The sequence below is a fragment of the Gordonia sp. YC-XJ4 genome (assembly GCF_059511865.1).
Map to the genome: position 1 here is coordinate 1 of NZ_CM183447.1, position 922746 is coordinate 922746.

The following is a 922746-nucleotide window of genomic DNA, read 5'->3' on the forward strand; positions in this document are numbered from 1 at the left end:
TTCGTCGGAGGCGGAAGCCGGTAGGGCACGCCGCCGGCCTTCGCAGCAGTGATGAAGAGCAGGCGTCGGTGGTGAGCAGGCGTCGAGCAGGAGGGTCAGTGTGACATCGGATCGCGACTCCTTCGGCGAGGTCTGGAAGCAGGTTGTCGCCGAACTCAACGATGACGCCGCCCATCATGAGCCTCTCAGCCGTCAGCAGAAGGCCTGGCTGTCCCTCGTTCAGCCACTGACGCTGGCCGAGGGATTCGCCCTGCTGGCCGTGCCGACACCACTGGTTCAGGAACAGATCGAACGCAATCTGCGCGACACGATCCGCACCACATTGAGTCGTCATCTCGGCCAGCCCGTGGACCTCGGGGTGCGGACCGCCACGCCCGCGCCACTCGAGGAGACACCCGATCCGGCAACCACCGATTCGGTCGGCTCCGGTGCCTCCACCAATCCGATTCCCTTGTCTCACACGGCATTCGACGAATCCGGGCCCGGCCGCCCGATCGATCCGTCGGCGCCCGGTCGCCCGTCCCCCGACGGATCGGGACCGTTGGCGGGACAGGGTTTCGCGGGCCGCGAGCACCGAGCACCGTCCGATTCGTTCCCGCACCCGACTCCGACCGGCGCCGGCTACTCCGGCGCAACCGATTCCTCCGGTCCGGGCGCGCCGAACGCGACCCCCGGCGCCGAGTGGTCCTCATATTTCGCCGAGCGACCCACCACCTCCACCGCCTCCGCATCGGGAACGCCGGTCAGTCTGAACCCGAAGTACACCTTCGACACCTTCGTGATCGGCGCGTCGAATCGATTCGCGCACGCCTCGGCCGTCGCCGTCGCCGAGGCGCCCGCACGCGCCTACAACCCGTTGTTCATCTGGGGCGAGTCGGGGCTGGGCAAGACCCACCTGCTCCATGCCGCGGGCCACTACGCCCAGCGTCTGTTCCCGGGCATGCGGGTCAAGTACGTCTCCACCGAAGAATTCACCAACGACTTCATCAACTCCCTGCGCGACGATCGGCGGGTCGCGTTCAAACGCCGCTACCGCGATGTCGACGTCCTCCTCGTCGACGACATCCAGTTCCTGATCGGCAAGGAAGGTATCCAGGAGGAGTTCTTCCACACCTTCAACACGCTGCACAACACCAGCAAGCAGATCGTCATCTCCTCCGATCGCCCGCCGAAACAGCTTGCGACACTCGAGGATCGGCTCCGCACTCGATTCGAGTGGGGCCTGATCACCGATGTGCAGCCGCCGGATCTGGAGACCCGGATCGCGATCCTTCGCAAGAAGGCCCAGATGGACAACATCGCGGTCCCCGACGATGTGCTCGAGCTCATCGCGTCGAAGATCGAACGCAACATCCGCGAGCTCGAGGGTGCTCTCATCCGGGTCACCGCATTCGCGTCGCTGAACAACACCGAGCTCGACAAATCCCTGGCCGACGTCGTGCTGCAGGCGTTGCTGCCCAACTCCGGCACCATCGAGATCAGCGCCGCCGGCATCCTCGCCATCACCGCCGAGTACTTCGACATCTCCGTCGACGAACTCCGCGGCCCCGGCAAGACCCGAGCGATCGCCCAGGCCCGGCAGATCTCGATGTACCTGTGCCGTGAGCTCACCGACCTCTCCCTGCCCAAGATCGGTGAGACCTTCGACCGCGACCACACCACGGTCATGTACGCCGAACGCAAGATCCGCAAGGAGATGGCCGAGCGGCGCAAGGTCTACGACCACGTGCAGGAACTCACCGCCCGCATCAAGCAGCGCGCCGACCGCTGACCCGGTTGGGCACGGGTCACCGACCCCGCTGGCATCAACTCTCAACTCACACGCGAGCCTTCTGTGGTTCCGACGCGCCGTCCTCACCCACGGATCTCCGAGCTCTCGACGCCGGAAATCCGTGCCCGCCGCCCTGTGGATGGACCTTGGGATCGAGCCCGCAGATATGTGCATCGAAGGTGGACAGGAATCGAACAACACTCGTCATCCACATCAACCGCGCCGCACCTCCACGGCTCATCCCACGACTGTGCACACCCCGATCAGGCACATGGCCTGCTAAAACACCACGATCTCCACAGGATCCACAGCTCCTATGACTATTGTTGATCTCTCTTTCAAGAAATCTCTTTTGAAGAAGGATGTGTGTACACACCCACTCCGGGGTCGGCGTGGAGATCGCCGATTCGCGGCGTGGCGACTTGACCCCAACCGCCCACCCGCACGCGTCGGCGTTCTAGAGTGGGAATTCCCGATTCGCACCGAGCGCGTGCCCACACGCCGCTTGAGCGCATCCATGCCGGCCCGCACACCGACCCCGCACAGCAACCAAGGCAGACGAGAGAAGGGCGCATCCCCAGTTATGAAGTTTCGTGTCGCGCGCGACGAGTTCTCCGATTCGGTTGCCTGGGTCGCCCGAAGCCTGCCGTCCCGTCCGCCGGTGCCGGTGCTCGGCTGCGTCGTTCTCGAGGCTCCTGACGAGACCGGATCCGACGCCAACGCCGGTCTGACGATTTCTGGTTTCGACTACGAGGTCTCCGCGCAGGAATCGATCGCCGCCGAGATCGCCGAACCGGGCAAGGTCCTCGTATCGGGACGCCTGCTCGCCGACATCACGCGGGCGCTGCCCAACAAGCCGGTCGATGTCACGCTCGACGGATCCCGGGTGGCCATCGCCTGTGGCAGCGCGAAGTTCTCGCTGCCGACGATGCCGGTCGAGGATTACCCGCAGCTGCCCGACGTGCCCGCGATCACCGGCTCCATCCCGGCCGACCGGTTCGCCGAGGCCGTGTCGCAGGTGGCGATCGCCGCCGGCCGTGACGACACGCTGCCGATGCTGACCGGTGTGCGCGTCGAGATCGAGGGCAACACCGTCGTCCTCGCCGCCACGGACCGCTTCCGGTTGGCCGTGCGTGAACTCGAGTGGGATCCGGCCCAGCCCGACGTCAGTGGAGCGGTCCTCGTGCCCGCCAAGACTTTGTCGGAGAGCGCGAAGACGGCAGGCGCCGAGGGCACCGGGGCAGTCCGACTCGCGTTCGGATCCGGCGATGCCATCGGGTCGGAAGGCATCCTGGGCATTCTCGGCGAGTCGAAGCAGACCACGACGCGCCTGCTCGACGCCGAGTTCCCCAAGTTCCGTCAGCTGCTGCCGGCCGCTCACACCGCCGTCGCGACCGTCGAGAGCGCTCCCCTGATCGAGGCGATCAAGCGTGTGGCGCTGGTGGCCGAGCGCGGAGCTCAGGTGCGGATGGAATTCACCGAGGGATCGGTGCTACTCACCGCCGGCGGCGACGAGGCGGGCAAGGCCGAGGAAGAGCTTCCCGTCGAGTTCCGTGGTGAGCCGCTGACGATCGCGTTCAACCCCGGCTATCTGCAGGACGGGTTGTCGGCGATCAACGCCAAGTCCGTCGATTTCGGGTTCACCACACCCAGTCGCCCGGCGGTGCTGCGGGTGTCGACCGGAGATGAGCCGGTCGCCGACGAGTCCGGTGCCTTCGTCGCTCCCGACAGCGCCTTCAGCTATCTGCTCATGCCGGTCCGCCTGCCGGGCTGAGCCGGTTCGCCTCTCCGGCGAAGATGTTCCACCCCGAAGACGTTCCTACACAACTGTTTCCACATCAGAAGCGGATCGCCACCACCACCTTCGAGAGGATCGCGATGCAGCTGGGACTTGTCGGTCTGGGGAAGATGGGTGCCAACATGCGCACCCGTATCGTCGGCGCCGGGCATGAGGTGATCGGCTACGACCCGCGTCCCGAGGTCTCCGACGTCAAGACCCTCGCCGATCTGGTCGGCGCACTCGATGCGCCCCGCGTGATCTGGGTGATGGTGCCCTCCGGCGATCCGACGCGCACCACCGTGGCCTCACTGGCCGAGGAGTTGTCGGCCGGTGACATCGTCATCGACGGTGGCAACTCGCGCTACACCGACGACTTCGAGCACGCAAAACTGTTGCAAGCCAAGGGAATCGGATATATCGACTGCGGTGTGTCCGGCGGCGTGTGGGGCTTGGAGAACGGCTACGGTCTGATGGCCGGCGGTGCCGACGCCGATGTCGCACGCGTCATGCCGATCTTCGACGCGCTGCGTCCCGAGGGCGAACGCGCCGACGGCTTCGTGCACGCCGGGCCGGTGGGTGCCGGTCATTACGCGAAGATGGTGCACAACGGTATCGAGTACGGCCTGATGCACGCCTACGGCGAGGGTTACGAGCTGCTCTCGGCCGAACCCCTGATCACCGACGTCGAAGGCACCCTGCGGGCCTGGACCCATGGCACGGTGATCCGCTCGTGGTTGCTCGACCTGCTGGTGCGCGCGCTGCAGGAGGATCCGGGGCTGGCGGAGATCTCGGATTACACCACCGATTCGGGCGAGGGTCGCTGGACCGTCGAGGAGGCCATCCGGCACTCGGTTCCGGCCAACGTCATCTCGGCCGCGCTGTTCGCCCGGTTCGCCTCCCGCCAGGACGGGTCGCCGGCCCTCAAGGCTGTCTCGGCACTGCGAAATCAGTTCGGCGGGCACGCTGTTCGCGACACCACGGGCCGCTCGGTGGGGGAGACCGGCTCGCCGCCGGACACCTCGGCGGGCTAGCCGTGTTCGTCCGTGAACTGCATCTGCGTGACTTTCGCTCGTGGCCGCGGGTGGACGTGGAGTTGGCGTCCGGACCGGTGATCATCACCGGCCGCAACGGTTTCGGCAAGACCAACCTGGTCGAGGCGCTGTTCTATCTGGCCACCTTGCGATCCCACCGGGTCAGCACCGACGCGCCGCTGGTGCGTTCGTCGGCGACGTCGGCGCTGGTGACCGCCACCGTCGAGAACGCCGGCCGGGAATTGACCGCGTCCCTGCAGATCAACGCCGAAGGTTCCAACAAGGCGTGGCTCAACACCGCACCCCAGCGCAGGCCGCGCGATCTTCTGGGCGTTCTGCGCGCGGTGTTGTTCGCCCCCGAGGATCTCCTCCTCGTACGAGGCGATCCGGGTGACCGTCGACGCTTCGTCGATGAGCTTGTCGCACAACGTGGTCCACGATTCGCCGCGGCACGCTCAGACTATGACAAGGTGTTGCGACAACGTTCGGCGCTGTTGAAGACGGCCGGTGCGGCCATGCGGCGCGGTGGATCCGACGCCGACTCGGTGATCTCGACACTCGATGTCTGGGACGCCCAACTCGCCGCTCTCGGTGGGCAGGTGACCGCCGCACGGATCGACGTTCTGGGTGACCTCGAACCGCATTTCGCCGGATCGTATGCGGCGATCGCGCCGCACTCGCGACCGGCGACGCTGCGGTATCGGCCCAGTGTCGGCGACGAGATCGTGCCTGCCGCAGGAGAATCCGCCGACCCGGAGGCCATCGAGGCGGCGCTGTTGACCCGGCTCGGCGAGATCCGCGGCAAGGAGATCGAGCGCGGGTTGTCGTTGGTGGGGCCGCACCGCGACGACGTCGATCTCGTTCTCGGTACCGACGTGGCGAAAGGCTTTGCCAGCCACGGGGAATCGTGGTCGCTCGCGCTCGCGCTGCGACTGGGATCGGTGGAACTCGCCAGAGCCGAGGGCGTCGAACCGGTGATCATGCTCGACGACGTGTTCGCCGAACTCGACGCCACGCGACGTCGCAAACTCGCCGAATTCACCGCGGGTGCCGAGCAGCTGATCATCACCGCTGCCGTCGCCGAGGACGTCCCCGAGGGAGTCGGGGGTCGGCGGATCGCGGTGAACATGATCGAAGAGGACGGGGTCCGGCACTCGGTGGTCGCGCCGGCAGCCGAGACGCCAGACCCCGACGGCCCAGACCCCGACGGCCCAGACCCCGACGGCCCAGAACGCGATGTCGCAGAACCTGAGGTGTCGGAGACGGCCGTGTCAGACCCGCCGGGGAGACTGACGTCATGACCGATCAGCCCGACACGGGGGCGCCTGACACGGGATCACCGGGGACTGGCTCCGCGGCGCCCGCCGATGGACTCACCGGCTACGAGCGTGCGCGTCGCGCGTTGGAAGAGGCGAGGGCCTCGGCGCGTGCCGCCGGCAAGTCGGTCGGTCAGGGTCGCGCGTCGCCACCGCGGCGGCGGTCCGGCGTGCGCCAGGGTGGTCGTCGGCGGTGGTCGGGATCCGGTCCGGACGCACGGGATCCGCAGCCCTTCGGGCGCCTCGTCGGTGGACTGGCCCGCGAACGGGGATGGCAGCCGCGCATCGCCGAGGGCACCTTGTTCGGCATGTGGGAGCAGATCGTCGGCTCCGACATCTCCGCGCATGCCACACCGACATCGTTGCGCGACAACGTCTTATACGTCCAGGCCGAATCCACGGCCTGGGCGACGCAGCTGCGGTACGTGCAGGCGCAGATCCTTGCCAAGATCGCGGCCGCGATCGGCGACGGAATGGTCACGTCACTGAAGATCACCGGACCCAAGGGCCCGTCGTGGCGCAAGGGGGAGCGGCACGTGCGTGGACGCGGACCCCGCGACACGTACGGATGACCCGGTGGAGCCGGTGACTCGGACAAGCCGGCGGAGTGCAGCGTGACGTGCTACTCCACCCCACCGACAGTTTTCCGCGTCACGTCGACTCTGAGCCATATTTCATCCTCAGACCACGACCGGACCGGCAGATGCCGGAAAAAATCGGTCTGTGTGCAAATCAGCGGCACCAGATGTGGGTTTCTGACTGACTGAGGCAGTACAATGAATTGAGAGTTGTCCCGACAGGGGGATCAGCCGCCCGCGATGGCAGCGGTGACAGCGGACGATTTCGTCCGACCACAGCATGTCGTGCGGGCGCTTTTGTGCTGATCATCTCATGACCGTCGGGTCGAAATCGATCAGAACAGGAGCGGACGCACCTCGTGGCCGACAGCAGTGACAAGACCGGTGGTTCGGGATCGAAGAAGCCCCGGAAGAAGCCGTCCGAGTACGGTGCCGAATCGATCAGCATCCTCGAGGGTCTCGAGGCCGTGCGCAAACGACCCGGTATGTACATCGGGTCCACCGGCGAACGTGGCCTTCATCACCTCATCTGGGAGGTGGTCGACAACTCCGTCGACGAGGCGATGGCCGGATTCGCCAGCAAGGTCGACGTCACCCTGCTCGAGGACGGTGGCGTCGAGGTGGTCGACGACGGTCGAGGCATCCCGGTCGGCATGCACGCGACCGGTGTACCCACCGTCGAGGTCGTCCTGACCCAGCTGCACGCCGGCGGCAAGTTCGACTCCGACTCCTATGCGGTCTCCGGTGGTTTGCACGGCGTCGGTATCTCCGTGGTGAACGCGCTGTCGACCAAGGTCGAGGTCGAGATCGACGTCGACGGTTTCCACTGGTCGGAGACCTTCACCGATTCCAAGCCGGACGGCCTGGTCAAGGGGGAGCCCACCCGGAAGACGGGCACCACGGTGCGGTTCTGGCCGGACGCGTCGATTTTCACCGAGACGACCTCGTTCAACGCCGAGACGGTCGCGCGCCGACTGCAGGAGATGGCCTTCCTCAACAAGGGCCTCACCATCACCCTCACCGACCGGCGACCCAAGGCCGTCGAGGCGCCCGGCGACCCGAACGGCGAGGGCGAGGAGGGCACCACCGAGACCGCCGAAGAGATCAAGTCCGACGAGGAAAAAGCCGCTGCCGCAACGAAACCCAAGACGCGGACCTATCACTATCCGGACGGTTTGATCGACTACATCAAGCACCTCAACCGCACCAAGAACCCGATCCACAAGTCGGTCATCGGATTCACCGGCAAGGGCACCGGCCACGAGGTCGAGATCGCGATGCAGTGGAACGCCGGTTACTCCGAATCGGTGCACACCTTCGCCAACACCATCAACACCCATGAGGGTGGTACGCATGAGGAGGGCTTCCGTGCGGCACTGACGCGCGTGGTGAATTCCTATGCGCGCGAGAAGAAGTTGCTCAAGGAGAAGGACGACAACCTCACCGGCGATGACATCCGTGAGGGTCTGGCCGCGGTGATCTCGGTCAAGGTGTCCGATCCACAGTTCGAGGGTCAGACCAAGACCAAGCTCGGCAACACCGAGGTGAAGAGTTTCGTGCTGAAGGCCTCCGGCGAGCACATCGAGCACTGGTTCGAGGCCAATCCGGCCGAGGCCAAGATCATCATCAACAAGGCCGTCGAGTCCGCCCATGCGCGTCAGGCCGCGCGCAAGGCTCGAGAGCTGGTGCGGCGCAAGAGCGCCACCGACATCGGCGGTCTGCCCGGCAAGCTCGCCGACTGCCGCAGCAACGACCCGTCCAAGTGTGAGATCTACCTCGTGGAGGGTGACTCGGCCGGCGGCTCGGCCAAAACCGGGCGGGACTCGATGTACCAGGCGATCCTGCCGTTGCGCGGCAAGATCATCAACGTCGAGAAGGCCCGTATCGACCGCGTCCTCAAGAACGCCGAGGTCCAGTCGATCATCACCGCTTTCGGCACCGGCATCCACGACGAGTTCGACCTGTCCAAGCTGCGCTATCACAAGATCGTGCTGATGGCCGACGCCGACGTCGACGGACAGCACATCTCCACGCTGCTCTTGACCCTGCTGTTCCGGTTCATGCGCCCGCTGATCGAACACGGGCACGTCTATCTCGCCCAGCCGCCGCTCTACAAACTCAAGTGGCAGAAGGGCGCCGAGGCCGAGTACGCCTACACCGACCGTGAGCGTGATGCCATGATCCAGGTCGGCCTCGAGGCCGGCAAGAAGATCAACACCGACGACGGCATCCAGCGCTACAAGGGCCTCGGTGAGATGAACCCCAGCGAGTTGTGGGAGACCACCATGGATCCGGCCACCCGCACACTGCGCCAGGTCACCCTCGACGACGCCGCCGCAGCCGACGAGCTGTTCTCGGTGCTGATGGGTGAAGACGTCGTCGCGCGCCGCAGCTTCATCGCCCGCAACGCGAAAGATGTTCGCTTCCTTGATGTCTGATGTCGCGCACCACGCCTGACCGGACACCACATCTGTGAGGACTTTTCATGACTGACACCACGCTCCCGCCCGCCGGCGGGGAAGGCGATCGCGTCGAACCGGTCGATCTCGGCCAGGAGATGCAGAACAGCTACATCGATTACGCGATGAGCGTGATCGTCGGCCGCGCACTACCCGAGGTCCGCGACGGCCTCAAACCCGTGCACCGGCGACTGCTCTACGCCTCCTTCGACGCCGGCTTCCGCCCCGATCGCAGCTATGTGAAATCGGCGAAACCCGTTGCCGAGACCATGGGTAACTACCATCCGCACGGCGACTCGGCGATTTACGACGCGCTGGTACGCCTGGCCCAGCCGTGGTCGATGCGCTACCCGCTGATCGACGGCCAGGGCAACTTCGGGTCCCGCGGCAACGACGGTCCGGCCGCCATGCGCTACACCGAGGCCCGGCTCACCCCGCTGGCCATGGAGATGTTGCGCGACATCGACAAGGACACCGTCGATTTCACGCCCAACTACGACGGCAAGACCAACGAACCGACGGTCTTGCCCGCGCGGATCCCGAACCTACTGATCAACGGTTCCGGCGGTATCGCCGTCGGTATGGCCACCAACATCCCGCCGCACAACCTCACCGAGGTGGCCGAGGCGATCTTCTGGGCGCTGGAGAACCACGAGGCCGACGACGAGACCACCCTCGACGCCTGCATGGAGCGGATCAAGGGCCCGGATTTCCCGACCGCCGGCCTCATCGTCGGTGGTCAGGGCATCAAGGACGCCTACACCACCGGTCGCGGGTCGATCCGCATGCGCGGCGTGACCGCGATCGAGGAGGCCAAGGGCGGCGCCACGCAGATCGTGATCACCGAGCTGCCCTACCAGGTCAACCCGGACAACATGATCCAATCGATCGCCGAGCAGGTCAACGAGGGAAAACTCAAGGGCATCAGCAAGATCGAGGATCACTCCTCCGATCGTGTCGGCCTGCGGATCGTGGTCACCCTGCGTCGTGACGCGGTGGCCAAGGTCGTCCTGAACAACCTGTACAAGCACAGCCAGCTGCAGACCAGCTTCGGTGCCAACATGCTCTCGATCGTGGACGGCGTGCCGCGCACCCTGCGCCTCGATCAGATGATCCGCTACTACGTCGCCCACCAGATCGACGTCATCGTGCGGCGCACCCGCTACCTGTTGCGCAAGGCCGAGGAGCGCGCCCACATCCTGCGCGGTCTGGTGAAAGCCCTTGACGCCCTTGATGAAGTGATCGCGCTGATCCGTGCGTCGGCCAACACCGACGAAGCCCGCACCGGCTTGATGGACCTACTCGAGATCGACGAGATCCAGGCCGATGCCATCCTCGCCATGCAGCTGCGTCGACTGTCGGCGTTGGAGCGGCAGAAGATCATCGACGAGTTGGACGAGATCGAACGCGAGATCGCCGACTACAAGGACATTCTCGACAAGCCCGATCGTCAGCGTTCGATCGTGCGGGACGAGCTTCGAGAGGTCGTCGAGAAGTTCGGCGACGAGCGACGGACCCAGATCATCGCCGCCGATGGTGACGTCGCCGACGAGGATCTGATCGCCCGCGAGGACGTCGTCGTCACCATCACCGAAACCGGCTACGCCAAGCGCACCAAGACCGACCTGTATCGCAGTCAGCGACGCGGCGGCAAGGGTGTGCAGGGGGCAGGGCTCAAGCAGGACGACATCGTCGCGCACTTCTTCGTCTGCTCGACGCATGACTGGATCCTGTTCTTCACCACCAAGGGTCGCGTCTACCGCGCCAAGGCCTACGAGCTCCCCGAGGCCAACCGCACCGCACGCGGGCAGCACGTCGCGAATCTCCTTGCGTTCCAACCGGAGGAGCGCATCGCCCAGGTCATCCAGATCAAGACCTACACCGACGCACCGTATCTCGTGCTCGCCACCCGCAACGGCCTGGTGAAGAAGTCCAAGCTCGAGGACTTCGACTCCAACCGGTCCGGTGGTATCGCCGCGATCAACCTGCGCGGCGAGGACGAGCTCGTCGGCGCCCAATTGTGCAGTGCCGACGACGATCTGTTGCTCGTCAGCCGCAAGGGACAGTCGATCCGCTTCCACGCCGACGACGAGGCGCTGCGCCCGATGGGCCGGCAGACCTCCGGTGTGCAGGGCATGCGGTTCAACGCCGACGACGAGTTGCTGTCGCTGAATGTCGTGCGCGAGGGTACCTACCTGCTGGTGGCGACCTCCGGCGGTTACGCCAAGCGCACCGGCATGGAGGACTACCCGGTGCAGGGGCGGGGCGGCAAGGGCGTGCTGACCATTCAGCACGACAAGCGCCGTGGCACGTTGATCGGCGCGCTCATCGTCGACGACGACTCCGAGCTCTACGCGATCACCTCCGGGGGCGGTGTCATCCGCACCGCCGCCCGTCAGGTCCGCAAGGCCGGACGCCAGACCAAGGGTGTGCGCCTGATGAACCTCGACGAGGGCACGACGCTGCTGGCCATCGCCCGCAACGCCGACGAGCCGGAACCGGAACCAACCGCCTGATCCGACCGGCATTCCGGACACACGCACGAGCCACGACGCTGTTGCAGCGTCGTGGCTCGTCTTGTGTGACGGCCACAACCGTTAGGGTGGACCCAACGTGCGCAACCGGAGGAAATGACACCAGTGAGCCAACCGAACGACCCGGACAACAAGACCCCGTCCACGCCGTCGACCGCGTCCGGTGGCCCGGCAGCCCAGTCGGGTCCGCCTCGGGGCGGCGGACTGGTTCCTCCGTGGCAGCGCGGCCCGGGCGGAGTGGCCGGACCCGAGGCCACCGGAAGTGCGCAGGCTCCCGTGCCCGACGCGGGGACCACCGAGCAGATCCCCGCCGGGGGTCGTGCCGGCGGGCCTCCTCCGCGCGGTGTGGTGACCGGTAGCGGCACCGCCGCAGCCAGCATGAGTGGTCAGCAGGCGCCGGTGAAGAAGCTCGATTCGCCGGCGGGTGCGTCCACCGCGACCGCCGAGGTACCGCGTGGTCGCTTCACCGAGACCCCCACCCGCAACATCGCGCGGGATCCCTCCCTGGAGTCCGAGTTGCCAGATCTCGACGAGATCCACCACACCAACACCGAGACCGCCCGGGCCGCGGCGGTCGACCCCGCGAAGGCCACCGGCTCCGCCGCCCGCTCGGCGCCGGCTCAGGTCGGCTCTTCGGGCCGCGGGCTGCGCGCAGCGGTGCAGATCCGTCGACTCGACCCGTGGGCGACCTTCAAGGTGGCCGGCGTGCTCTCGATCGTCGGCTTCGTCATCTGGATGATCGCCGTCGCCGTGCTGTATCTGGTGCTCGACGGCATGGGTGTCTGGGAGCAGGTCAACAGCTCCTTCGGCACGCTGGTCACCACCGACGGCTCGACGTCGGAAAGCGACATCATCGGTGCCGGCAGCGTGTTCTTCTACGCGGCCGTACTCGGTGTGGTCAATGCCGTGCTGATCACCGCGCTGGGCACCATCGGCTCCTACATCTACAACCTCGTCGCCGACCTCGTCGGCGGACTCGAGATCACCCTGGCCGACCTCGACTAGTTCGGGCGCCGAGGCTCATCTGCGCAGCTCACGGGCGCCGGTGGGAACCGTTTTGGTTTCTCACCACCCCGTCGGGTAATCTCAGTCCTCGGTTCAGGGGCCTATAGCTCAGGCGGTTAGAGCGCTTCGCTGATAACGAAGAGGTCGGAGGTTCAAGTCCTCCTAGGCCCACCACCCGAACCCGGGGCCTTAGCTCAGTTGGTAGAGCGCTGCCTTTGCAAGGCAGATGTCAGGAGTTCGAATCTCCTAGGCTCCACTCTTTTTCGCCGACACGAGCGCTGAGAACCGCGCGTCGATGTCGTCGAGTTTCCTCGGTCCCTCGAGCAGACGCACGCTCAGGGCAGGATCACCTCTCGAGCATTGGGGAACTCGAATGGCGGCCGTCCGCCGCGTTCCTCACACAAGGGGCCCATCGCTGTCCACACCGCGCTCACCTCAGGGTGAGTGTGGGCTCGGGCCGACGCGTCGTCGTCGATCCATTCGAAGACCTCGATGACGAGTGGACCGTCGATCTGCTTCTCCGCGCCGACATACACACGGGTGGGCGTCTCTGTCGCCAGCCCGAGCCGGCGCAGGATCGGCCCGTGCCGGGCAACCAGCTCGAGGAACTCGGGGACCCGACCCTCTCGCACCCGATAGTGCGCGAACGCCGTCACCGGATCAGCCATGGGTCCATTCAGCGACGATGCCAACCATCTGTCAACCCCGATCCGGCGTCGGCTCATGCGTCGGCCACCGACCGCGCCGCACGCTCGGCATCGTCGCCGTATCCGATGTACAGGCGTGTCAGACCGTCGCACAGAACGTGGCGGGCGGCCGCAGCGGGCACCGTGCCGGTGAGCACCAGACTCGTGACCCCGTGCGTGATCGCCCAGAGCTGGGCGGCCCAGATCGTGGGAGGGTCCGCGGCGTCGGAGTCGGCATGCTCGGGGTGCGGGCGGAATCGGCCGGCTGCAAGGCACTTCTCGATCGATGATCGCAGCGCCGCGAATGCCGTGCGTCCCGGCTCGTCGCCCGGAGCCGGTTCGACGAACATGAAACGGTACCGATGCGGTTGTGCCACACCGAAATCGAGATATGCCAACGATGCGGCCGCCAGCGCGGTCACGGGATCGTCCACCTCGGTGGTCGCCGCATCGGTGAGGGAGGCGAGATGGGCGAATCCGTTGGCTCGCAGCGCCGCGTGCAGGGCCCCGGTGCCCCCGAATCGGCTGTAGATCGCCATTGTCGATGTACCCGCGGCGTCGGCGATGCGTCGAGCGGTCAACGCCGCCGGTCCGTGTTCGGCCAGCAAGTCGGCGGCGACGGCCACCAGGTGTGCCGCGTCGACGCGGACCGGTTCGTCGGCGGACGACCCTCGTGTGGGCACGTGTAGACCCCCTGACTTGGAGACGAGGCATTCTCAATGCTGGACCCGACTATAACTTAGTTATAGGGTGCTTTCATGGGTACCCCGGAATCCCGTTCGACCGGACACCGACGACCCTCGCAGGTATGGACCGAGGTCGGGTTCTCGGCGGTACCGTCGACGGTCTTCGCGGTGACCGCGTCGTCGGCGGGCCTCGGGGCGGCCATCGCCGCGGCAGCGGCCACCACCGTCGCGATCGGGGCGTTCACCGTGTGGCGGTGGCGGACGGTGCGGCCGGTCATCGGTGCCTGCATCGGCGTCAGTATCTCTGTGGGATTCGCACTCCACAGCGGTCAAGCGCGCGACTACTTTCTGCCCGATCTCTGGTATCCGCCGATAGTGGCTGCGGCGCTGGCGGTTTCGTGTGTCGTCGGCTACCCGGTGATCGGCCTCGTATTCGGTGCGGTCACCGGGCGAGGCACCGGTTGGCGGCGCGACCCGTCGGCGCGACGACTGTTCGGCGCGGTCACCCTTGCCGCCGCGTCGGCGTTCCTGACCCGCTTCGTGGTCCAGTACGCGATCTATCAGCACGGCAGCGTCGGGTTGCTGGCCGTCGGACGGATTGCCACCGGCCTCCCGTTGACGGTGACGATCCTCATGCTGATCGGCTGGTCGTTTCGCCATGTCGAACGAAAGAACCGGCCGGACGTCCCGTCACAGGACGTCCGGCCGGTTGAGGCGAGTGCTGATGAGGTGAGTGCTACAGACGAGCTTTCACATACTGGGCGGCATCGACAGTCATGCCATTGACGGCATAGAGCACATGTAGACCGTTGGGCTGCCCGACCGGGGCACCGTCACAGACGACGTCGCCGGCGATGCAGTAGCGCTTGGTCTTGCCCTCGTAGAGCGGCCCGACGTTCATCGGGGGCGCACCGACCTGCTTGATCCAGTTCGACGACGGCGGCGCGAACAGGATCGCGGCGGTCACGTGCGAGGCGGCGTTGTCGGCCAGCGGCTGCGGCACCCGGTCCTGGTACTGCCGGTACTGCGGGTCGATCTGGATCTTGTTGCTCAACGCGTAGGACGCGACGACTGCACCCTGCGAGTACCCACCGACCACGATGTGCGAGCCGGGGCACTGCGCAGCCAGGTACTTGATGCGGCGCTGGGTGTCGTTGACGCCCTTGACCACGCCCTCGACGAAGGCCATCCGGTTGTCGAAGTTGCTACCGGCCGGATAGTTCACGCCGTAGACGTTGACCGACTTACCGGGCAGCTGATTACGCAGGGCCTGCTCGAAGGACAGGCCGGTGACGCCGACGGGTGGAGCCGTCTCCACGGTTCCGCGCGCAAACACGACCTCGACGTCGGCGCACGGGGGAGCGGCGGCGGCGCGGGGTGCCGGAGAGGCAAGCAACCCGGCCGCGAGCACGGTGAATCCGAACAGGATCAGAAGTGGACGCTTCATTCGTCGAATGGTACGCGAACAAGGTTCACTTTAGGTGGCGCCCGGCCCGACTAGCGTCATCGCGGACACCTTCACCGCAGGACGAGCACGATGATGTACGCCACGATCGCCACGATCAGCGCAAGAATGTAGGCCCAGCCCACGATGATCGCGACGGTGGCGAACGGTTCACCGTATTCACGCGTGCGCCGGATCTGATTGCGCGCTCGATACCCCAGGTACAGCCCGATCGGCGAGGTGCAGCCGATGACCGACAGCACCATCGCCCAGATGGCGAGGGTGCTCGTCTTGGCGGTCGACCGCGACGACGACCGGGCTGCGGTGGCGGCACTCTGCCCGCCCACGGGCGCCTCCTTGGACTCCGATGATGCCTCCGTCGCCGGTGCGGCGGTGGTCGGTGGGGAACTCTTGTCGCCGGACCTGGGTGGGGCCCCAACGGGTGGGGCTCCGGCGGATGTGGCTCTGGTCGGTCCGGCGTCGACGGCCGAATAGGCACGGGGTGGAGCCGAGGACTGTTCGTCGGACCGGACCGTCGCGTCGGCGTTCACACCGGCAGCGCCGGCCGGAACACCACCGCGGGGCGGAGCTCCCTGTGGTCCGTTGGCCTGTGGACCGCCGGTTTGTGGTCCGCCGCCGCGCGGTGCCGAGCCCGGCACCGGTGGCGGACCGTCGGGCCCGGATGGGGGGCCCGGCGGCCGGGTACCCGGGGGTATCGGTGCACCGGGGCGACGGCGGCCCGGGGGCGGTGGCATCCGGGTGCCCGGGCCCGAGCGCGCGCCGGGAGGTGGTCCGCCGCGCCAGCCGGGACGCGGTCCCGGACCGGTGGTTCCGGGTGCGCCGGCAGGGGGAGCACCGCCCGGAGCGCCCGGAGCGCCCGGGCCGCCGGGGGCCGGCGGGGCCGGTCGGGGACCCTGACCCGTCGAGGACATACCGGGAGGTCGCGCTGCCGGACCCGGTTGTGGGGGTCGGGGACCGGAGCCGGTGCTCGACCCGCCACGAGACGCGGGTGCACCGGGTGCGACCGGGCCGATGGGCGGGCCCGAGGGTGGTCGTGGCCCGGGACCGGTGCCGGAAATCGGTACGCGCGGGTTCGATGGTGTGCCCGGTGGTCGGGGTCCGACGCCGGAGTCCGAGCGCACGTCGCCGGGTGTCAGGTCGGGGTTGCGCCCGCTGACCGGTGCGGTCGGCGGGCGCTCCCAGGGCGCCGACGCCGTGCCGGTGCCCGCCTCGGGAGCGTCGTCACGGGGGACGGGCGGCACTCCGTCGGGCGCGTCGCCGCGACGGAGGTCCCCGCCCGGCCTGTTCTCGTCGGAGGTCACCGGTCCAAATTACCTTCCGGACCCGGTGGATGATGCATGGTGCGTCCCGCGACGACCACGCTTGTCCGACTTATGGGGATACCAGCGGCCGGGATCAGAGAGCCACATCACCCTCGGCGGTGCCCTGGTTGTCGATGCCCTCGGCGGAGCCGAGATTCTCGATGCCTTCCGCGGAGCGGAGATTCTCGATACGGGGCACCGTCGGCGAGACCGGCGGGAGTTCGGTACGGGAGCGTCGCACGACGAACACCGCCGCGACGGCCGACAATGCTGCCGCCGAGGCAGCGGCGATCAGCAGGAGATACTTCTTCGGCATGACCCACAGCGTGCCAGGTCCGCTTTGCCGGTGCTACTCGCGTGGTCGGAGGCCGAACATGCGCCGTTGCCGACGAGGTCGTGGAATGTTGCCGACGGAGTCGTGGGGTTGTTGCCGCCGATTTGGTTGGATGGAGTGGTGAGCACATCAACGCAGACCGTGACCATCCACACCAACCGCGGCGACATCAAGGTCGATCTCTTCGGCAACCATGCGCCCGAGACCGTCGCCAACTTCGTCGGCCTGGCCGCCGGCAGCAAGGACTACAGCGAGCCGAACGCCTCCGGGGGCGACTCCGGTCCGTTCTACGACGGCTCGGTGTTCCACCGCGTCATCGAGGGCTTCATGATCCAGGGCGGCGATCCGACCGGCACCGGCCGCGGCGGCCCCGGCTACAAGTTCAAGGACGAGTTCCACCCGGAGCTGCAGTTCGACCGCCCCTACCTGCTCGCCATGGCCAACGCCGGACCGGGCACCAACGGGTCGCAGTTCTTCATCACCGTCGGCCCCACCCCGCACCTGAACCGTCGCCACACCATCTTCGGTGAGGTGACCGATCCGGCCTCGCAGCAGGTCGTCGACGCGATCGCGACCACCTCCACCGATCGCAGCGACCGTCCGCTGGACGAGGTCCGCATCGAGAAGATCGAGGTCAACTGACCATCGGCCCCGCCGGTCCGCCGGCGGTGTGTTACCGACATCCCGACCGCCCCACCGCGCTGTCCTGCACGCGGTGCGGGCGGCCGGCTTGTCCGGGATGTCTGCACCCGGCCGCGGTCGGGCAGCACTGCGACGAGTGCGTGCGCGGCGACGGCGCGCGGGGCTCCGGCCGCCAGGACATCCGCCGACCCGACTTCGGCGACCGGGGCATCCGGTCGGTGGTCACGCGGCCCGTACGCGCCCGGCGCCCGCTGGCCACCTACACGCTGATCGCGATCAACGTCGTCGTCTTCGCCTACACGATCTACGCCGCACATTCCTTCAACGTCGAGGTCTCCGGGCCACTCCTGCATGGAGAGTTGGTGCGCGGCAATGTCTTTCTCGGCCAGTACTGGCGCTTGCTCACCGCGGGATTCTTGCACTACAGCCTGATACACCTTGCGGTGAACATGATCTCGCTCTACATCCTCGGCCGAGATCTCGAAATCGCCCTGGGCATCGGACGATTCGTGATGGTCTACATGACCGCGCTGCTCGGTGGCAGCGCCGCGGTGATGATCGCGCAATCCAACGAGGCCCGCTCCGCCGGCGCGTCGGGAGCGATCTACGGGCTGATGGGCGCCATGCTCATCGTCGTTCTGCGCCTGCGTGTCTCACCCGCACCGGTGCTGACGATCATCGCCATCAACCTCGTGATGTCGTTCTCGATCCCCGGCATCTCCCTCGCCGCACACGTCGGCGGCCTGGTGTTCGGCGCGGCAGCCACCGCCGCACTCATCTGGTCGCCCCGACTCCTGCCGCAGTCCCTGCGCACCGACCGCAACGCCACCCTCATCGGCTGGGTGGCCGTCAGTACCCTGCTGGTCGTGGCGGTGGCCATCAGCGTCATCGTCGCGGTGACCTACACCGGGCCGGTACTCGTCTACGTTCACTGAGTCGCGCTCTCCGACAACCGGAGCACAGGTGCTCAGCGACAACCGGAGCACAGGCGCTCAGCGACGCGAGTCCTCCACCGCGAACCCGGCGCGGTCGAGTGCGTCGACGACGTCGAGTAGATCGGCGCCGAGATCCCAGCGGCTGAACACCACCAGCATCGATTCCTCGCGTTCGGTGCCCTCGCGTTCGGTGCCCTCGCGTTCGGTGTCATGGTCGGCAGCCGCCGGAAAGTAGTCGATCTCGAGTTGACCGGATCGGCGTCCGATGCGGCGCATCGTGAGAAGTCGGACGCGCTCGACGTCGGCGGGCGTCAGTGTCACGGCGCCGCCGATACGCCGGATGGTCAGTTGCGGGCCGGCCGACAGTTCGAGTCGCGGCCGGATCAGCGACGCGTACGCCCCGAACCCGAGCAGCATCAACCCGGCGATACCGATGATCACCGATCCGACGGCGTCGGATGCGACGAACACCGCGCACAGCAGGAGCACGACGCCTGCGGCCAGGAGCGCGCCGGCCGCGAGTCGGGGCGTCGCCCACTGCTGTGTGGACAGCTCGGCAGAGTTATCCACAGGACTTACTCACAGTGGGGATGACTTACACACATGTAATTTCCACATGTGGATAACCGCGCGCAGGTCTTTGACCAGCATCAACGGCCGACCTCAGCGCCACTTCATGGTCATCAGCAGGCCCACGACCATCATCGAGAAGCCGATGAGGAAGTTCCACGCGCCCAGGTTGTTCATCCAGTGCAGCGCCTGACCGGGGCCACCGTAGGTGGTCTCGCCGGCAGCGAGGTAGTAGACGATCAGCCAGGCCAGACCCAGCAGCATGAGGCCGAGCATCACGCCGACGTAGATCGAGCTGGAGGGACCGGCCTTCACCTTGACCGGCGTGCGACTCGCCGGGTTGATGGTGTAGTCGGTCTTCTTCCGGACTTTTGACTTCGGCATGACTTCCTCTGTTGTGCAGCGAGCGGGTCATCGGCGGGCGATGACCCCTTGCATCTTCTCGTTTCGCGTTCGGCGGCGGTGTCGTGGCGCGGTGTGTTGTCCGCGACACGCCCGGCGCATCACCTCTACGGTATCGCACCAGGTCGCCGCCACGAGCGCCCCGCGAGTCCCCGGGTAACCTGACACGATGACCAGCGCAGCACCGGAGGCGACCGGCTCCGCGAACCACGCGGCCCGCATCCTCGTCATCGACAACTACGACAGCTTCGTCTACAACCTGGTCCAGTACCTGGGCCAGCTCGGTGTCGAGGCAACGGTGTGGCGCAACGATGATCCCCGGCTGACGACTACCGACGGCGAGTTCACCGACGAGTCGCTGCGTGCTGCGCTGCGCGGTCCCGATGGGTCCGGTTTCGCCGGCGTGCTGCTGTCGCCCGGGCCGGGTACGCCGCAGCGCGCCGGAGCGACGTTGCCGCTCGTCGGGGTCGCCGCCGCCGACGGTGTACCTCTGCTCGGAGTGTGTCTCGGTCATCAGGCCATCGGTGCGGCGTTCGGCGGCACCGTCGATCGCGCGCCGGAGCTGCTGCACGGCAAGACCTCGCTCGTCCATCACGATCAGGTCGGGGTGCTGCGTGGTCTGCCGGATCCGTTCACCGCGACCCGCTATCACTCACTGACGGTGCTGCCCGAGACCATTCCGGACGAGCTCGTGGTCACCGGCCGCACCGAGTCGGGCATCGTGATGGGAATGCAGCATCGGGAGCTGCCGATCCACGGCGTTCAGTTCCATCCCGAAAGCGTGCTCACCCAGGGTGGCCACCGGATGCTGGCCAACTGGTTGGGCGTCTGCGGCATCGACATCGACGAGTCAACCGTCGCCGTCCTCGAACAGGAGATGGCCGAGGCGATCGGTCCGGCGCTGGCCGCCCAGTCCTGAGCCGCCCAGTCCTGAGCCGCCGGTCCCGATGAGCCGGCTGTGCTCAGCCCGGCAGCAGGCTCGCGCGCCCGACGACGACGTTGATCGCCCCGTTCTTGGCCAGCTTCGATCCGTCCCCGGGACTCTGCGACAGGATCTTCCCGTCGTCGGGGCTGCCGAGCGGCACATTGCGCGGTGTCTGGTTCAGTGCGCCGTTCCACCCCGACCGCTGTAGCGTCGCGAACGCCTGGTCAGCGGTCTGACCGGTCAGATCGGGCACGACGATCATGTTGCCGCGGGAGATCGTCAGCTGCACCGTGGCGCCCTGCTTCACCGAGTCACCGGCCGACGGGCTGGAGCTGACGACCTGGCCCTGCGGCAGGTCCGAGTCGCCCTCGACGACGGTCACCTTCAGGCCGAGCTGGGCGAGCTGGGCGCGTGCGGCCGACTCGAACTGACCCACCAGATTGGGTACCGTGACGTCCTTGGGGCCGGTGCTGATCCGAATGATCAACGGGTCCCGAACGGGTGTGTCGGTGCCGACGGCCGGGTTGGTGTCCACCACGTCACCGACCTCGACCGACACCGAGTCCACCTGCTGCACCTTGATGTTGGTGAAACCCGCGTTCTGCAGCTCGGACGTCGCGTCGGCCTGGGTCTTGTTGCGTACGTCGGGGATGCGTTGGCGCTCACGTCCACTGGAGATGAACAGCGTGACCGTCGACCCCTCGGGTGTCGGGACGTTCTCGCCCGGCGCCGAGCGGGTGGCCTTACCGGCGTCGACGGTCTCGCTCGACTCGTCGAGTTGTTTGACCTCGAAACCCGCCTTCTCCAGGGTGCTACGCGCGTCGGCCGCCGACAGTCCGGCCACCGCGGGTACGGCCACCTTGCGCGCCGACCCGGACGACCACGGCGACCACCACACCAGCAACCCGACGAACAGCAGCACCACGGCCGCCACCGCGCCGGCGATCAGCCATGGGGGACGGCGTCGGGTCGGGGTGTCGTCGTCCTTGCCCGCAGCCGGCTGGCCACCGGTGTCGGCACGCAATGCGCGACGCGGACCCGAGCCGGTGTCGAGCCAGGCGGTCCGGTCCTCCTCGCTCATCAGCAGCGGCGCCGACGGTTTTCCGCCGGCAAGAACCTTGATCAGATCCGACCGCAGTTCGGCCGCCGACTGGTAGCGGTTCTCCTTGTTCTTGCTCATCGCCTTCATGACGATGGAGTCGAGCTCCGGCGGGATGTCCGGGCGCACCGCCGACGGCCAGCGCGGATCCTCGTGCACATGCTGATGGGCGACGGCGACCGGCGAATCACCGGTGAACGGCGGCTCGCCGGTGAGCAGTTCGAACAGCACGCAGCCCATCGAGTAGATGTCACTGCGCGGATCGACCTTGATCCCGCGCGCCTGCTCGGGCGAGAGGTACTGCGCGGTGCCCATCACCGCACTGGTCTGGGTCATCGTTGACGTCGAGTCGTTCATCGCGCGCGCGATGCCGAAATCCATCACCTTGACCGCGCCCGACGAGTCGATCATCACGTTCGCCGGCTTCATGTCACGGTGCACGATGCCGTTGCGGTGCGAGAAATCCATCGCCGCGGCCACGTCGGCCATCCACGTCATGGCTTGCCGTGGCGCGACAGGGCCGTTGCGCCGCAACACATCTCGCAGCGTCTCACCGTCCACGTACTCCATCACGATGAAGGGCAGCGGCCCCTCGTCGGTCTCGGCCTCGCCGGTGTCGAAGACCTGCACGATCGTCGGGTGATTGAGCTTGGCGGCGTTCTGGGCCTCCCGGCGGAAGCGCAGATAGAACGACGGATCCCGGGCCAGGTCGGCGCGCAGCACCTTCACCGCGACGTCCCGGTTCAGCAGGAGATCACGTGCGTAGTGAACCTCGGACATGCCGCCGAAGCCGAGCGTCTCGCCCAGCTCGTAGCGGTCGGAGAGGTGGTGCGGGGTCGACATCATGGCATCAGCACGGCACCTGGATCGGCCCGATGTTGCACGACCGCGTGGTCGCGCCCGGGTCGGTGGTCTGCGGCGTCGTCTCCTCGGGGGTCGTGGTCTCCGGCGTGGTGGTGTCCTCGGTGGTGGTCGTCGTGGTCGGCGGCCGCGAGCGGGTGGTCGTGGTCTCCTGGGTGGTCGTCTGGTCGTCGGTGGTGGTGACCGTCTCGGTCTGGGTGGTCGTCGTCGACGCCGGCGCCGGCGCGGGCGTGTTGTCGTCCGCGCTGGCCAGGTAGTACCCGATCAGCGCGATCGCCCCGACCAGTAGTGCCGTCGCGACACCGGCGAGGACCTTCTGCCCGGTCGTCCAGCCGCCCCCGCCCTGACCCGCGGTAGCCGGGGCCGAGGTGGTGGGCGGGCGCGCCGACGTCGGCGGCGGGGTCGAGTCGGTCATCGCGCGGGTCGCGTTGGCCCGTGCGGCCGCCGCTCCGGCTCCGGCGCCGACAACAGCACCCGCCGCTGCAGCCCCGGCGACACCGGGCCGCGGTGGGCGGCGCCCGGCGCGTACAGACGCGACGGCGTCGGCGAACGCCCCACCGTTGGGGTAGCGCTGCTTGGGGTCCTTCGACATGGTGATGTCGATCAGTTCACGCACGTTCGGCGGGATGGTGTCCGGCAGGGGCGGCGGGGTCTCACGAATGTGCTTCATCGCGACGGTGATCGCGCCGTCACCCAGGAACGGCCGTCGCCCGACGAGCGCCTCGTAGCCGACGACCCCGAGCGAATACACGTCCGACGCCGCGGTCGCGTCGTCGCCTGTGGCCTGCTCGGGCGAGATGTACTGGGCTGTGCCCATCACCATGCCGGTCTGCGTGACCGGTGCGGCGTCGACGGCCTTGGCGATCCCGAAGTCGGTGATCTTGACCTGACCGGTCGGCGTGATGAGGATGTTGCCGGGTTTGACGTCGCGGTGCACCAGCCCCTGGCTGTGCGCGGCCTGCAACGCGCGGCCGGTCTGCTCGAGCATGTCGAGGGTGTTGGCCACCGACAACCGACCCATCCGCGAGATCACCGAGTTCAGCGGCTCGCCGTCGACGAGCTCCATCACCAGGTACGCCAGCGTGCCGCCGCCACGGTCACCGGTCTCGCCGTAGTCGAAGACGTTCGCGATGCCCGGGTTGTTGAGCTTCGCGGTGGTCTGCGCCTCGGTGCGGAACCGTGCCGCGAACTCGGGATCGTCGGAGTACTCCGCCTTGAGCACCTTGACCGCAACCCGGCGATTGAGCCGGGTGTCAAGCGCTTCCCAGACCTGTCCCATACCGCCGGTGGCGATGAGACGCATCAGCCGATAGCGGTCGGCGATGATGGTGCCGTTCTGCAACGTCATCGTCCACCTCCTACATAAGCATTGATCACTGCCCGGCCGATGGGTCCGGCCACGGTGTTACCGACCGATTGCACACCGAACTTCCCATTCTCCACCACCACCGCGACGGCGATCTTCGCGTCCGTCGACGGCCCGAACGCGATGTACCAGGAATACGGGGTGGCGGAGTTCTCGTCGCCGTGCTCGGCGGTACCGGTCTTCGACGCGATCTGCACCGGCCCGCCGGACGGGTTCGATGCATTCTCCACCCCGACCATCATCGATGTCAGGCTAGCCGCCTGCTCCGAGGTGATCGGCGAGTTGATGGTGGTCGGTGGCGTCGTGTACAGGGTGCGCAGGTCCGCCGACTGCAACTTGTCGACCAGGTACGGCTGCATCCGCACACCGGCGTTGGCGACGGTCGCGGCGACCATCGCGTTCTGCAGGGTCGACATCGCAACATCCTTCTGTCCGATCGCACTGAGCGCGAGAGATGCGCGGTCGGGGATCGTGCCGACCGTCGACCGCGCCACCGGCATCGGGATGTTCGGCGCCGGCGAGTCGAGGCCGTAGAGCCGAGCGGTTTCCTTGAGTGTGTCGGTGGCGTTGGGCATCTTGTTGAGCACGAGGTCGGCGAAGGCGGTGTTGCACGAGTACTTCACCGCATCGGCGAGGCTGACGGTGCCGCTGCCGCCCGGGCAGGTCTCGTCGCCGTAGTTCGGCAGTGTCGCGGTGCTGTCGGGCAGCTGGAAGGTCGACGCCGCGGTCAGCTGCGTCGACGCGTTGAGTCCGTCACGCAATGCCGCCGACGACGTGATGATCTTGAACGTCGATCCGGGCGGATAGATCTCGTCGGTCGCACGGTTCTGCAGGCGCTTGTCCGCGCCGGTGTCGGCGCCCCACGCCGCCTCCCGCACGTTCTGGTCGTGGCTGCTCAGCAGATTCGGGTCGTAGCTGGGCGTCGAGGCCATCGCGAGGATCTTGCCGGTACTCGGGTCCATCGCGACGACCGCACCGACGCACGGCCCGTCGCACGTGGCCCCGGAGTTCAGCTGGTCGTAGGCGATCTGCTGCAACCGCGGGTCGATGGTCGTGACGACGTTGCCGCCGCGTGGATCCCGACCGGAGAACATGTCGGTGAACCGCTGACCGAACAGGCGGTCGTCGTTGCCGGAGAGGATCGAGTTCTCGTACTGCTCGAGGCCCGCCGACCCGTACTGGATCGAGTAGTAGCCGGTGATCGGAGCGAAGGCACGCGGGTTCACCGGATAGCGGCGCAGGTACTTGTAGCGGCTGTCGGTGGCCTGCGACATCGCAATGACCTCGCCGCCGGCGATGATCGAGCCGCGCTGCCGGGAGTACTCGTCGAGCAGCACCCGGTCGTTGCGCGGGTCGGAGCGCAGCTTGTCGGCCTTGATCACCTGCACGTAGGTGGCGTTGGCGAGCAGGACGACGATCAACGCGATCACCGCGACCGACACCCGACGGATCGGAGTGTTCACGTGCGCTTCACCGCCTGCGTGGGCAGTGACTCGACGGGCTTGGGGGTCGGCCGGCGCTTCGTCGGATCCGGCTCGCGGGCAGCGTTGGACACGCGGATCAGCAACGCCACCAACACATAGTTGGCGAGCAGCGACGAGCCGCCGTAGGAGATGAACGGGGTGGTCAGACCGGTCAGCGGGATCAGCTTGGTGACGCCGCCGACGACGACGAAGACCTGCACCGCCATGGTCACCGACAGTCCGGTGGCCAGCAGCTTGCCGAAGCTGTCGCGGACGGTCACCGCGGTCCGCAGGCCGCGCACGACGAAGATCATGTACATCATCAGCACCGCGGCCAGGCCGACGAGCCCGAGCTCCTCACCGATCGTCGCGATGATGAAGTCGGTGTTGGCGAACGGCACCGCGTTGGGTCGCCCCGAGCCCAGTCCGGTGCCGAACAGACCACCGGTGGCCAGGCCGAACAGACTCTGGCCGATCTGGTAGCCGGTGTTGTAGAAGTCGCCGAACGGATCGAGCCACACCGATACGCGGACCTGCAGATGCGGGAACAACTGGTAGGCGAGGATCGCGCCGACGGCGAACATGGTCAGACCGATGACCACCCAGCCCACCCGCTCGGTGGCCACGTAGAGCATCGCCAAGATCGTGGTGAAGATCAGCAGCGGGCCACCGAGATCGTTCTCGAGGGCGAAGATGCCGATCGCGACGACCCATGCGATGAGCAGCGGGCCGAGGTCGCGGGCGCGTGGCAGGTCCATGCCCAGGAAGTGTTTGCCCGCGGTGGTGAACAGGTCGCGTTTGGAGACCAGCAGGGCCGCGGTGAAGATGATCAGCAGGATCTTCGAGAACTCACCGGGCTGGATGTTGAACAGCGGCGTGCGAATCCAGTTCTTGGAGCCGTTGATCTCCGACAACGACGCCGGCAGGATCGCCGGGATCGCCAAGAAGATCAGACCGCCCAGACCCAGCGTGTACGCGTAGCGCGACAGGGTGCGGTGATCGCGGATGAAGATGAGGATCGCGGCGAAGACGGCCATCCCGAGGAACGCCCACAGCAACTGCTGGTCGGCGTTGTCGGTCTTGGTCGTCGGATTGATCGACTCCCCGGTGTTGCCCGACCCGAGGTCGAGCCGGTGGATGAGGACCAGACCGAGGCCGTTGAGCATCGCCACCACCGGCAAGAAGACGGGGTCGGCGTGCGGGGCGAAGCGCCGGACCACCAGATGCCCGATCGCGAACAGCACGATGTAGGCGGCGACGTACTTCGCGATGTCCCACGTCAGCGACTGATCCTGGGCGCTCTGCACGATGAGCAGCGCGACGGTGACCACCCCGATGGCGCACACCAGCAGCGCCAATTCGGCGTTGCGTCCGGTGTGTTCGGGCTGGGTGGGCCGTGCGTGGGTCGGGGCGGCGGCTTGCGTCATCTACGGTTCCCGGCAGTTCGTTCCGGGCTGGTCAGCCGAGGGCGACGTCGATGATCCCGCCGAGCCGGAGGGTGCCGAACTGGAGGGTGCGGAGCTGCCGGGCGCCGAGCTGTTCGGGGCACCCGACGTAGGGGGCGCGGGCGCCTCGGTCGCCGGGGCGATGTGGGCACCGCCGGGCCCGAAGGTCGCGGGCACCGGCGTGGCCGGCCCGGGAGCGGGCGCCGGGGTGGATGACGGCGGGGCGGGCGCGGGCGATTCCGACGGCATCGACTGGTCGTTGACGCCGGGCATCGTTGCCTTGCACAGCGGCAGCAATTCGAGCTCGCTGGTGGTGCCGAGGATGTCGTTGAGCGGTTTGCCGGAGATCCGGTGTTCGCGGACCGCCGACTGCGAGAACGGCTGGAGGTCGGCGACGTTGAGCGCGGTGCAGTCGGCGGCGTCCGCGGGCACGAAGGTGATGCGCGCGGAGTCCTTGTCGGCGTCGACGATGCAGCCCTTCTGCACCAGGTTGCTCACCGAGTAGAACAGCACCGCGTCGGGAGAGCCTTGGTAGACAACGACTTTCGAGTCTTGCTCGCCGATGTAGTAGGTGCGGTGCAGGTAGTAGCGCAACCCGAAGAAGCCCGCGAGGATGGCCACGATCACCAGGATGATGAACCCGATGGTGAACCATCGGCCCTTGTGTCCGGTCCGTACCGGCTCGTCGTCGTCGGGCAGGATCGTCGGCTGCTGCGGCGCCTCGAGCGGTGGGCGCAGCGCCGCCGCGCGGCCGGCCGCGGTCTTCGGGTCCGGGGTGTAGGCGTCCTCACCGGTACCCGCGGCGCCGCCGACGATGGGCCGTGATTCGCCGTAGTCGGTGTCGACGACGTCGGCGAGCACGACGGTCACGTTGTCCGGTCCGCCGCCGCGCAAGGCGAGTTCGATGAGCCGGTCTGCGCATTCCTTGTAGTCGCTGATCGAACCGAGTGTCTCGGCGAGGGTTTCCTCGCTGACCACATCGGAGAGCCCGTCGCTGCACAGCAGATACCGGTCGCCGGCACGCGCCTCGCGCACGGTCAGGGTCGGCTCGACCTCGGTACCGGTCAGCGCCCGCATGATCAGTGATCGCTGCGGATGGGTGTGGGCCTGTTCGGGGGTGATGCGGCCCTCGTCGACGAGCGTCTGAACGAAGGTGTCGTCGCGGGTGATCTGGGTGAGCTCACCGTCGCGGTAGAGGTATCCGCGGGAATCGCCGATGTGGCACAAGCCGATTCGGGAGCCGGCGAACAGGATCGCGGTGAGGGTGGTGCCCATCCCGTCGAGTTCGGGTTTCGCCTCGACCTGGGCGGCGATCGCGTGGTTGCCGGCCTGGGTGGCGTGATTGAGGGCGTCGAGCAGATCTCCGGTCGCGTCGTCCTCGTCGAGGGTGCGCATGGATTCGATGACCAGTCGGCTGGCGACCTCACCCGCCGCGTGACCGCCCATGCCGTCGGCGAGCGCGAGCAACCGCGGACCGGCGTACGCCGAATCCTCGTTGTTCGATCGGACCAGACCCTGGTCACTACGCGCGATGTAGCGCAGTACGAGTGTCACGGGCGCAGCTCGATCACGGTCTTGCCGATGCGGATCGGCGTGGACAGCGGGACCTTCACCGCCGTGGTCACCTTGGATCGGTCGAGGTAGGTGCCGTTGGTGGACCCGAGATCCTCGACGTACCAGTCATCCCCGCGGCGGGACAGTCGTGCGTGCCGCTCGGAGGCGTAGTCATCGGTGAGCACCAGCGTCGAATCGTCGGCGCGTCCGAGGAGCACCGGCTGCGTTCCCAGCGTGATGCGGGTGTTCGCGAGCGCACCCGCGGTCACCACCAGGTACCGCGCGGACCCCTTCGTGCTCGGCTTCGCCCGTCCCTTCTCGGCCGTGCCTCGAAAGCGCGGCAGCCGGGATCCCGAGGCGGTGACGATGTCGGCGCGCACGGTGCGGATCACGGCATAGACGAACAGCCAGAGCAGCAGCAAGAAACCCAACCGGGTCAGCTGCAGCACCAACCCCTGCATGTCGTCATCCACCTCCAGCGCATCTCAACGGTCGTCGATCGAACGAGTCGGTCTCCGACGATACGGAGGATCCCCACCCGGGCGGGTCCGGGACGTACAAGACCCGAGGTGCATCTTATGGGCTCAACCCGGTGCGCCCGTCATTCAGATGTGTCAGTTCTGCATCAACGGGCGTCGTGCCTGCGTACGCCCGGCCGTCGTCGGCACCGACCGCCGCCACGGCGGAGGCGCGTCGTACCGCCGAACTCGACGCCTACTGGAAGCGGACGGTGATGTCGGAGTGACCGACGCGAATGCGGTCGCCGTCGGCGAGTTCCCAGCTGTTGACCTGCACGTCGTTGACGGTGGTGCCGTTGGTGGAGTTCAGGTCGGTGAGCATCGCGGTGCTGCCGTCCCAGCGGATCTCCAGATGACGACGCGAGACGCCGGTGTCGGGGAGGCGGAACTGTGCATCCTGGCCGCGGCCGATGACGTTGGAGCCCTCTCGCAACTGGAAGGTGCGGTTGCTGCCGTCCTCGAGGATCAGCGTGATCGCGGTCGGCGCGTAACCGGCTGCCGGACGGCCGTAGCCCTGCTGGTAGTCGTAACCACCCTGCTGGCCGTAACCGCCCTGCTCGTACCCCTGTTGGCCGTAGCCCTGCTGGTAGTCGTAGCCGCCCTGCTGGCCGTAGCCCTGGTCATAACCCTGCTGGCCGTAACCCTGCTCGTAGCCTTGCTGGCCGTAGCCGCCCTGCTCGTAACCCTGGCCGGGCTGCGCATAGCCCTGGTCGTAGCCCTGTTGGCCGTAGCCGCCTTGTTCGTAGCCCTGCTGGGCATAACCCTGCTGCTGGCCGTAGCCCTGGTCGTAGCCGGGCTGTCCGTAGCCGTTTTGCTCATGGGCGGGCTGCCCGTAGCCGGCCTGCTCGTGGCCCGGCTGGCCGTAGCCCTGCTGGTAGTCGTACCCGCCTTGCTGGCCGTAGCCCTGGTCGTACGCAGGTTCCGGTGCCCTGCGCTGGTCGTATCCGGGGTTCTGCGTCATCTCTGGGGCTCCTACTTGTTTGGCCGCATCGTGTGGATGCGGCTGTGACTGTGGTCGGGGTACGCCTCCGTCACGCACCGGTCGCGGCTGGGCGTCCGGGTTGACCGCGCCGCGCGCACGGAACATACCCGTGTGCAGGGACGGAGACTGGTCGAATTCGACGACGACCTGACCGTATGTCTGCCACCCGTTGTCCTTGATGAAGTTCTCCAGGTGTTTGGAGAACCTCTTGCGGTTCAGCTCGTACTCGGCCGCGATCTGATCGTGGTCGGTCGGACTGAAGAGCAACGTGTAGCTGTTCGCGGCCAGGATTGTACCGTCACCGAGATTCTCCAACGATTCCTCGGCTTCTCGCTGCAGGCCGTTCTCGATCTCCTGCGGGGCGACCTCGCCGCCGAAAACGCGCGCGAAGCCGTCATCGACAGCACCCTCGAGCTTGCGCTCGATGCGTTGCAAAATCCCCACCGTCGACCTCCCTTCGCGGCTTGTGTGGCGTGTCGCCGTGCGTGTGGCCTTTACAGATGATACCGATACTGACGGCCCAGGCTGCCATGAAGCAACTGCTGTACCGTCTGCAACATACGCATCACCACCGTCATGTGGTGTGCGCCTACCCCTGAAATCATCCCTGACCAGCGCTTTGGCGTCCACCCCCTGGGTTGCGCGTAGCTGAATGACGCGGGTTGTACGACGGGTCAAATTCATCGTTTTTCACTTGCGGTGAGGTGCGTGCTATCGTCGTCCAGGCCGTTGATCGAACCCATCGATTCACGGTCATGCCCGCCGAGAACTCGGCGGCCACGGGCGAGTGGCGGAATGGCAGACGCGCTGGCTTCAGGTGCCAGTGTCCTTCGGGACGTGGGGGTTCAAGTCCCCCTTCGCCCACCACGAGCAGTTCTATGAACTGCTGGACCCGAGGTCGCGAACTCAAATGAGTCCGTGACCTCGGGTTTTTTGGTCACCAGAGCCGTTCGATTGGCGAATGCCGATGACGGCGGCCGTGCTCCCCCGGATCTCGTTGAGGCGATAGAAGCACGGGTGTCGCGCGCGCCTGGCGCCGCGACGTAGTCCGGTTTCGGCGGCATAGCTGAGGTGCGTAGTTGGTGGCGCATCACACGTCGCTGCTGGTATAGGTGAAGTCGATCGACGAGGTTGATCCCGTACATCCCGAGGCGAGACGGCCAAGTCAACGATCTGGGGGTCACCGTGGGGATCGCGCAAGCACTCGAGTTCGACGATTGTGCCGAACTTCCGGAGTTCGGACCACCGTTCATGGCACACATCTCCGCCGGCGCCCTTGACGTCGTTGCACCTTTGACGGCGACGGACAACGTTGGTGCCGTGGTCGCCAGCCGAAGTGCGGCCACTGCTCGCCGCGCGCTGAAGCGCCTTCGCAAGGAGAATCAACGCGCTGCAATCCTCCTCGATGCAGCCCAATACACCGGGAACTCACGGCGAGTCGGCGCGACCGGGATGTCCGAGCAGTGGGTGAACGATCAATTCGCAGCAGGCCTGACGTGGGCGATGACGGACTCCGGCTACATTCCGAAGGGCGACGGCGAGTCGCTCAAGTCCGTCCTCGGATGGGGGACGCACTCCGATCGACTGTTGGTGTGTCTGCCGTTGGCCACGGACTGGCTTACTGCCAACCTCGACACGCTGATCGAGGTGATCACCGCCACTGGACGCCCAGTTGCCCTCGTTCTCGAATCCGAATCGGACCCACTGCGTCACAAGGAGACCGTCGCCGGACTTATCGAAGTACTCAGGTGCGACGTTCCGACCTTGCTGCTGCGCTCGGACACATCCGTACTGGGAGCGCTCGCGCATGGTGCGGCAGCGGTTTCGGTTGGTGTTCGATCAGGATTGAGGCATCTGTATCCGGCGACCGATGGTGACGACGAAGTTTTCACACCTCCGCCGTCGGTGTACGTACCCAGGCTGCAGTCGTACTACATGCTCGACAAGGTCGAAGGTGGCATCACCACCAATCCGCAATCGCCTGTCTGGAGGTGCTCATGCAGCGTGTGCCATGGGCGCTCTCTGGCGTGGCTCTTCGACCAGAGCGACGTCGCCAGCGCGGCCATGGAACACTCGCTGGCAGCACAAGCACAGATCGCCAGGCAGCTGCTTGAGCACCCCGCGCCGGCCAGGCCAGGAGAATGGCGAGACCGATGCGAGCAGGCCATCAAGAACCACTCACAATTGCTGACTGCTCGGTCGCAGCCATGGAAGCCCCACAAGGCCGTCAAGGCCTGGCTCGCCGCAACGCCACGCGTCAGCGTCTAGATGCCCACACCAACGTCGAGTGCCCACGCAAAGAGCTGTTCCTCCTTGTGCCTAGTCGACGTCATCCGGCACGCAGTCGCCGCCGGACCCGGACGGCCTTCTACGAGCACCGCCGAGTCCCGCTCGCGAACGACCCACGTATCAGCGACATCGAACTCAGCCAGGGTGATCGACCGTGGTGACTCAGCTTGAGTAACCCACATTCCGGCACCGAACCCAGACACCCTGCCTAACGCCTCGAGGGCGTACTGAGGCTGGGCCGCCGTTGAGACGAAACCAACGATTGTCAGCGGACTGCGAGGCGGGCAATCACCCAACTCGTGGATCCAGGATTCCCAGACCGCCAACGTCGACCGATCATGCTCGGGCGGTTGATTGTTCGATATCCGCTCCGCCCACACAGCCTGATCTATCGCGACAACCGGAAAGAGAGACACGCCCAGCACGCTCGTGCGTGGAAGCACAACTCCTGACCAGCCGGAAGCTTCGACCGCTCGGGTCACCGATCCCATCGTGTCCGCCGACGCTACCCGGCCGCGCACGCCACCCCCTCAGAAGAGAACGACACACCAGCATCCAGGTCAGGTGAGCCTTCGGCAGCCCCGCGGCCGAGATCCTGCAATTTGAGGGTTGCCAAGGCATCGACCCCGGGAATGGACCAGTCCCCAGGATCGACGGCGACGTACATCGCCTCGACCCACGTTGCGCCGAGTGCTCGGGCGATCGAGGCCTGCGCCGCGATACCCATCGGACCAGCACAGTGTCCGGCAACGAGCAGGACACGCTGACCGTCCAATCGCTCCGACTCGTCTACGACAAGCACGTTCCCGTCGGCGATGGACGCGGCTGCAACTAGGCGTTCAGATGTGCGGTCAACTGCTGACACCGCGAGCCCGGCCTTGACGGCGTGAGCTGCGATGAACTCACCAGCGCGGCGAAGATCCTCGCCGCGCAAACGCGCGTTCTGTGTTTGCGCTTCGAGAACATCCGAAAGCAAGGAGACCGTCATATAAGCAAGTTTACTCTCCTAATCCCATGAATGTAACTCAGATCGGGGCCTTGATAAGCAAAATTGCGTAACGCATGCTTGCTTGATGGAGGAGGAGGCCGTCTCGCTTGCGCTCGCCGCCGAGAGGCTCGGCGTGACGCGGCAGCGGGCGCAACAACTGCTCCGTGATGGCGTATTGACCGGCCCGGCGCAACCACAGGGGCAGCGAGCTGTACGCAACGCTCCGCGGGTGTTCGTTCACTCACTGGAGGCCGAGGTCGAACGCCGAGCACAGCGACCACGAAAGCGGCAGTCCAGGTCCTCGACGCGCCCTCCTGTCGATGCGCATCTGATTGACGACATCAACCGACTCGCACTTGCCTACGCGAGCGCCCGCGACGACCACACTGCGATGCGTGAGATCGTCAAGCGACTGACGAGCCAACTCGCCGACGCGTACGCGGCCCTGGCTGCTCAGCAAGAGCTGCTAGATCACTCCGCGTATCGGGAAGAGCAAATCGCCAGCATCATCACCAACCACTTCGGGCCGGAGCCCGGGATCTAGTCGTCGGACTAGGTGTACTGGCCAGGGAGGTTGTGAACGGCGTGGCGTTCGGTAGGTAGGTGAGGACCTCGGGTATCGGTGTGGCTACCACACACACGCCGATCACCACGAGGTCCTCATGTCTCACGGTAATGCTTTCCTGACCGATCGGGGCCGGCTGGCCCTGGCCCGCTGTGTCGTCGACGACGGGTGGCCGCTGCACCGGGCCGCCGAACGGTTCAACTGTTCGCCGGTGACCGCGAAGCGGTGGGCCGATCGCTACCGCGTGCAGGGCGCGGCGGGGATGGCCGACAGGTCCAGTCGTCCGCACCGTTGTCCGGGGCAGACGAGCCGGCGGCGTGAACGCCGGATCATCGCCCTGCGATTTCAGCGGCGGTGGGGCCCGGCGCGGATCGCTTACCACCTGCGTCTGCCGCGTTCGACCGTCGCGGCGGTGCTGCGCCGCTACCGGATGCCGCTGCTTCGGCACCTCGATCAAGCCACCGGACTACTCGTTCGGGCGCCCCGGCCGATTCGCTACGAGCACAGCGCCCCAGGTGATCTCGTTCACCTTGATATCAAGAAGCTCGGGAGGATCCCGGACGGCGGAGGGCACCGTAAGCTCGGTCGGATCGTCGGCAATCGACACAACAAGAAGCAGGGCCGCGGCTACAGTTACCTGCACCACGCGGTCGACGATCACACCCGACTGGCCTACTCAGAAATCCTCACCGACGAACGGCAGGAGACTGCGACCGCGTTCTGGCGGCGCGCGGAGCTGTTCTTCGCCGAGCACGGCATCATCGTCCGCAGGGTGCTCACCGACAACGGATCCTGCTACCGCTCGAAGGCCTTCAACACCGCCCTCGGCACTGCGACGCATAAGTGGACCCGACCATATCGACCGCAGACCAACGGGAAGGTCGAGCGGTTCAATCGCACTCTCGCCGCCGAGTGGGCATACGCCCAGCTCTACCGAAGCGACGAAGCCCGCGCCGACACCTACCCGGCCTGGCTGCATCACTACAATCACCACCGACCACATTCCGGCATCGGCGGCCAGACCCCGATCGAACGGCTACGCGTTCACAACGTCCCCGGCCTCAACAACTAGGCGCCCGCGACCAATCCGCAGAGTGCAGCCGCTGTAGCCTCGGAATACTTGCCTCCATGGACCTGTGAGGCGTCGGCGTCGATCTGCGCCTTCGACGCGCCGTAGTCCGTGCCGCATTCCTTCCCTGTGCGAATCCTCGTCGCCTGCACTACTTCGTGAGCAGCCCCTGTGATCGCCCCCTCCGCTAGCAGGCGCAAGCGAGGTCCACGCTGGCCTCCGGTGTTGCGGTTCCAATCCGCGCGGCGAACGACCACAACGTCCGGGTCGATCGACCGGATGCGGCCACTGACCTTCTTGGCTAGCGTGCCCAGCAGTGAAGCCAAATCCTCACCGAAATCCTCTTTGAACTCGAACGAGCTGCTGACGACGACACTCGGGACTGCTGCACGATCGGGTGACAGTGTCGGTGTCATGCCGCTGAGGCGGCTGTGTTGATGATCGTCTCGTATTCGACGGGCGTCAACCGGCCGAGGCGGACCTGACGGCGTCGGCGGTGGTAGGTCCGTTCGATCCAGGTGACGATCGCGATCCGCAGCTGCTCGCGGGTGGCCCACCGCTGCCGGTCGAGGACGTTGCGTTGCAGCAGCGCGAAGAACGATTCCATCGCTGCATTGTCGCCGGCGGCGCCGACGCGGCCCATCGATCCGACCAGGCCGTGCCGATTGAGTGCGGACACGAACTTCCGCGACCGGAACTGAGAACCCCTGTCCGAGTGGACAATACAACCAGCAACATCGCCGTCTCGGCGGGCGACCGCATGGTTGAGCGCAGCAACGGCGAGACGGGATTGCATGCGGTCATCGATGCTGTAGCCGACGATCCGCCCCGAGCAGGCATCCTTGATCGCGCAGAGGTAGAGCTTGCCTTCGTCGGTCCAGTGCTCGGTGATATCGGTCAACCACAATTGGTTCGGGGAGTCGGCGGTGAAGTCGCGTTCAACCAGGTCATCGTGCACCGGCGGCCCCGGCTTCTTACCGTTCTTCCCACGTTTCTTACCGAAGCTCGACCACCAGCCGTTGGCGCAGCAGATCCGCCACGCCGTCCTCGCGCTCATCGCCTGACCAGCGTGTTCGGCTTCGTCGGCGAGGAACCGGTACCCGAACTCCGGGTCCTCGCAGTGCGCATCGAACAGGGCGTTCGCCCGCGCGGCCGCGACCCGATCGGCGGTGGTGACCGCCTCCTTGAGCCACCGGTAGTAGGGCTGTCTGGCGAGCTTGAGTACCCGGCACGTCACCGCGACGGGGATTCCGTCGGCGGCGAGCTCCTTCACGAGCGGGTAGAACCTTTTCCCGGCAGGTTCGCCTGCGACAGATACGCCGCGGCCCGGCGCAGGACCTCATTCTCCTGCTCCAACAACCGGATTCGCTTGTTGACCTCCCGCAACTCCGCCGACTGCCCCGACGTCATCCCAGGCTTGTTGCCGTCATCGATGTCGGCGCGTCGCATCCACTTCTGCAACGTCATCTCATGGATCCCGAAGTCCTTCGCGATCTGCGCGAGCGTCACACCGCTCTCACGATCCCGGGCAACCCGGACCACATCATCACGGAACTCTTTCGGATAAGGCTTAGGCACAGTAGTCATCCTTCCAGGCCGCCCTCCCGGGGCAAGCCAGATCAGATGTCACCTAACCGTGCACCAGTCCCCTCGTCAGGTCCAACGGTCCGCCGCTGATAACGCCCTCGAGCACTACAGCCGAAACCGTGATCGCAGTTCCGCTGACCTTCGTGGCAAGACCCAACACTCGCATGCCATCGATACTGCCTACGATTAAGCAATGAGCGCCACCCCTGCCGCTCGAATCATCGCCGGCAGATACCAGGTAATCCGCAGACTCGGCGCGGGCGCATTCGGTGAGGTCTTCGAAGTCAACGACCTGTTCATGAGCCAGGTCTGCGCGCTGAAGTTCTTGAGGCCCGGTTCCGTCAGTTCCGTCTGGACCGAAGCACAAGTGCTGAGGCAACTAGAAGGCGAATACATCCTGCCGGTGAGAAATGCTGACTGGGCATCTGGGGTTCCGTACATCGTTACCGATGTAGCCAACAACGGCACTCTCACCGCACGCATACCGGCCGAGATCGGCGTCGAGATCAGCACCGCGGTTGGATGGACGCGGCAAGCCTGTCAAGGGGTCTCTCGGCTCCACGACCACAACCTCGTTCACCGAGACATCAAGCCCGACAACTTGTTTCTCGACGAGCGAGGTGACATCCTCGTCGGCGACCTGGGCCTAGCACAGTTCATGGACTCCCACGGTTTCGCAGATGCGGCCGGCACCCCCACAACCATGGCGCCTGAGGTGGTGTACGCATTCATGACTGGCGACCCACGCTACGAACGGTGCTACAGCGAACAGAGCGACGTCTACAGCCTCGGCGCGACCCTCTTCTGGCTGATCGCGGGGCACGAGCCTCACCGGCATATCTCCACATTTGCGGACCTGTGGAATCGCGCCACCCCAGACCTCTGGGACCACGCTCCGCACGTGCCGCAAGGCCTGCGTGATGTCGTCAACACCTCAATCGCACGCGATCCCGGCCAGCGATACGACAGCCCTGCCCAGCTTGATGCTGCGCTCGGAGGGCGCGTTCGCCCTTCGCGCAGTTGGCGGCGCATTCGCCCCCACAGCGGCCACACACAGTGCTTTGAAGGGACCAAGGGGACCTCGGTGGTGGAGGTCTGTGCCGAACCCGATCATGGCAGCACGGGGCGTCTTCGCATCGCCGCGCGACACCAACGAAGCGGGCGAGCCATTGCGCGGGTCACCCGCGTAGTCAGAAGCGGAGCGCTCTCGGCCGCGCTGCGAAGTGCTTTCCGCGCAATCAACTGAACAGGAACGCACCCAACGACATCTCAGACCCCGGTATCCATCCTGGGGGTCGATGCAGTGTGCGCCATCACTTGCTGGAGCAGACTACGGCTGCTGCCGTGACTGCTGACGTCGCGGACGCCTACCCACCGGCGTCAACCCCCGCCGTCTCTTCAGCAGATTCTCGTCTTTCGTGTTTTCGCTGACAGTCAGGCGGCTCAGTATCCTCTGCTGAGTCTCTGGCGTCCAGAACACGCGAAGCTGCCGGCGGGCCCGTGTGATTGCCGTGTAGAAGATACTGTGCGAGATACGCTCCTCATTTGCATCCGTGATAACAACCTTGACCGAGTCGTACTCAAGCCCCTGAGCCTTGTGGATAGACACCGCATACGCAACCTGGAAAGGGACGAGGGTTTCAACTACGTCGTCGTCCTCGTCACTGTTGCCTCGCTCGAACACATCGAACTGAACGATCGTGTCATCGACCTTCCGAAGATCTATCCCGTATACTTCAGCCTCGCTGACGTCACGTTTGAGGTCTACGTCGAAGGTAATTCGTCCCGGCACGCGTTCTATGGACGCTATCGTGCCTTTCGTGGTGTTCGAGATGACTCTCTTGAAACGGTTCGTTTCGTTGAACAATACGGGATCGCCGACCTTGTACGTGGACTCACCCCACGTGACCGCCTTCTCGGGATTGCTGGCCTGAAGGAAGCGGTTGACATTGTTAATGCCATACAGGCCGTCATAATTCAAGCACAGCACGATCTCATCATCGCTATGACGAGTGAACAAATCCTCGCCGAGAGCCATCGAGTAGCCATTCTTAGACAGAGACTCCTCAATGCGGTCGTCGAGGCCACGGACTCGGCTCCACAACGTAAGAAGTGCGTCGTCGTCAGTCCGATATGGTTTGGTGAGCTCGAAAGTGGAATTCTTCGGAATATACGGCCGTGCGAGACTGAACCAATTTCCAAACTGGATTGCCTCAATCTGGTAGACGTCGCCAACGAGGACAAGCAGATCGAAAGATGTCTGCTGAAGGACCTTGAGAATGCTCTCGTTGTCGATAGCACTGCATTCGTCGATCACCAACACATCAACCGAGGACTCCTGTACACCACTATTATAGATGTGGCTCGCAATCGTGCTGAACTGGGTGTTCGGAGCGTCGACCCGACGCTTGAGGTTTTCGACAGCGGTGTTGGTATGCGCTAGAAATAGCTTGCTCTCGGCGGAGAAGTAGTTGGCTATGTGATTGACCATCGTTGATTTGCCTGTACCGGCAGCACCCGTGATTATGGCCACGTTAGACTCGTCGAATAGGGCGGTGAGAGCCTCTGCTTTCGCAGGGTCATTGATAATTTCTGGATTGGTATGGAGCCATTTGTTCACATCATCGGAGTGTCTCTCGACGCCTTCACCGGTTGCCTCTTGAAGCTTTTCGATAATTGCCACTGCGGCGTCTTCGTATCCAACGATGAACACGTGGCCGTTCTCGTGCTTGAGCTTTCGTGGTGCGTGCCTTGGAATGGAGGGGAGGCGGCCGTTGTGCGCTGCGATCAACTCATCGACGTCCCCGAGATCTTCGAACTCTGCTGCTGGCGTGTAAATTGTGCCGTGCTGCTCGACCAGGTTCTTAACACGCCGTGCGAGAAGCTCATGCTTTCGACCTGTTGGATCGATGCTCGCGGCGAGGTCTGCGAACCCAGGGACGTGACCGGCGGGAGATGTACAGAACGGCATCCTGTCGAACGGCGCAGATCGGGAGGTGAGGCGAAGCCCCGACAGCCATGGGTTGGGCTCCGAGTCAAGCTGCCCCTTGATAATCTGATTGCGCATGCGAAGCATCAGGTACCGCAGCACTCGGGACCCGGCACGGCCTGCCCGGACGTGCTGTCGGGCCTCGTCGAGAATTGGAAAGAGCACAGGTTTCCGACCAGAGTCGCCAGTCATGTCGGCGCGGAGACGTGCGTAGTCCGCATCACCCATGTCCATTAGGTCAAGGAGGCTCAAGCGGGTTCGAGTCAGGTATCCCATCAAATTGCGGTACTCGAGGTTCCTCGACTCGATTCGTGGTGCAGCACCGAAAATTCTGGCGAAATTTTCGAATTCGCAGGGCCGGATCGAGACTTCCCAATCGCGAATGATCAGGATCGGCATGTTTCGACCAAGGACCTCAATCGAATCGGTCGCGAGATCGAGATACGCAGCGTACCGATCGGTGATATCGACGTCGGTGAAGGCAATCGTGCGGTCGAACTTGCTCGAAGTATTGTGCGCCACGGAGAAGGTTACTTCGTAATAGATGTTTCCCTTGGCGAAGAAGGGACGCGAGCTGTGAATGTAGTAGCGATCCCGACGAGGTTCGGACGGTGTAGCGCGCGCGACTGCGATCCGCTCCGCAATCTTTTCATGATACTCCCGAAGTGACGGATCAAGATCGATGGGAAACTGTTCTAGATTGTTCAGGATCGCGATGCCAAGTTCATCGTGTACGAGTTTCCTTGTGCGGATGAGGTACTCGTAGTACTTGAGCATCAGGCGTTCGGAGGAATCTTTGTCGAGTGTGTAGTGCGATGCACTCGACTGAAGAAGATCATGAAACCTCGCCAATAGGCGGAACCTGGCTTTTGCTTTAGCATCGAGGACCGCCGCTGAGAGCTTGTTGTAATTGAATTCTGTGCTGGCGTCGCCGGCGTGCGCCCAGAGGATCAGACCTTCGACCAGGTTCCTCAACTGGGAGAGTAGGTTTTGGGCGAGTAGACCGCGGTCCCCGTTAGCATGCTGAATATTCTCGCATATGACGCTGTCGCAGTTCTTGACCTGCTCTTCGATTGACGCCATCGATCCAGATACCTCACTGCCTGCAAGGGACTGGTGCACGGTTAGGTGACATCTGATCTGGCTTGCCCCGGGAGGGCGGCCTGGAAGGATGACTACTGTGCCTAAGCCTTATCCGAAAGAGTTCCGTGATGATGTGGTCCGGGTTGCCCGGGATCGTGAGAGCGGTGTGACGCTCGCGCAGATCGCGAAGGACTTCGGGATCCATGAGATGACGTTGCAGAAGTGGATGCGACGCGCCGACATCGATGACGGCAACAAGCCTGGGATGACGTCGGGGCAGTCGGCGGAGTTGCGGGAGGCCAACAAGCGAATCCGGTTGTTGGAGCAGGAGAATGAGGTCCTGCGCCGGGCCGCGGCGTATCTGTCGCAGGCGAACCTGCCGGGAAAAGGTTCTACCCGCTCGTGAAGGAGCTCGCCGCCGACGGAATCCCCGTCGCGGTGACGTGCCGGGTACTCAAGCTCGCCAGACAGCCCTACTACCGGTGGCTCAAGGAGGCGGTCACCACCGCCGATCGGGTCGCGGCCGCGCGGGCGAACGCCCTGTTCGATGCGCACTGCGAGGACCCGGAGTTCGGGTACCGGTTCCTCGCCGACGAAGCCGAACACGCTGGTCAGGCGATGAGCGCGAGGACGGCGTGGCGGATCTGCTGCGCCAACGGCTGGTGGTCGAGCTTCGGTAAGAAACGTGGGAAGAACGGTAAGAAGCCGGGGCCGCCGGTGCACGATGACCTGGTTGAACGCGACTTCACCGCCGACTCCCCGAACCAATTGTGGTTGACCGATATCACCGAGCACTGGACCGACGAAGGCAAGCTCTACCTCTGCGCGATCAAGGATGCCTGCTCGGGGCGGATCGTCGGCTACAGCATCGATGACCGCATGCAATCCCGTCTCGCCGTTGCTGCGCTCAACCATGCGGTCGCCCGCCGAGACGGCGATGTTGCTGGTTGTATTGTCCACTCGGACAGGGGTTCTCAGTTCCGGTCGCGGAAGTTCGTGTCCGCACTCAATCGGCACGGCCTGGTCGGATCGATGGGCCGCGTCGGCGCCGCCGGCGACAATGCAGCGATGGAATCGTTCTTCGCGCTGCTGCAACGCAACGTCCTCGACCGGCAGCGGTGGGCCACCCGCGAGCAGCTGCGGATCGCGATCGTCACCTGGATCGAACGGACCTACCACCGCCGACGCCGTCAGGTCCGCCTCGGCCGGTTGACGCCCGTCGAATACGAGACGATCATCAACACAGCCGCCTCAGCGGCATGACACCGACACTGTCACCCGATCGTGCAGCAGTCCCGCGGCCTTCAATCTGAACCGTATAGTCAGGCGCGAATGCAAACCAACCAACGATCGCATCAGCGACCTCATCACCGACTTATCTAGTCCCCACTGGCGGGGACTCCAAGACACCGTCAGCATGGTCGATGCGCATCGCCGCAGCCACATCCTGGCGACTCTTCGCTGCCGCCAACGCCTCGACCACAGCGACAGCGTCAACCTCAGTCAACACCTCCACGATCACTACCCCTATCGAAACCGATCTGTCTCGATGGAGTAGCCGATCGACCATCAACCCGTATACGGCATCAACACTCGACAGCGGAGCCAAGTCCCACCCACACACAACTACTTGGGGCTAGCCGATCGGGCCTCCCGCAGCGTGGGCGAGACTAGTGACGTCCACATTCGCAAACACCGTGTCTGTTCGGTTCCACGGTGAAAGTCAAACTCGTGAACATTTGACACTCGGGATTGCGAAGATGACCACTGGACCAAGGCTCGGATCAGGCCGTCCAGCCGTTGAGGTCGTCGAGCAGCGCCATCTTTTCGGCGTCATAGCCCGTCTCCCCCACCTCGATGCCGACGTTCCACCGCATTGTCGACGGGGTGCGCCGATCGAATGTCGGCCACGCCGGAACGCCGTCGCCATTGGGGTCACCCGTAGCGACGAAGTTGACCAGAGACGACATCATCGCCGCCGACAGATCCCGATCAGCGTCTTCCCAGGCCCATGAAGGGCGAGCCCGCTCGAGAGCGCCGAACGCGTACAGGACGTCGGAACCATGGAATGCGCCCGCGTAGCTGGCCTCGATCACGTCGTCGGCCGGAGCGATCGGCGGCCGACGCAAGAAGCGGAAGTGCCAGAGCGGCGACACACAACCAGCCTCGTGGCTGCGCGCGGCTGCCCAAGTTGACCAGTTGAAGATGCGGTCGGCTTCGAGGTCCCAACTGGCGCTCCGCGCTCCCCCATTGTCGGACGCCGGGTAGAGCTCCCATGCGCGATCAGCGGCGTCACCGAAGGTCGCACGCAGATGCTCCCGATAGGCGCTGAGCGTGGGGAGATACGGCAGTCCCGAAGCCTCGTTTCCCACATCCCCCAGCAGGAAGGGTACGTCGTGGATCCGGCCGCTCTGGTACGCACGCATCGGAGATTCGAGCAGAACATGCCCATCGATCAGGGGGTACGCTCCGTCGAACAGGTGCAGACTGACCTCTGCACCGGGCGCCAGGTCGAAGTTCCACGATCCGTGCGCCCGGGGAAGTAGTACTGCGTCGATCTGGTGGGGTGACAGCGCCCGCATTGCCGCCGGATCTCGAGCTCCCAGCGTCTCCATGATCTCGGTGCCAGCGGCCTCCCCTGCCGCCAGGGTTTGCACTCCCGCAGGATGGCCAGGCCCCTCCAGGTCCCGCGCGAGACCGGGACCGCTGTGCGCGATCGCCTTATGGAACAGGCCGACCGCTAGGGGCGACGCGCGGAGCACGTGCACTGAGTTGGCGCCGGCGGAAACGCCACCGATCGTGACGTCACCCGGGTCTCCGTCGAACGCCGCGATGTTGCGCTGCACCCACTGCAAGGCGGCGATCTGATCCAACAGTCCGTAGTTGCCGGAAGCCCCGTACTCGGACTCGGCCGAGAGTGCCGGGTGCGCAAGGAATCCCAGACGACCTAGCCGATGATTGACCGTGACCACAACGCAACCTGATCGAGCCAACCGCTCTCCGTCGTACATGGGATTGGCTGCGGATCCGAACTGGTAGGCGCCGAAGTGAAACCACACCAGGACGGGGCGCGGACCGGTCCCCGCTCTCGGCGTCCAGACGTTCAGCGTTAGGCAGTCCTCGCTGAACTCGGCCTCGCCCCCGAAATAGAGGGAGTTCGACGGGGGCGCCGCCTGTGGGGCTGCGGGACCGAACCGGAGCGCATCTCTCACGCCGGACCACGAGTGCGCAGGACGCGGTGCCCGCCAGCGAAGTTCGCCCACCGGCGGCGCTGCGTAAGGCACGCCCAAGAAGGATCGCACGCCGTCGGCGCGGATGTGCCCACGGAGTGCGCCGGTCTCGACCGTGACAGTGGTATGAGTCATTTGCGTGGCCCGCCCGTCAGGATACCCGTGACAGACAACGGAACTCACGACGGTGATACACCGTCGGGTCCGCATCCTCGAGATCCACACCATCGACCCGGCCGATCAAAATCGTATGGTCGCCTCCAGGTAGTTTGTCGAATGCCGAACACTGAAGCGTGACACTCGATCCCGCGAGAAGGGGCTGACCCGCCTCGTCAAGCGTCACACCCCCTATGAACTTGTCCGCTCCTCGCGTCGCGAACAGCATCGCCAATTCGGCCTGGCCGTGCGCAGCGACGTGAATGTTCCAGCGGTCGGCCTCCAGAAAGGCCTCATGACACTCGGCCTTCTTCGCAATGCATACGAGAACCAACGCCGGGTCCGCGGACAGCGAGCAGAAGGAGGTCGCCGTGAAGCCACGAGGGGCACCGCTGGCGTCCGTCGTCGTCACGATCGTGACGCCACTCGGAAAGCGCGTCATCGCATCACGGAAGCGGTCAATGTCGATCTCGACATGGGGCTGGGTTTCGTTGGAAGTCATGAATCTCTCCAGAACTCGAATGGTGAGGGCTGACGGCCGGACGGACAGAGCCCCGTCGGGTCACTCGGACCGCCACTGGTGATCGCCGTCACATCACGCTACAATCCGTCGTAAGGAATGTCCATACCGTAATGCGGGATGACGTCCGACCATCCTGGAACGCATTGAATCGAGGAACCGACCGTGCACCAACCTCCCTGGCTCAGCGAGAACGACGTCGACCGCGCCGTCGACGTCCGAGACGCGATCCCCGCCGTCGCCGCGGCCATCGAACACGAAGCTCGAGGACTAGCCGGGAACATCGCGAAGACGATGACCACGTGGGATCCCGCCAGCGCCGCTCACGCCCTGGGCGGCTTCGACCATGCGACCGCCAGGGTCGCATTCAAGACCTGGGTCAACACCCCCGTCGGCGCCGAGTCGCTGCTCAGCCTGTTCGACGCCACCAACGGCCGCATTCTCGCTCTCATGCAGTCCGTCACGCTCGGTGTCATCCGGACTGCCGCGGTGTCTGGCGTGGCCACGGACCTCCTCGCCGACCCCGGCGCCGACGAGCTCGCGATCATCGGCAGCGGCCGTCAGGCGCTCCGCCAGGTCGCCGCCGTCGCGGCCGTCCGTCCGCTCCGCCGTGTCCGGGTGTGGAGCCCTACCCCGGCAAGCCGCGCCGGCTTCGCGGAGCAGATCTCCGCCGAGCTCGGCATCGTCGCCGAAGCCCTGCCCAGCCTCGAGGCGGCGGTCGCCGACGCGCCCATCGTCACGGTGGTCACTCGGGCTCGAGAGCCGTTCTTCCCGCGCGGAATCCTTGCGCCTGGCGCGCACCTGAACGCGATCGGCGCCATCCTTCCGCACGCGGCGGAATTCGACAGTGCGCTACTTGCAGATTCCTCGATCACGGTGGTGGACAACCTCGAGAACGCGCGTCGCGCGTCGCGAGAGCTCATCGAGTTCTACGGCGACGACTTCTCGCCGGTGCAGACCCTCGGCGATCTCATGACCGGTGCCGCTGCTCGGCCGTTGTCGCCCGCATTGACCGTCTTTAAAGGCATGGGTATGGGCCTTGCCGATCTCGCCGTCGCGAACGTCGCTGCGGCCAACCACGAAGGAGTACCGACCGCATGAGGTTTCGCAGCACACCCGAGTCGATCACCGGATCGATCTCGCCGTTGATCACCCCGTTCGCCGACGACCTCGGGCTGGATCTCGGGAGCCTCGCCACGCTGACGCGGTGGCACCTCGACAGCGGGACGCACGGCGTGTCCATCGGCGGGTCGACAGGCGAGCCCAGCTCTCAGACGGTCGCCGAGCGGATTGCCGCCATCCGCGCCGTCGCCGATGTCGTTGACGACGCCGTTCCCTTCCTTGCCGGCACCGGCTCCGCCAAGCTCGACGAGACGCTCGAGCTAACGGCGGCAGCAGTCGACGCGGGTGCTGACGCAGCCCTCGTCATCACCCCGTACTACGCGCGGCCCACCCAGGAGGCGTTGTTCCAGTGGTACTCAACGGTCGCCGCCGAGTTCCCCGACATGCCGATCGTGATCTACAACGTCCCGTCACGCACAGCGGTCGACCTCGCACCCGAGACCGTGGCGCGACTAAACCGCGCGCACGAGAATATCGTCGGCATCAAGGAGACCACGCGCGACTTTGAGCACTTCTCCCGTGTCCTACACGCCACGGGCCGCGACTTCCTCGTATGGTCCGGCATCGAGCTGCTCTGCCTTCCGCTCATGGCACTGGGCGGACGTGGCTTCATCAGCGCAACCGCAAATCTCGCACCGCGCGCTGTCGCAACGATGTACGAGCGATGGGAAGCAGGCGATTTCGACGGTGCACGCGACATCCACTACGCGTTGCATCCACTCACAGACCTACTGTTCGTCGAGACGAATCCTGCGCCGGCCAAGTGGGTCCTTGAGCGCAAGGGCCTCCTGGCCTCGGGGGCGGTTCGCCCGCCGTTGATCACACCGACACCCAAGGGTCTCGACAAGATCGAAACGCTGCTCGAGCAGGCACAGCCCGCACTGGCGCTTGAGCGGTTTCCCGTTCCATCGGCCTAACTCACCGGCTCCCACACCGGACAGGCCCGCACCGGATTCCGCCGAAGCCGGTGCGGGTCTCCGCCTACTGCGCGCCGAGAGCAACCGAGATCTCGCGCGCGCAAGTGCGCAGCGCCTCAGCATCGGCGGACATCGCCTCGGCAGTGAGGCGGCCGACCGGGCCCGCGACGACCAGTGCGGCCACGATCGCGCCACGCCCGTCGAGAATCGGCGCAGCCATTGTCGAGACGTCGGGGTGCACGCGATTCGCCCCCTCCTCGGGGAGCATCGAGAGCCCGGTGTCGCGCGTTCGCTCGACATCGGCGAGGAACTCTTCCAACTCCGCGTGCTCAATGTCGGGATACCAAGCCTCGACCATGGCTGTCACCGAGTCCGGTTCATCATCCGCGAGCAGCACCCGCGTACCCGCCGTGAGGTCGGCCATCACGACCCGGGTGCCGATCTGCAGGTACTGCCGGATCGTGTACGTCCCGTCGGAGCAGGCGACACACACCTTGGAGTCGCCGGTACGCGTCCACAGGGACGTCGTTTCCATCACTCGCTCACGTAGATCATCCATGTAGGGCTGGGCAATGGAGGCGATGTCCACTTGCTCCGCTCGGCGCTGTGCCAGCTTCGTCACCCCGACTCCCAGGCTGTACCGCTTGGTCAGCGGATTGAACTCGAGAAGGTCACCGTGCGCGAGCGTCACCGCGATCCGGTGCGCCGTGCTGGCGCTGCAGCCGAGTTCGTGAGCGAGCGACTGCATCGTCTGAGGACCCCGTGCCGCAGCGAGCACCTCCAATAGCCTGACCGCACGCTGCACCGACTGGACCCCGGACTTCCCGACGGAATCCTGACCGTCCATCGACGTATCCCTGCCCGTTTCCAACGACATCGTGCCCGCACCGCCTCCCGTGGTTCTTCATGGAGGTTAGCCGCCCCCAGAATTGGCTTCATCATATCCCGCCCAGCGGGTTGCGCTTCCCGCCACACGGATCGTAGAGTGTGACGTGTCACATATTCGTGGGCAATTGTGGCTCGCTTCATTCCTACTTAGCCGATCGAGGTCCTCACTCATGCGCTTAGCAACCCTGCGTGTCGCCGGCCGCACCCGCGCCGCACGCGTCGAATCGGATGGTGGTGCGATCCTCCTGGACGCGCCTGACGTCGGAACCCTGTTGCAGCACCCCAATTGGGAAGATCTCGCCCGTGCGGACGGACCCCGGGCGGACTTCGCTCCAGAGGACCTCGCTCCGCCGATCACGCTCCGCTCGGCGAAGGTCTTCCTCGTTGGATTCAACTTCGGCTCGCACGCAACTGAGCTCGGCCGCGAGCAACCAGCGTATCCGTCAATCTTCGCGAAATACCCCGAGAGTCTCGTTGGCGCACACGACCCCATCGCCCTGCCGCACCACAGCCTCAGCGTCCAAAATGACTGGGAGGTGGAACTGGTCACGGTGATCGGCACTGCAGGTCGGCACATCCCCATCGCGGACGCCCCGCGGCATATCGCCGGATACTGCGTAGGCAACGACACGGGGGTTCGCGACTGGCAGTTCCGCAACCGGCCGCCCCTAATGGGGAAGGCGTGGGAGGCGATGACGCCGATCGGGCCCTGGCTGACCACGGATTCAGGCCCGGTGGACGCCATGCGGCTGACCACCGACGTCGACGGCGAGCGGGTGCAGGACGGCCTCGGCGCCGACATGATCTTCGACCCCGCGACCGTCATCTCATATCTCAGCACCGTCATCACCCTGCAGCCAGGGGACATGATCTTCCTCGGAACCCCGCCCGGCATCGCGCTGGGACAGGAACCCGCGCCGTGGCTGCACCCCGGCCAGACTCTCACCACCGCAATCTCCGGCCTCGGCGAACTCCGCAATCTCTGCGTCGAGTCCCCGGCCCCCGCCACCTCAGATTGGACGATCCATGGGTGACCCCACCACCGCGAAGCCGATCTCACCTCTGGCCTTCGAGGACTTGAGCCTCGCATCGCAGGATCTGCTCCGCCCCCGCTACGAACGGTTGGGCTACCTGGGCGAGATCTTCGGCGTACTCGGCAATGATGACGCCGTCCTGCGCGCATTTGTCGGATTCGCTGACGCCTCGGCTTCCCCAGTTGACCAGGACGTCCGCGAAGTGGTCGCACTGGCCATCGCCGCCGCAACCGACGCAGAACCCGAACTGTTCCAGCATGAACGACGCGCCCTACGGTTGGGGTTCACCTCCGACGAGATCGCCGCGATCGAGACTCTTGACCCGGATCACTCGGACCTGCGCGCCGGAACGAGGGACGTCCTCGCCGCATCCGCAGCGGCTGCGCGCGGGGACTGGGCCGGCGCGCGGGCGGCACTCGCCAAACTGAGTACCGCTGCCGGTCCGAGCGTCGCAGCCGGCGTCCTCCTGCAGATCGGCTACTACCTCATGGCGACGTCGATGGGACACATCCTCGCTCTCACACCGCCGGTCACATCGATCTTCGGGGGACAGTCCGGTGACTAGCGTCATCGACATCGGAATCGGAGCACTCGTCGACGAGCTGCCGTCCGACCTCGTCATCACCGACCCCGATATCACCGCCAGCTACGCGCGCGACCAGTCAAGATTCACGTCTTGGAGTGTTCCCGCGGTAGTCCTCGCACCGCGCAGTACCGCGGAGGCATCCCTCTGTCTCACCGCGGCGCATCGACACTCTGTGCCGGTCGTGATCCGCGGCGCTGGATCCGGCCTAAGCGGGGGCGCAAACGGCGCGTCGGGGGCGGTAATGGTGAGCACTCATCGCCTAAAGACGATCGTCGACATCGACGCCGAAGCGCGGCTCGCCACCGTGCAGGCTGGCGTGGTGACCGCCGACCTCCGGGCCGCGGCGGGAGCCGTCGGGCTCCACTACCCGCCGGATCCGGGCAGCGTTGAGATGTGCACCATTGGCGGCAACATTGCGACGAATGCCGGCGGAATGTGCTGCGTGAAGTATGGCGTCACGCGCGACTACGTTGCCGCACTCACCGTGGTACTCGCCGACGGCACGATCATGCGAACCGGTCACACGACGCGAAAGGGTGTGGTCGGCTACGACACGACCGGACTCATCGTCGGATCGGAGGGGTCACTCTGCATGGTCGCCGAGGCTACGGTCCGATTGGTGCCGGCGCCGGCACCACCGACGACCGTCCTCGCGACCTTCGATGCTCTCGTCGCCGCGGGACGCGCCATCGTCGGAGTCCACCGCTCGGGTACGCCCTTCTCCATGGTGGAGATCCTCGACGGGACCACGGTACGCGCGGTCGAGCACCACACTGGCATGGATCTCGCGGGCGTGAATGCACTGCTGCTCATCCAGTACGAAGGCAACATGCCTCAATCGGCGCAGGACGAGTTGGCCGCGATTCTCTCGGCCAGTGGAGCCACCGATGTCGTGACCAGCTCGGACCCCCAAGAATCAGACATGCTCCTACAGACCCGCCGGATGGCACTCCCCGCACTCGAGGGGCTCGGCGACTGGCTGCTCGACGACGTCTGCGTGCCCGTACCGCGGATCGTCGAACTGATCGCAGCGATCGAACATATCGCGGACCGACGAGGCCTGACCATCGGTGTGTTCGGGCACGCGGGGGACGGAAACCTGCACCCAACGATCATTTTCGACGCCAGCGACGCGGAGGCCGCCGGCGCCGCTCACGCGGCGTTCGTCGACATCACCGACGCGGCTCTCGCCCTCGGTGGTACCGCATCAGGCGAACACGGCGTGGGGCGACTCAAACGCCCCTGGCTGATTCGCGAACTCGATCCGGCGGACCTCGCGCTCCAGCGCCGCCTCCGCGCCGCCTTCGACCCCGAAGGCATGCTCAGCCCCGCGGGTTGAGTCCGGCCAGCCCAACGAAGGAATCCCCATGAAGCACCGCCCCACCAATGCTGACGAGCTCCACCTCGGCTACTTCTTCCCTTCAGGAAAGACCAACTTCCTGTACTCGGACGAAGCGGCCCGCCGCACCCCGGAAATGACAAAGGCCAACCTGATCGCGCTCGCACAGGCGGCCGAGCACACCGGCTTCGACTCGCTGTTCATCGCTGACAACTGGTCAGGACACCAGCGAGCGGCGGAGCTAGCCGGGCATCAGTCACCCGCGTACCATGCACCGTTGCTCGCGATGGCCTTGCTCACCGCTACTGAGCACATTGGCGTGATCTCTACGTTCCACACGACTCACCACAAGCCCGCCCACGTCGCCCGCATGGGGGCGACACTGGACGCGTTCAGCGAGGGTCGTTGGGGCTGGAACGTCGTCACCGGTTTCAGCGCCGACGAGGCAGCGCTCTTCGGCGAGGAATTCGTCGAGCACGACAAACGCTACGACATGGCCAGCGAGTTCACCGACATCGTGATCCGCCTCTGGAACGAGATCGAGCCGATCGACGTCAACGGGGACTACTACCAGGTGCGCGGCCGGATCAAGAAGCCGCGCACAATGCAGGCGCCGACGCCCCTCCTCGTGAGTGCGGGCGCGTCTCCGGCTGGGACGGCGTTCGCCGCCAGGTTCTGTGACCAGCTCGTGACGCTCGCGTCCGACGAGGAGGCGCTGCGCGCCGTCGACGCCCGGCTTTCGGAGGCGACCGCCGCGACGGGCCGGACCGTCGCCACCTGTCCGTTCGCGATCGCACTGGTTCGCGACGAGGAGGGGCGAGCAGAGGAAGAGTGGGAACGGCTGCGTGCGTCGATTAATCCGGAGGCCACGAGGGAGATCGCCGCCGATGTGCTCGGTTCCATCGAGTCCTCTCGCGCTCAGTATGCGAAGATGGGCGACGAGCAGGCCACAATGGCCTTCGGTGGTGCTGGCTCCATGCTCAAGCTGATCGGCACCCCCGATCAGGTGGCCGAGAAACTCGTCTCCATCAAGAAGAACACAGCGGCGTCGAACATCCTGATCAACTTCCCACTGTGGAGCGCGCAGGAGATCGAGGGCTTCGCCCCGGTCGTCGACCGCCTCCGCGACGCCGGAATCTGGACACCTCCCGCGGCCCGCGACTACTCGTGGTGATGACATCGGAACGGTGAGCGGTCACCAGGATTGCGGACATAGTCAGACAGCCCGCGACCTGGTGACGCACGCCGCGCGAGTCGTCCAGGTGGTCCGCATCATCAACCGGTGGCGACTGATTCCGCGTGACCCGGATCGTCTTGAAGCCCACGTCGTCGTCCATGTCCAGGACGTTCGTGTACTTGTGGTGCACGTAGTTGTGGGTGTGCTTCCACAGGCGCGACGTGCCCGCGTGGTCCCACTCCCACGTCGTCGAATGCACCTCGGGATCGTTCATCCAATCCCACTGCCCGTGCATGACGTTGTGCCCGAGCTCCATGTTCTCGATGATCTTCGCAACGCCGAGGGTGGCCGCGGAACCCCACCAGAAGCCCCGCTTGTGCGCCCCCAGCAGCATCAGCCGGCCCGCTACCTCGAGCCCGCGCTGAGCGGCGATGGTGCGCTGCAGGTACTGCACGTCGGTCTCGCCGCGCACGGCCTCGATGTCGCGCCGGATCGCATCCAACTCCGCGCCGAGCGTTTCGACGTCGGCCTCCGTGAGGTGCGCGTACTCGGGGACCACCTCGCTACAAGACACGGTGACCCTCGCGGTCGACGAATTCATCGCACGCATGCACGAGGTCGAGGGATACAGCTCGGCGCTCCAAGCAGCGGAGACCAATCAACAGCGCCGAGCAGGCATCCCTGCGGTCGTGCCGGTATCCCCGGCATCTCCCGACGAGCGCGAACCTCCCCCCGAATGACCCTCTCAGGGCAGCTCAGTGCGACGCTCGACGGATCGGGACTGGGGCGCGAGGCCGGCAGACGTGGGGGATAGACCCATTCGGCGGCCAGTGAGCGAGGCCCATGCCCTGGTGCGCACAGTGATCGGCGGCCCCTGGACGCGGGCGGTCCGGACCAGGTGCGTCACAGTGGCCCGGCTGGATGTCGCCCGCAGCGGCCGCCGGGGGTCGGTGTGGGGCCGCCGCAGAACGTGCACCTGTTCTCGGATTCCTCTTCCGCCCAGTCGATACGCGCGTATGCCGCGTCGGCGACCGAGTCGGGCGTGTGGTCTGGCAGGTTGATGTAGAGGCGGAGCCCGTGGTGCTTCTCCTTGATCGCGGTCACTGTGTACTGCGGTTCGAGTTCGACAAGGTCCTGGTGGAGTTGCATGACGAGCGCGCACCAACCGGAGGGAATTCGAACTCGCGGGCGCCCCGGGAGGGTGTCGGCGAGTTCATCGGCGGCGGGTTGAGCCGCTGAGATCTGCGTGATGGGTGCTGACCGCACCACGTGACGGCGCTGCCAAGGGTCTGAACGTAAAGAGCACTGGAGTACGAACTGATCACCTACGCGGGGCCACTCAATAACCTCGCTGATCAGATAGTGGGTCGGGTGGTCGTCGAAACCGCGTTGAGTGTCCGGCCACGGTAGTGGCCGCCGTTCGTGTGTTCCCGCGTCCAGATCGAGGATGTGGATTGCGTCCTCGGTGTGGATCTTCCAGCGGCCTGTGCCTGAAGGGACGAGTTCGTTCATGTGCTTAGCCCCTCTCGTTGGAGACAAACGTGCGATCGGCGAGAATCCTCGGATCCTCATGGGGTCGCCTGAGCGTGGCAGACCGGGCGGGATTGGTCGACTTGCGGGGATCGAGTCGGGCTACGCGTCCGGATCGGTTCGGCGCCCTATTGCGTCGGAGAGAAGTTCGAGCTCGTTCATCACGTCCACTGCCGCCCAAACGCGGTCGCGTTTGGATTCGGAGATGACCTCGAGGATCCCGGCGTTGGTGAGCTTGTTCAGGGCTCGGTAGGTGGCTGTATCTGATGAGCCGGTGATCTCTTGCGCCGTGTCGGCGGCGAGTACGGGGCGTGCGAGTAGTGCGTCGATGAGCGACTCCTCCGACGAGCCGGATCGCGGGTTCGCGAGGGTGCGCCAGTATGCGGGCATCTGCTCGAGTTGGTCGGCGGCTTTGTCGGCTGTAGCGCAGGCCAGCATCGCAGCGTCTGCTACGTAGGTGACGAACGCTGCAGCATCGCCTCGGCGATACGCGCCGAGTGTGGCGAAGTAGGTGTCGGTGTCGGCGAGCATCACGGAGGCGAGGGGGACGGTGATCTTCCGGGTGAGGCCGCGCCGCCGGAGGATTGCGCTGATCAGTGCGCGGCCGATGCGGCCGTTGCCGTCGGTGTGGGGGTGGATGCTCTCGAACTGTGCGTGAGCGATCGCCGCCTGCGCGACGACGGGTACGTCGGTTCGCGCGACGAAGGCGATCAGGTCATCGATGAGGCCGAGCACCAGCTCCGGAGGTGGTGGCACGAACAGTGCGCCGCGCGGTGTGTAGTCGGACCCGCCGATCCAGTTCTGGACCGTGCGGAAGGTTCCGGCCGTGCGTGCCTCGGCGACGTTGCCTTCCATCAGCTGGCGGTGAGCGCTGAGCAGGTCGGCGGCGGTGATCGTTCCGGTGTCCGCTGCAGCGATCATCGTCGCGAGTGCCTGCACGGCCGCGAGCTGTGACTTCGCCTCGCTACCTGCTTTGACGCCGGCGATGGCGAGCCCGAGCTGTCGCCAGCCGGCGTTGACGTGCTCGATCTTGGATGAGGCCACGGATTCGCTTCGCTTCGCAGGAGGAAGTCACCGAGCGGAGCGAGCGCCTCTCCTCGGCCGACATCGAGCCGCGTAATCGCGATGGTCGCGTTTTCGCAGGCCAGCAGTACGGCGGAGTCTGCCGCGAAAGTCTCAGCGGCGATGAGCGGAGGTATCGCGGTGGTGACCTGCGTGAACAGGCGATCCTCACGATTGCCTGCGCGGTTCGCTGAGACCCATGGTCGAACCTCGAAGCTGTGCGCCGGCCACATGGGTAGCCCCTCCCGTGGTGTCTTCAGTTGGGCAAAGTTGACTACGGCCAGCTGTGTCGAATGTTAGTACAGTGAAGCTGGATTAATGCAGGTCAGAGGTCACGAACTGCGTTGCGTGCGGCGGTCCGCTGGACCGTGAGGGCGGTTCTAAGGTTGACGCGACCGAGTCGTGGCGAACTTTGAGGAGGTCAAGTGGGGCTACGGGGCTTCTTGCTCCCAGATGTCGTCGCCTCGATGGTTTGCGTCGAGTTTGACGACACGCCCTAGGCTCGCACGGGACTTATGTGATGCCTGTCACAAGATCTTTTGTGGGGCCAATTGCGAATCATCCCATCGGCACTCATGCCGCCTGGCCTGCCGACATGAAACTTGTGTGACTGCAGTTGTTACCACCCATGACAAGGATTTCTGAAAAGTCGATCTTCGCGGTCAGAAGTGCTGTGATTGGCAGGTCAGTTTAGGCGCGGAGCTCGAAGTACTGTTTGTTCCGCGCGCCCGGGGAGATCCGGGAGCACCCGGGAGAAGGTTTGTATGGCTATCCAGCGCGAGAAGGCCAAGCGTGTCCGGGTGGAACTGCAGCTGGACCCCGATGTCGCTGAGCGGCTTCGGTCGATTGCTGCAGATGAGCAACGGAATGTCTCGGTCGTGGCGCAGCGGCTACTAGTGGCGGCCATCGATGCCGATGAGCGGGAGAAGGAGTGATCAGCAGGAAGAGATAGTGCGGTAGCGACATGCGCCACAGGCGCTGACATACCGGAAGCCCCGGGCTGGTACCCCAGGGCCTCCGGAGCGGACTGGATCCGCAGATGATCACATTTTCGATCCTCATAAGGAGGACCATGTTTATTTCAACGTACCCAGGTACGACTGTCAAGCGCTGCGCGCGGTGTGTCGGGTGGGTGATGCCCTGATGGTTCGCTACAAGGCGCACCGCGCGCAGCTGGCGCTGCCCGGTATTGCACCAGAGCCGGACGACCTGCCCGATTCGGTAGTCGGACCGCGCACCATCGGTCGATTCACCGGAGACCCGCGGGGATGGGTGCCCGCCGGACAGGAGGAGAGGTTCGAGCGGCTGTCGAAGGCGACGAGCACGGTGGGGAACCCGGATCTCCGGGAGTCGGCAGCGAGGATTGGCGCTGCCCTGGTGTGTCGGCTCAAGGAGGGTACTGAGGCGAACGATATGTCGCATGTCCAGCACGTCATCAGGTTCATCGCTGGGTATGTCGAGCCGCCTCTGCCGATCGACGTCCAGTCAGTGTTCCGTCGGTCAGTGGTGGACGGATATATCAATCACCTGATCGCAACGGGACGCGAGCGGGGCGCCCGGCAGAACCAGTATCTCTACTACGCAGTCGGCCGGCTGGTCCATCCCCGTGAGTACCCGTTGTCAAGGGCGGCGAGCAAGAAGCCGAAACGCCGTACTGCGGCACCGGCGAGCGACACGTTGATCGCGGACTGGTATCGCACCGCCGCATCCCTGTCGGGCGAACAACAGCGGCGCGCGTACGTGAGCCTGGATCTGGCCCTTGGTGCGGGGGTTCGTCAGGGTGAGCTGTCGCGAGTTCGGGGCACGTCGATTTCGTCGACGACCTACTTCGGCCGTGAGCATGCTGTGGTGACCCTTCCCAACCGTGCGGGCGGAGTGCGCCATGTACCTGTGGTTGACGTCGCGCGTTCGGAACGAATCTTGCAGCGTGCCAAAGAGGTGGGTGACGCGAGCATGATGACTCCCGGCATCGGTCCCACGGACCGCAACTTCGGCAATCGTCTCAACGAGTACCTTCGCAGGCACGGGCACACGTCGATCGACTTGCTCGCTGCACGGGAGCGATGGATACACGACCTCGCGAAGACGGTCCCAGCGTGCCTCATGGTCCAACTCGCCGACGTGAGCACGTTCGCATCGATCAAGGACCACCGGCCGTCGTTTCCGATCTACGGTATCCGCGCCACGTTGGTCGCTCTCGATGGACGGGGGGTGCCAGCGTGATCAGCACCTTCCGTCCTACGCTCACGGTGTCGGAGTCGCTGTTCGCCGAGGCGGTCGGAGTGATCGATCGATCCGGCGCTGACCGTCTGATCGATGAGATCCATCAGCAGTCGGTTGGGCCCGGAGGTCGACGAGCTGCCGGAGTCCGGTACACGATTCGAGCAGTGCTGGTATCGGCACTGCTATGCGTGATGCTCAAACGTCCTCCCACGGTTGCTGGCATTCTCCAATTGATCAGTGACTTCACCCCGAAGCAGCTGGCTGAAGTCGGCATGGACGGGCAGGATCTCGATCCTGTTCGGACCAGTTCGCGTACCGAGTACGCCCGGCTCCATGCATTCCTCGCCAGGAGGCTGGCGCCGATCGACCCCGACCCGGACTTGCCAGCACGGCGCATCACCAACGAAGAGCATCAGCAGATCGTCCGCAGGCGGAGTCGCGAACAGAAACAGGCATCGCATCACGCAGCCGAGCTGCTCTCGAAGGTGGCCAACAGCCTGGTGGCTGGCTCAGTCCTGGACCGCGCACCCGAGGGATGCGCAGGCGATCTCGTCGTGGACGAGTCGATCTTCGACCTCGCCACGAACATGACCGGCCTGGGCGTCGCGAGCGATAAGCGGCGTGGTGCCACTCCTTTCGCCAAGCCGTATGGGCGTGACCGCAGTAACAAGGTCCGCACCGACGGTCAGAAGGCTGCTCTCACGAAGAGCGGAGTAGGTATTGGCCTCACAGCGCTCACGCGGATCGGTGAACCCAACCGTATGCACGGCGTAGCTCCCGTCATCATCGGCATCGACGTACACCCCCCGACATCCGGGGACGCTGGCGCGGTCCTCCGGGCGCTGGCACATGCGAAGGAGAACGGACTGACTGCGCGCAAGGACGGCACCCGAACGCGCTGGCCCTATCTCACCGTCGACATGGGATACAACTCCAAGCGAGGCTTCGCCGACTCGATGGTGCGCGAACAGTACGCATACGTGGGGCGGTACCCAAAGCACTGGATCATGATTCATGACAGCCTGCCCGCCACTGAAGGCGGCCGGAAACCCGGGCCAATCATGGTCGCAGGGGACTTTTACTGCCCTGCGATAACCGACATTGCAGAGAAGGTCACGGTGCCGCCAGGGCGAGAGATGTTGGCGTCGAAGCCGCCCGGATTCGCAGACCACGACCGCCGCCTGCAACGGACTCTCCCGCTTCTCATGGGAAGGAACTCGCGGCCAGTTCACGGTGTGATGCAGCGGGGCCAGCCGTCCGACATTCGCCCGAAAGCGCCCGAGCTCGTCAAGACGCAGCTCGTTTGCCCGGCGGCGTTCGGCCGCGTTCGTTGTCCGCTCCGACCGGAGTCGATGGATATCCACGGAGATGTCCCCACGCTCGAACCAACGTGGACAGCGGACCAGTACTCGTGCTGCGACAGCCCAGCAATAACCGTCGGGCTGTCTCCGGATCAGCTCAGGATGGCCCAGTTCGGGCTAACACCAGGTTCGTGGGAGCACATGGTCTACTTCGAAGCCGCTCGAGCGCTCACCGAGCAAAGGTTCAGCATCCTCAAGTCGAGATCGGTAACCGGACTCTCAGACCTGACGTCGGGGCCGCGACGACAACCGATGATCGCGATCACACTCGCACTCGCAGTCGTAGTGGCCAACCTCTCGGCGCAGCGAAGCCACGCTGAGAGACGACCGCGCGGCGAGTCCATCAACCGCCGGATGCGACAACTCCAGGCAGACCTCGGATACCCACCGACCAGAACACCACCGCGCACGTAGATAGTTACCTGAGTGGCCGGCCCAACCAAGTTGGGCCGGCCACTCGTCGTATGACCGTAGACAAAGTAATCGTGGGAAATCTGACCCCCACCAGAAGGCAAGGAGCCAGCTCGCCCGCTCCCGCGCGAAGGGCCAACCGCACCACCGCGACCGCGGGTCGAACTCGCGGCCCCCAAGATGCCCCACAGCTCCCGCTACAGGTACTCCAGGTCGGAGTCCGGCCGCGAAGTAATCGTTGGAATTTCGGCACTTAATCGTTGGAAATCCATCCCGGAATGTGCGATTCACGTGCATTCGAGAACCGCTCACCACGGATCGACACATAACGGTGAGTATGACGTTTCACCCGGATTCCGGGTGCTTCGTCATACTGATCGATTTTTTTTCACCCGTGGTGCACGCCGAGGTCCACATCCGGCTGCCCACATACGGCCGAAACGAGTCCGCATCCGCGCGCTCCCAGTCCGCCCGCCACGACGCCGGCGGATCGGCCAGCAACACCCCCTCGTCGAGCCATTCGAAGATCTCGGCGTAGGAGCGCTGATCGGTCGCCGACAACCGCTTTCGCAGCATGTGCGGGCTCAGTTGCGCCGGGTCGTCGACGCCCATCGATGCCATGATCCGCATGGCCTGGGCGACGGTGGCCTCCTGATAGTTGAAGACGCGTTCGCTCTTGTCGGCGACGTCGAGGGCGCGGGCACGCCGCGGGTCCTGGGTGGCGACGCCGACGGGGCAGTGATTGGTGTGGCAGCGCTGCGACTGGATGCATCCGACCGCCATCATCATCGCGCGGGCGGCATTCGTGTAGTCCGCACCCTGGATCAGTCGTTTGACGATGTCGTTGCCGGAGGCCACCTTTCCGCTCGCACCGATCCGGATGCGGTCGCGCAGCCCCACGCCGACCAGCGCGTTGTGCACCGTCATCAACCCATCGGTCAGGGGCAGGCCGACGTGATCCTCGTATTCCAAAGGCGCAGCGGCGGTTCCGCCTTCGGCACCGTCGACGACGATGAAGTCCGGGGTGGCGCCCTCGGCGAGCATCGCCTTGCACATGGCGAGTACGTCGATCCGCGAGCCCACGCAGAGTTTGAAACCCACGGGTTTGCCGCCCGACAACTCTCGCAGCCTCGCGACGAAGCGGATCAACTCGCGCGGCGTCGAGAACGCCGAGTGAGCGGCCGGACTCACGCACTTCTGTCCTTGCGGCACACCGCGATAGCGGGCGATCTCAGCGGTCACCTTCGCCGCCGGGAGGACGCCGCCGATACCTGGCTTGGCACCTTGGCTCAGTTTGATGTTGATGGCCTTGACGCGCTCGTCGGCGGCTTTCTCCGCGAACGTGTCGGGATCGAAATGCCCGTCGGCGGTGCGGGTTCCGAAGTAGCCGGAGCCGATCTCCCAGAAGACGTCGGCGCCCTGGAGGTGAAACGGTGTCAGCCCGCCTTCGCCGGTCTCGTGGACGAACCCGCCCTTCATCGCGCCTTTGTTCAAGGCGCGCAGCGCATTCGCCGAGAGCGCACCGAAGCTCATCGACGACACGTTCAGCAGCGCCATGTCGTACGGGCGGGTGCAGTCGGGCCCGCCGATGCGGATGCGAAACGGCTCGGGCGGATTCTCGATCGGGGCGGTCGAGTGGACGAGGTACTCGTAGCCGGGCCGGTCGATGTCACGCTCGGTGCCGAAGGCGAGTTCGGCGGCCGTGCCTTTGGCGCGTTCGTAGATCAGCGAGCGGGTGTCGCGGTCATAGGGCCGGCCGTCGAAGTTCCGCTCGACGAAGTACTGCTGCATCTCCGGGCGCAACGCCTCGAGCAGGAACCGCATGTGGCCGAGCACCGGATAGTTCCGCAAGATCGAATGCCGGCGCTGCGTGATGTCGTAGACGGCCACCACGGCGACGGGCACCAGGATCACCGCGGCGACGATCCACGCCCACGACCATTCGACGGCCGCGATCACCGCGGCCACCGCCGCGACAACGAGGACGGCTACTGCGACAAACCGGACCATACGGTGCTCTCTTCTCCGGGCACACCATTTGCAGCCCAACCGGTTTCGGGCTGACGGCGGCCTGGCACGAGTCTAGCCGTCGCAGCGGCCCCCGCCCGCAGACGATCAGTCGTAGATCACCGCCGCGCCGCGTCGGCGCAGATCGGCCAGGCCGGCGCGCCTGGCGTCGATCAGCTCCGGAGAGTGCCCCACCCAGTCGGTCAGTTCGCCGACCACCCGCACCGGTTCTCGCGAGCGGAACGAGCGGGTCGGGTTGCCGGGGAACTTCTTGTCGGTCACGTTCGGGTCGTCCTCGACGGGTCCGGTCGGCTCGACGAGGTAGATGCGGCCCGGTCCGTCGCCGAGAGCCAGCTCGGCACCCCACGCCGCGGCGTCGAGAGTCCGCGTGAAGTAGATGTGGTTGGCGATGCGGCCCTCCTCGTAGTTCGAGCCGTATCCCGGTACCAGGAGGTCGCCGACGTTCAGCGCGGCCTTGGTGCCGTGCAGGTAGGCGCCGGAGTCGTGCACTTCGAAGGGCGTCGGAGCATCGGTCATCAATGGCCTTCCTCAGGTGTGTGGGCGGTGGGCGTATTCGCAGCGCACCGAGTGTGCACCCGCCACCGGCCCTTGCCGCAAGCCCCACCTGCAGTCGTATGGTGAAAGGGGAAGCACACCGAGCCGCCGGCACGGCACGAGTAGTGCACCACCTGCGTTTCGCGCTCGCCGGCACCCGTAGTCCCTCGAGATGACCGAGTGGTGCAAATCGGACGGGGGTGTCCGAAGGTTGAGGGGACCGCCCCCGACCCGAGAGAGCACCCATGTCCTACCCCGATCCTCGCGCGCAGCGCTCCGCTTTCACCGCCCATCCACCCCATCCCGCGCATGCCCATGGGCCGCAATCATTCTCGTACGGTCCCGACGCCCCGACGGTGATCACCCCGGCCGCGCCACCCGTACCCGGCGGGTACGGTCAGCGTTCCGCGATGCCGATGCCGATGCCGATGCCGATGCCGATGGCGCAGGCGGCCGGCGCCATAGGGGTCTCACCGGCGGTCCGCATCATCGCCGCGCTGATCGCAACCACCGGGGCACTCACCGTGCTCGCCGCGTTCCTTCCGTGGGTCAGCGGATTCGTGACGGTCACCGGCGTCGGCAACTCCGAGGTCGGGGACACCGACGGCGTCATCACCGTCGTGCTCGGCGGAATCGCGCTCGCCGCCGGCACGGTCAGCGCACTTCTCGGCAGGAGGTCGGCCCTGCACCTGATCGCCGGCATCGGCGCGCTGCTTCTCGGCGCCGTCACGGTGCTGATCGCCGCCGCCGACATCTCAAGCGTCGGGGACCTCTCCGCACTCGGCATCACCGTCGGCATCGGTTTGTGGCTGACCCTTCTCGCCGGGATCGTGATGTCGCTCGCGGGAGTTGCTGCAATCGTCAAGCGAACCTGAACGACCGACCCAGAACCCTGTGCACCCCACTCCTCGTTTGTTAGCGTTGCCTAAGCTGCGCGGCATTTCGGACACTCGCCCGATACGCGCCGGTCGCGAAGAAGACGCAACGACGATGGGGGTGGGCAGATGTCCCGTGGATTCGGGGGAGCGGTCATGCGCGCGTTCGGCGCTCGTGACCACCTGGCGACGGTCACGAGCGTCGAGCAACGCGCCCCACACCTCGTTCGTGTGCGGTTCCACTCCGACACCCTGTTCTCCGAGGCGTTGACCGGACCCACGTCGTGGATTCGGGGTTGGTTCCCCGACGACGACGGTCGTGAACACCAGCGCGGCTACACCTTTGCCGAGGCCGACGCCGATGCCGGAACCTTCGCCCTCGACTTCGTGCTCCACGAGCCGTCGGGCCCGGCATCGCAATGGGCACGACAGGCACAACCGGGACAGTCCATCTCGGCGATGTACATGAGTTCGGTGCCGTTCGAGGTGCCCGACGAGAACCCGCCCGCCGGCTACCTGGTCATCGGCGACTCGGCATCCATCCCGGCGATCAACTCGATCATCGACGCCGTGCCGCACGACATCCCGATCGAGGCCTACCTCGAGCAGCACGAGCCCGCCGACCGCGAGATCCCGCTCAACAATCACCCGCGGATGCGGCTGCACTGGGTCCCACGCACCGACGCCACCGCACTCGCGTCCGCCCTGGAGTCCCGCGACTGGTCGGACTGGTACGCCTGGGCCGGCCCGGAATCGAACTCGCTCAAAGAGATCCGCAAACGACTCAAGGAGTTCGGATTCCCCAAATCCGAAACCCACGTCCAGGCCTACTGGGCGCAGGGCAAGGCGATGGGTAAAGAGCGCGACCCCGACGCGGAGTCCCCCGACGGACCCGCCGGCGAGCAGACCCCGGTGGTCGAGACGATCGAGCCGCTGGCCGTCACCGCTGCCACAGGTGCGGCCGCTCCCGCAGCCGCCCCACAGGGCCAGTGGCGGGCCAACGCGGCGGGCAAGCTGCTCGCCCCGCTGAAGCCGATCCTCACCACCGCCGGTGTCCTGCAGGCGATCGTCACCCTGCTCCAGCTCGCTCCGTACGTGCTTCTCGTCGAACTGTCCCGCCGCCTGCTGGCCGGCGCCGACTCCGGACAGCTGTGGTTCGTGGGCACACTCGCGGTCACCCTGATCGGGCTGGGCATCCTGCTGGAGTCGGCATTGCTGTTCTGGCTGCACACCGTCGACGCCCGCTTCTCCCGCCATCTGCGCAGCCGGCTGCTGCGCAAGCTCGCACGACTTCCCTTGGGCTGGTTCGACTCCCGCAGCTCCGGTGGCATCAAATCACTCGTCCAGGACAACACCCTCTCGCTGCACTATCTGGTCACACACGCGGTACTCGACGCGGTGTCGGCCGTCGTCGCGCCGATCGCGGTGCTGATCTACCTGTTCATCGTCGACTGGGGGGTGGCACTGTTCCTACTGCTACCCGTCCTCGGTTACGTGTTCACCATGTACCGCATGATCATCGCGTCCGGCTCCAAGATCCCGGTCGCGCACGCGTGGGAAGAACGGATGAACGGTGAGGCCGCATCGTATCTCGATGCGCAACCGGTGATCCGGGTGTTCGGCGGCGCGATGGATTCGCGATTCCGGGCCCGACTCGAGGAGTACATCGATTTCCTCGAAAAGTGGCAACGGCCCTTCGTCCGAACCAAGACCGTCATGGACCTCGTCACCCGGCCCACCACCTTCTTGTGGCTGATCGCGCTGGTGGGCACGGGATTCGTCATCTGGGGCTGGATCGAGCCGATCGACCTCATCCCGTTCCTGTTGTTGGGCACCACCTTCGGCGCCCGACTCCTCGGCATCGGCTACGGTCTGAGCGGGCTCAAGGCAGGTATGCTCGCCGCCCGCGACATCCAGATCACCCTCGACGAGCCCGAACTCGTCACTCGCGACGCGACCACGCCGCGAACAGCGGACGCCGGCGTCGTCTTCGATCGCGTCACCTTCGGTTACCGCCCCGCAGTGCCTGTCCTGCACGACATCTCACTGCACCTGGCGCCGGGAACCGTCACCGCACTGGTCGGCCCGTCCGGCTCGGGCAAGTCCACTCTCGCGGCGTTGTTGGCCCGCTTCCACGACCCCGACGCCGGAACCATCCGAATCAACGGTCGCGACATCGCCACCATGGACGCCGACGAGCTCTACCGCCAACTCGGATTCGTGTTGCAGGACACCCAACTCGTCACCGGGACCGTCGCGGAGAACATCGCTCTGGCGGTCCCCGACGCGAGTCGCGCGCACATCGAGCAGGCCGCTCGTGACGCCAACATCCACGAGCGGATTCTCGCGATGCCCGACGGCTATGACACCCCACTCGGACCCGACGCCGCACTGTCGGGTGGTGAACGTCAGAGGTTGACGATCGCCCGCGCCATCCTCGCCGACGCCCCGGTGCTGATCCTCGACGAGGCCACCGCCTTCGCCGACCCGGAGTCGGAGTTCCTCGTCCAGCAATCGCTGAGCCGCCTGGCCGCCGGTCGTACCGTGCTGGTCATCGCGCACCGGCTGCACACCATTGCCGACGCCGATGCCATCGTCGTCCTCGACGGCGGCCGGATCGTCGAAACGGGAACGCACCGTGAGCTTCTCGCCGCGCGTGGGACCTACGCGACACTGTGGGCCGCGACCGAACCCGTCCAGCAGGACGCACTGACCGAGGGAGCCCGTCGATGATCACCACCTTGATCTCGTTGCTGCCGGATCGGTCTCGCCCGGAGCTGCGGAAGTTCGTCGCGCTGAGTGTGCTCTCGGTGCTGGTGCGCGCGGTCGGCGTCCTGCTGCTCGTACCGCTGGTGTCGGCGCTGCTCGATGGCCGCAACGGCGACGCACTGGCCTGGCTCGCCGCACTGACGGCGGCCACCGTGGCCGGCTGGCTCACCGACTGGGTCGGCTCGCGGGTGGCCTACGACCTGGGATTCACCTTGCTGGGCAGCGGCCAACATGTGCTTGCCGAGCGACTTTCGCGCATCCGGCCGACCTGGTTCGGCGCGGAGAACACCGCCACCGCCCGGCAGGCCATCGCCGCGACCGGCCCGGATCTGGTCGGCGTCGTCGTCTATCTGGTGGTGCCGCTCCTCGGTGCGATCCTGCTGCCGGTGGTCATCGGCGTTGCGCTGCTGGCGATCTCGTGGCAACTCGCACTGGTGGCATTGGCCGGTGTCCCGCTGCTCCTCGGCGCACTATGGGGCAGTGGGGCCATCAGTCGGCGCGCCGACCACGCGGCCGACGCCGCGAACGCCGCCCTGACCGAGCGCGTCGTCGAGTTCGCCCGCACACAACCGGCGCTGCGCGTCGCGCGTCGCGCCGATCCGGAGCGCAGCCTCGCCGGCGACGCACTCGCCCGCCAGCACGGCGCAACGCTGCGGCTGCTGTTGCTGCAGGTCCCCGGTCAACTGCTGTTCGGTCTCGCAGCGCAGATCGCACTGTTCGCGCTCGCCGGCACCGCCGCATGGCTCACCGTGCGCGGTGATCTGTCAACAGCGCAGGCCGTCGCGCTGATCGTGGTGGCCGTCCGCTACCTCGAACCGTTCACCGCGCTCGGCGAACTCGCCGGCGGACTGGAGAGTGTGCGTCTGACCCTGCGGCGCATCCGCACCGTCCTCGACGCCCCGACGCTCATCGACGGACCGACGTCGTGGCCGGCTCCGACGACGGCACCGCGAATCACGTTCGAGGGCATCCGATTCGACTACGACGACCCGGAACACCCCGTCCTCGACGGCCTCGACCTCATCATCGAACCCGGCTCTACCACCGCCATCGTCGGCCCGTCCGGATCGGGGAAGTCGACGATCCTCGGACTCATCGCCGGCCTGCATCAGCCGACGGCGGGGCGCATCCTGTTCGACGGCGTCGATGCCGCCGACCTCGATCACGAGTCCCGTCGCGCGCTGACCAGCGTGGTGTTCCAGCAGCCTTATCTCATCGAGGGCAGCATCGCCGACAACGTCGCCGCCGGCGATCCATCGGCGACACCCGAGCGCCTGCGCAGCGCCACCGCGCTCGCACGGGTCGACGAGATCACCGATCGTCTGGCCGATGGCGTCGATTCGGCGGTGGGAGAGGGAGGTTCGGTTCTCTCCGGCGGTGAGCGCCAACGCGTCAGCATCGCCCGCGCCCTGGTCAAACCCGCGCCCGTGCTGCTCATCGACGAAGCAACGAGTGCCCTCGACAACAGCAACGAGCGCGCCATCGTCGATGCCCTGTCGGCGCAGGACCGCCCACGCACCCGCGTCATCGTCGCCCACCGACAGGCCGGCATCCGCCGCGCCGACCGGGTCATCGTGCTCGACCGGGGCCGCATCGTCGAGGACGGCACGCCCGACGAATTGCTCGCCGCGGGTGGACGTTTCACCCGATTCTGGGAGCATCAGAGCGCAGCGGGACGGTGGAGGCTGACCGACCCGGGAACGAGCGGTCAGGGTTAGCCCCGGCGCGCCACCCAGATCCGCTCCGCCTCCCGCTTGCCGACGACACCGACCAGCGGGATGCGATCGATCTGATCGACGGTCAGCATCGCCTCCGGCCGAGCGATCCGCGTCAACTCGTCGGCCGTCGGGAGGCCCACCTCGACGGCCGCCTCGCAGAAGTCCCATCCGGTGATGCTGTCGTGGATCCACCGGCGCTGCGCCTCGGGGCGCTGATGATCCTCCGCAGCGAACCAATTGGCCACCAGCACCGCCTTGTCGGCGAGCAGGGTCCACATCTTGGTCCGGTCGATCCGCGCATGCGCCTTGGGCCGGGTGATCGCGAGCCAACACAGACTCTCGTCCGCCGGATCGAGCAACTGCCAGTACTGCCACCTCAGGTCGACCACCCCCTCAGGGTAAGGACCGCGATATCCGGGGTCGCCGAACCCGACCGCCGAGGTGGCTGACGGCGAGAAATCTGGCACAGTAACGCTGTGCAGCCCCACCCGGTCATCTACGAGATCAACACCTGGCCGTGGTTGGAGCGGATCGGTCGGCGTCTTGGCCACCCGGTCACCCTCGCCACGGTGCCCGAGGACGTATGGGACAGCATCGCCGTCGGACCCGTCGACGCCGTCTGGCTCATGGGCGTGTGGCAGCGCAGTCCGGCAGGAGTGCAGATCGCGTTGGCCGACGGTCCCCTCGTCGACACCTTCCGCGCCGCCTTGCCCGACTACACCTCCGACGACGTCGTCGGCTCGCCCTACTGCATCCGCGACTATGTCGTCGACGAGCACCTGGGCGGGTGCGACGGGCTGGCCACCGCCCGCGCCGCCCTCGCCGCCCGCGGGATCGGACTGATCCTCGACTACGTCCCCAACCATCTCGCGACGGACCACCCGTGGGTCACCACGCACCCCGAACGCTTCGTCGCCGGAACCACCGAGGACCTCGACGCACGCCCGGCCGAGTTCGTCGGGGTCGGCGGGCGGGTTCTGGCCAACGGCCGCGACCCCCACTTCCCGCCGTGGCGAGACGTTCTGCAGCTCAACGCCTTCCACCCGGAGACCGTGGACGCCGCGATCGACGAACTGCGCGGGATCGCCGAGCGCTGCGACGGGGTGCGCTGCGACATGGCGATGCTCATGACGACCGACATCTTCACCCGGACCTGGGGCGACCGGGTCGGTCCGGCACCGGCGCAGGACTACTGGACGCGGGTCATCCCCGCTGTCCGCGAGCAGCACCCCGGCTTCCTGTTCGTCGCCGAGTCCTATTGGGGCACAGAACAGTTGCTACGATCCCAGGGCTTCGACCACTGCTACGACAAGGCATTCACCGATGCCCTCGAGCACCATCCGCACGAGGTCGCCCGCCTCATCCACCACGACCCGGACCCCGCCGGCAAGGTGCGCTTCCTCGAGAATCACGACGAGCCGCGCGCGCAATCGGTATTCGGCCACCGCCATCGGACGGCGGCGCTGACGGCACTCACCCAGCCGGGCGCCCGCCTCGTTCACGACGGCCAGGCCGACGGCCGGACCACCCGGCTGCCGGTGCAGTTGCGGCGCGAGCCCGTTGAACCGGTGGACCCCGACCTCCGCGACTTCTACCGCACCCTTCTGCGCGCCCTCAATGAAAGCCCGATGCGCACAGGGGATTTCGATCCGCTGCACATTCACGGCTGGCCGGATCGGCCCACCGGGGGATTGGTTGCCTGGGCGTGGACCGATGCGTGTGACGCATCGGACGGCGGGGGCCGCCACCTGATCGTGGTCAACCTCGACGACGCCGCGGCCGCCGGTCGTGTACAGACTCCATGGCCTGCGCTGACCGGGTCCACCGCCACCCTCACCGACCTGCTCACCGGCATCGACCATCACCGGCCTGCCGACCCCGACGAGTACGTCTTCGTCATGCTGCCCGGCTGGGGTGCACATCTGCTGGACGTCCACATCCATCCGTGATGCGGACCGCACGGAGTCTGTGATGCGCACCACCAATTGGGTGTACAGTCGTGCACACACATTGCCGGAGGGAGGCCGATGAATCTTCTTCGCTGGAGCAAACGCCCAGCCGCGGGGGTCAACGCAAAGAACCCGCAGGCCAACGTCGTGCGCGGACTCGTCGCACGGGCCACCACACCGCTACTGCCCGACGACTACCTGCACCTGATCAATCCGCTGTGGTCGGCGCGCGAGTTGCGCGGACGCATCGTCGAGGTCCGTAAGGAGACCGACGTCTCGGCGACGGTCGTCATCAAGACGGGCTGGGGATTCCCCTCGGACTACAAAGCCGGCCAGTACGTCGGCATCGGTCTGCAGGTCGACGGACGCTGGCACTGGCGCTCGTACTCGCTGACGTCGTTCGGGGAGAACACCGGCGACACCATCTCCATCACCGTCAAGGCCAATCCCGACGGCTTCCTGTCGACGCACCTCGTCGACGGTGTCGCCCCGGGCACGGTGATCCGCCTTGCCGCGCCCAAGGGCGACTTCCATCTACCCGAGCCGCTGCCCGAGTCGATCCTGTTCCTCACCGCGGGCAGCGGGATCACCCCGGTCATGGGCATGTTGCGCTCGATGAGTGCACGCGGCGAGATCCCCGACACCGTCCACGTGCACTCCGCGCCCACCCGCGACGAGGTGATCTTCCTCGACGAACTCGAGTCCCTCGACGAGCAGGTACCGACGTATTCGCTTGCGCTGCAACTGACTCGGTCGGACGGCAAGTTCTCCATCAACGATATCGACGCACAGGTCCCCGATTGGCGGGAACGGTCCTGCTGGGCATGCGGGCCGGTCGCCTTCCTCGACGACATCGAGTCGGCGTACTCGGCGGCGGACCTCCGCGATCAACTGCACATCGAACGTTTCGCCATCGCGCGGACCGATTTCGGTGGCGAGGGCGGCACCGTCACCTTCGCCAGATCCCAGAAGACCGCCGAACTCGACGGTGCCACCACACTTCTCGAGGCCGGTGAGAACCTGGGAATCCAGATGCCGTTCGGCTGCCGGATGGGCATCTGCCAGACCTGTGTGGTCCCACTGGCCCAGGGATATGCACGTGACCTGCGCACCGGAGAGGAACGTCGCGAGGGCGAACGTATCCAGACGTGTATCAGCGCCGTATCCGGGGAATGCACGCTCGACCTGTAGAAAAACCGGGATCGCGGTCCAGCCCGCGGCCGCATCCCGCCACGCGGCACATCGCCGCACACCAGTCCGATCATCGGGAGGACGATGCTCATGGCGATCACCGACATCGACACCTATGCCCATCTGACCGAGGCCGACGTCGAGGCGCTCGGCGCCGAACTCGACGCCATCCGGCGCGACATCGAAGAATCGCGCGGAGCGGCCGACGCACGATACATCAAGCGCACCATCACCTTTCAGCGCGCACTGGCCGCCGGCGGGCGGGTGGTGTTGCTGTTCAGCAACCGCAAACCCGCATGGCTACTCGGCGCCGGACTGCTCGGCGTGGCCAAGATCATCGAGAACATGGAGCTCGGCCACAACGTGATGCACGGCCAATGGGATTGGATGAACGATCCCGAGGTCCATTCGTCGTCATGGGAGTGGGACACCACGTGCCCGAGCGTGCAGTGGAAACACTCACACAACTTCGTGCACCACAAATACACCAACATCGTCGGTATGGACGACGACGTGGGCTACGGAATCCTGCGCGTCACCCGTGACCAGCCGTGGGAGTGGTGGAACTTCGGTAACCCGATCTACAACCTGACACTCGGCACGTTCTTCGAATACGGTGTGGCGCTGCACCATCTCGAGACCGAGAAGCTCCGCAAGAAGGAGAAGACCTACCGGCAGGCAGCCAAGGATCTGCAGATCATCGGCCGCAAGGTCGGCAAGCAGGCCGCCAAGGACTACCTGATCTTCCCGGCGCTCTCTGGTCCCAACTGGCGCACCACGATCACCGCGAACCTGACCGCCAACTTCATCCGGAACTACTGGTCGTACATGGTGATCTTCTGCGGTCACTTCCCCGACGGCGCGGAGAAGTTCACCGTCGCCGAGTACGAGGAAGAAGATCAGCCGCGCTGGTATCTGCGACAGATGCTGGGATCGGCCAACTTCCGGGCCGGACCGATCATGCGTTTCATGAGCGGCAATCTCAGTCACCAGATCGAGCACCACCTGTTCCCGGACCTGCCCAGCAACAGGTACGAGGAGATCGGCGTCCGCGTCCGCGAACTCTGCGACAAGTACGACCTGCCCTACACCACCGGCAGCCTCCTGAATCAGTACGCGCAGTCGTTCCGCACGATCCTCAAGCTGGCCCTGCCGAACGCGCTCTTGAAGGCGACCTCCGACGATGCGCCGGAGACCGCGTCGGAACTGCGGTTCGCCATTCGTGGCGGTATGTCGAACCACTTCGGCGTCGATCCCGACACCGGCAAACGCCGAGGTCTGCGCACGGCATTACGCGAACTGAAGAAGGCGCCCGTCCAGCCCGCGTAGCCGTCACTTCCGCGGAATACGAATACAGCTTCCACGTGAGCGGGCCGGCACCCGTGATTTCACGGCGTGTCGCCCCGGATCGGTGGAAGTTGTATTCGTATCTCCCGCTGTTCCGGATCCGCACCGATCGGTGGTCGGGTTCGCTCCCGCTGAGTGCCTTCTTCAACCGTTGGTCGGTTCCGCCCCCGCTGGCTGAGATCTTTGATCGTCGATCGGTCCGCCCGCCGGCTAGCTTGCCGACCGGTGGTCGGGTCCGTCCTCGCTGGGTTCTTCTTCAACCGTTGGTCGCGCCCGCCCCCGCGGGTGTACTTTGATCGTTGGTCGGGTTTGCCCCGCTGGGTCTTCTTCGACCGATGGTCGAGGTGCGACGAGCCCTCTGGGGCGAGGAGCCTCGAGACCCCCTGAGCCACAAACGATCCCAACCCCATCACCGCTCAGAGCATATGCACCTTGCGGTACACGCGGGCGGCGGCGGGGGTGAGCAGCCCCACGTCGTCGAGGAACTCCATGAGGTGCGCGCACCCGGTGCGCACCATCGACTGGAAGTGATGGTTGCGCCGCATCTCGCCGATGGCGCGGTGGTGATCGAGCCCGGCGTCGATGTAGGCCTGCGGGCGCACGAGGCTGGTGAAGATGTACGAGGCGGCGGTGGCGAGGTAGAAGGCGCTCCACTGTCGTTTGATGAAGCCGATGTCGCGCACCGACTTCCGCACTTCCTCGCGGGCGAACTTCATATGCCGCGATTCCTCGAGGACGTGGATCTCGTTGACCGTCCGGATGAACGGCAGCACCCGCTCGTCACGCATGCACCCGCGCTGGAACACGTCGAGGATCTCCTCGGCGACGAGGATGCCCGCGTACGCCACCTCGTCCTTGACCGTGGCCATGAAGAATTTGCCGAAGCGTCCGAGCCGCGGATGCGGTTTATAAGACGTGCCGACCATCTTCTCGCTGGCCTTGGCGAACATTATCGAGTGGCGGCACTCGTCGGCGATCTCGGTGAGCGCGAACTGGAATTCTGGTCGGTGATAGTCGGCGAGGTACTGATCACGGATGACCACGCCCTGCAGCATCATCTCGAACCAGATCCCGATGCACATGATCGACGCGAACTCGTGCCGAGTGAGCTTGATCCGCTGCTCCTCGGTCATCTCCTCCCAGTACGGAGTTCCGTAGAGCGTTGACCATTCGGGACTGCAACCGTACTTCGTCGGATCCATCGGGGCGTCCCAATCGATCTCGGTCATGGCGTTGCGGGACAGGCGCGCCGCGGATTCGAGGAGACGGGCCGAGACCTCGTCGGGACCCGAATCGACGGTGGATGTGAGGGGAGCCACGGTCATGAGTCCATGACAGCATCAACCGTGACATTAGTCAATGGCATCTTCACGGTGAGGCGTCTGCCCAGACCGAGACAATCGAGCCGCGGTCAGCCCAGCCGCGAGCGATACGCGCACGGGCGATATCCACCCAGCGCGATACCCATGACCGTCGCGATACCGACCGCCGTCGCGATCTGTCGCGGGTCGCCGTAAGACGTGCCGACGATCAGCGGTGTGGCGATGACGGTGATGAGAAATGCCAGGCTGCGCATCAAGAACGAACCCCGGGGGGTCGGTGAGTCCGCCCACGGATCGGGCAGCAGCGCGCCGAGACCGATGACGATGAGCACAGAGATCACCACATCGCTGGGCCGATGCCAGCCGTCGGCGACCAGACCGAACTCGATGACCGACGCCCACGTCGCACCGACGGCGACGACGAACGGCCGCAGCCACTTCGGTGACGCCGCGATCAACACCACCACGCACGAGGTGACCGCGGCGGCATGACCCGACGGCGCCGAGTTGGAGGTCTCGGCGATCCAGGAATGCAACCGCGGCCGGACCAGCACACCATCGCGCAGGTAACGGGTGAGCACCACGATGATCACCGGAAAAACCAGCAGCGCGGCGGTTTTGACGAGCGCGATGCCCACTGGTGTACGTCCGGTCACCGCTGGGATCACCGACCCGCCGACGGCAAGCATCGCCGCGATCACCCAGATTCGCGGATCGGTGACCGCCTGCACGGTGAGGATGTGCGGCACATGGGCGACAGCGGAAGCGCGCCGCGCCGCATCGAGGACGTACTGGTCGACGAGCTGGCCCCATGATGTGCGGACCGCAATGCCGTAGACCGCCGCCGCAAGCAGCAGCGCGAGGATCGTGGTGACCACCGCCGCGCCGAGGCCCGTCGGCCGACGAACCTCGCGGCGCGGCGTCACGTCGCCGGGCGGCGTCGTTGCCAGGACACTCATGTGCCCGAGGCTAGGCGACAAATCTGGGAAAAGGCTGGGTCGGGGAATCGGGCGAGTCGCGACACCCCGAGTGTTCTCCGACGCCGGCGCAGCGCCTCAAGACGCCACGAATTTCCCACCGCTGGACATGTTGCCTGTCATTCAACACAGTCGTCACACTCTCGAAACAGTCCGAGAGTCTAATCACAGGCAACAAGTTTCCTACGGTGATCCAGGTCCCTGGAGAACCGACCGACCAGAAGGAGTAGATATGACCGTCGAAACCAAGGGCGCACTCGAGTTCCGGGTCACCAGCGGAGCGTGGGAGAACCTGCCGAAGATGCCCGAGTCCGAGTATCCCGGAACCGAGGGCTTCATCGGTGACGTCTATGAGAACCCTGACGGCAGCGAGATGTGCTCGGGCTACTTCGAGCTCCGTCACACCGACGCGCCGCTGTACTACGAATACGCCTATGACGAGATGAAGGTCGTCCTCGAGGGCGAGTTCCTGCTGGAGAACAAGGAGACCGGACAGAAGACGGTGGCCAAGGCCAAGGACGCGATCTTCTTCCCGAAGGGCTCCAAGATCTACTTCAGCACCCCGAGCTACGCGCTCGCGTTCTACGCCGGGCATCGCGACTCCACCCTGCTCTGAACCGCCCGACCCTCCGGAACGGACCAGTTCTGCCATGACCACCTCTGAGATCTCGGCGGAGACCGCCGCCCAGATCCCGTTCAGCAGCATCCCGGCGTGGGCACGCCCCGCCGGGCTCGGCGAGGTCACCCCGCCGAGCGCCGACCGCACGCCCGACGGCGCGTCGTACCTCGTCATCGGAATCGGTGAGGCCGCGCACGCGTGGGCCACCGAGCGGGTCGCCACCCTGCCGTCGGGCAGGCCGAGCACACTCATCTGCGTCGAGACGCCCGCCGAGGCCACCGACGCGCTGCGGGATGCGCTGGCCTCGGCGACGGTCGGCGTGCGCGTGTACGTGGCCGGACCGGTCGGTGCCTGTCTGACGGTGCGAGCGGCGGCGGTCACCGCCGGGCTCGAGGACGACGAACTCGTGGTCGAACCCGTCGGTGCCGGCCCGATCGACGTGTTCTGTTCGCATTGTCGGACGGTCACCTCGGCGCTTGCCGATATCGACGACATCGTCGACTGCACCGGTTGCGGCCGTGGACTTCTCGTGTACTACCACGTCTCCCGCAGGCGCGGCGCGTTCCTCGGGTTCATGGCCGACGCCGAGACCCCGAATCGAGAGGACACCGCATGACCCTCACGACCAGTCGGCCCGCCCGTTCTGTCCCCGAGGACGGCACGATGACGTTGCGCGTCACCTCGATCGTGAAGAGCGGCCGCGACATCCGCACCTTCACCTTCGCCGACGGTGCACGAGGATCCGGCTGCGCCGACGGCGTGCCGCTACCCGGCTTCGTCCCGGGCAGCCACCTGGTGGTGCAGGCCGGCCCGTACACCAACGCCTACAGTCTTGTGTCCGACGGCACCGCGCCCACCGAGTATTCGATCTCGGTTCTGCGCGTCGCCGACGGCGCGGGCGGCTCACGCTGGATGCACAGCCGACTACAGGTGGGCGATGAGATCCGGGTGTGGTTGCCGCGCAGCGCCTTTCCGCCGATCGCTCGCGCCACCAAACACCTGCTGATCGCCGGTGGAATCGGTGTCACGCCGATCCTCTCGCACCTGCGGGCGGCCCGCCGCTGGCACCGTGACACCCAGGTGCTCTACACCTTCCGGCCGGAGAACGCCGCGCACGTCGACGAGGTCACCACCCTCACCGACGGCCGGGCCGAGCTCTACACCGTGCGTGGCGATTTCGTGACCAGGCTGGCCGAGGTCCTGCCCACGCAACCGCTGGGAACCCACCTGTACGTCTGCGGACCCGGCGGGCTCATCGACCACGTCGTCGACTCCGCGAAGGCCGCAGGCTGGCCGGAGTCACGAATCCACTTCGAGCGCTTCGGGATCGATGCCCTCGATGCCGGCGATCCCTTCCAGGTGCACCTGACCGGTAGTGAGATCACACTCGACGTCCCGTCGGGCACCAGCATGCTCGAGGCCATCGAAGCGGCCGGCGTGGCCGTACCCAACCGGTGCCGTCAGGGTGTGTGCGGTGAATGCCGCATCCCCGTCACCGCAGGCACCCCGATCCACCGAGACCTCTACCTCAGTGCCGAGGAGAAGAACGCGGGAGACGCAGTGATGCCCTGCGTTTCCCGCGCCGCCGACGGATGCACCCTGGAGATACCACTGTGACCATCGATCTGCCACCTGCCCCGGCCCCCGACGCCGCCGGTGACCTCGTCACCGGCTTCCCGTTCCCCTTCCCCGAGGATCGCTACCGCTACAGCACCAACGTCGAGCCTGCGGGCACACCCAGCGTGACGGCGGCCGGCCAGTGGGGTGCCGCCGTGGTCGACATCGACGCCGAGTACCATCACGAACTCGACGCTCGCGCAGCGGTTCTCGCGTCCGATCCAACCCGCCACGCCGTCCTGCCGCACATGGTGCCCGCCGCTTGGGACGCGATGCTCACACTGATGCGCGAGCTCGCCCTCGCCTACCCCGACCACATGCACCTGACCGCCACCGGCCCCGACACCTGGCAGTGGCGTAACGACCTGCTCGGTGTCGAGGCCGACTTCCGCTACGGCGACCAGGCCACGCTGGGTGAGGAACCGTTGCGCTACATCACCTCTCAGGTCCAGGAGGATGTGGCCCTGCTTGATCAGCGTGACGAGCAACTCTTCGTCGACGCCGGAGTCATCACCTTCGCCGCCGACTGGAGCTTCGGATTCGACGTCGGCATGAGCTTCCTGGAGATCCACGGGCCGGTCCCGCGCGTGAAGAAGATGGGCGTCATCACCCGCGCCCACGAATTCCTCAAACGCCTTCAGCCACATCAGCCCTACCGCCGCACCAACTGGACGCTGACCATCGGCCGCCGACTCGACGTCTCCACCGAGATCTACCCCGAATGGGGTCCCGACCGCGAGACGATCGCGCATGTCGACGACACTGAATTCGGCGCCCTGGTGCATCTTCGCGTCGAGGTCCAGCACCTGATCCGGCTGCCCGACTCGGGTGCGCTGATGTTCCTCATCCGCACATACATGCTTCCGTTGGAACAACTCGCCGGCGTCGAGCCCTGGCGTCGGCGCGCCGCCGACGTGCTCGCCGAACTGCCCGCGGACATGGCCGACTACAAGGGCATCATCAAGTACAAAGACCTTGCCGCCCAATGGTTGCGGGATGCCGCGCCGACGCCACCGAGTCCCGAGCCGCACCCCGGGCTGCCGCGGTGGCCGGCCACGCCACCCGAGGTGAACGTCGAGGCCGCCGCCTTCCTCATCGTATCGATCGGCGGTGATCCTTCGGCTGCACAGACCGCGCGCACCTGGGTCGCCAAGGCCAGCGAATCCGGGGCCACCCGACTGGTGGTCCTCGATACACTCACCGACGCGGACGATGTCGCGACGCTGCGGCGCGCACTCGACGAGTCCGTCACCGGAACCAGGGTGATGATCACCGGTGGTCAGTTCGATGTGATGACCGCACTCGCCGTCGCACGAGCGGCCGGGGCAATCGCCGACGAACTGTCCGCCCATGTCACCTCTACCGACGATCTGCCGGTCTACTGCGCCCACTGCCACACCACCAGCCGCATTCTCGCCCGCCCAGGCGAGACCGTGGACTGCCCGGGATGCTCGATGAGAATCGAGATCCACGAGCATCATTCGGCCACGCGTGGAAGTTTCCTCGCCTCCGCCGCCGACGCCGGGGAGCTGTCATGACCGGAGCTGTGGAGACCCGAGCTGCTTCGAGCGGGGTCGACGACGCCGACGTATCCGCGGCGGGCACACATCTGCACCCGGGTTATCACACCGGACCCCGATTGATGCGCGTCGTCGAGAAACGCGCACTCACCGAGTCGGTCACCCACTTCCGATTCGTGCCGGCCGACGATGACGGTCCGTCGCTGGTGCCGTATCAGCCGGGCAGCCACCTCATCGTCACGATCGGTGCGCCCGGAAGCACTGTGCGCAACGCCTATTCCCTCGTCGACGACGGGCTGTGGCCGACCAGTTACGGTATCTCGGTCCTGCGACGCGGTGAAGGCGGCGGATCGGATTGGTTGCACGACACCGTCACCGAGGGGTCGACGGTCGAGATCGAGGGACCCCGTTCGATGTTCGCGCCCGTCCTCGACCAGCGGCACGCGCTGTTGATCGCCGGCGGCATCGGGATCACCCCCATCCTCTCCCACGTCCGGGCGCTGGCGCGCGATTCTCGGGTGACCGCCGAGGTCATCTACTCCTATCGGCCCGGGCATGGCGCGCACCTCGATGACCTGCGTGCGATGGCGTCCCACGACGGCATCACCGTCCTGGAGGCCTGCGGGGTGGAGGAAACCATTTCCGCCATCCGATCGCGAATGGCGTTGCAACCGTTCGGTACCCATGCGTATGCGTGCGGGCCTGCTGCGCTCCTCGACACCTACACCCAATTGGCCGCCGACGCCGGGTGGCCGGCGGCGCGCGTCCATCTCGAGCGCTTCGCCGCACCCGAACAAGACCCGGGGGACCCGTTCTCGGTTCGGCTCGCCTCCACCGGCGAGCGCCTCGACGTCCCCTCCGGGGTCTCACTGCTCGAGCGCCTTCTCGATCACGGCGTCGCGGTGCCCAACCTGTGCCGGCAAGGAGTGTGCGGCGAATGCCGCATCCCGGTGCGGGCAGGTGCCGTGCTGCACCGTGATTTCGTCCTCGACGACGAGGACAAGACCGCGAACACCGCGATGATGTGCTGCGTATCGCGTGCCCTGCCCGACAGCCCTGAGATCGAGGTGGACCTGTGACCCTCACCCCGCCCCTGACCGCATCGACATCCACTCCGCCGAGCCCTGATTCGCCGACCCCTGATCTGTCGAGTCTCGACTCATTGACTCCCGCTGCCCGCGAGTATCTTTCGCAGCCCGTTGACCATTGTGCCAACATCCCGTGGCCGTTTCCCGACGACGCTTCCGAGTTCTCCTACACCGTCAACGTCGAGCCCGCCCGCGTGCCGCGGCGTACGCGCGGTGGGGAATGGGGATGCCACCTCGTCGACCTCGGTGGTGCCGAGTATCTCGACTACATGCGCGAGCGGCGGCGCATCCTCGACGAGGATCCGTCGCGTGTGCGGATCATGCCCGGAATGGACGTCGCCTGCTGGGATCTGTTGCTGTACTACCTCCGCGATCTGGCACTGGCCTACCCCACCGTGATGCATCTCACCGAAGGCGCCGACCGGCGGTTCCACTGGCGCAACGAGTTACTCGGCACCGACGCCGAATTCGTTCTCGGTGACCTCGAGAGCCTCCCGTGCCATCCGCTGGAGTTCCTCGCGCGCGAGGTCCCCGACGACCTGCTCCTCGTCGTCGAACGCGACGGCCGGCTCTACTTCGACGCCGGGATCGTCACCTTCGCAGCCGCCTGGTCGGTGGCGTTCGACGTCGGCATGGACATGTATGAAATCCACGCTCCGGTACCGGGTTTGATCCGCGACGGGATCGTCGCGCGCGCCGAACAGTTCCTCCGTCGGCTACCCGCCGACGCGGTCTATCGGCGGGTCAACTGGACGCTGTCCGCATCGGATTCGCACAAGCTCGACGTCAGCCTCGAACAACTGCCCGAGTGGGGTCGCGACATACCCACGATGATCGCCGACGGCGACTACGGTCGCGCGCGGCTTCGGATCGAACTCGAGCACTTCGTCCGGTTGCCGACCTCCGGTGCGGTGACGTTCAATATCCGCACGTTCATGGCCTCGCTCGACGAGGTCCGTCGCATCCCGGCGTGGGCCGAGCAGTTGGCCACCGTTATCGAAACCCTCGACGAGCGCATCGCCGCGTACAAGGGCTTCCTCGACTACCGCGACAACGTCGTCGCCTACCTCCGCGGGCACTGACCGCCCCATCACCCTCCATATCCCTCTCTACCAAGGACTGTCATGGAAGTAGTTGCCGCACACGCGGATCTGTCATGGATGCTGGCCGCATTCGCCTTTCTGGTACTCATGATCCCCGGCCTGGGTCTCTACTACGGGGGCATGCTCGGCGGACGCAACGTCCTGAACATGATGTCAATGGTGCTCGCCACCCTCGGAATCACCTGTGTCATCTATGTTCTCTACGGTTATGGCCTGGTGTCCGGGCCGTCGATCCACGGTTGGGGGATCATCGGCAATCCCGTGCACTACCTCGGGCTCGGTGAGCACCTCACCGACGATCAGTCCGGCGGTATCCAGGTGCTCTACATCGCGGCGTGGTTCATTCTGTTCGCCGCCATCACCGTGGCGATCGTGGCCAGTGGTGCGGCGGGTCGGATGAAGTTCAGCGCGTGGCTGGTGTTCGTTCCGATCTGGCTGACCCTGGTGTACTTCCCGGTCGCGCACTGGGTGTTCGCCGCCGACTCCGACGAGGGCGCAGGAGGCTTCCTGCTCAACAAGATCCACATCCACGACTTCGCCGGTGGTACGGCGGTGCACATGAACTCCGGTGTGGCCGCGCTCGCCCTGGCATTGGTCCTCGGCGCCCGGCGTCGCCGTGCCGAGCGGCCGCACAACGTGCCCATCGTGCTCCTCGGTGGCGGCATCCTCTGGTTCGGCTGGTTCGGATTCAACGGAAGTTGCGCCGGCGGAGCCAATTTCGTCACCCAGTTCGTCGTCCTCAACACCCTGCTCGCCGGCGGTGCCGGCATGCTCGGCTTCTGGGCGATCGAGAAGTGGCGGGAAGGTCATGTCACCGCTCTGGGTTCGATCACCGGCGCGATCGCCGGGCTCGTCGGCATCACCCCGTCGGCCAACACCGTGACGCCGATCGGCGCACTGATGGTCGGCATCCTCGCCGCGGGTGTCGTCGCGTTCTTCCTGAGCTTCAAGCCCAAGTTCAAGGTCGATGACAGTCTCGACGCGTTCATCGTCCACGGTATCGGCGGCATCGTCGGCACCCTGTGCATCGTGCTGTTCGCCGCGGGCAGTGCCCCGGCCGGTGTCACCGGTCTCCTGTTCGGTGGACCGATCGACATCCTGTGGCGCGAACTCGCCGGCATCGTCATCACCTGCACCTTCTCCTTCGTGATGACCTGGCTGATCGCCAAGGCCCTCGACAAGACGATCGGCCTGCGCGTCGACGCCGAGACCGAGACCCAGGGACTCGACTCCTCGATCCACGCCGAGACCGCCTACGAGATCCCCGCGGCCGGCGTCGGGCACGGTGGCCTCTCGGGTATGTCGCCGGCACTGGCCACCCAGAGCGTGGAGAACGGGCTCTCCGAGACCGCTCAGCCCGTCGGCACCTGATCGCTGCGCACGACACCGGGGGCGCATCACACCGTGGTGCGCCCCCGGTGCCATTTTGATCGATGGTCGGCACTTCCCTCGATGGCCGGCCCCATTTTGATCGATGAGTGAGTGCTTCTCCTGATTGTCGGTCGCCATTGTTGATCGATGGTCGAGGTGCTCGGCGCCCCAGGCGCCGAGCCTCGAGACCCCTTGCACCGGTGCTGGTTTCGGGTTCCAGCGTCATCTGCGGGGGTCTCGAGGCTCCTCGCCCCAGGGGGCTCGTCACACCTCGACCACCGGGTGGGGGTGGCGGAGGAGTAGGTGGTGCGGCCACCGGTGGTCACACCTCGACCACCGGGTGGGAGTGGCGGAGGAGTAGGTGGTGCGGGCATCGGTGGTCACACCTCGACCACCGACGACCACCCCACCCAACCCGATACCTGCACCTCACAGCCCCGAAACGCAATCGCAACACAACGGGGGTCTACTACAGGTAGACAAAAGTTCATCGGAGTGGACATACTAGAGCCAACACAACCACCGGAGCCCTGCCATGACTGACACCACCAACGATCTCGCCGAACTCTGCGCGAAGTCGGGGACCAAGTTCATCCTCGCCATGTTCGTCGACTTGCGCGGCAAGCCCTGCGCCAAGCTCGTTCCCGTCGAGGCCGTCGACGAACTCGCCACCGACGGTGTGGGTTTCGCCGGCTACGCGGTCGGTGCGATCGGGCAGGAGCCGCGCGACCCCGACCTCATGGCCATCCCCGACACCTCGTCGTTCCTGCCGATCCCCTTCATCAAGGAAGGGCTGGCGATCGTGCACTGCGACCCGCACGTCGAGGGCAAGCCGTGGCCGTTCGCCCCACGCAACATCCTGCGGGCTCTCATCGCCCAGGCCGAGGACGCGGGCTTCGAGCCGTGGGTGGGCGCAGAGGTCGAGTACTTCCTGCTCAAGCGCGCCGCCGACGGTTCGCTCGTGACCGCCGACGACGCCGACGACTCCGATCAGCCCTGATACGACGTCCGCGGTCTGACCCGGATGTACGAGCACCTCACCGCAGTGTCCACCGCGATGAATCAACTGGGCTGGAGCAACTACGCCAACGACCACGAGGACGGCAACGGCCAGTTCGAGCAGAACTTCGCCTACTCCGACGCGCTCACCACCGCCGACCGCGTCATCACCCTGCGCTATCTGCTCTCCACGATCGCCGCCGAACGCGGCATGGTGGCCACGTTCATGCCCAAGCCGTTCGCCGAGCGCACCGGAAGTGGCCTGCACCTGCACCTTTCGTTGACTTCCAACGGTCAGCCGGTCTTCCCCGCAGAGTTCGGCGACGACCGCGGGCTCGGCATCTCGCCCACCGCCTACGGATTCGTCGCAGGCGTCCTCGAGCACGCCTGCGCGCTGCAGTCGGTGATGGCTCCGACGGTCAACTCCTACAAGCGGACCGGCGCCACCGCCACCCGCTCGGGTGCCTCCTGGGCGCCTCGGGTGCCCACCTACGGCGGCAACGACCGCACCCACTACATCCGCATCCCCGACGACCAGCGCGTCGAGCTGCGCGGCGGCGACGGATCGGCCAACCCGTACCTCGCGATCGCCGCCGCGCTGGGCGCCGGCCTCGACGGCATCAAGCGCAGCCTCGATCCGGGCGCCCTGGGCACCTGCCCCGAGCACGTCGGCACCCTGCCGCTGACACTGCTGCACGCGGTCGACGCGCTCGAGGCAGACCCGGTCGTGGCCGGCACCCTCGACGCCGCGATGACCGAGGAGTGGCCCGCCGACAAGCAATCGGTCTCGGACTACTTCAGCAAGCTCAAGCGCGAAGAATTCTTCGCCTGGCACTCGGCCGTCTCCCCGTGGGAGGTCGATCAGTATCTCACCGCTTTCTGACCACACACCCGGTTCACATCCCTGATCCGTCCACCCCAGAACCACGAAAGGCCCACACCATGTGCGGAATCGTCGGGTTGCATCTACGCAACCCCGATCTGTATCCCCGCCTCGGGGAACTGCTCACCGGCATGCTCGGTGAAATGCAGGACCGCGGCGCCGATTCGGCGGGCATCGCCGTCTACGGCAACCCCAGCTGGGTGCCCGCCGGCCACGCCTGCGTCTCCCTTCTCGAGATCGACGTCGCCGCCGACGACGCCCAGGCTGCCGTCACCGAGGCGCTCGGCAGTCCGGTCGTCGCCCAGTATGTCGACACCACCCTCGTGCTGTCGGCGCCCGTACCCGCCGAGGAGCTGCTCGGCGCCGCCCGCACCACCTACCCCGGCGCCCTCGTCGCCGGTTTCGGTAGCGACCTGACCGTCCTCAAAGGTGTTGGCGCACCCCGTGATCTGACCGACCAGTGGGGCCTGGCCGCCGCACAGGGCTGGCAGGGCGTCGGGCACACCCGCATGGCGACCGAGTCCGCGGTGACCCCGGCCGGAGCACACCCGTACGCCGTCGGACCCGAACAGTGCCTGGTGCACAACGGATCGTTCTCCAACCACGCCACCATCCGCCGCGAATTGCGCGCGGAGGGAGTTGAATTCGACTCCGAGAACGACACCGAGGTCGGCGCACGCTTCGTCGCCCACCAGCTCGCGCAGGGCAAGGACATCGAGACCGCACTCAAAGAGGTCTGTGCCACCTTCGACGGCTTCTACACCCTCGTCGTGTCCAACCGCGACTCGTTCGCGGTGGTCCGCGACGCCATCGCCTGCAAACCCGCCGTGATCGCCGAGACCGACGACTGGGTGGCGATGGCCAGTGAATACCGAGCCCTGGCGCACCTGCCGGGCGTGGAGAACGCACGAATCTGGGAACCAGAACCGGAGGTGGTCTACGCATGGACCCGCTGAACACCGATCGCACCGTCTTCGATCTGTCCGAAACCTCGCTGCGCGAAGTCAATTCGGCGCTGCACGGGGAGATCACCGGAGAGATCGAGATCAACTCACCGGCCGGTGCGCACAGCGTCGCCGCCGGGGTCAACGCCCCGGTGAAGATCACCGTCAACGGTCACGTCGGCTATTACGCCGCCGGCATGAACCAGCAGGCCGAGATCACCATCAACGGCAACGCCGGCACCGGTGTCGCCGAGAACATGATGAGCGGCACCGTTGTCATCAAGGGCAACGCCTCCCAGTCGGCCGGTGCCACCGCACACGGCGGCCTGCTCGTCATCGAGGGCGACGCCGCCGCGCGCTGCGGGATCTCGATGAAGGGCATCGACATCGTCGTCGGCGGAAACGTCGGTCACAACAGCGCTTTCATGGCCCAGGCGGGCCGCATGGTGATCCGCGGCAACGCCGGTGCAGGCCTGGGTGACTCGATCTACGAGACCCGTCTCTACGTTCGCGGTGAGGTCGCCTCCCTCGGCGCCGACTGCATCGCGAAACCCATGCGCGCCGAGCACCTCGACGAGCTCGCCGGCCTGCTCAAGGCCGCGGGCTTCAAGGACGACGACCCGACCGAGTACTCGCGATACGGATCGGCCCGCGAGCTCTACCACTTCCACGTCGACAACACGTCGGCGTACTGACCCCCGGCGAACCCACCGCTCGGCCCCTCGTCCGACGACCCAGCGCCGCACCCGGAGACATCATGAACCTCAGCAACGAACAGCGCGGTCTACGCGAATCCGCGACCTTCGACCGCACCACCATCGCCGCCATCCAGCGTGCCGCCGACACCGGCGTCTACGACATCCGTGGGTGGGGCGCCAAGCGCAAGCTGCCGCACTTCGACGACTTGCTCTTCCTGGGCGCGTCGATGTCGCGGTACCCCCTGGAGGGCTATCGCGAGCGCTGCGACACCGACGTCGTGCTCGGCAGCCGAAATGCCAAGTACCCCTTGCACCTCGACACCCCGGTCACGATCGCGGGCATGAGCTTCGGTGCGCTGTCGGCCGGCGCCAAGGAGGCACTCGGGCGTGGTGCGTCGGAGGTCGGCACGTCCACCACCACCGGCGACGGCGGAATGACACCGGAGGAGCGGGGGCAGTCGAAGAACCTGGTCTACCAGTACCTGCCGTCGCGTTACGGCATGAACCCCGACGACCTGCGCAAGGCCGACGCCATCGAGATCGTCCTCGGCCAGGGCGCCAAGCCCGGCGGCGGAGGAATGCTGCTGGGGCAGAAGATCTCCGAGCGGGTCGCTCACATGCGCACCCTGCCGGAGGGTATCGATCAGCGCAGCGCCTGTCGCCACCCCGACTGGACCGGCCCCGACGATCTCGCCATCAAGATCAACGAGCTGCGTGAGATCACCGACTGGGAGAAGCCGATCTACGTCAAGGTCGGTGCGACCCGCACCTACTACGACGTCAAGCTCGCCGTGCACTCCGGTGCCGACGTGGTGGTCGTCGACGGCATGCAGGGCGGTACCGCAGCCACGCAGGAAGTGTTCATCGAGCACGTCGGCATCCCGACACTCGCCGCGATTCCGCAAGCCGTGCAGGCACTTCAGGAGCTCGGTGTGCATCGCGAGGTCCAACTCATCGTCTCCGGTGGGATTCGTAACGGTGCCGACGTGGCCAAGGCCATGGCGCTCGGTGCCGACGCCGTCGCCATCGGCACCGCCGCGCTGATCGCCCTGGGCGACAACGATCCGCGGTATGCCGACGAGTACGAGAAGATCGGCTCGGCGGCCGGCTTCTACGACGACTTCCAGGACGGCCGCGACCCGGCCGGCATCAGCACCCAGGATCCCGAACTGTCCGCTCGGTTCGATCCGATCGTCGGCGGAAAGCGCCTGGCCAACTTCCTGCGGGTGACGACGATGGAAGCCCAGACCATCGCCCGCGCCTGCGGCAAGGCACACCTGCAGCACCTCGAACCCGAAGACCTGGTGGCGATCTCGATCGAGGCCGCAGCGATGGCGCGCGTCCCGCTGGCGGGCACCAGCTGGATTCCCGGAGCAGGGGCGGTGTTGTGAGTACCGAGACCGCATCCATCGTCATCATCGGTGGCGGCCTGGAGGGCGCGGCCACCGCCTGGGCGCTCGCGCAACGTGGCGTCACCGATGTGGTTGTCTGCGAACGCGATACCGTGGGCGCGGGTATGACGGGCAAGTCATCGGGCATCGTCCGCTGCCACTACGGCGTCAGTTCGCTGGCGGCGATGGCAGCCGTCGGGCTCGAGGTGTTCGAGAAGGCCGAGGAGATCTTCGGCACCGACATCGGGTTCCGGCAGACCGGCTACGTCGTCGGAGTCGGTGAGGCCAATGTGGGCAATCTCCGCAAAAGCCTTGCCGCGCAACGCGAGGTCGGTGTGCAGACCGAGGAGATCGGGGTCGACGAGGTCGCCGCGATGTGGCCGGCCGCCGATCTCGAGCCGTTCGCGGCGTTCGGCTGGGAGGAACGCGGCGGGTACGGCGATGCGTATCAGACCGCGCAGGCCTTCGCCGCATCGGCGCGCGCCGGTGGAATCCGCATCCGCCAGAGCACGCCGGTTGCCGGTCTCATCGTCGACGGCGACGCCGTCACCGGCGTGAGACTGGTTGACGGATCGACGATCTCGGCCGAGACCGTCGTCGTCGCGACCGGCGCCTGGACGCGCCCGTTCCTCGCCGCCCACGGCATCGATGTCCCCATCGAGGTCCACCGCGAGCAGATCGTGATGATCCACCCCGGAATGGAACTCGGCAAGGTGCCGGTGTTCTCCGACCTCGTCTCACTGCAATACGTGCGGCCCGATGTCCGCGGTGAGATCCTGTTCGGCAACAGCGATCTCGCCGAGCTGGAGATCGCCGACCCCGACAACTACCTCAATCGTGCCGACGAGGCGTTCCTGGATCTGACCGTCGACAAGGTCGGTACCCGCTTCCCGCAGTTCACCGACGCGGCCATCACCAGTAGTTACGCCGGGTGTTACGACGTGACCCCGGACTGGAATCCGATCATCTCCACCGGTCCGCTCGAGGGACTGGTGATCGCCGCGGGCTTCAGCGGGCACGGTTTCAAGATCTCGCCGGCCGTCGGGCGGCTCGTCGCCGACCTCGTCGTCGATGGTCACAGCAACGACCCGCGTATCCCGGAGTCGGACTTCCGGTTGTCCCGGTTCGCCGAGGGCGACCTGCTCAAGACCCGCTTCCCCTACGTGGGCGCGGGGGAGATGCGGTGAGACCTGTCGTGCGGGGTACACCATGTGCGCCCTGAACGGCGGGGTCCGCGTCGCCGAGCTGCCCGAGGACCGGCGGTCGGGACTCATCGCCGAGCTGCCACGGTTCCCCACAGTGGACGACGTCTCCCGATATGCTGGCCCGGTGGCGGAGTCCGACGAATCGACGGGGATCGATCAGGCAGTGGCGGTGCAACCGGCAGGAGTCGGTGACGATCCGCTGATCCGTAACCAGTCCGGCATCGCCCGTGACCGGCCCACCGATCAGTCCGTCGAGGAACTCGAGCTCGAGACCGCGATTGCCGCCAACGTCCGGCGCCTGCGTCAGCAGCAGGGTCTCACCGTCGGCGACATGGCGTTACGCGTCGGCATCTCCAAGGCGATGCTCTCGAAGATCGAGAACGCCCAGACCTCGTGCAGTCTCAGCACTCTCGCGCGGCTGGCGACAGCCTTCGACGTCGCCGTGACCTCGCTGTTCCGGGGCGCCGACGTCGAGCGATCGGCGGTGTACGTCAAGGCGGGGGAGGGTTCGCGGATCGTGCGATCGGGGTCCAAGGAGGGCCACGAGTACGAACTACTCGGGTCGTTGCGCGGTGAGCACAAACGTCTCGAATGCCTACTCGTGACGCTCAACGAGGACTCGATCACCCAGCCGCTGTTCCAGCACCCCGGCACCGAGTTCCTCTACATGCTCGACGGCGTCATGGACTACGCGCACGGCCGCAGCGTCTACCGCCTCGCGCCCGGCGATTCCATGCAGCTCGACGGTGAGGCCCCGCACGGGCCGGTCGCCCTCATCGAACTGCCGATCCGCTTTCTGTCGGTCATCGCCTTCCCGGATTCGGCGGTCTGAGGGCGGTCCCCGTCGGACGGCGACCGGCTATCGGCTATCGGGCGACGACGGTGGCCCGGTCGGCGACCGGACGCAATGCGATCACCAGTGTCCCGGTGGCGATGACGCCGGCCGGCAGCTCGGCATGCACCGTCCGTCGATGTCCGGCGGTATCGATGACGGTGATGTCGGCCAGGGTGGCTCCGGCCAGGCCGACGCCGACGAACGCCACATCGGAGATCGCGGTGGTCAACGGCAACGCCGCATCGACTCGCACCACCGCGCGGCCACCTGTGACGTGCGCCGCGATGATCCTGGTGACCAGAACCGGGTGTGCCGCATCGCATTCATCGGTCGACGGGCAGCGCGGCTCGCCTGCGGCGTCGACGAAGAATCCCGTTGTGTGACGCAGTGATTCGGCACGCAGGTCGGTCTCACCGATGAAGAGGTCGGTCCCCGACGAGTGAATCGGGACCGGCCAGAGCGTGGGATCGAAAGATCGGGACACCAGAACGCCTTTCAGAGAGGGCAGCAGCTCGAACAAACTCACCTCTTCGGTCTACCCGGGTCTGCGGCGTAGCAACAGGGATTCCGGCGCCAAGATGTCGTCAAGATCCGCCTGCCGGCTCGCCGACACCCCGATCACGGTGACTCACGCCACATTTCACGAGAAACAGCAACCCCCAAGGCGACGGGCATCGTGCGTCAAGCCTGGCCGTGCATCGTGGAACACGTCAGAGAGAAACGCACACAGCGGATCTCGGAAGCACCAACGAAGAGGAGCCGATCATGGCCGCACCCCGTCGCAACAACAACCCCGCCCCCGTCCAGCGCCGCCGCCGCGTCCGCCGCTACGACCCGCGTTCGCGTCAGTGGCTCTGGGTGTGGCAGTGAGCGAGCGCTCTGCGCGCTGACCCGTGCGCGACACGAACAACCCCGCCCACCGACGCCGGGCGGGGTTGTTCGCGTGTGCGGGCGCGATCAACTCGTGGCGATCGCCACGTTCAGGATGACGATGAGCACGATCAGTACGATCGGGATGACCGAGATCGCGATCGCCAGACCGACGCCGTTGTACTGCTGCGGCGCAGGGCCGAGCGAACCGCGGGAGTACGCCCACACCGGCGCGCGATACTCCAGCTCGACGCCCTGTCCGGGCTGCACGAGCACCGGGAAATCGGCGGGCCCGATCCGCGGGGGCAGGAAGTACGGAACGTGGACGTGCACGTGATGCTGTCCCGGCGGCAGCGGGATCTCGTTGCGGCCCCACGTGCCGGGAAGCTCGTGGCCGTCGACGACGATCTTCGGCTTGATGAAGAACAGCAACCACATCAGGGGGAAGAACTTCGCGTCGATGGCGACACCCTGCTGCTGACCAGCCTGCACCGGCGGCGCGCCCTGCCCACCGCCCGGATGATAGGCGCCCGGAGCGGGATTCTTCTGCAGTGGAGCAGGATTCGGGGGTTGCGGCGCCGGCGGCCGGCCGTACTGGGATGGAGCAGACGGGGGCGGAGCAGATGGGGGCGGAGCAGATGGGGGAGCACCGTACTGGGGCGGGCCCGCCGGGGGCGCGCCGTACCCCGGGCCGGGCGGCTGTCGATACTGGGGCTGCTGGCCGTACGACGGTTGACCCGGGCCAGGCGGCTGCCCGTAGTGGGGTTGCCCGTACCGGGGTTGGCCCGGCTGCTGTTGCCCGTACGGGCCGGGTTGCCCGTAGGGCGGGTTCGGAGTGTTCACCATTTCCCCCTCGATCGTGCGAGCCGCGCGGCGTCGGGCCATCGTGGCTGGCAGTCAATCTACGCGATGACGGTTGCGCAGCAACGGTTTGCGACCACTTCGGGTGCAGAAGCGGACGTGATCCGTTGCGAATCTAGTCGCGGGTGCGGCGCGCGGCGATCAATCGAACCGCTTTGCGGCAAATGTCCGACCGAGATTCATTCGATCGACGTCGACGCGCTCACGTCCCCACCACTGAGCTGCGTCGGCGAACTCCTTCCCGCCCGGTCGAGATCCCATTCGGCCAGACAGGCACCGAACCACCGGTACAACCACTCCTGTGCGAGTGCACGCGTTTCGCAGAACACGATCGGCACCGTCGGGAACCGGGCCTGCGCCTCGGCGACGGCATCGGCCACCGAGGAGGCCGGGGCATGGTCGAGTTTGAAGATCTTCGAGTACCCGGAGTCGACGATCACCGCGCCGCGCGGCTGTGCGGCGAGATCGGCCAGCAGGTAGGTCATCTTGCCCGACAACAGGCTCGACGCGAGGTCCTCGATGCTCTTGCGTTCGGCGGTGGCCACCAGGTCGTCGCCGTCGAAGACCGCGTAGTCGCCGACCGGCAGGCCCCGCTTGCTGGTCTGCGCCTGCTGCGCAGAGAACTTGTAGCCGTAGCGTTCTCGGGTGTCGACGACGATGTCGACCACGCGACCGTGCGCCCGCGCCTTGGGGACCGTCACGTTCGGTCGAGCCTGTTTGGCGGTGCGTCGCGACTGCCAGAACACCATCTCGCGCCCGCGGGCGCGGGTGAGCACGAACTGCGAGCGGTTCTCCCGTCCGCGTTCGAGCACCAGGTCGATGGCCGCGCCGCGCCGGCTGATCGAACGCACCGCCAGGCATTCGACGAGCTCGGGGTCGTCCGGCCACTCGGCGACGCGCTGGCAATACACCTTGGTGGTGCGCGGCCACGTCTCCCGGGTCTTCAACACGATCCCGTCCGCGCCCAAGGGCAAACGCACGAGGTAGGGCAGCGACGTGCCCTCCTCGGGATTGCGCGCGATCAGCAGGTCGTCCGGCACACGACCAGGGTGCCGGATCGAGGGGGCGCAGTCACCCCGACCGGCCGAGGAGACGCTCTCATCTGCAACAACCTGCTCTGGTCCATCCCGCCCGACCGGACCCGCGGCCGCTTAGGTTAACCTAACCGACATTGGGGAAGTCCGGTGTGCTGCGGGCCGCGGCCCGCGAGCGAAGAGGAAGAGGGGACTGCTGCAGTGCGTCGACGAGGACTGGTGCTGGGTGCACTACTGATCGGAGTGGTCGCCCTGTTGTGGTCGCCCCTGCCCGGGTCACCAACTGCACAGGCGGCGCCGAGTGTCACGTCCAAGGCCGGCGCGGGCACGGTGCTCGGTTCCACCGACATCACCGACGAGAAGGACGCCCGCATGACCGGCGCCCGCCAGGTGATCGCGATGACCTATCTGTCGGAAAACGCGCAGGGCACGCTGATCCCGGTCCGCGCCACCGTCTCGATCCCCGAGAAGAACCCGCACGGCGGTGACTACCGCATCTTCGCGTGGGCGCACGGCACCGCCGGACTCGGCGACGGCTGCACGGTCACCGACCGGATGGGCGTCCGCGTCGACGGCAAGGAACGCTGGCACGACTGGATGGGCCCCTGGCTCGACGACGGCTACGTCATCACCGCCACCGAGTACGCGGGTGTCGGCGGACCGGGCGTGCATCCCTACGCCGACGGAGAGATGCAGGGCAAGAACGTGATCGACTCGGTACGTGCCGCGCGGACCGTCGTCGCGCAGTACACCGCAGCCCGAGCCGGCACCGACTATCTCACCTCCGGTGGTTCCCAGGGCGGCCAGAGCGCCGTCTGGGCCGGACATCTCGCACCCACCTACGCACCCGAACTCCACAACGTGGGGGTTGCCGCCAGCTCGGTGCCCGTTGACACCTCACAGCTCCTCAAGGTCGTCGCTCCCGGCGTCCCGCCCGTCGCGATTCCCGACTACGTCACCTATGTCTCCTACGTCCTCGCCGGTGTGAAGGCCGCGCGACCCGACGTCGACGTCGACTCCTACCTCACGCCGCTGGGCAAGAAACTCGTCGAAGATGCTGCGACACAGTGCTATCCGGAGTTCAGTCCGTCGACGCGGCAGTACAACGTCGGCCAGATGGTGACCAAACCACTGGCCGAGGGGCCGCTGATTGGCGTGGTGCACGAGCTCTCCGCCGTCCCCGACACCGGCTACCGCGCTCCGATGCTCATCCAGCAGGGCACGCTCGACGTGGTCGCGCCGGCTCCGCTGACCTCGGCATGGGTCGACCGTGCCCGCGCCGACGGCGCCCGCATCGATTACCAGACCTACAACGACCAGCACGGCCTCGGTGCGTACTCCGAGACCGCGGCACTCAAGTGGGCCGACACCCTGCAGTGGGCGCGGTAGGTCGGGACGGCCTCAGAGATCCGGCCCGCAGGCGTCGTGGGTGAGCGCCGCGACGATCTCCGGGCGCACCTCCTCGACGAACTGCAACCACTGGCCGATGCCGGCCGCGACGTTGTGCCGGGAGAACGCCGTGGCCTCCACCGTCAGCACGGCGACGATGCAGGTGTCGTGCACGACGAGTTTGATCCCGGTGTAGGGCAGCGTCTCGGTCGCCACGAAGCGGTAGGCCGCAGGCAGATCCGTGACGTGCTCGACGACGGTGCCGAAGAACTCCAAGGTCGGGCGCGCGGGCAGGATTCGCAGCCACGACTTGACCTCACCGGTCGGCAACGGAATGTCACCGTCGTCGTCGACCAGCACCGGATGCCCCGACATCGTTTCGAGCGCCTCGAGCACCATCGCCCGCAGGTCACTGTGCCGTGCGGGTAGGGCGATCACCTCGAGCGCCGGCTCGTGCCGGGCCGGCACATCCCCGGTGAGGAAGGCCGGATGCCCGACTCCCCAGATCTCGATCAGTGTAGTGGTGGCCAGCGCGGCGAGAGCATCGACCTGCGCGCGGTCGGCCTCGGAGGTGAACGATCCGTCACCATCGTCGCGATCCCAGCCGAGCAGTTCGAGATCGGCGATGTTCTCTCGCAGCACGTCGGGATGCGGATGCAGATCACCCTCGACGATCGTGCACACGATGCGGTCCTCGCAGGCAGAGAAGCTCAGCACCCCGTGGGAACCCTCGGGGATCTCCAGGTTCTGTTCGACGATGAGTTCCTGCCCGTCGTCGAGGTCGGACAGAAGAGCGGCGAGCAGGTGCCGGTACCGGGCCCAGGCCTCGTTGACGGCCGTGTCGAAGTCGACGTCCCCACGCATGTCGTCTGCACGCATGTCGTCTGCGCCCATGGCACACCTCTCATCCGGGTGAAACCCTCTGCTGGCCCACGTTCGGCGATCCGGCTCCTCTACGGCCCGACCAATTCTGACCGGCTGCATCATGACCGGGCTTGCATCATGATCTGCTTGCGAGGTTACGGATCCCCACCACCGAGTGCCGCATCGCGCACAAGGATCCCCCCATTCGTAGGACCCGGGCGCACACCGTCGCTGTACCGCGATGTCGACGACTCGTCGCCACCGCGACACCCACTGTTTCAGCACGGCCCGACACAGTCCGGTGCCGGTGTGATCGGCGCGACACCGCCCCGCGTTACAGGACCCCACAGGGGACTCAGACGGGAGTCAGCCCGATCAGCCGACACAGACGGTCCTCGTCGATCACGTGCAGTGCCTGGCCGCGCCGTTTGCGTTCCCGCGCGGCAAACAGCTTGCGGCCCTCGTGCGCCCCGAGGCCGCCGTCGATCTGATGGGCGCGCACGAGGACGGTGGTGTCGTCGCCGACCATCGACTGCACCGCCGCCCCGGATTCCTCGATGAGCGTGGTCAGTTCCTGTTGGGTGCCGGTGCTGAACCGGCCGGTGATCACCACGCGGTGTCCGGCCAGTCGTGCCGGCCCGCGTGCCGGACTCATGTCGACCTTGTGGAGATCGGTCAGTGCGCGCAGAGCCTGTGTGCCGTCGACGTAGCGGGTGCCCTTGGCCGCGGTCGCGTGCCAGATCCAGCACTTGAGATCCTCGGGCGCGTCGAGGTCGCGGATGCGGGAGATGTCGTCGTTGGTCCAGTCCGCCCCGGTCAACAGGGTGCAGGTGAGCAGGCCGAGCTGGTAGATGTCGAACCACGTCGCCCAGTGGCGGTAATCGTCGACGTCGGCGGGCATGTACGCCGGCGTGTAGGCGTCCAGCGGTGAATGCCGGGGTGTCAGAGCGTGTTTGGCGATCCCGAAATCGCCGAGAGCCAGCCGGCCGTCGCGCAGGAAGACGTTGTCGGGTTTGATGTCGCGGTGGGTGACACCGGCCGCGTGCATCACGGCGAGCAGACCGAGCAGGCCGCGGATCTCACGGCGGACCCGTGCCGGACGCCATCCCGCCCACGCACCATCGGCCACGAGATCGCCGACCGTGCCCTCACGCATCCACTCGGTGACGATGACGTAGCGGGTCGTGCGTCCGGGCCCGGAACCGAAGGCGAAGGCATCGAGGAGCGCGACCACCTCCCGGCGCCCGGCGAGCAGGTGCCCCATGTGCGCCTCGCCGTGCCAGTCCGCAGCGTTCGCACACACCTTGACGCAGACCTTGCGGGTCACCCGATCGCTCGATGACGCCAGCCGTGAGGCGCGATAGACATGGCCGAAGCCGCCGCCGTCGAGGAGCCCGTCGATCCGGTAGCGCAGTCCGGTGTCGCCGACGATGATCTGACCCGCACGGAGCGGCTGACGTGCCCCAGTCACGCCACCACGGTAGGGCATGGGTCCGACGGGCTCTCGCCGTACCGGCAGCACGACACACGCGTCGCCGAGGGTGGCTCGCGCATTCTGTCGGTTTCGTACTGTTTTCCCAAATGCAATCATTCCCACGGCAGGAATGCCAAATAATCATCAGGTATGAAGCGAGGAATCAGGAACGGGCCGGTGCGAAAAGCGGTGTGCGTTGTTGTCTGCAGCATTCTCGGCATTGCCGGAATGGTGCTGGCCAACGGACCGGCATCGGCCGCCGATTCGACATTCATGGTCAAATCCGTCCTCAACGGCCAATGCCTCGACAACTCCGACGCCGCGGCCCGCTCCGGCAACCGGGTACTGCTGTACGAATGCCACGACGGGATCAATCAGCAGTGGACGGTCGGTGCCGACGGCCGGGCCCGCGTGCAGGGCTTGTGCTTGCAGCCGGTCGGGGCGGTCATCGCCAACGGCCGCAACCTCGAGATCGCGACCTGCTCGACCTCGCCGGCCCAGGTCTGGGGTCAAGGCGCCAACGACTCGCTGCGCCCCAACTACGGCAACTACTGCCTGACCGCCGCAAACGGCGCCGTCTCGCTGCGGACCTGTGCAGGGACGACGGCACAACGATGGACACTGACCTCGGCCGCGGCAACACCCACCACAACCACAACCACGACACCCACGACCACGACACCCACGACCACGACACCCACGACCACGACGAGCACTCCCGCCGCGGTGACCAGCCCGTCCGGCCAGACGGCACCCACCGCGGACCTCGCCGGCTGGCGCCACATCTTCGCCGACGAATTCACCAAGAACGCGGCACTCGGCTCGTGGGCCAATTCGTGCGAGCCCGACAAGATCGTCTACACCGGCGCGCAGGGCCAGAAATGGCGCACCTATCCCCAGTGCTATCTCGACACGTATCAGAAACGCCCCTATCGCCCCGACGCGGTGCTCTCGGTCGACGGTGGCATGCTCGATTTCTTTCTCCGCCAGGTCGACGGAAAACCCGCAGGCGCGAATCCGTCACCGCTGATCACCGGATCGAGCCAATACCAGACCTACGGGCGCTATTCGGTACGAATGCGCGTCGACCGTCCGGGACTGTCCGAATACTATGTGGCCTTCCTGCTCTGGCCGCAGTCCGAACAATGGCCCGCCGGCGGTGAATTCGACTTCCCCGAGGGATCCCTCGCGGGCACCGCCAAGGGCTATCACCACTACTCCGGTCTCGGTTCGTGCGTCAGCTGTCAGGCCGTCGCCACCGACATCGGGGCCACGTTCACCAGCTGGCACACCTACACGATGGAATGGAGTCCCGGCCGCATCCGCTACCTGCTCGACAACACCGTCGTCCTCGACACCACCGCCTGGGTGCCCTCGGGTCCGATGCGGTGGCAACTGCAGGCCGAGACCAACGGCAACGGCACCAGCTCCGGGCACCTGCAGGTCGACTGGGTCTCGGTCTGGGCCTACAACGGCTGACGCCGACTACTCGATCTCGATCTCCACCTCGGCCGAGCGAGGCGTCGCCTGACACGCCAGGAGGTAGCCGTCGTCGATGTCCTCGGGTTCGAGCGCGATGCCGTTCCCGTGATCCACGGTGCCCGAGACCAGCCGGGCGACGCAGGACCCGCAATCACCCTCCCGGCACGAGTACGGTGCGTCGATTCCCTCCGACAGCATCGCGTCGAGCAGGGGAGTCGTCGTGGCGCAACCGATTTCGGCGACGCTACCGTCGATGTGGACGGTCAGCGCGCACGGTGCGGAGCCCTCGTCGGCCACCGACAGGGTGAAGGGGTCGCCGGTCAACGACACGTATCGCTCGATGTGCAGATCGGTGTGCGGCACCCCCGCCGCGAGCGCTTCGCGCTCCACCAGATCCATGAACGGCGCCGGTCCGCACACGAAGACCTCACCGCCGGCGACCTCACCGCGGGCCGCGGCGCAGAGCGGGGCGACGGCCTCGGCGGTCGGCAGGCCGTCGGAATCCTCCCGCCAATGGTGCACGTGGAGCCGTTCCGGATGGCGTGCGACCAGCCGGTCGAGCTCGTCGGCGAAGATGGTCGACGGCCGGTCGCGGTTGGCGTAGAAGAGGGTGACCGGGCAGGTGTGCAATTCCAGCGCCGACCGCAGGATCGACATGACCGGTGTGATGCCACTGCCCGCGGCGAACAACGTCAGCCGGTGGTCCCACGAGTGCGGGGTGAACACCCCCGACGGTGCGATGATGTGCAGGACATCGCCCGCGGAGATGTTGTCACACAACCAGTTCGAACCGTAACCGTCGGTGACGCGTTTGATGGTCACGGCCGGGATGTCGTCGACCCCGGGTGCGGTGCTCAACGAGTAGCTGCGCGCCACCGAACCGGTCCGGCCGCTGGGGATGCGGATGGTGACGAACTGTCCCGGGCGTTGCTCGATCCCGTCGGGCAGCCGAAAGCGAATGGTGCGGGCATCGGCGGTCTCGTCGACGACCCCGACCACCTCCACATCGATACCCAGAGTGCGCGAACGCGATTCGACCGGCGCTCCGCCGGTCCCCGTGGTCGCCGCCGTCACCGGTGCACCTCGCTGCCGGACTCCACGAGTGGCAATGCGCGGTACCACAATTCGCCCAGCGCGCGACCGAGATCCTCGATCCGTTCGCGTCGCGGAGCGGTCACCGGCAGGCCGACGTGCACGTAGGCCATCTGCTCGGTGGCGCAACCGAGGGTCTCGGCCAGCAGGTTCTTGTCGCAGTGCGCGATGACGCCCTGATCCTCGAGTCGCGTCAGCCACCGCTCGGTGCGCCGGACGAAGTCGGCGCGCAGGTTCAGCCACAACTGCTGGAATCCCTTGTTCTCGCTCGCGGCGGCCGCCTCACGGAGCAGGCGCAGCATGTGCCGGTTGCGTGAATAGGACTGCAGGTAGGTCGTATTCACCTCGATGAGTGATTCGAGTTCGCCGTGCGCGTGATCCGGTCGTAGTCGCGCGGCGGCGAGCTCGGTCAGTGACGGGCGCAGAGCTGCGAGGAAGATGTCGTCGAGGCTGGTGAAGTGTCGGTAGAAGTTTCCCTGCGCGGTGTCGGCGTGGTGGGTGATGTCGGAGATCCTGGTGCGGGTGTACCCGTACTCGGTGAAGCACTCGACCGCGGCCTTGACCAGCTTGTCCCGGGTCTGTTCGCCACGTCGGTTGGGGCGCTTGGCAATCGACGGCGACTCGTCCATCAGTCCGGCGGCGGTGTAGACCGCATCGATTCCGTCGGTGCCGGGGTTGCCTGACTCGGATGTCATCGGGCTGAGTCCTCCAGGGCGGGTTGCGCGAGCAGCGCGAGCGGATGGTCGGCGGGCAGCGGATCGGGCAGGAACCCGGCCAACGCGGTCAGGTACTCGTCCTGTCCGTCGCCGGCCGCGAGGGTGTCGCCGTCGTAGATCGTTCCGGTGGTGCCGTCCACGGTGACGGTGCGACCGTCGAGTTCCGCGCTGAGCCCGGTGCCGCAGCCGACCACGCAGGGCACTCCGATCTCGCGGCAGACGAGGGCGGCGTGCGAGGTGGTGCCCCCGACCTCGGTGACCACCGCCACGGACTCGAACATCGCCGGAACGTCCACCGGTGAGGTCGACGGACGTACCAGCACCACCGACTCGCCCTCGGCGGCGGCCGCGCACGCGGCATCGGTGTCGGTGTAGACGGTGCCCGTTGCGGCTCCGGGTCCCGCACCGACCCCCCGCGCGATCGGTTTGGCCGCCCCGCTGACGGTGGAGTCCTCGAGAAGGGTGCGCACCTGCTCGGCGCTGACCCGTTCGAGTGCCTCGGACTCGGAGATCACGCCCTCGCGCACCAGTTCCACCGCGATCCGCACCGCCGCACGTGCCGACCGTTTGCCCGAACGGCATTGCAGCATGTAGAGACGTCCGGATTCGACGGTGAACTCGATGTCGACGAGGTCGCGATGTTCCTGCTCGAGGATCTCGGCGATCTCGGCCAGCTGCCGATACAACTCGGGGTCGTGCGCGGCGAACTGCGTGATCGTCTCGGGTGTGCGCTCACCGGACACCACGTCCTCGCCCTGTGCGCGAGACAGCCACTCGCCGAACAACTTACGTTCACCGGTGGCCGGGTCGCGGCTGAACACCACGCCGGTTCCCGAGTGCTCGTCGCGATTGCCGAAGACCATCGCCTGGACGGTCACCGCGGTGCCTCCGCCCGCTCCGAGGCCATGGCGCCGTCGGTAGGCGGCCACGCGGTCGTTGGTCCACGACCCGAAGACCGCGCCGATCGCCTCCCGCAGCTGGTCGTAGGGATCCGCCGGTGGCTGTGCTGCCTTGTCGCCGAGCACGATCTCGCCGTAACCGGTGCAGAAACGCTGCCAGGTGTCGTGGGCCCACGCCGGGTCCCCGGTCGCCGCCCCGAGGTCGGTCACCAGCGCTTCGGTCAGGCCGAGATTGAGCACGGTGTCCATCATGCCCGGCATGCTCTGGGCGGCTCCGGACCGCACCGACACCAACAGCGGGAAGGGGCCCTGCCCGAAGCGCTTTCCGGTCTCCCGTTCGAGTTGTTCGAGCGCGGCCAGGGTGTCGCGCCAGACGTCGTCGGGTAGGTGACCGCCGGCGTCGTGATACGTGCCGCACAGCGGGGTCGCCAGCGCGAAGGCCGGTGGGACCGGGAGGCCGAGCGCCTGCATCCGGTTGACGCTGAAGGCCTTGCCGCCCAGCAGTTCACGGTCGGCGGGAGCCGAACCATCGAGTGCGAGTACGTGTCCGGTGTGTGTGGTGGTCATCGGGGGGATCCTTTGGTCCGGTGCGTTCAGACGGGCGAGGAGGAGCGGGAGTCGGTGGCGACGGGGCGCAGTGGGTTCTCGACGGAGGCGGCACGGATGGCGCTGAGCCCACCGTCGACCGGGATGTCGATGCCGTTGACCCATGAGGCGTCCGGGGAGATCAGGAAGTCGATGGCGGCGGCGGTTTCCGCGGCGGTGCCGTGTCGTCCCACCGCGCCCGCCGATCGGCTGATGGCCTCGACCCCCATGGACTGCTCGAAGTCGCCGAGGATGGGTGTCTCGGTGGGGCCGGGGCTCACCGAGGCGGCGCGGATTCCGCGGGGCTGCAACGCCGCGGAGAGCGCGACGGTCCAGTCCACCAGTGCGCGTTTGGAACTGTCGTAGGCCGCCGAGCCGTCGACTCCGGTCTCCGCGACCCAGCGGTCGATGTCCGCGCGGCTCTCGGCTGCGAGGAGTTCGGTGATGCGTTCGGGCGGTTGGGTGTTGCGATGTGCGGCGAGTGAGGCGACGTTGACCACTGCCGCACCGGTGGTCATCCGCTCCAGGACGCGCAATGTCAGTGCCCGGACGCCGAGCGTGTTGACCGCCAAGACGACCGACGCCGGCGCGGTTCCGGGGACCCCGGCGACGTTGGCCAGCGCGTCGATGTGGTCGGGAAGTGCGACAGCGTCGATCGAGGCTGGGTCCGAGAGGTCGCAGTGGACGAATCGTGTTCGCGGGTCCGTGCTCTCGTTCAGATCGAGTGCGATCACCGTGGTCTGTGGATCGGCGTCGAGCAGGCGACGCACCAGGGCGGCACCGATACCCGACGCCGCGCCGGTCACCACGATCGTGCGTCCCCCGGGACCGTCCGGGGTGCCCTCGACGTGGTCGTTGGAGACATCGAGATGGTCGTTCATGACATCACCGCCTTGATCTCGGTGAACTCGGCCATACCGACGGCGCCGAGTTCGCGGCCGTAGCCGGAGTTCTTGGTGCCGCCGAAGGGCACCGCCGGGCGTTCGCGGGTGCGCACGCCGTTGATCTTGACCTGGCCGACGTCGAGATGGTCGGCGACCTCGACGGCGGATTCGGTTCGGGCCGACCAGACCTCGGCCGACAGGCCGTAGTCGGAATCGTTGGCGATGGCGATCGCGTCGGCGAGGTCGTCGTAGTACTGCGTGACGAGCACCGGGCCGAAGATCTCCTCGCGGACGGCCCTGGCGTCGGCGGTGAGGTCGGCGAACACCACCGGCGTGACGAAGCACCGTGACCGACCGAGGGTGGGGTTATCGCCGGAGCCGGCGACGATGCGCCCGCCGTCGGCACGGGCCGCCTCGATGTGCGCGAGCACCTTCGCGGTGTGCGTGCGGGACGCGAGTGGTCCGTGAGTGGTCGACGGATCGGCCGGATCGCCCAGCCGGAACGCCGAGATCGCCTCGGCCATGATGGATTCGGCCTCGGTGGCGCGACTCGCCGGCAGCACCAGACGCGTGGTCGCATTGCAGGCCTGCCCGGAATTGACCAGCCCGGAGGCCAGCACCCGGGGAAGCACCGCGTCGAGATCGGCGTCGGGAAGGACCACGGCCGGCGATTTGCCGCCGAGTTCGAGTGTCGCCCGGCGCAGCGAGGCCGCGGCATTGGCGGCCACCGACCGCCCAGCCCGGACACTGCCGGTGAACGACACGTGCGCCACCCCCGGGTTGCTCGCGAGCGCGGCCCCGGTGCTCTCACCGGTGCCGTTGACGACGGCCAGCGCGCCGGCCGGAAGCCCGGCGGCGAGCAGGCATTCGCGCACCAACAGCGCGTCGAACGGTGTGGCCTCCGACGGTTTGAGGACCACGGTGCAGCCGGCCGCGAGTGCCGCCCCGACCTTGGCGATGATCTGGTGAACGGGCATGTTCCACGGGGTGATCGCACCGACCACCCCGGCCGGTACGCGGTGCAGCCGCGCGCCGTCGATGTCCTCGGTGAAGGCGAATGTCTCGAGCGAGCAGGCGAACTCGCGGAGTACCGATGCCGGCATCGATTGCTGCGTGACGCCCGCGAGGCTAATCGGCATGCCCATCTCGCCGGACACGGTGGCGGCCAGCGAGGCATGGTTCTCGATCAGGTCGGCGGCGCGGCGCAGCACCGCGGCCCGGTCGGCGGCCGGGGTCGCCGACCACCCGGGAAAGGCGTCTGCCGCCGCGTCCACGGCCTGCGCCACGATTCCCGGCTCGGCGATCCCGGTGGTCCCGATCACGCTGTCGGAGAACGGGTCCACCACATCGACCGTGGCCGAGCCCGCCACCTCGTCGTGTCCGATGACGGCGGCGGGCGCGTGCCGGGTGCGCACGGTGGCGGTCATCGGTGCGCCCGTACCGTCACCGGCAACGACTTGATGCCGCGGAAGAAGTTGCTCTGCAATCGGTCCGGGCCGTCGAGGACGTCGATCGCCAGGCCGCGCTCGATGACCCGGGTGAAGAACAACTTCGCTTCCAGTTTGGCCAGATTGGAGCCGAGGCACGCGTGGGCACCCCAACCGAAACCGAGGTGCTCGTTGGGGAATCGGGTGCCGATGAAGGTGTCCGGGTCGTCGAAGACCCGCTCGTCGCGATTGGCCGAGCAGAACCACATCACCACCTTGTCCCCGGCGGCGATGGTTTTGCCGTGCATCTCGACGTCGCGGGTTGCGGTGCGGCGCATCGAGATCACCGGCGTCACCCAGCGGACCATCTCTTCCACCACGACCCGGATCTTGTTCGGGTTCTCCCGCATGTGATCCCACCATTGCGGATTCTCGGCGAGCACGTTGACACCACCCGACAACAGATTCCGGGTGGTCTCGTTCCCGGCAACCATCAGGATCAGGTAGTAGGCGTCGAGGTATCCGCGGCTCAGCGGCACCCCGTCGAGTTCGGCGGCGGTCAGGACGCTGATCAGGTCGTCGGCCGGGCACTCGCGCCGCAGCCGCTCGAGACCACGGAAGTAGTCGAACACTTCGTCTCGGGCGCGGACGGCGGTTTGCGGCCCCTCGGAGTAGGTGGGGTCCTCACTGGCCATCTGATTGGTCCAGCGCAGCAGGTTCGGGCAATCCTCGAGGGGTGCGCCGAGCAGGCGCCCGATCATCACCAGTGGCAGTTGCGCGGCCACCGCGGAGACGAAGTCGATGCCGTCGTGGCCCGCGGCGTCGTCGAGGAGTTGATCGATGACGGCGGTGATGTCGCCCTCGAGGGCCTTGAGCTTGACCGGCCGGATCTGCGGTGTGACGATTCCGCGGAGTTTCGTGTGCTCCGGCGGGTCGACGTGATGGATGCTGCGCGCGCCCTCACCCTCGGCGCGCCGGCTCTGAATCTGGGTTCCGTCGGTCACCGAGAACGTCTCGGCGTCGGCGGCGACGGTCTTGATGTCGTCATAGCGGGTCACCGACCAGAAGCCCGGACCGTCCGGCTCCTCGTTCCAGTGCAGTGGGTCGTCGTTGCGCAGGCACGCGAAGAGTGCGCCGTCGGTTCCCGCGGCAAACGGGGTCAGATCCATCAGGTCGATGTGGTCGGCGATGGTCATCTCATCTCCAGAAGGCTGTGGTTTGCGACTGTGGTTTCACTAAATCATAGACTAAGGTGTGGTGTGAACCACAAGCAAGAACTTATTATGACCCGAAGCCGCCATGGTGAAGTCGCGGGAGACATGCTCCAATGCGACTGACAGTTCGCAAACGAGTCGGCCTCGGCCGCCCTTGTACGCAGCCTCAGGAGGAACGTGTACCCACCCACCACCGCGCGTGAGCGCCCCGACGCCATGGCTTACGTGATGGCCGGTTCGGGGGAGCGGCTCACCTACGCCGACCTCGACCGTCGCTCGAACCGAGTGGCCCACTACCTACGCCGGCACGAGGTGACACCGGGGTCGACCATGGTCATCGTCATGGAGAACAACGTGGCCTGGCCGGTGGTGGTCGCCGCCGGCATGCGCACCGGACTCTTCGTGACCCCGGTCAACTGGCATCTCACCGGCACCGAGCTCGCCGTCCTGCTCGACGAGGCGGCGCCCGACGTGATCGTCACGAGTGTGGCGCTCGCCGAGACCGTCGTCGCGGCCGTGGCCGCGCTGCCGGTGACCCCGCTGGTGTTGTGCGCCGACGGCGCTCCCGACGGATGCGCCGACCTCGACGCCGCGACCGCGGGATTGCCGGAGACCCCCGTCGCCGACGAACTGCTCGGTGCCCGCGTCCTCTACAGCGGCGGCACGACCGGCCGGCCGAAGCGGTTCGCGCAACAGTTGCTCGGTGTCCACCCGGCCGATGCGCCGCAACGTCACTCGGGTCTGGTCACCAAGCTCGGGGTCGACGGGCACACCGTGCTGTTGTCGCCGGCGCCGAACTACCACGCCGCGCCCTTCACCTTCCAACTCATCACACTCGCCGCCGGCGGCACCGTGGTGTGCATGGAGCGCTTCGATGCCGCAGGCGCGATGGCCGCGATCACCACCTACGGCGTGACCCATTCGCAGTGGGTACCCACCATGCTGATCCGATTGTTGCGCCTACCCGATCGGGAGCAGCTGCCGCTGTCCCCGACGCACCGGGTGGCGTTCACCTCGGGAGCGCCCTGCCCGGTGCACGTCAAGGAGCAGATCCTCGAGTGGTGGGGCGACATCCTGCACGAGTACTACGGTGCCTCCGAGGGATACGGCCACACCTACATCGATCCGAAAGAGGCACGCACACACCCGGGTTCGGTCGGGCGCCCGCTGGGGGCGACGCGCGTCCACATCGTCGACGAGTCCGGGGCCGACGTGCCGGCAGGCGTCGACGGCCGGGTGTGTTTCGAGGCGCTGGGGCAGCAGGCCTACCGCAGTCCGGGCGCTGCCGGCGGCGAACTCAAGCAGATGGGCGACATCGGGCACCTCGACGACGACGGATTCCTCTATCTCGTCGGACGCGCCGGATTCATGATCATCTCCGGTGGCGTGAACATCTACCCGGACGAGGTGGAGGCGGCGCTGCTGACCCATCCGGCGATCGCCGACGTCGGGGTCATCGGCGTACCGGACGCCGAGTTCGGCGAGTCGGTCAAGGCGGTCGTCGAGCTGCGGCCGGGCCGGACCGCCGACCCGGCCGACATCATCGCCTACGCGCGTGACCGTCTCGCCCATTTCAAGGCTCCGCGGATCGTCGAGGTGACCTCCGATCTGCCGCGGCTGGCCACCGGAAAACTCGACAAGCGTGCCCTGGTTGCGCGCTTCGCCACCCCGCCCGCACAGCAGTCGGAATCGACTGCGCATCAAGGAGAGAGAGTATGAGCGCCATCAACGCCACCGACCCCGCCGTCTTCGAGATCCTGCACGCCCTGAAGGTCAAGGGCCTTGCCTCGGACACCTTCCTGGGTGATATGACCGGACTCGACGACGCCTCGCTCGCCACGGCGGTCGCCGGCGTCGTGGAGAACGGGTGGGCGATCCGCCGGGATACCCCGCGGATGAGCGGCACCATGATCACCCCGGCCGGACGTGCCGAGTACGACCGGCGCTCGGCGGAGGCCGCCCTCGACGATGCCGTCCTGGCCCAGGTCCTCGACATCTACGAGACGTTCCTACCGATCAACTCCGACTTCAAGAAGGTCTGTGCCGCTTGGCAGATGACCGCCGACGGGTCGCCGAACGATCACTCCGATGCCACCTATGACGCCGGGGTCATCGGCGACCTGGGCGGGATTCACGAGCGCGTCGCCGTCGCCCTCGCCCCCGCCGACACGGCCCTGCCCCGCCTGTATCGCTACGCCGGGCGACTCGAGGCAGCCCTGGAGAAGGTCCGTGGGGGTGATTCCGCGGCCTTCGCCCGGCCGATGTACGACAGCTACCACGACATCTGGATGGAACTGCATCAGGATCTGCTGCTGACGACGGGCCGCGAACGCGAGGCCGCCGACGAGGAGTGACCCAACCAGGGCTGGCGTCCTCGAAAGGCGTTGACTCACAACCTTTCGAGGGCGCCCAGGATCTCGCCGTGTCGGGAGTCGAGTTCGAGGATCTCGTTCTCGTCGCCGACACCGCTCAGCGCGGTCACCGACACATATCCCGCCGCGACGGCGGCGCTGTCGGTGCCCTCGGTGAAGCCCCGTGAGCGTTCCTCGCGATGCAGGATCAGTCCACCCTCGGCCGGGGACATCCGGATGCTGAACATGCTGCGGGCGGCCAGACCGGTGATCCGGATACCACCCAGCTCGGCGTAATCGACGTCGGGCACGTTGACATTCAACGACATTCGCTGAGAGTCCGATGCCGTCATCCACTCGACGAGGCGGGTGATCACCGCCGCAGCGGTGTCGAAGCGATGTGCCGGCGGGAATCCGCAACTGACCGCGAGGCCGCTGATGCCCGCCACACGAGCCGCCAGGACGGCACCGACCGTCGAGGAGAACAGGATCGACCGGCCGGTGTTGTGGCCTGGATTGATCCCACTGACCACGAGATCGGGTGCCCGACCGTAGCTTCCGGCACAGCAGGCGACCACGGCCAGCGCAGGCGGGCAGTCGAAGGCATAGACCGGCGTCGTACCCAGCCCAGGCAATGACGTGGACAGCACCGGGATGTGGGTGCCGTCCTCGATGCTGCCGAGCGAACTACCACTTCCACTGCGTTCGGTGAGCGGCGCAGCGACGATCACGTCGTGACCTGCCTCGATGAGGGCCGACGCGGCGGCACTGAGCCCGGGCGCGTCGTAGCCGTCGTCGTTGGTCACCAGAATCCGCATCGCGATCTCCGTTCGTCCGTCGCGTCTCGACCTCCGAAGTGTGACTGACAAATCACATATGTGTCCAGTGCGCTTGGCGGGAGATCGACATCCGCCGCGCTCACAGACCAGAACTCAAGCAAGAACGTCATTGACAACGTGAGGGCCATCACACAATAATGTGACGAAGAATTCGCTAACCGATTTCGGATCGATTCCTCGACTCCCCGATGCCATGACGACAACACGACAGGGAAGGACGCCACGAATGAACAGCTGGCCCCTGATGGACGAGACCTCGAAGCTCTACCCGCTGTATTCGCGGGCCAATGTCGGAGAGATCTTTCCCGACCCGATCACGCCGCTGAATGCGTCGCTCGGGTTCCAGCACACACTCGAGCCGGGGTGGCGCGACGCCTTCGTCGCGTGCGGCGTCTGGGATCACGATCTCTACGACACCCAGGTCGATTTCAACATCCTGCCGGCGTTCGGCAGCTACCTCTACATCAACATGTCGCTGATGCGCCTGTTCGGGGTCCGTGTCCCGGGTATGAGCGCCGAGGCCGTCGACCTGCAGTACTTCGGCGACATGCCCGGCATCCCCTCGTACGAGAGCGAGCGGCGTGACTTCGACGAGAACCCGGAGTTCGAGGCCAAGGCGGGCGCCTGGCTGGCCGAACAGGTATTGGGTGCAACAGATCTCGCCGCCTATGACGCCGATCGGGTGGAGGTGGAGGAGATCCGGCGCACGCGACCGGACCTGAGCGCCATGACCGATGCGGAGCTCGTCGAGCGGATGAACTCCTTCGAGACTCTGCTGCGCCGACTGTTCAAGCACCACATCGAGGCCAGCCTGAAGAGTGGTGTCGGTCTCGGCGCCATCGCCCAACTCGCCGAGGCGGTGGGCAAACCCGAGCAGGCCCTGACCCTGGTGGCCGGGCTCGGCAACGTCGACTCCGCCGGGCCGTCGCTGCGCATGTGGGAATTGAGTCGCGCCGCAGGCGATCCCGAGATCGCCGCACTCTTCGATGCCGGGACGCGGGGGCTCTACGCCAAGCTCAAGGAATCGCAGTCGCCGGCTGTCGTCGCCTTCACCGAACAACTCGACCGCTTCCTGGCCGACTGGGATTTCCGCGGACCCGCGGAGTGGGAGATCCGGGCCATCACCTGGGGAGTCGATCCGGACCTGGCATTGGCCACCATCGACCGCATGCGCGGGGTCGACGCATCGGAGGCCCCGGAAGCCAAGTCGGCCGATCGTGCCGCGCAGCGCGACGCGTCAGCGGCCGCGATCCGTGAGATGGTCGCCGCCGACCCCGAGGCTTCCGCACAGTTCGAGGCCGTGCTCAACGCGTCGGCACTGTGGATGCGCGGGCGTGAACGCGGCCGGACCACAGCAGCGATGCTGATCCACGAATTACGCTTGCCGGCACTCGAATTGGGGCGGCGGGCCGCGGCGAAGAACGCCATCGACGACGCACGCCAGGTCTTCATGGTCTTCGCCGACGAGCTCGACGGCTTCATCGCCGACCCGGCGTCCTACCGCGACACACTCATCGAGCGCGAACGTATCTACCTCGACCTCTTCGACCGCACGCCACCGTTCGTCGTCGACGGCACCCCGCCGCCGGTCACCGAATGGCCGTTGCGCTCGGAGCGCACCGCGACCGTCGCCTCGGCGGGCGAGAGCATCGCCGGGGTCCCGGCGTGCGGGGGCACCGCACGCGGTCGGGCGCGCGTCATCACCAGCCCCGACGACCCCTCGGCACTCGAACCCGGTGACATCCTCGTCGCTCCCATCACCGACCCGTCGTGGACGCCGCTGTTCGTCGCGGCTGCGGCCGTTGTGGTCGACGTGGGTGCACCGTTCTCCCACGCCGCGATCGTCAGCCGCGAGCTCGGAATCCCGTGCGTGGTCTCGGCGACCGAAGCCACCAAACGCATCACCGACGGCGCGATGGTCGAGGTCGACGGTACCGCGGGCACCGTCACCCTGCTCTGAGGAACGTCCGCCCCCGACTCGTCCGGTCCCGTCAGTCGCCTCGGCGGGACCGGACGATTCCACCTGCCCATGATCCCCTTCGCAGCCCGCTGACCCACCCCCGGCCGATCCCTCCGCCGACCGATCCTTAGGACTCGAGTAACCATGCATGCCTCCGACATCTGCCCCGACTGGATCGACCGCATCCTGCACGACCACGGCGTACTCAGCTCCGATGTGACGGTCAGCGGGCTCGAGACCTCGGCCATCGGGACCGGACAAGTGGCCGACAGCGTTCAGGCCCGCCTGACCTACTCCGCCGAGACCCCCGCACCGGCGTCGTTCGTCGCCAAGATCAGCTCCGAGAACGAGCAGAGCCGGGCAGCCGGGCGCACCGAGATGAACTATCTGCGCGAGGTGCGGTTCTATGAGCAGATCGCGCCACGCCTGGCGGTGCGCGTCCCGGAATGCCACCACGCCGAGATCGATTCCAACAACACCGAATTCGTACTGCTGCTGGAAGACCTCAGCCCGGCCCGGGCCGGTGATCAGCTCACTGGGTGCACCGTGGACGAGGTACGTCTGGCGATGCGTGAGGCGGCCCGCATCCATGCGCCGTATTGGGGCTCCGACGAGCTCGCCGGACTGCCGTGGCTCGACATCTCGGACACCTACTGGTCACGTTTCACCGAGATGATGCCGATCTGGTGGGCCGGCTTCGTCGAACGCTACCGAGACCGGCTGAGCGAGGCCGACATCGAGCTGGGCGGCGCCTTCACCGACCACATCGACGCCTACTACGCCGCGCTGCGTACGGTCCCGTTCACCGTGCAGCACGGCGACTTCCGGCCCGACAACGTCCTCTTCGACGCCGCCGGCGGAGACGTCCCGCTCGCCGTATTGGACTGGCAGACCGTCATCTACGGACCGGGCATCGTCGATGTCGCCTACTTCATCGGCGGCGCACTCGACACCGCGACACGGCGTGCCAACGAACTCGACCTACTCGACGTCTATCACAAAGAACTGCTCGCGCAGGGTGTTGCCGACTACCCCTTCGACAGGCTGCTCGCCGACTATCGGATCGCCACGTTCCAAAACCTCGTCATCGGGGTGGCCGCGGCGATGCTCGTCACGCGCAGCGACCGCGGAGATGAGCTGTTCGTCTCGATGACCCGCAACGCCCTCACCCACGCCCGTGATCACCATGCCCTCGACCGCATACTGTCGGCCGCAACGAGTTCCGGAGCCGTACATGTCTGAGACCACCGGAGTCGCGGTCCTCGAGGAGGCATCGATCGGCACCGACCAACTCGGCTTCTACACACTCGGCGGACACGTCACCAGCCCACGAGACATGCTCGACGAGTTGCGGCAGGCCGAGCAGCTCGGGCTCGGGCAGGCCTTCATCTCCGAGCGACTCAACGTCAAGGAGGCATGCGCCCTCTCGGGTGCCGCGGGTGCGGCGACCGACAGCATCGGGATCACCACCGCGGCAACGAACATCAGCACCCGGCATCCGGCCGTCACCGCGGCGTTCGCCACCACCATGCACCGGCTCACCGGCGGACGGTTCACGCTGGGTGTGGGCCGCGGACTGCGCCCGCAGATCGCCGGGATGGGTCTCGAGCAGACCACCACCGTGCAGCTCGAGGAGTTCGCGCACCTCATGCGGCGACTGTGGCGCGGTGAGGTCGTCCGCGACTACGATGGCCCTCTCGGCCGATTCCCGGTGTTGCGCCTCGACCCCACCTTCGACGAGGACATCCCTCTGGGCACCACGGCATTCGGTGAGAAGACCCTCGCGATGGCCGGGCGCGCCTACGACGTGGTGGTCCTGCACACGTTCTTCTCCGACGAGACCACCGCCCGCGTCGTGCGCGAGGTCCGCAGATCGGCCGAACGGGCGGGCCGCGATCCGTCCGCGGTGAAGGTGTGGTCGTGCTTCGCGACGGTTTCCGACGAACTCGACGAACAGACGTTCCGGAAGAAGACCGTCGGCCGCTTGGCCACCTACCTGCAGGTCTACGGGGATCTGCTCGTTCGTACCAATCGGTGGGATCCGGCATTGCTCCGGAGATTCCGGGAATCCGAAGTCGTCCAGCAACTTCCGGGATGGGCCGACGCCGTCGGCGACGCCGCGACCTTCGAGGCGCTCGAGGCGGTGATCCCCGCCGAGTGGCTGGCGTGCGCGGCAACCGGCTCACCGCACGCCTGTGCCGTCGCCACGCGGGCGCAGTTCGACCTCGGCGTCGACGGGGTGATCATGCACGGCGCCACCCCGAGCGAGCTCGCGAGCACGGTCGCCGCCTTCACCGACCTGACCGCGGGCCACCGCGACCGACCGTCATCGACATAGGAGACCCCGGTGCATCCCACACCCGTCGAGGTGGTCGAACGGTATCTGTTCGACCTCTACAACAATCAGGACCTCGCCGTCGTCGACGAGATCTGCGCAGACCCGATGGCCCGCCACGCGGCCGGCACCGTCGTGACGCTCACCCGCGCCCAGCAGACCGAACGAATCCGCGCCGACCTCGCCGCCCATCAACCGAAGTTCTCCGTCGTCACCCTCATCGGCGACGACACCTTCGCCTCGCTCACCTGGAACGCCCACCGGATCACCACCGGCGAACGGCTGTGCGGCATCGAGATCTTCAAGACAGAAGCCGGAATCATCACCGACGTCTGGAATTCCGGCTACTTCGAAGGAGAATGGTCATGATCGAGACCGAGCCCCACAACCCCGGTGCACCCGCACTCATCGACACCGTCGCCGAGATCGACGCCGCGTGGATACAGAGCGTCCTGCGAGCATCCGGAATCCCCGGCGCGACCGTACGGTCGGTGACGAGCACGCCCATCGGGGCGGGCAACGTCAGCGACACCGTGCGAGTGACGATCGACTACGTCGGTGAGCGCGGTGACGCGCCGGAATCGGTGGTGGTCAAACTCAAGCCGAGCGATCCGGCCGTGCACGAACACGGGCTCAACAGCGGGGCCTATCACCGCGAGATCGGCGGATATCGCGACATCAGTGACCGACTTGCCTGCCGAATTCCGTTGAAGTACTGGGTGAACGGTGACGAGACCACCATCAATCTGGTGATGGAGGATCTCACCGGCACGACGACTCCCGGCAACCAGATCACCGGGTGCGGGCCCGCCGAGGCGGAGGCCGTCGTCGTCGAACTGGCGCGGCTGCATTCGGAGTTCTTCCCCCTCACCGACGCCACCGCGCCGGCCTGGATGATCCGCCTCCCCGAGGTGTGCGAATACTGGTCGTCCAAGGCAACGCGCGGGGCAACAGCAGCACTGGAACGGTTCTCGCGGGATCTGTCGGAGGAGTCCCTCGACGTGATCGGCGAAGCCGGCGACCTGGTGCGCGACTGGCACCTCCTCCCGCACCGGCGGCTCACGTTCACCCACGGCGATCCCCGGGTCGACAACATCCTGTTCGAGCCCCTCGCCGAGGGTGTCGGCGCGGTGATCATCGACTGGCAGGTCACCGGCCTCCGCAATCCGATGTATGACGTCGGCTACTTCCTCTCCGGCAGTGTGGAACCCGAGGTCCGGCGAACACACGAGGTGCGGTTGATCCGTCGGTACGTCGAGGAGTTCGCGCGCAAGTCCGACGGATACGACGAGACCACCGCGGTGGCCGACTACCAGATCCAGTTGCTCAGCGGGCTCTACATCACGTTGGCGGCCATCGACGTGCTCCCCGACAACGAGGTCGTCAACACCCTGATCCTGGCGTTGCTGCGTCGTAACTGCGCGGCGGCGATCGACTGGCATTCGGTTGCGGCGCTGCGCAACGTGACCTCCGTGCTGAGCGTGAGCTGACCTGGCGTGGAGCTGTTGCTGATTCGCCATGCGAGACCGTTTCATCTGGTCGACGAGTCCGGTGCCGACCCGGACCTCACCGATGAGGGGTGGGTGCAGGCCAAACGTCTGGCTCAGTCCGTCGGTGGTGGACGCTACGGCCCGGTCCACTCGATCGTCAGCAGCCCGATGCGGCGCGCCTGGCAAACCGCCGAACCCCTGCGCGAGGTGCTCGGACATGACGTCGTCATCGACGACCGACTCGCCGAACTCGATCGCGGGTGGAAGGAGTACGGCATCACCCTCGACGCCTATCCGCGTCGGCGTGATCTCGTTCTCGACCTGAACGCCGGACGTATGGGCGCCAACACCTTCGATCCGGCGGAGTTTCGTGCACGAGTGGTCGGCGGTATCGAGGGCGTGATCGCGGGGTCGGCAATCGCTGGGTCGGCAGAGGAATCCCGGGTGGCCATCGTGTGCCACGGCGGGGTCATCAACGCCTACCTCACCCATGTGCTCGGACTGGCGCGACTGGTGTTCGTCCAACCGCACTACACCTCGGTCACCCGGGTGCTTGCCGAGCCCGACGGATATCGGGAGATCCTGTCGGTCAACGAGTTCGATCACCTGCACGCGTCGACGGGCACGGCTTAGTCCCAATACCGTTCAGTTAAGGTTACATGGGTGTAGTTTGTAGGGTATGCTTCGTGCTGGGTGGGTGAAGCCTGAGTCGGATCGTCGGTTGTCGGATGTGGTGTCGGTGGGCGTGTTGACGCGGACGTTTCCGCCGGATGTGGTGGACGAGGTGATCGCAGCGGCGGGCCGGACCGAGGTGCGTCATCGGGCGTTGCCGGCGCGGGTGATGGCGTATTTCTCGATCGGGATGGCGTTGTATGCCGAGGGCTCGTATGAGGATGTGTTATCCCAGCTCACGGATGGTTTGTCGTGGGCGTCGGGGTGGGAGGAGTCCTATCGCGTTCCGGGGAAGTCGGCGATCTTTCAGGCGCGGTCTCGTCTGGGGTCGGCGCCGATGAAGGCGTTGTTTGAGCGGGTCGCAGTGCCGTTGGGGCGGGAATCGACGCCTGGGGTGTGGTTGGCGGGGCGGCGGCTGGTTGCTGTGGATGGGACGTGTCTTGATGTCGCCGACACGCCGGTCAACGATGAGTATTTCGGGCGGCCCGGGGTGAACAAGGGTGAGCGGGCGGCGTTCCCGATGGCGCGGGTGGTGGCGCTCGCCGAGTGCGGCACGCACGCCATTTTCGCCGCCGCGGTGGGCACCTACGCCCAGTCCGAGGCGGTGCTGATCGAGTCGTTGCTACCGCATCTGACACCGGGGATGCTGGTCACGGCTGATCGTGGAGTGTTCTCGTATGCGTTGTGGCGCAAAGCTATAGCGACCAACGCGGATCTGTTGTGGCGGGTGAAGACCTCAGGTACAGGGCCGTTACCACGACATGTGAAGGACTTTCCGGATGGCTCGTGGCTGGCCGAATTGCACCAGACACATTCGGCCGCGGCGCGGCGCGCTGAGCCGATGCTGGTGCGGGTGATCGACTACACCATCGATGACGGCCGGGAGAACGCCGACCACTATCGGTTGCTGACCACGATCCTGGACCCTGACGAAGTCGGTGCGGTCGAGTTGGCTGCGGCCTATACCGAGCGGTGGGAGATCGAGATTGCCTTCGATGAGCTGAAAACCCACCAGCGCGGGCCCCGTACCGTGCTGCGTTCGAAGTCTCCTGATCTTGTGCTGCAGGAGATTTGGGGGCATCTGTGTTGTCACTATGCGATCCGGTCGTTGATGGTCGAGGCCGCCGGTCACGCCGGCCACGACCCCGACAGGGTCAGTTTCGTTGCCGCACTGAGGATTACCCGCCAATCGGTCGCCCACCAGGGCGACTTTCCCCCCTCACGACCCTGACACCACCAGCCGCAGCTGGCTCACCTTCCTCACTCGCCTCACACGCAGACTCAACCCCGCACGTCGACGACGAGCCAACCCACGCGTCGTCAAACGCAAATACGTGAAATGGCACGTCAAACGCGCTCACCACGCCTCCTGGCCGCAACCGACACAGTCACCGATCTACACAACCGACCCGCTTAACTGAACGGTATTGGGCTTAGTCCGGGGCTTGGCCCCACGGTAGCCCCGTCAACGCCTCCACCGGATCCAGGCTCCCGGCCGGAAGGCGTTCACGAGCCAGGCGCGTCGTGGCCGCCTGTACGAGTTCGTTGACCGGGGTTGCCACACCGTGCAGACGTCCCAATAGGACGATTTCTCCTGCCAGGTAATCGATTTCGACGTTGCCGGCACCACGCGCGATGCTCTGCCAGGTCGAGCTTCCGTAGCTGTCCTCCCCGGTGTCGCGGCGCACGATGTGGTCGGCGCGGCGCTCGCGATCGGTCTCGACGCTTACCGTTTCGATCCCGGCCGCAGTGAGTGCCGCCTCGCCCTCGGCGCGTGCGCGTGTCACCAGTTCCCGATGTGCTGCACCGTCATTGCGGTAGCAGGCGTCGATCCCGTTCACGAGGTTCATGATCAGCTTGCGGTATTTCCACGCCATGATCTGCGCGCGGGGTTCGGAGGGGAATCCGGCCGCACGAAAACGCTCCGTCATCTGCTCGGTCACCTCATCGGTGCCGGCCGGAAAGCGGCCCACATCGAGGATGCCGGGACGCGCCGCAGACCCCTGCACCACCACGCCCGGTTCGAGGTGCAACGCCGGCAGCATCACGCACACCGAGTACGTCCGGGCGAACCGACGCAGAATCGCCGGCTCGTTGGCGACCCCGTTCTGCGCCGACGCGATCGGTGTGTCCGCAGGCGCATGCGCCCGAAGGTCGTCGAGGGCGTCGGCGGTCTGCTGGCTCTTGACACACAGCAACACCACCGTGTCGTCGGTCCATTCGATCTCACTGGCGTTGGCGGCCACCGGAATCCGATGTACCTGACGTCCGTCGGCGGTGTCGAGGACGAGTCCGTGCTCGCGCATCGCCGCCAGATGCGCACCCCGTGCGACCAACGTCGTCGGGGTTCGGCTCGCATGCAGGTGGGCGCCGATGACCCCACCGATCGCGCCCGCGCCATAGATCACCACATGCATGATCTCCAGGGTAGGACGCGTCAGGCCGGCGGGTTTGCCAGCTCCTCCGACCAGCGATTCCGGTCCTCCTCGCTGATGAACGAGGCGGCAAAAGAGTTGCGAGCCAGGGTGATCAGATCGGCGTCCGAGAGATCCAATGCATCGGCGATTGCGATGAACGCATCTCCGGCATACCCGCCGAAATACGCCGGATCGTCGGAATTGATCGTGACGGTGAGACCTTCGGCCAGCATTCGCGGCAGCGGATGCTCGGCAAGTGTCGGCACGCACCGCAAGCGCACGTTCGACAGCGGACAGGCGGTCAACGGCATGCGATCGGCGCACAGGCGCCGAACGAGTTCGGGACTCTCCAGGGCGCGGATGCCGTGATCGACCCGTTCGATGCCGAGCGTGTCCAGAGCCTCCCAGATGTAGTCCGGAGGTCCTTCCTCCCCGGCGTGCGCGACCACATGCAGTCCAGCCTCACGGGCGCGGTCGAAGACCGGAGCGAACTGGCCGGGCGGGAACCCCACTTCGGCCGAGTCGAGGCCCACCCCGATGATCGAGCCGAGATGAGGGGTGAGCGCGTCGAGCGTCTCGTGCGCCTCCCGGACCGGGCGGTCACGCAGGAAGCATGCGATGAGGTCCGCGTGCAGGCCGGTCTCGGCCTCCCCGGCGTCCAGGCCGCGTCGCAACCCGGTGACCACGACGTCCACCGGCACCCCGCGCACGATGTGCGCCTGCGGATCGAAGAAGACCTCGGCGTGGCGCACACCCTGCGACGCCGCTGTGCGTATGTAGGCCTGAGCGAGGTCGGCGAAGTCCTGCTCGGTCCGCAACACGGCCATGCACGCGTAGTACAGATCGAGAAAATGCGGCAGATCGGTGAACGCGTGTGCCGCCCGCAGTGCGGCGACGTCGGCGTACGGCAGCGACACCGAGTTACGTTGGGCGAGCACGAACACCATCTCGGGTTCGAGCGTGCCCTCGATGTGCACGTGCAACTCGGCCTTCGGCAAGGCCGTCAACGCCCGGTGGTCCATGACCGACCATTTTGTCACGAGGCCCGGGGCATGGGTGGGGCCGACGCGACCCGATCGGAGTGCGGGGTCGAGCACGCCGCGAGTGCCTCTGCCAACGCGGGTGCCTCGTCTCGCAGGAATACCGCCCAATTGCCCAGCGCAGACTCGAAGTTCTCGATGTGGAATACCGTGGACTCCAGCGACAATCGCGCCCGGACGGTCTGTTCGTGCAGCGTCAGGCTCACGAACGGATTCGACAGCGGGCGGCAGATCAGTTCGGCTACGGCGCTCGAGAGGCGGATACCGTCGGCGAGCGTCGTTGACAGTTCGATCACCGGCACGGACGGATTGACCACGAGTCGGAGGGACAAGGGTTCGGTGGGGATGGTCAGCACGCCCTCGGGATCGAATTCGAATGTCGGGCCGGTCTCCTCGTCGAGCGACCCGAGGACCTCGAGCGACCCGATCACCAGCGCCCGTAGGTGCGCTGCGCTCCTTGTTCGCTCCGCCCCGTCGATGACCGCCTCGGGTGGCGGCGGTGAAGGGATGTCGACGTGGCCCTGCCGGTCGAACTCTCCGAAGATGCTGTCGTACATGCGGTTTCCCTTCATCGGTGGCGGCGCCGACTCCGGCCGGCTCGCTTCGCACGGTAGGCAAAGCGCCGACCGCTACGCGCCCCGGCAGCCGATGAGACACCCGACCTGTGGACACGGAGAAATCTGTGCATCGTCGACGTGCGCCCCGTCCGTCTCTGCGGGCCACGGCAACCACAAAGCGGACATATCGCCCACAGGGTCGCGGTCGGCGCGCGTAGCGTCGGGTCATGAGTGCATATGTGACGACCAACCCGACCACGGGAATCACCGAACGCGAGTTCGCCATGCTCTCCGATGATCAGATCGACGAACTCGCCCGACGCAGCCTCGGCGGATACGAACGCTGGCGCGACGTGCCCGTCACCGAACGCGCAGAAGCGTTGGCCCGCACCGCGGATCTGTACGAGAAGCGGTCCGACGAGCTCGCCGCTGCCATCACGACCGAGATGGGCAAGGTCACCAAGGAAGCCGCCGGGGAGGTGCAGCTCGCCGCCGACATCTACCGCTGGTACGCCGAGCACGGCCCCGACTTGCTCGTCGACGAACCACTGGATCCGCAGGGTGCCGCCGAATCCCTGGTGCAGCACAAGCCGATCGGCCCGCTCGTGGGTGTGATGCCCTGGAACTATCCCTACTACCAGGTGGCGCGTTTCGTCGCGCCGAACCTGATGCTGGGCAACAGCATCATCCTCAAGCACGCCTCGATCTGCGCGGCCTCCTCGGCACTCATGGCCGAGATCCTGCATGAGGCGGGGGTTCTTGAGGATTCCTACATCAACGCCTACGCCAACAGCGAGCAGGTGGCAAAGCTCTTGGAGCACGACGCGGTTCGCGGCGTGTCGCTGACCGGGAGCGAGAAGGCGGGCGCAGCCGTGGCCGAGGTCGCTGCGAAGAACCTGAAGAAGTCGGTACTCGAACTCGGCGGATCAGACCCGTTCATCCTCCTCGACACCACTGATCTGGATCGCACCATCAAGGTCGCCTCCCGCGCGCGCCTGTCGAATACCGGGCAGGCCTGCAACTCGCCCAAGCGATTCATCGTGCCCGAGGCCCTCTACGACGACTTCGTCGCCGGGCTGGTCACGGCGTTCGACGACGCGGTGGTCGGTGATCCGACCGAAACCGACACCCGCGTCGGGCCGCTGTCGTCGGTCGAGGCTCGCGACACCGTCGCCGAACAAGTACAGACCGCGGTCAGCCAGGGCGCGACGCTTCGCACCGGCGGCACTCCGCTCGATCGGGACGGTGCATTCCTGCAGCCCGCCGTGCTCACCGACATCACCCCGGAGATGGACGCCTACTCCGAGGAGATCTTCGGCCCGGTGGCGATGGTTTATCGCTACCGGTCGGTGGACGAGGCGGTGACATTGGCCAACGACGTGCAGTTCGGGCTCAGCGGTTCGGTCTGGGGCACCGACCTCGAGAAGGCCGCGCAGGTCGCCGACCGGCTCGACGTCGGCATGGCCTATGTCAACGAGCACGGCACCACGCTGCCGGGCCTGCCCTTCGGTGGGGTCAAGCGCTCCGGCTTCGGTCGTGAACTCGGCCGGTGGGGGATGGGCGAATTCGTCAACACCCGTTTGCGCCGCACCTCCTCGAAGTGAGCCACGCGCACAGTTGAGGGAGTAGCGAGGGACTCACCGCCGCGCCGGGCCCGCCACCGACATCCCGGCGGCCCGGGCGCGGCGGATCATGGTCAGCGCGTTGTCGACGGCCGCGCCGCCGGTGTCGTTGTTGAAGTACACGTACACGTCGTGTGAGTCGTCGAAGTGCTCCGCGATTCGCCGCAGCCAGGAGTCGATGGCACCCTGCCCGTAGGCGACGGACCGCGACGACCGACCTTCGTGCAGGCGTAGATACCCGAAATCGGTTGTCGCCCAGAGCGGTGTGAGAGTGCGACTGCGCCGATCCGCCCAGCACAGCGCGGCGTCGTGTTTGCCCAGCACGTCACGAACCTCGTCGCACCACCATGAGTTGTGGCGAGGTTCGACAACGACGCGCGCTCTGTTCCCGATCAGGCCCAGGACCTCGTCGAGTTGCGTCGGCTCGGCGTGCAGGTTCGGCGGCAGCTGCAACAGCACCGGTCCGAGCCGAGAGCCCAGACCCGCTGCGCGATCGAGAAAACGCTCGACCGGTTCATTGGGCTCCTTGAGTCGCTTGACATGGGTCAGATAGCGACTCATCTTGACCGCCATGCGGAAGTCTGTCGGTAGCTGGCCGCGCCACGACTCGAAAGTCGCCCTGTCGGGCAGTCGATAGAAGGTGTTGTTGACCTCGACGGTGCAGAACTGGGAAGCGAAGTATGCCAACCACTCTCGCTGCGGGATTCGACGCGGATAGAAATGTCCGCGCCAATCCCGGTATTGCCAGCCGGAGGTACCGATGTACAGCATCACCGTCGATGCTACGCACGCAGGTGAGAATTCATTTCGAGTCGGCCTCCCGGGGAGGCTCACGCGCGTAACGTGACCCACGGCCGTGAAGAAATCCGACATCAACCAATGGAGGCTCCCGATGTCCGATGCACGTGACACCGTTCTCGCTTACGCACCCGACGCCGACACCGCGGTGATCGACAAGATGGCGTCGACCTACGCCCTCGCGCTGCGCAATCGCGACGCCGCGCTGGTTTCGGCCAGTGACCCTGCGGAACTCAAGACGGTCCGCGAGAACTTCCTGAAGAAGAAGCTCGGACTCACCCAGAGTGACGCCGAGTTGGACAAGGCCATCGCCGACGTCCTGGCCGGCATGAAGGACGGCAAAGCTAATCCGCGCCTGGCGGTGTACTACCTGCTCGCCGACAAGTTCGGCAAGCTCGACGTCTTCAAATAGCAGTTCTGCGACACCAAGCCCGTGACGGACAGATGACCGCGTCGGCCTCTTCGGCCGGACGCGGTCATCTGCGTTGTCGGACGTCCAGCGCTGTGGACGCCTACTGATGTGTGGGAGCTACTGCCGCACGGCACGTCCGCGGATCGCCAGATAGCCGGCGATCAACACGATCGCCACGACGATGCCGACGATGAATGGGATGACCTCCCAGCCCCCGTTGCTGTTGTTGTAGCCAAGCTGGTAGGTCAGCCACGATCCGACCAGTGACCCGACGATGCCGAGCACGATGGTCATGATCACGCCGATGTCCTGCTTGCCCGGCATCAGCAGTCGCGCGAGTGCGCCGACGATCAGACCGACGACGATTGCGCTGATGATTGTCCAGAGCATGGTGTCCACCTCTCTGTGGATGTCCGGTCGCGCGTACGCACGACCGGGATGACGACCAAGAGCGGCCCGCGGTCTCGAGGCGACTGTGCTCCCGGTTGACCAGTGCATCCGGGCGAACCGGACGCTGGTCCTTCATACGCTATCGCGTGGGACGCCGGCCGAGCTCCACTGCGACCCAATCGCAACGGGATTCCTTGTCCGCTCTGCGTGTCGTCCGCTCGGAGGGACATCGAGCGAATTCCTCCGACGGCTACCGGCAACCGCTCTCACGTACTCAGCGAGGTGTTCGGACCTCGCTCCGTACGCGGACAGCGGGACACGGAGGACATCGGGTCATGCAGAGCAACAACGGGCGATTCACATTCGACGGCGGTGCCGCCACGTACGTCGGTACCGGAGTCCTGGCGTTTCTGATCACGGTCTGCACGCTCGGCTTCGGCTACCCGTTTGCGCTGGTACTCCGAGAACGCTGGCGCGCCAAGCACTCGTACATCGACGGCCGCCGACTCGTCTTCACCGGATCGGCATGGGGTCTGTTCGGTAACTGGGTCAAGTGGCTCCTTCTGTGCATGGTCACCCTGGGCATCTACTCGTTCTGGGTGGGACCCCGCATCGCTCGATGGAAGTGGGAACACACCGACTTCGAGAACGTGCCGATGCCGGCCACCGGCCCTGCTACCGGATATCCCGACGCCATCGGCTTGGGAGGACCGCAATCGCCGCCGACGCCCGGGTATCCAAGTGGCAGTGCGACCACACCGCCGCCGGTCGGGCACACGCCGCCCGCTCCGGCCGGTTCGGACTGAACTGTTCCGTGCGGATGTACTCGTCGCTCGACGACGGGTACGTCCGTACCGAATCGCTCCGCGCCCGAACCGCCCGTGATCAACAACCAATCCGACCGCAGCAGAGTCGTGAACACCGAGCCGCCAGGCCGTTGACCAGCCGATTTGGAACTTCGCAGCGTGATGCGTAACTTATTCGAAGTCAGCGCGCCGCGGCGCCGCCCCGGAGGGCTCCGAGAGGAGTTCGGTAGGGGAGAGGAAACCGGGTAGACGTTGACCGCCCCTGAGAAATCGTTCCGGGCACAGTCATGTGCCAGGACGAGGACCCCGGGGTCGCCAGAACCGAACGGCCGCGACCAGCGAGTTGCGAACACCGCGAGGATCTGGCACACTGGACGAGTTGCCCGCGATTGGGTGGCGAATCCTGAACGACAGCTCATTGATGTTCGCCCTGTGGGGTGGTGTTGGTGGGTGTGTGTTCTTTGAGAACTCGATAGTGTATTGGTGGATTGTTTGATGCCATTTGTTTTGTGGCATTAGAGTTTTGTGCATCGCGCCCTTGTTGTGGGGTGTGGTGTGGATTTTTTTGCCAGTTTTTTGGATTGTTTTTGTCAGGTTTTGCTTTCCTGGTTTGTGTTGAAACTGTTTGGTTTCGATGTTTTTTCATGGAGAGTTTGATCCTGGCTCAGGACGAACGCTGGCGGCGTGCTTAACACATGCAAGTCGAACGGAAAGGCCCTGCTTGCAGGGTGCTCGAGTGGCGAACGGGTGAGTAACACGTGGGTGATCTGCCCCTGACTTTGGGATAAGCCTGGGAAACTGGGTCTAATACCGGATATGACCAAGGATTGCATGGTTCTTGGTGGAAAGCTTTTGCGGTTGGGGATGGGCCCGCGGCCTATCAGCTTGTTGGTGGGGTAATGGCCTACCAAGGCGACGACGGGTAGCCGACCTGAGAGGGTGATCGGCCACACTGGGACTGAGACACGGCCCAGACTCCTACGGGAGGCAGCAGTGGGGAATATTGCACAATGGGCGCAAGCCTGATGCAGCGACGCCGCGTGAGGGATGACGGCCTTCGGGTTGTAAACCTCTTTCAGCAGGGACGAAGCGCGAGTGACGGTACCTGCAGAAGAAGCACCGGCCAACTACGTGCCAGCAGCCGCGGTAATACGTAGGGTGCGAGCGTTGTCCGGAATTACTGGGCGTAAAGAGCTCGTAGGCGGTTTGTCGCGTCGTCTGTGAAATTCTGCAGCTTAACTGCAGGCGTGCAGGCGATACGGGCAGACTTGAGTACTACAGGGGAGACTGGAATTCCTGGTGTAGCGGTGAAATGCGCAGATATCAGGAGGAACACCGGTGGCGAAGGCGGGTCTCTGGGTAGTAACTGACGCTGAGGAGCGAAAGCGTGGGTAGCGAACAGGATTAGATACCCTGGTAGTCCACGCCGTAAACGGTGGGTACTAGGTGTGGGTTCCATTTCACGGGATCCGTGCCGTAGCTAACGCATTAAGTACCCCGCCTGGGGAGTACGGCCGCAAGGCTAAAACTCAAAGGAATTGACGGGGGCCCGCACAAGCGGCGGAGCATGTGGATTAATTCGATGCAACGCGAAGAACCTTACCTGGGTTTGACATACACCAGACGCCAGCAGAGATGTTGGTTCCCTTGTGGTTGGTGTACAGGTGGTGCATGGCTGTCGTCAGCTCGTGTCGTGAGATGTTGGGTTAAGTCCCGCAACGAGCGCAACCCTTGTCCTGTATTGCCAGCGGGTTATGCCGGGGACTTGCAGGAGACTGCCGGGGTCAACTCGGAGGAAGGTGGGGATGACGTCAAGTCATCATGCCCCTTATGTCCAGGGCTTCACACATGCTACAATGGCCGGTACAGAGGGCTGCGATACCGTGAGGTGGAGCGAATCCCTTAAAGCCGGTCTCAGTTCGGATCGGGGTCTGCAACTCGACCCCGTGAAGTCGGAGTCGCTAGTAATCGCAGATCAGCAACGCTGCGGTGAATACGTTCCCGGGCCTTGTACACACCGCCCGTCACGTCATGAAAGTCGGTAACACCCGAAGCCGGTGGCCTAACCCCTTGTGGGAGGGAGCTGTCGAAGGTGGGATCGGCGATTGGGACGAAGTCGTAACAAGGTAGCCGTACCGGAAGGTGCGGCTGGATCACCTCCTTTCTAAGGAGAACGCAAAACGATCGTGTTCGTGTCATCCGAGTGTGGTGACCGCATGTTGTGTTTTCGAGGGTGAAACATCAAACACGCCGTTGTGCTGTCGCTGGCCTGATGCTGGTGGTGGCTGGGTGATTCTTCCGGGTGACTGGTTGGATGCTGCTAATACACTGTCGGGGTTCTGAGGGAACACACTCGTGTGTGTTGTCTTGGTGCTTGCAATGGTTGTCGTGTTGGTGAGGTGTCCTGTGGTGGGGCGCGGAGATGCGGTGATGTTGTGGGTGTGTGTTGTTTGAGAAGTGCATAGTGGATGCGAGCATCTTTATTTTTGCAATGCATATCGAATCAATGTTTTTGGTTTGTGTGTTTTGTTCGAGTTGAATAAATGTTGTAGGCGAATGGCTAATGTCGCGGGTGACTGTTTCTGGTGTGCTTCCTTTGTGGGGGTGCGCGGGGGCGGAGCCCCCGTGGTGTTAGGTGTTGTTGTAAGTGTTTGAGGGCGTTCGGTGGATGCCTTGGCACCAGGGGCCGATGAAGGACGTGGTAGGCCGCGATAGTCCTCGGGGAGTTGTCAAACGAGCTGTGATCCGAGGGTGTCCGAATGGGGAAACCCAGCACGAGTGATGTCGTGTTACCACCAGCTGAATGTATAGGCTGTGTGGGGGGAACGTGGGGAAGTGAAACATCTCAGTACCCATAGGAAGAGAAAACAATTGTGATTCCGTGAGTAGTGGCGAGCGAAAGCGGAGGATGGCTAAACCATGCGCATGTGATACCGGGTAGGGGTTGTGTGTGTGGTGTTGTGGGGTCTGTCTTCCTCGATCTACCTGTCGGGGCGTGAGTGAGAAAGCTGCATGCTAGGTGAAGTGGCCTGGAATGGTCTGCCGTAGGCGGTGAGAGTCCGGTAGCTGAAAGCGTGTGGTCTTGCGTGATGGTGTCCCCAAGTAGCAGCGGGCTCGTGGAATCTGCTGTGAATCTGCCGGGACCACCCGGTAAGCCTGAATACTTCCTGGTGACCGATAGCGGACTAGTACCGTGAGGGAAAGGTGAAAAGTACCCCGGGAGGGGAGTGAAAGAGTACCTGAAACCGGACGCTTACAATCCGTCAAAGCCTTTGAGTCGTTTGGTCGGCTGGGGGTGATGGCGTGCCTTTTGAAGAATGAGCCTGCGAGTTAGTGCTCGGTGGCGAGGTTAACCCGTGTGGGGTAGCCGTAGCGAAAGCGAGTCTGAATAGGGCGTTGATAGTCGCCGGGTCTAGACCCGAAGCGGAGTGATCTACCCATGGCCAGGGTGAAGCGCGGGTAAGACCGCGTGGAGGCCCGAACCCACTTCAGTTGAAAATGGAGGGGATGAGTTGTGGGTAGGGGTGAAAGGCCAATCAAACTCCGTGATAGCTGGTTCTCCCCGAAATGCATTTAGGTGCAGCGTGGTGTGTTTCTTGCCGGAGGTAGAGCTACTGGATGGCCGATGGGCCCTACTAGGTTACTGACGTCAGCCAAACTCCGAATGCCGGTAAGTGAGAGCACTGCAGTGAGACTGCGGGCGATAAGGTTCGTAGTCGAGAGGGAAACAGCCCAGATCGCCGGCTAAGGCCCCTAAGCGTGTACTAAGTGGAAAAGGATGTGGGGTCGCGAAGACAACCAGGAGGTTGGCTTAGAAGCAGCCACCCTTGAAAGAGTGCGTAATAGCTCACTGGTCAAGTGATCCTGCGCCGACAATGTAGCGGGGCTCAAGTACACCGCCGAAGCCGCGGCACTCACACAATGATCTGGCTTCCTTCTGCGGAGGGTGGTCTAGGTGTGTGGGTGGGTAGGGGAGCGTCCTGCATCCGTGGAAGCGCCGGAGTGATCTAGGTGTGGAGGGTGTGGGAGTGAGAATGCAGGCATGAGTAGCGAAAGCAGAGTGAGAAACTCTGCCGCCGGATGACCAAGGGTTCCTGGGCCAGGCTAATCCGCCCAGGGTGAGTCGGGACCTAAGGCGAGGCCGACAGGCGTAGTCGATGGACAACGGGTTGATATTCCCGTACCCGTGTATCCGCGCCCATGCTGAATCATCTGTACTAACCATCCAAATCCCAATGGACTGCCTTCGGGTAGCCGGCGGGGGCTGCATGGGACCTCGGGTGGTAGTAGGCAAGCGATGGGGTGACGCAGGAAGGTAGTGGGGCCAGGCGATGGTTGTCCTGGTGTAAGCCTGTAGGACGAGGCATTGGTAAATCCGTGCTTCAGGTGTCTGAGAGGTGATGCGTAACCGTTGTGGTGAATTCCATGATCCTATGCTGCCGAGAAAAGCCTCTAGTGAGTTGGTACACGGCCCGTACCCCAAACCAACACAGGTGGTCAGGTAGAGAATACTAAGGCGATCGAGAGAACTGTGGTTAAGGAACTCGGCAAAATGCCCCCGTAACTTCGGGAGAAGGGGGACCCATTCTGGTGACGACATTGACTGTTTGAGCTGGTGTGGGTCGCAGAGACCAGAGAGAAGCGACTGTTTACTAAAAACACAGGTCCGTGCGAAGTCGTAAGACGATGTATACGGACTGACGCCTGCCCGGTGCTGGAAGGTTAAGAGGACCGGTTAATGCCCTTCGGGGTGTGAAGCTGAGAATTTAAGCCCCAGTAAACGGCGGTGGTAACTATAACCATCCTAAGGTAGCGAAATTCCTTGTCGGGTAAGTTCCGACCTGCACGAATGGCGTAACGACTTCTCTGCTGTCTCAACCACAGACTCGGCGAAATTGCAGTACGAGTAAAGATGCTCGTTACGCGCGGCAGGACGAAAAGACCCCGGGACCTTCACTATAGCTTGGTATTGGTGTTCGGTTCGGTTTGTGTAGGATAGGTGGGAGACTGTGAAGTGGCCACGCCAGTGGTTGTGGAGTCGTTGTTGAAATACCACTCTGATCGTATTGGACTTCTAACCTCGGACCCTGATCGGGTTCAGGGACAGTGCCTGGTGGGTAGTTTAACTGGGGCGGTTGCCTCCTAAAAGGTAACGGAGGCGCCCAAAGGTTCCCTCAGCCTGGTTGGCAATCAGGTGGTGAGTGTAAGTGCACAAGGGAGCTTGACTGTGAGACGTACATGTCGAGCAGGGACGAAAGTCGGGACTAGTGATCCGGCACCAACGTGTGGAAGTGGTGTCGCTCAACGGATAAAAGGTACCCCGGGGATAACAGGCTGATCTTCCCCAAGAGTCCATATCGACGGGATGGTTTGGCACCTCGATGTCGGCTCGTCGCATCCTGGGGCTGGAGTAGGTCCCAAGGGTTGGGCTGTTCGCCCATTAAAGCGGCACGCGAGCTGGGTTTAGAACGTCGTGAGACAGTTCGGTCTCTATCCGCCGCGCGCGTTAGAAACTTGAGGAAACCTGTCCCTAGTACGAGAGGACCGGGACGGACGAACCTCTGGTGTGCCAGTTGTTCCGCCAGGAGCATTGCTGGTTGGCTACGTTCGGAAGGGATAACCGCTGAAAGCATCTAAGCGGGAAGCCTGTTCCAAGATGAGGTTTCTCACCACCATTGAGTGGTTAAGGCCCCCCACAGACCATGGGGTTGATAGGCCAGAACTGGAAGCCCAGTAATGGGTGTAGGTGACTGGTACTAATCGGCCGAGGACTTACAACAACATCCTTATATTCTTTCGTACTCTCAAAGAGTTGAAGATGTGTCGCATCCACTATGTACTTCTGAAACAACACGGTAGACAAATAAACCGTCACCATCCACAGTTTTTTGTGGGGGTGCACGGGGGCGGAGCCCCCGTGGGAGGTTTCACAGAGTTTCGGCGGCTATAGCGGTGGGGAAACGCCCGGTCCCATTCCGAACCCGGAAGCTAAGCCCACCAGCGCCAATGGTACTGCACCCTAATCAGTGTGGGAGAGTAGGACACCGCCGAACACAATTTTCAGGGATGCCCCGCAACACACCGTGTTGCGGGGCATCCCGCATTCAACCCCCACATCACGCTCGGCTCGACACCGTTCTAAGCCACTCGATCCATGCATCCATACCCTCGCCGGTTTTCGCGCTCACCGGTATCACTCGTGCAGCCGGATTGACCTGACGTAACGCATCACGGTAGGCATCGAGCGAGACGTCGAGGTGCGGGAGCAGATCGATCTTATTGAGCAGTACGACGTCGACCGAACGGAACATGACCGGGTACTTGAATGGTTTGTCCTCTCCCTCGGTGACGGCGTACACCATGGCCTTTGCATGCTCACCCACGTCGAATTCCGCCGGGCACACCAGGTTTCCGACATTCTCGATGACCACCAGGTCCACCTCGGTGAGGTCGAGGCCTTGTAGCGCCCGGTTCACCATCGGTGCGTCGAGATGGCACTCCCCGCCGAAACCGTTGTTGGTGTTGAGTAACGACACCTGTGCTCCGCGGCCGGCGAGCTGGGCCGCGTCGAGATCGGTGGCGATGTCGCCCTCGATGATCCCGACCGGTACCTCGCCGTTGAGTGCGTCGAGTGTCGCCTTGAGGATCGAGGTCTTGCCCGAACCTGGTGAGCTCATCAAGTTCACCGCCACCACACCGTTCTCGGTGAACAAGCGGCGATTGATGTCGGCCCGACGGTCGTTCTCGGTGAAAATTGCCTCGAGGACGTCGATCCGTTCCGATCCGGTGTCGTAGGCGCTCATGTCCCCGAATTCACTGCCGACCACCTCGTCGGACGGGCGCTGCGTCGCGTCGATTGCGGCGAGGTCATAGCTGTGCTCGTGTGAATGCACCGTGCCGTCCCCGTGCGAGTGCACGGTTCCGTCCTCGTGCGTGTGCAAGCTTCTGTCATCGTGCTTGTGCTCGGTGTCATGTCGGTGAAAACGACCCATGGTCAACCTCTTTCGTGAGTACTGGCAGGCATGTCGTCGATTGCGGTGACGTCGATGGATGTCACGAGAAACTCTTCGCCGGTGAGGACATCGACGCGCGCGCTGCCGCATTCCAAGCAGCTGATCGAGAATCGCGACGTGATCGGCGACGTCGTCGTGCAGTCGGCACACGCCACGGTGGCCTCGACCCAGTCGATGTCGAGGGCTGCTCCGTCGAGATCCTCTTGTGCGGCGACGATGTCCCAGCAGAAGGTCAGTGTCTCCGGGACGACTTGTCGGAGTGCACCGACACGCAGGTGCACCGTGTCGATGCGACGGACGCCGGCGTGTGGGCGCACCACCTCCACAATGGCGTGGCACAGCGACAACTCATGCACGGTTCACCTCCGCAGGGTTTCCGACGGGGCCTCGCCGAAACGAGCGCGATAGGCGGCGGCGAAGTTCCCCAGGTGCGAGAACCCCCAGCTCACCGCGACGTTCGACACGGTGACCCGGTCGGTGGGCAGCGAGTCGGCCAGAACGTCGTGGATGCGGTCGAGCCGTCGATTGCGGATGTAGGCCGACGGCGTGGTGTGCAACTCGTCGCGAAACCCCTGCTGCAGGGTGCGCTCACTGACACCGGCCGCCTCGACGACATCGGGAAGACTGATCCGCTCGGCGAGATGGGCCTCGATGTACTCCAGTGCCGCCCGTACCGTGCGTCGAGAGATCGCCTGCGGTCGTGCCACGAGATCGTCGTGATAGGTCGAATCCTGCACGTAGAGCAACGTCGACATCAGGAGGTCCTCGACGGCGCCGATCCCGATGCCCTGATGGAGCAGGGACTCGGCGTAGAACAGCTCGGTCGTGAGCAACTGCACCGCACTGTGCCACCGCGAGGCGACCTCCGCGGTCAGGTCGAAGTCGGGAACGAATCGCACGTTCTCGTGGATCTCGCGGCCACGCAACCGCGACAAGTAGGAGTTGAACCGGAACGCCCCGAACGAGAGCACCAGCATCGTCGAGTCGACGCCCGGGACGGCGAGCAGATGATCACCGGGGTTGGCCACCACGGCATGCGTTGCCGACCCCAACAGCGACTCCTGATTCACCGACCAGTCGGTCGAGCCACTCATCTGCATGTAGACGCCGTAGTGATCCCCATGCCGCGGGATCTCGAGATGGGCGGCAGCGATGTCGAGATACAGCAGCGACAACCCGCGGCTACGCACCCCGTGGACGACCGCGTGAAAGGCCCGATCCCCGGTCGGCGTCAGGATCAACTGGTCGACGTCGAGCGCGCGGGGAAGCATCAACTGGGCCTGCCCGAGCTCGTCGGTGTCGAAGATGGGCCGGCTCTCCAGCGCCGGTGGCACACCGCGCGGCCGTACCCGACGTCGCACCGGGGCGTTGGTGCGCGCCGCATTCACCTGCCGCGGATTGTGCAGAACCGACATCACACCTCCTCCGGTGAGCGTCCGACTCGGTGAATCTCTGACGATGACCACCATTGTCCGGCGCTTCGGCCCGAGGACAAGAAGGTTGCGGAAATCGGATGAATGTTGCGGCTACGCGGTTGTGACGACCGTTACCGCGGCTTACCGTCGAGGGTGGTTTGGGAATCACGCCGCACAGCCCGCGGCCGTGAGCCGACCTTCCTTGGAGGATCCATGAGCACTGTGGTTTCCATGGTGGCCCCGAACGGACCCGACGACGGTGAGCAGCGCCGCAAGCTGCTCGCGGATCGTCTCGCCGATCCCGAGGTCGCAGACTCTCTGATGTCGCTGCTCGACCACGCCGACCTGGTGGCGATCCTGGTCGAGGGTGTCGACGGCATCCTGCGCCGCGGCGACGATTTGTCCAACACCCTGATCGACGCCATGAGCGAGGCCCGCGCCACCCTCACCGCCGACGACAGTCCGTTCGCCGGGATCAACGCCGACGAGGTCAAGGACGCCGCCCGTTCGGCGGTGGCATTGGCCAAACAAGCCGGACCGCTGCTCGCCGTACTCGCCGACTCCGGGGCCGTCAATGCGGGCACCGTCGGAGCGGCCGGACGGCTCGCCGGCGCGCTCGGCGACGCCGACGCCACCTACAGCGCAGGCATGTCGGTCCCCTCGGCCTGGGGGATCGCCCGCGCACTGCGCGACCGCAACGTCCGCTCGGGCCTGGCCTACCTGCTCGAGGTCGCCCGGTCGCTGGGCGCCAGCAACGGTCAGGCACCTCCGAATCACGCTGTATCCCAGACCGATTCGTCCACCACAACACAACGAGGAGTGCGCTGATGGCTTCGGTGCTCTGGTTTCAAGGTGGTGCCTGTTCGGGCAACACCATGTCGTTCCTCAATGCCGAGGAACCCAGCGTCGTCGACCTGATCGTCGACTTCGGGCTGGAAGTCCTCTGGCATCCCTCACTGGGTCTCGAACTCGGTGATCAGGCCCAGAAGATCTTCCGCGACTGCGCAAGCGGTGAACGGCAACTCGACATCTTCGTCTACGAGGGCACCGTCATCGAGGGCCCCGACGGCAGCGGCCGCTACGACATGTTCGCCGAGCGCCCGATGAAGGACTGGGTGGTCGAGTTGGCCAACGCGGCGTCGGTGGTCGTGGCCATCGGTGACTGCGCCGCCTGGGGCGGCATCCCCGCGACCGAACCCAATCCCAGTGACTCCACCGGACTGCAGTTCCACAAGCGCAATCGGGGCGGATTCCTCGGCGCCGACTGGAAATCCAAGTCGGGGCTGCCGATCATCAACATCCCCGGCTGCCCGGCTCACCCGGACTGGATCACCCAGATCCTCGTCGCGCTGGCGACCGGCCGGGCCGGCGACATCGAACTCGACGAACTGCATCGCCCGCAGACATTCTTCAAGTCGTTCACCCAGACCGGCTGCACCCGCGTCCAGTTCTTCGACTACAAGCAGTCGACGATGACGTTCGGAGAGGGCACCCGGACAGGGTGCCTGTTCTACGAATTCGGTTGCCGCGGACCGATGACGCACTCGCCGTGCAACCGCATCCTGTGGAATCGGCAGTCCTCCAAGACCCGAGCCGGCATGCCGTGCACCGGCTGCACCGAGCCGGAGTTCCCATTCTTCGATCTCGCCCCCGGCACGGTGTTCAAGACGCAGAAGGTCTCCGGCACCATCCCCAAAGAGGTGCCCGAGGGCACCGACCATCTCACGTACATGGCGCAGGCCGCGGCCGCGCGTGTGGCCGCCCCGCGATGGAGCAAGGAGGACATGTTCGTCGTGTGACCGGCCGGTCGCATCGGTGCGCGTACTCGCCACCGATGCCGCGCCGTCGCAACCCGTCCACCCCCGGCGAACCAACCAATCATGGCGAAAAGAGCATCATGACAACGACTTCCGAACAAAAGACATCCATCGACCTGTTCGTCAGCCCGCTCGGCCGCGTCGAGGGAGACCTCGACGTTCGGGTCCACATCGACGACGGCATCGTCACCTCGGCGTGGACCCAGGCGGCGATGTTCCGCGGCTTCGAGATGATCCTGCGCGGCAAGGACCCCCAGGCCGGCCTCATCGTCACCCCGCGCATCTGCGGGATCTGCGGCGGCTCGCACCTCTACAAGGCGTCCTACGCACTCGACACCGCATGGCAGACCACCATGCCGCGCAATGCGACGCTGATCCGCAACATCGCGCAGGCCTGCGAGACGCTGCAGAGCATCCCCCGCTACTTCTACGCGCTGTTCGCGATCGACCTCACCCACCCGAAGTACTCGTCGTCGCCGATGTACGAGGAGGCGTGTCGCCGGTTCAGCATCTACACGGGCACGAGCTACCAGCCGGGTGTGGTGCTGTCCGGCAAACCCGTCGAGGTGTACGCCATCTTCGGCGGGCAGTGGCCGCACTCGTCGTTCATGGTGCCCGGCGGCGTGATGTGCGCCCCGACGCTGGCCGACGTCACCCGCTCCATCGCCATCCTCGAGCACTGGAAGGACAACTGGCTCGAGAAGTATTGGCTCGGTTGCAGTGTGGACCGCTGGTTGGAGAACCGTACCTGGGCCGATGTGCTGGCCTGGGTCGACGAGAACGAATCCCAGCACGACTCCGACTGCGGATTCTTCATCCGCTACTGCCTCGACATCGGATTGCATTCCTACGGAGCCGGTGTCGGCAACTACATCGCCACCGGCACGTACTTCGAACCGTCCCTGTATGACCATCCGACGGTCGAGGGCCGCAACGACGCGTTGATCAACCGGTCCGGGATCTACGCCGACGGCCACTACTACGACTTCGACCACCTCAAGGTCGCCGAAGACGTCACCCACTCGTTCTACAACGGCGACCGGGCGCTGCATCCGTGGGAGGGTGAAACCGACCCGATCGACCCCGAACGCGGAAAGGCCAAGGGCAAGTACTCGTTTGCGAAATCGCCCCGATACGACCTCAACGGCAGCGGCACCGGTATCCCGCTGGAGGCGGGGCCACTGGCGAGGCGCATCGCGGCGTCGGCACCCGGCGGTGGGCCCCATCAGGACTTCGACCCGCTGTTCAAGGACATGATCGACAAGATCGGGCCGAGCGTGTTCGTCCGGCAGCTCGCGCGAATGCACGAGGCGCCCAAATACTTCCGGTGGGCCAGGCAGTGGCTCGACGATCTCGACCTGCAGGAGAGCTTCTACCAGAAGCCTGTGGAACCGGAGTCCGGCAAGGGATTCGGCTCCACCGAGGCCGCTCGGGGCTCGTTGTCGGACTGGATCGTCCTCGACAAGGGCAAGATCGCCAATTATCAGGTGGTCACGCCGACGGCGTGGAACATCGGACCCCGCGACAAGGATGGCGTCCTCGGACCGATCGAGCAGGCGCTCATCGGCACGCCGATCCACGACATCAACGATCCCGTCGAACTCGGTCACGTCGCCCGATCCTTCGACTCCTGTCTGGTGTGCACCGTCCACGCCTACGATGCCAAGTCCGGCAAGGAGATGTCGAAGTTCGTCGTGAACTCGATGCTCTGATGGCCTCGACTCCCGCCTCGTCCACCCAGCCCGGGTCGGTGCCGCCCGCCCCGAGCGATTTGCTCGCCGACGACCCGCATCCACCCGAGCCGGCCGACCTCGTCGTCGTCGGATGCGGAAACCTGATTCGCGGCGACGACGCGGTGGGGCCGTTGGTGATCCGGCGATTGTGGGATCGCCACGGTGTGGTTGACGGGGTGCGGCTGGTCGACGGCGGCACGGCCGGGATGGATGTGGCGTTCGCGCTGCGCGGGGCCCGGCGGGTGATCATCGTCGATGCCGCCCGCACCGGACAGCCGCCGGGGACCGTGTTCCGGCTTCCGGCAGCCGAACTCGACGACATCGGGCCGGACCCCGGGGTCCACACGCACTCGTTCCGGTGGGATCACGCCCTCGGATTCGCGCGCTGGATGCTCGGCGAGACGTGCCCCGACGACATCACGGTGCTGCTCGTCGAGGCGCAGAGCCTCGAGCCGGTGGCCCTCGACGCCGAGGAGCCCCTGCGCCCACCGGTTGCCGCGGCCGCCGAGCAGATCATCGAGTTGATCACCGCCGAGTACCCCTCACCCCCTCAGCCGGCTGAGCCCGAGGTCGAATTCACCGATGCCGGAAGCCTTCTCGTCGACGCCGACGTCGCCGCCCGGTTCTTTCCAACCGACTCGATCGCCGCACGCTGCGACGGCGACGACCTGCTGATCTACCCGCTACGGTCCACCTCCGCCGGCGGATTGTTACTGAAGCAGCGATCCGCCGGCGGGGACCGTGCCACAGTGGTGCGACAGGTGTTCGACGACGCGGGTCGGACGGCGCCGGTGGGCCGGTTCGTCCTGCGATGGGACGCCGACCATCACGTCGCACGTGTGCGGATAGGAGAGCGCTGAATGGTTCGTGTGCAGGTCCTCACCGGCGATGCGGCCCGGGCGCCTCATCTTCCGGGCGGGGCGCAGTTCGCCCCGGCGGCACCGTCGGCGACCGTCGATGTGCAGCCGCTCGGGGTGTTCGCCTACCCGGCCGGGCTGATGGTGATCACCGGCGACGAATTCGCTTCCCTACGTGCCACTCTCGCCGCCGGGCGTCGGCCGGCGAGCTGGCCGCCCGAACTCGCGGGCATCGGCGCCGCTTACGACGGCCGCCTCGACGAGGCCACCGAACTGCTCACCGCCCGCGCCCGGATGACCGACCACCCACTCGACTGGTGCAATCTGGCGACCATCGCACCCGAACGGGTGAACCTCGACGCACTACTCGCGCGCATCGACCCACGGTGGCACAGTCACGCGCAACTGGTGCTGGCCCATCTCGGCCGCGGCGAGGTCCCCGACCCGGATCCCGCAGCGCCGCCGGAGGTCCGGGCCCTGATCCTCGCCGCGCAGGCCGGGTACGCCGAGGCGCCCGAACGCCGTCGAGAACTACTCGATGCCGCGATCATCGAGGCCTTCGACGCTCCGGCGCTGCGGGCATTGTGCCTGGCCGCGCGCGCCGAGGCGCTACGCGAACTCGGCCGTGCCCCCGAGGCGATCACCGACCTCCGGGAGGCGCTGCGGCTCCTCGCCGACGCCGACCTGCCCACCGCGCGCGCCGAACTCCACCTGGCCTTCGGGCAGGTGCTGCACGAGCACGCCGTCGACACCGGAACCGCGATGAACGATGCGGCCGCGGAGTTCCAGAGTTGTCTGCAGATCGTCGACCCCGACGACGCACCTCTGGTCTGGGCCGCGGCCCACCGCGATCTCGCTGCGGTGTACCTGACGATGCCGCTGACCTCGGCGTCGGATCAACTGCGGGTGGCGGTGGCCACCCAGTCGCTGCGCAAGGCGCTGGCGGTGTACACCCGCGACGAGCACCCCGAGCAATGGGCGGCCACCAGCGTGAACCTCGCCAACGCTTTGGTGTACGCGCCCAGCGCCCATCAGGAGCAGAACCTGATGGAGGCCGTGCAACTGTATGCCGACGTCCTCGCCGAGCGGGATCCGGCACGCGACCCCGCCGGCTATGCGCGGGTGCTCGCGAATCAGGGAAATGCGCTGGCCCACCTCGGGATGTTCCCCGAGGCCACCGCCGCCCTGCACGAGGCGCGGTTTCTGTTCGAGGACCTCGGCGCCGACGAGATGGTGCGGTCGGTGCGCGGGGTGCTCGACGAGATCGCCCGCGCCCGAACCCGCAATGCCCCAGATCCCGGTGACCCAGATACCGGTGACCTTGATGTCGGTGACCTTGACCCCGGGGAGGCCGACGATGGACAACCATGAGCGCCTGCAGTTCGACCTGTTGACGGCCACCGCGGCCGAGGCCTTCGTCGAGCGGATCGTGCAGCGCTGCGGCGGCACCGACAACGCCCTGCAGCGACTGGCCACCGATCCGGACGGGGAGGGAATCTGGTTGTCGCAGTTCGTCGATGCGGTGTTCGCCGACCACTGCCTCGACACCCCGGCGGGCCACTGCTTCGTCCTGGAGGCCACCTCGCGGCGACCGATCTCGATCGCCGTCGACGGTACTGTCGCCGAGGTTCTCGCCGTCGCCGCCCGCATGGCCTTCGCGGATCTGTTGCGCACCAAGGTGACCGAGGTTGTCCATCGAGCACAGGGGTATGGCGTATGACCACACAGCAGGAGAGACCGACGCAGGCGCCCGCCGCGTCGCCCACCATGGAGGAGCTGGCCAAGGCCGTCGACGACGCCGCCACGGCGGTCGCGGCGCTACCCGCCGAATCCCGTACCGTCGCCGAGGGATTGCGCGAAGCGCTCGACGCGCTGAACAAGGCCGCGCTGACGGCCATCGTCCGGCGCCTGCGCGACGACGACACCACCCGGGAGGCACTGTTCGAGCTCGTCGACGACCCGGTGGTGCACCTGGCGATGATGGTGCACGGACTGCTGCGGCCCGACCCGCTGACCGCGGCCCGTCAGGCGCTCACCGCTGTCGAGCCGATGATCGCCGCACACGGCGGCTCGGCCGAGGTGGTCCGCGTCGACGACCGCATCGCCTACATCCGGCTCGGCGGTTCCTGCAACGGTTGCTCGATGACCGATCAGACGCTGCGCACCACGGTCAGCGAGGCGATCGTGTCGGCGGTCCCGGCGATCGACGCCGTCGAACTCGACACCGCACCGGCGACCACATCGTCGGCGGCATTCATCCCCCTGGGGGAGATCTCGGTCCGCACCGCCGAATCCGGCTGGGTCGACGCGGGTGCGGTGGCGGAGATACCGCGGGGTGAACTCGTCGTCCGTTCGCTCACCGACGAGCACGGCGAGTCCGCGGAGGTGATCATCGTCAACATCGGTGGCACCTTACACAGCTACCTCAATGTGTGCGCACACCAGGGCCTTCCGCTCGACGAAGCACTGATCGACGAGACCGAGGGCACCTTGACCTGCCCGTGGCACGCCCTGTGTTACGACGCCACCGACGGCGAGTGCATGAGCGTGCCGGGTGCGGCACTCGAGCAGCGGCCGTTGCGGCAGGACGGAAACCGGGTATGGGTACGACCACGCGGGTGACCCGTACGGTGTCGATGCGCACCACCCGCCCGGGTGGTGCGCCTCCCGCTGCCGACATCGCCGACGCGCACGGCTGGCGCGCGGCGCGATGGCTCGGCGCACCCGCCCCGGGCGGCCTGGCGCTGCCGTCGGCGACCCCGGCCGCCGACACCCTCTACGCACCGCGTGGGGTGTGGCTCGACGAGCACCACCTCATCGCCGCCGACACCGGAAACCATCGACTGCTCCTCTGGCACGGCATTCCCGACACCGATCACCAGCCCGCCGATGTGCTGCTGGGACAAAGTGAATGGACCTCCGACGGCGCCAACGACGACGGCCGCGGCAGCGAGCGCGGCCTGCATCTGCCGACCGGGGTGCTCGTGCATGACGGCGCCCTGATCGTCTGCGACGCGTGGAACCATCGCGTGCTGGTGTACTCGGAGGTCCCCACGGCGACGCGTCCCGCGGATCTCGTTCTCGGACAACGCGATCTCTCGGCTGTCGAACCGAACCGTGGGGGCGCACCGAACGGCGCGAGCTTCTACTGGCCGTTCGGTGCGGGGATCGTCGACGGCGGATTCTGGGTCGCCGACACCGGGAACCGACGGGTACTCGGCTGGCTCGACGGTGTACCCACCTCGCCGGACCGGCCCGCCGACGTCGTCCTCGGGCAGTCCGATCCGCAGGGGCGTGAGGAGAATCGTGGTGGTCCGGCCGACGCCTGCTCGTTCCGGTGGCCCCACGCCATCACCGGCGTCGACGGGTATCTGCTCGTCGCCGACGCCGGCAACCACCGCGTCCTCGGCTGGCGGACGCCGGTCGTCGCCGACCGGTCCGCCGACCTGGTACTCGGGCAATCCGACTTCACCGGTACCGGCGAATTCCCCTACGCCCCGCAAACCGCTGCGGGACTGCGGTTCCCCTACGGTGTGACCGCGTCCGACGGGCAACTCGCCGTCGCTGACACCGCCAACAATCGCCTCCTGCTCTGGGAGCGTCCCGACTGGCTCGCCGGCGCCCTGGACGGGGTGATCGGCGGCGCCGACGGGGTCCTGGCCCAACCGACCATGGCCGCCAACGGTGAGAACCGTTGGGACGCGGTGGCTCCCGATACCCTGTGCTGGCCATACGGACTGCACCGGCACGGCGACACCATTGCCGTCGCCGACTCCGGGAACAACCGGATCATTCTGTGGGACAGGGCATCACCGGAGATGACGTCATGACGGTGCGGCTCGAGGTGGAGGTGCGTGGCGTCGTGCAGGGCGTCGGCTTTCGGCCGGCTGTTGCCCGGATCGCGCTGAGACGCGGGCTGTCCGGCACGGTCAGCAACGAATCCGGTTTGGTGCGCTGCGAATTCGAGGGCAGTGCCGACGCGGTGTCGGGCGCCGTCGACGAGGTCAGTGCCGGTCCCACACCGCTGTCCCGTATCGACTCCGTCCGCACACGGACGTTGCCGTGTCGCCACGACCACGGCTTCCGCATCGCCACCAGCCGCACCGGCGGGACCGGCCGCACACTGATACCCGCCGATGTCGCCTGCTGCGCAGCCTGTCTGGCCGAGATGCGCGACCCGGGCAACCGCCGCCATCGGCACCCCTTCATCACCTGCACCGACTGCGGGCCGCGCTACACGGTGATCACCGACCTGCCCTACGATCGCGCGGCGACGAGGATGGCGCACTTCGCGATGTGCAAGGCCTGTCGGGCTGAATACGAGAATCCGCTCGACCGCCGATTCCACGCCGAGACCATCGCGTGCCCGGACTGCGGTCCGCACCTCGAGTTCCGTCGTGCCGACGGCGCACGGTTCGTCGGCGCCGCCGTAGCCGACCCGATCGACGCGGCCGCGCAGGCGCTGCACGACGGGCAGATCGTGGCGATCAAGGGGATCGGCGGATTCCACCTGGCTTGTCGCGCCGATCGGCACGAGCCCGTCGCCACGCTGCGCGACCGCAAACACCGTCCCGACAAGCCGCTCGCGGTGATGGCCGCCGACCTCGACCACGCGGCAACACTGATCGAGCTGACCGATGCGACACGTTCTGCGCTCGCGTCACCGCAGGCACCGATCGTCGTGGCACCGCGGGTGGGTGCGGTGGCACCGGGCGTTGCGCCCCGACTCGCCGAACTCGGTGTGCTGCTGGCCTATACCCCGGTGCATCACCTGCTGTTCGACGCGATGGGCGCGATCCCGCTGGTGATGACCTCCGCCAACACCAGCGGCTCACCCATCCTGTACCGCGACGACGACATCGACGACCGGCTGGCCGGGATCGCCGCCGCCGTTCTCACCCATGACCGCCCGATCCACGTGCCGTGCGAGGACTCGGTCATCCGGATCGCCTGCGACGGGCCGGTGCCGGTACGTCGGTCCCGCGGGTACGCGCCGATGCCGGTGCCCGCCGCCGACGCCCCGATGCCGATCGTCGCCACCGGCGGCGACCTCAAGACCACCTTCTGTCTGCTCGCCACGCACGACGGTGGCCACATGTCGTCGCATCTCGGGGACTTCGCCGACCCGCGCACCCAGCGTTCGTTCACCGACGCACTCGACCACCTCCAGACCATGACCGGTATCAGTGCGGGCGCGATCGCCTGCGACATGCATCCGGGATACGCCACCACCTCCTGGGCGAGCCGCCACGCCGCCGGCCGCCCGGTCGTCGAGGTGCAGCACCATCACGCGCATGCGGTGTCGCTGCTGGCCGAGCACGAGCTGCTCGGCACCCCGGCGCTCGTCTGGTGTTGTGACGGAACCGGATACGGGACCGATGGCGTCATCTGGGGTGGCGAACTCCTTGCGCTCGGACATGACGTCAGCACCTTCACCCGGGTGGCGCACCTGGCCGAGTTCGCCCTCCCCGGCGGCGACAACGCGGTCCGCGACCCCTCACGCACCGCCCTGGACCTGCTGTGGCGCAGCGGAATCACCGACATCGACGATCTCGCACCGGCCCGCGCGCTCGGTGATGCGGCCTGTCGCATCCTCGCGCAGCAACGACGTTCGGGCATCGGCTGCCCGGTCACGACCAGTCTGGGCCGGCTGTTCGATGCGGTGGCCGCACTCTTGGGGATCTGTATCCATCCCACCTATGAGGGTCAGGCGGCCGTCGAGCTCGAAACCTGCGCGCGTACAGGAACTCCCGACTCGTTCGCCCCCGCCTCGTTCGCCCCCGCCAGGTCGGAGGCGGATGACGCGATCATCGACTACCGGCACCTGATCGCCGGGCTGGTCGACGGCCTGCGCACCGGGCGCCCGACCGCCGATCTCGCGGCGTCGTTCCAGCACTGGGTGATCGACGCGCTCGTCACGCGATGCGTACGGTCGGCGCGCGCACTCGACATCAGGATCGTCGGCCTCAGCGGCGGGGTGTTCGTCAACAACGCTCTACGCCAAGGGGTGTCCGACGGAGTCGAGCAGGCCGGCCTGCGTGCGCTCGCCCATCGCGTGGTCCCCGCGGGCGACGGGGGCCTGGCACTGGGGCAGGCGTGTATCGCGGCGGCGACGCTGCGTTCCGGGCCGGCGAACGAACGGCCCGTACAGACCGACATCCCGGGCGTCGTCGGCGCATCCGGAACAGCGACGAAAAGAGCGGAGTAGCCATGTGTTTGGGAATTCCCGGCCGGGTGACCCACATCTGGGAGGAGGCGGGCACCCGCATGTCGACCGTCGACTTCTCCGGGACGAGCAAAACCGTCTGCCTGGCGTATCTGCCCGACATGCAGATCGGCGAATACACGATCGTCCACGCCGGTTTCGCCATCACCCGGCTCGATGAGGAGTCCGCCAACGAGACACTGCGGATGTTCGACGAACTCGGCATCCTCGACGAAGAACTCGGGTCCGAGCCCGTCGACGAAGGGACGAGCGCATGAAGTATCTCGACGAGTTCCGTGATCCGACGGCCGCCCGCGCCCTGGTCCGCCAGATCCGTGACCGCGCCACCACCCGCTGGACGCTCATGGAAGTGTGTGGCGGACAAACCCATTCCATCATCCGCAACGGCATCGACCAACTACTCGACGACGTCGTCGAATTCATCCACGGTCCCGGCTGCCCGGTATGTGTCACCCCCTTGGAGATGATCGACCGCGCCCTGCAGATCGCCGGCCGCGAGGAGGTCATCTTCTGTTCGTTCGGCGACATGCTGCGCGTCCCCGGCAGCCACGAGGACCTGTTCTCGGTGCGGGCACGCGGAGGCGATGTGCGCGTGGTGTATTCACCGCTCGACGCCGTCCGCATCGCCGCCGACAACCCCGACAAGGAGGTGGTGTTCTTCGGCGTCGGCTTCGAGACGACCGCCCCAGCCAACGCGATGTCGGTGCTGCACGCCCAGCGACTCGGGCTGGTGAACTTCTCGATGCTGGTCTCGCACGTGCTGGTGCCCCCGGCGATGACCGCGATCCTGTCGTCGCCGACCAATCGCGTGCAGGCCTTCCTCGCCGCCGGACACGTCTGCACCGTGATGGGCATGAGCGAGTACGGCCCGCTCGTGGAGCGCTACCAGGTGCCGATCGTCGTCACCGGCTTCGAACCCCTTGATCTCCTCGAAGGGGTGCGGCAAGCCGTCGACCTCCTCGAATCGGGAACCCCCGCGCTGCGCAACGCCTACCAGCGCGCGGTCAGTCCGGCCGGTAACGGTGTGGCCCAAGAGATCCTGGCCGACGTGTTCGAGGTGACCGACCGGCAATGGCGTGGCATCGGGATGATCCCGCAGTCCGGCTGGAAGCTGTCGCGCCGATACGCACAGTTTGACGCCGAGGTGCGCTTCGGCGTCGGCGAGGTGACGGTCGAGGAGTCGGCCGACTGCCACGCCGGAGAAGTGTTGCAGGGGTTGCTCAAACCGAACGAGTGCCCGGCGTTCGGCACCCTGTGCACACCGCGCACACCGCTGGGGGCGACGATGGTGTCCAGCGAGGGAGCGTGCGCCGCCTACTACCATTTCCGGCGGCTGTCCCTCGACACGACGGGTGCGGCGCATGTCTGAGTCGCCGGCGACCATCGATCCCGAATCCTGGTCGTGCCCACTGCCGTTGCGCGACACCGAGCGGATCGTACTCGGCCACGGTGGCGGCGGCATCCTCTCCGAAGAACTCATCGAGAACCTCTTCGTGCCCGCCTTCGGCGGACGTCACGGTCCCGCCCGCGACTCGGCGGTGCTGCCCGTCGACGGCGGCCGCATCGCCTTCACGACGGATTCCTATGTGGTGCAACCACTGTTCTTTCCCGGCGGCTGCATCGGCGACCTCGCGGTCAACGGCACCGTCAACGACCTCGCCTGTAGCGGAGCCATGCCGCTGGCGCTCAGCGCCGGGTTCATCCTCGAGGAAGGACTCGAACTCTCGGTACTCGGGCCGGTGGTGGAGGCGATGGGCGCCGCCGCACGTCTCGCGGGCGTACGCGTCGAGACCGGCGACACCAAGGTCGTCGGCCGCGGATCGGCCGATCAGTTGTTCGTGAACACCGCGGGTGTCGGGGTCGTCCCCGCCGGCGTCGACGTGTCGCCGGAACGCATCCGGCCCGACGATGTGGTCATCGTGTCGGGGCCGATCGGTGAGCACGGTGTCGCGATCCTCAGCGTTCGGGAGGGTATCGACTTCGGGTCTCCCGTTGTATCCGACAGTGCCGCCCTGTGTTATCTCGTCCGTGACGCGCTGGCCGCCGGTGACGTGCACGCGCTGCGTGATCCGACACGCGGCGGGGTGGTCGCCGCGACCACCGAACTCGCCGCAGCCGCCGGCGTCGGAATCGAACTCGACGAATCCCGGATCCCGGTCCCCGAAGCGGTCGCATCGGCGTGCGGTTTCCTCGGACTCGATCCGCTGCAGATCGCCAACGAGGGCAAGATGATCGCCGTGGTCGCCGCAGACGACGCCGACGCGGTGGTGGCTGCCATGCATGCCCGCCCGGAGGGGCAGGGCGCGACCGTGATCGGCCGGGTGGTCGCCGCGCACCCTGGAATGGTCGTGGGCCGCACCGCCTTCGGTACGACGCGGGTCATCGAACGTGACCTCGGCGAACAACTGCCGCGCATCTGCTGATCGGCGGCTGTGTCCCGTCCCGCGGTGCCCCGTCCACACCCTGGCGCCGGACACGGGGAAGATGGGGTGGTGGACACCTCACGGATCACGCTGAACTGTTCGATCCTGCTCACCGACCTGCCGCTGCTGTACCGGCCGCAGGCCGCGCGCGACGCCGGATTCGACGCCGTCGAGTTCTGGTGGCCGTTCGCCGCCGCCGTCCCCGCCGACCGTGACGTCGACGCCTTCGTCAGCGCGGTCGAGGACGCCGGGGTGCGCCTCACACATCTGAACTTCGCCGCCGGGGATCTGTCGGCAGGTGACCGTGGACTGCTGTCGCACCCGGCCACCGGCGCCGAGTTCCGTGACAGCGTCGACGTCGCGATCGGCATCGGAGCTCGACTCGGTGTCGTCGGCTTCAATGCGCTGTACGGCAACCGCATCGACGATCTGGCCGTCGAGGTCCAGGACGATCTTGCCGTCGAGAACCTCGCGTTTGCCGCCCACGCGGCCGCGATCATCGGTGCCGGCATCCTCCTCGAACCCCTCAGTGCCATACCCACCTATCCGCTGACCCAGGCCGCGCACGCGATCGACGTCTGCGACAGACTCGCCAGCGACCGCGGCGTCGACAACGCGGCACTGCTGGCAGACCTCTACCATCTTGCGGTCAACGGCGAGAACCTCGACGTGGTGATCGACACCGTCGCCGACCGGATCGGCCATGTTCAGATCGCCGACGTCCCGGGCCGCGGTGAACCCGGCACCGGCAGCCTGGACCTGTCCCGACCACTGGCCGCGCTCGCCGCCCGCGGCTATCCGGGATGGATCAGCCTGGAGTACACACACACCCGTTCCGATACCTTCGACTGGGTGCCGGACTTTCCCGCATTTCGGTAACGCAGAGACGGTGAGGTGACGGAGGAAGCGATGGAGGAAACCGTATGGCGACCATAGGATTCATCGGACTCGGCGTGATGGGCAGCCCGATGGCCATCAACCTGGTCCGTGCCGGTCACACCGTCGTCGGCTACAACCGGACCCCGGCCAAGGCCGCCGACCTCATCGCAGCCGGCGGTGACGCCGCCGAGTCGATCGCCGCGGCCGTCACCGGCGCCGAGTTCGTCGCACTCAACGTCCCGGCGTCTGCCGACGTCGAGGAGGTCCTCACCGGCCCCGACGGGGTCTTCGCCCACGCCGCGCCGGGCGCCGTGATCGTCGACTTCTCCACCATCGATCCCGCGACCGCGATCCGCATGGCCGAAACAGCGGCAGCACAAGGCTGTTCGTTCCTCGACGCCCCGGTGTCGGGCGGGCAGGAGGGCGCGGTCGCCGGTAGCCTGTCGATCATGGTCGGCGGCAACGACGACGCCTACGAGCGCGCACTGCCGGTCCTCGACGCGGTCGGTGACACCATCGCCCACGTCGGGCCGAGTGGCAGAGGCCAGATCGTGAAGGCGGCCAACCAGCTCATCGTCGCCGCGAACATCCAGGCACTCGCCGAGGCGGTGGTCTTCCTCGAAGCCCACCAAGTCGACACCTCCGCCGCCGTCGGCGTTCTCGCCGGCGGCCTTGCCGGCTCCACCGTCCTCAACCACAAGGCGCACCGCATGATCGAGCGCGACTTCGCGCCGGGCGGTCGGATCGAACTGCACCACAAGGACCTCGGGATCGTCACGGCCGCAGCCCGCGATGCCGGTGTGGTCACCCCGGTCGGGTCACTCGTGGCGACGCTGATGGCCTCGGCTCGCGCCAACGGCGACGGAGGCCTGGACCACAGTGCGCTGTTGCGAGGGGTCCTGCGTCTGTCCGGGAAGTTGGACGAGGACGCCGAGTAAGGCGAGGAGCCTCAGGGCCGACGGCCTCAGGCCCGCAACACATCCCGCGTGACCTGCATCTGACCGAGATGCTGGGCGAGTTCGTGCACCACGTGCATGATCACCCACTGCGGTGAGACGGTCGCGAGGTCGACGTCGGCTGTCGTGCCTGTCGCATCCCGAGCGGCGATGCCGTCGCGAAGGATCTGTTCGGTCCACGTGATCATGTCGGTGCGGGTACTTCGGATACGTGCGAGAAGATCGGGGAGCGAGCCGGTCGCCTCGAACTCCGCGGCCCGATCCCGCGGCAGAGCGAGACCGCACCCGAAGGTTCCGAGCCACCATCGCGTCATCTCCACGCAGTGGTGGGCCACCGCATACGGCGAGTTCGACCCGTCGACGGGGAGCCGTCGGTGAACCCCGGAGTCGGTGAGTTCCTCGAGCACACCGACCATGCCGGTCCAGCACGTGTCGGCGGTGTTCAGGGCGGCAGCGGTCCACGAATCCATATCGAGGACTGTCGCACATGGCGTCACTTCGGCTGCAACGGATGCCGCCGCACCCCACTGTCGGTCGTTCTCGCCTGTTTTCAGTCATTTCGAAAGTAGAGATTTGGCAAAACCCCAGGTCGCGGTCGCTCGCTACCCACGGCAATGACTGAAAACAGGCGAGCAGAGGAGTCGGCCGTGTCACGATCCCTCTCGTGCGCATCGGAATGACGCTGCCCGTGATGGAGCCCGACTTAGACGCCGACGTCTTGCGGTCCTGGGCCACGGCCATCGACGACGGACCGTTCTCGTCACTGTGCTGGGGTGAGCGAATCGCCTTCGACAACCCCGACACCCTGACGCTGCTCGGCGCACTCGCCGCCTGGACGAGCCGCGTACGGCTGGTGACCACGGTCGTCGTCCCGCAACTGCACGACCCGGTCATGCTGGCCAAGGCACTGGCCACCGGCGACATGCTCAGCGGCGGCCGGCTCACCGTGGGCCTGGGTATCGGCGGCCGCCACGAGGACTATCGCGCCGTCGGCGCCGACCTCGCCAATCAACGTATGCGCGTCCTCGGTGAACGTGCCCAGATCATGCGCCGGGTGTGGGCGGGGGAGAACCTCACCGGCGCCACCCGACCGGTCGGGCCGTCGCCCGTCCAGGCCGGCGGTCCCGAATTGCACGTCGGGACAACGGGTCCGGCCACCATCCGCAGCGCCGCCGCCTGGGCGTCCGGTGTCGCCGGGGTGACCCTCGACCTCGATCTTACGCAGCAACGCGAACTCTTCGACATCGCACGTACCGCGTGGGCCGACGCGGGGCGGCCGCCTCCGCACCTGGCCACCTCGTTCTGGTTCGCCTTCGGCGACGGTGACGCGTCGCGCGCGCAGATCCACCGGCACCTGCGTCGCTACATGAACTGGATACCGTCGGAGTTCGTCGACGCGATGGCCCCGACCACCGGCTGGACTGGGACCGAGGACGAGTTGCGGACAGTGCTGTCGGCGTTCGCCGACATCGGAACCGACGAGGTCCAGCTGATTCCCACCAGCGCCGACCCCGAGCAACTGCACCGAGCCGCCGAGGTGGCCGCGGACTTCCGCCTGACGTGACCGGCGCGTGACCACGTGCTCGCCGGGGTGTCGTCTGCGCATCAACCTCAGCCTCTCCGGTGACGGCGCCCGATGAGCGGACCATCCTCGGCTCATGTCCATCACCACCAACGACACCGTCGAATGGAACACCTCGCAGGGCACCACCCATGGCGCGGCTCGCGAGAAACGCACCTCCCCGTTCACGTTCGAGGGCCAGAAGTTCAACGCGTCCGATGTCGAGCCCTACTGGATCGTCGAATCCGACAAGACCGGAGCGAAAGCCGCACACAAGGAGTCGTCGCTGACGAAGAAGAAGTAGTGGTCGCCGCAAGGTACTCGCAGCATTACGGCAGGCGGCGGCGCATCGCCCGCGCCGCGAAGTCATCGAGTGCTGCTGTCACCTCGACGGCTTGCCACATCCGGTTACGCCGGAAGCCGGTGAATTCCACCAGGACACCGGCCTCCACGAGCGGGGCGATGGCCCGGCCGGCATTTGCCGGCAAGATGCCGAGCTCGCCGGCCACCGTCTTGGTGTCCACGACCGGTTGGCGCAGAACAACATCGAGAAGCCGTTGAGCCGATGACCCACCACGAACCCGGACGATATCGCTCCAGTGACTGCGGATTCGCCGAAGCTCCGACACCAGGTCGGTTGCTTGCGCGATCGCAGACATCGCTGCGTTGGCCATCGTCTCGATGATGGGGACGACATCGCCTTCGCGATACGCATCGAGGGTGGCGAAATAGTGTCCGGTGTCGGCGAGTAGTCCTGCCGAGACCGGAATCGTGACGGTGTGGGTCATTCCGTGGTGGCGAAACATGGACTGCACCAGCGCCCGACCGGTGCGTCCGTTCCCGTCCGGAAAGGGGTGGATCGTCTCGAACTGGGCATGTGCGATTGCGGTGGCGAGCAGTGGCGGCAGATCTGTGCGGCGCGCGAAAATCAGCAGATCATCGATGAGTTGGGGCACGTATCGCGCGGCGGGTGCTACGAAGTCGGCGCCGTGTGGACCCACTCCCGAGCCACCGATCCATACCTGACCGGTGCGCCAGGCGCCGGCGATCGCCGGATCGTGGTTCTCGAGCAATGCGCGATGCATGGCAAGAATGGTGTCGGCGTCCAATCGGTCGGCCAGCGCAATCGCCGCGCTCATCGCAGCGACGTTGCCGACGATGGCGGTCGCGTTGCGCTTCTCGGTGCTCCCGAGCTGTGCGAGGGCTATCTGTTTTGCGCCGGACGAGAGGTTTTCGATCTGGGATGACGAGGCAGACTCGGAGCGGAGCAGGATGGTGGCGAACGACGCTATCTCGCTGCCGAACTCGGCGTCGAAACGGGCGATCATCGCACTTGCCTCGGATACCAGTGTCGCCAGCGGCGCCGGGACAGCCGGAGTCTTGTCGGCGATGAGCGGCACGACGGCGGCGCGGTAGGGTCCGCGATGACGGTCCCGCTGCGCACGCGTGAGCAACTCGGCCGGAATTGTCGGTGTCCAGTCAAGGTACTCGTAGTCGATGGCCGGCCACATTCGCGACGTTCACCTATCTGAACGAAATAACTGAGAGCATGCCCCACCATACCCTCACTTATCCGCTAAGTGAGAATAAGGAGAGGCCTGCCCTCACCCAGCCGGACGCATCCGCGGCCGCGGCTCGTCGTCGGGCAGGACCACCACCCGCAGGGCGGCACGGAACTTGTCGGTGGTCACCCGCCAGCCCTGCTCCTCGTGGCGGCACGCCTGCGCCTCCTCCGGATCATCGGCCTCCTCGGCGGACTGCGCCCACGACAGATACTGCTCCTCACACGTGCGGATCAACTGCAGCATCTCCGAACGGTCGTACCCGCAGATCTGGGCGATCTCGCGGGGACTGAGCACTGCGTTGTCGGTGTCGAGTTGCAGCACCGCCAGCAGGGTGTCCGGCAGCGGATCCGAATCCTCGGCTTCCGCCGGCGAATTCGCTTCCACACCAACGGTATCGGCGCCTGCACGCACACGCGCGACGATGCGCGGCACGTCGTCGTCGATGAAGCCGAACCAGTCGGCCAGGCCGGCCAGGTTGTCGCCGGAGAACACGGTGACGTCGATGACGCGGTGCGCGAACACCTGCCGTTGACGCAGCATCACCCGGATACCGTCGCGCGAGGTCGGTTGCGCCGCGATGTAGGGCGCCGCGACGAGGGGATCGGAGACGGAATCGGTGAGCATCGCGAACGCCACCAGCCGCGGGAGATCCTCGTGCACCCGCAACCACGACGGTGGCTCGGTCGGCAACACCACGTCTCCGTCGTCGTCGACCTCGATGCGCTGGCCGGTGACCTCCTCGAGCATCGAGACGACAAGGGCGCGCAGATGCTCCGGACCGTGTGGGACGACCCCGGCGCGCAGCGTGGGCTCGACGCGGGGCGGCTCGTCGGCGAGAAACGGTGCGCGCAGGAAAGTCGGATGCACCGTCTCCCACACCTGTCGGAAGGTGTTGACGATGGCAGCGGCCATCTCGTCGGCGCGGGCATGTCCGCCCTCGAGGATGTAGGTACCGCCGGCCAGCCGGCGCCAGCCGAGTGCGCGCAGCTGCCCGATCTGGATTCGGTAGCAGTCGACGGAGGTGTGCAGGGTGAGCGGGTCCAGCGTCAACCGCACCCGATGTGCCCGCGTGTACCGGATGTCGATCCGGCCGTGCGGGCCCTCCGGGATGCTGGGGTCCTGTTCGATCCAGGTGAGATCGGCGGCGGTCAGCTCACGGAGGAATGCGGCGAGTTCGGTGCGGAACTCCTGCCAGGCGTCGTCGATGGATGCATCGAAATCGTTGGTGCGCATCGTTTCTCCCTCCGGTCGCGAAGGGGACGTTCCCTTCACCGATGACGATAGGGCAGGGGTACGACACTTTCGGAACGGCCGGCGTCAGCTCACCTCGGACGACACGCCCCACCTGCTCGCGAGCTCGGCGACGGGCGCCGACCACTCGCGCTCGCCGTCGCCCCAGGCCACCTGGGTGACACCGGTCGCGAGATCGATGTCGGCGCGCGCCCATGCCCCCGCCACCGCACGTCCGCGCCGCAGCAACCGCAGATGCCCGTCGGCGAGTGTGGTCTCACACGGCCCGTCGAACGCCGGATGGGTGTTGCGGAACCGGCACAACGCCAGCAGCGCCCCGACCACCGGGCGGCGGAGGTCCTCGGCGATCTCGGCATGCGTGTAGTGGTGACGATTGATGTCGCGGCCGACGCCGGTCCGATCGAGCAACTCCATGTCGTTGCCGCCGGCCAGCAGCCCGACGTAGTAGACCTGCGGGATGCCCGGCACGAACAACTGCAGCGCGCGGGCGCTCAGATAGCGCTCGTCGTCACGGCCGAGAGCATCGTAGAACGTCGAATTCACCTGATAGATATCGACATTCGCAGCCGATGTGCCCGTCGCAAGGCGGCTGGTCCCGCCGGTGCGACGGTGGATCTCCTCGACGAGCTCGTGAACCTGCACGGGGGTGAGTAGCCCAGGCCCCTCGACCGGGTCGGGCCCGACGTCGACGACCCCGATGCCGTCATGGGTGTCGAGCACGGTGACGGCGTTGTCGGGACGGATCTGCAGCCAACGCACCAGCGCCTGCGCATCGGCGGTGTAGAGGGTATGCAACACCAATGCGGGCAGAGCGAAGTCGTAGACGCGGTCGACCGAGCGCGCGATGGCGATCTGCCGCGCGAAATGCGAGTGCACCTCGACGAGGACCTCGACGCCGCGCGTGTGCGCCTTCGCCGCGAACTCGTCGATGAAGGCGATGGTCTCGGGTGTCATGAAACACGAGGTTCCCGGTGTCTTGATCGCATACCCGACGGCGTCGAGACGTAGCGCGCTCACCCCGGCATCGGTGGCCGCGTCGAGGATCGAGTCGAGGTAAGCCCGGCCGGGCGCCGACCGCACGTCGATGTCGATCTGGGCGGCGGTGAAGGTGGTCCACACGTACCGCACACGCCCGCCGAGCGCGATGGCCGTGAACGGCAACCCGGGCCGCGGCCGGTAGATGGCCGTCAGTTGGTCCTCGGTGGCGCCGTTCGGGAACACCGACGACAGGGTGAGAAACATTGGCGCATAGTCCGACTCGTCGCCGTGGGCGACGACGTCACGAAACTGTGCCGAGTCCGCCGACACGTGGTTGATGATCTGATCGGCCATCACCTCGTGCGTGGTCGCGAGGTCGGTGATGTCGGCCCAGCTCCCCAGGCGGGGATCGACGCGGGTGTGGTCGACGGGATCGAATCCGGCGTCGGCACCGTCGAACGGGGTGAAGAACGGCAACACATGGACGCCGCCGAACACACCGTCGAAGGGGCCTCGCAAGAGTGCGGTGAGTCCGGCGAGGCTGCCACCGAACCGATCCGCGTACGCAATCAGATGCACCGTGTTCTGCACGACGCCAACGCTACTGGGTGACGTGCATTTGCGGCGGGAACCGGGCTCAGGCGAGGGTGGTACTCCTCACGCCTGCGTCATCGGGGTCACCACCGTCGAGGTGGCGGCAAGCAGCGCTGCGCCTCGCGCACAGACGAACTCGGCGTCGGCGGGGATGACGACGGGACAGTCGAACCGGGCGGCCACGCTGTCGGCGAGCAGCGGGAACGTCGGGGCGGTGCCGATGAGCACGACGTGGTCGGGGCCGGGATCGGTGTCGCCGCAGCGCTGCAGGGCGCGCACGATCTCCGCCGCCTGCGGGCCGGCGAGGCCGTAGAGGTCGTCGAGGGTGAGCGTCACACCGTGCTGCTCGAGTCCGCGGACACCTGGTGTGACGACCTCCATGCGGGTCGACATGGTGCGCAACGTGGTTCGGACTTCCGCGCAGTGCGCTCGCACCTGGGCGAGTAGCGTCGGATGCGGCGGCACCGGGTGCCCGGCCAGCGCCGCCTTCGCCAGGACCCGATGCTCGAGACGGTCGTCGAGGTGGCACACCCCCAACCCGGGAAAGCGGTGCGCGGTGATGGTCGTCAGATGTCCCGAGCGTGGCCGACGCGCATGGGCGACCACGGCGCTGTCGTCGCGCACATCGCAGACGGTCACGCCATGCGCCCGGTCGAGACCGTCGCAGTGGTCCACCCATTCGAGCGCGGCGTCGGTGTCGGGAACGAGCAGCAGCGCCCGATGGTCGGCGAGTCCGGCATCAACGAGACTGCGGTGGAACAGCGATACCTGCGGGACGGTCCAATAGGTCGGGTGCGCGATGAGCAGCCGTGCGACATGTTCGCCGACGGTGGCCTCGAGGTGCGCGACCAGGACGACGAGCAGCCGGGCGGCGAGGTCGTCGGCGAGACGGTCCGGACCGCCGGGTGCGCTCAGCGGACGTGGATCACCGAGATGGTCGACGAAGTGGCGGTAGGTGGCATCGGCGTGACGCCGATCGGGCAGGGCTGCGGCGGTGTGCGCGGGCCAGCGCAGAGCGGCCGGGAAGGCGTACTGCGAGTCGATCCGGACGGAACCGACAGATCGGTCGGCGGTGGCCGTTCGGCCGCCGGAAGACGCGTCGCGAATGACCGCAACGCGCACGTGGTCGGATTGGAGATGAAGCCCGACAACCACACTCATGATCAACCTCCGCAGACGCCGGTGGAACGTCGGTGGGCACGGAAGTGGCTCACCAGAATCCACGATGCGCTTGCGGCCTGGTGAGCCGCTGACGACATCGTGAGGATTGCCTGGCAGACAGGTTGCGGATTGGGCACGAGCGCGCCCCCAACCATCGGCCGGGGGCGCGCTCGTCGATCGGTCGGTGTGCTCAGCCGAGCTGGGCGGCCACGATCTGGCTCTCGAATTGCGGATGCGTGGACAACCATTCGGTCACCGCGCCGTCGGGATTGTTGCCGCCGTACTTCTGGGTCATCAGATTTTCCAGCTCCGACAGGTCGGCGTCGGGGACGACGAGATTCTTGAACAGCTGCGCGGCCTTGGGTGCCTTCTCACCGAAGCCCTTGGTGGCGAAGTTCCACAGGCCTTCCTTGCCGCCGAGCGCGCCCTTCGGGTCCTGCAGGTCACGGATCTTGAACGCGGAGTACGCCCAATGGGGCTTCCACAGGGTGACCGCGACGTTGGTGTTGTCGGCTTCGGCCTTGCGGATCGAGGCGAGCATCGCCGCGGTGGACGAGGTGGTGAAGGTGAGATCCTGCAGACCGTACGCCGGGATCACCTTGTCCTTGACGATCGCGGTCTCACCGGCGCCGGGCTCGATGCCGACGAGGGTGTTGTTGTACTGCGACGCCATCGATTTCAGGTCGCCGATCGACTGCGCGGGCGACGAATCGTTGACGGCGATGGTCAGTTTCGCGTTGTCGTACCAGCAGCCGAGCGGTTCGAGCTGGTCGCCGTAGCGGTCGATGTAGGTTTTGTGCGTGCTCGGCAACCACACATCGGTGAGCACGTCGACGTCACCCTTGGACGCCGCGGTGAAAGCGGCTGCCGCGTCGAGGGTTTTGACGTCGGCGGTGTAGCCGTTGCGTTGCAGGATGTTCTTCATCAGGTAGGCGGTGGCCGTCGACTCGTCCCATCCGCTGAACGCACCGATGGTGACGTTGGTGTCGTTGCCGGCGCCGAGGCTGCCCGCGGGTGCCTTGCCCTGCGTCAGCGAGCAATTCGCGTACTTCGACGCGAGATCGTTGGTGGCGCTGGTGGTGCCGCCGGAGCCGCTGTCGGAGTTCGAGTTCGACGCACCACAGCCACTCAGCGCCAGCGCGCCGACTGTCACCGCGGCGGCGAGCACCCCGAGCTTTCTCGTCATCTTTCTCATCTCTACCTACCCTCTTTCCCTACTTCACTTCACTACTTCACGGTCTCGGGTGTTCAGAGTTGTGCGACGCGGCCGCGGTTACCGATCGCCGAACTCAGCCGGTCGAGGTAGACGGCGATGATCACCACGGCCAGACCGGCTTCGGAACCGAGTGAGAGGTTGAGCGTCTGCAACGCCTCGTTGACCTGGCCGCCGAGCCCGCCGGCACCGGCGAACCCGGCGATGACGACCATCGACAGTGCCAGCATGATGACCTGATTGATACCTGCCATGATCGTGGGCATGGCCAACGGGATCTGGATCTGGCCGAGGATGCGGGCCGGGCTGGAGCCGAAAGCCTGTCCGGCCTCGACCACTTCGGGATCGACCTGACGGATCGCCAACTCGGTCAACCGGATACCCGGGGGCATGGCGAAGATCAGCGTCGACACCACACCCGGAGTGGGGCCGATGCCGAACACGATGATCACCGGGACCAGATAGACCAGCCCGGGCAGCGTCTGCATCAGGTCGAGAACGGGGCGCACGATCGACGAGACCACCCGGCTGCGGGCGGCGAGGATACCGATGGGCAACGCGATGATCAGCGCGATGATCACCGAGACCAGCACCAGTGCAATGGTGTTCATCGCGTTGACCCACTGGTCGAAGGCGCGGATGAAGTAGAAGCCGATCACCGCGAAGATCGCGAGCTTCCACCCCTGCCGCCACCCGGCGGCCAGCAACGCGAGCGCCGCGAAGATCACGATCATCACGTAGTACGGTGGACTCGACAACACCGTGTTGAACGCATTGTAGAGACCGGTGATCACCGTCTTGATGGCGTCGAACAGCCAACCGGCATGGTCGGTCAGCCAATTGAAGGCGGACTCGATGGCGTCGCCGACGTGGATGCGCGGGTTGACGAAGCTCATGCGTTGTCCTCCTCACGCGGGGCGAGCGCAGCCAGCAGGCTGGTCCGCGGGATCACCCCGCGCAACCGGCCGTCGTCGTCGGTCACCACCAGCGGGACCACGGATTGTGCTGACGGAGCGAACAATTCCGCGATCGGGGTCGAAGCGTTGACCCGGACCAGCGAGTCGGTGCGCACGAGTGGCCGCAGATCCGGCGGGTCGTCGGGCATGGTGGCGATGTCGTCGTCGGTGAGATAGCCCAACAGTCGGCCGTCGTCGGTGACCAGGGCGCGATCGGTCTGGTGGTGACGCATCGCGATGATCGCCTCCTGCGGTTCGGCGGTGACGGGCAGTGTCACCTGCGCGGGTTGCAGCACCGACGCGGCGGTGAGCACGCGGGTGCGGTCGACCTCGGCGGTGAACTTGGCGACGTAGTCGTTGGCGGGCTCGGTGAGAATCTGTTCGGCCGAACCGATCTGGACGATCCGACCGGACCGCATGACGGCGATCCGGTCGCCGACGTACATCGCCTCGTTGAGATCATGGGTGATGAACACGATCGTCTTGCCCAGGGACGCCTGCAATTCGACGAGTTGATCCTGCATCTCCCGGCGGATCAGCGGGTCGAGTGCTGAAAAGGCCTCGTCCATCAACAGGATCGGGGTCTCGGCGGCCAGCGCACGCGCCAATCCGACGCGCTGTTGCATACCGCCGGACAACTGGCGGGGATAACGGTCGCCCCACCCGTGCAGACCGACCGTCTCGAGCCAGTGGTCGGCGCGCTCGAGCCGCTCGGCCTTGGCAATTCCCTTTTCCCGCAATGCATAGGCGGCGTTATCGCGGACGCTGCGGTGCGGCAGGAGCGCAAAGTGCTGGAACACCATGGAAATCGAGTCGCGGCGGATCTGCCGCAGGTGCTTGTCGTTCACCGCGGCGAGATCGATATCGCCGACGAACACCGAACCGGCCGACGGCTTCCACAGTCCGTTGAGGGTGCGGATCAACGTCGACTTGCCCGATCCGGACAACCCCATCACGACGAAGATCTCGCCGGGTGCGACATCGAAGGTGGCGTCGATGACCGCGGCGGTACCGAGGTCCTTCACGTCGTCGGCGTCGGCGCCCTCACGTAGACGCTTGACGGCCTCGTCGGGTCGGCGTCCGAACACCTTGTAGACATGTTCGGCGCGTAGCGCGGGCCCGGCTGCGGACGCGGTGGTCGCGCTGTCGGTCTCGGGCGAGATGGTCACCTCTCCTCCTTCCAGCAGGCACCCAGGCGTTGCGCATCACGCAACAAACTGTGCTAGCGGCAATCGCGGCACCTTTTAGTCACCCTAAACAGAAGCTGTGTGATGCATGGGCACTACAACGAAATGAGCGGCCTGTTGCTGCCGTGTCGGGTTTGTCGGATATCAGGGGGAGTGCTGGTGGGTCCAATCGTCCGAACATACGAACTCGCGCTTGTGCCCGGGTAGATCAGCCGTCTACAGGGGCGCCGCGCTGTTACGCTCCGAGCCTGCGCCGCAGGATCTTTCAAGGAGACACGATGCGACTTGCCCGGGTGATGCTCACTCTTGGTTGTGCGGCACTGCTCACCGCGACGGCGGCGTGCTCGTCGGTGAATGGTTCGGCCTCCGGGGAGCATGGTTCTGGCGCTGACTCGACTGCGTCGTCGAGTGCGGCGCCACTGGTGGTCAACGCGACGCTCGGCAAGGTGTGGAGCCCCTATCAAAAGGGATACGGCGAGGTCCGACCGTCGGAGATCTTCAACGGCGGCGATCCCACGGGCCTGGTGAGCAACGTGGTGTGGTCGTCGTGGGGCGGCCCGCAGGCCACCGGAACCGGCTCGGCCCTGTACGGAGGCTCCGGTGAGATCGTTGCCGAACAACATGCCGAACAAGCCACCGTCGTCGCTTTCAATCTCGGTACCTGCGACGGAGCACAGCGGTATCAGGCCATCGAATGGTTCTTCCCACAGCACGGCGAACACTTCGACCCGAGCCGCTACATCAACATCTGCTCAGGCGACTACGTCGACCCGGGTTCGCCCGACACCGGCTCATCGACAGCCGCCACCAGCACTGCCGCATCGGGTTCCGGTGCCTGGTCCGGGGATCAGCTGACGATCACGCCCACGTCACTGGGGGTGGTCAAGATTGGCATGTCGGTGCAAGCAGCCGCTGCAGCAACGGGATTGACGTTCCAGGTCAAGGGCGACGGAGCCCGCGGTCCCGCCATGAACAGGCAGAACGAACTCTACGTCGACGGCGATCCCGTACGGTGCGTGGTGGCCTCCGGTACCAGCGCCACCGGTCCTGCGGTCACCACCGAGAAGGGTGTCGGACTCGGCGACCCGCAAAGCGCCGTGACCGCCGCATACCCTGACGCCCAACCGATTCCGCAGAACGGTCCCTTCGCCCGGCCCGGATACTTCGCCACAGTCCCCGGCGGACAACTCTCGTTCACCATCAGCAACGGCGTCGTCAGCCGGATCGCCGGCGGAGCGGACGTCACCTCGCCGAACTGCTCGGTCTGAGAGCAGCGCCCGGATCAAGCGCTCAGCGCCGCCGCAGATTCGCGGGCCACGGCATAGGTGCGCTCGGCCTCGGCCGGTGTATCCACCTGTGGTGGTGAGCCGTTCAGCGGCTGCCGGGCTGATTCGCGGAGGAACAGGACGGCAACCAGGCCGACGATCCCGCTGCCGATCAGATAGAAGCCGGGCATCAGGTGATTGCCGGTGGCGCTCACCAGCGCCGAGGTGACCAGAGGGGTGGTGCCGCCGAACGCCGAGACCGCGATGTTGAAACCGATCGACAGCGCTCCGTAGCGTACCGAGGTCGGGAACAGGGCGGGCAGCGTCGAGGCCGTCGGTGCGGCGAAGCATGCCAGGATGACGCCGAATACCACGCACGCGACGATCGGCGCCCAGATCGTGTCCATCCCGAACAGGATGAAACACGGTACGGCGACCACGATTTGCAAGACTGCGCCGATCGCGAAGATGGGTCGGCGGCCGATGTGGTCGCTGAGCCGACCGAGGAAGACGATCAGGGCGACCACCACCAGCATCGACAGCAACACCAGGAGGTCGGAGCTGAGCTGGCCGCGACCGATGACGTCGGTGAAATAGGTTGGTAGATAAGCGGTGATCATGTAGTTGGTGACGTTGTAGAGAATGACCAGGCCGATACACACCAGCAGCGGTCGCCAGAAGCGAACGAAGATGGTGCCGATCTCGCGGCCGGCGCTCTCGGTCTGTTTGACCTTGGCGTCGTGTTCGTCGAGCTGCTTCTGGAATGCCGGCGTATCTTCCAACCGCATCCGCAGGTAGAGGCCGATCAGTCCCATCGGACCCGCGATGAAGAACGGAATGCGCCACCCCCACGACGTCATCGTGTCGTCGCCGAGCGCGGCATTGAGTACGGTCACCATCAGGGAGCCGAGCGAGTAGCCGATGAATGTGCCGAAATCGAGCCAGCTGCCCAGGAATCCGCGTCGGCGATCGGGGGAGTACTCCGCGATGAAGGTGGTGGCCCCACCGTATTCACCGCCGGTGGAGAACCCTTGGATCATGCGCGCCACAAGCAAAAGGATCGGCGCCCAGATCCCGATGACGCCGTAGGACGGGATGCAGCCGACCGCGAAGGTGCCGGCGGCCATCATGATCATCGTGACGGCGAGCACCTTCTGCCTGCCGATCCGATCACCGAGCGGGCCGAAGAAGAACCCGCCGAGCGGACGCACGAGGAACGCGGCGGCGAAGGTCGCAAAGGTGGCCAACAGCTGCGCGCTCGACGACGCATCCGGATAGAAGACCTTGCCCAGCGTGGCGGCGAGGTAGCCGTACACACCGAAGTCGAACCACTCCATCATGTTTCCCAGCGCCGCCGCCCCGATCGCTCGCTTGAGCATCGGCTGGTCGACAACGGTGATCGACTCTTGTGTCAGCGGAGGCTTGCGGCGGATGAGCGCGGCCAACGAATGCAGGTGACGCTCGACGACGTGGGCGTGCGCCCAGTGCAGAGGCGACGGCCTGTGGCCGGCAGGTGCAGGATCAGGCATTTTCTTAGCCTAGGTAATCGCTCCCGCTTTCCGCGAATCCGCAAGCGTTATGGGCGAATTGATCGATATGTCCGGCTGCGCTCCGCCGCTGTGGGGATCGATGGCTACAACCCACTCGCCGTCCTCACCGCCGGTGGTCCCGAGTCGCCTGCTCGTTCTTATGATGGTCCCGACTCGCCTGCTGTCTCCTCATGATGGTCGAGGTGCCGAGGAGCGCAAGCGACGAGCCTCGAGACCCCTTGTGCCGAAGCTGGTTTCGTACCTCGTCCATCCCGGCGGCGAGCCTGATTCGGCCAGCCTGTCGTCAAGCGGTGACTTCCTCGTCGGGAGGGTGTTGCTCGATTGTCGTTGTCCACGCAGCACTGTCGGTGCGTGCTGGTGGATCGTCGGCGGGAACCCCGCCGTAGGTGTAGCCCAGTACGGCACTGTTGTAACCCCCGAGGGTGCGCTGCCGTTGTCGGCGCCGAAGATGGCTGGCAAACAGCGCGAGCAGGGCGGCGGGTAGCACGAGCGAGCCGGCCCCGACGAGCATCCCCAGCCACATCGATTCAGCATAGAGAATCTCTGGTGCGTTATCGATACTTCATGGCCAGTCCAGAGGCGCAGCCAGGACCACTCGCCTGTTTTCAGTCATTCGCAAAGTAGCCCAGACCTCGCGACCTGGGCTTTTGCCGCGAAGCTGCTCGCAGAATGACTGAGAACAGGCGAGCACGGGCTCGGCTGCGGCCGAATCCTCGCTAACCCACGTCCGCAGGCTCCGGATCGTCGACCAGCCGGCGCAACCCCATCGACTGGAATGCGACGACGTAGATCAGTGTCCACAGCACCAGCCAATCGACGAATCCCAATGCGTTACCGGCCAACCCGGAGGCGACGGCGGGTTCGTGGAGAACGTTGCCGGCGGCAAACCGGTAGTAGAGCAGGAAGGTTCCGACGGCCAGGACAAAGGTCAGCACCGCGCGGACCGCAGGCGCGAATCGGTTGCCGAAGCCGTTCGCCCAGAAGATCATCCAGAACGCCCAGCACACACCGATCTGTGCAGGGAACTGATGAATGGCGTTGCCCAATTCGGCCGAGGCCTGGGAACCGACGAGCAGTTTGGCCAACGGGACCATCACGAAGTAGATCGTCGTCCCCAGCAGGGCGTTGCCGATCGTCGCGGCAAGTGCCGTCTTTCCGCCTCCGCCGAACAGCTTCCACGGCCAGTTGTCGAGTGTCTGACCGGTCAGGATCACCGACACCACAATCGAATAGAACCATCCGAGCACGGTGTCGAGCGACATCATCGGATTGGTCACCGACGACGACACCGCGGGCAGTCCGATGACGATGTAGAGCGCCAGCGTGGGGATGGCCACGAATGCGATCTCGCACAGTCCGATCAACGGTTGCTTCATCCCCAGCGCGGTCCATGGCCAATGCTGCCAGTTGAGCACCACCATCACCCACGTCCCGAACCCGAACAATACGAAGAGGGCGCCCGAGAAGTAGCCCATGCCGCCGGCGCGGGAACCGGCGAAGTCGGGGAACAGCGCACCCAGTCCGCTACCGAGCAGCCAGGTCACGGCGACGGCGAACACCGCCGTCGAGACCAGGACGGCGATGCCGCGCAGGGGCTGGCCGAGCCGGTCGAATCCCACGAACTCGGAGTTGAAGCCGATGAACACGATGAACAGAATCGCCCAGAACAGTGCGGCGTTGAACGGCAATGGATAGAAATGCCACGGGCTCGACGTCGGATCGGCCAGCAGATACCAGCTGAGCACCGAGACCACGACGACGACAACGAGGTTCGACACCCCGAACAGCAGCCATCGTCGGGAGCCGGGCGGTGGCGCCGGATTCTGCTGGTCGGCGGGCGGTTCGACACCGGTGGTCATCGTCATGGCACTGCGCTCCTCGAGGTCTGCGTTGGGCAGTCCGCAACACTATGAGCTGCATCACAGGGCGGTGACAGGGTTGCGGAGCGTTGCACGACCTCCAGGTGCGGGCAACCCCCTGCAACGCTTGCCTCGACGCGTAAGCCGACGACAGCGCCACGACAGCCACCTGCGCCACCCTGTCGGTATGACAATGCTGACCGCGATCGCCGACGACGGACACATCCTGTCCGCGCACGTCCACGGAGCCGGTCCCACGATCCTCGTTGTACCGCCCGGCGGTGGCGACGCGACCTCGTGGAGCGCCGTTGCCGAGCACCTCGCCGACGCGCATCGGGTGGTGATCATGAACCGGCGGATCTACGAGCCAGACGCAGTGATCACGCTGCCACACACCATGAGCCGAGAGGTGAGCGACATCGCGGCGGTCACGCGGGCCAGTGGTGCACCGGTCGTCGGGGTGGGGCACTCGTCAGGAGCGACGGCACTGCTGTGTGCAGCCGCCGAGCATCCGAACCTGTTCTCCGAGTTGGTGCTCTACGAGCCGCCGGTCCCCACCACGAGTCTGATCGGTGGCGTCGCGGAAAGTGCTGCGCGGGCAGCCTTCGAAAACGGTGACGCCGCACAGGCCATGCGGATCCATCTGCGCGACATCGTCGGCATGCCCGACCACCTGGTGATGCATCTGTTGGACAACCCCCACCACGGCCGAGTACATGACCCGCCACGCAGCCGGGCAACTCGCCGACACCGAGGCCATCGACGGCCTCGGCGTCGGCGTCGACCGCTATCGCACGGTCACGCTGCCGGTGACCTTCATCGAGGGCGAGGACAGCCCACCACACCTGCGCCGACGTCTGGCAGAACTCGACGGCGTGCTACCCGATGTCGTTGCACACCAGACACTCTCGGGACAGGGGCATGCTGCGAATGTGACGGGACCGGCGTACCTGGCCGAGGTCGTCACGGCGAGTCTGCACTGAGCCGGCCGCCGCGCAGCAGGGGGAGCAGAGCCGCCGACGCCACGAGGGCCGACGCGCCGCAGATCACCAGGAACCGCCAGTCGCCCAGCCATGCGCCCATCAGTGGTGACGCCGCGCGGGCCAACGCCATCGGCACGGTGATGGCGGCCAGCACACTGGCGAAGTGGGCGACACCGAAGTTGTCGGCGATGATCGACGGCCGCGCGATCACCCCGACGCCCTGCCCGATGCCGACGGCGGAGACACACAGCAGGGTCACCGGAACCGAGAGACCGGCCAGCGGCAGCAGCATCAAACCCAGGCCCTGGATCGCGAACGCCCCACACGCCACCGGTGTCAGCGCGACGCCGCGCAGCACGGTGACCAACGCCAGTCGCGACAGGATCTGCATCGCACCGATGGACACCGGTATCGAGGTGGCGATCCACATCGAGTGCCCCACCGACAGCAGATAGGAGATCACCAGCAACAGGAACGCAGCCACCGATCCGGCCTGCCCGACGAAGGCGATCAACAACAACCAGAACCGGCGCTGCCGAAACGCCGCACCGACGGGCACCCCCGTTCGGCGCTGTACCCGACTCCGGTGCCGTTCCCGCGACGGGATCACCATCAGATGACCCGGGACCGCGGTCACCAACAAGAGCACACTGAGCACGAGAAGTGTGGTCCGCCAGCCCCATTCGGCATTCATCCACCCGAGCGCCGGATATACGAGGTAGGTCGACAGTCCGGCGATCATCGTCACCGCCAGGATCGTCCGGTCCCGGTGAGGTGCGTCGGTGGCCACCACGATCACCGCGAACGCCGCCTCGTACGTCGACATCGCGATCGCCAGCCCGACGAAGACGAACGCCGCATACAGCACAGCCAACGACGTTGCCTGCGACCACATCACCGCGGCACCCACACCGATCAGCGAGCCCGCGGTCATCATCATCCGACCGCCGTGACGATCCATGAGGCGACCGATCGGAAACGCCGCCAACGCACCCATCAACGTGGAGATCGTCGACGCCCCGGCCACCGCGGTGCGGGACACGCCGAGATCGTCGGCCATGTTGTCGATGATGACCGGCAGGATCTGGATCAGCACCACATAGGCCACCGTGTTCGACACGGCGAACACGGCGATCAGCAGGCGGCGATCGAGGGTGGTGGCGGGTGATTCGGCGCTGGGGCAGACGGCCTCCGCCGTCATCCTCGCAGCAGCGGCAGGAGTTGGCTGCCCTGTCGTTCGATCTCGCGCAGATACGGGGTGTCCGACAGCACGAAGTGGGTGATGCCGAGATCCTGGTACTTGCGCAGCGATTTGGCCACGTCCTCGGCCGAGCCCACCAGCCACGTGGTGGCCGCACCGCCGCCGCCGAACTTGCCCGGCGTCGTATAGAGATTGTCGTCGAGAACCTCACCGCGTGAGGCGAGTTCGAACAGTCGCTGTTGACCGACGGCGACCTTGCGGTGCGGGTTCTGGCCGTAGGCGCCGCGGTCGGCGAAACTCCGGACCTTCTCCTGTGCCTCGTCCCACGCCTGCTCGGTGGTGTCACGCACGAAGGTGGTGATCCGCAGACCGAACTCCAACGGCGGATGCTGACGCCCGACCTCCTCGCTCAGGCGCTTGAGGCGGGCGATCCGCTCGGCGACGCCGTCGAGAGGTTCACCCCAGAACAGTTGGACGTCCGCCTGTTCGGCCGCCACACGTTCGGCTGCCGCCGACGCCCCACCGAAGTAGATGCGAGGATGGGGACGGCCGGGCCGCGGTGCGATTCGCGGTACCACCGTGGAGTTCTCCACGCCGAAGTACTCGCCCCGATAGGTCACGTTCTCCTGCGTCCACAATGTACGGACGAGCTCGATGAACTCGCGCGTGCGGGCATACCGGGCGGCTTGATCGCCGTCGGAATCCCCGTACGCGGCCAGATCGTCCTTGCCCGAGACGATGTTGATGCGCACGCGCCCGCCGCTGAGATGGTCGAGAGTGGCTGCGGCCGTGGCGAAGTTCGCCGGACGCCAGTAGCCCGGCCGGACCGCGACGAGCGGCTCGAAGGTCGTGGTGCGTGCCGCCAGCGCGGTGGCGACGGTGAAGGTGTCCGGGCGGCCCCATCCGGTCCCGATGAGCGCACCCTGCCATCCGCTGCGCTCGAGTGCGGTGGCGTGCCGGGTCAGCGTGTTGAGGGTGTTGTGATCGGCGACGGTGTCGTCACCCCGGTGGCCGGGATCGATCTGATTCGGTATGTACCAAAGGAATTCGCTCATGAGTCTTTCGGATCTGTGGGTGTGTCCGGATCGTGGGGTGTGTCGAGAAAGTGCGTCAGCTGCGCCCGGCGGACGTCGGCGTTCTGGCCCTGTACGAGAACGAACAATGCCGAGCGGGCATGTAGTTGCGCGGTGTCGTCGAACCCGATGCCGTGCCCGGATCGGGCGATGAGCAGAGCGCGGGTCAACGTCGAGAGTGCTTCGCCGCTCGCGGCTTTCACCGCGAGCCGCTCCTGCGTGCGATGGGGCCCGGCGCCGGCCGCGATCGCCTCGTCCGACAGCCCGTAGGCGTCGGCACGGATCTGCGCGATCCGCGGCGCCCATCTCTCGGCGATCTCGCGGGCGATCGGCTCGCGTTCGGCACGGAGCTCATCGATGACCCGTGCGGCGAGCCCGAAATGCTGGGGCCGTGCGTCGCTGACGGTGTCGACGTCCTCACGACGCCACTCGTCGAGCGGCTGTACCGAGATGACGTCGGCGTCGGCGACCGGCGCGTCACTCAGGTGAATCCGCTGCGTGCGGCTACCGCCGAGCGCGCTCAGTCCGAGAACTCCTGCGGTGATGTGCTGATCGATCGGGATCAGCGACGTGATGACGGTGCGGCTCGAGGGTTCGACCGCCGCGACGAACACCGCGGAGTTCAGACCCCAACCGCTGAACCAGGAGACCATTCCGTTCAGACGCCAGCCGCGCTCGACGCGGGTGGCCTCGACGAAGTGGTCGGGAAAGCGGCGGACATCGCTGATGGCGGCTCCCACCAGCAGGCGACCCGACAACGCATCGTGGGCGCGCTGCGAAAGATCGCCCCCGCGTGCGTACTCCTTGGCCAGCCGACCGACGATCGGGGCATGCTGCGCCCAGACCAGCCAGGTGTTGAGGCAGGCGCCGGAGAGGATCTCGTGTACCCGACGGTCGGCGGCGCGTGACAGCGCCGCCCCACCGAACTCCTTGGGCGCAAGATGATTCAAGAGCTTGACGTCGGCAAACTCGGCGACCCGTTGTGGTGGCACGCCGTCGCGATCGGCCCGCAGGCCGTACGGGCGCAGCACAGTGCCGGCATAGTCGGCAACCCTTGCGACGAACGGGATCTGATCGGCATCGTCGACCTCGTCGGCCGCCACCCGATCCGGCCGGCGGATTGTCGATTGCGCGGCGGTGATTGCAGGCATCGAAGTCCTTTCACGGAGTCATCCCGAAAACTACTGCGCCGCAGCGTCGATGAGTCCCTTGCATTCAGCCTGACCCGAACGGATGACGGTCCCCGGCTCGGGTGGTTGGCTTCTGCACAACCACTTCCCCATCCCTGCATGTCTTCAGGCATGTCTCGAGAGGACAGATCTCCTTGACCACCAAACGTTTTCGGCACCTGCTCGCGGCGTCGGCACTGAGCGTCGCGGCCATGACCGTGCTGGCCGCCTGCGGCAGCGGGGCGTCGACGTCCTCGGATGCCGCCGGCCCACCGGTGTTCGGTGGCACACTCACCTTCTACGACCCGGTCCAGTACACCGCGTGGACGTCGACCAACTCGATCTGGTCGAACAGCCAGGTCACCGACAACCTCACCGAACGCCTCGTCTGGCAGGACCCCAAAACCGGCGACTTCGCGCCGTGGCTGGCCAAGTCCTGGGAGATCAGCGACGACCACCTGACCTACACCTTCCACCTCCGTGACGGTGTGACATTCAGCGACGGAACACCGTTCGACGCGGCGATCGTCAAGGCCAACTTCGATCAGCACGGCAACGGTGACGAGCGCCTCGGCATCACCAAGGACCCGTTCTGGTCGGACTACGCCGGTACCGATGTGGTCGACCCGCACACCGTCGTGGTCAAGCTGTCCAAACCCAATGCCGGCTTCCTGCAGATCTTGTCGAACTATCGGGCCAGCTCGATCCTCGGAAAGTCCTATCTCGACCGAGACCTCAACGGACAGAGCGAAGCTCGCAACATCGTCGGCACCGGACCGTTCGTCGTCGACTCGGTGAACGGAACCACCGGGATCACCCTCAAGCGTCGCGACGACTACAACTGGGCGCCACAGGGATCGGGCCACTCCGGTAAGGCCTACCTGGAACGGATCGTGTTCAAGACCGTTCCCGAAGCCGGTACCCGGGTGGGCGCCCTGCAGTCCGGCGAGGCACAGATCGCCCGCAACATCGCACCGTACGACGAGCAGACCGTCAGCGCCGGTGGTGGCCAACTCCTTGCGGTGCCGGTGCAGGGCGAGACCAATGACCTGACCGTCTATCTGGCCGATCCGGCCGCACCGACCCAGGACAAGAACGTGCGCCTGGCCCTGCAGGCGGCCACCGACCGCAACGAGATCAAGAAGACAGCACTCTCGCCGAGCTACCCGATCCCCACCAGTGCACTGGTCAAGGGCACCCCGTTGCGCGGCGACGCGTCGAAGTACCTCACCTACGATCTCGCGAAGGCCAAATCGCTGCTCGACGCCGCCGGCTGGAAGCCGGGTGCCGACGGCATTCGCGTCAAGGACGGAAAACGGCTGAGCTTCCCGATCCGGATCGCGCCCTACTACCAGGTGTCCCAGTCGGTGCTGGAAATCGTTCAGGCACAGTGGAAGAAGGCCGGCGTCGAGATCACTCTCACCAGTCCCTCGGTGACCGACTACGAGGCGCAGCTGGCGTCGGGGAAGGACTGGTACTTCAGCCAGGGCCAGACCTCGACCGCCGACCCGGGCGTGCTGCGCACCGCCTACGAGACGGATCGGCAGAACGTGACCGGCAACTACCGGCCCGACACGACGCTGAACCAGCTGCTCGACGCGCAGTCCGCCGATTTCGATCCGGCCAAACGCAAGGCCGCGATCCAGGCGATCGAGGATCGCATCTTCAGCGAGGGCTACTCGATACCGCTCTATGACGAGACCCAGGTCTTCGGCCTGGCGTCCAACGTCCACGGATTCGGTACCGAATCCACCGGACGGTCCTGGCTCTACGACACCTGGCTGCGCCAGTAACCGATGAGGTCATCATGCGTCACTACATCCTGAGGCGAGTGGGTCAAGCCGCTCTGGTTCTCCTCGCCGCCTACACGCTCGCCTTCCTCCTGCTCAGCGCGTTGCCCGGCGATGCCGTGCACAACAAGATCGCCGACCCGGAGGCCCAGTTGACCCCGGAGGCCGCCAAGACACTCCTGGAGTACTACGGGATCGACCGGCCGTTGTGGCAGCAGTACCTGAGCGGACTCGGTGGGGTCCTGCACGGAGACCTCGGTTTCTCGCTGACCACCGGGACGCCGGTCAGCCAGATGCTGGCCGCAGCTCTGCCCGCGACACTTCAATTGACGGCGCTGGCACTGGTTTTCGGCCTGTTGATCGCCGCGGTGGTTGCCGTCGCGATCAACTACGCGCCCTGGCCGTGGTTGCGGGGAGCGCTGCAGGGACTGCCGCCGTTCTTCGCCTCGGTGCCGACGTTTGTCATCGGCATCGTTGTCCTGCAGGTGTTCTCGTTCCGCTGGCACCTGATCCCGGCCTCCGACGACGGCAGCCTGACGGCGCTGATCGCCCCCGCCTTCACCCTGGGCATCCTGGTCGCCGCACCCCTGTCCCAGGTCTTCGCCTCGTCCATCGCGGCGACGCGCGGCCAACCGTTCGTGCACGTGCTGGCCGCGCGCGGCGCGGGGGAGCGCTACATCTTCGGGCGTGGTGTCCTGCGCAATTCGTCGCTGCCGGTCCTCACCCTGTTGGGCCTGGCGTGCGGTGAACTGATCGCAGGATCGGTGGTCACCGAGGCCGTCTACGCCCGTGCCGGTCTCGGGCAGCTCGTCATGGTCGCGGTCAACACCCAGGATCTGCCGGTGGTTTCCGGCGTGGTCATCATCGCCGCCGCCATCTACGTCGTGGCCAACCTCCTGGTCGACCTCGCCTACCCCTTCCTCGATCCGCGCATCCTCGTCACGGCCAACGCACCGCGCACACGGCGCACCCGGCCCGCATCGGCGCCGACCCCGCGGACCTCCGCCACGGCCGACGTGCCGTCGGCCCGGCGCCACGTCCTGCCCGCCGAGGTGGCAATGCCATGACGCTCCTCGAACCGAACGTACCCGTGACGACGCCGTCGGAGACGGGCGCGGCATCAGCCGACGCGGCACCGAAAAGTTCTGCTGGACAAACAGAGTCACGGACGGGTCGCGCAGTGCGGTGGATACGCGGCCACTGGGGACTCGTCCTGGCGGTCACCGTGTTCACCCTCGCGATCGCCTGGGCGATCGTGCCCGGGATCTTCACCGGCTACGACCCGATCGCGATCGACAACACCGCCCGGCTGCAGCCCCCGTCCGCCGACCACTGGTTCGGCACCGATCTACTGGGCCGAGACCTGTACGCGCGCACCGTGTACGGGTCGCGGGCCTCGCTGCTCGGTGCCAGTCTCGCGGTGGCCGTCGCGGTGCTCGTGGGGTCGGTCCTCGGCGCGGTGGCCGGCTGGTTCGGTGGGATCGCCGACTCCGCCGCGATGCGCCTGATCGACGTGGTCCTGTCCATCCCCGGCTTCCTGCTCGCCATCACCATCGTTGTGGTGTACAGCGCGCAGACCGGCCGCACCGGACTCGTACCCGCAGCTCTCGCAGTGGGTCTGACCTCGGCGGCGACCTTCGCCCGGCTCATCCGCGCCGAGGTACTCAAGGTTCGCACCAGCAACTACGTGGAGGCCGCGGTCACCAGCGGCGCCCGCTCGTCGACGATCCTGATCCGCCACGTCCTCCCGAACTCGCTGACGCCCACCATCTCGCTGATCACCGTGCAGCTGGGTATCGCGATCATCTGGATCGCCTCCCTGAGCTTCCTCGGACTCGGCCAGCAACCACCGGCACCCGAGTGGGGTCTGCTGGTCGCCGACGGCCGCAAGTACATCGCCACCCGCGGCTGGCTCACCCTCTACCCGGCACTGACCATCGTGGCGGTCGTGTTGTCCACCAACCACATCTCCCGTCACCTCTCGAAACGGAGCAGCTCATGACGACCACACCGGTGCTGTCGGTGCGGGGCCTCTCGGTCGGCTACCGGAGCTCGCGTGAACTGCGAGAGGTGCTGCACGACATCAGCTTCGACGTCGCGCCCGGCCAGGTCCTCGCCCTCGTCGGCGAGTCGGGCTCGGGCAAGACCACGACCGGCCACGCCATTCTCGGTCTGCTCCCCGGCAACGGTGAGCTCACCGCGGGCTCGATCACCTTTCGCGGGGAGGAACTCACCACCTTCACCGGCAAACAGTGGCGCGATCTGCGTGGGCGTACCGTCTCCCTGATCCCCCAGGACCCGACCGTCTCGCTGGATCCGGTTCGGCGCGTGGGGCATCAGGTCGAGGATGTGCTGCGCCTGCACACCGACCTCGACGCAGCCGCACGGCGTGAGCGGGTACACGAACTGTTCGAGCTCGTCGGTTTCACCGAGGTGGCACGCCGCTATGAGCAGTACCCGCACGAACTGTCCGGCGGCATGCGCCAACGGGTGCTCATCGCGGCCGCGGTGGCCGGTGATCCCGACCTGATCATCGCCGACGAGCCGACCTCGGGACTCGACGTCACGGTCCAGAAGCAGGTGCTCGATCTTATCGATACGCTGCGGGAGCGATCCTCGACGAGCATCGTGCTCATCACCCACGACCTCGGGGTGGCCGCCGACCGATCGGATGTCATCGGGGTGATGCAGCAGGGCCGCCTCGTCGAGTCCGGGCCCACCGCCGAGGTGATCGCCCACCCGCGCCACGACTACACGCGCCGGCTGCTCGCCAGCGTGCCGTCACGGTTGTCGCTGCGCGCGGATCGTCGGCCCGTGCCGCCCGACGCCGACACCCTCATCGACGTCCGTGACCTGCGCAAGGAGTTCGGCGACTTCCCGGCGGTCAACGGCATCTCGTTCTCGGTCCGGGCCGGTGAAACGGTATCGATCGTGGGCGAATCCGGAAGCGGAAAGACCACCACGGCACGGATTCTGACCGGTCTCACCGCCGCGTCCGACGGCAGTGTCTCGGTATTGGGTACCGAGATCACCGGGCTACGGCGCAGCGGATTCCGTCCGCTACGCCGTGACATTCAGATCGTCTATCAGAACCCGTATTCCTCTTTCGATCCGCGATTCGACGTCTTCGATGTGGTGGCCGAGCCGCTGCTGTCCTTCGCCGACGACAGCGTGCGCTGGGCGCGCCACAGCAGACGCGGCCGACGCCGGGTATTCGGTGACCGTGTCGCCGCCGCCCTCGAGTCCGCGGCGCTCCCCGCCGATTTCATCGACCGGCATCCGCGTGAACTCTCCGGCGGACAACGCCAACGCGTTGCGATCGCGCGAGCACTCGTACTCGAGCCGAAGATTCTTGTTCTCGACGAGCCGATCTCGGCTCTCGACGTGTCTGTCGCCGCGCAGATCCTCGCCCTGCTCGAGCGTCTGCAGCGCGAACGTGGGCTGACCTACGTGTTCATCTCGCACGACCTCGCGGCGGTCGCCGCACTGTCCGACCGGGTGGTGGTGATGCGCCACGGCGAGATCGTCGAGCAGGGGCCTGTCGAGCAGGTGTTCGGCAACCCCACCGACGAGTACACCGTGCGACTGCTGAGTGCCATCGCCGGCGGCGACCTCCCCGGCGACGAGTTCTTCGACGGTGAAATACCCAGCTCAGCAGCGCAATTGACCGCCACGTCGAGAAGGGTCCACTCATGACTCGCACCACCGCAGACAACGAATCCGCCACCGCGCCGGGCTCGTTGGCCGAGGCGTTGGCCCGAATCCGTTCGGTCCTCGCCGAACTCGCCGTCGGCGCCGGCGACCGTGACCTACACCATGAGCATCCGTACACCCTGATCCGCCAGCTCGCCGACGCCGGATTCGGTCGTTTGCGGGTGCCTCGGGAATTCGGCGGATTCGACGTGGACCTGCCTACGCTGTTCTCGATTCTCGCCGAGGCGGGTGCAGCCGACTCCAACGTGCCGCAGATCTGGCGCGGGCACTTCACCACCACCGAGATCCTGCGCTCAGAGGCAGATCCCGATGTCCGGCGATATTGGCTGACCAAGGTCGCGCGGGGCGCGGTCTTCGGCAACGCACAATCCGAGCCGTCTGCGCAGGTCGCCGGTCTCGGTGACGGCGAGGGCTGGGGCGTGATCACCACCCGGGTGCATCGCACCGGCTCCGGCGAGCGGGTGGTCTCGGGTACCAAGTTCTATTCCACCGGTGCGCGTTTCGCCGACTACATCCGCACCGCTGTCCTCGCCGACGACGGCAGCCGCAGCTTCGTGGTGATCGACGCCCGGCATACCGGTGTCGAACACGTCGACGACTGGGATGGCATCGGCCAGCGGCAAACCGGTAGTGGCACCACCATTCTCACCGACGTGCCGGTCGAGCCGTACGGCGACATCGGCCGCTACCGGGACTCATTGCGCGGGCTGGACTCCTTCGTGCAGATCGTCCACCTGGCCAACCTCACCGGTATCGCCCGCAGTCTCGTCGCCGATACCGTCGAGATCGTGCGCGCCCGAACACGCACCAGCCGTCATGCCCTGACGCAGGACGCGACGGCCGATCCCGACGTCCTGGCCGTCGTCGGCCGGCTCGAGGTCGCAGCGTTGACGGCGTCATCGTTGCTGCACACCGCGGCACACGCCCTCTCCTCAGCGCACACCGTGGGCACCGAGGAGGCATTTGCGGCGGCCTACCTCACCACCTCCACCGCGCAGATCGGCGTGATCGACGCCGTCCTGGACGCCGCCGGCCACGCCTTCGACGCCGGCGGATCGTCGACCGTGCGCAATGTCGTTCACCTCGACCGGCATTGGCGCAACGCCCGCACCCTCGCCTCCCACAACCCGGTCATCTACAAGCCACGCGTGGTCGGCGACTTCCGGGTCAACGGCACCGCCCCGGTATCGGGCTACTACCTCCACCACCTCAAGGACAACTCATGACCCGGCAACTGCATCTCAATGTCAACATCCTCAATGCCGGTGTCTTCGGCGGTTCCTGGCGGTTTCCGAACACCGACGGCCTCTCGGCCTATCGCATCGAGCACTACACCTCGATCGCCCACAAGGCCGAACAGGCACGCCTGGACGCCGTCTTCCTGGCCGACGGGCCCCTCCTCGATCCGAGTATCCGGCACCGCACCGGCAACAACTTCGAGCCGACGTCGGTGCTGGCGCGCATCGCCGCGCAGACGGAGAACATCGGACTGATCGGCACCCTGTCGTCGTCGTACAACGATCCCGACGAATTGGCCAGGCGTCTCGGCGATCTCGACTATCTCAGCGGCGGCCGATTCGGGTGGAACGTGGTCACCACGGCCGGGCCGGTCGCGGCCCGCAACTTCGGTCGCGACGCCGAGCCCGACCACGCCTTGCGCTATCAGCGGGCGGCGGACTTCGTCGACCGGGTGGTGGCCGCGTGGTCGGAACGTACCCGTCTGGTGTCGCCGCAAGGACGGCCGGTGGTGGTGCAGGCCGGCGGGTCCAGCGACGGCAAACGTCTGGCCGCCCGTGTCGGCGAAGTGATCTTCTCCGCCGATCAGGACATCGACTCGGCGCGGGCCTTCCGTACCGAATTACGCGACGGCGCAGCCTCGTTCGGTCGCAATCCGGAGGAGATCGTCATCCTGCCCGGACTGTCGACCGTGCTCGGCAGCACCGAGGCCGAGGCACTCGAGCGCCGCGAGACCCTCGACAACCTGCTTCCCGATGCCTATGCCCGCCAACGACTCTCCGGCCAGTTGGGTTTCTCCGTGGAGGGCCTCGACGACGCCGAGCCGATTCCGCGCGAACTCCTGGTCGATCCGGACGAGGCGGGCGGCTCACAGACCTTCTATCGGGTGGTCCGCGAGATCATCGACCGCGAGAACCCCACCCTGGGTCAGCTTCTCAAGAAGCTCTCCGGTGGCGGCGGGCATCGGATCGTGGTCGGCACACCCGAGCAGATCGCCGACGACATCGAACGCTGGTTCCGGGCAGGTGCCGCCGACGGCTTCAACGTCATGCCCGACGTCCTGCCCTCCGGATTCGACGACTTCGCCGATCACCTCGTTCCGGAGTTGCAGCGGCGGGGACTGTTCCGCATGGACTACGAGTCGGACACCTTGCGAGGGCACCTGGGTCTGCCGGTGCCACCGATCCGGCGTGAGGCACCGAAAACCCTTGTCAGCGCGCGATGAGCTCCGGTGAGGAGAAGAACGTGAGTACCATTCTCGAACTCGCAGTGGGCGAGGGGCCGGGCCAGGTCTCGCTGCCCGACACCGAACGGTTGGTGGCGGCGGCGCAGTCGTCCGGTATCGACGCGATCCGGCTGGTCGATCGCACCGCCGGTACACCGACGCTGGACCCGTCGGTCGTCGGCGCCTACCTGGCGGGTGAGTACCGGCAGATCAGTTATCTGATCGACGTCGCGACCACCCACAATGCGCCCTACAACCTGGCTCGGCGGGTGCTGTCCATCGATCGCGCCACCGGCGGACGGCTGGGCCTGACGCTGCGGACGGGTGTCGGCGACGAGGTCAGCAACCCGGCCGCACCTGATCCGGATGGCGCCGAGGCCGACTCGGCGTCCCGCTGGGCGGAGTACGCGCAGATCCTCGTCGCCCTGTGGAATTCGTTTCCCGCCGAAGCGCTCCGGGGCGATCAGGCGGCGGGCATCGTCGCCGACGACACGCTCATCCGACCCATCGGCCACGACGGAACCTACTATCGTGTCGCCGGACCGCTGGACGGCCCATCGTCGCCGCAGGGCCGTCCGGTACTACTCGCCGACGATTCCGACGCGGAGGCGTGGGACCGCATCGCGGGCGTTGCCGACGCGGTGATCGTCGACCATGCCGCGCGAGTCGGACGCCCACCTCGCGAAGTTGCCGTGCTGAGCCGTATCGGCATCGACGATCCCGACACCGTGCGGCGCGCGCTGGTGTCGAGCACGATCAGCGGCGTCGTACTCGTTCCGCACGGCAGCGTCGACGACACGATCACCGCCGTCGGAAACCTGGTCCGGCGACCCGACAGCACTGCACCGCAGCATCTTCGGGATACCCTCGGTCTCCCCGCCTTCGAGGAGTCCGTCCGATGACCGCACTCGACCTCGGGGCGCGCAACGTCGCGCCGCCATCGGGGATCCTGACACCGCAGGGGATTCGCACCGCCATCACACCGGTCCTGGCTCGGATCGCCGAGTCGGCCCGCGCTCGCGAAGAAACCCGCGACTTCGCGTTCGACGATGTCCGCGCCCTTGCCGGCCACGGGGTGGCGCTGACCGGAATCTCACGAGACGAGGGAGGTGCCGGCGGATCGGTCCGCGATGTCGTGGAGGTGATCATCGACATCGCACGCGCCGACTCCAATGTGGCCCAGGCACTTCGCGCTACCTTCTTGCTCGCGAATCAGGTCGCCGGACGCCACGATCTCCCGTTCCGCGAGGTCAGCTTGGCCAGGTTGCGCAGTGGTGCGCTGTTCGCCGGAACGGCCAACGAACGCAACGGGGGAGCCGGCGGCAGCGTCGCGACCACCGCGACCCGCACCGACGACGGCTATGTGATCAACGGCCGCAAGTACTACTCCACCGGCGGTCTGTACGCGTCGTACTTCTCCGCGCAGGCCCGCACCGACGACGGCGCCGTGCTGCGCTTCACGGTGCCCACCGACCGACCCGGTGTCGAGCGTCTCGATGACTTCGACGCCATCGGCCAACGCCTCACCCAGAGTGGCACCACGATCCTCGATGGCGTGCACGTGTCCGATGACGAGGTGGTACTCGCCGGAGAGCCCGGCGCCAACAACCCGGGCCCCGACAACCCATGGCAAGGCGCTTTCGCCCAGCTGTATCTCGCTGCGGTACAGGCCGGAATCGCCGCCCGCGTCCTCGAGGACGCCACCTGGTTCGTCCGGGAGAAGGCACGGCCGATCAAACACAGCACAGCCGAGAAGAGCGTCGACGATCCGTATGTGCGTGTGACTGTCGGCGAGATCGCCTCCCGTGCCCAGGCTGCGCGCGCCGTCGTGCTGCTCGGAGCCGACGCCGTCGCCGACGTGCGGGGCCGAACGGGCGACGACGCACGCCGAGCCGGCGCCGCAGCCGCGGTGGCGGTCGCGCAGGCCGGCGTGGTGGCCATCGAATCGTCCTTGCGCGCAGCAGAACTGCTCTTCGACGTCGGAGGCGCCTCCATCACCGACCGAGACCTCGGCTTCGACCGGCACTGGCGCAACGCGCGCACCGCCGCCAATCACAATCCGCGGCAGTGGAAAGCGGCCGTCGCCGGTGCCTGGCACCTGACCGGCGAGGAGCCGCCGACCACCGGACTGTTCTGACCACCACCACATCCACAACGCACGCAGTGAAAGGCACCCCATGACCATCGAGGTCACCCGCACCCTGGGCCGCACCGGCGTCCCCATCACCCCGTTCACCCTCGGCACCATGAACTTCGGACGATGGCAGGAGGAAGACGAGAGCATCCGGATCATCCACTCCGCCCTCGACGCCGGGATCACCTCGGTCGACACCGCCGACGTGTACGCGCAGGGCGTGACCGAGGAGGTCGTCGGCAAGGCGATCGCCGGACGCCGCGACGACCTGTTCCTGGCCACCAAGTTCCACGGCACAATCGGAAACAATCCGTTGCAGGCGGGCAACTCCCGACGCTGGATCACCCGCGCCGTCGAGGACAGTCTGCGCCGCCTCGGGACCGACCGGATCGATCTGTACCAGGCCCACCGGCCCGACCCCTCTACGTCACTGTTGGAGACGCTCCAGACACTCAACGACCTCATCCGCCAGGGCAAGATCCTGTACTACGGGACCTCGGTGTTTCCGGCGCATCTGCAGGTGGAGGCGCACTGGCTGGCCGAGCGGTACGGGCTGATTGCGCCCCACACCGAGCAACTTCCGTACTCGCTACTGGTGCGCGGGGTCGAGCGGGAGGTGTTCCCGACCGTCCAGAAGTACGGGGTGGGCGTGCTGTCGTACGGGCCGCTCGCGGCCGGCTGGCTGTCCGGGAAGTACCGGGTAGGTGCCGGGCAACCGGAATCGGCTCGCGCCGACCTCATCCCGGGACGCTTCGACATCGCGGCGTCGGCCAATCAGCGTAAGCTCCACGCCGCCGATGCGCTGGCGAACCTCGCCGAGGAGAACGGTCTGTCGCTGGTGGAACTCGCGATCGCGTTCGCGCTCAACCATCCTGCGGTGAGCAGTGTGATCATCGGCCCACGCACTCAGGAACACCTCGAGGCCTACCTGAAGGCCGTCGACATCCGACTCACCGACGACGTCCTGGACCGCATCGACGAGATCGTCGAGCCCGGAACCCAATTCCACGATCGCGACACCGGTCGCGACACACCGTCCCTGCAACCCGCCGCTCTGCGTCGCTGACACACCGACCCGCGCAACCACGAAAGGCATTGACCGATGGCTACCTTCGGACCCACCGAGCTGACCTACACAGCCGAACCCACCCGGTACGACAACATTCCGTATCGCCGGACCGGCCGGTCCGGTCTCGATCTCCCGTCGTTCTCGTTCGGGCTGTGGCAGAAGTTCGGCACCGACTACCCGTACGAGACCCAACGCGAGATCATCCTGCACGCCTTCGATCTGGGCGTGACCCACTTCGACAACGCCGACCGCTACGGCCCTCCGCACCGTGCGGCGCAGAAGAACTTCGGTCGCGTCCTCGCCAAGGATCTCGCGCCGTACCGCGACGAGATCATACTGTCGACCAAGGCGGGCAACGCGATCGGGCCGAGTCCGTATCAGCGGGGCGGCTCGCGCAAGTCACTGCTGTCCTCCCTCGAACACAGTCTGCGTGATCTCGGCACGGACTACGTCGACATCTTCTACCACCACAGCCCCGACGAGTCGACGCCCCTCGAGGAGACCGTCGGCGCCCTGGCATCGGCCGTGACGCAGGGTAAGGCGCTCTACGTCGGGATCTCCAACTACCAGCCCGACCGCGCTCACCAGATCGCGGAGTTGTTGCGGGAGGCCGGTGTTCCCCTGCTGATCCACCAGCCGCGGTATTCGATCTTCGATCGTCGCGTCGAACAGAACGGGCTCCTCGATCTCGCCGAGCAGGACGGGTTCGGACTCATTGTGTACTCGCCGCTGGCCCAGGGGTTGCTGACCAACAAGTACCTGGAATCGATCCCCGACGACGCCCGCGCGGTCAACAGCACCTTCCTGAGCCCGGACGTCATCGACGACACCTACCGGCAGCGCGCCAATGAACTCAACAAGCTGGCCGAGGCGCGCGGACAGTCGTTGGCGCAGTTGGCGTTGCAATGGGTGCTGCGGCAGCCGGCGGTCACCTCGGCGCTGGTGGGCGCGAGCTCCACCTGGCAGCTCGATCACAACCTCAAGGCCCTCGACTTCCCGGAGTTCACCGCCGACGAGCTGGCCCTCATCGACGAACACGGTGTGCACGGCACCGGACTGAACCTGTGACATGAGCGAGCGAAAGCGGCCGCTGCGGCTCAACTTCCTCCTGCACCTCGACAACGATCTACCGGTGGCCCAGGCCTACCGCGAGGCCATCGACATCTTCGTTGCCGCAGAGGAATTGGGCTTCGACTCGGGCTGGGTGATCCAGCGGCACTTCCGGCAGGGCAAGGAACAGATCTCCGCACCGCTGGTGGCACTCGGAGCAATCGCGCAGCACACCAAGCGAATCGGGCTCGGAACCGGTGTGCTCGTCCTGCCGCTCGAGGACCCGCTGCGGGTCGCCGAGGACGCCGCCACCGTCGATGCCCTCTCAGGTGGGCGGCTGCAACTCGGTGTCGGGTCGGGGCCCTTCCCGGGCGCGTGGGAGGCGTTCGGGAAGGACCTGGCCGATCGTCAACGGATCTTCGGGGAGTCGGTGTCGCGCCTGCACGAGGTGTTGGAGGGTGCACCGGTCAATGCGGCGGGCGAATCCCTGTACCCGCCGGGCGACGGTGTGCGCCGCCGACTATGGCAGGCCACCACCAGCAACCCGGACTATGCGCACGCCTCCGCCGCTGCCGCCGCACTCGCCGGTGACGGTCTGCAACTCTCGCGTGCCAACGCGTGGAGCGGCGGGACGGTCGAGGACGCGCAAGCCGCGCAGGCATCGTGGATCTCGTCGTACCGAGCCGCGTGGACCGATACCCGGCACCCGCCGCGAATCCAGGTGTCGCGGGCCGTCTATCCACATCCCGACCGCGCCGAAGCGGTCCGGCTCGTGACGCCGGGCGTCCATCGGTGGCGGAGCTGGAGTACCTCGGGTGCCCCCAAGCATGCGCAGAGTGTGGAGGAGTACCTGGCCGCCGACCGCGCGCTGCTGGGCCCGGCCGACTCCATCGCCGAGGCGCTGGCCGCCGACCCCGCGGTCGGTGAGGCCACCGATCTGCTCATCAGCTTCGTCCCCGGGGTGCCCGACCTCGACGAACATCTCCGACTGGTGGAGTCCACCGCCCGAGACCTGGCGCCGCTGCTGGGGTGGACACCGTCCGAAAGAAGCCAGGTATGACCGGATTTCACCTCACCATCTCGTTGATGACGCCGGGTCACTTCCGGCAGGCGTGGCGGCTGCCGCACGTCGACCCGCTCGCCTACCTCGACATCGACCACTTCCAGCGGCTCTCGCGGATCGCCGAGGCCGCCACCATCGACGCGGTGTTCCTCGGGGACGGCCCCGCGCTGCGCGGTGAGATCGCCGAAGCCGCCGGTACCGGCCTGGATCCGGCTGTGCTGCTCGGCGCTCTGGCCGCGGTCACCGAGAACCTGGGCATCGTGGCTACCGCGTCGACCACCTACAACTCGCCCTACAACCTGGCCCGCCGCTTCCAGGCACTCGATCATGTGACCAAGGGCCGCGCGGCCGTCAACATCGTCACCACCGGAACACCGGCGGCCGCAGCCAACTTCGGCCTGCCCGCCCACCCCGACAAGGAATCCCGGTATCGGCGGGCATCGGAGCTCCTCGAGGTCGCCACACGACTCTGGGACAGCTGGCAACCCGACTGGCTCATCGCCGACAAACAGTCCGGTCGCTACGCCGACACGACGAAGATCGAGTCGATCGACCATGTGGGGGAGTTCTTCTCCGTGGCCGGTCCGCTGCCCGTCGCGCCCGGCCCGCAGGGGCGCCCGGTGATCGTGCAGGCCGGTGGCTCCGAGGGCGGACTCCGACTTGCCGGTCAGTACGCCGACGTCGTGTTCACCGTCGCCCAAACACAAGACAAGGCAACAGCATTCCGTGACGAGATCCGACGCCGCGCCACCGCGGGCGGACGTCATCCCGACGACGTCAAGGTGTCGCTCGGTGTCGTCGTGCTGGTCGGTGCGACGGCCGACGAGGCGGCGCGACGCGCGGACGAACTCTACGCGACCCTGCCGATCGACCGGCTCACCAACGAACTGATCGCGAACCTCGGTCTGCCACCGGGATCGTTCGGCCCCGATGACCCGATCTCGATCCATGATCTGCCCGATGCCATCCCGGGTACCGCGTTCTCGACCGGCTTCAGTGTCTCGACCCGCGCTCTCATCGCGCAGTCACCGCGCACGCCACGGCAATTGGTGCAGTCCGGCGCCGGGGGTTCCGGCCACCGGCTGGTGGTCGGTTCACCCGAGCAGATCGCCGACGACCTGCAGTCCTGGTTCGAGGCCGGCACCGCCGACGGATTCACGATCATGCCCGCCGACACCTCGGTCGACTTCGAGAACTTCGCGACGCTCGTCGTCCCGATCCTGCAGGAACGCGGTCTGTTTCACCGTACGTATCCCGCACGCACACTCCGCGAGCGCTTCGGGCTGCCGTTCCCTCAGTCCCCGGCCACCCACGCCCCATGCAGCCCCGCCGGCACGCGGATCGGCAGGTCGACCGTTGCGATCGGTCCGTCGGCCGGCCGGTCGGCGTCGAGGAGATAGAACCTCGAGCGCATCGACTCGGTATCGGTGCCGATCGCACCCCAGTAGTCGTGGCCCTCGCCCGGGATGAAGATCGGCTCACCGATGGCAACACCAGGAGTCCAACAGGTTTCGGTGTCGGCGGCCAGATCGTGGAACCAGAGGCTGTCGCGGACGCCGCTGTCGTGGGGTCCGTGCCCGACGGTGGCGATCCGGCGATGGTTCTCGGTGAGCAGCCTGTCGTCGACGCGCGGGAACTCCATGTCGTGTGCGTGGTCGCTCAGGACGGCCCGGACGATCCCGCGGTTCGGGTCGATCACCGCGCGGGTCAGGGTCGACGACGCCGGGCGCTTAACGTCGGCGAAGCCGCCGGGGTAGGTCCACTCGACGTAGTCGACGGTGACGGTGCCGTCGGCATCGTCGAAGGCATTCGCGAAGTGCCACACCCAGAACGGATCGGTCTGCACCCACCGGATCGGGCTGCCGTCGCGGGGGATCAGCGCGATCCGGGTGCCGTCGTCGGGACGCCACGACAGCAGCGACCCACCGGTGAGCATCGCCTCGATGTCGAAGACGAGTGGGCACACGAACAGCACCACATAGCGTTCGGTGAGCGCCATATCGTGAATCATCACCGGCTCGGTCAGTCCGTCGACGGGAGTGGGTGTGCGGGTGACGGTTCCGTCGGCGGCGATCACCGACCACGTGAGGTACGGCGCGTCGAGGGCATAGTTGAACAGGACCAGCTCACCAGTCGTCGGATCGAGCTTCGGGTGGGCGGTACTGCCCACGGTCATCGCGCCCGCGCAGTCGGTCGGGCCGAGCGTCGAGAGATCTGCCGGATCGAGCAGGAAGGGGCGGTCGGATTCGGCCATCGCCATCAGGCGTCCCGAGTGCGAGACGATGTTGATGTCGGGCAATTGGCGGAAGGTGCCCGCCAGCTCCGGTCCGACTTCGTCGGCGCCCGGCGCGTAGCCATCGGTGATTCCCGACCAGAGTGCTTGTCCGGCAGCCTCTTCGGCGACCATCATCGGCGTGCGGACGAATCTATTGGTGTAACGCACCGCGCCGTCGCCGATGCTGATCCGATGCACCATCGCGTCGCCGTCAAGCGGGTAGACGTAGGAGCCGATCGGGTCGAAGCGCGGGTTGGGGCCGTTGCGAAGATAGCTGCCGCGCAGGTCGTTGGGCAGGTCACCGTGGACGGTGAGATCGGCGACGTCGACCTCCTCGCGTTGCGGGGCGAACACCCCGGTGAGGTGGCTGTGGTGAGCGAGGTCGACCGGGGCCGGTCGGGTGGAGGGCGAGGTGAGACTCATGGCGGGCGCCTTTCAGGCCTGATGCGAGGTGGTGGTGGCCGTGGCGGGGACCTGGGCTCCGGCGATGCGCTGGGTCTGCTTGACGGCCAGGACGATCAGCACGATCGGGATCACCCAGTTGAGGATGACGTTGCCCGGAGCGGTGCCGGGTGCGGCGTTGTCGGCGAGAACTCCGGCGACGACGTGGGAGCAGCCCATGAGGAACACCGCGCCGGCCCACACCAGGCTGATCCGACGGTTCTTCTCACGGAAGATCGGTGAATGCCACAGTGCCGGGTCGACGCTCTCGCGGGCGTACTGCTCGGTGAATGGAATGGTGAATGCCGAGATCAGCATGATCGCGGCCAGCACGAACGTCAGTCCGCCGCGCGCGAAGTTGGTGAGTGTGTCGTTGAGTTGATCGCCGGCGAAGAGCCCGACCACGGCGAGGATGCCGAAGACGGCGATGGCGGTGACGTCGAGGATTTTCCAGCTGCGGCCGCGGAAGGCGCCCCAGGCGGCCATCGCGAAGGCAATCGCGCACGCGACCCCTGCCGCGAGGGCGACGTTGTCGCCGGTGTTCTGGGCGACGAGCGAGAAGACGAACCAGGGGGCGAGTCCCAGGATCATGAGGAGCGCGTTCATGGCGTGTGTCCTTGTCGGAGTGGTCGGCCGGTGGTGTGCCGTTCTGTTGTCCACTCTCGTCCGTGCCGATGACGCAGACATCTGTGTCATCACGGAGATTTCTCTGCCAACCACGGAGATTTCTCTGCCAACGGGACCTGGGTCGGGTCAGTCCCGATGCCGACCGGCGACGTAAGCGGCCAGCTCGACGCGGGTTTTCAGCCCCAGTTTCGCCAGTGCGTGCGACACATGGGTCTGGACGGTGCGCGGCGAGATGAACAGTTGGTCGGCGACGTCGGCGCCGGAGGCTCCCGTCGCCACCAGGTCGGCGACGGTGCGTTCGGTGGGCGTCAGACTGTCCCAGCCGTGGGTGGGTCGGTCGCGGACCGTGTTGGGGTCCATGCGCACACCCATCGGCCGCAGGCGGGAGACGATCCGGGATGACGAGGTGACCGCTCCCATGCCCTGGGTGAGCATCAGCGCGGTTCGCGCGTACTCCCGAGCTGCTTCGGTGTCACCCCGAGCTGCTGCGGCACAGGCAGTTTCTTCCCAGGCGGAGGCCTCGACCAACTGATCACCCGCGGTGTGCAGGACCTCCGCCGATTCTTGGCCCACCTCGACCACCACGCGCAGGTCACGGCGCCCGAGCGACGCATCGCAGCGGGCGCCGGCCAACGCCGCGACGGCCCCGAGGTAGGGCAGCTCGGTGGCTCCGGATGCGGCGAGGCCGTCGGCCACCGCCTCGACAAGGTTCAGGTCCTGGGCTCGGGTGCCGATCCGGGCGAAGTCGAGGGAGAACGTCGTGGCGTGGGTGAACAGCCGTCGCTGCATCAGTGAGGCCCAGTTGGCGCTGGCCGCCGCGGCGGCGGGGCGCAGTTTGCGTCGGGATTCCAGCAGCAGGGTCTGCACGCGCTCGTGCACCTTGATGCCGAACTGGTCGGGCGCGTCGCCGGATGTCCAGGCGTCGAGTCGTGTGGCTGCTGCGGCGAGGTCACCGCGCAGGACGTCGATCATCGTGCGCCCGCCGTCGGCCAGCGACGTCCACCCCATGTCGGCGCCGGCGGCCAGCTCCAGCCCGGCATCCCAGGTGGCGGCCGCGTCGTCGAGGTGGCCGAAGCCGAGTTCAATTCCAGCCCTGGTGAATTCGTGATACGCGGTCATCCAGTCGGTGCCACGGCTGGTCCGTAGTCGGGTCATGCCGGTGAGGAGGTCGGCGGCCGCGGCCGGTCCGCGTGCGTAGAGCTCGATCAGCGGCGGCCAGATGTCGGCCGAGGTGGGGTGCGGTCCACGGCCGGCCGGGTCGGTGGTCTCGCGGGCCGAGGCCTGCAAGGTCAGCTGCAGCCCGGCGTCGAGATGTCCCAGTAGGAACAGACGCAGCCCCTCGGTGGTCAGTCCGGGTGCCGAGCGTCGGCTCAGGTCGGTGGAGACGTCGATGAACGGGGTCGTCGGGACCGGCGAGAGCCCCTCGAGGAGCCCGACGTGTCGTCGGAGATCGCCGAGGCGTTCGGCGACGGCGTCGTCGATGGGCAACGCGAGGGTCTCGTCGACGAGCGCCCGGGCTTGGTGGGTCTCGCCGCGCGCGACGAGCGCGAACAGCTGGACGCCGCGCAGGCCGGCGAATTCCTCGGGGTCGGTGCTGTGCGCGAGCCCCTCGGTGGCGGTGGTGGCCGCGCGAGTGAGCTGTCCGGTGCGCGCGAGGGCGACCGAGAGCGGCAGGTGCACGCCCGTTGCGGTGTCACCCTGCCGGGCGAGGGGATCGAGGAGGTCGACGACCACTGCGGGTGAGTGGGTGAGGTCGTCTCGGGCCCGGCGGACCGCGTCGGTGATGGCGTTCGGGTCGGTCCCGGAGGCGAGTCGGTGATGGGTTTCGCGCTGGTGATCGCCGCGGGTCTGCGGCAGGTCGGCGATGGCGTCGTGCAGGATCGTGCGGAATGCCGGGGCGAGCTGCTGGTAGGTGACGTCGGCGTACAGGTCGTGGGTGAACGACAGCGTTCCGTCCTCGTCGGCGGTGATGATGCCGGCATCGGTGGCCGACTGGGCGGCACCGATCAGAGAGGCCGGCGCCGCGTTGTCGATGGCGGCGAGGTCGACGAGGGGCGCCGGTCCGCCCCACACCGCGAGCTTCTGCGTCAGATCGCGAGCCCGCGAATCCAGCAGGGCCAGATGCTCGGCGACGGCATCGCGGTCGCCCGTCGACACGCGGGCACTGGCCCCGGCGCCCAGGGTGGCGCGGCCGTCGGTGATGATCAGATCGCCCGACTGTGGCGCTTCTCATGTTGAAGTGGGTTATGCACAGCGCGCCTAACGGGCGCAACGCCTTCTCTCACATAGGTTTTGAGTTGCGAAGATCAATACCTAGAGGAGTCGGCGTTGCGCACTGTGAGTGTACTGCAGAAGGTCCTGGGATTGCAGAAATCCCGTGTGGTCGGTGTTCGGTTCGACACCGATGACGGTGGCGAACTTATTGTCTTCACGGTGCAGTTGCATCAACGGTCCGCTGGGCGGTGTCCGCACTGCCAGAAGCGTTGTGGTCGTTACGACCAGCGTGGTGCGAATCGGCGGTGGCGGCATCTGGACCTGGGAGGATGGCGGTGCTTCGTCGAGATGGTGTGTGTTCGGGTGTCGTGTCCGTCACATGGTGTGGTGACCGAATCTGTGCCGTGGGCGCGGGCTGGGGCGCGGATGACCAGGGCATTTGACGATCAGGTGGCATGGCTGGTGGCGCACTCTCCGATGTCGTCGGTGCAGGAGATGATGCGCGTGTCATGGGCGACGGTGTCGCGGATCGTAGATCGCGTCGTCGCTGATCACCTTGGTCGGACTGACCGGTTGAATGGTTTGCGGCGCATCGGTATCGATGAGATCTCCTATCGCAAGGGTCGGCGTTATCTGCTTGTCGTTGTTGATCACGACACCGGCCGTATGGTCTGGGCCGGCGAAGGAGCGACCAAGGAGACCTTGAACCGATTCTTTGATGAACTCGGGCCGCAGCGGACCCGGGAGCTTACCCATGTCAGTGCCGATGGAGCCGATTTCATCGCTACCGTGTTGGCGCAACGAGCACCTGAGGTCTACGTGTGCATGGATCCGTTTCACGTGTTGCAGTGGGTTTCTCAAGCCATGGATCGGTGTCGGTCGCGGGTGTTGAGCCGGATTGACGGACTCTCGCAGGCCGATCGCAAACGTCTGCGCTGGGCATTATTGAAGAATCCGGAAGATCTGACCGCTGAGCAGGAACATGCCCGCCAGATTGTCATCACTGCCGCAAACGATGTGTTGGCGCGGGCTTATCAGCTCAAAGAGCTTCTCCGTCAGATACTTACGAGGAAGTTCGGCCGTACCTGGCAACGGTTGCGGCGCTGGCTCGCCGAGGCTGACAATAGCGGCATCAGTGAGATGCAGACGGTCGCTCGGTCGGTCCGGGCCCGCGAAATACAGATCTACAACGCTGTCACCTGTGAGATGTCTAACGGTCGTGTGGAAGCCAACAACACTCACCTACGCGCATTGACAAAGCGGTCGTACGGATTTCACAGTCCCGAGGCGCTCATCGCGATGGCAACACTGACCCGAGGCGGTGCGTGTCCGGCCCTGCCACAACAAAACTGACCCACTTTTGGGTGAGGAGAGCCCCGACTGTTCGAGGGTGCGCAGCAGTGAGATCGCGTGCATCGGATTGCCGTGAGCCGCGGCGAGCGCGCCGAGCAGGGCGCGGTCCGGCTCGGCGCCGACGACCTCGCGGCACACTGCGGCGATCTCGTTGCCCGACATCGCCGGTAGCGACCATTCGCGCGCCGTCGGGCGAGCGGCCAAGCGGGTCAACAGTTCTCGCTCGGGCAGCGGTCGGCGTCCGACGACCATCACCAGCGGTAGATCACGCGCCGCCGCCGACAACCGCGTGAGCAGGGTGAGGGACTCCGCATCGGCATGATGCGCGTCGTCGAGGAACAGCGCCAGTGGCCCGTCGGCACACATCGCGTCGACCCGGTCGTACAGGGTGTCGCCGTAACCGTCGGGAATGACCGCCGGCAGCTCGGTGCCGACGAGTGCGGCGGCGACGGTGAACGGTTGCCGCCACGACAACTCGTGGGCCGAGGTCCACGACGTCCGCACATCGACCTCGGACCGCAACTGCGCCAGCGTGTGCGACTTACCGGCACCCGGGCCGGCGGTGAGGATCAGCGTCGTCGGAGCCGGGGCCTTCGCGGCGCTCCGAGAGGTGCCGGTCGGCGCGAGTGCCGTGGACAGGGCTGCGCGAAGATCGTCGATCAGCTCGCGACGGCCCTGCTTGTGCACTCGCGCCATGGGGTTCAGGGTAGCCGGACCCCCACCCTCAGAGCTGTGTCACCGACAGCCCGCCGTCGTGGTACTGCGAGCGCAGGCGCTTCTTGTCGAACTTGCCGACACTGGTCTTCGGGACCTCGTTGATGACCGTCCAGTTCTCCGGCAGCTGCCACTTGGCGACCTTGTCGGACAAGAACTCTCGTAGCGAGTCCGGCGTCGCGTCCGAGCCCTCGCGCAGCACCACGGCCACCAGCGGCCGCTCGTCCCACTTGGGGTCGGGGACGCCGATGACGGCGGCTTCGATGACGTCGGGATGCCCCATGACGGCGTTCTCCAGATCCACCGACGAGATCCACTCGCCGCCGGACTTGATGATGTCCTTGGTGCGGTCGGTCAGCGTGAGGTAGCCGTCGGGGGTGATGGTGCCGACGTCGCCGGTACGCAGCCAGCCGTCGTCGAACTTCTCCGGGGCGTCGACGCCGTAGTAGGCGCCGGTGATCCACGGTCCGCGGACCTCGAGTTCACCAACGCTCTCACCATCATTCGGCAACACCTTGCCGTCGTCGACGATGCGCGCCTGCACCGACGCCGGGAATCGGCCCTGCGTGTAGCGGTAGCGCCAGCGCTCCTCACCCTCGGTGCCTGCCGGCGGACGCGCGACCGACCCCAACGGGGAGGTCTCGGTCATGCCCCAGGCGTGCAACACCTGGATGTCGTGTTGCTCGGCGAAGATGTGCATCAGCGACGGCGGCACCGCTGACCCGCCGATGAGGACGTCGTGCATCGAGGAGATGTCCTGCGGATGCTGCTCGAGATACTGGTGCAGCCCTTGCCAGATGGTGGGGACGGCGGCGGCGAACGTCGGCTGCTCGGCGGCGATCAGGGCGGCCAGCGGCTCGGGCTGCAAGAAGCGGTCGGGCATGATCAGCGACGCGCCGATCATGAACGCCGCGTAGGGAAGTCCCCACGACATGGCGTGGAACTGCGGGACCACGGCCAGCGCACGATCGCCCTGCTTGAGCGCCGGGCCCTCGGTCATGCACACCTGCATCGAATGCAGATAGATCGAACGATGGGAGTAGGCAACACCTTTCGGGTCGCCGGTGGTGCCGGAGGTGTAACACATCGCGGCGGCGTCACGCTCGTCGACCTCGGGCCAGTCGAAGGTGCCCGGCTGATCGGCGATCAACGCCTCGTACGAGTGGACCGTCATGCCCTCGGGCGCCTCGACGCCGGAGGTGTCCTCGCCGGTGACGATGATGTGCTTGACGGTGCTCAGCTCGGGCAGCTGCGGGTTGAGCAGTGGCAGCAGCGTCGGGTCGACGATGATGACGTGATCCTCGCCGTGGTTGGCGACGAACACCAGCTGTTCGGGGAACAGCCGGATGTTGAGGGTGTGCAGCACCGCGCCCATCGCCGGCACCGCCAGGTAGGCCTCGAGGTGCTCGGCGTTGTTCCACATGAAGGTGCCCACCCGCTGATCGCCGGTGACACCGAGTCCGCGCAGCGCGTTGGCGAGTGCGGCGCTACGGCGCCCCACCTCGGCGTAGCTGCGGCGGCGCGATTCGGTTCCCATCCACGTGATGACCTCGGCGGTGCCGTGGACGGTGCTGCCGTGGCGCAGGATCTGCGCGATCGACAACGGGACGTCTTGCATGGTGCTGCGCATCAGTTCTCCTGATCGGTGGTGCCTGATTTACGAGGATGACATTGCACCCTGCGACCATGGGCGAGATTACGCCGATCACATCCGTGACCAGCATGCACACCAGCCACAGCCCCCCGCGTCGTGCCCCGAGAATGTCGGAGCCCCTCGATACTCTCGGGCGCATGGCACCACTGCAGCCACTGGATATGGACGAGAGCTACCTCCGCGCGGAGTTCGACGGACCGACCGTTTCCCGCGGGGTGGCCTATGCCAATGAGGGGCGGATCTCCGGTCTCACCTGGACGGCGGACGGTCGACATCTGGTGGGGCAGTGTGATGGCTCCCGCGGCATGGTCTATCGCGTCGAGGCCAGCTTCTCGAGAGTCGGCGGCGAGTACGACCTCACCGACGCGTGGTGCACGTGCCCTGTAGGTGTCGACTGCAAGCACCTCGTCGCGCTGCTGCTGACCGCGAGTGCGGCCGCACAGCCGCGGCGCGCCACCACCTCGATCGCCCCCTGGCGATTGCTCCTCGACGGACTCGTCCGCGACGAGGCGACAACCACTGTCGGGACCGCACCCCTGGGCATTCTGATCGAGATGCCCGGCGGCGGACCGAAGAAGATGACCGGACCCACCCTGCGCCTGGTGACGCCGGGAAAGACCGGCTCGTGGGTTCGTACCGGGGTGTCGTGGAATTCGATCGAGCCGGAGGTTCGGTCGGTGTGGGGTTCGTCCGGACAGGACCGCGCGGTCGAGGATTTCGTGCCCGAGCACCTCCGCCGGGTGCGGGCCATCGGCCGTGCGATGCGGATCGGTGACCGATACGGCCGTGACCAGGTCTTTCGGCTCGAGGACGCACCTGCCGACATCTGGGACCTGCTCGCAGCTGCGGTCGACGCCGGGGTGGTCCTGGTGCCGCACGCCAAGACCACCCGCACCTCCGAGGTCCAGCTGGTCAAGGAGTCGTCGGCGCAGCTGGTGGTGACGCGCGATGACGACGGACTAGTCGTCTCGCCGAACCTCGTGATCGACGGCCACATCTGGGACGGATCCCCCGCCGGGCTCCTCGGCGACCCCGAGCCACACGGGATCTTCGCGCGATCCGACAAGACGTTGCTCATGGGTCCGTTCACCCCGCCGGCGTCGATCGAGGCGCTCAAGAACTTGTTCGCGAACCGTTCGGCACGCATCCCTGCAGCCGACATCGACGAGTTCGCCACCGAGATGCTTCCGCGTCTGGCCGAGTCGATGGCGGTCGAGGTGGTCGAGGATGCGCTGGTCGACGCCGAGGTCAGCGGCCCACAACTGCAGCTCACCGTCCGCTCCGACGACGAGGGCGCCGAGGTGACCTGGGAGGTCGCCTACGACGTCAACGGACGCCAACGGGTCTTTCCCGTCGACCACCCGTCGCGGCTTCGTGATCTCGACGCGGAGCAGCAGGCGTGGGCGAGCATCAGGCCGCTCCTGATGCACGCGGCGACGCTGTGCGGCGACTGGCGGAGGCAGGCCGTCCGCCACCGCATCGCGTCGTCGAATCACGCGACGGACCTGAACCGCGCGACGGACCTGAACCGCGCGACGGACCTGAACCGCGCGACGGACCTGAACCGCGCGACGGACCTGAACCGTCTGCTCGTCACGCCGACCAAGTCGCTGATCGAGGCCGCCGACATCCCGGCGCTCACCCGGCCGTTGCGATTCGCGCCGCTGGAGGCGGCGATGCTGCACGTCGAGGTGCTGCCGCAACTCCGGGAGCTCGGGGTGGAGGTGATCTTCGAGGGTGAGGTGCTCGATTACCGTGAGGCGGACTCACCACCGCAGATCTCGTTCGGCGGGAAGGACTTCGGCAATTCCGACTGGTTCGGGCTGACCATCACCATCGACATCGGTGGCAACAAGGTCGCCCTTGCCGACGTCGTACGGGAACTGTCCGGCAAGGCCACCCACATGCTGCTACCCAACGGCATCTACTTCGCGTTGGACAATCCGGAACTGAAGCGGCTGGCCGAACTCATCGACGAGGCCCGTGCGCTCGGCGAACTCGAGAACGGCAAGGTACGCCAACGCTCCCACAACGCCACCCTGTGGGACGAGCTGATGGCACTCGGCGTCGTCGACAAGGAGCTCGCCGTGTGGGAGAGGCGGATGAAACGCCTCGCCGCAGCGCAACCGCCCGCACAGTGTGCGCTTCCCGAGGGCTTCACCGCCGAACTGCGCGACTATCAGGCCGAAGGGCTGAATTGGCTGAATTTCCTGTGGGAGAACCGGATTGGCGGCATCCTCGCCGACGACATGGGGTTGGGCAAGACCGTGCAGACGTTGGCGATGATCGCGACGGCACTACAGGAAGAACCCGACGGCCGATTCCTGGTGGTCGCACCCACCAGCGTCATCTCCAATTGGGCCGCCGAGGCGGCACGCTTCACGCCCGACCTCGAGGTCCTCACCGTCACCGCCACCAGCGCCCGCGTCGGGGTCCCGCTCGCCGAGCGGATCGCCGGCCGACAGATCGTCATCACCTCGTATGCGTTGATGCGCATCGGGTTCGAGGAGTTCGACGAGGCCGACTGGACCGGCGTCATCTTCGACGAAGCCCAGTTCGTCAAGAACCACAACTCCAAGGGCCACCAGTGCGCTCGACGCTTGCGGGCCGAGTTCAAACTCGCCATCACCGGCACCCCGATGGAGAACAACCTGATGGAGTTGTGGTCGTTGCTGTCGCTGACCGCGCCCGGGTTGTTCTCGTCACCGAAGACGTTCACCGAGTACTTCCGCAAGCCCATCGAATCCGGGGTGGAGCCCGAGCGGCTGGCGTTGCTGCGCCGCCGGATTTGGCCCGTGATGCTGCGCCGCACCAAGGAGCAGGTCGCCGCGGATCTGCCCGCCAAGCAGGAGCAGGTTCTCTCGATCGATCTGAACACCAAGCACGACAAGATCTATCAGACCCGCCTGACCCGGGAACGGCAGAAGGTGCTCGGGTTGCTCGGCGACTTCGACGAGAACCGCTTCGCGATCTTCCGGTCGCTGACCATGCTGCGGCAGCTGAGTTTGCACGCCGGACTCGTCGAGGATCAGCATGCCGGGATCGCGTCGGCGAAGATCGACTACCTGGCCGAACAACTCCCGGACCTCATCGCAGAAGGCCACTCCGCGTTGGTGTTCAGCCAGTTCACCGGATTCCTGCGGCTCATCGAGGAGCGGCTGGTCGATATGGGTCTCGACGTCAGCTACCTCGACGGGTCGATGTCGGCGACCCAGCGCGCCAAGGAGATCAAGCGCTTCACCAGCGGTAAGACGCAGGTGTTCCTGATCAGTCTCAAGGCCGGTGGCTTCGGGCTGAACCTCACCGAGGCCGACTACTGCTTCGTCTGCGACCCGTGGTGGAACCCGGCAACCGAAGCCCAAGCAGTCGACCGCGCCCACCGCATCGGACAGACCCGCCCGCTCAACGTCTACCGCCTGGTGTCGGCGGGCACGATCGAGGAGAAAGTCGTTGCGCTACAAGAACGCAAGCGCGAACTGTTCACCGCAGTGGTCGACGACGGCGACCTGTTCGGGTCGGCGATCGGCGCCGACGACATCCGGGAGTTGATCGGGGGGAAGTAGGTGGCGGTGCATCATCCCCGGAGGTTCGGAGTTTCTGGCTCGGCCTGTACCAGTGAGCTGATGATGAGTGAGGTCGAGTCCGCGGTGACCAAGCGGACCGAGTTGCTGTTGCGCTCTGTCGACGTCACGTGGGCCGGCCGCGTGGGGCACACGCCGACTGCGTACGGGTCCGTGTCGTCGTACGTGACCGCCTCGCCGGAGATGCTGGTCGAGGTCGACGTGATCGAAGACGCCGGATATGCATGCGCGACCTTCGAGGTGCCCGACAGTGTTCTTGCTCAACGTATCTCGAAGGTACTGCTCGATCTCGAATTCGACGACGATCCGACGATCTGCATTCGCACCGGTACGTAGCACCCGATCTCGGGGCACATGGCAGACACCCTTCTAGTCCTCCTCGATGAACTCGACCGCCGTCGGGTGCTGGTCGAGTACGACGGACCGATCACCGACGATGAGGGGCGGCCGCTGGAGTGAGACGAGCGGTGGCTGGCGGATGTCGGCCGGTATCCGAATGCCAACCAGCCGCCGCGGTCAGTGTGGGGAGCCGAAGGTCGCGGGCGTCCACCGCGCAGCTCTGTCCAGCGCGCTGTCGGCGAGAAGAACGTTGTGGGCGTCGCGGTATCGCCCCGCGACCCGCCCTTTGCGCATCCGGTCGAGCGCGAACCGCGCCACTGCCTGACGTACCTCGGGCGAGGTGGTCATCACTTCGATGAAGCTCTCGACCGACGTGAACTCGAGCCCTTCCTCATTCGGAGCTCCGATGGCATGCACGAGCCCGCGACGTTTCATGCCCGATCTCCAGTTGCGCAACCAGGTGCGGGCCGGCGGTAGAGACGGTGAGTCCGCACCCACGTAGATCGAGGTGCGTTTCTTACGGGGATCGTGATGTGCGTAGAACATCTCCAGGTACCCCATGTTGAGGGTCACGATCCTTTTGTCTGACCATTGTGGAAGGCATGTGAGACTCCAGTATTCGTTCTCCGTCTCCTCCGGGAACGGTGTGCACGCCCGGAGGTAGAGCGACAGGGCGTCGAGTACGTCGTCGGCGAACGGCAACTTGACGAACTTCTCGAAGCGCTTCCGCGCGCGTGCCTCGTCGGACGCGGTGCGGGAGAGCGCGTGAGAAATGCTGCTGTTCTGGCCGACAGGATCGTGGAACCACGCTTGTTGACGTTCGACGGAGATCTTGTCGTCGAAGACCGATGCCCCATGGATGACGGCGCTGTGCTCACGGTTGAATACGGTGAACCCCTGCGCGAGAGCATCGTGAATGAGGTCGCGTTCGATGTCGCGTAGCGCGCTCCGGTTGCCTGCGTTGGCGCGATAACGAAAGCGTTGGATGTTTGCCTCAGGGTAGTTGGCGACGTGCTGACGAAGCCGTGTACACACTGAGGCGTTCGAGATGCCGATGTAGATCTCGTGCTTCTCGGACTCCCACATGTAGAGGCCCACCGGCGGTTTGGAACTTCGCTTGCGCAGCGCCCTCAGGGACGCCTCTGACATCTCTGTGGCGGACCCGAACTTGTTTCGGTCGGCCCACTTCGCAATCGCTGGGTCGGGCTGCCAATCCGGAATCAGGTGGTTTGCGAACTTCGGCACGGAAAAATGGTAGACAGCCTTGCGGCGATGTGTGCGGCTGTCTTGTCGTCTGACCGAGGGAATTCGGCCCGATTGCCGACCCACACCCTCAATCATGTTGACGCGTCGTCACATACGCCGCGAGCTCGACGCGGGTCCGCAGGCCCAACTTGGTCAGCGCGTGCGAGACGTGGGTTTGCACGGTGCGGGTGGAGATCACCAGCTGACCGGCGATGTCGGGTCCCGAGGCGCCGGTGGCCACCAACTCGGCGACCGTCCGCTCCGTTGGGGTCAAGGACTTCCACCCGTGGGTGGGCCGTTCTCGAATCTTGCTCGGATCCAACCGCAGGCCCATGGGCCGCAGGCGGGAGGCGATGCGCGTCGACACCGTTACCGCACCCATCCCCTGAGTCAGGGCCAGCGCCGACCTCCCGTACTCCCGGGCCTTGTCGCGGTCACCGAGAGAGGCTGCTGCGCAGGCGATCTCCTCGAGAGCCCAGGCTCGTAGCAACTGGTCGCCTGCGGTATGAAACGCCTCCGCCGACTCCACGCCGACCCCGATCAGCGCGTGCAGGTCGACACGCCCGAGCGATGCAGCGCATCGGTTGAGCGCCAGCGAGATCTGTGCACTCGCATAGGGTGTGGCGGGCTCACCGAGATCCTCGAGGGTGTCGGCCACCATCTCCAGAAGCGTCAGGTCCTGTGCTCGGGTTCCCACTCGTGCGCAATCCATCGCCACGGCAGGCACATACGCGTACAGCCGCCGCGACACCGCATGCGTGAAGACCGCTCCCATGCCCGCGGCGGCTGGTCGTGGTTTGCGGCGCGCCTCGAGCAGGAGGTTCGCCACGCGCGCGTGGATGTCGATCCCGAACTGGTCGGGCAGACCATTGCCCGCCCACGCCTCCAGGCGGCTCGACGCCGCGGCGAGGTCACCACGCAGCACGTCGACCAGGGCACGCCCACCGTCGGCGATGGAGGTCCAGCCCATGTCGGCCGACGCCGCGAGATCCAGTCCGGCGTCCCACGTTGCTGCTGCGTCGTCGAGACGGCCGAGGCCGAGTTCGATTCCGGCGTTGGTGAATTCGTGATAGGCGGCCATCCAGTCGGTGCCCCGCGCGGTACGCAGGTGTGTCATGCCGGTCAACAGGTCGGCCGCTGCCGCCGGGCCACGAGCGTAGAGCTCGATCAGCGGCGGCCAGATGTCGGCCGACGAGGTGGTCAGCGTCCGGTTGGTCTGGTCGGGCGTCTGCTGTGCCGATGCCCGCAAGGTCAGCTCGAGGCCTTCGTCGAGATGACCGGTGAGGAACAATCGCAGTCCCTCCGAGGTCAGCGCCGGCGCGGACAGCGTACCGAGATCGGTGGCGGCGTCGAAGAACGGCTGGTCGGGTACCGGGGTGGAACCCTCCAACAGATCGACGTGTCGGCGCAGGGCCTGCAGGCGTTGGGCCACATCGTCATCGACGGGCAACGTGAGGGTGTCGTCGATGAGATCGCGCGCGCTGCGGGTGTCGCCGCGGGCGATGTGTGAGAACAACTGCACGGCGCGCAGTGAGGCGAATTCGTCGAGGTCGGTGGTGTGTATCAGGCCTTCGGCTGCGGCGTCGGCGGCGCGGTTGAACTGGCCCGTGCGTGCTAGCGCCACCGCCAGGGGCAGATGCACTCCGGCCGACCCGGTGGTGGTGGCAGCGGGACGGCCGGCGAGGGTGTCGAGGAGGTCGACGGTCACCGCGGGGGTGTTCTCCAACTCGGACCGCGCGCGCTGCACCGCGGTGCGCGTCGCCTGCTCGTCGGTTCCCGACGCCAGCCGGTGATGGGCCTCGCGGTGCGGATTGGCTGTAGTTTGCGGGAGATCGGCAATCGCGTCGTGCAGGACCGACCGGAAGGGCGGGGCGAGATGCTCGTAGGTGACCTCGGCGTAGAGGTCGTGCGTGAAGGCCAGGGTGCCGTCGTCGGCGGCGACGAGGATGCCGGCATCGACGGCCGACTGGGCGGCGGCCACCAACGATGCGGGGCGGCTGTCGTCGATCGCGGCGAGGTCGGCGAGAGTGGCCGGGGTACCCCAGACCGCGAGTCGTTGGGTGAGGTCGCGAGCCTGCGGGTCGAGTAGGGCGAGATGCTCGGCGACGGCGTCGCGGTCATCACCGGGATGCGTGACCGTCGCATCGTGGGACACGCCGACCCGGCCGCCGGATACGCGTAGGCCGCCGGAGTGTACAAGGGTGCGGAGCAAGGAGATTGCGTGCAGCGGATTACCGCCCGCGGGCGCGAGAACGGCGACCAGGGAGTCGTCGGGTTCGGCGCCGAGAATGTCACGACACAGATGGGCGATCTCCTTGTCGCGCATCGGCGGCAACGACCACTGCGCCACCTGCGGTCGGGCGATCAGCCGGGTCAGCAACTCACGCTCGGGCAATGGGCGGCGCCCCACCACCAGGACGAGTGGCAAATCCCTTGCCGCCCTGGACAACTGTGACAACAGCTCCAGCGACGAGGCGTCGGCATGCTGCGCGTCGTCGAGAAACAGGACGAGCGGACCGTCGGCGCATAGCTCGTCGACCTTGGCATACAGCACGTCGGCGAAGCCGTCGGGGATCGTCGCAGGCAGGTCCACTCCCACCAGGACGGCGGCCACCATGAACGGTTGCCGCCACGACAGGTCGTCGGCGCAGGCGTATCGGCTGCGCACGGTGAGTTCCGACCGCAGCAGGGCGAGGGTGTGCGACTTCCCGGTGCCCGGACCGGCGGTGAGGACCAAGGTGGTGGGCGCCGAAGATGACGTCCCGGCGACGGCCGTGGCGAGCGCGGCGCGCATCGCATCGATCGTCGCCCGACGATCCGGCCTGTGCGTTCGCACCATGAACTCAGGTTAGTGCGCAGCAGTCGTGGCGGGCGGTGGCACGAAAATCTCGGTCATTGCGCAGATGCCTGGCACCGGCGCCGTGACGGACAGTGAGAGCACCGATCAACTGCCCTCCCGAACAGGAAGAACCACCGTCATGACGAAGACCATCATCCGCGCCCTCGCCGCCACCGCACTGACAGGCGCGGCCTTTCTGGGTACCGCGGGCGTGGCGTCGGCCAACCCGGTCAACGTGTCCAAGCCCCCGACGCCGCCGTGGTCGCGCACCGCCGACGGCCTGACCTACTGCTTCGAGGGGCACTGCCTCAACTGGGACAAGACCGGTCATTACGTGTGCCAGACGGGCGTCCCGAGTGGAGGAGTTTGCGACGCCATCATGGTCGTCGTCCGCGCGCTGCCGCCGACCAACATCGGTGACCTCGTTCCGCACAACATCATCAGCTGATCGTCGGCGGTCGCCGGACACCAGCTTTGCCCCCCCACCGGGGGTACCCACGAGAGAGAAAGTGCTCACCCGCCATGCACACTCCGCATGCCATCCACACCGCCTACGGCAACGGCTTCTACAACGACGCCGGCCGCGACTTCGACGTTCGCTGTCTGCTCGGCTACTGCACGTCGGGCGCCGCCGATGCGGGCGAGATCTTTGCCACGATCAACGGCATCGGCGACGGTCACGAACGCGACTGGTTCACCGCCTGGCACAACCTCGGCCGCCGACTCCGCAGCGAGGCCGACACCTCCGCGGCATCCGGATACCACTACAGCGCGGCGTTCGCCTACCTGCGGGCCGCCACCTATTTGGCGCAGGCCTTCGCCGCGCTCGAAGGCATCGCCGACGACGACGAGCGGATGTCCATCTTCGCTGAACACCGGGCCGCGTGGGAGAAGTTCATCGACCACGGACCGTTTGACGCGCAACGACTTTCGATCCCGTACGAGAACACCCGGCTACCCGGCTGGTATCTCTCGCCGGTCGGTGCGGGCGACTCGCCGCGACCGACACTGGTGATGGTCAATGGCAGCGACGGCGCCGTCACCGGCCAGTGGTCGGCGGCCGCGCACGGCGCGCTCGCCCGCGGCTATCGGGTGGTGATGTTCGACGGGCCCGGCCAGCAGTCGATGCTCTTCGAGCAGGGCCTGCTGTTCCGCCCGGACTGGGAGGCCGTGCTGACGCCGGTCACCGACGTCGTCGTCGGACTCCCCGGAGTCGATCCCCGCCGACTCGCCGTGTACGGCATCAGCCAGGCCGGCTACTGGGTACCTCGCGCATTGGCCTACGAACATCGGTATGCCGCGGCCATCGCCGACCCGGGTGTGGTGCGGGTCGAGACGTCGTGGCTGGAGAACGTCGGGCACTCGCTGGCCAAGAAGATCGCCGAGGGCAAGGACCACGACTTCGACCAGATGATGGCCATCGGTATGAAGATGAGCAAGTCCACCAAGAAGATGTGGGACTGGCGTGCACGACCCTACGGCCAAGCGGGCTACGCGGCCACGATGAAAGCCGTTGCGCGATACACACTCACGCCCGAGGTCGCCGGTTTGATCCGGACACCGATGTTCATCACCGCACCCGAGGACGAACAGTTCTGGCCCGGACAATCCCAGCAGCTGGCCGACATGTCCGGCGGTGCCACCACCCTCGTCGAGTTCACCGCGGCCGAAGGTGCCAGTTGGCACTGCCAGCCCATGGCGCGTGCGCTCACCGGCCAGCGGATGTTCGACTGGCTCGACGAGCAGATCGGTCACTGAGGGCGGGTGACACCTGTGGGGATGAGCGCGAGAACGTCTGCTGTGGAACCGGTCTCGGCGATCTGCGGGAAGATCGACTCGACGCTGTGCGCGTGACGCTCAGCGCTCGAGTCGGTCATCGCATCCGTCGGCAGTGACACATGGAAGCCCGCTTCGTGGGCGTCGCGGGCGGTCGACTCCACCCCCGCGCCGCTGGCGATGCCGACCACGACGACCTGCGTGACGCCGCGCGCCCGCAGTGTCTCGACGAGCCCGGTACCGACGAAGGCGCTCCGCGAGTGTTTGGTGACGACTATGTCGCCGGGCTCGGGAGCGAGTTGATCGATGAACTCGGTGGCCTCCGGTGCGATGGTGCGCGCCGGCTGCCCGGCGTTGCGGTCGGTCCGGCCGGGCGGAATGCCCGCGACGTTGACCATCACCACTGGCAGATCGTGCGCGCGGAAGGCGGTGACCAGCTCGCCGATTCGCTCGATGACCTGCGCCGTCGGATGCGGCGCCAGATCGTCACGGAATGCGATCCCGCGCTGCATGTCGATGACGATCAGCGCGGTCATCGGGTCGAGAGTGGTCATGGTCACGATGGTTCTCCTTGCGTGCGCGTCGACTCGTCGAACCTGAAAGTACGCCCTGAACCTGGCAATGCTGGAATGGCTGTGCGGCCCCCGACCGTTGAAGAACGTAGAGGGCACCTGCACCCGTCTGACCTGGCGTGCGGGTGCCGCGACACGGAAAAGAGGTGTGTGATGGTTGCCGACCTGAGCACGGCGAATGCAGCGGCACGCGGCGCGGACGTCGTGGACGAGGCTCCTGCGCCGATCCTGCCCACCGAGGACGATTTCTACGACGCTCCGGAGGGCTTGGAGAGCCTGACACCGGGCGAGATCATTCGGACGCGGCAGGTGGAGCTCAAGGACTTCTGGACCTCGCATCACCGCAACATGGGCTGGCAGGTGCTGTACCGCTCCACCGACCTCAACGGTGTGGCGTGCGTGGCCGCGACCACCATCGTCCTGCCGCGACGTCGAGCGACCGGGGCCAAGTTCCAGTTGCTGTCGTTCCAGTGCGCGATCGACGCCGTCACCTCGAGCTGCTTCCCGTCATACGCGTTGCGCAAGGGGACAGGCGCGCGGCGCGCGGTGGCGCCGTTCGAGTTCCTGGTGGTGCGGCGCGCACTCGCCAAGGGCTGGGCGGTGTCGATCCCCGACCACGAGGGCATGCTCGGTGCGTGGGGTGCGCCCCGCGAACCCGGGTATCGCACGCTCGACGGCATCCGCGCGGCGCTCGCGCTCCCCGAACTCGACCTGACCCCCGACGTGCCGGTCGGCATGTGGGGTTACTCCGGCGGCGGCCTGGCCACCGCGTGGGCTGCCGAAATGGCACCGACGTACGCGCCGGAACTGAACCTGATCGGCGCGGTCCTCGGCTCGCCGGTCGGTAACATGGCCTCCGCGCTACTGCGCCTCAACGGGGGATTCCACGCCGCGCTGCCGATCATGGTGATCGCCGGGCTGCGGCGCGTCTACCCCGCGCTCGACGCCGCCATCAACGAGCACGCCACCGAGGCGGGTCGGCGCAACCTCGACGCGATCGCGCGCACCGGAACACCGGAAGCATTGCGCGAATTCAAGAATCACGACATCGACGACTATCTCGACATCCCGGTGGCCGACATGCTCGCGCAACCCGAGATCGCCGAGATGATGACCGACATCCAACTCGGCAGTCACACACCGACCATCCCGCTGCTGGTGGTGCAGGCGGTGCGCGACGAGGTGATCGACGTCGACGACATCGACAGCCTGGTCGAGCGCTACCGCGAGAACGGGGCGTCGGTGACGTATGTGCGTGATCAACTCAGTGAGCATTTCTCGCTGCTGCCGCTCTCGGGGCCGCTGGCGGTCTCGTGGCTCTCGCACCGGCTCGCCGGCCGGCCTGCCCGCGACCGCACAGTGACGTCTGTTGCCGGACAACCGGAACCGCGGTTCTCGCGGCAGTGGGTGACCGGACCGTTCCGTAAGGCCGAGACGGTGCCGACGCCGAAGGCGTGAGATCACTCGATTCCGAAGCGGCGCTGGAGAAGTCGTTCGCGGCTGCGCCGGTCTGCGAGTGCCAGCATCCCGATTCTCCGGTGTGGGTGGGCTAGATGCGGTCGAATGGGCGACCACACGGAGGACCAGATTGGATTTCCCCCGGCCGCAGTAAATGATTGCGAGCGTGTACGTACGCCCTGACAAGCGCCGCGTGCTGACCGACGCCCACGGTCAGCACGCGGCGCTGCTGTGTCAGTCCATTTAGCACGCGCGGATTCGCGTGTTACCGAACGCAGGCGCCGAGGCCGGGCGCTGGGTCGTCGTCGGGGGCGAGTTGTTCGAGGTTGCAGTAGCCGTCCTGCAGGGCGCGGATGAGTAGTGCGGTTTTGCTTGGCGCGGGGCGCCCGATGATGCGGTACTTGGTGCGGATGCGTGCGATGTGGGTGTTGACGGTGGACGAGCTGAGGAACAGTTGTTGGGCGGCTTGTTCTTTCGAGTCGTGGGTGAGCCACACGACGAGGACTTCGACTTCGCGCTTGCTGAGCTGGGGGCGTGGTCGCGGGGCCGGTGTGTTCGCGGGGACCATGGTTGTCGCGCGCAGGTGGGGTGCGTGCGGCGCAACGGTGTGCTGGAGGGTTACGCGGTGGGTGTTTGTGCGGTGGTGGGTCGTGCGCAGAGTTGTCGCATGCAGAGGGGTCACTGTCATCGCCGTTGTGCTCCTGCCGGGATCTTGTTGCGGGGGTGCAGATCACGTTAGGAGAGGCTGACAACTCGGACCAGACAGATCTTGGGGTGGCACCCGTGCGGGGGGCACGGTTAGTTCGGCGAAATGGGCGGGGGCGTGTGCTCGCGGCTGTCGGCGGTGTCGGTGGGGATTTCGACGCGGTGTGTGCCGATGTCATCGATGGTCAGGACCGAGGCGATGGTTGCGCGTCCGGTTGGCCACATACGGATACAGACGCGGCCGTTGGTGGCGTGTTGGAGTGCTTGTTCTGCTGCGTTGTGGACCGCGGTGATCACGGCGGGGTCGTGGTCGGGGGTGCCGGAGTCGTCGAGGATGACGACTTCAACGCCGCGGGCGCGGGCCTTGTAGGCGGCGTCGTCGAGTTCGAGTGTCGAAAGGATCGGTGCGCGGAGCCGGTCTCGGAGATGAGCTTCGAGTAGCGCGCATTGTTCGCGTTCCTCTGTGGTGAGTGGTTCGCCGCTGGCGATGCGTTCGAGCATGGGGCGGGCGAGGGCGTCGAGGTGGCGTACTTGGCGGCTGCGTTCGTCGGAGGCGGCGTTCTGTGCTGCGACCTCGGCGATGCGGGCGGTGGTGTGCGCGCGGAGCGTGAATACCGACTTTGCGGTGGGCCGCAGGGTGAAGGACAGTAGTGCGGCCATGGTCAGTGGTGCAGCGTCGATGGCGACGAGATTGATGCCGTAGGCGGCGCCGTGGCCGGTGCTGCCGGCCCAGTACGCGAAGGTGCCCGCCATCCCTGCCAACCCTATCCACGGGGTGATCCGGCGGCCTCGGACGTTCATGAAGCAGTAGATGGTGGTGCCGCCGCCGTGAATCCAGGTCTGCAGAGTTGATCCCAGCACTCCGGGGGTGACTGAGAGCAGCAGTGCGCAGGCGATGGGCCCGGACACGGTCAGCGCCAGAGTGGGCCACAGCGGTAGTGGGTCGCCGGGGACAAAGACCAGGGTGAGGGTCGCCGCGATCAGGACCAGTGTCCCCGCCGCTGCGGGCCAGGCGGTGGTGAAGGTGTGCATCGTGGCGATGGTGACCACGATGATGGCCGCGATGTAGCTGGCCAGAATGAGTTGCGCTCCACGGGTGCGCATGCCGAGGAGGTCGCGGATGTCCTGTGGGCCATCGGTGATTGCGGTCATGGGTGGTGTGACCAATCGAGGGCGACTTGGGTGCCGTGGGCGGGTGCGGAGTCAATGACGGCTGTGCCGCCTATTTGTGCCATGCGCTGGCGGATGCTGACCGCGATGCCGAACCGGTCGGCAGGGACTGCATCTGGGTCGAAACCCGGCCCGTCATCGGCGACCGTCACGCGGAGTCGCCCGGGGGAAGGCGTGACCGTCACGCGGACGACGTGTGCGGTCGGGGCATGGCGGCTGCTGTTGCGGACGGCTTCGGCGGCAGCGGCGGCCATGGCACGCACGACGTGACCGGGCAACGGTGTGTCGTCGCCGGTGCCGGTGGTGGCGTCGACGAACTGGAGTCGGGGTGTGGCGGTTCGGGTGAGAAGCCGGATGTGGTCGACGGCGTCGGTCGCGGACATCGGCGCATCGGTGTCGTCGTCGACGCCGGTGCGCATCACGGCGAGGTCGGTCAGGGTCGCTTGGGCCTGGCGGGCGAGTTGGGGGGAGGCGCCCTGACGGGCGGCGGAGAGGAGGTTTGTCATGACACCGTCGTGGGTGAGTTGGTCGAACCGCACGCGTTCATCGGTGCGGGCTTGTGACGCGGCCGCCGCGGCGGTAGCGGCATAAGCCTGGGCTCGGGTGGCGTCGAGTACCGCAGCGGTGCGTAAGCCCATGACGGCGGCGGCGAAGTAGACCAGCGAGAACGCGAACGCCCACGCCATGTCAGGGATCAGGGGACCGTTGGCGGCAGGATTGCGAGCGGCGTGATTGATCGCAACTGTGGAGGTGACCACGATGACCAGGACGATGAACGCATACGAGGGTCGCAGGGCCAACGCTGCTGCGATCGCCGCCAAACCACAGAACAGGGAGAACCAGATACTGGTGGTTCCGGTCAGGTGGGTGCCGTTCCAGCCGAACCACCAGGTGGCGACGGCTGCAAGGTAACCGATCGTGGCCAGCAGAGCACCCAGGCGTAGCTGTTGTGCTGTCGCACGCCACGCCAACGGCCCCAGCGCGATTCCGGGTCCGAACACCACACACACCGCGGGGATCGTCCACCACAGGTGCATTACCGATAAGGAGGCGGCAATCGCCGGCAAAGTGAGCAGCAGATACGCCAGGTAGCCGCAGGCGACGAACTCCGCGAACTGTCGGATGAGTCGTTGCCCGGCTGTCTCGTCCAGGTCGGCAGGGGCGGAAGAGGCTATTTCTTGCGGCGGCGCAGGCGGCGTGGAAGAGGGAGCCATCCATCCTCTATCGCTCGAAGGGTCAAATGCTGCAGCGTTGGAGCCGGGCGGCCCACCGCGGCATACTTCAGGCGAATCCGGCCGACGTAGTCCTTGACCGTCTGCGTCGAAAGCTTCATCTCCTTCGCCACTCCTGCAGTCGATTCCCCGGATGCGTAGAGTTCCAGAACCCGACGAAGCTGCGGAGGAAGGTCGACGAAGTCCTCGTCGGCGTCGATCGCGGCCGCCCAGTCCACGGTGGGGGTCTCCTCACCAGCGAGGACCGATCGCAACGCTGACAGCAGGGTGGTGTCGTCGACGTTCTTACGTAGGACAGCCTTGACTCCAGCGCTGGCCGCCTGACGAACCAGATACGGTTCGTCACCCGAGGTGTAGGCCACCGCAGGGATACCCGCCTCGGTGAGGGTGGCGAGGTTATTCTGCGGCACCGAACCATCCTCCAATCGCAGATCGAGAATCACGAGATCGAGATCGCGGGTCTTGTCCAGTAAGTCCGGCACCGTTGCTGCCCCCGCCACGAACTGCAGGTCCGGCTGCTCACCGAGGATCGCTTTCACCCCGGTCACGATCGACGGATGGTCATCAACGACTCCTATTCGCGCACACCGACTCTGCCCCTCACCCACATCCATGCCCACATCATGGACCACGCCGCGCGGGCCGTCTTCGGATAGACCCGCAAAACCTCCACGCCGGGCCGCCAGGTCGTGGTGTTACGCATCAGGGGTGGAGCGTGGAACGATCTGGATGTAGTCGATGTAGCGGACGGTTTGACCGGTGCTCGCTGGTGTGTAGAGCATGTCGAACGGATAGATCCCGGGCGCGGCTGTGGGGGTTCCGGTCACGTCGATCTTGATCCCGGTGGCCGCCGAGGCGTTCTCTGTACGGGTGAGACGTAATCCGAGAGCGGCGACTGCAGTGTAGGCGTCGGGTGGGAGGTCCACCGTGCCATCGGGAACAGGGAATCCTTTACTCAGCGCAGCGGCATTGGAGTAGTCGGCTGCGACTGGAACGTTTTGGCGGACGATCAAGCAGACGGTGGGGGTCGGTGAGGCCTGCACGCGGCCGCCGCAGTCTCCGGCCGGATGGCCGTTCGGCTCGGACGGGGTGCTGGGCGGCGGAGTGGTGGTGGAAGGTGTTGTGGTGGTCGGCGATCCGGCCTTGACGATGTTGGCGACCTGGGTGGCGAGAGGTGTGACGGCGCCGTAATCGGTGTTCCGATAGAGGTACGAGTGGACGGCCACACCGCTTGCGACTGCGGTGGCCCACAAGAACTGGTTGCGGAAGGCGAATGCGGCGACGCCGGAGTCGCAGACGATGTCGCCGGTGAAGCACACGTCATACACCTTCGGTTGGACCGCGGCGGGCAGGGTTCTTCCGCTGGCGCCGGACAGTCCCCGGAACACAGGGTTCTGGGCGATGCCCTGGGACAGGAAGGTGGCCGCAGGGAACGTGTGGAACAGATTGACGTCGGCAGGCATCTTGTCGCCGTCACCGATGAGTAGCGCTCCGGCGATCCGGTCCAACAGGGCGGGATTGGCGGATTTTCCGCCTGGCGCGAGAGCTTCGAGGGCTCGGTGCATCACCATCGCGCCCTGGGAGAGGCCCATGAGGACGATCCGTGCGCCGGAGCACGCGGCGCCGGAGGCGTCGAACCCGCTCTTGATCTGCCTGAGCTGGTCGAGAGTGTTTGTCAGGCCCTTGTCGAGGCCCGCGAAGTACTGGGAGGGCCCGTTCGGGAGTTGTGCCAGCACGGACACGGCGGCGGCAGGATAGTCGACGGTCTGAGAGCGGACCTTGGTGATACCGCGGCTGCGGATCTGGGTGACGAAGTCGGAGTAGGCGTGGGCTACCTCGGTGCCGAGCCCGTTGAGGCCTTGCCCGCGTTGACCGGAGCCAGGGGCGCCTAGGACCACGACCTGGTCACCGCACGTCGCCGCGGCGGCAGGTGGCGGGTTACCGGCCAGCGCGGCGATCGTGGCCAGACACGTCAGGATCGCGATGAGCACGGCCGACTTGGTGCGCGAGATCCGTGGCGAAAGTAGCTGCATGCGGTGATGTAATCACGCGCATCTGGTCGCCGGTATCGCTTGAGCAGTCTCTTTTGGAATCGGTTGGACCTGTGTGGACGTGTGCTGGGACGATGAACGACAGGCGTGGCGCCGCACTGCAGCCGTCGGTTGGGTAGCGCAGCGACAGAGGGTGATACCGCCTACTGACCTGATGCGGATCGGCCTGCGCTAATGGCACGTCCATCTGGTGCGGTGGTGAGTGGAGTCCTGTTGAGTGGTGTATGACAACCGAAGCGTGATTGTTCCTGCGCGCCAGACTGTTACCTCTCCTGTGTGGAAGAGCTCAAGTGGGGGCAGGGCTTCCCCGCCGATGTGCCGGCAGGCTCCCATGTTGGTTTCGGGGGTTGCAGCGCTGAAGGAGCATTCAATGCTTTCGACATCAGCGGCGGTGGTTCGACCAACCCGGGCATCCCGGACCCGGGTGGCACCGCGTGGGGCCGCAGTGTCACGCGGTCAGTCCTCGAGGTCGGGTACCGCCCACAGATGGCGCTTGCCGGCGGCCGAGTACAGCGGCGCGTGGTCTGCGAACGGTGTTGAAGTCCTGCAGGCGTCGCGTAGCAACAGGAACGTGGGAAACGGGATCTCCCAGGTCTCGCGCAGGAGCCGGATGCAGTGGACGGCGGTCACTCCGTGCTGGCGTCGGGTGATGTCGAGGACGTGTTCACGACGGCTGGGTAGGTGCCGGAAACCGGCGCTGGTCAACGCCGCATCGTTCCGTCTGTCGTCGCCCAGCGCGTCGTCGGCAATGGTGCAGCGAATGCGTCCGGGTTTGGTGGCGCGGAAGGTGATGAGCTGCAGATGATCTGAGGCGCGGAAGGCTTCGAGGAAGTCGAATCGTCCGGGGGCGAGGTCGCCGAGTCGGCCGGCGAGATCCTCGGTGAACTCTCGCCAGGTGTCGGTGATGATCTGTTCGGGAGAGGTGGTCATGCGGCTCCATCGTCAGCGGTGAGTGTTCCCCCGCAGGTGGCGGGGCGACTTGCACAGTAGACGTGGGTACCGACAGGGTCGGGTCAGAACCGTGCGTCCGTCCACCGGAAGTCGCCGCGCTGCAGGGGTTCGATGCGTTTGGGGGCGTACCACGTCGGCGTGGTGGCGGGTTGCGTCGAGTACAGGCCGTGGGATGCGGAGACGACGCGATCGAATTGGCTTGGCCAGTGGATGGTTTCGGCGAGGGAGTCGAGGACGGCGCGACCGCGGTCGAGTGCGCGGGTGACGTGTGGCGGCGCTGGGAGGAGATCGGATTTGCTGGTGTTGCAGGATTGGCAGGCCAGCACGAGGTTGGTCAGTCCGTCGATCCCGACGCGCGACCACGGCAGTACGTGATCGACGTGGCGCCCCGCGCCCAGCCGCGTGCTGCAGTAGAAGCAGTCGTTGCCGAACTGTTCGGCGAGCACTTCGGCCGGTCGGGCGAGGGAGACGCGTTCGGTGCCGAAGAGGTGTGCGGCGATGTCGGGCTCGTCGCCGAGGACCTCACGGTTCATGCGCCGGACGTCGTCGACCCAGGCGAGTTGGAACGCAGGCTTGACCAGCGGGGCGAGGCGGGCGAGGGTGTGGCAGACACCGGGGAACAGTTCGATCTGATTGCCGTGGGCGTCGATGACGCGCGTCGAGTCGGTGCCCAACCACGAGTCGTCGTAGAGGAAGCACTCATAGGTTCCGGTGCCGACGCGCTGCAGGAGCTTCAGCGGATAGCGCACCAGGTTTTTCTTGATCGCCGACTGCGCTGCCTGGTACTCCTGTGGCACAGCCATTTTGGCGCTCTCGATCGGAATCTGACGCAGCCGCGCCGTGGCACACGCAGCACGCAGTGCAGTGAGCTGACTGAACACGACCCCACGCCCGTCGTTGGACTGGCGGAGGATCACGTGTGACTTCTCGTCCAGCGGCCGCAGTTGCGTCCAGTAGAGCGCCATCACCCGCTCGGTGAGTTCGTCGAGATCGATTGACACCGCGGCACCCGGATCGTCGGGTACCGACTCGACCGCGAGATCCAACAACGCGACCATCACCGCGAGCTTGTAGGTCGCCGTGCGATGCCCGCCCTCCAGGACCGCGACCAACTGCTGGCCGAGGGTGAGCGGATCGGTGGGCATGGGTGGAGTGTAGTGCGGATGTGGCGCTGCAGGCCGATCTCCGGGGCGAGACGAAGCTGGGCAGCTCGGTGCTCAGCAGGGATTCGGCTCGCCGATCTTGACCGCCGACAGCACGGCCTGGCCCTCGGTCACTGGGCTTCCGGCGGGAGGAGTCTGCGACACGACGATCCAGTTGCTGTCGACGAGTTGGCTTCGGCCTTCGCCGGTTGCATCCTCGCTGCGGGAGAAGAAGACTCCGGCACGCTGGATGGCGTTTTGCGCGGCCTGCAGGTTCATACAGACGACGTTCGGCATGGTTGCCGGTTCGGTCGCTGCGGTCGTGGTTGCCGCCGGCGGAACCGCGTTCTGCGTCGTGGCGACCGTGGTCGAAGGCAGGACCTCGGTGGTCGTGGTGACCGTATTCGGCGCGACAGCGGGTGTGGTCGTCGAGGTGGCGTCCGAGGTCGACGAGGTGCTGCTACACGCGGACGCGGTCAGTACGACGACTAGTACCGCCGATAGAGCTGCCACACAACGAGATACCGTCTTCATCGTCACCGATCGTCCTGAAGTCTTCACGCCCACGATGGGGTGCATCGCCAGAACGGTACGCACTCATTGCGTCCGAAGAGTCCGATTTCGCGGGAGGTTCCTCCGGGTGGTGGACAGCAGCTGGTCCGTAGTCACCGAAGCCGCTCGGCCACATCACCAATCCGGGCACCGTCCGCACCATCTATGACCCCGCGGCCGGTACCGAAGGAGTGCTCTCCATCGCATGTGACCACGTCTTGGCGATGAAACAAGGCTCGGCCCTTGCTCAACGGGCATGAGATCAACGTCTGCTTCTACGCCGTAGGCAAGTCCGACATAATCATCAGAAGGTCAGAAGGTAGGTAACATCTACTTCAACTGACACCCTCACCGACGACAACTTCCGGGGCCGCCACTTCGACTACCTACTGCCCAACCCACCCTTCGGCGTCGACCGGTCAAGAGTCAACTCGCCACCACCGACCCGCTCTCAAACACGTCCACCGGCATCGACCGACGCAGCCTCCACGTGATCGCGATCGGCCGTTCGCCTTGGTGGCTCACGTAGTCGACCGGACCGAGGAAGATGAATGGCGCTGCTCCAAAGTCTCCGTTGGGTCGGTCGCGGACGAACAACAGAACGACGCAACCATTGGTGCGCTGCTGCACGAACCGTCGACCCATATCGGAGTCGATTGCGGTGTTGTTGGGTGATTCCCAGTGGAATTCGGTGCGTGAGATTGGATAGTCGCGGTACATCGTGCTGGGGCTGAACTCGCGCTCGTCTTTGTGGAGGTTGACGAACAGCGCACAGGTCTTCCCGCTCCAGGTCACACCGCCCGCCTGTCCGCGCGCCTTTCGGTGAAGGTTGGCGAAGCCGATGGCGGCCAGCACTTCCTCGCGGCGGTACTGGGCGTGTGTGAGCAACGGAAGTTCCGGGTCGATGTCGTCGGCTGCGCGCGGGACGTGGCGGATGCTGTGGGTGGACACCTCGAGCACCTGCTGAATCTCTGTGCAGATCGCCGGATGGGTACGCAGATACTCAAACCCTTGCTCGTAGCCTGCGAATCCACCGAGATCAGACCACAGCGTGAAGAAGAGCATGCGAGCCAGCGTCTGTTCGCGGTGGTTCAGGTCGTCGTAGCTCGGTCCGTCGACAGCTGCGAGTCGACGGTAAACCGTCGCGCGTTCAAGGTCGTCGACGTGGGCGAGCGCTCGCACACGCTTGAGCAGCGCGTCCTCTCCCGGTCCTGGGGCCGGTGTATCCAAGTGGGCGTCGCGAAGAAGAGGCGTCCATGCACGGGTGCCACTACCGGAATAGATGTCGGCGAGGTCGCTACCTGTGGCGTGCAGGTAGTCACCGAGGATGGCAGCGTTGACTTCGCGCACCGACGCAACGAGAGCAGACCGCCTGTTCTTTGGTAGCGCGTGTTTTACCGAGTCGAGCACGATGTCTTGAGACTGACGATCCAACACGAGTCTGCTTGCGCCGGGTAGGAATGGGAAGCCGTCACCGATCTCATCGACGAGGTGTTGGCCGCGGACGCCGGTGAGAGCGGTGAAGCGTGGAGCGAAGTTGAACTCCGCGCGTTGATGGCCGATGAAGTCGAGCACCGTCAAGACGGCTTTGCCTGCGCTGCGTCGCAATCCTCGGCCGAGCTGTTGAAGGAACACTGTCGCACTCTGCGTCGGGCGCAGCATAAGGAGCGTGTCGACGTCGGGAATGTCGATGCCCTCGTTGAAGATGTCGACTGCGAACAGGCAATGGATCGATCCATGCCGAAGGTCGGCAAAAGCTTGCGCGCGTTCGGCACTCGGTGTGTTGGCCGAGATGGCGGCTGACGGGATGCCCTGCCATGAGAACTCGCGGGCCATATAGACGGCGTGCGTGATGGATACGCAGAATCCGAGGGCGCGCATGGTGAGCGGGTCGGTGACGTAGTCACGAACCGCGTGCAAGATGAGGCGGGTGCGAGCGTCGTTGCCGGTGTAGACGTTCTCGAGGTCGTTCTGGTTGTAGTCGCCACGTGACCAGGTCACATTTCGTAGGTCGGTGTTGTCGGCGACGCCGAAGTAGTGGAACGGGCACAGGAGGTCCTGCTCGAGGGCGTCCCATAGTCGCAACTCGTAGGTGGGCCGTCCGCCGAACCAGCGCAGAATATCGAGCATGTCTGTGCGTTCTGGAGTAGCAGTGAGACCCAGTAGCTCTCGGGGTTGGATGCGATCCAAGAGCCGTGTGTACGTCGCCGCTGCGGCGTGATGGAACTCGTCGACGACAACCACGTTGAAAGCGGTTGGATCGATGTCGGCGGCACCGCGCCCACTCAAGGACTGGATACTGGCGAACACGTGCCGCCACTCGGTAGGACGGTGACCGTCAACAAAGAGCTCACCGAAACTACCGTCGCCCAGGACTTCCCGGTACTTGCGCATGGACTGTTCGAGGATCTCCTTGCGATGCGCGACAAAGAGCAGACTCGGTGACGATTTAGACTCTTGGCAGAGACGTCGGTAGTCCAATGCCGCGACAACGGTCTTGCCGGTTCCAGTCGCCGCGACGACAAGATTGCGGTGCTGGCCGTGCACCTCTCGCGCTACCGAGAGTGCTTCGAGGATTCGCTCCTGATGGGGATAGGGCGCGACGTCCAACCCGGACACGGTAATGGTCTCGCGTCCCGAGCCAGATCCGCCGGCCTCGGCCAAGGCTGTATCCAGTTGGTGCGCATCGGTTGCCGGGTCATAGGGTTTGAATGCCGGGTCATTCCAGTACGTGTCGAATGTCGCTTCGAACTTACGTACCAGCGTTGGCGTGCTCACACCGGAGATGCGGACGTTCCATTCGAGGCCGTCGACCAACGCTGAGCGCGACAGGTTGGAACTGCCCACATACCCGGTGTCGAAACCTGAGTTTCGTCGGAACAACCAGGCTTTCGCATGCAGCCGGGTGGACGCGGTCTCGTAGCGGATGCGTACATCGGCCTCGTACTTTGTCACCAGATCGTCGATGGCGCGCCGTTCGGTGGCGCCCCGGTAGGTCGTCGTGATCACACGCAGAGGGACGCCACGTTCTCTCAGCGCCCGAAGCTCACGGCCGATGACCGCGATGCCGGCGAAACGGATGAACGCACAGAGGAGGTCGACCCGATCAGCGCTCGCGAGCTCGAGAGCGATCTCGCTGGCCATGTTGGGCTCATCGCGAGTGTTCGTCAAAAGTGTGACTTCGGAGATCGGTGTTGCCGGGCGACGCGGAGCTGGACGAGTCGACTCATGAAGCGAGGTGAGAAGGTCGCGGCGCGACACCGTGTCCACGCCACCATCGATCAACTGCGTGATGATCGCGTTGGCGGCGTCGCGCCGATCGTTCTTGTCGGCGAGACGAAGGTGTCGCTCGACGACGGCAGCGATGTGCCGTGCGTAGACGTGCGGTTCGTCGTCCGGTGTGATGCGGGAGAACTCTGCGGCCAGAGCGGACTCGGCAAGCCTGTGGTCCAGGGTCTCCGTCACGACAGACTCGTAAATGCCAGGAACGAGCGGATCGGTCACGATTGGGAGTAGATCACGAGTGGCCGACACCTATAGGCACAACTCGCCCTTGCTGCGTTTGTCGACTGCAGCCGTACAACCAGGCCACGGTCTAGGGTTGACACGCATGCGCCGTCCACCTCGCACCACCCACCTGCTGCGGGCCGCTGCTCTCGTCGTCGCCCCCGCACTCATCTTCGCTGCCTGTTCGACCGACAACTCGGACTCGGCCGCGACGCCCGTCACCTGCGGCGAGATCGCCACCGGCACACAACTCGATGCCAGCGGTTCTCCGCAGCCGTCGGCTGACATCTCCACCCGCCCCGAGACCGCCACCGGCTACCGCATCGGCATGCAGCCCGTGGAGACCGACTCCTACGCTGCTGCGACCGCCAATCCGCTCGCCACCCAGGCGGCCTGTGATGTGCTGCGTGATGGCGGTACCGCCGCCGATGCGCTGGTTGCCGCGCAGACGGTCCTTGGACTGGTCGAGCCACAGTCGTCGGGCGTTGGTGGGGGAGCGTTCGCGCTCTACTACGACGCGGCCAGTCATTCCGTCAGTGCCTTCGACGGCCGTGAGACCGCGCCTGCCGCGGCCACCGAGGATTACCTGCGCTACATCAGTCCCACCGATCAGCGGGCGCCGCAGCCGAACGCGCGGGCATCGGGTCGCTCCATCGGAGTGCCCGGCGCCGTCCGAATGCTTGAGCTGATGCACAACCAGTACGGTCGGACCTCGTGGAAGTCGCTGTTCGATCCGGCGATACAGCTGTCGGACAACGGCTTCGACATCTCACCCCGCCTGGCCGCGGCGATCGCCGACTCGGCGAAGCAACTCTCCGTCGACGACGAGGCACGCAGCTACTTCCTCAACCCCGACGGCACACCCAAGACGACCGGGACCCGTCTGACCAATCCGGCCTACGCCAAGACCCTCGGTGCGCTCGCCACCGACGGCGCGCAAGCGCTCTACACCGGACCGATCGCGCAGGCCATCGTCGAGAAGGCCGGATCGGCGGCCGCCGGCATGACGCTCAGCCTGATGACCACCGCCGACCTCGCCAATTACCAAGCCAAGCGCCGCGACCCGGTCTCCACCAACTACCGCGGCTACCGCATCGTCGCAATGCCCGGCCCCTCGTCGGGCGGCATCACCGTCGCCTCCACCATGGGCATCCTGTCGAACTTCGACCTGCCGGCCATGGGACCCACCGACGTAAACCGCGACGGTGGGCGACCAAACCCGGTAGCCGTGCACCTGGTGAACGAGGCCGAACGCCTCGCCTACGCCGACCGTGACAAGTACGTCGCCGACCCCGACTTCATCCCGCTGCCCGGCCGCGGCGTGGCCACCATGCTCGACCCGGCCTATCTCAAACAGCGTGCCGCACTGATCCGCCCGACCACCTCGCTGGGCGAGGCCCAGCCCGGAAACCTGGGCGACGTCCCGCTCGGTTCCTATCCTGGCACCGAGCACGGCACCAGCCACATCACCGTCGCCGACCGCTACGGCAACGCCGCCACGATGACCACCACCGTCGAGTCGGCGTTCGGCAGCTTCCACATGGTCGACGGGTTCATCCTCAACAACCAGCTCACGGACTTCTCCGCCGAACCCCGCGACGCCTCCGGTGCGCTGCTGGCCAACCGGGTGTCGCCGGGCAAGCGCCCGCGCTCGTCGATGGCGCCGACGATCGTGATGAGACCCGGCACCAATGGCGCCCCGGACACTCTCGTCGGTGCACTCGGTTCGCCCGGCGGATCGGTGATCATCCAGTTCGTCGTGAAAACGCTTGTCGGCATGCTCGATTGGAACCTCAACCCGCAGCAGGCGGTGTCGATGATCGACTTCGGCTCGGCCAACACGCCGGTGTCGAACGTCGGTGGTGAGCATCCGTTGGTCAACACCGCCGACGACGGCGCAAACGATCCACTCGTCGCGGGGTTGCGGCAACGCGGTGAGCAGGTGTCGGTGGCCGATCAGTCCAGCGGACTAAGCGCCCTGTGGCGATCGGGAGGCGGATGGATCGGCGGAGCCGACCCTCGACGTGAGGGAGCGGTGATGGGGGATGGGGCGCAGGTGAAGTAGCACCGACGAAAATCGATGGCCCGCAACATCGGGCCGCCGATACGATCGCTCCTCACCGACAGGAAGGGGTGATCACGATGACCGAACGCCCACACGAGGGACACGACGACGAGTCGCGGGACCCCGCGATCGCTGGCATGACCGAGGAACAACGCCGTGCACGCATCCTCGAGCTGTCCCGTGAAATCGCCGACTGGTCGGCCGAACTCAACCGGCGGCTGGCATGAGTGTCGTCTATCTGCGCGGCGAGGAGATCCTCGTCGCCGGCGCCATCGCGTGCGGCTTCACCACGCACGCTCGTGAGCGCGACCAATTCGAGGCGAATGTCGCGCGTCCACAGACCTCGGCATTCGGAGCGGACGCCTACGTGGGTGTGTGGTCCAAGGCGGCCGCGCTGCTGCACTCGTTTGCCACCACTCAGTGCCTCGTCGACGGCAACAAGCGAACCGCGTGGGCTTCGGCTTGGCTTATGCTGCGTGCCAACGAGATTGTCGGCCCGCTGAATACACCCTTGTACGACGACGGTGCGGAGCGGTTCATCGAGGATGTGTCTGCCGGTGGGGTGGGACTCGACGAGGTGGTTACGCGGTTACGGGACTTCGCCGCGTGAGCGATCGTATGAGCGCCTCGGTCTCAGTCGCGTGGCCTGACACGTGTCGCGACCGTTGACGCAGCGACGATCTCGGCGCGACCTGTCCGAAGGGCGGCACGTGTCCTCTGTTTCCGGCTTTCGTTGTCCTTCGCTCAGATTCACGAAGCGTGCTGTGCCCATGGGTGTCTGTTCGATCTGACAGAGTGCAGGGTGAGCCCGAACGGAGGTCGCTGTGCCCCAGATGTTCCCCGAGTCCCCTCGGTTCGCCACGCCCACCGAGCGATCGGTGTGGTTCGCGCTGCGTGACCAGCTGGCCGACGACGATCTGGTGATCCACGGTCAGCGGGTGACCGATCACGAGAAGGACCACGAGGCCGACTTCGTGGTCGCGATCGCCGGCGCGGGCATCGTGTGCGTCGAGGTCAAGGGTGGTGAGGTCTGGCATGACGGTGACGGCTGGCTGCAGTCGCGGCCGGGGAACCGGCCGAAGCGGATCGACCCCGTTGCCCAAGCACGTGGCGCCTGTTACGCGTTGCGGTCCTACGTCGAGACTCACCCGGCGTGGACGCGCGGGCGCCTGCGGTGGGATCACGTCGTGGTGCTACCGCAGTCGCTGATCGACGTCGACTTCGCGTTGCCGGACTGCCCGCGATGGAAGGTCGTCGATCGTAACCAGCTCGATCACCTCGTCCCACTCATCCGTCGGGTCCTCCTCGACAAGGAGCAGGACCTGCCAGCTCTCGATGCCTCCGCGATCGAGCAACTCGTCACCACACTGAGGGGGCGCGGACTGCCTCAACGCGATGTCGTTGCCCGATCACTCGAGAACGAGGAAGCCGCCGACGCGCTGACCGAGCAACAGTCGGTGCTACTGAACGCCATCGCACTGCTGCACCGTGTGGAGGTGCGCGGCGGGGCCGGCAGTGGCAAGACCTTCCTCGCCGTCGAGCAGGCCCGGCGACTGACCAAGGCCGGCCAACGGGTGGCGCTGCTCTGCTATTCGCACGGTCTCGCCTCGTATCTGACCCGTCTGGTGGCCGGCTGGAAGTACACCGAACGACCCGCATACGTGGGCGAATTCCATCAGCTGGGCATCGAGTGGGGAGCGGCAACGGGACCTGACGAGTCGGTCGTCAGCGATGCCGCACAGCACTTCTGGGAGCACGAGCTGCCGAATGAGATGACTGATCTTGCCGAGGCGCTGGAACCCGGACATCGCTTCGACGCCATCGTCATCGACGAGGCGCAAGACTTCGCCGACGAATGGTGGCGGCCGATCCTGGCGTGTCTGCGAGACCCCGACGACAGTGGCATTTATGTGTTCAGCGATGAGGCGCAGCGCGTGTTCGATCGGCACGGGGCGCCGCCGGTGTCCCTGGTTCCGCTCCTCCTGGATCAGAACCTGCGGAACACCCGCCAGATCGCGTCGGCCTTCAGCCCGCTTGTCGGACAACGCATGCAGCTGCGGGGAGGAGAAGGGCCCGATGTGCGCTTCGTGGCGTGCACACCGGACGAGGCGCTCGGCTGTGCCGACGATCAAGTCGACCTGCTACTCGACGACGGCTGGCGTTTCCAGGACATCGCTCTGCTCACAACCGGTAGCCGACACAATGAGCAGATCGCGCGGCAACAGCAAGGGCCACAGGCCTATTGGGACACGTTTTGGGACGACGACCAAGTCTTCTACGGCCACGTCCTCGGGTTCAAAGGCTTGGAGCGGCGCGTCGTCGTTCTCGCACTGAACGAGTCCGCGCCTCGGGACCGATCCAAAGAACGTCTATACGTGGGACTTTCGCGGGCTCGTGATCAGCTGGTGGTGTGCGGCGATCCGGATTTCGTGTGCAGCGTCGGTGGAGCTGATGTGGCGCGCCGGTTGGGTATCTGAAGGATGTCGCCGATGGTGTCGTGTGATCAGATGTGGACGTAGAGCTTTCGAGGTCGACCGCCCAGGCGTGAGAGGATCTCGCGTTCAACCTCGTCAATCATTGGGAAGGCGTTGATGAACGACACCGATCCGTAGTTTCCATATCCGGCGAATACATGTGGCCAGTTGCCCAATAGGTCGGCATGTGCGCAGTTCGCGCACGTTACTCGGGGTTCCGTCTGGGATTCGAGCCATTCGACCATGAGATCGCCGATCTCCGAATCGGGTAGTTGCGTGCCGCACCTCGGACACGGCGGGTCCTCAAACCCGTCCATATTGCACGAGATCTGCCAGCCCTTGTCGACCCGAACCCCGAACAACCACCCCGCGCCTCCGGCAACGACTTCCGGTGGGATCCATGCCGGGTGAAAGGCGTGGGCGAAGCGACGGCCCTCGCGATACTGCCCCAGGAAGCTATCTGGTTTTTCGGCCGGTGCGATGATCTCGATGTCGAGGAGCCAGTCGATGATCGTATCGACCCGACGCGCGGCTTCGGCCTCGTCGGCGTCCAAGCTCGTGTACACCACCATGTTGTCCGACATAGCTGTCAGACGGTACGCGGTGGGAGGTCGCCCTCGGTCATCTCGCTTCGTACGGCCATCGTTGCGCGCAGCCACCGTCCGACGTAGTTGTGCGTGGCGACCTTGAGGTGGCTCGCAGCATGTTCGACGAACCAGCCACTTAATCCGTCCCAGCGTCGATGGTCGCCGGGCGCGACGATGCTCCAGCCGAGCTCGTCGAGGGTCCAGTGCGCCTTGGCGGAGTTGCGGAGCATTGAGGTGCTCACCCAGTTCGTCTCGTCGTCAGTACCGCCGCGGGTCACTGGCACAACATGGTCGATGGATGGAAACAACTCCCAAAACGCGAAGTGGGTACCGGCCATCTGCCAGTTCGGGTGGGCCGGGAAGTCATCGGGAAAGATCAGCGAAAGTGCCCTCAGAACAACGGGATTGACCAGACGAGTGCCCGAGTATCGATCGATGAATCCGTCGCGGTAGAACACGCGCAGGCACTGACGTTCGGTGTATCGGCGGGCGACCTTGGCTTGAGGTGCAAACGGGTACCCCGAGCGAAGCGTCTCGCGGGCATTAGTGGTGTCGCCCGCAGCCAACCGGGCGCAGACGTGTGCGAGGACCTCCGCCTTGTCGTTCCGCGCTACCAAGGAGTCCGGGTCATCCACCGACACATGTTCGAGTCTATGACCAGGCGACTCGATCAGGGATGTGTTCGGGCTCCAAGAGGCCGGAGGGGGATGAGCTGACTCAACCCAACACGCCGAACTCTGCAAAGAGCGCCTTTGCCAATCCCCGCTGCCCGCCCGTCTTACTCGTCGCATTCAGCGCCGATCCCAGAGGGATCCCGCCGATCCTCGATGCTGACGGCGATCACTGCAACGACGATCACTGCGAGCAGGCAGAGCGTGGCAACCATGGGTGTAGTAGATCACGAGGATCGGACAATTCGGACTCGGTTCTTCCGGTACCGCACCGAGCCGCGCGTCGGCGATTAACCGGACGGGCAGGGTGTCGGACCTGCCCGATGCTCATGCGCTGGCGCTGGCGCGGTTCAGCTTCCGAATCGAGCGATTAGCGCCGGCCGCGACCTGAATCTAACTGCTACCAAACAGCGCGCCGAGGCTGCCGTTTCCTTCTCCAGTGTTCGCGGGCCCGGCGATGCCCCCGTGCCGAGAGCACGCTCCCTGCCGATGCTGCGCGTGGCTGTAGGTGCCGTCCTTGCATCGGAAGGTCGCACCACCGGAGTTGCCGTCCGGAACGTGCACACATCGGCCATTGGAGTTGCGGTAGTAGCCAGATTTGCAGCTCGTGGCCTTGGCCTGGCTGGCGCCAGGAAGCGTCTGGGCATGGGCTGCGCCGAGATCACTGACCAGTGCGGGGCCGGCCAAGACGCCAAGGGTGAGGGCGATGGCTGCTGTCGCGCCCGCGAGAGCACGTCGAATGCTGTTCCTGTTCTGCACCGATCAGGTGTATCAGTCTTCACGCCCAAGGCTGGTATTTCTGAACCAGATTCCACTGCTCGAGGGACACTCGACGACGAGCTTGGATAGCTGGCATCGGCAAGATTTCGGGAAGTGAGGATGGGTTATCAAAGAGCCGCTGCATTGTGCATACTCCGGTATGCAGACGGTTGGCGGGAACGCGGAACTGCCGCCGCATCGTTCAGCGAGAAGTTCTGTGTGCCTGACGATTCAAAGATCGACGATCATGTGCCGAAATTCGCAAAGCGCCTGTTGAGCCGAAATGAGTGCGTGCCCGCGACCTCGAAGACCACTTGGCTGGACGCAAGAAAATGACCGGCTATTGGCACGAAACGGAGATAACCGGCGTCGCGTGCGCCCGGACCTGCGTTTGGCGTCGATCGGCGCAAGCACCTGCACCTCCGACCCGACGGCCCGCTGGTTTAGTCTTTCTACAGAAATGCCGAGCCCGCGCGGTCCAGGTGGTGAACTCGGTGTGGCGACGACGTCTCGATCGGCGGCGTCGCTGCTCATCGAAGGCGAAGGGAACGTCATGACCGGCCCGCAGAATCCGTGGAACGACCCGAATCAGGGCCCGTCACAGTTCGACCAGCCGACGCAGCTGGGTCAGCCGGTGCAGCAACCCGGGTACTCCCAGCAGCCTGGATATTCGCAGCCGCCGGGCTATCAGCAACCCGGATACCCCGAGCAGGGATATGCGCAGCAGGGTTATCCGCAACAGGGATATCCCGGATACGCGCAACCCGGTTACCAGCAGCCCGGGTATCCGCAACCCGGCCAGGGCGGTCCGGGCTTTCCGCCGCCGAAGAAGCGGCCGGTGTGGCCGTGGATTCTCGGTGGCGGAGTCATCCTCCTCATCATCGTTGTGGTGGTGGCGGTCGTCGCGCTGGTCGGCTTCGGCAAGAGTGTCGAGAACAAGGTCAATGGGCCGGTGACGGTGACCTACCAGGTCACCGGCGACGGGTCGAGCGCCTTCATCGCGTACATGACATCGGGTGGCACGGTTTCCGAGGCGCAGAGTGAGTCGGTGCCGTGGACGATGGACGTCTCGTTCGCCGGCTCGCTCAAACCCGTGAGCCTCGCCGCCAGCAACGGCGTCGACGACTCGGGAAGCATCACCTGCACCATCAAAGAAGGCAGCAAAGTGATTGCCACCGACACGAAGTCGGGCGAGGGCGCCGTCGCCGCATGTGGCGGCACCACCTAAACCGCATCAGGGTGACGTTGTGCCCGCAATCCGGGCACAACATCACCCGGAACGCCCGCCTTCGGCCCGCGCCCGCAGATACACCGACGCCCACGTCCGAAAAGGCTTCCACGCGTTCGCAATTTCGGCGAGCACGGCGTCGGCCCCGTACAACTGCGCCACCTCGGCGGTGAGGCGGCGTTCGTTGGCGGGCGCGCAGTCGGGGGCATTGGCGCCGCGCAGCACGATCAGTTCGGCGGCGAACGGCCCGATGCCCTTGATGTGTTGCACCTCGGTGATCGCGTCCTGCGGGTCCATCGCCCGCAGCGCGGCGGTGTCGAGTGCACCCTGCTCGGCGGCGTCGGCGGCAGCATGGAGGTATTCGAGTTTGCGGCCGGGGAGGTCGATGTCGAGGTCGGCGAGTCGAGCCGGCGCAGGAAAGGCTCCGTCGTCACCGAAGCGGTCGGTGATGGCGGCACGGGTCGCCGCGGCTTGGGCGATGCGCACCCGTTGCGAGAGCACCGCCCATGTGGCGGCCTCGTAGGCGGAGTGAAAACCGCAGGGCCGCAACCCCGGAAGTGCTTGCTGTGCGCGTCCGATCACCGGGTCGCGCTCGCCGACGGCGGGCCACGCGCGGGCGTCGACGTCGAGGGCGAGGAAGCGTGCGGTCTGCTCGGCGGCCGCGTCGAGATCGCCGTCGCCGCTCACCTCGAATTCCGCGTTCTGCCCACGCTGGGTCACGGTGACCCGTGCGGCCGACCAGTCGGCGTCGACCCGGAACACCGTCGACAACCGTCCCGGCTCCTGCGTGCCGCGCAACGCGGAGGGGGTGAATCCTTCCCAGAACTCACGGCTGGTGTCCAGCGACCATGGCCCGAGCACTTCGCGGGTGATCGTCAGCGTGCTCATGGCACCTCCGTCGTCGGCGAATTGTTCAGTGCGACTCCACTGTTCGCGCGAGAATCCCCAACGTGGCGCGCAGACCGGCCTCGGGGATGATCGGGAACCGGCCCTTGATGTCCTCGTTGGTCACGCGACTCCAGTCGTAGTACGTGGTCACCCGCGTGCCGTCGTCGGTGGCCTCCAGGCGATAGCCGTAACGGTGATCCAGCGGCGGGCGGACGGTGCCGGCGATCGTCCACTCGATCCACCGGTCCTGCTCGAAGCCGGTGATGATCACCCGCACGTCGTACTTGCCCATCGGTAGATCGTTGAGCGACTCCCGATCCATGTGCACGACGAACTCGTCGCCCACCGCCGACACCGGCGAGCCCTCGGCGCTCTGCAGCATCCCCGAACTGTCGATGGTGACGTGTCCGTCGGGCGAGGTGAGGATGGAAAAGATGGCTGCCGGATCGGCCTGGATCACGCGGCGATCTCGAACTGCTCGGACATGTGGTGCGCTCCCTGCGATCGACGACGTGGTAGGCCCAGGCTATGCCCACGCGCCGGACGCCGGTCGACATCTCTGTCATCATGGGTCCGGCGCCGAGGAACTCGGTATCGACGTCCGGTAACCCACCGGCGATCGAGGAGGATCGATCATGGCACAAACGCTCACGCTTACAACGGTATTGGAGCCGCGAGGCCCGGCTGCTGCGGTGATCCTCACCGACGAGCAGGTCGCCGAACTCGGGGCGGGTAAGAAGGCCTTCCCGGTGACTGTGCGGATCGGCGACGCGACGCTCGGCGCACGCCTGGCACGCATGGGCGGGGAGAACCTCATCGGATTCAGCAAGGCCGCCCGCACCACTCTCGGGGTGGCCATCGGCGACACCGTCGACATCACGATCGCCGTCGATGACGCGCCGCGCGAGGTGGAGATCCCGCCGGCGCTCGCCGAGGCGCTCGACGCCGATCCCGTCGCGAAAACCGCATTCGACGCGCTGGCCTACAGCCTCCGCAAGGAGCACGCACGCTCGGTCGCCGACGCGAAGAAGGACGAGACCCGTGCGCGTCGGGTGGCCGCAGTGCTCTCGGCGTTGGCCGAGAAGTGACGACGGTCGCCCACCCGGATGACACTGACCACCACCGATGGTGCACGTCAGTGCACTGTGGTTGATTGACTGCCATGGGTGGGCGATGGTCGGCGGATCAGGTGTTGGCGCTCGCACCCGACGCGTCGTCGGTCAAGGCCGGCCAGAAACTCGCCACCCCCACCCCGTGGACGGGCACCGGCGCCACCGACACCCTGGTCTGGGGCCTGTGCAAGGGCAGCGGAAAGACGCCATACCAAACGATCGTCGACATCGGCGCGCCCGCCTACAAATGCTCCTGTCCGTCACGCAAATTCCCGTGCAAACACGCACTCGGACTGCTGTTGCTGTGGTCGCAGAACGAGGTCCCCGACGCCGCCGAACCCGCCGACTACGCCGCGGCATGGCAGGCCGGACGCGCCGATCGCGCGACCAAGAAATCCGCCGAACCGTCCGCGCCGAAAGATCCCGACCGCGCCGCCAAGACCGCCGCACAGCGCGTCGAACGGGTCCGCTCCGGCATCGACGAATTACAGCTGTGGCTGACCGATCAAGTCGGCAACGGCCTCGCCGGCGCAGAGGTCGACGCCTACCGACGATTCGACGCCGTCGCCGCACGGCTCGTCGACGCCCAGGCACCCGGACTGGCCACCCGCGTCCGACGCCTGCCCGCGCTGTTCTCCGGCGTCGATTCCGCCGCGGTCGACTGGCCCGCCCGCCTCCTCGAAGAGCTGGGCCGCCTGTGGTCGTTGAGCGTCGCCCACCAACGCCTCGACGAACTCCCCGCCGATCTCGCGGCCACCGTCCGCCGACACGTCGGCTACCCGACAGCCAAAGCCGACGTACTCGCCTCCGACGGGATCGCCGACACCTGGCTGTGCGTCGGCCGCCGCGACACCGACGAAGATGGCCTGCTGAGCCGACGCACCTGGCTGTGGGGCGCCACCGCGCGCCGCTACGGCATGGTGCTCGACTACGCGCCCACCGGCGCGACCCTGCCACTGCGACCGGTCACCGGCGAGGCGATCGCCACCACCATGCACTTCTATCCGGGCACACCACGCCTGCGGTGCGTCTACGACGACACCACACCACCTTCGGATGCACCCGCCGCCGACCCCGTCGGCACACTGGAGCCGATGACCCTCACCGCCGCCCGACACGTCCGCGCCCGCGCGATCGCCGACGACCCGTGGGCACAGACCTGGCCGGTCCTTGTCTCCGGCCGGCTCGGCCGCACCGACGACGCGACACCCGCGCTCATCGACGTCGACGCCACCGCGGCCCCGCTCACCGGCCTCGCCGATCGGTGGCCGCTGCTGCTCGCGCTCACCGGCGGCGTACACGTCGCGGTGTTCGGTGACCTCGGCCCGCACGGACTCGACGCGGCGTCGGTGCTGGTGGACGGCACGGTGATCGGACTGTGAGCACCTGGGACGAGGTGGTGTCGGCGGCGCTGGTGGGCGTACGCACCCGACCGATCGGCGTCGACGGCGCCGACCCGCTCATCGGCGCGCACCTCACCGCCGAGATCGCCGACCCGGCGGTGCTCAGTCTGCAGGTGGCCGCACTGACCGCCGCAGCGCGTAACGCCAGCGGATGCGAGACCACCAGCGCCACAGCCATTCCCAAGGAACCCGACGATCCGCGCCCTCCGATGTCGGCACTGGCCGCCGCGTACGCCGAACGTGCACTCACGCTGTCACCGGGGATGGCGCAGTGGTGCCTGCACCGGCTCGCGGCATCGGGCCTGCGCCCACCGCCGTCGATGCTGCCCGACCTGCTGCGACGCACCGCACGATCCGCTGACGTCCGCCCGGCGATCACCGTGATCGTCGGCCCCCGCGGCCGGTGGCTCGCCCGTCACGCGCCCGAGCTGAAAGCGGTTCTCGACGACACCGCAACCCTCACCGTCGCAGACGATCTCGACGATTCAGACTGGACTCACGGCGAGCTCGCCGACCGTGCGGCTCACCTCACCGCACTGCGCGAGCGTGACCCCGACGCAGCCCGAGAACTCCTCGCGTCCGGCTGGGCGACGGAGAGCGGACCGGACCGGGAACTGTTGCTGCCCATCCTCTCTCGTCGGTTGTCGGCCACCGACGAGGACTTCCTCGAACGCGCTCTTGACGACCGTCGTGCCAAGGTGCGTGCCAGTGCCGCGGAGATCCTCGACCACCTCGACGGGTCGGCGCATCGGCAACGCCTGATCGCCGCGGCGAGTGCCCTCCTCGAACTCGGCAGCCAACGACGAGGGCTCGTTCGCCGCCACATCGTGCGCGTCACCCTGCCCACCGCACCCGATCCCGCGCTGGCCCGCGACGGGATCTCCCTGACCGCGCCCCGCGGTATCGGAGTCGGCAGACATGTCCTGACGCAACTCGTCTCGAGAATCCCGCCGCGATCGTGGGAGGAGTACTTCGAGCTGTCACCCGACGAGATCGTCGCCGCGATCGACGCCGACGAGATCGGGCTGATTCACGGGCTGTGCACGGCAGCCATCGCATTCTCCGATTCCCGCTGGGCCACCGCGCTTCTCGCGCAACGCGAAGCGCTGCCGATGGTGGTGTCGATTGCCGAACGGCAGGTCGTCGTCGACACATTCGCGGCGCTGACGATGGAGCGGCAGCTCGTCGCCCTCGGTTCTCTGCCCTTGCCGTGGCCGGAAGCGCTGGCGCGCAGCGCATTCACCGCTGTCCTGAAGATGGTGGTGAGCCAGAAGTTCATTCCGCGCGGCACCGCCACCTGGTTCGACATGATGGCAACCGGACTCCCCGCCACCGATACCTGGCGGGCGACGGTCGACACCGCGCGGGAGACGTATCCGGTCGTCACCACCCAACTTGCCACGCTCGCCGAGGCGTTACGCATCCGATCCGTCCTAGACAGGGAGCTTGAGTGACCACCGACAACGAACTCCTCCGCCCACATGCCGAGCAGATCTACGCCGCGGAGCTGGAAGCGTTGGCCCGCACCGATACCGCCGCCCGCCCGGCCAGCTGGCTGCTGTCGCCGTCGGCGGTCGTCACCTACCTGCTCGGCGGCGCCCTCGACGACGGCACCGTCATCACCCCGAAGTACATCGGGCCCCGTCGCATCATGGAAGTGGCGGTGGCGACCCTGGCCACCGACCGCGCCCTGCTGCTCCTCGGCGTGCCCGGCACCGCCAAAACCTGGGTGTCCGAACATCTCTCCGCGGCCATCAGCGGAACCTCGACACTGCTCGTGCAAGGCACCGCAGGCACACCGGAGGAAGCGATCCGCTACGGCTGGAACTACGCCCGGCTCATCGCCGAAGGACCGTCGACCGAGGCGCTGGTGCCCTCACCGATCATGATCGCCATGCAGCAGGGCAAGATCGCGCGCCTCGAAGAACTCACCCGCATCCCCTCCGACGTGCAGGACGCACTCATCACCATCCTGTCGGAGAAGACGCTCCCGATTCCCGAACTCGGCATGGAAGTGCAGGCCACCAAGGGATTCAGCGTCATCGCCACCGCCAACGACCGCGACCGCGGCGTCAACGACCTCTCCTCGGCGCTCCGCCGACGCTTCAACACCGTAGTCCTGCCGCTGCCCGCCAGCGCCGACGAAGAAGTCTCGATCGTCACTCAACGCGTTGCCGCACTGGGTAAAACACTGGAACTACCCGACCTGCCCACCGCCGCCGACGAGATCCGCCGCGTGGTGACCGTCTTCCGTGAACTGCGGTCCGGGGTCACCGAGGACGGCCGCGCCAAGGTCAAAACACCCAGCGGTACCCTCTCGACCGCGGAGGCCATCTCGGTGATCACCCACGGCATCGCCATGTCGGCGCATTTCGGCGACGGTGTGCTGCGCCCCGCCGACGTCGCTGCCGGAATCCAGGGCGCGGTCATCAAGGACCCGTCCGCCGACGCCGTCGTCTGGACCGAATACCTGGAAAGCGTTGTGCGCGAACGCGACGATTGGGCCGACTTCTACCGTGCCGCCCGATCGGCACTGAGCTGAGCACATGCCACCCACCACCGTCGAGGTCCCCAGCGCGCCCGTCGTGGCTCCGGGCACCTACGTGCTCGGCGTCCGCCATCACGGACCCGGCTCGGCGCGAGCGGTTCTCGGTGAACTCGACCGCATCCGGCCCGACGCCGTGCTGATCGAGGGCCCGGCCGACGCGTCGGATCTGATCGCCGCCATCGTCGATCCCGGAATGGCGCCGCCGGTCGCGTTACTCGGCTACGCCGCCGACGATCCGTCCCGCGCCGCGTTCTGGCCGTTCGCCGAGTTCTCCCCGGAATGGCAGGCGATGCGGTGGGCCACCCGGGCAGGCGTGCCCGTCGAATTCTGCGACCTGCCGACTTCCCTCGTCTTGGACCATCACGCCGGACCCGTCGAGCGGGACCAGGAGTTCGACCCCACTCGCGCCGACCCGATCGGACGGCTCGCCGCTGATCCGATTGGGCGGCTCGCCGCCGTGGCCGGCTACAGCGATCCCGAACGCTGGTGGGACGACGTCGTCGAAACCCGTGGCGAAACCGGCGGATTCGAGGCGATCGCCGACGCCATGACCGCACTTCGCGACGACGAGACACCCGTCGAGGCCGACGAGCCGAATCCCGAACGCCTGCACGAGGCACGTCGCGAGGCCCACATGCGGCAGGTGCTCCGGAAGACACTCAAGGCGCCCGGCGCGGAGCGCGTGGTGATCGTCTGTGGGGCATGGCATGTCCCGGCGGTGTCCGGGAAACTGCCACCCGCCGTCGCCGACACCCGACTGCTCAAGGGCATGCCCAAGGTCCGCAGCCGGGTGGCGTGGGTACCGTGGACCCACTCCCGCCTAGCCAGCGCATCCGGCTACGCCGCCGGCGTCATCTCACCGGGCTGGTACCACCATCTGTTCGCCACCACCGACGACGTCGTGGTGCGCTGGCTCATCCATCAAGCCAACCTGCTGCGGGACAAGGACATCGACGTGTCGTCGGCGCACATCATCGAGACCGCACGCCTCGCCGACGCACTCGCACTGATGCGCCACCGCCCGCTACCCGGACTCGCCGAGATCAACGAGGCCACGCTATCGGTGATGTGCCAGGGTGATTCGGGTCTCGCCGACCTCATGTACCGCGAAGCGGTGATCGGGGAGCGACTCGGCGGCGTCCCCGACGACGCGCCCGTCGTCCCCCTGCAGGCCGACGTGACCGCCGCCGCGAAATCGGCTCGGCTGAAAATGGATCCGGTCGCCCGGGAACTCGTCGTCGATCTTCGCAAACCCGCCGACAAGGCGAAATCGCTGCTGCTGCATCGCCTCGCGATCCTCGGCGTCGCGTGGGGAACACCCGCCGAGGTGCGCGGGACCGGCACGTTCAAAGAGGGATGGACCCTGGCGTGGCGGCCCGAGTTCGTCGTCGACGTGGTGATGGCATCGGTCTGGGGAACCACGGTGCGCGCCGCGGCCACCGCAAAGATCGTCGACCGCGCCACCCGCGGCGAGTCCCTGGGTGACGTCACCGCCGCCCTCGAGGCGGCGTTACCCGCCGAGCTCGTCGACGCAGTGCCCGCGGTACTCTCCGCACTGGCCGACCGGGTCGCCGTCGACCACAATGTGGCACAACTGATGTCGGCATTGCCGGCGCTGGGACGGGCCCGGCGCTACGGCGACGTCCGTGGCACCGACACCGGTGCACTCGGCGACGTCGCGTCGTCGTTGCTGCTGCGTATCTGCATCGGCATCCCCGGTGCCGTCTCCACCCTCAACGACGACGCCGCCCGCTCCTTCAAGGAGCACGTCGACGCCGTCCACGAGACGGTCGCGTTGCTCTCCGACGAGGATCGCACCCGGTGGACCGCCGCGGTGCGGATCATCGCCGACCGCACCGATGTCAACGGACTCCTCGTGGGCCGGGCGACTCGTCTACTGCTCGACGGCGACCACATCGACACCGCCGACGCCGCGACACGGGTACGATTCGCCCTCTCGAGCGGCGCCACCCCGACCGCGAAAGCCCAATGGATCGAGGGCTTCCTGGGTGACGGCGGACTGTTGCTGGTGCACGATCGGGAATTGCTCGCCGTCCTCGACGGCTGGCTCACCGGGCTGACCGAACAAGACTTCACCGACGTGCTCCCGTTGCTGCGCAGAACCTTCGGCCTGTTCGACCGATCGGTGCGGCGCAACATCGGCAACCGTGTCGCCTCCCTTGATCAGAGTCGAGGCGGCCAGGATGCCGACGCCGCCACCACCTTCGACGCCGAGCTCGCCGCGCCCGCGGTGGCCACGATCGCCGCACTCCTGGGGTTGCCATGACCGACCTGCCCACAGTCCCTGCGGAAGACGGCGCGCATCAGCGTGACCGGAGATGGCGACTCGTCCTCGGTGAACCCGCCGCCGAACAGTTCGCCGGACTCGGCGGCGCCGACCTCGAGATGGACGGCGCACTCGCCGCGCTCTACGACGCGGACACCACCAACAGACGCGGCGGACTCGGTGCATCAGCGCCGTCGGTCGCGCGGTGGCTCGGTGACATCCGAAAGTACTTTCCGTCCACCGTCGTTCAGGTGATGCAACACGATGCCGTGACCCGGCTGAACCTGCATGCGTTGCTCACCGAACCGGAACTGATCGACAGCGTCGAGCCCGACATCGACATGGTCACCACCCTGATCGGTCTCGGCCGCGCGATCCCCGAAAGCTCCAAGGCCTCCGCGCGGGCGTTGGTACGCAAGGTTGTCGACGAGGTCGAGAAGCGGATCGCCGAACGCACACGCAGCGCCGTCGGTGCCGCGGTGGACCGTGCCAGCCGCGTGCACCGCCCGAAACTGCGTGACATCGACTGGAACGCCACGATCGCGCGTAACCTGCACAACTATCTGCCCGAGCAGAAGACCATCGTTCCCGAACGCCTCGTCGGGCACGGGCGACGCGCCCAGGTGGTGAGCAAGGACATCATCCTCGCGATCGACCAGTCCGGGTCGATGGCGAGATCCATTGTGTACGCGTCGATCTTCGGTGCGGTGATCGCGACCATGCGGTCGGTGCGGACCTCGCTGGTGGTCTTCGACACCGAGGTCGTCGACCTGACCGACCACCTCGACGACCCGGTGGACGTGCTGTTCGGAACCGCACTCGGCGGTGGCACCGACATCAACCGCGCCATCGCCTACTGCCAGGACCTGATCACCCGGCCCAACGACAGCATCTTCGTGCTCATCTCCGACCTCTACGAGGGAGGCGTGCGCGACGAGATGCTCAAGCGGGTCGCCCACATGCAGGCCGCGGGCGTGCAGGTGGTGGTGCTGCTCGCATTGTCCGACGAGGGCGCACCGGCTTTCGACCGCGAGATCGCCGGAGCGCTCGCGGCCATGGGCATCCCGGCCTTTGCCTGCACCCCCGATGCCTTCCCCGACCTGCTCGCCGTCGCCATCAATCGCGGCGACATCGTCGGATGGGCCGACGCCAACGAACTGTCACGTCGGGGAATGAGTGACGAGGAGTAGCGTGGCCGGGAGGCTCAATCGAGTTGTCGGCGAATGATTTCCGCCAACTGGTCCGGCGCGTCGCTCTGCACCGAGTGGCCCGCATCGGCGACGGTGATCACCTGGGCGGACGGCCGGACCCGACGGAGGCGGGCGATGTCGTCGTCGGTGGTGAACGGTGAGCGACCGCCCTCGACGAGGGTCAGTGGCGCCTGCACCGCAGCGAGGTCGTCCCACATCGGTGCCGGATCGGGTGCCTCGCGAATCCGGTCGTAACGCCACACCCACGCACCGTCGTCGCGTTGGCGTGTGTTGTGGATGACGCCCCGACGGACCGATGCGCGGGAGCGATTCGGGGATGCGGCGGCGGTGAGGTCGACGATCTCCTCGAGTGTCGAAAACTCCTGCGGCCCTTCGATCAACGCGACCGTGCCGCGCGCCGCGGCAGTGAGATCGGCAGCGCGACGTGGTGATTCGGGTGTGACGTCGACCAGGGTGGCGCGCGGCACCGAGTCGGGAGCGATCGCGGCGATCCGCAGCGTCGTCAAACCGCCGAGCGACATCCCGACGACGAGGTCGGCATCGGGGGCGAGTTCACGCAGGACCGGGAGGAGGGTGTCGGCACTGACGTGCGGGCGGTAGTCGTGGTCGTCGCGCCACGACGAATGCCCGTGTCCGGGCAGGTCGACGGCGAGCGCGGGCACGTCGAGATGCAGCATCATCGTGTCCCAGGTGTGGGCGTTCTGCCCGCCGCCGTGCAGCAACACCACCCGTGGTGACGCGGGCGTCCACGCGAGCGCGCTGATCCGCTGCCCGGCGACGTCGGCGTCGACGCGGGTGACCTGCGGCAGCGGTTCGGTGCGGCCGATCTCGTCGGCGATCTCGGCAAGCAGGGCGAACTCGGAGGTCATCGCCCGAGGTTACGACGGTGACGGCCTGGTGCCGAGCTTTGGGCCCACGGCGATCGGCCACGACGACGCCCCGTGTGGACTACCGTCGCCCTCAGAGGCAACGGAGCCAACCAGAGGAGTTCACGATGACCACACTCGCGGCAACCGAGATTCTCGCCCGATCGTCGACCACCACAAGCGTCGGCTGGATCGGCTACATCATCATCGGCGCCCTCGCCGGCTGGATCGCCGGGAAGATCATGAAGGGCGGCGGCTCGGGCCTGCTGCTCAACATCGTGATCGGCATCGTCGGCGCGCTGATCGGCGGCTTCCTGTTGAGCTTCTTCGTCGACACCGCGTCGGGTGGCTGGTGGTTCACGCTGTTCACCGCGATCCTCGGATCAGTGATCCTGCTGTGGATCCTCGGGCTGGTGCAGCGCTCCCGAACCTGAGTGTGGGTGCGGGTCAGGCGGTTGCGAGATACTGCCCGGCCCGCGCCAGGATCTGCTGAGCGCGACGGGCATCCAGCGAATGGATGCGACCGTCGGTGATCTCGGTCTGACCGGCCAGACGCAGGAGCAGCGCGGCCAGCGCCGACCCGGTGCGCGACGGGATCACCAGTAGCGACGCCGTCGTCGTGGGTGTCGTCAGCGTCATCAGCGGCGGGACCGCAGGCGCATCCGCGGAATCGAGGCCGGGATACCGGCGGAAGCTCTGCCAGTTGACCTCGATTGCCGTGATCTCACCGAGGACCGGCGCCACCGCCGTCGACAACCGGCTCAACTCGTCGGCGATCTGAACGGTGTAGGGATACCAGGCCCCGGCCACCGAGGCTTTCGGGTCGCTGCACAAGCGGACTCGCGTCGGTCCGAGGGTCACCGAGGGACGGCCGGGGGTTGCATTCACTGCGCACATTCCTGACTTGCGGTCTTCCCGCATCGTATGACCAACACACGACCACGCGTCCACGTTGGGTATGAGTGCGAATCAGTTACCTGGGACTATACGCCACCGGGTGTGGGGTGCCGGGGACCGTAGCGGTGTGGGTGAGGTCCCACGGCCAGAATGTTCGCAGTGGTAACGATCCGGGTGGCTGAAACGACATTCCCGTCACAGTCACGAGTCGGGGAGAAGGAGAGCTCCATGCCATCGACTCCATCACCGACTTCGCGGGGCACGGTCGCGCGCTGGGCAGCGATCGCCGCGACCGCGGCCGTTGCCACGGCTCTCGGAACCGGCGTTGCCGCTGCCGACGACGGCAACACCAGCACCACCCTGTACACACTGGCGAGCACCGGAACGTGCGCGGGAACCCTCACCGCAGGTGTCAGCCACTACCCCAACGAAGCCGACCTCGTCGCCAGCGGCACCCTCTACGGCGTCGGGTCCTGTTCTCTCGACATCGATTTCGTCTTCACCAGCCGCGCCGACGGGCACACCGCGACCTTCACCCGTCACTTCTCGGGACCGGGATTCATCGGCCTGCCCGGCGCCGACATCGTCTCACCGGGTGCACCAGGCGTGTACGACGTGACCGTCAGCCCGCGTGCCCCTCACCTCGGCGGGCAGCGGCTGACGATCGACACCGTGTATCGGGGATGAGCGCGTCGTCGGTCATCCGCAGGTCGAGAGGTCCTCACCCTTGCGGCAGAACACGACGGAGTCCGCTTGTGGATAGACCGCGAGCAGCAGTGCGTTGTGTTCGCCGCGCTGCCCGATGATCGCCTGATACTGCTTGCCTGCGGCGAGCACGCCCTTGCTGCCTGCGCCGGTCTTGCTGATCGGGCGGTCGATCGTGGTCAGGATTCCGCACTTCTGGAAGATCTCGGCGCGCTGGGGATTCCAGGTCAGCGTCCACGTCTCGGTGTTGGCGGTGTTGTCGCCGAACGTGATCTTGCCGCTGCCGCTGTTGTCGAGGACGATCTCCTTGGCCCCGTAGCCGACCCAGTCGCCCACGAACGGCGCGCGATCCGAGCAACCGGTGCTCGGTGCCGACGTGGCAGGCGGATGGCTGTACTGCGGATCCTTGGTGCCGCCGGCATGTGCCGTGGCGGGCAGGGTCACCGCGAGTGCGGCAGCGCAGAGTGCCGCGGCGCCAAGGGTTCTCAATCGATTCACGAAGACTCCCGAAGTGGTGGAAGGGACAGCGGGTCGTTCCCGGACATTACGCAGGGATCGGGGCGACCGTTGTCGGCCATTCGGGTGAAAGCGGGTGTAACCGTCCGAACGGACTACGGGCTGAACGGATCACGGGCTGAACGGATCACGGGCTGAACGGATTATGTGCTGGTGGCCCGCCAGGTCGTGGTGACCGGCACGTCGTCGTCCCAGGGTTGGCGGGTGACGAGGTCGGCGACGTTGACGAAGCCACGTTCGAACTCGCCGGTGGCGGCGTCGACGAGGCGGTACTGCTGGGTCTGATGCTGGATGGGTTGGGCGTCGAGCAGGACGATGCGGACCTCGCCCGGCTCGAAATGGCAACGGCGTTGCAGGGATTCGATGAGCTGCTCGTTGGACAGGTGACCGTCGCCGAAGTTCCAGCCCATCGCAGTGCTGCAGATGCGTTCACCATCGGTGAGAACGTAACCGGTCTCGTCGTGCGGTGCCATGGCGCGATGGGCGAGAGTGAACAGCGCCCTGCCGTGACTGTTGAACGCGCGGAACGCATATCCCATGTACAGCGGGATCTGGGCGGCCTCCGGGCTGCCGTAGAACCGTTCGAGTTGCGCGGCGGGCATGGATGCGATGGCGACGATGCCGCTCTCGATCTTCGCCGACGCCGACGGCTTGATGCACCACAGCGAGGTGTCCCAGTTACCTGCGTAGTAACGCATCCCGGGTAGGAACGACACCTTGCGCGGGAACAGGTTTCCCAGGATGACCGTGCCCGCCGACACGCAGAACAGCACGATCGGCCAGGGGGAGTGAAGGTCGGCGAGACCGATGCCGGGATGGCCGACGAAGATGGCGACGATTCCGAACATCATGAAGACGTTCCACTCCAGTGGCACGCCCATCGGGATCGACGAGAGGATGCCGAAGTGGAAGATGAGCATGACGGCCGCGGCCACCGCGGTGAGCCATCCGCCGCCGGAGAAGAACAGCACCAGCGGCACCAAGCCCTCCACGGCGGTGGAGACGTGTGCGATCCACCGGGAGCGTCGTCCGGGACGCAGGTCGTCCGGAAAGTGTTCGAAGAACGTACGTTTGATGGTCGGTGACCGCCAGATCGGGTTGTTCGACATCATCGTGGCGATCACGAACGGGAAGTGCTTGTTGAGTTTGCTCGTCGCCGCGCCGACCCAGATGACGAGGAAGACGAGCTTGGCGCCGAGGATCATGTCGGTGCCGACGAACAGGAACGTCACGCAGAACGCGCCGTATACCTCGCCGCGGGCGGCGAGGAAGACCGTCTTGTCGCGCAGGCCCAGGACTGCGAGGAGTGCGATGATCGTCGCGATCTGCCAGATCGGCAGGACCCCGACGTCGGAGTGCAGGTTGCCGGTCGAGCGTGACCCCGAGCTCGCGAGTGCCACCACGATCATCACCAGGAGTGCCGCATAGAGGGTGATGTCGAAGGGGCCGCGGGTGTCTCCGGCGGAGAGTGGGACCTGGGGCCAGGGTGGTTGGCGAATGGTCTTGAGGCGCAACCAGTAGAGGATCGATCCCATCGGCGGGAAGAATCGGTTGTTGAGAGGGCCGAAGCCGCAACCCAATCCGACGACCTCGAACAACATCGTGTAGAGCACGACCTTCTGGAAGACGATCGGCTCGTTGTACCAGGAGGCGACATCGAGGATGCCGTGGATACCGGGGGTGGCCACCACAATCGCCCAGCCGATGACGATGTAGGCGAGGATCTTGCCCACATAGAACAGGTGCAACGCCACCGGCGTACCGAAACCGACCTCGGCCCAGTGCCGCGCCATCGGCCTGATCTTCTCGGCGCGGCTGCCCTGGCTCCAGGTGGGAAAGTCGATGTCAGGGGTGTTCTGCTGGAGAAATCCCATACGTGTTCGCGCTCCTCGATCACTGTGCCGTGACCGAACCTAACAAACCAAGCGAGCGCTTGGTGGGTGAACGGGGTGTCCGGGAGCTGGGGGCCGGGCACGCGGGTGTACGAATATAACTTCCACCGAATCGCGCGAAAACGGTCGAAAATCGGGGTCGGTGGTCCGCTCAGGTGGAATCTGTATTCACACCCGGGCTGTCGGGAGCCGCAGTTGTCCACAGATCCGCCGCCGAGCGCGATCGAGGCCCGAAATTGGGGCACTCGCACGGCACACTCTCGGGTCATGACTCCCGCCGATCTCACCTCAGCCGCCGATGACCGCTGGTTCGGTGTCTTCTCGTTCGCTGAACTCACCCGACGTGGAATGGGCCAATCGCAGGTGACCCGAATGGCCAAGAGCGGAGATCTGCGCCCTCTTCGCCGCGGGTGGTACGCGACCCCGTACGCCGATAGCCGCGTGGTGGAGGCTGTTGCCGCCAACGGGGTGTGCAGTTGTGTGACGGCGCTCGACCTGCACGACGTGTGGGTGCCGCCGCACGGGAAACGGGTTCACGTGCGGTCGCGGGAGTCCGGGCATCGCAGTGGTCGGGCGGCACGCTTCTGTCGCCGGTATGGCCGTCCGCTCCCGGAGATCTACCCTGTCGACGACGTCCTCACCGCTCTCGCCCATGCCATCAAGTGTCTGGACGCCGAAGGGATCATCGCGGTGTGCGACTCGATCCTTCACCGAGGTCTCGCAGAGATGTGCGATCTGCGGGAGGTGTTCGCCGCCGCTCCCGAACGAGTGCGGAAACTGCTGGAGCGCTGCGACGATCGAGCCGAGTCGGGGACCGAATCCATCATGCGACTGAGGCTCCTGGCGATGGGGTTGTCGGTAGCGGTGCAGGTGACCATTCAGGGAATCGGACGGGTCGATCTCGTCGTCGGCAGGCGACTGATCATCGAACTCGACAGCATCGAATTCCACGACCTCTCACCGGAACAGCGCGAAGCCGACCGCATCCGCGACGAAATGGCGCACCGGCTGGGTTACCTGCCGCTGCGGTTCTCCTACAAGCGCGTGATGTTCGCGTGGGACGAAGTCGCCGAAACCCTCGCGGCGATCCTCAGACGCGGTGACCATCTGCGCGCGCCCGCGGCGGCCGCCGACTACGACCGATCGTTTGTCGAGGACTGGTCGGCCTGACACGTGCCGCGATACGAATACAGATTCCACGTGAGCGGCTCACCGACCCCGAAAATCGGGTGTTTCGGGCCAAATCCGTGGAAGTTGTATTTGTAGTTGTGCCTCCCCCGATCGGGGGAGGCACGAATCCACCGGTGGATCCGCCGGTTGGCGGGGTTCGGAACGGGTGCTCGGCGGGCAAAGTCAGTGATGTCAGAACGAACGACCTCGCCAGCCCCGACCACTCCCGGCCAGGACCCGCGGAACAGGAGGAACATCATGAACATCTCGAAGAGCATGAAGAACCGCGCACTCGCCGGAATCGCCGGCATCGGCATCGCCGCCGGTCTCGCACTGGGCGGTGCCGGACTGGCCGGCGCGGGCACCGTCCCGGTCACCCATCCCGGTCAGCCCACGATCGCGATGACGATCACCAACCACACCGACAAGACCGAATGGTTGGACGGCGCCACGGCCGGCACCGGCCAGTGGGTGCAGGCCCCGCGGCAGACACTGGCTCCCGGAGCCTCGGAGATCGTGGTCTCCAACGCCCCGAACAGCCCGGAGGAGACGAACTTCGTCAACTACCGGATCGGTGCCTTCGGGCCCCGCGCCACCTACGAGATCGAGAACATGGCCGGCAACGTGAACACCGCGATGACCGGAACCTCCGGCGGCGGCCACTACTTCATCAACGCCCCGCACATCGACACCGGATACCCGAACGTGAACGTCTCCTACGACCTCTGGTGAGGCAAGTCGGCCCTTCTCGCCTCGTCCCAGTCCGGGCCCAACCCGACCTGGGCGAGGTGAGCAACGGGATGGCCGCTGTGCAGTGCGACGGTGGCGACGAGGTCGTCGTAGGTCCGGCACACGTGGGTGGCTCCCGTTGCGGTGCCGACCGTCCACCCCTGAGTGATCACCCTGATGGACAGCCGGGGAGCCAGTGGCGCGAGCCGACGGGCAACCGCCGCCCGCCGACGCGGCCCGCTCACCCAGCGAGCGGCCCAGTCCACCGGCGCCCCGGCACATCCACCGCACATCAGGGCATCACGTCTCCGGAGTTGGGACCCAGGACCTGCCCGACGTAGAGATTCCCGCCGGGATTCGACGCGAGCAGAACCGCGGTGGGTGCCACCTCCTCGGGTGTGCCGAAGCGGCCCAACGGCAATTCGGCACGCTTGGCTCGCTTCCAGTCGTCGTCGATACCGTCGACCAGGGGTGTCTCGATGGGTCCGGGCGCGATCGCATTGACCAACACGCCGTCGCCGGCGACCTCCTGCGCGATGGACTTGGTCATCGCGATGACGCCCGCTTTGGCGGCGGCGTAGTGCGCCAGTGACACTCCTCCTTTGATCGCCAATTGCGACGCGACATTGATGATGCGACCGTCCTTTTGCGACACCATCGTTGGCAACACCGCCCGGTTGAGCATGAACACACTGGTCAGATCGATGTCGATCGTCTCGCGCCACTGGGCGCTCGTCATCTCGGATGCCGGCGCCTGGGTGAGAATCCCATGGGAGCACACCAGGATGTCGATCCCACCGAGTTGGGCCACCATGTCGGACACGACGCCAACGATCGCCGACTCCGACGTCGCATCGAGAACGACTCCCTCGGAACCGATTTCGGATGCAACGGTTGCGACCACCGGGTTGCGGTCGGCCAGCACGACGGTGGCGCCGGCGTCGACGAATGCCGATCCGATCGCCAGGCCGATACCCGACGCGCCGCCGGTCACCAAGGCGCGCTTGCCTTTCAGAAGTTCAGACATCTGCGTGCTCCTCTCAGTCGCGCATCGCGGTGGTCAGCGCGCCGTCGACGACGATCGCCTGACCGCTCACGTACGACGCCGCCGGACTCGACAGGAAGCCGATGACCTCGGCGACCTCACGCGGATCCCCGACTCGGCCCCAGGGGATGTAATCGCCCGCTCGATCCAGTCCTTCCGGACCGAGCGAATTGACCGCGTCGGAGGACTGTGGCGTGCGGATCAGACCCGGGATGACGGCGTTGGCCCGAATCTGTCGGGGTCCGAATTCGACGGCGATACTGCGGATCAACCCGAGGACACCGGCCTTGGCGGTGGCGTAGTGGGCGTGATCCTGCCACCCGTATACACCGCCGGCGATCGACGACACCGCGGTCACCGAACCGCCGGCACCCATGTGACGCAAACCTGCTCGTGCCGTGCGCATCACACCGTGCAGGTCGACGTCGAGGAGGTCGTGCCACTGCTCGTCGCGCAGGTTCGTGAACGAGGCCTGCCGCAGGATCCCGGCGTTGGCCACCACGATGTCGAGCCGACCCCAGGCGGCGACGAGGCTGTCGGCGAACGCATTCACCGAGTCCGTCGATCGGACGTCGACCTCGACGATCTGTCCCTCACCGCCGGCGTCGTGTACTGCACGCAGAGTGTGCTCGGGGTCGTGCGGATCGCCGCTGAAGGTGCCGATACCCACGCGCACCCCCCGTTCGGCGAGGCAGACCGATGTCGCTGCCCCGATGCCGGACGCCGCGCCGGTGATCATCGCGACGGGATTCTCACTCATGACGTGACCTCGGCGTTCTCGACCGCCGGAGTCGGCGACGACACCTTGCGTGCACCGAGAACGACCACCCCGGAGGTCACCGCGCCGAGCGCGCCCACCCAGAGCGCCGCGGTCGAGTAGCCGATGGATGCCGCGGTCAGGGCGGTGAGGATGAAGCCCGAGATGATCGCCCCGGGCTGGGACATCGCACCGATGAACGCCGAACCTGTTGCCCGGCAATCGGTGTCGAAGCACTCGGCCTGGAAGAACATGATGGCCGCGTACGGTCCCAGGAGGAAGAACAGGCCCATCATGTAGGTCACCATGACGTAGAGCTGGCCGGACGGACCGAGCAGCATGGCCGCGAAGAACACTCCGGCGAGCAGCCAGCCGACCGCGATGGTGTTGCGGCGCCCGAATCGGTCACCCGCCCACCCGTGGGCCAGATATCCGGCAACGGCAACGAGATTGGAGACAACGACGAGGAGCAGGGTGCTCGAGGCATCGATGTCCTTGCCCTTCTCCAGCACGGTGGTGCCGAGGACCGAGAACGTCTGGATGCCAAACCAATTGAGCAACCACGCCGCCGAGAGTACGAGGGTGTTGCGCAGGTGCTTACCCTGGAAGATCCGTTTGAACGGCGCGGCGGTCTGCTCGACGGTGGCGGTGGCCGTGGCCAGCGCTGCGGCTTCCTCGTCGCGGCCGTCCGCCCGCAGCTTCTTGATGGCCTGATGAGCCTCGAACTGCGGACTTTCCTTGAGCGAGCGACAGATCAGGGCAACGATCACCGCGGGAACGGTGGCCAGGAGGAACGCGATGCGCCACGAGTCGGCACCGAAGATCGACGTCACGATGGCGACGAAGCCGGCTGCGATGAGCGCACCCGCGGGCCATCCGGTCTGCACCATCGAGTAGACGAAGCCCTTGCGGCGCTTGATCTTCTCGTCCTCGGTCAGCTCATAGAGTTCGTTGAGGTAGGTGGCGTTGACCGACTGCTCCGCCAGACCGAGGCCGCTGATCGAGCGCACACCGATCAACGATCCGGCGCCGAAGGTGGCAGCGGTGGCGGCCGACGACGCGGCGGTCCCGGCGACGGAGATGATCATGCCCTTGCGTCGTCCCAGCTTGTCGACCATCGGCCCGACGAGCAGCACGACGATCGCGGTCCCGACGCTGACGAGGGTGGAGACGAGCAGGGCGTGGCTGGTGGTCCAGCCGAACGACTCCTCGATTCGCGGGAGCAATGTCCCGAACAGGATGAAGTCGTAGACGGCGATTGTCCAGGCGAAGAAGGCGATTCCGGAGGCGCGGCGGGTTTCTCGGCCGGTCACCCGGCGCAGTCCGAGCTGCGTGGAGGATTGGGTGGGCATGTGAGGGTCTTTCTCGTCAAAGGGTGTGAGAGCGGAGGGGAGGGGGTGACACGTCGTCGGGTCTTTTGCCGGTCAGCTCTGGCGCGGCCGGCGGGACTTGAAGTCGGAGGCGATGGCGTCGAAGGTCGTCCAGGTGACCCCGTCGTGGCCATTGATGTGCTCGATCAGTCGCTCGAGCATCAACAGCACCTGCGGTCGGCCGGACACATCGGGATGAATGGTGAAAGTGAAGACCGCATAATCCATCTCGCGATACACCCAGTCGAACTGATCGCGCCACATCTCCTCGATGTGCCGTGGATTGACGAATCCGTGGCTGTTGGGGCTGCCCTTGATGAACATCATCGGAGGCAGGTCGTCGAGGTACCAGCTGGCCGGGATCTCGACGAGGTCGGTCTCCCGGCCGCGCTGCAGGGGTTTCATCCAGGTGGCGGCGGGCTGGTCGTAGTCGATGGGTGTCCACGAGTCCCCGACGCGCACGTAGTACGGCTCGAAATCGCGGTGCATGAGGGAGTGGTCGTAGGCGATGCCACGCTCGATCAGCAGTTCGTTGGTCACCTTGCTGAACTCCCACCACGGTGCGACATATCCGGTGGGGCGCTTGCCGGTACGGGTGTCTATGAGGTCGATGCAGTGGTCGAGGATCTCCGATTCCTGCTCGCGTGACATCGCGATCGGATTCTCGTGGCTGTAACCGTGGAGTCCGATCTCGTGTCCGGCGGCGACCACGGCGTCGAACTGTTCGGGGAACGTCTCGATGGAGTGGCCGGGCCAGAACCAGGTCGCCGGAAGCTGATGGCGTTCGAGCAGCTGGTTGAGTCGCGGGACCCCGACCTCGCCGGCGAAGATTCCGCGGGAGATGTCACCCGGGGAGTTCTCACCACCGTACGAGCCGAGCCAGCCGCCGACGGCGTCGACGTCGATCCCGAATGCGACAAAGATGTCCTTGGCCATGTCAATCCTCCAGAGTGGGTGTGTAGGTGTCGATGATGTGGGTGAGAGTGGTTGTGATGTCCGATGATTGGGACAGCAGCAGCGAGAGCAGGATGCGTGCCTGGGTGGCCGGCAGTGAACCGGACAGGATCGCGCCGGCAGCCACCATGTCGGTGCCGCCGCCGTGCCCGTAGACCGCGGCGACCTCGCCGAACGGCACCCGGCTGGCCAGAATCGTCGGGATGCCGTCACCGGCGAGTTGGCGGCAGGTGTCGACGATCGTCGGGTTGGCGTTGCCGATTCCGGTGCCGGCCAGCACGATTCCGCGTGCACCGGCGGCCACCGCCGCGTTGATCAGGGTTGCATCGGCGCCCGGGTACACCTCGATGATGTCGACGCGGGTGGAGTCGAAGGCGTCGGTGGGACGGGGGAGCGCAGCGGGTCGCGTGGGCGTTTCACGGATGGCGACCTTGCCGTCGGCGACCTCGCCCAGCGGCTCACGCGTGGTGGAGCCGAAGGCGTCGAGGGCGCGGGTGCGGAGCTTGCGGGTCCCGGCGGCGGGAAGGATCTGTCCGGCGAAGACGACCAATGTGCCGAGCGTGCGGGCATGCGGGTCGGCCGCCACCGCGACCGCATCGGCCAGATTCCGGGGACCGTCGCCGTGCGGCGCATCGCTGGCGCGTTGTGCGCCGGTGAGGACGACCGGTCGCGCGTCGGCGTGGACCAGGTCGAGGAGGAAGGCTGTCTCCTCCATGGTGTCGGTGCCGTGGGTGATGACGATGCCGTCGACGGGATTCTCGGTGCGCTCGAAGAGCTGGGCAACGGTGTCGCTGATCCGGCGTAGGTGCGTAGGCGTCATTCGGTAGGAGCCCACCGTCATGAGATCGATCGACTCGACCTCCACGTCGGCGAGTCCGGTGGTCCCGAGAAGTTCGGTGACGGTTCGGGTGGCGACGACTCCGGTCGCGGTCGAAGTGGAGGCGATCGTCCCACCGGTTCCGATGAGGGCGATCCGTGGCATCAGGGCCACCTCTTCGCCGTATCGGCGCACGTCGGAGACGGTGGCGCGCTGGGTGTGAACTGGGTCATGTCGATCAGCAAACCACAACACAAACGTTTGTGGCAATCGTTTGTGTAAATTGCGCCAAACGTTTGTGTAACGGCTCTTGTAACGTGGGGCACCGACGTCGAGGGAGGAGGCACCATGGGGCGGGTGCGTGGACCCCTGACTTTGCGGATGATCGCCACTGAACTCGGCGTCAGCCCATCGACGGTTTCGCGAGTGCTGAACACCCCGGGTGACGATGCGTTGCGCTGGGCCTCGGCGGACACGGTAGGACGGATTCGCACCTTCGCCACGGAGAACGGTTACTCACCCAATCCGCAGGCGTCGAGCCTGCGTACGCGGCGCTCGGGGCTCATCGGGGTGTTGGTGCCGCGTCTGCAGGACTACGTCCTGGCAACCATCTATGAGGGGATCGAGGAGGCCGCAGGCGAAGCGGGTCTGTCGACGTTCGTGACCAACTCGCTGGACCGACTCGAGGCTCAGCGCGCACGTACCAAGGCGATGATCGACCGTCGGGTCGACGGACTGATCTACGGTGATGCCCACCTCGATCACGAGTTCCTCGATGAGGTTGACGCACAAGGCATCAAGTTCACTCTCGTATCGAGGAGCGCGGGCTCCTATCCGTCGGCGACGGTCGACGACGTACTCGGCGGCCGGCTGGTGGGACAACACCTCGCCGACACCGGCCGCAAGAAGGTCTGCGTCGTGGCGGGCCTGGAGTTCACCTCGACGGCCAGAGACCGCACGCGTGGTGTGGTGGAAGCGCTGTCCGACAACGGCATCGAGGTTCCCGAGTCGGCCGTCATCTTCTCGGGATTCGACCCCGCCGGTGGCCGGCGAGCGGTCGAACAGATCCTCGAGCGAGGTGAGGTGCCGGATGCGCTGTTCGCCACCAACGACTTTGCCGCACTGGGTGCGCTCGGCGCGCTGCGTGACGCGGGGTTACGCGTCCCCGACGACGTCGCGCTCGTGGGCTACAACGACACCCCACTGGCTGCGGCCGGGGCACTGCCGCTGACGACGATCCGCTCCCCGATGCACGAGATGGGCAGGCGTGCCGTGGGTTTGCTGATGCAGGTGCTTGCCGGCGAGGAGCCGGAGTCGGTGCTGCTGGAACCGGAGCTGATCGTGCGGAGCAGTACGTGAGCCATGGATCGGTTCGATCGTCGTGAGGTCGTCATGGCGGCGTGCCTACTCGTCAACGCTGACACCATAGGTACGAACCAGCGCGGCAAGCCCTTCGCGCCACCCCTGGCCGAGCGCTCGCAGCTTCCACTCGGTTCCGGCGGGCCGGCCGCGTAAGTAGATCTCGCCCACGACAAGTGCACGGATACCGGGTTCCGGCCGGGGCGTGAATACCCAGCGGTTCTCGTTCGCGGCAACGGACAGAGTTGTGGGGGCGATGCTGTCGAAGGTCTGATCGGTGTCGACGTCCGCGGTGGCGCAGATCAGAACCTTGACGATCCGGGGATCCAGGGCACCCGGGTACACCACAGCGCCTTCCCGAGAACCGGAACCGTTGTGGCTCTTGCCCGTCAGCCGTACGCTGCCGTCAGCGCTGCAGGGCTGGTTGTAGAAGATGAACGCGCCGTCATCGACCACGCGCTCGTGGGCGTCGAGCAACAACAATCCGAGGTCGGCCGCGCCACCCGCGGTGGTGAACTCCACCCGGACCTCCGCGTGCGCGGCATCGGGCAGGACGATGGACTCGCCGGCACTCATGGTGTACGCGTGGGGTTCTGGTCGGCCACCGGCCGGCGAGGGCCCTGTCGGCGGCAGGGGATCGGCGGCCGGCGAGGCGTTGGTGCGACCCGGTTGCGGGCGGGCGAGTTGCTCCTGCAACCATTCTCCGAAAGGCGCGAGGGTGTACGGGGCGGAGTCGGCCGGGCCGGCCGGCGATTGCCCACCCTGGAGATCGGCATCCAGGTCGCCGAGGATCGAGTCGTCGTCGTCAACCTCGCAGTTGTCGAGAAGCGTTGCGACACCGGGAAGTCCGTCCAGCGGCAACGAAGTGACCGAGGAGGAGATGTTGCCGGACGCGGTCGCCTTGATGCCACAGCGCACATCGGTGCCGATGTCGAGAAGCCGCCAGGCGTCGTCGGCGGTCCGCCACGACACCCGCTCGACCTCGTCCCGCGTCCACGACCCGTAGGCGATCAGACCGAGACGCGCGGTGTCGGGCATCCGGGTGATCACCGCGGCGTTGACCGTGGTGATCGACGGGGCCGTGGCCAATGCCTCGGACACCGTCGCCGCCAGGTTGGACACGAGAATGTGCATCCACCAACGCATCCGGTCGCGCTTGGCCATGGTCTTGAGAGTGGGACGTCCGGCCGGCGTGAGGGCCGGCATCTGCGTCGGCAGTGTGTCGAGATCCTGCAGACGCATGATGACCGACAGCGCAGACCCATCGACGCCGACCGCACATCCCGCCGCAGGATTGTCCGCGAAGGCCGCGTTGACCGCCTCGCACACGGTGGTTTCCTCGTTGGCGCACAACGCTTGCCACCACCGGTCGGCCTCGGCGGACAGTTGTGCGTGAAGCTGATTGAGGCGTTGTGATTCACTGTCGCAGTACATGCGTGCGGCGAGCTCGGCGTCGGCGCGTGCCCGTTCCCGGGCACTGCGCGCGAATCGTCCGATCCCGTTGAGGTAGAGCGTCATTGCCTGTGCGCGCACCACATCGGTGGAGATCGCCGGCGGCGGTGGCAACATCGGACGAGACGCTGTCGGAAACTGCTGAAGGTGCGCGGTGGTCGTGTCGTGGTGCAGTTGGCGGAGACGCTCGATCGCCGCATCGCGCTCGGCCTGCTGCTGGGCCCGTTCGGCGGCCCGCTGTGCACGGGCGAGTTGTGCCGGCGAGGGGCCGGTGTAACGAGTGCCGCCGCGCCGAGTCGTGGTGGTGCGACGGCGCGATCCGCTGCGCCCGGACGACAACGCCGTCGAGGCGAAGAACGGTCCCATCCCCGTCGACACCCGAGTACGCCCGCTGCCCACATGAACTCGTGCGATGCGGGGACCCACCGACGCACGGACGCCCCGGGTCGACACCCGCACGCGCATCCCCGGCACACCAACCCGAAAGCCCAGACTCATCGCGATCGATCGTAGTTCCCTCATCCGTGCGGGGCTGTCCTCCCACCGGGTGACGCGCTAGGTTCGGATCAGACAAACCGCCCACCCGCGAAGGACCACAGCATGCCCGCCGACAGACTTCTCCGGATGCCGTTCGCCAGCATCTATCCGCTGTACGTGCAGAAGGTCGAGCGGAGAGGCCACACGCAGGCCGAGGTCGATCAGGTCATCTGCTGGCTCACGGGTTACGACGCCGACGGGCTGCAGAAAGCCGTTGACGCCGAGGTGGATCTGGAGGCCTTCTTCGCCGAGGCGCCGCAGATGAATCCGAATACGTCGTTGATCACCGGCAAGATCTGCGGGTACCGGGTCGAGGAGATCGAGGACCCGCTGATGCAGAAGATCCGGTACATGGACAAGCTCGTCGACGAGGTGGCGCGCGGGAAGAAGATGACGTCGATCCTGCGGGAGTGAAGTGCGTTGTCGTCGTGCGGGGTCTCGAGGCTCGGCGCCTGGGGCGCCTCGCACCTCGACCATCGGGGGGAGGGGAGGGGGGTGGGGTGCCGGAGGCCGTCGGGAGGAGAACCTCGGCCGCCCAAGGGCATCACGGCCGGACGGTGACGAACCCGCCGTCGAGGAAGCCCAGGCAGTCGCCGGTGCGGTAGCCGAAGTCCTCGACGCGGCCGACGAACAGGGTGTGGTCGCCGCCGTCGTATTCGGCCCACGGGGTGCAGGTGAACCAGGAGGCGGTGTCGGCCAGGCGGGGCGCGTGACTGCCCTCGATCCAGCGGGGTTCCTGGTTGGGCCGGCCGGCGAAGTGCATGGCGAGGTCGCGTTGTTCGGCGCCGAGGACGTTGACAGTGAACGGGTTTCCGGTCAACAGGGCGTGTGCGCGGACGTTGCGCTGGATGGAGATCAACACCAACGGCGGGTCCATGGACACCGAGGTGAACGAATTGACGGTCAGCCCATGGCGTTTGGTGGTTCCGTCGGCGTCGGTGCCGTCAAAGGTCACCACGGCGACGCCGGTGGCGAAGCGGCCGAATCCGCCGCGCAGATGAGGGGTGGGCGGTGCGTCGGTGAGGGTCATCGCGAGTCTCCTACAAGGTCCGGTGGGCGATGACCGCAGACGTTAGGGCCGCCTCGGACACCGCGGCAATGGGCAAACGTGCTGTTGAGCGCGTCGCGCGCGGAATGCACAGTCTCGTGCACCCCGGGTCCAGAGCGCTGAGGACATCGCCGAAGCCGACTTGACGATGCGCGCGGGAGTTGTGTGTCACAGAGCGAGACGCCCTGAGGTGGGTGTCACAGCGCCCGCCGGCGGCGCACCATGGCTCCACCGACATCGTCGTCGAGCGCCCCACGGCGCACGCGTCACCAAGGAGAGTCACATGCCAGACACGCCCGACATCGGAATCATCGGCGCAGGTACCGCCGGATTACACCTCGCCCTGCTCCTACAACAGGCCGGGGTGACCACGCGTATCTACACCAACCAGACCGCCGAGCAGGTGGCCGCGGGCCGACCGCAGAACAGCGTTTCGCACCACGCGCCGACCATCGCCCGCGAGGCGGCGATGGGCGTCAACTTCTGGCCCGCCGAGGAGTACGGCTACCAGGTCCACTACCACCACCTCAACGTGCCCGACGGCCCGCCGGTCTTCCGCGGCGACTTCCTGCGACCCTCCCGAGTCCTCGACTACCGCATCTATCTGCCCAGGTTGATGGCCGAATACGAGAATCGCGGCGGCACCATCGAGATCCGCAACATCGAGCCGTCGGACTTCGCGGCGCTGGGCCGGGAGCATGATCTGGTCGTGGTGGCCGCCGGCAAGCGGTCGTTCGGCGAGTACTTCGGCGAACGACCCGACGTCTCGCCGTACGCGAAGCCGCAGCGTCACCTCGCGGTCGGATTCTGGGACGGCGTCGAGCAGACCGACCCGCGCGCGGTGACCATGAGCATCTCGCCCGGCCACGGCGAACTCCTCGACCTGCCGATCACCACCTTCGACGGCTGGGCCAGCGCGCTGCTCTGCGAGAACGTGCCCGGCGGAGACCTCGAGATCCTGATGACGCACAAGGAATCCGACGACCCCGATGCCTACCGGCAACTGCTGCTCGACAAACTCAAGGTGCATCACCCGACGGTCTACGAGCGCATCGATCAGTCCCGCTTCAGGCTCATGCGGCCCGGCGACATCCTGCAGGGCGCGGTGCGGCCGGTGATCCGCGACGACTACCGGCTCCTCGACGACGGCACCGTCGTCCTCGCGCTCGGCGACGCGCACTCGACCGTCGACCCGGTCACCGGCCAGGGCGCGAACTCGGCATCCTTCGAAGCGCAGGTCGTCGCCGACGCGATCATCGAGGACGAGATCGTCGACGAACGGTTCGCCAAGAAGGTTGCCCTGCGCCGACGCGAACGCGTCGACGGCCTCAGCGCCTGGGTCAACACCATGATCGCCACCCCGACGCCACCGCATCTGCAGAAGCTATTGGGTGCGATGTCCCAGATGCGCACGCTCTGTGACGAATTCACCGAGAACTTCAGCCACCCCCACCGCAACGGCGACATGGTGGCGACCCCCGAGCGCGTCGACGCTGCGATCGCCCGGCACGCCTCACTGGGGGCGGCAACGGCGAGCGGGAAGGTCGCCTGATGCACAAACTCGTTGTGCTGTACCCGACTCCGGACGATCCCGACCACTTCCGCGAGTACTACGAGAACACCCATCTCCCGCTCGCCGCAACGCTGCCGGGGCTGCTCGACTGGCGGCACAGCCTCTCGATCAACGCCGATCCGCAAAGCCCGTACTTCGCGGTGTTCGAAGGCGACTTCGCCGATGCCGCGGCGCTCGGAGCGGCGATGTCGTCACCGGAAGGTCAAGCGGTACAAGCCGATGTGCCGAACTACGCCAGTGGCGGTGCGGTGGTGATCGACTACCCGATCGCGCCGCACTGATCGCGCCGCACGGACCGATCGCCACGCCTGTCGCCGGGTCGCGCTCACTGCGCGGCCCGGCGAAATGCGCTGGGCGACATGCCGACCTGCTTGCGGAACGTCCGCGAGAAATGAGAGGCGTCGGGGTAGCCCCACGACGCGGCGACGTCGGCAATCGCGCGATGGGCATGCATCGGATCGGCCAGGTCGCGGCGAATGGCCTCGATACGCTGCTCACGAATCCACGCCGAGACCGTCGTGCCCTGCTCGTGGAACACCTCGTGCAGATGACGGGTCGAGATGTACACCGCCCGCGCGATCGCGTCCGGATTGAGGTCACTGTTGCGCAGGTTCTCGCCGATGTACTCGCGAATCCGCAGCATCAGGGGCAGGTGCCCGGGCGAGCCGCTCTCGACGGCCCGTGCGAGTGCCGCGGTGCTCAGCAACGCCGAGATCAGGTCGATCGTCGTGCGCACCACCCGCGCCGCGGCCGGACCCTCGACCGAGGCGAAATCCGTCGAGATCTCGGTCAGCAGCGGCGCCACCAGTCGCGTCAGTGACTCCTCCCGGCCCAACGAGATCGCGGTGATCGCGCGGACGTGAGCGGGGCTCGGGTCGATCAGATCCCGCGGGAACATGATGACCACGGCGTCGATGTCACCGGCAAACCGCAGGTCATAGGGGCGCGCGGTGTCGTAGACGCTGATGCTGCCCGGCGACATCAACGCCCTGCGCCCGTCCTGCACCAGCTCGCCGGCACCGTCGATCATCAGCGTGATCTTGTAGAACAACCGTTCCGACGCCTCGATGAGGGCCGGCGTGCGATGGACCTCGTGCGGGGTGACGGCGAGCCGCGAGAAGAAGACGTCGTCGATGACGCGGCCCCGAATGGTGCCCGCGAAATGACCGTCGGAGAGGTCGTCGACCATCAACGGCACGAACGACCGCGACACCACCCGCTGCCACGCCAGCGCCGACTCGGTGGCGAATGCAACCGGCGGCTGGGCGGCGCCTGCGGTGCGGCCGGCGGGTGGTGCGCTCGTCACTGAGACTCCTTCGATCAACTCCTCCAGCGTAGTCGGCGAAGTGCTTTCCCAACAGCGTTATCGGACAACTCGTTGGGTGTGAGTGGTGCGGAGAACTGTTCTGTCACAACGTAACCAATGACTCCGATACGTCGAGCTGAGCGCGCACGGCCTTGGCGTGAGCCTTGAGGGAGAAGCCTGGTTCGCGGGCCCGCTCCGGTGTGAGCGGGGCCGGTCGGTGGGCGAGTAGCGTGCGGGCGGCGAGGTGATCGGCCGGTGCGCCGACGCTCTCGACCCACGCCAGGGAGTTGTCGACGAAGCCGAGCAGGCTGCCCTTGCCCGCGATCGGGTCGCCGAGTCGCACCATCTCCTCGGCAGCACCGGGCAGGCCGGCGATCTGCAACTTGCGCCCGCATTGCACCGTCCAGAACCACGGCACCGCGGAATAGGGCAGTGGTGCACCGCAGATCGACGCGGCGGCGCAGCGTGCCTGATCGGTGGCGTTCTGGACGGCTTCGAGTCGCACCCGTCCGGCGGTGTGGTGACCGGGGAACGACGCCGCATCGCCGACGGCGAAGATGTGCGGGTCAACGGTGCGCAGGTACTCGTCGACGACGATACCGTTGTCGACGATGAGCCCGGCATCGTGGGCGAGTCGGGTGTCGGGGACGGCGCCGATGCCGACGACCACGAGGTCGGCGGGATGGCGGGTGCCCGAGTCGTCCACCACCGCCGTCACTCGGCCGTCGGAACCATCAATGCGCTGCACGGCGGTGCCGAGACACAATTGCACACCGCGGCTTTCGTGGAGGTCGGCGAACAGCTGTGAGCTCGAGGCGCTGAGTACCCGGGCCATCGGACGGTCGGCGACGTCGAGGACGGTCACCGGAACTTCGCGATCGGCGGCCGCCGAGGCGAATTCGAGGCCGATGAAGCCGGCGCCGACGACGACCACCCTGCTCGCCTCGGTGAGGGCGGCGTGGAGGCGGGCGGCGTCGTCGACGGTGTGTAGATGGTGAACGCCGTCGAGATCGGCTCCGAGGCAGCTCAATCGGCGTGGTTGGGCACCGGTGGCGAGGATGAGATGGTCGAAGGGGACTACGGCGTTGTCGGCGAGCCTCACCGCGCGCCGACCACGATCGATCCCGTCGACGTCGACACCAAGCCGCAGGTTGATGCCGTTGTGGTCGTAGAACGTCGAGGGCCGCAACGGCAGTGGTGACGGGCTTGCGGCCGAGGTGACGAAATCCTTGGACAGTGGTGGACGCTGATAGGGGAGATGGCCGGAACGGTCCACCAGCGTCACCTCGCCGTCGTAACCATTGCGGCGCAACGCGTCCGCGGCCTCGACGCCGGCATGCCCGGCGCCGACGATCACCACCGAATCCATCGTCACACCTGCGCTTCGGGGACGCGGACGGCCAGAGCGGAAAAGTGCTCACCGCTGCGGAGTTGGCAGCCGAGCCGCGAGGCGTCGGTGCGGTCGGTGGCGGTGCAGTCGAGCATCTCCTCCTCGTCGTCGCCGATCGGCGGCAACGCTGCGGCGTCGTCGACGTAGACGTGGCAGGTCGCACACATCGCCTGGCCGCCGCATTCGCCGACGATGCCGGCGACACCGTTCTCCAGGGCCGCGCGCATCACGGAGATGCCGGTGTCGACCTCCACGTGGTCGACGGTGCCGTCGGGATGGCGATACGTGATCTGTGGCATCGTGATCTTTCTTTCTTGTGCGGGAGTGGTTTTCGGTTACCAGCGCACCGGTAGGGCGGTCATGCCGCGGAACACCCACCCCTCGATGCGGGCGGGTTGCTCGGGGTCGAGTCGCAGCCCGGGCAGGCGATCGAAGAGGGCGGGGAGGGCGATGTCGGCGACCTGGGAACGGGCCACCCATGCGCCCGCACAGAAGTGCGCACCGCCACCGAAGCCGAGGTGTGGGACCTTGGGGCGGAACGCGTCGTAGTCCTCGGCGCGCTCGAAGACCTCCTCGTCACGGTTGGCGCTCAGCGCGACAACACCGAGCTTCGCGCCGGCCGGCAACAGCGTGCCGCCGAGTTCGACGGCACGCGTGGTCTGCCGGGGATACATCCCGATCGGCGCCACCCACCGGACACTTTCTTCGAAAGCATCTTTCCAGTAGCCCTTTTCGCGGACCGCGGTGAGCTGATCCGGACGTTCGAGAAGTGCCCACACTGTGGTGGCCAACGCATCGCGGGGTTCGTTGATGCCGCCGCCGATCGACATCTTGAGATTGGCACGGGTATCGGCGATGGTGACCTCGTCATCTCCGAAGGCCGCGATGTGGGAGATCAGCGAGTCGTCGGGGGTGGTGCGCACCCGGGTGAGCATCTCGTCGAGCGCCTGATCGACCTCGTCGTAGGAGCGGCGCGCGGCCTCCCACACCTGCGGGTCGTCGGCGTAGTTGCCGGTGCCGTTGATCATGGTCTGACTCCACCGCAGCATGTCCGCGTGGGTGGCGTTCTCGAAACCCAGGACGGCGCGCAGATTTTCGGCGGCATAGGGGGCGGCGAAGTCGGCGACGAGGTCGGCGCCCGGGCCCTTGGCGGTGAACTCGGCGAAGAAGTGCTCGAAGTTCTCGGCGAAGCGAGCACTCCAGACCTGTGTGATCGCACGGGGTTTGAGTACTCCGCCGTAGGAGGCGCGCTGGACGGCATGCGCGGGATCGTCCTTGCGCAGCATCGAATGCCCCATCGCCCGCTTCATCAATGAGTTCGTCTCGTCGGCGGTGAAGGTGTCGGGATCGTGGTCGACGGTGTGCACGTCGTGGTAGCGGGTCACGAAGAACCGGCCGGCCGCGGGCACGTAGGCAACCGGGGTCTCGCGGCGCAGTCGTGCATAGATCGGGAAAGGGTCGCGGTGCAGATCGTCGAGGGTGACCCAGTCGGCGGTGACCGCCGGGTGTGCGGGTGAGGTGGTGGTCATCGAGGACTCCTCGGTGAGATGGGGAGGGGGTGACTTGGGCTGGATGCGGTCGGAGCTGTGTTCGCGGTCACCTCTGAGTGCACCAGGCAATCAAACACGCGTAAAGCGGTGAATTTCGTGCTGAAAACACGAGAGGATCGATGAATGCCGGACTTCACCCTGCGTCAACTGGAGTGTTTCGTCGCTGTCGCCGACCACGCCACCATCGCGCACGCCGCGGGTGCGTTGCATTCGTCGCCGTCGGCAGTGAATACCGCGGTCACCGAGTTGGAGAAACACCTCGGTGAGGCGTTGCTGATTCGTCGGCGTGCACATGGGGTCACCTTGACCACCGCGGGCCGGGCACTCCTGCCGCAGGCCCGGGCGCTGCTGGCGGCCGCTCGTGATCTGGCGCCGGTCTCCGACGGTCAGGTCCGCGGGCACTTCATGCTGGGCATCTACTCGACGTTGTCGGCGTCGTTGCTGCCGGCGATCCTCGACGGCTTCGGGCGGGCGCACCCGCGAGTCGAGGTGGACTTCACCGAGGGGTCGGGCGATGAGTTGCTCACCGCGCTCGACGACGGACGCGTCGACGCGGCGATTCTCTACGACAGGGACATCACCGGGCTACCGCACACCCGTGCGCTCTATCAGGTTCGCGCCCACGTCCTGCTGCCGGCGGATCATCGCCTCGCCGGTGCCGAGCGGGTGTCGTTGCGCGAGTTGGCCGACGACCCGTTCATCCAGTTCGACGTGGCGCCCGCCTGGCAGAACACGTCGGCGTTGATGGCCGCCGCCGGGGTGAGCCCGCGCGTCGAATACGTCACCGGCAACTACGAACTCGCCCGATCCCTCGTCGGCCGTGGGCTCGGCTACAGCGTGCTGGTGAACCGGCCCGCCTCCGACACCAGCCACGAAGGACGGAAACTGGTGGTCCGAGAACTGGATCCCGCACCCGAGCCGGTCGCCGTGGTGATCGCCTGGCCCCGTGGTCGCGCGGTCTCACGACCCCTGCAGGCTTTTCTGGACTGGGCACCTGGACGGGTGGAGGGTCCGGGATAGGCTGTGCGGCTGAGGTTTACCTCGTGACGGTTTCGGTCGACAGACGCAAGAGATCGTCGGCGTCGGTGGGGCGGGAGTCGACGAACGGCCATCCGTGCACGGCACGTCGGTAGTGCTCGGGAATGGCGCTCGCACCCCACCGGGCGCCGAGGAGTCCGCCGGCGATGGCGGCGACGGTATCGGTGTCGTCGCCGATCCGGATTGCCGCGTACAACGCTTCGGTGAGGTGTGTCGTCGGATCGTCGGCGGTGGTCTGCATGATGGCGGCGCTGGCGGCTTGAAGTGCGGACACGGTGAAACCGTTGGGCGAGAACCGGTCCGGGGACGCGGTGGTGGTCTCGTCGATCCACGACGACCACTGGTCACGACGTGTCGCGGGGACCAGGTCGATGCCGGCGCCGACGTCGATGCGCTCCTCGGTGATGGCGACGCGGATCGCCTCGCACCACAGGACGCACGAGTCCCCGGCGAGGGCGTCGGAGTGGGTGAGACCGGCGACCGCGCGAGCAGCCCGGGCGAGGGTGTCGCGGTCGTCGGGGTGCGCGAGAACCACCGGCGCCGTGCGCATCAGCGCGCCGTTGCCCGCCGAGCGGGGGTGATCGGCGGCGAAGACCAGAGACTCCTCTCGCATGATCGCGCCGACGTTCGCGTCGGGGTCGGCGCGGAGTCGGCGGTCGGTGGCGGCGAGTACCGCTCGGGTCTGATTGCCGATATCCGGCGGGCTGCCGTTGAAATCCCGGTACCAGCGCAGGAATTCGCGTGCGACGGCGTCGAGCCCGGTCTCGGAGGTGAGGTCGTGGCCATCGGCGACGGCCAGCGCGATCGCGACGGCCATGGTGGTGTCGTCGCTCCACTCGCCGGGTTCGTATCCGCCCAGACCGCCGCCGGTCATCTCCGGTGTCTCGTCGGGGGAGAGGCGTCGGGAGAACTCGTAGGGGACGCCGAGGGCATCGCCGACGGCGGTCCCGAGCAGGGCGCCGTAAGTGCGGTCGGGGTGGGGCATGGGTGGCTCCTCCGGTTCGGGGTGAGTGGGGTGGTAGGGGGTGGTTGGGGAGGGAAACAGCTGCGGTGCAAGGGATCTCGAGGCTCAGGCGCTAGCGCGCCTTCGCACCTCGACCACCGGAAAGAAGGTTCCGGCGCTAGCGCGACTTCGCACCTCGACCACCGGAAAGAAGGTTCCGGCGCTAGCGCGACTTCGCGCCTCGACCATCGGAAAGAAGGCTCCGGCGCTAGCGTGCCTTCGCACCTCGACCACCGGGTTGGTAGATCGGGTGAGCGAAGGCCTCGACCATCGGAGGGGAGGAAGGTGTCGCGGCTATCGGGAGGAGGGTGACGTCGGCGGTTTACCGACCGCGCTTGCGGTTGCCCTCGTGGAAGGAGTCGCGGGAGCGTTTGGAGGCGTAGCCGGCACCGAGAACCGTTGCGTCGTTTTCCAACTGATCGACGAAGTCGATCTCGGCGGCCATGGCGGCGACCGCGGCCGGTGGGGCGGCCATCATCGCGCTCTCGTAACTCGAGCGGGAGCGCGCGAGGTGGGCCGAGCCGGCGGCGAGATCGCCCGCCTCGTAGGCGCGAGAGGCCTCGAGCTTGGCCTGCTGGCCCTCCTGGTACAGCTTCTCCGACTGGACGACCGGATCGGGAACGCGGTCACCGAGTTCGTCGCCGGGCACCACGTTCACCGAGATCGGTAGTGCCACCGTGTGTTCGGTCAGGGTGGCGGTATCCACATAGCGCAGCTCCAAGGTCGCGAGCTGGGTGAGGCCAAGCGCGGCGAGACCGTCGACCTTCATGCGTAGCAACAGCTTCCGCTGTTCGTCGGCGTAGAGGTCGCCGAGTTCGATCATCACCTCGCCGTTGCCGATCTGATGGGCCGGAAGATCGTTGTACAGCGCGAGCTCGCCGACCTGCTCGACGTAGCGCACCGTCAGCGTGACCGCCTGCGCGGACTTCGCGAGCAGTCCCTCGACTTCGGCGCTGATTACCGCGCCGGCAGCATCCGGGTTGTCGGCGAAACCGTGGTTGCCGTTGCCTGCTCGGGTGATCACCTCCAGCAGTGACTCGTCGTAGCCGCGGCCGTAACCGAGGGTGGAGGTGGTGATGTCGTCGGCCGCGGCCTTGGCGGCGATGCCGGTGAATTCGTCGTGGTCGCGGATGCCGGTGTTGATGTGGCCGTCACTGATCACCAGCACCGTGCCGCCGCGGACGCCTGCACTCGCGGTGGCGCGGCGCAACTCCTGCAGACCCCGCAGATACCCCGACGACAGGTCGGTGCATCCGCCCGGGGTCACCGCACCGATGGCATCGATCGCGCGCTGCTTGTCGGTCAGCGGTGCTGCCGGGACCACCACCATCGCGGCGTCGTCGAACGCGACGACGCCGAAGACATCCTTCGGATCGAGTTGGGCGACAACGCCGGCCAGCGCCTGCTGGGTGCCGGCCAGCGGCGGGCCGCTCATCGAGCCGCTGCGATCGAGGACGATCTGCAACGCGGTCGGTGGCCGCGCGGAGTCTGCCGGAGCAGCGGCGGGGGCCTGAAGATCGAGCATGACGGTCACCTCGTCGGCGGCCTCGAGGGCCACGACGTCGATGTCGAGGGCGGCGGAGAACTGCATGGTGTCTTCCTCTCTCCGCCCCGGCATCGGACCGAGGCGACTTTGCGCGATTATGAGATTACTACTTTGCGCAGACATTCGCATAGTCTGTCGTTCGTGGCCGCCGGGAAAAGCAGTCGTCTGACCGACTATCCGCGACCCAGCGTCGCCGTCGACATCGCCGTACTCAGCGTCGTCGACGCGCATCTGTGCGTGGTGATCCAGCGCGATGACGCCGGTACCGCGATGCTGCCCGGGCGATTCATCCGCGAGCGGCGCAGCGTCGCCGACACCGTGCGGGAGGTGCTCGAACTCAAGTTGGGGCTCTCGCCCGACCGCGTCCACCCGCATCTGCTGCGGGTGTTCGACGATCCTGATCGCGATCCCCGCGGGTGGACGATCTCGATGGCACATGTCGTCGCGCTGCCTGCCGCGCAGCTGACGAGCGTGGTCGGTGAGCTGGTCCCGGTCACTCCCACCGGTGCGTTGGAGTCAGCCGAGCCACTGCTCTACGACCATGACCAGATCATTGCAGCCGCCACTGACAGTCTTCGCGAACGCTATGAGGACCGTCCGGATCCCGACAACCTGCTGCCCACGCCCTACACCCTCACCGAACTGCGGGAACTGCACGAGGCGATCCTCGGCCGACGGCTGATGCGGGACTCGTTCAACCGGCGGGTGCAGCCGCTACTCGCGCCGCAGGTCGACGGTGCGGGCGAGCCGGTGACGAGGGTGGCCGGGGGTCGGCCGGCCCGCCTGTACGCGCGAAACGCCCCGCCGACGGCGACATTCGGATGGAAGCTCCCGAGCAAGGACGCGGACTCGTGAGTCCGTCACCGCGCCGTCAGGGCGTCACCACATAGGTGGTGTGGCCGACGACGGCGCGGGTCATGTTGGCGGGATCGGTGACGGACTGTTGGGTGTAGTTGGAGTGGACGATCCACCGGCCGATGGTGTTCAGGTAATTCGAGGCGCTGAAGCTGGCGCCGTCGGGCCAGTTGTCGGTGTTGGCCCAGCCGTCCCAGCGGCGGCTGAGGTCGGTGACGGAGTACTGGGTGGTGTCCGGTGTGGGCAGCAACTGCACGCCGTCGAGCGTTTTCCCGGGCGCCCCACCGAGACGTCGTTGCGGATTCCCGATCAGCACGAAGGAAAGCTCATCGGCGGCGGGGGCGCCCGGTTTGTTCGCGTAGTACCGGAGCCATTCCGAGGCGATCTGCGCGCCGCGCGAGTAGCCGAAAACGATCTTCTTGCCGGGAGTATTCATGATTGCGGTGTTCAATGCGTCGCGCCCGGCATTCAATCCGGCCATCGTCAAATCGGCATTCGAGGGCACGGTCACCGGCGTGCCGTGCGACGGCGCGAACCCGCTCAACGTGGTGTTCATCAGGTCGAACAGGTTGCCGAGATTGAGATCCAATGGCTGACAGGTCAATACGGTCGTGGCCTGGGCGTCGGCCGGGGACTTGGCAGGGGCCGCATGAGCGGGAGCCGTGGTGATCAGTCCGGCGAGGGCGGCGACGGTGGAGGCGAACAGGACAATTCGGGCACGCAGATGTTGCACTGAAGATCCATTCGTAACCCCCGTGTAATTGTGGACCCACAGGACACTACGCGGTGAAAGGCATTCCTGTCACCGCAGGAAATGTCGCGATCTGGTGTCAAGAAATGCGCAAAAGATTACATCGTCCCGACATTGTTGACGACGAGCGGTGAATGTCACCCGGCTGACGACAAATGACTCTTCTTGATGTCGGCTTTCTTGATCTTGCCCGACGGCGTGAGCGGCAGGGAATCGACGACGACGATCTCCCCGGGCTGCTTGTAGCGCGCGAGTTGCTCGGCGCACAGCGCCCGCAGTTCGGTCACGTCGACGGCGTCGTCGAGCACCACGAAGGCCACGCCCACCTCGCCGTAGGTCTCGTCGGGCACCCCGATGACCGCGGCCAGCACCACATGCGGATGCGACGTCAGCACGTTCTCGACCTCCGCGGGATACACGTTGTAGCCGCCGCGCACATACATCTCCTTGCGGCGCCCCCGCAGCACGATGTGCCCGTCGGGGCGCGCGGTCGCCATGTCGCCGGTGCGCAGCCAGCCGTCGGTGCCGAAGGCGTCGGTCGTGGCATCCGGACGCTGCCAGTACCCTGCCGCCACACAATCACCGGCGATCTGGAGTTCCCCGTCGACCCCGGCGTCGACCTCGTTGTCGTCGGCGTCGACGACACGCGCCCGGAAGTCGCCGATGGGAACGCCGAGGGTCTCGACGAGTGTGTCGAGATCGTCGCCCTCGGCGGAGATGATGCAGCCACCCGAGGTTTCCGACAGACCGTACAGATTGGCCAGGCGCGCGCCGGGAAAGGCGTCGATGACGCGTCGCCCCAAGGCGGGATCGACATTCGACCCGCCGATCACACAGGTCCGGACCCGCGAGAGGTCGGCGTCGGCGAACGTCGGCTCGGCCATCATCAACGCGAACATCGTCGGCACACCCACGCACATGGTGGCGCCGTGCGCGACGATCGCGGCCAGCGACTGCTGCGGATGGAAGCCGGGCACCAGGATGAGTCGTGCGCCGACCGTCATTGCCGCGAGGACGGTGCACGTCAGCCCGCCGACGTGATTGAACGGCATGTGCGCGATCACCGCGTCGTCGGGACGTTGTCCGAGGTGAGCGGCCTGCGCACGCGCCGATGCGAGCAGGCTCGCGTGGGTGAGCATGGCGCCCTTGGGTGCTCCGGTGGTACCCGAGGTGTAGAGCAGCACCGCGGGCGTGAGGATTCCGACCGGCTCCCATTCGGTGTCGACGTCGGGTGCGGAATCGATGAGGTGCTGCCAGGTGCGGCTGGTCGAGAACCCGGCACCGTGCAGGAAGACGTAGTGATTCACCCCGGGCAGGCGTTTGCGGAAATCGTCGAGAAAGGAGACGAAATCGAAGCCGTGGTGTTCGGCCGCGCAGATGAGCACCGTCGCCCCGGACTCGTTGAGCATGTAGTCGAGTTCGGCCTCGCGGTAGAGGACGTTGAGCGCCACCACGGTCGCGCCGACCCGGGTGGCGCCGATCAGCGTGATGATCCACTCCGCGCAATTCGGTGCCGCGAGCGCCACCTGATCGCCCGGGCCGACGCCGATGGTGTGCAGTGCGCGGGCCAACTGGTCGGCGGTGTCGCGGACCTGCGCGTATGACCACGTGCCCTCGGGCGTGACGAGGAACGGGGCGTCGGGCGTGCGGGCGACGGCGTCGTCCATGAGCGTCGGGATCGTCGGTGCGGTACTGATCGGGTCGGTCATGGAGACTCCGTGGTCGGCGACGGCGCGTCGGTGAACGCGCCTACGCCGATGATGCCGGACGTCGGGGCGGAGTCGCCGGGTTCGGTTATCGCCGTGGTCTCGACACCCTGTCGTGCCGGTGGCCGATCGGTGCGTTCTGGTCTGAAACCAGCACCGTGGCAGGCGGTCTCGAGGCTCGCCGCACGCGGCTCGCACCTCGACCAGCGGGGGGCGGCGTGCGGCTCGCGGTGGGAACGGCACGCGGCTCGCACCTCGACCAGCGGGGGCGGCGCGCGGCTCGCGGTGGGAACGGCACGCGGCTCGCACCTCGACCAGCGGGGGGCGGCGCGCGGCTCGCGGTGGGAACGGCACGCGGCTCGCACCTCGACCAGCGGTGGGATCGGGTCGAGGTGCGGATCGGCGCGCGCCGGGGCTACCGCCTGCGGATGTCGATGGGCAGGCCGTCGGCGGGGGTGGGGCCGGTGCCGTATTCGAGATCGAGGCGGTAGTCGGCGGGAACGGTCCACTCGAAGCGCAGCAGCATCTGGTGCAGGATCGACTTCACTTCCATCCCACCGAAATACAGGCCGATGCACTTGTGTGCGCCGCCGCCGAAGGGGGCCCAGGCGAAGCGGTGCACCTTGTCCTCGCGGCGCTCCAGGGAGAAGCGCCCGGGGTCCCACTTGGTCGGCTCGGGCCACCATTCCTCGCGCAGCATCGTCGCCCACGGGTGGATCGCGATGATGGTGCCCTCCGGCACGTAGTGGCCGAGGATGTCGGTGTCGGCGATGGCTTTTCGGAACAACATGCCGACCGGGGCGTTGATGCGCAGGGTCTCCTTGAACGCGAGGTCCATGCTGGGCAGGGCGTCCTGGTCGTCGTAGTCGAGGGTGTCCTTGCCCAGAGCCAGCGATTCGTCCCGAAGGCGTTGCTGCCATTCCGGATTGCGGCCCAGGTAGTGCGTCATCATCGACAGGGCGATGGTCGAGGTGTCGTGGGCGGCCATCATCACGAAGATCATGTGGTTCACGACGTCCTCGTCGGAGAACGTGTTGCCCTCGTCGTCCTCGCTGTGGCACAGCACCGAGAACAGGTCGTCGCCGTTTCCTGCGCGGCGGGCCGGGATCTCGGAGCGGAAATACTCCTGCAGCAACTCGCGCCCGCGCAGACCGCGCGCCCAGGTGAAGTTACCGACGTCGGCCCGGATGATCGCCTGGCCGCCGCGGACCGCGGCCTCGAAGGCCTGCTCGAGGCGGTGATTCTCCTCGGCGGCCAGTGTTGAGCCGACGAACACCTCCGACGCCAGCGACAGCAACAGTTCCTTGGTCTGGGTGTACATCGGGAACCCGCGTCCCACATCCCAATTCGCGAGGGTCTTCTCGATGTGGGGGGTCATGAGATCGAGGTAGCGGGTCAGTCGTGGTTTGGCGAACGCCTGCTGCATGATCCGGCGGTGGTGCATGTGCTCGCCGAAGTCCAGCAGCATGACCCCGCGCCGGAAGAACGGCCCGATGAGCGGCTCCCAGCCCTGCTCGCTGGAGAACGCCTTCTCGCGGTTCATCCACGCACACTCGATCGCCTCGGGGCCGACGAGGGTGACCATGTCCATGTTGAGCGACCCCGACCACGACACCGGCCCGTACTTCTCGAACCGCTCCATCGCGCTGCCGAGGGGATCGGCGAGTGCCTCGAAGGTGTTGCCGAAGAACGGCAGACCCGCGTCGCCCAACACCGGCTTCAGGCCGGAGCCGGCCGGCGGCTCGGCCAGCACCTTGGTGGGTCGTGGGTACACGGACGTGGCCGTTGCCAGCGCCTTCTGGAATCGCTTCGCCACCGTTGGCATCGTCTGACCTCCCACGTCGTCGGCGCGAGTACGCCGGGTCTACTAGACACAAATCGTAGCCTTTGTGTCAATGAGGTTCAGTGTACAAGTCGGATGTGGCCCTCGTCACCCCCATCGGGAATGGGTGCCGTGGCGTCACCCGTGGTCGGCGGCCACCGGCGCGCGACCGAACACCAGCCCGTCGTCGACCTTGTCGAGCCGGTGATCGAGCAGGTCACGGTAATAGTTGTGTCGAACCTCCCACGCTCCACGCGTCCCCGACTTGGGGTAGGCCTCCGGCGAGCGCAGCACGTAACCCGCCTGTAGATCCCAGATCGACTTCGACGGCATCGACCGCTCGCCCAGATGCGGATAGGCGTGGGTGTAGCCGTGCTCGCGCATGTAGGCGACGAGCTCGGCGATCGACTGGGCGGTCATGTCGGCGCGCAGCGTCCACGACGCATTCGTATAACCCAGCGACCACGCGAGATTCGGCACGTCCTCGAGGAAGCGACTCTTGAACAGGAACCGGTCGTGCGGCTTCACCTCGGCGCCGTCGATGCGCAGGGTGATCCCGCCGAAGGCCTGTAATTGCAGGCCGGTGGCGGTGACGACGATGTCGGCGTCGAGATGACGCCCGGAGGTCAGGGTGACGCCGGTGGCGTCGAGGCGCTCGATGTGGTCGGTGACCATCTCCACCGACCCCGACGCGATCGCCTGGAACAGGTCGGCGTCGGGAACCATGCACATCCGCTGATCCCACGGATCGTAGGTGGGGTTGAAGTGGACGTCGACGGGATAGTCCGCGGGCAGGTTCTTGACGACGCCGGAGCGGATGAGTTTGCGCCCCAGCGTGGGAAAGCGATGGGTGGCGTGCACCAGCGCGGCGGTCTGCAGCGCGTATCGGGACCGGATGACACGATGGGCCGCGTTGCGCGGCAATACTTTCCGCACCAGCGGCGCGAAGATCTGCTTCTGCGGCGAGGAGTAGATGTAGGACGGCGAGCGTTGCAGCATCGTCACGTGTGCGGCGGTACGGGCCAGCGCCGGGATGAGGCTGACCGCGGTCGCCCCGCTGCCGATGACGACGATGCGCTTGCCGGCGTAGTCGAGATCCTCCGGCCAGAGCTGCGGGTGGACGACCGGTCCGGTGAAGTCGTCGAGGCCGGGAAACGGCGGTGTGTAGGGGTGGTCGTAGTCGTAGTACCCGGTGGCCAGCGTGACGAAGCGACAGCGGTAGCGCTCGGCCGGGTGGGACTCGCCCTGCTCGACGGAGACCGTCCAGGTGTCGGTGCTCGAATCCCAGTCGGCGCCCTCGACCCGGCGATCGAACCGCATGTGGGTATCGATGCCGTGAGCGTGCGCGGTGTGGACCAGGTACTCGCGGATGTGCTCGCCGTCGGCGAGTGCTTCCGGTCGCCGCCACGGCTCGAACGGATAGCTCAGCGAGAAGATGTCGCTGTCGGAGCGCACACCCGGATACCGGAACAGATCCCAGGTGCCGCCGATCCGTGGGCGGCGCTCCAGGATGACGTAGCGCACGTCGGGATTGCGTTCGCGTAGGCGATAGGCGATGTCGATCCCCGACAATCCCGCTCCGATGATGACGACGTCGGTGTCGACGGTGATCGGCTCGTCGCCGCTGGTGGTGGGCTCGTCGGTAGTTGTCACCGGTGACCTCCTCGTGATGCTCGTGCTCCCATCGTGTGACGAGCACGGGCGCGAGCGCAGCGAATCGGCCGAAGTCGACGAGAAGTCGGGCCCGCGGGTTCAGCCGCGTGAGAGGTGGAAGGTCAGCAGGGTGGTGCGGCCGTTGATCGAGCGGCCCCAGTATCCGCCGCGGCCGTCGGGGGTCAGCTCGTCGCGGACGAATCCGACCGGCGTGCCGCTGTAGTCGATGACGACGACCTCGGCGTTGTCGAGCACCGAGCGTCCCGGATACACCCGGCCGGGGAACGCCCAGCCGATCGCGGTGTTGTTGATGACCGACGATCCGGTGAAGGACTTGCCGTACCAGACGGTGTTGCCCGGTGGGAAGCTGGTCACCGTCCCCGCATAGTAGCCGCCGGGCATGGCGGGTGCGGCGTGCGCGGCGCCCGCTCCGATCAGGCCGGTCACAGCTGCGGCGGTGACTGCGGCGATGGTGGCCGCGGTGCGAATTCGTGTGCGGGACATGAGAACTCCTCACCCGGGGGTGGGGCCGGGTCGTGGATTGCCCGACCTGTCTCCATGATCCCACGTCGGTGTCGGCGCGAAACCGATCGTGTCGGGGTCGAGGCCTATTCGTTGCCGACGGTGCTCGCGCGGGTGACGAGTTCCGGCTGGAACACGGTGTGTGTGGCCCGGTGATCCCGCGAGGTCTCGGCGGCTCTCACCAACAGTTCGATGGCGGTCGCACCGATCCGTGCGGTCGGCTGCCGTACCGAGGACAACGGAACCACCGCCGACGCCGCGAAGTCGATGTCGTCGTAACCGATCAGGGCGATGTCGTCGGGGATGCGAACGTCGGCCAGCATGGTCAGCGCCTGTAGCACACCGATCGCGAGGAGGTCGTTGGCGCAGAAGATGGCGTCGGGCCTTTCGTGACGAGGCCTGCGGTGCAGCGCTTCTCCCGCGGCACGACCGGCCAGGACGCTGAGCGTCGGCGTGTCGATCACTTCCAGCTCTGCCGAATCGATCTGGGCCACCGCCATTTCCGCACCGCGGCGGCGGTCGGCGACCTGACGCAGGCCGGCCGGTCCGCCGACGAACGCGATCCGACGGCGCCCGAGCGCGAGAAGGTGTTCCACCGCGAGGCGGCCACCGGCGACGTCATCGACGGCGACCGAATCGAACGGGGTGCCGGTGCCGTCCCGGTCGACGAGCACCACCGGTACGCCGCGCCGGTGCAGCGCGGTCAGTCGCGCGAGGTCGTCGCCGATCGGCGAGACGAGTACCCCGAACACGCGCTGCTCATCGAAGGCATCGATGTAGGCGCGTTCGCGGGCGGGGTCGTCGTCGGAGGTGCCCAACAAGACGGTGAGTCCGTGCTCGCCCGCCGCTCGTTCGGCCGAGCGGGCGACGTCGGTGAAGAACGGGTTGCCGACGTCGAGGACGACCAGACCGACGCTGCGCGAGCGGCCGGCACGAAGCTGGCGGGCGGCGTCGTTACGGACGAATCCGAGGTCGTCGATGGCTCGGCGGACCCGCTCCACCGTCGCGGGAGCCACCTTTTCCGGTGCGTTGAGCACGTTCGACACGGTGCCGACCGACACGCCCGCCGACGCCGCCACCTCCCGCATGCTCACGCTCACCCATCCATCTCACCAGATCACGCCCCGGCCAGATCGAAGGACGGTGCTGTGCCCACCCGCGGCAGGAACCGTTGGACGGAGACGTTGCGGGCGACGAACTCGCGCAGGGCGTGTAGCTCGCCGTCGAGGAGACCATGGGCGCGTGCGGTCAGCAGCACGTTGCCGAGTGCGGTGGCCTCCACCGGACCGGCGAGGACGGGCAGACCACTGCGGTCGGCGGTCAGCTGGCACAACAACCGGTTCTGGGCACCACCGCCGACGAGGTGGATGCGGTCCACACCGGTGCCCGACAACTCGGCGGCCACCCGGACGGTCTCGGCGAATGCGGCGGCGAGACTGTCGACGATGGCGCGCACCAGCTCCGCCGGTCCGCGCGGCGCACGCAGTCCGCGGTCGCGGTACCACCGGCCGATGCGTTCGGGCATGTTCCCGGGCGCGAGGAACATCGGGTCGTCGGTGTCGAAGACCTCGACCGGCTCCGACACCGACGCCGCCCCGGCGAGCAACTCGTCGAGATCGGCGCGCATGCCGTCGCGTCGAAACCGGCGCACCGTCTCGCTGAGCAGCCACAGACCCATCACATTGCGCAGGAACCGCGTGGTGTTCTCGACGCCGACCTCGTTGGTGAAGTTGGCCTCGCGCGCCGCCTCGGAGAGCACCGGCGCGGTGGTCTCCACACCCACCAAACCCCAGGTGCCACAAGAGATGTATGCCGAGGAATCTGGGTCCATCGGGATGGCTGCGATCGCCGAGGCGGTGTCGTGGGAGGCAACGGTGGTCACCGACACCGATGACGGGAGGCCCAACCGTGTGGCGATCTCCGGCAGCACCCCGCCCAGAGGTCTTCCGGGCTCGGCCAGATCGGGAAAGAGGTTGTCCGGCAGCGAGAGTTGCCGGGTCAACGAGCGATCCCAGGAGCCGTCGACACCGAGTAGTCCGGTGGTCGAGGCGTTGGTGCGTTCGGTGGCCCGCTCGCCGGTGAGCCAGTATCCGATGAGGTCGGGGATCAGCAACGCCGAATCGGCGATGTCGAGCAGTCCGGCCGCGTGATCGGCGGCGAGCTGATAAACGGTGGTGAACGGCAGGAACTGTAAGCCGTTACGCCGGTACAGATCTGCGGGCTCGATGATCTCGTGGACCGCCTCGACACCGCTCGCGCTGCGTGGGTCGCGATAGTGGTGGGGCACACCGAGCAGACGACCGTTGCGCATGAGGCCGTAGTCGACGGCCCAGGAGTCGACACCGATCCCGACGAGCCGGTCGCTGTGCCTGCCCGCCTCTGCCAGTCCGGCGCAGGCGGCGCCGAACAGTCCGGGAAGATCCCAGTGCAGTGCCGTGCGGGAGCCGTCGAACAGGTGGACCGGGGTGTTGGCGAACCGTGCCGCCTGCTCGAGTTCGATTCGGCCGGGTGCGATGTCGGCGACCATGACGCGACCACTGGTGGCGCCGAGGTCGATGGCCGCGACCTGGCCGGAGGCGGCTCTCATCGCAGGAATGCCGCGGCCACACCGGCATCGACGGGGACGTGCAGGCCGGTGGTGTGACTGAAATCGGAGGTGCACAGCGCGAATGCGGCGTTGGCGATGTTCTCCGGCAACACCTCTCGCTTGAGCAGGGTGCGCTGGGCGTAGAACGCGCCGAGATCCTTCTCCTCGACACCGTAGACCGCAGCACGTTGCGCACCCCAGCCACCGGCGAAGATCCCCGATCCGCGGACCACACCGTCGGGGTTGATGCCGTTGACCTTGACGCCGTGCTCACCGAGCTCGGCGGCCAGCAACCGCACCTGGTGCGCCTGATCGGCTTTCGTCGCCGAGTAGGCGATGTTGTTGGGTCCGGCGAACACCGAGTTCTTCGACGAGATGTAGAGGATGTCGCCGCCGAGTTTCTGCTCGATCAGCGCCCGCGCCGCTGCCTTGGACACCAGGAACGATCCGCGTGCCATCACGTTGTGCTGCAGATCCCAGTCGGCGGCGGTGGTCTCGAGCAACGATTTCGACAGCGACAGCCCGGCATTGTTGACGACGAGGTCGATGCCCCCGAACGCCAGGACGGTGGCATCGACGGCCGCCTGCACGGCGGCCTCGTCGGTGACGTCGGCGGCGATGCCGATGGCGACATCGGAGGTGCCGATCTCCGCGGCCGCGGCCTGGGCCTTGTCGGCGTCGAGGTCGGCGATCACCACGCACGCGCCCTCGGCGGCGAGCCGGGTGGCGATGGCCTTGCCGATTCCCGAGGCCGCCCCGGTGACCAGTGCGATCCGGGTGGCCAACGGTTTGGGTGCGGGCATGCGGGCCAGCTTGGCCTCTTCCAGAGCCCAGTATTCGATCCGGAATTTCTCGGCCTCGTTGATCGGGGAGTAGCTCGAGACGGCCTCGGCGCCGCGCATGACGTTGATGGCGTTGAGGTAGAACTCGCCGGCGACGCGTGCGGTCTGTTTGTCCTTGCCGTAGCTGAACATTCCGACGCCGGGTACGAGAACGATGGCCGGGTCGGCGCCGCGCATCGCCGGGGACTCGGCGGTCGCGTGCCGCTCGTAGTAGGCGGCGTAGTCGGAGCGGTAGGCGTGGTGCAGTTCGGCGAGACGCTCCTTGCAGTCCTCGATCGAGGCGTCGGCCGGCAGGTCGAGCACCATCGGCTTGACCTTGGTGCGCAGGAAGTGGTCCGGGCAGCTGGTACCCAGGCCGGCGAGGCGGGAAAGTTCACTGCCGGTGAGGAATTCGAGGACCGGTGCGGTGTCGGTGAAGTGGCCGACCTGCGAGCGATCGGTGGAGGCCAGGCCCCGGATGAACGGTGCCAGTGCGGCCGCTTTCGCGCGACGCTGCTCCTCGGGCAGTGCGCCGAAGCCGTCCACCGGCGCGCCGAACGGTTGATCCTTGCCGTTGCTGTCGATGAATTCCTCGGCGGCCGCGATGATCTCGAGGGAGCGCGCTTGGGCTTCCTCGGAGGTGTCACCCCAGGCGGTGATGCCGTGACCGCCGAGGATGCAGCCGATGGCCTGGGGATTGGCGGCCTTGATGGCCGCGATGTCGAGTCCGAGCTGGAACCCCGGACGCCGCCACGGCACCCACACTACCCGGTCACCGAAGATCTTCTGGGTCAACGCCTCCCCGTCGGCGGCGGTGGCGATCGCGATCCCGGAATCGGGGTGCAGGTGATCGACGTGGGCGGCGTCGACGAGTCCGTGCATCGCGGTGTCGATGGACGGCGCGGCCCCACCCTTGCCGTGCAGGCAGTAGTCGAACGCGGCGACCATCTCGTCCTCGCGCTCGACGCCCGGATAGACATCGACCAGTGCCCGCATGCGATCGAGCCGCAACACGGCCAGCCCGCTTTCGGTCAGGGTGCCGAGATCGCCGCCGGAACCCTTGACCCACAACAGATCGACGTCCTCCCCGGTGACGGGGTCGACGTCGGTGCCCTTGGCCGAGGTGTTGCCGCCGGCGTAGTTGGTGTTCTTCGGGTCGGCGCCGAGGCGATGGGAACGAGCGATCAGCGCGGCGACGGTCGGGTTGGTGGTCACGAAAAGACTCCTTGGCGAGATGTTTTGGGAGAAAGGGGTTCAGGGGCGACGGCGCTGGGGCGATCCGTGCTCACGCGCCCCACGACGACGGGGTGCCGCCGACGCGATCGGCCGCGATCTGCTCGGCGTATCCGGACTGCGCGAATGCGCGCATCGGGTCGGCCGGCAGGCCCCTTTCCGTGCGGCGTTGCGCGAGCATCGGGCGTACGTCGGTGTAGAACGCATCCATGAAGACGGCGTTGGCGCCCAACACATCACCCGCGTCCTGTGCAGCCGTCAACGCCTCGGTGTCGATGGACAGGGCACGCGCGGTCATCTCCTCGACGTTGAGGACCGAGCGGATCTGGCCGGGGATCTTCTCCTCGACGTTGTGGCACTGATCGAGCATGAGCGCGACGGTGGAGTCGGCGTCGAGGCCGCCGCCCCGGATCACCTCGACCATGATGCGGAACAACTGGAAGGGGTCGGCGGCGCCGACGATGAGGTCGTCGTCGGCGTAAAAGCGTGAGTTGAAGTCGAACGAACCGAGACGTCCGAGTCGCAGCAGTTGCGCGACGATGAACTCGATGTTGGTGCCGGGGGCGTGATGTCCGGTGTCGAGGCAGACGGCGGCACGCTCGCCGAGCGCGGTCACCTGCGCATACGAGGTACCCCAGTCGGGGACGTCGGTCATGTACATCGCGGGCTCGAAGAACTTGTACTCCAACACAAGTCGCTGACCCTCACCGATGTGTTGATAGATCGCGGCCAGGGACTCGGCGAGCCGGTCCTGGCGTCCGCGGATGTCACCCTGGCCCGGGTAGTTGGTGCCGTCGGCGAGCCAGATCTTGAGATCGGACGAGCCGGTCTCACCCATGATCTCGATGCAGGCCAGGTGGTGGTCGATCGCCTTCTGGCGCACCGTCTTGTCGACGTGGGTCAGCGAACCGAACTTGTAGTCGTCGTCCTGGAAGGTGTTGGAGTTGACGGTGCCCAGGGTGACGCCGAGATCGGTGGCGTAGCTGCGCAGGGCGGCATAGTCGTCGACGGTGTCCCACGGGATGTGCAGGGCCACAGAGGGAGCCAGGCCGGTCAGCCGATGGACGGTGGCGGCGTCGGCGATCTTCTCCTCGATGGTGCGAGGGGTGCCCGGCGTGCTGAACACCTTGAAGCGGGTGCCGGAGTTGCCGAACGCCCACGAGGGCAATTCGATGGCGAGATTGTCGAGGAGGGTCAGGTCGGGGGAGGTCATCACGGGGTCCTTCGAGAGCTCAGGCGACGGTGCGCGACTCGGCGGCCGCCGGCAGCCCGGTGGCGGTGGCGGCGGCGGCGGAATCGGTGGTGGTCAGGGGAGCGGCGTCGGCGCGCTCGACCGGTGCGCCGTAACGTTCGACCTCGATCTGCTGCAACGTCTTACCCCGTGTGTGCGGCGCGAACACCGCGCCGATGATCAGAGCGACGGTCAGCAGACCCACCAGCAGGCTGCCGACGACGGGGAGTCCGGTGGCGGCGAGCAGGGTCGGGAAGAAGTAGCTCAGCAAGCCGGTGAAGGTGCGGACGACGAAGAACATGATGCCCTGCGCGCTGGCGCGATACGGGGTGGCGAACAGTTCGCTGGCCCAGAGGCTGTAGAACGCCTGGGCACCGATGCCGCTGGAGATTCCCCACAGGATCGCGAACGTCAGCATGGTGGGGATGCCGCTGGAGGTGAAGGCCACCAGCACGATCCAGGCGATGATGCCCAGGACGGCACCGATGACGTACAGCAACCGTTGCGACATCTTGTCGGCGAAGCGCATGAACCCGAAGTACGTCGCCGCGACGGTGCAGCCCCACACGAGGACCTGCAGCAGATTCTGTTGGACGGCGCTGTGCAGTCCGGCGGTGTCGTACACCCGCGGCATGAAGATGCCCGCCTGGCCTGCGACGGTGTTCCAGAACAGATAGATGCCGCCGAGGAACAGCAGGGCGGTGATGTTGACCTTGCGGGAGAACAGGCCGCGTAGTCCGCGCGCGCCGACGCTCGAGGCGAGTTGCCGGGTTTCGCCCCGGCCCTCTTCCTTCCAGATGGTCGACTCGTGCAGGCCCTGCCGGATCCACCAGACCACGGCGGCGACGACGAACAGATGCAGGAAGATCAGCCGGGACCCGAGCAGACCCAATGGTGCGAGGGCGGCGGCCAGTGCGAAGCCGATCAGCGGGCCGATCGACCAGGCCAACTGCGCGGTTCCCACGTGCTTGGCGCGTTCGGTCGTCGGCGCCTGCTCGGCGATGTAGGTCCAGGAGGCGGGGACGCCTGCGCCGACGGCGATGCCGGTGATGATGAATGCGGCCAAGAGCATCCCGAAGTTCACCGCGCATGCAGCGATCAGCACGCCGACCATGTAGACCAGCAGATCGTAGGTGTAGATGGCCTTGCGGCCGAAGCGATCACACAGCGGACCACCCAGAGCGGCGCCGATCGCCGCGCCGAAGGCGTTGGCGCTCAACGCGGCCAGCAGACCGACGGCGAAGTTGCTGATGCCGAAGGCGTCCTGCCAGAAGGTGAGGCTGGTTGCGATCGCGATGATCGATCCGGCCTCGATGTAGTTGGACATGGCCACCGAGATGGTGGCACGCCAGCCGGTCGTGGAGCGGGCTCCTACTTTCATGATGATCCTCGGGGTGTCGGTGTTCAGTAGAGAACGGCGGGTGAGTGGGGGTCAAGGGGTGATCAGTCGAGGTGGAAGTACTCGTCGAGCCGGAGCGCGGTGGTCGGTGCGGCGTCGGGAGTCGGGGTATCGGTGTCGGGCGGCAGGAAGAACTCCGACATGTGGGCCTGCCAGCGGGTGTTGACGTCGGTGGCGGCGAGATCGGTCACGGCGCGGGCGTAGTCGTCGGTCTCCAGGTATCCGACGACGACGTGCTCGGCGGGGTGCAGGAACAGCGAGTAGTTGCGCCATCCGGTGCGCTCGAGCGCGTCGAGCATCTCCGGCCAGACGTGCTCGTGGGCGGCGAGGTAATCATCAATGCGGTCGGGCCGCAGGCGCATGACCAGGCACACTCGTTCGGTCGTGGGCATCGGACCTCCGTTTCCGACGAATGAAACGTTTCAATTCGTGATGGGAGGCACAATAGCGCGTGTTTTGTGATCCGGTCAAGAGCCCGGGTGCGCCTCACTGGGTGAGACGGACCCGGGCTCTCACGGCCGCGGCCGGCCGTTCTCCAACCGGACGCCACCCCAGACGCCGCTCATCCGGTTGCGTCGGCCCCACTGTTCGCAGCCGGCCCGGATCGGGCAGGCCGCGCACACCGACGCGGCATGGGAGTAGTCGTCGGTGGGAAAGGGGAACCAGTCCTCGGGATTCTCGTCGACGGCCGCACAGGCGGCTGCCGCCCAGTCGACGTCGAGGGTGGGCCGTAACAGCATCGACAGTGGCAGGGAGAGGGGACGCAACTCCGGGGCGGTCATCGGCGGTCTCCTCTCCCCGCCTACCGGCGGTTACTCGAGTTGTCTTCCGAGAGTGAACAACTCCCAGACTTCCTTCTGGTCCTGCGCCCACGGGTCATAGACGAACGGTGCATGGCGCAGGGCGATTCCGGCTTCTCGCGGTGTGCGATCGGCCTTGAAGCCGTTGCACGACTTGCATGCCGCGACCTGATTCCCGAACGTCGATGCGCCACCGCGTGATTGGGGCATGATGTGGTCGACGGTGTCGGCCGGGCCCTCGCAGTACGCGCAGATCCACTGATCGCGACGCAGGATCGAGGCGCCAGAGGCGTAGGAGTCCATCGTCTTTCCGGCGTACGGACGGTAGGCATCACGCTTGATCGCGACCACCTGATGAATGGGCAGGCTGATGCTCGGCGAATGCACGGTGCGCACCAGGGGGGTGCCCTCGACGTTGCGCGCGACGCCGGTGGTCAACAGAACCGCGGCCCGGCGCCAGGTGACGCGCGCGAGTATCTGCAAACCGGCGTTGGTGACGAAAATGGTCATGGCTACTCCTGAAAGACGATGACGAACTCTGCTGGGAGCGTCACCGTTTCCGGATCAGCCGCAGAGGTTTCCGGGGCCGGTGGCGCAGGGATGGAATCGATACATCGGGGCCGTCGTGCGACCGTCGTCCGACAGTCCACGCCGACAACCGAATTCGTTGTCGTCTCGCCATGCGATCTGCGAGATCATCTGCGCCACCTCCCTTCGTCGTCTCGTGTGTGACAGCGCGCCCAGGGTACCGCCGCTTCGCGGAGGCGTCCAGGATTTAACGGGGGTTGCGAGATGAACATCTGATTGCCTCGGGTGTCCGTCACGCGGCCGAATTGTCCGGAGTCTGCTGGAATGGGCCGGGTGTGGTTGTCATGGTGAACGGGCACCCAGCAATGAGGAGATGGTCGTGGACGATGCCGGCGCGCCACTGCGTGAGAACGATGTGGTCGGCGGGTACACGATCATCGGCCACCTGGGCTCCGGCGGGATGGGCACCGTCTATCTCGTCGCGCATCCGCGACTGCCCCGCCGGCAAGCCCTCAAGGTGTTGTCGTCGAGCCTGGGAGCCAATCCGGAATTCCGCGAACGCTTTCGCCGTGAGGTCGATCTTGCGGCCCGCCTCGATCACCCGAACATCGTTGCCGTGCAGGACGCCGGTATCGACGGCGACACCATGTGGATGGCGATGCAGTACGTCGAGGGCACCGATGCGGCAGCGATCCTGCGCGAGGCGACCGAACCGCTGCCCGCCGCCCCGATCGTCGACCTCATCACCCAGGTGGCCGCAGGTCTCGACCACGCCCACGCGCAGGGCACGCTGCATCGCGACGTCAAACCGGCCAACATCCTCGTCACCCCGGCCTGGGGCCGTCCCGTCGCGGCGCGGCGAGCACTGATCGCCGACTTCGGGATCGCCCGGTTGATGTCGGAATCCACCGGGCTCACCGCAACCGGCAATGTGATCGCCACGCTCGCCTATGCCGCTCCGGAGATGTTCACCGACACCGCGCTCACCCCCGCCGTAGACGAGTACGCCCTGGGCTGCACACTCTACGAACTACTCACCGGCCGGGCGGTGTTCGACCGGACCGACGCGGCCGGACTGATCAGCGCACACACCCACGCGCCCGTGCCGCGATGCACGGCGCTGCGCCCCGACCTTCCCGAGGCGATCGACGACGTCATCGCGCAAGCGCTGGCCAAGCGCCCTGACGAGCGTCACGGCTCCGCAGGCGCCTTCGCGGCGGCAGCGGCACGCGCGGTGGCCACCAACCCGCGCCCGACGACGATCGTCGGTGTTCAGCAGCCGGCCCCGGCCACGATCCTCGGTCCGCACCAGACACCCGGACGCGGTGACGGTCTGCGTCCACCACCGCCGCCGCGCGGACCGCGACCGATGGGCGTGCCGACTGCGCCGCCACCGATGGGTGTGCCGTCTGCGGCGATGCCGATCCAGCCTGTTCCGGCACCGCCCGCGCGCAAACGTCATGGCGTGCTGCCGTGGCTCCTCGCCGGACTCGCACTGATGCTCGTGGGCGCCATCGTCGCGGTCGTGCTGGTCGCGACGCGGGGCACCGATACCTCGACAGGGTCGTCACCGGCCGCGGCGTCGGCGCCCACCGTTGCACCGACCACCGGACAAACGACCCTGCCCGTGGCAGCCTCGCTCGCCGGGAACTGGCGTGGCAGTGTGACCGGGGATCAGACCGGATTCGACGTCGTCGCGCAGATATCCGATACCGCACCGCTCACCGCGATCGTCCACTACCCGCAACTCGGGTGCGCGGGTACGTGGGCGGAGAACTCGCGGCGGGGATCGACGGTCACCCTGACCGAGCAGATCACCCAAGGCACCTGCGTCACCTCGCAGATCGAGGTGACGCCGTCCGCCGATGGCACGGTGGCCTACCGGTCGAGCTACTACTCCCAATCCCAGGGGCGGACCCTGGTCATCACCTCGGTGTTGCGCCGGAGCTGAATGGTGTTCTGGGCCGGAGCCTCACGTCACCGGGACGTCGATGATCGGCCGCGCGACGTCGGCACCGGCACCGTCGAAGTGCCACCACTCACCGGAGTAGACCGACAGCCCGCCCGCCGACATGGCCGCGCGCAGACGCGCGCGGTTGCGTTGCGCGGCAACCGGAACCCCTTCCGTCGCGAAGGCCGTGGCCTGCGGGGTGAACGAGTCGAAGTCGGTACCCATGTCGACCAGACACTGGTCGGCGATACGTCGATCGACCGGACACCCGGGTTGGGGCGTCGCCAGTGTGACATCCACCGACCGCCCCGACTCGTGGCTGCGTGAGTACGGCCCGGGTGCGGCGACCCACGCCGGGTCGGGCACCTTCTCGAACATGGTCTGCTGCACCGAGTGCGGCCGGTAGCAGTCCCAGAACACCAGGGTGTCACCGGATGTGCGCAGCGCCGCCGCCGCGGTGCGCAGTCCGTCGGCCAGGGACTCGTGGACGAGACACCGTGCGCCCGTCGGGTAGAGCTGTATTCCGACGAAGTTGTGCACCGTCGCGTAACGCAGATCGACGATCGCCGACGGCACCACCGATCGCACATCGACGAGTCCCACCTGTCGAGCAGCTGCCGACACCGGCGGAATCGGCGCTGACGAGGACACCGGGCGGATTGCCGTTGATGATGTGGCGGAGGTCGACGACGGTGAAGTCGGCTGCGGGGTGGAGGGTCCGGTGCATGCGGTGAGCAGGGTGACGCTCACCGCGAGCGCGGCGGTGGACGCCCACCGGAGACGGGTCATGGGTCTGTTTGTAGCACGGGTCCGGTTCGGGCTGGGTGGTTGTGGTGATCGGTGGGACGGGAGTGGCTGTGGGGCAGGGGGTCTCGAGACCGCCGCACGCCGACGCCGAAACGCATCCGACGCCTTCACTCCCGCCAGCGCAGGACCTCGAGGGCCGCGGCCACGTCGACGACGGTGTCGGCGAGCGGTCGGGGGAGCAGGGCGTCGGCGCGGTCGAGACGGCGAATCACGGTGTTGCGGTGGGTATAAAGCACTTCGGCGGTGCGAGAGGTGTTGCACTGCAGCCTGATCCAGGTGCGCAGCGTCTCGATGAGATCGGGGTCGGCATCGGCGAGATCGCCGAGGGTGTCGGTGACGAAGTCGTCGCCCGCCGCGGTGTCGGAGGTCAACAGCGACACCAAACGGATGTCGTCATAGTGAACGATCTGGCGCGTCGCACCCAGCCGGGCATGACGCCGTTGGGTGGTCATCGCCTGGAAGTGGCTCGATCGGAATCCGTCGACGTCGGTGCCGGGTCGGCCGGCGGAGACGCGGACGTCGGGCAGGGACGACAGGTCGGGTGCGCCGAGCCCGTCGACCGGGAGCCACAGCCACCAGGAGGTGGCGCTGGCGGTGACCGTCAGTCGCGTGGTCGCCTCCGCGGAGCGGGCGAGGATGTCGGCTGCAGCCTCGAGATCCGGTGCGGCGTCGGGCGTCGCGCTCCACAGCACGACCGAGATGTGCGGGCCGGCGAGGCGATAGCCGAGTTGCGCCTCGGCGCGCGCCGACGGGATCGGTGCGCCCTCGAGAACGAGGGTGACGGCCTCGCGCCGACGGGCATGTGTGCCGCGCGCGAGTTCTTCGCGTTCGGCGCGCATCTGCTCGCTCATAGCGGTGACCGTGTCGTCGATGAACGTCGAGATCGACAGCGAGGTCACGTCGAGGAGTTCACGGAGTTCGGCGGGGTCGGTGGTGAGACCGAAGCAGATGTCCATCCATAGGCGCCACGCGACGCTCTGTGCGGTGCGGAACGCGTCGAGCGAGGCTTCGTCGAGCCCGCGTCGCACCAGGTCGTGGGTGGCGAGCATGATCTCGGGAGTCAGTTGCGCGGGTACCCGCTCGCCGGGCGATTCGATGTTGTGTAGTGCCCAGCGTGAGGTGTTGGCCCAGTTCGTGCGGCGCGTGCCCGCCGCCAGCACCGGGTCCTCGGCGACCGCACGCATCCGGGCCCCGGACAGCGACGCCTCGTGGAGTTGTTCGACCCACGGCTCCGGCGGATCGAGGATGAGTTGCGCGCCGGCGCGGATCAGCTCCTTCGTACGTGCCGACACCTGCGGCCACTCAACGTCCATGTGCACATTGTGCACCGTGGCTTGAGCTCATCATGGGCATAATGTCACTGGCGTGATCGGCCGGACGAAGGCATCCTGGATCGTGACAATGCTGAGTGTCATATTGGAGTGAGCGTCACAGCCACGCCCCGACACCGGCGAGGCCCAGCCCCGAGGAGAGATCGTGCCCCAGACCACCACCCCCGTCGAGACCGTCGACGTGCTCATCGTCGGTGCCGGGATCTCCGGCATCGGTGCCGCCCACTATCTGACGACGATGGTGCCGCAGAAGTCCTTCGTGATCCTCGAGGGCCGCGACGTGGCAGGCGGCACGTGGAATCTGTTCAAGTACCCGGGCATTCGCTCGGACTCGGATCTGCACACCTTCGGATTCGAGTTCAAGCCGTGGACCGACAAGCAGTCCATCGCCGACGCCCCGCGCATCCTCGACTACCTCTACGAGGCGATCGACGAGGACAACATCGGCGACAAGATCCGCTACCAGCACAAGGTGCACGCGGCGCAGTGGTCGTCGCAGGAATGCCTGTGGACGGTCGACATCGAGCGCACCGACACCGGCGAGCGGTTCCAGATGAAGGCCAACTGGCTGTTCTCCGGCGCCGGCTACTACAACTACGACGAGGGCTTCACCCCGCAGTTCGAGGGGCGCGAGCGCTTCCGCGGGCAGATCATCCATCCGCAGCACTGGCCTGCCGACCTCGACTACTCGGGCAAGAAGGTGGTGGTGATCGGCTCCGGCGCCACGGCGGTGACACTGCTGCCCGCGATGGCCAAGACCGCAGGCCACATCACCATGCTGCAGCGCACCCCGACCTACATCGTCCCGCTGCCCAAGCACGATCCGGTCGCCAACATCGGCCGCGCCATCCTCGGAGACAAGCGCGGCTACGCGCTCGCACGCGCGAAGAACATTGCGCAGCAACGTGTTCTCTACGAAGCCTGCCAGCGTTTCCCCAAGGCGTCGCGCAAGGTGATCCGTGCGATCAACAAGAAGCTGCTGCCCGAGGGCTTTGACGTCGACAAGCACTTCAACCCGCCCTACAACCCGTGGGATCAGCGGTTGTGCGCGGTGCCCGACGGCGACCTGTTCCGCACCATTCGGCAGGGCAAGGCATCGGTGGTCACCGACCGCATCGCAACCTTCACAGAGAACGGGATCCTGCTCGAAAGCGGTGAGGAACTCGAGGCCGACGTCATCGTCACCGCCACCGGATTGAATCTGCAGCTGTTCGGCGGCGTCGCGCTGAGCATCGACGGTGAGCCCGTCTCGATGCCCGACACCGTCGCCTACCGCGGCTTCATGCTCAGTGGCGTACCGAATTTCGCGCTCGCCATCGGCTACACCAACTCGTCGTGGACCCTCAAGGTGGGCCTGCTGTGCGAGCACTTCTGCCGACTGCTCGCCTACATGGATGCCCGCGGGTATCCGGCGGTGCGCCCGATCGCCGACCCCGGCATGCAGACCCGCCCGTTGCTCGATTTCGGGGCCGGCTACGTGCAGCGGTCGCTCGAGAATCTGCCGAAACAGGGTGTGGCAGAACCGTGGACGATGTCGATGAGCTACTACCGGGACCGTAAGTCCTTCGACTCCGATGTCGCCGACCCGAACCTGGAATTCACGCGGACACTGCCGGCGCAGTCCGGCGCCGATGCGCAATTGGAGTCGGCGAGCGCCTGATCGGCGTTCATCACCCCCCATCACCCTCCGAGGCGACCGCGTGCGACGAACCGCACGCGGTCGCCTCGGTAGTAGGAGCGGGTCCACTCGACGCAGGTCCCGTCCGCGTCGCGTGAAGTGCGCTCGATCTGGAGCAGCGGGGTCCCGGTGGCGACCCGCAGGTACGCCGCCTGATCGGGGACGGCGAGTGCGGTCTGCACGCTGTCCTCGACGTCGCAGATGACGATCCCGCGGGCCCGTAGCGTCGCATACAGCGAGCCGCTCGCGGCGACGGCGTCCGCGAAATCGTCGAATTCGCCTGGGATGTGCGCGGTTTCGAGCGCCAGTGGCTCGTCGTTGACGATGCGCAGACGGGTGAGCCGATGGACGGGGGTGCCCGTCGGGACCTCCAGACGCACGGCGAGGTCGGTGTCGGCCGGCGCGTGGCCGGCGTCGAGGATCTCCGAATCCACGGTGCGACCCTGCGCGCCGAGGTCGTCGCTGAATGACGTCAGCTGCCGCACGTGCACCAACTTCGGTGGCGTGACGAAGTTTCCGCTGCCCTGAGTACTGCTGAGCACGCCCTCGGCGGTGAGTTCGGCCAACGCCCGGCGCAGGGTTGTACGCGAGGTACCGAGTTCGGTGGCGAGCTTGCGCTCGGGAGGTAACGACATTCCCGGTTCCAGGTCGCCGATGCGCTGTTGGAGCGCAACCTTGACCTGGAAGTACCGCGGTCCGCGGTTGCGTGTTGTCGCAGGAGGCGTCGGCATGAATGCGAGCGTACCCATTGACGAACCAGATTGGTATATGCCAATCTGAGACCGCCAACACATTGGTATACACCAATCCAGACCTCGCGGAGGTACCCTGATGACGACCTACCCGGCAACCCGACCACCGGTCGGGACAAGACGCACGTCCGGACTGATGGTGGGTATCGCCGCCGCCAGCATCGGCGTGATCTACGGCTACGACAGCAGCAACATCGGCGCGGCCCTGAAGTTCATCGGCGCCGACTTCGGCCTCGGCGATGCCGGCAAACAGGCACTCGCGACAGCGGTCGTGATCGGCGAGATCGTGGGCGCCATCGGGGCCGGCTGGCTGGCCAACCGCCTCGGCCGTAAGCGTTCGATGCTCCTCGTCGCGGCCACCTACTGCCTGTTCGCGCTGTTCAGCGCGCTGTCGCCGACCCACGACGTCCTTCTCGTGGCGCGGCTGCTCCTCGGCGTGACCGTCGGTGTGTCGATCGTGGTGGTACCGGTCTTCGTCGCCGAATCCGCCCCACCACGCTCGCGCGGAGCGATGCTGGTGGCCTATCAGGTCGCGACCATCGTCGGCATCATCGGCGGCTACGTGGTCGGGTACTTCCTCGCCGGCCACGGCGCCTGGCGCTGGATGCTCGGCATCGCCGCGATCCCGGCGCTCGCGGTGACCGCCCTGGTCGCCGTCATGCCCGACACGCCGCGCTGGTACGTCTCCAAGGGACGGTTCGACGAGGCCCGGGCGACGTTGCGCAACATCGAACCCGACGCCGACATCGACGCCGAGATCGACGAGATGCGGCAGGCACTCACCGAGGAATCCGGCGGTTCGCTCGGCGAGATGTTCCGCCGACCCTGGATTCGCGCGACCGTCTTCGTCGTCGGACTGGGCTTCCTCATCCAGATCACCGGCATCAACGCCATCGTCTACTACAGCCCGAAGCTGTTCGAGGACATGGGTTTCACCGGTGACTTCGGCACCTTGATGCTGCCGGCCTTCGTGCAGATCACCGGTCTGGCCGCCGTGCTGATCTCGCTGTTCACCGTCGACCGGTTGGGCCGACGCCCTATCCTGCTGGGCGGGATCGGCGCCATGGTGATCGCGACGGTCGTGCTGATCGTCACCTACGGCCCATTGCACGGCGCCGGTACCACCGCGCATGTGCTGGGATTCGCGGGCCTGGTCCTGTTCACCATGGGATTCTCCTTCGGCTTCGGCGCGCTGGTCTGGGTGTACGCCGGCGAGGCGTTCCCGGCGCGGCTGCGCGCCAACGGATCGTCGCTCATGCTGACCTCGGATCTGGTGGCCAATGCCATCGTCGCCGCGTTCACGCTCTCGCTCATCAACGTCATCGGCGGCGCGGGCACCTTCGCGGTCTTCGGCGGATTCGCGCTGGTCGGTCTGGTGTTCGTCTTCTTCCTGGCGCCCGAGACCAAGGGCCGTAAGCTCGAAGACATCCAACACTATTGGCGCAGCGGTGGCCGGTGGCCCGAAGCGATCGCCGACGCGTCGCCCCGACAGACCAAGGTTGTCCGATGAGTATCGTCACCGACCCATCAGACGCGAACCCCAGCGTCACCCTCGCCTTCGACATCGGCGGATCGAAGACCCACGCGGTGCGCGCCGAGAACGGCACCGTCGTCGCCGAGACCATCGTCGGCAGCGCCAATGTCTCCTCCATGGGGGTGGAGGAGGCCGGACGTCAACTCGACGCCGCGATCGAGACGCTCGGTGGTCCCGGCGGTGTGCACACGGTGCTGGCCGGATCGGCCGGTGTCGACACCCCGGCGAGTGTCGAACGTCTGGAACAGCTGCTGGCCCAGCGTGTTCCGGGAGCACGGGTCGGGGTCGTCCATGACACCCACCTGATCCTCGCCGCCGCGGGCCTCGATGAGGGCATCGCGGTGATCTCCGGCACCGGTGCGGTCGCCTGGGGTCGCCGTGACGGGTGTTCGCGTCGGGCCGGCGGGTGGGGGCATCTCCTCGGCGACGAGGGCAGCGGCTATTGGGTTGCGCGCGAGGTGGTTCGGCGCGCCTTGCTCGACAACGATCAGGGGCTGGCCCCGGCACCGCTGTCGCTGCGACTGGCCGAGGAGTGCGGGGTCGGCGAGGTACTCGACCTGCATGACCTGTTCTACACACGTGCCGACCGCCAATATTGGGCGCGCCGTTCCCATGTCGTGTTCGAGCGCGCCGCGGTCGCCGACGAGCGTGCCCTGGAGATCGTGGAGGCCGCGGCCCTCGCGCTGGCCGAACTCGTCGGTACCGTCGCCCGGATGCTCGGATCGACCGGACCGGTGGTCCTCGCCGGCGGCCAGGTGGTCCATCAGCCCTTGTTACAGAACCGGATTCGCGAACTCGTCGCACCGATGGGCATCACCGACATCCGCGTCCTCGAGGTCGATCCGGTCCACGGTGCGGTGCGCCTGGCCGCATCCCTCGTCGACGCCCACTGACCCACTGACCGGCCCACCGGCCGAGACTTCTCGAAGGAGACCCATGAACACCGTCCTCACCGACCGACCCGGACACCTGATGGCCGCCGAGATCGCCGAACAACCCGACGTCTGGCGAAATCTGTTGCGCGACGGGCATGCCGAGATTCGAGATGTTGCTGCTCGGATCGCCGCGCGTCGACCACGATTCGTGCAGTTCGTTGCACGCGGCACCAGCGACCATGCCGCGCTCTACGGCAAGTATCTGATCGAGATCCGCCACGGACTGCCCGCCGGACTGGTCTCACCGTCGACGATGACGGTGTACGGCGCCCGCCCGGACCTGCGCGACGTGCTCTACATCGCGGTCAGCCAGTCCGGCGGGTCGCCCGATCTGGTGCAGTCGGTGCAGGTGGCCCGGGAGCAGGGAGCGCTCACGGTGGCGATCACCAACGCCGCGGCGTCACCGCTGGCCGACGCCGCGGAGTTCGACCTGCAGGTCCATGCCGGAGCCGAACGGTCGGTGGCCGCCACCAAGTCCTACACCGCGGAACTGCTTGCGCTGTATCTGCTCTCGGAGTCGATCCTCGGCCGTGACGGTGCTGCTGCTGCGTCGGCGCTACCCGATCTGGGGGACCGGGTCCTCGACGGGGAGGATCGGGTGCGGGCGGTGGCGCAGCGGTATCGGTTTGCGCAGCGGCTCGTCACGACCGGCCGCGGCTATTCGTATCCGACGGCTCGCGAAGCGGCGCTGAAGCTGATGGAGACTTCTTACTTGTCAGCGCAGGCGTTCTCCGGCGCCGACCTGTTGCACGGACCGTTGGCCACCGTCGACCCGCAGGTGCCGGTGCTCGCGGTGGTTCCCGAGGGTGTCGGTGGCGCTGCGATGCAGCCGGTGCTGGAGCGGCTCGCCGAACGCGACGCCGACGTGTTCGGGGTCGGGGCCGCCGAGTATGTGTCCGGGCTGACCGGTGGCTTCGTGTTGCCGACGGGAGCGCCGGATGCGTTGTCGCCGTTGCTCGAGATCATCCCCTTCCAGCAGCTCGCCCTGCACCTCGCGGTCGCCCGCGGCGGCGATCCGGACACCCCTCGCGGTCTGCGCAAGGTCACTGAGACGCTGTAGGGAGACCGCCGATGACTGTCATCACTGTCGCCGCCGGTCGCATCATCAGCGGCGGGCGCGCGCTGGAGCCCGGCTGGTTCACCATGTATGACGGCCGGATCGTCGCCGTCGGGGAGGGGGCGCCGCCGACCCTGCCCGACCGCGAATTCCCGGACGCCACCATCGTTCCCGGCTTCATCGACATGCACGTGCACGGCGGTGGTGGCACCGGCTACACCGACGGTGTCGCCGAGGAGATCGTTGCGGCGGCGGCTTTTCACCGAACACACGGCACCACAACCACTCTCGCCAGTCTGGTGAGCGCTTCGCCGTCGGCGCTGCTCGATCAGGTCGCCGCGCTGCGCGAGCAGGTCGAGGCCGGAGTGATCGCCGGCATCCACCTGGAAGGGCCGTGGCTCTCGCACGCACGGTGCGGTGCGCACGATCCCACCACGCTGCGCGATCCGGACCCGGAGGAGATCTCCGCGCTGTTACGCGCCGGGGGCGGCGCCGTCCGCATGGTCACCATCGCCCCCGAACTCGACGGCGGTCTCGATGCCATTCGCCGTATTGCCGACGCGGGAGTCGTTGCCGCGGTGGGACATACCGAGGCGACCTACGAGCAGACCCGCGCCGCAGTCGGCGCCGGCGCACGGGTGGGCACCCACCTGTTCAATGCCATGCGGCCGCTGCGCCACCGCGAACCCGGCCCGGTACTCGCGCTCCTGGGCGACGACCGCGTCACCGTCGAGCTCGTCGGTGACGGAGTGCATGTGCACCGCGACCTCGCGTCCTACGTCGAACGGGTCGCCGGTCCGCGGCGGATCGCGCTGGTCACCGACGCCATGTCGGCGGCGGGAATGTCGGACGGCTCGTATCGTCTCGGGGTGCTCGACGTCGACGTCACCGGCGGTGTGGCCCGCGTCCGGGAGACCGGGGCGATCGCCGGCAGCACTGCCACCATGGACCTGCTGTTCCGCCGCGCCGCGCAAGGGCTGTCCGACGGTGGCCCCATCACCCGCGAGGCATTGATCGCCGCCGTCGAGATGTGCTCGCGCACACCAGCTCGCGCGATCGGCCTCGACGACGTCGGGGATTTACTCCCCGGATACGTCGCCGATCACCTGGTGCTCGACGCCGATGCTCGGCTGGTGGAGGTCGTCGTCGGAGGGTTGCCCGGGTCGATGGTTCAGACCGGTGATGGAGCCCCCGGTTCGGCGGTCGAGTGCCGCTGAGCGGTAGGGTTCCCAGATCGGTGGTCGCGTGCCGCTGAGCGGTAGGGTTCCCCAGATCGGTGGTCGAGGTGTGAGGAGCGTCAGCGACGAGCCTCGAGACCGGCTGCGGCGGTGCTGGTTTCGGTCCCCGGTGGCTCGGGGATGATGGTTGGTGCGAGTGGTCTCGAGGCCCGGCGCCTTGGGCGCCGTGCACCTCGACCATCGGGGGATGGTCGCCGTCGGTCGGAGGGTTTCCCAGATCGGTGGTCGAGGTGTGAGGAGCGTTAGCGACGAGCCTCGAGACCGGCTGCGGTGGTGCTGGTTTCGGTGCGAGTGGTCTCGAGGCCCGGCGCACGGGGGTCAGCCCGCCGGGATTGTCGTCGGCGTCTCGGTGGTTTCTTCCGTTGTCTCGGTGGTGGTTTCCTCGGTCGTCGTCGGAACCTCCGTGGTCTCCGTCGCCGTCGGGGTTTCCGCCGTCGTGGTTTCGGTGGTGGTCGCGATCAGGGTCTGCCACGTGGCCGAGGTGATCGGCACCGAAGTACTACCCAAGGACAATCGCCAGATTCCGGTCGAGTCGGTGGCCGAGGTGACCGACGACTGCGACAGCGAACTCTGATAGATCGACCGCGACAGCCCGTCGCTACAGGTGAGCGAGACCGAGCCGGTGGTCTCCTGCGACGGTGCCTGACACGTCACCGACTGATTGTTCTCGGTGAAGCTGAAGCTGCCGATGGAATCACCGCTACCGCTGAAGACGGTGGGCGAGGGTGCCGCCGACGACGAGCTGCTCGCGCTCGAACTGGTGTCGGATGAGGTCGTGGTGCTGCTCGCCGCCGAGGTCTCCTCGCTCGAGGTCGGGCCCGCGGCCGAGGTGTCGGTTCCCGATTCGGTGCCCGACGCGGCTTCGGTGGTCTGGCCCTCGGTCGGCGGGGTGTTGCCGTTGGATTCGGCCATCTGCGTGACCTCCGGCGCGGCGGCCGTCTCGCCTGCCCGGGCGAGCCCGTTCTGTGCCGCGGCCTCGTCGCTGCGCGCTGCCAACGGCACGTTGAGTGATGCCGGCGTCGGCAGCGCCTCGGTCAGCGGCGGCTGACCCGACAGATCCAGCAAGCCGCCGACCGTGCGATCGAAGAGCTGACGGGTATCGGGATTGAGTAGCGTCAGCAGCGCGGCAGCACCGGCGGCCGGCGTATTCGCCTGGGCCGGAGCCTGATTGATCACGGTCGTGGTGTTGTTGACGACGGTGACGTTCTGGGTGTTGTAGGCGACGCGGGTGATGTAGTTGACCTGATAACCCTGCCAATGGGTTCCGCGGATTCGGTATCCGCCGATGGGGGCCGAGGCGGCCGGCCCGAGCGGATTACCGCACTGGCAGCGGACCCGGGGAACGCCGGCGCTGTCGACGAGAACCGAGGTGCCGGCCTGCAGCACATCCTGGAACGGCACCGCCGAACCGCCGGTGTAGCTGTAGTTGGTCACCCAGGTGTCGGCCGAGAGGATCACCGGCGTCAGGGTGTCGAGGTAGTAGGGGATGGCCTGCGTGCTGATCCCGTAGACACTCGCCCACGCCGCCGCCTGGGAGGGGTGTTGCGCGAGGAAATTACCCAGACCGGCCGGGTCGCAGGTGGTAGACCCACCGACGTACAGGCCCGGCGTGGTGCCGCTGACCAGTCGCGTGCCCTGATCCGGCGCGCCGGTCTGCGCGCTCAGGCGCAGACCGTTGTCGAGTGGCTTGTTGGTCAGATTCGGCTGCGCCATGAACGGCGCATCACCCGGTGCGTCCGCGGACGTCAGCGACAGGAAGGGGATGTGGAACTCGCCCTTCTTGTTCTTGAGCACGATCACCACGACAGAGGCGAACACGAGCGCGAGCACCGCAACGATCGCTGCGAGGATCAAGGTGAGATTGCGGCGATTACGCGGTTGCGGTTCGGGCGGCACGGCGCCGAACGGCATCGACGGATACGTGGGTGGCCCCGGTGGGTAGTACGACATCTGCTCGGTCTCCTACGAACGCCCGTGCCCGGCGCGATCGCCGCACGGATCGGTGGTGGTGTGTTCCCCGAGCCACAAGTATTGTGAGCGGCTCTGAGCAGGGGCAACCGCGTTCGGGCGGATTCGGTCGGCTGATCGGGAAATCCACCCGAACGGACTACACCGACGTAACAGGCGTCCGATTCGTCGCGATGAACACCGACCGATGCCGCGCCGACCTCAGGCCGGATCGCCGAAATCGAAGAGCGCGGCCATCGTCGTCCGGCCGTCGAGCGCCTCGCGGATGATGTCGGCGTGGCCACTGTGATGGGCGGTCTCGCGCAACATGTGCAGGGCCATCTTGCGTACCGTCCACCACTCTCGCTCGGGCTGCCATGGTGCGGTCGCCTGCGGGATCAGTTCGTCGAGTGAACCGACTTCGGCGATCACCGCGTCGTAGGCGAGCGCGGCATCCCGGTAGGCGGCGAGCCACTCCTCGAACGTCTCGCCGTCGGTGAGCTCGTATCCGTGCTCGAGGTTCTCCATGTGGATCTCGGCGTTCGGGTCGCGGTCGAGGATGGTCTGCGTGTGCTCGCGCTGCACCATCGTCAGGTGCTTGAGGAGACCGCCGAGGGTCAGTTCGCTCACGGTGCTGCGGCGGCGGGCCTGCTCGTCGTCGAGATCGCGCAAGGTCACCAGGAACATCGCGCGCTGATCCTCCAACAGGGTCAAGACGTCGGCCTTCTCGCCGGTGACATCGACGGAGAGGGTGACGGAGGTGTAGGTGCCGGCCATGATGGTGCCTTTCGGAGTGGTTCGCGGTCACCACCGAAGCTACGAACCAATGCGGACAGATCCGGTCCGCATTTTCTCGGGAAGGGAAATCTGTTGCCGGGAGGCCGCGCGACGCGCACCATGCCCTCATGCCCGAGTCCTCCTCGTACTCCGATGAACCCGCCGAACTGTCTGCTCTGCGCCGCAAGCCGACTCGCGGTGGCGACCGCGCGTTGCTCGACGACGTCCTCGATTCGGTCCTCGTCGGAACCCTCTCGACCGTCGTCGACGGGTGGCCGTGGTCGGTGCCGTTGCTCTTCGCCCGCGACGGTGACGACATCCTCATGCACGGATCGATCGCGGCAGGCGCACTGCGTCATGTGGCCGACGGGGCGCCGTCGACGTTCACCGTGTTCGTCCTCGACGCAATCGTGGTGGCCGACAGTCTCTTCGACCATTCCGCGAATTATCGGTCTGCGGTGGTGCGAGGTATCCCCGAACGCGCCGACGACGACCTGGCCGCACTGGAAGCCTTGTCGGACAAGCTGATCCCGGGCCGCGTCGCCGAGACGCCGTCGATCACCGGCAAGGAGCGTGCTGCGACGGTCGCCCTGCGGATGCCGATCGTCGACGGTCAGTGGATCGCCAAGGCCCGCAGTGGAGGTCCCGGTGTCGACACCGACAACTGGACCGGCGTCGTGCCCGTACGCACCGCTACGACGACCCGATTCCCGCAACGGGCACCGAGACCCCGAGTCGGTGCGGCGCCTGGCGAGCGGAGGCCGACGACGACGGTGACCTGTGATGGCGGGGCCGGTACTACCTCTGCCGCAGGACGAACCGCTGGATCTTGCCGCTCGGTGTCTTGGGCAGCGCGTCGACGAAATGCACGCTGCGCGGATAGGCATGCGCGGCGAAACCCGTCTTGACCAGCTGCTGCAGTTCGGCCTCCAGGGCGTCGTCGCCGACCACACCGTCGGCGAGCACGACGAAGGCCTCGAGGACCTCACCACGCAGCTCGTCCGGCCGGCCGACGACGGCGACGTCGATCACCGACGGATGGGTGATCAGCACGCTCTCGACGTCGAATGGTCCGATCCGGTAGCCGGCCATGATGATCACGTCGTCGTCCCGAGCACTGAAGTAGTAATTGCCGTTTTCGTCTACCCGGCCCGTATCGCCGGTCAGATACCAGCGCCCGTCCTCGGTGAACCGGGCCGCGGTCTTCTCCGGGTCGTCGAGGTAGCCGGTGAACCACAGTGCCGGACTGGCCGATACGTCGATCGCGATCTGTCCGTCGACGATGTCGGTGGCGAAACCGGGCATCGGTTGGCCCATCGATCCGGGGATCAGCGGTCTCCGCACTTCCGGGGCCCAGTGGTTGTTGATGAACATGCCGTGTTCGGTCTGGCCGTAGTGGTCGCGCACCTCGGTTCCCAATGCGCCTGTCGCCCAATCGATCACATCCGGCGTCAGCGGCTCGCCCGCCGACGACGCATGCCGTAGCGAAAAGCCCTCGATCGCACCGCTTTTGCTCAGCGCGCGATATACCGTCGGGGCGGCGGCGAAGTTGGTGACGCCAAGCTCGCCGAGAATGCGAGCGGTCAGCTCCGGCGTGAAACCGGCCTGCAGCAAGATGTTCGGGCGTCTGGTGGCCAGCGGACCGAGGATGCCGTAATACAGGCCGTAGGCCCAGCCCGGGTCGGCGGCATTCCAGAACACGTCGTCGTCGGTCACGTCGAGACCGAAACGCATGTACGTGACGAACGCCGCCAGTGCGCGCACCGGCACCGGAACCCCCTTGGGCGCGCCCGTGGTTCCGCTGGTGAACAGCAGGATCAGGTGCCCGTCGCCGCCGACGGCCACCGAATCCTCCCAGGGCTCACTCGCGGCGAGCAGGGTGTCGAAATCGTGGGTGCCCGACCCGCTCTCGGCCGGACTCCCGGCACCGGCGACCACCGTGGTCAGGCCCTCGATTCCGTCGAGTTTGTCGACCTGACTCGCCTCGGTCACCACGATGTCGGCGTCGCCTCCACGTAGCCGCATCTCGATCGCCGGTGTCGCGAACGCCGTGAACAGCGGGATGTAGACGGCGCCGAGGCGGGCGAGTGCCAGCAACGTGACCACCAGCTCGACGCGCTTGCCCATCAACACGCCGATTCGCGAACCGCGCTCGACGCCGAGCCCGGCCAGGGCGGTCGCGAACTTCCGTGACTGAGCGGCCAGGTCGCCGTAGTTGATGCGGGTCGTGACGAGGTCGTCGCCGCTGGTGCCGACCGTCATGAAGGCGACGGCATCCGGGTCGTGCCGGTCGACGAGCAGGGTCGCGGCATTCGCGTCGTTCGCGCCGAACTCGGCCAGCAACGCGGCCACCTCGGCCTCGGCGGAGGGATGCGCGGGAGCGGTCTGGGTCATGGTCTCACCTGGGCCTCATGAGTAAGCTGAATCACAGTCGCACGCATTGTCTGCCGCGACCAACGATGTGTGCCACCCCCCGAAGAGGGGGCGCACACGACCGGAGGAGGTGACCGAGATGCCCGAATCTCTCGCGGCGCCGGTGACCGACGCGCTGCGCCGATTGCGCCGGGCCAGCGGCGTCTCCCTCGCCTTCGGTGGTGTCGTGCAGAGCGGGCACGGACTGCGTCTGAGCCACTTCGTCGGCCACACGGTCGGTGCGCTCAACGGCGTTGCCGTCGACATCGGGCACGGACTCGGCGGCAAGGTGGTGGCCACCAACCGGCCGATGGTCGTCGACGACTACCTGAAGACGCCGCGGATCACTCACCGCTACAACGCGGTCATCGCGACGGAGGGTCTGCGGGCGATGGCCGCGGCGCCGGTGATCGTCGACCGGACACCGGTGGCGGTGATCTACGGCGCGTTGCGCACCGACGATCCGCTCGGCGACCGGGCACTCGACGCCCTCGCCGTGGAGGCTCGCACGCTCGAACAGCAGATCGTCGCCGCCCGGACGTCGGTGGAAACCGTGACCGGGCAGCCCGAGGCCGACGCGCTGCGCGTTCGGCTGACCGAGGCGTATGCACAACTGCGTGACCTCGCACGCTCGGTCGACGACGCCGAGGTCGCCGCCGCGATCGGTCGCATCACCGACGGGCTCCTCGACGCCGCGCCCGATCACGAGTCGGTGGCGTTGACCCGCCGCGAGCAGGACGTACTGGCGCTGGCCGCGCTCGGCTATCCCAACGCACGAATCGCCGACTCACTGGGCATCGGAGTCCAGACCGCCAAGGGCTATGTGAAGGACGCGATGCGAAAGCTCGGTGCCACAAGCCGATTGGAGGCAGTGGTGATCGCGCGGCGCTCCGGTCTGCTGCCGTGAGTGTCATGACCGTCCCGGGCCGCCTCGTCCGCCTGGCCGGCCCGGCCGATGCGGCGGTCGTCGGTCGGCTGCTGTTCGACTTCAACACCGAGTTCGAGAGTCCGACCCCGAGTGCCGACGAGTTCGCCGGCCGCTTCACCCGTCTGCTCGCCCGTGACGACGTGCTCGTCGTGCTGGCCGAGTCCGACGGGGAGCCCACCGGATTCGCCTACCTGACGCTCCGCCCGACCCCGTACGGCGACGGGCCGCTCGCGCAGTTGGAGGAGTTGTACGTCGTGCCCGCGCTCCGGGACGGGGGCATCGGCACCGCCCTGCTCATCCGGGCCGTCGACGAGGTGCTGGACCGCGACGCGATCGAGATGCTCATCAACGTCGACGAGATCGACACCGACACCCGACGCTTCTACGAGCGGCACGGGTTCACCAACATCGAGCCCGGTGAGAACTACCGGATGCTCTGTTACCTGCGGGAGCTCTGATGGTCTGGCTGCGGCCGGCGGTCACCGGCGAAACGGCGGTGTTCCGGTCTGCTGTCGTGAGTGTCGATGGCCGGTAACACCTCGACGCCGGGCGCGTCGGTGGCGGCGCGCACGCTCGCGTTGCTCGGCACGTTCGATTCCACTCATCGGGTGCTCTCGTTGTCCGAAATGGCCGCTCGTGCAAGCCTTCCGTTGCCGACGGCGCATCGTCTCGCCGGTGAGCTCGAACGGTGGGGTGCGCTGGTGCGCCGGCCCGACGGCCGGTACGTGATCGGCAGACGCCTGTGGGATCTCGGGCTTCTCGCGCCGATCCAGTCGGGGATTCGGGAGGTCGCCGAGCCATTTCTCCACGACCTCTACGCCGCGACCACGGCAACGGTCCACCTGGCGATTCGGGAGGGCACCGCGGCCCTGTATCTCGACCGCATCTCCGGAAAGGAATCGGTGCCGGTCGTCAGCCGGGTCGGCGGGCGGCTCCCGTTGGCCGCCACCGGCGTCGGGAAGGTGTTACTCGCACACGCCCCCAACGACATTCGCGAGGAGGTGATGGCCTCGCTCACGCGGATCACCCCGCACACCATCGTGAACCCGAAGCTCCTCGACGACCAGCTGCGCCGCGTCCACGACGAGGGCTACGCGACAACCGTCGAGGAGATGACGCTCGGCGCCTGCTCGGTGGCCGTCCCCGTGCGCGGTCCCGACGGCGTGGTCGCCGCCCTCGGCATGGTGGTGCCGTCGATCAGCGGCCGACTACCGCGGATCGTCGCCGCGTTGCAGGTTGCCGCACAAGGGATCGGGCGCTCGCTCGGGGCGCCCACCCTCATTGGCGGTCCTTCACACGGTGGTGACTGATCGGTGGGTCATCTCCTGTGAACGGCGGTGCCCCATCACGCCTGGGTGAACCATCGGTGAGGCATCTCCCGTATGCGGCGGTGCCGCATCACACGGTGGTCGAGGTGTGGAGGAGCGCTAGCGACGGAGCCTCGAGACCTGTTGTGTTGCTGCTGGTTCCGGAGTTGCGGAGTTCCAGCGTCGGCTTGCGGTGGTCTCGAGACGCTCCGGCTCGCTGCGCTCGCGCAGGGCTCCTCGACCATCGGAAAGGGGGCCCGGGCGTCTCGACCATCGGGAAGGGGCCCATCGGGGGCCGCCCGGATCAGACCGAGGGCCAGCCGGTGTAACCCTCGGCGAGATAGGCCGATCCGGCCTCGGAGGCGGTCAGGGTTTCGAGTTCACCGAGCTGGCGGCGCTCGTCGAAGTCCGATGCGTCGGAAGCCTTGTGCAGCATCGTCGTCATCCAGTACGAGAAGTGCTGAGCCTTCCAGACTCGGGCGAGTGCGCGGTCGGTGTAGGACTCCAGCGCCGTCTCGTCGTGGGCAAGCAGCGTTCGTTCGATGGTCTCGGCCAATACTCGGACGTCGGCGAGGGCGAGGTTGAGACCCTTGGCGCCCGTCGGCGGAACCGTATGTGCCGCATCGCCGGCGAGGAGTAGCTTTCCGTCGCGCATCGGGGTCTGCACGAAGCTGCGGAACGGCAGCACGCTCTTGTCGATGATCGGGCCTTCCTGCAACGAGAAACCGTCCGGTCCGGCCAGTCGGCGCTGCAGTTCGGCCCAGATCCGGTCGTCGGACCAGTCGTCGGGATTCTCGGCCGGGTCGCACTGGAAGTACATGCGCTGCACCGACTCCGTGCGCTGACTGATCAGTGCGAAGCCGAACGGGGAACGGGTGTAGATCAATTCGGGTGCGCTACGTGGAGCCTCGGTGAGGATGCCGAACCAGGCGAACGGGTACTCGCGGAACAATCGCTGTGGGTCGGCAACGAGGTCGCGACAGATGCTGCGCGAGCCATCGGCGCCGACGACGAGGTCGGCCCGGATCTCGTGACGCCCATCGGCATCGGAGTAGGCCACACGAGGCGTATCGCGGTGGTCGGTGACCGCGGTGTCGGCGATGCCGTAGCGGAGGTCGCCGCCGTCACGAACCCGTGCGGCGTGTAGATCGATGAACACGTCGGTCTGCGGGTAGAGCCAGCATGAGGCGCCGACGAGTTTTTGGAAGTCGATGCGATGGCTGATGCCGTCGAAGCGCAGGTCGATGCCCTGGTGCTCGTGGCCGTCGGTGAGGACGCGATCGCTGACCCCGGATTCGACGAGCAACCGGACGCTGTCTCGCTCCAGGATTCCGGCGCGGTGGGTGGTCTCGATCTGCTCGTAGGTGCGGGTGTCGAGGACGATGCTCGCGATCCCGGCTCGATGCAGCAGGTGCGAGAGCATCAGGCCGGCCGGACCGCCGCCGACGATCGCGACCTGCGTGCGGGTGGTGCTGGTGAAGGTGGACATGTGACTCCTCTGGTTGAGCACACGGTAGGGAGAGCGCTGTCACAACCGCCGAACCGCACTTCCACTCAGTGAAAGCACATGCCGATGTGCTGCAGAAGCGGGTGTCACGACTGGGCAGCTGCGGCACACTGGATTGTGACCCGGTATTTGAACGCCGCGAGTGGTCCGGCGCTGGCCGCCGGCTGTGCGATCGTGCTCAAACCGTCGCCGGAAACGGTGCTCGACGCCTTCTTGTTCGCCGAGGCGGTCGCCGAGAGCGACATCCCTGACGGAGTCGTCAACGTGGTGCCCGGTGGCCGGGAGACCGGCGCCTACCTGGTCTCGCACCGCGACGTCGACAAGGTGGCGTTCACCGGGTCGACGGCGGCAGGCCGGCAAATCGCGGCCACCTGTGGGCAGTTGCTGCGACCGGTGACCCTGGAACTCGGCGGCAAGTCGGCCGCGATCGTCCTCGACGACGCCAATCTCGACCTGTCGGTGATGGGCGAGCGACTCTTCGAGAGCCTGCTGGTCAACAACGGCCAGACCTGCTACCTCGGAACCCGAATCCTGGCTCCCGACAACCGATATGACGAGGTCGTCGACACTTTGGCGGCGTTCATGAGCAGCTTGCCGGTCGGCGATGCGCTCGACGAGTCGACGATGATCGGCCCGATGGCCAGTCGCACTCATCGCGATCGGGTGGAGGGCTACATCGAGAAGGGCAAGGGTGACGGAGCGCGCGTCGTGGTCGGCGGTGGTCGCAGCGAACGTGACCGAGGCTGGTTCGTGCAACCGACCCTGTTCGCCGACGTCGACAACCACTCGACCATCGCGCAGGAGGAGATCTTCGGTCCGGTCCTCTCGGTGATCCGCTACTCCGACACCGACGACGCGATCCGGCTGGCCAACGACTCCGACTACGGCCTCGGTGGTTCGGTGTGGACCTCCGATCCCGACCGCGGCAAGGATGTGGCGCGGCGGGTGCGGACTGGAACCATCGGCATCAACCGGTACATGCCCGATCCGGGCGCGACGTTCGGTGGCGTGTCAAGGACAGCGGTATCGGACGAGAACTCGGGCCGCAGTCGATAGAGGCCTACCTAGTGTACAAGTCCATCTACGCCTGAGACCGGCACGTCCGGCCGAGTACGAATACAGATTCCACAAAGTTGGCCCGAAAACCCCGGTTTTCGGGGTCCGATGCCCGCTCACGTGGAATCTGTATTCGTATGTCGCGGGCCCGAGTCGCCTCGATGGCTGCCTCAGTGGTCGCGGAGCGTCTCGATCAGTTCGTCTTTCTTCATCGACGAGTATCCGGAGATGTCGAGTTCCTTGGCGCGCGATCGGAGTTCATCGACGGTCCAGTCCTCGTACGAGCCGGAGCGACCGCCCTTGGAGCCCACCGATGAGCGGCCCTCGTTGGCGGCGGCATTGGCGATCCGCGCGGACTTCTCCTTGGAGTTGCCCTCATCGCGGAGCTTTTCGTAGAGCTCGTCGTCCTTCACCGAGGGGCCGGGGTCCTCTTGCTGCGGCATGGTTTTCTCCTTTCGTGCAATCCACGGTACTGACGGGAGTGGGTCGCAATGCCCGAAAAGTTCGGGTTCGGGCGTGTTGAGTCCACTCCCTGACGGTGTTTCCCACCTACCCTGGTCCCCAAACAGCGGGTTGGCGAGGGAGGGCAGCGGGCGTGGGCAAGAAAGACGGGGCAGGCAAGAAGGATCGGGCGATCAAGCGACTCGAGGCAGAGATCGGCCGCCTCACCAAGGAGCTCGCCAAGGTCGAGAAGGCCGCGCGCAAGCGCATCAGTCGCGCCGAAGGTGATGTCGCGGCGTTGCGCGCCGAGGTGTTGAAGGTCGTCGGCCTGGGTGGCGACAAGGAGGAACCGACGGCGCCCGCCAAGTCCGCGACGGCGCCCGTCAAGTCCGCGACGGCGCCCGTCAAGTCCCCGACGGCGCCCGCCAAACCGCCGACAGCGCCCGCCAAGAAGTCTGCACCAGTCAAGAAGCCGGCAGCGCCGACCAAGGCGCCCTCACCCAAGTCGTCCGGTCGCGGCCCGACGGTCGCCGAGCTGCGGGCACAGGCAAAGACCAAGGGCATCAAGGGCTATTCGTCGATGACGAAGGCCCAACTCCTCGAAGCCTTGAAGTAGCACCGGGCACTGTGTCGTTCAGGGCGCTGGAGCAGTGCCCGGCCTTACACCCCGGAGATGCCGTACGCGTGGATCTTTCGGTACAGCGAGCTGCGCGAGAGTCCCAATGACGCGGCTGCGCGGACCCGGTTGCCGTCGCATTCGGTGAGTGCGGCGATGATCGCGTCGCGTTCGGTGGCCTCGAGCGTCGTCAGCGCGCGAGTGGTGTTCGCCCGGCAGTACCCGGGCAGGTCGTCGGGCTGGATCTCGCCGATGGGCCGCCTGCGCAGCGCCTCGGCGAGGGCCTCGCGGAGTTGCGGGATGTTGCCGGGCCACGAATAGGCGGCGAGGATGCGCATGGCCTTCGGGCTGATCCGGCTGTTACGTTGGGGCGCCAGGGCTTTGACGACGCGCACCACGATCGTGTGGAGGTCGATACCCCGCAGCCGCAGCGGCGGGATGGTGACGGACTGACCGATGCCTGGAAGTGACACCGCCGACGGATGGTCGTCGGTGGGTGGTTCGATGGTGACCGCGAGAAGGTACCCCGCATCGGTCGCGGCAGCCACCACGTCGGTCAACGTGGCCACGGTGGGGGCCGAGACCTTGTCGAGATGCCGGATCACCAGCAGTGCGCAGTCGTCGACGGCGTTCTCGGGCCCGGCGACCTGTTCGCCGCGTTCGACGCGCTGCGCGTCGATGACGACCACCGGGGCGTCGCCGTAGACCTCGTGAAAGGTCTCGGCGATCAGGCTCAGTCGTCCCGAGCCCGGCTCGCCGATGACCAGCACGCCGGTTCCCGACTCGAGAGCGGCGAGTGCCTCGGCGCGGGCGGCCTGCCACGCGGGACTACTCGCCGGCTCACTCCGCGCGATCGGCGTCGACAGTGACCGAAGTGATTGCAGCCGAGCCGAACCCGACGGAACGTCATGGTCTTCGTCGAGTAGTAACACCATGCCCACGGTGTCGCCGTTGTAGGTGATGGCGGTCGATCGCAACCGAATGCTTCGTCCGTCATCGAGGGTGACCCGACGCGCGCCGGGATCGTGTCGGGACATCAGGAAACGCGTGAACTCCACTACGCGTTCCTGATCGGCCGGCGAAAGCATCTCTCGTGCACGCTCGTTGGCCATCACGGTGTCGGTGCCGGTGAGCTGGGACGTCGCGCTGCCGACGGCCATCACCGCTTGGCGCGGACGGGAGTCGGCGCGCAAATAGGTCTCGAAGAGTGCGCGCTTGGCCTGGCTGCGGTCGAGCAGCAGATTGCGACCGATGTCGGCGGCGGCCGAGCGAATCAGGGCGTCCACCAAGGGATTCCAGGTATCGGCGAGCATGCTGGCGTCGAGGACTCCGGCGACGCGGCCGGTCAGTGGGTCGAAGACCGGGGCGCCGGCACAGGCGAACTGCACCAGAGACTGGTTGAAATGCTCGTTGCCCACCACGGTGACGGGTGCTCCGACCTCGAAAACCGTTCCCACGCCGTTTGTTCCGACGCCGCTCTCGTCGAAGCAGAACCCGCGCTGGAAGTCGACGCGATCGAGGACACGCCCGACGGCCGTGGAACAGTCGCGGCGGTCGACGATGCGGGCTTTGGCGTCGGTCAGGGCGATCGTGACCGGCACGTCGGACATGTCCCGGGCGAGGCGCTCGATCACCGGCTGCGCGCAGCGAGCCAACCGGGAGTCAAAGTCGATGTCGTCGAAGTAGGCCACTGTGTAGTGATCGGCATCGACGCCGGCACCGTGGCTGCGCTCCCAGGACGCCGCGACCACGTCGTCGACGCCCGCGGCACCCGCCGGCCCGTACTCGAGAAAATCGGCCCGGGCGGCGGCGATGCGGAGCTGCCGCTCACGGATATCGGTCATCGTCGCGCGTTCTCCTCTCGTCGGCCCCACTCCATTGTGACCTGACGCACAAAGCCGATTATGCAATGCCCTCAACTGCGACGACACCGTCCGACGGGTCAGGAATGCTGTCCCAATTTGGGACACCCGGGACTGCCCGGACACTCACAACACTGGCTGGCGAGCGTGAGGACCATCACAACCAGGAGGAACAATGGCAACAACCACACTCGACGCGGCCGTGATCGGCACGGGAGTCGCCGGTCTGTACGAGCTGCACATGCTGCGCGAGCAGGGACTCGAGGTACGGGCCTACGACAAGGCGTCCGGCGTCGGGGGTACGTGGTACTGGAACCGCTATCCGGGCGCGCGCTTCGATTCGGAGGCCTACATCTACCAGTATCTGTTCGACGAGGACCTCTATAAGGGGTGGAGCTGGAGCCAGCGCTTCCCCGGGCAGGAGGAGATCGAACGGTGGCTCAACTACGTCGCCGACTCGCTCGACCTGCGCCGTGACATCTCGCTGGAAACCGAGATCACCAGTGCGGTCTTCGACGAGGACCGCAACAGGTGGACACTGACCACCGCCGACGGCGACACCATCGACACGCAGTTCCTCGTCACCTGCTGCGGGATGCTCTCGGCGCCGATGAAGGATCTGTTCCCCGGACAGTCCGACTTCGGTGGTCGGCTCGTGCACACCGCGCGTTGGCCCAAGGAGGGCATCGACTTCGCGGGCAAGCGCGTCGGTGTGATCGGCAACGGCGCGACCGGAATCCAGGTCATCCAGTCGATTGCCGCCGATGTCGACGAGCTGAAGGTGTTCATCCGCACCCCGCAGTACGCATTGCCGATGAAGAATCCGTCCTACGGTCCCGACGAGGTTGCTTGGTACAAGTCGCGATTCGGTGAACTGAAGGACACCCTGCCGCACACGTTCACCGGATTCGAGTACGACTTCACCGACGCCTGGGAGGATCTCACCCCCGAGCAGCGTCGGGCGCGGCTCGAGGACGACTACGAGAACGGTTCACTGAAGCTCTGGCTCGCCTCGTTCGCCGAGATCTTCTCCGACGAACAGGTCAGCGAGGAGGTCTCGGAGTTCGTCCGGGAGAAGATGCGCGCCCGCCTCGTCGACCCGGAACTGTGCGACCTGCTGATCCCGACTGACTACGGCTTCGGCACGCACCGGGTGCCGCTGGAGACCAACTATCTCGAGGTCTATCACCGCGACAACGTGACCGCGGTTCCGGTGCGCGACAACCCCATCACCCGCATCCGGGAGAACGGCATCGAGCTCGCCGACGGCACCGTGCACGAGCTCGACGTCATCATCATGGCGACCGGATTCGACGCCGGCACCGGTGCGCTCACCCGCATCGACATCCGTGGTCGCGATGGCCGCAGCCTCGCCGACGACTGGAGTCGTGACATCCGCACGACGATGGGCCTGATGGTGCACGGCTACCCCAACATGCTGACCACCGCGGTCCCGTTGGCGCCGTCGGCGGCGCTGTGCAACATGACGACCTGCCTGCAGCAGCAGACCGAGTGGATCAGCGAGGCCATCCGGCACATGCGCGCCACCGGCAAAACGGTCATCGAACCGACTGCCGAGGGTGAGGAAGCCTGGGTCGCCCACCACGACGAACTCGCCGAGGCGAACCTCATCTCCAAGACCAACTCCTGGTACGTCGGGTCGAACGTGCCCGGCAAGCCGCGTCGGGTCCTTTCCTACGTCGGCGGCGTCGGTGCCTACCGGGATGCCACCCTCGAGGCCGCCGCGGCCGGCTACAAGGGCTTCGCACTGTCCTGACGGACAGTGTGATCCAGATCATATCCGTGGAAGGATAAAGCCATGACCAGCACATTCTCTTCACTCGATGTCTCCGCGTTCACCAGTGCCGCCGATCGGATTCTGGCCGAGGCCGTCACCGGGGACGCCCGCGTGCCCGGCGTGGTGGCGATGGTGACCGATCGTGACCGCACCGTGTATTCCGGAGCTGCGGGCCAACGCGGCCTGGGCGGGTCGGCCCCGATGACCACCGACGACGTGTTCGCGATCTTCTCCACCACCAAGGCGATCACCGCGACCGCGGCGCTGCAGCTGGTGGAGGAAGGCCTGCTCGACCTCGACGCGCCGGCGAGCACCTATGCGCCCGCCATCGGCACCCTGCAGGTGATCGAGGGCTTCGACGACGCCGGCGAACCGATGCTGCGGGCACCGAAGTCGGTGCCGACCACCCGCCAATTGCTCACGCACACCGGCGGATTCGGCTACGACTTCTTCGACGAGATCTACAACCGGCTCGCCGAGGAGAAGGGGCAGCCCAGCGTCACCACGGCCAGCCGGGCGGCGCTGATGACTCCACTGCTCTTCGATCCGGGCGAACGGTGGCAGTACGGAACCAACATCGACTGGGTCGGTCAGGTGGTCGAGGGGTTGCGCGGGAAGCGACTCGGTGAGGTGTTCGACGAACGCATCTTCGCCCCGCTCGGGATCGAGAACATGAGTTTCATTCTGCGCGAGGACTTCCGGTCGCATCTGACCGAGATCCACGCGCGCAACGCCGACGGCTCGCTGACCCCGATGGGTCTCGAACTACCGTCGCCGCCGGAGGTGGACTTCGGTGGACACGGCCTGTACGGGACCGTCGGTGACTACATGAAGTTCATCCGGATGTGGCTCAACGACGGTGTGGGCGAGGGTGGTCGGGTCCTCAAGGCCGAGACCGTGGAGATGGCGCTGCGCAATCATCTCGGTGATCTGCCGGTCACCATGCTGCCGGGCGTCATCCCGTCGCTGTCCAACGACGCGGAATTCTTCCCGGGACAGTCGAAGTCGTGGTCGTTGCCGTTCATGATCAACAACGAGACGGCGCCGACGGGCCGCCCGGCAGGCGCCCAGGGATGGGCGGGGCTGGCCAATCTCTTCTACTGGATCGACCGGCAGAACGGATACGGCGGATACTGGGCCACCCAGATCCTGCCGTTCGGCGACCCGACCTCGTTCACCAAGTACATGGAGTTCGAGACGGCCTTCTACGACGCCCTGAAGAGCTAACCCCTGCACGGGCCGGCCCCGGGGACGTATCGCTCTGGCACAGCGTTTCGGCGCCGACGACATCGTCGACTTCACCGACGGTGATCCCGTCGCGCAGATCATGGACCTCACCGGTGGCGTCGGCGTGGACGCCTCGATCGAGGCGCTTGGCTTCCCGCAGACCTTCGAGGCCGCGTTGGCCTGCCTCAAGGCCGGTGGCACGTTGTCGAACATCGGCTATCACGGCGAGAACCCGGCGCCGCTGCCACTGGATCTGACGGCGTGGGGACTGGGCATGGGAGACAAGACCATTCGGACCGGATTGTGTACCGGTGGTAGTGACCGGATGTCGCGGCTGTTCACCCTGATGACGACCGGCAAGGTCGACCCGACGGTGATGACGACCCATCGATTCGGCTTCGACGACGTCGAGGAGGCATTCGTCATGATGGCCGAGAAGCGCGACAACATCGTCAAACCGCTGATCACCTTCTGACGGGGCATCCGGGTACGGGAGAAGCCGGGGCGCGGTCGTTGTCACCCCACCGCGGTCAGCCAGAATGGGAACGTGACGAGCGACCCCGACGGCTGGCAACGACTGCGCACCGTCATCGACGGACCGCTGCCGGAGATCGCGATCCGGTTCTCTCGGTTCCTGACGTCGCAGTGTCCGCACGATGCTCTGGTCATCTTCACCCGCGAGTGCACCGGACGGCCCCGCAAGGTCGCCGGCGACCCGGCGATCGTCGACCGGGTCACCATCGCCGAACTCGATGCGATCAAGGACGAGACGGTCGTCGGTGAGGTGATCGAGCGTGACGCGGTGGTCGGGGGCGCGTCACGTCGGGTGCGGGTGGTGCGCGACGAGACCGACACGCTGCTCGTCCTGGTGCCCAAGCGGGCGTTGTCGGGGTCGCCGAAGTTGTTGCGCGCCTGGTTTGCGATCGTCGCGGTCTCGATCCGCCAGCAGGTCGCCCAGGCCAGCCCGGATTATCTCGCCGAGTCGCGGGCGGCGTCGAGTGAGCGGGCGCGCACCATCACCCAGCTGACCGAGACCCACGAGGACACCCTCGCGGCGATCCTGACGACGCTGCGTGCCCGCGACCTCGACGATCGGACAGCCCGCACCCGGGCCGCCGACGCCGCGTCGTCGGCGCTGATCGCATTGCGCACGGTCGGCGACGCCGACCACAAGCTGGCGACCGAGGCGCTGGGCACCGCATTCTCCCGGTTGCGGGCCGAACTCGAACCGGTGCTGAGGCACGTCGACGCCGAGGTGGACTTCGGTGGACCGACCGCCGACGGCCGGTCGCTGCCCGGGGAGATCGCGCATGCCGCGCGGGCGATCGTTCGCGCCGTTGCGGTGGCGGTCGTCGCCCAGGCGCACCTCGTGCGGGTGCGGATCTCCTGGGATGCGCAGGGCGACGATCTCGTCGTCGACGTCCGTGACCAGGGCAGCGGCGAGCTCGACGGCGACGCGTTGCGGCGCCAGCTGGCCGGCCGGCTGCAGGCGCTCGACGGGCGCCTCGAGGTCGAGACGATCCCCGGGTGGGGCAGTCGGGTGTCGGCGCACATCCCGCTGCAGACTCCCGACGCGCGACCCGGGGAGGATTTGCTGTCGTCGCTCAATCCGCGGGAGGTCGAGGTGCTGGGTCACCTGGCCCTCGGCCGGCGCAACAAGTCGATCGCCACCGATCTCGGTGTCAGCGAGTCCACGATCAAATTCCACGTCACCTCGATCCTGCAGAAACTGCAGGTCTCCAACCGCGGAGAAGCCGGTCTGCTCGCGGCTCGGGCGGGTATCACGGCGCAGTGATCTCTCTCGACGGGTCGAGTGTGGCTGTACTTTCGTCTAGGTAGAACCATCCATTCGGGCGGATGCATGTGTTCGTCGACGCCACAAGACTGGGACGCGACTACTACGACTGCATGGCGCAGTCCAGCGTTGTCCCCAGCCAGAGTCGTATCGAGAGGATCGAGAAGCGGATATGTCGGAGCAGACGGTCAAGGGAGTCATCTCGCGGAGCAAGGGTGCTCCGACGGAGCTCGTCGATGTGGTGGTCCCCGACCCCGGGCCCCGCGATGTGATCGTGAAGATCCAGGCATGCGGTGTCTGCCACACCGACCTCGCCTACAAGCAGGGCGGGATCAACGACGAGTACCCATTCCTGCTCGGGCACGAGGCGGCGGGCATCGTCGAGACCGTCGGGTCCGACGTCAGTCACGTCGAGGTCGGCGACTTCGTCGTCCTCAACTGGCGTGCGGTGTGCGGTGAGTGCCGCGCCTGCAAGCGGGGCCGTCCGTGGTATTGCTTCAACACCTTCAACGCGTCGAAGTCGATGACGCTGACCGACGGCACCGAGCTCACCCCTGCCCTGGGCATCGGCGCGTTCATCGAGAAGACCCTCATCCACGAATTGCAGTGCACCAAGGTCAATCCCGAGACCGACCCGGCAGTGGCCGGACTACTCGGCTGCGGTGTGATGGCCGGTCTGGGTGCGGCCATGAACACCGGCAACGTGGGTCGCGGGGATTCGGTGGCCGTCATCGGCTGCGGTGGTGTCGGTGACGCCGCCATCGCCGGCGCGCGGCTGGCCGGTGCCACGACCATCATCGCGATCGACCGCGACCCGACAAAGCTGGAGTGGGCCACCGATCTCGGTGCCACCCACACCATCAACGGTGCCGAGGTCGACGACGTGATTACCGCCGTGCAGGATCTCACCGATGGCAACGGGGTGGACGTCATCGTCGACGCCGTCGGCCGACCCGAAACCTACAAGCAGGCCTTCTACGCCCGTGACCTCGCCGGCACCGTGGTGCTCGTCGGCGTGCCGACCCCGGAGATGACCCTCGAGCTCCCGCTGGTCGACTTCTTCTCTCGCGGTGGCGCATTGAAGTCCTCCTGGTACGGCGATTGCCTACCCGAGCGGGACTTCCCGATGCTCATCGACCTCTACGAACAGGGGCGTCTCCCGCTGGAGAAGTTCGTCACCGAACGTGTCGGCCTCGGCGACGTCGAGGACGCGTTCTCGGCGATGGAGGCCGGCAAGGTGCTGCGTTCGGTGGTGGAACTCTGATGCCCCTGCAGATCGAGAACGTGGTCACCTCAGGCACTTTCAGCCTCGACGGCGGCACCTGGGACGTCGACAACAACATCTGGATCGTCGGTGACGACAGTGAGGTCGTCATCATCGACGCGGCGCACAAGGCTGCGCCGATCCTCGACGCGGTCGGCGGACGCACCGTCAAGGCGATCCTGTTGACCCACGGGCACAACGACCACATCACCGTCGCACCGGAGTTGTCGAAGGAGACGGGTGCACCGATCCTGCTGCATCCCGGCGACGACATGCTGTGGAACGACACCCATCCCGACGTAGGCCACGGCGATCTCGCCGACGGGCAGGAGATCGAGGTCGCGGGCACCGCGCTGACGATCATCAACACCCCGGGGCATTCGCCGGGCTCATCGGTGATCTACGCGCCGGAGGCCGGCGTGCTGTTCAGCGGTGACACCCTGTTCCAGGGCGGGCCCGGCGCGACCGGGCGCTCGTTCTCGAGCTTCCCGACGATCATCGAGTCCATCAGGACCAAGATCTTCACCCTCGACCCGGAGACCAAGGTCTACACAGGTCACGGCGACGGCACCACCGTTGCCGCCGAGGCGCCCCATCTGGAGGAATGGATCAAGCGCGGCAGCTGAGGTCGGGGCCCTGCGGGCCGGATGATCACGATCTATGGAGTGGCTCACAGTTGCTTGCCAGACTATTGGTTGCATGCGCAAACACTGTCACTATTAGGCAATGCTAACCTCACTTGAGAAACTCTCCCCGTGGGCGATCGGGGTCTTCCGAATCGTCGTCGGCTTCCTGTTCTTCTGCCACGGCACGTCCACGCTGTTCGCGTGGCCGGTGGCGCCGTACAGCGGTCAGACCGCGGACTTCGGTGCCTGGCCCTCGTGGTGGGCTGCGGCCATCCAGTTCGTCGGCGGGCTGCTGATCATGCTCGGCGTGGGTACCCGCGTCGCGGCGCTCATCGGATCAGGATCGATGGCCGTCGCCTACTTCTGGAAGCATCAGGGCGACGGTCTGCTGCCCATCCAGAACGAGGGCGACTCGGCAGCGCTGTTCTGCTGGGCATTGCTGCTGCTCGTCTTCGTGGGCGCCGGCCAGCTCGCACTGGGATCGGTGTTGTCGCGCAAGGGTTCTGCGTCGGGCGAGGCAGGGGTGGCCGAGCCCGCCTGAGGCAGTTGCCCGGCGACCGGAATCAGCTGCGGCGCAGGGGGTCTCGAGGATCGCCGCACGCGGCTCGCACCTCGACCAGCGATCAAAGTCGCAGTCGGTAGGTCGGTTGCGTTCGGGGAAGTCGCCGTAGATCGGTTGCGATTGGCGAACCCGGTTTTCCCCCGATGGTCGAGGTGCTCGGCGCCCCAGGCGCCGAGCCTCGAGACCCGCCGCACCGATGGGAATCCGGGCCCACCGACGACCGGCGTCAGCCGCGGAAACCGAAGCGTGAGTTGAGTTCTGCGGCGGCACGCTGCACAGTGGCAGCGAGGGCGGGGGCGTCGTCGGGATCGAGGCGGTATCTCGGTCCCGACACGCTCAACGCGCCGATCACGGCGCCGCTGTGATCCCGGATGGGTGCCGCGACCGCCACGAGTCCGAGTTCCAGTTCTTCCTCGGCGATCGCCCACCCGCGGTCGCGGATACGGGCGAGATCGGCGAGCAGGGCGTCGATCTCGGTGATGGTGTGTTCGGTGTAGCCGGGCAGTCCGGCGATGAAGGTGGCGCGCACCTCGTCGTCGGATAGCGCGGCGAGCAGGGTCTTGCCCGACGACGTGGCATGCGCCGGGGAGGTCTGACCGATCCAGGTGTGCAGAGCGACGCTCGAGGTGCCCTGTGCCTCAACGATGTTGACCGCCTGCGTGCCGCCGAGTACGGCGATGTTGGCGGTCTCGCCGAGTTCCGCGGCGAGCATCTCGCAGATCTCCTGCCCCTGTTTGGACAGGTCGAGGGTGGCGCTGGTCGAACTGGCCAGACGCACCACGGTGAAACCGATGCGATACTTGCGGCCGCCGGGCTCCTGCTCGACGAAGCCGCGTGCCTCCAGCGAGCCGATGACACGGGAGACCGTCGACTTGTGCACGCCGAGTTCGGCGGCGAGTTCGGTGACGCCGGCCGCCCCGTGTTGCCCGATGAGCTCGAGGATCTGCAGGGCCCGGTCGACCGACTGGACGGCGCCGGAGCCGGAGTTCTCGGACGGGTTGCTCTCCTTGGTGGGCATGACCCGACCAACTCTAGCCGACCACCCCAGCGGGGGATCGAACACCGAGGTCACAGGGTCTACTTCCGGATGCGCGACATCGCGGGATCCACGGAGACGTCGGGGCCGAGTACCGCCCGATAGGTGGTGCGCTGGTAGGCGACGGACACCTCGACGCCATCCTCGAGATCGGCGGGCAGCCACGCGTAGGCCAGGCAGGCCCGCTGGGTCGGTGACCAGCCCGCGCTGGTGATGTAGCCGACGACCGCACCGCCCACCGATACCGGTTCCTTGCCGAGGACGACGGCCGCGGGATCGGTGAATCGGAGGGTACGCAGGCGAGTCGTCGAGACACGTTCGGACAGTGCACTCTTGCCCACGAAGTCGTCCTTGCTCATGCGCACCGCGAAGCCCAGGCCGGCGGCATCGGGGGTGTGCTCGGTGGTCATGTCGGTGCCGGCCGACCGGTAGCCCTTCTCGATCCGCAACGCGTTGAACGCTATTCGGCCCGCGGGGATGATCCGGTGCTCGTGCCCGGCGGTCATCAACAGATCCCACAGGCCACGCCCGTACTCGGCGCCGGTGTAGATCTCCCAACCGAGTTCGCCGACGTAGGACACCCGCATAAGCGTGACCGGAATCGGGCCGATCGTCGTCTGTACGCACCGGAAGTACCTGAGCCCCTCGTTGGTGAGGTCGGTGGGTGTCAGTGGCGCCAGCACCTCCCGCGCCGATGGCCCCCAGAGGCCGAGGCAGCAGGTGGCGCCGGTGATGTCGCGCAGCGTCACGCCGTCGGTGGGCAGGTGCCGGGCGATCCAGTCGAAGTCGACGGGACCGTTGGCGCCGACCTGGAAGACGTCGTCGGCGAGCCGGGCGACCGTCAGATCCGAACGCACACCACCCTTCTCGTCGAGCATGAGGGTGTAGGTCACCGATCCCACCGACTTGTCGAGATTGTTCGTGGTCAGCTGTTGCAACAGATCGAGAGCCCCTGGCCCGGACAGCTCGTAGCGGGTGAGCGGGGTCATGTCGTACAGGGCGACGTGGCTGCGGGTGTGGGCGGCTTCGGCGACCGAGATCGGCGACCAGTGCCGCGCCGACCACGAATCCCGTTCCGGTATCCCGAATCCGCCGGCGACGAGGTCGTCGAGCAGACCCTGGTTGGCCTCGAACCATGCGGGCCGCTCCCAGAAACCGGCTTCCCAGAACTGCGCGCCGAGTGCGACCTGACGGTCGTAGAACGGGCTGGTCCGCACCTGCCGCGGCGCCGTGCGCTGATCGTGCGGGTGGATGACGTCGTAGACCTCGACGAAAGACTGTGAGCTCGTGGCGAGGATCGCGTCGTCGGTCAGCCCGGCCTCCTCGAACCGGTACAGATCGAACTCATGGGTGTCGACGGAGGCGGCACCGTCGATCATCGACTCGGCGACGGTGCGTGCGATGCCCGCGGAGTGGGTCACCCACACGGCCTCGGCGACCCAGAAGCCGTGCAGTTCACGGTGTTCGCCGACCACCGAATGGCCGTCGGGCGTGAACGAGAAGATCCCGTTGAAGCCCTCCTCCACCTTGCCGGTGGCCAGCTCGGGGAGCAATCGGGTGCTCTGCTCCCACGCCTGCGCGAAATCGTCGGGGGTGAACATCACCTTCGACGGCATCTCCTCGAGGGAGATCGTGGACTCGTGGTCGAGGGCGGAGACATCGGTCGGCATCGGGCGGTGACCGTAGTAGCCGATACCCAGCCGGTCGCCGTGCTCGCGGTAGTAGAGATCCTGATCCTGGTGACGCAGGATCGGCAGCGATGCCTCGGCGACAGCCGAATTGACGCCCTTCCGCGAGGCCAGCGGAGTGGTGTAGGCGTACTGGTGGGCCATCGGCACCAACGGGATCGTCAGGCCCACCCGGCGGCCGAACTCCCGGCCCCAGAACCCGGTGCAGCACACGACGATGTCGGCGTCGAAGGTCCCGGTGGTGGTGCGCACACCCCGGACCGAACCGTTGGACTCGATGACGTCGACGACCTCCTGATGGCCCACGAACCGTGCGCCCCGTTCGGTGGCGCGAGTGGCCTGCGCCTCCACCGCGCGCAACGCCTTGGCGAGTCCGTCGCGCGGCGTGTACAGCCCACCGAGGATCAGGTCGGGGTCGAGTAGCGGATACTTCGCGACACATTCTGCGGGGGTGAGCAACTCGTGGTCGACACCACGGGATGCGGCCCACCCGGCCTTGCGGTGCAGATCACCCCACCGGACGTCGGTGGTCGCCACCTCGAGTCCGCCGACGTGGTTGAAACACCATCCGTCGGGATGGGTCAACGCAGAGAACTTCTCGCACGTGTAGGACGCCAACTCCGTCATCGTCTTCGACGGGTTGGTCGCGAAGACCAGTCCCGGTGCGTGCGAAGTCGATCCGCCGGTGGCGAACAACGGTCCGCGGTCGACGACGGTGACGTCGGTCCAGCCGCGCCCGGTCAATTCGTCGGCCAGCGAGGTGCCGACGATCCCGGCGCCGACGATCACGACTTTCGGTGTGCTCATGGGAGGGTTCTTTCGGGTCGGGGTCAGCTGAAGACGACGGTGCTGGTGCCGTTCATCAGAACGCGATTCTCGCTGTGCCAGCGCACCGCTCGCGAGAGGGCGAGTGCCTCGGCATCGCTGCCGACGGTCGCCAGACGGCGCGGGTCGTGGGTGTGGTCGATGCGGATCACCTCCTGCTCGATGATCGGTCCCTCGTCGAGGTCGGGGGTCACGTAGTGCGCGGTGGCGCCGACGTACTTGACGCCCCGCTGGTGGGCTTGGTGATAGGGCTTGGCGCCCTTGAAGCCGGGCAAGAACGAGTGGTGGATGTTGATCGCCTTGCCACGCAACGCAGTACACGTCTCGTCGGAGAGGATCTGCATGTACCGGGCCAGTACGACGAGATCGGCGTCGTACTCGTCGACGAGTCCGAGCAGTCGGGATTCAGCCTGCGCCTTGGTATCCGGGGTGACCGGCACGTGATGGAACGGCAAGCCGGCCGAGACCGCCATCGGCTCGAGAGCCGTATGGTTGGACACCACCGCGACCAGGTCGCCGCCGAGAGTGCCCGAGCGCCAACGGAACACGAGATCGTTGAGACAATGACCGAGCGTCGAGACCATCACCAGAATGCGTTGCGGCGCGTGATCGGTGATCGTGAACTCGGCGTCGATACCGGCCGCGAGATACTCGAAGGCGCGTGTCATCTCCTCGGCGCCGGCCTCGCGCGCGCACACGAACTCCGTGCGCACGAACAACGTGTGGGTGAGCGGGTCGTCGAACTGCCGGTGATCGGCCACCTCGCATCCGTGGCTGTAGAGAAATGACGAGACGGCATGCATGATGCCGCTGCGCGACGGACAACGCAGGGTGAGGATGAACGTGTCAGACATGGCCGGGTCCTTCTGTGCTGGTGCAGTACTCCGCTGCCGCGTCGGTGTGGCAATACTCCGCTGCCGCGTCGGTGTGGCAATACTCCGCTGCCGCGTCGAGCAGCCAGTGGGCGAGGTAGTCGGCGAAGGAGGAACGCACGAGCAGAGCGAATCCCGACGCCGGGTCGTCGCCGGAGCGATGCAGGATGACCCCGGTCTGCGCGAGCAGGGTTTGCGCGGCTTCGTCCGGGCCGAACGATTCCGGTGCGAGGTCGATCGCGCAGCCGTGTGCGAGGACGGTGCGCGCGTGCTCACCCGCCAGGAGCAGGCGGGTGCGCTGCCCGCTGGCATCCATCAGATAGGTGCCGGGTCGGGCGTCGCCGAGTCGCCCGGTGACCTCGGCGAGGTACTCGTGGCCGGGGATCCCGGGCCGGTACAGCAGCCATTCGTCGGGGCCCAGCCAGATCGCCACCTCGCCCCGGTCACCGTCATCACCGTCGCCATCCGCACCGCCGCGACGGACGTGGCAGGCCGCCGGCAGATCCAGACGCGCGATCGCGTTCGCGTCGGTGGTCCGGACCACCACCTGCGCGACAGGTGACTCGCACACCTGCACCGCAGGGGCCAGGGCGGCGAAGGCGCTCGCCCAGCCGTGCAGGGGCGAGCGAGAGGTACAGGTGTGCTCAACCATCACGACGAGCTCCTTCCGGATCGACGAAAACCGTTGTGGTGACCTCGACTTCGACCAGTCGATCACCGACTGGCACATCGAGGAGGGCGCCGATCCGCTCGCGTCCACCCTTGACCAGGGCGAGGGCGAACGGCCGACCGAGTTCGGCACTGCGGTAACTCGAGGTGACATGCCCGAGCATCGCGACCGGCGGTGCCGGCAGCGTGCGGTCGGCGCGGTGGGCGATGATCTGCGAACCCTCCGGGAGCTTCGTGGCGCTGTCGGTGGGCAGCAATCCCACCAGGTGCTTGCGGTTCGGGTCCTGATTCGACGGCCGGTCGAAGGAGCGTTTGCCGAGGAAGTCGACCTTCTTCTTCGACACCACCCAGCTCATCCCGAGATCATGCGGGGTGACGGTGCCGTCGGTGTCCTGCCCGATGATCGGGTATCCCTTCTCGGCGCGCAGCACGTGCATCGTCTCGGTACCGTACGGGGTGATGCCGTACGCTGAGCCCGCGTCGATCAGTGCACGCCACAGGGTTTCGGCGTACTCGGCGGCCACGTTGACCTCGTAGGCGAGCTCACCGGAGAAACTCACCCGGCCCAGTCGCACGGGGACCCCGTCGAAGGCGGTGTCGCGCCAGTCCATGAAGGCGAACGCCTCATTGGTGACGTCGAGGTCGGGGAATACCGCGCCGACGACCTCACGCGAGTGCGGCCCGACCACCGGGAACGTGGCGACATGGTCGGTCAGCGATGTCGTGAACACCTGCAGATGCGGCCACTCGGTCTGATGCCACTCCTCCATCCAGTCCAGGATCTTCGCGGCGTTGCCGGTGGTGGTGTAGACGGTGTAGCGGTCCTCGGCGATCCGCATCACCGTGCCGTCGTCGAGGACCATCCCGTCGGGCCCGCACATGACGCCATAGCGCACCTTGCCGACCTTCAGGGTGCTCATCAGGTTGGTGTAGAGCAGATCGAGAAAGACCGGTGCGTCCGGGCCGGCCACGTCGATGACCCCGAGCGTGGATCCGTCGAGGATGCCGACTCCCGAACGGACGGCACCACATTCGCGCAGCACCGCCGATTCCATGTCCTCGCCGCCGCGCGGGTAGAACCGCGGACGCTTCCACTGCCCGACGTCCTCGAAGATCGCACCGCGCTCGATGTGCCACTCGTGCAACGGGGTCCGGCGGATCGGATCGTAGAGGTCGCCGCGGTTGCGTCCGGCCAGCGCGGCGAACGAGACCGGCGTGTAGGGCGGACGGAAGGTGGTGGTGCCGGCGTCGGAGACGTCGATCCCGAGGAGTTCGGCGACGATGCCGGAGGCGACGATCCCCGATGTCTTGCCCTGATCGTGGCCGGTGCCGATGGTGGTGTAGCGCTTGACATGCTCCACCGACCGCATACCCGCGCCGACCGCTCGCTCGACGTCGGCGACGGTCGCGTCGCGCTGCAGGTCCACGAAGGACGACTCCGGCTCCGACTGCGGCACATGCCAGTACACGGCCGTCGCGGCCGGGGTGCGGTCGGCGGTGCGCGGTACACCGCGGTACTCGGGCAGCACCGCACCGAGGGCACGCAGCGCGGTGAGACCGGCCCGCCTGCCGTCGGTCAAACAGGAGCCGGTGGTCAACAGTCCGGCTGCGGCACCGGCAATATCGGTATTCGGGAGGGTGCCGGTGGGCAGGAAGGCGGCGGCGTCGGCGTCGAAGGCGATGGCGCCCCGCAGCTGACTCCACAGGTGCGCCGCCGGGTTCCAACCACCCGACACCAGTACGGTGTCGCAGCCAATGATGGTGCCGTCGAGCAACTCCACGGCCTCGACGGACTCGTCGCCGATGGCGCGCACCACCGCATCGGAGGTGCGGACGTCGATACCGAGATGTGTGGCGCGCTCGAGCAGATCCGACGAGACGTGCGGCCGCACGTCGACGACGGCCGCGATGTGCACACCCGACTCGGCGAGGTCGAAGGCGTCGGCGTACGCGGAGTCGCAGGCGGTGAACACCACGGCTTCTCGGCCGACGAGTACCCCGTACCGGTGCAGGTAGTCGGCGGCGGCTCCGGCGAGCATCACGCCGGGAAGGTCGTTGGTGCCGAACACGATCGGACGCTCATGCGCACCGGCCGCGATGACGATCCGTTTCGCTCGGATGCGGTGCACGCGTTGCCTCGAGATCCGGGTCGCTGCCCCGAGAAGAGAGGACTCGCCGAGATGATCCGTGCGGCGTTCCACCGCCAGCACGAAGCCATCGTCGTAGCCACCGAATGCGGTGGTGCGGACGAGTCGGGTGGTGTGCGGGTGTGCGTCGAATTCGGCGACCGCGTCGGCGACCCACGGGGCGTCGGGGGTGGCGCCCCCGGGTTCGGGGCGTTCGTCGACGAGCATGACCCGCGCGCCGGCGCGTGCGGCCATCACCGCCGCCATCAGACCGGCGGCACCGGCGCCGACGACGAGCACCTCGGGATGGTGATGCAGCGAATCGTAACGGGCGGTGTCGATGTCGGCGGACAGCTTGCCCCATCCGGGGACGCCGTGCGCGACGAGCCCGGGACAGAGTTCGATCATGGTGGCCGGCACCATCGGTTCGCTGTAGGGGGCGTCGATCCCGACCTGGGCGGTGGCATCCACCGACCACGAGCCGGTGATCCCGCGGACGCGACCGAGATTGACGCTGCTGGTGATGGTGCGGACGCCGTTGGCCAGCAGTGCCGAGGCGAGCGTATCGCCGACGTAGCCGGTGTAGGTGACGCCGTCGAAGACGAAGTCGATGGGTCGGGTGCGGTCGAGGCGGCCGCCGGTGGGGGTGCGGAGATCGGTGAGTGAGTGGGTCATCGTCGTGGCCCGGGAGCTGAGGTCGACACCGGGGCGGCGACCGGCGTTCCGGTGAACCGGTAGGTCACGGTGTCTCGGGTGATGGTGAACCACCGTCGGCAACCGGCGCTGTGGCACCAGCGTTCGGCGAGAACACCTTTCGGGTTCGGACGGAAGAACAGATAGTCGGCCCACTCGTCGTTGTCGAGGGTCTGCGGCTGCGCGGGATACTCGACGCCCGCGGCGGCGCCGTAGTGGAACTCGGTCTCCTCGCGCGGCCCGCAGTGCGGGCAGGGAATCAGTTGCATGGGCTTCTCCGGGTTTGTGTGGAGTCGATGGTCTGCGCTGGTGCGCCGGCGGACTAGTGCGCCACGGCGGCCGCGCCGTGCTCGTCGATGAGTCGACCGGTGGTGAACCGGTCGATGGTGAACGGGGCGTTGATCGGGTGGGGTGCGCCGGTCGCGATGGTGTGGGCCAGGCACCAGCCGACAGCGGGGGTGGCCTTGAATCCTCCGGTGCCCCAACCACAATTGACGAAGAGGTTGTCGTAAGGGGTGGCGCCGAGGATCGGGGAGGCGTCGGGGGTGACGTCGACGATGCCGCCCCAGGTCCGGAGCAGCCGGGCGCGGGCGAAGATCGGGAACAGCTCGACGGCGGCGGCCATCTGTTGTTCGATGATGTGGAACGCGCCGCGTTGGCCGTAGCCGTTGTAGGAGTCGACGCCCGCACCCATCACGAGTTCTCCCTTGTGGGCCTGGGAGACGTAGACGTGCACCGCATTCGACATGACGACGGTCGGATGGACGGGTTCGAGGAGCTCGGAGACGAGGGCCTGCAGCGGATGGGATTGCAGCGGCAAGCCGAAGCCCAGTTGATCGGTGAGAGTGGAGGTGTGCCCGGCGGCGCACAGGGCGACGGTGCCCGCCCCGATGCGCCCGCGTGAGGTGTTGACCGCGGTCACCTTGCCGTCGGTGGTCTCGAACCCGGTGACCTCGCAGTTCTGGATGATGTCGATGCCTGCGGTGCTGGCGCTGCGTGCGAATCCCCAAGCGACCCAGTCATGTTTGGCGATCCCACCGCGCGGCTGGAAGGTCGCCCCCATGACCGGATAACGAATGTCGGCGGAGGTGTTGACGATCGGGCAGATTTCGGCGACCTGCTTGGGGTCGAGCCAATCGGCGTCGATTCCGTTGAGCCGGTTGGCCTCGACTCGGCGAACGGAGTCGCGGACGTCCTGCTCGGTGTGTGCGAGGTTGAGAACGCCCCGCTGACTGAACAGGATCGGATATCCGAGCTCCTCTTCGAGACCCTCCCACAGTTTCAGTGCGTGTTCGTAGATGCCTGCGCTCTCGTCCCACAGGTAGTTGGAACGGATGAGGGTGGTGTTGCGGGCCATGTTGCCACCGGCAAGCCAACCACGTTCGAGGACCGCGACATTGGTGATGCCGTGATTGTGGGCGAGGTAGTGGGCGGTGGCGAGCCCGTGACCGCCGCCGCCGACGATGACGACGTCGTAGGTGGGTTGGGGCTCGGGGTTGTGCCAGAGGAAGTCGGGGTGCTCGGGTAATCCGGCGCCGGGAGCGGAGCGAGCGGGCCGAGTGGAGCCGGCGCCGGGAGCGGAGCGAGCGGGCAGAGTGGAGCCGGCGCCGGGAGCGGAGCGAGCGGGCCGTGTCGGTTGGGCGCCGGGAGCGGAGCGAGCGGGGTCGGGGGTCATGGTGTCCTCAGAAATCGATGACGACGGGGGAGATGGGTTCGGAGCAGCAGAGCAGGATCTTGCCCTGCTCGATCTCGCGGTTGCGGATGCCGCCCTGATGGTTCATGACGACGTCGCCGGAGACCTTGGTGACCTTGCAGGAGCCGCACAGGCCGACGCCGCAGGTCGAGGGGAGGGTGACGCCGGCGGCCGCGGCGGCGGCGAGGATGCTGCTGCCCGCGGTGACGTTGACGCGGCGGGCGCGGCGGGTGAAGTCGACGGTGATGCCGGGGCCGTCGTCGTCGGTGGGCGTGGGCAGGACGAAACCGAAGCTCTCCTCGTGGATGTGGGCGAGACTGGCGCCGGATGCGATCAGCGCGGACCGGACGCCGCTGCGGAATTGTCCGGGGCCGCAGAGGAAGACCTCGCGGTCGGCGAGGTCGGGGCACATGCGTAGGAGGGTGGCGGCGTCGAGGCGCCGGGGAGCGGTTGCCGACGGGTCGTCGAGGTGTGCACGGGTGAGGGCGAAGGCCACGTCGAGTCCGGGGTGGGCGACGGAGAGTTGTTCGAGTTCGGTCCGGAATGGGATGTCCTCGAGGGTGCGGGCGCTGTGGATGAACACGATGTCGGTGTGCTCGCCGGAGCGGTACGGCCCGGAGGTGGTGCCGTCGGTGGCGGCGCGGATCATCGACATGATGGGGGTGATCCCGCTACCCGCGGAGATGAACAGGTAGCGTTCGGCGCCTTTGCCCATGTAGCTGAATCGGCCGAGGGGACCGCTGGCGGTCATCGTCATGCCTGGTGTCATGTTGTCGTGCAACCAGTTCGACACGTGGCCGCCGGTCTTGCGTTTGACCGAGATGGACAGGGTGTCGGGGCGGGTCGGCGGTGAGGAGATGCTGTAGCAGCGTTGCACGGTGCGGCCGTCGATGGTGACCCCGATGGTGAGGAACTGTCCGGGGTTGAACACGAAGGTGTGGGGTTCGACGGCGCGAAAGGTGAACGTCGTCATGTCGTGGGTCGCCGGGGTGCGTTCGACGCAGACCAGAAGGTGTTCGTCGCTCATCAGGCGCTCTCCGGAATCTGTGACACCGGTTGCGCCACTTGATGTGTGACGCCCAGTGTGGTGCGCAACGCGGTGATGTACCAGTTGATGAAGGCCTCGACCTGGACCTCGGACGGGCCGTACGGGCCGGGAAGGTAGGCGGGGTCGGCGATGCCCTGGTGGGCGAGGGCGACGAGGTCGGCGTCCTGCTGGTTGGTGATCTCCCAGACGCCGGTCAGCCGGTCGAGGTCGTAGTCGACGCCTTCGACGGCGTCGGCGTGGACCAGCCAGGTGGTGCGGACCAGGGTTTGGTCGGGGGCGAGCGGGATGGCCGAGAAGAGCACGGCGTGGTCGCCGGTGATGTGCAGCCACATGTTGGGTTGCAGGTGCATCGAGAGGCGACCGAGTCGGCGATCGGGAAGGGCGTCGGCGAGCGGGCGGGTGCAGGCGACGGTGCCGTCGAGGGTGAACGATTCGCCGGCAAGATCCATCGGCTCACGCTCGATGTGGAAACCGGTTGTGCGCGTGTCGAGTTGAACGATCCGATCATAGGGTAGTCCGCGTCGTCGCCACAGGTCGGTCATCTCGTCGGTGGCCTGACGATATCGGGCGGTGGCGGGACGGAGCCGTTCGGGGATGGCGTCGGAGTCGGCGAAGCCCCAGATCGGGAAGAACACGTTGAGCAGTTCCGGATGCCCACCGCAGTGATAGCACTCGCGGTTGTTCTCCATCGTGAGTTTCCAGTTGCCGTTCTCGATGAGATCGGTCTGTTTGGCGACCTTGGCGTTCCCGAGGCCGTGGGGTTCGAGGTAGGGCGTGACGATCGCGGCGACCTCGTCGATGTCGGCGGGCGGCTCGTCGGCGAGGCAGATGAAGATCAGCCCGGCGATCGTGCGGAGCGCGACCGGCCGGAGTGAGAAGCACTTCTTGTCGAAGCCGGGCGCCTGCGCGTCGGCGAACATCAGCCGGCCGTCCATACCGTAGGTCCAGGAATGGTAGGCGCAGACGATGGTGCCGGTGCTGCCGTGGTCGTCGGTGAGCAGCCGGGCGCCGCGGTGCCGACAGACGTTGTGGTGGGCACGGACGACCTGCTCGTCATCGCGGGCGATGATGACCGAACTGCGGCCGAGATTCACTGTGAGGTAGTCGCCGGGCTCGGCGATTTCGGCTTCGGTGGCGACGAAGATCCACCGCTTGGCGAAGATCTCGTCGAGGTCGCGGTTGAACCACTCCCGGTCGACGTAGAACGGGGCGGGCAGGCTCTCGCCGACGACGCGCTCGTCGAGGAGCGCTCTGGCGGCCGGGTCGAGTCGGTCGGATTCGGCTCCCGCCTCGGCGGCGCCCGCGACCATGTTTGCGGTCATGGGAGATGAATGCCTCTCTTGGCCAGTGATTTTCACGTGGGAATCGATATGTGGATATGCGCGCCGGGTGGGCGGGCTCCGCGAACCACCCCAGCTACCGCATCAACGTCTGTAGTTGCACTATGCGCAACACCGCGCACGTGATGCAACAAGTGTGCGGTCTATGGCAGACGATGTCAACCGCATCGGAGGCGGCCTTTTCCGAGGCCGTCCGACTTGTCGGATCGAGCAATGTTGTGCCGGGCGCCTGCCACCGATTTCGGTCCGCAAACCACTAGCCTGACGGGATGAAGCGGGGAGCGCTGACGCGGCTGGTTCCGCCGGCATTGGCCGGCTATCAGCGCTCGTGGCTGCGGGCCGACCTGGTCGCGGGATGCACCCTCGCGGCCGTGGCGATCCCCGAATCGATGGGCTACAGCGCCATCGCGCATGTGCCGGTGGTTGCCGGTCTGTACACGATCATCCTGCCGACGATCGTGTTCGCGCTGATCGGCTCGTCCCGGCTGATGGTCGTCGGCGCGGACTCGGCGACCGCGGCGCTGCTGGCATCGGGTATCGCCGGGCTCGGTGTGGCAGGGCTGGTGCCGGACTCGCAGGCGTGGCTGCAGTGGGCGTGCCTGATCGCGATCGTCACCGGTGGACTGCTCGCGGTGGCCCGGTTGCTGCGCCTGGGATTCCTCGGCGACTTCTTGTCCACCTCGGTGCTCATCGGATTCCTCGCGGGCACGGGTGTCACCGTCATGACCGGCCAGGTCCCCGCAATGCTGGGACTGTCGAGCACTGACGGCTCGATCTGGTCGCGGTGGTGGGCGATCCTCACCCATCTTGGCGACATCAATTGGGGAGCGGTCGGATTTGCCGCGGTCACCTTGGTCGCGCTGCTGGCGGGCGGGCGCCTGATGCCCCGTTTCCCGGCCGCCGTCGTGGTGGTCATCGGGTCGATCGTCGCCGTCGCGGCCTTCGGATGGTCCGAGCGCGTTCCGGTGGTCGGCTCGGTCCACGGTGGCCTCCCGTCCTTCGGATGGCCGGGCGGAATGGGCTCGGGAGGAATGGGATTGGGGGAGATCGCGAAGGCCACCACTGTCGCATTCGGCTGTGCGCTGGTTATTCTCGCCCAGAGCGCTGCGACCGCACGCAGCTTCGCGCAGCGGCACGGGCAGAACGCCGACATCAACCGTGACGTCCTCGGGCTGTCGGGGGCCAATCTGTTGGCGGGCTTCTCCGGCACCTTCGTCGTCAACGGCAGTCCCACCAAGACGCAACTCCTCGACGACCAACGCGGCCGCACCCAGGTCGCGAATCTGACGATGGCGGTGATCGCGTTGCTGGTGGTGGTATTCGCCACCGGTGTGCTGGCCCGTCTGCCGCATGCGGTGCTGGCGGCGATCGTGTTCCTGATCGCGCTGCGTCTCATCGACGTCCACGGGTTCGTGCGGATCTGGCGGGTTCGGCGGGTCGAGTTCGGTATCGCGGTACTCACCGCGGTCATCGTCGTCGTGTTCGGTGTGCAGGTCGGTATCGTCGCGTCCATGGTGGTCTCGCTGCTCGAACTGGTTCGACGCCAATACCGGCCCGAACGTTTCGTGCTGGGCGTCAGCGGTGGCGGCCGGCCGCGGTACGAGTCGGCGACGCCGGGCAGTCAGTCGCTGCCGGGCCTGATCGTGTTCCGGTACGACGCGGAGCTGTTCTACGCCAACGCCGGTCGTTTCTCCGACGACGTCATGCATCTGGTCAAGCAGGCGCCGGACCCGGTGCGGTGGCTGGTGCTCGACGCGTCGGCGATGACCGACGTCGACTATTCGGCGTCAACGGTACTCACCGACCTGATCGGCTATATCCATTCCCGCGGTGCGCATTTCGCGCTCGCCGGTGTCGATCCCGAGTTGCAGCAGACACTGCGCACCGATGGGATACTCGCCGAGTTGAATCCCGACCACATCTTCGCCTCACTCGAGGATGCGCTGCGCGCCTACCTGCAGGCGCATCCGGAGTCCGCGCCGCCTGGTTACGATCCGTCCGCGCTCGACCTCCCACCGGAAACCCGGGGACAATGATGCGTTTGTCGTCGGTGGTGCAGGCGTCGGCCGCGGTTGCGGCGACCCGCTCACGCACCGCGAAAACCGCTGTGCTCCGCGAACTCCTCGCCACCGCCGCCGACGAGGTGGGTCTTGTGGTGGCGTGGTTGTCGGGTGAGATCCCGCAGGGCCGCCTCGGAATCGGCTGGCGCACCGTGCGAGGAATCGATGTGGCGCCCATCCCCGACGAGGAGTCGCTGCTGACGGTGTCAGAGGTCGACGACACCTTCACCCGGTTGGCAACGACGTCGGGAGCCGGGTCGGTGGCTGCCCGAGCGGAGTTGCTGGGCAACCTCTTCGGCCGCGCCACCGCCGACGAACAGGACTTCTTGCTCCGGTTGCTCACCGGCGAACTGCGGCAGGGCGCGCTCGCCGGTGTGATGGTGGAGGCGATCATCGCCGTGTCCGAGCAACCTGCGCCCCTGGTCCGTCGAGCGCACATGCTCACCGGATCACTGTCGGAGACCGCGACATCGGCGATCGACGGTGGCCGTGCCGTCTTGGAGGGCATCGGTCTGCAGGTGGGGCGGGCGGTGTCGCCGATGCTGGCGACACCCGCGGAGGATCTCGACTCGGCGTTGGCCAGCCTCGGACCGGATCTCGTCGTCGACCACAAACTCGACGGAGCCCGCATCCAGGTGCATCGCGACGGTGATGAGGTGGCCGTGTTCACCCGCACCCTCAACGACGTGACGGCACGGGTACCGGATCTCGTTGCCGCAGTGCGGGAGCTGCCGCTACGATCGGTGATCCTCGATGGCGAGACCCTGACCCTGTTCGACGACGGCCGGCCTCGCCCGTTCCAGGAGACGATGAGTCGGTTCGGGTCGATGGTGGAGGAGGACGCCGGGGTCGACAGTGGTCCGCGGTTGTTGCGACCGTTCTTCTTCGATTGTCTCCACCTCGACGGCGAGGATCTGATCGACCGGCCCCTCGTCGAGCGGCTCGACGCGCTGGATTCGTTTGCGCCGCATCTGCGGATCACATCGGTACGCAATCCGACGCCCGAGCAGGCCCGGCAAACCCTCGAGGCCGCATTGGCCGCCGGTCACGAGGGAGTCATGGTGAAGTCGTTGTCGGGACCGTACGCGGCCGGTCGACGGGGCAAGGCCTGGCAAAAAGTGAAGCCGGTGCACACCCTCGACCTCGTCGTCCTCGGCGCCGAATGGGGGTCGGGGCGCAGGACCGGATACCTCTCGAACATCCATCTGGGAGCGCGTGATCCCGATGGGGGTCCGCCGGTGATGGTCGGCAAGACCTTCAAGGGACTCACCGACAAACTGCTCCAGTGGCAGACCGAGGAGTTCCCGAAACACGAAGACCACCGCGATTCGTGGACGGTCTACCTGCGCCCCGAGATCGTCGTCGAGATCGAACTCGATGGTGTACAACGCAGTTCGCGGTATCCGGGCGGGGTGGCCCTCCGATTCGCCCGCGTCCTGCGGTACCGCCCCGACAAGACCGCCGATCTCGCCGACACCATCGATGCGGTGCGCGGGCTCCTGCGATGAGCGTGTGCGCCGATTCCAGCTCCCGCACAGGCGGTCTCGAGGCTCGCCGCACGCGGCTCGCACCTCGACCAGCGGAGGGAAGGCGACTCGTCGTCGACGGATGCTCGCGCCCTTCCCGCCTGACGATCGGATGCTGACGCCCTCCCCGCCTGATGGCCTTCCCTCCCGCTGGTCGAGGTGAACGGCGCCCCGGGCGCCGGGCCTCGAGACCTGTTGCACCGATCAGTATCCGGGCCACGGTGGTTCGTTTCAAGCTCTGCCGCAGGTGGTCTCGAGGCTCGCCGCACGCGGCTCGCACCTCGACCATCGGGGAAAGACGACTTGCCATCGAAGGATGCTGACGCCCTTCCCATCCGATGGTCGAGGTGCCGAGGAGCGCCAGCGACGAGCCTCGAGACCCCGTGTGCCGAAGGGATTCCGGGCCACGGGCACGACACCTCGACCATCGGGGGTGGGGAATTCTCTATGGAGTTCTCAAACAACAGATGCGGTCCCGGCCGGGCCGGGTGCGGGGAATCAGGTTGTGGGGCAGCGTAGGTCAGGCCGCGGTATCGTCGAGTCGCATGGTGCGTCGGTGATACGACGGTATCGGTCGTCGTTTCGGGTCGATGCTGGCGGGTGGGATCAACCAGGGGTGCCGGTCGAATCCCATGATGATGTCCCACCCGTGGTGGTGCACATCGTCGTGGCAGCTGCTGCAGAGGAGGCAGCCGTTGTCGAGGTCGGTGGGCCCACCATCGGCCCAATGCTCGAGGTGGTGTCCTTGGCAGCGTCCGGCGTGCGCACCGCATTTGATGCATCCGCGATCACGCACCAACAACGCTTTGCGCTGGCCGGGGGTGAAGAAGCGTTTCGCCTCCCCAACACTGAGCGGTACCCCGTTGGGATCGAGCATGATCGTGGTGTCACACGACAACAGTTTCGCGGTGGCTTCGGTGATCGCACCCATGTTCTGCAAATCCCCGCCGAGTGCCGGGTTGTCCGCCGACCAGGTCCACAACAGGCCGTTGGTCGGTTTCGCCGAGAAGGTGGTGTCCGCCAGGCCTTGTGCCGCCAACTCCACGATCGTTTCGAACGCGGCCGCGCAGATCTGTTCGGGTGTCCGCGGATCCGGCGACCCGTCGGGCTGGGGCTTGGGCGCCGACAAGGTTTCCATCAACGTTCGGGTTTTCTCGCCGGCGACGATGTCGAGGTTCGCCGAGATTTCCAGTCGTCCGTCGTCGGTGATGCGGTCGGTGTAGGAGTTGATCGTCTTGTCCTCCGCGGCCGGTAACCCGCCCGGTGTTTCGGCCGCCAACTCGTTACCCAACTGCCGCGCGTAGGTGGTGATCTCGGCGGGGGTGAAACCGGCAAAGTAGTGCGACAGCAGCTTCCGCAGGTATTCACACCGTTGCACGGTGTCCATAGGTTCGGGGCATCGGGTGTCGATGTGCGCCAACCCGCGGACGATGGCATCGGCGTGTTCGGAGGAGATGGACCCGTCCGCGGCATGTGCCAACAACAGATCCACATCGGTGGTGGCGGCGACCCGCACATACCGACCTGCGACGGCGGGTGCGTAACCCATGCTGATCAACAACTCCCGCAGTCGGGTGGTCTTGTGATCGGCCACGCCCAGACGATCCAGTTCGCCGGTGAGGGTGGTGGCGTGGTGATCAACCAGGTTCCGCAACAACAGGACTTGTTTCATCGCGCCGAAAGCCTGTGGCCCGGTCATCTCCGGATTCCATTGCAGGTCGCTGAGTTGGCTGACGATGTCGGCGAAGATCGCCTCGGCGTCAAGAGCTTCGGCGGATTCGATCATGGGCCCCTCCCCAGTGGCTGATCGGTGTGATGGCTCCATCGTACTCGAACGTTTGAATTAAGGCAAGGGTGTTCGATGGTTGTAGGGAGGCAAAGGTGTTTGTGGACAACGGGTTTCGGGGGTGGGCTGGCGGAAGTTTTCTGTCGGTGGGGTGTGGTAGGCGGTGCGGTTTTTCGTTTGTCTTGCTCTCGATGTGGTTGGGACGCTTGTTGTCTCACCGGGTCTCGAGGCCCGGCGCCGGGGGCGCCGTGCACCTCGACCATCGGGGGGAAAGACTATCGAGCACAGGGGTCTCGACCATCGGGGGAAAGACTATCGAGCACAGGGGTCTCGACCATCGGGGGGAAAGGCTATCGAGCGGGGGGAAAGGCTACCGAGCATCGGGAGAGGGGTTGTCGAGCATCGGGGAACGGCTCTCGCGGATCGGGGGGAGAGTGCTCGACAGTTGGAGCGGGAGTAGCAAGTCAGTTGAGGGGCACCGTGATCCGGGTGCGGACCCGGCGCTGGATGTCGCTGATCTCGCGAACGCCTTCGCTGAGCATGCTGCGTTCCAAGGGGCTGAGATCGCTGAGGACGATGACGTCGCCGGGAGTGTGGCCGGCGCGGAGCTGGGTGATCTGGTGACGAAGCCGCAGGCGTTGGGTCATGGCGAAAACCTCATGCAGCAGTGAGGCTTCGGCGGAGGTGAGTGCGCCGACGTCGACGGCGCTGTGCAGGCGCGCAGGGGTGGGAGCCGAGGTGATCCCCGCAGTCAGGCCGGCCCAGCGTGCGAGGTTCACGATGGGTGCGATGACGTGCGCCTTCAGGTCAACGGTCCCGCCGCGACGGGACAGGACGTCACGCAGGCTCCGTACGCGCGGCCGCAGCGACAGCGCGTTGAGCAGTTGCAGGCGTAGGGCTTCGGGATGGTCGGCCGGCATCGACGAGAACGCCGAGGGTGCGGTGTGCAGGCTCTCGGGGCCGAGGATGACGCGGCCGTCGATGAGCAGCGACGACATGATGAGCCCGTGATCGGCGAGTGGTGCTGACAACCATCGTCGTGCTGCGAGCAACCAATCGTCGCAGGAGCGGGAGAAACTCGGCGAGAAGGCCACGGCACCATTGGTGTCGGCGGGCAGACCGCAGTCGTCGAGGATCGTGTGTGTGCGGCGGGCCAGCGCACGGAACTCGTCCGCCGAACGGTCGCCGTCGTCGATCCAGCTGAGAGCCGAGTCGACGTCGGAGGACGGCATCGCCTCCCGCCGCGCCACGCTACCCAGGGTGATCCAGGCGAAGCCCGACAAGTCGGGGTGATCCTCTAGCGCGAGTTCGACGGCACGGCGGGCAGTGGTGTCGATGATCAACGACAGCACACCGCACGTGGATTCCGCATCGAGGCCCGCGCTCACGAGGTCATCGGCCAAACGTGGCATGGCCTGGGTTGCCGATGCGAGTGCGGCGGCGTCGGTGGCATGAGCGATCCGTCGCTGCAGTGAGCCGCCACGGCTCGCGGCGACCAGCAGATCGGTCTCCTCCAATACCCCGATGGCGCGGCCACGGGGAGAACACACCGGCATGTGACGAACGCCGGCCTCCAACATCTCCAGCCAGGTGGTGATCGCGTAGCGTCCGGCGTCGACGGAGCGCGCCGGTGCGGTCATCACCTCGGCGACCGGCACATCCGGTGACCGTCCGGCACCGACGACGCGGTGGGTGACGTCGCTCTCGGTGACGATTCCCAGTGTGCCGTCGGGCAACTCGATGAGCGCACACGATTGGCCGGCTGCACCCATCGCACGCACCGCCTCGACGACGGGGGTGTGGGGAGTGACGAACACCGGAGCGTCACGGATCAACGACGACACCCGCGTCGTCGACGACCAGCCCGCGGTGGGTGCGGGTCGGGCGGAGATGGACTGCCAGGCCGACTCGGCGAGGAAGGTCAGTCCCGACCTTCTGCCGAGCACGGCCCGCACCTCGTCGGCAGGCAATGCGATCGCCGACGCCGGCTCGGCAGCACGCGCGACGAACCGTGCCTCACTGCCGATGATGAGTGGTATGTAGCCGAACAATGCTCCAGGGCCCAGGGTTTCGAACACCTCCGGGCGATCGAGTTCTGCCCCAGGAGCCGTCAGCTCTACCCGTCCGGCGCGCACCATGAACACCGCATCCGCGGAGCCGTGACCGTATTCGGCGATGACCTCCCCGGCGCGAAATCGACGGACGCTCGCGCCCGCGGCGATCCGGGCCAGCTCATCGTCGGCCAGTTCCTGGAAAGGTGAATGGGCTCCCAGGAATTCGACGGTGTCGGAGTCCTCGGCCCCGGCCATCACTCAGGTACCGGACCGGATCAGGTCGGCGCACTTCTCGGCCATCGTCATCACCGTGATGTTGGGGTTGACGATCGGCAGGTTGGGCATCGCCGAGGCGTCCACGACCCGTAAACCGGTGACACCCTTGACCTTCAGGGTCGGATCGAGCACCGCCATCGGGTCGTCGGCGGCACCCATTCGCGCAGTGGCGGCCGGGTGGTAGACGGTGTTGTGGGTCTTGTGGAAGTAATCGATGATCTCGTCGTCGGAGGTGACGTCGGGGCCCGGGGCGAGTTCGCGGGCCACCCATTCCCGCAGCGGTGACTGCTCGGCGATGCGGCGGGCGAGCTTGACGCCGGCGAGCATGACGCGCTCGTCGTGGCCGTCGGGATCGGTGAAGTAACGCGGGTCGACCTTGGGCCGGTCCCGGAAATCCCGTGACCGCAGACGAACGGTCCCGCGTGATCGGCCCTGGGTGACGTTGGGGGTCAAGCAGAATCCGTTCTCGGTGGTCGGATAGCCCCAGCGCAGGGTGTTCATGTCGAAGGGCACACTGCCGTAGTGCATCATCAGATCCGAATGGTCCAATCCCTCCTGGGTGGTGGTGAACAATCCGATCTCCCACCACTGGGTGGAGTCGGTGACCATCGGGCGAGAGGCCTCCCAGAACACCAGTCCCTCGACGTGGTCGTCGAGGTTCTCGCCGACCCCGGGGGAGTCGACGCGAACGGTCACGCCCATCTCGCGCAGATGCTCGGCCGGGCCGATCCCGCTGAGCATCAACAGTTTCGGAGTGTCAATGGCACCGGCGGTGACGATCACCTCGCGGTCGGCCGTCACTTCGTCGTATCCGGTGAGGTCGGGTCGTTGGAATCGCACACCGGTGGCGCGCAGCGAGTCGTCGATCAGGATCTCGCTGATCCAGCTGTCGGTGAGCACGGTGAGGTTGGGGCGGGTGCCGAGAATGGGATGCAGGTAGGCGTGTGAGGTCGACATGCGCTCGCCGGCTTCGTTCGCGTTGATCTGAAACCATCCGGCGCCGTTGAGATGCCACTGGTCGCGATTGAACTGCACGGTGGGTAGACCGACCTTCGCGGCGGCGTCGAGGACAGCCTGGCCGCACGGATCGACCGGCGGGACATCGCGCAATCGGACCGGTCCGTCGTGACCGTGCGGATAGCCCTGGTAGTCGCCGTCGGCGACGTTGTTCTCGACGCGGGAGACGTAGGGCAGCACGTCGTCCGGTCCCCAGCCGGTCGCGCCGGCCGCCTCCCAGTCACGCAACCCCTGGGCCAACGGCCAGAACGCGATACACGAGTTGTGCGAGGAACACCCGCCGAGCACCTTGGCGCGGGCGTGCCGCATGAAGCTGTTCCCGCGTTCCTGTGGTTCGACCGGATAATCCCAGTCGTACCCGGAGTCGAGCAGGTGCATCCACTCCTTGAGTACCAGGATGTTGGGATCGTCGACGTCGCTGGGCCCGGCCTCGATCAGGCAGACCGTGACGGCCGGATCCTCGGAAAGGCGTGCGGCGAGCACACATCCGGCGGTCCCGCCACCGGCGATGACGTAGTCATAAGAGGTCATGAGCGTGCTCAGATCCTTTCGGGGGTGATATGACGAGGCGGGATACGACCGGCAGAACAGTCGCTCACAGTCCGCCGCCGATCTCGTCGGCGGTGGGCAGCCTTGTTGCGGTGGAATGGGATTCGAGTACACCGATGTGGCGACGGCCGACGGTGAGGTACCAGACGAAACCGACGCCGAAGATGATGCCGATGTAGACGAAGGCGCCCCAGGTGTTGTACCAGGGTTCGCCATAGATCTCCGAGCGTGGCCACGCCAGGTTGAGTGCCATGCCCACACCCCAGACCACGGCGACGATGTTCACCAGCAGGCCCCACCGGCCCATGGTGAAGTATCCGCCCTCGGCGAGGTCCTTCGGCGGCCACTCCCCGCGAAACCGCTTGGCCAGCAACGGCCCGGTGACGAGGAGATAGGCCAGGTAGATCATGATGATCGCGATGGAGGTCAGCACGGTGAAGATCTTGGGCTGACCGACGTTGATGACGAGAATGAGGACGGCGACGATCCCGATGACCAGCGACGGGATCACCGGAGTTTGCCGGACGGGATCCACCTTGGCGAGTTTCTCGCCGAAGGGCAGGGCATTGTCGCGGGCCATCGCGAACATCAGCCGAATGGCCGCGGTGTGCACCGCCAATGAGCAGACGAAGACCGCGACGACGATCGCGACGAGGAAGACCTTGCTCGCTGGCCCCCACATCACCTGCTCGACGATGTACTGCAGGCCGCCGGACGCGTCACCGAGTTTCGGATCGGACAGGTTCGGCGCGGCCATGATCGCGAATACCAGGATGGCACCACCGATGACGAACGAGGCGAGAATGGCGCGCAGGATCGCCTTGGGTGCGGTTCGGCGGGGTTCGACGGTCTCCTCACCGAGCGAACTCGCGGTGTCGAATCCGTACATCACGTACCCGGAGGCCAGCGACGCGACCAGGAACGCACCGAGATAGCCGCTGCTCTCGCCTGCGCCGTAGCCGTTGGTGGAGAAGAAGATCTGCGGACCACGAGTGATGTTGCAGGCCAGAATGATCGCGATCAACACCGCGGCGATCAGCTCGACGAATACACCGACGGAGTTGATCAATGACATCAGTCGTACGCTCCAGGCGTTGATGGCCGTGGTCAGTGCGATGAGGATCGCGCCGAGAATGACCGCATTGACCGCGTAGTCCGTGGCATCGTCACCGCTGCCGTAGATCTGGAAGCCGCTCCACAGTCGAGGCAGATTGAGTTGCATCGCAAGGGCGACCGCCGCGAGGGTGACCACCGATGCGGTGAACATCAACCAGCCCGCCGACCATCCGACGCGTTGGCTGCCGAGTCGCTTGGCCCAGTTGTAGACCGATCCGGCCACCGGATACTTCGCGGCGAGCTCCATGAAACACAGTGCGACGCAGAGCTGTCCGACGAAAACCATCGGCCACGACCACAGATAGGCCGGTCCGGCGTTGCCGAAACCGACGTAGAACAGCTGGAAGGGCCGGTGAGGATCGAGATGTAACTGACGCCCGCGGCGAAGCTGGCGAACTTGCCGATGGAGCGGTCGAGGGACTCCTTGTAGCCGAAGTCGGACAGGCCGTACGATTCGTCCGCCGAATCCTTCGGCGCACCAGTGGGAGCTGTACTCATTGATCGTCCTTCTGTTGATCATCCTCGTGCGGAGTGAACCACTGCGACGCCGACGGCGCGGTGTTGTGCCAGATATGTTTGGTCTCTTGGTATTCCGCGAGACCGGTGGGGCCGAGTTCACGTCCGTTGCCGGACTTCCCGAATCCGCCCCATTCGGCTGCCGGGGTGTAGTAGCCGAAGTCGTTGAGCCACACCGTCCCATGGCGCAGCGCGCGCACCATGCGTTCGCCCAGCGCGGCGTCGGAGGTGCGCACCCCGGCCGCCAGCCCGTAATCGGTGTCGTTGCCGAGGGTGAGTGCCTGCTCCTCGGTGGTGAATCGCTCGACGGTCAGGATCGGCCCGAAGGTCTCGTCGCGGACCACCGACATCGTGCGATCGCAGTGGTCGAAGATGGTGGGCGCGAACCAGTATCCGCCGGGTGCGAGTCCCTCACGCTCGGGATGTCCACCGCCGCAGCGCAACTGTGCGCCCTCGGCGATGGCCGACGCGACGTGGGCGTTCATCTTGTCCAGCTGGGTCTGTGACACCAGGGGACCGGTCTTGGCGGCCGGGTCGAGCCCGTTGCCCATGACGATCTGGTCGGCCCGGGCGACGAGGGCGTCGACGAAGTCGTCGGCGATCGATTCGTGGACGATGAGGCGCGTTCCTGACGAACAGACCTGGCCCGAGTGCAGGAACACCCCGGCGAGTACCTGTTCGACCGACGAGTCCCAGTCGGCGTCGGCGAAGACGATGTGCGGGTTCTTTCCGCCGAGTTCGACGGCGACCTTGGTGACGTGACGCGCGGCGGTCTCGGAGATGATCCGCCCGGTGGCGAGCCCGCCGGTGAACGAGATGAAATCGACCTCGTCGGTGTCGGTGAGTGCGGCACCCAGCGACGAACCGGCTCCCTGAACGAGATTCAGCACACCTGCAGGCACACCGGCCTCCTCGCACAACCGGACGAACGCGATGGTGCTCAGCGGGGTGACCTCGCTGGGCTTGGCGACCATTGTGCAACCGGCGGCCAACGCAGGGGCGATCTTCCACGAGATCTGCAGAAGTGGATAGTTCCACGGTGCGATCAGCACACAGACCCCGATCGGTTCGCGCACCACCCGACTGATCACCCCGGGCACCCCGGTGTCGACGGCCCGATCGGCCTCGGTCTCCACCAGACTTGCGTAATAGCGGAAAACCGACTCGACGTCGTCGATGTCGATCTCGCTCTCGGCCAGTGTTTTTCCGGTGTCGAGGGTCTCGATGCGGGCGAGTTCGGCCTTGTCCCGGACGAGGAGATCGGCGATGCGGCGTAGCAGTGCGGCGCGTTCGGCGACCGGGGTGGCCGGCCACCGGCCGTCGTCGAAGGTGGTGCGGGCGGCCGCGATCGCCGCGGTCACGTCCTCGGGGGTGGCCTCGTCGACCCGGATGAAGCTCTCACCGAGCGCGGGGTCGATGATCTCGCGGGTACCGCCGTCGGCGGCGTGATGCCACCGCCCGGCGGTGAACAGTTGGGCCTCGCCCAGAAGCGGTGATGAAAAGGTGTCCGACGAGACGGATTGATCGGTGGTGCTCACGTGAAGTGGCCTCTCCGCGTTGGTGGATGGTGTTCTCACGACTGATGACGAAGACGGGGGTGACGAAAGACGGGATGAACATGACGAGACTGCGAACACGAACGAGTGCGTGGGACGCGCCCACGGTGGCGGTCAGGGCTCGCACGGGCGCGTGGACGTGCGCGAGCCCCTACGGACGGCGGGTCACAGTGTTGCTCTGTGCGCAACTCTGCGCACCTGTTGCAACAAGTGTTGTGCCAGCCCGGTGTTCTGTCAATAGGTGAGGAACCCATGGCTGCGCCGGCTCCCGTCACCGAGAGGACGTGAGCCGGTCTGGGCGCCATGATCAGCGCAGCGGGAGCTCGGCGACGATCGAACCGGGAGACGTTGCGCCGGCGGCGGGTTCGACACTGAAGCCCAGCGCCGTCGCGTCGCCGATATGGGGGATGACCGCAGTCGTCGAGGGTGCGACGTCCTTGTCGGTCATCGTGCCGGCCAGGGTGGCGCCCTGCGGGCCGAGTAGCCACATTTGATAGACGGTGCCGGGCTGAGGTGGTGGCACGTCGTTCATCACGAGGACCGCCGCGTCGGCGCGCTCGGAGTAGGTCACCGACGCCCGACCGGTGGCCACCGACCCGGAGCTCGTCCGAACGTCCTTGGCGCTGAACACCTTGGCGGCGGTGGGCTGTTCGGTGGTGGTCTTGCTCGACAGTCCACTGCCGATCGCCCACCCGATGGCCCCGACCGCGACGGCGACCACCGCGGCAGCGGCGAGATAGGCAATCCGACGTCCGGTCCGGGTGACGTCGGGAGCGGCCGCGGCACCGCCCGACGCGACGGACTCCGGGGCATCCGAGCGTGCGGGGTCGTCGGTCGATCGCGGGCGGATCTCGCGGACACCGGCGGTGGTCGGGTGGGCGGCCTCGCGGGCCTCGGCCGTGGCCGCAGCCAACAGTCGGTCACGCAGCTCGGCGGGCGGGGTCATGGCGGTCGACGCGCTGACCGCGGCCATCGTCTCCCGGGTCGCGGCCACGAGCGCGTCGAACTCCGCGCGCACCGCGTCGTCGGCCTGCGCACGCCGGCGTCGGACCGAGTCCAGTTCTGCCGGCGACAGGGCATCGAGTCCCATCAGCGGCGCCATCGCGAGCAACTCGTCGTCAGACATCCCGATCCCCCAGGCATTCCCGCAGACGCGCCAAACCGTCCCGGATGCGCGACTTGATCGTCGGCAGTGCGACCGAGAGCTGCTCGGCGACCTCCCGGTACGTCAGCCCGCGGTAATAGGCCAGCGACACCGACTCGCGTTGGATGTCGGTGAGACTGCCCAGGCAGTTGATGACGCGTTCACGTGCCTCGCGGACCTCGACGGCGTCGGCGACCTGATCGAAGCTGATCGTCGCCGTGGCCTGGCTGTAGGTGGTCTCCCGCCGATCGCCGGCGACCTCGGAGCGCACCCGGTCGACCGCGCGTCGGTGCGCCAGGGTGATCAACCAGCTCAGCGCCGACCCGGCCGCCGGATCGAACTTGTCGGCCGACCGCCACACCTGCAGGAACACCTCCTGCGTGGTCTCCTCGCTGTATCCCGGATCGCGCAGAACGCGAAGGACCATGCCGTACACGCGATCCCCGGTCCGGTCATAGAACTCGGCGAAGGCCGCCGAGTCGCCGTCGGCGATCCGCGCCAGCAGATCCGGCAGTGCCGCGTCCTCGCGGCCGTCGGTTGCCGTCACCTCGACGCCTCTGATCTCATCGCCGATCACCCTAACCCGCGGCAGGGGGCCACTCAACGATTCGGGTGTCCGGCTCGCCCGGAGATCTCCCGGTGCGGTCGCCGACGGGCCGAGCAACGGTGACACCGGGCGGCCGTCCGGCTGTGTCATCGGGCGGCCTGCCGGCCGGGTCATCGGGAGGCCTGCCGGCCGGGTCATCGGGAGGCCTGCCGGCTGTGTCATCGTGCGGCCTGACGGCCGGGCCACCGCCAACCCGGCGGTCATGGCGTGGCGCGGGAGTCGGCCGTTGGCGTCGACGAGGGCGGCAGCGGGAAGAAGTACGAGGTGCGTTGCTGGTACTCGGGATAGCCGGGTCGCGTGCTCATCGACTTCTCCAGCAACCGGGCGCCGGTGGCGAATACGAGGAAGTAGGTCATCACCACCGGTGACAGGACGGTGAGCACGCCGGGACACGGGACGAGCGTGGGACCGGTGGTCATCGCCCCCGATGTCGCCGCCAGCAGCCAGATGCCCCACCACACCGACGCGTCGCCGAAGTAGTTGGGGTGACGCGTCCACGCCCAGAGTCCGCGATCCATGATCGCGCCCTTGTTGGCGGGGTCGGCCTTGAAGGCGCGCAGTTGCGCATCGCCGATCGCCTCGAAGCACAGCCCGAGCGTGAACAGCGCGATGCCGAGGCCGCCGACGATCCATGCGAGTGCGGGGGTGGGGCCGGCGACCGCCGACACCTGGATCGGCAGCGACACGAACCACTGCGCGGCCCCCTGCGTCGCGAAGATCTTGCGCGCGACGACCGCGAAACCGTTGCCACCCGAGCGTTCCAGCATCTCGGTGTAGCGCGGGTCCTCGCCCTTGCCCTTCGATTTGCCGACCATGTGCCAGGCCAGTCTCAGCCCCCACACGCTCACGCCGAGCGCCAGCAGCCAGCGGCGCGTGGGGTCACCGCCGCCGAGGATCAGCGACAACCAGGCGACGGCGACGAATCCGAGGCCCCACGTGACGTCGACGACGTTGAAACGCCCGATCCGATAGCCGATCGCGAAGGTGACCGCCTGCATCACCGCGAGCAGGACCAGCGACGACAGCGTCAGGACGAGAAATCCCGACCAACCGGTCATGGCCGCTCCCGGGGAGCCGTGCCGGCCGAGCTGCGGGTGAACAACAACTGGTGGACGTCGAGGTACCCCGCCCGGAATCCGGCCTCGGAGTAGGCGAGATAGAACTGCCACATCCGCATGAAGGTGGCGTCGAAGCCGAGGTCGGCGATCCGGCGCCGACGGGAATCGAAGCGTTCGCGCCAGAGCCGCAGCGTTTCGGCGTAGTGCGCGCCCATCGACAGCGAGTCGGTCAGCCGCAGCGTCGTGTGCTTGTCGGTGACGGCGCGCAGCGCGGGCAGCGAGGTGAGCTGACCGCCGGGGAAGATGTACTTGTGCACCCAGGTGTAGGTGTGGCGGGAGGCGCGCATGCGATCGTGCGGCATGGTGATGGCCTGGATCGCGACCTTCCCGCCGGGCGCGAGGACGCGGTCGATGGTGGAGAAGTATGTCGGCCAATACTTTTCACCGACGGCCTCGATCATCTCGACCGACACGACGGCGTCGTAGGTGCCGTCGACCTCGCGGTAGTCGAGGAGATCGATCTGCACCTTGTCGGCGAAGCCGGCGTCGGCGACGCGACGCAACGCCAGCTCGCGCTGCTCGGAGGACAGGGTGACCGAACGGACCGTGGCCCCCCGGGCCGCGGCGCGCAGGCACAGTTCGCCCCAGCCCGTTCCGATCTCGAGTAGGCGCGTGCCCTCCCCGACACCGGCGAGATCGAGCAGCCGGTCCACCTTGCGGCGCTGGGCATCGGCGAGATCATCCCAAAGTGGATGCAGCACGGCATGTTCGGCCGAGACCCCGGGGTCGGCGAACAGTGCGCTCGAATACGTCATCGTCTCGTCGAGGAAGGTGGCGAACAACTCGTTGGACAGGTCGTAGTGGCGCGAGATGTTGGAGCGGGTGTTGGCCGTCGTGTTCTCTTCGTCCTCGGGATGTTTCGGCAGCACCACCCGGCGCAGCGCCTGTAGGGGTCGGGGGACCAGCCGCGCGACCCGAGAGGCGAACGGGGTGAGGACGCCGACGAGGTCATCGGTGCTCCAGTCGCCGGCCATGAAGGACTCGCCGAATCCGATCAACCCGTGAGACCCGACCCGGCGCGCGAAGTCGGTGGGGCGCCGAATGATCATGCGCGGCTGCACATCGTCGGTGCGACGGCCGCCGCGGGTGCCGTCCGGATACTCGATGCGCACGTCGAGCCCGGCGGTGGCGTGCCGGAACAGCCAGGACGCCGCGGCGCCGCGGACCCGCGCGGATCGGCCGGTGGGGATCGCGGCGGCGTCGGGCCAGCGTCCGGCGTCGGGTGGGGTGACCTCGGAGTCGTCGGGCCGATGGATGTGGGTGCTCATCGGTGTCCTTTCGTCGCGGTGGAGGCGAGAGTGGAATGAACGGGATGATCGGGGCGCGGTTGGACGGGAAGTCGGCGAGCCCATAATCCGATGCCCTGCAGCCGGATTCGGGCGGAGACGACGAGCGGGGCGAGCGGCGTGTGCAGTTGGGCTCCGACGATCGCGCGGGTGGTCGCCGGGCGGGCATGTCCGGTCAGGGCGGCGACGAAGGGTTCGGCTCCCGGACGGTCGAGGATGATCGAGACCGCTACGCGGCCTTGGCCATCCGGCTCGGGGACGCGTAGCCGATAGCGACCGGAGACGTCGTGGAACGGTGAGACGTAGAACTCCTTGTCCACCTCCGCACGGCCGTCGGCGTCGGGCGTCACGATGTAGCAGTGGCGCTCGCCATAGGTGTTGTGCACCTCGGCCACCACATGCGCGAGGGTGCCGTCGGCGTGGTGGCACCAGAAAACACTGAGCGGATTGAACGTGTATCCGGCGACGCGAGGTGAGAGCAGGGCGCACACCGGGCCGTCGGCGGGTGTGACGCCCGCGCCGCGCAGATGGTTGTCGAGTCGCTGCCGCAGCGACTGCCCGGGCCGCATCGGCTCCGGGAAATGGTCGGCGGAACGGACGTCGGCGGCCAGGCGCAGCAGACCACGGAACCGGGGTGGTTCGTCGACGTCGATGAGCCACGAACTGCTGCGGTAGGTGAACGTATGGCGCAGCGGTGAGCGCCGGGTGTGGGTGATGCGCGTGGCGACGACGGCCGGCAACGGGGTCGCGGTGGATGCCGGGCGGGTCATGTCGGATCATCCTGGAGAGCAACGGATTGCGCGGCCATTCGGTGTAGGGAGCCGGCCGTCCGGCGGGCGGCGCGCTCGCCGGACGCCGCGCCGTCCTCGTGGAATCCCCACCCGTGGTAGGCGCCGGCGAACACGATGCGGTCGCTCTCGATGTCCGGGAGGAGTGCTTGTGCAGCAACCGATTCGGTGGTGTAGATCGGGTGCTCGTAGGTCATCTCGGCGAGAATCGTCGAGTCGTCGACGAGGTCGGTGCGGCCGAGGGTGACGAGCATGCGGGGGTCGGCGGTGGGTAGCCGCATCAGACGGGTCATGTCATAGGTGACGGCGACGCCGGAACCATCGAGCGCGTCGGTCGGTGCGTGGTCGGCGCGGATCTGGTAATTCCACGACGCCCAGGCCCGGCGGGCGCGCGGCAGCAACGAGATATCGGTGTGTAGGACAGCGGGTTTCGCGCAGTAGGAGATGGCGCCGAGGACCCGTCGCTGTGCGGCGGTCGGGTGGTCGAGAGCGGTGAGGGCCTGGTGCGGATGGGTCGCGAGGACGACGGCGTCGAACCGCTCGGTGGGATGACCGTCGGCGGTGACCGCGACCGCGGTACCGAGATCCTCGACCGAGCGCACCGGCGCGCCGAGGTGGATGCGACCGCGATGGGCACGCAGGTGGTCGGCGACGGCGTCGACGTAGGTGATCGAACCGCCGACGACGGTCCGCCACGTGGGTGACCCGAACACCGACAGCATTCCGTGGTGGGACAGGAAGGTGAACAAGTAGCGCGCCGGATAAGCCTGCGCGGTGCGCGCATCACACGACCACACCGCGGCGATCAGCGGGAGCAGGAAGTTGTCGACGAAGTAGTCCGACAGCTTCTCGCGGGCGACGAACTCGGTGATCGGCTCGTCGGAGTCAGGGGTGTCGAGGACCTTGCGCGCCGCGCGATGGAAACGCACGACCTCGCCGAGCATCCACAGATAGCGGCCCCGGGTGAGGGTGCGCGCGGTCGGGATGAGCCCCGAGAGACCCAGGGCTCCCGCGTATTCCAGACCGGTGCGTTCGGAGTGCACCGACATCGACATGTCGGTCTCCTGGGTCGGCACCGCGAGCTCGTCGAAGAGCCGCAGCAGAGTGGGATAGGTGCGGTCGTTGTGGACGATGAACCCGGAGTCGACGGCCATGGTGCCGCCGACCCCGGGCGGCGTGATCGAGTGCGTGTGGGCGTGACCACCCAGACGGTGATCGGCCTCGTACAGGGTGACGTCGGCGTCGGCGGAGAGTCGGTAGGCGGCAACCAGACCCGCGACGCCACTGCCCACCACCGCGACTCGGTGGCGACGGCCGGTGTGGGGTACCGGTGGACCCGAGGTTGTCATGCCCGAAGTTCGGACTCGACGGCCGTTCGGATGGGTCAGTACCGCTGCGGTGGGGGCGGGGCGGCGATGTAGCCGGCCTGCCGTTGGTCGGCGTCGACGATCTCGGCGCCGAGTGGCAACAGTGACAGCGGCACCATCTTGAAACTGGCGATGCCCAGCGGGATGCCGATGATGGTCAGGCACATCGCGATGCCGGAGGTGATGTGCCCGATGGCCAGCCAGATCCCGGCGAAGATCAGCCAGATGATGTTGCCGATGGTCGACGCCGCACCGGCCTGTGGTTTGCGCACGACGGTCCTCCCGAACGGCCACAGGGCGTAGTTGGCGATGCGGAAGGATGCGATGCCGAACGGGATCGTGATGATCAGGATGCAGCAGATGATTCCGGCGACGACGTATCCGATCGCCATCCAGAACCCGCAGAGCACCAACCAGATGATGTTGAGGAGTGTGCGCATACGCCCATTGTCCGCTGTCGTGGATGATCGTGGTGCAACGTCGGGCAACCGTCGGCCGCCATCTCGACGAACAGGTCCGAGCCTGCGGGGTCTGCCCGATGTCATGCGTGGTGTCGTCGGCCCTGGCTAACCTGTGCCCATGGCCCCCGACGCCGAGCGTGCACGTGTCACCGTGTGGTGGGTCATCACCACCGTCGTCCTGGTGATCCGTCTGCTCGCGACGATCGCGGTGATCCTGCTCGCCATCGGCTGGGCGGTCGCGGCGATCCGGGATTCGATGAACAACATTTTCTTGTGGCCGGCCGTCGGGAGTGCGGTCGCGCTGCTGATCAGCACATATCTCTACAGTTACCTGCGGGCGAGGTACCCGCGCCGCAACGCCTGGCTTCCGTGACCCCCAGGTCGCGGTGACCCCCATCGCGGGTGCCTTCGATGTTGTTCGGGCTGATGACAAGGCCGCCTGTAGCCCGCGTCACACCAGAGTTGGCATAATCGACAGCACAGAGGCAATCGAGAGAAGACCTATGACCGAACTCGGCTCGTCGCGCATCCGGCGTGCCTATGAGGATTTCCTCTCCGGCATCACACCGCCCTCCGACGCGGTGCGTTCCGTGGTGCGTGATTCGTGGTCGAGGTCGTTGTCGCGCGGGGTCGATCCGATCGAGGCGCTCCCCGAGGACGACACCAGCGCGAGCATGACGATGGCCGAGTTCACGCGATACCGCGAGGCCCATCCGATCACGTCGGTGCGCCCGCTCGTGCAGTCGTTGATGCTCGACGACATCGCCGACTCCGGCGTCGTTGTCGCACTCACCGATCAGGTCGGACGACTGCTGTGGGTCGAGGGCAGCACCGACGCCGTCGACCGTGCGAGCCGCATCAACTTCGTCGAGGGCTCGGTGTGGAGCGAGGACGTCGTCGGCACCAACGCACCGGGCCTGGCACTCGCGGTCGGCAAGGGTGTGCAGGTGATCGGACCGGAACACTTCGCGGGCTCGGTGCAGGACTTCAGCTGTGCCGCCGCGCCCGTCCACGACCCGGTGACCGGACATGTCATCGGCGTCATCGATGTGACCGGTGGCCGCGAGGTGGCCGCACCGTTCGCCCTGGCCGCCGTCCGTTCGGTGGTGGCCGCAGTCGAACGCGAACTGCAGTCCCAGGCGGTCAACCTGGCCGACCCGGCGACCTTCGCGTCGTCGCAGGACAAGGGTGATGCGCGGCTGACGGTATTGGGCGACAACAATTATCGATGGCATCGGGAGGGTGATCCGGCCGGAGAGCGGACGCTGTCGCGCCGGCACGCCGAGATCCTGTTGCTGCTGCAGGAGTATCCCGAGGGCCTCAACACCGAACAACTCGCCATGCACCTGGCCGGCGACGGCATCGACCCGGTCACCGTGCGCGCCGAGATCTCGAGGCTGCGCCGTGATCTCGGCAACGACGTGGTCACGTCGCGGCCCTACCGCCTGACCGTCGACATGACCTCCGACGTCGCCGACCTGCGCCGGCGTATCGCCGAGCGCGGCGAACTGTCGTCGGTGATCGACGAATTCGGCCGCGGTGGACTGCTGGTGGAGTCGACGGCGCCGGGCATCACCGAGATCTTCGAAGTGGTCCGTGAGGATGTGCGGTCGCGGGTGATCGCCGAGGGAGATGTCGGGGCCCTGCGGACCTGGACGTCATCGATCCACGGTCGCGATGATCTCGTCGCGTGGCGTCGACTTGAGCACCGTCTCCCCGTGGGACATCCCGACCGCGCCGTGGTCGGCGGGCGAATCAGGTTGCTGGACAAGCGGTACGGGGTCTGACCCGGCCTGTGGCGCGAGGCGTCCGAGGATGTGGCCACTCCGCGTCATGGAGCCTGGTACGAATACAGATTCCACATGAGCGGACCGCCGACCCGAAAATCACGGCGTGTCGCGCCGGATCCGTGGAAGTTATATTCCGCATCGGCGTGCCCGCGGCCCTCAGGGCTGCGCGTCGGGCATCGAACCGATGAGCAGCAGCGCCGCCGCGATCGTGGTCACGATGCACAGCACCACGAGTAGCAGCCCGACGCCCAATGTGACGAGCGGGCGCGGTTCGGACTCGTCGCGAGTACCGGCCGTGCCGCGTTGTGCGGGATCGTTCTGAGCGAGAACCATCGTGGCACCACCCTCCTGGCAGCTCGATCTGACATATTGCAGATACTGAATCAGATTACGAAAACTGGATCTTAGTGGTTGTGGGCACCTTCCACGACTTGAGTACCGCGAATCGCCCCTTGCACACCAGACAATCGGTGCGAATTCCTCTTTTCGGCGGACCCAACGTCGGGCCAACGGTGAGTGGATCAGGCTTGCCACTCACGGCACCTGACCTGCCGTTTCGTGGCGATGCAACGTTGCGAACGCGTCTGCAACGTGGCTGCAACCACAGCCCTCCTACTCTGTGGAACAGATCACACCGGCTGCCGTCGCGGCTCGGTGTGACATCCCGCAACTGGCCGACGCCTGTTACTGCACTGAGGAGCTGGACACACATGACTGTTTACGCGAAGCCGGGTACCGAGGGTTCGGTGATGAGCTTTGAGTCGCGTTACGACAACTGGATCGGTGGTCAGTGGACCCCGCCGGTGAAGGGTCAGTACTTCGAGAATCCGTCGCCGGTCGACGGCAAGACCTTCTGTGAGGTCGCCCGGTCGACCGCCGAGGACATTGATCTCGCACTCGATGCCGCGCACAAGGCCGCACCGCAGTGGGGCAAGACCTCGGTCGCCGAACGTTCGCTGGTGCTGCTGCGCATCGCCGATCGTCTCGAGGAAAACCTCGAGAAGATCGCCGTTGCCGAGACCTGGGACAACGGCAAGGCGGTCCGCGAGACCCTCGCCGCCGACATCCCGCTCGCCGTCGATCACTTCCGCTACTTCGCCGGCGCCCTGCGCGCCCAGGAGGGATCGATCTCGGAGGTCGACGAGGACACCGTCGCCTACCACTTCCACGAGCCGCTCGGTGTGGTCGGCCAGATCATCCCGTGGAACTTCCCGATCCTCATGGCCGTGTGGAAGCTCGCGCCCGCGCTCGCCGCAGGCAACGCCGTCGTCCTCAAGCCGGCCGAGCAGACCCCCGCGTCGATCCTCTACGTCATGAGCCTGATCGCCGACCTGCTGCCCGCGGGCGTGATCAACATCGTCAACGGCTTCGGTGTGGAGGCGGGCAAGCCGCTCGCATCGAGCAACCGCATCCGCAAGATCGCCTTCACCGGTGAGACCACCACCGGCCGGCTGATCATGCAGTATGCGTCGGAGAACCTGATCCCGGTCACCCTCGAGCTCGGCGGCAAGAGCCCCAACATCTTCTTCAACGATGTGATGAGCGCCGACGACGGCTTCCTCGATCGTGCGCTCGAGGGCTTCTCGATGTTCGCGCTCAACCAGGGTGAGGTCTGCACCTGCCCGAGCCGCGCGCTCATCCAGGAGGACATCTACGACGACTTCATCGGCAAGGCCGTCGATCGTGTCTCGAAGATCAAGCAGGGCAACCCGCTCGACACCGACACCATGATGGGCGCCCAGGCCTCCAACGATCAGTTCGAGAAGATCAGCTCATACCTGGCCATCGGCAAGGAAGAGGGCGCGAAGGTCCTCATCGGTGGCGAGCCGGCCGACCTCGGCGGCGACCTCTCGGGCGGCTACTACATCAAGCCGACGGTGTTCGACGGCCACAACAAGATGCGCATCTTCCAGGAGGAGATCTTCGGCCCGGTGCTGGCCGTGACCACCTTCAAGGACTACGCCGACGCCATCCACATCGCCAACGACACCCTCTACGGACTCGGTGCCGGTGTGTGGAGCCGTGACGGTGCCACCGCCTACCGTGCGGGCCGCGAGATCCAGGCCGGCCGTGTGTGGACCAACACCTACCACGACTACCCGGCCCACGCCGCGTTCGGTGGCTACAAGCAGTCCGGCATCGGACGCGAGACCCACCTGATGATGCTCGAGCACTACCAGCAGACCAAGAACCTCCTGGTCGGATACGCTCAGAGTGCGAAGGGATTCTTCTAAACCGAAGAGGTGCAACGATGACCACCGAACAGAACGTTCCTGATCGGGTGGTCGCCACAGACGCCGCCGTGCAGCTCCTGACCAAGTTGTCGGAGCTGCACGGCGGACTCATGATCCACCAGTCCGGTGGATGCTGTGACGGTTCCGCCCCCATGTGCTACCCCGTCGGGGAGTACCGAGTGGGCCAGCGCGACGTGCTGGTCGGCGAGATCGATCTGCCCGAACCCATTCCGGCAGTACGGGTCTGGATCAACGGCGATCAGTTCGAACTGTGGAAACACACGCAGTTGATCCTCGACGTGGTGCCCGGACGGGGCGCCGGATTCAGCCTGGAATCCCCCGAAGGAGTGCGATTCCTCTCGCGGGCAAGGGCTTTCAGTGAGGACGAGAATGCCGTGCTGTCGGCGAACCCGCCGTTGACCGGTGCGGCGGTCGGCGTCTGATCGTTTCCGCGACGTACCAATCGGCATGTGCCCGTTGGCTCGCTCGGCGAGCCGGCGGGCATTCGTCGTGTCGAGAGGATGTCTGTCGTCTCATCGGGGGAAATGTCCGAAACCGGCAATGGTCGATATTTGCCGCTGTTACCGTCGAGGCTGTTGCGTAGTGCAACCAAGTCCACCAATGGCGATGTGACGGAGGCGAATTACCCGATGAAACGTGTGATGACCAGTGCCCTTGCGGTCGGAGCGGTCGTGGGTGCCGCATCCCTGATGGTCCCGGCAACGGCGTCGGCGGCGCCGGTGTCGTCGGCGAACTGCGCGAGGATCGCGACACCGACGGCGCCGAACGGATGGGGGAACAGCTTCGGTGACGAACAGGGTCAGGCAGGCAAGATCACGGCAACCAACGTGAGCGACGACGACGGATCACTGGAGTTCGCGACGAGTCCGCAGGTACCGCGTCAGGCGTCGTACCACTCGGCGGGGAAGCTGCCGTTGACCCAGCTGGCCGGAAAGCCGTTGACCTTCCAGAAGTCCACGGGCAATGCGAACTGGCAGATCCGGGTGACCGGCGCGAACACCGGTGAAGGGAATGGCTTCGCGACGCTGGTCTGGTCGGCTTCCGACGCAGCGGGTGCGCCTGACGCCGCATCGTCCGATCAATGGTGGGCAACCCGCTCCCTGGGCACGATCCCGCGGGGCCAGACCGGCACTCTTGCCGAGCTGACCACCGCCGCCAACTCCGGCGGAAAGGCCACGGTCGTCGAGGATTACGGCATCTCCAGCCAGCCCAACGGCGGCACCGGCACCGTGCACGTCGACAACGTGACCTTCAACGGCTGCACGACCAACTTCGCGGTCCGGAGCAGCAACGGCTCGCTGGGCGGCATTCAACTCCCGAGCTTCGGATCGTCGTAACCCGGATCGTCGTAATCCGGATCGTCGTAACCCGGAGTCGTAATCCGTTGTGACGCTGGGGTGTCAGTCAGCATCGAGCCACCAGCCCCGCACCATGCCGGGTGGCCGGCCGGGTTCGATGTAGTGCTCGGTGCCGAAGGCGAACGGGAACGCCTCGACCGGGAGTGCCAGTAGCTGACGGACGTCGCTCTGGCTGGCGTGGCAGGCCAACGCTTCGCGTTTGGCCGTTACGTCGTCGCCGAGGTCGACGGCCCAATGCAATTCGGCTTCCGGTGTGCCGATCGGATTGCCGTCGTCGCCCGGGGCATCCGGGTCGAATCCGTCGGTGTTGTTCTCGCCGGTGAGGCCCATCTCGGCGGCCAGGACGAACAGCTGGCGCATGAGGTCACGATTCATCGTGACCTCCAGGTAGCGCGGTCGCTTGACGGCGAGTTCTGCTGCGGCGCGGGTGGTGTGGTGCAGCATCACGTGATCGGGATGACCGTAGCCGCCGTGCCAGTCGTAGCCGACGACGACGTCGGCGCCCTCCTCGTCGAGGATGCCGGCAAGTCGGCGAGCCGCTTGCTCGACGGGCGCGCGGGAGAAGACGCCCTCGGTGCCGTTCTGGGTCCACCCGGTCATCCCCGAATCGGCGTATCCGAGCCACGCCACGCGCGCGGTGCCGGTGATCGCCGCCGACGCCTCGGCTTCACCGCGACGTCTCATGGCCACCGTTTCTCCGGGAGCGAGATCATCGGGCACGTCGCCGTCGCCGTGCTCTCCCGGGTCGCCGTCGGTGCAGTAGACGACGACCACCCGGTGCCCCTCACGTGCGGCGCGGATCATGCTGCCCGCGGTGGCCGTGGCCTCGTCGTCGGGATGGGCGTGGACGAAGACGATGGTGCTCATGCGCTACAGCATCTCAGGTCGGGGCCCGCGGGGTGCTCGTCGCAGTACGCTGCTTGCAGCACTGCCATGAACTCACACCCGAAGCGCGTGCTGGTATGCGCAGAAGATTCGGAAAGTTGTCACCATGCCCAACTCCCAGCCGCCTGCAACGGTGGATGCCATCGACGGGAGCATCCTGGCCGCGCTCGCCGATGATCCACGAGCCACCGTCCTGGCGATTGCGGATCGGACACAACTCTCGCGGAACACCGTGCAGGCCCGGCTGTCGAAGCTCGAGCAACGGGGAGTGCTGCGCTCCTTCGAGCGCAGTATCGATCCGGCGGCGCTCGGTTACCCGCTCACCGCATTCATCCTGACGAATGTCACCCAGAGCCAATTGACGCCGATCGCGTCGGCACTCGGTGACGTTCCCGAGGTGGTCGAGGTCCACGGGCTCAGCGGGATCAGCGACCTGCTCGTGCATGTCGTCGCTCGCGATGCGGACGATCTGTATCGAATCGCCGGCCAGATTCTCGACATCCCCGGGGTCACGCGGACGACCACCGCGCTCGTGATGCGAAAACTGGTCGACTATCGGTTATCCGGGCTCTTGGAGCGGTTGACCGCGGACTGACCCCAACCGGCAAGCAAGCAACCGGTTTCGAGGCTGTTGCACATACTGCTCACCGACGATCCGGCCTTCCGAGGGATGGTGTGCACAATGCTGAGATCACACGGCGCCGCTTGATTGATGTGCGCGCCGGTGGTCGACTGGGGGACGAGTTCTGCACCCAGAGCCGGGTAAGGATGCCACCCCATGAAGTCAGCTCAGATCGTCGATCCGACCGAGCCCTCCGCCGACACCGTCACGCCGGACGCCCTCCGCAGCATCGAGGAGCGCGTGCTGTGGTTGTCCACGGCCATCATTCATCACGCGAATCGTGTACGCCCCAACCCGTCCGGGCTGAAGGTCGGAGGTCACCAGGCCTCGTGTGCATCGATCACGTCGATCATGACCGCGCTGTGGTTCGAGCAACTCACCGACGCCGACCGCGTGTCGGTGAAACCGCACGCATCGCCTGTGCTGCACGCGATCAACTACCTCTTGGGCGACCTCGACGAGCGCTACCTGACGACATTGCGTGAATTCGGTGGGCTCCAATCGTATCCGAGCCGCACCAAGGATCCCGATCCCGCCGACTACTCCACGGGATCCGTCGGCATCGGCGCCACGGCACCGATCTGGGGTGCCATCGCCCGTCGCTACGTCGACGCCAAGATCGGCCCGGCGGGCAAGGGACGCCAGTACTCCTTGGTCGGCGACGCCGAACTCGACGAGGGCGCGGTGTGGGAAGCCATTCTCGACCCGTCGGTCCGTGACCTCGGTGAGATCGTGTGGATCGTCGACCTCAATCGGCAGTCGCTGGACCGGGTGGTTCCCAACATCGCGGCCGGGCGGCTGGCGAGCATGTTCGAGGCCGCCGGCTGGCAGGTGATCACCGTCAAATTCGGCCACCTCCTCGAGACTTTGTTCACCCGTCCGGGTGGCGACGCGTTGCGCGAGCGCATCCTGAGCATGCCCAACGCGGAGTACCAGAGGCTGTTGCGTTGTACCGCGCAAGAATTGCGGGCGCGGATGCCCGGTGACGACGAGCGGGCGCCGGAGATCGCCACTCTCGTCGCGGAACTCGATGATGCGACCCTGACGGCTGCGATCCGCAACCTGGGCGGCCACGACCTCGACGCGTTGCGTCAGGCGTTCGCCGACATCGACGACACCAGGCCGACGGTCATCATCGCGTACACGATCAAGGGTCATGCGCTGCCCACCGAAGGACACCCGCAGAATCACTCGTCGCTGTTGACGGTGGAGCAATTCGACGAGTTGGCAACGACGATGGGGATGGATCCCGGACATCCGTGGGCTCGATTCGACCCCGAGACCGAGGCGGGACGGATGTGTGTGGAGACCGCACGTCGACTGACTCGCGCGCCGATTCAGACTCATACTCCGCCAACGGTTCCCGACGACCTCGGACGGACACCGGGCGGAACGTCGACCACGCAGGCGGCCCTGGGTAGGGCCCTGCTCGCCCTGACCCGCGACGCACCGGAGGCGGCCCAACGCATCGTCACCGTGAGCCCGGACGTCAGCTCGACGACGAACCTCGCCGGATGGCTGAACAAGGTGGAGATCTGGTCACCGGCCGAACGACGAAACTGGTTCGACGACGACGCCGAGACGATCATGCACTGGCGGGAGAAGCCGACCGGTCAGCACATGGAACTGGGGATCGCGGAAACGAACCTCGTCGGGCTGATGGGTGAGCTGGGGGCCACCTGGAGCCGGTGGGGCCAGCCGCTGTTTCCCATCGGGGTGATGTATGACCCGTTTGTGGAGCGGGCTCTGGAACCGTGGTCCTACGGTATCTACGCCGGCGGCCAATCGATCCTGGTCGGTACCCCGTCGGGTGTCACACTCGCCGCGGAAGGCGGTGCCCACCAGTCGATCACGACTCCCTCGATCGGCATGGAACAACCCGGCTGCGTCAGCTGGGAACCCGCATTCGTGATCGACACCGAATGGACGCTGCTCGCGGCGATGCGTCTGCTGGGGCGCCCCGATGGGAGTTCGGCGTACCTGCGCCTGTCGACCCGACCGGTCGATCAGACACTGGCGGCGGTGCCCACCGATCCCGCGGCCCGGGAGCGTCGGCGCCGTCAGGTCATCGCCGGTGCCTATCCGCTGCGCCGGGTCGCCGATCCGGTGGTCACCCTGGTCGGCATGGGCGCGTTGATGACCGAAACCCTGGCAGCTGCAGAACGTTTGGCTGCTCAGGACATCGCGGCCGACGTCGTGTGTGTCACCAGCCCGGGCCTTCTCTTCGAGGCACTTCAGGCACGGCGTGGCCTCGCCGAGGCACCCACCTGGATTCTCGACCAGGCGTTCCCGGCCGATCGGGCCACCCCGATGGTCACCGTCCTCGACGGTCATCCGCACACCCTGGCATTCCTCGCCGGTATCCGCGGAGTCACCGGTGCCGCGCTCGGCGTCAGCCGCTTCGGCCAGGTCGGTTCTCTCGATGACGTCTACCGCCACCACGGCATCGACACCGACAGCATCGTGCGGGCCGCACTCGACCTCCTCGGCTGAACCGAGATCAGATCGTCTCGGACCGCACCATCGCCAGTCCCAGGCCGACGGCGCCCAGCACACCGACGAAGACGGCGACACCGCTCCAGCCGAAAGACGAGAACACCAGGCCGCCAACGGCTCCCACCACTGAGCTGCCGAGGTAGTAGTGGAACAGGTACAGCGACGACGCCTCGGCGCGATGTTCGGTGGCCCGCGCCGACACCCATCCGCTCGCCACCGAGTGCGCTCCGAAGAAGCCCGCGGTGAACAGGAACATGCCCACCAGCACCGACCAGAGATGGTCGGGGACAGTGGCTCCCAGGCCGGCGAGCATCACCATGATCGATGAGGCGAGCACCGGACGGCGGCCGATGCGGTCGGCGAGCCGGCCGGCCAGGGCGGAGGAGGCGGTGCCGGCGAGGTACATGAAGAAGATCGACGCGATCACCGCCTCGCCGAGGTCGAATGGGCTCTGCAGCAACCGATAGGTGAGGTAGTTGTAGACCGTCACGAAGCCACCCATCAACACGAAACCGATGACGAACAGCGGTAGCAGTCGGCGATCGGCGAGATGCGACAAGAGGTTTCGCATGGTGATCGACGGGGACACCCGACGCGGGGTGAAGAACCGGGAGGCCGGGATCGTCCGCCAGAAGAGCAGCGCGAAACCGAGTGAGGCCAGACACGCGATCTCCAGTGCCCACTGCCACGACATCACATCGACGGCGAACCCGGGGATGAGCCGGCCGACGAGACCGCCGATGGTGGTGCCCGCCACGTAGCGACCCATCGCGGTGCCCAACGAGCGACCCTCCACCTCCTCGGCGAGGTAGGCCATCGCCACCGCAGGCACCCCCGCGCACAGAACGCCCTGGAGGGCGCGCCCGGCGAGCAGGACCTCGATCGACGGCGACCACGGCAACACGACGCCGATCGCCGACGCGGCGACCGCGGAGATCACCATGACCCGTACGCGCCCGAAACGCTCCGACGCGACACTCGCCGGAATGATCGCGATCGCGAGGAAACCGGTGGTCAGAGAGATCGCGAGCGCCGACGTCGTCGGCGATGTCCCGAAGTGTTCCGACAGATGCGGTAGCAGGGCCTGCACGTAATACAGGGCCATGAACGTCGTCATACCGGCCGCGAACAGGGCGACGGTGGCGCGCCGATAGCCCGGTGAGCCCAGGACGTGACGGGTCTGGGGAAGCGCGGGTGCGGCGATGCCGTCTGTTGTGGTGCTCACTGTTCCAGCGTGAGCCCGACTCTCCACATGCTCAAAATGAATCTTTGTAGACTTGTTTATTCACTAATAAATAAGTGCAGCTAGCATGGCATGGTGCATGACGAGATCGAGTGGTTCATCACCATTGCCGAGGCCGAGAACCTGACGGCGGCCGGTGAGCGGCTCGCCGTTTCGCAGCCGACCCTGTCGCGATTCGTGGGGAGGCTCGAGCGAGAGGTCGGCGTTGCGCTGTTCGACCGGCATGGCCGACGTCTGGCGCTGAACGCCTACGGCCGTGTCTACCTCGAACGGGCGCGTCGCGCGCACGCACAACTCGACGCCGCGCGCCGGGAGATCGACGACATGCGTCGACCGACGCGAGGTGTGGTCCGGCTGGCTTTCCTGCATTCGTTCGGCATCAGCCTGGTGCCGCAACTCATCCGGGCATTCCGCGAGCGCAATCCGGGTGCGGGATTCACCCTCGCGCAGGACTCCGTGGCCACCGTCGTCGAGCACATCGAGACCGGCGACGCCGATCTGGCCATCGTCGCGCCGCGGCCGATGCGGACCGACATGGCGTGGCAGCCGATCGCGCAACAGAATCTGGCGCTCGTCGTGCCGCGTGGTCACCGCTTTGCCGGCCGGACGAGTATCGGTCTGGCAGAGGCCGCCGACGAGGAGTTCATCGTCATGCAACACGGATTCGGCATGCGCCGGATCTTCGACGAGCTGTGTGCGTCCGCCGACATCACCCCGACCATCACGTTCGAGTCGGCCGAGCTCGCGACGATCGCCGGGCTGGTCGGGGCGGGCCTGGGAGTGGGTGTGGTCCCCGTCGACGATGCGAACCGGGTCGCCGACGTCGTGTTCGTCCCGCTGGCTGGTGAGACACGTGAGATCGGGTTGACGTGGTTTCGACCGCGACCACTTCCGGTGGCGGCTGAGCGGTTTCGGGTGTTTGTCGGAGAGTTTGCCGCCGGTGGTGCGGAATCGGCAGCGGGGCAGTAGGTCTCGAGGACGGTGCATTCGGGCGGTTTGTCCGATAGTTCGGATTGACTGGTGGGCAAGGTAATTCGGTCAACCGAGGTCCATCGGCCGAGCGGCGCAATGGTGTCATACTCGCGTGGTGGGGTGAGTTCCCCGCGAGGTGATCAGGGAGGTAAGGCCAGTGAACGCTCCGTTGGACCCCGTTGCGAGTGCGCGGCTCGCCGAGAGTGGTCGGCTCTTCACCTCGGATTTGTCGATCGACGAATTCGTCCTGCTCGAGTCGGCGGGATTCGAGCCGCTGGGTCTGGTGATGGGGACGTCGGTGTATCACGTCGGCATCCAGACCGCGTCGATCCGGCAGAGCACGGAGATGCAGGTGCTCACCTCTGCGATGTACAACGTCCGCGAGAACGCCATGGCGCGGATGCAGGCCGAGGCCGACGCGCTGCACGCCGATGGGATCGTCGGTGTGCGACTGGAATGGCGGCCGCACGGCGCCTCGCCGGAGCACATCGAATACCTGGCGATCGGCACCGCGGTGCGGTTCACCGCGAAACCCGGCGCCTATCGTCGTCCCGACGGGCGGGCGTTCAGCTCGCATCTGTCGGGTCAGGACCTGTTCAAACTCTCGCAGGCCGGGTACGCGCCGGTCGCGTTCACCTTGGGCAACTGCGTGTATCACGTTGCAGTGCAGGGATTCATGCAGACGCTCAAGCAGATGGGCCGCAACGTGGAGATGCCGCAGTGGACGCAGGCCTACTACGAGGCGCGAGAACTCGCGATGACGCGCATGCAGTCCGAGGCCGAGCGTGACGGGGGTACGGGCATCGTCGGGGTGCAATTCTCGGTGTCCGAATGGGTGTGGGGACCAGACACATTGGAGTTCTTCGTGATCGGCACCGCGGTACGGCGGACCGGAGAGCCCACCCCGGTGCGTCCCTCGCCGGTCCTGTCCTTCTGATCATGACCATCCCAGAGTCCGGGAAGTTCGACATCGATTCCGCGACGAGGGTTCTCGCCGCGGTACTGACATCGCCGGCGGGCGCGCGTACGGCTATCGGCGCGTTCGCCGATGTACCCGGACTCGTCTATCAGGCCGAGCAACCCGCCAGGCTGCTCCGTGCCGCCAAGCCGCCGGTGCTACGTGCGGGGGAGTGGGAGTTCGTGGCGACGGGGCCGGGCGCGGCACTGATGGAACTGCGCCACACCGTACGCGGCATCACATTGCAGACCGAGCGACCCGCGCCGTCGGACGTGGCACGTCGACTTGCCGTCGAAGTGCTCTCCGCCGCACAGCAACTCGGCTCGGAGACCGACATCGCCGTGCACTCGGCGCTCTACGGTCTCGCCGCGATCGTCTGAACGCTCCGGCGGGCGGCGAGGACCTTGTCGGCCAGGTCGTCGGGATGGATGTTGCGTCGTGGGCGTACGGCGTCCATCGTCCGCAGGCGTCCGGCGAAGCGAGACAGTGCCCGGCGGTCGGCCGCCGAGACCGTGATCCCCAACATCTGCGCGGCCACCGGATGCTGGATCGCGCGCACCGCCCGGGTCGGAAGCTGCTGGAACAGCCAATAATCCGGGCGCAGCAACTGATCCCGATACCAGTCGAGGCCCGGTACCGGATCGAGTTCGGTGGCCAGCGCATGCGTGAAGTAGTCGCCGAAGTCGTCGAGCGAGGCGGGCATCTCCCGCGCCGAGATCCCGTACCGCCGATACCACTCGCAGGTCTCGTCGTAGAGCCGACGCTTGTCGTCGGCGTCGAGACCACCGAAGAACACCTCGACACAGGTGAACAGGGCATCCACGTAGGTGGCGTGCTCGAAGAAGAACACCGACGGATTCAGTGCGTGATACGCACGTCCGTCCGGTCGGCGTCCGCGAAACGAGTCGTGGCTGTAGCGGATGAGGCGCACCTCGTCGAAGCCGGCGTCGTATCCCGACCGGATGATGCACGGCACGGTGCGCTGTTTGTGCACGAACACCCGTCGCGGAACGATGGAGAACTCGTGTGTCGCCGCGGCGATCGACGGGTGCAACATCTGCAACGACACCGCTCGGCAGATCGACATCACGAACCGTCGATCGGCGAGAAAACGCCACAGCAGCGATGTCTCGTCGAGTCGAATGCGTGCGGCACCGGAACGTGCTGACGTCATCGTGGCCCCCCGACCTCGTGTGAGTGTGTCCACGATAGCGCGAGACCGGGCCGAGATGGCGCGAGCCGGGGTCGCGATCGACGATGTGCGGCAATCGGGACACCGCGCGGCGGTAAGCTCACCGGCATCGACCCGGGTGCACCCGAGACCGACACGGCAACCGAGACAGGGCACGACGATGACCCACTGGTTCGACCACGCCATCGTGGCCACCGGTCGTCTGCCGCTGTTCCTGTTCCTCCTCGCGTTCATCGCGACATTCCTGTTCATCCGGATCAGCGTGCGGCTCATCCGCGCGCAGGTGCGCTGGTGGCCGGGCAACGTCACGCCCGGCGGGATGCACCTGCACCACGAGTTCTTCGGAGTCATCGCGATGCTGTTGTCGGGGTTCGGTCTCGTGGCGCTCTCGCGCTTCGACACCCCGATCGCCGACTGCGTGCTCGCGGCGATCTTCGGAATCGGTTGCGCGTTGGTGCTCGACGAGTTCGCACTGATCCTGCATCTGCGAGATGTGTACTGGGAGAAAGAAGGCCGTTCGTCGGTCGATGCGGTCTTCGTCGCGATCGCGATCGGGGTGCTGTTTCTCCTCGGTTTACGGCCATTGGGCTTCTCCGACGCGGCCACCGAGATCGCCGCAGGCCCCGACCCGGGTACCCGGATCGCCGCCGCGGTGATCGTCACCGCCAATGTGGTGCTGGCGGTGATCACCCTGATGAAGGGCAAGCTGTGGACCGGGCTGATCGGGATGTTCATCCCGTTCCTGTTGTTGTTCGGGACCTTTCGCGTGGCCCGTCCCCGATCGCCGTGGGCGCGCTGGTTCTACGCAGGCAAGGAGGGCAAGCTCGACAAGGCGATCCGCCGTGAGATCCGCTACCGGGAGCCGCTGATCCGCTGGAAGATCGTGGTCCAGGAGGCGCTCGCCGGTCGCTTCGGCGTCCCCGACCTCCCGCCCGTGCTCCCGGTGACCCCGGCTCCCGTCCCGCCGAGGGTCGCCGCTCCCAACGCGGTGGCGACGGCCATCCGATGGCGACGGACCCGTCGCGAACTGCGTGTGGTGCCGACCTGGCGTCTGCCGGTGATCCTGGTGGTGCTCGCGGTGATTGCCGCGATCCTGTGCATCACCCTCGACGAATCGCTGGGGCTGCAGGTGGATTCGGGGACCTTGGCCACGGTGTTGGGGGTCATCGCGGGAGCAATGGCCACGTTGACCGGTCTGGTGTTCACCGCGGTCACCCTGGCGATGCAGTTCGGGGCGTCGCAGATCTCGGTGCGTGTCATCCCACGGCTGCAACGCGAGCCGGTGATGCGCTGGTCCATCGGGTTCTTCCTGGCCACATTCGTGTTCAGTGTGATGGTGGCGATGGACCTGGCGCTGGCCGAACCCGACGACACCACGCCCGGGGTGTCGACGGCGATCGCGGCGTTGCTGACCGTCGTCTCGGCCTTCCTGTTCATCGCGCTGGTGGCCAAGGTCGGCACCGTGCTCAACTCTGCTCAACTCATGCGCTGGATCGCCGCCGACGGCCGCTCGGCGATCCGCCGCCAGTTTCCCGACGAGGTTGCCCCAGAGGAGGTTGCCGCAGAGGAGGTTGCCGCAGAGGAGGTTGCCGCAGAGGAGGTTGCCCCGGAGCAGGTTCCGGAAGACGGTACGCACGACGCTGTGGTGCCCGTCGGCCCGCCCGCGGTGGACTCCGGGCATCCCGACGATGCGCGCCGGATCATTCACCTCAAGGAAACGGCGACCCGCGGCCGCGTGCTGTTGGCGGTGAACGTCGCGAAACTACAGCGATATGCCGTCGCCGGGCACGTGCGTTTCGATCTGCTGGTCGCCGTGGGCGATCACGTCCCGCACGACGTCGGGGTGATCGCCGTCAGCGGTGACCGCCGCAACTCGATCGCCGCCCACAAGGTGTTGCGCTGCTTGCTCTTCGGGGACACCCACCAGCCGTCGGTGAGCCCTGCGGCCGCGCTGCAATCGATCTCCGACATCGCCCTCAAGGCGATCTCGAGTGCGGGCAACGACCCGAGCACCGTCGTCCTCGCGCTCGACCACACCGAGGACCTACTGCTGATGCTGGCGCCCCGCGTGCGTGCGGACCTGCTCTCCACACGAGCCACCCTGGTCGGTGGGTACCGACGGAGCTGGGCCGACTACGTCGCCATCGGCACCGACGAGATCCGTCGGCACAGTCACGGGCAGGCGCAGGTCCACCGCCGTCTGCGCGCGCTGTACGAGACACTCGCGCGCCGCTGCCCGGACGATCAACAGCCACCGATCACCGAACGTCTTGCGGCGCTGGACGAACAGATCGACCGCGAGTGGCAGGTCCCGCTCGACCGCAGGCTCGCGCTTGCCCCCGATCGCCAGGGCTACGGGTCGGAGCGGGGATCGGTGGGCTGAGTGGCCGCGCTCTCCGACATCGACGGCTGCGGCGGGGAGCTCGTGCATTCACGGCCGACGCGACGTTCTCGGTGTCCGCGGTAGCTCGAATGCAGCGCCGCCTCAAGCGGTCTCGAGGCTCGCCGCACGCGGCTCGCACCTCGACCATCGATGCACGAAACCGGGCGCGGGTCACATCCACGCAAGGCGATCGGCCGCTTCAAGGGGTCTCCAGGGAGGTGAAATTCAGTGCGCGGTCACCGATTCGGTCAGGAATGCGGTGGCGCGCCGGACGGCCGGGCGGGCGTCGGGCGTGAGTCGGCCGAACATCTGGAAGACGTGGCCCTGACCACGCCAGGCCTCGATCTGCGCGTCTCCGCCGGCGCGCACCAGTGCCTGGTGGTAGTCGCGCGCGTCCTGGCCCATCACCTCGAGGCCGCCGTATTGGATCAGCGTGCGCGGCAACGTGATCCCGTCGTCGAGTGGGATGCGCATCCGCGGGTGGTCGGGATCGGCGTCACCGGTGTAGAGACGCAGGATCTTCTGCGCCGCAACGGCATCGATGATCGGATCGCGCGCCCCTGCGCGTTCGTGAGCGACGGCGGTGGCGAAGCTGGGGTCGTAGAGCGGGGAGAACAACACCATGGCGCTGGGTTGTGGGGTGCCGGTTCGGTGATTGTCGGCGAGCAGATCCAGCGCGAGATGACCGCCCGCCGAATCCCCTGCCACGACGATGCGGTCGGCGTCGATGCCCTGGTCGAGCAGCCAGTGATAGCCGCGGATGGTGTCGTCTCCGCCGGTCGGCCACCGGTATTCGGGACCGAGGCGATAGTCGAGACTGAACGCGAGGAAACCGGTCTGCCTGCTCAACCGCGCGACCAGACCGCGATGCGTGCGCGGCGAACAGACCACGTACCCCGACCCGTGCAGGTAGTAGATGATCGGCCGATCACGCCCGCGGGTCAGGCCGGGACCGTGGGTGTCGACCATGCCCACCCACTCGCCGCGCACCTGGCCGTCACCGTGACGGGTGGCGATCGGGAGCACCGCGGTGCCCGCGGGGACCGGGCACATCGCGGCCAGCGAGCGGTTCACGCCCGGCCGCGTGGCCCGCAGCATCCGGACGGCCACCGGAGACGGGCCGTAGCGGGTGGCCGCCATCAGCGGTCGGCTGACCCGGCTCAGATAGCTGTTGAGGGCGTGCGACCGGCGCGAACCCGGACCGACGTGGGTGTCGGGGTGCGGTGGTGCCGCAGGATCGGACAGGTCAGGGGCGACGGGGTTCACGAAATCGACAGTAGGACGACGGACGGCCCGGCATGAGCGGATTGGGCGCTGTCGGCGGCTGGGAGGGCGCTGTCGGCGAGGAGAAGGGCGCTGTCGGGGACGGCGTACGGCAACACTCGTTGTGCGCCATAAGCTGCGACGTCGGCGTCGATGTGGTAGCCGGATTTCGATACTGGGCACCGCGCGTGAGAAAATACCTGACAATGCTTAGCGAGCAGGGTGGTTCCTGCCTGGCAACGACTGCCGGGTCCAGGTGTCAGCAACGGCGCTGACCTCAGGGGACGCCACCGTCCGATCGTCGGAAGAGCCAGGTCAGCCCATGGTTTCGGCACTTCCGGGGGCACAGTCGACGGTGCCGCGTCCGCACAGACGTATACGGGTCAATCGGTGCGCAACGTCGCGCGCGAAGTGAGGCAGATTATGAAGCATGCTCCTGGTCCCACAGGGCTGTACGACCCCATCCACGAGCACGACGCCTGCGGTGTCGCCTTCGTCGTCGACATGCACGGCCGACGCAGCCGGGACATCGTGGACAAGGCCATCACCGCGCTGATCAACCTCGAGCACCGCGGAGCCGCGGGTGCCGAACCGAACACCGGTGACGGCGCCGGCATCATGATCCAGGTACCCGACCGCTTCCTGCGCGAGGTCGTCGACTTCGAGCTGCCCGCCGAGGGCGGCTACGCCACCGGTATCGCCTTCTTGCCGCAGGGCTCCAAGGACGCCGCCGAGGCGTGCGAATCGGTCGAGAAGATCGTCGAGGCCGAGGGGCTACGGATGCTCGGCTGGCGCGAGGTGCCGGTCAACGAGAACGGTCTCGGCGCACTCGCCCGCGACGCGATGCCGACCTTCCGTCAGGTGTTCATCGCGCTGCCCGAGGGCACGCCCGATCCCGACGGCATGGTGATCGAACGCCGGGCCTTTGTGGTGCGCAAGCGCGTCCAGAACGAGCTCGGCACCAAGGGGGCAGGCGCCGACGGCCCGGGCCGCGAGACCGTGTACTTCCCGAGCCTGTCCGGCAAGACCTTCGTCTACAAGGGCATGCTGACCACCCCGCAGCTGCGCGAGTTCTATCTGGACCTGCAGGACTCGCGGGTCGAGAGCGCGCTGGGCCTGGTGCACTCGCGCTTCTCCACCAACACCTTCCCGTCGTGGCCGCTGGCGCATCCGTTCCGGCGCGTCGCCCACAACGGCGAGATCAACACCGTCACCGGTAACGAGAACTGGATGCGGGCGCGCGAGGCGCTCATCGACACCGAGTTGTTCGGTGACGACGTCTCGCAGAAGATCTTCCCGGTGTGCACGCCCGGTGCCTCCGACACCGCGCGCTTCGACGAGGTCCTCGAGATGCTGCACCTCGGTGGTCGCAGCCTGCCGCACGCGGTGCTGATGATGATCCCGGAGGCCTGGGAGCGTCACGAGTCGATGAAGCCCGAGCACAAGGCGTTCTACGAGTACCACGCCACGTTGATGGAGCCATGGGACGGACCGGCCTCGGTCTGCTTCACCGACGGTACCGTCGTCGGCGCCGTCCTCGACCGGAATGGCTTGCGCCCCAGCCGGATCTGGGTCACCAAGGATGGACTGGTCGTGATGGCCTCGGAGGTCGGCGTCCTCGACATCGACCACGCCGACGTCGTGCAGAAGATGCGGCTGCAGCCCGGCCGGATGTTCCTGGTGGACACCGCCGCCGGCCGCATCGTCGACGACGAGGAGATCAAGGATCAGCTCGCCGCCGAGCACCCGTACCAGGAGTGGCTCGATAACGGCCTGGTGCACATCGACAACGTCAAGGCGTTGCCGCACCAGCACATGTCGCATCACCGGGTCACCCTGCGGCAGTTGACCTTCGGCTACACCACCGAGGAGCTCGACCTGCTGGTGGCGCCGATGGCGCGCACCGGTGCCGAGGCGATCGGCTCGATGGGCACCGACACCCCGATCGCGGTGCTCTCGGCCCGGCCGCGGATGCTGTTCGACTACTTCCAGCAGATGTTCGCCCAGGTCACCAACCCGCCGCTGGACGCGATCCGCGAGGAGATCGTCACCGCGATCGGCGGGACCATCGGCTCCGAGGCCGATCTGCTGCACCCGAGCCCGCAGTCGTGTCGGCAGATCGTGCTGCCGACCCCGGTTCTCGACAACGACCACCTCGCCAAGCTCGTCCGGATCAACGACGACCCGAACCTCCCGGACTTCCGCAGCGCCCACATCCACGGCCTGTACCCGGTCGCCGAGGGCGGCGCCGGTCTGCGTGCGGCCCTCGACGAGGTCCGCACCAAGGTCAGCGCGGCGATCGCCGACGGGGTGAACCTGATCATCCTGAGCGACCGCGAATCCGACGAGACGCTGGCCCCGATCCCGTCGCTGTTGCTGACCGCGGCCGTGCACCACCACCTGGTGCGCGAGCGCAAGCGCACCCGCGTCGGACTGATCATCGAGTCCGGTGACTGCCGTGAGGTCCACCACGTCGCCACCCTCGTGGGATTCGGTGCGGCGGCGGTCAATCCGTACATGGCCTTCGAATCGATCGAGGACATGGTGGAGCGGGGCGCGTTGGGCGACATCGACTTCGAGACCGCCCGCGCCAACTACATCAAGGCCGCGAGCAAGGGCGTGCTCAAGGTGATGAGCAAGATGGGCATCTCCACCCTCGCCTCCTACACCGGCGCGCAGCTGTTCCAGGTCATCGGCATCAACCAGGACACCGTCGACGAGTTCTTCACCGGGCTGCGCAGCCAGCTCGGCGGAATCGGTCTCGACGAGATCGCCGCCGACGTCGCCGCCCGACATGCGTTGGCGTTCAACGACCGTCCCAGCGAGCGGGCCCACCGCGAACTGCCGGTCGGCGGCGAATACCAGTGGCGCCGTGAGGGCGAGTACCACCTGTTCAACCCCGACACGGTGTTCAAGCTCCAGCATTCGACGCGCACCGGTCAGTACAAGGTGTTCAAGGAATACACCAAGCTCGTCGACGACCAGTCGCGCAAGCTCGCGACGCTGCGCGGTCTGTTCGACTTCAACTTCGGTGACCGCGACCCGATCCCGATCGACAAGGTCGAATCGGCGCGCGAGATCGTCAAACGCTTCTCCACGGGTGCGATGAGCTTCGGCTCGATCTCGGCCGAGGCGCACGAGACCCTCGCGATCGCGATGAACCGGCTCGGTGGACGCTCGAATTCCGGTGAGGGCGGCGAGGATCCGCGTCGCTTCCACCATGACGAGAACGGTGACTGGCGCCGCAGCGCGATCAAGCAGGTCGCGTCGGGCCGTTTCGGTGTGCACTCGCACTACCTGAGCAACTGCACCGACATCCAGATCAAGATGGCACAGGGCGCCAAACCCGGCGAGGGCGGCCAGCTGCCGCCGCACAAGGTGTACCCGTGGGTCGCCGAGGTGCGAGGCTCCACCCCCGGTGTCGGGCTGATCTCGCCGCCGCCGCACCACGACATCTACTCGATCGAGGATCTCGCCCAGCTGATCCACGACCTGAAGAATGCGAACCCGCAGGCGCGCATCCACGTCAAGCTCGTCAGCGAGATCGGCGTGGGCACCGTCGCCGCGGGTGTGTCCAAGGCACACGCCGACGTCGTGCTCATCTCCGGGCACGACGGTGGCACCGGCGCCTCGCCGCTCACCTCGCTCAAGCACGCGGGTGCGCCGTGGGAGATCGGTCTGGCCGAGACCCAGCAGACGTTGCTGCTCAACGGTCTTCGCGATCGCATCTCGGTACAGGTCGACGGTCAGCTCAAGACCGGACGCGACGTGGTGGTCGCCGCGCTGCTCGGCGCCGAGGAATTCGGGTTCGCCACCGCCCCACTGGTGGTGTCGGGTTGCATCATGATGCGCGTGTGCCACCTCGACACCTGCCCGGTGGGTGTGGCCACCCAGAATCCGTTGCTGCGTGAGCGTTTCACCGGCAAGCCGGAGTTCGTGGAGAACTTCTTCCTCTTCATCGCCGAGGAGGTCCGCGAGTTGCTGGCCCGTCTGGGCTTCCGCACCCTGCAGGAGGCGGTCGGCCACGTCGAGGCCCTCGACACCGGAAAGGCGCTGTCGCACTGGGGTTCGGCGAAGGCCGGCAAGCTCGACCTGTCCTCGGTGCTCGCCGAGACGGAATCGCCGTTCATGAACCAGGACCTGTACTGCTCCGGCGTGCAGGATCACGGTCTCGACAAGGCTCTCGATCAGCAGCTCATCGCGCAGAGCCGGGAGGCGATCGACCACGGTACCCGGGTGAGCTTCTCGTCGAAGATCACCAACGTGAACCGCACCGTCGGCACGATGCTCGGCCACGAGGTCACCAAGGCCTATGGCGCGCAGGGTCTCCCGGACGGGACGATCATGATCGACTTCACCGGCTCGGCGGGCAACAGCTTCGGTGCGTTCGTGCCCAAGGGCATCACGCTGCGCCTCGAGGGCGATGCCAACGACTTCGTCGGCAAGGGACTCTCGGGCGGCCGCATCGTGGTGCGTCCGGCGCGCAACGCCCCGGACGGGTTCGTCGCCGAGGAGAACATCATCGCCGGCAATGTCATCGGGTTCGGTGCGACGGCGGGCAAGATCTTCTTGCGCGGTGTGGTCGGCGAGCGGTTCTGTGTGCGCAACTCGGGTGTCACCGCGGTCGTCGAAGGCGTCGGCGACCACGGCTGCGAGTACATGACGGGCGGTCGTGTGGTGGTCCTCGGCGGCACGGGGCGCAACTTCGCCGCGGGCATGTCCGGCGGCATCGCCTACGTGTACGACCCGCAGCAGAACTTCGCCGACAACCTCAATCCCGAACTCGTCGAACTCGAACCGCTCGACGACGACGATCTCGAGTTCCTCGCGGGCATCATCACCGAGCACCGCGACGAAACCGAATCACCGGTCGCCGCAGCACTGCTCGAGCAGTGGGAGACCACGCAGACGCAGTTCGCCAAGGTGATGCCGCGCGACTTCAAGCGTGTGCTGGCAGCCGCCGCGGACGCCGAGCGAGATGGACGAGACGTGAACGAAGCGATCATGGAGGCCGCACGTGGCTGACCCCAGAGGATTCCTCAAGCACACCGAGCGGGAGTTGCCCGACCGTCGTCCGGTCGACCTGCGCCTGCTCGACTGGAAAGAGGTCTACACCGACTTCGACAAGGACCACCTGCAGACACAGGCCAGCCGGTGCATGGACTGCGGTATCCCCTTCTGCCACAACGGCTGTCCGCTGGGCAACCTCATTCCCGAGTGGAATGACCTGGTGTACAAGGATCGGTGGGACGACGGGATCGAACGTCTGCACGCCACCAACAACTTCCCGGAGTTCACCGGGCGGTTGTGCCCGGCGCCGTGCGAGGCGTCGTGCGTGCTCGGCATCAATCAGCCGCCGGTCACCATCAAGCAGGTGGAGGTCGAGCTGATCGACAACGCCTGGGACAGTGGACTGGTCACCCCGGTGCTGCCGACCGAGCACACCGGCAAGAACATCGCCGTCGTCGGGTCCGGGCCCGCGGGACTGGCCGCCGCACAGCAGCTCACCCGCGCCGGTCACACCGTCTACGTCTACGAGCGGGCCGACCGCATCGGCGGCCTGCTGCGCTACGGCATCCCCGAGTTCAAGATGGAGAAGCGCCACATCGACCGTCGTCTCGAGCAGATGAAGGCCGAGGGAACGGTGTTCCGCACCGGTGTCAACGTCGGGGTCGACATCACCGTCGCGCAGCTGCGGGAGGACTTCGACGCCGTCATCCTGGCGATGGGCTCGACCATCGGTCGCGATCTGCCGATCGAGGGCCGCGAACTCGACGGCATCCACCAGGCGATGGAGTTCCTGCCGCAGGCCAACCGCGTACAGCTCGGCGACACCGTCGACGGCCAGATCACCGCGAAGGGCAAGAAGGTCGTCATCATCGGCGGCGGCGACACCGGCGCCGACTGCCTCGGTACCTCGCTGCGTCAAGGCGCCGAGATCGTGCACCAGTTCGAGATCATGCCGCGTCCGCCGCAGGAGCGCGCCGAGTCCACCCCGTGGCCGACCTACCCGTTGATGTACCGCGTCTCCTCGGCCCACGAAGAGGGCGGCGAGCGGGTGTTCTCGGTCAACACCGAGATGTTCGTCGGCGAGAACGGCAAGGTCACCGGCCTCAAGGCACACGAGGTGGTCATGCGTGACGGCCGCTTCGAGAAGGTCGAGGGCAGCGACTTCGAGCTCGAGTGCGACCTGGTGCTGCTCGCGATGGGCTTCGTCGGACCCGAACGCACCGACCTGCTCGACAAGCTCGGCGTCGAATACGACCAGCGCGGAAACATCAAGCGGGATGACGAGTTCCGGGCGGTCGGCCAGGAGAACGTCTTCGTCGCCGGCGACGCCGGCCGCGGTCAGTCACTGATCGTGTGGGCCATCGCCGAGGGGCGTTCGGCCGCGGCGGCCGCCGATCAGTACCTGGCCGGTCGCACCGACCTGCCCGCTCCGATCTACCCCACGCAGGTCGCCCAGCGCTGAGGCACACGATCACGACGACCGGTGGTCGGCGGTCCCGCACGGGGCGCCGGTCACCGGTCGAGTCGTCTGCGGAGGCAGGCTCACCAGGCGGAGATCAGTTCGACCGGCCTTCGAGGGCCTTGGTCATCTCCTTGGGCACCGAGTCGGCGAGGCGGTTGAAGATGACCGCGAAGATCGGTTCGGCGATGGCGCCGAATCGCTGGAAATCGACGGTGGCCGCATAGGTGATCGAGGTACGGCCGTTGCCGGCGTCGGTGAACGAGAGGTCGTCGGTCGTCGTGGCGGTCTTGTTGGAACCGGTGAACACGACGTGGTCGGGGTCGTCGCGGGTGAGTTCGTAGGTGAGCTCGGTGGAGATGCCGTACAGCGTGGTCTTGTTGCGCCAGGTGGTGCCGAGACCGATTGGGCCCCGGGTGTTTTGCGTGCATTCGACGGTTCCCGGATCCCATTCCGCGGCATTGGCGAAGTCGCGGAGATAGGTGACGACCTGGTCGCGGGGACGGTCGACGGTGAAGGTGCGCGAGACGTTGACCACAGCATGGCTCCTTTGTCCGATAAGCGGTGTCGTTCACCGGTATTTCGTCGCCGAAGGGTTTGCGGACCGTCTCCCCGGTCCTAAACTCGTTCGGGTATTGGTCGGTGGTCGCGGGTCTGCGGGGACCCGGCCGATGGCCACGATTGAAGGGGAGGCGCTCGTGCGCAAGCTGTTTGTGATGGTCCTGACCCTGCTCATCGCGGCGATCGGCGCGGTCGCGGCGGGTGGCACGGCGCACGCCGCCGACTGTCCGCGGCTCTATGTCATCGCGGTACCGGGCACATGGGCCGACGGACCCGGACTGCTCGGCGACGTGACCTCCGGCCTCGGCGCCGACACCCAGGTCGCCTACGTCCGCTACGACGCGACCGCATTCCCCTGGGAGAAGGCGATCTACGGCAAGTCCAAGGCGCAGGCGGTCTCGAACGTGACCGGCCTCGCGGTCACCATGTTGCGACGCTGCCCGGCCACCAAGATCGCGCTGACCGGCTACAGCCAGGGTGCCGACGCCGCCGGCGACTTCGCCTCCGAGGTCGGCGCGGGCACCGAGCGGGTGCGTCCACAGCAGGTCGCCGGGGTGGTGCTCCTCGCCGATCCGCGTCGTTCGTCGAAGGATCCGCTGGTGGGACCCCCGCTCACCGGCCAGGGCAGTGGCGGACCCCGCATCGGCGGCATGGGATGGCTGACGCCGGTCACCCGGCAGATCTGCGTGCCGAGCGACCTCTACTGCAACACCCCGCGCGACTACTACGTCACGCGCGTCGTCGGCTACCTCGCCGAGACGAGTGATCCGACGCCCAGCCAGTACGGCCAGTACCAGCTCGAGGCGGCGGCGATCGTCAACGAGATGCTCACCCAGGGTGGCCCCGGGCGGATCGTGCAGGAGTTGAGCAACGCGCGGGCGCGTGAGCAGATCATCGAGTTCAATAAGTTCATCCAGTCGGGATCGCACGGTGACTACGCGACGTTCCAGGTCAAGCCGGGAGTGACGGCGGTGCAGTGGGCGCACGACTACCTCGCCGGACTGGCGTGATCTTCGCCACGTCGTGATCTTCCGCAGGTCACTGGGTCGCGCGTCGCTACCAGGACGGTAACGATTTCCGTGTCATCATCGACGTACACGGGTGTGGTTGCGAGTTGGAAAACCGCCGCTACAGTAAGACGAAGTCAGTATCCGTTGTATTGATTCAGGGAAGCGTTGAGTCATGAAGTTGGCTGAGACACTCCACGGACCCCGTCGACCCGCCCGGCTCGGGGCGCTGTCCATCCGACGCACCCGCCGTCAGGCACGAATGTTCCCGGCCGAAGCCGAACGACTGATCACCGCTGCTGAACTCCGTCGGCTCCACGGCTGAATCGACTCCACGGCTGAGCCGGGGCCGACCGCCGTTGCGCCCGGCCGGTGGGACTCACCCCGCCGAGACACGCGCGGACTGCCCGCCCAATTCGACGACGTCGCCGACGACGAGCTGACGACCGCGTCGGGTCTCCACGTCACCGTTGACACAGACCAATCCGTCGGCGATGACCTCCTTGGCCTCCGCACCGGAGTCGATGAGGTTGGCCAGCTTCAGGAACTGGCCGAGCCGGATGACCTGATCACTGATCGCGACGTCGAACACACCGCCATCCTGGCAGACGGCAAGCGTTCCCGGCGAGCCGAACCGCGCACTAAGGTTGTCTGTCATGGCGGTCGAGACCGGAGTGCAGCAGGCCCCCGACGACGAGAAGCAGCACGGATCGGTGCCGCCGGATCGGACAGCGGCCGAACGCCGTTCGGCTGATCTGCTCGACCAGATCCGGCATCCACGGGGTTTCGGGCACAACGCGCCGCGGATCGCCGGCACCGTGGTGGGCGTCATGGCGGCAATTGCGTTGGCGTCGAGCATTTTTCCGTTCTTCCGGCATTGGATTCACGTTCCTCGTGACTACGTCGACAACTACATCGTCGCGATGCCGGAGACGAGCTTCGCATGGGCCTATGTGCTGGCATTGGTGGCGATCGCACTCGCCGCCCGCAAACGCATCGCCTGGTGGATCTGCGTCATCCTGCTGGTGCTGTTCATGCTCACCAACGCACTGCTGCTGATCCCGGCGATCGGCTCCGATCTGGACATGACCCGCACCGAGCGGATCAACACCGGGATCGGGTTGGCGATACAGGTGGCCATCCTCTTCTTCCTGGTTCTCACGTTCCGGCAGTTCTACACCCGGGTCCGCCGCGCCGCGTTGCTGCGTGCGCTCGGTGTGCTGATCACCGGGCTGGTTGTTGCCACCATGCTGGGCTGGGGTCTGGTGGTGCTGGTACCCGGCAGCCTGGAGTCGGGGGAGCGTCTGCCGTATGCGTTCAACCGCGTCGTCGCCTTCGCGACCATCGATCAGCGCACCTTCGACGGCCACCACACCCATCCGTGGATCAACGGGCTGCTGGGACTGTTCGGGGCTCTGGCCCTGATCGCCGCCGCGATCGTGCTGTTCCGGTCTCAGCGGCTCAAGTCGCTGATCACCGCGGAGGACGAACGACTGATCCGCGCGCTCATCGACCGGTTCGGCGACGACGACTCGCTGGCCTACTTCTCCACCCGCCGCGACAAGGCCGTGGTGTTCTCGCTCGACGGTCGGGCGGCGATCACCTATCGCGTCGAACTCGGCGTCGGACTGGCCGGCGGTGATCCGATCGGCGACCCGGACTCGTGGTCGGGGGCGATCGCGGAGTTCCTGACGCTGTGCGAGCGGTACGGCTGGCATCCGGCGGCGATGGGCGCCAGCGAGCGCGGCGCCGAGGCATACGACGCGGCGGGTTTCGGCACGCTCAACATCGGTGACGAGGCGATCATCCACACCCGCGACTTCACGCTGTCGGGACCGGCGATGAAGAGTGTGCGCCAAGCGGTCACCCGTAACCGGCGGGCCGGGGTCACCGTACGAATCCGACGGCACAGCGAATTGTCGGACGCACAGATGGCCGAGGCGATCGCCCGCGCCGACGCGTGGCGCGACACCGACGAGGAACGCGGCTTCGCGATGGCACTCTCGCGACTCGGCGACCCCGCCGATGGCAACTGCCTGCTTGTCGAGGCGATCCAGAACGAGGGCACCGACGACGAGAAGGTCATCGGCTTGCTGTCCTTCGTCCCGTGGGGTCGGCGTGGGGTCTCGCTCGACCTCATGCGCCGCGACCGCAACGGTGTCAACGGTGTGGTGGAGACGATGGTCGTCGAGCTGTGTCAGCGTGCCGAACAGGTCGGCGTCACCGACATCTCCCTGAATTTCGCGACGTTTCGCGCCTTCTTCGAGCATGGCGGGCAGATCGGTGCCGGACCGGTGATGCGGGCGAGTTACTCGGCGTTGATGTTCGGCTCCCGGTTCTTCCAGATGGAGTCGCTCTATCGCTCCAACGCGAAGTACCTGCCGGATTGGCAGCCGCGGTACCTGTGCTTCGAGGACGCCCGGATGCTCCCGCGTGCCGGGCTGGCGAGCATCGTCACCGAGGGTTTCGTGCGGCTGCCGCGCTTCGGCCGCAAGGAACAGTACGAAGCCGGCGAGCCGTCGGTGCCGCAGGGAGTCGACGTCGACGCGCTCGTCGCGCAGTTCGCCGAGGAGGCCGATCAGCAGGCGGTCTCCGTGCATCGGCCCGAGCAGGTCCGGGTTCGGATGGCCAAGCTCGATCGGCTCATCGCCGAGGGCTTCGACCCGTACCCGCCGGCCGACGCGCCCACCCACACCATCGCCGCGGCCCGGGAACTACCGCAGGGCACCCAGGTCACCATCGCCGGCCGCATCACCCGGTTGCGCGACTTCGGCAAAGTGATCTTCGCCGACCTCCACGACTGGTCGGGGCAGGTGCAGTTGCTCATCGAGGATTCCCGGATCATTCCGGGCACACCGGATTTCGGCTCCGATGTGGACCTCGGCGATCTCGTCGAGGTGCGTGGCATGCTCGGCGAGAGCCGCAAGGGCGAGTTGTCGGTGCTGATCGACGCGTGGCGGATCAACGGCAAATGCCTGCGTCCGCTGCCCGACAAGTGGGCCGGTCTGACTGACCCGGAAGCCCGTGTGCGCCAACGCTATCTGGACCTGGCGACCAACGCCCGCAGCCGGGACCTGCTCAAGACCCGCAGCGTCGTCGTCAAAGCGCTGCGCGACTTCCTCGCCACCCGGGATTTCCTGGAGGTGGAGACGCCGATCCTGCAGCGAATCCACGGCGGCGCCAACGCCACCCCGTTCCAGACGCACATCAACGCCTACAACCTCGACCTCTATCTGCGTATCGCACCCGAGCTGTACCTCAAGCGGCTCTGCGTCGGCGGGGTGGAGAAGGTCTACGAGATCGGGCGGAACTTCCGCAACGAGGGCGTCGACTTCAGCCACAACCCCGAGTTCACCAGCCTCGAAGCCTATGAGGCGCACAGTGATTACCTGAAGATGCTGGATCTGACCCGCGAGATGATCCAGTTCGCCGCGACCGCGGCGCACGGTGAGCCGGTGATCTACCGGACCGGTGACGACGGCACCGTCGAGCGCATCGACATCTCCGGTGACTGGCCGGTCAAGACCGTGCACGAGGTGGTCTCCGAGGGTGCCGGTGAGGAGGTCACGCCGGAGACGAGCGCCGAGGACCTGCGTCGGATCTGTGATCGGCTGGAGATCGCACACCGCCCCGACTGGGACGCGGGGGCGCTGGTGCTCGAACTGTATGAGCACCTCGGTGAGGACCGCACGACGTTCCCGACGTTCTACATCGACTTCCCCACGTCGACCTCGCCGCTCACCCGTGCCCACCGCAGCCGCGCGGGTGTCGCCGAACGGTGGGATCTCGTCGCCTGGGGCGTCGAGCTCGGCACCGCCTACACCGAGCTCACCGATCCGGTCGAACAACGCAAACGGCTGACGGCGCAATCGATCCTGGCCGCCGACGGTGATCCGGAGGCGATGGAACTCGACGAGGACTTCCTCGAGGCACTCGAATACGCGATGCCGCCCACCGGCGGACTCGGCGTCGGCGTCGACCGCGTCGTCATGCTGATCACCGGTCAGTCGATCCGCGAATCGCTGCCGTTCCCGTTGGTCAAGCCCGACGAGGGATAACCGTCGTCGACGGCGCCCGGTTTCACGCCGACGGCGCTTGTCTCAACGCCGAGAGCGCTCGAGGACGCGTCGCGAAGGCGCTGTCGGCGAGGTGAAGGGCGCTGTCGGCGGGTTGGAGGGCGCTGTCGGCGGAGTAGGGGTCATTACCTGTTGGTTGCGGTTACACCTATGCTGGTCGGCATGAGTGAGCTCACCTTCACCCCGACCGCCGACCTGGTCGACGAGATCGGTGCCGATGTCCGTAGCTGCGACGTCCAGTTCACCCAGTACGGCGGCGTGCGCGAGTTCGTCGGCCGCGTGAGCACCGTGCGCTGCTTCCAGGACAACGCCCTTCTCAAGTCGGTGCTCGGCGAATCCAACCCCGGTGGTGTCCTCGTCGTCGACGGCGACGCGTCGGTGCACACCGCACTGGTCGGCGATCTGATCGCCGAACTCGGCCGGTCCAACGGCTGGGCCGGCATCATCGTCAACGGCGCGATCCGCGACGCTAAGACGATCGGCGGGATGGGGATCGGTGTGAAGGCACTGGGCACCAACCCGCGCAAGTCCACCAAGACCGGTGCAGGTGAGCGTGACGTGCCCATCGAACTCGGCGGCATCACCTTCGTCCCCGGCGACACCCTCTACTCCGACGACGACGGCATCGTGCTCGTCGCCGCCGTCTGACCGTCACACCCATCTCCCGATCGCTGACGAGGAGCGCACAGATCATGGCCCGACCCACTCCCGAATACTTCGCCCGTCTCGGTGCGCTCGTCGCCATCGACAACGCCGCCGACCGGCCCACCCGCCCGGTCCTCGAGGCGTTCAGTGGTGTCGAGATGGCCACCATCCCGGTCGGGACCGCCGCCGACCTCGAGACCGCCGTGGCCCGCGCCCGCGTCGCCCAGGAGGGCTGGGCCGCGCGCAGCCCGCAGGACCGCGCCAAGGTCCTCGACAAGTTCTCCGAGCTGGTGCACCGCAACGCGGCGTCGCTGATGGACATCGCGCAGGCCGAGACCGGCAAGGCGCGCGTCTACGCCCAGGAAGAGGTCATCGACGTCGCGCTGACCGCGCGGCACTACGCCACCGCGGGCCCCAAGATGCTCGCCGACCGCAAGGTCAAGGGCATCATCCCGGGCGCGACGAGTGTGCGGGTGCGATATCAGCCCAAGGGTGTCGTCGGCGTGATCAGCCCGTGGAACTATCCGCTGACCCTCGCGGTCTCCGACGCGGTGGCCGCGCTGCTCGCCGGCAACGGTGTGGTCATCAAACCCGACAGCCAGACCCCGTACTGTGCGCTGGCGCTGGCCGAACTGCTCTACGAGGCGGGCCTGCCGGCCGAGTTGTTCGCTGTTGTACCGGGACCGGGAAGTGTTGTCGGACAAGCGATCGTCGCCACCACCGACTACGTCATGTTCACCGGCTCGTCGGCCACCGGCGCCACGCTCGCCGAGCAGGCCGGCCGACGTCTGATCGGCTTCTCCGCCGAACTGGGCGGCAAGAACCCGATGATCGTCACCGCGGGCACCGACATCGACCGCGCCGTCGAGGGCGCCGCCCGCGCCTGCTACTCGAACTCCGGGCAGTTGTGCATCTCCATCGAGCGCCTCTACGTCGACGCGATCATCGCCGACGAGTTCATCGAGAAGTTCGGTGCATTCGTCCGCGGCATGCGCCTGGGCGCCACCTACGATTTCAGTGCCGACATGGGCTCGCTCGCCTCAGCCGCCCAGGTCGACACCGCCCAGGCACACGTCGACGACGCAGTGGCCAAGGGCGCCACGGTGATCGCGGGCGGCAAGCGCCGCGCCGACCTGGGACCGTTCTTCTTCGAGCCGACCGTGCTCACCGGCGTCACCGATGCGATGGAGTGCTTCGCCAACGAGACCTTCGGTCCGGTGGTGTCGGTGTACCCGGTCGACTCGATCGACGAGGCCATCAAACTCGCCAACGACACCGACTACGGACTCAACGCCAGCGTGTGGGCGGGCAGCAGTGACGAGGCCCAGCGGATCGCCGAGAAGCTGCGGGCCGGCACGGTCAACATCAACGAGGGCTATGCCGCGGCGTGGGCGTCGACGGCAGCCCCGATGGGCGGCATGGGCATCTCCGGCGTCGGGCGCCGGCACGGCGAGGAGGGCCTGCTCAAATACACCGAGCCGCAGACGATCGCCGAGCAGCGGTTCATCGGCATCGATCGCGCACCCGGCATCCCGCAGGGCCTCTACCGCGCGGCGACGCCGTTCGCGATGCGCGCCCTGAAGTATCTGCCCGGTCGCTGATCGGATTCTCAAGCACTCGAACACCCGGGGTTCCGGCCCCTCCCGGGCCTGAAATCCCCTGATCAGCCGACACGCACACGGCGTGCCAATCCGGTTGGATGCAAGAGTGTTCGCGAGTGTGCGCCGACGTTCCGGCGTCTGGCTGGTCGTGGTGATCGGGGTCGTCGTCGGAGTGGTGGCGGCGTCGTCGGCATCGTCGACGACGGCTGCGCCGGTCGCACGGGTGGTGCCCGGGCCGGTTGCCGCGCCGCCGATGCGTGCCCAGCAGCTCGTCCTGAGTTTCACCGGTGACAACATCCTGGGCACCGACGACAAGTTCTCCACGGCGACGTCGTTGCCGACGGTGTGGGCGGACAACGGGCGGCGACCGGACTACTTCTTCCAGAACGTCAAGGCGCTGTTCGATGCGGACGATCTGACCGTCGCCAACTTCGAGGTGGCGCTCACGCGCCGCGGCACGCAGCGCTACAAGGGGGAGGGCGAGGTCTATCACTTCCACGGTGATCCGGCGCTCGCGGCGACGTTGCCCGCGGGCGGGATCGACGTGGTGACCGTCGCCAACAATCACACCTTCGATTACGGCCAGGTCGGTTTCGATGACACACTCGCCGCGCTCCGGGGTGTCGGCGTGGAGTACTTCGGCACCGGTGACGAGAGCGAGGGGTCGGGGTACGACCTGGACAACCTGACCACGATCAAGGGCGTGAGGTTCGGCTTCGTCGGATACCAGGCGTGGACCGACAGCGCACAGATGCGTCGAAAACTGGTGTCGGACATCAAATCCCTGCGAGCCCGCGGCGCCGACGTGGTGATCCCGTTCATGCACTGGGGCATCGAGAGCGAACACGAACCGTACGGTGTGCAGACCGAGCTCGCCCATCTCGCGATCGACGCGGGCGCCGACCTCGTCGTCGGAACCCATCCCCATGTCATCCAGTCCATGGAGATCTATCGGGGCAAGCTGATTGCATACTCGTTCGGCAACTTCGCCTTCGGTGGCAACAGCAACCCCACCGACAAACGCACCTTCATCCTGCAAACCCGCTTCGACATGGCCGGTACCGCGGTGCGCGGTGTCGATTTCCGGGTGATCCCGACGCGGGTGTCACGTACGGAGTCCTACAACGACTACGTCCCGACGCCGTATCCGCAGGCGCAGGCGGCGCAGGTCCTGACGTTCATCAACGGGCTCTCCCCGACGCTGAACGGCCGCGCCGCCAATGCGTTCGTGCCGGTGAACCCGAACAATGTCCCGACGACCCCGACACGGCCGGGTGGGGTGGGCGGACCGGGCTGAGGGTCAGCGAGACGCCCAGCCGTTGGCGTTGCCCGCCTGCGACCACTCACGGTCCCACAAAACGTCGTGGATGCGCGCGACCCGGCGTCGAACCAGGGTGACCCCACTCATCACCAGCGCGAACATCGCACACCAGGCCAGTACACCCACCCAGACCGCACCCAGAACGCGTTCGGTGGGGCCGGGGTGATCCTGGAGCCGGGTGCCGTCCGCGGTGGTCCATGCGGGGGTGGTGGAGCCGTCCTTGGTGCCGCGGGGCACCGACGTCGAATCGGTGTGCACGCCCGAGGAATTGCGCCACGAGACGGTGGCGGTGGTCTCGACGGCGGTCGGATCCGAATCGGAGACGCTGACGACCGTGGCGGAGATGGGGATCGCGGCGTCGGCGCGGTCGGTGACCGAGCGATAGGTGGCATCGGCCGCCCACACGCTCAGTGGGATCGCCAGGAGAAGGATGACGACGGATGCGACGACCGCGGCGGCGATCATCCGATCGCCGCGTCGCATCAACGGATTGTGGGACCACGGTAGATACGCGGCCCTCCGCCGATACGACATCCGGTTGTCCATCATTACCTCGCGATCGCGAACACATTCACCTTCCACAATTCGCTTCGGTAACGGTTTTGACAAACGCGAAAGCCCAGGTAACGACGAAGTGTGAGCAACCCAACACCGCTCGCATGCTCACAGGCTTCTCCCAGTCGTCGTCCAGTCGGGGTGGAGAACCGGACATCATTCTTGAACCCGATGCAGTGCGCTGCCATGAACGAGGCCAGTGCACTGGCGGGGCGGATCGCCCGGCGTACGTCCACCCGGCAACACACGCAGTGAGCAACGGCGAGACGTGAAGGTCTCGCGACAGGAGGAATGATGACCGCAATTCTGGATCGGCCGAGTTCGTCGCCGCCATCCGACGACGCCGCCCCACCGAGCCATCGGCGCACCGGGCGACCGATGCCGTGGAGCAAGCTGAGCCTGACCGGCTTGCTGACCATCACCGGAGTTCTCTATCTGTGGAACCTCTCGGCCAGCGGCTACGCCAACACCTTCTACGCCGCGGCCGCCTGGGCCGGGTCGCAGAGCTGGCGTGCCTGGTTCTTCGGCGCGCTGGATCCGTCGAGCTTCATCACCGTCGACAAGCCGCCGGCCTCGCTATGGGTCACCGGGTTGTCGGTGCGGATCTTCGGGATGAACTCCTGGGCGGTGCTCGCGCCGCAGGCGATCATGGGCGTCGCGTCGGTCGCGTTGATGTACGCGACGATGCGCCGTGTCATCGCCGATCCCCGCCAGGGCACCGCGGCCGGCCTCATCGCCGGCGCCGTGCTGGCGTTCACCCCGGCGGCCGCCCTGATGTTCCGCTTCAACAACCCCGACGCGCTGCTGGTGCTGTTGATGGTGGCCGCGGCCTACTGCACGGCGCGGGCGATCGCGACCAACTCTGGCCGCTGGCTGGCCCTGGTGGGTGTCGCGCTGGGCTTCGCGTTCCTCACCAAGATGATGCAGGGCCTGCTGGTGCTGCCGGCATTCGCGCTGGCCTACCTGCTGTTCGCGAACAACGGCTGGCTCAAGCGGATCGGGCAGTTGCTGCTCGCAGCGGTGGCGCTGGTGGTGTCGGCGGGCTGGTTCGTGCTGGTCACGATCCTCGTCCCGGCGAGCTCGCGGCCCTACATCGGGGGCTCCACCGACAACTCGTTCATGAATCTGGTGCTCGGCTACAACGGGCTGGGTCGCATCAGTGGCGGTAACGGCCCGGGCGGTGGCGGTGGTCCCGGTGGCGGGCAGGCCGGCGGCTCCTTCGGCGGTTCGACGGGTCTGAATCGACTGTTCGGCTCGGAGATGGGCAACGAGATCTCCTGGCTGTTGCCGGTGGCGCTGTTCGTGGTGGCCTTCGGGGTGTACCTGATGATCCGCAGCTTCCCGATCTTCAACTACCGCAACGGTGTTGACCGCGTCGAGTCCGGCGCCATCGTCACCTGGGGTGGCTGGCTGCTGGTGACCGGGATGATCTTCAGCTACATGAGCGGCACCATCCACCCGTACTACACGGTGGCGCTGGCCCCGGCGATCGGCGCGCTCGTCGGTCTGGGATCGGTGTTCGCGTGGCGTCGGCGGGCGCACTGGGACGGACGAATCGCGATGGCCGCCATGATCGGGCTGGCCGCATGGTGGGCCATCGTGCTGCTCAATCGCAACGACTGGGGTCCGGTGTGGTGCCGATGGCTGATCGGTGTGGTGGCCGTCGTCGCCGTGATCGGTGTGATAGCCGGAAGCGTGCTGGGCCTGAAGAAGGTCGTGGCCGCCTCGGTGCTGGCGGGTTCACTCGCCGGATTCGGTGGTACCGCAGCCTTTTCGATCGCGACCGCGACCACCGCACACAGCGGGTCGATCCCGACCGCGGTGCAGACCTCCTCGGCCGGTGGCGGCATGGGCGGACCCGGTGGCATGGGCGGCTTCGGTGGCTTCGGCGGACGAGGTGGGCAGCACGGGTCGACGCAGGGTACCCAGGGAACCCCGCCGTCGGGGACCACGTCCCACAACGGTTCGACCCAGAACGGTTCGGCCCAAACCGGTTCGGCCCAGAACGGTTCGGCCCAGAACGGTTCGGATCAGCAGGGACGACGTGGCGGTGGCATGGGCGGTTTCGGTGGCGACGTGTCGTCGAACAGCGATCTGGTCAAGCTACTGCAGTCCACCAGCACCACCTGGGCGGCGGCGACCAACGGATCGCAGTCGGCGTCGGGGATCGAGATCGCGACCGGCAAATCGGTGATGGCCATCGGCGGCTGGAGCAACGACCCCGCGCCCACGCTCGACGAATTCAAGAAGATGGTGTCGGAGGGCAAGATCGCCTACTACATCGGCGGATCGGGCGGCGGTCCCGGCGGCAATTCGGAGATCTCGACCTGGGTGTCGCAGAACTTCACCGCGATGACCGTCGGCGGGCAGACGGTGTACAAGCTGATCTGATCCCCTCGGTCTGATCACGCCCGCCAGACCACGCCCGCCAGACCACGGCAGCCGCGACCGAATCGGTCGCGGCTGCCGTGCTGGTGGGCCCGGGTGGATTGCTCATTCCATCGTGTAGTGAAAGGTGATCGGGTAGCCGTCGTCGCTGTGGCCGGCCAGGTCGATCTCGGCGTGTCCGCGCATGGCTGCCAGACCGCCGGTGCCGAGGCCCTCGACGATCTCGACGGTCTCGTGCACGCCGGTGGCGTTGTGGAAACCGTTGTGCCGCAGCACGAGACTGCCCTCGTGGCCATCGATCGATCCCTCGAACGCCTCGAAGCCCGCAGTCGGGGCGTCGGCGCCCTCGATGTAGGTGAGCAGGTAGGCGAGGGTGCCCGTGCCGGTGACGTCACCCTGGTAGGAGTAGGCGACGTCGGCGCGGCTGAACCCCCGCGCCGGGTAGGTGACGCCGCTGATCTCGACGGTGCGGTCGTCGGTGGTGTAGATCTTCTCCTCGTTCCACGAGATGACCTGGAATGTGGCTGTGACGGAGTGTGTCCGGGAAGTCGATGAGGTGCTCATGGCTCCAGGGTGCGGTTGGGGTGCGGGTGTGGTCTTGTACAAACGCGACATCGGTTCGACACTGGTTGTGATGAGCGAGGACGGAAACGAGGGCTTCACCACGCAGCCCGTGCTGGGCCGCGGGCCACGGGCGATCATCGGGCCTGCCGCCGCGATGCCGTTCCGGGTGTCGCGTCTGCGTGCGCCTGCCGATCTCGCTCGCTGGGTCGACTACTTCTGGATCGTGCGCTGGTCCACCGTCGAAATTCATGAGCAGCAGGTCATTCCGCAACCCGTGGTGCACGTGGCGGCCGAGGACGGCAGGCTCTGGGTGCATGGCGTGGGGGAGAGCAGGTTTTCGCGGACGCTCACCGACGACGGCCAGGTGTTCGGCATCGCCTTCCGTGCCGGTGGATTTCGGGGATTTCTCGACGGTCCGGTGAGTGCGTGGACCCGATCGGTGCGCACGGTGGCCGACGTGCTCGGCGTCGATGACCGTGAGGTTGCGCGGCAACTCCTCGACCCCGACGTGGGCGACGACGAGTTGGTGACGATCGCCGTCCGGTGGCTCGCCGAGCGTGATCCCGTCGACGACCCGGTGATCGACGAGGTTGCCGCGCTCGCCGAGGCGGCCGAACACGACCCGTCCATCACTCGTGCCGAGCAACTCGCCGCACAGGCGGGCGTGAGTTTGCGGACGCTGCAGCGGCAGTTCGGTGAGTACGTGGGCATCGGACCGAAGTGGGTCATCCAGCGGTTCCGGATACTCGATGTCGCTGCGATCGCCAATGCGGGTGGAGACGTCGACTGGGCCGACACGGCGGTGCGTCTGGGATTCAGCGACCAATCGCATCTCACGCGCGCGTTCAGTCGCATCGTCGGGAAACCCCCGGCCACCTACGTCCGGACCGAACGGACCGGGGGCAGCGAACGGTGAGCGGGTTCGATGAGCGCCGGACGCGCTACTGTCGAGCAGTGCGCTGCCGCCGGAACGGCTTCGGCGGTCCTGGACGGGAGGCATGATGACGGACGACAGCAATACCGGCGAGACCGGAAGAATCAGTGAATTCGGCAGGGACGGATATGTTTTCGATGTGATCGACTCCGGTCGTGTGGGGTCGGGGGAGGTGCCGGGAGCCGACATCCCGATCGTGCTGCTGCACGGATTTCCCGAACGCGCCGCGTGCTGGAACCTGGTCACCCCGATCCTGAATGAGCGCGGCTACCGCACTGTCGCCCCTGATCAGCGCGGATACTCCCCGCGGGCGCGTCCGGCCGCCGTCCGTGATTACCGGATCTCCGAGCTCGCCCGCGACGTCATTGCCTTGGCCGACACGCTGGACGCACCGAAAATTCATCTGGTGGGCCATGATTGGGGATCGGGAGTGGCGTGGGCCGTCGCCGCCGACTATCCCGATCGTGTCGCCACGCTGACCGCACTCGCGGTTCCGCATCCGGGGGCCTATCTGCGCGCGATGCCGCGTGGTCAGCTGTTGCGGTCGTGGTACATGGGAGTGTTCCAGATCCCGGGATTCGCGGAATGGGCGCTGAGCAAAGGCATGTCCAACCCGAGGGCGGCACGATTCGGTCCGCCCGGCTTCGCCGAGCAGCTGCAGACCGACATCATCGACTACGGTGCACTGACCGGCGGACTCAACTGGTATCGCGCACTGAAGTACGGCGATCGCGGACTGATGAACCGCAAGGTCACGGTGCCGACCACCCACATCTGGAGCGACGGAGACGTCTACCTGTCCCGGGCCGGCGCCCGCGGTTGCGCCCAGATGGTGGACGCCCCTTACGACTTCATCGTCCTCGAAGGAGTCGACCACTGGATTCCGCAACGCCGCCCGGAACAGGTGGCCGAGGCGATCCTCGCTCGCATCGCCTGAGTCGCCGGCGCCGCGCTGGTGGAACTTGCCTTCAGTGGATGGTCGCGGTTGATATGAATACAACTTCCACCGGAGCGGGTATCCGACCCCGATTTTCGGGGTTTTCGGCCCAATTCGGTGGAAACTGTATTCGCGGTCGCGGCTTGCACCCGCCCGTCGGTTCATGACGTTCGGCCCTTCCGTCCCGATGGCCGTCCCGCCCCGAGAACCGTTGCACCGATGGGTGCCCGGTCCACCGTGACCCGAATCCAGCATCGGCGCGGGTGGTCTCGAGGCTCGCCGCACGCGGCTCGCACCTCGACCAGCGGGGGACGACGATCCCCTCGAATGATGCTGATGCTCTCCCCATCCGACGATCGGACACTCCCCACCCGATGGTCGAGGTGCACGGCGCCGCAGACGCCGGGCCCCGGGACCCGTTGCACCGGATTGTGTGGAAGGAAAGGTGCTTGTGGACAACAGGTTTGGCTGGTGGGCTGGCGGCAGTTGTCTGTCGGTGGGGTGTGGTAGTGGGTATGGCTTTCGCTGTGATCGGGGGGATGATGAGCCGCCAGGCGGAGAGCCGCGAGATCGCTTGTACCGATGCTGGTTTCGGCTCCGCGCTGCTAGCTCCCCTCCGCGACTACGCTCGCCGCAGGATCTCTCCAAGCGACCCCGTGCTGTCGGCGCGTGTGCGTTCCGAGTCCTGTAGCGCTTTCACGCCGAGATGTGCACCGGCGATGATGAGCGACAGGACGGCCATCGGCACCCCGGCGAGGGTGAGCAACCCCCAGAAGAAGGCCCAATTAGCAAGGCCGACAAAGGCTACGACGAGAATCACCGGGACCACCAGCCACGAGACCCAACACCGCATGACGATCGCCGCCACGATCGGGGGCAGGGCGAGCGCCAGACCCAATTGGATCAACGGCCACGGTCCGAGCGCGGAGAAGGTCGTATCCGCGCACGTGGCACCGGGTCGGGTGCCCGTCTCCTCCAGTACGCCGCCCTTGCCGCATCCCAGGGACACGAAACCGACCGGCTGATACGCCGCCCAGATCACGAATGCCAGAGCGCCCACGGCGATTACGCACCACAGGCACCGAACCGCGGCCATGGTCGGTCAGCTCCGCCGATGCCGAAGTACCTCGATGAGGAGCAGTAGGACGGCGAGTAGGCCGCCGCCGACGACGACCGGCACACGAACGGGATAGGGGAGCTCCGTGGGGGCGCCGGCGCGCAGCTGCGCGAAAGTGGCTCGCTGAGCATCGGATTCGGCGACGACGTCGACGATCGCCGTGCTGTGGGATTCCGCGGCGCTGTCGGATTCTGCGGATGCAGGCTGCTCGGAAGCCGAGGGGGTGGACGCCACGGCTTCGGTGGTGGGTTCGGCGGCGGCCGGCTCGTCGAAGGGAAGCTCGGGTTCGACAGCGGCACGGGCCGGTGTCGGCTCGGGTGCCGGTTCAGGTGACGGGGGAGCCGACTTGGGTGGCGCCTTCTTGGCCGGCGCGGTGCCCGCGCTCGGTGACGGCCGCTTGGTGGGCGGCGCCTTCTTCGCCGGCGCCTTCTTCGCCGGCGCCTTCTTCACTGGGGCTTTCTCGGCGGTGGCCTTCTTCGGGGCGGACTTCTTCGCCGCGGCTTTCTTTGCCGGCGCCTTTTTCGTGGGCGCTTTCTTCGCGGGGGTCTTCGTGGCCGCCGGGTTGTCGGTTGCGGCCTTGTCGGCGGCGGTTTCCTCGGCGTCAGCGGCCTTCGGCGGAGCCTTCTTGGCGGGTGCCTTCTTCGCGGGGCTCTTCTTCGCGACCTTCTTGGCCGGTGTGCTGTGACCGGCCGCGCCGGAACCCGTTTCCGGCTCGCCACTCCCGGCCGTCCGGCCGTCGGACGATGGGCGCGCCTTGTTCGGGTCCGGGTCGGTCATGGTGCGGTCGCTCCCTCGCATGTCGCTGACGTGGCGAAACCAATCCTAGACATGACACACACCGGACACGGACACCCCGGACACAGCACCACGCCGTCTCACGACGCCGTCACCGGCGCCCGACATTGCTCAGGACCGGACGCCGAGCCTCGCGAGGATGTCGGCGTCGATCGCCCCGAGTTCGTCCTCGATCGCGCGGTGCGCGGTGCGACGCTGTCCCGACGCCATCGCCTCGGCGGCGTCCACCGCGATGGCGAGGTTGTCCAGACGCTTGCCGATCGCGTCAACGAAGGCCTTGGCATCGGCGGTGGTGTCCTGGGCGGCCACCTTGTCCAGGGAGGTGCGGGCGGTGGCAATCCGCGCGGCGAGGCTCGCACCGTGTCCGGAGAACTGACGCAGCACGTCCGGCGCGACGCCGACCCGTTCGGCCTGCATCGACGAGAACCGACCCCGTGCGGCCACCGCGGCGCGATACACAACCGGCGCGACGATCGGTGCGACGAGCCGGCCGACCGTCAGATAGCGGCGCACGCTCGCCGGGCTGTAAGGCTTGGCGTCGGCGGCAGCCTTCGCCTTCGCGGCCACCGTCTTGGCTTCGGCCTGCGCGACCTTCACCTGCGCCTTGCTCGCCTTGCGGTCGGCCTTGGCGGCTTTCTTCGCAGTCTTCTGCTCGACCTTGAGCTCTTTGCCCCGCAGCTTGTGCTCGGCCTTGCGGCGTTCCTTGGCGGCCTTGCGGCGATCCTTGGATTCGAACTTGGCCTCGAGCTTCGCCTTGGCCTTGAGTGCTTTGGCCTCGGCCCGCCGTTCGGCACGGCTTCTACCGTCGGACGAGAACACACCCATCGGGGCACCTTTCGCTGGGACTGCCGAGTCTTTGTCCACCTGTACGAGTCCACCTACACGATCGCGACATGACGCGCGCGACCGCGATGGTGAACCCACCGACACAAGCATTACATAGGCTCGGAAACAGACTGTGACGGGCGATACCGCACAACCGGGGACTGCAGGAGGTGACGACGACGGTGGTGAGCCTGCTGCACGCCCGGGACCTCGCCGGGTGCGAGCATCGCCTCGCCCTGGATTCCGCGCACCCCGAGATGACCCGAGACCGTCCGCAGACACCCGAGGCCGCGCGTCGCACCGAGGCTGCGGCGTTGCATCGGGATCGTGTCCGTGACCTGCTGCGGGCCATCCACAGCGACCAGGAACCGAACACGTTCGTCACCGTCGGCCCGGGCTCCTCGGCACAGCGGGCGGCGCGGACGTTGCAGGCATGCGACGAGGGTGCGCACTGGATCTGGAATGCGACGCTGCCGATCGACCCCGACCATGGTCGCCGGGGACATTCGGAACTTCTCGTCCGCGTCGACGACGGCTATCTCCCGATCATCGTGGTGAATCATCGGGCGTCCTATCCGGCCAAGCCGCGACGCGGTGCGCCCGCCGAGGGCACGGTGGCGCTGTTGACCAGCCCGCTGTGGGGATGGCTGCCGACCCCCGACCCGCACCGCACCATCCGCAACCACCGTCGTGACCAGCTGCGGCTGGCCCATCTGACCCAGATGCTGCTCGACGAAGGGCTGGCCCCGACGCATGACGAGCCGGACCTGTGCGCCGGGGTGATCGGCCTGGACATCGATTGCATCGTCGTGCACCGCATCGGAACGACGCTGCCCGACTACCGGTCGGTGTTCGAGCGGCGACAGGCCATCGCCGCGGGGTCGGTGCTGACCGCACCGCGCCGGGTCTCCGAGTGCCGCAGCTGCCCGTGGTGGGAGAAATGTGGTCCCGAACTCGAGGCGCGCCGCGACATCAGCCTCGTGGTCTCCTCGGGGCAGGCCGACACCCTGACCGAGGCGGGAATCCGGACCGTCGACCAGCTCGCCCGGTACGAGGGGCCGGCGCCGCAGTCGTGGCCGTCGAACGTGGCCTTCGACGACGCCGTGGTCAACGCGATCGCCTGGCTCACCGATGTGCCCCTGGTGCGCCGGGTCGAGCGACCCCTGGTGCAGCGGGCCGACGTGGAGGTCGACGTCGACATGGAGAGCTACGGCGAGGACGGCGCCTACCTATGGGGCACGCTGCTCACCGACAACGTCGACCGCGACCGGCCGGTGCGCTATCGGCCCTTCGTCACCTGGCACCCACTCCCGACCGCCGACGAGGCCCGCTCATTCGCCGAGTTCTGGGCGTGGCTGAAAGCCGAACGGCAGGCCGCGCACGACAGCGGGAAAACCTTTGCCGCCTACTGTTATTCGCAGCAGGCCGAGAACCGGTGGTTGCTCTCCTCGGCCAATCGGTTCGCCGGCGCACCAGGTGTCCCCACGCGCGCCGAGGTCCAGGCGTTCATCGATTCGTCGGAGTGGGTCGACATCTATGAGGCGGTGAGCGCGAATTTCGTGTGCCCGCAGGGCAAAGGCTTGAAGAAGGTCGCTCCCGTCGCCGGTTTCACCTGGCGCGACGACGAGGCCGGCGGCGCCGCGTCGATGGATTGGTACAAGGCGGCTGTCGCGCTCGGCACCACCGAACTCGATCTCTCCCAACGTGATCGGCTCTTGGCCTACAACGAGGACGACGTGCTCGCCACCAAGGTCTTGCGGGAATGGATGGACGGTGACTGGACCGATCCCGACCTCGCCCGGCGCGTCCCCTATCAAGAAGAGCTGTTGACGCTGCGTCGACGGTCAGAGGCGCGTCGAACGCAGGGCGTCGAGGAACGGCCCGGTGCCGACGAGCGCGACGGCACCGAGCAGTAGCAACAGGCCGGGCGAGATGTCGCGGAAGAAGCCGCCGACGCCGGCGAGGGTGACCTTCGGTTCCGCGGCGGGAGCCGCCTGCGGAGCCGTCGAGACCGGCCGTGGTGTGGTGGCGCGCGGTGCGGGTGCGCCCGGCGCGGGAGACGCCGCCGGGATGGAATTCGGTGTCGATCGGCCGGTGTGCGGAGCGGATGTCCCGGGAACCGCGCCCGCACCACCCGCACCTGCGGCAGGTGGTGCGACGGGCACGACCGGCGGCACCGGCGCGGCGGGTGCCGCGGGTGCGGGTGCAGTGGCCGTCGGCCGGGGACGCTCACGTTGCGGGTTCACCACGTTGCCCGACGACGAGGTGGATGTCGACACGGTCGGTGGCGTGTAGGTCGGTGCGGGGTGAGGAGGGACCACAGCGCTGCTGCCGGGAGACGTAGTGGAGGACGGCGGGTCGTCTGACGTCGTAGGTGGGGTCGTCGGCTGGCTTCCGGTCGGCTGCGTATGTGAGCAGCACGTGAACCAGATCCCGCCGCCGGTGGGGCCGGTCCCGCTTGGCGGCGTGGCAACGGCCACCCCGACCCCGGTGCCGACCATCAGCATCAGCGTGGCGAGCAGCGTGAGTAACGGCACACGTCGATGCCGACGCGGCGTCGGTGTGCGGTGCCGTCCCATCGCTGGTCTCTCCTGCTGTCGTCGGGTGGATCTCCCGATTTCTGAGTGATCCATCAATTCCCGCGCGGCCGTGTTTGCCTCGTATTCACCGATCTGTGTCTGTAGGATCACAGACTGATCACGGCCAATGGACCCCTGTCACATTGACTGTGATCAACACCACAAAAGCTTCAGGAGTGCTGGCTGTGCGGCTGAAGTAGTTCCCGAGGACGCGGCCGTGCAAAATTTGATGATAGCTGCCGTTGCGGAATCTCGGGTTTACGGTCTTTAATGTTTGCAAATGCAAGTTTCAGGTTTCGGAGAAGGTATGACGTCACGAGGCGATGAACGGCCCGCGGGTTCGACGACGGGGGCGCTCGACAAAGACAAGCCGGTCGACACCGACCCCGGCCTGTTCGCGCGCAGATTGGAAGAGCTGTTCCGCACGGTACCGGGGCCCAACGGCCGCGCGTACAGCGCAAAGGCGATCGCGGCGCGATCGACCGAGCGCGGATTCCGACTCGGCGAGTCCTACCTGAGCCAGTTGCGCTCGGGTAAGGCCAAGTCGCCGTCGTTCCGTACCGTCGAGGGGATCGCGGCCGCGTTCGGCGTGGACGTGCACTACTTCCTCGAGGATCGGGCGGCCCAACGCACCCGCGACGAGATCGACCTGATGCGCCTGCAAGCCGACACGAACGTGCAGCTCGCGGCGTTTCGTCTGGCCGGTCTGTCCAGCGATTCGGTGACCGTGGTCAACGAGCTCATCAAGGTTCTGCGCGAGCAGCAGGGGCTGCCGAAGGATCCGCCGGATATCGTGGCAGCGGGGTTGACCGAAGAGCAGGCCGATGCGCGGCTGCGCGTCGTCGGCGGCAAGGAGATCGAGGACTGATCTCCGTCGTCGCCGCGGCCCGCTCCGCCACGACGAGGAGGGGTGTCCGATGCGCAGTTCCCGCGAGATGTGGTCGCTGTGCCGTTCGGTTCTCGCCCCGCTCGAACTCGATCTGCCGCTCGACGTCGACCAGCTCTGCGACCGCTTCGGCGAACGCAGGGGACGGCCGATCCGCCTCATCGCACACCCGCTTCCGGCGGGGGTGCCCAATGGGGTGTGGCTGGCCGCCGAAGACGCCGACTACTTCTTCCACCAGGTCAACACCACGCGCTGGCATCGCGATCAGATCGTCATCCACGAGTTCGCGCATCTCGTCGCCGGTCATCAGATGCTCGCGAGCATGCCGGAGGTGCTCGCCGGGCTCAGCGCCGCCGACGCCGACTCGTCACTGCGCGGTACCTGCTACGACGACGACCGCGAACGTGAGGCCGAGACCCTGGCGTCGATGATCCTCACGTGGGCGGCCAAGGCCAGCGACGGCGTCGGGCACAGTTCCGCCGACCCGGAGATCCGCGGGCTGCAGCGCCTTCTCGGAGGCCACAAGGGGTGGCTGTGATGTCGGTGCATCCGTTGGCCGCCGAGGTCCTCGCCACGCGATGGCTGACGGCGCCGGCGGTGATCAACGTGCTCGCGCTGGTCATCTTCGCCGCGGCGTTGTGCTGGCGGATCGACCAACTCCGTCGGCACGGCGGTGGCTTGCAGGCCTTCGCCATGACGGTGGCGGTCACGGCGCTGACCCTGGCCTTCGTCGTCGACAACGACTCGGTCGCGCACACCCTCGACGACTGGTTGTTCGCCGGGGCCTCGCGGGTTGTCCTGTACGGCCTGCTGGCGCTGGGCGTGGCCGCCCTGATCGTCGTGTTCTTCTATCCCGGCCGCTCGGTGACCCGGGAACGGCGTGCCGGCGTCGAGGCCATCCCACTCGTCGCCGCGCTGATCGGGCTGCAGGTGAGCCTGTCGTTCGTGCCCGAGGAGATGCGCGATGCGTCACTGAGTCATTGGACGCTGACCAACTGGGGTTACGCGCTGTTCTATCTGATCGCCTGCGGCTATCTGGCGTATGGGTTCTTCGCCTGCGTGCGCAGCGTCGCCAAGTATCTGACGCACGCCGACGGGTACATGCGCACCGCGCTGATCCTGCTGATCGCCGGGCTGGGACTGCTGGCGATCGGCTCGGTCGTGCAGATCGTCTACGTGCTCGGCAACGCGACCGGCGTGATCGATGCGTCGTGGCTGTTGACCACCAGCCGATGGCTCGAGGTGCTCGGTGTCGTCGGGTTCCTGTTCGGGATCAGTTTCCCGATGCTGCGTTCGAAGTGGCAGGGACTCACCGCGAATCGTCGGCGCCGTCGGGCCGCGCAGGACCTGTTGCCGTTGTGGGATCTGGTGACCGACGCGGTGCCCGAAGTGGTTCTGCCCGATCCCGGACGCATGTCGCCGACGGCGCTGCTGCATCGCCGGGTGGTCGAGATCCGCGACGCGCTTGCGCAACTGAGCCCGTTCCTCTCCGACGCCTTCGACTATGCGGGTGTCGATGTTCGTGCCGGGATGGTGCGGATGGCAGTCGAGCGCCGCAAGACCGAGGGGGTTCGATCGGGGGCGGTGCGTGCCCTGCTGCCCGCGCTCGACGACGGTCTCGAGGGCGATGCGGCCCCGCTGCTGGAGCTGTCCGCGGCGGTCGCGGCCCTGCCCGACGTCGAGGACTACGACACCGACGCGCCCAATCGCCCGGAACACTTTGTCACGGAAGAAGATTCACAGGAAAGCCCTCAGGGCCGGCACGCTGCGCGTTGACCGGCCCCGAGGGTCGAACAGTGCTCAGCGCGGAGCCATGCGCAGTGCGCCGTCCATCCGGATCGTCTCGCCGTTGAGGTAGTCGTGGGCGACGATGAACTCGGCGAGTTGGGCGTACTCGTCGGGTTCGCCGAGACGCTGCGGGAACGGGATGCCCTCGGCGAGGGTCTTCTGGAACTCCGGGGTGATCCCGGCGAGCATCGGGGTCTTGATGGTGCCCGGCGCGATCGTGCACACGCGCACGCCGACCTGGGCGAGATCACGGGCCGCCGAGATCGTCATCGCATGGACGCCGCCCTTGGACGCGGCATAGGCGATCTGACCGATCTGCCCCTCGAACGCGGCCACCGACGCGGTGTTGACGATGACGCCACGCGCGCCGTCGTCGCCGACCGCCGGTTCCTGCTGCATGCGGTTGGCGGCCAACCGCATCACGTTGAACGTGCCGACCAGGTTGATGTCGATGATCTTGCGGAACAGATCGAGATCGTGCGGGCCCTTCTTGCTCAGGATGCGCGACGCCCAGCCGACACCGGCACAGTTGACCGCGACGCGCAGCGGGGCGCCCGATTCGGCGATGGTGTCGATGGCCGCCGACACCTCGTCCTCGCTGGTGACATCGGTGGCGATGAAGTTCACGCCGCCCGGCGCGCCGTCTTCGGTGGCTTTGTCGATACCCGCCTGCAGGTCGAGGCCGAAGACCTCGGCGCCGGCGGCGGCGAAGCGGGCCGCGGTGGCCGCACCGAGGCCGGAGGCGGCGCCGGTGACGATGACGGAGGAGCCGGAGACGTCCATCTTTCATGTCCTTTCGGGTCCGGCCAGAGGTCGAACATCCCTGGCCGATCGTTCGTTCGGTGTTTTCCCGAACACCCTAGGACATTTTTCCCGAACACCCTAGGACATGTCGTGGCCGACTGGCTATCGGGACCCGTCGGTGCTACTCGGCTGATCGGGTGTGTGATCGACCATGTGCTGATCGGGCCCCTGCTGATCCGCCACCTGGTGTTCGGGCGCCTGGGCCGCCTCGTTCGCCCGGCGCCGCCGATGGACGTGGCGGATGTAGACCGAGCCGACGCCGATGAGCACGACCACCGCGGTCACGGTCCCGATGACGACCGGGGTGCTCGCCGCCGTGAGGCCCTCGAACAGCAGCCAGCCGGCGAAGACGAAGAACAGCACCGCGGCACCGAGGGAGATGACGCGCTCGGGCAGATGCTTACCGAGCAGCATGCCCACCACGATGGCCAGGGCGTCGGCGGCGACCATGCCGATCGTCGAACCGATCCACACGCCGACCCAGTCGTTGTCGGTGGCCAGGGTGATGGTCGCGAGCATCGTCTTGTCGCCGAGTTCGGCGAGGAAGAACGACGACATCACCGCCAGGAAGATCGAGGCGCCGACGCGGTCGGCCTTGGTCTTCTCGTCGTCGTCGAGGTCGTCACCGCGCAGCGTCCACAGGCCGAAGATCAGCATCGCCAGGCCGCCGCAGATCGACAGCATGTCCGACGGGATCGACAGACCCAGGAAATGGCCGAAGAACACCGACACCGCGTGGACGGCGGTGGTCGCCACGGTGATGGCACCGAGAACGATCCACCACTTGTAGCGCAGGGCGTAGGTCATGGCCATCAGCTGCGACTTGTCACCGAGTTCGGCGACGAAGATCACGCCGAAGCTCACCAGGAGGGCAGCAATCATGAGGGGCACGTTAGCCAGACCTCAGTGCCGCCCGCAACGTCTCGCGCGGCCGTATTTCCGCAGGTAGGGGGCACAAAACCGAAAGTTTGGGTACCCTCAAAAACCGATCCGGACGGCAGCGCGGGAAGCTTGGGCGGCTTACGCTGCGAGAAGCATCGCCAGCACCGCGGTGTCCGGGTCGGCGCCGGGGTCGATTCCGACCTGATTGCGCAGGTTCACCACGGTCCCGTCGGCCTCGGCCTCGGCCCATCCGGCGCGGTGCTCGAGACCGAGTTCGGGCAGTCCGGGCAGCAGCACGCACCCCGAGGCCACCTGCGAACACTCCGGCAACGACGGACGGGTCCGTGATGGCGGGTGCAGCATCAGCAGGGCAGGCGGATTGGTGAGGAAGCGCCCGGCCTCCAGGAAGCTGTCGTCGACCACGTTGCCGACGGCGACCATCATTCCGACGGCGTCGTCGGCGGCCTCCTCGGGTCGTTCCTCGACGACGCCGAAGATCGTGGTGGTGGGCAGGAATCCGGGCCGGCAGGCGATGCGGACCGAGGCCACCAGGGTCTGGGTCCATTCGAGGGTCGATTCCGGCCAGCGGCCGGAGATGAGGATGCCGTTGAGTTCGCCTTCCTGGTGAACCGGCGTGAGTCCGATCGCGGTGGACTGCATGGTGACTCCCTCCTGACGAGGTACTACTGAACCGGCTGGCGAACAACCGGTGAAGAAAATATCCACCCTTCCCAGCGCCGCGACAACTCGAATCACCGGGATGTGACGGTACTTTTACACTTCGCGTTCACAGCCTGTTGCGGACCGTGTGCGCCGACGCCGCGGCGGGCTGCCCAGCACGTCCAGGCACACTGGTGGGGTGCGAAGAAAGACCGAGACACCTTCGGCGGGGAAGCCGAGTGCACCCCGCGGACCGCTGCGCCCGGTCGAAATAGCCTCGATCGCGATCTTCGGCGGGCTGGCCGTGGCCGCCGTCGTCATCGCCGCGGTCATCCCACTCGCCAGTGCGGTGCGCGTACTCGCCCCGGTGCCGCTGGCCCTGATCGCCGCCCGGACGCGTCCGCGCGCCACCGTCGCGGCGGCGGTCGCGACCACCGGGGTGGCCTTCGCGATGGCCGGCAGCGGTGCCGCGCTGTCGGTGTTCGGCTCGGCGGTCCTCGGTGGCATCATCGGCGAACTCAAACGACGCGGCCGTGGCGTGCCGGCGATGCTGGCCGCGGCCACCATCGTGGCGCCCGTCGTGGCCGCGGTGACCGTGCTGATCCTGCTGATCCTCAAGCCCCTGCGCGAGCTGGTGCTGGCCGCGTTGTCCAACTCCCTCGAGGGCGCGGCCCGGTGGATCGGGAAGATCCCGTCGATCGGGGACGGAATCGCCCACGGACTCACCAGCTTCCGCACCAGCATCGTCGACTGGTGGTGGTTGTGGATTCTGGTGTCGGGGGCGGTCGGCACCTTCCTGACCATCGTGGTGGCCTGGTGGATTCTGGGCGCGGTGATCGAGCGGCTCTCCGACGTGCCCAGCGAGGACACCCTCGACGCCGGTGACGCGGAGGTCACCATCGGTGACGACACCGTCATCGCTCCCTTGCCGATGACCCTGCGCGACGTCGAGTTCTCCTACGAACCCGTCGGTCGGCGCATCCTGCGCGGCATCGACATGACCATCGAGCCGGGCGAGTTCATCGCCGTCGTCGGCGCCAACGGCTCGGGCAAGTCGACGCTGGCCAAGATCCTGGCCGGACGACATCCTTCGGCGGGCACCCTGACCCGTCCGGGTGCTGCGGGCCTCGGTCGCCTCGGCGGTACCGCCATGGTGTTGCAGCGCCCGGAGACGCAGATGCTGGGCTCCCGGGTCGCCGACGACGTCGTCTGGGGTCTGCCCGCGGGCGCCGACGTCGACGTCGAGGCGCTGCTCGCCGAGGTGGGACTGGCCGGCCTCGGTGAACGCGAGACCTCGGATCTGTCCGGCGGTCAGCAGCAGCGCCTGGCCATCGCCGGGGCGTTGGCCCGCAATCCCGCGTTGCTCATCGCCGACGAGGTGACCTCGATGGTCGACCCGCAGGGCCGCGAGGAGATCATGGCGCTGCTCACCGCGTTGCCGCGCACCCGCGGCGTCGCCGTCGTGTTGATCACCCACCGTGCCTCGGAAGCCTCGGCCGCCGACCGCGTCGTGCACATCGTCGACGGTCGGGCGGTCCCCGAATCGCCGACGTGGTTCCCCGCCGCCGGACCGGGCGGCGAGGCGCGGCCGGAGACCGTCGGTGAGACCCACGCGATCGGCCATCGCGCGCCGCTGTTGCGGCTGACCGACGTCGGGCACACCTATCTCGCGGGTTCGCCGTGGGAGGTACGGGCCCTGAGTGCAGTGTCGTTGACGGTCGATCGTGGTGACGGCCTGCTGATCGTCGGTGGAAACGGTTCGGGGAAAACAACTCTCGCGTGGATCATGGCCGGACTCATCGCGCCGTCGGAGGGCACGTGCGAACTCTCCGACGACGGTGACTGGGCCAAGGTCACCGGCAAGGTCGGTGAGGTGGGGCTGGCCTTCCAGCACGCGCGCCTGCAGATCCAGAAGCAGAACGTCGGCGAGGAGATCATGGCCGCCGGCGGTGAGAAGGTCGGTACCACCGAGGTGGCGCGGGCCCTGGAGTCGGTGGGACTGCCGCGTTCGATCGCCGCCGCCCGCACCGACTCACTCTCGGGCGGTCAGATGCGCCGGGTGGTGCTGGCTGGTCTGCTGGCCCGCCGGCCGGAGGTGCTCGTCCTCGACGAGCCGCTGGCCGGTCTCGACCCCGGCGCTCGCACCGAGGTCATCGGCGTGCTCGCCGGATTGCGGCGGGCGGGTATGACGATCGTGATCATCTCCCACGACTTCGCCTCCCTCGGTGACGTGTGCGATCGCCGCGTCCACCTGGTGCGCGGTGTCCTCACCGAAGGCGGCACCGACCACGTCGACGATGGTCCCGCGCTCGACATCAACCCGCACGAGCCCGAGGTGACCGACGCCGCCCGGCCGACGCTGTTCCGCGGAAAGAGGTCTCACGAATGACGATGCGTACGGTGCCCTTACGTCAGGTGCCCGGCGACTCGGTGATCCACCGGCTGTGGGCGGGCACGAAGCTCCTCGTGGTTCTCGTGCTCAGCGTGATGACCTGGGTGCTGCCGTCGTGGCCGGCACTCGGCATGGTCGCCGCGGTGCTGGTGATCACCGCGCTGATCGCCGGCATCCCCTTGGGCGCGATTCCCCGACCGCCGTGGTGGTTCTGGGGGTTGTTGCTCCTCGGAGCGGCCGTCAATGCCGCGGTCAGTGTTGCCGCTGTGGTCGTGTTCGCGCGGGCCACCGCGTTGGGCCTGGTGCTGGTCGCCACCTCCATCCTGGTCATCTGGACGACGCCGCTGGCCGACGTCGCCCCCGCGATCGCGACGTTGATGCGCCCGCTGCGATGGCTGCGGCTGCCCGTCGACGAGTGGGCCGTCTCGATCGCGCTGTGCCTACGTGGCCTGCCGATGCTCATCGAGGAGCTACGTCTGCTGCGCGCGGCACACCGGCTGCGACCGACCGCGCCGGCCGACTCCGGACACCCGGCCGCCGAGATGGGCATCATCGACATGGTGGTCGCGGCGATGAGTTCGGCACTGCGTCGTGCCGAGGAGATGGCCGAGGCGATCACCGCGCGCGGCGGCACCGGCCGCCTCACCGCCTACCCATCCCGACCGCATCGGCGGGACTGGTTCGTGCTCGGCATCGTTGCTGTCGCCTGCGCCGGGGCGATCACGGCGACGGTGCTGCTCTGAGCGTCGGGAGTGCCACGGCGAGCCGGAACCCGTCGTCGACGTTCTCGGCGCTGACCTCGCCGCCATGGGCACGGACGATCTCGTGCACGATCGCCAGTCCGAGCCCGGCTCCTGCCGATGCCCCGGCGCCGCTGTCGTGGGGTGTGCGGGCGCGCTCGGACCGCCACCCGACCTCGAAGATCCGGCCGAGGTCCTCGGTGGCGACGCCGTCGCCGTGGTCGAGGACGTAGAGGATGAGGTGACCGTCCTCGACGCAGTCCGCGGAGACGAGGATCTCCGAGTCCGCCGGGGCGTGTTTGACGCTGTTGGTGAGGAGATTGACCACCACCCGGGTGAGTTCGTGCGCATCCGCCCAGACCATGTGCCCGGCGATGTCGGCTTGGATGATGGTGATGCCGCGAGCGCGGGACAGGTGTGCCACGTCCGCCACTGCGTCGGAGACGATGTCGAGCAACTCGACCGACTCGCACCGGAGCACCAGCGCGCCGCTGCGTAGCCGAGACAGCTCGAACAGATCATCCACCAGCCGGTTCATGGTGTCGGTTTGGGTGCGGATCGCCCGGAGGTACTCCACGGGCTTGTCGGCGACGCCCTCCTCCAGCCCCTCGGCGAGAGCCCGGATCCCGGTCAGCGGGGTCCGCAGATCGTGCGAGATCCACGCGAAGAACTGGCGGCGCGAGGCGTCGAGTCGCTCGATTTCGGCGCGTGCCTCGGCAAGCCGCGCCGAGGTGTCGGCCAGCTGCGCCGAGACCTCGGAGATCTCGCGTGACGCTCCTGCCTCGATGGACACGATCTCGCCGTCGCCGACACGGCGTGCCGTGTCGCGAAGAGTGCTCATCGACGTGCGGGCGATCCGTCCGACGGCCACCGCCGCGAGCACACTCATGGCGCTGGAGATGGCGACGACCCAGATCAATACCTGTAGATCGTGATGTGACACATACATTTCCGCGGCGATGACGATCACCGACCCGGCAATCGCGACGGGGGCGGTCAACACGACGACGGCGAACTGCGCGGTGATGGAGGCACGCCGGCCGAGTCGGATCGCAGCCAGTGCCAGCACGGACACGGCGATCGTCCACACTGCGGCGATCGCAATCACCGTCAGCACGTCGCGGTAGGTCAACCCCATCATCGGTCGCCGGCCACGGTGAATCGGTACCCTGCGCCCCACTCGGTGAGCAGGTGACGCGGGTAGCGTGGCTCCGGTTCGATCTTCTCTCGAAGCCGTCGCACATGAACGGTCACCGTGGAGGCGTCGCCGAACGCCCAGCCCCAGACCTCACGCAGGATGTCGCCGCGTGAGAACACGGTGTCGAGGTGCTGAAGGAAGAACAGTAGGAGCTCGTATTCCCTTGTGGTGAGCGCTATTTCGCGGCCATCGCGGAAGACCCGACGCCGCGCGGGATCGACCCCGAAAGGCCCGCTCGAGAACGCCGAGATCGGTTGGCGGCCATGACTACGGCGCAGCAGGGCGTCGATCCGCAACTGCAACTCGCGCAACGCGAAAGGTTTGGCGAGGTAGTCGTCGGCGCCGGATTCGAGTCCGGCGATACGGTCATCCACCGAATCGAGTGCTGTCAGCATGATGACCGGCGTCAGTGGGATGTCCGCGCGGATCTGGCGACAGAGCTGATCGCCGTCCACTCCGGGCACCATGCGATCGAGAACCACGAGATCCGGTGCTGCCGAACGTAACACGTCGCTGGCTCGCGATCCGTCGGCGATCTGGTGGACGGTGAACCCGGCGGCACGCAGGAAGTCACCCACCGCGACGAGTACCGCGGGGTCGTCCTCGACGACCATGATCTCGGCTCCTGCATTCACCGCACCGAGCGTAGTGCGTTCGCCGACCACGGTGGTCCGGACAACTCTTACGGTGCTGAAATCTTCTCCCGCAAGGCCGGTGTCGCTCACTACGTTCGGCTCAGTCGTCATCCATAGACGACGACATCGGCACACGCAAGACGCCGACCGAATGACTCCGCGAAGTACACGAAAGGGATCCCCATGAAGAAAACCCAGTTCGCCGGGCTCTGTGCCGCAACACTGGCCGCCGGCACGCTCGTGCTCTCCGCGTGTGACAGTTCGGGCTCATCGACGACGGCTGCACCCGCCGGCAGTTCGTCGATGTCGATGAGCTCGACGATGTCGATGTCGCAGCCGATGGGGGCTTCCCGCGGTGGCACCTTCGCCGGCATGAACGGCAAGAACGTCTCCGGCAAGGTGACTGTCAACGGAGACAGCGTTGTGCTGACGGGATTCTCCTCCGACGAAGGCCCGGACCTCCACCTCTATCTGACGAACGGCACCGATGAGGCAGCCGTCGGCGCGGGTAAGCAGATCGGTCCGGTCCGTTACGACGCTGCCTCCCAGACCTTCATGGTCACCGGGGTCGACACCGCGATGTATCGCGACGTGGTCATCCACTGCGACAAGGCCAAAGCGGTCTTCGGTGCCGCCTCGCTGTCATGAGCGCCACCCGCCAGGTGCTGGGCTGGTTGCCGGCAACCGTGGTCCGGGTGGCGCTCGGTGTGCTGTGGCTCCATGAGGGCTTGCTGAAATACCAAGCGGGATTCGGCTCCGCCGACATCGGACTCGTCGTCGAAAGCGCGGCGTCGAATCCGCGTGTTCCGTCGTACTTCACCGCGTTCTCCGACCACGTGTTGAGCCACACCACCACCCTGTTCGGGTTCGTGATGCCCGCACTCGAGACGGCGCTCGGAGTCGTTCTCGTCCTCGGTGTGCTCACCCTTCCGGCAGCGCTTGGCTCGGTGTTCACATTGATGACGTACTGGTCCGCGGATCAACTCATCGGCGAGTACCCGATCATGGTGCTGCTGTCGGTCGTGGTCGTCGCCTTCCCGGTCGCGGCCTCGCAGTTGTCGCTGACCGCAGTTCTCGACCGGATCACTGCCACGCACACGTCGCGAATATGGCGATCACTGGCACCGGCGCGACGGTGGTTGTGAACTCACCGGTTGCGGGGGCGTCAGCTGGGGCACGACACCGAGAATTCCCATGCCGTTCCGGTGTCGTCGGTGTTGACCCGCACCTCGATCGTGCTGGATCGGCCGGCGGGCAGCGTGACCCGCACGCTGTCGTCTCCATCGCCGGCGAGCTGGTGCCGGTTGTTGTTCTGGCTTTCCGAGCCTTGCCAGCCGGTGGTGTAGATCTGCTTGCCCTCATAGAGGATGTCGAACTTGTCGGGGATCGAGTAGGCGTCGAAGGAGAAGGTGAAGGTCGTGGGACCGCTGTGGCCCAGTCCGATGGGGAAGTACGAGGGCTTTGCGCTGTAGGTGCCGTCCGCCGCACCTCCCGGGCACTGCTGAAGCGGGGCACGCTGCTCGTTGAGCGGTGCCGCGCCACGGTCGTCGTTCGGCGTCGAGGTCGGCGGGTGGCTATAGGCCGGGTCCTGGGTTCCGTCGGCCTGGGCCAGACCGGGAGCGGCGACGGCCAAAGCGGCTGCGGACAGGGCGGTGGCGCAGAGGGCGCGCACGGTGCGAGAGGGCACGAGTTCTCCTTCGAGGGAACGTCACGGTGAACAGAGCAGTGCGACGCTAACCGCCTCGGGCATATCGCCGATATCGGTCGTTCGGTCCATTCATCTCTGTTCGGTGTCGTCCGTTCGGCCGAAAACTGCTCTACGGCACCAGAATTGGGGGCACGACGATTTGCCGACGTCGCAACTCGGATCACTCCGAAGACGCCTGACAGCCTGTGTGTGATCCCGGATCGTTGATGCGTCATCATGAACTCATGCGGAGTTATTTGGTGTTGTTCGCTGGCTATTGCGCCCTGATGTCAGTGGTGATGGGCGCTGTCGTGATGGCAGTGGCCGCAGTATTCGGCGGCGCTGCGACCTGGGGTGTGACGTTGCTGGCGCCGATGTTCGCGGCGAGTGCCGCGGGCAGTCGGTTCATCGCGGACCACGACCGGCCGCCGAGCCGGCAAGAACGATGGTCCTTGACGAACCGGTCTTTCGTCATCTTGCTCGCCGGAGCGGTGGTGGTGGGTGGGATTGCACTTGCAGTTACGTTGTTCTGCCATCCCGCGGTCACGGCCGAGACATCTGCAAGATCGCACTGGATCGTGATGGTGGTGGGTGGGCTGGTGGTGCTGGCGGTGAGCTACGGCGCCATCTACATCGGCTACGGGTGGTACACCAGCAGGCAGTATGCGGCGGGGCGGAAGCGACGGGCGCGACAGGCCGCGCGACGTGGCGGTAAACGGTGAGAATCTTTCCGCGACAATGACGGTGGCCGAAATGCCAACGGCGGCCGACCCATGGAGGGTCGGCCGCCGTCGGCGGTGAAGACGAAGAACTCAGGCGGGGACGATGAGGCCCTTGCCCTGCGAGGTCGCCCGGCCGAAGCGCTCGGCGGCGTCGGCCCAGTTGACCACGTTCCACCAGGCCTTGACGTAGTCCGGCTTGACGTTCTGGTAGTCGAGGTAGAAGGCGTGCTCCCACATGTCGAGCATGACGACCGGGATGATCGCGGCGGGGATGTTGCCGCTCTGGTCGGTCAGCTGCAGGATCACGAGCTTGCCACCGATGGTGTCGTAACCCAGGATCGCCCAGCCCGACCCCTGCAGCGTGGTCGCCGCAGCGGTGAAGTGGGCCTGGAACTTGTCGAAGCCACCGAACTGGTCGTCGATGGCCGCGGCCAGGTCGCCCTCGGGCTTGTCGCCACCGTTCGGCGACAGGTTCTTCCAGAAGATCGAGTGGTTGGTGTGGCCACCCAGGTGGAACGACAGGGTTGCCGACAGTCCGTAGACCTTGCCGGCGATCGATCCGTCTGCACGAGCCTCGGCCAGCTTGTCGAGGGTGTCGTTGGCGCCCTTGACGTAGGTGGCGTGGTGCTTGTCGTGATGGAGCTCCATGATCCTGCCGGAGATGTGCGGCTCCAGTGCCGCGTAGTCGTACGGGAGATCCGGCAAGGTGTATTCAGCCACGGTAATCCTCTCTGCGCACATACCCCCTTGGGCACATGCCGTTCGGGTGTTGCTTTCACTATCGACGCGCGCGTGATCGCCCAGGGTGGACGCCGCCTCGCGGATACTTCCAGCCTTCCCCAGTGTTTGTGGGAATGCAACAAACACGGCCCAACAAAGTTCAAGCAGGGTTGAGGTATCGACGAGGTGCGGTCAATGAGAATCCAAGAAGCACAATGGATTTGCGGGATTCATGCCGAGTATCGCTTCGCTGTGAGCGAATCACTCCGGATGGTGCGCCCTCACCAGAGGGCGAGCGCGACGAGCAACACGACGAGCGCGAAGATGCTCAGACCGATGCCGATGCACGACGAGCGAACGTTGTAGGTGGGGCGGGGAATCGACTGGCCACGCGTGAGCGACGGACGAAAATCGTGGGTCGCATCAGTGGCCATCGTCGTCCTTACGGGTATGCGGGTCGCGTGGTGGACCAGGCGCCTCGGGGCTGTCGAGTCGGACTTCTCAGTGACGGATATCACAGCCGTCTTCGACATCATAAACACACGGGCAGTTTGGGCTCAACTTCGCCCCCGGCGACCCGCGTAGACTCGACGGCATGTCGTGGCTTGACGAGCTCCTCACCTCCCGCTCCGGAAAACAGCAGCTGATCTCGGCCGATGCGGCGTTGCCGGGTCGTGCGACGCCGGTCCCGCTCGCCGCGGAGAACATCGTGTTGCACCACCCGATGCGTGGTGAATCCGCCGACGACGGTCCCGGTATCGGCGTCTTTCCCGACGGGCTCGCGGCGGTGGTCCTGGCCGGCGGCTGCTTCTGGGGTATCGAGGAGATCTTCTGGCAGGTTCCGGGGGTGTGGACCACCGCGGTCGGCTACGCCGGCGGTTACACACCCAACCCGACCTACGAGGAGACCTGCACCGCTCGCACCGGGCACACGGAGTCGACGCTGGTCGTCTTCGATCCCACGCAGGTCAGCCTCGAGAAGATCCTGCAGATCTTCTGGGAGAACCACGACCCGACGCAGGAGATGCGGCAGGGCAATGACATCGGCACCCAGTACCGCTCGGCGATCTTCACCCTCTCCGATACCGACGCCGAGACGGCCGCGGCGAGTGCGGCCACCTTCCAGAAAGCGCTCGACGCCGCCGGTCTGGGGCCGATCACCACCGAGATCGCAGCGCTCGAGCGGGCCGGTGACGGGCATTTCTACTACGCCGAGGACTATCACCAGCAGTACCTCGCGAAGAACCCGCACGGGTATCGCTGCCACGCGGCCACCGGCATCGCCTACCCGGCCTGATCCGCGGCGGTGCCCCCATCCATCACCGCGGGGCAGTGGAATCGCACACTGCTGCGTCGTCAACACCTGCTCGCCCGCGCCGACGAGGACGCCATCGAGGTGATCGACCGGCTCGTCGGCATGCAGTCACAGGACCCGAAAGCCGCCTTCTTCGGATTGCAGTGCCGCATCGAGGGTTTCGAACCCGACGAACTCGATGAGCTGCTCACCGACCGGGAGGTCGTGCGCATGGCGTTGCTGCGCGGCACCGTCTTTCTCCTCGACGGCGCCGATGCCCGCTGGATTCGCCCACTCACGCAGCCGGTCCTCGACGGCGAACTGCGGTCGGTGCACGCCTCGAAGCTCGCGTCGACCACCCCGGCGGCAGTGATCGACGATGCCCGGGAGTTGTTGCGCGACGGCCCGATCGGGGGCGACGAGCTCGGACGCGCTCTTGCCGAACGACATCCCGGGGAGAAGCCGTCGACGCTGACCGGGATGGCGCGATGTGCGCTGCCGCTCGTGCAGGTCCCGCCACGCGGACTCTGGCAAGGCAGTGGCCGCCCGACCTATGCGCTTCTCGACGACTGGATCGGTCCCGGCGAGCCGGCGCTCGACGGCGAGGAGGCGCGCCGCGAACTGATCCGGCTCTACCTGCGCGGCTTCGGCCCGGCGTCGGTCACCGCGATCGGAAAGTGGTCGGGGCTCAAGGGGTTACGTCCGCTCATCGAGCAGATGGAACGCGAGTGGGAACTGGCCGCCTACACCGGGCCGCAGGGGCAGACCCTCTACGACCTCGAGGGTCTCGATCTCGCCGACGAGGACGAGCCCGCGCCCGTCCGGCTGATCGCGCCGTTCGATCACGTCCTCGTCGCCCAGGGAGATCGGGCCCGCGTCGCCGACGACGACCTGTTCGCACGGACCGTCACCCCCAACGGACGCTCGCCGGGCTTCGTCCTCATCGACGGCCGGCTGGCCGGTACCTGGCGGATACCGCCCGGCACCGACACCGTGGAGACCACCCTGTTCGGCACGCCGACCCGTGCCGCGCGAACCGAACTCGACGCCGAGATCACCCGATTGCGGGAGTGGGTGCGTTGTAGCAACACCGATGTCAGCAACAACGGTGTCACTGTCCCGTCCGCGGATTCCGGTCGGTGATGCAGTAGTACCTGCCGACCGGGTCGGCCATCACCGTCCACGACGGGTACCGCGCCACGACGCGGGCGCCCCAGTCCTCGTGGCGGCCCACCTCGTCGTCGACCGATGTGGTGGCCAGGTCGAGATGGGCCGACGCGTTCCCGGGGCCCTTATTGGTATCGGTGCCCTTCTCGATATCGGCACCCTGGTCGGAATCGCCAGCGGAATCCAAGCGCTGCAACAGGATTCCGAGACTCAACGCCGGATCGCGGCGAAGCGCGACGAATTCGGCACGGGCCCGCTGCTGCGTCGGCCAGCCAGTCAACTGTGACCAGAAGACGACCTCGCGATCGAACAGCGGTGCCGGTACATCGATACAGATCTGGTCGATGATCGAGATCGTGTCCTCCGGCCATCGGATCGGGCGGGCGCGACGCGGTGAACCCACCGCGGGCACCAGGCAGAAGCGCATGCCGGCGGGGGAGTCGTAGACCAGATGGGTCGGGTGATCGGCGATCATCCTCGCCCCCAGTTCGCCCGCCTCGATCGCCGCGGCCCGGGGATCGTCGACGTGGATGTCGAGGTGGACGCCACCTGCACCGTCCTGCACCCGCTGCACCCGCAGGTGGGCGTCGCCGCTGAAGGGCTCGAGCGTGGCGAACTCGCGGTGCTCACCGCGTGGGGGTGACACCGTCGACCCGGTGATCGCGCGCCAATAGGTGACCTCGGTCCCGAAGTGCGACGCTCCGAAGTCCAGGAACGCCGTGAGCCAGCGGATCTGCACGTCAGCAGTCTAGGGTGCCGACCCAACGCGACCGATGCCCTACGCTCGGTGGGATGAGCCGTGGACCGCTGGGGCGGATTGCGAAGAAGCTGGCGCACAAGCGGTCGGACAAGGTCGCCGTGGTGCGCCTGGACGGGGTGATCGGCCACGGCGGGCCGGGGCGGCCGGGTTTGTCGACGACGAGCGTCGAGCCGGTTCTCACGCGTGCTTTCGACATCGAGCATCTGCGCGCGGTCGTCATCGTCATCAATTCCCCCGGCGGGTCGCCGACGCAGTCGGAATACATCGCCGAACGCATCCGGCAGCTCGCCTCGGAGAAGGGCGTGCGCGTCCTGGCGTTCTGCGAGGATGTCGTCGCCTCCGGTGGTTACTGGATCGCGTGTGCAGCCGACGAGATCTATGCCGCCCACACCTCGCTCGTCGGCTCGATAGGTGTCGTGTCGTCCGGGTTCGGGTTCGTCGACGTCCTCGGTCGGCTCGGCGTGGAACGGCGTCTGTACTCGGCCGGTGAGAACAAGGTGCGGCTCGACTCCTTCTCGCCGGAGAAGGCCGACGACGTCGAGTGGCTGCAGGGTTTGCAGCACCAACTCCATGACACGTTCATCCGGTGGGTGCGCCAGCGCCGCGGCAAACGACTTGCCGCCGACGACGAGGTCCTTTTCACGGGGGACGTGTGGATCGGCGAGCGGGCCGCCGAACTAGGACTCGTCGACGGCGTCGGGGTCATGCGATCGGTGGTGGCCGAGCACTATCCCGACGCCGAGATCACCGTCGTCGACGCCCCCAAACCGTTGCTCGCGCGGATCGTCGGGGATCAGGTCCGGGCATCGGTGGTCGCCGAGGAGTTGATCGGCGGCGCCGTGAGTGCGCTCGAACGCGCCAGCGCGGTGCGTCTGCGCTGACCGGGCCGGACGCCCCGCTGGTGCGACATCGGGCCGTAACACGCGCTGATGTGATGCGAATCATTCGTCCGGCCGACTGTTGTCCCCACGTTATCCACAGGTGATGGGGATGAATGTGAACTCCGCATTTCGCTCATGCGCTGCACTGTCGTGAACTGTTTGACGCGCTGCTGTTGCGAACTCGTGACCGTCGTCACACTGGGTCGGTTGACCGTGTCCAATTCTCCACAGATTCCACAGTCTCATCCACACCTTGATGGTCTGCTGTGCTGCAGGTCACAGCGGGAGTGGACGCGCATGTGGATAGCGTTATGTAGACCTACATAGAGGGCCGGTCGGGTTTGGACTGATGTCAAGTCGGGGTGTAGTGCGTCGACTCGACGGCCGGACCGGTCCCTCGGAGGTGACCACCTTCGTGCGGCGGCGCGGTCGGCATCGCCGCGCCTGTGCGACGATGGATCGGTGAGCATGGGCGAGATTCCACAGGTTCCCGTGACCGAGCTGCCGGATGACTTCAGCACCGCCACCGACAAGGTACTGCTCGATGTCCGCGAGGACGACGAGTGGGCCGACGGCCACGTCCGCGGCGCCGTGCACATCCCCCTCGGAGAGGTCCCCGGCCGACTCGACGAGATCGATCCCGACACCGACCTCTACGTCATCTGTCACTCCAGTGGGCGGTCGATGCGCGTCCTGCAGTACCTGCTGCAGGTCGGCTATGACGGCAGCTGTGTGCGTGGCGGGATGCTGGCCTGGCGCGAGAACGGCAAGCCGGTGGAGTCCGGATCGGGGCCGGTCTGAGGATGCTCGACCTCTGCCCGCGTTGCCGCATCCAGGCTCCGCACCGCGACGGACGTGACCGCTGTCCCCGGTGCGGCGGTCCGCTGACCCTCGTGGCCTCCGACGTCGAGGCCGCCGCGGTCGTCGCCGCCTACCAGCAGTCGCCGAGCACGCCGCCGCTTCCCGCCGCCTACAGTCCTCCGGCCCGCCCGCCGTCCGGTGCGCGACCACCGTCCGGTCCGCCGCGGATGTACGGCGGCCGTCGAGTGCGATGGGTGGCCCGCCGCCCGGCCGACACCCTGCCGCCGCCGCGACCGCCACGGAGCACCGGCCCGCGGCTGATCCCGCGGTACGTCTACCTCCCTCGGTGGGGTCTCGTCGACACCCCGGTCACCGAGAACGAACCGCGGAACTCTCCCGCCCGCCTGGGGATGGCGCTGACCGGCGCCCTGCAGCTCGCCGGGGCCGCGTTCGTTGCGTCGATGTGCGCGCACCTGCTCCGTTATCTCCTGCTGGTGATCAACCGATCGACGACGCTGCCCGGTTGGCTGATCGGCCTCAGCACGGTGCTGGTGTTGGCCGCCGGACTGCTGGCGCTCGCCGGATTCGTCTATGCGACCGTCGTCTTCGTCCGGTGGTTGCTGGCTGTGCGAACCGAAACCTACGGCGCGCGAGGGTTTTTCGATCCGCGCCCGCGGTGGCAGAGCATCCCGCTGGCCGCGATCCCGCTCGTCAACGTCGCCGGTGCCGCGTTGCTGTTACGTGAACCCGCCGAGATGCTCGACGACGTCGCCCGCAGCGCCGCACGTACCCGGCTGCACAAGCTTTGGGTGGGTTGGACGGTGGTCAACGTGATCGCCGTGCTCACCGGGATCACTTGGTGGGTGGGCGCGGCGTCCGGCTCCATCCAGACCGGCGCCAACGCCCTGTTCATGGTCGTGCTCACCGCGGCGGTCTCGGCGGCGTTCGCCCTCTGGGCCGCACATCGGTTGCCCGCGGTGTTCTCGGGGAGCTCCGCCGACCAGAAAGTCCCCGCACACCGATGGGTGGTGGTCGCATGAACCTCGCCGAGCAGGTCTCGCGGTCGGGTAAACCGGCCGTCGTCGCGCATCGCGGTGCGTCTGCGGATGTGGCCGAACACACCTTGGCCGCTTACGAACTCGCGCTCGAACAAGGTGCCGACGGACTCGAGTGCGACGTCCGCCTGACCGCCGACCACGAGTTGGTCTGCATTCACGACCGCACGGTGGACCGCACCTCCGACGGCACCGGCATCGTCAGCGAGATGCCGCTGGCGCAACTGCGTGAACTCGACTTCGGTAGCTGGCACGCCGGGGGTGGTCCGGCCAAGGTCCTGACCCTCGCCGAATTGCTGACCCTGACCCTCGACTGGCGTCGCCCGGTCCGGTTGTTCATCGAGACCAAGCATCCGGTGCGCTTCGGCAGCCTCGTCGAACAACAACTGCTGTCGACCCTGCACGACTTCGGTGTGGCGACCCCACCGTCGGCGGATCACAGTCGGGCCGTGGTCATCTCGTTCTCTTCGGCGGGGGTGTGGCGAATCCGCCGGCACGCGCCGATCCTGCCGACCATCCTGCTCGGCGAGACCGCGCGCGTCCTCGGCGGCAGCGCCGCGACCGCCGTCGGCGCCACCGGCATCGGCCCGTCGGTGGAGACGCTGCGGATGCATCCCGAACTCGTCGACAAGGCTGCCGCCGCGGGCCGCGTCACCTACTGCTGGACCGTCGACGAGGCGGCCGACGTCCAGCTGTGTGCCGACCTCGGCGTCCGCTGGATCGCCACCAACCACCCGCAGAAGGTGCGCGACTGGCTCGTCACCGTCGACTGACGTGCAGCAGGCGCACGCGTCGGCGCCGTCGGCGTCCGTGAGAGGGTGGTCCCATGGGCAAGAAGAGCAAACGCGGTAGCGGGCCGCGTCCGGGAAGTAATCGAGCCGAGCGGGTGGCCGCACGCAAGGCGCGGGCGGCGGCAGCGCTCGCGCCGTCGCCGCGTCCGTTCGCCGGCCTCGCCGCCGAGTGCGACCTGGTGGCGTTGCGCGCCTTCGTCCCGTCGGCGACCGCGGTGCTCGACCTCATCGAGCCGGGACCACCGCAACCGGAGTTGACGTCGGTGATGCCCGACGACACCACGCCAATTCCGCCGGCACCGGACGCGACGCGCAACAACGTCGTGCTGGCCACCATCCTGCCCGGCGCGGTCGCGGCGATCACCCGTGAAGTACGCGGCGCCACAGAGGGTTTGGCGGCGCTACAGACCGATCCCGACCCCGACGACCTGAATCGGGCGCTCGCGGCCGCCATCGAATGGGCCGCACACACCGGTCCCGGCAACGAGTACCGGCACATCGGGGAGGAGGCCGACGGCCCCGAGCTCGCCGACATCCTCGACGTCGATGCGCAGTTGCCGATCATCGTGCACAACGACTTCTCGTGGTGGTTCCCGCCGGGCAACGAGGTGCCGCCGGAGATCGCGGCGATGCTCGAGCGCGCCAACGAGACCGTGCTGCCCACCGCACGCATGCACGTCGACAGCGGCAACGGGGCGCCCTGGTGGGTCGACGCCGGAGAACGAGCCCACCTGCGCTGGGTCCGACCCGAACCGGAGGACGACGTCATGACCGCCCTCGCGCGTCTGCACGCCGCGGGGCGGCTGACCCTGGGTGAGGGCTCGCGGTTCGCCGGATCGTTCCGTACCCACGGACTGCTGGTGCCGGTGTTCGACCTCGACAACGAGCGTCATCACGAGGAGTGGTACGACGCGCTGGATCAGTTCGACGGGTGGCTCACCGATGCGCTCGCCGAGACCACTGAGCTGACCATCGAGGAACGCAGTTCGCGCGACGGCATCCGCGGTCGGCAGGTCACGCTGCGCTGATCAGATCACGCTGCGCCGATGCGCAACGCGCTTCGTGTTGTCAGACGCGTGGCAAGCGCGCCCGCGCGCGGGTGCGGCGTCGACGCGAGGCGGCGGCACCGAAGGTGACCAGGACGATCGCCACGATCGCCGCGGCCAGGCTCGCCGATGGCCACCAGCGGGCGAAGCCGTCGGCGATGGCACTGCCGCTGGCCGAATGCGACCACGTACTCGCCCCCAGCAGGAACGCCACGGCCAGGAAGGTCACGGCCGTTCCGTACACCGCTGCCATGGCGGCGAACCAGCGTGGCACCGTGGTGCGTCGGTCGGCTCGGGAGCTGATGCCTCTCTGAGGGTTCATACGCGATGAAGCCATGGGCCCACCCTGCCCGACGCTGCTGAAGAATGGCTGAATATCGGCAGAGTTTCTTTCCGATCAGGGAACGAAACCGACTATTCGGACTTCGGGCAGGGTGGATGACGGCGGATCGTCAGAGGTTGCCGCCGGCCGCGGTGGGGGCCGTGGCATCGGGTGCGGCCGGGCCGTTCACCTCGCGCTCGACGAAGTTCTCCATATCGAACAGGTTGCCGTTGGCGCGCTCGGCGATGGTCTGCAGCGTCGTCATCGTGGCGACCTCCTCGACCTGCTCCTTGAGGAACCACTGCATGAACTGCTCGCCGAGGTAGTCGCCGCTGTCGCGGGCCGACTTGGCCAGGTCGACGATCTGCTGCGTCACCCGGCGTTCCTGCTCGAGAGCCAGGTCGATGGGTGACCGGTAGTCAGCGAAATCGTTTCGCGGAGCATCGATTCCGGGGATCTCCACCTCCATGTCGCGGTCGAGGAAGTACTGCACGACCATCATCGCGTGGTTGCGTTCTTCGACGGCCTGCGCATAGAAGTGCTTGGCCAGCTGCGGCATGTCGTGGTTGTCGTAGTAGACCGCGACGGCGATGTACTGCTGCGACGCGGCGAACTCATTGCCGATCTGATCGTGCAGCAACTGGTGGAACTTGGTGCGTTCGGGAGTGCTCATAGCGGACAGGGTAGAGTGCGTGAGCAGGGCATTTCATCCCAGTGAAGCCTTAGAAAGGCAAGTCTCGCCTACCTTTTGGGCTTCCCTGATCGGGTCAGCCGGCTGGTTGGTTGAGATATTCCTGGGGGATCTGCCGGCCCTGACGCAGAGCGTCGAAGAACTGTTTTGTCGTGTCGTCGACGGCCAACGAACTGCCGTCGTCGGTGTCGACGGGACCTCCGTTGGGGGTGGTGATCGTCTGCGGTGAACTGCGTAGCCACCACGCGAGCCGGGCGAGATCCCAGATGTGCGTGCCGTTGTCGACGGTCAGGGTGTCGACCGTGCCGTTGACGAACGGGAACAACCGGAACGGATTCAACAGCACCGACGGGCTGGTCGCCTTGGCCATCAACGCCGCCAAGAACTTTCGTTGGTTCTGCACGCGCATGAGGTCGGCGTCGGCGAAGGCGCGGGTGCGCACGAAGCCCAATGCCTGTGTGCCGTTCAGGGTCTGGCAGCCGGCCTTCAGGTTCAACCCGGCCTTGGGGTCTCGCAGTGGGGTGTCGATGCACATGTGTACGCCGCCGACGGCGTCGACGAGGGTGTCGAAGCCGCCGAATCCGATCTCGGCGTAGTGGTCGATGTGCACCCCGGACAGTCCTTCGACGGTCTGTATCAACAGTGTCGGGCCGCCGAAGTTGAAGGCGGCGTTGATCTTGTGGCTGCCCTGCCCGGGAACCGGGACGTAGAGATCACGCGGGATGCTGATGATCGTCGCCTTCCCCGACGGGGGCTTGTAGATCAACATCATGGTGTCGGTGCGCGCTCCCGAGTCGTCACCGGTGGACAACTGTTTGCGTTGCTCCTCGGTGAGGCCGCTGCGCGCATCGGTGCCGACGATCAGCCAGGTGGTCCCCGGGGTGCTCGCGGGCTTGCCGGCGTACGGGGCGAGTGCGTCGACCCGGTGCAGTTTGGAGTCGTAGTAGAACATCAACGCCACCGGTGTGATCACCAGGACGAGCAGCAGCACCAGCAGGATGGTTCCGACCCTGCGGCGGGTCAATCGTCGAGTGCCACGCGGACGACGCAGCGCGCGTTTGCGGCGTTCGGGTTCCTTGGGGGCGACCGGACGTGGGGCGTCGGGACGCGGCCTGCGCGGCGGCGCGTCGGAGGCCGAACGGCTCTGCGCCGGCACCGGCTTGCGGGTCGGGCGCTCGCGCCCGGGGATCGGCTCGGGCTGTTGTGGTGGCGCGTACCCGGGGACACCCGAATAGGCCTTCGGTGGTTCGTAGACATCACCGCGCGGACGGTTCGGTGGCGCGACCCGGCGCGTCGGGTCGGCGGCATCGGGTGCTGGAGGTGTGGAGCGTCCGGACGGTCGCGGGTTCTGTGGGATCGGGGGTCGGCGATCGGCGCCGCGCGGGAATTGGCCCGGCGCGTACGGACCCCGGGGGCCCTGGTGCGGTGGGGGCGGGCCCATCGGTGCCGGATTCCGCCGCGGCGGGGCGGGCGGAGGACCGCCGCGTCGTCCCGCATTCGGCGGTTCTGGCTGGTTCACCTCATTGAATGTACCGACGGCTCAGGCGTGTCCGTGTCATTCGTGCGGTTGTGTTCGGGGTCGACGACGCAGCGGGCGCAGCTCACCCCACCCACGACAGGTGGTTGTGCAGCAGCGCATATCCGACAAATGCGACGACGTCGATGACCGCGTGCGCGATGACCAGCGGCCACACCCGGTTGGTGAGCTGGTAGTACCGGCCGAAGATCACTCCCATCACGACGTTTCCGATGCCCGCGCCGACGCCCTGGTACAGGTGATATCCGCCACGCAGTATCGCGCTGGCGGCCAGCGACCCGTTCTCCGACAGTCCGAGTTGGCGCAGGCGGGTGATGAAGTACGCGACGACGACGATCTCCTCGGCGGCCGCGTTCCCGATCGCGAGCAGGATGTAGAGCGCCCAATGCCACCATGGGCCCGGCTCGCTGGGGATGAGGTGGGCGTTGATTCCCAGTGCGCGGGCGGCCGCCACCAATCCGAGGCCAGGCAGGCCGATGACCGCGGCCAGTAGCAGGCCGGGCGGGATGTCGGGGGTGCGAATGCGGCCGAGGCCCACACGGCCGAGGATGACACCGCCGCGCCACAGCAGATACGCGCCGAGAGCGGCGATCGCATACAGACGGATGGCGCTCATGAGTTGTCGGAGGAAGTCGATCGCGCCGACCGTGGACTGGCTGGGATTGAGTGCCACCGTCGCGTTGCCGACGCCGCTGGTCAACTGCAGCTCGATCAGCGACAGGATCGCCGAGATCGCCGAGAAGCCGAAGGTGAGGATGCCGACGATCACCAACTCGATGGTCAGCCCGCGGCGCTCGCGCTGGTCGGTGACCACGTCGACGACCTGCTGGGCCGCAGGACGCACGAGGGACGAGAGTCGCATGAGACGTCAGCCTACGGGGCGGGTCTGTGAGGCGCGGAGATCCGGCGGGTGGGGTGCGGATAGGGCGTTGTGTGCGGTCGGTCGCCTGTTTTCAGTCATCGGGTGAGGTATCCGAGCGCCGCGACCTGGGGTTTTGCGCCGAGGCTACTTCGGGAATGACTGAAAACAGGCGAAGGAGTCGCGTGTCGGCCGGGCGGGCTCGCCCTTTCGGCCTCAGGTGGCCGTGGCTATCGCCCTCGAATGTTGTTCGCCCGGTACGGGTACTCGTCGACGGCACGTTCTTCGTACTCGAACTCCACCTCCTGTCCGGGTGTCAATGACCGGAATCCGTCACCGACGACCTCGCTGAAGTGCGCCCACGCACCACCCGGTGTGGCCTCGGAATCGAGCACACCCCAACCGTCCTCGCTATGCCAGACGCGAACGGTACCCACGGTGCTGGGCAGACTCGGCTTCTCTACGCGCGGAACCTGCGAGTCGTCGATAACGGCTTCGCGCATCGTCGTCAAGCCGTCGGGCCCGGCCTTGCCGACGCTGTTCCACAGCGCTCCTGAGTAGGGAGAGGGAGAACGCTTCCGCGGGGTAACGCCAACCGGCCACACGGAGTGGATCAGGAAATCGCATCCGTTCACCGGGGATTCGGCACGTGAGTATTCGAACTCGACCTCGGTTCCCGGCCGGAGACCCAACAGGGGCCCGACGCTGTGGTCGGCGACAGCTTCGCCCCTGATGCCGAAAACGTCTGCCGAGGCAGCACCCGGCAGGGAAGGGGATTCGACGATGCCCCAGCCCTCGGCCTGGTGCCAGACGGTCACGACTCCTGTTGTCGACATGCCCTCACGCTAAAGGGCGGAATGGTTCGGCGAAAGTGATTTTCGGCTGGGCGCGGATACGGAACTTCATTGCCCATACGGATTCCAGGGCAACATGATTCATGTGCCGTTGTCGGGGTTGAATGGTGGGGGCGCTGTGTCTCCGCCTCCACCTGTTGATTTGGCATCGCGCTGCTGGGCGGGGATGGCGCGGACGATGGCAGTAGTCGTCAGAGTTGGCACTATTCAGGGCTGGAAGATCCTTTCTCCTTCTGGTCGATGCCGATGAGTGCTGATCGTGTTGACACTGTGCAACAGTGGGGTGTACGAAACGCAGGGGTGTGGATTCCGTTGGCAGTGGCTGCAGTCGTCCTCGCTTTCGTCGCCGTCGCAGGGTGGCTGGCGTTTCGGTGGTTCGAGGACGGAATGTCCGGCGTGTATGTCACCGAGGACGCCGGCGAGGCCGTACGCATCGCAGGAGTGATGGGTGTGCGGCTGGATATCAGCGATGTCGAGTACGGCGAGGTGACCTCGCAGTTTCAGGGATGGCCAATGGCATTTCTCATTGTCAAAGCCGATAACGCCTCTGCGCGAGACACGATCATTCGGGACTCTCGGACTCGGTGCCATGCCGGCAGTCCTGAAGATTTTGCGAAACTGCGTGCACCTACTCGACATGGTCCATTGCCCTCAGCGAGCCTGAGGACCTGCACGCGAGCAACAGATAGTTTGAACCCGCCGCCGACTGGTGAGCGAGCAGGCAATCTCAGCATGTGGTTCGATCCGGAGTCACGTGATCGTGGTGCGTGGCTCTATATGTCCGTCGTGCCATATTGATGGTGTTGACTCGCACCGTCATTGCACGTGTGGCCGACGGACCCAGGGTGTCAGTATGACGATGCGACCGCAAACTGTTGCAGTGGAACCTGGTTGGAGAGATCGTCGGAAGCGGATCGATATGGAGCAGAACTGGCGAACTATCGCAAAACTAGTCCTGTCAGTAGTGCTCGTCGCACTGGCGACGACGGTGGCGACCGGATGCGCTCAGACATTGGTCAATGAAGGAATTCCACCCACTGAGCCGGCGACCGCAACCGTCACTGTCCATCCCGACTCGGCCATTCGCATCACCGATCTGCGCGGCCTCATGGCCAACTCGACTCACGTCTTCACCGGACGGGTGGAATCGACCGCTGGCACCATCGCACTCGACGACACCCCTCAGACCCAGTACAGCGCCATGGTTGGGATCGCGCTCAAAGGCGATGTTCCCCAGAGCGTGATCGTGAATCAACAAGGCGGTACACGAGATGGCGTCTACACGTCCGTCGGCGGAGACAAACCACTGACGATCGGTCAGTGGTATCTATTCGCCACCCGCTACCTGGGCACTCGCGCGTGGTACACCGTCATCCCGGTGCCCGGCCGTGAACCCATGACCGAACAGCAGGCCCGAGATACCCACTCCGAACCGCTGGCCGCTGCGCGTAATGCGTTGCGTGCCAGCCCACAGAGCAACGTCGCACCACCCGAGACGCCAAGCCCGACGATGACGTTTCCGATTCCATCCCCGGGCGACCAGCACCCGCCACCCCCGTCGACACCGCACCAGCGCTGACATGAGTGGTCGCTCAGCGAGCTCGACATGAAGGCCGCTGGTACAGACTCGTCCCACGCGGTGTATCCGTCGGGAGTGGCGTCGTCACCATCCGGAACGGCAGTCCGTGCAGAGGTGACCTATGCGAGCGACCGGGCGGGTGCGGTCGCGAGTCGCCACCCATACAGCCGTGTCATCGATTACTTTGGCGTGCAGCACGTCCCAGCCTGCTGAGGGCCAATCGATCCGTGCGTGTCCGGTGAGGTCTCCTTGGAGCTCATCGGCGAGAGATGCGGTCGTTCGCGTGGCCGATAGATTCGCATCGAGAGGGTACCCAGTCGAGAGGAATCCATTCCATCCCGACTGATCGCGGTGGCGAAGCAGGACATGCACGAGACCAACCTCGCCGACGATCAGCACATCCCACTCGCAGTCGGCGAAGTCAGGCAACGGTCCTCTGTCAATCCAGCAGCCCAGATCGCGCTCAATAGCTGCCACCGCGCTCGACCAGGCGGGCGAGATCTCGGATGGACCTTGCCACATCTGTGTGTGCCAACGCCGTGTCCACTTGGCCGTGACGTCGAAAGGGAACTCACTCATCGCTCGGAGCTGCCTGGTCCGAGGGCATGGTACGCCCAGTGGACACTGAGGTGATTCGACAGTTGACTAACGATAAGCCCGCCGGTTCCATTCAGCTGTCGCCATGTGGGAGTGGTTGCAGCGTTGGGTAACATGGGTCTCATTGTCACATCTCGATGCAGTTGGCAAGAACTGTTATCCGATGTCTGGCTGATACGGCACGGCATCACAAGAAGGCGACGCACATTTTTGGAGAAGTGAATTGAGCTTCCGCAATAGCTGGGCCGGTGAGTGGAACGTCAATGAGGGTGGCCGGCCAACGGAGGAGGTAATCGTGAGCGGCGTCCGCATGGCCATGCCACGGAATGGCACCGTCGGCGTCGCGCAAGGCGCTTTCGCCGTCGAGCCAGCGGACTGAACGGTTTCGGATTCATGGCTACAGCGATTCTCGGCGACGACCAGCGCCGCCCACACGCAACTCTGACCTTTGCGTCTTCGCTGACTATATGTCTGCTCGTCCGGCAGTGGGCGCTGCCGGCAGCTGATCGTCCTGGTGGCGGACATGCGGCGCCAACCACGCCGCTGGACCAGATGCGGGTTACCAATCCGTGCGAACGTCCGGCCGATCCGCTGTGGTCAGAGTTTCCGCCCTCAGTAGTAGCGGTGGCATGGCAGCATTGGTGGGACCTTATGGTCGGAATGGCTCTGCAGCGCAGTATTTTTGATCCGTCTGTTACGCCACGAATCGATACCAGGTTGACCGATCTGTCCGAACGTCCGTATGTGCAACGGTGGGTTGCGCGGGAGAAGCGGGCGTTCACCCGGACCCGTCCGCGAGTCCTTCCGCCTGGAATGACGGGGCGGCTGACCGGCCCGCTCTCGATTCATGTTGTGGCGGCATCCGGGGTGCAGTTGTTACCGCTCGCTGCCGACAACTTTTTGGCCACAGCCGATCTCGTTGCCGACCCTGACGAGTACTCTCGGCAGCTATCTGCATATATCGATAACCTGCACTGACCCAACCGAACTGACCCGGAGGACGAAGCCTCCTCACTGCTTGCCGACTCGCAGCTTGCTGATTCGCATCTGTACCCATCCGCCTGGCACGCTATACGAAACGCAGCACACCGGCGTCTGCGTCGACTGCTAGAAGTTGTCGGTGGTTGCGGGCACAATCAGACTACGACCGGTCGGCCCCGGAAGAGAAGAGCCGCGGCGGCGATAACGCTGCTTGTCAGTGACTTACGGAGGTCCGTATGGCGATAACACTCGAAGACACGTTGGTCGCGATCAGCCTGCTCCAGAACGCCGAAGTGTGTTCACGAGTATCTGGGACCGCCCAATACCGCCAGTGGGGTAAGAACGACTTGACCGGTCCGCCAAGAAATATTCAGACCGTGCACTTTTCTCTCGACAACGAATCCGGCCGTTGGACTGAAGATATCGTCAAGTATGAAGAAAGAAGTCGACACTCGACAGAATCCGGGCAAGAGGACGCCGATCAAGGGGAAGTTGTCGACCATCTTTCCGAAATCTCGGAATATCCAAGACTGATCAAGATGTTGCGGCCGAGCAAGTTCGAGATCTGGGGACGGCCTGGAGACAAATGGAAGATGGTAGGTGCCGAATCCATCGAGCACGGCTACCTTCTCCACCTAATTCGCGACACGTCGTCGGCAGAGGCTGAGTTGTTCATAGATACCACCTTTTCGTTACCGATCCGCTGGACGGAGGTTCATCCCATGGAGCCTGCTGCCGGAGCGAAGATAGAGGTGGAGATCCTTGGCCTGCACATACCTCTAGAATGGAAGCAACTAACGGGTATGGACCTGTCCGAAGTCGGCGTAGATATGGCCATGGTCGAAGGACAATAAGGCGGCGGGGCGCGGCTGATGGTTCACCCCGGGCGTCTGCGAGTCGGGTAGCGCGGTAGGCATTGGGTGACTGTAACGCTGCATTTCCTCGTTTCTCAGGTCATTGGTTAACCAGAGGATCGGATTCGTCTGTCGGTCTAGGATGTCAAGCTGCGATTTCTGTTGGGGTGGCGGCGAACTCTGCGAGCATCCGGGCACGCTCATCGTCGAGGGTGTTTCACCACGGTCAGCAACGGCGAGCGCGGCTTTGTCTTTGTCGGTCAGCCGCATTTGGGCCATGGTGTGGCCGGCGTCGACCGCGGCGATGATCCGTTCGGTCGAGCGATGAACGAGCGCATCGCGAATCTCCTGGCGGCGGGTGGTGATGTCACCCATTGTGCGTGCCTCTTCGGGTGGGTGTTCTCAGAGTTGGGGTGTGCTCAGAGCCGGGATGTCGGAGTGGCAGTTCGGGTTATGGGGGCGGTAGTGCCTTGACGCCGTCGCGCATTGCGTCGGCGAGGAGGGCGTAGACGCGCGGGACGAGGCTTCGACCGGGGGGGCTGCCAGGCCGGGGGAGAACCGCACCGAGGTGACTGACGCTACTCGGGTTGTCCAGCGGTTCATCTTCTTCTCCTAGTGGTGGTTGGGACAAGCCTCGGAAGGTGGGCGGAGCGGGGGAGTCTCGCCGATTTATGCGGGGCGCCAGTGCAGTTGTCCGTCAGCGGTGATGCTCGAGCGCCAGCCGAGGAACGTGGTGCCGGTGGTGAGGGACTCTGTCAGGGCGGTGACCAGGTCGGCGAGGCTGGCCCATCCGGTGGTCGTGTCGTCGGCGTCGACCTTGCTGAACAGCCGTATCGCACCGCGGGCCGACCCGACGCGGGTGTCGATGACCAGGGCGGTGCCGTCACGCTCGAAGATCGGCACGTAGTCGGGGATGAACGTGTAGGTGGGGTCACCGGCGCGCAAGGGGAAGCCCTCGGGGTACATCTGGGCCGTTCACACGCCTCGATGATTATCGATCGCACAGCGCCGGCGGCGTCGGAGCGCAGCAGATCCAGCCCGGGGGGATGAGTAGGATCTCGTGCCATGGCTATCGCTTCAAGAATGTACGGATAGATGGCGCGCCTTCCGAGGTCTGTTATCCCAGCTGAAGCGGGCGTTTCGGGGATACTCAACGATTCCGAGAACTGGGCCATCGTTCTTGTGTCGACGTGGGTGTATCCGACGCTGGTGCGATTCGACTTGGAGCTCTTCAGAAGGCCGACCCCCGACACCCTTGACCTCATGATGGGTGTCAACGGGTTCGGGCGCCCGCTGCCGAGCGAACGGACTAGTGACCCATTTCAGCTTGCGTTCGAGTGGAGCGATGGAAGCGTCTCGTCAAATCTCCCTCAAATCTCCCTTCGCGGCGGCCTCAGCCAGTTGATCGCTGCCGGTGATGGAGAGCATATGAGCGTGCCTCTCGTGCTTGATCACCTACCGCCAGCTGGCGAGTTCTCGGTCTACACGGCCTGGCCGTACTTTGGGCTCGATGAGCGAAAGGTGACGTTTGACGCCGATCGGATTGCCGAATCTGCTGGTTATGCAGTCACCCTTTGGCCAGAATCGCCACCACGCACCGAGTTTCCGTCGCTCGACCAGCGAGCTCCGCGACCGGACCCGGTCCGCACGGCTGGGCCGCCGGAGAGTTGGCTCGAGCAATTGATGGCGAACGCCCCGGAACCTCTCATGCCGCCGCGAGAGTCGCGGGGGCATGAGTTCAGGCTGTCAGAGGGCCGGGACTAGCGGTGTGGGTTGGTCCAGCTGAGATCGCGGCGACTCGTTCATCACCGATGGGCGCTCGGGGCTGGGGCAATCGGGGTGTCGACATCATCAACGGTAGATGCCGTCGGTGGAAAACTCCATCATTTCATCGAACCCGAGATGCCTTGGAATAGATTGTTCCACATCACGAATGCAAGTTCAGGTAGAAGCCTGAGTGTCTGGCCTGTCCGAATATGAACAGCCACGATGTCTCGCTCAGGACTTGAGAAGGTGGTTGCATCGGCAGCGAAAACGACGGCTTGATAGACACCGTCCGGTACCGCGTGGCGCAACTCGTCGGTCGTCGCGCCGTTGTACTCGCGATCGTCGACGAAGATGAATAGCTCGGGTGGGTCGTCGTCCAGCGCTGCGAGATCGTCCTCGGCTCCCTCCGTGATGAGGTCCTTGACCTGATGCCACGTCTCGTTGGCGGTGAAGTCTGTCCGTACCACGGCCGGGATACCTTCGTTCTCGACATCGAGCTTGCGCATAGGAACCTCTCTCGAAAAAGTTGCGGGACTGCGCTGTTAGGTTGCTTGGGTCGTGACTCCACTCCGACTGTGACGGTGCAGTGTCGCCGCTGGGTCAGGCATACTCGGTTCTGGGGGTTGTTCGGTGGGTGGCGGTGAGCGTAGCGCGCGGTCATACGGGGATTTCGAATAGCTCCTCGCTGAATTCTTCATCCAGCGTCACATTGCTGAGCTCTTCTGTCCGGTCTCGGGTTTCCGCGCGCAGCGGGATGCCGGAGTAGGCGTCGAACGCAACCGCGACTGGGCTGTCGCCATAGAACACGGGAGGGAAGACGAACTCCCAGGCGCGGCGACCATTGACATCGGTGGCCGTCGCCGCACTGTTGGGGTCGATCATGAGGCGAAACGGTTTCTGCTGATCCCATCGGCGATGAATGGCGATCAAGTTATCGGGCCACGTACTGGGGGCGTACGGACCTCGGTGCCAATGATCGCCATCGGAATTGCGCACCGAGAGTAGTCCTTCGCCGTCAGCCTGGCGTGTTCCCTCCAATGGTGAGTACCAAAACTCGACCTCGTGGCGTTCCTCACCGTCGCCTTGCCCAGGGGAGAGCACCATGGTGGCATGGACGGTTGTCTCCCTGGACGAACGATAAAGCTGGTGCACCTCGCTCCATGTCGCCCGATCGTCCAGCAGCGGCACTCGTGGTGGCAGTTCATGGGCGTCACGGTCTTAGGGCTCGGTGGTGGGCACCAGGGCAACGGTGAACTCCGCGGACTGCATCATTCGCTTGGTGACTTCGATGCCCGTGAGTCGCTCGGCAAGCGCGAAACACGCCTCGATATGGAAGAAATCGGTGCGTGGTTCGTCGCTCTCCTCGAGCGGAAAACCCCCGACGTCGGCCATCAGGCCAAACAGTGTCTCGCCTCCGGTAGTCGGTGTCAATCGGATGCGGTCGAGATCCCCTATCGGCGACATCGGTTCGAATGAGATTTGTTGCTGTCCGTCGCGCCACCACACGAACTGCGAGAAGGCGTTGACGTTGCTGAAATGGCTGACGACCTCGTGGTTGTCGATGACGGGTTTGAACAGTTGCTCTGTCACGCCGAGGAACTCGCTGTTGTGCTGGATCAGCAGCACCCATCCGTCACCGATGTCGGCAACCCCCACGGTTTGAACGTCCCGCGTCATCGGCTCCACCAGGCCCAGTTCCTCGAACTCCATCGCCCGTTTGCCGAATCCCGCCAGCCCGATTCCGCGGGTTCGTCTGCTGTAGGCGCTCAGTGCATCGAGAATGCCGCCAGCGGTGGCGTGTCGAATGAGACTGACCAGATGACCTGTCGCCTGCCAACCTCTGAACTCATCGTCGTTGAACCACAAGTAATCTCGATAGTCAGTCGCCACCTTCTCACTATTTCATAGCCCGGTATTACACGAAAGCTCGAGTGCACGTTGATGTTGTGGTAGCGGGCTCCTTGCGACGTCTTCGAGTCGCATCGCCCTGAAGCCGTTCGATGCCGGTGGGCCGTGCCCGTCACCCGTACTTCGCCGCGATAGTCGCCGTCGGAGCAGTCGGCGAAATTGCAATTGCATCCAACCCGGGATCTGTCCCCTCGGCGAATCCTCTGCAACTACACGGTACTGATTCCCCCGGCTGGCGACACGCGATCGGCTCGCCCATATCCGCGGAGGAGGCGCCTGGTGTAGCAGGCGTGAAGTCCTGTCCTCCCCCGTCGTTCGACTACTAGCGGGCTACAGGCTGCCGATCGGCACGAGGGTATCGCCCTTGCACCACGTTGCGACGTGAGCGACGAGGTGTGGGGCCAGGAATCCGCCGTCGTCGCTCCACGGCCATGCCACGTGGGCGCGGGCCACCTGATCCTGGACGAGATCGGCAATCGTGGTCAGAACGGTTTCGACGTCGTCGTCGATTCTCACGCCGGAGCCGGACATCCCGAGACCTTGCCGGCCACGGCCCGCCACCGAGACATCGCTGAGAAGAAACACCCATCCGTCAATGCCGTCGTACTTCGCGACCCAGTCTATTCTCTGGATTTCTCCGTTGTACTGGCGTACGTGCAGGTCGTGTCCCAATCGATTCAGCGACTGAGTCCACACATCAGGAAGGTCCGAGTCGGTGATCTCCACACCGCGCGCAGGTGTCCATGCCGCGGTGAGTACTTGCTCGTGGGCATCGAGATAGCTCAACGCATCGCTCCTTCGGGCGTCGACGTTCGGTGCGACAGCGGCTTATGCAACGCTCCGGAACGGGTGATTAGGTCCTACTCCCTCGCATCCTGTTCTCAATCTATTCGGGCCTGTTCTAGGTGCAATCAGGGATAAATTCTTCTCCTGAGCAAATGCGGGCTTGGATAAGGGTAATTCGATCGGGATCGATAACGCCCTCATAGAGGGAGTACCCCTGTCTCGACGTAATCAGGTCCTCAGGATCGACGTCTTCTACGCGCCACACATCCACGGGTCCGCCTGTGTTATTCATGTGGACGAACAATCGGCACTCATATTCTCCGAGCGCAAGAAAGCAGCCTTCCGCCTCAGGTTCTCTACTGCCTGCGATCCCCGGCGCCGCACCCATACGGCGCCAGTCTAAGCCACGCTCCCTGATTGACTCCCGATTGAGGGACGAGCTGACGTGATAGGCACTTATAGCCATAATCTCAGTTAAACAGACGGATGGGGGCGCGATTCGCGGCACGTTCGATTCTCTATCAGCTCCTGCGGGCAGGGCTCCTTTTGATCGAGCCTTCCGGGAGCCGAGGCCGGCGCTCAGGTCCTGGGGTCGATGCCCGACGATGGCCGGTACTCTCGAACGCTATGAACAGCACCATCAATCTGGCTGACTGTGCGGATATCGTCAACTGCGAGAACAGAATGTCTGGAATCGGAACCGCGGATGTCCTGTTGGTGGTCGTTGGCATGGGGCTGATAGCTGTCTGGATGGTGATGCTGCCGATCGCTCTGTGGTCCGTAGTTGCTGAGCCAACAGGCACGGCGGTCGGAGTTGTATGGGCTCTCGTCATTGTTGGGTTGCCGTTCATTGGAGCGATAGCCTTCTGGGTCCGCAACCGCCGCAAGTTCGGCCTGCCAGCGGTGCGGTAGTCGGAGAGAAGAGCTCTGCGCTCGCGGGTCGAGTCAAGTCCTGACGCCGATATCGTCGAACGACTACCGAATTGTTGCGACTGATCCGATATGGAGTTCCCTATTGCGTCTGGCAGGACTACACCAGTCATCCTATGAACGACCACTCTGACGATGGAGGACGCTCACTACGCAATACGACCGACTATCGGTCGTATTCTGTCGCGGAGCCGCTCGTGTACTGAGCAGTGGCTGCGTGTTGACTCGGCCGGGCGTGCGAAGATGGTGATATGTCGCCTCCGAGGTGAAACCCCCGTCGACCACGACGGGATGTCTGACGGACGATCTTGGCCTGCTCGTCGGGCAGTGGTCGGCGTCTCGGTTCCCTTTCCGTTGGCGTTGTTTGTGCGCCATTGGTTGAACCTTCCGGACGTCAACTCGAGCCTGGGCGAGAAGGGCCTGGCCGTCACCTATTGGCTGCCCTGGACCTCTAGTTGGCTGGCAGTGAATCTTGTAGGTGTAGCCCTGATCCTGTGGCCGGGAACACGCCGCGCAGGCCGCTGGTTTCTTGTTGCATCCGTGGTGACCAGTACACCGATCTCATGGTTCTACTTCGGACTCGAATATCACCCTTTATGGCCCAATTGATGGTGAAGACCGCTCTTCGAGATCAGTCACCGACTCGGCATCGAGCCGCATCTCGCGGCTGAATTCTGCTCCCCAGTGCTCCATCGCGGTGACGATGTCCTCTAGACGCTCGCCAAGCGGTGTCAGAGAGTATTCAACCTTCGGCGGAACCTCCGCGTACACGGTTCGGAGTACGATGCCGTCCTCTTCGAGTTCGCGGAGCTGGCGGGTCAACGTCTTGGTGTTCGCCAACGGCACCTGGCGACCAAGCTCGTTGAAGCGATGAGGCCGATTCTGGAGGTGCTTGATGAAGGTCAGTTTCCAGGTGCCACCAAGGACCGAGACCGCTACCTCGACCGGGCAAACCCTGACTGCTCGCTGTACAGGCAACCGCATCCAAGTGTCCCTTTCACGGCAGGCGACAGAAATGTCCGTACTAGACGATACTGCCCTCGGCGCCGACGATGAAGTGATGGACGATGGCAATAGCAGACGAACGGTGCTTTGGCTCAGTGCTCACCCGAGCTCCGGCTCACTCAACGCGGCTTTGCGTAGGAGCGGGGTCGAGCGATTGCACCAATTGGGGAACCACGTCATCGAATCAGACCTTTACTCGATGGGCTGGGACCCCGTGGTGCGTGCAAGAGATGGTGGACGTGCCGAGCAGGTGCCGACTGACCAGTTTCGGGTGAGCCGCGACACGCGCCGAGCGTTTCTGTCTGATACGCAGCCCATCGAAGTGCAAGTCGAGCAGCAGAAGGTGTGCGACGCGGATGCGTTGATCATCCAGTTTCCGTTGTGGTGGTATGGCGTGCCCGCAATTCTCAAAGGCTGGTTCGATCGCGTTTTCATCAGCGGCTTTGCATTCGGTATCAACCCGGAAACAGGGCGCAAGATGCGTTTCGAACAAGGTCCCTTCGTCGGTAAGCGAGCCTTTGTCGTCACGACCCTCGGCGACCGCGAGTCCGCTATTGGGCCACGGGGAAAATCCGGCGAGCTGACTCAGATGCTCTTCGGCCTTCTCCACGGAACCCTCGCTTACACCGGCATGAGCGTCCTGACACCGTGGGCACTGGCGAGTTCTGATTTTGTGAAAGATATCGTTCCCGTCCAACAATCCCTGTGGAACAGGCTCGACAATCTCTTCACCGACGACCCCATCCAATATCGCCCACAGTTCACCGGCCAGTACACTGACCTGTGGGAGCTGAAAGAACACATACGGCCAGGCGAGAGTGGGCTCGACATCCACCGCGGGTAGTGTCGCCGAAAGAGAGTCGGCCGCCGGTTCGAACGGTCGCCACCGGCCGACCCGCGATTACAGCAGCAGTCCGATCTATCGGTACCGATCCGTGATTCGATCCCAATGACCACCTATAGCGAAGAGGGAAACAATGGTCTACAAAGTCGTCCGAGCTGCCGAGGTATCGGCAGGGCACGGGCCGCACCCGGCCGGAAGCCCCTACGACAAGCGCATCAGTGACGCGCTGGGTCTGTCCCTCTTTGAGGTATATCAGGTAGAGCTGCCTGCAGGCGTCGAAACCGTTCAACACGATCATCTTGATGACGGCAACGAGGACATGTACGCCGTTATCCGCGGTAGCGGCTGGGCGGTGGTTGACGGGAAAGAGGTCCCGGTGCAGCCGGGTCAGTATGTGTCCGTGTCAGTTGAATCGCGGCGTTTCATGCGTGCCGGCAATGAAGGGATGATCTTCATCGCGGTATGTGCCGGGGTACGGACCTGATGAGATTCGCAGAGTGTGCATGAGTGCGGCGATCTGGATCGGGATTCGAAGGGTGTGCCCGACCTAGGGTTCGTGCTAGGGGGTTCGTGCTAGCCTGCGTTCCATGTCGATTCTGCAGAAAGGCTCATGAGGCGCCACCGAACTCTCCTGGTGCACGTTGCTGAAATGTCCGTCATGGACAAGGCGATGCCCCCTCCGCGGGTCGGCGCGGTCACCGAGTTCCCGTTGTGCTTCAGCGAGATTCGATCGTCACCGTCGGATGCTCCGAAACGCGATGTCGTGACAGTGCGCGGTGTGCTCGATCTGGACGCGCGCGGGCCGTCTCACGTCGCCGACTCGACAGCATCTGAGGGCCGGTGGTGGTGGACCGGTGTGCTGCGCGGTGACGGTTGGTCGGCGACGTGGCACGGCGAGCGGCCGAGAACCGGCTACGTCGAGGTCAGCGGCCAGTTCTCCTCAGGTCTGCATCTGGACACCGGACGCGTGCGCGGACGGATCACCCGAGTTCAACTGATCACCGTGGCGTATCGGCAGACTGCTGACGGTGGCTGGGAAACGGCGACCGAGGTGCCGTGGTCCTATCGTGATGTCGATGTCATGCCACAAGGCTTCGACAACGATCCCACCCCGAATTCCGACGGGCTCTGCATTTGGGACACCGCCGGTCTGATCGAACTGGACCTCGATGACGTTCCGCCTGCGCAGCTACGGCCCCGCATCGTCCCGAGTTCGCTGTCGGCCGTCGGGGATTCGGTGTGGGTTGTCGATGCCGAGTTACCGGTCGTCGTACGCTACGAGCCGGCACGCGCACAGGCAACGGAGTATCTGTTGCCTGCACCTTCGGAAGCCTTCCACTCGGTCGCGGCGGCATCGTTCGGGTGTTGGTTCTTTGGCGAATCGGGTCTGTTCTGGATACCGATAGCCGGTGCGGGGCAGTTGATTGACAGCCGTCGTGTCGTACACATCGCCGCTCATGGTGACGTGGTGCTCATCCAGACAGACGATGACGTGTGGACGATCCATCACGTGGATTCAGCGCCGATCACGGTTGATCTAGCTGTTGCGAGCGACGCCGTCACTTCGATCGGGATCGATGATGCAGTGTCCCCGGGATGGATCGTCGCACTACATATGTGGGATAAGACATCCGCAGCAACTCAGCTCTTCCGCGTCTCGACGACGGGCATGGTGACAGAGGGGCCGAGATTACCGTCGCCAACGAGTTACGCGCCAATGTTTCTGGCGGGCAGACCGTTACGTCTCTTCCTCGGTCGACTGGTGGCCACCGTGAACAACGATCTCAGCCTCGCACCCGCCGAAGAACTCGCCGATGAACCGCTGTACGGCGGATGCGTCGGCGACGAAGCCTGGATCTCGGCGGTGGTCAGCGGATTCGATGGTGACGCCTCGCGGGACTATGTGCGCAGTCATGCGCTGTCTGGTGGTCCTCAGGAGCGACGGGTGGTGGTGACCGTCATCGATCCGCGCACCCTGGTGACTCTTCATCGTTGGTACGTCGACCGAATCCCTATACAGGTCGCCCGTAGCAATCAGGGATTCTGGCTCTGCGAGAACCGACGATTGATCCGCCTGCCCGACTCGCCCGCACAGGCGCAGCAGGTCGTCGACGTCGCTGAAATAGTCCGTGACTCAGTACTTCCCGCACGACCGGGCGCCGATGGCGACAACGGATGGCAATGATCCTGCCGGTGTACGTCGATTACCGCGCGTATCGGAAACTGGGACAGCCTCGCTTGGGCCAACGCATTCACTGGCGCCTGTTCTGGAACAGCGAATTCGCCAATTGGTGGTCGGGTCTTCGGCCGGGATGGCGGGTGGTGACGACTCTCTACCCAACGCCGGCGGCGCCGCCGATCCGGATGTTCGGACTGAAACGCGCGACGGTCAGCGGGATCGCCGTACGCGGCGGGGCGCGGATTGATTGCCGTGGGTATGACGTCTTTCCGGACCCACTGGTTCTGACCGGGGCAGTGAAAGCCCTTGGCACCTCCGCGCCGTCGGACACTGTGATGGCTGCCGTGACTTCCGGGACGGTGATTCGCATGCAGCTCGTGTCGGTCGTCATGGATTGGCGAACTTCGGAGAATCTGGCTATGGCGGGATTTCGCGGATACTGCCAAACCATCCAGCCGATAGCGGGAACAGAGACTTTCACTGAACTCGATGTCGCCCCCGAGGTTCTCGCCGCAGGAGCAGCCAGTCAGGAGGTACTCGTTGTCGATCTGGAGGTGGATGAGTGAGCACGATCGTCTCGAGTGAAGTGAGCCGACCAGGCAACGAACGGTGACACCGAGGAGGCTAATGACGACCTGGCGATACGACCGCGGCGACAAGCGTGCCGTCGCCGGCGCAGCAGAGATGATCGTCATCGGTCGCGTGCTCGCCCAGATCGATGCGGTACCACAGCAGTTGGGGCGCCGGTCGATTCCTCGGACACAGTTCAGCGTCGAGGTCATCAGATGTCTCAAAGGTGATCGGACGGGCCGAATGGTCGTGAGCCAGATGGGTGGCCGCTCACCCGACGGGAGCCTCCACGTGTTCGACAAGGACAGGCTCTTACGCGTCGGTCACGTGCATCTATTGGCCGGACGTTATTCCGAGCCAGATGGCTGGTACGCACTCATCGCCCGCGCCGGTACCCGGTACTTGGGAGGAGATCCAGACTCTGCCGCTCTCGACTCTGTTACAGCGGAGTGGCGCGAGCCCATCGCGAACCCCACGCCCCTACGTCGGCGGACGAAAGGGCCTGATGCGCCGAAAGAGTCGCCAGAATGAGCCCTGTGGATATCCTGGCCTCGCCGCGCGGCAGGCGTTTCTGTGCCAACGTCGTGTACCTCTGCAACAGCGATGGCGATGTTCTGCAGGCCGAGCGGAGGCGAGCTGATACTCCGACCGAGGCCTGTGCGGAGATCGCGGCCATGGACATCCCGCGAGTATCGGCGTTCTCCGAATTGGACCTCCTCTGGGCGTTGGGAATGGCGGTGGACTTCGCCCGCTACTGGCAGCCGCCCGATGACGAGGACGTGCTACTCGCCGATCCGGAGGTCGTTGCTGCGCTCCGACCGATTGCCGACACCGTAATGACTGCACCCCCCCGCCGCGTGGTGGGCGGAACCGATAGACCTCGACGGGCAGCGATTGGCCCACTTCAAGTCGTCCTCCGAGTCCTGGCCGCAATGGACACGCCCACAGCTCGATGCCACCGCCGAACTCGACGAGTGGCGCCGTCACGTCACGGCGACGGAAGCACGTCATCGTGCTCGGCGGCCCAGTCATGCCAGTTCCGGAACTTCTGGTCAATGGTGGTCGATCCCGGGATGGCCCAGCAAAACGGTGGAAACAACCCGGGCCCTCCCCGAGCTCGGGGCCACTCTCCTCGCCCTGGACGAGGATTCGTTGTCGAAAGACGAAGCCCGCGCGTGGAAGGTTGCTGTGACCCCATCTCCACGGGTCTGCGAAATCGCCTCACCCGGGGACTGGGCCGACCTGGTCGATGCCTATCCGCTCGAGGTGACCGCTTCGAAGCGAACGGATTGGTACCACACCACTGGACGCGATGGTCGCTGGTTCATTCCGGACTGGTCCGAGGTTGTCACCGAGTATGACGCTGTGCACTTCAGCGTTCACGGATACCTTTCGACCCCCGGGATCGCAATTCCTTTGGGCGACAACGACTGCGCCACCGTGCTCGCAGGGTGGAACCCCGATGCCACGCGGTGGCTTGATCTCGCTGCCATTGCTGTTGACGGCGATCCCGTGGAGTGGAGCTGGGACGGTGACCGTTGGCTTCCGGCACCGAGCTGAGCAATGAGTCGAAATCGCATCTCACGCAGCAAACGCGGCGCGCACCGCCGACTCGTCGCCGTCGATCTCGATCAGCGACAGCGCCAGTGCGTCGTCGAGAGTGAAGGCGCCTGCGGCCAGCCCGAGGACGTAAGCAGGCTCGGCGCGCACCGTGGCGACGAGGTCGCGACCGTCGTGCGGCAAGACCTCGAATCCGTAACGCGTCGTTCGCAATTGCAGCGGTTCGTCACCCACGTCAAGCCCGATCGTCGGGGCCGAGCGGTCGGTCACGCGCCTGTCGAGCAACGCTGGAACGGCGAGGGCCAGCCATTCGAGCCGGAACTCGTCGCCCTCCGGGCCGCGGATCATCAACGGAGTAGACCAGCGGATGAAGCCCTCGATGGGTTCGCGTAGCTGCGCGCCCCACGGCGTCAACGCGTACTCGACGGTGCTGCCCGTGCCCGTCAGACGGCGTTCGAGAACGCCGGCGGTCTCGAGATCGCGGAGTCGACCGGCGAGCAGGTTGGTCGCAATGCCGGGAAGCCGGTCGAGAAGGTCGCGATAGCGAGCCGGGGACATCAGAAGTTCGCGCACGATCAGCAGGTTCCATCGGTCGCCGACCACTTCGAGCGATCGAGCGAGCCCGCAGTACTGGCCGTAGCTACGCATGCGCTTGATATTCGCAAGTGAAGAATAGTTAGTCAAGTGATTTCGCTGGATCGAACGTCGTAGCCACCGCTCCATCCCGTCGATCGCCTGTTTTCAGTCATTTCGAAAGTAGACGCGAGATCTGACCTGGGCTTTTGTGCCGCAGCCACTTCGGGAATGACTGAAAACAGGTCAGCGGGTCGGTCACAGGGCTGGCTGCGGAGAATCCTGGTCGGATGCGGCGCTTCCGGTCGGCCCCGACCGTAGTGCCCAGCCACGGGCGAGGGCGAAGGTCGCGGCGACGACCGCGGTGGCGGCGAGAACGGTCGCGACCCAGGTCGTCATATCGGTGGTGTAGCCGAGATGGCGGGCGACAGCGACACCGGAGCCGGTGGCGGCGGCCGCACCGAGAGGCAATGCGACCGCGGTCGCCAATGCTGTTGTCTCCCTGCGGGAATCCTTCGACATTCGCAGGACCAGGTAGACGGCGGCGACGCCGAGGACGTAGGCGAGGACGGCACTGATCCCGTAGGCGGCCAGCTGCGTGGTCACGTCGTAGTCCACGCGTCCGGCGAAGGCAGTGCCAACGATGACAAGCGCCGGCGACAACCCGACGATCACGCCGAGCAGACCTGCGCACACCACGCGGCCGAGGCGATTGTCGGTCGCTCCGGAGACGCGCACGCCTGCCCACCACAGCACCGCTCCGAGGATGAAGCCGAGGAATGCGCCGACCGCTGCTGTGATGGTCAGGGACCTCCAGATGCCGGAGTCGCCGAAGCTCACGCACAACCCCGACCCCCACATCACCGAGCAGCCCATTCCGGGGAAGCCCTGTCCGCTGATCGACGCGACGAAGACCGACAACGCTCCGGCGAACACCGCAAAACCGACGAGTTGGCGCCACATGGCAGCCATCATGCAGGACGCGGGGAGGTCGGGAGCGGTGAACGGGGGTGGTGTTTCGTTGTCGGCTTACCGGGGTCTCGAGGCTCGGCGCCTGGGGCGCCTCGCACCTCGACCATCGGAGATGGGCTGGCGCCGCGGGGTTGGTTTGGCGTCGCGGAGATGGGCTGGCACCGCGGGGTTGGGTTGGCGTCGCGGCTGGTGCCCGACACCGGCACCGGGAACGGTCAGTCCGGCAGGCTGTTCATGAACGGGCAGCCGGCCAGGGAGCGCAGCGCTCGGGAGAGTTCGCCGACGTCGGTGACCGGGCGGGGGAAGGGGAGGCGGACGTCGGCGTCGCCGTCGGCGCCCTCAACGCGGAAGCGGATGCCGAAGCGGTCGAGCCCGAGCGGACGCACGCGGCCCTTGCGCAGGTCGCGGGGAAGTTTGCGGGCGAGCTGGCCGACGACGTCGGCGTGGTCGGCGTCGAGGTGGGCGATCCACTCGCCCTCGTACTCCCAGAACGGGTCGGGATCGGCGACGGCGAGTTCGCCGGCCGCGACGGCCGCGGCACCAGAACTGCTGGCGACGACGGCGCGATCGACCTGCAGTCGGATCATCGACCGGCCGTGACCGATGTCGAGCAGGCCGCCGTTGGGGTGCTCGGTCGCGATCTCGACGGCCAGGTCACGCTCGAGGTTGCGGGGCACTGCGTGGGCGGTGCCGTTCAGCCAGACCAGTGACCGGACGCGTTCGCGCAGGTCGATGGGCGCGCAGTCAGTGATCTCGACCATCGCCGGCACTCCGTCGGCGGCATCGCCGGCCATGACGATCGCCTCGCAGTCGGTGGGGACGAGGAGGAACGCCTGCGACTCGAACAGATGCACCAGATCCACCGGAGTCGGCTCGCTGCTCGATGTGTGCGTCGGATCCTCCATGGCGAGCATGGCCGCATCGGCCCGCCGGCAGGCCGTCGCGATCACCTCGGCGTCCGACGGGCGGTCGGTGATGGCACGTGTCATGGCGATCCTCACTGGTCGTGCGGTGGTACTCGCGGCTCGTCGCCGAACCGATTGAAATGAAGGGAACCCTAACCTAAATCTCGATCCGTCTGTCGTCAATGGTGAGACTCGCGCTGAGGCGATCTCGACAGCGTTCTCGATTAGGCTCTTGTCGTGACACAGTTCGCGTACTTCGGCCCGCCCGGAACCTTCACCGAGATGGCCCTCGACAAGTTCCTCGCCGACGCGTCACTTCTGTCTGCGCTGACCGGTGCCACCGCGAGCGACATAGAGAAGCTGCCTGAGAAGAGTCCGGTCGCCACCATCGAGGCGGTCCGATCCGGTCGCGCCGAGTTCGCATGCGTGCCGATCGAGAGCTCGCTGGAGGGGTCGGTGCCGGCAACGATGGACGCGCTGGTGCCCGACCCCCGCGCCGTGGTGCCGCGCGTGCAGGTCTTCGCCGAATGCGACCTCGACATCGCCTTCACCATCGCCGCCCGTCCGGGCACCGCAGCCACCGATGTGCGCACCATCGCCGCCTACCCGGTGGCCTCGGCGCAGGTGCGCGAAAGCGTCGAAAAGCTGTTCCCGGGAGCCGAATTCGTCACCGCGACGTCCAACGCGGCGGCCGCGGTCGACGCTGCCGATGGCCGCGCCGATGCGGCGGTGTCCACCCGGCTCGCCGCGGAGTCCTCGGGGCTGGGGGTGCTGGCCGATGGGGTGTGTGATGCCGCCGACGCCGTCACTCGATTCCTGCTCATCGGGCGGCCGTCCGCACCGTTGCCCCGCACCGGGGCGGACCGCTCGTCGGTGATCCTCGAACTCGCCAACGAGCCCGGCAGCCTGATGTCGGCGATGAACGAATTCGCTTCGCGAGGAATCGATCTCACCCGAATCCAGTCCCGCCCGCGGCGCGACCTCGAACGCGGGGTGACGATGCCCGGGCAGTATCGGTTCTTCCTCGATGCGGTCGGACACGTCGACGACGCCGCCATCGCCGAGGCGTTGCAGGCCCTGCACCGGCGCTCCGAGCGGATAACGTTTCTCGGTTCGTGGCCGATGGGCAGTGGTGGCGGCACCCCGCCGCCCGACCACGACGCCGACGCGCAGTGGTTGGCCCGGATACGCAGAGGAGAGGACTGATGGCCCGGTTGCACCTGGTACGGCACGGCGAGACGACGTCGAATGTGATGCGTCGCCTCGATACCGCGTTACCGGGAGCCGCGCTCACCGATTTCGGTGTCCGCCAGGGTGTTCGATACGGATTGGAGAACCGCGGCATCATCGCCGAACACCCGCAGCGCCCGGCCGTCCTGGTCAGCTCACTGGCGCGGCGCGCCCAGCAGACCGCCGAACTGATCAGCTCGGTGTGGGAGGTGGAGCCGCGCATCGTCGAGGGCATCCACGAGGTGCAGGCCGGTGAACTGGAAGACCGCAGCGACGACGAGGCGCACGGGGTGTTCCGGGATGTCCTCGACGCCTGGTACTCCGGCGCCCCCGACACCCGCATCCCGGGCGGCGAATCGCTGCAGATGGTCTACGACCGCTACCTGCCGGCCATCGATCAACTCGCCGCCACCTACCTGAGTGGTCCGGACGCCACCGACGTGGTCGTCGTCAGCCACGGTGCGGCCATCCGACTCGTCGCCGCACGGTTGGCGGGGATCGACGGGAAGTTCGCCGCCGCAACGCATCTGCCGAACACCGGCAGCGTCGAACTCGAGTATCGCGACGGTCTGTGGGTGTGCCATCGGTGGGGCGCCACCCGGGCGCCGTTCGGCGAGGCCGTCGACGAGCCGCTCGTCGTCACCGGCGACTCGGTGGGCGACAACCCGATGGGCTGAACCGCCGGCAACTTCGGGCGGCCCTCAGCCCCACCCGTTGGCGTGCAGCCACTCGTCGTCGATGCCGAAGTGGTGCCCGACCTCGTGCATCACGGTGATCGCCACCTCCCGCACCACCTGCTCGCGGGTGTGGCACATGGCGAGGATCGGCTCCCGGTAGATGTGGATCGTGTCGGGCAGGAACCCGCCGTAGTCGTGGGTCCGTTTGGTCAGTGCCACACCGGAATACAGTCCCAGGATGTTCGGGGATTCGGGGTTGCGCGGCTCGATCAGGATGACCACGTTGCTCATCGCGTCGGTGAGTTCGGATGGGATCGCGTCGAGGGCGTCGCCGACGAGTTCCTCGAATTCCTCGTCGCGCATGTGTACGGTCATGGGTCCCTACCCGGCCGGAGCCGCGGTCTCGAACGGGTTGGGGGTGACCCCCGGCGGCAGCGGGACCGGCGTCGGGGTGGCGCGCCCGGACGGGCCCGGCGCGGGCGGCTGCGGGACCTTGCCGTTGACCAGGACGGTGCCGCGCGCGTCGCCGACGAGGGTTGCGAAGCCGCCGCGGTCGGGAAGCCCCAAGAAGCACACGACCTTTCGGCTTCCCGACAGCCATCGGGGTTCGCTGATCACCGACCACTGGGTGTTGAGGGTGGTGGCATCGAGTTTCTGTTTGCCGCCGACGAATCGCTCGGCCTGACCGGGGCAGATCGTCGTCAGATATTCGTTCTGCGCCTTCTCGCCCGGCCACGGCTTGCCCGAGGTGGCGTCACCGAAACGCTGTGCGAGATCGACGATGCCGGTGGTCTGGAAGGCATGCGGCTCCGAACAATTGACGACCGTCGGCGGCGACGCCACGCGACGTGTCGCGGCATCGATGCCGATGCAGGTGCCGGCCGGCCACTGGAAGGACTGGTCCTGCTCGCCGACCTTGCCGGAGAACAATTGGGGCGTGCCGTCGGCGCCGGTGATCTGCAGACCGCAGCGCAACTCGCGAGCGCCCTTGGCCCACTGCTGATCCGACGGATACATCAGTCCCACCGAGAACCGGCCATCGGGGTCGAGTCGACCGTTGAGGTAGCGGTTGACGATCACCGGGCACTGCTCGTCGCGGATCTGACCGAATCGCTCGGGCCCGGGCCACGGCGCGGAGTCGCCGAACTCCGACCCCGGCAGCAGCGCGGTGTTCAGGGCGCCGGCCACCTCGAACCGATGCTCGGTGGCGCAGTCGACCTTCGCCGGATCGCCCGGCCGGTTCTCCGGCCAGGTCAGGCAGTCCCCGGCGACCGATTGGGTGAAGGCGTTCTCCGCGAGGCGTTCACTCTGCCCGATGTCGGTGCCACCCACGCTGCCGCGATCGTTGAACGTGCCCATCGCGAACGCCACCCCGGCGGCAACGAGGGCACCGACGACGATCGCGGCGAGCCCGACCCGCACCGCATTGCGCTGCAGCCACCCGCGGGAATCGGCGGGGGGCGGATCGGAGTCCTCATCGGCGGGCTCGACCCCGGTGGTGTCCCCGAAACCAGCGGTGTCCCCGAAATCGGTGGCGTCCGAGTCCTCGCTCGCCCCGGCCGCCGACCACGCCTGTGGTCGGGTCGCGGGGTCGTCGGCGATCGGCGCGAACTGGGTGGTCTGCTCGTTCGCCGCCCGATCGCCGGACTTGCCCAGGTCGACGGTCTCGTTCGCCTGGTCCTCGTCCGCCTCGTCGCGGTGGGCTTCGTCACTCATCGTCCTCCATGATGCCTGGTGACCCGGCGATCACCGAGGGCCCCACGCCCTACACTCGGCCGGGTGAGCCCCGAACCCGACGAGATCGATCCGGAGGTCGTCGCCTTGGCGACCCGACTGTTCGACCTGGCCCGCCGTGGTGTGACCGCCGATCTCGCGGCCTATCTGGACGCCGGAGTGCCCGTCGACCTGCGCAATCAGTCCGGTGATTCGCTGTTGATGCTCGCGGCCTACCACGGCCACGCCGACACCGTCGCCGCGATCACCGCCCACGGCGCCGACGTGAACCTCGCCAACGATCGCGGTCAGAGCCCGCTGGCCGGCGCGGTGTTCAAGGGGTACGACGACGTCGTCGCGAGTTTGCTCGAGGCGGGTGCCGACCCGCACGCCGGCACACCCACCGCCCACGACACGGCCGTCATGTTCGGGCGCGACGATTATCTCGCCCTGTGGAACCGCTGAGCCGGCGCTGAGCGCGGCACTCCTGATCCGGGCGGGCCCGGCCTGCTCAAGTAGGGTTTGACATCGTGATCGACCTCAAGATTGTGCGCGAAGATCCCGACCGTGTCCGCGCCTCGCAGCAGGCTCGTGGCGAAGACGCGGGTCTGGTGGACCAACTCCTCGACGCCGACGCCACGCGACGTGCGGCGATCGTCGAGGCCGACTCCCTGCGTTCGGAACAGAAGGCGTTGGGCAAGCAGGTCGGCAAGGCTTCGGGCGAGGAGAAGACCGCGCTGCTGGCCAAGGGCAAGGAACTCGCCGAGCAGGTCAAGGCCGCAGTCGCGCGTCAGAACGAGGCCGACGAACGGTCGCAGGCGGCACACATCGCGATCTCCAACATCGTCGAGGGCGCCCCGGCCGGCGGCGAGGACGACTACGTGGTGCTCGAGCACGTCGGTGAGCCGCCGACCATCGAGAACCCGAAGGACCACCTCGAACTCGGCGAGTCGCTCGGTCTGATCGACATGGAGCGCGGCGCGAAGGTGTCGGGGTCGCGGTTCTACTTCCTCACCGGTCAGGGCGCACTGCTGCAGCTCGGTCTGCTCACCATGGCCGCACAGAAGGCCACCGCCAACGGCTTCACGTTGATGGTCCCGCCGGTGCTGGTGCGCCCGGAGGTCATGGGTGGCACCGGATTCCTCGGCGCCCACGCCGACGAGGTCTATCACCTCGACAAGGACGACGACCTGTACCTCGTCGGCACCTCGGAGGTGCCGTTGGCCGGCTATCACATGAACGAGATCCTCGACCTGTCCGACGGGCCCAAGCGCTACGCCGGCTGGTCGACGTGCTTCCGCCGCGAAGCCGGCTCCTACGGCAAGGACACCCGGGGCATCATCCGCGTGCACCAGTTCGACAAGGTCGAGGGCTTCATCTACTGCAAACCCGAGGACGCCGAGGCCGAACACCAGAAACTGCTGGCGTGGGAGAAGGAGATGCTCGCCGCGATCGACGTGCCCTACCGCGTCATCGACGTCGCCGGTGGTGACCTGGGATCCTCGGCAGCCCGCAAGTTCGACTGTGAGGCATGGGTTCCGACACAGAACACCTACCGCGAGCTGACCTCGACGTCGAACTGCACGACGTTCCAGGCCCGTCGGCTCTCGATCCGTTACCGCGATGAATCCGGCAAACCGCAGACCGCCGCGACCCTCAACGGCACGCTGGCGACCACCCGCTGGCTCGTCGCAATCCTGGAGAACCATCAACAGCCCGACGGCTCGGTACGTCTGCCCGAGGAGTTGGCCCGGTTTGTCGGCACGGAGGTGCTGGCCCCGGCATGATGGCGGGATCGGCAGCGCACAGATGGGCATGACATGACGGTCGCGCAGAGATGACAGTCGCGTGGAAACGGCAGGGCGAGAGATGGCGGTGAGTGCGCGATGATGCCCGGTGTCATCGCCGCGGTCATCGGCTCGGTGGCGTTCGCGTTGGCCGCGGTCCTGCAGTCGATGGCCGCCGAATGGACCGCACGACGAGAGGCCGCCGAACAGCGCGCCGCCGCCCCGGCGAATGCCGGTGGCACGGCGACCGCGACGACGACCAAGGCCGCCAAGCGGGCGCACCCGAGTCTGCGATCCACGGCCCGCACCATGATCAAGTGGCCGTTTCTGCTGGGCCTTTTCTTCGACGTGATCGGTTTCGGCGCAACGATTCTCTCCGCGCGCCTCATTCCGTTGTTCCTCTCGCAGTCGATCATCGCCGCGCGGCTGGTGGTCACCGCGGTGCTCGCCATGGTGATCCTGCACGTGTCGTTGCGGACGCGCGACTGGATCGCGGGCACGGTCGTCATCGCCGCGCTCGTCCTGCTCGCCGTCGGCGCCGGACCGGAGGGAACGCGCAACGAGCAATGGATGCACTGGGCGACGCTGGTCGCGACGTTCCTGCTGTTCGGCCTCGGACTGGTACTGATGCGTGTGCTGCACAAGCACATCGCCTCGGCCACCGGGCTCGTCGCCGGTGCGATGTTCGGCGTCATGGCGGTGGCTTCGCGTGTCCTACACGGCCTCTCGCCGTTCTCTGCGTCGCATCTGCTCACCGACCCGGCGCTCTACGGACTCGCCTTCAGTGGCATCCTCGGCTTCTATCTGTTCACCGTTGCGCTGCAAACCGGATCGGTCAACGGTGCCGCCGCCGCGCTCGTCGTCGGCGAGACGGTGATCCCGGGTGCGATCGGCATCCTGCTGCTCGGCGACACCATCACCAATGGCTGGGAGATCCCCACCACCATCGCGTTCATCGCCGCGGTCATCGGCGGTGTCATCGTGTCGTCGTCGAGCGCGGTGCAGGCCGTCGAGCACGCGGAGGCGGCGGCCTACCACCACGAGCATCGCCCGCGTCCGCTCGAATCCGCGACGCCGCGTACGGCATTGGAATCGGGCTCCGACCACGGCACCGGCAAGGACTGAGGCGTGATCGTCGGGTTCGTCGCCGCCGTCCTCGCCGCCTTGGCCTACGGCACCGCGTCGGTACTACAGGCCCGTGGCGCCGCCGAGGTCGACGACGGCGCACAGCAAGACGAGGTGCCGAGCGCAGCCTCGACATTCGCGGCGATGATCACCGTCTCCTTCCTGATCGGCTTCGTTCTCGACGCTCTCGGATTCATCGGGAACATGGTTGCGGCGCGCACCATGCCATTGTTCGTCGCGCAACCGATCATCGCGGCGAACCTGGTGGTCACCGCATTGTTGGCGATGGTGGTGTTACACGCGCGGTTGTCGGTGCGTGACTGGACGGGAATCGTGCTGGTGATCGCCGCGCTCACCGTTCTCGGTATCGCAGCCGGCGAGGAGGGCCACGACGACGCCGGACGATCCCTGCACTGGGGTGTGCTGATCGCCGGTGCCGTGCTGATCGGATTCGGTCTGGTGGTGATGCGGTTCTCCGGAGCGCGTGTCGCCGTCGGGGCCGGACTGCTCGGTGGCGTGCTGTTCGGGATTCTCGCGATCGCCGTGCGCGTCGTCGACGGCGTCTCCCCGTTCGACCTCGGCCGGTTGTTGACCGATCCGGCCGCCTACGCGGTTGTGGTGTGCGGGGTGGGCGGGTTCTATTTGTTCACCGTCGCTCTGCAGACCGGGTCGGTGAGCGCCGCCGCGGCGTCGTTGGTGGTCGGGGAGACCGTGGTGCCCGGTGTGGCGGGCATCGTGTTGCTCGGCGACACCGTCCGGCACGGCTGGGCGGTGGTGGCCGGCGTCGCGTTCTTGGTGGCGATCGCCGGCGCCATCATCGTCGCCATGTCGTCGGCGGTGGCGAATGTGGAGGCGGCGGGCTGAGGCGTTCACTGCACGCAGTCGGCGCCCGCACGACACAATGACTGGCATGTTGACCCCCGGACGTGCGCGGCGCCGCGCTCTCGTAGTGATCGTGTTCCTCGCACTGTGCGCATTGGTGACGGGGGGACTGTCGGCCGGGCCGGCCCACGCTGCGCCGCCGGCCCCGCCGAGTGCCGACCCGTTCTACACACCGCCTGCCGGGCTCTCGTCGGCACGGCCGGGCGCCATCCTGCGCCAGCGTGAGGTTGCCCTCGGCTACGCCGGAACGGGCCTGCCGGCGCAGGCGACCCAGCTGTTGTATCGGACGACCGACACGTTCGGCAGACCGTCGTCGACGGTGACCACCATCATCTCCCCGCCTGGTGCTGCGCCCGGGTCGGCGCGAAAGATCGTGTCCTATCACGAGTTCTACGATGCGCTCGGCAGTCAATGCGATCCGTCGTACACGCTCCGGGGCGGATCGTCACAAGCGGCGCCCATCGATCTCGCGATGATCACCACGATGGTCGCCGCGGGATACACCGTCGTGGTGCCGGATTATGAAGGGCCGCAACTGCGGTGGACGATCGGCCGGGAATCGGCGTATGCGGCGCTCGACAGCATCCGCGCCGCCGAGCGTCATTTGGGTGTCCCGGCGTCCACGCCGGTCGGTCTGTTCGGCTATTCCGGCGGCTCCATCCCCACCGGCTTCGGCGCCGAACTCGCCCCGGCCTACGCCCCCGAGCTGAATCTGGTCGGTGCCGCCGCCGGCGGGGTGCTCGTCAACCCGGCGCACAACCTGCCCTACGTCAACGGCACGCCGCGGTGGTCGGCGGTCATCCCGGCGCTGATGGACGTCTATGACCGCACCTACGACATCGGCATCGGACAGTACCTGTCTCCCAAGGGAACACAGGTTCTCGATGAGATTCGCGGGGAGTGCATCAACGACTTCCTCGGTAAGTATCCGGGCTTGACCGATGCGTCGCTGCTCAAGCCGCAATACCCGTCCCTGCTCGACGTCCCCGGTATTCCGGCGGCCATCGCCGCCAACGTCATGGGATCGGTCGGGACTCCGCGCACGCCGATGATGCTCGGGATCGGCGACGCCGACGGCCGTGGGGACGGGGTGATGCTGGTCGGCGACGTCGTCGGACTTGCGAGAAGCTATTGCAGCCGTGGGCTTTCCACGGCGGTGCACGTCTACCGAGGTGACGATCACCTCCGTGCCTTCGGGCCGTTCACCGCCGACGCGTGGACCTTCTTGCAGGGCCGGTTCGCCGGGCGGCCGGCGGGTGGGTGCTGAGGTCACACCCCACCCAGGTCGCGCACCAGGATCGCAGCCTGCACCCGTGATTCCAGGCCGAGTTTCATCAACACGCGCGACACGTGCGTCTTCACTGTCGCCTCGGTGATGAACAGCGTCGACGCGATCTCCGTGTTGGCCAAACCATTTCCGAGGCACCGCAACACGTCTCTCTCGCGGGCGGTGAGATCGTCGAGTGTGGTGGGCGGGGGAGTGGGTGAGCCGCCGGGCGCGGCCCGAACGGCGTCGACGACGCGGCGGGTGATCTCCGGCGACAATGCCGCGTCACCACGCACCACGGCGCGGACGGCATCGATGATGGCCTCCGCCGACGCCGTCTTCAGCAGAAAGCCACTCGCCCCGGCCCGCAGCGCGCCGAAGACATACTCGTCGAGGTCGAAGGTCGTGAGGACGACGACCGGGCAGATGTTCTCGCCGACAATCACTTCGGTGGCGCGGATGCCGTCGGTCCCGGGCATCCGGACGTCCATCAGCACGACATCGGGGCGCAGGTCGCGGGCGCCCGTGATTGCCTGGTCGCCGTCGGTGGCCTCCCCGATGACGTCGATCCCCTCGGCCGGCTCGAGCATCATCCGCAGACCGGCCCTGATGGCGGCGTGGTCGTCGGCGATCAGGATCGTCGTCACGGGTGGAACCCCTCTGCCTCGAGGTGAGCTGTTGGAAGCGTTGCGGTGACCCGGAATTCGTCGGTACCGCGCTCGACGCAGAGCACCCCGCCGACCGCGTGGGCGCGAGTGCGCATGTTGACCAGGCCGCGCCCGGTGTGACGATCGCCGGTCGGATGGTGATCGTGGTGCGCAGCGAGTCTATTACAGATGTCGAGGACCAGGACATCGTCCGAATGGGTGATTCTCACCCGAATCGATTGTCCCGGTGCATGTGTGGCGGCGTTCGTCAGTGCTTCGGCGACGATACGGAACGCGGCGATGTCGACGACCGGCGGTAATGCATCGATGCCGTCGGCGGCGGTGATCGTGGCCGGTATCTCCATGGTGATGTCTGTGCCGGACTCGGCGATCGGTTCGGTCAGCCGATCGATACGTCGCAGACCGGCAGTGGTGTGTCGGCCGTCGGTGCTCTGCTCGCTGCCATCGGACAGCAGGTCGATCAGCCCGCGCATCTCGGTCAGTGCTTCCACGCTGCTCGCCCGGACCGCGGCCAGTGCCTTCCCCGCGAGAGCGGTGTTCTCCGGATATTGCAGCGCCGCAGCCGATTGCACCGCGATCGCCGACAACCTACCGGCGATCACGTCGTGCAGTTCGCGGGCCAGCCGACGACGTTCGTCGGCGACGGCCTCGATCTGCTCTCGCTCGCCGAGTTCGGCCAGCGCCCGCGAGTGTTCGCGTTCCAGTGACAACGCGCTGCGGTGTTCGCGCACGGCCTGCCCGTACGCGAGCGGCGAGCCGATCAGTGCGAGCAACCACAGCACACAGATGAAGAGCAACCGCCAGTCATCGTGGGCGACCACGGAGACCAACAAGAACGTCGCGACCGACACGACGGCGGCCAGCCCGTACAGCACACGGACGAGGCGAGCACCGCCGTAGACGCACGTTGAGTAGACGATGTCGGAGAACACCAACCACACCCCGATGGACGGGACGGTCAGTGAATCGAGTGCCAGTGCTGCACTGACCCCGGTCAGCGCGACGGCCGGATGCCGCGAACGACACAGTTGAAAGCACGCCGCGATACCCAGCGAGACCATGCAGAACCACGTCGGTAGCGGGCTTGCGTTCTCGTCGAGCACCCCGAGGCCGGTCGCGTACAGGGCGACGCCGAGGGCCAGGAACAGCAGCGTGAGGCCGGCGTCGTTGAGCATCGCGCGGGACACCGGAAGTCGCCACATGCACCCATCGTCGCACGAGCCTACATTCCGGTCATCCGACGAAAGGATGACTTCTCCCGGCCCAGGAGTGCTCGATGGGATGGCCGATGCGGTCGGGTTGGTGTGCGCGCCACCGTGGTGACATGACAGATGAAGTATTGCGGTCACCGGTCCTGTGGGTCATCGTCGGGTGCGAGATCGGGTTCTGGGTGCTGGTGTGCGCCGGGTTGTCGATTCGGTACATCCTGCGCAGGCGCCGGGCGTCGACGGTGGTGTTGGCGCTGGTGCCGTTGGTGGACCTGTTCTTGCTCGCCGCTGTGGCCGTTGACCTTTCGCATGGCACCGAGGTGACGACGGTGCACCGGCTGGCCGGGATCTACCTCGGTGTCACCGTGGCCTTCGGCCATTCGATCATCACCTGGGCGGACGCACGTTTCGCTCACTGGTTTGCCGGTGCACCGGCGCCGGCCCGACCACCTCGCGGTGGCGCTGCCGCGATGCGCCACGAACTGGTGCTGTTCGGGCTGTGGCTGATCGCGGCAGCGATCGCCGCGGGCGCGGTGCTACTCCTGTCGGTCACCGTGGCCGACGATCAGCAAGCCGCCGACCTCCGTGGGACATTCGGGATACTCGGGGTGGTCACCGTCATCTGGTTGGTGACCGGTCCGGTGTGGCAGCTGTTCTCGACTGCCGACGACCGGGATCGGGCGAAGCGGTGAGGTCGGGGGTACCTGATACTCGAACACCTCCCATCCGATGGCGGAGACCTTTCCCCCGATGGTCGAGGTGCGAGCCGCGTGCGGCGAGCCTCGAGACCTGGCGAGACAGCAAGCCTCCCAACCACATCCAAAGCAAGACAAACGAAACCCACACCCCCTACCACACCCCACCGACAGAAAAGCAGCGCCGAAACACGTTGTCCACAAGGAGAATTCATCAAAATACCCCTTGCGTCGAACACCCTGGCGAGGTACACTGGACCCATCACACCGATCAGCCACCGGGGAGGGGCCCATGATCGAATCCACTACAGTCCTCGACGCGGAAACCGTTGACGCCGAGGCAGTCTTCGCCGACATCGTCGCCCAACTCAGCGACGTGCAATGGAATCCGGAGATGACCGGGCCACAAGCCTTCGGTGCGATGAAGCAAGTCCTGTTGTTGCGGAACCTGGTTGATCATCACGCCACCACTCTCACCGGCGAGATGGATAGGCTGGGCGTCGCCGACCATAAGACCACCCGGCTCCGAGAACTGTTGATCAGCATGGGTTTCGCACCCGCCGTCGCAGGTCGGTACGTGCGCATCTCGGCCACCACCGATGTGGATCTCTTGCTCGCGCATGCCGCCGACGGGTCCATCTCGTCGGAACACACCGACGCCATCGTCCGCGGGTTGGCGCACATCGACACCCGCTCCCCCGAACCTATGGACACCGTCCAACGGTGCGAATACCTACAGAAACTGCTGTCGCACTATTTCGCGGGATTCACCCCCGCCGAGATCAACCTCTACGCGCGGCAGCTGGGAAACGAGCTCGCCGCGGAGATGCCTGGCGGGCTACCGGCCGCCGAAGACAAGAACATCAACTCCTACACCGACCGCATCACCGACGACGGCCGGTTGGAGATCTCGGCGAACCTCGACATCGTCGCCGGGGAGAAAACCCGCACCCTGATGGAAACGTTGTCGGCGCCGAAACCTCAACCCGATGGATCCCCCGACCCGCGGACACCCGAGCAGATCTGTGCTGCCGCGTTTGAGACGATCGTCGAACTCGCGGCACAAGGATTGGCCGACACCACGTTCTCAGCGAAACCGACCAACGGGTTGTTGTGGACGTGGTCGGCGGACAACCCGGCCCTCGGCGGCGAGTTGCAGAATATGGGTGCCATCACCGAAGCCACCGCCAAGTTGTTGTCGTGTGACACGACGATTACCAAGATCGTCCTCGACCCCAACGGAGTACCGCTCAGCGTCGGCGAAGAAAAACGCTTCTTCACCCCCGGACAACGCAAAGCCCTACTCGTGCGTGACCGCGGGTGCATCAAATGCGGAGCCCACGCCGGACGCTGCCAAGCACACCATGTGCACCACTGGAGCGATGGTGGGCCCACCGACCTCGACAACGGCTGCCTACTGTGCAGCAGTTGTCATGACGACGTCCACCACCACGGATGGGACATCATCATGGGATTCGACCGCCACCCCTGGTTGATTCCGCCCGCCAGCGTGGATCCGAAACGACGACCCGTGCCGTCGTATCACCGGCGGACCATGCGACTCGACGACGCTGCAGCCTGATCTGCCCTACTACTTGATTCCCCTGCACCCGGCCTGGCCGGGACCGCATCTGATCTTTGATAACTCCATAGAGACAAACCCCACCCGATGGTCGAGATGTCGTGGCCGCCCGTGGCCCGGAATCCTTTCGGCACAAGGGGTCTCGAGGCTCGTCGCTGGCGCTCCTCGGCACCTCGACCACCGGGATGGGAGCGTGCAAGGATGTCATCGTTGCCTGGAATCCTTTCGGCACAAGGGGTCTCGAGGCTCGTCGCTGGCGCTCCTCGGCACCTCGACCACCGGGATGGGATGGGCCGTCGGTTGGGAAGGGCCACCGGGTGCGGGAAGGGCGGAGCATCCTTCGAGAGCATCCTCACCCTCCGATGGTCGAGGTGCGAGCCGCGTGCGGCGAGCCTCGAGACCCCCTGTGCCGAAGGGTATCCGGATGACAGTCGTCCGGTTCCAGCTCTGCTGCAGGCGGTCCCGCGCCGTGCACCTTGACCATCGGGGATAGGGGGCGGTCGTGACCGAGTGGTGCGCTACTCCAGTCGGCTGGCCCGCAATTCGTGGCCCTTCGACGTCAGGCAGCGGCCGGTCGGCAGATCCCATTGCCAGCCATGCAGATTGCACGTCAGCTTCTCGCCCTCGATCACGCCGAACTTGCTCAGGTCGGCCTTGAGGTGTGGGCATCGACGCTGGATCTCCCAGCCGTCCTTGGTGATCGACGCCGAGTCGTCATGCGCCTCGGAGAACCAGCCGTCGGCGTAGGCGATCCGCTCGTCGGTGAGGCACTTGAAGAACGTGTAGAGAAATTCGTTGTAGCCGCCGATGCGCCACGTAGTAAACCGCGTGGAGAGGAAGATCGTGTTGACCCAGTCCGGTTCGTCGTCGCGCAGCACGGTTCGTACGATCTCCGGGGCGATCCGGAAACCATAGCGGTACTTGCCTTCTCCCTCCTTGGGTTCCCGCACGATGCGGTTGGGGAAGTCCAGGACGACGGTCTCCTCGCCCATCACCAGGCCGACCGGATAGCCGATGCCGTCGCAGATCAGATCTGAGGCGGCCATGATCGGCTCGAACAGCTCCTTGAGTTCGGGGAGCAGCGGGTCGCCTTCGGCAGGGGCCCAGGTGGCCTTCTCCGCGGCGATCACCGGGGTGAACTTCTCCTTCATCCGCTCGAGATAGGCCTGCTTGTTCTCGCCGAAAACCTCATGCGGCGCATAGGGATGGCTGATCTCGTTGAGGGTCGACCCGGTGAAATCGGCGACCGAGCCGGAGACCATCATCAGCCCGCGGTGCTTCTCGCCGTCGTCGGTGCCGTGGATGCGCATCTGTTCCAGGAACGTCTCCTGATCCGGGAAGATCGACGTCACATCGCCCGGGCGCGGGTTGTCGGCACCCTCGATCCCGGACCCGAAGTCGTTGAGCGAGAACAGGTCCTCGTCGAGAAACATCGGCGGACCGGCCGACGGCACCACCCAGGTCGCGCCGACCTGCTCGATGTAGGAGCGTGCACGATCCATGCCACGCTGGCGTTTCTGCGCGGCAAAGTTGGCCTTGGACCGGCGGGGGATGTCGTAGACCATCGGATACCAGATCGCCCCGGAATACTGCAGCAGGTGCACGTCGACATGCCCGAACTGCTCACCGATGACGTCGAGATCGATCGGCCGGGCGTCGTTCATGTTGAACACCGTCGTCTCGCCGTCGGAGACGATGAGGCCCGAGTCGCCGATCGGCCCGTCGGCCGGCGCGCGCAACGCGATGATCATCACGTCGAGTGAGCCCTTCGGGCCGTCGACGGTGACCTTCTGTGAGTCGGTGGTCTCGACGAACTTGGTGAAGCCGAGCTTCTCGAGCTCACGCTTGAGGTCGGGGACCGGGTAGTCGGGCAGGAGAACCGTCGCGTCCTTGCTGACGTTGTCGCGCAGGTTCTGCTCGTCGAAATGGTCGCGATGCAGATGCGAGACGTAGAGGTAGTCGCATTGCCCGAGACTCTTCCAATCCAGCTCCGAGTTGTCGGGGAAGGGCACCCAGGACGCGAAGTAGGCGGGATTGGTCCACGGATCGCAAAGGATCGACCCGGCGGTGGTCTGGATGTGGAATCCGGCGTGACCGATGCTGGTGATCTGCACGTTTGGCCTTTCGGAGGGGGTGCGCGGGGCTGCGCGCGGTGACGCGTTGCCCATCCAATCTATCGACCCGCTCCGACCCCGTCGTGGGCCCTCGGTACCTGGTTGGGTCTCCGGTGGCTCAGTGGCCGTCGCGTACCAGGAACTTCGGGTGATCCAACCGCCATGACACGACCGCGATGATCACCGTCACCACCGCGAGCGTGGCCAGCGAATTGTTCTCCCCGAACACCGTGAACAGCGCCCCGCCGATCGCGGCACCCGACAGGAAGCCCGCGTAGGTGGTGGCGTGGGCCACCCAGCCCCATCGTTTGACGCCCGCGAGGTGCAGGCCGGCGCCTTGGCCGATCTTCACCAGGGTCCCGGTGACGTACGACAGCGGCATGACCACCTCGCCCTTGCGGCTGATGGACGTGTTGAGAGCGCCGAGGCCGAAGGCCAGACACAGCACCGGGCCCGCTCCGTAGTCCTGGTCGGTGGTGTTGATCGCCGAATCCCACACGTAAGCAGTCGCCGTGGAGGCGGCGGTCAGCACAGTTGCTCCATGGCGTGCCTTGCGCCACAGGGCGATTCGAGCAAGGGTTGCGACCACGACGCCGCAGCAGAAGGCGACGACGGTGGCCAATGCGGTGAATCCCAGTTGGTGGGCGCCCCGATAGTGCTCGAGGACCATTCGCTCGGTGTTGCCGGTCATGAACGTCACGTACCAGCCGGCCGAATAGAGCCAGGCCGCTGCGCCGGTGGCGCCGGCGAGTGCGGCGAGCACTGCGGCCAGGATCATTTCGCGGAAGTCGTAGAAGGGGCCGAGTACCGCGCGGGTGGTCGCGACGGTCGATTGCAGTTCGGTGGTGGGCATGAACCTCTCCGGGGCAGGCTGGGCGTGCGTCGGGCGGGGTGTGGTCGAGCGGAAACATCGTCGAGCGCAGAGCAGGGACAGGGCGTGGGTGGACGTGCCCTCTCGGTTGGACTTCGGTTCGGCCGGGCTCGCGGATGAGCGGGGTGGCCATGAGTTCTGTCACCGCGACGGAGTCGCCTGGTGTGACCGCGGCGTCGGCGCGACCACTAAGCTCGACCCATGGAACCCGTGTACTCCACCGTGATCACCACGGCGCGGTTGTTGTGGCTGGCCGAAGGTCTGAAGTTCACCATCTCCGGTGTCGAGAACGTGCCCAAGTCGGGTCCGGGCGTGGTTGCGATCAATCACACCGGCTACCTGGACTTCACCTACGCCGGCATCCCCGCGTATCTCCAGGGTAAGCGGTATGTGCGGTTCATGGCCAAGAAAGAGGTCTTCGACAACCGGTACTCGGGCCCGATCATGCGGGCGCTCAAGCACATTCCCGTCGACCGGGCCAACGGGGCGCAGAGCTATCACGACGCCGTCAGCTATCTCAAGAGCGGCGAACTCGTCGGTGTGTACCCGGAGGCGACGATCAGTCGCAGCTTCGAGCTCAAGGAGTTCAAGTCCGGGGCCGCGCGCATGGCCCTCGAGGCCGACGCCCCGATCATCCCGACCGTCATCTGGGGCGCCCAGCGCGTGTGGACCAAGGGCCATCCCAAACGCCTGGGCCGGACCGGCTACAAGATCGCGATCGGCGTGGCCGAACCGATCGAGCCCGTCGGCGACGCCGAGGCCATCACCGCACAGTTGCACAAGGTGATGGACGAGAAGTTGCTCGAACTGCAGGATGCCTACGGCGAGCACCCGAAGGGTGAGTTCTGGGTGCCCGCCCGGCTCGGCGGGTCGGCTCCGACGCTCGAGGAGGCCAACCAGATGGACGCGCAGGAACAGGCGGCCAAGGCTGCGCGGCGGGCCGAGCGCGACCAGCAGGGCGGGGATCAGCGGGGCGAGTAGTGGCGAATCGGGTCCGACCGTGTCCGGCCTGCCGGATACGCTGACCGCATGACCAACGCGGATCGGGAGCCGGTGTTCCGGGCCCTGGAGATCATCGCGAACACCCTCGCCCGCGTGCAGAAGGTGGATCTGCGGTTCACCGGGCTCGACAACATCCCCACCCGGGGTGGCGCGGTGCTGGTGGTGAATCACACCGCCTACGTCGATTTCCTGCCCGCGGCGCTCGGTCTGTACCGGGTCGGGCGGCGGGCGCGGTTCATGATCAAGTCCGAGGTCATGGACGTCGCCATCATGCGATTCCTGGTGAACCACACCCGCACGATCCCTGTCGACCGTTCGCAGGGCACCGACGCCTATCGTGCGGCCGTCGAGTCGCTGCGCTCCGGTGAAATCGTCGTGGTGTACCCGGAGGCGACGATCAGTCGCAGCTTCGAGCTCAAGGACTTCAAGACCGGCGCGGTGCGCATGGCACTCGAGGCGCAGGTCCCGATGATCCCGACGATCGTGTGGGGAGCGCAGCGGCAGTGGACCAAGGGCGGCAAGCGTCGGATGGGGCGGGCGGGTATCCCGATCGCCGTCGGCTACGGGTCGCCGATCCACGTGCCCGCCGAGGCCGACGTCGAGGAGCAGACCGCGCGGTTGCGCGCCCAGATGACCGAGGTGCTGCACGAGGTGCAGGACGCCTACCCGCATCCGGCCGGTGAGTTCTGGGTGCCGACGCGACTCGGCGGCACTGCGCCCACCCCGGAGCAGGCTGCGGTCATCGAGGACGAGGAAGCACAACGCAAGGCGGCGGCACGAGCGGCGAAAGCGGCACAGCGAGAAGGGAAGTCGCGTAGGTGAAGCTCGAAGGCAAGGAGCCGGTGGCCATCTCACGACCAACGCTGATCGCCAGCGACGTCGACGGTACGCTGATCGACGACGAGAACCGGGTGTCGGAGTACACCAAGACGATCCTGGCCAACGCGTGTGCCGCCGGCGCCGAGTTCGTCCTCGCCACCGGCCGTCCGCCCCGGTGGATCGCCGAGATCACCGACCAGTTCGACCCGTCGCGCATCCGTGTACGACATGCGGTGTGCGCCAACGGTGCCATCCTCTACGACGTCGAGCACGATCGCATCATCTCCTCGGCGACACTGGCGCCTGAGATCCTCGTCGAACTCGGGGCGATCGCCCAGGCGCAGATCCCCGGGTGCGGTATCGCCGCCGAACGTGTGGGTCGATCCGCGCACGACGCCGCCACCGCGCCCTTCGTGGCCACCGCGGGCTATCAGCACGCGTGGCTCAACCCCGACCATGTCGAGGTCGGTGACGAGGAGATCTACACCGAACCCGCCGTCAAACTCCTCGTCCGTGCCCCCGGAATGCCGAGTTCGGAGATTGCGCAACGACTTTCCGGAACCATAGGCGATCTGGCGCAGATCACCTTCTCCACCGACAACGGACTCGTCGAGCTGTCGCTTCCGGACACCCACAAAGCCTCCGGGCTCCGAAAGTTGCTGGACCACAACGGAGGTGACGGGTCGACGACCGTCGCGTTCGGTGACATGCCCAACGATGTCGAGATGCTCACGTGGGCGTCGCACGGTGTCGCCATGGGCCACGCACACCCGGCCGCGCTCGCCGCGGCCGACGAGATCACCGTCGGCAACAACGAGGACGGGGTTGCCCGCGTGCTGGCTCGGTGGTTCGGTTAGGTGTGATGTCCAGCCGGGCCGCGTCATTCACTACTGCGCGGGTGCCGGTGCCGCCGCCTCGGGGGCCGGGGAGTCGGGGGCGGGGGATTCGGGTGCGGTCGGCGCCACCGCACCGGCGAGTGCCCGGATCTGATCGAGGGCCGGATATCCCTGAATACCAGGACAACTGGTGTTGTTGTAATCGCGATGACCGGCGATCACCGGAAGACGCGTCTGCGTTCCGGGCGGAAACTTGCTGTCGGAGAAGTACTCCGACGTCAGGGTGGCCGTCGCGCCGGGGTTGAGGCCGGCCCGGTTCAGACGCCACTTGAGGAATCGGCCGACCGCGGCGAGCATCTGGCCACTCGGCGCGACCTCGTCGAGGTTGCCGATCATCGAGACGCCGACGGTGTTCTTGTTGAAGCCGCCGGTGTGGGTGCCCTCGACGTTGCGGTCGAGGCCGCCGAACGCGCCCTCGAAGATCTGCCCGTATTTGTCGACGAGCACGTTGTAGCCGATGTCGCACCAGTTCAGGGTTCGTGCGTGGTAGGCGTAGATGCCGCGCACGATCTCCGCCGACTGCTGCGGGGTGTAGTCGTTGCTGCCCGCGGTGTGGTGGACGATCGCGCCGCTCAGCGTGGGGGAGACCGTCGGCTGCGAGCAACGGATGCTCTCGTCGGCACCCCACGCCGCACGCGAGATCACCTGCGGACCACCCGAGAGGGTCGTCAGCATCGACGACCCCAGTGAAAGCAGGCTGTCGGGGCTCAACAGAGTCGCCGTCAGCTCCGGCAGCACGGTGCTCGCGAGGTTCTTCAGGACCTCTCCGGCGGAGCCGACCACGAGATCGGCCAGGCCGGCACCGGTGGAATCGGCGGCCGGAATGGCGCTCTGGCCGTCGGTGAGCGCGACCTGGATCTCCTTGGCGGCCCCGACCCACACGGGTTCGGTGCCGCCGGGGTGATCGGCCGAGGGGTCGGTGGAGGTCTGGATGGGCTCGAGTTCCACCCAGTCACCCCATCCGCGGACCGGGTCCTTGGCCCGCAGCATCATCGTCGCGTCCTCGGCCTCGTCCCAAACCGGCTTGTTCCACGTGAATCCGACCATCTTGAACGGGGTGTCCCGCACGAGATGCTTCACGAGGGCGCCGACGGGTTGGCGGCCGGGCGCTGTCGGCGACGTAGAGGGCGCTGTGGGGGCAGAGGAGGGCGCTGTCGGCGAGATAGTGGGCGCTGTCGGCGACGTGGAGGGCGCTGTCGCGGTGGGCAGGGGGAGCTCGGACAGATCGATCTCGGGCAGCCGGATACCGGCACGCGCCAGGCCGGACCGCGCGAGTTCGACCACCGCATTCGGGACCTCGCGGAGGTCGACGGTGTCGATCGAGGTGGGGTCGATCGCGCCGGTGTCGCCGGGCCCGGTCGAGCGATGGGTGTCGACCGGTCGCACCGACGGTGCCGAGCGCTCGGAGCCGAGATCGATGAACAATGCCGCGCCGAGGGTCATCGCCACGGCGGCAAGGACCACCGAGGGCTTTCGTCGTGGATACCGCACTGGTCTTCTCAGCTCCCTCGGGTCGGTGGTGCGTGCCGCGCCGATCGTGTCGTGGTCGCCGCGGTGCAACCGTGCGCCCACGCCGCACCGAGTCAACTCGTGATGCGGTTGTTATCTCCTGTGGTTGGTGATATTCAAGTGACTTGTCTATCGTCACATGAGTCCCACTATTCACATACGTAACATTCGATCATGAGAAACGAGACCTCGTGGCTGTGACGTCCCTGGTCGGCCGAGTCCTGACCATCCGCACCCGACCGGGCCACGCCCGGCGTCGGCGGTTGTCGACGGTCATCGGTGCCGTGTCGGCCACTGCGCTCGTGGGCGGCGTCGGTCTCGTCGGCGTCACCGCGTCGGATCGCGTCGAGATAGGCCTGACTGCCGGCTCGGAGATCACCCTGATCGGTCATGGCTTCGGTCACGGTCGCGGGATGGGACAGTACGGCGCGTACGGCTACGCCAAGCAGGGCTGGTCGTACCGGCAGATCCTGCAACACTTCTACGGCGGGACGACGTTCGGCCGCCCGGCCAACCCGATCGTGAACGTCGCCCTGTCGAACAAGAGCGGTGGCGTGAGCGTGCGCTCGGACGCCGGCATGTCCGTCGGTGGGCAACCGGTCGCGCCGAACCAGGCCGTCAGCGTCAACGGCACCACCGCCTCGATCACCGCCGGATGCGGCGGTCCCGTCGTGCGCACGGTCAACGCCACCTTCGCTGACCCGATCAACACCGCCCCGAATCGACCGGCCAACGAATTCCTCAAGTTCTGCGGATCCAACGAACCGTTCCGCGGGTCCCTCGGCCTCGACGGCGGACGTGTCACCAACCGGCTCAACGTCGACGACTACGTCAAAGGTGTCATCGCCAAGGAGAGCGTGCCCGGGTGGGCGACCTCCGGCGGTATGGAGGCGCTGAAGGCCCAGGCCGTCGCCGCCCGCACCTACGCGCTGGCCGCGATCGCGAGTGGCAAGAAGATCGACGACACGCAGAACTCGCAGGTCTACGGCGGCGTCACCGGCGAGGACCCGGGCGGTGATCAGGCCGCCGACGCGACGGCGGGCCAGATCCTGCTGCAGAACGGCCAGCCGGCATTCACCGAATTCTCTTCGTCCACCGGTGGATACACCGCGGGCGGCCGGTTCCCGGCGGTCGTCGACGACGGAGATGCCGCGTCACCGAACCATAACTGGACCACCACGATCAGCCCCAGCGCCATCGCGAGCGCGTTCGGTCTGCCGAGTCTGGACAGCTTCGAGGTGATCCAGGCCAACGGGCTCGGCGCCGAGAACGGGCGTGCACTCAAGGTGCGCGCCACCGGTGGCGGCCGCAGCGTCGAGGCGTCCGGCGAGGACGCACGCATGAAGCTGGGCCTCAAGTCCGACTGGTTCGCCGTGCAGGGCCAGCGCACCCCGCCGCAGATCGTGAAGCCGCCGACCGGCCCGGCCGGCGGGCTCGGCTCCCTGGACCTCGGATCGCTGGACGCGGGATCGCTGGGCGGGATCGCCGATCAGGTGGTGCCCGGAGCCGGTGATCTGGTGAGCACCGCGGCTGCGGCGTTCCAGGGCCTGCTCGGCAGCCTCGGCGACGTCCCCGGAACGCTCGGGACCGCACTCGGGGTACCGACCCTGACGCCCGACGGGGCCGGCGTCACCCAACTTTTCCAGCAGGGGATGCTGTTCTTCTCCAAGCAGACCGGCGCGCATGTGCTCGCCGGAAGCGGCTACAAGAACTTCCGGGCACGCGGTGGCATCCCGTTCCTCGGATTCCCGAAGACCAACGTCCTGCGCTAGGCATTACAGCCAGGCGGGACGGCCGGGACCGGTCAGTTGCCGGGGCCGGCGACGACGACGTTGGCGGCCACGTCGACGAGCTTGGTGTTCGACTCCTGCGACAGGCGCGCGAGGAGCAGGAACGCGGCGTCGGCGTCGATCCGATAGCGCTCCATCAGCATGCCCTTGGCCTGGCCGATCAGATCGCGCGACCCGAGCGCATTGCGCAGTTGCTCCTTCTCGCGGACGGCGCCGAAGGTAGTGGCGCAATGCGCGGCGAACAACTCGGCCAGCGAGCACGTCTCGTCGTCGAAGGCGAAGGGGGTGGTGCTGTGCAGGTTGAGTGCGCCGAAGTCGTTGCCGTCGATGTAGAGGCAGAAGCACGCCATCGACGCGACGCCCAATGCGCTTGCCGCAGCGGCAAACCGAGGCCATCGCGGGTCGTTGGCCAGGTCGTCGATGCGTACGGTGATGTCGTCGACGGCAGCACGGACACACGGGCCCTCACCGAGCTCACGCTGGAGATCGTCACACTTGCCCGCGAGATCGCCGAACATCACCGGTGTCTCGATCCGACCGCGGGTGACCAGCGTGACACTCGCGTACTCTGCGTTGTCGATCGTGTCGACGGCGGCTTTCGAGATCGCGCGCAGCACGGCCTCCTGGTCGTTGCTCTCAACGCGTAGATCGTTGATCACCTCGGTGATCCGGGTGGTGATTTCCGGCGTCATCCCCTCAACTCCTTGCTGCCGACGGGTGGAACATCGTTTGACGACTGTGCGCGTCCGGGCGGCGACGTCTCCTGAGATTACAACGCGGAGCGAACGCTACGCCGCCGGTCAGCCGGGAGTGAGGCCCTCACGCTGCGCGACGCTGTCGCGTGGACCGCGATGGAACACATCAAGGCAGAGATCTCTGTCCCGATAGCCCGAATAGTGCAGCAACGGCGAGCGCAGCAGCCGGTCGTGGACCGCGTCGCCGGACTGTGGATAGTCGGCGACCGGCCACCGCCAGTGGACCGCGATCACCTCGCCGTCGTCGGTCAACGCCCCGGGTAGTCGCTCGACGACGGCGTCGAGGTCGGCGTCACCGAGGTAGTAGAGCACCTCGCTGAGCACGATGAGGTCGAAGGTGCCCGGCGGCCACGGACCGGTCAGATCCCCGGTGGATACACTGACCCGGGCGTTGGTGGTGGCCAGCCGGCGCACGGCGAGTTCCACCGCCCGCGCACTGACGTCGATACATGCGATCTCCTCGCCGCGGTCGGCGAGCGCGACGCTCAGAACGCCGATGGAACAACCGGGTTCGAAGATCCGCCGGTATCGCGGAGTGGTCAGCGACGCCAGCGTCAGCGCGTACTTGCGTTGTTCGTACCAGCGGTCGGTGAACCCCCACGGGTCGTCGGTGTCGCGGTAGACGTCGTCGAAGTAGTTCTCCGGCAACGTCTTCGGGTCGTCGCCGGGCCGTCGTCGAGTGGTCATCAGGTGAACACGTATTCGGTCGGCCGGGTGAGATGGGCCAGCACGTGCGGCGGCAGGATCGCCTTGTCGGCCGGGTCGTCGGACAGTGGCCGGACCTGCGAGGCGAAGGCATGCACGGCGGCGTGCTTGACGGCAACCTCCAACGGGGACAACGGCGCCCGGCGCAGACGATCCCACGGCACGGCATCGTCGCCGGGAGTTGCCCAGTGCCACATCCAGATCGGGTACATCCAGAGCGACACACCGCGGCGTGTGCAGACCTCGCGGGCGCAGTTTCCGAGTGCCTCGTGATCGGGGTGGCCGTCACCGGACCAGACCGCGAGCACGGCCACCGACTCGTCGCCGCAGGCGTCGAGGTAGCCGTCGACGATGCGGCACATCGCTTCGTGATGGGCGGCGAGCTCGCCGTCGGGCAGGCCGTGCCACCGTGGCCGGTCGAGTCCGAGAAGGGTTGCGGCCGTGTCGAGTTCGAGATGCCGACGCATCACCAGTCGCTCGGGTGAGACCGTCGCCGACCCGGGGTGGGATCCCGAACCGTCCGACATGCACACCACCGTGACCGCAACGCCCGCCCGGGTAGCGATCGACATGATCCCGCCGACCCCGAGGACCTCATCGTCGGGGTGGGCGCCGAGGACGATCAGCCGGTCGACCGTCACCTCCAGATTGGTCGGAGTGCGACCCGAAAGCCACTCGCGCCATCGTGATTCGGGGGTGCCGGGAATGTCGATCGGTCGCCCGGCGAAGCGCAACTGGGTGGGTGAGGGGCCGATGGTGGTCATCGCGTACCTGCTCCGGACTCGAGGGTGATGCCGTCGCGGCCGGCGAAGCGGCCGAACAGCGGGGACTCGGTGAGCCGTCCGAGGTCGATCAGATCCCGCTCGGCGTGGGATTGCCGAAGGTAGATCTCGAGGTCGGCGACGGCCTGCGCGTGCTCGGGATCGCGCACCAACGGCGTCGGACCGAGAGCCCGCGCGACCCGGTCGATGACCTCGGTGGCCACCTGCTCGACCGACCAGCGGACCGACAGCGCAAGGCGGCGCGCCCCGTCGAGATCGTCGGGGTGTGCATCGACGATGCCCGCCACCTGCTCGAGCAGGGTGAATCCGGCCAGTAGGCGGGCGTCGATCGCGCCGAGGTGCATCGCGGTCACGTCGTCAGCCGGGGGCGTGCGGTAAATCGCGTCGGCGACCTTGCGCGCCCCGCCCCACCAGCACGCGGCCACGCCGATGCCGCCGTGGAAGAACCCGGGACGGTCGAGGTAGGCAGCGGGGGGACCGATCGGGCGGGCCGGTACGTCGTCGAGATGCACGGTGCCGGTTTCGGTGGTGCTCATCCCCGTCGCGGCCCACTCGGTGGTCTCCCGACGCACGCCCGCCTGATAGAGGTCGACGGCGAACAGGGCGCGGGCGCCGTCGTCGACGTCGGCGGTCACCAGGGCGTGCGTGCACGTCTGTACACCCGAACACCACGGCTTCGCGCCGCGCAGCCGCCAGCCGCGATCGGTGCGGCTCGCCTCGATTCGAGGATGTGGCGGCTCGGCCGCCCACACGCCCCAGAAGGACCCGGGTTCGGTTGTATCGGAATCGATTTCGTGAAGGATCGTGCGCGCGTCGAGGTGCGCCTCGACAAGCCGGCCGACGGCGATGTCGTCACGGGTGAGGTCGGCGAGAAGGCGCCAGCGTGCGGCGGTGTCGCCCTCGCCCGGATGCGGCACCCGATCGGTGAGATCGTCGGCGATCCGGCGGGCCCGGGCTGCCGGGGTGGCAGGAGCGGTCATGCCGAGCGCCGTCCGGTCGTGGAGAGCGAGCGCAGATGCGCGGCGAAGCCCTCGGGAGCGCGGCCGTGCCGACGTGTCGAGGTCGCCACCGGGGCCTGCGCGCACCAGGCGATCGAGATACCCGCCGACTCCAGACGTTCGATCAGATCGACGTCCTCGTCGTGCGGCAGCTCGCCGAATCCGCCGACCGCGAGGTAGGCGTCGGCGCGCACCCCCAGGTTCGCCCCGTGGATGTGACGGTGGCCGTCGTGATCGCGATACAGACGCCGGTAGCGATCTGCCAGCGCCGCGGGCCACCGCGTCCAATCCTTGGGTGTCACCGTGCCGGCGTAGGCGAGCGCGCCCTCGGCCGCGCGCGTCAGATGGCGCTGCAGCCAGTTGCCGGGTACCTCGGAATCGGCGTCGGTGGTGGCCACCCAGGTCCGCTCGGGAGCACCACCGCGCAGCAACGCGGCGACGCCGGCGGCCCGAGCCGCCCCGACGGTCCCGAACTCGCCGACGATCGGGGTGACCTCGGCGCCGATCACCTCGGCGGACCCGTCGGTGCAGGTGTCGAGGACCACCCCGACATGCACCGGGACAGGCACCGCGTCCGCCGCGATCCGCACCGCGCGCAGACACGCCGGCAGCAGGTCGCGTTCGTTGTGGGCGGGAATCACCACGACAACACGATCGATGGCGAGACGATCGGAGTCGTGAGAGGAATGCGATGCGTTCGGCACGGGCGGCCCCTGAACTCGTTCGCGTGGTCGGGGGATGATCCCCGGACGGCGATATCGGGAGTTGCAGGCCCAATGGCTGAAGGCCGGTATGAAGCTCTCAGGTTACCGGACTCGCAGGTGAACGTCGCTCCCACGGACGGACGACTTCGGCCGCGCATCCCGACCCGCCTCATCGCCGCCCGGCTTTGGGATTCCCTTGGTCGGGTCGGTTACCCTGAACACCCGTGGCATCCAATACCAGCGCCGATTCGCCCCGCTCCGGCCCCTATGACCTGATCGTCGTCGGCTCCGGTTTCTTCGGCCTCACCATCGCCGAGCGCGCCGCCGCCGAACTGGGCAAACGCGTCCTGGTGATCGAGCGTCGAGGCCATCTCGGCGGCAACGCCTATTCCGAGGCCGAACCGACGACCGGCATCGAGATCCACAAGTACGGTGCACACCTGTTCCACACCTCCAACCAGAAGGTGTGGGACTACGTCAACCGCTTCACCGACTTCACCGGCTATCAGCACCGCGTGTTCGCGATGCACAACGGTCAGGCCTACCAGTTCCCGATGGGGTTGGGCCTGGTCAGCCAGTTCTTCGGCCGGTACTTCAGCCCTGACGAGGCACGTGCGCTCATCGCCGAACAGGCCGCCGAGATCGATACGAAGAACGCGGCGAACTTCGAGGAGAAGGCGATCAGCCTGATCGGACGTCCGCTGTACGAGGCGTTCATCAAGCACTACACCGCCAAGCAGTGGGAGACCGACCCGAAGAACCTCCCGGCCGCCAACATCACCCGGCTGCCGGTGCGCTACACCTTCGACAACCGGTACTTCAACGACACCCATGAGGGGCTCCCCGTCAACGGTTACACCGCGTGGCTGGAGAACATGGCCGCCGACGAGCGCATCGAGGTGCGGCTGGACACCGACTGGTTCGACGTGCGTGACGAGCTGCGCACGCAGAGCCCCGACGCGCCCGTCGTCTACACCGGCCCACTCGACCGTTACTTCGACTACTCCGCCGGACGCCTGGGCTGGCGCACCCTCGACTTCGAGACCGAGGTGCTACCCACCGGCGACTTCCAGGGCACCCCGGTGATGAACTACAACGACGCCGACGTGCCCTACACGCGTATCCACGAATTCCGGCACTTCCACCCCGAACGCGACACCTATCCGACCGACAAGACGGTCATCATGCGGGAGTACGGGCGTTTCGCGAAGGACGACGACGAGCCGTACTACCCGATCAACACCCCCGAGGACCGAGAGATGCTCGCGTCCTACCGAGCCCTGGCCAAGACCGAGACCACCGACTCCAAGGTGCTCTTCGGCGGACGGCTGGGCACCTACCAGTACCTGGACATGCACATGGCCATCGCCAGTGCGCTCACGATGTTCGAGAACACCCTGGCGCCACACCTGCGAGACGGTGCGGCGCTGGTGGGTCCCGACGCGTGACGCCCGAGCCCGATCACCGGCGATGACAGCAATGCAGTCGCAGATCAGAGCGGAGTAATGAGTGTGACCCCTGCCCAACAGGAGAACGTGACCGCGTCGTCGACGGTCGAACCCGACTCCACGGCGGTCGAACTGCTGCAGCGGGTCATCTTCCCCCGGCCCGGCGAACCCATCGACGTCCGTTCGCTCTACCTCGTCGAATCCGCGAGCAATGCGCGCCGTGCCCACGCCCCGAGCCGCACCTCGGTGATCCTCGGCGCGGAGTCCGAGGTCAGCTTCGAGAGCTACTTCAACGCCTTCGCCGCGGCCTACTGGCGACGCTGGTCGATCCTCACCTCGGTGGTGCTGCGGGTCGAGGTGATCGGCACCTGCCGTGTCGATCTCTACCGTTCCAAGGTCGACGGCTCGCGCATCGGCATCGGTGGTGATCTGGTCCCCATCGATGAAAACGGCCGTGGCACCATCGAGTTCGAGCTCGACCTCGGACCGTTCGAGGACGGCGGATGGATCTGGTTCGACGTCACCACCGACACCGAGACCGAAATCGTCTCTGCCGGCTGGTATTCGACGATCCCGGTGCCCAGCGGTCCGGACACCAAACGTGTCACCGTCGGCATCCCGACGTTCAACCGGCCCACCGACGCGGTGAACGCTCTCGCCGCGCTCACCTCGGATCCGTTGGTGGACGAGGTGATCGACGCGGTGCTGATGCCCGATCAGGGCACCCGCAAGGTCGTCGACGAGCCCGGTTACTCGCAAGCCGCTGCGGCACTGGGCGATCGGCTGCACATCTTCGATCAGGGCAACCTCGGTGGTTCCGGTGGCTACTCCCGCATCATGTACGAGGCGTTGCGGCTGACCGACTCCCCGTACGTCCTGTACATGGACGACGACATCGCGATCGAGCCCGACTCGATCCTGCGTGCGCTGGCGATGTCGCGGTTCGCCCGCACCCCCATGCTGGTCGGCGGGCAGATGCTGAACCTGCAGGACCGCAGTCACCTGCACTGCATGGGTGAGGTCATCAACCACCACACCTTCATGTGGACCGCGGCGCCGTTCGTGGAATACGACCACGACTTCGCCGAGTATCCGCTGCGTGACCGGGAGAACTCGAAGAACCTGCACCGCCGGATCGACGTCGAGGGCAACGGCTGGTGGATGTGCATGATCCCGCGTGTCTGCGCCGAGGAGATCGGCCTGCCGATGCCGCTGTTCATCAAGTGGGACGACTGGGAATTCGCCCTGCGCGCAGGCAAGGCCGGATACCCGACAGCGACGGTTCCCGGCATCGCGATCTGGCACATGGCGTGGAGTGACAAGGACGACGCCATCGACTGGCAGGCGTACTTCCACCTACGCAACCGGCTCGTCGTCGCCGCGATCCACCACGACGGCCCGATCAAGGGCATACTGCAGTCGATGGTCAAGGCGACCGCAAAACACCTTCTCTGCCTTGAGTATTCGACGGTGGCGATCCAGAACGAGGCGATCCGCGACTTCCTCGCCGGCCCCGACCACATCCGTTCGCTGTTGCCGACCGCGTTGCCGAAGATCGCCGCCATGCGCAAGGAATACCCGGATGCCGTGGTGTTGCCGTCGGCGACCGAGCTGCCCCGAACCAGCGGCGAGGCAACGCATCTGGGGACGACGGTGCCGAGTAACCCGGTCACCAAGCTGCGCGCCCTGGCCGGCGCGATCGTCAACAACATGCGTCCGGCCGATCCGCGGCATCACCAAGTGCCCCAGGCCAATTACCCGCCGATCGAGGCGCGGTGGTTCTCCCTCGGCCGGGTCGACGGGGTCACCGTCACCACCGCCGACGGTCGCGGCGTGGTGTACCGCCAGCGCGACCGCGACAAGATGATCGCCCTCGCACGCGAATCCGCGGCGCTGGTACGTGAACTCAACGAGCGGTTCCCCGAGTTGACGGAGCGCTACCGCGCCCAACACCGGGACCTGACCAGTAAGGAGAGCTGGGCGCGTGTCTTCGGAATCGACTGATCGGGGCCCATCGTCGGCCGCCACGGCGCAGACCGCGGAGCCGTCGGGTGAGGTCGCCGCACTGATCGGTGTCCAGGGTGTGCTGCTCGGGGCGCCCGGCGTCGTGCCCGCCGCCCGTGGACTCTCACACTTCGGTGAGCACTCGCTCGGGTGGCTGGCGATCAGCGCCGTCGGCTGGGGGCTGACCGTGCGACGCGACGACGCCACCGCGCAACGCCGCTGGCTCGAGGCCGGCGCGGGGGCCTTCGGCGCACACGCGGCGTCGGTGATCATCAAGCGCATCGTCCGGCGCAAGCGCCCACAGGATCCGCGGATCCGGGTCGGGGTGTCGACCCCGAGCCGTCTGAGTTTCCCGTCGTCGCACGCCACCTCGACGACGGCCGCGGCGATCCTCATCGGTAGGGCCGCGGGTTTACCGCCCTACCTGCTTCCGGCGGTGCTGGTGCCGCCTATGCTCACCTCGCGACTGGTTCTCGGGGTGCATTATCCGAGCGATGTCGCCGCCGGAGCCGCGATCGGCGCACTGAGCGCCGGTGCCGTCGTCGTCGGCGATCAGTTCATCGAGCGTGCCGCCGACACCGCGGCCCGCCACCCGCGATCCACCCGGCTCGCCGGTGTTGCTGCCCGCGTCGGCGCAGTGGCGCTGATGCCGGGGTCGACCGCACGCCTCCTCATGGGGCGGGTCGTCGGCGGCAAGTCCACTAAGGAGAAGGCATGAGCGAGGAGCCGATCGAGCACGGAAAGGTCAAGGGCCCGCCCAAGAACCTGGCCACCGGGCTGATCAAGGCGGTCCGGCCACGTCAGTGGGTGAAGAACGTCCTCGTCCTCGCCGCTCCGCTGGCCGCGGGTAGCGATGCCCTGACCAACGCCGGTGCGATGGGACGCGTCGGCCTGGCGTTCATCGCGTTCTGCCTCGTCGCCTCCTGCATCTACCTGGTCAACGACGCCATGGACGTCGAATCGGACCGAAACCATCCCACCAAGCGGTTCCGGCCGATCGCCGCGGGCTTGGTGCCGGTATCGCTGGCCTACGGCCTCGCGCTGGTGCTGGGTGCGGGATCGATCGGGGTGGCGCTCATCGCCAACTGGCAGACCGCCGTCGTCATCGCCATCTACCTGGTGATCCAGCTCGGTTACTGCTTCGGGCTGAAGAACCAGGCCGTCATCGACATCTGCATCGTCTCGTCGGGCTTCCTGTTGCGCGCCATCGCCGGTGGTGTGGCCGCCGAGATCCGACTCTCGCAGTGGTTCCTGCTGGTGATGGCCTTCGGGTCGCTGTTCATGGCGGCCGGCAAACGCTACGCCGAATTGCAACTCGCCGAGCGCACCGGCGCCAAGATCCGCAAGGCGCTGCAGTACTACACCACCAGCTACCTGCGCTTCGTGTGGACATTGGCGGCCACGGCCGTCGTGCTGTTCTACGGACTGTGGGCCTTCGACAAGAACTCCGGCCACGACACCAACGTTGCCTATGCCCTGTCGATGGTGCCGTTCACCATCGCGATCCTGCGCTACGCCGTCGACATCGACGGTGGTCAGGCCGGAGAACCCGAGGAGATCGCCCTCGGCGACCGTGTGCTGCAGGTCCTGGCGGTGGCCTGGATAGTATGCGTGGGTGTCGCGGTCTATGCAGTCTCCTGATCGAGGGCAGTCTCCTGATCACGGGCAGTCACCTGATCGAGGGCAATTGCCCGAGGACGACGCGCCCACTCAGTGGCTGCGTCTGAATCTCGGCGGCGACGAGCCCGACGTGGAGCGCCCGGCCGATGGGAACGAGCGCCCGGTCGGCGAGGATGAGCGCCCGATCGACGTCAAGAAGCGCCCGATCGATGAGGATGAGCGCCCGATCGGCAAGAAGAAGCGCACGGTCGACGTCGGCGCGTGGCGGCGTTGGGGTGGCCGCGAGTGGACCGCCATCATCAGTTTCCTGATCGGTGCCATCACCGTCACCACCTTCTTCGCGATCGGCGCATGGCAGCGGCGCTGGATCGCCGACGACGGACTCATCGTCCTGCGCACCCTGCGCAACCTGTTCGCGGGCAACGGGCCGGTGTTCAACGCAGGGGAACGGGTCGAGGCCAACACCTCCACGGCGTGGACCTATCTGCTGTGGTTCTGGGCGTGGGTGACCGACGGCCAACTCGAGTACGTCGCCCTGTGGGTGGCGCTGGTGTTGTCGGTGTCGGCGGTGCCCATCGCGATGTACGGGACAGCCCGCCTGTTGCGTCGGCGCCTCGGTGGGATCACCGGCGATGGCTACACCCTGCTGCTTCCGCTCGGCCCGATCATCTACATCGCGTTGCCGCCGGCACGCGACTTCGCGACCAGCGGCCTGGAGAACGGGCTCTGTATCTTCTGGGCCGCGGTGCTGTGGTGTCTGCTGATCTCGTGGTGTCGGCGATCGTCCGGGGCCGAGGCCACCCGCGCCGGTTCGGCGGCCACACTGTTCCTCGCCTTCTGGGCGGGCCTGGCGCCGTTGGTTCGGCCCGAGCTCACGGTCATCGGCGGGATCGCCCTGGTGCTGGTGTTCCTGGCGCCCCAGACATGGAAGATGCGTGTCGGCATCGTCGTCGCCGCCGCGATTCTCCCCGTGGGCTACCAGATCTTCCGGATGGGGTACTACGCCCTGTTGGTCCCCAACCCGGCCGTCGCCAAGGACGCCAGCGGCTCCAAGTGGCATCAGGGGTTCATCTATCTGGCCAACCTCTTCGGGCCCTACACGCTGCTGTTGCCGGTGGTCCTCGCGCTCGTGGCGGGCATCCTGCTCGCCGTCGGGGTGCGCGCACGCAAGCTCAGCCCCACCGAGCCGTCATCGCAGGCCCCGACGACGGTGCGTGGCCGGTTGGCGTCGTGGTCGCGGCGTCTGCAGACGCCGGGCGCGGTGGTCACCGCGATGGTGCTCGCCGGCCTCATCGTCGGTCTGTACTGGCTGCGTCAGGGTGGCGACTTCATGCACGGCCGCGTCCTGCTGACACCACTGTTCGTGATGTTGTTGCCGCTCATGGTGATTCCGGTGACCATCCCGGTGCGCGGTGTCGCCGCAGCCTTCCGCCGTCGCCGCATGCCCGCCCCCGCTGACGCTGACAGCGCCCTCGCTGACGCTGACAGCGCCCTCGCCGACGCCGACGCCGACGGCGCCCTCGCCACCGCCGACAGCGCCCCAGCCACCGCTGACAGCGCGCCCGCCGACACCGACGGCGCTCTGCGCGCCCGCCGTACACGCCTGCAGCTGGTCGGCTCGACCGTCCTCGCGGCGATGTGGATCACCACCATCGCGTGGGCGGCGATCGTCCATGAGGATGTCCTGCCCAACGCCGGCATCGACATCGGCCGCAGCGGCATCGTCGACGAGCGACGCTTCTACGTCACCAACATGGGCATCGAGAACCCAGTCACCGCCAAGGATTACCTCGACTATCCGCGCATGAAGGCGATGGTCGAGGACATCGAGCAGTATCAGAAGGAGGGCGGCGTGCTGATCGCGTCCTTCGACTACGACCAGTGGTACATCGCCCGCCTCCCCGCCAGCACCCCGCAGGACAAGCGCCAGCTGACGGTGTTCTTCCTCAATCTCGGCATGACCAGCATGAATGCTCCGCTCAACGTGCGGGTCATCGACCAGATGGGGCTGGCGTATCCGATCGCCGCGCACACCGAGCGACTCGACGACGGCCGCATCGGGCACGACAAGGTACTGCCGACCGAGTGGGTGGTCGCCGAGGCCGGAGCCGTGGCGCGAGCCCCGATCCTGCCCGGGTTCCTCGACGAGGACGTCGTACGTCAGGCGCAGGTCGCCCTGACGTGTCCGGCCACCCGGGACCGGATCGCCTCGTACGAGGCGCCGTGGACGTGGCAGCGGTTCAAGAGCAACCTGATCCAGTCGTTCACGTTCACCGACTACCGCATCGACCGCAACCCCGAGTACGAGATCCAGCACTGCGGTCTGAGGATGCCGCCGCGCATCCACCCGCGCTGACCCGGAACCGGGGACGCTGTGAGGAACCTTCGCGCAGCATCGGAGGAACTTGCGAGAAATTATCTCGAATCGGTAACGTGCCGCGGAGTGCGACCGATAGACCGACCGTGAGAATTGCGGTGGGACCGATCCGTCCGCACCAACCTGAGAGAGCTGTGAGAGACGTCACAGAGTTTGTCAGGCTTCGGTGGCTGCAATAGGCTGCCGGGGGTTCCTCGTGTGCACGATGCACGAGGGTTCGGTGTGGGGGATCGGACGTCGCAGAGGTGTAGTCCGGAGTTCGACGCAATGACTGTTTCGTGTCGGAACCGGTGACAGAGGGAGAATGCAGGTCGATGGGTGTAGGTGAACTGGAACCGAAGGCGTCCACGGGACTCAGTGCACGGCTCGTGGCGATTGTGGTCGCCGTGATGACCGTCGCGGGTCTGATCGGAGCAGTGGTCGGAACGGGCCAGGCCGACGCGCGCATCAACGGCACCGGCTTCCGCAAGACGCTGTGGATCGACGCCTGCGGCATGCCCACCAACGGCGCCTTCGGCAACAAGTCCATGGCTCCCGGCAAGGTCCAGGTTCGTACCTGGTTCAAGCCGCAGAACAAGCGCACCGTCATCCTGCTCGACGGCATGCGCGCCCAGTACGACTTCTCCGGCTGGGAGATCAACACCAACGTCCAGGAACTGGTCAATCGCGGCGTCAACGTCGTCGAGCCGATCGGCGGACCGGCCAGCTTCTACACCGACTGGAATGCGCCCAGTAACTTCAACGGCCAGCAGAGCCGTTACATGTGGGAGTGCGTGATCAACAACCGCCTCCCGCAGGCACTGCGGGCCAACGGATTCCAGGGCAAGAACGGCAAGTACGCCATCATGGGCGTGTCCATGGGTGGTAACGCCGCACTGGTCCTCGCCTCCAAGCGTCGCGACCTCTACTACGCCGCCGGCTCGCTGTCGGGCTACAACTTCCTCAGTGCCCCCGGCATGCACACGATGATCCGTCTGGCGATGCTCGACGTCGCACCGCAGCCGTGGAACGTCGACGCCATGTGGGGCCCGCCGTGGGACGGCCGCTGGTATGACAACGACCCGTCGCTGCGCATCAACCGCATGCAGGGCCTGAAACTCTTCGTCGGTTCCGGTAACGGACTCTTCGGCAAGTACAACGCGCTGCCGAACGTCTTCGACGACCTGTTCAAGGGTTCGACGCTGGAGTTCCTCGCGTTCACCCAGGCCAAGGCCTTCGAAGGACTCGCCTTCATCAACGGCCTGCCGATCATGAGTTACTACGCCAACGGCACCCACGCCTGGGGCTACTGGCAGGACATGGTCTGGAACGCCTACTCGCGAGGCTTCTTCAACTGATCGAGTAGCGCACTGCTCGACTGAGCAACGATCAACTGAGCACCGGGACAGCCCCGGCCGCCACCACACGGTGTCGGCCGGGGTTGTCTCATTGGTCCGGCATGACCGGCTATCCGCGCAACTCACATCACAGAAGTCACAAAAATCTCACCCGCCACAGCGTGGCGTCGCGCCAACCTGCGCCACGACGTGTAAGAAACACCTGAGGCGTAATGACACCAGTGAGATTTCTGTGATTTGAGGGGCCACTGAGTCGACGCGGTCGCCGACCGCGATGCGTCGACCATCAGGGGTGCGAAGGAGCGCGAGGGTATGCGAACAGTGAGTGCGGGGCGAACGAGTGGGCGTACGGCCACTCGCGGTGCGACGAGCCGGCGAACGCCACGAGTCGTCATCACGATGGTGGTGGTCGTGCTGGTGGCGCTTGGCTGGGCCCTGATCGGTCAGCAGGACGCCGTCGGTGCCCCCGCCCCGGCCCCGGCCCCGGCCCCGGCCCCGGCGAGTCCGGCCCCGGCAGCCCCGGCGAGTCCGGCAGCCCCGGCGAGCCCGGCTGCCCCGGCTCCGGCGGCCACTCCCGCGGCCTCCCCGGCGCCCACCCAGCCCGCCCGCGTCACCAAGGTGTTCTGGTACACCGACCGTCGCGTTGCGCTCTGGGTGTTCTCCCCGTCGATGAACACCGAGATCCAAGTCCAGATCCTGCTGGCCCGTGATTGGTGGGCCAATCCGACCGCGCGGTTCCCGCAGCTGACCATGCTCGACGGTCTGCGCGCACAGGACGATCAGAGCGGCTGGGTCATCAACACCGACGTCGTCGACTTCTACAAGGACAAGAACGTCAACGTCATCCTGCCCATCGGTGGCGAGTCGAGTTTCTACACCGACTGGAAGGAAACCGACAAGGGCAAGAACTACAAGTGGGAAACCTTCCTCATGCACGAGCTGCCGCCCATCATCGAAGGTGATTGGCGCTCAACGGATGTCCGTGGCATCGAGGGACTCTCGATGGGTGGTTCGGCGGCCATGATGCTCGCCGCACGAAACCCCGGCTACTACAAGTTCGCCGCGTCGTTCTCCGGCATCCTGCAGCTCACCTCCTACGGGATGCCGCAGGCCATCCAGTTCGCCCTTCGGGACGGCGGCGGCTACGACGCGATGAAGATGTTCGGCCCGCCCAGCGACCCGGAGTGGAAGGCCCACGATCCGTACCTGCTCGCCGACAAACTGCGGGGCACCAGTCTCTACATCTCGTCGGGCAACGGCATGGTCGGCCCGTACGACAAGCCGTCCGACATCCCGATGCTGGCGACCAACTACTCCGGTGTGGGACTCGAGCTGCTCTCCCGGGTCACCTCGCAGCAGTTCGCAATCAAGTTGAACCAGTTGGGAATTCCCGGACAAGCCGTCTACCGGGCGTCGGGTACCCACACCTGGCCCTACTGGGAATTCGAGATGCATCAGGCCTGGCCGCAGGCGGCGGCAGCGCTCGGCCTCAGCGGTGACAAGGTGGCCTGCGGGGTCAGCCCGGCGTTCAAGAAGGTCGCCGGTCCGGCCCGGCTGGGAGTGTGCCTGACGCCGGAGTACGGCGTACCCGGCGGACGCGCCCAGGACTTCGCCGAAGGGCGGATCATCACCGGGCCGAAGGGTCCGCAGGTGGTCGGTGGCGCGATCGGCGGCGCGTATGTCGGCGCGGGCGGACCCGGCGGCAAACTCGGTCTGCCGACCAGCGGTGAGATGCCGTGGGGTCGCGACGGCGGCAAGACGCAGACCTTCGAACACGGCCGGATCAACTGGTCACCGAAGGGCGGCGCGCAACTCGCGCGATAGATCCAGCTCACACACGCGGCGCCCCACATCGGGTGCCGCGTGTGTGCGTCCTGAGATCTGACTGTGGAATCGCGATGTTTGCGCAGGTGAGGTGGCTCCGGTGGCGAATGTTGTCCGCCTTGTTGGGTAGCCTTGCTGGCGGTTGGGACAAACCACCACGTGTGTGTACGTGGTCACCGGCGCGCCTCTCGTCGAACCAGGGGTCGGAGGGTTCGAGGCGGCATCGGTGATGCGTGACGAGGAAGTGATGATGACGAAGTACTTGAGGCTGGGTGTGCTGATGACCGGCGTGGTGTTCGCGCTGGGTTCGCTGGCGGCATGTTCGGACGACTCCACGGCGAGCGCCCCGATCACCAGCAATCCGGTCACCACGACGTCGCTGTACTCCGCGCCGTCGAGTGCCTCGGCGTCGAGCGCACCGGAGTCCGGTCAGACCTCGGCCGGTGCCACCCCGACCACCGGCGGGTCCACGCTGCCGGCGACCACCCCTGGCTCGACGGCACCGGCATCGGGACAACTCACCGCACCGGACGGGGCGCCGCTCGATGACAAGGCCAAGCGATACCTGCAGGCCCTGCGCAGCCAGAACGTCACGCTGCTCGGTGATACCGACAACGGTGTCGCGCTGTCGCTGGCCACCTACGTCTGCGACGCGCAGAAGAAGAACACCGACCCGGTGACCACCAAGGCCTACGTCACCGCACTGGTCGCTCCTGGCACCCAGAACACCGCGGAGGCCAATGCCAAGGCCGACAAGGTGATCAAGGCCGCCCAGGACAACTATTGCTAGCGGCAACCGACCTGTGAACGCCCGGAAGAAACGCTCACGGACCTCCCGTGCGCTGCGCCTGTTGATGGTTGCGGTCGCGCTGATCGCCGTCATCGCGATCGTGCTGATCGCGATCTGGATCAAGGGCATCGTCGAGGGTCCGCCTGCACCGCCGCGTGGTGGCGGCCCGTCGTCGACGACGACGACCCCGCCGAACCGGCCGGAGGCCCAGCCCGCCGACTGCGCCGACGTGTTGACGCTGGTGATCCCGGGTACCTGGGAGTCCACGCCGAACGACGACCCGCTGAACCCGACGTCCAAGCCGGCGTCGCTGCTGCTGCGCGTCTCCAAGGCGATCAAGAGTGAATTCCCCGAGTCGCGCACCGAGGTCTACACGGTGCCCTACATCGCCGAGTTCCGGAACCCCACGATCCTCAACGATCGGCAGAGCAGCTACAACGACTCGCGCACCCAGGGCTACAAGCGGGCCGCGGGCAAGATCATCTCCACCCACGAGCACTGTCCGCTGACGCGCTACGTCATCGTCGGCTTCTCGCAGGGTGCGGTCATCGGCGGGGACCTCGCCTCGGCCATCGGCAACGGCCGTGGAAACGTGTTGCCGCAGTCCGACGCCGATCTCGTCCTCGGGGTCGGACTCATCGCCGACGGCCGCCGGCAGCCCGGCGATCAGCGTGACATCGGACCCAACCCGCCCGGCGTCGGTGCCGAGATCGCACTTGCCGGGATGGGATCGCTGGTGCCGGGGACCACGATGACCGGCCCGCGTCCCGGCGGCTTCGGGGATCTGCAGAGCAAGGTCGTATCCATCTGTGCCCCAGGCGATCTCATCTGCGATGCGCCGACGGCGTCGAATCCGTTGAGTGCCGTGAGTCAGCTGGCGAGCGCCATCAACAACCCGGTGCACGCGATGTATGCGACGCCGCGGTACTGGTCTCTGGACGGTGCGACCGCGACCCAGTGGATGCGCGGCTGGGTCAACGGACTCATCGACGAGGCCCCGCGTCCGGCGCACAACTGAGCACCCACGTCGTGGCGTCGCGTGCTGCGGGGTGGCTGGGAAGGCCCTGAGCGGGGACCGATCCGTTTGGGCGGCGCCGACCTGCTGCATTAACGTTGTGGGCTGGCTCGGCGGTGTCCTGCGGAATGGGGACGCCCCCGCACGGCCACGAGAACTCATGACGACGCCGCGAACGCGACGAGGAGAACCAATGACCCAGGGCGAGACCACCGGGACCGGTGGCGGCGAGACCACGCTGCGCGCGTTCCGGTTCGGCGCCGGTGGTGAGGGCAACAAGGACGAGGGCGGCGCCCGCAAGTTCGTGAAGTTGGCCCAGACCGCCGAAGAATACGGATACGACACCTTTGCCGTCCCCGATCACCTCGGCAACCAGGTCGGCCCGCTGGCCGCACTGGGAGCGTTGAGCCAGGCCACCGACCGCATCAGGCTCGCGACGTCGGTTCTCGCGAACGGCTTCCGACATCCGGCGCTGTTGGTCAAGGAGGCCAACACCATCGACGTCCTGAGCAAGGGCCGCCTGGAACTCGGGATCGGTGCGGGCTGGCTGAAGGAGGAGTTCGACAAGGCGGGTATCGAGTTCGAATCCCCCGGTGTACGCATCCGGCGGCTCGATGAATCGCTGACGATCCTCGACAAGCTCATGCGCGGCGAGACCGTCGACTTCGACGGTGAGTTCTACCAGATCAAGGGACTCGAGGGCAGCCCGCGACCGCGTCAGGGGCCGCGCCCGCCGATCGCCGTCGGCGGTGGCGGGCCCAAGATGCTCGCCCTGGCCGCCAAACACGCCGACATCATTTCCGTGGCGCCGGGCACCACCTCCGACGGGCGGATGAAGTTGTCGGACATGACCATCGAGAAGACCGCCGAGCGGGTCGACCGCATCCGGCAGGCCGCAGGCGACCGATTCGCCGACATCGAACTCAACTGGACGATCGCGGTCATCGTCATCACCGACGACCGGCAGTCCACCGCAGAGATGGCGCTCAAGGCACTCGAGCAGGGGTATCCGCCGAACATCGAACGCGACACCGAGTTCACCGTCGACGACGTGCTGAACTCGCCGTACATCGCGATCGGATCGTTCGAGGAGATCGCCGATCAGATCCGGGCGGTGCGGCGGCGCACCTCGATGTCCTACGTCGGGGTGTTCCCGACGCAGATGGATGCCTTCGCGCCGGTCATCTCGCTCCTCAAGGGAGAGTAAAGTGTGTCCTCGGTCCGGGGGCAGGAAGCCGCACGACAACCGCCGGCGAAGGACTGCTGCAGTGGCGTGATCACACCGCGGTGGAGTCAAGGTGGACATGACGATCATGAAGTGAGCGAAAGGGTTGGGAAGTGTCGTGCGACCGCGACCAACGCGGTCCACGGACGAATGGGTACCGACACGACCACCGGTGCACGGCAAGGAACGACTCGAGGGTCACACTGAACCGAGCAGCGCGGTCGGGCGCCGCGGGGTGTGCCACGAGGTACGCACGATATGCCCATTTGGGGGCAGGAACGTGGGGGCCACAGGAGTAATGAATGCTGAAGACTGAATTTGAGCAGTTCCTCGACGAGAACGGTCAGCTGCACTTCACCGAGGACGCAACACTCGTCGACTACGTCGAGCGCAATGTCCGCGACGCGGCCGACACACTCGCCTACCGCTACATCGACTACAGCCGGGAGCGCGAGGGCGAACGTCAGGACCTCACCTGGGCGCAATTCGGCAAACGGCTCCGGGCAGTGGCGGCACGGCTGCAGCAGGTCACCAAACACGGCGACCGCGTCGCCATTCTCGCCCCGCAGTCGCTGGAGTACGTGATCGGCTTCTTCGCCGCGCTCTACGCGAGCAACGTCGCGGTTCCGCTGTTCAGCCCCGACGAGCCCGGTCACACCGACCGGCTGACCGCGGTGCTCTCCGACTGCGAGCCGACCGCGATCCTCACCTCCACCAAATCCGCCGAGGCGGTCCGCAACTTCTTCGCCGACCGCCCGGCCAAGGAGCGTCCCCGCGTCATCGCCGTCGACGCGGTGCCCGACTCCGTCGGCTCGAGCTGGGTCGCACCCATCGCCGGTAAGGACCACAACAAGGACACCGTCGCCTACCTGCAATACACGTCGGGCTCGACGCGCGTGCCCGCCGGTGTCGAGATCACCTACCAGGCAGTGGCCGCCAACGTCCTGCAGATCTACGACTGCATCGAGATCGACCGCAACGCTCGCGGCGTCACCTGGCTACCGATGTTCCACGACATGGGCCTGCTCACGGTGATCCTGCCCGCGCTCGGCGGCAAATACATCACGATCATGAGCCCGCAGGCCTTCGTGCGCAGGCCCGGCCGCTGGATCCGCGAACTCGCCGCCGACGACGACAACGCACCCACCTACGCCGCCGCGCCCAACTTCGCCTACGAGCACGCCGCCGCCCGTGGCCTGCCGAAGGAGGGCGAAAAACTCGACCTCTCCAACGTCATCGGCCTGATCAACGGCTCCGAACCGGTGACCGTCAGCTCGATGAAGAAATTCAACGAGGCATTCGGCCCGTACGGGCTGCCGAAAACCGCCATCAAGCCGTGCTACGGCATGGCCGAGGCCACCCTGTTCGTCTCGGCCACCCAGCGCGACAACGAGGCCAAGGTCATCTACGTCGACCGCGAAGAACTCAACGCCGGGCGGATGAAGGTCATCGACTCCGACGCGCCCAACGCCGTCGCCCAGGTCTCCTGCGGACAGGTCGCGCTCAGCCAGTGGGCCGCGATCGTCGACGCCGCCGAATACGACGAGAACGGCGTCGGCATCGAGAAGGCCGACGGCGAGGTCGGCGAGATCTGGCTGCACGGCCTCAACATCGGCGCCGGCTACTGGAACAAGCCGCAGGAAACCAAGGACACCTTCGAGAACACCATCACCACCCCGCTCGCGCAGAACAGCCACACCGAGGGTGCTCCGGCCGACGCGACCTGGATGCGCACCGGCGACTACGGTGTGTGGCTCGACGGTGAGCTCTACATCACCGGCCGCGTCAAGGACTTGGTGATCGTCGACGGCCGCAACCATTACCCGCAGGACCTCGAATTCAGTGCGCAAGAAGCCAGTCCGGCCCTGCGCCCCGGATTCGTCGCAGCGTTCGCCGTCCCGGCCAACGAACTGCCCAAGGTGGTCTTCGAACAATCCACCAGCGGACTGACCTTCGACCCCGACGACGCCTCCGAGCAACTGGTCATCGTCGCCGAGCGCGGACCGGGCAAACGCCACGACCCGCAAGAAGTCGCCGACACCGTCCGCGCCGCCATCGCCGGACGCCACGGCGTCATGGCCCGCGACATCCTGCTCGTCCCCGCCGGGTCCATCCCACGCACCTCCAGCGGCAAGATCGCCCGCCGCGCGACCAAGGCCGCCTACATCGACGGCAGCCTGCGAGGTGGGTATAAGCAGACGGCCTTCCCAGATGCGGGCGTGTAGCGCAGCGAAGCCTTTCGCCGCACACCCTCCGCGTCGGCCGGCCGCCGTCACGAACCCGAGCGGCCATCGAGCCGTCGCCAAGTACCCTGAGAAACGATGTCTGAACTGAATAACGACGAGCCGAACAACCAGGTCGACGCCACCAGCACCGACGGGGAGACCGCCGGTGGGCTGACCGTCTCCGAGCTACGCGACTGGTTGCGTGACTGGGTGGCGCAGGCCACCGGTGTGCCGGCCGATCAGATCTCCGATGACCGCCCGATGGAGGAGTTCGGTCTGTCCTCACGCGACGCGGTGGCGCTGGCCGCCGATGTCGAGGACAAGACCGGCGTCATCCTCACCGCGACCGTCGCCTACAACCATCCGACGATCGCGATGCTGGCGACGCGCATCATCGAGGGCGATCCCGACGAGGGCATCGACGCCGACGACGACCGTTTCTGGGAGCGCGAGCGCAGCGAGGCCGACGACATCGCCATCGTCGGACTCTCCACGCGATTCCCGAAGGCCGGTCAGTCGCCGGAGTCGACGTGGGAGGCCCTGATCGAGGGCCGTGACGGCATCTCCGACCTCCCCGACGATCGCTGGACCGAGTTCAAGGCCGACCCGCGAATGGCCGAGGTCCTCGAGAAGCGCAACCTGCGCGGCGGATACCTCGACGACGTCAAGTCCTTCGACGCCGACTTCTTCCAGATGAGCCCGCGCGAGGTCGAGATGGTCGACCCGCAGCAGCGGCTCGCGCTGGAACTGACGTGGGAGGCCCTCGAACACGCCCGCATCCCGGCCAGCGACCTCAAGGGCGGCAGCGTCGGCGTTTTCGTCGGCACCTCCACCAACGACTACCAGTTGATGGCCGCGCTCGGTCTCGGTGAGGGCGCCGACGAGACCGCGGCCTACGCCCTGACCGGCACCGCCACCTCGATCATCGCCAACCGCGTCTCCTACTTCTTCGACTTCCACGGCCCGTCGGTCGCCATCGACACCGCATGCTCGTCGTCGCTGGTGGCCGTCCACCAGGCCGTGCAGAGCCTGCGTTCGGGCGAGTCCGAGGTAGCCCTGGCCGGTGGCGTCAACATGATCCTGACCCCGGCGGCGACCGTCGGCTTCGACACGATCGGCGCGGTCGCCAAGGACGGGCACATCAAGGCCTTCTCCGCCGACGCCGACGGCATGGTGCGCTCCGAGGGCGGCGGTCTGTTCGTCCTCAAACGACTCGCCGACGCCCGCCGCGACGGCGACCAGGTGCTCGCGGTGATCTCGGGTACGGCAGTCAACTCCGACGGCCGTTCCAACGGCATCTTCGCTCCCAATCCCGAAGCGCAGGTGGAGGTTCTGCGATCGGCGTATGCTGACGCCGCACTCGATCCGCGTCAGGTCGACTACGTCGAGGCGCACGGCACCGGCACCATCCTCGGTGATCCGATCGAGGCCGACGCACTGGGCCGGGTGGTCGGTCGCGGACGCGTCGTCGGCGCCCCCGCGCTGCTCGGATCGGCCAAGACGAACTTCGGACACATGGAGTCCGCAGCCGGTGCCGGCGCACTGGCCAAGGTGGTGTTGTCCATGGGGCACAACAAGATTCCCGCTTCCCTGAACTACTCCGGACCCAACCCCTACATCCAATTCGAGGCGACCGGACTCAAGGTCACCGACGAGATCACCGAGTGGCCGCGCTACTCCGGGCACGCCATCGCCGGGGTGTCCGGATTCGGCTTCGGTGGCACCAACGCCCACGTCATCGTCCGCGAGGTACTCCCGGGCGACCTCGAAGAACCGGCCGCCGTCGCCGATCTGGCCGATGCGGCCGATGCCGAGACACCGGCCGCCGACCTCGACGACGACGAGGACTTCCTCACCGAGGCCGAGCGTGCGGTGCTCGCCGCACAGTCGGCCGCCCCCGAGGCGGATACCGTTGTCGCCGAACGTGATCCGGCCGACGATTTCGCACCCTGCGCGGTCGACGGGTCGGTGGTGCCGCTGGTGATCTCGGCGTTCCTGCCGTCACGGCGCCGCAAGGCCGCCGCCGATCTGCTCGAGTGGCTCGAATCCGATGCCGGACAAGCCACCCCGCTCGCCGACATCGGACGTGCGCTTGCCCACCGCAACCACGGACGGTCGCGCGCCGTCGTGATGGCCCGCTCCCACGAGGACGCCGTCAAGGGTGTGCGTGCCGTGGCCGAGGGCAAGGCCAATCCGCTTGTGTACTCGGCAGATTCGCCCGACGCCGCATCGGCGGTGTGGTTGTTGAGCGGCTTCGGGTCGCAGCATCGCAAGATGGCCAAGCAGCTCTACACCGAGAACCCGGTCTTCGCCAAGTACGCCGACCGCGTCGATCACCTCGTGCAGCGTGAACTCGGATACTCCATAGTCGAGATGTTTCTCGACGACGCGCAGACCTACGGCATCGAGACCAGCCAGGTCGGCATCTACACCATCCAGGTCGCCCTCGCCGACACCTTGCGCCACTTCGGCGCGCAACCCGGTGTGCTGGTACCGCATTCGATGGGCGAGGCCTCGGCTGCCTACATCAGTGGTGGTCTCTCGCTCGAGGATGCGACACGGGTGATCTGTCAGCGCTCGCGTCTCATGGGTGAGGGCGAGTCAATGCTCACCGGCGACGACATCCGGCTGATGGCCCTCGTCGAATACTCCGCCGAGGACATCAACGACGTCCTCGTCGACTACCCGGATCTCGAGATCTGTGTCTATGCGGCGCCGACCCACACCGTCATCGGTGGTCCCGAGCCGCAGGTCGACGCCATCGTCGAGCGCGCCGAGAAGGAAGGCAAACTCGGCCGCAAACTGCAGACCAAGGGTGCGAGCCACACCTCGCAAATGGACCCGCTGCTCGGCGAATTGGCCTACGAGCTCACCGGAATCGAACCGCTCCGCCCGACCGTCGGCTTCTACAGTTCGGTGGACCGCGAGACCTTCTATCGTCCCGGGCACGAGCCGGTGCACACCATCGACTACTTCCTCAAGGGACTGCGCCACAGCGTGTGGTTCTCGCAGGCCATCGCGAAGTCGGTGGAGAACGGTCACCGCACCTTCCTCGAACTCTCGCCCAACCCGGCGGTCCTGATCTCCGTTGCGGCGGTGACGTTCTCGGCCGGGCTCCAGAACGCCGAGCTGATCGAGACGCTGCGCCGCAAGGAGGACGAGAGCTTCGGTGTCATCAACGCCCTGATGAAGCTGTACGTGCACGGTCACGCCGTGGACGTCGCGTCGCTGTTCGGCACCGGCGCCGGCCGGGGGTTCGCCGACATCCCGCGCACCCGTTTCGAGCGAAAGCCGTACTGGCTCAAGGCCACCGTGAATTCCGGTGGGGGCAGCGGATCGATCCCCGGTTCACACGTGGCGCTGCCCGACGGGCGACATGCCTGGGAGGTGAACGCCGGCGCTGTCACCGACCTGCGTGAGCTGGTCCGTGCCGCGGCCGCGCAGGTCCTCACCGAGGCGACGGTCGGTGCCGCGGTGGCCCACGGCGAGATCGGTGCCGGTGTTGGCGAGGGCACGCTCACGACGACGCTGAGCCCGCACCCGGGCGGTGCGTCGGTGACCGTGCATGCCAAGCACGACAAGAACTTCCGCCTGCTGTTCGAGGCGGTCGTCACCGGCGCCACCGTCGCCGGTACCGCCGACGGCGCCCCCCAACCCGCCGACGGCGCTCGTCAGAACGCCGACGGCGCCATTGATCCGCGCAAGGTCGGCTACATCGACAACTCGGTGGTCGTCGAGGACGAGATCATCGACGACATCGGCAACAAGTGGGACCCGCAGTCCGGTGAGTCGATCGACGACCGGCTCGCGATCATCGTCGGCGAATCCATGGGCTATGACCCGGAAGATCTGCCCCGCGAGATCCCGCTCGTCGAGTTGGGCCTGGATTCGTTGATGGCCGTGCGCATCAAGAATCGCGTCGAGTTCGAGTTCGACATCCCGCAGCTGCAACTTCAGGCCATGCGGCAGGCGAATCTCTCCGATGTCTCCAAGTTCGTGAACTACGCGGTCCATCACCGTGACGAACTCGACGACCTCGCCGAGAATGCCGCCGGCGGAGGCGAACTCGACACCGCCGCGCTCAACGCCTACATCGACGAGCAGAATGCCAAACGCGCCGACAGCGCTTCGGCTCCCGCCGACAGCGTTCCGGCTCCCGCCGACAGCGCTCCCGCCACCGCCGACAGCGCTCCGGCTCCCGCCGACAGCGCTCCCGCTGCCGCCGACAGCGCTCCCGCTGCCGCCGACAGCGCTCCGGCTCCCGCCGACCTCACCTCGCAGGCCGCGGTCGCCGAGGCCGCGGGCTCCGACGTCCCGCCGCGTGACGCCGCCGAACGGCTCACCTTCGGGGTGTATGCGGTGGTCACCAAGCGCTCGGCCGGCGGCATCTTCAACAAGCTGCCGGTCCTCGAAGAGGATGTGGCACAAGCTCTCACCGACAAGCTCAACGAGCGCACCGGTGGTGACATCGACGTGGAGGACATCCTCGATTCGGAGACCATCGAGGAGATGTCGAACTATGTTCGCGAGTTCCTCGACGCGGCCGCCGACACCGACGGATTCGTGCGCTACCTGCGACTGATCGACGGGAAGAAGACCTACGACCCGCAGGCCGGTGATCCGACGCCGGTGCTGCTGTTCCATCCCGCCGGCGGTAACACCGCGGCGTACGAGGCGCTACTCAAGCGGCTGCCGGACTCGGTGCCGGTCATCGGTTTCGACAGGGTCGAGGGCAGCATCGAAGAGCGTGTGCGGCAATACATGCCACGCCTGCGCGAGCTACAGCCGCATGGCCCGTACGTTCTGGTCGGCTGGTCGCTCGGCGGCGCGCTCGCCTATGGTGCCGCGCAGGTGTTGCGCGACGAGGGCGAGGAGGTCGACTTCGTCGGTCTCATCGACGTCGTCCGTCCCCGCCACGATGTCGTGGAGACCCCCGACACCAAGCGGGCTCGACTGGAGCGCTGGAAGGACTTCGCGATCCGCAACTACGATCTCGACGCCGACATCCCGATCCCGATGGATCGGCTCGTCGAGGCCGACGACGAGGGGCAGTTCGCGATCATCATGGAGATGATGTCGATGTCGGGCACCAAGATCCCCGGCGGCATCATCGAGCACCAGCGCACCTCGTTCATCGACAACCGTGCGCTCACCAACATCGCTCCGACGCCCTACGGCGGCAAGGTCGTGTTGTACCGCGCCGACAAGATGCACGACGGCGCAATCGAACTCGAGCCGCAGTGGGCGGAGATCGACGAAGACGGTCGGTGGGGTGAGGTGGTCGACGACCTCGAGATCATCCACATCGGCGGCGATCACCTGTCGATCGTCGATGAGCCGTATATCGGCAGAATCGGAGCCGACCTGACCCGCCGACTCGGTACCGTCGGTTCCACCACCAGCAAGTGACAGACCGCGACACCGCGGACCACGCAGAGGATCACATGGACACCACCGCAGCCAAACTCGCCGACCTGAGGGCCAAGCTCGAACTCGCCAAGGAGCCGGCCGGGGAGAAGGCGGTCGCCAAGCGTGCGAAGAAGGGCATCTTCTCCCCGCGTGAGCGGCTGGCGATGCTCTTCGACCCGGGTACCTTCATCGAGATCGGTGCCCTGGCCAAGATGCCCGGCGCCGCCGAGACCGGATACGGCGACGGCGTGGTGACCGGTCACGGCCTGGTACACGGGCGTCCGGTGGCGGCGTTCTCCCACGACCAGTCGGTGCACGGCGGCACCGTCGGAGAGATGTTCGGCCGCAAGGTGTCTGCGCTGATGGAGTGGGCCGGCAAGATCGGGTGCCCGATGGTCGGCATCAACGACTCGGCCGGCGCGCGCATCCAGGACGCGGTGACCTCGCTGGCCTGGTACGCCGAGATGGGCCGGCGCAACGACCTGCTGTCCGGACTCGCGCCGCAGATCTCGATCATCCTCGGCAAGTGCGCCGGTGGCGCGGTGTACACCCCGGCCAACACCGACATCCTCGTCGCCGTCGAGGACAAGTCGTACATGTTCGTCACCGGCCCTGACATCATCAAACAGACCACGGGAGAAGAGATCTCGGCCGAGGACCTCGGCAGCGCGCACAATCAGGCGCGGTGGGGCAACATCCATCATGTCGCCGCCGACGAGAAGACCGCGTTCGAGTGGGTCCGCGAGTATCTGCAGTACATGCCGTCGAGCTGCTACGAGAAGCCGCCGGTGATCAATCCCGGGCTCGAGCCCGAGATCACCGACTCCGATCTCTCGCTGAACTCGTTCATGCCGGACTACGACAACGCCGGTTACGACATGCACGACATCATCATCAAGCTGTTCGACGACGGTGCGTTCCTTGAGGTCGGAGAGTTGTTCGCCCCCAACATCATCACCGGATATGCGCGCGTCGACGGTCATGCCGTCGGGGTGGTCGCCAACCAGCCGAGCGTGATGGCGGGCACCCTCGACACCGACTCGTCGGAGAAGGCGGCGCGATTCGTCCGCATCTGCAACGCGTTCGGCATCCCGCTGATCTTTCTCGTCGACACCCCGGGCATCCTTCCGGGCCTGGCCGAGGAGCAGAAGGCGACGATCCGACGCTCGGGCCGCTTCCTCTACGCCTACGTCGAGGCGGACGTCCCCAAGATCACCGTGGTGCTGCGCAAAGCCTACGGCGGTGCGTACGCGGTGATGGGCTCCAAGCAACTCGGCGCCGACCTCAACTTCGCGTGGCCCTCGGCCAAGATCGCGGTGATGGGTGCCGAGTCGGCGGCAGCGGTACTCACCCGTCGCCAGACCGAGGGCATGTCGGCGGCCGAGGCCGATAAGGTACGCCGCGATTTCATCGACTTCTACAACACGATGATGGCCACGCCGTACCTCGCCGCCGAGCGCGGCTACATCGATGCCGTCATCGAACCTGCCGAAACCCGCCTTCAGCTACGAAAGGCGTTGGCGCAGTTGCGGGACAAGCAGACGATCCGCACCCCGCGCAAGCACTTCCTGATGCCGATCTGACGGTTTTCGTCGCGTGCGCTCGGGGTGCGGTGGTTCGGATCCAGCACCGCTGCAGGCGGTCTCGAGGCTCGTCGCCATCGCTCCTCGCACCTCGACCATCGGTCTTGGGGGAGGTCCTTCCCCCGCTGGTCGAGGTGCCCGGCGCCCCAGGCGCCGGGCCTCGAGACCCCTTGCTCTGGTGCTGGTTCCGTCCGCCGCTCACCCCACCGCATGCCCGACGAGGCGACCGATCGCGAACGTCACGATCATCGCTATCGCGCCACCGACCACGACGCGGCACACCGGTCGCCAGGGTGACGAGCCGCCGAGCCGAGCGCCGGTGAATCCGGTGATCGCCAGCGCCGCGACGACCGCGGCGAAGGTGATCGGGATGCGCAGCGATGCCGACGGGATCAGGATCGCCAGCAGCGGCAGCAGCGCTCCGCTGAGAAACGACACTGCCGACGACGCGGCCGCCTGCCACGGGTTGGTCAGTTCGTCGGGGTCGATCCCGAGTTCGACGTCGACGTGGGCCTCGAAAGCGTCACGGGCGGTGAGCTCGGTGGCCACGCGGCATGCGGTCTCGTGCGTGAGTCCCTTTTCCTCGTACAAACCGACGAGCTCGTCAAATTCCGCCTGCGGCTGCTCCCGGAGCTCGCGGCTCTCCTTGGCCAACAACGCTTCCTCGGTGTCACGCTGGGTACTCACCGACACGTACTCACCGAGCGCCATCGACACCGCCCCGGCCGCGAGCCCGGCGATCCCCGCAGTGAAGATCGGTCCCCGGTCGGTGGTTGCGGCGGCCACGCCGATCACGATTCCCGCGGTGGAGACGATGCCGTCGTTTGCACCGAGCACGCCGGCGCGTAACCAGTTGAGGCGATTCGACAGCGATCCCCCGGCATGGGGTTCGCCCGAATGCTGATGCGGCGGCTCTGCCGGATCGTGCTCGGCAGCCGCGCCGTCGAGAGGGGTCATGGACCCACCTAAACGCCGAAAGCCGCGCTGCGCAAGCAAGGTGAGGCTGAGCATCACCGGTGGCATGCCCGCGCAGGGCGGGTGATTCAGGCGAAGCGTTGCAGGATCGAATGCACCGCCTGCGTGACGGTGAGCCGGTCGTAACTCTGGACGAAGTCGAAGGTGCGATCCAGATCGTCTGCGCCGCAGTGCTGATCGCGCGCCGAGAGCAGCGCGGCGAAGTGCGGACCGAGCACGGCGACGTTCCACTCCTCGACCAGGTCGTCGTCGGGGGCCAATGGCGCGCGATGCACGTTACCGTCGCGGACGTCGACGAGATCGACCCCGTACACGCCGGCCAGCCCGGTCCGTTCGGACATGGCACGCCAGCGTGCTGCGGTGCGCTCGGTGAAATGCCGGGCGTGCTGGAAGGTCCCGACGACGACGGCGGCACCGCCGATCGCTGCCTGCTCCTCGAGTGCCTTGCTCATCTCGATCAGCAGCCGTTTGTTGCCCAGCCGCGGCGTCAGCGACGCCGAGGCGATGGCGTAGGGCGTGGCCGCCTCGGGCGGCGGCGTCGACCACACGGGCAGCTCGGGCAGTGCGACGACGGTCGCGGTCTGCAGCGCCGCCGGTGACTCGACGGACGGATACAGCGCGCCTGTCCCGAACGATGCGCCCAGGGTCATCGCGGCGACGCGTTTGGCCTCGGTGTCGACGCCGTCGGCGATGACGACGGCGTGGGAGCGCTCGGTGTGCGCGGCAAGGGTGTGCGCCAGTCGCGCCGGATCGGGGTTGGTGCCGTCGGGTGCGATGACGGCCTCGAGCAGATCGGCGCCGGTGATCACGATGTCGGGTTCGACGAGCGACAGCAGCGTCGCCGCCTGATCGCTGCTGAACAGGCCGTCAACACAGACGATGCGCCCTTCCCGTCGCGCCCGGGCCACGCGCGCCAGAGTGCGCTGGGGGCTGCGTTCGACGGCGTCGGGGAGCACGACGAGCACTCGCTGCTCGAGCCGTTCGCGGGTGTCGTCGTCGAGGCCGTCGATGAGTTCGAGGTCCATAGGCACCAGCAACGGCAGGATCTTGGCGATCGACTGCGCCGTCGGCGTGGCCGCGTATTCGTTCCTGCGGCGGTCGAGGACCTGGTGTTGTTCCATCAGACGGGCAGCGCGACGCAGTGCTCGCGCAGTACCCAGGCGCGTCCCGGTGGGACCACGCAGGGTGAGTTCGACGGCGGCGACGGCGCCGTCGTGCAATCGACACACCGGTGCGAATTGCATGTGGAGCTCCAGATCATCGAAGAGGGTGAATCCGCTCTCCGCTGCGATCTGACCAGGCTGGGATGTCATCGATTACCACGTCCATCTGCCTCTCGTGGCCGCGATGTCCTGACTCAACTCGTAAGCGTTCGGACTCAACGGACCAGACGGGTGGGATGCGGTTGGCTTCACATCCGGAGTACCGGCAGAGGAAATCCATCGACTCCCGGTACTCCGATGTGACGCTCAGAGCCGGGACAGTGCGAACACCGTGCCTGCGGCCAGGATAACAAAGAACCCGACGAGGGCCAGGGCGAGCAGGATCGAGCCGACGAAGCCCACGGCCATCACGGTCATCCAGATGATGACCGCCACGGTCATGGCCCACCACCAGAAGCCGACGCGGGACTCCCCGGAGTCCGGTGACGCCGGGGTCGCGGAGACCTCGGCATCACCGGCGGCGGGGTGGATCATGGCCGGATGGCGGGTATCCGCGGCCGCAGGAGCGGAATCGGATGGCATGAGCAGGTTTTCAGCTGCGAGCCGCGGCTGCGGCGTCGGCCTCGGTGGTCTGGCCGGCCGTCGCGAGGTCGCCGGTGTAGCTCTCGAGGTGCGCGCGAACGAACCACTGGAACTTCTCCAGCTCGGCGGTCTGACCGATCAGGATGTCCTCGGTCACGGGATCGAGTTCGCCGGTGGTGGCGATCGCATCGCGCTGGGAGGTGATGAAACCGTCGTACACCAGGTTCAGTGCGCCGAGGTGCGCCTGCGCGGTGTCGCGACCGATCGAGTAGTCGTCCCACGAACGGTCGGCCTCGATCGCCTTGGCCGTGCCGTGCGGGGATTCGCCGAGGGTGGCGATGCGCTCGGCGATGGTGTCGGCGTAGCCACGGACCAACTCGACCTGCGGATCGATCATCTCGTGCACGCCGATGAAGTTCGCGCCGACGACGTTCCAGTGCACATGCTTGAGGGTGAGGTGCAGATCGTTGAGCGCACTGAGACGCTCCTGCAGGATCTTCGTGACGGTAGAAGCGGTTTCGCTGCTGAGTCCGGGAGCGGTGAATGTGGTCATGCCGCAACGCTATGGCCGGCGCGAGGTGTGCCCAAGCCGGCTCCGTCATGCGTCACGGAACCGAAATGGTCGGTAACGATCGGATAACGCCGCGGGTTTGGCGTCGAGCGGCGCCGGCAGTGGTCAGCCGGCGGTGGTCAATATCCGCTCGAGCGCATCGGTGCCGGGTTGTAGAGCCCCGACCTCCGGGCGGTGCCGAGGTCGAGCCGTGCCGGTGGTGCCGGATCGATTTCGGTGAATCGTTGCAGGCCACCCCAGTCGCGCGCCCAGTTGTTGCGCAGATACGTCGGCAACAGGGTGGGGGTGAGCATGGCCTCGGTGATGCCGAGTGGTCCACCTGCCGTACCGGCCATCCACGTCTGGCTGTTCTTGCGGGTTGCGTCGGCGTCGGGCATGATCCGCCACCGGGGTACCTGCAGCACACCGTTTTTCACGGCCATCGGCTGCTGGCAGGGGAACACCATGCCGGGCAGCCAGTCGATGAACACCGGATCGGTGCGTCCGACGACGTCGTCGAGGGTGGCCATGGTGGTGATCCGCGGCGGGGTGAGTGCCACCCATTCGGCGGGCGCACCGGCGGTGTCGCGGACCTCGATGCGCACGACGTCGGCTCGTGCCGGCGAATTTGCCAGGGGGAAGCGTAGATTGCGCCAGGTCGGCGCCTCGCCGATATCGAGTGGCGTCATCGTGCCCAGTGGGATCACACGTCCGTCGGCACCGAGCCGGCCGAACCGGGCGATCACCTGCTGGCCGGGATGGACGACGCCGACCCCGTCGGTGGACTGCACCGATCCGGCGACCGCGATCGTCAACAACGGTGCCGCATCCGAGGGTGCCGGCATCGAATACCAGGATGTGGTCAGGCTTGCGGTCCCCGTCGGCGATCCGTAGGTGCCCAGAACCGGGGTCTGTGACGGGCTCAATCCGAAGGGCAACTGCACCGTCGACCCGTTGATACCTCGTGCGCCCTGTCCGCCTGCGGTGCCGCCCTGTGCGGAGTCGTCCGACGACGAGGACTCGTTGGCGCCGGCCCCCGATTGCGCACTGTTGGTCGCCGACGACGCGCTGTCGTCCTCGGTGGTGTCGACACTGAGCTGGTTCGGAATACCGTTGGGGGAGAATCCATTCGGTGGCACGCCGGTCGGGGTACCGGCAAGCGCGGCGGAGGTGTCGGGCGCCGGACGGCCGTCGACGGCAACCGGGCGCAGCAGACCGGTGTTCGGGTTCGCCTCCACGAGCACGTCGTCGGCCAGACCGCACGAGTTGCCGGTGAGCGCGCGCACGTTGGAGTTCAGCCAGGAGAACGAATCGCGCTGCGCGTAGGCGCCCTTGGCGAAGGTGGCGACGGTGAACACGATGACGAAGCACGAGATGACCGGTAGCGGTGAGAATTTCAGCCGCGAGTACCAGTGGTCGGAGTGGCCCGTGCGGGTCGGCTCGTCGACGTAGTCGTCGCGGAAGTGGAACCACAGCCCGACCGCCGCGGTGATCACCGCGAGGACCAGGAACACCCAGCCGAACTGCACGCCGCCCAACGACGGCGGCCGATCCCACCACGGGACCCCGTAACTACCGACGAACCACCACCCGTTGGTGCCGGTGAAAGAAATGCCGGTCACTGCGAGAAGCGCTGCGGCGAAGAAGGTTCGGTTGCGGCGTGAGCGCAGGATGGCCGGCGCCATCATGGCCCCGGCCGCGGCGGCCAGACCACCGGCGATGCCGGCGTACACACCGAAGTGGTGGGTCCACTTGGTGGGTGTGAACGAGATGAAGAACATGGTGCCCAGGGTTACGGCGATCAGCCGCCAGATCGGTGCGCGGGCAACGCCGTTCGGATGAACACGGCGCAACAGCCGCAGTAGCACGACCACCAGGCACAGGATCATCACCAGAATTCCGAAGCGCCGGGTCAACGTACCGTCGGCGGTGGGCAGGATCAGGTAGTAGTACCGGACCGGCTCTTCCCACCACTCCAGGGTCGGGCCGACGTCGGTGGCGACCTGATTCCCGACGAGCAGCGGCATCAGCGGCTGTGCAGCAAAGATCTCGAACAGCACCGCGGTACCCGCGGCGAGGATCGGCGCCAGCATCGGCACCAGACCGTCACGGCGTCGTCGGGTCACCACGGCCTTGACCATCGGCCGGACGCCGGCGAGCAGGGCCGCCACCGCCATCAGGCCACCGGGCGCGAGTGCCAGGGTGAACGCCGCGGTGATCACCGCGACCGCGTACGGCAGCAACCGGCGCGTGGCGATCGCACGCTCGACGCAACACCACGTCAGCAGCGCGCCCACCGCCTCGCCGGGTTCGGGACGCAGACCGTTGTTGTACGGCAACCAGATCGCGAGGTAGACGAAGGCCGCCGACCACACCGCAGGGGTGCTGTGACGCACCGCGCGACCCAACCGCGGAATCACCTCACGCGAGATCAACCACCAACCGAGCAGGCCGAGAGCGAACGCGGGCAACCGCATCCACGGCGCCGCGAGACTGACATGGGTCATCGCGGCGATGACCTGGAAGTGCCAGCCGAACGGGTCCTGCGGTACCCCGAAGTAGCGGAAGTAATTGTCGGCGTACCCGGCGGCACCGGTGATCCGGCCGACCGTGAGGTTGTAGCCGTCGTCGGAGGTGTTGGCGCCGGCGATCCACCAGAACGCCAGGATCACGAACACCACGACGTCGGGCGGGCGAATCGTCCACCACCCCGACGGCAGGAAACGCTTGTGCCCCCGACCATCCCGATGGTCGAGAACGCCCAGGAACACCAACGACGCGATCGTCAGAACGATACCTGCGACGATGGCGAGGATCTTGAGTGTGGTCGGGGAGTTCACATACCGGGTGTCGATGGTGGCGTGCAGGCGTAGACCCTCGCGGGGTGCCGTCGCCGGGAGATCGGTGTAGACGCCGACGATCTGCGGGCGCATCTGCTGATCGGGTACCGAGAAGGTGTGCTGGCCGTCGCCGGGCAAGGCCGGCGCCGATGACGCCGACCCGGGACCGTCGGCGAAGCGCGCCGAGACACCGGTGCCGTCGGCATGGAAGAGGATGCGGCAGTTCGGATTCGACTGTGCAGCCGCACGCGGGGTGGTCAACAGGACCACGTCGCGGTCGGTGACCACCAGGGCATCGGGGGTCGCCCGGATGAACAGCGCTCGCGCCGACGCCTGTTGCCCGCCCTCGGGCAGCGTCGAGAGCAACACCCCGCCCGACGCCGGCAACTCGGCGGCCGGCGAGCACGGCACCGCGACGTCCATGTCGATCGGGACGAAGGCCACCAGCGGCGCGGCGACGTTGCCGACCGCCGATCCCTGCGGCCAATTCAGTTCGGCCGTGGACTGGTTCACCGGTAGCAGCGGGGTGAGGACCGCGAGCAGAAAGCCCAGAAGTCCGGTGACCGCTGCGGCGATCCGCACACCGTGACCACCGGGTATCCGAGTACCCCAGGTCCGAATACCCGGTGTCCCTTCGACGACATCGGTCTGCCGATCCTCACTGGTCATCCGACGACTCCACCCTGATCGATCCCGTTCGAGCCCAGCCCCACCGCGTGCTCGTGCCGACGGTCAGCGCGGCGGCGGGCGCTCCGGCGACCAGCGGTGTGAGTTTCTCCAGTGCTCCCCAACCCTGGTACCAGTCGCCGGACAGATATGTCGGCACCGTCTGCGCCGACGTCGTGCCCTCCGAAATCGCCAGGAGACCACCGTCATCGCCGTCTTCCCAGGTCTTCGACTGCGAGTTCGCGGTCACGAAGTCGGGTTGGATGCGCCATCGCGGCACCTGCGCGACCCCGTGGGTGACCTGCAACGGCTGCTGGCACGGGAAGTGCGCGGCCACACTGAAGTCGATCAGCGTCGGCGCATCGGAACCGACAAGCTGTTGCAGCGTCGCCAGCTTCGGCGCCCGCGGAGGGGTGATCACCAAGAACTGATCCTCGCCGAGATTGTCGTCGAGCAGTGACAGCCGCATCACCGTGGCCGCCGGCGGTGCCGCCGCCATCGGCACCCGGAGATTGCGCCACGGCCGATTCGCGATCACCGGCCCGGGATCGATCGGCAACGCGTCGGGACCGACCTGCTCGAAGGAGCCGTCCGGTCCCGGCCTGCCGAACTGCACCACCACCTGCCGGCCGAAGATGTACACCCCGAACATGTCGATGCTCGCCACCGATCCGGCGGCCGAGAACACCAGCAGCGGAGTCGAATTGCGCTCCGGCAGGTCGTACCAGTCGGTGGTCAGCCGGGCTTCGCCGTTGTAACCGTAACTGCCGAGCACCGGCGTCGTCGCGGGGTCGAGACCATACGGGAGCGCGGCGGTGGAGCCGTTGACCGTCCGCGGTCCGCGCCCGCCGGTGGTCCCCGCTCCGAGCCCGCCGGTGATGGCGAACGGCTGGGAGAAGGGTGCGGCCACATTCATCTGACCGGGACGAGCACTACCGGGCTTGGGTGAGAGATCGTCAGGAACACCGTCGGGGGAGAAGCCGACCGACGTCGCACCGGATCGCGTGCCCGACAACGCCGCCGACGCCGTCTCACCGCCCGCCGGGCGCAACATGTTCGCGTTGGGGTCCGACTCCACCAGAACCTTGTCGGCCATGCCACAACTGTCGCCGCGCACCGTGTTCAGATTCTCGCCGAACACCGTGAACGCGGGATACCGGACCGCCACCGCCTTGGCGAACACCATCACCTCGGAGATCACCATCAGCGTCGCGATGATGGCGATCGGCGACGACGCGACAACCAGGCGCCGGCGATCGGCGCGGCTGTGCCCGTCGCCGTGCGCGAGTCCGCGATTGGCGACGTAATCCAGACGCAGGTGTTGCCACACCGCAAGTGCCGCAGCGACAACCGCGAGCACCAGGAAGATCGTCGACACCCCGATACCGGCCACCACCGGCGCCCGATCGAACCACGAGATGCCGTACTCGTAGGCATACGGCCAGGCGTTCTTGCCGGCCATCGCCGCAGCGAGCGCGAAGAACAATCCGGAGACGAACACCGTCAGGTTGCGCGTGGAGCGCGCCGCCGACTGGGCGACCGCCACCGTCGCGGTGGCGGCCAGCGCCGCACCGAGACCGGCGAAGATCCCGAACTGGATGGTCCACTTGGTCGGGGTGAACGCCAGCAACAGCAAGCTCACCCCGACGGCCCCGATCAACCGCCACGCGGGACCCGGCGCCACCCCACTGATCCGGCTGCGCCGCAACATGACCGCCACCGTCACGATCAACGCCGCCAGCAACAACAGCACCGGCACCCGCCGCGTCAGGGCGCCGTCCTTGGTGTTGACCGTCAAGAAGTAGTAGCGCAGATACTCCTGATTCCAGTCGATCACCGGCCCGGTCGCATACCGGACCTTGATCGCCTCGATCACCGTCGCCACTGTCTGATCACGGAAGACGACGACGAGCACCAGCACCCCGGCCGCGACGATCGGCGCGACCAACGGCGCCAGACCCTCCTCGCGCCGCCGGACCAGCAGGATGTGCAGCAACGGCCGTGCCGCGACGATCAGGATGGCCACCCCGATGAGGCCCTGCGGGGCCAGCGCGAGGGTGAACCCGGCGGCGATGGCGGCGAGTGCGGCCGGGAGCAGAGCCCGTGTGGCGATGGCCTTCTCGGCGGCCCACCAGCTCACCAGCGATCCCAGAACGATTACCGACTCGCTGCGCAACCCACTGCAGAACGGCAGCCAGAATGCTGCGAACACCAACGCCGCCGACCACATCGCCCACCGAGAACGGCTCACGGCGCCACCGAGTCGCGGCAACAACACCCGACTCAGGACGAACCAACTCGCCAGTCCCGCAACGAGTTGCGGCACCAACATCCACAACAGTGCAGGCGAGAGCGCCGACCAATGCCCCAGGAAGGCGTAATACCAGTCGAACGGCGCCTCCGGGATCCCGTAGAAACGGTAGTAATCCGAGAGGTAACCGAACGAACCCGCGGTGCGCCCCATGTTCAGGATGTAACCGTCGTCGGGTGTCCCCGCACCCAACAACGTCCACACGCCCAACACCGCGGTCACCACGAGATCGATCGGCGATGGACGCAGCCGCCGCGCCCATCGGGTGCGGGCACCGACCCGCCTGCGATATCCGCCGAGTCGGTCCAACCAGAACAACGCCCCGAGGGACACCACGACGCAGAGCACCGCGAGGATCATCACCAACAGCTTCAGCACCGACGGCGTGCTCTCGTACCGATTGTCGATCTGCACGTGCGCCCGCACCCCCGACCCGGCGGCCAGCACCTGCGCGGTGGACAGATCGGTGAACATCCCGTCGATCTGCGGTCGAGCGTCGGCGCCGAGATCGCCGGCTGCGTTGCCGACACGTGCGCCGCCCGGCCCGACGAACTGCGCTCCCGTCGCGGTCGCCGAGGAGAACGCATGGAGCCGAGCGCACGCGGCCAGCTCGGCGCGCGGGATCGAGGCGGCCGCCACGTTGCGGAACGTCACCGACACCGCATCCCGGCTCGCCGTCACATACAGGGCCTTGGCCTTCGAATCGGGAGCGGTCGTCGGCATCGTCGCGAGCACCACGCCGCCGGCGGCAGGCAGGCCGCGCAGCACGGCGCAGTCGATCGTGACGTCGAGGGACTCGGCCGTCTGCGCGATCAGCGGCGCCGTCACCGACGGCGTCGGCGCCTCCGCGCTCACCGAATGCTGCGGCCAGTCGAAGGACGCCTGCGTCACGCTCACCGGCAACAGCGGGGTGATGACGCACAGCACCGCGCCCACGACACCCGCGATGACGGCGATCAACGTGATCGGTGCAGAACGGACCGTCGGCGACCCCGTCGGCCGGTCCGCGTCGGACAGTGAAGACGGCGCTGTCGCAGGCACGATGACTGATGCTATGTGACGGAGGCATGCCGGGCGAAGCGCTGCGGCGGGCCCGGTGAACGAGCACTACTGAGACGGCTCTCAGTAAGCGTCCACTACTGTGTCGGTCTGAGATGACTGAGCCCGCGACGCCGACGTCCACCACGCCCGATCGGCGTGGCGATCGACGCACCCTGCACATCGGGGGGATCGCGATCCCGTCGAATCCACGCACCTGGTCGATCGTGGCCGTGGTGGCCGGACTGGTCGCCGTCGTCGCCGCGGTCCTGACGCCGTTCCTGCCGGTCACCGCCCACACCGCGACCATCACGTGGCCGCAACCGCAGTCACTGTCGGTGACCGCCCCGCTGGTCGCGCAGACGCCGTCGAACCTCGATGTGACCGTCGACTGCCGCGTGCTCGCCGAGGCCGTCGGGAAGACGGCGACCGGATCGACGGTCGTCGTGTCGACGATGCCGCGCGGTGCGCAGAAGGCCACCGATTCCGGTCTGTTCATCACCGCAGGCTCCGGCGGTGTGACGGCCGCGGTGCGCAACTCCCAGCTGGCGAGCGCCACGCCCGAACAACTCGCCACCTGCCAACGCCTGCACGTGTGGGTCTCGCGGACCGACACCGGCGGGATCACCCACGCACGCTTCGTCGGGGTGCCTGGACCCGCCGCGCAGGGCACCGCCGAAGCCGCCGACCAGCCCCAGGTCGCGGGACTGTTCACCGACCTGGACTCGACATCGGGAATGGCCGCCCGCATCGCCGTCGACAACCGCTTCGACACCACCCCGTCGGCGATCAAGCTGACCGTGATGATCCTCGGTGTGCTCGCCGCACTCGTCGCGGCCGTCGCCGTCGCGGCCCTCGACATCCTCGGCGGCTATCACCGGCGCATCGGCCTACCCGACGTCCGCCGACTGCTGATGCCGCGCGCCGTCGACCTCGCGGTCACCGCAGTGCTGGTCGTGTGGCACTTCCTGGGGGCAGGCAGCCCCGACGACGGCTACATCCTGGAGATGGGCCGCAACAGCGTCGACGCCGGATACCTCGCCGACTACTACCGCTTCTACGGCATCCCCGAGGCACCGTTCGACTGGTACTACTCGTTCCTCGCGCATTGGTCGCAGATCTCGACGGCGGGCATCTGGATGCGCCTGCCCGCGCTGGTCGCCGGACTGCTCGGCTGGTTCATCCTGAGTCGGGTGCTGCTGCCACGACTCGGTGGCGCTGTGCGCCGCTCACAGTGGGCGATGTTCACCGCCGCAGCGGTGTTCGTCGCGTTCTGGATGCCGCTCGACAGCGGCCTGCGCTCCGAACCGATCATCGTGCTCGGCTCGCTGCTGACCTGGTGGGGTGTCGAGCAGGCGATCGCCACCCGACGGATGTTGCCCGCCCTCGGTGCGACGCTGGCCGCCGGGATGACCCTCGCCGCCGCGCCGCAGGGGCTTATCGCAGTCGCGATCCTGGTGGCCGGTTCGCGGCCGATGCTGCGCAACGTGCGCCGTCGCGCCGCCGAACACGGTCTGCTCGCGACGCTCGCCCCGGTCGCGGCGATGGCCGGAGTGGTCGTCATCATCGTCTTCCGCGACCAGACGCTGGCCGCCATCGCCGAGGCGATCCGGGTGCGCTACACCGTCGGTCCGGTGCTGTCGTGGTATCAGGAATTCCTGCGCTACTACTACCTGACGCTCAGCAGCCAGGACGGCACCCTCGTACGCCGCGTGCCGGTTGTGCTGCTGTTGGCCGCGGTCTTTGTCACCATCGCTGTCATGTTGCGCCGCAAGCATGTTCGTGGCGTCGACCCGGCACCGGTGTGGCGCCTGATCGGCACCTTCGGGCTGTCGATGCTGTTGCTGTCGTTCACCCCCACCAAATGGACGATGCAGTTCGGTGTGTACGCCGGCGTCGCGGCCGCATTGGCGGCCGTCGCCGCGGTGGCCGTGGCCGAATCGGCGCGCCGCTCACCCCGCAACCTCTGCGTCTACATCGCCGGCCTGCTGTTCGCCTGCGCGGTCGCCGCCGCCGGCCAGAATGCCTGGGGCTGGGCCTACGACTTCGGTATCTCGTGGTTCGACAAAGCCCCGGTGCTGGAAGGTCAACAACTCTCGAGCCTCTTCCTGGTGCTCACGGTGCTCGCGCTCGCCGCCGCGGTCTGGTTCCACCTGCGCATCGACGTCGACGCCGAACACGGCCGGATGCGGGAGAACTCGCGCACCCCGGGGTGGGTGAAAACCGCGATCGCCTCCTCGCCGATGGCGATCATCGCGACGCTGGTGGTGCTCATCGAGTTGCTGCTGTTCGCCAAGGCCGCTGTCGCCCGGTCGGATTCGTACACCACCGCCAGCGCCAACCTGCGCGCGCTGACCGGCAATCCGTGTGGGATGGCCGATCAGGTCCTCGTCGAACCCGACCCGAACACCGGCGCGTTGCGCCCGATCGGGACCGCAGACATCTCCCGGGCACTCGCCGGGAAGTCCGAGGGCTTCGACCCCAACGGGGTCGCCGGGGATCTCACGCCCGACTCGACGACGGTGAGCGCGGGCACCATCAACACCGGCGCCGATCCCTCCCGGCCGTTCGTGGTCACCGGTGCGCAACCGGGCACCACCGGCGGAGTCGGCCCCAAGGGTGTCAACGGCTCCACCGCGGCACTGCCGTTCGGGCTCGACCCGGCCCGCACCCCGGTCATGGGCAGCTACGGCCACGACAACGGCACCGCCACCCTCACCTCGATGCCGTACGCGCTGCCGGCCCGCACCTCCTCGCCGCTGATCGTCATCACCGCGGCCGGGCCGGTGTTCTCGGTCGATCAGGACGGTGTGGTCACCCCCGGCCGCTCGTTGACCGTCGAGTTCGGAACCTCCAGCGCCTCGGGTGATTTCCGGCAGATCGGGCCGTCGGTCGTGCCGCTCGATCCCGGACCGGACCGTCCCAACCGCCCGTGGCGCAACCTGCGGATCCCGATGTCGTCGGTGCCCGCGGGCGCCACCGCGATGCGGATCGTGGCCGTCGACGACAATCTCGCCAACGACCAGTGGCTGGCCTTCACGCCGCCACGCGCGCCGCGGCTGGAAACGCTGCAGAATCTCGTCGGTTCCACCGCGCCGGTGTTGCTGGATCTGTCGGTCGGTAGCCAGTTCCCGTGCCAACATCCGATCACCGTGACCAATGGGATCAGCCAGATCCCGCAGTGGCGGATCACCCCCGATCGCACCACGACGTTCTCCAAATCCAAGTCGTGGCAGTCGGCGACCTCCGGTGGCGGCATCCTCACCACCGCCGACGCGTTGACCTCGGCGAGCACGATGGCCACGTATCTGCAGGGTGACTGGTATCGGGATTGGGGTGCGCTGCAACAACTGACACCGTTGGTGCCCGATGCGCGACCGGCGACCGTGCGCACGGGCGACACGACGGAATGGGGTTGGAGCAGGAGCGGAGCTATCAGGGTGGTGAGTGAGAATGACTGAGACCTCCACGACACCCGCGCCCACCGACGCCACCGGCCGTAGCCGCCGAATCCGTATCGCGCGGATCGTCGCGGTCGTCGCCGGCCTGATCGGCATCGTGCTGGCGCTCGCGATGGCGGTGCTGCCGGTCACCTACACCAAGGTGCAGATCAAGTGGCCCCAGCCGACCTCACAGAATGCCTCCGGGGTCGAGAACATCTTGGCGCCCAACGTCTCCTACACGCCGACCAACCTCGACCTGAGCGTTCCGTGTCGGCTCGCCGCCGACCTGCCGGCCCGGGGCGGAGTGCTCGTCAGTACCGTCCCGGAGAACGGGGTCGAAGCGGGCAAGGTGGGGCTGTTCGTCCGCGCGACCACCGACCGGTTGCTGGTCGCCCAACGAAATGCCGTTCTGCTCAATGTCCCCCGGGCGCAGGCGCAGAGCACTCCGGACTGCACGATCGTCATCCACGCCGACACCTCCGGCATCCGCGGTGAGATCCAGGGCTTCTCGGCCGCCGACGGCGCATCGACCTCGTTCCGCCTCGACGATCCCAACGCGCGCCCGCAGATCATCGGTGTGTACACCGACCTGCCTTCCACCGTCGACACCACGGGATTGTCGTACTCCTCGACCGTCGACACCCGCTTCGTGTCGAGCCCCACGACACTGAAACTCGCTGCGGCGCTGGTCGGCATCGTCATGGCCATCGCCTCGATGATCGCGCTGGCGGTCCTCGACACCCAGGACGGACGCAGACGCCGCCGCCTGCTCCCAGGGCGGATGAAGCGGCCCCGGGGGGACGACGAGGACGAGGACGCACCCGCGCTGCCGCCCGGTCGTAAGCCGTGGTGGCATGTGAGCGTCCTTGATGCGCTGGTCGTCGCCGTGCTGATCATCTGGCTGTTCGTCGGCGGCAACACCGCTGACGACGGGTACCAGGTCACCGTCGGCCGGATCGCGCCCGGCGCAGGCTATCTCGACAACTACTACCGGTATTTCGGTGTGCCACAGGACCCGTTTGGCTGGCACTACCAGTATCTTGCGTTGTGGATGCAGGTCAGCACCGCCACCCCGTGGCTTCGGCTGCTGCCGTTGATCTTCGGCGTCCTGTGCTGGTTCATGCTCTCGCGCGGGGCGTTCGGCCGGATCGGCAGCGCGGTCCGCAATTCGCGTGCGGCCCGCTGGGCCGGTGCCTTCGCCTTCCTCGCGGTGTGGCTGGCCTTCAACAACGGTCTGCGAGTGGAACCGTTCCTCGCCGTCGGCATCCTCGCCACATGGTTGCTGGTGGAGCGTTCGGTGGCGACCGGCCGCCTCTTCCCGCTGACCCTGGCGATTGTCGTCGCGGCCTTCACGTTGACCGTCCACCCGGCCGGCGCCATCGCGGCGGTCGCCCTGATCGCGGCGCTGCGACCGATTTTCGTCCGCCTGCGCGTGCGGATTCGACGCGACGGTTGGTTCCCGACGCTGACCCCGATCCTCGCCTCAGGTCTGCTGGTGCTCTACGAGATCTTCGCCGACCAGCCCCTCGCCTCAATTCTCGAGGGTGTCAAGGTGCAGGGCATCGTCGGACCCACCAACAAATGGTGGACCGAGGCCATGCGGTACTACATCCTGCAGAACCCCACCACCGACGGCTCGATTGCCCGCCGGGTCGGGATCTTCATGACGCTCTTCGCGGTCATCTTGATCGTGCTGGTGCTGTTGAGCAGGCGTCGAGTGCCCGGCATCGCCACCGCGCCGCTGTGGCGAATCGTCGCGATCCTTGCCGGAGCCGTTGGGGTGCTGGCATTCTCGCCGACCAAGGCCACCCATCAGTACGGCGCGTTCGCCACCTTGACCGGTGTGCTCGTCGCCGCGGCGACCGCGTTCATCTCCCCGCAGGTGATCCGCCGACGATGCAATCGGACCTTCATCGCCGCGGCGGCCACCTACGTACTCGCCGTCGTCTTCACCGGCCGCAACCAATGGTGGTACGTCGGCAGCTACGGCATCCCGTGGGGCGACGACACCCCGAATGTGGCCGGAATCAAGCTCTATCAACCGATTCTGCTGATCGCCGTCATCATCACGCTGGTCGGTGCCTGGCAGTATTTCCGCGACGACCGCCGCGCCCAACTGGGTGAGCCGATCGTCGAGCCGACCTCCGGGGTCCGCGGATTCCTCGGCCGGATGCCCACCTACTCGCTGGCGATCGTGCTCGCGATCGTGCTCGTGTTCAACATGATCTCCTTCGCCAAAGCGATTCAGACCCAACGCGGTTCGTGGTCGTGGGCGAGTTCCAACGTCAATGCCCTGCGTGGCAATCCGTGTGCGTTGGCCGATGCGATCCTCGTCGAAGCCGACCCCAACAAGGGCCTGCTCTCCCCGGCACGAGTTGCCGGACAAGAGAACTCGTCGCCGGGTGCGGCGCTGGCAGGCAAGGGCATGGTCGGATTCACCCCCAACGGGGTGGCGACGGATCTGCAGACCACCTACGACGACGACAACGACGCCGACTCCGACCAGCAGGACCCCACCCAGACCGACCCCAGCGCGGCCACCGACACCGGCGAGAACTCCACCGGCACAGCCGATACCGCAGGTGGCACCACCTCGACGAAGGGTGTCAACGGCTCGTCGGTGAAGCTGCCCTTCGGTCTCGACCCGGGCAAGGTGCCGGTGCTCGGCAGTTACGGTGCCCCGGGCAGCCGTGCCTCGTTGACCTCCGAGTGGTATCAGCTGCCCAAGCGCAGCCCTGATGCGCCGTTGGTGACGATGTCGGTGGCGGGCACCGTCGGCTACGTCGACGACCTCGCTGTCACCCATCCGGGACCGGAGCTGCGGCTCGAGTTCGGTCGTGTCGAGCCCGACGGCTCGGTGACCACGGTTGCCTCGCAGGTGCCGCTGGGGATCGCCACCGACCCCGCATGGCGCAACATGCGGTTCCCGCTCGACAAGGCGCCGCCACGGGCGAGTGTCGTCCGCGTCGTCGCGGCCGACACGTCCTCGGATCCCTCGGGCTGGCTCGCGGTGACCCCGCCGCGGGTGACCTCGATGGTGACGCTGAACGACCTTGTCGGCAGCAAGGATCCGACGCTACTCGACTGGGAGGTCGCCCTGGCGTTCCCGTGCCAGCGGCCGGCCGAGGTGCACAACGGCATTTGGGAGATCCCGAAGTGGCGGATCACCCCCGACGCCGACGGCGAACGGGTCAACTCACGCAACTGGATGGCCGGTAACTACGGCGGTCCGCTCGGCATGGTCGACAACGATCTGTCGGCGACGGTGCTGCCGTCCTACCTGCGCAACTCGTGGGCCAAGGATTGGGGCAGCCTGCAGCGGCTCACCCCGCTGGTCGACCAGACGCCCGCCGATCTCGTCGTCACCCAGGACACCCACACCGGCCTGTGGACCCCGGGGCCGATGCGCGCGATCATGAACTGACGCCGATGGCGCCCACCAGTTCGCCGACAGCGCTCACTTAGATCGATGGTCGAGGTGCCGAGGAGCGCCAGCGACGAGCCTCGAGACCCCCTGTGCCGAACAGCTACCGGGCCACAGTGGTCCGAATCCAGCACCGGTGCAAGCGGTCTCGAGGCTCGCCGCACGCGGCTCGCACCTCGACCAGCGATTGATGAATCGGGCTGTTCCCCATCCCGGTGGTCGAGGTGCCGAGGAGCGCCAGCGACGAGCCTCGAGACCCCGTGTGCCGAAAGGATTCCGGGCCACGGTGGCACGCGCACCTCGACCATCGGGTGGGGATTATCTCTATGGAGTTGTCAAACAACAGATGCGGTCCCGGCCGGGCCGGGTGCGGGGAATCAGGCTGTAGTAGAGGCGCTTCGGGTCAGGCTGCTGCGTCGTCGAGTCTCATGGTGCGTCGGTGATAGGACGGTATCGGTCGTCGTTTCGGATCCACGCTGGCGGGTGGGATCAGCCAGGGGTGTCGGTCGAATCCCATGATGATGTCCCATCCGTGGTGGTGGACATCGTCGTGGCAGCTGCTGCAGAGGAGGCATCCGTTGTCGAGGTCGGTGGGACCACCGTCGGCCCAGTGGTGCGCGTGGTGTGCTTGGCAGCGGCCGGCGTGTGCTCCGCATTTGATGCACCCGCGATCCCGCACGAGCAGGGCTTTGCGTTGCCCGGGGGTGAACAATCGTTCCTGGCGTCCGACGTCGAGGGGTACGCCGTCGGTGTTGAGGATGATTTTGGTGATGGTGGTGTCACACGACAACAGTTTGGCGGTGGCTTCGGTGATCGGACCCATGTTCTGCAAGTCGCCGCCGATTGCCGGGTTGTCGGCTGACCAGGTCCACAACAGTCCGTTGGTGGGTTTCGCCGAGAATGTGGTGTCCGCCAAACCTTGTGCCGCCAACTCCACGATCGCCTCGAACGCGGCCGCGCAGATCTGTTCGGGTGTCCGCGGATCCGGGGACCCGTCGGGCTGGGGCTTGGGCGCCGACAAGGTTTCCATCAGGGTGCGTGTCTTTTCGCCGGCGATGATGTCGAGGTTCGCCGAGATCTCCAACCGTCCGTCGTCGGTGATGCGGTCGGTGTAGGAGTTGATCGTCTTGTCCTCCGCGGCCGGTAACCCGCCCGGTGTTTCGGCCGCCAACTCGTTCCCCAACTGTCGCGCGTAGAGGTTGATCTCGGCGGGGGTGAATCCGGCGAAGTAGTGCGACAGCAGTTTCCGCAGGTATTCACAGCGTTGGACGGTGTCGAGGGGTTCGGGGCATCGGGTGTCGATGTGCGCCAGTCCGCGGACGATGGCGTCGGTGTGTTCGGATGAGATGGACCCGTCGGCGGCGTGCGCGAGCAACAGATCCACATCGGTGGTGGCAGCCATCCGCACGTACCGACTTGCGACGGCGGGTGCGAAACCCATGCTGATCAACAACTCCCGCAGTCGGGTGGTCTTGTGGTCTGCCACCCCTAACCGGTCCAGTTCGCCGGTGAGGGTGGTGGCATGGTGATCGATCAGGTTCCGCAACAACAGGACTTGTTTCATCGCGCCAAAGGCTTGGGGCCCGGTCATGTCCGGATTCCATTGCAGGTCGCTGAGTTGGCTGACGATGTCGGCGAAGATCGCCTCGGCGTCAAGAGCTTCGGTGGTGTCGATCATGGGCCCCTCCCCAGTGGCTGATCGGTGTGATGGGTCCATCGTACTCGAACATATGAATCAAGGCAAGGGTGTTCGATGGTTCTGGGGAGGCAAAGGTGCTTGTGGACAACGGGTTTCGGTGGTGGGCTGGCGGAAGTTTTCTGTCGGTGGGGTGTGGTAGGGGGTGCGGCTTTCGCTGTGGGCCGGATCGATGTGGTTGGGAGGCTTGTTGTCTCACCGGGTCTCGAGGCCCGGCGCCTGGGGCGCCGTGCACCTCGACCATCGGAAGGGGGTCTCGAGGCCCGGCGCCTGGGGCGCCGTGCACCTCGACCATCGGAAGGGGGTCTCGAGGCCCGGCGCCTGGGGCGCCGTGCACCTCGACTATCGGGGAAAGGGGCTCGTTGCGCGGGCAGGGCGGGTTGCTCGACCATCTGGAGGGCAGGGTTTTCGATGATGGGGGGCGCCTGGACGGTCGGGATTACTGTGTACGCGGCGCCTACGAGTGGACGCGGCTGGTGCAGTGGGGGCGTCTGCGAATTCGGCTGGCGTAGAACGCTTCGGCGGTGGATCGCACACCTCGGCCATCGGGAAAGGCGCCGACGGTGACCTCAGTGCCGGATCGGCGCCGGAGCCCAGAGTCCGCTTCGGGTGGCGGTGCCGGTGGTGATCTCGGCGTGGCGGGTCACGTCGTCGTAGGGGACCAGCCGCTCCAGTGAGCCCCAGTCGCGGCCGACGTCACCCTTCAGATACGTTGCCAGAGCGGTCGGTTCGAGCAGTACCTGCTCCCAGCCGATCGGGCCACCGCCGAAGGCGTCCTGCCATGCCGAGACCGCCGCGGACAGGTCCGCGCCGGGCTCGATGCGCCACTGCGGTAGTTCGGCGACACCGTCGTGGTGGGTGAACGGCCGCTGGCACGGGAACACCAACCCTGAGGTCCAGTCGACGTGCACCGGGGCGGTGGACCCGACGACGTCCTGCAGGGTCCGCATCTGCGGCAGGCGTGGCGGCGTGACGATGATGTAGCGATCCGAGGCGAGATTGTCGTCGGTGGCGACGATGCGTACCGCGGTGATGTTGTCGGGCAGATCGGTGGTGGGCACCCGGACGTTGCGCCACGACGGCATGGGGCCGGGGTCGATCATGTTCACCGATCCGGTCGCCGACAGGTCGGCATCGCGGGTGGTCGACCCGATTTTGCCGGTGGTGTACTCCAGCACCAGATCCTGCGGGTTGTCGAACTGCCCGGCGATGGAGAAGGTCACCAGCGGCCGACCCCGATGGTCCGTCGGCAGTGCGTACCAGCCCGACGTCAGGTGCGCCGGGGTCTGATCGTCCTTCGAATAGCTGCCCAGCACGGGGGTTTTCGACGGATCGAGTTCGAAGGGCAGGGCGGCGTGGCTGCCGTTGACACCCGGTGTGCTCTCCTCGCCACCACCGGTGCCACCGGCGTTGGCGATCAACACATCTGGGTCGGCCGCGGCATCTCCTGCGAGCACTCCGAGTGCGCCCGCAGGGGTTTTGGTATCGAGTTCCTCGGGCACGGCGTCGGGACCGAAGCCACTCGTCGCAGGCTCCGTCGACGACGCCGGCTGGGTCGCGGGGCCGGCGAGCGGATCGGTGAGTGTCTTGTCGACCGGCGACAATTCGTAGTTGCTGGGGTTCTCCTCCACCCAGATCTTGTCGGCCATGCCGCACTGCTTGCCCGCCAGCGCCTCCAGGTTGGAGCGGGGTACCGAGTACGAATCACTCTGGTGGATACCGGCGAACGCGGCGGTGACGAGCTCGAAGACCACCACCAGTGCGGCCACCCAGGCCAACGGGGCCCCGGCGAGGGAGTGCCAGGTGCGCCGATACCAGGGATGCTTCTCGGCCTTCCACTGGTCGTCCGGTTCGGCGTCGGGATCGGTCCCGGTGAACGGTTCACGGAAGTGGAACCACAACGCCAGCAACAACAACAGCAGTGCGATCGCCAGGAACAACGTGCCCAGCCGCACGACGATGGTCGGCTGGTCGACGCCCCAGGGCATCCCCCACGCCGAGGAGTAGTAGTACGAGTTGGGGCCGGCGAACGCCAGTCCGACGATGAAGAACACGAGCGCCGCATACAGCGTGCGGTTGCGGCGGGAATGCATCGCGCTCTGGCTGGCGGCGATCGCGGCGATGGCGGCCAATGCCGCTGCGAGACCGGCGAACACGCCGAAGTGGTGGGTCCACTTGGTGGGCGTGAACATCAGGAACACCAACGACGCGAACGTGATTCCGACGATTCGCCGGGTCGGGCCGATCGCGGTGCCGGGGATGCGGGACTTGCGGATCAGCACCGCCGCCGAGACCACCATCCCGAGGATCATCGCCAGCACGGCGAAGCGTCGGGCGATGGAACCGTCCGCGGAGAACGCGAACAGCGAAGAGTAGCGGTCGATCTCGTTGTACCAGTGCAGCGACGGCCCGAGCGCCGACTTCATCTTCGACGAATCCAGGAAGGAACGCAGCGTCAGATTCGAGAACACCACGAAGATGACGAAGGTTCCCGCCGCGAGTATCGGGGCGAGCAACGCGAGGAATGATCGCCACCCGTTGCCGATCACGCGGGCGCGCTTGATGAGCGCAAGGATCATCGGTCTGGCGCCGGCGATCAACGCGGCGACGGCCAGCAGTCCGGTCGGTCCGGCGGCAAGGCTGAATGCGCCGAACAAACACGCCAGCGCCGCGGGTAGCAGCCGGCCCGTCGCGATCGACCGCTCGACCGAGCACCAGGTGAGCAGCGCGCCGAGACAGATGATGGGTTCGGGACGCAGACCGTTGTTGAACGGGAACCACGACGCGAGGAACACAAAGGCCGCGGTCCAGGCGACGCCAGGCCGGGTGATCGCCGCCCGGCCCAGCCGCGGCAGCACCTCGTGGCTGATGATCAACCACGACACCACGCCGCACAACAAGGCCGGCAACCGCATCCACGGACTGGCCACCGACACGTGGCTGAGCAGGCCGAAGGCCTCGTAGTACCAACCGAAGGGCGCCTCGGGAGCGCCGTACCAGCGGAAGTAGTTGGCGGTGTACTCACTGTTCTGCGCGACGCGGGCCATCGTCATCAGATAGCCGTCGTCGGAGGTGTTGGGCCCGATGAAATGCCACACCAGCAGCGCGATCAACACCACGTAGTCGCGAACATTGAGGCGCCACCAGCGCGCCGGGAAGATACGACGGTGCTTGCGCTCGTCGGTCGAATCCAGCGCGGCCAGAGCCATCAACGACAGCAGGGTGCACACGATGCCGACGATGAGGACCAGCCACTTGAGGATTGTCGGTGTGGAGGTGTAGCGGGAGTCGATGGTGACGTGGGCGTGCAGGCCGGGCAGCGACGCGGCCGGCCCGGTCAGATCGGTGAACAGGCCGGTGACCTGCGGGCGCTGATCGGAGGTGTAGAGGTCACGGTCGCTGGTCGTGCCCGACAGTGACTCGCCCTTGTCGTTGGTCATCCCGACGAATTCGGCGGTCACCTCGTCGGAGTCGGCGTGCACGACGATGTCGCGGCAGCTCTGTGTATTGATCTGCGCGACGGTCGCCGACACCAGCGGCACGTTGCGATTGACGACCTCGACGGTCTGCTTGTCGGCCGGATCGGTCGCGGCGCCGGTCTTGCGGATGAACAGGCCACGCTCGGGTGACTTCTCGGCCCCCTTGGGCGTCGTCGACAACAGCACCGACTGCCCGCCGCGCAGTTCGCCGACCGCCGAACACGGCACGCTGACGTCGAGGTCGATCGGGACGTAGCTGATCAGGGGTGCGGTAACCGAATTGATCTGACCGTCCTGCGGCCAGGTGATCTGCGCGGTGGTCTGGTTGACCGGCATGAACGGCGTCGCGAGCGCGAGAAAGAGGCCGAGCAGGCCCGTGATGATTGCTACGAGCTTCGCTCGCCCGACCGTCAACGCTGCTGGCACAAAGAGTGATGGTAGTGGGTGGCCTGTGCGCGCCGAGACCGCACTAGGCTGGCGCTCATGTCGACCGATTCCGCCTCTGACGCGCAACGACTGCCGATCCTGCTGCTCAACGGGCCCAACCTCAGCACCCTCGGTTTGCGGCAACCGGACATCTACGGCGCCGACACCCTCGCCGACGTCGTCGCCCTCGCCGAGCGCACGGCCGCCGACGTGGGATTCGGGTTACGGGCCGCGCAGACCAACCATGAGGGCGAGATGATCGACTGGATTCACGAGGCGCGCGGTCAGGTGTCGGGCATCGTGATCAATCCGGCCGGCTGGACCCACACGTCGGTGGCGCTGGCCGATGCGCTGGTGATCCCCGAGGTGCCGATCATGGAGGTGCACATCAGCAACGTGCACAAGCGGGAGGCCTTCCGACATCACTCCTACGTCTCGCCGCTCGCGGCCGGGATCATCGTCGGCTACGGCATCCGCGGCTACGAGTTCGCCATCCGACGACTCGCCGAGATCGTCGCCGCCGACCGACCCTGACTGCAACCCAGGGGTTGCGCATCGGGATCATTGGTGCAACTATCGAGTTGCACATAATCCTCCGGCGAAAGGCCTCTCATGACCACCACCGACCTCGACCGCATCGAGCACCAGGTCCTCATCGACGCACCCGTGCAACGGGTCTGGGATCTCGTCAGCGAACCCGGCTGGTACATCAACGACAAGACCCTCACCGAGCATCGGATCGAGACCCGCGACGGCATCACCACCGTCGTCGACCCGGTGCACGGCAGTTTCTCGATGCTGATCGTCGAACTCGACGAGCCCCGCTACGCTGCATTCCGCTGGCTCATCGACGCCGACGATCCGTCGAGCACCTCCACGCTCGTCGAATTCTGGCTCACTCCCACCGATTCCGGTGTCGAGGTGAAGGTCGCCGAGAGTGGGTTCGCCTCGCTCGACGAGTCCGATGTCAATCGCCGGTCGCGGTGGGAGGATCACACCGAGGGTTGGCGACTCGAACTCGAGTTGGCCAGAGCCGCTCTCACCGAGGAACATTCGCGTGCCTGACCAGAGTTCAAGCCGGGCGGCTCCGGTCGAGGTGTTCGCGGCGCTCGCCGACGACACCCGCTGGCAGGTGCTCGTCGAACTCGGCCGGCGCCCGGCGTCGGCGTCGGCGCTGGCCACCCAACTCCCGATCTCGCGGCAGGCCATCGCCAAACACCTCAAGGTGCTCACCGACGCGGGGCTCGTCGAGCCGGTCAAGGTGGGCCGCGAGGTGCGCTACGAGGCCGTCGGTGCACGGCTCTCCGAGGTGGCCCGCAGCCTCGAGGTGATCGCCCGCGGATGGGAGCGCCGCCTGACGACGATCAAGGAGCTCGCCGAAGGCGGCCCCGACAACCCCTGGCGCGACAACCTCTGGCGCGACAACCCCTAGCGCGCCAACGCCTCTCGTGCCATCTCGGCCACCGAGCCGTCAACACGCGGTCCATGGCCGGGGAACAGCACTGTCGCATCGAGAGTGGTGAACGCCTCGACGCTGCGCCGGGCGGCGGCCACGTCGTGCTGGAAGACGTCGGGGATGCACTGGCAGCCCGAGATTCCCGAGATCGGGTGATCGCTGACCAGTGCATCCCCGGACACCAGTACCGCACCGTCGGCGACGAGGTAGGCGCTGTGACCGTCGGTGTGCCCGTGTGACGCCACCGGCACCGGCGCGCCCGGCAGATCGAGCGGACGCGGCAGATCCGAGGTGTGCGCAAACGGCTGGGTCGTCCCGATGCCCTTGCGGCTCAACACCCCCAGCGGCACGACCTCGGCCAGCCAGCGCCAGACGCGCGGCCGATGGGCGACCGACGCGATGTCGATCGGCGAGGCCTGCTGCAGATAGTCGCGGCGGGCGTGGCCCACCTCGTCCGGGTCGGCGAACACCGGAAAGCCATGACGCGCGGCGAGACTCACCAGCCCGCCGATGTGATCGACGTGGGCGTGGGTGAGCAGCGCGCCCCGGATGTCGGACGGGCTCGCACCGACCTTCGTGATCGACTCCTCGACCAGAGCCGCCTGACGCGGATACCCGCCGTCGATCAGGGTCACTCCGGAATCATCCTGCAGGACAACCCAGTTGACGGCTGCCGTGCCGACGAACCAGGCGGTGGACGACGCGCCATCGACCCGGCTGATCACCATCTTCTCGGCCGGCATGATCATGGCCTCACTTCCGCACGACCAGCACGAAGGGCCCGACCTCGGTGACCTCGAACCGCGGGTCGGCGAAGGCCTTGGGGTCGAAGGTGACCGTGTAGCGCTTGACGTTCGGGTCGTTGGGGTAGACGTCCTGCGCCAGCCGCAGCGTGTATCCGCCCGCGGAATAGCGGAACAGGAAGACGTTGGGCGCCCGCCACGGCGAATGCTCGAGCTGGTGGATCATCTCGTCGGGAGTCGTTGCCTGCGTCCACTTCTCGATGGTCGTGGCGCGTTTGTCGAACTCGGCGAGCGGATTGGCGTAATGCGAGGTCAGCCCCTGGAATCCCCAGTACGGATACACCGAGAGGAAGCCGTAGTCGGCGGTGAGCACCACGTTGTCGGTGGCCGGTCGTCCGGTCTGCTCGGTGATCAGCCGATCGATCTGCGGGAAGAACGATTCGGCGCCTGACGGCCGCTGGTCGGCGCGCTGCCCGAAGCCGTCGGTGTCGGTGTAGGCGGTGTTGATCTCGTTGGAGAGATAGTCCGGAATCCCTTGCGCCATGGCCACGGCCGCGATCGCCGCCACCACACCGATGACGACGCGGATGTCGCCGAAGCGCCCGACCGCCCAGCGCGAGAGATCGACGACGCCCAGCACGCCCGCAGCGGCGAGCACCGCGATCAGGATCGGCTCGAGGCGGAAGGAGAGCAGGGTGGAGCCGGTGGCGGTGCGCAGCATCGACAACAGGCAGAACAGGTAGATGCCGACGACGGTGATCCCGAAAGTCAGTGCCACCGTGCGCTGCCGGAACCGCAGCAGAATCCACAGCAGTCCGATCATCGTGATCGCGCCGGTCAGACTCAACTCGAACATCGGCAGCGGCAGCACCGACCCGCGACCGGGAAGATAGTGCTCGGCGGTGCCCCCGCTCGACGGTTCGTTGCGCAGCCGCGCCAGCAGATACGGCGTCCACACCAGTAGCGCGATCAGGCCCGAGATCACCGCCATGACGATCAGCCGTACCGCCACCGCGATGACCAGGCTCCGCCTGGCCGCGGAAACCGCCTGTGCGGCAACGGTCTTGTTTGCCGCCCCACGCCACCCGACGACGATCACCACCAGCGCCATGAGGACCGCAACCCCAGCGAACAGTCCGGCATAGAGTGTGTACGAGGCGGCGCACAGGCCGAGGAACACCCCGCCGGCGACGACCGCCCACCAACTGGTCCCCGACCGCAACCGTCCGGATGGGCCGTCGATGAGACGTCCGTGTCCGCGCAACCCATACATCATCGGGATCAGCAGTGGGATGCCGATCAGGATCAGCACCGCCGCATACGGTTCGGGGGAGGCCTGCATCAGGGTGGTCACCGTGACCGCCAATGCGACCGCCACGCCCCGGTCGGCGCCGAGCATCCGGTTCCAGAGCACCACGCCGATCGCGGCGGCCACCGCGATCGTCAGGATGGCCCACGGTTTGTAGGCCTCCCATCCGGGCTGGCCCATCGCGTTGGCGAACCGCCCACCCCACCAGAACCAGCCGGCCGGGTAGTACGGCGGCAGATCGACGTAGGTCATGTCCGCCAGATGCGGGCTCGAGGTCATGCGGGTCAGGTACTCGGTGCGGAACTGCTGATCGACCGACAGACCGAACAGATAGAGCCGGGTCGCACCGAGCGGCATGCCGAGGGTGGCGGTGACCAGCCCGGCCACGCCGACCGTGGACACCAGCGTGGTCAGCCATCGCGAGCGGCCGTAGCGATAGAGGATCGTAGCGCCCACGAGCAGCAGTACCGCGATCACCTGACCGACGGTGGTCAACGCCCGCGTGACGTTCGACGAATTGAACGCGGGCCACTGGACGGCGTCGATCACCCTGAGTCCGACCATTGCGACGACTCCGCCGATCACGACGGCCACGACCAGCTCGATCACGGTGATGACGTGCGGATTCGCGCGGCGACGGGCCGCGGCCGCGGGCGGTCGGGGGGCGTCGGTGGCCGGGCTCTGCGTTGACGTCACGCCACCAGTTCTAGCAGTAGCGCCGGTACCCGGACGTCGACGGCGTCGGTAACTGCTCACCGTCGAGGCTTGCATCGGACGCGGCGTCAGCTTCTAGTCTTCGTATCCATGGCGACCACCCGCACGAACATCACCGGTTCGACGCCCCCCGGCGCTAGTGAGCACGGTTGGCGGGTCGGTGAACTCGCCGAGTTGACCGGCGTCACGGTGCGGACGTTGCGGCACTACGACCAGTCCGGACTGCTGCAGCCCTCCGGGCGGACCTCGGGCGGGCACCGACTCTACGACCCCGACAACGTCGCACGGTTGTACCGAATCCTGGCGCTGCGGCGGCTACGGTTCGGGCTCGCCGACATCCGGGCGCTGCTCGACGATCCCGAGTGGGACATGGCGGCGATGGTGTCCCGCCACGCTGCAGAGACCGAGCGTGCTCTTGCAGCCACCGCGCGCCTCAGCACACACCTGCGGGCGATCACGCACGTGATCGACAACTCAGGACACGCGTCGTCCGACGACCTGTTCACCATCATGGAGGAGATGACCATGCTCGATTCACCGGTTCGCGGCACCACCACGCTGCTCGTCTACGACGATCTGCCTGCTGCGCACGCCTTTCTGATCGAGACGTTCGGACTGACCGGGGGGCCGATCGAACGCTCTCCGGACGGGACGGCGGTACACGCGGAGGTCTACGCCGGAGACCAGGCGTTGGGGCTGCATCCCAGTGGTGAGGGCTATCGATCCCCGCGCGAGCTCGGTGCGGTCAGCAGCATGGTCGTCATCGCCGTCGACGACGTCGACGCGCACCACGAGCGGGCCCGCGAGCACGGCGCGACGATCGTCAAGGAGCCGACCGATCAGCGCTACGGTGTGCGCGAATACGGCGTGCGAGACCTCGAAGGGCACCTCTGGTACTTCCACACGCCGCTGGAGGGGTCGTGACCGCCGAGGACGTCGTCCGCGACCTCGCGCTCGCCCTCCCCGATGTGGTCGAGCGCGACCACCACGGCTTCCCGTCGTTCCGGTTCGGCGGCCGGATCATCGCCACCCTGCCGACGTCGAATCGTTTGCGCGTCATGCTCGACGAACACGGCATCCGCTCGGAGGCGGTGAGTCATCCCGACTCCTGTCGCGAGTTCTATTGGGGCAAGAAGCTTTCCGCTCTCGAGGTCGATCTCGACGTCGCCGACGACGCGCTCGTCGATGACCTGCTGCATCAGGCATGGGAGCGGCGCGCGCCCTGAGAGCCCACTCCGTTGGGGTTTCGCGCGGGTCGGTCAACCGGCCGACGACGGTAACCGGCGTGGCCATGACGGCGATCACATCCGTGTCCGCAACTTTGCTCGGCCAAGGAATAGGGGTTCGTCATGCGCCACCGTTGGGTGTGGGTAGGAGTCGTGGCCGCCGTGGCGGCCTTACCGCTGGTGACCGGGTGTGCCGACACCGGCACCGGGGCGTCGGCGTCGAGTGTGGTCACCGTGACCGCGACACAGACCACGCGTGCGTCGGCACCGGTGACCGGTACCGTCGCGACGAGCACCGATGTGACCGGTACCGATGTGAGCACCATCGGGGACGCGCCGGCCTCGCCCGTTGGCACCCGACCGCCGACCACCAATCCCCTTCCGCCGGGTCACGGTATCGGTGCGTCGGCCTACCTCGGAGCCTGGCAACGTCACGAGAGTTCGTTGACGTTCAACGGCGACCACACCACCGGGTCGGTGTTCTTGGGTGCCAACGCCGTCGACGGCGAGAAATGGGGATTCACCTGGACCATCGACCGGGCCGTGATCACCGCGACGCTCACCGGGTTGATCGAGAGGTCGGGCGCCGGCGTCGGCGGTATGGCCACCGGCCAGACGTTCACCGCAACGCCGACAGTCGATTCCGCGGGCACGGAGATCCTGGTCACGACGGGTCTCGGTGAAACCGGCTCGGAGTTGACGTGGTGCCGCTCAGGTCACGGATCACCCGGCTGCGGCGCCTGATCGCGCAGATGTCTGTCTGCTAGGTCTGTGTCTCACCCGGCGGCCGGGCGGCGTAGGCCGCGAGGAACGTGCGGACCCCGGCACGGATGACGGTGTCCGGGTCGTCCCGACCGCGGACTGCCGGGAGTTCCTGCACGCTCCCCGCGGTGAGCATGATCAGCTGCAGCGCGGCGATCTCGGCGTCGTCGATGGTGAACATGCCGGCATCGGCGTGACGACGGAGGTGCTCGGCGATCGCGTGTCGGACCCGCATCGGCCCGGCGTCACGCCAGGCGCGCAACGTCTCCGGCGCGATGTGCGCGGCGTCGGCGTTGATCTGGCGGACCATCGCGAAATGGGTCTCCACCGCGGGGTCCGTCGTCGACCATTGGCGACCGAAGGCGATCAGATCTGCTTCCGGCTCGACGATCCGGCCCAAGAGGCGGTCGGCGGTGGCGATCTGCAGTTCGGCAACCCGGGTGGCGCTGTCCAGGATCACCGCTTTGAACAGCGATTCCTTGTCGCCGTACTGGTTGTAGATGGTCCTCGTCGAGACCCCGGACTCGGCTGCGAGGTCGGTGATGCTCGCGCGGCTGTAACCATCACGGGCGAAGACGCGTAGCGCCCCGTCGAGAAGCGCCCGCTGCTTGTCTGCTCGCATCGGAACATGGTCCCACCGATCGAAAGTGCAATCAACATTGCACTAGGTGCAATGATCGTTGTACTTTGGGGTCATGACCCCCTCACTCTCCACACAGCAGTCGGACTCGGTACCGCTACGCCTGGCAGTTCTCGTCGGGAGCACGCGCCCGGGACGACGGTCGTATCTGGTCGCCGAATGGGCGGCGCATCTCGCCCGCGAGGCGCTGACCGGTCGTGCCGAGGTGTCGATCATCGACATCGCCGAGTTCGACCTGCCCCTCCTCGACGAGCCGCAACCCGCAGCGATCGGTGACTACCGGCACGAACACACCCGACGGTGGGCCGACGCGATCGCCGCGGCGGACGGGTTCATCATCGTCACCCCCGAGTACAACCACTCGCTGACCCCGGCGTTGAAGAATGCGATCGACTATCTGTACGCCGAATGGCACGACAAGGCCGCAGGTTTCGTGAGCTTCGGGCTCAACGGCGGGGTCCGGGCGGTCGAACATCTGCGGCTGACCCTGTCCGAGGTGAAGGTGGCGTGCGTGCGCGCCCAGGTCGCCCTCGATCTGTTCACCGACTTCGCCTTCGACGACATCTCCGAGCCCGGAACGGTGCAGCCCGGCGAGTGGCACGTCCGCCTCTTCGAGCGCATGCTCGACGAACTCCTACAGTGGTCGGCGGCCCTGCGTCCATTGCGGGTGTCGGTGCCGGCATGAGACGTGGGTCAGACCGTGCGGCAACGCTTTCCGACTCCCGGCTCGACCGACGCACGAGGCGCCTGTGCGGGGTGATCGTGCTCGGTGCGTTCGCCACCGGACTCGACGTGTCGGTGGTCAACGTCGGCCTGACCGACATCGGTGCCGATCTCGGTGCGCCGCTGTCACAGACGCAGTGGGTCGCGACCGCCTACCTTCTGGCACTGGCACTCTCGTTGCTGGTGGCCGGCTGGCTGGCCCGTCGCCACGGCACCGGCGTGATCTGGTTGAACGCGCTGGCCGCCTTCACGGTGGCATCGGCGCTGTGCGCCCTGGCGCCCGGCATCGGCCTGCTCATCGCCGCGAGAGTGCTGCAGGGGCTCGCCGGTGGGGTGTTGATTCCCGCGGGTCAGACGATCCTCGGTCAAGTGGTCGGGCCCGAGCGGCTCGGCCGCGTGATGGGTGCCCTGGGGATCGTGGTGGGTGCCGCACCGGCCCTCGGCCCGTTCGTGGGTGGGCTGATCCTGACGGGATTGTCGTGGCATTGGTTGTTCGTGATCAACCTCCCGATCGGCGTGGTCGGGGTTGTGTTGGGGCGCAGGATGATTCCCCATGGAGTGGCCACACCGGCGGTTCGCCTGCACCGGTCCGGGGTGATTCTCGCGACGGCGGGTCTGCCCTTGGTGATGTTCGGGATGACGCAGTGGGGCGACGCCGGGAAGCTGACGCCGACCGTCGGTGCCGCGCTCGCCGCCGGGGTGGTGATCCTGGTGGCCTTCGTCGTTGTCAGTCGCCGCGCCGAGAATCCGTTGATGGATCTGTCGCTCTACGGCGTGCGGGGCTTCCGGGTGGGCAGCGTCGCCGCATTGTTCTCCGGCGCCCTGGTCTTCGGCAGCGGACTGGTGTTCACTCTGTACTTCCAATTGGCCCGAGACCTCGATGCGCTGGCCACGGGACTCAACCTGCTCGGCGCCGCACTGGCGACCGCGGTGTGCGCGCCGTTCACCGGTCGCTGGATCGATCGATACGGTCCCGGGCCGGTCGCGCTGGCAGGTGGATTCCTTGCGATGGTCGGCAGTGGCGCGTTGACGGTGTTGCCGACGACCGCGCCGCTGGTCGTCGTGCAGCCCCTGCTCGTGGTGTTCGGTGCGGCCGTCTCGCTCACCGCGATGCCGGCCGGGGTCGCCGCGTACAAGGCGGTGCGCACCGATCAGCTTCCCGACGGGGTCACGCAGGTCAACGTGCTGCAACGGGTGGGTGGTTCGTTCGCCGGCGCGATCTTCGCCGTGCTCATCGCGACGCGAGTAGCCGACCCGCAGAACGCATTTCAGGTCGCCTTCGGCGCCTTGCTGGTGGTGTCGGGGTGCGCCGCGGTGGCAGGCTGGTACTTGATGCGGGCCACCGCGACCCGACGAGCCGACCCGTGAACTACACCGGCAGCTTGCGGAACACCTTCCGCGGCACGTGGCGCAGCCCCATCATGATGAACCGGAACGGCCCTGGCACCCAGATGATCTCCTTGTGGGCGTCGACGCCGGCGACGACGGCGCGTGCGACGTCCTCCTTGTTGACCGTGAGCGGAGCCTCGGCAACATTCGCCGACAGCCGCGTGCGGACCTGGCCGGGCCGAACCACCAGCACGTGGGCACCGGACGGGGCGAGCGCCTCACCGAGACCGAGGTAGAACCCGTCGAGTCCGGCCTTGGACGAGCCGTAGAGGAAGTTGGAGCGCCGAACCCGTTCGCCGGCAACCGAACTCATGGCGACGATCTGGCCGTGACCCTGCTGCTTGAACTTCTCGCCGAGCAGGACGCCGACGCTGACGGCGGCGGTGTAGTTGATCGTCACCTCGGTGACGGCCTTCTTGTGGTCCTGCCAGACGGCCTCGTCGTCGAACTGCACGCCCGCCGCCACGATCGCCAGGTCGATGTCGCCGCCGGCGAAGGCCTTGTCGATGACCTCGGGGTGGGTCTCGGGCTTCAGTGCGTCGAAGTCGATCACCTCGACCTCGGTGGCGCCGGCCGACTTCACGGTGGTGACGGCGGCATCGGCGGCCGGGTCGCCGGGCACCACGGCCAGGACGACGCGTGCCGGGCCGCGCGTGAGGAATTCACCCGCGATCGCCAGACCGATCTCGGAACTGCCACCGAGGACGAGGATGGATTGCGGGGCGCCAACGGCGTTGAACATGAACGAATCTCTCTGGTGTCGACAGCTACGGAAAGCTGTTGTGGGGGAGTGGGATCAGGCGAGTTCGAGGCGGCGCGCCATGTCGGACATGAACACGCCGTTCGGGTCGATCGCACGCCGGGTCGCGATCCACGAATCGATCTCGGGATACATCTTGTGGAAGCTCTCGGCCGAGGTCCGCGAATCCTTGGCGGTGTAGAGGCGCCCGCCCATCTCCATCACGCGGCGGTCGAGGTCGTTGAGGAACTCGGCGAGCCCCTTGCGCAGCGGGAAGTCGAGGCAGACGTTCCAGCCCCGGAACGGGAAGCTCAGCGGCGCGCGGTTGCCGTCGCCGAACAGCTTGATCACGTTGAGGAAGCTGACGTGCCCCGACGCCTGGATGTCGGTGATGATCTTCTTGAACTCGGCCTCGTTGCCCGTCGGCACGATGAACTGGTACTGGGTGAAGCCACCGCCACGCGGGTAGCCGCCGCCGCGGCCATAGGCGTTGTTCCACTCCGCGATCAGATCCAGCGGGTGATAGAACTGCGGCAGGCTCTCGATGATGTTGCGTTTGTTGGAGCCGAGCCGGTAGTAGAACTCTCCCACCAGCGAGAAGTCGAGCTTGTTGTCGAGGTACCGCGGGAAGATGTTCGGCAGGGTGATCAGCGGCTTCGGGTCGAATTTCAGCGGGTCGCGCTTGAGTTTGTCCGGAAGCTGATCGAGGGTGGCGAGGTTACCGCGGCTGAAGCTGCCGCGGCCGAGCTTCGGCGGTCCGCTGATGGTGTCGAACCAGCCCGACGCGTACTCGAAACCGTCCTCGTAGCGCTGCCCGAGATGCAGGTCGATCGTCTCGTCGAGGCTGTTGGTGGTGAAGGTGTCGGCGTAGAAGTACGCGGTCTCGGTGCGCTTGAGCGCGATCTTGGCGCGCAGCACGATGCCGGTCAGGCCGATCCCTGCAATCGTCGCCCAGAAGATGCTGCCGTCGGGATCGTCGGACGAACCGTCGGGGGTGAGCGTCAGAATCCGACCGTCGGCGACGAGCAACTGCATCTCGGTGAGGTGATCACCGAAACTGCCCATACTGTGGTGGTTCTTGCCGTGGATGTCATGCGCGATGGCCCCACCGATGGTCACCTGTCGGGTCCCCGGCATCACCGGCACCCAGAAGCCGCGTGGCACGACCACCTTCATCAGGTGATCGATCGACAATCCGGCGTCGACGTCGACGATCCCGGTCTCCTCGTCGAGGGAGTGGATGCGCGTCAGCGGCGTCATGTCGATGGTCAGGCCGCCGGAGTTCTGGCCCGACTCGTTGTAGGAGCGGCCGAGCCCGCGCGCGATCACGCCACGCTTGAGGTAGTCGGGTTTGTCGGCGTTGTCGTCGGCGACCCGGGCCACTGCCTCGGCGATGACCTCGGGATACGGCGTCGAGAGGACATGCCCTTCGATGGGGGTGGTGCGCGACCATCCGACCAGCGTGCGGGTCGTGATCGGCAGCAATTCTTCAGTAGACATCGGGGTAGAGAGTACCCGCCCGCGTCGACGTGCCGGGCGGGTCGGCGGGCTCGGAGTGCCTCACCAGCCCAGTACGGCCGCCGCCGCATTGCGTCCCGGAATACCGCTGACCCCGCCACCGCGGCGGGCTCCGGCGCCGCACAGCAGTAGCCGCGGGTGCCGCGTTTCGACGCCCCAGGTGCCGACGCCGGCGTCCTCGGGTGCCCACGGCCACTGCAGCGAGCGGTGGAAGATGTTGCCGCCGGGCAGGCCCACGGCATCCTCGAGATCGCGCGGCGTCTTGGCCTCGATGCAGGCGTTGCCGTGGACGTCGGTCGCGATCACCGACGCGATCGGCTCGGCGAGAACCGAATCCAGGGACGCCAGGGTGGCCTCGACGGCGTGGGTCGTCGCGCCGGGCGCGGCGAACACCTCGGGCGGCATGTGCAGGCCGAACAGGGTCAGGGTGTGTTTGCCGGCGAGGTCGGTGCCCAGGATCGACGTGTCCGACAGTGTGTGGCAATAGATTTCGCAGGGCGGTACGTCGGGTACCTCGTCGCGGCGGGCCTGCGCCCAGGCGGTGTGGAGTTGCCCGTAGGACTCGTTGATGTGAAAGGTGCCCGCGAACGCGGCCCGAGGGTCGACGTTCGGGTCGCGCAACTCCGGCAGCCGGTCGAGCAGCAGATTGATCTTGAGCTGGGCGCCGCGCGGCGCGTGCTCGGTGTCGACGGGGTCGTCGAGCATGGTGTTGAGCTCCACCGGTGCGCACGCCGCATGCACCATCGAGCCCCGCACCCGACCGATCCGTTGTCGATGCCCACCCGCTTCGGTGGCGTTCGCCTCGGTGCGCACGTACTCGACGGTCCCGTCGGCCGGGTCGACGCCGACCACCCGGCAGTTCGTGTGGATCGCCGCGCCGGCGGCCAGCGCCGCCTGATACAGCGCTCCCGACACCGCGCCCATCCCGCCGACCGGGACATCCCAGTCGCCGGTGCCGCCACCGATCAGGTGGTAGAGGAAACAGATGTTCTGCCGCAGGGAGGGGTCGTGCAGGTCGGCGAAGGTGCCGATCAGCCCGTCGGTCGCGACGATCCCGCGCACGACGTCGTCGTCGAAGTACCGCTCGATGAGTTCGCCGAGCGGCCGGCAGGTGAGCAGCTCCCACAGTTCGGCAAGGGAGGAGTCGCCGTCGGTCACCCGTGCGCGGATCTCGTCGGCCGAACGCAGCGGCTCGATGAGGGTGGGGAACAGGCGCCGCGCGATCTCGCCCATCCGCTCGTACACCCATTGCCACGCCCCGAATTCGGTGTCGCTGCCGGTGGCGCGCGCGAAGGCGGCGGCGGTGGCCTGCTCGTCGGCGGTGTCGACGAGCAGGCCCTTCGCGGGATTCGACGGCAGTGGCGTGTAGGACGAATACCGTCGCCGGATCAGTTCGACGTCGAGTTCGAGGTCGGCGATGATCTCGCGCGGCATCAGCGACACCAGGTAGGAGTAGCGCGAAAGCCGTGCTGCGACACCGGGAAACGCCATTGCCGAGATGGCCGCGCCGCCCACATGGTCGGCGACCTCGAGTACCAGCACGGACCGGCCCGCCCGTGCCAGGTAGGCCGCCGCGGTCAGCCCGTTGTGCCCGGCGCCGATGATGACGTCGTCATAGGTCGCCGTGGCGGTCATGGTGGGCTACTTCATGATTCGCGCGACGAATGGGGTGGAGTCGGGTATCGAGGCGAGCACGGTCCCCGAGTGGTCCTGCGTCGGGTAGACGTGGAAGTCGACGGGCTGGCCCGCCGCGACCATCTGCGCGTACAACGACAACGCCGACGGGGCCGGCACATCGGTGTCGAGGAGTCCCTGCCCGAGGAAGATCGGCCGGTCGTACCCCGAGAACGGGGTGCCCATGTATTCGGTCAGCGCCGCACGCACATTCGGGATCGACGAGACCGGCTTGGCGAGGAACTCGCCGAGCGTGACGCCCTGGACCACCGGTTGCATCTCCGCGTAGCAGAGCGTGCGGGCCTTCGCGATGATCTGCCGTCCCTGCGGGGTGAGGATGCCCGGCACGTTCAGGTCGGGGCGGGCGTCGGCGAAGCCGGCGAGGATGTAGGCGGTGTAGATGTTCAGCGAGGTCGGCAGGGCGACCGGGGCCGGCGCGCCGAGCGCCACGACCTGCTCGATGTTGGCCGGGGTGCCGGTGGCGACCACCCCGCGGTAGTCCAGTCCGCTACCCGCCGAGAGTGCCGTCGCACGGCGCGCGGCGTTGAGTGCGGCGCCGGCGCCCTGGGACTGGCCGACGATCGCCCACTTCTTGGCCAGCGGTAGATCCATCTGCTGCGCCGCGCGGACCGAGTCGACCACCGACTGGGCTTCCGCGGTCCCGCTCAGGTAGTTCATGAAGCCCGGTGTGCCGAGCCCGACGTAGTCGGTGGCGACGATCGCATACCCCTGATCGAGCCAATGGCCCAGGTAGGTGGCGTCGCGGTCACTGTGCGGCAGCACCGACGGCGCGCAATTGTCACCGAGGCCGGTGGTGCCGTGCGCCCACGCGATCACCGGATATCCACCGGCCGGTGCGGGCCGCTTGGGCAGGAGCACCTCGCCGGAGCTGACCGCCGGGCGTCCGTGGATGTCACGCGTCGAGTACAGGACGCGGTAGGCACGACCGGCTGCGGGGATGTTCACCGACGACGCCAACGGCACCTGCGTGATCAGGGTGCCGGGCGCACCGATCGGTCCGGAGTAGCCGGTGGCGTCGAGTCCGGAGGTGACCGGAGCGGGGGTGGCGTCGTCGTCGGCGTGGGCCGGAGCGATGGCCAGCGCCGGTAGTGAGATCAGGGTTGCGATGGCGACAGAGGCGAGGGTGAGACGGCGGGTGCGCCGGAGGCGGTGGAACATGGATCGAACCTATCGCCATCGGTTCCCCGCCGTGGCGGCTTGGTCTCGAAGTTGTCCGGCCATCCCGAGTTGTCGGGCCGTCTCCGGTTATCGGGCGCCGGCACCGTCTTGCCCCATATCCTGGGCAGATGGACATACCGTCGGTCACCCTCGCGTCCGGATTCGCGTTGCCGCTGGTCGGCCTCGGCACCTTCGACATGTTGGGAATGCCGTGCGCGCATGCGGTTTCCCACGCGCTCGACTCCGGGTACCGGCTGCTCGACACCGCGTCGCGTTACTCCAACGAGCTCAGCGTGGGCATGGGGATCGAGGAGTCGCAGATCGACCGCTCCGAGGTGATCGTGCAGACCAAGCTCGGAGGTGGCGACCAGGGCTTCGACGAGGCGATCACTGCGGCCAAGGAGAGTGCGCGTCGGCTCGGGGTGTCCTGGATCGACGTCTACCTGATCCACTGGCCGTGCCCGAGCCTGGGCCGGATGGTCGACTCCTGGAAAGCGCTGCTCACGCTGGCCGACGAGGGGTTCATCCGGGTGCCCGGTGTCTCCAACTTCCGTGAACACCACCTGCAGGCGCTCTACGACGAGACCGGGCGATGGCCCGAGGTGAACCAGATCCAGTGCTCACCGGCGCTGGCCCGCGGCGATCTACGACAGTTCATGCAGGACAAGGGAATCCATGCGCAGGCGTGGCATCCGACCGGGCGTAAGGAGGGCATGCTCGGCGACGCCACGATCATCCGGTTGGCCCGCAAGTACGGCAAGTCGCCCACGCAGATCGCATTGCGGTGGGCGGTACAGCAGGAGATCGGCGTGGTGCCCAAGTCCTCACACAAGGGTCGCCAGCTCGAGAACATCGATCTGTTCGACTTCGAACTCGACGCGGGCGACCTCACCGATCTCGAAGAACTCGACCGCGGGGAGGGCGCCGCCCGCAACTCCGACATCGAAGAGGAGTTCTGAACGGGCGCGGTGTCCGAGGGTCTAGGGTGGCAGCGTGCCAGACCCCATCCCCGGTGAGCCGAACGGCCCGCACGAGACGAGCCCGCACGAGATCGGGCACGACGATTTCGCGACCCGGCATGCGCCGATGGTCCCCGAGCTGCCTCTCGACGATCAGGAGGCGTCCACCAACGTCCCGCTGGCGACGCAGATCTTCCGGTTCATCGTCACCGGCGTCGGTTCGGGCATCCTCGACTTCGGTCTGACCGCGATCCTGCAGTACGGGCTCGGGGTGCCGGCCGGATTCGCCAAGGCGGTCGGCTTCGTCTGCGGAACCACCACCGCCTACATCTTCAATCGGCGCTGGACCTTCCGCGCCGAACCCAGCATGGCCCGCTTCGTTGCCGTCGCCGTGCTCTATTGCGTGACGTTCGTCGTCAACGTCGGTGTCTACACCTTCCTGTCGCACCTGTGGCCGGAGGAACTGCTCTACAGCCTGCTCGCCTACGTCATCGCGCAAGGCTTGGCGACGATCATCAACTTCATCGTCCAGCACGCGGTGATCTTCAAGATCAAATGACTCGCGCGGTCGTCGTCGGTTCCGGCCCGAACGGGCTGGCCGCCGCCGTCCGCCTGGCCCAGGCCGGGCTCGACGTCGAGGTGCTCGAGGCGGCCACGGACATCGGTGGGGGAACCCGCAGCAGCGAGCTGATGCGGCCGGGTGTCCTGCACGACCACTGCTCGGCGTTCCATCCGCTCGGGGTGGCCTCGCCGTACCTCGCATCGTTGCCGCTGGAGCGGTACGGGCTGCGGTGGCGGTGGCCGGAGATCGACTGCGCCCATCCCCTCGACGACGGCACCGCCGGACTGCTGTACCGCGATCTCGATGCCACCGCGCGGGCGCTGGGTGCCGACGGTGCGCGGTGGAACGCGCTGTTCGGCCCGCTCGCAGCGCGAATGGACGACGTCGCCTCGGAGATCCTGCGGCCCGTCGCGCACCTGCCACGGCATCCGCTGGTCCTCGCGCGCACGGCCCTGCGGGTGCTGCCGCCCGCAACGATCCTGGCGCGCTACCTGCGCACCCCGCAGGCGCGTGCGCTGCTCACCGGGATGGCCGCGCACGGCTTCACCCGGCTCGACCGGCCGGGGTCGTCGGCAGCCGGCGTGATGCTCGTCGCCGCCGGGCATCGCCACGGGTGGCCGGTCGCGCAGGGTGGCTCGTCGTCGATCACCGCGGCGCTGGCGGCGCTGCTGGGTGATCTGGGTGGCCACGTTCGCACCGGCGTGCACGTCCGTGATCGCGCCGATCTCGCCGACGCCGACGTCGTGGTGCTCGACGTGTTGCCGGAGGCCGCCGCGCAGATCGTCGGCGATGCGATGCCCGGTCGGATACGCCGCACCTTCGGGCGCCGACGACCGCGTGCGGCGGCGTTCAAGGTCGACTACGTGATCGACGGTGAGGTCGGCTGGACCGCACCGGGCTGCGAGCGTGCCGGCACGGTTCACCTCGGCGGGACCTACACCGAGATCGCCGACGCCGAACGACAGGTGCTCGCCGGGAGGATGCCGCAACGGCCGTTCACCCTGGTCGGACAGCAGTGGCTCGCCGACCCGGGTCGAGCGGCCGGCACGTTGCGTCCGTTGTGGGCATACGCCCATGTGCCCGCCGGATACGACGGTCCGGCGGCCGAGGCGATCACCGCGCAGATCGAACGATTTGCGCCGGGTTTCGCCGAACGCATCGTCGACATGCGCGTCACCTCGCCCGCCCAACTGGCACAGGACAATCCGAACTACGTAGCCGGTGACATCGGAGGCGGACCGAATGATCTGCTGCACCTCGTGGCACGGCCTCGGGTTACGGTGCGGCCGTACGGTACCGGCGTTCGCGGGGTCTATCTGTGCTCGTCGTCGACCCCGCCGGGCGGTGGTGTGCACGGCATGTGCGGGTTTCACGCTGCCGGAGCGGCGCTTGCCGATCTCGATCGGTAACGGTGGGTGGTCGGGGCCGCGATGAACAGTGTGTGGCAGCAACGGACACGTCGTGTCGGGCGCGTCGCTGATGGTTCGCTGTGAGCTAGTCTCGGTTCGGGTTGGGGTGACCGCAACTCGCCACGTCCACCGAATATCGAGGGCCGATGCAGCAGGAAAATGACCGGATGTTGGTACAGCGAACTCTGTTCGCGGGGCCGAATCCCCGTGTGGTTCCGGGGATGTACGTCGACGCCAACGCTGCGTTGGTGCGTTCGGATCGGACCGCGGTCCGGATGGAGCCCGGTGCGATCCTCAGTACCAACACGTATTTCGGCCGTTTCGCCGCAAGCTACTGGCAGCGCTACACCACGGTCTCGTCGGTCCGGCTGGAGTTCGATCACGAGTGTGCGCCCGATGCGCTGTTGCGAGTAGAGGTCAAGGCCTCCGATCCGAGCGGCCGGTGGCGTCCGATCGACGCCGTCGAGGTGACCGGTCGTGGCCGGGCGGTTCTCGATCTCGATGTCCGGCGCTTCGTCGACGGTGGCGCAATCTGGTTCGACGCCACCGCAATCGGTGGTGGTGCACGGATCCGGGAGGTGACGTGGTCGGTGCCGCGGCCGCAGCGCAACCGGCTGATGTCGGTGGTGATGTGCACGCACAACCGCCCCGCCGACGCCATCTCGACGCTACTCACCCTGGCCTCGGACCCGGTGGCGCTGGACCTGATCGACTCGGTGTACGTCGTCGACCAGGGCACCGCGCGCGTCGACGCCCACGAAGACTTTCCGAAGGTCAAAGATGTTCTGGGGCCCAGGCTTCAGTACCTGATCCAGCCGAATCTCGGTGGTGCGGGAGGATTCAACCGCGGTATCCACGAGCTGACGAAGACCGGCGAATGTGAGACCGACATCGTCGTCATGGACGACGACATCCTCTGCGAGCCGGAGTCGGTGGTGCGACTATCGGCGCTGGCCAACAATGCGTCCCGCCCGGTCATCGTCGGCGCGCAGATGCTGTTGTTGTCGGAGACCTATCGCGTGCACATGACCAGCGAGTGGGAGGCTCTCGACGAGCTGAAGGCCGGAACTCCCGGTGCTTTCGGCAAGTCGGGGCTCAACGCGCTCAAGAAGCATCAGGATGCGCGCAGCGACGCCGGATGGAACGGCTGGTGGACGTGTCTGTTGCCGGCCGAGGCAGTGGTGGCCGCGGGACTGTCGTTGCCGCTGTTCTTCCAATGGGACGACATCGAATTCGGCATCCGGGCCCGCAAGGCCGGGTTCGCGACGGTGACGCTGCCCAATGCCGGTGTGTGGCATGCCGATTTCCACCTGAAGGATTACGACGACTGGTCGCGATATTTCAGCTGGCGGAACGCGCTGATCGTCGCCTCGATCCACGGTCGGTTCGATCCGACGGAGGTCGCCACCACCGTGGCCCGCGAGATCACCGGGCACATCGTCTCGATGCAGTACGGACTGGCCGAGACATTCCTGCTTGCGGTGCGCGACTTCATGTCCGGCCCGTCGATACTCGCCGACGGTGGACGCACCAAACTCGCCGAGCTGTCGGAGCTGCGCTCGCACTATCCGGACACGGTGCGCCACGAAGCCGTCGAAGGGTTGGTCGGCGACCCGCGTATCGTCACCAAAGGCCATGAACCGCAGGACAACAAGCTCGACCAGGTGATGGTCAAGCGGGTGGTTCAGCAGGTGCTCGGTCGTGTCGGCGGTGGGCGGGTGGCCATCCCGGCACACAGCGCTCGCTGGTGGCATGTGGGTCTGTTCGCGGAGGCGATCGTCACCGACGCGTCGCAGACCGGCGTCCGAATCCGTCGGCGTGACAAGCAGATCGCAGTGCGACAGCTTCGCGAGCTCGCCACGCTGTGCCTGGACCTGCGTAAGAATGCACCGGCGTTGGCCGCGCAATGGCAGGCGGCGCTGCCGGAACTCACGAGTCATGAGAACTGGCAACGACTTTTCGACGGCGACTGAGGCGCCACGCACCGACCGGCGGCGACTACTCGTCGCCTGCTCGGTCGTCGGTGTGGTCGGTGTGCTGCTCTCGGCGCTGGGGTCGTGGCGTCCATCGTTCTGGTACGACGAAGCTGCCACCGTCTCGGCGGTCGATCGCAGCTACGCGCAACTGTTTTCGCTCGTGCACCACACCGACGGTGTGCACGCCCTGTACTATCTCCTGCTCAAGCCGTGGACGGCGCTCTTCGGGTTGTCGGAGTTCTCGGTGCGTTTCCCGTCGGCGATCGCGGTCGGTGCGGCCGCCGCGGCGTTGGTTGTGCTCGCGAATCGCTTGTGGGACCTGCCCTTCGGGGTGATGGCCGGGCTGGTGCTCCTCACCGTCCCGCGGGTGATGTGGGCGGGCAGCGAGGCCCGGTCCTATGCGGGCACGCTGTTCTTGGCGGTCGTGCTGACCTGGTTGCTCGTCGCGGCCGCCGATCGTGGCCGATGGTGGTGGTCGGGCTACGGGGTCGTTGCGATCGTCGCAGTGGTGTGGTTCTTTCTCGCGGTCACCCTGCTCGCCGCGCATGCCGCTTACCTGGTGTTGCGGCAGCGCAGCGCATTTCGTGGCTTCGGTGCCACGGTGATCGCAGTGATGATCCTCGTGTCACCGTTCGCCTGGTGGGTCCACGGACAGCGTGCGCAGATCTCGTGGATTCCGGAGATGTCGGTGCAGCGGGTGGTGACCTACGCCCTGTGGGAGTTCTTCGTCGGGTCGTGGCCGTATTTGATCGTCGCCGGTGTGGTGGTGGCCGTCGCGCTCGTGGCGGCGGTGTTGACGTGGTCGGTCGAGCGCGCCGGGCTGTTCGCGCTCGCCTGGTGTTGGCTGTTGATTCCGGCGGCGGTGGTCTTCGTCATCTCGTGGACCGGGACCCAGTTGTATGCCCCCAGGTATCTGGTGTTCACGGTGCCCGCCCTTGCCCTTCTGCTGGCGTGGTCGGCGAGGACGGTGGCCCGCGAGAACCGTTGGATCACCGTGGTCGTGCTGGTGGCGCTCGCAGCTGCCGCGACACCGGAATACCTTGCTCAGCGTGGCCCGTACGGCCGTATGGGCGGTACCGATTTCTCCGCCGTGGGTGACTACATCGGTGCTCACGCCGCTCCAGGGGATTGCGTCGCCTTCGATGGAGCGCCGTCGTGGAGTCCGGAGTCGCAGCGGGTGGTGTTGCAGACCAAGCCGGGTGATTTCGCCGTCCTTCGCGACATCGGACCGAAAATCGATGCCGCACAGTCGGGCCGACTGTGGGACGTCCCGAAGCCGGTGTCGGCGTACCGAGTGTTCGCGCAGGGCTGCGCGGTGATGTGGGTGGTCACCGACGGTGAACGTTCACGCGCATCGGTGCTCTACCCCGGCGGCATGTCGGACTGGTTCTTCCAACCGTTCCACTTCACCAATTCGGAGCTCTACCGAGAGATCTCGGCCGCCGGACTCCACATCACCGGCCGCACGCAGTTCAACCACTCGCAGGTCGTGCGCATGCAGCGCTGAGCGGGACCGAACGCCCGGGCACGCTTCTTCCCATCGCTCAGTCGGTCTTGAGGTTCGCCGCACGTGGCTCACACCTCGACCAGCGATTGAGGGAGTCGACGGCGATCGAATGATGCTGACGCCCTCCCACCCGACGGTCCTCCCACCCGACGGCCCTTCCCATCCGATGGTCGAGGTGCCGAGGAGCGCCAGCGACGAGCCTCGAGACCCTTTGTGCCGACAGGCTTCCGGTCCACAGTGGTCCGGTTCCAGCTCTGCCGCAGGTGGTCTCGAGGCTCGCCGCACGCGGCTCGCACCTCGACCAGCGATCTGTGATGCCCCACCCTACCTGCCCGACGGCCGTCCCATCCCGATGGTCGAGGTGCACGGCGCCCCTGGCGCCGGGCCTCGAGACCCCTTGTGTCGAAGGGCTTCCGGGCCACGGGCACACGAACACATCGACCATCGGGATGGGATTATCACTATGGAGTTCTCAAACAACAGATGCGGTCCCGGCCAGGCCGGGTGCAGGGAATCAGGTAGTGGGGCAGTGCAGGTCAGGCTGCCACGTCATCGAGTCGCATGGTGCGTCGGTGATAGGACGGCACTGGTCGTCGTTGCGGATCGACGCTGGCGGGCGGGATCAGCCAGGGGTGTCGGTCGAAGCCCATGATGATGTCCCATCCGTGGTGGTGCACATCATCATGACAACTGCTGCACAGTAGACAACCGTTGTCGAGGTCGGTGGGACCACCCTCACTCCAGTGCCGCACGTGGTGTCCTTGGCAGCGTCCGGCATGGGCACCGCATTTGATGCACCCACGATCCCGCACCAACAACGCTTTCCGTTGCCCGGGAGTGAACAGCCGTTCTTTGAGTCCGACGTCGAGGGGTACACCGTCGGTGTTGAGGATGATCTTGGTGATGGTGGTGTCGCACGACAGCAGTTTGGCGGTGGCTTCGGTGATGGCACCCATGTTCTGTAAATCGCCGCCGAGCGCGGGGTTGTCCGCAGACCAGGTCCACAACAGCCCGTTGGTGGGTTTGGCCGAGAAGGTGGTGTCCGCCAAGCCTTGTGCTGCCAACTCCACGATCGTTTCGAATGCGGCCGCGCAGATCTGTTCGGGTGTCCGCGGATCGGGGGAGCCGTCGGGTTGAGGTTTGGGCGCCGACAAGGTTTCCATCAGAGTTCTGGTTTTCTCCCACGCGATGATGTCGAGGTTCGCCGAGATCTCCAACCGGCCGTCGTCGGTGATGCGGTCGGTGTAGGAGTTGATCTTCTTGTCCTCGGCGGCCGGTAACCCACCGGGTGTCTCGGCCGCCAACTCGTTCCCCAGCTGTCGCGCGTAGGTGTTGATCTCGGCGGGGGTGAAACCGGCAAAGTAGTGCGACAGCAGCTTTTGGAGGTATTCACACCGTTGCACGGTGTCCAAAGGTTCGGGGCATCGGGTGTCGATGTGCGCCAACCCGCGGACGATGGCGTCGGCGTGTTCGGACGAGATGGACCCGTCCGCCGCGTGCGCCGACAACAGATCGATATCGGTGGTGGCAGCGAGCCGCACGTACCGACCCGCGACGGCGGGTGCGAAACCCATGCTGATCAACAACTCCCGGAGTCGGGTGGTTTTGTGGTCGGCGACGCCCAGTCGGTCCATCTCGCCGGTGAGGGTGGTGGCGTGGTGATCAACCAGGTTCCGCAACAACAGGACTTGCTTCATCGCGCCGAACGCCTGCGGTCCGGTCATCTCCGGATTCCATTGCAAGTCGCTGAGTCGGCTGACGATATCGGCGAAGACCGCCTCAGCGTCAATATCGTTGATGTCAAGAGTTGTGGTGGTGTCGATCATGGGCCCTCCCCAGCGGCTGATCGGTGTGATGGCTCTACTCTACTCGAACATATGAATTAGTGCAAGGGTGTTCGACAGACTTGTGGAGGGAAAGATGCTTGTGGACAACGGGATTGAGTGCCCGGCCCAACTGAAATTTTATGTCGGTGGGGTGTGATAGGGGCCTGTCGGCATTCGAGTTGCAACGGTTCGACGCTCCGCGGGTCACCCACCGGCGAACCGGGTGCACGCGGAAGTGAGCACCGTGGTGACGGCCGGCTGTGGCGACATAGGAAGTGAGTGGTGCGTGGCCCCATCGATGATGTCAATATCGCAGTGAGGCAGCGAGTTTCGGGCAGCGTCGGCGATCTTGCCGACGTCGTGGACTCTGCTGTTTGCGGCGAGGATCACCGACACCGGTACCGCCAACCCAGCCAGCGTCGCCGACTTCGGTCGACGCGGGACGCGTGGTCGAGTAGAGGGGAAGTGCGCGGCGCCGATCGCTGACAATTCGAGCCACTGATGATCCAACGCGGCACCGCCGGTTTCCCATTCGAGAAACTTCCGCTGCCGAGAGCGACTCGGCCGCAGCAGAATCGGTACTGCGTGGACGAGGTATTGCATCCGCATTGGACCAAAACATGAATTGGGATCGAGCAGCACCAGTCCGCTCAGCTGTTCCGGATGTCTGAGTGCAAAGGCCAGGGCGACCATCGCGCCATAGGAGTGGCCGACGAGGATCGGACGGGCTGCGCGCAGAGAAGCCAGCGTCGTTTGGAGCCACTCGAGAACATCGTCGACCGACCGGATGCGGTCGCGTCCGGGGACGGAGAGCCCGGGGTCTCCGATGAAGTCCACGGCGTGACATCGCCGATGCTCGCCCAGAGGTTCGGCGACGGCGAACCATTCCGTCAGTGTCGCACCGGATCCTGGCAGTAGTACAAGATCCTCGCCGTTTCCGCGGCCCCATGACGTCGTGCGAGTCGTGCCGAATCGGGACGGCAGATCGGCGTCGGTGGTATCTGTCGGCCAGCGGTCACGCAGGGCTTGGTAGTGGTCAAAGAATTCGCGACCGGCATGGGTTGAGGTGAACGCGTGTGCATCAACCATATCGATCCTCTCAAAGATCGTTTAAGTTGATGATCAAGGTAATTGATTGATGAGGTACTGTCGAGCGGTGGCCCGCGACGAGAACCTCGACGATTCGCGACCGGAGTATCGACTCATCCGTGATCTGCGAGCGTTGACGGTCGAATTGGACCTATTCGGAGCGCAGTTCGCGAAATCCGAGGGACTTCACTCCACGGATCTGCGGGCGTTGATCATTCTGCTGGAGGCCGAACGCGACGGCGGGGTGGCCACGCCGGCGGTGCTCGGCCGGACCCTTGGCGGACTCAACTCGGCGACAGTCACCGCGATTCTTGATCGGCTCGAGCGAGCCGGGATGGTCGTGCGAACACCGGATCGCGACGACCGGCGCCGGATACTCGTCGGGGTGACCGAACATGCGCGAGCGGTCGGTCGCGGCTTCTTCGGACCGCTCATCGTTCCGGCGGTGGAGATACTGAAGGACTACGATCAAGCCGAACTGCGGCTCCTCGAGCGGTTTCTCGACGATATGACCAGAATCGTCACCGGCGTGCGGAAGAGGTGATCGCTGCCCTCAGCAGTTGACCTTGGCGATCACGTTGTCGGCGTACCAGTTCAGGTGATCGAGCTTCTTCTGCAGGGGTTCGGTATCGTCGCCGACGATGTAGGGCAACCGGAAGCCGACGATGACGTCGGTGATGCCTTTGTCCTCCAGGCGTTTACAGCCATCGACGGTGTACGCGTCGAGTGAGATGACATGGATCTCGAAGGGGTCGTTGAGTTTTCCCTCGGCCTTGCGGATGTCGGTGATCTTGTCCAGCAGGGCGTCGAGTTCCTCGGGCGGCCCACCGCCGTGCATCCAGCCGTCGCCGCGGACCACCGCTCGACGCAGTGCGGCATCGGCGTGACCGCCGACGAGCAGAGGAATCGGTTCGGTTGGCGCAGGGGCCATCTTGATCTTCGGGATATCGTAGAACTCGCCGTGGAACTCGAAGTATTCCCCGGAGGTGAGCCCACGGAAGATGTCCATGCACTCGTCCATGCGCTTTCCGCGCCTGCGGAAGTCGACCCCCATGAAGTCGTAGTCCTCGGGCCAGGGGCTCGTGCCGACCCCGAGCGCGAGCCGGTTGTTGGTCAGGTACGCAACTGAACTCGCCTGCTTGGCGACGAGGGCCGGCGGGCGGACCGGTAGCTTGAGCACGAACGGTGTGAAGCGAATCGTCGAAGTGACCGCTCCCAGGGCGGCCGCCTCGATGAAGGTCTCGATGAACGCCTTGCCCTCGAGGAACTCCCGGTTGCCGTCGGGCGTGTACGGATAGGTCGCGTCGGACTCCTCGGGGTAGGCGAGTGAGTCCGGAATCGTGAACCCCGCATATCCCGCTGCCTCGGCGGCCTGCGCCAGCGGCGCGTAGTAGGCCGGATCGGTCATCGCCTCGGCGAAGGTGAAACGCATGTTCTACTCCCGAATAGCCCGTTGTGGTCCGTCTCCACAGTAGAACATGTTCTAGTTTTGTGGGGCAAGGTTCGAGGAGGGCAGCGCTAACGGCGCGAGAGAGCTTGATCGGGGTCGACAAACCGGGGTGAATCACCCCTCACTCCGGCCGGACGAACCGCTCCCGTCGGCCGAGCCGCTGCAGGCGCAGCCACTCGGAGAAGCCCTTGACGTCGTGCTGTTGCACCAGGAAGTACCAGCCGAATCGCGCATACTCCTGCGGGAGCAGCTTGCGCATCCCGGGCTGACTCATCAGGTAGCCGCGATTGCGGTAGGTGAAGAACCGTTTGGTCGGGTTGTCCGGGTACTGGGTGTGCATCCGACCGCCCATGATCGGCCGGAACTCGTCGGAGCCGTAGGGGTGCAGATACGCAGTGGTCAAACAGGTTCCGAATGGCAGACCGGACCGCTGCAGCCGGCGATGCATCTCGACCTCGTCACCGCGGAAGAACAGACGCAGGTCCGGCACGCCGACCATGTCCAGCGTGTCCGCGCGGAACAGGGCTCCGTTGAACAGCGACGCGATGCCGGGCAACAGATCGTCGCCGCTGTCCTCGCCGCCCTCGAACAGCTCGGAACGCTTACGCCGCCAGGCGATTCCGCGTCGAAGCGGAAATGCAAGGGTATCCGGATCGTCGATGTTGACGACCACCGGTGACACCTCGGCGAGGTCGTGGCGGGTTGCGCAGCCCAGTAGGATCTCGAGGACCTCGGGCCCCTCGGGTCGGCCGTCGTCGTCGGCGCACCACACCCAGTCGGCGCCGAGGGCCAGTGCGTGCAGCATGCCCAGCGCGAAACCGCCCGCCCCACCGAGATTCCGCGCGGACCCCAGATATGTTGTCGGAACAGGCTGAGCAGCAACGAGTTCGGCGACCGCTGCCTCATCGGCATTGTCGACGACGACGATGTGGTCGACGGGCCGGGTCTGCGTGGCGAGGACCGACAGTGATGCGGCCAGCAGCTCCGCGCGCCGATGGGTGACGACGACCGCAACGATCTTGTCGCGCATGCTCATTCGGCGGTGTCGGCTTCCTTCTTCAGGCCGTCGAGAACCTCACGCACATGCGATGCCGCCTCGGGACCCTCATAGGCGTTCACCACGTCCTCGATGCCGCCGTCCATGCGCACCTCGCCGTGATCGATCCACAGGGCGCGGTCGCACAGCTGGGCGAGGAATTCGTTGGAGTGGCTGGCGAAGACGAGGATGCCCGAGCGCTCCACGAGTGCCTCGAGGCGGGTCCGCGCCTTCTTCATGAACTCGGCGTCGACGGCGCCGATGCCCTCATCGAGGATGAGGATCTCTGGATCGATGCTGGTCACCACGCCGAGGGCGAGTCGCACCCGCATACCGGTGGAGTAGGTGCGCAGCGGCATGTTCAGGTAGTCGCCGAGCTCGGAGAACTCCGCGATCTCGTCGGTCTTCTTGAGCATCTCCTTGCGGGTCAGTCCCAGGAACATGCCGCGGATGATGATGTTCTCGTAGCCGGAGATCTCCGGGTCCATGCCGACCCCGAGGTCGAAGACGGGCGCGACGCGGCCGGTCACCTGGCAGTGCCCGCGCGTCGGCTCGTAGATCCCCGACAGCAGTCGCAGCAACGTCGACTTGCCCGCGCCGTTGTGCCCGACCAATCCGACGCGATCGCCGTGCTCGAGATGCAGATTGATGTTCTTGAGGGCCTCGACGACGATCACGTTCGACGCATTGGCGCCGATCACGCCGCCGGCCGCACCGATCACCGATTTCTTCAGCGAGCGCGTCTTGGCGTCGAAAATCGGGAAGTCGACACACGCATCCCAGGTGTCCACCCGGACGGTGCTCTTGCTGGTCGCCATGGTTGTCGCCTTATCTCCGCCGGTCACACCCAGTAGGCCACGCGGGCGCGGTAGTTGCGCATCACGGCCAACGCCATCAGCCAGCCGACGATCGTGCAGCCGATCACGACCGCCCAGTGATAGAAGGCCACCGACTCACCGAGCAGCGGGCCGCGCGCGATGTCGAGGTAGTGATACATCGGGTTGAGTTCGACGAGTTTGAGTCGCTCCGACTTCTCTCCGGTCTGCTTGCCGAGGTTCTCGGTGGTCCAGATGATCGGCGTCATGAAGAACACCAACTGCACCGCTGTGGTCAGCAGCTGGCCGATGTCGCGGAAGCGGGTCGAGAGGATGCCGAAGACGATCGACACCCACACGCCGTTGATGACGAACAGCGCGATCGCCGGGATCACCAGCAGGGCAGTCCAATTCAGCGGCTGCGGGAAGATGATCAGGATGGCGATGTAGATGACGATGTTGTGGGCGAAGATGATCAGCTGACGCCACACCATCCGGTAGACGTGCACGCTCACCGGCGACGGGAGCTGTTTGATCAGTCCTTCGTTCTTCGAGAACACCTCGGCGCCCTCGAGGATCGAGTTCTGGATGAAGTTCCAGAAGATGAACCCGAGCGTCACGTACGGCAGGAACGACTTGATGTCCATGTGGAACAGCTCGCCGTAGAGCAGGCCCATCGCGACCGCGGTGACACCGGTGGCGATGGTGATCCACAGGGGACCGAGCAACGAGCGGCGGTAGCGCTGCTTGATGTCCTGCCACCCGAGATGCAGCCACAGTTCGCGGGCGTTCAGACCCGCCGACAGGTCGTCGAACGCCCGGCGCATGGACCGCGACGTCGCACCTGTGGGCGGCGGTGGGACCCGCCCCTGCATCACTTCGGCTGACACGAGGCCACAGCATACAAGCGCCGGGCCCACCGCCGGCGTTCAGAGGTGCCGATCAGAGGTACTGGCCGGTGCTGCCGTGTCCGCCCGCCGACGGTGTCATCCCCGGGGGCAGCGCACCCTGACGCATCTGCTCGAGTTGAGCGCGAGCGGCCATCTGCTGGGCGAACAGGGCGGTCTGGATGCCGTGGAAGAGCCCCTCGAGCCAGCCGACGAGCTGGGCTTGGGCGATCCGCAGCTCGGCGTCGGACGGGGTGGTGTCGTCGGTGAACGGTAGGGCCAGCCGCTCGAGCTCCTCGCGCAGCTCCGGTGCCAGCCCGTCCTCGAGTTCGCGGATCGACGACTCGTGGATCTCGCGCAGCCGGTTACGGCTCGCCTCGTCGAGCGGAGCCGCACGGACCTCTTCGAGCAGTTGCTTGATCATCGTGCCGATCCGCATGACCTTCGCCGGTTGCTCGACCATGTCGGCGACGTTGGATCCGTCAGAGGACTCCGAGGAGGAGTCTTCCGACGCAGCCTGGGTACCCAGCGGCGAATCGGCACCCAGGACGACGACCGAATCGTTGTCGGTCTCGGACGCTCCGTCGCGATCGGGGGTGGCAAAGGGATTCGCATTGTTGCCGTCTATGACCATGTTCTCCATTGTGCCCAACCCGCTTGCGGCCAACGCACGGAACCGGTCATCGGATACCCGCCGATCGGCGCGCAGGCCGCGTCTATCGTGGGGCCATGCCCTTCGACGTCGCCCATGCGCGTGGACTTTTTCCCTCGCTCGGCGACGGCTGGATTCGCTTCGATCCGCAGGCCGGGATGGTGATCCCGGACTCGGTGGCCTCCGCGGTGTCCCGCGGATTCCGACAGCTCGGGGCGTCGGCGCGGGGCCGGTATCCGGCGGCGCGGGAGACCGCCGAAGCCCTCGACGGCGCCCGCCGGGCCATCGCCGATCTGGTTGCCGGGCAGGCCTCCGGCGTGGTCCTCGGACCGTCGCGTTCGGTGTTGCTGTGGACGCTCGCCGAGGCGATCAACCCCAACACATGGCTGTCGGGCAACGTCGTCGTCAGCCGCCAGGACGACGAGCCGAACATCCTGCCGTGGGTGCGCGTCGTCGACCGCGTCGGTGGCACGCTGCGGTGGGCCGAAATCGACGTCGAAACCGGAGAACTGCCGACCTGGCAGTACGACGATCTGATCGACCGGCACACCGCCGTCGTCGCGGTTCCGCTGGCCTCGTCGACGCTGGGCACCCTCACCGATGTCGGCGACATCGCCGCGCGGGCGCGGGAGGTCGGCGCGATGGTCGTCGTCGACGCGTCGAGCGCCGCGCCCTACCTTCCGCTCGACATCGACGAACTCGGCGCCGACGTCGTCGTCGTGTCCGCCGAACGGTGGGGTGGGCCGCGGATGGCGGCGATGGTCTTCGCCGAGCCGCGCGCGATCGACCGGTTGAACACGATGTCATCGGATCCGCATGCGGTGGGGCCCGAGCGGCTCGAGATAGACGAGCATCAGGGCGCTCTGCTCGCCGGTCTGGTCGCTTCCGTCGAGCATCTCGCGGGTCTCGACGAGACTGCGCTGGGTAAGCGTCGGCGACGGCTGACGACCGCTCTCGACGGCGTCAACGAGTATTTGCAGCGGCTCGGTTTCTACCTCGTCAATTCGCTTGACCAGCTCAATCATGTGTCGGTGATCGGCAAGAGCGACAACCGGGTGCCGTTGGTCAGCTTCGCCGTCGACGGCGTCGGGGCCGATACCGTGGTCCGCAGGCTTGCCGACAACGGAATCTGTGCGCTCGCCGATCTACCGAGCCGTGCGCTCGCCCGGATGGGCGCCGGCGATTTCGGAGGAGCTGTCACCGTCGGGCTCGGGCCGTATTCGACACCTTACGAAGTCGATCATCTCGTGCGGACACTCGGTTCGCTGGCGTGAAGTGGACAACTTCTGTCGGTCGCCTGACCCACTGAGTTAGTAAGTTCTGCTCTGGTGCACTATTTTGTGGAAAGTGAACACCGAGGAGTCCGCGCGGCTGTCCGACGCTGAGTTGGCCGTGTGGAGCGCTTTCGTCGACGGGGGCTGGGCCCTGATGGCCGAGGTGACCGCGGGCTTCAGCGCCGCGGGGGTCTCGGTCAATGACATGCGGGTGCTCGAGATCATCGCCGCCCGGGAGTCGATCGGGATCAGTGAGATCGCCGCGGCCATGCATGCCGGCGTGAGCACGGTGTCCCGCGTGGTCGCCCGCCTCATCGACGACGAAATCCTCGAACGCGTGCACTCCCGCTCGGATGCCCGGCACCGACTGGTCCGCCTCACCGCCCACGGACGGGCCCAACTGCGCGCACAGCTCGACATCCGCGACGCGGTGGTTCGCAAGCATGTCATCGAGGTGCTCAGCGCCGAGGAATTCGAGTCCCTCGGCCGCATCTTCGGCAAGATCCGCGACGGCTCCTCGGCCCGACCCTGTCCGGACGGGCTCGCCTGAGCCGTCAGCTCTTGGCGCCGGGGGTGACCGGCCTTGGGTGATCAGTCTGCAGTGATCAGACTGCAGTGATCAGTGATCAGACTGCGGCCACGCGCAGCAACACCTTGCCGATCGCCTCGCCGCTGTCGAGGCGATCATGCGCTGCCGCGGCGTCGTCGAGGTCGTAGACGCTGTCGATGACCGGCAGCACCTTGCCCGCCTCGATCAGCGGCCAGGTCAGCGTTCGCGTGTGCGTCACGATCTGGGCCTTGCCGCCGTCCCCATCGACCGGTCGGGATCGCAGCGTCGTCCCGATCACCGACGCGCGTTTACCCATCAGCGCGGCGATCGACAGCTCGGCCTTGGTGCCGCCCTGCATGCCGATGATGACCAGGCGGCCGCCGGTGCGCAGCGCAGAGATGTTCTGCGTCAGGTACTTTGCGCCGATGATGTCGAGAATGACGTCGGCGCCTCCGCTTTCGGTGATCACCTCAACGAAATCGTCTGTGGCGTAATTGATCAGGATGTCGGCGCCGAACCCGGCGCATCGATCGAGCTTGGCCGCGGTACGTGCGGTGACGGCGACGCGGGCGCCGAGTGCGTGGGCGAGCTGAATGGCGTGGGTGCCAATACCGCTCGATCCGCCGTGGACGAGGAGCAGTTCACCAGCTCGCAGACCCCCGGCCTCGATGACGTTGGAAACCACCGTGCACGCCACCTCCGGTAGCGCCGCGGCGTCGGCGAGAAGAACCCCGGCCGGGACCGGCAACACCTGCGCCGCGGGAACCGCCACCCTCTCGGCGTATCCGCCGCCGGCGAGCAACGCGCACACCTCGTCGCCGACCGACCAGCCCGACACCCGTGCCCCGACCTCGCTGATCCGGCCCGAGACCTCGAGCCCGAGGGTCTCCGGTGCGCCGGGAGGCGGCGGATAGTTGCCGCGGCGCTGGAGAAGGTCAGCGCGGTTCACCCCGGCCGAGACGACGTCGATGACGACCTCGCCGAGGTCGGCGACCGGATCGTCGATGGTGGAGACGGACAGATCGCCTGACGAAGAAACGGTGACGGCACGCATGTCCCGATCGTGGCACAGGGCGGCCACTGAGCGCGGTCGGTGCTGGTGGGCGCGCTGGGTGCACGGGCCGCGTCCACCAGCTGGCGACGCGTGAAGAGATCGGTGAGGACCCGTGAGCCGATTCGGCCGGGTGCTGGGCCCTCACGTACCCTTTTCGGCAGGGAAGCGTGGCAGAGCGGCCGAATGCACTCGCCTTGAAAGCGAGCGTGGGTAAAACCACCGGGGGTTCAAATCCCTCCGCTTCCGCAGAGAAGGGCCAGGTCAGAGTGGTAACGCTGACCTGGCCCTCGACGTGCGTGGGGACGGGCCAGGAAAGTTGACACACGAGTTGACACATTCGACCTGGGAATACTCGTAGAATTACTCCGTGGCCAACCTCCCCAAGGGCGTCGAGAAGATCACCTACAAGTCCGGAACGGTGCGATATGAAGCCCGCGTCGATGCTGAGGTGAACGGTGCTCGCAAGCAGCAGCGGCGTCGGTTCAAGACCGTGGCCGAGGCCAGTGAATACCTGAAGTCGGCTCGTGCCGACGCGGTGGCGGGCCGGTTGGTGCCGTCCACCGGGTTGACGGTCAAGGCGGCGGTAGACGAGTGGTTGGGAGCGCAGCAGCTCGCGCCGTCGACCAGGGCCGCGTACGCCGCGGCGCTGGCGCCGGTGGTCGAGGCATACGGACGACGCAAGGTGCAGACGATCGAAAAGTCCGACGTCGTGGCGCTGATCAAGGACCTGCGCGAGGGGAACGGCCCGGGTGGCCGGAAATGGGCGCGCACGTCGATCAACCCGATGCGCGCTCGGTGGCAGTCGGTGTGGGCGGACCTCGTCGAGCAGGGAAAGGTCAGTCGCAACCCGGTTGAACTCGTCAAACCCCTGCGCAAGCGCGACGATCCGGTGGCGGCGACGAAGGGTGCGTTAGATCTCTCGGACCGGTTGACCGACGCGGAGGTGACGCGGCTGGAAGCTGCGCACCCGGCCACGCCGCCGGCCGAGGGCCACCTGCGATCGCCCGGGTATTTAGCCGCGCTAAGAGCTCCGATGATCGCGCTGGGCCTCGTCGGCCTGCGACGCGGGGAGATGGCGGGGTTGCGGTGGTCGTCGATCGACCTGGAGCACGGGACCATGAAGGTGGCCGTGACGACGCGGATCGCGGTGCGCGGCAAAGTCATCGAGCAAGGCGTCGGTAAAACCGAGTCGGCGGGGCGCTGGCTCCCACTGCCGGAGCCGACGCTCGCGGTGCTGCGGGCGGCGAAGGCTCGCCAGGACAGCGAGAGGAAGCGGTACGGGAAACGGTGGGTGGGCGGCGACGATCCGTACGTGTTGACGCAGCAAAACGGTCGTCCGACGTCACCACGAACGCTCAACTTCTGGTGGAACGATGCGCTCGCGGCGGCGGGGGTGCCGCAACGGCGGCTGCACGCGTCGCGCCACACGGCGGCGTCGAGGTTGATCGCGATGGGCGTCACGCCGGCGGAAGTGGCCGCGTGGCTGGGGCACAGTGACGGCGGGGAACTGGTGCTGAGGACGTATGCGCACGTGCACAAGGAGGATCTGCGCGCCGTCGCGTCGGCACTGGATTACAGCCGCGAGCGAGTGCTGCCCGAGAACAGGGGGCCCGTGCACTGGATTGATCAAGAACTTCCCGCGCACGCGGTCGAAGCCCTGGGAATGGTGCGGGACCCGGAGACGGGAGAGTGGGTCGTCGACGGGTCGTGAGGTCGGTTGTCGACGGCGGTCGTCGACGGGGTCGTGACGGTGGCCGTCGTCAACGCCACCTGTCCTCTTCGTGTCCAAGGACCACTGGTTCGAAAGCTCGTCCGGCCGTTGGTCCTTAGACGCGGTGGAAGGAGCGGGGGTGAGGTCGGTTGTCGACGGCGGTCGTCGACGGGGTCGTGACGGTGGCCGTCGTCAACGCCACCTGTCCTCTTCGTGTCCAAGGACCACTGGTTCGAAAGCTCGTCCGGCCGTTGGTCCTTAGACGCGGTGGAAGGAGCGGGGGTGAGGTCGGTTGTCGACGGCGGTCGTCGACGGGGTCGTGACGGTGGCCGTCGTCAACGCCACCTGTCCTCTTCGTGTCCAAGGACCACTGGTTCGAAAGCTCGTCCGGCCGTTGGTCCTTAGACGCGGTGGAAGGAGCGGGGGTGAGGTCGGTTGTCGACGGCGGTCGTCGACGGGGTCGTGACGGTGGCCGTCGTCAACGCCACCTGTCCTCTTCGTGTCCAAGGACCACTGGTTCGAAAGCTCGTCCGGCCGTTGGTCCTTAGACGCGGTGGAAGGAGCGGGGGTGAGGTCGGTTGTCGACGGCGGTCGTCGACGGGGTCGTGACGGTGGCCGTCGTCAACGCCACCTGTCCTCTTCGTGTCCAAGGACCACTGGTTCGAAAGCTCGTCCGGCCGTTGGTCCTTAGACGCGGTGGAAGGAGCGGGGGTGAGGTCGGTTGTCGACGGCGGTCGTCGACGGGGTCGTGACGGTGGCCGTCGTCAACGCCACCTGTCCTCTTCGTGTCCAAGGACCACTGGTTCGAAAGCTCGTCCGGCCGTTGGTCCTTAGACGCGGTGGAAGGAGCGGGGGTGAGGTCGGTTGTCGACGGCGGTCGTGTAGGGATGTAGGGATTGAAATCTGTCCCTACAGGTGCCCCTACACGGTGAACATCCAGCTCAAAGCATGTTTTTAGGCCTGGATGTAGGGATGTAGGGATCTTTTCAAGAAAATAATGCAGGAGAGAACACCTCGATCTTCTGGCTGTGTGCATGTATGAACATTTTCGTTCGATCGTCCCTACATCCCTACATAGGGTGCTGAATTACCGGCGTGAGCTGCGTTTATTCTTTGTAGGGGCACCTGTAGGGATCAAGACCTGTCCCTACATCCCTACACGCGGTCGTCGAGGGATCTCTGAATCACAACCGGAGGCGTGTGGTGTTGGTTGAGCGTCACATCGCACATGTTTGCCTTTGTTCAGAAAATACTCGCCCCGCGAAGAAGGTGCTGATGGAGACCTGTAAAGGCGGCTTTGAGTGAGTGCATTTCCATTACTCGTGATCGATTGAAACGCCCTCTGAGCTGCGCTTTTCGCGCTGTAGGTAGTTGCGCTGCGTGAGCGTTTAGTGGAGTCTGTAGGCATGGATAGGCATCGAGATGAGGGACGAGAAATGGGAGCAGTGGTAACCGAATCGACACCAGTGTCAGCGACGGAATGGCTGACGGTCGAGGAGTACGCGGCGGTGAAGCGGCGAAGTAAGTGGACGGTGTACCGGTATTTGAAGGCTGGACTGATTCCGGGCGCTGAACAGCTGGTGCCCGGCGGGCGCTATCGCATTCCGGCATCTGCTGCGTAGGAAAGAAAGAGCGCCATCCCTCTGGCGAAGGAACGGCGCTCAACAACCTCATCACGACCAAATGAGAAAGGTTTGTCAATGACAGTGTATGACGAGGTGATCGATGATGTCGAGCTGCCGGTCGAGCGTGATGAAATTGGATTCGAGCCTGAGCCGGAGGTGCCGGAGTCAGTCGAGCCGTCAACATATGACGAAGCGCTCAAGCGAGGAACCGCCCGGGCGCTGGCAGAGCTGAGGAATGCCGGCGACCTGCCGTCGCCAGCCAGCGCCGCGGCGCTGGTGCTGAGCCACAGCAACGCAGAGGCGGCGGCGTGGGCCGTCGAGGTCGGCGAGAAGCTGCGGCCCCTGCGGATGATCCGTCCGCGACAGGCCGCGGACGTGGCGATGCTGTACCTCGATGTCGCGCTCATCCCGGCTACGGAGTCGCAGGATTTGCGCAGCACCGCGATGATCGGCGTGTACGACGACGTCGAGGGTCTGTACGAAGAGTGCTCGGGCGAGACGAACCTGCTGACGGTGTTCCTGCGCTCGATGGTCTACGACTCGGGGACGAAGTGGATCGCGGAATCGGTTGCCGCGATCCGGGATCTGGCTCCGGTGCGGTACCAGTGCGACGATCCTGATCTGGTTCCGTTGGACGACTGCATCTACCGGATGTCGACGGGCGAGCGGTTGCCGTACGCGCCTGAGGTCGTGTACATGGCCAAGGCGCGGACGCGCCTGCCGGAGACCGAGCCGGAGTTGCCGCGGATCCAGAATCCGGACGGCAGCTGGTGGGACCCGGACTCCTGGCTACTCGAGACGATGGGGACGCCGGAGCTGGCGCGTCAGATCCACGAGGTCAACAACTACCTGCTTCGGGTCCGGGCGTTCTCGGACGACAAGGTGGTGCTCTACGACTCGCAAAGCGGTAACAACGGAAAGGGCACGATGCTGGCGCTGCACCGTGGCGTCATCGGCGGACCGAAGGGCCTGCGGTGCGCGTCTGTGCCGTTGGACCGATTTGGCACCAAGGACGTGAACTTCGCCCTGGCATCGATGCTGCACGCGGCAGCCAATCTGTGCGATGAGTCCGAGACGGGGGCTTTTCTGTCGTCGTCGGCTGCGTTTAAGCAGACCACCTCGCATGATCCGATCGAGATCAACCGCAAGCACCGGGATGCACTCACGGTCAAGCTGTTCGTTGGGATGGTGTTCTCGATCAACAAAAAGCCGAAGTTCAAGGACAAGACCGAGGCTGTGTTGCGCCGCCTGCATATCGTCCCGTTCGGGAATCGGTTCATGTCCGACGGCAGCACCGAGATCGTCAAGAATCCGCTGATCAAGGCCGACTACGTGAAGCGGCCCGAAGTGCGCGAATGGTTTGTCTGGCAAGCGCTCAAGGTGATCGGGCCGATCACCGAGTTCAGCGTGCCCGACGAGGTTGCGCAGGGGCTGGAGGACTACCGCGAGGACAACGACCCGATCATTGACTTCTGGCGGCGAGTCGAGCCGCAGTTCACGGCGAGCTGCTTGGACTATCTTCCGCTGGAGATGCTCTACGACTTGCACCGGGCGGAGTCCCGCGCCAAACGGGGAACGTCGGCCGCCGTTGAGTCGCTCCGCAACTTCAGCGACCGCTTGGTCGAGGAGGCGCTCAAGGGCGGTGTATGGCGCGAGGAGCGTCATACCGGTGGCCGTCGGGAGCGCAAGCAGAAGTCGATGACCTCGTGGTCCGGCGTCGGCGCACCTCTGGTCGATGAGGCGTTCGGCGATCTCGGCCGATCCTGGATGGAAGAGCGTGATACCGGTGTCAGCACGTCCTACTACGAGCAGGTAGCCGGTGATGAGCGTGTTGCGCGGTGGGGTCGGCACAGCGTTGTCCCCTGCGCCGCTCGGTCGCCGAGGTCGATCCCGCTGCCACCGCGAACGTCGTGTTTGGTGCGGGATCTGCCGCCGTTGCCGACGATGTCCCCGACATTGCTGCCGCGAGTTGAGGCCCCCGAGGACGTTGCGTTCACGGCATCGCCGATCACTGCGGCCGAGATCAACTCGTTTGCGGCGTGGCTCGACCGGAGCGGTGCCATCCCGCCGGAGTTCAGTGTCGGCCAAGGAACAGGAAGGAACGAACCATGAATCGCCAACAGCGCCGAGGGCAAAGCCGAAAGGGATCGTTGGGCCCCGAGGAGTTCAGGCGCGAGCTTCGCTTGGCCGCGTCGGGTGATCCGGCAGCGGACCCATCGGTAGCGGCCTTCTGGGCGCAGCACATGGCCACCACCGGCGTCGTTGCGGCCGCGCTGAACGATCGCGGTATCGAGGTGCTGCGTCACCGGAACACCGATGAGAACCTCATCGCCGGCGTCGATCTCGACGGTGCCGGTGTCCCGCGGCAACCCGAGGGCGACGGCTGATCTGCATCCTCATGTCATCTCATCTTGTCTGAGGACCATCGGACGAACACTGCACGAAACACCCCCGCACCGGCCCGGTGCGGGGGTGTTTTCCATTGCGCTCCAGAGCCTTTCGGTAACCGAGAGCCTCCATCAGAGGCGTTGTGGCGGCGAAACGGGCCGTTACCGGAGGCGACAACGCCTCGACAACGCCGCAATATTGCGTCGGAAGGTCACCCTCAGCCTCCGATCGGAGGCGACAACGCCTCGACAACGCCTCCTGCTTGCGTCCGAAGGGTGCCCTCAGCCTCCAATCAGAGGCGATGGAGCGGCGAATTGAGCCGCTATCGGAGGCGATCATGCGGCGATCTTGCGTCGTAGGGTGCCCTAAGCCGCAACATGGCCTCCACATGGGCCGTGTTGTGACGCTGCAAGGCCGTCAATCGGAGGCCCAAGGGTTACCTCAGCCGCAAAAGTGCCACGTTAATGCCTCAAGTACGCCGTCAATCGAAGGCGATAAGGCAGCCGATCGGGGGTGATGAAGCGGCGAAGTTGCGTCCTGAGACGGTGAGTTGTCCACGGGGGTAATGGTTTTACGGGCGGTCCGATGAGCTGGCCGTCCTCGACGACACCGGCCCGCACGGGGCCGCGCACGGCACACACCGGTGCACACGCGGTCACCCGGGGCGTGCCGCGCCTTGCCCGTGGGGGCCATTTCATCCCCTCATCCGGCGTCCGCTCCGACCGTGCCGGGGTGGTCGATCACCGTCGCCGGACCGGCTCCTGGCACCAGCCATCGCCGTCCGGGTGGCGGGTGGCCGGCGCGCTGGCGCGCCTGCCCGATCCCGCCGGCGGGGTACGCCCGAGACCACACCTGTGTCGGCCCCACGAGGCCAGCCGACGCCGTAGGCGGCGGTGCAGCCGAGTGGCATACCCGGCGCCGTAGGCGTCCGGGGATGCCAGGGGTCGCGGTGATCCGCCGTCGTGATCTGGCCCCTGGATCGGGTGATCCGGGGGCTGCGGGTGGGCCGAGACATCGGATTCCGGCCTCTCGGCGAGGGGCCGTCGAGAATTGTCGCTGGTATCCCGGCGCCCCGTGTCCGACCTGGGAAAACAGGCCGAAAATCGAAAAACACGGGGTGCGTCCATTTTGGGGGTGGACACGGGCGTTTTCCCAGGTCGACTCTTCGACTTAGGGGGCCCTAAGCAATCTGACCTGGGGTTTTACGTTCGCGAGTCGAGTTGTGTTGAGGGGGTAGTGATTTTGGCCGTCACGGAGCGCTGGGTAGGCGCTCTGGGATGGCCCGTGGGGCACCGGTCCGGACGACGCGAGCGAGCGAGTGTTGGCCGGAGGGGTGTCTCTGGTCGGCGGCGAAGCCGCTGACCTGGTCTTTTTGTTTTGCCCGCTTGCCTCCGGCAGGACGACAGGGACACCCGAGCGCAGCGAGCAGGGAGGGAGGGCGAAGCCCGACCGACCGGGTGTCCAATGGCGCCTTGGACACCCGGTGCCGAGGCTTGATACCCATAGGGGGTAGGGGTATCATCGGTGGGGCCAGGGGTCCCCGCCGATGATGGCCCCCCGGGTATCGACCTCGGTGCGGGTGTCCCGTCCGTGTCACGGCGGCGTGGGCGGGCCGGCGAGCGCAGCGAGCATGGCCGGGGCCCCACGGCGACGGGGCGCGGGTCCCGCCGCAGGCGGGGATCTTCTGTTCGATCGGCCGACGAAGGAGGGCGAGTCGTGAGCGCAGCGAACGCATCCGGCGCGAAGCGCACGGGTCGCGCCTCGATGGACATCGATGGCCATCGGAGCGAATCGGGTTCCGCTGAAGGCCATTCGAAGTCGCGCCGGAACCTCACGATGGAGGCGCAGCGCAAGACCGCGGGTGATGCGGCCGTGAGGTTTTACGCAGCCCAGAATCCGGCCGTGAATATCGCGCAGACGTACTTGAACGTTGACATGGTCAACGACGGCGAGGGCGGCTTCCGGACGACGAGGTCGGTCGACGAGGTTGTCGCCTACGGCGACGCTCGCGAGGAGCGCGTGCGCAAGGGCATCAAGACCGGCGAGCGGTTCGCGGTCACGCGGATTCATCATTTGCCGTGGAGCTACGTCGAGGAGGACGGCACGCAGTATCAGCCGCGTCACCGCGACGGCACCCCCCGAGTCGACGCCGCCGGCGATCCCGTCCTCCTGCCGCGCTATCGGGTGATTCCCGGCATGGAAGAAGCGGCGATGCGGTACTTCGAGGACTGCTTGGAGTTCGATGCTTCGACTCTGCCCGACGGGCAGAAGGGCATCCATGGTTACTCGATTCAGTTTGACGAGCATCGCCCGCACATGCAGACGCTTGAGGACGCGCATTACGAGGCTCCGACGAAGAAGGATGCCGAGAAGATGGAAAGCGGCTACAGCCGGGCGTTCGGGTCGCACCGCAGCGACCGCCTGGTGCCGGCCGCGACCGACGAGGGCAAGGCGATCTTTAACGCGGACGGCACGCCGAAGATGGTCCGAGAGGGCAACAAACGGAAGTTCTCTCGCTATCACAGAGAGCTCAAAGCGTTTCTGGTCGAGCGCGGGCACCAAGTCGAGTTGGAGCGCGACGAGCTGCGCCACGACCGCAAGCTCGAACATGAGGACTTCAAGGACTGGGCAAACGAGGGCTTGATCCTTGAGGCCGAGCGGGCCGCGCTCGACGAGACGGATGTTTCCTTGACTGTCGCGGCGGCGGAGCTCGATCAACACCAGACCGTTCTCGATGGTGTCGCCGTGCGGGCTGTGGCGGTCGCGGCGCGGACCACGACAGAGGCCGAGCTCCTGGCCGACCAGATCCAGCGCGAGGCCGAGGCCGATGCCGCGAAGGTTCGCGAGCGGGCTGAGGCCGAGGAGGCCGCGCAGATGGGGCGCGGTTACCGGCGCGGAATGAGCAAGGGTCGGTCGGAGGGTCGGTCGGAGGGCCGGCGCGAGGCCGCGGAGATCGTCGACGCCGCGCAGCAGGAGGCCACCCACGCCCGTGAGACGGCCGCTGCCGACATCCAGGTGCAGCGCCAGCGGATCGAGGAGGAGCGGGCCGACCGCGAGGCCGTGCTGAGCGAGCAAGCCAACGCCCTGGCGGCCGAACGTGCCCAGATGGCGGTTGACCGAGCTGTGGTCGACACGCGGGTCACGGAAGTGGTCGTCGCGATGGAGCACGCCCGCGATGTCGTCGATGGCGGCGGGCGACCTGTCGAGGAGATCCAGGCGATGTATGCGAAACATCCCTTGGGCCAGAAGGAGGGCGTCGAGTACATCACCGACCGCGCCCGGAGTTTGGCCGACCGCGCCGACCGCGTCGTGGAAAAGGTGCGTGAGGCCGAGGAGGCTCGACAGCGGTACGACGAAGCGATCGCCGACATTGCGGCCAACAAGGATCAGTTCTCCCATCTTCGGGAGCAGGCTCTCGAAGAGACAACCCTCCCGACGAAATCCGGTAAGCGACGGTCGCTGGCCGACATCGCTGATGAGCGGGCGCGGGCGAAATTCCTCGAAAAGTACGGCGTGGTGCCGACCGACAAGGCACTGGCGACCACGCGAGGTCAGGCGCAGGCGCGCCGAGCGGAACTGGACCAGAAGTTCAAGGCTTCACTGCCCACGGCCACGCAGACGGACCGGCAGGGCCAACGACGCGGGCAGTCCCGATGAGAGTCGAGAGGAGGTGAACTATGAGTTTGATCAACGCTGGGTTGCCGGACCCGAACGCCCGGTACGAGGCCCTGTTCAACCAGATCGACGGGTTGCGTGACGACGCCCTGGATCTGGAACGGCGCGCAGTGGCCAGCCGGCAACCCGATCCGAGAACGGCCGGCACCTATCCGCAGATGCTGATCGAAGCGGAGGCCGACGAGCTGGAACGGAAAGCGTTACGGCTGCGGCGACGGGCCGCGGAGTTGGAATCTGAGATCCGATGAACAACAACACGAAGGGACAGAACGATGAGTAACGAAGAGGATGCGCAGCGGCACCTCGATCAGCGCCGTGTGCGCCGTGTCGAGGCCGCGATCGCGGCCGGTGACGAGCAGGCGATCCAGAGATCAGGCGGTGCGGGCACCGCCGAAGCGAAAGAAGCCAGGCGCCGGGTCACCGTGCGCCGGATGGCCAAGGAAGGTAGGGAGAAGCGCGCCGAGCAGATCAAGGCCGATGCCGAGCGACGCCGCCAGGAGAAGACCGGCCAGCAGGGCACCCCCGCCCAGACCGGCCACCGGCCGGCCACGGGTGCGGGCCGGCGCGAGGGGAAGACCGCGCAGGCCGACCGGGTGCGGTCGGCCACGATGGAACGTCGCGTTCAGGAAGTGAAGGACATGAACCGTCGTGCGGCACAGTCCGACCGCGAGCGCGCCGAGCGCAAGCAGAAGGCGGGGCAGGGACAGAGAATGTGAGAACCCGCGTCGTCCGGTCGAGAACAAGACACCCCCCGCAGGGCGAACCTGCGGGGGGTGTCTGTTGTTGGCCTGCCCTACTCGGTGGCCCACTTGACCACGCGGTCGCGCAGTCCCGGCCTGCCCTGCGGTTGGGCCGGCCGGGCGGCGGGGGCCGGTGCCGCGGTGGGCCGTGCGTCGAGCAGGTTCGTTTGCGCGATGTCGGGCAGGCGGACCAACTGGCCCATTTGGCCGAGGATGAGCAGCCTGCCGTATCCGGCTGGCGGCACCAGGTCGGCCTTGGTGATGGCCGCGGCTGCGCCGTGGGCGTGCGACACGTTGCCCGCGGCATCGACACTGGCGGTGAGTCTCTCGCTGCTGGGCGTCATCCAGATGGCCTGGTCGAGAATCTCGGGTTCGGGAGCGCCGGGCAGGATCAGCGTCGCGGGGAACAGATCCCGCAAGATCTGCAGCCCATCGCGGCCCCACCGGGGCGAGAACTGTGATGTCGCCTGGACGGCCACTACGATGCGCACCCCTTCTCCGCGCAGAGTGCCCACCCAGTTGGCCAGCTTGGGCAGGGGGCACGTCGAGGGCAGCTCGTCGATCACGGCGAGCAAGTGCGGCAACTTGTTTCGCCGCCAGTGCTCGACGATGGCGGTCATGGCTGCGGTGGCTGCCGGTGCGGCGTCGCCGCTGTCGGGGCTGATGATGTACAGGGTGGCCCCGGGGTCTTCGAGCATCGACGGATGGAACGGCACGGTGTCGCCGGCGGGCCGGGCCACTTCATCGCGTGACCATGTGCTCAACGCGTTGTAGATGTTCAACCGGATCGAATCTCTCTGGCCGGGGTCCATGTCCATCGCGTTCATCAGCATTTGTCCGTGCCGAGAACCGGTGACATGGCAGCGGGCCGCCGCGGTAACCCATGAGGGCGCGGAGTAGTCGACGTTCCCGTCTTCGGCGGGCTTGCCCATGACGTCGCCGGCGGTCAGCGCCCAGTTGATCCCGCCGCCGGGCACCACCTGCTCGGTCTCGGGATCTTTGTACGACGCGCTGGCCCGTAGGATCGCTGCTAATGGTCTGCGGGCCAGTGTTTTCCAGACCTTGTCGTTGCCGCCGCCGCTCGATCCGTCCCCGGTGCCGAGGTCGCCGACATCGAGCAAGAGGTTCGCGACGTCGAGCGCGGTGTCGTCGGAGATGATGCCGAGGGTCGGGTCGCTGGAGACGCGGATCGTCTTGACGCCGATGGTCGAGTCGTCGGGCACCTTGCCGGACAAGTCCATCAGGTACACCGTGCCGTGGCGGGCCCGGATCGCCGCCGTCAGTTCGGCGACGTCACTCTTGCAGGAGACGGCCACCACCGGGCGCCGGTTCCACCGCAGGATGGCGGGGCAAATTGTGGTTCTCGATTTTCCTGAGCCGGTCCTTCCGCTGATCAGAAGGTGTTTTTGGTCGTGATCGAACGGCTTTTCATTTACCAGACCGGCATACGGGGAGTCGATCACACGGCGAATGGTCTTCTGGGACATCACTTCTTCCCCCATCGGTTGGCCACGGCCTCACGGGCGCCGGCGCTGAGCCGGGCGGCCGCCTCGTCTTTCGCGGTGGCGACAGCATCGGCGATTTCCGCCGGTGTCATCGTGTTCATCGCATGGCTCAAAAGCGCTCGGGCATACAGTCCCGGCGTTATTTCTTGAGTAATGGAATCTGTTTTGAGCTGATTCAACTCCTCGCTGGTCAGGGGCACCAATTGGCGGGCATCGAGTTTGTTCATTCGGTATCGGTCCTTACATATCCGCAGGTCAGGTGTACTTTCCGTGTTGACCACAATACCCCTTGGGGGTACCGTGGTGGCAACTACGGAAGATACCCACCGGGGGTATAGAAGGGAGAAACCATGGCGCGGGAGAAGAAAGGCCGTTTGATCAGCGCCCGCACGTTCGGAATGGTGATCGTCGCGTTGATCTTCGTCGTTATCGGCGTATTCATCGGGATGGAAATCGGCGAGACGAAGGCCGGGGATCAACGACATCAGATCGAATCGTGCCTACCGATTGCCAGTGCAGCACAGCTCGATTACTGCCTCTCGGACGGCGGCAAGTAACGATGGCATCCCGATGGGAGCGCGAGCGGTCGGCGTGGGTGACGGCGCACTCGCGGCCGGGCACGAGTGCCCGTCGTCGCGCCGAGCTACTGGCCCGCGCAGATCGCCGTGGCCAGCGGGACGAACATGGCCTGACCGCCGCTGTCGCCCAAGACGAAGTCACCGCGACGTTGCTGCGTCGAGTCATGTTGGGCGAGGGGCGGTCGCCGATCAAGGCGGTGACTTACATGGGTGCCTGCATCATCGGCGGGATCGTCGGCGGCGTCGGTGCAGTCGTGGGCTACGGCGGCTACAGGGCCCTGTGGCAGGTGTCGCCGAAGATCGGCCGGCTGTGGGCCTGGCCATGGGCCGTGGCGGCAGGGACCGGCGCGGTGGCCGCCTGGACGCTGGATCTCCCGCTCGGCGTGAGCCTCCGGTTCACCCGGCACTTCCCGACCGATCTGGTCCAGATCGGTCCGTGGGGTGCTTGGGCGACATGGCAGGTGGTGATCGCGCTGGCCACGGTGGCAGTGATGATCCGGGCATGGGGTTGGGCCGGGGTGCCGCGGAACGCGGCGATCCGAGACCCGCGCCGCAAAGACGGCTCATTCAAAGCGACACCGGACTCTCGGAAGGTCGCTCTCGACCCGGAGAGCCACGTGACGATCTGGACCCGAATCAAGACCTGGATGACAGAGGAGACGAAATGAAGATCGCAGTGCCGTTCGAGGGGGTCGACGAGCAGAGGGTCCGTCAGGCCGCTGCTACCTACCGAGCACCGGCCTCAGTGATCATCCGTGCGCTGGTCAATCACGCGCTGACGAACCCAGACCCAGTCATCGATCAGGTGCTCGCCGACGCGGCCGAAGCCGAGCGCGCACGGCGCCGGGCGGCGGGCCGGCTGGGAATGCACTCCCGATGGGGTGTGCCGACAGAACAACCAGAGGACGCGAAATGACTTGTACGAGAGAGATTTACACCCGCTTGCACGGTGAGCCCGAACTACCGACGACCACGCCGGTCGAGCAGGTCGAACCGACCTCGCTCGGCGGCGCCCTGCTCGGCCTGGTGATCGCGCTGGCCGCGCTGGCCGGCATTGCCCTGATCATCCTCGGCATCCTCTGGGGCGGGGCCTGGCGAGTGGCCGGCGCGGCGGCGACGGTCGCCGGCATCGCGGCCATCGTGGTGCCGGCGGTTTCAAAGAGCAAGCGAGACAACGGAAGTGAGGAATTGAAGTGAGTGACGAACGAATCAATATCCATGTCCAGAGTGGCACGGGCGAAATCCTGCGTATCGTCGCGACGCTGCTCCTGTTCGGCGGTGCGGGTGCGATCGCGTGGTCGGTGGCCCAAGGCCCCAACGCGGAGATGGCCGCGAGCGGCTTGTCGATGATGATCGTGATGATGATCCGGTTGTCGTATGGCGGCGGTCGCATCGCGATGCCGACGCGGGCCGGTACCGGCGGCGATGACGATTTTGCCGTGACGAAGGGCGTGGTCAGCCAGATCGCGGGTGAGTATCGTTCCGCGATTGCGAAAGCGAATATGCCTGTCCTGGTTCTGGTGTCGGCCCTGTATGCCATCGCATTCTTGCTGCTCCGGGCCGCGGTCGCCGCCGCGCTGGGTATTTTCAGCAACCTGTTCATCGCCGGCGGCGCGGCCGCGATGGTCGGCGCTCTGGTGGTGTTCCCGAGCCTGCTTCCGAGCATCCTCGCAGGGCTCAAGCGCAAGGGCGTCGTGGTTGATCCGACGACGGCCCCAGCCACGCAGGTGACACCGGCACCCGCACCGGTCCCGATGCAGCCGGCACCGGCACCGCGGCCGGTGGCCGCGCCCGTGGTCGCCCCCAAGAAGGTCGTGCGTCGGGTGGTCGTGAAGAAGGAGAGCACCGATGTTTGACAACCACGATCAGATCGAGTATGTCGATGAGTTCGGCAACGTGATCGATCCGAGTGGGCTCGGAGACGACGTAGAGATCGTTGAGGAGTACGTCGACGACGAGTTCGACGATGCGGTCGAGACCGACGAGATCGGTTTCAATGCCGCGGACGAGGTGCCCGCCGCCGAGCCGATGGACGCCGAGCCGGTGCGGGAGCGGGCACCGGCACCGGCGCCGGTCGAGGACGATGTGGATCTCGACGATGTCGTGGTCGACGACGCACCGCCGACACCGACCCCGTCGATGGCCGACGCGACCGCGTTCGCCGAGCCGGTCGAGATCGGTGACGTTGCTCCGCACGCTGAGGCCGGCGCGCCGATGCTCAATCGCCGGGCCAAGATCATGCTCGCCGGCGGCGCCGTGGCCGCCGTCGCGGTCATCGTCGGTGGAGTCGCGTTTGCCCTGCACGGCGTGGGCGGTCAGAACACGATCGACGATGTGAAGGCCGCTGGTCAGAGCCAGTACGCCGCTGCGAGTTCGTCGGTCGTGGCCAAGTCATCCGAAGTCCGTGGCGAGGCTGCCGACACCGCGATCGATACCTGCGTGGGCAGTCTGGCAGCCGCGATGGCCACCGGGTCACGGGACCCGAAACTCAAGCTCGACGTGATCTCGGCGGTCCCGCTGCCGTCCGGATTCATCAGCGCGACGGCCCCCAACGCCGACGGGGCCAGCGGCAAGGTATCCCTTCTGCAACTCACCAAAACGTCGTGGGGCGTCTACGTCACGGTGCCGTTGACCCGCGCCGAGCGGAAGGCCGAGATCGAACGCCCCGGTTTCCACAAGGCCGACATCGTCGTTGACGGCGACGCGATCGCCGTGACCGGCGACAGGGTCTGGGCCGGTGGCGACACCGGCGGCGCGGGGTCGTGCGAGCCGGGAGAGCCCGGCGTGTATGCAGCGTCCGGCAAGGTGCCGGCCGATGCGATGGGCCTGGTCGATGGGCAAGCCAGCGTGACGGCGATCCAGGGCGTGGCCGGTGAACCGTCCGAAGCGGTTGCAGTCATGGGTAATTCGGCGGTGCTGGTCCATCTCGTCGAGGCAGAGCCGGAGGGAGGTGATGCGTCGGCGTCGAGTAGCGCGGTCCCGAGCAAGTAAGTAGGTCGTCGTCATCCATCCGGTCCGGACGCACACCAGATCAAACACACACGAAAGAAGGCAATCCCATGAACAAGAACGCAATTCGTACCGCCGCCGTCACCGCTCTCGCCGGGGCCGGTCTCGCCCTCGGTGCCGGTCTGGCCAGTGCCGACACCGGCGCTGCCGTCCTGCCGGTGGCCGATGGCGCGTACACGCTGAGCGTGTACAGCCCGCTGCCGGGACCGGGCTTGTTCCCCGCCGCCATCGGGTCGGTGCCGGCCACCGTGGCCGACGGTCGTCTCGTGGTGGCCGGGGTCCCGGTGCAAGGCGCTCAGCTGGAGGGTTACGACGTCGACGGCGACGGTCGGTCCGATGGCATCGCGGTGATGATCGGCGACAACAACGTGGGCTACTTGAAGTAGCCGAGAGAGAGCACAAGACCCCCGTCACCACTGGTGACGGGGGTCTTGTGCTGGGGCGCGGAGCGCGTTCGCCGAGATGGTAGAAGTGGATCGTTATGGCGAGTGAGCGGGCGAGATTCCGGGTTGGTGGCCGGGTACGCGTGATCGAGCTCGACGTGGACGGACGGGTCGTGGATGTCCTTGGGGATCAAGAACTGGTGATCGTTGACCTGCACGGCCAGCCCGATCGACTCGCGGTGGATCGTGGTGGGCTGGAGCACGTGGACCTAAAGTAGCGGTGGTGAGATCAGGTGGCCAGATCCTCGATCGACTGCTCGACCGCGGGTTTCATCAAGCTCTTGCGGACGTTCTTCTGCGCAGGGCAGCTCGTGATGTCTGGGCACACCAGAAGGTTTATGACACGCAGGGTGTCACCGATTGAAGTCGGGCCGAACGCGATCGCGGCGGCCTTGTCCGCGAGCTGGCCGGCGACTTCTCCGATGGCGGCGGCCGCGAACGACGCCATACCCGCTGCCTGCAAGCCTGCGCGCACGTCCTTACGGAGGGCGTCGGTGTAGGTACCGGGCGACAGCGCCTCGGTGGTGCTGTCAAGCATCCTGCACAGCCAGTGGCTGCCTGCCTTTCGTGACAACTTGCGGGCCAACGGGAGTCGGTTGAGGAGTTCGTCGGCGGCAAGGGAGTACGGCGTGTTCTTGTCGAACAGTGTCCCGACGATCACGGTGGACACGGTTTCGCTACCCGGCAGGGGCCATGCGTCAGGTGGATTCGCCCATACGAGCGCCCGCTCGCGAGAGGTCTGCGGTGGGCGTTGTGGTGAACGGACACTACGTGATGTCCGGGCGGGTGCATCCGGGCACTGGGACGTCTCGTGCCAGACGTGCTTTCCTGTTCGGCACGGGAATTTGCCTGCGGGTACTCGTCTGCTGGTCATACGCTATTTGTTGCCCTTGGCGCGGTTGTGCAACAGGCACAGCATCTCGCAGTTGGCCAGGTCGGAGGCTCCGCCGCGTGACCAGGCGGAAACATGGTCGGCCTCCATCTCGGCGAGCTTGTAGATGCGTTTCTGGTTCGCGTTGGCCACGCTCGCGCACACTGAGCAGTTGGATAGATCAGCGGCTTTGGCAGCGGCGGTCTGTTGGCCGTAAGCGGCTTTCTTGACACTCGGCTCGAACAGCCGGATGTCGAGAAGCTGCAGCTTCGGGTCCACGCCGGGTGCGAGCTCGGTCAGGACGTACTCGTAGATGCCGCGGTCGTTCTTCACGGCGCCATCGGCGCGCAACTCGTCGACGCGGGCATCGACGGCCGCGGTGTTGAAGTGCATGTGGTGGTAGGTCTCGTAGAGCCGGTTCCATTCCAGACCGCGCATTTCTTTGTCAGGCGGGCGGGCGAAGACGTGGTCGATCCAGGCGATGACCTCGTTGAAATAGTTCTGCAGTTGAGTGGAGTCGGAATCGTGGCGGTGTGCGGCGAGGTAGCCGTCGACGTCGATGCCCTGGTGTCCGGCGATCCACGACAGCGCGGTGGCCAGGACGTCCTGACGCTTGGGGTCGCCCTTGACGTAGCTCAGCCACTTCTGCATGTTGGCGTTGTTCGAGTTCGAGTACACGGCCTTGGCCGCGGTCACGAACGGCCCGGAGTAGATGGCGTTGAGCATCTCCTGCCTGTTCAGCGGCACACCGACGATGTTGATCGTCTCGAACCACTTCTTGATCTCGGGCTCGGTGCCCTCGCACTCGTAGATGAGCAGAGTGTGTTCAAGGATTGTGTCCTGCAGAACCTTGGGTAGCGATCCGAACGTCTGTTCGCGCCCCTGCCACTGAATTGCGAACCGCCCGGTAACGAACCGGCCGAGGCTGGTGACGCGCTGTTGTCCATCGAGCACTTCGAGCTGGCCGCCATCGGCGACGTTGAAGTAGATGAGACCGAGCGGATAACCCTGCAGCACAGAGTGGATCACCGCGACGTCCTTTTTGCCGTCGCCGTAGATGTAATTGCGCTGGTACTCGGGCTGGATGGTGAGCTTGCCGTCAAGTCCGTAGAGGCCCTTGGCTTCCAACTCGTTGTACTGGAAGCCTTCGAGAACCGTTGCTACAGAATGCTGGTGGAGAGTCGTCTTCATCAGGCGTCCGCCTTCTTGCGAACGAAGAGCCTTCGATACACACCTCTCACCGGGTAACCAACATCGAAGTGCGTGCCCGGGCCGAACGAGTCAGTTCTGATCACGCAACCGAGGGTGCCGGTATTGGACTTCTTCCGCTCACCGTCTACGACACGCTCCTTCTTGCCGTACGACTTGGTGGTCGGGTAAGTGCTCGTCCCACTGAGACCTAGCAGTTCGAACTGCTCGGGGTTGTACTTGTCGAGATAGCTGATCGGTACCCCCATAACGCCGTCGTAGTCATTGGGTATCGCGTCGGTGTAGGGCACTTCGATCGCGTCATAGTTGTCATACTTCTGATACTCGTGGCCACGAACGTCGTTGTGCCGGCTGAATTTGACGTTGTCAGCCATCGTCATGAGTTGCAGAGGCTCGTGTCGCCGCCCGTGCTCAATGTTGGTGAACCAGCAGGAATTTCCCAGTCGGGTGTAGTCGTACTTGTCGTCGGAGGGGTACCCCAGCTTCTCGGCTTTTGCTCGGTCCGATTCCTTAACCTCGACACCTTTGGGCACACCAAACACCATGTCATTGTTGTTGCCGGTGGCGCCCTTCCAGAGCAGGTTGTCTTTTATCAGTGCGAACACGTCAGGGTAGGTGACCGCATTGCCCGATCCGATCACTGAGAAGCGCACCCCTCCTCCCACCAACCAGGGGATGAACTCGCGAAACAATGAGAATGGCGGGTTGGTGATGACGATGTCAGCTTCATCGCGCAGTGCGGTGACCTCGGCCGAGCGGAAGTCGCCGTCGCCGTTTAGGTACTCCCACTGCAGGTCGTCGATGTTGACGATCCCGTCGCCGTTGACGTCGCGATCGAGCACGAACAACTTGCCGTTGGCGTGTGTCTTGACCTCATCGAACTGTGGTGCCTCGGTCTCGAAGAGTGTGGGTTGGTACGCAGGCAGGTCCGGATTGCTGTCAGGTGCGTACGACGTGGCGATGAGTTTCTTCAGGCCGTAGTCGTGGAAGTGCAGGGCGAAGAACTTGGCGAAGTTGCTCCACTCCGGGTCGTCGCACGGCAACAGGACGACCTTGTCGCGGAACACCGCCTCGTCGTAGTCGAGGTACGCGTTCATCTCGCGTTCGATGTCGGCCCACTGTGTGTAGAACTCATCGTTCTTGGTGGACCTCGCCGCACTGAGATTGCTGTTCTTAGCGGTCGCGGTTGTCATGGATTAACCGTAATCGACGGGACCGACACGACGACGCTGCACATCGGCGGTGTCGTCCGGCCGGAGGAAAGAAGATCCCCGCACCCGGTGAGGGCGCGGGGATCTCGGGGCGTGCTCACCCGGCCTCGGTCGCGGTGATGTGGTCCAGGTCGTCGAGGCGGTCGAGGACGTCGCCGGTCGAGATGGGGTCGCCGGCCGCGGTGGCGAACTCGACGGCGGCGAGGTCGGCACCGGCCAGCACAATGCGATTGCTTGGGTCCAGCGGATCGTCGAACTCGATGCCGACCAGGACAGGCATGACGTCATCGCGCAGGGCCGCGAGCGTGCGGTGGGCATCGTCCCGGTGGGAGAGATCGACCGGATTGGCCAGGCAAGCACGAGTGTCGGGGCGGGCGCCCACGAGAAGGGTCAGCTCGCCGGCGTCGATGGCGATGGGTGCGGTGGTGTCGGTCATGGTGGCCTCCGGTACGTGGGGATCAGGATTTCGTAGCTGTCTCCGGGCCCCGGTTGAGGGGCCTCTGCGTCTGGGTTTCACGGGGTGAACGTGCGTCTGCTGTTGCCGCGATTGCCACGAGGTTGTAACGAAACCTTTGGGTTCCGTTACTTGGTGAAAACGGTCGCGTTTTCCCACGTCGATATGTAACGAAACTATGTAACATTAAGGTATGTCCAAGAGCGTCGGCTACGCCCGCGTGAGCACCAAGAAGCAGACGACCGAGCAGCAGATTGCCGCGTTGGAGAAATCGGGGTGCGCGCCGATCTTCGCCGAGAAGATGTCGGGCAGGCGCAACGACCGGCCGGAGCTGACCAAGGCATTGGCCGAGCTGGAGGCAGGCGACGTGCTGACGGTGTGGAAGATCGACCGGCTGGGCCGCGACGCCTTGCAGATGCTCTCGACGATCAAGGAACTCAAGGAGCGGGGCATCGTGGTGCGCTCGCTGACCGAGGGGCTGGACTCGGGCACCGATACCGGACAGATGGTGATCGGGATCTTGAGCTTGGTCGCGGAGTACGAGGTGTCGCTCAAGGCCGAGCGCGCCGAGGCCAAGCGGGCGCTGATCCGCAAGCGGGGCGGGAATCTGGGCGGTGCGCCCAAGAAGTTCGACGCTGAGCAGACCGCGGCGATCCGGCGGGCACATGCCAATGGCGAGACGGTGGCGGGGCTGGCCAGAGTGCACGGAGTGTCGAGGCCGACCATCTATCGGATGCTGGAGGGGCAGAAGTAACGGCACTGGCGTCGCCCGTCCGCTATTGCGGTGCATCCAGGTGAGTCAGCGGAAGTCGTAGTTTTCGTCCATACCGCTGGACAGCCAGATCTCCTCTGCATCCCAGGGGCTGAGGGCCTCGCCTAGGGGGTATCCTCGCCTTCCTCGTGATCCTCACCGACCATGCAACGGCAGTCTTCTGCATAGGAGCTTCCGTTGAGCTCGAAGTGTTTTAGTGCTTGGGCCCGGTGGGCATGCGGTGATGGTAGTCAGTGATGCCCGGAGTCGGGAACACTCCAAGAATGGCGGGCACTCAGGGTAGCGCGCTCTTACGCTGATTCGATGATCGACGAGAGCTTTCCCTATTCGCTTGCGAGCATTCGCGAGTTCGCCGACATCGCAACGGGCGTAGGTCAAGAGGTTGCATACTTCGGGTTGGTCGCAGCCAACTTCAGCTCGCTCTATCGCGAGCCCGGAGTCGAGTCGATGGACGCGATCGACGCCGAGATCGGCAGCAAAGATGACGTTGAGGGTCCACTGCTCACGGCTCATCGGCTGGCGAAGTTCTACGTGATCTCCGCTGGTGACGCGTTGCTGTCTTGTTGCGACCTGGTTCGGAAGGATCATCCGATGCATATCGGATCCGCTGCGCTGGCGCGAACCGCGGCCGAGCATGCGTCAAAGGCCATGTATCTCGCCGATCCGGAAATCGGCTGGAAGGCGCGTGTTCTTCGGATGCGCAACCTGTTCGAGTCGAGTCACAGGGAGTACAAGTCATCGAATGATGCCGGAGCGACGCAGTTGATCGAAAACTGGAAGAAGTGGCATGCCAGGACGAGACCGACGTTTCGTGAAGTCCAGAAGCAGCCTTCAAGCAAGAGCAACCGAGACCTGATAGAGATGCACTTTCCGCATGCTTTGGCGTATGAGGAGCTGAGCCGGCCCACGCACGGAAATGCGACGTGGCTGACACTCGCGGTGATCCAAGAGCAGAAGGGCACGAACTACACGTGGTGCGCGACACTGCGAAACTTCTGCTTCGCGATGGATGTGTGCATCGCGGCGAGCAGTCAGCTTTGTGCGCTCTGGGGACTGAATCGCGATACGGTGCTCGACCGCCTCGGTGAGGAGCACTCCATGCCGGCGACAACGTGGGAAGGTCTCAACGAGGCGTGTGAGTGGGTGCGCTGGGGCATCGACCACTTGTCCGCCAACGTAACTGTGGATTTCTCGGAGGACCCGCAACCTCAGCGATGATCCCTGCGGTGCGGTGTCACGTTCATCGGTGCTCGGTGAGGTTTGCCATCGTACGGGTCTTATGAGACGGCGCGACCTGGGCGGCCCGCCAGCGGCCGGCGGCTCCCTGAGTGTCTCGGTGGGCGACCGGCTTGCGGACGCCGATCAGACGACAGATCCCCGGTGCCGTGGTGGCGCCGGGGATCTCTTGTGGTGGTCAGTTCAGCGGCGGGGGGTCAGCGAGGTCGTGCCAACCACCGCGCCGTCGATCGTCAGCAACAACTCTTGCCCGACATATCGATTTCCTTTGCGGGAGAAGGTGTATCGATTTCCGCCGTAATCCATCCACGCGCCGGATCGGGTCGAGTGAAGACGAGCATGTTTCGACGCACCGATGATCGTGCCGGGCAGGTCGACGGTGAGGACGTTGCCGCGGATCGTCACCGGGTAGGCGCCGCGTGCGCCGGTGAGTGTCTTGGTCGTGGTCCAGATGTACCTGCCGCTGTCGACCGCGGCGGAGGCTTCACCGGCACCGGTGGCCACGGAGATGCCCAGGGTGCCGGCCAGCGCCGAGACGGTGATCGCGGCACCGGCGACGGTGCGCTTGAGAGTGAGTCGAGTGGTCATGGAGTGATCCTTTCGGTCCAGGTCTGTTGCAAGGGTGGTCAGTTGGAGCACGCGGAGGCGTTGGGGGCGCCGTACAGCGTGGCCTTGTACACAGCGCTGCCTTCGCCCTTCATCACGACCCAGACGGTCGTGTTCTCGAAGGCGTCCGGGAGGATCTGGTCGGCGTAGGCTTGGCCGTTCTCGGTTCCGGTGGCACCGGCGGGAATGGTCACCCCGTTTGCCCCAGCCATGCGGAAGTAACCGCTGGACGTCTCCCGTGCCAGATCGAATCCGGCCGGCGGACGGTTGGTGATGGTGTAGACGTTCGTTCCGAGGATCGCGCCCTCTGGGCTGATCGTGGTCACGTGGGCCGAGGTGGTCTGCAGGTTGTCGACGTCGGGACCCTGAAAAACGGCGATCGATTTGTCCTGGTACTGGGTGAGTCCACGGAAGCCGAGCTGAAAGTCCGGTCCGAGCCGCGAGTAGCTACCGTCAGAGATGCGGTCGGTGAAGGGGTACTGCCCGGGGAGGTCGATCTTTTTTTGGAGCACGACGACGCGGGACGGCGTCGTTGATCGTGACGCCCTCCACTGGGCCAGGTGAAGCCTTGTGTTGTTGTCTGGCTGGCACTCGGAGTTTCCCGACGCGGACCCGGTGGACTGGTTGGCAGAGCCGTTCGACGCGGTGGGCGTCGAGTCGTTCCCACCGCTACATGCGACTGCGGTGATGCCGACGACCAGGATCACGGCCAGGGCCGCAGTCACCGCGCTGAGAATGCGGACTTGCCGACCGGCAAACGCGCCGGCCAGGCCGGACCGGGCTGGGGCCGGGGCCGGTCGCCCGGCGATCGCTGCAAGGGCACTTTCGTCGAGGGTCGGCGCGTTTGGATCGGCGAGCGCGGCGTCGTAGCGGGCGCGGCGGGCCGGGTCGCCCAGGATGGCCCGTGCCGTGTCGATCCGGCTGCGCGACAGCTGATCTCGCGGATCGGTGGCGTTGATCTGTGCGGTGAGTTGGGCTGCCAGAGCTTCAGGCGGCTGACGCCTGTCGAGTTGATAGATCGCGTACAGGTCGATGTGTGGCATGGTGCGTCCCCTCAGTTGGAGGAGGACATGCAGGGGCTGCTCAGTCGAGCGTCTGGGCTGCGGCGTCGTCGGCCTCGGCGGCGGCCAGCAGGGCGCTCGGGCGGGTGCCGAGTGCTCGGGCCAGATCCCACAGCCGATCGCTGGAAACGCTCGCCTCGCCCTTTTCGAGTCGGACAATCGCCGACCTGGACAGTCCGCTCGCTTGTGCCAGCTGGCTCTGGTTCAGGCCGGCCTTCTCGCGGGCGGCGATGATCGCCTTGGCCAGTGCCTCCCTACGCACGGCGCGCTCCCTCCGCTGATGCGGGGTGAGGCGATCGTCGGGCACTGGCACCCGACCATCGTCCCACGTGCCGTCCCTTGTGCTCCTGCATGTCTCCCTTGGTGCTGTCTCGTGGTGGATGATGTGTCGCTAGCGACACACTGAGTATGGAATATCCATGACGGCATGAGGCGGCTGGGGTGACAGATGTCGGTCAGCCGGACGACACGGATGCGATGAATCAATTACCTCCTGCGAGAAGTCTGAACTGTGTGTGACGTGCGCAAACGGGTCCGTTGCGTGGTTGCAGACTGTTTCTAACAGGGATATGTGACAGCGAAAAGAGCTGCGCGAGAAGCGGATTCGAGGTGCTCGGCAGATGCGGCACCTCGTGTAGTTATGATCCGCCGCATACCCTATCACATGCGACCAAGATGTGTGTCACACATCACAACTGTGATCAGTTGGTCGAATGAGATGACCCCGGCACCACGTGGATGCCGGGGTCGTGGTCGAGAGCGCGCAGGTCAGTGCGCCGGTTGTCTAGAGGGATCGAAAGACGAAGACGCCACCGTGACCGTCGGGCGCCACGCTGTGGTCCATCTCCAAGTCCCTGATCCAGCTGTCCCAGCCGAAGTACCTGACGGCGACGTGGTCCTCGTCGAGGCCGTCGAACAGGTCGATGTCGTCGGCGAGGTTGAACGCGTAGTCCCTGAATGACTCCCACTCGCCGCAGTACGCCTCTTCGAAGTCGGAGACCACGGGGTAATCGCTGTCACCCTGGGCGGTGTACGAGCCGCTGCGCACCCAGGCGGCCAGCGCGGGCCGCTGGTGCTCGTCGACCTCGTCGAGGCACTCGGCCCACTCTGTGGCCTCGTGGGGTGACATCTCGCGGTTGACTGGCCAGTCGCCGTCCAGGTCGAGAATCCACAGTTCCTCATGCGAGGTGTCGCGGCCACCGTGGATCTCGCGGGGCGTGACGTCGCGGGCCATCGTGGCGTCGTACCAGTCGCCACGCAGCGTACCGGCGTTATAGCAGGCGAGACACGCTATGTAGCAACGCAATTCGCTGGTCGTGGTAGTCATGGCAGCTCTCCGATCAGTGATTCGACACGGGCAGCAGCGTGGCCAGGGTCGGTGGTGTTGTGGTCGAGGGCGTCCTCCAGCGTCCAAATCGCCTGCACGAGAGGATGATCGCCAGTCAGGCCAGTGGCGCGGTCCCAGGCGCGGGCGATGAGGGTCTCGGCCGCAGCGGTGGTCATTCCCACGGCAAGCTCTCGATTAATGCGTCGGCGGAGATCGCCTCGCCGGTGATGAGCCTGTGCTGCTCGACGGCGGCCTCGATCTGGCCGGGGTTGAGTAGGTAATAGGTGCACCGCGAGCCGGCCACGGCGTCGGTGAGCAGGATGCGGGTGCCGTCCGGTACGTCGATGTCGATCATGGCCAACGCGTCGCGGGCAAGGGTCTGGGCCTGGCCGGGCGTGTAGGTGTAGTCGTCGTCCTCGGGCGTAAGCGCGTTGGTCTGGTTGTACTGCCGAGCAGCCTCCTCGCGGGTCATGCCGCGGGCGCCGGGGGTCAGATGGCCGGCGCGGATCTGTCGTTCGATCCACGGGTCAGTAAGCGTGCTGGTCATGTTGTCTCCCTCGAATGTGGGTGTTCAAGGGGAGAGTTGCCGGTGGCTGCGCCACCGGTGCACGTGCGCGCCTGCCATCGGCCGGCGCGCACTGGAGGGGTTGACACAGAGTTGACACATTCCGTGTCATCCCTGATCAAACCCGCAGAAACGTCACTTGACCATTACTCTTCGGAGAAACTCTGACCTGGTGAAATGCTCGATGCACTCGCCTTGAAAGCGAGCGTGGGTAAAACCACCGGGGGTTCAAATCCCTCCGCTTCCGCCAAGAGTTCGTCGTCGAATCGGCACGTTGTAGCAGAACGTTCGCCCCTGGCGTGACCTTCTGCTACATCTCGCCTCGTGGCGGGCTGCATCCCGCACGTCTGTGCCACAATCCGCGAGTGCACTCGATACGCAGGCGGGAACTGGCGCTGGCAATGGTGTTGGCGGCGATCGCCGGCTACCTCGATGCCGTCGGCTTCCTGCATCTCGGTGGCTTCTTCGTGTCCTTCATGAGCGGCAACACCACCAGGGCGGCCGCGAATGCCGCCTCCGGTGACTGGGTGCAGGCCGGGCGGGCCGCCGGGCTGATCGGGCTGTTCTTCTTCGGCGTCGTCGCCGGGTCGGTGCTGTCACGCTTCGCGCACGGCAGAGTGGTGGTGTTGTGGGCGACCACGGGGATCGTCGGTTGCTCCGCCCTCGCTCAATCGCTCGGTGTCGGAGTGCCTGCGATCCTGGTGATCTCGGTGGCGATGGGCGTGCTCAACGCCACGTTTCAGCGCGGAGGCGAGGTGTCGATCGGGTTGACCTACATGACCGGAACCCTGGTCAAGGCCGGGCAACGGCTGGTGGACGGCTTCTTCGGTGGGTCCCGCACCGCGTGGCTGCGTTACCTGGCGATGTGGATTGCGTTGTCCGCCGGAGCCATTGCCGGTGCATACGCGTACACTCGCATCCCCGACGCGGTGCTCTGGATCGCTGCGGGCGGACTCCTGCTGGCCACGTCGGTGACCACGATCGTGCGGCGACGCTCGGTACTCACCCCGACAGACGCCGAGTAGCTGACACCGACAAGTCCCGAATGCCGGCAGATCTCAGAACCCCGTCCCCGTGAGCCTTTCGGCCGCCTCCCAAAGCCGGCTGGCGAGCGTGAAATCGCAGGCCGTGGCGGAGCGGCCGAACAGCACCGGCCGGCCGCGCAGCGCGCCGATGCCGTCGACGCCGACGTAGCTTCCGGTCGCGATCGGCTGGGTGAGGCAGTAGATCGTGGTGGCGGCACCGGCGTCGAGGTCGTTGGCGAACAGTTCGGCACCGCCGCGGACGATGCGATGCGCCAGTCCGAGGTGCGGTTTGTTGGAGATGTTGGACGCCACCCAGCCGGGCGTGGTCAACATCGTCTCGATCGGCGAACCCGTTGTGCGCAAACGCCGGTCGAGCTCCAGACCCCACAACATCACCGCGAGCTTGGATCGGGCATAGGCGCGCGGTGGGCTCCACGACGCGCCGGAGTAGTTGAGATCGTCCGGGTCGATCCGCGCGGCCTTGTGCGCGTCGGACGCGACACACACGATGCGCCGACGGACCTGTGCGAGAAGGAGATTGGTGAAAGCGAACGGGCCGAGGAAATTGGTGCCGATGCCGAGTTCGAATCCGTCGACGGTCTGGGAGTGCGTGTGCGGGAACATGCCGGCGTTGTTGACGAGGAAGTCGATGGGCCCCTCGATGGATGCCGCGCAGTCGCGCACCGACGACAGATCCGCGAGGTCGAGCCGAACCACCGAACAGTCGCCGCCGAACTCGTCGGCACGGCGGCGCCCCAACTCGACGTCACGGGCGGGCAGGATCACCGAGGCACCCGCGCGGGCGAGTGCGCGCGCCGTGGCCAACCCCAATCCGTTGGTGGCGCCGGTGACCACCGCACGTGTCCCGTTCAGCGACGCGAGATCGAGGCCCGCGAACGGATCCCGCTTTCCCCGACGTCCCGCCATCACGCACTCACCTCGAGAGCGTCGTCGAGCCAGTCGAACATCCGCTCGGCGGTCACCGCCCGGCCCATCGGCTGGCAGTGCCAACTGGCGCCCTCGGCGGCGGTGAAATCGACGACGGTCGACGACGTTCCGGTCAGCATCGCAGCCAGCCGGGCCGATTGCCCGGGCCAGAACTGCTCGTGTTCGGGGGCGGTGATCAACATCGGGGTGGTGATCGCGGCGGCCGCATCGGCGTCTAGGCGGTAGCGCATGACCTCGCGCATCGTGTCGAAGTACTGCCCGTTGTGCCCATAAGGTCGTGCCCGCCATGCCCACATGCGTTGGGTTGCTTTCTGTCCGGTGAGCCCGAGGGCCATCTCCTGATTGAATCGCTTCGCCTTCGACGAATCGTCGAGCATGCCCACCAACGATTTCGGCAGGTGCGTCGTCCACGACGCCGACACATCGACCACCCCGGGATCGACCACGGCCGCCCGATAACGGTGCTCCACCGACAACGCCTGCGGCACCCAGAAACCGGCCTGCGAAATCCCGTACACCGCAAGGCGTTGCGCATCCACGCCCGGCTGCCCGATGACGGTGTCGGTGACCGGGGTCAGCACCGCCTCCCAATCGGGGCGGAACAGCACCGATTTTTCGAACAGCATCGACTGCTGCCCCGGGCCGTCGAACAGCACGACGTTGTACCCGCGGGTGAGGGCGGGCTGTCCGGCCGCGCACCACAGAGCCGAGATCGACCCGTCGCTCCCGTTCACCAGAACCAGTGTCGGGCGGGGCCGATCGTCGTCGGCGGGCCGCACCAACCAGCCGGGCATGGTGGTTTCGTCATAGGGGATGGAAAGGCGTTGTGCCGCAAAGGAGCCGGCGCCGACGAAGCCGTCCCACGCGGCGCGGTGTTCGGCGAACACCGTCATCCGTTGCGTCTCGGTACCCAGCCCGTCGAGGCCGTCGAAGGCGGTCGAGAGATAGTTCGCCGCACGCAGATACGCCGATGCGGCACTCACTCGATGCCCGTGGGCAAACGAGTCGCGCGCAGAGCCGGCCACCCGACGGCCCACCGACAGCCAGGCATCGGCCCACGCCTGCTCGTGCCCGGAGTCGAGGCCGTCGATGGTCGCGAGAACCTCCCCGGCGTCGGCGCCCCCGGATGTGCAGTAGCCGAGCAACAGTCGGACCGCGTAGTCGCGGCCTGAATCGGAATAGAAACCACGCGAGAATGCCTGATGGATCGGGTGGGTCAGCTGCATCTACCGCTCCTTCTCCGCCCCCGGATCACAGCTTACGTTCGGCGCCGGGGCGAAACGCCCTAAACTGGCGCCATGAGCACCGATGAGGTCGTCGAACAGATCCTGCGTACCTACGACACCATCACGGTGGTCGGGGCCAGTGCCAATCCGACCAAGGCCGCCAACGAGGTTCCGGAGTACATGAAGTCGAAGGGATGGCGGATCATCCCGGTCAATCCCACCGCCACCGAGATCGTCGGGGAGCAGGTGTACCCGACGCTGGCCGACGTGCCCGAACAAATCGGTCTCGTCGACGTCTTCCGCCCGTCCGCCGACACCCCGGAGATCGCCCGGCAGGCCGTGGCCGCCGGCGCCACCGCACTCTGGCTGCAGTTGGGTATCGCTTCACAGGAGGCCCGGGAGATCGCCGAGTCGGCCGGCCTGCTCTACGTCGAGGACCGTTGCCTCATCATCGAGCAGCGCCGCACCGGGATCACCGTGGGCGCCTGACGCTGCCGTGAGCGCCGTCGACACCTTCTGGCATTCGGGCCGGTTGCCGCTGTCGTTGCTGTTCCTCGCGTTCCTGCTGACCTTTGTCATCACCCGCACCATCACGCGGCTGATCCGCGCCGGCCGAGGGCCCTTCCACAACAATGTGCGCGGCGGCGTGCACATCCACCACGCCGTGCCGGGGCTGGTGTTGTTGTTGGTCGGTGCGGTGATGTCGGTGACCGTTGCCGGCCATCGTCCGGGCGCGCTGATCGCTGCGGTCCTCATCGGCGTCGGCGCGAGCCTGGTCCTCGACGAGTTCGCCTTGATCCTGCATCTCGGCGACGTCTACTGGAGCACCGAGGGCCAACTCTCGGTACAGGTGGTCTCGCTGACCACGGCCGTCCTCGGGCTGTTGGCGTTGGGCGTCAATCCCTTCGACGACACCACCGCCGCGGAGAACACACAGCTGCACGGGAATTGGGGCGTGCTGGTGGTGCTGCCGATCCACATCGCCTGTGTCCTGGTGTGCGTCGAGAAGGGCAAGTACTCGACCGCCGCGGTCGGCGCGTTCATTCCGCCGGTCGGCTGGATCGGCGCGATCCGTCTGGCCCGGCCACACTCGCGGTGGGCCGGCCGTCGCTATTCACCGGCCAAGAAGGCACGGGCCGCCACGCGCGCCGACAGTTTCGACGACCGCTTCGGCAAGTGGGGACTGACCATCGAGGACTGGGTGGCGGGCAAACCGTCGAGCGGACCGCCCCCGGCCGTCGGGCCTACCATGTGAGGCATCAGTGGAGTCATCGTGTGGAGGGACATGGCGGAAGCGACAATCGGCGAACCGGAGGTGGTCGCCGTACCGGACCTCGGCGAGAACCCGTTGCTGCTGGAGCGACAGGTGTGTTTCGCCCTGGCCGTCGCCAACCGATCGGTGCTGCGGATCTATCGCCGTCTCCTTGAGCCCCTCGGCCTGACCCACCCGCAATATCTGGTGATGCTCGCGCTGTGGGAGTCCTCGCCCCGCGCGGTCAAGGACCTCGGCGCGGTGCTGCAACTCGATTCGGCGACGCTCTCGCCGCTGCTGAAGCGACTGGAGACCAACGGGCTGATCGAACGCCGCCGTCGTGGCGACGACGAACGCAATGTCGACATCGTCCTCACCGACACCGGGTGGGCGCTGCGCGAGCAGGCGCTGTCGATCCCGCCGGCGGTCGTCGACGCCCTCGGCGTGGACCTCGCCGACCTCGAGGACCTGCACCGGGTGCTCACTCGCGTCAACGCCGCTGCGGTCCGCGCCGCGCATGCGACGGAGCCGCTCGCATGACGTGGTCCCGCCTGCCGGTGCCGCAGCCGCGCAGGGTCGCGACGGGACTGGGCTAAGGTCGCACTATGTCGGCCATCGCGATCGTTGTCATCGGCGTCATCGTCTTCGTCGCACTGTTCATCCTGATCGGCGCGATCTGGTTCGCCTGGGATTCCGACAAGCGGGTCCGGGCGTTCGCGCGGTCGACCGATCTGATCCCGGGCAGGCCGAGCCGCGCCCCCGACAACTGGACGACGGCGACCTCGCCGGAGGCGTTGCTGCATCGGCGGGTTCGGTACGCGATCGCCGACGTGCACCAGAATCCGGCGATCCCGCACGACAAGGCGACTCTGGCCGACCGCGACCGGCTCGACGACGCCGTCTTCGCCCTCGACGATCAGCTGATCGCGGCGGCCGATCTCGACGGCGACGACAAGACCGACCGCCTGCAACAGCTCGAGGGTGTGGTCGAACAACTCGAGGAGCTGCCCCGCAAACTGTGGGAAGCGCCGTTCGAGAAACAACGCGAGGACATCGAAGCCGTCACCGCGGCACTGCTGCGTGTCTGACCGGTGGCACTGCTGCGCGTCTGACCGGCGGCGCCGGGTTCAGGCCTCGGCGAGATCGACCAGTGTGCGCACTGTCCGCAGGTTGCGGCCGGTCCCCGTCACCCCGAGTCCCCGGGCGATCTTCGGCACGCTCAGCGTGGTCCCGGCGACGCCTGCCGCGTAGTGGATGTGCAGGTCGCTGCCGATGACCGCGAGTTCGTCGGCGCCGAAGTCCTTGGCCACGAAGGCTTCTGCCTTGTCGGTATCGGGTTCACCGGTCAGGAAATAGATGTGGGCGAACTTCTCTTCGCTCGCCTCGAACGGGTAGGCCTCGAGTGCGTCGCGGAGTTGCGTCGCCGACCGGGCGATCACCTCACGGGAGAAGCCGTAGCGTTCCTCGATGGCGGTCTCGAGCGCACGTGCGAAGTCGTCGGCGGAGTCGGGTGGTGTGCAGATCAGATTGCCGGACGCGATATGGGTGGTCACGTCGGTGGCGCCGAGTTCGGTTGCCATGGAGCGCAATTCCGCCATCGGGAGTTTCGCGCCACCGACATTGATTGCGCGGATGAGAAAGACCAATCGTGCCATGCGATCAGTCTGGCACGGCGGCGGGTGCGGCCGGGGGCGGACCGACATACCGTGCCGCGGGCCGGATGATCTTGCGAGAGCGGGACTGCTCGAGGATGTTCGCACACCAACCCACGACCCGACTGACCGCGAAGGTCGGCGTGAACATCGACCGCGGCACGCCGCAGCACTCCATCACCACACCGGCATAGAACTCGACGTTGGCGTACCGCGGCTGATCGGGGTGGGCCTGCGCCAGGACCTCGGTGATGGCTGCCTCGGCGGCGATGGCTTGCTCGACGAGGGGCCCGCCGAGTTCACCGGCGATGTCGCGCAACATCATTGCGCGCGGATCAGCAGTGCGATAGACGGCGTGCCCGAATCCCATGATGCGCCGATGCTCCTCGACCTGACGGCGGGCCCACTCGGTGGGGTCGCCGAACGCGGCGATCTCGTCCAGCGCGTCGAGCGCGCGGTCGGGGGCACCGCCGTGCAGCGGCCCCGAGAACGAACCGATGGCCCCGCACACCGCCGCGACGACGTCGGCGCCGGTGGAGGCGATGACCCGGGCGGTGAACGTCGATGCGTTGAAACCGTGGTCGATCGTGGCGATCAGATAGTGCTCGATGGCCCGCACGTGCTCCTGCGTCGGCTGTCGACCGGAGATCAGGTAGAGCCAGTTGGCCGCCGCGGACAGGTCGCGGCGCGGCTGCAGCGGCTCCTCACCGGCGCGGATGCGGGCGAGCGCACCGAGGATCGTCGGGGTGAGGGCGGCCACCCGGATGGCGTCGGTGCGGCGCTGTTCGTCATCGCTGTCCCAGAGCGGCCGGACCCCGGTCGCGCTGCCTGCCGCCGACAGCACGGTGCGCAGCCCCGACAACGAGTCCCGCTCACCGCCGAGCAGCGCCGCCGCGGTGAGGATGCCCCCGACCTCCGGCGGCAGCACCGACATCCGGTGCACCACCTCGACGAAGTCGTCGAGTTCGGCGGCACTCGGCAGATGGCCGTACAGGAACAGGAACCACACCTCCTCGAATGAACGGGTGCGCGCCAACTCGATCGCCGAGTACTGGCGGTAGTGATAGAAGCCCTCGGCGCCACGCACGTCGCCGATCTCGGTATCGGCGACGACGAGGTCGTGTAGTCCCGGCGGGGCGATCAGTGGTTCGGTCATCACAACTCCTGACGCTGCTGGAGGCCGCTCCGTCGACGGCTCCGTGCTCTCAGGGTGGCGAGGTTGAGCGGTGTGGTCAATGTTGATTCAATCAATGTGTGACCCGCGCGCACACCCGCCGATTCCCGACGCCCATCCGGCACGACGGGCGCGACTACCTGACCACTGAACAGGTCGCAAAGGTGTTGGGCGTCAAGCTCTCTACCGTCTACGCCTATGTCAGCCGCGGGCGCCTGCACAGTTCCCGCATCGCCGGATACGACGGCAGCATGTTCGCCGTCGACGAGGTCGACGGGCTCCTGCAGGGCTCGCGACATCGGCCGCCGGCCGGCGCCGCCGAACGCATCCGCACCCAGCTGACCTATCTGCACGACGATCGGCTGCACTATCGTGGCCACGACGTCGCCGATCTCGCCCGGACGACGAGCTATGAGAATGTGGCCCAATTACTTTGGGGCGAGCCGTGGAATGAGGCCGCGCCCGCGTGGGGGAATGAGGCCGCGCCCGGGCGGGGGATCGGTGCGGCGGTGCGACGTGTCGCCGGAACCAACTCGCGCGGGCTGGACCGGATCCGGCTCACCGTCGACCTACTCGGGGCTCGAGACCCGTTGCGCCATCACATCGAACCCGCAGCCGTCACCGAGAAGGCCACCCGCGTCCTCGTCACCGCGGTCGACGCACTGGCTCCCGGGGAATCGGAAGGTTCACTGGCGCAACGACTGTGGCCGCGCCTGACCGACGAGCCCGCGACACCGCGCGCGGTCAAGGTACTCAACGCGGCATTGGTCGCGCTCGCCGACCACGACCTGGCCGCGGGCACCGTCGCCGCGCGGGTCGCGGCCAGCGCGCGGGGCAGCGTCTACGCCGTCATCGGCGCCGGACTCGGTGCCTTCGACGGCCCGATGCACGGTGGCGCAACCACATTGGCCTACCGATTCCTCGCCGACGCCCTCGACGACCCGACCGCGGCCATCGCCGACGCCCTCTATGCCGACAGCCACATCCCTGGGACGGGCCACGTGATCTACCGGGCCAGCGATCCCCGGGCGACGGTGCTGCTGGAGATGCTGGCGCGCAGCGGTGGTGGTGATCGACGCGTGCAGCCTGCGGTCACCACGATCGTCGAGGCGCTCGGGCCGTCGACCTTCGTCAACTCCGACCTGGCGCTGGCGGCACTGGCGTTGCGGTACCGGATGCGTCCGGATGCCGCCGAGACGATCTTCGCGCTGGCACGGATCGCGGGCTGGATCGCGCATGCGCTCGAGGAATACCAGGCGCCGCGGTTACGGTTTCGGCCCGAGGGCGTCTACACCGGGGTGCGTCCGAGCGGGGCCCACGCCACCTGAGCAGTTCAGATGTGCGGTTGCGGGGAGGCGACGGCGAAGGTCCGCCGGAACGGCAGCGGCGTCCCCCAGGGCCGCGACGGGAACGCCGCACGCAGACGCGCCTTGTATTCGTCGGTGAAGCCGTCGACGAGGTTGTCGGGCAGACCTTGCAGGAACGGACGCGCACCGGTCCCGGAAATCCACTCGAACACCGGGTCCTCGCCGTCGAGGACGTGCAGGTAGGTCGTCTCCCAGGCATCGACGGAGTAGCCGCGGTCGGCGAAGAACTCCAGGTACTCCTGCGGACCGGTGGTCGGCAGCCGCCGCACATCGTGCAGGTACTCGGCGTAGGGCTCCTCGCGGGAGAGTTCGTCGAGCAAGGTGTGGGTGGCCGAACTCGCGTTGTTGGGCACCTGCACCGCGAAGGCACCGCCGGGCGTCAGATGGTCGAGGAGGTCGCCGATCACCGAGAACTGGTCCGGGACCCATTGGAACATCGCGTTGGAGACGATCAGGTCGACTGGCTCGTACGGCTTCCAGGTGGTGACGTCGTGGACGTCGTAGTTGGCGTCGGGATCGGAATTGGAGCGCAGCGCCTCGTCGATCATCTCCGCCGACGAATCGATACCGAGGATGTGCGCGTCGGGCCAGCGTGCACGCAGGTAGCGGGTGAGGTGGCCGGGCCCGCAGCCGAGGTCGATGATCGTGGCGGGCTCGATCGGGACGCGCGCGATGAGGTCGAGAAACGGTCGCGAGCGGGCGTCGGCGAACTGGAGATAGCGCGTCGGATCCCAGACAGGCATGGCTCCACCCTAGTCGTTTCGTGCAAGCGTTGCGTGTCTCGTAATCTCGGAGGAATGGCGAACGATCCTGACACGACCCCCGGTTCCGACGATGTCGTGGAGATCTCCACCGATGGCGCCTGCCTGGGCAATCCGGGCCCCGGTGGATGGGGAGCGGTGTTGCGGTACAAGGGCACCGAGAAGGAGATCTCCGGCTCGGCTCCCGACACCACCAACAACAAGATGGAGTTGCAGGCAGCGATCGAGGGTCTCGCGGCGCTCAAGCGGCCGTCGACGGTGATCCTCTACACCGACTCCAGTTACGTGCGCAACGGCATCATGAAGTGGGTCGCCGGCTGGCAGCGCAACGGCTGGAAGACCGCCGACAAGAAGCCGGTGAAGAACGCCGACCTGTGGAAGCGCCTGATCGACGAGGAGAAGCGGCACCAGGTGGAGTGGCGTTGGGTCAAGGGCCACAACGGTGATCACTACAACGAGATCGCCGACCGCCTCGCGACCTCGGCGGCCCGCGAGATCGCGCAGGTGCGCTCATGACCACCCGGATGCCGGTCGCCGTCGAACCGATCCGTGACGAGCACGTCGTCGCCGCCGTCGAGGAGGCGGGCGGAGAAATCGTCGGACTCGACGAGGCGCGGGTGCTGGTCTGGCTCGGCGGCCCCGACGGCTTCCCCGCGCTGCCCGACGCCGTCGAGTGGGTGGCGCTCAAGACGGCCGGGATCGAGGGGTTCGTCACCGCCGGGGTACTCGACGACAAGCGGACCTGGACCAACGCGTCGGGCTTCTACGCCGAAAACGTCGCCGAGCACGCGCTGGCGCTGCTGCTCACCGGACTGCGACAGATCCACACGTCGATTCGCGACCACTGGGACAAAGAACCCATCGACACCGCGGTGCGCACGTTGCGGGGTGCGACGGTGGCGATCGTGGGCGCGGGCGGAATCGGTGCGTCGCTGACGCCGCGACTCAAGGCCGGTGGTGCTCAGGTGCTCGCGGTCAACCGGTCGGGCCGACCGGTCGAGGGCGCCGACGAGACACTGCCCTCGTCGCGGATGGACGAGGTGTGGCGCTCGACCGACCACGTCGTGCTCGCGGCGCCGTCGACGCCGGAAACCCATCACCTGATCAACGCCGAGAGCTTGGCCGCGTTGCCCGCGCACTGCTGGATCGTCAACGTCGCCCGTGGGCCCCTCGTTGATCAACAAGCCCTCTACTGGGCACTGCGCGGTGGTGAGATCGCCGGTGCCGCACTCGATGTCACCGATCCGGAACCGCCGGCCGCCGACGACCCGCTGTGGTCGCTGCCCAACTGCATCATCACCCCGCACATCGCGAACCCGTCGTCGGGACTCACGCGAGAACTCGCGCCGTGGGTGGCCGAGAATCTCCGGCGGTTCGTCGCCGGGGAGGAGTTGATTTCCACGGTGTCGGCCGACCGCGACTACTGAGTCGCCGGCCGCAGAAAAGGTAGCTGCGGAAAAGCAGGGGAAGAACGCCGGGATCCCGGTCTTGCCTTCGAGCGCGCTCAAAGGCCTAGCGTTGCTGCCATGAGCACAGAACATCTGATGCGCAAGGCGCTCGACGCGCTCGGCGGCCTCGACGGACCGCTGTCGGTGGAGGTGATCCACTCCCTCGTTGGTCTCGACGAGATCGCCGAACCGATGAGCGTCGCGCAGGCCGCCGAGGCGCTCGACATCTCGCCGCACACCCTGCGCTACTACGAGCGCATCGGGCTCGTCGAAGTCCCCCGCGACGCCGTGGGCAATCGGATCTATGACGCCGACGCGATGCGCAGGCTCGTCTTCTTGACCCGGATGCGGTTGTCCGGCATGGCAATCCGAGATCTCCAGCACTACGTCGAGCTCGTCGACGCCGGAGACGACACCGTCGATGAACGCCTCGACATGCTGCTCGAGCACCGCGACACCATCCGCAGGCAGATCGCCGAACTGACGCTGTCGCTCGCGGCCACCGAATACAAGATCGCCACCTACGGAGGAAGGACCCAACCATGACCCCCCGCTCTCCCCGCCGCATCGGCTCCCTTGAGGTCTCCGGTATCGGATTGGGCTGTATGGGAATGAGTTTCGCCTACGGCCCGGCCGACCAGGACGAAGCACTCGCCACCCTGCACCACGCACTCGACACCGGGATCACCCTGCTCGACACCGCCGACATGTACGGCGGCGGCGACAACGAGAAGCTGCTGTCGACGGTGCTCGCCGACCGCCGCGACGAGATCGTCCTCGCCACCAAGTTCGGGATTCTCACCGATCCCGACACCGGATTGCCCAGCGGTGTCGACGGCTCACCCGACTACGTCCGACGCTGTGTCGACGCGTCGCTGCAACGCCTGGGTGTCGACGTCATCGACCTCTACTACCTGCACCGAGTGGACCCGACCCGGCCGATCGAGGAGACCGTCGGCGCGCTGGCCGATCTCGTGGCCGCGGGCAAGGTCCGCGAACTCGGCCTCAGTGAGGCGGGCGCCGACACCCTCCGGCGGGCGTCGGCGGTGCACCCGATCGCAGCTCTGCAATCGGAGTGGTCGTTGTTCAGCCGCGACATCGAGACCTCCGACGTGCCAGCGGCGCGCGAACTCGGTGTGACCGTGGTGCCCTATAGTCCGCTCGGTCGCGGCATGCTCACCGGCTCGGCGGCCGCCGCCGCACCCGGCGCGGGTGACTTCCGCGCGACCTTGCCGCGCTGGCAGGCAGACAATCTTGACCACAACCTCGCCCTCGTCGACGAGATCCGATCGGTCGCAGGTGAAGTCGACGCTACGGCCGGGCAGGTCGCGCTGGCCTGGCTGCTCGCCCAGGGTGACGACGTCGTCCCGATCCCGGGCACCAAGCGTCGCACCTATCTCGACGAGAACGTCGGCGCGCTGTCGGTGACGCTCACCGCCGAGCAGCTCGAGCGACTCTCGGGGTTGCGTCCGGCGGGAGAACGCTATCCCGACATGAGCTGGGTGGCCGGGGCCTCGGCCTGAACGAGCGGGCGAGAAGGTAGGGGATGAATGTTCTTCCTGAAGCAATTCGTTCGTCCCTCAGCAATTGCCGGGGGACGAACGAAACTCCCGAGGAAGAACGTCACCCTCTCCGCCAATCACTAGAACACGTTCTAGTTCTGTGGCATTGTCGAGTCGTGATACTCGACAGGTTCCGGATGACCGACACCGTTGCCATCGTCACCGGCGCGGGCCGCGGACTCGGTGCGGCGATCGCCATCGGCTTCGCCGAGGCGGGGGCCGACGTGCTGATCAGCGCACGCACCGCCGAGCAGCTCGACGCCGTCGCCGACGAGGTGGCCGCGCGGGGACGGCGGGCGCACGTCGTGGCCGCCGATCTCGCCGACCCCGACACCGTCGCCGCCCTGGCGCAGGCGGCGATCGACGAGTTCGGCCGCCTCGACACCGTGGTCAACAACGTCGGCGGGGCGCTGCCACGGCCGCTGCTCGACACCAAACCCCACCACCTCACCGACGCGTTCACGTTCAACGTGACCGGCGCGCACGCGCTGGTGCGGGCGTCGGTGCCGCATCTGCTGGCCAACGCCGACGGCGGCTCGATCATCAACATCACCTCGGCGGTGGGCCGCACACCGGGGCGCGCCTATGCCGCCTACGGCACGGCGAAGGCCGCGCTGGCCCACTACACCCGGCTCGCGGCGATGGACCTCAATCCGCGCATCCGCGTCAACGGCATCGCGCCCGGGGCGATCCTCACCTCGGCCCTCGACATCGTCGCCGCCGACGAGACCATGCGCACCACCATCGAGGGTGCGACGCCCCTCCACCGACTCGGCGACCCCGCCGACGTCGCCGCGGCCGCGGTGTATCTCGCCTCGCCCGCCGGCGCGTACCTGACCGGCAAGATCATCGAGGTCGACGGCGGCATCGTCACACCCAACCTCGACCTGCCGATTCCGGATCTGTAAGGCTTCACGGCCGTTCGTCGCGGGCGGCCTTCTCGACGATGACGGTGATCCGACGCGCCTTCGTCTCGGGTTTGCGTGCCATGGCGATCTGGGTGAGGGCGGCCTTGCGTGCCCCCGGCGGGAACGCGTCCCAGTGGGCGCGGGCCGTCGGGTTCGCATCCAGCGCGACGGTCAGGTCGGGATGCTCGACGCCGGCCTCGGCGTCGTCGAGCAGGTTCCACAGGCCGCGTGCCTTCGCGTCGTCGATGACGGCCAGGCCGGGTGGCTGCATCCGGCCGGAGTCGATGAGCTCGGCGACCCGTTGTTTGTTCGACGCCGCCCACGCGCTGCCGCGTCCGCGTCGGGTGAACCACATGCCACGCCGATGCGCGTCGATCGTGCGGGTGACCCCATCGATCCACCCCCAACACAACGCCTCCCGGACAGCGTCGTCATAGTCAAGGGGCTCGTTGCCGGATTCTTTGCGCCAGAACACAAGCCACACCCCGGACGCCGACGCGTGATGCCCGGCGAGCCACTCCCGCCACGCGTCGATGTGCTCGACGAGCAGTTCCGGGGCGTCGGGGTCGGCCATCCACTCACCCTATCCACGGTGCGATCGCCCGGTAAGGTTGTGACGTGGACCAATTCCTCCACTTCGCGGGCGACTACTGGTGGCTGATCTTCCCGGTCGGCGGCATCGTCGGCGGCTGGGCCAACCACGTTGCCCGATACAACGAGAAGCGCCGACGCGACAAGATCGAACTCGCACGCATCAAGGCGACCGCCAAGGCCGAGGAATTGCGCAGCACCCGTGCCGACAAAGCCCAGGTGACCAAGGTTCTCAAACGGCACGACGAGATCAACGAGAAATGGTTCGCCTACGAACTCGACCTCGCGACGCTCATCGAATTCCCGATGCTCATCGACATGCGTGAACCGCTCACCCTGGCCTTTCATCAGGCCAAGGTGCGCGCCGACGACATGCGACCCGCGCCCGGTGAAACCCTCGATCCGGAGACCTTCGCCGAGTACCGCGACGCCGTCGGTGTCTATGCCGCGTCATTCGACGCCGCCGAGCGTGAGGCGCGACGCCGCAAACAATCGGACTTCTCGCCCATCGAGCGCGAATCCCTGGACCGCGCACGCAAACTCATCTCCGTCGCCGCCGACGCCGCAGCCACGCCGGCCGAGCGGCAGGCCGCCTACCGCAAGGCTCGGGCCGAGCTCGACGGACTCATCGACGTGCCGACGCCCGCCGCCGAACAACTCGAACGCGGCATTGCCGGCGAATTGGAGCGCGGCCAATCCTGACCGGCCGCGGGGCCCGGATGGGCCCCGCAGCCGGTCGGTCACGAGGTCGGCTGGGTACGCCGGGTCGGTTCCAGTGACTTGCACGCGGCCAGCGCCTTGGTCCAGGTGGCCTGATCGACCCCCGGGGGCGCCGTCATGGTGTGCTGACGGGCCGGGGGAGTACCGCCCGAACCGCCCTCGGGTGCCTGGCCGGGCGCACCCGACGGCGCTCCGGCCGGTGCCCCCGACGGCGGGGTCCCGTCCTCGGATCGTCGCCGCATCCCGTTGCGCGCGGGCATGGTGACGCCGTTGTTGGCCATGCACTTGTCGAATGCCGCCATCTCGGTGGCCCGGGTCGAGCCCGCGGTGGTGGAGGTCGACGACGACGCCGACGAGGACGTGGCGGCGGCGTTGGTCGGTGTGGACGAGCTGTCGGTCGACGAACAGCCCGTCAACACCGCGGCGAGCACCGCAGCCCCACCCACGCCCATGGTCACCAGACGAATCTTCATGAAAACCCCATCTCGGTCTTTCGGATCGCCGCATCCGTTGCGGCGGTGATGATCCTGTGTACCGGGGCTTCTTGGTAGTCGGCTGTAGAGGCGCTAGCAGTCTTCTGGCCGGGGCTCGATCAGTCGGGGCTCGGTCAGTCGGTGTCCAGCGCGCCCGCGAACTGGCTGCGGTAGAGGCGACAGTAGGCGCCCTGGGCGGCCAGCAGCTCGTCGTGATTACCCTGTTCGACGATGTGCCCGTCCTCCATGACGATGATGGTGTCGGCGTCGCGGATCGTCGAAAGGCGATGGGCGATCACAAAACTCGTGCGATCGGCCCGCAGGTTGGCCATGGCCTGCTGGATCAGCAGCTCGGTGCGGGTGTCCACCGAGCTCGTCGCCTCGTCGAGGATCAGGATCGTCGGCCGGGCGAGGAAGGCACGGGCGATCGTGATGAGCTGTCGCTCACCGGCACTCACGCCACCACCCTCGTCGTCGAGGACGGTGTCGTAGCCGTCGGGCAGGATGCGGACGAAGTGGTCGACGTGGCTGGTCATCGCCGCGGCCATGACCTCCTCGCGGCTGGCGGTCGGGTCGCCGTAGGCGATGTTGTCGTAGATCGTCCCGCCGAAGAGCCACGAATCCTGTAGCACCATCCCGGTTCGCTCACGCAGGTCGTCGCGCGTCATCGCGCGGGTCTCCACACCGTCGAGCCGGATCTGCCCGGAGTCGACGTCATAGAACCGCATGATCAGATTCACCAGCGTCGTCTTGCCCGCGCCGGTGGGCCCGACGATCGCGACCATGTGCCCCGGGCTCGCCACCAGTGACAGGTCCTCGATCAGGGGCTTGTCCGGCAGATAGCGGAACGCGACGTCGTCGAACTCGATGCGGCCCTTGTCCTCCGACGGGCTCAGCGGCTGCGCCGGATCGGGGGTCTGCTCCTGCGCGTCGAGGATCTCGAAGATCCGCTCGGCCGAGGCGACGCTGCTCTGCATCAGGTTGATCATCGAGCCGATCTGGGTGAGCGGCTGGGTGAACTGTCGCGAGTACTGGATGAACGCCTGCACCTCACCGAGACTCAGTGATCCCGACGCCACCCGCAGGCCGCCGACCACGGCGACGGCCACGTAGTTGAGGTTGCCCAGGAACATGATGGTCGGCATGACCATGCCCGAGATGAACTGCGCACGCCAACTCGACTGGTAGAGCTTCTCGTTGCGCTCGTCGAAGGTCTGCTCGATCTCGCGCTGCCGACCGAACACCTTGACCAATTCGTGCCCGGTGAACGCCTCCTCGATCTGGGAGTTGAGCTTTCCCGTCGACGACCACTGGGAGATGAAGTGCGGCTTGGACCTTCGGGCGATGATCGTGGTCGCGGCCACCGCCAGCGGGACCGTCACCACCGCGATCAGCGCCAGCAGCGGCGAGATCCAGATCATCACCACCAACAGTGCGATGACCGTCAGCACCGAGTTCACGAACTGGGAAATTGTCTGCTGCAAGCCCTGTGACAGGTTGTCGAGGTCGTTGGTCACCCGGCTCAGCAGGTCACCGCGCGGGGTGGTGTCGTAATAGCGCAGCGGAAGCCGATGCACCTTCTGCTCGATCTCGGCGCGCAACTCACGCACCGTGTTGACCACGATGACGTTGAGAATCCGGAATGCCAACCACGACAACAGGGATGACGCCACGTAGCAGATCAGCACGATCAGCAGCGTCCAGGCGACGGTTGTGAAGTCGATCCCGACACCCGGGGTCAGATTCATCGCCGACACCATGTCGGCGAAGGTGCCCTGCCCGCGCGCACGCAACCCCTCGACGGCCTGCTCCTTGGTGATGCCCGACGGCAACGCCTTGCCGATCGCACCGTCGAAGATGAGATCGGTGGCGTGGCCCAGAATGCGTGGTGCCGCCGCGAGGAGGATGACCGACCCGACGATGGCGGTCAGCACCGTCGCCATGCGCCACCGATAGGCCATCAGCAGGCGCACAAGACGTTTCATCGACGGACCGAACGACTTGGGCTTCTCCAGGACGGGGCCGGCGGCCATCGGGCCGCGGCCGGGACCCGGGCCGCCTGCGGGGCGGGTCATGCGGGTTCTCCGATCGACAGCTGCGAACGCGCGATCTCGGCGTAGGTCTCGCAGGAGGTGAGCAATTCGTCGTGGGTACCGAGACCGACGACGTGGCCGCGGTCGAGGACGACGATCTGATCGGCGTCGACGATGGTCGAGATGCGTTGGGCCACGATGATCACCGCGGCATCGGCGGTGGCGGGCCGAAGGGCGGCACGCAGTTTCGCGTCGGTGGTCAGGTCGAGCGCGGAGAACGAGTCGTCGAACAGATAGACCGACGGCCGCCGGACCAATGCCCGCGCGATCGCCAGACGCTGGCGCTGTCCGCCCGAGACGGTGGTGCCGCCCTGCGCGATCGGGGTGTCGAGTTGCTGGGGCATCGCGGAGACGAAATCGGTTGCCTGCGCGATCTCCAGTGCCGCCCACACCTCCTCGTCGGTGGCGTCGGGTTTGCCGTGCCGGACATTGGTGGCCACCGTCCCGGAGAACAGGTAGGGCCGTTGCGGGACGAGTCCGATCACCGACCGCAACTCGTCGGGATCGAGTTCGCGGACGTCGGTGCCGCCGACGCGAACCGCGCCCGCGGTGACGTCGATGAGTCGTGGGACCAGGCCGAGCAGCGTGGTCTTGCCCGAGCCGGTGGACCCGACGACGGCGGTGGTGGTCCCCGGACGCACGTCGAAGGTGATGTCGGACAACACGTTCTCGTCGGCTCCCGGATACCGGAACTGCGCGGCGTCGAACTCGACGGAGGCGGGATCGCCGGTGAAACCGGCAGGGGTACTCGACGGCACGACCGACGTCTCGGTGTCGAGGACCTCGCAGATGCGCTCGGCGCACACCGCGGCGCGCGGCGCCATCATCGCCAGGAACGACGCCATCATCACCGACATCATGATCTGCATGACGTAGCTCATCATCGCCGTCAGTGCCCCGATCTGGGCGCTGCCGTCGGAGACCGCGTGACCGCCGAACCAGATGATCGCGACAATCGTCACATTGGTGATCACGGTGACCGATGGGAACATCAGGGCCATCATCCGGCCCACGCGCAGCGAGGCGTCGCTCAACTGGTCGTTGGCGACGGAGAACCGTTGCATCTCATGGCGTTCGCGCACGAACGCCCGCACCACGCGGATACCGGTGATCTGCTCACGCATGATGCGGTTGATGGCGTCGAGGCGCTCCTGCATGGCGCGGAAGCCGGGGATCATCCGGGCGATGATGAAGCCCATCGTGATGCCGAGGATCGGTACGGCGATCAGCAGCACCCACGACAATCCCGGCGCCACATGGACGCCCATGACGATGCCGCCGATACACATGATCGGTGCCATCACCAGGATGGCGGTGCTCATGACGAGCAGGAGTTGCACCTGCTGCACGTCGTTGGTGGTGCGGGTGATCAGCGACGGTGCGCCGAAGGTGCCGACCTCGCGCGCGGAGAACGAGTTGACGCGGTGCAGGAGATCGTGGCGGATGTCGCGGCCGGCACCGAGCGCGGCCCGTGCACCGAAGTACTGGGCGATCAGCGTGCACACGATCTGGACGAAGGTCACCGCCAGCATCCACGCGCCGATCCGCAGGATGTAGCCGGTGTCGCCCTTGGCGACGCCCTTGTCGATGATGTCGGCGTTGAGCGTCGGCAGATACAGCATGGCCACCGTCGCCACGAGTTGCAGCAGGATCACCGCGGTGATGTGCGCGGGGTAGCGGGACAGGTAGGTCCGGATCAGACGGGTCAGCATGGGGCGATCACCTGATTGACGGTAGCAACGGGACGTTCTCTCGGCGAACGGTTTGCCGGCGGCCGCACATCGGATCACAGGGTGACCGGATGCGCCGAGGGTGTGGATCGGCCGCTGTTCACGCCAGCAGCGGCGCCAGTCGCGTGGCGTACTCGGTCATCGCCGGCACCTGCCGCGTCATGATCTCGGCTTGGTCGGCGCGACCCGAGAGTGCCAACGCGGCGACAAGTGTTCCGCCCGGCGATCGGACGCCGACCGCGATGCACGCGCGGTCGGGATCGAGTTCGCCGACCTGCAGCGCGAAGCCGTCCCGGGCCACGGCTACCAACTGGTCGGCCAACGCGTCGCGGGTGGTCGGCGTACGGGAGGTGATCGCGGTGAGCGGGAAGGTGACCACGTCGTTCACGTCGGCCTTCTCGCCGAGCAGCAGTTTTCCGATGGCGCTGGCATGTAGATAGGTGTTGAGTGTCCGCTCGTTGGCCGCCGGCGGGAACTCGGTGTCGAGGTCGGCCGCCCGCACCGAGGTGTTGGTGAAGTAGTAGAGATGCGCGCCGAACCGGATGGACAACCGGAATTCGGCGAGCACTTCCCGCGCCGCGGTACAGACGCGCGGGATCAGGGTGGCGTCCACCAGCGCGCCGGTGCGCGGGCCGAGCGCAAATCCGGACAGATCCGGCATTCGCACCACAAACCCTTCTGCGACGAGCAGATTCAACAGCCGGTAGATCGTCGCCGACGGAATGTCCAGGCGATCGGACAGGTCCTTGGCGGTCACGCCGACGCCGGATCGCGCCACCTCCTCGAGGACGCGGAGCGCGCTCTGCACCGCTTTCGGCTGACGACCGGACAGGCTCGTCCCGCCTGGGCTCATCGCAGAACCTGCCACGGGTCGTAGTCGTTGAGGACCTGATCGGCGGTGGTCTCGTCGAATACCCCGACCTGTTCGGGCAGCCTCGGCTCGATGCGGCGTCGAATGAGAAAGACCGCCATACCGGCTGCCACCAGCACCGCGTAGGTGATCGTCGCGATCCACACCGGGGCGTCGATGGTCAGCGCCGCCCACACGATGATCCCGACAAAGGCTGCGGCAGTACCGATCCCGATGATCGTGGGCAGTCGTCCCGGCTCGCCGATGCGGCGCAGGAACACCGGCGCCCCGACGCACACGAGAAGATAGGCGCAGATGTAGCCGTGCGCCGACACCGCGAGCAATCCGATCAGCGTCGACCGCGCGGAGCCGACGACGAGCAGATACACCACCGGGACCACCGTGATCACCGGTACCGATGCCAGCAGTGCGACGGACGGGGTCCGAAAACGCTTGTGCGTCTTGCCCAATGCCGGTGGGAGCACGCCTTCACGGCCCATCGCGAACAACGTGCGCGACAGTGCCGTGCATGATCCGATCACGCAGGCGAACCAGGAAGCGGTGATACCGAGTTCCAGCACCACCGACAACACCGTCGATCCCGGGCCGTCGGATCCGGGCAGACTCAGCACGATCGGTGCGGCGTTGCCGCCGGCCACCTGATGGCCCGATTGGGTGACGGCAGCGAAGACGTAGAGCACGCCCAAGGCCAGCGGTGACCAGCGCACGGCGCGGGTGACGGTCTCGAACGGCCGCTTGGCCTCCCGTGCCACCGTCGTCGCGCTCTCGAATCCGACGAATGCCGTGGTGGCCAACAGAAGTGCGAAGCCGGGTGCGTCGTGCACATCCGACGACGCCGTCGGGGTCGATCCGCCGCGCACCGCGAGGACCGTCAGGACCACCGCGGCGGCGACGACCGCGAACATCTCGATCGCCAGGGAGATCCGTGCGGACAGCTTGATGCCGCGGATCATCAGTGCGAGTGCCACGGCGCCGACCGCCAACGTGAGGAGGGCGACGATCAGCGGACTGTCGCGCACGCCCACCCGGTTCAGGAGCGCGGCCAGGTAAGCGCCCGCCCCCAAGGTGCTGGCCATCGCGGCGCCGGCGTAACCGATCATCACCGACCAGCCGGCAAACACCCCTGCGCCGGCGCCGAGGCCCTTGACCGTGTAGCTGTAGATGCCGCTGACCGCGACCATGCGCGTGGAGAACTGGGTGATGCAGTAGCCCACCGCGAGAAACAAGAAGGTGGTCGCGACGAACACCGGCACCGTCGCGTGGCCCGCGGCGGGGAGGATGAGTACCGGGACGGTGACCATGACGGCCGACGGGGCCACCGCGGCCACCGACTGACCGAGGACCTCGACGAACGACAGTCGGCCTCGCGGTAGACCGGCGACCGGTGACCGACGCCGAATGCCCTCGTGGTTGTCCATCGCCTCACCTGCTTCCGCGCGACCCCGCACCACAACGCAACGTAGCCCATCGGGCGCGTCGGCTCATCATTTCGACGATGAATTCTCGTCGGAGTTCAAATGGGAACCATCCTGTTCGGTGATTCTCATTTGACGGGATTTCGTCTGTTCGGGCTGCGCGATCCATGTGTACTCGCCGTTGCACGACGCCGATGCCAACGCGCTCAAATGAGAATTCGGGCCCTGGAAATACCCATTCAGAATCCATGGTGACACAGGTCATATCGCGGGCGTAGGGTCAGCTCGTGAGTCACTCGATACCGACTCTGTGGTGCGAAGACCGGTGTGGACCCGCCGGATGCACAGAGCCTGTCGTCGAGCGAGATCGCCTCCCGGACATGTCGCACTGACCGATTGACGGCACTCTCGACAATCGACTCACCGGCGTGAATTTCTCGCGTGAATTCACTGTTGCGCGAAATGAGAATGGTTCACGCATGCTTTCTCATTGGTGATCGCGCAATTCTTACCGATGGGCAACACCACGGCAAGCGGATGCGACCACGATGATCTCCGGCAATAACAATCGATTCTCTTCTGTAGCGAAGGACGACGTACAGACATGACCACCAAGGCTTCCTCGGCGGCGGCGCCGCCCGCGACCGCGGCCCGCACACTCACCGGTCGACTCGGGACCACCGCGATCGTCTTCATGGTGATCGCGGCGGCCGCACCGTTGACCGTGATCGTCGGCACGGTGCCGCTCGGTATCTCGGCCGGCAACGGCGCGGCCTATCCCGCCTCGTACCTGATCTGCACCGTCGTTCTGCTGCTCTTTGCGGTCGGCTTCACCGCCATGGCCCGGCACATCCCCGGCGCCGGCGCGTTCTACACCTACGTCGCACACGGACTCGGTCGGCATGCCGGTCTCGGCGCCGCATTTCTCGCCCTGCTCTCGTACACGGCGGTGCAAGGTGCCGTCTACGGATACATCGGTGCCGCCATCAACGAACTCGTCACGTCCCACGGCGGGCCGTCGGTGCCCTGGTACGTGTACGGGCTCGCCATCCTCGTCGTCGTCGCGACTCTCGGCTACCGCCACATCGAACTGTCCGGCAAGGTTCTCGGCGTTCTGCTGGTCTGCGAGGTCGGCATCGTGATGGTCATCAACCTGTCGGTCCTCGGGCATGGTGGCGGAGCCCACGGCCTGTCGACGACAGCGCTTTCGCCGTCGGCGTTCTTCCACGGTGCCCCCGGCATCGCACTGATCTTCGCGCTCGCCGGGTACATCGGATTCGAGGCCACCGCGGTCTTCCGCGATGAAGCGCGCGACCCGGCCCGCACCATTCCGCGCGCGACGTACTGCGCGCTGCTGATCATCGGCGCCTTCTACGCGGTGAGCAGCTGGCTGATGGTCAGCGCGTGGGGTGACACCGAGGCGATCAAGATGGCCACCGACAACCCGGAGGGCATGATCACCGAGACCGCGGTCCGCTATGTCGGATCCGCCGCCGGTGATCTCGTCCAGATCCTGTTGGTGACCAGCCTGTTCGCGGCCATCCTCTCGTTCCACAACGTCCTGGCCCGCTACATCCACTCGCTCGGCAACAGCGGTGCCCTGCCGTCGGCGTGCGGTCGTTCGCACGCCCGTCACGCCTCACCGCACATCGCCTCGGTCGTGCAGACCACGACGGCGGTCGTGCTGGTCGTCGCGTCCGCGCTCGGTGGCCTCGACCCGGTCACCCAGGTGTTCGCGTGGTACGCGGGGGTGTCATCGGTGGGCATCGTCGCCCTGATGACGCTGACCTCGGCCGCGGTGATCGTCTACTTCCGACGCACCCGCAAGGACACCCGGCCGTGGCAGACCCTCATCGCGCCCGGACTCGGCCTGCTCGGTCTCGCCGCGCTGCTCGTGCTGACCGCGCTGAATCTCCCGTTGCTCGTCGGCGGTTCGGACACCCTCGCCGTCATCATCGCCGTCCTGCTCGTCGCGGCCTTCGCCGCCGGCGCGATGGTCGCGGTGACCAGGCCGCACGCCGCCCATCACCTCACCTCTGCCGACAACTGAATCCCGCCACCGCTGACCACCATCGCTGAACAACACCACTGCTGAATCCCGTTACTGCACAGATCTATTCGAAGGAGAACTGCTCATGAGTACTGCCGTCACCACCGCCCCCGAGATGATCGGCCAGGCCGGCCCCGACCATCCGTTGACCCCGCTGTCGGCTGCCGAGATCACCACGGTCCGCGGCATCGTCGACGAAGCCGGGCTGCTGAGTGAGCACACCCGCTTCGTGTTCGTGACCCTCGACGAACCGGCCAAGGATGTCGTGCTCGCCTACCGGGCCGGCGATGAGATCGTCCGGCAGGCCCGGGTACTCCTCCTTGACCGCGAGACCGGGACGGGCAGCAGCCTGCTGGTGTCGTTGACGGAGGCAAAGGTGCTCGAGCGCGCCATGATCGACGCCGCGACCGAGGGTCAGGTGCCGATTCTGGACGAGGAGTTCGAGGACATCGAGGCCTATCTCCTCGCTTCCGACGACTGGCTGGCCGCGATGAGCAAGCGCGGCCTCGAGCCGGCCAACGTGCGCGCGGTCCCGTTGTCGGCGGGTGTCTTCGGCCACGAGGACGAGGTCGGTCACCGGATCGTCCGAGTCCTCGCGTTCTACCAGTCCGACCAGGCCGACCTGCCGTGGGCGCATCCGATCGACGGCGTCGTCGCCTATGTTGACCTCACCGGCCGTCAGGTACTCAAGGTGATCGACGAGATCACCTTGCCGGTGCCGGCCGAGCGCGGCGAGTGGGATGCGGCCCCGCATGCCGTGCCGACCCGCACCGACCTCAAGCCGATCGAGATCACTCAGCCCGAGGGCCCGAGCTTCACCGTCGAGGGAAACCAGATCAGTTGGGCGGACTGGACTTTCCGCTTCGGATTCGACATCCGTGAGGGCCTGACGCTGCATCAGCTCTCGGTGCGCGACGGCGACGAGCAGCGCCCGGTCATCTATCGGGCGTCGATCGCCGAGATGGTGGTCCCCTACGCCGATCCGTCACCGGTTCGGTACTGGCAGAACTACTTCGATCAAGGCGAGTATCTGTTCGGTCGCTATACCAACGCTCTCGAACTCGGTTGTGATTGCCTCGGCGACATCACCTACTTCGACGTGACCATCGCCGACGAACAGGGCAATCCGCGGGTCATGAAGAACGCGATCTGCCTGCACGAGGAGGACTACGGCGTGTTGTGGAAGCACACCGACATGTTCAACGGGATGGCCGAGACCCGACGCTCCCGACGACTCGTCATCTCGTTCTTCCTCACCATCGGCAACTATGACTACGGCTTCTACTGGTACCTCTACCTCGACGGCACCATCGAACTCGAGGCCAAGGCCACCGGTATCGTGTTCACCTCTGCCCACCGCGGACCCGAAGGTTTCTCCACCGAGATGGCCCCCGGCCTCGGTGCGCCGTTCCACCAGCATCTGTTCTCGGCGCGACTCGACATGGCCGTCGACGGCAACCGCAACACCGTCACCGAGGTGGATGCGGTGCCCGTCCCGATGGGCCCGGACAACCCGTGGGGCAACGCATTCCGGGCCCAGAAGACCACACTGCACACCGAGTCCGAGGCCATGCGCAGCGCGGATAACCTCAAGGCCCGGGTCTGGCACATCACCAACCCCGACAAGCAGAACCGGCTCGGCCAAGACGTCGGGTATGCCCTGCATCCCGAAGGACAACCGAGCTTGCTGGCCGACCCACAGAGCTCCATCGCGAAGCGGGCCGCATTCGCCACCAAACACCTCTGGGTCACGCAATACGATGCAGCGCAGCGGTATCCGGCCGGCGACTACGTCAACCAGCATCCGGGTGACGCCGGCCTACCGGCCTACGTCGCCGCCGACCGCGACATCGAGGGTGAAGACATCGTGCTGTGGCACACCTTCGGCCTCACTCACTTCCCGCGGCCCGAGGACTGGCCGGTGATGCCGGTCGATTACGCCGGATTCAAGCTCAAGCCGGTGGGCTTCTTCGGCCGCAATCCGTCGCTCGGCGTCCCCTCCGGGCCCAAGGGGCACTGCTGCGCGGACTGACCCTGCAGACAGGGGACACTGAATAATCATTGGCGCTGTCGCATTTCGGTGCTCTACGGTTGGCGCCGAGAGCGGGCCGGAGTCGATCGGTTACCACTCATAATGGGCAGGTTGCGGGTTCGAGTCCCGCCATCACCTCCGGGTGGTGTAGCTCAACGGGTAGAGCAGTGAAAACCCGGTCGGCATAACATGCCCGCTCTCGCAGAACGTCAGAAGGTCGCGGGCCGGATTCCGGTCGGTTATCACTGCGGATGATCATCCCGGTCGGAGATGACATGTCCGCGACCTTCGTTCTGTGCCATGGTTGTTCAGGAGTCAAGGATGGATGTTCTCAACACGGTCGGCACGCGCCGCACCAGTCAACTCGACAAGAGCGATTCCCGTCAGGTGGCCAATAGCGCGGGCGGCTATACCTTCGAGGTGACACCGGTTGCGCGACTCCGTCGATTCTTGATCCTCGGTACCGAGGGCGGCGCGTACTACACGAGCGCGGCCGATCTCACCAAGGAAAATACCGCTGTTGTCATGGATTTCGCGCGCAACGACGCCGGCACCCTCGTCCGTGAGATCGTTTCGATCTCCCAGAGTGGGCGTGCGCCGAAGAACAATCAGGCGATCTTCGCGCTCGCCGCTGCGGCATCGCTTGCCGACGACTCCGGTCGCCGCACAGCGCTCGCCGCGTTGCCCGACGTCGCACGTACCGGCACCCATCTGTTTCTGTTCGCCACCTACGTCGAGCAGTTCCGCGGGTGGGGTAGGGGCCTGCGCCGCGCGGTGGGTCAGTGGTATCTGGGCAAGGCCGTCGACTCCGTGGCCTACCAGGCCGTGAAATACCGGAGCCGTGAGGGCTGGTCGCATCGTGATCTGTTGCGCCTGGCGCACCCGGTCACCGACGAGGCGCAGCGTCGCGCGTTGTTCGACTACATCACCCACGGCCGCGCCGAGGGAGTTCCGCGCATTGTCGAGGGATACGAGAAGGTGCAGTCGGAGCCGGGTCGAGCTGCGGCTCTCGTGGCGCAGTACGGCTTGTCGTGGGACATGCTGCCGGACGAGTCGCTCAATGACGCGAAGGTCTGGGAAGCTCTGCTGGACAATGGTATTCCCCCAACTGCGTTGATGCGTCAGCTTCCGCGGCTGACCCGTATGGGGTTGCTGCCGGCGACGGGTGGTCGGACGCCGGAGGTGGCGGCGCTGCTCGCCGATCCCGACCGGCTGCGCAAGGGGCGCGTGCATCCGCTCGCTGTCCTGGTGGCTCAGCGTACGTACGCGTCGGGTCACTCGGCGCGCGGCAACAGCTTGTGGGCACCGACGCGCGGAGTGGTCGACGCGCTCGATGCGGCGTTCTACGCGGCCTTCGGCGTCGTCGAGCCTTCGGGTAAGACGCACTTGCTGGGTCTCGACGTGTCGGGCTCGATGGGCGCACCGATCTCGGGAATGCCGATCACGTGCCGCGAGGTGTCGGCGGCGTTGGCGTTGGTGACTGCGGCGACCGAGCCGGAGCACATGATGATGGGATTCACCTCGGCGACAGGTCGAAGTGGGTTCGGTGGTGGCACGGAGCTCACGCCGCTGCCGATCAGTTCTCGTCAGCGACTCGACGACGTGCTGCGCACCATCTCCGGGCTGCCGTTCGGTGGCACGGACTGCGCGTTGCCGATCCGATGGGCACGGGAGACCAAGACCCACGTCGACGTCTTCTCGATCTACACCGACAACGAGACGTGGGCCGGTCCGATTCATCCGCACCAGGCGCTCGCGCAGTACCGGCGTGAGGTGAATCCGAACGCGAAGCTGGTCGTCGTCGGCATGACGTCTACGGGCTTCACGATCGCTGATCCGAGCGATGCCGGAATGCTCGACGTCGTCGGATTCGACTCGGCAACGCCGCAACTATTGTCGGGGTTCGCTCGAGGAAACGTCTGAACGGCTTCTCCGTTCGCGCGGGCGGGTGTCCGTGCCGCAGGGTACGAATCCAGCACTCTAGCAGTCGGTCTCGAGGCTCGCCGCACGCGGCTCGCACCTCGACCAGCGATTGATGAATCTCGGGCCGTTCCCCATCCCGGTGGTCGAGGTGCCGAGGAGCGCCAGCGACGAGCCTCGAGACCCCGTGTGCCGAAAGGATTCCGGGCCACAGTCGGCACAACACCTCGACCATCGGGTGGGAACAATCTCTATGGAGTTCTCAAACAACAGATGCGGTCCCGGCCGGGCCGGGTGCAGGGAATCAAGTTGTGGGGCAGCGCAGGTCAGGCTGCGGTGTCGTCGAGTCGCATGGTCCGTCGGTGATACGACGGCACTGGTCGTCGTTTCGGGTCGATGCTGGCGGGTGGGATCAGCCAGGGGTGTCGGTCGAATCCCATGATGATGTCCCATCCGTGGTGGTGGACGTCATCATGGCAGCTGCTGCAGAGGAGGCAGCCGTTGTCGAGGTCGGTGGGCCCACCATCGGCCCAATGGTGCACATGGTGTCCTTGGCAGCGTCCGGCGTGGGCTCCGCATTTGATGCATCCGCGATCCCGGACGAGTAGGGCTTTGCGTTGGCCGGGGGTGAAGAATCGTTTCGTCTCGCCAACACTGAGCGGTACACCGTTGGGGTCGAGCATGATTTTCGTGATGGTGGTGTCACACGACAACATTCGGGCGGTGGCTTCGGTGATCGCACCCATGTTCTGCAAATCCCCACCGAGTGCCGGGTTGTCCGCCGACCAGGTCCACAACAGGCCGTTGGTCGGTTTGGCCGAGAACGTAGTTTCCGCCAGGCCTTGTGCCGCCAACTCCACGATCGTTTCGAACGCGGCCGCGCAGATCTGTTCGGGTGTCCGAGGATCCGGCGAGCCGTCGGGCTGAGGCTTGGGCGCCGACAAGGTTTCCATCAGAGTTCTGGTTTTCTCCCCGGCGACGATGTCGAGGTTCGCCGAGATCTCCAACCGTCCGTCGTCGGTGATGCGGTCGCTGTAGGAGTTGATCGACTTGTCTTCGGCAGCAGGCAAGCCACCGGGTGTCTCGGCCGCCAACTCGTTACCCAACTGCCGCGCGTAGAGATTGATCTCGGCGGGGGTGAAACCGGCGAAGTAGTGCGACAGCAACTTCCGCAAGAGCTCACAGCGTTGGACGGTGTCCAAAGGTTCGGGGCATCGGGTGTCGATGTGCGCCAACCCACGCACGATGGCATCGGTGTGTTCGGACGAGATGGACCCGTCCGCTGCATGCGCCAACAACAGGTCGACATCGGTGGTGGCGGCGACCCGCACATACCGACTTGCGACGGCGGGTGCGCAACCCATGCTGATCAACAGTTCTCGTAGCCGCGTGGTCTTGTGGTCGGCCACTCCCAGCCGGTCCAGTTCGCCGGTGAGGGTGGTGGCGTGGTGATCAACCAGATTCCGCAGTAGCAGGACTTGTTTCATCGCACCGAAGGCTTGTGGCCCGGTCATTTCCGGATTCCATTGAAGGTCACTCAGTTGGGTGACGATGTCGGCAAAGAGTGCTTCGGCGTCAACATCTTTGACGTCAAGAGTTGTGGTGGTGTCGATCATGGGCCCCTCCCCAGTGGCTGATCGGTGTGATGACTCCATCGTACTCGAACATAGGGATCAAGGCAAGGGTGTTCGATGGTTCTGGGGAGGCAAAGGTGCTTGTGGACAACGGGTTTCGGTGGTGGGCTGGCGGAAGTTTTCTGTCGGTGGGGTGTGGTAGGCGGTGCGGTTTTTCGTTTGTCTTGCTCTCGATGTGGTTGGGAGGCTTGTTGTCTCACCGGGTCTCGAGGCCCGGCGCCTGGGGCGCCGTGCACCTCGACCATCGGGGGGAAGGCCCGGCGCCTGGGGCGCCGTGCACCTCGACCATCGGGGGGAAGGCCCGGCGCCTGGGGCGCCGTGCACCTCGACCATCGGGGGAAGGCGGTACGCGGTGCCAACACTCAGGCGCGGCTCGTGCAAAGGCGGAGTCTACGAGTTCGGTGCGCGTTCAGGTGTCGAGGAGGTGATGGGGTTGGGAAGCTTGCTATCTCACCGTGTCTCGAGGCTCGCCGCACGCGGCTCGCACCTCGACCATCGGGGGGAAGGTCCGGCGCCCGGGGGGTCGTGCACCTCGACCATCAGGGGGGCGGCGCTTGGGCGCCGTGCAACTCGGCCATCGGGAGGGGCCGCCAACGATCTCAGCTCTTTGTCAACGCAATCGCCGCCTCACCGGTGTAGGTGAGGTAGGTGAAGGACTCCTGGAAGTAGAGGTTCACCGTGTCGCCGTCGTGCGAGTCGTAGCCGATGGAGACGTCCTGACCGATGGTCAGCTCGAAATCACCGCCGCGGGTGGACAATACGAAGGCGCCGGATATCGCGGGCGCCCACACGATGTCGCCGTCGATCAGCCGCTGGATGTGCTGGCGGATCGGATATCCGTGGTTGGAGGTCTCGTTGATCAGGTTGTAGACGTCGGCGGAGACCGCGATCGAGTACGGGCCGTCGATGGAGGCGAGTTTGAGGGTGGAGAGCGCCTGACTGAACGCTTCCGGGTAGTCGCGGACGTCCTCCGGCAGCGCGATCGGCGTGGAGCTGGTCTCGGCGCGAATGCCGGAGATCCCAGCGGCCGCATAGCCTTCGAAGATCGCTTGATCCTCGGCGAGCGCGAGCTGGCGTGCGGCGTCGACGACCGGATCCCAGTCGGAGTCCTCGGCGCCGCGGTCGACGTCGTCGATGGCCTCGCGGGTGACGGTGAACGGGACCTTCAGTTCGACGAGCGGCTGCACATGGCGCTGAAAGGCGAGGATGCCGTCGGCGGGGGAGTCGATCTTGGATCGATGCCCGCGGGTGACCGACGACGCCTCGAGTCCGAGGGGTCCCTTGACGTCGACGATCCGACGCCCGGCGCTGTTGCGCTTGAACGAGCGGGTCGCCTCTTCTTCGATCGCCTCCCACGCCGAGGTGGAGATGGGCGCGAGTTCGCGATGCAGGTTGTTCATGAGGCGTCTCCTTGGTGGTGGTCGGATCGATCGGGGTGGCAGTGCGCGTCAGTGCAGTGAACCGATGCCCAACGACCCGTCGCTCGGACGCGACGGCGCGGTGGGTCTCGGTTCGGCGGTCGTCGGTGGGGCGTCGTCGGATTCGTCGTCTTCGGTGCCGGCAGCCGGAGCCGGGGGTAGGTCGTCGAGGAAATCGACTGTCGGGGTGAAGAACTGGGCGCCGGTGACTGCAGTGGTGAAGTCCAGGAGTCGGTCGTAGTTGCCCGGCGGGTCGCCGATGAACATCTTGCGCAGCATCTCCTCGGTGACGTCGGGACCCGAGGAGTACGCGATGTAGAAGGTGCCGGCCTCTCCGGTGCCGAGTTCGCCGGTGCCGGAGACGTTTCCGTAGGGCATGTTGTCGCGGACGACGTCGATCTCCTCGCCGTTGGCGTCCTCGACGACGTTGAGCGCGATGTGCGAGTTGGCGGGCTTCACATCGTCGGACATCTCGACATTGTCCAATTTCGTTCGGCCGATGGCGTTTTCCTGTTCGGTGACGCCGATGGCGTTCCAGGCGGCGAAGTCGGTGAGGTAGCGCTGAATGGCGACGTAACTGCCGCCGGCGAATGCCGGGTCCTCGTCGCCGACGGTGATCGCGTCGATCGCCGCCTGCCCCACCGGATTCTCGCTGCCGTCGACGAAGCCGATCAGGTCACGCAGATCGAAGTAGCGGAAGCCATGGACCTCGTCGACGACGGTGATCGCGTCGCCGAGATCGTTCATGGCCAGTCTGCCGAGCTCGTAACAGAGGTCGGCCTGGTCGGCCTTGATGTGCAGGAGTAGATCGGCCGGGGTGGCCGGTGCGGTGTGCACCGGCCCCTCATAGACGACGAACGGCCGCAGCGATCGTGGTCGCGCGCCGTCGAAGAGACGATCCCACGCAGCCGAGCCGATTGAGATGATCCCGGCGAGTGCCTGATCGGGGGCACGCGAAGACACCGAGTTGATACGGGAGCCCAGTTCGGCGAGGAAGTCACGAACACCGGACTCGCCGCCCTCGTTGATCGTCATGACCAGGAACAGGGCGTGTTTGGTCTTGCGTGTCAGGATCGTCTGCGGCACCGGCACGTCGTCTACCCTATCCGACTGACCGGATGGTCGTGGTCACTGAGGCAACCCTGCGAAAGATGAGATCAGGCAAGCCTTTTCACGGGCGTCACCGCGTTGGGAAGCTACTTCCGCGCGATCGCCCGCCCCGCGACCCGCCCGGAGAAGATGCAGCCCCCGAGGAAGGTGCCCTCGAGCGCGTTGTAACCGTGGACGCCGCCACCGCCGAAACCGGCAACCTCGCCCGCGGCGTAGAGGCCCTCGAAGACCGTCCCGTCGGGACGCATGACCGCCGAATCGAGGTTGGTCTCAAGTCCACCGAGGGTCTTGCGGGTCAAGATGTTCAGGCGGACTGCGATCAGCGGGCCGTGCTCCGGGTCGAGGATCTTGTGCGGTTTGGCCACCCGGGCCACCTTGTCGCCGAGATACTGCCGCGCATTGGTGATGGCCATCAGCTGCGCGTCCTTGGAGAACTTGTTGTCGACGTCGGCGTCACGCGCGGAGATGATGCGTTCGACCTTCTGCAGATCCAGTTGTGGGCCGCGGGTGATCTTGTTCATCCCGTGCACGAGTTCGGCGAGGTTGTCGGCGACGACGAAGTCCTCACCGTGCTCGACGAACGCGGCCACCGGTCCCGGGGCTCCCTTGGCCAAGCGGCTCTTGGCGGCAAACTTCAGATCCTTGCGCGTCAGATCCGGATTCTGCTCGGAACCCGAGAGCATGAACTCCTTCTCGATGATCGACTGCGTGAGGATGAACCACGAGTAATCGTGACCGGTCGCGAGGATCGCCTTCATCGTGGAGTTGGTGTCGAAGCCGGGGAAATTCGGCGGAGCCAGCCGGTCGCCGTTGGCGTCGAGCCAGATCGACGAGGGCCCGGGAATGATCCGGATGGCGTGATTGGGCCAGATCGGGTCCCAATTGATGATGCCCTCGGTGTAGTGCCACATCCGGTCGCGATTCACCAGACTCGCACCCGCATCCTCGGCGATGCCGAGCATCCGGCCGTCCACGTGGGCGGGCACCCCGGCGATCATCGTCTTCGGCGCCGGACCGAGGCGCTCCACCGGCCAGTTCTCGCGGATCAGATCGTGGTTGTGGCCGATCCCGCCGGTGGTGAGCACGACGGCGCCGGCGCGGATCTCGAAGTCGCCGACCACCTCGCGGCCCGACGCCTTCCCGCGCTCGAGATCGGTGGGCTCGAGCAGGGCGCCGCGCACCCCGACCGCCATGTCGTCCTCGACGACGATGTCGTCGACGCGATGGCGGAAACGGAACTCGACCAGGCCGCGCCGCTCGGCGTCGAGCACCGGCTCGGCGAAGATCCGCACCACCTCGGGGCCGGTGCCCCAGGTCAGATGGAATCGCGGCACCGAGTTGCCGTGGCCATCGGCGAATCCGCCGCCGCGCTCGGCCCAACCCACCAGCGGTGCCCGCAGGCCGAGGTCGTGCAGATACTGCCGCTTCTCGGTCGCGGCGAAGTCGACGTAGGCGCGGGCCCACTGTCGCGGCCAGTAGTCCTCGTCGTCGCGATCGAAGCCGGCCGAGCCCATCCAGTCCTGCAGTGCCAGCTCGGCGGAGTCGTGAATACCGAGACGCCGTTGCTCGGGGGTGTCGACGAGGAACAGCCCGCCCAACGACCAGAACGCCTGCCCGCCGAGATGGTTGCGGTTCTCCTGATCGACGACGATCACCTTGCGTCCGGCGCGGGTGAGTTCATAGGTGGCGACAAGTCCGGCCAAACCGGCCCCGACCACGATGGCGTCGGCCTGCTGCTGCTGAGTCACTGGACCTCCCTGAGAGTCGACACCGACACTAATGCGCCCGACACCTGATCGGCACCGGTGCGGTGCGTCACGCATTCACCGACAACTCTTTAAGGACTCTCAGGACATTTCGGACCGCATCTCAGATTTCTTTTTGCGATGTGATCAAGTCGACGTCCAACCGTGATTGGCGCAGGTGACGGCAGTCACCCGAGCCTGGCAGGATCTGTCGCAGTGGGTGGTGGCCCCTCGAGCGCCTTTGCCGCGGTGTTATGGGGCCGTTACTATCGGCCGCGACGGGGATCGTCCCGGGCGGAGAGCCGCCACCACCCCGCACCACCCATGTGAACGAGCCCGCTCGGGTCACGATCGTAAGGATTGACAACTGATGCTGACTCGCGCCCGTAAGCGCCTGGTGGCGGGAATGGTGGCCTTGGCCGCCGTTGCCGGTGTCACCACGGTTGCCGCGCCAGCCGCCCATGCTGCCAACGGCTGCGGAGTGGAGAACGTCTACTCCGCCGCCATGCACCGTTCCGTGCCCGTGTGCATCGTCGACGGAGGAGGCGGAGGCCCCAAGCCGACCCTTTATCTGCTCGATGGCCTGCGTGCGCCCAACAACAACAGTGGCTGGCTGATCAACACCGATGTGGCCCGCTGGATGGGCGGCAAGGGCACCAATGTCGTGATTCCGTTCGGCGGAGGCGGCAGCTTCTACACCGACTGGGAGCGCCCCGACCCGAAGCTGGGCATCAACAAGTGGGAAACCTTCCTGACCCGCGAGCTGCCCGCCTACATGGCGAAGCAGCACAACAGCGACAACAAGCGCAACGGCATCGCCGGCTTGTCGATGTCGGGCACCTCGGCGCTCAACCTCGCTTCTCGCCACCCCAATTTCTACAAGGCCGTCGCGTCCTACAGCGGCTACCCGACGGTGACCATGCCCGGCTTCACCCAGGGCATCCAGGCGTCGGTCTCGACCATGGGCGGCGACCCCAACAACATGTGGGGCTTCTACCCGGCCGGTGAGTGGTTCCAGAACGACCCGTTCCTCTCTGCGGGGAACCTGTCGGGCCATCGCGTCTTCATCTCGGCAGGCACCGGCATGGGCAGTCGCTACGACTCATCGATCACCCCGGGCAGCCCGAACTTCAACGCGGTGCACTTCGCGCAGATGGTTCCGCTCGAGGTCGCCGCGTCGACCAGCAGCCAGATCTACATCGCACGGCTGCGCACCCTCCCGATCCAGCTCACCACCCGGATCACCCCCGATGGCGATCACTGGTGGGACTACTGGCAGGCCGACTTCAAGCAGTCGTGGGGCAGCACCTTCGCCCCGGCGTTCTTCTGATCCGCTGATCGGGGTCAGAGCGCCTGCGAGCGCCTGAACGACCACGAACGAGGGCCGGTGATCATTGATCACCGGCCCTCGTTGTTTCGTTGCGACGGGTGTGGGGAGACCTACATGGGTCGGCGGACCGGGTCCGTGCGCGTACTCGGCTGCTCCGAAGTGGGGGCGGGGTGCGCGGCCCGTGTCGGGGAGAGCATGTGTGCCGCCTGCCGTGCGGCGACGGACGTCGAGATCAGCACGCCGGCGACCGCGCCGCCCAGGGCGCAACCCAGTGCACCGAAACGCCACATATGCTCACCCACTCACCTCGGCGGACGTTCAGTCAGCCACGGTATAAGCCGACTTACACGATTGCGAGGTGAGAGCCGCGGTCGTGGGGGACCCGACAGTCGGCCTGGGTGGTGTGCTGGGCCTCGCTCTGTCGGGTCTCGATCAACTGCCCGCGATGACCTACCGCCCGCGATGAGCTACCGCCCCGCGATGACCGACCCGCCCGCGATCGGCTACTCCGTGGGCGGCCGCCGGAAGACCGACGTCTCACCGTCGTCGGGGTCGCCTTTCTCGTGGACGCCGCCGTCGTGGGCGACGTCCTCGGAACCCGTTGGCGCCGAAGGTGAATCGTCGATCGACCGGAAGTCCCGATCACCGTCGATCTTCGGTGCCGGTCCCTCGACGCGGGGGATGCGCTGGGTGGGACGATCCCACAGATAGGCGCTGTCGTCGTCCTCGGGATTGGGGGACTGCGGGGCGCTGTGCCGAGAGCGCTGGGAGGCGATGACTGCCGTCGGTGCCGCCGCCGCGGCACCGCGCGGCTCGACGACCGTCGGCTCCTCCGAGCCGGGTTCGTCCCATCCGGGTTCGTCCCATCCGGGTTCGTCACCGTCGGGCACCTCGCCGCCGCGTTCGCCGTCCCGCAGAGCCTCGCCGTCCAGGTCGTCGTCGGGATCGGTCGGGCGGTTGCGGCGGGCGCGCAGCAGCAACAGCAGCCACGCGAGTAGCAGGAGCACACCGACGATGCCGAGGATCAGCGGCAACCAGAGATTGCCGAGCTTCAGCAATCCCATGTAGTGCTTGGCTTTCGACGCCTGCTCGGAGACGGTGCCATCGGTCCAGGCGAAAGTGCCCTTCAGTGCGTCGAGTTGATAGTTGCGCACCGCGGCCGGGGTGGAGTCGTCGTCCTTGTACGGCGACCGGAAGTACTGATGCTGGTCCTCACGGCCGTCGACGATGGTGCCGGTCTCCGGTTCGACCCACAGATCACGCGTCGCCGTCGCGTAGCGGTGCATGTTGACCTGGTCGTTGGGTCGAACACCGGCACCGGTGATGCCCCACCACTTGGCCGGCATCGTCAGCATGGTGCCGAGCGCGGCCTCGTTCTGCGGGTTGGGCAGGGTCGACAGATCGGTCTCGGGGACCTGGGTCCGGAAGTGGTAGGTCTTGACGCCGTCGATGGTCTGCTCGCCGACGAACTTGGCGTCGGTGTCCTGGCGGGTATTGAGGTCATAGACCAGGTACGAACGCTTCTTGGTGTCGAACGGGAACTTGTACTGGAAGCCCTTGCGGTTGGTGAGCTGGACCGACACGTCCTTGGCGTCGACACCCTTGGGTGCGGCCTCGACCTGCAGGGAGCTGACGGTGCCATTCGGCACCGACGTCTTGCGGCTCACCGAGACCCGATCGATGCTCGCGGTCAGCAGGCCGTCGTTGCACTGCAGGTCGCCGTTGGCGTTGGGAGCCGGTGGCTGCGCCTCGTCGCCGCCCGCGGTGCGGGTGCGGTCGACCTGCACGGTCTGTGCGGATTGGACGGTGGCCTGCCGACGATCCGATGGGTCGACGATCACCGACCGGCGTTGCTGGGTCAGGTGCGCCTGCAGGGTCTCGGCCTTGGCCTGACCGATCGAGCAGCGATCGAAGATGACCGCCGGGAAACGTTCACCGGGAGAACCGTCGGCGGGCACGGTGGTCGCATTGGATGTGATGTCGAGATCGAGTGGAACCACCCGGAGCTGCGGGACCAGGGCCAGCGGAATGGCGATCGCGGCGGTGATGCAGGCCACGCCGAAGAACGCCAGCAGCGCCGGCAACACTCGTTTCATCAATCGTCTCCCTCAGGTTGGCGACGTCGAGCCATCGTCGGGCGCTCGCGACTGCGTTCCACCCTAATGGCGGGTGCCCGCGGCACGGTCCAACGCCTCGCCCATCGGCTCAGCGGCCCGCCGATCCCGCCGATCGACGATCACGCTCGGCCTCTTTCATGATCCCGGCCATGTATCCGTAGATCTCGCGGTCGCTCATCGCCTTCCACCGCGGGGCCAGCAACTTCATGTACTTCTCGACGTAGAGGAGTTGCTTGCCCACCAGCACCAGCTCGCGTGGCAGCCGGGCATCGTGGGCGCGTGCGACGGCGGCGAGCTGACGGCCCAGATCGGTGTAGCTCATCGAGCCGAGGTCGGTGCTCGACAGTGGCTTGGCGACCTTTTCGATGTCGGCGCCGCCCGCGGCGGTCGAGCCCGGATTGCGTACCGCGCCGAGCAGGAAGATCGCGCGCCCGGCCGATTCGTAGTCGTTGCGCACGATCAGATCCACGACGAGCTGACGCAAGATGCGCCGGGTGCGCGGGGTGAACCGTCCGACGATGCCGAAGTCGAGCAGCACGAGCCGGCCCGCGTCGTCGACGAGCACATTGCCCGCGTGCAGGTCACCATGGAAAAGGCCGCCGTGGAACGCCGACTCCAGAAGGGACAGAAGGAGATTGCGGCACAGTGCGACACCGTCGTGCCCGGCGGCGCGGACCGCCGCGGCATCGTCGATGCGGGTGGCGTAGATGCGTTCCATCGTCAGCACACGGGCGGTGGTGAACTCGTCGTAGACGGCGGGCACACGCACCCGGTCGCCGAACGGGCCCGGGCGCAGGCATTCGTACCACTCGCGCATTGTCGACGCCTCATTGCGGAAATCCAGCTCGGCGTCGAGGCCGGTCGCGAAGTCCTCGACGACGTGCCGGGCGCTGAGCATGCGGCCGTACTCCGACAGTTCGGCCAGCGCGGCGAGGCGATCGAGGATGGCGACGTCGGGTGCCAGCCGTTCACCGATGCCCGGCCGCTGGATCTTGACGACCACCTCGGTGCCGTCGGCGAGTGTGGCCGTGTGGACCTGGGCGATCGACGCCGACGCGATCGGCTCGGTGTCGAAGGTCGCGAAAACCTCCTCCGGAGGCCGCCCGAACTCCTCGATGAACAACGCACGGATGTCGGCATCGTCGGCCGGGGAGACCCGGTCGAGCAGCGACTCGAACTCCGACGCCAGGGTCTCGGTGAAGACTCCCGGGCTCGATGCGATCAGCTGACCGAGCTTCACGTAGGTGGGGCCGAGATGCTCGAAGGTGGTGCGGACCTCGTGGGCTGCGCGTCGGGCCGTGCGCTGTGCGGTCGGCGGGCGCAGCCGCAGCGCGTCGGTGGCGGTCCCGAGCGCGAACCGGGCCACGCCGGCCGTGGCGTGCACGGCCGTCGAGCCGAATCGGTAGGCCTCCGACAGCGGCGACACCGGCCGCAACTGCGTGCGCACCGATCCCTGCTCATGCGGATCGAGAAGACCGGAGGATTCCGTGCGGGGGGTGTTGACTAGGGGTTTGTTCATGATCGTCACCGCCGGCCAGTGTACCGAGCGTCACCTCGTCCACCCGGCTCGTGGGCCTCCGGTTGCTACTCGTGGGCGGGTTCTCCGGTGACGCGATGATCGGCGTGATTGATTGCCTCGGCGACGAGACGGCTCACGTGACCGTCGCGGATGCGATAGATCACCCGGCGACCGTCCCGTCGGGTGTCGACGAGTCCGGTGAAACGCAGTTTGGCCAGGTGCTGACTGACCGCGGTACGTGACGCGCCGACCGCTGTCGTGAGCGCGGAAACATCGGCCTCACCCTCGGTGAGCAGCCACAACAGGTGCAGGCGCGTGGGGTCGGCGAGCATCGAGAAGGTAGACGCCGCGGTGCCGAGGAGCTCGGGGTCGGCGTGCACGCGATGGTGCAGACTCGGCGTCGGTGAGTCGTCCTCGACCTTCATCTGACCCCGTCCACGTGACCTCGCTTGCGGTGCGGCGGCTCCGGCGCGCCGTGAGGTCATCGTAGGGGAGAGATCGCGAGCCGCGCGGGCGACGACGCCGACTCGGACGACGCGGACTCGTCGGCGGTGTCGGCGCGCCCGGTCCACGTCGCGAATCCGGTGGCCACCGCGGCCACCACTGCCAATACGCCGACGGTTCCGGCCGAACCGACGAGTGCCGGACCCCAGCCGGCGATCGAGTAGGTGACCAGGAACCCGGCGTGGGACAACGAGAACTGCGCGGCGAAGACGTCGTCGCACACCGCCGTCGGGGTACGGTCACGGATCAGCCGGGGCACGGTGGTGTTGACCAGTGAGGTGGCTGCACCGAGCACCACCCAGGTCAGTAACAGGGCCGCGGCGCTGGGCTGTGCGGCCAGCCACCAGGCGGCGCCGGCCAACCCGACGGCACACGTACCCGCGCCGGCGAGCAAGACCATCGCCACCCCCACGCGTCGGGACAGCACGGGTACGAGCAGTGTCGCGACGAGCGATCCGCCGCCGAAGACCGCCAGCGCGACGGCGACGGTCGAGTCGCTGGCGTGCAGATCGGCGCGGACGTAGACCACCGTGCCGACGAATACCACCGCGGTCGCCGCCGCGACGGCGAGGTTGGCCCACAGGGTCCGACGGAACACGCGGTGGCCGAACATGATTCGCACACCCGAGCCGAGCCTGTCGACAAAGGTGGTCATCGTCGGAGAGGTGAGGTGGGTGCGGTGTAGGCCGGAGGAACGCACGAGCAGCGCCGAGCACACGAAACCGACTGCGGTGCAGGCGAAAAGCGTCGAGTAGGACCACACGGTCAACAATGCGGCCGCGAGTAGCGGGCTCAGCAGCGCCTCGAGATCGTAGGCGGCGCGCGACGCCGAGACCGCGGCGGTGTAGTCGACCTCGTCGGCAACGACGTGGGCCAGCGTCGCGGAGAACGTCGGCGTGAACGTCGCCGACGCCGTCTGCAGGGCGAAGATGAGCAGATAGATCTGCCACGTGTGTTCCACCCACGGCAGACACGCCGCCATGGCCGTGCGGGTCAGATCCGCACCGATGAGCACCCGGGCCGGGGAGAACCGTGCGAGCAGGGCGCGCATGACCGGCGCCATCACCACATACGCCACCATCTTGACCGCCAGCGCCGCGCCGAGGACCTGTGCCGCGTCATCACCGGCCAGGCGGTAGGCGAGTAGTCCCAGCGCGACCGTCATCAGTCCGGTTCCGGCCAGCGACACGATCTGCGCCAGATAGAGCCGCCCGAACGTCGCGTTGGTGAGCAGGGTCCGCACCGAATGAACTGTACCCACATGTGCGCATCTGCGCACCTAAAAGATATGTCGTCCACACGCGATGGCGTAGAGTCCGCCGGGAGAGGTTTTCGACTGGGAATCGAAAACGTGCACCGCTGGTTGTTCGACACAGATTCCCGTCGCCGCAGCCGCTGTGACGGGAGCAAGGAAAGAGGTGGACCATGGCCGTGTCGCGATCCGCCGACCTCGTCGTGGTCGGCGCGGGAGTGGCGGGTATCGCCGCGGCACTCACCGCACGGGCTGCCGGACTACGCGTCGTGTTGGTGCACAAGGGCCCGCGATGGCAGACCGACCGGACCGAACAGCCCACCGCCACCTTCTACGCGCAAGGTGGTGTCGCGGTCGTCATGCCCGACAACCCCGCCGACTCCGTCGACTCGCATCTCGCCGACACCCTGGCTGCCGGCGCAGGCCTCAGCGACCCCGCCGCGAGCCGCCCCATCCTCGACGCAGGCTGGGCGGCGGTCTCCGAATTGATCTCGTGGGGAACGCAATTCGACCGCGATCCCACCGGTGCGCTGGCCCGCACCCGAGAGGGCGGCCACCGGGTACGGCGCATCCTGCACGCCGGTGGCGACGCGACCGGCGCGGCCGTGCAACGCGCATTGTGGGCGGCGCTGGGCGAGGCGCAGGCCGCCGGCGGCATCGAATGCCTCGACGAATCGGTGGTGACGTGGGTGCTCACCGACATCGTCGGCCGTGCCGTCGGCGTCTCCTACGTCCGCGGCGGTGCCAACGGTGGGGTCGGCGAACCCCGCGTCGTGTCGGCGCCGACGGTCCTGCTGGCCACCGGCGGTGCGGGGCATCTGTATGCGGCCACGACCAATCCGTCCGGGGCCACCGCCGACGGAATCGCCCTGGCGCTTCGTGCCGGGGCCCGCGTCGCCGACCTCGAGTTCATCCAGTTCCATCCGACGATGCTGTACACCCCGGGAGAGCGCGGGCGCCGAACCCTGGTGACCGAGGCGATCCGCGGTGAGGGCGGACGGCTCGTCGACGCCGACGGAGCGTCGGTGACCGCGGGCGTGCATCCGCTCGGCGATCTCGCTCCCCGCGACGTCGTCGCCAACGCCGCGATGGCGGCCCTCGCCCGCACCGGCCATCCGTGCGTCTACCTCGACATTTCGGGTATCGATCGCTTCGCGGACCGATTCCCGACGGTCACCGCCGGCGTGCGGGTGGCCGGGCTGTCCCTCGACTCCGGCCTGATCCCGGTGGTACCCGGGGCGCACTACCAGTGCGGCGGCGTGGTCACCGACACCTTCGCCCGCACCGGTGTGCCCGGTCTGCTCGCTGCCGGCGAGGTGGCCCGCACCGGTCTGCACGGCGCGAACCGACTCGCCTCCAACAGCCTGCTCGAGGGCGTGGTCATGGGTATCCGCGCGGCCGGCGTCGCGGTGACCGACCGCGACGCGATCCGGGGCGCCGCCGTCGACGGGGTGCACGGTGACGAGGTGCGCGGTCACGAGGACCTACCCGCACTCGACCGCACGACCCTCCAGGATGCGATGAGCCGCCACGTCGCGCTGTGCCGCGACGCCTCGGGGCTCGCCGAGGTCGCAACGCTGCTGGAGTCGGCGCCGATGCGCCGGATCGCCGGGGTCGCCGACGCCGAGGACGCGTCGCTGACCCTGGCTGCCGGTGTGGTCGTGGCCGCGGCGGCCGCGCGCCGTGAATCACGGGGCTGCCACGTGCGTTCGGACTTCCCGCGGTCCGACGTCGACGCGAGGTCGAGGTATTTCGGTCTGGCACGAGGTGTGATTGCCGAGGTCGCCGACGCCGCGCCGGTGAGCGTCCCGGGGTAGCCCCGACGGGTCTTCCTTCGTACACTGACCGGCGGGGGTCGCGTTTTCTTACCGCACATGGTGACGAGCAGGCTGTCGGTGCGGCCGGTCCGCCCTCGGTGGACGACGCGTGGACCCACCGGGCACAGCGCGGTCGGACCGCGCGAATGGGAGGTTCGATGGACAGCGAGGGTTGCTGGTCGACGGTGGTCAGTACGGCTGCCGAACGCCGCGCGCTGGGACTCCCGGAGTCGGCCGGGTGGATGCTCGAATGTCGCCTGCCGATCGGTCACCGCGGCAATCACGCCACCGACGGCAGCACGTCGCCGCGCAATGATCGGCGATTCTGGCTGGAGTGGAACGACTTCGACCCGCACGCGCAGTCGCTGATCGAACGCAATCCGTGCCCGGTGCGCTCGCTGGAGAACGCCCCGTGCCTGTACTTCCACGGCCACCCCGGGCCGCACCTCTACGTCCGATCCAATGGTCACGCACCGACCGCGATGTCGGGGATGGCCGCGGGCGGTCACGGCCATGCCGGGCTGCACTCCTCGGCGCCCGGGCCCGAGTATTCGACGCAGGGCACGGCACCGGGTCCGAGCGGATCCCACGGGCCGTCCACCGGTGACCTGCCGGTTGCAGGGGCCGGTGCCCGCGGGTCGCATCGGATGCCGGAGCCGCCCCGCCCCGAACCCTCCCGCCCCGAACCCTCCCGCCCCGAACCCTTCAGGCCGGAACCTTCCAGGTCCGAGCCGCCGATGGTCGGGGAGTCGGACTATCGGGGCGGCCGTCGGTCCACCGACTCGGCGCCCCCGCACGATCAGACCCCCTACCACGGCCGACGCCACAGCTTCGACGTCCCCGCCTCGCGTCCGGAGCCCACCTTCGCGCCGGACGAGCCGTACGTGGCTACCGCTCCGACGCCTGCACCCTCGGAGTTCGCGGCGCAGGAATCTGCCCCGGCGCACGATCTGCAGCCGACGTTGGGCCTGACCGAGGTCGGCGACGCTCTTGATGACGTCGCGACAGCTCTGTCGCGACTGGCCGCCGCGCTGCGGCGCGACTGACCGCCGACAGCGCCCTTCTCTCCGCCAACGGCGCTCTCTCCACTGCGTCGACGGCGCTCATCTCTTCGTGACCCTCCTCTCCCGCATACCCTAGGGGGGTAGCGTGTGCCGCCCCGGGGGCGTATACCTGTAGGGGGTATCAGGACACGGTGCCCGAGGAGGACATCATGGATCACGCCGAACACGGCTACATCAGCAACAAGGATGACTATCTGCGTCGCCTTCGGCGGATCGAGGGACAGGCCCGCGGTCTGCAGCGGATGGTCGAAGAAGAGAAGTACTGCATCGACATCCTGACCCAGGTCTCGGCGATGACCAAGGCCTTGCAGGCGGTCAGTCTCGGCCTGCTCGAGGAGCACATGAATCACTGTGTGGTCCGGGCGGCCCAGGAAGGCGACGCCGAGGGCAAGGCCAAGGTCGACGAGGCAGTGCAGGCGATTGCCCGTCTGGTCAAGTCCTGAAAACCACTGTTCGACAAGCATTTACACCTTGAAAAGGAGCGTGCTCATGGCGAGCGAGACCTACACCGTCACCGGCATGACCTGCGGCCACTGCGCCGCGTCGGTCCGCGAGGAGATCGAGGAGATCCCCGGTGTGCAGAACGTGGACGTGACCGTCGATTCGGGACGGGTGGAGGTGACGAGCGAGACACCCCTCGACCGCGAGGCGGTCGCCCGCGCCGTCACCGAAGCCGGCTACCAATTGGTGTGACCCGCAGATGATCCCGAACACCGTCGCGTCGAACACCGTCGTGCGGGTCGCCGCCTTCCTGGTGGCGCTCGCGGCGGTGTTCGCCATCGCGTTCGCCGTCGGGCATGCGGTCGCGCCCGACGCGGGAGTACCGGTGCCCGAACATCATTCGACCACCACCGATCTCCATGGGGGTCACCGATGACCGCACCCACCACCGAACGCATCGACCTCGACATCGAGGGGATGACCTGCGCGTCGTGCGCCAACCGCATCGAGCGCAAGCTCAACAAACTCGACGGCGTGCACGCCACCGTCAACTTCGCGACCGAACGCGCCCAGATCGACCATCCCTCCGAGGTGGATACCGCCGCACTCATCGCGGCCATCCGATCCGCGGGATATGACGCCGCGCCCGTCGATGACCGCCCGTCGGGGGCCGACGACGCCGACCCCGACGCCGACCCGGACCTCGACGCACTGCGTACCCGAGTGCTGATCAGCGCCGCGTTGACGATTCCGGTCGTCGTGCTCGCGATGGTCCCGGCGTGGCAGTTCACCTACTGGCAGTGGCTGTCGTTGACGCTCGCCGCACCCGTGGTGGTGTGGGGCGCGTGGCCGTTCCACCGCGCCGCCTGGGTGAACCTGCGGCACGGCGCCACCACCATGGACACCCTGGTGTCGATGGGGACGCTGGCCGCCTTCGGGTGGTCGCTCTACGCGCTGTTCCTCGGCACCGCAGGCGAACCCGGCATGACCCATGGCTTCGACCTGATCCCACAACGCGGCGACGGCGGCGCCAACATCTACCTCGAGGCCGCCGCGGGTGTCACGACCTTCCTGCTCCTCGGCAGATATCTGGAGAAGCGCGCGACGCGCACCGCCGGTGACGCACTGCGCGCCCTGATGCGCCTGGGCGCCAAGGATGTTGCCGTCGTGCGCGACGGCGTCGAACAGCGGATTCCGATCGCAGAGCTGGCGGTCGGCGACGAATTCGTCGCGCGACCCGGCGAGAAGATCGCCACCGACGGCGTCGTCGTCGGCGGCGCCTCGGCGGTCGACGCGTCGATGGTGACCGGGGAGTCGATGCCGACCGAGGTCGGCCCCGGCGACTCGGTGGTCGGCGCGACGATCAACACCAGCGGCCGGCTGCTGGTGCGGGCGACCCACGTCGGCGCCGACACCGCCCTGGCCCAGATGGCCCGGATGGTCGCCGACGCCCAGGCCGGCAAGGCCGGGGCGCAGCGCCTCGCCGACCGGATCTCCGCCTGGTTCGTGCCCGTGGTGATCGCGATTGCCGTTGCCGCACTGGGATTCTGGCTGGGTGCAGCGGTCGCGTCGGATTCGCCGGTGGGCTTCGCGTTCACCGCGGCGGTCTCCGTGCTGATCATCGCATGCCCGTGCGCGCTGGGATTGGCGACGCCGACCGCGCTGATGGTGGGCACCGGTCGTGGTGCGCAATTGGGAATTCTGTTGACCGGCCCCGAGGTTCTCGAACAGACCCGCCGGATCGACACCGTGCTGCTCGACAAGACCGGCACCGTCACCACCGGCGTCATGCAGGTCGAGAAGATCCAGCCCGCAGACGGAGTCGATGGCGATCGCATCCTGGCGGCTGCGGCAGCCGTCGAGTCGGCATCCGCACACCCCCTCGCCAAGGCCATTGTCGCTGCCGCCCAGCATCTTCCGGTTGGCGACGTCACCGACTTCATCAGCACCGAGGGGGTCGGTGTCGGCGGGATCGTGGGCGGCGAGAAGGTCCGTGTCGGCAGCCCCCGGGAACTCGGTGAGCGGTTACCCGAGCCGCTGCGGCAGTCACTCGACGCCGCCCACGAACGGGGAGCGACCGCGGTGATCGTCGGCATCGAGGGCGACAACTCGACCGAGTACGGGGTGATCGTCGTCGCCGACACGGTGAAAGAATCATCGCGAGAAGCGATCTCGGAACTCAAACGCATGGGTCTGACGCCGGTTCTGCTGACCGGCGACAACGCGGGAGCGGCGCGTTTCGTGGCCGGCGCGGTCGGCATCGACCAGGTGATCGCCGAGGTGCGGCCCGAGGAGAAGGTGAACGCGGTCAAGGACTTCCAGCGTCAGGGTAAGACGGTGGCGATGGTCGGTGACGGCATCAACGACGCCGCCGCGCTCGCCCAGGCCGATCTCGGTGTGTCGATGGGTACCGGAACCGACGTCGCGATCGCCGCCGCCGACCTCACCATCGTCGACGGTAACCTGCGCAAGGTGGTCGACGCCATCGCGCTCTCGCGGCGCACGCTGCGCACCATCCGGGGAAACCTGTTCTGGGCCTTCGGATACAACGTCGCCGCGTTGCCGATCGCGGCGGCCGGACTGCTGAACCCGATGATCGCCGGAGCAGCGATGGCCTTCTCGTCGGTCTTCGTGGTCGCCAACAGCCTGCGACTGCGGGGTTTTCGGCCGCACACGCGCTGACTGAACGGGCCGAAATCCGGTGGATACCCGGCGAATCCGACAATCGGGAGTTCGACATCGTCAACGGAGTCGCCGGAGTAGCGTGCGGGCGTGTCCACCCCTGCCGAAACCTATTCGATCGCCGCGCGGATGGATCGGTTGCCGATCACACCGCTGCACCGTCGCGCGACCGTCGTCATCGGTTTCGGACTGTTCTTCGACATCTACGAGGTCTTCCTCGCCGGCACGCTGAGTTCGGTGCTGAAGAAGCAGTTCAGCCTCGGCGGCAACGCGCTGACGCTCCTGCTCGCGTCGGCCTTCCTCGGTATGTTCGTCGGCGCGATCACGCTGGGCCGCTTGGCCGACCGCCTCGGCCGTCGCCGCGCCTTTCTCCTCAGCATGAGTACCTACTCCGTGTTCACCCTGCTCGCGGCGTTCAGCCCGAACGCGACGATGCTGGTGATCTGTCGGTTCCTCTCGGGGATCGGCATCGGTGCCGAACCCCCGGTCAGCGACACCTATCTCGGCGACATGCTGCCACCCACCGAACGTGGCAGGTACACGGCGTGGGCATACACCTTGTCCTTCGTCGGTGTTCCGCTGGTCGGCTTCCTCGGTCATTACCTCGTACCGTTGCAGCCGCTCGGACTGGAGGGCTGGCGCTGGCTGTTCATCATCGGTGCGCTGGGGGCGGTGATCATCTTCGTTCTGCGTCGCGGGCTCCCGGAGTCGCCACGGTGGTTGTCCTCGGTCGGGCGCGACACCGAGGCCGACGAGATCGTCACGGGATTCGAGACCGAGGCGCGGGAGCGGGGACTGCCGCTGCCGGATCCGTCGCCGTCGACGCCGTCGACCCAGCACGGCGGTGCACTGCGGGAATTGTTCGACGGTGCGGTCCGGCCCCGCACCCTGATGATGGCGGTGTTCCAGTTCTTCCAGACCTGGGGCTACTACGGATTCGGCACCCTGGCCCCGATCGTGTTGGCCGCCAAGGGGTACGACATCGTCGACAGTCTGGGATTCCTGGCGGTGACCTACATTGGATACCCGATCGGCTCGTTGGTGTCATTGCCGCTCATCGAGCGCTTCGAACGCAAGTACCTCATCGTGGGCTCGGCCATCACGATGGCGGTTTTCGGCGTCCTGTTCGGCATTTCGGGGACGACGGCGATGATCATCGTGTTCGGCTTCCTCTACACCGCCGCGAGCAACGTCTTCTCGAACTCGTATCACGTCTACCAGGCCGAGATCTTCCCCACACGACTTCGGGGTACCGCGACGAGTTGGACGTATTCACTGTCCCGACTGTCCAGCGGGCTGATGCCGTTCATCCTGGTGCCGCTGTTCCATCACAGCGGCGCGGGGTGGTTGTTCACCGTGGTCGCCGCGGCGATGGCGATCGTCGCAGCCACCATCTATGTGTTCGGGCCGCTGACCACCGGCCGGACACTCACCGACGTCAACATCGTTGGTGGTCAAGGACACTGAAACCACTCTGAGGGTGGCAGGCGCCCGGACACGGGCTCACCGCAATCCGCTCGCCAGGACCGGCCAGGCGCGCGCCAGCGCGTCGTTCCAGTAGGCGAACGAATGTGTGCCCGTCGGCGGAAAATACGTCGTGACACCGATTCCCAGGGCGGCCAGGCGGGCGACGAACCGGTGGCTGCACTCGTCGACGGCCGCTTCGATGGGTCCACCGACGAGGATCATCTGGATGTGCTGGGCGTCGGAGACGTTGTCGTGCTGGCCGGGTACACCGGGACCCGAGGACACGAAGACGGCCTTGCCGCGCAGACGTTCTGCGTTGATCTGCGCGTCGTGCGCAACCCAGTCGGGACTGCCGGGTGGCCCCCACATATTGGTGGTGTCGGCGGCGCCGCGCCCTTCGACGGTGGCGCGCACGTACGCCGACCCGAGCAGCCCGCTGGTGTTGGGACAACCGCTCATCGACGCCACCGCCGAGTACAGGTCGCCGGCGCGTTCGGCCAGCGACAGCGCCGCGCTCCCCGACATCGACAGTCCGGCAATGCCGTTGCGGCCGGTGCTCGACAGAATCCCGTCCAGCGCAGCGGGCAGCTCGCGGGTCAGGAAGGTCTCCCAGCGATTGCGGCCGAGAGTGGGATCGTCGCGCTGCCAGTCGGTGTAGTAGCTGAACGCACCGGCCATCGGGATGATCACATCGACCGGCTTGTCGGCGAAGAACGCGGGAGCGTTGCCCTGCTCCACCCAGTTCGCAGAGTCCTCACCACCGCCTGCCCCGTTGAGGAGATACAGGCGCGGAACCGGCCGCCGGTCCGCGGCACGCAGCACCCGCACGGGGATGGATCGGCCCATCGACGGTGAGAACACGCTCAGCAGAAGCTGGTGGGAGCCGATCGCCTCCGACGACACGATCCGGCCCGGCGCGGCAGACGCGGGGCCGACCGACCATGCGGCAGTGGTGACGACGGCGATCAGCGTCACCACCAGAATCGGAACCACTCTCTTCCAACGCATGCGACAACCTCGGGTAGGCCCGCCGGGTGACCTCGGGGTGGCGAGCGGACGTGGAGAAGTCCATCACCGCGCACCGTCGAGGACATGCGTAATGCACTACTCGATTCGGCGCCCCGCGGCATGCCGGCCGGCCCGCCGGCCGAAGTAGGAGCCCTCACCCAACTGGGTGCCGCTGGCGTAACCCTTGCTGTCCTGCGCGATGTTGGCCGCGCACGCCCCGGCCGCATAGAGGCCCGCGATGGGGGAGCCGTCGGCGCCGAGGACCTCACCGTCGACCGACGTGGCCATCCCGCCCATGGTGAAGCCCGCGTACATCGCCTTGCCCAGACTCATGTCGAACACCGCCCACGGCCCGTGATCCTGTGGCGCAAGGAATTCCGCGGACTTGTGGAAATCGGGGTCCTTGCCCTCGGCCGCGTGGGTGTTGTAGCGGTCCAGGGTCTTCTGCAGGTTCCCCGACGGAATGCCCAGGGCCTGTTCCATTTCCGCGACCGTCTCGTACCCGTCGATCAGGGGCACCAACGGCATCCGCGGACGCTTCATGTGCGCTTCGTCGACGACGAGGTACGCCGTCGAATCCGGTTGTTCGAGAACGAAAGCCGACGTCCGGGAGTGATAGGAATCCTCGGCGACGAATCGGTCGCCGTTCTTGTTCACCGCGATCCCGGTCAGCAGGATCGACGGCGGATACACCGGCGCGGTGCAGAACGCCTGATCCATGTGCTTGAGCACGGCCCCCGCCGACACCCCCATCCGCAAGCCGAGCCCGTCGTCGTAGGTGTTGCCCAACACGAACGGCTTCTCGGTCAGCCACGGCACGTGCTCGGCGACCATCGCCGGGTTCATCACGAAGCCACCCGCGGCGATGATCACCCCGCGGGCGCCGATGACTCCGTGCTCGCCGGAGATCGAGCGCCACGCCACGCCGGTAACCGAACCCTCGTCGTCGACGACGAGATTGCGTGCACCGGTCTCGTACCGGACCTCGACGCCGAGTTCGGCGAGCCGCTTCACCAGTAGTTCGACGACCATCGCCGCACCGCCGGTGTCACCGGGGACGGGCACCTTGTGGCCGCGCGGTGCGGGCTTGGCCATGTCCTTGAACGGCCAGACCTTCTCGTTGCCGGTGTACATCAGCCCCTGCGTCTCGGGCTGGACCACCGCCTTCTCCGGGTAGTAGCTGCGCTCGAAGGCGAAGCCGAGATTCTCCAGCCACTCGAAGTGATCGACGCTGTCGACGCAGTAGGCGTGGATCTTCTCCGGCTCGGGATCGCGTGAGACCGCGGTGATGTAGCGCTCCATCTCCTCCGCGGAGTCCTCGAAGCCGGTCGCCTGCTGGACGGCCGTGCCGCCACCGAGGTAGAAGTGGCCGCCGGCCAGCGCCGTCGTCCCGCCGGCCTGAGCTGCGCGTTCGAGAACCAGCACGCGTGCGCCTGCGGTGGCCGCCTCCACCGCGGCGCATCCGCCCGCGATGCCGAGGCCGACGACCACCACGTCGACCTCGTCGCTGAATTCGTCGACCGATCCGAGTGCGACGGTGTCGGGGATCGCTGTGTCCGCTGCCATGGTCATCAGCCTAACCCACGAAATAGAACACGTTCTAGTATTGCCGGGTCGTTCGGCCACGGCCGGGTCCGGCATCCGACCGACCCCGCGCCGCCTTTCGACGACACATCCGCCGCTCTCGGCGTATCAATGGGTGTGGCCTCCGGACTCGACCCCGACCCCGACACCGTCCGGCACGCACCCGGACGGCGCGTGCCGGTTCCGGTGAACGCGCTCACCGGCATCATCGCCGTCGCCGCCGCGCTCGGGGTCGGCGAACTGGTGGCCGCGTTCATCTCACCGGAATCCTCGCCGTACTTCGCCGTCGGATCGAGCGTCGTCGACCACTCGCCGCTGTGGATGCGGGAGTGGGCGATCAGTACCTTCGGCACCTCCGACAAACTGGCGCTGTTCGTGGTGATGGGCGTGGTCATCGCGATCCTTGCCGGAGTGTGCGGGGTGGCCGAACGCCGCCGACCACCGATCGGATCGATCGTCATCGTGGTCTTCGCGATCGTCGGGGTCGTCGCGTCCCTCGGACGCCCCGGGGCGTCGGCGACGTACATGCTGCCGTCGTTGTTCGCGGGTGCGGCCGGGGTGATCGCCCTGCGGATACTCGTCGGCATCCTCGACGCCGACGCGGAAACGGCCCGGGCCCAGACAGCCCCGTCCGAGGACTCCGACGACAGCCCCGGAGTGCTGCACGCGCCCGCCTCACGTCGTTTCGTCCTCACCGCCGCCGGGATCGCCGCGGCCGCCGTCGCCGTCGGCGCGCTCGGACGGACGCTGCTCGCCGGTGCCGCCAAGACCATCGCCGACCGCAACGCGCTGCGGCTGCCCGCCCCGGCCTCCCCCGCACCGCCGGTGCCGGCGTCGGCCGACATCGGGGTACCGGGCGCGACCCCGTTCGTCACGGGTAACGCCGACTTCTACCGGATCGACACCGCCCTGCAGGTCCCGCAGTTGACCACCGGCGACTGGCAATTGCGGGTGCACGGCATGGTCGACAACGAGTTCACCCTCTCCTGGGACGACCTGCTGGCGATGCCCATGACCGAACGGCTGGTCACCCTGACGTGTGTGTCCAATGAGGTCGGTGGCGACCTGATCGGCAACGCGCGCTGGCTCGGGGTCCGGATGAAAGACCTCCTCGACCGCGCAGGCGTGCGCCCCGGCGCGAACATGCTGTACTCCACCAGCTCCGACGGATGGACGTGCGGCACACCGGTATCGGCGATCACCGACAACCGGGACGCATTGCTGGCGATCGGGATGAACGGACAGCCGCTGCCGGTCGAGCACGGCTATCCGGTGCGGCAGGTGATCCCGGGTCTCTACGGATACGTCTCGGCCACCAAGTGGGTCGTCGACTGGGAGCTCACCAGCTTCGACAAGGCGCAGGCGTACTGGACCTCGCGCGGGTGGTCACAGCTGGGACCGATCAAGATCTCCTCGCGCATCGACCGGCCGTCGAGCTCGGATCTGCCTGCCGGACAAGTGGTCCTGGCCGGTACCTCCTGGCATCAACACACCGGTATCGCCGGCGTCGAGGTCCGCATCGACGACGGCCCGTGGGAGCAGGCGACGCTGGCCACCGACTACAGCGACGACACCTGGCGGCCGTGGAAGTACGTGTGGCAGGCCGGCGCCGGGCAGCACACCGTCACGTGTCGGGCGATCGGCAAGGACGGACAGGTGCAGACCTCGGCGACCGCCGACCCGGTGCCCGACGGCGCGACCGGCCTGGATTCGCGGACCTACTCCATTTCCTGAGAAGGCGCACCCCCGCGTCGCGAAAGCGCACAAACGCGGCCATCGCGGCGCCCTCCCATTACACTCACCTCTCGACGCGGGCGGGGGCGCGCTCGCGAGCCGATGAGCTGTCGGTTCGCCGGTTCGACGACGGATCTCTCAGGGAGACACATGCGTATGCGGCGCTCGATGCTGACGGTCGCGGTGGCGTTCGCCACCGCGATCATGTTCGTACAACCGGGCTTTCAGCCGGGGATGGCGCACGCGCTGCAGATCGGGCCGATCGTCTTCCCCGACATCAACCCGCCGGCGACGATCGATCAGGCGAAGCCGACCATCATCGAGACACCTCCGTGGGCGCCGCACCTCGACAACGGTGACGTGGTCGTCCTGATCCCCGGTACCACCGACTACGACGGCAGCGACCAGACCGCACGGACCCTCGGTATCGGACTGTTCGGCGGCGTCACCACCGACGCCGACGGCAAGACGATCGTCGACCCGCACGCCGCGCCGTCGATCGACATCGTCTCCTATCCGGCCGCGTTCGGCATCGACCCGTTCGGCTTCCCGATCTATCTCGCCGGCTCGGACACCTTCACCCACTCGGTGGAGGTCGGGTCGATCAACGGGGTGCGTGATGCCGAAACCGCACACGCCCAGAAACCGGCGGGCACGGTCGTCATCAACGGCTACTCGCAAAGCGCGCCGATCGCGATGAACGTCGCATACCTGTTGCACCAGAAGAACCTTCAGGGCACCGGTGACATCCCCGACGACCAGCTCGCCGTCATCGTCGGCGCCGACTCACGCTTCCCGCACACCGGGGTCGAGAACGTCGTGCCGAGCGTTCTGCCCGGCATGTACACCAACGGCGACCGCAACCCCGCCGACACCGGCGACATCGCGGTCTACTCCTACTGCGTGCGCGGCGATGCCACCTGCGGCGTCGGCAACCCGCTGATCAATCCCGTCTCGACGTTCTTTTATCTGCTCCCCGGGTTCTACGTGCACGCCTTCCTGACCTACCGGATCAACGAGTACTCCATTGCCAAGGAGTGGAAGAGCGACAGCGGTAACACCACCTACATCGTCTACGACGGCGGCAATCCCTGGGGAATGATGTTGCGCGACCTCGGGATTCCGGTCCCCAAAGAAGTCGACGACGTCCTGAGCGCCCTCGTGCCGGTGCCCATGCCCGGTCACCGGTCGACCCTCGCCGACCTGCGCATCCCGATGCCCGACGCACTCCGACAACAGTTGAGCGCCTACGAGGTACCGACGCCGCGAGAACTGCAGGAACTCCTCTACGCGCGGCTCGGCCTCGACGTCCCCGTGCACGACCCCGACACCTGCGCCGCCACCCCGTCGGCGTGCCGGGCCGACTACAGCTCGGTGCTGCCCGCGCCGACGGCATCGAACAAGTCGGCATCGAGGGCGTCGGCGAGCACAAGCGCGACCACCTCGGCGGCGTCGACCCAGGCTGCGTCGCCCCAAGCTGCGACCACCTCGGCCGAAACGACTGTCGCACAACCATCCACCACCTCGGCGGCCCCGACGGCCACCACTGCGCAGTCCACCACTGCGCAGACCACCACTGCGCCGATCACCACTGCGCCGACAACGACAAGTGTCACGGCAACGACGCCCCAGACCGAGTCGCCCCAGAACGAGTCGCCGCAGAACGAGTTGCTGCAGACCGGGTCATCCCAGTCGAACTCCGACGACACGCCCACGACGACCTCGGCCCGATAGCGCCGACCCGCCGACACCGATAGGGTCGGCCGCGGGGGCCGGTTGAAAGGTGGGTCGCGTGCGTCGGGTCGTCGTGGGTGTCACCGCGGTGTGTGCCGCGGCCGTGTGTGCAGTCATGACGATGGCCGCGGGAATCGTCCCGGCGAGCGCTGCGACCGACGACGGCTTACCGACGATCCGCCGGCAGCCGAGTTGGCTGCCGCCCGATCTCGGTCGTGACTCGACGGTCGTCCTGGCGCCCGGTACCACCGATTTCGACCCGATCCGCGCCCACGACATCGTCGGAGGCTCCGCACCGGCCGGCGCCGATCAGTACGGGCGCACCGTCGGCCTCGGCTTCTTCGACCCGTATCGGCCGAACGTGGAGATCGTCGACTACCCCGAGGCATTCGGCTTCACCGTCGCCGGCCGACCGGTGGGCATCGTCGGGCATGACGCGTACAACACCTCCGTCGACGAGGGCACCGCCACCGGCCTCGCCGACGCCCAGCGGGCGTGGATTGCCCAGGGACGCAAGGGAACCATCGTCCTCAGCGGATACTCACAGGGCTCCGCGGTCGCGATGAACATCGCCTATCTGCTCCACCAGCGGTACGCCGCCGGGATTCCCGGCGCGATCCCCGACAGCAACGTCGTCGTCGTGACCGGTGCCGACACCCGATTCCCCGACACCGGGGCCGAGAACGTCTTCCCGAGCGTGCTGCCCGGCGCCTACACCAACGGCCCGCGGGACCCGGCCGCCACCGGTAGCACCCGCGTCATCTCCTACTGCATCAAGGGAGATCTGGTGTGCGACATGGCCAATCCGATCGCCGATCCACTCGGCTGGGCGTTCTACCTCGCACCCGGCGCCACCATCCACGGCAAGTTCGGCGATCAGGTCAACAAGTTCCCCGTCGAACGCACCTGGTCGTCGGGCAACACCACCTACGTCGTCCTCGACGGCGGCAACCCCTGGGGCATGTGGCTGCGCAAGGAAGGCGTGCCACTCCCGGCGAACTTCGACGAGACACTCGATCGCCTGATTCCGGTCCCCGAACCGGGACAGCCGTCCACCGACGCCGCGGGCAACCGCGTGCCGACCCCGCGCGAGGTGCAGCAATCGCTGTCCGCGCGCCTGCGCTGGGACGTCCCGGTCACCGACCCCGATGCCAGGGCAGCCCAGCGCCGCGCGCACCCGGCCCCGACCGTGCAGCCGCAGATCGGCTTGACGCGCCCGGCCGACCGCCGTCGGCAACCGCCGCGGCTGCCGACGCCCGCCGAACTCGCGGCGCTGTTCGCCTCGCTCGGTCGGCCCGCTCACTGACCGCTTCGAGAGGCAAACCCGACCGGCATGCGCCGAGTCAAGAAAAAGTGAGCAAGTCAACGCCGTTGATCAGCATCAGCTGAGGTCATGTTATGTTCGTCGCACGTTTTTCTCAGGTGGCGACGCAATCCGTTGCCCCACCCCGACCGCATCGCTGCGGCACGGCCGATCAGCGCACCGACCGGGCCGATCGTTCGTCGTCGTCGTCGATGCACACCTGACAAGTCGCAACGTGATGAGTCGCTGACAACCGACGACAACGAAAGACAACGAATAGCAATGAGTGTGGGTGTCGTGCGCGAAACGGCCTCCGGAGAGCGTCGTGTGGCGCTGGTCCCGAAGGTCGTCGCGTCGCTGGTGGGCAAGAAGGTCCCCGTGATCGTGGAAGAGGGGGCCGGTCTCGGGGCGCTGATCCCGGATTCCGAATACGTCGACGCGGGGGCGACGATCGGTGATCCGTATTCGGCCGATGTGGTGTTGCGGGTATCGCCACCCTCCGACGCCGAGATCGGCAAATTGCGCAGTGGTCAGAAACTGATCGGTTTCCTGGCTCCGCGCAACGCCGACAACAAGATCGGTGCGCTACGCGATGCGGGGGTGGAGGCCTACGCCGTCGAGGCGATCCCGCGTATCTCGCGTGCACAGGTGATGGACGCGCTGAGTTCGCAGGCCAACGTCTCTGGCTACAAGTCGGTCATCGTGGCCGCCGATCTGTCCACGCGGTTCTTCCCGATGCTGACCACCGCCGCGGGCACGGTGAAGCCGGCGACGGCGCTGATCCTCGGTGTGGGTGTGGCCGGTTTGCAGGCGTTGGCCACGGCCAAGCGTCTGGGTGCGCGGACCACCGGTTACGACGTGCGGCCGGAGGTTGCCGAGCAGGTGCGTTCGGTGGGTGCCCAGTGGCTCGATCTCGGTATCGACGCCGCCGGTGAGGGCGGGTACGCCCGAGAGCTGACCGAGGACGAACGGGCCCAGCAGCAGCAGGCGCTCGAGGACGCGATCAAGGGTTTCGACGTGGTGATCACCACCGCGTTGGTGCCGGGTCGGCCGGCTCCGCGCCTGGTCACCGCCGCTGCGGTGGAGGGCATGAAGCCGGGCAGCGTGATCGTCGACCTGGCCGGGGAGACCGGCGGCAACTGCGAGCTCACCGAGCCCGGGCAGACCGTCGTCAAACACGACGTCACCATCACCTCGCCGCTGAACCTGCCGGCCACCATGCCCGAGCACGCCAGCGAGCTCTACGCCAAGAACCTGTTCGCTCTGATCGATCTGATGCTCGACGAATCCGGGGCGCTGGCACCGGATTTCGCGGACGAGGTCATTGCCGCCGCGTGTGTGACCCGCGACAAGGAGGTGTCGGCCTGATGTACACCGAACTATTGGCCAATATCGCGATTCTCGTCCTGGCGGGATTCGTGGGTTTCGCCGTCATCTCGAAGGTCCCCAACACCCTGCACACCCCGCTGATGTCGGGGACCAACGCCATCCACGGCATCGTCGTGCTCGGTGCGCTGGTGGTGCTGGGATCGCTGCCCGCCGACGCCAACTGGGGTGTGCGCATCATCGCGTTCGTCGCGCTGGTGTTCGGAACGCTCAACGTGGTCGGCGGGTTCGCCGTCACCGACCGCATGCTGGGCATGTTCAAGGGTAAGAAGGAGACCACCAAGTGAGCGCCACCGTCGTTGCTTCTACCTACGTTCCCTACATTCCGGCGGTTGCCAACTTCAGCGGCGACTCCGGGCAGGTCTCCGAGGCCCTCGGGTACGGCGTCACCGCCCTCTACATCGTCGCGTTCTCCCTGTTCATCTACGGTCTGATGGGCTTGACCGGTCCGAAGACCGCGGTGCGTGGCAACTGGATCGCCGCGGTCGGTATGGGGATCGCCATCGTCGCGACCCTGCTCGGCGTCTACAACAACGCCGGCGATGCCGGGGTGCCGGGTATCAACTGGATTCTGATCGTCGTCGGCCTGGTGGTCGGTGTGGTGCTGGGCATTCCGCCGGCGCTCAAGACCAAGATGACCGCGATGCCGCAGCTGGTGGCGCTGTTCAACGGCGTCGGCGGTGGCACCGTCGCGTTGATCGCGTGGTCGGAGTACATCGAGTCCGATGGCTTCACCCACCTGCACGAGACACCCGACGTGCACGTCATCGTCGGGTCGCTGTTCGCGGCGATCATCGGTTCGATCTCGTTCTGGGGTTCGCTGGTGGCGTTCGCGAAGCTGCAGGAGCTGCTGAACAAGAACTTCGAGAAGAAGTTGGTCAAGGCCGCCAAGGCCTTCCAGTTCGCCAACATCGTGCTGGCCATCGCGGCCATCGCGATCGCCGTCTACATCGGTGTCTCGGCCGATTCGACGTCGGCCACGCCGTGGTATTGGATCGTGGCGTTGCTCGTCGTCGCCGGTGTGATGGGCCTGTTCGTGGTGTTCCCGATCGGCGGCGCCGACATGCCGGTGGTCATCTCGCTGCTCAACGCGATGACGGGTCTGTCGGCAGCGGCCGCGGGTCTCGCGCTCAACAATCAGGCGATGATCGTGGCCGGCATGATCGTCGGTGCCTCGGGGTCGATTCTCACCAACCTGATGGCCAAGGCGATGAACCGGTCGATCCCGGCCATCATCTTCGGCGCGTTCGGCGGCGGTGACGACGCCGGCGTCGGTGGCGGGGGAGCCGAGGGCGGCACGGTCAAGGCGACCTCGGCCGCCGACGCCGCGATCCAGATGGCCTACGCCAACCAGGTGATCGTGGTGCCGGGTTACGGTCTCGCGGTCGCGCAGGCCCAGCACACCGTCAAGGAGATGGCGACCCTGCTCGAGGCCAAGGGCGTCGAGGTCAAGTACGCCATCCACCCAGTCGCCGGCCGTATGCCCGGACACATGAATGTGCTTCTGGCAGAAGCGGATGTGCCCTACGACGCGATGAAGGAGATGGACGACATCAACGGCGAGTTCGCTCGCACCGATGTCGCGATCGTGATCGGCGCCAACGACGTCACCAACCCGGCGGCGCGCAACGATCCGGGCTCCCCGATCCACGGCATGCCGATCCTCAACGTCGACCAGGCGCGATCGGTGATCGTGCTCAAGCGCGGCATGAGTTCCGGGTACGCCGGCATCGAGAACCCGCTGTTCTATCTCGATCACACCTCCATGCTGTTCGGCGACGCCAAGAAGTCCGTCGACTCGGTCATCGAGGAGCTCAAGGCTCTGTAAGGAGCCCTGACCGCATTTTCCCGACGCCCCGCCTGCGGAGCGACCCCGCGAGTCATGACAGACGCGGTGTCACCCGGGCGGGGCGTCGTCGTGTGTCGGTGCTGTCGTGTGTCGGTGCTGTCGTGTGTCGGTGTTGTCGAACCGAGACCGACGGTTATCGAGATGAGACCGGCTCCGGCTGGCAGCAGCACCCACCTGGCCCTACTGTTACTCCAGTGACTGGTGTGACCAGAGTGAAAAGAAGGTTCCGTCGAACCACGGTCGTCGTCCTGGCGGCGTCGGCGATCACCGGTGTCGTCGTCGGTACCCTGCCGTCGTCGTCGGAGCATCACCTGACGACAGCAGCGGTCAGTGTCGACCCGGCCACCCTCTACAACGCCGCGCAGCAGAAGTTCTCCGCCGGCGACGTGCCGGCCGGTCTCACCGACCTGCAGCAGGCGCTGACACTGTCGCCGGCCGACGGGCAATCGCTGGCGCTGCAAGCCATCTGGGCCGATCAGGTGTCGGACATCGCGGTCGGGAAGGCGGCGGTGAATCGATTGTCGGTGATCAATCCGTTGCTGGCCAAGACCGCTCGTTCCATCATCGACGGGGTCACCGCGGCCGCGGCCATCGTGCCGAGCACCGAACCCACGACGGTGTCGGGAAACCCGGCCATCGTCATCCTCGGCTTCGGGCTGTCGCCACAGGGCAAGCCCGCACCGGAGCTGATCAAGCGCCTCGCTGCAGGCAAGGCCGAGGCGGCAGCGATTCCGACAGCCCCGATCGTCGTCACCGGCGGCAAGCCGCAGAACGGGGTCACCGAGGCTGCGGTGATGAAGAAGTGGCTGACCGACAACGGGATCGATGCCTCGCGCATCCTCACCGAGGACTCCTCGGTATCCACTGTCGCCAACGCGCAGAACACCGCCAAGCTCCTGGCCGCACGCGGCATCAGCGACGTGGTTCTGGCCACCTCGCCCAACCACATCCGTCGCGCGGCGGCCGATTTCGCTGCGACCGGGCTGCGTGTGGTGCAATCCATCACCACCGACACCGATCTCGCGAAGAACGCGACACCGCTACCCAAGGACAAGCAGACAGGTATCCGCGTCGAGGCCACGCGCACCGCGGGCATCCCGGCGAGCCGAACCCCGCTACTCCCCTCGGATCAGCTACCCGACGTCGGACCGGGTCTCATCGACGACATCGGCGGCAAGATCCTCAAGCAGCTACTGGAGTCGGGGTCGAGCGGCGGACAGTAGCGCGGTCGGTCGACCGATGAGTTCGGGAGTGCCGAGGTGTCTCTAGTGGTACCAACCCCCACCAGGGCGGGGTTGACCACCCAGGAGGACATCATGAACGCCATCGACTCGACCACCGCCGTCGGCACCACCGCCACCCCCGACGCCACCACCGAATCGCGACGACCCGCTCGTATCGTCGGGATCGTCATCACCGTCGTGGTGACAGCGTTCCTGGTTTTCGACGTCGCAGGCAAACTGACCCGGCCCCAGGCCGTCGTCGACTCGATGGCGTCGCTGGGCTTTCCGATCGGACAGGCGACCGTGATGGGAATCGTTCTCGCCGTGTGCCTGATCGTCTTCCTCGTCCCGCGTACCGCCGTTCTCGGGGCCCTCGGGCTGACCGCGTACCTCGGAGGAGCGGTCACGGCGAACATGCGCATCGAGTCGCCCTTGTTCAGCAGTACCTTGTTCGCGGTATATCTCGGGGTGCTGCTGTGGGTCGGCCTGGTATTGCGTCGGCCCGAATTGCTCACCGTCGTCGGACTCCGTCGACGGAATTGATACAAAGCATTCTTTTGTTTGTCGCCTTCGCGACGCCAATCTCATATCACGAGCCCGAATTACGGTGACGTCAAACACAATCGTCACCGTATTTCGGCTGTTCTCACCCTATTTCGCCCGTATCGGTCAACACGGACGTAACCCGCTATCGGTACTTTCGGATTCATGCCAAAAATCGGGGATCGATCGCACACACATTCCGGGCCGGACATACGAGAAGTGATCCGGTACGACCTACCGGCGTCGCTCGTGGTGTTCCTCGTGGCATTGCCACTGTCGATCGGAATCGCGATCGCCTCGGGTGCCCCGGTGATGGCCGGGCTCATCGCAGCAGTCGTCGGCGGTGTGGTCGCCGGCGCGATCGGCGGTAGCCCCCTTCAGGTTTCGGGTCCGGCGGCCGGGTTGACGGTGGTGGTTGCCGAGCTCGTCGCCAACTTCGGATGGAAGGTCACCTGCGCGATCACGGTCTGTGCCGGGGTGCTGCAGATCCTGTTCGGGCTCAGTCGAATAGCCGGTGCCGCGTTGGCGATCGCTCCCGTCGTGGTGCACGCAATGCTCGCCGGAATCGGAATCACCATCGCCCTGCAGCAGATCCATGTGTTGCTCGGCGGGAATTCGTCGAGTTCGGCGGTCGCCAACATCACCGGATTACCTGATCAATTGATCGACGTGAACGTCGCGGAGGCGTCGATCGGGCTTCTCGTCATCGCCGCGTTGCTGGCGTGGCCACGGCTGCCCGCGACCGTCCGCAAGATCCCCGGGCCGCTCGGCGCGATCGTCCTCGCCACCCTGGTGGCGCTGATCGCCGGCCTCGACGTCAAACGAATCACGCTGGACGGCAACTTCTTCGAGTCCATTGCGCTTCCCGAGCTCCCCACCGGGAACTGGTCGGCATTCATTCTGGGCGTGTTGACGGTGGCCCTGATCGCCAGTGTCGAGTCGCTGCTGTCGGCGGTCGCCGTGGACAAGATGCACGACGGTCCGCGCAGCAACTTCAACCGAGAACTGCTCGGGCAGGGTAGCGCGAACATGGTGTCGGGTGTGCTCGGTGGACTGCCGGTCACCGGTGTGATCGTGCGCAGCTCCACCAACGTCGCGACCGGAGCGCGGACGCGGTGGTCGGCGATCCTGCACGGGGTGTGGGTGTTCGTCTTCGCGGTCTTCCTCACCGCGCTCGTCGAGCAGATCCCGACCGCCGCGCTCGCCGGATTGCTCGTCGTCATCGGCATGCAGCTGGTCAAGCTCGCGCACATGAAAACCGCTCTGCGAACCGGGGATCTGTGGGTCTACGGCGTCACGGTGACGGCCGTGGTGTTCCTCAATCTGCTCGAGGGCGTCGCCATCGGTCTGGCGCTGGCCGTCATCCTGGTGCTGTGGCGCGTCATCCGCCCCGACACCCACACCGAGGAGCAGCCCGACGGCCGCCACATCGTCCGAGTGCGAGGCTCGCTGAGCTTCCTGTCGCTGCCCCGGATGAACAGCCTGCTGCGCCGCATTCCGGAGGGTGCACCCGTCACGATCGAACTCGATACCGACTTCCTCGACCACGCCGCATCGGAAATGCTCGAGGACTGGATTCGGGCCCGCCGCGCGGCCGGTGGTGAGGTGATCATCCTCGAACGTGGCCGTGCCCGAATCGAACACGCTTGGCAGGCTCCGCCGCGACGCCACACCGGCGGCATCGTCGGCCTGACCCCGTGGCGTAGTCGATCCTCCGTCGCCGACGACGAGCAGGTCGCCGAGGTTCCGGCGCCGTTGCGCTCGATCATGGCCGGTGTCACCGAGTACCACCGCGATCACGCCGAGGTCCTGCGCGGCCACCTGTCCGACGTCGTGGACTATCAGGAGCCGGACGCGTTCTTCCTGACCTGTGCCGATTCTCGGATCATGCCCAACATCATCACCTCGAGCGGCCCAGGTGACCTGTTCACCCTGCGCAACGTCGGCAACCTGGTGCCGACCGGTGATCACGCGGACTGCTCGATCGAGGCCGCCCTGGACTTCGCGATCACCGAGGTCGGCGTCAGTTCGGTGGTGGTGTGCGGACATTCGTCCTGCGGCGCGATGCGGGCGTTGCATCAGCAGGCCGATTCCGCTCCCGCCGATACGTCGATCGCCCGGTGGTTGCGCCACGGGGTGCCCAGTGTGAGCGCGATGCGTCTGGGGCATCCGGCCGGACGGGCCGCTGCCGCCATGGGTTTCACCGAGATCGACCAGCTCGCCGTTGTCAACGTCGCCAAACAGGTCGAGACCCTGAGCCGGCACCACCTCGCCGGCCGCGCCGCCGCCGAATCCTCCCTGCGGATCATCGGTCTGTACTTCGACATCCGGTCCGGCCGCGTCTACGAGGTGTCGCAGACCGGGCTGCACGCCGCCGGCGTGGGACACCACGTCAGCCGTATGCTGGAGCGTGAGCCGGTCGTCGACCACTAGTGATCCGAAACCAGCACCGTGGCAAGCGGTCTCGAGGCTCGCCGCACGCGGCTCGCACCTCGACCATCGGGGGCTTCTCCCGGTGGTCGAGGTGTGGAGGAGCGTTAGCGACGGAGCCTCGAGACCTCTTGTGCTGAAGGGTATTCGGTGTGCGTGATGTCGGAACCGGCACCGTGGCAGGCGGTCTCGAGGCTCGCCGCATGCGGCTCGCACCTCGACCATCGGGGGCTTCTCCCGGTGGTCGAGGTGTGGAGGAGCGTTAGCGACGGAGCCTCGAGACCTCTTGTGCTGAAGAGTATTCGGCGTGCCTGGTGTCGGAACCGGCTCTGTGGCAAGTGGTCTCGAGGCTCGCCGCACGCGGCTCGCACCTCGACCATCGGGGGATACGCATCGACCATCGGGGGACGTCACGCCTCACCCATCGATGGCAGGCTCAGAACATCACCGAGCGGAAATGGGTGATGAGGCGGTCGCCGTCGATCAGGTGGAATGCGATGCCCGGTGGCTGGCCTCGGTTGATGATCTCGGTGCCTTCGAACGGGAGGTTCAGCGTGGAGGCGACGCCCGGGGCGATGGCCAGGGGCCGGTCGGCGAAGCGGGTGACGCACGCCGAATGTGCATGACCGCAAACGAAGCCGACGATGTTCGGGTGGGTCGCGACAAGCTCGGCCAGACGTTCCTCACCGGTTTGGCGGATCGTGTCCATGAAGGTCATGCCGATGGTGACGGGGGGATGGTGAAAGGCCACCAGGACGCGGGTGTCGGCGCCGGCGGCGTCGATCTGCGCCGACATCCACGTGAGGGTCTCGTCGTCGAGGTAGCCATCGTTGCGACCGGGGATGGAACTGTCCACCGACAGCAGCAGCACGTCGTCGACCAGCAACGAGGAGTTGACCGGTGCCGTGCTGCGCTCGTTGCCGAGTACCTCGCTGTAGTTCTCGCGCAGGTCGTGGTTGCCGACGGTGACCAGCGTCGGCAGCGGTGAGTCCAGGACGCGGTAGGCCTCGACGTACTCGCGTGGCGTGCCCTCATCGGCGATGTCACCGGTGACCAGTAACGCGTCGATGCCGTCGGCACGCGCGTTGAGGTAGCTCAGGGTCGACTCGATCCGGGCACGGTTGAACCGTGTTCCGTTGAAATGGAGGTCGCTGATATGGGCAACGACGAACACTCACACTCCCTTGTCGACTGACCCTGAGGCTAGCCGCATCAGATCACGCGAGCGCGCCGAGGGGCGAACGCGCAGCGCCGGGTGTGTCGGAGAGCACCCACGTCATTGACACTGGATGCGCCCACTGTCAAGGTTGGCCGATGAGGCGACGTCGGCAGGCAGATCGAGACGATCACGCGTTCGCGGGCCGAACAGCCGTCGTCACCGGCGGCGGGTCGGGGATCGGCGCGGCCTTCACCCGGGCTCTCGCGAGTGCCGGCGCCCACGTGTGGTGCGCCGACATCGACGAGCAGGCAGCGACGAGAACAGCGCAATCGACCGGATCGGAACACGCCCGCGCCGTCGGTCTCGACGTCACCGACGCCGACGCCGTACGGTCCGTCGTGAACTCGGTGGTCGCCGACCACGGACGCATCGATCTGATGTTCAACAATGCCGGGATCGCACTGGGCGGCAACACCGAGGAACTCACCGCCGAGCAGTGGGATGCGGTCATTGACGTCAACATCCGCGGCGTCGTACACGGTGTCACCGCGGCATATCCGCACATGATCCGGCAGGGATCGGGCCACATCGTCAACACCGCGTCGATGGCCGGGCTCACCGCGGCCGGCTTGCTCACGAGCTACGTGATGAGTAAGCACGCGATCGTCGGATTGTCGCTGGCGTTGCGGACCGAGGCCGCCGCGCACGGGGTGGGTGTGCTCGTGGTCTGCCCGGCCGCGGTGGAAACGCCGATGCTCGACGCCGACGGCGTCGGTGGCTTCACCGGGCGGACGTATTACCTGTCGGGTCAAGGGATTCGGACGCCGTATCCGGCGGATCGCCTGGCGTCGGACACCCTTCGGGCGATCGGGCGCAATCAACCGCTGCTCGTGGTGCCCGCGCAGGCCCGGATGGCCTGGCGGTTCTCGCGGATCTCACCGGGGCTCATGCAGACGATGGCCACGCGTTTCGTCGCAGGCCAGCGGGAACGTCAGGGGTTGTGACGTTCGGCGCGGGCTCAGTGCAGCGTACGGTCGAACAGCTTCTGTAGCTCGGCGTAGTGGTACTCGGCGGCGTCGTGGTTGTACGGTGCGGTGTCGGCCATCGTGTAGCCGTGCGCCGCACCGGGATACACGCTCGCATGATGGATCACGCCGCTCGAGGTCAGCGCGTGCTCGAACTGGGCGATGGCCTCCGGGGGCATCGACTGATCATGATCGGCGTGGACCGCGAGGACCTCGGCGCGCACGTCGGGCAGTGACAGATGCGGGCTGTCTGCAGCGTCGGTCACCACACCGCCGGTGTGGAACATGCCCACGGCGGCAACATCATCGGGACGTGTGGCCGCGGCCAACAACGCCAGCCGTCCGCCCATGCAGTACCCGGTCGTACCGACGGACCCCGGGCGCACCCCGGGTAGCGCGTGCAGCGCATCGAGGTACGCGGCGAGATCACGCCGGGCGAGGTCGGTGGTGAGTGCCTGCATCCGGGGTCGCACTCCGGCGAAGAAGGCGGCGCGGCTGTCATCGTCGAGGAGCGGCCCATCCGGAGAGGTTTCGGCGGCACTTCCGCTGCGATAGAACAGGTTGGGCGCCAACACCACATAGCCCCACGAGGCGATCCGATCGACCATCGTCTCGATCTGCGGACGCAGACCGATCGCGTCGATGAGAAACAGCACTCCGGGCCAGGTGGCGTCGGCGTCGGCCGACACCGGCCGCGCCATGTACGCCTCGGCGGGCCCGTCGGCCGCAGTGATGGTGATCATCTCTCCGGTGGTCTCGGTCATCGTTGTCCTTTCGATCAGAGTGGATTGAGGGGTGTGTCAGAGGTCGCCGGGGAGTTTGTCGCGCCGGATTCCCCGCCAGCTCGGATGTCGTAGATGGCCGGTGCTCGTCCAGTCCATGAAGCGCACCTCGCCCACGATCTTCGGCAGCACCCACACCGCATTCGCCGCGACCGGCCGGTCCAGTTTGTCCAGAAACGGCGACCGCCGGATGGTCAGCGGCTCGAGTTCTTCTGCGAGAGCACTCAGCTGGGATTCGGTGAAGCCGGTGCCGACCCGCCCCACGTAGCGCAATCCGGTCTCCTCGGGCAGGCCGAGCAGCAGCGAGCCGATGGTGTGCGCACGGTTCCCACGGCCCGGCCGCCATCCGCCGATCACGACTTCGATGTCGCTCCAGTTCTTGTGCTTGAGCCACGAATTCGATCGCCGGCCCTGCTGATAGGTCGACGAACGACGTTTTGCGACAACGCCTTCCATCCCATGTTCACGGCTGTACTCGGCGGCCGCGGCGCCCGGCCCGGGTAGCAGTGGCGGTACCTCGACGTAACGGGATCGCCGGAAGGCCGGGGCGAGCTCCTCGAGTAGCTCGCGCCGCTGCGACCACGGTTTGCGCAGCAGCGACGTCCCGTTGAGGTAGAGCAGGTCGAACAGGTACAGCTTGAGGGTGACCTCGTCGTCGGCCGATCGGCGTCCGGCGAGCAGCGTGAAATTGGTGCGGCCGGTGGCGTCGAGGGCGACGACCTCCCCGTCCAGTACGACGTCGATGAGCCCGAGTTCGTCGGTGATGCAAGCGAGTTCGGGAAAGTCGGCGGTCATGTCCAGGCCGGAGCGCGAGGTGAGCCGGAATTCGCCGCCGATATAACGAACCAGGAGGCGATAACCGTCCCACTTGCCCTCGAAGGCCCAGTCCTTCGAGTCGAGCTTCTCGATGGATTCATCGGTTGCCAGCATCGGGCGCGGATCACGCAAACTCTCCGGCAGGATCGGTCGTGGTTCGTCGCTCATCAGGTGGGCGAGCCAATTCTTGTCGCCGGTCTTGATCAACGCGTACCGGCCCTGGACGCGTTCACCGTGCAGCCGGACGATGATCTCGTCGTCACGCCATTTCTCGGTCTCGTAGGTACCGCGATCCCAGATCTCGACGTGCCCGCCGCCGTACTCACCGGCCGGGATGTCGCCGGCGAAGTCGGCGTAATCCATCGGATGGTCCTCGGTCTGCACGGCGAGGCGGTTCTGGTCGGGATCGTCGGGCAGGTTCTTCGGTACTGCCCAACTCACCAGCACGCCATCGTGTTCGAGCCGGAAGTCGTAATGCAGGCGCCGGGCGTGATGTTCTTGGATCACGAAGATCGGCCCACCCGGCTCGTTCTCTCCCGACACCCGGGCCCCGTCCACCCCGGATCGTGACTTCGTGAATTCGTTGTCCCTGAACTTCGTGTCACCGAAGGGCTCCGGGGTGACCGCGGCGTTGCGCTTGCGCCGGTACTCGCGCAGGTTGATCACCTGGCCGCCCTCGGCGGAGACCGACTCCGGTTGTGCCGCATCGGCAGCCGAATCACCCGACTCCTCCGGGTCGGCTGGGACCCCGTCGTCGTCGAGTCCGTCGAGGAGATCGCCCCACTCTTCGATCCGCTCGAGGACCTCGGTGTAGAGCAGCTGCGTCAGATCGGGATCGGCCATCTCGTCCCACGTCCGCGGTGCGGCCACCCAGGGCTGTTCGCGGCCCCGCAGCGAATACGGAGCGAGGGTGGTCTTGGACGCGCTGTTCTGGCTCCAGTCGATGAACACCTTGTGGGGCCGTTCGGATTTCGCCATGATCGCGGTGACCCGATCGGGCTGTTGCTGGGCCAACGAGGTCGCGATCTGCTTGGCGACCGTTCGCGCCGAATCCGCCGACACCGGCGTCGGGAACCTCGCATACACGTGAATTCCCTTGCCGCCACTGGTGACCGGATACGAGTCCAGTCCGGCGGCGTCGAGCATGTCGTGGATGTCGCGGGCGACCTCACCGCACTCGGCGAGGGTGACCCCGGGCCCCGGATCGAGGTCGAGGACGAGTCGGTTGGCCTTGGGGCCCTCGGCGGCGAAGTCGGCGAGCGCGTCGTCTCGCGGCAGTCGCCATTGTGGCGTATGCAACTCGAGTGCTGCCATCTGTGCGAGCCACACCAGTGTTGCGGGTGAATCGGCCACGACGTATTCGATGATCCGACTGCTGTGTTCGACTCCGCGCCGGGTCACCCAGTCGGGGATGCCCTCGGGAACCGACTTCTCGAAGAACGGGGTGGACTCGACGCCATTGGGCCAGCGTTTGCGGGTGACGAGACGATCGGCCAGATGCGGGAGCATCACCTCGGCGATCCGCGCGTAATAGTCGATGACGTCGAACTTGCGGGTGCCGGTCGACGGGTAGAGCACCTTGGCCAGGTTGGTCACCGAGATGGTGTGCCCATCCACCTCGAGTGTCTGCCCGGACGCCATGGTTCAAGCCTGCCACGTCCTCGAGATGGGCGTGGGACCCGCAGAGACCGGGTGAGGATGGCACAATGGCGACCATGCGCTCGATCTGGAAGGGCGATCTGAGCTTTGGTCTGGTCAACGTGCCGGTCAAGGTCTATTCGGCCACGGAAAGCCACGACCGGAAGTCGTATCAGGTCGACTCGTCTGACGGCACCCGCATCCGTTATCGACGGGTCCGGGAGGGCACCGACACCGAGGTCGAGTTCTCCGACATCGCCAATGCCTACGAATCCTCCGCGGGCGACACGGTGATCCTCACCAAGGACGATCTCGCGTCCCTGCCCGTGCAGAAGAGCCCGGAGATCTCGATCCTGGAATTCGTGCCGGTCGAGCAGGTCGATCCGATCTACTTCGACAAGCCCTACTATCTCGAACCGTCGTCGAAGTCACCGAAGGCCTACGTCTTGCTCGCCCGCGCCCTGCAGGAGACCGACCGGCTCGCCATCGCATCGTTCACGCTGCGCAACCGGACGCGGATGGCGGCGCTGCGGGTCATCGAGCCCGGTGTGATGACGCTGCAGACGCTGTTGTGGCCCGATGAGGTCCGCAAGCCCGATTTCGGGTTCCTCGACGACGACGTCGAGATCCGGGACCAGGAACTGAAGATGGCGTCCTCGTTGATCGATTCGATGGCGCAGGACTACGACCCGAGCGAGTTCTCCGACACCTACCAGGAAGAGCTGGCGAAGCTGATCGACGCGAAATCCGATGGCTCCGAGGCATTCCCGGAAGCCGAGGAGGACTCCACCGAGGACGAGGACTCCGAGGTCGCCGACCTGCTCGCCGCGCTGCGGGCATCGGTCAAGGACCGCGGTACGGCCGAGGAGTCCGACGACTCCGGGGTATCGAAGGCGCCCGCGAAGAAGGCCGCCAAGAAGGCTCCGGCGAAGAAGGCGGCCGCAAAGAAGGCGCCGGCCAAGAAGGCCGCAGCGAAGAAGGCGCCGGCCAAGAAGGCGGCGTCGTCAGGGTCCGACGACGAGTCGAAGACCGCGGCGAAGAAGACCTCACGCCGCGCGAGCTGAGCCGCGCGCCACGAAAAATCGGTGGCCGCCGATGCCCGGCGTCGGGCAAGCTCGTGAGGTGAGTTCGTCGACGTCCGCCCTGCCGCGCGCGCTGCGCCCCTTCGGCGGTGGGCAGTATCGGTTGCTGGCGGCGGGCCTGATGTTTGCTTTGTTCTCCGATGGCGTGTGGACGATCACGCTGGTCTGGCAGGTCATCGGTCTCGGCGGGGGACCGGGCCAGGTGTCGCTGGCGACCGGCTTGGCCGCGGTCGGCATGGTGATCTCGACGCTGGCCGGCGGCGTGCTCGCAGACCGGGTGTCGCAGCGTTCCATCATCATCGGGCTCGAGATCGTCAAGATGGCGGTCTTCGCGATCGTGGCGTTCTGCGCGATCGGCGGCGTCCTGACGATGCCCATCGTGGCCGCGGCTGCCGTCTTCGGCGGCATCACCACCGGCATGTACTACCCGGCATATTCGGCGTTGTTGCCGGGCATCGTCGCCGCCGATGAGCTGCAGGCCGCCAACGGCATCGAGGGCATCGTCCGGCCGGTGCTGTTCCAGGCGGCCGGCCCGATGATCGCCGGAGCGGTGATCGCCGCGGCCGCCCCCGCCCAGGCGGCGCTGGTTGCTGCGGTGGCCAGCGTGGGTTCGGCCCTGTGTTATCTGCGGATGCGGCCGGTGCCGTTGCGTCGTGACCCGAACACCTTGCGCGGTCCCGCGATTGCCTCGATCGTCACCGATCTGGCCGAGGGATTCGCCTACATGTGGCGCACCCCGTGGTTGTGGTCGACGCTGTTCTTCGCGACCATTCTCGTGCTGGCGACGATGGGGCCGATCGAGGTACTCATCCCATTCGCCCTGCGGGAGCGGGTGCACGGCGGTGCCGGTGACCATTCGCTGGTGCTCGCGGCCTTCGGCGCCGGAGCCGCGATCAGCTCGCTGGTGTTCGCCTCGATCCCGATGCCGCGGCGATACCTCACGTTGATGTTCGGGTTGTGGGGTTGGTCGTCGATTCCGTTGGTGCTCATGGGCGTTGCCGGACACACCTGGGTGTTCATCATCGCCGGATTCATCATGGGGGTGTTGTTCGACGGGCCGATGGTGTTGTGGGGCACGCTGTTACAGCGTCGCGTCCCGCCTGGGCTGTTGGGCCGGGTGGCCAGTCTGGACTTCTTCGTCTCGGTGGTGCTGATGCCGGTGTCGATGGCGTTGGCGGCCCCGGTCAGTCACGCGATCGGACTCACCGCGACGTTCGTGGTGTGTGGGCTGGCGCCGGTACCGTTCGCTGCGGTCTTCTACGTCGCGGCCAAGCTGTGGCGTGACGAGATCGATCACCCGCTCGATCTCTCCACTCCCGGGCCGGCCGTCGCGGTGATGCACGACGAGATGTCGGCGTCGGCGTATGTCGATGCCGAGCACGCAAGGGTGTCCGATCAGGACTGATCCGCCGCGCCGAGGAACTCCGCGGCGGCCTCCACGATCGACTCCGTCAGGGCCGAGAGCAGGGGCGAGGCGAGCTTCCAGTACTGCCAGTAGAGCGGGACGTCGACGCGCCGTTCGGTGAAGGTGACCAGGCGTCCTGCGTCGAGAGCGTCGGCGATCTGCACCCGCGGGACCGCGCCCCAGCCCATCCCGTACTCGACCGCTCGGTGGTACTCGGTGGAGGCCGGGATGTAGACCGCCGGTGGATCGGCCGGTGCTGGACTGAGCATGCGCAGTACCTCGCGCTGCAGATTGTCGCTGCGGTCGTATTGCACCATCGGCGCCCGGGCCAGCGCGGCCTCGGTCGGGCCGTCCGGCATCCATCGGGCCAGGTAGTCCGGGGTGGCGACGGGGATGTAGCGCATGACGCCGAGCATCTGCATCCGGCAGCCGCGGATGCGGTCCGGGACCGAGCTGATCGCCCCCAGCACCTCACCGGTCCGCAAATGGTCGGCGTTGCGGCTCTCGTCGTCGCGGATCACCTCGACGGCGGCCGGATGGCCGTGATGAAACCGAGCCAATGCGGGCAGCAGCCATGTGGCCAGCGAGTCGGCGTTGGCCGCGATCGGTAGGTGCACGAGGGGCTGGTCGTCGTGCGCGCCGTCGGAGGTGACGCCGGTCAGCTCCAGCCGCGCCTCGGTGGCCAGCAGTTCCCACTGTTCGGCCAGCCGGAGCAGCACCTCCCCGTCGCGCGTCGCCCGCACCGGTTTGGTGCGCTGGACCAGCACGCGACCGATGGAGTGCTCCATCGCCTTGATGCGTTGGCTGATCGCCGACGGTGTGACGTGCAATTCCGCCGCCGCGGCCTCGAAAGTGCCCGCCCGCAACACGGTCGCCAGCGTTTGCAGGCCGTCCTGACTGACATCCATATGAAGTCACTCTAATGATTCATGAGAAACATTCGCTGGCCTTCGGATTGTCGCGCTCCTAGCGTTGTCGACATGAACGCATTCCTGCTGCCGGCACTGGCCGGCCTGCTGACCGGTGCCGGGCTGATCATCGCGATCGGACCGCAGAACATCTTCGTTCTGCAGCAGGGTGTGCGACGCGTCCATGTGGCCCCGGTGGTGGCGGTCTGCGCGATCTCCGACGTCGTGCTCATCACCGCGGGGGTGGCCGGTCTCGGTGCGCTCGTAAGCGCCCACCCGAGCGTGGTGACCGCGGCCAAGTACCTCGGCGGGGCGTATGTGATCGTGCTCGGGCTGATGGCCGCCCGACGCTGCCTGCGCAGTCGGGAGGCGATCGTCGACAATGCCGGCGAGGTCACCACGGCGAGTCGCTGGGTGGCGATCGGCACGGCGCTGGCCCTCACCTGGCTCAATCCGCACGTCTACCTCGACACCGTGCTCACCATGGGCGCCATCGCCAATAGTCATGGAAATGGCAAGTGGGCCTTCGCAATCGGAGCCTGCTGTGCGAGCCTGATCTGGTTCTCACTCCTGGGCGGCGGCGGTCGCCGCATGGCGCCGATCTTCGCCAAGCCTGTCGCATGGCGCATCCTCGACGCCGTCGTCGCCGTGGTCATGATCGGGATGGGCGCTGTGTTGGTGGGGTCGGCGTAGGGCGTCGACACCGGTTCGTCGTGCGTGTGCGCAGGAGTGCGGCGGATGTGTGCCGGCCTTGCTAGCATTGACTGCATTGCAGTCAAACCGATGTGGGGGATGGCAATGGGGACGGTGACGATCCGAGACCTCGACGACGACCTGAAAGCGCTGCTGCGGGTGCGTGCCGCCGAGCATGGGCGATCGATGGAAGCCGAGGTCAGGGCGATCCTTCGGGATGTACTGACGAGACCGGACGACGGGATCGGCATGGGCACGCGGATTCGGCGCCGTTTCTCCGGGGCCGACATCGACCGCGTCGAAATGCCGCCGCGCAACGAGTCGCCGCGTGCTCCCGATCTCACATGATCATCCTCGATACGAACGTCATCTCCGAACTGATGCGTTCGAATCCGAACGAGCTCGTACTGGACTGGGTGGATGCCGCACCATCGGCCGACGTCATGACCACCGCGGTGACGGCCGCCGAACTGTTGTACGGGATCGAGCGTCTCGCGCAAGGGGGGAAGCAGCAAGACCTCCGTGTCCGCGTCGAGGAACTCCTGATCGACGACTTTCGCGGACGGGTCCTGCCGTTCGATCTCTCCGCGGCGACGCACTACGCGACGCTCGTCGCAGAGCGTGAGCGGATCGGGCGGCCGATCAGCATGGCGGACGCGCAGATCGCGGCGATCTGCGCGACCCACGACGCGCAATTGGCCACACGCAACGTGGGCGACTTCGTTGACCTCGGCATCGTGGTGATCAACCCGTGGGACCCCCTCGGCGAGAGGTGATCTGGTGTGTTTGTGTGTCGACGTCGACGACATGTGTCATGCAGGACACACAAACCCGAAGTCGGCACGGATTCGCAGCGCCTCGCGGGCTCAGACGAGCCCGTGCCGATACGCGTAGGCAACCAGCGCCGCACGGTCGCGGCACGCGGTCTTGGCGAGCAGGTGATTGACGTGGGTTTTGACGGTGCTCACGCCGACGACGAGGTGGGCGGCGATCTGTTGATTCGACATCGCCTGCGCGATCAGGCCGAGCACCTCCACCTCACGCTCGGTGAGACCGTCGGGCGCCTCGGCCGGTGCCGCCTGCGCAGCCGACCGCTCGTGGGACAAGACCGCGCGCAACGCCTTCTCGTCGAGCATCGACCGACCGCCGGCCGCGGCGAGCACCGCCGCCTCGATGGCCTCGGGATCGGCGTCCTTGTTGAGGAATCCGACGGCCCCGGCGTCGAGGGCCTCGACGATCGTGGTGTCGTCGTCGTAGGTCGTCAACGCCACTGCGGCAGTGCGTGATCCGTCGGCGCGCAGCCGTCGTATTCCCTCGATGCCACCGACACCGGGCATGCGGAGGTCGGTGAGCAATACGTCGGGGTCGGTCCCGGCGACGAGGTCGAGGGCGGATTCGGCCGAGGCCGCCACCCCGAGGACCTCGATGGTGTCGAACAGCGAGAGCATCGACCGCAGGCCCTCGCGCACCACGGTCTGATCGTCGGCGATCACCACCGTCACCGTCACGTCATCACCCTCACGTCGTCACCGTCACGTCGTCACCGTCATGATGAGCTCGAATCCTTCCTCGCACGGGCCGTGGGTCAGCCTACCGCCGGCCGCCGCGACCCGTTCGGCGAGACCGGCCAAACCGTATCTGCCGCTGTCGTGTTCGCGATCGGTGAACCCGTCGGGATCGCCGACGGAGAGCATCCGGAGGCCCTCCGCCCCGAACTCGATGCGCACCGGTGCGCCCGCGGCGTGGCGTAACGAGTTGGTCAGCCCCTCCATCACCACCGATCGGGCGATCGCGGTCCATCCGGCGTCGAGATCGTCGGGCGAACCCGCGACCGTCACCTGCAATTCGGTTGCGGTACCGAGGCGTTTCAGGGTCGGCTCCAGCCAGGCGCTCAACGGTGCGGCGCTCGCCGCGGGTCCGTCGCGCAACGATCGGACCGCTTCTCGTGCCTCACCCAGGCCGTCCTTCGCCAAGGTCGTTGCGGTGTCCAGCTTTTCGGCGAGGTCGGCCGAAACATCCTCGCGTCGGGCGACGAGCGCGGCACCCTGCAGGGTGATGATCAACCCGGACAAGGTGTGGGCGAGCACGTCGTGGAGTTGGGCGGCGAGTATCCGACGGTTCTCCGCATCGACGGCACGCGCGCGCTCGGAATCGATGATCTCCTGTTGTGCTGCAGCGACTTCGGCGACCTCACGCCGGTAGCGCCGAAGATGCACCCATCCGAACACCACCACGGCGACCATCAGATTGATCACCAGCGTCCACCCGGATTGATGTAGTTGTGACCAGTGGACCGTCAGCGCGAGCATCGGGACGGCGGCCAGGGCGGCGGTGACGGGGAGGGCAACGGGTGCAAGCGCGGACGCGGCCACGCCGAGTTGGGGAATCCACACGGTCGCGCCGCCGGCGAAGGCGACGCCGACGACGACGGCGGCACCGATGACGATCGCCGAGTCGCCGAGTGAGGTGGAGGAGAGAAAGCGCGGCGCGGTCGTGGGTTGCATGCCCCCACGCACCAGGCAGACCACGAGAACCGCGGTGGCGATCCATCCAGGCGCCACGCGCCACGGTGGCACCGACGTCGTGTCGAGTACCGCCGAGGCGATCACCAGCGCGCAGACCGCGTACCGCACCGCGAGGATGTCGGGGCTCGCCCGCCCGGGGTTGAGAACACGCGCAATGCTGGGCACGACTCACCGTATCGAGGGTGTGCCGGCTCGCGGAGTCGCACGCGCAAGGATCAACCCGGCATCCACCCCGGGGTGGACGACCTCGTCGCGAGAGTTGGCGAGAGTGAAGGCATGTCCACAAACACAGCTCTGCCCATCGTTGTCGGCGTCATCGTCCTCGGCTACATCTTCTACCGCCAACTCACCGAACGGCCGATCAAGGACAACCCGCTCAAACTCCCGGTGATCCTGCTGGTGATCGGCGTCATCAGCTCCGTGAACTACCTCCAACACGCACCGCGGTTGACGGTCGGTGAGGTCGTCTCGACGCTGCTCGGGTTCGTGGTGGCCGCGCTCATCGCCGTTCCGCGCGGGCACACGATGCACATCTACCGCAACGCCGCGGGGGTGATGGTGCGACGGGGCAATGCGGTGACCATCGCGCTGTGGTTCGTCGCCATCGGCGCGCACCTGGCCATCGCGGTGTTCGGCCCGACGGTCTTCGGTGAGCCACGGGGCAGCCTCGGTGGGCTCGAGAGCGCGACGATCCTGGTGTTCCTCGGCATCAGCCTCGGGGTGCAGGGGCTCGTGGCGCGCAAGCGCGTGCTCGCCCACGGCCGGACCGCACACAGCCTCGCCGGGTGAGCGGTGCGTATCTTCGACTGCGATGCCCGACGATGGATGTCGCACGGGCTGCCGACACGAGGAGGTCGCGATGACCACGCCGGGGTGGGGACGCATCCGCCAGAACGACATCTACACCGCAGGCATTCACGATCGGCGCCCCACGGTGCCCACCGACTTCGCCGAACTCGAGCGTCGTGCCCGCAAGGCAATGTCGGAGCGGGCGTGGGCCTACATCGCCGGCGGTGCGGGGGAGGGGCGGACGATGGCGGCCAACCGGGCGGCCCTGGATCGGTGGGCGATCGTGCCGCGTGTGCTGCGCGATGTGTCGCAGCGCAGCCTCGAGACGGAATTGTTCGGTGCCCGGTTGCCCGCGCCGATCCTGTTCGCGCCGGTGGGAGCGGGTGGGCTGGCCATGCGTGACGCCGACGTCCACATCGGGCACGCGGCCGCCGAACTCGGTGTGCCCTACATCTTCTCCAATCAGGGCAGTGCGCCGATGGAACGGGTGGCCGCCGAGATGGATCGTGTGAAATCCGGTGCGCCACGCTGGTTTCAGCTGTATTGGTCCACCGACGACGATCTCGTCGACTCGCTGCTGCGCCGCGCCGAGAACGCCGGCGCCCAGGCCGTCGCCGTCACCCTCGACACCACGATGCTCGGATGGCGGCCCCAGGACCTGAACCTCGGTTCGCTGCCCTTCGCCAAGGGTGAGGGCATCGCCCAGTACACCTCCGACCCACGGTTCACCGAGATCGTCGCCGGCCGCGCCGCGGGTGCGTCCGGCGAGAGACCCGAGATCTCCCTCGGTGCCCTCAAGACCCTGTTCTCGATAGCCCGCAACACGCCGGGAACGTTGCTGCGCAACCTGATCCGGCCCGAACCGCGCGTGGGCGTGCAGACCTTCCTCGACATCTACTCGCGTCCGTCGCTGAGCTGGACCGAGATCGCCTCCCTGCGTGAGCGGACGTCGCTGCCGGTCGTCCTCAAGGGAGTGCTGCATCCCGACGACGCCCGCGCTGCCGTCGACGCGGGGGTGGACGGCATCATCGTGTCCAATCACGGCGGCCGCCAGATCGACGGTGAGATCAGCTCACTGGACGCGCTCACCGATATCGCACCGGTCGTCGACGGGCGGTGCAAGGTCCTCGTCGACTCCGGGATCTACACCGGCGCAGACGTGTTCAAGGCGCTGGCACTCGGCGCCGACGCAGTATGCATCGGTCGCCCGCACATGTACGGGCTGGCGATCGACGGCGCCGACGGTGCCCGGGACGTGGTGGCCAACATCATCGCCGAGCTGGATCTCACGCTCGGACTGGCCGGCGTCACCTCGGTCGACGAAGTGGACGCCGACGCGTTGCGGCGGATCTGACGCCCGCCCGCGACCTCAGACCAGCGGGCGCTTGGTCCGCATCCGCCACTTCACGTCGGCGAGCAGCAGGTTGAACGGAAAGGCGCGCAACGGCTTCGGCAGGCGCTGGATGATCGCGCGGGCAATCGCGTTGTGCACGTCGAAGAATCGCTGCTGCCACGGCTTCATCTCGATGCCCATGGCGGCGCGGAAGCCCTCGGGCAAGAAGCCGAGGGTGAAGATCTCCGAATGCCACCCGAACAGCCGCGAGACGATCGGGTGGGCGAACTCCATGCGAGCGATCGACATGAGGTGATCGCGGATGACCGGGTCGATCTCGAGCCGATCGATCATGCCGTTCCAGTAGTCGTCGAAGTCGGCGCGGGTCGCCGGCCACATCTCTCGTGGCATCTGCAGGGTGGTGCCCATGACGGCGCCGGCCTGGTAGGCCTGTTCGGTGATCGCGTCGGGGTCACCGAAGATGCGCTGCACGTCCTCCCACCCCTTGTAGAGGCAGGCCGCCACCCATAGCTGCAGTTCGGGATCGAAGGCGTTGTACTTCACCGGACTCTCGGGTGTGGAGCGCACCTTGGCATGCGAGCGCCCGACCGCGCGGCGATAGGCCTTGCGCACCTTGGGGTCGCCGCTGGCCGCCACCGCGAGATAGGCGAGCGTGGTGCGGGTGCGCTTGACCGGGTGCTTGAACAGGTTGCCCGAATCCACCCGGCTCTCGTACACGCCGTAGCCGACGGCCGGTAGTGCCAGCTGCATGATCACGTTGGCCGGACCGGCCAGCGTGGCGATGCCCAGCATCTCCATGTTCGCCGCGGGCAGGGCGTCGAGCTCGGCCCGCGACATACGCGCCGCGCGCGGCAGGAATTCGGTGTCCGGGGCGGGTGCGGCGAGGTTGGCCTCGAGGGCACTGTCGTGCGGGAGTGGTGAATTGCCGAGTGCCGCCGACGTGCCGAGTGCCGCGGCGTCTTGTGTGGTCATGTTCCGACCTCCGATCGGACCGGATGTGCGCGAGACCCCTCGAATCGCGCCAATCTGGTAACGGATGTTTCCCGATTGATTGAACCTGTTCTCGCCGAAAGATGTCAAGGGAGGATGACAAGATGGGAGCCGTGACCGACGGCTCCCCGCGCGATGCGACACCGCAGGCCGAATCGGATGCCGTGCGCGCCGACCCGCAGGCCGCCGGTGCACCGCTGCGTTCCTACGGGGGTGTCGACGGCGACGAGCGGATCTCCCGTCGCCGCGAGGCGCTGATGGACGCGACGCTGGAACTCCTCGACGCCGAGGGGGCGGTCACGGTGCGCGGTATCTGCCGGGCGTCCGGGCTCAACCCGCGCTACTTCTACGAGAGTTTCGAATCGGCAGACGCGCTGGTCGCGGCCACGTTCGACCGGGTGATCGAGGAGATCTCGGAGGCGGCGCTGACCGCCTTCGCCGCCGGGGTCGGCGTGGCCGGAAAGGTCTCCGGTGCCGTCGGTGCGATCGTCGACATCGTCGACGCCGACCGCCGCAAGGGGCAGTTGCTGTTCTCACCGTCCCTGCTGTCGCCGGTCGTGGCCGCCAAACGCAACGAATCCACCGGGCTGTTCGCGATGTTGACCCTGCACGCCGCCTCCGATGCGCTCGCGACGGAGGTCGGTCCGGCGGCCATCGCTGCCGCCCAATTCCAGGTCGGGGGGCTCGGTCGCCTCGTCTCCACGTGGCTCGACGACGAGATCCCGCTGGGTCGCGACGAGCTCGTCGCGCTGAGCGTGCGGCTGATGATGTCGCTGGTGGGTGCGGTCACCGACGGTGGTGACGATATGTTGGAGCCATGAGCGACGGAGTGGGTGACACAGGGGTCGAGGAGGCGACAGCGGATTCCCGGTCGGATGGTCCCGAGGGAGCGCACGCGTCGGAGGCCGTGCAGACCACGTCGTCGTGGCGCGATTACGGCGAGGCCGAGCTGCCGGTGCCGCTGGCCGCCGCGCTGGCCGCATTCGCCGAGCACGGCTATCACGGCACCTCGGTCCGGGAGATCGCCGCGCGCGCGGGCCTGTCGGTACCCGGGCTGTATCACCACTACCCGTCCAAGCAGTCGTTGCTGCAGGGGTTGCTCGAGCGCACCATGACCGATCTGCTGGCCCGCTCCGAGCAGGCGATCCGCGAGGCGGGGCCGGAGCCGGTGAGACGCTTCGACGCCGTCGTCGAGTCGCTGTTGCGTTTCCACATGTATCGCCGTGAACAGGCCTTCGTCGGGTCCACCGAGATCCGCAGCCTCGACGACTCGTACAAGCCCACCTACATCGGGCATCGGGACCGACAACAGCACATGGTCGACGAGATCGTCTTCGCCGGGGTGGAGGCGGGCGACTTCGAGACCGAGTACCCCAAGGATGCCGCGCGTGCGGTGGCGACCATGTGTGTCGGGGTGTCGACCTGGTTCAAGCTCGACGGAGAACTCGGTGCCGACGAATTGATCCGCCGGAACCTGGTTCTCGCCCGCCAGATCGTCGGCTACCGTCGGGGCTGAGCCGAGCGCTTGACCCACGACCGGTGGGATGGCAAGGTGTGGTCTCGACAGAGCGAACGCTCGGTCGGCATGGGCTGATCGGGCTTCAGTTGAGGAGACCGAATGCCCATTGACCTGAGTTACGGCGCCGACGTCGAGGATCTGGTCACCAAGACCTCCCGCTTCATCAAGGAGTATGTGCTGCCGATCGAGGAGCGCTTCGGCGGCGACATCGAGGCCGCGGGCGGCGACGAGATCCGCCGGGAGATGAACGCCAAGGCCAAGGCCGAGGGCATCTTCGCGCCTCACGCGCCGGTCGAATTCGGCGGGCTGGGGCTCGACATGTCCGACCGCGCTCCGGTGTTCGAGGCGGCCGGTTATTCGACCTTCGGTCCGGTGGCGCTGCACATCGGGGCGCCCGACGAGGGCAACGTGCACATGCTCGCCCACATCGCGAGCGAGGAACAGCGCCACACCTACCTCGCACCCCTGGCTGCCGGTGATGTGCGCTCGGCGTTCGCGATGAGCGAGCCGTCGCCCGGTGCCGGCTCGGACCCCAACGCCCTCGCCACCATTGCGACCAAGGTTGACGGCGGCTGGAAGATCAACGGCGAGAAGCGATTCATCACCGGGGCCGACGGCGCCGGGTTCTTCATCATCATGGCGCGCACCGCGGGCTCGCCCGGCGACCGGGGCGGTGCGACGATGTTCCTCGCCCCCGCCGACCGCGAGGGCATCGCCGTGGGCCGTCACATCCACACCACCGACCGGTCGATGGTCGGCGGTCACTGCGAGGTCCGGTTCACCGATGTCTTCGTCCCCGATGCCGACGTACTCGGTGAGGTCGACGAGGGATACCGCTACGCCCAGGTGCGGCTCGGCCCGGCCCGCATGACCCACGTGATGCGCTGGATGGGTTCGGCGGTGCGTTGTCAGGACGTCGCGGTCGACTACGTTTCGCGCCGTGAGGGTTTCGGCGGCAAACTCGCCGATCTCGGCATGATCCAGCAGATGGTCGCCGACAACGAGATCGACCTCGCGGCCGCCCGCGCGCTCCTGGTCAAGGCGTGCGCCGAACTCGATCGCGGAGGCCACGCGTCCAACGAGACCTCGATCGCGAAAACCTTTGCCGCCGAGGCATTCACCCGGATCGCCGACCGCTCCATCCAGATGTGCGGTGGCACCGGCGTCTCCGACGACCTGCCGCTGGCCCGCCTGCAGAACGAGTTGCGGCCCTTCCGGGTCTACGACGGACCATCCGAGGTGCACCGGTGGGCGATCGCCCGTCGCACCATCGGGCGTGCCCGCAAGGCCGCAGCGGCCGCGGAGGCCGCCCAGTGAGCGCCGCATTCGATCCCCGGAGCGTCCTCGATCCCGCGGTTCTGCGAAAGTTCCTGGAGGACAACGATGTCGACGTCGCCGGTGATCTGCAGATCGATCTGGTCAGCGGCGGCAAGTCCAACCTGACCTTCTCGGTCACCGACGGGGTGAAGAAGTGGATCGCCCGCCGACCACCCACCGGAGGCCTCACGCCGTCCGCGCACGACATGGCCCGGGAGTGGACGGTGACCAGCGCGCTCGGTGCCACCGATGTGCCGGTGGCGCCGACCGTCGCCTTCGACGCCGACGGTGCGATCCTCGGTGCGCCGTGCACCGTCGTCGAATTCATCGACGGAACCGTCATCCGGACCGCCGCAGAACTCGACGCGCTCTCCGATACGGAGGTCGACCGCAATCTCGACGGGCTCGTCGCCACCCTCGCGGCGCTGCACGCCGTCGACTACGAGACGGTCGGCCTCGGCGAATTCGGCCGCCCCGCAGGCTTTGCCGGTCGCCAGGTGAAACTGTGGGCGCGTCAGTGGGGCATCGTCAAGACCCGAGAGCTGCCCGACGTGGAGCGGCTGTGTGGCATCCTCGCCGACCGCGTCCCACAGGACGCCCGCGCGACCATCGTGCACGGCGACTACCGCGTCGACAACACCATCCTCGACGCCACCGACCCCGGAAAGGTTGCCGCGGTGGTGGATTGGGAGATGTCGACGCTCGGCGACCCGATCACCGACGTCGCCCTGATGTGCATCTACCGGGAACCGGTCTTCGACACCGTTCTCGGATTCGACGCCGCCTGGACCAGTCCGCGGTACCCGTCGGCCGCCGAGATCGCCCAGCGCTATGTGACCGCGACCGGAAACGACCTGGGGGACTGGGACTTCTACCTCGCGCTGGCGAGTCTCAAACTCGGTGTGATCGCCGAGGGCATCAGCCATCGCGCCCGGGCCGGGGCCTCCCCGGAGGCCGGCGCAGAGAAGGCCTCGGAGGCGACGGCGGAGTTCATCGCGGCGGGGCTGCGATACGTCGGGTGAGCACCCGGGCGTAGGCCCTACCGGAAGGTCGCGACACCACCGTCACGGTCGTCGAGGTGGGTGTGCTCGTTGAACGAGACGACCGAGACGCCGCGGCGTCCGACGATCAGCTTGGTCACCGACGCGTTGATCATGGCGCGCGCCACCGCGGGCCACCGCTGCGAGGGCACATCCCACAGGTCGGCGATCCACTGGGCGATCACGCCCGCCGAGGACACCACCAGCACCGTCTGGCCGCTGCCCGCGTGCGCGGCGGCGTCGTGTCCGGCGGCGTCCACGCGTTCGCGGAAGGCGCGGTAGGTCTCGCCGCTACCGTCGTGCGCGGCATCCGGGGTGTCGTCGCGATCGATCCAGGCCGACAGCGAATCGTCGAGCCGTTTCTGATAGTTGCGACCGTCGGCGAACTCGGCCGCGCTCGCCTCGCCGACCAGCGCCGGCAGCGCGTATTCGTTCCAGCGCGGGTCGATCACCGCCTCGGGGGCGTCGTCGAAGCGGCTCAGCACCCCGGCGAGGGTGTCGCGCTGACGCGGCAGATCGCCGCAGATGGCCGTGGTGATCCGCGCGGTCTGCGCGGCCAGGAGATCGCCGGTGAGACCGGCCTGCACGATCCCGGTGGGGGTGAGTCCGCCGACCTCACCGGAGGCGCTCGAGTCCTGCGACCCGACGATCCCGTACGCCTGCGGGTCGGCCTGACCGTGCCGCACCAGATAGATGACACCCATGAACCGAGCCTATTGGGGGCCTCGACGTCGGTGACCTCGAGGGTGGGCATGACCTCTGCCGATGACTTCGCGGGTGCCGACGGGTCAGTCCTTGGTGACGATGCACAGCTGCGATCCCCCGACACCCTTCTCCGGACGGCGCGGACGGCGCAGCTCCGGACCGGGCGGTGGGTGGTGGCGCCGATGATGTTCGTCAATCTGCCCGTCGCCGACGTGTCGCGATCGCGCGAGTTCTTCGGCCGGCTCGGATTCGTCTTCGACGAGATGTTCTGCGATCGGTCCACCCTGTGCATGTCGGTGAACCAGCAGACGATGGTGATCATGCACCGCCGCAACCGTTTCTGCGGCTACGCGTCGTCGCCGGTGGCTGATCTGCGAGCCGGGCGGGAGGCAGTTCTGGCGTTGTCGGCGTCGTCTCGGACCGAGGTGGACCGATGCGCCGACGCGGCGTTCGACGCCGGGGCCACGCCGCTGCGTGCCGCCGACGACCTCGGCTTCATGTATGCCCGCAGTTTCTGCGACCCCGACGGGCACGCCTGGGAGTTCGTGTGGATGGACGGCGCGCAGATCGCCGGCGAGCCGGGTTGGCGAAGTGAATGACCGATAGCTGACTCGGCAGTAACGTTGCGCCTGCCGAATGCGATTATTTGTTTCAGTGAATCGCGATGGTCCGTTCCGGGCACCGGATGCGGTGGGGAGGACTGTGAGGTGGAGAAGACGCGCACAGGCAAGTCGCATACAGGCGAGTCGCACGCAGGGCAACAACCGAGTGGAGTCGGTCGCCGGCCGGTTCGTGACCTCATTCGCGAATGGTCACGCTCCGGCGACGAGGGCCGGTGGCTACGCGAGTTCTGCGCGCGGCGCGGGTGGGGACGATTCCTGGCGCACTGCTGTGCCCTCGGCGGGCTGGTGATGGCTCTGGCGGTGCTGTTCAATGCGATCGTGGGCGCGCAATTGGCCTACTCGAGCAGCCGGTTGGTCATGTGGATCTGCGTGGCGGTGGGGGTGCTGTGGGCGCTGCGCTGGCTGGGGCCATGGCCCAACCAGCGCGAGATCGTCGGGCTGGTCATCGTCGGGGACATCACCATCGGCGCCGCCTGTCTGCAACACTCCGACCGCATCACCGGTATCGCCGGCATCTCGTTCTTCGCCGTCCTCGGCATCGTGGTGGCACTGTTCTCCACCCCGAGCGTGCAGGCCGTCCACCTCACCGTCACGGGCGTGGTGCTCGTGGTCCTGCTGATCTTGCTGGGCCGGGAGCAGGGTATCGCCGTGCTCGTCGGGGTCGGGATGCCGAAGGCGTTGGGGGAGATGATGGTGTGTGCGGGCCTGCCGGTCGTGCAGTTCGCATACTGGGTGATGCGTACCAACGCCGACGACTCACTGTGCGATCCGTTGACCGGCGTCGCCAACCGGCGTGGCCTCGTCGACCATCTGGCACGTCTCGACGCCGAGTCCGTGGTGCACCCGGTCTCCGGTGAGGCGTGCGGCGTGATGTTGGTCGACGTCGACGACTTCAAACACGTCAACGACACCTTCGGGCACGGTGCCGGCGACGCCGCGCTCACCCGGGTGGCTGACGTACTCACCGAGGTCTTCGGTCCCGAGGCACTCATCGCGCGCGTCGGTGGCGACGAATTCGTGGTCATCGGCCGGGTCGGTGACCACCGGTTCCGGGCATGCGCCCGGGCCGCCGCCCGCGCGATCAGTGCGTTCCCGGACCCGTCGATCACGGTGTCGACCGGAATCGCCACCGCAGCAGAGCCGTTGTCGGCCAACCTGTTCGACGAGCTGGTCGAACAGGCCGATCAGGCCATGTACCGGGCGAAGGGTCGCGGGCGCCCGCGGCGAGATGGAGTGGCGTCGGAGAACATCGCGTGACGGGTGGGTGACTCAGTCCGGCTGGTGATACGCGCTGGGGCCGGCCGCGGCAGGAGCTTCATACGGGGTGGCCGGGAGCCCGAAGCGGGCGAAGTCCTGCTCCATGGTCTCGCTGAAGAAGGCGACCACGTGGGCGACCGCACGGGCTTCGGGGTCCAACTCGAGAACCTGCAGTTGGAACGGACGATGGACGCCGTCGGGCTCGCGCATGTACAAACCGAAGGCCGGCTGCCCGTTGGCGATGGTGGGCAGCAGGATCTGATCGCCTGCCTTCTCGGCAGGGCAATTGCCGCGGATGAGCGTGCCGATGGCTTCGCCGCCGAGATACCAACCGGTGAACGGCGGCATCTCCCAGATCGACGAATCGGTGAACATGTCGACGATGGCGTCGACGTCGTAGCGTTCGAAGGCCGACACGTACTTGGCCAGTAACTCGCGCTTCGCGTCGTCATCGAGTGTGGATACCGAATCCTCTTCGGTGCGAACATTTTTCAGCTGCTCCCGAGCGCGCTGAAGCAGACTGTTGACGGTGGCGGTGGTGACGCCGATGGTGTCGGCGACCTCGGCTGCCTTCCACTGCAACACATCCCGCAGGATCAGAACGGCGCGCTGACGCTCGGGCAAGTGCTGCAGGGCGGCGATGAACGCGAGACGAATGGATTCGCGTGCGCCGACGACATAGGCGGGGTCGGCGTCGTCGCCCGGCGTGATCTCGTCGACGGTGCCGGCGTACGGCTCGAGCCAGGGGACCTCGTGGTCCTGGGTGAGGGTGTCGGTGGGGTCGTACGCGTCGCCGCCGAGTCCGGACGGCAGCGGGCGACGCTGGCTGCTGCCCAGCGCCGTCAAGCAGGTGTTGGTGGCGATCTTGTGCAGCCAGGTGCGGACCGACGCGCGCCGGTCGAACTTCGCATACCCGCGCCACGCGCGTAGATAGGTTTCCTGGGTGAGATCCTCGGCGTCGTGATGCGACCCCATCATGCGGTAACAGTGGGCGATGATCTCGCGGCGGAAGGGCTCGGTGGCCGCCAGGAACTCGGCGTCGGAGGGGCCGGAGGACAGAGTCGTCGCCGGAGGAGTGGCGGGGGTGACGGACATGCAGACAAGGCTACGACGGCCCCCCGACAGCTTCCAGGCGATTGACAGACTCACGACCCGGTGGCGGCCCCGGCGACTTTTGTGCGGCGTGCGTCAAACCCGGGTCGACGCACCACGGTCGGCCTATCATCGCCGGTGAGCGCCCATGTGTGCAGGTCAGGGCGCGTGTTGCCAGGTGTGACGTGTGCACGTGCGCGCTTGCGGATGCGGCGCGCCGATTGCTAGCTTGAGGTCCATGACGTGCAGCGAGAACAGACGCATCCCGGAGGTGACCTACATGATCACCGCCCTGGGTTGTCGTCTGCCGTTCGCTCGTGTCCTGTGTTGTTGTCGAATGTCCTGATCGCCGAGTCTCTCAGCGTCCTTTCCCGACGCCCGCGATCTCCTTCGCCTCTTTGACAACCCTTCCCACAACAACGCCATTCGCGGTGCTGAAAGCCTCGGCGCCGCAGCCCCCGTCGAGACACTCGACCGTTGGACGCCGATGGCAGCCTGTGGCACATTCACGAGGACACATTCACTCATGACCGCAACGATCGACCACCGCACCCGCACCACCGTTCCGTCGCCCGCCTCGCCGCGCGTCGTCCGGCCCCGTCCGATCCCCGGTGGTTCCGCCCGGGTCGATACGCGGGCGCTGCGCAAGGGGGGTCGAGGCATCCACGTAGCGACCCCGCAACTCGAACTCTCCACCAAGCCCTCGGCGCTGGTGCTGCGTACCGCCCGACTCTCGGGCCCGGTGTTCCGGGACGAAGCCGCCGAACTCACCGGACTGTCCATCTCGACGGTCAACCGCCAGGTCGGCGCACTGCTCAAGGCCGGACTGCTGCGTGAACGCGCCGATCTCGCACCGGCCGGCGCCATCGGGCGGCCGCGACTGCCCTTCGAACTCAACGTCTCGACGTTCCTGACCCTGGGCATCCACATCGGTTACAAGGTCACCTCCATCACCACGCATGATCTGCTCCACCGCGTGGTCGGCGCGATCCAGATCCCCACCCCGATCGCCGACACCCCGGAACAGACCCTCGCCGCAATCGGCGAGAGCGCCCAACGCTTTCTCGGCCGCTGGACCACTCGTCGCGTCCTCTGGGCCGGCGTCGCCGTCGGCGGTCGGGTGTCGCCGGGCGGATTCGTCGACCACCCACGCCTGGGTTGGGAGAACGCTCCGGTCGGGCAGGTCATCGCCGAGTCGGTGGGGCTGCCGGTGTCGGTGGCGTCGCATGTGGAGGCCATGGCCGCCGCCGAGCTCGTCGTGAACCCCAGCGGTTCCGACGCCGATCAGCGGTCGAGCTTCCTGTACTTCTACGCCCGCGAGATGGTCGGGATCGCCTTCAGCGTCGACGGCACCGTGCACACCCCTGCCGGAGGGCCGCCGGTGATCGGGCACTTCCCTGCGTCGGGTACCACGCTGCTCGACCCGAACCGGACCGGTCGGCTCGAGCCCACCGTGTCGGATACGGGTGTCGTCGAGGCGGCGCAGTCGCTGAATCTGCCGGTCAACGACATCGAGGGGGTGCTGGCTCTGGCCCGCAGCGGTGACGCGACCGCCCGCGCCCTGCTCGAGGAGCGAGCCCAGGTGCTCGGCCGTACGGTGGCACTGATCGCCGACATCTTCAACCCCGATCACGTGATCCTCGGTGGGCAGGCCTTCACCGACTACCCGACGACCCTGCCCGTCGTCGCCGGATCGCTGCGGGAGACCTCGGTGGTGCCCAATCGCGATGTCCGCGTCTCGCATTCGGGCACGACGGTCCAGCAGCAGGCAGCCGGTGCGGTCTCCCTCGACGCCGTCTACAGCGATCCGCTCGCCGCGCTCGCGGTCACGGAGTAGGTCGGAAACAGTCTTGGCGCAGGGGGGTCTCGAGGCTTCGTCGCTATCGCTCCTACGCACCTCGACCATCGGGGCAAGCGCATCGACCATCGGGATGGGTGCACGCTTCTCGATGGTCGAGGTGTGACGACCCCCTGTGGCGAGGGGCCTCGAGGCCGCCGTCGGTTGGTGCTGGGTCGGAATCGGCATTGGCGCAGGGGGTCTCGAACCGGTGGTAAGCACGTCGACCATCGGCGGCGGGGTGCTCCCTGCCGGGTCAGTCGGCCGTGCGCTTGGCGTAGTTGCGCAATGCGAACGGGGAGAAGATCGCGGTCAGGATGATCGCCCAGATGAGCGTTGCCAGTTCGGGATGACGCAGCGGCCAGGCGGCGTCGGCCGCGGCGTCGGGGCCGTTGCCCCAGAGCACGCGCATCGCCTGAACCAGCGCCGACATCGGGTTCCATTCGGCGATCGCCCGCAGCCACGACTGCATGTTCTGCGTGGGCACGAAGGCGTTGGAGACGAAGGTGATCGGGAACAGGATCGAGAACATGAACCCGTTGACGGCCTCGACACTGCGCAGCCACGAACCGATCAGCACACCGAACCAGATCATCCCGAAACCGAAGAGCAGCACCAGCGCGAAACCCAACGCGCCCTCGGCGACCGAGGTGGTGATCCGCCAGCCGATGATCAGCCCGGTCAGGGCCATCACGACGATGCCGATCGAGGAGTGGATGAGGCTGGCGATGCTGCGTCCGACCAGCACCGAGGACCGACGGATGGGCAACGACCGGAAGCGGTCGACGATGCCCTTCTCCAGGTCGGCGGTGATCCCGGTGGCGACGATGAACGCGGTGAACACGATCGTCTGTCCCATGATGCCGGGCAACAGATATTCCTTGTAGCTCACCCCGGGTACGCCGAGGCTGATCGCCGGACCGAAGACGAAGGCGAACAGCACCACGAACATGATCGGCTGAATCGTCACATCCGACAGCATCTCGGGCATGCGTCGGGTATGGATGAGATTGCGGCGCACCATGATCCAGGACTGCTGCGCCAGGTTCGTCTGGTGTACCGCAGGCCGGTCGGTACGGGCGGTCGCGGTGGTGGAGGCACTCGTGGTGGTCATGCTGCTCCTTCGTTGGCCGACTCGTCGTCGGCAGGGGCGTCTTCGGCGCGATGGCCGGTGAGGGAGAGGAAGACGTCGTCGAGGCTCGGACGGACCAGGCCGAGGTCGTCGACGGCGATCTGTGAGTCGTCGAACCAGCCGGCGATGCGCGTCAGATCCGACAATCCCGCGGCAGCGGTGGTGACGGTCCGCGCGTTCTCGTCGACGAAGACCTCGTTGCCGCTGCGCGACAGCAGGTCCCGTGCTTGCGGGAGGTCGGCGTCGTCGGAGACGGTGATCACCACGCTGGCCGCGCCTGCCTGTTGTTTCAGCTGCAGCGGCGTGCCGTGGGCGATGATCGCGCCGCGGTCGATGACGACGATGTCGTCGGCGAGCTGATCGGCTTCCTCCAGGTACTGGGTGGTCAGCAACAAGGTGGTTCCGGACTTCACCAACTCGCGCAACACGTCCCACAGTTCGTTGCGGCTGCGCGGATCGAGGCCGGTGGTCGGTTCGTCGAGGAACAGCACCGGTGGTGCGGCCAGGAGGCTCACGGCCAGGTCGAGTCGTCGGCGCATACCACCTGAGTACGAGCGGACCTGTTTGTCGGCGGCATCGGTCAACGAGAACTGTTCGAGGAGCTCGACGCTGCGCCGGGCGAGGTCGCGACGGCCGATGCCGTAGAGCCCGCCGATCATCTTGAGATTCTCGCGACCGGTGAGGATCTCATCCACGGTGGCGGCCTGCCCGGTCAACCCCATGTTCCGGCGCACCGCGTCGGGTTCGGCGATGACGTCGTGACCGGCGATGCGCGCGGTGCCACTGGTCGGGGTGGACAGCGTCGTCATCATGCGCACGATCGTCGTCTTGCCGGCGCCGTTGGGGCCGAGCAGCCCGAGAACCGATCCCGGGGCCACGGAGAACGACACGCCGTCGACGGCGGTGAAGTCGCCGAAGGTCTTGACCAGATCGACGGCTTCGATCGCGGGATGGTCGCCGAATGCGGCTCCTGAGGAGGGTGCTGCGGTCATGGTTCTCCACGCTAGTAGACGGAACGGGTGGGTTGGCCAGCGATTTTCTCCGCGCCGGCAGTGCTCGCAGGTATGGACCGCGAGCGCATGCGCAATTCATCGGTGAACGAGCAAACACACGTCGAATACCGCGAATACGGTTGGTGAGCGACGATCTCTCCGATTCTGCGGATAAGCTACGTGCCATGCCCTCGATCCGGATCCGTGATGCGGCGCTTCTGCTGGGAGTCAGCGACGACACCGTGCGGCGATGGATTGCGGCCGGAACGTTACCCGCGAGCACCGACAACGCTGCCGGGTCGGCCGGCGGGGTCACGACGGTCGACGGTGCACGCCTGGCCGAGATCGCCGTCGAACGCGCCCACGCCGATGCCGCGACATCGCCGATGCTGACCTCGGCGCGCAACCGGTTCACCGGATTGGTCACCGATGTCGAGATGGACGGGGTGATGGCCAAGGTGGGTCTGCAATGCGGGCCGTTCGCCGTGACCTCGCTGATGAGCGCCGAGGCGGCCCGCGAACTCGAACTCGAGCCAGGTGTCGTGGCGACCGCGGTGGTCAAGGCGACCACCGTCATCGTCGAACGTGCCGCCGCGGATTTGTGACCCGTCGTTCAGTGAGCGATCCCGATATCTCCCGTAACCCCGACAAGGAGTACAGATGACCACGGTTCGACGTGTGACCCGCTTGGCGTGCCTGGCGAGCGCCGCAGCGCTCATCACCGGCCTCGCGGCGGGGTGTTCTTCCGACGACAACGACAAGACCCCGCTGACGGTCTACGCGGCGGCGTCGCTGAAGAAGACGTTCACCGAGATCGAGACCGCCTATGAGAAGCAGCATTCCGACGTCGATGTCACGCTGAACTTCGCCGGGTCGTCGGCGCTGGTGAATCAGATCAAGCAGGGTGCCTCCGCCGATGTCATCGCGACCGCCGACGAACCGACCATGGGCAAGCTCGGCGGTCTCGTGAACGCGCCGCAGGTCTTCGCCCGCAACACCCTGGTGATCGTGACCGCGAACGGAAATCCCAAGCAGGTGCGGGATTTCGCGAGCCTGTCCGATCCGTCGATCCGCACCGTGGTGTGCGCCGTCGAGGTGCCCTGTGGGGCGGCCACCGCCGAGGTCGAACGCAATACCGGCGTCGACGTCAAGCCGGTGAGCGAGGAGTCGTCGGTGACCGCGGTACTCACCAAGGTCACCTCCGGTGAGGCCGACGCCGGACTGGTCTACGTCACCGACGCGAAGACGGTGCCCGGCAAGGTGACGGTGGTCGACGACGCAGCCTTCGGCAAGGTCGTCAACAACTATCCGATCGCGACGCTCAAGGCGAGCAAACATCAGCAGCAGGCAACCGATTTCATGAGCTTCGTGCTCGGCGAGACCGGTCAGAAGATCCTCACCGACGCCGGTTTCGCCGCGCCGAACTGACCCTCGCCGATCTCCGGATGCGCCGCGTTCCCCGATGGATTCATCTGCCCGCCCTGCTGGGGGTGGCGCTGATCCTCATCGGGCCCCTGGCGATCATCGTGCGGATGCCGTGGGGGATCTTCGTCTCCTCGGTGACCTCACCGGATTCCGTTGCGGCACTGCGGTTGGGGGTGGTCACCGCGGTGGTGTCCACCGTGGTCTGCGTGGTACTCGGGGTGCCGATGGCCATCGTGTTCGCCCGCTACGACGGCGTCGTCGTCCGGGTCGTCCGCGCACTGGTTCTGCTCCCGCTGGTGTTGCCGCCGGTGGTCGGGGGAGTGGCCTTGCTCTATGCGCTCGGTCGATACGGTCTCGTCGGACAGTACCTCGACCGCGTCGGCATCACGCTGGCCTTCACCACTCCGGCGGTGGTGATCGCGCAAACCTTTGTGGCACTGCCCTTTCTGGTGCTCAGCGTGGAGGGCGCGTTGCGCAGTGGTGATCAGGGGTTCGAGCGGATCGCGGCGACTCTCGGTGCGTCACCGACGCGCACCCTGTGGCGGGTGACGCTGCCCATGGCGCGTCCGGCGCTGCTGGCCGGTGGGGTCCTGGCATTCGCCCGTGCACTCGGCGAGTTCGGTGCCACCATCACCTTCGCCGGGAACCTTCCCGGAACCACGCAGACCGCACCGCTCAAGATCTACCTCGACGCGATCAACGACCCGAGTCAGGCGTTGCCGCTCGCCCTGGTGTTGATGGTCGTGGCCCTGGTGATCGTCGTCGGTGTCCACCTGCGACGCTCGACCGTGGTGGCGGCGTGACCGGTATGGCGATGAATTCGCTGGAGCAGCAGGGTTTTCGAGCATCGGTGCGGTGCACTGTCCCCGATCTGGTCGCCGATATCGAGGTCGCGCCCGGCGACACCCTCGGCATCATCGGCCCGAACGGAGCCGGGAAGTCGACCTTGCTGTCGATCGTGGCGGGCCTGCGTCGCACCCCCGACTCCAGGGTCGCGGTCGGATCGCGAATTCTGCAGGGCGACCGGACCTTTGTCGAACCACACCGTCGATCGGTGGTGTTGCTCGAGCAGAAGGCCAGACTGTTCGGTCATCTGTCGGTGCGGCGCAACGTCGAATTCGGCCCGGCGGCGGCCGGGTTGTCGCGCAAGGACATCCGGAATCGGGCACAGCGCTGGCTCGACGCGGTCGGGGTGGCCGACCTCGCCGACCGCATGCCGTCGGGGCTGTCCGGTGGGCAGGCGCAGCGGGTTGCGATCGCGCGTGCGCTGGCCACCGAACCCGAGGTGCTGTTGCTCGACGAGCCGTTCGCCGCGCTCGATGTCGATGTGGCCCAACAGATGCGTTCGCTGATGCGTCATCTCCTCGCCGACCGTGCCGGGATGACGGTGCTGGTCACCCACGATCTGATCGACGTGGTCAGCCTCGCCGATCGGATCGCGGTGATCGACGACGCCCGCATCGTGCAGACCGGCCCCACCACCTCGGTGCTCACCCGGCCCGAATCGGCGTTCACGGCGTCGCTGGCCGGGACGAACCTGATCGTCGGGCAGTTGCGTGACGCCGGCACCGTTGTCGCCGACGACGGCATCCGGGTGGTCGGTACCGTGGTCGAATCCGCAGCCGCCGGTCGGGCGGCGGCGGCCTTCTCGCCGCGCGCGGTGGCGGTGTATCTCCGAGACCCGCAGGGCAGTCCGCGCAACAGTTGGCACGGAGTCGTGGAAGACGTGATACCGCAGGGTGATCGGGCGTTGGTCCGCACTCGATGCGGCGAGCACCGGATCGGGGCCGAGGTGACCTGGGCGTCGGTCGTCGACCTCGATCTGAGTCCGGGCACCGACGTCGTGCTGAGCGTGAAGGCCACCGAGGTCTCGGTCTACGGCGCTGCCGGATCACCCTCGTAGTACTTGTTGGCCTCGAGGACCTTGGCCCGCAGTTTGCGATACCCCCGCACCGACAGTGGTGAGATCGACCGCAGGTGAAAGGGTTCGGCGTCGGTGAGGTCGGCGGCAAGGGCCTCGTCGACCAGGACGGTACCCGGCCGGGCCGAACCACACAGGCGGGCAGCGATGTTGACCGGTTCACCGAAGAGGTCGCCGAGCCGGCTCAGGACGGCACCGCGGGCGAGCCCGACCCGTAGGGGTGGAATCGGTCCGTCGTCACTGAGTCGCTGGATCGCGAGCGCCGCGGCGGCGGCCTCGGCACTGTCGTCGAAGCTGAACATCACCGCGTCGCCGAGGGTTTTGATGACGTGACCGCCGCGGTCGGTGACGATGTCGAAGGTGCGCTCCTCGAAGTTCTCGAGTAGATCTTCGAGCTCGCCCATCCCGATGCGCCGCGACAGGCTTGTGTAGCCGACGATGTCGGCGAAACCGACCACGAGGTCGTGCTTCTCGTCGGAGTCGCGGGCGACGTCGCGTTCGAGCGCGATCTTGAGGTGACGTCGCCAGATCAACCGCTGGATGACGTCGATGGCGCCGATCATCTGCTCGCGGGTCCACGGGACGTCCGGATTGCGATCGAGATCCAGGATCTGGTCGGCCTGCCATTCGGTCAGCCGCGACATCGTTTGTCCGATCGCCCGAGCGGTGGCGATCTGGGCCTGCTCCGGCAGGGTCTCCTCGGAACTGGCGAACAGCCGCAAGGCGTCGACCTCGTCGGCGGTGAAGATCTTGTCGGTCGTGGTCCGATGCGCGAAACCGAAGGCGTTCCACAGCCTCTCGGCGTACTCCGGCGAGACTCCCAGCTCGGCGATGAGCTCGTCGCGGGAATAGCGTGGCTCACCGGGATCAGCGGCGGAACTCATCGGGGCGGCTCCCGTCGTCGTGGTCCCGGTGAGTCTAGCAACGGTGGTGGCGTACGCCGCTGACACGAGCGTCGTGTCAGACCCCCAGGACACCCTTCATCAGATATGCCATCCGGGCCGGGAAGTCGGGACGCGAGGTGCCACGTCGGACGCGGACCGCGTCGTTGACGATCGACAACGCGGCGTGTACGGCCACGCCTGCCTCCGGCCGGTCGAGGTCGGGATGGGTGCGCGTCATCAGGTCGACCCAGCGGGCGACGTAGTTTCGTTGGACGTCGAGGAGGTCGGCGGCGTCGGACTGGCCGATGAAGACCGCCGAGTTGTTGAAACCGACCGACAGGTCCGGGCTGGAGGTGAGCGTCGAGACGTACGAATCGACCAGCAGGGACAGGAGTTTCGCGCTGTCCGACGTGGTCGAGTGGGCGGCCATCGCGCCGGCCTCCAACCGGGTGGCGCTGCGCCGGCCGATGCCGACGAGGATGGCGAGCTTCGAACTGAAGTGCCGGTAGACGCTGGGACCGGTGATCCCCACCGCGGCACCGATATCGTCAACGCCCACACCGGCATAGCCGCGTCGGGCGAACAATTCGGCTGCGGCGTCGAGGATCTCGTCGCGGCGGGTACGGGATCCGCCGGTCATCACCGGCGCCGGCACCATCGGCGGGGCCGAGTCGGGTCGCAGGGTGATCAGCCGATGCACGAGGATCTTGAGCTCGGCCAATGACCGGGTGGCCGACAGGCGCGCGTTGTGCACGCCCAGACTTCCGGCGACGCTCAGCGTCGCCCAACACAATTCGACGGCCTCGCGTTCGGGCATGCCGGTGCCCGCGGCGAGGACCCCGGCCCACCGGTGCATGACGCCGCGGATGCGCAGGACGATCACCCGGTTCTCCTCCTCGCTGAGGTGCTGGCTGGCCGAGCGCCACAGTGACGTGGCCGCGGGTCTGCGCACCCCGATCGAACACACCGCGTCGACGAGTTCCTCCGGGCTCGAGTCGGTGTCGTCGAGCAACCGGTCGGTGCACGCCTCCAACTCGTCCACGCCGCCCATCACCGCGGCCAACAGCAAGGCGTGCTTGTCGGCGAAGTGCCGGTAGACCGAGGGCGCGGTGACACCGGCCGCCCGCGCGATGTCGGCGAGGGCGACCTGGGTGTAGCCGCGCTCGGCGAACAGCGTCGCCGCATGGTCGGCGAGCTGCCGCTTGCGGTCGGCCGGTCGGGCGCGGGTGGGCTTCGGGCTAGGCATGGTGAATCGACCATAGCGCAGAATTGCCGGTCAGGATCAAGTGTTGACCACCGGGTATGGCCAAATAAGTTATTCCGCGTTAGCCTGTCGTGGTAACCGTCTCCGGTTCATGTGAAAGGAACACAGCATCGTGGCCGATCAAGCATTCATCTACGAGGCGTTGCGTACGCCGCGTGGCAAGCAGCGCGGCGGAGCGCTGCACAGCATCAAGCCGGTTGATCTCGCATCGGGGATCATCAACGAGGTTCTCGCCCGGCACGGGGGACTCGACCCGGCAGAGATCAACGACGTGATCTTGGGTGTCGTGTCGCCTGTCGGTGAGCAGGGTGGCGTCATCGCCCGCACCGCGGCTCTCAACAGCGGTCTGCCCGAGACCGTCCCCGGCACCCAGATCGACCGCTTCTGCGCGTCGGGCCTGGAGGCCACCAACATGGCGGCATCGAAGGTCGCCTCCGGCTTCGACGATCTGGTCCTGGCCGGCGGCGTGGAGTCGATGAGCCGTGTCCCGATGGGCTCCGACGGTGGCGCCCTGTTCATGGACCCGGCGACCGCCTATGACCACTACATCACCCCTCAGGGCATCGGTGCCGACACCATCGCCACCATCGAGGGCTTCAGCCGCGAGGACGTCGACGCCTACGCCGTCGAGTCGCAGAATCGCGCCGAGAAGGCGTGGACGAGTGGTTACTTCGCCAAGTCGGTGGTTCCGGTTCGTGACATCAACGGTGTGATCGTGCTCGATCACGACGAGCATCGTCGTCCGGGCACCACGGTGGAGTCGCTGGGCAAGCTCAAGCCCGCCTTCGCCGCGCTCGCCGAGATGGCCGGCTTCGACGACGTGATCATGCAGAAGTACCCCTTCCTCGAGAAGATCAACCACGTCCACACCGGCGGCAACAGCTCCGGCATCGTCGACGGTGCCGCGGTCGTGCTGCTGGGCAGTGAGGCGGCCGGCAAGCGCAACGGCCTGACCCCGCGCGGTCGCGTCGTGGCCTTCGCCGAGGTCGGCTCGGAGCCCTCGATCATGCTGACGGGTCCGACCCCGGCGACCGAGCTGGCGCTGAAGAAGGCCGGTCTGACCGTCGACGACATCGACGTGTTCGAGCTGAACGAGGCGTTCGCGTCGGTCGTCATGAAGTGGATGAAGGATCTGAAGATCCCGCACGAGAAGGTCAACGTCAACGGCGGCGCGATCGCGATGGGTCACCCGCTCGGTGCGACCGGCGCGATGATCTTCGGTACCTGCCTCGACGAGCTCGAGCGCACCGGCGGTCGCTACGGCCTGGTCACCCTGTGCATCGGCGGCGGCATGGGCGTCGCGACCATCATCGAGCGTCTCTGACGGCCACCTCACCAAAGGAATCTGCGAAAAACCATGAGTGACAACATGATCAATTGGGAGAAGGATGCCGACGGCGTCGTCATCCTGACCATGGACGACAAGAGCCAGGGCGCCAACACCATGAACCAGACGTTCATGGACTCGATTGCCGCCACGGTCGATCGTCTCGAGGCGGAGAAGGACGACATCACCGGTGTCGTCATCACCTCGGCGAAGAAGACCTTCTTCGCCGGCGGCGACCTCAAGGACATGACCGCCGAGCAGACCCAGACCAAAGAGGAGATCGCCACCGCGATCACCGAGCGCACCAACGGCATGAAGAAGGTGCTGCGTCGGCTCGAGACCCTCGGCAAGCCGGTCGTCGCCGCCATCAACGGTGCCGCACTCGGTGGCGGCCTCGAGCTCGCGCTGCACACCCACCACCGCATTGCCGCGGACATCAAGGGTGTCCAGATCGGTCTGCCCGAGGTCACCCTCGGTCTGCTGCCCGGTGGCGGTGGCGTCGTGCGTACCGTGCGTCTGCTCGGCTTCCAGGCCGCGCTGATGAACGTGCTCCTGCAGGGCCCGCGGTTCAACGCCGCCAAGGCCAAGGAGACCGGTCTCGTCGATGAGCTCGTCGGCTCGGTCGAAGAACTCGTGCCGGCCGCCAAGGAATGGATCAAGGCCAACCCCGAAGCGGTCCAGCCGTGGGATGTCAAGGGCTACAAGATGCCCGGTGGTGCGGTCACCAATCCGTCGGTCGCGGCCAACCTGCCCGCCTTCCCGGCGATCCTGCGCAAGCAGATCAAGGGCGCCAACATGCCGGCTCCGCGCGCCATCCTGGCCGCGGCCATCGAGGGCGCCTACGTCGACGTCGACACCGCCGACATCATCGAGACCCGCTACTTCGTGTCGCTGGTGACCGGTCAGGTCGCGCAGAACATGATCAAGGCGTTCTTCTTCGACCTGCAGCACATCAACAACGGTGGCTCGCGGCCGGAAGGCTATGACAAGTACACCGCCAAGAAGGTCGGCGTCATCGGCGCGGGCATGATGGGTGCGGCGATCGCCTACGTCTCGGCCAAGGCCGGCATCGAGGTGGTCCTCAAGGACATCGACATCGAGGCCGCCAAGCGGGGCAAGGGCTACTCGGAGAAGCTCGAGGAGAAGGCGCTCTCGCGGGGCAAGACCACCCAGGAGAAGAGTGACGCGCTGCTCGCGCGGATCACGCCGACCGTCGACGCCGCCGATTTCAAGGGTGTCGACCTCGTCATCGAGGCCGCCTTCGAGTCGGTCGAGGTGAAGAACAAGGTGTTCCAGGAGATCGAGGACATCGTCGAGCCCGACGCCGTGCTCGGCTCGAACACCTCGACGCTGCCGATCACGATCCTCGCCCAGGGCGTCAAGCGCCAGGAGGACTTCATCGGCATCCACTTCTTCTCGCCGGTCGACAAGATGCCGCTGGTGGAGATCATCCGTGGTGAGAAGACCTCGGATGCGGTGCTGGCCAAGGTGATCGACTACACCCTGCAGATCCGCAAGACCCCGATCGTGGTCAACGACAGCCGCGGGTTCTTCACCAGCCGGGTCATCGGCACCTTCATCAACGAGGCCATCGCGGCCGTCGGCGAAGGTGTGGAACCGGCACTGGTCGAGCACGCCGGCACCCAGGCCGGATACCCGGCCGCACCGCTGCAGCTGTCCGATGAGCTGAATCTCATCCTGATGCAGAAGATCCGTAAGGAATCCCAGGCTGCCGCCGAGGCGGAGGGCAAGGAATTCCCGCAGCACGGATCGTTCGCCGTCATCGATTACCTCGTCGAGCAGGGCCGTCCCGGCAAGAAGGAAGGCGCCGGCTTCTACGAGTACGACGAGAACGGCAAGCGCGTGCGGCTGTGGCCGGGTCTGCGGGAGAAGTTCAACTCCGGAAGCAGCCAGCAGTCGCTCGAGGACCTCAAGGAGCGCATGCTCTTCGCCGAGGCCGTCGAGACCGCGCGCTGCATCGAGGAAGGTGTCATCACCTCGGTGCCCGACGCCAACATCGGCTCGATCTTCGGCATCGGCTTCCCCGCGTGGACCGGCGGTGTGGTGCAGTACATGAACCAGTACGAAGGCGGCCTGGCCGGCTTCGTCGAACGCTCCCGCGAACTGGCCAAGAAGTACGGCGCACAGTTCGAGCCGCCGGCCTCGCTGGTGGAGAAGGCGAACAAGGGCGAGAAGTACTGAGCCGCTTGATGAGCTGAGCGATACGCGAAAGTGGGGGAAGAATCTTCTTCCCCCACTTTCGCTTTCGTCCGCAGGAAATCTCTGGGGGACGAGTGGGACACCCGGGGAAGAATCTTTCCTCCCCGGGTGTCGTCGTCGGTGGCGACGGTTGCGTCAGTCGTCGTCGGCCACCTGCGCGGCAGCCGAATCGTCCACTTGCGCAGCATCACCCACCGACAACACCAGCCTGGTGCCATGCGGCGCTTCCTGGACCAGGCGCAACTGTGCCAGTGCCGGGTGTGCGTCGAGCACACGGCCGGCGTTGGCGAGTGAGCGCAATGCAGCCGTCTCCGCCCGTGCGGTCTCCAGCTTGGCCAGGCCGCGCGCCTTGGCGGAGATCAGCTCGGTTGCCGCCGAACGGATCTCACTCGGCACGATGACGTCCTTGAGCAGCGCCTCGGCGACGGTCACACCCACGGTCGCACCGACCGTTCGCGCAGCGGCGAGCACGAGGCCCATGTCGACTGCATCACCACGTGCCATCAGATCCTCGAGCGACACCGACGCACAGGAGTCGCGCAGCGCAACCTGAGCCGAGAGGTAGATGGCCGACCAGGGGTCGTTGGACTGTTCGACGAAGGCGACGGGGTCGGTGATCGTCGCGCGCAGGGCCACCGTCACGCGAACCGACACTCCCTCGGCCGTGAGGATCTCCTGCGGTGCAACCGAGATGACGCGTGCACGCATGTCGAGCCAGGTGTGGGTTGCCGTCCGACGCCGACGGTACTGGCCGGGTGTCAGCGTCCGGGACAGTCGTCCACGGCGGTATTCGAGAACGCAATGGCCGGCCGGGACGGAGACCGTGGCGAATGCGGATGTGATGATGGACAAGGCGAACCTCCCTTCGGCGGCGGTGTATGGCGGCGGACACCGCCCGCGGGCGGGTGCGTCGGTGGGGACACGCGCGAGACCTCCACGCGTGGCCGCAGGACCGAGGCCCACCGGGGTTCCCGGGGGCGGTGCCGAGTGGGGAGTCGAACCCCGGTGCCGTAGCACGGACCGTAGCCATACCTTAAATGGATGCGCGAGAGTACAACGCGCAGAACATGATCGACGGTACCCCGCGATCGGCTGCTCTCTCGTGCGGGAGTGAACTCTGCCAGGGCGGGTGGCGAGGGCGCAAGCGAATAAACGCTCAGCGGATCAAGCCGCGCTCGAAGGCCACCCGCACCGCTGCGGCGCGGTCCTTCACGCCGAGCTTGGGGTAGAGCCGCAGCAGGTGCGTCTTCACCGTGGCCTCACTGATCATCAGCTCGGCGGCCACCTGACGATTGGTGCCGCCACCGGCCACCGCCCGCAGCACCTCGCATTCGCGTTCGGTCAGCGCCTCGAACCGGTTGCGGCTCATCAGACTTGCCGCAGCACTCGGGTCGAGGACGCTCTGACCGGCTGCGGCGCGGCGTACCGCGGCGATGAGATCGGCACGCGGCGTCGCCTTGAGAAGGTATCCGTCGGCGCCTGCGTCGACCGCGGCCCGGATGTCGGTGTCGGTGTCGTAGGTGGTGAGCACGAGTATCCGTGGCGCGTCCGGGTTCTCGGCTCGCAGCACTCGGATCGCGCCCACCCCGTCGAGTTCGGGCATCCGTAGATCCATCAGCACGACGTCGGGGTGCAGTCGCGCGATCGTGGTGAGTGCCTCGGCTCCATCGGCGGCCTCGCCGATCACCGACATCCCCGGCTCCCGCTCGAGCATGCCGCGAATACCGTCGCGTACCACCGGATGATCGTCGACCACGACGATGCTGATCGTCGCATCCGTGGCGTCGCGCATCATCGCCTCGTCTCCGCTCGATCCGCCGACCGCGGCGTGCCCACGCAATCGGTCGACGCCGGGAACGGTAGCGCCACCGAGATGACACAGCCGGCTCCCGGTTCGGCTTCGATCTCGAGTGTCCCGTTGATCAGCGCGGCGCGTTCGGCCATGGCGGTCAACCCGAAACCGCCGTCCGGACAACGCCGCGTCTCGTCGGGGGTGAAACCGCGCCCGTTGTCCCGGATGTCGAGCAGCAGGGTGTCGTCGAGGTAGGTCAGGGTCGTCACCACCTGGGTGGCTCCGGAATGACGGGCCACGTTGGCCAGTGATTCCTGGGTGATCCGCAGCAGCGCATCGTCGCCCACCAGCGGGCGTGGGGAGCCGTCGACCCGTAGCGTCGCCGCGATGTCGTGACGTCGGGAGAACAGTGCGAGTTGCTCCTGCAGGGCGGTGGCCAGGGACCGGGCGGCCAGCGGTAGCGGCTGCAGGGCGTTGACCGCTCGACGTGCCTCGCCGAGCCCTTCGCGCGCAAGGGCTTTCGCGTTCTCGACGCGATCGCGCACCGAGGAGGCGAGATCGTCCTCATCGATCGATTCGAGCTGGGTGACGACGGCGACGAAGCCCTGGGCGACGGTGTCGTGCAGCTCGCGCGCCAACCGGGCCCGCTCGTCGTGGACACCACTGCGGCGGGCCTGCTCGAGGAGCTCCTGCTGGAGTTCGGCGTTGCGAGAGCGTTCGGCGATCAGCTCCTCGGTGAGTTCGCGGCGCCGCAGCAGGGTGGACTCACGGGCATCGATGACGGCCACCACCGCCAGACCGATCACCACGTTGAGCGCCCAGCACAGGATCGAGGCCCACCACGGGTCGAGGAGATTGTGCCAGCCGTTGCGCTGGGTGGCGGTCATCAGCACACACGAGCCGGCGACGCACAGCAGCATGGGCGGCCCGGTGAACAGGGACGCGTAAAGCATGTAGCCGGCCCACGACGCGATCCCGGCCATCGGTGTCACGGCGATCGCGGCGGCCAGCAGTGCGGTGGTGATCCCGAACACCGTGAACCGCCGCCACATCGGCGTGATGTCGATCCGGATCCAGAATTCGGTGAACGCCATCAACGTCAGCATCAGGACGGCGCCGATCACATGGTGCAGATGGGTGGCCGGCACGAGCTGGGCGACCACCAGGCCCGCGAGAGTGAGCACGCGCAGCCCCCACACCTCCGATTGCGGCGGCAGCAACGTATCCGGCCAGGTCAGCGTCGTCCGGCAGTCGATCCACCGGCCGTGGGGCTCGCGTTCTCGAATGCGATGCAGGAGGATGCTGCGAGGCCGGGTGCTCGTTGGCCGCGGGTTGCGGCGTCGGGTGATGCCACGCGGGCGAGGGTGCAGCGCCGCGTGGCTCTCCGACGCGGCTATTCCCACTGGAAGGTCCGCATCGCGATGATCGTGGCGAGAGCTCCCCACACGACCAGTGTGCCGAAGAAGCCGATCGGGGGCCAGCCCGTGGTCGCCGTGTCCACCAATGCCTGGGTGCCCGCGCCCGACGGCGTCAGATTCGAGATCGTGTGCATCCATCCGGGCATCGTCGACCGCGGTATCCACAGGCCCGCGAAGAACTGCAACACGAAGAACGCGAGGGTACCGAATCCCGCTGCCACCTTGGCATTACGGAACAACGACGCGATCACCATGCCCAGGCCGAGAAATGCCCAGCACGACAGCAGATAGCTGACGACGAAGCCGAACAGATGGTGCGGCCACTGGCCGGAGATGATGCCGGGGATCACCACGATCAGCGCGAGGCACACCAGCGACACTCCCATGATGAGCACGAACTGGGCGGTCAACAGCAGGAAAGGGGAGACCGGCGTGGTGCGTAATCGCTTGAGCACACCCATTTCCCGGTACCGGGTGAGGACGTCGGGCAGCGCCTGGACGGCGAGCATCGACAGCACGAACAACACCAGGATGGGCTGGTACACCTGAAAGGTGCTCAGGCCTCCGAAGGAGCCGACGGGCTTGCGGGCGGCCGGGATGGAGGCGATCACGATCGCCGCGGCGACCGGCAGGATCACCGTCCAGAGGACGACACCCGGGTTGCGTACGAGAAGCCGGGCTTCCGAGGCGATCATGGCAGTGGCGGCGCTCATCGTCGGGCTCCTTGCGTCGTGTCGGTATCGGCGTCGGTTGGGGGGTCGGGCTCGGTTGCGGTGGTGAGCGCCAGGAAGGCGTCGTCGAGGCTCGGCTGGTCGACGCGCAGCTTGCGGCAGGCGATCCCGCGCTCGTGCAGCGCGATGATGACCGCCGACGCCACGTTGTCGGTTCCGGTGACGATCACCCTCTCGCCGCTGTGGTCGATGCGGTGGACGTCGGGTAACGCGCTCAGTGCGTCGACGTCGACAATGGCGTTGGGTACGAACGACATTCGTTGGTCGGCGTGGACCGACGCGGCCAACTCCGCCGGGGTGTCGAGCGCGACGACCCGTCCGTCGTCGATCACCGCGACGCGGTCGCACAGGCGCTCGGCCTCCTCCATGAAGTGGCTGACGAGCAGCAGGGTGACGCCGGTGTCCTTGAGGTCCTCGAGCAGGCCCCATACCTCGCGGCGGGCGCTGGGGTCGAGGCCGGTGGTGAGCTCGTCGAGGATCGCGACCTTCGGATTGCCGATGAGCGCCAGTGCCACCGACAGCCGCTGTTTCTGCCCGCCCGAGAGCTTGGCGAAATAGGTGCGCTCGTATGCGCGCATGTCGAGCCGCTCGAGCAGTTCCCGCCAGTCGCGCGGCGCTTCGTAGAAACTCGAATACAGGCGCATCACCTCACCGACGGTCTGCTTGTCGGGAAGTCGGCTCTCCTGCAACTGGATTCCGAGTGCCTCCCGCAGGCCGCGGTCCTCGTCGGCCGGGTCGAATCCGGCGACGCGGACGTGCCCGCCGTCGCGTTTGCGAAGACCGCCGATGCACTCGACGGTCGTGGTCTTGCCCGCGCCGTTGGGGCCGAGGATGCCGAAGATCTCGCCCTGCGCCACCTCGAAATCGACACCACGAACGACCTGCTTGTCGCCGTAGCGTTTCGTCAGTCCTGCGACCTCGATCATTGCCATGACATCCAGCATGGCCGGATCGAGCGGGCAGCGGATCCACCGGATGACCACACCTCGGTCAACCGATCGGTGGACGCGGGGTGGGCTCGCGGCCTGAGGTGGTTCGGACGTTCCTCCCCAAGGTTCTCGTTCTTCCCCTGGCAATTTCTGAGGGAAGAACGAGAGTCTTGGGGAAGAATCGGGAAAGGGGCCGGTCAGCTCGCCAGGAACGCCGCCACCGTCGCCTCGAAGGCCTCCTTGGCCTCGATCATCACCCAGTGGCCACAACGGGGAAAGACGTGCAGTTGTGCGTCGGGGATCAGCCGCATCGGGGCCAGCGCCATGTCGGGCGGACTGACCCGGTCGTCGCGGCCCCAGGTGAGCAGCGTCGGGCAGGAGATCTTGTGCATCATCGCCCAGTACGGCGGGATGTCGGCGGTCGCCATGAACTGCTGTTGCATCTCGAAAGATGCTGAGCCGTACATCGTTCTGGCCGTGGCCAAGGCGTCGGGATTCATCGCCACCTCCCAGCGCTCACTGATGAGTTCCTCGGTGACCAGGGTGCGGTCGTAGACCATCGCGGTCAGCCAACGGACGAGCTTGTCGCGATCGGGGTCGTCGGCGAACTCCTGCAGGAGACGGAGGCCTTCGCTCGGGCTGGGGCTGAACAGGTTGGGGCCGACGCCGCCGATGGTCACCAGCTTCTCGACGCGATCGGGTTTGCGGATGGCCAGGTTCACCCCGACGACGCCGCCCATCGAGTTGCCGATCATCGGCGCCGAGGCGATCCCGAGTGCGTCCATGAAGGTGATCACCGATTTACCTGCGGTCAGCACCGGCATGCCCTCCCACGCATCGCTGACCCCGAAGCCGGGGAACTCGATGACGTAGCAGTGATGGGTCTGGGCGAAAAAGCCGAGGTTACCGCGGTAATTGCGCCATCCGGTCACGCCCGGGCCGGAGCCGTGGAGCAGGATCAGCGGCGGTGCATCGGCAGCGCCGGCCTCGTGGTAGCGCAGCACGCCCTTGTCGGTGGTCAGCTCGCGTCGGGTCGCGTCAAAGGAGACATCCACCCCCACAGACTAGAACGTGTTCTAGTTGTTTGTCATCGGGGTCGGCGGTCAGGTGCCGAGCGCTTCGGCTTCCTCCTCGCCGAACCGCTCCTCGAGTTCGGCAGGGGAGTAGTCGAGGTCGATCTCGGCGACGTCTCGACCGCGGGCCGACTCGATCGCATGCAGCCGTCGCTGCGCGCGATCGGCGGCGTAGGCGAGGAACTCGTTGTTGTCCAGGCCGAACGGTTGCTCGTCGAACTGCTCGTTGACCCACGTGATCATGCCCAGCGCCAACGGCATCAGCTCGCCCATCCGGGTGTTGATCGCCTCCCACAGCGAGTCGTCGGCGGCCACGTGACGACGGCAGGTGAACGTCCCCCACGCCATGTGGCGCCGCTCGTCGTCGCCGATGAACCGGATCAACCGCTGCATGCCGGGGAAGATGCCGTGCCGGGTGCACACGGTCTGCCACGCGTGATAACCCGTCAACGCCAGCGACCCCTCGATGACGTGGTTGTAGGTGACGCTGGCGCGGATCTGATTGAGCGGGGACGGATCGTGGTCGAGGACGTGCAGGCTCTGCGGCAACTCCTCGTAGAACAGCTGGCGGTAGTACGGGTTGTCGGCGACAAAGGACTGCAGATCGTCGTCGAGCCCCACCGCATCCATCCAGCGACGGAACACCTGCGTGTGCTTGGCCTCCTCGAAGCAGAACTGCGACAGATACATCTCGTCGCCGAAGCGCCCCTCGGCGGCCATCGCCTTCATGAACGGCTGGATGTCCTGGGTGACGGCTTCTTCACCAGCGATGAACTGACTGACCAGAAACGTCGTGCTGCGTCGTTGCTCGTCGGTGATCTCGTGCCAATCCTCGGCGTCGCGGCTGAAGTCGATCGCGGCCGGATCCCAGAACCGCCCATTGCCTTTCACGAACAGCCGCAAGGGAAACGAGTCCCAGTTCAGTCCACCGCGACGCAGCGAGGCGAAGTCCGATCGCGTCGGGGTGGAGTGTTCGGCGAGAGGCTTCTGGGCGATGGTCATCGGGGGTCACCTGCTTTCCCTGTGCGGTGAGTCCGACGCTATCGGGTTACCCGCCGGTTGGGGTTCGGAATCGCTCAACCCTCAGGAAACATTGCCCTCCGACGCCCGAGTACCTGTGGTGACCGGATCGCCGGAGTCCTCGTCGGGCTCGGATCTCTTGTGGGACAGGCTGCTTGGCCACCAGATACGGCTCCCGATGTCCAGTGACAGGGCGGGTACGAGCAGGGTCCGCACGATCAGTGTGTCGACGAGGACGCCGAAGGCCACGAGGAACGCGACCTGCGCGAGGAACAGCAGCGGGATCACCGCCAGGGCCGCGAAGGTGGCGGCGAGAACCACACCGGCAGAAGTGATGACGCCACCGGTCGAGGTCAACCCACGGATGATGCCCGCGCGGGTGCCGTGCCGGATCGATTCCTCACGCACCCGGGTCATCAGGAAGATGTTGTAGTCGATGCCCAGGGCGACGAGGAACACGAACGCGAACAACGGGACCACCGGGTCGGCGCCGGGGAAACCGAAGGGGCCGTTGAAGAGCAGGGCCGAGACACCGAGCGTGGTCGCGAACGACAACACCGTGGTCGCCAGCAACAACACCGGCGCGAGGATGCTGCGCAGCAACAGGATCAGCACCGCGAGGACCACGATGAGCACGATCGGGATGATCAGATTGCGATCGTGGATCGCGGTGGTGCGCGTATCGAGGTCGACCGCCGTCGTACCACCGACCTTCGCGTCGGCCCCCTCGATCGCGTGCACCGTGGTGCGGATGCGTTCGACGGTGTCCTGCGCGGCGAGGGACTCGGCGTTGTCCGACAGGGTGGCCTGCACCGCGACCTCGCCGTCGCGGACTACGGGAGCGCCGTTGCTGCTGAGCACACTGACCTGCGCGACGCCGTCGACACCGCGGGTCGCGGCGACGACCTCGTCGGCGCGATCGGCACGGGTGAGAATCCACGTCGGGGTGCCGGCACCGGCGTCGAAATGCTGTGCCTGCAGTTGCGCGCCGGCGACCGAGTCGACGTCACCGAGGAAGAAGTCGGTCTGGGCGATGCCGTCGGCCTTGAACATCGGGGCGAACGACGCGCCGATGACCAGCAGGATCAACGTTGCGATCCACACGGTGCGGGGCCGCGCCGCGACCCACTGGGCGATCGCGTACCAGAAGCGATGGGTGTTCGAGGTGGCGTCGTCGAAGTCGGCGCTGGTGGCGCCGTTGCTCTTGGCGTCGGTCTTCGTTTCGGGGTCGGGCGTCTCGACCAGGTGCGGGCGCAACGGCCAGAACGCGGCTCGGCCGAGCAGGGCCAGTGCGGCCGGCAAGAAGGTCATCGACGCCAGGAACGAGGCGACGATCCCGAGCGCGGCGACCGGTCCGAGGCTGCGGTTGGAGTTGAGGTCGGAGAACAGCAGACACAGCACGCCGAGGATGACCGTGCCCGCCGACGCCGACACCGGCTCGATGGTGGCCCGCCACGCCCGGCGCAGCGCCGTGTACTTGTCGGCGGTGTGCATCAGTTCCTCCCGGAACCGCGACACCAGCAGCAGCGCGTAGTCGGTGGCGGCGCCGAAGACCAGGATGAACAGGATGCCCTGGCTCTGTCCGTTGAGTTCGAGCCAGCCCTGATGGGCGGCGAAGTACACCGCCCCGGAGGCCAGACCGAGCGCGAAGACCGCTGAGATGAGTACGACGAAAGGCAGGATCGGGCTGCGGTAGACGACGACGAGGATGAGCACGACGACGGCACCGGCCACCAGCAGCAACAGACCGTCGATGCCGGCGAACGCCTCGCCGAGGTCGGCGACCTGCCCGGCCGGGCCGGTGACCTTGACCTCGAGGCCGTTGGGTGGATTGGCCAGCGAGTCCCGCAACGTCTTGACGGTGTCGGCGGGCTCGCCCTTGGTGGAGATCGGGATGAAGACCTCGGCGGCCTTGCCGTCCTTGGAGCCGATGACCGGCGAGAACGCCGATGCGAAGCCCTCTTTGCCCTGCAGGCGCTGGGTCTGCTCGGTGAGGTAGGCGCGGTCGGCGGCGGTGATCCCCGAGTCGCGGACCGCGATCACGATGGCCGGGATCTCGGTGGTGTCCTGGAACCGGGACAGTTGATCGTTGACCTGGGTCGACTCGGCCGAGGCCGGCAGGAACGCGGTGTTGTCGTTGGTCGAGACCGAGGCGAGCTTCCCGGCGAACGGCCCGAGCCCCCCGCCGATGATCAGCCACACCAGGATCAGCAGGGCCGGGATCAGCCAGCGCAGAAACGAGCGCCGGGGAGGTCGAGAGTCGGGCATTTCCGAACTGGCCATGCGGTCATCCTTTCACGAGTCCGGAAGCCATTCGGTGCCGCGGCGGGATCGGAGGGGTCCTGGTGCCCCGCGAACCGTCCGCGTCGGTACTTGCGTACCGATCGCGGTGACGACGACGCCGGTTGCTGTGTAGATGTTTTGCGGCGGAACCTATCTCACGAAATCCATGCCGAGGCGTGCATGGATGGACGACGATGGCGACCGGGGCATTTGACTGTGCCGAGAAAGGGGCAGAACCATGAAGACCAAGGGCGCGATCCTGCGCGAACCCGGACAACCGTGGCAGATCGAGGAGATCGAGGTCGGCGACCCGGTCGCCGGCGAGGTCCAGGTGCGCTTGGCCGCGTCCGGGCTGTGCCATTCCGACCACCACCTGCGCACCGGCGACAGCCCGGCACCGATGCCGGTGCTCGGCGGACACGAGGGCGCCGGGGTGGTCACCAAGGTCGGTCCGGGTGTGACGCGGCTGGCCGAAGGTGATCACGTCGTCACCGCATTCATTCCGGCCTGCGGCACCTGCGAACCGTGTTCGCGCGGGTTGCAGAACATCTGCGACGAGGGCGCACGGCTGCTGACGGGACTGTCGATCTCCGATGACACCCACCGCCTGCACACTGCCGACGGCACGCCACTGACGCCGATGTGTCTGCTGGGCACCTTCGCGCCCTACATCACCGTCAACGAGGCCTCGCTGGTCAAGATCGAGGACGACATCCCGCTGCGCGAGGCGGCGCTGCTCGGCTGCGGTGTGGCCACCGGATGGGGATCGGCCGTCGAGATCGGCGACACCCACACCGGCGACACGGTGGTCGTCATCGGCATCGGCGGCGTCGGGATCAACTCGATCCAGGGTGCGGCCGCGGCCGGCGCGCGCTACGTGGTCGCCATCGACCCGGTGCCGTTCAAACTGCAGATGGCCGAGAAGCTCGGAGCGACACACACCTTCGCCTCGATCGAGGAGGCCGCTCCGGTTCTGGGCGAGATCACCTGGGGCAAGATGGCCAACACCACGGTGATCACGGTCGGCGAGATCTTCGGTGACATCATCGCGCCGGCGTTGAGCCTGACCGGCAAGGGCGGCCAGGTGGTCGTCACCGGCATGGGCAACTTCGCCTCGATGGACGTCAAGCTCAACCTGTTCGAGCTGACCCTGCTGCAGAAGCGGGTCCAGGGTGCGATCTTCGGCGGGACCGGACCGCGTACCCAGATCCCGAACCTGTTGCGCGAGTACCGGGCCGGGCGGCTGAACCTCTCGGATCTGATCACCACCACCTACCGACAGGATCAGATCAACGAGGCCTACGACGACATGCTGTCGGGCAAGAACATTCGCGGCATGATCGTCTACGGCGACGACGACTACTGACCTGCACCGAAGTTCGACACCGCGCTAACCGACCGGCCCGTCGTGGCCGGTCGGTTTGCGTCGTGCACTGACCAGCAGGCTCAGGAACCGGATTCCGAGGCCGAGTAGGGCAAAGGTGCTGACCATCTGGATCGACACCGCGACACGGGTTTCCTGAGCGACGGCAGCGATGTCGCCGAATCCGGTGGTCGTGAACACCGTCAGACTGAAGTACAGCGCGTCGATCCGGGTGAGTTTCTCGGTGAAACTACCGTGATCATAGTCGGAGAAGATGAAATACATTGTCGCGAAGGCGATCACGTAGAACGTGGCCAGCGCCACCAACATCTCGAGGGCGGTGACCACCGGGTACGGTGACCGCAGGAAGTGGTGGATCTCGTAGCCGCAGAACGCAATCAGCAATGCAACACCAACCAGGAACCCCAGGGCCTTGGAGTTGCTCGCGGCGTTGATCGGCAACAGGAAATAACCGAACAGCAAGATCACACCCGCCGCGATCGGCCGTACCACGCCGGCGGCCATCTCGAGGCGGGTGACCTCGTGGCCGCCGATCAGCCGACGGCGATGCGGTTCACCAGATCCGGACACGATCGGCGTCCGGGAGGAACAGAGCATCGCCCTCGGTGACGCCGAACGCCTCGTAGAACGCGTCGATATTCCGGACGACCCCGTTGCAGCGGAACTCCGGCGGCGAGTGCGGATCGATCGACAGTCGGCGGATGGCCTCGGCCTCACGGGTTTTGGTGCGCCAGATCTGCGCCCAGCTGTAGAACACCCGCTGGGTTCCGGTGAGGCCGTCGATCTCCGGCACGTCGGTCCCCGAGGTTGCGAGATCGTAGGCGACGAGCGCGATCGACAACCCGCCGAGGTCGCCGATGTTCTCGCCGATGGTGAACTCGCCGTTCACCTTGTACTTCTCGTCGAGACCCTCGGGTGTGAACTCGTTGTACTGATCGATGAGTGTGCGGGTGCGAGTGGAGAATTCGGCGCGGTCGGCGTCGCTCCACCAGTTCACGAGGTTGCCGTCACCGTCGTACTTGGCGCCCTGATCGTCGAACCCGTGGCCGATCTCGTGGCCGATCACCGCGCCGATGCCGCCGTAGTTGGCGGCGTCGTCGGCATCGGGATCGAAGAACGGTGGCTGCAAGATGGCCGCGGGGAAGACGATCTCGTTCATCCCCGGGTTGTAGTAGGCGTTGACCGTCTGCGGCGTCATGAACCACTCGTCGCGGTCGACCGGTGCGCCGATCTTCGCGAACTCCCGATCCTGCTCGAAAGACGCGGCGCGCGCGACGTTTCCGATGAGATCGCCACGATCGACGGTCAGCGCACTGTAATCCCGCCAATGCGCCGGGTAGCCGATCTTCGGGGTGAACTTGCCGAGTTTGGTCAGCGCCTTCTCTCGGGTGGCCGGGGTCATCCACTCCAGTTCGGAAATGTTGCGACGGTAGGCCTCGACGAGATTGCCGATCAGTTCGTCCATTCGCGCCTTGGCCTCGGGCGGGAAATGCTTGGCCACATACAGTCGTCCGACGGCGAAGCCCATCGCGTTCTCGACGAAGCCCACGCCCCGCTTCCAGCGGTCCCGATTGGTCTCCGCGCCGGTCAGGGTGCGACCGTAGAAATCGAAGTTCTCGTCGACGAATGCCGAGGACAGATACGGCGCCGCTGTGCGCAGCAACCGCCACGACAACCAGGTCGTCCAGTCCGACACGGGGGCCTGGGCGACGAGCGCCGAGACGTCGGTGACGAAGGACGGCTGCCCCACGACCACCTCGGCGAAGGTGGTGTCGCCGACCGTGCCCAGACCGCCGAACCACGAGTGCAGATCGAAACCCGATGCCGCGGAACCGAACTCGTCGAGACTCATCAGGTTGTAGGTGAGCTCCGCGTCGCGACGGCGGACCACGTCCCAATGGTGGCCGGCGATCGCGGTCTCCAGACGCAGTACCGTGGCCGCCCGGTCGTCGGCGTCGTCGAAGCCGGCGAGGGTGAACATCTTCGCCACATGCGCCCGATAGGCGTCCAGCGTCGCAGCGTGCTTGTCCTCGCGGTAGTAGGACTCGTCGGGCAGGCCGAGTCCCGACTGCACGACGTGCACGAGGTAGCGGTCGGACTGGCGGGCGTCGGTGTCGACGTAGAACCCGAAGAGCCCGCCGACGCCGTGCCGCTGCAGCCGACCCATGCGTGCGGAGAGCTCACTGACGTCGGAAATCGAGGCGATGGCCTCGAGCTCGCCGGAGATCGGGCCGATGCCGAGCGCTTCGATGTGCTCGGTGTCCATGAAGGAGCCGTAGAGATCGCCGATCTTGGCGGCGTCGGTGCCGCTCTCGGGATTGGATTCGGCGGCTTCGACGATGATGTCGCGGACGTTCTCCTCGGCGCGATCGCGCAGCACGTGGAAGGCACCGTCGACCGATCGGTCCTCGGGGATGGTGTGGGACTCCAGCCACTTGCCGTTGACGTGGGTGAACAGGTCGTCCTGGACGCGCACGGCGTCGTCGACCCAGTCGAGGTCCAGTCCGGAAGCGGGGAGAGAAGTATTCGACACAGTCACGCGTTCCATCCTGTCACCGCCGTCGCGATCCGTCAGCCGGCATGGTCGGGTAGGGATCACGGGTGTTCGCGAGAAACATCGGATGAGTGCGGTCAGTCCGACGTGGCCGCCCTGCCTCTCTCCTGTTTTCAGTCATCCGGCGAGTAGCTCGACCGCAAAAGCCCAGGTCAGCAAGCGCGGCTAAAAGAGAAATGACTGAAAACCGGCGATCGGCTCAGAACTCTTCGAAAGCTGGGTTCAGAACTCCCCGAGTGCCGAGTTCATCGCCCAGTACAGGATCTCGGCGTTCTCGCCGGCCGTCAGCTCCGCGTCGTCGACGTCGGTTCCGCGTGCGGCGTCCCCGGCGCCGAGCTCGATGGGTGCCTGCCGGTCGTCGGCGTCCACCGAGACATCCACCGACCCGGTGACGACGAACAGATGGGTGAACCGTGCCCCGGGGAGCCGGATCGTCGAGCCCGCCGAGGGGCGGGCTGCATACAGTGTCGCGCCGGCGTTCGCGATCGAGATGGCCGCCTCGTGGGTGGGATCGCCGGAGGCCACCGTCACCAGGGCGCCGGTGGACAGCTCCGCGGAGATGTCGCGCTGGGCGTAGGAGGGGGACAGGCCGTGACTGTCGGGCATGACCCACATCTGCACGTAGTGCGTGGTCGAGGTACCCGACCCCGGAAGATCGGGCCAGGGGTCGTTGCGCTCGGAGTGGTCGATACCGCGTCCGGCGCTCATGCGTTGGGCCAGGCCGGGGACCACCACGCCCGCATGGCCCTCGGAGTCACGGTGAACCAGCGAGCCCGAGCTCACCCATGTGACGATCTCGGATTCTTGATGATGATGTGATCCGAAACCACAATCAGGCGGTAAAAATTCTTCATTAGATGCAATTAAGGCACCATGATGGGTGTTGGCTGGATCATAGTGATCCCCGAAGGAGAAGCAATGGTAGGAGGTGAGCCAGGCGGTCGCCGTCAGGCTCCTGTCTCCGGCCCGAATGACCGTGTAGCCCATACCCCATTATGGGCATCCGAGAACAGCACGGATTCGGGCCCGTCCCGCGCTGCCCGCACTCCGCAGCCCTCGCCACGGTCGCCGTCGGGTCGTCATCGCGCCGCGGACGACGAAGCCGAGGTGCGGCCTGTACCTCGCGGGCCCCGCGATCGCCGCGTCGACGACAGAACGCCGGTCCGCGCCCCCGGCCGCCCAACCGCCGTCAACAGGCGTGCGGTACCCGGAGCTCCGGCCGCGGAGCGGGCGGTCGGGCCATCCCGGCGGCAAGCGCCGCCGCCGACCCCGCGCCCCCGCGCGGGTGACATGCCCCCGCGATCCAGTACTCGGTCCGCTGCGGCGTCGCGCCCCGACCCCGTGCGCCCAGACCCCGTGCGCCCAGACCCCGTGCGCCCAGACCCCGTGCGCCCAGACCCCGTGCGCCCAGACCCCGTGCGCCCAGACCCCGTGCGCCCAGGCCCCGTGCGTACTGCCAAGCACTCGCGCGCCAACACCCAGCCCAGGTCGTCCACGTCGACAATCGCGGCACCCACCGCACACGACAGCGGGACGGGCGGCGCGTCCGACAAGGGCGTCGTGTCACTGACGAAGACGGTCGCCCGCGACAAAACCGCGGCACGAGACACGATCGTGACCGGTCCGAATCCCGACTGCAAGCCCACGGGATCGAAATCGCGTGTGACTAGAGTGAAAATTGTGACTATGGGTTCTCGTGTGAAGTGGGCGGTGCTGGCCGCGTGCGTCGTGCTGATCTGTGCGGCCGCATTCGGCATCAAGGAGTTGGTCGCACCGACCCCCGACACCGGTGCCAAGTCGGCGATCAATGCCTTCGCCGCCGCGTGGGGACGCCAGGACGCGGCGGCGACGGCGTCGCTGACCACCGCACCCGGCCAGGCCGGTGAGTCCTTCACCCAGACCTTCCAGGCGATGAACGCCCGTGAGGTCGACGTCGAGGTCCGCAAGCCGGTCGAATACAGCGACGGCACGGCGTCGTTCTCGCTGCAGACGACGTGGAAGTTCGACGCCGACCACAGCTTCACCTCGACCACCTCCGGCGGTGCGCGGCACCTGTCGACCGGGTGGAAGGTCACCTGGGACCCGGGCGTGATCTATCCGGGGCTGCCCGCGGGCGGCAACCTGCGGGAGATCCGCACCGATGCCACACCGGCGCCGACGGTCACCAGCCGCTCCGGCAAGACCTTCATGTATCTGCAGCCGGTCAACGAGATCGTCCTCGACCCCACCCAGACCCGCAACGTCAACGCCTCTGCGGCGGCATTGGCCAACGCGCTCGCCCCGATCGCCCCCCTGATCACCACCTCGGTGATCAATCAGAAGCTGGCCCAGACGCCCGGTCAGGCCATCACCGCGGTCACCCTGCGCAACTCCGACATGGCTGTTCTCAGTCGTGACCCGGCGTCGGTGCCCGGGGTCACGGTGCGCAAGGCCGGCATGCTCGTCATGGCCGATCGGCGCCTGTCCTCACCGTTGGAGGCGGGTCTGACCAATTACTGGCAGGCCATCCGCGACGCCACCGCCGGCTGGCAGGTGCAGATGGTCGGGCCGGGATTGGCCCCGCAGCGTCTCGACGGCGAGCAGGGCCCGCCCGGGCCTGCCGTGTCCACCTCGGTCGATCAGGGCGTCCAGCTCAGTCTCGGTGACGCCGCCGTCGAGGTCGGCCAGCCGGCGACGATCATGGCGCTCGACGCGAAGACCGGGGCGATTCTCGGTGTGGCACAGAATGATTACGCGGCCGACCGGGGTAACAACCTCGACGCCGCCTACCCCGTCGGCACCACCCTCGACCCGGTGCTCGCCGCCGTCGACAAGTCGGCCCGCGCGAACCAGGAGACCACCGATCAGGTGCTCGATCGGCTCGGCCTGGGCGTGCAGTTCACCATTCCCGGCGCCAGCGCACCGACCCAGGGGTCGGGCGTCGCGACGATCGATCTGCAGTCGGCGGCGTCGCGGATGTCGATGACCAACATGGCCGCGCTCGGGGTGGCGATGGCGCGCAGTGCGTCGGGCACGATGAGCTCGGTGGCGCCCTACGTCATCAACGGTGTGCCGACCAAGGTTGCCGGCGGGTCGCTGGGGAATCTCGATGCCGGGCTGACCACTCCGATCTGGGCCGCGATGACGAGCACCGCCAAGTCCGGCGACGCCAGTGACCTCACCAGCGCTCCCGGGTTGCGTGCGCTGGTCGGCACCAACGGGCCCGAGGGTCCCGGGTGGTTCGTCGGCGTCCAGGGCGGCAAGGTCATCGTCGTCTACACCGAGGGGCCGAAGTCCGGGACCGCAGCACTGCAGGTGGCGCAGAAGTACTTCCGGATCAACTGAGTCATCAACCGCGACCCGGTGTGGACCGAGGCCCGATCGTGGCCGGCTACTGCGCGGCGTCGGCCGGTCGGGGTGGTTCGGCAGTCGCGGTGCGTCGCAGGATGAGAGCTGCCAGCGCCCGCCAGCCCAGAAGCACCAGGCCGAGGAACAGTGTGGCGACGATGATGAAGCTCACCTCGGTGCCCTCGTGGAGCAGATACCGCAGGATCATGCCGACGGTGACGGTGCAGAACCAGATGGCCAACCCGGCCGGTGCCAGGCGCTCCGGGCGGAAGTCGCGACCGAACCAATCGCTGGAACGGACGTGGGAGTAGACGTAGACGATCGACCAGCCGACCGCTGTCCCGGCGAGGAACGGCCACAGCGTCTGAGCCACACCGAGCGGGTTGAAACCGTTGTGGTGTGAGGCCCGTCCGATCAGCACGAACACGGATACGGCGACGATGTCGACGAGTGCGGTGACCGGCAACTGCACGTGTGCAGACGCCTGTGACTGGGACCTGGCCCCCCTGGTGGCCATGTCAGGACTCGACATGGTCATCCACGGTAGCCCGAAATCCTCGTCAGGCCGAACTCGCTCCGTCATTCGGAGGATCCACCGCGGCCCTCGGCGCGCGGTGTTTGGTCGGATGTGCCGGTCTCGTCCTGCTCTTCGAGCTCGTCGATCACCATCTCGCGTTCGCGGTCGTAGGTGGCCTCGAGTTCGCCCTTGTCGCGGATACCCGTCCGGAACTTCGCCAGGATGACGACCCATCCGACGGCTGCGATCAACACGTAGCTGACGATCCGATAGACCAGCACGGCGGTCAGCGCGTCCGCGGCCGGCATGCCCGCGGTGGTCAACGCCGGCACCAGGACCGCATCGACGACACCGATCCCACCGGGCAGCAGCGGCACCGCGGTGCCCACCGCCTTGCCGGCGGCGTAGGCGACCATCACCCCCGAGATCGACGGGTGCACGCCGACCGCCCAGCACGCGAACATCAGACAGGCGATGTCGGTGACCCAGTTGAACAGGCTCCAGCCGAACGCGATGGTGGTGTCGCGGCGGGTCAACTGCACCGCGCGGAGCTGTTCGAGGACCTCGTTGAACCGCTCCAGGCCCGAGTCCTCGGGCTTGTTGCGCAGATGGTTGTACCAGCCCAGAACCCGTTCGCCGGTGGACTGCAGCGACTCGGGGTGGGTGGCCAGGTACTGCAGGACGAGCGCGACGGCGACGAAGCCGACGATGGAGAACATCAGCGAGAACGGGTTGGTCTTGGCGCCGGCGAGCACCGCGCCGCCGAACCCGAGGACGGCCAGACCCACGCCCGCCAGCAATCCCGACATCACCACCTGCCAGGACGCGACGACCGGCGTGGCACCCCACTTGCGGGTTTCGCGATAGGTGAACGCAGGCGCCAGCACCTGACCGCCGGGCATTGTCTGCGACAACGAGTTGGCCGCCAGCACGACCGCCAGCGATTGCAGCTGCCGGACCCGCACCCCGGCCGAGCTCAGCAGCGCTCGCTGGACCTGGGCGAAGCTGTCCATCGAGAGCACGGCCGCGACGATGCACGCCACCAGCCACACCCAGTCCAGATCGCCGGTTCGGTGCCAGACCTGCTCGAGTTTCGGCCAGATCAGCACCACCTCGACCGCAAGAATCGCGATCACCAACGCGAGCAATACCCATCGGAGCCACCAGAATCGGCGACGCAGTGCCGGATGCGCGCCGACCGACGAATGCTCCGATGACATAGCCATCACCCTAACGACCGCTACGCTGACAATTGTGAACGATGGTTCCCCGGCGGGCTCCGCGTCCGGCGACGGTGACGACGGGTCCCAGCCGGGTGTGTCCCAGCCAGGTGTGTCCCAGCCGGGTCGGGGTCTGGCCGACCTCGACCGGTCGTCGGTACATCCGATGGTCCGCAAGGCGGCCGAGTGGAGTTGGCGGCTTCTGCTGATCCTGGCGGCGATCTACGTCGTGGGTCGGTTGTTCAAGAAGTTCGACGAGGTCACGGTGCCACTGGCATTGGCGATCCTGCTGTCGGCGTTCTTGGTGCCCGCCGTCGATTTCCTCAATCGCCGTCGGGTTCCGCGGTCGTTGGCGGTCGTCATCGTGATGCTCACCGCGCTCGGCGTGGTCGCGGGTGTGCTGACCTTTGTCGGGCGCGCCTTCGTCAGTGGGTTCCCGCAGTTGACCAATGAGGTGGTGTCGACGGTCGACCAGACGCGAAAGTGGTTGACCGACGGTCCATTGGGTATCGATCCCTCTCAGGTCAACCATCTCGGCAACAACATCATCGACCTGATGCAGCACAATCAGGCAAAGCTTGCCAGTGGCGCACTCGCCACCGCGACCACCGCCACCGAGCTGGTCACCGGCCTGCTGTTGATGATCTTCCTGATGATCTTCTTCCTCTACGGGGGCGGTCAGATCTGGGAGTTCTGCGCGCATCTGATCCCGCGCGGCTCCCGGGAGAAGGTCGTCGCGGCGGGGGTCGCCGGTTTCGGCACGCTGGTGGCGTATGTGCGTGCGACCGTTGTGGTCGCGCTCGTCGACGCCGTCTGCATCGGGATCGGCCTGGCGATTCTCCGTGTGCCGCTGGCGCTTCCGCTGGCCACGGTGATCTTTCTGTTCTCCTTCATCCCGATCGTCGGTGCGCTGATCAGCGGAACCCTCGCGGTGATCATCGCGCTGGTCACCCAGGGCTGGTTGACCGCGGTGATCGTGCTGGCGATCCTCGTCGGCGTCATGCAACTCGAAGGGCATGTGCTGCAACCGTTCCTGATGGGCCGTTCGGTGCGACTGCATCCGGTTGCCGTGGTCCTCGGGATCGGCGCGGGTATCGTCGCCTCCGGAATCGTCGGCGGTCTGCTCGCCGTGCCCGTGATCGCCTTCGCCAACACCGCGATCCGCTATCTGCGCGGCACCCCGCTCACCGAGGTGATCAAGGGCGACAAGGGGTTCGAGGCGGCACCCGATCCGCCGATCTGGGATCGATTACATCTCGATCAGGCGATCGTCGACGCCGAACAACTCGCCGAGGAGATCGGCGACGACGATGCGGAAGCCGACCGCAACGAGCCGGAGCCGGACCGCGGGAACGCCGATCGCAAGGACGCAAGCCCCAAGGATTCCGGCGGCAAGGATTCCGATTCCGGCCGCAAGCCCTGAGGTCTCAGTCGCCCGTCTGGCCGCTGCGGCTGCGACGCAGCAGATCGTGCACGCTGATCCGATCATCGTCCTCGGTGTCGCGGGCATGACGATCCGATGCCGTCCGGTCACGGCCCGGCGAGCTGGCTCGCGGGTCGTCGGCGGACGGCGCACCCGAGCGATCGGGTCCGGCACGACCGGGTGCGGCCGGGTCGGGGACATCGGCCGTGGTGGTCGGGTCCGCGGTGGTCGGATCGCTGACGGAGCGCGGCGGCACCAATCGCGACGATCCCTGTGACAGACCACGATCCATGGGGGAGGGGCGGTCGGGACGTGCCTCGGTGGGGGCCGGGCGACTGCGTCGAGAGCGTTCCTCCGGGCTCAACGATGCGGCCAGCGGGCGCTGGCCGGTCTGGTCGAGCTCGGGCCGACGCGACAGCGGTGATCCCGGTCCCGGTTGTGGCCCACTCGCGCTGCCGGGTGGAGGTCCCGAGGGCGGTGTCGGCGGACGGCGGGTCAGGTCGGGACGTGCACGGTGACCCGGCTGCGATTGAGTGCCCGGCTGGGGCCGGCCTGTCGCCGGCGGTGCGGTTCGGGGGCGCGGCGCGCTCGGTGGTTGCGGAGTACTCGGTGGTTGCGAACGTGCTGCGCCCGACGTGCCCGGGGCGCCCGAAGTGTTTGGCGCGCTGGGCGATTCCGTTGCGCCTGCGACCGGTCCGGGTGCACTGAGGCGGATGCCGCCCTCGCCGAGGCTCCACCCACCGGTATCGGGGCGGTCCTGTGTGTTCGGCGAGTAGCGCCGCGGCGGGGCCGGCGGTGCGTCGGCGGGCGCCGAGGCCACCGGCCGAGGTGCCCCCGGACGGGGGCCGGTCGTCATGCGCGGCGCAGGCATGTCACCCGACGGAGGTGCGGATGGACCGCGTCGTGCGGTGGCCGGCGGTGTGGGAACCTTCTGCGCCGGAACCTTCTGCGCCGGAACCTTCTGGGTGGGAACCCGTTGTGCCCGTGCGCGGTTCGGCGCTGATGGGGGTGCGGCTGATGCGGGTGCGGCAGGCCTGCGGGGTCCGCCCGGTTCCACGGTTTGCGGGGTGGCCCGCCCGGCGCGGCGTCGCGTACCCGCCGCCGACGGCGCTGCGGCCATCACCGATGTCGGGACCTCCGAGACCAGGGTGCCCGCACTGATCGCGCGTGGGGCGATGGCGTCGGGACGCTTGTCGTCGGGTTCCTCGTCGAGAATGATCTCGCCCAGACCGATCTTGCGCTGCAGCGTGCGCATCCAGCGCGGTGCCCACCAGCAGTCGTCGCCGAGCAGTTTCATCACCGACGGCACCAACAGCATGCGAATGATGGTGGCGTCCAAGATGAGTGCGGCGATCATGCCGTACGCGATGTACTTCATCATCACGATCTCGGACAGGCCGAACGCGCCGGTCACCACCACGAGAATGGCGGCGGCCGCGGTGATGATGCGACCGGTCAGCGCCGTGCCGACGCGGATCGCCTCGGTGGTCGACGCGCCGCGCTGTCTCGCTTCCACCATGCGGGACAACAGGAATATCTCGTAGTCCGTGGACAGGCCGAACACGATGGCGATGATCAGTACCAGCACCGCGGCGAACAGCGGGCCGGGGGTGAAGTTGGCGATGCCGGCACCATGGCCGTCGACGAAGATCCACGTCAGGATGCCCAGCGTGGCGCCGAGACCCAGCACCGACATCAACGCCGCCTTGATCGGCAACACCACCGACCCGAACGCCAAGAACATCAGCAGCCCGGTGATCAGCACGAGCATCAGTGCCATCAACGGAAGTCGTTGCAGCAGGGCATCAATGGAGTCCTGTGTGAGCGCCGGCGTGCCGGCCACCCACATGCGCATACCGCTGGGCACATCGATCTTGCGCAGATCCTTGATCGCCTCACCCGCGGTGTCGCGATTTACCAGGCCCGCCGACATCTGCAGCACCTGTAGTCCCGACGATCCGTAGCTGCCGGTCAGGGCGCCGTCATCGGCGGAGGAGCTGAATTTCTTGGTGAAGCCGGGAACCTTGTTCGCCTCGTCGGCGATCTGCGAGATCGCATTACCCGCCGACGAGTTGTTCTCGTCGTACATGATGACGAGCTTGATGTCCTCGGTGCGTTCGGTCGGGAAGTACTTGTCGAACGCCTCCTGCGCGACCCGGCTCGGATTGTCCGGCGGCAGGTACTGCTCGCTGATACCGCCGAACTTGATGCCACCGAACGGGATCGTCAGCACCAGCAGCAACAGCACGGTGGGCACCGCGGTGGCCACCGGATGCTTCATCACCCAGCCCGAGAGCCGACCCCAGAATCCGTTCTCGATCTCCTCCCGCGACTTGGTGCGGCCGGTGAGGTCGGCGACGCGGTGGTCGAGCCGATCGGCGCCCGACGGGGAGAACTTCCGCACGATCGGGAACAGGGTGTAGGAGAGCATCCAGCGCAGCGACAACGCGTCGACGCGCGGCCCGAGGATGGCCAGGAGTGCGGGCAGCACGGTGATCGAGAGGATCGCCGCCAGCGACACCGAGGCGATCGCGCCGTAGGCCACCGACTTGAGGAAGCCCTGCGGCATGATCAGCAGACACGCGATCGCCGCGACGATGATCGTCGCCGAGAACACCACCGTCTGACCGGCGGTCATCACGGTTCTTCGTACCGCGGCTTTCGTCGAATACCCTTCGGCGAGTTCTTCTCGGAATCGGCTGACGATGAACAGCCCGTAGTCGATGGCGATGCCCAGACCGATCAGGGTGACGACCGACTGGGCGAAGATGTTCAGTTCGGTGACCTGGGCGATCGCGTTCATGATGCCCAGCGAGCCGGCGATCGTCAGACCGCCGATGAAGACCGGCAGGCAGGCGGCGATGACACCACCGAAGATGAAGAACAACATCAGCGCGACCAGTGGCAGGGCGATGATCTCGGCGCGGTGGATGTCGGCGTCCATGCCGCGGGCCATGGCTCCGGCGACCGGCTGCAGGCCGGCGAGCTGGAACGTGGTGCCCGCCGGCAGGTCGTAGCGCTGCGCGATGTTGTCGAAGAACGGTTCGATCGTCTTGAAGTTGTTGAGCACCGTGGTGTCGTCGTTGCCGGCGACACCGATACTGATGAACGCCCGCTGCTGATCAGGGGTGATCGTGCGGGATCTGACGATGTCCTGCGCGGCCTTGCCCGCGGCATCGGTCGGGGTGAAGAACGGGTCGATGACCTGCTGGTTGTTCCGCAGCGCCGACTGTTCGCCCTCCGGAGTGGAGGTGTCGCCGTTGTAGGCGCGCTGCACGACCGTCGGATATTTGGTCAGCAGGTCGTCGACGAATTTCTCGACCTTCGTGCTGATCTGCGGGTCGGTCACCTTGGTGCCGGGCGGGGCGGTGATCAGCAGGATGACGTCGGAGCGGTGATCGCGGCCGAGGGCGGTGTCGGCGACGACCGAACCCTTCGACGACTGCGACGTCGGATCGAACCACCCGCTCTGGCTGAGATGCTTGCTGAGTCCGAGGCCGTAGAGCCCCAGTCCGCCCATCAACACCACCAGGACGGCGATGACGGCGAAGCGCATCCGATAGACGAATGTGCCGATGGCTCCGAACACGCCGAGTCCTTTCTGAAAGTCCGGGGAAGAATTGTCGCAGCGCCTCCTGAGCTCTCCCTGAGGTACTGCTCGTGAGGCCCCCGACGCCTCGTTACTGCGGTTGTGCCACCCGGCTCACCGGAGAAGCGCCGACAGCGGCCGGAACGGCGCCAGCCACGCGCCCTCGTCGGGCAGCGAGTCCAGGCCGATACGCGGTAACGGTTCGCGGAACACACCGGGGATGTCTTCGAGATCGACGAACTCGAGTCCGTCGGTCGTCAACGCCCAGCTGGCGTGCTCGCGGAACCCGATCACGGTGACCGGGACACCGTCGGCAACGATCTCCAACAGTGGTTCCCGGAACGCCTGCCCGTCGGCAGACGCCACGATCAGTCCGGCTAACCCCACAGTGTGCCTGCGCAACTCGATGTGGTCGAGCATGTCGGAGTCGACGTCGCTGTCCTCGGACACCTTGGGCTTGGCGAACACGGCGTAGCCGACGTTGCGCAAGGCCTCCACCCACGGCCGCACGACATCGGCGCTACCAGGCACGATGTTGGTGAACACGGTCGCCTCGGGTTCCACGGGATGCCCGGCCGCCGAGCCGTCGGCGGCTGTGTCGAGTTCCACGTCGCCGGCCGCGCGTCGACCGGACAGATCGGCTGTGCGGGTCAGCATCCACCGCCCGAGAGCGTCGAAACGTGGGCGGTGCGCCGCGGTCGGCCGACCGCCGAGGATCGCGCCGAGACCCATGTCCATGTTCGGTGCGTCCCACACCAGGAGCATGCGCGGGGCGCCGCTCTGGCCGGCGATCGTGTCGGCGAATCGACCGCCGGGCGGGGTCGGTGCGGCGTCGTTCATCGATTCTCCTCGGCCCTGGTGGGTGGGTCCTGCGGCGGCTTGACGTAGACGAACTCGTTGACGTCGCGGCCCTCGCGTTCGGCGCGTCCCTCGAACTTCGTCGTCGGACGGCTCAGCGAGATGGGTGTCGGGCGGGTCGCCGGCACCACGTGCGGCGCGGCCGGGTCCTGGGTGGCCAGGATCTCGGCGATCCACTCGGCGTAGTCGGCGTGGTCGGTGGCGATGTGCAGGATCCCACCGTCGACCAGGCGGTCGGCCATCAACTCGACGGTGCCGCGCTGGATGAAACGGCGTTTGTGGTGGCGGGATTTGGGCCACGGGTCGGGAAAGAAAACCCGGATACCGGTGAGACTGCGCGGTGCGATCAGTTCCCGCAGCACCACCAGTGCGTCACCGCGGATCATCCGGATGTTGGTGAGACCGCCCCGATCGATCAGGCCGAGAAGCTGCGCGAGCCCCGGTTTGTAGACCTCGACGGCGACGACGTCGACGTCGGGTTCGGCCTGCGCCATCGCCGCGGTCGAGATCCCGGTGCCGCTGCCGACCTCGAGGACCCGCGGCGCGTCCCGGCCGAACGCGGCGGCCATGTCCATCGGCGGCTCCGGCGTCTGATCGGCACCGGTGGCCAGATCGCGGCCCAGCCGGGGCCACAGGGTCTCCCAATTGCGCTGCTGGTTGGGCGTCAGGGTGCCGCGCCGGAACCGGAAGCTCGTCACCCGCGGGTACAGCCGGGACCGATCGACGTACTCACCGGCGGGCTGGTCCCGAATGGATTCACCCTGCTCACGCCCGGTGGCGTCGGCGGCAGGGGGCACCGGTCGGTCAGTGTTCACCGGTCCATCGTGTCCTATCGCCGTGGAGAGGTCATCCTCGACACCCTGGGCCTGTGTATTTCTGTGCCGCACGTCGGGCTTGTCCGGGTTAGGCTGCCAGACCAGGGGAGATGTGGGGGAGAGGTGAATGACCGATCGACGTGGTGAGCTGGCGCAGGTGCTCGATGGCGCTTCGTCGGCGGTGTGTGACGCCCTGCCCGGCGCGGTGCGCGCCGAGGTGTCGGCGGCGGCGCGCGATCACCGGCGCGCCCTGACGATCGCGGTCACCGGCCGCCCGGGCACCGGTCGCGACACCATGACGCGGGCGGTGCGGGAGCGGTTGCGAGTCGGCGCGCTCGGCCCCGGCGAGGACCCCGACGCGATCGACGGCGCCGACCTCTGGGTGCACGTGATCGTGGCCGCCGTACGCCCCGCCGACCACGAGATCCTGGCGTCGTTGCCCGCCGAGCGCACGATCGTTGTCCTCGGCAAGGCCGACACCCACCCCGATCCGCGCGACGCCGCGCACGCAGCGGCCGATGCCGCCCGGATACTGGGCCGACCGGTCACTGCCGTCTCGGCGCTTCTCGCCTGCGCCGATGTCACCGAGGCGGAATGGACCTTTCTCGCCGACCTCGTCGCCCGCGACGAGCAGATGCCGTCGATGGCCGGACACTTCCTCGTCGGCGATCCCGGCGGACGCGAACGCACCCTGCGACGTGGTCTGCTGCGGCGCCTCGACCGGTTCGGTATCGAGACCGCTCTCGACCTGATGGGTGCGGGTGTGGTGGCCGACGTCGACGGTCTCAATGCGACATTGCACCGGCTCAGTGGCATCGAGGCGCTCGTCCCGACGGTCGCCGCGTGCGTCGACGAGGTCCGTGGGCGTCGGGAGGGCGTGGTTCGCGATCGTCTGGAGGGTCTGGCGGTTGCAGGCGTCGCTCGCGAGGGGATCGAGCAGCTGTTGCGCGTGCCGGAGGTGGTTCGGTGAACGCCACCGCTGCGCAGCAGATCACCCCAGACGGGATCACCCCAGACGGAATCACCCCAGACGGAATCACCCCAGACGGGATCTACCACCAGGTGTGGCAGGCGACGGGATTCGACGCGACGAGCATGCCGGAGCCCGGGGCTTCGATCGTGGTGGCCGGGGCGGTGGGTTCGGCCATCGACGATCTGCTGGCCGCCTGCGCGGCGGTCGCCCCCGACCTACCGATCTCGGCGACCGGTTCCGGCCTGGGAACCGGTGGGATCGGCTCGGGCCTGATGGTGCTGGATCCGTCGTCGGACCTCGATGCCGACGAGGTCGAGCTGTTCGTGCGGTTGCGGACCGAGGTGGGCACGGTCGCCCTGGTGTGCACCGGAATCGACGCATTCTGGGAATGGCCGCGACGGTTGCGCGCACAGCGCGCCGTTCTCGATCCCGCCGAGGAACTCCCGGTGTTCGCGGTATCGGCGGCGGCTGCGCTGGCCGGCGCGGTCGACGAGTCCGGCCTGACCGACCTGGTGGCCTGGATGCACGAGGGTCAGATGCGCCCGATCGAGCAACGCATCGAGCAGGCCCGGCTCGCGGCGTGTGTGACGGCGCTGGACCGGCGTATCCGCGACGACCATCTCTCGTCGGCCGCCACCGTGCACACCGACCCGGACGACCTGATGCGTCGCCGACGGACTCTGGTGGCCACCCGCGACCGCGGACGCACCGACCGGCTCGCGGCGGTCCGCGCGGGCGTCGCCGGGGTCCGCACGGCCACGATCGCCGACGCACAGACCGGGTTCCGGGCGCTGCTCGCCGCGGCGAACCGTCGCTGTGCGCACGCCACACCCGGCGAGCTGGCGACCCATCTGACCTGGCTCGACGCCGAGATCGCACAGGTCAATGCCCGGGTGGACGCCGTTCTCGACGACCGGCTCGAGGCCGTCGGGGCCACCGCGTTGCTCGGCGTCGACGGCGACGAGCCGGGTCGCGGAGCCGGTCCGGCGGGGCAGGCGGTGTCGGCGGTGCGTCGTGCCCCGCCGACCGGTCGTCGCGGCGCCGAGGACGCGCTGATGGTGCTCATCGGGGCGTCCACCGGCGTCGGCGTCGGCCGCCTGATCGTCTCGCCGATGGCGGCGGTGGACACGCTGCAGTGGATCTCGATGCCGTTGACCCTGGTGATCGGTGTGGCCGTGGCGTTCTGGGTGATCCGGATTCGCCGGGCGGCTGCGCGACGCACCGATCTGCGGTCCTTCTCGGCCGAGGTCCTCACGGAGGCTCGTGGTCGGCTCGAACAACGCATCGCCTCACGGAGCACCGAGGCCGAATCACGTCTGGCCGGGCAGATCACCCGGCATCATGAACGACGGGTCCGCCAAGTCGCCGCCGACGTCGCCGAGATCGACGCGTCCCTACGCCGGCTGCGCGCCGGGCAACCGTCCGGGGCCACCGCGGAGTCGGCCCGGCTGGCCGGGTTGCGGCACACCGTTGCGACACGGCTGGCCGAGGCGACGCGGACGAAGGCACGGGCCGAGACGACCACCGCACCCGCGGTCACGAGGAGTGAGCAGTGATGGAACCGTTCGTACTGGGCGAGGGTGGCGACCCGGACGACGACGCGGCGGCCGGGCTCTGGCACGGCGATGCGGAGATCGAGGACGCGGCCCATCTCGCCGGACTTCCCGACACCCCGCTGCCCGGTGAGGAACCCGACACCGGCGCCGATGACCACCTGTGGATGTACGACGACGGTCGGGTGTGGGATCTCGGTCCAGCCGACGTCGACACCGACGCCGACGGCGTCGCCGACTCGTTGACCCGGACCGGCCCCGACGGCATGACCGTCTACACCGACCGCGATCACGACGGGCGCGTCGACACCGTCACCCATATCGGGTCCGACGGCGACTACGAAGCGCACCGGCTGGCCGCCGACGGCCGCACCTGGGTACCGACCGATTCGGGCAGGCTCGACTGACTCCGGAGCCGTCCAACGGGCCCGCAGATGGGCTCCGCAAGGGCCGCCGGGGGCGTCCACGGGGGCGGTGAATCGGACTTTCGTGAGCATCTCAAGCCGCCTTTCGGGGGCGATTTCCCAGGTCACGGCGGTGTAGGGTTTGCCGGCTGTCGTAAGTGGACCTATGGAAATGTGGCATATACCGCATCTGTTAACCCCGCCACCTAGCGGACGTTCGGTGACCGTATCCTGGGGATAAGCCGCCGTACCCCGGTCACCATCGATGGTGGCCAACTCCGAGGAGGAGATATGACCTCAGCAACCATTCCCGGATTGGATCCAGACAGCGCTCCCACCACACACGCGGGTTTGCTGGCATGGGTCGCCGAAGTCGCCGAGTTGACCCAGCCCGACCGGGTGGTGTGGTCCGACGGTAGCGACGAGGAGTGGGAGCGGCTGACCGCGGATCTGGTCGAGGCCGGGACGCTGGTCAAACTCAACGAGGAGCGCAAGCCCAACTCGTATCTCGCCAAGTCGGACCCCGCCGACGTCGCGCGCGTCGAGTCCCGGACATTCATCTGCGCCAAGACCGCCGAAGATGCGGGCCCCACCAACAACTGGGTCGATCCCGACGAGATGCGCGCAACGATGACCGAGCTGTACCGGGGCAGCATGCGCGGCCGCACCATGTTCGTGATCCCCTTCTGCATGGGCCCTCTCGGCTCCGACGACCCGAAGCTCGGTGTCGAGCTGACCGACTCCGAGTACGTCGTGCTGTCGATGCGCATCATGACCCGCGTCGGCCCGAAGGTTCTCGAGGCGCTGGGCGACGACGGCTTCTTCGTCAAGGGTCTGCACTCGGTGGGTGCCCCGCTCGAGCCCGGTCAGGCCGACGTGCCCTGGCCGTGCAACCCCGAGAAGTACATCACCCACTTCCCCGAGGATCGTGAGATCTGGTCCTACGGTTCGGGATACGGCGGTAACGCGTTGCTGGGCAAGAAGTGCTACGCGCTGCGTATCGCGTCGGTCATCGCCCGCGACGAGGGCTGGATGGCCGAGCACATGCTGATCCTGAAGCTGACCAGCCCGGAGAACAAGGTGTATTTCGTCGCCGCGGCCTTCCCGAGCGCGTGCGGCAAGACCAACCTCGCGATGATCCAGCCCACCATCCGCGGATGGAAGGCCGAGACCGTCGGCGACGACATCGCATGGATGCGCTTCGGTGACGACGGCCGTCTCTACGCGATCAACCCCGAATTCGGGTTCTTCGGGGTCGCCCCCGGCACCAGCGAGGACTCCAACCCGAACGCGATGAAGACCATCGAGGCCGGTAACACGCTCTACACCAACGTCGCACTGACCGACGACGGTGACATCTGGTGGGAGGGCATCGGCGGCGAGACCCCCGCGCACCTGACCGACTGGCTCGGCAACGACTGGACGCCCGCGTCCGATCACAAGGCCGCACACCCGAATTCGCGATACTGCACCCCGATTTCACAGTGCCCGTCGTTGGCGCAGGAGTGGGACGATCCGCAGGGTGTGCCGATCTCGGCGATCCTGTTCGGTGGTCGTCGCAAGACCACGGTGCCGCTGGTGACCGAGGCCCGCGACTGGCAGAACGGCGTGTTCATGGGCGCCACCGTCGGTTCCGAGCAGACCGCCGCCGCCGAGGGTAAGGTCGGCACCGTCCGTCGCGACCCGATGGCGATGCTCCCGTTCATGGGCTACCACGTGGGCGACTACTTCGCGCACTGGATCAACCTCGGCAAGAACGCCGATGCGTCGAAGCTCCCGAAGGTCTTCTACGTCAACTGGTTCCGTCGTGGTGACGACGGTCGCTTCCTGTGGCCGGGCTTCGGCGAGAACAGCCGCGTGCTCAAGTGGATCATCGGGCGCATCGAAGGTGAGAACGAGGGCGTCAACACCCCGATCGGCATCGTCGCCAAGCCCGACGAGATCGACGTCGAGGGTCTCGATCTGCCTGCCGAAGACCTCGCTGCCGCACTCGATTTCGACCCCGAGGAATGGCGCCGCGAGTTGCCGCTGATCGAGGAGCTGTTCGACTTCGTCGGCGAGAAGCTGCCGACGAGCCTGTCCGATGAGCTCGACCAGCTCAAACAGCGCCTCGCGTGAAAGCCTCGATCATCCGTTGAGATGACACGGAACTCCTGAGGTATCGTTGCCCCCTATGAGACTTCGCTCGTGGGGGGCAGCGTTCGTTTCGGCGCTCGCCGTCACGCTGACCATCGGATCCGGCGTGGCGACGGCGGTGCCCGGTTCGCCGGTTCCCGACCAATCCATGGTCACCTCGCGATATGTCGACACCGAGATAGTGCCCGGCATACCGTCTTTCGGCGCTATTTCGGGAATCGACCAGACCGCCAACGGCGACTACGCGATGATCTCGACCGATGTCGGGCGTGCCGGTCCCGCTCGGTTCTACACCACCCACATCGACTACTACCCATCGGTCGGCCAGCTCGGCGTCCCGCGCTTCACCGGCGGCGGCACTGTGCTCAGCCCGCTCAATCTGCCGCTGCTGCCCGGTGATGCACAGTTCGAGGGCATCCGGTCGGTCGGTGGCGGCTACGTCGTCGTGAGCGGCGGGGCGCATCAGTTCGTTCGCCAGATCGGCCCGTTCGGTACGTTCGTCCGAGATCTCCCGTTGCCTGCTGCGTGGCGCCCGACCCGGACCGCAGGCGTCAACGGGCAGAACGGTCTCACCGGGGTGGCCGTCGGGCCGCGCGGACAGATCAGCGTGATCACCGCCGGCGGGCTGCGCCAGGACCCCGGTAACGCGGCCCGGCTGCTGACCTTCGGATCGGGTCGCGGGCAGAGCGAGTACGTCTACCGCACCGACCCGGGCAAGGTCGCCGCCGACGTCATCGCCGTCAACAACACCGATTTCCTGGTCCTCGAACGCGGTCGCGGACGCGTGACGAGCATCTACTGGGCCACCACCCGCGGCGCCGACGCGGTGACCGGCAAGGCCAAGCTCTCCGGCTCCGAGAAGGCGATGCCCAAAACCGAGGTCTTCTCGGCCAACCCGCTGCCGCAGCTGGTGACCGGCAACATGTCCGGAATGGCATGGGGCAATTGGCTTCCCGACGTCCGCGGACAGAACTATCGGGCGCGGATGCTCTACGTCGTCACCAACAACATGTTCGCCGGCCCGACCCGGGTGCACGCGATCGAGGTGCGCTTCCCGCGTCGCTGAGCCACTCGGGGGATGCGGGCCGCGCCCGCGACCGGGGTGAGTTCAGGGACAACCCCGATGGCCATTCGGGCGCCGACCTGGCACCGTGGTGGCCATGACATCAGCGCACGCAGAGATGACGCAGCCGAGCGGCACGGCCGCCGCGGCCGGATCCGAGGGTCTGACCAAGGTCTACGGGTCAGGTGACACCGCCGTCCACGCGCTGCGAGGCGTGACGATCGAATTCGCGGCCGGACAGTTCACCGCGATCATGGGTCCGTCGGGGTCGGGGAAGTCGACCCTGATGCACTGCCTCGCCGGCCTCGATGACGCCACCGGCGGCCGCGCCTACATCGGTGACGTCGCCCTCACCGGGCTCTCCGACAAGGAGATGACCAAGCTCCGACGCGACCGCATCGGATTCGTGTTCCAGTCGTTCAATCTGGTGCCCACCCTCACCGCGGCCGAGAACATCACCCTGCCCCTCGACATCGCCGGCCGGCCGGTGGACAAGGAATGGTTCGACACCGTCATCGGTCGCCTCGGCATCGGGGATCGGCTCGATCACCTGCCGACCGAGCTGTCCGGTGGCCAACAGCAGCGCGTTGCGTGTGCCCGCGCACTGGTGGGCAAACCCGAGATCATCTTCGGTGACGAGCCGACCGGCAACCTCGATTCCCGCTCCTCCGGAGAGGTTCTCGCGATCCTGCGCGCGGCCACCGACGAATTCGGGCAGACCGTCGTCATCGTCACCCACGATCCGCGCGCCGCGTCCTACGCCGACCGTGTGGTCTTTCTCGCCGACGGCAACATCGTGCGGGAGCTGACCCGACCGACCGCCGACGACGTCTTCGAGGTCATGCGCCACCTCGATGACAAGCCGGGGGATGACGAGCCAGGGGATGTGACACCGGTCGACGGGCTCACCGGCACTACGGATTCCGGTGCAGCTGCTGCCGGGCAGGCCACGGCCCCGGTCGACCCGACCGACGGAACGCCCCGTGGGCGCCACGAGGCACGCTGACTCATGGCCGCATCATCGGTGATGCGCAAGGTCTCGCTGCGAAACCTGCGTGCGCACAAGCTCCGATTGTTCCTGACCGTCTTCTCGATCGTCCTCGGCACCTCGTTCGTCGCCGGTTCGATCGTGTTCACCTCCACCATCTCCCACGCGTTCAACTCGATCTTCGAAGGTGCGGCGCAAGGCGTGGCCGTCGAGATCACGCCGCAACGATCGACCTCCGACGGGGTGCCCGACAGCGTTGTCGACCAACTCCGGGAGCGTAAGCAAGAGTTGGGGATCGACAAGATCGTCACCAACCAGCAGGGGCCGGTGACGATCGCCGGCGCCGACGGCAAGGCGCTGCAGACCGGTGGCGCCCCGAGTATCGCCACCGCCTACATCCCACCGGATCAGGCGATTTCCTCGGAGAGACTGCTGCCCGGTGGCCGGGCGCCCAATGGGCAGAACGAGATCGTCCTCAACTCCTCGGCCGCCGACAAGGGCGGCCTGAAGGTCGGATCGAAGACGAAACTCGTGATCGGACAAGGCAGTACGCAGCCGTTGGAGGTGACTGTCGTCGGCCTCGTCGACCTGCCCACCTCGACCGGCGGGTACGTCAACGTCCAGTTCGACCAGCAAACCGCGTCCGACATCTTCTCCGACGGTTCGCATGTCGCGGTGGTCGACATGTCTGCGGTGTCCGGGGTGTCCGCCGACGAACTCGCCAAGCGGGTGTCGGCCCTCGTCGACACCGATCAGTTCAAGGTCCGCACCGGCGACCAGGTGCGCGCGGACGAGAAGGCCCAGGTCAACCAGTTCCTGACCATCTTCACCGGAATCCTGTTGGCATTCGCGGCAATCGGGCTCATCGTCGGTACCTTCATCATCTACAACACCTTCTCGATGATCGTCGCGCAACGCAATCGTGAGCTCGCCCTGCTGCGCGCCATCGGTGCCAGCCGGCGTCAGGTGTCGCGTTCGGTGCTCTTCGAGGCGTTCGTGGTCGGCGTCATCGGCGGGCTGGTCGGGCTCGGTGTCGGTGTCGGGTTGGCCGCGGTGTTGAAGGCGGTGGTCGGCTCCGCCTCGGGTCTGCCGAGTGGCTCCCTGCAGGTCGGTGTGTGGGCGGTGCTCGCCGCGCTGTTCGTCGGCATCGTCGTCACGATGGTCAGCGCCTGGGTACCCGCGGTCCGGGCCGCACGGGTGTCCCCGGTGGAGGCGATGCGCGCCGGGGTCACCGAAGGTGCTGCGCCGCTGCGGAATCGGACGCTGGTCGGCGTCGTCTTCTTGCTGATCGCCATCGGTACGATCGCCTGGGGCGCGATGGGCGCAGGACTGTTGCGCGCGGTGGTGGTCGGTATCGGCGCGGGTGCGGCGATCGTCGCGTCGGTGTTGGCCGGACCGGCACTGTCCAAACCCATCGTCGGCGGTCTCGGCCGGGTGATCGGCGCCCCGTTCGGCACGGTCGGACGGTTGGCCCGCACCAACGCGGTGCGCAATCCGCGGCGCAGCGCGGCAACCGCTTTCGCGCTGACCCTCGGTCTGATGCTGGTCGCCGTGATCGGCACGCTCGGCGCCTCGTTCAAGGGAACGGTGGATCAGGCTGTCGATGCAGGCATCCGAGCCGATTACATCGTTGCAGGCACCAACAATTCGCCGGTGCCCGAGTCGGTGGCCGGGGCGGTCACCAAGGTGCCGGGCATCTCCGACGCCGTGTCGTTCGGCATCGTGTCGGCGCGTATCGACGGTCAGGCGCGGACCGGCTTCGCCGCTCTCGGTGGCGATCTCAACGGTGTATCGGTACTGAACATGCTCGACGGCGCATCCAGCAAGCTGCCGGCCGACGGGATGTTCATCAGTGAACGCACCGCCAACGAGCGTGGTTGGAAACGCGGCCAGACCCTGACCTTCACCTCGGCGGACGGAACGCAAGTGCCGGTCACGATCGCCGGCGTGTACCAGGACAACGAGGCGCTGCAGCCGTGGATGGTCGGGTCGCAGGTATATGAGAAGGTGATGCCGGAAACGAGCCGGATCACGTTCGGGCTGTTCGTCAAGGCCGCGCCCGGTACCAACCTCGACACCCTGCGCACCGATCTCGAGAACGCGACGTCGGGGTATCTGACGGTGCAGGTGGAGACCCGCGAGCAATACAAGAGCAGCATCTCCGAGCAGATCGATCAGATGCTCGCGACGTTGTACGCCATGCTCGGTCTCGCCCTGCTCATCGCGGTCCTCGGCATCATCAACACCCTCGCGCTGTCGGTGGTGGAGCGCAAACGCGAGATCGGCATGCTGCGCGCGATCGGAACCCTGCGCAGCCAGATCAGACGGACGATCTATCTGGAGTCGGTGCTGATCGCGATCTACGGGGCCGTCCTCGGCGTTGTCCTGGGTTCGGTGATCGGATGGGCTCTGGTGCGCACGCTCGCCCGGTGGGGGCTCGGTGATCCGGTGCTGCCGTGGAGCTTGATGGGCTGGACGCTGCTCGCCTCGGCCGTGGTCGGCGTGTTGGCCGCGTTGTGGCCCGCGGTGCGGGCTGCGCGGACGAAACCGCTCGAGGCGATCGCCGAAGGATGAGTTCTCCGGGTTGTCGGGGTCGGCGGCCCCGGTTTGGCACAATCGGCGCATGACTCAGCCACCGGAAGATCCGTGGGACCCGAATCGTCCGCCGCCGCACACGCGTGCGTTCGACCCTGATCAGAATCCGGCGGAGTACCCCGACTCGGGTTATCCCCAGACCGGGTATGGCCAGACGGGATATGACCAGTCGGGTTACCCGCAGGGGGCTTATACGCAGGGCTATGGTCAGGAGCCGGGCGGCCCGCCGCCCACCGGACCGTACGGTGAGCCGCCGTCCGGGGGTGGCGGTGGTGGGGGTCGCCGGACCCTGATTTTGGCGCTTGCGGTGATCGCGGCTCTGGTGTTGATCGTGGTCGTCGCAGTGCTCGTCGTCCGGAGCACTGGTGGTGGTGATTCGACGGCGTCGCCGACGACGACGAGTACGGTGTCGGCGACGTCCTCGACCACCACACCCACAACCACGGCCACCACCGAGACGACAACGGAGGAGACGACCACCTCGCGGGTCCCCGCGGGAGCTGTGGTCTACCAATTGACCGGCAGCGGTGACGTTGCCGGAGTGCGCTACCGCAAGGGTTCGGAGTTCGTCATCGATCCGGTCACCGCCGCGCCGTGGTCGATGACGACGACAGTGACCGGCGGTTCGGCCGAACTCACCGCAATCGTCGTTCGCGGTCCGGTGACCTGCACCATCATGCACGGTCGCGAACAGCTGACCTCGACTACGAGCAACGGTGGCCTCCTCCGCTGCGTGGCGGATCTGCCGAACTGACCATCGCTTCAACTTGTTGTACCGATAGGTATCCGGTCCGTGGTGGTGCGAATCCAGCACCGGCGCAGGTGGTGATGCCATCGATGGAGGCTTGCGCCTGCCCCATCCGATGGTCGAGGTGCCGAGGAGCGCCAGCGACGAGCCTCGAGACCCGTTGCACCGATAGGTATCCGGTCCACGGTGGCCCGGTTCCAGCGCTGGCACAGCCGGTCTCGAGGCTCGCCGCACGCGGCTCGCACCTCGACCATCGGAGGGGAGCCGTCCATCCGGTGGTCGAAGCCTCCCCGTGCGGGAATGCCCCAGCCCTACCCATCCGGTGGTCGAGGTGTGAGGAGCGCCAGCGACGAGCCTCGAGACTATGAGAATTAGGGGTGCAGCCGTATTAGGTTGTGGGTGATGGACCGGGGTGTGGCCCTCCTCGAGACTGACTTCGTGTCCTGAACGGGACTTGTCCGCTCTGGTTCATCGGTCCCGGCCCGGGTGTGCGGGTTGCTTGATAGGAGCTTGACCTGATGACGTAGCCGCGTCATCTGTGTCCCGTCAATAGTCGTGCCTGCCGCTCTCCCGGGCCGGAACCACTGTTGGTTCCCTACTGGAATGGAGAGAACACGTGACTAGTGTGACGGATTTGCGGGAGCTGGTCGAGGTGGTGATCGGCGTTGACACTCATGTGCATGAGCATGCTGCTGCGGCGGTGGATGCGCGTACGGGTGCGGTGTTGGGTCAGGTGCGGGTGAGCGCGGATGTTCATGGGTTCGCGCGGTTGGTGGTGTTTGCCGATAGGTATTCTCCGGCGCGGTTTTGGGCGGTGGAGGGGACCTCGTCGCACGGGGCGGGGTTGTGTCGGTATTTGCTGGGTGATGATTTGGTGGAGAACGTGATTGAGCTTGATCGGCCGGAGCGGATGAAGCGTCGTCATGGTGCTAAGAGTGATGAGATTGATGCGGTGCGGGCGGCGCGGGAGGCGTTGGCGCGCCCGCAGTTGGGGGTGCCGCGTAGTGGGGCGCGGCGGGATCGGCTGGCGGCGTTGTTGGCGGTGCGGGCGTCGGCGGTGCAGGGTGCTGCTGATGGGGCTCGGCAGTTGTTTGGGTTGACGGTGTCGGCGCCGCAGGTGTTGCGGGATCGGGTGCGGGTCGAGTCGTCGACGGCGGCGATGGTTGATCGGGCGGCGGTGTTGCGGATCAGTAAGTCCTGGGATGCGGATACGGCGGCGATGGCGCGGGTGTTGCGCAGGTTGGCCAAGCGGGTCCAGTCGTTGGAGGCCGAGGCTGCGGAGTTGGAGAAGCAGATCAAGGCGGTGGTGAAGTCGTGGAAGCCGGCGTTGTTGGATGTGCACGGGGTGGGTCCGATTGTGGCGGCGACGGTGTTGTGTGCGTGGTCGCATCCGGGTCGGATTCGTAGTCGTGGGGCGTTTGCGATGTTGGCTGGGGCTGCTCCGATCCCGGCCAGTAGTGGTGAGGTCACGCGGTATCGGCTCAACAGGTCGGGGGATCGTCGGTTGAATTGGGCGTTGCATCACATCGTGTTGGTGCGGATGCAGCATGATCCTCGGACGAAAAGGTATGTGCAGAAATGGCAGTCGGAGTCGAACGGGCGGAAGAAGAAGAGTAAGCGCGAGATTCGGCGTTGCTTGAAAACCTACGTCGCACGTGAGCTTTACGGTCTCCTCGAATACGGCGACAACACTCCCTCGAACGGGGGTGAAACCCCAGCTCACGCAGCATAAATACCCGCTCTTGACAAGACATAGGAGCGTCCCCTTGTGCCGAAAGGAGTCCGGGCCACAGGCGGCACCACACCTCGACCATCGGGAGGGGATTTCACTATGGAGTTCTCAAACAACAGATGCGGTCCCGGCGATGCCGGGTGCAAGGAATCAGGTAGTGGGGCAGGATAGGTCAGGCTGCGGCGTCGGCGAGTCGCATGGTTCTACGGTGATACGACGGCACGGGTCGGCGTTTCGGATCCACGCTGGCGGGTGGGATCAACCAGGGGTGCCGGTCGAAGCCCATGATGATGTCCCACCCGTGGTGATGCACATCATCGTGGCAGCTGGTGCACAGCAGGCATCCGTTGTCGAGGTCGGTGGGACCACCATCGGCCCAGTGGTGCAAATGGTGTCCTTGGCAGCGCCCGGCGTGCGCGCCGCATTTGATGCATCCGCGATCACGGACGAGTAGTGCTTTGCGTTGGCCGGGGGTGAAGAAGCGTTTCGCCTCGCCAACACTGAGCGGTACACCGTTGGGGTCGAGCATGATCTTGGTGATCGTGGTGTCACACGACAACATCCGCGCGGTGGCTTCGGTGATGGCACCCATGTTCTGCAAATCCCCACCGAGTGCCGGGTTGTCCGCCGACCAGGTCCACAACAGGCCGTTGGTCGGTTTCGCCGAGAAGGTGGTGTCCGCTAGTCCTTGTGCCGCCAACTCCACGATCGTTTCGAACGCGGCCGCACAGATCTGTTCGGGTGTCCGCGGATCCGGCGACTCGTCAGGCTGAGGCTTGGGCGCCGACAGTGTTTCCATCAACGTCCGTGTCTTTTCGCCGGCGATGATGTCGAGGTTCGCCGAGATTTCCAACCGTCCGTCGTCGGTGATGCGGTCGCTGTAGGAGTTGATCGACTTGTCCTCCGCAGCCGGTAACCCGCCAGGCGTTTCGGCCGCCAACTCGTTCCCCAACTGCCTTGCGTAGAGTTTGATCTCGGCGGGAGTGAAACCGGCGAAATAGTGCGACAAGAGTTTCCGCAGAAATTCACAGCGTTGGACAGTGTCCATAGGTTCGGGGCATCGGGTGTCGATGTGCGCCAATCCGTGGACGATGGCATCGACGTGTTCGGACGAGATAGACCCATCCGCCGCGTGCGCCAACAACAGATCGACATCGGTGGTGGCCGAGATCCGCACGTACCGACCTGCGACGGCCGGTGCGAAACCCATGCTGATCAACAACTCCCGAAGTCGGGTGGTCTTGTGGTCGGCCACTCCCAGCCGGTCCAGTTCGCCGGTGAGGGTGGTGGCGTGGTGATCAACCAGGTTCCGCAACAACAGGACTTGTTTCATCGCGCCGAAAGCCTGTGGGCCGGTCATCTCCGGATTCCATTGCAGGTCGCTGAGCTGGGTGACGATGGCGGCGAAAACTGCTTCGGCGTCGACAGTTCCAGCGTCGGGAGCTTCGGTGGTGTCGATCATGGGCCCCTCCCCGGTGGCTGATCGGTGTGATGGGTCCAGTCTACATCGCCAGGGTGTTCGACGCAAGAGTTGTTTTGATCAATTCTGCTTGTGGACAACGTGTTTCGGCGACGATTTTCTGTCGGTGGGGTGTGGTAGGTGATGCGGTTTTCGTCGGGCTTGCTTTCGATGTGGTTGCGATACTTGTTGTCTCGCCGGGTCTCGAGGCTCGCCGCACGCGGCTCGCACCTCGACCATCGGGGGAGGGGCTCGCGACGATCTGGTAGGCCGCTGCTCGACCGTTGGGGCGTCGACCAGCGGGGGAAAGCCGCCACGATCGGGGAGTCGAGTAGTGCTAGTTCTTGCGCAGTACCACAACGAGATTGGTGGCGAGGATCTCGCGGAGTACCGGTACGCGCAGCACCCACCAGGACAGTGCCGGGAGGTAGCGGGGGAAGGCGGCGATGACCGTCGTGGCGTCCGATCGGCTGCGGGCCCAACGCAGTCCGGCCGCGGCGGTGACCGCGAAAAGGGAAGTGCCGTAGAGGTTCTTGGGCGGATGTCCGTGTCGGCGGGTGTACCAGTGAGCGGCGCGGTGGCCGCCCGCGTAGTGGGTCAGGCCCATCTCGTGACCGCCGAAGGGGCCCCACCACAATGTGTAGCTGACGATGACGAGCCCGCCGGGGCGGGTCACGCGGATCATCTCGTCGCACATCTGCCACGGCCGTGAGGTGTGCTCGACGACGTTGGACGACAGTGTCACGTCCATCGAGTCGTCGGCGAAGGGGAGTGCCTGGCCGGAGGCGCGCACGGTGCCGCGATGTTCGAGTCCGCCCGCGTGCATCTCCGTCGGATCGGGTTCGACCGCCAGGTAGTGGGCGCCACACGCGCCGAACGCGTCGGCGAAGTAGCCCGGGCCGCCGCCGACGTCGAGGATGACCGAATCGTCGAGGTCCGCGAACGCACCGACCATGGCCGCGGTGTCGCGGGCAAGGGCGCCGTAGAAGCGTGCGGGATCGGTCTGTTCGTACCGAAAGTCCGACAAGAGGCCGACCGCGCGACGGAGCGTTGCGAGTCGGCGCATCTTCGCGGTCGGTGCGGGCACAGGCGGGATGCTACCGCTACGCCGACCTCGCGGTCGGTACCCTGGTGAGACGATGACACCTCCCACCCATGTGCTGCTCCTGTGCTGGCGAGATACCGGCCACCCGCAAGGCGGTGGCAGCGAGACCTATCTCGAGCGGGTGGGCGCGGAATTGGCGCGACGAGGTGTCGAGGTGACCTATCTGACCGCGGCGTACCCCGGTGCTCCCGACGACGAGCGCCGCGACGGCATCCGATTCGTACGCGCCGGTGGCCGGATCTCGGTGTATCCCCGAGCGCTCGGTCTCCTGCTGGCCGCCCGGATGGGTCGCGGGCGGCTGGCCGGCTGCGTTCCCGATGTGGTCGTCGACACCCAGAACGGCGTGCCCTTCTTCGCCGCGCTGACCCGCATCGCACCGACGGTCGTGCTGGTCCATCACTGCCACCGCGAACAGTGGCCGGTCGCCGGCCGGGCGCTCGGGCGGCTCGGTTGGTTCATCGAGTCCCGACTGTCGCCGTGGGTACACCGGCGCAGCCGCTATGTGACGGTGTCCGCGCCCTCGCGGCGTGAACTGGTCGGCCTCGGTGTGGACGAAGCCCGCATCGACGTGATCCGCAATGGCCTCGATCCCGTTCCGGCCGACGTGAAAGCGCCGGGCGCAAGCACACCGACGCCACGCCTGTGCGTGTTGTCCCGGCTGGTTCCGCACAAGCAGGTCGAGCATGCGCTGACCGTGATCGCCGATCTCCGCCGGGCCGGAGTCGACGCGGCGCTCGACGTCATCGGCGACGGCTGGTGGTCCGACGAATTACGCAGCACTGCAGAGACTCTCGGCGTGAGTGAAGCGGTCACATTCCACGGTCACGTGGGCGAGGTGCGAAAACACGAGATCCTCGCGCAGGCGCGTGTCCACCTCATGCCGTCGCGCAAGGAGGGGTGGGGGCTTGCCGTGATGGAAGCCGCACAACACGGTGTGCCCACCATCGGGTATCGGAGTTCGGCCGGGCTGGCCGAATCCATCGACGACGGGCGGACCGGTCTGTTGGTCGATGGGATCGACGAATTCCTCAGCGCCACTCGAAAACTCGTCGACAACCCGGACGAGGCGCGCCGGCTCGGCCGAGCGGCGCAGCGCAAGTCGCAACGCTACTCGTGGTCGACGACGTGCGACGAGATGCTCCGCGTCCTGCGCGATGCCTGCCGCTGAACGACTTTCGCCAACCTCTCGGTGACCGCGGCGAGCGCGCCGAAGGCCATCAGCAACGCCCAGATCACGTGGACCGCCCACGCCCAACCTCGCGATATCGACGATGCCTGCGGAGTCACCGCTCCGTCGAGATCGAACAGCATCAGATCGGGTCCCGCGACCACCGGCGTCAGATCGGCGAGCTCCGCCGGGACGGAGGTTTCGGGGCCGCGCTCGACGAGTACCCAGCCGACGCCGAGATCGGACAGCGCGCGCGGATTGCCTCCGCTACGAAGGACGCGATTCACCTGTGCCGCCGTGTGATCGGCGTGATCGACCACGACGCCGTCGACCCGCAGTTCACCCGATTCGATGACCGGCGCACGCACCATCCGGGCCGTCGGGTCCAGTGACGGTCCGTCGGCGAAGGAATACCGACGCACCGTGCCCGGCGGCCACAACGCCACCGCCCCGCGGTCGGCGGGCACCATTGCGGCCGCCTTCCTCCAGTCGTCGGGGTAGTGCACCGGCGTGATCCGGCCACCGACCCCCCACGCCAGATCCGGCAACGGGGCGATCACCAGCAGAGCAATGGCCGCGAGGGCGAAACCCACAGGGACATAACGCCTCAGCGCCACCACAGCGGCTGCCGAAGCCAGTGCCACGAACGGCATCGCGAGGGCCAAGAACTTGTGGGTGTCGCGCACCAACCCCGCACCGGGAACAGCATCGATGACCGCCCCCAGCGCGGTCTGCCCCGGACCCGCGGCGGTCACCGCAACCACCACAACGACAGCGGCGGCCACGCCTGCCAGACCGCGCAACAATCCCGGCGCCGGCGACGCGGAACGACTGCGCCACAACCACACCGACCCGATGATGATCACCACCAGCAAGCACGCGGTGGCGATCGCGGCCCACCAGATCGTGCGGCTCGTCGGCACGGCATCGGAGTTCCAGATCCCACCCAATCCCAGAGCGGTGCCGAGCGGGCCCAACAACGGCTCCGACCGCAGCGAGAAGGCGCGCACCCCGGCCGGCCCGTCGGAGGCGATCGATCCACCACCGATCGCCGCGGACATCAGCCACGGCAACGCCGAACACACCCACAGCGCACCGAGTCCGGCGAGCACGCGCCACCGTCGGATACCGGCGCAGGACACCGCAGTGACCCCGGCGCTCACCAACGCCATCACCGACCCCGTCGGCGTCAACCCGGCCACCGCGAGCAGCCCACCCACCTGCGCCCACCCGACCCACCGCCCACGTGCGCGACCCACGGCGACATCGGCAACGGCCACGACGATCCACCCGAGCGCGGCGTATCCGACGAGCAGGCTCCAGTTCCCCTGCAGGAGGCGTTCGGCGACAAAAGGATTCCACACCGTGACCACGGCCGCGGCGACCGCCCCGGAGTGTCCGGCGCCGGGGATCAGCCGAAAGGCCAAGCGCCCGAACCCTACCGCCGCGAACAGGATTGCGGCGGCCAGGGCCACCAGAACCACCACGCCGCCGCCGACGACCGAGCCGGCCACCGCCACGAACCAATCCTGGGGAACCGCACGGGGTGCGAGCGGACCGATCCCGAGCGCGGCATCGGTGACGAAGGACCGCGGCGTCGACACCGCGTCCCGGTAGAGCAGGTACCCGCCGCCGAACAGGGGCCCGACGATCACCGCCGACAGCACCGCACCGACCCCGTAGAGGATCGGTAGCAGCCGCGGGTTGGTCACGAGCGCAACGTCTTCCCTCGGTCCGCGGCTCAGTAGTGGTAGGTGTCGGAGGGAGCCGACGCGTGTCCGGGGTCGACCTCGTAGTCCGATTCGGTGACGGCGTAGGCGCGCGCGAGATCGAGGATCTTGGTGGCGCGAGCGATGCGCGGCAGATCCGAACCGTTGCGGATCTCGCCGCCGTCGCGCTCGAAATCGGCGAAGAACTCACGCGCCCAACTGATGTCGTCGGGTGACGGCGACAACCCCTCGTTGACCGGGGCGCACTGGTCGGGGGTCAGGCAGATCTTGCCGGTCATGCCGAACTCCACGCTCACCGCGGTTGCCTCCGACAACTTCAGTGCCCCGGACCCCACCGTCGGGCCGTCGATGGCGCTGGGCAGGTGGGCGGCCTTGGCGGCGATGGTGAACCGCGAACGCGCGTAGGCCAGGGTGGCCGGATTGTCGCCGAAACCGGTATCCCGCCGAAAATCGCCGATACCGAATGCCAAGCGGAAAGTGCCCTTGGCCGTGGCGATCTCGCTGATCCTCTCCAGTCCGCGGGCGGTCTCCACCAGCGCGACGATCGGCACGTCGGGCAGACGCTTCGCGGTCTCGGTGACGTGGTCGACCGACTCCACCATCGCCAGCATCACCCCGCCGACCGACGTCGTTGCCAGCGCGTCGAGGTCGTCGGCCCACCAGGGAGTGCCGAAACCGTTGACGCGCACCCAGTCTCCCGGTCCGCCCGGATGGTCGTCGGACTCGGTGGCCAGCCACCGCAGCACGTTCTCGCGGGCGGCGACCTTGTCCTTGGGCGCGACGGCGTCCTCGATGTCGAGAACGACGATGTCGGCGCGCGAACGGGCGGCCGGGGCAAACCGCTCATACTGAGCACCGTTGACGAGCAGCCAGCTGCGCGCGAGTACCGGGTCGATCCGCGAGCCGATGTCGCTCGAGTCGGGGTCGACGGTGGTGTTCTGCTGGTCGTACATCCTGGCCTTCTCGAGTGGTGATCGACGATGAATCCGTTCCATCGTTTCACACCCCGCCGCGGTGCCCGCCGGCCCCGACGTCCCCAACAGCGCGAACACTCGGCACGCCCCGGTGCGGCACACTTGGTCGCATGGCGACAGCGATCCGGATGCGCGGCATGATGGGCGCGCTGGGATCGGTGGCCGCCGGGTCGATGGCGGCGAATCTCGCGGCCTATGTCGTCTATGTCGGGGCCGGACGGTGGCTTGCGCCGGGCGATTACGGGCAGTTCGCGCGACTGCTGTCGGCGATGCTCGTCCTCGGTGTCCCGGCGTTGGCGTTGCAGTCGGTGATCGCCCGCGAGGTCGTCCGCGGACGCGGTATCGGGCTCGTCCGGGTCACCGTCACGACGGTCGCGGCCGTCGTCGTGCTCGCGCTGGTCGCCGTCCCGGTGGTCGTCGTGGTGGCCCGGACCGGGGTGGCCGCCACCGCTGCTGCCCTCGCAGCTGCGCCGCTGCTCGTGGTGATCGCCGCAGGTCAGGGTGTCCTTCAGGGGAGCGGCGAGTTTCGCGCGCTGGCGTGGGTTCTCGGGGCGGTCGGCATCGCGCGCTCGGTGCCGATGCTGGTGGCGTTCGCACTCGGCGTCGGCCCGACGTGGGGGCTCGCCGTCGGCACCCTCGGCACGGCCGTCGCCGCGGCCGTCGTGTGGTCTGCGGTCGGGGTGGTCCGCCGTGCCGATACCGGCCGGGGACGTTCTGGCCGTCGACTCCCCGGTGGCAGTGGAGCCGACCCGGACACCAGCACCGGGGTGAGTGCCGCGGGAGTGCTGCGCGCCTCGCAGGTGCAACTGGTGCTGATCGTGGCGGTTTCGATCGACCTGCTGCTGTCGGGAACCGTGCTACACCCCGACGACGCCGGGGTGTACGCCCTCGGCGCGGTCGCGACCAAGGCCGCCTTCTGGCTGCCGCAGGCCATCGGCGTCGTCTTCTATCCGCGGCTCGCCGATCCGGCGCGCTCGCGGACCGCCCTGCGTCAGGCGGTGACGGTGGTCGCGTCGATCGGGGCGATCCTCACGGTGGCAGCGGCCGCTCTCGGGCCGCTGGTGCCGCTAGTCGTCGGCGACGCCTACCGCCCGCTGGTGGGACTGCTGTGGTTGTTCGCCTACACCGGCTCGGCGATGGCCGTGCTGCAGGTCCTGCTGTTGTCGGCGATCGCGGCCGATCGCACCCGCGCCTCCGCGGTGACCTGGCTGGTCGTCGGGATCGAGGTGATCGTGATCGTCTGCGTCGTCGATTCCGTCGTTGCGCTCGCGGTCACGGCCGCCGTGGCCGTGACCGTGGCCGTCGCGGCGACCGGCATCGACTGCGTGCGAGCGATGAGCCGCACGCCCACGGAGGCGGACCAGGTGCGCCGGCCGGCGTGACGATCGTTGGGCTGCTTCGGGTTACCGGGCTACTCGCCCGCCCGACGCGACCCGATCGTCAGCACCAGCCCGCCGACCACGGCGACGACGCCGAGGACCGCGGCGACGATCGGTACGACCCGACCCCAGATCACCAGCGGCGTCGACAGACTCCCGGCCAGATCGGACAACCGGTTCCGGGTGGCGTCGTCGTAGGCGAAGGTCGCCTGCAGATTCGTCAGGCGGAAGTCGGCGAACGCCGGGTCGGGGAGACGGTAGGCCTGATCGATGGTGACCCGTTCGTCGAGGATCGTGCCGGTCGAGGTGTCGACCGACAGTTCCCACCGGGAGCTCTGATGCAGGGTCGCGGTGAGTTGCCGCGCCGGATCGCCGCCGACACCGAACCACGACGCCGGACGCGTGATCCGGGTCGGCGGCACGCCGTCGGACACCCCGGAACGGGTGGCGTCGAGGTCGGTGTCGGGGACCTCGGCGACGAAGCGTTGCGCGCTGCGGCCGTCGACCTGCGCGTCGCCCTGCGGTGTCAGCGGCACCGACCGCCGGGTCGTCGGATCGAAGAAGGTGTGCTCGGCGACGCTCACCCCGAACGGCAGGACGTAGGTGTCGCCGGTGCGGTCCGGCGCGGGAACCGGCACCGCATTGCTGTCGTACTGGATCTCCGAATTGCCCCGCGCCCCGGTGCTGTTGGCGCCCAGATCGGGTGTTGCAGAGCGGCGCGAGAGGGTCACGCGATCCTTGAACGCCGACAACGTCGGATCGGTGCACGCCGACTCACCCGACGCAGGCGGCACCTCGGATCCGGGGCGGGCGGCGTCGGCGTCGGCGATGCGGCCGTCGAGCCAGATGCGGTCGCCCTGCACCGACGTGCCCGCCTGCAGGGTGATCACCCGTTTGTCGGCCGGGCGGACCGCGACCACGCGTTGCTGCCGGACCAGCGTGGCGGGCAGCGTACGTGCGGCCGGGGTGTTCAGCGAACAGCGATCCAGGATGGTGGCAGTCGGAGCGGGCGACCCCGATTCGCCCTCGTCACCGGTCGGGACGCTGGTGGCGACGGTGGTCACGTCGGTCGAGAGCGGGATGAGCTCGAGCTGGCCCACCAGCAGTGTCGGCAGCGCCAGCGCGGCCGCCAGGAGGAATCCGCCGAGGAAGATGATGGTCGGCCCGAGCAGGTCGCGCGTCGACCAGCGGCTCGGGCGGGGGCGGTCGTCGGCGCCGGGCTCGGGCATAACGGCGAGCGTACGCGGTCACCACACCCGCCTCAGGACGGCTACGGTGTTCTCCAGAATGTCCACCCAGCCCACGCCAGATGCCACCACGGTCACCACCCGCATCCCCGAATACCGGCGATTCTTTCCGCAACTCGAGGGCATGCGTGCGGTGGCGGCGTTGGGCGTGCTGACCACCCACGTCGCCTTCCAGACCGGTGTAATGAGCACTCCGGTGATCGGCCCGATCCTGGGCCGGCTCGATCTCGCCGTTGCCCTGTTCTTCGCGTTGTCGGGGTTCCTGCTGTGGCGCAATTGGGTGGCCGCGGCGCATCGGCAGGCTCGCCCGCCGTCGGTGCGGCGATATCTGCGGCACCGTGTCGTACGCATCTGGCCGGCATACGTGGTGGTCGTCGTCGTGGTGCTGACGCTGCTACCCGAGGCGCGCGGCGCCGACCTCACCGTCTGGCTCGCCAATCTGACGCTCACCCAGGTGTTCGTGCCGCTGTCGCTGACCGCAGGACTGACCCAGATGTGGAGTCTGTCGGTCGAGGTGGCCTTCTACCTGCTGCTGCCGATCCTCGGGGTCGCCCTGATGTGGCTGAGTGGAGCGCGGGTGAGCGCCCGGGTGCCCGCGCTGCTGGGTCTCGGCGTGATCAGCCTCGGCTGGGCCTGGGTGGCCCGTGCACTGCCGGTGCCCGACGGGACCGAACCGACAAACTGGGTGTTCGGCCACCTGCCATGGTTCGTCGCGGGCCTGGTCATCGCCGAGGTGGCCGGCGCCGCCGACCTCGGTGGACAGTCGACGATCACCCGCGCGATCGAGCGAATCGGTGCCCGCCGGTGGCCGATGCTGGCGCTGTTCATCGTCTCCTACGGTCTGGCATGCACGCCGATCGCCGGACCCACCGGGCTCGGCGTCCTCGCGCCGTGGCAGTTCGCCGTGAAGATGGCACTCGGAGCGCTGTGCGCATTCGCCCTGCTCGCACCTCTGGTGTGCGAGAAGCCATTCGGGAACTCGCCGCGGGTGCGCGCGCGGTTCCGATTCCTCACCTCACCGGTCATGGCCGCGTTGGGCCGCTGGTCCTACGGCATCTTCATCTGGCACGTCGCGGTGCTCGCCGTGGTGTTCCCGCTCTTCGGGATCGTGCCGTTCTCCGGTAACACGACCCTGGTGTGGTGCCTCACCGCGGTGCTCTCGATCGGGATCTCGGCGGCGAGCTACGCCTTCGTCGAGGAACCGGCCCGGGACTGGTTGCGCCGCCGCGAAAGTGCGCGGCGTGCACGCAGTCGCGAGAACCAGCGGCGTATCGAGGCCGGCATCGCCGAGGAGATCAGCAGCGACACCGCGACGAACGCCGGCAACTGAACCCACCACGAGAAGCCGTGGTAGCCGGTCGTCGCATGCCAGGGTCCCGACGCCAATCCCACCGTGGCGAGCATCATCGCGACGAAGCAGCCGACCACGACCACCCGCGACCGAGCGAGCACGACCGTCGCCCCGGCCAGCACGCTGATCAGCACCGCCCACCATCCGGCGAGCAGCCACGACGCGGCCAGCCAACCGAGCGCGCCCGCACAGGCCACCACCGTACCGCCCACCGCCGTACCGCCCACCGGCGCAACGGGAACCGGAGCGGGGGGCAGGCCGGCCCGTCGTCGCCACGGGAGGAACGCTGCTGCGAAAAGTACTGCGAGCAACACGAATCCGACGATCAGCGACCATCGGTAGACGCTGTCCCACCGGAACCTCAACGTCACCGTGCCGGATGCGCCGGCCGGCACCTGCCACCCCTGCTGCCAGCCGTCCACGACGACGGGATCGAGTGTGCGACCGCTCAATTCGGCCACCCATCCGGGATTGGTGCTCTCCGGCACCGACAGAATCCGGGCGGTCGGCGCGGCATCGACGCGCACGCTCCGTGCGGTCGACTGCCACTGCTCGACCCTCGGACGGGTCACGGCACCGGCGGCCGGCGCACCGGGCATCGCGGTGTTGCCCAACCAGGTGGTGTCGACGGTGAACGCCTGCCCCGGGTTCACCGATAACTCCTGCTCACCCGCGGGCAGACGGATCGGGGCCGACGAGCACGGGCGGGCCACCACCGGCTCCCCGTCACGCAACGCGGCGGCGGTGGTGTGTACCGACAGGCCGATCACCTGACCCGACACCGTGATCCCGATGCCTGCATCGCAACCGATGTCGATGGGCCTGCTCAGTGGTGGGGCTGCAGGCGGGGCAGGGGAGATCGCGATGTCGGCGATGCCGACCGGTGCGCGGCTGGCGAATCCGAGACTGTTGACGTCGAGGAGGTCGGTGCGGTCGAGCATCGTGAGGGTGATGCGATCGGTGACGGCGGGCCGCAGACGGATGACGCCGTCGGCGCCGACGTGGACCCGTTGCGGGCCGGTGCCGAGATCCACCGCCACCTCGGTCGGGGCGGCCGGATAGCCGCCGGCGGGCGCGACGATCCGCAGACTCTGCACCTCCTGCGGTGCCGGCAGGGTCAGGGTCAGCGTGGGTTTGTCACCCTTCTTGGTGGGTTCGGCTGCGGTCCATACGGTTCCGGGGTCGCCATCGACGGCGGCCTGGCTCGACCCGCGCGGATCGTTGACCTCCGACGCCCCGGTCGCCCGCACCGTCGTCGGCGTGCGCAGCAACGCGTCGAGTCCGTCCCCGGGTGTGGGTCGCAGCACCACCGCGGGCGTGACGTCGACGCCGTCGGGGACCGAGAGTGCGCGCGTCATCACCCCCGGTGTTTCGGGACTCAACCCCAGACCCGACGCGCACAGCACCCGCGCCGCGGGTGAGCCGTCGTCGGCGCCACCGGGTTGGTTCACACATGTGGAGCGCCCGGAGAGTTCTTGGGTGAGAAGCCATCCCGCCACCGGCGTGCCCGGCGCGACCCGGGGTAGGACGACGCGGTGGCGGATGGTCAGCGGCAGCCCGGACGCCAGATCGATCACCCCGACCTCGCCGAGCGCGAACTGGTTTCCGGCGCTGCCGTCGTCGGTGGCCGAGGCGCGGATCTGCACCCACCGGGTCGGTCCGCTGGGTGCGGTGACCGTCACGGGCTTGCCGGGTTCGAGTCCGGAGGCCACCGTCGACCCGGCCTCGGTGGTCACCACGATCGACGAGACGTCCGGGCCGAGTGCTTTCGCTGTTGTCAGCCGCAGGGCGAGATCGCTTCGCGGACGATCGAAGTCCAGACGCATCCACTGCCCGACCGCCGAGGTGAGATCCGCCGACACCCATGCCGTGGCCGGGTCGCCGTCGAAGGCGGCGGCCGCGGAGTTCGCCGGTGAGGTCTGTCCGGGCTGGGTGGCATCGGACGCCGACCCCGATGTCGAGACACGCACCCCGTTCGGCTGGTTGTCGAGAAGCCACTGCCCTTCGGTGAGTGGTTGTCCGGCAACGGGATAATCCGGAGCCGCGTTCTGCGTCCGGCGCGGATCCCCGGGCGCACGGATGGCCGAGCTATGGTCGTCGACGCGGCCGAAATCGGTCTCGCGGTCGGCCGGGGTGTCGGTGAGGATCACCGGCGCCGACGGCAGGTCTGTGCGTTGCGCGTCGGCCTGCATCAGTGTGGGGCCGGCGGGGGGTTCTCCCAACCGTGCGCGCAGATCCGCCAGTGCGGCAATCGCTTCGGGTCCTCCGGCGACACGCGGCATCGACGCGGTATCGGTCAGTGACGGACCCGTGCCGCCCGCCGCGTCGACCCGGTAGATCTGAATCGCGCGCATCGGTGGGCGTAAACCGTTGTCGCGCACCACACCCTTGGCGCTGGGTTGGCTCACCAGCGGACCGAACGACGCGGCGCGGGTCAGGCCGGGTGACCCGTCGAGGGCCTGCTGGGCCAGCAACGGACGCGCCGACCGCGAGGTGTCGGGGTCCAGGTCGGCGCGTAACACGACGAAGCCGATCCCCTGATCGGCCAGTGTCGCAGCGAGCCCCGGTGACGCCCGCCCGTCGGCCAGATCGCGCTGGACCGAGTCGAGAGCCCGGATCGCTCCCGGCGGCGTCAGCGGGATCGCGTCACGGATGGCCCACGGGGAGTCAGCAAGTGGTTGCAGCGGCTCATCACGCGTCAGTCCCCACAACTGATCGGCCGATGGTGCGCCCGGAACGACAAGCGCCCGTTGTTCGACGCCGTTCTGGGAGACACCGCCCTGGGATACACCCTCGTGGGCGTGCGCACCGAGCCACGACGCCGTCTGTGTCCAGTAGTCCGGGATGGCGCGATACGCGCCGTCGGGGGCGAGTTGACCGGTCCACATCAGCGAGCCGGCGCCGGCCGAGGCGACGAGGACGACCAGCGCCGCGGCCACCGGCCGTGATCGTTGCGGATGCGCGAACGCCCGCAACCACTTTCGGGTCGGCGCCGACCCCGGCAGCGGCACGCGCGCCAACAGGTGCGCGACACCGAGCACCAGCGGCAGCCGGACGAACGGCTCGAACTTGTGGACGTTGCGCAGGAATGCGCCCGGGCCGTCGAGGAAGACCCGGACCGGCTCGGCGATCGGTGACCCGAGCCCGCCCGCGTAACCGGTGCACATGAGCAGCAGCCCAATCGTCAGGATCGCGATCCATCGTCGCCGATACGGCATGTGCCGCATGCACAATCCGGCCAATCCGGCGGCGGCCAGGGTGCCGGTAGCCAGAACCGCGGCGGGTTGGGTCACCAGCACGGCGCCCGCCACGCGTTCGGTGGAGACGAACGGTGTCCACGAGCTCGTGCCGCGCAGTACCTCGGTCAGCGAGGTCCACTCGGTGGTCACCCGGGAGGATTCGATGAAATCCAGGAACGGCGGCGACACCCGCGACAGGATGAGCAGTGGCACGATCCACCACGCGCACCCCAGTGCCAGCCCGGCCGCCCAGGCAACCCCGAAGCGCCACCACCGGCGCACGTCGGTGCGTGCGCACAGCAGAAACCACGCGACCGCGACGCCCAATGCCGCGAGCGTGGCGACCGCGTTGACCGCTCCCATCAGCGCGACGGCCACCGCCGAGCGCATCGCGTGCCGCCACACGGGCGTGTCGTCGCGGCGATCCAGCGCACGCACCACCGGCAGCAGCACCCAGGGGGCCAGCATCATCGGCAGTGTTTCCGACGAGATGGAGCCGATCGTCGTCAACACCCGCGGCGACAACACGAAGATCGTCCCGGCCAGCAGCCGTGAGCCCATCGATCCCACGGCCAGCGCCTCGGCAAGACGGACGAGACCGACGAAGCCCACGAACAGGAGCACCGCCCACCAGAGCCGCTGGGTCACCCACGGCGCAAGACCGATCAGCTCACCGGCCGCGTAGAACGCCCCGTGCGGGAAGAAATAGCCGTAGGCCTGGTTCTGCACCTGCCCCAGCGGTGCCTGCGGCGTCCAGAGGTGCGCGGCCCGCGCGAGGAAGCCGAGCGGGTTGGCGGTGAGGTCGAGCTTGGTGTCGGCGGCGGTCAGGCCTGGCGACTGCAGGAACGAGACGACCAGCGCGACGAGCGCGGCGACCGCCACACCGCGGCGGTCGAGCGTGCGCTGCGCGGCCGGGTCGCTCGAGCTCACTGCGGCCGGGTCGCTCGAGGTCACTGGCTGTCGCCGGAGCCACCCCGTGATCCGTAGTCCACCGAGCCCTGCACGAAGCCGCTGTTCGGATTGATGTTGTTCAGGTCCGTCGACGGGCTCGTCTGCGCCGACAGGACCCCGCCGAGGAGCACCGCGCCGAGTCCGACCAGGATGCCGGCAACTCCGGCGACGGCTCCGGCGATCAGGCGGTTGTTGCGCATGGTGGCCAAACTACCATCGGCGCCGCAGCGCTCGCGTGAGCGCGCGGGACGCCTCGCCGTGCCCGCGTTCAGTCGGCAACCAGCCGCGACCCGTCCAAGCGACTGAATCGGCCGAACCGCCAGGCCAGCCCGTAGAGCTCGTCGGCCGCCTCGCGTTGGCGGCGGATGACGTACCGGCCGGGAGCGATCCCGCTCGCGCCGTGCTCGGGATGCAGCAGATAGGCGACCGAGGACGCGTCGACGACGCCGAGGCTCAAGCCGTCGCCGTCGACGAACCATCGCCGGGTCCAGGTGCACTCCCCGTCGGCGAGCAGGGTGTGCGGGTTGCCGCCGCCGGCGCCACGGAGGATCTCGATGCCTGTCGGCGGCACCGGTGTGGGCGTCGTCGACGCCCCCGACCGCGCCTCGGCGGCGGCGACCATGCGCCACGGGACCACGAGGAGGTCGCCCTGCGCCTGCAGCCCGACAGTGACCGGGATGGTGAGTGCGGTGTCGAGGTGATCGAGGACGCCGAGACCGCTCTGCTCGGTGAGTTCGGCGAGGGTGGTGGTGGCCGATGCTGTCGAAGTCATGTGTGTGTCTCCCATGTGTTCTGGTGCGGTGGTGTGTTCCGGTGCGGTGGTATGCGGTATGCGCCTCACGTTCGTCGCACGAGTTGGGCGTAGTCGTCGGCGTCGAGGCCGTAGGTCCAGGCCGCGGCGGTCAGAGCGGTGGGCACCCAGCCGGGCACGTGTATGCCGTAGCGTCGGCGCCGGCCATCGCGTTCCCGGGAACCATTGGTCACCACCAGGATTCGTTGATTGGTCCGCCATTGGCGGGGGCTGGCGTACAGCGCGAGGGTGGCCGCCTCGTTACCGGGATCGTCGGATTCGTCGATCAGTCGCATCCCGGCATCGTCGATCCATCGATCCCAGCCGATGCGTTCGATCGCGGTGCGGCGGATCTCGATGTTGCGTTCGGCGGCGATGCGTTCGGGTGTCGGATCGTCGATCACCCAGTGCGGCACGATCGTTCCGTGAACGGCATGCACAGCACAGCCGTCGGCGTAGGCGACGGCGGGACCGTCGTCGCGATGGAGGCGCCGTGTGCCGTGCGGGCTGTGCGGGATGGGTTCGGTGTCGACGGAGATCGGCCGTTCGGCCAGGACGCAGACGTCGTCGAATGCCCACCACCATCCGGCGGAAACCGCCAGCGCCGTGGTGATCTCGAGGAGTTCGACCTCGTCCGGCGGCAGCCGCGCCAACCCCAATCGATAGGCGACGAGCCCGAACGCGCTGCGATGCGCCTCATGCTGACCGAACCACGTGCCGACGCCGGGCATCACCGGCAGCGTCGACTTGATGGGACGGCCGATGTTGTCGAAGAGGCTGGTGCGCAACGAGTCCCGGATGGCTGCCCGGACGACGTCGGGCACCTCGGCCCCGCCCTCGAGTGCCTCCGCCGGGCTCAGGGTCTGTGTGCGTCCGGCCTGTGCGCGTCCGGGGGTCACGCGCCGATTCGGAAAGACGGGTGACAGCCGGTCGAGACGCTTCTTCTCGACGGCGTCACGCGAGCGTGCCAGCATCGCGGCGATCCGATTGGGGGCGTCGTCACGTCCGGGTGCGGTCGTGGTGTCGAACTTCTCGGTCTGGATACACCGCACCGCCGCGTGTGGCGAGGCCATCCAGATGAATTGTGGGGGAGGGTGTTTGGTGATCCGATACAGTTCCGAGATCGTGGCTTCGGCAGTGGTGCGATCTGCTCGTCGGCAGTCGAGTCCGTGCTCGAGCCAGGCCTCGCGAGTATCGATCAGGTAGCCGGCGATCGCCGACGAATCCGAGCCGTCAGTTGGTGGCGGTGGAAAACGATTGCTGGACAGTATCGTTCGGTGGTCGACGCCGACGGGGTCGACCGGCACGGGGCTCACGCGAGGGAGGCGGTGGCCGCCTTTCCGGTAGTCATGACCATCAAGGATGGCACCATCGGCGCGCGAGCGCAAGGCGTACGTCGGGTCACGGCGACACCGGAGGTTGCTTGTCGCACTTGGCCGGAACGATGAACACCGGTCGGTGGCAGTGCTTCAGCACGCGGCCGGCCACGCTGGATCGCAGTAGTGCCTTGAGTCCGGAGTCGCCGCGGGTACCCGTCACCAACAGGTCGACGTCGAGGGCATCGGCGGCGGCGACCAGTGCACCCCACACCGTCGACTCCACCTCCACCAGGGTCCCGGTCGCATCGAGGCCCGCGTCCCGCGCCATCTCGACGCCCCGCGTGTTGATCTCGGCGGCTTCCGCGCGCAGGGCGTCGTCGACGTCGAGTTCGAGGGGCGAGGTGTCGACGAAGGGCTGGATGCCGGCCGAGAGACTCGACAGCCGGGCCGGATTGAGCGTGCCCGGCTGCCAGGCCGTGACCACGTGCGCGGTCGTCGCCCGCAGGAAGTGGGCGGCGTAGGTGATGGCCCGCTCGGAGTTGGCGCCGCCGTCGAACGCGATCATCACCGACTGGGGGACCGGACCAGAAGCGGACTGGGACACCGAAGAGGACGGGGACACGGGTTCAGCGGGGGCGGAGTCGATCCGCGCACCCTGCTCCCGGTGTCGAGAGTCCATTGCCCAAGAGTACATGCAACACTCGTGCCATGGGCCCAACTCGACGACGCCGTTTTCGCCAGGTTCGTGACCTGATCGCGCTGGTGGCGGTGACCAGTATCGCCGTGGTCGGCTGCGGCACCGATTCCTCCTCGTCGGCCGCGCAGACATCGTCGAGCGCGGCCTCGTCGGCGTCGACCCGCTCGTCCCCGCCGGCGTCGACGAGTGCCGCGGCGCCCATCGGCTGCGGTGCGGCGACGCTGGCGAAGATGTCGCTGCGACAGAAGTTGGGCCAGTCGATCGTCGTCGGCGTGACCGGAACCGACGACGCGCTGTCGTTGGTCAAACGGGAGCCGGTGGGCGGCATCTTCATCGGCAGTTGGACCGACAAATCGCTTCTCACCGACCAGGGCGCCCTCGAGAAGGTCACCGCAGCCTCGTCGATCCCGCTGATGGTCAGCGTCGACCAGGAAGGCGGTCGCGTCTCCCGGTTGTCCTCGCTCGGTATCGACAGCCCGTCGGCGCGTGAGCTCGCGCGCACCAAGACACCCGAGCAAGTCCGTGCCCTCGCGGCGAGTGAGGGCAAGAAGATGCGGGCGTTGGGTATCACCGTGGACTTCGCCCCCGACGCCGACGTCAGCGACGAACCCGACGACGCGGTCATCGGTGACCGCTCGTTCTCCGACGACCCGGCCACGGTGGCCCGATACGCCCAGGCGTTCGCCGAGGGACTTCAATCCGCCGGAGTCATGCCGGTGTTCAAACACTTCCCGGGGCACGGGCACGGTTCGGGTGACTCCCACCTCGGTGTCGTGCGCACGCCGCCGCTCACGCAACTCGAGCGCAGCGACCTCGTCCCGTACAAGACGCTGCTGGCGAATCCGGGGAATGCGGCGGTGATGGTCGGGCATCTGATCGTGCCCGGACTGACCGTCGGTGACACGCCGGCGAGCCTGAGCGTCAACGCCATGCGCATGCTGCGGACCGGGCAACCGTACGGCGGTCCGGCCTTCGACGGCGTGGTCTTCTCCGACGACCTGTCCGGGATGGGCGCCATCACCCAGCGCTACCCGCTGCCGCAGGCGGTGCAACGCTTCCTCGTCGCCGGCGGCGACATCGCCCTGTGGATCACCACCGACAAGGTGACCGCCGTCCTCAACAGCCTCGAGTCCGCCGTCCGGTCCGGACAACTGAGCCAGTCGCGCGTCGACGAGTCGGTCGTCCGCATCCTCAAAGCCAAGGGGCAGCTACGGTGCTGATGACCGCCGGAGGAGAGCGGGGTGAATCCGCATGACTGATCCCCACCCGCCGCATCGGCCACCGCCACCACGTCCGCGCGTTGCCGTGACCCCGTTGGCGCAGCCTCCGGTCGCACGCACGCGTCGCACGCATCTGGTCGTCGGGCTCGCCGTGCTCGAGGTGGTCTTTCTGGTCGCCGCGGCGGTGGTGGTGATGATGTCGCGTGACGCGCTGACCGCTGCCCTGCGAGCCGATCTCGCGGCCGACAATCAGGGGGCCAGTGCCGCCGACATCTCCACCACGGTGTCCGTTGCGCTGCTGGTCGCCGCGGGTGTGGCGGCGCTGGCCGTCATCGCGGCGGTCCTCGGTGTACTGCTGCTGCGCCAGGGCGGCAAAGCAGCTCGGCCCCTGCTACTCGGTTCGGCGGTCCTCGTGACGGTGCTGGCGGTCGCGTGGATCGTGACGACGAATTCGCTGCCCGCCGATACCGATACGGTTCTGCCGATGGTGTGGGTGTCGCGCTATCTGCCGTCGGCGGCGGCGCTCGCCGGGGTTCTGGCCGGTGTGCTGGCCCTCATTCCGGACGGCGGTGCGACCCTGCGTTGAGCGTCGCGCCGGTGGCACGGCTGATGGGCGGGCCGATCGACGGGTCCGGCCGTCCGAGGTCGGCCAGGATGCCCTCGGCGCTGCGCACTGCCACCGTGGCCGCGTCGACGACCTGCGGGTCGGCCAGCGGATGTGCCGCCCGTGTCCGCCACCGGGCGGCCGCGGCAATTGCCGCCTCGCGCACCTCATTCGGGGTGGCGTCGTGCGCAAGTCCCAGGCGCACAGTCGGATACACGCCGCGGTCGCCGACGAGTCGGCTCAACTCGTCGAGTGTCTCGGGGGGCAGACCGATCCGTCCGGCCCGCACGGCCCCGATCAACCGCAATTCGCGGAAGCCGTGGGTGTCGGCCAGCGCGCGGCGCACCGACGAACGCAGTTGGGCCGCTGCGGGTCCCGGGATGCCGGCGAGTATGCCGTCGAGGGTGCGCAGCGCCGAATGCGACTTGAGCTGCCAGGCCCGTTGGCCGAATTGCACGGTGATCAGGGAACTGAGCTCCGAGAGACCGCTGCGCGCGAGCAACTCCGCCGACAGCGCCGACGACGTCGTCGTCCCGAACCGGATCAACGTCACCGCCAGTCGGATACCGAAGACGCCCAGCCGGTCGGCCAGGGCTTGCCGCGCCTGCGGGTCGACGGTGGGCAGGATGTCCGGGCGGGTGAATCGGTCCATACTCAGCAGCGCTGATTCCAGATCGTCGGCAGGCACCGACGCCAGCGCGAGCAGCGCCCGGAACTCCCTCTCCCGCAACGTCTGTGCCCCCAACGCCAGCAGCCCCGACACCGGGAGGACCGAGTGGCACAGGCCGGTGCGGGTCAGTTCGCCGGTCAGTCGCGCAGCGATCTCCTGCGCCGACAGCATCGCATCCACCCGCCCGGCGCCGAGTTCGTCGGCACGGGACACCACCCCGACGACCCCGAGCGGGCCGGCCGAGGAGCCCATGGCCGCGGTGATCCGCCGCAGCATGGCGGAGTCGGCGGCGGTGAGTGTGCGCAGCAGATAGATGACCGCATCCACCCGAGGTCGCCCGTCCTCGGGCGCGAGAAGACGTTCGGTGGACGCCGACAGGTCCGACGACAACGACGCCAGCCCCGGGGTGTCGACCAGGGCGCGATGCTCCAGCGCCCGGGTCGGCCAGGTGACCTCGATGCGATCGATGCGATCGGCGGTCAACGCCCCGAGGTCGAAGCCGAGTCGGCCGTCGATTCGGGTCACCGGAACCGCAACGGCGGCACCGTCATCGACGCATGCGGTCACCGACGCCGTCCGGCCCCGGCGATACCAGGTGACCACCCGCGTGCACTCGGTGGCGTCGGTCGGTGCGATGTCCTGCCCGACCAGCGCATTGAGCAGCGTGGACTTGCCGGCCTTCAGCGATCCGGTGAGTGCGATCCGCAAGGGCGCGTGGAGTTGTCGCTCACACTCCTCGATCCGATCGAGGGCGCGTCGATCACCGGCCACGGCCGTGCGCGCTGCAGCGAGGAGGTCGGGGGCCGCCGGAGCGGGGCCGGGTGCGGGACTCATCAGGCGGCCGGCCCGGTGATCTGGGTCCCGGTGATCGCCTCGGCCGCACGACGCAGCGCCGCCACCGCCGACAACTCGCTCTCCAGCGTCGCGACCCGGGCGGCGCGCTCGGAATCCTCCAGTGCCGCCGCCGATTGCGCGGCGCTCAGCGACTCGTTGATCGAGCGGGCCGCCTGTTCGGCGATCTCGGCGAAGTGATCGCGCAGGATGCGCTGCATCGTGCGCAGCCGATCACGGGACTCCTTGCCGACCTGGAAGCTGACGTCGTCGGTGAACGAGCGCACCACCACCTTGGCCTTGTTGCGGCGATCGGCGAGTCGCGCCTGCTTGTCGTCACGATAGGCCTTGCTGCCCAACAACAGTCCCGCACCCACCGACACGGGATTGATCAGCGCCATCCCCATCATGGTGGAGATCAGTCCGAACATCAGCACACCGCCGTAGGAGCCACGCATCCCGACGATCAGCTTCTGGGTGATCGACATCGACGACGTGTTGGGTGCGCTGAGCTCGGTGACGGAATCGAGGATGCCGTCGACGCCGGCGATGTCGATGGCCGGCAGATCGGCGTACCCGGCCGCGGCGAAGTGCTCGGCGAGCCGCTCGGCCAGCCACACCGAGCGTTCGTGTGCCCACACGAAATTGTCGCCGACCGCGGTCGCGGTCTGGTCGATCAGCCACTCCGACAACCGGTCCCAGTCCTTCTCCGGATCGCCGTCGTCGATGGCGCGCTCGGCCTCCCGGGTCACCGCGCGCAGCCGGTCCCGCAGATCGTGATCGATGTCGGCGGCCAGGTCGGAGATCCCGTCGGTGAGGGTCTGCTGCCAGTGCGAGGACGACCGGCGCAGTCCCTCCGCCTTGGCCCGGGCCTCCCGCAGGCCTCGCACCGCGCGGTCAGCGGTCTCCGGATTCTTCAGTGCCGCAAGCTCACTGCCCAAGGTGAGCGCCAGGTGCTCGGAGACGGTCCGCAGGTCGGTGCCGGCGGCGGCGCGTGCAGATCGGCGCGCCGAGGGCACCACGGTTTCCCGGAGATACCGATAGAGGTCGGCGAAACCCGCCTCGGCGTTGAGTTGTTCGTCGCCGAGACGCAGGGCATGGGCGCGCATCGTCGACGAGACGGGAAGAAGTGGGATGTCGATGTCGGCGGCCCGCAGGTGGGCGCGGTCGGCGTCGGCGATCCGACGCCAATGCGGGTAGAGGTCGGTCTTGGTGAGCAGACAGGCCACGGTCGGGCACAGATCGACCACCTGACGCAGAAAGGCCATCTCGGGTGCGGTGAACTCCTGGCTGGCGTCGGTCACCATGAACACCGCGTCGCCGGCCGCGACCATGCCGAGAGTCGTTGCCGCGTACGGGTGTCCGTGACCCCCGACGCCCGGGGTGTCGATCACGACGAGTCCGTCGGCCAGCAGTGGTCCGGGCGCGGTGATCTCCAGCCGCATCACCTCGCGTCCCTGGGTGTGGGGGCTGGTGGGGGCGACGGAGGTGACCTCGTCGAAGGGAATCGGGATCGGCTGGTCGGTGCCGGCGACCACCAGGTGGGCGGCGGGCTGCTCGGCGTGGGAGATCAGCGTGGGCACGGCGGTGCTCTCGTCGTCGCCCACCGCGCAGACGCCCAGGTTCAGCAGCGCGTTGACGAACTGGCTCTTGCCTTGTTTGAGGTTGCCCACGACGACGATGCGCAATCGGGGATCGGAGAGTCGGGCGTGGGCGCCCTGGAGGCGGGCGGTCAGGTCGTCGCGCTGTGTCTGTGCCGCCAGGGTCGCGGCCCGAGCGATGAGATCGGAGATCGTCGATCCGGTGGGGCGAAGATCGGAGGAAGCGGGCGCGGCGCTTTGCGGCGTGGGTGCTTTCGGCGTGTTGTCTTGTGGCGCGGCCGGATACATGGCCTGTTGTTCGGCGGATGTGTGCGACATGGTGCTCCCACGGTAGCCCGACCGGTGCCGCTGGGTCGCGGCATCGCGGTGAGAAAGCGAAGACCCTTTCCCTGCCCGCGGCTCCGGTCACGCGGGCAGGGAAAGGGCAGGGGGGATGTGGTCGGCGATCCCCGAGGGAATCACCGACCACCATCTCCTCGGCGGCGCGAGCCGTGAGGCCACGCGCGACGGTGGACGTCGTCGTCAGCCGCCGAGAAGTCCTTCGTGGCCCCCGATGCCGTGACCGGCATCGGGATGCGGGGTCGTGGAGTCGGTGCCGGGGTCCGCGCCGGTCAGGCCACCGCCGAGGCCGCTCTCGAGGCCTCCCGTCAGGCCCGAGGTGAGATCGCCGGTGGCGTGGGTGGTGGCGTCGAGGGTGTGGCCGAGCGGGTTGCCCGCGCCTGCGGAACCCGTTGCGCCGGAATCGGTTGCACCGGTGCCCAAGCCGCCGGCCGCCAGGCCCGTCGAGCCCGGTTCGGTGGTGCCCGGATCGGCGCCCGTTCCCACGCCCAGACCGTTGGCGCCGACCTGGGCGATCGATCCGAGTGCGCCGTGGCCGCTTTCGGTGACGGTGCCCTCGGTGGTCGTCGTGTTCTGCAGGCCGGAGAGTGCGGTACCGACGAGACCGTGGCCGCCGATCGAACCGCCGGCGTCCCCGCCGGTCAGGTCGCCGAGGTGGGAGTCGATCTCGCCACCGAGCCCGCCTGCGGCCGCGCCGCCTCCGCCGAGGCCCAGTCCACCGGTCAGGTCATTGCCGACGTGGGTGAGTTCGGTTCCGAGGTGGTGACCCGCGTCGGGTGTGGTCGTCAGGCCCAGTCCGAGGTCGGGCGTGTGGGTCAGGTCGGTCGAGAGCCCCAGACCGCCGGTGAGATCCGAGCCGGCGCCGGCAAGGCCGTCGGCGATCGCCGCGGTCTGCAGGGCAGCGCTGCCGCCGGCAGTGATCGCGCCGCTGCCGACGATGCCGTTCTGGCCGAGTGTCAGGGCGGGTTGGGCGACGGCGACGAGGTCGGCGTCGACGATCCGATCGATACCGCCGCCGGCCTCGAGCGTCGAGGTGAGGCCCGCGGTGATCGACCCGGCCTGGCCGGTGTCGAGGTTCAGGGCCCCGCCGAGTGCGGAGGTCAGCGAGGTACCGAGATCGGCGCCGTCGACGAGCGAGCCGGCGACGGCGCCACCGAGGTCACCACCGAGGGCCGAACCGAGGACGGCGCCGAACGAACCGCCGAGCGCCGAGCCGATCTCGCCGCCACCGCCGAGTGCGGAGGACAGCGCGCCGGACAGCTCACCGGTCGTCGCGGTGAGCGCCGCGGAGTCGAGGCCCCCGATCAGTCCACCACCGATCGCTCCGCCCCCGGCGAGTTGCCCACCGAGTGCGGCGTCGAGGGCGCCGCCGAGTTGCCCGATCAGTGCGCCGTCGACGCCGAGGGCGGTACCCAGGTCGGCCGCGAGGACCTGCCCCAGCGTGGCTTGTGTTGCGCCGCTGAGGCTTCCGTCGATGCCGGTGGCCGCGGCGAGCATCCCGCCGAGTGACCCGCCGAGCGCGGCGGCGAGGTCGCCGCCGAGTCCGCCGACCGCGCCGAGTTCGGTCGCCAGCCCACCGGCCAGTCCACCGGCGAGCCCGCCGTCGAGCAACGCCGACAGTTGCGCGCCGCCCAGCCCGGCGGTGTCGAGCACGCCGGCCAGAGCGCCGCCGAGATCGAGAGCGGTGGACGCGCCGAGCGCCGAGCCGATCGTGGCGCCGAGAGTCGAGTTCAGGGTGGCGCCGAGAGCGGTGTCGAGGCCCGCGCCGGTGGCGAGCAGGCCGCTCAAGGTGCCGTCGGCGTCGATTCCGCCGGCGAGCGCGGCACCCAACGCGGCACCGAGGTCACCGGCGACGGCACCGCCTGCGCCCAGGGTCGAGGCCAGGCTCGCTCCGAGAGCGGCGCCCAGGTCGGTGTGAGCGTCGAGAGCTGTCGCGAGTCCACCGGAGAGGGCCGTGGACAGGCCGCCGGAAAGAGCGGAGTCGAGTGCGGCCGTCAGTCCGGCGCCGCCCGCGCCACCGATCCCGAGTGCCGCGGTCAGTGCTGCCGACATCGCGGTGCCTGCCCCGGCGCCCGCGGTCAACGCGATGCCACCGGCGGCGGCCGCACTGCCGGCCAGCGCGGCGCCCAGCGCACCGCCGAGCCCGGCGGCCACCGAGCCGCCGGCGGCCAGGCCGGTCGCGAGCGCACCCGACAGCGTGGTGGTCAGCTCGCCGGCGAGAGAGGCGACGGCGCCGGCGTCGAGAAGTCCGGTCAGTTCGGCACCGACCCCGCCCGCTGCGGCGAATGTGCCGGTCAGTGCGGTGCTCAGGGCGGCCGACGCGCCTGCACCGAGGTCCAGGACACCCGAGAGGCTGGCGCCGAGTGCGGTGGCGGCGTCCAGGCCTGCGGTCAGTCCGGCCGCGAAGTCGGCTCCGAGGGCCCCGCCCGCGCCGAGTGCGGCACCGAGGGTGGCACCCAGCGAGGCGGCGAACGCTCCGGCGACCTGGCCGCCCGCGGTGAGGCCGGCCGACAGCACGGCGCCGAGTTCGGCCCCGCCGGCGCCCGCGAGTCCGGCACCGACGGACAGTACCGCCGAGAGCGACGACGACAATTGGGCGGCGAGCTCGCCGCCGAAGCCCAGCGAACCGATCAGCGCCGCGGCCAGTTGGCCGCCGATCTCGGCTCCGCCGCCGAGTGCGCCCCCGACCAGTGCGTCACCGCCGAGCAGGAGATCGAATGCGCCGCCGAGTGCGGCACCCAGTTGCCCGGCCACCGCGCCGCCCGCGCCGACACCTGCGGCCAGGGTCGCCGCGAGTCCGACCGCGAGTTGTCCGGCGAGGTCGAGCTCGGCGAAGGCGATGCCGCCGAGATCGACTGCGGTCAAGGCGAATCCGGACAGATCGGCACCGACGACCCCGATGCCGCCGAGGACGCTGCCGAAGTCGATGGAGCCGAGCGAGAATCCGCCGATGTTCACACCGCCCAGGCCGACACCACCCAATCCGACGCCGCCCAGTGCTGCCCCGCCGAGGCCCAGACCGCCGAGCGCCCCGCCGCCGATGCCCAGTCCGCCGAGGGCCCCGCCGCCCACAGCACCGCCGGCACCGACCGCGCCGCCGGCACCGGCGATCGCGCCGAGTGCTCCACCGGCGCCCCCGCCGGCGACCAACGGTGCCGCAGCGGCGACCTCGGCCGGGGTGACCCCGCTCAATCCGGCCGCGGCGAGTACGGTCTGCGGCGATCGGCAATACCCCTCAAGGGCTTCGTCGTCGCGCAACAGCCCCAGGATGAAGTCGAGAACGGCATTGTTGCTGCTCATGGGAAGTCTCCTCAAATGACATGCGGTGGATGATGACCACGCTATGGGGGCCGCCGGGCCGGCACATCGGGGAAAAATCCCCCCTTCGCCGCCGTGCCCCGTCACGTTCCCCGAGGGGGCATTTCCCCCTGCGGGCCGTGAGCCGAGCGCGGGTTACGGGGAAATTCCCCCATCTTTGCTCCGTCGGCTAACGACACGCCCGGGAGTCGCGACATGATGAGCAGCGTGACCTGCGGGTCACCCGGCGCGTCCACGCCGGTTAGAGGAGACGAGGAGAGACGATGACCGTCGACATCCGGCATGACGCGACACCCGAGCCGGCCGGGGGTGTGGGCGACCATGAGGCGGCTCCCGCGTTGGCGATCGGCATCAAGATCGGCACCGACGTCTCCATCGCCGTCGGTGCGCACGCCGACGGCTGGGCGGGTACGGTCACCCGCCCGACGCTCGAACTCGCCGGACGCGACGACTTCCTACCTCGCATCGGCGATCCGGTCGGTCTCGCCGACGCCGCAGGTGATCCGGTGTTCGCCGAGGCGCTTTACGCGCAGGCCGTCCATCGGCTGCTCACCGAGACACTGGAGGCGACCGGCGCAGACCCTCGGGCCGTCCAGGTGACGTTCGCCGTCCCGGACGGGTGGTCGCCGGCGGTGATCGCCGACGTCGCCCGCGCGGTGCAGGCGGCCACCGGGCTCACCGCGGACCGGTGCGCCTGGACGAGCGCAGCGGTCACCGCGGTGACCGCCGTCGAACACGCCACCGGCGTCTTCGCCGACGGCGATCCGGTTGTCGTCTACGACTTCGGTGCGTCCGCCACCACGGTGACGGTGCTCGCCGCCGGCGCCGATCCGACCCCGTTGACGCGACCACTGACCTCGACGTTGGTGAGTGGACGTGACATCGACCGGCTGCTGCTCGATCACACCCTCGAGGCCACCGGGCTGGGCCAGGCGTTGGGCGCCCGGATCGACGATCCCTCGATCCTCGCCGACCTGACCGAACTACGCAGGAGTTGCCGTACCGCCAAGGAGACCCTGTCGACGGATACCGGTACCGCCGTGGATATCTCGGTCGGACCGCATTGCACCGAGGCCCGTCTCGTGCGTGAGGACGTCGATGAGCTGGTGCGTGGGCCGGTGCTGGAATCGGTGAGCCTCGTCCGCGACGCGCTCGCCGCCGCAGCCGTCGATCCGCGTCGGGTGGCGGCGATCGTCGCCGTCGGTGGCGGCTCGACGGTCCCGATCGTCTCCGAACTGCTGGAATCCGCCCTGCACATCCCAGTGATCCTCGACCCCGATCCGGCGGGCGCCGCCGCGGTCGGGGCGGCGTTGATCTCCGCCGACCGTCTTGCCGGCGCCGGTGCCGCCGACGACGCCACCGCGCTGCTCGCCGCGGCCGCGCCCCTGCCCGCACCTGCCCCGGTCCACGCCGTCGAACCGGCCCCGGTCTCCGAAAGTGCTCCCGCGCAACGCCTCTCGAATCGCAAACGCGGTGTTCTGGTCGCGCTCGGCGTGGCGGTCATCGCGGTGTTCACCGCCGCCGGATTGTCGGTGGGCACCGGGCTCGTCGGCTCGACCAAGCCGACGACACCCGCGCCGGCCGAAGGCGCGGTGCCCAGCGGATCGCACGGGGCATCCACTGCCGCGCGGTCGACGCCGGCCTCCGCGCAGGCCGGTGGTTCGGCGCCGTCGGGGTCGGGTCGCGGCGTACCGGCGGGAACGGCCGGGCGCAACGCCACCACCGGTGCGCCCTCCTCGGCGGCCGCCGGCGTACCGGCGGCCTCCACCGCTCCGCAGGCCGGGCAACCGGCCGGGTCCACCGCGGCGCCACAGCCGTCGGCCTCCAATGGCGGTGCGACCGATGGGGGTGCGACGAACGGCGGTACGACCGGCGGGGGCACCGGCAGCGGGAGTGACGGCGGCAGCGGGAACACCGACACCGGCGGCACCGACGACGGCTCGGGCGGTGGCGCGCCTTCCGGCGGCTCGGGCAACAGCGGTTCGGGTTCGGGCAGTGGAATCGGTGGCGCGGTGCGCCAGTTGCCGGGCGACGTCCTCGGCGGCGTGGGTCAGATCACCTGCGGCCTCGTCGGACTGCCGGCGTGCCCGTGAGCGAGGGCCTCGCGGCTCCCGCCGTGGCACCCTTGCCCGGCGACGAGTCCGATCCCTGGGCGATCCGCGTCGTCGACGAACTCGGCCGACACGGTTGCGGTCTCGATCTCGCCGTTCTGGTCGGCCCGCCCGGCAGCGGCCGGTCGCGGGCGTTGGCGACCCTCGCCGATCGCTTACGCGCGGGCGGTGCGCGGGTCGTCGTCGGAATCCCGCGGGACGCGGAGTGGTCCGACGCCCACGGTCGCCGACCCGTCGTGATCGCCGACGACGTCCATGCCTGGCCGGTCGCGAGCGTCGCGCGATTGCGCTCGGCACTCGACGACGGCCACGTCGCGGTGCTCGCCGCGACCGAGAACAGGGTGCGCGACACCATGATCACCGGCCTCGTCCAACGGTCCCGTCCCGGCGGCGGAGTCCGGGTGTGCGCCCCGGTGTCGACCGCGTGGGTACTCGATCGGGCCTTGCTGCGGCGCGTCGACCTCGATCCGACACAGGCCTCCCACATCCGACGCGCGTGTGCGGGTGCACCGGGCCTCATCGACGAAATCCTTGTGACGCTGACGTCTGATATGGTTGCAGCACAACATGATTCGCGACCAACGGACGTCGTCGAGCATGCTGCTCTGCTCGCGCGGACGGCGTACCGGCGTCGTGTGGAGCATCTCGACGACGCCACCCTCGCCGTTCTCGCGATCGCCGACGAGGGCAACGGGCTCGACACCTCGATGGTCGCCGAGGTCCTCGACATCGACGAGCAGAGCGCGATCACCGCGATCGACCGAGCGCGGGGCAGCGGTCTGCTCCTGAGCGCCGACACCCTGGTGTCGGCTGCGCGGGGGCCGCTGGTGGAAACGCTGGGTTCGGGTCGGGTCACGCAGGTCAGGCGTGCGAGTGTGGTGCGCCGCATGGGAACCGGCTCGATCTCGCCGCGTGATGCGATGGCCGCCGCAGAACTGGGTATTCGCGAGCCCCGGGTGAGTGCGGCGCTGCTCGAGGCGGCCGCCCAGGCGTCGGCGTCGGAGGCGGAGGTGCTCCTGACCGCAGCCGCCGGTGCCGGGGGTGATGCCTTCGAAATCGCGCTGCGCCGAGCGCATGTGGCGCTGGCCGCCGGTGACGTCCACCGCGCATCGCAAATCGTCGACGAGATCATCGGGGCCGCAACGAGTCCCGCAGCCGAGATCGTGGCCCCGACCATGCTGTCGGCGCGGATCGCGCTCGCTGCCGGCCGACCGTCCCACGCCGCCGACCTCATTCGCTGGCTGGGTCCGGAGTATGCTGCGACGCAACCGATCACGGCGGTCCGCGCGCTGCTCGACGTTGGCGATCGCGACGCCGCCGCCCGATATCTGACCGACACCGGTGCGGCGCCGACGGCCGTGCGCACAGCACAGCGTGACGTCCTGCGAGCCCTGTTCGGCGAGCCGATCGGCGGACCGACGCTCGACGGTCTGTTGCGGGCGCTGCCGATGCTGGCCGATCACGACGACATCGCCTGGCCGGCACTGATGCTTGCCGTGCAGTCCGGAGACATCCTCGCCGCCCGGATGGTGGCCGACGAGGTCTTCGACGCCGACCGCCGTGATCTCGCACTGCAGTGGATCGCGCTGCTTCTCGATCCACACCCCGCACCCGGCGTGCCGACGCCCGTGCCGGTCGCGCGTACGCCCGCCGATCGGGTGCGTGCGGAGGTCGCCGCGCTCGGGCGGGTTCCGACTCCCAACGCCGGTCGTGGACAGGCTCTGCGGGCTGCGGCCGCCATCGAGTTCGGGCTCGTCGACGCGCTCACCCTCGGCGAGCTATGGCTATCACTCGCCGCGGCCGGCGAACAGGTGCGTGTGCGCGGTCAGGTCGCCGCATTCGACGAGATCGTCGCCGGGGTCGGACTCGCAAGCGGCTGGGCGGTGACGTGGAACTGGTATGCGGTCCGCGCGTGCGCCGCCGTCGGCGACCGGACGGGTGCCGGGAACCGGCTCGCCCGCCTCGAGACGGCGCTGTCGGCACATCCCGGGGACGAGCGCACCGCAACTCTGGTGGCGGCCGCGCGTGTCGTGCACGATCTGGCCTTCGCCGCAACGCCGGTCGACGATCGGCGGGTGGTGCAGGCCCGGGCCGGACTGGTCGCCATCGGCGCACCGACAGACGCCGCCCGTCTGTGCGCCGACACCGCCGCACCCGACCTGCCGAGCCCGCGTCCGACACGCGCCGAAGTGTCATCCCCGCAGGTCAGCCCACCATCGGGACCGTTGACCGAACGTGAGGCGCAGGTGGCCCACGAGCTTCTCGCCGGCTGCACGTATGCCGAGATCGGCGCCCGGTTGTTCATCTCGGCGAAGACCGTCGAGCACCACGTCGCCCGTATTCGCCGGCGCTTCGGGGGCGGGTCACGGTCGGAGATCCTCGCCGCGTTGCGCGCAGCCGGTTACCGCTGAATCTTACTGAACGGTAAGATGATCTGATCCCTGCCGCGCGGTGGGGGTGTGGCGAGTGTGAGGAGCCATCATGGTCGGCGGGACCAAACGACTGCCCCGCGCGGTGCGCGAGCAGCAGATGCTCGACGCCGCGGTCTCGGTGTTCGCCGAGAACGGCTTCCGGGACACGTCCATGGATTCGATCGCAGCCCAGGCGAAGATTAGCAAACCGATGCTGTATCTGTACTACGGGTCCAAAGAAGAGCTGTTCAGTGCATGTATCGCCCGAGAGGGTGGCCGGTTCATCGACGCGATGGCGATCGGCTTCGACCCCAAGCTGCGCCAGAGCGAACAAGCCCGCACGGTGGTGCGGGAATTCCTCCGCTATGTCGACGAGAACCGCGAGTCCTGGCGGGTGCTCTACCGGGTTGCCGTCGGATCGGCGGCCTTCGCCGACACCGTCAGCACCAGCCGTCGCCACATCGTCGACATGGTCTCCGACCTGATCCGCCGCGGTACCACCGTCGAGGGCGCGCTCGACATCGATTTCGAGCTCACCGCTATCGCGCTCGTCGGGGCCGGTGAGGCCGTTGCCGACCGGATGAGCGAGGGCGACGTCGACCTCGAGACCGCCACCGATCTCCTGGTCGGTATCACCTGGCGCGGCCTGAAGGGCGTCGGTATCCACACGCCGTCCTGACGCGGATTCACCGGTGCAGCCCCTGGTGCCGACGCAACGTCACCGAACCCAGCCACACCAGCACCGCCGCCGCGAGTAGCCCCGGCATCATGTGGACGGCGAGCACACCGACGAGACTCGGTCCGCCCCAGTCGTTTTGGTAATCGTTGCCGACGGTGAACGACTCGCCGGTGGTGGCGACATCGGGGATGACCCCGAGATCATCCCGGACTTCGAGTGGTCTCGTGTTGCGGGCAGCAGCCAAACGCAGAACTCCCGCCCGGCATTGCCGGACGGGAGTTCGGGAACCTGGTGGTCGCCTCAGTTGGTACGAGTGGTCGCCGTCAGGTGCGGATACCCCTTGCGCCGGTTCAGAATCGAGATGTCGAAACTCCCGGCGCCGAAATTATTCGGCCCGCTCGCTGCGCTCCCGGCGCCGTCCACCCTATGGGTGTAGACGTTCACCTTGGCCGGCAACAGAATCGGCTTACCCCACCGCACCGTGTAGGTGACGGCGTCGGGCAGTTGCACCTCGACGTTGGCGACAGCGGCTGCCGCACTCCACATTCCGTGCGCGATGGCCTTCGGGAAGCCGAACACCTTGGCGGTCAGATCGCCCATGTGGATCGGGTTGCGATCCCCCGACGCCGCCGCGTACTCGCGGATCTTGGCCAAGTCGACGGTGAGTACCGCATCCGGTGGTGGTGGCGCCTGATCCCGCGGAGCCGGCCCGCGCGGTTCGTCGGAGAGGCTGGTGCGTTGTTGTTTGAGGAACGTTGCCACCTGCCGGGTCACCAGCTCGGTGCCGACGTTGATCTCCGAGACCATGTCGATGAGCATGCCCTTGCGGTGTTCACGCAGGTTCTCGGCGTGATTCACGATGGTCAGCGGCTCGTCGATCCCGATCGGTCGCAGTCGCGTGATGGTGTTCTCCAGATGCACCGAACCGACTGCGCCGAAAGGGAAGTCGCCGTCGGTCATGATCTTCATGGCCAGCGGGAACTGCAGCACGAACGGGTAGGTGATCGGCAGCGTCGGGCCGAACTGCTGACCCGTCGCCCGGGTGTAGGCCAGCAGCCGGTCCGGATCGATGCGGATGTTCTCGAGCCGGTAGCGCCGGTCCGGGATGGTCGCGTCGGCGCGGATCCGGGCGGGCTTGCCGATCACCGGAAGCATCGCGGTGACCGCCTTGGAGTAGACGTCGGCGGTGCTCGGCGGCGACGAGAGGGTGATGGTCTTGCTCATCACGCCCCCAGGAATCCCTGGCCGCAGACCCGGACCACGTTGCCGGTGATGGCGTTGGAGGCCGGATTGGCAAAGTAGGCAACGGTTTCGGCGACATCGATGGTCTGACCGCCCTGCTGCAGCGAACTCATCAGGCGGCCGGCCTCGCGGGTGGCCAGCGGGATCGCGGCGGTCATCTTGGTCTCGATGAAACCGGGGGCGACGGCGTTGATCGTGATGCCCTTCTCGGCGAGCAGCGGGGCGTAGGTGTCGACGAGACCGATCACGCCGGCCTTGGAGGCGCCGTAGTTGGTCTGGCCGCGGTTGCCCGCGATACCCGCGATCGACGACACGTCGATCACCGCGCCGCCGGGCTTCAATGCGTCCTTCTCGACGAGGGCGTTGACCAACTGCTGTGGCGCGATCAGATTGACCGAGATCACCGAATTCCAGCGCGCCGCATCCATGTTGGCGAGCAGCTTGTCGCGGGTGATGCCGGCGTTGTTGACGATGATGTCGATGCCGCCATGGCGCGCGAGCGCATGCTCGGCGAGCTTCTCGCCGGCGTCGGGTGCGCTGACGTCGAGCGGCAACGAGGTGCCGCCGACCTTGTTGGCGGTCTCGGCCAGGGCCTCGCCGGCAGCCGGGATGTCGGCGCAGATGACGTGGGCGCCATCGCGGGCCAGCACCTCGGCGATCGTCGCGCCGATACCGCGGGCGGCACCGGTCACCACTGCCACCGTGCCCTCGAGCGGCTTGTCCCAACTCGCGGGCGCGGTGGCGTCGTCGGCGCCGACGCGGATCACCTGGGCGTCGACGAAGGCCGACTTCGCCGACAGCACGAAGCGCAGCGTCGACTCCAGGCCGGTGAGCCCGGTCTTGGCGTCGGGGGAGACGTAGACGAGCTGCACGGTCGACCCCTTGAGGAGTTCCTTGCCGAGCGAGCGGGTGAATCCCTCGAGGGCGCGCTGGGCGACATGCTCATCGGGATCGGTGACGAGTTCGGGGGTGGTGCCGAGCACGACGAAGCGCGCACAGGCCGCCGTCGAGCGCATGACCGGCTGGAAGAACTCGAAGAGCTGCTCGAGCTCGGCGGGGGAGGTGATCCCGGTGGCGTCGAAGACCAGACCGCCGTACTTGTCGGCGCTGCGACCGGTGGTGGCGTTCTCGATCAGCGTGTAGTCGGGACCCGAGAGCAGCTCACGCAGCGGCTCGACGAGACGGCCGGACCCGCCGAGCAGCACCGGTCCCGGCAGCGGCGGCTCGGAGGCCTTGTAGCGCCGCAGAGGTGGCGGGACGGGCAGTCCGGCCTGCTTGGCGATGAACGCACCCGGCCCGGAGTGCACGAAACTCGAGTACAGGCCTGCGGTCGTGGAGTTGGCAGCCACGTGAATCTCCTCTGAATTGTTCTCACGCTCGGTGTGATCGAGGACGCTGCTGGGTGGAGCGCCGTTCGACATCTAACTTACTCTGGAGTAAGAATACGTTAAAGGTACCAATCGACACCTGGGAGATCTCTCGTGGCCAACACACCCAAGACCCGCACCGAGCGCCCGGTCGCGATCCTCGGCGGCAACCGCATTCCGTTCGCGCGGCAGGACAAGGCATATGCCAAGGTCAGCAACCAAGACATGTTCACCGCGGCCCTTGACGGCCTCGTCAGTCGCTACAGCCTCCAGGGTGAACGACTCGGCATGGTGGCCGGTGGCGCCGTCCTGAAACTGTCGCGTGATTTCAATCTCATCCGCGAATCCGTGCTGGGATCGGCCCTCTCGCCCTACACCCCGGCCTTCGACATCCAGCAGGCGTGCGGCACCGGCCTGCAGGCGATCACCGCCGTCGCCGACGGCATCGCGCGCGGACGCTACGACGTCGCCGTCGGCGGTGGCGTCGACACCACCTCCGACGCACCGATCGGCGTCTCCGAGGGCTTCCGTCGCGGCCTGCTCGAGGTGAACCGGGCCCGTAGCACCCAGGACCAGGTCCTCGGACTCCTCAAGGCACTACCCAAGCTCGGCATCGAGATCCCGCGCAACGGCGAGCCCCGCACCGGGATGTCGATGGGTGAGCACGCGGCGATCACCGCCAAGGAGTTCGGCATCAAGCGTGCCGACCAGGACGCGCTGGCCGCGGCCAGCCACCAGAAGATGGCCGCCGCCTACGACGCCGGCTTCTTCGACGACCTGGTCACCCCGTTCCTCGGCCTGACCCGCGATCAGAACCTGCGTGGCGACTCCAGCGTCGAGAAGCTCGCCAAGCTCAAGCCGGTCTTCGGGGTGTCGCTGGGCGACGCCACCATGACCGCGGGCAATTCGACGCCGCTGACCGACGGTGCGTCGACCGTGCTGCTCGCCAGCGACGAGTGGGCACAGGACAAGGGCATCCCGGTGCTGGCGTACTTCGTCGACTCCGAGTCCGCGGCGGTCGATTACGTCAACGGCCCCGACGGCCTGCTGATGGCCCCCACCTACGCCGTCCCGCGTCTGCTCGAGCGCAACGGCCTCACCTTGCAGGACTTCGACTTCTACGAGATCCACGAGGCGTTCGCCTCGGTGGTGCTCGCGACCCTGCAGGCATGGGAGTCCGAGGAGTACTGCAAGGAGCGGCTGGGCCTGGACAAGGCGCTCGGCGCGATCGACCGCAGCAAGCTCAACGTCAACGGCTCGTCGCTGGCCGCCGGACACCCCTTCGCCGCCACCGGCGGACGCATCGTCGCCCAGGCGGCCAAGCAGATCAAGGAGAACGGCGGCGGGCGCGCGCTGATCTCGATCTGCGCCGCGGGCGGCCAGGGTGTCACCGCGATCATCGAAGGCTGAGCGGGATTCTTCAGCGCGGGATTCCTCCGATGAATGGACACCCCGTGTTGTAACGAAGACGAAAGTCCCGTAGATATACGGGGTAGCTTCGGTTGAGCTGTCAGACCCCCGACCCGACAGCTCAACCGGAGCGCCTCTCACAGAGGGCCTGACCAGCGTGTATTCGCCGGTCAGGCCCTCGATTGCGTTGTGGGGAGAAGCCGCCCGGGTCGCATTGGCCGGATTTGTTCGGTATGAGTGACAGCGTGGGATCAGCGCGACGACGTCGATGGCGGGTGGGCGCACGAATCACCACAGGTGTGATCTCCGTCATACTCCTGACGTTGTCCATGGATCTTCTGGTCACCTCGGGGCACACGGCCCGCGGCGCGGTCACCGCCGGCCGCGACGTCGGCAACCTGTCCCCGGTGCGCCTGGACCATCGGCTCGACGAGATGATGCAGCAGGCGAGCGAACCCGTGCGACTGCGCACCGAATCCGGCTCGGCGACCGTCGACCCCGCGGCGTTGGGCGTGATGTTCGACGCCGACGCGACCGCGGCGGCCCTGCAACGTCAGCCGCGTAGTCCGCTCACCCGGTTGCTGGCGCTCTTCGGCCGCACACACGACGTCGCGCCGGTCGTCCGGGTCGACGCCGCACGCTTCGACGAGGCGATCGCCGGTCATCACCGCGATCTCGAACGGTCCGCGGTGGACGGTGGGGTGCACTACGCCGGTGCCACGCCGGTCGCCGATCTGCCCGCTGCCGGTCGCCGCGTCGACCGGGATGCGGCGCGCGCGGTACTGGCCCGCGAATGGCTCGACGGAGACGTCGTGGACCTGCCGATGGAACCGTTCGCGCCGAGCGTGAGTGCCGAGGTGGTGCGCGCGACCGTCGCGGGTCCGGCGACGCGGGCGGTGTCCGACGACGTCGAGATCTCCGGCCGAGGTGGCGTTCGGGTCAGCCTGTCTCCCAGGCAGATCGGCGCGATCCTCACTTTCGTCCCCGACGGTCGGGGAGGGCTCGTCGCACACGTCGACCGCCAACGCGGTCGTACGGCGCTGGCCGCGCTGCGCGACTCCGAGAGCCGGCCTGCCGATGCGAGATTCTCGTTGGCGACGGGACGCCCGCGGGTCGTGCCCGCCCGCGACGGCGCACACGTCGACTGGGACAAGACCTTCGCCGCAGTCGAACGCGCCGTCGTCGGCACCGGACCGCGCACCGTCGCAGCCGCCTACCGGACGGTGCCGCCCGCGTTGTCCACCGAGAAGGCCCGCTCGCTCGGGGTCACCGAGGTGATCGGCGAGTTCACCACCGGCGGTTTCTCGTCGGCGTCCGGCGAGAACATCCGGCTGGTCGCGGCCGAGGTCGACGGGGCGCTGATCCTGCCGGGCAAGAACTTCTCCCTCAACACCCACACCGGGCCGCGGGGCTCCGCGCAGGGCTACGTCAGCTCGACGATCATCGATCACGGCCGTGCGTCGAACGCGGTGGGCGGCGGCATCTCCCAATTCGCCACCACGCTCTACAACGCCGCGTACTTCGCCGGCCTCGCCGACGTCGACCACACCGAACACGCCTACTACATCTCGCGGTATCCCGAGGCGCGGGAGGCGACGGTGTTCGAGGGCGCCATCGACCTCGTCATCGGCAACACCTCGCGCCACGGCGTCCTGATCGAGACCCTGTGGAGTCCGTCGTCGGTGACGGTTCGGCTGTGGGGCACGACAAGTGTCGAGGTCCAGTCGATCACCGGGGAGCGACACGCCTACACCACGCCAGAGGTGCGCCGGGTGCCCCGCGGGCCCGACTGCATCGCGAGCCGTGGCAGCCGCGGATTCACCACCAGCGACACCCGGGTCATCACCGACGCCCGCAACGGCGCACTGATCAGCAGGCACACCCGAACCGTGCGCTACGCGCCGGAGCCGATCGTGCGGTGCATCTGACGCCGACGGCGCCCTCCCCATCGCCGACAGCGCTCTGCAGTCTGCCGACAGCGCTCTTCCCGACGCCGACGGCGCTGCGCCGGCTATTCCGTCGGCTCACCACGGCGCCTGCCCGACCGCGGTGAGTACACAGGCGCCGAGCAGAACCACCGCCGTGACCCCGTGGATTCCGAGTGCGCGGGATCGGCTGCCGTGTTGCCCGAGCACGATCAGCATGTCGCCGAGCGGGATCAGCGCCAGCACGCCGAGGAGCAGGGGCAGTCGATCGGTGCCGGCAACGAGGAATGCGAGTACCAGAACACCGGTCGTCACATCACGGATGCCCTTGACCTGCCACCATCCACGGTCGTGGGGCGACAGCGACGTCGGCAGGCCGAAACCGGCGGCGTTGGTGGCGTTGCGGGCCAGGTAGGCGGCGCCGATCACGATGATGCCCAGCGCGATCACCACACCGATCGACGCCCCGGTCCACCACAGGATGCTGGTCATGGTTGGTCCTCAGGGCGGGTGAAGCTCGTTGTCATCGTTCGCACCTTCCTGTTGTTATCGATGGAAAGAAATCTAACACCGATAACAAGATCTATCAATGGTAGGTTTCGACCATGGGCACACAGGATCGGCGCGCGCGAGAGCGCGCCGAACGTCGGGATCGGGTGGTCGAGGCGGCGCGCGATTTGGCGGAGCGTGACGGATGGTCCGCGGTGACCACCCGCCGGCTGGCCGACGAGATCGAATACACGCCGCCAGTCCTCTATCAGCATTTTCCCGGCGGGCGCGACGAGATCGTGACGGCGGTGGCGTTGCTCGGATTCGCGGAGTTCGTCGCGTCGGTGTCCGGCGACACGGAGACCGAAGGCGGGGTCGGCGGCCTCATCGATGCGTATCTTGCTTTCGCGCAACGCAATCCGGCTACGTACGAGGCGATGTTCGCCATGCCGATCGCCGCGCGGTTCGCTCACGACGAGACTCCTGAGATCATGCGTCGCGCATTCTCGATCTTCGTCGAGGCGCTCGGTGGCGGGGATGCCCTCGGTGAGGACGTCGGCGTTCAGGTGCGCGCGGAACTGTTGTGGAGCGCGCTGCACGGGGTGTGCGAGTTGCGTAGGTGCGGGCGGCTGGACCCCTCGATGGAGTCCGCGAGGCGGGCTGAGCTCGTCGCGTTGTTCGAAGGCCGGTCACTTACCGACTGATCGCTCGGCCCCGGGTTGTTAGACCAGTCACACGGCGTCGTAGTCTGTCGACGTGGATATCAACGGAGCAAGTGCAATCGTGACGGGTGGGGCGTCGGGCATCGGCGCCGCGGTGGTTCGCCAGCTGGCGGCCAAGGGGGCGAAGGTCATCATCGCCGACCTCAATGCAGAAAAGGGTGGTGAGCTCGCCAAGGAGATCGACGGCAAGTTCGTCGCCGTGGACGTGACCAAGACCGAGGATCTCGAGAACGCCGTCAACCAGGCGACCGAGCTGGGCCCGCTGCGGGTGCTGGTGAACTCGGCCGGTATCGGCTGGGCGCAGCGCACCATCGGCAAGGACGGTGACTTCGCATCCGCGCACAACCTCGACGCGTACAAGAAGGTCATCGCGATCAACCTGATCGGCACCTTCGATGCCATCCGGCTGGCCGCCACCGCGATGAGCCGCAACGAGCCGCTGGAATCGAACGAGCGGGGCGCGATCGTCAACATGGCGAGCGTCGCGGCATTCGACGGCCAGATCGGCCAGGCGTCGTACTCGTCGTCCAAGGGCGGCGTCGTCGGCATGACCCTGCCGGTCGCGCGTGACCTCGCGGCCGTGGGCGTGCGCGTCAACACCGTCGCCCCCGGCCTGATCGACACCCCGATCTACGGTGAGGGCGAGGCCGCCGAGGCATTCAAGGCCAAGCTCGGCGAGTCGGTGCTGTTCCCGCGTCGTCTCGGCGTGCCCGACGAACTTGCGTCGATGGTCGTCGAGCTCGTCACCAACTCCTACATGAACGCCGAGGTCGTCCGCGTCGACGGCGGCATCCGGATGCCACCGAAGTAGTTCTGGCACAAGTCCTCTCACGGTCACGGCCGCGTCAGACCCTCGGGTCCGACGCGGCCGTGGTGGTTCTCGGGGAATCTCAGGCGCTCATGATCACCTTGAGCGCCTTGGTTTCTGCCGCACGGGAGAACACGTCGTAGGCGTCGATGATCTCGCCGAGCCCGAATCGGTGGCTGATGAACGGCTCCGGGTCGATACGGCGCTGTGCCACCAACTTCAGAAGTGTGCCAAGGGTATTGGTGTTCACCAGGCCCATCGACATCACGATGTTGGAGATCCAGAGGTCCTGGATGGGCAACTCGACGGGTTTGCCGTGCACACCGACATTGGCGACATGGCCTGCGGGGCGGACGATGTCGAGGCACATCTGGAACGTGTCGGGAATGCCGACGGCCTCGATCGCGACATCGACGCCGAGTCCGTCGGTCATCGCCAGGATCTCTTCGCGCCAACCCGACGAGGTCGACACGACCCCGTCGGTCGCCCCGAACCGGCGGGCCTGCTCGACCCGGTTGGCGTCGATGTCGACGGCGATGACCCGGCTGGGCCCGTAGAGGCCGGCGGTGGCGATGGCGGCGAGCCCGACCGGGCCGGTCCCGATCACCGCGACCACATCACCGGGTTTCACCGCCCCGTGGCGGACGCCGATCTCGTGGCCGGTGGGCAGGATGTCGGAGAGTAACGTGCCCTGCTCGGGGCTGACCGCCGACGGCAGTTTGTGGACCGAGTTCTCGGCGTAGGGCACCCGCACGTACTCGGCCTGGGTGCCGTCGATGAGATGGCCGAAGATCCAGCCGATACCCGACGTGCCCTCGCTACCGAGGCAGTGCGAGTAGACGCCCTGTTTGCAGAACGAGCATTTCCCGCATGAGGAGATGCAGGACAGGATCACCTGGTCGCCGACGGCCAGCGTGGTCACGGCGTCGCCGACCTCGGTGATCGTACCGACGCCCTCGTGTCCGAGAATGCGGCCGGGAGTGACCGCGGGAACGTCACCCTTGAGGATGTGCAGGTCGGTGCCGCAGATCGTCGTCGTATCCATCTTGACGATGACGTCGGTGGGTTCGCTGAGCTTCGGGTCGGGGACGTCCTCCCAGGCCTTCTGGCCGGGACCGTGGAAAACGAGTGCCTTCATCTGGTGTCACCTCACGTGGTCGGGTCCCCCGTATCTCACGCCCCCGCAATTCACGCTACGTATGCGCGCCCGGCCATGGGTGCCGATCGGTGCCTGCGATGCGTGTCAATATGAGAATTCGCCCCTGATCCGCGCGCAGTTCAGATGCCGGATCAGACCGCGCCTACCCGACCACATCATGAACCGGTGGTTCGCGTGCAAGATCGGACGGCCGACGCGGATGAGGGGGAGCGGCAGCGGTGTGGTGAGGTCGACGACCTGACGGAACTCGGCCCGACAGCCGTCGGCGGGAGTACCTGGGTGAATGGTCCACCGCGTCCACCCCGTCAGGTCGCCGTCCACGCGCGCCTGCAGGACGCCGGCCGCGGGGTCGACGATGTCCTCACGCACGTGCACCCGAAGCGATATCGGCAGCAATGACCGCAGCACCGCATCGCCGGAGGTGTCGTCGACCCTTGTCGCCTCGCGGACCTGCGGCCACCAGGTGGGGTAGGAGTCGGCGTCGGCGAGCGCGGCCAGCACGATGTGGTGGTCGAAGGGCAGGTGCCAGATGGAGTGCATCCGGAAGGTCCGTGCGCTCACGTCGTCCAGTATGCGCCGGATCGCCGAGGGGCCGGGATCTCGACGGAGATCCCGGCCCCTCGGCTCGTGCGGTGTTCTGTGTGTCAGAAGGCGGCTTCGTCGAGCTCCATGATCTCGCCGTCGATGTTCTCGACGGTGGTGCGGATCGAGGTGAGCAGCGGGAGCATGTTCTTGGCGAAGAAGCTCGCGACGGCGACCTTGCCCTCGTAGAAGGACTTGTCGTCGCCGGTCACGCCCTCATCGAGCTTGGCCAGCGCGATCTCGGACTGACGCAGGAGCAACCAGCCGATGAGCAGATCGCCGACCGACATCAGGAAGCGCACCGAGCCCAGCCCCACCTTGTAGAGGTCCTTCGGGTTCTCCTGCGCGCCCATCAGATCGCCCGTCAGGGAGGCGGCCATGGCCTGGACGTCCTCGAGAGCGGTCTTGAGCAACGCGCGTTCGGCCTTGAGGCGACCGTTGCCGGCCTCGGTGTCGATGAACGACTGGATCTGTCCGGCAACATGCGCGAGGGCCTGCCCCTTGTCGCGAATGATCTTGCGGAAGAAGAAGTCCTGCGCCTGGATGGCGGTCGTGCCCTCGTAGAGCGAGTCGATCTTCGAGTCGCGGATGTACTGCTCGATCGGGTAGTCCTGCAGGAAGCCCGAGCCACCGAAGGTCTGCAGCGACTCGTGGCCGAGGTTGGCGTAGGCGCGCTCGGAGCCGACACCCTTGACGATCGGCAGCAGCAGGTCGTTGACTCGGTGCGCCATCTCGGGATCGGCGCCGGAGACGATCTGTGCGGCAACGGAATCCTGGTGCGATGCGGTGTAGAGGTAGATCGCGCGCAGACCCTCGGCATATGCCTTCTGGGTCATCAGCGAACGCCGGACGTCGGGGTGATGGGTGATGGTGACCCGCGGTGCGGCCTTGTCGGTCATCTGCACCATGTCGGCGCCCTGCACACGCTCCTTGGCGTAGTCGAGAGCGTTGAGGTAACCGGTCGACAGCGTCGAAATCGCCTTGGTGCCCACCATCATTCGCGCATGCTCGATCACCTGGAACATCTGCGCGATGCCCTTGTGAACCTCGCCGACGAGCCAGCCCTTGGCCGGGACGCCGTGCTGGCCGAAGGTGACCTCACAGGTGGCCGACGCCTTGATGCCCATCTTGTGCTCGACGTTGGTGACGAAAACGCCGTTGCGCTCGCCGAGTTCACCTGTCTCGAAGTCGAAATGGAACTTCGGTACGAAGAACAGCGACAGCCCCTTGGTGCCCGGGCCTGCGCCCTCGGGGCGGGCGAGCACCAGGTGGAAGATGTTCTCGGTCATGTCCTGGTCGGCGGAGGTGATGAAGCGCTTCACACCGTCGATGTGCCAGGAGCCGTCCTCCTGCTGAACAGCCTTGGTACGTCCGGCGCCCACATCGGAGCCGGCGTCGGGCTCGGTGAGCACCATCGTGGCGCCCCAGCCGCGCTCGGAGCAGATGGCGGCCCACTTCTTCTGCTCGTCGGTTCCGTTGTCGTAGAAGATGTTCGCGAAGCCCGAGCCTGCTGCGTACATGAACACCGGCGGGTTGGCGCCGAGGATCATCTCACCGATTGCCCAGTACAGCGATCGGGGCGCCGGCATGCCGCCGAGCTCCTCGTTGACGCCGACCTTGTCCCAGCCACCCTCGACGAGGGCGTTGTAGGACTTCTTGAAGCTTTCCGGGATGGTGACGCTGTGGGTCTCCGGGTCGAAGACCGGCGGGTTGCGGTCGGCCTCGGCGAAGGATTCCGCGATCGGGCCCTCGGCCAGAGTCCGGACCTCGCGGAGCATGTCCACGGCGGTCTCATGATCCAGATCGCCGAACTCCCCCGACTCGAGCACCTTGTCCAGTTCGAAGACCTCGAAGAGGTTGAACTGCAGGTCGCGCATGTTGCTCTTGTAGTGGCCCATTTGGATTCCTATCTGACGCGGGCTGAATCCCTCGCGGGTGGTCGCTGGATGTGTCGGCAGGTGAACTCGTGCAAACGCCCGGTGGATGCTCTGAAGGGAACACGACCGAACGACCGCTAAGTTACTCGCCGGTAACCCCAGGATACAACTCGTTCGCAGGGTCGACAAGCCGAGATTTCTGTGACCTCCGCTAACTTCTGCAAGCGCAATGTCCTGTATCGCGAATCTTCGCCTCGTTATCGCGAAACCCGGCGACTAGCCTGTCCGCATGTCCACTGATTCCCTGGTCCTCGGATGTATGTACTTCGGCACGCGCACCGACGACGCCACTTCCCGCGCGCTGGTCGAACGATTCCTGGAACGTGGCGGAACAACGCTTGACACCGCGGACTGCTACGCGTTCTGGGCGTCGGGGACGGGATCGGGCGGACAGAGCGAAGAGATGCTCGGCCGGTGGTTCGCCGACAACCCGGGTGTCCGGGAGCGAGTGACGCTGGCGACGAAGGTCGGGCCGGAGCCCGTTCCCGGACGGCCGGGTGAGGTCGTCGGTCTCGGTCACGAGGTCGTCATGCGTTCGATCGAGGCCAGCCTCGCGCGGCTCCAGGTCGATCACATCGATCTGTACTGGGCGCATCTGGAGGACCGACGGACGCCGATGGCCGAAGTGGTCTCGACGTTCGGCCGACTCGTCGACGACGGCGTGGTCGGACGGATCGGTATATCGAACCATCCGACGTGGCGCGTGGAGCAGGCGCGCGCCCTGGCGTCGGTCGCCGGCACCGAACCGTTCACCGCATTGCAACTGTCGACTTCGTACGTCCGGCCACGCCCGGACACCGTGGTGCCGGGCAAGGATCACCGCTTCGGATTCGTCACCGACGAGACCATCGACTACGTCACCACCCATCCCGAGATCGAACTGTGGGCGTACAGCCCGCTGATCCAGGGCAGCTTCGACCGCGCCGACCGAACGTTCCCCGAGGCCTACGACCACCCGGGAACAACCCGACGCCTGGCCGAATTGCGCAGCGTCGCAGTCGAGCTGGACGCCACGCCCGGGCAGGTGGTCCTTGCCTGGCTGCTCGGTGGTTCCCCGGTGATCCGGCCGATCGTCGGCGTCAGCACGTTGGCCCAACTCGACGCAGCCCTCGACGCCGCCGAGCTGACCCTCACCGCCGAGCAACGCGCGAGGCTCGACGCCGCGGTCTGATAGCCGGCCTTCGATCCGGTGGTCAGCCCTTCCCCGGTGGTCGAGGGCTTCCGCCATCCGACGCTCGCCCCTTCCCCTCGATGGTCGAGGTGCGAGCCGCGTGCGGCGAGCCTCGAGACCCGGCGAGATGACAAGTATCGCAACCACATCGACGCCCACTCGACGAGTGGAAAATAGTTGTCCACAGATTTCTCCGGTCCGGCGTTCGTCGGATCGGTTTTGTCGGTACCCCTTCGTACACTTGTTCTCATCACGTCCGATCGCGGGAGGGGAGGTACCTGGTGTCGACGACGTTGACGTTTACCGATCCGGATGCCGACGCTGCCGCGATCACGTCGATGTCGCGCGACGAGCTCACCGAGACCGGCCCTGAATTGTTGCGCCAGTCCCGCAAACATGAGGCCCGGACGGTCCTCGTAGGCGCCGCACTCGCCGATCGGGTGTACCGCGAGCATCTCGCCGGTCGGTCCGAGACCAGCGTGTGGGGCTCAGTCATCGAGCATGCCGAGAGACTCGGCCGCGCCGAGGTGTCGTTGCAGTTCAAGGTCTCCCGTAGCAAAGCCGGGAGTTGGGTGGCGTTGGCGGATCTGTTGGAGAAGTTCCCGCTGATCCGTGCCGCCTACCTGAACGGGGAGCACTCGACCAACCGGGTGTCCATCATGGCGCGGGCCGCGCAACGTGCCGGAGACATCGATCTCGACGGCATCGAGGGTGAGGACGCGGAGATGTCGTTCGAGAAGATCGTCCTGAACTATGCATCGCGCGCCACCACCGACCCGGTGCTGGCGCAGGAGCTCGAGGCAGCGCTGATCTCGATGAGTCCCGACAGTGTGATCGAGGACCGCGACACCATCACCGACCTGGTGGAAAACGTCACCATCACCGCAGAAACTGCCGGACATTCCACCTTGGATGCGGTCGTCCCCGCCCACTATGGGGTGTTCCTCACCACCCAGATCAATGCGCTGATCGAGGAACGCACCTGCCGCAAGGACCCGCGCCGCGTGGGGTCACTGCGGGTGATCGCCCTTGGGGAGATCACCGGTGTGCCGGGAGCGCACCTCAACTGCGAATGCGGCTTGGAGAGTTGCGCTAAAGGCGGTGCTGCCCGTGACGAGTCGGCGGAGACACCCGCTGACGCTGCGGATGCACAAGCGTGGGACGACCTGTTGCCCGAACCCGTCGACGCCGACGCTCCTGAACTCGAGGACGTCGAACCTTCTAGTGCGCCGGAGCCCTGCGCTGCGCAGGAGGTGGTCGATGTGGAGGAGCCGGTCGTCGAACCCGACGTCGCTGACCCCATGGATGAGCCGACCTGTGATGAGGTGCCGGTCGCGTTCGGGCGGGCCCTGGTGGTGCCCGGGGCACCGGTGTTGACGGTCCTGAAAGATCCCGACGGTGTACTGGTGCCCCGGTTGCAGGGATACGGGCCGATCGATCCCGACTACGCGGCCACCCTGTCCGAGGTGGCGAAAACCATCCATTACCCCGAATCCGCCCGGGCTGCGGGACCACTCATCCCGCAGATCGCCGACCGGCCGCAGGCGCCACCGGCGGATCCGACTGGACACGGCGGGCACACCGTGCCACCCCCTGGGGCATTGACCTATGCACCCAGCGCCACCTTGCGCGCTGAGGTGCTCGCCAATGATGTCTGGTGCCGATACCCCTACTGTGGCATGCCGTCACACCTGTGCGACCTCGACCACTGGCGGCCGTTCAACCACACCGACCCCGAAGCCGGAGGCTGGACGGTGCTCGGCGATCTGATCCCACTGTGTCGGGCTGATCATCAACGCAAACACCTCGCCGAGTGGGTGCCAACGCTCTACACCGATCGGCGGGTGGAGTGGCGAAGCCGACGGACGGGGCAGGTGATTGTCACCTACCCACGGTGACGGGGTTTCGCTGTGGGATGGAACCAGCTGTGGCTCAGCGGGTCCCGAGGGGCGCTACAACGCCGACCGCAGGTATTCGAGATCGTCGGGGATTCCTTCGGCCGGCGTCTCGAGGATGATGGGTGCGTCGGCCGCTGCCGCGACGGCGACGAGCACCTCTGGGTCGATGTGTCCCGACCCTAGATTCGCATGACGGTCGCGGCCGGAGTCGAACTCGTCGCGGGAGTTGTTGAGGTGCACCAGATCGATACGCCCGGTGATCTCCCGGACCCGCTCGACGAGTCCGACGAGGTCCTCGCCGCCGGCCCACGCGTGACAGGTGTCGAGACAGAAGCCGGCCTGCTCGAAATCGCCGACCGCCTCCCAGAGTCGATCAATGGCCTCGAGGGTTCGGGCCATCGCATGGTCGCCGCCTGCGGTGTTCTCGATGAGAATCGGGACCCCGAAGCCGCCCTTGTCGACCTGACGGTCGAACAGCTTGCGCCAGTTGGCAAACCCTTCCGCTGAATCCTCCCCGTCGCGCAGGTGGCCGCCGTGGACGACGAGACCGAATGCGCCGAGGTCGGCAGCAGCGGCAGCCTGCTCCTCGACGGCCTTGCGGGAGGGCATGCGGAGCCGGTTGTTCAGGCTGGCCACATTGATCTGGTAACTCGAGTGGACGACGACGTCGATCGGGGAGTCGCGGAAAGCCTGCGCGTCCGGGCGGGGCACCGGTTTCTTCCACTTCTGAGGGTCGGTGACGAACATCTGGAAGACGTCGACGCCGAGGTCCGTCGCGGTGGTCAGCGGGTCGTCATCCTCCCGCAAGTGAGCTCCGATGCGCATGGTGCCAGCTTAGGGCGCGCACGCGAGACCGAACCCCGCAGCCCGCACTCGCCGAACGGTGCAGATCAGTCGTTGGGCTCGGTCTCGACGGTGATCGGCACACCGGACGCGATCAACAGTCGGCACGGCGCCTCGGTGTCGGGGTACAGGTTCAACCACTGATGGCCGCCGCCGTGCGAGTACACGGACTCCAGGGCGCGGTCGAGCCGCGCTTCGGCCTCTTTGGTGATGATGTAGCGCTGATCGCCGTAGCGCAGGAACCTGTTGGGCATCTACAACCTCCTGACCGGATGCCGGCCTCGCCGATCGGACACGTGACTCACAACTGCCTGAGCGTGTGATGTGTCCCACTCGGAGTCTATGTCGCGTCGCCCATCGGCGTCGGGCCGTCGGCATCTTCGACACTCCTGACGTGCGAAGGGGCGAGGCGACCGGCCACTTTCAGGAATGTTCATTAGGCTGACTTTGGGTTACGTGTCGGTAGTGCGGTGATGAAGAGGCGGTTTCGCGTGAGTGTTGACGAGGCAATCGACGTGCCCTCGCCGGACGATCACCGCCGACGGCAGGCTCCTGAGCAGGTCGTACGCGAATCCGCCGTGGATCAGAACGGCGCGGGCACCGGCGTAGAGGAGACCGACACCGACGCCGCATTCGGCGACGACAACCCGCCGGACCTCGAACCGATCCTCGCCGACATCGCCGCGGCCGCCGAGATGGAGGCCGAACCCGAGAAGCGTCGCGACCTCACCATGGTCCGCCGGGTCGCGATCGTCGCGTGGGCGCTGTTCATGGTGTGGGAGATCGTCGAGCACGGGCTCGCCTTCGACCGCACCCGCCTGATCATCCTGCTGTGCCTCGGGCTGATCGCGGCCAGTATCGGCCGGCGCCGCGTCATCACCGTCATCATCGACTGGGCGCCGTTCGCGCTGATCCTGTTGCTCTACGACTGGACCCGCAACGTCGCCGAGTTCATCCAGGTCCCGGTGGCCTGGCATCTCGCCCCCGACGTCGACAAGGCCATCTTCGGGGTGGTCCCGACGGTGTGGCTGCAGGCGCACCTGAAGTCGCCGTCGGCGCCGTGGTGGGAGGTCATCACCAGCGTCGTCTACATGTCGTACTTCGTCGTCCCGTACGCGCTCGCGGCCATCCTGTGGCTGCGCAACCGGGCGACGTGGCGACGGTTCGCCGCATGCTTCATCGCCACCACCTTCCTCGGGCTCATCGGATACACGTTCGTGCCCGCGGCACCACCCTGGGCAGCCGCCCGGTGCACCTCCGCGGAGGTCGCCGACGGACCGCGCGAGGCGATCTGCATGACCACCCCGCAGGCCACCCAGCCCGGCGGGATACTCGGTCCCTTCGACCCGAGTCATGCCGGTGCGGCACCGTACGTCGAACGGATCTCGGCCCGCGGATGGGAATTCCTCAACATCCACGTCGCGTCCAACCTCATCGAGATCGGTCAGGGCAAGTCCAACCTGGTCGCCGCCATCCCCTCGCTGCACGCCGCGCTGACGATGCTGCTCGCCCTGTTCATGTGGCCGCGCGTCAAAGCGCTCGGCCGAACATTGTTCCTGGGGTACGCCTTTGCCATGGCGTTCACCCTTGTCTACACCGCCGAGCATTACGTGTTCGACATCTTGCTCGGCTGGGCGTTGGCGGCCTTCGTCGTCGCCGTCTACCGGCTCGTCGACCGCAAGCTCATTGCGCCACGCAACAGACGCAAGGCGCAGGCAGACGCCGAGGCGTCGCCCGTCGGCTGAGGTGGGCCCGCCGGTTAGGCTGGTCGCGATGCGCGCCCCACGAATCGGTCACCGGCAGTGGTGGCTTCGTGTGTGCGTGGTCGGGCTGCTCGCAATCGCGGTGCTGCTCATGCACTCTCTCGTCGCCGGCGCCCCGCGTGAAGCGCACCACAGCTCCGCAACGATGACCAATGCCGCGGACCCGGAAGTCTCCCACATGAGCGACGCCGGTGACTGCGTCCTGGGCCACCACTGCGTCTTCGTGCGCGCCGACGACGCGCCACTGCCGCCGGTCATCCTGCTGGTGCTCGTCTGGGGCTTCGCGGCGCTACCCGCCCTCATGGGCATCGCGCCCGCACTCCTCGGACACCTCGGGCGACCACCACCCTGGGCGCAGCCCACGCATCTGAGCCTGTCGGTGATCCGCTGCTGATGGACCGGTCCCGGACCACCATCACAGCCATATCGACCATCACACAGGAGCTTTCAGATGTCTCTTCGCACCATCCGCAGGGCCGCTTCGGCGGCAACAGCACTCGCCGCGGCCGCGTTGATCGTGGCGGGCTGTTCGTCGTCGGAGTCCTCGTCGCCCACCGGGCACTCGGGACACGGCACGACGGCAACCTCGTCGCCCCATAACGCGGCGCACAACCAGGCCGATGTCATGTTCAACCAGATGATGATCCCGCACCACGAGCAGGCGGTCGAGATGGCCGACCTGGTGCCCAGCCGTACCGACAATGCCCAATTGCGCGCGCTGGCAACGCAGATCAGGAATGCCCAGCAGCCCGAGATCGATCAGATGACCGCACGGCTGAAGTCTTGGGGCGTCGCGGTCGACGACGGCGGCGACCATGGCGGCCACTCGATGAGCGGCGACATGGGCGGGATGATGTCCGACGCGCAGATGACGTCGCTCGAGAACGCCCGTGGCGCGCAATTCGACACGCTGTGGTTGCAGGGCATGATCGCCCATCACCAAGGGGCGATCACGATGGCCGATGCGGAACTCGCCGGCGGGATCGACCCTGAATCACGGTCGCTGGCAACGCAGATCAAGAACACCCAGCAGGCCGAGATCGATCAGATGAACGTCATGCTGGGACGGTAGGCCCACCTCGACGCTGTATTTCACCTGCGCCATCAGCCGCGCCGCAGCGGCAGCCGCATCAGGTAGACCTGATAGCCGAACGACACGGAGTAGGTGAAATACAGCGTCGGGCCCGACGTCGACCATGGATGGATGAACGGTGCGTAACCCGAGTACGGGTCGTCGCGGGAGACGACGAGTTCGCCGGCCGACCACGGTCCCTCGGGCCGATCCGCGGTCCGCAGCTTGACGCCCGGCTCGGTCTGCACCAGCGAGATGTATTTGCCCAGATACGAATCCCACGCCACCGACATCTCACCGTTCTTGGGTGGCATGATCGGTGTCGCTGCTCCCGGGACGCGTGGCACCCACCGGCCGTTCGAGAAGTACTCGTAGGCGTTGATGTTCTCCATCTGCGACGCCCGGACACGAGCCAGATAGACTGCGCCCCAACGGCTGTCGGGTGTTCCGTATTGATACACGGTGTCGCCGACCTTGAGGTAGGCGGCCATCTGGAACTTGACGTTGCCGCCCGAGTTGGGGCGTTGCGGTCCCACACGCCGCCAGGTGCGTCCGTTGTCGTCGGAGCGGGCGAGGCCGGAGAAATTGGTGACCCAATGACTGTTGGCCACCCAGTGTTTGACCGACATGAAGTTCAGGTACTGCGTCTTGCCCACGGCCACACCGGCGGTCGGGATCAGGGTGATCTCCTTGCGGAGGTCGGGTTTGAGCAATCGGCTGGCATACCCGGGTGGTCCGGTGTGGCCGGTGAAGGTCATGCCGTCGGCCAGGTTGTGATCGGTGCTGCGCAACAACACATTCGAGCGCCAGTGGAACAACGACCCGTAGAGCAGGGACCGCCCGTCGAAGGACTGGGTATCGCCGAAGGCGGTCAGGATCTCGCCACGTCCGTTGTCCCACATGACGCCGAGGTCGGTGCCGAGGATGTCGTAGCGCCCGAGGGTGTCGTTGATGGCGCCGGGGCCGGTGAGTCGGGCGACGGTACCGGCCATGCCTGCGGCGTACGTCGTGGCGCCGGCCGGTCCGCCGCCCACGCCCGCCACCATCAGGCCGATCGTCGTGACCGCGATGGCCACCGCCGTTCTCGGGCCCAGGGGAACGGATCTCGGGCGCAGACGGGGCCGGGTCATGCGGTGGACCCTAGCAAAGTTCGATCACGCTTCGCGATACCGGCCGCGCAGATCAACGTTGGTGAAGTCGATTTCGGCCGCGGCGTTGTTCACCGCCGTCACCATTCCGACGCCCCACATCCCGTCGACGTCGTACAGCCCGGCCGTCGACGCCGAGATCCCGTCGTGCTCGGCGTGCGAGTCGGCTTCGACGCCGATGCGATCACCACGCGGCAACCGCGACAGGGCCACGGTCAGGTCGCAATTGATGAAACCGATCCCCGTGGTTCCCCAATTGCAGATCAGGCTGGTCGATTCGGCACTGATCGCGGCACGCACGAACGGTGTCAGTTCCGCCCCGACGACCGCCGGTGCGGCCCGTGTCCACACCCGTTTGCGCAGCCCGTTCTGGTGGTTGCCCATGTTCGAGTCCCATTCCCCGACACCAGCGGTGTCGGAGGCGAAGCGGGGTGCCCAGTCGTCGACCGCGGTCGTCGGCGGCGAGAAGGTGCGGGCCCCGACATCACGTTGCCACCGCTGCCCCGGCGGATTCTGCGACTCGCGCAGGAACACCGCGGTCGCCCGCGCCACGATCACCTCAGCCTCTGCCGCGCTGTCGTCGGGGAACTGCACGACGTCGACCTCGGCGACCCGAATCCGCCCACCCGATCGCAGCACACGGGCTCGGGTGCTGGTCGGTATCTCCCGCGCCGCCTTGAACAGGTCGATGGTGAAACGTGCCGCCCGGAAACCCGGCTCGGCGATCCGCTGCTCGGCTGCATGCGCGGCCAGCGCGCAGACCGCGGGTCCGTTGAGGGTGCCCGGCGCCCACAGGCTGCGGGCGTAGGCGAGCGGCAACACCCGCCCGTCGGTGTCGGGCCGGAAGAAGGCGATATCGCTCACGTCATCTTGTCTACCGGTTCACCCCCTGCGGGTGATGCGCGGGTCGATCGGGCGATACCGCCGAGAGTCCTTCGGCCCAACCTGCGCCGACCTCTCATCCCTCACACCGAATTCGGGATAATCTTCGGCAATGACATTCGGTGTGAACACCAGACAATTCCCGAACGAGATCATCGGCGCGGTCCGCACGGCATTGATCGTGACGTCCATCGTCGGGATCGTGCTCGGCCTCGTCGCCGTCTTCTGGCCCCGCGCGACCACTCTCGTGCTCGCCGTGCTGTTCGGCATCTCGCTGATCATCGCCGGAATCTTCCGGCTCTACCAGGCATTTGCCGCGACGTTTCTCTCCACCGGGTTACGGGCGCTGCTCGGCGTCGTCGGTGTGCTGACCCTGCTCGTCGGCATCATCGCCCTGTTCAGCCCGGGTGACGCGGTGTGGTTGCTCGCATTGTTCATCGGCATCGGCTGGATCTTCCAGGGCGTGCACGACCTGTTCAGTGCGGTGTCCGGTTCCCAGCACTCCCCGACCTGGTTCCTGATCCTCTCCGGCGTGATCTCGGTGATCGCCGGCATCGTGATGATCGTCCTCGGTCAGTACGCAGTCACCGTGGTCGTCTTCGTCGGCGGCGTCATGCTCGTCGTCATCAGCATCGTCACGCTGTGCACGCTGCCCAAGAAGATCGAGAGCGGCCCCGACACCCTCTGAGCGCGTCGCGCGCGAACAATCGAAAAGAAGGGCCGCAATCGGATTCCGGTTGCGGCCCTTCGAGTCAGCCGAACCAGGGTGCGATCGGATTGCCCTGCCACCGGGTGTGTGCAGGCACCACGTCACCACGCATCACCAGCGACGCCGGGCCCACCGTCGCCGACGTCCCGATCCCCGAGGCGGGCAGCGCGACACAGTGCGGGCCCATCGTCGCACCCGGCTCCAGGACCACCCGGTCGATGGCCATCACCCGGTCGTGGAACAGGTGGGTCTGCACCACGCAGCCGCGCTCGACGGTCGCGCCGTCACCCAACGTCACCAGGTCGGCCTCGGGAAGCCAGTAGGTCTCGCACCACACCCCGCGACCGATGGTGGCGCCGAGCATCCGCAACCACAGGTTCAGGATCGGCGTTCCCGTGGCGGCGTTGGCGAACCACGGTGCGGCAACGGTTTCGACGAACGCATCCGAGAGCTCGTTGCGCCACACGAACGAACTCCACAGCGGATGCTCGGAGACCACGATGCGTCCGACGACGAGCCACTTGGCGGCTGCGGCGATACAGCAGGCCGCCGCGCCCGCGACGAGCAGGATCAGTCCGCTCACCAACCCGGCGATCACGTAGTTCGCGTGAAAGGCAATGTACTGCAGACCGATCAGCATGAACAGCCCGAGCACGAACGACACCATCACCGGGATCAGACGCAGGGTCTCGATGACCGACCGGGCGACCTTCAGGCGCATCGGCGGATCAAAGGTGCGTGAGGTATCGGTGCGGGCGGCGGTGCGGCGCAACCGAACCGGCGGACTACCCAGCCAGCTCGACCCGGACTTGGCCCGATCGGGCGCCGCCGACAGCACGGCGACCAGGCCGTTCTTGGGCACCTTGCGACCCGGCCCGGCCATCCCGGAATTGCCCAGGAAGGAGCGTTTGCCGATCTTCGCGTCGTCGATGTGCAGCCAGCCGCCGCCGAGTTCGTAGGAGGCGACCATGGTGTCGTCGGCGAGAAAGGAACCGTCGTCGATGGTGGTGAACTTCGGCAACACCAGCGCGGTCGAGATCTCGGTGCCCTTGCCGACCTTGACGCCCAGGATGCGGAACCACCATGGCGTCAACAGGCTTGCGTACAGCGGGAACAGGTACGTCCGTGCCGAATCGAGCAGCCGTTCGGTCATCCACACCTGCCAGCCGACCCGCGACCGCACCGGGTGATACCCCTTGGTCATCCCCAGTGCGAGCAGCCGCACGAGCACCGCGGTGATCACGGCGAATACGCCCAGGCTCACCGCTGTGGCGGCCGGGGTCAGGATCAACGCGCGGACGGCGACGTCACGCAGCCGGTCGGCGTGCAGCGCCCAGGTGCCGATCACCACCAGCCCCGCACCCAGCGAGATCAGCGGGATCGCGGCCAGCAGCAACGACGACACCCCGTACACCGGGACCCAGCCCGATCGGCGCGGCGGGCGATGTGCGGGCCACGGATGGCCCGCCTTGCCCACCTTGACCGCGGGTGAACCGGCCCAGTGCTGGCCCTTCTTCACCCGGCCGAACACCGCCGAGCCCGGCCCGATCTCGGCGTCGCGGCCGATCACCGCGCCCGGAGCCAGCGTCGAGCGGGCGCCGATCGAGGCGCCGCGTTTGATGACGATCTCCCCGATGCGCACGACGTCGCCGTCGATCCACCATCCCGACAGGTCGACCTCGGGTTCGATCGACGCGCCCTCGCCGACGGTGAGCATGCCGGTCACCGGTGGGATGGTGTGCAGGTCGACGCCGCGGCCGATGCTCGAGCCCAGCGCACGGGCCAGGTAGATCATCCACGGCGCACCGGACATGTTCGCCGCGCCCGCGGCTTCCAACAGTCGCTCGGCCACCCACAGCCGGACGTGTACCGATCCGCCACGCGGGTAGTCGCCGGGGGTGACACCGGCCAGCAGTGCCCGCGCTCCGGCCGCGGCGATCAGCATCCGGCCCGGCGGGGTGATGAAGATCGCGAAGGCCACGATCACCACCCACCAGTTCACCTCGACCAGCCACGGCACCGAGACATCGAGCGCGCGGGCCGCGGCGCCCGCGACGTTGTTGGTCACGCCCAGCCACGTCGCCCACTGCAGACCGGTCAGCGTGGTCAGCGGCACCGACAGCAGGATCTGGGCGATACCGGTACGACGCGGGGTCGGGGTGACCTCGCGTTCGACGACGACCGTGGCCGGCGCGATCGCGTCGAGCATCCGCGCCAGCGATCCCAACCGCGGGTGATCGTAGAGGTCGGCGACGGTGACCTGCGGATACCGTTCCCGCAGCGCGGTCACCAGCTGCGCCGCGGACAGCGATCCGCCGCCCTCGGTGAAGAAGTCGGCGTCGAGGCTGGTGATGCGTGCGCCGAGGACGTCGGTCCAGCGGTCGGCGAGCCATTGTTCGGTGGCGGTGAAGTCGTCGGCGTCATCGTCGTCGTCGGTGCCCGCCCCGGGCAACGGCCAGGGCAGCGCATTGCGATCGACCTTGCCGGAGGTTCGGGTGGGCAGTTCGTCGACGAGTGCCAGTCGCGGCACCATCGGCGCCGGCAGTCGCTCGGAGAGCAGGGCATGTGCCGCCGAGACGTCGAAGTCGGGGTCGGTGGAGACCAGGTAGCCGACGAGCAGTGCGTTGCCGGCCGCCGATCGGCGTACCGCCGCTGCTGCACCGCTCACCCCCGGGAGGTGTTGCAGCGCATTGTCGATCTCGCCGAGCTCGATGCGCCGACCGCCGACCTTCACCTGATCGTCGGCGCGCCCCTGGAAGACCAGGCCCTGCGCGTCGAGTCGGACGAGATCGCCGCTGCGGTAGGCGCGCTCCCAGCCGAGGGTGGGCATCGGCGCGTACTTCTCGGCGTCCTTGGCCGGGTCCAGGTAGTGGGCCAGTCCGACGCCGCCGATGATGAGTTCGCCGATCTCGCCCTCGGCGACCGGCCGGCCGTCGGCATCGACCACCGCGAGATCCCAACCGGGAAGCGGTAATCCGATCCGCACCGGTCCCTCTCCACCCAGCGGTGCCGCACAGGCCACCACCGTCGCCTCGGTGGGCCCGTAGGTGTTCCACACCTCGCGGCCCGGAACAGCAAGCCGCTCACCGAGTTCCGGTGGACACGCCTCCCCGCCGAAGATCAGCAGACGCACCGCCTCGAGAGCCTCCGGAGGCCACAGCGACGCCAGTGTCGGGACGGTGGACACCACGGTGATGTCGCGCGCCACCAGCCACGGGCCCAGGTCCATTCCGCTGCGGACGAGCGATCGCGGTGCGGGTACCAGGCACGCGCCGTTGCGCCAGGCCAGCCACATCTCCTCGCACGAGGCGTCGAAGGCCACCGACAATCCGGCCAGCACCCGGTCGCCCGGGCCGATCGGCTCGTCGGTGAGGAACAGCCGCGCTTCGGCGTCGACGAAGGCCGCGGCGTTGCGATGGGTCACCGCAACACCTTTCGGGGTCCCGGTCGATCCGGAGGTGAAGATGATCCACGCGTCGTCGGCGGTGGTGGGACGAGTGGCGCCGGCATCACCGGGCGTCGCGTTGGACTCCTCGGGAGTCGACGTCGGGTGCACGCCGTCGGCGTCGATCAGCACGTCGATCCCGGCCTCGCCGAAGACGAGTTCGGCGCGCTCGTCGGGGTCGTCGGCATCGACGGGCACATACGCCGCACCGGCGTAGATCGCCGAGAGGATCGCGGTGTAGAGGTCCCGCGACCCCGACGGCATCCGGATACCGACACGCCCGCCGCGCCGCACCCCGGCCGCCGCGAGACGGTCGGCGCCGCGGCGGATCACCGCGCGCAGTTGCGCGTAGCTGTACACCCGCTCACCGTCGTCGATCGCGGGCGCATCGGGGTATCGGGCGGCGGTCTCGTCGAGGATGTCACAGAGTGTTCGCGGGTCGCTGGCCTGCGACGACAGCAAATACTGTGCTGGGATCTCCACACTCACCACCGTTGTCTAGACATGGAACGAGAAATATATCGCGACTCGTCGACGAGTTGCGCCGGACACGGGTGAACGGAAGGTGTCGATCGTCTCCGTTCGCCCGCCCGCGGTGACCCTGCACGCAAAGGCTGCCGAACAACCGGAACGAACTCTGATCTCGGTGTAGGTTCGCTTACACCAGAGGTTGGAGCTGACCCGTCCACACCGGTCATGCCCCATCGGACCCGCCCGACGCCGGCACAGGAGGTATTCGGTATGCCGATCGTCCAACACCGCAAGGCCAGCGCGCTCTCGTATCCGATCTGGGTGGGCAGCCGGCTGTTCCTGAAACCGTTGCTGTCGCTGTGGCCGCTCAACCGGGAGGGTATGGCCGGACTCTTCCTCATCGATCGCATGTTCGCCGTCGGGCCCAAACCGCACAACGTCGTCCGGGAGCAGATTCGCCTCGGTGACCGGCCGGCCGAGGTGATCCTGCCCACCGGCCCCTCACGCCGGGACTCCGACACCGCGATCCTCTACCTGCACGGCGGCGCCTTCGTCGTCGGCGGGGTGGGGACGCACCGGTCGATCGCGGCGCGACTCTCGCGCGCCTGCGAGGTGCCGGTGTTCTCCCTCGTCTACCGGCAGCTGCCCGCGGCCGGGGTCGGTACCTCGGTCAGCGACGCGATGTCGGCCTACCGGGAGTTGCTGACCGAACGCGGATACCGACGCGTCGTCGTCGCCGGCGATTCGGCGGGTGGATTCCTGGCCGCCAAGGTCGTCGAAGGGGCTGCCGCACAAGGACTCCCGGCACCTGCAGCGCTGATCGGGTTCTCGCCGCTGTTGGATCTCGATCTGGCCGACAATCCCGACCGCAGCAGCCGTTCCGATGCCTACATCCCCTTGTCTCAGCTGGTCAAGCTCGCGCCGCACTTCTTGCGCGGCCCGGTCGCCTTCACCGGGGTGCGCCGCATCGCCGACCTCGAGCTGGAGGACTTCCCCCCGACCATCATGATCACCGCGGAGAACGAACTGCTCGAACCCGATGTCATCGACCTCGTCGAGAATCTCGACGAGGCGGGGGTCCGGGCGGAGGCGCACAGCTATTCGTGGCAGATTCACGCGTTCCCGGTCTTCGGTTCGCATCATCGGGAGACACTGGAGGCCATCGAGGTGTCGGCCGAGTTCGCCGGCCGCGCGATCCGAGAGGCGAAGAGCGCTGACGACCGAGAGAACAAGTGGGCCGGATGACGAGCGGGACCAGCCCGCGCACGTTCCCGGCGCGCCAGATGCGCGGTTCACGCTGGCGGCCGAGCGGACGCTGCTCGCATGGGTTCGGACGTCGCTGGGATTTCTGGCCGGTGGCGTCGCCATCGTCTACGTCGCCCCCGACATCACCGATCGCACACTGGAGACGACGCTCGGCCTGGTGATGGTGGCGCTCGGGTGTGCGATCGCAGTCATGGGCGGTTGGCGGTGGCGCCGGACCGATCGTGCGCTGCGTGAGGGTGGCCCGATGCCGGGGTCCTCGCATCTGCTGGTGGTGGTCGCTGCCATAGTGGTGATTGCGGTGGCGATCGCGTTGACGATCGTCATCGGGCACTGAGTACTTCCCGAGCCACAGACCAGGAGGGTCGGCGTCATCATGACCGATCACCAGTTCCAGAGCGCCGCGCAGACCTTCTCGCGGGGCATGGTGACCATCGGGGCGATCATCGTGATGGTCTGCGTCGGCTTCCTCACCTACATGTGGTGGCGCGACGGCCGGTGGCTGTGGGTCACCCTCGGCATCGTCCTGATCGTGGTGAACATCGCGATGCTCGTGATGACCTACCGCAAGGCGCGGCTCACCCCGCCCGCACAGCCCGCGGACGACGAGGACTCCTAGCCTCCTCAGTCGCCCCCATTCCCCTCGATGTCGTTGTCGTCCTCGGGCGCAGCTTTCACTGCCAGCACGGGGATCGGCGATTTCAGCAGGAGGCGTTGGCTGATGCTGCCCAGCATCAGTTTTCCGACGGGTGTGCGTCGCTTGACACCGATCACCAGGCGGGTGGCGTGTCGATCGGAGATCTCGTCGAGCACCGCGTCGACGGGATCGCGGTCGTCACGCCCGACCCGATCGACGACCGTGATCTGCTGATCTGATGCGAGTGCGGTGGCGTCCAGTGGCGTGAGCCCGAGATTGACGGCGACGAGCGGGGTGTCGAGGCGCCGGGCCTCGTCGGCTGCGGCGGCCAGCGCCGCTCGGCCCTCCGCGCTGTGTGCTACGGCAACGATGATGGTCATGGGTATCTCCGAGGAAGGGGTGGGGGATGGGGAATCGATGGGGTCACGAGCGGGGGAACTCGCCGCGCGCGAAGTGTTCCTCGAGTTCTTCGAGAGATCTTCCGCTGGTGTTGGGCAACATCTTCCACAAGAAGCCGATGCAGATCAGGCCCAGGACGAAGAACACGAGGTACGAGCCCGTAAGTCCGGTGAGGTTGAGCATGATCGGGAATCCGTAGGTGAGAACGGCATTGGTCACCCAGAGCATGAGAACCGCTGCACCCATACCGAAGCCGCGCAGGCGCAGTGGGAACATCTCCGAAAGGCACACCCACACAGGTACATTGAGCATGGTCTGCATGGAGAAGACGAACAGGCCGATGAGAGCCAGGATCAGGTAGGCCTTGAGGGTGCCCTCCGGCAAGAAAGTCGCCGCGGTCACGATCAGGCCGTGGCACACGGTGGTGGCGATGAAACCGCTGATGATCAGCTTGCGTCGTGGCACCCGGTCGATGAGCACGAACAGGCAGATGACCGATCCGATGACTCCGAGCGCGCCGGGCACGGCCGCGTTGACCACCAGGGCGGTGCCTTTGTCGAAGCCCGCGGTGATCAGCAGCTGCTGGCCGTAATAGAGGACCGAGTTGATACCGGTGCATTGTTGCGCGATCGCCAGGCCGACGGCGGCGATCAGGAGGCGACGCACCCATGGAACCGCAAGATCGGCGAAACCGCCTGTCTGAGATTCCTTTTCCTCTTCGGCGAGAATTTCGACCTCGGCCATCTCGGCTCGCGCGCGGTCCTCTGTCCGCACCTGCATGAGCACGGCGAGCGCGTCGTCGTGGCGGCCTTGCGAGATGAGCCAGCGTGGGGATTCCGGCATCCGCAGCATGCCGACGAACAGGAAGACGGCCGGGATGGCACAGACAGCGAGCATGTATCGCCACACGCCGTCGTGGTCGCCCCAGATGTTGCCGATGATGGCGTTGATCACGAATGCGAGCAGCTGGCCGGTGACGATGACGAGTTCGTTGCGACCGGCGAGTCGCCCGCGTCTCTCGGTGGGAGCGAGCTCTGCGAGATAGACAGGCACGGTGACCGACGCACCGCCGACGCCCAGTCCCAGGATGAAACGCGCGGGTAGCATGACGCCGAGGTCGGGGGCGAACACGGCGCCGAAGGTGCCGACGAAGAAGACCACGGCGAGGATGGTCAAGGTCTTCTTGCGGCCGAGGGCGTCGTTCATCCGGCCGCCGACCAGGGCGCCGACGGCCGCGCCGATGAGAAGTGCGGCGCCGATCAGGCCCTCGGTGGTCGAGGTCAGACCGAGGTCGCGCGTCATCGGTTCGAGTGCGCCGTTGAGCACTCCGGTGTCATAACCGAAGAGCAATCCGCCGAACGTCGCGACGACCGCGATCAGGTCCAGCCGGCGTTGATGAGGTCCGGGCCGGAGCGGCGGGAGGGCGTGCTCTGCCTTTGCAGAGAGGTTGTGGGACATGGGTATTCCAGTTCTCGGAAGATGAGTGTGGGCTGTGCTCAGAGAGCGGGGGTGAAAGCGGCGCGAAAGGCGTCGAGCGCAGCATCAGAATCGGTGCGGGCCCATGCCTCGAGCCCGACGACGCCGTCGTATCCGATGCGGTTGAGGGCTGCGGCGACGCCGCGGTAGTTGATCTCGCCGGTGCCGGGTTCGCAGCGACCGGGAACGTCGGCGACCTGGATCTCACCGATGAACGGCAGTGCCTCGGTGACGAGTTCGATGAGATTCCCCTCGCCGATCTGCGCGTGATAGAGGTCGAGGTTCAGGCGCAGATTCGGGTGATCGACGGCCCGCACGAGGGCCAGGGTGTCGGCGGCTGCGGCGAACGGCGTGCCGGGGTGATCGACCGCGAGATTCAGATTCTCCAGGACGAACACGCGTCCCGCATTTGCGCCGAGTTCGGCGATACGCCGCAGCGTGTCGGCGGCGCGCAGCCACATTGCGGGGGTGACCACCTCCACGGGATGTACCGGCAGCCCGCGCTCGCCCAGACCGGTGCCGTGCAGGTTCAGCCGTGGGCAGTCCAACCGCTGTGCGGCGATCAACGACTCCGCGGCTGTGGCGAGGAGCTCGGCGATGCCGTCGTCGGTGGTGAGATCGCCTCGCAAATAGCCGGTCATCGAAGAGAATTCGGCCCCGGAGGCGGCTAGTGCGTCGAGATCCTTGGTCGCCCAGTCCCAGATCTCGACGAGCATGCCGTGTTCGGTGATCCGTTTGACGCGGTCACCGAAGGGCTGATCCAGATAGAGCATTTCCGCGCACGCGGCCAGACGGACGCTCATGCCGCCACCCCCGTGGAGTTCTCGATGGCGGAGACGGTGACGGTCGAACCGGTTTCGACGCTGCGGATCGCGGCGAGCGCGATCGACAGTGCGGTCCGGGCGTCGTTGCCGCCGACCAGAGACGACTCTCCGTTCCGAACCGCGTCGGTGAATGCGGTGAGCTCGGCGAGGTAGGCCGATCGGAGCAGGTCGGTGTCGCGTCGGGCGGTGTCGACGGCGATGCCGTCAGCGGAATAGCACGTCATATCGGTGCGGCGGATGTCGCCTGCGGTGACCATCCCGCCGGAACCGAAGACCTCACCGCGCACGTCGTAGCCGTACATGGCGGAGAAGCTCGCTTCGGCGGTCGCCATCGCACCGTTGTCGAAGACGATGGTGACCACGGCGGTATCGAGGTGTCCAGACGACTTCGCGTCGGGCCGGACGAGTGCGTCGGCGTGAGCGGTGACCGTCACGGGTGCGGCCCCCGGGTTGAGATAGCAGAGCGTGTCGAAGTCGTGGATCAGTGTCTCCAGGAAGATCGTCCACTGCGGGATGCGTGCCGGGTCGGCGGTGAACGGCCCGGGGTCGCGGGTCAGCGACCGGAGCAGGTGCGGGGTGCCGATGCGACCGGCGTCGATCGCTTCGCGGGCGGCGACGAAGCCGGGGGCGAAACGCCGATTGAAGCCCACCTGCAGGACGATGCGGGCGTCGGTGGCGGCTGCGATCGCGCGGTCCGCGTCGGCGAGTGTGACGGCCATCGGCTTCTCGACGAAGACGTGCTTACCCGCGGCCGCGGCCTCGACGACCAGGTCGGTGTGGGTGCGCGCCGGTGTGGTGATCAGCACCGCGTCGACGTCGGGACGAGCGAGCACCGCCTGCGCCGAATGTTCGCAGTCGACACCGAGTCGTTCGGCGAGGGCGTCGGCGGCGGGGGTGGGGTCGGCGACGGCGACGAGTTCGGCGCCCGGAACGTGCCGGGCGATCAACTCGGCGTGGCTCGATCCGATGCGGCCGGCGCCGATCAGGGCGACGCGTACCGGGGTCGGTCGCTGCGGTGATGGTTGCGATGGGGACTGCGGGGTCATGGCTCTCTCCTGTGGGCGGACCAACGTCGACTAGTACGTTCTAGTAGTACGTTCTAGGGATGTTAGCCACATCACTCCGGGAGGGTCAAGCGCCCGACGGACACATCAGGGTCGGGGTGCATCATGATGGACGGACGGTGGTGGGAACACATGCGAGCGAGGGAGCGGCCGATGGCCTCAGGGCGACCGACGATGGCCGATGTCGCCGCGGCGGCCGGGGTCTCGACGGCGCTGGTCTCGATCGTGTTCCGGGAGGTGCCCGGAGCGAGTGAGGCCACACGTGAACGGATCAAACGCGTCGCCGACGAACTCGGCTACGTCCCCGACCGGCACGCACAAAAGCTTCGGCAGATCCGATCCGGTCTGCTCGGTGTCACATTCGAGTTGCAACAGCCTTTTCACGGCGACCTCGTCGAACAGCTGTATCCGGCCATGACGGACCGCGGCTACGACCTTGTGCTCAGCGGGATCGCACCGACTCGGGATGAGAAGACGGCCATCGAGGCGCTGGTACGCGAACGATGCGAAGCGCTCATCCTTCTCGGTTCGCGGTTGGGGCCTGCTGATCTCGGGGACCTGGCCCACCGTGTTCCGGTCCAGGTGGTCGCCCGCGCGCCCGGGGTCGACACGGTGGGAGCGGTCCGCATGGACGACGACCTCGGGATCATCCTCGGGGTGGATCACCTGGCCGTCCTCGGCCATCGCCGTATCGCCTACATCGACGGCGGGGACGCGCCGGGTAGCGGCGACCGGGTGTCCGGGTTCCTCAGGCGTACAACAGAACTGGGAATCGACGGGCGAGTGGTGCACGGGGGCTCCGCCGAGACCGACGGTGTCAGCGCCATGACCGCGCTTCTCGATCAGGGCGACACGGCGACGGCGGTCATGGCTTTCAACGACCGCGTGGCGATCGGCGTCCTCGACGTGCTCGTCCGCCGAGGCAAGTCTGTGCCCGAGGACATTTCGGTCATGGGTTACGACGACTCCCGGCTGTCACGACTCGCGCATATCGACCTGTCCACGATTGCCCAGGACACCGACCGACTCGCGCATGAGGTCGTCGCGCAGGCCGTCGGTCAGCTCGGCGGTCATGCGGTGAGCGATATCGTCCTACCGCCGACACTGATCGCGCGGCGCACGACCGGCCGCGCACCCGAGAGCTGAACCCGCGGAACCGCCAAACGCCCTACGCCCCGGCCGCGCAGCACGCCTCGTCGTCGTCGGCGGCGAACTGGGTGCGATAGAGCTGTGCGTACCGACCGCCTCGTGCGAGAAGCGTGGGGTGGTCACCGCGTTCGACGATCCGGCCGTCCTCGATGACGGCGATCTGATCGGCGGCGCGGATCGTCGAGAGGCGATGCGCGATGACGATGGAGGTGCGTCCGGCCAGGGCTTCGCCGAGGGCTTCGGAGACCGCGGCCTCCGACGTCGAATCCAGATGTGCGGTGGCCTCGTCGAGGATCACCACCGACGGTTTCGCCAGGAGCAGCCGCGCGATTGTCAACCGCTGCCGCTCACCGCCGGAGAGCCGGTAGCCGCGTTCGCCGACGACGGTGTCGAGTCCCTCGGGCAGCGACGCGATCAATTCGTCGAGTCGGGCCCGGCGCAGTGCCTCCCAGATCTCGTCGTCGGATGCGTCCGGCTGTGCCAGAACCAGATTGGCGCGAACGGTGTCGTGGAACAGGTGACCGTCCTGGGTGACCAGCCCGACGGTGCGATGCACGGTGGTGGCGGTCAGGTCACGCAGGTCCACGCCGTTGAGCTCGATACCGCCGTCATCGACGTCGTAGAGGCGGGTGGCCAGCGATGCGATGGTCGACTTGCCCGCGCCGGAGCTGCCGACGAGGGCGAGCTCGCCGCCGGCGGGGACGTCGAGGTCGATGTGGTGCAGCACCGTCTGGCCGCCCCGATTATCCAGTTGCGCAACCTCTTCCAGGGAGGCCAGCGACACCTTGTCGGCCGACGGGTAGGCGAACGACACGTCACGGAAGCGCACCGACACCCCGGCGTCGGAGCGGGGGACGTCGACGGCGTCGGGCTTGTCGACGATCAGTGGTCGCAGGTCGAGCACCTCGAAGACCCGCTCGAAACTGACCAGCGCACTCATGATCTCGACGCGGGCGTTGGCCAGCGCGGTCAGCGGCGCGTACATGCGGGTGAGCAGCAGGGCCAGGGAGACGACGGCCCCGGCCGACAGGTGCTGGTGTACGGCCAGCCAGCCCCCGAGTCCGTACACCAACGCGAGCGCCAGCGCCGAGACCAACGTCAGCGCCGTCATGAACACCGTCTGCAGCATCGCGCGCCGAACCCCGATGTCGCGCACACGATCCGCGCGGTCGGCGAACTCCGCCGACTCCTGCTCGGGACGTCCGAACAATTTGACCAGTGTCGCTCCCGGAGCGGAGAACCGTTCGGTCATCTGGGTGGACATGCGGGCGTTGTGTTCGGCGGCCTCCCGCGACAACGCCGCCATCCGCTTGCCGAGGCGGCGGGCCGGAATGACGAAGACCGGCAACAGGATCAACGCCAGCACTGTGATCTGCCAGCTGATCGCGATCATCACGCCGAGCGTCAGCACCAGCGTCACCAGATTCGACACCACCCCCGAGAGCGTGTCACTGAACGCGCGTTGGGCGCCGATGACGTCGTTGTTGAGCCTGCTCACCAGGGCGCCGGTGCGGGTGCGGGTGAAGAACGCGACGGGCATGCGCTGGACGTGGTCGAAGACCGCGCGGCGCAGATCCAGGATCAGACCCTCGCCGATGTTGGCCGAGAGCCACCGCGTCACCACCGACGCGGCCGCCTCGGCCACCGCGATCACGGCGATCAGGCCGGCGAAGCCCGCGATGGCCGCGGCGGCGCCGGAATCCTGTGCGGTGATCAGGTTGACCACGTGCCCGGCCAGCAGTGGTGTCACCACCGTCAGCACGGCGGTGAAGATCGACAACACCAAGAAGGCGACGATCCGGCGGGCATGCGGGCGGGCGAAGCCGCCGATCCGGCGCAGTGTGCCGCGCCGATCGGGGCTGCGGGGCGTGCCGTCGGGGGAGGTCATCGATTTGTACATGACGTCCCACGCGACCGATTCCATGCTCATGGCAGCCAGGTTAGAACTTCAAGTGAACTTGATGTCCAGAACCGAGGCAGAACGACTGGTCCGGAGTACGAGAAGGGCCCGTACCGAGACCTCGGGGAGAGGTGACGGTACGGGCCCTCGTCGAGGGGAGGCCGTGAGCGCTAGCCGGCGGCCTGCGCCAGCGGCGTCCCGATGTTGTCGACGACGTAACCGAGGCTGAGCACGGTCTGCCAGCCGAACGCCTTCTCGAGTTCACCCTCGAGGTAGACGCTGTGGTTGTCCTTGACCGCGGGCAGGTTGGCCAGCGCACTCTGGTCCAGGACCGTCTGCTTGCCCTTGGGGGCGTAGGACAGCTGATCCCACACGATCACGTCGGTGTCGAGCTTGCGGGCTTCCTCCAGCGACAGCGTCGCATAGAACTTGTCCCCGGCGGCCTGATCGACCTGGGTGTTCGGCGCGAAGCCGAGCGAGGTGAAGAACTGCGTGCGGGGATCGGCCGCGGAGAACGCCGACAGTGCGCTGCCGTCGTAGGTGGCGACGCTGATCGTCTTGCCCTTCCAATTCGGGTGGGCGGCACCGAGGTCGGTGATCTTCTTCTTCACGCCTGCAACGAGCTCGGCAGCCTTCTTGGGTTGTCCGACAGCGGCACCGATCTCCTCGGTGGTCACGTCCCACGGCTGCTCGTAGTCGGCGTAGTCGGCCTTCTGGGCGATCACCGGGGCGATCTTGGACAACGCGTCATAGGTGTCCTTGTCGATACCGGAGTAGACGGCGACGATCAGATCCGGTTTCATCGCGGCGATGGCTTCCGGATCGATCTCCTCGGCGTTGTAGATCTCCGGCTTCTGGCCCTTGAGCAGATCGGTGGCCCACGCGCCGACCGCCGCGCCCTTGGTGGTGGTCATGCCGTCCCAGTTGCGCACCGTCACCGGCACCACGCCGAGCGCCAGCAACGCATCCTGGTCGGTGTAGCCCAGCGACACCACGCGCTTGGGTACCGCGGTGACCTCGGTGGAACCGAATTTGTGGGTGATGGTCGCCGGCAGTGCACCCTGCTCGGCCGCCGGCGCCGCGCTCGACGACGAGTCGTCGGAATCCGAGCCGCAGGCCGTGAGGAGCGCCGCCACCAGGGCGACGAGCGCCATCAGGACAGCGCCACCACGTATCTTGTTGAACGTCACCATATCTCCTGTGTTCTCTCGGCGAAGCCGATCAGATTTCGTCCACATAACCGGCACGCGTGCCGAAGTACTCGGTGGCCGGTACCTCCCGGCCGTCGTCGAGCCGCAGACGATCGAGGACGATCGCCGGGGCCGGACGATTGGGGGCGTCGGAGCCGCACACCACCGCGATGCCGCCTTCACACTCGACGGTGACGCGTCCGGGGGTGCCGCCGAAGCGGCCCCGCGACACATGCGCGCGGATCACCCGCAGCCGCTCACCGCGGAATCGGAAGTGCGCGTTCGGGTACGGGTCGGACTGGGCGCGCACCAACAGCTCGATGTCGGCGGCGCTCGCGGTGAAGTCGATCCGGGACTCGCGGTCGGAGCGCTTGTGGAAATAGGTGGCGCGAGCCGGGTCCTGGTGGTGATCGGTGAGGGTGCCGTCGGCGAGGGCCGACAGCGTCGAGAGCACCAGGGGTTCGATCAACTCGGTGGTGGCCGCCACGAGTTCGGTGGTGGTGGCCGTCGGTCCCACCGGGATCGACTGCTGCGCCACGATCGGGCCGCCGTCGAGTGTCTCGTCCATGCGGTGGACAGTCACCCCGACGCGGCTCTCCCGATTGAGCAGGGCCCAGAGGACCGGCGAGAATCCCGCGTACTCGGGCAGCAGGGAGTCGTGGACGTTGAGGGTGCCGTGGGTGGGTAGATCGAAGACGCTCTTGGGCAACCAGGTCCGCCAGTTGTTGGCCAGGATCACGTCGGGCTTGGCCCGGTGCACCGCGTCGATCAGGGCGTCGTCGGCCCGCTGGGCCACGTGGACCGGTACACCGTGAGCCTGTGCGAGATCCTCGACGGAGTCGCTGAACATCTGCTCGTAGGGGTGGGAGCTGGTGGGATGGGTGACGGCCAGGACGACGTCGTGCCCCGATTTCAGGGCCGCGGTGAGAGTCCGGTGTCCCCAGGTCTGATAACCGAAGGTCACTACGCGCACCACGGTAGGTTAGTGGAGCCTTAGCTTATGAGTCAATTCCACGAAAGGGTCAAAATGCCCGTCTCCGCTGACCTGCTCACACCGCACCCCGGGGTGGTCTTCGATCTCGTGGACGAGCGCAGATCGCCGTGCTGGCCGCGGTATCGCGTCCTGCCCGACGGAAGTGCCGAGGCCTTGCTGATCACCGACCTCGACGCGCGCGGCGGCACCGTTGTCCGCGAGGACGGCGGTCCGCCGGTCGGGTTCGTGCCGATCGCGGCCAGCGATCTCGCGGCGCTGGTGGGTGGCGCGTCGTTGCCGCTGCCCGAGGCGCCCGGCGTCGCCCGCGTCGAGATCACCTTTCCGGCAACCAGTTATCGCATCGCACTCGGTGACGATGCACCCGGCGCCGATCCGTTCAACGCCGACAGCCCGGGTGGGCTGGTGTCGCTGCTCACCCATCCGCACGCGCCGCGGTCGGGGCTCGACGGGGTGGACCTGTGGCGACCGGACTCGGCCGATTCGGTCGAGGAGGCCGCGGAAAGCTCTCGCCCGCAGCGCATTCGACTCGATCGTGGTGTCCTCGGCCGTCGCGCGACGATGCACCTGAGCGCTCCGCGACGGCCCGCCGCCGACGGCGTCGTCCCGGTGGTGCTGCTGCTCGACGGCGATGACTGGCTGCACCTGTATCCGCTGTCGTCCGCGCTGGCCGCCGCGGCGGCCGGATCGTCCGAGTGGGTGTCGGTGCTCGACTCGGTGGCACTGGCCTACCTGCCCGCACCGCTCGACCGGTCGGCGCGGGAGGACGAACTGACCTCAGCGGCAACGGCATCCGCGGTGGCGACGTCGGTGCTGGCCGCCGTGGACGCCGTTCTCGTCGGGCGGGGGTTGCGTCGCGGGTACACCGTCCTGGCCGCGCAGAGCCTCGGCGGAATCGCCGCGGTGCGTGCCGCGGTGGCCGCCGCGCGCGCGGGCTCGGCGACACAGGGCATCGATGCCGTTGTCGCACAATCACCCTCGTTCTGGTGGCCGGCGCCGGCGGCGGGCGGGCCACTCGACGGGCCGGACGGTGGTGCGGTCCTCGGAGAACTCGACGACGACACGCTCGACCTCTCGTCGCCGGCCCGCTCGTTCCGGTTCACCGTCGGCAGTGGCGAGCCCGCCATGCACCGGCACATCGACGCGGTGCGCGCCGCGCTCGCCGACCGCGGCGCCCGGGCGACCATGCGCGTCATCGACGGCGGCCACGATCATGCCGTGTGGCGGCTCGCGCTGGTCCGTGACCTCTGCGACGAGCTCACCACACGGCACTGAACGTGCTGTGACCACCTGGTCGCAGTCATTGTGTCTCAACCGAATTCGGCGGCCATCGCCGAGACGGTCCGAAGCTCGTAGACCTCCCGCACCGAGACCGGTCGCCCGAACTCGCCCCGCAGCAGCGCGGCCAGACGAACCGCCGACATCGAATGCCCGCCGACCGCGAAGAAGTCGACATCGGAGTCGACATCGTCGCAGTCGAGGGCTTCGGCCATCAGGTCGGCGACGAGTTCCTCCTGCGGCCCGGCCAGCGGGCGGCCGCCGGACTCGACGAGGTCTCCCGCGCCGAGCTTGGCATGGTCGATCTTGCCGTTGAGTGTCAACGGAATCCGTTCCTGCACCGAGAATCGGGTGGGCACCAGGTAGTCGGGCAGCGCGTCACGCAAGCCGTCGCGCACCAGGGTCGTCAGGTGAGCCGGATCGTCGGTGTCGGCCACCAGATGACAGCACAACACCCCGTCACGGGCGATGGTCACCGCATCGCGGACATGGTCGGCGAACCGCTCGAGCACCACCGCCGACACCTCGGCGGGATCGACCCGATGGCCGCGGATCTTCACCTGGTCGTCGGTGCGACCGAGATAGTCGATCAGGCCGTCGCTGTTACGCCGCACCAGGTCTCCGGTGCGATACATGCGCTCACCCGCGGCGCCGGCCGGGCACGCCACCATCGTCGCGGCGGTCCGGGCCGCGAGATGGAGGTAGCCGCGAGCCAATCCCACACCGGTGACATACAACTCGCCGGCCACCCCGTCGGGCACCGGACGCAGCCACTTGTCGAGGATCATCACCTCGGTGTTGTCCACCGGCCGTCCGATGGACGGCATGGCCGACTCGTCGGTACCCACGCCAAGGGTGTTGATCGTGTATTCGGTGGGCCCGTACAGGTTGTAGCCGCGGGTACCCGCGGTGGCCCGCAGCCGCGCCCACAGGGTGGCCGACACCGCCTCACCGCCGAGCAGGATGAGCGGCGGAATGTGTGCCTGCGCCGCGAGAAGTCCCTCGGCCACGAGTTGATCGGCCTGTCCGGGCGTGACGTTGAGGACATCGATCCGGTGCTCGGCGACGTAGGCGACGAGCCCGGTGGCGTCGCGGCGCAGTTCCTCGTCGCAGATGTGCACCTCGTGACCCTCCGCGAGCCACAGGAGTTCCTCCCACGACATGTCGAAGGCGAACGAGATGGCGTGGGCCACCCGGAATCTCCGGTTGGCGGCCCGCACCGCCGGGGTGAAGATCCGACGCCGGTGATTGGCCAGCATGTTGGCCAGGCCGGCGTGGCCGATGACGACGCCCTTGGGGGTTCCGGTGCTCCCGGAGGTATAGATCACGTACGCGTCGCCGTCCGGGCGGGCGCGCGAGGCGGCCAGCGCCGGTGCCGCGGGATCGTCGGTGACCGGCATCAGCCGGTCGGCGGGAACCACCGTCGACATGCGCTGGCTCGACTCGTCGGAGACCAGGACGATGTCGGGATCGCAGTCGTCGCAGATCGCGCGCAGCCGATCGTCGGGATGTTCGAGATCCAGTGGCGTGTATCGCGCGCCGGACCACAGCACCCCGAGGATGGCGACGACCACCTCGGCGGAGCGGGGAACGGCGATCGCGACGGTCGAGCCGGGCGCGACCGACGCCTCCGCGAGCCGGCCGGCCAGCCGCATGACCCGATCGGCAAGCTCCCCAAGGCTCCACCGCACCGCGCCGCACACCAGTGCCACCGACTCCGGTTCGCGGCGCACGGCCCCGGCGAACTCGTCCATCACGGTCGACGACCACGGCCGGTTCGCGGCCGCCACCGCAGCCGGATTCGGGCCTGACACAGCAGGATCGGATGCCTCCGGCAGGGCGGCCAACGGAGTATCCGGCGCCTGCGCGGTGCGCGAGAGTGCCCGCAGCACGGTCATGGCGTGGTCGGCCAGCCGCGTCGCCGTGGTCTCGTCGACCAGTTCGGCGCGATATTCGACCTTCAGCGTCATCTCGTCGCCGGGGGTGAACACCCACGTCAGCGCGAAGTGGGTGGAGTCCTCGGCCTCCTCGGTGAGAATCCCGTGCCGGTCCCGGGTCTCGCGGGCCGCCTCCGGGTCGAGGAAGTTCTGGATCACCACCAGCGAATCGAAGAGGGCGGTGACCCCGAGCTCTCGATGGATCTCACCGAGATCGGCCCCGTCATGCGGCATCGCCGCGGCACGAGCGTCGGAGATGCTGCGCAACATATCCCGGATCGGACGCCACGCGTCGACCTGGACACGGACCGGCACGGTGTTGAGGAGTACGCCCACGACCTCGTCGATGCCGGGCACCTCCAGCAGGTCGCGCCCCGACACCGACAGCCCGAACATCACGTCGGACTCACCGGTCGCTCGGTGCAGGGTCAACGCCATGGCGACGGTGGCCAACGCCGTCAACGTCACCCCGTGCGCGCGACCCGCCGCGAGGAGATCGGCGGTCTCGGTGGCGTCGAGGGAGCGGATGATCTTGCGCGGCAACACCTCGGCCGCTACCGGGGCCGGTGCGCCGACCTCCGCGGTCCGGCCCACCAGTGTCGGCCCGGCCATTCCGCCGAGAGCCGAACGCCAGAATGCGAGGTCCTGCCGGTCATCTCGGGCGTCCAGCAGTGTGGCCACCTCGGCGAATCCGGGCCGTGCCGGCCGCGGGGTACGCACCGCGGACTGTTCGCGATCACGCAACCGGTCGAGGAACTCGGTGAGGAAACGCGCCCTCGACCACCCGTCGAGCAGTGCGAGGTGATAGGTGAACAACACCGTGTCACCGTGGCCGGCGCGCCGGACGATGATTGCACGGGCGGCGGGCGAGCGGTCGAGCGGAATCGCCTGTGCGCGATCACGTTCCCGCAGGGCATGCTCGTCGGACGAGGTGCTGTCGGTGTGGACGACCTCGACCGGCAACAGCACGCGCTCGTCACGCCCGGGCAGGTACTGGGTGGGTGATGCCGCACTCAGATCGAATCGCGCGCCCATCGCCGGGTGCACGACGACGGCGTCGGCGAAGGCCTCGGCGAGCTGATCCGGATCGATCTCCCGGTCGAAGGTCAACGCGGTCTGCGCGTGATAGGACCCCGACGGCGCGACCTGCGACTGGAACAGCAGGCCCCGCTGCAACACCGTCGGCGGCACCGGCACCGGGCCACGATCGGCCGTCCGGTCGATCTCGGCGGCCAGCGCGCCGACGCTGCTCCGCACCGCGTCGGTGATCGTTTCGGCGGTGATCTCCTGGCCGACGATGTCCGAGATCGACTCGGCCACGGCGAATTGCACCACCAGGCGCGGTGATGACCCACTGACCCAGACGTCGGCCTCGACGGCGTACGGGGTGCGCGGCGGGGCGGACGGTGGTGGGGTGGGCAACACCTCACGGCTCTCGCCGCGACCCAGATAATTCACCAGGATCTGTGCTCCGCCCTCGGCGAGCAGTCGGGACGTCCGCGCGTGGATGTGGCGTAAGGCCATGTAGCCCAGCGGGTCCGGCTGATCGGCGAGAGCCGCGGCCAGTTCGCGGGAGGTCACCGCGGCGTCGGTACGGGCCGTCACCCGCACCGGTGCGATCTGGGTGAACCATCCGACGGTGCGACCGCAGTCCAGCGCCACGTCGCCGCCGCGCACCGGCTCACCCGGATCGGGGCGACCGTGCCCTTCGATGTCGACGAGCAGGGTGGGTTCGGTGCCGAGCAGACGTGCGACCGACGCGAGCACGAGGGCGACGATCACCTCGGTGACCGCCCCACCGAGCGCGGACGCGGCCTCGTCGATGACGACAGCCACCTCCGGACCGTCGACCTCGACGGTGTGGGTGGTGATCCGGTGTGCGTCGAATACCGTTGCCGCGACCAGTGGCTCGGTGGTGTGCAGGTCTCGCCAATGCTCGAGATCCGATGCGATGACGGGGCTGTAGGCCGCGCGCATCACCTGCTGCGCATACGTGGCATACGAACTCGGCTCCGCAGCCGGACGCCCGCCACGCAGGGCCTGCTCGAGGTCGTCGACGATGACCATCCACGACACGCTGTCGACCACCGCATGGTGGGCCAGCAGCACCACGCACTGTCCGGCGTCGAGGAGGGCAGCGGCGATCGGTCGGCCGTCGGCGAGGCTGATGTCGTCGATCAGTTCACGCACCGCATCGGCCGGGTCGGCCGACGCCGACTCCCGCACCGGCGGCGTCGCCGGACCGGAGTCCGGCATCGAGATCGACAGCGCCGCATCGGCCTCGGTGCCGGTGATCACGGCGCCGAGCATCGGGTGTGCGTCGACGGCGGCGGTGAGAGCGGTGCGGAGCTGATCGGCGGTGACGCCCTGCGGCGTCCGGACCAGCCGTGCCTGCACCAGGTCATCGGGGAATCCCCACTCGTGCTGGCGGAGCAGGATGGGCGTCGGCACGGGTGCCACGCCGGTTCCGGAATCCGCTGCCGCACTGCTCAAGACGGGCACCGCATCGGTACCGAGGCGTTCGGCGATCCGCGCCGGGGTACGGCCGAGGAACACACCGCGCGGGGTCACCTTGACGCCGCTCGCGGTGAGCCGGTTGGCCACCCTGATCGCCACGATCGAGTCGCCGCCGAGCATGAAGAAATCGTCATTGCCGCCGACCGCGTCGAGGTCGAGGGCTTCGGCGATCACCGACGCCACGGCGGTGACCCGCGTGTCCGGGACGTGGGGGTCTCCGCTGTCCGGTGCTGCCATCTCGGGGATCGCGGCGACGGGGATCGTGACGAGTAGTTCCCGCAGCCGCTCGTCATCGCGTTTGCCGTTGACGGTGCGCGGCAGGGCATCCACCACGAGCACCTCGTCGGGCACCATGTGCGCCGGAAGAGACTCCCGAGCCGCGCGCCGCGCGCGGGCCGCGTGATCCTCACCGGAGCCTTGTGCGCCGTCGGCGACGATCGCTGCACGCAGGCGCGGACCGTCGGCGGTGTCGACGGCCAGCACGGCGGCCTCGGTGGCGACCCCGGAACGGCGTAACGCGGCCTCCACCTCGCCCGTCTCGATCCGGAAGCCGCGTACCTGTACCTGCCGATCGGCCCGGCCGATGTAGTCCATCCCGCCGTCGGGCCGTACCCGCACCACATCACCGGAGCAGTACAGGCGGTCGCCACCGTCTCGCAAAGGATTGGTACGGAACGGGTTTGCGACGAATCGGGTGGCGGTCAGGTCCGGACGCCGGTGGTACCCCGCCGACACCTGCGGTCCGGAGACGTACAGGATGCCGGTGTCGCCCACCGCCACCGGACGGAGTTGCTCGTCGAGCACATGCGTCACCAGACCGTCGAGCGGACGGCCGATGGGGCTGCCCGAGTCCTCGCGAATCCCTTCGGTGATCGCCAGCGCCGTGACGTGCACCGTGGTCTCGGTGATCCCGTACATGTTGATCGCCACCGCATCGGGGTGGCGGTCCAGCCACCGGCCGGTCAGCGCCGGCTCGAGACGTTCGCCGCCGAAGATCAGGTACCGCAGATCCGGAAGCGTCACGCCGGTCGCGTCGAGGGCGGCGAAGGCCGTCGGAGTCTGATTGAGCACGGTGATCCGCGCATCGCGCAGTGCGCAGGCGAGATCGGCCGGGATGCGGGTCAGCGCGTGATCGACCACGACGGCCAGCGCGCCGGCGCGCAGTGGTGCCCACAGCTCCCAGACCGAGAAGTCGAAAGCGAAGGAGTGTGCGACGCACCAGATGTCGTCGGGGCCGGTCACCACGTGGCTCTCGGCGTTGCGTAGCAGCGACACGACGTTGCGGTGCGTCACCACGACGCCCTTGGGGACCCCGGTGGAGCCGGAGGTGTAGAGGATGTATGCGGGGTCGTCGGGGCGGACGCGATGTGGTTGCGGGAGTGCACCGCCCGGCTCGGCGGGCGAGTCGCGCCGGTCGGGATCGGGGCACAGGACCGGGATGTGGTCGTCGGCGATGCGTTTCGCGAGCCCCGCATGGTCGGGAGAGGCGACGATCAGGGCGGGCCGGCAGTCGTCGACGATGAGGTCGAGGCGCTGCTGCGGCGAGTACGGATCGAGCGGGACATAGGTGACCCCGGCCAGTACCGCGGCGATGACGGCCTCGGCGAAGCGGCTCGAGCGCTCGATCAGCAATGCGACGCGCGGTGGTGGGTCACCGGCCGTCAGGGCGGGTAGGGCGCGGCGGATCTGCTCGGCGAGTGCTGTTGCAGAGGAATCGATCTCGCCGTAGGTGCGGGTGGCCGGGGCCGACTGGGCCCGCAGGTCGCCGAGTGCTGGACGGTCATGGTGCGCGCGGACCGCCGAGTTCCACACGTGCGCGAGCGTCGCATCATCCCGGTCGTCGTGCTCGTCGTGATCAACGGGGGCATCGAGGGCTGAACTCACCTCCGCGACGGTGCAGTCGGTCAGCAGCATCGTGGTCGCGGTGACGAGGTGCGCGGCGATGCGTTCGGCGCGAGCGCGAGGGATCACCGACTCGTCGTGGATCAGTCGCAGCGGTGCAGGGGAGTCCGGGGTGATCACCAGCGTGAGCGGATAATGTGGGGCGCCGTCGTTGACGATGTCGACGATCTCCAGACCCGTTCCGCTGGTGTCGATCTGATCGGCTCCGGTGCCGATCTCCACCACCACGAGGGTGTCGAACAGCTCTCCCGCCGACCGTCCGGCAGTGCGGGCGATGTCGGTCAGGCCGATGTGCAGGCAGTCGCGAACCCGATCGTGGTGTGCGGCGAGACCATCGACGAGGTCGCGGGCGCGCCGGGTGGGCGCCGCGCCCGGCGCGCGGACGGGCACGGTGTTGATGAACATGCCGACGGCGTCGTCGATCCCGTCCACCGGTGCGTCCCGTCCGGAGACGGTCGAACCGAACACCACGTCGGTGCCATCGTCGACACCGGTCATTCGGCGCAGCGCCAATCCCCATGCGGCCTCCACGACATCGGGGAGGCGCAGCCCGGCCGCACGGGTCCGTGCCGCCAGCGTTGCGAGTTCCGGTGCGTCGAGCGCCATCTCGGCCAGGGTGGTCGACGCCGTGGCGCCCGGCGCCACCACCACCGGATGGAGCCGACCGGCGAGTTCGTCGCGCCAGCGCGCCACGTCGGTGTCGTGGGGGCGGGCGGCGATCCAGCGCAGGTAACCGGCGAAACCTCGGTCGAGGCGGTGTGCGGGCACCTCGGTGCGGTCGCGTCCGGTGGTATCCCCGTAGCCGATATCCCCGTAGCCGGTATCCCGGTACGCGGCGAACAACTCGCGCAACGCGATCGGCACCGACCACCCGTCTGCGATCAGGTGGTGCACCGTCTGCACCACGACGTGGTCGTCGCCGTCGGGGATCACCGTGTAGCGCATCAGGGGTGCCGTCTCGGGATCGAAGCCGCGGTCGCGATCGGCGCGGGCGATCTCGTCGATGCTCACCTGTTCGGCGGTCCGGTCGAGCACGGTGAACTCGAGCCGGTCGGCGCAGTCGGTGTCGAGGAGCTGATACACCCGACCCGACCGTGTCGTCCGGAACGCCGCGGCCAGGGTGGGGTGGCGCCGCAACAACATCGCGGCCGCCGTCTGCAGCCGCTCGACGTCGAGGGTTCCGCGCAGCGTCAGGATCTGTTGCTCCACATACATACTCGACTGTGCGCCGTCGAAGATGCTGTGGAAATGCATGCCCTGCTGCAGCGGGGTCGGCGGCAGCACGTCGACGAGGCCGGGTCCGTCGATGGCGTCGAGTTCGTCCTGATCGAGGATCACCTCGCCGCCCGGGGTCAGGGCGAAGTCACCGGCCGAATGCGATGCCAGCGCGGCGATCCCGGATACCGCCCGCAGAGAGCGCTCCCACAAGTCCAGGAGCCTGTCGATCCGGTCGTCACCGAACCGGCCGGCAGCCCAGGAGATCGTGGTGCGGAGCACGGCCCCGTCGGGGCCGGGTTCGGTGATGGCGTTGAACTCGAGTTCACGGGGGAGGCGTTGCCGCGGGTCGCGACGCTCACCGAGTTGGCCCGTCGGACCCAGCGGCGCGAAGTCTTTGGCCTCGGCGGCCCCGACCCGGCCCAGATAGTTGAACAGCACCTGCGGCGACCGGTCCGGCACCGCATCGGCGTGGTCGGTGTCTCCGTGGTCTGGGCCGAGATAACGGGTAATGCCGTAACCGATACCGCGGTGGGGCACCGCCGACAGCTGGTCCTTGACGGCCTTGAGTGCGCGGCTCACCTCGGCGGGGTCGTCGAGGTCGACGGCGCCGGGGTCGACGAGCACCGGATACAGCGTGGTGAACCAGCCGACGGTACGACTCAGATCGGCCTCGCCGCCGCCCGGGGTCGGGATGTGCCGGGTCTCGCGGCCGTGGCCCTCGAGTTCGACGACGCTGTGGGTGTGGGCGTGCGCCCCCTGGTGGTCCGCTCCCCGTTGTTCTGATCGGAACCGGGCCAAGGTCAGCGACAGTGCCGTCATCAACACCGCTTCGGCGCTGGTGGCGTATCCGGCGACGACCTCACCGAGCAGTGCCTCGGCCCCCGGCCCGCCGAACTCGTGCACCCGCGTCACCTCGTCTGCGACGCGGGCGGTCAGCTCCGTGGGGTCGTCGGCCAGCGGGGTGTCGGGGTGGGCGAGCACGTCGTCGAAGTAGGTACGGTCGGCCTCGATGTCGGGCGCGGCCGCAATGAGTAGTTCGCTCCATCGCCGCAGTGAGGTGCCCTCGGCCTGCACCGGAGGGTCCACATTGGTTGTCGGAGAACCGGAATCGTCGAGTAACCCCTCGCGCCACGCCGCCATTGCGCGTGTGAGGTCGTCGGTGAGGATGTCCCAGGACACACCGTCGATCACCAGGTGGTGGATGACGACGAGAAGTCCGCGGGTGCCGTCGGCCGCCACGCGCAGACCGGCGGCCAGCACCACGCCGTGCGCCGGATCGAGCTGCCCGGTCAGCAGCTCGATGCTCTCGTCCGCTGTGCCCGAAGCCAATTCGGTCACGGGTACGACGTCGATCTCCTCGGCGCGCGGTATCCGCAGGTGCAGCCGTGGTCCGGTGACCACGGTCGCTGCGAGTGCCGGGTGCGCGCGGACGGTTGCGGTCAGGATCGACTGCGCGGCAGCCTGATCGAGATCGTCCGGGGCGCGAAGCTCGACGGCCTGCACGAATCCGTCGATGTGCTCGGCGATCTCGCCCGCCCATCGGATGATCGGCATCGCATCGACGACACCGTCCGGCCGGTCGTCGGGGTCGGGCTGGTGGCCGGCGCGGGTGACACGCGCGGCCAGCGCACGTGGTGTGCGGGCGTCGAAGACATCGGACACCGTTGCGCTCCAGCCCTCTCGGCGCAGCGCGCCGAGGACCCCGATGGCGCGCAGTGAATCCCCGCCGACGTCGAAGAAGTCGGTGTCGGGACCGATCCGGTCGATACCGAGAGCTCCGGCGAGTGCCGCGGTCACCGCGGCCAGCGCCGGGGAGGCCTCCGCGCGGGGCTCGCCGACCGCGAGATCTGGCTGCGGGCCGAGCGCTTCGGAGAAGTCCGGATCGGGTAGCGCGCGCCGATCGAGCTTGCCGTTGACCGTCATCGGGAACGCGTCGAGCACCATCACCGTCGCGGGCACCATGTAGTCGGGCAGCACCGACCGCGACCATTCCCGGATGTCCGCCCCGCTCGGGTGGCGGCCTCGGTGGCAGACGACGTAGCCGATCAGCCGGCCGTCCTGCAGTGTCACACAGGGCATTCGCACATCGGGATGCTCGGCCAACCCGGCCTCGACGTCCTCGAGTTCGAGGCGCATCCCGCGGACCTTGACCTGGTTGTCGGCGCGGCCGAGAAATTCCAGTGATCCGTCGTCGAGGCGCCGCGCCAGATCGCCGGTGCGGTACATGCGCTCGCCCGGCCGTCCGAACGGGTCGGCCACGTAGCGAGCCGCGGTGAGATCGCCCTGGCCCACATACCCACGGCCGAGCAGGAACCCGGCCGCATACAGCTCGCCGGGCTCGCCGGCCACGCTGGGCCGCAGCTCGGCGTCAAGGACATACAGCGCGGTGTTGGGGTTCGCCGACCCGATCGACGGCCCCATGCGGTCGTCGTCGCCGGCATAGATCACGTGGGAGACACCGATCGTCGCCTCGGCCGGACCGTATCCGTGGTACATCGGGATCTGCAGTTGTTCCCGGAAACGCCGGAACAGAGCCTGCGTCAACAGTTCCCCGCCGCACCAGACGTGCCGCAAGGAGTCCAGCCGCGACCCGCCGTCGGCCAGCGCGAGCAGCACGTCGAGCATCGACGAGACCAGGTAGGCGAAGGTGACGTGCTCGCGGGCGATCAGATCGAGCAGATACTGTGGATCGCGTTCACCACCGGCGTGGGCGACCACCACCCGGCCACCGCTGATCAACGGCAGCAGGATCTCGTTGATGGAGATGTCGAAAGCCAACGGCGCCTTGAACAATGCGGCATCGGTCGGGCCGAACCCGAGGATCTCATCGCGTTGCCAGAGCAGTCGTTCGACGATGGCCTCACGCCGGATCATGGCGCCCTTGGGTTTTCCGGTCGATCCCGAGGTGAACACGACATAGGCGAGCCCGGCTCCGCGCATCGGTCGCGTGGCGGGATCGACCTCCTGATCGGGTAGTTCTGCGTCGCAGTCGAATTCGATGATCGCCGGGTCATCCGCGCCGTCGTGGGGCGAGTCCGCGCCGCGACGGGTGACGAGCACCCGTACCTGCGCGCGCCCGATGACGTCGCGCCGGCGGGCATCGGGCCACTCGGGGTCGACCGGCACGAACGCACCACCGGTCATCAGCGCGGCCACGATGGCCACCACCATGTCGGCCCCACGATCCATCGCGATCCCGACGAGCGCCTCGTCACCGATACCGCGGTCCTCGAGTTCATCGGCCAGAGAGGCTGCGCGGAGCCATAGTTCGCGATACGACAATCGATGCCGGTCGTCGATCACGGCAAGCGCATCCGGTGTGGCCCGCACGTGGTCGGCGATCAGTTCCACCACATCCGGTCGCCGCCGCGGGGCATCGGTGTCATTCCATCGACGCTGGCGCCGCAGACGCTGCTCGGCGGTGTCGGGCCGGACGGAGTCCAGGCGACGATCGGGGTGGGTGACGAGATCGCCGACGAGGTCGGTGAGGTCGTCGGGTGAGACCGGCGCGTCGGTGCTCACGCCGAGCCCGTCGCCGTCGAGGCGGGTGCTGACCCGCACCGACCCCACCTCGGCGACGACGGCGGTGTCCTCGGACTTCTCCGTGCGGTTTCGCAGCGCAGCAACAGTATCCAGCCCGCCGGCCACGTCGACCAGGCCGACCTCGCCGGGGGAGCTCGATCCGAATAGTGGTGTCGTGCTGATCTCGGTGGTCGTGCGGCCACCGTCGACGACGCGCAGCGATACGGCCGGGGCCGGTGAACCGTCGACGGCGCTGCTGCGCGCGGCCCACCAGGCGGTGGCCAGTGCGATGGTGGCCGCGGTGGACCCCACTCCCACGTCACCGAGGCGCGAGCGCATTTCCTGTAGAGCTGTCGGGGCGATGGTGGTGAGGACATTCGAACCGAGCGAACTCATCGTCAACCTCTCTGTGGAGCCGGCGGCATGCGAGTGACACGTTCATGCGCTGCCGGCTGATCGGCCCGTGGTGGTGACGGACACAGTGGTATCGGACCCTGTGGAATCGGACCCTGTGATGTCGGGGGTGATAGCGAGTCGGGGTGGTGGGGTGAGGTCACATGCCCGAGTGGGAGCGATGCGGCCCACTCCGTCCCGACGCCGCCAACTCCGCTTCGGCCGGTTCCGGCTGGGCCAGTTCGGAAATGATGGCCGAGCGCAGTTCGCCGGCCCGGATGGCGATGTTGGAGAGCAGGGTGGCCCCGAGGCCGTGGGTGCCCTGGGTGGCCCCCTGGACGAAGAGTCCGGCGATGCGGGTGCCGTCGACCACCGCCTGATGGTCGCGGCCGACGACGCACGTGTCACCGATGGCACTGATGCCGTCGACCCCGGGTGAGGTGAATCCGGTGGCGCAGACGACGGCGTCGACGGTGACGGTGTCGCGGGTGCGATGAATGCGGTCGAACAACTCCACCTGCACGCGTCCCTGATCGGTGAGCGCGGCCCCGGTCACCGCGGTCGATCGTCGCAGGCGCAGACGGCTCTGGCCGGTCACCGATTCGCGGTAGTGGTGATCATGCAGGGTGGTGAGCAATTGCGGCTCGACACACGAGTAATTGGTGTAGCGGTGCCGGTTGAGCAGGTCGGCGCGGACATCCTCGGACGCGGCGTAGAAATCGTCCACCGCGGAGGGATCGAACACCTGGTTGGCGAAGGGGCTGTCGTCGGCGGGGGCGAAGCCGTAACCGTGGAATGTGGAGGTGACGCCTGCGCCTCGGGTGTAGAGAAAGTCGATGGCCTCGGCGGCCGATTGCCCACCGCCGACGACCAGGAACTCCGATCCGGCGATGTCGCTCGGCAGCGCGTCGAGATGGTCGAGGAAGCGGTGGTTGTGGAACACCCGGCCGCTCTCGGTCAGCTCGGGGCGATCAGCCCACTCCGGCAACCGTTCTCGTAGACCGAGTGCGACGACGACGGTACGCGTGAAGTACGTCTCGACCGATCCGTCGTCCAGCGTCGTCACCACGCGAAAGCGTGCTCCCGCCGAGGCGTCGTCGTCATGCGGATCGATCTGCTCGATCCCGATCACGTTGCGGCCGTAGCGGACATCGGCGGCGACGTTGTCGGCGGCCCAGGACAGGTAGTCGGCGAATTCGATCCTCTCGGGGGTGAAGGTCTGCCGGTTGATGAAGCCGGTCAGCCTGTCCTTCTCCACCAGATAGTTGACGAAGGTGAATCGGCTGCGTGGATTGCGTTGGGTGACAAGGTCCTTGAGGAAGGAGATCTGCATGTTGGTCCCGGGTAGGAGCATGCCGGGGTGCCAGCCGAACGTGTGGCGACGTTCGAGGAACACCGTGTCGAGCGGTGGAGAGTTCTGGTCTGCGTCGTCGTATTCGCTCATGGCGATCGCGAGCCCGAGGTTTCCCGGGCCGAACCCCACGCCCACCACGTCGCGAGTTGTGGTCATCGGCTTCACTATCACACACCTCTGATTTGGTTAGCCTAGCCTTTGTTTGTCCCCCAAAGATACGACATTGTCGGCCAACCGGAGAAACGCGGGACTCGCGGCGAGGACGAGAGTGGTCTTTCCCCGCCGGCGTCGGCGGACCGTGTCGGCGGTGATTGCCGAGGTCACCGCGTCGACCGCGGAGGTCGGGTCCACCAGCACCAGGATGTCCGGATTCGCATGCAGCGCACGGGCCAGTGCCACCCGCTGGCGTTGTCCGCCGGAGAGGTTGCCCCCGCGGTCGGCGACCGGATGATCGAGGAGCGCGGCGGCGTCGTCGACCAACTCGTCGAGACCCAACTCGGTGAGGATGTCCGCCGGCTCCGAACCGGGCTCGTAGTGCGTCCCGTCGGGGTGGACGACCGCGCCCAGGCGCCCGCCGAAGATCGCCGGGTGCCGCGCATCGGCGAGCACCACCCGCCGGAGGCCGGCCGCGTCGAGATCACCGATCTCGGTGCCGCGCACCGAGATCGACGGTGCCTCGGGGGGCGCGTCGGGACCCGCGGCAAGAGCGGTGGCCACCCGTGCTGCTTGGTCGGTGGTGCAGTCGACCGCCACCAGGGCGCCTGCGGTCACGGCGATCTCGGTGGTGTCCACCTGCACGAGGAGGTCGGGATGCGTACTCCGGTGGACCGTGCCCGACGGCGCCGGGGTGGTCACCGGGGCACCGCCTTCGCCGGTGCGCCCGGATCCCAGCAGTACCACCCGGCGGGCCGAACCCCGTGCCAGCGCGGCGAATCGAGGCATCCGGCTGAGCTGGCCGAGGGGTTCGGCGATGAATTGGCTGAGTCCGACCACCGCGACCAGATCGCCGATGGAGATGTCACCGGAGAATGCGCGGACGCCGGCCAGCGTGCCGACCACGCCGACGAGAAGGGCTGCGGCGCCGGCGGAGATGCCCTCGTACACGCCGGAGATCCGGGCCAGGCGTTCGGCATGGCTGCGCGTGGTGGCCGACAGTGTGCGGTAGCGGTCGTATGCCGGGCCGCGTCCGGCGAAGCCGCTCAGCGGCCGCAGTCCGCGCAACAGATCGGCCACCGCGCCGGTCGCCCGGGCGATGAGCTCCTGTTGCTCCTCGGTACGGTGGGTGACCTTGCGCGACAACAGGTTCAGTGCGGCCAGCAACAACACCGTACTGACCAGGGCGACGCTGCCCAGCAGCGGATCGATCACCGTCAGCACCACGGCACCGGCCAGCACGCCGACCGCCGAGGAGATGGTCACCGGGATCACCTCGATGATGTCGGAGGCCTGCGCGGTGTCCTCGGCGATCACCGTGACGTACTCGTCTCGCGACAATGGCGAATCGTTGTCGCGCGCGGTGATCACCTTGGCGGACAACATCGCCCGCAGGTGGCGCACGTGTCCGGCATTGGCCCGCTGCAGCCCGCGATAGGCGGTGCGCCACGACACCGACACACACGTGATGACCGCGCCGAGAGCCGCGATCGAGATCACCGGTGCCCACCAGCTACCCGAGGTCATCGCTCGATCGATGATGACGCCGAGGAGCACCGGCACCGCCGCCTCGGCGGCCTGGTACACGCACAGCAGTACCGAGCCCACCGCCACCGCGCCGCGATTGCGTCGGACGGCGTCGCGCAGCAGGGCCGCCGCGGCACGGTCGGGTGTCCGGCTCATCGGGCGCCGTCCTCTCGAGTCCCGTCGTGCTCGGTGGCGCTCGACCACACGCGCCACAGCGCGGCGTACCGGCCGTCGGCGTCGAGGAGTTCTCGGTGGGTGCCGTATTCCACCACCCGGCCGCCGTCGATGACGGCGACGGCATCGGCCGCCGCCGACTGGCTGAGGCGGTGGGCGACGATCAACGCGGTACGTCCGCGGGTGACGGCCGCCGCCGCGGCCTCGAGCCGCGCCGCGCCGCGCGAACCGGCCTCTGCGGTCGACTCGTCGAGAACCACCACCGGCGTGTCCCGCAACAGCAGCCGTGCCAGCGCGATCTGCTGGGCGCGCATCGGGTCGAGCGCGAGGCCGCCGGAGCCGATACGGGTGTCGAGGGCCTCGTCGAGTTCGCGGACCCAGTGATCGGCGCCCACCTCGGCCAGCGCCGACCACAACTGCTCGTCGTCGGCGTCCGGGCGTGCCAGACGCAGATCGTCGGCGAGGGTCCCGGCGAACACATGGGTCTCCTGCGTCGCCACGCTCGTGAACGCGCGGATCCGGTCCTCGCCGAGACCGGAGATCGGTACATCGTTGTAGCGGATCGCATCCGGTGGCGCGCCGATCGGGGTGAGCACCCCGGCGGTCAGCGAGGCGATGGTCGTCTTGCCGGCACCGGAGGCGCCGACCAGCGCGAGACTCGTGCCGGCCGGGATCGTCAGATCGACGTCGTCGACCGCCGGGGCGCCGCTTGCGTGATAGTGGTGGCGCAGCCCGCGCACCACGATCTCCACCGGCCCCGGCTCGGCGGGCGGCAGATGCGGCCGGGTTCCCGGAGCGAGGGTGTCGATCACCCCGACGACCCGGGTCATCGCCGCCCCCGACCGTTGAGCCTCGTCGAAGAAGGTCAGGATGGCGCCGATCGGATTGAAGAGCCGATGAAAGAGCAGGGTGGCCGCGGCCACCTGGCCGAGGCTGACGTCACCGGCGCGCAGCAGCAGCCATCCGACGACGATGATCAGTGAGAGACCGACGAATTCGGCACGGTTCTCGCGCGAGACGAACCGTTCGAGTACCCCGAACACCGAGACGGAGATGTCGCGTACCGAGCGGGCCGAGGAGTCGATCCGGTCGCGGGTGGCGGTCTCGAGACCATAGGCACGGACCGTCGTCAGCCCGTCGATACCTCCGACGAGGCGGTCGATGTGATCGGCCTCGGCGGTGCGGAGCTGGCGATACTTCGGTGAGGACCGGGGCAGATACCAGCGCATGGCCGCGACATAGGCCGGTGCGGCGCCCAGACCGGCCAGCGCCAACCGCCAGTCGAGGGAGAACAAGCCCGCCACCGAGACGACGATGAGCACCGACGAGCTGAAGATCGCGGGGATCGCGGTGCGCGAGCCCGCGACGAGAACCGCGATGTCGGCGCCGACCCGCGACAGCGCATCCCCGTGTCCGGCCCGTTCGATCCGGGTGACCGGCAGGCACAGCACCGCGGCCACCACCCGCTCGCGCATGGTGGCCAGCAGGCGTGCGATCAGGGTGGCGAGCAACGTTTCCGACAGTGCGGTGAACACGGCGGTCACCACCGCGGCGATCACCACCGCGATCGCGACGCCGACGAGGATTCCGCGGTCGTTGCCCGCCCGGACCGCGTCGACGATCGAGCCGAGCGCGAGCACCGCGACCAGCGAGGCACCTGCTCCGATGACCGAGGTGAGCACCACCCCGATACTCAGCGGCAGATGCCGACGCAGCTCGGCGCCGAGGTAGGCGAGCACCTCACGCGGCGTCGCGATCGGCAGCAGCGTGGATGCGTCGGGCTCGTGGTGCTCCGGCGACGGCTGCGTCATACGGCGCGGCCCCGTGATTCTGTGCGGCCTCCCGGCACGACGTCGGTACACCGCTCGCCGACGGGCACCACCAGCGGCCGCGACGACACCGGATCGGCGATGACGCGGCTACGCAGACCGAACACCTCCCAGAGCATTTCTTCGGTGATCACGTCCTGCGGTGCGCCCTGGGTGATCACCGCGCCGTCGCGCATCACCACCAACTCGTCGCTGTAGCGGCAGGCCAGCGCCAGATCGTGCAGCACCATCACCACCGTCCGCCGCTGTTCGGTGTGCAGGACGTCGATGAGGTCGAGGACCTCGAGGCTGCGGGACAGATCCAGGAAGGTGGTCGGCTCGTCGAGGAGCAGTGTGTCGGTCTGTTGCGCGAGCACCATTGCGATCCACACCCGCTGCCGCTGTCCGCCGGAGAGCGAATCGACGGTGCGGTCGGCGAGATCGGCCACGCCGGTCTGGGCGAGAGCCGCATGCACCACATCGCCGTCGCCCGCCGACCACTGGCGCAGCCAACTCTGGTGGGGATGGCGGCCGAGGGCGACGAGGTCGGCCACCAGGATTCCCTCCGGCGCGATCGGACTCTGCGGCAGCACCGCCATCGCGGTGGCGAGTTCCCGCGTGGACAGATCGCCGAGCGCCCGCCCGTTGATCTCCACCCGTCCCGACGAGATGGGGATCAGCCTCGAAAGTGCTTTGAGCAGTGTCGATTTGCCGCAGCCGTTGGGGCCGATGATGCAGGTCAGCCGTCCACGGGGGATGGTCAGGTCCAGGTCGGTGATCACCGGCGTGCCGCGGTAGCCGACGCTGATGCCGCGGGCGGCCAGTGCCTCGGTGGGGGGCGCACTCATACGGTCACCTTTCGATTCACGCGGATGAGGAGGACGAGCAGGAACGGCGCACCGAGAGCGGAGGTCACGATGCCGACCGGAGCCGATCCCAGGGCGTAACGCGCGAGGAGATCGGCGTAGAGAACGAGCGCGGCCGCGACCAGTGCGCTGCCGATCACCGGCGGGGTGGGGCTGCGGTAGAGGAGCCGGGCCAGTTGCGGTGCGGCCAGCGCGACGAAGGTGATGGGGCCGGCCGCGGCGACCGTCGCCGCGGTCATCACCACAGCCGGGATCCACAGCAACAACAGGGTGGTGCGGATCGGTACACCGAGCGCGCGGGAGACGGCGTCGCCGAGATGGGTGACCCGAAAATCGAACGCCGCCAACGCGATCAACGACATCCCGACACCGATGGTGATCCACAGCGGGACGACCTGTCCCCAGGTACGGGCCTCCAGTGAGCCGGTCAGCCACGACACGACGTCGGCGGCCTGCGCCAGACGCGACTGCACCAGCATCAGCGAGATGACGGCGGTGGCCAGGGCATTGACCCCCACCCCGATGAGCACCAACCGCATCGATTCCAGGCCGCCCCGGTAGGCCAGCGCGGTGATGACGACGGACACCAGGATGCCGCCGAGGAACGCGGCCCCGAGTGTTCCGATGGTGACCCCGCCGATCACCAGGCCCGCGGGCAGTAGCACGAGCATGGTGACGGCGGCCGCCGAGGCGCCCATCGAGACGCCCAGCAAATCGGGGCTGGCCAACGGATTCCGGGCCAGTGACTGGGTGATCGCACCAGCCGCACCGAGCGCCACACCCACGCCGAGGCCGACCAGCACCCGCGGCATGCGCCAGTCGAGCACGGTCACCCGGTCGATGCGGTCGCCGCCGCCGACCACGACCTGCGCCACGTCGGCCAGCGGGATGAAATAGGGGCCCGACGCCAACTCGACGAGGGCGGCGATGACCACGATCGCCGCCAGCAGCAGCGTCAGCAGCACGCCTCGACGCTTGATACGCATGCGCGGTACCGGCCAGACGAGTTCGTCGGGGCGGGGGAGGGTGGCCGTCATGTCTGCACCATCCGGCGGCGACGCACCAGATAGATGTAGACCGGCACGCCGATGAACGCGAGGATCACCCCGACCTGGACCTCGGCGGGACGCATGACCACCCGGCCGATGACGTCGGCGACGAGCATCAACGCGGCGCCCGCGGGCATACACGCCACGAGTAGCCAGCGATGGTCGGGGCCGGTGAAATGCCGCACGATATGCGGGACCACCAGCCCGAGGAAGGCGATCGGTCCGGCTGCCGCGGTGCCCGCGGCGGCCAGCAGGGTCAGGGCGAGAAAGCATGCGCCGCGGATCATCCCGACCCGGACGCCGAGCGCGGTGGCCAGTTCCGGACCTGCGGCGAGCACGTTGAGCGACGGGCCGCATGCCAGGGCCACCACCACGCCGACGATCATCAGTGGCGCGACACCGGCGAGGATGCCGAGGTCGCGTTCCACCAGCGAGCCGGCACTCCAGAAGCGGTACTGGTTGAGGCTGGCCTGATCGTGCAGGATCACCGCTGTCGTCCCGGCGATGAAGAACGCCGAGCACGCCGCACCGGCGAGGATCAGTGACAGCGGGTTGGCGCCCCCGCCGCCGAGCGAGGCCACCCCGAAGACCAGTGCAGCGGCGATGATCGCGCCGGCGACGGCGAACCACACGTAGGCCGACACGCTCTGCAGGCCGAAGAGGAAGACCGCGAGCACGGAGAAGAATGCGGCGCCGCCGGAGATGCCGAGGACACCCGGGTCGCCGAGCGGATTGCCGGTCAGGCCCTGCACGAGCGCCCCGGACAGGGCTATCGCCGCACCGACCGCGATGGCCATCAGGGTGCGGGGAATTCGCTGATCCCACACGATGATCCCGATGTCGCCGCCATGGCCCCGACCCGCGGTCAGGGCGTCGATCACCTGGGCCGGATCGGTCCAGCGCGTGCCGATCCACAACGACAGCACCGCACCCACCAGCATCAGCACGACCGCGACCGACACGGTGAGCACGCGGCGTCGGGTTGCGGTCGTCATCGACGGGGATACTGTCGCCGTTGCCGTCATCGTCACCACCTCTCCCCGGATGCACCAGGTGCCGCGTTCGTCCGATCCGCAGCGAGTCTATATGGAGCCTTACCTAAGTCCCTGGCCGCCGGTGGCGGAGGCTGCACTGACAGACGATCGATTCCATGAGTAGGTTGGAGCCCGGAGTGATCGTTCGGTTCGGTAGCCGCCGATGTGGCCGGCAGTGAGGTGGAGGCATGGCACAGGAACTCAAGCTCGGTCTGAAGGCGTCGGCGGAGCAGTTCGATCCCCGCGAGTTGGTGGAGATCGCGGTCGCCGCCGAGGAACACGGGATGGATTCGGTCGCGGTGAGCGACCACTTCCAGCCGTGGCGCCACAACGGCGGGCACGCGCCGTTCTCGCTGGCGTGGATGGCCGCGGTCGGCGAACGCACCAAGCGGGTGCAGATCGGTACCTCGGTGATGACGCCGACGTTCCGTTACAACCCGGCGGTGATCGCCCAGGCGTTCGCGTCGATGGGGTGTATGTACCCGGGCCGCATCATGCTCGGCGTGGGCACCGGTGAGGCGCTCAACGAGTACGCGACGGGTTTCCAGGGGGAGTGGCCGGAGTTCAAGGAACGCTTCGCTCGACTGCGCGAGGCCATCGCCCTGATGCGTCAACTGTGGACCGGTGACCAGGTCGACTTCGACGGCGACTATTACCACACCCAGGGCGCGTACATGTATGACGTTCCCGAACAACCGATTCCGGTGTACGTGGCGGCCGGCGGCCCAGTCGTCGCGCGGTATGCCGGTCGGGCCGGCGACGGGTTCATCTGCACCTCCGGCAAGGGTGCCGAACTCTATACCGAGAAACTGATCCCGGCGGTCAAGGAGGGCGCGGAGAAGGCCGACCGCGACTTCACCACGATCGACCGGATGATCGAGATCAAGATCTCCTACGATCCCGATCCGCAACTGGCGCTGGAGAACTGCCGATTCTGGGCCCCGCTGTCGCTGACCGCGGAACAGAAGCACAGCGTCAACTCGTCGACGGAGATGGAGCGGTTGGCCGACGAACTGCCGATCGAGCAGGTAGCCAAGCGCTGGATCGTCGCCTCCGACCCCGACGAGGCCGTCGAGAAGGTCAAGTTCTACACCGACGCCGGCCTCAACCACCTGGTGTTCCACGCGCCCGGCCACGATCAGCGGCGGTTCCTGGCGAACTTCGAGAAGGATCTCGCGCCGCGATTGCGCAAACTGACTGTCGTGGACTAGGTTTCGTCGTCCGCGTCAGACTTCGGTGGGCGCCAATGACGACGGCTCCACCATCCCGTGCGTGCGCCGCACCTGCTCGTAGAGCAGGTTGATGACGCGCTGGGCCACCGGATTCTGCCGAGCCCGGTGATGGCGGCGCAACGCCAGTGCTCGCCGCGGGGTGGGTTCGGCGATCGCGACGGTGCGCACGCCCGCAGGAAGGTCGATCACCGCCAGTGCCGGCACCACGGTCAGCCCGACACCGGCGGCGACGAAGCGCATGGCGGTGCCGTAGTCGTGGGTCTCGACACGGAAGTTCGGGGTGAAACCTGCTGCGGTACAAGCTCTCAGCAAGCCCTCGCGACACGGTCCGCGTGCCACGTCGTTGTCGATCCAGGCGTCGTCGGCGAGTTCGCGCAGCGTCACCTGGTCGCGACCGGCGTACGCCGAGCCTTCGCCGACGACCACCAAATAGTCCTCGGTCACCAGAGGTACGGAGTCGAAGCCGGGAACCGGGGTGACGATCGGTGCTCGGCTCAGGGCGCTCTCCGGGCTCTCCACATAGATCTCGATGTCGGGTGCGCTCGCCTCGGGATCGGCCAGCTCGATCAGCCGCAGATCGAGTCGGGTGTCCGGGAACTCGCGGCCGATGGTGGCGATGATCTCCGGCATCCATGCCGCGCCCGCGGAGGCGAAGTAGGCCACGCGCAGGGTGCCGGCGTTGCCGTGTCGCAGATCGGCGACCAGGCCGTCGAGGCGCGAGAGGCCGTCGAAGACCACCGAGGACTCGGCGGCCAGCGTCGTGCCGGCATCGGTCGGGACGATTCCGCGCCCCACCCGCTCGATCAGCGCGAGTCCGGTCTCGCGCTGCAGCCCGGCGATGTGCTGACTGACCGCGGACGGGGTGTAACCGAGCGCCGCGGCGGCGCCGCCGATCGACCCCTCGGCGACCACGGCGCGGAAGATGCGGAGGCGGTGGGGATCGATCATGATCACGACCATACAGTCACACTGATGGGTCAGTGTAGAAATATGAAATTGTGCTGAAGTCTCCGATGGTCGACCATGGAGAACATGACCTTCGGATCGCGCACTCTGAATCTCCCGGCACTGGCCGCGCTGACCACGGTCACGCTGTGGGCGCTGTCGTTCATCGCGATCCGTTCGGCCGGGCACGCCTTCTCGCCCGGCGTGCTCGCGGTGGGACGCCTGGCCGTCGCGGTGGTCGCCCTCGCGGTGATCGTTGCCATCGCCGGCATGAAGGCGCGACGAGGGGTTCGCCGCTCGGCGTTCCGACCGCCGCGCGGTCGGGCGCTCGTGCTCGTGCTGGCCTACGGGGTGGCCTGGTTCGGCGTCTACAGTGTGGTGCTCAACTGGGCCGAACGCCACATCGACGCCGGAACCGCCTCGTTGCTGGTCAACTTCGCCCCGATCCTCGTCGCGGTCTTCGCGGGACTCTTTCTCGGCGAAGGGTTCTCGACCCAACTGAGCGTCGGGATCGCGATCGCCTTCGCCGGCGTCGTGCTCATCACGTTCGGCGGCGGGGGAGCGCACGCCGACTGGCTCGGCGTCGGGCTGGGTCTGCTCGCCGCGGTCCTCTACGCCACCGGCGTGCTGTTGCAGAAGGTCGCGCTGGCCACCGTCGACGCCCTGACCGCAACCTTCTGGGGCGCGGTCGCCGGCCTTGTCGTCACCCTGCCGTTCGTGCCCGCCGCGATCGGTGAGGTCGCCTCGGCCTCGGCCGCCGACCTCGCCTGGATGGTGTTCCTCGGCGTCGGGCCCACCGCGATCGCCTTCACCACCTGGGCGTACGCCCTCTCGCGCACCGACGCCGGCGCGATGGCCGCGACCACCCTCGTCGTTCCGGCCCTGGTCATCGTCCTGTCGTGGCTGCTGCTCTCGGAGATCCCGACACCACTGCGCATCGTCGGCGGGGTGCTGTGCCTGCTCGGGGTGGCGCTGACCCGCGGCCTCATCAAGATCCCCGGCGGTCGGCGATCAGTCGTCGGTGGGCGCCCGATCGTCGAGCGTGAGCTGGAGGAATGCGAGGTCAAGCCATGACCCGAACTTCGTCCCGACCTCGGTGAGCAACCCCACCCGGGAGAAACCGAGCCGCTCGTGCAGCCGGATCGATCCGGTGTTGGCGGCGTCGATACCCGCGACGATCACATGCACCCGATTCTCGCGGGCCCGGGTGATCAGTGCATCCATCAGCAGGCTGCCGATTCCGCGCCCCTGCTGTCCCTCGCGGACGTAGACCGAGTGCTCCACGGTGTGGCGGTAGCCGTCGTGCGGGCGGTACGGACCGTAGGTCGCGTAGCCCAGGACATGTGCTGCCGGATCATCGGCGGAGTCCGCGACATCATCCTCCACTGCGACCAGCACGGGGAAACCGGCGGCCTGCCGCCCGGCGAGCCACTCGCGGCGGTTGTCGGCGTCGACGAGCTGATCGTTCCAGATCGCGGTGGTGTGCTCGACGGCGTGGTTGTAGATGACGGTGATGCCGTCGACGTCGCCGGATTCGGCGTCGCGGATGTGCATGGCAGCCCCCGATGGTCGGTAGGTGTGGACGAGCCGATTCTCACCGACGCGGGCGCTCCACATCGACGCGGGGTCTTCGATAAGTTCTTCAGGTGGACCGCGATCGGATGGTGGAGGTGGGAGTCGGGCTCGTGTCGCGTTTCGGCGCGAAGACACTGAGTCTGACCTCGGTGGCCCGGCACGCCGGGGTGGCGCGGGCGACCGCCTACCGCATGTTCGGTGGCCGTGACGCGCTGGTCGCCGCGATCGTCGACCGAGAGGTCGCCCAGCTGCGCGTGCAGTTGCGCGAGTGGGCGGCGACCGAACCCGATGCCGCCGGCAAGGTGCGCGCCCAGATCCGACACGTGCTGCCCTACATCCGCGAGCACGAGGCCTTGCAGTACGTGCTGCGCCACGAACCCGAGGAGATCGTGCGGGCGTTGATCAGCACCACCGACTCCGAGGGGCCTTCCCTGGTCGCACGGATCGTCGACGAGGCCCTACCCGACATGGCGCCGGAGATCGGTCAGCACCTGGTGCCCGACGCCCGTGGGGCAGCCGAATTCCTGGTGCGCATGATCTATTCGGTGATGCTCGTGCCCGACAGTTCGTTGTCCGACGAGCAGATCGCCGACCTGGTGGTGCGCGCGATCGTCAGTGATGCGCCCGACGATGCGCGGCCCACCGATCGGCCGGCCGACTGAGGCCGAGCAGAACCATTAGGGTTACGGCCATGGGTGCAGAGACGACCACCGCCACCGACGAGGATGGATCGAACGACCGGCCGGTGGTGTCGAGCCCGGAGGTGTCCACCCCGGCGGTGTCCACCAAGGTCTACATCGCCTCGGCCGAGGGCGACACCGGGAAGTCGACCGTCGCGCTCGGTGTGCTGTCGCTGCTGAGTGCGACCGGCGGCCGGGTGGGGGTGTTTCGGCCGATCTCGCGGGCCGGCGCGGGTGAACGCGACTACCTCGTCGAGATGCTCATCGAGCACGCCTCGGCCGACATCGACTATGACGACTGCATCGGCGTCACCTACGACCAGGTACACGCCGCACCCGACGGCGCGATCGCCGAGATCGTGGCCCGGTTCCACGCGGTGGAGGCGCGCTGCGATGCGGTGGTGATCATCGGCTCGGACTACACCGACGTCGGCAACCCGTCCGAACTCGCCTACAATGCGCGCGTCGCCGCCAATCTTGCGGCGCCGATCATCTTGGCGCTCAATGCTTCCGGGCGCACCCCGGTGGAAGTGCGGGAGACCGCCGAGCACCTGCTCGCCGATATCGCCGCCATCCACGCCACCACGGCCGCCGTGATCGCGAATCGGTGTGACCCCGAACAGATGTCGGCGGTGGCGGCCGAGCTGTCGAGGATCTCGGTGCCCACGTGGTGTCTGCCGGAGGAGCCGGTGCTGTTCGCCCCGACGATGGCCGAACTCAAGGACTCGCTGCGGGCGAGTCTGTACAGCGGCGACCCGGAGCTCCTCGATCGGGAGGCGCTCAAGGTCATGGTCGGCGGGATGACCGTCGAGCACATCCTGGAACGGCTGTCCGAGGGCACCGTGGTCATTGCCCCCGCCGACCGCTCGGACGTCCTGCTCGCTCTTGTCAATGCGAATGCGGCACAAGGATTTCCGCGGCTGTCGGGCATCATCCTCAACGGCGGGATGCGACCGCACCCGATGATCGACGCGCTCGTCGACGGTCTGCAGTCGACGCTGCCGATCATCATGTGCGAGCAGGGGACCTACGAGACCGCCCGCACCGCGGCCAATACCCGCGGCCGCGTCGCGGTCGGGTCGGCGCGCAAGATCGAGGCGGCACTGGGATTGATGGAGACCCACATCGATCCCGAGGCGATGATGAAGGTACTCAAGGTGCCGACCCCGGAGATCATGACGCCGCAGATGTTCGAGTACGGGCTGATCGTGCGGGCCCGCGCCGACCGTCGGTGCATCGTGCTGCCCGAGGGTGACGACGACCGAATCCTGCGCGCGGCAGGGCGATTGCTTCGTCGTGGGGTGGTGTCGCTGATCATCCTCGGCGACGAGGCGGCCGTACCGCGCCGCGCCCACGAACTCGGGGTGGATCTCGACGGTGTGCAGGTCATCGACCCCGCGACCTCACCGCTCACCGACGAGTTCGCGCACATCTACGCCGAGCTGCGCAAGAACAAGGGTGTCGACTTCGAGCAGGCGCAGGAACGAATGCGCGACGTGTCGTACTTCGGCACGATGCTGGTCTACACCGGGCGTGCCGACGGTATGGTCTCCGGCGCCGCCCACACCACCGCGCACACCATCCGGCCTGCATTCGAGGTGATCAAGACGACGCCGGGGGTCTCGACGGTCTCGAGCGTGTTCTTCATGTGTCTGGCCGACAAGGTGCTCGCCTATGGTGACTGCGCGATCGTACCCGACCCCACCGCCGAGCAGCTCGCCGATATCGCGATCTCCTCGGCGGCAACGGCTTCCGGGTTCGGCATCGAGCCGCGGGTGGCCATGCTCTCGTATTCGACGGGTAGTTCGGGAACCGGTGCCGATGTCGACAAGGTGCGCGTGGCCACCGATCTGGTCCGCGAACGCGCCCCACAGTTGTTGGTGGAAGGCCCGATTCAGTACGACGCCGCCGTCGAGCCGTCCGTGGCGGCGACGAAGATGCCGGACTCTTCGGTGGCCGGACGCGCGACGGTGCTCATCTTCCCCGATCTGAACACCGGTAACAACACCTACAAGGCCGTTCAGCGTAGCGCCGGGGCGGTCGCCATCGGGCCCGTGCTGCAAGGTATTCGGCGGCCGATCAACGATCTGTCCCGGGGTGCGCTGGTCGACGACATCGTCAACACCGTGGCGATCACCGCGATCCAGGCGCAGAACATGGCGGCAACGAGGCGGCGCGAGGCATGAGCGACCATGTCGCCGGGGCGGTCCTGGTCCTCAATGCGGGCTCGTCATCGCTGAAATACCAACTGGTACATCCCGATACCGAGGTCGTGGTGGCCGAGGGGATCGCCGAACGGATCGGCGACCACGACGGTTCGATCACCCACGAGCAGGACGGCGAGAAGACCACCGAGACCCTCGAACTCCCGGATCACCTCACCGCCATCCGGCGGGTGCGAGAGCTGTTCGCCTCGGGCGGTATCGATCTCGCGAGTGCGGGGCTCTCGGCGGTGGGACACCGGGTGGTACACGGCGGACGAACCTTCTACCACCCGACCCTCATCGACGACCACGTCATCGGCGAGATCCGCCGCATCTCCTCGCTGGCACCCCTGCACAATCCGGCGAATCTGACCGGGATCGAGGCGGCACGCGAAATGCTGCCCGACGTGCCGTCGGTCGCGGTCTTCGACACCGCCTTCTTCCACGGACTCCCCGAGGCGGCGGCGACCTACGCCATCGACCGCGGGGTGGCCAAGCTGCATGCCATCCGCCGCTACGGATTTCACGGGACCAGCCATCAGTACGTGTCCGAGCAGGTGCCGCCGCTTCTCGGCAAGGAACCGTCCGAGGTGCATCAGATCGTGCTACATCTCGGCAACGGTGCGTCGGCGTCGGCGATACGAGGAGGTGACCCCATCGACACCAGCATGGGGATGACGCCGCTCGAAGGGCTCGTGATGGGTACCCGCAGCGGCGACATCGATCCCGGCGTGGTGCTCCATCTGCATCGGGTCGTCAAACTCGACGCCGACCAGATCGATGCCCTCCTCAACAAGAACTCCGGTCTCAAGGGGCTCTGCGGCGAGAACGACTTCCGGTCGGTCACCGAGCGCATCGAACGCGGCGACGAGGCCGCGAAACTCGCCTACGACGTCTACATCCACCGGCTCCGCCGCTACATCGGTGCGTACATGCTCGATCTGGGTCGGGTCGACGCGATCACCTTCACCGCGGGTGTCGGGGAGAACGCTGCGGGTGTCCGCGCCGATGCGCTTGCCGGATTGGAGAACTACGGCATCGTCGTCGATCCCGACCGCAATGCGGAGCGGAGCAGGACAGCGCGACGGATCTCCACCGACGACAGTGCGGTCGCGGTGCTGGTGGTACCGACGAATGAGGAACTCGCGATCGCCCGGCAGGCGGCCGAGGTGGTCGGGGAACGCGCCTGAGTAAACTTACAAGCACTCTGGACTGTTTTTGATTTTGCGGCTACGATCGCCGCTATGGCTGATACCGAAGCCGCCTTCACAGGTGTCGATGCGCCCGCAACCATGCCGCGTACGCAGGCGCAACGGTCGGCGGCGACGCGGGAGAAGGTGCTCGACGCGACCGTCGCCTCGCTGATCGAGCGGGGATACGGGGCGACGACCACCCAGGAGGTCAACCGCCGAGCCGGGGTGTCGCGTGGGGCGCTGCTGCATCAGTTCCCCACGCGGGAGGCCCTTGTGGTCGCTGCGATCGGCCATCTCGTCGATCGACGCAAGGCCGAGATCATCGAACGCGCCGGCGGGGGTGCGGCGGATCTGACGCTGCTCCTCGAGGTGTTCGACGGGCCGCTCTTCTATGCCGCATTGGAATTGTGGGTGGCCGCCCGCACCGACCCGGTCCTGCGGGAAGCGCTGATCCCGGTGGAGGAGCGGATCGCCGGCGAACTCGTCACCACCGGCGTCGCGGTATTCGGCGGCCGGTATTCGACCGAACAGATCGAGCTGGCCGCCGAACTGGCACGCGGCCTGGCGATCTCACGTCTGTTGCGCGAGCCCGACGCCGACCGCGAGTTCGCGCGTCGGATGATCACCATGCTGATGGAGGCATTGAACCGATGAGCACGAACCCTGTGACGGAACCCGATGTTCTGATCGTCGGCGTCGGATTCGGTGGACTTGCCGCGCTGCATCGTCTGCGGACCGACCATCCGGATCTGGCGGTGCTGGCGGTCGAACGCGCCGAGAGCCCCGGTGGCGTGTGGCGCGACAACAGCTATCCGGGTGCCGCCTGCGACGTGCCCACCTCGTTGTACTCGTTGTCGTTCGCCGACAACCCGGACTGGTCTCACACCTACGGACGTGGATGGGAGATCAAGAACTACGCCGAGTCCGTCGCCGCCGAGTTCGTTGATCAGATCCGGTACGGATGCGAAGTGCTCTCTGCCACATGGGACTCCGACGAGCAGCGTTGGTGCGTCGAGACCTCCGAGGGTCCGATACGTTCCCGCTTTGTCATCGCGGCACCCGGTGCGTTGTCGGCGCCGACGATACCTGCGGTCCAGGGGCTCGACGCCTACGAAGGCACCGTCTTCCACACGGCTGCATGGAATCACGCACACGACCTGACGGGTAGGCGGGTTGCGGTGATCGGTAGCGGGGCGTCGGCGATCCAGGTGGTCCCCGAGATCGTCGACAAGGTAGCCGAACTCGTGGTGTTCCAGCGCACGCCCTCGTGGGTCATCCCGCGTCTGGACCGCACCATCGGACCGATGGAACGAGCTGTCTATCAACGATTCCCGAACGCGCACCGGGCCGCCCGGAAGTTCACGTGGCTCACCCACGAGTTCCATGTGTTCGCGATGGCGCACCACCAACGAGTCCTCCGCGCGTTTCGCGCGATCTCGCTCGCGCACCTGCGTCGGCAGGTCACCGATCCGGGGTTGCGCCGGCGACTCACGCCGGACTTCAGCATCGGTTGCAAGCGAATCCTGATCAGCAACAAGTGGTATCCGGCGCTGGCACATCCGCGCACCAGGGTGACCGGTGCTCTCTCCTCGCTGACGCCGACCGGTGCGGTGAGCGCCGACGGTACCGAATTCGACGTCGACACGGTGATCTTCGCAACGGGTTTCACCCCGACGAGTCCGCCGTTGGCCAAGGTCATCGTCGGGCGCGATGGTCGACGACTCGACGAGGTGTGGCACGGTTCGCCGAGTGCCTACCGCGGCGTCGAGGTCCCCGATTTCCCGAATCTCTTTCTGCTGTACGGACCCAACACCAACCTCGGTCACTCGTCGATCATCCTGATGCTCGAGGCCCAGGCCTACTACATCGGGCAAGCCCTGGCGCACCTGAAAGCCGTCGACGCCCCGACCGTCGAGGTCACCGAATCGGCATGTGACACCTACGTCGCCGATATCGACGCCCAGCTGAGTGGCACCGTCTGGAATTCCGGTGGTTGTGGCAGCTGGTATATCGACTCGACCGGCCGCAACTCGGTGATGTGGCCGACCTATACCGGCACCTACCGCCGCATGATGTCGCACTTCGATCCGGCCGATCACATCATCGGGGTGCCTGCCCCGGTCCGCGAACCTGTGGTTCGCTCCTGACGTCCTGTGGCCCGATTCCAGCACCGTAGCAGCCGGTCTCGAGGCTCGCCGCACGCGGCTCGCACCTCGACCATCGGGGAGAACCGTTCACCCTGGTGGCCGTTCCTCCCCGCGCGGGAATGCTCCAGCCCTTCCCATCCGGTGGTCGAGGTGCCGAGGAGCGCCAGCGACGAGCCTCGAGACCCGTTGCGCCGAAGGGCATCCGGGCCGTCGTGGTCCGATTCCAGCACCGTAGCAGTCGGTCTCGAGGCTCGCCGCACGCGGCTCACACCTCGACCATCGATCTGTGATGCTCCGCCCTTCCTGCCGATGGCCGTCCTGCCCCGATGGTCGAGGTGCCGAGGAGCGCCAGCGACGAGCCTCGAGACCCCTTGTGCCGAAAGGACTCCGGGCCACAGTCGGCACAACACCTCGACCATCGGGAAGGGACTTCTCTATGGAGTTCTCAAACAACAGATGCGGTCCCGGCCGGGCCGGGTGCGGGGAATCAGGTTGTGGGGCAGCGTAGGTCAGGCTGCGGTGTCGTCGAGCCGCATGGTCCGTCGGTGATACGACGGCACGGGTCGTCGTTTCGGATCGATGCTGGCGGGTGGGATCAACCAGGGGTGTCGGTCGAATCCCATGATGATGTCCCATCCGTGGTGGTGCACATCATCATGACAACTGCTGCAGAGTAGACAACCGTTGTCGAGGTCGGTGGGCCCACCATCGGCCCAATGCTCGAGGTGGTGTCCTTGGCAGCGTCCGGCGTGTGCACCGCATTTGATGCACCCGCGATCCCGCACCAGCAACGCTTTGCGTTGGCCGGGGGTGAAGAAGCGTTTCGCCTCGCCCACACTGAGCGGTACCCCGTTGGAATCGAGCATGATTTTCGTGATGGTGGTGTCACACGACAGCAGTTTGGCGGTGGCTTCGGTGATGGCACCCATGTTCTGCAAGTCGCCGCCGAGCGCGGGGTTGTCGGCTGACCAGGTCCACAACAGGCCGTTGGTGGGTTTCGCCGAGAACGTGGTGTCGGCCAAGCCTTGTGCCGCCAACTCCACGATCGTCTCGAACGCGGCAGCACAGATCTGTTCGGGCGTCCGCGGATCCGGGGAGCCATCCGGCTGAGGCTTAGGCGCCGCCAAGGTTTCCATCAAAGTCCTGGTTTTCTCGCCCGCGATGATGTCGAGGTTCGCCGAGATCTCCAACCGGCCGTCGTCGGTGATGCGGTCGGTGTAGGAGTTGATCGACTTGTCCTCCGCGGCCGGTAACCCACCGGGTGTTTCGGCCGCCAACTCGTTCCCCAACTGTCGCGCGTAGGTGATGATCTCGGCGGGAGTGAATCCGGCGAAGTAGTGCGACAACAGTTTCCGCAGGTATTCACAGCGTTGCACGGTGTCCATAGGTTCGGGGCAACGCGTGTCGATGTGCGCCAACCCGCGCACGATCGCATCCACATGTTCGGACGAGATGGACCCGTCCGCCGCGTGCGCCAACAACAGATCCACATCGGTGGTGGCCGAGATCCGCACATACCGACCTGCGACGGCCGGTGCGAAACCCATGCTGATCAACAACTCCCGCAAACGGGTGGTCTTGTGGTCGGCGACACCCAGCCGGTCCATCTCTCCGGTGAGGGTGGTGGCGTGATGATCGACCAGATTGCGGAGCAGCAGGACTTGTTTCATCGCACCGAAAGCCTGGGGCCCGGTCATGTCCGGATTCCATTGCAGGTCGCTGAGTTGGGTGACGATGTTGGCGAAGATCGCTTCGGCGTCAACGGTTTCCGCGTCGAGGACTGTAGTGGTGTCGATCATGGGCCCCTCCCCAGTGGCTGATCGGTGTGATGGCTCCAGTGTACATCGCCAGGGTGTTCGACGCAAGGGGCGGTTTGATCAATTCTGCTTGTGGACAACGTGTTTCGCCGTCAATTTTCTGTCGGTAGGGTGTGATAAGGGTGCGGTTTTCGTTTGCCACGCTTTCGATGTGGTTGGGAGGCTGGTTGTCTCGCCGGGTCTCGAGGCTCGCCGCACGCGGCTCGCACCTCGACCATCGGGGAAGAGGGATTCGCGACGGTCGGGTGGGGCGGGTTACTCGACCATCGGGGAGGAGGGTCTCGAGGCCCGGCGCCTGGGGCGCCGTGCACCTCGACCATCGGGGATGAAGGTCTCGAGGCCCGGCGCTTGGGGGCGCCGTGCACCTTGACCATCGAGAGGGAAGGAGTCGACCTTCTCGGGCGACGAGATCAGAAAAGGCTATCGGGCCGAACGTAATTGGCGAGATCGACGAGGAGGAAACGGTTGTCGCGGTTGTTGCGCATCTGCCGGGCGAGGGTGCGCAGTGAGCGCTCGGTACCGGCACGGAGTCCGCGCTCGGTGAAGGGAACGCCGAGCAGGGTGGCGGGATCACCGGCTTCGTCCTCGTGCTCCATGATCCACCCCATCGCGGTACCGAGAACGATCAATTGCAGGCGCGATTTCCGTGGCTCGGAGTCCGGCATCGCCTCCAGTCGTCGTGCCGCCTCCACGAGTTGACGCTTCTGTACGAGTTCGGGGGCGCGTCCGTGGACGAGGGCGAGGACGGCGGTGGCGCGAGCGGTGTTGTAGTGCCGACTGGTCGGCGGGACCTCGTCGAGCGGTTCGATGGCGGCGTCGAAATCGCCTCGGGCGACAGCCAGGCGTGCGAGACCGAAAGCGGCGGTGACGATGCTGTGGTCGGTCAACCACAGGTCGTGATAGAGCCGGTCGGCCACGTCGTACATCTCGGCGATGCGCGCATCCGGGGACTCCTCGGGCTCCTCTTCGCTCGGATGCTTCTCGTCGGTCAGCCAGCGACCGATGATCTCGGCGGTTCCCGCGGCGGCGAGTTTCGGGGCCACCTCACCTGGCATCGCCTGTAGCACCTCGGTGAATCGTTCGTGGGCGAGCTCGGGTTCGTCGTTCATGAGGGCGCAGATCCCCATGTACCAGTCCACTCGCCAGGACTCACCGTGCTGCGCGGTCACGTTCTGCAGCACCGACAGTGCGGTGTCGACGTCGTCGAGTTCGAGGTGTGCGCGGGCCTCGGCCAGATCGATCTCCAGCGACGGGTGCGCGTTGTTCGATCGTCGACCCAGTAGCGACGAGAATCCCTCGGCCCGTGCCGCATTGATGGAATCAAGGGTCTGTCGGGGATCGGACAACGCTGCCGAGTTGAGAAGTCCCGCAGCCGGGTCGGTGGGATTGACCAACGGCACGGGCAGGGCATGGGCGATGTCGACGGGGTCGTAGAACGCCGCGAGATCGGGATCGAAGAAGCCGTCCACCGGCGCCAGCATGAGATCGGTGCCGAAGGTGGAGCGCTGCGGGGTGAACACAGTCGACAGTGAGGGCCGCGGCACCCCGGTGTGTACCGCGACGGTCTCGCGGAGCACGTTGAGCATCTGGGTGGTCATCTCCTCGGCCGAGGAGAATCGCTCTGCCGGATCGGTGGCCGTGGCACGTTGCAGCAGAAGATAATACGACGGATTCTCGGCGAGGACCGGGGTGGTCTCCGGGTCGGGCAGCCCGTCGAGATATCGCCCCTTCTCCATCGGCATGTCGAGGGTGAGCACCGCCAGCGTGCGGCCGATGCTGTAGATGTCGGTGACCACCTGCGGCCCGGTCTGCACGATCTCCGGAGCCTGGAAACCCGGTGTGCCGTAGAGGTGCCCGTATCCGTTGATCGCCGACACCGCACCCAGATCGATGAGCTTGACCTCGTCGCTGGAGACCATCACGTTCTCCGGTTTGACGTCGTTGTACACCAGTCCCACCGAATGCAGATACCCGATCGCCGGTAGCACCTCGAGGATGTAGGCCATCGCCTGCTCGATCGGCATCACCCCATGCGTACCGCCGGAATCGGCTCCGGCGGAAGTGATCTGCTTGAGGGTCTGGCCACCGATGTACTCCATCACGATGTAACCGAAACGCTCGTCGTCGGCGGTGACGTGCTCGACGAAGTTGTAGATCTTGACGATGCCGGGATGATTCACCGATGCCAGGAACTGCCGCTCGGCCAAGGCGACCTGTTGCGCCTCCGAATCCGAGGAATTGAGAAGACCTTTGAGGACGACGGGTCGGTCGGACACGTTGCGGTCGATTGCCAGATAGATCCATCCCAGTCCGCCGTGTGCGATGGCGCCGGCGATCTCGTACTGGCCGGCGACCACGGTCCCCGGCGCCAGTCCGGGTACGAACGAATAGCGGGCACCACAGTGGGGGCAGGTGCCGGCGAGATCTCCGGCGCCCTCGCCGTCGTTGCGACCCACCGGACGCCCACATCGCCAGCAGGTGCGCTTGCCCTCGGGGATGACCGGAAAGTCCAGAACGGCGTCGGCGGGCTCGATGTCGACGACCTTCGGCAGTTCGACCAGCCCGGTACCGAGCCGCCGATCATGGACCTGCGGACGGCGTTTGGGTACCAGGCGCCGGGTGTGGCCCACCGAGGCCAGCGCCTCGGTGGGGATGACCGGCCCCGACCGCACGACGGGATCGGTGGAGCCCGTCACCGGGGAGGTGGTGGTGCGGCCACCCGACGAGGTCATGCCCGTGTCGACGAGCGCGGCGAGATCTGCCCGCTGGGTGCCGGGATCGAGATCGGTCGGATCGGCTCGCTGCGTACCCACGTCGAGGTCACCGAGATCAGCTCGCTGCGTACCGATATCGAGGTCGGCCGGGTCCACCCGTTGCGTGCCGACCTCGGCGTCGGTGCGGTCGTCGTGTTCGGTCATCGTCGCTCAGTCCCGATAAATCGCTTGTGGTGGACCGTAACCGGGGCCGATGTTGCTCAGCCACCGGTTGTAGATGGCGTACCAGCGACCGTCGGCCACGGCCTGCGCGAGCACGCCGTTGACGAAACGCACCATGTCGTCGTGCCCCTGGGGGAGCCCGATGCCGTAGTACTCCGAACCGAACCCCGGGCCCACCATCTGCACCCATGGATCCTGTGCGGCGAGGCCGGCGAGGATCGCGTCGTCGGTGGTGACGGCGTCGACCTGACCTTGCTGCAACATCACCAGACAGTCGGCCCAGGTGACGGTCGTGATCATCTTGGCACGTGGCTGCTCGGCCTGCATCCGTCCGATCGAGGTGGCCCCGCGGGCCGAACACACCCGCTTGTCGGCCAGCCCGTCGACATCGGTGATGCCGGAGTTGCGCAGCACCAGTATGCGTTGCGAGGCAATGTAATACGGGGTCGAGAAGCTGACCGACGCCAACCGGTCACAGGTGATCGACATGGTCTTGACCACCATGTCCACCGACCCGCTGCGCAGCGCGTCGATGCGATCGTTGGAGCTGAGCACCCGGAACTCGATGCGGTTGGGGTCGCCGAAGATCGCCTGCGACACCTCGCGCGCGAGGTCGACGTCGAAACCCTGCAGGTCGCCGCTGATCGGGTCACGGAAGCTGAACGGGTTGGAGCCGATGTCGGTGCCGACGATGAGTCGCCCGCGCGCCGCGATCGCCGCCATGGTGCTGCCCGGCGGCATCTGCTTGGGCTCCGGCATCGGATCGGGCGGTCGCAGGCTGGCCGTCGCGTTGCACGCGTCGGCGTCGGGGACCGGTTCGGTGGTCGTATCGGTTTCCGCGCCCGGCGGGGTCGGGGTGATGGCCTGCGCCGCGGGCGGTGGCGAGTCGGGTGCGGTGAAGGTGACGCAAGCGGTGGTGAGCAGGCCGCACGCGAGCAGCGCGGCCGCGACGACGCCACCGCGGCCGTGGACTACCCGGCGCCTCATCGGTACTCCCGAACCCGCGGCACCAGGCCGAGAGCCAATGCCACGGCGGCGAACACGGTCAACACCAGAATCCCCGACCCGGTGTATCCGATGACCCGCTGAGCGGTGTTGATGTCGTCGCGGAACGACGTCCGGGTGGTGGTGATGGCGTCGGTGAGCGATGAATCGACCGCGGCGTAACTGCTCGCGGTGCTCTGCGGGTCCGCGCCGATGGTGAGCGTTCGGGCCTGCGCGAAGTCGCCGCGCTCGATGGCCGCGCGCGTCTGCTGATCGGACTCGCGCCACTGATCGAGGGCGGTCGTGATGGACCGAACCTGGGTGGTGGTCAACGCGCCGGCGTCAGAACTCGTCTGACCACCGAGGTCGGCGAGGATCGTGCTGATACCGGCGGTGGCGCCGGAGAAGGTCTGATCGAGATCGGACTGATCGGTGCGCTGCACCAGCGACAAGGTCTCGGCCGAACGCGCCTGCTGGGTGAGGATGCGGGCCTCGGTCAGTTGCCGCAGCGGGTCGGCGCCGTCGGTCTTCGCCGAATTGGTGGCGGCCACCGACGCCAGCCCCGACACCAACAGCCAGACCAGTCCGCCGAGAATCGCGGTCAACGCGGCGACCACCCCGATGTTGAAGCGACGGCGGGTGCGTTTGGTGAGGAACCGCGAGGTACCGATCAGCGCGAGCGCGAGGACCAGCAACCCGAAATACACCCCGTAGGGCGGGATGGTCAGGGTGCGTTGGGGATCGGCGATGGCGTCGGATCGGCGCTCGTAGAGGCGCTGCGCCGCGGGCAGGATCTGATCGTGCATCACCGCCGACGCCTGCCCGAGATAGGCGCTGCCCACCGGGTTGCCGAGCCGGTTGTTGGTGCGCGCGGTCTCGATGAGTCCGCTGTAGACGGGGATCGTCGTCGCCAGGGTCTGCAGGTCGGCGTTGACCGCGCGATCGTCGTCGTCGGTGTCCTCGCCGGGCGCCCCCGAGGTGCCTGCGGCCTTCATCAATGACGCCGACGCGGTGGCCAGCGCATTCGAATAACGGCTACGCAGATCGGGGGACTCCAGGCCACCGGAGATGAACGCCGAGTTGGCCGAGGCGTCGGCGATCGACAGCGAACTGTAGAGCACCTGTGAGGCCTCGGCGAGCGGCTCGCCCTGGTCGATCATGTTCTTCAGCGCGTTGGTGCGATCCTGCAGCACGGTCGATCCGTACCAGCCCACGCCCAGGATGGCGAGTACGAGCACCACCCCGATCATCACCAGCTTCCCGGGGGTGGTGCCCGCGTAGTGGCGCATCGTGGCCAACGGTGATTGGGTTCGGTTGCGGCCCAGCGACATCAGCTCGCGGCGGTCGGCGAGAACCTGACGGATGGGTGGCGACGACGCGTTGGGCCGGATGGTCTTGCCCGCACGGGTGAGCACCGTCCGCACGGGAGATGCCTGGCCGGTCACCACACGATCCCTTCTGGCTCGTCGGTCGTTCGTGTCGTTGTCCTCGCCCCGGCATCCCCGTCCGAAGCGACGACGTGGCCCCCTCGGGTCTATCGCCTCTTCGGTGCCGGTCTGTTTCCACCCTAACCGCGCGCACGTGACCTCGGCCTCACCACGCGGTGGTGTTTCGGCGAACCTGGCCCTGGTGGCCCCACTCACATACGGTGGAGGTCGGCGGCGAATCCCGGAGAGCCCGGATCGTCGGTCGGCGTCAGGAGTCGCGGTGCGTGGAGACGGGGACGGCTGGGTCATCGACACCGATGGGTCACGGTATTGGGGTGTCAACGGGGCGGCCGGATTACTGCTGCGCACCCTGCAACCCGACGGCCGCACACTGATATTGCTGCAACATCGCGCGGTGTGGTCGCACCAGGGCGGCACGTGGGGACTGCCCGGTGGTGCGCGCGACTCGCACGAGAGTGCCATCGACACCGCGCTGCGCGAAGCGCAGGAAGAAGCAGGTCTCGACCCCGCCGACGTCGAGGTGGTCGCCGCGCTGGTCACCCACCGCGCCAAGGGCGGCTGGACTTATACGACCGTCATCGCCGACATCGACGAACCCGTGCGGACCATCGCGAACGGCGAATCGGCGGAACTGCGCTGGGTCGACGAGGCCGACGTCGACGAGTTGCCGCTGCATCCCGCGTTCGGTGAGGCCTGGCCCGGACTGCGGGACCGGATCGCCGCGCTCGATCCGCAGAACTGAACGGCGCCCGGTCGTCTACCGGGGTAGCAGCCGGTTGGCGCCGGCGATGAGGGCGTTGACGTTGGCTTCGTCGCCGGTCGCGCCGTCGCCGTAGGCCCAGCACTGCCGGTCGTCGCGCTCGCACAACAGGAATGCCGCGAACCCGCGATCGGTCGGGCGCTGGTGCAGCGAGACGATCGACACCGGGGCGCCGAGGTCGTGCAGGATCGAGGTCATCGCGCCGACCGGTCCGGTCGCGGTGGCCGACATCGACATGATGCGGTCGGCGTAGGCCATCGTCGCGCGGCATTCGATCATGTCGGCCGGTGCGGGGGTGATCGAGAGCGAGCCGAGCCGGATCGTGCCGGTATCGGCGTACATCTCGGTGAATTCCTGCCAGGTCATGCCGTCTGCCTCCTCACGGATACCTCGGGGGAGTCGCGTCGTGAGCGGGCCGCGGGAACGCGGATTCGCGCTGCCGGGCGACTCGGTACAGGAACAGGGTGCGGGAGAAAGGTGACGGCTGTGCATCGTGGATCATCGTTTCGGTCGAAGAGAAGATGACCGACGAGAACGCGCAACGACCCCGCAGCGGGGGGTCGGTCAGATCAGACCCCGCTGCGGCGGGTTACGAGCGCGATTCGTGTGCACATGATCGGGCCACTCTAACGCCGCAGCACACCCGCGGGCAAGGGAGATCCGGGTGTCCGCGGGCCCGACGCTGTCGAAGTGATCTACGCCAGACCGGCGCGCAACTGCGCGGCCGCGGCCGCGGGGTCGTCGGCGGCGGTGATCGCGCGCACCACCACCGCGCGACGGGCACCGGCGTCGCGGACCTCGGGCAGCCGCGCGGAGTCGATGCCGCCGATGGCGAACCACGGCTTGGATACACCTGCGACCTCGCGCACCAGACCGAGCCCGGGGGCTGCGCGCCCGGGCTTGGTCGGGGTCGGCCAGCACGGACCGACGCAGAAATAGTCGACGGCGTCGTCGGCGATCGCCGCGTGGGCCTGGTCGGGATCGTGGGTGGAGACCCCGACGATCACGTCGTCGCCGACGATGCGCCGCGCCTGCTCAGGCCGCAGATCACCCTGACCGAGATGCAGGACGTCGGCGCCGGCGAGCAGCGCGATGTCGGCGCGATCGTTGACCGACAGCAACGCCCCGTGTGCGTCGACGACGCCGCGCATCTCCGCCAGGATCGCCAACTCCTCACCGGCCTCGAGAGCCCCGAACTCCCGCTCACCGGGAGATCCCTTGTCGCGCAACTGGATGAGGTCGACACCACCGGCCAGGGCGGCGTCGACGAACTCCAGTAGATCTCCGCGTTCGCGTCGGGCGTCGGTGCACAGGTAGAGCCGCGCGGCACGCAGACGTGCCCGCCGTGGATCGTCGGTGGGGTCGCCGTCGCGCGCAATCCGGTTCTCTCGGGGCATGTCTCACAGGCTAGGGCACGGGCGTACCCGCACCCATCGCCGCGCTGTTAGGGTGGAGGACACGACACGGGAGTCCGGGGTACGCCGGGCTGAGAGTGCGGGACGCCCCCGCTGACCGTCACACCTGATCCGGATCATGCCGGCGAAGGAAGGACTGCAGAGCATGAGCACCCGAGCATGACCCCCGCCGACCGCACGGACACCGCGGGCGGCGCACGCCGCACCCTCGCCGTTGTCGGCGGCGGAATCATCGGGTTGACCTGCGCACTTGCCGCCGCCGATGCGGGCTGGCAGGTCACCGTCGTCGACGCCGGCCGAAACCGGCGCGCGGCGTGGGTGGCCGGCGGGATGCTGGGCTCCCTCGGCGAGGGCCACCCCGGTGAGGATGCGTTGCTCGCGATCTCCGAGCGGTCGGTCCGCCGATGGCCGGCGTTCATCGAGCGACTCGGCGACCCGCGGATCGCCACCGCCGCCGACTCGCTGTTCGTCGCGACGACCACCGCCGACGCGGCCTACCTGACCCAACTCGCCGACTTCGTGTGGTCGACCCGCCCGCACGCCGTGGATCGGCTCAGCCGCATCGACGCCGCCGGGGTCCGGGCACGGGAACGGGCGATCGGCGCGCGGGTGCGCGGCGGCTATCTCGCGACAGGCGAAGGGGCCGTGGACAATCGGCGACTGCTCGCCGCCCTCGAGTCCGCGTTGGTCGCCGCCGGTGGCCGCATCGGCACGGGCCGGGTGACCGATCTCGCCGACCTCGACGACGCCGATCAGATCCTGCTCGCGGCGGGCGCCGGGCTGGCCGATCTGTGGCCCGCAGCGCCGATCCATCTCGCCAAGGGTGAGGTGCTGCGGCTGCGCGCCGACCGCATGACGGTGCCACCTCCACGTCATGTGATCCGGGCGCGGGTCGACGGGCGCATGGTGTATCTGGTGCCCCGTCACGACGGAATCGTGGTTGGCGCAACCCAATACGAGGGTGACATCGAGGAGTGGCGCTCGGGCGAGCCGCTGCCGCAGGCCGTCGGCGTCGCCGAGTTGCTCGCCGACGCGATCGAGGTCTTCCCCGGTGCCCGCGATTATGCGCTCGTCGAGGCGACAGCGGGATTTCGGCCGTGTTCACCCGACGGATTGCCGATCATCGAGCGGCTCGACGAGCGGACCGTCGTCGCCGGCGGCCATGGGCGCAACGGAATCGTGTTGGCGCCGTACACCTCCGAGGTGTTCCTGGAGTTACTCGCCGACGACGGGGCGCTCGTCGGCGTGCGCGAGGAGAGGAGTACGACATGACGATCACGGTCAACGGTGCCGACAGCCCGCTTCGTCCGGGTGGTTCGGTGCGCGACCTGTTGACATCGATGGGTTTGCCGGACAAGGGGATCGCGGTGGCCGTCGACGGCACGGTGGTCCCGCGCAGCCGATGGGACACGGTCCTCGATGACGGTGCCACGGTGGAGGTCGTGACGGCGGTGCAAGGTGGTTAGTACCACGAAGGTGGCGCCGACCGACGGTTCACCGGACACCGATGTCCTGCGGATCGCCGACCGCGAGTTCACGTCCCGACTGATCATGGGTACGGGCGGGGCGAGCACCCTCGACGTGTTGTCACGTGCACTGGTGGCCTCCGGTACCGAGCTGACGACCGTCGCGATGCGGCGGGTCGACGCCGGTAGCACGACCGGCGTCCTGGATGTGTTGCGGCGCCTGGGGATCGCGCCCCTGCCGAACACCGCGGGCAGCCGCACCGCGGCCGAGGCGGTCCTGACCGCGCAACTGGCCCGAGAGGCGTTGGAGACGTCATGGGTGAAGCTCGAGGTGGTCGCCGACGACCGCACGCTGCTCCCCGACCCCGTCGAACTGCTCGACGGCGCAGCGCAGTTGGTCGACGACGGCTTCACGGCGCTCGCCTACACCAACGACGATCCGGTGCTCGCGGCGCGACTCGAGGATCTCGGGGTCGCCGCGGTGATGCCGCTGGGTTCGCCCATCGGCACCGGGCTGGGAATCCGCAATCCGCACAACATCGAGATGATCGTGTCGGCCGCCGGGGTACCGGTGGTCCTCGACGCGGGCATCGGTACGGCCAGTGACGCCGCGTTGGCAATGGAACTCGGTTGCGACGCAGTTCTTCTGGCGTCCGCGGTGACGCGAGCCGACGATCCCGAGCGGATGGCGGCGGCGATGCGGCACGCGGTCACGGCCGGGCGATTGGCCGCCACCGCGGGCCGGATTCCCCGTCGGCGATGGGCGCTGGCCTCCTCACCGGAGCTCTGACTTGCGCCGTTCGTCGGACGGGCCACTCGTCCGACGGTGCGGGGTCATTCGATGGCAGGCCTGTGGTAACGCACGGTGTGTAGTGTCGTCGGCATGCTGAGTGTCGAGAACCTCACCAAGGACTTCGGCAACGTCCGTGCCGTCGACAACCTGTCGTTCGAGGTCCGCCCCGGGGTCGTCACCGGCTTCCTCGGCCCGAACGGCGCCGGGAAGTCCACCACGATGCGGATGATGCTGGGACTGGACCGGCCGACGTCGGGCCGCGCCACCATCAACGGCAAGCCCTACCGCGAGCTCGACCATCCGCTGCGTCAGGTCGGCGCGCTGTTGGACGCGAAATGGGTGCACCCCAACCGAAGTGCGCGCTCGCACCTGCGGTGGCTGGCCGCGAGCAACGGGATCCCCGCAACGCGGGCCGACGAGGTGCTCGAGACCGTCGGCCTGACACAGGTGGCCCGCAAACGCGCCGGTGGCTTCTCGTTGGGTATGTCGCAGCGGCTCGGGCTGGCCGGCGCGCTGCTCGGTGATCCGCACACCCTGCTGTTCGACGAGCCGGTCAACGGGCTCGACCCGGAGGGCATCGTCTGGATTCGCAACTTCATGAAATCCCTGGCCGCCGAGGGTCGTACGGTCCTCGTGTCGAGTCACCTGCTCACCGAGATGGCACTGACCGCCGAGCGGTTGGTGGTGATCGGTCAGGGGAGATTGATCGCCGACAGCTCGGTGTCGGATTTCACCGCGTCGGCGCGCACGGTCGTGCGCGTCCGTACCCCGCAACCCGAACAGCTTCACTCCGCATTGGTCTCGGCCGGACTGTCGCCGCGCCCCGAGCAGGACCCGCAGGGGCGGCCGGTGCTCGCCCTCGACGACATCACCACCGACCAGGTCGGCGACGTCGCCGCGGCCGCGGGCGTCACCGTGCACGAACTCGTCGCGCAGACCGCCTCGCTGGAGGAGGCGTTCATGGCGATGACCGCCCACGCCGTGGAGTACCACGGCGGTAACGAGCATCCGGGCGCCGCCGTGCCGCCGCCTGCACCTGCGCCGGGTTTCGGTCCGGGCCCCGGCCAGGCGCCGGGTCAGCCGGGCCAGTGGGGGCCACCCGCACAATTCCCGCCCGGCCAGTACCCACCCGACCAGTACCCACCCGACCAGTACCCACCCGGGCAGTACCTACCGCCTGGTGGTCACCAGCAGCACGGTCCTCAGAACGGGGGACACCGATGATCGAGTTGTTGCGCGCCGAGCAGATCAAGCTCACCTCCATCCGCTCGCCCTACTGGTGCATGGGCCTTGTGGTGATCCTCAGCCTCGGCGTCACCGGACTGTTCGCGGGTCTGGCCAGCAATGTCAACGAGACCGCCGGGCCCGGCGCCGCCACATCGACCTCGGCCGGTGTCGACGGCTCCGCGCTGACCGTCGCCCTTCTCGGGCTCAACCAGTTCGCCGTCATCGTCCTGATGATCATGGCCGTCCTCGGGATCACCAGCGAATATCGGTTCTCGACAATCCGCGCGACATTTCTCGCGGTGCCCAAGCGGACCTCGGCGTTGCTGGCGAAGGCCACGGTGTACGTGTCGTTGACCTTCGTCACGATGCTGGTCCTCACCGTCATCTGTGTGGGCATCCTGGTCGCGGGCATCGGTGGCTTCGGCTTCGGCGACGCCACCGTCGTCCGGCAGATCTGGGGCGTCCCCGTCTACGCGGCGCTGTGTGTGCTGCTGTCGATGGGGGTCGGCGCGCTGGTGCGGCAGACGGCCGGCGCGATCTCGATCGTGCTGGTGTGGATGCTCGTCGTGGAGACCATCCTCGGCGCGGTGCCCAAGGTGAAGGACTGGATCGGGCCGTTCCTGCCGTTCGCCAACGGGTCCCGCTTCCTCTCCGGGGCCACCGCAGGCGATGACTATCACTGGAATTCCGGGGTCTCGCTGGTGTACTTCGCGGTGTGGGCGGTTGTGGTCTTCGTTGCCGGGGTGTGGTTGGCGAACCAGCGCGACGCGTGAGCCGCCCCCGTCGAACAGCTGAACCAGAGCTGCGTTTTAGCTGATAAAAGGACTAAAATACCCACATGGCGAACTGGCCTCTGGTCCAACGCGAGAAAGAATACCGAGCCATCTCCGCCGCCCTGCGGGACGAGACCGCGGTCTGCGGTGTGGTGTTGACCGGTGATTCCGGCGTCGGCAAGACAACGCTCGCGCGGCACGTCACGGCCGGGATCGGTGCGGGTGTGCGATGGGTTGCCGGGACCGAATCGGCCCGCTCGATCCCGCTCGGTGTCTTCGCCCACCTCGTCGGCCCGGCGACGTCGAGCGATCCGGTCACCTATCTCGCGGCGGCCCGTGAGTCGTTGCTCGCCGGCGGTAATGCGGTCATCGGCGTCGACGACGCGCATCTGCTCGACGAGCTCTCGGCCACGCTGCTCCATCAGCTCGCCATCGACCGCGCCGTGCACATCGTGGCGACCGTTCGCAGCGGCGAGTCCGTCCCGGACGCGGTGACGTCGCTGTGGAAGGACAACCACCTCCTGCGGATCACCTTGTCGCCGTTCACCAAAGAGCAGAGCGTGGAGTTGGTGGAGTCGGTTCTCGGTGGCCAGCTCGAGGAGCACTCGGCCGATCGTATGTGGGCGGCGTCGGGAGGCAACGCGCTGTTCCTGCGGCATCTCGTCGACGGCGCGCGCCAGGCGAACACCCTGCGTCAGGTCAACGGCGTGTGGCAGTTGCGCGGGCGCGCCGCGATCACCTCCGAACTCGCCTCACTGCTCGACGGGCGCATCGAACAGCTCGACGAGGCGGTGCTGACCGCGCTGAAGTATCTCAGCCTGTGCGAACCGTTGAACCTCGACGTGCTGGCCGAGGTCGCCGGCGAGGAGGCGGTCGAGCAGGCCGAGATCGACGGGCTCGTGCGCATCGAGCGGGAGGGCCGCGAACTCAATGTCGGCTTCCACCACCCACTGTTCGGCGAGGTGATCCGGCGCAGGCTCGGTTTCGCGTCGTCGCGGCGGTTGCGCGGGAATCTGGTGCGGGCGTTGCGTGAACGTCCGCTCGCGACCCCGTTGGACCGCATCCGGCTGGCCGAACTGGCACTGGAGAGCGACACCTCGGCGGTTGATCTGGGCCTGTTGTCGGCGGCCGCCGACGACGCGCTCAACCTCGCGCAGACACCGATGGGAGAACGTTTCGCGCGCGCGGCGATCGAGGAGGGCGGCGGCCCGGCCGAGGCCGAATTGCTCTCCCGGGCACTCATGTGGCAGGGCCATCCGCACGAGGCCGAGGACATTCTCGCCCACATCGACACCACCGGACTCGACGCGCCGCTGCGACTGCGGATCGGGCTGCAGCGCGTCGGCAACATGTTCTGGGTGATGAATCAGGCCGAGCGTGCCGAGGAGATCCTCGAGAAGGTGCGTGCCGAGGTCGACGACGAGAATCTGCTGCGCATCGTCGACGGCATCGCGTCGGCGTGCGCGCTGTTCGAGAACCGGATCGCCGACGCGATCGCACTGTCCGACGTTGCGCTGGAGTCCCCGGACGCCCTGCCGTGGGCGGTCGAGTGGGGAGTCTTCGGCGGGATGTTGTCGCGGGCATTGTCCGGTCGCGGTGATGAACTCGATCCGCTGGCCCGTCGCGCACGTGAGGCCGAACGCTACACCGACGGGCTGCTCCGGTATCCCGCAGGCATCGGTGAGATCCTCGGGCTGATCCTGTCCGGGCGACTCGACGCGGCCGGCGACGCGGTGCAGCGCTACGTCGCATTCGCCAACACCGCACAGTATTTGAGCTGGGCGATGTCGGGAATCCTGGTGTCGGCGGTCGAGTTGGCGCGCGGTGACTGTGCGTCGGTGGTGCGGCGTATCGAGCAGACCCTGGCGACCCTCGACGGCGACGAGTATTCGGCGTCGTGGAACTTCCCCGCGTATGTCTTTCTCGCCCAGGCGCTCAGTGCGTTGGGCGAGGCGACCCGCGCCGAGGAGGTGCTGGGTCGGGCACGCGCTCGGGACGGGTTGCACGTCGCGGTGTTCCGGCCGATGCTGTGGATCGCCGAGGCGTGGCAGGCCGCGGCCGCCGGCACCGTGTCCATCGGCATCGAACGTGCCTGGGCGGCAGCAGAATTGGCGGCCAAGACCGGGCAGCTCGCCGTGGAGGCGGAGGCGCTGCACACCGCGGTGCGTTTCGGGGATGCCAGCGCCGGCCCCCGCCTGGCCGAACTGGCCGAGCAGATCGACGGCCCGCTCGCGGGCCTCTACGCCCGCCACGCTGCGGCGTATGCTGCCGGCGACGGCATCGAACTCGATGTCTGCGCAGCCGATCTCGAGAAACTCGGCCGTCGGCTGTCGGCGGCCGATGTGGCCGCACAGGCCAGCGCCGTCCACGATCGTTCGGGTCGACGGTCGGCGACGGTGGCATCCTCGTCCATGGCCAACCGGCTGGCCGCCGCCTGCGGCGGACTGCGCACCCCGGCGCTCGTCGAGGCCGCCCAGCCGTTGCCGCTGACCACCCGCGAACGTGAGATCGCCAACCTCGTCGCCTCCGGCCTCTCCAACAAGCAGATCGCCGCACGGCTGACCGTCTCGGTACGCACCGTCGAGGGTCACATCTACCGAGCCTGCACCAAACTCGACGTCACCGATCGCGACGGCATCGCCGATCTCATCCTGCGCGAACGCTGACCATCGGGGGTGTACCGGACGTTGCTCGGTGGTCGAGGTGCGAGGCGCGTGCGCCGAGCCTCGAGACCCGGTGAGTCACAGCTGGTTCCATCCCACAGACAAAGAAGTCGTCACCGCGGGTAGGTGACAATCACCTGCCCACTCCGTCGGCTCCGCCACTCCACCCGCCGATCCAGAAAGAGCGTCGGCACCCACTCGGCGAGATGTTTGCGCTGATGATCAGCCCGACACAACGGGATCAGATCACCGAGCACCGTCCAGCCGCCGGCCTCGGGGTCGGTGTGGTTGAACGGCCGCCAATGATCGAGGTCGCACAGGTGGGACGGCATACCGCAGTAGGGGTATCGGCACCAGGAGTCGTTGGCCAGCACCTCAGCGCGCAACTTTGCGCTGGGTGCATGGGTCAATGCCCCAGGTGGTGGCACGGTGTGACCACCGTGTCCAGTCGGATCCGCCGGCGGGGCCTGTGCGCGGTCGGAGATCTGCGGGATCAACGGCCCAGCCGTGCGCACGGATTCGGGATAATGGATGGTCTTCGCGACCTCGGACAGGGTGGCCGCGTAGTCGGGGTCGATCGGCCCGTACCCCTGCAACCGGGGCACGAGAATCCCGTCAGGGTCCTTCAACACCGTCAACACAGGTGCGCCGGGCACCACCAAAGCCCGCCCGAACGCCACCGGAACCTCATCCGGCCTCGGCTCATCCATGGGGTCGGGGATCTCGGGTTCGACGACCAGCTCCACCACATCGACAGGTTCCTGCGCCCGCGCATTGGAAGGGGCCGGCGCACTGGAAGGTTCGACATCCTCGACTTCAGGCGCATCCGCGTCAGCGGGTTCGGGCATCAGGTCGTCCCACTCTGCCGCGTCCTCGGCGTCAGAGGGTGTTTCGGCAGACCCGTTGCTGTCGGTGCCGCCACCTCGTTTCGGGCAATCATCTTGTCCGCATTCACAGTCGAGGTGCGCCCCCGGGACGCCGGTGATCTCACCAAGTGCGATCACCCGCAGCGACCCCACTCGACGCGGGTCCATGCGGCAGGTCCGTTCATCGATGAGCGCGTTGATCTGCGTTGTGAGAAACACCCCATAATGCGCGGGAACAACCGCACCCAGAGCGGAGTGCCCGGCAACGTCTGGGGTGATGGTCACGTTCCCCACCAGATCGGTGAGGGTGTCACGGTCCTCGATGACACTGTCGGGGTTCATCGAAATCAGTGCGGCGTCGAGTTGTTGCGACAGCACTGGGTCGGTGGTGGCGCGGGATCCGTAGTCCAGGACGATCTCTTCGAACGACATCTCCGATTCGTTACCGGACTCATCACCGGTGTCGGTGTCCGCGCCACGTTGGGCGGCGCGCGCCATGATCGAGGCCCGGTTGGTGGAGAGTTCCCCGTTCAGATAGGCGGCGCGGATGAGCGGGACCTTCTCCAACAGATCCGCCAGAGCAATCCAGTTGCCGGCCTTACTGCGAGAGATCTTGAACTGCAGAGACACTTCGGCGCGTGCGAGTTTGTCGGCGTGCTCGATCACCGAGCCCCACACCTCGACCTCGGACTGGCCCGCCAAACGCTCGCGATACACCCGCTCCGCCAGCGCGGCGGCAGCAAGCACCGTCCGGGCTTCGTATTTGCGGGACTCGCGTAGCAGGTCCGGGCCGGTCTCGGTGAGCTCATCGCGCGACATGGCTGTGATCGCGGCAGCGTCGGCATCCGGGTCGGTGAACGTCAACGTCGTCGACACCCGAAACCTCCCCTCCCACGATCGGACTTGATGAGAACAAGTGTGGCGCTTCTCATGTTGAAGTGGGTTATGCACAGCGCGCCTAACGGGCGCAACGCCTTCTCTCACATAGGTTTTGAGTTGCGAAGATCAATACCTAGAGGAGTCGGCGTTGCGCACTGTGAGTGTACTGCAGAAGGTCCTGGGATTGCAGAAATCCCGTGTGGTCGGTGTTCGGTTCGACACCGATGACGGTGGCGAACTTATTGTCTTCACGGTGCAGTTGCATCAACGGTCCGCTGGGCGGTGTCCGCACTGCCAGAAGCGTTGTGGTCGTTACGACCAGCGTGGTGCGAATCGGCGGTGGCGGCATCTGGACCTGGGAGGATGGCGGTGCTTCGTCGAGATGGTGTGTGTTCGGGTGTCGTGTCCGTCACATGGTGTGGTGACCGAATCTGTGCCGTGGGCGCGGGCTGGGGCGCGGATGACCAGGGCATTTGACGATCAGGTGGCATGGCTGGTGGCGCACTCTCCGATGTCGTCGGTGCAGGAGATGATGCGCGTGTCATGGGCGACGGTGTCGCGGATCGTAGATCGCGTCGTCGCTGATCACCTTGGTCGGACTGACCGGTTGAATGGTTTGCGGCGCATCGGTATCGATGAGATCTCCTATCGCAAGGGTCGGCGTTATCTGCTTGTCGTTGTTGATCACGACACCGGCCGTATGGTCTGGGCCGGCGAAGGAGCGACCAAGGAGACCTTGAACCGATTCTTTGATGAACTCGGGCCGCAGCGGACCCGGGAGCTTACCCATGTCAGTGCCGATGGAGCCGATTTCATCGCTACCGTGTTGGCGCAACGAGCACCTGAGGTCTACGTGTGCATGGATCCGTTTCACGTGTTGCAGTGGGTTTCTCAAGCCATGGATCGGTGTCGGTCGCGGGTGTTGAGCCGGATTGACGGACTCTCGCAGGCCGATCGCAAACGTCTGCGCTGGGCATTATTGAAGAATCCGGAAGATCTGACCGCTGAGCAGGAACATGCCCGCCAGATTGTCATCACTGCCGCAAACGATGTGTTGGCGCGGGCTTATCAGCTCAAAGAGCTTCTCCGTCAGATACTTACGAGGAAGTTCGGCCGTACCTGGCAACGGTTGCGGCGCTGGCTCGCCGAGGCTGACAATAGCGGCATCAGTGAGATGCAGACGGTCGCTCGGTCGGTCCGGGCCCGCGAAATACAGATCTACAACGCTGTCACCTGTGAGATGTCTAACGGTCGTGTGGAAGCCAACAACACTCACCTACGCGCATTGACAAAGCGGTCGTACGGATTTCACAGTCCCGAGGCGCTCATCGCGATGGCAACACTGACCCGAGGCGGTGCGTGTCCGGCCCTGCCACAACAAAACTGACCCACTTTTGGGTGAGGAGAGCCACAAGTGTACGAAGGGGTACCGACAAAACCGGTCCGACGATCGCCACACCGGAGAAATCTGTGGACAAGAATTTTCGCGCGCGTCGACTGGGGATCAATGTGGTTGCGATACTTGTCATCTCGCCGGGTCTCGAGGCTCGGCGCTAGCGCGCCGAGCACCTCGACCATCGGGGGAAGGGTCGACCATCGGTCAGGAAGCGGCCGTCGCCCGTTCCGATGGTCGAGGCCTCGGGACCCCTCTCGCCGGTGAGTATCCGGGCCACAGTGATCCGAAATCGGCAGCGGCAACAACGCTGCCCACTGTTACGTCGGAAAGACGCTGAGCTCACTCGCCGGTCCGGATTGCCGGCCCCACCTTCAGGGTGAAGCCGGGGATCGCGGCGAGTGGGACGTGGGCCTCATAGGTGCGGTCGTATCCGGTCGCGCAGATCCGCCAACCGTCTGCCGTGCGGCGGTAGGTGTCGTCGTAGAACGCGGCGCCGATGAGCATGAACTCGAAGTCGGGCACGATCACCCGATCCGACAGGTACCAGCGCCCATGCGCGATATCGCCGGACACCTCGATCTCCGGATGCGAGACGCGATGCTCGGTGATCACCCCGGGCCCCACCGACGTCCGCATGAAACCGACCAGTTCATCCCGAGCGGTGAAGCTCAGGGAGTCGCCGTACTCGCCGGTGACGTCGTCGGTCAGCGTGTCGGCGAAGGTGTCCCAGTCCTTGGTGTCGAGGGCACGGAGGTATCGGTACTTGAGCGCTTCGATGGCGGCGACGTCGTTCACCCTTCGAGGACTACCGCACCGTCATGGCCGACGACCCCGGAATCGCCGAGTTGATCAGCTTTTCCGGGCCGTCCCCGGCAGCACGCCGGCGTCGATGACCGCCTTGACGTACGGCCGGATCGCCTGCAGCGCGTCGTCGAGTTCGGGTCGGGCCCAGAACTGCTCACCGAGAGCATCGGTGGTGGCCTCGACGTCGTCGTAGAGCGCGGCACCTGCGGCGGTCAGTCGATGGCCGTCATCGGTGCGTTCGGCCAGACCACGTTCGACGAGCCGATCCACCGACGCCTCCCAGTCCTGCCCCGACCACCCGCGGGTGAGCAGCGTCATCTCCCGGCCCATCGACCGCCGGCGCACCGTCGGATCAGGAAGTGTGGCCTCATGGAAGACCGCGGCGTCGATGCCGTTGAGACCACTCACGACCAGTGCGGCAATGTGGTTGTCGCCGCGCCATTCTCGCAGTATCGCGACCGCGTGCCAGAGTCGGAGGTGCGCAGCGTTGGGAGCCGGCGACTCCGCCCACGCCGCGGCCAACGGACGACCTGTGTAGGGCAGCGTACGCCCGGCGTCGGCGAAGACATCGGCCAGACGAGCGATCTCCGGGTCGTCGGCGCGTTCGCCGAGGATGGTCCGCAATTGCTCGTCGAGCATCGTCCATCGCGCCTGCGACACCCGCTCGAGGCCGCACGCCACCGCCTTGGGCCAGCTCTTCGCGATCGAGGTGGGAGCAAAGTTGAAGAAGGCCGAGGTGACCACCGTAGGCGCGCACTCGCCGAGTGGTGCCCCGCGAGCACCGACATAGAACGCGTGCGGATTCAGGCCCGTGGCCTCCTGTGCGGCACCGAGACCGGGGTTGAAGTAGGCGAGGATGTGAAAGGGCTCGAGCGTCTCGTACGCGCGGCGCGCGTGCGAGATCTGGTCAGACGACATGCCTCACACGTTTGCCGCTGACCGGTCCGGGTGTCAAGACGAGGCCGCGAGTTCACTGCGCCCGATCGCGCCCGTTGCGGGTCGCCGGGCGATGTTCGTCGTCGCGCGGTATGCCGAGGTCGGCCTCGAGGTCTTCTTCGACGAGGGTGAAGTCGGCGTCGCAGAATTCGTTCTCGTTCGGGGACATCTCCAGACGCGCCTCGTCGTCGAACTCTTCTGCGCCGTAGTCCTCCTCGTCGAAATCCTCACGGCCGCGGCGCCATCCGCCCTTCATCGGTGGTGCCTCGCCGAAGTGGTCGGGATCACCGGATCCGTACCAGGCGACGAGAACGGCACCGACGACGGCGCCGATGAAGCCGACGACGGCCAGCCACCCCAGGCCGGGCTTGGCGGTGTCGCCGAGGAACAGCACTCCGACGAGACTCGGTCCCGCGGTCTCGCCGACCACGAGCACCGCGGTCACCCCGTTGACCGCCCCGAGCTGCAGGGCGACGGTTTGCACGAAGAACCCGCAGGCGCCGGCGACAGCGATGGTCCACGCGGCCGGGTCGAGCAGCAGAACCTTCAGGTCGAACGGGTGCACGCCGTCGAGGATGCGGACGGCGATCGCGATCACACCGAAGAGCAGACCGGCCATCGCGCCACCGACGATCGCGCCGTGGCGTCCGAGCCGGTACACACCGAGCAGTGCCAGAGCCGACAACAGGATCGTCGCCCCGAACAGACCCCAGTGGATGGTGTCGGCCTGGCCCTCGCCGGTGGTGTGTGAGGAGGAGAAGCCGAGCAGGCACAGCGAGAACACGACCAGCCAGATGGCGATCCAGTCGCGGGTGTGCAACGCGATGTTGAGCATGATCGTGCCGAGCAACGCCGTCACGACGAGATTCGCCGAGACGATGGTCTGCGACAGGAACAGCGGGAGGAACCGCGCGGCGACCGCACCGCCGGCGAATCCGACGATAACCATGACGGTGCCGAGGATGAAGGAGGGGTCGACGAGGGTCGACATGGTCGACTGCAGTGACGGGCCGCCCGCGGCATTGGTGCCGACGACGCCGTCCTCGCGTTCGGTCTGCGCGACCCGGCGCGCTCCGAGCGCTCGGAGCACCGTCGACATGCCGTAGGCAACGGCGGCCAGCGATGCCGAGATGACGCCGATCACGAACAGCATCGCCGCACCCCTTCCGCCCGACCGAACGTAGCCAACCTAACAATCCAGAGAATCCCAACGATGACCGCGGGTCCGCTATTCCATGTAATCCGCCTCCGCCCGCTCAATGCAATCGATTTGTACCCTTTGCCCGACTGTCGTCCCCTGGATCGGCGGCGTAGCGGTGTGAGGTGAGTATGCGGCAGGGGTCCGACAAACCACGGCGGCCCGGCAGCCGTCGCAGACGCCGGGGCGAGCACGCCTACACTCGCCCCGTGGCCTTCTCCGGTAAGCACATCCTGATGACCTTCGGCCGGTCCTTTCTCAGCCTGAACCTGGCGCGCCTGCTCGCGGCGGCCGGGCATCGGGTCACCACCGTCGACTCGATCCCGGTGGCGCTGACCCGGGTCTCGAAGGCCGTCGACTCGTTCCACCTTGTCCCGCCGCCCAAGTTCAAGCCGCAGGAATACTGCCGTGAACTGGCCAGGATCGTCGTCGACGAACACATCGACATGGTGATCCCGATCCACGAAGAGACCGACATCCTGTCGATGATGCGGGGACTGTTCCCACCTGACTGCGAGCTCTTCCTGTCCGATTTCGAACTCGAGAATCGGTTGCACAACAAGTACGACTTCCAGGAGATGCTCGTCGAGCACGGCATCGACACCCTGAAGTTCGCGCGGCTCGACGGTCCGGAGGACATCGACAAGCTCGATTTCACCGGCCCCTTCGCGGTCAAGAAGTGCTACTCGCGCGGCTCGCAGAAGGTGCACAAGGTGTATCCGGGCGATCGGATGGAGTGGCTCGATCACGATCCGAGCAATCCGTGGCTCGCGCAGGAGTGGCTGACCGGCGATCGCTACTGCACGTACTCGGTGGTGCGGGAGGGCAAGATCTTCGCGCACGCGACCTACCCCGTCGAGTACGCGATCGGTGGCAGCTCGTGCCTGTCCTTCGTCTCGGCGCAGCACCAGACGATCTTCGACTGGGTCGAGAAGTTCCTCGCCGACACCGATTTCACCGGGCAGGTCGGCTTCGACTTCATCGACCACCCGGAAAAGGGGCTGTACTGCATCGAATGCAATCCGCGTGCCACCAGCGGGATCATGATGTTCCGGCCGCACAATCGCGTCGATGAGGCGTTCTTCGGTGAGAACGACGAATTGATCGTCCCCGATGACGACGTGCACACCATGATCAAGGTCGGCATGACGATCTTCGGGTGGCGTGAGGATGCGCGGCAGGGACGAACCATGCGGCAGTACTTCCGGGACCTGCGCGGATTCGACGACGTCATCGGTGTGCGCGGAGACCGGCTGCCGGGTTACGCGCTTCCCGTCGCCTACCTCGGAATCGTGCGCAGCTGCCTGAAGTACCGGGTCGGCCTCGCGGAGGGCTTCATGCACGACCACGAGTGGGACGGGCACGTCATCTGAGGTCCGGCGGTATCCGACACCCGGCGGTGCTCGGCGCGCCGAATCGGCGGCGCTGTGTTTTTGTGTTCCGGTGACCATCCATCTCGGCCATCTGATCCACATCACCGGTGCCCCGACGCTGCAGGAGGCCCCCGCGGCGTTGGTCGACATCGCCGACGGCGCACTGGTGATCGACGACGCGACCGGCATCATCGTCTACAGCGGTCCGCGCGCCGGCCTGTCCGAGGACGCCGACGGCGTCACCGTCGACCATGGTGACGCCTACCTGATCCCGGGATTCGTCGACGCCCACATCCACTTCCCGCAGACCTATTCGCTCGACGCCTACGGGGGTGGGCAATTACTGGAGTGGTTGAGCACCTGCATCTTTCCCGCCGAGGCCCGGCTCGCCGACCCGAAGTTCGCACAGCGGATCGCCCGTGACTTCACCGCACGACGGATCGCCACCGGCACAACCGCGGCCATGGTGTTCGGGTCGGCGTTCGGCCACGCCCAGGACGCGTTGTTCACCGAGACCGCCCGGGTGGGGCTGCGACTGGTCAGTGGACGTGGAATCCAAACGGTCGGACCGGATTCCGCCGAGCCGCTGCTCACCTCCGAGGCCGACGCCATCGCCCTGACCCGCGCGGAGATCGAACGCTGGCATGGTGCCGATACCGGCGACCCGTCAACGTCGTTGTTGCACACCGCGATCGTGCCACGGTTCACGTTGTCGGTGACCACCCAGACGTTGCGGGCACTGGGCGAGTTGTATGCGGAGGTGGCCGATACCGGGGTGTATGTCCACACCCACCTCAACGAGAACAATCGGCCGGGCACCGGTGAGATCGATTCGGTGAAACAGCTTTTCGAGGTCGACACCTACCTCGACACCTACGACGGGAAGTTCCTGCCGGGCTCGGCGCACGGGGGAGAGAGTCTGCTGGGGCGTCGCACGATCCTGGCGCACGCCGTGCACTGCACCGACGCCGAACTGGATCGGATGGCGCAGACCGGGACGTCGATCGCGCACTGCCCGACCTCGCAGCTGTTCCTCGGATCGGGCACGATGCCGTGGCGCAGAACTGTCGGTTCCGGGGTGACCGTGGCGGCCGGAAGTGATTGCGGTGCAGGCGATGAGTGGCTGATCTCCCGCGTGCTCTCCGATGCGTTCAAGGTGCACATCTCCGAGCCGGGAGACGCGGGTGTGTCGATCCATCCGGCGCAGTTGTTGTTCACCGGAACGCTGGCCGGCGCGCGAGCTCTCGACGCCGAGGATCGGTTCGGCAACCTCGACGTCGGCAAGGAGGCCGACTTCCTGGTCATCGAGCCGTGGCGATGGCCGCCGCTGGAAGTGGTCCTTGCGAACGGGATTCGGGCCGACGACGCCGATCTGGCCCGCGAACAGGAGTTGTTCGCGTTGTTGATGGCGCTGCGTGAACCGGCGATCGCCGAGGTCTACGTCCGCGGCCAGCGGGTGAGCCCGGACGAGGGGTGAGCCCGGATAAGGGACCCCCGGCCGGTCGTGAATCAGCGGGCGGGAAGGGTGTCCGCGGGGACGGCGTCGTCGGAGTGCCCTGCAGATGGGGCGGTAACCCCGGACTGGGCGATGATGCCGACGAGTGCACCGATCCCCGCGGCGCAGGCCACGAGTACGAGCACTGCGGCGAGTGCGAGAAATTCCATGTTGGTCATGTGTTCCCATTGTCCGTGGCGAGGCCGTCACGTCCACTCACCAGCGCATAAGGTGTCCACACTCACCTGTCCGCCGCGGGTGTGATCTGGCGCGGATCGGCCCGTTTCGCTTCTCGGTATTCCAAGCTGAATGCGGCCGATCATGCCGAGTTCGTCGCCGCGATCGAGCGCGGGACGGTCTCGGCGATTGCCGAGTACTGAACTCGCACAGCGGCTCTCGTGAAGTATCTCCGCTGAGACACCGCACGGGCCGGACACGATTCGAGGGTCACTCGAGGTGTGTCCGGCCCGTGCGTTCACACGATGCGGCAGGGTTCACCCGCGCATCGGGCTGACTGTGATGCTCCGGCTGCAATACTCCGGCTCGGGTGTGCGCCGGTGTTACGGAGCCCAGGTCCGCGGTGCGGCGTCGGCGGTGTCGTCGGCAGGAGCGGTGACCCGATGGGCCCGGTTCACCGCGGACACCACGGCGCGCAACGAGGCGGTGGTGATGGACGAGGCGACGCCCACACCCCACACGGTCTCACCGTTGACCTGCGCCTCCACGTACGACGCGGCGTTGGCGTCGCCGCCGGCGGTCATCGCGTGCTCGCTGTAGTCGAGAACCCGGACGTCGAATCCGACCGTCGCCAGGGCGTCGACGAAGGCCGCGAGCGGACCGTTACCGGTTCCGCTGATCTCCTTCTCGACGCCGTCGACCTTCACGACTGCGGTGATGGTGTCGTCGCCGCCGTCGACCTCGGAGGCGTCCACACGCTGGCGCATCCGCTCGAGCGGACGCACCGGGTGCAGGTATTCGTCGGCGAAGACGTCCCACATCTCCTTCGGCGACACTTCTCCGCCCTCACCGTCGGTGAGTTTCTGGATCTCCCGGCTGAACTCGATCTGCAGGCGCCGCGGCAGGCTCATGCCGTGATCGGTCTTCATGATGTAGGCCACGCCGCCCTTGCCGGACTGGCTGTTCACGCGGATGACGGCCTCGTAGCTGCGTCCGACATCCTTGGGATCGATCGGCAGATACGGTACCGCCCAGGTGATGTCGTCGACGTCGGAGTCGTCGGCATCGGCGTCGACCTTCATCTGGTCGAGGCCCTTGTTGATCGCGTCCTGGTGGCTGCCGGAGAACGCGGTGTAGACCAGGTCGCCGCCGTACGGGTGACGTTCGGGGACATTGAGCTGGTTGCAGTATTCGACGGTGCGCCGGATCTCGTCGATGTCGGAGAAGCTGATCTGCGGATCGACGCCACGGCTGAACATATTCATGCCCAGCGTCACCAGGCAGACGTTGCCGGTGCGCTCACCGTTGCCGAACAAGCAGCCCTCGATACGGTCGGCGCCCGCCTGATAGCCCAATTCCGCTGCGGCGACCGCGGTTCCGCGGTCATTGTGCGGGTGCAGACTCAGGATGATCGAGTCGCGACGAGCCAGGTTGCGGCTCATCCACTCGATCGAGTCCGCATACACGTTGGGGGTGGCCATCTCCACGGTCGCCGGCAGGTTGATGATCATCGGCTTGTCCGGGGTGGGGGCGATGATCTCGGTGACCGCGTCGCACACCTCTTTGGCGTAACTCAGCTCGGTGCCGGTGTAGGACTCGGGGGAGTACTCGTAGCGCCAGTTGGTGTCGGGGTACTTCTTCTCCTCCTCGAGGACCCGGCGTGCGGCGTTGGTGGCGATCTCGGTGATCTTGCCCTTGTCGGCGCGGAACACCACGCGACGCTGCAGGACCGAGGTGGAGTTGTAGAAGTGGACGATCACGTTCGCCGCGCCGCGACACGCTTCGAAGGTCCGCTCGATCAGTTCGTCACGGCACTGGGTGAGGACCTGGATGGTGACGTCGTCGGGGATGGCGCCGTCCTCGATGATCTCGCGGACGAAGTCGAAGTCGGTCTGGCTCGCCGAGGGGAATCCGACCTCGATCTCCTTGTATCCCATCCGGACCAGCAGGTCGAACATGCGACGTTTGCGGGCGGGACTCATCGGGTCGATCAGCGCCTGGTTGCCGTCGCGCAGGTCCACCGCACACCACAGGGGTGCGCGGTCGATGACCTTGTCGGGCCAGGTGCGGTCGGGAACCGATACCGCCTCGACCTCGTCGGCGAAGGAGCGGTAACGGTGCACGGGCATCGCCGAACTGCGCTGCTTGTTCCAGACCGGCTGATCGGCGGGAATGGGTCCCGTGGGCTCGACGATACGACTCGCGCCCGAGGTGAAGGTGTCTGCTGCTGCCATCATTGGTCAATCTCCGAAAGTCAAAGAGGGAAGATGACCGGCGCATAAGAAGGCCCGCGACGGAGGGCCGGTCGATTCAGACCCCGCCGCGGCAACCGAGAAGGAGCGCGCGCTGCATGCGCTCGACAGTACTCCTGGTGGTCGCGACGGATCAACCACGGGGTGGCTCGCCCCTCGGTCGCCACCCGGCCGGGGCTTACGGTGCCGGGGGACCCAGGAGCAACCGGCGCTCGGTCAGCATCCCGACGAGCGTCGGGTCGAGCGATCGGCTCTGATCTGCACGCCAGCACCATGACAGTGTCTCGTATCCGACCTGACACACCGCCACGTGGTGGGCCCAGTGCTCGCGCGCCCATGGTGGTTCGTCGCCGGCCGCATCGGTCGCGGCCATCTCCGACTCGAGCAGGGTCCACTGCAGGTCTCGGCGGGCGATCAGCGATTCCGGTGCTCCGACGGGCACCATCGTGACCGTCTCCAACACGTGGTCGACGTCGACGAGTACGGCGTCATCGGCGCGGATGGCGCTGCGCCGATGCAGGTGGGCACCGACCAGCCACATCGAGGCGATCGCCAGAACCACGCCCACCAGGGTCTCCAGGAAACGATCGCGGACCGGGACGGTGATGTCGGCCGACGGGGTGCCCATGAGCATCGCCAGCGGCGTGATGAAGGTGACCGCCACCGCGTAGTTGCCGACGATCGTCAGCTCGATCAGCACATTGAGCACGGCGATGACGACGATGAGCGCGGGAACGCCGAGATCGAGCAGATGGAGGGCTGCGAAGACCGCAAGTCCGACGACGGTGCCGGCCAGCCGGTGAGCGCCGCGGATGACCCCGCGAATCCGATCGGGTCCCAACTGCAGGACGAGTACCGCGCCGAGGATCGCCCAGTCCGGCCGGGTGAGGCCGACGACGACCGAGATCGCGCCTGCACAGAACGCCGAGACGATCACCCGGCCGGTGGTGATCTGGGCGTGGCTGAACGGGGCCGTCGCCATGCGCAGGCGGTGAGCGACCGTCGGCCGACCCAGCGGCGGGGAGATCGCCAGCGGGTCGCGAGCGCCGTGCAGTCGATGCATCGACTGCCAGAGCTGTTGTGCCAAAGCGGTATTCGTCGCCGCTGCGTCGTGCAGCACGGTCCACGCATGCAGCGTCGACAGGGCGACGCCGTGCCGTCGGGCGCGATCGGCGCCACGATTGCCGTCCAGGTAGTCCTCCACCGCCGCCATCGCGGCAAGGGTCGCCGAGGTCTCCGGGCCGTGGGGACGCCACAGGCCGGGCGCCATCGCCACGATCAGGGAGCCGACGCCACCGGCGGTGGTGGCGACGACGAGCGGACCGAGATCGACGCCGTGGCGCGTCACCACGGACGCGACCGCCGCGGTGAGTATGAAGAAGAACGGACCGGGTGGTCCGAGGCGCAGCGCATTGACCCCGAAGGTGACCAGCGCTGCACCGCAGACCAGTAGTGCGACGATCACCAGATCCTCGGATGTTGATGCATCGGGTCCGGCCCACGCACCGAGCGCGCCGTATCCCGCGGACGCCGCCACCAGCAGGACTGCCGCGGTGAGCACCGCCCGCCACCGAACCCGGTAGGGGCGCTTTTCGCCGTACAGAGCCGCGAACCCGCCGAGGGCCGCGAGAAGTGCATCCCGCTCGAAACCCACGAGATACAGCGCCGCGGCGGGTATCGCGAATGCCAACCCGGCCCGCAGCGCCGCAGCCCATCGCCCGCGGATGTCGGGGACGGCGAAGAACGCGCGTCTGATCGACGGACGCGGGGGTGGCGCGGGGCGGGGGTCGGCGTGGGGCATCGCCGACTCACTCTAGAGCGCACGATCGCTGCGGTCACCGGCGATCAGCAGCACGAGGACAGCCGCCTCCCAACATCGGCTCATACGGTTGGCTCCAGTCGATCGCCGCTTCGAGTCGATCGCCGATGACATCAATCCCGAAGGAGTCGAGAGTCCCCATGCGTAAACACATCCGCCGCCCGGTGTTCCGTCGACTGTCCATAGGTGTGGTCGGTGTCGGCATCGTCACCGCCGCCGCATCCGGTGGCGTGGCCACGGCCGCGCCACCGGCCCCTGCTCCTGTCACCGCGCCGATCACTGCGCCTGTCGTTCAGAAGTAGAGCGCGGGTCGCGAGGCCTCTTCCGGTGGTCGAGCTACCCGCCCTACCCGATGGTCGTGACCCTTCCGATGGTCGAGGTGCACGGCGCCCCCAGGCGCCGGGCCTCGAGACCCGGTGAGACAACAAGCGTCCCAACCACATCGAGAGCACGACAGACGAAACCGCACCCCTTACCACATCCCACCGACAGAAAAGTCGAGCCGAAACACGTTGTCCACAAGCAGAATTGATCAAGAATACCCCTTGCATCGAACATGCTTTCGTGTAGACTGGAGCCATCACACCGATCAGCCACTGGGGAGGGGCTCATGATCGAATCCGCCGAAGCTCTTGACGCCGAGGCGATCTTCGCCGACATCGTCAGCCAACTCAGCGACCTGCAATGGAATCCGGACATGACCGGGCCACAGGCTTTCGGTGCGATGAAGCAAGTCCTGCTGCTCCGCAATCTGGTTGATCACCACGCCACCACCCTCACCGGTGAGATGGACCGGCTGGGCGTGGCCGATCACAAGACCACCCGACTGCGGGAGTTGTTGATCAGCATGGGTTTCGCACCGGCCGTCGCAGGTCGGTATGTGCGGATCTCGGCCACCACCGATGTGGATCTGTTGTTGGCGCACGCGGCGGATGGGTCCATCTCGTCCGAACACGTCGATGCCATCGTCCGCGGATTGGCGCACATCGACACCCGCTCCCCAGAACCCCTCGACACCGTGCAACGGTGTGAGTTCCTGCGGAAACTGCTGTCGCACTACTTCGCCGGTTTCACCCCCGCCGAGATCAATACCTACACGCGGCAGTTGGGCAACGAACTGGCGGCCGAAACGCCTGGCGGGTTGCCAGCTGCGGAGGACAAGACGATCAACTCCTACACCGACCGCATCACCGACGACGGCCGGTTGGAAATCTCGGCGAACCTCGACATCGTCGCCGGCGAGAAAACCAGAACTCTGATGGAAACCTTGTCGGCGCCCAAGCCCCAGCCCGACGGATCCCCGGATCCGCGAACACCCGAACAGATCTGTGCGGCCGCGTTCGAAACGATCGTGGAGTTGGCGGCACAAGGTTTGGCCGACACCACCTTCTCGGCGAAACCCACCAACGGACTGTTATGGACGTGGTCGGCGGACAACCCCGCGCTCGGCGGCGATTTACAGAACATGGGTGCCATCACCGAAGCCACCGCCAAGTAGTTGTCGTGTGACACCACCATCACCAAAATCATGCTCGACCCCAACGGGGTACCCCTCAGCGTCGGGGAAGCAAAACGCTTCTTCACCCCCGGACAACGGAAAGCCCTACTCGTGCGGGATCGCGGGTGCATCAAATGCGGAGCCCACGCCGGACGCTGCCAAGGACACCACCTCACCCACTGGAGCAAAGGCGGTCCCACCGACCTCGACAACGGCTGCCTACTCTGCACCAGCTGCCACGACGACGTCCACCACCACGGATGGGACATCATCATGGGATTCGACCGACACCCCTGGCTGATCCCACCCGCCAGCATCGACCCGAAACGACGACCGGTGCCGTCCTACCACCGCAGAACCATGCGACTCGACGACGCAGCAGCCTGACCCGAAGCGCCTCTACTACAGCCTGATTCCCCGCACCCGGCCCGGCCGGGACCGCATCTGTTGTTTGAGAACTCCATAGAGAATTCCCCACCCCCGATGGTCGAGGTGTCGTGCCCGTGGCCCGGAATCCCGTCGGCACAAGAGGTCTCGAGGCCCGGCGCCAGGGGCGCCGTGCACCTCGACCATCGGATGGGAACGGCCCGAGCATCATTGATCGACGGTCGAGGCGTGAGGCCCGTCGCTGGCGCTCCTCGGCACCTCGACCAACCTCGATCAGCGGGTGGGGAGGGCCATCGGGTGGGGAGGGTCTGAGTACCCGATCATCGGGCGGGAAAGCGTCAGCATCCTTCGACGGCGAGTTGTCTTCCCCCCGATGGTCGAGGTGCGAGCCGCGTGCGGCGAGCCTCGAGACCACCTGCGTTCGATCAGGGTGCGGGCAGGGCGACCGGTCGCGGCTCCCGCAGTCGGCCGTGAAGAGCGGTCAGCAGACGGGCGATGACGTCGTCGGCGACTGGGCGAGCTGGGTGGCGCACGCGCAATTCGAGACCGCTGTCGGAACGGGTGAACCAGAACTGTGCCGTGTCGGTCGACGTCACTGCCGAGATGTGTTGTGCGCCGGGAAGCGCAGGCCCGAACTTGCGATAGTCCAGGTACGACACCATGAAGATGTCCTCGGTGGGCAGATGCGGACGACACTGCGTCAGAACGTGATCGAGAGGTAGGCCGGCCAACTCCGAGGCGTGACGTAACCACGTGGTGGCACTGTTCGGGTCGCCGGCATTCACGACGACCGGGGCGTTGGACACCAGCCACCCGGCCGTGGAATGCCACCCGGATGTCCGAGGTCCCCGGGTGTGTATCGGTATCAGCGTCGCCAGGCGCTCCGGACCACCCACGTCGGCGACCGCGGCGGCCAGTGCCGACAGGATCGTCGCAAACGACGAATCCGGCAGCAAATCAGTGCATTCGGAGTCATCGAGCAACGGAACGACGACAGTTCGTTGTGGTGCGCGGCCGGCACCGAGGCACAGAGGAAACGCCGGAACGGCACCCTCGGTGAGAGCGAAGAAGTCGTGCCACACCTGCATGAGCCGCGTTGAGTCCGCGTCGTCGCAGCGGTTCGGTGACGACGCTGCGGCAGCGTCGGTCAGACAGCGATCGGCATAGCTGAGTGTCGGACGCCGCGGCGTCGTCGGGTCGATGTAGTACTCGCACAAGCGGCGGAGGACCAGGTCGATGGTGATCGCGTCGGCGTGCGCATGGTCGAACGCGCAGATCACCGTGTCGTCGAGGATTCCGAAGAAGACGCCGGGAACATCGCCGGCACGGCAACGCTGCGTGAGCAAGGACTCCACGAAACCGTGCCACACCCGCCCGACCACCCTGGGGCGGACCTGCAATTGCGTTGCGTCGAAAACGTCTTGCGTCGGGACCACCGATACGGTGAAAGACGCTCGGAGGGCATCATGTTCGCCGAGTAGGCGGGCCACCGCACCCGCGACCCTCGACGGATCGGGATGCGCGTCGGGGAGGGTGACCGTCCCGGCCAGCCATGCCCCGCGACCACTGCGCTGCGCCCGCAGATGATTGCCTTGATTGAAGCCGACGGGAAGCCCGCGGCGAGCGGGCGCGCCGACCCAGGTCACCGACAACTCGGTGAGGGTGCCGGTCAACTCGACCTGATCGATGGCGGTGACCCGCATCAGCCGACCTCCACGGTATCGGCCGCCACGGCGGCGGCGAGAATGTCTCGGAGCGTGCGAAACCAGCGGCTCACCGAGTCGGCGGCCACCGGGTTGTCGGGGCGCTGGGTGGTGATCCGGAGCCCGTCGTCATCGCGGGTGATCCACAACGACGCATTGCCGGTCCGGCCCTCGCCGGTGAAGACGAGGAGATCGGAGGTGGCCGGCGGTGCCGGAAACCACCGGAGATCCAGATAGGTCACCATCTGCGGGCTCGCCACGACGGCAGGGTCGATGGCACCTTCGGCGAGGAGAACACCCAACGCGGCATGGACCGGATCGTCGGCGGCCGTACGAGATCGGGCAAGTGCAGCGGCCGCGTCGTCGAGAACGTCCGCAAGCGTGTCGCCGGTCACCTCGAAGCCGAACGGTGTGAAATTGCAGAACCATCCCTGGGAGCCGGCGTACTCGTCGGCCCGCCTGGTGCTGACAACGGTTGCGGTTGCATACCATTCGGCGCCGGTCACTGCGCGCTGCGCGAGTCCGAGTGCCGCGTAGATCACCGCTGTCATCGAGGTGTGGTGCGCGGTCGCCAGCGCGGCGAGCCGGGCCGTCGTCTCACCGTCGGCGAGGTCATCGCCGTGGATGTACACGGGTTGCGGAATCACACCACAGGCGTCGGAGTCGAGGCCCAGAGGTAGTGGGAAGGCGGGGATCGTTCCGCCCGACCGTCCAAGAACCCGCCGCCATTCGGTCACACCCGGTGATAGCGGCGAGATCTGTGCTGCGCGAGCCGCTTCGGCGGCGACGTAGTCGAGAAAGCTGTCATGGGCATCGGTGACCAGCGGATTGTCGAGCGAACCACGGTAACGGGCGAGGATTTCGGCGATACCGAGAATCTGCGACGCACCATCACCGTAGGCGTGATCGATGCCGTAGTACAGATCGAACGATCCCGGACGCGCCACCGCACCGAACGCGCAGCCCGGCCACGAATCGAACACAGCCGCGTACGGAAGATGTTGTGCCAGAAGCTGATGCGGATCGATCTCGCCGAGTACTGACGCCGTGAACTCCACGTCCGCGACGTCGACGACGTAACGCGTGACCGCTGAGCCGTCGAGACGGAACGATGATCGCAGACCCTCGTGGGCACGGACGAACTCCGTCAGCGCCGTGGTCATTCGTTCGGTGTCGAGATCGTCGTGCACGGTGACGACGCTGCAGGTGAAACCGCGGTGCTCGCGACCGGCCTCGCGGTGCCGGAGCGTCGCGGAGATGTGGTCCTGCTGAAGGAAAGACGGACCCACCGGATGTGGCGGAGCGGCGGCCGCTGCAGCGAGCGACCTCTCCGACGGCGCCCAGCACACGACGTGACCGGCGGCGGGTGTCCACTCCCGAGCCGCGCCCAGTCTCATCGCCGCTCCGCTGAGCGCGTCGTCGACATGGTGCGCTCCGTCGGCGCGCCGGTGTCCAGCGCCAGTTCTCCGCGATCGGCGACCTCGAGCAGAACCGCCCGGAACTCGGCGAGCAAAGCGTGGATCGATGTCGTGGCGATCTCGTTGTTGGGGAAGCGAAGGGAGATGTTGATCCCTTCATGTGTGCGATTGATCCAGAGGTAGACCTCGTCGAGGTTGTGAATCCGGCTGCGTAGCGCTCGATCCCGATCACCCCAGGAGTCGGCACCGGGCACATGTCGGCCGTCGACGTAGGAGACCGCGAAGCGTGGCGCCTCGGTGATGCCGAGCAGTGACGCGATACGCGGATGCGGCGTGTGTGCGAGCGCTGCATGCCTACGCACCCCGCTGCTCACCGAAGTCAGGGCAGCACTGAAGGTTTCGGCGCCTTCGAGTGACAAATCGACCGGGACCAGACCGACGTACCAGCCGGCGGCGGCCAACGACTGCGGTTCGGTGCGCGTGTGCATCGGCATCACGAACCGGAACGACGAGTCGCCGGTGAGCCGTTGAATCGCGACCGCGAGTGCGGTGAACGCACCGCCGGACATCGACGCACCGTGATTCTTACAGGCCGCGGCGAAGCCCCTGGTCTCCTGCGCGGTCAGAAGCCACCGGGAAATGCTCGACTGCCATCCCGCGCCGTCGGCCACCGCCCCGGTGGGTTGCGTCGGCAACGGCAGGCGGGGCATCTGCAGCCGGCCATCGTCAGTGGTGAGGAAGCATCGCCACGCCTGCACGGCAGGGTGATCGGCGGTCATGGTTTCCGCGGCTTGGAATTCGCGCGCGCAGTGGTCGACGTACGAACCGCACGACGGCAGCGCCGGTGCCCGACCCTCGACGAGCGCCCGATGGATTTCACGGAACTCCGCGATGAGCAGCAGCTGGGTGTAGGCGTCCATCACCGAGTGATCGGCGGCGACGATGACGGTGACTCCTTTCGCCGCCTCGATCGGGCTGTCGGGCTCGATGGTGACAGCCACGACGTGCGGCCACCGCACGGCGCTCACCTCACGGGCGAAGAAGCGCTCGAGATGCCGGTCGACACCGACACCGGGCGGCGGGGCCTGCTGTACCCGCGCGGAGATCGTCACCGATTCGGCCACCGCAACCACCCGGGCGTGGGTGTCGCCGCGCCGGGTGACGGTGGTTCGGAACGCGTCGTGCCGAACGATCCATGCGCGCAGCACCGCGGCGAACACCGAGTGGTCGAAGTCGCCGGGTAACCGGAATGCGGTGCCGATCCACGATCCCAGACCGAGGTCGCCGGAGTCCGGCGCCGACTCCGAATTATAGAGGTGCGCAGTGTGATTGGGCGACAGCGGTCGATCGTCGGATTGCCAGCGGTCGGGTTCGACCGTCGGGATCCACTCGGTAATCCGGCCCGCAGGGACCGGATAGTCGGCGAGCTCTGTGTACTCCATGACATCCCCCGGGGTGACTAGACGGACGGACGGAAACGGCGTGCGCGCGGTCCCCGTTCCGTGCGTCAACGCCGTTGGGGAGAAAGGCTTCACATCTTCTGCAGCGGTGAACACGCGTCGACAGCACCCGTCCTCGGGCCGTCGGTGGCATGTGCCGACCGCCATCCCCAACCGCTGACGGTGACACAGGTATGACAGTAGGGCCGCCGCCGCGGGGTGACCAGTGGGGAGAGTGAGACATAGGTGACGTTTCGCCGGGCTTGCCGAATCCGTGGTTAGTGATGCAAAATAGCGGGCTTTCTCGTGATTCCTCACGGCGTACGGAATCCGGTGTGTCGTTGCTCCCCGATATCGACGCGACGGTCAACCGTGGTCGTTTCCATGCGAATTCGCTGATGTGACCCAGAACCCTCTGTACGCAACCTCCTGCGCACGACGACCGAGCGCGGCCTGCCATGACGGCGCCGGCCGCGACAACTCCCATTGCGACCGCGCCCACCATGTCGGGTCCTGCGGTGACACCGGTTCCGCGGGTGAGCGGGCCGGACGAGGCGTTCCTGCTCGCCGAGGAGAAACTCGGCTATGGCACATCCATCCAATACTGCTGGGTCCTCGACGACGACCCCGGAATCGGTGCCGTCGAACGGTTCGCCGAGCAGCTCAGTCATGGACTGCTCCATCGCAGTGTGGGGCCTCGCCGGGTGCCGGGAGCGCAACGTCGGTGGTTGCGGTCACCATCTGCGCCACAGGTGATTTCCGGCGCCCGTATCGATGATGCGGCCATCGGGGCGTGGGCCGACGAGGTCCTGCGGGCCGCCGATCTCCGGCCGTCTCGCGGACCGGCGTGGCGCCTGCACACCACCACCACGACGCGAGAGCGCCGCGTCGTGGTGCTCCTGGTCTCGCACCTCGTCGCCGACGGCGAGGCCATCATGCGCGCGATCGTGGCAGCCGCGGACGGCGAGGTCGCCGAGTTGCCGGCACCGCGCAGCGCCCGAGGGGCCCGGGCCATGCGCGCCGACCTGCGCGACAGCGCACGCCAGGTGCGGGCAGCAGGGCGGTCGGCCCGGGCGGCGGTGCGTTCGGCGCGGCAGAAACGTCGGTCGGCGGTCCCCGCGCCGACAGCGGGAAACAACTCGGCTGCACCGACCTACGATCCCTACCGCGCGAGCCTGGTCACCGTCGACATCGATCGTGACCGATGGCATAGGTGCGCGAAGGCTCACGGCGGGACCGGCAACACCTTGTACACCGCGGTCACCTGCGGCGTGGTGCACAGGTCGGGAGTCCCTGTCGGAGAACAGCTCCGCGTGAGCGTCGCGGTGAGCAAGCGTGGCGGGCCCGAGGACCAGCGCGCGAATGCCTCGGGCGGGGTGTGGCTCCGGATCGACCCTCGGCACCGTTGGCCCGGCGACCTGGGATACCTTCGGGCACTGAGTCGAGAAGCGTTCGCCGCCTATGCGACGTCGGGTACCGACGTTCCCGACGACCTGCAGGCGCTGGTCCGGGTGATGCCACGCCGTGTTCTGGGTGCCGCGCTGCGCAGTGTTCCGGCACCTGACGTCAGTGTGTCCAACCTCGGGGTGCTCGACGAGAAGGTCCGCGCGATCGGCGGTGTGCCGGCATCGTCGTTCCTGCTGCGGATGCTCGTGCGCGACCGCGCGGGCCGTGATCTGGTGGTACCGGGCCCGGGTCTGTCGACGTGGATCGTCGAGTACGGCGACCGCATCACCATGACGGTCGCCGGTTTCGTGCCCGAATACCACGGCGACAGTGCACAACTCGCGGCAGTGGTCGGTGACGAGTTGTCCGCCTGGGGTCTCCCGCACAGGTTCTGGTGACATCAGCGGTGATCCACACAACGATGCGTACCGGCGCGCCCGACGCCGCGCACCTGGTCTTCCTGCTCTACGGCAGCCGAGGCGACGTCCAACCGGGCCTGTGTCTCGCTCTGGAATCGGCACGCCGCGGACACCGTGTCACCGTGGCGGTTCCGCCCAATCTGGTGCCGTTGGCCACCGCGGCCGGGGTCGGGGAGGTGGTGCCGATCGGCGCCGACACCGATCGGCAATGGACCTCGGACGAGGCACTCGACGCCCAGCGATCGGCACATCCGTTGCGTCAGGCGAAGTTCGCGATCGACACCGCACGCGCGGGCATCGCGGCGTTCGACGACGCGATGATGACGACATTTCTGGGCGACGATCCCACGATCACCGGCGTCGACGCCCTCATCGCCGCACCGCTGTGTCAGGCCCGAGGGCTGGCCGTGGCCGAGCGACTCGGTGTGCCGCTGACGGTGCTGCGGTATGCGCCGATGTCGGAGAACGCCCTGATCGGGCCGATTCCCGGGGTCACCGACGGGTGGACTCCGCAGTGGACGCGCCGGGCGTGGCGAATTCACGATGGCGCGGTGTGGTCGGTGATGAGGCACGGCGAGAACCGCTTTCGACAACGAGCAGGACTACGCCCCGTTCGCACGTCGTGTGCGCAGCGCCTGAATCTCGCGCAGATCCCCCAGATCCAGGCCTACGATCCGGGCATCGTGCCCGGCCTCGCCGAACAATGGCGGACGGGACCGTCGATCAAACCGGTGGTCGGGTTCCTCGATCTGCCCTCCCATGCGCGTGCGACGCTCGACGAAACCTCCGGAGCCGATGCCGATCTGGTGCGGTGGCTCGACGCCGGGGAGCCGCCGTTGTTCGTGGGCTTCGGGTCGATGCCGATCGCCGATCCGGCGGCGACGCGCGCGATGATCGCCGCGGCCGCCCGGCGCCACGGCATGAGATGCGTATTCGCCGTTGGTGGTCGGTCGGGGGCGCAGGGTGTTTCCTCGGATTCCGGGGTGTCATCCGGCGCCGACGAATCGTCCGATAGCTACGACGTGGCCGCGGTGAATCATTCATGGCTGCTGCCGCGGTGTTCTGCAGTGGTGCATCACGGGGGCGCCGGAACCACCGCAGCCGGTCTGCGTGCCGGCATCCCGGCGATCGTGTACTCGTTCACCGCCGAACAGCCGTTCTGGGCCGGCCGGATCGCCGACCTCGGGCTGGGCACCGGGCGGCGCTTCACCCGGCTCACCGCCGAGACGATGTTCGACGACCTGACGGTTGCGCGCAGCGAGTCCGTCCGCACCGCCGCAGCCGCATTCGCGGCGACGATGATCATTTCGGATCGTGCGGTGCGCACCGCTGCCGACATCGTCGACGCGCGCCTGCTGCAGGGAGTTGCCGGATAACCGCGGTCTGCGGGCGGTCAGGCACCCCAGAGGGTGGCAGGCAACCGCCACCGCTCGAGTTCCTCGGCGACGAGACCGCTCAGTGTCGGCTCGTCGGGTACCCGTACGGGATCGAGAGCGGTCAGACACAGGGTGACCACACCGGCACTGCGCGACGACCAACCACTGATACCACCGTCCATGCGGCGCAACGCTTCCGTGGTGGCGCCCAGCGTCATCGATCGCATGGCGACGGGACCGGGTCGGCCGAAGCCGAGGCCGGCGAAGGCGCCGCCCAGTGTTCCGAGATTCGACGCGAGGCACAGCGGCGCCCGGGCATCGGTGGCCAGACGCCGAACTATGGTGTCGCCGAGCGGTTGCGCGATCCGCCCGAGGAGTTCGAGCGCACCCGGCGCGTCGGAGACCGCGGCGAACGCGGCCTTGCTCGCCGCACGGAGTGGGCGCAGATCGCGGCGTCGTGCGGCGCTCACCCGATAGAGTGCGGTGGCGCCGGTGGTGGCGTTCGCCCGACGATCACCGGGCGTTCGCGTCGAGACCGGTAGCCCGATCGGGATCTCGTCGCCGTCGGCAACTCGGCCGGTGGCTTCGAGGACGCCGATCACCAGCGCGGTGAACAGCGTGTTGGCGGTCCCGCCGACAGCGGTTGCAGCAGAGTCGAACTCGGACTCGTCGACGGTGACCACCACCGAAGGGCTCGGCGACGGAACACCCGGCTGTCCGATCGCGGGCACCGGCTCGACCGGCGGTGCCGGCGGACGGGTGAGGGTCGCGGGCCGCGACATCAAAAGCCTTCGGGCGGCGTCGGCGGCACACAGCAGGGTCCGGGCGCCCTCCCGAACCGTGTCACCGACGCCGGCCCGGGCGTCGGTCACGTCGAAGGTCTCACCGGCCACGGCCTCCTCGACGCCGGTGATCACCGCACCGCCGTCGGCGATGACGTGTGAATTCACCCACGACACCGCGGTTTCGCCGGTGTCGTCGACGTACACGGCGGTCAGCCGCCATGCCGGGCCCACCACGGCATCCACACCGACCTCGGCCTGCCGCCGGGCCCACGCCGGTATCTCGTGCGCCGCGATCGCCTTCTCGCAGAACCTGTGGGCACCGGCGGCTCGGGTGTGAATCCACCTGTCGCGCTGCGGAAACGGTGTCCGATCCACCAGTCGGGCCAGGCGCCCGCAGCTCAGCGTCCGGCCGAGCGCCGCGAACTCACCGGGGTCGATGCGGCCCGGCAGGCGCCAGATGGCCTGGTTGACAACGGGTACGCCGAGGGCATGTTCCATGCGGAGGAACAGGTCGTCGTCGACGGTGAGGCGTTCGGGTCGGTCCGGTGACACATCACGCCTGACGGAGATAGGCGCGCACGGTGATCGGTGCGACGACGACGATGATGGCGACCGCACCGATGAGTGTCCAGCCCACGTGCGCGGTGACCTGCCCGTCGTTGATCAGCGAGCGGAGCGAGGACACGAGATGTGAGATCGGATTGACGTCGGCGAGCGTGCGCATCCAGCTGGGCATCGTGGTCACCGGCACGAAGATGTTGGAGGTGAACGTGAGCGGCATGAGTACCAGCATCGACACCCCCTGTACTGCAGAGGCTTTCGACATGAGCACTCCCATCAGCGCGAAGATCCAGCTGATCGCGAAGGCCGCGAAGAGGGTCAGGATGATGCCGGCGATGGTGCCGAGCACACTCGACGGCCGGTACCCGAGGATCATGCCGACGCCGATCGACATGACCGCGGCGATGAGGTAGCGCACGACGTCGGCGATCAATGAGCCGGCGAGCGGGGCGATACGCGCGATGGGCAGGGAGATGAAGCGGTCGAAGACCCCGCGGTCCATGTCCTCACGCAGTTGCACGCCGGTGACCACCGACGCGGTGATCGCCACCGAGACCAGCACGCCCGGCACCAGCTGGGGCAGATAGGCATCCACGCTGCCGGCGATGGCGCCCCCGAAGATGTTGGCGAACATCACGGTGAAGACGATCGGGATGACGATCACGTCGAACAGTTGTTGCGGAGTGTGCTTGAGCCGCAACAGGCCTCGGCGCGCCATGGTGATGGTGTCCCGAATGGCCTTGCCGATACCGATGTGGTCGACGGGGGTGCCCAGGTGCAGTCCTGGGGTGGGGATTTCGGTGGCGGCGCTCAATTGGCCACCTCCGGTGGCGGCGCTCATGCGGCCACCTCCCTGGACGGTCCGGCGGTGAGGGAGAAGAACACGTCGTCGAGGCTGGGTCGTCGCACCGAGACCTCCCCGACACCGATGCCCGCGCCGTCGAGCGCAACGACCGCACGAGCCGCGGCAGACGGATCGGTGATCGCGGCGATGAGCTGTCCGTTCTCGGGGGTGGTGGTCACCGCCGTGTCGAGAGCGGTGCGCAGCACCTCGCGCGCCTCAGAGAGGTGTACCGGGTCGACGGTGATCTCCAAGGAGCGGTCGCCGACCCGATCCTTGAGGGTGTCGGCGTCTCCGGAGGCGATGACGCGGCCCTTGTCGATGACGACCAGGGAATCCGAGAGCTGGTCGGCCTCATCGAGATACTGCGTGGTGAGCAGGACGGTACTACCCTGCGCGACCAGGTCGCGGACACTGGACCAGACCTGGGTGCGGGTGGTCGGGTCGAGTCCGGTGGTCGGCTCGTCGAGGAACAGCAGTGCCGGGGTACGGATCATCGATGCCGCGAGATCGATCCGGCGCCGCATACCGCCGGAGAATCCGCTGACGGGACGCCGCGCGGCGGCACTGAGCCCGAACCGGTCGATGAGATCGGTGGCGCGCGTGCGTGCGGCCCGGCCGCTGTATCCCAGCAACCGCGCGAACAACTCGAGGTTCTCCGCGGCGGTGAGATCCTCGTCGACCGAGGCGTATTGGCCGGTGAGTGAGATGAGCGACCGCACCGCGGTGGCGTCGGCGGCCACATCCCGGCCGAAGATCGTCGCGCGTCCGGCGTCGGGGTGGATCAGGGTCGCGAGCATGCGCACGGTGGTCGTCTTGCCTGCGCCGTTGGGGCCCAGGACGCCCAGGATGGTTCCGCGGGGCACGGTGAACGACACGTCGTCGACCGCGACAACGCCACCGAAGGTCTTGCGCAGGTGGTCGGCGTGGATCGCGGTGTCGGGAAGCGTGTCGGCGTGGTGGGTGCTGTCGGCGAGCATGGTGTCGACCCTGCCCGACGCCGCTTTCATTTCGCTTTCACGCACCCCTCAGCGCAGGACGGTGAGCAGCGCGGTGCGCCGTGAGCGTGGGCCGTCGCCGAGATCGATGACGGAGAAGTCGCGCCGGTAGCGGGCGCCCCGAGCGGCAGCGGCGAGGGCATCGGAGGACACCCGGTCGGTGACGAGGGCCACCGCGGCCGCCGCGGCGCCCAAGGCCGGCAGATTGGTGGCCGGCGCTGCGGCCAAGTGCGACAACGAGACCCGCAGCGACTCGGCGGCCAGGCGTGCGGCGACGACCTCGCCGGTCCGCTGCAGGATCACCGCGCGCACACCGTGCAGATAGGCACAGTGGGCATCGGTGGGCGGCCCGACGATCTCGATGGCGCGTTCGGCGGATCGGCGGGCTCCCGACGGGTCGTCGGCGACCAGCAGATCGGCGAGCGCGGCGTGGGCGGTCGCGACGAACGCTTTCGGCGAGTCACCGGAATCGCGCAGACAGGTCTCGAGCAACTCGACCGCGACATCCGGTGCGGAGACCGACAAGGCGATCGCCTGATGAACCCGGGTGCGGGAACTCTCCTCCTGAAAGCCCAGGGCGGCATGGTCATCCGCGGCGCGAGCGAACAGCGTTGCGGCACCCGCACGGTCGCCGAGGAGCAGGTGGCCGCGGCCGAGACGGTGCCGTGCCGCGGCGGTCAACCACGGATGCCCGGCGCGTTCGGCGGCGACGACCGCCCGCAGCGCCGACCGCCGGGACATCGACGGCGCAGCAGCGAACTCGGCGACGTCGGAACGCGCGATCTCCGCGACGGCGGCCACCACCGGGTTCGGAGACCGCGATGCCCGCGCGAGGACGTGCGCGAGCCGTCGGGGCGAGCCGCTGACGGCCTCGACCAGCGGGGCGAGATGCTCGGGGGGCGCGTGCCGCCGAGCCGTCCGGCGCAATGCGGCACGGGCCCGGCCGGCTGCCCGATACCTGCCGAGGGCAATGAGATAGCCGGTGGCGCAGAGGAGTCCGGGAATCTCGGCCGAGTTGCCGCAGTCGGGGTTGCCGCAGTCGGGGTTGCCGCAGTCGGGGTTGCCGCAGCCGGGGTCGCCGCAGTCGGGGTCGCCGCAGCCCGCGACGGCTGCCTCGGCGAGGTCGCCGAGGTTCGGGTGTCCGCCGGTGCGCACCACCCGCCACAGGGTGATCGGCAGCAGCCGGGCGGGCGCCCCGGGGTCCGCCGGGTCGGGGTCGCCGACGGCGGAGTCGAGGATCGCGAGCACCGCGTCGGTGGTCTCGTCGAGCCGCGCGAAGGCCTTGATGATGTCGGTGCCCAACAGTGCTCCCGCGACGTCGGTCACGAGTCTGCTCGCCCAGTCGACCTTCTCGCGACGCAGTGCGGCCTCGCGCGCCGGATCGGCAGCGGTGCGGGCTCGCGCGAATTCCCGGACCGTCTCGGTGAGTCGATACCGGGTCGCCCCGTCGGGATGGTCGACCACGACGGCGAGCGAATGATTGCAGACCTCGGCCAGTGATCGCTCGGTCACCTCGGTGAACATCAGGGCGTCGTCGCGGCGGACATCACCGGGAAGCGAGGCGAGTACCTCCAGCGTGCGCTGTGCACTGTCGGGCAACAATTCCCAACTCGTCGAGACGATCTCGGACAAGGAGCGTCGGTGTCCGCCGCCGGTCGGGGTGAGGAGTTCGAAACGGGAATCGACACGATCGAGGAGGTCGCGCGGCGACAGGTGCCGCAACTGTGCGGCCGCGAGTTCGATGGCCAGCGGTGAACCGTCCAGGCGTGTGCACAGCTCGCCGAACACCGCGACGTCGGTCGGTATCCCCGGTCGTAGTGCGCGAATCCGCCGCTCGAACAGTGTGGCGCCACGCTCGGGTGTCAACGGCGATACCGTGAGGACCCTCTCATCGACCAGGCCGAGTCCGATGCGGCTGGTGGCCACGATGGTGAGATCGTTACGTCGGGAACGGATGTCGGTGATCAGATCGACAACGAAGTCAACCAGATGCTCGCAGCCGTCGAGCACGATCACCGCGCCGGCGGCGGCCAGGTGTGCCAGGGCGGCGCCGGCAATGCCGGCCGCGGACACCGAAGTAGCGGTTGGTGCAGCAGCGGTGGCCTGCTCGGGCAGCGCACCGCGGCCGAGCGCCGCCGCCACCGCCGCACGCACGTCATCGGGGGCACGCGCGGCGGACAGATCCACGAAGACATTCATCGGGGCATGGACGGCGATGTACTCAGTGATCAAACGCGTCTTGCCGATCCCGCCGGGACCCAGCACCGTCACCACCGACGACTCACGCAGCGCCACAGCCAACTGCGTCATCATCTCGGCATCGGCGAGGTACTCGTCGGAGGGGGGTGGGGGAGTCCGTGGCAGCGGTGCGTAGGTGAGCGCGGCGCTGTGGGCCGCCGCCAGTTCGGGTCCGGGGTCGGCGCCGAGCGATTCGGCGAGCCCGGCGACGATCCGGGCGTGGATCTGCAAGGCGGCGTTGGGGTCTCCGGCGGCAAGGAGGGCCCGCATGTGTACCGCGGCGAGATGCTCGTCGAGTGGTCGGCGCTCGCGCGCAGTCGCCAACTCGGTGGCCACGATCTGCGGTTCGGTGCGCAACCGGTGGCGCCAGTCGGCCTCCTGCAGTGCACGATATGCGCGTTCGGTGCGCGCGGCGAGCCGTTCGCGCAGTTCGCCGTCCGGGAGGTCGGTGCCCGGCTCGCCACGCCAATTCTGCAGCTCGGCAGCGTAGCCGGTGTCGGATGACTGTGTTGACCGTGAGAGAGCCTCGGCGAGGGTGAGATCGGACACCGGTCCGTCGACGACGAGGCGATATCCCGCCGCCGACCCGGCAATCGTCCCGGCGCCGAGAATCCCACGGAGACGCGAAATCTGGGTCTGGACCGCCCCGTTCGGGTTCTGGGGAGGCCGGTCCGGCCAGGCGTCGGCGACGAGCGCGTCGATGCCGACGGGTCGCGGGTGAGACAGGACGAGTGACACCAGCAGGCTGCGCGCCCGCCCCGAGGTGACCGGCGTCGGCTCGCCCGCGGTGGTGAACACGCAGACCGGCCCCAGGACACCGATCCGCGGGTGGGTCCGGGGTGCCTCGGTCACGATGTCAGGCCGGGGTCACTTGGCGGCGGTGAACGGCTCGCCCCACCTGCCGGCGAACGCGATCTCGCTCAGCGGCAACCGTTCTCGGGGTTGGCTGTCGCGGTCGGCGACGTCGGGGTCGAGTAGCGTGGGGTCGTCGGCGAGGCGGCCGAGCGCGAGTATCACCATCGGCCGCTTGTCGGCCGGGACGTCGAATGCCGCGCGTGCGGCGCTCGCGTCGAAGCCGGCCATGGGATGGGGGTTGATCCCCATCGAGACCGCCTGGATGCTCATCTGGGCCACCGCGAGACCCAGGTCGACGGCGCCGTAGTCGTGCAGCTTGGCGTCGTCGGCGGCGTCGCTGGTGCACAGCAGGATCAGGGCGCCGGCCGATGGCGCCCACCCCTTGTTGCCGCGATTGAGGGCGGCGGCCAGCTGCCCGAACGTTTCGTCGCCGCGGAGACCGACGACGAAGCGCACCGGCTGGATTCGCCCCCACGTCGGCGCCCACCGCCCGGCCTCGAGGATGTCGGTGATCTCTTCGGTGCTGATCGTGGCGTCGGGGTCGTATCCCCGCGCGCTCCAGCGTTCTTCGATGAGTTCGTGCACGCCGTCGAGACTACGTCGTCGTCTCGTGGCCGGCCGGCCGGCGAGCGCAGCGTGGCTGTCCTGCGCGGCGCACGAACTGGGCACTGTGGCCGAGGCCATCTCGGGCGAGCGCTGTGACCCGACCCGCCGGGGCTTTGCTCCGCGACACCGCTCAGCGCGGTTCGGTATCGGCGACCTGGTCCTCGCGGAGGTTCTCGCGCATGGTCGCGAGCCATGCGCGGTATTCGGCGTACACCGTGGTCAGCGCCTCGGCGGGCCAGCCTTCCGGGAGCAGCTCGTCGGGCAGCAGTGGGTCGGTCTGCAGGTGATGTACGGCGGCGACCATGATCCGGAACCGCCTCGGCTCGTCGGCCGCACCCCGGTCGGCGACATCGTCGAGAGCGTCGAGGAACGCGTGGCCCCGGCGCGACCAGGCGTCGAGATCCCACAACCGGTGGGTGAGTTCGGCGGAGCCCGACAGTGGGCGGGCCTCGAAGCAGGTCGACACCTCGAGGAGACGGGCCGAGAACGGTCGGTCCAGATTGGCGGGCCGGGTCCAGACGCCCTCGCGCAGTTGCGCAACCCGTTGGCGTGCCATTTCCGAGCGCAGGGCGACCCGGTCGGCGGCGTCGCGTCCGGTGGTGGTGACGACTGCCATCTCCCACAATCCGGTCCACGGCCGGCGTTCGGGGGGTTCGACGTCACGCTGGCGCTGTACGAGGCGCTCGGACAAGGTGTGGCCGGCATCGTCGCGGATGAGGTCACCGCCGGCCACCATGCGCGTCAGCGCCACCCGTGTCGTGGACTCCGCGATGCCGAAAAGCCGCATGGCGCCGACGATCTCGCGCACCGTCAGCGTCGGTGGGTGAGCACCGAGGAGCAGGCTCAGGATCGCCGAGCGCGCCGGAACGGGAGGCGCGAGCGGATCGGTCATCGCATCCGGACGTTACACCGCGCATCGCCTGCGCCGATGAATCGGCGCCATTACATCATTGCTTCAGTTGATCCATGTGTGTAATGCTCGGTGGATGGCCACCCACGAAGTGACGAATCAGGTTCCTCCGCTGCGCGATGCGAATCCGGCCCGGTCCCCGGTCGTCGCCGACGCCATGCGGTATCTCGGCCTGAGCGCCGACGACATCGGTGCAGTCGAAGCGCTCGGCGCACTGGCGGGCCGCGCGGAGACCCTCGCGCTCGGGGATCTGGCCGAACAGCATCCGCCCGTGTTGCAGGTGTTCGACCGCTACGGCCACCGGATCGACGAGGTCTCCTACGACCCCGCCTATCACCAACTCATGGACCACGCGATAGGTCATGGGCTGCACGCGGCGCCGTGGGCCGATCCGTCCCCGCACGCCCATCTGCGTCGAGCCGCGCAACTCAGCGCCTGGGGACAGGTCGACGCCGGGCACCTGTGTCCGGTCTCGATGACCTATGCCGTCGTCCCGGCGTTGCGGGCCGCACCCGAACTGGCCGCAACCTATGAACCACTGCTGAGTTCGCGCGTCTACGACCCAGGCCTGCGACCTCCGCGCGGCAAGCGTGGACTGATCGCGGGGATGTCGATGACCGAGAAGCAGGGCGGCTCCGACGTTCGGGCGAACACCACGACCGCGGTGCGCCACCGCGACGGTACCTATCGGATCACCGGACACAAGTGGTTCACCTCCGCGCCGATGTCGGATCTGTTCCTCGTGCTCGCGCAGGCCCCGGACGGACTGACCTGTTTTCTCGTCCCGCGGGTACTGCCCGACGGCACCCGCAATCCCTTTCTGCTGCAACGGCTCAAGGACAAGCTCGGCAATCACTCCAATGCCAGCAGCGAGGTGGAATACGACGACACCGTGGGCTGGCGGGTCGGGGATGAGGGTGCCGGGGTCAAGGTCATCGTCGAGATGGTCAACCTCACCCGCCTCGATTGTGTGCTGGGGACCGCGACGGCAATGCGCACGGGCGTCACACAGGCGGCCCACCATGCCGCACACCGCCGCGCATTCGGCACGACATTGGCCGATGCGCCCCTGATGCGCAACGTGCTGAGCGACCTCGCCGTCGAGGCCGAGGCGGCGACGACGGTGGCGTTGTGGCTGGCCGATCTGACCGATGTCGCGACCCGTGGTGATGAGCGCGCCGGCCTGCTCCGGCGAATCGCGTTGGCGGTCAGCAAGTATCACGTCTGCAAGCGCGGGCCCGTCCACGCCGCGGAGTCGTTGGAATGCCTGGGTGGCAACGGGTATGTGGAGGACTCGCGCATGCCCAGGTTGTTCCGGGAGTCGCCACTCCTGTCGATCTGGGAGGGCTCGGGCAACGTCGCCGCACTGGACGTGTTGCGGGCCATCGCCAGACAGCCGGAGACGCTCGGGGTGTTCCTCGACGAGGTGAAGCGGGCGGGTGGGGCCGACCGGCATCTGGACCGGGCCGTCGCCGATCTCGAATCGACCTTCGGCGCCCTCGATCCCGCCGACACCGATGCCCTGCAGTACCGTGCCCGTCGCATCGTCGGGGACATGGCGATGGTGCTGCAGGGTTCGCTGCTGGTGCGCTTCGGTCACCCGGCCGTTGCCGACGCCTTCACCGCGAGCCGACTCGGCGGTGAGCGGGGAGACGTCTTCGGCACACTCGCCGCAGGCGTCGACACCCGGTCGATCATCGAGCGGGCCACACCGAAGATCAGCTCCCGCTGATCGCGTCCTTCGGGTTCCGCATCACGACAGCGAGGACGACCGCGAGCACGGTGAGTGTGATCACTGCGGCAAGCGAGGCGGCGTGGACCCCGTCGACGAAGGCCGCGCGGGCGGCGTCGGCGAGGTCGGTGCCGTCGGCACCCATGCCGGTCGCCCGATGCAGGGTCTCGCCGAGGGTGTCGCCGAACCCGGCTCCCGAGCTGTGCTCGCGGAACACCAGCGTCGCCAGCGAGCCGAGCAGCGCAAGACCGAGCGCGGTGCCCAGCTCGAAGCTCGTCTCGGAGATGCCGGACGCCGCACCCGACCGTTCGGGCGGAACCGAACCGACGACGACGTCGGAGACCAGGCTGAATTGCACGCCGTAACCGATACCGGCGATCGACGTCGACACCAGATAGATCCACAGCGGGCTGTCGGTGGACAGCCACAGCAACCCGAGGTTGCCCAGCGCGGCGAGCACCACCGACCCGATGAACGCGGTGCGGGTACCCACCCACGCCGAGACCCGGCTGGCACCGATCGAGAAGACGGCGACGGCGATCGCCATCGGCAGACCGGCCAATGCCGCGGCCAGGACGTCATGACCCATCACCGATTGCAGGTACACGCCCGTCAGATACGACATGCCGCCCAACGCCATCATGCCCACGAGCGCGCAGGCGACCGCGGCACTGAAGGCGACGTTGCCGAACAGCTTGAGGTCGAGCAACGGGGCACGGGTACGACGTTGCTGCAGGAGGAACGCCGCGAACATGATCACGCCAAAGACACCGATCACCGCGACGACCGGGGTGACACCGTCGGCGGCCATGGTCTTGATCGAGTACACGATCGGCAGGATCGCCAGCAGTGACAACGCCACGCCGAGGAAGTCGAAGGGGTCGGTCGACGGCGCGCGGTACTCGGGAACCAGGCGCGGGGCGAGCACGAACAGCACGGCCAGTACCGGCACGTTGATGAGGAATACGACGCCCCACCAGAAGTGGTGCAGCAGAACGCCGCCCACCACCGGACCGATGGCCGAACCGCCCGCGAAGGCGGCCGTCCAGACGCCGATCGCGCGAGCGCGATCGCGGGCATTCGGGAACATGTTGGCGATCAACGAGAGACTCGACGGCATCAGGGTCGCACCGCCGATGCCCATCAGTGCGCGGGCGGCGATGAGGACGCCGGCGCTCGGCGCGAAGGCGGCGATGACCGAGGCGATGCCGAACATCGCGGCACCGGCGAGCAGGATCCGTCGCCGACCGAGCCGGTCGCCGACATTTCCCATCGTGATCAGCAGACCGGCGATGAGGAAGCCGTAGATGTCGAGAATCCAGAGTTGCTGGGCGGCGCTGGGGTCGAGCGCATCGGTGATCGACGGGATCGCCAGATAGAGCACCGAGAAGTCCATCGACACCAGCAGCACGGGCAGCGTCAACACGGCCAGCCCGAGCCAGGTACGGCGATCGGCGACCGAGGTGTCCCGGTGGCGCTGATCGGTCGTGCGGCATTCGGTGGTCATGAGGAGGGCTCCGTATCTGATGTCTGGGTGTTGGTGTCTGGGTATCTGGTGTCCGGATTCTGCATCCGGGGGTTCGCGTCGTCGCGGGTCGGCGCCCGCGTACGACGTACGCTCATAGACGGTACGGATATGGGTACGCTGTACGCAAGTGGAAAATTCCCGGTGCGGGGTGAGGGGAGCGTGGTGGTGGCCCAGTCGGTCCAGAAGCTGACGTCGTCGGCGATCGTCGAGGCAGCCATCGTCGTCGCCGACCGTGACGGGCTCGACGCGCTGTCGATGCGCCGGATCGCCGACGAACTCGGCGTCGGCGCGATGTCGCTGTACCGGCACATCGCCGACAAGGACGCGTTGCTCCACGCCATGGCCGAGGAGATCGGCACCCGGTTTCCCTATCCGGTGCAAGATTGCTCACCCACGTGGCGCGAGCGCATCGAGATCGCCGTCGACGTCGACTGGGCGCTCTACCAACGCCATCCATGGGTGGTGCTCGCGTATGCGACGCCGCGCTACGCCTTCGGGACCGAGTCGCTGGCCGGACTCGATTGGCTGATCGCCGGATTCGTCGACGTCGGTGTCGGGCACGTGCGGGCCGCGGAGATGGCCCTGGCGTTCTGGTCGTTCGTGAACGGCGTCGCGCTGGCCGCCGTCGGCGAACAGCTTCTCAGTGAGCAACTCCGGCGCCCGGGTGCCGAGGCGTCGCCGTCGCCGGCCGGCGGTCTGGCCGACCTGATCGCCGGGCGGCTCGCCGTCGACCCGACGACCCTGCCGCAGCTGGCCGCCCTCGCCGGCAACCCGGACGCGACCCGACTCTCGGACCCACGAGCGGTGCTCGACGCCGGGCTTCGCGTGCTGTGTGCGGGTTTCGCCGCCGAAGTGTCGGGTGGCTGAGAGTCTCGGACCTACATGGCGTGCGGGTACACCGTCAGCATGTGGGCCCCGAACCATGAACTGGCCAACACGATCGGCACCATCACGGCCACCCCGATCGCCGGGCGGGCCCGGGCGAGGACGATGGCCAGCGGCAGGAGCAGCACGAACGCGGGCAACAGCAGCCGGGGCCGACTCATCATGAGACCACTCGACGCCACGATCGACGCGGTGACCAGAACGCCGTAGGTCAGGACCGGCCACGGCAGCCGAGCCCACAGCGCCACCACCACCATCACCAGCGTCGCGACGATGATCCACGACGTCGCGACCGGTGCCACCTCGCCGGAGTTCACCAGTTGATCGTTGACGAAGGTGAATGCCGCCACGCCCCAATCGAAGCGGGTGTCCCAGCCCTGGGTCTGGATCGTGAACCACCCTGTCGGCGAGCCGGTCTGGGCCCACACCACGGCCAGGTAACCGAGGTAGCCGAGCGGGCTGAGGACCACCGCGAACCAGGCGCGGGCGGGCGCCCACCCCGACCCTGACCGCCCCGACTGGCCGAACAGGTCCATCAGCGCGGCCAGCATCACCACCCCGATGACGACCACCGCGGTCGGACGGACCGTCCCGACCAGACACGCGCAGAGCCCGGCAAGCACCCACCGCCGCTGCAACACACCCACCAGCGCCCAGATGCTCAGCGCACAGAACAGCGTCTCGGTGTAGGCCATGTTGAGGACCACCGACATCGGGGTCGCCGCGAAGATCGCGACGAGATACAGCCCGACCCGCCGGGCATACGAGTTACCCGCGTCGGTGTGGTCGAGAGCAGCGAGCATCGGTGTCCGCCCGGCCATGCGCTCCACGCACAGCACGCCCAACCGCGCCGTCCCCACCGCGGCCACACAGCCGAGCACCAGATTCAGCAGTACGGCGGCGCCGAACGGACTCAGGAACGGAAGGTGGGCCAGCGTTCCCACGGCGTACGGATAGCCGGGAAAGAAGGCGAAGGCGGTGTCGGCGGTGTGGTAGCCGCGGGCGTCGGTGAGCTCGACGGGCACACCGTCGTATCCGTGTTCGGCGATCGCGAGCATCCATTTGCCGTCCCACGCCGACAACGACTCCCGCAGCGACGAGCCGCGCAGCGCGTCGAATCGGGCCAGCACGAGAATCCCGACGGCACGAATCAGCAGGAAGATGCCGATCGGCGCGAGCCATGACCGCCACTCGGGGGTGGGCAGCGCGCTCGCCGCCGACGCGTGCGTCGGTTCGCCGGGGTCGGGTGTGCGCGCGTCGCGGCCGACGGCACTCGTGGTGGACACGCAGAGATGGTAGGTCAGCGACCTGTGGAAAGCGCGACCTGTGGAAAGTGTGATCTGGGCGGGGCGCCGAGCGGCGGCTGCGAGGTGCACGAGGGCCGCCGGTAAGGTTGTCCCGGCAAACAACGCATCGACACACCTTGCAGGAGGGCAGCCGACGTGGCACTCGTGGTGCAGAAATATGGCGGATCCTCGGTCGCCTCGGCCGAGCGGATTCGTCGTGTCGCCGAGCGCATCGTCGAAACCAAGAAGCAGGGCAACGACGTCGTCGTGGTCGTCTCGGCGATGGGTGACACGACCGATGAGCTGCTCGATCTGGCCCAGCAGGTCAATCCGGCGCCTCCGGCCCGCGAGATGGACATGTTGCTGACCTCCGGTGAGCGCATCTCCAACGCGCTGGTGGCGATGGCGATCAGTTCGCTCGGCGCGCAGGCGCAGTCGTTCACCGGCTCGCAGGCCGGGGTGATCACCACCAGCAGCCACGGATCGGCCAAGATCATCGACGTCACGCCGGGGCGCGTCCGCGCGGCGCTCGACGAGGGCAAGATCGTGCTGGTCGCCGGCTTCCAGGGCGTCTCGCAGGACACCAAGGACATCACCACGCTGGGCCGCGGCGGCTCGGACACCACCGCCGTCGCGCTCGCCGCGGCGTTGGAGGCCGACGTCTGTGAGATCTACACCGACGTCGACGGCGTCTACACCGCCGATCCGCGCATCGTGCCCGATGCCCGGCGGCTCGAGACCGTCTCCTTCGAGGAGATGCTGGAGATGGCCGCGTGCGGCGCCAAGGTCCTGATGCTGCGGTGCGTGGAATACGCCCGCCGATACAACGTTCCCGTTCACGTGCGCTCGTCGTACTCGACCAAACCCGGCACGATGGTGGCCGGATCGATGGAGGACATCCCCGTGGAAGAAGCGATTCTCACCGGCGTCGCGCACGATCGCAGCGAGGCCAAGATCACCGTCGTCGGACTCGAGGACCGGCCGGGCTACGCCGCCAAGGTGTTCCGCGCGGTCGCCGACGCCGAGATCAACATCGACATGGTGCTGCAGAACATCTCCAAGGTCGACACCGGCAAGACCGACATTACCTTCACCCTGCCGCGTGAGCTCGGGCCGCTCGGCGTGGAGAAGTTGACCAAGCTGCAGCAGGAGATCGGGTTCACCGAGGTCCTCTACGACGATCACATCGGCAAGGTGTCGCTGGTCGGCGCGGGCATGAAGAGCCATCCCGGCGTCACCGCCACCTTCTGTGAGGCGTTGAGCGAGGCCGGCATCAACATCGAACTCATCTCCACCTCCGAGATCCGGATCTCGGTGCTGTGCCGCGACACCGAACTCGACGACGCGGTGCGCGCGCTGCACGCCGCGTTCGATCTCGGTGGCGACGAGGAAGCCGTCGTCTACGCGGGAACGGGGCGGTAAGAGAATCATGGGCGAGCGAAGCGACGGGAGATTGTGATGGGGCTTTCCATCGGAGTCGTCGGGGCCACCGGTCAGGTCGGCGGCGTCATGCGAACCCTGTTGGCGGAGCGCAAGTTCCCCGCCGATTCGGTGCGGTTCTTCGCGTCGTCGCGCTCGGCGGGCAAGAAGCTGCCGTGGGGTGACGGCGCGATCGTCGTGGAGGATGCCGCGACCGCGGATCCGTCGGGGCTCGACATCGCGCTCTTCTCCGCGGGGGCGACGATGTCGCGCGAGCAGGCGCCGCGCTTTGCCGCCGCGGGGGTGACCGTCATCGACAACAGCTCCGCCTGGCGCAAGGATCCCGATGTGCCGCTGGTGGTTTCGGAGGTCAACGGCGAACTCGCCAAGAACCCGCCCAAGGGCATCATCGCCAACCCCAACTGCACCACCATGGCTGCGATGCCGGTGCTCAAACCGCTGCACGATGCTGCGGGTCTGCAACGGCTGATCGTCTCGTCGTATCAGGCGGTGTCGGGTAGCGGCCTGGCCGGCGTCGAGGAACTGGCGTCGCAGTCGCGCGCGGTGATCGACGACGTCGAAAAGCTGGTCTACGACGGATCGTCCGTCGACTTCCCGGCACCCGACAAGTACGTCGCGCCGATCGCCTTCGACGTGATTGCGTTGGCCGGGGCGTTGGTGGACGACGGGTCGGGGGAGACCGACGAGGATCAGAAGCTGCGCAACGAATCCCGCAAGATCCTCGGACTGCCCGAATTGCTGGTGAGTGGTACGTGCGTGCGAGTGCCGGTGTTCACCGGGCACTCGCTGTCGATCAATGCCGAGTTCGCCGAGCCGCTCTCGCCGCAGCGCGCGAGTGAGATCCTCGCCGGTGCAGCGGGAGTCGAGGTCGTCGACGTTCCGACGCCGCTGGCCGCCGCCGGCCGCGACAACTCGTTGGTCGGTCGCATCCGTGCGGATCCGGGTGTCCCGGACGGGCGGGGTCTGGCATTGTTCGTCTCGGGCGACAACCTCCGTAAGGGCGCGGCGCTCAACACGATCCAGATCGCCGAACTTCTCGTCCCGTAGCGGGCGCACGATCATTCCCTCACCCCTTCGACCGTAAGGCGTTGCGCCATGTCCGCACCCGACTCCCCGTCCCTCGACTCGCGGCTGGGGCATTACTACGTGATCGACGAGCCGTACCTGGTCGGTCGCGAGAAGGTGCGCGAGTACGCGCGTGCGGTGCAGGATTATCACCCCGCGCACCGTGACGAGAAAGCCGCTGCGCAACTGGGATATTCGGGTGTGGTGACGCCGCTGACCTTCACCTCGATCCCGGCGATGGCCGCCAACCGCGACCTGTTCGAGTCGGTCGTCGTCGGCTACGAGACCTATGTGCAGACCGAGCAGGTCTTCGAGCAGCACCGGCCGATCGTCGCCGGTGACGAACTGACCACCGACGTCGAGTTGTCCTCGGTCCGGCGGGTGGCCGGCCGTGACCTCATCACCGTCACCAACACCTTCACCGACGCCCACGGCGAGGTGGTGCACACCATGCACACCACCGTGGTCGGGGTGACCGCCGACGAGGTCGACCCGGGGATCTCCGACGCGGTGCGCAGCATCATGGTGCACGACGTCAACATGCTCTCCGCCGAACAGTCGGATGCGGAGTATCGCAAGACGGTGCGACCCGAAGGGGAACAACGCATTTCCACCGGCGGTGCCGATCGCGATCCGGGATCGTTACGGTTCGAGGACCTCTCCGTCGGCGACGAACTGCCGACGCGTCACGCCCGGCTGTCACGCGGCGATCTGGTGAATTACGCGGGGGTGTCCGGTGACGGCAACCCGATTCACTGGGACGAGTCGATCGCGAAGCTGGCCGGGCTGCCCGACGTCATCGCGCACGGCATGCTGACCATGGGTCTCGGCGCGGGTTTTGTCTCCGCCTGGTCGGGCGATCCCGGTGCGGTGACCCGCTATTCGGTGCGCCTGTCGCAGGTGGCGGTGGTCTCGGCCGCCGAGGGTGGCGACATCGAATTCAGTGGGCGGATCAAGTCTCTCGACGCCGAGACCCGCAGCGGCGTGGTCATCATCGTCGCGAAGTCCGGCGGCCGCAAGATCTTCGGGCTGGCGACGATGAACGTGCGCTTCGCCTGACGCCTGGAATTCCTGACGGCCGGAATTCCTGACGCCCGAAAGGGCGACGCGCCCAACATATGTGGCGGGCTGATCAGCTGCGCTCGTCGGCGACCGCTTGTGCCGCCTCGTCGATGATCGCGCGCATGGCGTTCTCGGCGGTGTCGGGTTCGCCGAGCCGGATTGCGCGGGCGACGTCGTCGTGCAGCGCGATGGCCGCGGGATTGGGCCGCGCCGGCATCATGCCGTGATGGGTACGGCCGGCGAGGACCTCGCCGACCACCCCGGTCAGTGCCCGGAACATCTCGTTGCCGCTGGCCTCGAGGAGGCCGCGGTGAAAGATCTTGTCGGCCAACAGGTAGGCGTCGAGGTCTCCGGTCCGCCCGTGCACGGCCATGTCGGAGGCCGCGGCGGCGAGTACGCGGCACTGGTGTTCGTCGGCGCGCTGGGCGGCCAGCGCGGCCGCGGCGGGCTCGATACCCCGGCGTAGTTCGGACAGCGTCAGCAGGAAGGCGGCGCGATCGGCGCCGTCGAGGCGCCACCGGATCAGTCGCGGGTCGAACACGCTCCAGCGGGTTCGGGGCTGCACGGTGATCCCCACGCGTCGCCGGGACGCGACGAGTCCCATCGACTCGAGCACGCGGATCACCTCGCGAGCCAGGGTGCGGGAGACCGCGAACTCGGTTCCGATCCCGTCGAGGGTCACCACGGCACCCTCGGACAGAACGCCGGAGGCGATGCGCACCCCGAGTTCGGTGAGCACCTGTTCGTGCCGATCGGTGGGGGCAGTGGTCTCGGTCACCCAATCATCTTCTCATTTACGTAGAGGAGCTGCGCAGCTCCGCTGTTTATCGCTCCGCGACCAGTAAAGGCCGATGATTCACGGCGTTCACTTGCAATAGTCATACCTTTGAGGCAGTCTATGTGACCAGTAGCACAGCAGCAGAGGAGCGGGCATGGGGTCACCGGTGGTGGTCATGGGAGTTTCCGGATCGGGGAAGTCGACGGTCGGCGCCGCGTTGGCGCAGCGCCTGCGGGTGCCGTTCGCGGACGCCGACGACTTTCATCCGCAGTCGAACATCGACAAGATGACGGCCGGTCACGCCCTGACCGACGTCGACCGGCAGCCGTGGCTCGACCTCATCGGGGACTGGCTCGGTGAGCACGGCGACGGCGGGGTGATGAGCTGTTCGGCGCTCAAGCGTGCCTACCGCGACCGCTTGCGCAGCCACCGCCCGGACACCGTCTTCGTCCACCTCGACGGGCCGCTCGAGGTGATCGCGCGGCGGCAGGCGTCTCGACCCGGGCACTTCATGCCGGCATCGCTGCTGCACTCCCAGTTCGACATCCTGGAGCCGCTCGGGTCCGACGAGCGTGGAGTGATCGTCGATGTCGACCAGCCCATCGACGTCATCATCGACCGCATCGTCGCCGCGCCACTGATCACCGATGCCACCGGAGGCACCCGATGAACACGCTCACCGTCCTCGCCGCCGACACAAAACTGCCCGACCCGGTCGGCTCCGGCTGGCATCTCGTCGTCGCCGCACTCGCGGGCATCGCCGTCATCGTCGCCCTCATCACGTGGGCCAAGGTTCATCCCTTCCTCGCGCTGATCGCCGGTGCTGCCACCGTGGGAATCGTTGCCGGCGAATCGGTTCCGAAGGTCATCGACTCGTTCACCTCGGGCTTCGGATCCACCGCGGCCGGGGTGGGCATCCTCATCGTGCTCGGAGCGATGTTCGCCAAACTGCTCGCCGACTCCGGTGGTGCCGACGAGATCGTCGACACCATCGTCGGCCACGCCGGGCCGCGGATGCTGCCATGGGCGATGGCCCTCGTGGGTGCGGTCATCGGTCTGCCGATGTTCTTCGAGATCGGCCTGGTGTTGTTGATGCCGGTCATCTACCTCGTCGCCCGGCGCTCGGGCCTCGGCCTGATCCCGATCGGTATCCCGGCGCTCGCCGGACTCTCGGCCATGCACGGCTTCGTCCCGCCGCATCCCGGGCCGCTCGTCGCCATCGACGCGCTGCACGCCGACCTCGGTCTGACCTTGGCTCTCGGTGTGGCCGTGGCGATCCCGACCATCATCGTCGCCGGTCCGCTGTTCGGCACGCTGGCCGGGCGGTGGGTCGTCATCGACGCACCCCGTACCTTCGATGCCGACCCGGGAACCGTCGGCGCCCACCCCGAGGGTTCTCCGGCAGTAGCTGAATCAGATTCCACCGCAACACCTTCGGTGCGGTCGCCGAAGGGCCCGGGATTCGGCATCACCCTGGCGACGGTCCTGTTGCCGGTGGTGCTGATGCTCGGCAAGGCCATCGCCGAGATCATCGTCGACGACGACGGTCAATGGCTCCGCAAGATTCTCGACGTGCTCGGTACGCCATTGGTCGCACTGCTGATCGCCGTCGTCGTCGCGATGTTCACCCTCGGGCGGCGCTCGGGCATGACCCGCGACACCCTGTCGTCCTGTGTGGGATCGTCGCTGCCGCCGATCGCGGGCATCCTGTTGATCGTCTCGGCCGGTGGCGGATTCAAACAGGTCCTTGTCGACACCGGCATCGGCACCCTGCTCGCCGACTGGGCGTCGGCCGCGAACATCTCGGTCATCCTGCTCGGCTGGGTGCTCGCCGCGCTCATCCGCGTCGCCACCGGATCGGCCACCGTCGCCACCATCACCGCGTCGTCGTTGATGCTCGGACTCGTCGACGGGCTGAGTTCGGGTCAGGTGTCGCTGGTGGTTCTGGCGATCGGCGCCGGCTCGGTCTTTCTCTCACACGTCAACGACGCGGGATTCTGGCTGGTCAAGGAGTATTTCGGGATGAGCGTCGGGCAGACCTTCAAGACCTGGTCGGCAATGGAGACGATCCTGTCGGTGACCGGACTGATCGTGGTGTCGGTGCTCGGCCTCGTGGTCTGAGGGTGACCGGGCTCTACCCCGCGAGGTTACTGTGCGGTAGCTTACCTAGCCATGAGACGAATTCGGGGATTGAACTCATCACGACGAACCTGGGGGATTCGGGGTGCGGCGGTGCTCACCGCCGGCGCGCTGGCCGCCACCGGAGCGAGCTTGGCAGCACCGTCGGCCCAGGCCGCCGACTTCTACACACCGCCCGCGCACTTCGCGAGCGCACCGGGATCGATCATCCGCAGCGAACTGTCACCGCTGCTGCTGCAGATCCCCGGCATCCCGAACCAGTGGCCGGGTACCGCCAAGCGCGTCATGTACACCTCGGAATACCAGGACGGCTCGCCGGCCGCGGTGACCGGAACCGTCGTCGAACCGACCGCACCGTGGCGCGGCAAGGGGCCACGACCGACCGTCGTGCTCGGCCCCGGCACCGTCGGGCAGGGTGATCAGTGCGCCGGGTCGAAGCTCATGTCGTTCCCGTTGGCGATCGATCCGAGCAAGCCGTCGATCGCGGTGAACTACTCGGGTCTGGAGATGAACCTCCTGCTCATCAACGGTGTGCGCGTGGCGATCACCGACTACATCGGGATGGGCACACCCGGCATCCACACCTACGTCAATCGCCTCGAATCCGGCCACGCCATGCTCGACGCCGCGCGCGCTGCGCTGAAGATCGCCGGGGCACCGGCGAATTCACCGGTCGCGTTCTCCGGCTACTCGCAGGGCGGTGGTGCGGCGGCATCGGCGGCCGAACTCGCCTCGACCTACGCACCCGACCTCAACGTCAAGGCCACCTATGCCGGCGCCCCGCCCGCAGACCTGTCGAAGGTGATCGACCGCATCGACGGCACCGCGATCTCCGGTGCCATCGGCTACGCGATCAACGGCCTCGAAGCCCGGTACCCGGCGCTCAAGACCGTCGTCGACCGGCAGACCAACGCGGCCGGACACACTGCGCTGCAACGGTTGTCGACGCAATGCATCGGTGACACGATCCTGTCCTACGGATTCCAGCGAACCAACTCCTGGACCCGCAGCGGGCAACCCTTGTCGGCGATCGTCAACGCCGATCCGCAGGTCCGCAAGATCGTCGGTGACCAGCTGATCGGCAAGCTCAAGCCCAACGCCCCGGTGTTGCTCGAGGGCGGGATCAACGACGACGTCATCCCGTACGACCAGGTCGCCCAGCTGTATCGGGACTGGAAAGCCCAGGGCGCCACCGTGTCCATGGTCACCAACACCATCCCGCCGATCTTCCCGGGACTGGTGGTGAACCACGCACTGCCGATGCTCACCACACTGTTGCCGGCGACGAATTTCCTCCTCACCGAACTCATCAGGTGACATGACGGGCCGACGGATTGCGGCGGCGGCGGTCGTTGCGCTGGTCGCCGGCATGGTGTTCGCCGGCGCGGGTCGCGCGGCGGCGGACCCGCCGCCCGATCCGGGGCTGCCGATCCTCGGTCCCGTCGGCACATCGTTGATGCACGGGGACCTCGAGTCCACCGACTCCACGCCTCACCCCGGACCCGGCCGCGACGCCCGACTGCTCGCGTCGTCGGTACCGGGTGCCGCGTGCGCGGCGACCTTCATCGGCAGCGATGGCATGCCGGTCTCGTTGTGCACCAGATACATCGGTGTGCCTGGAGACGGGTCTGCCGGCGGGTTCGCCGTTCCGTCGGTGACGTTGTTCGATCCGGCATCCGCCACACCGCTGGCGTCGGTTCAACTGGCCAAGGGCGGATTGCTCGGCGGGGTGTACGGCTACCTCGACGGCCGTGACCGGGTGGTCGTCGCCGACGGCTCGAACGCGATCCTCTTCGTCGCCCACCGGCACACCGCCCGCGGGTGGCAGGTGTACGTCGACGACCGGATCGACGTGTCCGGGCATATCCCCGCCGGTGACTCGATCACCGGCCTGGCGCCGGATGGGTTGGGCCGCATCTGGTTTGCGACCACCCACGGTGTGATCGGGACCGTCGACATCGACCGTCGGGTGCACTCGGTGCACCTGCCGTCCGGCGAGGACCTCGGCAACGGACTCAGCGTCCGCCCCGGTGGCGTCTCGGTGCTCACCACGCACGCGCTGTACGAGATGTGGGCGACCCCGGGTGCTGCGCCGCACACGATCTGGCGACAGGCCTACGACCGCGGCCCGGCACGCAAACCCGGCCAGCTCACGTGGGGATCGGGCACGACGCCAACGTATTTCGGTCCTGGCGGACACGGCTGGGTGGCCATCGTGGACAATGCCGCGCACCGCCCGTCGCTGATCGTGCGAGACAGCGACACCGGTCGGCTCGTGTGCACGATGCCGGCCTTCGGCACATCCGGTCAGGGCACCGAGAACTCGCCGATGGCCTGGGGCGACTCACTGGTCATCCCCAGCACCTACGGCTACCAGTACCCGCCGATGGCGGTGTCGGGCCCGTCGATCCCTTCGAGTGCGGGCTTCATCGGCGGGTCGACGCGCATCGACGTGACGGCGCACGGATGTCATCGGGTCTGGGAGAACAACGACCGCCTCGCGTCGTTGCCGAAGCTCTCCCGCGCCGACGGCCTCATCCACGGCCTCGGATACGGGCCGTATGTGCCGGGGGCGATCCAACAGAGCGGGCCGGTCGACTACATCGCCAGCGACTTCGCCACCGGCCGGCGGGTGGTCACCCGGCAGGTCGGCATCGCGCCGATCGACGAGCCGCTGGAACTGACGGGCACCATCGCCGCCGACGGCACGTTGTGGCAGGCGACGGTCGGTCACATGCTCAAGATCGGCCGCTGAGGTCCGGTGCTCGTCGGCCGGCCTCGCGGTACCACCCTCCCCGTGTCTCCTGACCAGGTGCGCCGTCGCGTCGACGCGACGAGTGTCACAATGCGACCATGATCGATCCCACCTCCGAGGACCCCGACCGCAGGCCGTCGCAGGCCGAGCTCGACGCGCAGGACCTCGCGGAACTGCAGCGGACCTCGGCCGACCGGGACCGGGCCAACCTATACCCGAAGCCGCCCACCGCGCCCGGACCCGCCCCCGCCGCGTTGGCACTCCACGCCCGGGTGGCCTTCTGGGGAGCGGCCGCGGCCGGGCTGGTGTGCGTCGTGTACGGGGCGATCAACCTCGGAGCGATCAGAGATCTTCTCCGTGATCGGATGCTCGCCGACGCCGTGGCCACGCCGAAGGGGCAACCCAACGCCGGTCAGATCGACACCTTCGCGTCGGTGCTGCCGGTCGCCGGGTTGATCATCACTGTGCTGTTCCTTCTCGGCGCATATCTGTTCCTCCGGGCCGCGGTCACCCATCACAGCCGCAACTGCCGCAACTTCTTCCTCACGATCGTCGTCCTGAACCTGATGTGCATCCCGGTGGGACTCGATCTGTTCTTCCGCTATCCGAGCCTGTGGTCGGGGACCGTGGTTCTCGGATGGATTCAGTTCGCGTTGCTGTTGGTGTCGGCGGTCATGACCCTGCGCCGTGTCGTCGACCGCTGGTTGCCCGAGTCGACCCGGATGCGCCCGACGCGAATGCTGCGGGCCCGGTAGGGAACTCACCGCGCCCGCAGCCACCGGTCAACCGGCGGTCGCGGCGATCAGCTCCTTGGTGAACTCGGCCTCGTCGACGCGCGTGCTGCGGCCGTCGGCGACGACGATCTCGCCGTCGACCATCACCGTGTCCACCAGACGCGGGGAGCCGGTGGTCAGAAGCGAGGCGCCCGGATCGCGGACGGGGAGTGTGGCGTAATCCCGGTCGAACCGCAGGAGCGTCAGATCGGCGGGGGCGCCGACGGCGACGCCGCCGATCGATTCGGGGAGTCCGAGCGCGACATTGGCACCGCCGCAGGCGATGTCGAGCATCGTGGCGTTGTCCATCAGATCCGCACGCCGATGCACCGCCCGCTGCACATAGGCGCCGATGCGCAGCGTCTCGAGCATGTCCTGGGTGTCGTTGCTGGCCGCGCCGTCGACACCGAGCCCCACGGCGAGGCCGCGATCGAGCATCGCAGGCACCGGCGCGACGCCACTGCCGAGCCGCATGTTGGACAACGGGTTGTGCGAGATCGCCACACCGCGGTCGGCGAGCAGCGCCTGCCCGTACTCGTCGAGTTCCACACAGTGCACCGCGAGCACCCGGTCCCAGAGGAAACCCCCGCGATCGAGGTAGTCGACGGCGCCGACACCGGCGTGCTCACGGCACATCACATCGTCGGTGGGTGTCTCCAGCAGATGGATGGAGACCGACAGGTCACGCTCCTGGGCGAACTCACGCAGCGTCGTCATGCCCGGCTCGGTGAGCGATCGCGGATTCGGGACCGCGAGGGCGATCGAGATCGACGATCCGTCGACCTGTGCCCGTAGGTGATCGATGTGGTCGAGGATCTCGTCGAGGGGTTGCATGAGCCGCGGCTCGAAGCCCCACTTGCGGGTGGCGTCAGCCCGATCGGCCACCCCACGTCCGAGCAGTGCGCGAATCCCGGTGTCGCGCAACGCCGCGATGACCGCGCCGTGGACCTCATCGGACGGATGGGGCCACATGTGCTCGACGACGGTCGTCGTGCCCGACCGGAGACTCTCCAAGCAGGCGGCCACCGCCGCGAGATACGCCCGCTGCGGTGTGATGGCCACCGACTGCTCGCCGATGGCCAGCAGCCACTCCAGAAGTGGTGTGCATTCGGCGATTCCGCGCATCAGCGACTGCTGCAGGTGGGTGTGGGTGTTGACGAAGCCGGGGATGAGTACCGCGGGCGGTCCGGTGTCGGGGGAGGCGGTGGTGTCGGTGATCGCACTGACGACCCCGGCGGCCACGTACACGTCCTGGTGGGCGACCCACGTGCCGCCCACGCGGACGGTGACGTCGGTGAACGCCCGGTCGCCGTCAGGCGATCCGTTCGGGGTGATCATCGACGACCCTTCGTGGCGTCGAAGTTGGCCGAAAGACGTTGGGCGATATAGTCGGCGGCGGTGATCGGCGGATACTTGCCCGCGGCGCTCTCGATCAAGACGTCGGTGTTGGCCTGCGCGAAGTAGGCGATGGTGTAGCGCGGGCCCTGGTACTCCCCGCGTCGCGGTGCGCGCACCCGATGGAAGTTCGACGGCAGGGCGTCGTCGGACCATCGCATCAGCATGTCACCGATGTTGCAGGTGATGGCCTCGTCCGAGGGTTCGACGGGAGTCCATGCCTGGCTGTCGGTTTCGGCTCCCGGTAGCACCTGCAGACCGCCCTGCCCCGATCGCTGGAACAGCAGGGTCAGCACGTCGAAGTCGGTGTGCGCGCCGGCCCGCCAGATATTGGGCTCGTCGAGCAGCTCGTCGGGGAAGGGGTAGTAGTGCAACAGCCGCAGGGTGCTCTGATAGGTGTCGACGGCCGGATCGTGTGCGCGGGTGAAGAACTCGCGATCGAAGCCGAGCTTGTCGGCGAAGCAGCCGAGCAGATCCATTGCGATCTGCCGGCACCGCGACTCGAAATCGTCGAGGGTACTGCGGAATCCGGCGAGCTCGTCCTCGTTGGGCCACAACCTGTCCATGCGCGGGCGGGTGAACTGATAGGACTCCTTCTGATCCGGGGTGCCGACCGACGGCCGGACCTGGGTCATGAACTCCCAGCCCGCGTTCTGCCCCTTCTTGAGCGGATAGCGCTCCTTGACCTCTCGCGGCAGTGCGAAGAACCGTTCGGACATGGCGAACGCATGATTCACCACGGACATGTCGATGCCGTGGTCGACGATCTGAAAGAAGCCGATATCGGTTGCGGCCGACCAGAGTTGCTCGGTGATCTCGGCGCGGCGGGCGGCGAAGTCGGCGAGGGAGATCTGGCGGACCTCGCGGTCGGCGGTCTCGGTGCCGGCACCACCCATCCGTGACTCCCGGGTGAGTTCGGCCATCGGGGTGGCCGGCATGTGGGTGGGATCGGTGTGGGTGGCAGTTGAGTGGATGTCGACGGTGGTCGTCGTGTCGCTCATGGTGTGACTCTCTCGGTGGTGATGAGACGGTGTGCGCTTTTCGACGCCGGCCGCGTGAGAGAGGAGTGGCCGACGGACGCGAACAATCGGCTCCTTGCCGGTTGCTACACACGATCTCGTGCAGAAGACGATACGACACCTTCGGCGGCCCCGCCATCCGGGCGGTTCGTGATCGGGAAGGTTAGCCATGCCTGCATTATTTTAGAGTTGATCCAATAGTTGGATCTACTCCAGAAAAGGGCTACACTGGCGTCATGCCCGAAATCGACGACGTCACCCCCGCGCAGCTGCACCAGCAGTTACGCGGAGCGGGGATGCGCGTCACCGCACCGCGGGTCGCGGTGCTGCAGTTCGTCCACGGGCATCCGCATTCGACCGCCGACGCCGTGGCTTCCCATGTGCGGGAGCACCTCGGCGGCGTATCGACCCAGACGGTGTACGACGTGCTGCGCACGTGCGCCGACAAGGGGCTGCTGAGACGGATCGAGCCCGCGGGTTCGGCCGTCCGCTACGAGACCCGGACCGGCGACAACCATCACCACCTGGTGTGCCGGGTCTGCGGGGACATCACCGACGTCGACTGCGTCGTCGGTGCGGCCCCATGCCTGAACCCCGACCACGATCACGGCTATCTCGTCGAGGAAGCCGAGATCACCTTCTGGGGACTGTGTCCGCGATGCCGGGGCGCAGCGCCGGCGTCCGCCGAACCCGAGGGGCCGTGACCCGACGCCGGGAATTCTCGGCGAATTCACCCCTTCGGGAACGAAGAGTCGTCGAGAATGGTTGCAGAGCAAGGTAGTTCGACAACAACCGGCAATCCGCTCGATCCAGTACGTCCAACAGCCGTCCATGGGCGGCCGACAACCGAGGAGACATCATGGCTATCGAACCCGCATACAGCATCTCGTCCAAGGCCAGTGGCGGCGGCCGCGACGGAGAAGTGGTCTCCGCGAGTGGTCAGATCGACCTCGAACTGCGTCCGCCGAAGGAACTCGGTGGCAGCGGCGACGGCAGCAACCCGGAGGAGCTGTTCTCCGCCGGCTACGCCGCCTGCTTCCTCGGTGCCCTGCGCGCCACCTCCAAGCAGGCCGGCACGCCGGCCCCCGACGACGCCACCGTCACCGTGACCGTCGGCATCGGCAAGGACGAGTCCGACGGCGGCTTCGGGCTCGTCGTCGGCATCGAGACCTACCTGCCGGGCCTCGAGGAGGCGCAGGCCAAGGAACTTGCGGAGAAGGCCCACGCCTTCTGCCCGTACTCCAAGGCCACCAAGGGCAACATCGATCACAATCTGACGGTCCGCGTCTGAGGACGCCGCGACCACCGCACCACCGCGTGCCCCCGGCCACAGCCGGGCAACCGCACCACAGGAAGGAGTCACACCATGACTGCACCATCCACCCCCATCACCAGCACCCTGAGTGATGAGCAGAAGGAGATCACCGGCAAGGCCCTCCAGGAGACCCTCGTCGACCTGATCGATCTGTCACTGATCGCCAAACAGGCCCACTGGAACGTCGTCGGCGCCCAGTTCCGGTCGGTGCACCTCGAACTCGACGAACTCGTCAGCGTCGCTCGCGAATTCACCGACGCGGCCGCCGAGCGTGCCACGGCCATCGGCGTCAGCCCGGACGGGCGCGCCGAGACCGTCGCCAAGACCGCCGCTACCAAGGGCTTCGGCGAGGGCTGGACCAAGGACGCCGACGTCGTGGTCTCGATCGTCGAGAACCTCAAGGCCGTCATCGCCGGTCTGCGCGAGCGCATCGACGTCACCGAGGATGCCGACCCGGTCACCCAGGACCTGCTCATCGGCTTCGCCTCGAAGCTCGAGCAATTGCACTGGATGTGGCAGGCGCAGGTGGCCTGAGGGCCCCGATACCCGGTGGAGGCGAGGGCGACAGCCTGGTCCTCGGCTCCACCGATCACGACGACGGACCCCGCCCATGTGGCGGGGTCCGTCGTCGCATCCGGGTAGGGGCATCTCCGCGGACAGCACCCGACCGCTGTGACCTGACGCACGTCGCCGAGTGCGGCGGCGGTAGCGTGTGGGCGTGGAGTACTGGGGAGTCATGGCGGGGATCGGACTGCTGGCCGTGGTCGTCGCGGGCGTTGCCTTCGTCCGCTACCGCGATCGGGAAACAGAACAGCTTCGGCGCGGCGCGTCATTGGCCGGTGAGCTGCGCGCCCTGGCCGCCGGTGATGCGGTGCGACTGGCCGCGGTCGAGGAATACGAGACCTCGCTCTATCAGCGACTGTTCTACGTCTCGACGGTGTCGCCGCGGGTGCGCAGCGCCGTGTGGTGTCTGCTCGCGGCGGTCCTCTCGGCCGCCGGTGCCCTGGCGACACGCGGTGACGGTCTGGCGCTGACGATCGTGCACTGGGCAGCGTTGTTCCTCGCGGTCGTCTTCGTCCTCGCGACCCTGTTCTTCGCGGGTCTGGCCGCATTCCACGCGGCCACCACCCCGCGCGTGTCCTTCGCCGAGTCCTATGCGAGCGACAGTGCTGCTGGTTCCGACGCCGCAGATTCCGGTGCAGCAGGCCCTGATACCGTCGTCTCGGACGCTGACACACCGGCGGACGCCGACGCGCCGGCTACCGAAAAGGCGACCGCCGAAAAGACGACCACCTAAAAGGCCTCCCCCACCCTCATGACTTGTCGAATTCCGTGAATTCGTGCATCAGTCCGGGACAATAATCGGACAATTCGTGCCATGTTGTGGCACTTTCGCTGCGCCGTCGGTCCGATGTCGTGGTCGGTTGACAAGATGGCGCGCACCGTCATCCGTTCGGGGGAAGCCTGCCGGATTCCGTACTTCTCACCTGCGCTTTCGGCGCTTCGCGCCTGTGCTGCGCCCCGGTCCGAGACGGGCTGTGAGGGGTATGTGAGAGTTCCCTTTCCACGGTTCCACGCTGGTGGAGAAAGCTCGTGGTGGTGCGGTTGGATTGGTGGTGCGGTTGGATATCGCCATGACGCTCCGTGTGCCGAGGCCGGCCAAGAGCCACGGCAAGGACCGCCCGCGCACCCCTGGGCTGCGCTGTGGGATGCAGCGACGGGAGAAAGGCGGGAACGGTGACGACGCGCGAAGGGTCGGCTGAGCCCGAGTCCGCGGGGCTGACACCGGTCGCGGTTCAGACGTGGCTGGCGCGGATCGGCGCCGACGACCTCCTCGGTGCCAGCCCGACGCGCTACATCCGGCGCAGCGGCGCCGAGGGAATCGCCAACTACATCCCGGCACTGCATATCACCACCGACGATCCGGGCGCGTTCGACGAGATCGTCTTCTGGCGACCCCTGCCCGGGATGTTGGTCTACGCGCTGATCCGGACCCCGTCCACCATGGCGCGCACCCCGGAGATCATCGCCGAGTACCCATCGCCCTATGTCGTGGTCGGCACACAGTCGATGCCCGGCGGGGGCACCTTCACCCAGGCCGGCAGCAGCCACCCCTATCGGGCGCCCGCGCACATCGTGATCTTCGACAACAACGAGCCGTACCAGCAGACCTCCGAGGAGGTCGCCGATCTCGCAGGTGTCTGGATTCCCGTCGAATCACTGGGCAGAGACTCGTCGGCGTCCCGATCGCCCCCGTGGTCACCGGGACGCCGTTGGCCTGTGCGGCTGCGGCGTTCATTCGCAACTTCGCGGTCGACGTCGCCGCACGCGGTGCCGATGTGGACCTCGACACGGGAACTGGCCGTGATCGACCTCGTCCGGGCGATACTCGCCCGCAGGCAGGCCGATCAGTCGCCCGACCGCGTCTGCACCGACCCGGTGTACGTGCGCGAGGCCACGCGGGCATTGATCGATCATCATTTCCGAGATCCGGAGTTCAGCGCGGAGACGATCGCGAAGACCCTGCACATGAGTCGGCGACATCCGTATCGCTACTTCGGCGACACCGATGACTCGCCGGCCACGATGATCGCGACGCGCCGCCTGGAACGCGCGCGCGAACTGCTGGCCTACCGCGAGGGTGCGGGCCTGGATTCGATCGCCGCCGCATCTGGCTTCCATCAGCGGCGACCTTGCGCAATCGATTCCGTGCGGCATTCGCCGTCGCTCCGAACGAATACCGTCGCTCGCTCGCCGACAGCCGACGTGCGAGCACTGATGGTGCGGGGCGTGGTGACCCGAGGTCGGTCTCGGGGTCGACGACGCGGGCGATGCGGTGCGCCTGCGTGGGCAGGCCGGCGCGTCGAATCTCGTGTGCGCGCGAGTCGTCGGCGACGCGCTGGCCTTCGATCTCGTTCTCGCGGCGCGGCCCTTGCGTCACCTGCATGCGTACTGTGCGCTCGTCGCGCCGGGTGTGTTCGAACAGGATGGACGACACCGAGATCACCGACGCACGGTCGACTCCGAACCCGGTGTTGCCGTTCTGGTCACCCGTTTCTCCGGGTCGATCACCATCCGTCGCGGCGAGGAACAGACCACGTACGGTCCCGGACAACTCGTCGTGTACCCCCTTGTGGAGCCGGCGGTGATCGAGGTCACGGGTCCGGCGGACCCGGCCGGGGTGGTGGTCCCCGTCGAGAGTCTGGGCGAGGAGTTCGGGCGGCGAACCGTCCGCGTCCAGACCCTGCTGAGCCGGGCCACCGCGCAGTTCGTGCGCGAACTGGCCCTCTCGTCGCTGACACGGGCGCCGTCGTTTGATCCCGACGGCGAACTGGCGGCGATCGATCTCGTGCGCGCCGTTCTCGACAACGAGCGCACAGATCTGTTTCGGGTCCGCGACAATTCGCTGGTGATGCGGGCGGCGGTCGACGACCTCATCGCACGCCGCCACACCGACCCCACCTTCGGTGTCGCCGACATCGCCCGGGAACTCAACATCAGCCGGCGTCATCTGTACCGGCATTTCACCGACTCGTCGAAGTCGTTGTCGGACTTGATCTCCGAGAGGAGAATCGCCCGTGCGCAGGGTCTGTTGGTGGTGCCGCAACGACACACGTTCGCCGAAATCGCCGCCGCCAGCGGATTCGGCTCGGCCGCCACCCTGCGCAGCAGATTCCGGTCCGAACTCGATCTGACCCCGGCAGAGTATCGACGACAGATGACCGTCGTCGCCGACTCCACGCCGCCGACGCGGAGGCCTGGGACGGCCGATCCTCGATCCCGCCGAGGACTCCTCGCTGGTTGACTGAGCCCTCGTCGCGCGCAGGCGATCGTGCAGTCCTTCGCCGAGTCCTCTGTGAGCTAGCCTCGATGTTTCGCGGGGTGACGCCCGCCGCGTGAGTTGGTCCGGTGGGGTGGTCTGAGGACCGGATTCCGGACCGGGGCCGTGAGTGTGTGGCCGAGCGTCGGTGGGCGTCGGGGTTCACGGCCCCGAAGTGCGTTGTCCTTTCAGTCGGTGGTCAGGTTGGCCAGCGGGTCAGCCGGGGTTGGGAAGTGCTGCGAGTCGGGTGAGTCCGTCGAGTAGCAACTGGAGGTGGGGTGCGGTGGCGGCGAGTTTGAGTCGGGTCCGTCGCGCGTGACGGGTCAGTCGGGCGGCGATCGAAAAGATTTGTAGTCGTAGCCGTTTGGGTTCCCACCGTCGGGCTGGGGTGGTGTCGAAGGCGAGCATCTGTGTCCAGGCGATCACCTCGCACGCGAGCGCGATGATGGCACACCAGATGCGGTTCTGATCGAACCCGTGTAGCGGAAGGTTCGTCAGTCCGCAGTCTTTGGCGGTGCGGATGCGGTCCTCACAACGCGCCCGCCGCCGGTGGCGCAGTTCGAGCTCGGCCAGCTGGCCGCGGGGTGTGTTGGTGGCGAACGCGGTCAGTCGCATGCCGTCGGAGTCGGTGAACCGCAACTGCGCCCCCGGATGCGGGCGCTCCTTCCTGACGATCACCCGCATGCCCTCGGGCCAGCCCGAAAGATCCAGCATGCCCGTCAATTCCGCCACCCACGCCCCGTCGCGTTCGACCCCGTCGGCGTCGTAGGCCGGCGTCCACGCCTGCGGCGACAGTCGGTCGATGATCTCGGCGATGGTGTCGGTGAGTCCGAATCCGACCGAGTAGGCCAGCCGCCGTCTGGTCAGATAGTCGAGGAATTCGTGGGTACCGCCGGCCGAATCGGTACGGATCAACACGGCTTTGCCCACCCGGTAACCATCGATGCCGGGTACTTGGGCCAGGGCCTGCTCGACGACGGCGATGTGATCGGCGGCGGTGTTCGACCCGGCATTACCTGGCCGCAACATGATTGCGAGGGGTTCCCCTGTGCCGGCGGCTTGGTGGTCGGCGAACGCGCATAGCGGGTGAAAACCAAACCCTTTCTTCCAGTTTGGGGTGGCGTGCTCTTTGTCGGAGTGTGCGGTCACCAGCGTCGCGTCGAGGTCGATGATCAACGGATGCCGCACACCGCGGTCATGGTTAGGGGCTGCGGTGCCGGCCGCGGTCCACGCCTGCGCCCGCGCGGCGGCGCGAGCAGCGTTGATCGCCGACAAGGCGGCCGGTGCGTCGGTGGCCAGCGTGGAGATCAGCCGCGACACCGTCGGATCCGAGGCGACCGGCCCGAACACGCCCGGATCCGCACGGACGTGGTTGATATCAGCCAAGCAATCGCCGCCCAGGGCGACCGCGATGGCGAGGTCGAGCAGGATCTTGCCCGGATCGTGAGTGGCCAGAGGCTTGCGCCACGGCGCCAACACCGTCGACAATCCGCTGATCAGACCGGTTTTCTCGGCGCACCGCAGCAGGACCGTCGCCCCGGCGTGCGACACCACCCCGCTTCCGGAACCATCTACAGACAACGACGGGTACCACGACGTACACTTACTCACCTGAATGGTGCTCCTCGAACTGGTCCGATTGATACCTTCGCAAGTTCAATCATCCCAGGTCAGGGCACCATTCTTTATTCACGACACGAAATCACCGTGAAAGGCCGAGGCTAGTTTGAGTGTGCAGAGTCACCTCGCTCATCGCTCAGAACAGGTCCGACGAGCGACAGTGAGCTCTATCCATTCGTTCAAGACACGAGAGTGCTTCGGACGTCTTGCCGGTGGTAACCCCTCGGCCCGCAATGAACAGAGCGAACGCTACTTCGTCACGTGTTCCCACACCAGTGAGACGTCTGCCCTCGCAGCCTGGAGAGTGGCAATCACATGTTCAAGAATTGACACTGGGATATTTATTGTCCGTGGGGTGGTGTGGTCGCTGATGAGTAGGGCGACGTCTTGGTTGGTGAGTTCGCTATCGGCTCGCTGTATGGTCTTGACCGTTGTTGCGATTTCCATGCCGCGATACTCGCTCCGTCTGGTGGCCCACCACGTCTCCGTTGTTCCGTCCGAGTAATCGGATGCGCGTTCGGAAGTGAGCGTCATGGCTGAGGGTCGGAGTGTGTGAATTCTCCGGTCTTTGGAGTGTCGATCGATATATTCCTTGTCAGACCGAGTGGTGACTGTGGCCATGGTCTGTCCTTTGCCAAGGTCACGAAGGGCGCCCTTCGCGGCTGCGTGTGGGTGGGTCGATGGTGTGGTCTGTCACCATATCGTCACGGGCGTGGCTGAGCTTCTTGGCTTCTTGCCTGGAGTGTTTGAGGTCGCGGCGTGCAGCGTGGCCGCGTCGAGACGATCGTCGGGCCCCGACCAGGATCGTTGCGATCCCGAGCATTGCGATGGCTCCGAGTACGACTCCGTAGAGCAGCAAGGTTCCAGTTGAGCCGGTGATGTGGTAGCCGAGAACAGAGAAACTGTCGGGGGCCAACGTATGTGTGGTGCCGCTATTGGTTGCGACGCTGGCGATAATCACGATAACAGCAGCGAGGAGAATGATCGCCCCGACGATAACAATCATGATGATGCCGCCGTGTGTGCTGTACGCATTGCCGACGATGGCTTTGCGTACCGGCATTTGGGCGCTCTTGGTGAGACTCTATCAATCATGGCGACTCGTTCCTGGCTGTGTATGGGATGCCGCCGCAGTGATGATCAGATCGTTTTCCAGTTCGGCGACCGCGCAGAGGACGATCGCGCTCAGGCTCCTGAGGGCGGTGGCAGTTTCGGCGTCCACTGAGTTGCGGCGTTGGGTAGCGATGAGGTCGGCGTTGAGTTTTCGCGTGATGGGCGGTAGATCGGCGCGTGCTGTCATCGGCGTGCGGAGTCCGCTTGGAACAGGACGTCTGAAAGCGTTCCACCACGTTCCGCGGTGAGCATCACTCGTCGCCATACCTGGGCGGCTTCGGTCACGGGGACGTCGGTGGCCAGCAGAATGACGGGGTGGGAATCCCCATCGAGGATGGATGTCCGAGAGTGGCGCGCCCGACGGACTGTCCGTCGGGCCAGGACGTCGCCGATTGCACTTTGGGCAGTGGTAGCCGGGCTGGTCTCTGGGTGGAACAGGATGTCCCACTCGGCCAGTAGATCGCCCGTGACTGCCCGGGAGTCTTCTTCCTGGATGCCCGAGACGATTCTTTCCGGGCGGGAGGAATGTCCTGGACGCGCCCTGTGATAGTCACGCATGTGCCCATAGAGGCGGCTGCGTGGAGCAGTATTGAGAATACGAGACGTGGTGATCATTGAAGTTCACCTGACTGGCCACAGCGACAGCGGCCCTTGCGACGCCGGAAGCGTTAACGGAAATCCGTCAGATATGAGACTCCGGCTGTCACTCAGTGTACTCCTCATCGAGAGGCAGCGTGTGGTTCGCTCGCTGGTGCAGATTGCGCTGTATCGAACGACCGCTGGGCACCGGTTGAGACATTCATACCGATCTCGGTCTGCATGTGGCAGGACGAGCTCACAGTGATGCGTCGCCTTCGTTCCGTTACCACAGCGTAGTGGTTTCCCGATTGTGCGGCCGATGACTTCGCGGCAGCGTCCCGTGTACGTTTTTGGCGCGGTCTGCAACTCGCTCAGGTGAGTGGTGCCCAGTCGTCGCTGCGCCGATCGGTCGGTGCCGACCAGACGGGTTAACTTGGGGACACGACCTCGCCGCGCGGGCATGCGCGTGGCATCGAGGCGGCCGACGACAAGAGGACCCGACGATGACCGACGATGCGATCGCAGACCGCGTGCACGATCTGATGGGAAGGGCGCGCACGGATCTCGCGGAGATGGTGGCCTTCGAATCGGTCTACGACCCCGCCGCGCCCGCCGACTGCGCACGGATGGTCGACTGGCTGCAGGAGGCCTTCACCGAGGCCGGCGTATCCGACGTCGCGGCGCACGTCACCGCCGACGGATCGCAGGCGGTGACCGGACACATCCCCGGACCGGCCGACGCACCGACGGTGCTGCTGTACTTCCACCACGATGTGCAGCCGCCCCTCGATGCCGATGCGTGGGACTCACCGGCGTGGACGCTGACCGAACGCGACGGCCGCTGGTACGGCCGCGGTGCGGCCGACTGCAAGGGCAACATCGCCGTGCACCTGACCGCTCTGCGGGCGATCGGCGACGACCTCGGCGTCAACGTCAAGATCATCGGTGAGGGGTCCGAGGAGCAGGGCTCCGGCGGCATCGAGGACTTCGTTCCCAAGAACCCCGAGCTGTTGCGCGCCGACGCGATCCTCATCCTCGATTCCGGCAACATCGAAGTGGGTCGCCCCACTCTGACGACGAGTCTGCGCGGGATCGCCAACGTCGTCGTCAGCGTCGAAACGCTCTCCTCGGCAATGCATTCCGGAATGTTCGGAGGTGCGGCGCCGGATGCGCTCGCCGCCCTGATCGCCATGCTGGCCACGCTGCGTGACGACGCGGGCAACACCACCGTCACCGGGCTCGACTCCGATCAGGTGTGGACGGGCATCGATTATCGAGAGAGCCAGTTCCGTAAGGACGCAACGGTTCTCGACGGGGTCGGGGTGCTCGGGTCGGGATCGATCGCGGAGATGGTGTGGGCCCGCCCGGCGGCGACCGTGCTGGGTATCGACTGCCCGCCGGTGGTCGGCTCGTCGGCGTCGGTCGTCCCGCGGGCCCGTGCGCGCATCAACCTGCGTGTGCCACCCGGCATGGATCCGGCGGCCGCCCAGGATGCGCTGATCGCCCACCTGCACGCCGTCGCGCCGTGGCATGTGCGGGTGTCGGTCGAGCGTGAGGCGATCGGGGCGCCGTTCTCGGGTTCGACCGATGGGCCTGCGTTCGAGGCGATTTCGCGTTCGTTGAGCACCGCCTACGGAACCGAGGTCGTGCAGCAGGGGCAGGGTGGATCGATCCCGCTGTGTACCGTGCTGCAGAACACCTTTCCCGACGCCGAGATCATGCTCTTCGGGGTCGAGGAACCGCGCTGCCTGATCCATGCGCCCAACGAGAGCGTCGACCCGTCCGAGATCGAGCACATGGCGCTGGCCGAGGCATTGTTCCTGCGGGACTACGGCTCTGCGCGGTGAGCTGATCAGCTCCCGCTGAACCGCTGCACCAGAAGATCTTTCACCTGCGGGCGACTGGCTGCGACGAGGGTGAACATGGATTCGCGGGCCAGACGTTGCGCGTCGTTGCCGGACAGCAGGGCGCGGCCACCGTCGGCGGAGACCAGTGCGGCGGCGGCGTCGACGGCGAGACGGGCGGCGTCGGCGCGCGCGTCGATCATCGGCCCGGGATCGCCGGCGCCGAGCGCGTTGTCGAGGCGCGCGCGGACCTCGCCGGCCCGTTCCCGAAGCGTCCGAGCGGCTTTCACCTCGCTGCCGCGTTCGAGCAGGGCCGTGGCACGACGCAGGATGCCGAACGGAAGGGTGCCGTTGATGCGTAGGCCGGTGATCTGGGTGGCGAAGAATTGCTCGAGGCTGACGCGAGAGACGATGTCGGCGTCGTCGACCCGCACTCCCTCCACTCTCAGGAACACCGTCCGCGTTGCGTTGCACACCGACAGGTGGGTCGGGGTCACCGCGATCCCTGGAACAGCTTGGGTGACATCGACGATCGCCGCGATCACGTCGTCGGTCTGCACATCCCGGGCCGAGATCTGCAGGATGTGCACGATGCCCCAGCCGCTGACGAACGGTGCGTACCCGTCGAGAATCCAGCCGCCTTCGGTGCGCGTGGCCGTCATCCGGGGCGGGGTCGGGACGACACCCGCGTAGGCCACTCCCGCCCGGACCCGGCCGGCGACGGTCGCATCGAGATACCGATCCTGCAGCGTGTCGTTGTCGGTGCCCGACAACGAGATCACCACCCCGTGATGCTGCAACCAGGTGAACGCGGTGGGTAGGCATCCACTCGCGAGCACCTCCCCGATCTCCAAGACGGTGGTGAGTTCGAGTGGCGGATCGCCGGTGACCAGTCCATAAAGCCCGGCGTCGGCGAGCTCGCGCCAGTGGGAGTCGGGAACCGTGCCACTGTGGTCGACGTCGCCTGCCGCGGGGTAGAGGATCTCATCGGCGATGCGGTAGGTGTCGGCGAGGAGTCGTTCGACGCGCCCGGATCGGGCCGGGTCACCGGTGGTCGGGGTCACCCGTCCACAGTAACGCCGTCGCACCGGCTGCAGGACGATGCAGCCGGTGCGACAAGCGGACTCACTCAGTCGATCAGACGGTGCACAGCGGCGAGTAGTCCGAGCGTCCGCCGGTCGTCGGAGAGATCAGGAAGGTGCACGAGGTGAAGCCCGCGGCCTCGGTGCGGCGCTTGAGCATCCGCAGCTGATCGGTGGTGAGCACCTTCTCGCGGCTCAGCACGAACCCGGACAGTCGCGTCGGGTCGCCGACGATCGCGAACTGGTACGGCTCGGTGCTGTTCGCGCCCTGCGCGGTGGCGTCTCGGCCCTGCGCGTCGCCGACCCACGTCACGATGTAGTTCGGGTTGTTGCCCGGGTTGATGGTGTTGGGTACACCCGGAAAGGTCACCACGAGTTGCGCTTTGGTGACCGGATCGATGACGGTCGCCTTGCCCTTGATGCCGTCGGGCTGACCGGTGAACGAGGTGCACTTGTTGTCAACGCCGATGGTCGTCGCGTTGATCTGGGTGTAGGTGGCGTTGGTGTCCTTCGCGCAGCGCACACCGAAGAACGACGGGATGGTCGCCTGCTGCCACCACGTGCCGAGATATCGCGTGACGTCGAGCTTGGTGACCGGCTTGACCGGCGCGGCTTCGGCGGTCGCGGGGGTGGCGACCAACGCCACCACGGCCCCGAGGACGGCCAGGAGCGGTACGAGGAGGCGGACGGTTCTGCGAGTGTGTGGCATGCGCAGGAGCGGCATGGTCGGGAATCCCTTCGGTCGTCGGTACCGGACGAGCGGTGATTCGCCGCCGACCCCGGTCCCGGATGGGTGGGGAACTGCCCGCCCTGCGTCCGGTCCCGCGTCGGCTCAGCGCCCGGCTGTGCGACCGTGCGTCACCTGGCGCGGGTTCCACGAGCACACCGCCCAGATCAGGATGACGTCGAGCGCGATGATGAGGATCGACCATGCGGGGTAGTGCGGCAGCCACAGGAACTGGGTGATGATCGACAGCGCGGCGACGATGATCGCCGCGACCCGCGCCCAATCGGCGCCGATGGCCAGCCCACCCGCGATGATGACCGCCAACACGCCGATGACGATGTGAATCCAGCCCCAGGCTGTCAGATTCAACTCGAAGACGTAATCCTGGCCGAGGACGAGCAATGTGTCCTTGTTGAGTGCCGAGATCCCGACGAAGACCGAGATCACGCCGGCGACGAACAGCAGAGCCGCCGCGACGATCGTGAGCCCGAAGGCGAAACCCTGTTTGACGGCCGACTCGGCGGCCTCGTCGTCGAACCCCTGGCTCATCACAGCCTTCCCTTCCGTCGTTATTGCACGATTCGTGAATCAGCGTAATCGGATTTCCGGCGCCTGTTCGTCGCTTTCGCCCAGTGGGCGCCCACGGGGGGCCGCAGCCCCCGTTTTGGCGGTCTACCAGGCGATTTAGTGCCCGGGCATCATCGGGGGTAAGCTATCGCAGGTTGCACACGGGGTGTGGCGCAGCTTGGTAGCGCGCTTCGTTCGGGACGAAGAGGTCGTGGGTTCGAATCCCGCCACCCCGACCAGAGGATGAGGCTTGCCGAATCCGACAGAGCCTTCTTGTGGTTGAGAAGCAGATGAGGCCCTGGCCAGGAGAGATCCGGCCAGGGCTTCCTCGTTCTAGCTGACGTGCCGTGATGCCGCGCCCATCACCTCACCCGTTGCCGGCACCCTCGGAATCGTCGAAGAACGCCCAGTCGCCGTCGTGCTCGACCTCCATGCGCCAGCCGAGCTCGGTGTTGTCGGCTTTCTGGTCGATGAACCAGGCGTGCGCGTCGTCGGCGTTGTCGATGTCGCGGGTGGCGACGACGGAACCCTTGGGATTGATCACTCGATAGTTGGCCATGGGCCTCGAGTACCCGCTCACGGGCGGATCGAATCATCTCAGCGGTCGTGGGGGCATGATCGGAGTGGTGAGCACTCAGACGATCCTCGAACGTTCCGACGGGCCGGTGCGGATTCTCGGCCTCAACAGACCCGAGCGGCGCAACGCCGTCGACGGGCCGACCGCGCAGGTGCTCGCCGACGCGTTCCGTCGTTTCGACGCCGACGAGAGCGCGTCGGTGGCCGTGCTCTACGGGGAGGGCGGAACCTTCTGCGCGGGAGCCGATCTCAAGGCCATAGCGGACGGCAGCACCCGTAACCGGGTGGAGGCCGACGGAGACGGGCCGATGGGACCGACGCGACTGCGACTGGGCAAGCCGGTGATCGCCGCCATCTCCGGACATGCGGTCGCGGGCGGATTGGAACTGGCGATCTGGGCCGATCTACGCGTCGCCGACGACGACGCGGTGCTCGGGGTGTTCTGCCGTCGCTGGGGAGTGCCGCTCATCGACGGCGGCACCGTGCGACTGCCGCATCTCATCGGGTCGAGTCGAGCAATGGACCTCATCCTCACCGGCCGTGCGGTGCCGGCGCGCGAGGCCTTCGACATGGGGCTGGTGAATCGGCTCGTGCCATCCGGGCAGTCCCTGGAGCGGGCGGTGGAACTGGCGCATGAACTCGCCGCGTTCCCGCAGACCTGCCTGCGCCACGACCGGCTCTCGGCGCTCGAGCAGGAAGGCATGGCCGAACCCGACGGCATCCACAACGAATACCTGCACGGACTGCAGTCGATACAGGCCGATACCGTCACCGGGGCAACACGATTCGCCCACGGTGCCGGACGGCACGGGACGTTCGGGGATTGACGCCGTGCTACGTCATCAGTCGGTCTGCCAGGTACAGACCGCCCAGATCACGACGAGGTCGACGGCGATGATGAGGATCGACCACCACGGGAAGTAGGGAATCCACAGGAAATTGGCGATGATCGACAGCGACGCGATGATCACCGCGCTCACGCGGGCCCAGGTCGCGCCGACGAACATGCCGAAGGCGATGAGGATCGCGATGATGCCGAGGATGATGTGGATCCAGCCCCACGTGGTCAGGTTGAGCTGGTAGACGTACTGCGGGCCGACGACGAACAACTCGTCCTTGACGACGGCCGAAATGCCCTCGGCGAGACCGATGATGCCGACGACGAGCAGGAGTGCGGCGGCGCCGATCGTGGCTCCGCCAGCGAACCCCTGGCGGACCGGGTGATGGTGAGAATCGGGTGACGTCATCACGAGCCTTTCGGGAGTGACTGCGTGGTGATCCTCACATGCGAACGGTGCCGATCACATCACCCGAAAAGGATGAAACGTGCACTCCTCAGCACCCCAGCTGATCGGCCAGGTCGTCGAGGTCTCTGGCGTGGATGTCGTTGTCCGGTGAGCCCGAATCGTCTTTGAGCGCAGGGTCACCCCACTCGAGGGGACGCTCGACGAAGGCCGACCGTAACCCGTGGGAGCGGGCGGCGTCGAGATCGGATTGGTGGGTCGCGACCATCATCACCTCGTGGGGCCGCGCTTCCATCAGTCCGGCGAGTCCGAGATAGGTCTGCGGCGCCGGCTTGTAGTGATGCCACAGATCCGAGCCGCCGATGAAATCCCAGTCGAAGCCGTTGCGTTTGGCCATCTCAGTGAGCAACGCGACGCTCCCATTGCTCAACGCGCACACCGTGAATCGACGTCGCAGACGAGCCAGGCCGCGCGCCGAGTCCGGCCACCCGGGGATCTCGCGCCAGGCGTGCACGAGGTGGGCGGCACGGTCGGCGCCGATCGCGACGCCGAACTGTGCGGCGACCTCGCCCAGGGTGTCGGACTGCAGGTCGTCGAGTCCGCGCCAGCCGATCTCACCGGCCTCGACGCGAGCGATGGCGGGGGAATAGCGGGCTCGCCACTGTCGCGCGAACTCGACCGCGTCGACCCCGGGCACGGAGCGCGCCACTGCGGCGCTGATACCGCCGAGCCAGTCGGTGACCGTCCCGAAGGTGTCGAATGCCAGCACGCGAGGAGGCGTCGACATTGCCGGCATCGCGTCAGCGCGCGTCGGTGGCCAACTGCGGCAGCGAGTGGTCCTCGTCGAATTCGGCGTCGCCGTGCGAGACCGGGGTGAGGGTGAGCAGACTGGCCTCGGGCCGGCAGCAGAACCGTGCCGGCACATACGGCGAGGTACCCAGACCTGCGCTGACGTGCAGCTTCATCGTCGACCCCCAGGCCGAGGCGCCCTTGACCCGGGAGCGATCGAGGTGGCAGTTGGTGACGAGCGCACCGACGAGCGGCAGACACAGCTGGCCGCCGTGGGTGTGCCCGGCGAGCACAAGATCGTAACCGTCGTCGGCGAAGCGGTCGAGGACCCGTGGTTCGGGTGAATGCGTCAGACCCAGACGCAACTGGGCGAGCGGATTGGGCCGTCCGGCGATGGTCTCGTAGCGGTCACGTTCGATGTGCGGGTCGTCGACACCTGCCGCGACCACCCGCACCCCGCCGACCTCGAGTTCGCGCACCGAGTGCGTGGCGTCGAGCCAGCCACGCTCGACGAACGCGGCCCGCAGATCCTGCCACGGCAGGGGATCGCCGTGCGTGCGCTTGTGTTCGGTCTTGAAGTACTTGAACGGATTCTTCGGTGTCGGACCGAAGTAGTCGTTCGACCCGAACACGAAAAGGCCGGGGCGCGAAAGCAATCCGCCGAGGGACTGAATCACCGCGGGCACCGCCTGCGGGTGCGCCAGGTTGTCGCCGGTGTTGATCACCAGGTCCGGTTCGAGCGCCTCGAGTTCGGACACCCAGGCCTGCTTGAGTCGCTGGTTGGGCATCATGTGCAGGTCGCTGATGTGCAGGACCCGCAACGGGGTGGCGCCGGGTTCGAGTACCGCCATCGTGGTGTGACGCAAGGTGAATGCGTTGCGCTCGATCAGCGTCGAGTAGAGCAGTCCGGCAGCGGCCGCCCCCGCACCGACGGCAAGCGTCCGTGCTGCCGTCGACGTGGGGAGAAGGCCGTCCACGCGCCAGGACCGGGTCGAATCGAGGATGGACATTTCCTCAGGATACGCGCCGCCCGAGGGCACGCGTCAGGGTCGTGACGGACAACCCGTCCGGCGACTCGACCTCAGCCGGGCAGATCGATCACCACGGGCCCGACGCCGGGTACCTGCACCGTCGTCTGGGTCGGGCCGTTGCTGCCGCCCGCGGACTGGCGTCCGTTGCTCACGTAGATCGTGATCGTGCTCCCCGGCAACGCCGAATCCGACGGTGCGGTGAACACCACCGTGCCCTGCGGGCGCGGGGAGTCGATCTCGAGCTGGGTGACCTTGAAGCCGGCAGCCTGCAACCGGGCGGTCGCGTCGCTGGCGGTCAGACCGGTGACGTCGGGGACACGTCCGCGACTGTTGCCGGACACGTACTGCGGATCCTGCGGTGGCAGGCTCGTCGGCCCGAACTTGTTCGCGACCGGCAGGACCGCCGAATACCAGGTGCGTGCCGGCTCGTATCCGCCGTAGAGGTTGCCGTCATAGCAGGACCGCAGCGGGCTGGTGCAGATGCCCTCCGGGTTGGGACCGTCGCTGTAGACGTAGACCGACCCGGCGATGTTGTTGGTGAAGCCGAGGAACGCCGCCGAGCGGTGCGCCTCGGTGGTACCGGTCTTCGCCGACACCGGCAGGTTCCAGCCCGTCGAGCCGGCGGCCGCCGCCGAGGTGCCCCCACCCCGATCGTCGAAGCTCATCGCATTGGCCAGGGTGTTGGCCAGACCCTGCTCGACGACGCGGTCACATCCCGGTGCGTTGAACGGCACCGTGGTCAATACCGGTGCGCCGTCGGGGCCGGGCACCGCGTTGCTGTTCTCGTCGCGCTTGATGGTGCTGATCGAGCCGATCGGATTGGGCGGGCACCACACCCCGCCCGAGGACAGGGTGGCCGCCACATTCGACAGCTCGAGTCCGTTGACCGGGAAGGGGCCGAGGGTGAACGAACCGAAGTTGCCGTCCTTGACGTACTGGGCGATCGACTTGTCGCCGTCACCGGAGGTGCCCGGCGTGTTGTACGAGCGCAGACCCAGGCGCACGGCCATGTCGACGGTCGGCTTCACCCCGGTCTGCTGCAACAGCTTGACGAACGCGGTGTTCGGTGACTGGGCCAGCGCCTGGGAGACCGACATCGACGCCGGATAGCGGCCGTCGTTCTTGACGCAGTAGCTGTCGGCGGGGCATCCGTTGGAGCCGCCGCTGCTACCCATGCCCTGCACGGCCAGGGTCGACGGGACCGGAATATTGGAGCCGGTGCCGAGGCCCTGCTCCATCGCCGCGGCCGTCGTGAAGACCTTGAAGACCGAGCCCGCACCGTCACCGACCAGCGAGAACGGCTGCGGCTGCACGGTTTGGTCGGCGTTCTGATTGAGCCCGTAGTCGCGGCTCGACGCCATCGCCAGCACGGGATGGGCGGTGGTGCCCGGCCGGATCGCGCTCATCACGCTCGCGACGCCGTCGGCGTGCGGATCGGCCTGGGTCTGCACCGCGCGCTCGACCGAACGCTGCACGTCGGGGTCGAGGGTGGTCTTGATGATGTATCCGCTGCGCATCACCGAGTCGCGGGAGATGCCGTTGGCGGCGAGGAACTGCAGCGCGTAGTCGCAGAAGAATCCGTTGTTGCCGGCGCCGATGCACCCCTGGGTGGGGATGTTGGGATTGGGGACCACCCCGAGCGGCTTGGCCTTGGCCGCGGTCAGCTCGTCGCGGCGGTTGGGGAAGTTCTGGATCATCGTGTCGAGCACGGTGTTGCGTCGTGCCAGCGCAGCCTGCGGATTGGTGTACGGGTTGAGCGCGCTGCTCGACTGCACCATGCCCGCGAGCAGTGCGGCCTGCTCGACGGTGAGGTCCTTGGCGTGCTTGTTGAAGTACACCTGCGACGCGGCCTCGATGCCGTAGGCGTTGTTGCCGAACGGCACCACGTTGAGATAACGCGTGACGATCTGCTTCTTGGCCTCCTGCTTGGCCGCGGCGTCGGAGAGGCCCTTGCGTTTGGCCTGCTCGGTGAGCGACTGCTCCATCGTCAGCGCCATCCGGACCTCACGCAGCTTGCGTGCCGGGGTGGTCTCGGTGGCTGCCTCCCGATCGGCCTCGGTCCGCGCGAGCACGAGGAGTTGATAGTTCTTGATGTACTGCTGATCCAGCGTCGACGCGCCCTGCTGGACCTCACCCGAGGACGAGTTCTTCAGTGCGGCGCGGATGGTGCCCTTCCAGTCGACGCCGTCGTGCTCGAGGAAGCGGCGGTCCTCGATGGAGATGATCGCGGCGACCATGTCGGGCGAGATGTCGTTGTAGCCGACCTCGTAGCGGTACTGGTCGAACAACAGCGCGATCGGGTTGCCCGCTGCGTCGGTCATCGTCGAGACCTGGGGCAGGGTGCCGTTGAGCAATTCCGACGAGACGTTCTCTACTGCCGAAGCGGCTCTGTTGGACACCAGTCCCACCCCGCTGGCGACCGGATACAGGAGTCCGGCGACGAGCACGCCGGCCAGCACGCACGCGGCAGCGAGCGGCCCAAGCTTCTTCGAGATCGGCACCCCGACAGAATACGTGTGATTTCCTCAACACCCTCGCAGCCCGCGTCGCCGCGCATGGCACCGGCGGGGTCGGTGGCGATGACCAGGTGTTTCGCCGAGAGTCTGCACGGTTGTGCCAGTTTTTCGGCCTCAGGGGTTGCGGTGGCATGCACAGATCCCTAGATTGAGGGCAGAATGTGACTCACTTAACAGCCGATGCGGCAGAGTGTTAGAGATATCAAACTCGATCAATTGTCCAGGTGAGCGAGCGGGTTGCAGTCGCAGTGCGGTGACGTGGTCATCGCAGACAACGACAGACAGGGGCGATAACGATGGCAACAGCGGCAGTATCGGCAGACGAGGCGCGGTTGACCTGGGTGTCGCAGGCGCGGTGCCGCGGAGAGAACCCGGATGACCTGTTCGTGCGGGGTGCAGCGCAGCGCAAGGCCGCCACGATCTGCCGGCACTGCCCGGTGCAGTTGCAGTGCGGCGCCGACGCTCTCGACAACCGCGTCGAATTCGGGGTGTGGGGCGGCATGACCGAACGCCAGCGTCGGGCGCTGTTGCGCCAGCATCCCGAGGTCACCTCGTGGTCGGCGTTCTTCGAGGCGCAGCGTCGCCGTCAGCGCGTCGCGGGCTGACCCGGACCCACAAACTCACATCACCGGCGGGAGTGTCCCGCCGGTGATGTCGTGTCCGGGGGTGTGTGGTCCGTTCAGGGGACAGCATCGTTCGGGGAACAGAGCCGATCGGGGCGCGCCATTCAATGCAGGCCGAGATTCAATGCAGGCCGAGGTCGACCGGCTCCGGCCACTGCATGGTCCCCGGCCGCAGGATCTGCAGTACCCCGCCGGCCGCCACCCAGAGCGTTCCGTCGTCGGTGCGTGCGACCGACACGGTGGACGAGAGCACCGGAGCGCTGAGTGTCGGCGTGAGACCGTCCCGATCGAGGACGGTGAGCAACCAGAACTGGCCGCGGCCGTGGTCGTACTCGGTGGGTCCGGGTAGCGGCCACCACCCCGACCGCGCCGTTCCGTCGGGCGGGTGACCGAGGGCCCACAGCCCGTCGCCGACGGTCCCGGCGTAGAAGAATCGTCGTGGAACATGCTGTGTGTCAGTCGCTTCGAGCGTCGGTGCCAGGGTGACGACGCTGTCGTAACAGGCGATCCCGAGTGGGGAGGTGAGCAGCGAGGGTCGGTCGTGGTGATCGTCGAGGATCACCGGATCGCCCACATCCGTCGCCCCGTCGAGGCCGACGCGCACCGGCACCACGCCGTCGGTGTGCGGGCTCGGTGAATGCAGCAGGACGACGAACGAGTCGCCGTCGGCGATCGCCGCGGTGACCACCGCGGTGGGGCCCTCGACACTGCGGGATTCCCCGCCGGGATCGTGGATGATCCACCGACCCGCGCCGCCGCAGGCCAGGAAGTGTTCGCCGACAACGGCTCCCGCGATGACCGGCGTGTCGTCGACGGTCCGTGCAGGCTCTCCCGGCGTCAGGCGGTGGGTACCGTCGGGGCCGCCGATCCAGCATCCGGTGGGCGTCGCCCACACCGACCGCCCGTATCGCACCGGCCCGGGAAACAGGTACTCGCTTGCCCGGTGGTCGGAGTCGATCCGAAGCGCCAGCGGCAGAACCGCATCAAGCGCCCACAGGTCGTTGCCGGCAGCGGAGATCTCGGCGATGACGGCCGGCGGACGTAGTGGATAGGGGCCGACGTCGTCGAGGTCGAGATCGATCAGCGCGCCGGTGTCGACGTCGGTCGGTGACGGGCAGTCGGCGTCGAACCGGTCGTCGGTGAAGAATCGCGGCGCGCGGTCGACCTCACGATGGGTGGGCCGGCGCCCCGGAGTCAGGCTCCATCGGCGTGGCGGCGGAACCCGCTGCCACGAGTGTGAAACGACCTGCACCCGGGTCACGCGCCCGCGTACCGATCCCGCGGCGTCGATCCCCATGACGCCGTGAAAGGTGCCGGTCAGTTCCACCTGTCCGGTCCGCGGCCGTTGTCCGTCCCACGACGCGGTCCAGCCGTCGCCGCGCAGGAGTCCACTCCACCAGAGGTCTTGTCGCCCCGCATCATCGGTGGCTTCGGAGTCGTCGGCGAGACCGAAACGCCGCGGTGGCCGGCCGGAGGGTTCGAGCCGGGCGCGGATGGTCATCGCGTCGTGCTGATCGGTCCCGGTCTCGCTCGTCGAGTACTCCCAGAATCGCAGGGGGAATTCGATGACCTCCCCGATCGCGGGTGGGGGAATCTGTCCGTCCTCGATCGCGATGCGATCCACCAGGATCGTCAGTACGCGGCGGCGATCCATCGGCGTCCCAGGCGGATCGAGGTCAGCCCCGACCGGTGATCTGCTCGGCGACCGCGCGCAGGGCGACGCGGTCGGCCACCTCGAACGGCAAGGACGGGACTCCGACGATCGGCACCGTCGGATGCGCAGAGGTGAACCGTCCCAGCAGGTGCACCTCCCGTTTGGCCGTCGCGGCACGCTCCGCGTGCACCAGCAGCACGCCGCGCGTGAGGTCGTCGTCGGCCTTGTCCACGGCCACCCGCGCGACCTCTTCGGGGATGCCGGTGAGGTTGGGGTGGGTGCGATTGAGGATGAGCCCGGCCAGCGGCATCGACTCCTCCGACAGGCGATCGACGAAGAAGGCCGCCTCGCGCAGGGCGTCGGGCTCGGCCGCGGCGACCACCGCGAACCGGGTACCGGGCTGTTTGAGCAGTTCGTAGGTCTTGAGCGCGCGGTCCTGGAACCCGCCGAACATCGAGTCGAGTGACTGCACGAACGTCGCGACGTCGCGCAGCATGTCACCCCCGATGATGGTGGAGACCCCGCGCATCGCCAGGCTCATCGCGCCGGTGACCATGCGGCCGACGCCGCGGCCGCCGCCGACGAGCACCTTCATCAGCCGACCGGACAGGAACGACCCGAGGCGCTGCGGAGCGTCGAGGAAGTCCAGGGCGTTGCGCGACGGTGGGGTGTCGACGATGATCAGGTCCCACCGGTTGGTCTCCAGCAGCTTGCCGAGCTTCTCCATCGCCATGTATTCCTGTGTGCCGGAGAAGGATTCGGCGACAGTCTGGTAAAAGGAGTTCTCCATGATGGCCGCGGCGCGCTCGGGCGTGGAGTACTCCTGCACCATCTCGTCGAAGGTGCGGCGCATATCGAGCATCATCGCGTCGAGCGAGCCGGTCCCATCGATGGCCACCGGTTGTGGATCGTTGGTCAGCTCACTCATGCCCAACGACTGCGCGAGCCGCTTGGCCGGGTCGATGGTGAGCACCGCGACGGTGCGGCCGTGTTCGGCGGCGTGTAGGGCCATCGCCGCGGCGGTCGTCGTCTTGCCGACGCCACCGGCGCCGCAGCAGATGACCACGCGCGTCTCCGGGTCGGCGAGCACCGAGCCCATCTTCAGGTCGAGGGGCATCAGGCACCCGCTTTCTGCAGCAGATTGGCCAGTTCGTAGAGGCCGCCGAGGTCCATCCCGTCGCCGAGGGTGGGTAGTTCCAGCGTCGGGACCTCCACCTCGTCGAGTTGGGCCTTGGCCACCTGCTGCGCCTGCAGCCGCGAGGCGTGTTCGATCGTCTCGGTGAGCAACCCGGCGAAATCGGCCTCGCTCGCCTCGATGCCGGCGTCGGCGAGCCCGGCCGCGACCCGCTGTGCGTCGACGTTGCCCTCGGCGATGTCGTCGATCTCGTCGGGCGGCAGGTGCATCGGGTTCACCCGGTTGATGATCAGGCTGCCGACGCGCAGGTTCTTGCCGCGCAATTCCTCGACGGCCTCGATGGTCTCGGTGATCGGCATCGCCTCGAGGAGGGTGACGAGGTGGATCGCGGTCTCCTCCGAGTGCAGCAATCGCGCCACCCCCTCGCTCTGGTTGCGGATCGGGCCGGTCTTGGCGAGGTCGGCCATCGCCTTGGTGACGTCGAGGAAGCTCCCGATCCGGCCGGTGGGCGGGGAGTCGACGACGACGGCGTCGTAGAGCCGCACGCCCTTCTTGTTGGTTGCGATGATGCGTTCCTTGATCTTTCCGGTGATCAGGACGTCACGCAGCCCCGGGGCGACCGTGGTGACGAAGTCGATCGCGCCGATCCGCTTCATCGCCCGGCCGGCGAAGCCCAGGTTGTAGAACATGTCGAGGTATTCCAGCAGCGCATGCTCGATGTCGAGGGCCAGCGCCCACACCTCGCCGCCGCCCTCGGCGGTGGCGATGCGGGTGTCGGTCGGCGGTAGCGGCGGCAGGTCGAAGAGTTGCGCGATGCCTTGGCGCCCCTCGCATTCGACGAGCAGGACGCGCTTTCCCGCGGCAGCCAGGGCCAGCGAGAGCGCGCCGGCGACGGTGGTCTTGCCGGTGCCGCCCTTGCCCGAGACGAAGTGCAGACGTGCTTTGGCGGCCGAGTCCGGCCAGATGTTCGGTGCGGTCACCGCCTCCTCGTCGTCGAGAATCGCTGCGACCCCGTCAGGTCGGGGTCGGCTCTGCCGACCACTGGATGTCTGGTCGCCCCCGGGCGTGTCGTACACCACGGATTCACCATATCGACTCAGTCGTCGTCCAGGGTCACTCCGGTCAGGTCATTTCGCCCGATCGTGCCTGCGGGCACGCCGCCTCGATGCCCTAGGCTTGGGGCCATGAGTGATGTCACCGCCTGGGAATACGTGACGGTTCCGCTGCTGACCCACGCCACCAAACAGATTCTCGATCAGTGGGGCGCCGACGGCTGGGAGCTGGTCAGCGTGCTGCCCGGCCCCACCGGAGAGCAGCACGTCGCCTACCTCAAGCGGCCGAAGGGCTGAGGCCATGAGCACCTGGACACAACGACTCGACGAGCTGGGTATCGAGTTGCCGACGGCTCCCACCCCGGTCGCCAATTACGTCCCGGCGGTCCGGTCGGGGAATCTGGTCTACACCTCGGGACAGTTGCCCTTCGTCAACGGTGAGCTGTCGATTCACGGCAAGGTCTGCACCGGCGCGGAGGGTGTCGTCAAACCCGACGAGGCGACGGCGGCCGCACGACAGTGCACCATCAACGCGTTGGCCGCGATCAACGGACTCGTCGGACTGGATTCGATTGTGCGCGTGGTCAAGGTGACCGGTTTCGTCGCATCGGCGCCGGGCTTCACCGGCCAGCCGGGTGTCCTCAATGGTGCGTCGGACCTGCTCGGCGAGATCTTCGGGGAGGCAGGCGTGCATGCCCGCTCCGCGGTCGGGGTCACCGAGTTGCCGTTGGGGGCGCCGGTGGAGGTCGAACTCGTGGTCGAGGTCGGAGACCGGTGAATGTCATCGAGGTCGGAGACCGGTGAATGTCATCGAGGTCGGAGACCGGTGAAGTGTGTCCGAGGTCGCTGACGCTTGAGTGCTGAGGTCGTCGCGGCGCTGATCGTCGCCGCGGTGGCCGCGGGATGGGTCGATGCGGTGGTCGGTGGGGGTGGCCTGATCCTCATCCCGGCTCTGTTGATCGGTGCGCCCGGAATCGTCCCGGCGTCGGCGCTGGCCACCAACAAGCTGGCCGCGGTCATCGGGACAGCGTCCGCGGCGTGGCGGTACTCGCGCACGGTGCCTCTGCGTGCGCGTCGTCTGGCGCCGGTGTTCGCCTGTGCCGCAGTCTGTTCCGGTGCGGGAGCGTTTGTGGCGAGTCGGTTGCCCACCGACGTCTTCACACCCATCGTCCTGGTGATGCTGGTGGCCGTGGGGTTGTTCGTCGCGCTCAATCCCGGGTTCGGATCGGGTGTCGCGCGGACGCGCTCCCGGACGTCGGTGGTGTGCGGGCTGGTGATCGCCGGGATCGTGGTGGCCTTCTACGACGGTCTGATGGGTCCGGGCACCGGAACCTTCCTGATCATCACGCTGACGGCGTTGGTGGGTACGGATTTCGTGCAGAGTTCGGCGACGGCGAAGGTGATCAACACCGGAACCAATCTCGGGGCGCTCGCGGTGTTCGCCGCGCAGGGCCATGTGTTGTGGTTGCTCGGATTGGCCTTGGCGGTGGGCAATGTCGTCGGCGCGCAGGTCGGCGCACACATGGCGCTGGGCCGGGGCAGCCGGTTCGTGCGGTGGGTGCTGCTCGTCGTCGTGGTGGTCATGGTGGCCAAGCTGTCCTACGACCTCATCACCGGATGAGCCTGACTCTCGCGCGGTGTCGCCGCGGCATTACCCTGGCCCCATGAGCGCCCCCGACGACCAGTCCCGAGCCGGCGAGGTTCCCGACGACGCTGCTGCCGCCGCCGACCCCGTGCATCCCGCCTACGGGGTACTGCGCGAGGTGACGCCGTTTGCGTCGGTGTTGTTGTGCGACAACCCCGGCGTGATGGAACTCGACGGCACCAACACGTGGATTCTGCGGGCGCCGGGTAGCACGGAATGCGTCGTCGTCGACCCTGGGCCGCCGCGCCACAAGAAGCACGTGAAAAAGGTTGCGGCGCAACCGGGTATCGCGCTGACCCTGATCACCCACCGGCACTTCGACCACACTGGGGCCATCGACGCCCTGGCCAAGCGGACCGGTGCCCCGACCCGTGCCCGCCTGCGGTCGCACTGCCGCGACGCCGCACCCCTGCGTGATCGCGAGGTCATCGAGATCGCCGGTCTGCGCATCACGGTGTTGTTCACGCCCGGCCACACCGGCGACTCCGTCAGCTATCTCGTCGAGCACGACGGGCAGCGCGCGATCCTCACCGGCGACACGATCCTGGGCAGCGGGACCACCGTCATCGATCCGTCCGACGGCAGTCTGCTCGATTACATGGGTTCGCTGAACCGGTTGATCGTCGACGGTGCCGAGGCCGCGCTGCTGCCGGCGCACGGACCCGACCATCCGACGCTCGAACCCGTCGCGCGCTTTTACAAGGCGCACCGCGAGGAACGGATCGACCAGATCCAGGCCGCTCTCGACGAGATGGGCGTTTCGGCCAAGAAGGCCAAACCGATGAAGGTGGTGCGCAAGGTCTACGCCGACGTCGACAAGAAGCTGTGGCCCGCGGCGCGGATGTCGGTGAAGGCGCAGCTGGAGTATCTGCGTCAGCTGTGACTTGGGGGCGAAAACAATTCTTCCCCCACTCTTTCGTTCGTCCCCGGGAAATTTCCGGGGGAAGAACGAAAAAGTGGGGGAAGAACGTCGAGCTGAGGTCAGCGGGCGCGGCGGGCGAGTCGCTCGGAGTCGGCGATCAGCACGCTCTTGCCCTCCAGGCGCAGCCAGCCGCGCTGGGCGAAGTCGGCGAGCGCCTTGTTGACGGTCTCGCGCGAGGCTCCGACGAGCTGGGCGATCTCTTCCTGCGTGAGGTCGTGGGTGACGCGCAGCGAGCCGCCCTCCTGGGTGCCGAAGCGCTGGGCCAGCTGCAGCAGCTGCTTGGCCACACGTCCGGGCACATCGGTGAAGATCAGGTCGGCGAGGTTGTTGTTGGTACGACGCAGACGTCGGGCCAACACGCGCAGGAGCTGTTCGGCGATCTCCGGGCGGTCCTTGATCCAGGCGCGCAACGCATCCCGATCCATCGAGACCGCGCGAACCTCGGTCACCGTCGTCGCCGAGCTGGTGCGCGGACCGGGATCGAAGATGGACAGTTCACCGAACATGTCCGACGGACCCATGATCGTCAGCAGGTTCTCGCGACCGTCGGGTGACCGGCGGCCGACCTTCACCTTGCCGGACAGGATGATGTACAGCCGATCACCGGGTTCGCCCTCGTGGAAGATGACATGTCCCCGCGGAAAGTCGACGGGCTGAAGCTGCTTGGTCAGTGCCGCTACGGCAGAGGGCTCGACGCCCTGAAAAATGCCTGCCCGCGCCAGTACTTCCTCCACCAAGGAGTCCCTTCTCACTCATGATCTCGGTTGTGCTCCACTGGCACACCCGCTGCAACGCTACTCTCGCCCCCAGCATATGTGTTGAATGGGTCACCGGCGTTGTAATGGGTGGCGTGTCTGCTCAGGGCGAACATCGGTGGCCGACGACTACCGGGCAGAAGCGCATGCCGACGCGTTCGGACGAGCGGAGCCGGGTGGTGTGGACGCGGTCAGCCGGCCCGACGATTGCGCAACTCGTCCAGCGCGGCCGGCATGCCCTCGCGGGCCAGGGTGTCGACGTCCTCGGATTCGGCCGCCGACAGGAATTCCTCGACGTTGTCGCGGTTCACGGTGACGCGATCTGTCCAGGACTGGACCTTCTCCATGCCGAGGGCGAAGAGCATCAGTACGGCCGGGAACAGCAGTACGGCTAGTCCTTGCATGGCCACAAGTAAACACAATCGGGCTCGTGACTCCCAACCAGAACGGCCGCGGTAACCCAGTTGTGACCAAAGCGCGCCGCTGGTTGACATCGGCAACACAGGGCGCCGCACCGCGCCCCACGCCACCGCGCATCGCTAACCTGGTCGGGTGAGCGCGCGCAGGACGGCTGCATCGAAAGCCCAGCCGAAGGCTGCATCGACAACCCAGCCGAGGTCGGGGACGGGTGGTTCGGGCACCAAGAAGGCCGAAACCCATCTCGGGTTGGTTCGTCGCGCCCGCCGGATGAATCGCACGCTGAAGGTGGCTTTTCCGCACGTGTACTGCGAGCTCGATTTCACCACCCCGCTGGAATTGTCGGTGGCCACCATCTTGTCGGCGCAATGCACCGACGTCCGCGTGAACCAGACCACCCCGGCGGTGTTCGCCCGCTACCGCACCGCGTTGGACTACGCGCAGGCCGACCGCACCGAACTCGAGGAATTGATCCGCCCCACCGGTTTCTACCGGAACAAGACCAACTCGCTCATCGGGCTCGGTCAGGCACTCGTGGAGCGGTTCGACGGCGAGGTGCCGCATACCCTGCCCGAACTGGTGTCGCTGCCCGGATTCGGCCGTAAGACCGCGAATGTGGTGTTGGGCAATGCTTTCGGGGTTCCCGGAATCACCGTCGACACCCACTTCGGTCGTCTGGTCCGGCGCTGGGAGTGGACCGAGGAGACCGACCCGGTCAAGGTCGAGCACGCCGTCGGCGAACTCATCGAGCGCAAGGAGTGGACCGATCTGTCCCACCGGGTGATCTTCCATGGCCGACGCGTCTGCCACGCGCGCAAACCGGCGTGCGGGGTGTGCATCCTGGCCAAGGACTGCCCGTCGGTCGGAACCGGGCCGATGGACAAGACGGCGGCCGCGGCCCTGGTGAAGGGCCCCGAGACCGATCACCTGCTGGCGTTGGCGGGGATCACTTCGTGACCACCGACAATCTGCCCCCCGTGGAGAAGCCGACCCCGCCGGATCGCCGGCGGGGCTCTCGTTTTCCCCCGGCCGCGCGATGGACGCTGGTGTTCTTCGTCGTCGTGATCGCCCTCGTCGTCGCGATCTGGCCGCGGGGGGACTCCTCGACGGGTGACGACGCCCAGCAGATCCGTCCGTCGGGCGCCGCCTCGGCCACCGACGTGCAGGTCGACGACGCGCAGTTGGCCCAGGCCCGCGCCGACGCCGCGATCGCACCGTGCCCGCAGGTCGGCGGGCCCGCGCCGACCGACGCCGCGGTGCTGGCCGGGGTGCGGGCACCGTGCCTGTCGACCGGGGCGGGCTACGACCTCGGCGCCGGGACCGTCGGCAAACCGCTGATCATCAACATGTGGGCGGTGTGGTGTCAGCCGTGTCGCGCCGAACTTCCCGTGCTCGCCGACTACGCCGAACGAGCGGGGTCGGCGGTCACTGTGCTGACCGTTCACGCGCGCGAGGGCGCGGGCAGTCCGTACCTGGTTCTGCGGTTCCTGTCGGAACTCGGGGTGCATCTGCCCGTCGTCCTCGACACCGACGGGCAGGTCGCGGCCGCACTGCAGGCTCCCCGGGTGTTCCCGTCGACGATCATCCTGCGCGCCGACGGTTCCGTCGTGAAGGTCGCGCCGATGGTCTTCGAGAATCCACAGCAGATCGCCGACCAGGTCCGCATGGCGACCGGGGTCACCACGTGAGCACGAGTGATCCGACGTCGATCCCCGAACCGCACATCGGCCCACTGGTGGCGCGCGAACAGATCCCGACGTGGATGCACCGGCTCACCGACGACGTCGGCGCCGTCACCGAGATCGTGCTCAATCGTGGTGGTGACCGCACCCGGTGGGCGGCGATGTTCAACCGGGATCGGCGTGCTGCTGCGGTGCTGGTGTTGTTCTCGGGGTCCTTCGACGCCGACCCCGACTATCCCGGTGGGCTGCCCGCCGACGCCGAGGTCCTGCTCACCGAGCGTGCGTCGACCCTGCGTCAACACAGCGGGCAGGTCGCTTTCCCCGGCGGCGGCTACGACCCCGGTGACGACTATCCCGTCGGGACCGCACTGCGGGAGGCCGACGAGGAAACCGGTCTGGCGACCGAGGGCGTCGACGTGCTGGCCACCCTGCCCAGCTTTCCGGTCCCGCCCTCGGGTTTCGACGTCGTCCCGGTGATCGCCCATTGGCGCGAACCCGGTGAGGTGCGAGTCGTCGACGAAGGCGAGACCGCCCGCGTCGCGCGTGTCAGCATGCGTGAACTCCTGGCCCCGGAGAACCGTTTCCAGGTGCGCCGATCGGTCCTCGGTGCCCGCGCCTATCAGGGACCCGCATTCTTCGTCGACGGACTGCTCGTCTGGGGATTCACCGGCGGGCTGATCGCGGCGATCAGCGACGCCGCCGGGTGGGGACCGGCCTGGGACACCGATGACGTCCGTCCGCTCGACGAGATGATCCGACGCGCCGGCAACCGGCAGGAATCCGGTTTCCGCGCGGTCCACCCCGACCATCTGCGCGACCCCGACGGCCGGGGCGGCCGATGAGTGGTTCGACGTGGGTCGACATCATCGTCGTCGCGATCGCCCTGATCGCCGCGATCAGTGGGTTCCGGCAGGGTGCGGTGGCCTCCGCGCTGGCCGTGCTCGGTGTGCTCCTCGGTGCCTTCGCGGGCATTCTGCTGGTGCCGCATGTGATCTCCCGGATCGACGATCCGACGATGCAGCTGGTGGCGGCCGTCGGAGTGCTGGTCGCGCTGGTGGTGATCGGCGAGATCGCCGGCATGATCCTCGGTCACGCCGCCCGCGGCGGCATCCGGTCGCCGGAACTGCGGGCCATCGACAGCGGCGTCGGACTGGTGTTGCAGGCCCTCGCCGCGCTGGTGGCGATGTGGCTGATCGGCACCCTGCTGGCGAGTTCGCATTCGCAGGCGCTGACCAAGGCCGTCGACGGCTCCAAGGTGCTCGGCGCGGTCGACGACGCGGCGCCCGGTTGGTTGGCCGCGAAGCCGGTCGACGAGTTCCGCCGACTGCTCGAGGATTCCAAACTCGACGGCGTCATCCCCACCACCAACGCCGGCCAGGTCGCACCACCCGACCCGGCGCTCCTGCGCCTGCCGGTCGTCGCGCAGACCGCGCCGAGTGTGGTCAAGATCGAGGGCGAGGCACCCAACTGTCAGCAGGCCCTCGAGGGCAGCGGCTTCGTCGTCGGCCCGGACCTGATCATGACCAACGCGCACGTCGTCGCCGGGACCTCGACCCTGCAGGCCCAGCAGTCCGACGGCACCTCCTATGACGCCGACGTCGTGCTCTTCGACAGCGTCAACGACGTGGCGATCCTACGGGTCGACGGTATCGACGCCCGGCCGTTGCGGTTCGCCTCGAGCACCGCGACCACCGGCGACGACGCCATCGTCCTGGGGTATCCGCAGGCCGGTCCGTTCCAGGCCACTGCGGTGCGGGTGCGTGACATGCGCGAGTTGCCGACCGCCAACATCTACCGCAACCGCCAGGTCACCCGCGAGGTGTATACGGTGCGCGGCGTGATCCGGCAGGGCAATTCCGGTGGGCCGATGCTCAATTCGGCCGGCGATGTTCTCGGCGTGGTGTTCGCGACGTCGGAGAATGCCGCCGACGAGACCGGCTACGTCCTCACTGCCGCTCTCGTACAGCAGGACCTCGCCCGCGCCCAGGGGCGCTACGGACGGGTGTCGACCGGGGCGTGTGTGCGCGAATGACTGATTCAGGCGAGTCCCCCGACCCGAGCGCCGTCGACGACCACACCGCCGAGATGGCCGGAAAGGTCACGGAGGCACTGGAATACATCGAACGGGCGCGTGGGCATCTGTACGGCTTCCACCAGCTCATCGGGCACGCCGACGCCCTGCTCGGGGAGGCGGTCGCCGAGATGCGCGATGCCGGTTACACCGAGCTGGCCGATCGGATCGAGACGGAGATCGTGGGCCGCAACGTGATCGAGGGGCGCTGGACCTTCCAGATCGTCGAGGAATTCGACGACGGCTACCACGCCGCGTTCACCGACACCGAGGCGCGGGTGCGTGCGGAACTGACCGGCGGGGTGCGTCACGTCCACGAGGCGCGGATGAAAGAACGACGGCGCACACACGGACATCGCGACCACACCGCCGGCCCGGGTGATCCCGGCAGCAGGTGATCGGCGGCCGTCGGTGAGGCCGGGCTCAGGAACCCAGCAGCTCGAGCAGCGCCGCGGTGACCGCGTCCGGCTGTTCCTGATGCGCGAAGTGCCCGCTGGCGGGGATCTCCCGGACGTCGAGATGGTCCACCCACTCGCGGCTCTCGCGCATCGCATGGTCGGTGATGTAGGGATCGTCGGCGCCGCGCAGCGCCAGCGCCGGGATGTGCAGTCTGCGGTGCATGAGACGCATGAACCGGATGCCGTCGGGGCGGAACTGCGACCGGAAGGCCCAGCGCTGGTATTCCAGACTCGAATGCGCCACGTAGGGGATCTGGATGGCCGAGCGGTTGAGACCGATGGTCTGCGCGTAGTCGTCGGTGCCGCGCCATGCGCTGCCCGCGCGCTGATCGAAATAACGAGCGATGAAGGCGCCGTCGCGGCGGGTCAGGCGCGCCTCGGCCGACCGGGGGAGCTGATTGCGCAGGAAGTTCGGGAGGAACGCGGTGCGTTGCGCCCCGCGCAGCAGCACGTCGTGGCGCAGGGAACGGGGATGCGGTGAGGCGATCACCGCGATGCGGGACACCGCGCGGGGGTGCAGGGTGGCCGTCGCCCAGCAGACCAGACCGCCGTCGGCGTGCCCGACCAGGGTGGCGTCGGTGTGCCCGAGTGCGCGGACGAGGCCGTTGGTGTCACCGGCCAGCGTCCACCCGTCATATCCGCGCGGCGGTTTGTCGGTGTCGCCGTACCCGCGCAAATCGACCGCCACCGCCCGATGACCGGCCTCGGTCAACGCGGTCAGCTGATGACGCCAACTCCACCAGAACTCGCCAAAACCGTGCAGCAGCAACACCAGTGGCCGATCCGCGATCGGCTCGTCGACCTCGACGGCATGAAACCGCAGGCCGTTCGCGCGGACGTCGAGATGCCGCCAGACGCCGGGGAGCCGAACGCTCGACGGGTCGGGCGCGGCCATCGCTCAGCCCTCGCGGGCGGGCGGGATTCGTGGGTGCTCGGCCGTGGCCGACACGGTCGCGGCGGCAGCGTCGTCGGGCACCGCGATCTTGGAACGATCCGCGGCCGGCGGGCCCGACTTGGGCAGCACCGACGGGATCTCCTTGACGGTCTCGATGGTCTTCTTCGGTCCGCGGATCTTCTTGAAGAACAGGTAGCCGGCGATCGCGACCACGATGGTGATGACGACCAGCAGTGCGAACACGATGAGGAACGCCGCCCAGCGGGGCAGCCACTCGCTGAGGAGTTCGGCGAGGAAGAAGAAAAAGAAGAAACTCGCATACAGTGCGGTCACCCCGGCCACGGCGAGCGCGCCGGTGCCGGCTCCGGCCTTCTTGGCCTCATCGACCAGCTCGGACTTGGCCAGCGCCACCTCGGAACGGACGAGCGTGGACATGCTCGCGGTCGCGTCCTTGACCAGGTTGCCGATGCTCGGTTCGCCCTTGGGCCCGAGGTCGGCGTCGGACAGGGGGATCGAGGGGACCGGACGTCCTCCTGGTGCAGACCGGCCGTTCTCGTTTCGGCTCACAGCATCCTCCGTATCTGGGGTGTGGGGCATATGTTGCCATGTCGGCCGAGCGAGGTGGTCAGTGCCGCCCGCGGGCGCGGCTTCGTCATCGACTCGCGGGCGGGTACCGACACACGAGATGCGCCACCGGGTTGGGGCACCCGGTGGCGCATTCAGGGCGTGTCTCGCCGCGGGCGGGTTCCGGCCCGATCAGGCCTTCTTCGCGCGGATCGCCTCGAAGACCGAGGGGTCGACGAGGGTGGAGGTGTCGCCGAGTTCGCGGCCCTCGGCGACGTCCTTGAGCAGGCGGCGCATGATCTTGCCCGAGCGTGTCTTGGGGAGTTCGGGTACGACGTTGATCTCGCGGGGTTTGGCGATGGGGGAGATCTCGATCGACACCTGTTGGCGCAGTTCGGCGATCAGCTCGTCGCCGGTGTTCTCGATGCCCTCGCGCAGGATGACGAAGGCGACGATGCCCTGGCCGGTGGTCTCGTCGGCGGCGCCGATGACCGCGGCTTCGGCGACGCCGGAGTGCCCGACGAGGGCGGATTCGACCTCGGCGGTGGAGATCCGGTGGCCGGAGACGTTCATGACGTCGTCGACGCGGCCGAGCACCCACAGGGCGTGGTCCTCGTCGTAGCGGGCGCCGTCGCCGGCGAAGTACCAGCCGTGTTCGGCGAAGCGGGACCAGTAGGTCTCGCGGTAGCGTTCGTCGTCGCCCCAGATCCCGCGCAGCATCGACGGCCAAGGCTTGTCGAGGACGAGGTAGCCCTGCTCGCCCGCGCCGACCGGGTTGGCGTCGTCGTCGACGATGGTCGCCGAGATACCGGGCAGCGGTGCCATCGCCGAGCCGGGTTTGGTGACGGTCACCCCGGGCAGCGGGCTGATCATGATCGCGCCGGTCTCGGTCTGCCACCAGGTGTCGACGATCGGCGCGGAGTTGCCGCCGATGACCTCGCGGTACCACTTCCACGCCTCGGGGTTGATCGGTTCGCCGACGCTGCCGAGCAGTCGCACCGAGCTCAGGTCGTGGGCGTCGGGGATCTCCCGGCCCCATTTCATGAAGGTGCGGATCAGGGTGGGCGCGATGTAATAGATGGTGACGCCGTATTTTTCGATGATCTCGAAGTGGCGGTGCTCGTTGGGGGAGTTCGGGGTGCCCTCGTAGACGACCTCGGTGGCGCCGTTGGACAGCGGGCCGTAGACCAGGTAGGAGTGGCCGGTCACCCAGCCGATGTCGGCGCCGCACCAGAAGACGTCGCGGCCTTCCTTGTGGTCGAAGACGTAGTGGAAGGTGTAGGACGCCTGGGTGAGGTAGCCGCCCGAGGAGTGCACGATGCCCTTGGGTTTGCCGGTGGTGCCCGAGGTGTAGAGCAGAAACAGTGGGTGTTCGGCGTCGAAGGCTTCCGGGGTGTGCTCGGGGGACTGCTCGGCGACGGTGTCTTCCCACCAGACGTCGCGGCCGTCGACCCACGGCAGGTTCTCGTCGTGGTTGGTGCGGCGCACCACGAGGACCTTCTCGACCGATTCCGCGGCGTCCTCGCCGGTGCCGAGGGCTTCGTCGACGGCGGTCTTCAGCGGTGCGGGCTTACCGCGGCGGTACTGGCCGTCGGTGGTGATGACGAGTTTGGCCTGGGCGTCGTCGACGCGGGAACGCAGTGCGCCCGAGGAGAATCCGGCGAAAACGACCGAGTGGGTCAGGCCCAGTCGCGCGCAGGCGAGCATGGAGATCAGTGCCTCGGGGACCATCGGCATGTAGATCGCGACGCGGTCACCGGCGGTCAATCCGATCGCGGTGAAGTAGTTCGCGGCGCGGCTGACCTCGTCCTTGAGCTGGCTGTAGGTGATGTCGCGGTGATCACCGGGCTCGCCGACCCAGTGGATCGCGACGCGATCGCCCTTGCCTGCGGCGACATGGCGGTCGACGCAGTTGACCGAGACATTGAGCTTGCCTCCGACGAACCACTTGGCGAACGGGGCGTCCGACCAGTCGAGGACCTCCCCGAAATCGGTGTCCCATTCCAGTCGGCGCGCCTGCTCCGCCCAGAACTCCAGACGATCGGCCTCGGCCCGGTCATACAGCTCGGCGGTGCCGTTGGCCTGCGCCGCGAACTCCTCCGACGGCGGGTAACCGGGAGTGGTGTCGGAAGCGGAAGTGGTCATCTGAGCTGGCCTTTCACTGGTCGGCAACAACATCGCGCGTGGCAGCCGCACGTGAGCCGGCTGCTACGAGATCCTCATTGTGAGGGTAGTCACGTTGGATGCCCGTTGCAGGTGGCGGGGCGACGAAAGGTGCGCGCTCGTCGTCGAGCGGTCGGTTCGTGGCTGTCGGTGTGCCTGTCGTCGGCTCTGCGCGTTTTGCCGGAGTGCCTGTTTGCAGTGCGAAGAAAAATGGCCGTTCGCCGAGACGGCCCGATGACTCGTGGGTATGGTTACCTCCCGGTCAGGTTGTTGACAGCTTCCGGCCACGATCCCGTCAGGATCGGGTACGTCCACGTCCACGCGCGGTCCACGATGCTGCGCGTGCAAATGCAGAAGTCCGGCCGGAGGTGTGGTACAGCGCCTTCCGGCGTCGAATATTGCCGGTTACCACCGGCGTGCCTCGGAGGGCGATAGCGAGTGAAACTGAGGAAGATCTGGGTGGCGTTGGGTGCGGCCGTGGTGGCCGCCGGCGTCCTATCCGCATGCGGGAGTTCGTCGGACGACTCCAACGGTTACATCCGGGTGTACGGCGGTGAGCCGGAAACCGGTCTGATCACCACCACGACCAACGAGAACATCGGCGGCCGCGTCGTCGACGCACTCTTCACCGGTCTGTATGCCTATGACGCACAAGGCAATCCGCGCCCGGCGATGGTCGACAAGCTGGAGACCACCGACAACAAGAACTACACCATCACCATCAAGAAGGGGTGGAAGTTCGACGACGGTACCGAGGTGAAGGCGCACAACTTCGTCGACGCCTGGAACTTCGGTGCCTACACGCCCAACGCCCAGAAGCAGCAGAGCTTCTTCGAGCCCATCGAGGGCTATGACCAGGTCGCCGCGGAGAAGCCGACGGCCAAGACCATGTCCGGACTGAAGGTCGTCGACGACTACACCTTCACCGTGGCCCTCAAGCAGCCCAACATCGACTTCAAGCTCGGCCTCGGATTCACCCCGTTCAAGCCGCTGCCCGATGTCGCCTTCAAGGACATCAACGCCTTCGGTCAGAAGCCGATTGGCAACGGCCCCTACAAGTTCGTCGACTGGCAGCACAACCAGAAGATCGACGTCGAGGCCAAGGCGGACTATCCCGGTCCCGACAAGGCGAAAAACAAGGGCATCACCTTCGTCGCCTACCAGGATCCCGACGCCGCATACAGCGACCTGCAGTCGGGCAACCTCGACGCCCTCGAGATCATCCCCACCTCGGCGTTGCGTACCTACAAGAAGGATCTCGGCGAGTCGCAGGTCGTCAACAAGCCCGTCGCCTACAGCCTGACGATGACCATCCCGGAGACCCTGCCGCACTTCTCCGGTGAGGAGGGCCGCCTACGGCGACAGGCGATCTCGATGTCCATCAACCGTCCGCAGATCTCCGAGAACATCTTCGCCGGTACCCGGGCCCCGGCCCATGACTTCACCTCGTCGTCGCTGCCGGGATACGACGCCAACATCCCCGGCTCCGACGTGCTCGACTACAACGCCGCCAAGGCCAAGCAGTTGTGGGCGCAGGCCAACGCCATCGCCCCGTGGTCGGGGAGCTTCGTGATCGCCTCCAATTACGATGGCGGCCACAAGGAGTGGATCGACGCGGCCTCCAACGACATCAAGAACACGCTGGGTATCGACGCCCACGGTGAGTCGGTGCCGACCTTCAAGCAGCTGCGCTCGGAGATCAACGCACGGACCATCAAGACCGCCTTCCGTACCGGCTGGCAGGGTGACTATCCGTCGATGCTGGAGTTCCTGTACCCGATCTATGTGACCGGGGCCGGTGCCAACGACGGCGACTACTCCAACCCGCAGTTCGACGCGGCGATCAACAACGCGCTCGCGCAGCCGACCAACGAGGCGGCCTACAAGGCGGCCAACGGCGCTCAGCAGATCCTGCTGCAGGACCTGCCGGCGATCCCGCTGTTCGACTACGTCTCCACAATGGGTCTGGCCCAGGGGGTCAAGGGAACCATCACCTGGAACAACCTCCCCGACTACCCGAACCTGACCAAGGGCTGAGGCATCCCACCCGTTCGGCGGGTACCGGTCGTCACCGCACGGTGATGACCGGTACCCCGTCGGGTGGGTCGATGCTGCGCACGAGAGACGAATTGACATGCTCTGGTACACAATCCGACGAGTTCTCCAGCTGATCCCGGTCTTCTTCGGGGCCACGCTGCTGCTCTACTTCATGGTGTTCAGCCTGCCGGGCGATCCGACCGCGGCGATGGGTGGCGGCAAACCGCTGACCCCCGCGGTCCGCGAACAGATCCGGGAGCAATATCACCTCAACGACGGCTTCTTCCAACAATATTGGCACTATCTGAGCGGTATCTTCACCGGCAACCTCGGCCTGTCCTTCTCCGGACGACCCGTTGCCGACGTGATGGCCCAGGCCTTTCCGGTCACCATCCGGCTCGCGATCTTCGCGCTGATCATCGAGGCCGTGTTCGGCATCCTGTTCGGCGTGATCGCCGGCCTGCGCCGCGGCGGATGGTTCGATGCCACGGTGCTGTTCGCGAGCCTGGTGGTCATCGCGGTCCCGATCTTCGTGATCGGCTTCATCGCCCAGTTCCTCTTCGGGGTGAAGTGGGGGATCGCACCGGTGACCGTCGGGGCCAACGACGACCTCGCACACCTGTGGCTACCGGCCTTCGTGCTGGCGTCGGCGTCGTTCGCCTACGTCTTACGATTGACCCGTAATTCGGTGGCGGAGAACTCTTCTGCCGACTTCGTGCGGACCGCGACGGCCAAGGGTGCCTCCCGTCCGCGGGTGGTGATCGTGCACATCCTGCGTAACTCGCTGATCCCGGTGATCACCTTCCTCGGCGTCGATCTCGGCGCCCTGATGGCCGGTGCGGTGGTCACCGAGGGCATCTTCAACATCAACGGGATCGGTCAGACCATCTTCCGCAGTGTGAGTCTCGGTGAGGCACCCACGGTGGTGTCGATCGTCACCGTGCTCGTACTCATCTACCTCGTGGCGAACCTGGTCGTCGACCTACTCTACGCCGTGATCGATCCGAGGATCCGCTATGCCTGACAGTTTCTTCCCACCCGAATCCGAGGCCGAGGTCCTGCGCTCGGACGCCGAAACCCTCGGCGAGAGCGACCCTTCGGGGCGTCCGTTGCCGGGCCAACACCGCTTCGTCGCCCCTGACGACGAGGTCGAGGTCCTCGATGCCGACCCGGTCCGCGACACCGGCGCCTCCGCCGGTTTCTGGAAGGGCGCCTGGCTGCAGCTGCGGACCAGTCCGACCTTCATCGTCGCCTCCATCATGATCATCCTGGTGATCCTGATCTGCCTGTTCCCGTCGCTGTTCGCCCATCAGGACCCGCGCTACTGCCAGGGCGGCAACAGCCTGTTGCCGCCGAGTTCGTCGCATTGGTTCGGCACCGACCTGCAGGGCTGTGACATATACGCACGCACCATCTTCGGGGCCCGCGACTCGGTGATCGTCGGCGTGTGCACCACGTTGCTGGTCTTCGTCGTCGGTGGTCTGATCGGGGTCCTCGCCGGCTATCTCGGCGGGTGGCTCGACGTACTGCTGTCGCGGGTCACCGACGTCTTCTTCGCGCTGCCGCTGATCCTGGCGGCGATCGTGATCATGCAGATGTTCACCCACCGGACGGTGTGGACGGTGGTGGCGATCCTCGCCGTCTTCGGCTGGCCGCAGATCGCGCGCATCGCCCGCGGCGCGACCATATCGATCAAGAACAACGAATTCATCACCGCGGCAACATCACTGGGAGCCTCTCGGCGGCGCATCGTGTTCTCGCACGTGGTGCCGAATGCACTCGGCCCGGTGATCGTCACCTGTACGGTGTCCCTCGGTGTGTTCATCGTGACCGAGGCGACGTTGTCCTACCTCGGCATCGGGCTGCCCTCCACGGCGGTCTCCTGGGGTATCGACATCGCCGCCGGTCAGAGTCTGCTGCGGTCGGGCAATCCGATCCTGCTGTATCCCGCAGGCGCACTTGCCCTCACGGTTCTGAGCTTCATGCTCATGGGTGATGCCCTGCGCGATTCGCTCGACCCGAAATCGAGGACACGATGACCGAACAACCCACCACCGCCGAGACCGGCGCCACCGCAGGCGCCGTCGCCCCGCTGTTGGAGATCCGGGACCTCGAGGTGTCCTTCGGGAGCGCGAAGAACCCGACGCGCGCGGTGTCGGGGGTGAATCTGCGTGTCTATCCCGGCCAAACCGTCGCCGTGGTCGGCGAATCCGGCTCGGGCAAGACCACCACCGCCAACGCGGTGCTCGACCTGTTGCCCGGAACGGGCCGGATCACCGGCGGCACCATCATGTTCGACGGCATGGATCTCACGACCGCGTCGAAGAAGCAGATCGACCACTTGCGCGGCACCGGAATCGGTCTGGTCCCACAGGACCCGATGTCGAACCTGAACCCGTTGTGGAAGGTGGGATTCCAGGTTCGCGAGGCGATCGAGGTCAACAAGGTCGCCAAGGGTGCCGCCGCCAAGAAGCGTGCCGCTGAGGTCCTCGAAGAGGCGGGCATGTCCGACGCCGCATCCCGGATGAATCAGTATCCCCACGAGTTCTCCGGGGGTATGCGCCAGCGCGCGCTCATCGCGATCGGTCTGGCATGCCGCCCGAAACTCCTGGTCGCCGACGAGCCCACCTCGGCCCTCGATGTGACGGTGCAACGACAGATCCTCGATCACCTCGACGGGCTCACCGACGAACTCGGCACCGCGGTCCTGCTCATCACGCACGACCTCGGATTGGCCGCCGAGCGCGCCGATCACATCGTCGTCATGTACCGCGGCAAGGTCGTCGAATCGGGTCCGGCCACCGAGATCCTGCAGCATCCGCAGCACGCCTACACCCGGCGGCTCGTGCAGGCCGCACCCTCGTTGGCCGCCCGGCGCAGGATGCGGGCGACGACGACACCGCGCCCCGGCGGGCCGGATGCGGAGGCCGAAGTCGTCGAGAGCAGCGCGCCGACAACCGATTCCGATGCCCTCATCGTCGCCGACAAACTGGTCAAGGACTTCCCGGTGCGCGGCAAGGTGCCGTGGCAATCGACCCCGTTCCGCGCGGTCGACGACGTCGGATTCTCGGTGCCGCGCGGCACCACCACCGCGATCGTCGGAGAGTCCGGATCGGGTAAGTCGACAGTGGCGCAGATGGTGCTCGGCCTGCTGGCGCCGACGTCGGGTCGTGTCGAGTTCGACGGCACCGACGTCTCGACGGTCCGCGGCCGGTCGGCACTGGCGTTACGGCGTCGTATCCAACCGGTGTTCCAGAATCCGTACGGCTCCATCGACCCGATGTTCTCGATCTACCGGGTGATCGAGGAGCCGTTGCGGGTGCACAAGATCGGCGACAAGGCCTCGCGGGAGAAGAGGGTGCGTGAATTGCTCGACCGGGTCGCACTCCCGGCGTCGGCGATGCATCGCTACCCCAACGAACTCTCCGGTGGGCAGCGCCAGCGCGTGGCGATCGCGCGGGCGTTGGCTCTCGAGCCGGAGGTCGTGGTGTGTGACGAGGCGGTCTCGGCGCTCGACGTGCTGGTCCAGGATCAGATCCTGACCCTGCTCGATCATCTGCAGAACGAGATGGGGCTGACCTACCTGTTCATCACCCACGACCTCGCGGTGGTCCGCCAGATCGCCGACGACGTGCTGGTGATGGAGAAGGGACGCGTCGTCGAACACAGTTCGGCCGACGCGATCTTCGCCGCGCCGCGCGAGGAATACACGCGCAAGTTGCTCGAGGCGATCCCCGGCCGGTCGATCCCCCTCGGGGGCAGCGTGGCCTGACGGTCGCCATCACCGACGGTCAGCTGCGCGACAGCCCGGGCGGGTCGGTCCGGCGGTGCGGATTATGGTGTTCGGATGACCTCCGACCCGCTCGCACCGCTCGCCGACCTGCCCGGGGTGGCCGCCGCGGCCGACGCCGCGCGCGACGCCCTGGGCGCGGTACACCGGCATCCGGCGAACCTGCGTGGCTGGGACAAGACGGCCACCGAGGCGTCCTGGCGAGCCGGACGGTCGTCGGCGGCCATCGACGGCGGCAGCGTCGAGCTGCGTCGCGACGGCGACTTCGACGATCCGCTCCTCGCCGGTGCCATGCGCGTGGCCCAGGCCCTCGACGGCGACTCGCTGGAAAGCCTCACCTCGGTATTCCGGCGTGCTCCCGCACAGGCCTTCGCTCGCCTGCACATGCTCGCCGCCGCCGATCTCATCGACGATCCCGACGAGCTCGGCCGCCCGCGCGCCGATGCCGACGTCGCGACCCGCCTGGATCTGCTGAGCCAGCTGATCACCGGCGGCACCAGGGTGGGTGCGCCGGTCCTCGCCGCCGTCGTCCACGGGGAACTGCTGAGCCTGAACGCCTTTCGATCCGCCAACGGGATCGTCGCCCGTGCTGCGTCTCGGCTGGTGTGCACGTCGTCGGGTCTCGATCCGCACAATCTCGGCGTCCCCGAGGTGACATGGCTGCGGCGGGTCGCCGACTATCGCGTCCTGGCGCAGGCCTTCGGCACCGGCCGCGCCGAAGCGCTGGGGGAGTGGATCGTCTTCTGTTGCCAGGCGCTCACCGCCGGTGCGGCAGAAGCGAAGTCGATCGCCGACGCCGCACGGGCCGGCTGACCGGGCAGACAAACACCGGGCCCACACGACACTGGGCCCACACAACACTGCGGGCGGCGATCCGGTTCGAAAACCGGGTCGCCGCCCGCATAGCACGAACGAAAGCTACCAAGCGTGCTTGGTGGGTTGTGGTTACCGCCTCGGCGATTGACCACGGACATCTGTCCGATACCGTTCCGGCGCTGCCAATCTCGTCCCATCACGACGCCATCAATGATGTCGTCGGCGCTGTCCGAGGGTCGGGGCGCTGCCGTCGAGGGTAGCCGTTCACATGGCCGCGATGTCGCAGGCGCACAACACTTGTGCCTTATGCGGCGCGCTCCGCGTGGGTACTTGCCGCTCGTGCTGGGAAGTGCTCGGAATGGGGGCCCGCTCCTTCTCTTCCGGGGCGAACTTTGCCTTCCGAGATTCCGTATGACCTTTGTACACCGTGATCGCAATCACATCAAGACTCAAGCGTGTCAACGTTCGGTGGCGTTCACATCACCGACGACTGGTGCACTGGTGCAACGGTTTACGGCGCTTCAGAGGTGCAGGCCGACGCTCGCCGTGGCGGTGCGTCGAGGCCTGGTGAGACGGATTCCGACGCCACATCCCACCGCGGCGCCGATCCCCAGGGCCACCGCCGCGGCCAGCGCCGGCGCGGTGGCGAACGAGGGGTCCGGCTCGCGGTCGAAGTCGAGGATCGGCCAGCCGTTGTCCTCGGCGTGCCGGCGTAAGTGCTTGTCGGGGTTCACCACCGTGGGCCGCCCGACGACCTCGAGCATCGGCAGATCGGTCACCGAATCCGAGTACGCATAACAGAGGTCGAGATCGTAACCGTGCTCCTGCGCGATCTGCAGGATGGCCGCGGCCTTCTGCTCGCCGTAGCAGTAGAAATCGAGGTCGCCGGTGTAGTGGCCGTCGGTGATGTGCATCCGGCTCGCACGCACGTGATCGACGCCCAACATCACGCCGATCGGCTCGACCATCTCCTGCCCCGACGCCGAGACCAACGCGACGGCGTGTCCCTTCTGCCGGTGTGCGTCGATGAGGTCGACCGCACCGCTGTAGACGAGCGGCCGGACGACATCGTCGAGGGTTTCCGCGACGATCCGGTTAACCTCCGAGACATCCCATCCCTGACACATCGTGGTGATGTGCCGGCGCAGTCGCTCGACGTGGTCGGCGTCGGCGGCCGAGCGGGCGAAGCTCAACTGTGTCACGGCCGAACGAAGCAACGTTCGGGTGTCGAGCAGGCCCTCGGTGAAGAACTGCCGGCTGAAGGCGAGAACCGAGGATTTCGCGATGACGGTCTTGTCGAGGTCGAAGAATGCGGCGACCGGCGGCGTCTCCTGGACACCCGGGCGATCATCGCTCATTTCGGGCATCGTACTGTAGTTCTGCGATGTTGTAAGTCGACTTGGGCTATCTCGCACGATGCAAGCCGCAGCCGGTGGCCATCGCCGCTGTGAGTCATTCGTACAGGACAACAAACCTGCAGGCAGTGAGACGAATGGGCGATGTTGTGTCGGGTTTCGCGAGTTGTTTGCGAGTGTCGTGCGAACGTGTATAGTCGTGGGTACCCGGTCTTCGGACCGGTGCCCTTCAGCCCGACCCCCCGGGGCTGAAGCGCGACGACCCCGGCCTCCTCCCCCCCTGGCCGGGGTTGTCCTCTATCTGGAGCAAGTCAGCTCGCCGATTCCCGTCTTGCCATTGCCGTTCTCGCAGGCGCGTTGCTGTTATCGCTGACGCGGTGGGTTCTCCACAGAACCGGCTGCGTCCACAGGCTGAGACCCTCCGCGCACGTGTACACAGAACGATGACGCCGGAATCGGCCACGATGGCGCTCATGTCCGAAGCCCTCCTCGCCCTCGTCGACGACGATCTGCGCGACGACGTCGCCCGGTGTGCCGCGGCCGCAGGCTATCGGCTGGTTCTCGGCGATCCCGCGACCTGCCGCGCCGAGTGGCTGCGGTCTCGTGCGGTCGTCGTCGACCCACCCGCGGTCGCCGCCTTGGTCTCCACCTCGGTGCCGCGGCGAGCCGGGGTGCTGCTGGTCGCCGACACCGCGCCCCCGGCCGACGTCTGGCGTTCGGCGATGGACCTCGGCGCCGGTGACGCCGCCCTGTTGCCGGCCGACGAGGGCCATCTGGTGCGCACGCTGACCGAGCTGCGTACGCCACGACGGGCCACCGGCGGCGGCGTCGCGCTGATGAGTGCACACGGCGGGGCCGGGGCGTCGGTGCTGGCCGCTGCGGTGGCAACGGCCGCCGGCGACGCCGGTGAGCAGGTGCTGCTGCTCGACGCCGACGACCTCGGTGGCGGTCTCGACCTCATCCTCGGCATCGAGGACCGGCCGGGGTTGCGATGGCCGGATCTGACGCTGGAGGGCGGAGCGGTCAACGGACATGCGCTGCACCGCGCCCTGCCACGGGTCGACGACCGGATCGCGGTGCTCACCGGCCGTCGCGACGATTCCCGCCCGGTTCACGCCGACGCGGTGCTCGCCACCATCGACGCCGGCCGCTCGCACGGTGATCTGGTGGTCGTCGACCTGCCCCGCGCCGACACCGCCGTCGTCCGCGGCGTCGTCGAGTCGGTGGATCTCGTCGTCCTGGTGACCTCACCGACCGTCGTCGGCTGTGCCGCCGCCCGCCAGATCGCCGACCGGTTGCTCACCGACGCCGCCGATCTCGCGCTCGTCGTGCGCGGTCCCTCGCCGGGCGGGCTGCGTGCCCCGCAGATCGCCGAGGCCGCCGACCTGCGATTGCTGGCCGCCTACCGGCCGGACCCGCGACTGCCGGCGCGGCTGGAGAGTGGACGACCCGGGATCGGTGCGCGCAGTCCCCTGGGGCGGGCGGCACGAGCGGTGTACGGGGCCCTCGGTGTCGGTGTCGGTGTCGGGGCCGTCGGGACGGGGCGGGCCGGATGAGCGCGCACACCGACGAGGCGCTGCTGGATCGGGTGCGTTCGCGGTTGGCGTCGGAGGCGGTGGAGCCGACGGCGGCGGTGATCGCCGACGCGATACGCGCCGAGGCGGGTGGGGTGCTCGGCGACACCGATCTCCTCGCCGCGCTGCGGTACCTGCAGACCGAGTTGACCGGCGCCGGCCGGCTCGAAGAACTCCTGGCCGAGCCGGGGATCGCCGACATCCTCGTCGTCGGCCCGCACCGGGTATGGGTGGATCGGGGTGCCGGACTGGAACTCTCGGGGATCACCTTCGACGACGACGCGGCGGTCCGCAGGCTGGCCGGACGGCTGGCGTTGGGCGCAGGGCGCAGGCTCGACGACGCCCAGCCCTGGGTCGACGGGCAGTTGTCGAATGTCGGACGCCGGGGATACACGGTCCGCCTGCACGCGGTGATCCCCCCGTTGGCCGCCGACGGCACATGTTTGTCGCTGCGCGTACTACGCAGTGCCGGAATGGGTTTCGACGCGATGGTGGCCTCCGGTGCGATTCCGGCCGAGGCGGCCGAAGTCGTGGGTGAGGTGCTGCGTGCCCGGTTGTCGTTTCTGATCATCGGCGGCACCGGGTCGGGCAAGACAACGCTTCTCGGTGCGTTGATCGGACAGATGGGCGCCACCGAACGGGTCCTGTGCGTCGAGGACGCGCTCGAACTGACGCCGACCCACCCGCACGTGGTGCGACTGGTGGCGCGAACGGCGAATGTCGAAGGGGCGGGCGAGGTTGCGGTACGGGTCCTGGTGCGCCAGGCGCTGCGGATGCGGCCCGACCGGATCATTCTCGGCGAGGTCCGGGGTGCGGAGGTGATCGATCTGCTGACCGCCCTGAACACCGGTCACGACGGCAGCGGCGGCACCCTGCACGCCAACTCGACCGCCGAGGTGCCCGCGCGGATGGAGGCGCTCGCCGCCTTGGGTGGGATGGGCCGCGACGCCCTGCACAGCCAGCTCGCCGCAGCCGTCTTATCAGTAGTTGGTCCTGATGTGTGTCTGACTGTGTTTGACTTCCGAATGACCGTTGTGGGTTACACCCGGCTTCGGGGTGCGTATCCGACGGAGCTCATGTTTGCTGACTGGCAACCGCGTGTGGGGTGTGCGGCGCTCCATCTCCGTTTGCATGTCGCGGGATTCTGTACTCTAATATCTACGCATGTGCGCAGATACTCAAAGACGACGTCCCGGTTTAGGTGACGAGCAGGTCGCGTTGGTCGTCGAAGTGTTGCGGATGCTTGCCGATGCGACGCGGGTGCGGCTGTTGTGGGCACTGACGGAGGAGGAGCTGTCGGTGTCGCAGCTGGCCGAGGTCGCGGGGAAGCCCGCGCCGTCGGTGTCGCAGCATCTGGCGAAGCTTCGGATGTCGCGATTGGTACGAACGCGTCGCGAGGGTACGACGATCTTTTACAGCTTGGAGAACGACCACGTCCGGCAATTGGTGATCGACGCGGTGTACAACGCCGAGCACGCCGGTCCGGGCTTGCCCGCGCATCACCGCGGTGAGGATGTGCACGCGCTACATCAGGATGACCCCGACTCACGAAAGGCTCAGGGCTGATGGGTAATTCACCCCACGTCCACGACCCCAACCAGGCGCACTCTCACGAGGAACACGCTCATGGTCATGATCATGATCATGATCATCCGGGTGGGCTTCGGGGCGCGTTACGGGAGTTCTTTGTGCCGCACTCACACGATGCGGCCGACAGTATCGACAGCGTGCTGGAATCGAGCCGCGTGGGAATTCGGGCGGTCAAGATCAGTCTGGTCGCGCTGGGGATGACCGCCGTGTTTCAGATTGTGATCGTGGTGATCTCCGGTTCGGTGGCGTTGGCCGCGGATACGATTCACAATTTTTCCGATGCTTTGACTGCGGTGCCGTTGTGGATTGCGTTCGCGCTGAGCACGAAAGCGGCTACGAAACGCTACACATATGGCTTTGGGCGAGCCGAGGACCTCGCGGGGCTGTTTGTGGTCGCGATGATCACCATGTCGGCGTTGATCGCCGGTTACGAGGCGATCATGCGGCTCATCCATCCTCGCCCGATCGAGAATTTGTGGTGGGTTGCCGCAGCAGGTCTGATTGGGTTCATCGGCAACGAACTCGTCGCGGTCTATCGCATCCGGGTGGGGCGTCAGATCGGGTCGGCCGCGCTCATCGCGGATGGCTTGCACGCCCGTACCGACGGGTTTACGTCGCTGGCTGTGTTGATCGGCGCCGCCGGGGTAGCGCTCGGGTTCCCGATCGCTGATCCGATCATCGGTTTGCTCATCACCGTCGCCATCCTGGCGGTGCTGCGTACTGCTGTCCGGGATGTGTTCCGCCGGTTGATGGACGGGGTTGAACCAGAGTCGGTCGAACGTGCCGAGCAGGTCCTGGCAACCCAACCTGGTGTGGAGTCGGTGCGCAGCGTGCGGATGCGGTGGATTGGTCATCGTCTCCACGCTGATGCTGAACTCGACCTCGCGCCCACGGTGACGTTGACCGCCGCGCACACGATCACTCATCGGGCCGAACACGATCTCGTCGCGGCGATCCCGAAACTCTCCGACGCGCTGATCCACGCCTATCCAGCGCGACCTACCCGCGACCGGGATGCCGGGATCGGTGGGCTGGATTCCGGCTCTTCCTAACGATGAGCACTGCTGGTGGGGTCGATGGGTGGGGTCTGGTGGTCGAGTGCGCCGTAGAGAGTGGCGATGACTGTTTCCTGCCGGCGGATTTCGGCTCTGAGGCGGCTGATCTCGGTGTCTTTGGCGGTGAGTTGGCTGCGTAGGGCGGTGATGATGCTGTCTTCGAGGGTGCCGCTCGGTTCTGGTGCTGGTGTGATCTGGGCGTGAGCTTGAATCTGTGCCCGTAGGTCGGGATGGCCGTAGATGGTTTTGCGGGATACCTTTGCTTTCTTCGCGACGGTGTTGACGTTGATCGTCGCGTTCTTGCTGCGCAGGTCGCGCAGCGCTCGCTGGATACGTCGCCGGGAATCCATGGATCGTTGATGGGCGTGCGCGGCAAGTGCCTTCACGGCTTTTTCCGAGGGTGGGGTGCTCATCGGTCGTCCGTGGGTTCGGTGCGCTGGGCTGCGCGGATCGCGGATTCGTGGCTGCCTCGGGTTTGGATGTGCAGCAGGGGCAGTCGATGGGTGGTGCCCGCTCGGGTCACGGTGGTGTAGTTGTGCGGTGTGTCGGCGGCTTCGGTCCGTAGCCGGTCGGTGATGGCATCGAGGGAGGCCAGTTCGCGGAGCCGTTCGTGGATCCATACGTTGTCGTCGGTAAGTGTGCGACCGGTGCGCTGCTGGTACTGGCGGCGGCGGATCTCGATCAGGGACGCGGTTTTGGCTCGTTGGTCGAGGAGTTCGTCAAGGTGGGTGGCATCGGTGGCGAAATGGCCGCAGGACAGGCAGGCGTTGCCTTTGTCGCACGATGATAGGGGAGGTAGCAGGCACACCCCGTTGGGCAGAACGCGGTCGGTGCGCTGGGAAAGCTGGGTCATGTCGATGATGTCTGCGGGGCTGATGCCGATGTCGAGGCCACCGGCGCCGATCTTCTTGTGTTTGAGGAACTCCGCTTCGGCGGTCGCGGCGAGTGTGGCGGCATAGCGCAGGGTCATCTCGGGTGAGGCGTGGCCGAGATAGCGCTGCACGACGTGGATCGGCACCCCGTCATTGAGGAGTTCGGTGGCCCGGGTGTGGCGCAGCCGGTGGGTTTGGGTGAACCGTAACGGGTGTCCTGTGCTGTCGGTGAGTCCGTGGATGCGATCCAGCCGTGCCAGCGACGTGCGGTAGCTGTTGTAGGGACGTGGCAACTGGCCTTGATGTTGGTGGCGGATGCCGAGGAACAGATATTTCGGAGTCAGGTGCGGGAACTGTTGGTGGTTGTAGCGTTGCTGCTCGCCGATGACGTTGACGACGGCTTGTTCGACCAGGATTGTGGGGACGATTCCGTCGACCTTGGTTTGCTGGTAGCGCAGTTTCGCGACGAACGCGTCAGGATCATCGGTGTCGGCGGGGCGGTCTTGGCCGGGGATGGGTTGCAGCGGGTCGGGGTCGAGCATGAGGATTTCTGACGCTCTGCGCCCGGTCAGTGCTTGCAGTAGCCATACGCGGGCGGCCTGCGGGTCACCGAGTCCGGCGACGACGGTGATGGTGTTGTCGGGATGGGTGATGGTGACCTGTTCGCCGTGGTCGGCGGCCAGCACATCGAGGTAGCCGAGCATCTGTTGGAGTTCGCGGGTGCTGTACCAGGTCAACTCGCGTCGGCGGTGGGAACGACGGGATCGAGCGGTTGGCCCCCACAGCCGGGTGTGGGCGTCGCCGAGTTGGGCCCACCGCTGGTCGCTGGTCGCTGCCGCGGCGTCGGGGGCGTGGTCGGCCATGAAGGTGTAAAACACTTGTGTTTGGCTCTGGACGGCGTCGATAGCGCTGGCCGACAACGGTTGTCCTGGTCTCGAGGATGCAGCCGGGGAGCGCAGGTACCCGGAGAAATCGGTGAACACCTGGCGCAACACGCTCGGGTCTGCAGAGATCGCGGGGTCGGTGATCTGGTGTTGGGTCAGGAACGGGCCGAGGTGACGGGCGAGAGTGCGTGCCCGTCCGACGACCGAGGACCACCGCAGCAACTCGGTACTCAGCGCGGTGCGCAGCCAGAATCGCACGCCCTCGCGCAGCCAGCCGGGCTGGATGAGCCCTACAGCCACGAACAAATCGTGGCGGGGTTCGTGCTCGCGTTGGGGAATACGGGGATCAGCGTGCAGGTCCCAGATGTCGTGCTGCCACCACGGGACGTCGGTGCAGCGCACCGACACGTACAGGTGGAATCGTTCGATGAGGTGAATGATGTTGCGACGCGAAGTGGTTCCGGGGAGGCGGCCATTGCGGCGCTCGAACCCGACCAGGGCGCACCGCAGCAGATCTTGTGCTGACAGGTCGGTGACCGACGCCGGTGCGCGGCCGTGCTCGCGCTGATAGTCGGCGACCGCATCGGTCAGTGCCTGACCACACCACTTCAATAGCGACGGCTCGAACTTGCGTACCCCTTCGTCCCCGCACAGCCACACCCACCAGGCCAGCTCGTCACAGATACGTCGGGGCACCGCTGCTGGGGTGAAGTCGTGCCCGGCGGGATCGTTGAGGTAGCGGGCATTGTGGATGAACACCTGTGGCGCCTCATCGATGCGGTAGTGCAGCTGCCGCCACTGGGTGGGTACCCGCGCCCATTGTTCGTCCCAGGTCAAGCCTGCAACCCGTGTCTGCGGGGTGGTCACGTGCGTAGAGGGGTCAGGCATCGTGAATCCGTTTCCACCCGGCGACATAGTTCTTCCACTGCGCCAGAGAACGCATTTCGGCGTCCTCGGTAACCCACCCGTAGGTCGAGAGCGTCGTCTGGATATCGGCATGGCCCAGGCGGCGCATCACCACATGTGGTGACACGCCGTTGAGGAGCAGCGCGGTCGCGTGAGTGTGACGGAACCAGTGTGGCGACCAGTCCGGTGGCACCGAACCCGCGGTGCGCGCGCGGATCGCGCGGACCGCGGCGTACACGTTCTCCACCCGCATGGGCGCGAACCGGGGGCCGCGGGTGAGGTTGACGAACACGAAATGTGTTGCCAGGTCGGACACCACCACGTCGGCGCTGTGGTCGACGAGCAGCCACACATACTCGGTGTAGAGGGCAGCGAGATCGTCACCGATGTAGATGCGCCGACTCCCCGACTTCGCGCGTATCCCATGGGGATGATCATCGCGACCTGAGACGTCGACGAACGGAGTCACTCCACCGGAAATGTGAAAGTCATGGTGGCGCAGCGATAATGCCTCACCGATCCGCATGCCGGTCTCAGCCAGGACAGCGAACAGAAAACGATCCCGTAGCCCGGTAGCCCCGCCCGACCATCCGTGATCGCTCTGGACCGAACAGGCGTTGAGGATTGCCGCGACCTGATCGGGCTCCAGGATCGGGGTAGCCGACCGATTCCGCTGGCGCAGTCGATAGATCGGATGGTCGTGCTCGACGGCCGGTCCGATCCCGTCGAGGAACCCTGCGTACGGGTTGCGCCGCCGAGCCCCACGGCGGGCGCTGAACAGCCGCTCGTACGGTCCGGTGAGATGGTGGGCATCGGCGTGATAGGTGTACATCGACAACACCGCGGCGCTACGCGGTTGGATAGACGACTCCGCCAAACGTCGCACTTGCGGCCCGATCCGCCGTACCCCCGGCAGGTCACCGTAGCGAAGGTAGCTGAGGAAGTCGCCGAATCGACTGGTGGGGAAATCATCCCACCGATCACCGACGTGATCGAGTAGCGTCCACCACTCGGCCAAACCCCGCGCGTAGGAACGCACCGTATTCGGTGAACGCCCGGATCTGGTGACGAACCGCAGATACTCCTGCGCCGGGGCGATTGGGAGATGATCGTCGCCGACCACTGTGAACGTGTCGGGCCGGTCAGGGAAACTGACCCGCTGTGCCCGTGCCACACCCATCCCCGGCCCGGTTCACGCCTGGCGTTGGCGGCGGTAGTCCGCGAAATTGGTTACCACCGAGCTGCCCGCCCGCGGGCGGCGCGCGGCGGGCCCGCCCGCCGACGCTGTTGCCGCTGACGATGTTACCGCTGGAGATGCGCCACGCTGACCCATCGTGAACTCCGCCAACAAATCCCGCGGCCAGATCAACTGGTGGGTCGACACGATCTCCTTCGGAGAGCCAGTACCGAACACGAACTCGATCCACTTACTCATCAACCGCGGCCGCTCGGGTGCACGATCATTCCAGCCAGGTTCGGTCCGGCCCCACGTGAAGCCGGTATCGGTGTTGAGTCGCGTGTAGAGCTGCTTACGCAGCATCTCGTAGCGGTCGACATCCAGACCACCTGAATCATGAAAATGACGCAGCAACGCCCCCAACGAGATGCCCCACCTCTTCTTCACCGGCAGCAAACTCACCAACGATGGTGTACCGCGGACGGTTTCCGACACCACCGCGAACGGGGCCAGGAACTCCGAGGCAAAGCGTGACGCCTGATCCTCATGCTCGTCGGTGACCTCGCGGATACCCACATGCAGCATCAGATGACCCAACTCGTGCGCGATGGTCCACCGGGTGCGCTCCCACGAGTCCAACTCGCGTAACGCGATCAGCGGCCGTTCCTTGAACTCACCTATCCACGTCGAGCACCCCAGGTGCTTCTCCAAACGCCCACGCTCATTGGCCTCCACCCCCTGCCCGCTGAACCGCTCACCACGCATCATGACCGGTACCCCATGACGCTCCAACAGATGTGTGAGATCACCAATCGGAGTATCGGGGCCAACGCCGAGCTGATCACGCGCCGCAGCCGCGGCCTGGACCGGATCAAGATCCGGTCGAGGGGCAACGGTCAGCGGTGGCAACTTGTGCTGGGAATCCAGGTGCAACAGGAAGTCACCAGAGAGCGCCATCATCTGCGCCATCCGGTTCTTCTCGGTCTCCGAGGTCGCTTTGGGCGCCCGGAACGACAAGTCCTCCGGTTCGACCCTCGACACCGGTGGCGTGGTGAAAAACGCTGCGGGAAAACCCAACACCTCAGATAGAGCGTCTAGCTCGTCCGCCGTGACCGTCGTGACCTCGGCACGCTCCATCCGGGTCAGACGAGCACCCTTCCAGCCCATCGCTTCCAGCACAGCTTTCGCGGTCATCCGGCGCACCAGTCGCGCCTGCCGGACCCGCAAGCCGAACACCTCACGCGCAGTCGTAGTCATAACGTCCCCGATTCAACACCAGCGAAGCCGACGCTAGCCAACCGGTCCGACAGAACAGCTACGCCGGCGCCGAACCCGTGCCCTCCTCGCCGCTCGGAGGTGCCCACTCGTTGAAGTCGGTGTCGTGCTCGTCGATCACTGGCTTGCGACGTACATTGCGCGGCAACGGAGTTGACGCAAGAATGCGGACCATCGACGGCGAGTCGATGTCGACGACCGCGGCGAGGAAGACATCCGGCACCTGCAACCCGTCCTCCGACAGCGTCCACAACACGAACCAATCCGGCTTCGGTGAAGTGCGCGGCAGCGCCGCCATCTCCTGACTCAACGACGGCTGCACCGCAGACTGTGGATCCGTGGCGCCCTCGCTGCCGACAATCGACTTCTTCGGCGGCTTGAGGACAAGGCGCTCGCCCCGCTCCGGAAAGAACTCTGCGGGAGCCCTGCGAACCCTGCTGTACCAGCCGCGGCCATCCTTCACCATGACCGACATCCCTTGCCCATACCGGGTATGGATCTCCCCTGCGGGCGGAGGAGGCTCGTCCGGATTGCGAACGTCGCCAACGCGATACAACAGCAGTAGACCACGCACCGACGTGCAGTAGAGCTGCCCGTGCATCGCTGTCGGATCCGGGAAGTGCCCACTCCACACCTGCGCCACTTCCAGTACCACTCCAGCAACGTCTTCGCGGAGCTTCGCGAACTCGTCGTAGTACTGCTCGACAAGACGGTCGCACTGCTCCTGGAGCGTCAGCTTCGGCGCTTTGGGGTTCATGCATGGAGAATTTCACACCCGGACCTATATCGCAATAGGTAAGCGCGATCATTTTTTCACCTATCTCCAGGCGGGAGCATTTGTAAGTAACATGTATCTTACAACAAAACCGCACTTCAGCGCTAGTCTATTGTCAAATATCTTAATCTAATTCCAGATAACGGGATCACATCGTCCTCGGCGTCGCCCGCAACGTCGACGGGACGCGTGGTCTGTCCGAGATCGGTGTGCTGCGTCGCGGTGCCGATGGCCTGGTCACCGTTGTGCCGATCTGGTTGCGCAGCGTCGGATTCACTTCGCACCGAGCGCTTTTCGACGAGATGGTCGCGATCCGATGACGGTGATCCTGCTTGCCTCGGCGTGTGCGGTGCTGTGGTCGGGCGCACCGCGCGCCGCCCACCGGCTCCGGCCACTGGGCGGGCGGCACACCCGCTCCACCACGGGAGTCCCGACATTGCGACGGATCGTCGTGCCGATCGGGATCTGCGGTGCGCTGCTGGTCGGCGGTATCGCTGCGGCGGTCGCTGCGGGACTCGTGGCCGGCGTGTACGGATGGCGGGCTCATCGCCGCCGGGCCGCCGAGCAGGCCGACGCGCGACGAGATGATCTGTTGACCGCGCTGTCGCTGATGATCGCCGAGCTCTCGGTCGGTGCGCCACCCGCCCATGCCTGTGCGGCCGCTGCGGCGGAGATGTCGGCCATGGCCGACGCTACCAGGGATGGCGTTACCGGACAGGCGGATTCGGTGGCCTCGGCGTTGTCGATGCTGGCCGGCCGCGCTGAGCTCGGAGGTGGCATCCTGATCGACCCGACCGCAGCGCACGGCGCCGACGAATCCTGGCAGCGTATCGCCGTGGCCTGGCAGACGTCGGAGGCTCACGGGCTGCCGCTGGCCGATCTGCTGGGCTCGGTGCGCTCGGATCTGTTGGCCCGCAAGGCCTTCGTCGAACGGACGCGGGCCGGAATGGCCGGTCCCCGTGCCACCGCCACTGTCCTCGCCGGACTCCCGGTCCTCGGCATCGCGCTCGGGCAGGCCACCGGTGCGCAACCGTTGTCGACCCTGCTGGGCGGTGGGCTCGGTGGAATCCTCCTCGTCGTCGGTACCGCTCTGGTCGCGAGTGGGCTGCTCTGGGCAGATCGCATCGCCGCGAAGGTGGTGGCACCGTGAGCGGCGGTCTGCGCAAGGGCGCGCTGGTCGAGAGGGAGGCCCGGTGAAGGCCGTGGCCGTGCTCCTGGTGGCCGTCGCCTGTTGGATCTGGCCGGCCGCGCGATGGCGTCTCCACCGGGTGATCGATCTGCCCGCACCGCCTACCCGGGAACCACGATTCCTCGGGGTGGGTGACCCCGGGGCGGATCCGTTCGCCACCGCGGCCGCACTGGACCTGCTCGCGGTGTGCCTGCGCGCCGGACTGCCGGTGGCGCAGGCGATCCGGGTCGCGGCGTCGAGTGCGCCGCCGTCCCTGGCGCGGCCGTTGACCTCGACCGCCGAGCTCCTCGAACTCGGCGCCGACCCGGACCGGGCCTGGGCTGCTCCCGAGGTGTCGCCGGATGCCCGGCGACGTCGGCCGCGGGCACCGTCGACCGACCTCGGCGCAGACTGTTTCGCGGATCTGACGATGCTCGCCCGACGGTCGGCGCGAGCCGGGTCGGCGCTGGCCGACGGGGTCGGCGAACTCGCCGAACAGGTCCGCCGGCGTGCCCACGACGAAGCGCTGGCCCGCGCCGAGCGGGCCGGGGTGATGGTTAGCGGGCCATTGGGCTTGTGCTTCCTGCCGGCCTTCATCTGCCTGGGCATCGTTCCCGTGGTCATCGGCCTCGCGTCGCAGACCCTGGGAGGTCTCTAGAAAAACATGCGCCGGGAGGGAGCCAAATCGCCACCCGCTGCGTCCAATTACCGCAACGTTCGAACCCCGAAAGGAAAAACCATGTCACACACCGTGAATCAAAGCTCTCCCGACCACGCCGACCCCATCGAGAATCCGCGCGGCTTGCGCGCTGCCGGCGATTGGCTGAACGCTCAAACGCTGCGCCTGATCAGCGACGAGGAGGGGATGAGCACTGCCGAATACGCCATCGGCACCATCGCGGCAGCGGCGTTCGGTGCGATCCTCTACACCGTCGTCACCGGCAACGACATCGTTTCCGCACTCACCGGGATCATCAACAAGGCCCTCAACACCTCGGTGAGCTGATGGGCGCGCGGCGTCGGGGCGTGGCGCGACGTGGCGTGCTGCGACATGTCGTGGACGATGACGCGGGCATGGTCACCGTCGAGGCGGCGTATGCGATTGCGGCGATCGTGGCGGTCCTGATCCTGGGCATCGGGGCGATCGGTGCGGTGATCGCCGAGATCCGGTGCACCGACGCCGCACGTGAGGTCGCGCGGTTGACCGCAGCCGGTGACGCGGGGGCGCGGGCCGCCGGAGCCCGGCTGGTCGGCGCCGACGCGACCATCACGGTGAGCGAGCAGGGCGGCAAGGTCGTCGTCTCGGTCACCGACCGGGTGCTCTCGCTGCCCGGGCTGACGATGTCGGCCCGGGCGGTGGCGGCCAAGGAGCCGGACGGCTCCGATCAAGTCGACATCGCGCCGGGGGTGACGCCGTGAAAATGCTAGTGCGCCTTGCCCGTGACGATCGTGGCTATGCCACCGTCGCCGCGGCCGGCGTCATCGTCGGGGTGGTGTCGGTCCTGGTGATGGTGGTCTACGTCGGTGCGGCGGTGATCGCCCGACACCGGGCGCAGTCGGCCGCCGACCTCGCGGCCCTCGCCGCCGCCATCGATCACGTCTCCGGTGACGCAGATGCGTGCGCAACCGCCCGGGAGGTGATCGACGATCAGCGTTCGGCGGTGGTGCTGCGTCGGTGTCGTACCGACGGCACCGACGTCGTCGTCGAGGTTGGCGTGCCGATCACGCTGGGGCTCTTCGGTTCTCGCGACGCGTCCGCGGCGGCGCGGGCGGGTCCGGCGGAGTGAACCAACCCCGAAGTGCCCTAACCGATGGCGTCGTCGCCGACGATGATCCGCTTCGGGTACACGCGCACCGAATGCATCGGCGCGAACCACACCTGACCGAAATACACCGACGTATCGCCGCGGTAGGCCAGTTCCAGGACGCCGTCGCCGTACGCGGTGCGGATTCGCGGGCGCACCGCGGTGACGAACGGTGCCCAGTGCACCACCTCACCCTCGGTGAGGAAGCCGCCCGCAGCTGCCCAGGTATCACCCGAGGAGCCCTCGGAGATCGCGAGGTACACCTCGCCGAGTGACGGGCTGATCCGGGGCCCTACCATGGCGCTCTGCAGATACCATTGCGCGGTATCGGCCACGGCCGGGTCCTCCAGGCTCACCGACGCCCACGCGTAGTGGATGTCGAGCGCGTCGAGTGCCTCGGCCTCCGAGAAGAACACGTCGCTCTCACCGATCGTCGACGGCATCCGGTCGGGTTCCCGGGTCGGACGGGCGAGCAGAAAGTACACCGGGCACGGCCGCAGGATCGTGCGCGCCGACGCGAGGCCGCGGGCGTCGCGGTCGGGCTCGCCATCCCTCTCGTGCATGCCACCGATTATCGCCGAAAAACCATGATGTGGACCGATCCGACGCGGTATTGCGATAGCCGCCTTGATGATTCACACGGGCGAAGTCCGGTTCCGAGGGCCGGCAGAGCCCGTGAGCGCATGAGTCATTTGTCCGGAATGTGTCTCGTCCGCACACCGCACGCCACGCTCTGTGTCGACCGCTCGATGGGTGCTGACCTGCGGTGATATCGCATGTATCGGCGCCAGGTGGCCACCGTTATGAGATATGAGTCATATGGCCACAAAAACGTGATCGGGGTTTCCTTCGGAGCGCGAGGCGGCGCAAGCTACCGGCGGGTAAGAACGGCGGTCGCCATGTCGGCCACGACGTTCCGGTCGTTCTCCACCCCGTTTCGATTCATCAGTTCCGAGAGGAGAAGACAGTGCACGCACTCAGCAGTCCCGAGGTCACGACGACGCGACCGCGCCCACGACTGACCACCGGCATCGCGCTCGTCGGCGCTGCGGCGATCGCGATCACCCCACTCGCCATCACCGGCGCCCCGGCCATCACCCATGACGTGCACCATGCGATCGACAGCGCGGCGACGTCGATCAAGCTGACCGGATTGGAGATGTATCAGCAGGTCATTGCCGATGCGGTGGCGAACTTCGAGGCGTCCCGAGAGTGGGCCGTGCCCGGAGCGTTCCCGATCCTCGAGCAGATCCTCAGCAATCAGCAGGCCAATCTGTCCGCTCTCGGATCGGCGCTGGGGACTTTCGGTCCCGCGGCGCTGGAAGTGATCAAGACCGAGGTGCCGCAGCTCTTGGCGCAGGCGGCCGAGGGGTTCGCCAAGGGTGATCTGGTCTCGGCGGTCAATGCCGTGCTGACCGCGGCGATCCTGCCGATCACCGCGGGAATCGACCTGGTGTCCGGCCCGATCATCCCGGCGATCCAACAGGCGCTGGCAGGTCCGGTGCAGAACCTCGCGAATGTCATCAACCAGCTACCGAACATGATTCTCTCGGGTGCACTCGTCCCGCTCAGTCCGGTGCTCAGCGGTGGTGGAGCACTGGTGCAGGCAGTGCAGAACGTGATCGACGCGGTGCAGGCAGCCGACCCGGCCAAGGCGCTCGACGCCGTGGTCAGCGCACCGGCGGTCGTGCTCGACGGAATCCTCAACGGCGGATACGGGATGAGCCTCGCACCCCTGGTGGGACTGAACGGGTTGACCGTTCAGTCCGGCGGCCTGCTGAATCCGGGGTCGTTCACCGACGACGGACGGCTCATCCTGCCGGGTTCGTTGCAGAGCTGGCAAACGTTGCAGCAGACCATCGTTGCGGCACTGACCCCGCCGGCGGCACCCTCATCGGCGGTATCCCGCACGCTCGCGTCGTCCTCGCCCACCGACATCAGTGCCGTGCGGGCTCCGGTTGGGGCGTCGACCACCGCGGTCACCCTCGACACGCGCGCGAATTCCGCGGACGCCACACCCGCCCCGTCATCCAACCCCTCATCCACCCCGGTGGCATCCACCCCGGCGGCATCCACCCCGTCCGAGTCGGCCTCGGCACCTTCGACAACGGCCCCGGAGTCGGCCACGGCAACGGAGACCGCGAGCACCGGGTCGAGCGGCGGCGCCACGGGTAGCGGACCGGCCGACTCGCAGACGGGCAGTGACGAGCCCGCGGGCGCCCAGTCTGAGGGTGCCCAGTCTGAGGGTGCCCAGTCTGAGGGTGCCCAGTTTGCGGGTGCCCGGTCCGGGGATACGCCGTCCGCGTCCGCCGACGCACAATCGGGCGGGACGGCCACCACCGGGCCGCAGCAGAGTGGGCCGCAACAGACTGGGCCGCACACCACTTCGGGTGCGACGGCGTCGCCGGCCGGAGCCGGAAGTGCGCAGGGCGCGTCGGGCTCCTGACACGCCCCGACCGGCTGGTGCTCCCGCCCCGTGTCCCGGGGCGGGAGCATCCGGTCGGTGGATTTGCGGCACCGCGCAATCCGCGCAGTACGCGGGATACTTCGTGTTACGAATGACCGGTGAGTGAGGACGAATCGGCGCTGTCGGGGGACGCCGGAGTCGTCGGCCGCCGGCGAGTGATCGACCGCATCGACGATGTGTTGCTCGCCGCGACATCGGGCATCTCCGGCGACGGCCGCGCCCTCACGATCGTGGGCGGCCCCGGCACCGGCCGAACGACGATGCTGGACGTGGCCGTACGTCGTGCCACTGCGCTGGACATGGATGTGTTGGCCGCTTCGGGCGCCGACGACGAATCGGCCGAGCCCTACGCCGGACTCCACCAGTTGTTGTTACCTCTACTGCTATCCCGGGCGGGTGAGCAGACGGGGTCTCTCGCGGTGCGGGTCGCTCTCGGATTCGCGCCGGGTCCGTCGCCGGACGGTCGGCAGGTCGCCGATGCCGTGAGCGCCCTTCTGGCCGACCACCTCGCCCACCGCCCGACACTACTGGTGATCGACGATCTCACCCGCCTGGACGCCGAGTCGACCGGCGTCGTCGAAGACCTTGGCGCACGGCGATTGTCACGACTGGCCATCATCACTTCCGTGCAAGCGGGGCGCGCGGCGCCGCTCCTGGGCACCCGACTGGCACTGGGACCGTTGACCGAGGCCGAGTCCGGTCGCCTGCTCGACGCCGGTCATCCCGCTCTCGAGCCACGGTTGCGGAGCGCGATTCTCGCGGCGTCCCTGGGAAATCCGTTGGCGGTCCGCGAGATCCCACGCAGCCTCACCGAAGATCAACGCCGCGGTCTGCAGCCGGTACCGGCACAGATTGCCCTCACCTCGCGTCTTGCGCGGCATATGGCCGAGACCATCGCGGACCTACCCGCAGATACCCGGCTGCTGCTCGGGATGCACGCGATCGATCCCGACCGCCCGATCGGCGACTTCGACGACGTCCTCGGTGGACGTGACGCACTGGTGGCCGCACTGCCCGCACTCGGCAACGGGCTGGTCGAACTCGTCGGTGCGACCCGGATGCGATGCCTGCATCCGGTGGTCCTCGGCATGATCGCCGACGGCGCCACCCGTGCCGAACGGGATCTCGCACACCGGTCGCTCGGCGCGGTGCTGGCCGTGCAGGGCATACCCGAACCGGCAACGGTGGACGCGATCGCGTCGGTGCCCCGTCGGGCTGCCATGCGGGAGGCGTCCGCGGAGGCAACGCGGCACCTGGGGGATTGGCGCGGCGCGATCGACGGTCTCGAAGCCGCGGCCACCATCGACGCCAGACCCGCCGAGCGTGCGCGTCGGCTGGCCCGGGCGGCCTATCTGGCGGCATCGGTCGATCTCGCCGTCGCGTCGCGGCTCGTCACCGAGATGCGCCTACATGATCCGACGGTGGCCGGCACTCTCGACGGTGCTCTCGCCATCGCCGCCGTCGCCTCCCGAGGGATGCTCACCGACCTCGACATGGCCCATCGGCTCCTCGAGGAGGCCATCGTCGACCACGGCCACGGCACCCCCGACGACCCGCTGCTCGCCGAGGCGATCGGTGAACTGCGCTGGGTCTGTTGGCTTTCCGGGCGTGACGATTGGTTGCGCGCATACCGGCGCACATTGCACGCGGTGGGCGGCGCCCCGCGGGCTGGGCGCCTCACACGCCGCGCCGCCTTCGGGCTACTCGACGGCGAGGTGCGTGCCGACGAGGTTGAGGCGGCCATCGGCATGGTCGACGACCACACCGATCCCACGGCGATCATCCTCGTCGCCGAGGCTGCGGCCACGGTGGATCGGGTGGCCTCGATGACACATCACCTCGAGCGCCTGATCGAACTCGCCGACGATCGGGGGCCGGTCGTGCCGGCCATCTGGGCAACGCTGATGCTCGCCGACGACGACGTCGGCCGCGGTGACTTCGCCCGTGCCGAGCAGCGTCTCGATCACGCGATAACACGCTGGGGGTCTGCGGGTTTCAATCTCCTGTCATGGGGTGTGGATGCGCAGCGGGCCCGGTGTGCCGCGGGTGTCGGTGAGGCAGTGGTGATCTCTGAATGCGTCCGCCGCATGACGGCATGGGCCATCCCGCGCCGTGCGCACCGCGTCGTGGAGCAGGCGGCACGTGCCGAGCTGGCCTCTGCTGCCTCACGTTCCGATGCCACCGTGGTCCTCGAGCGCGCGAATGCGATCGGCCCGATCGGTGAGTTCGGTGCCGGTTGGCGTACGTCGCGGTCGGCGCACCTCGACGTCGTCCTTGCCGCGCGGCAGGTCGGACGACCTGATCTGGCGCGAGTGCACGTTGAGGCCATGACGCGCAACGGATTCGGCGTGATCTCCCCCCGCTGCCGGATGATCCACCTCGCCGCGCAAGCGCTGGTGCTCACCGGTGCGGCCGCGCGGTACCTGTTCGAGGCGGCGTTGGCGGTGCCCGAAGCGTCACAGTGGCCGATGGATGTCGCCCGAATCCAGTACTCCTTCGGGGCCCATCTGCGCCGCAACCATGCCGTCGCCCACGCGCGGGAGCCCCTGACGCACGCGGTGCGTCTCTTCGACGAGCTGGGGTGTCAGGAGTGGGTCGAGCTGGTGCGGGCCGAACTCGATACGACGATCGTCGCGCGTGAGGTTCTGGGTGGACCCATCGCGGGTGGGTTGACCCATCGGGAGCTGCGCATCGCCGAGGCCGCGGCATCGGGCATGAGCAACAAGGCGATCGCTGTGCAGATGGGGATCTCCGCGCGTACGGTCGGTAATCATCTGCACCATGCGTACGTCAAGCTGGGTATTGGTTCACGTGGCGGGCTGCGTGATGCCTTGCAAGCGCTCGGAATCGGTGCCTCAGCCGCCCGGGCCCGCATCCCGACCGAGTGAATCGCGCAGCGCCGCACGAGATGTCACCCCCAGGGTGGCGTAGACCGAGGACAGGTGGGTGCCGACTGTACTCGGCGAGAGGTGCAGCAGTTCGCCGATCTGCCGGTTGCTCAGTCCGGACGCGGCGAGTTCGGCAACGCGCAGGCCGATGGGGGTGAGGTCGGTCAGGGTCGCCCGTGCGCCGGGCGCATCGCCGAGCCGGCGGAGTTCCTCCTCCGCCTGTGCCAGCCACGGGCGCGCTCGTAACCCGCGGAAGATCGATGCCGCACTGCGCAGTTCGTGGCGGGCCGCCGCGCGATCACCGCGGCTGCGCAGCATGACGCCGTAGGACAGGCGGATACGCGCGAGATCGAACGGACGTCGGTCGGCGTCGGGTACGGCGAGCGCTTGCTCGAAATCGCTACGCCGACAAGTCAGTACGGCCAGCGCCCCGGCGCGCAGCAACGGCTCCAGCCGCCGCAGCGGCATACCCTTGTCGTCGCCGGTGAGTCGCTCGATGAGGGCGGCGACGTCGGCGGTGGCCGATGCCGCGACCGCGGCTTGGGCAACGTCGAGGACCATCCGCGCATCGGAGTCGATCAGTGCCGTGTGGTTCCCGTCTGCAGCGACCTGACCGAAGAGTCGATGGGCGCGTTGTCCGGCGCCGGCACCCAGGGCAAGCACCGCTCGGGCCTGGGCGGCTCGACCCCGGATGAAGATCCCGGAGGGATTGTCCCACAGCGACATCCGGTAGACGGCGACATCGACGGCGTCGGCGTCTCCACGGTAGGCGGCCAGCAGCGCGTCGGTGTGGTCGGCCCATTCGGTGCCAGGGATGCGATATCCGAGTCCGTCCGCGATCTGCCGGGTCCGCGCGACGAGATCCTTTGCGACGGTCCAGTCGCCGGCCGTGAGACGCTCGGTGCTCAGTAGGGCGGCGGCCGCCGCGATGGTGGGGGGTGTGGCGGTGGGATCGGAGAGCACCCGCACGAGCGAATCCCGCCACCAGAAGCGATGATGGCGTGTCCGGGTGACGAACGCGGTCCGCAGGACGGTGGTCGGGTCGGAGGCCACCGCGAGATCATCGACGAGACGATCGGCCTGATCGACCGCAGCGTCGGGCGACTCGGCGAGCTGCATGCGCCCGTCGATCCGTGTCCAGACCGGCGCATTGGGCAGTGATCTCAGCACCGCGCGAAGGCCGTCGCGGGCTCCGTCGCCGGTGCATTGTTCGAGGAAGGTCAGCAACCACACCGCGTCATCGACGAGACGTCGATCCGTGTGATCGTGATGCGCGGTCACCGCAGACAATAGGGCTGCATACACCGGTCCTGTCGGGTGGCCTTGCGCGAATGACGAGAATGCTTCGGCCACCGCATGTTCCAGCCCCGACGGGCTGTGCGCGGGAGTTGGCGCGAGTAACGCGGTGGTGCTCGCCGAATCGTCGGACGCTGCGGCACGGGCGGCCACGACGGACTCGTCGAAGTCCACACCTGTTCGCGCGGTGCGGTTCTCGGCATCGGCAGGAGGCGGCAGGGGCTCATCGGGCCAGATCCGTTCGGCGAGGCGATCGTCGAAGACCGTGTCGCCGGGGGCGGAGGAGAAGACGGCCTGCACACCGGTATGGCGGAGTCGTCGGATCACCGGCGCGAGGATGTCCGCGCTGGACGGGTCGAGGCGGTCGGCGCGATCGATCAACAGCAGTGCGCCGGGATGCTCACCTGCCCAGGCATGTAACAACGACACGATGACGGTGCACAGCATCAGTCGGGTCGGCGGCGGGCCCATTTCGATGCCGAAGGCGACGCGTAGTGCGCTGCGCTGCTCGGTGGTGATCGATTCGGCCGAGGCCAGTACCTGGTCCACCAGCCCACGCAGCGCCGACATGTCACCCGGGCGGGGCGCCGACGCAGCGGTACCGGTCGTGGGCTCTGCGCTCAGGCGTACGACCGGCAGGCCGTCGGCGGCGGCGTGTGCGTGTACGGCGTCGAGCACCTCATCGCCGTGGCTGTCGTCGGTGAGTATGAGTGCCGAGACGAATTCCCGGGCGCGCAACCCCGAGAGGATATCCCGGGCCGATCCGTGGGCCGAGGTCGTGGGCATGGCGCACCCCCGTTCTTGCTGCTCGCCCACCCGGGCTCACCTCAGCCTACGAGCAACGCGGACAGCAGCGACAAGGTGGTGATCGCTCCGGCCTTGTCGAGGGGGTCGTTTCCGTTCCCGCACTTGGGGGACTGCACACAGGACGGGCAGCCGCTCTCGCAGCCGCAGTCGGCGACGGCGTCGCGGGTGGCGGCGATCCAGGCGGCGAATTCGGTGTAGCCGCGTTCGGCGAACCCCGCGCCGCCCAGATAGCCGTCGTATACGAACACCGTGGGCAATCCGGTGTCGGGGTGCAGGTTGGTCGAGAGCCCGCCGATGTCCCAGCGGTCGCACGTCGCGATCAGCGGCAGGAGACCGATGGCGGCGTGTTCGGCGGCGTGCAGCGAGCCGGGCAGTCGGGTCGCGTCGATCCCCTCGGCAGCGAGTACCTCCGGCGGCAGCGTGTACATCACCGCGCGGGTGTGCAGTGTCTGACGTGGCATGTCGAGTTCGACGGCGTCGAGCACCTCGCCGGAGAGCAGCGTGCGCAGATAGCCGACGACCTGGTGGGTGACGTCGACGTCGACCAACGCGGTGTGCAGCGCCCCGTGATCGGTGGCGGCGATGACGTCGGTGATGGTGATCTCGGTGGTTTCCCGGGCCGAGGTCGTCCAGTCCGGCTCCTCCGGGTGGGCGAGCGCCAGTCCATCGTCGAGGTCGAGTTCGTCGACGACGTAGGTGCGGCCCTGATGGATGTGCACGGCACCGGGATGCACGGTGGCCGGGGCGCGTCCGGCGTCGACGGTGCCGAGCAACTCCGAGGTGGTCGCGTCGACGATCAGGACCTGTCCGCCGATGCCACCGCGAATGTCGATGTCGCCGTGCGGATCCACCCCGGGCGCGGCATACCAACCGGCCTTGCGCCTGCGCAGCAGCCCCTGCGCAGCGAGGTCGGCGACCAGCTCGCCGGCGCGCCATTGCTCGATCTCGGCGTCCTGCAACGGGAATTCGGTTGCCGCACAGAGTAGGTGGGGGCCAAGGATATAGCGGTTGGTCGGGTCGATGACCGGCGCCTCGACCGGTGTGCCCAGCAGTGCCTGCGGGTGATGGACCAGATAGGTGTCGAGCGGATCGTCACGGGCGACGAGCACCACGAGCGCGTCGCCCGAGGTGCGCTGACGACCGGCGCGCCCGGCCTGCTGCCAGAAGGATGCGACGGTGCCCGGGTACCCGGCGATGATGACCGCGTCGAGGCCGCTGATGTCCACGCCGAGCTCGAGTGCGTTGGTGGTCGCCACGCCGACGAGTTCGCCGGAGGAGATGGCCTGTTCGAGTTTGCGTCGGTCGTCGGCAAGATACCCGGCACGATACGCCGCGACCTTGTCGACGAGCTCGGGAGCGCTGTGCGCCAACAGATCACGGGCGCCGAGTGCAGTGATCTCCACGCCGCGCCGACTGCGCCCGAAGCACAGTGTGCGTGCGCCTTCGATGACGAAATCGGCCAGTAGTCTTGAGGATTCGGCACCTGCGGATCGGCGGACGGGCGCGTCGTTCTCGCCGCTGATTCCCGGCACGAAATCGGGCTCCCACAGGGCGATGGTGCGTTCGCCACGCGGTGATCCGTCCTCGGTCACCCCGACCGCCGGTTCGCCGATGAGCCGGGACAGCGCGGCGGCCGGGTCGGCGACGGTCGCGCTCGCGGCGATCACCGTCGGATTCGATCCGCACGCTCGTGCCAGTCGCAACAACCGTCGCAGGACCAGCGCCGTGTGTGACCCGAACACCCCACGGTAGTGGTGACATTCGTCGATCACGATGTATCGCAGGTGCCGGAAGAATTGCCGCCACTGCCCGCGCACCGGGCCCGCCGACGAGCCGCCGCCACCGGAGAGCACGCCGGTGAGTATCCCGATGTGCAGCATGTCGGGATTGGTGAAGATCCACCGGGAATGCGTGCGTGCCCAATGTCGTATGTTCGGATCGGTGTCGCCGTCGTAGGCGCACGGCGCGAGGTGTGCAAAGGGTCCGCGTCCGGCGGTCAGTGTGGAGACCGCCCGGATCTGGTCGGCGCCGAGCGCTTTGGTGGGCGCCAAATACAGTGCGGTGGAATGTGGTTCGGTGAGCAGTGCATTCAGGATCGGTAATTGGTAGGCCAACGACTTTCCCGATGCGGTGCCCGTGGATATGGACACATGCCGACCCGAGTGTGCATGTTCGGCTGCGGCTGCCTGATGAATCCATGGTTTCGTGATGCCGTCCGCCTCGAATGCCTCTCGCACGTTCTCGTCGACCCATTCCGGCCAGTCAGTGAAAGTCGCTGTGCGCGACGGGATGACGGACAGGTGCGTGATAGGACCAGAGTCCGCTTCGGTACCGGCGAGGGAGCGGCGGAGGAGTTCGGTTCCGAAGGTGTGCAGGCTCATAACTCTTTGTTGTCTTCTGTGTCGCGCGGTGTCGAATGTGGTTCTCGTGCTCTGCGACGGGAATTCGAGACCGGATCGATATGTGGCGCTCTGGCGCGACGTCCGTGCAGATGTTACTGCCTGATGTCAATCAGCTGAAATCGTCCACATTTTCGTTCCCACTGGTTCCTGTGACTATCGCATCGGTGCCAGACGTGATTGACTATGTGCGGCCGCAGCTTCTTCCGATGCATCGTCACTGCGGTGATCGGGGGAATCGGGTTGCAGCCGTGGTACTGAGTTATTCCCTCACCGAACCGCGTCCACGGTTCACCGGGGTTTCTTCGAGGTATGGCGGTCAGAACCGGCCACGGTGCGAGTACATCTCGTATCGGAGTCAGATCGAATGAATGTGAAGGATTGCAGTAATGGCACAGGGAACTGTGAAGTGGTTCAACGCGGAAAAGGGCTTCGGCTTCATCGCTCCTGACGAGGGGTCCGACGACGTGTTCGTCCACTACTCCGAGATCCAGGGATCCGGTTTCCGCACCCTCGAAGAGAACCAGCGTGTCGAGTTCGAGGTCGGGCAGGGCACGAAGGGCCCACAGGCGACGGGCGTCCGCGCCGTCTGATAGGCGACCTCGCGGCAACGCGAAGAGGTTTGTCTTAACCGCTCCCGGTCTGGTCATCCAGACCGGGAGCGGTTTTCTCTGCCCGGCCGGGGTGTCCTGCGACCCGTGTGACGGGCGAGGCCACTGGTACTGCGCGGCGCAGTAGTCTCATAACCGTGGGTCAGTTGGCGTTTTTCTCGGCGGAGACCGACGAACCGGCGATCGACGACCTGGCGGGTCTGCTCGCCGGTCCCGGGCAGTCGGCGCCGGTGTATGCCGGGGCGGACGTGATCGGTACGCGCGTGTCGGTCGTCGTCGGCGATCGGTGGCGCGCCGATGCCATCGTCGCGCAGGTGCGGACGATCGGGCTCGACGCCGAGGTCATCACCTCCGAAGAGGGCAATCCCTTGGCGCGCACCGCGCCGAGCCCGCGTCTCGACGAACTGCACCGCCGCTGGTCGACGGGCGCGGTCAAGACGATGCCCACCGCGTGGGTCCCGACACCGCATGCGTTGCGGTTCTGGGTGCTGGCAGCCGGCCGCACCGATCCGACCGGACAGTACCTCCTCGGGCTCGATGCGCACTGCCCGGAATCGCATCCGGTGCTCGCCACCGCGTTGATGCGCGTGGGTATCGCGCCGACCCTCGTCGGCAACCGGATCGGGGCGCCTGCGCTCCGTGTGGGGCGTCGCCGGCTGGCGCGGTTGGCCGAGTACGTCGGCCCGCCGCCACCCGGTGCGACGGCTCGCGAGTGGCCCGGTGCCGGCTGATCGCCGAGGTGCCCGCGACCGTCGCGTCCTCGTATCGGGTGACACCGATGACGCCGAAATGTGATGCATGCTTCACAGCCGTCTGACCAGCTGATTCATCGAAAGAATTCGAGATGTCCGGTCCTTCGGGTATACCTTGCCGGGAATTCGGATGTGCAATAGGCGCTATCTATAAGGTACAAACCCACTGAACGAACAAGAGCGGCTCCGGGCACAATCATCCGCCCGAAGACCGACTCGATAGCGAAGGACCCCCGTTGGCCGAGACCAGCACCACAAGCCCCACGAGCGGCAAAGCGATCCGACGACTCGTGATCGTCGAGTCGCCCACCAAGGCGCGCAAGATCGCCGGGTACCTGGGGTCGAACTATGTGGTCGAGTCCTCCCGTGGACACATCCGGGACCTGCCGCGCGGCGCCGCTGACGTCCCGGCCAAGTACAAGGGCCAGTCCTGGGCGCGGCTCGGTGTGAACGTCGACGAGAACTTCGAGCCGCTCTATGTGGTCTCGCCCGACAAGAAGTCGACGGTCACCGAACTCAAGTCGCTGATGCGCGATGTCGACGAGCTCTATCTCGCCACCGACGGTGACCGCGAGGGGGAGGCGATCGCCTGGCACCTGCTCGAGACGCTCAAGCCGAAGATCCCGGTCAAGCGGATGGTGTTCCACGAGATCACCGAGCCGGCCATCCGGGCGGCCGCGGAGAACCCCCGCGACCTCGACATCGATCTCGTCGATGCCCAGGAGACCCGCCGCATCCTCGACCGTCTCTACGGCTACGAGGTCTCCCCGGTGCTGTGGAAGAAGGTCATGCCGAAGCTGTCGGCGGGCCGTGTGCAGTCGGTGGCCACCCGCATCATCGTCGAGCGTGAACGAGAGCGCATGGCGTTCGTCTCCGCGGAGTACTGGGACATCGACGCCACCATGAACGCCGGCGGGTCGCAGGAGGACGAATCCAATCCGCGCAGCTTCTCCGCGCGCCTGGTCAACGTCGACGACGCGCGCGTCGCGACCGGCCGTGATTTCACCCCGAAGGGCGTGCTGAAGAAGGCCGACGGCGTCATCGTCCTCGACGAGTCCCGGGCCACCGCGCTGGCCGGCGCCCTCGACGGCGCCGACATGACCGTCACCTCGGTCGAGGAGAAGCCCTACACCCGACGTCCGTACGCGCCGTTCATGACCTCGACGCTGCAGCAGGAAGCCGGCCGCAAGCTGCGGTTCTCCTCCGACCGCACCATGCGCATCGCGCAGCGCCTGTACGAGAACGGCTTCATCACCTACATGCGTACCGACTCGACGACGCTGAGCGAGTCGGCCATCAACGCCGCTCGCACGCAGGCGCGAGAGCTGTACGGCGACAACTTCGTTCACCCGACCCCGCGGCAGTACACGCGAAAGGTCAAAAACGCCCAGGAAGCTCACGAGGCGATCCGCCCGGCCGGCGAGACATTTCGCACGCCCGGCCAGGTCGCCGGGCAGCTCGAGACCGACGAATTCCGTCTCTACGAACTGATCTGGCAGCGCACGGTGGCCAGCCAGATGGCCGACGCCAAGGGCACCACCCTGAGCCTGCGCATCACCGGAACCGCCACCAGCGGCGAGGAATGCACCTTCGCCGCGTCCGGGCGCACGATCACCTTCCCGGGCTTCTTGTCGGCCTACGTCGAGACCGTTGACGATCAGGCGGGTGGCCAGGCCGACGACGCCGAGAACCGCCTGCCGCAGCTGACCGAGGGCCAGTCGTTGACCGCCTCGGAGCTGCGTGCCGACGGCCACTCCACCAACCCGCCCGCCCGCTTCACCGAGGCGTCGCTGGTGAAGGTGCTCGAGGAGCTCGGCATCGGTCGCCCGTCGACCTATGCCTCGATCATCGGCACCATCCAGGACCGCGGTTATGTGGTCAAGAAGGGCAACGCGCTGGTGCCCTCATGGATCGCGTTCGCCGTCGTCGGCTTGCTGGAGGCCTACTTCGAGAGCCTCGTCGACTACGACTTCACCGCGTCGCTCGAGGATGATCTCGATCAGATCGCCAATGGTCAGGAGAACCGCACCCGGTGGCTCACCGAGTTCTACTTCGGTGATTCGGCCGCGAATGCCGAGCATGACGCGGAAATAGCCGGCTCGGAAATCGCCAAGCACGGGGGGTTGAAGAAGCTCGTCGGGGTCAATCTCGAGGAGATCGACGCCCGCGAGGTCAACTCGATCCGCCTGTTCGACGATGAGCAGGGCCGACCGGTCTACGTGCGCGTCGGACGATTCGGTCCGTACCTCGAACGTAACGTCGCCGCGAGCGCCGACGCCGAACCGGACCTGCAGCGGGCCAACCTGCCCGCCGACATGACCCCTGACGAGCTCACCCTCGCCGTGGCGGAGAAGCTGTTCTCCACCCCGCAGGAGGGACGCACACTCGGCACCGATCCGGTGACCGGGCACGAAATCGTGGTCAAGGAGGGCAGATTCGGTCCGTACGTGACCGAGATCCTGCCCGCCGAGGAAGACGGTGACGATTCCGGCTCGGCCGGCGCGCCGGCGACGATCCCGGCCGGGCCCACCCCGCGTGACGGTGGTGGCGCCGGTGACGGTGAGGTCGTCCCGCTCGACGACACCCCGGCGGACACGGGCGGGTCGACCTCCGGCGGTTCGACGGCCACCAAGACCGCTGCCAAGAAGGCGGTCGCCAAGAAGGCCGCTGCGAAGAAGACCGCCAAGAAGGCCGCGGGCCCCAAGCCGCGGACCGGATCGCTGTTCAAGACCATGGACATCTCCACCGTCACGCTCGACGACGCGCTGAAGCTGCTGTCGTTGCCGCGCGTGGTCGGCGTCGATCCGGCGACGAACGAGGAGATCACCGCCCAGAACGGCCGCTACGGCCCGTATTTGAAGAAGGGCACCGACTCGCGGTCGCTGACCAGCGAGGATCAGTTGTTCAGCATCACCCTCGACGAGGCCCTCAAGATCTACTCCGAGCCCAAGCGTCGAGGCCGGGCCGCTGCCGCTCCGCCGCTGCGTGAACTCGGCAAGAACGACGAGGTCAGCGGACAGCCGATGGTGATCAAGGACGGCCGTTTCGGCCCGTACGTCACCGACGGCGAAACCAACGCCAGCCTGCGCAAGGGTGACGAGGTCGCCAGCATCACGCCGGAACGGGCGATGGAGTTGCTGGCCGAACGTCGTGCCCGCGGCCCGGTGAAGAAGGCCACCAAGAAGAAAACCCCGGCGAAGAAGGCGGCCGCCAAGAAGACCGTCGCGAAGAAGACCGCGGCGAAAAAGGCGCCCGCCAAGAAGGCTGCGGCGAAGAAGACGACTGCCAACAAGACCACACAGGACGACTGATCCGGTCTCACCGGGTCGCGATCCGGTGGATCAGCCGGGCCGCGACCCGCGCGGTGCGGTGAATTGGTCTCGTGCGCAACCTGATCCGTCGTCAGATCGCGGAGAGCCCTTCCTCTTCGGCTTCGATCGCCGCCCGGACAGCCTCCTCGTGGGCCAGGACCTGCTCCCGGTTGGGCAGTGCGAGTGAGGCGAATGCCGCGATCAGGTAGCCGGCCGCGCCGAGCGCCGCGGTCACCGCGAAGGCGTGCGCCGCGTGCGGCACCGCGAGATCCGTTCCGAGCACGGCGAAGTAGGTGGTGCCGGCCACCGCGATCCCGACGGCGGCGCCGAGCTGTTGGAAGGTCGCGAAGACACCCGACGCGGCCCCGGCCCACCGGACAGGTACCAGGGCCAGTGCGACCTCGACCAGCGGCATCACCAGCATGCTCAGACCGGCGCCCATCACCGCGAGTGGTGCGACGATGTCCCACGGAGTCAGCGCAGCGCCCTCGTGCAGCACGATCAGGAGCGTGACGAAGGTGCCGGTCGACTGCAGGAGCGCACCGACGAACATCAGGTGCCGGCCGAAGCGGGCGAACGGGCCGGCGATCGCGAACCCGGCGAAGGCGCCGAGGGCGAATGCCAAGATCGTCATCCCGGCCTTCAGCGCCGAATAGCCCAGCGTCGACTGCACGTAGAGCATCAAGGTGAGGGTCACGATGTTCATCGAGCCCTGGAACACCGTCTGCACCACCAGGCCGACCGAGAAGCCCCGGTTGGCGAACAGACGTCCCGGGAGCAGTGGTGCCCGGCCGGCCCGCGCGACGGCTCGCTGGCGGACGACGAATAGCGCGAGCAACACCACGCCACCGGCCATCACCGCCCACGACCACGCCGGCCAGCCCAGCGTGTGTCCCTCGACGATCGGGTAGAGCACCGCGACGACGCCGCCCGCGGAGAGCGCGACGGCGATCAGGTCACGATCGGCCGGCTCGGTGTCGCGGGTGTCCGGGATGTACGCGCGACCGAGGACCAGCAGCACGATGCCGACCGGCACGTTGATCAGCAGCACCGACCGCCAGCCGAGTCCCGCGACGTCGCCGCTGACCAGGACCCCGCCCAGGATCGGACCCGCGACCGCGGCCATCCCCGAGATCGCCCCGAACATGCCGTAGACGCGGGCACGCTCGCGCGGCCGATAGAGCGCCTGCAGCGTCGAGAGGCCCTGCGGGACCATCACCGCGGCGAAGAGTCCCTGGGCGACGCGGGCGACGATGAGCAGATCGGCATCAGGGCTGCATGCCCCGGCCAGCGACGCGAGGGTGAACCCGGCGACCCCGATGAGGAAGGCTCGTCGTCGCCCGATGGCGTCGCCGAGTCGGCCGCCGGTGATCAGCATCGAGGCGAACGCGAGCATGTAGCCGGCGATGATCCATTCGAGTTGTGCGGCGTCGGCGTGCAGGTCGTTGCGGATGGAGGGCAGTGCGACCTGCATGATGGTGACGTCGAACAGGTCCATGAAGGAGGCACCGATGAGCACGGCCATCGCGAGGGTGCGTCGTCGCGGGGAGATGGTCGTCGACGGCTCCGGGGAAACGTGAGAGAGCATGGTGACCGTCCTCGAGTAGTAGCTACCACACGGAGATTATTCCGAAGCGGAAATATTCTGATACGGAAAGAGTAGGTCGATGCCGAAGGAAGCACAAGAGGTCATCGAGCGACGCATCAACACGGCGCTCCAGGTGCTGATCGGCGGAGCCGTGCTGCGCAACGAGCGGGTCGCCCGCGAACTCGGCCTCAACGTGGTGGACCTGCAGACCTTCGGACTCATCGCCCGCCACGACGGCCCGATGTCGCCGGGCGAGGTGGTCCGGGCGGCCGGCTTGCCGGGCAGCACGGTCACCCGGGTGATCGACCGTCTGGTCGACGCTGGTTTCGTCCGGCGCACACCCAGCGAAACGGATCGTCGTCGGGTGGAGATCGCGGCGATTGCCGAGCGGGTCCCGGAGGTGGTGAGTCACTACGAAGGGATCACCGCACAGATGCGTGAGTTCAACCAGCGCTTCGACGGCGACGAACTCGCCATCGTGGCCCGCTATCTGGAAGCCATCGCCGAGGCCACCTGACCGGCCGCCCCGGACGACGGGCCGGGCGTGGCCGGGAGCCGGCTAGCGAACCTCGGTGACCGGGATCGGACTCGTGTTCATCGGGTCCACCCGCGGCCGGGCGAGGAGCGTCTCGATGCCGCGGCCGCGCAGCTCGACGCCTTCGCCGATCTCCCAGTACTCGGCCTCCTCGTGCGAGGCCAGGAACACCGCACGCGCCGAGCCGAGGACACGGGTGGGCTCGTCCTTGGCGAGTTCGGTCAGCCGGGCCGCCTCGTTGACCGGGTCGCCGATGACGGTGTACTCCAGGCGCTGTTCGGACCCGATGTGCCCGGCGATCGCTTTGCCCGCCGACACCCCGATGCCGATGTCGGTGTCGCCGAGGGTCCGGTAGAGCTCGATGCGCAGCTCGCGTGCCGATGCCAGTGCGCGACCGGCGAAGTCCTCGAGGTCCAGGGGCGCACCGAAGATCGCGAGCGCGGCATCACCCTGGAATTTGTTGACGAAGCCGCCGTGCCTACCGACCACCGCCACCACGACGCGGAAGAACTCGTTGAGCATGTCGACGACCTCCCGCGGGGGCCGGTTCACCGCCAGGCGCGTCGAGCCGACGATGTCGACGAACAGCACTCCCACATAGCGTTCCTCGCCGCCGAGTTCGGTGCCGATCTCGATGGCCCGGCGCGCGACGTCCTCACCGACGTAGCGGCCGAACAGGTTGCGCAACTGCTGGCGTTCGCGCAGGTCGGCCACCATGTCGTTGAAACCGGCCTGCAGCAGGCCGAGGTCGGATCCGTCGTAGATCTTCACCGCGGCGTTGAGATCGCCCGCGGACACCTTCGACTGTGCACGGCGCAATTGTTTGATCGGGTCGTTGATCGCCGCGACCACCCGCACGATCGCGAGCAGGCTGAAAGCCAACGACGCCAACGCCATCCACAGGATCGGCCGTTGCAGCCCGGCGGCGTCGGTCTCGATGAAGTTCAGCCGCTGCATCGTGATCAGGCCGACGATGACCAGCATCGGGGCGACCACACTGATCACCCAGAACACGGTGATGCGGGTGGTGACCCCCGGTGCGATCGCGTTGTCGGGGTTGTTGGCCATCGCCGCGACGGTGATCGGCCGCAGCACCTTCTCGAACTGCAGGAAGCTCAGCACGCAGGTCACCAGTGCGCCGATGAAGCTGGCCATCGCGACGATGAACGCATCCCGGTGCGAGACAGTCAGATTCACGCAGGTGAACAGAATGCCGCCGACCAGCCACATGCCGACGTTGACCGCCGAGAGCAGCATCGGCAGTTGTAACGCCCGCCGCCGGGCGCCCTCGTTGTCCAGGCGGGTGCGGCGCCGATGCCAGATCAGCACCGGCAACGACAGTTGGATACTGAAGACCGCGCCGACGATCATGGCGACCACGAGGTAGGCGGCGAAGATCGCCTGATTGAGGGTGGTGATCTCGTCGAAGCGGAACGAGTCGCTCGCGGGCATCCCGAACCGCAGGAACGCGAAGGTGAACAACGCGCCGACCAGGTTGGCACGCAGCATGTCGAGCGCAAGAATCGGCCACGGGGTGCGGATCAGCCACTTCCCCGTGTGCAGGGCTTTTGACACCCACGACCGACGCTCAATCACGTCAACCACGGTAGCTGGCTGCTTGCAATTGTTAAACGCGGTCGACGAATCGGACGTGTCCGACGTGCGGTTTAGGGTGAGGGTGTGACAAATGTCTTCGACCGGATGATCGGGCAAAAGGCGGTGATCGCCGACCTGGGTGACGCCGCCCGCGCGGCACGTGGCCTGGCGAATCGACTCGACGAGCACGCCGCCGGCGCCGTGTCGATGTTCGGCGAGGCCGACGGCAACGAGGATCTCGGCGATCCGGCGCGGTCGTCGATGACCCACGCCTGGTTGTTCACCGGACCGCCCGGCAGCGGCCGGTCGGTGGCCGCGACCTGTTTCGCCGCGGCACTGCAATGTCAGGACCCCGAGGTCATCGGCTGCGGCGAGTGCCGCGCCTGTTCGACGGTGATGGCGCAGACCCACGCCGACGTGCGCAACATCGTGCCGCAGGGGTTGAGCCTGTCGGTGGACTCGATGCGTGAGATCGTGCAGGTCGCCTCGCGTCGTCCGGGCACGGGCCGCTGGCAGATCGTGATCGTCGAGGACGCCGATCGGCTCACCGAGCAGGCCGCGAATGCGCTGCTGAAGGTTGTCGAGGAACCGCCGTCGCGGACGGTATTCCTGCTGTGCGCCCCGTCGGTCGATCCCGAGGACATCTCGGTCACGTTGCGCTCGCGGTGCCGTCACGTCGCCTTGACCACGCCGTCGACCGCCGACATCGAGCGCGTGCTCGTCGATCGCGACGGCATCGACGCCGAGGCGGCCCGCTGGGCGGCGTCGGTCTGTGGCGGCCACATCGGGCGCGCGAAGCGCCTGGCCACCGACCCCGACGCCCGCGCACAACGGGAATCGGCGCTCGGGATCGCGCGGGCGGCCACCCGAGACTCGACGGCGTACAAGGCGGCCGAGGATCTCGTGCGCTCGGCCGAGACCGCGGCCAAGGCGATCAGTGCCGAACTCGACGAGGCCGAGACCGAGGAACTCAAGACCGCCCTCGGTGCCGGCGGAACCGGCAAGGGCACCGCCCGTGCGCCACGCGGGAGCGCCGGGGCACTGAAAGAACTGGAGAGGCGCCAGAAGTCACGCGCCACACGGGTCGGTCGTGACGTCCTCGATCGGGCTCTGGTCGACCTTGCCGCCCTCTATCGCGACGCTCTGGTGCTGTCGATGGGCGCCCAGGTGACCGCGATGCACCCCGACAAGACCGACGACACCACGCGGCCGATGGCCTCGTATGCCAGTCCCGAACAGTTGTTGCGATGCGTGGAGGCGGTGCTCGAATGCCGCGAGGCGCTCGACGTCAACGTCAAACCCAAGTTCGCCGTCGATGCGATGGTCGCACGGATCGGGCTGGCGATGCGTGCGACCGAACGGGTGTGAGTCCGCGCGATCGGGCCCTCGCTCAGACGTCGCCGTTGCGCTTGGCGAGTTCGCGGACCCGGTTGAGTTCGGAGATGTTGCCGAAGATCGCGATCCAGTTGTAGGCGAGACACGAGATGATGCCCCACCAGCCCAGCGTGAGGCAGTGCGTCTGTGCCGCCCAGAAGGCCTTGCGGATCTCGGGCCAGGTGCCGACCGTCTGTGTGGGGCTGGTCAGCGCCAAGACCACCATCCCGGTGTGCCGCTTGAAGACCGCGCGGTACGCGCCCGTTGGTGCAGCGCGGTACGCGTCCGTTGGTGTAGCGCGGTACGCGTCCGTTGGTGTAGCGCGGTGCGCGCCCGGCGGTGTAGCGAGGTACGCGCCCGGCGGGTGGGGCTGACCCGCGTACGGCCCGGCATACGGTTGCTGCGGGTATGGCTGTGGTTGCGGGTACGGCTGTGGCGGACCCGCGTACGGCTGTTGCGGATACGGCTGGCCCGGATGGTGCTGCGGTGCGTTCATCGTTCCCCTCCTGCTGATTCCCCTCCTACTGCGACGGCTCACACGCTAGGGCACGGGGACCTGAATACGGGGCGTGCGTCGTTCAGGTGGACGAACTCGGTTACGCGTCGGTAACCCGACAGAAACGACGCCCTCCTAATGTGGCGTCGCATGGTTCCCGCCACGCCGCGCCCACCCGGCACCGGACTCGACATCACCGGACTCACCAAGGAATTCACCACTCGGACGATCCGCGGATCGTCGACGGTGACCGCGCTCGCCGAGGTCGACCTCAAGACCTCGGAAGGGGAGTTCCTGTCTCTCCTGGGGCCCTCGGGCTGCGGAAAATCCACGGTTCTGCGCATCCTCGCGGGGCTGGAGTCCCCGACGTCGGGGACGGTACTGATGAACGGGCAGAGCCCGAAGGAGTTGCAACGCAATCACGAGCTCGGCATCGCCTTCCAGGACTCGGCGCTGCTGCCGTGGCGGTCGGTGGAGTCGAACATCAAGCTGCCATTGCAGGTGGGTCGCATGCCCGCCGCCGACGGTCTCGTCGCCGACCTCATCGAACTCGTCGGGCTCACGGGATTCGAGAAGGCCAAACCCGCGGTGCTCTCCGGCGGTATGCGCCAACGGGTTTCGATCGCCCGCGCGCTGGTCGTGCGCCCCACCGCGTTGTTGCTCGACGAGCCGTTCGGTGCGCTCGACGACATGACCCGCCAACGACTCAACATCGAATTGCTGCGGATCTGGACCGAGAAGCCCGCCACCACACTGATGGTCACCCATGGGATCGCCGAGGCGGTGTTCCTTTCCGACGTGGTCGCGGTGATGAGTCCACGGCCCGGACGCGTCATCGAGACGGTGCGCATCGATCTGCCGCGCCCCCGGACCCCGGAGATGATGCGCACACCCGAGTTCCACGCGATTCACGATCACCTCTCGGGCTTGCTGTTCGGCGCGAAGGACGCCGATTCGGCCGTCGATGCCACGGAGGCTGTGGGTGGCTAGCATCTCGGCGTCGCGCGCGGGTGCCGACCGGTGGGCCGCGGGCGCGATCGGCATCGTCGGTCTGATTCTCCTGTGGTGGATGGCGGGTGCCCTGCAGTGGTTCCACGGCACCATCCCCACCCCGTAGGCGGTGTGTACGGCCATCGGCGACAAGGGTTCTGCGTTCTACGTCGACAATTTCTCGGCGACCATCTCGCTCGCGTTACGCGGATTCCTCTGGGGCAACGCGCTGGCGATCGCGCTCGCGGTGCTGGTGATCGTCGTGCCGCCGGTCGAGGGTCTCGCCACCCAACTCGCGATCATCTCCTACTGCACGCCGATCATCGCCGTCGCGCCGATCGTTCAGGTGGCCTTCGCGCAGGTGCAGACGATGATCGTGTTCCTCGCGGCGATCTCGGTGTTCTTCACGACGATGATCGGCACCCTGTCGGGGTTGCGTTCGCCGCACAAGGGCAGTCTTGATCTGGTTCGGGTCTATGGCGGCGGACGTCTCGTGCAGCTGTGGCGGGTCCGCTCGGTCGCCGCGCTCCCGAATACGTTGGCCGCCATCAAGATCGCCGCCCCTGCCGCCGTGCTGGGCGCGGTGCTCGGTGAGTTCCTCGCTATGCCCGAGCAAGGTGCCGGACCGGCAATGATCATCGCCCAGCAGGCCGGTGACATCCCACAGGTGTGGGCGATCGCGTTGCTCGCCGGGCTGGTGGCAGGCATCGGTTACGCGATCGTCGCGGTGGTGGCGCGGTTCGTCACGCGGTGGTCGACGGGTCTGGCGGTGCTCGGATGAGCGCCGGAGCGGGAAGTCTGTGGGCGGTCGCGAGATTCCTCGGGTCGCTGCTCGCCTCGCTGATCCTGATCCTGGTGATCTGGTGGTTGTTCCTCTTGGCATTCCCCGACATCGGGCCCATCATCGGACGCACGCCGGCCGACGTCTACGCATATCTCTTCACCGCACCCGACGCGGCGGATTCGCGTCACCAGATCCTCGCCGACCTGTGGATCACCCTCAAGGATGCGGCGGTGGGTTTTGTCACCGGCATGATCGCCGCCGTGCTCGCCGCCGCACTGTTCGTCGTATATCGTCCGGCCGCACAGACATTCATGCCGATAGCGATGCTCCTGCGGTCGGTGCCGCTGGTCGCGATGACCCCGCTGATCACGCTCGTCGTCGGACGCGGTGTCGCGGTCGTCGCGGTGATGGGTGGAATCGTCGTATTCTTCCCGGCACTGGTCATGATCATGACCGGGCTCGCCAACGCGCCCAGGCACCTCGACGACGTCATCGCCGTCTACGGCGGTGGTCGATGGACCGCGCTGCGGCGCTCAGCCGTGCCGTCGGCGGTGCCCGCACTGTTCAGCGCGGCCAAGGTGTCGGTGCCCGGCGCGTTCATCGGCGCGACCGTCGCCGAGTGGCTCGGAACCAACAAGGGTCTGGGAGCCACTCTGCAGCAAGCCCTTCCGGCCGCAGCCTACGACCAGTTGTGGGCATCGGTCGTGGTGATCACGGTGTCGTCGATCGTCGTCTACGCCGTCGTCGGCGTGATCGAGACGGTGGTGCTGCGGCAGATGGGCATGAGCGAGAACTGATCGAACCACCGTCCCGGGCCATTGCCGCCCCGGGAGTAACCAACAGGTAAAAGACCCGGGACAGCCCGGAAAGAGGGGACACCACACCATGAATCAGCACCACACACCTCAGCGCGGAACCGCCGGTCGTAGCGCCGGATTCGACCGCCGATCCTTTCTTCGTTACACGCTGATGGCGGGTGGGGCAGCGGGTGCGCTCGGCGCCGCCGGTGTGCTGTCGGCCTGTAGCAGCGGCAGCTCGGGCGGCAGCGGCGCGTCGTCGACCAACCCGAAGGTGCAGCTGTCGTGGCAGAAGAACATCGAATTCGCCGGCGAATACTGGGCATTGGAGAAGGGTTACTACCAGAAGGCGGGCGTCGGCACGCCGGAACTGCTCACCGGCGGTGGTGCGGGTACCGGGGTGGAGACGGGTCTGACGTCGAACAAGGTGTGGATCGGCATGACCGCCCCACAGCTCACCGCTCCGGTCATCCTGCAGGGGGCGAAGCTGAAAACCGTTGCGGCGACCTTCCAGAAGAATCCATTCTGCATCGTCTCCTCGGCGGCCAAGCCCATCAACACCCCGCAGGAGATGAAGGGTAAGAAGATCGGTGTGCAGGCCTCCAACGAGAACGTCTTCAAGGCGCTGCTCACCGCGAACGGGCTGACCGAATCCGACGTCCAGAAGATCACCGTGCAATACGATCCCACCCCGCTGACCAAGGGTGAGGTCGACGGCTGGGTCGCCTACATCACCAACGAGCCGATCACGTTGGCCGAGCAGGGTTTCGAGAACAAGGCGTTCCTCTTCGCGGACTTCAACCTACCGCTCGTCGCCGAAACCCTCGTCGTGCGCCAGGAGACCATCGACAACGAGCGCGACAAGCTGAAAGCCTTCCTCAAGGCTGATATCCAGGGGTGGTACGACGCCATCGCCGATCCCGCGGGCTCGGCGAAACTCGCCGTCACCAAGTACGGCAAGGATCTTGGTCTCGATGAGGCCGAACAGGTCAAGGAAGCGACCGCCCAGAACACCCTCGTCGTCTCCGACGACACCAAGGCCAACGGGTTGCTCACCATGACCGACGCGCTGATCGCCGAGAACATCGAAGCCCTTGCCAAGGCCGGCTACCAGATCAAGCCCGAGCAGATCTTCGACATGTCGCTCATCAAGGAGGTCTACGAGGAGGACCCGACCCTGAAGCGGGCCTGATCCCCCCGCTCGATCCCGCCCGACACCCGACCATCCCGCCCTGATGGTCGATCACTCCTGCCCGACACCCGACCATCCCACTCCGATGGTCGAGGTGCGGAGGAGCGATAGCGACGGAGCCTCGAGACCCGTTGCACCGGTGAGTATCCGGTCCCACGGGCACCGGAATCATCACCACCGCAACAGGTCTCGAGACCAGCCGCCTCCGCATCCGCCACGCCGCACCATCAACGACCATCGACCGGGCGCCATATCCCGTCGACCGGGCGTCACAATCCGCCCACCGGGCGTGCTCCGATACGCTGAAGGTCTGCCCGGTGCACCGCGGCCCGGGCGAACTGTGACGAGGAGTGACGACATGTCCGAGTTCATCAAGAAGATCAAGGACGAGGCCAAGGCGGTCGAGGCCGCGATCGACAACGAACTCACCGTGCTCGAGGGCGTCCCCGGCTATGACCCGCTGGCCAAGGACGAGGACGAGTCCGACGACGCCAGCGCGACCGCCAGCGACGACACCGAGGGTGGCGGCTCGCCGGTCGACGAGCCGAAGTAGGTAGCGCCCTCGTGTCGGTGTCGACCGACCTGTTCGTCACCGTGCTCAAGGCGCATCAGTGGATCTACCAGCACAGTCATGGTCTGATCGGGCGCCGTCTGCTGATGGGTAACCCGACCCTGCTGCTGCACATGACCGGACGCAAGAGCGGGCAGCCACGGACGACGGCGTTGACCTATGCCCGTGACGACGAGACCTATCTCGTCGTCGCCTCCAACGGCGGATCACCGCGCCCGCCCGCATGGCTCGCCAACCTGAAGGCCATCCCGGACGTCGAGATCCAGGTCGGCCGTCGTCATGTTCCGGTCACCGCCCGCGCCACCTATCCGGACGACCCCGACTACGCCCGACGCTGGGACCTCGTCGACGACGTCAACAACGGGCGCTACGCGCAGTATCAGAGCAAGACCACGCGTCCCATCGCGATTGTCGAGCTGACTCCGCGGGTGTGATCCGTCGGCGGCCATGAAGGTTGGAATCACCCTGAGCCAGATCATGCGTGTTCGCCGCGCGTCCACGGAGAGTGGGTGGCGACGAACGAAAGGTGATCGCAATGACATTGGCTCAAATCGATGCCCGCACCGACCGCGCGGCCGCCGCCGAACAGCTCTACCAGGACGCAGGCATCACTGTCACCAAGCTGGGGGAGCATATCGGCGCCAAGATCGACGGTGTGCGCCTCGGTGGGGACGTCTCGACCGAGCAGGTCGAGGCCATCCGCACCGCTCTCGCCGTGAACAAGGTGGTGGCGTTCTCGGGGCAGGAACATCTCGACGATGCAAGTCAGTATGCGTTCGCCTCGCTGCTCGGTGAGCCGACCGCGCCGCATCCGACGGTCACCTCTCGCGGCGACCAGTTGCTGACGATCGAGGGAGCCGCCAACAGCTGGCACTCCGACGTCACCTTCGTCGACCGCATCCCCAAGGCGTCGCTGCTGCGCCCGATCGTGCTGCCGACCTACGGCGGTGCGACCACATGGGCTTCCACGGTCGCCGCCTACGAGCAGTTGCCCACGCCGCTGCGGGCGCTCGTCGAGAATCTCTGGGCCACTCACTCCAACCTCTACGATTACGTCAGCCAGAAGGAGCCGTCGGGCGGTATCGACGTCGTCCAGAAGCAGGAGCACTACGCCGAGTTCACCAGTACCGAGTACGAGACCCTGCATCCCGTGGTGCGCGTGCATCCCGAAACCGGTGAGCGCAGTCTCCTCCTGGGGCATTTCGCCAAGGAGTTCCGTGGACTCAAGGCCTCGGAGTTCGCGAACCTCTACCACTTACTGCAGGATCGGATCACCAAGCTGGAGAACACCT

782 protein-coding genes, 5 tRNA genes, 3 rRNA genes and 9 pseudogenes (1 of these 799 only partly in view) are annotated in these 922746 nt (G+C 67.0%); 419 read left to right on the top strand and 380 right to left on the bottom strand.

Annotation, left to right across the window (positions count from 1 at the left end):
- The first annotated feature begins 100 nt into the window (after positions 1 to 100).
- The 10 genes from dnaA to AC5ZH6_RS00050 all read left to right on the top strand — a co-directional run bounded on the left by dnaA (position 101) and on the right by AC5ZH6_RS00050 (position 12730).
- Positions 101 to 1771, top strand: coding sequence for a chromosomal replication initiator protein DnaA (gene dnaA / locus AC5ZH6_RS00005; RefSeq protein WP_006368616.1), 1671 nt, complete (start codon positions 101 to 103; stop codon positions 1769 to 1771).
- Positions 1772 to 2354: 583 nt separating this feature from the next.
- On the top strand, positions 2355 to 3545 hold the full coding sequence (gene dnaN / locus AC5ZH6_RS00010) for a DNA polymerase III subunit beta (protein WP_006368617.1): 1191 nt from the start codon (positions 2355 to 2357) through the stop codon (positions 3543 to 3545).
- Positions 3546 to 3568: 23 nt separating this feature from the next.
- On the top strand, positions 3569 to 4582 hold the full coding sequence (gene gnd, locus AC5ZH6_RS00015; RefSeq protein WP_496168071.1) for a phosphogluconate dehydrogenase (NAD(+)-dependent, decarboxylating): 1014 nt from the start codon (positions 3569 to 3571) through the stop codon (positions 4580 to 4582).
- 2 nt (positions 4583 to 4584) lie between these two features.
- Positions 4585 to 5883 (top strand): DNA replication/repair protein RecF, encoded by a 1299-nt coding sequence (gene recF, locus AC5ZH6_RS00020; RefSeq protein WP_271354502.1) that lies wholly within the window; start codon positions 4585 to 4587, stop codon positions 5881 to 5883.
- On the top strand, positions 5880 to 6470 hold the full coding sequence (locus tag AC5ZH6_RS00025) for a DUF721 family protein (RefSeq protein WP_006368620.1): 591 nt from the start codon (positions 5880 to 5882) through the stop codon (positions 6468 to 6470). Before recF ends, AC5ZH6_RS00025 begins: the two co-directional genes overlap by 4 nt.
- Positions 6471 to 6835: 365 nt before the next feature.
- Positions 6836 to 8914, top strand: a complete 2079-nt coding sequence (gene gyrB, locus AC5ZH6_RS00030; protein WP_020172914.1) for a DNA topoisomerase (ATP-hydrolyzing) subunit B — start codon at positions 6836 to 6838, stop codon at positions 8912 to 8914.
- Between the two features lie 47 nt (positions 8915 to 8961).
- Positions 8962 to 11451, top strand: a complete 2490-nt coding sequence (gene gyrA, locus AC5ZH6_RS00035) for a DNA gyrase subunit A (protein WP_271354503.1) — start codon at positions 8962 to 8964, stop codon at positions 11449 to 11451.
- Positions 11452 to 11565: 114 nt separating this feature from the next.
- Positions 11566 to 12474: a DUF3566 domain-containing protein gene (locus tag AC5ZH6_RS00040; protein WP_014358154.1), complete on the top strand. Its 909-nt coding sequence runs from the start codon at positions 11566 to 11568 to the stop codon at positions 12472 to 12474.
- A 97-nt stretch (positions 12475 to 12571) separates the two neighbouring features.
- Positions 12572 to 12648, top strand: a tRNA-Ile gene (locus tag AC5ZH6_RS00045).
- Between the two features lie 9 nt (positions 12649 to 12657).
- A tRNA-Ala gene (locus tag AC5ZH6_RS00050) sits at positions 12658 to 12730 on the top strand.
- A gap of 79 nt (positions 12731 to 12809) precedes the next feature.
- Here the strand turns inward: AC5ZH6_RS00050 and AC5ZH6_RS00055 are convergent.
- Complete coding sequence (locus tag AC5ZH6_RS00055; RefSeq protein WP_014358155.1) at positions 12810 to 13142, bottom strand: hypothetical protein; 333 nt, start codon at positions 13140 to 13142, stop codon at positions 12810 to 12812.
- A 53-nt stretch (positions 13143 to 13195) separates the two neighbouring features.
- Positions 13196 to 13843 (bottom strand): TetR/AcrR family transcriptional regulator, encoded by a 648-nt coding sequence (locus AC5ZH6_RS00060; protein WP_006368625.1) that lies wholly within the window; start codon positions 13841 to 13843, stop codon positions 13196 to 13198.
- A 75-nt stretch (positions 13844 to 13918) separates the two neighbouring features.
- Here AC5ZH6_RS00060 and AC5ZH6_RS00065 point away from each other — a divergent pair, with 75 nt between their 5' ends.
- Positions 13919 to 14632, top strand: a complete 714-nt coding sequence (locus AC5ZH6_RS00065; protein WP_006368626.1) for a DUF3159 domain-containing protein — start codon at positions 13919 to 13921, stop codon at positions 14630 to 14632.
- Here AC5ZH6_RS00065 and AC5ZH6_RS00070 read toward each other — a convergent pair.
- The 3 genes from AC5ZH6_RS00070 to AC5ZH6_RS00080 form a co-directional block, all read right to left on the bottom strand.
- The gene (locus tag AC5ZH6_RS00070) at positions 14583 to 15293 is read right to left on the bottom strand and encodes a cutinase family protein (protein ID WP_006368627.1); all 711 of its coding nucleotides are present in this window, start codon (positions 15291 to 15293) and stop codon (positions 14583 to 14585) included. The genes AC5ZH6_RS00065 and AC5ZH6_RS00070 overlap by 50 nt on opposite strands.
- Before the next feature lie 71 nt (positions 15294 to 15364).
- Positions 15365 to 15637 carry a DUF4190 domain-containing protein gene (locus tag AC5ZH6_RS00075; protein WP_014358158.1) on the bottom strand — a complete coding sequence of 91 codons (273 nt, stop codon included), beginning with the start codon at positions 15635 to 15637 and terminating at the stop codon, positions 15365 to 15367.
- A 1069-nt stretch (positions 15638 to 16706) separates the two neighbouring features.
- Positions 16707 to 16928 (bottom strand): hypothetical protein, encoded by a 222-nt coding sequence (locus AC5ZH6_RS00080; protein ID WP_006368629.1) that lies wholly within the window; start codon positions 16926 to 16928, stop codon positions 16707 to 16709.
- A 126-nt stretch (positions 16929 to 17054) separates the two neighbouring features.
- On the opposite strand from AC5ZH6_RS00080, the gene AC5ZH6_RS00085 reads away from it, so the two are divergent.
- Both AC5ZH6_RS00085 and AC5ZH6_RS00090 read left to right on the top strand, forming a co-directional pair.
- Positions 17055 to 17588: a peptidylprolyl isomerase gene (locus AC5ZH6_RS00085; protein ID WP_085949110.1), complete on the top strand. Its 534-nt coding sequence runs from the start codon at positions 17055 to 17057 to the stop codon at positions 17586 to 17588.
- Between the two features lie 26 nt (positions 17589 to 17614).
- Positions 17615 to 18523, top strand: coding sequence for a rhomboid family intramembrane serine protease (locus AC5ZH6_RS00090; RefSeq protein ID WP_020172908.1), 909 nt, complete (start codon positions 17615 to 17617; stop codon positions 18521 to 18523).
- 57 nt (positions 18524 to 18580) lie between these two features.
- Here the strand turns inward: AC5ZH6_RS00090 and AC5ZH6_RS00095 are convergent, their stop codons facing one another.
- Together AC5ZH6_RS00095 and crgA are read right to left on the bottom strand one after the other, a co-directional pair.
- Positions 18581 to 19093 (bottom strand): PH domain-containing protein, encoded by a 513-nt coding sequence (locus AC5ZH6_RS00095; RefSeq protein ID WP_006368632.1) that lies wholly within the window; start codon positions 19091 to 19093, stop codon positions 18581 to 18583.
- A 93-nt stretch (positions 19094 to 19186) separates the two neighbouring features.
- Entirely contained in the window at positions 19187 to 19477 is a 291-nt protein-coding gene (gene crgA / locus AC5ZH6_RS00100) for a cell division protein CrgA (protein ID WP_006368633.1), read from the bottom strand.
- Positions 19478 to 19664: 187 nt separating this feature from the next.
- Here crgA and AC5ZH6_RS00105 point away from each other — a divergent pair, with 187 nt between their 5' ends.
- Entirely contained in the window at positions 19665 to 20414 is a 750-nt protein-coding gene (locus AC5ZH6_RS00105) for an aminodeoxychorismate/anthranilate synthase component II (protein WP_006368634.1), read from the top strand.
- Between the two features lie 43 nt (positions 20415 to 20457).
- On the opposite strand, the gene pknB is transcribed toward AC5ZH6_RS00105, so the two are convergent.
- The 7 genes from pknB to AC5ZH6_RS00140 all read right to left on the bottom strand — a co-directional run bounded on the left by pknB (position 20458) and on the right by AC5ZH6_RS00140 (position 30152).
- Positions 20458 to 22365: a Stk1 family PASTA domain-containing Ser/Thr kinase gene (gene pknB / locus AC5ZH6_RS00110; protein ID WP_006368635.1), complete on the bottom strand. Its 1908-nt coding sequence runs from the start codon at positions 22363 to 22365 to the stop codon at positions 20458 to 20460.
- 4 nt (positions 22366 to 22369) lie between these two features.
- A complete protein-coding gene (locus tag AC5ZH6_RS00115) occupies positions 22370 to 23728 on the bottom strand; it encodes a protein kinase domain-containing protein (RefSeq protein ID WP_006368636.1) in 1359 nt (452 codons plus the stop codon).
- The gene (locus tag AC5ZH6_RS00120; RefSeq protein WP_006368637.1) at positions 23725 to 25209 is read right to left on the bottom strand and encodes a peptidoglycan D,D-transpeptidase FtsI family protein; all 1485 of its coding nucleotides are present in this window, start codon (positions 25207 to 25209) and stop codon (positions 23725 to 23727) included. The genes AC5ZH6_RS00115 and AC5ZH6_RS00120 overlap by 4 nt, the downstream gene beginning before the upstream one ends.
- Positions 25206 to 26636 carry an FtsW/RodA/SpoVE family cell cycle protein gene (locus AC5ZH6_RS00125; RefSeq protein ID WP_006368638.1) on the bottom strand — a complete coding sequence of 477 codons (1431 nt, stop codon included), beginning with the start codon at positions 26634 to 26636 and terminating at the stop codon, positions 25206 to 25208. Before AC5ZH6_RS00125 ends, AC5ZH6_RS00120 begins: the two co-directional genes overlap by 4 nt.
- Positions 26637 to 28208 carry a PP2C family protein-serine/threonine phosphatase gene (locus tag AC5ZH6_RS00130; RefSeq protein ID WP_006368639.1) on the bottom strand — a complete coding sequence of 524 codons (1572 nt, stop codon included), beginning with the start codon at positions 28206 to 28208 and terminating at the stop codon, positions 26637 to 26639.
- A complete protein-coding gene (locus tag AC5ZH6_RS00135) occupies positions 28205 to 28669 on the bottom strand; it encodes an FHA domain-containing protein FhaB/FipA (RefSeq protein WP_006368640.1) in 465 nt (154 codons plus the stop codon). The genes AC5ZH6_RS00130 and AC5ZH6_RS00135 overlap by 4 nt, the downstream gene beginning before the upstream one ends.
- Positions 28670 to 28922: 253 nt before the next feature.
- Positions 28923 to 30152, bottom strand: coding sequence for an FHA domain-containing protein (locus tag AC5ZH6_RS00140; protein WP_006368641.1), 1230 nt, complete (start codon positions 30150 to 30152; stop codon positions 28923 to 28925).
- 337 nt (positions 30153 to 30489) lie between these two features.
- On the opposite strand from AC5ZH6_RS00140, the gene AC5ZH6_RS00145 reads away from it, so the two are divergent.
- Positions 30490 to 30575, top strand: a tRNA-Leu gene (locus AC5ZH6_RS00145).
- Between the two features lie 384 nt (positions 30576 to 30959).
- On the top strand, positions 30960 to 31976 hold the full coding sequence (locus AC5ZH6_RS00150; RefSeq protein WP_170320175.1) for a hypothetical protein: 1017 nt from the start codon (positions 30960 to 30962) through the stop codon (positions 31974 to 31976).
- Positions 31977 to 32502: 526 nt separating this feature from the next.
- Here AC5ZH6_RS00150 and AC5ZH6_RS00155 read toward each other — a convergent pair.
- Positions 32503 to 32985 carry a hypothetical protein gene (locus AC5ZH6_RS00155; protein ID WP_006368644.1) on the bottom strand — a complete coding sequence of 161 codons (483 nt, stop codon included), beginning with the start codon at positions 32983 to 32985 and terminating at the stop codon, positions 32503 to 32505.
- An 85-nt stretch (positions 32986 to 33070) separates the two neighbouring features.
- Here AC5ZH6_RS00155 and AC5ZH6_RS00160 point away from each other — a divergent pair, with 85 nt between their 5' ends.
- Both AC5ZH6_RS00160 and AC5ZH6_RS00165 read left to right on the top strand, forming a co-directional pair.
- The gene (locus tag AC5ZH6_RS00160; protein WP_006368645.1) at positions 33071 to 33529 is read left to right on the top strand and encodes a hypothetical protein; all 459 of its coding nucleotides are present in this window, start codon (positions 33071 to 33073) and stop codon (positions 33527 to 33529) included.
- A gap of 118 nt (positions 33530 to 33647) precedes the next feature.
- Entirely contained in the window at positions 33648 to 34622 is a 975-nt protein-coding gene (locus tag AC5ZH6_RS00165; RefSeq protein ID WP_006368646.1) for an IS481 family transposase, read from the top strand.
- Here AC5ZH6_RS00165 and AC5ZH6_RS00170 read toward each other — a convergent pair.
- On the bottom strand, positions 34619 to 35035 hold the full coding sequence (locus tag AC5ZH6_RS00170) for a hypothetical protein (protein ID WP_168436292.1): 417 nt from the start codon (positions 35033 to 35035) through the stop codon (positions 34619 to 34621). The two genes, AC5ZH6_RS00165 and AC5ZH6_RS00170, sit on opposite strands and share 4 nt — an antisense overlap.
- Positions 35032 to 36197, bottom strand: a protein-coding gene (locus AC5ZH6_RS00175) for an IS3 family transposase (protein WP_496169289.1) whose coding sequence is annotated in 2 segments (ribosomal slippage) — positions 35032 to 35910 and positions 35913 to 36197 — 1164 coding nt in all. Because the reading frame shifts where the segments join, the coding sequence is not laid out codon by codon here. The genes AC5ZH6_RS00170 and AC5ZH6_RS00175 overlap by 4 nt, the downstream gene beginning before the upstream one ends.
- A gap of 202 nt (positions 36198 to 36399) precedes the next feature.
- On the opposite strand from AC5ZH6_RS00175, the gene AC5ZH6_RS00180 reads away from it, so the two are divergent.
- Positions 36400 to 37452, top strand: a complete 1053-nt coding sequence (locus tag AC5ZH6_RS00180; RefSeq protein ID WP_128646662.1) for a serine/threonine protein kinase — start codon at positions 36400 to 36402, stop codon at positions 37450 to 37452.
- An 84-nt stretch (positions 37453 to 37536) separates the two neighbouring features.
- Here AC5ZH6_RS00180 and AC5ZH6_RS00185 read toward each other — a convergent pair whose 3' ends face one another.
- On the bottom strand, positions 37537 to 40278 hold the full coding sequence (locus AC5ZH6_RS00185; RefSeq protein WP_496168075.1) for an AAA family ATPase: 2742 nt from the start codon (positions 40276 to 40278) through the stop codon (positions 37537 to 37539).
- A 97-nt stretch (positions 40279 to 40375) separates the two neighbouring features.
- Here AC5ZH6_RS00185 and AC5ZH6_RS00190 point away from each other — a divergent pair.
- Positions 40376 to 41541 (top strand): IS3 family transposase gene (locus AC5ZH6_RS00190; protein WP_109860712.1). Its coding sequence is split into 2 segments (ribosomal slippage): positions 40376 to 40660 and positions 40663 to 41541, totalling 1164 coding nucleotides; the frame shifts between segments, so codons are not numbered across the junction.
- 521 nt (positions 41542 to 42062) lie between these two features.
- Here AC5ZH6_RS00190 and AC5ZH6_RS00195 read toward each other — a convergent pair.
- Together AC5ZH6_RS00195 and AC5ZH6_RS00200 are read right to left on the bottom strand one after the other, a co-directional pair.
- A complete protein-coding gene (locus AC5ZH6_RS00195; protein WP_138944084.1) occupies positions 42063 to 43736 on the bottom strand; it encodes a carboxylesterase/lipase family protein in 1674 nt (557 codons plus the stop codon).
- Positions 43660 to 44166: a flavin reductase family protein gene (locus AC5ZH6_RS00200; protein ID WP_006368851.1), complete on the bottom strand. Its 507-nt coding sequence runs from the start codon at positions 44164 to 44166 to the stop codon at positions 43660 to 43662. The genes AC5ZH6_RS00195 and AC5ZH6_RS00200 overlap by 77 nt, the downstream gene beginning before the upstream one ends.
- Positions 44167 to 44349: 183 nt before the next feature.
- Here AC5ZH6_RS00200 and AC5ZH6_RS00205 point away from each other — a divergent pair, with 183 nt between their 5' ends.
- Both AC5ZH6_RS00205 and dapA read left to right on the top strand, forming a co-directional pair.
- Positions 44350 to 45285: an ornithine cyclodeaminase family protein gene (locus AC5ZH6_RS00205; RefSeq protein ID WP_006368852.1), complete on the top strand. Its 936-nt coding sequence runs from the start codon at positions 44350 to 44352 to the stop codon at positions 45283 to 45285.
- A complete protein-coding gene (dapA, locus tag AC5ZH6_RS00210) occupies positions 45282 to 46223 on the top strand; it encodes a 4-hydroxy-tetrahydrodipicolinate synthase (RefSeq protein WP_006368853.1) in 942 nt (313 codons plus the stop codon). Before AC5ZH6_RS00205 ends, dapA begins: the two co-directional genes overlap by 4 nt.
- Positions 46224 to 46287: 64 nt before the next feature.
- Here the strand turns inward: dapA and AC5ZH6_RS00215 are convergent, their stop codons facing one another.
- Entirely contained in the window at positions 46288 to 47070 is a 783-nt protein-coding gene (locus AC5ZH6_RS00215; RefSeq protein ID WP_006368854.1) for an IclR family transcriptional regulator, read from the bottom strand.
- Positions 47071 to 47281: 211 nt separating this feature from the next.
- Here AC5ZH6_RS00215 and AC5ZH6_RS00220 point away from each other — a divergent pair, with 211 nt between their 5' ends.
- From AC5ZH6_RS00220 to AC5ZH6_RS00235, 4 genes are read left to right on the top strand one after another with little or no spacing between them, the layout of a single operon-like run.
- Positions 47282 to 48145 (top strand): fumarylacetoacetate hydrolase family protein, encoded by an 864-nt coding sequence (locus AC5ZH6_RS00220; RefSeq protein WP_006368855.1) that lies wholly within the window; start codon positions 47282 to 47284, stop codon positions 48143 to 48145.
- Complete coding sequence (locus AC5ZH6_RS00225; protein WP_006368856.1) at positions 48138 to 48710, top strand: carboxymuconolactone decarboxylase family protein; 573 nt, start codon at positions 48138 to 48140, stop codon at positions 48708 to 48710. Before AC5ZH6_RS00220 ends, AC5ZH6_RS00225 begins: the two co-directional genes overlap by 8 nt.
- Positions 48703 to 50070 carry an FAD-binding oxidoreductase gene (locus AC5ZH6_RS00230; protein WP_006368857.1) on the top strand — a complete coding sequence of 456 codons (1368 nt, stop codon included), beginning with the start codon at positions 48703 to 48705 and terminating at the stop codon, positions 50068 to 50070. The genes AC5ZH6_RS00225 and AC5ZH6_RS00230 overlap by 8 nt, the downstream gene beginning before the upstream one ends.
- 28 nt (positions 50071 to 50098) lie before the next feature.
- Positions 50099 to 51244: an LLM class flavin-dependent oxidoreductase gene (locus tag AC5ZH6_RS00235; RefSeq protein WP_006368858.1), complete on the top strand. Its 1146-nt coding sequence runs from the start codon at positions 50099 to 50101 to the stop codon at positions 51242 to 51244.
- Between the two features lie 115 nt (positions 51245 to 51359).
- Here the strand turns inward: AC5ZH6_RS00235 and AC5ZH6_RS00240 are convergent.
- The 3 genes and pseudogenes from AC5ZH6_RS00240 to AC5ZH6_RS00250 all read right to left on the bottom strand — a co-directional run.
- A pseudogene (locus AC5ZH6_RS00240) lies at positions 51360 to 51848 on the bottom strand (fatty acid desaturase family protein); the annotation flags it as partial.
- A 302-nt stretch (positions 51849 to 52150) separates the two neighbouring features.
- Positions 52151 to 52396, bottom strand: a complete 246-nt coding sequence (locus AC5ZH6_RS00245; protein ID WP_279102613.1) for a hypothetical protein — start codon at positions 52394 to 52396, stop codon at positions 52151 to 52153.
- Positions 52397 to 52879: 483 nt separating this feature from the next.
- Positions 52880 to 53821: a Fic family protein gene (locus tag AC5ZH6_RS00250; RefSeq protein ID WP_006368861.1), complete on the bottom strand. Its 942-nt coding sequence runs from the start codon at positions 53819 to 53821 to the stop codon at positions 52880 to 52882.
- Between the two features lie 782 nt (positions 53822 to 54603).
- Here AC5ZH6_RS00250 and AC5ZH6_RS00255 point away from each other — a divergent pair.
- The 3 genes from AC5ZH6_RS00255 (at position 54604) to AC5ZH6_RS00265 (ending at position 57837) form a co-directional block, all read left to right on the top strand.
- A complete protein-coding gene (locus AC5ZH6_RS00255) occupies positions 54604 to 54774 on the top strand; it encodes a hypothetical protein (protein ID WP_006368863.1) in 171 nt (56 codons plus the stop codon).
- A gap of 193 nt (positions 54775 to 54967) precedes the next feature.
- Positions 54968 to 56062: a site-specific integrase gene (locus AC5ZH6_RS00260; RefSeq protein ID WP_050955239.1), complete on the top strand. Its 1095-nt coding sequence runs from the start codon at positions 54968 to 54970 to the stop codon at positions 56060 to 56062.
- On the top strand, positions 56059 to 57837 hold the full coding sequence (locus AC5ZH6_RS00265; protein WP_006368865.1) for a hypothetical protein: 1779 nt from the start codon (positions 56059 to 56061) through the stop codon (positions 57835 to 57837). The genes AC5ZH6_RS00260 and AC5ZH6_RS00265 overlap by 4 nt, the downstream gene beginning before the upstream one ends.
- A 342-nt stretch (positions 57838 to 58179) precedes the next feature.
- Here the strand turns inward: AC5ZH6_RS00265 and AC5ZH6_RS00270 are convergent, their stop codons facing one another.
- Together AC5ZH6_RS00270 and arr are read right to left on the bottom strand one after the other, a co-directional pair.
- On the bottom strand, positions 58180 to 59844 hold the full coding sequence (locus AC5ZH6_RS00270; protein WP_006368866.1) for an FMN-binding glutamate synthase family protein: 1665 nt from the start codon (positions 59842 to 59844) through the stop codon (positions 58180 to 58182).
- A 105-nt stretch (positions 59845 to 59949) separates the two neighbouring features.
- On the bottom strand, positions 59950 to 60378 hold the full coding sequence (gene arr / locus AC5ZH6_RS00275) for an NAD(+)--rifampin ADP-ribosyltransferase (protein WP_006368867.1): 429 nt from the start codon (positions 60376 to 60378) through the stop codon (positions 59950 to 59952).
- Positions 60379 to 60641: 263 nt separating this feature from the next.
- Between arr and AC5ZH6_RS00280 the strand changes: the two genes are divergently transcribed.
- From AC5ZH6_RS00280 to AC5ZH6_RS00290, 3 genes are all read left to right on the top strand, one after another.
- Positions 60642 to 61271 carry a hypothetical protein gene (locus AC5ZH6_RS00280; RefSeq protein ID WP_006368868.1) on the top strand — a complete coding sequence of 210 codons (630 nt, stop codon included), beginning with the start codon at positions 60642 to 60644 and terminating at the stop codon, positions 61269 to 61271.
- 129 nt (positions 61272 to 61400) lie between these two features.
- Positions 61401 to 64004 (top strand): ABC transporter ATP-binding protein/permease, encoded by a 2604-nt coding sequence (locus AC5ZH6_RS00285; protein ID WP_006368869.1) that lies wholly within the window; start codon positions 61401 to 61403, stop codon positions 64002 to 64004.
- Positions 64001 to 65758: an ABC transporter ATP-binding protein gene (locus tag AC5ZH6_RS00290; RefSeq protein WP_496168080.1), complete on the top strand. Its 1758-nt coding sequence runs from the start codon at positions 64001 to 64003 to the stop codon at positions 65756 to 65758. Before AC5ZH6_RS00285 ends, AC5ZH6_RS00290 begins: the two co-directional genes overlap by 4 nt.
- Here AC5ZH6_RS00290 and AC5ZH6_RS00295 read toward each other — a convergent pair.
- Complete coding sequence (locus AC5ZH6_RS00295; protein WP_020172901.1) at positions 65755 to 66147, bottom strand: hypothetical protein; 393 nt, start codon at positions 66145 to 66147, stop codon at positions 65755 to 65757. The genes AC5ZH6_RS00290 and AC5ZH6_RS00295 overlap by 4 nt on opposite strands.
- 87 nt (positions 66148 to 66234) lie before the next feature.
- Here AC5ZH6_RS00295 and AC5ZH6_RS00300 point away from each other — a divergent pair, with 87 nt between their 5' ends.
- The 3 genes from AC5ZH6_RS00300 (at position 66235) to AC5ZH6_RS00310 (ending at position 70227) form a co-directional block, all read left to right on the top strand.
- Positions 66235 to 67707, top strand: a complete 1473-nt coding sequence (locus tag AC5ZH6_RS00300; protein ID WP_006368873.1) for an alpha-amylase family protein — start codon at positions 66235 to 66237, stop codon at positions 67705 to 67707.
- A gap of 78 nt (positions 67708 to 67785) precedes the next feature.
- Positions 67786 to 68898, top strand: coding sequence for a ferredoxin reductase (locus AC5ZH6_RS00305; protein WP_271354513.1), 1113 nt, complete (start codon positions 67786 to 67788; stop codon positions 68896 to 68898).
- A 90-nt stretch (positions 68899 to 68988) separates the two neighbouring features.
- Positions 68989 to 70227 (top strand): fatty acid desaturase family protein, encoded by a 1239-nt coding sequence (locus tag AC5ZH6_RS00310; RefSeq protein ID WP_271354514.1) that lies wholly within the window; start codon positions 68989 to 68991, stop codon positions 70225 to 70227.
- A gap of 434 nt (positions 70228 to 70661) precedes the next feature.
- Here the strand turns inward: AC5ZH6_RS00310 and AC5ZH6_RS00315 are convergent, their stop codons facing one another.
- Both AC5ZH6_RS00315 and AC5ZH6_RS00320 read right to left on the bottom strand, forming a co-directional pair.
- Positions 70662 to 71570 (bottom strand): AurF N-oxygenase family protein, encoded by a 909-nt coding sequence (locus tag AC5ZH6_RS00315; protein ID WP_006368876.1) that lies wholly within the window; start codon positions 71568 to 71570, stop codon positions 70662 to 70664.
- 86 nt (positions 71571 to 71656) lie between these two features.
- Positions 71657 to 72526 carry a phosphatase PAP2 family protein gene (locus AC5ZH6_RS00320; RefSeq protein WP_006368877.1) on the bottom strand — a complete coding sequence of 290 codons (870 nt, stop codon included), beginning with the start codon at positions 72524 to 72526 and terminating at the stop codon, positions 71657 to 71659.
- A 250-nt stretch (positions 72527 to 72776) separates the two neighbouring features.
- Here AC5ZH6_RS00320 and AC5ZH6_RS00325 point away from each other — a divergent pair, with 250 nt between their 5' ends.
- The 13 genes and pseudogenes from AC5ZH6_RS00325 to AC5ZH6_RS00385 all read left to right on the top strand — a co-directional run bounded on the left by AC5ZH6_RS00325 (position 72777) and on the right by AC5ZH6_RS00385 (position 86814).
- The gene (locus AC5ZH6_RS00325) at positions 72777 to 73160 is read left to right on the top strand and encodes a cupin domain-containing protein (RefSeq protein ID WP_211543125.1); all 384 of its coding nucleotides are present in this window, start codon (positions 72777 to 72779) and stop codon (positions 73158 to 73160) included.
- A gap of 34 nt (positions 73161 to 73194) precedes the next feature.
- Complete coding sequence (locus AC5ZH6_RS00330; protein WP_006368879.1) at positions 73195 to 73779, top strand: dimethylamine monooxygenase subunit DmmA family protein; 585 nt, start codon at positions 73195 to 73197, stop codon at positions 73777 to 73779.
- The gene (locus tag AC5ZH6_RS00335) at positions 73776 to 74780 is read left to right on the top strand and encodes a PDR/VanB family oxidoreductase (protein ID WP_211543121.1); all 1005 of its coding nucleotides are present in this window, start codon (positions 73776 to 73778) and stop codon (positions 74778 to 74780) included. The genes AC5ZH6_RS00330 and AC5ZH6_RS00335 overlap by 4 nt, the downstream gene beginning before the upstream one ends.
- Positions 74777 to 76318: a heme-dependent oxidative N-demethylase family protein gene (locus tag AC5ZH6_RS00340; protein WP_271354522.1), complete on the top strand. Its 1542-nt coding sequence runs from the start codon at positions 74777 to 74779 to the stop codon at positions 76316 to 76318. Before AC5ZH6_RS00335 ends, AC5ZH6_RS00340 begins: the two co-directional genes overlap by 4 nt.
- Positions 76315 to 77379, top strand: coding sequence for a PDR/VanB family oxidoreductase (locus AC5ZH6_RS00345; RefSeq protein WP_271354523.1), 1065 nt, complete (start codon positions 76315 to 76317; stop codon positions 77377 to 77379). Before AC5ZH6_RS00340 ends, AC5ZH6_RS00345 begins: the two co-directional genes overlap by 4 nt.
- Positions 77380 to 77444: 65 nt before the next feature.
- A complete protein-coding gene (locus AC5ZH6_RS00350) occupies positions 77445 to 78470 on the top strand; it encodes a heme-dependent oxidative N-demethylase family protein (protein ID WP_271355878.1) in 1026 nt (341 codons plus the stop codon).
- Between the two features lie 42 nt (positions 78471 to 78512).
- On the top strand, positions 78513 to 79862 hold the full coding sequence (locus AC5ZH6_RS00355) for an ammonium transporter (protein WP_496168085.1): 1350 nt from the start codon (positions 78513 to 78515) through the stop codon (positions 79860 to 79862).
- 535 nt (positions 79863 to 80397) lie between these two features.
- Positions 80398 to 81744 (top strand): annotated as a pseudogene (gene glnT, locus AC5ZH6_RS00360) (type III glutamate--ammonia ligase).
- 59 nt (positions 81745 to 81803) lie between these two features.
- Positions 81804 to 82700 carry a class II glutamine amidotransferase domain-containing protein gene (locus AC5ZH6_RS00365; RefSeq protein ID WP_271354524.1) on the top strand — a complete coding sequence of 299 codons (897 nt, stop codon included), beginning with the start codon at positions 81804 to 81806 and terminating at the stop codon, positions 82698 to 82700.
- Entirely contained in the window at positions 82688 to 83383 is a 696-nt protein-coding gene (locus tag AC5ZH6_RS00370; RefSeq protein WP_496168087.1) for a protein glxC, read from the top strand. The genes AC5ZH6_RS00365 and AC5ZH6_RS00370 overlap by 13 nt, the downstream gene beginning before the upstream one ends.
- 62 nt (positions 83384 to 83445) lie before the next feature.
- Positions 83446 to 84777, top strand: a complete 1332-nt coding sequence (locus AC5ZH6_RS00375) for an FMN-binding glutamate synthase family protein (protein WP_014358171.1) — start codon at positions 83446 to 83448, stop codon at positions 84775 to 84777.
- Complete coding sequence (locus tag AC5ZH6_RS00380) at positions 84774 to 85964, top strand: NAD(P)/FAD-dependent oxidoreductase (protein ID WP_271354525.1); 1191 nt, start codon at positions 84774 to 84776, stop codon at positions 85962 to 85964. Before AC5ZH6_RS00375 ends, AC5ZH6_RS00380 begins: the two co-directional genes overlap by 4 nt.
- A gap of 22 nt (positions 85965 to 85986) precedes the next feature.
- Positions 85987 to 86814, top strand: coding sequence for a helix-turn-helix domain-containing protein (locus AC5ZH6_RS00385; protein WP_006368890.1), 828 nt, complete (start codon positions 85987 to 85989; stop codon positions 86812 to 86814).
- A 34-nt stretch (positions 86815 to 86848) separates the two neighbouring features.
- Here the strand turns inward: AC5ZH6_RS00385 and AC5ZH6_RS00390 are convergent, their stop codons facing one another.
- From AC5ZH6_RS00390 to AC5ZH6_RS00400, 3 genes are all read right to left on the bottom strand, one after another.
- Positions 86849 to 87337 (bottom strand): hypothetical protein, encoded by a 489-nt coding sequence (locus AC5ZH6_RS00390; protein WP_014358174.1) that lies wholly within the window; start codon positions 87335 to 87337, stop codon positions 86849 to 86851.
- Positions 87338 to 87774: 437 nt separating this feature from the next.
- On the bottom strand, positions 87775 to 88179 hold the full coding sequence (locus AC5ZH6_RS00395; RefSeq protein WP_014358175.1) for a hypothetical protein: 405 nt from the start codon (positions 88177 to 88179) through the stop codon (positions 87775 to 87777).
- 548 nt (positions 88180 to 88727) lie between these two features.
- The gene (locus tag AC5ZH6_RS00400; RefSeq protein ID WP_496168090.1) at positions 88728 to 89588 is read right to left on the bottom strand and encodes an ERCC4 domain-containing protein; all 861 of its coding nucleotides are present in this window, start codon (positions 89586 to 89588) and stop codon (positions 88728 to 88730) included.
- A 195-nt stretch (positions 89589 to 89783) separates the two neighbouring features.
- Here AC5ZH6_RS00400 and AC5ZH6_RS00405 point away from each other — a divergent pair, with 195 nt between their 5' ends.
- Positions 89784 to 90971 carry a lipase family protein gene (locus tag AC5ZH6_RS00405; RefSeq protein ID WP_496168092.1) on the top strand — a complete coding sequence of 396 codons (1188 nt, stop codon included), beginning with the start codon at positions 89784 to 89786 and terminating at the stop codon, positions 90969 to 90971.
- A 12-nt stretch (positions 90972 to 90983) separates the two neighbouring features.
- On the opposite strand, the gene AC5ZH6_RS00410 is transcribed toward AC5ZH6_RS00405, so the two are convergent.
- Both AC5ZH6_RS00410 and AC5ZH6_RS00415 read right to left on the bottom strand, forming a co-directional pair.
- The gene (locus AC5ZH6_RS00410; RefSeq protein WP_496168094.1) at positions 90984 to 91865 is read right to left on the bottom strand and encodes a TY-Chap domain-containing protein; all 882 of its coding nucleotides are present in this window, start codon (positions 91863 to 91865) and stop codon (positions 90984 to 90986) included.
- A 325-nt stretch (positions 91866 to 92190) separates the two neighbouring features.
- On the bottom strand, positions 92191 to 93306 hold the full coding sequence (locus tag AC5ZH6_RS00415) for a protein kinase domain-containing protein (protein WP_148275390.1): 1116 nt from the start codon (positions 93304 to 93306) through the stop codon (positions 92191 to 92193).
- A gap of 180 nt (positions 93307 to 93486) precedes the next feature.
- Here AC5ZH6_RS00415 and AC5ZH6_RS00420 point away from each other — a divergent pair, with 180 nt between their 5' ends.
- The gene (locus AC5ZH6_RS00420) at positions 93487 to 94788 is read left to right on the top strand and encodes a ricin-type beta-trefoil lectin domain protein (RefSeq protein ID WP_006368898.1); all 1302 of its coding nucleotides are present in this window, start codon (positions 93487 to 93489) and stop codon (positions 94786 to 94788) included.
- 6 nt (positions 94789 to 94794) lie between these two features.
- On the opposite strand, the gene AC5ZH6_RS00425 is transcribed toward AC5ZH6_RS00420, so the two are convergent.
- The 6 genes from AC5ZH6_RS00425 to AC5ZH6_RS00450 are packed head-to-tail and all read right to left on the bottom strand — an operon-like array spanning position 94795 to position 101590.
- A complete protein-coding gene (locus AC5ZH6_RS00425; protein WP_496168096.1) occupies positions 94795 to 95865 on the bottom strand; it encodes a 2Fe-2S iron-sulfur cluster-binding protein in 1071 nt (356 codons plus the stop codon).
- On the bottom strand, positions 95862 to 96578 hold the full coding sequence (locus AC5ZH6_RS00430; protein ID WP_020172880.1) for a TetR/AcrR family transcriptional regulator: 717 nt from the start codon (positions 96576 to 96578) through the stop codon (positions 95862 to 95864). The genes AC5ZH6_RS00425 and AC5ZH6_RS00430 overlap by 4 nt, the downstream gene beginning before the upstream one ends.
- Positions 96575 to 98065, bottom strand: coding sequence for a pyruvate, phosphate dikinase (locus AC5ZH6_RS00435; RefSeq protein WP_496168098.1), 1491 nt, complete (start codon positions 98063 to 98065; stop codon positions 96575 to 96577). The genes AC5ZH6_RS00430 and AC5ZH6_RS00435 overlap by 4 nt, the downstream gene beginning before the upstream one ends.
- Positions 98066 to 98091: 26 nt before the next feature.
- Positions 98092 to 98964 (bottom strand): coniferyl-alcohol dehydrogenase, encoded by an 873-nt coding sequence (locus tag AC5ZH6_RS00440; RefSeq protein WP_496168100.1) that lies wholly within the window; start codon positions 98962 to 98964, stop codon positions 98092 to 98094.
- The gene (locus AC5ZH6_RS00445) at positions 98961 to 100394 is read right to left on the bottom strand and encodes an aldehyde dehydrogenase family protein (RefSeq protein ID WP_271354532.1); all 1434 of its coding nucleotides are present in this window, start codon (positions 100392 to 100394) and stop codon (positions 98961 to 98963) included. The genes AC5ZH6_RS00440 and AC5ZH6_RS00445 overlap by 4 nt, the downstream gene beginning before the upstream one ends.
- A complete protein-coding gene (locus AC5ZH6_RS00450) occupies positions 100391 to 101590 on the bottom strand; it encodes a cytochrome P450 (RefSeq protein WP_271354533.1) in 1200 nt (399 codons plus the stop codon). Before AC5ZH6_RS00450 ends, AC5ZH6_RS00445 begins: the two co-directional genes overlap by 4 nt.
- A gap of 195 nt (positions 101591 to 101785) precedes the next feature.
- On the opposite strand from AC5ZH6_RS00450, the gene AC5ZH6_RS00455 reads away from it, so the two are divergent.
- Together AC5ZH6_RS00455 and AC5ZH6_RS00460 are read left to right on the top strand one after the other, a co-directional pair.
- Positions 101786 to 103327 carry an AMP-binding protein gene (locus AC5ZH6_RS00455; protein ID WP_271354534.1) on the top strand — a complete coding sequence of 514 codons (1542 nt, stop codon included), beginning with the start codon at positions 101786 to 101788 and terminating at the stop codon, positions 103325 to 103327.
- Complete coding sequence (locus AC5ZH6_RS00460; RefSeq protein WP_496168102.1) at positions 103324 to 103962, top strand: MarR family transcriptional regulator; 639 nt, start codon at positions 103324 to 103326, stop codon at positions 103960 to 103962. The genes AC5ZH6_RS00455 and AC5ZH6_RS00460 overlap by 4 nt, the downstream gene beginning before the upstream one ends.
- A 35-nt stretch (positions 103963 to 103997) precedes the next feature.
- On the opposite strand, the gene surE is transcribed toward AC5ZH6_RS00460, so the two are convergent.
- Positions 103998 to 104777, bottom strand: coding sequence for a 5'/3'-nucleotidase SurE (gene surE / locus AC5ZH6_RS00465; protein WP_014358187.1), 780 nt, complete (start codon positions 104775 to 104777; stop codon positions 103998 to 104000).
- 247 nt (positions 104778 to 105024) lie between these two features.
- On the opposite strand from surE, the gene AC5ZH6_RS00470 reads away from it, so the two are divergent.
- The 7 genes from AC5ZH6_RS00470 to AC5ZH6_RS00500 all read left to right on the top strand — a co-directional run bounded on the left by AC5ZH6_RS00470 (position 105025) and on the right by AC5ZH6_RS00500 (position 112486).
- A complete protein-coding gene (locus AC5ZH6_RS00470; RefSeq protein WP_006368908.1) occupies positions 105025 to 106758 on the top strand; it encodes a PEP-utilizing enzyme in 1734 nt (577 codons plus the stop codon).
- A 144-nt stretch (positions 106759 to 106902) separates the two neighbouring features.
- On the top strand, positions 106903 to 108000 hold the full coding sequence (locus AC5ZH6_RS00475) for a phosphotransferase (RefSeq protein WP_496168103.1): 1098 nt from the start codon (positions 106903 to 106905) through the stop codon (positions 107998 to 108000).
- The gene (locus AC5ZH6_RS00480; RefSeq protein WP_496168105.1) at positions 107993 to 109096 is read left to right on the top strand and encodes a TIGR03857 family LLM class F420-dependent oxidoreductase; all 1104 of its coding nucleotides are present in this window, start codon (positions 107993 to 107995) and stop codon (positions 109094 to 109096) included. Before AC5ZH6_RS00475 ends, AC5ZH6_RS00480 begins: the two co-directional genes overlap by 8 nt.
- A gap of 9 nt (positions 109097 to 109105) precedes the next feature.
- The gene (locus tag AC5ZH6_RS00485; protein WP_006368912.1) at positions 109106 to 109462 is read left to right on the top strand and encodes a hypothetical protein; all 357 of its coding nucleotides are present in this window, start codon (positions 109106 to 109108) and stop codon (positions 109460 to 109462) included.
- Positions 109459 to 110583: a phosphotransferase family protein gene (locus AC5ZH6_RS00490; RefSeq protein WP_496168106.1), complete on the top strand. Its 1125-nt coding sequence runs from the start codon at positions 109459 to 109461 to the stop codon at positions 110581 to 110583. Before AC5ZH6_RS00485 ends, AC5ZH6_RS00490 begins: the two co-directional genes overlap by 4 nt.
- A gap of 6 nt (positions 110584 to 110589) precedes the next feature.
- Positions 110590 to 111216 carry a histidine phosphatase family protein gene (locus AC5ZH6_RS00495; protein ID WP_496168107.1) on the top strand — a complete coding sequence of 209 codons (627 nt, stop codon included), beginning with the start codon at positions 110590 to 110592 and terminating at the stop codon, positions 111214 to 111216.
- A 46-nt stretch (positions 111217 to 111262) separates the two neighbouring features.
- Positions 111263 to 112486 carry an IS4 family transposase gene (locus AC5ZH6_RS00500; RefSeq protein WP_496167491.1) on the top strand — a complete coding sequence of 408 codons (1224 nt, stop codon included), beginning with the start codon at positions 111263 to 111265 and terminating at the stop codon, positions 112484 to 112486.
- 202 nt (positions 112487 to 112688) lie between these two features.
- On the opposite strand, the gene AC5ZH6_RS00505 is transcribed toward AC5ZH6_RS00500, so the two are convergent.
- Genes AC5ZH6_RS00505 through AC5ZH6_RS00515 form a run of 3 tightly spaced genes read right to left on the bottom strand, consistent with a single transcriptional unit; the run spans position 112689 to position 115269 of the window.
- On the bottom strand, positions 112689 to 113672 hold the full coding sequence (locus AC5ZH6_RS00505) for a ketopantoate reductase family protein (RefSeq protein WP_496168109.1): 984 nt from the start codon (positions 113670 to 113672) through the stop codon (positions 112689 to 112691).
- A 20-nt stretch (positions 113673 to 113692) separates the two neighbouring features.
- Positions 113693 to 114694, bottom strand: a complete 1002-nt coding sequence (locus tag AC5ZH6_RS00510) for an adenosine deaminase (RefSeq protein WP_020172870.1) — start codon at positions 114692 to 114694, stop codon at positions 113693 to 113695.
- Positions 114695 to 114708: 14 nt separating this feature from the next.
- Positions 114709 to 115269 carry a hypothetical protein gene (locus tag AC5ZH6_RS00515; RefSeq protein ID WP_288336970.1) on the bottom strand — a complete coding sequence of 187 codons (561 nt, stop codon included), beginning with the start codon at positions 115267 to 115269 and terminating at the stop codon, positions 114709 to 114711.
- Positions 115270 to 115496: 227 nt separating this feature from the next.
- On the opposite strand from AC5ZH6_RS00515, the gene AC5ZH6_RS00520 reads away from it, so the two are divergent.
- Positions 115497 to 116873, top strand: a complete 1377-nt coding sequence (locus tag AC5ZH6_RS00520; RefSeq protein ID WP_496168111.1) for an NAD-dependent succinate-semialdehyde dehydrogenase — start codon at positions 115497 to 115499, stop codon at positions 116871 to 116873.
- A gap of 33 nt (positions 116874 to 116906) precedes the next feature.
- Here the strand turns inward: AC5ZH6_RS00520 and AC5ZH6_RS00525 are convergent, their stop codons facing one another.
- Positions 116907 to 117662 (bottom strand): DUF72 domain-containing protein, encoded by a 756-nt coding sequence (locus AC5ZH6_RS00525; RefSeq protein WP_496168113.1) that lies wholly within the window; start codon positions 117660 to 117662, stop codon positions 116907 to 116909.
- Positions 117663 to 117783: 121 nt separating this feature from the next.
- On the opposite strand from AC5ZH6_RS00525, the gene AC5ZH6_RS00530 reads away from it, so the two are divergent.
- The gene (locus AC5ZH6_RS00530; RefSeq protein ID WP_006368924.1) at positions 117784 to 118101 is read left to right on the top strand and encodes a DUF2853 family protein; all 318 of its coding nucleotides are present in this window, start codon (positions 117784 to 117786) and stop codon (positions 118099 to 118101) included.
- A 117-nt stretch (positions 118102 to 118218) separates the two neighbouring features.
- On the opposite strand, the gene AC5ZH6_RS00535 is transcribed toward AC5ZH6_RS00530, so the two are convergent.
- Positions 118219 to 118491, bottom strand: coding sequence for a GlsB/YeaQ/YmgE family stress response membrane protein (locus tag AC5ZH6_RS00535; RefSeq protein WP_006368925.1), 273 nt, complete (start codon positions 118489 to 118491; stop codon positions 118219 to 118221).
- A gap of 335 nt (positions 118492 to 118826) precedes the next feature.
- On the opposite strand from AC5ZH6_RS00535, the gene AC5ZH6_RS00540 reads away from it, so the two are divergent.
- Complete coding sequence (locus AC5ZH6_RS00540) at positions 118827 to 119297, top strand: DUF898 family protein (RefSeq protein WP_006368926.1); 471 nt, start codon at positions 118827 to 118829, stop codon at positions 119295 to 119297.
- A gap of 415 nt (positions 119298 to 119712) precedes the next feature.
- On the opposite strand, the gene AC5ZH6_RS00545 is transcribed toward AC5ZH6_RS00540, so the two are convergent.
- On the bottom strand, positions 119713 to 119943 hold the full coding sequence (locus tag AC5ZH6_RS00545) for a hypothetical protein (RefSeq protein WP_496168114.1): 231 nt from the start codon (positions 119941 to 119943) through the stop codon (positions 119713 to 119715).
- Here AC5ZH6_RS00545 and AC5ZH6_RS00550 point away from each other — a divergent pair.
- From AC5ZH6_RS00550 to rrf, 3 genes are all read left to right on the top strand, one after another.
- Positions 119939 to 121461: ribosomal RNA gene (locus tag AC5ZH6_RS00550) — 16S ribosomal RNA — on the top strand. The genes AC5ZH6_RS00545 and AC5ZH6_RS00550 overlap by 5 nt on opposite strands.
- 477 nt (positions 121462 to 121938) lie before the next feature.
- Positions 121939 to 125077: ribosomal RNA gene (locus AC5ZH6_RS00555) — 23S ribosomal RNA — on the top strand.
- 156 nt (positions 125078 to 125233) lie between these two features.
- A 5S ribosomal RNA gene (rrf, locus tag AC5ZH6_RS00560) occupies positions 125234 to 125350 on the top strand.
- Together the 16S, 23S and 5S rRNA genes form the textbook arrangement of a ribosomal RNA operon.
- A gap of 63 nt (positions 125351 to 125413) precedes the next feature.
- Here the strand turns inward: rrf and hypB are convergent.
- The 3 genes from hypB to AC5ZH6_RS00575 are packed head-to-tail and all read right to left on the bottom strand — an operon-like array spanning position 125414 to position 127725.
- Positions 125414 to 126289 (bottom strand): hydrogenase nickel incorporation protein HypB, encoded by an 876-nt coding sequence (gene hypB, locus AC5ZH6_RS00565; RefSeq protein ID WP_496168115.1) that lies wholly within the window; start codon positions 126287 to 126289, stop codon positions 125414 to 125416.
- A 2-nt stretch (positions 126290 to 126291) separates the two neighbouring features.
- Positions 126292 to 126666: a hydrogenase maturation nickel metallochaperone HypA gene (locus tag AC5ZH6_RS00570; protein WP_496168117.1), complete on the bottom strand. Its 375-nt coding sequence runs from the start codon at positions 126664 to 126666 to the stop codon at positions 126292 to 126294.
- A 3-nt stretch (positions 126667 to 126669) separates the two neighbouring features.
- A complete protein-coding gene (locus AC5ZH6_RS00575) occupies positions 126670 to 127725 on the bottom strand; it encodes a helix-turn-helix transcriptional regulator (RefSeq protein WP_496168119.1) in 1056 nt (351 codons plus the stop codon).
- Between the two features lie 213 nt (positions 127726 to 127938).
- Between AC5ZH6_RS00575 and AC5ZH6_RS00580 the strand changes: the two genes are divergently transcribed.
- From AC5ZH6_RS00580 to AC5ZH6_RS00645, 14 genes are all read left to right on the top strand, one after another.
- Positions 127939 to 128553 (top strand): helical membrane plugin domain-containing protein, encoded by a 615-nt coding sequence (locus AC5ZH6_RS00580; protein WP_496168121.1) that lies wholly within the window; start codon positions 127939 to 127941, stop codon positions 128551 to 128553.
- Positions 128553 to 129524 carry an NADH-quinone oxidoreductase subunit B family protein gene (locus AC5ZH6_RS00585; protein ID WP_006368949.1) on the top strand — a complete coding sequence of 324 codons (972 nt, stop codon included), beginning with the start codon at positions 128553 to 128555 and terminating at the stop codon, positions 129522 to 129524. The genes AC5ZH6_RS00580 and AC5ZH6_RS00585 overlap by 1 nt, the downstream gene beginning before the upstream one ends.
- A gap of 98 nt (positions 129525 to 129622) precedes the next feature.
- Positions 129623 to 131254: a nickel-dependent hydrogenase large subunit gene (locus tag AC5ZH6_RS00590; protein ID WP_496168123.1), complete on the top strand. Its 1632-nt coding sequence runs from the start codon at positions 129623 to 129625 to the stop codon at positions 131252 to 131254.
- Positions 131254 to 132135 (top strand): hydrogenase maturation protease, encoded by an 882-nt coding sequence (locus tag AC5ZH6_RS00595; protein ID WP_496168125.1) that lies wholly within the window; start codon positions 131254 to 131256, stop codon positions 132133 to 132135. Before AC5ZH6_RS00590 ends, AC5ZH6_RS00595 begins: the two co-directional genes overlap by 1 nt.
- On the top strand, positions 132136 to 133503 hold the full coding sequence (locus AC5ZH6_RS00600; protein WP_496168126.1) for a hypothetical protein: 1368 nt from the start codon (positions 132136 to 132138) through the stop codon (positions 133501 to 133503). It begins immediately after the preceding gene.
- Positions 133490 to 133852 (top strand): hypothetical protein, encoded by a 363-nt coding sequence (locus AC5ZH6_RS00605; RefSeq protein ID WP_006368953.1) that lies wholly within the window; start codon positions 133490 to 133492, stop codon positions 133850 to 133852. The genes AC5ZH6_RS00600 and AC5ZH6_RS00605 overlap by 14 nt, the downstream gene beginning before the upstream one ends.
- Complete coding sequence (locus AC5ZH6_RS00610; RefSeq protein ID WP_496168128.1) at positions 133849 to 134754, top strand: NifU family protein; 906 nt, start codon at positions 133849 to 133851, stop codon at positions 134752 to 134754. The genes AC5ZH6_RS00605 and AC5ZH6_RS00610 overlap by 4 nt, the downstream gene beginning before the upstream one ends.
- The gene (locus tag AC5ZH6_RS00615) at positions 134733 to 135962 is read left to right on the top strand and encodes an NHL repeat-containing protein (RefSeq protein ID WP_496168130.1); all 1230 of its coding nucleotides are present in this window, start codon (positions 134733 to 134735) and stop codon (positions 135960 to 135962) included. Before AC5ZH6_RS00610 ends, AC5ZH6_RS00615 begins: the two co-directional genes overlap by 22 nt.
- On the top strand, positions 135959 to 138340 hold the full coding sequence (gene hypF, locus AC5ZH6_RS00620; RefSeq protein ID WP_496168132.1) for a carbamoyltransferase HypF: 2382 nt from the start codon (positions 135959 to 135961) through the stop codon (positions 138338 to 138340). Before AC5ZH6_RS00615 ends, hypF begins: the two co-directional genes overlap by 4 nt.
- Positions 138341 to 138342: 2 nt before the next feature.
- Positions 138343 to 138615: a HypC/HybG/HupF family hydrogenase formation chaperone gene (locus AC5ZH6_RS00625; RefSeq protein WP_006368957.1), complete on the top strand. Its 273-nt coding sequence runs from the start codon at positions 138343 to 138345 to the stop codon at positions 138613 to 138615.
- A complete protein-coding gene (gene hypD, locus AC5ZH6_RS00630; RefSeq protein WP_496168134.1) occupies positions 138612 to 139727 on the top strand; it encodes a hydrogenase formation protein HypD in 1116 nt (371 codons plus the stop codon). The genes AC5ZH6_RS00625 and hypD overlap by 4 nt, the downstream gene beginning before the upstream one ends.
- A complete protein-coding gene (gene hypE / locus AC5ZH6_RS00635) occupies positions 139720 to 140781 on the top strand; it encodes a hydrogenase expression/formation protein HypE (RefSeq protein ID WP_496168136.1) in 1062 nt (353 codons plus the stop codon). The genes hypD and hypE overlap by 8 nt, the downstream gene beginning before the upstream one ends.
- 69 nt (positions 140782 to 140850) lie before the next feature.
- Positions 140851 to 141660 (top strand): hydroxypyruvate isomerase family protein, encoded by an 810-nt coding sequence (locus AC5ZH6_RS00640; protein ID WP_496168138.1) that lies wholly within the window; start codon positions 140851 to 140853, stop codon positions 141658 to 141660.
- A gap of 44 nt (positions 141661 to 141704) precedes the next feature.
- Complete coding sequence (locus AC5ZH6_RS00645; RefSeq protein ID WP_496168139.1) at positions 141705 to 142598, top strand: NAD(P)-dependent oxidoreductase; 894 nt, start codon at positions 141705 to 141707, stop codon at positions 142596 to 142598.
- A gap of 26 nt (positions 142599 to 142624) precedes the next feature.
- Here the strand turns inward: AC5ZH6_RS00645 and AC5ZH6_RS00650 are convergent, their stop codons facing one another.
- A complete protein-coding gene (locus AC5ZH6_RS00650) occupies positions 142625 to 143086 on the bottom strand; it encodes a DinB family protein (protein WP_265077244.1) in 462 nt (153 codons plus the stop codon).
- A 206-nt stretch (positions 143087 to 143292) separates the two neighbouring features.
- Here AC5ZH6_RS00650 and AC5ZH6_RS00655 point away from each other — a divergent pair, with 206 nt between their 5' ends.
- Both AC5ZH6_RS00655 and AC5ZH6_RS00660 read left to right on the top strand, forming a co-directional pair.
- Positions 143293 to 144180 (top strand): LLM class flavin-dependent oxidoreductase, encoded by an 888-nt coding sequence (locus AC5ZH6_RS00655; RefSeq protein ID WP_496169161.1) that lies wholly within the window; start codon positions 143293 to 143295, stop codon positions 144178 to 144180.
- Positions 144181 to 144274: 94 nt separating this feature from the next.
- Positions 144275 to 144481 carry a hypervirulence associated TUDOR domain-containing protein gene (locus tag AC5ZH6_RS00660; protein WP_496168141.1) on the top strand — a complete coding sequence of 69 codons (207 nt, stop codon included), beginning with the start codon at positions 144275 to 144277 and terminating at the stop codon, positions 144479 to 144481.
- 25 nt (positions 144482 to 144506) lie between these two features.
- On the opposite strand, the gene AC5ZH6_RS00665 is transcribed toward AC5ZH6_RS00660, so the two are convergent.
- From AC5ZH6_RS00665 to AC5ZH6_RS00695, 7 genes are all read right to left on the bottom strand, one after another.
- The gene (locus tag AC5ZH6_RS00665; RefSeq protein WP_496168143.1) at positions 144507 to 145688 is read right to left on the bottom strand and encodes a Fic family protein; all 1182 of its coding nucleotides are present in this window, start codon (positions 145686 to 145688) and stop codon (positions 144507 to 144509) included.
- Between the two features lie 93 nt (positions 145689 to 145781).
- The gene (locus AC5ZH6_RS00670) at positions 145782 to 146975 is read right to left on the bottom strand and encodes a TY-Chap domain-containing protein (protein WP_496168145.1); all 1194 of its coding nucleotides are present in this window, start codon (positions 146973 to 146975) and stop codon (positions 145782 to 145784) included.
- An 84-nt stretch (positions 146976 to 147059) separates the two neighbouring features.
- A complete protein-coding gene (gtfA, locus tag AC5ZH6_RS00675; RefSeq protein WP_496168146.1) occupies positions 147060 to 148562 on the bottom strand; it encodes a sucrose phosphorylase in 1503 nt (500 codons plus the stop codon).
- Between the two features lie 66 nt (positions 148563 to 148628).
- Positions 148629 to 149726 (bottom strand): DUF7159 family protein, encoded by a 1098-nt coding sequence (locus AC5ZH6_RS00680; RefSeq protein WP_496168148.1) that lies wholly within the window; start codon positions 149724 to 149726, stop codon positions 148629 to 148631.
- Positions 149727 to 149916: 190 nt separating this feature from the next.
- Positions 149917 to 150912, bottom strand: coding sequence for a glycine betaine ABC transporter substrate-binding protein (locus AC5ZH6_RS00685; RefSeq protein ID WP_231386850.1), 996 nt, complete (start codon positions 150910 to 150912; stop codon positions 149917 to 149919).
- Between the two features lie 62 nt (positions 150913 to 150974).
- On the bottom strand, positions 150975 to 151835 hold the full coding sequence (locus AC5ZH6_RS00690) for an ABC transporter permease (protein ID WP_496168149.1): 861 nt from the start codon (positions 151833 to 151835) through the stop codon (positions 150975 to 150977).
- On the bottom strand, positions 151832 to 153064 hold the full coding sequence (locus tag AC5ZH6_RS00695; protein WP_020172844.1) for a quaternary amine ABC transporter ATP-binding protein: 1233 nt from the start codon (positions 153062 to 153064) through the stop codon (positions 151832 to 151834). Before AC5ZH6_RS00695 ends, AC5ZH6_RS00690 begins: the two co-directional genes overlap by 4 nt.
- Before the next feature lie 296 nt (positions 153065 to 153360).
- On the opposite strand from AC5ZH6_RS00695, the gene AC5ZH6_RS00700 reads away from it, so the two are divergent.
- Positions 153361 to 154350: a hypothetical protein gene (locus AC5ZH6_RS00700; protein WP_014358241.1), complete on the top strand. Its 990-nt coding sequence runs from the start codon at positions 153361 to 153363 to the stop codon at positions 154348 to 154350.
- A gap of 14 nt (positions 154351 to 154364) precedes the next feature.
- On the opposite strand, the gene AC5ZH6_RS00705 is transcribed toward AC5ZH6_RS00700, so the two are convergent.
- The 3 genes from AC5ZH6_RS00705 to AC5ZH6_RS00715 all read right to left on the bottom strand — a co-directional run bounded on the left by AC5ZH6_RS00705 (position 154365) and on the right by AC5ZH6_RS00715 (position 157762).
- Positions 154365 to 155876 (bottom strand): MFS transporter, encoded by a 1512-nt coding sequence (locus AC5ZH6_RS00705; RefSeq protein ID WP_014358242.1) that lies wholly within the window; start codon positions 155874 to 155876, stop codon positions 154365 to 154367.
- A gap of 304 nt (positions 155877 to 156180) precedes the next feature.
- Positions 156181 to 156420, bottom strand: a complete 240-nt coding sequence (locus tag AC5ZH6_RS00710; protein WP_496168151.1) for a hypothetical protein — start codon at positions 156418 to 156420, stop codon at positions 156181 to 156183.
- A gap of 193 nt (positions 156421 to 156613) precedes the next feature.
- Entirely contained in the window at positions 156614 to 157762 is a 1149-nt protein-coding gene (locus AC5ZH6_RS00715) for a hypothetical protein (protein WP_496168153.1), read from the bottom strand.
- A 187-nt stretch (positions 157763 to 157949) separates the two neighbouring features.
- Between AC5ZH6_RS00715 and AC5ZH6_RS00720 the strand changes: the two are divergent.
- Both AC5ZH6_RS00720 and AC5ZH6_RS00725 read left to right on the top strand, forming a co-directional pair.
- A pseudogene (locus tag AC5ZH6_RS00720) lies at positions 157950 to 158252 on the top strand (alpha/beta fold hydrolase); the annotation flags it as partial.
- 220 nt (positions 158253 to 158472) lie between these two features.
- The gene (locus tag AC5ZH6_RS00725; protein WP_496168154.1) at positions 158473 to 158739 is read left to right on the top strand and encodes a hypothetical protein; all 267 of its coding nucleotides are present in this window, start codon (positions 158473 to 158475) and stop codon (positions 158737 to 158739) included.
- On the opposite strand, the gene AC5ZH6_RS00730 is transcribed toward AC5ZH6_RS00725, so the two are convergent.
- From AC5ZH6_RS00730 to AC5ZH6_RS00740, 3 genes are read right to left on the bottom strand one after another with little or no spacing between them, the layout of a single operon-like run.
- Positions 158720 to 159940, bottom strand: a complete 1221-nt coding sequence (locus AC5ZH6_RS00730) for an MFS transporter (protein WP_496168156.1) — start codon at positions 159938 to 159940, stop codon at positions 158720 to 158722. The genes AC5ZH6_RS00725 and AC5ZH6_RS00730 overlap by 20 nt on opposite strands.
- Entirely contained in the window at positions 159937 to 160995 is a 1059-nt protein-coding gene (locus tag AC5ZH6_RS00735; protein WP_496168158.1) for an LLM class flavin-dependent oxidoreductase, read from the bottom strand. Before AC5ZH6_RS00735 ends, AC5ZH6_RS00730 begins: the two co-directional genes overlap by 4 nt.
- Entirely contained in the window at positions 160992 to 162164 is a 1173-nt protein-coding gene (locus AC5ZH6_RS00740; RefSeq protein ID WP_496168159.1) for an acyl-CoA dehydrogenase family protein, read from the bottom strand. The genes AC5ZH6_RS00735 and AC5ZH6_RS00740 overlap by 4 nt, the downstream gene beginning before the upstream one ends.
- Before the next feature lie 173 nt (positions 162165 to 162337).
- Between AC5ZH6_RS00740 and AC5ZH6_RS00745 the strand changes: the two genes are divergently transcribed.
- The 12 genes from AC5ZH6_RS00745 (at position 162338) to AC5ZH6_RS00800 (ending at position 176863) form a co-directional block, all read left to right on the top strand.
- Positions 162338 to 163975 carry an ABC transporter substrate-binding protein gene (locus tag AC5ZH6_RS00745; RefSeq protein ID WP_496168161.1) on the top strand — a complete coding sequence of 546 codons (1638 nt, stop codon included), beginning with the start codon at positions 162338 to 162340 and terminating at the stop codon, positions 163973 to 163975.
- Between the two features lie 14 nt (positions 163976 to 163989).
- On the top strand, positions 163990 to 165039 hold the full coding sequence (locus tag AC5ZH6_RS00750) for an ABC transporter permease (RefSeq protein WP_496168163.1): 1050 nt from the start codon (positions 163990 to 163992) through the stop codon (positions 165037 to 165039).
- Between the two features lie 113 nt (positions 165040 to 165152).
- The gene (locus AC5ZH6_RS00755) at positions 165153 to 165974 is read left to right on the top strand and encodes an ABC transporter permease (RefSeq protein WP_148275524.1); all 822 of its coding nucleotides are present in this window, start codon (positions 165153 to 165155) and stop codon (positions 165972 to 165974) included.
- A complete protein-coding gene (locus AC5ZH6_RS00760) occupies positions 165971 to 167668 on the top strand; it encodes a dipeptide ABC transporter ATP-binding protein (RefSeq protein WP_496168164.1) in 1698 nt (565 codons plus the stop codon). The genes AC5ZH6_RS00755 and AC5ZH6_RS00760 overlap by 4 nt, the downstream gene beginning before the upstream one ends.
- Positions 167665 to 168912: an acyl-CoA dehydrogenase family protein gene (locus AC5ZH6_RS00765; protein ID WP_496168165.1), complete on the top strand. Its 1248-nt coding sequence runs from the start codon at positions 167665 to 167667 to the stop codon at positions 168910 to 168912. Before AC5ZH6_RS00760 ends, AC5ZH6_RS00765 begins: the two co-directional genes overlap by 4 nt.
- The gene (locus tag AC5ZH6_RS00770) at positions 168909 to 170147 is read left to right on the top strand and encodes an LLM class flavin-dependent oxidoreductase (protein ID WP_014358254.1); all 1239 of its coding nucleotides are present in this window, start codon (positions 168909 to 168911) and stop codon (positions 170145 to 170147) included. Before AC5ZH6_RS00765 ends, AC5ZH6_RS00770 begins: the two co-directional genes overlap by 4 nt.
- Before the next feature lie 20 nt (positions 170148 to 170167).
- Positions 170168 to 171049 carry an LLM class flavin-dependent oxidoreductase gene (locus tag AC5ZH6_RS00775; RefSeq protein ID WP_238534811.1) on the top strand — a complete coding sequence of 294 codons (882 nt, stop codon included), beginning with the start codon at positions 170168 to 170170 and terminating at the stop codon, positions 171047 to 171049.
- Complete coding sequence (locus AC5ZH6_RS00780; protein ID WP_496168167.1) at positions 171046 to 172284, top strand: acyl-CoA dehydrogenase family protein; 1239 nt, start codon at positions 171046 to 171048, stop codon at positions 172282 to 172284. Before AC5ZH6_RS00775 ends, AC5ZH6_RS00780 begins: the two co-directional genes overlap by 4 nt.
- A 40-nt stretch (positions 172285 to 172324) precedes the next feature.
- Positions 172325 to 173347, top strand: a complete 1023-nt coding sequence (locus tag AC5ZH6_RS00785) for an aldo/keto reductase (RefSeq protein WP_496168169.1) — start codon at positions 172325 to 172327, stop codon at positions 173345 to 173347.
- Between the two features lie 36 nt (positions 173348 to 173383).
- Positions 173384 to 174418, top strand: a complete 1035-nt coding sequence (locus AC5ZH6_RS00790) for an aldo/keto reductase (RefSeq protein ID WP_496168170.1) — start codon at positions 173384 to 173386, stop codon at positions 174416 to 174418.
- A gap of 1 nt (position 174419) precedes the next feature.
- Entirely contained in the window at positions 174420 to 175460 is a 1041-nt protein-coding gene (locus tag AC5ZH6_RS00795; RefSeq protein WP_496168171.1) for an LLM class flavin-dependent oxidoreductase, read from the top strand.
- Positions 175457 to 176863: an NtaA/DmoA family FMN-dependent monooxygenase gene (locus AC5ZH6_RS00800; RefSeq protein WP_496168172.1), complete on the top strand. Its 1407-nt coding sequence runs from the start codon at positions 175457 to 175459 to the stop codon at positions 176861 to 176863. Before AC5ZH6_RS00795 ends, AC5ZH6_RS00800 begins: the two co-directional genes overlap by 4 nt.
- On the opposite strand, the gene AC5ZH6_RS00805 is transcribed toward AC5ZH6_RS00800, so the two are convergent.
- The 3 genes from AC5ZH6_RS00805 to AC5ZH6_RS00815 all read right to left on the bottom strand — a co-directional run bounded on the left by AC5ZH6_RS00805 (position 176758) and on the right by AC5ZH6_RS00815 (position 180963).
- On the bottom strand, positions 176758 to 178161 hold the full coding sequence (locus AC5ZH6_RS00805; RefSeq protein WP_496168174.1) for a carotenoid oxygenase family protein: 1404 nt from the start codon (positions 178159 to 178161) through the stop codon (positions 176758 to 176760). The two genes, AC5ZH6_RS00800 and AC5ZH6_RS00805, sit on opposite strands and share 106 nt — an antisense overlap.
- Positions 178162 to 178173: 12 nt before the next feature.
- Positions 178174 to 178785, bottom strand: a complete 612-nt coding sequence (locus tag AC5ZH6_RS00810) for a hypothetical protein (protein WP_496168176.1) — start codon at positions 178783 to 178785, stop codon at positions 178174 to 178176.
- Positions 178786 to 178932: 147 nt separating this feature from the next.
- Complete coding sequence (locus tag AC5ZH6_RS00815) at positions 178933 to 180963, bottom strand: LuxR C-terminal-related transcriptional regulator (RefSeq protein ID WP_496168178.1); 2031 nt, start codon at positions 180961 to 180963, stop codon at positions 178933 to 178935.
- Positions 180964 to 181134: 171 nt separating this feature from the next.
- Between AC5ZH6_RS00815 and AC5ZH6_RS00820 the strand changes: the two genes are divergently transcribed.
- Positions 181135 to 182373 carry an ISL3 family transposase gene (locus tag AC5ZH6_RS00820; RefSeq protein ID WP_496167762.1) on the top strand — a complete coding sequence of 413 codons (1239 nt, stop codon included), beginning with the start codon at positions 181135 to 181137 and terminating at the stop codon, positions 182371 to 182373.
- Here AC5ZH6_RS00820 and AC5ZH6_RS00825 read toward each other — a convergent pair.
- Entirely contained in the window at positions 182263 to 183069 is an 807-nt protein-coding gene (locus AC5ZH6_RS00825) for an ATP-binding protein (RefSeq protein WP_496168179.1), read from the bottom strand. The two genes, AC5ZH6_RS00820 and AC5ZH6_RS00825, sit on opposite strands and share 111 nt — an antisense overlap.
- 28 nt (positions 183070 to 183097) lie before the next feature.
- Positions 183098 to 184717, bottom strand: coding sequence for a long-chain fatty acid--CoA ligase (locus AC5ZH6_RS00830; protein WP_211543069.1), 1620 nt, complete (start codon positions 184715 to 184717; stop codon positions 183098 to 183100).
- Positions 184718 to 184878: 161 nt separating this feature from the next.
- Here AC5ZH6_RS00830 and AC5ZH6_RS00835 point away from each other — a divergent pair, with 161 nt between their 5' ends.
- Both AC5ZH6_RS00835 and AC5ZH6_RS00840 read left to right on the top strand, forming a co-directional pair.
- Positions 184879 to 188304 carry a DEAD/DEAH box helicase gene (locus AC5ZH6_RS00835; protein ID WP_496168180.1) on the top strand — a complete coding sequence of 1142 codons (3426 nt, stop codon included), beginning with the start codon at positions 184879 to 184881 and terminating at the stop codon, positions 188302 to 188304.
- Between the two features lie 60 nt (positions 188305 to 188364).
- Positions 188365 to 188658 (top strand): hypothetical protein, encoded by a 294-nt coding sequence (locus tag AC5ZH6_RS00840; protein ID WP_496168182.1) that lies wholly within the window; start codon positions 188365 to 188367, stop codon positions 188656 to 188658.
- Between the two features lie 180 nt (positions 188659 to 188838).
- Here AC5ZH6_RS00840 and AC5ZH6_RS00845 read toward each other — a convergent pair whose 3' ends face one another.
- On the bottom strand, positions 188839 to 190002 hold the full coding sequence (locus AC5ZH6_RS00845) for a GIY-YIG nuclease family protein (RefSeq protein WP_496168183.1): 1164 nt from the start codon (positions 190000 to 190002) through the stop codon (positions 188839 to 188841).
- A complete protein-coding gene (locus tag AC5ZH6_RS00850) occupies positions 189995 to 192745 on the bottom strand; it encodes a helix-turn-helix transcriptional regulator (protein WP_496168184.1) in 2751 nt (916 codons plus the stop codon). The genes AC5ZH6_RS00845 and AC5ZH6_RS00850 overlap by 8 nt, the downstream gene beginning before the upstream one ends.
- 139 nt (positions 192746 to 192884) lie before the next feature.
- Between AC5ZH6_RS00850 and AC5ZH6_RS00855 the strand changes: the two genes are divergently transcribed.
- Entirely contained in the window at positions 192885 to 193193 is a 309-nt protein-coding gene (locus AC5ZH6_RS00855) for a hypothetical protein (RefSeq protein ID WP_496168186.1), read from the top strand.
- 74 nt (positions 193194 to 193267) lie between these two features.
- Entirely contained in the window at positions 193268 to 194503 is a 1236-nt protein-coding gene (locus AC5ZH6_RS00860) for an alpha/beta hydrolase family protein (RefSeq protein WP_496168188.1), read from the top strand.
- On the opposite strand, the gene AC5ZH6_RS00865 is transcribed toward AC5ZH6_RS00860, so the two are convergent.
- Complete coding sequence (locus tag AC5ZH6_RS00865) at positions 194497 to 195081, bottom strand: cysteine hydrolase family protein (protein ID WP_496168189.1); 585 nt, start codon at positions 195079 to 195081, stop codon at positions 194497 to 194499. The genes AC5ZH6_RS00860 and AC5ZH6_RS00865 overlap by 7 nt on opposite strands.
- A gap of 165 nt (positions 195082 to 195246) precedes the next feature.
- Between AC5ZH6_RS00865 and AC5ZH6_RS00870 the strand changes: the two genes are divergently transcribed.
- On the top strand, positions 195247 to 196551 hold the full coding sequence (locus tag AC5ZH6_RS00870) for a lipase family protein (protein WP_496168191.1): 1305 nt from the start codon (positions 195247 to 195249) through the stop codon (positions 196549 to 196551).
- Positions 196552 to 196816: 265 nt separating this feature from the next.
- Here the strand turns inward: AC5ZH6_RS00870 and AC5ZH6_RS00875 are convergent, their stop codons facing one another.
- The 9 genes from AC5ZH6_RS00875 to AC5ZH6_RS00915 all read right to left on the bottom strand — a co-directional run bounded on the left by AC5ZH6_RS00875 (position 196817) and on the right by AC5ZH6_RS00915 (position 207858).
- Positions 196817 to 197239: a LuxR C-terminal-related transcriptional regulator gene (locus AC5ZH6_RS00875; RefSeq protein WP_496168193.1), complete on the bottom strand. Its 423-nt coding sequence runs from the start codon at positions 197237 to 197239 to the stop codon at positions 196817 to 196819.
- A 110-nt stretch (positions 197240 to 197349) separates the two neighbouring features.
- A complete protein-coding gene (locus tag AC5ZH6_RS00880) occupies positions 197350 to 198408 on the bottom strand; it encodes a DUF8320 family protein (protein ID WP_496168194.1) in 1059 nt (352 codons plus the stop codon).
- A complete protein-coding gene (locus tag AC5ZH6_RS00885) occupies positions 198405 to 199640 on the bottom strand; it encodes a sensor histidine kinase (protein WP_496168195.1) in 1236 nt (411 codons plus the stop codon). Before AC5ZH6_RS00885 ends, AC5ZH6_RS00880 begins: the two co-directional genes overlap by 4 nt.
- Complete coding sequence (locus AC5ZH6_RS00890) at positions 199598 to 200197, bottom strand: LuxR C-terminal-related transcriptional regulator (RefSeq protein ID WP_496168196.1); 600 nt, start codon at positions 200195 to 200197, stop codon at positions 199598 to 199600. The genes AC5ZH6_RS00885 and AC5ZH6_RS00890 overlap by 43 nt, the downstream gene beginning before the upstream one ends.
- A 156-nt stretch (positions 200198 to 200353) precedes the next feature.
- Entirely contained in the window at positions 200354 to 201691 is a 1338-nt protein-coding gene (locus AC5ZH6_RS00895; protein WP_496168198.1) for a cutinase family protein, read from the bottom strand.
- 474 nt (positions 201692 to 202165) lie between these two features.
- A complete protein-coding gene (locus tag AC5ZH6_RS00900; RefSeq protein ID WP_496168199.1) occupies positions 202166 to 202639 on the bottom strand; it encodes a TY-Chap domain-containing protein in 474 nt (157 codons plus the stop codon).
- A gap of 83 nt (positions 202640 to 202722) precedes the next feature.
- Positions 202723 to 203805, bottom strand: a complete 1083-nt coding sequence (locus tag AC5ZH6_RS00905; RefSeq protein WP_496168201.1) for an HNH endonuclease — start codon at positions 203803 to 203805, stop codon at positions 202723 to 202725.
- A 72-nt stretch (positions 203806 to 203877) separates the two neighbouring features.
- On the bottom strand, positions 203878 to 204336 hold the full coding sequence (locus AC5ZH6_RS00910) for a PASTA domain-containing protein (RefSeq protein WP_496168203.1): 459 nt from the start codon (positions 204334 to 204336) through the stop codon (positions 203878 to 203880).
- 444 nt (positions 204337 to 204780) lie between these two features.
- Complete coding sequence (locus tag AC5ZH6_RS00915) at positions 204781 to 207858, bottom strand: DEAD/DEAH box helicase (protein WP_496168205.1); 3078 nt, start codon at positions 207856 to 207858, stop codon at positions 204781 to 204783.
- Between the two features lie 106 nt (positions 207859 to 207964).
- Between AC5ZH6_RS00915 and ggt the strand changes: the two genes are divergently transcribed.
- The 4 genes from ggt to AC5ZH6_RS00935 all read left to right on the top strand — a co-directional run bounded on the left by ggt (position 207965) and on the right by AC5ZH6_RS00935 (position 212403).
- Positions 207965 to 209926 carry a gamma-glutamyltransferase gene (ggt, locus tag AC5ZH6_RS00920; RefSeq protein WP_496168207.1) on the top strand — a complete coding sequence of 654 codons (1962 nt, stop codon included), beginning with the start codon at positions 207965 to 207967 and terminating at the stop codon, positions 209924 to 209926.
- Between the two features lie 77 nt (positions 209927 to 210003).
- Positions 210004 to 210153 carry a hypothetical protein gene (locus AC5ZH6_RS00925; protein ID WP_496168209.1) on the top strand — a complete coding sequence of 50 codons (150 nt, stop codon included), beginning with the start codon at positions 210004 to 210006 and terminating at the stop codon, positions 210151 to 210153.
- Complete coding sequence (locus AC5ZH6_RS00930) at positions 210150 to 210536, top strand: type II toxin-antitoxin system death-on-curing family toxin (RefSeq protein ID WP_496168210.1); 387 nt, start codon at positions 210150 to 210152, stop codon at positions 210534 to 210536. Before AC5ZH6_RS00925 ends, AC5ZH6_RS00930 begins: the two co-directional genes overlap by 4 nt.
- A gap of 214 nt (positions 210537 to 210750) precedes the next feature.
- The gene (locus tag AC5ZH6_RS00935) at positions 210751 to 212403 is read left to right on the top strand and encodes a nuclease-related domain-containing DEAD/DEAH box helicase (RefSeq protein WP_496168211.1); all 1653 of its coding nucleotides are present in this window, start codon (positions 210751 to 210753) and stop codon (positions 212401 to 212403) included.
- A gap of 26 nt (positions 212404 to 212429) precedes the next feature.
- On the opposite strand, the gene AC5ZH6_RS00940 is transcribed toward AC5ZH6_RS00935, so the two are convergent.
- The 3 genes from AC5ZH6_RS00940 to AC5ZH6_RS00950 all read right to left on the bottom strand — a co-directional run bounded on the left by AC5ZH6_RS00940 (position 212430) and on the right by AC5ZH6_RS00950 (position 214417).
- A complete protein-coding gene (locus tag AC5ZH6_RS00940; protein ID WP_496168213.1) occupies positions 212430 to 212954 on the bottom strand; it encodes a hypothetical protein in 525 nt (174 codons plus the stop codon).
- Between the two features lie 35 nt (positions 212955 to 212989).
- Entirely contained in the window at positions 212990 to 213628 is a 639-nt protein-coding gene (locus AC5ZH6_RS00945) for an HNH endonuclease (RefSeq protein ID WP_496168215.1), read from the bottom strand.
- Between the two features lie 423 nt (positions 213629 to 214051).
- On the bottom strand, positions 214052 to 214417 hold the full coding sequence (locus AC5ZH6_RS00950) for a DUF3761 domain-containing protein (RefSeq protein WP_081484693.1): 366 nt from the start codon (positions 214415 to 214417) through the stop codon (positions 214052 to 214054).
- A 460-nt stretch (positions 214418 to 214877) separates the two neighbouring features.
- On the opposite strand from AC5ZH6_RS00950, the gene AC5ZH6_RS00955 reads away from it, so the two are divergent.
- Entirely contained in the window at positions 214878 to 215645 is a 768-nt protein-coding gene (locus AC5ZH6_RS00955) for a hypothetical protein (protein ID WP_496168216.1), read from the top strand.
- Between the two features lie 42 nt (positions 215646 to 215687).
- On the opposite strand, the gene AC5ZH6_RS00960 is transcribed toward AC5ZH6_RS00955, so the two are convergent.
- Together AC5ZH6_RS00960 and AC5ZH6_RS00965 are read right to left on the bottom strand one after the other, a co-directional pair.
- A complete protein-coding gene (locus tag AC5ZH6_RS00960) occupies positions 215688 to 216533 on the bottom strand; it encodes a DNA-3-methyladenine glycosylase family protein (RefSeq protein ID WP_496168218.1) in 846 nt (281 codons plus the stop codon).
- 25 nt (positions 216534 to 216558) lie between these two features.
- Positions 216559 to 216993, bottom strand: coding sequence for an SRPBCC family protein (locus tag AC5ZH6_RS00965; RefSeq protein WP_496168220.1), 435 nt, complete (start codon positions 216991 to 216993; stop codon positions 216559 to 216561).
- A 175-nt stretch (positions 216994 to 217168) separates the two neighbouring features.
- Here AC5ZH6_RS00965 and AC5ZH6_RS00970 point away from each other — a divergent pair, with 175 nt between their 5' ends.
- The 6 genes from AC5ZH6_RS00970 (at position 217169) to AC5ZH6_RS00995 (ending at position 225073) form a co-directional block, all read left to right on the top strand.
- On the top strand, positions 217169 to 217621 hold the full coding sequence (locus tag AC5ZH6_RS00970; protein ID WP_496168222.1) for a YdeI/OmpD-associated family protein: 453 nt from the start codon (positions 217169 to 217171) through the stop codon (positions 217619 to 217621).
- Positions 217622 to 217695: 74 nt separating this feature from the next.
- A complete protein-coding gene (locus tag AC5ZH6_RS00975; RefSeq protein ID WP_496169163.1) occupies positions 217696 to 219027 on the top strand; it encodes an SWIM zinc finger family protein in 1332 nt (443 codons plus the stop codon).
- Entirely contained in the window at positions 219024 to 220502 is a 1479-nt protein-coding gene (locus AC5ZH6_RS00980) for a DUF5691 domain-containing protein (RefSeq protein WP_496168223.1), read from the top strand. Before AC5ZH6_RS00975 ends, AC5ZH6_RS00980 begins: the two co-directional genes overlap by 4 nt.
- Positions 220499 to 221590: an ATP-binding protein gene (locus tag AC5ZH6_RS00985; protein WP_496168225.1), complete on the top strand. Its 1092-nt coding sequence runs from the start codon at positions 220499 to 220501 to the stop codon at positions 221588 to 221590. The genes AC5ZH6_RS00980 and AC5ZH6_RS00985 overlap by 4 nt, the downstream gene beginning before the upstream one ends.
- 4 nt (positions 221591 to 221594) lie before the next feature.
- A complete protein-coding gene (locus tag AC5ZH6_RS00990) occupies positions 221595 to 223883 on the top strand; it encodes a DUF5682 family protein (RefSeq protein ID WP_496168227.1) in 2289 nt (762 codons plus the stop codon).
- Positions 223880 to 225073, top strand: coding sequence for a VWA domain-containing protein (locus tag AC5ZH6_RS00995; RefSeq protein WP_496168228.1), 1194 nt, complete (start codon positions 223880 to 223882; stop codon positions 225071 to 225073). The genes AC5ZH6_RS00990 and AC5ZH6_RS00995 overlap by 4 nt, the downstream gene beginning before the upstream one ends.
- A gap of 14 nt (positions 225074 to 225087) precedes the next feature.
- Here AC5ZH6_RS00995 and AC5ZH6_RS01000 read toward each other — a convergent pair whose 3' ends face one another.
- Positions 225088 to 225963, bottom strand: coding sequence for an alpha/beta fold hydrolase (locus tag AC5ZH6_RS01000; RefSeq protein WP_006369003.1), 876 nt, complete (start codon positions 225961 to 225963; stop codon positions 225088 to 225090).
- 125 nt (positions 225964 to 226088) lie between these two features.
- Here AC5ZH6_RS01000 and AC5ZH6_RS01005 point away from each other — a divergent pair, with 125 nt between their 5' ends.
- Entirely contained in the window at positions 226089 to 226394 is a 306-nt protein-coding gene (locus AC5ZH6_RS01005; protein WP_006369004.1) for a GlsB/YeaQ/YmgE family stress response membrane protein, read from the top strand.
- Between the two features lie 13 nt (positions 226395 to 226407).
- Here AC5ZH6_RS01005 and AC5ZH6_RS01010 read toward each other — a convergent pair whose 3' ends face one another.
- Positions 226408 to 226848, bottom strand: a complete 441-nt coding sequence (locus tag AC5ZH6_RS01010; RefSeq protein ID WP_006369005.1) for a DUF5994 family protein — start codon at positions 226846 to 226848, stop codon at positions 226408 to 226410.
- 237 nt (positions 226849 to 227085) lie between these two features.
- On the opposite strand from AC5ZH6_RS01010, the gene AC5ZH6_RS01015 reads away from it, so the two are divergent.
- Positions 227086 to 227544 carry a hypothetical protein gene (locus tag AC5ZH6_RS01015; RefSeq protein ID WP_006369006.1) on the top strand — a complete coding sequence of 153 codons (459 nt, stop codon included), beginning with the start codon at positions 227086 to 227088 and terminating at the stop codon, positions 227542 to 227544.
- Between the two features lie 12 nt (positions 227545 to 227556).
- Here the strand turns inward: AC5ZH6_RS01015 and AC5ZH6_RS01020 are convergent, their stop codons facing one another.
- Together AC5ZH6_RS01020 and AC5ZH6_RS01025 are read right to left on the bottom strand one after the other, a co-directional pair.
- Positions 227557 to 228060, bottom strand: coding sequence for a hypothetical protein (locus tag AC5ZH6_RS01020; protein ID WP_094601552.1), 504 nt, complete (start codon positions 228058 to 228060; stop codon positions 227557 to 227559).
- A gap of 161 nt (positions 228061 to 228221) precedes the next feature.
- Positions 228222 to 229952 (bottom strand): DUF3556 domain-containing protein, encoded by a 1731-nt coding sequence (locus tag AC5ZH6_RS01025; RefSeq protein WP_094601553.1) that lies wholly within the window; start codon positions 229950 to 229952, stop codon positions 228222 to 228224.
- Positions 229953 to 230237: 285 nt separating this feature from the next.
- On the opposite strand from AC5ZH6_RS01025, the gene AC5ZH6_RS01030 reads away from it, so the two are divergent.
- Positions 230238 to 231140 (top strand): type IV toxin-antitoxin system AbiEi family antitoxin domain-containing protein, encoded by a 903-nt coding sequence (locus AC5ZH6_RS01030; protein WP_094601554.1) that lies wholly within the window; start codon positions 230238 to 230240, stop codon positions 231138 to 231140.
- Between the two features lie 258 nt (positions 231141 to 231398).
- Positions 231399 to 231872 carry a hypothetical protein gene (locus tag AC5ZH6_RS01035; RefSeq protein WP_094601555.1) on the top strand — a complete coding sequence of 158 codons (474 nt, stop codon included), beginning with the start codon at positions 231399 to 231401 and terminating at the stop codon, positions 231870 to 231872.
- A 289-nt stretch (positions 231873 to 232161) separates the two neighbouring features.
- Here AC5ZH6_RS01035 and AC5ZH6_RS01040 read toward each other — a convergent pair whose 3' ends face one another.
- From AC5ZH6_RS01040 to AC5ZH6_RS01060, 5 genes are all read right to left on the bottom strand, one after another.
- Complete coding sequence (locus AC5ZH6_RS01040) at positions 232162 to 232896, bottom strand: SDR family NAD(P)-dependent oxidoreductase (RefSeq protein ID WP_006369012.1); 735 nt, start codon at positions 232894 to 232896, stop codon at positions 232162 to 232164.
- Between the two features lie 13 nt (positions 232897 to 232909).
- Positions 232910 to 233674, bottom strand: coding sequence for an SDR family NAD(P)-dependent oxidoreductase (locus AC5ZH6_RS01045; RefSeq protein ID WP_094601557.1), 765 nt, complete (start codon positions 233672 to 233674; stop codon positions 232910 to 232912).
- On the bottom strand, positions 233671 to 235023 hold the full coding sequence (locus AC5ZH6_RS01050; RefSeq protein WP_094601558.1) for an MFS transporter: 1353 nt from the start codon (positions 235021 to 235023) through the stop codon (positions 233671 to 233673). Before AC5ZH6_RS01050 ends, AC5ZH6_RS01045 begins: the two co-directional genes overlap by 4 nt.
- A 72-nt stretch (positions 235024 to 235095) precedes the next feature.
- Complete coding sequence (locus AC5ZH6_RS01055) at positions 235096 to 235977, bottom strand: polysaccharide deacetylase family protein (RefSeq protein ID WP_094601559.1); 882 nt, start codon at positions 235975 to 235977, stop codon at positions 235096 to 235098.
- A 1-nt stretch (position 235978) separates the two neighbouring features.
- Positions 235979 to 236977: an asparaginase gene (locus AC5ZH6_RS01060; protein WP_094602137.1), complete on the bottom strand. Its 999-nt coding sequence runs from the start codon at positions 236975 to 236977 to the stop codon at positions 235979 to 235981.
- A 183-nt stretch (positions 236978 to 237160) separates the two neighbouring features.
- Here AC5ZH6_RS01060 and AC5ZH6_RS01065 point away from each other — a divergent pair, with 183 nt between their 5' ends.
- The gene (locus AC5ZH6_RS01065; protein WP_094601560.1) at positions 237161 to 238171 is read left to right on the top strand and encodes a LacI family DNA-binding transcriptional regulator; all 1011 of its coding nucleotides are present in this window, start codon (positions 237161 to 237163) and stop codon (positions 238169 to 238171) included.
- A gap of 45 nt (positions 238172 to 238216) precedes the next feature.
- Here the strand turns inward: AC5ZH6_RS01065 and AC5ZH6_RS01070 are convergent, their stop codons facing one another.
- The gene (locus AC5ZH6_RS01070; protein WP_240524064.1) at positions 238217 to 240121 is read right to left on the bottom strand and encodes a TerD family protein; all 1905 of its coding nucleotides are present in this window, start codon (positions 240119 to 240121) and stop codon (positions 238217 to 238219) included.
- Positions 240122 to 240223: 102 nt separating this feature from the next.
- On the opposite strand from AC5ZH6_RS01070, the gene AC5ZH6_RS01075 reads away from it, so the two are divergent.
- Positions 240224 to 240574: a DUF2200 domain-containing protein gene (locus AC5ZH6_RS01075; protein WP_496168233.1), complete on the top strand. Its 351-nt coding sequence runs from the start codon at positions 240224 to 240226 to the stop codon at positions 240572 to 240574.
- Between the two features lie 130 nt (positions 240575 to 240704).
- Here the strand turns inward: AC5ZH6_RS01075 and AC5ZH6_RS01080 are convergent, their stop codons facing one another.
- Complete coding sequence (locus AC5ZH6_RS01080; RefSeq protein ID WP_211543031.1) at positions 240705 to 241190, bottom strand: flavin reductase family protein; 486 nt, start codon at positions 241188 to 241190, stop codon at positions 240705 to 240707.
- A 301-nt stretch (positions 241191 to 241491) separates the two neighbouring features.
- On the opposite strand from AC5ZH6_RS01080, the gene AC5ZH6_RS01085 reads away from it, so the two are divergent.
- Together AC5ZH6_RS01085 and AC5ZH6_RS01090 are read left to right on the top strand one after the other, a co-directional pair.
- A complete protein-coding gene (locus AC5ZH6_RS01085; RefSeq protein WP_496168235.1) occupies positions 241492 to 242760 on the top strand; it encodes a styrene monooxygenase/indole monooxygenase family protein in 1269 nt (422 codons plus the stop codon).
- The gene (locus AC5ZH6_RS01090; protein ID WP_079928362.1) at positions 242760 to 243062 is read left to right on the top strand and encodes an EthD family reductase; all 303 of its coding nucleotides are present in this window, start codon (positions 242760 to 242762) and stop codon (positions 243060 to 243062) included. The genes AC5ZH6_RS01085 and AC5ZH6_RS01090 overlap by 1 nt, the downstream gene beginning before the upstream one ends.
- A gap of 44 nt (positions 243063 to 243106) precedes the next feature.
- On the opposite strand, the gene AC5ZH6_RS01095 is transcribed toward AC5ZH6_RS01090, so the two are convergent.
- The 4 genes from AC5ZH6_RS01095 to AC5ZH6_RS01110 form a co-directional block, all read right to left on the bottom strand.
- A complete protein-coding gene (locus AC5ZH6_RS01095) occupies positions 243107 to 244087 on the bottom strand; it encodes an AraC-like ligand-binding domain-containing protein (RefSeq protein ID WP_496168236.1) in 981 nt (326 codons plus the stop codon).
- A 103-nt stretch (positions 244088 to 244190) separates the two neighbouring features.
- Positions 244191 to 245456 carry an NAD(P)/FAD-dependent oxidoreductase gene (locus AC5ZH6_RS01100; protein WP_496168238.1) on the bottom strand — a complete coding sequence of 422 codons (1266 nt, stop codon included), beginning with the start codon at positions 245454 to 245456 and terminating at the stop codon, positions 244191 to 244193.
- A 2-nt stretch (positions 245457 to 245458) separates the two neighbouring features.
- Positions 245459 to 245776 (bottom strand): 2Fe-2S iron-sulfur cluster-binding protein, encoded by a 318-nt coding sequence (locus tag AC5ZH6_RS01105; RefSeq protein WP_014358334.1) that lies wholly within the window; start codon positions 245774 to 245776, stop codon positions 245459 to 245461.
- Positions 245777 to 245812: 36 nt separating this feature from the next.
- Positions 245813 to 247006: a cytochrome P450 gene (locus AC5ZH6_RS01110; RefSeq protein WP_496168239.1), complete on the bottom strand. Its 1194-nt coding sequence runs from the start codon at positions 247004 to 247006 to the stop codon at positions 245813 to 245815.
- Between the two features lie 144 nt (positions 247007 to 247150).
- On the opposite strand from AC5ZH6_RS01110, the gene AC5ZH6_RS01115 reads away from it, so the two are divergent.
- A complete protein-coding gene (locus AC5ZH6_RS01115; protein ID WP_006369030.1) occupies positions 247151 to 248047 on the top strand; it encodes a LysR family transcriptional regulator in 897 nt (298 codons plus the stop codon).
- Between the two features lie 16 nt (positions 248048 to 248063).
- On the opposite strand, the gene AC5ZH6_RS01120 is transcribed toward AC5ZH6_RS01115, so the two are convergent.
- Positions 248064 to 249050: an ADP-ribosylglycohydrolase family protein gene (locus AC5ZH6_RS01120; RefSeq protein WP_496168240.1), complete on the bottom strand. Its 987-nt coding sequence runs from the start codon at positions 249048 to 249050 to the stop codon at positions 248064 to 248066.
- Positions 249051 to 249390: 340 nt separating this feature from the next.
- Entirely contained in the window at positions 249391 to 250659 is a 1269-nt protein-coding gene (locus AC5ZH6_RS01125) for a vWA domain-containing protein (protein ID WP_496168242.1), read from the bottom strand.
- Positions 250660 to 250755: 96 nt separating this feature from the next.
- Here AC5ZH6_RS01125 and AC5ZH6_RS01130 point away from each other — a divergent pair, with 96 nt between their 5' ends.
- Positions 250756 to 251469, top strand: a complete 714-nt coding sequence (locus tag AC5ZH6_RS01130; RefSeq protein ID WP_496168243.1) for an NUDIX hydrolase — start codon at positions 250756 to 250758, stop codon at positions 251467 to 251469.
- A gap of 16 nt (positions 251470 to 251485) precedes the next feature.
- Here the strand turns inward: AC5ZH6_RS01130 and AC5ZH6_RS01135 are convergent, their stop codons facing one another.
- The 13 genes from AC5ZH6_RS01135 to AC5ZH6_RS01195 form a co-directional block, all read right to left on the bottom strand.
- The gene (locus AC5ZH6_RS01135) at positions 251486 to 252202 is read right to left on the bottom strand and encodes a PE-PPE domain-containing protein (RefSeq protein WP_496168245.1); all 717 of its coding nucleotides are present in this window, start codon (positions 252200 to 252202) and stop codon (positions 251486 to 251488) included.
- A gap of 155 nt (positions 252203 to 252357) precedes the next feature.
- Entirely contained in the window at positions 252358 to 253929 is a 1572-nt protein-coding gene (locus AC5ZH6_RS01140; protein WP_496168247.1) for a class I adenylate-forming enzyme family protein, read from the bottom strand.
- A 412-nt stretch (positions 253930 to 254341) separates the two neighbouring features.
- Positions 254342 to 255751: a cytochrome P450 gene (locus AC5ZH6_RS01145; RefSeq protein ID WP_026920421.1), complete on the bottom strand. Its 1410-nt coding sequence runs from the start codon at positions 255749 to 255751 to the stop codon at positions 254342 to 254344.
- A gap of 135 nt (positions 255752 to 255886) precedes the next feature.
- Positions 255887 to 257401, bottom strand: a complete 1515-nt coding sequence (locus tag AC5ZH6_RS01150; RefSeq protein WP_020172776.1) for a flavin-containing monooxygenase — start codon at positions 257399 to 257401, stop codon at positions 255887 to 255889.
- Between the two features lie 99 nt (positions 257402 to 257500).
- Positions 257501 to 257905: a hypothetical protein gene (locus AC5ZH6_RS01155; RefSeq protein WP_014358343.1), complete on the bottom strand. Its 405-nt coding sequence runs from the start codon at positions 257903 to 257905 to the stop codon at positions 257501 to 257503.
- A gap of 104 nt (positions 257906 to 258009) precedes the next feature.
- Positions 258010 to 259011, bottom strand: coding sequence for a LacI family DNA-binding transcriptional regulator (locus AC5ZH6_RS01160; RefSeq protein ID WP_094602138.1), 1002 nt, complete (start codon positions 259009 to 259011; stop codon positions 258010 to 258012).
- Positions 259012 to 259040: 29 nt separating this feature from the next.
- On the bottom strand, positions 259041 to 260510 hold the full coding sequence (locus AC5ZH6_RS01165) for a rhamnulokinase (protein WP_094601573.1): 1470 nt from the start codon (positions 260508 to 260510) through the stop codon (positions 259041 to 259043).
- The gene (locus tag AC5ZH6_RS01170) at positions 260507 to 262546 is read right to left on the bottom strand and encodes a bifunctional aldolase/short-chain dehydrogenase (RefSeq protein WP_094601574.1); all 2040 of its coding nucleotides are present in this window, start codon (positions 262544 to 262546) and stop codon (positions 260507 to 260509) included. The genes AC5ZH6_RS01165 and AC5ZH6_RS01170 overlap by 4 nt, the downstream gene beginning before the upstream one ends.
- Before the next feature lie 70 nt (positions 262547 to 262616).
- Positions 262617 to 263777: an L-rhamnose isomerase gene (gene rhaI, locus AC5ZH6_RS01175; protein WP_006369042.1), complete on the bottom strand. Its 1161-nt coding sequence runs from the start codon at positions 263775 to 263777 to the stop codon at positions 262617 to 262619.
- A 19-nt stretch (positions 263778 to 263796) separates the two neighbouring features.
- Positions 263797 to 265176 (bottom strand): MFS transporter, encoded by a 1380-nt coding sequence (locus AC5ZH6_RS01180; protein WP_094601575.1) that lies wholly within the window; start codon positions 265174 to 265176, stop codon positions 263797 to 263799.
- 62 nt (positions 265177 to 265238) lie between these two features.
- Positions 265239 to 265586, bottom strand: coding sequence for an L-rhamnose mutarotase (locus tag AC5ZH6_RS01185; protein ID WP_014358349.1), 348 nt, complete (start codon positions 265584 to 265586; stop codon positions 265239 to 265241).
- A gap of 120 nt (positions 265587 to 265706) precedes the next feature.
- Entirely contained in the window at positions 265707 to 265976 is a 270-nt protein-coding gene (locus AC5ZH6_RS01190; protein WP_006369045.1) for a WhiB family transcriptional regulator, read from the bottom strand.
- Positions 265977 to 266006: 30 nt separating this feature from the next.
- The gene (locus AC5ZH6_RS01195; RefSeq protein WP_006369046.1) at positions 266007 to 266504 is read right to left on the bottom strand and encodes an HNH endonuclease; all 498 of its coding nucleotides are present in this window, start codon (positions 266502 to 266504) and stop codon (positions 266007 to 266009) included.
- Between the two features lie 391 nt (positions 266505 to 266895).
- Between AC5ZH6_RS01195 and AC5ZH6_RS01200 the strand changes: the two genes are divergently transcribed.
- The gene (locus AC5ZH6_RS01200; protein WP_094601576.1) at positions 266896 to 268473 is read left to right on the top strand and encodes a serine/threonine-protein kinase; all 1578 of its coding nucleotides are present in this window, start codon (positions 266896 to 266898) and stop codon (positions 268471 to 268473) included.
- A 21-nt stretch (positions 268474 to 268494) separates the two neighbouring features.
- On the opposite strand, the gene AC5ZH6_RS01205 is transcribed toward AC5ZH6_RS01200, so the two are convergent.
- Complete coding sequence (locus AC5ZH6_RS01205; RefSeq protein WP_094601577.1) at positions 268495 to 269262, bottom strand: M15 family metallopeptidase; 768 nt, start codon at positions 269260 to 269262, stop codon at positions 268495 to 268497.
- 125 nt (positions 269263 to 269387) lie between these two features.
- Entirely contained in the window at positions 269388 to 270608 is a 1221-nt protein-coding gene (locus AC5ZH6_RS01210; protein ID WP_094601578.1) for a PucR family transcriptional regulator, read from the bottom strand.
- A 148-nt stretch (positions 270609 to 270756) separates the two neighbouring features.
- Between AC5ZH6_RS01210 and AC5ZH6_RS01215 the strand changes: the two genes are divergently transcribed.
- Positions 270757 to 272271: a flavin-containing monooxygenase gene (locus AC5ZH6_RS01215; protein WP_014358353.1), complete on the top strand. Its 1515-nt coding sequence runs from the start codon at positions 270757 to 270759 to the stop codon at positions 272269 to 272271.
- 20 nt (positions 272272 to 272291) lie between these two features.
- On the opposite strand, the gene AC5ZH6_RS01220 is transcribed toward AC5ZH6_RS01215, so the two are convergent.
- Entirely contained in the window at positions 272292 to 273038 is a 747-nt protein-coding gene (locus AC5ZH6_RS01220; protein WP_006369051.1) for a GntR family transcriptional regulator, read from the bottom strand.
- A gap of 82 nt (positions 273039 to 273120) precedes the next feature.
- On the opposite strand from AC5ZH6_RS01220, the gene AC5ZH6_RS01225 reads away from it, so the two are divergent.
- The 4 genes from AC5ZH6_RS01225 (at position 273121) to nagA (ending at position 277784) form a co-directional block, all read left to right on the top strand.
- Positions 273121 to 274551: a sugar porter family MFS transporter gene (locus AC5ZH6_RS01225; protein ID WP_014358354.1), complete on the top strand. Its 1431-nt coding sequence runs from the start codon at positions 273121 to 273123 to the stop codon at positions 274549 to 274551.
- Positions 274548 to 275468, top strand: a complete 921-nt coding sequence (locus AC5ZH6_RS01230; RefSeq protein WP_094601579.1) for an N-acetylglucosamine kinase — start codon at positions 274548 to 274550, stop codon at positions 275466 to 275468. Before AC5ZH6_RS01225 ends, AC5ZH6_RS01230 begins: the two co-directional genes overlap by 4 nt.
- A gap of 79 nt (positions 275469 to 275547) precedes the next feature.
- Entirely contained in the window at positions 275548 to 276570 is a 1023-nt protein-coding gene (locus AC5ZH6_RS01235; RefSeq protein ID WP_205741484.1) for an SIS domain-containing protein, read from the top strand.
- An 11-nt stretch (positions 276571 to 276581) separates the two neighbouring features.
- The gene (gene nagA / locus AC5ZH6_RS01240) at positions 276582 to 277784 is read left to right on the top strand and encodes an N-acetylglucosamine-6-phosphate deacetylase (RefSeq protein WP_094601581.1); all 1203 of its coding nucleotides are present in this window, start codon (positions 276582 to 276584) and stop codon (positions 277782 to 277784) included.
- A 339-nt stretch (positions 277785 to 278123) separates the two neighbouring features.
- Here nagA and AC5ZH6_RS01245 read toward each other — a convergent pair whose 3' ends face one another.
- A complete protein-coding gene (locus AC5ZH6_RS01245) occupies positions 278124 to 279755 on the bottom strand; it encodes a DUF6777 domain-containing protein (protein WP_496168253.1) in 1632 nt (543 codons plus the stop codon).
- Positions 279756 to 279974: 219 nt separating this feature from the next.
- On the bottom strand, positions 279975 to 280529 hold the full coding sequence (locus tag AC5ZH6_RS01250; protein ID WP_043456101.1) for a DinB family protein: 555 nt from the start codon (positions 280527 to 280529) through the stop codon (positions 279975 to 279977).
- A gap of 128 nt (positions 280530 to 280657) precedes the next feature.
- Between AC5ZH6_RS01250 and AC5ZH6_RS01255 the strand changes: the two genes are divergently transcribed.
- On the top strand, positions 280658 to 281437 hold the full coding sequence (locus AC5ZH6_RS01255; protein ID WP_043456102.1) for a pyridoxamine 5'-phosphate oxidase family protein: 780 nt from the start codon (positions 280658 to 280660) through the stop codon (positions 281435 to 281437).
- Here AC5ZH6_RS01255 and AC5ZH6_RS01260 read toward each other — a convergent pair.
- Positions 281328 to 282923, bottom strand: a complete 1596-nt coding sequence (locus AC5ZH6_RS01260; RefSeq protein WP_496168255.1) for an AMP-binding protein — start codon at positions 282921 to 282923, stop codon at positions 281328 to 281330. The two genes, AC5ZH6_RS01255 and AC5ZH6_RS01260, sit on opposite strands and share 110 nt — an antisense overlap.
- A 118-nt stretch (positions 282924 to 283041) precedes the next feature.
- On the opposite strand from AC5ZH6_RS01260, the gene AC5ZH6_RS01265 reads away from it, so the two are divergent.
- The 3 genes from AC5ZH6_RS01265 (at position 283042) to AC5ZH6_RS01275 (ending at position 285179) form a co-directional block, all read left to right on the top strand.
- Positions 283042 to 283848 carry a LuxR C-terminal-related transcriptional regulator gene (locus tag AC5ZH6_RS01265; RefSeq protein ID WP_006369060.1) on the top strand — a complete coding sequence of 269 codons (807 nt, stop codon included), beginning with the start codon at positions 283042 to 283044 and terminating at the stop codon, positions 283846 to 283848.
- 5 nt (positions 283849 to 283853) lie between these two features.
- Positions 283854 to 284327, top strand: a complete 474-nt coding sequence (locus AC5ZH6_RS01270; protein ID WP_496168257.1) for a GNAT family N-acetyltransferase — start codon at positions 283854 to 283856, stop codon at positions 284325 to 284327.
- 66 nt (positions 284328 to 284393) lie between these two features.
- A complete protein-coding gene (locus AC5ZH6_RS01275; protein ID WP_496168259.1) occupies positions 284394 to 285179 on the top strand; it encodes an IclR family transcriptional regulator in 786 nt (261 codons plus the stop codon).
- Between the two features lie 301 nt (positions 285180 to 285480).
- On the opposite strand, the gene AC5ZH6_RS01280 is transcribed toward AC5ZH6_RS01275, so the two are convergent.
- Positions 285481 to 286665, bottom strand: coding sequence for a 4-hydroxybenzoate 3-monooxygenase (locus AC5ZH6_RS01280; protein ID WP_288337415.1), 1185 nt, complete (start codon positions 286663 to 286665; stop codon positions 285481 to 285483).
- Positions 286666 to 286827: 162 nt separating this feature from the next.
- On the opposite strand from AC5ZH6_RS01280, the pseudogene AC5ZH6_RS01285 reads away from it, so the two are divergent.
- Positions 286828 to 287774, top strand: a pseudogene (locus AC5ZH6_RS01285) (aldehyde dehydrogenase family protein); the annotation flags it as partial.
- A gap of 135 nt (positions 287775 to 287909) precedes the next feature.
- On the opposite strand, the gene AC5ZH6_RS01290 reads toward AC5ZH6_RS01285, so the two are convergent.
- Positions 287910 to 288182 (bottom strand): DUF7218 family protein, encoded by a 273-nt coding sequence (locus AC5ZH6_RS01290; RefSeq protein WP_006369065.1) that lies wholly within the window; start codon positions 288180 to 288182, stop codon positions 287910 to 287912.
- 152 nt (positions 288183 to 288334) lie between these two features.
- Here AC5ZH6_RS01290 and AC5ZH6_RS01295 point away from each other — a divergent pair, with 152 nt between their 5' ends.
- On the top strand, positions 288335 to 288796 hold the full coding sequence (locus tag AC5ZH6_RS01295) for a Rho termination factor N-terminal domain-containing protein (protein WP_288337416.1): 462 nt from the start codon (positions 288335 to 288337) through the stop codon (positions 288794 to 288796).
- Positions 288797 to 288840: 44 nt separating this feature from the next.
- On the opposite strand, the gene AC5ZH6_RS01300 is transcribed toward AC5ZH6_RS01295, so the two are convergent.
- The gene (locus tag AC5ZH6_RS01300) at positions 288841 to 290640 is read right to left on the bottom strand and encodes a sigma-54-dependent Fis family transcriptional regulator (protein WP_288337418.1); all 1800 of its coding nucleotides are present in this window, start codon (positions 290638 to 290640) and stop codon (positions 288841 to 288843) included.
- A 193-nt stretch (positions 290641 to 290833) separates the two neighbouring features.
- On the opposite strand from AC5ZH6_RS01300, the gene AC5ZH6_RS01305 reads away from it, so the two are divergent.
- The 7 genes from AC5ZH6_RS01305 to AC5ZH6_RS01335 all read left to right on the top strand — a co-directional run bounded on the left by AC5ZH6_RS01305 (position 290834) and on the right by AC5ZH6_RS01335 (position 297909).
- Entirely contained in the window at positions 290834 to 292435 is a 1602-nt protein-coding gene (locus AC5ZH6_RS01305; RefSeq protein ID WP_496168261.1) for a flavin-containing monooxygenase, read from the top strand.
- Between the two features lie 42 nt (positions 292436 to 292477).
- Entirely contained in the window at positions 292478 to 293683 is a 1206-nt protein-coding gene (acmB, locus tag AC5ZH6_RS01310; RefSeq protein ID WP_288337420.1) for a methyl acetate hydrolase AcmB, read from the top strand.
- 28 nt (positions 293684 to 293711) lie between these two features.
- Positions 293712 to 294158 (top strand): zinc-binding dehydrogenase, encoded by a 447-nt coding sequence (locus AC5ZH6_RS01315; protein ID WP_353886094.1) that lies wholly within the window; start codon positions 293712 to 293714, stop codon positions 294156 to 294158.
- 72 nt (positions 294159 to 294230) lie between these two features.
- Entirely contained in the window at positions 294231 to 295478 is a 1248-nt protein-coding gene (locus AC5ZH6_RS01320; RefSeq protein ID WP_288337421.1) for a helix-turn-helix transcriptional regulator, read from the top strand.
- A gap of 172 nt (positions 295479 to 295650) precedes the next feature.
- Complete coding sequence (locus AC5ZH6_RS01325) at positions 295651 to 296742, top strand: S-(hydroxymethyl)mycothiol dehydrogenase (RefSeq protein ID WP_496168264.1); 1092 nt, start codon at positions 295651 to 295653, stop codon at positions 296740 to 296742.
- Positions 296742 to 297368 (top strand): MBL fold metallo-hydrolase, encoded by a 627-nt coding sequence (locus AC5ZH6_RS01330; RefSeq protein WP_006369073.1) that lies wholly within the window; start codon positions 296742 to 296744, stop codon positions 297366 to 297368. Before AC5ZH6_RS01325 ends, AC5ZH6_RS01330 begins: the two co-directional genes overlap by 1 nt.
- 100 nt (positions 297369 to 297468) lie before the next feature.
- Positions 297469 to 297909: a DoxX family protein gene (locus AC5ZH6_RS01335; RefSeq protein ID WP_094601595.1), complete on the top strand. Its 441-nt coding sequence runs from the start codon at positions 297469 to 297471 to the stop codon at positions 297907 to 297909.
- Positions 297910 to 298156: 247 nt separating this feature from the next.
- Here the strand turns inward: AC5ZH6_RS01335 and AC5ZH6_RS01340 are convergent, their stop codons facing one another.
- The 9 genes from AC5ZH6_RS01340 to AC5ZH6_RS01380 are packed head-to-tail and all read right to left on the bottom strand — an operon-like array spanning position 298157 to position 309902.
- Complete coding sequence (locus AC5ZH6_RS01340; RefSeq protein ID WP_014358372.1) at positions 298157 to 298948, bottom strand: IclR family transcriptional regulator; 792 nt, start codon at positions 298946 to 298948, stop codon at positions 298157 to 298159.
- Positions 298949 to 299007: 59 nt separating this feature from the next.
- Positions 299008 to 301461 (bottom strand): GcvT family protein, encoded by a 2454-nt coding sequence (locus tag AC5ZH6_RS01345; protein ID WP_094601596.1) that lies wholly within the window; start codon positions 301459 to 301461, stop codon positions 299008 to 299010.
- Positions 301462 to 301484: 23 nt separating this feature from the next.
- A complete protein-coding gene (purU, locus tag AC5ZH6_RS01350) occupies positions 301485 to 302333 on the bottom strand; it encodes a formyltetrahydrofolate deformylase (RefSeq protein WP_094601597.1) in 849 nt (282 codons plus the stop codon).
- On the bottom strand, positions 302326 to 303003 hold the full coding sequence (locus AC5ZH6_RS01355) for a sarcosine oxidase subunit gamma (protein ID WP_094601598.1): 678 nt from the start codon (positions 303001 to 303003) through the stop codon (positions 302326 to 302328). The genes purU and AC5ZH6_RS01355 overlap by 8 nt, the downstream gene beginning before the upstream one ends.
- Positions 302996 to 305821 (bottom strand): FAD-dependent oxidoreductase, encoded by a 2826-nt coding sequence (locus tag AC5ZH6_RS01360; protein WP_094601599.1) that lies wholly within the window; start codon positions 305819 to 305821, stop codon positions 302996 to 302998. The genes AC5ZH6_RS01355 and AC5ZH6_RS01360 overlap by 8 nt, the downstream gene beginning before the upstream one ends.
- A complete protein-coding gene (locus AC5ZH6_RS01365) occupies positions 305818 to 306108 on the bottom strand; it encodes a sarcosine oxidase subunit delta (RefSeq protein WP_094601600.1) in 291 nt (96 codons plus the stop codon). Before AC5ZH6_RS01365 ends, AC5ZH6_RS01360 begins: the two co-directional genes overlap by 4 nt.
- Before the next feature lie 53 nt (positions 306109 to 306161).
- A complete protein-coding gene (locus AC5ZH6_RS01370) occupies positions 306162 to 307514 on the bottom strand; it encodes a sarcosine oxidase subunit beta family protein (protein WP_240524065.1) in 1353 nt (450 codons plus the stop codon).
- Between the two features lie 7 nt (positions 307515 to 307521).
- Positions 307522 to 308559 (bottom strand): FAD-binding oxidoreductase, encoded by a 1038-nt coding sequence (locus AC5ZH6_RS01375; protein WP_014358377.1) that lies wholly within the window; start codon positions 308557 to 308559, stop codon positions 307522 to 307524.
- The gene (locus tag AC5ZH6_RS01380) at positions 308559 to 309902 is read right to left on the bottom strand and encodes an aromatic ring-hydroxylating oxygenase subunit alpha (protein WP_094601601.1); all 1344 of its coding nucleotides are present in this window, start codon (positions 309900 to 309902) and stop codon (positions 308559 to 308561) included. The genes AC5ZH6_RS01375 and AC5ZH6_RS01380 overlap by 1 nt, the downstream gene beginning before the upstream one ends.
- Positions 309903 to 310189: 287 nt before the next feature.
- Here AC5ZH6_RS01380 and AC5ZH6_RS01385 point away from each other — a divergent pair, with 287 nt between their 5' ends.
- Positions 310190 to 311956, top strand: a complete 1767-nt coding sequence (locus AC5ZH6_RS01385) for a SulP family inorganic anion transporter (protein WP_094601602.1) — start codon at positions 310190 to 310192, stop codon at positions 311954 to 311956.
- The gene (locus AC5ZH6_RS01390; protein ID WP_205741447.1) at positions 311956 to 313488 is read left to right on the top strand and encodes an ATP-dependent DNA ligase; all 1533 of its coding nucleotides are present in this window, start codon (positions 311956 to 311958) and stop codon (positions 313486 to 313488) included. The genes AC5ZH6_RS01385 and AC5ZH6_RS01390 overlap by 1 nt, the downstream gene beginning before the upstream one ends.
- Positions 313489 to 314026: 538 nt before the next feature.
- Here the strand turns inward: AC5ZH6_RS01390 and AC5ZH6_RS01395 are convergent.
- The 12 genes and pseudogenes from AC5ZH6_RS01395 to AC5ZH6_RS01450 form a co-directional block, all read right to left on the bottom strand.
- On the bottom strand, positions 314027 to 315292 hold the full coding sequence (locus AC5ZH6_RS01395; RefSeq protein ID WP_094601604.1) for an HNH endonuclease signature motif containing protein: 1266 nt from the start codon (positions 315290 to 315292) through the stop codon (positions 314027 to 314029).
- Positions 315293 to 315756: 464 nt separating this feature from the next.
- Positions 315757 to 317601, bottom strand: coding sequence for a putative nucleotidyltransferase substrate binding domain-containing protein (locus AC5ZH6_RS01400; RefSeq protein ID WP_026920417.1), 1845 nt, complete (start codon positions 317599 to 317601; stop codon positions 315757 to 315759).
- A gap of 3 nt (positions 317602 to 317604) precedes the next feature.
- Positions 317605 to 319170, bottom strand: coding sequence for a GMC family oxidoreductase (locus tag AC5ZH6_RS01405; protein WP_006369095.1), 1566 nt, complete (start codon positions 319168 to 319170; stop codon positions 317605 to 317607).
- 64 nt (positions 319171 to 319234) lie between these two features.
- Positions 319235 to 320802 (bottom strand): annotated as a pseudogene (locus AC5ZH6_RS01410) (APC family permease).
- Positions 320799 to 322307: an aldehyde dehydrogenase family protein gene (locus tag AC5ZH6_RS01415; protein ID WP_196813469.1), complete on the bottom strand. Its 1509-nt coding sequence runs from the start codon at positions 322305 to 322307 to the stop codon at positions 320799 to 320801. Before AC5ZH6_RS01415 ends, AC5ZH6_RS01410 begins: the two are co-directional and overlap by 4 nt.
- 376 nt (positions 322308 to 322683) lie before the next feature.
- Positions 322684 to 323502, bottom strand: coding sequence for an anti-sigma factor (locus AC5ZH6_RS01420; protein WP_014358384.1), 819 nt, complete (start codon positions 323500 to 323502; stop codon positions 322684 to 322686).
- Positions 323495 to 324067, bottom strand: coding sequence for a sigma-70 family RNA polymerase sigma factor (locus tag AC5ZH6_RS01425; protein WP_006369103.1), 573 nt, complete (start codon positions 324065 to 324067; stop codon positions 323495 to 323497). Before AC5ZH6_RS01425 ends, AC5ZH6_RS01420 begins: the two co-directional genes overlap by 8 nt.
- 260 nt (positions 324068 to 324327) lie before the next feature.
- Entirely contained in the window at positions 324328 to 325185 is an 858-nt protein-coding gene (locus AC5ZH6_RS01430; RefSeq protein WP_014358386.1) for a DUF1295 domain-containing protein, read from the bottom strand.
- Positions 325182 to 326513: a class I SAM-dependent methyltransferase gene (locus tag AC5ZH6_RS01435; protein WP_020172738.1), complete on the bottom strand. Its 1332-nt coding sequence runs from the start codon at positions 326511 to 326513 to the stop codon at positions 325182 to 325184. The genes AC5ZH6_RS01430 and AC5ZH6_RS01435 overlap by 4 nt, the downstream gene beginning before the upstream one ends.
- Positions 326510 to 327301: a DUF1365 domain-containing protein gene (locus AC5ZH6_RS01440; protein ID WP_020172737.1), complete on the bottom strand. Its 792-nt coding sequence runs from the start codon at positions 327299 to 327301 to the stop codon at positions 326510 to 326512. The genes AC5ZH6_RS01435 and AC5ZH6_RS01440 overlap by 4 nt, the downstream gene beginning before the upstream one ends.
- On the bottom strand, positions 327298 to 328668 hold the full coding sequence (locus AC5ZH6_RS01445) for an NAD(P)/FAD-dependent oxidoreductase (RefSeq protein ID WP_020172736.1): 1371 nt from the start codon (positions 328666 to 328668) through the stop codon (positions 327298 to 327300). The genes AC5ZH6_RS01440 and AC5ZH6_RS01445 overlap by 4 nt, the downstream gene beginning before the upstream one ends.
- A gap of 35 nt (positions 328669 to 328703) precedes the next feature.
- Complete coding sequence (locus AC5ZH6_RS01450) at positions 328704 to 329126, bottom strand: YccF domain-containing protein (RefSeq protein ID WP_006369109.1); 423 nt, start codon at positions 329124 to 329126, stop codon at positions 328704 to 328706.
- 139 nt (positions 329127 to 329265) lie between these two features.
- Here AC5ZH6_RS01450 and AC5ZH6_RS01455 point away from each other — a divergent pair, with 139 nt between their 5' ends.
- Positions 329266 to 329520 (top strand): hypothetical protein, encoded by a 255-nt coding sequence (locus AC5ZH6_RS01455; RefSeq protein WP_006369110.1) that lies wholly within the window; start codon positions 329266 to 329268, stop codon positions 329518 to 329520.
- A 130-nt stretch (positions 329521 to 329650) separates the two neighbouring features.
- On the top strand, positions 329651 to 330934 hold the full coding sequence (locus tag AC5ZH6_RS01460) for a GAF domain-containing protein (protein WP_020172735.1): 1284 nt from the start codon (positions 329651 to 329653) through the stop codon (positions 330932 to 330934).
- A gap of 159 nt (positions 330935 to 331093) precedes the next feature.
- Here AC5ZH6_RS01460 and AC5ZH6_RS01465 read toward each other — a convergent pair whose 3' ends face one another.
- Positions 331094 to 331270: a hypothetical protein gene (locus AC5ZH6_RS01465; protein WP_020172734.1), complete on the bottom strand. Its 177-nt coding sequence runs from the start codon at positions 331268 to 331270 to the stop codon at positions 331094 to 331096.
- A 377-nt stretch (positions 331271 to 331647) separates the two neighbouring features.
- Between AC5ZH6_RS01465 and exaC the strand changes: the two genes are divergently transcribed.
- The 3 genes from exaC to AC5ZH6_RS01480 all read left to right on the top strand — a co-directional run bounded on the left by exaC (position 331648) and on the right by AC5ZH6_RS01480 (position 334529).
- Positions 331648 to 333171 (top strand): acetaldehyde dehydrogenase ExaC, encoded by a 1524-nt coding sequence (gene exaC / locus AC5ZH6_RS01470; RefSeq protein ID WP_006369113.1) that lies wholly within the window; start codon positions 331648 to 331650, stop codon positions 333169 to 333171.
- A gap of 17 nt (positions 333172 to 333188) precedes the next feature.
- On the top strand, positions 333189 to 333614 hold the full coding sequence (locus AC5ZH6_RS01475; protein WP_006369114.1) for a DUF779 domain-containing protein: 426 nt from the start codon (positions 333189 to 333191) through the stop codon (positions 333612 to 333614).
- 78 nt (positions 333615 to 333692) lie between these two features.
- A complete protein-coding gene (locus AC5ZH6_RS01480) occupies positions 333693 to 334529 on the top strand; it encodes a hypothetical protein (protein ID WP_014358391.1) in 837 nt (278 codons plus the stop codon).
- Positions 334530 to 334592: 63 nt separating this feature from the next.
- Here AC5ZH6_RS01480 and AC5ZH6_RS01485 read toward each other — a convergent pair whose 3' ends face one another.
- Positions 334593 to 335417 (bottom strand): PIG-L deacetylase family protein, encoded by an 825-nt coding sequence (locus tag AC5ZH6_RS01485; protein WP_094601605.1) that lies wholly within the window; start codon positions 335415 to 335417, stop codon positions 334593 to 334595.
- A gap of 124 nt (positions 335418 to 335541) precedes the next feature.
- Between AC5ZH6_RS01485 and AC5ZH6_RS01490 the strand changes: the two genes are divergently transcribed.
- Together AC5ZH6_RS01490 and AC5ZH6_RS01495 are read left to right on the top strand one after the other, a co-directional pair.
- Positions 335542 to 336030: an Lrp/AsnC family transcriptional regulator gene (locus tag AC5ZH6_RS01490; protein ID WP_006369117.1), complete on the top strand. Its 489-nt coding sequence runs from the start codon at positions 335542 to 335544 to the stop codon at positions 336028 to 336030.
- A gap of 183 nt (positions 336031 to 336213) precedes the next feature.
- Positions 336214 to 338550 carry a thiamine pyrophosphate-binding protein gene (locus AC5ZH6_RS01495; protein ID WP_288338268.1) on the top strand — a complete coding sequence of 779 codons (2337 nt, stop codon included), beginning with the start codon at positions 336214 to 336216 and terminating at the stop codon, positions 338548 to 338550.
- 7 nt (positions 338551 to 338557) lie between these two features.
- Here AC5ZH6_RS01495 and AC5ZH6_RS01500 read toward each other — a convergent pair whose 3' ends face one another.
- Entirely contained in the window at positions 338558 to 339778 is a 1221-nt protein-coding gene (locus tag AC5ZH6_RS01500) for an MFS transporter (RefSeq protein WP_240524066.1), read from the bottom strand.
- A gap of 90 nt (positions 339779 to 339868) precedes the next feature.
- On the opposite strand from AC5ZH6_RS01500, the gene AC5ZH6_RS01505 reads away from it, so the two are divergent.
- The 3 genes from AC5ZH6_RS01505 (at position 339869) to AC5ZH6_RS01515 (ending at position 342106) form a co-directional block, all read left to right on the top strand.
- Positions 339869 to 340765 (top strand): LysR substrate-binding domain-containing protein, encoded by an 897-nt coding sequence (locus tag AC5ZH6_RS01505; protein ID WP_006369120.1) that lies wholly within the window; start codon positions 339869 to 339871, stop codon positions 340763 to 340765.
- A 160-nt stretch (positions 340766 to 340925) separates the two neighbouring features.
- The gene (locus AC5ZH6_RS01510) at positions 340926 to 341705 is read left to right on the top strand and encodes a heavy metal-binding domain-containing protein (RefSeq protein WP_094601608.1); all 780 of its coding nucleotides are present in this window, start codon (positions 340926 to 340928) and stop codon (positions 341703 to 341705) included.
- 2 nt (positions 341706 to 341707) lie between these two features.
- Positions 341708 to 342106: a DUF5073 family protein gene (locus AC5ZH6_RS01515; RefSeq protein WP_094601609.1), complete on the top strand. Its 399-nt coding sequence runs from the start codon at positions 341708 to 341710 to the stop codon at positions 342104 to 342106.
- On the opposite strand, the gene AC5ZH6_RS01520 is transcribed toward AC5ZH6_RS01515, so the two are convergent.
- Entirely contained in the window at positions 342082 to 342900 is an 819-nt protein-coding gene (locus tag AC5ZH6_RS01520) for an oxygenase MpaB family protein (protein WP_006369123.1), read from the bottom strand. The genes AC5ZH6_RS01515 and AC5ZH6_RS01520 overlap by 25 nt on opposite strands.
- Before the next feature lie 178 nt (positions 342901 to 343078).
- On the opposite strand from AC5ZH6_RS01520, the gene AC5ZH6_RS01525 reads away from it, so the two are divergent.
- Positions 343079 to 345301: a DUF2254 domain-containing protein gene (locus AC5ZH6_RS01525; RefSeq protein ID WP_094601610.1), complete on the top strand. Its 2223-nt coding sequence runs from the start codon at positions 343079 to 343081 to the stop codon at positions 345299 to 345301.
- 225 nt (positions 345302 to 345526) lie between these two features.
- Here the strand turns inward: AC5ZH6_RS01525 and AC5ZH6_RS01530 are convergent, their stop codons facing one another.
- Entirely contained in the window at positions 345527 to 346567 is a 1041-nt protein-coding gene (locus AC5ZH6_RS01530; RefSeq protein WP_094601611.1) for an alpha/beta hydrolase, read from the bottom strand.
- A gap of 420 nt (positions 346568 to 346987) precedes the next feature.
- Here AC5ZH6_RS01530 and gltB point away from each other — a divergent pair, with 420 nt between their 5' ends.
- Together gltB and AC5ZH6_RS01540 are read left to right on the top strand one after the other, a co-directional pair.
- Positions 346988 to 351589, top strand: a complete 4602-nt coding sequence (gltB, locus tag AC5ZH6_RS01535) for a glutamate synthase large subunit (RefSeq protein ID WP_006369126.1) — start codon at positions 346988 to 346990, stop codon at positions 351587 to 351589.
- The gene (locus tag AC5ZH6_RS01540) at positions 351582 to 353036 is read left to right on the top strand and encodes a glutamate synthase subunit beta (RefSeq protein ID WP_006369127.1); all 1455 of its coding nucleotides are present in this window, start codon (positions 351582 to 351584) and stop codon (positions 353034 to 353036) included. The genes gltB and AC5ZH6_RS01540 overlap by 8 nt, the downstream gene beginning before the upstream one ends.
- Positions 353037 to 353130: 94 nt before the next feature.
- On the opposite strand, the gene AC5ZH6_RS01545 is transcribed toward AC5ZH6_RS01540, so the two are convergent.
- Positions 353131 to 353571: an SRPBCC family protein gene (locus tag AC5ZH6_RS01545; RefSeq protein WP_006369128.1), complete on the bottom strand. Its 441-nt coding sequence runs from the start codon at positions 353569 to 353571 to the stop codon at positions 353131 to 353133.
- A gap of 133 nt (positions 353572 to 353704) precedes the next feature.
- Here AC5ZH6_RS01545 and AC5ZH6_RS01550 point away from each other — a divergent pair, with 133 nt between their 5' ends.
- Together AC5ZH6_RS01550 and AC5ZH6_RS01555 are read left to right on the top strand one after the other, a co-directional pair.
- Entirely contained in the window at positions 353705 to 354604 is a 900-nt protein-coding gene (locus AC5ZH6_RS01550) for a cutinase family protein (RefSeq protein WP_006369129.1), read from the top strand.
- A 172-nt stretch (positions 354605 to 354776) separates the two neighbouring features.
- A complete protein-coding gene (locus AC5ZH6_RS01555) occupies positions 354777 to 354926 on the top strand; it encodes a hypothetical protein (protein ID WP_014358404.1) in 150 nt (49 codons plus the stop codon).
- Positions 354927 to 354980: 54 nt separating this feature from the next.
- Here AC5ZH6_RS01555 and AC5ZH6_RS01560 read toward each other — a convergent pair whose 3' ends face one another.
- On the bottom strand, positions 354981 to 355193 hold the full coding sequence (locus AC5ZH6_RS01560; RefSeq protein ID WP_006369130.1) for an RNA-binding S4 domain-containing protein: 213 nt from the start codon (positions 355191 to 355193) through the stop codon (positions 354981 to 354983).
- A 64-nt stretch (positions 355194 to 355257) separates the two neighbouring features.
- On the opposite strand from AC5ZH6_RS01560, the gene lysX reads away from it, so the two are divergent.
- From lysX to AC5ZH6_RS01580, 4 genes are all read left to right on the top strand, one after another.
- A complete protein-coding gene (gene lysX / locus AC5ZH6_RS01565; protein ID WP_271354690.1) occupies positions 355258 to 358659 on the top strand; it encodes a bifunctional lysylphosphatidylglycerol synthetase/lysine--tRNA ligase LysX in 3402 nt (1133 codons plus the stop codon).
- A gap of 168 nt (positions 358660 to 358827) precedes the next feature.
- A complete protein-coding gene (rraA, locus tag AC5ZH6_RS01570) occupies positions 358828 to 359325 on the top strand; it encodes a ribonuclease E activity regulator RraA (protein WP_014358406.1) in 498 nt (165 codons plus the stop codon).
- A gap of 41 nt (positions 359326 to 359366) precedes the next feature.
- Positions 359367 to 360923: a succinic semialdehyde dehydrogenase gene (locus tag AC5ZH6_RS01575; protein WP_271355712.1), complete on the top strand. Its 1557-nt coding sequence runs from the start codon at positions 359367 to 359369 to the stop codon at positions 360921 to 360923.
- A gap of 106 nt (positions 360924 to 361029) precedes the next feature.
- A complete protein-coding gene (locus AC5ZH6_RS01580; RefSeq protein WP_333782018.1) occupies positions 361030 to 362220 on the top strand; it encodes a CapA family protein in 1191 nt (396 codons plus the stop codon).
- Positions 362221 to 362223: 3 nt separating this feature from the next.
- Here the strand turns inward: AC5ZH6_RS01580 and AC5ZH6_RS01585 are convergent, their stop codons facing one another.
- The gene (locus AC5ZH6_RS01585; protein ID WP_035727481.1) at positions 362224 to 362793 is read right to left on the bottom strand and encodes an Rv1733c family protein; all 570 of its coding nucleotides are present in this window, start codon (positions 362791 to 362793) and stop codon (positions 362224 to 362226) included.
- A gap of 300 nt (positions 362794 to 363093) precedes the next feature.
- Here AC5ZH6_RS01585 and AC5ZH6_RS01590 point away from each other — a divergent pair, with 300 nt between their 5' ends.
- Entirely contained in the window at positions 363094 to 365190 is a 2097-nt protein-coding gene (locus tag AC5ZH6_RS01590) for an ArnT family glycosyltransferase (RefSeq protein ID WP_035727589.1), read from the top strand.
- Positions 365191 to 365292: 102 nt separating this feature from the next.
- Here the strand turns inward: AC5ZH6_RS01590 and AC5ZH6_RS01595 are convergent, their stop codons facing one another.
- Positions 365293 to 365751, bottom strand: coding sequence for a DUF3224 domain-containing protein (locus tag AC5ZH6_RS01595; protein WP_006369137.1), 459 nt, complete (start codon positions 365749 to 365751; stop codon positions 365293 to 365295).
- Between the two features lie 70 nt (positions 365752 to 365821).
- On the opposite strand from AC5ZH6_RS01595, the gene AC5ZH6_RS01600 reads away from it, so the two are divergent.
- Together AC5ZH6_RS01600 and AC5ZH6_RS01605 are read left to right on the top strand one after the other, a co-directional pair.
- Positions 365822 to 366667, top strand: coding sequence for a helix-turn-helix domain-containing protein (locus tag AC5ZH6_RS01600; RefSeq protein WP_138944089.1), 846 nt, complete (start codon positions 365822 to 365824; stop codon positions 366665 to 366667).
- A gap of 82 nt (positions 366668 to 366749) precedes the next feature.
- Complete coding sequence (locus AC5ZH6_RS01605) at positions 366750 to 367622, top strand: alpha/beta fold hydrolase (protein ID WP_006369139.1); 873 nt, start codon at positions 366750 to 366752, stop codon at positions 367620 to 367622.
- Positions 367623 to 368244: 622 nt separating this feature from the next.
- On the opposite strand, the gene AC5ZH6_RS01610 is transcribed toward AC5ZH6_RS01605, so the two are convergent.
- The 3 genes from AC5ZH6_RS01610 to AC5ZH6_RS01620 all read right to left on the bottom strand — a co-directional run bounded on the left by AC5ZH6_RS01610 (position 368245) and on the right by AC5ZH6_RS01620 (position 370359).
- Entirely contained in the window at positions 368245 to 368682 is a 438-nt protein-coding gene (locus AC5ZH6_RS01610; protein ID WP_244421123.1) for a hypothetical protein, read from the bottom strand.
- Between the two features lie 42 nt (positions 368683 to 368724).
- On the bottom strand, positions 368725 to 369516 hold the full coding sequence (locus AC5ZH6_RS01615; RefSeq protein WP_496168273.1) for a hypothetical protein: 792 nt from the start codon (positions 369514 to 369516) through the stop codon (positions 368725 to 368727).
- 129 nt (positions 369517 to 369645) lie between these two features.
- Positions 369646 to 370359 carry a DUF6474 family protein gene (locus AC5ZH6_RS01620; RefSeq protein ID WP_006369142.1) on the bottom strand — a complete coding sequence of 238 codons (714 nt, stop codon included), beginning with the start codon at positions 370357 to 370359 and terminating at the stop codon, positions 369646 to 369648.
- A gap of 170 nt (positions 370360 to 370529) precedes the next feature.
- Between AC5ZH6_RS01620 and AC5ZH6_RS01625 the strand changes: the two genes are divergently transcribed.
- Entirely contained in the window at positions 370530 to 372275 is a 1746-nt protein-coding gene (locus tag AC5ZH6_RS01625; protein ID WP_496168275.1) for a TM0106 family RecB-like putative nuclease, read from the top strand.
- Here AC5ZH6_RS01625 and AC5ZH6_RS01630 read toward each other — a convergent pair.
- On the bottom strand, positions 372204 to 372938 hold the full coding sequence (locus AC5ZH6_RS01630) for a hypothetical protein (RefSeq protein WP_496168276.1): 735 nt from the start codon (positions 372936 to 372938) through the stop codon (positions 372204 to 372206). The genes AC5ZH6_RS01625 and AC5ZH6_RS01630 overlap by 72 nt on opposite strands.
- 307 nt (positions 372939 to 373245) lie before the next feature.
- On the opposite strand from AC5ZH6_RS01630, the gene AC5ZH6_RS01635 reads away from it, so the two are divergent.
- The 3 genes from AC5ZH6_RS01635 to AC5ZH6_RS01645 are packed head-to-tail and all read left to right on the top strand — an operon-like array spanning position 373246 to position 375600.
- Positions 373246 to 373806, top strand: coding sequence for a helix-turn-helix transcriptional regulator (locus AC5ZH6_RS01635; RefSeq protein ID WP_006369144.1), 561 nt, complete (start codon positions 373246 to 373248; stop codon positions 373804 to 373806).
- 49 nt (positions 373807 to 373855) lie between these two features.
- On the top strand, positions 373856 to 374362 hold the full coding sequence (locus AC5ZH6_RS01640) for a hypothetical protein (RefSeq protein WP_020172712.1): 507 nt from the start codon (positions 373856 to 373858) through the stop codon (positions 374360 to 374362).
- A complete protein-coding gene (locus tag AC5ZH6_RS01645; protein WP_496168278.1) occupies positions 374362 to 375600 on the top strand; it encodes an MAB_1171c family putative transporter in 1239 nt (412 codons plus the stop codon). The genes AC5ZH6_RS01640 and AC5ZH6_RS01645 overlap by 1 nt, the downstream gene beginning before the upstream one ends.
- 24 nt (positions 375601 to 375624) lie before the next feature.
- On the opposite strand, the gene AC5ZH6_RS01650 is transcribed toward AC5ZH6_RS01645, so the two are convergent.
- From AC5ZH6_RS01650 to AC5ZH6_RS01660, 3 genes are all read right to left on the bottom strand, one after another.
- On the bottom strand, positions 375625 to 376395 hold the full coding sequence (locus AC5ZH6_RS01650) for an SDR family NAD(P)-dependent oxidoreductase (protein WP_496168280.1): 771 nt from the start codon (positions 376393 to 376395) through the stop codon (positions 375625 to 375627).
- A 123-nt stretch (positions 376396 to 376518) separates the two neighbouring features.
- Positions 376519 to 377298, bottom strand: a complete 780-nt coding sequence (locus tag AC5ZH6_RS01655; protein ID WP_496168281.1) for a TMEM165/GDT1 family protein — start codon at positions 377296 to 377298, stop codon at positions 376519 to 376521.
- 138 nt (positions 377299 to 377436) lie between these two features.
- Positions 377437 to 377958 (bottom strand): hypothetical protein, encoded by a 522-nt coding sequence (locus AC5ZH6_RS01660; protein ID WP_006369149.1) that lies wholly within the window; start codon positions 377956 to 377958, stop codon positions 377437 to 377439.
- 199 nt (positions 377959 to 378157) lie between these two features.
- Between AC5ZH6_RS01660 and AC5ZH6_RS01665 the strand changes: the two genes are divergently transcribed.
- Together AC5ZH6_RS01665 and AC5ZH6_RS01670 are read left to right on the top strand one after the other, a co-directional pair.
- Positions 378158 to 380347 carry an ABC transporter ATP-binding protein gene (locus AC5ZH6_RS01665; protein WP_035727487.1) on the top strand — a complete coding sequence of 730 codons (2190 nt, stop codon included), beginning with the start codon at positions 378158 to 378160 and terminating at the stop codon, positions 380345 to 380347.
- Entirely contained in the window at positions 380344 to 381093 is a 750-nt protein-coding gene (locus AC5ZH6_RS01670) for an energy-coupling factor transporter transmembrane component T family protein (protein ID WP_006369151.1), read from the top strand. The genes AC5ZH6_RS01665 and AC5ZH6_RS01670 overlap by 4 nt, the downstream gene beginning before the upstream one ends.
- On the opposite strand, the gene AC5ZH6_RS01675 is transcribed toward AC5ZH6_RS01670, so the two are convergent.
- Entirely contained in the window at positions 381071 to 382228 is a 1158-nt protein-coding gene (locus AC5ZH6_RS01675; protein WP_006369152.1) for a sensor histidine kinase, read from the bottom strand. The genes AC5ZH6_RS01670 and AC5ZH6_RS01675 overlap by 23 nt on opposite strands.
- Positions 382228 to 382902, bottom strand: a complete 675-nt coding sequence (locus tag AC5ZH6_RS01680) for a response regulator transcription factor (protein WP_006369153.1) — start codon at positions 382900 to 382902, stop codon at positions 382228 to 382230. Before AC5ZH6_RS01680 ends, AC5ZH6_RS01675 begins: the two co-directional genes overlap by 1 nt.
- Before the next feature lie 204 nt (positions 382903 to 383106).
- On the opposite strand from AC5ZH6_RS01680, the gene AC5ZH6_RS01685 reads away from it, so the two are divergent.
- Entirely contained in the window at positions 383107 to 383571 is a 465-nt protein-coding gene (locus AC5ZH6_RS01685) for a DM13 domain-containing protein (protein ID WP_496168283.1), read from the top strand.
- Entirely contained in the window at positions 383568 to 384068 is a 501-nt protein-coding gene (locus AC5ZH6_RS01690) for a DoxX family membrane protein (RefSeq protein ID WP_006369156.1), read from the top strand. Before AC5ZH6_RS01685 ends, AC5ZH6_RS01690 begins: the two co-directional genes overlap by 4 nt.
- 20 nt (positions 384069 to 384088) lie before the next feature.
- Here AC5ZH6_RS01690 and AC5ZH6_RS01695 read toward each other — a convergent pair whose 3' ends face one another.
- Positions 384089 to 384610 (bottom strand): hypothetical protein, encoded by a 522-nt coding sequence (locus AC5ZH6_RS01695; RefSeq protein WP_006369157.1) that lies wholly within the window; start codon positions 384608 to 384610, stop codon positions 384089 to 384091.
- A 245-nt stretch (positions 384611 to 384855) separates the two neighbouring features.
- Here AC5ZH6_RS01695 and AC5ZH6_RS01700 point away from each other — a divergent pair, with 245 nt between their 5' ends.
- Positions 384856 to 385332, top strand: a complete 477-nt coding sequence (locus AC5ZH6_RS01700) for an ABZJ_00895 family protein (RefSeq protein WP_020172699.1) — start codon at positions 384856 to 384858, stop codon at positions 385330 to 385332.
- Positions 385333 to 385422: 90 nt separating this feature from the next.
- Here the strand turns inward: AC5ZH6_RS01700 and AC5ZH6_RS01705 are convergent, their stop codons facing one another.
- Positions 385423 to 386052, bottom strand: a complete 630-nt coding sequence (locus AC5ZH6_RS01705) for a superoxide dismutase (RefSeq protein ID WP_006369159.1) — start codon at positions 386050 to 386052, stop codon at positions 385423 to 385425.
- A 281-nt stretch (positions 386053 to 386333) separates the two neighbouring features.
- Positions 386334 to 386486: a hypothetical protein gene (locus AC5ZH6_RS01710; RefSeq protein ID WP_006369160.1), complete on the bottom strand. Its 153-nt coding sequence runs from the start codon at positions 386484 to 386486 to the stop codon at positions 386334 to 386336.
- A 161-nt stretch (positions 386487 to 386647) separates the two neighbouring features.
- On the opposite strand from AC5ZH6_RS01710, the gene msrA reads away from it, so the two are divergent.
- Both msrA and AC5ZH6_RS01720 read left to right on the top strand, forming a co-directional pair.
- Positions 386648 to 387349, top strand: a complete 702-nt coding sequence (gene msrA / locus AC5ZH6_RS01715) for a peptide-methionine (S)-S-oxide reductase MsrA (RefSeq protein WP_006369161.1) — start codon at positions 386648 to 386650, stop codon at positions 387347 to 387349.
- Positions 387350 to 387358: 9 nt separating this feature from the next.
- Positions 387359 to 388489, top strand: a complete 1131-nt coding sequence (locus AC5ZH6_RS01720) for a winged helix DNA-binding domain-containing protein (protein WP_006369162.1) — start codon at positions 387359 to 387361, stop codon at positions 388487 to 388489.
- Here the strand turns inward: AC5ZH6_RS01720 and AC5ZH6_RS01725 are convergent.
- Positions 388458 to 389252: a VOC family protein gene (locus tag AC5ZH6_RS01725; RefSeq protein WP_006369163.1), complete on the bottom strand. Its 795-nt coding sequence runs from the start codon at positions 389250 to 389252 to the stop codon at positions 388458 to 388460. The genes AC5ZH6_RS01720 and AC5ZH6_RS01725 overlap by 32 nt on opposite strands.
- Before the next feature lie 53 nt (positions 389253 to 389305).
- On the opposite strand from AC5ZH6_RS01725, the gene AC5ZH6_RS01730 reads away from it, so the two are divergent.
- The 5 genes from AC5ZH6_RS01730 to AC5ZH6_RS01750 all read left to right on the top strand — a co-directional run bounded on the left by AC5ZH6_RS01730 (position 389306) and on the right by AC5ZH6_RS01750 (position 393829).
- Entirely contained in the window at positions 389306 to 390154 is an 849-nt protein-coding gene (locus AC5ZH6_RS01730; protein WP_006369164.1) for a S49 family peptidase, read from the top strand.
- A 468-nt stretch (positions 390155 to 390622) separates the two neighbouring features.
- The gene (locus AC5ZH6_RS01735; RefSeq protein ID WP_006369165.1) at positions 390623 to 390955 is read left to right on the top strand and encodes a rhodanese-like domain-containing protein; all 333 of its coding nucleotides are present in this window, start codon (positions 390623 to 390625) and stop codon (positions 390953 to 390955) included.
- 92 nt (positions 390956 to 391047) lie between these two features.
- A complete protein-coding gene (locus AC5ZH6_RS01740) occupies positions 391048 to 391995 on the top strand; it encodes a DUF4328 domain-containing protein (RefSeq protein WP_231386808.1) in 948 nt (315 codons plus the stop codon).
- Positions 391992 to 392783, top strand: a complete 792-nt coding sequence (locus AC5ZH6_RS01745; protein WP_006369167.1) for a glycerophosphodiester phosphodiesterase — start codon at positions 391992 to 391994, stop codon at positions 392781 to 392783. The genes AC5ZH6_RS01740 and AC5ZH6_RS01745 overlap by 4 nt, the downstream gene beginning before the upstream one ends.
- Positions 392784 to 392836: 53 nt before the next feature.
- Positions 392837 to 393829 (top strand): DUF5926 family protein, encoded by a 993-nt coding sequence (locus tag AC5ZH6_RS01750; RefSeq protein ID WP_006369168.1) that lies wholly within the window; start codon positions 392837 to 392839, stop codon positions 393827 to 393829.
- Positions 393830 to 393869: 40 nt separating this feature from the next.
- Here the strand turns inward: AC5ZH6_RS01750 and AC5ZH6_RS01755 are convergent, their stop codons facing one another.
- The 5 genes from AC5ZH6_RS01755 to AC5ZH6_RS01775 form a co-directional block, all read right to left on the bottom strand.
- The gene (locus AC5ZH6_RS01755; RefSeq protein ID WP_133092131.1) at positions 393870 to 394184 is read right to left on the bottom strand and encodes a hypothetical protein; all 315 of its coding nucleotides are present in this window, start codon (positions 394182 to 394184) and stop codon (positions 393870 to 393872) included.
- Between the two features lie 115 nt (positions 394185 to 394299).
- Positions 394300 to 394842 carry a ferritin gene (locus AC5ZH6_RS01760; RefSeq protein ID WP_006369170.1) on the bottom strand — a complete coding sequence of 181 codons (543 nt, stop codon included), beginning with the start codon at positions 394840 to 394842 and terminating at the stop codon, positions 394300 to 394302.
- Positions 394843 to 394936: 94 nt separating this feature from the next.
- The gene (locus AC5ZH6_RS01765; RefSeq protein WP_006369171.1) at positions 394937 to 396301 is read right to left on the bottom strand and encodes an LCP family protein; all 1365 of its coding nucleotides are present in this window, start codon (positions 396299 to 396301) and stop codon (positions 394937 to 394939) included.
- A gap of 160 nt (positions 396302 to 396461) precedes the next feature.
- On the bottom strand, positions 396462 to 397259 hold the full coding sequence (locus AC5ZH6_RS01770) for a CPBP family intramembrane glutamic endopeptidase (protein WP_006369172.1): 798 nt from the start codon (positions 397257 to 397259) through the stop codon (positions 396462 to 396464).
- A gap of 227 nt (positions 397260 to 397486) precedes the next feature.
- On the bottom strand, positions 397487 to 398092 hold the full coding sequence (locus AC5ZH6_RS01775; protein WP_035727493.1) for a cold-shock protein: 606 nt from the start codon (positions 398090 to 398092) through the stop codon (positions 397487 to 397489).
- Positions 398093 to 398963: 871 nt separating this feature from the next.
- Between AC5ZH6_RS01775 and AC5ZH6_RS01780 the strand changes: the two genes are divergently transcribed.
- From AC5ZH6_RS01780 to AC5ZH6_RS01790, 3 genes are all read left to right on the top strand, one after another.
- Entirely contained in the window at positions 398964 to 399689 is a 726-nt protein-coding gene (locus AC5ZH6_RS01780) for a hypothetical protein (RefSeq protein ID WP_240524073.1), read from the top strand.
- 990 nt (positions 399690 to 400679) lie between these two features.
- The gene (locus AC5ZH6_RS01785) at positions 400680 to 401264 is read left to right on the top strand and encodes a hypothetical protein (RefSeq protein WP_006369177.1); all 585 of its coding nucleotides are present in this window, start codon (positions 400680 to 400682) and stop codon (positions 401262 to 401264) included.
- 239 nt (positions 401265 to 401503) lie between these two features.
- Positions 401504 to 402121, top strand: coding sequence for a hypothetical protein (locus tag AC5ZH6_RS01790; RefSeq protein ID WP_006369178.1), 618 nt, complete (start codon positions 401504 to 401506; stop codon positions 402119 to 402121).
- On the opposite strand, the gene AC5ZH6_RS01795 is transcribed toward AC5ZH6_RS01790, so the two are convergent.
- The 6 genes from AC5ZH6_RS01795 to AC5ZH6_RS01820 all read right to left on the bottom strand — a co-directional run bounded on the left by AC5ZH6_RS01795 (position 402062) and on the right by AC5ZH6_RS01820 (position 406582).
- On the bottom strand, positions 402062 to 402496 hold the full coding sequence (locus tag AC5ZH6_RS01795; protein ID WP_006369179.1) for a hypothetical protein: 435 nt from the start codon (positions 402494 to 402496) through the stop codon (positions 402062 to 402064). The two genes, AC5ZH6_RS01790 and AC5ZH6_RS01795, sit on opposite strands and share 60 nt — an antisense overlap.
- A 294-nt stretch (positions 402497 to 402790) precedes the next feature.
- Entirely contained in the window at positions 402791 to 403087 is a 297-nt protein-coding gene (locus AC5ZH6_RS01800) for a hypothetical protein (RefSeq protein ID WP_006369180.1), read from the bottom strand.
- A gap of 917 nt (positions 403088 to 404004) precedes the next feature.
- Positions 404005 to 404394 carry a DUF6924 domain-containing protein gene (locus AC5ZH6_RS01805; protein WP_006369182.1) on the bottom strand — a complete coding sequence of 130 codons (390 nt, stop codon included), beginning with the start codon at positions 404392 to 404394 and terminating at the stop codon, positions 404005 to 404007.
- A 151-nt stretch (positions 404395 to 404545) separates the two neighbouring features.
- Positions 404546 to 405076 carry a hypothetical protein gene (locus tag AC5ZH6_RS01810; protein WP_035727498.1) on the bottom strand — a complete coding sequence of 177 codons (531 nt, stop codon included), beginning with the start codon at positions 405074 to 405076 and terminating at the stop codon, positions 404546 to 404548.
- A gap of 30 nt (positions 405077 to 405106) precedes the next feature.
- On the bottom strand, positions 405107 to 405778 hold the full coding sequence (locus tag AC5ZH6_RS01815) for a DUF6461 domain-containing protein (protein ID WP_006369184.1): 672 nt from the start codon (positions 405776 to 405778) through the stop codon (positions 405107 to 405109).
- A 348-nt stretch (positions 405779 to 406126) separates the two neighbouring features.
- Positions 406127 to 406582 (bottom strand): hypothetical protein, encoded by a 456-nt coding sequence (locus AC5ZH6_RS01820; protein WP_006369185.1) that lies wholly within the window; start codon positions 406580 to 406582, stop codon positions 406127 to 406129.
- Positions 406583 to 407209: 627 nt separating this feature from the next.
- Between AC5ZH6_RS01820 and AC5ZH6_RS01825 the strand changes: the two genes are divergently transcribed.
- Positions 407210 to 407494, top strand: a complete 285-nt coding sequence (locus AC5ZH6_RS01825; protein ID WP_006369187.1) for a hypothetical protein — start codon at positions 407210 to 407212, stop codon at positions 407492 to 407494.
- Between the two features lie 612 nt (positions 407495 to 408106).
- Here the strand turns inward: AC5ZH6_RS01825 and AC5ZH6_RS01830 are convergent.
- Complete coding sequence (locus AC5ZH6_RS01830) at positions 408107 to 408496, bottom strand: winged helix-turn-helix transcriptional regulator (RefSeq protein ID WP_006369188.1); 390 nt, start codon at positions 408494 to 408496, stop codon at positions 408107 to 408109.
- A 31-nt stretch (positions 408497 to 408527) separates the two neighbouring features.
- On the opposite strand from AC5ZH6_RS01830, the gene AC5ZH6_RS01835 reads away from it, so the two are divergent.
- From AC5ZH6_RS01835 to AC5ZH6_RS01855, 5 genes are all read left to right on the top strand, one after another.
- Positions 408528 to 409361 (top strand): NAD(P)H-dependent oxidoreductase, encoded by an 834-nt coding sequence (locus AC5ZH6_RS01835; RefSeq protein WP_238534825.1) that lies wholly within the window; start codon positions 408528 to 408530, stop codon positions 409359 to 409361.
- A gap of 133 nt (positions 409362 to 409494) precedes the next feature.
- Positions 409495 to 409845 (top strand): cupin domain-containing protein, encoded by a 351-nt coding sequence (locus tag AC5ZH6_RS01840; protein WP_006369190.1) that lies wholly within the window; start codon positions 409495 to 409497, stop codon positions 409843 to 409845.
- A gap of 186 nt (positions 409846 to 410031) precedes the next feature.
- On the top strand, positions 410032 to 411546 hold the full coding sequence (locus AC5ZH6_RS01845; RefSeq protein ID WP_168436250.1) for a hypothetical protein: 1515 nt from the start codon (positions 410032 to 410034) through the stop codon (positions 411544 to 411546).
- Positions 411537 to 412106: a hypothetical protein gene (locus AC5ZH6_RS01850; RefSeq protein ID WP_244421125.1), complete on the top strand. Its 570-nt coding sequence runs from the start codon at positions 411537 to 411539 to the stop codon at positions 412104 to 412106. The genes AC5ZH6_RS01845 and AC5ZH6_RS01850 overlap by 10 nt, the downstream gene beginning before the upstream one ends.
- A 1156-nt stretch (positions 412107 to 413262) precedes the next feature.
- On the top strand, positions 413263 to 413670 hold the full coding sequence (locus tag AC5ZH6_RS01855; protein ID WP_496168285.1) for a hypothetical protein: 408 nt from the start codon (positions 413263 to 413265) through the stop codon (positions 413668 to 413670).
- Between the two features lie 21 nt (positions 413671 to 413691).
- Here the strand turns inward: AC5ZH6_RS01855 and AC5ZH6_RS01860 are convergent, their stop codons facing one another.
- The 3 genes from AC5ZH6_RS01860 to AC5ZH6_RS01870 form a co-directional block, all read right to left on the bottom strand.
- On the bottom strand, positions 413692 to 414318 hold the full coding sequence (locus AC5ZH6_RS01860; RefSeq protein WP_006369198.1) for a winged helix-turn-helix transcriptional regulator: 627 nt from the start codon (positions 414316 to 414318) through the stop codon (positions 413692 to 413694).
- 183 nt (positions 414319 to 414501) lie between these two features.
- A complete protein-coding gene (locus AC5ZH6_RS01865; RefSeq protein ID WP_244421126.1) occupies positions 414502 to 415206 on the bottom strand; it encodes a hypothetical protein in 705 nt (234 codons plus the stop codon).
- 224 nt (positions 415207 to 415430) lie between these two features.
- Positions 415431 to 416204, bottom strand: a complete 774-nt coding sequence (locus tag AC5ZH6_RS01870; protein WP_006369201.1) for a DUF2470 domain-containing protein — start codon at positions 416202 to 416204, stop codon at positions 415431 to 415433.
- Between the two features lie 153 nt (positions 416205 to 416357).
- On the opposite strand from AC5ZH6_RS01870, the gene pheA reads away from it, so the two are divergent.
- On the top strand, positions 416358 to 417326 hold the full coding sequence (gene pheA / locus AC5ZH6_RS01875; RefSeq protein WP_006369202.1) for a prephenate dehydratase: 969 nt from the start codon (positions 416358 to 416360) through the stop codon (positions 417324 to 417326).
- Complete coding sequence (locus AC5ZH6_RS01880) at positions 417326 to 418027, top strand: histidine phosphatase family protein (RefSeq protein ID WP_006369203.1); 702 nt, start codon at positions 417326 to 417328, stop codon at positions 418025 to 418027. The genes pheA and AC5ZH6_RS01880 overlap by 1 nt, the downstream gene beginning before the upstream one ends.
- A gap of 24 nt (positions 418028 to 418051) precedes the next feature.
- Here AC5ZH6_RS01880 and AC5ZH6_RS01885 read toward each other — a convergent pair whose 3' ends face one another.
- Positions 418052 to 418402 carry a metallopeptidase family protein gene (locus tag AC5ZH6_RS01885; RefSeq protein WP_006369204.1) on the bottom strand — a complete coding sequence of 117 codons (351 nt, stop codon included), beginning with the start codon at positions 418400 to 418402 and terminating at the stop codon, positions 418052 to 418054.
- Between the two features lie 6 nt (positions 418403 to 418408).
- The gene (locus tag AC5ZH6_RS01890) at positions 418409 to 419743 is read right to left on the bottom strand and encodes a septum formation family protein (protein WP_288338084.1); all 1335 of its coding nucleotides are present in this window, start codon (positions 419741 to 419743) and stop codon (positions 418409 to 418411) included.
- A gap of 63 nt (positions 419744 to 419806) precedes the next feature.
- On the opposite strand from AC5ZH6_RS01890, the gene AC5ZH6_RS01895 reads away from it, so the two are divergent.
- The 5 genes from AC5ZH6_RS01895 (at position 419807) to AC5ZH6_RS01915 (ending at position 424801) form a co-directional block, all read left to right on the top strand.
- The gene (locus tag AC5ZH6_RS01895; RefSeq protein ID WP_288338085.1) at positions 419807 to 420205 is read left to right on the top strand and encodes an ankyrin repeat domain-containing protein; all 399 of its coding nucleotides are present in this window, start codon (positions 419807 to 419809) and stop codon (positions 420203 to 420205) included.
- Between the two features lie 65 nt (positions 420206 to 420270).
- On the top strand, positions 420271 to 421527 hold the full coding sequence (gene serS / locus AC5ZH6_RS01900; RefSeq protein ID WP_014358463.1) for a serine--tRNA ligase: 1257 nt from the start codon (positions 420271 to 420273) through the stop codon (positions 421525 to 421527).
- A 99-nt stretch (positions 421528 to 421626) separates the two neighbouring features.
- Positions 421627 to 422652, top strand: coding sequence for a DMT family transporter (locus AC5ZH6_RS01905; RefSeq protein WP_014358464.1), 1026 nt, complete (start codon positions 421627 to 421629; stop codon positions 422650 to 422652).
- A gap of 3 nt (positions 422653 to 422655) precedes the next feature.
- A complete protein-coding gene (locus tag AC5ZH6_RS01910; RefSeq protein WP_014358465.1) occupies positions 422656 to 423516 on the top strand; it encodes a DMT family transporter in 861 nt (286 codons plus the stop codon).
- A 46-nt stretch (positions 423517 to 423562) separates the two neighbouring features.
- The gene (locus tag AC5ZH6_RS01915) at positions 423563 to 424801 is read left to right on the top strand and encodes a lipase family protein (RefSeq protein WP_496168289.1); all 1239 of its coding nucleotides are present in this window, start codon (positions 423563 to 423565) and stop codon (positions 424799 to 424801) included.
- Between the two features lie 2 nt (positions 424802 to 424803).
- Here the strand turns inward: AC5ZH6_RS01915 and AC5ZH6_RS01920 are convergent, their stop codons facing one another.
- Both AC5ZH6_RS01920 and AC5ZH6_RS01925 read right to left on the bottom strand, forming a co-directional pair.
- The gene (locus AC5ZH6_RS01920; RefSeq protein ID WP_288338086.1) at positions 424804 to 425448 is read right to left on the bottom strand and encodes a response regulator; all 645 of its coding nucleotides are present in this window, start codon (positions 425446 to 425448) and stop codon (positions 424804 to 424806) included.
- Complete coding sequence (locus AC5ZH6_RS01925; RefSeq protein WP_288338087.1) at positions 425445 to 426671, bottom strand: sensor histidine kinase; 1227 nt, start codon at positions 426669 to 426671, stop codon at positions 425445 to 425447. Before AC5ZH6_RS01925 ends, AC5ZH6_RS01920 begins: the two co-directional genes overlap by 4 nt.
- 122 nt (positions 426672 to 426793) lie before the next feature.
- On the opposite strand from AC5ZH6_RS01925, the gene AC5ZH6_RS01930 reads away from it, so the two are divergent.
- Both AC5ZH6_RS01930 and AC5ZH6_RS01935 read left to right on the top strand, forming a co-directional pair.
- Positions 426794 to 427369, top strand: coding sequence for a hypothetical protein (locus AC5ZH6_RS01930; protein WP_496168291.1), 576 nt, complete (start codon positions 426794 to 426796; stop codon positions 427367 to 427369).
- 295 nt (positions 427370 to 427664) lie between these two features.
- Positions 427665 to 428954 (top strand): HNH endonuclease, encoded by a 1290-nt coding sequence (locus AC5ZH6_RS01935; RefSeq protein ID WP_496168293.1) that lies wholly within the window; start codon positions 427665 to 427667, stop codon positions 428952 to 428954.
- Positions 428955 to 429472: 518 nt separating this feature from the next.
- Here AC5ZH6_RS01935 and AC5ZH6_RS01940 read toward each other — a convergent pair.
- Together AC5ZH6_RS01940 and AC5ZH6_RS01945 are read right to left on the bottom strand one after the other, a co-directional pair.
- Positions 429473 to 431068, bottom strand: coding sequence for a Rieske 2Fe-2S domain-containing protein (locus AC5ZH6_RS01940; RefSeq protein WP_496168294.1), 1596 nt, complete (start codon positions 431066 to 431068; stop codon positions 429473 to 429475).
- A gap of 118 nt (positions 431069 to 431186) precedes the next feature.
- Complete coding sequence (locus tag AC5ZH6_RS01945) at positions 431187 to 431921, bottom strand: YoaK family protein (protein WP_496168296.1); 735 nt, start codon at positions 431919 to 431921, stop codon at positions 431187 to 431189.
- A gap of 219 nt (positions 431922 to 432140) precedes the next feature.
- On the opposite strand from AC5ZH6_RS01945, the gene AC5ZH6_RS01950 reads away from it, so the two are divergent.
- Genes AC5ZH6_RS01950 through AC5ZH6_RS01960 form a run of 3 tightly spaced genes read left to right on the top strand, consistent with a single transcriptional unit; the run spans position 432141 to position 434617 of the window.
- The gene (locus AC5ZH6_RS01950) at positions 432141 to 432920 is read left to right on the top strand and encodes a lysophospholipid acyltransferase family protein (RefSeq protein ID WP_496168297.1); all 780 of its coding nucleotides are present in this window, start codon (positions 432141 to 432143) and stop codon (positions 432918 to 432920) included.
- Positions 432921 to 432968: 48 nt separating this feature from the next.
- Positions 432969 to 433763, top strand: a complete 795-nt coding sequence (locus tag AC5ZH6_RS01955) for a lysophospholipid acyltransferase family protein (protein WP_496168298.1) — start codon at positions 432969 to 432971, stop codon at positions 433761 to 433763.
- Positions 433760 to 434617, top strand: a complete 858-nt coding sequence (locus AC5ZH6_RS01960; protein WP_496168299.1) for an HAD family hydrolase — start codon at positions 433760 to 433762, stop codon at positions 434615 to 434617. The genes AC5ZH6_RS01955 and AC5ZH6_RS01960 overlap by 4 nt, the downstream gene beginning before the upstream one ends.
- 30 nt (positions 434618 to 434647) lie before the next feature.
- Here the strand turns inward: AC5ZH6_RS01960 and AC5ZH6_RS01965 are convergent, their stop codons facing one another.
- Positions 434648 to 436228: a peptidoglycan recognition protein family protein gene (locus AC5ZH6_RS01965; protein WP_496168301.1), complete on the bottom strand. Its 1581-nt coding sequence runs from the start codon at positions 436226 to 436228 to the stop codon at positions 434648 to 434650.
- 134 nt (positions 436229 to 436362) lie between these two features.
- Here AC5ZH6_RS01965 and AC5ZH6_RS01970 point away from each other — a divergent pair, with 134 nt between their 5' ends.
- The gene (locus AC5ZH6_RS01970; RefSeq protein ID WP_496169164.1) at positions 436363 to 437937 is read left to right on the top strand and encodes a SpoIID/LytB domain-containing protein; all 1575 of its coding nucleotides are present in this window, start codon (positions 436363 to 436365) and stop codon (positions 437935 to 437937) included.
- A 32-nt stretch (positions 437938 to 437969) separates the two neighbouring features.
- Here AC5ZH6_RS01970 and AC5ZH6_RS01975 read toward each other — a convergent pair whose 3' ends face one another.
- The 5 genes from AC5ZH6_RS01975 to AC5ZH6_RS01995 all read right to left on the bottom strand — a co-directional run bounded on the left by AC5ZH6_RS01975 (position 437970) and on the right by AC5ZH6_RS01995 (position 441899).
- Entirely contained in the window at positions 437970 to 438647 is a 678-nt protein-coding gene (locus tag AC5ZH6_RS01975) for a GAF and ANTAR domain-containing protein (protein WP_094601656.1), read from the bottom strand.
- A 108-nt stretch (positions 438648 to 438755) separates the two neighbouring features.
- Positions 438756 to 439397 carry a class I SAM-dependent DNA methyltransferase gene (locus AC5ZH6_RS01980; protein ID WP_094601657.1) on the bottom strand — a complete coding sequence of 214 codons (642 nt, stop codon included), beginning with the start codon at positions 439395 to 439397 and terminating at the stop codon, positions 438756 to 438758.
- Positions 439397 to 440179: a PIG-L deacetylase family protein gene (locus AC5ZH6_RS01985; RefSeq protein ID WP_094601658.1), complete on the bottom strand. Its 783-nt coding sequence runs from the start codon at positions 440177 to 440179 to the stop codon at positions 439397 to 439399. Before AC5ZH6_RS01985 ends, AC5ZH6_RS01980 begins: the two co-directional genes overlap by 1 nt.
- Entirely contained in the window at positions 440176 to 441177 is a 1002-nt protein-coding gene (locus tag AC5ZH6_RS01990) for an acyl-CoA dehydrogenase family protein (RefSeq protein ID WP_094601659.1), read from the bottom strand. The genes AC5ZH6_RS01985 and AC5ZH6_RS01990 overlap by 4 nt, the downstream gene beginning before the upstream one ends.
- A complete protein-coding gene (locus tag AC5ZH6_RS01995) occupies positions 441174 to 441899 on the bottom strand; it encodes a glycosyltransferase family 2 protein (RefSeq protein WP_094601660.1) in 726 nt (241 codons plus the stop codon). Before AC5ZH6_RS01995 ends, AC5ZH6_RS01990 begins: the two co-directional genes overlap by 4 nt.
- A gap of 224 nt (positions 441900 to 442123) precedes the next feature.
- Here AC5ZH6_RS01995 and glf point away from each other — a divergent pair, with 224 nt between their 5' ends.
- The 13 genes from glf (at position 442124) to AC5ZH6_RS02060 (ending at position 464756) form a co-directional block, all read left to right on the top strand.
- Positions 442124 to 443347: a UDP-galactopyranose mutase gene (gene glf, locus AC5ZH6_RS02000; RefSeq protein ID WP_094601661.1), complete on the top strand. Its 1224-nt coding sequence runs from the start codon at positions 442124 to 442126 to the stop codon at positions 443345 to 443347.
- A gap of 57 nt (positions 443348 to 443404) precedes the next feature.
- Positions 443405 to 445351 carry a glycosyltransferase gene (locus tag AC5ZH6_RS02005; protein WP_094601662.1) on the top strand — a complete coding sequence of 649 codons (1947 nt, stop codon included), beginning with the start codon at positions 443405 to 443407 and terminating at the stop codon, positions 445349 to 445351.
- Positions 445332 to 446069, top strand: a complete 738-nt coding sequence (locus tag AC5ZH6_RS02010) for a phosphatase PAP2 family protein (protein ID WP_094601663.1) — start codon at positions 445332 to 445334, stop codon at positions 446067 to 446069. The genes AC5ZH6_RS02005 and AC5ZH6_RS02010 overlap by 20 nt, the downstream gene beginning before the upstream one ends.
- A complete protein-coding gene (locus AC5ZH6_RS02015; protein ID WP_094601664.1) occupies positions 446066 to 446992 on the top strand; it encodes a decaprenyl-phosphate phosphoribosyltransferase in 927 nt (308 codons plus the stop codon). The genes AC5ZH6_RS02010 and AC5ZH6_RS02015 overlap by 4 nt, the downstream gene beginning before the upstream one ends.
- Positions 446993 to 447038: 46 nt before the next feature.
- Complete coding sequence (locus AC5ZH6_RS02020) at positions 447039 to 449327, top strand: arabinofuranosyltransferase AftB family protein (RefSeq protein WP_006369234.1); 2289 nt, start codon at positions 447039 to 447041, stop codon at positions 449325 to 449327.
- Positions 449328 to 449662: 335 nt separating this feature from the next.
- Positions 449663 to 450685, top strand: a complete 1023-nt coding sequence (locus AC5ZH6_RS02025) for an alpha/beta hydrolase (protein WP_006369235.1) — start codon at positions 449663 to 449665, stop codon at positions 450683 to 450685.
- Between the two features lie 399 nt (positions 450686 to 451084).
- Positions 451085 to 452509, top strand: a complete 1425-nt coding sequence (locus AC5ZH6_RS02030; protein WP_006369236.1) for an alpha/beta hydrolase-fold protein — start codon at positions 451085 to 451087, stop codon at positions 452507 to 452509.
- A gap of 247 nt (positions 452510 to 452756) precedes the next feature.
- A complete protein-coding gene (locus AC5ZH6_RS02035) occupies positions 452757 to 453299 on the top strand; it encodes a hypothetical protein (protein ID WP_026920402.1) in 543 nt (180 codons plus the stop codon).
- A 13-nt stretch (positions 453300 to 453312) separates the two neighbouring features.
- Positions 453313 to 454317, top strand: a complete 1005-nt coding sequence (locus tag AC5ZH6_RS02040) for a cutinase family protein (protein ID WP_006369238.1) — start codon at positions 453313 to 453315, stop codon at positions 454315 to 454317.
- 190 nt (positions 454318 to 454507) lie between these two features.
- Positions 454508 to 455521, top strand: a complete 1014-nt coding sequence (locus AC5ZH6_RS02045; RefSeq protein ID WP_094601666.1) for an LLM class F420-dependent oxidoreductase — start codon at positions 454508 to 454510, stop codon at positions 455519 to 455521.
- Between the two features lie 320 nt (positions 455522 to 455841).
- On the top strand, positions 455842 to 457764 hold the full coding sequence (gene fadD32, locus AC5ZH6_RS02050; RefSeq protein WP_014358494.1) for a long-chain-fatty-acid--AMP ligase FadD32: 1923 nt from the start codon (positions 455842 to 455844) through the stop codon (positions 457762 to 457764).
- Positions 457765 to 457860: 96 nt separating this feature from the next.
- Complete coding sequence (gene pks13 / locus AC5ZH6_RS02055; protein ID WP_094601667.1) at positions 457861 to 463173, top strand: polyketide synthase Pks13; 5313 nt, start codon at positions 457861 to 457863, stop codon at positions 463171 to 463173.
- Between the two features lie 35 nt (positions 463174 to 463208).
- A complete protein-coding gene (locus AC5ZH6_RS02060) occupies positions 463209 to 464756 on the top strand; it encodes an acyl-CoA carboxylase subunit beta (protein ID WP_094602147.1) in 1548 nt (515 codons plus the stop codon).
- A gap of 198 nt (positions 464757 to 464954) precedes the next feature.
- Here AC5ZH6_RS02060 and AC5ZH6_RS02065 read toward each other — a convergent pair whose 3' ends face one another.
- The 6 genes from AC5ZH6_RS02065 to AC5ZH6_RS02090 all read right to left on the bottom strand — a co-directional run bounded on the left by AC5ZH6_RS02065 (position 464955) and on the right by AC5ZH6_RS02090 (position 474884).
- The gene (locus AC5ZH6_RS02065; RefSeq protein WP_094601668.1) at positions 464955 to 465713 is read right to left on the bottom strand and encodes a VIT1/CCC1 transporter family protein; all 759 of its coding nucleotides are present in this window, start codon (positions 465711 to 465713) and stop codon (positions 464955 to 464957) included.
- 86 nt (positions 465714 to 465799) lie between these two features.
- Entirely contained in the window at positions 465800 to 467044 is a 1245-nt protein-coding gene (locus tag AC5ZH6_RS02070; protein ID WP_094601669.1) for a DICT sensory domain-containing protein, read from the bottom strand.
- A 156-nt stretch (positions 467045 to 467200) separates the two neighbouring features.
- Entirely contained in the window at positions 467201 to 467476 is a 276-nt protein-coding gene (locus tag AC5ZH6_RS02075) for a hypothetical protein (RefSeq protein WP_240524079.1), read from the bottom strand.
- A gap of 10 nt (positions 467477 to 467486) precedes the next feature.
- Positions 467487 to 468029, bottom strand: coding sequence for a Dps family protein (locus AC5ZH6_RS02080; protein WP_079928482.1), 543 nt, complete (start codon positions 468027 to 468029; stop codon positions 467487 to 467489).
- Positions 468030 to 468166: 137 nt separating this feature from the next.
- Positions 468167 to 471448 carry an arabinosyltransferase domain-containing protein gene (locus AC5ZH6_RS02085; protein WP_094602148.1) on the bottom strand — a complete coding sequence of 1094 codons (3282 nt, stop codon included), beginning with the start codon at positions 471446 to 471448 and terminating at the stop codon, positions 468167 to 468169.
- A 76-nt stretch (positions 471449 to 471524) separates the two neighbouring features.
- A complete protein-coding gene (locus AC5ZH6_RS02090; protein ID WP_006369248.1) occupies positions 471525 to 474884 on the bottom strand; it encodes an arabinosyltransferase domain-containing protein in 3360 nt (1119 codons plus the stop codon).
- Positions 474885 to 474997: 113 nt separating this feature from the next.
- Here AC5ZH6_RS02090 and AC5ZH6_RS02095 point away from each other — a divergent pair, with 113 nt between their 5' ends.
- Complete coding sequence (locus AC5ZH6_RS02095; RefSeq protein WP_006369249.1) at positions 474998 to 478342, top strand: arabinosyltransferase domain-containing protein; 3345 nt, start codon at positions 474998 to 475000, stop codon at positions 478340 to 478342.
- Complete coding sequence (locus AC5ZH6_RS02100; protein WP_006369250.1) at positions 478335 to 481748, top strand: arabinosyltransferase domain-containing protein; 3414 nt, start codon at positions 478335 to 478337, stop codon at positions 481746 to 481748. Before AC5ZH6_RS02095 ends, AC5ZH6_RS02100 begins: the two co-directional genes overlap by 8 nt.
- A gap of 403 nt (positions 481749 to 482151) precedes the next feature.
- Here AC5ZH6_RS02100 and AC5ZH6_RS02105 read toward each other — a convergent pair whose 3' ends face one another.
- Both AC5ZH6_RS02105 and AC5ZH6_RS02110 read right to left on the bottom strand, forming a co-directional pair.
- Positions 482152 to 483426, bottom strand: a complete 1275-nt coding sequence (locus tag AC5ZH6_RS02105; protein WP_496168309.1) for an HNH endonuclease — start codon at positions 483424 to 483426, stop codon at positions 482152 to 482154.
- Between the two features lie 587 nt (positions 483427 to 484013).
- Positions 484014 to 487349, bottom strand: coding sequence for an arabinosyltransferase domain-containing protein (locus AC5ZH6_RS02110; RefSeq protein WP_496168311.1), 3336 nt, complete (start codon positions 487347 to 487349; stop codon positions 484014 to 484016).
- A gap of 57 nt (positions 487350 to 487406) precedes the next feature.
- Between AC5ZH6_RS02110 and aroQ the strand changes: the two genes are divergently transcribed.
- The 3 genes from aroQ (at position 487407) to AC5ZH6_RS02125 (ending at position 488781) form a co-directional block, all read left to right on the top strand.
- The gene (gene aroQ / locus AC5ZH6_RS02115) at positions 487407 to 487883 is read left to right on the top strand and encodes a type II 3-dehydroquinate dehydratase (protein WP_496168312.1); all 477 of its coding nucleotides are present in this window, start codon (positions 487407 to 487409) and stop codon (positions 487881 to 487883) included.
- Between the two features lie 78 nt (positions 487884 to 487961).
- Positions 487962 to 488414: an SRPBCC domain-containing protein gene (locus AC5ZH6_RS02120; protein ID WP_006369254.1), complete on the top strand. Its 453-nt coding sequence runs from the start codon at positions 487962 to 487964 to the stop codon at positions 488412 to 488414.
- A complete protein-coding gene (locus AC5ZH6_RS02125; protein WP_496168315.1) occupies positions 488407 to 488781 on the top strand; it encodes an ArsR/SmtB family transcription factor in 375 nt (124 codons plus the stop codon). The genes AC5ZH6_RS02120 and AC5ZH6_RS02125 overlap by 8 nt, the downstream gene beginning before the upstream one ends.
- On the opposite strand, the gene AC5ZH6_RS02130 is transcribed toward AC5ZH6_RS02125, so the two are convergent.
- A complete protein-coding gene (locus AC5ZH6_RS02130) occupies positions 488778 to 489554 on the bottom strand; it encodes an MBL fold metallo-hydrolase (RefSeq protein WP_496168317.1) in 777 nt (258 codons plus the stop codon). The two genes, AC5ZH6_RS02125 and AC5ZH6_RS02130, sit on opposite strands and share 4 nt — an antisense overlap.
- Before the next feature lie 4 nt (positions 489555 to 489558).
- Positions 489559 to 491553 (bottom strand): galactan 5-O-arabinofuranosyltransferase, encoded by a 1995-nt coding sequence (locus AC5ZH6_RS02135; RefSeq protein WP_496168318.1) that lies wholly within the window; start codon positions 491551 to 491553, stop codon positions 489559 to 489561.
- A 108-nt stretch (positions 491554 to 491661) separates the two neighbouring features.
- Here AC5ZH6_RS02135 and AC5ZH6_RS02140 point away from each other — a divergent pair, with 108 nt between their 5' ends.
- The 3 genes from AC5ZH6_RS02140 to AC5ZH6_RS02150 all read left to right on the top strand — a co-directional run bounded on the left by AC5ZH6_RS02140 (position 491662) and on the right by AC5ZH6_RS02150 (position 493541).
- Entirely contained in the window at positions 491662 to 492495 is an 834-nt protein-coding gene (locus AC5ZH6_RS02140; RefSeq protein ID WP_496168319.1) for a MerR family transcriptional regulator, read from the top strand.
- Positions 492492 to 492797, top strand: a complete 306-nt coding sequence (locus AC5ZH6_RS02145; protein ID WP_211542885.1) for an MmcQ/YjbR family DNA-binding protein — start codon at positions 492492 to 492494, stop codon at positions 492795 to 492797. The genes AC5ZH6_RS02140 and AC5ZH6_RS02145 overlap by 4 nt, the downstream gene beginning before the upstream one ends.
- A 153-nt stretch (positions 492798 to 492950) precedes the next feature.
- Positions 492951 to 493541, top strand: coding sequence for a hypothetical protein (locus AC5ZH6_RS02150; protein WP_496168320.1), 591 nt, complete (start codon positions 492951 to 492953; stop codon positions 493539 to 493541).
- Positions 493542 to 493560: 19 nt separating this feature from the next.
- On the opposite strand, the gene AC5ZH6_RS02155 is transcribed toward AC5ZH6_RS02150, so the two are convergent.
- A complete protein-coding gene (locus AC5ZH6_RS02155) occupies positions 493561 to 494181 on the bottom strand; it encodes a TetR/AcrR family transcriptional regulator (RefSeq protein WP_211542881.1) in 621 nt (206 codons plus the stop codon).
- A gap of 73 nt (positions 494182 to 494254) precedes the next feature.
- Here AC5ZH6_RS02155 and AC5ZH6_RS02160 point away from each other — a divergent pair, with 73 nt between their 5' ends.
- Positions 494255 to 494884 carry an NADPH-dependent FMN reductase gene (locus tag AC5ZH6_RS02160; RefSeq protein WP_496168322.1) on the top strand — a complete coding sequence of 210 codons (630 nt, stop codon included), beginning with the start codon at positions 494255 to 494257 and terminating at the stop codon, positions 494882 to 494884.
- The gene (locus AC5ZH6_RS02165) at positions 494881 to 496290 is read left to right on the top strand and encodes a DHA2 family efflux MFS transporter permease subunit (protein WP_496168323.1); all 1410 of its coding nucleotides are present in this window, start codon (positions 494881 to 494883) and stop codon (positions 496288 to 496290) included. Before AC5ZH6_RS02160 ends, AC5ZH6_RS02165 begins: the two co-directional genes overlap by 4 nt.
- A gap of 1 nt (position 496291) precedes the next feature.
- Here AC5ZH6_RS02165 and dprE2 read toward each other — a convergent pair whose 3' ends face one another.
- Genes dprE2 through AC5ZH6_RS02185 form a run of 4 tightly spaced genes read right to left on the bottom strand, consistent with a single transcriptional unit; the run spans position 496292 to position 501421 of the window.
- Entirely contained in the window at positions 496292 to 497053 is a 762-nt protein-coding gene (gene dprE2, locus AC5ZH6_RS02170; protein WP_006369264.1) for a decaprenylphospho-beta-D-erythro-pentofuranosid-2-ulose 2-reductase, read from the bottom strand.
- Positions 497054 to 497107: 54 nt separating this feature from the next.
- Positions 497108 to 498550: a decaprenylphosphoryl-beta-D-ribose oxidase gene (gene dprE1 / locus AC5ZH6_RS02175; RefSeq protein WP_014358514.1), complete on the bottom strand. Its 1443-nt coding sequence runs from the start codon at positions 498548 to 498550 to the stop codon at positions 497108 to 497110.
- Positions 498551 to 498610: 60 nt separating this feature from the next.
- Positions 498611 to 500203, bottom strand: coding sequence for a phytoene desaturase family protein (locus tag AC5ZH6_RS02180; RefSeq protein WP_496168324.1), 1593 nt, complete (start codon positions 500201 to 500203; stop codon positions 498611 to 498613).
- Positions 500204 to 500209: 6 nt separating this feature from the next.
- The gene (locus AC5ZH6_RS02185) at positions 500210 to 501421 is read right to left on the bottom strand and encodes an alpha/beta hydrolase family protein (protein WP_496168325.1); all 1212 of its coding nucleotides are present in this window, start codon (positions 501419 to 501421) and stop codon (positions 500210 to 500212) included.
- A 128-nt stretch (positions 501422 to 501549) separates the two neighbouring features.
- Here AC5ZH6_RS02185 and AC5ZH6_RS02190 point away from each other — a divergent pair, with 128 nt between their 5' ends.
- The 5 genes from AC5ZH6_RS02190 (at position 501550) to AC5ZH6_RS02210 (ending at position 507834) form a co-directional block, all read left to right on the top strand.
- Entirely contained in the window at positions 501550 to 502380 is an 831-nt protein-coding gene (locus AC5ZH6_RS02190) for an aldo/keto reductase (protein WP_496168326.1), read from the top strand.
- A 34-nt stretch (positions 502381 to 502414) separates the two neighbouring features.
- Positions 502415 to 502939, top strand: a complete 525-nt coding sequence (locus AC5ZH6_RS02195; RefSeq protein ID WP_006369270.1) for a GtrA family protein — start codon at positions 502415 to 502417, stop codon at positions 502937 to 502939.
- Complete coding sequence (locus tag AC5ZH6_RS02200; RefSeq protein ID WP_496168328.1) at positions 502936 to 504351, top strand: phytoene desaturase family protein; 1416 nt, start codon at positions 502936 to 502938, stop codon at positions 504349 to 504351. Before AC5ZH6_RS02195 ends, AC5ZH6_RS02200 begins: the two co-directional genes overlap by 4 nt.
- A gap of 146 nt (positions 504352 to 504497) precedes the next feature.
- Entirely contained in the window at positions 504498 to 506324 is a 1827-nt protein-coding gene (locus AC5ZH6_RS02205; protein WP_014358519.1) for a glycosyltransferase, read from the top strand.
- Complete coding sequence (locus AC5ZH6_RS02210) at positions 506290 to 507834, top strand: glycosyltransferase family 39 protein (RefSeq protein WP_496168330.1); 1545 nt, start codon at positions 506290 to 506292, stop codon at positions 507832 to 507834. Before AC5ZH6_RS02205 ends, AC5ZH6_RS02210 begins: the two co-directional genes overlap by 35 nt.
- Positions 507835 to 508370: 536 nt before the next feature.
- Here the strand turns inward: AC5ZH6_RS02210 and AC5ZH6_RS02215 are convergent.
- Positions 508371 to 509660 carry an HNH endonuclease gene (locus AC5ZH6_RS02215; protein WP_496168332.1) on the bottom strand — a complete coding sequence of 430 codons (1290 nt, stop codon included), beginning with the start codon at positions 509658 to 509660 and terminating at the stop codon, positions 508371 to 508373.
- A 204-nt stretch (positions 509661 to 509864) separates the two neighbouring features.
- Complete coding sequence (locus AC5ZH6_RS02220; protein WP_288337349.1) at positions 509865 to 510749, bottom strand: alpha/beta fold hydrolase; 885 nt, start codon at positions 510747 to 510749, stop codon at positions 509865 to 509867.
- A gap of 67 nt (positions 510750 to 510816) precedes the next feature.
- On the opposite strand from AC5ZH6_RS02220, the gene AC5ZH6_RS02225 reads away from it, so the two are divergent.
- Positions 510817 to 511293, top strand: a complete 477-nt coding sequence (locus AC5ZH6_RS02225) for a MarR family winged helix-turn-helix transcriptional regulator (RefSeq protein ID WP_288337350.1) — start codon at positions 510817 to 510819, stop codon at positions 511291 to 511293.
- 9 nt (positions 511294 to 511302) lie between these two features.
- Here the strand turns inward: AC5ZH6_RS02225 and AC5ZH6_RS02230 are convergent, their stop codons facing one another.
- From AC5ZH6_RS02230 to AC5ZH6_RS02250, 5 genes are all read right to left on the bottom strand, one after another.
- Positions 511303 to 512181, bottom strand: coding sequence for a TIGR03619 family F420-dependent LLM class oxidoreductase (locus AC5ZH6_RS02230; protein ID WP_288337351.1), 879 nt, complete (start codon positions 512179 to 512181; stop codon positions 511303 to 511305).
- Positions 512182 to 512320: 139 nt separating this feature from the next.
- Positions 512321 to 513235, bottom strand: coding sequence for a galactofuranosyltransferase GlfT1 (gene glfT1, locus AC5ZH6_RS02235; protein ID WP_288337352.1), 915 nt, complete (start codon positions 513233 to 513235; stop codon positions 512321 to 512323).
- Entirely contained in the window at positions 513232 to 514053 is an 822-nt protein-coding gene (wzt, locus tag AC5ZH6_RS02240; protein ID WP_006369281.1) for a galactan export ABC transporter ATP-binding subunit Wzt/RfbE, read from the bottom strand. The genes glfT1 and wzt overlap by 4 nt, the downstream gene beginning before the upstream one ends.
- Positions 514054 to 514076: 23 nt before the next feature.
- A complete protein-coding gene (wzm, locus tag AC5ZH6_RS02245; RefSeq protein WP_165776348.1) occupies positions 514077 to 514925 on the bottom strand; it encodes a galactan export ABC transporter permease subunit Wzm/RfbD in 849 nt (282 codons plus the stop codon).
- A 67-nt stretch (positions 514926 to 514992) separates the two neighbouring features.
- Positions 514993 to 515571 carry a bacterial proteasome activator family protein gene (locus AC5ZH6_RS02250; RefSeq protein WP_006369283.1) on the bottom strand — a complete coding sequence of 193 codons (579 nt, stop codon included), beginning with the start codon at positions 515569 to 515571 and terminating at the stop codon, positions 514993 to 514995.
- 95 nt (positions 515572 to 515666) lie between these two features.
- Between AC5ZH6_RS02250 and AC5ZH6_RS02255 the strand changes: the two genes are divergently transcribed.
- Together AC5ZH6_RS02255 and AC5ZH6_RS02260 are read left to right on the top strand one after the other, a co-directional pair.
- Positions 515667 to 516863, top strand: coding sequence for an aminotransferase class V-fold PLP-dependent enzyme (locus tag AC5ZH6_RS02255; RefSeq protein ID WP_014358530.1), 1197 nt, complete (start codon positions 515667 to 515669; stop codon positions 516861 to 516863).
- 73 nt (positions 516864 to 516936) lie between these two features.
- Entirely contained in the window at positions 516937 to 517413 is a 477-nt protein-coding gene (locus AC5ZH6_RS02260; protein WP_014358531.1) for a MarR family winged helix-turn-helix transcriptional regulator, read from the top strand.
- 76 nt (positions 517414 to 517489) lie between these two features.
- Here the strand turns inward: AC5ZH6_RS02260 and AC5ZH6_RS02265 are convergent, their stop codons facing one another.
- Positions 517490 to 518467 (bottom strand): NAD(P)H-quinone oxidoreductase, encoded by a 978-nt coding sequence (locus AC5ZH6_RS02265; protein WP_288337353.1) that lies wholly within the window; start codon positions 518465 to 518467, stop codon positions 517490 to 517492.
- A gap of 161 nt (positions 518468 to 518628) precedes the next feature.
- Here AC5ZH6_RS02265 and AC5ZH6_RS02270 point away from each other — a divergent pair.
- The 8 genes from AC5ZH6_RS02270 (at position 518629) to AC5ZH6_RS02305 (ending at position 528582) form a co-directional block, all read left to right on the top strand.
- Positions 518629 to 518713: transfer RNA gene (locus AC5ZH6_RS02270), tRNA-Ser, on the top strand.
- A gap of 121 nt (positions 518714 to 518834) precedes the next feature.
- Positions 518835 to 520178 carry a tyrosine-type recombinase/integrase gene (locus AC5ZH6_RS02275; protein ID WP_496168335.1) on the top strand — a complete coding sequence of 448 codons (1344 nt, stop codon included), beginning with the start codon at positions 518835 to 518837 and terminating at the stop codon, positions 520176 to 520178.
- Between the two features lie 1436 nt (positions 520179 to 521614).
- Positions 521615 to 521800, top strand: coding sequence for a helix-turn-helix domain-containing protein (locus AC5ZH6_RS02280; protein WP_496168337.1), 186 nt, complete (start codon positions 521615 to 521617; stop codon positions 521798 to 521800).
- A gap of 78 nt (positions 521801 to 521878) precedes the next feature.
- Positions 521879 to 523915 (top strand): DUF5906 domain-containing protein, encoded by a 2037-nt coding sequence (locus tag AC5ZH6_RS02285; protein ID WP_496168338.1) that lies wholly within the window; start codon positions 521879 to 521881, stop codon positions 523913 to 523915.
- Positions 523912 to 524190 carry a hypothetical protein gene (locus AC5ZH6_RS02290; RefSeq protein WP_168547771.1) on the top strand — a complete coding sequence of 93 codons (279 nt, stop codon included), beginning with the start codon at positions 523912 to 523914 and terminating at the stop codon, positions 524188 to 524190. Before AC5ZH6_RS02285 ends, AC5ZH6_RS02290 begins: the two co-directional genes overlap by 4 nt.
- Before the next feature lie 1717 nt (positions 524191 to 525907).
- On the top strand, positions 525908 to 527848 hold the full coding sequence (locus tag AC5ZH6_RS02295; RefSeq protein WP_496168340.1) for a hypothetical protein: 1941 nt from the start codon (positions 525908 to 525910) through the stop codon (positions 527846 to 527848).
- Between the two features lie 20 nt (positions 527849 to 527868).
- Positions 527869 to 528114, top strand: coding sequence for a hypothetical protein (locus tag AC5ZH6_RS02300; protein ID WP_496168342.1), 246 nt, complete (start codon positions 527869 to 527871; stop codon positions 528112 to 528114).
- A 24-nt stretch (positions 528115 to 528138) separates the two neighbouring features.
- Complete coding sequence (locus AC5ZH6_RS02305; protein WP_496168344.1) at positions 528139 to 528582, top strand: hypothetical protein; 444 nt, start codon at positions 528139 to 528141, stop codon at positions 528580 to 528582.
- Between the two features lie 77 nt (positions 528583 to 528659).
- On the opposite strand, the gene AC5ZH6_RS02310 is transcribed toward AC5ZH6_RS02305, so the two are convergent.
- Complete coding sequence (locus AC5ZH6_RS02310) at positions 528660 to 530108, bottom strand: type IV secretory system conjugative DNA transfer family protein (protein ID WP_496168345.1); 1449 nt, start codon at positions 530106 to 530108, stop codon at positions 528660 to 528662.
- A complete protein-coding gene (locus AC5ZH6_RS02315) occupies positions 530093 to 530338 on the bottom strand; it encodes a hypothetical protein (protein WP_496168346.1) in 246 nt (81 codons plus the stop codon). Before AC5ZH6_RS02315 ends, AC5ZH6_RS02310 begins: the two co-directional genes overlap by 16 nt.
- Before the next feature lie 123 nt (positions 530339 to 530461).
- Between AC5ZH6_RS02315 and AC5ZH6_RS02320 the strand changes: the two genes are divergently transcribed.
- The 8 genes from AC5ZH6_RS02320 to AC5ZH6_RS02355 all read left to right on the top strand — a co-directional run bounded on the left by AC5ZH6_RS02320 (position 530462) and on the right by AC5ZH6_RS02355 (position 534359).
- Positions 530462 to 530668, top strand: coding sequence for a hypothetical protein (locus AC5ZH6_RS02320; protein ID WP_496168348.1), 207 nt, complete (start codon positions 530462 to 530464; stop codon positions 530666 to 530668).
- A gap of 2 nt (positions 530669 to 530670) precedes the next feature.
- Complete coding sequence (locus tag AC5ZH6_RS02325; RefSeq protein WP_496168350.1) at positions 530671 to 531357, top strand: hypothetical protein; 687 nt, start codon at positions 530671 to 530673, stop codon at positions 531355 to 531357.
- Entirely contained in the window at positions 531354 to 531605 is a 252-nt protein-coding gene (locus AC5ZH6_RS02330; protein WP_496168352.1) for a hypothetical protein, read from the top strand. Before AC5ZH6_RS02325 ends, AC5ZH6_RS02330 begins: the two co-directional genes overlap by 4 nt.
- Positions 531602 to 531886: a DUF3040 domain-containing protein gene (locus AC5ZH6_RS02335; RefSeq protein ID WP_496168353.1), complete on the top strand. Its 285-nt coding sequence runs from the start codon at positions 531602 to 531604 to the stop codon at positions 531884 to 531886. The genes AC5ZH6_RS02330 and AC5ZH6_RS02335 overlap by 4 nt, the downstream gene beginning before the upstream one ends.
- Positions 531883 to 532545, top strand: a complete 663-nt coding sequence (locus tag AC5ZH6_RS02340; RefSeq protein ID WP_496168355.1) for a hypothetical protein — start codon at positions 531883 to 531885, stop codon at positions 532543 to 532545. Before AC5ZH6_RS02335 ends, AC5ZH6_RS02340 begins: the two co-directional genes overlap by 4 nt.
- Positions 532538 to 533680, top strand: coding sequence for a hypothetical protein (locus AC5ZH6_RS02345; protein WP_496168357.1), 1143 nt, complete (start codon positions 532538 to 532540; stop codon positions 533678 to 533680). The genes AC5ZH6_RS02340 and AC5ZH6_RS02345 overlap by 8 nt, the downstream gene beginning before the upstream one ends.
- 68 nt (positions 533681 to 533748) lie before the next feature.
- Entirely contained in the window at positions 533749 to 534084 is a 336-nt protein-coding gene (locus AC5ZH6_RS02350) for a hypothetical protein (RefSeq protein ID WP_496168358.1), read from the top strand.
- A 140-nt stretch (positions 534085 to 534224) separates the two neighbouring features.
- The gene (locus AC5ZH6_RS02355; protein WP_496168360.1) at positions 534225 to 534359 is read left to right on the top strand and encodes a hypothetical protein; all 135 of its coding nucleotides are present in this window, start codon (positions 534225 to 534227) and stop codon (positions 534357 to 534359) included.
- A gap of 11 nt (positions 534360 to 534370) precedes the next feature.
- Here AC5ZH6_RS02355 and AC5ZH6_RS02360 read toward each other — a convergent pair whose 3' ends face one another.
- The 4 genes from AC5ZH6_RS02360 to AC5ZH6_RS02375 all read right to left on the bottom strand — a co-directional run bounded on the left by AC5ZH6_RS02360 (position 534371) and on the right by AC5ZH6_RS02375 (position 537868).
- Positions 534371 to 534811: a hypothetical protein gene (locus tag AC5ZH6_RS02360; RefSeq protein ID WP_496168361.1), complete on the bottom strand. Its 441-nt coding sequence runs from the start codon at positions 534809 to 534811 to the stop codon at positions 534371 to 534373.
- A gap of 207 nt (positions 534812 to 535018) precedes the next feature.
- Positions 535019 to 536203 (bottom strand): GmrSD restriction endonuclease domain-containing protein, encoded by a 1185-nt coding sequence (locus tag AC5ZH6_RS02365; RefSeq protein ID WP_496168363.1) that lies wholly within the window; start codon positions 536201 to 536203, stop codon positions 535019 to 535021.
- Positions 536203 to 537414: an adenine-specific methyltransferase EcoRI family protein gene (locus AC5ZH6_RS02370; RefSeq protein WP_496168364.1), complete on the bottom strand. Its 1212-nt coding sequence runs from the start codon at positions 537412 to 537414 to the stop codon at positions 536203 to 536205. The genes AC5ZH6_RS02365 and AC5ZH6_RS02370 overlap by 1 nt, the downstream gene beginning before the upstream one ends.
- Before the next feature lie 115 nt (positions 537415 to 537529).
- A complete protein-coding gene (locus tag AC5ZH6_RS02375; protein ID WP_496168365.1) occupies positions 537530 to 537868 on the bottom strand; it encodes a hypothetical protein in 339 nt (112 codons plus the stop codon).
- 211 nt (positions 537869 to 538079) lie between these two features.
- Here AC5ZH6_RS02375 and AC5ZH6_RS02380 point away from each other — a divergent pair, with 211 nt between their 5' ends.
- Both AC5ZH6_RS02380 and AC5ZH6_RS02385 read left to right on the top strand, forming a co-directional pair.
- Positions 538080 to 538640, top strand: coding sequence for a recombinase family protein (locus AC5ZH6_RS02380; RefSeq protein WP_496168367.1), 561 nt, complete (start codon positions 538080 to 538082; stop codon positions 538638 to 538640).
- Positions 538641 to 538961: 321 nt separating this feature from the next.
- Complete coding sequence (locus AC5ZH6_RS02385; protein WP_496168369.1) at positions 538962 to 539876, top strand: hypothetical protein; 915 nt, start codon at positions 538962 to 538964, stop codon at positions 539874 to 539876.
- Between the two features lie 201 nt (positions 539877 to 540077).
- Here AC5ZH6_RS02385 and AC5ZH6_RS02390 read toward each other — a convergent pair whose 3' ends face one another.
- The 6 genes from AC5ZH6_RS02390 to AC5ZH6_RS02415 all read right to left on the bottom strand — a co-directional run bounded on the left by AC5ZH6_RS02390 (position 540078) and on the right by AC5ZH6_RS02415 (position 543435).
- Entirely contained in the window at positions 540078 to 540482 is a 405-nt protein-coding gene (locus AC5ZH6_RS02390; protein ID WP_496168370.1) for a hypothetical protein, read from the bottom strand.
- 38 nt (positions 540483 to 540520) lie between these two features.
- The gene (locus AC5ZH6_RS02395; RefSeq protein WP_496168371.1) at positions 540521 to 541543 is read right to left on the bottom strand and encodes a J domain-containing protein; all 1023 of its coding nucleotides are present in this window, start codon (positions 541541 to 541543) and stop codon (positions 540521 to 540523) included.
- Positions 541544 to 541583: 40 nt separating this feature from the next.
- The gene (locus tag AC5ZH6_RS02400) at positions 541584 to 541823 is read right to left on the bottom strand and encodes a helix-turn-helix domain-containing protein (protein ID WP_496168372.1); all 240 of its coding nucleotides are present in this window, start codon (positions 541821 to 541823) and stop codon (positions 541584 to 541586) included.
- A gap of 522 nt (positions 541824 to 542345) precedes the next feature.
- Positions 542346 to 542888 (bottom strand): antirestriction protein ArdA, encoded by a 543-nt coding sequence (locus AC5ZH6_RS02405; protein WP_496168374.1) that lies wholly within the window; start codon positions 542886 to 542888, stop codon positions 542346 to 542348.
- Positions 542885 to 543064: a hypothetical protein gene (locus tag AC5ZH6_RS02410; RefSeq protein WP_496168376.1), complete on the bottom strand. Its 180-nt coding sequence runs from the start codon at positions 543062 to 543064 to the stop codon at positions 542885 to 542887. The genes AC5ZH6_RS02405 and AC5ZH6_RS02410 overlap by 4 nt, the downstream gene beginning before the upstream one ends.
- Positions 543061 to 543435, bottom strand: coding sequence for a hypothetical protein (locus AC5ZH6_RS02415; RefSeq protein ID WP_496168377.1), 375 nt, complete (start codon positions 543433 to 543435; stop codon positions 543061 to 543063). Before AC5ZH6_RS02415 ends, AC5ZH6_RS02410 begins: the two co-directional genes overlap by 4 nt.
- A gap of 407 nt (positions 543436 to 543842) precedes the next feature.
- Between AC5ZH6_RS02415 and AC5ZH6_RS02420 the strand changes: the two genes are divergently transcribed.
- Positions 543843 to 544478, top strand: coding sequence for a YoaK family protein (locus AC5ZH6_RS02420; RefSeq protein ID WP_276114525.1), 636 nt, complete (start codon positions 543843 to 543845; stop codon positions 544476 to 544478).
- A 33-nt stretch (positions 544479 to 544511) separates the two neighbouring features.
- On the opposite strand, the gene AC5ZH6_RS02425 is transcribed toward AC5ZH6_RS02420, so the two are convergent.
- Together AC5ZH6_RS02425 and AC5ZH6_RS02430 are read right to left on the bottom strand one after the other, a co-directional pair.
- Positions 544512 to 545405 carry an SDR family NAD(P)-dependent oxidoreductase gene (locus tag AC5ZH6_RS02425; protein ID WP_288337354.1) on the bottom strand — a complete coding sequence of 298 codons (894 nt, stop codon included), beginning with the start codon at positions 545403 to 545405 and terminating at the stop codon, positions 544512 to 544514.
- Positions 545405 to 546652: an alpha/beta hydrolase family protein gene (locus AC5ZH6_RS02430; protein WP_288337355.1), complete on the bottom strand. Its 1248-nt coding sequence runs from the start codon at positions 546650 to 546652 to the stop codon at positions 545405 to 545407. Before AC5ZH6_RS02430 ends, AC5ZH6_RS02425 begins: the two co-directional genes overlap by 1 nt.
- A 72-nt stretch (positions 546653 to 546724) precedes the next feature.
- Here AC5ZH6_RS02430 and AC5ZH6_RS02435 point away from each other — a divergent pair, with 72 nt between their 5' ends.
- From AC5ZH6_RS02435 to AC5ZH6_RS02450, 4 genes are all read left to right on the top strand, one after another.
- The gene (locus tag AC5ZH6_RS02435; protein ID WP_094601673.1) at positions 546725 to 547141 is read left to right on the top strand and encodes a CoA-binding protein; all 417 of its coding nucleotides are present in this window, start codon (positions 546725 to 546727) and stop codon (positions 547139 to 547141) included.
- A 7-nt stretch (positions 547142 to 547148) separates the two neighbouring features.
- Positions 547149 to 547907: a hypothetical protein gene (locus AC5ZH6_RS02440; RefSeq protein ID WP_094601674.1), complete on the top strand. Its 759-nt coding sequence runs from the start codon at positions 547149 to 547151 to the stop codon at positions 547905 to 547907.
- 30 nt (positions 547908 to 547937) lie between these two features.
- The gene (locus AC5ZH6_RS02445; protein WP_094601675.1) at positions 547938 to 548444 is read left to right on the top strand and encodes a MarR family winged helix-turn-helix transcriptional regulator; all 507 of its coding nucleotides are present in this window, start codon (positions 547938 to 547940) and stop codon (positions 548442 to 548444) included.
- A gap of 65 nt (positions 548445 to 548509) precedes the next feature.
- Positions 548510 to 548992 carry a hypothetical protein gene (locus AC5ZH6_RS02450; protein WP_014358538.1) on the top strand — a complete coding sequence of 161 codons (483 nt, stop codon included), beginning with the start codon at positions 548510 to 548512 and terminating at the stop codon, positions 548990 to 548992.
- Between the two features lie 39 nt (positions 548993 to 549031).
- Here the strand turns inward: AC5ZH6_RS02450 and AC5ZH6_RS02455 are convergent, their stop codons facing one another.
- Both AC5ZH6_RS02455 and AC5ZH6_RS02460 read right to left on the bottom strand, forming a co-directional pair.
- Complete coding sequence (locus AC5ZH6_RS02455; RefSeq protein ID WP_094601676.1) at positions 549032 to 549559, bottom strand: DUF1697 domain-containing protein; 528 nt, start codon at positions 549557 to 549559, stop codon at positions 549032 to 549034.
- Between the two features lie 4 nt (positions 549560 to 549563).
- Positions 549564 to 550712: a citrate/2-methylcitrate synthase gene (locus tag AC5ZH6_RS02460; RefSeq protein WP_094601677.1), complete on the bottom strand. Its 1149-nt coding sequence runs from the start codon at positions 550710 to 550712 to the stop codon at positions 549564 to 549566.
- A gap of 98 nt (positions 550713 to 550810) precedes the next feature.
- Here AC5ZH6_RS02460 and AC5ZH6_RS02465 point away from each other — a divergent pair, with 98 nt between their 5' ends.
- Entirely contained in the window at positions 550811 to 552058 is a 1248-nt protein-coding gene (locus tag AC5ZH6_RS02465; RefSeq protein ID WP_094601678.1) for a citrate synthase, read from the top strand.
- Between the two features lie 5 nt (positions 552059 to 552063).
- Here AC5ZH6_RS02465 and AC5ZH6_RS02470 read toward each other — a convergent pair whose 3' ends face one another.
- Positions 552064 to 552840, bottom strand: a complete 777-nt coding sequence (locus AC5ZH6_RS02470; RefSeq protein ID WP_094601679.1) for a methyltransferase domain-containing protein — start codon at positions 552838 to 552840, stop codon at positions 552064 to 552066.
- Positions 552841 to 552894: 54 nt separating this feature from the next.
- On the opposite strand from AC5ZH6_RS02470, the gene rnhA reads away from it, so the two are divergent.
- From rnhA to AC5ZH6_RS02495, 5 genes are all read left to right on the top strand, one after another.
- The gene (gene rnhA, locus AC5ZH6_RS02475) at positions 552895 to 553374 is read left to right on the top strand and encodes a ribonuclease HI (RefSeq protein ID WP_006369298.1); all 480 of its coding nucleotides are present in this window, start codon (positions 552895 to 552897) and stop codon (positions 553372 to 553374) included.
- Positions 553371 to 554285, top strand: coding sequence for a D-isomer specific 2-hydroxyacid dehydrogenase family protein (locus tag AC5ZH6_RS02480; protein ID WP_094601680.1), 915 nt, complete (start codon positions 553371 to 553373; stop codon positions 554283 to 554285). Before rnhA ends, AC5ZH6_RS02480 begins: the two co-directional genes overlap by 4 nt.
- A gap of 99 nt (positions 554286 to 554384) precedes the next feature.
- Positions 554385 to 554852: a MerR family transcriptional regulator gene (locus AC5ZH6_RS02485; RefSeq protein ID WP_014358544.1), complete on the top strand. Its 468-nt coding sequence runs from the start codon at positions 554385 to 554387 to the stop codon at positions 554850 to 554852.
- Positions 554849 to 555829, top strand: coding sequence for an aldo/keto reductase (locus AC5ZH6_RS02490; RefSeq protein ID WP_288337356.1), 981 nt, complete (start codon positions 554849 to 554851; stop codon positions 555827 to 555829). The genes AC5ZH6_RS02485 and AC5ZH6_RS02490 overlap by 4 nt, the downstream gene beginning before the upstream one ends.
- 155 nt (positions 555830 to 555984) lie before the next feature.
- Positions 555985 to 556776 (top strand): SDR family oxidoreductase, encoded by a 792-nt coding sequence (locus AC5ZH6_RS02495; RefSeq protein WP_035727517.1) that lies wholly within the window; start codon positions 555985 to 555987, stop codon positions 556774 to 556776.
- 4 nt (positions 556777 to 556780) lie between these two features.
- On the opposite strand, the gene AC5ZH6_RS02500 is transcribed toward AC5ZH6_RS02495, so the two are convergent.
- Complete coding sequence (locus AC5ZH6_RS02500) at positions 556781 to 557350, bottom strand: YdeI/OmpD-associated family protein (protein ID WP_006369303.1); 570 nt, start codon at positions 557348 to 557350, stop codon at positions 556781 to 556783.
- A gap of 44 nt (positions 557351 to 557394) precedes the next feature.
- On the opposite strand from AC5ZH6_RS02500, the gene AC5ZH6_RS02505 reads away from it, so the two are divergent.
- Positions 557395 to 558069: a hypothetical protein gene (locus AC5ZH6_RS02505; protein WP_006369304.1), complete on the top strand. Its 675-nt coding sequence runs from the start codon at positions 557395 to 557397 to the stop codon at positions 558067 to 558069.
- Between the two features lie 38 nt (positions 558070 to 558107).
- On the opposite strand, the gene AC5ZH6_RS02510 is transcribed toward AC5ZH6_RS02505, so the two are convergent.
- The 5 genes from AC5ZH6_RS02510 to AC5ZH6_RS02530 all read right to left on the bottom strand — a co-directional run bounded on the left by AC5ZH6_RS02510 (position 558108) and on the right by AC5ZH6_RS02530 (position 564672).
- Positions 558108 to 558560 (bottom strand): hypothetical protein, encoded by a 453-nt coding sequence (locus AC5ZH6_RS02510; RefSeq protein ID WP_006369305.1) that lies wholly within the window; start codon positions 558558 to 558560, stop codon positions 558108 to 558110.
- A 134-nt stretch (positions 558561 to 558694) separates the two neighbouring features.
- On the bottom strand, positions 558695 to 560635 hold the full coding sequence (locus tag AC5ZH6_RS02515; RefSeq protein ID WP_006369306.1) for an ABC transporter ATP-binding protein: 1941 nt from the start codon (positions 560633 to 560635) through the stop codon (positions 558695 to 558697).
- Positions 560632 to 562365: an ABC transporter ATP-binding protein gene (locus AC5ZH6_RS02520; RefSeq protein WP_006369307.1), complete on the bottom strand. Its 1734-nt coding sequence runs from the start codon at positions 562363 to 562365 to the stop codon at positions 560632 to 560634. Before AC5ZH6_RS02520 ends, AC5ZH6_RS02515 begins: the two co-directional genes overlap by 4 nt.
- Positions 562366 to 562483: 118 nt before the next feature.
- Entirely contained in the window at positions 562484 to 563236 is a 753-nt protein-coding gene (locus tag AC5ZH6_RS02525) for an IclR family transcriptional regulator (protein ID WP_006369308.1), read from the bottom strand.
- Positions 563233 to 564672, bottom strand: a complete 1440-nt coding sequence (locus AC5ZH6_RS02530) for an APC family permease (RefSeq protein WP_006369309.1) — start codon at positions 564670 to 564672, stop codon at positions 563233 to 563235. The genes AC5ZH6_RS02525 and AC5ZH6_RS02530 overlap by 4 nt, the downstream gene beginning before the upstream one ends.
- A gap of 601 nt (positions 564673 to 565273) precedes the next feature.
- Here AC5ZH6_RS02530 and AC5ZH6_RS02535 point away from each other — a divergent pair.
- From AC5ZH6_RS02535 to AC5ZH6_RS02545, 3 genes are all read left to right on the top strand, one after another.
- Positions 565274 to 566719 carry an APC family permease gene (locus tag AC5ZH6_RS02535; protein WP_006369310.1) on the top strand — a complete coding sequence of 482 codons (1446 nt, stop codon included), beginning with the start codon at positions 565274 to 565276 and terminating at the stop codon, positions 566717 to 566719.
- A gap of 85 nt (positions 566720 to 566804) precedes the next feature.
- Complete coding sequence (locus AC5ZH6_RS02540) at positions 566805 to 568751, top strand: primary-amine oxidase (protein ID WP_006369311.1); 1947 nt, start codon at positions 566805 to 566807, stop codon at positions 568749 to 568751.
- 321 nt (positions 568752 to 569072) lie between these two features.
- Positions 569073 to 570674, top strand: a complete 1602-nt coding sequence (locus AC5ZH6_RS02545; protein ID WP_006369312.1) for a TROVE domain-containing protein — start codon at positions 569073 to 569075, stop codon at positions 570672 to 570674.
- Between the two features lie 323 nt (positions 570675 to 570997).
- Here the strand turns inward: AC5ZH6_RS02545 and AC5ZH6_RS02550 are convergent, their stop codons facing one another.
- The 4 genes from AC5ZH6_RS02550 to AC5ZH6_RS02565 form a co-directional block, all read right to left on the bottom strand.
- Positions 570998 to 572287 carry an HNH endonuclease signature motif containing protein gene (locus tag AC5ZH6_RS02550; protein ID WP_006369313.1) on the bottom strand — a complete coding sequence of 430 codons (1290 nt, stop codon included), beginning with the start codon at positions 572285 to 572287 and terminating at the stop codon, positions 570998 to 571000.
- A 617-nt stretch (positions 572288 to 572904) separates the two neighbouring features.
- Positions 572905 to 573705: a family 1 encapsulin nanocompartment shell protein gene (locus AC5ZH6_RS02555; RefSeq protein ID WP_006369314.1), complete on the bottom strand. Its 801-nt coding sequence runs from the start codon at positions 573703 to 573705 to the stop codon at positions 572905 to 572907.
- Between the two features lie 48 nt (positions 573706 to 573753).
- Positions 573754 to 574815, bottom strand: coding sequence for a Dyp-type peroxidase (locus AC5ZH6_RS02560; RefSeq protein ID WP_006369315.1), 1062 nt, complete (start codon positions 574813 to 574815; stop codon positions 573754 to 573756).
- Between the two features lie 104 nt (positions 574816 to 574919).
- Positions 574920 to 576581 carry an FAD-binding dehydrogenase gene (locus AC5ZH6_RS02565; RefSeq protein ID WP_496168383.1) on the bottom strand — a complete coding sequence of 554 codons (1662 nt, stop codon included), beginning with the start codon at positions 576579 to 576581 and terminating at the stop codon, positions 574920 to 574922.
- 367 nt (positions 576582 to 576948) lie between these two features.
- On the opposite strand from AC5ZH6_RS02565, the gene AC5ZH6_RS02570 reads away from it, so the two are divergent.
- A complete protein-coding gene (locus tag AC5ZH6_RS02570; protein WP_006369317.1) occupies positions 576949 to 577908 on the top strand; it encodes an alpha/beta hydrolase in 960 nt (319 codons plus the stop codon).
- Between the two features lie 503 nt (positions 577909 to 578411).
- Here the strand turns inward: AC5ZH6_RS02570 and pgfA (AC5ZH6_RS02575) are convergent.
- The 4 genes from pgfA (AC5ZH6_RS02575) to AC5ZH6_RS02590 form a co-directional block, all read right to left on the bottom strand.
- Positions 578412 to 580004: a cell envelope lipid trafficking protein PgfA gene (gene pgfA, locus AC5ZH6_RS02575; protein ID WP_035727525.1), complete on the bottom strand. Its 1593-nt coding sequence runs from the start codon at positions 580002 to 580004 to the stop codon at positions 578412 to 578414.
- Positions 580005 to 580113: 109 nt separating this feature from the next.
- Entirely contained in the window at positions 580114 to 581553 is a 1440-nt protein-coding gene (locus AC5ZH6_RS02580; RefSeq protein ID WP_035727531.1) for an ABC1 kinase family protein, read from the bottom strand.
- A 56-nt stretch (positions 581554 to 581609) separates the two neighbouring features.
- Positions 581610 to 581969, bottom strand: a complete 360-nt coding sequence (locus AC5ZH6_RS02585; RefSeq protein WP_006369320.1) for an ArsR/SmtB family transcription factor — start codon at positions 581967 to 581969, stop codon at positions 581610 to 581612.
- Positions 581970 to 582025: 56 nt separating this feature from the next.
- A complete protein-coding gene (locus tag AC5ZH6_RS02590) occupies positions 582026 to 583291 on the bottom strand; it encodes an MFS transporter (protein WP_006369321.1) in 1266 nt (421 codons plus the stop codon).
- 182 nt (positions 583292 to 583473) lie between these two features.
- Between AC5ZH6_RS02590 and nadB the strand changes: the two genes are divergently transcribed.
- The 7 genes from nadB to AC5ZH6_RS02625 all read left to right on the top strand — a co-directional run bounded on the left by nadB (position 583474) and on the right by AC5ZH6_RS02625 (position 590771).
- A complete protein-coding gene (gene nadB, locus AC5ZH6_RS02595) occupies positions 583474 to 585117 on the top strand; it encodes an L-aspartate oxidase (RefSeq protein WP_006369322.1) in 1644 nt (547 codons plus the stop codon).
- Positions 585118 to 585275: 158 nt separating this feature from the next.
- A complete protein-coding gene (locus AC5ZH6_RS02600) occupies positions 585276 to 586163 on the top strand; it encodes a hypothetical protein (RefSeq protein WP_006369323.1) in 888 nt (295 codons plus the stop codon).
- Positions 586164 to 586330: 167 nt separating this feature from the next.
- Entirely contained in the window at positions 586331 to 586624 is a 294-nt protein-coding gene (locus AC5ZH6_RS02605) for a metal-sensitive transcriptional regulator (protein ID WP_026920394.1), read from the top strand.
- A gap of 46 nt (positions 586625 to 586670) precedes the next feature.
- Complete coding sequence (locus AC5ZH6_RS02610; RefSeq protein ID WP_006369325.1) at positions 586671 to 586874, top strand: heavy-metal-associated domain-containing protein; 204 nt, start codon at positions 586671 to 586673, stop codon at positions 586872 to 586874.
- A 7-nt stretch (positions 586875 to 586881) separates the two neighbouring features.
- Complete coding sequence (locus AC5ZH6_RS02615) at positions 586882 to 587058, top strand: hypothetical protein (protein ID WP_006369326.1); 177 nt, start codon at positions 586882 to 586884, stop codon at positions 587056 to 587058.
- Entirely contained in the window at positions 587055 to 589304 is a 2250-nt protein-coding gene (locus AC5ZH6_RS02620) for a heavy metal translocating P-type ATPase (protein WP_006369327.1), read from the top strand. Before AC5ZH6_RS02615 ends, AC5ZH6_RS02620 begins: the two co-directional genes overlap by 4 nt.
- Before the next feature lie 90 nt (positions 589305 to 589394).
- Positions 589395 to 590771, top strand: coding sequence for an MFS transporter (locus tag AC5ZH6_RS02625; RefSeq protein ID WP_006369328.1), 1377 nt, complete (start codon positions 589395 to 589397; stop codon positions 590769 to 590771).
- Between the two features lie 36 nt (positions 590772 to 590807).
- On the opposite strand, the gene AC5ZH6_RS02630 is transcribed toward AC5ZH6_RS02625, so the two are convergent.
- Entirely contained in the window at positions 590808 to 591779 is a 972-nt protein-coding gene (locus tag AC5ZH6_RS02630; RefSeq protein ID WP_006369329.1) for an alpha/beta hydrolase, read from the bottom strand.
- Positions 591780 to 591875: 96 nt separating this feature from the next.
- Entirely contained in the window at positions 591876 to 593345 is a 1470-nt protein-coding gene (locus AC5ZH6_RS02635) for an FAD-binding protein (protein ID WP_006369330.1), read from the bottom strand.
- A gap of 129 nt (positions 593346 to 593474) precedes the next feature.
- Between AC5ZH6_RS02635 and AC5ZH6_RS02640 the strand changes: the two genes are divergently transcribed.
- The 9 genes from AC5ZH6_RS02640 (at position 593475) to AC5ZH6_RS02680 (ending at position 605568) form a co-directional block, all read left to right on the top strand.
- Positions 593475 to 595097: a molybdopterin-dependent oxidoreductase gene (locus AC5ZH6_RS02640; protein WP_006369331.1), complete on the top strand. Its 1623-nt coding sequence runs from the start codon at positions 593475 to 593477 to the stop codon at positions 595095 to 595097.
- A gap of 150 nt (positions 595098 to 595247) precedes the next feature.
- Entirely contained in the window at positions 595248 to 596831 is a 1584-nt protein-coding gene (locus tag AC5ZH6_RS02645; RefSeq protein ID WP_496168388.1) for an alpha/beta hydrolase family protein, read from the top strand.
- Between the two features lie 58 nt (positions 596832 to 596889).
- Positions 596890 to 598137, top strand: a complete 1248-nt coding sequence (locus tag AC5ZH6_RS02650; RefSeq protein WP_006369333.1) for a cutinase family protein — start codon at positions 596890 to 596892, stop codon at positions 598135 to 598137.
- A gap of 279 nt (positions 598138 to 598416) precedes the next feature.
- Positions 598417 to 599502: an NAD(P) transhydrogenase subunit alpha gene (locus AC5ZH6_RS02655; RefSeq protein WP_035727547.1), complete on the top strand. Its 1086-nt coding sequence runs from the start codon at positions 598417 to 598419 to the stop codon at positions 599500 to 599502.
- Positions 599502 to 599807, top strand: coding sequence for an NAD(P) transhydrogenase subunit alpha part 2 (locus tag AC5ZH6_RS02660; RefSeq protein WP_006369335.1), 306 nt, complete (start codon positions 599502 to 599504; stop codon positions 599805 to 599807). Before AC5ZH6_RS02655 ends, AC5ZH6_RS02660 begins: the two co-directional genes overlap by 1 nt.
- A 35-nt stretch (positions 599808 to 599842) precedes the next feature.
- Entirely contained in the window at positions 599843 to 601348 is a 1506-nt protein-coding gene (locus AC5ZH6_RS02665; RefSeq protein WP_050955249.1) for an NAD(P)(+) transhydrogenase (Re/Si-specific) subunit beta, read from the top strand.
- Positions 601349 to 601572: 224 nt separating this feature from the next.
- Entirely contained in the window at positions 601573 to 602592 is a 1020-nt protein-coding gene (locus tag AC5ZH6_RS02670) for a YdcF family protein (protein ID WP_035727552.1), read from the top strand.
- 93 nt (positions 602593 to 602685) lie between these two features.
- Entirely contained in the window at positions 602686 to 603135 is a 450-nt protein-coding gene (locus AC5ZH6_RS02675; RefSeq protein ID WP_006369339.1) for a DoxX family protein, read from the top strand.
- 165 nt (positions 603136 to 603300) lie between these two features.
- Entirely contained in the window at positions 603301 to 605568 is a 2268-nt protein-coding gene (locus tag AC5ZH6_RS02680; RefSeq protein ID WP_496168391.1) for a solute carrier family 23 protein, read from the top strand.
- Positions 605569 to 606001: 433 nt separating this feature from the next.
- On the opposite strand, the gene AC5ZH6_RS02685 is transcribed toward AC5ZH6_RS02680, so the two are convergent.
- Complete coding sequence (locus AC5ZH6_RS02685) at positions 606002 to 606739, bottom strand: metallophosphoesterase (RefSeq protein WP_006369343.1); 738 nt, start codon at positions 606737 to 606739, stop codon at positions 606002 to 606004.
- Positions 606740 to 606879: 140 nt separating this feature from the next.
- Here AC5ZH6_RS02685 and AC5ZH6_RS02690 point away from each other — a divergent pair, with 140 nt between their 5' ends.
- The gene (locus tag AC5ZH6_RS02690) at positions 606880 to 607728 is read left to right on the top strand and encodes an SDR family NAD(P)-dependent oxidoreductase (protein WP_006369345.1); all 849 of its coding nucleotides are present in this window, start codon (positions 606880 to 606882) and stop codon (positions 607726 to 607728) included.
- A 14-nt stretch (positions 607729 to 607742) separates the two neighbouring features.
- Here AC5ZH6_RS02690 and AC5ZH6_RS02695 read toward each other — a convergent pair whose 3' ends face one another.
- Both AC5ZH6_RS02695 and AC5ZH6_RS02700 read right to left on the bottom strand, forming a co-directional pair.
- On the bottom strand, positions 607743 to 608513 hold the full coding sequence (locus AC5ZH6_RS02695; RefSeq protein WP_006369346.1) for a dienelactone hydrolase family protein: 771 nt from the start codon (positions 608511 to 608513) through the stop codon (positions 607743 to 607745).
- A gap of 36 nt (positions 608514 to 608549) precedes the next feature.
- Positions 608550 to 610988: an ATP-dependent DNA ligase gene (locus tag AC5ZH6_RS02700; protein ID WP_006369347.1), complete on the bottom strand. Its 2439-nt coding sequence runs from the start codon at positions 610986 to 610988 to the stop codon at positions 608550 to 608552.
- A 74-nt stretch (positions 610989 to 611062) separates the two neighbouring features.
- Here AC5ZH6_RS02700 and ku point away from each other — a divergent pair, with 74 nt between their 5' ends.
- Complete coding sequence (gene ku, locus AC5ZH6_RS02705) at positions 611063 to 612049, top strand: non-homologous end joining protein Ku (protein ID WP_444542625.1); 987 nt, start codon at positions 611063 to 611065, stop codon at positions 612047 to 612049.
- A gap of 31 nt (positions 612050 to 612080) precedes the next feature.
- The gene (locus tag AC5ZH6_RS02710) at positions 612081 to 613472 is read left to right on the top strand and encodes an MFS transporter (RefSeq protein WP_014358579.1); all 1392 of its coding nucleotides are present in this window, start codon (positions 612081 to 612083) and stop codon (positions 613470 to 613472) included.
- Here AC5ZH6_RS02710 and AC5ZH6_RS02715 read toward each other — a convergent pair.
- Positions 613463 to 614380 (bottom strand): LysR family transcriptional regulator ArgP, encoded by a 918-nt coding sequence (locus AC5ZH6_RS02715; RefSeq protein WP_020172610.1) that lies wholly within the window; start codon positions 614378 to 614380, stop codon positions 613463 to 613465. The genes AC5ZH6_RS02710 and AC5ZH6_RS02715 overlap by 10 nt on opposite strands.
- A 72-nt stretch (positions 614381 to 614452) precedes the next feature.
- Between AC5ZH6_RS02715 and AC5ZH6_RS02720 the strand changes: the two genes are divergently transcribed.
- The 3 genes from AC5ZH6_RS02720 to AC5ZH6_RS02730 all read left to right on the top strand — a co-directional run bounded on the left by AC5ZH6_RS02720 (position 614453) and on the right by AC5ZH6_RS02730 (position 615849).
- Positions 614453 to 615073: a LysE/ArgO family amino acid transporter gene (locus AC5ZH6_RS02720; protein WP_014358581.1), complete on the top strand. Its 621-nt coding sequence runs from the start codon at positions 614453 to 614455 to the stop codon at positions 615071 to 615073.
- Positions 615074 to 615178: 105 nt separating this feature from the next.
- Entirely contained in the window at positions 615179 to 615421 is a 243-nt protein-coding gene (locus AC5ZH6_RS02725; protein ID WP_094601706.1) for a FitA-like ribbon-helix-helix domain-containing protein, read from the top strand.
- Positions 615418 to 615849 carry a type II toxin-antitoxin system VapC family toxin gene (locus AC5ZH6_RS02730; protein WP_094601707.1) on the top strand — a complete coding sequence of 144 codons (432 nt, stop codon included), beginning with the start codon at positions 615418 to 615420 and terminating at the stop codon, positions 615847 to 615849. The genes AC5ZH6_RS02725 and AC5ZH6_RS02730 overlap by 4 nt, the downstream gene beginning before the upstream one ends.
- A gap of 90 nt (positions 615850 to 615939) precedes the next feature.
- On the opposite strand, the gene AC5ZH6_RS02735 is transcribed toward AC5ZH6_RS02730, so the two are convergent.
- Both AC5ZH6_RS02735 and AC5ZH6_RS02740 read right to left on the bottom strand, forming a co-directional pair.
- Positions 615940 to 616581 carry a response regulator gene (locus tag AC5ZH6_RS02735; protein ID WP_094601708.1) on the bottom strand — a complete coding sequence of 214 codons (642 nt, stop codon included), beginning with the start codon at positions 616579 to 616581 and terminating at the stop codon, positions 615940 to 615942.
- A gap of 24 nt (positions 616582 to 616605) precedes the next feature.
- A complete protein-coding gene (locus AC5ZH6_RS02740; RefSeq protein ID WP_094601709.1) occupies positions 616606 to 617763 on the bottom strand; it encodes a sensor histidine kinase in 1158 nt (385 codons plus the stop codon).
- Positions 617764 to 617874: 111 nt separating this feature from the next.
- Between AC5ZH6_RS02740 and AC5ZH6_RS02745 the strand changes: the two genes are divergently transcribed.
- Together AC5ZH6_RS02745 and AC5ZH6_RS02750 are read left to right on the top strand one after the other, a co-directional pair.
- Entirely contained in the window at positions 617875 to 618387 is a 513-nt protein-coding gene (locus AC5ZH6_RS02745; protein WP_006369356.1) for a hypothetical protein, read from the top strand.
- A gap of 70 nt (positions 618388 to 618457) precedes the next feature.
- Positions 618458 to 619741 (top strand): alpha-hydroxy-acid oxidizing protein, encoded by a 1284-nt coding sequence (locus AC5ZH6_RS02750; RefSeq protein ID WP_094602151.1) that lies wholly within the window; start codon positions 618458 to 618460, stop codon positions 619739 to 619741.
- A gap of 15 nt (positions 619742 to 619756) precedes the next feature.
- Here AC5ZH6_RS02750 and AC5ZH6_RS02755 read toward each other — a convergent pair whose 3' ends face one another.
- Positions 619757 to 620713 carry an oxygenase MpaB family protein gene (locus AC5ZH6_RS02755; protein WP_094601710.1) on the bottom strand — a complete coding sequence of 319 codons (957 nt, stop codon included), beginning with the start codon at positions 620711 to 620713 and terminating at the stop codon, positions 619757 to 619759.
- Between the two features lie 122 nt (positions 620714 to 620835).
- Here AC5ZH6_RS02755 and AC5ZH6_RS02760 point away from each other — a divergent pair, with 122 nt between their 5' ends.
- The 4 genes from AC5ZH6_RS02760 (at position 620836) to AC5ZH6_RS02775 (ending at position 624589) form a co-directional block, all read left to right on the top strand.
- On the top strand, positions 620836 to 621552 hold the full coding sequence (locus AC5ZH6_RS02760) for a TetR/AcrR family transcriptional regulator (RefSeq protein ID WP_006369359.1): 717 nt from the start codon (positions 620836 to 620838) through the stop codon (positions 621550 to 621552).
- Positions 621549 to 622247 carry a TetR/AcrR family transcriptional regulator gene (locus tag AC5ZH6_RS02765; protein ID WP_006369360.1) on the top strand — a complete coding sequence of 233 codons (699 nt, stop codon included), beginning with the start codon at positions 621549 to 621551 and terminating at the stop codon, positions 622245 to 622247. The genes AC5ZH6_RS02760 and AC5ZH6_RS02765 overlap by 4 nt, the downstream gene beginning before the upstream one ends.
- Before the next feature lie 102 nt (positions 622248 to 622349).
- Complete coding sequence (locus tag AC5ZH6_RS02770) at positions 622350 to 623567, top strand: acyl-CoA dehydrogenase family protein (protein WP_006369361.1); 1218 nt, start codon at positions 622350 to 622352, stop codon at positions 623565 to 623567.
- Positions 623564 to 624589, top strand: a complete 1026-nt coding sequence (locus AC5ZH6_RS02775; protein WP_006369362.1) for a phosphotransferase family protein — start codon at positions 623564 to 623566, stop codon at positions 624587 to 624589. The genes AC5ZH6_RS02770 and AC5ZH6_RS02775 overlap by 4 nt, the downstream gene beginning before the upstream one ends.
- 17 nt (positions 624590 to 624606) lie before the next feature.
- On the opposite strand, the gene AC5ZH6_RS02780 is transcribed toward AC5ZH6_RS02775, so the two are convergent.
- Positions 624607 to 625311, bottom strand: coding sequence for a histidine phosphatase family protein (locus tag AC5ZH6_RS02780; RefSeq protein WP_006369363.1), 705 nt, complete (start codon positions 625309 to 625311; stop codon positions 624607 to 624609).
- A gap of 183 nt (positions 625312 to 625494) precedes the next feature.
- On the opposite strand from AC5ZH6_RS02780, the gene AC5ZH6_RS02785 reads away from it, so the two are divergent.
- Both AC5ZH6_RS02785 and AC5ZH6_RS02790 read left to right on the top strand, forming a co-directional pair.
- Positions 625495 to 625911 (top strand): VOC family protein, encoded by a 417-nt coding sequence (locus AC5ZH6_RS02785; protein ID WP_006369364.1) that lies wholly within the window; start codon positions 625495 to 625497, stop codon positions 625909 to 625911.
- A 108-nt stretch (positions 625912 to 626019) separates the two neighbouring features.
- Positions 626020 to 627192: a GGDEF domain-containing protein gene (locus AC5ZH6_RS02790; RefSeq protein WP_006369365.1), complete on the top strand. Its 1173-nt coding sequence runs from the start codon at positions 626020 to 626022 to the stop codon at positions 627190 to 627192.
- Between the two features lie 12 nt (positions 627193 to 627204).
- Here AC5ZH6_RS02790 and AC5ZH6_RS02795 read toward each other — a convergent pair whose 3' ends face one another.
- A complete protein-coding gene (locus tag AC5ZH6_RS02795) occupies positions 627205 to 628287 on the bottom strand; it encodes a sigma-70 family RNA polymerase sigma factor (RefSeq protein WP_006369366.1) in 1083 nt (360 codons plus the stop codon).
- Between the two features lie 523 nt (positions 628288 to 628810).
- Between AC5ZH6_RS02795 and AC5ZH6_RS02800 the strand changes: the two genes are divergently transcribed.
- The gene (locus AC5ZH6_RS02800; RefSeq protein WP_006369367.1) at positions 628811 to 630121 is read left to right on the top strand and encodes an ROK family protein; all 1311 of its coding nucleotides are present in this window, start codon (positions 628811 to 628813) and stop codon (positions 630119 to 630121) included.
- Between the two features lie 256 nt (positions 630122 to 630377).
- Here the strand turns inward: AC5ZH6_RS02800 and AC5ZH6_RS02805 are convergent, their stop codons facing one another.
- Both AC5ZH6_RS02805 and AC5ZH6_RS02810 read right to left on the bottom strand, forming a co-directional pair.
- The gene (locus AC5ZH6_RS02805; protein ID WP_014358596.1) at positions 630378 to 631235 is read right to left on the bottom strand and encodes an ABC transporter permease; all 858 of its coding nucleotides are present in this window, start codon (positions 631233 to 631235) and stop codon (positions 630378 to 630380) included.
- Positions 631232 to 632245 (bottom strand): ATP-binding cassette domain-containing protein, encoded by a 1014-nt coding sequence (locus tag AC5ZH6_RS02810; protein WP_496168399.1) that lies wholly within the window; start codon positions 632243 to 632245, stop codon positions 631232 to 631234. Before AC5ZH6_RS02810 ends, AC5ZH6_RS02805 begins: the two co-directional genes overlap by 4 nt.
- 185 nt (positions 632246 to 632430) lie before the next feature.
- On the opposite strand from AC5ZH6_RS02810, the gene AC5ZH6_RS02815 reads away from it, so the two are divergent.
- From AC5ZH6_RS02815 to AC5ZH6_RS02830, 4 genes are read left to right on the top strand one after another with little or no spacing between them, the layout of a single operon-like run.
- Positions 632431 to 632850 (top strand): TOBE domain-containing protein, encoded by a 420-nt coding sequence (locus AC5ZH6_RS02815; protein WP_006369370.1) that lies wholly within the window; start codon positions 632431 to 632433, stop codon positions 632848 to 632850.
- A gap of 55 nt (positions 632851 to 632905) precedes the next feature.
- The gene (gene modA / locus AC5ZH6_RS02820; protein ID WP_006369371.1) at positions 632906 to 633673 is read left to right on the top strand and encodes a molybdate ABC transporter substrate-binding protein; all 768 of its coding nucleotides are present in this window, start codon (positions 632906 to 632908) and stop codon (positions 633671 to 633673) included.
- A 17-nt stretch (positions 633674 to 633690) separates the two neighbouring features.
- The gene (locus AC5ZH6_RS02825; protein ID WP_006369372.1) at positions 633691 to 634473 is read left to right on the top strand and encodes an ABC transporter permease; all 783 of its coding nucleotides are present in this window, start codon (positions 633691 to 633693) and stop codon (positions 634471 to 634473) included.
- Positions 634470 to 635573, top strand: coding sequence for a sulfate/molybdate ABC transporter ATP-binding protein (locus AC5ZH6_RS02830; RefSeq protein ID WP_020172601.1), 1104 nt, complete (start codon positions 634470 to 634472; stop codon positions 635571 to 635573). Before AC5ZH6_RS02825 ends, AC5ZH6_RS02830 begins: the two co-directional genes overlap by 4 nt.
- Here the strand turns inward: AC5ZH6_RS02830 and AC5ZH6_RS02835 are convergent.
- Positions 635546 to 636475 carry an adenylate/guanylate cyclase domain-containing protein gene (locus tag AC5ZH6_RS02835; RefSeq protein WP_006369374.1) on the bottom strand — a complete coding sequence of 310 codons (930 nt, stop codon included), beginning with the start codon at positions 636473 to 636475 and terminating at the stop codon, positions 635546 to 635548. The genes AC5ZH6_RS02830 and AC5ZH6_RS02835 overlap by 28 nt on opposite strands.
- A 76-nt stretch (positions 636476 to 636551) precedes the next feature.
- Positions 636552 to 637721, bottom strand: coding sequence for a TetR/AcrR family transcriptional regulator (locus tag AC5ZH6_RS02840; RefSeq protein WP_006369375.1), 1170 nt, complete (start codon positions 637719 to 637721; stop codon positions 636552 to 636554).
- A 130-nt stretch (positions 637722 to 637851) separates the two neighbouring features.
- On the opposite strand from AC5ZH6_RS02840, the gene AC5ZH6_RS02845 reads away from it, so the two are divergent.
- Positions 637852 to 639063 (top strand): acetyl-CoA C-acetyltransferase, encoded by a 1212-nt coding sequence (locus tag AC5ZH6_RS02845; protein WP_006369376.1) that lies wholly within the window; start codon positions 637852 to 637854, stop codon positions 639061 to 639063.
- A 33-nt stretch (positions 639064 to 639096) separates the two neighbouring features.
- Positions 639097 to 641268, top strand: a complete 2172-nt coding sequence (locus AC5ZH6_RS02850) for a 3-hydroxyacyl-CoA dehydrogenase NAD-binding domain-containing protein (protein ID WP_006369377.1) — start codon at positions 639097 to 639099, stop codon at positions 641266 to 641268.
- A gap of 153 nt (positions 641269 to 641421) precedes the next feature.
- Here AC5ZH6_RS02850 and AC5ZH6_RS02855 read toward each other — a convergent pair whose 3' ends face one another.
- The 8 genes from AC5ZH6_RS02855 to AC5ZH6_RS02890 form a co-directional block, all read right to left on the bottom strand.
- The gene (locus AC5ZH6_RS02855) at positions 641422 to 642138 is read right to left on the bottom strand and encodes a slipin family protein (RefSeq protein ID WP_006369378.1); all 717 of its coding nucleotides are present in this window, start codon (positions 642136 to 642138) and stop codon (positions 641422 to 641424) included.
- Between the two features lie 304 nt (positions 642139 to 642442).
- Positions 642443 to 643078, bottom strand: coding sequence for a response regulator (locus tag AC5ZH6_RS02860; RefSeq protein WP_006369379.1), 636 nt, complete (start codon positions 643076 to 643078; stop codon positions 642443 to 642445).
- Complete coding sequence (locus AC5ZH6_RS02865) at positions 643078 to 644298, bottom strand: sensor histidine kinase (RefSeq protein ID WP_006369380.1); 1221 nt, start codon at positions 644296 to 644298, stop codon at positions 643078 to 643080. The genes AC5ZH6_RS02860 and AC5ZH6_RS02865 overlap by 1 nt, the downstream gene beginning before the upstream one ends.
- 173 nt (positions 644299 to 644471) lie before the next feature.
- The gene (locus tag AC5ZH6_RS02870) at positions 644472 to 645209 is read right to left on the bottom strand and encodes an ABC transporter permease (RefSeq protein ID WP_006369381.1); all 738 of its coding nucleotides are present in this window, start codon (positions 645207 to 645209) and stop codon (positions 644472 to 644474) included.
- Complete coding sequence (locus tag AC5ZH6_RS02875) at positions 645206 to 646159, bottom strand: ABC transporter ATP-binding protein (protein ID WP_035727610.1); 954 nt, start codon at positions 646157 to 646159, stop codon at positions 645206 to 645208. Before AC5ZH6_RS02875 ends, AC5ZH6_RS02870 begins: the two co-directional genes overlap by 4 nt.
- Positions 646160 to 646353: 194 nt before the next feature.
- Complete coding sequence (locus AC5ZH6_RS02880) at positions 646354 to 647211, bottom strand: alpha/beta fold hydrolase (RefSeq protein ID WP_035727559.1); 858 nt, start codon at positions 647209 to 647211, stop codon at positions 646354 to 646356.
- Between the two features lie 48 nt (positions 647212 to 647259).
- On the bottom strand, positions 647260 to 648231 hold the full coding sequence (locus tag AC5ZH6_RS02885; RefSeq protein ID WP_006369384.1) for a R2-like ligand-binding oxidase: 972 nt from the start codon (positions 648229 to 648231) through the stop codon (positions 647260 to 647262).
- Positions 648232 to 648312: 81 nt separating this feature from the next.
- Entirely contained in the window at positions 648313 to 650532 is a 2220-nt protein-coding gene (locus AC5ZH6_RS02890) for an MMPL family transporter (RefSeq protein ID WP_496168406.1), read from the bottom strand.
- A gap of 238 nt (positions 650533 to 650770) precedes the next feature.
- Here AC5ZH6_RS02890 and AC5ZH6_RS02895 point away from each other — a divergent pair, with 238 nt between their 5' ends.
- Positions 650771 to 651898 (top strand): NDMA-dependent alcohol dehydrogenase, encoded by a 1128-nt coding sequence (locus tag AC5ZH6_RS02895; protein WP_006369386.1) that lies wholly within the window; start codon positions 650771 to 650773, stop codon positions 651896 to 651898.
- A gap of 24 nt (positions 651899 to 651922) precedes the next feature.
- Here AC5ZH6_RS02895 and AC5ZH6_RS02900 read toward each other — a convergent pair whose 3' ends face one another.
- The 3 genes from AC5ZH6_RS02900 to AC5ZH6_RS02910 all read right to left on the bottom strand — a co-directional run bounded on the left by AC5ZH6_RS02900 (position 651923) and on the right by AC5ZH6_RS02910 (position 655457).
- Entirely contained in the window at positions 651923 to 652486 is a 564-nt protein-coding gene (locus AC5ZH6_RS02900) for a potassium channel family protein (RefSeq protein WP_240524086.1), read from the bottom strand.
- The gene (locus AC5ZH6_RS02905) at positions 652470 to 654464 is read right to left on the bottom strand and encodes a M13 family metallopeptidase (RefSeq protein WP_496168408.1); all 1995 of its coding nucleotides are present in this window, start codon (positions 654462 to 654464) and stop codon (positions 652470 to 652472) included. Before AC5ZH6_RS02905 ends, AC5ZH6_RS02900 begins: the two co-directional genes overlap by 17 nt.
- Before the next feature lie 228 nt (positions 654465 to 654692).
- A complete protein-coding gene (locus tag AC5ZH6_RS02910; protein ID WP_496168409.1) occupies positions 654693 to 655457 on the bottom strand; it encodes a pirin family protein in 765 nt (254 codons plus the stop codon).
- Between the two features lie 699 nt (positions 655458 to 656156).
- Between AC5ZH6_RS02910 and AC5ZH6_RS02915 the strand changes: the two genes are divergently transcribed.
- The gene (locus AC5ZH6_RS02915; protein ID WP_079931391.1) at positions 656157 to 657794 is read left to right on the top strand and encodes an NTF2-like N-terminal transpeptidase domain-containing protein; all 1638 of its coding nucleotides are present in this window, start codon (positions 656157 to 656159) and stop codon (positions 657792 to 657794) included.
- A 46-nt stretch (positions 657795 to 657840) separates the two neighbouring features.
- On the opposite strand, the gene AC5ZH6_RS02920 is transcribed toward AC5ZH6_RS02915, so the two are convergent.
- Positions 657841 to 658329 (bottom strand): DUF3054 domain-containing protein, encoded by a 489-nt coding sequence (locus AC5ZH6_RS02920; RefSeq protein ID WP_051110367.1) that lies wholly within the window; start codon positions 658327 to 658329, stop codon positions 657841 to 657843.
- 47 nt (positions 658330 to 658376) lie between these two features.
- Complete coding sequence (locus AC5ZH6_RS02925) at positions 658377 to 659534, bottom strand: lysylphosphatidylglycerol synthase transmembrane domain-containing protein (protein WP_496168410.1); 1158 nt, start codon at positions 659532 to 659534, stop codon at positions 658377 to 658379.
- A gap of 112 nt (positions 659535 to 659646) precedes the next feature.
- On the opposite strand from AC5ZH6_RS02925, the gene AC5ZH6_RS02930 reads away from it, so the two are divergent.
- Positions 659647 to 660957, top strand: a complete 1311-nt coding sequence (locus AC5ZH6_RS02930; RefSeq protein WP_496169166.1) for an AI-2E family transporter — start codon at positions 659647 to 659649, stop codon at positions 660955 to 660957.
- 4 nt (positions 660958 to 660961) lie between these two features.
- Here the strand turns inward: AC5ZH6_RS02930 and AC5ZH6_RS02935 are convergent, their stop codons facing one another.
- The 3 genes from AC5ZH6_RS02935 to trmB all read right to left on the bottom strand — a co-directional run bounded on the left by AC5ZH6_RS02935 (position 660962) and on the right by trmB (position 666237).
- On the bottom strand, positions 660962 to 664546 hold the full coding sequence (locus tag AC5ZH6_RS02935) for an MMPL family transporter (RefSeq protein WP_496168412.1): 3585 nt from the start codon (positions 664544 to 664546) through the stop codon (positions 660962 to 660964).
- 114 nt (positions 664547 to 664660) lie between these two features.
- A complete protein-coding gene (locus AC5ZH6_RS02940) occupies positions 664661 to 665386 on the bottom strand; it encodes an NYN domain-containing protein (RefSeq protein WP_006369395.1) in 726 nt (241 codons plus the stop codon).
- On the bottom strand, positions 665383 to 666237 hold the full coding sequence (trmB, locus tag AC5ZH6_RS02945; protein WP_373278832.1) for a tRNA (guanosine(46)-N7)-methyltransferase TrmB: 855 nt from the start codon (positions 666235 to 666237) through the stop codon (positions 665383 to 665385). Before trmB ends, AC5ZH6_RS02940 begins: the two co-directional genes overlap by 4 nt.
- Positions 666238 to 666346: 109 nt before the next feature.
- On the opposite strand from trmB, the gene AC5ZH6_RS02950 reads away from it, so the two are divergent.
- From AC5ZH6_RS02950 to AC5ZH6_RS02990, 9 genes are all read left to right on the top strand, one after another.
- Complete coding sequence (locus tag AC5ZH6_RS02950) at positions 666347 to 667189, top strand: hypothetical protein (RefSeq protein ID WP_006369399.1); 843 nt, start codon at positions 666347 to 666349, stop codon at positions 667187 to 667189.
- Positions 667186 to 668748 (top strand): hypothetical protein, encoded by a 1563-nt coding sequence (locus AC5ZH6_RS02955; RefSeq protein ID WP_006369400.1) that lies wholly within the window; start codon positions 667186 to 667188, stop codon positions 668746 to 668748. The genes AC5ZH6_RS02950 and AC5ZH6_RS02955 overlap by 4 nt, the downstream gene beginning before the upstream one ends.
- Positions 668748 to 669152, top strand: coding sequence for a DUF6802 family protein (locus AC5ZH6_RS02960; protein WP_006369401.1), 405 nt, complete (start codon positions 668748 to 668750; stop codon positions 669150 to 669152). Before AC5ZH6_RS02955 ends, AC5ZH6_RS02960 begins: the two co-directional genes overlap by 1 nt.
- 288 nt (positions 669153 to 669440) lie before the next feature.
- Positions 669441 to 671267: a phosphoenolpyruvate carboxykinase (GTP) gene (locus AC5ZH6_RS02965; RefSeq protein WP_496168414.1), complete on the top strand. Its 1827-nt coding sequence runs from the start codon at positions 669441 to 669443 to the stop codon at positions 671265 to 671267.
- A gap of 55 nt (positions 671268 to 671322) precedes the next feature.
- Positions 671323 to 672351: an esterase-like activity of phytase family protein gene (locus AC5ZH6_RS02970; RefSeq protein ID WP_006369403.1), complete on the top strand. Its 1029-nt coding sequence runs from the start codon at positions 671323 to 671325 to the stop codon at positions 672349 to 672351.
- A gap of 94 nt (positions 672352 to 672445) precedes the next feature.
- The gene (locus tag AC5ZH6_RS02975; RefSeq protein ID WP_108772654.1) at positions 672446 to 673354 is read left to right on the top strand and encodes an ABC transporter ATP-binding protein; all 909 of its coding nucleotides are present in this window, start codon (positions 672446 to 672448) and stop codon (positions 673352 to 673354) included.
- A gap of 3 nt (positions 673355 to 673357) precedes the next feature.
- Complete coding sequence (locus AC5ZH6_RS02980) at positions 673358 to 675910, top strand: ABC transporter permease (RefSeq protein WP_006369405.1); 2553 nt, start codon at positions 673358 to 673360, stop codon at positions 675908 to 675910.
- A 49-nt stretch (positions 675911 to 675959) separates the two neighbouring features.
- On the top strand, positions 675960 to 676685 hold the full coding sequence (locus tag AC5ZH6_RS02985; protein ID WP_133092136.1) for a hypothetical protein: 726 nt from the start codon (positions 675960 to 675962) through the stop codon (positions 676683 to 676685).
- 619 nt (positions 676686 to 677304) lie between these two features.
- Positions 677305 to 678411, top strand: coding sequence for an IS110 family RNA-guided transposase (locus AC5ZH6_RS02990; RefSeq protein ID WP_211545477.1), 1107 nt, complete (start codon positions 677305 to 677307; stop codon positions 678409 to 678411).
- A gap of 172 nt (positions 678412 to 678583) precedes the next feature.
- On the opposite strand, the gene AC5ZH6_RS02995 is transcribed toward AC5ZH6_RS02990, so the two are convergent.
- Complete coding sequence (locus AC5ZH6_RS02995; RefSeq protein WP_006369407.1) at positions 678584 to 679873, bottom strand: HNH endonuclease signature motif containing protein; 1290 nt, start codon at positions 679871 to 679873, stop codon at positions 678584 to 678586.
- Positions 679874 to 680207: 334 nt separating this feature from the next.
- On the bottom strand, positions 680208 to 680936 hold the full coding sequence (locus tag AC5ZH6_RS03000; RefSeq protein ID WP_006369408.1) for a class I SAM-dependent methyltransferase: 729 nt from the start codon (positions 680934 to 680936) through the stop codon (positions 680208 to 680210).
- Positions 680937 to 681009: 73 nt separating this feature from the next.
- Here AC5ZH6_RS03000 and AC5ZH6_RS03005 point away from each other — a divergent pair, with 73 nt between their 5' ends.
- On the top strand, positions 681010 to 682143 hold the full coding sequence (locus tag AC5ZH6_RS03005; protein ID WP_006369409.1) for a glycosyltransferase family 4 protein: 1134 nt from the start codon (positions 681010 to 681012) through the stop codon (positions 682141 to 682143).
- On the opposite strand, the gene AC5ZH6_RS03010 is transcribed toward AC5ZH6_RS03005, so the two are convergent.
- Together AC5ZH6_RS03010 and AC5ZH6_RS03015 are read right to left on the bottom strand one after the other, a co-directional pair.
- The gene (locus AC5ZH6_RS03010; RefSeq protein WP_006369410.1) at positions 682083 to 683855 is read right to left on the bottom strand and encodes an MmpA family trehalose lipid delivery protein; all 1773 of its coding nucleotides are present in this window, start codon (positions 683853 to 683855) and stop codon (positions 682083 to 682085) included. The two genes, AC5ZH6_RS03005 and AC5ZH6_RS03010, sit on opposite strands and share 61 nt — an antisense overlap.
- A 29-nt stretch (positions 683856 to 683884) precedes the next feature.
- Positions 683885 to 684826, bottom strand: a complete 942-nt coding sequence (locus AC5ZH6_RS03015; RefSeq protein ID WP_006369411.1) for an HpcH/HpaI aldolase/citrate lyase family protein — start codon at positions 684824 to 684826, stop codon at positions 683885 to 683887.
- A gap of 131 nt (positions 684827 to 684957) precedes the next feature.
- Here AC5ZH6_RS03015 and AC5ZH6_RS03020 point away from each other — a divergent pair, with 131 nt between their 5' ends.
- Positions 684958 to 686229 carry a polysaccharide biosynthesis protein gene (locus tag AC5ZH6_RS03020; protein WP_205741450.1) on the top strand — a complete coding sequence of 424 codons (1272 nt, stop codon included), beginning with the start codon at positions 684958 to 684960 and terminating at the stop codon, positions 686227 to 686229.
- A gap of 29 nt (positions 686230 to 686258) precedes the next feature.
- Here AC5ZH6_RS03020 and pgfA (AC5ZH6_RS03025) read toward each other — a convergent pair whose 3' ends face one another.
- Positions 686259 to 687455, bottom strand: a complete 1197-nt coding sequence (pgfA, locus tag AC5ZH6_RS03025) for a cell envelope lipid trafficking protein PgfA (RefSeq protein WP_094601714.1) — start codon at positions 687453 to 687455, stop codon at positions 686259 to 686261.
- A gap of 142 nt (positions 687456 to 687597) precedes the next feature.
- Here pgfA (AC5ZH6_RS03025) and AC5ZH6_RS03030 point away from each other — a divergent pair.
- Positions 687598 to 688644 (top strand): annotated as a pseudogene (locus tag AC5ZH6_RS03030) (acyltransferase family protein); the annotation flags it as partial.
- Between the two features lie 11 nt (positions 688645 to 688655).
- On the opposite strand, the gene AC5ZH6_RS03035 reads toward AC5ZH6_RS03030, so the two are convergent.
- The 5 genes from AC5ZH6_RS03035 to AC5ZH6_RS03055 form a co-directional block, all read right to left on the bottom strand.
- Positions 688656 to 692993 (bottom strand): alpha-(1->3)-arabinofuranosyltransferase domain-containing protein, encoded by a 4338-nt coding sequence (locus AC5ZH6_RS03035; RefSeq protein ID WP_165776321.1) that lies wholly within the window; start codon positions 692991 to 692993, stop codon positions 688656 to 688658.
- A 20-nt stretch (positions 692994 to 693013) separates the two neighbouring features.
- Positions 693014 to 693214 carry a DUF2613 domain-containing protein gene (locus tag AC5ZH6_RS03040; protein WP_006369416.1) on the bottom strand — a complete coding sequence of 67 codons (201 nt, stop codon included), beginning with the start codon at positions 693212 to 693214 and terminating at the stop codon, positions 693014 to 693016.
- Between the two features lie 68 nt (positions 693215 to 693282).
- Positions 693283 to 693786 (bottom strand): DUF8820 family protein, encoded by a 504-nt coding sequence (locus AC5ZH6_RS03045; protein WP_094602155.1) that lies wholly within the window; start codon positions 693784 to 693786, stop codon positions 693283 to 693285.
- A 65-nt stretch (positions 693787 to 693851) separates the two neighbouring features.
- On the bottom strand, positions 693852 to 695120 hold the full coding sequence (locus AC5ZH6_RS03050) for a DUF6745 domain-containing protein (RefSeq protein ID WP_165776322.1): 1269 nt from the start codon (positions 695118 to 695120) through the stop codon (positions 693852 to 693854).
- A gap of 85 nt (positions 695121 to 695205) precedes the next feature.
- Entirely contained in the window at positions 695206 to 695802 is a 597-nt protein-coding gene (locus tag AC5ZH6_RS03055) for a universal stress protein (protein ID WP_370530170.1), read from the bottom strand.
- Positions 695803 to 695831: 29 nt separating this feature from the next.
- Here AC5ZH6_RS03055 and AC5ZH6_RS03060 point away from each other — a divergent pair, with 29 nt between their 5' ends.
- Positions 695832 to 697040 carry a glycoside hydrolase family 3 N-terminal domain-containing protein gene (locus AC5ZH6_RS03060; protein ID WP_205741451.1) on the top strand — a complete coding sequence of 403 codons (1209 nt, stop codon included), beginning with the start codon at positions 695832 to 695834 and terminating at the stop codon, positions 697038 to 697040.
- A 31-nt stretch (positions 697041 to 697071) separates the two neighbouring features.
- The gene (locus AC5ZH6_RS03065) at positions 697072 to 697626 is read left to right on the top strand and encodes a hypothetical protein (protein WP_231386772.1); all 555 of its coding nucleotides are present in this window, start codon (positions 697072 to 697074) and stop codon (positions 697624 to 697626) included.
- Here AC5ZH6_RS03065 and AC5ZH6_RS03070 read toward each other — a convergent pair.
- The 3 genes from AC5ZH6_RS03070 to AC5ZH6_RS03080 all read right to left on the bottom strand — a co-directional run bounded on the left by AC5ZH6_RS03070 (position 697595) and on the right by AC5ZH6_RS03080 (position 704385).
- Positions 697595 to 699148 (bottom strand): dynamin family protein, encoded by a 1554-nt coding sequence (locus AC5ZH6_RS03070; protein WP_496168420.1) that lies wholly within the window; start codon positions 699146 to 699148, stop codon positions 697595 to 697597. The two genes, AC5ZH6_RS03065 and AC5ZH6_RS03070, sit on opposite strands and share 32 nt — an antisense overlap.
- Positions 699148 to 701064 carry a dynamin family protein gene (locus tag AC5ZH6_RS03075; RefSeq protein WP_496168422.1) on the bottom strand — a complete coding sequence of 639 codons (1917 nt, stop codon included), beginning with the start codon at positions 701062 to 701064 and terminating at the stop codon, positions 699148 to 699150. The genes AC5ZH6_RS03070 and AC5ZH6_RS03075 overlap by 1 nt, the downstream gene beginning before the upstream one ends.
- Positions 701065 to 701268: 204 nt before the next feature.
- Positions 701269 to 704385: an IniB N-terminal domain-containing protein gene (locus AC5ZH6_RS03080; protein WP_496168424.1), complete on the bottom strand. Its 3117-nt coding sequence runs from the start codon at positions 704383 to 704385 to the stop codon at positions 701269 to 701271.
- 281 nt (positions 704386 to 704666) lie between these two features.
- Between AC5ZH6_RS03080 and AC5ZH6_RS03085 the strand changes: the two genes are divergently transcribed.
- The 3 genes from AC5ZH6_RS03085 (at position 704667) to AC5ZH6_RS03095 (ending at position 709604) form a co-directional block, all read left to right on the top strand.
- Positions 704667 to 706496, top strand: a complete 1830-nt coding sequence (locus AC5ZH6_RS03085) for an Hsp70 family protein (RefSeq protein WP_496168426.1) — start codon at positions 704667 to 704669, stop codon at positions 706494 to 706496.
- The gene (locus AC5ZH6_RS03090) at positions 706487 to 708925 is read left to right on the top strand and encodes a LuxR C-terminal-related transcriptional regulator (RefSeq protein ID WP_496168428.1); all 2439 of its coding nucleotides are present in this window, start codon (positions 706487 to 706489) and stop codon (positions 708923 to 708925) included. Before AC5ZH6_RS03085 ends, AC5ZH6_RS03090 begins: the two co-directional genes overlap by 10 nt.
- A gap of 70 nt (positions 708926 to 708995) precedes the next feature.
- On the top strand, positions 708996 to 709604 hold the full coding sequence (locus AC5ZH6_RS03095) for a TetR/AcrR family transcriptional regulator (RefSeq protein WP_496168430.1): 609 nt from the start codon (positions 708996 to 708998) through the stop codon (positions 709602 to 709604).
- 7 nt (positions 709605 to 709611) lie between these two features.
- Here the strand turns inward: AC5ZH6_RS03095 and AC5ZH6_RS03100 are convergent, their stop codons facing one another.
- From AC5ZH6_RS03100 to AC5ZH6_RS03110, 3 genes are read right to left on the bottom strand one after another with little or no spacing between them, the layout of a single operon-like run.
- A complete protein-coding gene (locus tag AC5ZH6_RS03100) occupies positions 709612 to 709848 on the bottom strand; it encodes a hypothetical protein (RefSeq protein ID WP_496168432.1) in 237 nt (78 codons plus the stop codon).
- Between the two features lie 56 nt (positions 709849 to 709904).
- Complete coding sequence (locus tag AC5ZH6_RS03105; RefSeq protein ID WP_496168434.1) at positions 709905 to 710828, bottom strand: MaoC family dehydratase; 924 nt, start codon at positions 710826 to 710828, stop codon at positions 709905 to 709907.
- Complete coding sequence (locus tag AC5ZH6_RS03110) at positions 710828 to 712195, bottom strand: 3-oxoacyl-ACP reductase (protein WP_496168436.1); 1368 nt, start codon at positions 712193 to 712195, stop codon at positions 710828 to 710830. Before AC5ZH6_RS03110 ends, AC5ZH6_RS03105 begins: the two co-directional genes overlap by 1 nt.
- 132 nt (positions 712196 to 712327) lie before the next feature.
- Here AC5ZH6_RS03110 and AC5ZH6_RS03115 point away from each other — a divergent pair, with 132 nt between their 5' ends.
- Both AC5ZH6_RS03115 and AC5ZH6_RS03120 read left to right on the top strand, forming a co-directional pair.
- Positions 712328 to 713623 carry an acetyl-CoA C-acetyltransferase gene (locus AC5ZH6_RS03115; RefSeq protein WP_006369432.1) on the top strand — a complete coding sequence of 432 codons (1296 nt, stop codon included), beginning with the start codon at positions 712328 to 712330 and terminating at the stop codon, positions 713621 to 713623.
- Between the two features lie 233 nt (positions 713624 to 713856).
- Positions 713857 to 715551, top strand: coding sequence for a VanW family protein (locus tag AC5ZH6_RS03120; protein WP_428841825.1), 1695 nt, complete (start codon positions 713857 to 713859; stop codon positions 715549 to 715551).
- Between the two features lie 96 nt (positions 715552 to 715647).
- Here the strand turns inward: AC5ZH6_RS03120 and AC5ZH6_RS03125 are convergent, their stop codons facing one another.
- Positions 715648 to 716040, bottom strand: coding sequence for a DUF4267 domain-containing protein (locus tag AC5ZH6_RS03125; protein ID WP_094601725.1), 393 nt, complete (start codon positions 716038 to 716040; stop codon positions 715648 to 715650).
- A 113-nt stretch (positions 716041 to 716153) separates the two neighbouring features.
- Between AC5ZH6_RS03125 and AC5ZH6_RS03130 the strand changes: the two genes are divergently transcribed.
- Positions 716154 to 716741 (top strand): TetR/AcrR family transcriptional regulator, encoded by a 588-nt coding sequence (locus AC5ZH6_RS03130; protein WP_094601726.1) that lies wholly within the window; start codon positions 716154 to 716156, stop codon positions 716739 to 716741.
- 52 nt (positions 716742 to 716793) lie between these two features.
- Complete coding sequence (locus tag AC5ZH6_RS03135; RefSeq protein ID WP_014358650.1) at positions 716794 to 717570, top strand: SDR family NAD(P)-dependent oxidoreductase; 777 nt, start codon at positions 716794 to 716796, stop codon at positions 717568 to 717570.
- A 79-nt stretch (positions 717571 to 717649) separates the two neighbouring features.
- Here AC5ZH6_RS03135 and AC5ZH6_RS03140 read toward each other — a convergent pair whose 3' ends face one another.
- From AC5ZH6_RS03140 to AC5ZH6_RS03150, 3 genes are all read right to left on the bottom strand, one after another.
- Positions 717650 to 718705, bottom strand: a complete 1056-nt coding sequence (locus tag AC5ZH6_RS03140; protein ID WP_006369437.1) for a zinc-dependent alcohol dehydrogenase family protein — start codon at positions 718703 to 718705, stop codon at positions 717650 to 717652.
- Between the two features lie 105 nt (positions 718706 to 718810).
- Complete coding sequence (locus AC5ZH6_RS03145) at positions 718811 to 719287, bottom strand: SRPBCC family protein (protein ID WP_496168437.1); 477 nt, start codon at positions 719285 to 719287, stop codon at positions 718811 to 718813.
- Positions 719288 to 719370: 83 nt separating this feature from the next.
- On the bottom strand, positions 719371 to 721206 hold the full coding sequence (locus AC5ZH6_RS03150) for an acyl-CoA dehydrogenase (protein WP_006369439.1): 1836 nt from the start codon (positions 721204 to 721206) through the stop codon (positions 719371 to 719373).
- Positions 721207 to 721474: 268 nt separating this feature from the next.
- Between AC5ZH6_RS03150 and AC5ZH6_RS03155 the strand changes: the two genes are divergently transcribed.
- A complete protein-coding gene (locus AC5ZH6_RS03155) occupies positions 721475 to 722416 on the top strand; it encodes an aldo/keto reductase (protein WP_496168439.1) in 942 nt (313 codons plus the stop codon).
- 281 nt (positions 722417 to 722697) lie between these two features.
- Positions 722698 to 724314, top strand: coding sequence for an HNH endonuclease signature motif containing protein (locus tag AC5ZH6_RS03160; protein ID WP_496168441.1), 1617 nt, complete (start codon positions 722698 to 722700; stop codon positions 724312 to 724314).
- Between the two features lie 54 nt (positions 724315 to 724368).
- On the opposite strand, the gene AC5ZH6_RS03165 is transcribed toward AC5ZH6_RS03160, so the two are convergent.
- Both AC5ZH6_RS03165 and AC5ZH6_RS03170 read right to left on the bottom strand, forming a co-directional pair.
- On the bottom strand, positions 724369 to 725139 hold the full coding sequence (locus tag AC5ZH6_RS03165; protein WP_006369442.1) for a deoxyribonuclease IV: 771 nt from the start codon (positions 725137 to 725139) through the stop codon (positions 724369 to 724371).
- 65 nt (positions 725140 to 725204) lie between these two features.
- Positions 725205 to 725411, bottom strand: coding sequence for a hypothetical protein (locus AC5ZH6_RS03170; RefSeq protein WP_006369443.1), 207 nt, complete (start codon positions 725409 to 725411; stop codon positions 725205 to 725207).
- Positions 725412 to 725648: 237 nt separating this feature from the next.
- On the opposite strand from AC5ZH6_RS03170, the gene AC5ZH6_RS03175 reads away from it, so the two are divergent.
- The 3 genes from AC5ZH6_RS03175 to AC5ZH6_RS03185 are packed head-to-tail and all read left to right on the top strand — an operon-like array spanning position 725649 to position 727992.
- Positions 725649 to 726902: a phosphatase PAP2 family protein gene (locus AC5ZH6_RS03175; protein WP_006369444.1), complete on the top strand. Its 1254-nt coding sequence runs from the start codon at positions 725649 to 725651 to the stop codon at positions 726900 to 726902.
- 28 nt (positions 726903 to 726930) lie between these two features.
- Positions 726931 to 727314, top strand: a complete 384-nt coding sequence (locus AC5ZH6_RS03180; RefSeq protein ID WP_265077381.1) for a hypothetical protein — start codon at positions 726931 to 726933, stop codon at positions 727312 to 727314.
- Between the two features lie 57 nt (positions 727315 to 727371).
- Entirely contained in the window at positions 727372 to 727992 is a 621-nt protein-coding gene (locus tag AC5ZH6_RS03185; RefSeq protein ID WP_014358657.1) for a DUF305 domain-containing protein, read from the top strand.
- A 32-nt stretch (positions 727993 to 728024) separates the two neighbouring features.
- Here AC5ZH6_RS03185 and AC5ZH6_RS03190 read toward each other — a convergent pair whose 3' ends face one another.
- Complete coding sequence (locus tag AC5ZH6_RS03190) at positions 728025 to 729068, bottom strand: glycoside hydrolase family 183 protein (protein WP_496169168.1); 1044 nt, start codon at positions 729066 to 729068, stop codon at positions 728025 to 728027.
- 78 nt (positions 729069 to 729146) lie between these two features.
- Positions 729147 to 730004 (bottom strand): acyl-CoA thioesterase domain-containing protein, encoded by an 858-nt coding sequence (locus AC5ZH6_RS03195; protein WP_496168443.1) that lies wholly within the window; start codon positions 730002 to 730004, stop codon positions 729147 to 729149.
- A gap of 130 nt (positions 730005 to 730134) precedes the next feature.
- On the opposite strand from AC5ZH6_RS03195, the gene AC5ZH6_RS03200 reads away from it, so the two are divergent.
- Entirely contained in the window at positions 730135 to 730710 is a 576-nt protein-coding gene (locus AC5ZH6_RS03200; RefSeq protein WP_014358660.1) for an HdeD family acid-resistance protein, read from the top strand.
- A 64-nt stretch (positions 730711 to 730774) separates the two neighbouring features.
- On the opposite strand, the gene AC5ZH6_RS03205 is transcribed toward AC5ZH6_RS03200, so the two are convergent.
- The gene (locus tag AC5ZH6_RS03205) at positions 730775 to 734668 is read right to left on the bottom strand and encodes a Pls/PosA family non-ribosomal peptide synthetase (RefSeq protein WP_265077383.1); all 3894 of its coding nucleotides are present in this window, start codon (positions 734666 to 734668) and stop codon (positions 730775 to 730777) included.
- Between the two features lie 249 nt (positions 734669 to 734917).
- Here AC5ZH6_RS03205 and AC5ZH6_RS03210 point away from each other — a divergent pair, with 249 nt between their 5' ends.
- From AC5ZH6_RS03210 to AC5ZH6_RS03220, 3 genes are read left to right on the top strand one after another with little or no spacing between them, the layout of a single operon-like run.
- Positions 734918 to 735892 carry an alpha/beta hydrolase gene (locus tag AC5ZH6_RS03210; protein ID WP_006369453.1) on the top strand — a complete coding sequence of 325 codons (975 nt, stop codon included), beginning with the start codon at positions 734918 to 734920 and terminating at the stop codon, positions 735890 to 735892.
- A gap of 52 nt (positions 735893 to 735944) precedes the next feature.
- Positions 735945 to 736247 (top strand): YidH family protein, encoded by a 303-nt coding sequence (locus AC5ZH6_RS03215; RefSeq protein ID WP_079931337.1) that lies wholly within the window; start codon positions 735945 to 735947, stop codon positions 736245 to 736247.
- A gap of 39 nt (positions 736248 to 736286) precedes the next feature.
- The gene (locus AC5ZH6_RS03220; RefSeq protein ID WP_006369455.1) at positions 736287 to 736529 is read left to right on the top strand and encodes a hypothetical protein; all 243 of its coding nucleotides are present in this window, start codon (positions 736287 to 736289) and stop codon (positions 736527 to 736529) included.
- A 5-nt stretch (positions 736530 to 736534) separates the two neighbouring features.
- On the opposite strand, the gene AC5ZH6_RS03225 is transcribed toward AC5ZH6_RS03220, so the two are convergent.
- Genes AC5ZH6_RS03225 through AC5ZH6_RS03240 form a run of 4 tightly spaced genes read right to left on the bottom strand, consistent with a single transcriptional unit; the run spans position 736535 to position 740292 of the window.
- Positions 736535 to 736927 carry a universal stress protein gene (locus AC5ZH6_RS03225; protein ID WP_265077384.1) on the bottom strand — a complete coding sequence of 131 codons (393 nt, stop codon included), beginning with the start codon at positions 736925 to 736927 and terminating at the stop codon, positions 736535 to 736537.
- A gap of 43 nt (positions 736928 to 736970) precedes the next feature.
- Positions 736971 to 738404: a sugar porter family MFS transporter gene (locus AC5ZH6_RS03230; protein WP_006369457.1), complete on the bottom strand. Its 1434-nt coding sequence runs from the start codon at positions 738402 to 738404 to the stop codon at positions 736971 to 736973.
- A 38-nt stretch (positions 738405 to 738442) separates the two neighbouring features.
- On the bottom strand, positions 738443 to 739225 hold the full coding sequence (locus AC5ZH6_RS03235) for a TIM barrel protein (protein WP_006369458.1): 783 nt from the start codon (positions 739223 to 739225) through the stop codon (positions 738443 to 738445).
- Positions 739222 to 740292, bottom strand: coding sequence for a Gfo/Idh/MocA family oxidoreductase (locus AC5ZH6_RS03240; protein WP_094601733.1), 1071 nt, complete (start codon positions 740290 to 740292; stop codon positions 739222 to 739224). Before AC5ZH6_RS03240 ends, AC5ZH6_RS03235 begins: the two co-directional genes overlap by 4 nt.
- Positions 740293 to 740463: 171 nt before the next feature.
- Between AC5ZH6_RS03240 and AC5ZH6_RS03245 the strand changes: the two genes are divergently transcribed.
- A complete protein-coding gene (locus AC5ZH6_RS03245) occupies positions 740464 to 741456 on the top strand; it encodes a LacI family DNA-binding transcriptional regulator (RefSeq protein WP_094601734.1) in 993 nt (330 codons plus the stop codon).
- Positions 741457 to 741478: 22 nt separating this feature from the next.
- Here AC5ZH6_RS03245 and AC5ZH6_RS03250 read toward each other — a convergent pair whose 3' ends face one another.
- The 3 genes from AC5ZH6_RS03250 to AC5ZH6_RS03260 all read right to left on the bottom strand — a co-directional run bounded on the left by AC5ZH6_RS03250 (position 741479) and on the right by AC5ZH6_RS03260 (position 745522).
- Positions 741479 to 743389, bottom strand: a complete 1911-nt coding sequence (locus AC5ZH6_RS03250) for an ABC transporter ATP-binding protein (protein WP_271354800.1) — start codon at positions 743387 to 743389, stop codon at positions 741479 to 741481.
- A gap of 140 nt (positions 743390 to 743529) precedes the next feature.
- Entirely contained in the window at positions 743530 to 744552 is a 1023-nt protein-coding gene (locus AC5ZH6_RS03255; protein WP_271354801.1) for an iron-siderophore ABC transporter substrate-binding protein, read from the bottom strand.
- Positions 744553 to 744580: 28 nt separating this feature from the next.
- Complete coding sequence (locus tag AC5ZH6_RS03260; RefSeq protein ID WP_079931331.1) at positions 744581 to 745522, bottom strand: methionyl-tRNA formyltransferase; 942 nt, start codon at positions 745520 to 745522, stop codon at positions 744581 to 744583.
- A 54-nt stretch (positions 745523 to 745576) separates the two neighbouring features.
- On the opposite strand from AC5ZH6_RS03260, the gene AC5ZH6_RS03265 reads away from it, so the two are divergent.
- On the top strand, positions 745577 to 746815 hold the full coding sequence (locus AC5ZH6_RS03265) for an alpha/beta hydrolase-fold protein (RefSeq protein WP_271354802.1): 1239 nt from the start codon (positions 745577 to 745579) through the stop codon (positions 746813 to 746815).
- Positions 746816 to 746850: 35 nt separating this feature from the next.
- On the opposite strand, the gene AC5ZH6_RS03270 is transcribed toward AC5ZH6_RS03265, so the two are convergent.
- The 7 genes from AC5ZH6_RS03270 to AC5ZH6_RS03300 form a co-directional block, all read right to left on the bottom strand.
- A complete protein-coding gene (locus tag AC5ZH6_RS03270) occupies positions 746851 to 758310 on the bottom strand; it encodes an amino acid adenylation domain-containing protein (protein WP_496168448.1) in 11460 nt (3819 codons plus the stop codon).
- A 157-nt stretch (positions 758311 to 758467) separates the two neighbouring features.
- A complete protein-coding gene (locus tag AC5ZH6_RS03275) occupies positions 758468 to 759817 on the bottom strand; it encodes a lysine N(6)-hydroxylase/L-ornithine N(5)-oxygenase family protein (RefSeq protein WP_006369466.1) in 1350 nt (449 codons plus the stop codon).
- A gap of 30 nt (positions 759818 to 759847) precedes the next feature.
- Positions 759848 to 761497 carry an ABC transporter transmembrane domain-containing protein gene (locus tag AC5ZH6_RS03280; RefSeq protein WP_006369467.1) on the bottom strand — a complete coding sequence of 550 codons (1650 nt, stop codon included), beginning with the start codon at positions 761495 to 761497 and terminating at the stop codon, positions 759848 to 759850.
- The gene (locus tag AC5ZH6_RS03285) at positions 761494 to 763326 is read right to left on the bottom strand and encodes an ABC transporter ATP-binding protein (protein ID WP_006369468.1); all 1833 of its coding nucleotides are present in this window, start codon (positions 763324 to 763326) and stop codon (positions 761494 to 761496) included. The genes AC5ZH6_RS03280 and AC5ZH6_RS03285 overlap by 4 nt, the downstream gene beginning before the upstream one ends.
- Positions 763323 to 764171 carry an ABC transporter ATP-binding protein gene (locus tag AC5ZH6_RS03290; protein ID WP_006369469.1) on the bottom strand — a complete coding sequence of 283 codons (849 nt, stop codon included), beginning with the start codon at positions 764169 to 764171 and terminating at the stop codon, positions 763323 to 763325. The genes AC5ZH6_RS03285 and AC5ZH6_RS03290 overlap by 4 nt, the downstream gene beginning before the upstream one ends.
- A complete protein-coding gene (locus AC5ZH6_RS03295; protein WP_006369470.1) occupies positions 764168 to 765226 on the bottom strand; it encodes a FecCD family ABC transporter permease in 1059 nt (352 codons plus the stop codon). The genes AC5ZH6_RS03290 and AC5ZH6_RS03295 overlap by 4 nt, the downstream gene beginning before the upstream one ends.
- On the bottom strand, positions 765223 to 766233 hold the full coding sequence (locus tag AC5ZH6_RS03300) for a FecCD family ABC transporter permease (protein ID WP_006369471.1): 1011 nt from the start codon (positions 766231 to 766233) through the stop codon (positions 765223 to 765225). The genes AC5ZH6_RS03295 and AC5ZH6_RS03300 overlap by 4 nt, the downstream gene beginning before the upstream one ends.
- A gap of 227 nt (positions 766234 to 766460) precedes the next feature.
- On the opposite strand from AC5ZH6_RS03300, the gene fgd reads away from it, so the two are divergent.
- A complete protein-coding gene (fgd, locus tag AC5ZH6_RS03305; protein WP_006369472.1) occupies positions 766461 to 767483 on the top strand; it encodes a glucose-6-phosphate dehydrogenase (coenzyme-F420) in 1023 nt (340 codons plus the stop codon).
- Between the two features lie 15 nt (positions 767484 to 767498).
- Here the strand turns inward: fgd and AC5ZH6_RS03310 are convergent, their stop codons facing one another.
- A complete protein-coding gene (locus AC5ZH6_RS03310) occupies positions 767499 to 768452 on the bottom strand; it encodes a LysR family transcriptional regulator (protein ID WP_244421131.1) in 954 nt (317 codons plus the stop codon).
- Positions 768453 to 768527: 75 nt separating this feature from the next.
- Between AC5ZH6_RS03310 and AC5ZH6_RS03315 the strand changes: the two genes are divergently transcribed.
- Positions 768528 to 769523: a DMT family transporter gene (locus AC5ZH6_RS03315; RefSeq protein WP_006369474.1), complete on the top strand. Its 996-nt coding sequence runs from the start codon at positions 768528 to 768530 to the stop codon at positions 769521 to 769523.
- Here AC5ZH6_RS03315 and AC5ZH6_RS03320 read toward each other — a convergent pair.
- The gene (locus tag AC5ZH6_RS03320; RefSeq protein ID WP_006369475.1) at positions 769461 to 770066 is read right to left on the bottom strand and encodes a GNAT family N-acetyltransferase; all 606 of its coding nucleotides are present in this window, start codon (positions 770064 to 770066) and stop codon (positions 769461 to 769463) included. The genes AC5ZH6_RS03315 and AC5ZH6_RS03320 overlap by 63 nt on opposite strands.
- A gap of 29 nt (positions 770067 to 770095) precedes the next feature.
- Between AC5ZH6_RS03320 and AC5ZH6_RS03325 the strand changes: the two genes are divergently transcribed.
- The 5 genes from AC5ZH6_RS03325 to AC5ZH6_RS03345 are packed head-to-tail and all read left to right on the top strand — an operon-like array spanning position 770096 to position 776248.
- On the top strand, positions 770096 to 770686 hold the full coding sequence (locus AC5ZH6_RS03325; protein ID WP_014358677.1) for a TetR/AcrR family transcriptional regulator: 591 nt from the start codon (positions 770096 to 770098) through the stop codon (positions 770684 to 770686).
- A gap of 29 nt (positions 770687 to 770715) precedes the next feature.
- A complete protein-coding gene (pta, locus tag AC5ZH6_RS03330; RefSeq protein ID WP_006369477.1) occupies positions 770716 to 772890 on the top strand; it encodes a phosphate acetyltransferase in 2175 nt (724 codons plus the stop codon).
- Positions 772887 to 774098 carry an acetate kinase gene (locus AC5ZH6_RS03335; protein ID WP_006369478.1) on the top strand — a complete coding sequence of 404 codons (1212 nt, stop codon included), beginning with the start codon at positions 772887 to 772889 and terminating at the stop codon, positions 774096 to 774098. Before pta ends, AC5ZH6_RS03335 begins: the two co-directional genes overlap by 4 nt.
- A 54-nt stretch (positions 774099 to 774152) precedes the next feature.
- A complete protein-coding gene (locus AC5ZH6_RS03340; RefSeq protein ID WP_006369479.1) occupies positions 774153 to 774755 on the top strand; it encodes a TetR/AcrR family transcriptional regulator in 603 nt (200 codons plus the stop codon).
- Positions 774752 to 776248, top strand: a complete 1497-nt coding sequence (locus AC5ZH6_RS03345; RefSeq protein ID WP_006369480.1) for a flavin-containing monooxygenase — start codon at positions 774752 to 774754, stop codon at positions 776246 to 776248. The genes AC5ZH6_RS03340 and AC5ZH6_RS03345 overlap by 4 nt, the downstream gene beginning before the upstream one ends.
- Before the next feature lie 509 nt (positions 776249 to 776757).
- On the opposite strand, the gene AC5ZH6_RS03350 is transcribed toward AC5ZH6_RS03345, so the two are convergent.
- The 4 genes from AC5ZH6_RS03350 to AC5ZH6_RS03365 all read right to left on the bottom strand — a co-directional run bounded on the left by AC5ZH6_RS03350 (position 776758) and on the right by AC5ZH6_RS03365 (position 783430).
- Positions 776758 to 778047 carry an HNH endonuclease signature motif containing protein gene (locus tag AC5ZH6_RS03350; RefSeq protein WP_006369481.1) on the bottom strand — a complete coding sequence of 430 codons (1290 nt, stop codon included), beginning with the start codon at positions 778045 to 778047 and terminating at the stop codon, positions 776758 to 776760.
- A 428-nt stretch (positions 778048 to 778475) separates the two neighbouring features.
- The gene (locus AC5ZH6_RS03355; protein WP_006369482.1) at positions 778476 to 780983 is read right to left on the bottom strand and encodes a tetratricopeptide repeat protein; all 2508 of its coding nucleotides are present in this window, start codon (positions 780981 to 780983) and stop codon (positions 778476 to 778478) included.
- Positions 780984 to 780989: 6 nt separating this feature from the next.
- Positions 780990 to 781988, bottom strand: coding sequence for a glutamate ABC transporter substrate-binding protein (locus AC5ZH6_RS03360; RefSeq protein ID WP_006369483.1), 999 nt, complete (start codon positions 781986 to 781988; stop codon positions 780990 to 780992).
- Entirely contained in the window at positions 781985 to 783430 is a 1446-nt protein-coding gene (locus tag AC5ZH6_RS03365; protein ID WP_006369484.1) for a GlnX family signal transduction membrane protein, read from the bottom strand. The genes AC5ZH6_RS03360 and AC5ZH6_RS03365 overlap by 4 nt, the downstream gene beginning before the upstream one ends.
- A gap of 262 nt (positions 783431 to 783692) precedes the next feature.
- Between AC5ZH6_RS03365 and AC5ZH6_RS03370 the strand changes: the two genes are divergently transcribed.
- Entirely contained in the window at positions 783693 to 784175 is a 483-nt protein-coding gene (locus tag AC5ZH6_RS03370; RefSeq protein WP_014358686.1) for an NUDIX hydrolase, read from the top strand.
- 15 nt (positions 784176 to 784190) lie between these two features.
- Here the strand turns inward: AC5ZH6_RS03370 and AC5ZH6_RS03375 are convergent, their stop codons facing one another.
- Together AC5ZH6_RS03375 and thiE are read right to left on the bottom strand one after the other, a co-directional pair.
- Complete coding sequence (locus AC5ZH6_RS03375) at positions 784191 to 784559, bottom strand: hypothetical protein (protein WP_006369486.1); 369 nt, start codon at positions 784557 to 784559, stop codon at positions 784191 to 784193.
- Between the two features lie 329 nt (positions 784560 to 784888).
- Positions 784889 to 785590 carry a thiamine phosphate synthase gene (thiE, locus tag AC5ZH6_RS03380; protein ID WP_006369487.1) on the bottom strand — a complete coding sequence of 234 codons (702 nt, stop codon included), beginning with the start codon at positions 785588 to 785590 and terminating at the stop codon, positions 784889 to 784891.
- 177 nt (positions 785591 to 785767) lie between these two features.
- Here thiE and AC5ZH6_RS03385 point away from each other — a divergent pair, with 177 nt between their 5' ends.
- The 6 genes from AC5ZH6_RS03385 to AC5ZH6_RS03410 all read left to right on the top strand — a co-directional run bounded on the left by AC5ZH6_RS03385 (position 785768) and on the right by AC5ZH6_RS03410 (position 792533).
- Positions 785768 to 786880 carry an FAD-dependent oxidoreductase gene (locus tag AC5ZH6_RS03385; protein ID WP_014358688.1) on the top strand — a complete coding sequence of 371 codons (1113 nt, stop codon included), beginning with the start codon at positions 785768 to 785770 and terminating at the stop codon, positions 786878 to 786880.
- Entirely contained in the window at positions 786877 to 787074 is a 198-nt protein-coding gene (gene thiS, locus AC5ZH6_RS03390; protein WP_006369489.1) for a sulfur carrier protein ThiS, read from the top strand. The genes AC5ZH6_RS03385 and thiS overlap by 4 nt, the downstream gene beginning before the upstream one ends.
- A gap of 10 nt (positions 787075 to 787084) precedes the next feature.
- A complete protein-coding gene (locus AC5ZH6_RS03395) occupies positions 787085 to 787864 on the top strand; it encodes a thiazole synthase (protein ID WP_006369490.1) in 780 nt (259 codons plus the stop codon).
- Positions 787865 to 787957: 93 nt separating this feature from the next.
- Positions 787958 to 789091, top strand: coding sequence for an ABC transporter ATP-binding protein (locus AC5ZH6_RS03400; RefSeq protein ID WP_035727577.1), 1134 nt, complete (start codon positions 787958 to 787960; stop codon positions 789089 to 789091).
- A complete protein-coding gene (locus AC5ZH6_RS03405) occupies positions 789088 to 789867 on the top strand; it encodes a DUF2705 family protein (RefSeq protein ID WP_006369492.1) in 780 nt (259 codons plus the stop codon). Before AC5ZH6_RS03400 ends, AC5ZH6_RS03405 begins: the two co-directional genes overlap by 4 nt.
- A gap of 65 nt (positions 789868 to 789932) precedes the next feature.
- Positions 789933 to 792533 (top strand): helix-turn-helix transcriptional regulator, encoded by a 2601-nt coding sequence (locus AC5ZH6_RS03410; protein ID WP_006369493.1) that lies wholly within the window; start codon positions 789933 to 789935, stop codon positions 792531 to 792533.
- Positions 792534 to 792643: 110 nt separating this feature from the next.
- Here AC5ZH6_RS03410 and AC5ZH6_RS03415 read toward each other — a convergent pair whose 3' ends face one another.
- Entirely contained in the window at positions 792644 to 794272 is a 1629-nt protein-coding gene (locus AC5ZH6_RS03415; RefSeq protein WP_094601757.1) for an HNH endonuclease signature motif containing protein, read from the bottom strand.
- Positions 794273 to 794423: 151 nt separating this feature from the next.
- Here AC5ZH6_RS03415 and AC5ZH6_RS03420 point away from each other — a divergent pair, with 151 nt between their 5' ends.
- Positions 794424 to 795662, top strand: a complete 1239-nt coding sequence (locus AC5ZH6_RS03420) for an ISL3 family transposase (RefSeq protein WP_496167762.1) — start codon at positions 794424 to 794426, stop codon at positions 795660 to 795662.
- 348 nt (positions 795663 to 796010) lie between these two features.
- Here AC5ZH6_RS03420 and AC5ZH6_RS03425 read toward each other — a convergent pair whose 3' ends face one another.
- Genes AC5ZH6_RS03425 through AC5ZH6_RS03435 form a run of 3 tightly spaced genes read right to left on the bottom strand, consistent with a single transcriptional unit; the run spans position 796011 to position 798564 of the window.
- Entirely contained in the window at positions 796011 to 796466 is a 456-nt protein-coding gene (locus AC5ZH6_RS03425) for a nuclear transport factor 2 family protein (protein ID WP_006369495.1), read from the bottom strand.
- Between the two features lie 54 nt (positions 796467 to 796520).
- Positions 796521 to 797393, bottom strand: a complete 873-nt coding sequence (locus AC5ZH6_RS03430; protein WP_006369496.1) for an SCO6745 family protein — start codon at positions 797391 to 797393, stop codon at positions 796521 to 796523.
- A 52-nt stretch (positions 797394 to 797445) separates the two neighbouring features.
- A complete protein-coding gene (locus AC5ZH6_RS03435) occupies positions 797446 to 798564 on the bottom strand; it encodes a DMT family transporter (RefSeq protein WP_006369497.1) in 1119 nt (372 codons plus the stop codon).
- Between the two features lie 254 nt (positions 798565 to 798818).
- Between AC5ZH6_RS03435 and AC5ZH6_RS03440 the strand changes: the two genes are divergently transcribed.
- The gene (locus AC5ZH6_RS03440) at positions 798819 to 799982 is read left to right on the top strand and encodes an ATP-grasp domain-containing protein (protein WP_035727580.1); all 1164 of its coding nucleotides are present in this window, start codon (positions 798819 to 798821) and stop codon (positions 799980 to 799982) included.
- Positions 799983 to 800052: 70 nt separating this feature from the next.
- Positions 800053 to 801459 carry an amidohydrolase family protein gene (locus AC5ZH6_RS03445; protein ID WP_006369499.1) on the top strand — a complete coding sequence of 469 codons (1407 nt, stop codon included), beginning with the start codon at positions 800053 to 800055 and terminating at the stop codon, positions 801457 to 801459.
- Positions 801460 to 801491: 32 nt separating this feature from the next.
- On the opposite strand, the gene AC5ZH6_RS03450 is transcribed toward AC5ZH6_RS03445, so the two are convergent.
- The 3 genes from AC5ZH6_RS03450 to AC5ZH6_RS03460 form a co-directional block, all read right to left on the bottom strand.
- Positions 801492 to 801656 (bottom strand): hypothetical protein, encoded by a 165-nt coding sequence (locus AC5ZH6_RS03450; RefSeq protein WP_006369500.1) that lies wholly within the window; start codon positions 801654 to 801656, stop codon positions 801492 to 801494.
- Positions 801657 to 802037: 381 nt separating this feature from the next.
- On the bottom strand, positions 802038 to 803888 hold the full coding sequence (gene leuA / locus AC5ZH6_RS03455; protein WP_026920375.1) for a 2-isopropylmalate synthase: 1851 nt from the start codon (positions 803886 to 803888) through the stop codon (positions 802038 to 802040).
- 196 nt (positions 803889 to 804084) lie between these two features.
- Positions 804085 to 805707, bottom strand: a complete 1623-nt coding sequence (locus AC5ZH6_RS03460) for an FUSC family protein (RefSeq protein ID WP_006369502.1) — start codon at positions 805705 to 805707, stop codon at positions 804085 to 804087.
- Between the two features lie 158 nt (positions 805708 to 805865).
- Here AC5ZH6_RS03460 and AC5ZH6_RS03465 point away from each other — a divergent pair, with 158 nt between their 5' ends.
- Positions 805866 to 806027: a hypothetical protein gene (locus tag AC5ZH6_RS03465; RefSeq protein WP_155828416.1), complete on the top strand. Its 162-nt coding sequence runs from the start codon at positions 805866 to 805868 to the stop codon at positions 806025 to 806027.
- 308 nt (positions 806028 to 806335) lie between these two features.
- Positions 806336 to 807610 (top strand): annotated as a pseudogene (locus AC5ZH6_RS03470) (HNH endonuclease).
- A 425-nt stretch (positions 807611 to 808035) separates the two neighbouring features.
- Here AC5ZH6_RS03470 and AC5ZH6_RS03475 read toward each other — a convergent pair.
- From AC5ZH6_RS03475 to AC5ZH6_RS03485, 3 genes are read right to left on the bottom strand one after another with little or no spacing between them, the layout of a single operon-like run.
- Complete coding sequence (locus AC5ZH6_RS03475) at positions 808036 to 809313, bottom strand: hypothetical protein (protein WP_006369505.1); 1278 nt, start codon at positions 809311 to 809313, stop codon at positions 808036 to 808038.
- Positions 809313 to 810710 carry a condensation domain-containing protein gene (locus AC5ZH6_RS03480; protein WP_006369506.1) on the bottom strand — a complete coding sequence of 466 codons (1398 nt, stop codon included), beginning with the start codon at positions 810708 to 810710 and terminating at the stop codon, positions 809313 to 809315. Before AC5ZH6_RS03480 ends, AC5ZH6_RS03475 begins: the two co-directional genes overlap by 1 nt.
- A complete protein-coding gene (locus AC5ZH6_RS03485; protein ID WP_006369507.1) occupies positions 810707 to 812173 on the bottom strand; it encodes a condensation domain-containing protein in 1467 nt (488 codons plus the stop codon). Before AC5ZH6_RS03485 ends, AC5ZH6_RS03480 begins: the two co-directional genes overlap by 4 nt.
- 533 nt (positions 812174 to 812706) lie before the next feature.
- On the opposite strand from AC5ZH6_RS03485, the gene AC5ZH6_RS03490 reads away from it, so the two are divergent.
- Both AC5ZH6_RS03490 and AC5ZH6_RS03495 read left to right on the top strand, forming a co-directional pair.
- A complete protein-coding gene (locus AC5ZH6_RS03490; protein WP_240524093.1) occupies positions 812707 to 814014 on the top strand; it encodes a hypothetical protein in 1308 nt (435 codons plus the stop codon).
- Between the two features lie 23 nt (positions 814015 to 814037).
- Positions 814038 to 815411 (top strand): glycosyltransferase, encoded by a 1374-nt coding sequence (locus AC5ZH6_RS03495; protein ID WP_006369510.1) that lies wholly within the window; start codon positions 814038 to 814040, stop codon positions 815409 to 815411.
- 17 nt (positions 815412 to 815428) lie between these two features.
- Here the strand turns inward: AC5ZH6_RS03495 and AC5ZH6_RS03500 are convergent, their stop codons facing one another.
- The 6 genes from AC5ZH6_RS03500 to AC5ZH6_RS03525 all read right to left on the bottom strand — a co-directional run bounded on the left by AC5ZH6_RS03500 (position 815429) and on the right by AC5ZH6_RS03525 (position 823187).
- Complete coding sequence (locus AC5ZH6_RS03500; protein ID WP_006369511.1) at positions 815429 to 816748, bottom strand: hypothetical protein; 1320 nt, start codon at positions 816746 to 816748, stop codon at positions 815429 to 815431.
- 1 nt (position 816749) lies between these two features.
- The gene (locus tag AC5ZH6_RS03505) at positions 816750 to 817598 is read right to left on the bottom strand and encodes an ABC transporter permease (RefSeq protein ID WP_006369512.1); all 849 of its coding nucleotides are present in this window, start codon (positions 817596 to 817598) and stop codon (positions 816750 to 816752) included.
- Positions 817595 to 818578 (bottom strand): ATP-binding cassette domain-containing protein, encoded by a 984-nt coding sequence (locus AC5ZH6_RS03510; protein ID WP_050955247.1) that lies wholly within the window; start codon positions 818576 to 818578, stop codon positions 817595 to 817597. The genes AC5ZH6_RS03505 and AC5ZH6_RS03510 overlap by 4 nt, the downstream gene beginning before the upstream one ends.
- 48 nt (positions 818579 to 818626) lie before the next feature.
- The gene (locus tag AC5ZH6_RS03515) at positions 818627 to 821686 is read right to left on the bottom strand and encodes an AfsR/SARP family transcriptional regulator (RefSeq protein WP_006369514.1); all 3060 of its coding nucleotides are present in this window, start codon (positions 821684 to 821686) and stop codon (positions 818627 to 818629) included.
- Positions 821687 to 821701: 15 nt separating this feature from the next.
- Positions 821702 to 822274 (bottom strand): nitroreductase family protein, encoded by a 573-nt coding sequence (locus AC5ZH6_RS03520; RefSeq protein ID WP_006369515.1) that lies wholly within the window; start codon positions 822272 to 822274, stop codon positions 821702 to 821704.
- 151 nt (positions 822275 to 822425) lie between these two features.
- Positions 822426 to 823187, bottom strand: a complete 762-nt coding sequence (locus AC5ZH6_RS03525; RefSeq protein ID WP_006369516.1) for a PaaX family transcriptional regulator C-terminal domain-containing protein — start codon at positions 823185 to 823187, stop codon at positions 822426 to 822428.
- Between the two features lie 94 nt (positions 823188 to 823281).
- Here AC5ZH6_RS03525 and AC5ZH6_RS03530 point away from each other — a divergent pair, with 94 nt between their 5' ends.
- The gene (locus tag AC5ZH6_RS03530; RefSeq protein WP_006369517.1) at positions 823282 to 824937 is read left to right on the top strand and encodes an acyl-CoA dehydrogenase family protein; all 1656 of its coding nucleotides are present in this window, start codon (positions 823282 to 823284) and stop codon (positions 824935 to 824937) included.
- On the opposite strand, the gene AC5ZH6_RS03535 is transcribed toward AC5ZH6_RS03530, so the two are convergent.
- Complete coding sequence (locus AC5ZH6_RS03535; RefSeq protein ID WP_006369518.1) at positions 824924 to 826444, bottom strand: MFS transporter; 1521 nt, start codon at positions 826442 to 826444, stop codon at positions 824924 to 824926. The genes AC5ZH6_RS03530 and AC5ZH6_RS03535 overlap by 14 nt on opposite strands.
- 129 nt (positions 826445 to 826573) lie before the next feature.
- Here AC5ZH6_RS03535 and AC5ZH6_RS03540 point away from each other — a divergent pair, with 129 nt between their 5' ends.
- Entirely contained in the window at positions 826574 to 827332 is a 759-nt protein-coding gene (locus AC5ZH6_RS03540) for a TetR/AcrR family transcriptional regulator (protein WP_006369519.1), read from the top strand.
- Between the two features lie 11 nt (positions 827333 to 827343).
- On the opposite strand, the gene AC5ZH6_RS03545 is transcribed toward AC5ZH6_RS03540, so the two are convergent.
- On the bottom strand, positions 827344 to 828636 hold the full coding sequence (locus tag AC5ZH6_RS03545; protein ID WP_006369520.1) for a putative hexosyltransferase: 1293 nt from the start codon (positions 828634 to 828636) through the stop codon (positions 827344 to 827346).
- 156 nt (positions 828637 to 828792) lie between these two features.
- Here AC5ZH6_RS03545 and AC5ZH6_RS03550 point away from each other — a divergent pair, with 156 nt between their 5' ends.
- Genes AC5ZH6_RS03550 through AC5ZH6_RS03560 form a run of 3 tightly spaced genes read left to right on the top strand, consistent with a single transcriptional unit; the run spans position 828793 to position 832200 of the window.
- Positions 828793 to 830058, top strand: a complete 1266-nt coding sequence (locus AC5ZH6_RS03550) for an aspartate kinase (protein WP_006369521.1) — start codon at positions 828793 to 828795, stop codon at positions 830056 to 830058.
- 36 nt (positions 830059 to 830094) lie between these two features.
- Positions 830095 to 831123, top strand: coding sequence for an aspartate-semialdehyde dehydrogenase (locus AC5ZH6_RS03555; RefSeq protein WP_006369522.1), 1029 nt, complete (start codon positions 830095 to 830097; stop codon positions 831121 to 831123).
- Positions 831124 to 831171: 48 nt separating this feature from the next.
- Entirely contained in the window at positions 831172 to 832200 is a 1029-nt protein-coding gene (locus AC5ZH6_RS03560; protein ID WP_006369523.1) for a fused (3R)-hydroxyacyl-ACP dehydratase subunits HadA/HadB, read from the top strand.
- A 73-nt stretch (positions 832201 to 832273) separates the two neighbouring features.
- On the opposite strand, the gene AC5ZH6_RS03565 is transcribed toward AC5ZH6_RS03560, so the two are convergent.
- Positions 832274 to 832981, bottom strand: coding sequence for a FadR/GntR family transcriptional regulator (locus AC5ZH6_RS03565; RefSeq protein ID WP_006369524.1), 708 nt, complete (start codon positions 832979 to 832981; stop codon positions 832274 to 832276).
- A 154-nt stretch (positions 832982 to 833135) separates the two neighbouring features.
- On the opposite strand from AC5ZH6_RS03565, the gene AC5ZH6_RS03570 reads away from it, so the two are divergent.
- The 5 genes from AC5ZH6_RS03570 to AC5ZH6_RS03590 all read left to right on the top strand — a co-directional run bounded on the left by AC5ZH6_RS03570 (position 833136) and on the right by AC5ZH6_RS03590 (position 838630).
- Entirely contained in the window at positions 833136 to 833651 is a 516-nt protein-coding gene (locus AC5ZH6_RS03570; RefSeq protein ID WP_006369525.1) for a gluconokinase, read from the top strand.
- Positions 833648 to 835102 carry a GntP family permease gene (locus AC5ZH6_RS03575; protein WP_006369526.1) on the top strand — a complete coding sequence of 485 codons (1455 nt, stop codon included), beginning with the start codon at positions 833648 to 833650 and terminating at the stop codon, positions 835100 to 835102. The genes AC5ZH6_RS03570 and AC5ZH6_RS03575 overlap by 4 nt, the downstream gene beginning before the upstream one ends.
- Positions 835103 to 835153: 51 nt before the next feature.
- Positions 835154 to 836437, top strand: a complete 1284-nt coding sequence (locus AC5ZH6_RS03580; RefSeq protein WP_170320187.1) for a lipase family protein — start codon at positions 835154 to 835156, stop codon at positions 836435 to 836437.
- A gap of 1 nt (position 836438) precedes the next feature.
- Positions 836439 to 837875: a hypothetical protein gene (locus AC5ZH6_RS03585; protein ID WP_006369528.1), complete on the top strand. Its 1437-nt coding sequence runs from the start codon at positions 836439 to 836441 to the stop codon at positions 837873 to 837875.
- 98 nt (positions 837876 to 837973) lie between these two features.
- Positions 837974 to 838630, top strand: coding sequence for a hypothetical protein (locus tag AC5ZH6_RS03590; RefSeq protein ID WP_006369529.1), 657 nt, complete (start codon positions 837974 to 837976; stop codon positions 838628 to 838630).
- Positions 838631 to 838657: 27 nt separating this feature from the next.
- Here AC5ZH6_RS03590 and AC5ZH6_RS03595 read toward each other — a convergent pair whose 3' ends face one another.
- Both AC5ZH6_RS03595 and AC5ZH6_RS03600 read right to left on the bottom strand, forming a co-directional pair.
- A complete protein-coding gene (locus tag AC5ZH6_RS03595; protein ID WP_006369530.1) occupies positions 838658 to 839986 on the bottom strand; it encodes an amidohydrolase family protein in 1329 nt (442 codons plus the stop codon).
- The gene (locus AC5ZH6_RS03600; RefSeq protein WP_006369531.1) at positions 839983 to 841044 is read right to left on the bottom strand and encodes an isopenicillin N synthase family dioxygenase; all 1062 of its coding nucleotides are present in this window, start codon (positions 841042 to 841044) and stop codon (positions 839983 to 839985) included. The genes AC5ZH6_RS03595 and AC5ZH6_RS03600 overlap by 4 nt, the downstream gene beginning before the upstream one ends.
- Before the next feature lie 254 nt (positions 841045 to 841298).
- On the opposite strand from AC5ZH6_RS03600, the gene AC5ZH6_RS03605 reads away from it, so the two are divergent.
- The 6 genes and pseudogenes from AC5ZH6_RS03605 (at position 841299) to AC5ZH6_RS03630 (ending at position 846182) form a co-directional block, all read left to right on the top strand.
- Positions 841299 to 841766: a Fur family transcriptional regulator gene (locus AC5ZH6_RS03605; protein ID WP_006369532.1), complete on the top strand. Its 468-nt coding sequence runs from the start codon at positions 841299 to 841301 to the stop codon at positions 841764 to 841766.
- Between the two features lie 155 nt (positions 841767 to 841921).
- Positions 841922 to 842353 (top strand): organic hydroperoxide resistance protein, encoded by a 432-nt coding sequence (locus AC5ZH6_RS03610; RefSeq protein WP_006369533.1) that lies wholly within the window; start codon positions 841922 to 841924, stop codon positions 842351 to 842353.
- Positions 842354 to 842428: 75 nt separating this feature from the next.
- Positions 842429 to 842911 (top strand): Dps family protein, encoded by a 483-nt coding sequence (locus AC5ZH6_RS03615; protein ID WP_006369534.1) that lies wholly within the window; start codon positions 842429 to 842431, stop codon positions 842909 to 842911.
- A gap of 184 nt (positions 842912 to 843095) precedes the next feature.
- Positions 843096 to 843674: a histidine kinase gene (locus AC5ZH6_RS03620; protein WP_244421132.1), complete on the top strand. Its 579-nt coding sequence runs from the start codon at positions 843096 to 843098 to the stop codon at positions 843672 to 843674.
- 1040 nt (positions 843675 to 844714) lie between these two features.
- A pseudogene (locus tag AC5ZH6_RS03625) lies at positions 844715 to 845053 on the top strand (helix-turn-helix domain-containing protein); the annotation flags it as partial.
- A 160-nt stretch (positions 845054 to 845213) separates the two neighbouring features.
- On the top strand, positions 845214 to 846182 hold the full coding sequence (locus AC5ZH6_RS03630; RefSeq protein WP_006369537.1) for a helix-turn-helix domain-containing protein: 969 nt from the start codon (positions 845214 to 845216) through the stop codon (positions 846180 to 846182).
- Positions 846183 to 846413: 231 nt separating this feature from the next.
- On the opposite strand, the gene AC5ZH6_RS03635 is transcribed toward AC5ZH6_RS03630, so the two are convergent.
- The 4 genes from AC5ZH6_RS03635 to AC5ZH6_RS03650 all read right to left on the bottom strand — a co-directional run bounded on the left by AC5ZH6_RS03635 (position 846414) and on the right by AC5ZH6_RS03650 (position 849545).
- Positions 846414 to 847808 (bottom strand): IS1380 family transposase, encoded by a 1395-nt coding sequence (locus AC5ZH6_RS03635; protein WP_026920371.1) that lies wholly within the window; start codon positions 847806 to 847808, stop codon positions 846414 to 846416.
- Positions 847809 to 848457: 649 nt separating this feature from the next.
- On the bottom strand, positions 848458 to 848880 hold the full coding sequence (locus AC5ZH6_RS03640) for a hypothetical protein (RefSeq protein ID WP_006373128.1): 423 nt from the start codon (positions 848878 to 848880) through the stop codon (positions 848458 to 848460).
- Positions 848881 to 848904: 24 nt separating this feature from the next.
- The gene (locus tag AC5ZH6_RS03645) at positions 848905 to 849117 is read right to left on the bottom strand and encodes a hypothetical protein (RefSeq protein ID WP_133092138.1); all 213 of its coding nucleotides are present in this window, start codon (positions 849115 to 849117) and stop codon (positions 848905 to 848907) included.
- Positions 849114 to 849545, bottom strand: a complete 432-nt coding sequence (locus AC5ZH6_RS03650; RefSeq protein WP_006373129.1) for a hypothetical protein — start codon at positions 849543 to 849545, stop codon at positions 849114 to 849116. The genes AC5ZH6_RS03645 and AC5ZH6_RS03650 overlap by 4 nt, the downstream gene beginning before the upstream one ends.
- Before the next feature lie 467 nt (positions 849546 to 850012).
- On the opposite strand from AC5ZH6_RS03650, the gene AC5ZH6_RS03655 reads away from it, so the two are divergent.
- Positions 850013 to 851356 carry a dipeptidase gene (locus AC5ZH6_RS03655; protein ID WP_006373130.1) on the top strand — a complete coding sequence of 448 codons (1344 nt, stop codon included), beginning with the start codon at positions 850013 to 850015 and terminating at the stop codon, positions 851354 to 851356.
- A 5-nt stretch (positions 851357 to 851361) separates the two neighbouring features.
- On the opposite strand, the gene AC5ZH6_RS03660 is transcribed toward AC5ZH6_RS03655, so the two are convergent.
- From AC5ZH6_RS03660 to AC5ZH6_RS03670, 3 genes are all read right to left on the bottom strand, one after another.
- Positions 851362 to 852417, bottom strand: a complete 1056-nt coding sequence (locus tag AC5ZH6_RS03660; RefSeq protein WP_006373131.1) for an acyl-CoA dehydrogenase family protein — start codon at positions 852415 to 852417, stop codon at positions 851362 to 851364.
- A gap of 73 nt (positions 852418 to 852490) precedes the next feature.
- Positions 852491 to 853159 (bottom strand): lipocalin family protein, encoded by a 669-nt coding sequence (locus AC5ZH6_RS03665; protein WP_006373132.1) that lies wholly within the window; start codon positions 853157 to 853159, stop codon positions 852491 to 852493.
- 108 nt (positions 853160 to 853267) lie between these two features.
- Entirely contained in the window at positions 853268 to 853711 is a 444-nt protein-coding gene (locus AC5ZH6_RS03670; protein ID WP_006373133.1) for a DUF7144 family membrane protein, read from the bottom strand.
- 180 nt (positions 853712 to 853891) lie between these two features.
- Between AC5ZH6_RS03670 and AC5ZH6_RS03675 the strand changes: the two genes are divergently transcribed.
- Positions 853892 to 853968 (top strand) — tRNA-Pro (locus tag AC5ZH6_RS03675).
- 128 nt (positions 853969 to 854096) lie between these two features.
- On the opposite strand, the gene AC5ZH6_RS03680 is transcribed toward AC5ZH6_RS03675, so the two are convergent.
- On the bottom strand, positions 854097 to 854288 hold the full coding sequence (locus tag AC5ZH6_RS03680) for a hypothetical protein (RefSeq protein WP_006373134.1): 192 nt from the start codon (positions 854286 to 854288) through the stop codon (positions 854097 to 854099).
- Positions 854289 to 854343: 55 nt separating this feature from the next.
- On the opposite strand from AC5ZH6_RS03680, the gene AC5ZH6_RS03685 reads away from it, so the two are divergent.
- Positions 854344 to 855132: a crotonase/enoyl-CoA hydratase family protein gene (locus AC5ZH6_RS03685; protein WP_035728929.1), complete on the top strand. Its 789-nt coding sequence runs from the start codon at positions 854344 to 854346 to the stop codon at positions 855130 to 855132.
- A 15-nt stretch (positions 855133 to 855147) separates the two neighbouring features.
- On the opposite strand, the gene AC5ZH6_RS03690 is transcribed toward AC5ZH6_RS03685, so the two are convergent.
- The 4 genes from AC5ZH6_RS03690 to AC5ZH6_RS03705 form a co-directional block, all read right to left on the bottom strand.
- On the bottom strand, positions 855148 to 855552 hold the full coding sequence (locus AC5ZH6_RS03690; RefSeq protein ID WP_006373136.1) for a DUF7144 family membrane protein: 405 nt from the start codon (positions 855550 to 855552) through the stop codon (positions 855148 to 855150).
- Positions 855553 to 855640: 88 nt separating this feature from the next.
- On the bottom strand, positions 855641 to 856336 hold the full coding sequence (locus AC5ZH6_RS03695) for a haloacid dehalogenase type II (RefSeq protein WP_006373137.1): 696 nt from the start codon (positions 856334 to 856336) through the stop codon (positions 855641 to 855643).
- A gap of 13 nt (positions 856337 to 856349) precedes the next feature.
- Entirely contained in the window at positions 856350 to 857348 is a 999-nt protein-coding gene (locus AC5ZH6_RS03700; protein WP_035728927.1) for a metallophosphoesterase, read from the bottom strand.
- 71 nt (positions 857349 to 857419) lie between these two features.
- Positions 857420 to 859870: a penicillin-binding protein gene (locus AC5ZH6_RS03705; protein WP_006373140.1), complete on the bottom strand. Its 2451-nt coding sequence runs from the start codon at positions 859868 to 859870 to the stop codon at positions 857420 to 857422.
- A gap of 311 nt (positions 859871 to 860181) precedes the next feature.
- On the opposite strand from AC5ZH6_RS03705, the gene AC5ZH6_RS03710 reads away from it, so the two are divergent.
- Positions 860182 to 860490, top strand: a complete 309-nt coding sequence (locus AC5ZH6_RS03710; protein WP_006373141.1) for a WhiB family transcriptional regulator — start codon at positions 860182 to 860184, stop codon at positions 860488 to 860490.
- A 139-nt stretch (positions 860491 to 860629) separates the two neighbouring features.
- Here the strand turns inward: AC5ZH6_RS03710 and AC5ZH6_RS03715 are convergent, their stop codons facing one another.
- Genes AC5ZH6_RS03715 through bagA form a run of 3 tightly spaced genes read right to left on the bottom strand, consistent with a single transcriptional unit; the run spans position 860630 to position 864298 of the window.
- A complete protein-coding gene (locus AC5ZH6_RS03715; RefSeq protein WP_006373142.1) occupies positions 860630 to 862162 on the bottom strand; it encodes a hypothetical protein in 1533 nt (510 codons plus the stop codon).
- A 22-nt stretch (positions 862163 to 862184) separates the two neighbouring features.
- Positions 862185 to 863279: an ArsA family ATPase gene (gene bagB / locus AC5ZH6_RS03720; RefSeq protein ID WP_006373143.1), complete on the bottom strand. Its 1095-nt coding sequence runs from the start codon at positions 863277 to 863279 to the stop codon at positions 862185 to 862187.
- Positions 863279 to 864298, bottom strand: coding sequence for an ATPase BagA (gene bagA / locus AC5ZH6_RS03725; protein WP_231387073.1), 1020 nt, complete (start codon positions 864296 to 864298; stop codon positions 863279 to 863281). Before bagA ends, bagB begins: the two co-directional genes overlap by 1 nt.
- Before the next feature lie 183 nt (positions 864299 to 864481).
- On the opposite strand from bagA, the gene sp36 reads away from it, so the two are divergent.
- The 4 genes from sp36 (at position 864482) to AC5ZH6_RS03745 (ending at position 866877) form a co-directional block, all read left to right on the top strand.
- Entirely contained in the window at positions 864482 to 864646 is a 165-nt protein-coding gene (gene sp36 / locus AC5ZH6_RS03730) for a Sp36 family protein (RefSeq protein ID WP_006373145.1), read from the top strand.
- Positions 864647 to 864650: 4 nt separating this feature from the next.
- Positions 864651 to 865127 carry a RidA family protein gene (locus tag AC5ZH6_RS03735; RefSeq protein WP_014358758.1) on the top strand — a complete coding sequence of 159 codons (477 nt, stop codon included), beginning with the start codon at positions 864651 to 864653 and terminating at the stop codon, positions 865125 to 865127.
- Positions 865128 to 865202: 75 nt separating this feature from the next.
- Positions 865203 to 865970: a TSUP family transporter gene (locus tag AC5ZH6_RS03740; protein ID WP_014358759.1), complete on the top strand. Its 768-nt coding sequence runs from the start codon at positions 865203 to 865205 to the stop codon at positions 865968 to 865970.
- Between the two features lie 43 nt (positions 865971 to 866013).
- A complete protein-coding gene (locus AC5ZH6_RS03745) occupies positions 866014 to 866877 on the top strand; it encodes an MBL fold metallo-hydrolase (RefSeq protein WP_020172490.1) in 864 nt (287 codons plus the stop codon).
- Positions 866878 to 866975: 98 nt separating this feature from the next.
- Here the strand turns inward: AC5ZH6_RS03745 and AC5ZH6_RS03750 are convergent, their stop codons facing one another.
- Together AC5ZH6_RS03750 and AC5ZH6_RS03755 are read right to left on the bottom strand one after the other, a co-directional pair.
- Positions 866976 to 867650, bottom strand: coding sequence for a Crp/Fnr family transcriptional regulator (locus tag AC5ZH6_RS03750; RefSeq protein WP_006373149.1), 675 nt, complete (start codon positions 867648 to 867650; stop codon positions 866976 to 866978).
- Between the two features lie 212 nt (positions 867651 to 867862).
- Entirely contained in the window at positions 867863 to 868075 is a 213-nt protein-coding gene (locus AC5ZH6_RS03755; RefSeq protein WP_026920367.1) for a hypothetical protein, read from the bottom strand.
- A gap of 148 nt (positions 868076 to 868223) precedes the next feature.
- On the opposite strand from AC5ZH6_RS03755, the gene nth reads away from it, so the two are divergent.
- Genes nth through AC5ZH6_RS03780 form a run of 5 tightly spaced genes read left to right on the top strand, consistent with a single transcriptional unit; the run spans position 868224 to position 872239 of the window.
- Positions 868224 to 869045 carry an endonuclease III gene (gene nth, locus AC5ZH6_RS03760; RefSeq protein ID WP_020172489.1) on the top strand — a complete coding sequence of 274 codons (822 nt, stop codon included), beginning with the start codon at positions 868224 to 868226 and terminating at the stop codon, positions 869043 to 869045.
- Positions 869042 to 869776, top strand: a complete 735-nt coding sequence (locus AC5ZH6_RS03765; RefSeq protein WP_020172488.1) for a TlpA disulfide reductase family protein — start codon at positions 869042 to 869044, stop codon at positions 869774 to 869776. Before nth ends, AC5ZH6_RS03765 begins: the two co-directional genes overlap by 4 nt.
- Positions 869773 to 870612, top strand: coding sequence for an NUDIX hydrolase (locus AC5ZH6_RS03770; protein WP_014358765.1), 840 nt, complete (start codon positions 869773 to 869775; stop codon positions 870610 to 870612). The genes AC5ZH6_RS03765 and AC5ZH6_RS03770 overlap by 4 nt, the downstream gene beginning before the upstream one ends.
- Positions 870609 to 871802: a MarP family serine protease gene (locus AC5ZH6_RS03775; RefSeq protein ID WP_288335987.1), complete on the top strand. Its 1194-nt coding sequence runs from the start codon at positions 870609 to 870611 to the stop codon at positions 871800 to 871802. Before AC5ZH6_RS03770 ends, AC5ZH6_RS03775 begins: the two co-directional genes overlap by 4 nt.
- Positions 871799 to 872239, top strand: coding sequence for a hypothetical protein (locus AC5ZH6_RS03780; RefSeq protein ID WP_094601791.1), 441 nt, complete (start codon positions 871799 to 871801; stop codon positions 872237 to 872239). The genes AC5ZH6_RS03775 and AC5ZH6_RS03780 overlap by 4 nt, the downstream gene beginning before the upstream one ends.
- A gap of 25 nt (positions 872240 to 872264) precedes the next feature.
- Here the strand turns inward: AC5ZH6_RS03780 and AC5ZH6_RS03785 are convergent, their stop codons facing one another.
- The 3 genes from AC5ZH6_RS03785 to acs all read right to left on the bottom strand — a co-directional run bounded on the left by AC5ZH6_RS03785 (position 872265) and on the right by acs (position 875903).
- Positions 872265 to 873194 carry an alpha/beta fold hydrolase gene (locus tag AC5ZH6_RS03785; protein ID WP_014358768.1) on the bottom strand — a complete coding sequence of 310 codons (930 nt, stop codon included), beginning with the start codon at positions 873192 to 873194 and terminating at the stop codon, positions 872265 to 872267.
- Positions 873195 to 873197: 3 nt separating this feature from the next.
- The gene (locus AC5ZH6_RS03790) at positions 873198 to 873761 is read right to left on the bottom strand and encodes a phage holin family protein (protein WP_020172485.1); all 564 of its coding nucleotides are present in this window, start codon (positions 873759 to 873761) and stop codon (positions 873198 to 873200) included.
- Positions 873762 to 873950: 189 nt separating this feature from the next.
- A complete protein-coding gene (acs, locus tag AC5ZH6_RS03795; protein ID WP_020172484.1) occupies positions 873951 to 875903 on the bottom strand; it encodes an acetate--CoA ligase in 1953 nt (650 codons plus the stop codon).
- A 456-nt stretch (positions 875904 to 876359) separates the two neighbouring features.
- Here acs and AC5ZH6_RS03800 point away from each other — a divergent pair, with 456 nt between their 5' ends.
- From AC5ZH6_RS03800 to AC5ZH6_RS03820, 5 genes are all read left to right on the top strand, one after another.
- The gene (locus AC5ZH6_RS03800; protein WP_496168475.1) at positions 876360 to 877958 is read left to right on the top strand and encodes a peptide ABC transporter substrate-binding protein; all 1599 of its coding nucleotides are present in this window, start codon (positions 876360 to 876362) and stop codon (positions 877956 to 877958) included.
- A 97-nt stretch (positions 877959 to 878055) separates the two neighbouring features.
- A complete protein-coding gene (locus AC5ZH6_RS03805) occupies positions 878056 to 878982 on the top strand; it encodes an ABC transporter permease (RefSeq protein WP_006372337.1) in 927 nt (308 codons plus the stop codon).
- Positions 878975 to 879997: an ABC transporter permease gene (locus AC5ZH6_RS03810; RefSeq protein WP_006372338.1), complete on the top strand. Its 1023-nt coding sequence runs from the start codon at positions 878975 to 878977 to the stop codon at positions 879995 to 879997. The genes AC5ZH6_RS03805 and AC5ZH6_RS03810 overlap by 8 nt, the downstream gene beginning before the upstream one ends.
- On the top strand, positions 879994 to 881730 hold the full coding sequence (locus AC5ZH6_RS03815; RefSeq protein ID WP_006372339.1) for a dipeptide ABC transporter ATP-binding protein: 1737 nt from the start codon (positions 879994 to 879996) through the stop codon (positions 881728 to 881730). The genes AC5ZH6_RS03810 and AC5ZH6_RS03815 overlap by 4 nt, the downstream gene beginning before the upstream one ends.
- 75 nt (positions 881731 to 881805) lie before the next feature.
- A complete protein-coding gene (locus AC5ZH6_RS03820) occupies positions 881806 to 882561 on the top strand; it encodes a Fic family protein (RefSeq protein ID WP_006372340.1) in 756 nt (251 codons plus the stop codon).
- 524 nt (positions 882562 to 883085) lie between these two features.
- Here the strand turns inward: AC5ZH6_RS03820 and AC5ZH6_RS03825 are convergent.
- Positions 883086 to 883922 (bottom strand): HAD family hydrolase, encoded by an 837-nt coding sequence (locus tag AC5ZH6_RS03825; protein WP_006372341.1) that lies wholly within the window; start codon positions 883920 to 883922, stop codon positions 883086 to 883088.
- A 470-nt stretch (positions 883923 to 884392) separates the two neighbouring features.
- On the opposite strand from AC5ZH6_RS03825, the gene ssd reads away from it, so the two are divergent.
- From ssd to AC5ZH6_RS03845, 4 genes are read left to right on the top strand one after another with little or no spacing between them, the layout of a single operon-like run.
- Positions 884393 to 885475: a septum site-determining protein Ssd gene (ssd, locus tag AC5ZH6_RS03830; protein WP_035728821.1), complete on the top strand. Its 1083-nt coding sequence runs from the start codon at positions 884393 to 884395 to the stop codon at positions 885473 to 885475.
- On the top strand, positions 885472 to 886698 hold the full coding sequence (locus AC5ZH6_RS03835) for a TadA family conjugal transfer-associated ATPase (RefSeq protein ID WP_496168479.1): 1227 nt from the start codon (positions 885472 to 885474) through the stop codon (positions 886696 to 886698). The genes ssd and AC5ZH6_RS03835 overlap by 4 nt, the downstream gene beginning before the upstream one ends.
- Complete coding sequence (locus AC5ZH6_RS03840; protein ID WP_496168481.1) at positions 886658 to 887059, top strand: ArsR/SmtB family transcription factor; 402 nt, start codon at positions 886658 to 886660, stop codon at positions 887057 to 887059. Before AC5ZH6_RS03835 ends, AC5ZH6_RS03840 begins: the two co-directional genes overlap by 41 nt.
- On the top strand, positions 887059 to 888135 hold the full coding sequence (locus AC5ZH6_RS03845; protein ID WP_496168483.1) for a cation diffusion facilitator family transporter: 1077 nt from the start codon (positions 887059 to 887061) through the stop codon (positions 888133 to 888135). Before AC5ZH6_RS03840 ends, AC5ZH6_RS03845 begins: the two co-directional genes overlap by 1 nt.
- Here the strand turns inward: AC5ZH6_RS03845 and AC5ZH6_RS03850 are convergent.
- From AC5ZH6_RS03850 to AC5ZH6_RS03870, 5 genes are read right to left on the bottom strand one after another with little or no spacing between them, the layout of a single operon-like run.
- Positions 888132 to 888551, bottom strand: a complete 420-nt coding sequence (locus tag AC5ZH6_RS03850) for a DUF6262 family protein (protein WP_496168484.1) — start codon at positions 888549 to 888551, stop codon at positions 888132 to 888134. The genes AC5ZH6_RS03845 and AC5ZH6_RS03850 overlap by 4 nt on opposite strands.
- Positions 888548 to 890782 carry a tyrosine-type recombinase/integrase gene (locus tag AC5ZH6_RS03855; protein ID WP_496168486.1) on the bottom strand — a complete coding sequence of 745 codons (2235 nt, stop codon included), beginning with the start codon at positions 890780 to 890782 and terminating at the stop codon, positions 888548 to 888550. Before AC5ZH6_RS03855 ends, AC5ZH6_RS03850 begins: the two co-directional genes overlap by 4 nt.
- Complete coding sequence (locus AC5ZH6_RS03860) at positions 890775 to 891974, bottom strand: tyrosine-type recombinase/integrase (RefSeq protein WP_496168488.1); 1200 nt, start codon at positions 891972 to 891974, stop codon at positions 890775 to 890777. Before AC5ZH6_RS03860 ends, AC5ZH6_RS03855 begins: the two co-directional genes overlap by 8 nt.
- An 18-nt stretch (positions 891975 to 891992) precedes the next feature.
- Positions 891993 to 893234, bottom strand: coding sequence for a helix-turn-helix domain-containing protein (locus tag AC5ZH6_RS03865; protein ID WP_496168489.1), 1242 nt, complete (start codon positions 893232 to 893234; stop codon positions 891993 to 891995).
- Positions 893235 to 893292: 58 nt separating this feature from the next.
- Positions 893293 to 894009: a hypothetical protein gene (locus tag AC5ZH6_RS03870; protein WP_496168491.1), complete on the bottom strand. Its 717-nt coding sequence runs from the start codon at positions 894007 to 894009 to the stop codon at positions 893293 to 893295.
- Between the two features lie 334 nt (positions 894010 to 894343).
- Between AC5ZH6_RS03870 and AC5ZH6_RS03875 the strand changes: the two genes are divergently transcribed.
- The 5 genes from AC5ZH6_RS03875 (at position 894344) to AC5ZH6_RS03895 (ending at position 896982) form a co-directional block, all read left to right on the top strand.
- Positions 894344 to 895177, top strand: coding sequence for a type II secretion system F family protein (locus AC5ZH6_RS03875; RefSeq protein ID WP_006372344.1), 834 nt, complete (start codon positions 894344 to 894346; stop codon positions 895175 to 895177).
- Between the two features lie 43 nt (positions 895178 to 895220).
- Positions 895221 to 895853: a type II secretion system F family protein gene (locus tag AC5ZH6_RS03880; RefSeq protein WP_006372345.1), complete on the top strand. Its 633-nt coding sequence runs from the start codon at positions 895221 to 895223 to the stop codon at positions 895851 to 895853.
- A gap of 81 nt (positions 895854 to 895934) precedes the next feature.
- Positions 895935 to 896201: a DUF4244 domain-containing protein gene (locus AC5ZH6_RS03885; protein ID WP_006372346.1), complete on the top strand. Its 267-nt coding sequence runs from the start codon at positions 895935 to 895937 to the stop codon at positions 896199 to 896201.
- Positions 896201 to 896614, top strand: coding sequence for a TadE family type IV pilus minor pilin (locus tag AC5ZH6_RS03890; protein WP_006372347.1), 414 nt, complete (start codon positions 896201 to 896203; stop codon positions 896612 to 896614). The genes AC5ZH6_RS03885 and AC5ZH6_RS03890 overlap by 1 nt, the downstream gene beginning before the upstream one ends.
- 2 nt (positions 896615 to 896616) lie before the next feature.
- Positions 896617 to 896982, top strand: a complete 366-nt coding sequence (locus tag AC5ZH6_RS03895) for an Rv3654c family TadE-like protein (protein WP_006372348.1) — start codon at positions 896617 to 896619, stop codon at positions 896980 to 896982.
- 17 nt (positions 896983 to 896999) lie between these two features.
- Here the strand turns inward: AC5ZH6_RS03895 and AC5ZH6_RS03900 are convergent, their stop codons facing one another.
- Complete coding sequence (locus AC5ZH6_RS03900; protein WP_006372349.1) at positions 897000 to 897563, bottom strand: hypothetical protein; 564 nt, start codon at positions 897561 to 897563, stop codon at positions 897000 to 897002.
- 404 nt (positions 897564 to 897967) lie between these two features.
- Between AC5ZH6_RS03900 and AC5ZH6_RS03905 the strand changes: the two genes are divergently transcribed.
- Together AC5ZH6_RS03905 and AC5ZH6_RS03910 are read left to right on the top strand one after the other, a co-directional pair.
- Positions 897968 to 899446 carry a hypothetical protein gene (locus AC5ZH6_RS03905; RefSeq protein ID WP_006372350.1) on the top strand — a complete coding sequence of 493 codons (1479 nt, stop codon included), beginning with the start codon at positions 897968 to 897970 and terminating at the stop codon, positions 899444 to 899446.
- Between the two features lie 119 nt (positions 899447 to 899565).
- Complete coding sequence (locus AC5ZH6_RS03910) at positions 899566 to 902355, top strand: helix-turn-helix transcriptional regulator (protein ID WP_006372351.1); 2790 nt, start codon at positions 899566 to 899568, stop codon at positions 902353 to 902355.
- Here AC5ZH6_RS03910 and AC5ZH6_RS03915 read toward each other — a convergent pair.
- Positions 902323 to 904437 carry a helix-turn-helix transcriptional regulator gene (locus AC5ZH6_RS03915; RefSeq protein WP_006372352.1) on the bottom strand — a complete coding sequence of 705 codons (2115 nt, stop codon included), beginning with the start codon at positions 904435 to 904437 and terminating at the stop codon, positions 902323 to 902325. The two genes, AC5ZH6_RS03910 and AC5ZH6_RS03915, sit on opposite strands and share 33 nt — an antisense overlap.
- Positions 904438 to 904478: 41 nt before the next feature.
- Positions 904479 to 906839, bottom strand: coding sequence for a DEAD/DEAH box helicase (locus AC5ZH6_RS03920; protein ID WP_006372353.1), 2361 nt, complete (start codon positions 906837 to 906839; stop codon positions 904479 to 904481).
- Between the two features lie 407 nt (positions 906840 to 907246).
- Here AC5ZH6_RS03920 and AC5ZH6_RS03925 point away from each other — a divergent pair, with 407 nt between their 5' ends.
- The 3 genes from AC5ZH6_RS03925 to topA all read left to right on the top strand — a co-directional run bounded on the left by AC5ZH6_RS03925 (position 907247) and on the right by topA (position 911531).
- A complete protein-coding gene (locus tag AC5ZH6_RS03925) occupies positions 907247 to 907450 on the top strand; it encodes a cold-shock protein (protein WP_004022110.1) in 204 nt (67 codons plus the stop codon).
- A 155-nt stretch (positions 907451 to 907605) separates the two neighbouring features.
- Entirely contained in the window at positions 907606 to 908199 is a 594-nt protein-coding gene (locus tag AC5ZH6_RS03930) for a hypothetical protein (RefSeq protein WP_006372354.1), read from the top strand.
- 257 nt (positions 908200 to 908456) lie between these two features.
- Entirely contained in the window at positions 908457 to 911531 is a 3075-nt protein-coding gene (gene topA / locus AC5ZH6_RS03935) for a type I DNA topoisomerase (protein ID WP_496168493.1), read from the top strand.
- Between the two features lie 91 nt (positions 911532 to 911622).
- On the opposite strand, the gene AC5ZH6_RS03940 is transcribed toward topA, so the two are convergent.
- Complete coding sequence (locus AC5ZH6_RS03940; RefSeq protein ID WP_006372356.1) at positions 911623 to 913119, bottom strand: MFS transporter; 1497 nt, start codon at positions 913117 to 913119, stop codon at positions 911623 to 911625.
- Between the two features lie 79 nt (positions 913120 to 913198).
- Here AC5ZH6_RS03940 and AC5ZH6_RS03945 point away from each other — a divergent pair, with 79 nt between their 5' ends.
- Positions 913199 to 913636 (top strand): MarR family winged helix-turn-helix transcriptional regulator, encoded by a 438-nt coding sequence (locus tag AC5ZH6_RS03945; protein ID WP_006372357.1) that lies wholly within the window; start codon positions 913199 to 913201, stop codon positions 913634 to 913636.
- A 42-nt stretch (positions 913637 to 913678) separates the two neighbouring features.
- On the opposite strand, the gene AC5ZH6_RS03950 is transcribed toward AC5ZH6_RS03945, so the two are convergent.
- Complete coding sequence (locus AC5ZH6_RS03950; protein ID WP_244421209.1) at positions 913679 to 915259, bottom strand: adenylate/guanylate cyclase domain-containing protein; 1581 nt, start codon at positions 915257 to 915259, stop codon at positions 913679 to 913681.
- Positions 915260 to 915334: 75 nt separating this feature from the next.
- Here AC5ZH6_RS03950 and AC5ZH6_RS03955 point away from each other — a divergent pair, with 75 nt between their 5' ends.
- Complete coding sequence (locus tag AC5ZH6_RS03955) at positions 915335 to 916618, top strand: DNA polymerase III subunit delta' (protein WP_006372359.1); 1284 nt, start codon at positions 915335 to 915337, stop codon at positions 916616 to 916618.
- 22 nt (positions 916619 to 916640) lie between these two features.
- Here the strand turns inward: AC5ZH6_RS03955 and AC5ZH6_RS03960 are convergent, their stop codons facing one another.
- Positions 916641 to 917120 carry a hypothetical protein gene (locus AC5ZH6_RS03960; RefSeq protein ID WP_006372360.1) on the bottom strand — a complete coding sequence of 160 codons (480 nt, stop codon included), beginning with the start codon at positions 917118 to 917120 and terminating at the stop codon, positions 916641 to 916643.
- 138 nt (positions 917121 to 917258) lie between these two features.
- Between AC5ZH6_RS03960 and AC5ZH6_RS03965 the strand changes: the two genes are divergently transcribed.
- From AC5ZH6_RS03965 to AC5ZH6_RS03995, 7 genes and pseudogenes are all read left to right on the top strand, one after another.
- Entirely contained in the window at positions 917259 to 918110 is an 852-nt protein-coding gene (locus tag AC5ZH6_RS03965; RefSeq protein WP_006372361.1) for an ABC transporter ATP-binding protein, read from the top strand.
- Positions 918085 to 918891 (top strand): annotated as a pseudogene (locus AC5ZH6_RS03970) (ABC transporter permease). Before AC5ZH6_RS03965 ends, AC5ZH6_RS03970 begins: the two are co-directional and overlap by 26 nt.
- Positions 918888 to 919691, top strand: a complete 804-nt coding sequence (locus tag AC5ZH6_RS03975; RefSeq protein ID WP_006372363.1) for an ABC transporter permease — start codon at positions 918888 to 918890, stop codon at positions 919689 to 919691. The pseudogene AC5ZH6_RS03970 and the gene AC5ZH6_RS03975 overlap by 4 nt, the downstream one beginning before the upstream one ends.
- Positions 919692 to 919779: 88 nt before the next feature.
- Positions 919780 to 920883, top strand: coding sequence for an ABC transporter substrate-binding protein (locus AC5ZH6_RS03980; protein WP_006372364.1), 1104 nt, complete (start codon positions 919780 to 919782; stop codon positions 920881 to 920883).
- Between the two features lie 358 nt (positions 920884 to 921241).
- Positions 921242 to 921436: a hypothetical protein gene (locus tag AC5ZH6_RS03985; RefSeq protein WP_006372365.1), complete on the top strand. Its 195-nt coding sequence runs from the start codon at positions 921242 to 921244 to the stop codon at positions 921434 to 921436.
- 11 nt (positions 921437 to 921447) lie between these two features.
- A complete protein-coding gene (locus AC5ZH6_RS03990) occupies positions 921448 to 921888 on the top strand; it encodes a nitroreductase family deazaflavin-dependent oxidoreductase (protein ID WP_006372366.1) in 441 nt (146 codons plus the stop codon).
- Positions 921889 to 921989: 101 nt separating this feature from the next.
- On the top strand, positions 921990 to 922746 hold the 5' portion of the coding sequence (locus AC5ZH6_RS03995; RefSeq protein ID WP_006372367.1) for a TauD/TfdA dioxygenase family protein. The gene runs 227 nt beyond the window's last position; the window shows 757 of its 984 coding nt (coding positions 1–757); its start codon is at positions 921990 to 921992; the stop codon falls past the right edge of the window.

What these genes read in the sequence shown, in the direction of transcription:
- dnaN (WP_006368617.1), top strand. Translation starts at nt 2,355, where the DNA reads ATGAAGTTTCGTGTCGCGCGCGACGAGTTCTCCGATTCGGTTGCCTGG.
- gnd (WP_496168071.1), top strand. Translation starts at nt 3,569, where the DNA reads ATGTTCCACCCCGAAGACGTTCCTACACAACTGTTTCCACATCAGAAG.
- AC5ZH6_RS00025 (WP_006368620.1), top strand. Translation starts at nt 5,880, where the DNA reads ATGACCGATCAGCCCGACACGGGGGCGCCTGACACGGGATCACCGGGG.
- gyrA (WP_271354503.1), top strand. Translation starts at nt 8,962, where the DNA reads ATGACTGACACCACGCTCCCGCCCGCCGGCGGGGAAGGCGATCGCGTC.
- AC5ZH6_RS00040 (WP_014358154.1), top strand. Translation starts at nt 11,566, where the DNA reads ATGACACCAGTGAGCCAACCGAACGACCCGGACAACAAGACCCCGTCC.
- AC5ZH6_RS00055 (WP_014358155.1), bottom strand. Translation starts at nt 13,142, where the DNA reads ATGGCTGATCCGGTGACGGCGTTCGCGCACTATCGGGTGCGAGAGGGT.
- AC5ZH6_RS00065 (WP_006368626.1), top strand. Translation starts at nt 13,919, where the DNA reads ATGGGTACCCCGGAATCCCGTTCGACCGGACACCGACGACCCTCGCAG.
- AC5ZH6_RS00070 (WP_006368627.1), bottom strand. Translation starts at nt 15,293, where the DNA reads ATGAAGCGTCCACTTCTGATCCTGTTCGGATTCACCGTGCTCGCGGCC.
- AC5ZH6_RS00080 (WP_006368629.1), bottom strand. Translation starts at nt 16,928, where the DNA reads ATGCCGAAGAAGTATCTCCTGCTGATCGCCGCTGCCTCGGCGGCAGCA.
- crgA (WP_006368633.1), bottom strand. Translation starts at nt 19,477, where the DNA reads ATGCCGAAGTCAAAAGTCCGGAAGAAGACCGACTACACCATCAACCCG.
- AC5ZH6_RS00105 (WP_006368634.1), top strand. Translation starts at nt 19,665, where the DNA reads ATGACCAGCGCAGCACCGGAGGCGACCGGCTCCGCGAACCACGCGGCC.
- pknB (WP_006368635.1), bottom strand. Translation starts at nt 22,365, where the DNA reads ATGATGTCGACCCCGCACCACCTCTCCGACCGCTACGAGCTGGGCGAG.
- AC5ZH6_RS00115 (WP_006368636.1), bottom strand. Translation starts at nt 23,728, where the DNA reads ATGACGTTGCAGAACGGCACCATCATCGCCGACCGCTATCGGCTGATG.
- AC5ZH6_RS00125 (WP_006368638.1), bottom strand. Translation starts at nt 26,636, where the DNA reads ATGACGCAAGCCGCCGCCCCGACCCACGCACGGCCCACCCAGCCCGAA.
- AC5ZH6_RS00135 (WP_006368640.1), bottom strand. Translation starts at nt 28,669, where the DNA reads ATGCAGGGGTTGGTGCTGCAGCTGACCCGGTTGGGTTTCTTGCTGCTG.
- AC5ZH6_RS00150 (WP_170320175.1), top strand. Translation starts at nt 30,960, where the DNA reads ATGGCACACATCTCCGCCGGCGCCCTTGACGTCGTTGCACCTTTGACG.
- AC5ZH6_RS00155 (WP_006368644.1), bottom strand. Translation starts at nt 32,985, where the DNA reads ATGACGGTCTCCTTGCTTTCGGATGTTCTCGAAGCGCAAACACAGAAC.
- AC5ZH6_RS00160 (WP_006368645.1), top strand. Translation starts at nt 33,071, where the DNA reads ATGGAGGAGGAGGCCGTCTCGCTTGCGCTCGCCGCCGAGAGGCTCGGC.
- AC5ZH6_RS00165 (WP_006368646.1), top strand. Translation starts at nt 33,648, where the DNA reads ATGTCTCACGGTAATGCTTTCCTGACCGATCGGGGCCGGCTGGCCCTG.
- AC5ZH6_RS00170 (WP_168436292.1), bottom strand. Translation starts at nt 35,035, where the DNA reads ATGACACCGACACTGTCACCCGATCGTGCAGCAGTCCCGAGTGTCGTC.
- AC5ZH6_RS00180 (WP_128646662.1), top strand. Translation starts at nt 36,400, where the DNA reads ATGAGCGCCACCCCTGCCGCTCGAATCATCGCCGGCAGATACCAGGTA.
- AC5ZH6_RS00185 (WP_496168075.1), bottom strand. Translation starts at nt 40,278, where the DNA reads ATGGCGTCAATCGAAGAGCAGGTCAAGAACTGCGACAGCGTCATATGC.
- AC5ZH6_RS00195 (WP_138944084.1), bottom strand. Translation starts at nt 43,736, where the DNA reads ATGGTGTGGATCTCGAGGATGCGGACCCGACGGTGTATCACCGTCGTG.
- AC5ZH6_RS00200 (WP_006368851.1), bottom strand. Translation starts at nt 44,166, where the DNA reads ATGACTTCCAACGAAACCCAGCCCCATGTCGAGATCGACATTGACCGC.
- dapA (WP_006368853.1), top strand. Translation starts at nt 45,282, where the DNA reads ATGAGGTTTCGCAGCACACCCGAGTCGATCACCGGATCGATCTCGCCG.
- AC5ZH6_RS00215 (WP_006368854.1), bottom strand. Translation starts at nt 47,070, where the DNA reads ATGGACGGTCAGGATTCCGTCGGGAAGTCCGGGGTCCAGTCGGTGCAG.
- AC5ZH6_RS00220 (WP_006368855.1), top strand. Translation starts at nt 47,282, where the DNA reads ATGCGCTTAGCAACCCTGCGTGTCGCCGGCCGCACCCGCGCCGCACGC.
- AC5ZH6_RS00225 (WP_006368856.1), top strand. Translation starts at nt 48,138, where the DNA reads ATGGGTGACCCCACCACCGCGAAGCCGATCTCACCTCTGGCCTTCGAG.
- AC5ZH6_RS00235 (WP_006368858.1), top strand. Translation starts at nt 50,099, where the DNA reads ATGAAGCACCGCCCCACCAATGCTGACGAGCTCCACCTCGGCTACTTC.
- AC5ZH6_RS00245 (WP_279102613.1), bottom strand. Translation starts at nt 52,396, where the DNA reads ATGCAACTCCACCAGGACCTTGTCGAACTCGAACCGCAGTACACAGTG.
- AC5ZH6_RS00255 (WP_006368863.1), top strand. Translation starts at nt 54,604, where the DNA reads ATGGCTATCCAGCGCGAGAAGGCCAAGCGTGTCCGGGTGGAACTGCAG.
- AC5ZH6_RS00270 (WP_006368866.1), bottom strand. Translation starts at nt 59,844, where the DNA reads ATGGTCCGGTTTGTCGCAGTAGCCGTCCTCGTTGTCGCGGCGGTGGCC.
- arr (WP_006368867.1), bottom strand. Translation starts at nt 60,378, where the DNA reads ATGACCGATGCTCCGACGCCCTTCGAAGTGCACGACTCCGGCGCCTAC.
- AC5ZH6_RS00280 (WP_006368868.1), top strand. Translation starts at nt 60,642, where the DNA reads ATGTCCTACCCCGATCCTCGCGCGCAGCGCTCCGCTTTCACCGCCCAT.
- AC5ZH6_RS00285 (WP_006368869.1), top strand. Translation starts at nt 61,401, where the DNA reads ATGTCCCGTGGATTCGGGGGAGCGGTCATGCGCGCGTTCGGCGCTCGT.
- AC5ZH6_RS00290 (WP_496168080.1), top strand. Translation starts at nt 64,001, where the DNA reads ATGATCACCACCTTGATCTCGTTGCTGCCGGATCGGTCTCGCCCGGAG.
- AC5ZH6_RS00305 (WP_271354513.1), top strand. Translation starts at nt 67,786, where the DNA reads ATGAATCTTCTTCGCTGGAGCAAACGCCCAGCCGCGGGGGTCAACGCA.
- AC5ZH6_RS00310 (WP_271354514.1), top strand. Translation starts at nt 68,989, where the DNA reads ATGGCGATCACCGACATCGACACCTATGCCCATCTGACCGAGGCCGAC.
- AC5ZH6_RS00315 (WP_006368876.1), bottom strand. Translation starts at nt 71,570, where the DNA reads ATGACCGTGGCTCCCCTCACATCCACCGTCGATTCGGGTCCCGACGAG.
- AC5ZH6_RS00320 (WP_006368877.1), bottom strand. Translation starts at nt 72,526, where the DNA reads ATGAGTGTCCTGGCAACGACGCCGCCCGGCGACGTGACGCCGCGCCGC.
- AC5ZH6_RS00325 (WP_211543125.1), top strand. Translation starts at nt 72,777, where the DNA reads ATGACCGTCGAAACCAAGGGCGCACTCGAGTTCCGGGTCACCAGCGGA.
- AC5ZH6_RS00330 (WP_006368879.1), top strand. Translation starts at nt 73,195, where the DNA reads ATGACCACCTCTGAGATCTCGGCGGAGACCGCCGCCCAGATCCCGTTC.
- AC5ZH6_RS00335 (WP_211543121.1), top strand. Translation starts at nt 73,776, where the DNA reads ATGACCCTCACGACCAGTCGGCCCGCCCGTTCTGTCCCCGAGGACGGC.
- AC5ZH6_RS00345 (WP_271354523.1), top strand. Translation starts at nt 76,315, where the DNA reads ATGACCGGAGCTGTGGAGACCCGAGCTGCTTCGAGCGGGGTCGACGAC.
- AC5ZH6_RS00355 (WP_496168085.1), top strand. Translation starts at nt 78,513, where the DNA reads ATGGAAGTAGTTGCCGCACACGCGGATCTGTCATGGATGCTGGCCGCA.
- AC5ZH6_RS00365 (WP_271354524.1), top strand. Translation starts at nt 81,804, where the DNA reads ATGTGCGGAATCGTCGGGTTGCATCTACGCAACCCCGATCTGTATCCC.
- AC5ZH6_RS00370 (WP_496168087.1), top strand. Translation starts at nt 82,688, where the DNA reads ATGGACCCGCTGAACACCGATCGCACCGTCTTCGATCTGTCCGAAACC.
- AC5ZH6_RS00375 (WP_014358171.1), top strand. Translation starts at nt 83,446, where the DNA reads ATGAACCTCAGCAACGAACAGCGCGGTCTACGCGAATCCGCGACCTTC.
- AC5ZH6_RS00385 (WP_006368890.1), top strand. Translation starts at nt 85,987, where the DNA reads ATGTGCGCCCTGAACGGCGGGGTCCGCGTCGCCGAGCTGCCCGAGGAC.
- AC5ZH6_RS00410 (WP_496168094.1), bottom strand. Translation starts at nt 91,865, where the DNA reads ATGGGCGCAGACGACATGCGTGCAGACGACATGCGTGGGGACGTCGAC.
- AC5ZH6_RS00430 (WP_020172880.1), bottom strand. Translation starts at nt 96,578, where the DNA reads ATGACATCCGAGTCAGGCAACCCCGGCACCGACGGAATCGATGCGGTC.
- AC5ZH6_RS00435 (WP_496168098.1), bottom strand. Translation starts at nt 98,065, where the DNA reads ATGACCACCACACACACCGGACACGTACTCGCACTCGATGGTTCGGCT.
- AC5ZH6_RS00440 (WP_496168100.1), bottom strand. Translation starts at nt 98,964, where the DNA reads ATGAACGACCATCTCGATGTCTCCAACGACCACGTCGAGGGCACCCCG.
- AC5ZH6_RS00445 (WP_271354532.1), bottom strand. Translation starts at nt 100,394, where the DNA reads ATGACCGCCACCGTGCGCACCCGGCACGCGCCCGCCGCCGTCATCGGA.
- AC5ZH6_RS00450 (WP_271354533.1), bottom strand. Translation starts at nt 101,590, where the DNA reads ATGACCATCGCCGACCACATCGACCTGATGGATCTGACCCCGTTTGCC.
- AC5ZH6_RS00460 (WP_496168102.1), top strand. Translation starts at nt 103,324, where the DNA reads ATGAGCGCCATCAACGCCACCGACCCCGCCGTCTTCGAGATCCTGCAC.
- surE (WP_014358187.1), bottom strand. Translation starts at nt 104,777, where the DNA reads ATGCGGATTCTGGTGACCAACGACGACGGCTACGACGCGCCCGGGCTC.
- AC5ZH6_RS00470 (WP_006368908.1), top strand. Translation starts at nt 105,025, where the DNA reads ATGAACAGCTGGCCCCTGATGGACGAGACCTCGAAGCTCTACCCGCTG.
- AC5ZH6_RS00475 (WP_496168103.1), top strand. Translation starts at nt 106,903, where the DNA reads ATGCATGCCTCCGACATCTGCCCCGACTGGATCGACCGCATCCTGCAC.
- AC5ZH6_RS00480 (WP_496168105.1), top strand. Translation starts at nt 107,993, where the DNA reads ATGTCTGAGACCACCGGAGTCGCGGTCCTCGAGGAGGCATCGATCGGC.
- AC5ZH6_RS00490 (WP_496168106.1), top strand. Translation starts at nt 109,459, where the DNA reads ATGATCGAGACCGAGCCCCACAACCCCGGTGCACCCGCACTCATCGAC.
- AC5ZH6_RS00500 (WP_496167491.1), top strand. Translation starts at nt 111,263, where the DNA reads ATGCTTCGTGCTGGGTGGGTGAAGCCTGAGTCGGATCGTCGGTTGTCG.
- AC5ZH6_RS00505 (WP_496168109.1), bottom strand. Translation starts at nt 113,672, where the DNA reads ATGCATGTGGTGATCTATGGCGCGGGCGCGATCGGTGGGGTCATCGGC.
- AC5ZH6_RS00510 (WP_020172870.1), bottom strand. Translation starts at nt 114,694, where the DNA reads ATGGACCACCGGGCGTTGACGGCCTTGCCGAAGGCCGAGTTGCACGTG.
- AC5ZH6_RS00515 (WP_288336970.1), bottom strand. Translation starts at nt 115,269, where the DNA reads ATGTACGACAGCATCTTCGGAGAGTTCGACCGGCAGGGCCACGTCGAC.
- AC5ZH6_RS00520 (WP_496168111.1), top strand. Translation starts at nt 115,497, where the DNA reads ATGAGTGCATATGTGACGACCAACCCGACCACGGGAATCACCGAACGC.
- AC5ZH6_RS00525 (WP_496168113.1), bottom strand. Translation starts at nt 117,662, where the DNA reads ATGCTGTACATCGGTACCTCCGGCTGGCAATACCGGGATTGGCGCGGA.
- AC5ZH6_RS00530 (WP_006368924.1), top strand. Translation starts at nt 117,784, where the DNA reads ATGTCCGATGCACGTGACACCGTTCTCGCTTACGCACCCGACGCCGAC.
- AC5ZH6_RS00535 (WP_006368925.1), bottom strand. Translation starts at nt 118,491, where the DNA reads ATGCTCTGGACAATCATCAGCGCAATCGTCGTCGGTCTGATCGTCGGC.
- AC5ZH6_RS00540 (WP_006368926.1), top strand. Translation starts at nt 118,827, where the DNA reads ATGCAGAGCAACAACGGGCGATTCACATTCGACGGCGGTGCCGCCACG.
- AC5ZH6_RS00545 (WP_496168114.1), bottom strand. Translation starts at nt 119,943, where the DNA reads ATGAAAAAACATCGAAACCAAACAGTTTCAACACAAACCAGGAAAGCA.
- hypB (WP_496168115.1), bottom strand. Translation starts at nt 126,289, where the DNA reads ATGGGTCGTTTTCACCGACATGACACCGAGCACAAGCACGATGACAGA.
- AC5ZH6_RS00575 (WP_496168119.1), bottom strand. Translation starts at nt 127,725, where the DNA reads ATGTCGGTTCTGCACAATCCGCGGCAGGTGAATGCGGCGCGCACCAAC.
- AC5ZH6_RS00580 (WP_496168121.1), top strand. Translation starts at nt 127,939, where the DNA reads ATGAGCACTGTGGTTTCCATGGTGGCCCCGAACGGACCCGACGACGGT.
- AC5ZH6_RS00585 (WP_006368949.1), top strand. Translation starts at nt 128,553, where the DNA reads ATGGCTTCGGTGCTCTGGTTTCAAGGTGGTGCCTGTTCGGGCAACACC.
- AC5ZH6_RS00590 (WP_496168123.1), top strand. Translation starts at nt 129,623, where the DNA reads ATGACAACGACTTCCGAACAAAAGACATCCATCGACCTGTTCGTCAGC.
- AC5ZH6_RS00595 (WP_496168125.1), top strand. Translation starts at nt 131,254, where the DNA reads ATGGCCTCGACTCCCGCCTCGTCCACCCAGCCCGGGTCGGTGCCGCCC.
- AC5ZH6_RS00600 (WP_496168126.1), top strand. Translation starts at nt 132,136, where the DNA reads ATGGTTCGTGTGCAGGTCCTCACCGGCGATGCGGCCCGGGCGCCTCAT.
- AC5ZH6_RS00605 (WP_006368953.1), top strand. Translation starts at nt 133,490, where the DNA reads ATGGACAACCATGAGCGCCTGCAGTTCGACCTGTTGACGGCCACCGCG.
- AC5ZH6_RS00610 (WP_496168128.1), top strand. Translation starts at nt 133,849, where the DNA reads ATGACCACACAGCAGGAGAGACCGACGCAGGCGCCCGCCGCGTCGCCC.
- AC5ZH6_RS00615 (WP_496168130.1), top strand. Translation starts at nt 134,733, where the DNA reads ATGGGTACGACCACGCGGGTGACCCGTACGGTGTCGATGCGCACCACC.
- hypF (WP_496168132.1), top strand. Translation starts at nt 135,959, where the DNA reads ATGACGGTGCGGCTCGAGGTGGAGGTGCGTGGCGTCGTGCAGGGCGTC.
- AC5ZH6_RS00625 (WP_006368957.1), top strand. Translation starts at nt 138,343, where the DNA reads ATGTGTTTGGGAATTCCCGGCCGGGTGACCCACATCTGGGAGGAGGCG.
- hypD (WP_496168134.1), top strand. Translation starts at nt 138,612, where the DNA reads ATGAAGTATCTCGACGAGTTCCGTGATCCGACGGCCGCCCGCGCCCTG.
- hypE (WP_496168136.1), top strand. Translation starts at nt 139,720, where the DNA reads ATGTCTGAGTCGCCGGCGACCATCGATCCCGAATCCTGGTCGTGCCCA.
- AC5ZH6_RS00645 (WP_496168139.1), top strand. Translation starts at nt 141,705, where the DNA reads ATGGCGACCATAGGATTCATCGGACTCGGCGTGATGGGCAGCCCGATG.
- AC5ZH6_RS00650 (WP_265077244.1), bottom strand. Translation starts at nt 143,086, where the DNA reads ATGGATTCGTGGACCGCTGCCGCCCTGAACACCGCCGACACGTGCTGG.
- AC5ZH6_RS00655 (WP_496169161.1), top strand. Translation starts at nt 143,293, where the DNA reads ATGACGCTGCCCGTGATGGAGCCCGACTTAGACGCCGACGTCTTGCGG.
- AC5ZH6_RS00660 (WP_496168141.1), top strand. Translation starts at nt 144,275, where the DNA reads ATGTCCATCACCACCAACGACACCGTCGAATGGAACACCTCGCAGGGC.
- AC5ZH6_RS00665 (WP_496168143.1), bottom strand. Translation starts at nt 145,688, where the DNA reads ATGTGGCCGGCCATCGACTACGAGTACCTTGACTGGACACCGACAATT.
- AC5ZH6_RS00670 (WP_496168145.1), bottom strand. Translation starts at nt 146,975, where the DNA reads ATGCGCACCAACGATTTCGATGCATCCATCGACGACGCCTGGCAGGAG.
- AC5ZH6_RS00680 (WP_496168148.1), bottom strand. Translation starts at nt 149,726, where the DNA reads ATGAGTGTGGTTGTCGGGCTTCATCTCCAATCCGACCACGTGCGCGTT.
- AC5ZH6_RS00685 (WP_231386850.1), bottom strand. Translation starts at nt 150,912, where the DNA reads ATGACGAGAAAGCTCGGGGTGCTCGCCGCCGCGGTGACAGTCGGCGCG.
- AC5ZH6_RS00690 (WP_496168149.1), bottom strand. Translation starts at nt 151,835, where the DNA reads ATGAGCTTCGTCAACCCGCGCATCCACGTCGGCGACGCCATCGAGTCC.
- AC5ZH6_RS00700 (WP_014358241.1), top strand. Translation starts at nt 153,361, where the DNA reads ATGCGACTTGCCCGGGTGATGCTCACTCTTGGTTGTGCGGCACTGCTC.
- AC5ZH6_RS00705 (WP_014358242.1), bottom strand. Translation starts at nt 155,876, where the DNA reads ATGCCTGATCCTGCACCTGCCGGCCACAGGCCGTCGCCTCTGCACTGG.
- AC5ZH6_RS00710 (WP_496168151.1), bottom strand. Translation starts at nt 156,420, where the DNA reads ATGTGGCTGGGGATGCTCGTCGGGGCCGGCTCGCTCGTGCTACCCGCC.
- AC5ZH6_RS00715 (WP_496168153.1), bottom strand. Translation starts at nt 157,762, where the DNA reads ATGACGATGACCACCGGTGTCGAACCGCCCGCCGACCAGCAGAATCCG.
- AC5ZH6_RS00725 (WP_496168154.1), top strand. Translation starts at nt 158,473, where the DNA reads ATGACCCGCCACGCAGCCGGGCAACTCGCCGACACCGAGGCCATCGAC.
- AC5ZH6_RS00730 (WP_496168156.1), bottom strand. Translation starts at nt 159,940, where the DNA reads ATGACGGCGGAGGCCGTCTGCCCCAGCGCCGAATCACCCGCCACCACC.
- AC5ZH6_RS00735 (WP_496168158.1), bottom strand. Translation starts at nt 160,995, where the DNA reads ATGAGCGAATTCCTTTGGTACATACCGAATCAGATCGATCCCGGCCAC.
- AC5ZH6_RS00740 (WP_496168159.1), bottom strand. Translation starts at nt 162,164, where the DNA reads ATGCCTGCAATCACCGCCGCGCAATCGACAATCCGCCGGCCGGATCGG.
- AC5ZH6_RS00750 (WP_496168163.1), top strand. Translation starts at nt 163,990, where the DNA reads ATGCGTCACTACATCCTGAGGCGAGTGGGTCAAGCCGCTCTGGTTCTC.
- AC5ZH6_RS00760 (WP_496168164.1), top strand. Translation starts at nt 165,971, where the DNA reads ATGACGACCACACCGGTGCTGTCGGTGCGGGGCCTCTCGGTCGGCTAC.
- AC5ZH6_RS00765 (WP_496168165.1), top strand. Translation starts at nt 167,665, where the DNA reads ATGACTCGCACCACCGCAGACAACGAATCCGCCACCGCGCCGGGCTCG.
- AC5ZH6_RS00770 (WP_014358254.1), top strand. Translation starts at nt 168,909, where the DNA reads ATGACCCGGCAACTGCATCTCAATGTCAACATCCTCAATGCCGGTGTC.
- AC5ZH6_RS00780 (WP_496168167.1), top strand. Translation starts at nt 171,046, where the DNA reads ATGACCGCACTCGACCTCGGGGCGCGCAACGTCGCGCCGCCATCGGGG.
- AC5ZH6_RS00785 (WP_496168169.1), top strand. Translation starts at nt 172,325, where the DNA reads ATGACCATCGAGGTCACCCGCACCCTGGGCCGCACCGGCGTCCCCATC.
- AC5ZH6_RS00790 (WP_496168170.1), top strand. Translation starts at nt 173,384, where the DNA reads ATGGCTACCTTCGGACCCACCGAGCTGACCTACACAGCCGAACCCACC.
- AC5ZH6_RS00795 (WP_496168171.1), top strand. Translation starts at nt 174,420, where the DNA reads ATGAGCGAGCGAAAGCGGCCGCTGCGGCTCAACTTCCTCCTGCACCTC.
- AC5ZH6_RS00800 (WP_496168172.1), top strand. Translation starts at nt 175,457, where the DNA reads ATGACCGGATTTCACCTCACCATCTCGTTGATGACGCCGGGTCACTTC.
- AC5ZH6_RS00805 (WP_496168174.1), bottom strand. Translation starts at nt 178,161, where the DNA reads ATGAGTCTCACCTCGCCCTCCACCCGACCGGCCCCGGTCGACCTCGCT.
- AC5ZH6_RS00810 (WP_496168176.1), bottom strand. Translation starts at nt 178,785, where the DNA reads ATGAACGCGCTCCTCATGATCCTGGGACTCGCCCCCTGGTTCGTCTTC.
- AC5ZH6_RS00825 (WP_496168179.1), bottom strand. Translation starts at nt 183,069, where the DNA reads ATGGCGCGAGTGCACAAGCAGGGCCGTCGCGAGCTGATCGACGATCTT.
- AC5ZH6_RS00830 (WP_211543069.1), bottom strand. Translation starts at nt 184,717, where the DNA reads ATGCGCAGCACCATGCAAGACGTCCCGTTGTCGATCGCGCAGATCCTG.
- AC5ZH6_RS00835 (WP_496168180.1), top strand. Translation starts at nt 184,879, where the DNA reads ATGGCACCACTGCAGCCACTGGATATGGACGAGAGCTACCTCCGCGCG.
- AC5ZH6_RS00840 (WP_496168182.1), top strand. Translation starts at nt 188,365, where the DNA reads ATGATGAGTGAGGTCGAGTCCGCGGTGACCAAGCGGACCGAGTTGCTG.
- AC5ZH6_RS00845 (WP_496168183.1), bottom strand. Translation starts at nt 190,002, where the DNA reads ATGATTGAGGGTGTGGGTCGGCAATCGGGCCGAATTCCCTCGGTCAGA.
- AC5ZH6_RS00850 (WP_496168184.1), bottom strand. Translation starts at nt 192,745, where the DNA reads ATGGTGCGAACGCACAGGCCGGATCGTCGGGCGACGATCGATGCGATG.
- AC5ZH6_RS00855 (WP_496168186.1), top strand. Translation starts at nt 192,885, where the DNA reads ATGACGAAGACCATCATCCGCGCCCTCGCCGCCACCGCACTGACAGGC.
- AC5ZH6_RS00860 (WP_496168188.1), top strand. Translation starts at nt 193,268, where the DNA reads ATGCACACTCCGCATGCCATCCACACCGCCTACGGCAACGGCTTCTAC.
- AC5ZH6_RS00870 (WP_496168191.1), top strand. Translation starts at nt 195,247, where the DNA reads ATGGTTGCCGACCTGAGCACGGCGAATGCAGCGGCACGCGGCGCGGAC.
- AC5ZH6_RS00875 (WP_496168193.1), bottom strand. Translation starts at nt 197,239, where the DNA reads ATGACAGTGACCCCTCTGCATGCGACAACTCTGCGCACGACCCACCAC.
- AC5ZH6_RS00880 (WP_496168194.1), bottom strand. Translation starts at nt 198,408, where the DNA reads ATGACCGCAATCACCGATGGCCCACAGGACATCCGCGACCTCCTCGGC.
- AC5ZH6_RS00885 (WP_496168195.1), bottom strand. Translation starts at nt 199,640, where the DNA reads ATGGCTCCCTCTTCCACGCCGCCTGCGCCGCCGCAAGAAATAGCCTCT.
- AC5ZH6_RS00895 (WP_496168198.1), bottom strand. Translation starts at nt 201,691, where the DNA reads ATGCAGCTACTTTCGCCACGGATCTCGCGCACCAAGTCGGCCGTGCTC.
- AC5ZH6_RS00900 (WP_496168199.1), bottom strand. Translation starts at nt 202,639, where the DNA reads ATGACCACCTCTCCCGAACAGATCATCACCGACACCTGGCGAGAGTTC.
- AC5ZH6_RS00905 (WP_496168201.1), bottom strand. Translation starts at nt 203,805, where the DNA reads ATGCCCACCGATCCGCTCACCCTCGGCCAGCAGTTGGTCGCGGTCCTG.
- AC5ZH6_RS00910 (WP_496168203.1), bottom strand. Translation starts at nt 204,336, where the DNA reads ATGAAGACGGTATCTCGTTGTGTGGCAGCTCTATCGGCGGTACTAGTC.
- ggt (WP_496168207.1), top strand. Translation starts at nt 207,965, where the DNA reads ATGCGCCGTCCACCTCGCACCACCCACCTGCTGCGGGCCGCTGCTCTC.
- AC5ZH6_RS00925 (WP_496168209.1), top strand. Translation starts at nt 210,004, where the DNA reads ATGACCGAACGCCCACACGAGGGACACGACGACGAGTCGCGGGACCCC.
- AC5ZH6_RS00930 (WP_496168210.1), top strand. Translation starts at nt 210,150, where the DNA reads ATGAGTGTCGTCTATCTGCGCGGCGAGGAGATCCTCGTCGCCGGCGCC.
- AC5ZH6_RS00955 (WP_496168216.1), top strand. Translation starts at nt 214,878, where the DNA reads ATGCCGAGCCCGCGCGGTCCAGGTGGTGAACTCGGTGTGGCGACGACG.
- AC5ZH6_RS00960 (WP_496168218.1), bottom strand. Translation starts at nt 216,533, where the DNA reads ATGAGCACGCTGACGATCACCCGCGAAGTGCTCGGGCCATGGTCGCTG.
- AC5ZH6_RS00970 (WP_496168222.1), top strand. Translation starts at nt 217,169, where the DNA reads ATGGCACAAACGCTCACGCTTACAACGGTATTGGAGCCGCGAGGCCCG.
- AC5ZH6_RS00975 (WP_496169163.1), top strand. Translation starts at nt 217,696, where the DNA reads ATGGGTGGGCGATGGTCGGCGGATCAGGTGTTGGCGCTCGCACCCGAC.
- AC5ZH6_RS00990 (WP_496168227.1), top strand. Translation starts at nt 221,595, where the DNA reads ATGCCACCCACCACCGTCGAGGTCCCCAGCGCGCCCGTCGTGGCTCCG.
- AC5ZH6_RS00995 (WP_496168228.1), top strand. Translation starts at nt 223,880, where the DNA reads ATGACCGACCTGCCCACAGTCCCTGCGGAAGACGGCGCGCATCAGCGT.
- AC5ZH6_RS01000 (WP_006369003.1), bottom strand. Translation starts at nt 225,963, where the DNA reads ATGACCTCCGAGTTCGCCCTGCTTGCCGAGATCGCCGACGAGATCGGC.
- AC5ZH6_RS01005 (WP_006369004.1), top strand. Translation starts at nt 226,089, where the DNA reads ATGACCACACTCGCGGCAACCGAGATTCTCGCCCGATCGTCGACCACC.
- AC5ZH6_RS01015 (WP_006369006.1), top strand. Translation starts at nt 227,086, where the DNA reads ATGCCATCGACTCCATCACCGACTTCGCGGGGCACGGTCGCGCGCTGG.
- AC5ZH6_RS01025 (WP_094601553.1), bottom strand. Translation starts at nt 229,952, where the DNA reads ATGGGATTTCTCCAGCAGAACACCCCTGACATCGACTTTCCCACCTGG.
- AC5ZH6_RS01030 (WP_094601554.1), top strand. Translation starts at nt 230,238, where the DNA reads ATGACTCCCGCCGATCTCACCTCAGCCGCCGATGACCGCTGGTTCGGT.
- AC5ZH6_RS01035 (WP_094601555.1), top strand. Translation starts at nt 231,399, where the DNA reads ATGAACATCTCGAAGAGCATGAAGAACCGCGCACTCGCCGGAATCGCC.
- AC5ZH6_RS01040 (WP_006369012.1), bottom strand. Translation starts at nt 232,896, where the DNA reads ATGTCTGAACTTCTGAAAGGCAAGCGCGCCTTGGTGACCGGCGGCGCG.
- AC5ZH6_RS01045 (WP_094601557.1), bottom strand. Translation starts at nt 233,674, where the DNA reads ATGAGTGAGAATCCCGTCGCGATGATCACCGGCGCGGCGTCCGGCATC.
- AC5ZH6_RS01050 (WP_094601558.1), bottom strand. Translation starts at nt 235,023, where the DNA reads ATGCCCACCCAATCCTCCACGCAGCTCGGACTGCGCCGGGTGACCGGC.
- AC5ZH6_RS01055 (WP_094601559.1), bottom strand. Translation starts at nt 235,977, where the DNA reads ATGGCCAAGGACATCTTTGTCGCATTCGGGATCGACGTCGACGCCGTC.
- AC5ZH6_RS01060 (WP_094602137.1), bottom strand. Translation starts at nt 236,977, where the DNA reads ATGCCACGGATCGCCCTCATCGGAACCGGTGGGACGATCGCCTCCACT.
- AC5ZH6_RS01065 (WP_094601560.1), top strand. Translation starts at nt 237,161, where the DNA reads ATGGGGCGGGTGCGTGGACCCCTGACTTTGCGGATGATCGCCACTGAA.
- AC5ZH6_RS01070 (WP_240524064.1), bottom strand. Translation starts at nt 240,121, where the DNA reads ATGAGTCTGGGCTTTCGGGTTGGTGTGCCGGGGATGCGCGTGCGGGTG.
- AC5ZH6_RS01075 (WP_496168233.1), top strand. Translation starts at nt 240,224, where the DNA reads ATGCCCGCCGACAGACTTCTCCGGATGCCGTTCGCCAGCATCTATCCG.
- AC5ZH6_RS01080 (WP_211543031.1), bottom strand. Translation starts at nt 241,190, where the DNA reads ATGACCCTCACCGACGCACCGCCCACCCCTCATCTGCGCGGCGGATTC.
- AC5ZH6_RS01085 (WP_496168235.1), top strand. Translation starts at nt 241,492, where the DNA reads ATGCCAGACACGCCCGACATCGGAATCATCGGCGCAGGTACCGCCGGA.
- AC5ZH6_RS01090 (WP_079928362.1), top strand. Translation starts at nt 242,760, where the DNA reads ATGCACAAACTCGTTGTGCTGTACCCGACTCCGGACGATCCCGACCAC.
- AC5ZH6_RS01100 (WP_496168238.1), bottom strand. Translation starts at nt 245,456, where the DNA reads ATGGATTCGGTGGTGATCGTCGGCGCCGGGCATGCCGGCGTCGAGGCC.
- AC5ZH6_RS01105 (WP_014358334.1), bottom strand. Translation starts at nt 245,776, where the DNA reads ATGCCACAGATCACGTATCGCCATCCCGACGGCACCGTCGACCACGTG.
- AC5ZH6_RS01110 (WP_496168239.1), bottom strand. Translation starts at nt 247,006, where the DNA reads ATGACCACCACCTCACCCGCACACCCGGCGGTCACCGCCGACTGGGTC.
- AC5ZH6_RS01115 (WP_006369030.1), top strand. Translation starts at nt 247,151, where the DNA reads ATGCCGGACTTCACCCTGCGTCAACTGGAGTGTTTCGTCGCTGTCGCC.
- AC5ZH6_RS01120 (WP_496168240.1), bottom strand. Translation starts at nt 249,050, where the DNA reads ATGCCCCACCCCGACCGCACTTACGGCGCCCTGCTCGGGACCGCCGTC.
- AC5ZH6_RS01125 (WP_496168242.1), bottom strand. Translation starts at nt 250,659, where the DNA reads ATGCAGTTCTCCGCCGCCCTCGACATCGACGTCGTGGCCCTCGAGGCC.
- AC5ZH6_RS01140 (WP_496168247.1), bottom strand. Translation starts at nt 253,929, where the DNA reads ATGACCGACCCGATCAGTACCGCACCGACGATCCCGACGCTCATGGAC.
- AC5ZH6_RS01145 (WP_026920421.1), bottom strand. Translation starts at nt 255,751, where the DNA reads ATGCCAACGGTGGCGAAGCGATTCCAGAAGGCGCTGGCAACGGCCACG.
- AC5ZH6_RS01155 (WP_014358343.1), bottom strand. Translation starts at nt 257,905, where the DNA reads ATGTCCCGCACACGAATTCGCACCGCGGCCACCATCGCCGCAGTCACC.
- AC5ZH6_RS01160 (WP_094602138.1), bottom strand. Translation starts at nt 259,011, where the DNA reads ATGCGGGAGGTGGCGGCGTCGGCGGGCGTGTCGGTCGGCACCGTGTCG.
- AC5ZH6_RS01165 (WP_094601573.1), bottom strand. Translation starts at nt 260,510, where the DNA reads ATGAGAGCCGCCTCCGGCCAGGTCGCGGCCATCGACCTCGGCGCCACC.
- rhaI (WP_006369042.1), bottom strand. Translation starts at nt 263,777, where the DNA reads ATGACCTCCCCCGACCTGACCCTCCTCGACAATCTCGCCATCGAATTG.
- AC5ZH6_RS01180 (WP_094601575.1), bottom strand. Translation starts at nt 265,176, where the DNA reads ATGAAAGTAGGAGCCCGCTCCACGACCGGCTGGCGTGCCACCATCTCG.
- AC5ZH6_RS01185 (WP_014358349.1), bottom strand. Translation starts at nt 265,586, where the DNA reads ATGCCCACGACCGAACGAGTGTGCCTGGTCATGCGCCTGCGGCCCGAC.
- AC5ZH6_RS01190 (WP_006369045.1), bottom strand. Translation starts at nt 265,976, where the DNA reads ATGACCGCCCCGGAGTTGCGTCCCCTCTCCCTGCCACTGTCGATGCTG.
- AC5ZH6_RS01195 (WP_006369046.1), bottom strand. Translation starts at nt 266,504, where the DNA reads ATGACCATTTTCGTCACCAACGCCGGTTTGCAGATACTCGCGCGCGTC.
- AC5ZH6_RS01200 (WP_094601576.1), top strand. Translation starts at nt 266,896, where the DNA reads ATGGTCGTGGACGATGCCGGCGCGCCACTGCGTGAGAACGATGTGGTC.
- AC5ZH6_RS01205 (WP_094601577.1), bottom strand. Translation starts at nt 269,262, where the DNA reads ATGACCCGTCTCCGGTGGGCGTCCACCGCCGCGCTCGCGGTGAGCGTC.
- AC5ZH6_RS01220 (WP_006369051.1), bottom strand. Translation starts at nt 273,038, where the DNA reads ATGGGTACGCTCGCATTCATGCCGACGCCTCCTGCGACAACACGCAAC.
- AC5ZH6_RS01225 (WP_014358354.1), top strand. Translation starts at nt 273,121, where the DNA reads ATGACGACCTACCCGGCAACCCGACCACCGGTCGGGACAAGACGCACG.
- AC5ZH6_RS01230 (WP_094601579.1), top strand. Translation starts at nt 274,548, where the DNA reads ATGAGTATCGTCACCGACCCATCAGACGCGAACCCCAGCGTCACCCTC.
- AC5ZH6_RS01235 (WP_205741484.1), top strand. Translation starts at nt 275,548, where the DNA reads ATGGCCGCCGAGATCGCCGAACAACCCGACGTCTGGCGAAATCTGTTG.
- nagA (WP_094601581.1), top strand. Translation starts at nt 276,582, where the DNA reads ATGACTGTCATCACTGTCGCCGCCGGTCGCATCATCAGCGGCGGGCGC.
- AC5ZH6_RS01245 (WP_496168253.1), bottom strand. Translation starts at nt 279,755, where the DNA reads ATGTCGTACTACCCACCGGGGCCACCCACGTATCCGTCGATGCCGTTC.
- AC5ZH6_RS01250 (WP_043456101.1), bottom strand. Translation starts at nt 280,529, where the DNA reads ATGGCCGGCACCTACACCTCCGTCACCCTCTCCGTCGATGTCACCGGC.
- AC5ZH6_RS01255 (WP_043456102.1), top strand. Translation starts at nt 280,658, where the DNA reads ATGCCCGAGTCCTCCTCGTACTCCGATGAACCCGCCGAACTGTCTGCT.
- AC5ZH6_RS01260 (WP_496168255.1), bottom strand. Translation starts at nt 282,923, where the DNA reads ATGACCCAGACCGCTCCCGCGCATCCCTCCGCCGAGGCCGAGGTGGCC.
- AC5ZH6_RS01265 (WP_006369060.1), top strand. Translation starts at nt 283,042, where the DNA reads ATGCCCGAATCTCTCGCGGCGCCGGTGACCGACGCGCTGCGCCGATTG.
- AC5ZH6_RS01270 (WP_496168257.1), top strand. Translation starts at nt 283,854, where the DNA reads ATGACCGTCCCGGGCCGCCTCGTCCGCCTGGCCGGCCCGGCCGATGCG.
- AC5ZH6_RS01275 (WP_496168259.1), top strand. Translation starts at nt 284,394, where the DNA reads ATGGCCGGTAACACCTCGACGCCGGGCGCGTCGGTGGCGGCGCGCACG.
- AC5ZH6_RS01280 (WP_288337415.1), bottom strand. Translation starts at nt 286,665, where the DNA reads ATGTCCACCTTCACCAGCACCACCCGCACGCAGGTCGCGATCGTCGGC.
- AC5ZH6_RS01290 (WP_006369065.1), bottom strand. Translation starts at nt 288,182, where the DNA reads ATGCCGCAGCAAGAGGACCCCGGCCCCTCGGTGAAGGACGACGAGCTC.
- AC5ZH6_RS01300 (WP_288337418.1), bottom strand. Translation starts at nt 290,640, where the DNA reads ATGACCGATATCCGTGAGCGGCAGCTCCGCATCGCCGCCGCCCGGGCC.
- AC5ZH6_RS01305 (WP_496168261.1), top strand. Translation starts at nt 290,834, where the DNA reads ATGGCAACAACCACACTCGACGCGGCCGTGATCGGCACGGGAGTCGCC.
- acmB (WP_288337420.1), top strand. Translation starts at nt 292,478, where the DNA reads ATGACCAGCACATTCTCTTCACTCGATGTCTCCGCGTTCACCAGTGCC.
- AC5ZH6_RS01325 (WP_496168264.1), top strand. Translation starts at nt 295,651, where the DNA reads ATGTCGGAGCAGACGGTCAAGGGAGTCATCTCGCGGAGCAAGGGTGCT.
- AC5ZH6_RS01330 (WP_006369073.1), top strand. Translation starts at nt 296,742, where the DNA reads ATGCCCCTGCAGATCGAGAACGTGGTCACCTCAGGCACTTTCAGCCTC.
- AC5ZH6_RS01335 (WP_094601595.1), top strand. Translation starts at nt 297,469, where the DNA reads ATGCTAACCTCACTTGAGAAACTCTCCCCGTGGGCGATCGGGGTCTTC.
- AC5ZH6_RS01340 (WP_014358372.1), bottom strand. Translation starts at nt 298,948, where the DNA reads ATGCCCACCAAGGAGAGCAACCCGTCCGAGAACTCCGGCTCCGGCGCC.
- AC5ZH6_RS01345 (WP_094601596.1), bottom strand. Translation starts at nt 301,461, where the DNA reads ATGAGCACACCGAAAGTCGTGATCGTCGGCGCCGGGATCGTCGGCACC.
- purU (WP_094601597.1), bottom strand. Translation starts at nt 302,333, where the DNA reads ATGTCTGACACGTTCATCCTCACCCTGCGTTGTCCGTCGCGCAGCGGC.
- AC5ZH6_RS01355 (WP_094601598.1), bottom strand. Translation starts at nt 303,003, where the DNA reads ATGGTTGAGCACACCTGTACCTCTCGCTCGCCCCTGCACGGCTGGGCG.
- AC5ZH6_RS01360 (WP_094601599.1), bottom strand. Translation starts at nt 305,821, where the DNA reads ATGACCCACTCACTCACCGATCTCCGCACCCCCACCGGCGGCCGCCTC.
- AC5ZH6_RS01365 (WP_094601600.1), bottom strand. Translation starts at nt 306,108, where the DNA reads ATGCAACTGATTCCCTGCCCGCACTGCGGGCCGCGCGAGGAGACCGAG.
- AC5ZH6_RS01370 (WP_240524065.1), bottom strand. Translation starts at nt 307,514, where the DNA reads ATGACCCCCGACCCCGCTCGCTCCGCTCCCGGCGCCCAACCGACACGG.
- AC5ZH6_RS01375 (WP_014358377.1), bottom strand. Translation starts at nt 308,559, where the DNA reads ATGAGCGACGAACACCTTCTGGTCTGCGTCGAACGCACCCCGGCGACC.
- AC5ZH6_RS01380 (WP_094601601.1), bottom strand. Translation starts at nt 309,902, where the DNA reads ATGACCGCAAACATGGTCGCGGGCGCCGCCGAGGCGGGAGCCGAATCC.
- AC5ZH6_RS01385 (WP_094601602.1), top strand. Translation starts at nt 310,190, where the DNA reads ATGAAGCGGGGAGCGCTGACGCGGCTGGTTCCGCCGGCATTGGCCGGC.
- AC5ZH6_RS01390 (WP_205741447.1), top strand. Translation starts at nt 311,956, where the DNA reads ATGCGTTTGTCGTCGGTGGTGCAGGCGTCGGCCGCGGTTGCGGCGACC.
- AC5ZH6_RS01395 (WP_094601604.1), bottom strand. Translation starts at nt 315,292, where the DNA reads ATGATCGAATCCGCCGAAGCTCTTGACGCCGAGGCGATCTTCGCCGAC.
- AC5ZH6_RS01400 (WP_026920417.1), bottom strand. Translation starts at nt 317,601, where the DNA reads ATGGCCGGGGCCGAGGACTCCGACACCGTCGAATTCCTGGGAGCCCAT.
- AC5ZH6_RS01405 (WP_006369095.1), bottom strand. Translation starts at nt 319,170, where the DNA reads ATGACCTCTTATGACTACGTCATCGCCGGTGGCGGGACCGCCGGATGT.
- AC5ZH6_RS01420 (WP_014358384.1), bottom strand. Translation starts at nt 323,502, where the DNA reads ATGTCTGACGACGAGTTGCTCGCGATGGCGCCGCTGATGGGACTCGAT.
- AC5ZH6_RS01430 (WP_014358386.1), bottom strand. Translation starts at nt 325,185, where the DNA reads ATGACCGGTTGGTCGGGATTTCTCGTCCTGACGCTGTCGTCGCTGGTC.
- AC5ZH6_RS01435 (WP_020172738.1), bottom strand. Translation starts at nt 326,513, where the DNA reads ATGAGCACCCACATCCATCGGCCCGACGACTCCGAGGTCACCCCACCC.
- AC5ZH6_RS01440 (WP_020172737.1), bottom strand. Translation starts at nt 327,301, where the DNA reads ATGACCCGCCCGGCATCCACCGCGACCCCGTTGCCGGCCGTCGTCGCC.
- AC5ZH6_RS01445 (WP_020172736.1), bottom strand. Translation starts at nt 328,668, where the DNA reads ATGACAACCTCGGGTCCACCGGTACCCCACACCGGCCGTCGCCACCGA.
- AC5ZH6_RS01450 (WP_006369109.1), bottom strand. Translation starts at nt 329,126, where the DNA reads ATGCGCACACTCCTCAACATCATCTGGTTGGTGCTCTGCGGGTTCTGG.
- AC5ZH6_RS01455 (WP_006369110.1), top strand. Translation starts at nt 329,266, where the DNA reads ATGGCCCCCGACGCCGAGCGTGCACGTGTCACCGTGTGGTGGGTCATC.
- AC5ZH6_RS01460 (WP_020172735.1), top strand. Translation starts at nt 329,651, where the DNA reads ATGACCGAACTCGGCTCGTCGCGCATCCGGCGTGCCTATGAGGATTTC.
- AC5ZH6_RS01465 (WP_020172734.1), bottom strand. Translation starts at nt 331,270, where the DNA reads ATGGTTCTCGCTCAGAACGATCCCGCACAACGCGGCACGGCCGGTACT.
- exaC (WP_006369113.1), top strand. Translation starts at nt 331,648, where the DNA reads ATGACTGTTTACGCGAAGCCGGGTACCGAGGGTTCGGTGATGAGCTTT.
- AC5ZH6_RS01475 (WP_006369114.1), top strand. Translation starts at nt 333,189, where the DNA reads ATGACCACCGAACAGAACGTTCCTGATCGGGTGGTCGCCACAGACGCC.
- AC5ZH6_RS01480 (WP_014358391.1), top strand. Translation starts at nt 333,693, where the DNA reads ATGTCTGTCGTCTCATCGGGGGAAATGTCCGAAACCGGCAATGGTCGA.
- AC5ZH6_RS01485 (WP_094601605.1), bottom strand. Translation starts at nt 335,417, where the DNA reads ATGAGCACCATCGTCTTCGTCCACGCCCATCCCGACGACGAGGCCACG.
- AC5ZH6_RS01490 (WP_006369117.1), top strand. Translation starts at nt 335,542, where the DNA reads ATGCCCAACTCCCAGCCGCCTGCAACGGTGGATGCCATCGACGGGAGC.
- AC5ZH6_RS01495 (WP_288338268.1), top strand. Translation starts at nt 336,214, where the DNA reads ATGAAGTCAGCTCAGATCGTCGATCCGACCGAGCCCTCCGCCGACACC.
- AC5ZH6_RS01505 (WP_006369120.1), top strand. Translation starts at nt 339,869, where the DNA reads ATGGTGCATGACGAGATCGAGTGGTTCATCACCATTGCCGAGGCCGAG.
- AC5ZH6_RS01515 (WP_094601609.1), top strand. Translation starts at nt 341,708, where the DNA reads ATGACCATCCCAGAGTCCGGGAAGTTCGACATCGATTCCGCGACGAGG.
- AC5ZH6_RS01520 (WP_006369123.1), bottom strand. Translation starts at nt 342,900, where the DNA reads ATGACGTCAGCACGTTCCGGTGCCGCACGCATTCGACTCGACGAGACA.
- AC5ZH6_RS01525 (WP_094601610.1), top strand. Translation starts at nt 343,079, where the DNA reads ATGACCCACTGGTTCGACCACGCCATCGTGGCCACCGGTCGTCTGCCG.
- gltB (WP_006369126.1), top strand. Translation starts at nt 346,988, where the DNA reads ATGAAGCATGCTCCTGGTCCCACAGGGCTGTACGACCCCATCCACGAG.
- AC5ZH6_RS01550 (WP_006369129.1), top strand. Translation starts at nt 353,705, where the DNA reads ATGGCCACGATTGAAGGGGAGGCGCTCGTGCGCAAGCTGTTTGTGATG.
- AC5ZH6_RS01555 (WP_014358404.1), top strand. Translation starts at nt 354,777, where the DNA reads ATGAAGTTGGCTGAGACACTCCACGGACCCCGTCGACCCGCCCGGCTC.
- lysX (WP_271354690.1), top strand. Translation starts at nt 355,258, where the DNA reads ATGGCGGTCGAGACCGGAGTGCAGCAGGCCCCCGACGACGAGAAGCAG.
- rraA (WP_014358406.1), top strand. Translation starts at nt 358,828, where the DNA reads ATGCTGGTCGGCATGAGTGAGCTCACCTTCACCCCGACCGCCGACCTG.
- AC5ZH6_RS01585 (WP_035727481.1), bottom strand. Translation starts at nt 362,793, where the DNA reads ATGATGGACAACCGGATGTCGTATCGGCGGAGGGCCGCGTATCTACCG.
- AC5ZH6_RS01590 (WP_035727589.1), top strand. Translation starts at nt 363,094, where the DNA reads ATGACCGCAATTCTGGATCGGCCGAGTTCGTCGCCGCCATCCGACGAC.
- AC5ZH6_RS01595 (WP_006369137.1), bottom strand. Translation starts at nt 365,751, where the DNA reads ATGAGCACCTCATCGACTTCCCGGACACACTCCGTCACAGCCACATTC.
- AC5ZH6_RS01600 (WP_138944089.1), top strand. Translation starts at nt 365,822, where the DNA reads ATGAGCGAGGACGGAAACGAGGGCTTCACCACGCAGCCCGTGCTGGGC.
- AC5ZH6_RS01605 (WP_006369139.1), top strand. Translation starts at nt 366,750, where the DNA reads ATGATGACGGACGACAGCAATACCGGCGAGACCGGAAGAATCAGTGAA.
- AC5ZH6_RS01615 (WP_496168273.1), bottom strand. Translation starts at nt 369,516, where the DNA reads ATGACCGACCCGGACCCGAACAAGGCGCGCCCATCGTCCGACGGCCGG.
- AC5ZH6_RS01620 (WP_006369142.1), bottom strand. Translation starts at nt 370,359, where the DNA reads ATGGGTGTGTTCTCGTCCGACGGTAGAAGCCGTGCCGAACGGCGGGCC.
- AC5ZH6_RS01630 (WP_496168276.1), bottom strand. Translation starts at nt 372,938, where the DNA reads ATGGGACGGCACCGCACACCGACGCCGCGTCGGCATCGACGTGTGCCG.
- AC5ZH6_RS01635 (WP_006369144.1), top strand. Translation starts at nt 373,246, where the DNA reads ATGACGTCACGAGGCGATGAACGGCCCGCGGGTTCGACGACGGGGGCG.
- AC5ZH6_RS01640 (WP_020172712.1), top strand. Translation starts at nt 373,856, where the DNA reads ATGCGCAGTTCCCGCGAGATGTGGTCGCTGTGCCGTTCGGTTCTCGCC.
- AC5ZH6_RS01645 (WP_496168278.1), top strand. Translation starts at nt 374,362, where the DNA reads ATGTCGGTGCATCCGTTGGCCGCCGAGGTCCTCGCCACGCGATGGCTG.
- AC5ZH6_RS01650 (WP_496168280.1), bottom strand. Translation starts at nt 376,395, where the DNA reads ATGGACGTCTCCGGCTCCTCCGTCATCGTCACCGGCGCCGCCTCCGGC.
- AC5ZH6_RS01655 (WP_496168281.1), bottom strand. Translation starts at nt 377,298, where the DNA reads ATGATTGCTGCCCTCCTGGTGAGCTTCGGCGTGATCTTCGTCGCCGAA.
- AC5ZH6_RS01660 (WP_006369149.1), bottom strand. Translation starts at nt 377,958, where the DNA reads ATGCAGTCCACCGCGATCGGACTCACGCCGGTTCACCAGGAAGGCGAA.
- AC5ZH6_RS01670 (WP_006369151.1), top strand. Translation starts at nt 380,344, where the DNA reads ATGACGATGCGTACGGTGCCCTTACGTCAGGTGCCCGGCGACTCGGTG.
- AC5ZH6_RS01675 (WP_006369152.1), bottom strand. Translation starts at nt 382,228, where the DNA reads ATGGGGTTGACCTACCGCGACGTGCTGACGGTGATTGCGATCGCCGCA.
- AC5ZH6_RS01680 (WP_006369153.1), bottom strand. Translation starts at nt 382,902, where the DNA reads ATGGTCGTCGAGGACGACCCCGCGGTACTCGTCGCGGTGGGTGACTTC.
- AC5ZH6_RS01685 (WP_496168283.1), top strand. Translation starts at nt 383,107, where the DNA reads ATGAAGAAAACCCAGTTCGCCGGGCTCTGTGCCGCAACACTGGCCGCC.
- AC5ZH6_RS01690 (WP_006369156.1), top strand. Translation starts at nt 383,568, where the DNA reads ATGAGCGCCACCCGCCAGGTGCTGGGCTGGTTGCCGGCAACCGTGGTC.
- AC5ZH6_RS01700 (WP_020172699.1), top strand. Translation starts at nt 384,856, where the DNA reads ATGCGGAGTTATTTGGTGTTGTTCGCTGGCTATTGCGCCCTGATGTCA.
- AC5ZH6_RS01710 (WP_006369160.1), bottom strand. Translation starts at nt 386,486, where the DNA reads ATGGCCACTGATGCGACCCACGATTTTCGTCCGTCGCTCACGCGTGGC.
- msrA (WP_006369161.1), top strand. Translation starts at nt 386,648, where the DNA reads ATGTCGTGGCTTGACGAGCTCCTCACCTCCCGCTCCGGAAAACAGCAG.
- AC5ZH6_RS01730 (WP_006369164.1), top strand. Translation starts at nt 389,306, where the DNA reads ATGAGCCGTGGACCGCTGGGGCGGATTGCGAAGAAGCTGGCGCACAAG.
- AC5ZH6_RS01735 (WP_006369165.1), top strand. Translation starts at nt 390,623, where the DNA reads ATGGGCGAGATTCCACAGGTTCCCGTGACCGAGCTGCCGGATGACTTC.
- AC5ZH6_RS01745 (WP_006369167.1), top strand. Translation starts at nt 391,992, where the DNA reads ATGAACCTCGCCGAGCAGGTCTCGCGGTCGGGTAAACCGGCCGTCGTC.
- AC5ZH6_RS01750 (WP_006369168.1), top strand. Translation starts at nt 392,837, where the DNA reads ATGGGCAAGAAGAGCAAACGCGGTAGCGGGCCGCGTCCGGGAAGTAAT.
- AC5ZH6_RS01755 (WP_133092131.1), bottom strand. Translation starts at nt 394,184, where the DNA reads ATGGCTTCATCGCGTATGAACCCTCAGAGAGGCATCAGCTCCCGAGCC.
- AC5ZH6_RS01760 (WP_006369170.1), bottom strand. Translation starts at nt 394,842, where the DNA reads ATGAGCACTCCCGAACGCACCAAGTTCCACCAGTTGCTGCACGATCAG.
- AC5ZH6_RS01765 (WP_006369171.1), bottom strand. Translation starts at nt 396,301, where the DNA reads ATGGGCCCGCCCCCACCGCACCAGGGCCCCCGGGGTCCGTACGCGCCG.
- AC5ZH6_RS01770 (WP_006369172.1), bottom strand. Translation starts at nt 397,259, where the DNA reads ATGCGACTCTCGTCCCTCGTGCGTCCTGCGGCCCAGCAGGTCGTCGAC.
- AC5ZH6_RS01775 (WP_035727493.1), bottom strand. Translation starts at nt 398,092, where the DNA reads ATGTCGACAACAGGAGTCGTGACCGTCTGGCACCAGGCCGAGGGCTGG.
- AC5ZH6_RS01780 (WP_240524073.1), top strand. Translation starts at nt 398,964, where the DNA reads ATGACGATGCGACCGCAAACTGTTGCAGTGGAACCTGGTTGGAGAGAT.
- AC5ZH6_RS01785 (WP_006369177.1), top strand. Translation starts at nt 400,680, where the DNA reads ATGGCTACAGCGATTCTCGGCGACGACCAGCGCCGCCCACACGCAACT.
- AC5ZH6_RS01790 (WP_006369178.1), top strand. Translation starts at nt 401,504, where the DNA reads ATGGCGATAACACTCGAAGACACGTTGGTCGCGATCAGCCTGCTCCAG.
- AC5ZH6_RS01795 (WP_006369179.1), bottom strand. Translation starts at nt 402,496, where the DNA reads ATGGGTGACATCACCACCCGCCGCCAGGAGATTCGCGATGCGCTCGTT.
- AC5ZH6_RS01800 (WP_006369180.1), bottom strand. Translation starts at nt 403,087, where the DNA reads ATGTACCCCGAGGGCTTCCCCTTGCGCGCCGGTGACCCCACCTACACG.
- AC5ZH6_RS01805 (WP_006369182.1), bottom strand. Translation starts at nt 404,394, where the DNA reads ATGCGCAAGCTCGATGTCGAGAACGAAGGTATCCCGGCCGTGGTACGG.
- AC5ZH6_RS01825 (WP_006369187.1), top strand. Translation starts at nt 407,210, where the DNA reads ATGAACAGCACCATCAATCTGGCTGACTGTGCGGATATCGTCAACTGC.
- AC5ZH6_RS01830 (WP_006369188.1), bottom strand. Translation starts at nt 408,496, where the DNA reads ATGCGGTTGCCTGTACAGCGAGCAGTCAGGGTTTGCCCGGTCGAGGTA.
- AC5ZH6_RS01835 (WP_238534825.1), top strand. Translation starts at nt 408,528, where the DNA reads ATGTCCGTACTAGACGATACTGCCCTCGGCGCCGACGATGAAGTGATG.
- AC5ZH6_RS01840 (WP_006369190.1), top strand. Translation starts at nt 409,495, where the DNA reads ATGGTCTACAAAGTCGTCCGAGCTGCCGAGGTATCGGCAGGGCACGGG.
- AC5ZH6_RS01845 (WP_168436250.1), top strand. Translation starts at nt 410,032, where the DNA reads ATGCCCCCTCCGCGGGTCGGCGCGGTCACCGAGTTCCCGTTGTGCTTC.
- AC5ZH6_RS01850 (WP_244421125.1), top strand. Translation starts at nt 411,537, where the DNA reads ATGGCAATGATCCTGCCGGTGTACGTCGATTACCGCGCGTATCGGAAA.
- AC5ZH6_RS01860 (WP_006369198.1), bottom strand. Translation starts at nt 414,318, where the DNA reads ATGCGTAGCTACGGCCAGTACTGCGGGCTCGCTCGATCGCTCGAAGTG.
- AC5ZH6_RS01865 (WP_244421126.1), bottom strand. Translation starts at nt 415,206, where the DNA reads ATGTGGCGCCAACTCGTCGGTTTTGCGGTGTTCGCCGGAGCGTTGTCG.
- AC5ZH6_RS01870 (WP_006369201.1), bottom strand. Translation starts at nt 416,204, where the DNA reads ATGACACGTGCCATCACCGACCGCCCGTCGGACGCCGAGGTGATCGCG.
- AC5ZH6_RS01880 (WP_006369203.1), top strand. Translation starts at nt 417,326, where the DNA reads ATGGCCCGGTTGCACCTGGTACGGCACGGCGAGACGACGTCGAATGTG.
- AC5ZH6_RS01885 (WP_006369204.1), bottom strand. Translation starts at nt 418,402, where the DNA reads ATGACCGTACACATGCGCGACGAGGAATTCGAGGAACTCGTCGGCGAC.
- AC5ZH6_RS01890 (WP_288338084.1), bottom strand. Translation starts at nt 419,743, where the DNA reads ATGAGTGACGAAGCCCACCGCGACGAGGCGGACGAGGACCAGGCGAAC.
- AC5ZH6_RS01905 (WP_014358464.1), top strand. Translation starts at nt 421,627, where the DNA reads ATGATGCCCGGTGTCATCGCCGCGGTCATCGGCTCGGTGGCGTTCGCG.
- AC5ZH6_RS01915 (WP_496168289.1), top strand. Translation starts at nt 423,563, where the DNA reads ATGTTGACCCCCGGACGTGCGCGGCGCCGCGCTCTCGTAGTGATCGTG.
- AC5ZH6_RS01925 (WP_288338087.1), bottom strand. Translation starts at nt 426,671, where the DNA reads ATGTGGCGACTTCCGGTGTCCCGCGCGATGCTCAACGACGCCGGCCTC.
- AC5ZH6_RS01930 (WP_496168291.1), top strand. Translation starts at nt 426,794, where the DNA reads ATGACAGATGAAGTATTGCGGTCACCGGTCCTGTGGGTCATCGTCGGG.
- AC5ZH6_RS01935 (WP_496168293.1), top strand. Translation starts at nt 427,665, where the DNA reads ATGATCGAATCCACTACAGTCCTCGACGCGGAAACCGTTGACGCCGAG.
- AC5ZH6_RS01945 (WP_496168296.1), bottom strand. Translation starts at nt 431,921, where the DNA reads ATGCCCACCACCGAACTGCAATCGACCGTCGCGACCACCCGCGCGGTA.
- AC5ZH6_RS01950 (WP_496168297.1), top strand. Translation starts at nt 432,141, where the DNA reads ATGGAACCCGTGTACTCCACCGTGATCACCACGGCGCGGTTGTTGTGG.
- AC5ZH6_RS01955 (WP_496168298.1), top strand. Translation starts at nt 432,969, where the DNA reads ATGACCAACGCGGATCGGGAGCCGGTGTTCCGGGCCCTGGAGATCATC.
- AC5ZH6_RS01975 (WP_094601656.1), bottom strand. Translation starts at nt 438,647, where the DNA reads ATGACGCCGGAAATCACCACCCGGATCACCGAGGTGATCAACGATCTA.
- AC5ZH6_RS01980 (WP_094601657.1), bottom strand. Translation starts at nt 439,397, where the DNA reads ATGACCACTCGACGACGGCCCGGCGACGACCCGAAGACGTTGCCGGAG.
- AC5ZH6_RS01985 (WP_094601658.1), bottom strand. Translation starts at nt 440,179, where the DNA reads ATGACCACCATCGGCCCCTCACCCACCCAGTTGCGCTTCGCCGGGCGA.
- AC5ZH6_RS01990 (WP_094601659.1), bottom strand. Translation starts at nt 441,177, where the DNA reads ATGACCGCTCCTGCCACCCCGGCAGCCCGGGCCCGCCGGATCGCCGAC.
- AC5ZH6_RS02005 (WP_094601662.1), top strand. Translation starts at nt 443,405, where the DNA reads ATGAGTGTGACCCCTGCCCAACAGGAGAACGTGACCGCGTCGTCGACG.
- AC5ZH6_RS02015 (WP_094601664.1), top strand. Translation starts at nt 446,066, where the DNA reads ATGAGCGAGGAGCCGATCGAGCACGGAAAGGTCAAGGGCCCGCCCAAG.
- AC5ZH6_RS02025 (WP_006369235.1), top strand. Translation starts at nt 449,663, where the DNA reads ATGGGTGTAGGTGAACTGGAACCGAAGGCGTCCACGGGACTCAGTGCA.
- AC5ZH6_RS02030 (WP_006369236.1), top strand. Translation starts at nt 451,085, where the DNA reads ATGGTGGTGGTCGTGCTGGTGGCGCTTGGCTGGGCCCTGATCGGTCAG.
- AC5ZH6_RS02035 (WP_026920402.1), top strand. Translation starts at nt 452,757, where the DNA reads ATGATGACGAAGTACTTGAGGCTGGGTGTGCTGATGACCGGCGTGGTG.
- AC5ZH6_RS02045 (WP_094601666.1), top strand. Translation starts at nt 454,508, where the DNA reads ATGACCCAGGGCGAGACCACCGGGACCGGTGGCGGCGAGACCACGCTG.
- fadD32 (WP_014358494.1), top strand. Translation starts at nt 455,842, where the DNA reads ATGCTGAAGACTGAATTTGAGCAGTTCCTCGACGAGAACGGTCAGCTG.
- pks13 (WP_094601667.1), top strand. Translation starts at nt 457,861, where the DNA reads ATGTCTGAACTGAATAACGACGAGCCGAACAACCAGGTCGACGCCACC.
- AC5ZH6_RS02060 (WP_094602147.1), top strand. Translation starts at nt 463,209, where the DNA reads ATGGACACCACCGCAGCCAAACTCGCCGACCTGAGGGCCAAGCTCGAA.
- AC5ZH6_RS02065 (WP_094601668.1), bottom strand. Translation starts at nt 465,713, where the DNA reads ATGACCCCTCTCGACGGCGCGGCTGCCGAGCACGATCCGGCAGAGCCG.
- AC5ZH6_RS02070 (WP_094601669.1), bottom strand. Translation starts at nt 467,044, where the DNA reads ATGACATCCCAGCCTGGTCAGATCGCAGCGGAGAGCGGATTCACCCTC.
- AC5ZH6_RS02075 (WP_240524079.1), bottom strand. Translation starts at nt 467,476, where the DNA reads ATGCCATCCGATTCCGCTCCTGCGGCCGCGGATACCCGCCATCCGGCC.
- AC5ZH6_RS02080 (WP_079928482.1), bottom strand. Translation starts at nt 468,029, where the DNA reads ATGACCACATTCACCGCTCCCGGACTCAGCAGCGAAACCGCTTCTACC.
- AC5ZH6_RS02095 (WP_006369249.1), top strand. Translation starts at nt 474,998, where the DNA reads ATGACTGAGCCCGCGACGCCGACGTCCACCACGCCCGATCGGCGTGGC.
- AC5ZH6_RS02100 (WP_006369250.1), top strand. Translation starts at nt 478,335, where the DNA reads ATGACTGAGACCTCCACGACACCCGCGCCCACCGACGCCACCGGCCGT.
- AC5ZH6_RS02105 (WP_496168309.1), bottom strand. Translation starts at nt 483,426, where the DNA reads ATGATCGACACCACCGAAGCTCTTGACGCCGAGGCGATCTTCGCCGAC.
- aroQ (WP_496168312.1), top strand. Translation starts at nt 487,407, where the DNA reads ATGTCGACCGATTCCGCCTCTGACGCGCAACGACTGCCGATCCTGCTG.
- AC5ZH6_RS02120 (WP_006369254.1), top strand. Translation starts at nt 487,962, where the DNA reads ATGACCACCACCGACCTCGACCGCATCGAGCACCAGGTCCTCATCGAC.
- AC5ZH6_RS02130 (WP_496168317.1), bottom strand. Translation starts at nt 489,554, where the DNA reads ATGATCATGCCGGCCGAGAAGATGGTGATCAGCCGGGTCGATGGCGCG.
- AC5ZH6_RS02140 (WP_496168319.1), top strand. Translation starts at nt 491,662, where the DNA reads ATGGCGACCACCCGCACGAACATCACCGGTTCGACGCCCCCCGGCGCT.
- AC5ZH6_RS02155 (WP_211542881.1), bottom strand. Translation starts at nt 494,181, where the DNA reads ATGCGAGCAGACAAGCAGCGGGCGCTTCTCGACGGGGCGCTACGCGTC.
- AC5ZH6_RS02160 (WP_496168322.1), top strand. Translation starts at nt 494,255, where the DNA reads ATGACCCCCTCACTCTCCACACAGCAGTCGGACTCGGTACCGCTACGC.
- AC5ZH6_RS02165 (WP_496168323.1), top strand. Translation starts at nt 494,881, where the DNA reads ATGAGACGTGGGTCAGACCGTGCGGCAACGCTTTCCGACTCCCGGCTC.
- dprE2 (WP_006369264.1), bottom strand. Translation starts at nt 497,053, where the DNA reads ATGTTCAACGCCGTTGGCGCCCCGCAATCCATCCTCGTCCTCGGTGGC.
- dprE1 (WP_014358514.1), bottom strand. Translation starts at nt 498,550, where the DNA reads ATGTCTACTGAAGAATTGCTGCCGATCACGACCCGCACGCTGGTCGGA.
- AC5ZH6_RS02180 (WP_496168324.1), bottom strand. Translation starts at nt 500,203, where the DNA reads ATGACCGCCACGGCGACCTATGACGACGTCATCATCGGCGCCGGGCAC.
- AC5ZH6_RS02185 (WP_496168325.1), bottom strand. Translation starts at nt 501,421, where the DNA reads ATGTTCCACCGCCTCCGGCGCACCCGCCGTCTCACCCTCGCCTCTGTC.
- AC5ZH6_RS02190 (WP_496168326.1), top strand. Translation starts at nt 501,550, where the DNA reads ATGGACATACCGTCGGTCACCCTCGCGTCCGGATTCGCGTTGCCGCTG.
- AC5ZH6_RS02200 (WP_496168328.1), top strand. Translation starts at nt 502,936, where the DNA reads ATGACTCGCGCGGTCGTCGTCGGTTCCGGCCCGAACGGGCTGGCCGCC.
- AC5ZH6_RS02205 (WP_014358519.1), top strand. Translation starts at nt 504,498, where the DNA reads ATGCAGCAGGAAAATGACCGGATGTTGGTACAGCGAACTCTGTTCGCG.
- AC5ZH6_RS02210 (WP_496168330.1), top strand. Translation starts at nt 506,290, where the DNA reads ATGAGAACTGGCAACGACTTTTCGACGGCGACTGAGGCGCCACGCACC.
- AC5ZH6_RS02215 (WP_496168332.1), bottom strand. Translation starts at nt 509,660, where the DNA reads ATGATCGACACCACCACAACTCTTGACATCAACGATATTGACGCTGAG.
- AC5ZH6_RS02220 (WP_288337349.1), bottom strand. Translation starts at nt 510,749, where the DNA reads ATGGTTGATGCACACGCGTTCACCTCAACCCATGCCGGTCGCGAATTC.
- AC5ZH6_RS02230 (WP_288337351.1), bottom strand. Translation starts at nt 512,181, where the DNA reads ATGCGTTTCACCTTCGCCGAGGCGATGACCGATCCGGCCTACTACGCG.
- glfT1 (WP_288337352.1), bottom strand. Translation starts at nt 513,235, where the DNA reads ATGAGCATGCGCGACAAGATCGTTGCGGTCGTCGTCACCCATCGGCGC.
- wzt (WP_006369281.1), bottom strand. Translation starts at nt 514,053, where the DNA reads ATGGCGACCAGCAAGAGCACCGTCCGGGTGGACACCTGGGATGCGTGT.
- wzm (WP_165776348.1), bottom strand. Translation starts at nt 514,925, where the DNA reads ATGCAGGGGCGGGTCCCACCGCCGCCCACAGGTGCGACGTCGCGGTCC.
- AC5ZH6_RS02250 (WP_006369283.1), bottom strand. Translation starts at nt 515,571, where the DNA reads ATGGTCATAGACGGCAACAATGCGAATCCCTTTGCCACCCCCGATCGC.
- AC5ZH6_RS02255 (WP_014358530.1), top strand. Translation starts at nt 515,667, where the DNA reads ATGCCCTTCGACGTCGCCCATGCGCGTGGACTTTTTCCCTCGCTCGGC.
- AC5ZH6_RS02265 (WP_288337353.1), bottom strand. Translation starts at nt 518,467, where the DNA reads ATGCGTGCCGTCACCGTTTCTTCGTCAGGCGATCTGTCCGTCTCCACC.
- AC5ZH6_RS02280 (WP_496168337.1), top strand. Translation starts at nt 521,615, where the DNA reads ATGGGAGCAGTGGTAACCGAATCGACACCAGTGTCAGCGACGGAATGG.
- AC5ZH6_RS02285 (WP_496168338.1), top strand. Translation starts at nt 521,879, where the DNA reads ATGACAGTGTATGACGAGGTGATCGATGATGTCGAGCTGCCGGTCGAG.
- AC5ZH6_RS02290 (WP_168547771.1), top strand. Translation starts at nt 523,912, where the DNA reads ATGAATCGCCAACAGCGCCGAGGGCAAAGCCGAAAGGGATCGTTGGGC.
- AC5ZH6_RS02300 (WP_496168342.1), top strand. Translation starts at nt 527,869, where the DNA reads ATGAGTTTGATCAACGCTGGGTTGCCGGACCCGAACGCCCGGTACGAG.
- AC5ZH6_RS02305 (WP_496168344.1), top strand. Translation starts at nt 528,139, where the DNA reads ATGAGTAACGAAGAGGATGCGCAGCGGCACCTCGATCAGCGCCGTGTG.
- AC5ZH6_RS02310 (WP_496168345.1), bottom strand. Translation starts at nt 530,108, where the DNA reads ATGGGGGAAGAAGTGATGTCCCAGAAGACCATTCGCCGTGTGATCGAC.
- AC5ZH6_RS02315 (WP_496168346.1), bottom strand. Translation starts at nt 530,338, where the DNA reads ATGAACAAACTCGATGCCCGCCAATTGGTGCCCCTGACCAGCGAGGAG.
- AC5ZH6_RS02320 (WP_496168348.1), top strand. Translation starts at nt 530,462, where the DNA reads ATGGCGCGGGAGAAGAAAGGCCGTTTGATCAGCGCCCGCACGTTCGGA.
- AC5ZH6_RS02325 (WP_496168350.1), top strand. Translation starts at nt 530,671, where the DNA reads ATGGCATCCCGATGGGAGCGCGAGCGGTCGGCGTGGGTGACGGCGCAC.
- AC5ZH6_RS02330 (WP_496168352.1), top strand. Translation starts at nt 531,354, where the DNA reads ATGAAGATCGCAGTGCCGTTCGAGGGGGTCGACGAGCAGAGGGTCCGT.
- AC5ZH6_RS02335 (WP_496168353.1), top strand. Translation starts at nt 531,602, where the DNA reads ATGACTTGTACGAGAGAGATTTACACCCGCTTGCACGGTGAGCCCGAA.
- AC5ZH6_RS02345 (WP_496168357.1), top strand. Translation starts at nt 532,538, where the DNA reads ATGTTTGACAACCACGATCAGATCGAGTATGTCGATGAGTTCGGCAAC.
- AC5ZH6_RS02350 (WP_496168358.1), top strand. Translation starts at nt 533,749, where the DNA reads ATGAACAAGAACGCAATTCGTACCGCCGCCGTCACCGCTCTCGCCGGG.
- AC5ZH6_RS02365 (WP_496168363.1), bottom strand. Translation starts at nt 536,203, where the DNA reads ATGAAGACGACTCTCCACCAGCATTCTGTAGCAACGGTTCTCGAAGGC.
- AC5ZH6_RS02370 (WP_496168364.1), bottom strand. Translation starts at nt 537,414, where the DNA reads ATGACAACCGCGACCGCTAAGAACAGCAATCTCAGTGCGGCGAGGTCC.
- AC5ZH6_RS02375 (WP_496168365.1), bottom strand. Translation starts at nt 537,868, where the DNA reads ATGACCGACACCACCGCACCCATCGCCATCGACGCCGGCGAGCTGACC.
- AC5ZH6_RS02380 (WP_496168367.1), top strand. Translation starts at nt 538,080, where the DNA reads ATGTCCAAGAGCGTCGGCTACGCCCGCGTGAGCACCAAGAAGCAGACG.
- AC5ZH6_RS02385 (WP_496168369.1), top strand. Translation starts at nt 538,962, where the DNA reads ATGATCGACGAGAGCTTTCCCTATTCGCTTGCGAGCATTCGCGAGTTC.
- AC5ZH6_RS02390 (WP_496168370.1), bottom strand. Translation starts at nt 540,482, where the DNA reads ATGACCACTCGACTCACTCTCAAGCGCACCGTCGCCGGTGCCGCGATC.
- AC5ZH6_RS02395 (WP_496168371.1), bottom strand. Translation starts at nt 541,543, where the DNA reads ATGCCACACATCGACCTGTACGCGATCTATCAACTCGACAGGCGTCAG.
- AC5ZH6_RS02405 (WP_496168374.1), bottom strand. Translation starts at nt 542,888, where the DNA reads ATGACTACCACGACCAGCGAATTGCGTTGCTACATAGCGTGTCTCGCC.
- AC5ZH6_RS02410 (WP_496168376.1), bottom strand. Translation starts at nt 543,064, where the DNA reads ATGACCACCGCTGCGGCCGAGACCCTCATCGCCCGCGCCTGGGACCGC.
- AC5ZH6_RS02415 (WP_496168377.1), bottom strand. Translation starts at nt 543,435, where the DNA reads ATGACCAGCACGCTTACTGACCCGTGGATCGAACGACAGATCCGCGCC.
- AC5ZH6_RS02425 (WP_288337354.1), bottom strand. Translation starts at nt 545,405, where the DNA reads ATGGCGGGACGTCGGGGAAAGCGGGATCCGTTCGCGGGCCTCGATCTC.
- AC5ZH6_RS02430 (WP_288337355.1), bottom strand. Translation starts at nt 546,652, where the DNA reads ATGCAGCTGACCCACCCGATCCATCAGGCATTCTCGCGTGGTTTCTAT.
- AC5ZH6_RS02435 (WP_094601673.1), top strand. Translation starts at nt 546,725, where the DNA reads ATGAGCACCGATGAGGTCGTCGAACAGATCCTGCGTACCTACGACACC.
- AC5ZH6_RS02445 (WP_094601675.1), top strand. Translation starts at nt 547,938, where the DNA reads ATGGCGGAAGCGACAATCGGCGAACCGGAGGTGGTCGCCGTACCGGAC.
- AC5ZH6_RS02450 (WP_014358538.1), top strand. Translation starts at nt 548,510, where the DNA reads ATGTCGGCCATCGCGATCGTTGTCATCGGCGTCATCGTCTTCGTCGCA.
- AC5ZH6_RS02455 (WP_094601676.1), bottom strand. Translation starts at nt 549,559, where the DNA reads ATGGCACGATTGGTCTTTCTCATCCGCGCAATCAATGTCGGTGGCGCG.
- AC5ZH6_RS02460 (WP_094601677.1), bottom strand. Translation starts at nt 550,712, where the DNA reads ATGACCGAACCACTGATCGCCCCGCCGGGACTACACGACCTCGTCGTC.
- AC5ZH6_RS02470 (WP_094601679.1), bottom strand. Translation starts at nt 552,840, where the DNA reads ATGCCTGTCTGGGATCCGACGCGCTATCTCCAGTTCGCCGACGCCCGC.
- rnhA (WP_006369298.1), top strand. Translation starts at nt 552,895, where the DNA reads ATGGCGAACGATCCTGACACGACCCCCGGTTCCGACGATGTCGTGGAG.
- AC5ZH6_RS02480 (WP_094601680.1), top strand. Translation starts at nt 553,371, where the DNA reads ATGACCACCCGGATGCCGGTCGCCGTCGAACCGATCCGTGACGAGCAC.
- AC5ZH6_RS02485 (WP_014358544.1), top strand. Translation starts at nt 554,385, where the DNA reads ATGAGCACAGAACATCTGATGCGCAAGGCGCTCGACGCGCTCGGCGGC.
- AC5ZH6_RS02490 (WP_288337356.1), top strand. Translation starts at nt 554,849, where the DNA reads ATGACCCCCCGCTCTCCCCGCCGCATCGGCTCCCTTGAGGTCTCCGGT.
- AC5ZH6_RS02500 (WP_006369303.1), bottom strand. Translation starts at nt 557,350, where the DNA reads ATGGCCGACCCCGACGCCCCGGAACTGCTCGTCGAGCACATCGACGCG.
- AC5ZH6_RS02510 (WP_006369305.1), bottom strand. Translation starts at nt 558,560, where the DNA reads ATGAAGATTCGTCTGGTGACCATGGGCGTGGGTGGGGCTGCGGTGCTC.
- AC5ZH6_RS02515 (WP_006369306.1), bottom strand. Translation starts at nt 560,635, where the DNA reads ATGACCCGCCCCGCAGGCGGCCCGGGTCCCGGCCGCGGCCCGATGGCC.
- AC5ZH6_RS02520 (WP_006369307.1), bottom strand. Translation starts at nt 562,365, where the DNA reads ATGCTGACCCGTCTGATCCGGACCTACCTGTCCCGCTACCCCGCGCAC.
- AC5ZH6_RS02525 (WP_006369308.1), bottom strand. Translation starts at nt 563,236, where the DNA reads ATGAGCCCAGGCGGGACGAGCCTGTCCGGTCGTCAGCCGAAAGCGGTG.
- AC5ZH6_RS02530 (WP_006369309.1), bottom strand. Translation starts at nt 564,672, where the DNA reads ATGGACAACCACGAGGGCATTCGGCGTCGGTCACCGGTCGCCGGTCTA.
- AC5ZH6_RS02535 (WP_006369310.1), top strand. Translation starts at nt 565,274, where the DNA reads ATGACCACCAAGGCTTCCTCGGCGGCGGCGCCGCCCGCGACCGCGGCC.
- AC5ZH6_RS02540 (WP_006369311.1), top strand. Translation starts at nt 566,805, where the DNA reads ATGAGTACTGCCGTCACCACCGCCCCCGAGATGATCGGCCAGGCCGGC.
- AC5ZH6_RS02545 (WP_006369312.1), top strand. Translation starts at nt 569,073, where the DNA reads ATGGATGTTCTCAACACGGTCGGCACGCGCCGCACCAGTCAACTCGAC.
- AC5ZH6_RS02550 (WP_006369313.1), bottom strand. Translation starts at nt 572,287, where the DNA reads ATGATCGACACCACCACAACTCTTGACGTCAAAGATGTTGACGCCGAA.
- AC5ZH6_RS02555 (WP_006369314.1), bottom strand. Translation starts at nt 573,705, where the DNA reads ATGAACAACCTGCATCGCGAACTCGCGCCCATCTCCACCTCGGCGTGG.
- AC5ZH6_RS02570 (WP_006369317.1), top strand. Translation starts at nt 576,949, where the DNA reads ATGCTGACTCGCGCCCGTAAGCGCCTGGTGGCGGGAATGGTGGCCTTG.
- pgfA (WP_035727525.1), bottom strand. Translation starts at nt 580,004, where the DNA reads ATGAAACGAGTGTTGCCGGCGCTGCTGGCGTTCTTCGGCGTGGCCTGC.
- AC5ZH6_RS02585 (WP_006369320.1), bottom strand. Translation starts at nt 581,969, where the DNA reads ATGAAGGTCGAGGACGACTCACCGACGCCGAGTCTGCACCATCGCGTG.
- nadB (WP_006369322.1), top strand. Translation starts at nt 583,474, where the DNA reads ATGGCCGTGTCGCGATCCGCCGACCTCGTCGTGGTCGGCGCGGGAGTG.
- AC5ZH6_RS02600 (WP_006369323.1), top strand. Translation starts at nt 585,276, where the DNA reads ATGGACAGCGAGGGTTGCTGGTCGACGGTGGTCAGTACGGCTGCCGAA.
- AC5ZH6_RS02605 (WP_026920394.1), top strand. Translation starts at nt 586,331, where the DNA reads ATGGATCACGCCGAACACGGCTACATCAGCAACAAGGATGACTATCTG.
- AC5ZH6_RS02610 (WP_006369325.1), top strand. Translation starts at nt 586,671, where the DNA reads ATGGCGAGCGAGACCTACACCGTCACCGGCATGACCTGCGGCCACTGC.
- AC5ZH6_RS02615 (WP_006369326.1), top strand. Translation starts at nt 586,882, where the DNA reads ATGATCCCGAACACCGTCGCGTCGAACACCGTCGTGCGGGTCGCCGCC.
- AC5ZH6_RS02620 (WP_006369327.1), top strand. Translation starts at nt 587,055, where the DNA reads ATGACCGCACCCACCACCGAACGCATCGACCTCGACATCGAGGGGATG.
- AC5ZH6_RS02630 (WP_006369329.1), bottom strand. Translation starts at nt 591,779, where the DNA reads ATGCGTTGGAAGAGAGTGGTTCCGATTCTGGTGGTGACGCTGATCGCC.
- AC5ZH6_RS02635 (WP_006369330.1), bottom strand. Translation starts at nt 593,345, where the DNA reads ATGGCAGCGGACACAGCGATCCCCGACACCGTCGCACTCGGATCGGTC.
- AC5ZH6_RS02640 (WP_006369331.1), top strand. Translation starts at nt 593,475, where the DNA reads ATGGGTGTGGCCTCCGGACTCGACCCCGACCCCGACACCGTCCGGCAC.
- AC5ZH6_RS02645 (WP_496168388.1), top strand. Translation starts at nt 595,248, where the DNA reads ATGCGTATGCGGCGCTCGATGCTGACGGTCGCGGTGGCGTTCGCCACC.
- AC5ZH6_RS02655 (WP_035727547.1), top strand. Translation starts at nt 598,417, where the DNA reads ATGAGTGTGGGTGTCGTGCGCGAAACGGCCTCCGGAGAGCGTCGTGTG.
- AC5ZH6_RS02660 (WP_006369335.1), top strand. Translation starts at nt 599,502, where the DNA reads ATGTACACCGAACTATTGGCCAATATCGCGATTCTCGTCCTGGCGGGA.
- AC5ZH6_RS02675 (WP_006369339.1), top strand. Translation starts at nt 602,686, where the DNA reads ATGAACGCCATCGACTCGACCACCGCCGTCGGCACCACCGCCACCCCC.
- AC5ZH6_RS02680 (WP_496168391.1), top strand. Translation starts at nt 603,301, where the DNA reads ATGCCAAAAATCGGGGATCGATCGCACACACATTCCGGGCCGGACATA.
- AC5ZH6_RS02690 (WP_006369345.1), top strand. Translation starts at nt 606,880, where the DNA reads ATGAGGCGACGTCGGCAGGCAGATCGAGACGATCACGCGTTCGCGGGC.
- AC5ZH6_RS02695 (WP_006369346.1), bottom strand. Translation starts at nt 608,513, where the DNA reads ATGACCGAGACCACCGGAGAGATGATCACCATCACTGCGGCCGACGGG.
- AC5ZH6_RS02700 (WP_006369347.1), bottom strand. Translation starts at nt 610,988, where the DNA reads ATGGCGTCCGGGCAGACACTCGAGGTGGATGGGCACACCATCTCGGTG.
- ku (WP_444542625.1), top strand. Translation starts at nt 611,063, where the DNA reads ATGCGCTCGATCTGGAAGGGCGATCTGAGCTTTGGTCTGGTCAACGTG.
- AC5ZH6_RS02710 (WP_014358579.1), top strand. Translation starts at nt 612,081, where the DNA reads ATGCCCGGCGTCGGGCAAGCTCGTGAGGTGAGTTCGTCGACGTCCGCC.
- AC5ZH6_RS02715 (WP_020172610.1), bottom strand. Translation starts at nt 614,380, where the DNA reads ATGGATGTCAGTCAGGACGGCCTGCAAACGCTGGCGACCGTGTTGCGG.
- AC5ZH6_RS02720 (WP_014358581.1), top strand. Translation starts at nt 614,453, where the DNA reads ATGAACGCATTCCTGCTGCCGGCACTGGCCGGCCTGCTGACCGGTGCC.
- AC5ZH6_RS02725 (WP_094601706.1), top strand. Translation starts at nt 615,179, where the DNA reads ATGGGGACGGTGACGATCCGAGACCTCGACGACGACCTGAAAGCGCTG.
- AC5ZH6_RS02730 (WP_094601707.1), top strand. Translation starts at nt 615,418, where the DNA reads ATGATCATCCTCGATACGAACGTCATCTCCGAACTGATGCGTTCGAAT.
- AC5ZH6_RS02745 (WP_006369356.1), top strand. Translation starts at nt 617,875, where the DNA reads ATGTCCACAAACACAGCTCTGCCCATCGTTGTCGGCGTCATCGTCCTC.
- AC5ZH6_RS02750 (WP_094602151.1), top strand. Translation starts at nt 618,458, where the DNA reads ATGACCACGCCGGGGTGGGGACGCATCCGCCAGAACGACATCTACACC.
- AC5ZH6_RS02755 (WP_094601710.1), bottom strand. Translation starts at nt 620,713, where the DNA reads ATGACCACACAAGACGCCGCGGCACTCGGCACGTCGGCGGCACTCGGC.
- AC5ZH6_RS02760 (WP_006369359.1), top strand. Translation starts at nt 620,836, where the DNA reads ATGGGAGCCGTGACCGACGGCTCCCCGCGCGATGCGACACCGCAGGCC.
- AC5ZH6_RS02765 (WP_006369360.1), top strand. Translation starts at nt 621,549, where the DNA reads ATGAGCGACGGAGTGGGTGACACAGGGGTCGAGGAGGCGACAGCGGAT.
- AC5ZH6_RS02770 (WP_006369361.1), top strand. Translation starts at nt 622,350, where the DNA reads ATGCCCATTGACCTGAGTTACGGCGCCGACGTCGAGGATCTGGTCACC.
- AC5ZH6_RS02780 (WP_006369363.1), bottom strand. Translation starts at nt 625,311, where the DNA reads ATGGGTGTCATCTATCTGGTGCGGCACGGTCAGGCCGACCCGCAGGCG.
- AC5ZH6_RS02785 (WP_006369364.1), top strand. Translation starts at nt 625,495, where the DNA reads ATGATGTTCGTCAATCTGCCCGTCGCCGACGTGTCGCGATCGCGCGAG.
- AC5ZH6_RS02795 (WP_006369366.1), bottom strand. Translation starts at nt 628,287, where the DNA reads ATGTCCGTCACCCCCGCCACTCCTCCGGCGACGACTCTGTCCTCCGGC.
- AC5ZH6_RS02800 (WP_006369367.1), top strand. Translation starts at nt 628,811, where the DNA reads ATGACCGCAACGATCGACCACCGCACCCGCACCACCGTTCCGTCGCCC.
- AC5ZH6_RS02805 (WP_014358596.1), bottom strand. Translation starts at nt 631,235, where the DNA reads ATGACCACCACGAGTGCCTCCACCACCGCGACCGCCCGTACCGACCGG.
- AC5ZH6_RS02810 (WP_496168399.1), bottom strand. Translation starts at nt 632,245, where the DNA reads ATGACCGCAGCACCCTCCTCAGGAGCCGCATTCGGCGACCATCCCGCG.
- AC5ZH6_RS02815 (WP_006369370.1), top strand. Translation starts at nt 632,431, where the DNA reads ATGCCCTCGATCCGGATCCGTGATGCGGCGCTTCTGCTGGGAGTCAGC.
- modA (WP_006369371.1), top strand. Translation starts at nt 632,906, where the DNA reads ATGACCACGGTTCGACGTGTGACCCGCTTGGCGTGCCTGGCGAGCGCC.
- AC5ZH6_RS02825 (WP_006369372.1), top strand. Translation starts at nt 633,691, where the DNA reads ATGCGCCGCGTTCCCCGATGGATTCATCTGCCCGCCCTGCTGGGGGTG.
- AC5ZH6_RS02835 (WP_006369374.1), bottom strand. Translation starts at nt 636,475, where the DNA reads ATGAGTTCCGCCGCTGATCCCGGTGAGCCACGCTATTCCCGCGACGAG.
- AC5ZH6_RS02840 (WP_006369375.1), bottom strand. Translation starts at nt 637,721, where the DNA reads ATGCCTAGCCCGAAGCCCACCCGCGCCCGACCGGCCGACCGCAAGCGG.
- AC5ZH6_RS02850 (WP_006369377.1), top strand. Translation starts at nt 639,097, where the DNA reads ATGAGTGACAACATGATCAATTGGGAGAAGGATGCCGACGGCGTCGTC.
- AC5ZH6_RS02860 (WP_006369379.1), bottom strand. Translation starts at nt 643,078, where the DNA reads ATGCGCGACGCCACGGATGCGACGATCAGCATCGTCGTGGTCGACGAT.
- AC5ZH6_RS02870 (WP_006369381.1), bottom strand. Translation starts at nt 645,209, where the DNA reads ATGAGCGCCGCCACTGCCATGATCGCCTCGGAAGCCCGGCTTCTCGTA.
- AC5ZH6_RS02875 (WP_035727610.1), bottom strand. Translation starts at nt 646,159, where the DNA reads ATGGCAATGATCGAGGTCGCAGGACTGACGAAACGCTACGGCGACAAG.
- AC5ZH6_RS02885 (WP_006369384.1), bottom strand. Translation starts at nt 648,231, where the DNA reads ATGACCATCGCCCAGAAGCCTCTCGCCGAACACTCCACCCCGACGCGA.
- AC5ZH6_RS02890 (WP_496168406.1), bottom strand. Translation starts at nt 650,532, where the DNA reads ATGGCCAGTTCGGAAATGCCCGACTCTCGACCTCCCCGGCGCTCGTTT.
- AC5ZH6_RS02895 (WP_006369386.1), top strand. Translation starts at nt 650,771, where the DNA reads ATGAAGACCAAGGGCGCGATCCTGCGCGAACCCGGACAACCGTGGCAG.
- AC5ZH6_RS02905 (WP_496168408.1), bottom strand. Translation starts at nt 654,464, where the DNA reads ATGGAACGCGTGACTGTGTCGAATACTTCTCTCCCCGCTTCCGGACTG.
- AC5ZH6_RS02910 (WP_496168409.1), bottom strand. Translation starts at nt 655,457, where the DNA reads ATGGGCTACACGGTCATTCGGGCCGGAGACAGGAGCCTGACGGCGACC.
- AC5ZH6_RS02915 (WP_079931391.1), top strand. Translation starts at nt 656,157, where the DNA reads ATGGGTTCTCGTGTGAAGTGGGCGGTGCTGGCCGCGTGCGTCGTGCTG.
- AC5ZH6_RS02920 (WP_051110367.1), bottom strand. Translation starts at nt 658,329, where the DNA reads ATGTCGAGTCCTGACATGGCCACCAGGGGGGCCAGGTCCCAGTCACAG.
- AC5ZH6_RS02925 (WP_496168410.1), bottom strand. Translation starts at nt 659,534, where the DNA reads ATGTCATCGGAGCATTCGTCGGTCGGCGCGCATCCGGCACTGCGTCGC.
- AC5ZH6_RS02940 (WP_006369395.1), bottom strand. Translation starts at nt 665,386, where the DNA reads ATGAACGACGCCGCACCGACCCCGCCCGGCGGTCGATTCGCCGACACG.
- AC5ZH6_RS02950 (WP_006369399.1), top strand. Translation starts at nt 666,347, where the DNA reads ATGACCGATCGACGTGGTGAGCTGGCGCAGGTGCTCGATGGCGCTTCG.
- AC5ZH6_RS02960 (WP_006369401.1), top strand. Translation starts at nt 668,748, where the DNA reads ATGGAACCGTTCGTACTGGGCGAGGGTGGCGACCCGGACGACGACGCG.
- AC5ZH6_RS02965 (WP_496168414.1), top strand. Translation starts at nt 669,441, where the DNA reads ATGACCTCAGCAACCATTCCCGGATTGGATCCAGACAGCGCTCCCACC.
- AC5ZH6_RS02970 (WP_006369403.1), top strand. Translation starts at nt 671,323, where the DNA reads ATGAGACTTCGCTCGTGGGGGGCAGCGTTCGTTTCGGCGCTCGCCGTC.
- AC5ZH6_RS02975 (WP_108772654.1), top strand. Translation starts at nt 672,446, where the DNA reads ATGACATCAGCGCACGCAGAGATGACGCAGCCGAGCGGCACGGCCGCC.
- AC5ZH6_RS02980 (WP_006369405.1), top strand. Translation starts at nt 673,358, where the DNA reads ATGGCCGCATCATCGGTGATGCGCAAGGTCTCGCTGCGAAACCTGCGT.
- AC5ZH6_RS02985 (WP_133092136.1), top strand. Translation starts at nt 675,960, where the DNA reads ATGACTCAGCCACCGGAAGATCCGTGGGACCCGAATCGTCCGCCGCCG.
- AC5ZH6_RS02995 (WP_006369407.1), bottom strand. Translation starts at nt 679,873, where the DNA reads ATGATCGACACCACCGAAGCTCCCGACGCTGGAACTGTCGACGCCGAA.
- AC5ZH6_RS03000 (WP_006369408.1), bottom strand. Translation starts at nt 680,936, where the DNA reads ATGCGCCGACTCGCAACGCTCCGTCGCGCGGTCGGCCTCTTGTCGGAC.
- AC5ZH6_RS03005 (WP_006369409.1), top strand. Translation starts at nt 681,010, where the DNA reads ATGACACCTCCCACCCATGTGCTGCTCCTGTGCTGGCGAGATACCGGC.
- AC5ZH6_RS03015 (WP_006369411.1), bottom strand. Translation starts at nt 684,826, where the DNA reads ATGTACGACCAGCAGAACACCACCGTCGACCCCGACTCGAGCGACATC.
- AC5ZH6_RS03020 (WP_205741450.1), top strand. Translation starts at nt 684,958, where the DNA reads ATGGCGACAGCGATCCGGATGCGCGGCATGATGGGCGCGCTGGGATCG.
- pgfA (WP_094601714.1), bottom strand. Translation starts at nt 687,455, where the DNA reads ATGCCCGAGCCCGGCGCCGACGACCGCCCCCGCCCGAGCCGCTGGTCG.
- AC5ZH6_RS03040 (WP_006369416.1), bottom strand. Translation starts at nt 693,214, where the DNA reads ATGCGCAACAACCGCCTGATCGCCGGAGCCGTCGCCGGAGTTGCCGGC.
- AC5ZH6_RS03045 (WP_094602155.1), bottom strand. Translation starts at nt 693,786, where the DNA reads ATGACTTCGACAGCATCGGCCACCACCACCCTCGCCGAACTCACCGAG.
- AC5ZH6_RS03055 (WP_370530170.1), bottom strand. Translation starts at nt 695,802, where the DNA reads ATGGACTCTCGACACCGGGAGCAGGGTGCGCGGATCGACTCCGCCCCC.
- AC5ZH6_RS03060 (WP_205741451.1), top strand. Translation starts at nt 695,832, where the DNA reads ATGGGCCCAACTCGACGACGCCGTTTTCGCCAGGTTCGTGACCTGATC.
- AC5ZH6_RS03065 (WP_231386772.1), top strand. Translation starts at nt 697,072, where the DNA reads ATGACTGATCCCCACCCGCCGCATCGGCCACCGCCACCACGTCCGCGC.
- AC5ZH6_RS03070 (WP_496168420.1), bottom strand. Translation starts at nt 699,148, where the DNA reads ATGAGTCCCGCACCCGGCCCCGCTCCGGCGGCCCCCGACCTCCTCGCT.
- AC5ZH6_RS03075 (WP_496168422.1), bottom strand. Translation starts at nt 701,064, where the DNA reads ATGTCGCACACATCCGCCGAACAACAGGCCATGTATCCGGCCGCGCCA.
- AC5ZH6_RS03080 (WP_496168424.1), bottom strand. Translation starts at nt 704,385, where the DNA reads ATGAGCAGCAACAATGCCGTTCTCGACTTCATCCTGGGGCTGTTGCGC.
- AC5ZH6_RS03085 (WP_496168426.1), top strand. Translation starts at nt 704,667, where the DNA reads ATGACCGTCGACATCCGGCATGACGCGACACCCGAGCCGGCCGGGGGT.
- AC5ZH6_RS03095 (WP_496168430.1), top strand. Translation starts at nt 708,996, where the DNA reads ATGGTCGGCGGGACCAAACGACTGCCCCGCGCGGTGCGCGAGCAGCAG.
- AC5ZH6_RS03105 (WP_496168434.1), bottom strand. Translation starts at nt 710,828, where the DNA reads ATGAGCAAGACCATCACCCTCTCGTCGCCGCCGAGCACCGCCGACGTC.
- AC5ZH6_RS03120 (WP_428841825.1), top strand. Translation starts at nt 713,857, where the DNA reads ATGAGTGACAGCGTGGGATCAGCGCGACGACGTCGATGGCGGGTGGGC.
- AC5ZH6_RS03125 (WP_094601725.1), bottom strand. Translation starts at nt 716,040, where the DNA reads ATGACCAGCATCCTGTGGTGGACCGGGGCGTCGATCGGTGTGGTGATC.
- AC5ZH6_RS03130 (WP_094601726.1), top strand. Translation starts at nt 716,154, where the DNA reads ATGGGCACACAGGATCGGCGCGCGCGAGAGCGCGCCGAACGTCGGGAT.
- AC5ZH6_RS03140 (WP_006369437.1), bottom strand. Translation starts at nt 718,705, where the DNA reads ATGAAGGCACTCGTTTTCCACGGTCCCGGCCAGAAGGCCTGGGAGGAC.
- AC5ZH6_RS03150 (WP_006369439.1), bottom strand. Translation starts at nt 721,206, where the DNA reads ATGGGCCACTACAAGAGCAACATGCGCGACCTGCAGTTCAACCTCTTC.
- AC5ZH6_RS03155 (WP_496168439.1), top strand. Translation starts at nt 721,475, where the DNA reads ATGTCCACTGATTCCCTGGTCCTCGGATGTATGTACTTCGGCACGCGC.
- AC5ZH6_RS03165 (WP_006369442.1), bottom strand. Translation starts at nt 725,139, where the DNA reads ATGCGCATCGGAGCTCACTTGCGGGAGGATGACGACCCGCTGACCACC.
- AC5ZH6_RS03170 (WP_006369443.1), bottom strand. Translation starts at nt 725,411, where the DNA reads ATGCCCAACAGGTTCCTGCGCTACGGCGATCAGCGCTACATCATCACC.
- AC5ZH6_RS03180 (WP_265077381.1), top strand. Translation starts at nt 726,931, where the DNA reads ATGCGCGCCCCACGAATCGGTCACCGGCAGTGGTGGCTTCGTGTGTGC.
- AC5ZH6_RS03185 (WP_014358657.1), top strand. Translation starts at nt 727,372, where the DNA reads ATGTCTCTTCGCACCATCCGCAGGGCCGCTTCGGCGGCAACAGCACTC.
- AC5ZH6_RS03200 (WP_014358660.1), top strand. Translation starts at nt 730,135, where the DNA reads ATGACATTCGGTGTGAACACCAGACAATTCCCGAACGAGATCATCGGC.
- AC5ZH6_RS03210 (WP_006369453.1), top strand. Translation starts at nt 734,918, where the DNA reads ATGCCGATCGTCCAACACCGCAAGGCCAGCGCGCTCTCGTATCCGATC.
- AC5ZH6_RS03220 (WP_006369455.1), top strand. Translation starts at nt 736,287, where the DNA reads ATGACCGATCACCAGTTCCAGAGCGCCGCGCAGACCTTCTCGCGGGGC.
- AC5ZH6_RS03225 (WP_265077384.1), bottom strand. Translation starts at nt 736,927, where the DNA reads ATGACCATCATCGTTGCCGTAGCACACAGCGCGGAGGGCCGAGCGGCG.
- AC5ZH6_RS03230 (WP_006369457.1), bottom strand. Translation starts at nt 738,404, where the DNA reads ATGTCCCACAACCTCTCTGCAAAGGCAGAGCACGCCCTCCCGCCGCTC.
- AC5ZH6_RS03235 (WP_006369458.1), bottom strand. Translation starts at nt 739,225, where the DNA reads ATGAGCGTCCGTCTGGCCGCGTGCGCGGAAATGCTCTATCTGGATCAG.
- AC5ZH6_RS03240 (WP_094601733.1), bottom strand. Translation starts at nt 740,292, where the DNA reads ATGACCCCGCAGTCCCCATCGCAACCATCACCGCAGCGACCGACCCCG.
- AC5ZH6_RS03245 (WP_094601734.1), top strand. Translation starts at nt 740,464, where the DNA reads ATGGCCTCAGGGCGACCGACGATGGCCGATGTCGCCGCGGCGGCCGGG.
- AC5ZH6_RS03250 (WP_271354800.1), bottom strand. Translation starts at nt 743,389, where the DNA reads ATGAGCATGGAATCGGTCGCGTGGGACGTCATGTACAAATCGATGACC.
- AC5ZH6_RS03255 (WP_271354801.1), bottom strand. Translation starts at nt 744,552, where the DNA reads ATGGTGACGTTCAACAAGATACGTGGTGGCGCTGTCCTGATGGCGCTC.
- AC5ZH6_RS03265 (WP_271354802.1), top strand. Translation starts at nt 745,577, where the DNA reads ATGCCCGTCTCCGCTGACCTGCTCACACCGCACCCCGGGGTGGTCTTC.
- AC5ZH6_RS03270 (WP_496168448.1), bottom strand. Translation starts at nt 758,310, where the DNA reads ATGAGTTCGCTCGGTTCGAATGTCCTCACCACCATCGCCCCGACAGCT.
- AC5ZH6_RS03275 (WP_006369466.1), bottom strand. Translation starts at nt 759,817, where the DNA reads ATGACCACAACTCGCGACGTGGTGGGCGTGGGGTTCGGCCCGGGAAAC.
- AC5ZH6_RS03280 (WP_006369467.1), bottom strand. Translation starts at nt 761,497, where the DNA reads ATGAGCCGGACACCCGACCGTGCCGCGGCGGCCCTGCTGCGCGACGCC.
- AC5ZH6_RS03285 (WP_006369468.1), bottom strand. Translation starts at nt 763,326, where the DNA reads ATGACGCAGCCGTCGCCGGAGCACCACGAGCCCGACGCATCCACGCTG.
- AC5ZH6_RS03290 (WP_006369469.1), bottom strand. Translation starts at nt 764,171, where the DNA reads ATGAGTGCGCCCCCCACCGAGGCACTGGCCGCCCGCGGCATCAGCGTC.
- AC5ZH6_RS03295 (WP_006369470.1), bottom strand. Translation starts at nt 765,226, where the DNA reads ATGACGGCCACCCTCCCCCGCCCCGACGAACTCGTCTGGCCGGTACCG.
- AC5ZH6_RS03300 (WP_006369471.1), bottom strand. Translation starts at nt 766,233, where the DNA reads ATGACGACCGCAACCCGACGCCGCGTGCTCACCGTGTCGGTCGCGGTC.
- fgd (WP_006369472.1), top strand. Translation starts at nt 766,461, where the DNA reads ATGGCACAGGAACTCAAGCTCGGTCTGAAGGCGTCGGCGGAGCAGTTC.
- AC5ZH6_RS03310 (WP_244421131.1), bottom strand. Translation starts at nt 768,452, where the DNA reads ATGATCGATCCCCACCGCCTCCGCATCTTCCGCGCCGTGGTCGCCGAG.
- AC5ZH6_RS03315 (WP_006369474.1), top strand. Translation starts at nt 768,528, where the DNA reads ATGGAGAACATGACCTTCGGATCGCGCACTCTGAATCTCCCGGCACTG.
- AC5ZH6_RS03320 (WP_006369475.1), bottom strand. Translation starts at nt 770,066, where the DNA reads ATGTGGAGCGCCCGCGTCGGTGAGAATCGGCTCGTCCACACCTACCGA.
- pta (WP_006369477.1), top strand. Translation starts at nt 770,716, where the DNA reads ATGGGTGCAGAGACGACCACCGCCACCGACGAGGATGGATCGAACGAC.
- AC5ZH6_RS03335 (WP_006369478.1), top strand. Translation starts at nt 772,887, where the DNA reads ATGAGCGACCATGTCGCCGGGGCGGTCCTGGTCCTCAATGCGGGCTCG.
- AC5ZH6_RS03340 (WP_006369479.1), top strand. Translation starts at nt 774,153, where the DNA reads ATGGCTGATACCGAAGCCGCCTTCACAGGTGTCGATGCGCCCGCAACC.
- AC5ZH6_RS03345 (WP_006369480.1), top strand. Translation starts at nt 774,752, where the DNA reads ATGAGCACGAACCCTGTGACGGAACCCGATGTTCTGATCGTCGGCGTC.
- AC5ZH6_RS03350 (WP_006369481.1), bottom strand. Translation starts at nt 778,047, where the DNA reads ATGATCGACACCACTACAGTCCTCGACGCGGAAACCGTTGACGCCGAA.
- AC5ZH6_RS03355 (WP_006369482.1), bottom strand. Translation starts at nt 780,983, where the DNA reads ATGACCGAACACGACGACCGCACCGACGCCGAGGTCGGCACGCAACGG.
- AC5ZH6_RS03360 (WP_006369483.1), bottom strand. Translation starts at nt 781,988, where the DNA reads ATGAGGCGCCGGGTAGTCCACGGCCGCGGTGGCGTCGTCGCGGCCGCG.
- AC5ZH6_RS03375 (WP_006369486.1), bottom strand. Translation starts at nt 784,559, where the DNA reads ATGACCTGGCAGGAATTCACCGAGATGTACGCCGATACCGGCACGATC.
- thiE (WP_006369487.1), bottom strand. Translation starts at nt 785,590, where the DNA reads ATGCCCCGAGAGAACCGGATTGCGCGCGACGGCGACCCCACCGACGAT.
- AC5ZH6_RS03385 (WP_014358688.1), top strand. Translation starts at nt 785,768, where the DNA reads ATGACCCCCGCCGACCGCACGGACACCGCGGGCGGCGCACGCCGCACC.
- thiS (WP_006369489.1), top strand. Translation starts at nt 786,877, where the DNA reads ATGACGATCACGGTCAACGGTGCCGACAGCCCGCTTCGTCCGGGTGGT.
- AC5ZH6_RS03400 (WP_035727577.1), top strand. Translation starts at nt 787,958, where the DNA reads ATGCTGAGTGTCGAGAACCTCACCAAGGACTTCGGCAACGTCCGTGCC.
- AC5ZH6_RS03405 (WP_006369492.1), top strand. Translation starts at nt 789,088, where the DNA reads ATGATCGAGTTGTTGCGCGCCGAGCAGATCAAGCTCACCTCCATCCGC.
- AC5ZH6_RS03410 (WP_006369493.1), top strand. Translation starts at nt 789,933, where the DNA reads ATGGCGAACTGGCCTCTGGTCCAACGCGAGAAAGAATACCGAGCCATC.
- AC5ZH6_RS03430 (WP_006369496.1), bottom strand. Translation starts at nt 797,393, where the DNA reads ATGTCGTCTGACCAGATCTCGCACGCGCGCCGCGCGTACGAGACGCTC.
- AC5ZH6_RS03435 (WP_006369497.1), bottom strand. Translation starts at nt 798,564, where the DNA reads ATGCTGTTCGTGATCGGCGTCATCTCGGCATCGCTGGCCGCCGTTGCC.
- AC5ZH6_RS03450 (WP_006369500.1), bottom strand. Translation starts at nt 801,656, where the DNA reads ATGACCAACATGGAATTTCTCGCACTCGCCGCAGTGCTCGTACTCGTG.
- leuA (WP_026920375.1), bottom strand. Translation starts at nt 803,888, where the DNA reads ATGGCAGCAGCAGACACCTTCACCTCGGGCGCGAGTCGTATCGTCGAG.
- AC5ZH6_RS03460 (WP_006369502.1), bottom strand. Translation starts at nt 805,707, where the DNA reads ATGCCCCACGCCGACCCCCGCCCCGCGCCACCCCCGCGTCCGTCGATC.
- AC5ZH6_RS03465 (WP_155828416.1), top strand. Translation starts at nt 805,866, where the DNA reads ATGCGTAAACACATCCGCCGCCCGGTGTTCCGTCGACTGTCCATAGGT.
- AC5ZH6_RS03475 (WP_006369505.1), bottom strand. Translation starts at nt 809,313, where the DNA reads ATGCGGGTCACCGCCATCGATCAGGTCGAGTTGACCGGCACCCTCACC.
- AC5ZH6_RS03480 (WP_006369506.1), bottom strand. Translation starts at nt 810,710, where the DNA reads ATGAGACTGGGCGCGGCTCGGGAGTGGACACCCGCCGCCGGTCACGTC.
- AC5ZH6_RS03485 (WP_006369507.1), bottom strand. Translation starts at nt 812,173, where the DNA reads ATGGAGTACACAGAGCTCGCCGACTATCCGGTCCCTGCGGGCCGGATT.
- AC5ZH6_RS03495 (WP_006369510.1), top strand. Translation starts at nt 814,038, where the DNA reads ATGCGTACCGGCGCGCCCGACGCCGCGCACCTGGTCTTCCTGCTCTAC.
- AC5ZH6_RS03505 (WP_006369512.1), bottom strand. Translation starts at nt 817,598, where the DNA reads ATGAGCGCCGCCACCGGAGGTGGCCAATTGAGCGCCGCCACCGAAATC.
- AC5ZH6_RS03510 (WP_050955247.1), bottom strand. Translation starts at nt 818,578, where the DNA reads ATGCTCGCCGACAGCACCCACCACGCCGACACGCTTCCCGACACCGCG.
- AC5ZH6_RS03525 (WP_006369516.1), bottom strand. Translation starts at nt 823,187, where the DNA reads ATGACCGATCCGCTCGCGCCTCCCGTTCCGGCGCGCTCGGCGATCCTG.
- AC5ZH6_RS03530 (WP_006369517.1), top strand. Translation starts at nt 823,282, where the DNA reads ATGGCCACCCACGAAGTGACGAATCAGGTTCCTCCGCTGCGCGATGCG.
- AC5ZH6_RS03535 (WP_006369518.1), bottom strand. Translation starts at nt 826,444, where the DNA reads ATGACCACCGAATGCCGCACGACCGATCAGCGCCACCGGGACACCTCG.
- AC5ZH6_RS03540 (WP_006369519.1), top strand. Translation starts at nt 826,574, where the DNA reads ATGGGTACGCTGTACGCAAGTGGAAAATTCCCGGTGCGGGGTGAGGGG.
- AC5ZH6_RS03555 (WP_006369522.1), top strand. Translation starts at nt 830,095, where the DNA reads ATGGGGCTTTCCATCGGAGTCGTCGGGGCCACCGGTCAGGTCGGCGGC.
- AC5ZH6_RS03560 (WP_006369523.1), top strand. Translation starts at nt 831,172, where the DNA reads ATGTCCGCACCCGACTCCCCGTCCCTCGACTCGCGGCTGGGGCATTAC.
- AC5ZH6_RS03570 (WP_006369525.1), top strand. Translation starts at nt 833,136, where the DNA reads ATGGGGTCACCGGTGGTGGTCATGGGAGTTTCCGGATCGGGGAAGTCG.
- AC5ZH6_RS03575 (WP_006369526.1), top strand. Translation starts at nt 833,648, where the DNA reads ATGAACACGCTCACCGTCCTCGCCGCCGACACAAAACTGCCCGACCCG.
- AC5ZH6_RS03580 (WP_170320187.1), top strand. Translation starts at nt 835,154, where the DNA reads ATGAGACGAATTCGGGGATTGAACTCATCACGACGAACCTGGGGGATT.
- AC5ZH6_RS03585 (WP_006369528.1), top strand. Translation starts at nt 836,439, where the DNA reads ATGACGGGCCGACGGATTGCGGCGGCGGCGGTCGTTGCGCTGGTCGCC.
- AC5ZH6_RS03590 (WP_006369529.1), top strand. Translation starts at nt 837,974, where the DNA reads ATGATCGATCCCACCTCCGAGGACCCCGACCGCAGGCCGTCGCAGGCC.
- AC5ZH6_RS03595 (WP_006369530.1), bottom strand. Translation starts at nt 839,986, where the DNA reads ATGATCACCCCGAACGGATCGCCTGACGGCGACCGGGCGTTCACCGAC.
- AC5ZH6_RS03600 (WP_006369531.1), bottom strand. Translation starts at nt 841,044, where the DNA reads ATGAGCGACACGACGACCACCGTCGACATCCACTCAACTGCCACCCAC.
- AC5ZH6_RS03605 (WP_006369532.1), top strand. Translation starts at nt 841,299, where the DNA reads ATGCCCGAAATCGACGACGTCACCCCCGCGCAGCTGCACCAGCAGTTA.
- AC5ZH6_RS03610 (WP_006369533.1), top strand. Translation starts at nt 841,922, where the DNA reads ATGGCTATCGAACCCGCATACAGCATCTCGTCCAAGGCCAGTGGCGGC.
- AC5ZH6_RS03615 (WP_006369534.1), top strand. Translation starts at nt 842,429, where the DNA reads ATGACTGCACCATCCACCCCCATCACCAGCACCCTGAGTGATGAGCAG.
- AC5ZH6_RS03640 (WP_006373128.1), bottom strand. Translation starts at nt 848,880, where the DNA reads ATGCCGGTACGCAAAGCCATCGTCGGCAATGCGTACAGCACACACGGC.
- AC5ZH6_RS03645 (WP_133092138.1), bottom strand. Translation starts at nt 849,117, where the DNA reads ATGACAGCACGCGCCGATCTACCGCCCATCACGCGAAAACTCAACGCC.
- AC5ZH6_RS03650 (WP_006373129.1), bottom strand. Translation starts at nt 849,545, where the DNA reads ATGATCACCACGTCTCGTATTCTCAATACTGCTCCACGCAGCCGCCTC.
- AC5ZH6_RS03655 (WP_006373130.1), top strand. Translation starts at nt 850,013, where the DNA reads ATGACCGACGATGCGATCGCAGACCGCGTGCACGATCTGATGGGAAGG.
- AC5ZH6_RS03665 (WP_006373132.1), bottom strand. Translation starts at nt 853,159, where the DNA reads ATGCCGCTCCTGCGCATGCCACACACTCGCAGAACCGTCCGCCTCCTC.
- AC5ZH6_RS03670 (WP_006373133.1), bottom strand. Translation starts at nt 853,711, where the DNA reads ATGAGCCAGGGGTTCGACGACGAGGCCGCCGAGTCGGCCGTCAAACAG.
- AC5ZH6_RS03680 (WP_006373134.1), bottom strand. Translation starts at nt 854,288, where the DNA reads ATGGCCAACTATCGAGTGATCAATCCCAAGGGTTCCGTCGTCGCCACC.
- AC5ZH6_RS03685 (WP_035728929.1), top strand. Translation starts at nt 854,344, where the DNA reads ATGATCGGAGTGGTGAGCACTCAGACGATCCTCGAACGTTCCGACGGG.
- AC5ZH6_RS03690 (WP_006373136.1), bottom strand. Translation starts at nt 855,552, where the DNA reads ATGACGTCACCCGATTCTCACCATCACCCGGTCCGCCAGGGGTTCGCT.
- AC5ZH6_RS03695 (WP_006373137.1), bottom strand. Translation starts at nt 856,336, where the DNA reads ATGTCGACGCCTCCTCGCGTGCTGGCATTCGACACCTTCGGGACGGTC.
- AC5ZH6_RS03700 (WP_035728927.1), bottom strand. Translation starts at nt 857,348, where the DNA reads ATGTCCATCCTCGATTCGACCCGGTCCTGGCGCGTGGACGGCCTTCTC.
- AC5ZH6_RS03710 (WP_006373141.1), top strand. Translation starts at nt 860,182, where the DNA reads ATGGCAACAGCGGCAGTATCGGCAGACGAGGCGCGGTTGACCTGGGTG.
- AC5ZH6_RS03715 (WP_006373142.1), bottom strand. Translation starts at nt 862,162, where the DNA reads ATGGATCGCCGCCGCGTACTGACGATCCTGGTGGATCGCATCGCGATC.
- bagB (WP_006373143.1), bottom strand. Translation starts at nt 863,279, where the DNA reads ATGCCCCTCGACCTGAAGATGGGCTCGGTGCTCGCCGACCCGGAGACG.
- sp36 (WP_006373145.1), top strand. Translation starts at nt 864,482, where the DNA reads ATGAGTGATGTCACCGCCTGGGAATACGTGACGGTTCCGCTGCTGACC.
- AC5ZH6_RS03735 (WP_014358758.1), top strand. Translation starts at nt 864,651, where the DNA reads ATGAGCACCTGGACACAACGACTCGACGAGCTGGGTATCGAGTTGCCG.
- AC5ZH6_RS03745 (WP_020172490.1), top strand. Translation starts at nt 866,014, where the DNA reads ATGAGCGCCCCCGACGACCAGTCCCGAGCCGGCGAGGTTCCCGACGAC.
- AC5ZH6_RS03755 (WP_026920367.1), bottom strand. Translation starts at nt 868,075, where the DNA reads ATGCAAGGACTAGCCGTACTGCTGTTCCCGGCCGTACTGATGCTCTTC.
- AC5ZH6_RS03775 (WP_288335987.1), top strand. Translation starts at nt 870,609, where the DNA reads ATGAGTGGTTCGACGTGGGTCGACATCATCGTCGTCGCGATCGCCCTG.
- AC5ZH6_RS03780 (WP_094601791.1), top strand. Translation starts at nt 871,799, where the DNA reads ATGACTGATTCAGGCGAGTCCCCCGACCCGAGCGCCGTCGACGACCAC.
- AC5ZH6_RS03785 (WP_014358768.1), bottom strand. Translation starts at nt 873,194, where the DNA reads ATGGCCGCGCCCGACCCGTCGAGCGTTCGGCTCCCCGGCGTCTGGCGG.
- acs (WP_020172484.1), bottom strand. Translation starts at nt 875,903, where the DNA reads ATGACCACTTCCGCTTCCGACACCACTCCCGGTTACCCGCCGTCGGAG.
- AC5ZH6_RS03805 (WP_006372337.1), top strand. Translation starts at nt 878,056, where the DNA reads ATGCTCTGGTACACAATCCGACGAGTTCTCCAGCTGATCCCGGTCTTC.
- AC5ZH6_RS03810 (WP_006372338.1), top strand. Translation starts at nt 878,975, where the DNA reads ATGCCTGACAGTTTCTTCCCACCCGAATCCGAGGCCGAGGTCCTGCGC.
- AC5ZH6_RS03815 (WP_006372339.1), top strand. Translation starts at nt 879,994, where the DNA reads ATGACCGAACAACCCACCACCGCCGAGACCGGCGCCACCGCAGGCGCC.
- AC5ZH6_RS03820 (WP_006372340.1), top strand. Translation starts at nt 881,806, where the DNA reads ATGACCTCCGACCCGCTCGCACCGCTCGCCGACCTGCCCGGGGTGGCC.
- AC5ZH6_RS03825 (WP_006372341.1), bottom strand. Translation starts at nt 883,922, where the DNA reads ATGAGCGATGATCGCCCGGGTGTCCAGGAGACGCCGCCGGTCGCCGCA.
- ssd (WP_035728821.1), top strand. Translation starts at nt 884,393, where the DNA reads ATGTCCGAAGCCCTCCTCGCCCTCGTCGACGACGATCTGCGCGACGAC.
- AC5ZH6_RS03835 (WP_496168479.1), top strand. Translation starts at nt 885,472, where the DNA reads ATGAGCGCGCACACCGACGAGGCGCTGCTGGATCGGGTGCGTTCGCGG.
- AC5ZH6_RS03840 (WP_496168481.1), top strand. Translation starts at nt 886,658, where the DNA reads ATGTGCGCAGATACTCAAAGACGACGTCCCGGTTTAGGTGACGAGCAG.
- AC5ZH6_RS03845 (WP_496168483.1), top strand. Translation starts at nt 887,059, where the DNA reads ATGGGTAATTCACCCCACGTCCACGACCCCAACCAGGCGCACTCTCAC.
- AC5ZH6_RS03850 (WP_496168484.1), bottom strand. Translation starts at nt 888,551, where the DNA reads ATGAGCACCCCACCCTCGGAAAAAGCCGTGAAGGCACTTGCCGCGCAC.
- AC5ZH6_RS03855 (WP_496168486.1), bottom strand. Translation starts at nt 890,782, where the DNA reads ATGCCTGACCCCTCTACGCACGTGACCACCCCGCAGACACGGGTTGCA.
- AC5ZH6_RS03865 (WP_496168489.1), bottom strand. Translation starts at nt 893,234, where the DNA reads ATGACTACGACTGCGCGTGAGGTGTTCGGCTTGCGGGTCCGGCAGGCG.
- AC5ZH6_RS03870 (WP_496168491.1), bottom strand. Translation starts at nt 894,009, where the DNA reads ATGAACCCCAAAGCGCCGAAGCTGACGCTCCAGGAGCAGTGCGACCGT.
- AC5ZH6_RS03875 (WP_006372344.1), top strand. Translation starts at nt 894,344, where the DNA reads ATGACGGTGATCCTGCTTGCCTCGGCGTGTGCGGTGCTGTGGTCGGGC.
- AC5ZH6_RS03885 (WP_006372346.1), top strand. Translation starts at nt 895,935, where the DNA reads ATGTCACACACCGTGAATCAAAGCTCTCCCGACCACGCCGACCCCATC.
- AC5ZH6_RS03890 (WP_006372347.1), top strand. Translation starts at nt 896,201, where the DNA reads ATGGGCGCGCGGCGTCGGGGCGTGGCGCGACGTGGCGTGCTGCGACAT.
- AC5ZH6_RS03895 (WP_006372348.1), top strand. Translation starts at nt 896,617, where the DNA reads ATGCTAGTGCGCCTTGCCCGTGACGATCGTGGCTATGCCACCGTCGCC.
- AC5ZH6_RS03900 (WP_006372349.1), bottom strand. Translation starts at nt 897,563, where the DNA reads ATGCACGAGAGGGATGGCGAGCCCGACCGCGACGCCCGCGGCCTCGCG.
- AC5ZH6_RS03915 (WP_006372352.1), bottom strand. Translation starts at nt 904,437, where the DNA reads ATGCCCACGACCTCGGCCCACGGATCGGCCCGGGATATCCTCTCGGGG.
- AC5ZH6_RS03920 (WP_006372353.1), bottom strand. Translation starts at nt 906,839, where the DNA reads ATGAGCCTGCACACCTTCGGAACCGAACTCCTCCGCCGCTCCCTCGCC.
- AC5ZH6_RS03925 (WP_004022110.1), top strand. Translation starts at nt 907,247, where the DNA reads ATGGCACAGGGAACTGTGAAGTGGTTCAACGCGGAAAAGGGCTTCGGC.
- AC5ZH6_RS03940 (WP_006372356.1), bottom strand. Translation starts at nt 913,119, where the DNA reads ATGCTCTCTCACGTTTCCCCGGAGCCGTCGACGACCATCTCCCCGCGA.
- AC5ZH6_RS03945 (WP_006372357.1), top strand. Translation starts at nt 913,199, where the DNA reads ATGCCGAAGGAAGCACAAGAGGTCATCGAGCGACGCATCAACACGGCG.
- AC5ZH6_RS03960 (WP_006372360.1), bottom strand. Translation starts at nt 917,120, where the DNA reads ATGAACGCACCGCAGCACCATCCGGGCCAGCCGTATCCGCAACAGCCG.
- AC5ZH6_RS03965 (WP_006372361.1), top strand. Translation starts at nt 917,259, where the DNA reads ATGTGGCGTCGCATGGTTCCCGCCACGCCGCGCCCACCCGGCACCGGA.
- AC5ZH6_RS03975 (WP_006372363.1), top strand. Translation starts at nt 918,888, where the DNA reads ATGAGCGCCGGAGCGGGAAGTCTGTGGGCGGTCGCGAGATTCCTCGGG.
- AC5ZH6_RS03980 (WP_006372364.1), top strand. Translation starts at nt 919,780, where the DNA reads ATGAATCAGCACCACACACCTCAGCGCGGAACCGCCGGTCGTAGCGCC.
- AC5ZH6_RS03985 (WP_006372365.1), top strand. Translation starts at nt 921,242, where the DNA reads ATGTCCGAGTTCATCAAGAAGATCAAGGACGAGGCCAAGGCGGTCGAG.